This is a genomic window from Paenibacillus sp. RC73 (assembly GCF_044908085.1).
Taxonomy (GTDB): domain Bacteria; phylum Bacillota; class Bacilli; order Paenibacillales; family Paenibacillaceae; genus Paenibacillus; species Paenibacillus terrae_A.
Window position 1 is genome coordinate 57,672 of sequence record NZ_JBIYCV010000001.1, and the last position, 699,356, is coordinate 757,027.

General features: G+C 47.2%; 636 protein-coding genes, 4 tRNA genes, 1 other RNA gene, 10 pseudogenes, 3 CRISPR repeat arrays and 2 other annotated features (1 of these 656 only partly in view). Of the genes and pseudogenes, 137 read left to right on the plus strand and 514 right to left on the minus strand.

The features are described from left to right. Both ABH897_RS00295 and ABH897_RS00300 read right to left on the minus strand, forming a co-directional pair. Positions 1-3,193, minus strand: partial view of a tubulin-like doman-containing protein gene (locus tag ABH897_RS00295; protein WP_404590904.1) — the 5' portion only. Its footprint begins 197 nt before the window's first position; 3,193 of the gene's 3,390 nt are visible here — the first part of the coding sequence; its start codon is at positions 3,191-3,193; the stop codon falls past the left edge of the window. A gap of 24 nt (positions 3,194-3,217) precedes the next feature. Beyond that, a complete protein-coding gene (locus ABH897_RS00300; protein ID WP_283655793.1) occupies positions 3,218-5,023 on the minus strand; it encodes a vWA domain-containing protein in 1,806 nt (601 codons plus the stop codon). 445 nt (positions 5,024-5,468) lie between these two features. On the opposite strand from ABH897_RS00300, the gene ABH897_RS00305 reads away from it, so the two are divergent. Together ABH897_RS00305 and ABH897_RS00310 are read left to right on the plus strand one after the other, a co-directional pair. Then, positions 5,469-6,386, plus strand: coding sequence for a hypothetical protein (locus ABH897_RS00305; RefSeq protein ID WP_404519124.1), 918 nt, complete (start codon positions 5,469-5,471; stop codon positions 6,384-6,386). Between the two features lie 172 nt (positions 6,387-6,558). After that, complete coding sequence (locus ABH897_RS00310) at positions 6,559-6,720, plus strand: hypothetical protein (protein ID WP_283655791.1); 162 nt, start codon at positions 6,559-6,561, stop codon at positions 6,718-6,720. Between the two features lie 196 nt (positions 6,721-6,916). Here ABH897_RS00310 and ABH897_RS00315 read toward each other — a convergent pair whose 3' ends face one another. Next, positions 6,917-9,667, minus strand: coding sequence for a PHB depolymerase family esterase (locus ABH897_RS00315; RefSeq protein WP_404590906.1), 2,751 nt, complete (start codon positions 9,665-9,667; stop codon positions 6,917-6,919). Positions 9,668-9,964: 297 nt separating this feature from the next. Between ABH897_RS00315 and ABH897_RS00320 the strand changes: the two genes are divergently transcribed. Next, positions 9,965-10,177 (plus strand): hypothetical protein, encoded by a 213-nt coding sequence (locus tag ABH897_RS00320; protein ID WP_404519126.1) that lies wholly within the window; start codon positions 9,965-9,967, stop codon positions 10,175-10,177. A gap of 115 nt (positions 10,178-10,292) precedes the next feature. On the opposite strand, the gene ABH897_RS00325 is transcribed toward ABH897_RS00320, so the two are convergent. The 3 genes from ABH897_RS00325 to ABH897_RS00335 all read right to left on the minus strand — a co-directional run bounded on the left by ABH897_RS00325 (position 10,293) and on the right by ABH897_RS00335 (position 12,823). Further along, positions 10,293-10,631, minus strand: a complete 339-nt coding sequence (locus ABH897_RS00325; RefSeq protein ID WP_283655788.1) for a hypothetical protein — start codon at positions 10,629-10,631, stop codon at positions 10,293-10,295. 130 nt (positions 10,632-10,761) lie between these two features. Further along, positions 10,762-11,898 (minus strand): bifunctional cystathionine gamma-lyase/homocysteine desulfhydrase, encoded by a 1,137-nt coding sequence (locus tag ABH897_RS00330; RefSeq protein WP_283655787.1) that lies wholly within the window; start codon positions 11,896-11,898, stop codon positions 10,762-10,764. Between the two features lies 1 nt (position 11,899). Further along, on the minus strand, positions 11,900-12,823 hold the full coding sequence (locus tag ABH897_RS00335; RefSeq protein ID WP_283655786.1) for a PLP-dependent cysteine synthase family protein: 924 nt from the start codon (positions 12,821-12,823) through the stop codon (positions 11,900-11,902). Positions 12,824-13,075: 252 nt separating this feature from the next. On the opposite strand from ABH897_RS00335, the gene ABH897_RS00340 reads away from it, so the two are divergent. Then, the gene (locus ABH897_RS00340) at positions 13,076-13,438 is read left to right on the plus strand and encodes a hypothetical protein (RefSeq protein WP_283655785.1); all 363 of its coding nucleotides are present in this window, start codon (positions 13,076-13,078) and stop codon (positions 13,436-13,438) included. A 113-nt stretch (positions 13,439-13,551) separates the two neighbouring features. Here the strand turns inward: ABH897_RS00340 and ABH897_RS00345 are convergent, their stop codons facing one another. From ABH897_RS00345 to ABH897_RS00485, 29 genes and pseudogenes are all read right to left on the minus strand, one after another. Continuing rightward, positions 13,552-13,851, minus strand: coding sequence for a DUF6509 family protein (locus ABH897_RS00345; RefSeq protein ID WP_283655784.1), 300 nt, complete (start codon positions 13,849-13,851; stop codon positions 13,552-13,554). Beyond that, positions 13,845-15,812 carry an ATP-dependent DNA helicase gene (locus ABH897_RS00350; RefSeq protein ID WP_283655783.1) on the minus strand — a complete coding sequence of 656 codons (1,968 nt, stop codon included), beginning with the start codon at positions 15,810-15,812 and terminating at the stop codon, positions 13,845-13,847. Before ABH897_RS00350 ends, ABH897_RS00345 begins: the two co-directional genes overlap by 7 nt. A 405-nt stretch (positions 15,813-16,217) precedes the next feature. After that, positions 16,218-16,616: pseudogene (locus ABH897_RS00355) on the minus strand (RDD family protein); the annotation flags it as partial. A gap of 365 nt (positions 16,617-16,981) precedes the next feature. Continuing rightward, entirely contained in the window at positions 16,982-18,103 is a 1,122-nt protein-coding gene (locus ABH897_RS00360; RefSeq protein ID WP_404519132.1) for a glycosyl hydrolase, read from the minus strand. A gap of 55 nt (positions 18,104-18,158) precedes the next feature. Next, positions 18,159-20,081 (minus strand): glycosyl hydrolase, encoded by a 1,923-nt coding sequence (locus tag ABH897_RS00365; protein WP_404590909.1) that lies wholly within the window; start codon positions 20,079-20,081, stop codon positions 18,159-18,161. Between the two features lie 16 nt (positions 20,082-20,097). Continuing rightward, complete coding sequence (locus tag ABH897_RS00370) at positions 20,098-22,020, minus strand: heparinase II/III family protein (protein ID WP_404590911.1); 1,923 nt, start codon at positions 22,018-22,020, stop codon at positions 20,098-20,100. A gap of 207 nt (positions 22,021-22,227) precedes the next feature. Then, positions 22,228-23,220, minus strand: coding sequence for a cation diffusion facilitator family transporter (locus ABH897_RS00375; protein ID WP_283655780.1), 993 nt, complete (start codon positions 23,218-23,220; stop codon positions 22,228-22,230). A gap of 235 nt (positions 23,221-23,455) precedes the next feature. Continuing rightward, entirely contained in the window at positions 23,456-23,725 is a 270-nt protein-coding gene (gene rpsN, locus ABH897_RS00380) for a 30S ribosomal protein S14 (protein ID WP_404519138.1), read from the minus strand. Between the two features lie 262 nt (positions 23,726-23,987). Continuing rightward, a complete protein-coding gene (locus ABH897_RS00385) occupies positions 23,988-24,956 on the minus strand; it encodes an ABC transporter ATP-binding protein (protein ID WP_283655779.1) in 969 nt (322 codons plus the stop codon). Next, entirely contained in the window at positions 24,949-25,932 is a 984-nt protein-coding gene (locus ABH897_RS00390) for an ABC transporter ATP-binding protein (protein ID WP_283655778.1), read from the minus strand. Before ABH897_RS00390 ends, ABH897_RS00385 begins: the two co-directional genes overlap by 8 nt. A 13-nt stretch (positions 25,933-25,945) precedes the next feature. Next, positions 25,946-26,872 (minus strand): oligopeptide ABC transporter permease, encoded by a 927-nt coding sequence (gene opp4C / locus ABH897_RS00395; RefSeq protein ID WP_283657855.1) that lies wholly within the window; start codon positions 26,870-26,872, stop codon positions 25,946-25,948. Between the two features lie 15 nt (positions 26,873-26,887). Beyond that, complete coding sequence (locus ABH897_RS00400; RefSeq protein ID WP_044645538.1) at positions 26,888-27,841, minus strand: ABC transporter permease; 954 nt, start codon at positions 27,839-27,841, stop codon at positions 26,888-26,890. 84 nt (positions 27,842-27,925) lie between these two features. Beyond that, complete coding sequence (locus ABH897_RS00405; RefSeq protein WP_404519140.1) at positions 27,926-29,647, minus strand: ABC transporter substrate-binding protein; 1,722 nt, start codon at positions 29,645-29,647, stop codon at positions 27,926-27,928. A 223-nt stretch (positions 29,648-29,870) separates the two neighbouring features. Beyond that, positions 29,871-31,177: pseudogene (locus ABH897_RS00410) on the minus strand (aminotransferase class I/II-fold pyridoxal phosphate-dependent enzyme). 136 nt (positions 31,178-31,313) lie between these two features. After that, the gene (locus tag ABH897_RS00415; RefSeq protein ID WP_404590913.1) at positions 31,314-31,958 is read right to left on the minus strand and encodes a carbohydrate ABC transporter permease; all 645 of its coding nucleotides are present in this window, start codon (positions 31,956-31,958) and stop codon (positions 31,314-31,316) included. 140 nt (positions 31,959-32,098) lie between these two features. Further along, positions 32,099-33,034 carry a winged helix-turn-helix domain-containing protein gene (locus ABH897_RS00420; protein WP_283655775.1) on the minus strand — a complete coding sequence of 312 codons (936 nt, stop codon included), beginning with the start codon at positions 33,032-33,034 and terminating at the stop codon, positions 32,099-32,101. A 235-nt stretch (positions 33,035-33,269) separates the two neighbouring features. Next, entirely contained in the window at positions 33,270-34,679 is a 1,410-nt protein-coding gene (locus tag ABH897_RS00425; protein WP_404580049.1) for a discoidin domain-containing protein, read from the minus strand. A 34-nt stretch (positions 34,680-34,713) separates the two neighbouring features. After that, a complete protein-coding gene (locus tag ABH897_RS00430) occupies positions 34,714-36,120 on the minus strand; it encodes a discoidin domain-containing protein (protein WP_404590915.1) in 1,407 nt (468 codons plus the stop codon). A 372-nt stretch (positions 36,121-36,492) separates the two neighbouring features. After that, positions 36,493-37,428: a dockerin gene (locus ABH897_RS00435; protein ID WP_404519148.1), complete on the minus strand. Its 936-nt coding sequence runs from the start codon at positions 37,426-37,428 to the stop codon at positions 36,493-36,495. Between the two features lie 246 nt (positions 37,429-37,674). Next, a complete protein-coding gene (locus ABH897_RS00440) occupies positions 37,675-38,832 on the minus strand; it encodes an amidohydrolase (RefSeq protein WP_283655768.1) in 1,158 nt (385 codons plus the stop codon). 56 nt (positions 38,833-38,888) lie between these two features. Continuing rightward, on the minus strand, positions 38,889-39,905 hold the full coding sequence (locus ABH897_RS00445) for an LLM class flavin-dependent oxidoreductase (protein ID WP_283655767.1): 1,017 nt from the start codon (positions 39,903-39,905) through the stop codon (positions 38,889-38,891). Between the two features lie 15 nt (positions 39,906-39,920). Then, the gene (locus tag ABH897_RS00450) at positions 39,921-40,673 is read right to left on the minus strand and encodes an amino acid ABC transporter ATP-binding protein (protein ID WP_283655766.1); all 753 of its coding nucleotides are present in this window, start codon (positions 40,671-40,673) and stop codon (positions 39,921-39,923) included. Then, positions 40,670-41,380, minus strand: a complete 711-nt coding sequence (locus ABH897_RS00455) for an amino acid ABC transporter permease (protein ID WP_283655765.1) — start codon at positions 41,378-41,380, stop codon at positions 40,670-40,672. Before ABH897_RS00455 ends, ABH897_RS00450 begins: the two co-directional genes overlap by 4 nt. Then, on the minus strand, positions 41,377-42,153 hold the full coding sequence (locus ABH897_RS00460) for an amino acid ABC transporter permease (RefSeq protein WP_044645548.1): 777 nt from the start codon (positions 42,151-42,153) through the stop codon (positions 41,377-41,379). Before ABH897_RS00460 ends, ABH897_RS00455 begins: the two co-directional genes overlap by 4 nt. 76 nt (positions 42,154-42,229) lie before the next feature. After that, positions 42,230-43,090 (minus strand): transporter substrate-binding domain-containing protein, encoded by an 861-nt coding sequence (locus ABH897_RS00465; RefSeq protein WP_404590918.1) that lies wholly within the window; start codon positions 43,088-43,090, stop codon positions 42,230-42,232. A gap of 261 nt (positions 43,091-43,351) precedes the next feature. Then, positions 43,352-44,239 (minus strand): LysR family transcriptional regulator, encoded by an 888-nt coding sequence (locus ABH897_RS00470; protein ID WP_283655763.1) that lies wholly within the window; start codon positions 44,237-44,239, stop codon positions 43,352-43,354. A gap of 112 nt (positions 44,240-44,351) precedes the next feature. After that, positions 44,352-44,879, minus strand: a complete 528-nt coding sequence (gene ssuE, locus ABH897_RS00475; protein ID WP_283655762.1) for an NADPH-dependent FMN reductase — start codon at positions 44,877-44,879, stop codon at positions 44,352-44,354. A 17-nt stretch (positions 44,880-44,896) separates the two neighbouring features. Further along, positions 44,897-46,237 (minus strand): LLM class flavin-dependent oxidoreductase, encoded by a 1,341-nt coding sequence (locus tag ABH897_RS00480; protein WP_404519150.1) that lies wholly within the window; start codon positions 46,235-46,237, stop codon positions 44,897-44,899. A gap of 132 nt (positions 46,238-46,369) precedes the next feature. Beyond that, complete coding sequence (locus ABH897_RS00485) at positions 46,370-46,639, minus strand: glutaredoxin family protein (protein WP_044645553.1); 270 nt, start codon at positions 46,637-46,639, stop codon at positions 46,370-46,372. A gap of 417 nt (positions 46,640-47,056) precedes the next feature. Between ABH897_RS00485 and ABH897_RS00490 the strand changes: the two genes are divergently transcribed. After that, positions 47,057-47,926, plus strand: a complete 870-nt coding sequence (locus ABH897_RS00490) for a DUF421 domain-containing protein (RefSeq protein WP_283655760.1) — start codon at positions 47,057-47,059, stop codon at positions 47,924-47,926. A gap of 111 nt (positions 47,927-48,037) precedes the next feature. On the opposite strand, the gene ABH897_RS00495 is transcribed toward ABH897_RS00490, so the two are convergent. Continuing rightward, on the minus strand, positions 48,038-48,367 hold the full coding sequence (locus ABH897_RS00495; RefSeq protein ID WP_283655759.1) for an antibiotic biosynthesis monooxygenase family protein: 330 nt from the start codon (positions 48,365-48,367) through the stop codon (positions 48,038-48,040). 155 nt (positions 48,368-48,522) lie between these two features. Between ABH897_RS00495 and ABH897_RS00500 the strand changes: the two genes are divergently transcribed. Further along, the gene (locus tag ABH897_RS00500; protein WP_283655758.1) at positions 48,523-49,389 is read left to right on the plus strand and encodes a LysR family transcriptional regulator; all 867 of its coding nucleotides are present in this window, start codon (positions 48,523-48,525) and stop codon (positions 49,387-49,389) included. 50 nt (positions 49,390-49,439) lie between these two features. Here ABH897_RS00500 and ABH897_RS00505 read toward each other — a convergent pair whose 3' ends face one another. Then, positions 49,440-50,633, minus strand: a complete 1,194-nt coding sequence (locus ABH897_RS00505; RefSeq protein WP_404580263.1) for a GTP-binding protein — start codon at positions 50,631-50,633, stop codon at positions 49,440-49,442. 195 nt (positions 50,634-50,828) lie between these two features. Between ABH897_RS00505 and ABH897_RS00510 the strand changes: the two are divergent. Then, a pseudogene (locus tag ABH897_RS00510) lies at positions 50,829-51,332 on the plus strand (multidrug resistance efflux transporter family protein); the annotation flags it as partial. Positions 51,333-51,558: 226 nt separating this feature from the next. On the opposite strand, the gene ABH897_RS00515 reads toward ABH897_RS00510, so the two are convergent. The 6 genes from ABH897_RS00515 to ABH897_RS00540 all read right to left on the minus strand — a co-directional run bounded on the left by ABH897_RS00515 (position 51,559) and on the right by ABH897_RS00540 (position 61,321). Then, the gene (locus tag ABH897_RS00515; RefSeq protein ID WP_404590920.1) at positions 51,559-52,533 is read right to left on the minus strand and encodes an aldo/keto reductase; all 975 of its coding nucleotides are present in this window, start codon (positions 52,531-52,533) and stop codon (positions 51,559-51,561) included. 334 nt (positions 52,534-52,867) lie between these two features. Continuing rightward, positions 52,868-55,543, minus strand: a complete 2,676-nt coding sequence (locus tag ABH897_RS00520; protein WP_404590923.1) for a YhgE/Pip family protein — start codon at positions 55,541-55,543, stop codon at positions 52,868-52,870. A 262-nt stretch (positions 55,544-55,805) separates the two neighbouring features. Continuing rightward, the gene (locus ABH897_RS00525; RefSeq protein ID WP_404519156.1) at positions 55,806-56,414 is read right to left on the minus strand and encodes a DUF2062 domain-containing protein; all 609 of its coding nucleotides are present in this window, start codon (positions 56,412-56,414) and stop codon (positions 55,806-55,808) included. A 134-nt stretch (positions 56,415-56,548) separates the two neighbouring features. Beyond that, a complete protein-coding gene (locus tag ABH897_RS00530) occupies positions 56,549-59,002 on the minus strand; it encodes a glycogen/starch/alpha-glucan phosphorylase (RefSeq protein WP_404590925.1) in 2,454 nt (817 codons plus the stop codon). Positions 59,003-59,048: 46 nt separating this feature from the next. Next, on the minus strand, positions 59,049-60,152 hold the full coding sequence (gene glgD, locus ABH897_RS00535) for a glucose-1-phosphate adenylyltransferase subunit GlgD (RefSeq protein ID WP_404590927.1): 1,104 nt from the start codon (positions 60,150-60,152) through the stop codon (positions 59,049-59,051). 23 nt (positions 60,153-60,175) lie between these two features. Next, on the minus strand, positions 60,176-61,321 hold the full coding sequence (locus ABH897_RS00540) for a glucose-1-phosphate adenylyltransferase (RefSeq protein WP_283655752.1): 1,146 nt from the start codon (positions 61,319-61,321) through the stop codon (positions 60,176-60,178). A gap of 255 nt (positions 61,322-61,576) precedes the next feature. Here ABH897_RS00540 and ABH897_RS00545 point away from each other — a divergent pair, with 255 nt between their 5' ends. After that, positions 61,577-61,714: a hypothetical protein gene (locus tag ABH897_RS00545; RefSeq protein ID WP_404590929.1), complete on the plus strand. Its 138-nt coding sequence runs from the start codon at positions 61,577-61,579 to the stop codon at positions 61,712-61,714. 114 nt (positions 61,715-61,828) lie between these two features. On the opposite strand, the gene ABH897_RS00550 is transcribed toward ABH897_RS00545, so the two are convergent. Continuing rightward, positions 61,829-62,641, minus strand: coding sequence for a DUF3891 family protein (locus ABH897_RS00550; protein ID WP_404590931.1), 813 nt, complete (start codon positions 62,639-62,641; stop codon positions 61,829-61,831). 131 nt (positions 62,642-62,772) lie between these two features. Continuing rightward, the gene (locus tag ABH897_RS00555; RefSeq protein ID WP_404590933.1) at positions 62,773-62,976 is read right to left on the minus strand and encodes a helix-turn-helix domain-containing protein; all 204 of its coding nucleotides are present in this window, start codon (positions 62,974-62,976) and stop codon (positions 62,773-62,775) included. 156 nt (positions 62,977-63,132) lie between these two features. Here ABH897_RS00555 and ABH897_RS00560 point away from each other — a divergent pair, with 156 nt between their 5' ends. Continuing rightward, positions 63,133-64,023: a hypothetical protein gene (locus tag ABH897_RS00560; RefSeq protein ID WP_404590936.1), complete on the plus strand. Its 891-nt coding sequence runs from the start codon at positions 63,133-63,135 to the stop codon at positions 64,021-64,023. Between the two features lie 189 nt (positions 64,024-64,212). Here ABH897_RS00560 and ABH897_RS00565 read toward each other — a convergent pair whose 3' ends face one another. The 4 genes from ABH897_RS00565 to ABH897_RS00580 all read right to left on the minus strand — a co-directional run bounded on the left by ABH897_RS00565 (position 64,213) and on the right by ABH897_RS00580 (position 68,875). After that, entirely contained in the window at positions 64,213-65,070 is an 858-nt protein-coding gene (locus ABH897_RS00565) for a DNA-binding protein (RefSeq protein WP_283657840.1), read from the minus strand. Positions 65,071-65,286: 216 nt separating this feature from the next. Continuing rightward, complete coding sequence (locus tag ABH897_RS00570; RefSeq protein WP_404519164.1) at positions 65,287-65,733, minus strand: GNAT family N-acetyltransferase; 447 nt, start codon at positions 65,731-65,733, stop codon at positions 65,287-65,289. Positions 65,734-65,864: 131 nt separating this feature from the next. After that, complete coding sequence (locus tag ABH897_RS00575; protein WP_404590938.1) at positions 65,865-67,364, minus strand: UxaA family hydrolase; 1,500 nt, start codon at positions 67,362-67,364, stop codon at positions 65,865-65,867. Between the two features lie 17 nt (positions 67,365-67,381). After that, a complete protein-coding gene (locus tag ABH897_RS00580) occupies positions 67,382-68,875 on the minus strand; it encodes a tagaturonate reductase (RefSeq protein WP_404590940.1) in 1,494 nt (497 codons plus the stop codon). A gap of 273 nt (positions 68,876-69,148) precedes the next feature. Between ABH897_RS00580 and poxB the strand changes: the two genes are divergently transcribed. Further along, entirely contained in the window at positions 69,149-70,873 is a 1,725-nt protein-coding gene (poxB, locus tag ABH897_RS00585) for a ubiquinone-dependent pyruvate dehydrogenase (RefSeq protein WP_404590942.1), read from the plus strand. Positions 70,874-70,975: 102 nt separating this feature from the next. Here poxB and ABH897_RS00590 read toward each other — a convergent pair whose 3' ends face one another. From ABH897_RS00590 to uxaC, 3 genes are all read right to left on the minus strand, one after another. Beyond that, positions 70,976-71,980 carry a LacI family DNA-binding transcriptional regulator gene (locus ABH897_RS00590; RefSeq protein WP_283655744.1) on the minus strand — a complete coding sequence of 335 codons (1,005 nt, stop codon included), beginning with the start codon at positions 71,978-71,980 and terminating at the stop codon, positions 70,976-70,978. 86 nt (positions 71,981-72,066) lie between these two features. Beyond that, the gene (locus tag ABH897_RS00595; RefSeq protein WP_283655743.1) at positions 72,067-73,467 is read right to left on the minus strand and encodes an MFS transporter; all 1,401 of its coding nucleotides are present in this window, start codon (positions 73,465-73,467) and stop codon (positions 72,067-72,069) included. 150 nt (positions 73,468-73,617) lie between these two features. After that, on the minus strand, positions 73,618-75,042 hold the full coding sequence (uxaC, locus tag ABH897_RS00600) for a glucuronate isomerase (RefSeq protein WP_404590944.1): 1,425 nt from the start codon (positions 75,040-75,042) through the stop codon (positions 73,618-73,620). A 614-nt stretch (positions 75,043-75,656) separates the two neighbouring features. Between uxaC and alsS the strand changes: the two genes are divergently transcribed. Both alsS and budA read left to right on the plus strand, forming a co-directional pair. Further along, positions 75,657-77,354: an acetolactate synthase AlsS gene (gene alsS / locus ABH897_RS00605; RefSeq protein WP_283655741.1), complete on the plus strand. Its 1,698-nt coding sequence runs from the start codon at positions 75,657-75,659 to the stop codon at positions 77,352-77,354. Positions 77,355-77,515: 161 nt separating this feature from the next. After that, complete coding sequence (budA, locus tag ABH897_RS00610) at positions 77,516-78,262, plus strand: acetolactate decarboxylase (RefSeq protein ID WP_404580255.1); 747 nt, start codon at positions 77,516-77,518, stop codon at positions 78,260-78,262. Between the two features lie 363 nt (positions 78,263-78,625). On the opposite strand, the gene ABH897_RS00615 is transcribed toward budA, so the two are convergent. The 4 genes from ABH897_RS00615 to murI all read right to left on the minus strand — a co-directional run bounded on the left by ABH897_RS00615 (position 78,626) and on the right by murI (position 83,094). Continuing rightward, a complete protein-coding gene (locus tag ABH897_RS00615; protein ID WP_404590946.1) occupies positions 78,626-79,606 on the minus strand; it encodes a S8 family peptidase in 981 nt (326 codons plus the stop codon). Positions 79,607-79,852: 246 nt separating this feature from the next. Further along, on the minus strand, positions 79,853-81,253 hold the full coding sequence (locus ABH897_RS00620) for an MATE family efflux transporter (RefSeq protein WP_404590948.1): 1,401 nt from the start codon (positions 81,251-81,253) through the stop codon (positions 79,853-79,855). Between the two features lie 93 nt (positions 81,254-81,346). Next, positions 81,347-82,195 (minus strand): phosphotransferase, encoded by an 849-nt coding sequence (locus tag ABH897_RS00625; RefSeq protein ID WP_283655737.1) that lies wholly within the window; start codon positions 82,193-82,195, stop codon positions 81,347-81,349. Positions 82,196-82,290: 95 nt separating this feature from the next. Beyond that, positions 82,291-83,094 carry a glutamate racemase gene (gene murI / locus ABH897_RS00630; protein WP_404519172.1) on the minus strand — a complete coding sequence of 268 codons (804 nt, stop codon included), beginning with the start codon at positions 83,092-83,094 and terminating at the stop codon, positions 82,291-82,293. Between the two features lie 273 nt (positions 83,095-83,367). On the opposite strand from murI, the gene ABH897_RS00635 reads away from it, so the two are divergent. Beyond that, positions 83,368-83,994: an FMN-dependent NADH-azoreductase gene (locus ABH897_RS00635; protein WP_283656250.1), complete on the plus strand. Its 627-nt coding sequence runs from the start codon at positions 83,368-83,370 to the stop codon at positions 83,992-83,994. Between the two features lie 75 nt (positions 83,995-84,069). Here the strand turns inward: ABH897_RS00635 and ABH897_RS00640 are convergent, their stop codons facing one another. The 11 genes from ABH897_RS00640 to zwf all read right to left on the minus strand — a co-directional run bounded on the left by ABH897_RS00640 (position 84,070) and on the right by zwf (position 94,027). Continuing rightward, a complete protein-coding gene (locus ABH897_RS00640; RefSeq protein WP_283655735.1) occupies positions 84,070-85,044 on the minus strand; it encodes a quinone oxidoreductase family protein in 975 nt (324 codons plus the stop codon). 213 nt (positions 85,045-85,257) lie between these two features. Further along, positions 85,258-85,767 carry a hypothetical protein gene (locus ABH897_RS00645; RefSeq protein ID WP_283655734.1) on the minus strand — a complete coding sequence of 170 codons (510 nt, stop codon included), beginning with the start codon at positions 85,765-85,767 and terminating at the stop codon, positions 85,258-85,260. 174 nt (positions 85,768-85,941) lie between these two features. Further along, positions 85,942-86,097 (minus strand): hypothetical protein, encoded by a 156-nt coding sequence (locus tag ABH897_RS00650; RefSeq protein ID WP_283655733.1) that lies wholly within the window; start codon positions 86,095-86,097, stop codon positions 85,942-85,944. A gap of 531 nt (positions 86,098-86,628) precedes the next feature. Further along, a complete protein-coding gene (locus ABH897_RS00655; RefSeq protein ID WP_283655732.1) occupies positions 86,629-86,994 on the minus strand; it encodes a hypothetical protein in 366 nt (121 codons plus the stop codon). 472 nt (positions 86,995-87,466) lie between these two features. Further along, a complete protein-coding gene (locus tag ABH897_RS00660) occupies positions 87,467-88,552 on the minus strand; it encodes a lactonase family protein (protein ID WP_283655731.1) in 1,086 nt (361 codons plus the stop codon). A 67-nt stretch (positions 88,553-88,619) separates the two neighbouring features. Then, a complete protein-coding gene (locus ABH897_RS00665; protein WP_283655730.1) occupies positions 88,620-89,066 on the minus strand; it encodes an OsmC family protein in 447 nt (148 codons plus the stop codon). 55 nt (positions 89,067-89,121) lie between these two features. Beyond that, positions 89,122-90,330 carry an MFS transporter gene (locus ABH897_RS00670; RefSeq protein WP_404590950.1) on the minus strand — a complete coding sequence of 403 codons (1,209 nt, stop codon included), beginning with the start codon at positions 90,328-90,330 and terminating at the stop codon, positions 89,122-89,124. A 171-nt stretch (positions 90,331-90,501) separates the two neighbouring features. Beyond that, positions 90,502-90,771: a hypothetical protein gene (locus tag ABH897_RS00675; protein WP_137062855.1), complete on the minus strand. Its 270-nt coding sequence runs from the start codon at positions 90,769-90,771 to the stop codon at positions 90,502-90,504. Continuing rightward, entirely contained in the window at positions 90,750-91,424 is a 675-nt protein-coding gene (locus ABH897_RS00680; RefSeq protein WP_283655728.1) for an SOS response-associated peptidase, read from the minus strand. The genes ABH897_RS00675 and ABH897_RS00680 overlap by 22 nt, the downstream gene beginning before the upstream one ends. Before the next feature lie 149 nt (positions 91,425-91,573). After that, complete coding sequence (gene gnd / locus ABH897_RS00685; protein ID WP_192510466.1) at positions 91,574-92,467, minus strand: phosphogluconate dehydrogenase (NAD(+)-dependent, decarboxylating); 894 nt, start codon at positions 92,465-92,467, stop codon at positions 91,574-91,576. 57 nt (positions 92,468-92,524) lie between these two features. Continuing rightward, positions 92,525-94,027, minus strand: coding sequence for a glucose-6-phosphate dehydrogenase (gene zwf, locus ABH897_RS00690; RefSeq protein WP_283655727.1), 1,503 nt, complete (start codon positions 94,025-94,027; stop codon positions 92,525-92,527). 292 nt (positions 94,028-94,319) lie between these two features. Between zwf and ABH897_RS00695 the strand changes: the two genes are divergently transcribed. Beyond that, on the plus strand, positions 94,320-94,640 hold the full coding sequence (locus ABH897_RS00695) for a winged helix-turn-helix transcriptional regulator (RefSeq protein ID WP_044645595.1): 321 nt from the start codon (positions 94,320-94,322) through the stop codon (positions 94,638-94,640). Positions 94,641-94,782: 142 nt separating this feature from the next. Further along, positions 94,783-95,112, plus strand: coding sequence for a hypothetical protein (locus ABH897_RS00700; RefSeq protein ID WP_283655726.1), 330 nt, complete (start codon positions 94,783-94,785; stop codon positions 95,110-95,112). A gap of 10 nt (positions 95,113-95,122) precedes the next feature. On the opposite strand, the gene ABH897_RS00705 is transcribed toward ABH897_RS00700, so the two are convergent. From ABH897_RS00705 to ABH897_RS00790, 18 genes and pseudogenes are all read right to left on the minus strand, one after another. Beyond that, a complete protein-coding gene (locus tag ABH897_RS00705; protein ID WP_283655725.1) occupies positions 95,123-96,046 on the minus strand; it encodes an NAD(P)/FAD-dependent oxidoreductase in 924 nt (307 codons plus the stop codon). A 218-nt stretch (positions 96,047-96,264) separates the two neighbouring features. After that, positions 96,265-96,867, minus strand: coding sequence for a nitroreductase family protein (locus ABH897_RS00710; RefSeq protein WP_283655724.1), 603 nt, complete (start codon positions 96,865-96,867; stop codon positions 96,265-96,267). A 105-nt stretch (positions 96,868-96,972) separates the two neighbouring features. Further along, a pseudogene (locus ABH897_RS00715) lies at positions 96,973-97,157 on the minus strand (hypothetical protein); the annotation flags it as partial. Between the two features lie 132 nt (positions 97,158-97,289). Continuing rightward, positions 97,290-97,616: a (2Fe-2S) ferredoxin domain-containing protein gene (locus ABH897_RS00720; RefSeq protein ID WP_283655723.1), complete on the minus strand. Its 327-nt coding sequence runs from the start codon at positions 97,614-97,616 to the stop codon at positions 97,290-97,292. Between the two features lie 29 nt (positions 97,617-97,645). After that, positions 97,646-98,149 carry a metallophosphoesterase family protein gene (locus ABH897_RS00725; RefSeq protein WP_404590952.1) on the minus strand — a complete coding sequence of 168 codons (504 nt, stop codon included), beginning with the start codon at positions 98,147-98,149 and terminating at the stop codon, positions 97,646-97,648. A gap of 23 nt (positions 98,150-98,172) precedes the next feature. Beyond that, positions 98,173-98,607, minus strand: a complete 435-nt coding sequence (locus tag ABH897_RS00730) for an Rrf2 family transcriptional regulator (RefSeq protein WP_283655721.1) — start codon at positions 98,605-98,607, stop codon at positions 98,173-98,175. 100 nt (positions 98,608-98,707) lie between these two features. Further along, positions 98,708-99,085 carry a DivIVA domain-containing protein gene (locus ABH897_RS00735; RefSeq protein WP_044645601.1) on the minus strand — a complete coding sequence of 126 codons (378 nt, stop codon included), beginning with the start codon at positions 99,083-99,085 and terminating at the stop codon, positions 98,708-98,710. 467 nt (positions 99,086-99,552) lie between these two features. Continuing rightward, positions 99,553-100,761: a DNA glycosylase AlkZ-like family protein gene (locus ABH897_RS00740; protein ID WP_283657836.1), complete on the minus strand. Its 1,209-nt coding sequence runs from the start codon at positions 100,759-100,761 to the stop codon at positions 99,553-99,555. A 243-nt stretch (positions 100,762-101,004) separates the two neighbouring features. Further along, positions 101,005-102,009, minus strand: coding sequence for a Gfo/Idh/MocA family protein (locus ABH897_RS00745; RefSeq protein ID WP_404590954.1), 1,005 nt, complete (start codon positions 102,007-102,009; stop codon positions 101,005-101,007). Positions 102,010-102,028: 19 nt separating this feature from the next. Next, positions 102,029-102,391 (minus strand): replication termination protein, encoded by a 363-nt coding sequence (locus ABH897_RS00750; protein WP_014281229.1) that lies wholly within the window; start codon positions 102,389-102,391, stop codon positions 102,029-102,031. A 248-nt stretch (positions 102,392-102,639) separates the two neighbouring features. Then, positions 102,640-103,278: a CatB-related O-acetyltransferase gene (locus ABH897_RS00755; protein WP_404590956.1), complete on the minus strand. Its 639-nt coding sequence runs from the start codon at positions 103,276-103,278 to the stop codon at positions 102,640-102,642. 168 nt (positions 103,279-103,446) lie between these two features. Then, positions 103,447-104,619, minus strand: coding sequence for an acyltransferase (locus ABH897_RS00760; protein ID WP_404590959.1), 1,173 nt, complete (start codon positions 104,617-104,619; stop codon positions 103,447-103,449). A 189-nt stretch (positions 104,620-104,808) separates the two neighbouring features. Then, positions 104,809-105,405, minus strand: a complete 597-nt coding sequence (locus ABH897_RS00765; RefSeq protein ID WP_404590961.1) for a general stress protein — start codon at positions 105,403-105,405, stop codon at positions 104,809-104,811. 152 nt (positions 105,406-105,557) lie between these two features. Then, entirely contained in the window at positions 105,558-108,092 is a 2,535-nt protein-coding gene (gene hrpB / locus ABH897_RS00770) for an ATP-dependent helicase HrpB (protein ID WP_404580244.1), read from the minus strand. A 132-nt stretch (positions 108,093-108,224) separates the two neighbouring features. Next, the gene (locus tag ABH897_RS00775) at positions 108,225-108,599 is read right to left on the minus strand and encodes a DnaJ family domain-containing protein (RefSeq protein WP_404580243.1); all 375 of its coding nucleotides are present in this window, start codon (positions 108,597-108,599) and stop codon (positions 108,225-108,227) included. 131 nt (positions 108,600-108,730) lie between these two features. Continuing rightward, positions 108,731-108,925, minus strand: coding sequence for a hypothetical protein (locus ABH897_RS00780; protein ID WP_044649082.1), 195 nt, complete (start codon positions 108,923-108,925; stop codon positions 108,731-108,733). Between the two features lie 43 nt (positions 108,926-108,968). After that, on the minus strand, positions 108,969-109,130 hold the full coding sequence (locus ABH897_RS00785; RefSeq protein WP_200893535.1) for an aspartyl-phosphate phosphatase Spo0E family protein: 162 nt from the start codon (positions 109,128-109,130) through the stop codon (positions 108,969-108,971). A 297-nt stretch (positions 109,131-109,427) separates the two neighbouring features. Further along, a pseudogene (locus ABH897_RS00790) lies at positions 109,428-110,845 on the minus strand (helix-turn-helix domain-containing protein). Positions 110,846-111,117: 272 nt separating this feature from the next. Here ABH897_RS00790 and ABH897_RS00795 point away from each other — a divergent pair. Continuing rightward, positions 111,118-111,606: an ArpU family phage packaging/lysis transcriptional regulator gene (locus ABH897_RS00795; protein WP_283655713.1), complete on the plus strand. Its 489-nt coding sequence runs from the start codon at positions 111,118-111,120 to the stop codon at positions 111,604-111,606. Positions 111,607-111,681: 75 nt separating this feature from the next. On the opposite strand, the gene ABH897_RS00800 is transcribed toward ABH897_RS00795, so the two are convergent. Beyond that, positions 111,682-111,861 carry a hypothetical protein gene (locus tag ABH897_RS00800; protein ID WP_134912084.1) on the minus strand — a complete coding sequence of 60 codons (180 nt, stop codon included), beginning with the start codon at positions 111,859-111,861 and terminating at the stop codon, positions 111,682-111,684. A gap of 24 nt (positions 111,862-111,885) precedes the next feature. Beyond that, on the minus strand, positions 111,886-112,461 hold the full coding sequence (locus ABH897_RS00805; protein WP_283655712.1) for a hypothetical protein: 576 nt from the start codon (positions 112,459-112,461) through the stop codon (positions 111,886-111,888). A gap of 459 nt (positions 112,462-112,920) precedes the next feature. Here ABH897_RS00805 and ABH897_RS00810 point away from each other — a divergent pair, with 459 nt between their 5' ends. Then, on the plus strand, positions 112,921-113,043 hold the full coding sequence (locus tag ABH897_RS00810; protein ID WP_404590963.1) for a hypothetical protein: 123 nt from the start codon (positions 112,921-112,923) through the stop codon (positions 113,041-113,043). 104 nt (positions 113,044-113,147) lie between these two features. Then, positions 113,148-115,021: direct repeats of the CRISPR family, unit length 33 nt; unit sequence ATTTCAATCCACGCACTCCATACAGAGTGCGAC. Between the two features lie 508 nt (positions 115,022-115,529). On the opposite strand, the gene ABH897_RS00815 is transcribed toward ABH897_RS00810, so the two are convergent. From ABH897_RS00815 to ABH897_RS00930, 24 genes are all read right to left on the minus strand, one after another. After that, complete coding sequence (locus tag ABH897_RS00815; RefSeq protein ID WP_404590965.1) at positions 115,530-117,593, minus strand: TIGR03986 family type III CRISPR-associated RAMP protein; 2,064 nt, start codon at positions 117,591-117,593, stop codon at positions 115,530-115,532. A 15-nt stretch (positions 117,594-117,608) separates the two neighbouring features. Further along, positions 117,609-118,313, minus strand: coding sequence for a type III-D CRISPR-associated protein Csx19 (csx19, locus tag ABH897_RS00820; protein ID WP_283655709.1), 705 nt, complete (start codon positions 118,311-118,313; stop codon positions 117,609-117,611). Next, entirely contained in the window at positions 118,310-119,869 is a 1,560-nt protein-coding gene (locus ABH897_RS00825; protein WP_283655708.1) for an RAMP superfamily CRISPR-associated protein, read from the minus strand. Before ABH897_RS00825 ends, csx19 begins: the two co-directional genes overlap by 4 nt. After that, positions 119,862-122,090, minus strand: a complete 2,229-nt coding sequence (locus ABH897_RS00830) for an RAMP superfamily CRISPR-associated protein (RefSeq protein WP_404590967.1) — start codon at positions 122,088-122,090, stop codon at positions 119,862-119,864. Before ABH897_RS00830 ends, ABH897_RS00825 begins: the two co-directional genes overlap by 8 nt. Beyond that, complete coding sequence (locus tag ABH897_RS00835) at positions 122,087-123,808, minus strand: Cas10/Cmr2 second palm domain-containing protein (RefSeq protein ID WP_404590969.1); 1,722 nt, start codon at positions 123,806-123,808, stop codon at positions 122,087-122,089. Before ABH897_RS00835 ends, ABH897_RS00830 begins: the two co-directional genes overlap by 4 nt. Beyond that, positions 123,805-124,809, minus strand: coding sequence for a DUF6602 domain-containing protein (locus ABH897_RS00840; RefSeq protein WP_404580046.1), 1,005 nt, complete (start codon positions 124,807-124,809; stop codon positions 123,805-123,807). Before ABH897_RS00840 ends, ABH897_RS00835 begins: the two co-directional genes overlap by 4 nt. 17 nt (positions 124,810-124,826) lie before the next feature. After that, the gene (gene cas6 / locus ABH897_RS00845) at positions 124,827-125,729 is read right to left on the minus strand and encodes a CRISPR system precrRNA processing endoribonuclease RAMP protein Cas6 (RefSeq protein WP_283655705.1); all 903 of its coding nucleotides are present in this window, start codon (positions 125,727-125,729) and stop codon (positions 124,827-124,829) included. A gap of 578 nt (positions 125,730-126,307) precedes the next feature. Beyond that, positions 126,308-128,203: direct repeats of the CRISPR family, unit length 33 nt; unit sequence ATTTCAATCCACGCACTCCATACAGAGTGCGAC. A gap of 181 nt (positions 128,204-128,384) precedes the next feature. After that, positions 128,385-128,675 carry a CRISPR-associated endonuclease Cas2 gene (cas2, locus tag ABH897_RS00850; RefSeq protein WP_014281197.1) on the minus strand — a complete coding sequence of 97 codons (291 nt, stop codon included), beginning with the start codon at positions 128,673-128,675 and terminating at the stop codon, positions 128,385-128,387. Positions 128,676-128,683: 8 nt separating this feature from the next. Further along, entirely contained in the window at positions 128,684-129,715 is a 1,032-nt protein-coding gene (gene cas1c / locus ABH897_RS00855; RefSeq protein ID WP_404590971.1) for a type I-C CRISPR-associated endonuclease Cas1c, read from the minus strand. Then, complete coding sequence (gene cas4, locus ABH897_RS00860) at positions 129,712-130,371, minus strand: CRISPR-associated protein Cas4 (protein WP_404590973.1); 660 nt, start codon at positions 130,369-130,371, stop codon at positions 129,712-129,714. Before cas4 ends, cas1c begins: the two co-directional genes overlap by 4 nt. Beyond that, positions 130,358-131,233: a type I-C CRISPR-associated protein Cas7/Csd2 gene (gene cas7c / locus ABH897_RS00865; protein ID WP_283657827.1), complete on the minus strand. Its 876-nt coding sequence runs from the start codon at positions 131,231-131,233 to the stop codon at positions 130,358-130,360. Before cas7c ends, cas4 begins: the two co-directional genes overlap by 14 nt. Positions 131,234-131,297: 64 nt before the next feature. After that, on the minus strand, positions 131,298-133,250 hold the full coding sequence (gene cas8c, locus ABH897_RS00870) for a type I-C CRISPR-associated protein Cas8c/Csd1 (RefSeq protein WP_283655700.1): 1,953 nt from the start codon (positions 133,248-133,250) through the stop codon (positions 131,298-131,300). After that, a complete protein-coding gene (cas5c, locus tag ABH897_RS00875; protein ID WP_283655699.1) occupies positions 133,247-133,966 on the minus strand; it encodes a type I-C CRISPR-associated protein Cas5c in 720 nt (239 codons plus the stop codon). Before cas5c ends, cas8c begins: the two co-directional genes overlap by 4 nt. A 113-nt stretch (positions 133,967-134,079) precedes the next feature. Next, on the minus strand, positions 134,080-136,569 hold the full coding sequence (cas3, locus tag ABH897_RS00880; RefSeq protein WP_404590975.1) for a CRISPR-associated helicase Cas3': 2,490 nt from the start codon (positions 136,567-136,569) through the stop codon (positions 134,080-134,082). A 12-nt stretch (positions 136,570-136,581) separates the two neighbouring features. Next, positions 136,582-136,890, minus strand: a complete 309-nt coding sequence (locus ABH897_RS00885; RefSeq protein ID WP_404519210.1) for a hypothetical protein — start codon at positions 136,888-136,890, stop codon at positions 136,582-136,584. A gap of 591 nt (positions 136,891-137,481) precedes the next feature. Next, positions 137,482-139,209: direct repeats of the CRISPR family, unit length 32 nt; unit sequence ATTTCAATCCACGCACTCATATAGAGTGCGAC. A gap of 245 nt (positions 139,210-139,454) precedes the next feature. Next, the gene (locus ABH897_RS00890) at positions 139,455-140,264 is read right to left on the minus strand and encodes an SDR family oxidoreductase (protein WP_404590977.1); all 810 of its coding nucleotides are present in this window, start codon (positions 140,262-140,264) and stop codon (positions 139,455-139,457) included. A 247-nt stretch (positions 140,265-140,511) separates the two neighbouring features. Continuing rightward, entirely contained in the window at positions 140,512-141,348 is an 837-nt protein-coding gene (locus tag ABH897_RS00895; protein WP_404590979.1) for a hypothetical protein, read from the minus strand. 12 nt (positions 141,349-141,360) lie between these two features. After that, entirely contained in the window at positions 141,361-142,113 is a 753-nt protein-coding gene (locus ABH897_RS00900; RefSeq protein ID WP_025685035.1) for a vWA domain-containing protein, read from the minus strand. A 76-nt stretch (positions 142,114-142,189) separates the two neighbouring features. Next, a complete protein-coding gene (locus ABH897_RS00905) occupies positions 142,190-144,214 on the minus strand; it encodes a serine/threonine-protein kinase (protein WP_404590981.1) in 2,025 nt (674 codons plus the stop codon). A 207-nt stretch (positions 144,215-144,421) separates the two neighbouring features. Continuing rightward, complete coding sequence (locus ABH897_RS00910; protein WP_013309990.1) at positions 144,422-144,697, minus strand: WXG100 family type VII secretion target; 276 nt, start codon at positions 144,695-144,697, stop codon at positions 144,422-144,424. Between the two features lie 244 nt (positions 144,698-144,941). Beyond that, positions 144,942-145,478: a WXG100 family type VII secretion target gene (locus tag ABH897_RS00915; protein ID WP_404519212.1), complete on the minus strand. Its 537-nt coding sequence runs from the start codon at positions 145,476-145,478 to the stop codon at positions 144,942-144,944. Positions 145,479-145,483: 5 nt separating this feature from the next. Next, on the minus strand, positions 145,484-146,326 hold the full coding sequence (locus ABH897_RS00920) for a hypothetical protein (RefSeq protein WP_283655693.1): 843 nt from the start codon (positions 146,324-146,326) through the stop codon (positions 145,484-145,486). 16 nt (positions 146,327-146,342) lie between these two features. Continuing rightward, a complete protein-coding gene (gene essC, locus ABH897_RS00925) occupies positions 146,343-150,341 on the minus strand; it encodes a type VII secretion protein EssC (protein WP_404590983.1) in 3,999 nt (1,332 codons plus the stop codon). 67 nt (positions 150,342-150,408) lie between these two features. Beyond that, positions 150,409-150,729: a hypothetical protein gene (locus ABH897_RS00930; RefSeq protein ID WP_025685030.1), complete on the minus strand. Its 321-nt coding sequence runs from the start codon at positions 150,727-150,729 to the stop codon at positions 150,409-150,411. Between the two features lie 393 nt (positions 150,730-151,122). Here ABH897_RS00930 and ABH897_RS00935 point away from each other — a divergent pair, with 393 nt between their 5' ends. Next, positions 151,123-151,362, plus strand: coding sequence for a hypothetical protein (locus ABH897_RS00935; RefSeq protein WP_081473730.1), 240 nt, complete (start codon positions 151,123-151,125; stop codon positions 151,360-151,362). 126 nt (positions 151,363-151,488) lie between these two features. On the opposite strand, the gene ABH897_RS00940 is transcribed toward ABH897_RS00935, so the two are convergent. Further along, the gene (locus tag ABH897_RS00940; RefSeq protein ID WP_283655690.1) at positions 151,489-151,641 is read right to left on the minus strand and encodes a hypothetical protein; all 153 of its coding nucleotides are present in this window, start codon (positions 151,639-151,641) and stop codon (positions 151,489-151,491) included. 138 nt (positions 151,642-151,779) lie between these two features. Here ABH897_RS00940 and ABH897_RS00945 point away from each other — a divergent pair, with 138 nt between their 5' ends. Then, positions 151,780-152,751: a flagellar motor protein MotB gene (locus ABH897_RS00945; protein ID WP_404590985.1), complete on the plus strand. Its 972-nt coding sequence runs from the start codon at positions 151,780-151,782 to the stop codon at positions 152,749-152,751. Positions 152,752-152,794: 43 nt separating this feature from the next. Here the strand turns inward: ABH897_RS00945 and ABH897_RS00950 are convergent, their stop codons facing one another. From ABH897_RS00950 to ABH897_RS00960, 3 genes are all read right to left on the minus strand, one after another. Continuing rightward, positions 152,795-153,133 (minus strand): L,D-transpeptidase, encoded by a 339-nt coding sequence (locus ABH897_RS00950; RefSeq protein WP_044644795.1) that lies wholly within the window; start codon positions 153,131-153,133, stop codon positions 152,795-152,797. A gap of 76 nt (positions 153,134-153,209) precedes the next feature. Further along, positions 153,210-154,307, minus strand: a complete 1,098-nt coding sequence (gene rsgA / locus ABH897_RS00955) for a ribosome small subunit-dependent GTPase A (protein ID WP_283655688.1) — start codon at positions 154,305-154,307, stop codon at positions 153,210-153,212. Positions 154,308-154,755: 448 nt separating this feature from the next. Continuing rightward, entirely contained in the window at positions 154,756-155,352 is a 597-nt protein-coding gene (locus ABH897_RS00960; protein WP_014281176.1) for a DUF2087 domain-containing protein, read from the minus strand. 315 nt (positions 155,353-155,667) lie between these two features. Here ABH897_RS00960 and ABH897_RS00965 point away from each other — a divergent pair, with 315 nt between their 5' ends. The 3 genes from ABH897_RS00965 (at position 155,668) to ABH897_RS00975 (ending at position 157,821) form a co-directional block, all read left to right on the plus strand. Beyond that, entirely contained in the window at positions 155,668-156,639 is a 972-nt protein-coding gene (locus ABH897_RS00965) for a YpdA family putative bacillithiol disulfide reductase (RefSeq protein ID WP_283655687.1), read from the plus strand. 22 nt (positions 156,640-156,661) lie between these two features. Further along, entirely contained in the window at positions 156,662-157,105 is a 444-nt protein-coding gene (locus tag ABH897_RS00970) for a DUF441 domain-containing protein (RefSeq protein ID WP_134910013.1), read from the plus strand. A gap of 203 nt (positions 157,106-157,308) precedes the next feature. Then, positions 157,309-157,821: an ADP-heptose synthase gene (locus tag ABH897_RS00975; protein WP_283655686.1), complete on the plus strand. Its 513-nt coding sequence runs from the start codon at positions 157,309-157,311 to the stop codon at positions 157,819-157,821. Positions 157,822-157,956: 135 nt separating this feature from the next. On the opposite strand, the gene ABH897_RS00980 is transcribed toward ABH897_RS00975, so the two are convergent. Then, the gene (locus ABH897_RS00980; protein WP_014281172.1) at positions 157,957-158,259 is read right to left on the minus strand and encodes a HesB/YadR/YfhF family protein; all 303 of its coding nucleotides are present in this window, start codon (positions 158,257-158,259) and stop codon (positions 157,957-157,959) included. Between the two features lie 588 nt (positions 158,260-158,847). On the opposite strand from ABH897_RS00980, the gene ABH897_RS00985 reads away from it, so the two are divergent. After that, complete coding sequence (locus ABH897_RS00985) at positions 158,848-160,605, plus strand: ABC transporter ATP-binding protein (protein ID WP_404590988.1); 1,758 nt, start codon at positions 158,848-158,850, stop codon at positions 160,603-160,605. Then, positions 160,605-162,797, plus strand: a complete 2,193-nt coding sequence (locus ABH897_RS00990) for an ABC transporter ATP-binding protein (protein ID WP_404590990.1) — start codon at positions 160,605-160,607, stop codon at positions 162,795-162,797. The genes ABH897_RS00985 and ABH897_RS00990 overlap by 1 nt, the downstream gene beginning before the upstream one ends. A gap of 110 nt (positions 162,798-162,907) precedes the next feature. On the opposite strand, the gene ABH897_RS00995 is transcribed toward ABH897_RS00990, so the two are convergent. The 3 genes and pseudogenes from ABH897_RS00995 to ABH897_RS01005 form a co-directional block, all read right to left on the minus strand. Then, the gene (locus ABH897_RS00995) at positions 162,908-163,876 is read right to left on the minus strand and encodes an S-layer homology domain-containing protein (RefSeq protein ID WP_283655683.1); all 969 of its coding nucleotides are present in this window, start codon (positions 163,874-163,876) and stop codon (positions 162,908-162,910) included. A 205-nt stretch (positions 163,877-164,081) separates the two neighbouring features. Beyond that, positions 164,082-165,805, minus strand: a pseudogene (gene argS, locus ABH897_RS01000) (arginine--tRNA ligase). Between the two features lie 60 nt (positions 165,806-165,865). Next, positions 165,866-166,120: a binding site (T-box leader), on the minus strand. 78 nt (positions 166,121-166,198) lie between these two features. After that, entirely contained in the window at positions 166,199-166,528 is a 330-nt protein-coding gene (locus tag ABH897_RS01005) for a four-helix bundle copper-binding protein (protein ID WP_283655681.1), read from the minus strand. A gap of 261 nt (positions 166,529-166,789) precedes the next feature. On the opposite strand from ABH897_RS01005, the gene ABH897_RS01010 reads away from it, so the two are divergent. Further along, entirely contained in the window at positions 166,790-167,305 is a 516-nt protein-coding gene (locus tag ABH897_RS01010) for a MogA/MoaB family molybdenum cofactor biosynthesis protein (protein ID WP_404519220.1), read from the plus strand. 70 nt (positions 167,306-167,375) lie between these two features. Here the strand turns inward: ABH897_RS01010 and ABH897_RS01015 are convergent, their stop codons facing one another. The 103 genes from ABH897_RS01015 to ABH897_RS01525 form a co-directional block, all read right to left on the minus strand. Beyond that, positions 167,376-168,839: a nicotinate phosphoribosyltransferase gene (locus ABH897_RS01015; protein WP_044644931.1), complete on the minus strand. Its 1,464-nt coding sequence runs from the start codon at positions 168,837-168,839 to the stop codon at positions 167,376-167,378. Between the two features lie 119 nt (positions 168,840-168,958). Next, positions 168,959-169,525: a cysteine hydrolase family protein gene (locus ABH897_RS01020; RefSeq protein WP_283655679.1), complete on the minus strand. Its 567-nt coding sequence runs from the start codon at positions 169,523-169,525 to the stop codon at positions 168,959-168,961. Between the two features lie 67 nt (positions 169,526-169,592). Further along, positions 169,593-170,381 (minus strand): NUDIX domain-containing protein, encoded by a 789-nt coding sequence (locus ABH897_RS01025; RefSeq protein WP_134910030.1) that lies wholly within the window; start codon positions 170,379-170,381, stop codon positions 169,593-169,595. Between the two features lie 65 nt (positions 170,382-170,446). Then, positions 170,447-170,869, minus strand: a complete 423-nt coding sequence (locus tag ABH897_RS01030; RefSeq protein WP_283655678.1) for a PaaI family thioesterase — start codon at positions 170,867-170,869, stop codon at positions 170,447-170,449. Between the two features lie 121 nt (positions 170,870-170,990). Continuing rightward, entirely contained in the window at positions 170,991-171,443 is a 453-nt protein-coding gene (locus ABH897_RS01035; RefSeq protein ID WP_283655677.1) for a YlbF/YmcA family competence regulator, read from the minus strand. 84 nt (positions 171,444-171,527) lie between these two features. Continuing rightward, entirely contained in the window at positions 171,528-173,081 is a 1,554-nt protein-coding gene (gene miaB / locus ABH897_RS01040) for a tRNA (N6-isopentenyl adenosine(37)-C2)-methylthiotransferase MiaB (RefSeq protein WP_283655676.1), read from the minus strand. A 295-nt stretch (positions 173,082-173,376) separates the two neighbouring features. Beyond that, the gene (pduL, locus tag ABH897_RS01045) at positions 173,377-173,949 is read right to left on the minus strand and encodes a phosphate propanoyltransferase (RefSeq protein ID WP_013309962.1); all 573 of its coding nucleotides are present in this window, start codon (positions 173,947-173,949) and stop codon (positions 173,377-173,379) included. Positions 173,950-174,061: 112 nt separating this feature from the next. Beyond that, positions 174,062-175,165, minus strand: a complete 1,104-nt coding sequence (locus ABH897_RS01050) for a low temperature requirement protein A (protein ID WP_283655675.1) — start codon at positions 175,163-175,165, stop codon at positions 174,062-174,064. Between the two features lie 192 nt (positions 175,166-175,357). Continuing rightward, entirely contained in the window at positions 175,358-176,371 is a 1,014-nt protein-coding gene (locus tag ABH897_RS01055) for a dipeptidase (RefSeq protein ID WP_283655674.1), read from the minus strand. 126 nt (positions 176,372-176,497) lie between these two features. Next, a complete protein-coding gene (locus ABH897_RS01060) occupies positions 176,498-176,758 on the minus strand; it encodes a stage V sporulation protein S (RefSeq protein ID WP_007430104.1) in 261 nt (86 codons plus the stop codon). A gap of 129 nt (positions 176,759-176,887) precedes the next feature. Continuing rightward, positions 176,888-177,682, minus strand: a complete 795-nt coding sequence (locus ABH897_RS01065) for a TIGR00282 family metallophosphoesterase (RefSeq protein ID WP_283656248.1) — start codon at positions 177,680-177,682, stop codon at positions 176,888-176,890. Between the two features lie 75 nt (positions 177,683-177,757). Then, positions 177,758-179,302 (minus strand): ribonuclease Y, encoded by a 1,545-nt coding sequence (gene rny, locus ABH897_RS01070; RefSeq protein ID WP_014281153.1) that lies wholly within the window; start codon positions 179,300-179,302, stop codon positions 177,758-177,760. A 377-nt stretch (positions 179,303-179,679) separates the two neighbouring features. Next, positions 179,680-180,429, minus strand: coding sequence for a regulatory protein RecX (locus ABH897_RS01075; RefSeq protein ID WP_283655673.1), 750 nt, complete (start codon positions 180,427-180,429; stop codon positions 179,680-179,682). A gap of 195 nt (positions 180,430-180,624) precedes the next feature. After that, positions 180,625-181,686, minus strand: coding sequence for a recombinase RecA (gene recA / locus ABH897_RS01080; RefSeq protein ID WP_283655672.1), 1,062 nt, complete (start codon positions 181,684-181,686; stop codon positions 180,625-180,627). 247 nt (positions 181,687-181,933) lie between these two features. After that, entirely contained in the window at positions 181,934-183,202 is a 1,269-nt protein-coding gene (locus ABH897_RS01085; protein ID WP_283655671.1) for a competence/damage-inducible protein A, read from the minus strand. 95 nt (positions 183,203-183,297) lie between these two features. Beyond that, entirely contained in the window at positions 183,298-183,885 is a 588-nt protein-coding gene (gene pgsA, locus ABH897_RS01090; protein WP_283655670.1) for a CDP-diacylglycerol--glycerol-3-phosphate 3-phosphatidyltransferase, read from the minus strand. Between the two features lie 208 nt (positions 183,886-184,093). After that, on the minus strand, positions 184,094-184,585 hold the full coding sequence (locus tag ABH897_RS01095) for a YajQ family cyclic di-GMP-binding protein (RefSeq protein WP_025685003.1): 492 nt from the start codon (positions 184,583-184,585) through the stop codon (positions 184,094-184,096). A 143-nt stretch (positions 184,586-184,728) separates the two neighbouring features. Then, positions 184,729-184,893, minus strand: a complete 165-nt coding sequence (locus tag ABH897_RS01100) for a hypothetical protein (RefSeq protein WP_162833917.1) — start codon at positions 184,891-184,893, stop codon at positions 184,729-184,731. Between the two features lie 81 nt (positions 184,894-184,974). Beyond that, on the minus strand, positions 184,975-186,096 hold the full coding sequence (locus ABH897_RS01105; protein ID WP_283655669.1) for a helix-turn-helix domain-containing protein: 1,122 nt from the start codon (positions 186,094-186,096) through the stop codon (positions 184,975-184,977). A 30-nt stretch (positions 186,097-186,126) separates the two neighbouring features. Then, positions 186,127-186,900, minus strand: a complete 774-nt coding sequence (locus ABH897_RS01110; RefSeq protein WP_235332175.1) for a DUF3388 domain-containing protein — start codon at positions 186,898-186,900, stop codon at positions 186,127-186,129. A gap of 239 nt (positions 186,901-187,139) precedes the next feature. Beyond that, positions 187,140-187,394 carry a DUF3243 domain-containing protein gene (locus ABH897_RS01115; RefSeq protein ID WP_014281144.1) on the minus strand — a complete coding sequence of 85 codons (255 nt, stop codon included), beginning with the start codon at positions 187,392-187,394 and terminating at the stop codon, positions 187,140-187,142. Between the two features lie 105 nt (positions 187,395-187,499). Continuing rightward, the gene (gene ymfI, locus ABH897_RS01120) at positions 187,500-188,288 is read right to left on the minus strand and encodes an elongation factor P 5-aminopentanone reductase (RefSeq protein WP_283655668.1); all 789 of its coding nucleotides are present in this window, start codon (positions 188,286-188,288) and stop codon (positions 187,500-187,502) included. Further along, the gene (gene yfmH, locus ABH897_RS01125; RefSeq protein WP_404590993.1) at positions 188,288-189,568 is read right to left on the minus strand and encodes an EF-P 5-aminopentanol modification-associated protein YfmH; all 1,281 of its coding nucleotides are present in this window, start codon (positions 189,566-189,568) and stop codon (positions 188,288-188,290) included. The genes ymfI and yfmH overlap by 1 nt, the downstream gene beginning before the upstream one ends. 3 nt (positions 189,569-189,571) lie before the next feature. Further along, positions 189,572-190,852 (minus strand): EF-P 5-aminopentanol modification-associated protein YfmF, encoded by a 1,281-nt coding sequence (yfmF, locus tag ABH897_RS01130; RefSeq protein WP_283655666.1) that lies wholly within the window; start codon positions 190,850-190,852, stop codon positions 189,572-189,574. 157 nt (positions 190,853-191,009) lie between these two features. Beyond that, positions 191,010-191,855 (minus strand): spore cortex-lytic enzyme, encoded by an 846-nt coding sequence (sleB, locus tag ABH897_RS01135; protein WP_283655665.1) that lies wholly within the window; start codon positions 191,853-191,855, stop codon positions 191,010-191,012. 229 nt (positions 191,856-192,084) lie between these two features. Further along, positions 192,085-194,766: an FtsK/SpoIIIE family DNA translocase gene (locus ABH897_RS01140; RefSeq protein ID WP_283655664.1), complete on the minus strand. Its 2,682-nt coding sequence runs from the start codon at positions 194,764-194,766 to the stop codon at positions 192,085-192,087. Between the two features lie 103 nt (positions 194,767-194,869). Next, positions 194,870-195,082, minus strand: coding sequence for a YlzJ-like family protein (locus ABH897_RS01145; protein ID WP_014281138.1), 213 nt, complete (start codon positions 195,080-195,082; stop codon positions 194,870-194,872). Next, entirely contained in the window at positions 195,079-195,933 is an 855-nt protein-coding gene (locus ABH897_RS01150) for a ClpP family protease (protein ID WP_283655663.1), read from the minus strand. The genes ABH897_RS01145 and ABH897_RS01150 overlap by 4 nt, the downstream gene beginning before the upstream one ends. A 238-nt stretch (positions 195,934-196,171) precedes the next feature. Beyond that, positions 196,172-197,851 (minus strand): ribonuclease J, encoded by a 1,680-nt coding sequence (locus ABH897_RS01155; RefSeq protein ID WP_044644827.1) that lies wholly within the window; start codon positions 197,849-197,851, stop codon positions 196,172-196,174. A 353-nt stretch (positions 197,852-198,204) separates the two neighbouring features. Next, positions 198,205-199,086: a 4-hydroxy-tetrahydrodipicolinate synthase gene (gene dapA, locus ABH897_RS01160; protein WP_283656247.1), complete on the minus strand. Its 882-nt coding sequence runs from the start codon at positions 199,084-199,086 to the stop codon at positions 198,205-198,207. Between the two features lie 41 nt (positions 199,087-199,127). Next, positions 199,128-200,345: an aspartate kinase gene (gene dapG / locus ABH897_RS01165; protein WP_404590995.1), complete on the minus strand. Its 1,218-nt coding sequence runs from the start codon at positions 200,343-200,345 to the stop codon at positions 199,128-199,130. A gap of 36 nt (positions 200,346-200,381) precedes the next feature. Beyond that, the gene (locus ABH897_RS01170; RefSeq protein ID WP_283655661.1) at positions 200,382-201,419 is read right to left on the minus strand and encodes an aspartate-semialdehyde dehydrogenase; all 1,038 of its coding nucleotides are present in this window, start codon (positions 201,417-201,419) and stop codon (positions 200,382-200,384) included. Positions 201,420-201,554: 135 nt separating this feature from the next. Further along, a complete protein-coding gene (locus ABH897_RS01175) occupies positions 201,555-202,148 on the minus strand; it encodes a dipicolinate synthase subunit B (RefSeq protein WP_044644831.1) in 594 nt (197 codons plus the stop codon). Next, positions 202,148-203,044 carry a dipicolinate synthase subunit DpsA gene (gene dpsA / locus ABH897_RS01180; RefSeq protein ID WP_404519226.1) on the minus strand — a complete coding sequence of 299 codons (897 nt, stop codon included), beginning with the start codon at positions 203,042-203,044 and terminating at the stop codon, positions 202,148-202,150. Before dpsA ends, ABH897_RS01175 begins: the two co-directional genes overlap by 1 nt. A 221-nt stretch (positions 203,045-203,265) precedes the next feature. After that, positions 203,266-203,712 (minus strand): dUTP diphosphatase, encoded by a 447-nt coding sequence (dut, locus tag ABH897_RS01185; protein WP_014281130.1) that lies wholly within the window; start codon positions 203,710-203,712, stop codon positions 203,266-203,268. Further along, on the minus strand, positions 203,690-204,955 hold the full coding sequence (locus tag ABH897_RS01190; protein WP_404590997.1) for a M16 family metallopeptidase: 1,266 nt from the start codon (positions 204,953-204,955) through the stop codon (positions 203,690-203,692). The genes dut and ABH897_RS01190 overlap by 23 nt, the downstream gene beginning before the upstream one ends. A 66-nt stretch (positions 204,956-205,021) precedes the next feature. Continuing rightward, positions 205,022-206,026, minus strand: a complete 1,005-nt coding sequence (locus ABH897_RS01195; RefSeq protein ID WP_404590999.1) for a polysaccharide deacetylase family protein — start codon at positions 206,024-206,026, stop codon at positions 205,022-205,024. 232 nt (positions 206,027-206,258) lie between these two features. Then, the gene (gene pnp, locus ABH897_RS01200) at positions 206,259-208,361 is read right to left on the minus strand and encodes a polyribonucleotide nucleotidyltransferase (protein WP_404519229.1); all 2,103 of its coding nucleotides are present in this window, start codon (positions 208,359-208,361) and stop codon (positions 206,259-206,261) included. 245 nt (positions 208,362-208,606) lie between these two features. Then, positions 208,607-208,876, minus strand: coding sequence for a 30S ribosomal protein S15 (rpsO, locus tag ABH897_RS01205; RefSeq protein WP_014281126.1), 270 nt, complete (start codon positions 208,874-208,876; stop codon positions 208,607-208,609). 132 nt (positions 208,877-209,008) lie between these two features. Beyond that, complete coding sequence (locus ABH897_RS01210) at positions 209,009-209,947, minus strand: bifunctional riboflavin kinase/FAD synthetase (protein WP_283655656.1); 939 nt, start codon at positions 209,945-209,947, stop codon at positions 209,009-209,011. A 57-nt stretch (positions 209,948-210,004) separates the two neighbouring features. Further along, complete coding sequence (truB, locus tag ABH897_RS01215) at positions 210,005-210,940, minus strand: tRNA pseudouridine(55) synthase TruB (protein WP_283655655.1); 936 nt, start codon at positions 210,938-210,940, stop codon at positions 210,005-210,007. Continuing rightward, complete coding sequence (locus ABH897_RS01220; protein ID WP_283655654.1) at positions 210,937-211,914, minus strand: DHH family phosphoesterase; 978 nt, start codon at positions 211,912-211,914, stop codon at positions 210,937-210,939. The genes truB and ABH897_RS01220 overlap by 4 nt, the downstream gene beginning before the upstream one ends. Before the next feature lie 52 nt (positions 211,915-211,966). After that, a complete protein-coding gene (gene rbfA / locus ABH897_RS01225; RefSeq protein WP_014281122.1) occupies positions 211,967-212,317 on the minus strand; it encodes a 30S ribosome-binding factor RbfA in 351 nt (116 codons plus the stop codon). A gap of 20 nt (positions 212,318-212,337) precedes the next feature. After that, on the minus strand, positions 212,338-214,896 hold the full coding sequence (infB, locus tag ABH897_RS01230; RefSeq protein WP_404591001.1) for a translation initiation factor IF-2: 2,559 nt from the start codon (positions 214,894-214,896) through the stop codon (positions 212,338-212,340). Beyond that, positions 214,889-215,212 (minus strand): L7Ae/L30e/S12e/Gadd45 family ribosomal protein, encoded by a 324-nt coding sequence (locus ABH897_RS01235; protein WP_025720915.1) that lies wholly within the window; start codon positions 215,210-215,212, stop codon positions 214,889-214,891. Before ABH897_RS01235 ends, infB begins: the two co-directional genes overlap by 8 nt. Continuing rightward, complete coding sequence (rnpM, locus tag ABH897_RS01240) at positions 215,205-215,513, minus strand: RNase P modulator RnpM (protein ID WP_283655652.1); 309 nt, start codon at positions 215,511-215,513, stop codon at positions 215,205-215,207. The genes ABH897_RS01235 and rnpM overlap by 8 nt, the downstream gene beginning before the upstream one ends. 23 nt (positions 215,514-215,536) lie before the next feature. After that, positions 215,537-216,634 carry a transcription termination factor NusA gene (nusA, locus tag ABH897_RS01245; RefSeq protein WP_013309927.1) on the minus strand — a complete coding sequence of 366 codons (1,098 nt, stop codon included), beginning with the start codon at positions 216,632-216,634 and terminating at the stop codon, positions 215,537-215,539. A gap of 101 nt (positions 216,635-216,735) precedes the next feature. Further along, entirely contained in the window at positions 216,736-217,197 is a 462-nt protein-coding gene (rimP, locus tag ABH897_RS01250; protein ID WP_014281118.1) for a ribosome maturation factor RimP, read from the minus strand. A gap of 312 nt (positions 217,198-217,509) precedes the next feature. Continuing rightward, complete coding sequence (locus ABH897_RS01255; RefSeq protein WP_404519233.1) at positions 217,510-221,826, minus strand: PolC-type DNA polymerase III; 4,317 nt, start codon at positions 221,824-221,826, stop codon at positions 217,510-217,512. Positions 221,827-222,044: 218 nt separating this feature from the next. Then, a complete protein-coding gene (gene proS / locus ABH897_RS01260; RefSeq protein ID WP_404591003.1) occupies positions 222,045-223,493 on the minus strand; it encodes a proline--tRNA ligase in 1,449 nt (482 codons plus the stop codon). A 50-nt stretch (positions 223,494-223,543) separates the two neighbouring features. Further along, positions 223,544-224,815, minus strand: coding sequence for an RIP metalloprotease RseP (gene rseP, locus ABH897_RS01265; protein WP_404519234.1), 1,272 nt, complete (start codon positions 224,813-224,815; stop codon positions 223,544-223,546). Between the two features lie 108 nt (positions 224,816-224,923). After that, entirely contained in the window at positions 224,924-226,063 is a 1,140-nt protein-coding gene (locus ABH897_RS01270) for a 1-deoxy-D-xylulose-5-phosphate reductoisomerase (RefSeq protein WP_404519235.1), read from the minus strand. Positions 226,064-226,145: 82 nt separating this feature from the next. After that, entirely contained in the window at positions 226,146-226,937 is a 792-nt protein-coding gene (locus ABH897_RS01275; protein ID WP_283655648.1) for a phosphatidate cytidylyltransferase, read from the minus strand. 17 nt (positions 226,938-226,954) lie between these two features. After that, positions 226,955-227,722 carry an undecaprenyl pyrophosphate synthase gene (locus tag ABH897_RS01280; protein ID WP_404591005.1) on the minus strand — a complete coding sequence of 256 codons (768 nt, stop codon included), beginning with the start codon at positions 227,720-227,722 and terminating at the stop codon, positions 226,955-226,957. An 84-nt stretch (positions 227,723-227,806) separates the two neighbouring features. Then, entirely contained in the window at positions 227,807-228,361 is a 555-nt protein-coding gene (frr, locus tag ABH897_RS01285) for a ribosome recycling factor (RefSeq protein ID WP_283655646.1), read from the minus strand. Next, positions 228,361-229,089, minus strand: a complete 729-nt coding sequence (pyrH, locus tag ABH897_RS01290; protein ID WP_404591007.1) for a UMP kinase — start codon at positions 229,087-229,089, stop codon at positions 228,361-228,363. Before pyrH ends, frr begins: the two co-directional genes overlap by 1 nt. 122 nt (positions 229,090-229,211) lie before the next feature. Beyond that, positions 229,212-229,862, minus strand: coding sequence for a translation elongation factor Ts (tsf, locus tag ABH897_RS01295; RefSeq protein ID WP_013309917.1), 651 nt, complete (start codon positions 229,860-229,862; stop codon positions 229,212-229,214). Between the two features lie 132 nt (positions 229,863-229,994). Continuing rightward, entirely contained in the window at positions 229,995-230,693 is a 699-nt protein-coding gene (gene rpsB / locus ABH897_RS01300; protein WP_013309916.1) for a 30S ribosomal protein S2, read from the minus strand. A gap of 258 nt (positions 230,694-230,951) precedes the next feature. Further along, positions 230,952-231,599: a peptidase gene (locus tag ABH897_RS01305; RefSeq protein WP_283655644.1), complete on the minus strand. Its 648-nt coding sequence runs from the start codon at positions 231,597-231,599 to the stop codon at positions 230,952-230,954. After that, complete coding sequence (locus ABH897_RS01310) at positions 231,596-232,222, minus strand: DUF6115 domain-containing protein (protein ID WP_404591009.1); 627 nt, start codon at positions 232,220-232,222, stop codon at positions 231,596-231,598. Before ABH897_RS01310 ends, ABH897_RS01305 begins: the two co-directional genes overlap by 4 nt. Positions 232,223-232,263: 41 nt before the next feature. Continuing rightward, positions 232,264-232,584, minus strand: coding sequence for a hypothetical protein (locus tag ABH897_RS01315; protein WP_283655642.1), 321 nt, complete (start codon positions 232,582-232,584; stop codon positions 232,264-232,266). A gap of 76 nt (positions 232,585-232,660) precedes the next feature. Continuing rightward, positions 232,661-234,070 (minus strand): flagellar assembly protein A, encoded by a 1,410-nt coding sequence (locus ABH897_RS01320; protein WP_404591011.1) that lies wholly within the window; start codon positions 234,068-234,070, stop codon positions 232,661-232,663. A gap of 45 nt (positions 234,071-234,115) precedes the next feature. Further along, positions 234,116-234,904: a FliA/WhiG family RNA polymerase sigma factor gene (locus ABH897_RS01325; RefSeq protein WP_013309911.1), complete on the minus strand. Its 789-nt coding sequence runs from the start codon at positions 234,902-234,904 to the stop codon at positions 234,116-234,118. A gap of 5 nt (positions 234,905-234,909) precedes the next feature. Further along, positions 234,910-235,332, minus strand: coding sequence for a hypothetical protein (locus ABH897_RS01330; RefSeq protein ID WP_283655640.1), 423 nt, complete (start codon positions 235,330-235,332; stop codon positions 234,910-234,912). Positions 235,333-235,334: 2 nt separating this feature from the next. Next, a complete protein-coding gene (locus tag ABH897_RS01335) occupies positions 235,335-235,832 on the minus strand; it encodes a chemotaxis protein CheD (protein ID WP_025684946.1) in 498 nt (165 codons plus the stop codon). Then, positions 235,825-236,451, minus strand: a complete 627-nt coding sequence (locus tag ABH897_RS01340; protein ID WP_025684945.1) for a chemotaxis protein CheC — start codon at positions 236,449-236,451, stop codon at positions 235,825-235,827. The genes ABH897_RS01335 and ABH897_RS01340 overlap by 8 nt, the downstream gene beginning before the upstream one ends. A gap of 3 nt (positions 236,452-236,454) precedes the next feature. Then, the gene (locus ABH897_RS01345; RefSeq protein WP_014281101.1) at positions 236,455-236,916 is read right to left on the minus strand and encodes a chemotaxis protein CheW; all 462 of its coding nucleotides are present in this window, start codon (positions 236,914-236,916) and stop codon (positions 236,455-236,457) included. Between the two features lie 62 nt (positions 236,917-236,978). After that, positions 236,979-239,078 carry a chemotaxis protein CheW gene (locus ABH897_RS01350; protein ID WP_404591014.1) on the minus strand — a complete coding sequence of 700 codons (2,100 nt, stop codon included), beginning with the start codon at positions 239,076-239,078 and terminating at the stop codon, positions 236,979-236,981. A gap of 33 nt (positions 239,079-239,111) precedes the next feature. Beyond that, positions 239,112-240,653, minus strand: a complete 1,542-nt coding sequence (locus ABH897_RS01355; RefSeq protein WP_404591203.1) for a chemotaxis protein CheB — start codon at positions 240,651-240,653, stop codon at positions 239,112-239,114. 29 nt (positions 240,654-240,682) lie between these two features. Continuing rightward, positions 240,683-241,570, minus strand: a complete 888-nt coding sequence (locus ABH897_RS01360; protein ID WP_404591016.1) for a MinD/ParA family protein — start codon at positions 241,568-241,570, stop codon at positions 240,683-240,685. Then, positions 241,567-243,006: a flagellar biosynthesis GTPase FlhF gene (gene flhF, locus ABH897_RS01365; protein ID WP_404591018.1), complete on the minus strand. Its 1,440-nt coding sequence runs from the start codon at positions 243,004-243,006 to the stop codon at positions 241,567-241,569. Before flhF ends, ABH897_RS01360 begins: the two co-directional genes overlap by 4 nt. Beyond that, on the minus strand, positions 243,003-245,036 hold the full coding sequence (flhA, locus tag ABH897_RS01370; RefSeq protein WP_044644858.1) for a flagellar biosynthesis protein FlhA: 2,034 nt from the start codon (positions 245,034-245,036) through the stop codon (positions 243,003-243,005). Before flhA ends, flhF begins: the two co-directional genes overlap by 4 nt. Before the next feature lie 23 nt (positions 245,037-245,059). Next, positions 245,060-246,172: a flagellar biosynthesis protein FlhB gene (flhB, locus tag ABH897_RS01375; protein WP_283656245.1), complete on the minus strand. Its 1,113-nt coding sequence runs from the start codon at positions 246,170-246,172 to the stop codon at positions 245,060-245,062. Further along, positions 246,172-246,957 (minus strand): flagellar biosynthetic protein FliR, encoded by a 786-nt coding sequence (fliR, locus tag ABH897_RS01380; protein WP_283655636.1) that lies wholly within the window; start codon positions 246,955-246,957, stop codon positions 246,172-246,174. Before fliR ends, flhB begins: the two co-directional genes overlap by 1 nt. 9 nt (positions 246,958-246,966) lie before the next feature. Continuing rightward, positions 246,967-247,236 (minus strand): flagellar biosynthesis protein FliQ, encoded by a 270-nt coding sequence (fliQ, locus tag ABH897_RS01385; protein WP_014281093.1) that lies wholly within the window; start codon positions 247,234-247,236, stop codon positions 246,967-246,969. Positions 247,237-247,273: 37 nt separating this feature from the next. After that, positions 247,274-248,029, minus strand: coding sequence for a flagellar type III secretion system pore protein FliP (gene fliP, locus ABH897_RS01390; RefSeq protein ID WP_134910122.1), 756 nt, complete (start codon positions 248,027-248,029; stop codon positions 247,274-247,276). After that, positions 248,026-248,559: a flagellar biosynthetic protein FliO gene (locus ABH897_RS01395; protein ID WP_283655635.1), complete on the minus strand. Its 534-nt coding sequence runs from the start codon at positions 248,557-248,559 to the stop codon at positions 248,026-248,028. Before ABH897_RS01395 ends, fliP begins: the two co-directional genes overlap by 4 nt. A 12-nt stretch (positions 248,560-248,571) precedes the next feature. After that, entirely contained in the window at positions 248,572-248,937 is a 366-nt protein-coding gene (locus ABH897_RS01400) for a response regulator (RefSeq protein WP_014281090.1), read from the minus strand. A gap of 29 nt (positions 248,938-248,966) precedes the next feature. Next, positions 248,967-250,274: a flagellar motor switch phosphatase FliY gene (gene fliY, locus ABH897_RS01405; RefSeq protein WP_283655634.1), complete on the minus strand. Its 1,308-nt coding sequence runs from the start codon at positions 250,272-250,274 to the stop codon at positions 248,967-248,969. After that, a complete protein-coding gene (gene fliM, locus ABH897_RS01410; RefSeq protein WP_137062728.1) occupies positions 250,264-251,262 on the minus strand; it encodes a flagellar motor switch protein FliM in 999 nt (332 codons plus the stop codon). The genes fliY and fliM overlap by 11 nt, the downstream gene beginning before the upstream one ends. Before the next feature lie 42 nt (positions 251,263-251,304). Continuing rightward, positions 251,305-251,778 (minus strand): flagellar basal body-associated FliL family protein, encoded by a 474-nt coding sequence (locus ABH897_RS01415; protein WP_404591020.1) that lies wholly within the window; start codon positions 251,776-251,778, stop codon positions 251,305-251,307. Then, positions 251,775-251,999 (minus strand): flagellar FlbD family protein, encoded by a 225-nt coding sequence (locus ABH897_RS01420; protein ID WP_014281086.1) that lies wholly within the window; start codon positions 251,997-251,999, stop codon positions 251,775-251,777. The genes ABH897_RS01415 and ABH897_RS01420 overlap by 4 nt, the downstream gene beginning before the upstream one ends. Positions 252,000-252,059: 60 nt before the next feature. Beyond that, the gene (gene flgG / locus ABH897_RS01425) at positions 252,060-252,869 is read right to left on the minus strand and encodes a flagellar basal body rod protein FlgG (RefSeq protein ID WP_134910131.1); all 810 of its coding nucleotides are present in this window, start codon (positions 252,867-252,869) and stop codon (positions 252,060-252,062) included. Between the two features lie 105 nt (positions 252,870-252,974). Then, a complete protein-coding gene (locus ABH897_RS01430; RefSeq protein WP_283655633.1) occupies positions 252,975-253,355 on the minus strand; it encodes a TIGR02530 family flagellar biosynthesis protein in 381 nt (126 codons plus the stop codon). Continuing rightward, entirely contained in the window at positions 253,348-253,884 is a 537-nt protein-coding gene (locus tag ABH897_RS01435) for a flagellar hook capping FlgD N-terminal domain-containing protein (RefSeq protein ID WP_283655632.1), read from the minus strand. Before ABH897_RS01435 ends, ABH897_RS01430 begins: the two co-directional genes overlap by 8 nt. Positions 253,885-253,902: 18 nt before the next feature. Next, positions 253,903-255,369 (minus strand): flagellar hook-length control protein FliK, encoded by a 1,467-nt coding sequence (locus tag ABH897_RS01440; protein WP_283655631.1) that lies wholly within the window; start codon positions 255,367-255,369, stop codon positions 253,903-253,905. A gap of 27 nt (positions 255,370-255,396) precedes the next feature. Then, positions 255,397-256,386 carry a magnesium transporter MgtE N-terminal domain-containing protein gene (locus tag ABH897_RS01445; protein WP_404591023.1) on the minus strand — a complete coding sequence of 330 codons (990 nt, stop codon included), beginning with the start codon at positions 256,384-256,386 and terminating at the stop codon, positions 255,397-255,399. Positions 256,387-256,433: 47 nt separating this feature from the next. Beyond that, complete coding sequence (gene fliJ, locus ABH897_RS01450; RefSeq protein WP_283655629.1) at positions 256,434-256,877, minus strand: flagellar export protein FliJ; 444 nt, start codon at positions 256,875-256,877, stop codon at positions 256,434-256,436. 10 nt (positions 256,878-256,887) lie between these two features. Next, positions 256,888-258,207: a flagellar protein export ATPase FliI gene (gene fliI, locus ABH897_RS01455; protein ID WP_283655628.1), complete on the minus strand. Its 1,320-nt coding sequence runs from the start codon at positions 258,205-258,207 to the stop codon at positions 256,888-256,890. Next, the gene (locus ABH897_RS01460) at positions 258,194-259,030 is read right to left on the minus strand and encodes a FliH/SctL family protein (protein ID WP_404591025.1); all 837 of its coding nucleotides are present in this window, start codon (positions 259,028-259,030) and stop codon (positions 258,194-258,196) included. The genes fliI and ABH897_RS01460 overlap by 14 nt, the downstream gene beginning before the upstream one ends. Next, positions 259,023-260,039 (minus strand): flagellar motor switch protein FliG, encoded by a 1,017-nt coding sequence (gene fliG, locus ABH897_RS01465; RefSeq protein WP_283655626.1) that lies wholly within the window; start codon positions 260,037-260,039, stop codon positions 259,023-259,025. Before fliG ends, ABH897_RS01460 begins: the two co-directional genes overlap by 8 nt. Before the next feature lie 11 nt (positions 260,040-260,050). Beyond that, on the minus strand, positions 260,051-261,637 hold the full coding sequence (fliF, locus tag ABH897_RS01470) for a flagellar basal-body MS-ring/collar protein FliF (protein WP_283655625.1): 1,587 nt from the start codon (positions 261,635-261,637) through the stop codon (positions 260,051-260,053). 35 nt (positions 261,638-261,672) lie between these two features. Next, positions 261,673-261,987, minus strand: coding sequence for a flagellar hook-basal body complex protein FliE (gene fliE, locus ABH897_RS01475; protein ID WP_283655624.1), 315 nt, complete (start codon positions 261,985-261,987; stop codon positions 261,673-261,675). Positions 261,988-262,026: 39 nt separating this feature from the next. After that, a complete protein-coding gene (gene flgC / locus ABH897_RS01480; protein ID WP_014281074.1) occupies positions 262,027-262,479 on the minus strand; it encodes a flagellar basal body rod protein FlgC in 453 nt (150 codons plus the stop codon). Positions 262,480-262,485: 6 nt separating this feature from the next. Continuing rightward, on the minus strand, positions 262,486-262,893 hold the full coding sequence (gene flgB, locus ABH897_RS01485; RefSeq protein WP_044644874.1) for a flagellar basal body rod protein FlgB: 408 nt from the start codon (positions 262,891-262,893) through the stop codon (positions 262,486-262,488). A 407-nt stretch (positions 262,894-263,300) separates the two neighbouring features. Beyond that, positions 263,301-264,701: an ATP-dependent protease ATPase subunit HslU gene (gene hslU, locus ABH897_RS01490; RefSeq protein WP_283655623.1), complete on the minus strand. Its 1,401-nt coding sequence runs from the start codon at positions 264,699-264,701 to the stop codon at positions 263,301-263,303. A 36-nt stretch (positions 264,702-264,737) separates the two neighbouring features. Then, the gene (gene hslV, locus ABH897_RS01495; protein ID WP_283655622.1) at positions 264,738-265,280 is read right to left on the minus strand and encodes an ATP-dependent protease subunit HslV; all 543 of its coding nucleotides are present in this window, start codon (positions 265,278-265,280) and stop codon (positions 264,738-264,740) included. Positions 265,281-265,306: 26 nt separating this feature from the next. After that, positions 265,307-266,647: an FADH(2)-oxidizing methylenetetrahydrofolate--tRNA-(uracil(54)-C(5))-methyltransferase TrmFO gene (trmFO, locus tag ABH897_RS01500; RefSeq protein ID WP_283655621.1), complete on the minus strand. Its 1,341-nt coding sequence runs from the start codon at positions 266,645-266,647 to the stop codon at positions 265,307-265,309. Between the two features lie 27 nt (positions 266,648-266,674). Next, on the minus strand, positions 266,675-268,777 hold the full coding sequence (topA, locus tag ABH897_RS01505; RefSeq protein ID WP_283655620.1) for a type I DNA topoisomerase: 2,103 nt from the start codon (positions 268,775-268,777) through the stop codon (positions 266,675-266,677). 217 nt (positions 268,778-268,994) lie between these two features. Next, positions 268,995-270,113 carry a DNA-processing protein DprA gene (gene dprA, locus ABH897_RS01510; protein WP_283655619.1) on the minus strand — a complete coding sequence of 373 codons (1,119 nt, stop codon included), beginning with the start codon at positions 270,111-270,113 and terminating at the stop codon, positions 268,995-268,997. Between the two features lie 228 nt (positions 270,114-270,341). Beyond that, on the minus strand, positions 270,342-271,271 hold the full coding sequence (sucD, locus tag ABH897_RS01515) for a succinate--CoA ligase subunit alpha (RefSeq protein WP_283655618.1): 930 nt from the start codon (positions 271,269-271,271) through the stop codon (positions 270,342-270,344). Between the two features lie 49 nt (positions 271,272-271,320). Continuing rightward, positions 271,321-272,481, minus strand: coding sequence for an ADP-forming succinate--CoA ligase subunit beta (gene sucC / locus ABH897_RS01520; protein WP_137062710.1), 1,161 nt, complete (start codon positions 272,479-272,481; stop codon positions 271,321-271,323). Positions 272,482-272,806: 325 nt separating this feature from the next. Continuing rightward, positions 272,807-273,280 carry a MarR family winged helix-turn-helix transcriptional regulator gene (locus tag ABH897_RS01525; RefSeq protein ID WP_044644881.1) on the minus strand — a complete coding sequence of 158 codons (474 nt, stop codon included), beginning with the start codon at positions 273,278-273,280 and terminating at the stop codon, positions 272,807-272,809. A gap of 147 nt (positions 273,281-273,427) precedes the next feature. On the opposite strand from ABH897_RS01525, the gene ABH897_RS01530 reads away from it, so the two are divergent. Continuing rightward, a complete protein-coding gene (locus ABH897_RS01530) occupies positions 273,428-273,856 on the plus strand; it encodes an organic hydroperoxide resistance protein (RefSeq protein ID WP_283655617.1) in 429 nt (142 codons plus the stop codon). A gap of 289 nt (positions 273,857-274,145) precedes the next feature. Here the strand turns inward: ABH897_RS01530 and ABH897_RS01535 are convergent, their stop codons facing one another. From ABH897_RS01535 to ABH897_RS01670, 28 genes are all read right to left on the minus strand, one after another. Then, positions 274,146-275,909: a YifB family Mg chelatase-like AAA ATPase gene (locus ABH897_RS01535; protein WP_404580228.1), complete on the minus strand. Its 1,764-nt coding sequence runs from the start codon at positions 275,907-275,909 to the stop codon at positions 274,146-274,148. A 152-nt stretch (positions 275,910-276,061) separates the two neighbouring features. After that, positions 276,062-276,613 carry a nitroreductase family protein gene (locus ABH897_RS01540; protein ID WP_404580227.1) on the minus strand — a complete coding sequence of 184 codons (552 nt, stop codon included), beginning with the start codon at positions 276,611-276,613 and terminating at the stop codon, positions 276,062-276,064. A gap of 147 nt (positions 276,614-276,760) precedes the next feature. Further along, a complete protein-coding gene (locus ABH897_RS01545; protein WP_404580226.1) occupies positions 276,761-277,144 on the minus strand; it encodes a YraN family protein in 384 nt (127 codons plus the stop codon). Continuing rightward, positions 277,144-277,443, minus strand: coding sequence for an EscU/YscU/HrcU family type III secretion system export apparatus switch protein (locus ABH897_RS01550; RefSeq protein ID WP_044644886.1), 300 nt, complete (start codon positions 277,441-277,443; stop codon positions 277,144-277,146). Before ABH897_RS01550 ends, ABH897_RS01545 begins: the two co-directional genes overlap by 1 nt. Continuing rightward, the gene (locus ABH897_RS01555) at positions 277,440-279,572 is read right to left on the minus strand and encodes a DNA ligase (RefSeq protein ID WP_404591027.1); all 2,133 of its coding nucleotides are present in this window, start codon (positions 279,570-279,572) and stop codon (positions 277,440-277,442) included. The genes ABH897_RS01550 and ABH897_RS01555 overlap by 4 nt, the downstream gene beginning before the upstream one ends. 114 nt (positions 279,573-279,686) lie before the next feature. Continuing rightward, a complete protein-coding gene (locus ABH897_RS01560; protein WP_404591205.1) occupies positions 279,687-280,355 on the minus strand; it encodes a ribonuclease HII in 669 nt (222 codons plus the stop codon). 192 nt (positions 280,356-280,547) lie between these two features. Beyond that, entirely contained in the window at positions 280,548-281,408 is an 861-nt protein-coding gene (ylqF, locus tag ABH897_RS01565; RefSeq protein ID WP_134910182.1) for a ribosome biogenesis GTPase YlqF, read from the minus strand. Between the two features lie 87 nt (positions 281,409-281,495). Next, entirely contained in the window at positions 281,496-282,122 is a 627-nt protein-coding gene (gene lepB / locus ABH897_RS01570; RefSeq protein WP_283655613.1) for a signal peptidase I, read from the minus strand. A 101-nt stretch (positions 282,123-282,223) separates the two neighbouring features. After that, positions 282,224-282,568, minus strand: a complete 345-nt coding sequence (rplS, locus tag ABH897_RS01575; protein WP_010346403.1) for a 50S ribosomal protein L19 — start codon at positions 282,566-282,568, stop codon at positions 282,224-282,226. A 245-nt stretch (positions 282,569-282,813) separates the two neighbouring features. Then, positions 282,814-283,617, minus strand: coding sequence for a tRNA (guanosine(37)-N1)-methyltransferase TrmD (gene trmD, locus ABH897_RS01580; protein ID WP_404591028.1), 804 nt, complete (start codon positions 283,615-283,617; stop codon positions 282,814-282,816). Further along, the gene (rimM, locus tag ABH897_RS01585; protein WP_283655611.1) at positions 283,617-284,132 is read right to left on the minus strand and encodes a ribosome maturation factor RimM; all 516 of its coding nucleotides are present in this window, start codon (positions 284,130-284,132) and stop codon (positions 283,617-283,619) included. The genes trmD and rimM overlap by 1 nt, the downstream gene beginning before the upstream one ends. Positions 284,133-284,229: 97 nt before the next feature. Further along, positions 284,230-284,460 carry a KH domain-containing protein gene (locus ABH897_RS01590; RefSeq protein WP_013309863.1) on the minus strand — a complete coding sequence of 77 codons (231 nt, stop codon included), beginning with the start codon at positions 284,458-284,460 and terminating at the stop codon, positions 284,230-284,232. Between the two features lie 23 nt (positions 284,461-284,483). Next, complete coding sequence (gene rpsP / locus ABH897_RS01595; RefSeq protein ID WP_014281051.1) at positions 284,484-284,756, minus strand: 30S ribosomal protein S16; 273 nt, start codon at positions 284,754-284,756, stop codon at positions 284,484-284,486. A gap of 67 nt (positions 284,757-284,823) precedes the next feature. After that, complete coding sequence (ffh, locus tag ABH897_RS01600; protein ID WP_404519259.1) at positions 284,824-286,200, minus strand: signal recognition particle protein; 1,377 nt, start codon at positions 286,198-286,200, stop codon at positions 284,824-284,826. A gap of 52 nt (positions 286,201-286,252) precedes the next feature. Continuing rightward, positions 286,253-286,621 carry a putative DNA-binding protein gene (locus ABH897_RS01605; RefSeq protein WP_283655609.1) on the minus strand — a complete coding sequence of 123 codons (369 nt, stop codon included), beginning with the start codon at positions 286,619-286,621 and terminating at the stop codon, positions 286,253-286,255. Positions 286,622-286,787: 166 nt separating this feature from the next. Continuing rightward, positions 286,788-287,438, minus strand: coding sequence for a PAQR family membrane homeostasis protein TrhA (gene trhA / locus ABH897_RS01610; RefSeq protein ID WP_044644895.1), 651 nt, complete (start codon positions 287,436-287,438; stop codon positions 286,788-286,790). A 186-nt stretch (positions 287,439-287,624) separates the two neighbouring features. Beyond that, positions 287,625-288,641, minus strand: coding sequence for a signal recognition particle-docking protein FtsY (gene ftsY / locus ABH897_RS01615; RefSeq protein ID WP_283655608.1), 1,017 nt, complete (start codon positions 288,639-288,641; stop codon positions 287,625-287,627). Positions 288,642-288,679: 38 nt separating this feature from the next. Beyond that, positions 288,680-292,249 (minus strand): chromosome segregation protein SMC, encoded by a 3,570-nt coding sequence (gene smc / locus ABH897_RS01620; RefSeq protein ID WP_404591030.1) that lies wholly within the window; start codon positions 292,247-292,249, stop codon positions 288,680-288,682. Between the two features lie 257 nt (positions 292,250-292,506). Continuing rightward, positions 292,507-293,205, minus strand: coding sequence for a ribonuclease III (rnc, locus tag ABH897_RS01625; RefSeq protein ID WP_283655606.1), 699 nt, complete (start codon positions 293,203-293,205; stop codon positions 292,507-292,509). Between the two features lie 12 nt (positions 293,206-293,217). Further along, positions 293,218-294,456 (minus strand): beta-ketoacyl-ACP synthase II, encoded by a 1,239-nt coding sequence (gene fabF, locus ABH897_RS01630; protein ID WP_044644899.1) that lies wholly within the window; start codon positions 294,454-294,456, stop codon positions 293,218-293,220. Between the two features lie 225 nt (positions 294,457-294,681). Further along, positions 294,682-294,915, minus strand: a complete 234-nt coding sequence (locus ABH897_RS01635; RefSeq protein WP_007429985.1) for an acyl carrier protein — start codon at positions 294,913-294,915, stop codon at positions 294,682-294,684. 109 nt (positions 294,916-295,024) lie between these two features. Then, positions 295,025-295,774 carry a 3-oxoacyl-[acyl-carrier-protein] reductase gene (gene fabG / locus ABH897_RS01640; protein ID WP_283655605.1) on the minus strand — a complete coding sequence of 250 codons (750 nt, stop codon included), beginning with the start codon at positions 295,772-295,774 and terminating at the stop codon, positions 295,025-295,027. Positions 295,775-295,826: 52 nt separating this feature from the next. After that, a complete protein-coding gene (gene fabD / locus ABH897_RS01645) occupies positions 295,827-296,768 on the minus strand; it encodes an ACP S-malonyltransferase (RefSeq protein WP_283655604.1) in 942 nt (313 codons plus the stop codon). A gap of 81 nt (positions 296,769-296,849) precedes the next feature. Then, the gene (locus ABH897_RS01650; protein ID WP_044644902.1) at positions 296,850-297,839 is read right to left on the minus strand and encodes a beta-ketoacyl-ACP synthase III; all 990 of its coding nucleotides are present in this window, start codon (positions 297,837-297,839) and stop codon (positions 296,850-296,852) included. Between the two features lie 8 nt (positions 297,840-297,847). Further along, on the minus strand, positions 297,848-298,840 hold the full coding sequence (gene plsX, locus ABH897_RS01655) for a phosphate acyltransferase PlsX (RefSeq protein WP_283655603.1): 993 nt from the start codon (positions 298,838-298,840) through the stop codon (positions 297,848-297,850). Then, the gene (gene fapR / locus ABH897_RS01660; protein WP_044644904.1) at positions 298,824-299,420 is read right to left on the minus strand and encodes a transcription factor FapR; all 597 of its coding nucleotides are present in this window, start codon (positions 299,418-299,420) and stop codon (positions 298,824-298,826) included. The genes plsX and fapR overlap by 17 nt, the downstream gene beginning before the upstream one ends. 276 nt (positions 299,421-299,696) lie before the next feature. Then, the gene (gene rpmF, locus ABH897_RS01665; protein ID WP_007429979.1) at positions 299,697-299,870 is read right to left on the minus strand and encodes a 50S ribosomal protein L32; all 174 of its coding nucleotides are present in this window, start codon (positions 299,868-299,870) and stop codon (positions 299,697-299,699) included. Between the two features lie 182 nt (positions 299,871-300,052). Continuing rightward, on the minus strand, positions 300,053-300,571 hold the full coding sequence (locus ABH897_RS01670) for a YceD family protein (RefSeq protein ID WP_404519263.1): 519 nt from the start codon (positions 300,569-300,571) through the stop codon (positions 300,053-300,055). Positions 300,572-300,927: 356 nt separating this feature from the next. Here ABH897_RS01670 and ABH897_RS01675 point away from each other — a divergent pair, with 356 nt between their 5' ends. Beyond that, a complete protein-coding gene (locus ABH897_RS01675) occupies positions 300,928-302,163 on the plus strand; it encodes a nucleotidyltransferase (protein ID WP_283655601.1) in 1,236 nt (411 codons plus the stop codon). Here ABH897_RS01675 and ABH897_RS01680 read toward each other — a convergent pair. Next, entirely contained in the window at positions 302,153-303,184 is a 1,032-nt protein-coding gene (locus tag ABH897_RS01680) for a YlbL family protein (protein WP_283655600.1), read from the minus strand. The two genes, ABH897_RS01675 and ABH897_RS01680, sit on opposite strands and share 11 nt — an antisense overlap. A 204-nt stretch (positions 303,185-303,388) precedes the next feature. Between ABH897_RS01680 and ABH897_RS01685 the strand changes: the two genes are divergently transcribed. Beyond that, on the plus strand, positions 303,389-304,711 hold the full coding sequence (locus tag ABH897_RS01685; RefSeq protein WP_404529601.1) for a nucleoside recognition protein: 1,323 nt from the start codon (positions 303,389-303,391) through the stop codon (positions 304,709-304,711). Here ABH897_RS01685 and coaD read toward each other — a convergent pair. From coaD to ABH897_RS01725, 8 genes are all read right to left on the minus strand, one after another. After that, on the minus strand, positions 304,674-305,195 hold the full coding sequence (gene coaD, locus ABH897_RS01690) for a pantetheine-phosphate adenylyltransferase (protein WP_283655599.1): 522 nt from the start codon (positions 305,193-305,195) through the stop codon (positions 304,674-304,676). The two genes, ABH897_RS01685 and coaD, sit on opposite strands and share 38 nt — an antisense overlap. After that, positions 305,188-305,826 carry a 16S rRNA (guanine(966)-N(2))-methyltransferase RsmD gene (rsmD, locus tag ABH897_RS01695; protein WP_404519268.1) on the minus strand — a complete coding sequence of 213 codons (639 nt, stop codon included), beginning with the start codon at positions 305,824-305,826 and terminating at the stop codon, positions 305,188-305,190. Before rsmD ends, coaD begins: the two co-directional genes overlap by 8 nt. A 311-nt stretch (positions 305,827-306,137) precedes the next feature. Further along, the gene (locus tag ABH897_RS01700; RefSeq protein ID WP_014281032.1) at positions 306,138-306,260 is read right to left on the minus strand and encodes a cyclic lactone autoinducer peptide; all 123 of its coding nucleotides are present in this window, start codon (positions 306,258-306,260) and stop codon (positions 306,138-306,140) included. 5 nt (positions 306,261-306,265) lie between these two features. Continuing rightward, the gene (locus ABH897_RS01705) at positions 306,266-306,781 is read right to left on the minus strand and encodes an accessory gene regulator ArgB-like protein (RefSeq protein WP_404519269.1); all 516 of its coding nucleotides are present in this window, start codon (positions 306,779-306,781) and stop codon (positions 306,266-306,268) included. Further along, complete coding sequence (locus tag ABH897_RS01710) at positions 306,774-307,406, minus strand: hypothetical protein (protein ID WP_404591032.1); 633 nt, start codon at positions 307,404-307,406, stop codon at positions 306,774-306,776. Before ABH897_RS01710 ends, ABH897_RS01705 begins: the two co-directional genes overlap by 8 nt. A gap of 172 nt (positions 307,407-307,578) precedes the next feature. Continuing rightward, positions 307,579-308,697 (minus strand): acyltransferase family protein, encoded by a 1,119-nt coding sequence (locus tag ABH897_RS01715; protein WP_404591034.1) that lies wholly within the window; start codon positions 308,695-308,697, stop codon positions 307,579-307,581. A 188-nt stretch (positions 308,698-308,885) separates the two neighbouring features. Further along, positions 308,886-310,703 (minus strand): APC family permease, encoded by a 1,818-nt coding sequence (locus tag ABH897_RS01720; RefSeq protein ID WP_404519273.1) that lies wholly within the window; start codon positions 310,701-310,703, stop codon positions 308,886-308,888. Positions 310,704-310,895: 192 nt separating this feature from the next. Beyond that, complete coding sequence (locus ABH897_RS01725; protein ID WP_404580218.1) at positions 310,896-311,732, minus strand: AraC family transcriptional regulator; 837 nt, start codon at positions 311,730-311,732, stop codon at positions 310,896-310,898. Positions 311,733-311,871: 139 nt separating this feature from the next. Here ABH897_RS01725 and ABH897_RS01730 point away from each other — a divergent pair, with 139 nt between their 5' ends. The 3 genes from ABH897_RS01730 to ABH897_RS01740 all read left to right on the plus strand — a co-directional run bounded on the left by ABH897_RS01730 (position 311,872) and on the right by ABH897_RS01740 (position 316,385). Then, positions 311,872-313,899, plus strand: a complete 2,028-nt coding sequence (locus ABH897_RS01730) for a beta-galactosidase (protein ID WP_404591036.1) — start codon at positions 311,872-311,874, stop codon at positions 313,897-313,899. A 71-nt stretch (positions 313,900-313,970) separates the two neighbouring features. Further along, positions 313,971-315,194, plus strand: a complete 1,224-nt coding sequence (locus ABH897_RS01735; protein ID WP_404591038.1) for an MFS transporter — start codon at positions 313,971-313,973, stop codon at positions 315,192-315,194. A 393-nt stretch (positions 315,195-315,587) separates the two neighbouring features. Further along, a complete protein-coding gene (locus ABH897_RS01740) occupies positions 315,588-316,385 on the plus strand; it encodes a BclA C-terminal domain-containing protein (RefSeq protein ID WP_404519306.1) in 798 nt (265 codons plus the stop codon). Between the two features lie 143 nt (positions 316,386-316,528). Here the strand turns inward: ABH897_RS01740 and ABH897_RS01745 are convergent, their stop codons facing one another. The 3 genes from ABH897_RS01745 to ABH897_RS01755 form a co-directional block, all read right to left on the minus strand. Then, positions 316,529-316,756: a VOC family protein gene (locus tag ABH897_RS01745; RefSeq protein WP_283655593.1), complete on the minus strand. Its 228-nt coding sequence runs from the start codon at positions 316,754-316,756 to the stop codon at positions 316,529-316,531. A gap of 133 nt (positions 316,757-316,889) precedes the next feature. Beyond that, positions 316,890-317,720 carry a DegV family protein gene (locus ABH897_RS01750; RefSeq protein ID WP_283655592.1) on the minus strand — a complete coding sequence of 277 codons (831 nt, stop codon included), beginning with the start codon at positions 317,718-317,720 and terminating at the stop codon, positions 316,890-316,892. Between the two features lie 16 nt (positions 317,721-317,736). After that, entirely contained in the window at positions 317,737-318,183 is a 447-nt protein-coding gene (locus ABH897_RS01755) for a MarR family winged helix-turn-helix transcriptional regulator (protein ID WP_283655591.1), read from the minus strand. Between the two features lie 127 nt (positions 318,184-318,310). Between ABH897_RS01755 and ABH897_RS01760 the strand changes: the two genes are divergently transcribed. After that, a complete protein-coding gene (locus tag ABH897_RS01760) occupies positions 318,311-318,778 on the plus strand; it encodes a GNAT family N-acetyltransferase (protein WP_283655590.1) in 468 nt (155 codons plus the stop codon). Positions 318,779-318,948: 170 nt separating this feature from the next. Here ABH897_RS01760 and ABH897_RS01765 read toward each other — a convergent pair whose 3' ends face one another. From ABH897_RS01765 to ABH897_RS01775, 3 genes are all read right to left on the minus strand, one after another. Next, positions 318,949-319,530 (minus strand): NAD(P)H-dependent oxidoreductase, encoded by a 582-nt coding sequence (locus tag ABH897_RS01765; protein ID WP_283655589.1) that lies wholly within the window; start codon positions 319,528-319,530, stop codon positions 318,949-318,951. Positions 319,531-319,602: 72 nt separating this feature from the next. Next, entirely contained in the window at positions 319,603-320,025 is a 423-nt protein-coding gene (locus ABH897_RS01770; protein WP_283655588.1) for a MarR family winged helix-turn-helix transcriptional regulator, read from the minus strand. Between the two features lie 194 nt (positions 320,026-320,219). Then, positions 320,220-321,344, minus strand: a complete 1,125-nt coding sequence (locus ABH897_RS01775) for an NADH:flavin oxidoreductase (protein WP_404591041.1) — start codon at positions 321,342-321,344, stop codon at positions 320,220-320,222. Between the two features lie 247 nt (positions 321,345-321,591). Here ABH897_RS01775 and ABH897_RS01780 point away from each other — a divergent pair, with 247 nt between their 5' ends. Next, positions 321,592-322,188 (plus strand): TetR family transcriptional regulator, encoded by a 597-nt coding sequence (locus ABH897_RS01780; protein WP_404519283.1) that lies wholly within the window; start codon positions 321,592-321,594, stop codon positions 322,186-322,188. A 90-nt stretch (positions 322,189-322,278) separates the two neighbouring features. Here the strand turns inward: ABH897_RS01780 and ABH897_RS01785 are convergent, their stop codons facing one another. The 10 genes from ABH897_RS01785 to ABH897_RS01830 form a co-directional block, all read right to left on the minus strand. Continuing rightward, positions 322,279-323,430: an iron-containing alcohol dehydrogenase gene (locus tag ABH897_RS01785; RefSeq protein WP_283655585.1), complete on the minus strand. Its 1,152-nt coding sequence runs from the start codon at positions 323,428-323,430 to the stop codon at positions 322,279-322,281. 288 nt (positions 323,431-323,718) lie between these two features. Continuing rightward, positions 323,719-324,906, minus strand: a complete 1,188-nt coding sequence (locus tag ABH897_RS01790; RefSeq protein WP_283655584.1) for an anhydro-N-acetylmuramic acid kinase — start codon at positions 324,904-324,906, stop codon at positions 323,719-323,721. Next, on the minus strand, positions 324,903-326,573 hold the full coding sequence (gene nagZ, locus ABH897_RS01795) for a beta-N-acetylhexosaminidase (RefSeq protein ID WP_404519307.1): 1,671 nt from the start codon (positions 326,571-326,573) through the stop codon (positions 324,903-324,905). Before nagZ ends, ABH897_RS01790 begins: the two co-directional genes overlap by 4 nt. A gap of 187 nt (positions 326,574-326,760) precedes the next feature. Beyond that, complete coding sequence (locus ABH897_RS01800) at positions 326,761-327,849, minus strand: DUF1343 domain-containing protein (RefSeq protein WP_404591043.1); 1,089 nt, start codon at positions 327,847-327,849, stop codon at positions 326,761-326,763. An 80-nt stretch (positions 327,850-327,929) separates the two neighbouring features. Continuing rightward, positions 327,930-328,631: a hypothetical protein gene (locus tag ABH897_RS01805; protein WP_404519287.1), complete on the minus strand. Its 702-nt coding sequence runs from the start codon at positions 328,629-328,631 to the stop codon at positions 327,930-327,932. Positions 328,632-328,693: 62 nt separating this feature from the next. Then, positions 328,694-329,800 carry an ABC transporter ATP-binding protein gene (locus ABH897_RS01810; protein WP_283655581.1) on the minus strand — a complete coding sequence of 369 codons (1,107 nt, stop codon included), beginning with the start codon at positions 329,798-329,800 and terminating at the stop codon, positions 328,694-328,696. A 126-nt stretch (positions 329,801-329,926) separates the two neighbouring features. After that, positions 329,927-330,760: a carbohydrate ABC transporter permease gene (locus ABH897_RS01815; RefSeq protein ID WP_283655580.1), complete on the minus strand. Its 834-nt coding sequence runs from the start codon at positions 330,758-330,760 to the stop codon at positions 329,927-329,929. Positions 330,761-330,780: 20 nt separating this feature from the next. After that, the gene (locus ABH897_RS01820) at positions 330,781-331,692 is read right to left on the minus strand and encodes a carbohydrate ABC transporter permease (RefSeq protein WP_283655579.1); all 912 of its coding nucleotides are present in this window, start codon (positions 331,690-331,692) and stop codon (positions 330,781-330,783) included. 18 nt (positions 331,693-331,710) lie between these two features. Then, positions 331,711-333,063, minus strand: a complete 1,353-nt coding sequence (locus ABH897_RS01825) for an ABC transporter substrate-binding protein (protein ID WP_404591046.1) — start codon at positions 333,061-333,063, stop codon at positions 331,711-331,713. Between the two features lie 65 nt (positions 333,064-333,128). Continuing rightward, complete coding sequence (locus ABH897_RS01830) at positions 333,129-333,971, minus strand: MurR/RpiR family transcriptional regulator (RefSeq protein WP_283655577.1); 843 nt, start codon at positions 333,969-333,971, stop codon at positions 333,129-333,131. A gap of 240 nt (positions 333,972-334,211) precedes the next feature. On the opposite strand from ABH897_RS01830, the gene ABH897_RS01835 reads away from it, so the two are divergent. The 3 genes from ABH897_RS01835 (at position 334,212) to ABH897_RS01845 (ending at position 337,315) form a co-directional block, all read left to right on the plus strand. Beyond that, the gene (locus ABH897_RS01835) at positions 334,212-335,180 is read left to right on the plus strand and encodes an N-acetylglucosamine kinase (protein ID WP_404591048.1); all 969 of its coding nucleotides are present in this window, start codon (positions 334,212-334,214) and stop codon (positions 335,178-335,180) included. Positions 335,181-335,292: 112 nt separating this feature from the next. Next, positions 335,293-336,195, plus strand: coding sequence for an N-acetylmuramic acid 6-phosphate etherase (murQ, locus tag ABH897_RS01840; protein WP_404591050.1), 903 nt, complete (start codon positions 335,293-335,295; stop codon positions 336,193-336,195). Between the two features lie 85 nt (positions 336,196-336,280). Beyond that, entirely contained in the window at positions 336,281-337,315 is a 1,035-nt protein-coding gene (locus tag ABH897_RS01845) for a C40 family peptidase (RefSeq protein ID WP_404591052.1), read from the plus strand. 210 nt (positions 337,316-337,525) lie between these two features. Here the strand turns inward: ABH897_RS01845 and ABH897_RS01850 are convergent, their stop codons facing one another. Beyond that, a complete protein-coding gene (locus ABH897_RS01850) occupies positions 337,526-338,419 on the minus strand; it encodes an AraC family transcriptional regulator (protein ID WP_404591054.1) in 894 nt (297 codons plus the stop codon). Between the two features lie 146 nt (positions 338,420-338,565). Between ABH897_RS01850 and ABH897_RS01855 the strand changes: the two genes are divergently transcribed. Continuing rightward, on the plus strand, positions 338,566-339,468 hold the full coding sequence (locus tag ABH897_RS01855; protein WP_283655573.1) for a DMT family transporter: 903 nt from the start codon (positions 338,566-338,568) through the stop codon (positions 339,466-339,468). 57 nt (positions 339,469-339,525) lie between these two features. After that, positions 339,526-339,858: a chaperone CsaA gene (gene csaA / locus ABH897_RS01860; protein ID WP_404580040.1), complete on the plus strand. Its 333-nt coding sequence runs from the start codon at positions 339,526-339,528 to the stop codon at positions 339,856-339,858. A gap of 95 nt (positions 339,859-339,953) precedes the next feature. Here the strand turns inward: csaA and ABH897_RS01865 are convergent. From ABH897_RS01865 to ABH897_RS01875, 3 genes and pseudogenes are all read right to left on the minus strand, one after another. Further along, positions 339,954-340,031 (minus strand): annotated as a pseudogene (locus ABH897_RS01865) (YjcZ family sporulation protein); the annotation flags it as partial. Positions 340,032-340,515: 484 nt separating this feature from the next. Beyond that, positions 340,516-341,268, minus strand: coding sequence for a hypothetical protein (locus ABH897_RS01870; RefSeq protein ID WP_404580210.1), 753 nt, complete (start codon positions 341,266-341,268; stop codon positions 340,516-340,518). A 75-nt stretch (positions 341,269-341,343) separates the two neighbouring features. After that, positions 341,344-341,832: a helix-turn-helix domain-containing protein gene (locus tag ABH897_RS01875; RefSeq protein WP_283655571.1), complete on the minus strand. Its 489-nt coding sequence runs from the start codon at positions 341,830-341,832 to the stop codon at positions 341,344-341,346. Between the two features lie 280 nt (positions 341,833-342,112). On the opposite strand from ABH897_RS01875, the gene ABH897_RS01880 reads away from it, so the two are divergent. From ABH897_RS01880 to ABH897_RS01900, 5 genes are all read left to right on the plus strand, one after another. After that, entirely contained in the window at positions 342,113-342,322 is a 210-nt protein-coding gene (locus ABH897_RS01880) for an XRE family transcriptional regulator (protein ID WP_283655570.1), read from the plus strand. 359 nt (positions 342,323-342,681) lie between these two features. Further along, the gene (locus ABH897_RS01885; RefSeq protein ID WP_283655569.1) at positions 342,682-343,359 is read left to right on the plus strand and encodes a tetratricopeptide repeat protein; all 678 of its coding nucleotides are present in this window, start codon (positions 342,682-342,684) and stop codon (positions 343,357-343,359) included. Positions 343,360-343,580: 221 nt separating this feature from the next. After that, on the plus strand, positions 343,581-344,993 hold the full coding sequence (locus ABH897_RS01890) for an efflux RND transporter periplasmic adaptor subunit (RefSeq protein ID WP_404580039.1): 1,413 nt from the start codon (positions 343,581-343,583) through the stop codon (positions 344,991-344,993). Beyond that, positions 344,990-348,070 carry an efflux RND transporter permease subunit gene (locus ABH897_RS01895; protein ID WP_283655567.1) on the plus strand — a complete coding sequence of 1,027 codons (3,081 nt, stop codon included), beginning with the start codon at positions 344,990-344,992 and terminating at the stop codon, positions 348,068-348,070. The genes ABH897_RS01890 and ABH897_RS01895 overlap by 4 nt, the downstream gene beginning before the upstream one ends. Then, on the plus strand, positions 348,067-348,948 hold the full coding sequence (locus tag ABH897_RS01900; RefSeq protein WP_137062646.1) for a TetR/AcrR family transcriptional regulator: 882 nt from the start codon (positions 348,067-348,069) through the stop codon (positions 348,946-348,948). Before ABH897_RS01895 ends, ABH897_RS01900 begins: the two co-directional genes overlap by 4 nt. A gap of 93 nt (positions 348,949-349,041) precedes the next feature. Here the strand turns inward: ABH897_RS01900 and ABH897_RS01905 are convergent, their stop codons facing one another. The 10 genes from ABH897_RS01905 to ABH897_RS01950 form a co-directional block, all read right to left on the minus strand. Then, positions 349,042-349,680: a GDSL-type esterase/lipase family protein gene (locus ABH897_RS01905; RefSeq protein ID WP_283655565.1), complete on the minus strand. Its 639-nt coding sequence runs from the start codon at positions 349,678-349,680 to the stop codon at positions 349,042-349,044. A gap of 126 nt (positions 349,681-349,806) precedes the next feature. Next, the gene (locus ABH897_RS01910) at positions 349,807-350,229 is read right to left on the minus strand and encodes a GNAT family N-acetyltransferase (protein WP_283655564.1); all 423 of its coding nucleotides are present in this window, start codon (positions 350,227-350,229) and stop codon (positions 349,807-349,809) included. A gap of 42 nt (positions 350,230-350,271) precedes the next feature. After that, entirely contained in the window at positions 350,272-350,826 is a 555-nt protein-coding gene (locus tag ABH897_RS01915; protein ID WP_283655563.1) for a nucleotidyltransferase family protein, read from the minus strand. Positions 350,827-350,846: 20 nt separating this feature from the next. Then, the gene (locus ABH897_RS01920) at positions 350,847-352,100 is read right to left on the minus strand and encodes an MDR family MFS transporter (RefSeq protein ID WP_404520919.1); all 1,254 of its coding nucleotides are present in this window, start codon (positions 352,098-352,100) and stop codon (positions 350,847-350,849) included. 99 nt (positions 352,101-352,199) lie between these two features. Continuing rightward, entirely contained in the window at positions 352,200-353,912 is a 1,713-nt protein-coding gene (locus ABH897_RS01925; RefSeq protein ID WP_404520920.1) for an ATP-binding protein, read from the minus strand. 63 nt (positions 353,913-353,975) lie between these two features. Then, on the minus strand, positions 353,976-355,040 hold the full coding sequence (locus tag ABH897_RS01930; RefSeq protein WP_283655560.1) for a cobalamin-dependent protein: 1,065 nt from the start codon (positions 355,038-355,040) through the stop codon (positions 353,976-353,978). Positions 355,041-355,243: 203 nt separating this feature from the next. After that, positions 355,244-355,702, minus strand: a complete 459-nt coding sequence (locus ABH897_RS01935; RefSeq protein WP_044648507.1) for a MarR family winged helix-turn-helix transcriptional regulator — start codon at positions 355,700-355,702, stop codon at positions 355,244-355,246. Positions 355,703-355,883: 181 nt separating this feature from the next. Next, complete coding sequence (locus ABH897_RS01940) at positions 355,884-356,330, minus strand: VanZ family protein (RefSeq protein WP_283656239.1); 447 nt, start codon at positions 356,328-356,330, stop codon at positions 355,884-355,886. Next, positions 356,330-356,998, minus strand: coding sequence for a ribose-5-phosphate isomerase RpiA (gene rpiA, locus ABH897_RS01945; RefSeq protein WP_044648509.1), 669 nt, complete (start codon positions 356,996-356,998; stop codon positions 356,330-356,332). The genes ABH897_RS01940 and rpiA overlap by 1 nt, the downstream gene beginning before the upstream one ends. 60 nt (positions 356,999-357,058) lie before the next feature. Beyond that, positions 357,059-357,529, minus strand: a complete 471-nt coding sequence (locus ABH897_RS01950; RefSeq protein WP_404520922.1) for a GNAT family N-acetyltransferase — start codon at positions 357,527-357,529, stop codon at positions 357,059-357,061. Between the two features lie 472 nt (positions 357,530-358,001). Between ABH897_RS01950 and ABH897_RS01955 the strand changes: the two genes are divergently transcribed. The 3 genes from ABH897_RS01955 (at position 358,002) to ABH897_RS01965 (ending at position 364,702) form a co-directional block, all read left to right on the plus strand. Continuing rightward, entirely contained in the window at positions 358,002-359,771 is a 1,770-nt protein-coding gene (locus ABH897_RS01955; RefSeq protein ID WP_404591056.1) for a methyl-accepting chemotaxis protein, read from the plus strand. A gap of 119 nt (positions 359,772-359,890) precedes the next feature. Next, positions 359,891-363,586: a non-ribosomal peptide synthetase family protein gene (locus ABH897_RS01960; RefSeq protein WP_404591058.1), complete on the plus strand. Its 3,696-nt coding sequence runs from the start codon at positions 359,891-359,893 to the stop codon at positions 363,584-363,586. A 117-nt stretch (positions 363,587-363,703) separates the two neighbouring features. Beyond that, the gene (locus ABH897_RS01965) at positions 363,704-364,702 is read left to right on the plus strand and encodes a polysaccharide deacetylase family protein (RefSeq protein ID WP_404520924.1); all 999 of its coding nucleotides are present in this window, start codon (positions 363,704-363,706) and stop codon (positions 364,700-364,702) included. 87 nt (positions 364,703-364,789) lie between these two features. Here the strand turns inward: ABH897_RS01965 and ABH897_RS01970 are convergent, their stop codons facing one another. Together ABH897_RS01970 and ABH897_RS01975 are read right to left on the minus strand one after the other, a co-directional pair. Then, positions 364,790-365,410: a TraX family protein gene (locus ABH897_RS01970; RefSeq protein WP_283655554.1), complete on the minus strand. Its 621-nt coding sequence runs from the start codon at positions 365,408-365,410 to the stop codon at positions 364,790-364,792. 22 nt (positions 365,411-365,432) lie between these two features. After that, the gene (locus ABH897_RS01975) at positions 365,433-366,149 is read right to left on the minus strand and encodes a CBS domain-containing protein (RefSeq protein ID WP_349361932.1); all 717 of its coding nucleotides are present in this window, start codon (positions 366,147-366,149) and stop codon (positions 365,433-365,435) included. Positions 366,150-366,335: 186 nt separating this feature from the next. Here ABH897_RS01975 and fsa point away from each other — a divergent pair, with 186 nt between their 5' ends. Continuing rightward, a complete protein-coding gene (fsa, locus tag ABH897_RS01980; protein ID WP_044646942.1) occupies positions 366,336-366,983 on the plus strand; it encodes a fructose-6-phosphate aldolase in 648 nt (215 codons plus the stop codon). Between the two features lie 75 nt (positions 366,984-367,058). Here fsa and ABH897_RS01985 read toward each other — a convergent pair whose 3' ends face one another. Further along, positions 367,059-367,754, minus strand: a complete 696-nt coding sequence (locus ABH897_RS01985; protein ID WP_404591060.1) for a DUF7002 family protein — start codon at positions 367,752-367,754, stop codon at positions 367,059-367,061. Positions 367,755-367,892: 138 nt separating this feature from the next. Between ABH897_RS01985 and ABH897_RS01990 the strand changes: the two genes are divergently transcribed. Then, positions 367,893-368,348, plus strand: coding sequence for a MarR family winged helix-turn-helix transcriptional regulator (locus ABH897_RS01990; protein ID WP_404591062.1), 456 nt, complete (start codon positions 367,893-367,895; stop codon positions 368,346-368,348). A 1-nt stretch (position 368,349) separates the two neighbouring features. Next, a complete protein-coding gene (locus ABH897_RS01995; RefSeq protein WP_404591064.1) occupies positions 368,350-369,549 on the plus strand; it encodes an MFS transporter in 1,200 nt (399 codons plus the stop codon). A gap of 71 nt (positions 369,550-369,620) precedes the next feature. Here the strand turns inward: ABH897_RS01995 and ABH897_RS02000 are convergent, their stop codons facing one another. Both ABH897_RS02000 and ABH897_RS02005 read right to left on the minus strand, forming a co-directional pair. Next, entirely contained in the window at positions 369,621-370,931 is a 1,311-nt protein-coding gene (locus ABH897_RS02000) for an MFS transporter (RefSeq protein WP_404591066.1), read from the minus strand. A 90-nt stretch (positions 370,932-371,021) separates the two neighbouring features. Beyond that, positions 371,022-372,737, minus strand: a complete 1,716-nt coding sequence (locus tag ABH897_RS02005; protein ID WP_404580205.1) for a methyl-accepting chemotaxis protein — start codon at positions 372,735-372,737, stop codon at positions 371,022-371,024. Positions 372,738-373,016: 279 nt separating this feature from the next. Between ABH897_RS02005 and ABH897_RS02010 the strand changes: the two genes are divergently transcribed. Continuing rightward, positions 373,017-373,967, plus strand: coding sequence for a serine hydrolase domain-containing protein (locus ABH897_RS02010; protein ID WP_404591068.1), 951 nt, complete (start codon positions 373,017-373,019; stop codon positions 373,965-373,967). Between the two features lie 147 nt (positions 373,968-374,114). Here the strand turns inward: ABH897_RS02010 and yicI are convergent, their stop codons facing one another. Then, positions 374,115-376,439, minus strand: a complete 2,325-nt coding sequence (gene yicI / locus ABH897_RS02015) for an alpha-xylosidase (RefSeq protein ID WP_283655548.1) — start codon at positions 376,437-376,439, stop codon at positions 374,115-374,117. Between the two features lie 187 nt (positions 376,440-376,626). Here yicI and ABH897_RS02020 point away from each other — a divergent pair, with 187 nt between their 5' ends. After that, positions 376,627-377,556 (plus strand): helix-turn-helix transcriptional regulator, encoded by a 930-nt coding sequence (locus ABH897_RS02020; RefSeq protein WP_404591070.1) that lies wholly within the window; start codon positions 376,627-376,629, stop codon positions 377,554-377,556. A 73-nt stretch (positions 377,557-377,629) separates the two neighbouring features. Here the strand turns inward: ABH897_RS02020 and ABH897_RS02025 are convergent, their stop codons facing one another. From ABH897_RS02025 to ABH897_RS02040, 4 genes are all read right to left on the minus strand, one after another. Beyond that, positions 377,630-377,920: a Crp/Fnr family transcriptional regulator gene (locus ABH897_RS02025; RefSeq protein WP_404591072.1), complete on the minus strand. Its 291-nt coding sequence runs from the start codon at positions 377,918-377,920 to the stop codon at positions 377,630-377,632. 202 nt (positions 377,921-378,122) lie between these two features. After that, positions 378,123-379,964 carry an adenine deaminase gene (locus tag ABH897_RS02030; protein ID WP_404520929.1) on the minus strand — a complete coding sequence of 614 codons (1,842 nt, stop codon included), beginning with the start codon at positions 379,962-379,964 and terminating at the stop codon, positions 378,123-378,125. Positions 379,965-380,047: 83 nt separating this feature from the next. Next, the gene (gene helD, locus ABH897_RS02035) at positions 380,048-382,426 is read right to left on the minus strand and encodes an RNA polymerase recycling motor HelD (RefSeq protein WP_404520970.1); all 2,379 of its coding nucleotides are present in this window, start codon (positions 382,424-382,426) and stop codon (positions 380,048-380,050) included. Positions 382,427-382,734: 308 nt separating this feature from the next. Then, entirely contained in the window at positions 382,735-383,766 is a 1,032-nt protein-coding gene (locus ABH897_RS02040; protein WP_283655544.1) for an FUSC family protein, read from the minus strand. A 187-nt stretch (positions 383,767-383,953) separates the two neighbouring features. On the opposite strand from ABH897_RS02040, the gene ABH897_RS02045 reads away from it, so the two are divergent. Continuing rightward, entirely contained in the window at positions 383,954-385,276 is a 1,323-nt protein-coding gene (locus ABH897_RS02045; protein WP_404520930.1) for an MFS transporter, read from the plus strand. A gap of 93 nt (positions 385,277-385,369) precedes the next feature. After that, positions 385,370-386,539, plus strand: coding sequence for a glycosyltransferase family 4 protein (locus ABH897_RS02050; RefSeq protein ID WP_283655543.1), 1,170 nt, complete (start codon positions 385,370-385,372; stop codon positions 386,537-386,539). A 132-nt stretch (positions 386,540-386,671) separates the two neighbouring features. Here ABH897_RS02050 and ABH897_RS02055 read toward each other — a convergent pair whose 3' ends face one another. From ABH897_RS02055 to ABH897_RS02115, 13 genes are all read right to left on the minus strand, one after another. Further along, positions 386,672-387,304 carry a DUF2238 domain-containing protein gene (locus ABH897_RS02055; protein ID WP_404591074.1) on the minus strand — a complete coding sequence of 211 codons (633 nt, stop codon included), beginning with the start codon at positions 387,302-387,304 and terminating at the stop codon, positions 386,672-386,674. Between the two features lie 26 nt (positions 387,305-387,330). Continuing rightward, the gene (locus tag ABH897_RS02060) at positions 387,331-387,534 is read right to left on the minus strand and encodes a YwbE family protein (RefSeq protein WP_404591076.1); all 204 of its coding nucleotides are present in this window, start codon (positions 387,532-387,534) and stop codon (positions 387,331-387,333) included. Between the two features lie 66 nt (positions 387,535-387,600). Next, entirely contained in the window at positions 387,601-388,338 is a 738-nt protein-coding gene (locus ABH897_RS02065) for a DUF1361 domain-containing protein (protein ID WP_283655540.1), read from the minus strand. Between the two features lie 186 nt (positions 388,339-388,524). Next, entirely contained in the window at positions 388,525-390,276 is a 1,752-nt protein-coding gene (locus tag ABH897_RS02070) for a hypothetical protein (RefSeq protein WP_404591078.1), read from the minus strand. Between the two features lie 33 nt (positions 390,277-390,309). Beyond that, positions 390,310-391,272, minus strand: coding sequence for a sugar phosphate isomerase/epimerase family protein (locus ABH897_RS02075; RefSeq protein ID WP_283655538.1), 963 nt, complete (start codon positions 391,270-391,272; stop codon positions 390,310-390,312). Beyond that, entirely contained in the window at positions 391,269-392,141 is an 873-nt protein-coding gene (locus ABH897_RS02080) for a carbohydrate ABC transporter permease (RefSeq protein WP_283655537.1), read from the minus strand. The genes ABH897_RS02075 and ABH897_RS02080 overlap by 4 nt, the downstream gene beginning before the upstream one ends. A gap of 22 nt (positions 392,142-392,163) precedes the next feature. Further along, entirely contained in the window at positions 392,164-393,066 is a 903-nt protein-coding gene (locus ABH897_RS02085) for an ABC transporter permease (protein WP_283655536.1), read from the minus strand. 30 nt (positions 393,067-393,096) lie between these two features. Then, the gene (locus ABH897_RS02090; protein ID WP_404580202.1) at positions 393,097-394,707 is read right to left on the minus strand and encodes an extracellular solute-binding protein; all 1,611 of its coding nucleotides are present in this window, start codon (positions 394,705-394,707) and stop codon (positions 393,097-393,099) included. A 400-nt stretch (positions 394,708-395,107) separates the two neighbouring features. Beyond that, positions 395,108-396,313 (minus strand): MFS transporter, encoded by a 1,206-nt coding sequence (locus ABH897_RS02095; RefSeq protein ID WP_283657814.1) that lies wholly within the window; start codon positions 396,311-396,313, stop codon positions 395,108-395,110. A gap of 19 nt (positions 396,314-396,332) precedes the next feature. Beyond that, a complete protein-coding gene (locus ABH897_RS02100; RefSeq protein ID WP_404520932.1) occupies positions 396,333-397,379 on the minus strand; it encodes an ROK family protein in 1,047 nt (348 codons plus the stop codon). A 186-nt stretch (positions 397,380-397,565) separates the two neighbouring features. Further along, the gene (locus ABH897_RS02105) at positions 397,566-399,839 is read right to left on the minus strand and encodes a helix-turn-helix transcriptional regulator (RefSeq protein WP_404529694.1); all 2,274 of its coding nucleotides are present in this window, start codon (positions 399,837-399,839) and stop codon (positions 397,566-397,568) included. Between the two features lie 351 nt (positions 399,840-400,190). Then, positions 400,191-402,743 carry a beta-mannosidase gene (locus ABH897_RS02110; protein WP_404520933.1) on the minus strand — a complete coding sequence of 851 codons (2,553 nt, stop codon included), beginning with the start codon at positions 402,741-402,743 and terminating at the stop codon, positions 400,191-400,193. A gap of 212 nt (positions 402,744-402,955) precedes the next feature. Continuing rightward, complete coding sequence (locus ABH897_RS02115; protein WP_283655531.1) at positions 402,956-404,023, minus strand: LacI family DNA-binding transcriptional regulator; 1,068 nt, start codon at positions 404,021-404,023, stop codon at positions 402,956-402,958. A gap of 280 nt (positions 404,024-404,303) precedes the next feature. On the opposite strand from ABH897_RS02115, the gene ABH897_RS02120 reads away from it, so the two are divergent. Further along, positions 404,304-405,995: an ABC transporter substrate-binding protein gene (locus ABH897_RS02120; RefSeq protein WP_404520934.1), complete on the plus strand. Its 1,692-nt coding sequence runs from the start codon at positions 404,304-404,306 to the stop codon at positions 405,993-405,995. A gap of 207 nt (positions 405,996-406,202) precedes the next feature. Here ABH897_RS02120 and ABH897_RS02125 read toward each other — a convergent pair whose 3' ends face one another. After that, on the minus strand, positions 406,203-406,817 hold the full coding sequence (locus ABH897_RS02125) for a GNAT family N-acetyltransferase (protein ID WP_404520935.1): 615 nt from the start codon (positions 406,815-406,817) through the stop codon (positions 406,203-406,205). 487 nt (positions 406,818-407,304) lie between these two features. Here ABH897_RS02125 and nrdI point away from each other — a divergent pair, with 487 nt between their 5' ends. From nrdI to nrdF, 3 genes are all read left to right on the plus strand, one after another. Next, positions 407,305-407,664: a class Ib ribonucleoside-diphosphate reductase assembly flavoprotein NrdI gene (gene nrdI / locus ABH897_RS02130; RefSeq protein ID WP_044646968.1), complete on the plus strand. Its 360-nt coding sequence runs from the start codon at positions 407,305-407,307 to the stop codon at positions 407,662-407,664. Further along, a complete protein-coding gene (gene nrdE / locus ABH897_RS02135; RefSeq protein ID WP_283655528.1) occupies positions 407,651-409,735 on the plus strand; it encodes a class 1b ribonucleoside-diphosphate reductase subunit alpha in 2,085 nt (694 codons plus the stop codon). The genes nrdI and nrdE overlap by 14 nt, the downstream gene beginning before the upstream one ends. A gap of 206 nt (positions 409,736-409,941) precedes the next feature. After that, positions 409,942-410,907, plus strand: coding sequence for a class 1b ribonucleoside-diphosphate reductase subunit beta (gene nrdF, locus ABH897_RS02140; protein ID WP_044646970.1), 966 nt, complete (start codon positions 409,942-409,944; stop codon positions 410,905-410,907). A 197-nt stretch (positions 410,908-411,104) separates the two neighbouring features. Here the strand turns inward: nrdF and ABH897_RS02145 are convergent, their stop codons facing one another. Next, on the minus strand, positions 411,105-411,860 hold the full coding sequence (locus ABH897_RS02145; RefSeq protein WP_404520936.1) for a hypothetical protein: 756 nt from the start codon (positions 411,858-411,860) through the stop codon (positions 411,105-411,107). Between the two features lie 158 nt (positions 411,861-412,018). Here ABH897_RS02145 and ABH897_RS02150 point away from each other — a divergent pair, with 158 nt between their 5' ends. Beyond that, positions 412,019-412,540, plus strand: coding sequence for an ankyrin repeat domain-containing protein (locus ABH897_RS02150; protein WP_404520937.1), 522 nt, complete (start codon positions 412,019-412,021; stop codon positions 412,538-412,540). A 69-nt stretch (positions 412,541-412,609) separates the two neighbouring features. Here the strand turns inward: ABH897_RS02150 and ABH897_RS02155 are convergent, their stop codons facing one another. The 9 genes from ABH897_RS02155 to ABH897_RS02195 all read right to left on the minus strand — a co-directional run bounded on the left by ABH897_RS02155 (position 412,610) and on the right by ABH897_RS02195 (position 422,248). Beyond that, positions 412,610-413,035 (minus strand): VOC family protein, encoded by a 426-nt coding sequence (locus ABH897_RS02155; RefSeq protein WP_283655525.1) that lies wholly within the window; start codon positions 413,033-413,035, stop codon positions 412,610-412,612. 88 nt (positions 413,036-413,123) lie between these two features. Further along, positions 413,124-413,381 (minus strand): hypothetical protein, encoded by a 258-nt coding sequence (locus ABH897_RS02160; protein WP_283655524.1) that lies wholly within the window; start codon positions 413,379-413,381, stop codon positions 413,124-413,126. Further along, positions 413,359-413,691, minus strand: a complete 333-nt coding sequence (locus ABH897_RS02165; RefSeq protein WP_404520938.1) for a GrpB family protein — start codon at positions 413,689-413,691, stop codon at positions 413,359-413,361. Before ABH897_RS02165 ends, ABH897_RS02160 begins: the two co-directional genes overlap by 23 nt. Before the next feature lie 382 nt (positions 413,692-414,073). After that, positions 414,074-416,161 carry a class I SAM-dependent methyltransferase gene (locus ABH897_RS02170; protein WP_404520939.1) on the minus strand — a complete coding sequence of 696 codons (2,088 nt, stop codon included), beginning with the start codon at positions 416,159-416,161 and terminating at the stop codon, positions 414,074-414,076. A gap of 404 nt (positions 416,162-416,565) precedes the next feature. Beyond that, entirely contained in the window at positions 416,566-417,537 is a 972-nt protein-coding gene (locus ABH897_RS02175; protein ID WP_404580200.1) for a glycoside hydrolase family 43 protein, read from the minus strand. Positions 417,538-417,578: 41 nt separating this feature from the next. Next, positions 417,579-418,964 carry an arabinan endo-1,5-alpha-L-arabinosidase gene (locus ABH897_RS02180; protein WP_404580199.1) on the minus strand — a complete coding sequence of 462 codons (1,386 nt, stop codon included), beginning with the start codon at positions 418,962-418,964 and terminating at the stop codon, positions 417,579-417,581. 88 nt (positions 418,965-419,052) lie between these two features. After that, positions 419,053-419,895 (minus strand): carbohydrate ABC transporter permease, encoded by an 843-nt coding sequence (locus ABH897_RS02185; RefSeq protein ID WP_044646977.1) that lies wholly within the window; start codon positions 419,893-419,895, stop codon positions 419,053-419,055. Positions 419,896-419,922: 27 nt separating this feature from the next. Continuing rightward, positions 419,923-420,813: a carbohydrate ABC transporter permease gene (locus ABH897_RS02190; RefSeq protein WP_044646978.1), complete on the minus strand. Its 891-nt coding sequence runs from the start codon at positions 420,811-420,813 to the stop codon at positions 419,923-419,925. 91 nt (positions 420,814-420,904) lie between these two features. After that, a complete protein-coding gene (locus ABH897_RS02195; RefSeq protein WP_283655519.1) occupies positions 420,905-422,248 on the minus strand; it encodes an ABC transporter substrate-binding protein in 1,344 nt (447 codons plus the stop codon). Positions 422,249-422,758: 510 nt separating this feature from the next. Here ABH897_RS02195 and ABH897_RS02200 point away from each other — a divergent pair. Then, entirely contained in the window at positions 422,759-423,688 is a 930-nt protein-coding gene (locus tag ABH897_RS02200; protein ID WP_283655518.1) for an ArsR/SmtB family transcription factor, read from the plus strand. A gap of 57 nt (positions 423,689-423,745) precedes the next feature. Here the strand turns inward: ABH897_RS02200 and ABH897_RS02205 are convergent, their stop codons facing one another. Together ABH897_RS02205 and ABH897_RS02210 are read right to left on the minus strand one after the other, a co-directional pair. Beyond that, positions 423,746-424,456, minus strand: a complete 711-nt coding sequence (locus tag ABH897_RS02205; RefSeq protein ID WP_283655517.1) for a DUF1361 domain-containing protein — start codon at positions 424,454-424,456, stop codon at positions 423,746-423,748. A gap of 81 nt (positions 424,457-424,537) precedes the next feature. Further along, on the minus strand, positions 424,538-425,143 hold the full coding sequence (locus ABH897_RS02210) for a DUF1349 domain-containing protein (protein WP_283655516.1): 606 nt from the start codon (positions 425,141-425,143) through the stop codon (positions 424,538-424,540). Positions 425,144-425,335: 192 nt separating this feature from the next. Further along, positions 425,336-425,574, plus strand: a binding site (T-box leader). 43 nt (positions 425,575-425,617) lie between these two features. Here ABH897_RS02210 and ABH897_RS02215 point away from each other — a divergent pair. Next, positions 425,618-426,802, plus strand: a complete 1,185-nt coding sequence (locus ABH897_RS02215; protein WP_404580198.1) for an aminotransferase class I/II-fold pyridoxal phosphate-dependent enzyme — start codon at positions 425,618-425,620, stop codon at positions 426,800-426,802. A 32-nt stretch (positions 426,803-426,834) separates the two neighbouring features. Here the strand turns inward: ABH897_RS02215 and ABH897_RS02220 are convergent, their stop codons facing one another. Further along, positions 426,835-427,221: an NUDIX hydrolase gene (locus ABH897_RS02220; protein ID WP_404591081.1), complete on the minus strand. Its 387-nt coding sequence runs from the start codon at positions 427,219-427,221 to the stop codon at positions 426,835-426,837. Between the two features lie 73 nt (positions 427,222-427,294). Here ABH897_RS02220 and ABH897_RS02225 point away from each other — a divergent pair, with 73 nt between their 5' ends. After that, complete coding sequence (locus ABH897_RS02225; RefSeq protein ID WP_404591083.1) at positions 427,295-427,618, plus strand: iron-sulfur cluster biosynthesis family protein; 324 nt, start codon at positions 427,295-427,297, stop codon at positions 427,616-427,618. 3 nt (positions 427,619-427,621) lie between these two features. Here ABH897_RS02225 and ABH897_RS02230 read toward each other — a convergent pair whose 3' ends face one another. The 3 genes from ABH897_RS02230 to ABH897_RS02240 form a co-directional block, all read right to left on the minus strand. Then, on the minus strand, positions 427,622-428,176 hold the full coding sequence (locus tag ABH897_RS02230; RefSeq protein ID WP_404591085.1) for a GrpB family protein: 555 nt from the start codon (positions 428,174-428,176) through the stop codon (positions 427,622-427,624). Between the two features lie 339 nt (positions 428,177-428,515). Further along, positions 428,516-429,247 (minus strand): SDR family NAD(P)-dependent oxidoreductase, encoded by a 732-nt coding sequence (locus ABH897_RS02235; RefSeq protein WP_404591087.1) that lies wholly within the window; start codon positions 429,245-429,247, stop codon positions 428,516-428,518. A 77-nt stretch (positions 429,248-429,324) separates the two neighbouring features. After that, positions 429,325-429,906 (minus strand): TetR/AcrR family transcriptional regulator, encoded by a 582-nt coding sequence (locus ABH897_RS02240; protein ID WP_404591089.1) that lies wholly within the window; start codon positions 429,904-429,906, stop codon positions 429,325-429,327. Between the two features lie 194 nt (positions 429,907-430,100). Here ABH897_RS02240 and ABH897_RS02245 point away from each other — a divergent pair, with 194 nt between their 5' ends. Beyond that, the gene (locus ABH897_RS02245; protein WP_404591091.1) at positions 430,101-431,375 is read left to right on the plus strand and encodes an MFS transporter; all 1,275 of its coding nucleotides are present in this window, start codon (positions 430,101-430,103) and stop codon (positions 431,373-431,375) included. Between the two features lie 40 nt (positions 431,376-431,415). On the opposite strand, the gene ABH897_RS02250 is transcribed toward ABH897_RS02245, so the two are convergent. The 5 genes from ABH897_RS02250 to fabF (ABH897_RS02270) form a co-directional block, all read right to left on the minus strand. Continuing rightward, entirely contained in the window at positions 431,416-431,814 is a 399-nt protein-coding gene (locus tag ABH897_RS02250; RefSeq protein ID WP_404520943.1) for an ATP-binding protein, read from the minus strand. Continuing rightward, positions 431,808-432,761 (minus strand): lantibiotic dehydratase, encoded by a 954-nt coding sequence (locus ABH897_RS02255; RefSeq protein ID WP_404520944.1) that lies wholly within the window; start codon positions 432,759-432,761, stop codon positions 431,808-431,810. The genes ABH897_RS02250 and ABH897_RS02255 overlap by 7 nt, the downstream gene beginning before the upstream one ends. Before the next feature lie 145 nt (positions 432,762-432,906). Continuing rightward, positions 432,907-433,650, minus strand: coding sequence for a zinc ribbon domain-containing protein (locus tag ABH897_RS02260; RefSeq protein WP_404520945.1), 744 nt, complete (start codon positions 433,648-433,650; stop codon positions 432,907-432,909). Between the two features lie 81 nt (positions 433,651-433,731). After that, a complete protein-coding gene (locus ABH897_RS02265) occupies positions 433,732-434,706 on the minus strand; it encodes a helix-turn-helix transcriptional regulator (RefSeq protein WP_404591207.1) in 975 nt (324 codons plus the stop codon). Positions 434,707-435,096: 390 nt separating this feature from the next. Continuing rightward, positions 435,097-436,335, minus strand: a complete 1,239-nt coding sequence (gene fabF, locus ABH897_RS02270) for a beta-ketoacyl-ACP synthase II (protein WP_404591093.1) — start codon at positions 436,333-436,335, stop codon at positions 435,097-435,099. 161 nt (positions 436,336-436,496) lie between these two features. Here fabF (ABH897_RS02270) and ABH897_RS02275 point away from each other — a divergent pair, with 161 nt between their 5' ends. The 4 genes from ABH897_RS02275 (at position 436,497) to ABH897_RS02290 (ending at position 441,730) form a co-directional block, all read left to right on the plus strand. Continuing rightward, positions 436,497-437,336: a helix-turn-helix transcriptional regulator gene (locus tag ABH897_RS02275; RefSeq protein ID WP_283655505.1), complete on the plus strand. Its 840-nt coding sequence runs from the start codon at positions 436,497-436,499 to the stop codon at positions 437,334-437,336. 136 nt (positions 437,337-437,472) lie between these two features. Then, positions 437,473-439,362 (plus strand): DEAD/DEAH box helicase, encoded by a 1,890-nt coding sequence (locus tag ABH897_RS02280; RefSeq protein WP_404591095.1) that lies wholly within the window; start codon positions 437,473-437,475, stop codon positions 439,360-439,362. A 1-nt stretch (position 439,363) separates the two neighbouring features. After that, positions 439,364-440,371: a YqhG family protein gene (locus tag ABH897_RS02285; RefSeq protein WP_404520949.1), complete on the plus strand. Its 1,008-nt coding sequence runs from the start codon at positions 439,364-439,366 to the stop codon at positions 440,369-440,371. 252 nt (positions 440,372-440,623) lie between these two features. After that, entirely contained in the window at positions 440,624-441,730 is a 1,107-nt protein-coding gene (locus tag ABH897_RS02290; RefSeq protein ID WP_404591097.1) for a hypothetical protein, read from the plus strand. A gap of 2 nt (positions 441,731-441,732) precedes the next feature. Here the strand turns inward: ABH897_RS02290 and ABH897_RS02295 are convergent, their stop codons facing one another. Both ABH897_RS02295 and ABH897_RS02300 read right to left on the minus strand, forming a co-directional pair. Further along, positions 441,733-441,915 (minus strand): hypothetical protein, encoded by a 183-nt coding sequence (locus ABH897_RS02295; RefSeq protein ID WP_283655502.1) that lies wholly within the window; start codon positions 441,913-441,915, stop codon positions 441,733-441,735. Between the two features lie 32 nt (positions 441,916-441,947). After that, a complete protein-coding gene (locus ABH897_RS02300; protein WP_404591099.1) occupies positions 441,948-442,139 on the minus strand; it encodes a YqzE family protein in 192 nt (63 codons plus the stop codon). Positions 442,140-442,452: 313 nt separating this feature from the next. Here ABH897_RS02300 and ABH897_RS02305 point away from each other — a divergent pair, with 313 nt between their 5' ends. Beyond that, on the plus strand, positions 442,453-443,214 hold the full coding sequence (locus ABH897_RS02305) for an N-acetylmuramoyl-L-alanine amidase (RefSeq protein WP_283655501.1): 762 nt from the start codon (positions 442,453-442,455) through the stop codon (positions 443,212-443,214). Here ABH897_RS02305 and ABH897_RS02310 read toward each other — a convergent pair. From ABH897_RS02310 to ABH897_RS02320, 3 genes are all read right to left on the minus strand, one after another. Continuing rightward, positions 443,189-444,136: a divergent polysaccharide deacetylase family protein gene (locus ABH897_RS02310; RefSeq protein WP_404591101.1), complete on the minus strand. Its 948-nt coding sequence runs from the start codon at positions 444,134-444,136 to the stop codon at positions 443,189-443,191. The genes ABH897_RS02305 and ABH897_RS02310 overlap by 26 nt on opposite strands. A 121-nt stretch (positions 444,137-444,257) precedes the next feature. Further along, positions 444,258-444,770 (minus strand): peptide-methionine (S)-S-oxide reductase MsrA, encoded by a 513-nt coding sequence (gene msrA / locus ABH897_RS02315; RefSeq protein WP_283655499.1) that lies wholly within the window; start codon positions 444,768-444,770, stop codon positions 444,258-444,260. Positions 444,771-444,839: 69 nt separating this feature from the next. Next, positions 444,840-445,679 (minus strand): MerR family transcriptional regulator, encoded by an 840-nt coding sequence (locus ABH897_RS02320; protein WP_283655498.1) that lies wholly within the window; start codon positions 445,677-445,679, stop codon positions 444,840-444,842. Positions 445,680-445,813: 134 nt separating this feature from the next. On the opposite strand from ABH897_RS02320, the gene ABH897_RS02325 reads away from it, so the two are divergent. After that, positions 445,814-447,313, plus strand: a complete 1,500-nt coding sequence (locus ABH897_RS02325; protein ID WP_404520952.1) for an MFS transporter — start codon at positions 445,814-445,816, stop codon at positions 447,311-447,313. A 688-nt stretch (positions 447,314-448,001) separates the two neighbouring features. On the opposite strand, the gene shc is transcribed toward ABH897_RS02325, so the two are convergent. Together shc and ABH897_RS02335 are read right to left on the minus strand one after the other, a co-directional pair. Next, positions 448,002-449,891, minus strand: a complete 1,890-nt coding sequence (shc, locus tag ABH897_RS02330) for a squalene--hopene cyclase (RefSeq protein ID WP_404580195.1) — start codon at positions 449,889-449,891, stop codon at positions 448,002-448,004. 426 nt (positions 449,892-450,317) lie between these two features. Next, positions 450,318-450,401, minus strand: a tRNA-Leu gene (locus tag ABH897_RS02335). Between the two features lie 220 nt (positions 450,402-450,621). Between ABH897_RS02335 and ABH897_RS02340 the strand changes: the two genes are divergently transcribed. Beyond that, the gene (locus tag ABH897_RS02340; protein ID WP_404591103.1) at positions 450,622-451,161 is read left to right on the plus strand and encodes a YhjD family protein; all 540 of its coding nucleotides are present in this window, start codon (positions 450,622-450,624) and stop codon (positions 451,159-451,161) included. A gap of 140 nt (positions 451,162-451,301) precedes the next feature. Here ABH897_RS02340 and ABH897_RS02345 read toward each other — a convergent pair whose 3' ends face one another. From ABH897_RS02345 to ABH897_RS02365, 5 genes are all read right to left on the minus strand, one after another. Further along, complete coding sequence (locus tag ABH897_RS02345) at positions 451,302-451,631, minus strand: carboxymuconolactone decarboxylase family protein (protein WP_283655494.1); 330 nt, start codon at positions 451,629-451,631, stop codon at positions 451,302-451,304. A 139-nt stretch (positions 451,632-451,770) separates the two neighbouring features. Beyond that, on the minus strand, positions 451,771-451,992 hold the full coding sequence (locus tag ABH897_RS02350) for a hypothetical protein (RefSeq protein WP_283657806.1): 222 nt from the start codon (positions 451,990-451,992) through the stop codon (positions 451,771-451,773). A gap of 149 nt (positions 451,993-452,141) precedes the next feature. After that, a complete protein-coding gene (locus tag ABH897_RS02355; RefSeq protein WP_007429850.1) occupies positions 452,142-452,486 on the minus strand; it encodes a hypothetical protein in 345 nt (114 codons plus the stop codon). A 103-nt stretch (positions 452,487-452,589) separates the two neighbouring features. Continuing rightward, positions 452,590-453,162 carry a xanthine phosphoribosyltransferase gene (locus ABH897_RS02360; protein WP_137062572.1) on the minus strand — a complete coding sequence of 191 codons (573 nt, stop codon included), beginning with the start codon at positions 453,160-453,162 and terminating at the stop codon, positions 452,590-452,592. A gap of 86 nt (positions 453,163-453,248) precedes the next feature. Beyond that, positions 453,249-453,854 (minus strand): DedA family protein, encoded by a 606-nt coding sequence (locus tag ABH897_RS02365; RefSeq protein WP_283655493.1) that lies wholly within the window; start codon positions 453,852-453,854, stop codon positions 453,249-453,251. Between the two features lie 140 nt (positions 453,855-453,994). On the opposite strand from ABH897_RS02365, the gene ABH897_RS02370 reads away from it, so the two are divergent. After that, positions 453,995-455,101 (plus strand): YkvI family membrane protein, encoded by a 1,107-nt coding sequence (locus tag ABH897_RS02370; protein WP_283657805.1) that lies wholly within the window; start codon positions 453,995-453,997, stop codon positions 455,099-455,101. Here the strand turns inward: ABH897_RS02370 and ABH897_RS02375 are convergent. Further along, positions 455,098-456,222: a glycosyltransferase family 4 protein gene (locus tag ABH897_RS02375; RefSeq protein ID WP_283655492.1), complete on the minus strand. Its 1,125-nt coding sequence runs from the start codon at positions 456,220-456,222 to the stop codon at positions 455,098-455,100. The genes ABH897_RS02370 and ABH897_RS02375 overlap by 4 nt on opposite strands. Positions 456,223-456,416: 194 nt before the next feature. On the opposite strand from ABH897_RS02375, the gene ABH897_RS02380 reads away from it, so the two are divergent. Beyond that, the gene (locus ABH897_RS02380) at positions 456,417-457,610 is read left to right on the plus strand and encodes a GGDEF domain-containing protein (RefSeq protein WP_404520972.1); all 1,194 of its coding nucleotides are present in this window, start codon (positions 456,417-456,419) and stop codon (positions 457,608-457,610) included. A gap of 108 nt (positions 457,611-457,718) precedes the next feature. Here the strand turns inward: ABH897_RS02380 and ABH897_RS02385 are convergent, their stop codons facing one another. Both ABH897_RS02385 and ABH897_RS02390 read right to left on the minus strand, forming a co-directional pair. Further along, positions 457,719-458,501, minus strand: coding sequence for a pseudouridine synthase (locus ABH897_RS02385; RefSeq protein WP_283655490.1), 783 nt, complete (start codon positions 458,499-458,501; stop codon positions 457,719-457,721). Continuing rightward, a complete protein-coding gene (locus ABH897_RS02390) occupies positions 458,498-460,078 on the minus strand; it encodes an RsmB/NOP family class I SAM-dependent RNA methyltransferase (protein WP_283655489.1) in 1,581 nt (526 codons plus the stop codon). The genes ABH897_RS02385 and ABH897_RS02390 overlap by 4 nt, the downstream gene beginning before the upstream one ends. Positions 460,079-460,241: 163 nt before the next feature. On the opposite strand from ABH897_RS02390, the gene ABH897_RS02395 reads away from it, so the two are divergent. After that, complete coding sequence (locus ABH897_RS02395) at positions 460,242-460,769, plus strand: thioredoxin family protein (protein WP_044646358.1); 528 nt, start codon at positions 460,242-460,244, stop codon at positions 460,767-460,769. A gap of 104 nt (positions 460,770-460,873) precedes the next feature. On the opposite strand, the gene ABH897_RS02400 is transcribed toward ABH897_RS02395, so the two are convergent. From ABH897_RS02400 to ABH897_RS02410, 3 genes are read right to left on the minus strand one after another with little or no spacing between them, the layout of a single operon-like run. Further along, the gene (locus tag ABH897_RS02400; protein WP_283655488.1) at positions 460,874-461,443 is read right to left on the minus strand and encodes a DUF309 domain-containing protein; all 570 of its coding nucleotides are present in this window, start codon (positions 461,441-461,443) and stop codon (positions 460,874-460,876) included. Further along, a complete protein-coding gene (gene yjbM / locus ABH897_RS02405) occupies positions 461,444-462,256 on the minus strand; it encodes a GTP diphosphokinase (protein WP_283655487.1) in 813 nt (270 codons plus the stop codon). A gap of 34 nt (positions 462,257-462,290) precedes the next feature. Next, on the minus strand, positions 462,291-463,385 hold the full coding sequence (locus ABH897_RS02410; RefSeq protein WP_044646355.1) for a quinone-dependent dihydroorotate dehydrogenase: 1,095 nt from the start codon (positions 463,383-463,385) through the stop codon (positions 462,291-462,293). A gap of 219 nt (positions 463,386-463,604) precedes the next feature. On the opposite strand from ABH897_RS02410, the gene ABH897_RS02415 reads away from it, so the two are divergent. Further along, complete coding sequence (locus ABH897_RS02415; RefSeq protein ID WP_283655486.1) at positions 463,605-463,751, plus strand: hypothetical protein; 147 nt, start codon at positions 463,605-463,607, stop codon at positions 463,749-463,751. Positions 463,752-463,777: 26 nt separating this feature from the next. On the opposite strand, the gene ABH897_RS02420 is transcribed toward ABH897_RS02415, so the two are convergent. The 3 genes from ABH897_RS02420 to ABH897_RS02430 all read right to left on the minus strand — a co-directional run bounded on the left by ABH897_RS02420 (position 463,778) and on the right by ABH897_RS02430 (position 467,050). Beyond that, positions 463,778-465,208 (minus strand): L,D-transpeptidase, encoded by a 1,431-nt coding sequence (locus ABH897_RS02420; protein ID WP_404580192.1) that lies wholly within the window; start codon positions 465,206-465,208, stop codon positions 463,778-463,780. A gap of 156 nt (positions 465,209-465,364) precedes the next feature. After that, the gene (locus ABH897_RS02425) at positions 465,365-465,607 is read right to left on the minus strand and encodes a ferredoxin (protein WP_014280869.1); all 243 of its coding nucleotides are present in this window, start codon (positions 465,605-465,607) and stop codon (positions 465,365-465,367) included. Positions 465,608-465,769: 162 nt separating this feature from the next. Next, positions 465,770-467,050 carry a DNA polymerase IV gene (locus ABH897_RS02430; RefSeq protein WP_404591106.1) on the minus strand — a complete coding sequence of 427 codons (1,281 nt, stop codon included), beginning with the start codon at positions 467,048-467,050 and terminating at the stop codon, positions 465,770-465,772. A gap of 245 nt (positions 467,051-467,295) precedes the next feature. On the opposite strand from ABH897_RS02430, the gene cimA reads away from it, so the two are divergent. Next, positions 467,296-468,912 (plus strand): citramalate synthase, encoded by a 1,617-nt coding sequence (gene cimA, locus ABH897_RS02435; protein WP_283655484.1) that lies wholly within the window; start codon positions 467,296-467,298, stop codon positions 468,910-468,912. A gap of 41 nt (positions 468,913-468,953) precedes the next feature. On the opposite strand, the gene ABH897_RS02440 is transcribed toward cimA, so the two are convergent. The 4 genes from ABH897_RS02440 to ABH897_RS02455 all read right to left on the minus strand — a co-directional run bounded on the left by ABH897_RS02440 (position 468,954) and on the right by ABH897_RS02455 (position 473,031). After that, positions 468,954-469,610, minus strand: a complete 657-nt coding sequence (locus ABH897_RS02440; RefSeq protein WP_404520957.1) for a TlpA family protein disulfide reductase — start codon at positions 469,608-469,610, stop codon at positions 468,954-468,956. 146 nt (positions 469,611-469,756) lie between these two features. Further along, positions 469,757-470,500 carry an exonuclease domain-containing protein gene (locus tag ABH897_RS02445; protein ID WP_283655482.1) on the minus strand — a complete coding sequence of 248 codons (744 nt, stop codon included), beginning with the start codon at positions 470,498-470,500 and terminating at the stop codon, positions 469,757-469,759. Beyond that, a complete protein-coding gene (locus ABH897_RS02450) occupies positions 470,497-471,579 on the minus strand; it encodes a DUF294 nucleotidyltransferase-like domain-containing protein (RefSeq protein WP_283657799.1) in 1,083 nt (360 codons plus the stop codon). Before ABH897_RS02450 ends, ABH897_RS02445 begins: the two co-directional genes overlap by 4 nt. Before the next feature lie 48 nt (positions 471,580-471,627). Continuing rightward, positions 471,628-473,031, minus strand: coding sequence for an ammonium transporter (locus ABH897_RS02455; protein WP_283655481.1), 1,404 nt, complete (start codon positions 473,029-473,031; stop codon positions 471,628-471,630). A gap of 295 nt (positions 473,032-473,326) precedes the next feature. Between ABH897_RS02455 and ABH897_RS02460 the strand changes: the two genes are divergently transcribed. Together ABH897_RS02460 and ABH897_RS02465 are read left to right on the plus strand one after the other, a co-directional pair. Further along, a complete protein-coding gene (locus tag ABH897_RS02460; protein ID WP_044646349.1) occupies positions 473,327-473,758 on the plus strand; it encodes a MerR family transcriptional regulator in 432 nt (143 codons plus the stop codon). Between the two features lie 44 nt (positions 473,759-473,802). After that, positions 473,803-474,474: a zinc metallopeptidase gene (locus ABH897_RS02465; protein ID WP_283655480.1), complete on the plus strand. Its 672-nt coding sequence runs from the start codon at positions 473,803-473,805 to the stop codon at positions 474,472-474,474. A 97-nt stretch (positions 474,475-474,571) separates the two neighbouring features. Here the strand turns inward: ABH897_RS02465 and gltC are convergent, their stop codons facing one another. After that, positions 474,572-475,501, minus strand: a complete 930-nt coding sequence (gene gltC, locus ABH897_RS02470) for a glutamate biosynthesis transcriptional regulator GltC (RefSeq protein ID WP_014280860.1) — start codon at positions 475,499-475,501, stop codon at positions 474,572-474,574. Between the two features lie 98 nt (positions 475,502-475,599). Continuing rightward, the gene (locus tag ABH897_RS02475; protein ID WP_283655479.1) at positions 475,600-476,223 is read right to left on the minus strand and encodes a rhomboid family intramembrane serine protease; all 624 of its coding nucleotides are present in this window, start codon (positions 476,221-476,223) and stop codon (positions 475,600-475,602) included. 119 nt (positions 476,224-476,342) lie between these two features. Between ABH897_RS02475 and tpx the strand changes: the two genes are divergently transcribed. Further along, positions 476,343-476,861, plus strand: coding sequence for a thiol peroxidase (gene tpx / locus ABH897_RS02480; protein ID WP_014280858.1), 519 nt, complete (start codon positions 476,343-476,345; stop codon positions 476,859-476,861). Positions 476,862-476,969: 108 nt separating this feature from the next. On the opposite strand, the gene ABH897_RS02485 is transcribed toward tpx, so the two are convergent. From ABH897_RS02485 to cshA, 4 genes are all read right to left on the minus strand, one after another. Beyond that, positions 476,970-477,362, minus strand: a complete 393-nt coding sequence (locus tag ABH897_RS02485) for a DUF1499 domain-containing protein (protein WP_283655478.1) — start codon at positions 477,360-477,362, stop codon at positions 476,970-476,972. Between the two features lie 213 nt (positions 477,363-477,575). After that, positions 477,576-477,769, minus strand: a non-coding RNA gene (ssrS, locus tag ABH897_RS02490) — 6S RNA. 52 nt (positions 477,770-477,821) lie between these two features. Further along, on the minus strand, positions 477,822-478,589 hold the full coding sequence (locus ABH897_RS02495) for a YesL family protein (protein WP_283655477.1): 768 nt from the start codon (positions 478,587-478,589) through the stop codon (positions 477,822-477,824). A gap of 220 nt (positions 478,590-478,809) precedes the next feature. Next, positions 478,810-480,399, minus strand: a complete 1,590-nt coding sequence (cshA, locus tag ABH897_RS02500; protein ID WP_404520958.1) for a degradosome RNA helicase CshA — start codon at positions 480,397-480,399, stop codon at positions 478,810-478,812. Positions 480,400-480,724: 325 nt separating this feature from the next. Between cshA and ABH897_RS02505 the strand changes: the two genes are divergently transcribed. The 4 genes from ABH897_RS02505 (at position 480,725) to ABH897_RS02520 (ending at position 484,885) form a co-directional block, all read left to right on the plus strand. Continuing rightward, positions 480,725-481,546 (plus strand): YitT family protein, encoded by an 822-nt coding sequence (locus ABH897_RS02505; RefSeq protein ID WP_283655475.1) that lies wholly within the window; start codon positions 480,725-480,727, stop codon positions 481,544-481,546. A 172-nt stretch (positions 481,547-481,718) separates the two neighbouring features. Further along, entirely contained in the window at positions 481,719-481,907 is a 189-nt protein-coding gene (locus ABH897_RS02510; RefSeq protein ID WP_082067170.1) for a hypothetical protein, read from the plus strand. A gap of 231 nt (positions 481,908-482,138) precedes the next feature. Further along, the gene (locus ABH897_RS02515; protein ID WP_283655474.1) at positions 482,139-483,317 is read left to right on the plus strand and encodes a putative glycoside hydrolase; all 1,179 of its coding nucleotides are present in this window, start codon (positions 482,139-482,141) and stop codon (positions 483,315-483,317) included. 197 nt (positions 483,318-483,514) lie between these two features. Next, positions 483,515-484,885, plus strand: a complete 1,371-nt coding sequence (locus ABH897_RS02520; protein ID WP_404591109.1) for an MATE family efflux transporter — start codon at positions 483,515-483,517, stop codon at positions 484,883-484,885. 12 nt (positions 484,886-484,897) lie between these two features. Here ABH897_RS02520 and ABH897_RS02525 read toward each other — a convergent pair whose 3' ends face one another. The 5 genes from ABH897_RS02525 to ABH897_RS02545 all read right to left on the minus strand — a co-directional run bounded on the left by ABH897_RS02525 (position 484,898) and on the right by ABH897_RS02545 (position 489,413). Further along, positions 484,898-485,101 carry a DUF3906 family protein gene (locus ABH897_RS02525; protein ID WP_014280850.1) on the minus strand — a complete coding sequence of 68 codons (204 nt, stop codon included), beginning with the start codon at positions 485,099-485,101 and terminating at the stop codon, positions 484,898-484,900. Between the two features lie 191 nt (positions 485,102-485,292). Continuing rightward, positions 485,293-486,264 carry a 6-phosphofructokinase gene (pfkA, locus tag ABH897_RS02530; RefSeq protein ID WP_283655472.1) on the minus strand — a complete coding sequence of 324 codons (972 nt, stop codon included), beginning with the start codon at positions 486,262-486,264 and terminating at the stop codon, positions 485,293-485,295. A gap of 23 nt (positions 486,265-486,287) precedes the next feature. Further along, positions 486,288-487,367, minus strand: coding sequence for a tetraprenyl-beta-curcumene synthase family protein (locus tag ABH897_RS02535; protein ID WP_283655471.1), 1,080 nt, complete (start codon positions 487,365-487,367; stop codon positions 486,288-486,290). A gap of 225 nt (positions 487,368-487,592) precedes the next feature. After that, complete coding sequence (locus ABH897_RS02540) at positions 487,593-489,008, minus strand: MATE family efflux transporter (protein WP_404591111.1); 1,416 nt, start codon at positions 489,006-489,008, stop codon at positions 487,593-487,595. 207 nt (positions 489,009-489,215) lie between these two features. Further along, the gene (locus tag ABH897_RS02545; RefSeq protein ID WP_010348936.1) at positions 489,216-489,413 is read right to left on the minus strand and encodes a cold shock domain-containing protein; all 198 of its coding nucleotides are present in this window, start codon (positions 489,411-489,413) and stop codon (positions 489,216-489,218) included. Between the two features lie 173 nt (positions 489,414-489,586). Here ABH897_RS02545 and ABH897_RS02550 point away from each other — a divergent pair, with 173 nt between their 5' ends. The 6 genes from ABH897_RS02550 to ABH897_RS02575 all read left to right on the plus strand — a co-directional run bounded on the left by ABH897_RS02550 (position 489,587) and on the right by ABH897_RS02575 (position 494,515). Further along, positions 489,587-489,820: a hypothetical protein gene (locus ABH897_RS02550; RefSeq protein WP_044646374.1), complete on the plus strand. Its 234-nt coding sequence runs from the start codon at positions 489,587-489,589 to the stop codon at positions 489,818-489,820. 7 nt (positions 489,821-489,827) lie between these two features. Continuing rightward, complete coding sequence (locus ABH897_RS02555; RefSeq protein ID WP_025686450.1) at positions 489,828-490,016, plus strand: hypothetical protein; 189 nt, start codon at positions 489,828-489,830, stop codon at positions 490,014-490,016. 199 nt (positions 490,017-490,215) lie between these two features. Then, complete coding sequence (pepF, locus tag ABH897_RS02560) at positions 490,216-492,012, plus strand: oligoendopeptidase F (protein ID WP_404520973.1); 1,797 nt, start codon at positions 490,216-490,218, stop codon at positions 492,010-492,012. Positions 492,013-492,068: 56 nt separating this feature from the next. Beyond that, positions 492,069-492,491: a LapA family protein gene (locus ABH897_RS02565; RefSeq protein ID WP_283655468.1), complete on the plus strand. Its 423-nt coding sequence runs from the start codon at positions 492,069-492,071 to the stop codon at positions 492,489-492,491. Positions 492,492-492,505: 14 nt separating this feature from the next. Continuing rightward, positions 492,506-493,543, plus strand: a complete 1,038-nt coding sequence (locus ABH897_RS02570) for a M42 family metallopeptidase (protein ID WP_404591113.1) — start codon at positions 492,506-492,508, stop codon at positions 493,541-493,543. A gap of 72 nt (positions 493,544-493,615) precedes the next feature. Then, complete coding sequence (locus ABH897_RS02575; RefSeq protein ID WP_283655466.1) at positions 493,616-494,515, plus strand: LysR substrate-binding domain-containing protein; 900 nt, start codon at positions 493,616-493,618, stop codon at positions 494,513-494,515. A gap of 20 nt (positions 494,516-494,535) precedes the next feature. Here the strand turns inward: ABH897_RS02575 and ABH897_RS02580 are convergent, their stop codons facing one another. The 10 genes from ABH897_RS02580 to hemE all read right to left on the minus strand — a co-directional run bounded on the left by ABH897_RS02580 (position 494,536) and on the right by hemE (position 506,120). After that, positions 494,536-495,525 carry an aldo/keto reductase family protein gene (locus tag ABH897_RS02580; RefSeq protein WP_404591115.1) on the minus strand — a complete coding sequence of 330 codons (990 nt, stop codon included), beginning with the start codon at positions 495,523-495,525 and terminating at the stop codon, positions 494,536-494,538. 282 nt (positions 495,526-495,807) lie between these two features. Further along, positions 495,808-497,754 carry an ABC-F family ATP-binding cassette domain-containing protein gene (locus tag ABH897_RS02585; protein ID WP_404591117.1) on the minus strand — a complete coding sequence of 649 codons (1,947 nt, stop codon included), beginning with the start codon at positions 497,752-497,754 and terminating at the stop codon, positions 495,808-495,810. Between the two features lie 120 nt (positions 497,755-497,874). Next, positions 497,875-498,459, minus strand: coding sequence for a TetR/AcrR family transcriptional regulator (locus ABH897_RS02590; RefSeq protein WP_404591119.1), 585 nt, complete (start codon positions 498,457-498,459; stop codon positions 497,875-497,877). A gap of 17 nt (positions 498,460-498,476) precedes the next feature. Next, on the minus strand, positions 498,477-499,283 hold the full coding sequence (locus ABH897_RS02595; RefSeq protein ID WP_283655462.1) for a DUF92 domain-containing protein: 807 nt from the start codon (positions 499,281-499,283) through the stop codon (positions 498,477-498,479). A gap of 214 nt (positions 499,284-499,497) precedes the next feature. Beyond that, a complete protein-coding gene (locus ABH897_RS02600; protein WP_283655461.1) occupies positions 499,498-500,121 on the minus strand; it encodes a fumarylacetoacetate hydrolase family protein in 624 nt (207 codons plus the stop codon). A 34-nt stretch (positions 500,122-500,155) separates the two neighbouring features. Then, the gene (locus tag ABH897_RS02605; protein WP_404520963.1) at positions 500,156-500,929 is read right to left on the minus strand and encodes a glycerophosphodiester phosphodiesterase; all 774 of its coding nucleotides are present in this window, start codon (positions 500,927-500,929) and stop codon (positions 500,156-500,158) included. Between the two features lie 74 nt (positions 500,930-501,003). Then, the gene (locus tag ABH897_RS02610; RefSeq protein WP_404591121.1) at positions 501,004-502,491 is read right to left on the minus strand and encodes a CapA family protein; all 1,488 of its coding nucleotides are present in this window, start codon (positions 502,489-502,491) and stop codon (positions 501,004-501,006) included. A 156-nt stretch (positions 502,492-502,647) separates the two neighbouring features. Continuing rightward, a complete protein-coding gene (gene hemG / locus ABH897_RS02615) occupies positions 502,648-504,093 on the minus strand; it encodes a protoporphyrinogen oxidase (protein ID WP_404591123.1) in 1,446 nt (481 codons plus the stop codon). 7 nt (positions 504,094-504,100) lie between these two features. Beyond that, the gene (gene hemH, locus ABH897_RS02620) at positions 504,101-505,042 is read right to left on the minus strand and encodes a ferrochelatase (protein ID WP_404591125.1); all 942 of its coding nucleotides are present in this window, start codon (positions 505,040-505,042) and stop codon (positions 504,101-504,103) included. A gap of 31 nt (positions 505,043-505,073) precedes the next feature. After that, positions 505,074-506,120 (minus strand): uroporphyrinogen decarboxylase, encoded by a 1,047-nt coding sequence (gene hemE, locus ABH897_RS02625; protein WP_283655457.1) that lies wholly within the window; start codon positions 506,118-506,120, stop codon positions 505,074-505,076. Between the two features lie 230 nt (positions 506,121-506,350). Here hemE and ABH897_RS02630 point away from each other — a divergent pair, with 230 nt between their 5' ends. Beyond that, a complete protein-coding gene (locus ABH897_RS02630) occupies positions 506,351-507,571 on the plus strand; it encodes an MFS transporter (protein ID WP_044646322.1) in 1,221 nt (406 codons plus the stop codon). 124 nt (positions 507,572-507,695) lie between these two features. Here ABH897_RS02630 and ABH897_RS02635 read toward each other — a convergent pair whose 3' ends face one another. Next, the gene (locus ABH897_RS02635; protein ID WP_404520966.1) at positions 507,696-508,340 is read right to left on the minus strand and encodes an O-methyltransferase; all 645 of its coding nucleotides are present in this window, start codon (positions 508,338-508,340) and stop codon (positions 507,696-507,698) included. A 157-nt stretch (positions 508,341-508,497) separates the two neighbouring features. Between ABH897_RS02635 and ABH897_RS02640 the strand changes: the two genes are divergently transcribed. Both ABH897_RS02640 and ABH897_RS02645 read left to right on the plus strand, forming a co-directional pair. Further along, complete coding sequence (locus ABH897_RS02640) at positions 508,498-509,658, plus strand: THUMP domain-containing class I SAM-dependent RNA methyltransferase (RefSeq protein ID WP_404520967.1); 1,161 nt, start codon at positions 508,498-508,500, stop codon at positions 509,656-509,658. 239 nt (positions 509,659-509,897) lie between these two features. Then, positions 509,898-511,907: an LTA synthase family protein gene (locus tag ABH897_RS02645; protein ID WP_404520968.1), complete on the plus strand. Its 2,010-nt coding sequence runs from the start codon at positions 509,898-509,900 to the stop codon at positions 511,905-511,907. A gap of 152 nt (positions 511,908-512,059) precedes the next feature. Here the strand turns inward: ABH897_RS02645 and ABH897_RS02650 are convergent, their stop codons facing one another. The 21 genes and pseudogenes from ABH897_RS02650 to ABH897_RS02750 form a co-directional block, all read right to left on the minus strand. Next, complete coding sequence (locus ABH897_RS02650; protein WP_404520969.1) at positions 512,060-512,329, minus strand: hypothetical protein; 270 nt, start codon at positions 512,327-512,329, stop codon at positions 512,060-512,062. Positions 512,330-512,422: 93 nt separating this feature from the next. Next, a complete protein-coding gene (locus ABH897_RS02655) occupies positions 512,423-512,644 on the minus strand; it encodes a YuzB family protein (protein WP_014280826.1) in 222 nt (73 codons plus the stop codon). A gap of 23 nt (positions 512,645-512,667) precedes the next feature. Next, on the minus strand, positions 512,668-512,970 hold the full coding sequence (locus ABH897_RS02660) for a heme biosynthesis protein HemY (protein ID WP_014280825.1): 303 nt from the start codon (positions 512,968-512,970) through the stop codon (positions 512,668-512,670). 182 nt (positions 512,971-513,152) lie between these two features. Further along, positions 513,153-513,419: a hypothetical protein gene (locus tag ABH897_RS02665; protein WP_283655453.1), complete on the minus strand. Its 267-nt coding sequence runs from the start codon at positions 513,417-513,419 to the stop codon at positions 513,153-513,155. A gap of 135 nt (positions 513,420-513,554) precedes the next feature. Then, positions 513,555-514,808 carry a M14 family metallopeptidase gene (locus ABH897_RS02670; protein ID WP_404591128.1) on the minus strand — a complete coding sequence of 418 codons (1,254 nt, stop codon included), beginning with the start codon at positions 514,806-514,808 and terminating at the stop codon, positions 513,555-513,557. Between the two features lie 117 nt (positions 514,809-514,925). Beyond that, positions 514,926-515,735: a glutamate racemase gene (gene racE / locus ABH897_RS02675; RefSeq protein WP_044646372.1), complete on the minus strand. Its 810-nt coding sequence runs from the start codon at positions 515,733-515,735 to the stop codon at positions 514,926-514,928. A gap of 208 nt (positions 515,736-515,943) precedes the next feature. After that, positions 515,944-516,267: a YtxH domain-containing protein gene (locus ABH897_RS02680; protein ID WP_404580180.1), complete on the minus strand. Its 324-nt coding sequence runs from the start codon at positions 516,265-516,267 to the stop codon at positions 515,944-515,946. Positions 516,268-516,364: 97 nt separating this feature from the next. Then, on the minus strand, positions 516,365-517,012 hold the full coding sequence (locus ABH897_RS02685) for a helix-turn-helix transcriptional regulator (protein ID WP_044646315.1): 648 nt from the start codon (positions 517,010-517,012) through the stop codon (positions 516,365-516,367). Positions 517,013-517,020: 8 nt separating this feature from the next. After that, entirely contained in the window at positions 517,021-517,461 is a 441-nt protein-coding gene (locus ABH897_RS02690) for a DUF86 domain-containing protein (RefSeq protein ID WP_404591130.1), read from the minus strand. A 24-nt stretch (positions 517,462-517,485) separates the two neighbouring features. Beyond that, complete coding sequence (locus ABH897_RS02695) at positions 517,486-517,773, minus strand: Dabb family protein (RefSeq protein ID WP_250267997.1); 288 nt, start codon at positions 517,771-517,773, stop codon at positions 517,486-517,488. 82 nt (positions 517,774-517,855) lie between these two features. Beyond that, complete coding sequence (locus ABH897_RS02700; protein WP_014280817.1) at positions 517,856-518,281, minus strand: phage holin family protein; 426 nt, start codon at positions 518,279-518,281, stop codon at positions 517,856-517,858. Between the two features lie 230 nt (positions 518,282-518,511). Further along, on the minus strand, positions 518,512-519,648 hold the full coding sequence (locus ABH897_RS02705; protein WP_404591132.1) for a polysaccharide deacetylase family protein: 1,137 nt from the start codon (positions 519,646-519,648) through the stop codon (positions 518,512-518,514). Positions 519,649-520,409: 761 nt separating this feature from the next. Continuing rightward, entirely contained in the window at positions 520,410-521,060 is a 651-nt protein-coding gene (locus tag ABH897_RS02710) for a hypothetical protein (RefSeq protein ID WP_404591134.1), read from the minus strand. Positions 521,061-521,130: 70 nt separating this feature from the next. Further along, positions 521,131-521,781 (minus strand): hypothetical protein, encoded by a 651-nt coding sequence (locus ABH897_RS02715; RefSeq protein WP_283655447.1) that lies wholly within the window; start codon positions 521,779-521,781, stop codon positions 521,131-521,133. Between the two features lie 206 nt (positions 521,782-521,987). Continuing rightward, entirely contained in the window at positions 521,988-522,311 is a 324-nt protein-coding gene (locus ABH897_RS02720) for a hypothetical protein (protein WP_283657796.1), read from the minus strand. A 17-nt stretch (positions 522,312-522,328) separates the two neighbouring features. Then, positions 522,329-522,610, minus strand: coding sequence for a hypothetical protein (locus ABH897_RS02725; RefSeq protein ID WP_404580414.1), 282 nt, complete (start codon positions 522,608-522,610; stop codon positions 522,329-522,331). Positions 522,611-522,631: 21 nt separating this feature from the next. Continuing rightward, positions 522,632-522,993: pseudogene (locus ABH897_RS02730) on the minus strand (polymorphic toxin-type HINT domain-containing protein); the annotation flags it as partial. Positions 522,994-523,367: 374 nt separating this feature from the next. Continuing rightward, on the minus strand, positions 523,368-523,688 hold the full coding sequence (locus tag ABH897_RS02735) for a hypothetical protein (protein ID WP_283655445.1): 321 nt from the start codon (positions 523,686-523,688) through the stop codon (positions 523,368-523,370). 19 nt (positions 523,689-523,707) lie between these two features. Continuing rightward, positions 523,708-529,104 carry a polymorphic toxin-type HINT domain-containing protein gene (locus tag ABH897_RS02740; RefSeq protein ID WP_404591136.1) on the minus strand — a complete coding sequence of 1,799 codons (5,397 nt, stop codon included), beginning with the start codon at positions 529,102-529,104 and terminating at the stop codon, positions 523,708-523,710. Positions 529,105-529,118: 14 nt separating this feature from the next. Continuing rightward, the gene (locus ABH897_RS02745; protein ID WP_404591139.1) at positions 529,119-531,080 is read right to left on the minus strand and encodes a hypothetical protein; all 1,962 of its coding nucleotides are present in this window, start codon (positions 531,078-531,080) and stop codon (positions 529,119-529,121) included. Then, on the minus strand, positions 531,077-532,351 hold the full coding sequence (locus ABH897_RS02750; protein ID WP_404520659.1) for a hypothetical protein: 1,275 nt from the start codon (positions 532,349-532,351) through the stop codon (positions 531,077-531,079). Before ABH897_RS02750 ends, ABH897_RS02745 begins: the two co-directional genes overlap by 4 nt. Before the next feature lie 299 nt (positions 532,352-532,650). Between ABH897_RS02750 and ABH897_RS02755 the strand changes: the two genes are divergently transcribed. Further along, positions 532,651-533,235 carry a helix-turn-helix domain-containing protein gene (locus ABH897_RS02755; protein WP_014280814.1) on the plus strand — a complete coding sequence of 195 codons (585 nt, stop codon included), beginning with the start codon at positions 532,651-532,653 and terminating at the stop codon, positions 533,233-533,235. 175 nt (positions 533,236-533,410) lie between these two features. Here the strand turns inward: ABH897_RS02755 and ABH897_RS02760 are convergent, their stop codons facing one another. The 4 genes from ABH897_RS02760 to ABH897_RS02775 all read right to left on the minus strand — a co-directional run bounded on the left by ABH897_RS02760 (position 533,411) and on the right by ABH897_RS02775 (position 538,609). Continuing rightward, a complete protein-coding gene (locus tag ABH897_RS02760) occupies positions 533,411-535,108 on the minus strand; it encodes a ribulokinase (RefSeq protein WP_283655431.1) in 1,698 nt (565 codons plus the stop codon). After that, positions 535,105-535,815, minus strand: coding sequence for an L-ribulose-5-phosphate 4-epimerase (gene araD / locus ABH897_RS02765; protein ID WP_404591142.1), 711 nt, complete (start codon positions 535,813-535,815; stop codon positions 535,105-535,107). The genes ABH897_RS02760 and araD overlap by 4 nt, the downstream gene beginning before the upstream one ends. Positions 535,816-536,161: 346 nt before the next feature. Further along, complete coding sequence (locus ABH897_RS02770; protein ID WP_283655430.1) at positions 536,162-537,259, minus strand: GntR family transcriptional regulator; 1,098 nt, start codon at positions 537,257-537,259, stop codon at positions 536,162-536,164. 198 nt (positions 537,260-537,457) lie between these two features. Continuing rightward, complete coding sequence (locus ABH897_RS02775; RefSeq protein ID WP_283655429.1) at positions 537,458-538,609, minus strand: sn-glycerol-1-phosphate dehydrogenase; 1,152 nt, start codon at positions 538,607-538,609, stop codon at positions 537,458-537,460. Positions 538,610-538,777: 168 nt separating this feature from the next. Between ABH897_RS02775 and ABH897_RS02780 the strand changes: the two genes are divergently transcribed. Continuing rightward, complete coding sequence (locus ABH897_RS02780; protein WP_283655428.1) at positions 538,778-538,981, plus strand: hypothetical protein; 204 nt, start codon at positions 538,778-538,780, stop codon at positions 538,979-538,981. Between the two features lie 219 nt (positions 538,982-539,200). Here the strand turns inward: ABH897_RS02780 and fabV are convergent, their stop codons facing one another. Both fabV and ABH897_RS02790 read right to left on the minus strand, forming a co-directional pair. Further along, complete coding sequence (gene fabV / locus ABH897_RS02785; RefSeq protein ID WP_283655427.1) at positions 539,201-540,373, minus strand: enoyl-ACP reductase FabV; 1,173 nt, start codon at positions 540,371-540,373, stop codon at positions 539,201-539,203. Between the two features lie 29 nt (positions 540,374-540,402). Next, positions 540,403-541,365 carry an arginase family protein gene (locus tag ABH897_RS02790; protein ID WP_283657791.1) on the minus strand — a complete coding sequence of 321 codons (963 nt, stop codon included), beginning with the start codon at positions 541,363-541,365 and terminating at the stop codon, positions 540,403-540,405. Between the two features lie 115 nt (positions 541,366-541,480). On the opposite strand from ABH897_RS02790, the gene ABH897_RS02795 reads away from it, so the two are divergent. Further along, the gene (locus tag ABH897_RS02795) at positions 541,481-542,026 is read left to right on the plus strand and encodes a CGNR zinc finger domain-containing protein (protein WP_283655425.1); all 546 of its coding nucleotides are present in this window, start codon (positions 541,481-541,483) and stop codon (positions 542,024-542,026) included. Between the two features lie 128 nt (positions 542,027-542,154). Here ABH897_RS02795 and ABH897_RS02800 read toward each other — a convergent pair. Continuing rightward, positions 542,155-542,238: transfer RNA gene (locus tag ABH897_RS02800), tRNA-Leu, on the minus strand. Between the two features lie 417 nt (positions 542,239-542,655). Between ABH897_RS02800 and ABH897_RS02805 the strand changes: the two genes are divergently transcribed. Further along, a complete protein-coding gene (locus ABH897_RS02805) occupies positions 542,656-543,093 on the plus strand; it encodes an N-acetyltransferase (RefSeq protein ID WP_283655424.1) in 438 nt (145 codons plus the stop codon). Positions 543,094-543,196: 103 nt separating this feature from the next. Here ABH897_RS02805 and ABH897_RS02810 read toward each other — a convergent pair whose 3' ends face one another. Both ABH897_RS02810 and ABH897_RS02815 read right to left on the minus strand, forming a co-directional pair. Then, positions 543,197-543,703, minus strand: a complete 507-nt coding sequence (locus ABH897_RS02810; protein ID WP_283655423.1) for a GNAT family N-acetyltransferase — start codon at positions 543,701-543,703, stop codon at positions 543,197-543,199. 77 nt (positions 543,704-543,780) lie between these two features. Continuing rightward, positions 543,781-544,296 carry a hypothetical protein gene (locus tag ABH897_RS02815; protein ID WP_283655422.1) on the minus strand — a complete coding sequence of 172 codons (516 nt, stop codon included), beginning with the start codon at positions 544,294-544,296 and terminating at the stop codon, positions 543,781-543,783. A 382-nt stretch (positions 544,297-544,678) separates the two neighbouring features. Here ABH897_RS02815 and ABH897_RS02820 point away from each other — a divergent pair, with 382 nt between their 5' ends. Then, positions 544,679-545,167 (plus strand): hypothetical protein, encoded by a 489-nt coding sequence (locus ABH897_RS02820; protein ID WP_283655421.1) that lies wholly within the window; start codon positions 544,679-544,681, stop codon positions 545,165-545,167. 94 nt (positions 545,168-545,261) lie between these two features. Here the strand turns inward: ABH897_RS02820 and nspC are convergent, their stop codons facing one another. From nspC to ABH897_RS02840, 4 genes are all read right to left on the minus strand, one after another. Continuing rightward, the gene (nspC, locus tag ABH897_RS02825; protein ID WP_283655420.1) at positions 545,262-546,401 is read right to left on the minus strand and encodes a carboxynorspermidine decarboxylase; all 1,140 of its coding nucleotides are present in this window, start codon (positions 546,399-546,401) and stop codon (positions 545,262-545,264) included. 8 nt (positions 546,402-546,409) lie between these two features. After that, positions 546,410-547,609: a saccharopine dehydrogenase family protein gene (locus ABH897_RS02830; RefSeq protein WP_137062499.1), complete on the minus strand. Its 1,200-nt coding sequence runs from the start codon at positions 547,607-547,609 to the stop codon at positions 546,410-546,412. Positions 547,610-548,034: 425 nt separating this feature from the next. Beyond that, positions 548,035-549,915, minus strand: a complete 1,881-nt coding sequence (gene htpG, locus ABH897_RS02835; RefSeq protein WP_404591145.1) for a molecular chaperone HtpG — start codon at positions 549,913-549,915, stop codon at positions 548,035-548,037. A gap of 181 nt (positions 549,916-550,096) precedes the next feature. Continuing rightward, positions 550,097-550,720: an SMI1/KNR4 family protein gene (locus ABH897_RS02840; protein ID WP_283655418.1), complete on the minus strand. Its 624-nt coding sequence runs from the start codon at positions 550,718-550,720 to the stop codon at positions 550,097-550,099. 249 nt (positions 550,721-550,969) lie between these two features. On the opposite strand from ABH897_RS02840, the gene ABH897_RS02845 reads away from it, so the two are divergent. Continuing rightward, positions 550,970-552,100 carry a phosphodiester glycosidase family protein gene (locus tag ABH897_RS02845; protein ID WP_283655417.1) on the plus strand — a complete coding sequence of 377 codons (1,131 nt, stop codon included), beginning with the start codon at positions 550,970-550,972 and terminating at the stop codon, positions 552,098-552,100. Positions 552,101-552,288: 188 nt separating this feature from the next. Here ABH897_RS02845 and ABH897_RS02850 read toward each other — a convergent pair whose 3' ends face one another. The 3 genes from ABH897_RS02850 to ABH897_RS02860 form a co-directional block, all read right to left on the minus strand. Continuing rightward, positions 552,289-552,471 (minus strand): DUF6386 family protein, encoded by a 183-nt coding sequence (locus ABH897_RS02850; RefSeq protein ID WP_404591147.1) that lies wholly within the window; start codon positions 552,469-552,471, stop codon positions 552,289-552,291. Positions 552,472-552,702: 231 nt separating this feature from the next. Next, complete coding sequence (locus ABH897_RS02855) at positions 552,703-552,807, minus strand: hypothetical protein (protein WP_014280781.1); 105 nt, start codon at positions 552,805-552,807, stop codon at positions 552,703-552,705. 119 nt (positions 552,808-552,926) lie between these two features. Further along, positions 552,927-553,400 (minus strand): hypothetical protein, encoded by a 474-nt coding sequence (locus tag ABH897_RS02860; RefSeq protein ID WP_283655415.1) that lies wholly within the window; start codon positions 553,398-553,400, stop codon positions 552,927-552,929. A gap of 145 nt (positions 553,401-553,545) precedes the next feature. Here ABH897_RS02860 and ABH897_RS02865 point away from each other — a divergent pair, with 145 nt between their 5' ends. Beyond that, positions 553,546-553,890, plus strand: a complete 345-nt coding sequence (locus ABH897_RS02865; RefSeq protein ID WP_044647110.1) for a helix-turn-helix domain-containing protein — start codon at positions 553,546-553,548, stop codon at positions 553,888-553,890. A gap of 142 nt (positions 553,891-554,032) precedes the next feature. Here the strand turns inward: ABH897_RS02865 and tkt are convergent, their stop codons facing one another. The 10 genes and pseudogenes from tkt to ABH897_RS02915 all read right to left on the minus strand — a co-directional run. Beyond that, a complete protein-coding gene (gene tkt / locus ABH897_RS02870) occupies positions 554,033-556,045 on the minus strand; it encodes a transketolase (RefSeq protein WP_283655414.1) in 2,013 nt (670 codons plus the stop codon). 55 nt (positions 556,046-556,100) lie between these two features. Next, a complete protein-coding gene (locus tag ABH897_RS02875; protein ID WP_283655413.1) occupies positions 556,101-557,459 on the minus strand; it encodes a PTS ascorbate transporter subunit IIC in 1,359 nt (452 codons plus the stop codon). Between the two features lie 15 nt (positions 557,460-557,474). Beyond that, positions 557,475-557,756, minus strand: a complete 282-nt coding sequence (locus tag ABH897_RS02880; protein ID WP_044647107.1) for a PTS sugar transporter subunit IIB — start codon at positions 557,754-557,756, stop codon at positions 557,475-557,477. Then, positions 557,753-559,798, minus strand: a complete 2,046-nt coding sequence (locus tag ABH897_RS02885) for a BglG family transcription antiterminator (protein ID WP_283655412.1) — start codon at positions 559,796-559,798, stop codon at positions 557,753-557,755. Before ABH897_RS02885 ends, ABH897_RS02880 begins: the two co-directional genes overlap by 4 nt. Before the next feature lie 415 nt (positions 559,799-560,213). Then, entirely contained in the window at positions 560,214-561,353 is a 1,140-nt protein-coding gene (locus ABH897_RS02890) for a 5-methyltetrahydropteroyltriglutamate--homocysteine S-methyltransferase (RefSeq protein WP_283655411.1), read from the minus strand. A 123-nt stretch (positions 561,354-561,476) separates the two neighbouring features. Beyond that, positions 561,477-562,379, minus strand: a complete 903-nt coding sequence (locus ABH897_RS02895; protein ID WP_283655410.1) for a LysR family transcriptional regulator — start codon at positions 562,377-562,379, stop codon at positions 561,477-561,479. Between the two features lie 144 nt (positions 562,380-562,523). Then, positions 562,524-563,933, minus strand: a complete 1,410-nt coding sequence (locus tag ABH897_RS02900) for a glycoside hydrolase family 1 protein (RefSeq protein ID WP_283655409.1) — start codon at positions 563,931-563,933, stop codon at positions 562,524-562,526. 76 nt (positions 563,934-564,009) lie between these two features. Then, positions 564,010-565,869: a beta-glucoside-specific PTS transporter subunit IIABC gene (locus tag ABH897_RS02905; RefSeq protein ID WP_283655408.1), complete on the minus strand. Its 1,860-nt coding sequence runs from the start codon at positions 565,867-565,869 to the stop codon at positions 564,010-564,012. A 183-nt stretch (positions 565,870-566,052) separates the two neighbouring features. Next, positions 566,053-566,910, minus strand: coding sequence for a BglG family transcription antiterminator LicT (gene licT, locus ABH897_RS02910; RefSeq protein ID WP_283655407.1), 858 nt, complete (start codon positions 566,908-566,910; stop codon positions 566,053-566,055). A 224-nt stretch (positions 566,911-567,134) separates the two neighbouring features. Beyond that, a pseudogene (locus ABH897_RS02915) lies at positions 567,135-568,186 on the minus strand (GntT/GntP/DsdX family permease); the annotation flags it as partial. A 22-nt stretch (positions 568,187-568,208) separates the two neighbouring features. Between ABH897_RS02915 and ABH897_RS02920 the strand changes: the two are divergent. Further along, the gene (locus ABH897_RS02920) at positions 568,209-568,829 is read left to right on the plus strand and encodes a GntR family transcriptional regulator (RefSeq protein ID WP_283655406.1); all 621 of its coding nucleotides are present in this window, start codon (positions 568,209-568,211) and stop codon (positions 568,827-568,829) included. Positions 568,830-568,935: 106 nt separating this feature from the next. Here ABH897_RS02920 and ABH897_RS02925 read toward each other — a convergent pair whose 3' ends face one another. Both ABH897_RS02925 and ABH897_RS02930 read right to left on the minus strand, forming a co-directional pair. Continuing rightward, entirely contained in the window at positions 568,936-569,271 is a 336-nt protein-coding gene (locus ABH897_RS02925) for a carboxymuconolactone decarboxylase family protein (protein WP_283655405.1), read from the minus strand. A gap of 68 nt (positions 569,272-569,339) precedes the next feature. After that, positions 569,340-569,726 (minus strand): tautomerase family protein, encoded by a 387-nt coding sequence (locus ABH897_RS02930; protein ID WP_404580169.1) that lies wholly within the window; start codon positions 569,724-569,726, stop codon positions 569,340-569,342. Positions 569,727-569,837: 111 nt separating this feature from the next. Here ABH897_RS02930 and ABH897_RS02935 point away from each other — a divergent pair, with 111 nt between their 5' ends. Continuing rightward, positions 569,838-570,728, plus strand: coding sequence for a LysR family transcriptional regulator (locus tag ABH897_RS02935; RefSeq protein ID WP_283657786.1), 891 nt, complete (start codon positions 569,838-569,840; stop codon positions 570,726-570,728). Positions 570,729-570,907: 179 nt separating this feature from the next. On the opposite strand, the gene ABH897_RS02940 is transcribed toward ABH897_RS02935, so the two are convergent. From ABH897_RS02940 to ABH897_RS02955, 4 genes are all read right to left on the minus strand, one after another. Next, positions 570,908-572,836, minus strand: coding sequence for a PTS fructose transporter subunit IIABC (locus ABH897_RS02940; protein WP_283655403.1), 1,929 nt, complete (start codon positions 572,834-572,836; stop codon positions 570,908-570,910). 67 nt (positions 572,837-572,903) lie between these two features. Further along, on the minus strand, positions 572,904-573,815 hold the full coding sequence (gene pfkB, locus ABH897_RS02945) for a 1-phosphofructokinase (RefSeq protein WP_283655402.1): 912 nt from the start codon (positions 573,813-573,815) through the stop codon (positions 572,904-572,906). A 2-nt stretch (positions 573,816-573,817) separates the two neighbouring features. Further along, the gene (locus tag ABH897_RS02950; protein ID WP_283655401.1) at positions 573,818-574,564 is read right to left on the minus strand and encodes a DeoR/GlpR family DNA-binding transcription regulator; all 747 of its coding nucleotides are present in this window, start codon (positions 574,562-574,564) and stop codon (positions 573,818-573,820) included. A gap of 313 nt (positions 574,565-574,877) precedes the next feature. Next, positions 574,878-575,549, minus strand: coding sequence for an O-methyltransferase (locus ABH897_RS02955; protein WP_404591150.1), 672 nt, complete (start codon positions 575,547-575,549; stop codon positions 574,878-574,880). A 126-nt stretch (positions 575,550-575,675) separates the two neighbouring features. Here ABH897_RS02955 and ABH897_RS02960 point away from each other — a divergent pair, with 126 nt between their 5' ends. Beyond that, entirely contained in the window at positions 575,676-576,569 is an 894-nt protein-coding gene (locus ABH897_RS02960) for a LysR family transcriptional regulator (protein ID WP_404591152.1), read from the plus strand. Positions 576,570-576,669: 100 nt separating this feature from the next. On the opposite strand, the gene ABH897_RS02965 is transcribed toward ABH897_RS02960, so the two are convergent. Then, positions 576,670-577,752, minus strand: coding sequence for an ankyrin repeat domain-containing protein (locus ABH897_RS02965; RefSeq protein ID WP_283655398.1), 1,083 nt, complete (start codon positions 577,750-577,752; stop codon positions 576,670-576,672). A gap of 198 nt (positions 577,753-577,950) precedes the next feature. Here ABH897_RS02965 and ABH897_RS02970 point away from each other — a divergent pair, with 198 nt between their 5' ends. The 3 genes from ABH897_RS02970 to ABH897_RS02980 all read left to right on the plus strand — a co-directional run bounded on the left by ABH897_RS02970 (position 577,951) and on the right by ABH897_RS02980 (position 580,094). Beyond that, on the plus strand, positions 577,951-578,625 hold the full coding sequence (locus ABH897_RS02970) for a Crp/Fnr family transcriptional regulator (protein WP_283655397.1): 675 nt from the start codon (positions 577,951-577,953) through the stop codon (positions 578,623-578,625). A 158-nt stretch (positions 578,626-578,783) separates the two neighbouring features. Further along, a complete protein-coding gene (locus ABH897_RS02975) occupies positions 578,784-579,596 on the plus strand; it encodes a DNA alkylation repair protein (RefSeq protein ID WP_404591209.1) in 813 nt (270 codons plus the stop codon). A gap of 87 nt (positions 579,597-579,683) precedes the next feature. Next, entirely contained in the window at positions 579,684-580,094 is a 411-nt protein-coding gene (locus ABH897_RS02980) for a DUF4183 domain-containing protein (RefSeq protein WP_404591154.1), read from the plus strand. Positions 580,095-580,207: 113 nt separating this feature from the next. Here ABH897_RS02980 and ABH897_RS02985 read toward each other — a convergent pair whose 3' ends face one another. From ABH897_RS02985 to lpdA, 3 genes are all read right to left on the minus strand, one after another. Continuing rightward, positions 580,208-581,902, minus strand: coding sequence for a methyl-accepting chemotaxis protein (locus ABH897_RS02985; protein WP_404591156.1), 1,695 nt, complete (start codon positions 581,900-581,902; stop codon positions 580,208-580,210). A 473-nt stretch (positions 581,903-582,375) separates the two neighbouring features. Next, positions 582,376-584,406 (minus strand): AraC family transcriptional regulator, encoded by a 2,031-nt coding sequence (locus ABH897_RS02990; protein WP_404591158.1) that lies wholly within the window; start codon positions 584,404-584,406, stop codon positions 582,376-582,378. 72 nt (positions 584,407-584,478) lie between these two features. Further along, complete coding sequence (gene lpdA, locus ABH897_RS02995) at positions 584,479-585,864, minus strand: dihydrolipoyl dehydrogenase (RefSeq protein ID WP_404591159.1); 1,386 nt, start codon at positions 585,862-585,864, stop codon at positions 584,479-584,481. Positions 585,865-586,060: 196 nt separating this feature from the next. Between lpdA and ABH897_RS03000 the strand changes: the two genes are divergently transcribed. Next, positions 586,061-586,627, plus strand: coding sequence for a TetR/AcrR family transcriptional regulator (locus ABH897_RS03000; RefSeq protein WP_404580163.1), 567 nt, complete (start codon positions 586,061-586,063; stop codon positions 586,625-586,627). Positions 586,628-586,768: 141 nt separating this feature from the next. On the opposite strand, the gene ABH897_RS03005 is transcribed toward ABH897_RS03000, so the two are convergent. Then, positions 586,769-587,647, minus strand: coding sequence for a radical SAM/SPASM domain-containing protein (locus ABH897_RS03005; protein WP_404520677.1), 879 nt, complete (start codon positions 587,645-587,647; stop codon positions 586,769-586,771). A 201-nt stretch (positions 587,648-587,848) separates the two neighbouring features. Here ABH897_RS03005 and ABH897_RS03010 point away from each other — a divergent pair, with 201 nt between their 5' ends. The 3 genes from ABH897_RS03010 to ABH897_RS03020 are packed head-to-tail and all read left to right on the plus strand — an operon-like array spanning position 587,849 to position 590,283. After that, positions 587,849-588,604 carry a helix-turn-helix domain-containing protein gene (locus ABH897_RS03010; RefSeq protein ID WP_404591161.1) on the plus strand — a complete coding sequence of 252 codons (756 nt, stop codon included), beginning with the start codon at positions 587,849-587,851 and terminating at the stop codon, positions 588,602-588,604. 27 nt (positions 588,605-588,631) lie between these two features. Then, entirely contained in the window at positions 588,632-589,285 is a 654-nt protein-coding gene (locus ABH897_RS03015; protein ID WP_404580162.1) for a GNAT family N-acetyltransferase, read from the plus strand. Further along, positions 589,282-590,283, plus strand: a complete 1,002-nt coding sequence (locus ABH897_RS03020; protein ID WP_404591164.1) for an alpha/beta hydrolase family protein — start codon at positions 589,282-589,284, stop codon at positions 590,281-590,283. Before ABH897_RS03015 ends, ABH897_RS03020 begins: the two co-directional genes overlap by 4 nt. A gap of 196 nt (positions 590,284-590,479) precedes the next feature. Here ABH897_RS03020 and ABH897_RS03025 read toward each other — a convergent pair whose 3' ends face one another. From ABH897_RS03025 to ABH897_RS03045, 5 genes are all read right to left on the minus strand, one after another. Beyond that, a complete protein-coding gene (locus ABH897_RS03025) occupies positions 590,480-591,487 on the minus strand; it encodes a FecCD family ABC transporter permease (RefSeq protein WP_283655388.1) in 1,008 nt (335 codons plus the stop codon). Continuing rightward, entirely contained in the window at positions 591,484-592,491 is a 1,008-nt protein-coding gene (locus ABH897_RS03030; RefSeq protein WP_404580161.1) for a FecCD family ABC transporter permease, read from the minus strand. The genes ABH897_RS03025 and ABH897_RS03030 overlap by 4 nt, the downstream gene beginning before the upstream one ends. A 160-nt stretch (positions 592,492-592,651) precedes the next feature. Beyond that, on the minus strand, positions 592,652-593,602 hold the full coding sequence (locus ABH897_RS03035; RefSeq protein WP_404520681.1) for an iron-hydroxamate ABC transporter substrate-binding protein: 951 nt from the start codon (positions 593,600-593,602) through the stop codon (positions 592,652-592,654). Positions 593,603-593,783: 181 nt separating this feature from the next. Beyond that, positions 593,784-595,439 (minus strand): helix-turn-helix domain-containing protein, encoded by a 1,656-nt coding sequence (locus ABH897_RS03040; protein WP_283655385.1) that lies wholly within the window; start codon positions 595,437-595,439, stop codon positions 593,784-593,786. A 247-nt stretch (positions 595,440-595,686) separates the two neighbouring features. Further along, complete coding sequence (locus ABH897_RS03045) at positions 595,687-596,571, minus strand: SDR family NAD(P)-dependent oxidoreductase (protein ID WP_404591166.1); 885 nt, start codon at positions 596,569-596,571, stop codon at positions 595,687-595,689. Positions 596,572-596,774: 203 nt separating this feature from the next. Between ABH897_RS03045 and ABH897_RS03050 the strand changes: the two genes are divergently transcribed. Then, positions 596,775-597,236, plus strand: a complete 462-nt coding sequence (locus ABH897_RS03050) for a MarR family winged helix-turn-helix transcriptional regulator (RefSeq protein WP_283655383.1) — start codon at positions 596,775-596,777, stop codon at positions 597,234-597,236. Positions 597,237-597,436: 200 nt separating this feature from the next. Here the strand turns inward: ABH897_RS03050 and ABH897_RS03055 are convergent. The 3 genes from ABH897_RS03055 to nrdR all read right to left on the minus strand — a co-directional run bounded on the left by ABH897_RS03055 (position 597,437) and on the right by nrdR (position 598,190). Continuing rightward, positions 597,437-597,509 (minus strand) — tRNA-Lys (locus ABH897_RS03055). Positions 597,510-597,521: 12 nt separating this feature from the next. Further along, positions 597,522-597,597 (minus strand) — tRNA-Ala (locus tag ABH897_RS03060). Between the two features lie 125 nt (positions 597,598-597,722). Then, positions 597,723-598,190 (minus strand): transcriptional regulator NrdR, encoded by a 468-nt coding sequence (gene nrdR, locus ABH897_RS03065; RefSeq protein ID WP_013309614.1) that lies wholly within the window; start codon positions 598,188-598,190, stop codon positions 597,723-597,725. Between the two features lie 105 nt (positions 598,191-598,295). Here nrdR and ABH897_RS03070 point away from each other — a divergent pair, with 105 nt between their 5' ends. After that, a complete protein-coding gene (locus ABH897_RS03070) occupies positions 598,296-598,520 on the plus strand; it encodes an alpha/beta-type small acid-soluble spore protein (RefSeq protein ID WP_137062459.1) in 225 nt (74 codons plus the stop codon). Between the two features lie 136 nt (positions 598,521-598,656). Here the strand turns inward: ABH897_RS03070 and ABH897_RS03075 are convergent, their stop codons facing one another. The 15 genes from ABH897_RS03075 to citZ all read right to left on the minus strand — a co-directional run bounded on the left by ABH897_RS03075 (position 598,657) and on the right by citZ (position 615,516). Further along, positions 598,657-599,220 carry a lytic transglycosylase domain-containing protein gene (locus tag ABH897_RS03075; RefSeq protein WP_044647073.1) on the minus strand — a complete coding sequence of 188 codons (564 nt, stop codon included), beginning with the start codon at positions 599,218-599,220 and terminating at the stop codon, positions 598,657-598,659. Beyond that, positions 599,217-599,813 (minus strand): dephospho-CoA kinase, encoded by a 597-nt coding sequence (coaE, locus tag ABH897_RS03080; RefSeq protein WP_283655372.1) that lies wholly within the window; start codon positions 599,811-599,813, stop codon positions 599,217-599,219. Before coaE ends, ABH897_RS03075 begins: the two co-directional genes overlap by 4 nt. A gap of 11 nt (positions 599,814-599,824) precedes the next feature. After that, entirely contained in the window at positions 599,825-600,517 is a 693-nt protein-coding gene (gene ytaF, locus ABH897_RS03085) for a sporulation membrane protein YtaF (protein ID WP_283655371.1), read from the minus strand. Between the two features lie 112 nt (positions 600,518-600,629). Next, positions 600,630-601,460: a DNA-formamidopyrimidine glycosylase gene (mutM, locus tag ABH897_RS03090; protein ID WP_283655370.1), complete on the minus strand. Its 831-nt coding sequence runs from the start codon at positions 601,458-601,460 to the stop codon at positions 600,630-600,632. A gap of 71 nt (positions 601,461-601,531) precedes the next feature. After that, the gene (polA, locus tag ABH897_RS03095) at positions 601,532-604,186 is read right to left on the minus strand and encodes a DNA polymerase I (protein WP_283655369.1); all 2,655 of its coding nucleotides are present in this window, start codon (positions 604,184-604,186) and stop codon (positions 601,532-601,534) included. Positions 604,187-604,362: 176 nt separating this feature from the next. Further along, positions 604,363-605,022, minus strand: coding sequence for a phosphate signaling complex protein PhoU (gene phoU, locus ABH897_RS03100; RefSeq protein WP_283655368.1), 660 nt, complete (start codon positions 605,020-605,022; stop codon positions 604,363-604,365). Positions 605,023-605,061: 39 nt separating this feature from the next. After that, positions 605,062-605,820 carry a phosphate ABC transporter ATP-binding protein PstB gene (gene pstB / locus ABH897_RS03105; RefSeq protein WP_283655367.1) on the minus strand — a complete coding sequence of 253 codons (759 nt, stop codon included), beginning with the start codon at positions 605,818-605,820 and terminating at the stop codon, positions 605,062-605,064. Positions 605,821-605,947: 127 nt separating this feature from the next. Continuing rightward, a complete protein-coding gene (locus ABH897_RS03110) occupies positions 605,948-607,072 on the minus strand; it encodes a methyl-accepting chemotaxis protein (RefSeq protein ID WP_283655366.1) in 1,125 nt (374 codons plus the stop codon). A gap of 161 nt (positions 607,073-607,233) precedes the next feature. Further along, positions 607,234-607,965 carry a response regulator transcription factor gene (locus tag ABH897_RS03115; protein ID WP_010349065.1) on the minus strand — a complete coding sequence of 244 codons (732 nt, stop codon included), beginning with the start codon at positions 607,963-607,965 and terminating at the stop codon, positions 607,234-607,236. A gap of 128 nt (positions 607,966-608,093) precedes the next feature. Continuing rightward, positions 608,094-609,896 (minus strand): two-component system histidine kinase PnpS, encoded by a 1,803-nt coding sequence (pnpS, locus tag ABH897_RS03120; RefSeq protein ID WP_404581375.1) that lies wholly within the window; start codon positions 609,894-609,896, stop codon positions 608,094-608,096. A gap of 144 nt (positions 609,897-610,040) precedes the next feature. Next, positions 610,041-610,910 (minus strand): SDR family oxidoreductase, encoded by an 870-nt coding sequence (locus ABH897_RS03125; RefSeq protein WP_283655364.1) that lies wholly within the window; start codon positions 610,908-610,910, stop codon positions 610,041-610,043. A gap of 215 nt (positions 610,911-611,125) precedes the next feature. Then, positions 611,126-611,542, minus strand: a complete 417-nt coding sequence (locus ABH897_RS03130; protein ID WP_404520686.1) for a hypothetical protein — start codon at positions 611,540-611,542, stop codon at positions 611,126-611,128. A gap of 457 nt (positions 611,543-611,999) precedes the next feature. Continuing rightward, entirely contained in the window at positions 612,000-612,941 is a 942-nt protein-coding gene (gene mdh, locus ABH897_RS03135; RefSeq protein ID WP_044648769.1) for a malate dehydrogenase, read from the minus strand. A gap of 15 nt (positions 612,942-612,956) precedes the next feature. Further along, positions 612,957-614,252 carry an NADP-dependent isocitrate dehydrogenase gene (gene icd, locus ABH897_RS03140; RefSeq protein WP_404581373.1) on the minus strand — a complete coding sequence of 432 codons (1,296 nt, stop codon included), beginning with the start codon at positions 614,250-614,252 and terminating at the stop codon, positions 612,957-612,959. Between the two features lie 151 nt (positions 614,253-614,403). Then, positions 614,404-615,516 carry a citrate synthase gene (gene citZ / locus ABH897_RS03145; RefSeq protein WP_404581372.1) on the minus strand — a complete coding sequence of 371 codons (1,113 nt, stop codon included), beginning with the start codon at positions 615,514-615,516 and terminating at the stop codon, positions 614,404-614,406. A 345-nt stretch (positions 615,517-615,861) separates the two neighbouring features. Here citZ and ytvI point away from each other — a divergent pair, with 345 nt between their 5' ends. Beyond that, positions 615,862-616,980 (plus strand): sporulation integral membrane protein YtvI, encoded by a 1,119-nt coding sequence (gene ytvI, locus ABH897_RS03150; RefSeq protein ID WP_404581371.1) that lies wholly within the window; start codon positions 615,862-615,864, stop codon positions 616,978-616,980. Between the two features lie 32 nt (positions 616,981-617,012). Here the strand turns inward: ytvI and ABH897_RS03155 are convergent, their stop codons facing one another. The 7 genes from ABH897_RS03155 to ABH897_RS03185 all read right to left on the minus strand — a co-directional run bounded on the left by ABH897_RS03155 (position 617,013) and on the right by ABH897_RS03185 (position 623,188). Next, a complete protein-coding gene (locus ABH897_RS03155) occupies positions 617,013-617,411 on the minus strand; it encodes an FxsA family protein (protein WP_013309596.1) in 399 nt (132 codons plus the stop codon). Then, the gene (locus tag ABH897_RS03160) at positions 617,408-617,926 is read right to left on the minus strand and encodes an acyl-CoA thioesterase (RefSeq protein ID WP_283655359.1); all 519 of its coding nucleotides are present in this window, start codon (positions 617,924-617,926) and stop codon (positions 617,408-617,410) included. The genes ABH897_RS03155 and ABH897_RS03160 overlap by 4 nt, the downstream gene beginning before the upstream one ends. 138 nt (positions 617,927-618,064) lie before the next feature. Next, positions 618,065-619,273, minus strand: a complete 1,209-nt coding sequence (gene pelA, locus ABH897_RS03165; protein ID WP_404581370.1) for a pectate lyase — start codon at positions 619,271-619,273, stop codon at positions 618,065-618,067. A 205-nt stretch (positions 619,274-619,478) separates the two neighbouring features. Next, positions 619,479-620,312 (minus strand): phosphate ABC transporter ATP-binding protein PstB, encoded by an 834-nt coding sequence (gene pstB / locus ABH897_RS03170; RefSeq protein ID WP_283655357.1) that lies wholly within the window; start codon positions 620,310-620,312, stop codon positions 619,479-619,481. A 16-nt stretch (positions 620,313-620,328) separates the two neighbouring features. Further along, positions 620,329-621,225, minus strand: a complete 897-nt coding sequence (pstA, locus tag ABH897_RS03175) for a phosphate ABC transporter permease PstA (RefSeq protein ID WP_283656233.1) — start codon at positions 621,223-621,225, stop codon at positions 620,329-620,331. Beyond that, complete coding sequence (gene pstC, locus ABH897_RS03180; protein ID WP_404591169.1) at positions 621,225-622,157, minus strand: phosphate ABC transporter permease subunit PstC; 933 nt, start codon at positions 622,155-622,157, stop codon at positions 621,225-621,227. The genes pstA and pstC overlap by 1 nt, the downstream gene beginning before the upstream one ends. Positions 622,158-622,264: 107 nt before the next feature. Beyond that, complete coding sequence (locus ABH897_RS03185; protein ID WP_137062438.1) at positions 622,265-623,188, minus strand: phosphate ABC transporter substrate-binding protein; 924 nt, start codon at positions 623,186-623,188, stop codon at positions 622,265-622,267. Between the two features lie 207 nt (positions 623,189-623,395). Between ABH897_RS03185 and ABH897_RS03190 the strand changes: the two genes are divergently transcribed. Continuing rightward, positions 623,396-624,286, plus strand: a complete 891-nt coding sequence (locus ABH897_RS03190; RefSeq protein WP_283655356.1) for a LysR family transcriptional regulator — start codon at positions 623,396-623,398, stop codon at positions 624,284-624,286. Between the two features lie 111 nt (positions 624,287-624,397). Here the strand turns inward: ABH897_RS03190 and pyk are convergent, their stop codons facing one another. From pyk to ABH897_RS03220, 6 genes are all read right to left on the minus strand, one after another. Beyond that, positions 624,398-625,828, minus strand: a complete 1,431-nt coding sequence (gene pyk, locus ABH897_RS03195; protein ID WP_044648779.1) for a pyruvate kinase — start codon at positions 625,826-625,828, stop codon at positions 624,398-624,400. A gap of 123 nt (positions 625,829-625,951) precedes the next feature. Then, positions 625,952-626,935 carry an acetyl-CoA carboxylase carboxyltransferase subunit alpha gene (locus ABH897_RS03200; protein WP_404520694.1) on the minus strand — a complete coding sequence of 328 codons (984 nt, stop codon included), beginning with the start codon at positions 626,933-626,935 and terminating at the stop codon, positions 625,952-625,954. Beyond that, positions 626,936-627,829, minus strand: a complete 894-nt coding sequence (accD, locus tag ABH897_RS03205; protein WP_044648781.1) for an acetyl-CoA carboxylase, carboxyltransferase subunit beta — start codon at positions 627,827-627,829, stop codon at positions 626,936-626,938. Between the two features lie 181 nt (positions 627,830-628,010). Then, entirely contained in the window at positions 628,011-628,199 is a 189-nt protein-coding gene (locus tag ABH897_RS03210; RefSeq protein ID WP_013309585.1) for a hypothetical protein, read from the minus strand. Positions 628,200-628,352: 153 nt separating this feature from the next. Further along, positions 628,353-628,850 (minus strand): phosphatidylglycerophosphatase A family protein, encoded by a 498-nt coding sequence (locus ABH897_RS03215; RefSeq protein ID WP_044648782.1) that lies wholly within the window; start codon positions 628,848-628,850, stop codon positions 628,353-628,355. A gap of 128 nt (positions 628,851-628,978) precedes the next feature. Continuing rightward, entirely contained in the window at positions 628,979-632,677 is a 3,699-nt protein-coding gene (locus tag ABH897_RS03220; RefSeq protein ID WP_404591171.1) for a DNA polymerase III subunit alpha, read from the minus strand. A 139-nt stretch (positions 632,678-632,816) separates the two neighbouring features. On the opposite strand from ABH897_RS03220, the gene ABH897_RS03225 reads away from it, so the two are divergent. Together ABH897_RS03225 and ABH897_RS03230 are read left to right on the plus strand one after the other, a co-directional pair. Then, a complete protein-coding gene (locus ABH897_RS03225; RefSeq protein ID WP_013309582.1) occupies positions 632,817-633,146 on the plus strand; it encodes a YtrH family sporulation protein in 330 nt (109 codons plus the stop codon). 12 nt (positions 633,147-633,158) lie between these two features. Continuing rightward, positions 633,159-633,656 (plus strand): sporulation membrane protein YtrI, encoded by a 498-nt coding sequence (locus ABH897_RS03230; RefSeq protein WP_404591173.1) that lies wholly within the window; start codon positions 633,159-633,161, stop codon positions 633,654-633,656. A 41-nt stretch (positions 633,657-633,697) separates the two neighbouring features. Here the strand turns inward: ABH897_RS03230 and ABH897_RS03235 are convergent, their stop codons facing one another. From ABH897_RS03235 to ABH897_RS03245, 3 genes are all read right to left on the minus strand, one after another. Continuing rightward, complete coding sequence (locus tag ABH897_RS03235; RefSeq protein ID WP_283656232.1) at positions 633,698-635,032, minus strand: DRTGG domain-containing protein; 1,335 nt, start codon at positions 635,030-635,032, stop codon at positions 633,698-633,700. 202 nt (positions 635,033-635,234) lie between these two features. Continuing rightward, on the minus strand, positions 635,235-635,519 hold the full coding sequence (locus ABH897_RS03240; RefSeq protein WP_014280689.1) for a hypothetical protein: 285 nt from the start codon (positions 635,517-635,519) through the stop codon (positions 635,235-635,237). 71 nt (positions 635,520-635,590) lie between these two features. Beyond that, positions 635,591-635,935, minus strand: a complete 345-nt coding sequence (locus ABH897_RS03245; RefSeq protein WP_025685398.1) for a YlbF/YmcA family competence regulator — start codon at positions 635,933-635,935, stop codon at positions 635,591-635,593. Between the two features lie 163 nt (positions 635,936-636,098). Here ABH897_RS03245 and ABH897_RS03250 point away from each other — a divergent pair, with 163 nt between their 5' ends. Genes ABH897_RS03250 through ABH897_RS03275 form a run of 6 tightly spaced genes read left to right on the plus strand, consistent with a single transcriptional unit; the run spans position 636,099 to position 642,838 of the window. Next, positions 636,099-637,469, plus strand: coding sequence for a YheC/YheD family endospore coat-associated protein (locus tag ABH897_RS03250; RefSeq protein WP_283655352.1), 1,371 nt, complete (start codon positions 636,099-636,101; stop codon positions 637,467-637,469). A 44-nt stretch (positions 637,470-637,513) separates the two neighbouring features. Then, complete coding sequence (locus ABH897_RS03255) at positions 637,514-638,668, plus strand: YheC/YheD family endospore coat-associated protein (protein ID WP_404520697.1); 1,155 nt, start codon at positions 637,514-637,516, stop codon at positions 638,666-638,668. Between the two features lie 12 nt (positions 638,669-638,680). Further along, a complete protein-coding gene (locus ABH897_RS03260) occupies positions 638,681-640,051 on the plus strand; it encodes a YheC/YheD family endospore coat-associated protein (RefSeq protein ID WP_283655350.1) in 1,371 nt (456 codons plus the stop codon). Further along, positions 640,048-641,157, plus strand: a complete 1,110-nt coding sequence (locus ABH897_RS03265) for a YheC/YheD family endospore coat-associated protein (RefSeq protein ID WP_283655349.1) — start codon at positions 640,048-640,050, stop codon at positions 641,155-641,157. The genes ABH897_RS03260 and ABH897_RS03265 overlap by 4 nt, the downstream gene beginning before the upstream one ends. Further along, a complete protein-coding gene (locus ABH897_RS03270) occupies positions 641,154-641,690 on the plus strand; it encodes a GNAT family N-acetyltransferase (RefSeq protein WP_404591176.1) in 537 nt (178 codons plus the stop codon). The genes ABH897_RS03265 and ABH897_RS03270 overlap by 4 nt, the downstream gene beginning before the upstream one ends. Then, entirely contained in the window at positions 641,672-642,838 is a 1,167-nt protein-coding gene (locus ABH897_RS03275) for a YheC/YheD family endospore coat-associated protein (protein WP_283655347.1), read from the plus strand. The genes ABH897_RS03270 and ABH897_RS03275 overlap by 19 nt, the downstream gene beginning before the upstream one ends. 49 nt (positions 642,839-642,887) lie before the next feature. Here ABH897_RS03275 and ABH897_RS03280 read toward each other — a convergent pair whose 3' ends face one another. From ABH897_RS03280 to ABH897_RS03290, 3 genes are all read right to left on the minus strand, one after another. Then, on the minus strand, positions 642,888-643,589 hold the full coding sequence (locus ABH897_RS03280) for an HAD family hydrolase (RefSeq protein WP_283655346.1): 702 nt from the start codon (positions 643,587-643,589) through the stop codon (positions 642,888-642,890). Positions 643,590-643,673: 84 nt separating this feature from the next. Beyond that, complete coding sequence (locus ABH897_RS03285; RefSeq protein WP_283655345.1) at positions 643,674-644,336, minus strand: class I SAM-dependent methyltransferase; 663 nt, start codon at positions 644,334-644,336, stop codon at positions 643,674-643,676. A 69-nt stretch (positions 644,337-644,405) separates the two neighbouring features. Beyond that, positions 644,406-647,378 carry a methyltransferase domain-containing protein gene (locus ABH897_RS03290; protein WP_283655344.1) on the minus strand — a complete coding sequence of 991 codons (2,973 nt, stop codon included), beginning with the start codon at positions 647,376-647,378 and terminating at the stop codon, positions 644,406-644,408. Between the two features lie 101 nt (positions 647,379-647,479). On the opposite strand from ABH897_RS03290, the gene ABH897_RS03295 reads away from it, so the two are divergent. After that, complete coding sequence (locus ABH897_RS03295; protein ID WP_404591179.1) at positions 647,480-648,994, plus strand: alpha-helical endospore appendage domain-containing protein; 1,515 nt, start codon at positions 647,480-647,482, stop codon at positions 648,992-648,994. Between the two features lie 9 nt (positions 648,995-649,003). Here the strand turns inward: ABH897_RS03295 and ABH897_RS03300 are convergent, their stop codons facing one another. Next, entirely contained in the window at positions 649,004-650,080 is a 1,077-nt protein-coding gene (locus ABH897_RS03300; RefSeq protein ID WP_283655342.1) for a glycosyltransferase family 2 protein, read from the minus strand. A 169-nt stretch (positions 650,081-650,249) separates the two neighbouring features. On the opposite strand from ABH897_RS03300, the gene ABH897_RS03305 reads away from it, so the two are divergent. The 4 genes from ABH897_RS03305 to ABH897_RS03320 all read left to right on the plus strand — a co-directional run bounded on the left by ABH897_RS03305 (position 650,250) and on the right by ABH897_RS03320 (position 653,781). Next, the gene (locus tag ABH897_RS03305) at positions 650,250-651,323 is read left to right on the plus strand and encodes a glycosyltransferase family 2 protein (RefSeq protein WP_283655341.1); all 1,074 of its coding nucleotides are present in this window, start codon (positions 650,250-650,252) and stop codon (positions 651,321-651,323) included. An 88-nt stretch (positions 651,324-651,411) separates the two neighbouring features. Next, on the plus strand, positions 651,412-651,822 hold the full coding sequence (locus ABH897_RS03310; protein ID WP_483874952.1) for an alpha-helical endospore appendage domain-containing protein: 411 nt from the start codon (positions 651,412-651,414) through the stop codon (positions 651,820-651,822). Further along, positions 651,803-652,657, plus strand: coding sequence for a hypothetical protein (locus tag ABH897_RS03315; RefSeq protein WP_404591183.1), 855 nt, complete (start codon positions 651,803-651,805; stop codon positions 652,655-652,657). Before ABH897_RS03310 ends, ABH897_RS03315 begins: the two co-directional genes overlap by 20 nt. A gap of 47 nt (positions 652,658-652,704) precedes the next feature. Next, complete coding sequence (locus ABH897_RS03320; RefSeq protein ID WP_404520702.1) at positions 652,705-653,781, plus strand: BclA C-terminal domain-containing protein; 1,077 nt, start codon at positions 652,705-652,707, stop codon at positions 653,779-653,781. A 223-nt stretch (positions 653,782-654,004) separates the two neighbouring features. Here ABH897_RS03320 and ABH897_RS03325 read toward each other — a convergent pair whose 3' ends face one another. The 7 genes from ABH897_RS03325 to ABH897_RS03355 all read right to left on the minus strand — a co-directional run bounded on the left by ABH897_RS03325 (position 654,005) and on the right by ABH897_RS03355 (position 660,708). Next, positions 654,005-654,574 carry a manganese catalase family protein gene (locus ABH897_RS03325; RefSeq protein ID WP_283655338.1) on the minus strand — a complete coding sequence of 190 codons (570 nt, stop codon included), beginning with the start codon at positions 654,572-654,574 and terminating at the stop codon, positions 654,005-654,007. A 33-nt stretch (positions 654,575-654,607) separates the two neighbouring features. After that, on the minus strand, positions 654,608-655,042 hold the full coding sequence (locus tag ABH897_RS03330; protein WP_283655337.1) for a spore coat protein CotJB: 435 nt from the start codon (positions 655,040-655,042) through the stop codon (positions 654,608-654,610). Position 655,043: 1 nt separating this feature from the next. Further along, positions 655,044-655,268, minus strand: coding sequence for a spore coat associated protein CotJA (locus ABH897_RS03335; RefSeq protein WP_283655336.1), 225 nt, complete (start codon positions 655,266-655,268; stop codon positions 655,044-655,046). Positions 655,269-655,458: 190 nt separating this feature from the next. Next, complete coding sequence (locus tag ABH897_RS03340; RefSeq protein ID WP_283656231.1) at positions 655,459-656,814, minus strand: hemolysin family protein; 1,356 nt, start codon at positions 656,812-656,814, stop codon at positions 655,459-655,461. 98 nt (positions 656,815-656,912) lie between these two features. Then, positions 656,913-658,043 carry a radical SAM/CxCxxxxC motif protein YfkAB gene (gene yfkAB / locus ABH897_RS03345; protein WP_283655335.1) on the minus strand — a complete coding sequence of 377 codons (1,131 nt, stop codon included), beginning with the start codon at positions 658,041-658,043 and terminating at the stop codon, positions 656,913-656,915. 96 nt (positions 658,044-658,139) lie between these two features. After that, positions 658,140-659,300: an HD-GYP domain-containing protein gene (locus tag ABH897_RS03350; protein WP_283655334.1), complete on the minus strand. Its 1,161-nt coding sequence runs from the start codon at positions 659,298-659,300 to the stop codon at positions 658,140-658,142. Next, a complete protein-coding gene (locus tag ABH897_RS03355) occupies positions 659,254-660,708 on the minus strand; it encodes a bifunctional metallophosphatase/5'-nucleotidase (protein ID WP_404581364.1) in 1,455 nt (484 codons plus the stop codon). The genes ABH897_RS03350 and ABH897_RS03355 overlap by 47 nt, the downstream gene beginning before the upstream one ends. 317 nt (positions 660,709-661,025) lie before the next feature. Here ABH897_RS03355 and ABH897_RS03360 point away from each other — a divergent pair, with 317 nt between their 5' ends. Continuing rightward, entirely contained in the window at positions 661,026-662,090 is a 1,065-nt protein-coding gene (locus ABH897_RS03360; protein WP_283655332.1) for an HD-GYP domain-containing protein, read from the plus strand. 169 nt (positions 662,091-662,259) lie between these two features. Here the strand turns inward: ABH897_RS03360 and sufB are convergent, their stop codons facing one another. From sufB to ABH897_RS03390, 6 genes are all read right to left on the minus strand, one after another. Beyond that, positions 662,260-663,657 carry a Fe-S cluster assembly protein SufB gene (sufB, locus tag ABH897_RS03365; protein WP_283655331.1) on the minus strand — a complete coding sequence of 466 codons (1,398 nt, stop codon included), beginning with the start codon at positions 663,655-663,657 and terminating at the stop codon, positions 662,260-662,262. A 30-nt stretch (positions 663,658-663,687) separates the two neighbouring features. After that, the gene (gene sufU, locus ABH897_RS03370) at positions 663,688-664,110 is read right to left on the minus strand and encodes a Fe-S cluster assembly sulfur transfer protein SufU (RefSeq protein WP_283655330.1); all 423 of its coding nucleotides are present in this window, start codon (positions 664,108-664,110) and stop codon (positions 663,688-663,690) included. Continuing rightward, a complete protein-coding gene (locus tag ABH897_RS03375; protein WP_283655329.1) occupies positions 664,100-665,323 on the minus strand; it encodes a cysteine desulfurase in 1,224 nt (407 codons plus the stop codon). The genes sufU and ABH897_RS03375 overlap by 11 nt, the downstream gene beginning before the upstream one ends. Further along, positions 665,320-666,624, minus strand: coding sequence for a Fe-S cluster assembly protein SufD (gene sufD / locus ABH897_RS03380; RefSeq protein WP_283657774.1), 1,305 nt, complete (start codon positions 666,622-666,624; stop codon positions 665,320-665,322). Before sufD ends, ABH897_RS03375 begins: the two co-directional genes overlap by 4 nt. 23 nt (positions 666,625-666,647) lie before the next feature. Then, complete coding sequence (sufC, locus tag ABH897_RS03385) at positions 666,648-667,430, minus strand: Fe-S cluster assembly ATPase SufC (protein ID WP_025685365.1); 783 nt, start codon at positions 667,428-667,430, stop codon at positions 666,648-666,650. A gap of 577 nt (positions 667,431-668,007) precedes the next feature. Beyond that, positions 668,008-668,478, minus strand: coding sequence for a Dps family protein (locus ABH897_RS03390; protein ID WP_137062398.1), 471 nt, complete (start codon positions 668,476-668,478; stop codon positions 668,008-668,010). Positions 668,479-668,791: 313 nt separating this feature from the next. Here ABH897_RS03390 and mtnK point away from each other — a divergent pair, with 313 nt between their 5' ends. Both mtnK and mtnA read left to right on the plus strand, forming a co-directional pair. After that, the gene (gene mtnK, locus ABH897_RS03395; protein ID WP_404591187.1) at positions 668,792-670,015 is read left to right on the plus strand and encodes an S-methyl-5-thioribose kinase; all 1,224 of its coding nucleotides are present in this window, start codon (positions 668,792-668,794) and stop codon (positions 670,013-670,015) included. Positions 670,016-670,020: 5 nt separating this feature from the next. Further along, positions 670,021-671,130 carry an S-methyl-5-thioribose-1-phosphate isomerase gene (gene mtnA, locus ABH897_RS03400; protein WP_283655326.1) on the plus strand — a complete coding sequence of 370 codons (1,110 nt, stop codon included), beginning with the start codon at positions 670,021-670,023 and terminating at the stop codon, positions 671,128-671,130. Between the two features lie 140 nt (positions 671,131-671,270). On the opposite strand, the gene ABH897_RS03405 is transcribed toward mtnA, so the two are convergent. Further along, positions 671,271-671,573, minus strand: coding sequence for a YunC family protein (locus tag ABH897_RS03405; RefSeq protein ID WP_283656230.1), 303 nt, complete (start codon positions 671,571-671,573; stop codon positions 671,271-671,273). Positions 671,574-671,773: 200 nt separating this feature from the next. Here ABH897_RS03405 and ABH897_RS03410 point away from each other — a divergent pair, with 200 nt between their 5' ends. Further along, complete coding sequence (locus ABH897_RS03410) at positions 671,774-672,178, plus strand: Rrf2 family transcriptional regulator (protein WP_283655325.1); 405 nt, start codon at positions 671,774-671,776, stop codon at positions 672,176-672,178. Positions 672,179-672,259: 81 nt separating this feature from the next. On the opposite strand, the gene ABH897_RS03415 is transcribed toward ABH897_RS03410, so the two are convergent. The 7 genes from ABH897_RS03415 to ABH897_RS03445 form a co-directional block, all read right to left on the minus strand. Continuing rightward, a complete protein-coding gene (locus ABH897_RS03415) occupies positions 672,260-672,934 on the minus strand; it encodes a VOC family protein (protein ID WP_283655324.1) in 675 nt (224 codons plus the stop codon). Positions 672,935-672,971: 37 nt separating this feature from the next. Next, a complete protein-coding gene (locus ABH897_RS03420) occupies positions 672,972-674,078 on the minus strand; it encodes a TolB family protein (RefSeq protein WP_283655323.1) in 1,107 nt (368 codons plus the stop codon). Positions 674,079-674,277: 199 nt separating this feature from the next. Continuing rightward, positions 674,278-675,744 carry a sensor histidine kinase gene (locus tag ABH897_RS03425; RefSeq protein ID WP_283655322.1) on the minus strand — a complete coding sequence of 489 codons (1,467 nt, stop codon included), beginning with the start codon at positions 675,742-675,744 and terminating at the stop codon, positions 674,278-674,280. Positions 675,745-675,768: 24 nt separating this feature from the next. Next, entirely contained in the window at positions 675,769-676,293 is a 525-nt protein-coding gene (locus ABH897_RS03430; protein WP_283655321.1) for a hypothetical protein, read from the minus strand. Positions 676,294-676,354: 61 nt separating this feature from the next. Continuing rightward, positions 676,355-676,468 carry a putative holin-like toxin gene (locus ABH897_RS03435; protein ID WP_235332350.1) on the minus strand — a complete coding sequence of 38 codons (114 nt, stop codon included), beginning with the start codon at positions 676,466-676,468 and terminating at the stop codon, positions 676,355-676,357. 81 nt (positions 676,469-676,549) lie between these two features. Continuing rightward, the gene (locus ABH897_RS03440; protein WP_404520704.1) at positions 676,550-676,699 is read right to left on the minus strand and encodes a hypothetical protein; all 150 of its coding nucleotides are present in this window, start codon (positions 676,697-676,699) and stop codon (positions 676,550-676,552) included. Between the two features lie 27 nt (positions 676,700-676,726). Beyond that, complete coding sequence (locus ABH897_RS03445) at positions 676,727-677,317, minus strand: hypothetical protein (RefSeq protein ID WP_404591189.1); 591 nt, start codon at positions 677,315-677,317, stop codon at positions 676,727-676,729. An 80-nt stretch (positions 677,318-677,397) separates the two neighbouring features. Here ABH897_RS03445 and ABH897_RS03450 point away from each other — a divergent pair, with 80 nt between their 5' ends. After that, the gene (locus ABH897_RS03450) at positions 677,398-677,631 is read left to right on the plus strand and encodes a helix-turn-helix domain-containing protein (RefSeq protein ID WP_283655319.1); all 234 of its coding nucleotides are present in this window, start codon (positions 677,398-677,400) and stop codon (positions 677,629-677,631) included. A gap of 275 nt (positions 677,632-677,906) precedes the next feature. Here ABH897_RS03450 and ABH897_RS03455 read toward each other — a convergent pair. The 5 genes and pseudogenes from ABH897_RS03455 to ABH897_RS03475 form a co-directional block, all read right to left on the minus strand. After that, positions 677,907-678,888, minus strand: a pseudogene (locus ABH897_RS03455) (MFS transporter). Positions 678,889-679,156: 268 nt separating this feature from the next. Further along, on the minus strand, positions 679,157-679,687 hold the full coding sequence (locus ABH897_RS03460; protein WP_283655318.1) for an NAD(P)H-dependent oxidoreductase: 531 nt from the start codon (positions 679,685-679,687) through the stop codon (positions 679,157-679,159). Positions 679,688-680,071: 384 nt separating this feature from the next. After that, positions 680,072-680,383 carry an ArsR/SmtB family transcription factor gene (locus ABH897_RS03465; protein WP_283655317.1) on the minus strand — a complete coding sequence of 104 codons (312 nt, stop codon included), beginning with the start codon at positions 680,381-680,383 and terminating at the stop codon, positions 680,072-680,074. A gap of 153 nt (positions 680,384-680,536) precedes the next feature. Further along, positions 680,537-682,585, minus strand: coding sequence for an iron ABC transporter permease (locus ABH897_RS03470; RefSeq protein ID WP_404591191.1), 2,049 nt, complete (start codon positions 682,583-682,585; stop codon positions 680,537-680,539). After that, the gene (locus ABH897_RS03475) at positions 682,582-683,577 is read right to left on the minus strand and encodes an ABC transporter substrate-binding protein (RefSeq protein ID WP_404520705.1); all 996 of its coding nucleotides are present in this window, start codon (positions 683,575-683,577) and stop codon (positions 682,582-682,584) included. The genes ABH897_RS03470 and ABH897_RS03475 overlap by 4 nt, the downstream gene beginning before the upstream one ends. Positions 683,578-683,803: 226 nt before the next feature. Between ABH897_RS03475 and infC the strand changes: the two genes are divergently transcribed. From infC to ABH897_RS03495, 4 genes are all read left to right on the plus strand, one after another. Beyond that, entirely contained in the window at positions 683,804-684,319 is a 516-nt protein-coding gene (infC, locus tag ABH897_RS03480; protein WP_283655315.1) for a translation initiation factor IF-3, read from the plus strand. A 304-nt stretch (positions 684,320-684,623) separates the two neighbouring features. Continuing rightward, positions 684,624-685,808, plus strand: a complete 1,185-nt coding sequence (locus ABH897_RS03485; RefSeq protein WP_283655314.1) for a MerR family transcriptional regulator — start codon at positions 684,624-684,626, stop codon at positions 685,806-685,808. A 2-nt stretch (positions 685,809-685,810) separates the two neighbouring features. Continuing rightward, a complete protein-coding gene (gene nudK, locus ABH897_RS03490; RefSeq protein WP_283655313.1) occupies positions 685,811-686,782 on the plus strand; it encodes a GDP-mannose pyrophosphatase NudK in 972 nt (323 codons plus the stop codon). Between the two features lie 738 nt (positions 686,783-687,520). Further along, positions 687,521-688,072, plus strand: coding sequence for a hypothetical protein (locus tag ABH897_RS03495; protein ID WP_283655312.1), 552 nt, complete (start codon positions 687,521-687,523; stop codon positions 688,070-688,072). 109 nt (positions 688,073-688,181) lie between these two features. Here ABH897_RS03495 and ABH897_RS03500 read toward each other — a convergent pair whose 3' ends face one another. Next, entirely contained in the window at positions 688,182-688,565 is a 384-nt protein-coding gene (locus ABH897_RS03500) for a DUF423 domain-containing protein (protein WP_404591194.1), read from the minus strand. Between the two features lie 219 nt (positions 688,566-688,784). Here ABH897_RS03500 and ABH897_RS03505 point away from each other — a divergent pair, with 219 nt between their 5' ends. The 3 genes from ABH897_RS03505 to ABH897_RS03515 all read left to right on the plus strand — a co-directional run bounded on the left by ABH897_RS03505 (position 688,785) and on the right by ABH897_RS03515 (position 691,921). Next, positions 688,785-689,258, plus strand: a complete 474-nt coding sequence (locus ABH897_RS03505) for a hypothetical protein (RefSeq protein WP_404591196.1) — start codon at positions 688,785-688,787, stop codon at positions 689,256-689,258. 32 nt (positions 689,259-689,290) lie between these two features. Continuing rightward, on the plus strand, positions 689,291-690,142 hold the full coding sequence (locus ABH897_RS03510; RefSeq protein ID WP_404520708.1) for a DegV family protein: 852 nt from the start codon (positions 689,291-689,293) through the stop codon (positions 690,140-690,142). 156 nt (positions 690,143-690,298) lie between these two features. Next, positions 690,299-691,921: an S-layer homology domain-containing protein gene (locus ABH897_RS03515; RefSeq protein ID WP_404591198.1), complete on the plus strand. Its 1,623-nt coding sequence runs from the start codon at positions 690,299-690,301 to the stop codon at positions 691,919-691,921. A gap of 70 nt (positions 691,922-691,991) precedes the next feature. On the opposite strand, the gene ABH897_RS03520 is transcribed toward ABH897_RS03515, so the two are convergent. Continuing rightward, positions 691,992-693,581: an amidohydrolase gene (locus tag ABH897_RS03520; RefSeq protein ID WP_283655307.1), complete on the minus strand. Its 1,590-nt coding sequence runs from the start codon at positions 693,579-693,581 to the stop codon at positions 691,992-691,994. Between the two features lie 60 nt (positions 693,582-693,641). Then, the gene (locus ABH897_RS03525) at positions 693,642-694,340 is read right to left on the minus strand and encodes a 4'-phosphopantetheinyl transferase family protein (protein ID WP_283655306.1); all 699 of its coding nucleotides are present in this window, start codon (positions 694,338-694,340) and stop codon (positions 693,642-693,644) included. 264 nt (positions 694,341-694,604) lie between these two features. Between ABH897_RS03525 and ABH897_RS03530 the strand changes: the two genes are divergently transcribed. Next, positions 694,605-696,071 (plus strand): RICIN domain-containing protein, encoded by a 1,467-nt coding sequence (locus tag ABH897_RS03530; RefSeq protein ID WP_283655305.1) that lies wholly within the window; start codon positions 694,605-694,607, stop codon positions 696,069-696,071. A gap of 157 nt (positions 696,072-696,228) precedes the next feature. Here ABH897_RS03530 and ABH897_RS03535 read toward each other — a convergent pair whose 3' ends face one another. From ABH897_RS03535 to ABH897_RS03545, 3 genes are all read right to left on the minus strand, one after another. After that, a complete protein-coding gene (locus ABH897_RS03535; RefSeq protein ID WP_283655304.1) occupies positions 696,229-697,545 on the minus strand; it encodes an MFS transporter in 1,317 nt (438 codons plus the stop codon). A 125-nt stretch (positions 697,546-697,670) separates the two neighbouring features. Continuing rightward, entirely contained in the window at positions 697,671-698,186 is a 516-nt protein-coding gene (locus ABH897_RS03540) for an acyl-CoA thioesterase (protein WP_014280639.1), read from the minus strand. Between the two features lie 81 nt (positions 698,187-698,267). Beyond that, positions 698,268-698,816, minus strand: coding sequence for a helix-turn-helix domain-containing protein (locus tag ABH897_RS03545; protein WP_283655303.1), 549 nt, complete (start codon positions 698,814-698,816; stop codon positions 698,268-698,270). Positions 698,817-699,356: the final 540 nt, after the last annotated feature.

Genomic DNA, 699,356 nt, shown 5'->3' on the forward strand with positions numbered 1-699,356 from the left:
GATCCGCCTTACGCATCAGAGCTGCATATTTTTTCTCTTCCAGACCACGGAAATTCGTAAACACTTCAAACTCCACGTAATTACGACTCTTCATGACATTGGCAAATGGCTCCCAAGCCTCTTCCTCTTCGTCACGGTCATAGACGTATAAAGCGCCTTTCTTCGTAATCGTGTCGGTATAGAGTGCCTGAATGAACTGATCCAGCCATTTTTCCTCATCCTGATATTTGCCCAGCAAGGCTTCCAGCTCGGCGGCCTTCGCTTCAATTTGGGTATATTTCGCCAGTTCTTCACGAACCACCTGCGTTAACTCCGGTGAACGAATCAGGTTTTCCTTCGCCATCTCTTCATTGATGCTGCCAAAGATGTCCTTGCTTCCCGTCTGTTCCAGCCCTTCAGCCAGCAGGCGTTTCAGCTCAGACCACGCTCTCTTCACCTCACCCAGATTCGGCTTGGATTCTTGCAAACGCATATCGTAGCCTGCCAGCAGGCCATTCAGATCCAGCGCACGTGAACGCAGCACAGTAAAGCGGCTGCTCGTATTCTGGTCAACATCCTTCTCACGGATCACGCCAAGTGACTTGGCACGGTCGAAGTCGTTACGGATGCGGGCATTGTAAGCTTGTACACGCGAATTGACATACGTTTCTCCCCACGATTTTTCAGGAATCGGTGACGGCAAATTCGTCCAGTTATTCTGGCCTGTTTGCACCAGATGGCGGCCAATACCTTCCCGGTCGAGAATCGTTTTTTCATAGCTTTCTTCATACACCTTGAGCGGCGTATAAACAAACAACGGCACACCATTGCGCGTATTGAGCCAGAAAATCCGGTTACGGACTTCACTCTCTTTAATGGTAAAGTGTGATTTACCAATGGCATTATTTTGATAATTGCGAACGCCTTTCAGAATATTAGGCGACTGCACCGGAACTGAGACAAAACCCCATGACGGGAAATACAGGTTACCGGAGCTATTGCTCAGATGGAACACAGGCACAGCTTCTTCATCCAGCTTGCTTGCAATATAGCGCTCCACGAATTTTTCAATGGCCTCATCCTGCCCGTATTTCATCACGAGGAAATCCTCCATCGAACGGGTAATCAGATCACCGAACTTGTCGGTCAGGAAGTTGGAGATGGAACTAATGATGTCGATATCCTGATCCTTCACCCATTGATCCGAATTTTCCAGCAACTCTTGGGCAAAATCACGAATCAGATCATCACCATCACGCTTATCCAGCAGCTTGGTTACGACTTCGGAAATATCCGGCACGCTGACCAGATTCCAATAGTACGTTTTGTTGCCTCTGTGATCGGACTGTTCTTCGCCGTTGATCAGCAGATCGCCATTCTTCTCGAAAATCGCGCTCAGTGCATTCAAAATTTCAGTAAATACATTATAAATGCGGCTGTTTTCCTTATTCAGCAGATCATACAGGTCTTCATAAAATTCAATAAGCTGCTCTGTACGCTCCACATCGGCCCGAAGCCAGTATTCATTGATTTTCGCTTCAATGTACGCATTTTTCTTTTTATCCTTGGACACGAACGCGCTCTTGGCATCGCCCAGCTTTTCGCCCGCCTGCTCACGCGCCCATTCAATATCCGTAGGGATACGATGCAGTGATTCACGCAGCGTCTCAATGTACGAAAGCAGCATTTTCAGCAAGCTAAAGCCTTTTTCCGTATAAATCATACGGGATACATAAAACGGACCTTGCTCGGGATGCAGGAACATCCGACGGATTTGGTCGGTAAACTGCCCCGTAATTTCACCCGGAAGCTGCTTCTTCGCCTTGATATATTCCTCACGCGCACGTGTCAGGAAGGTCTGCTCCAGCTCGGTATCCATATTCACAACTTGCATTTTGACTACATTGTTGTAGCTTAATCGTTCACTGTTTTCAAAGCCCGGCAGCGGTTCAGGAACACGAGATTCGAAGTTTTTGATCATGCTGTCCAGATCGACGCCCAGCTTGCGGGCAAACTTCTCGACATCCTCTTGATTCGGTGATTGCTCGAACATTTTGGACATTTTGCCGAACATCCGGTAAGCCAGATATGTTGTCATTTCCTCCATTGGCAGTACCGCCGAGGAAGCCCCGATAATATTGTAATCGTAGTTGGCAGGATATGCCTTGTTCATTTGTGCAATATTGGTACGAATGTTGCTGATATAGTCATGAATGGCAAACTCTTCGCCTGACTGCTTTTCCTCGCTCGCCATAAAGTTGGTGATGTTCTCGGCGGTGACATTCATGCAGTAATCATAGGCATTTTCCAGCAGCTTGCCTTCTGTATTCGTCGCTGAAATGAGATGACACAGATTAAACGGCGGCAACGGTGAATTCACGGTCAAAATGTTGCCATACTGCTGTTTGAACCGTTCACTGCGGCTGTCCACATTCATCCAGTAGTCCAGCTCTTTCAGCGCAGCATAGCCGTTCTTTTTAATATATTCACGTGTATGCTCGCTCAGGCTTTTGTTCGCCAGATTAATGTCCGGCGTAAACAGATACCCCAATGTATTTACACGGTCTACACCTGCGGAGCCGTAATCGCGCTCAATAATCCCTCTGACGATATACGAGATATCGAGGAAGGTACCGCTCCCCGTACCGCCGGACAAACCGGACAGCAGGAACACCATCAGCTTCTTATTGGTGCCTTCAGACAGGGTTTTGATTTTCTTGTCAATGCTTTGCACGACTTGATTGATTTTGGTGAACAGCAGCAAACGTCCAGCCTGACGCACCCCTGCCGCCCCGTTCATGCCATCGGTAATGCTCAGCTCGGGTGACAGCCAATCCGTAATGTACGGCTCCAAAATGCTGCGGTTTTGCAGCAATCCGCCGATTTCCGCATTGGACAGCAGTACAAACTCGTTGATTGGGTCCAAGCCGATCCCTTTATATTTTTTGTTGCGATCCTGCTCATTCGTTTCAAAAGCGAGAAATTCCACGTTGTCCGGCTTCTCGCTCTTTTTCTTGGAAACCGGATCTGCTGGCAGCTTGAATCTGCGGTTAATTTGATATTTCAAGCGGAGGAGGGCATCAATACCCGTCCCTCCGAGTCCGATAATCAAAATGGGATTATCAATGGTATCAACCCTGATTTTATCGCTTACGATCCCTCCGCCGAGTGATACGTCTAATTGCTGGATATGCTCTCTAACTACTGGTTTCATAGATTTGACCTCCTAAGGGTTCGTTTAGCTGTTTACTGAAATGAATTCCAGCAAAATGGTTTTGTCCACGCTTGCCAGCGGAATCGTCAGGCGATCGCCGTTTTTCAGTTCAAGACCACTGCCTGTATCTACAGCGCGTCCGGATTTTTCAATCGCAATCTCCGGAGTGCTGCGCACCATGATACGGTCCTGATTGCCTGGCGTGAACACCACCTTATCGGTTTCGGCAAATTCCGGTGCCAGTTGCAGCAACTGGTGCAGATTGAATTTACCCCGGAAGGTGTTCAGCTTCTTGTATTGCGGATACGTTTTTTCACCGGTATTCTCGTCCCGAATCTCCAAAACGATTTGTCCGACAAAGCCGCGGTTGGCTTTTTTGACAGCCTTCCAGATAAAGTAGGCTGCAATCAGCAGAACGATCAGTCCCAGCCCCAACAGAATGAGGGGTAGCAGTTTGGACTTCTCGGCAGGTGCTGCCGGCGCCGTAGTAGTACCGTTATTCGTGCCACTGCCCGCCGCAGCCTTGGCACTGATGGTCACAGGCTGGGTTTCACGGTAGAAGCTCTTTTCCTCTGCTCTAACGGTCAGTTCATAGTCATGCTCATCCGGTATCGTGTAGGAGCCGGTAAAGGCGTCCCCCTCATTCTTCAATGGAACCTCATTCGTTGTACCGGAATCAAGGTCCTTGACCTTCAAAACTGCATTCATATTTGCATACAGTTCCTGATCCTGAAGCTGCTGGTTGTTACTCGTCAGGTAGGAACGAATTTGGACTGCGTCACCTTTTTTGTAAGCTTTGGCAGGCGGTGCGTCCAGTTTCAGTTCCAAATCATAGTTAAACACCAGATTAATATCAATCTGATCCTGCTGGACTCCCTTGACCTGGAGCTTCCAGTCGCCAGCCACAGGCTTGAGCAACTTAATCAGGGAGTAGCTTTTCGACTTGGACAGCAGTACATCACTTGAAGGAATCGGCTTGGTGTTGCCCGACGGGTCTATCAGTCTCGCATCCACCGGCTTGGAGGACATAATCGAAATGTTAGCCTCCAGCACGCTATCGTTCGGTACAGTTACCGTAACGTCCTGATAGTTGCCGTTAGCCGTAATGGACTGCAAGGGAACAACCTTCAGCTTCAAATTGCTGGCGAAAATTTCACTCAAGATGTTCGGCAGGTCATCCGCCGAGCTTGTAATAAAAGATTTACCGCCCGTTTGCTGCGCAATGTCTGCGAGCTTGTTTTTATTCAGTTTTCCATCTGCATTCAAACCGATGGTGTAGATGGGAACGCCACTATTTTTAGCTTCGGCCACAGCCTTCGCCATATCCTGATCGGATTGGCTTTCAGTTCTGCCCGTCGTTTTATTTAAATCGTTGTTACCATCGGCCAGCATGACGATCATAGGCGCGTGTCCCGCTGTCTTGCCATCCTGCAAAATGCGGATCGCTTCCTTGACACCTACGGAGGTGTCAGTATACGCCCCCCGGTTCAGCCCGTCAATGAACGACTTCAGTTCCTGCTTGTCCGCTTCGGACGTAATATTAAGCAAAGCCTTCTCGCGCTGTACGACATCCGTATACGCTACAATGCCGACCTTGTCATTTTGCGTCGACAGCATATCAATGAACATTTTCATGGCTTCATTGCCAATTTTGCCTGGATCACTGGTATTCATGGAATTACTCACATCGACAACCAGCACCGCATCCACCTTGGAGGCGGAGGTTGAAGCAGCATTCGCCGTCTGCGGCTGCCATGCCGAAATTGAGGTCATGATCATTGCACATATGATTCCGATGACTAAAAACCATTTTCTGTCTCTACTATACATCGCTTGTACCCCTTTGCCGGTTAGTTCTCATTCTAAATTACAGTTGTACTCCCCTACTATTAAATTATAATGAGTTTTACATGAGAGCCAGCTGAAAATGATGCCCGAATAGCCTGATTACAGCCAAGAAGCCTATTATACTGCGGGATTTTACCAATATCCTGCAGTAATGATATAATTATACCCCAACAAGGGCAATCGGGCACCAGCCTTCTCCTTTATACGACAAAAATGACAGAAGCGAAACCCGCTCTTGCAAATTATCGCTGTAAAAATCTGAGCAGAAAGAGGAAGTACACTATGATCTCATACGGATGTTTGGCGATTTTGTTTCTTTTTGTCGCCATCAAATTAATCACTTACTCTATACATAAAAAACGCGCTCCCTCGATTACGCAAATGAACACTGAGCTTCTAGCCCTGCTGAACCGGAGAAGTGATCGCAATGAGTAGTGCCAAACAGCCTGTACAATTTCGTCCGTTTATCCACACCGAGCATGCGTACCAAAAGCTGCGGATCTGCAAGCGTTGCGGACAGTTTACTGCCCTATGGGAAGATAAATGTACGTCTTGCGGTCGGGATGCACTGGTTCCTGTAGAGCAATATGCCCACCACAGAGCCAAGCTTTATTTTCGCAACGACCTAGCCTTCGGCATCGTGCTGCTGACCGCCGCCGTCTTTTTCGGCCATTCCACCCAGCAAATGCTCCTGTGTGGTATCGTTGGCGCACTTCTCCTGCTACCCTTGGTGCTTTTACAGCAGCGTATTCGTCCCTATGAGCAGCGCAGGCAGCTTATACGCCTGTTCAGAGGCCGCATTGAGCAGATTAAAGAGGGCCTGAACATCAATCATAAAAACGCGGTTGCACTGCGACAGCTCAGCGAGCGTGTCTCCTATGAAATGCTGCGTGAGATTGCCGTACTCATCCACAATGACCGGATAAGGCTCCAGCAGGTCGCCCTGCTGCAATCTTTTGTACTCCGCAAGGATATGGAGCTAACGCTCGACCCTCTCCTGATCAAAAGCTTTGAACCGCTTATGGTCAGATATATCGGAGAGATTGCCAGATTAAATCGCGAGCTAATTAAGGATCGGACGTTCCGTTACGTGACCTTTTATGAACGTCGCATTCTGGAAATGGCAGGAGGCGAGGATATTCTCGTCCGTGTTGCCAGTGCGGCTGTCCGTAAAAAGCGCTACGTGGTCACGCACTCCGGTTTTATTTCCAGATATGTGCGCAAACTGCCGAAGGAACGAGTTCAGCGTTTATATCATATCATTCAGGAGAATCCTTATGAACCCTTTGGCGATTTGGCCGATGAGGTCAAGATCGTATATCTGATAGAGCAGTATAAAAACTGATCTGTCCTAACGCCCTTCTATATATGACGTCATTACAATGACAAACCACTGCAATAAAGCAGCAAAAAACCGTCAGGATCGCCTGGTTGGTATCATCCCCTTCAAGTAGACACTCTTAAAAAACCTTGCGTGTTACCATGAGGGTATGAGTGAACCTGGAGGGGATTTTCGTATGGCTAACCAACTCAAAGTTTGGGTGAAGCAGGTTCGAAATGCTGAACCGCTCGATTGGCGCAAGGGTTCATCCAGCCCGATGAAGGGGCGTACACGTACCTCCTTTTCCAGTATCAAAGAAGAACGAGATTACTTGATAGCTCAGGGGTGGACTACTTAAAAAGCGATATTCAATTCTGGTAACGGAGCGAAGCTCAGCGGTTTCAGGATAAACTCAAAAAGCGCCCCGATCGAGTATCGGCACGCGCTTGCAGCTTAGCTTTTTTTCATTCGTCTACTTGACAGGGGTCAGTCCCCCTCCCCAACTCCGGACGTTTTTTTATTTTAGGATTATCGTGTCTAATTAGCTGTCTTCTTTATTGACCTTGCAGCTTGTGGAACGCATATTTATTAGAAGTAAAATTGAAAGCACGCACACCCTTGCTGTCATACACAATAACCTCTTTATTCAAATACGGATGCAGACCGTTAAAATAGCCGGGCATAATCAGCTTGCGCATAAACAGGTTTTTACCTAGCATCCGGGGAGAATTCGTCGCCACAACAAGCATTTGTTTGCGTGTGGACCACGGGGCAGGCTGGATATACGAAAGACAATACTCGCCTGCCGTGAAATCACCGCCCAGTACATACCCTTTTTCCGTACAGCTGATCTGTAAATGGGCTTGATGGCGCTGAAGCAGCTCATGTCTGGACAAGCCTGAGGTGATACAGATCACGTTACTGTCAGCCAGTTCTTCCTCGGAAATCTCATGAGAAGCCACAACAGGGTAATGAACACCGATATACGGATTCCAGGTCGCTGTGCGAGGGCTGGCCAAAGCCTTTGCCGTCCGTTTTACCGCCTGCTCTTCTTCGGGTGTAGCATAGCTGGATGGAAGGACAATATGCAGACGATCCATATAAACGTCCAGCACTCCCATACCATGGCCAGAAGGATTCCGACCTGCGCTTTTTAACCTGAACCTTGCTGTTTCGTCATCCGTTTCTTTTCCAGAAATTCCATCTGTTTCGCTCCACCGTTCAGCAATCAATCGATATTCAGGTGAGGGGCGTTTCCGCGACTCTATTTTAACAAAGCGAAAGCGGTTATATTCTAGTAAATCCAACACGAAAACCCGCGCTCCAATACGGACATGGACAAGCTCCAATGGTACGATCTCATGTGAGAGGTGAATAATAAATTCATCGACGTGGACGGCTCTAACATCCAGTTCACCCGTTTTGCTCATTTCACCGTACAGTTCGGAGTATTCCTCGGTTTCATCCACTTGCGTCAATTCCAGCCAATAAGCCCGGTTATGTCTCCCCCGCTCCGTTCGGTAGGCAATACGCTGAGGTACCATCACTCTCTTCCATTGCATAAGCCAACTCAGTACACCGTCCAAAAGCCTCAGTTCATGCGTGTCCCAATGGTTGGCACACCGTTCCACTACTCCTTTATAATGGTCGGATGAAAGGTCGGTTTCAGGAGCCGTATAAGCTTGCGCAAACAAGTAATCCTGATCTCCAACCACATTGAATATGGGCATATTCAGCAGGTTCATCAGATGCTTCGGATGCGGTGCGCCAGCAATGACGGCAATAGCCGCAAAACGCGAAGGATAAGCCTGTGCCATCGCCCAGGCAGCGTATGCGCCGTTAGAATAGCCCGTCAGATAGATTCGGTCTTCATCCACCCGGTACGCTTGCAGAATAGCATCCAGCGCCTCCAGAAAAGCGGCTTCACCAATGTAACTGCCCAGCGTAACTCCACGGCACGAAAAAGTGACGAATATCGCTTCCTCTTCCCAGCCCTGTCCAAAGCCCCGTTTCTGAAAATCCGGCAGACCCAGCTCATACCGTTTGCCCGGCATCAGGACAATGAGAGGATACTGCCGATCCGCCGAATAGTTTCGGGGAAGCTGTATCGTGTAGCGTTGCAGACTGTTGTCCAAACGGGAGACAAAAAAGCCTTCGCCAATCCCGTCAGGGCACAAAAGGATGTTATCTTCCCGAGATGGATGCTGAGGCCGTTCCGTGTACGCATGTGTGAAAATTCGTTTTAGTAGCTTGATATATTCCCGCACAATGCGATTATCCCAGATTTCAAAAGGATCTTCCGGCAAAGCCGTTAACCTTTTCAGCTCAGCCAGCAAGCCTTCTGCCTGTAATTTCCTCGCAGAGCCAAAAGCATCTGTAATATAAGCTTGATTATATTGGTCGTACTCTTCTTGCAAACCCTCCACAACCGCCGACAAAGGCCGCACAAGCATCGAGTACACAAAATAATGCTCTCTTGCCTCATGGTCCTGATATGTAACCGTAAAATGCAGCATTCCCGTATTCCCGGCAACTTCCTCATTCCAGGCATATTGCTGCTCCTGCTCCCAAACCGCCTGAAACCGGTCCAGCAATGTTCCCTCATCATTCGTTACCTCGACCCATAACGGCTGATCTACAGGAAGATCTATGCGATCCTTGCGCAGCAAATAAAACAAGACCGGACTGTCTTCTCCCTCCCTGCCAGCGGGTTTCTCCACCTCCAGCCATGCCATATGAAAACGTATATTGCGCTCTACGAATTCCTGATGCAGCTCCGCGACATCTGCGCTGTCACACGTCTGAGTTCCACTGATCCTAATAGAGCGAGCTTCATCGGGAATAAAGGCTGCAACGACCACCACCGTATGATTACCTTCGTCTAGATACAAGCGCAAAGGACCGGATTCCGCATATACCAATATGCCGTCCACCCAAATTTGTCCTGTTCCTTCAAACGGTCTGAAAATAACTTCCTGTGCTGCCGCGCAACGGAGATTCGAAACCAGCAAAAGCCTTTCTTGCTCAGTCAGGGGCGGAAAGACACCTAAATTCAATTCCGCGTTCCGGGGGTCCAGCTCAGTTAATAAGCGGCACGCTGCCTTTCCTCCAGCCGAAAGCTCCAGTCCTTCTTCATTACAGGCCCTTTCCAAATCCCATTCCTCAGGGGTAAAATGATCGGACCATGCCCTACCCACACCGCAATTTTCCGGCAGCTTGACCGGACCGACTGCATAAGCAGACGTCAGACGAACCGGATGATCCAACAGCACAGTTGTCGCTTTTTCCAGATGCGTGAACCTCATAACATTCCCCCTCCAGGTTTTTGTTTCCTCAGAGACGTCGCGATAATACTCCGTTAACATTCATTTTAACTATATAAAGCTATTCGTTATCGCCTTTGCGTACTCCTTTCTTCTTCCAAAAAAAAGAGGCTATTCTTAAAAAACAGAAAAACGAAGAAAGCAGAGTGCTTAACTTCGTTATTGAAAATTTCTATACATAAAAACCTATTCTTATCTGTCATGATTATTGCTATCCATACTTGGGTATAGTATGTTAAGGAAGAAGTTACTATTTTCAAAATAGGAGGAGGAAAAACAATGGAAAAGATGTGTATGGAAATGATGATGATGATGTGTATGGAAGACATGATGGCTAAAATGAAAAGCATGAATATGTGCATGGAAAAAATGTCGGATATGAATATGATGGACATGAACATGGATGTGATGATGACTAAAATGCAAGAATGCGACGAAATGATGACGATGATGATGAAAATGATGCGCGACATGAAACAAACTTCAAAATAATTTTTTTGTATTGAGCATTATTTTTTAACTGATTTTCGCGAATTCTTGGCATTGCAGTTGCAGCTGCATGCCTTTTTTTATCTAGTTTTGTTATATTTATTGGTATGCTGAACCCTCAATAATGTGAATAGCTCGCTTGAATTTGCTTTTCCAGTTTGATGCGTTCCAGTTTTAGTTCCCAAATCTGTTCGCTCCAAGAATTTCTCTCTACCGAATTATTGCTATTCCGTAGAAGATCAAACAACTCCAATAATCTATCATTGATCTGGTCAAAATGCCGCCATAACGCATTAATTTCAGAATCTTTAGTTTCTCTGCCATTCTCCAGCGATTGATGCTGTAAGGCTTCTTTAAGCTCTTGCTGCCACTCTATATCGTTCAGTTGTTTCGCATAATTAAGTAGATCCAAATAGTCATCCACTTGCAGGTAGCTATGTGTTTTTATCAGTTGCATATTGTCTCTCTCCTTATGATGCACCCTATTACCAAGTATTATACTCGGTTATTAAGGAAAAGCAATGCTTTGTTCCACATTTTCCGAAAAAAAAGAGGCGGCCTCAGCCACCCCCCTTTTCAAACGATTCTTAGCCTTGCAATGCAGACTCTAAGTCTTCGATTAAATCCTCCAGATCTTCAATCCCTACGGAGATCCGTACCAGTCCTTCGGTAATGCCCAATTCTGCGCGGCGTTCTACCGGAATGGAGGCATGTGTCATACGTGCCGGAACACTAATCAGACTTTCAACCGCTCCCAGGCTCTCAGCCAGCGTAAAATATTTCAGTTTTTTCAGTAGTGCGACCGCGTTGGCATCGCTACCTACATCAAAGGAAATTATGCCGCCAAAGCCATCGGCCTGAATTTTGGACAGCTCGTGCTGCGAATGGCTTTCCAGTCCAGGGTAATACACTTTGCTAACCTTCGGATGCTTCTCCAAATAGATCGCAATTTCCTTGGCATTTTGCTCAATGGCTTCCATACGCAGACCCAGTGTTTTGATCCCGCGGATCAGTAACCAGGAGTCCTGCGGGCCGAGAATAGCACCAATGGCATTTTGCAGAAAATGAAGCTGCTCACCCAACTCGTCGCTGTTCACAACAGCCAGACCGGCTACAACATCGCTGTGCCCGCCCAAATATTTGGTAGCCGAGTGAATAACGATATCTGCTCCAAGCGTAAGTGGTGTCTGCCAATATGGAGTGGCAAATGTATTGTCCACGATCAGCAATAGGTCATGCTTTTTCACCAGCTCCGAAACCGTACGGATATCCGTAACTTTCAGCAGCGGATTCGTAGGCGTTTCTACATACAGTGCCTTCGTATTGGGTCGGATCGCTTGGGAGATGGCCTCCAGGTCAGTCGTATCCACAAATGTAGCTTCAATGCCTATCCGATTAAGCACCTTGCTTACAATACGGTAGGTGCCCCCGTATACATCATCGGTCAACAAAATATGATCTCCAGCATTAAACAGTGAAAATACCGCATGGATCGCCGCCATCCCGGAGCCGAAAGCAAAACCGCGTTTTCCTTCCTCCAGCTCCTTGATCAGCTCCTCCAGTGCAAAGCGGGTCGGATTGCCTGTACGCGAATATTCGTAGCCTTTATGAACGCCGATTTCCTCTTGCTCATAAGTGCTTACCTGATAAATAGGAACGTTAACCGCACCCGTATGCGGATCGGTAGGGAGGCCGCCGTGAATCAGCTTTGTTTTACGTTTCATTTTATATCCCGCCTTCATATATTTTTTTGCTCAGATAGCGTTCGCTGCTATCCGGGAAAATGGTGACGATATGTGCGCCATCCGGTGCGTTCTCTGCTTCCAGTAAAGCGGCATGTAATGCCGACCCGGAAGAACTGCCGACAAGAAGTCCTTCACGCGCTGCAAGCTCTTTGACACGGTCGAACGCATCGACGTCGCTAATCGTATGAATGGCATTAAAATAACCTTTATCCACAAACTCAGGAATCAGTTCCATACCAATCCCTTCCGTTTTATGCGAACCCGATTCTCCGCCGTTCAAAATGGAACCTTCTGGCTCTACGATTACGGTTTTAATAGATGCATTTTGTTCCTTGAGGTAACGCGAGGTCCCCATAAAGGTTCCCCCCGAACCTGCTCCTGCTACAAATACATCTACTTTTCCGTCCAGATCGTTCCAAATTTCCGGTCCCATCGTCGTGTAATAAGCCTCTGGATTATCAGGATTGCTGAATTGACGCGGCAAATAGGCATCTTGAAATTCAGCAGCCAGCTCCTTCGTTTTCTCGATGGCTCCCTTCATCCCCTCACTTGTCGGGGTATGAACGATACGCGCTCCCAGCGCCTTCATTAAATCTTGCTTTTCTTGACTGAACTTTTCAGGCACAGCAAAAATAACCGAGATATTATAATGAAGCGCTGCCATAGCGAGACCGATACCTGCATTGCCTGCTGTGGCTTCAATTAAAGTTCCACCCGGCTTCAACTGACCTGTTTTTAAGGCTTTTTCAATCAGAGCCTTGCCCACCCGATCCTTCACGCTGCCGCCGGGGTTCATAAACTCCAGCTTGGCGAACAGACGAATTCCCCTCGGCAGAGAATAGCTGTTCAGTTCTACTAGCGGTGTACGCCCGATTAGTCCCAAAGTATTATGATATACATTCATGATTTCAAGCTCCTTTTAATGGCGAATCCTAATAAACCAATGGTCAAAAAATAGCGACCTATTGCCGGAGAAGCTCGCCGTCATCCCCCGAAAAAGCATAGTAATACGGTGTGTATTGGTGCAATAAGATTTTATGTTTATTTCAATCATTTGTCAAATGGCATCCTTCACAGCACCCACACCCCTAGCCTTCTTCCCCGATATGATAGATGGTGTGTTACACAATGCCTACAATTATAGGGAGGATTTCATATGGGAAAGCAATTCATTAAAATAGCTGCTGTGTATTTTGCTCTCGGTGCGCTGCTTAGTGTGATCATTGGCGTGTCGGGCGATTACAGCCTGTCCAGAATTCAGTCTTATATTCATTTGCTCGGTTGGACAGCTCTCGGAATGATAGGTTTGATCTATGTGGCCTTTCCTGCACTTTCGGTTACTGTGCTGGCACGCGTACATTTTTGGCTGCATAATATCGGCTTGCCGGTGCTGGTGTTAGCGATTGCAGGCAAAAAGTACGGGGTGCCTGATATTGGAGTTTTGATCATCATGGGGTGGGTACTACTGGCGGCCGGAGTTGTACTGTTTATGGTGAATGTGTGGGACAGACTGCGCTGAGACAGATGAATATTCCTTGAATGAGCATGAAAAAAAGGAGCCTGATCCATACATCAGAACTCCTTTACATACTTCGTTATAAGGTGGCTATCATAGCCAAGCGGTCTATTACGTTACTTTACGGCTCCGTCCTGCACATGCTCTTTACAGAAGCGCTCGACAGCCTGCAACTCATCCTCTTCCAGTTCAAGCTCAATGTAACGGTTCGTTACTTTTTCAATCAGCTCATACTTCAATATTCCTGTTTTCTCTTCGTCTACTAAATATAGTGTACGGATATACAGTCCGTTTTCAGTGTAGAGCTCGTCGTCCTCTTCAACCTCTACATCAATCATAAATTCATAACGCTGCCCACTCAAAATACCAAAAGCATCTTTAATCTGATCTACCGTGTACGATGTAAAATTTAACATGTCTTCATTCCCTCCGGATTTCCTTCGATTACAGTGCATTCTACACCCGCAGGCAGTAGTTGTAAAACCTGTGTACGTACTTCTTCGCGGTTCAGATCCTGGCCCATGATGGAGATCCAGCCCCGATCATTACGCGAGCGAATTAATCGCCCGATGCCTTGTCTGAGTCTGAGCGCCATGTGAGGCATATCTATCTCCATAAACGGATCTGTCGCATCCTTGCGCAGTGCCGTAAAAACCGGATCATTTGGAGGAAAAGGCAGCGACCAGATGATGACGTGCGACAGGGATGGGCCTGGAATATCCAGTCCTTCCCATAACGTTACAGCACACAAGACGCTTTCCTCATCATTCTGGAAAGATGAGATCAGATGGCTGATTTCAGCCGATCCTTCATATAGAAAACGAAAAGCAGACGCTTCATGGTAAGCTGCGAGACCCGTTCTGAATGCATCCAGTTCCTCCTGTGAAGGAAACAGGATAAGCGCTCTACCTTGCGATTTCTCCAGCAGGGCCAACGCTCTCTGGATTGGATCATGCCCCGCCTGCAACGGATATAATGCCGCTTGCATCTGATCGTTGTAATCATACGGTGAAGCAACGGAAAACGTGAGCGGATTTTCTATACCGAGGCTTTGCGCCATATAATCAAAGGAGCTCTCCACGGAAAGTGTAGCTGATGAGAATACAATCGGTATATGCTGTGCAAATACCCGTTCTTTGAGAATCTCTTTTACCATCTTGGGCATAACCACAAGCGTTAATCCATCCTGATCCTCCATTACCCACGAAATCAGGAGTTCCGGGCGCTTAAACAAGGCCAACGCCGTCTGAATCATTTCCAGATGCTCTTCCACGATTTTGACCTGGTACTCATCCAGAGAAAATAACCCGCTTTCAAATACAAGCTCTTCTTCAATCGTGCCGATCAGTTCGCCAAAGCGGTTTACCTCTCGAATCAGCGACTCATTCAAGATAAACTCCTTGCGATTAGAACCTTGTACAGGCTGACTGTTCTTATCGAGCGCAGCGAACAAGGCTTCACTTTGGGATATCGCATCTTCAATCGTCATTGCCAGCGATTCTCGCACTTCTCCCTCCAGCAGACGGGTAATAATGGCCTCAAATTGAGCGTGCTTAAGCTTATAAGTGAGTGCATTCTGCGCCGCTGTCTCCAGCAGATGCCCTTCGTCAAGGACGACAGAGCTGTGCTCCGGCAGTAATGGCAGCTGGCCCTCACGCTTTCTCGCTTCATAGGTCCATACATGCTCCATATAAAAGTCATGAGAGCAGATAACCAGATCTGCCGCTTTGCGATAATGATCGCGGGACAACGTCTGTCCACAACGATGCCGCTGATGGCAAACGAGACAATCTTGAAATACATCCCAGCCCAGTCTGCTCCACTGTCCGTCCGTTAGCTCGGGATACTCTTTGCGGTTCCCGTAAGGGGTAAAGGACTGTAGCGTATCCGGAAAATGGACAAAATCCGGCAGGTCCTGATAGATATCACGGAACACATCCGCGTCATCATCCAATCCGCTTCGTACATTATCCAGCTTATTCAGACAAATATACTGATCCGGCGACTTACCCAGTCGGGCATCAATCGTCAGGCTCAAATGCCGGGCCAGCTTGGCGATATCTCCCTCCGGCTTCACCAGTTGTTCAATCAGCGACTCGTCCGCACAGGCGATAATCGCGGGCTTTCTCATGTACCGGGCATATGCAATAGCGTACAGGAGGTACACCAGCGTTTTGCCTGTGCCCACACCTGCTTCCGCGAAAATCGTTTTCTTTTCCTTATAGGCACGCTCCAACTGGAATGCCATATAAATTTGTTCATCCCGAACCTCAAAGCCGACTTCAGGCAAAACTTCATAAAATACATCCGCAATCCAGTCGCTTGCCTGCTCAATAAACGGCTTGGACGGATCAAAGGCAAAAGGATAAGTAGTCAATCGGGCTGTGCCTCCAATTCGTTCATAATGTGCATCCTTTCATTATAACGCAAAACAACCTAAAAAGAACATGTAAACTGTACAAACAGCTCACATTTTTTTATTTCGACTGAAATTATATAAAAGAAAGGACGCAGGGGTTCGGGTGTGTGAGGGCGTTGCGCGTAGGATTTGATCTTACGATCGCTGCTGCCCTGGGATTCTTGGATTGTCTAAACCTTTTTAAGATTAGAATTTTGTGGAGAGATCTAATAAAGAGATAGGAACCAAGGGAAGTTTTTCTGGCAAAATGAAAAACAAAGAAACCGGCTAATGCTTCTCAGGCACTAGCTGGTCTCTTGTTAACATTTTGCTTCATTAAATCCGGAATTTGTCCCAGGAATCGTTTCCAAATTTCGCTGTTCATCAATTTATGATATTCGTAGATACCGGGGATAAAGACGGATGCTGTCCATGTCGTTGCAGCTCTTTTTTATTCACAACCAAGGTTTTGGCACAAAGATCGTGTAGTCCCTGTTTTTTTGCAGTAAAAGCAACAACGATGTAAATAATATGAACAAATACACCAGAAATAGCTTTAATCCAATAACGCCCGGAGGCGTGCATGAATCCAAGACGCCTTCCTTCCTCGTTCACGACAATTAGAGAAAACGCAAGCTTGCCCGGCGTTGCTTGTGCATTTGACGACTCCCAAAGCACACAATACAGCCACGGCACTATGAGCCAAAAGATCAGCGGCCACAACATATGTAATGCTTTAATGAAACCAACCTCCTCCATGTCCAGCGGGACTGGGATCATGAAAAATACTCCGCCTACTAAAAGAGCCGATGCCTACCCCATTTGTCAATTTACGAATACATTCTCATAAACAAGCAACAGGACCTATATCCATGCATTAAAATGAAAAATTTTATAAGAGCTAAGAGCTTATCTTCAATATTTTTCCTCAGATTTAGTATGAACTAAACAAAGCTATCCCCTCTCTCCTGCTAGAAGTAGTTCTTTAGCATCGAATTGCAATCAGCTATTTCGGTTATAAAAGAACAGCGTATATGTAAATGAAAATTACACACACGCTGCCTTCACCGGCCCTACAAGGCGCCTAGGCAAATAATAGTCCGGCCTGCCGTAGATTTTCCGCATCCCGATTCCCCGACTATCCCGAATTACACACTAAACAAGCCATCTTCTCCACGCAGTTTTGCCAGTGCCTCGACAAAGAAATAATCGCCGTAGATAATGGGAACGTTAATGTATTTTTGCTCGGGATAGTGTACAGTTCCATTCATGAGCAGTCCCTCATGATCCTGCTCCCATGCTGTACATGTCTCATGCAAGCCCTTAAGAATGGATTCTGCTGCCGTCGTAAAATGCTCCGCACGCGTCGAATATTTTGCCAGCTCCAGCAGGCCACTCGCTGCAATCGCCGCAGCAGACGAATCCCAAGCTTCACGGTGCCCCTCCTCCGCTCTAAAATCCCACACAGGCAGGCAAGCATCGCCCAGTTGGGACAGGAAAAAGTCTGCCGTGTTCTCGGCTACCTTCAAATAACGCGAATCGCGTGTGTACCCGTACGAAAGCGTAAAACCGTACAAAGCCCATGATGTGCCACGTGCCCAGGCAGAGCCGGGTGCAAATCCCTGTCCGCCGTGCTCTGCGCGTTTTTTTCCAATCTCCGGATCGAACTCGACCACATGCGCAATCGAACCGTCAGCACGGACAAACTCACGCGCTACGGTATCGGCATGCTGCACAGCCAGAGCGGCAAAACGCGGGTCCCCGCTTTCCTGCGAAGCCCAATAGAGTAAGGGCAGATTCATCATACTGTCTATAATCGCTACGCCCCGCGTATCCATGTCCTTGGCGTGGAAATTCCACGCGCGAATAAAACGGCCATTCACGTTAAAACGCGCAGCCAGCAGGTTAGCGGCTAACAGCCCACGTCTTCTGGATTCTGGATCTCCAGTCAACCGATGGGCTGCCACACCGCTGGGCAGCCAAATAAAGCCAAGATCATGGTCTACGGCTTCACTATTGTAGAGCACCTTTTCCAGACGTTCCTCGCACTGCTGTGCAACACTGGCAGCTCCGCTGTCAGGACGTGCCCGATTTACCAGCCACAGCAAACCTGGATAAAAGCCTGCCGTCCACCATTCTTCCTCACGATGATCATAACGTCCACCTTCTGCAACATGTGGAAAGGCGTTCCCCAGTCTTGCCGCCAAGGCAAGCGTTTTATCCAAAGCCAGCTCCCACGATTGTTCCAGCCATGCTTCTGTTTCAGTCATTGCTCTTCACTCTCCCTTTTCCACATGTTAAAAAATCGATTGTTCCGGCCCTTATTTATGCTGGCAAATGAATGATAAAAGAAATATGGCTACCCTCGCATTCCAGACGTGCTCCCTTGAGTAATCCATTCCGACAGGCCACAGAAGCCAGTTCTTCTGGCCACACGACATTCGTTCCTTTCGTTGCTGGAATAACTTCCAGACTCGCACCTGCATATTCCACCCGAATGCTTTCCTTTTCTTCACCTGCCGACATGACATGGTGAATGACACTGCGTTCCTGACCGTCATACGCCATTAAAGGAATAAGTGCCCCCACAGCCTGAATATTGCCTTGAAGCTCATATGTCACCTCAATTTTGCCGGGTACCTGCCGATATTGCGTTCGAATTTCCCACACGCCCGGAAACGGACCCTTCCACAACAACGTAAAATCAGTCTCTCTATCAGATGTGGTGCTTTGCTCCATCTGTACCGATCCCCCACCGTCCAACGGATCAATACCTCCATCTCGGTCGAACCCCAGCGTGCCGGGAATGCCTTCCGACAGGCTGTGCCATTTCCCATCCTCCGTTTGCCAGGCCGGGGTATAGCTGAGCGGGAAAATATCCCCTTCCGCAAAGCCTGTAAAGCCACGGTCTGCATGCCCTGCCGAGGACGGACCGATTAGTGGAGGCAGCGTGGAACGCTGAATACGCACGATGCCGGGAATATTGTACGGGTCATTGACCGATGTCTGCACAAGCATTTGCTGCCCATCTACGGTCGCAATGACCGTCTGGAACCAGCCGTCCGTTTCCAGCACTCTGCTGCCCATTTCCGCCGGAATTGAGCATGGTGAAATGCGCTCCAAATCCGCTCCATGCAGAAGTGTATAAGCCAGCGCAGCAGCCGTCCACAGACTGTAGCAGGTATGGTTCGAGTACACCTCGAAGCCATGCCGAGCCTCGGACGAATAATGGTTGCGGACGATATGCAGCTTGCCTTCGTCGGTCTGCCAGCGACCAATCGCCTGCCAGCACAGGTCCGCTGCCCGCCGGAATGCCCCTGCCAGCCCGTGCTCGCCCGCTGCAAAAGCCTGCTGCGCATGTGTCGTAAAGACGAAGGCCGCCGCAGCTTCGTTCCACTGATGCTGCGCGCTTCTTCCACGCGGTGGAATTTCCCCTTGCGGGGATAACGCTAGTAGCGAGCTGAGCGCCCCTCTGTGAAGATGGTCGCGCAGTTCAGGGGCACAGCCGCCATCATATCCCGCCTCCAGCATCACGCCCAGGTGAAAGCGTGTGACGATATCGTAGGCAAACGGGCTATTGGGCCGGTCCAGCGGACCATCCTGATACAATCCCAATCCGGTAAATCGAGGCAAATGATAACTACGGATATACGCCTCCATCCATTCCGAATCCGCGGCAATTCCTTCTGCCGCACGCATAAACTCACCGGAAATCATAATCGCGTTCCAGTTGATCATACGATTCGGATTTTTCATTTTGCTCATCGTAAAAATGTAGGTATCTTCCGGTTGAATCTGGCTCAACCGCTGCTTCCATGCTATGGCCTGCTCTGGCAGCAGGTTTTTGAGCAGTCGATATGCCCCCATCATCATGATTGGAAAAAAGTCCGGATGGTGATCCGGGGCCTTTTCCTCCACCACACACGCTATGCTGTGTGTTAAAGCCGCAGCAGCGGATTCGAGCAAGTCATGCCGACCTTCTTTGACCAGTACCGCCGCTGCCAAAGCATAGGATGGAGTTGAGTAGTACCGTTCACTATCAGAATGAGGGTCGATGATGGCCCCATTTTCATCCTGATGCGGGGTATAAGCACGAACCAGCTTTTCCAGCACAGCAAGCTTACGTTGGTGAGTCCAGCCGCCCTCCACTCGATTCAGCCCGATTTCCAACTGTTCATCCAACCGTTCTATAAAATCCTCCAGCTCCGTCTGCCAAGGATACACGCTGCCTGTGTGCAGTTTATTCATTCTGTCAGCCTCCCATTCAAAATGAAGAATGATTTATGGTAAAAAACAGCTCGCAATCGACGCTTGCAGCACCGCCACAGCGATCCGAGGCCAGCCCTAACGATGTTTTATAAAACACAAACGGTACCCCGTCATGATCCATATGCTGCACAGCCTCCACCTCCAGACGCAGCACGCTGGCATCATAATCCAGCCTGACCGCCGCACTCGCTCCCTTCCATTCCACAAAGCCTGTTCCCGTATAAGGCTGAATACGGCTGATCAAGTTCTCTTCCACATCCCAAGGCTGTATGCTCCCGTCAGACGTCTCAAACTCAAAATGATCTGTGACGGTAAGCTTCGCCCCCTCGTTCCTCTCCAACACATTCCATGCAAATGAGCGGGTGAACAGCGCCAATTCTTCTACGGGATACGCAGATGTCAGATCCAGCTTAAACCTTGTGTCCATCTGTGCGGCCCCTTGCTCTCCCAAGGCAATATCCAGCACAACTGCCTGTGCCTCCACGCCTGATTGCTGCATGATCCCGTTAATAACAGGCACAGAATGACCACCAGAGGAAATGTTGGTGATCGACTCTCGCCCCGGTGAGAAATAGGCTTTCGTATATAAGCCGGCTCCCAGATCACACAGCAGATTTTCACCACCGCCATGAAGGATAAAATGTCCCAGATCATTATGATTGTGCGGTTCGTCGTTATGCCCCCCCTTAGCTGAAAAGGCAAATATAGCGGCCTGTTCAACTGTTGGAGTTCCAGATATAGCGTGGTTGTGGTTGTGGTTGTGGCTGCGGCACATCAGCCACCCGAGCTGTGGCAAATAATCGACTACAGCCTCACTGTTCCCAAAGGCCAAAGGATTCGTCCAAACCAGATTGCGCAATACATGCGCCCAACGACGGCAAGGGTCCTCCAGTAGACCCGGTATGCGGAAAGGCAGTGTAGACGGTCGCCCCTGCAAAGCATTCAAACGAGAGATGAGTCCGGCTGGAAGACGTTCGGTTTCACTGCTGTCCGAATAATTGGCGAAAATGCCTTCCGACAGATGAACCCGCTCCGCAAAGGCCGCTATTTGCCTAACCTTTTCCGAGGTGAGGATATCCACAGCCCCCTTGGTAAACTCACGTAGCATATCGGCAAAATAGATAAAATAACCAAAGCCATACACCCAATAACCGACTCCTTCGGGACAACCACCGTCCTCCCTGTAGCCTGCCAGGAAGCAGTCCAGTGAACCGAGCATTTTCTCGATAGCCGCAGCTTTGCGTGGATCGTCTTCTGCCAGCAGCAACACGGCGATTCCGCAGCCGGAAGCGCATACAGCCGCCCAGTTGTGATCCGCTGTTTCCCACTGAAAATGACGCGGCTCCCAGAATACAGGTTCTAAAACACGTCGTTCTACCTCACCACGCACCTGAGCGACCACATGGCTATTCAGTTGCTCACCAAGCAGCAATATGATTTCAGCCAGCGTTTGCGCGGTTTCAGAAGCGAACAAATCCACCTGCTGCCGGGGCGGTGTCACCGTATCTTCTTCCCTGACATGTGCAGGAAGTGCCCATGTATACTCCCCGCAGATGTCCAAGAGACCTCTTTCCACCTCTTTGATCCGCCAAGACTCCGGCTCGGCAACGGCTGCCAGCACTAAGGCAACCAGACGTCCACGCCGTTCAAAATACACATCCTCATACGGCTTGCGCTCCCCAGTATTCGCAAACTGCCAGAACAGAGACAACGAAAGCGTCGGCCATGGCGTTTCCCGGTTATTCTCACAGACACGCTCAATATCCTTCCAAAGCCCGGCATATATCGGCTCAGAGACAGTTACCCGCAGCCTTTTCGTCCACTCACGCCTTAACTGTTGCCTTGCTACATCCTGCGAGTCGCCAGCCAGCACCGTGACGAGCCGCGAAGCAGGCCAAGCCTCCTTCAGAAGACTCATTTGTATTTCCTCCCCATGAGACACATTCGTTTTCGCCTTCTTTTTTTGTTAACGCTTTCATTGTATCTAACAATCCGCCTAAATTCAAAGGGGTAGAAAACAATATCGTCAAACGCAAAAGAACCTCCACACCACGTTGTTGTGGTCGCGAAAGTTCTTGTTACGCTATTGCCAAGTTCTGTCCAGATTCGCCTGGATTTATCGTTTCTAGGCTTTGGGCTTTTCTGGTTTCCAGTTTTTAATCCCGTCATCCTCCAGAATACCAAGTGCTGCATCTGAGATATTAGGATCACGTAACAAAGCATCCTCGACTCTGAATTTGATATCGTCCGCATCTGCCAGTGTCATTCCCGGTGTGAGCTCGATCAGCCCTTCTACGTGATAGTAGCGTCCCTCCTGCAAAATACGCATTTGGTAAATATCCGTCACATGCGTATCTGCAAGAATAATGGATGCCACGCGTTCTTCGATATCAGGGGGAGCAGATACTCCAATCAAGCCCACCATATTGTCGTAGCCAACCCGAAACGCAACGCCTACCATAAGACAACCGATGAGAATACTCGATATCCCGTCCAGCAGCTTAAAATCTGTCAACGAGGTAACCACAACCGCCAGCAAAGCAAGCACACCACCCGTTGTTGCTACCAAATCCTCATAAAACACCAGACGAGTTGGCGGCGCAGCACGTCCCACATGACGAAACGCAGAGGTAAAAATGCCAAAACCCTTCGCCTCCACTCTGGATTCATGCAGCACTTCCTTCATCGCTTTGCTCCATACAAACCCGTCAACCACCAGAGACAAAATCAGGACCACCACATTAATCCAAAATCCATGTGTGGATTCAGCCGGATGCTGCAACAAATGGATGCCTTCCAATGCGGTTTCATAGGCCATGATCGTCACGACAATAACCGCGACCATACAAAACAGGTTAATTACCCGTCCAAAGCCGGTAGGAAAGCGTTTTGTCGGCTTTTTCTCTGCCAGCACACTGCCCGCGAATACAAACACCTGGTTCACCGCATCTGCAATCGAATGCATCATGGTGGCAAACATGGAACCGCTGCCTGTCAAGGCAAAAGCAATCCCCTTAATTATCGCAATACCGGTATTACCCAGTGCCGCCGAGCCTGAGGACTTGTTCCCCTTTTTCACCAGACTCCAAAATGAATCTTTTTTCTGCTGCTCATCCATCCTGTAGCTTTCCTCCTGAGGTATACATAATCTGATATCGCCACATTATGTAATCTTTTGTTATGTATTATTTTTAGCCCGTCCATATTTTACCTAACCATTCGGGGAGAAGCAATACAAACAGCGATTTAAATGCCATAAAAAAAGAATGCTCCACGTCATCCTGTGACGCGAAGCATTCCCTGTTCACCCCTCTGTGATACATTGCATCAGGTTAAGAACACGGATAACCTGATTACCAGCTGGCTTTCGTAACGCCTGGGATTTGGCCTTTATGAGCCAGCTCGCGGAACGCGATACGGGACAGCTTGAATTTGCGCAGGTATCCTCTCGGTCTGCCTGTCAGCTCGCAACGACTTTTCAGGCGAGTCGGGGAAGAATCACGCGGAAGCTTTTGCAATGCTTCGTAGTCCCCTTTTGCTTTCAATTCACGTCTCAGATCTGCATATTTAACTACGATTTCCTGACGTTTCTTCTCTTTAACCACTTTCGACTTCTTAGCCATGTAAAGCTCCTCCTTGTTATATATGCCAATCATGAAGGCTCTCCACCCTTACCACTGGATGGACGAACACGGAAATGGACATGATTTTCATTTAAATAGTAATAATTACGATTAATATTTAATATAGCGCTATTTTAGATGGGTTGTCAACCCAAGCGGCTTGGATCACAACATTAAAAAGCCGCTGAAACAACAGAACCGATTCATTGTGATGTACGGTCTGCCGTTTCAACGGCTTCAAAATTTACTGGCTTAGTTCTGTTCATTCAGCCAAATGGCAAGCCACCCAGTGATCTGGACGAGCCTCACGATAGAGTGGAATTTCTTTGGAGCAGCGGTCAATAGCAAAGGGACAGCGAGTATGGAATTTGCAGCCGGAAGGTGGATTAACCGGGCTTGGAATATCCCCTTTGAGCAAAATCCGCTCTCTTTTCAGCTTCGGCACCGGGATCGGTACCGCCGACAGCAACGCCTTCGTATATGGATGAAGCGGATTCCCGAACAGCTCGTCACGCGAAGCGGTTTCGACCATGGAGCCTAAATACATCACTCCTATGCGGGAACACAGATGCTCCACCACGCTTAAATCATGCGAGATGAACAAATACGTCAGCCCCCGCTCGGCCTGCAATTTGGAGAACAGGTTAATAATCTGCGCCTGAATGGACACGTCCAGCGCCGACACCGGCTCATCTGCAATGATCAGATCCGGCTGGAGCGCCAGCGCCCGGGCAATGCCTATCCGTTGGCGCTGACCACCCGAAAATTCATGCGGAAAACGGTCGATATGATACTCCGACAATCCGCACAGCTTGAGCACGTCCAGTACAATCTGCCGGACCTGCTCTTTCGTCGCTATCCCGTGATCCAGCAGCGCCTCCCCAATGGCATCTCCGATGCGCACACGTGGGTTCAGTGAACTGTACGGGTCCTGAAAGATCAGCTGGATTTTAGGGCGGAGCTCCTGCATCCCTTTGGCGGACAGGCTGTGCAGGTCCACTCCTTTGTATTTAATGGTGCCGTCCGTCTTGTCCGTCAATCTGACAATCGTGCGGCCTACCGTGCTTTTGCCGCTTCCCGATTCGCCCACCAGACCGAAGGTTTCCCCCTGACGGATCGTAAAGCTGATATCGTCCACCGCCCGCACATACCCCGTTGTACGGTTCATAAACCCGGACTTGACCGGAAAATACGTTTTTAAGCGGTCGATTTCCAGCAATGGCTCAGCCATGAACAACCGCCTCCTCATATAACCAGCAGGATGCCTTTTGTTGTGCTGAAACTTCTTTTAATACAGGCTCCTTCACTTGGCAGATATCCATGCAATGCCCGCAGCGGTCATGAAAATAGCAGGATGTTGTCAGCTCCAGTGGATTAGGCACTTGTCCAGGGATGGAGTACAGTTCCTTTTGACGCTGATTTAGCACCGGCTTGGATTTTAGCAATCCTTGCGTGTAAGGATGCTTGGGATGATTAAATAGCTGTACCACTTCGCCTTCCTCGACAATCTTGCCTGCGTACATCACAATGACGTAATCTGCCATTTCCGCAACAACGCCCAGATCATGGGTGATCAGCATCAGCGACATATTGGATTGCGCCTTGAATTCACGCAGCATGTCGAGAATTTGCGCCTGTATCGTTACGTCCAGCGCCGTCGTCGGCTCATCAGCAATGAGTAGCTTGGGTCCGCAGGAAACGGCAATGGCAATCATGATGCGCTGTAGCATTCCACCGCTCAGCTCATGCGGATAGCTTTTCATAATCTGCTCAGGTCGGGAAATGCCTACCTGTGCGATTAGCTCCAGCGCCCGCTTGTGCGCTTCCTTGCGGCCCATTTTCAAATGCTCGACTAGCGGCTCGGATAACTGTTCCCCAATGGTCATGACCGGATTCAGCGATGACATCGGCTCCTGAAAAATCATAGATATCTCATGACCGCGAATCGTGCGCATCTCATTTCTGCTAAGCCCCAGCAGATCGGTATCCTCAAAACGGATGCTTCCGCCTGCCACTTTACCGCCGGGGCTCTGGATCAGGCCCATGATTGACATCGCAGTGATGCTTTTGCCACAGCCTGATTCGCCGACAATACATACCGTCTCCCCCAACTTCACACGGAAGCTGACATCATCCACCGCCTTGACCGTGCCTTCTTCTGTATAAAAATGAGTGCTTAAATGCTCAATCGAAAGTACATTGTTCATGGTGTATGATCACCTACCTCTTATGTTTCGGGTCAAGTACGTCCCGCAGTCCGTCACCAAAAATATTAATGGCGATGACCGTAGCAAAAATGGAAAGGCCAGGCGGTATCCACATCCACGGACGCTGCTGAAAATCCAGCACATTGTTGGCCGCATCAATCATGTTGCCCCAAGTCGGTGTTGTAGGTAGCACGCCAAGGCCGAAGAAACTAAGTACAGATTCACTCAGGATAGCTCCGCCAATGTTCAAAGTGGCGATAACAATCAGCAACGGCATAATATTAGGAAATAGATGCTTGAACAGCTTGCGTCGATTCGACAGTCCCAGCACTGTTGCAGCCTGCATAAATTCACGCTCCCGCAAACTAAGCATCTGACCTCTCACCATCCGCGCGATCCCTGGCCAATTGACCAGACTAAGCATCAGCATAACGATATACATACGTTGATCCGGGGGAACCTTCCAGTCGGACAGTAGCGCGCCCATAATGAACAGCAGCGGCAAACTCGGAACGGTCAGCAACAAATCAGCGATACGCATAATGATCTGATCCGCAATCCCGCGAAAATACGCCGATATAACGCCCAGCGTAGCTCCCAAAAAGACAGACAACACCATAGATGCCAATCCCACAGTGAGGGAAATTTGGCCTGCCTGCATCACACGGGTCAGCACATCCCGTCCCAGTTTGTCTGTTCCCAGCCAGTGATGGATGTTCGGTGCCTTGTTCATCATCAATATATTCGTTTTGTTATCAGCATAGGGAGAAAATAACGGACCAATAAAACAGATCAAAAACATAAATACAACGACGAGTAGCCCGGCCATAGCCAGCTTGTTTCTGAACAGCTGCCGCAGCGCCTGCCGCCACATTGAAGATTTTGCAGCTATTCGCAGCTTGCCGCTACTTTTGCTCAAATTGCTGCTAACGGATGACATTCCATAGCCCCCTCCTTATACCTTCACACGCGGGTCCGCGATACGATACAGAATATCGGACAGCAGCGTCCCAATGACGCTCAAGATGGCAATCAGCATCGTAAAGCCCATGAGCAGAGGGTAATCCCGAAGCGAAAAGGATAGCATGTACAGCTGACCAATTCCCGGCCAGTTGAAAATCTTTTCAATAATAAGCGATCCGCCAAACAATGCAGGCAATTCGAAGCCAATCAACGTAATTGCAGGCAGCAACGCATTTCTCAAAGCGTGCGTAAAGAGTACCTTTCTTTCCTTTAAGCCCTTCGCGCGGGCCGTACGGATATAGTCCTGCTGGATCACGTCGATCATATTGCTGCGGAAGTAACGGGTCAGTGAACCCAGTCCCAGCAGCGTCATGACGGTCACTGGCAGGATCATATGCTGAAGGACCTCCTTCACATACTCCATACCCGTAGCGTTACTGCCCGTATTGAGCATGCCGCCCGGTGGCAGCCATTTGAGATCGACTGCTGCAACTTTGATCAGATACAGCCCGATAAAAAAAGATGGAACAGACATCGCGGCAAAAATCACCACCATGACGAGGGTATCGAACCACGAATACTGCTTATAAGCAGCAACCACACCAATAATGACAGCAATCACCCACGTCAGGAAGGTCGATACAATCGCTAGTAAAAACGAGTTCCAGATATATTCATTAAACAAGGTCAGCACTGGCTTTTGCTGGGCAAGTGAATAACCAAAATTGCCATGCAGCGCATTCCACAGCCAGCTTCCGTAGCGTTCCAGAATGGGCTTGTTCAGTCCGTATATTTCCCTCAGCTCCGCCTTCCTCTCTGGCGACAGCTTGAGATCGCCGCTGATGAAATCCCCCGGTGTCATGGCGTACAGAAAAAAAATCATCATCGAAGCGGCCAATAAAATAATGATCATATACGTCAGTCTTTTCGTTAAAAACGAGCTCATGACAGACTCCTTTCATTTCACCCCATTTGGGAGGCCCCTTGATCGGAACTGACGATTCTTCACAAGGGGCCCGCAAGCATGGCTTTATTTAAGGGACCATTCAAACAGATTGCCGGACAAGCCAATGAACGGACTGACCTTTACATGTTCCATGCGGCCATTGTAGGCATATACTGTTTTCTTATAGTTCGTGAAAATGACGGGCAGCTCATCGTTAAGCAGTAAGTACAGTTCTTTATATATTTTTTTGCGTTCCTCAATATTCGTCGTGGATAAGCCTTTTTCATACAGCTCTTTTACCTTCGGATTGTTATACCCCTTGATTTCCCCATCGACGAATTGCTCGATTCCATCAGATGGGTCAGTCAGCATCGGAGTGGAGAAGGAAGCCATATCGTAATCCTTACCATCTACCTTGGCGACCATCGCATTAAAGTCTGCGAAAATTTCTGGTTGGAAATCAACGCCAATCTCCTTGTAATTTTCAGCCGCAAGCGCAATAAATGTGTCTGTTTCCGGGCGTTTGGAGGTCAGCATGTGAATGGTCAGCTTCTGACCATTTTTCTCACGGATACCGTCACTGCCTGCTACCCAGCCCGCCTCATCCAGCAGCTTTTTCGCTTTTTCCGGGTCATAATTGTACGGGTTTACCCCGTCTGTCGTATAGGACCAGAAAATTGGAGAAGACGGAATGTTAGCCACCGCTCCTGCTCCCTGCGCTGCATCTACATAAATGGTTTTGCGATCCAGACCATAAGTCAACGCCTGACGAACCTTCTTATCCTTAAGCTTTTCATTCTCCAGATTTAATTGAATATATCCGTAAGTGCTTGGGGTATAAGGCAAAATGTTTAAAAAGCCAAGCCCTTTCAGTTTATCAATGTTCTCCTGAGTCGCGGTGAATTGGGCAAAGTCGGTATCGCCTGTCTCAATAAACTGCCAAGCATCGCCTTCCGCGGTTTTGTAGATAAAATGCTGTGTTTTCGGTTTGCCTTTGAAGAAGTTATCATTGGCTTCCAGACGGACCTCTTGCCCCGGAATGAACTTTTCCAACTTGTAAGCGCCGTTACCCAAAGGACTACCATGCAGATTTTTAAAGTAATCCAGTTGTCCAAACTTATAATCCTTGCCGTAGTAGGCTTTGGACAAGACATCGGAGCCCAGAGTTGTCAACGCCAGCGCGTTTGGCTTCTCCAGCGTTACCGAGATCGTTTGCGGATCAATGACCTTGATCCCGTCAATTTGTTTCGATTTGCCCTCGGTATAGGCCTTGCCGCCTTTAATATTCAATTTGCGGATTGGACTATCTCCAGCATAGGCTTTGTCATAAATCAGCGTCCATGTAAAACCGACATCCTCTGCCGTCAGAGGGGAACCGTCGCTGAATTTCGTATCGGGAACCAAATGAAACGTGTACGTCAGATTATCCTTGGAGATATCCCAGCTCTTAGCAAGATTCGGCAGCGGAAGCCCCCTCTCATCTACCGTAACCAGTGGAGTCCACAACTGCGAAATCACGTTGCCATCATAGCCACTTTGGTTGAAATAGGGAGTGAACACCCCTGCCGGGTCGGTCAGACCGACAATTATCGTGTCGTTTCTCTTTTTGGACACATCCGGCAGCTTGGTCAAATCCGATGCTTCTACCAGACTTGTCAAAGGCTGCGCAGTAGCAGCCGTCTGTGCAGCATCATTACCCTGCGGAGTGGCGCTGTTAGCGCTGTCCGATCCACCGCTAGAGCAAGCCGCTAATAAGGTTGAACTTAATAGTAGTAAACTGCTTAGTAGAATGATTCCTTTTTTCAAAATAATCCCCCCGCGTTAATTAGTTAAATTCCGATCAAACAAGTTGTAATTAGTAAGATAAATCTCATTATAGGAATCTAATACGGTTCTGTAAAGGGAGAACTCGCTTTTTTTTGGTTTTAGACAAAAAAAAGCGTCGAATCGTTTTCATAAAGAAAATCGACCCGACGCAAACCTTAACTTTTACTTGACTAAAGAGATGTCAAAAGCCACCAAGTATGAATTATCGTGCATGTTGCTGCTGAAGCTCCTGAATACCTGAGTATATCATAGCGAGCAAGTCCTCCCATTGGTCGGCTTCTATACAGGGAATAGCTAATCTGAGATCCGTATCATTTAGCGCAATAGTCCCTACCCCGTAGGCATCTAGTAGGTGGACACGCAGCAATTCCGGATGTACGGTTTTGAGCTTGAGACATACAAAGTAACCTGAATTAAACGGGTATGGCTCCCAGGCATCATGATATTTCCCACTCTCCAGCACCGCCATAGCCTTATGCGCACGTTCTTTGATGATCTGAGTCTTTTCGCTTTTCTGCACCTCATAATCCGGGGATTGCAGCGCATGCAGAACAAAGCTCTGCGATGGATGCGGACTGCTCGAAATGGTAGAACGGATCATTCCCAGTGCCTTTTGCTCCAGTGCCTCCAGCACCTGTTCATTATCCGCACCAAAGGTCAGAAATCCGACGCGCAGACCCGTAACGTATTCTTCCTTAGTGGCTCCATCGATGCGAATGGGCAAAATACGGCTGTGGACACCAACCAGACGGGCAAATAACAATTCCCGCAGCGAGGACCCATAAAACAAGCCAAAATAAGCATCATCCACCAGAACTACGATATGGATTCCAGCCTCTGCCCCCTCAAGAAGAGCGCCGATAATCTGCTCCCCTTCCTCTATGCCGGAAGTGTAGCCTGTCGGATTGTTAGGGAAATTCAGCACAACAATGGCCTTCCCCGCATCCTTCTGTTGTAAAATGGCTTGACGCAGCCCTTCCACATTATATTGGTGCTGCTCATTGAAAGGGCATATTCCACCATGCGGCTTTCTCGTCTGACACCAAACGTAATCTCGTAGTTTTCCCAGATTTGATCTGGTACGATGACAGGATCATCCGTTCCGGCGAACAAATCTGCCACGATACTCAGACCGTGCGTCAACCCCGTTGTCACAATCGGTGTCCCGACCTTTTTGCCCCCCAGCGACGGGTTTTCACGAAACATTTTTTCCCGCCAAAGCCTGCGCAGCTCCGGTTTGCCCGCCGTAGGGGCATATTCATAAATATCCTTGGGCGCATAATGGCTGAGTGTATCCTGAATGACCTTGAGATGCATGGGCTGCCCATTTTCGACGGCTGTCCCTAATGTGGCGTTATATTTATGCGCTTTGGCTTTGGCTTCGCCGGACTGACTCAGAATCCCCTCCTTAACATAGTAAATCTGTCTTCCCAAACGGGACAACATATCATATACATGCTTGTTTTCAGCAAGCAGCACTTCATTTAGCTGTTGGGCGATTGTATTCATCGGGTTCATCCTCTCTCATTCATATTCAACTTCATTCCTTCAAGCCGCTGCCTGATATGCCGGATACAAAAAAGCGCTGCAACGGCAAAATGGCGATCACCGGAATGACAACAGCGATCATAGAAGCAGCGAACAGCTAATTCCAATATGTTCCAAACTCAGTTGTAAAATCACTCAAGGCGACCTGTATCACCTTGTACTGGTCTGAGCGCGTAGCAATCAGCGGCCACATAAAGGACTCCCACTGATGCACAAAAATGAGCAGCCCTGCACTGAGCGTGACAGGCTTGCAGAGCGGCATAATGATCTTCGTATAAATGCGGAACCAGGAGGCTCCATCCAGACGGGCCGCTTCCGTTAGTGAAGGAGACAGCTCCATAAAAAACTGCCTGTACAGAAAAATAACCAATCCGTTCTCAATCCCCGGTACGATGATGGCGGTATAGGAGTCCATCCAGCCCAGTTGATCCACCAGACTGTATAGGGGAATGGCAATCATTTCGAACGGAATCATAAACGTGATGAGCACCAGCACAAACATTGCATTTTCCCCTCTAAACTGGAAGAAAGCAAAGGCAAAGGCTGCCATCGAGCCTACTAGTAACCCGAATAGCATCTCGGCCATTGCGGTAAAGAAGCTGTTAAACAGCGTTCGCCCAAACCCTCTTTCGGTAAACAGGCTCACATAAGCTTCACCTGTAACATGAGTAGGAATAAACGTCCTCCAGGTAATTGGAGAGATGAACTTGAATATATCGTCCAGCGGCCGGAACGAGGACACGAATGCAAATGCAAGGGGCAGCAATACGAGCGTGGAGAATTTCGGATTGAATCAAAAAAACGCCGGATCATCTGGATTCCATCTCCAGGCGACCGGCGTCTATTCGTTTAAAGTATTAAAGTCCTGCCAGTTGGCGCAGCTTAATTACGCTCCATATAGCCAAGGATGCTGCTATGCATTTCATTCACAGCCGAAAGCCGTGCGCTGTAACCGAGCAATGTTTCGCCATCAAAATGAGCATGGATGAAACCAGAGGCACGAAGCTTGAAAATATGATCGTGCGTGATGCCCTTCGATAGCTGAAGGTGACGGACAATTTCAATAAAGGTGCGCGGTGTCTGGCTTTGGTACAAATATTTTAAAATCTTAAGCCTGCTTTTCTCCCCCAAGCTCCGGATCATCCGGTATTCCTGTGGGGATAAAAAGTCGTCTTCCTGAAAATAAATTCCCGCCGAATAATGACACAACAGAAGCGATCCAAACCGATAAATGATATTAAGCGGCTGAAAATGGTATTGCGGTACCAGCAGTACCCGCGTCAGCCCATCGGAAGGCTCAAACCGGAAGCCATTGGTTATACGATCCACCCATTCCATAGTGCTATAGGTACCCTTCTCCTTATTTCTCTGCTCGGCTTCCTGTCCCAGCCCAATCAGAATGTTAGCGTCCGCATAGCGAAAGTATTCCTCATACCAACCAGATAGCAACCGTAAAGCAAGACTGCGAAGCTTCTCCATATCGTCAAGCAACGGAATACCGTAGGCTAATGCCTGTTCATTTAGCTCCAGCGCTGTCCGGCTCTCCAGACGATCTACAACCTCGTCAATGCCCCCTTCATCGGAAAGCATACAGACGATCCCGTATATGACCTTCCAATCTGCATTGATTTCCATAGATCCCAGCAGCCCGGACAGATCTGGAGACAGCTTGTCACGCACCTGCTCGGCCCACGCGGATGACAAATCCGTCTTCTTGTATGCCTTGCGGCAAATAAAGGTATGCAAACTGCTCAGCAGTTCAAACACCGGTCCAAATCCCATATGTACATCGTAAGGGGCTTTCACGTCGTAGGTCATCGCTTTCCGTCCTCTTTTCATTCATGTCTGACGTTCATTATACATATTATTGTACATCCGTTCATTCCCAGTGATCCTTGCATACAAATATGAACGAAACAAGCGCCATAATCAAGATACAAAAAAAGCCTGATAGGATCAGACTCCAGTTGTTCCAGCTATGAATTATAAAAAGGCTGTCTCCCGCAATATCGCAAGAGACAACCTTATTTAGCATAAGCCGAACTTTATTGAGTTATTTATTGATAGCTGCTACTTTCCACTCCAGAATTCCGGTAGATGCGGAACCTTTGGATACCATTTCAATTCTTAATTTCGTTGTTTTTACAGGCGTAAAAGTGGTCGTATTATATTGATCTACCACAGTTCCCAATCCTTTGGCCTGCTTGATATTAGACCAGCCTTGACCGTTCCAATACTTAATCTTGTAAGACTTGGGAACATCAATGCCAGCGCCATCTTTGAACCAATAGACATCCGTTTGAGATACCGTATGTTCTTGATCAAAATCGTATTGAACCCATTGCGTTCCCGTTTCAGGCCAGTTGCCATACACGGCATGACTTCTATCGTTGGAATTGGCAGGTTCAAATCCATCATTTAGCGCGCTTATATTTTCCCAGGATGAAGTATAAGAGCTGCTAGCTGTTGCCGCAGGCGCAATGTTCACGATTTCATTAGGATCTGTTTCAATTGGACCCTCGTCGTCTTTAGTCGTGGTTGGGAAACGAGACGTATCCTTTTTGATTTGACTCCAGGTATAACGCAGCATCCAAACATCCCAGTCGGTGATATGATCGGAATTTCCAGCCCACATAATCGTGTTTGTTGGGAAGCCACCCGGTGGACGCTCGTGTTCTTCATAGAAATCGTTTAATCCAAAGCCATGTCCAATCTCATGTTCAGTAATCTCAATCTCATCAGCGTTCACCGTACTCAGAACGTATTCATCATTCATACGCTGTCCCCAGTCGCCGCCGGCTCCCCCACCGAAATTTTCTGTAGCCCAAAGATACATATCAAAGCGTTTATCCAATCCACCCGGATACGAATAGTTGGGGTCTGAAAAATGCTCAAATCTGGATATTTCATTAGGCGCAACGGGAAGTGCAGCAGGAATTCCTGGTTGTTCAGAAGCTAATCCATCTGCAATAGTATCCGTATAAACAACCTCATCAGGCTGCTTGTCCAGCAGCAGTGAAGGATTAGCAACAGCCCAGCCTACCACTTTAACTTTAATATCCTTATAGGGCCATCCATCATATCCCTGGAGATGCTCCGTCCAATGATTCATCTGACGATCTAGCATTCTAGCAATATCTTGACGCTGTTGAAGCGTAACTGGCTTAGAAGATTGCCAACGCACTACATAATTTAGAGTTCCTTTTCCCGCAAAAATTTGATCAAAAATCAAATTTTTGCGGTTAGTCGAGCCTTCAGTCAGCATTCTATTCTTCCAAACCCACTCCACCGATGATTTGAGATAAGCTGGCATGTCCGCCAATGTCGTATTACTTGTTGCCGCAACCACGGCACTCCCATTCATATGCGCATCCGCTGATACAAAACTAGCATTTCCCATCAGTAATGAACTAGCAATCACCACAGAAAAAGAAGCCGCCATCATTCCTTTTTTCTTCAACATTCGTTTCCCCTCCATAATTAATTCAAAATATTACTTATTGATTAGCTGCTACTTTCCACTCTAAAATTCCCGTGGATGCAGAACCTTTGGATACCATTTCAATTCTTAATTTCGTTGTTTTTACAGGCGTAAAAGTGGTGGTATTATATTGATCTGCCGCAGTACCCAATCCTTTGGCCTGCTTGACATTAGACCAGCCTTGACCGTTCCAATACTTAATCTTGTAAGACTTGGGAACATCGATGCCGGAGCCATCCTTGAACCAATATATATCCATTTGAGATACCGTATGTTCTTGATCAAAATCATATTGAACCCATTGTGTTCCCACCTCAGGCCAGTTTCCGTACACAGCATGACTTCGGTCATTGGAGCTGGTTGGATCAAAGCCGTCATTGAGTGCGCTCACATTTTCCCAAGGTGAAGTATAAGAAGTGCTGGCCGTTGCAGCAGGCCCAATGTTCACGATTTCATCGGGTGATGTTTCGATAGGACCCTCGTCACCTTTAGTCGTGTTTGGGAAACGAGACGTATCTTTTTTGAGCTGACTCCAGGTATACCGCAGCATCCAAATATCCCAGTCGGTGATATGATCGGAATCACCAGCCCACATAATGGTGTTCGTTGGGAAGCCGCCCGGTGGACGCTCGTGTTCTTCATAAAAATCAGTTAAGCCAAAACCATGTCCAATTTCATGTTCCGTGATTTCGATCTCGTCCAAATTCAATGTGCTAAAAAGGTAATCATCATTCACACGTTGACCCCAATCCTGACCGGTTCCTCCTACAAAATTTTCGGTAACCCACAAATACATATCAAAGTGTTTATCATATCCACCAGGATAAGAATAGCGTGGATCCCAATAATGCTCATATCTGGACAAAGCTTCAGGCGCAACCGGGAGTACAGCAGGAATTTCCGGTTTTTCGGAAGCTAACTCGTCTGTAGTCGTATCCGTATAAACGACCTCGTCAGGTTGCTTGTCCAGTAATAGTGAAGGATCAGCAACGGCCCAGCCTACTACTTTTACTTTAATATCCTGATAGGGCCAGCCATCATATCCTTTGAGGTGCTCCGTCCAATGATTCATCTGACGACCTAGCATTCTGGCAATATCTTGACGTTGTTGTAGCGTAACGGGTTTAGAAGATTGCCAGCGTACGACGTAATTCAATGTACCCTTTCCCGCATGGATTTGATCAAAAATCGTGTTGTTACGAGCCGTCGAGCCTTCGGTCAACATTCTATTCTTCCAAACCCATTCCACAGATGATTTGAGATAAGCAGGCATATCAGCCAATGTCGAATCACCCGTTGCTGCAACCGCTACACTCCCATTTTCTGAAGAAGCCGCAGACATGATCGTAGCATTTCCCATCAGCAATGAACTGGCGATCACCGCTGAAAAAGAAGCCATCATCATGCCTTTTCTATTCAACATACATATACCTCCATAACTCTTTAATATAATTACGGTAGTTCTCCTGAAACGATTAATTCAATCACCTCTTTTTCGTGTTTATGTATTGATCTATGAGATCAACGATAATCTATCAATCCTCCTTGTCGTTTTTTGTAAATAATCACAAATCATATTATCACTGGATTATTGCATCGTCAATATTTTCCTTAATGAATTAAATTAGGTATTTTGAGATCATATTGGAACGAATTCGCCCCTTCATGTGCAAAAAACTGGTATTTTGTGAAATGAAAAAACCGCTTCTCCACTAAAATCAATTCCATCACAGAATTTGATTTTGGAAGAAACGGTCCTATTCATCAGCTTTTTTTGCACTATTCTACGTATCTTTTATCGGGTAGGAAAACGAGAGGTATCCTTCTTGACCTGGCTCCAGGTATAACGCAACATCCAGGTATCCCACTCTGTTATCTTGGAAGAATTTCCGGCCCACATAATAGTTGGTGTAGGGAATCCACCAGGCGGACGATCATTTTCTTCATAGAAATCAGGCAAGCCGAATCCATGCCCCATCTCATGCTCCGTAATATGAACTTCATCAGAGTTCAGGGTGCTCAGGATATAATCATCGGGCATGCGTTGTCCCCAGTCACCACCGGCTCCACCTTGAAAATTGGCTGTCCCCCATAAATACATATCAAACCGCTTGTCCAACCCCCCCGGATAAGCATAGTTTGGATCTGTAAAATGCTCAAATCTGGAAAGCGCATCAGGAGCAACTGGAAGTTTAGCAGGGATATTCGGGTTCGTTTTGCTTAAATCATCTGTAATCGTGTCAGTGTAAACGATTTCACTTGATTGTTTGTTAAGAATCTGAGACGGATTTGCAACGGCCCAGCCTACTATTTTTACTGTAATATTGTCATAAGGCCAGCCATCATACCCTTTCAACTGCTTATTCCAATTATTGACTTGGCGGCTCAGCATGGAAGCCATATCCTTACGTTGCTGAAGCGTGAGATTTTTGGTAGATTGCCAGCGCACCACATAATTTAGCGTCCCTTTTCCTGCATATATTTGATCAAAAATCAAATTTTTACGGTTGGTCGAGCCTTCTTTGACGATTCTATTCTTCCAAACCCATTCTACGGATGGCTTAAATTTTGCAGGTATATCCGTAGCAGCCAAGCTAACACTCGTGGACTCTATTTCAGAAGTGCTTTCCAAATTAGAGGCTACTGCACCAACATTAGCCCCGCCAACCAGTAAAGAAGCAGCCACTACCAATGAAAAAGAAGCCATGATCATTCCTTTTTTCTTCGGCATTTCTTTAACCTCCATATCATTTTATTTGATTGTTGTATTCATAAAATAGCAATCGAAATCTCTTATCTCTCCCCCCTTTCTTTTGTTTTGAAAAAAATTACAATTTTATATTATCATTAGGATGATATACCGTCAATATTTTCCTTTATAATTTAGAAAAAGGTAATTCTTTTGATCGTTTGACAAATTAAAAACCCCTTCTCTACATAAGAAGGGGTCTAGCATTGAAAGAGTAGACTCACACCTCTACTCTATGGATACTAATGCCGATTCTGCCAGTGAAGCCAGCAGCTTCGCCGTTCCCGGCAACGCGCGTTCGTCCAGATCGAAGGCTGGATGATGCCATTCCTGACTCCCCGAAGTGCCGACAAAGACGAACACACCGGGGATGCTCTTCTGATAAAGCCCGAAATCCTCGCTCGCCGAGGAAGGCACGGGGCGAACGACCTCCAGACCGGCCGCTTGGGCCGCTTGCTCCGCGATGACGGCCAGCTTGCCGTCATTCAGTACAGGTGGCGGTCCTTCGATCCAGCGGATATTCGCTTTTGTGCCAAAAGCATCGGCCACGCCCTTTACGACCTGCTCGAAGCGTTCAGCCACCTGTGCGCGCACGTTCTCGTCGAACGTCCGGATCGTGCCGTCCAGATGGGCACGGTCCGGAATGATGTTCCAGGCGTTGCCGCTGTGCAGCTTCGTCACGCTAATCACCGCGCTGTCCAGCGGGTTGACGCTCCGGCTTACGATGGATTGCAGCGCCGTGATAATGTGCGACGACACGACGATCGGGTCAATCCCTGCTTGCGGCACCGCCGCATGCGTGCTCAGGCCCTCTACCTCGATGTAAAAGCCGTCTGCCGCCGCCATCAGCGGGCCTTCCTTAATGCCGACCGTCCCTACAGGCAGGTCCGGCTTGTTATGCAGGCCGAATATAGCTTGCACATCTGCCAGCACACCGCTGTCCAGCACTTGGGCTGCGCCCTTGGCCTTTTCCTCCGCTGGCTGAAACACAAGGCGAACCGTGCCTTTCAACTCCTGCTCCCGCTCTTTTAACAATACGGCAGCTCCGAAGAGGGATGCCGTATGAAAATCATGCCCACAGGCATGCATCTTGCCCGGATGCAGTGAAGCATAGGGCAAGCCTGTCTCCTCCTGAATCGGCAACGCATCAATGTCCGCGCGAAGTGCCACAATCGGCCCCTCCTGCTGCCCGCCGATTTCCGCCACCAGTCCGGTGCGCAGCGGCACATCAAGAATGGTTATGTTCTGTTCTTCCAACAGACGACGGATATAGGCGGTAGTTTCAACCTCCTCGTTAGACAGCTCGGGATTCTGGTGAAGATGGCGACGAATGTCTACCAGCTTCTGCTCCAAAACCTGCTCCTTCGTCCCGGTTGATCCACTCATCCCTATTCCTCCTTCGTAAATCCAAAATGGTTACAACTTTCTCAAGCCAACAACACCTAGGACTGTACAGGCAGACCAGCAAAAGCTTCATGCAGCAGCTCAAATGAGCGGACGCGCTTTCCGATATCCCGTATTCCTGTCGTTACGATCAGCTCATCAGCCTGATATTTAGCTTGAATTTCCGTCAAAGTAGCATAGATTTCCTCTTTATTTCCCTTGTTAATTTGCGCTTGTGTAACTTCAATCGTATATTCTTCACCCGATTGCTTACCGAACTCCTCTGCACTTTCCAGCGTGCCCACCGTAGCCGTTTTGCCACTGGCCAGATGAATTTTGTACAGCTTGTGCTCACCTGCCAACTCCGCAGCTTCCTCGGAAGTATCCGCTACGATGACCGCCAGCGCAAAAAGTGCCTTCGGCTCACGTCCATGACTATAGTCAAAGGACTCCCGATACGTGCGGAATGCATCCAGTGCAACCTGTTCGTTACTGTTGATAAATTGCGAGAAGACGTAGGGCAACCCGGAACGTGCAGCAATTCCAGCACTGTCTGTACTTGTACCCAAAACGTAAATATCCGCTGGTGTTTCCGGAATCGGATTAGCCTGTAGCCCTGCTAGCGGTCCCTCTTCGGACAGAATATTATGAATATAGCTGCTCACTTCATCAATCTTTTCTTCAAGAGAAGGCGCATCATGCACGTTGCGTTGTAACGCCTGTGTGGATTTCGGTAGACCGCCCGGCGCACGTCCAATGCCCAAATCTACGCGACCCGGTGCAAGAGACGCCAGTACATTGAAATTTTCGGCCACTTTATAAGAACTATAATGCTGAAGCATAACTCCGCCAGAACCGATTTTAATACGCTCGGTGCGTGCCAGCAGATGAGAAATGAGTACCTCCGGCGAAGAGCCTGCAACCTGCTCGGAATCATGATGCTCCGATACCCAAAAGCGTGAAAATCCCAGCTCATCTATACGCTGCGCCAGCTTAATCGTGTTTCGAAGCGCCTGTGCCGCCGTTTCCCCCTCGTGTATAGGGCTTTGATCCAATACTCCGATTTTAATACTCATGTCTCCCTCTCCCGTCTAAATTGAATAGTTATATTCCGGTGTAATCCGTTTCAGAAATTGCTTCGTGCGTTCCTCTTGGGGACGATTGAAAATGTCGTCCGGGCTGCCTTCTTCGATAATGTGGCCATCATCCATAAATACCACGTGATTGGAAACATCCCGCGCAAAGCCCATCTCATGCGTGACGACAATCATCGTAATGCCTTCCTTCGCGATCTTGCGAATAACTGACAGCACCTCTCCCACCAGTTCAGGATCTAGCGCCGAGGTCGGCTCATCGAACAAAATCACTTCCGGGTTCAGCGCCAATGCACGCGCAATACCGACACGCTGCTGCTGCCCGCCGGATAGCTGACTCGGATAATGATTCAGTTTTTCGCTCAGACCGACCTTTTCGAGCACTTCGATACTGATCTTCTTCGCTTCCTCCTGCTTCACCTTGCGGACGACGACAAGCCCTTCCATCACGTTTTCCAACGCCGTTTTATGCTTGAACAGATTGTATTGCTGGAAGACCATGGCCGTTTTTTGGCGTAGAGCCAAAACATCTTTCTTCGCAGGTCGCTTGCAGTTTACCGTAAAATCTCCAATGCTGACCTCCCCGTCATTCGGCTTTTCCAGATAATTGATGCAGCGCAGCAACGTCGTTTTCCCCGAGCCGCTCGGTCCGAGAATGACAACGACCTCTCCCTTATTCACAGTTAAATCAATGCCTTTGAGCACCTCGTGCTTGCCGAACGATTTCGTTATATTTTGCAGACGGATCATGATGCTCTACCCCCATTAAACACATTGATTTTTTTCTCCACCAAGCCGGAAATTCGTTCAATCAGCACCGTCAAACCCCAGAAAATCAGTGCTGCCGCGATATAAACCTCCAGGTACTTCCAGTTTGTAGATGCTAAAATTTCAGCCTGAGCCTGGATTTCCGTGACGGAAACTGTAAAGGCCAGCGTAGAGCCATGAAGCATCCCAATAACAGAATTCGTCAGGTTCGGCAGACTGACCACGAACGCCTGTGGAAACACGATACGCCGCAGCACCTGCCACGTCGTCATCCCGACTGCATAGGCTGCTTCGATTTGCCCCCGGTTTACGGATTGAATCCCGGAACGGACCACCTCGGACATATACGCGCCACTTGTAATCGAGAACGAAATGAGTGCAAATACCATATAGGGAACATCTTTAGAATGAAACGACCAGCCAAAATGCCTGGCTCCCGCATCAATGAACAAAGGTAAACTGAAATAAATAAGCAGCAAATGCATCAGCATCGGCGTACCACGGATAAAGGTAACGTAGCCATGGGAAATCTGGGACAACACAGGCACCTTATAAATTCGGGCCAGAGCCGTTATAATTCCGATGACCAGTCCCGCCAGTACGGAGACCACCGTAATGATTAACGTGTTGGGCAACGCCGAGAACAACCCCAGAAAGGCCGTATATATAAATCCAAAATCCAGACTCATATGCTCTTGCCTCCTTTACTAAGACGGGGGTTCAGATAACGCACCACAAAACTTTTTCGTTTCTTGGGCTCGCTTTGGACTGTGTCCCGATGCTCATGCTTGAGAAGCGTATTTTCCAGTACCTTGAACAGTTTTTGCAAAATCAGGCTGACCACCAGATAAATAAGAGACAACGCGATATAGGTTTCAACAAAATGCTGGGTAGCCGCACCCAGTGTCTGCGATTTCCCCGTCATCTCCATAGCTCCGATGGTAAACGCCAGCGAAGTATCCTTCAGATTGCCGATCACCAGATTGGAGAATACCGGAACCACAACTGCCAGCGCTTGCGGCAATATGATACGTGTAAAAGTCTGATAGCCTGACATGCCGACCGACTGTGCTGCCTCGATTTGTCCCCGATCTACCGCCTCTACACCCGATCGGATAATCTCGGAAATAAAGGCCCCGCTGTTTAGCGCATAGGTCGCTACGGCAAACCACAACACATCCCATCTGGAGGAATTGATATTCACCAGCTTCAGCAGCTCAGGCAAGCCGTAATACACCAGAAAGAGCTGGATCAGAATAGGTGTTCCACGAAAAAATGAAACATACACCTGAGAGACACGTTTGAGAAAAGGAATATTATACATACGAGGCAGCGCAACCAGCAGGCCGATGATTAGTCCTAACAAAAGCGAGCTAGCCACAATAAACAATGTGATGTGTAAATAAGACAGCATTTTCGGGATAAAGCTAAAAACATAATCGATATTAAACTCTCTGCTCATATGCCTGCCTCCTTTCCTATACATCAGCGGTCAGAATACACGGGGTACCCTGACCGCTGAAATATTCAAGCTTATCCTATTTCTTGCTGCTTGCGCCTTCTTTTTTCACATCATCCAGAGACTTCGTGAAATCTTCTCCAAGCCATTTGATGCTCAGCTTCGACAATGTACCGTCGTCCTTCACTTCCTGAATAGCTTTATCCAGATCATCTGCCAATCCTTGCTCATTTTTGTTCAGTACATACAATACATCCGATTGAGTCAAAGGATCACCGACGGTTTTCAGGGCTACTTCTCCTTTTTCATCGGTGTTAAAGCGGTTCGCAAAGTCTGTCGTAATGGTAGCATCTATACGGCCGCTCGTAATCTGTTGCACCGTATCATTGGCTGCACCGCTTGTATAAACAATGTTCAGGGCATCCCCGTGTGTTTTGTTGTATTCCTTCAATACATATGCCGCATTACTGGTCGGACTGGTAAGTATCTTTTTGCCTTTCAGATCATCAATCGATTGAATGGTATTGTTATCCTTCGCTACAGCGACTCTGTTCAGGAAAATACTGTACGGATTTTTGTTGAACAGATACTTCTCTTCACGCTCCGGGTTTTTTTCCATTTGATGCGATACCAGATCAATTTTACCGGCATCCAGACTCAGCAGCAGATTGCCGAAGTCCATCGTTTTGAATTCAAATTCGTATTGAGGCAGGCGCTTGTCCAGCTCCTTAATCAGCTCAACGTCAAAGCCTGTTAAATTTCCATTTTCGTCAATAAAGCATACATTTTTAAATTGAGTGCCTGTACCTACAATAATTTTTTTCACGTCTCCGTTCGAACCGGACGCGCCAGACGCGTTAGACGCATTATCAGAGGAGCCGCAGCCTGCCAACACCAGAATAATCGCCATAACGGATAACATTGCAAACCACTTTTTCATATGAATCCCCCTCGTCTCTTTGTATATCAGCAGTTTGCGACATACATGGCAGCTGCCACATTAATTAATTAATTAATTAATAATTCCTATGAGTTTAATCGGTTTTAGGATGTGACTAATTTAACACCTGCGCTCATTTACGTCAATCCACCAGGCAATAGAACATTTCTATAACACCATTGAAAAATCAAAAGCATATTTGAAAAGAACATTTCATACATTCTGGATTTTTGCAAGCTCCTCACATTTGCAAAAAACGGTTTACAAAACAGCCCCCCGAAAGCCTTCTGTCAATGCATCTGCAAAATCCGAGCTCACCGCACAGTCTTCTTTGGTCGCCACAATGCTAATCTGCATGGACACCCCGGCTACCTCTGGTACATGAATGCGGAACAGTTTTTTATCCTTCACCTCACGGTTCACACAAACGTCCGGCAAAAAGGCAATCCCCGCTTCTTCCAGCACCAGCTTCTTGGCTGTAACCACATTATCTACCTGAAAGGCAATATCCGGCGGTTGCTCCAGTGATTCAAAAGACCGATGAATCCTCATCCAGTCCAATGATCCGCATTCAAAAAACACCAGCGTTTCATGCTGAATATCCTGTATGCTGGCCTTTCCAGTCTTCATAAACGGATGACCGTCGTATACATACAGGGAAATGGGATCTTCATAAAAAGCAAGCGTACGAATGGCCGGATGCATCACTTTACGGACAAAACTAATGTCTACCTCACGGTTCAACAGCTTATGTACCAGTTGATCCGTCGTAGCCGTCACAATTTTGTAGTTAATCTCCGGATAACGAGCGCGGAGCTGCTTTAATATCTCAGGAATGATATAGTTCGACACCGATATCGTGCAGCCGATTCGAATTTGCTGAGGAGTTTTTTTGCGCTGTTGAAGCTTTTGCTTCCCTTTTTGCAGCACTTGAAGCATTTGCTCCGCATAAGGAAGAAACTTTCGTCCATCCTCCGTCAAAATGGTTTGCTTGCTTTGGCGGTCGAACAGCTTGCATTCCAGCTCGCGCTCCAGCGTCTGGATCCGGGCTGTGACAGAGGGCTGTGATAAGAACAACGCATCTGCCGCCTTGTTAAAACTGCCATAATGATTCACGTATACAAAGGCTTCCATATTCTCGATATTCATACACAAGTCCCCCAGTGAGTTTCAAATACATTTTATCCAATGCGCTAACTTGGTTTTTTTGTATCATAAAACTCACTGAACGCCCTGTCAATGTAAAAATTGAAAATATTTATTACTTTAATAGCTCCGTCAGCTCTTTTACAGAGCGATCCAGCCGTGAAACCAGTTCCTCCGACAGCCCGTATGCTCCATCTGGCAAGCGTTCAACCCACTGATCTACCGCATACACACCGCCGAGAATATGTCTTCCTCCCAACGCGTTAAGCACTGGCTTCAAAGCGTAATCAATGACCAGCAGGTGAGCCAGCGTGCCTCCGATAAATAAAGGAAGTACGGGCTTACCTCGCAGCCCCTCCTGCGGCACCAAATCCAAAAATATCTTCAACAAGCCGGAATAGGCGGCTTTGTACACGGGAGAAGCCACGATAATGGCGTCTGCTGCTGCAATCAACGCAAGAGCTGCTGTAATATCGGGACTGTTAAAGTTAGCCCTCACCAGATCCTCGGCTGGCAAGTCGACCACATTCAGCAATATGACCTCCGCTCCAGCCTGCTGCAATTGCTCGGTCGTATAGTTAATCAAGCCGTATAGACGGGATTGTGTAGACGGACTGCCTGACAGGATGACAACCTTAGACATGCTTTTCCCTCCTTCTGTTATGCGTCTATCTTCACTTTAGATTTAGCTGCTGTGTAGCGGTTCTCAGGAATCGGCACACCCAGGTTTTCACGCAATGTGCTAAATTCATAATCCTGACGGTAAATGCCGCGCTCCTGCAAGATAGGCACCACCAGATTTACGAAATCATGCAGACCCGACGGTACATCAGAACCGATAATGAATCCATCTGCTCCTTTTCTTTCAAACCACTCCTGCACCCGATCTGCCACCTGTTCAGCTGTACCGATAAACGCAGTTCTAGGTGTTGCCGAACGCAATGCCACCTCGCGCAGCGTCAGATTTTGCTCTTTGGCCGTCCGTTTGATTTTATCCGTGCCGCTGCGGAAGGAATTGCTGCCGATACCGTCAAGCTCTGGGAATGGCTCATCCAGCGGATATTGTGAGAAATCATGATGATCGAAGAAACGGCCCAAATATTTTAAAGCAGCCTCAATCGTCACCAAATTGGTAATCTCCTCATACTTACGCTCTGCTTCTTCCGTCGTGCTACCGATAATCGGTGAAATGCCCGGTAAGATGACAATATCCTCTTCGGATCTGCCATAGCGTACCGCCCGTTCCTTCACATCACGGTAAAACTGCTGCGCTTCCTCCAGCGAGTCATGTCCCGTAAATACAGCATCCGCTTCCTTGGCGGCCAGATTTTTGCCATCCTCCGAGGAACCTGCCTGGAAAATAACCGGCTGCCCCTGCTTGGATCGTCCAATGTTCAACGGACCCTGCACAGAGAAAAACTCGCCTTTATGGTTCAAGGTATGCAGCTTTTCAGGGTCAAAGAACACGCCGGATTCCTTATCACGAACGAACGCATCTTCTTCCCACGAATCCCACAGTCCTTTGGTTACCTGCAAATATTCCTCCGCAATTTTGTAGCGCTCTGGATGTGACGGATGTTCGCCTTTGTTAAAGTTAAGAGCGGAGCCTTCCAGCGGGGAAGTCACCACATTCCAGCCTGCACGCCCTCCACTGATATGGTCAATGGAAGAAAACTGACGTGCTACTGTAAACGGTTCGCTGTAGGAAGTCGATAGCGTGCCAACCAGCCCGATATGCTTCGTCACCCCGGCCAAAGCGGACAAAATCGTAATCGGCTCAAAACGGTTCAGAAAGTGAGGAATGGATTTCTCGTTAATGAACAAACCGTCTGCGATAAAAACAAGGTCAAACTTGCCTTCCTCTGCCTTTTGCGCCTGTGTTTTATAAAATTCAAAATTAACACTCGCGTCCGCAGGCACTTCAGGGTGACGCCAAGTTGTCATGCTACCTCCAACACCGTGAATAATGGCACCAAATTTGATTTGTCTGTCTTTAGCCATGAACTGTTCACACCTCTCTTGAAAATTATTGTTACCCAACGGCTAATCATTTGTTTCAAGGCAGCTATGCCTGCATTCTTTTATAAGTTATTTTTGTACAAAGCAGCGTAGCTACAGACCTTTTTTCGTTACTTATACCGCTTGACTGTAACTTTCCAGCACTTTCCCAAGCTCTTCCAGATCCGGGTTGAGCAGCGCCTCATATTTGTTATCCCCGCCTACCTCAACAACAGGGACAAAGCGAACACCATATTTAGTCTCCAGTACGTCACGCAGGGCATCATTTCCGTCCACCTGAATATTTTCATAAGGCTGATTTTGGGATTCCAGATACGATTTGATCTCTCCACAAAAATGACAGCCTGTTTTACTCCACAATACAACTTTAGGTTTGGATGACATATACATACCTCCGTGAACTTAATGTTTATAATCCCGATGAATTAAATGAGAATTATAGTTATAATGTATCCTGCCCACCCTTTTCCGTCAATCGCCTGTGTAATAGACATTGATAATGCAACGATAGAAAATTTTAATGCGGTAGTTTCTTTGTATACTGGCAAGTATTTCAGCATTTTGCATCATTCGATTCCCAACGCTCGAAAGTACAATAGATAGACGAACTAAACCGTTTCGATCTATATATTGCTGATTTGAAATCGCTCTTGGGATTGTTGCAAAATGCTTATTTAAATCGTTTAACGGCAGATGAGTTAATTAAAATAAGAGGGATTGGAGTTTAAACGGACCTTGGTGCGGACATGCTTGGAATATCAGCGCACTTGCGGCAGAATGAAATGAAATGAGGTTGAATATATGCAGGATTGGGCCGAGGTTTCTTTGCGCACATTAATGGCTATCGCTATATTATTTTTAATTACCAAAATTCTCGGAAAACGTCAGGTATCGCAGCTTTCCTTGTTTGAATATATAACGGGAATTACGATCGGTAACCTGGCTGCTTCTATTCCTTTGGAACGGGAGTCCTCCTGGTACTTGGGCACTATATCGTTAGCGGTATGGGTTCTGACGACACTGGGCATTGAATTTTTGCAAATTAAAAGCAAGAAGGCCAGAGATTTTGCCGATGGGAAAACCACAATCCTGATCAAGGACGGCAAAATTTTAGAAGACAATCTGAAAAAAGAACGGCTCACCCTGGATGAACTCATGGAGCAGCTGCGGAGCAAGAATGTATTCAAGGTATCTGACGTAGAATTTGCCCTTATGGAGACCAGCGGTGAAGTCAATGTGCTGTTAACCAAAGAAAAGCAGCCCTTAACGCCTAAGGATCTGAATATGCGGCAACTACCGGAGAAGGAACCAACAGCCATTATTATGGATGGACAACTCATGGAGCAGCAAATGGCATACATGGGAATTACTCAGCAATGGATGGATGCAAAGCTGAAAGAAAAGAGCCTGACGGTCAAAGACGTATTTTTCGCGCAGGTGGACCCGCAAGGGGAATTATACATTGACCAATACAGCGATAACGTACAGATGACCAAGGTACAGGACTCTAATCAAGCCGTGCTGACGCTGCTGGAACAATGCACGACTGAACTGCAAAAGCTGGCAACGGGCTCCAGTGAGCAGCAAAGCAAGCAGCTTTTTGAGCAATGCTCACAAAGCTTAAAGCAAGCGATTCAGGAAATGAAGCCGATAAATCCAACTGAACCCTGAGTATACAAGTCTATGACATATGCATACGAGCATGTTAACCCAAAGGGAGCGTCTTCAAGGCCATAAATGGCTGAAAAGGCGCTCCCTTTGGCTTTAATCATTTCATCTATTTTATATTGTAAAAAAATAATCTCGTTCTACCTTGCTCACTCTTAAACCAAACGTTTTATACCATTCAGCTTTCCCTTTCTCCTGTGCTACCTTGTGCAGCTCGTTCTGTTTCCAATTTTTTATAGCGTCTAAGGATTCCCAATAAGAAACCGTGATGCCTACTCCGTTTTGGTCACGAACACTTTCCATGCCCAGAAAACCAGGTTGTTCAGCAGCCAGTTCCTCCATTTTGTCTCCCATCTTTCCATATCCGCCATCTCCTTCAGTACGTTCAGAAGTAAAGATAGCAGCATAATAAGGGGGCTGTGGCGTTTTTGCAATTGAATTCATAGGTACCTCCCAGAAATGAAATGGTTATCAGCTTTTTTCTTAAGTCTGGATTTTGCAAAATCCTCAAGTTCGATTATAACCACAAAACTAAGATAAAAAAAATGAATATATATGATACTATGTATGAATATATTTCATTTAATGTAGGAGGACACATGAATTTGTTTAAATATAAGGTCTTTCTTAGCGTAGTAGAAACAAGAAGCTTCACCAAAGCAGGAGAACTTCTCAAGCTTACACAATCCGCCATTAGCCATGCTGTTTCCGGTTTGGAACATGAATTGGGCTTGACTCTTCTGATTAGAGGACGTTCAGGCATCAAATTGACCAGCAATGGAGAACGTCTGATGAAGCATTTCAGAGAGATCGTACAAATGAACGAAAGGCTTTATCAAGAGGTCGATCTAATCAAAGGACTGGAGACCGGAACCGTCAAAATAGGTACGTTCTCAAGTGTATCCATCCAGTGGTTGCCCGGTATTATCCAAAAGTTTAATGAGCATTTTCCACTTATTGAACTGAAACTGCTCGACGGTAACTACCATAACATTGAGAATTGGATAGCCAGCGGAGAAGCTGATTTTGGCTTCGTTAATCTGCCTGCTTTAGACGTACTGGAAGTACTGCCGCTAAAAAAAGAAAGAATGCTGTGCGTACTGCCATCTAATCACATGCTTCGGGAGCAAACAACCATACGTGTGGATCAACTCCTCGATGAGTCCTTCATTATGCCTGCTTCTGGCTGCGACACCGATGTACGGAGAATTTTTTCACAGCACAAGCTTGCTCCGAAAATCAAATATGAATTAGAAGATGATCATGCCATTATGGCTATGGTGCAAAACGGACTGGGCGTAAGTATTCTTCCGGAAATGATTTTAGTTCAAAATCCTTATGAACTTTGTATTCGACCTTTGGATGGGCCATATTCACGTTCCATTGGTATTGCTGCTGCTTCTTTGAAGAACATGGCTCCAGCCGCCAAAAAGTGTATGAACTTCATTGCTGAATGGATTCGCTAGTAATCAATACATTAATAGCTATACATCCTGTTTAATTCAAAGACAAATAATTATTGCCCGTCTGACCACGGCAAGGGATTTTCAAAGTCAGACCAATCCATGTTCATCTCCGTATCGTTCAGTAGACATTGATCCAGTTCTATTTCCAGGTCCGATTGCTTCATTCCGATACCAATCATGACAATTTCGTTCATGCGGTCACCCCATTGCTCGTCCCAATTGTCCAGAGCTTCAGGGTTGGCTGCGACGATCTCCTGCCGTTCTTCCTCGGACAACGCCGCAAGCCAGCTTCCTGCCGGTCCGAACTGAATAGAGGGCCCTGCCTGGCTGATACTGGCTGCCCAATCCTGTGGGGTCGCAATCCAGGCCAAACCTTTGGCGCGAACGACCTCCTCCGGCCAGTAGCTCATAAATTCAGCCAATCTGGCAGGATGGAACGGTCTTCTGCGTCGATATACAAAGGAATTGATTCCATATTCGTCCGTTTCCGGTGTATGGCTCTCTAGCTCCAGCTCACGAATCCATCCGGCGGATTGGCTGGCCTTGTCAAAGTTAAACAATCCCGTGTTCAAAATGTCCGAAGGAGCGACCTGTCCCTTGGAAGTACGAATGATTCTGGCTTCAGGCTGCAATCTGCGCAGCACGCCCTCAAGTTTGTCCAGCTCCGCGGGCTGAACCAAATCGCATTTATTCAGAATCAGTACATCACAGGTTTCAATCTGGTCAATCAGTAAGTCCGAAATATCACGCGTGTCGTCTTCTCCCGTAGCCTGCCTGCGATCCAGCAGCGTTTCTCCTGATTCAAAATCATGCCAGAAACGGTTCGCATCGACCACAGTCACCATACAATCGAGCTTTGCCAGGGAAGCCAAATCAATGCCTGTCCTTTCATCGGCGTACGTAAAGGTTTGAGCGATAGGCACAGGTTCGCTGATCCCTGTAGATTCGATTAAAATATAATCAAACTCGCCTTGTTCCGCCAGCTTCTTGACTTCCAGCAGCAGGTCTTCACGCAATGTGCAGCAAATACAGCCGTTGGACAGTTCAACCAGTTTCTCTTCTGTTCTGGACAAGCCACCTTCTTTTTTTACCAGTTCGGCGTCAATGTTTACTTCGCTCATGTCATTGACGATCACGGCCACTTTCATTCCATCCCGATTGTTTAACACATGATTCAAAATCGTTGTTTTCCCTGCCCCCAAATATCCACTCAGCACCGTTACCGGTATTACTTTCTTATTCATTGGTGGTACGCTCCCTTTAATATATGCTCATCTTCATCATACTTTTTTTAAATCGTAATAATTACTATTAATATAGGCATTCAGTAATATACATGATCTCTTTCGCCTTGTCAACTGCGAAGAAGCCCTTGAAATGAATCATAAAAAGTTATTAATATATGATAATAACGATACTTAAAGAATAAGGTGAATGTTTTGCGATCAATCTGGCTAGGTGTATTGGCTGCTTTCTTTTTTGCTTTTACTTTTGTTCTCAATCGGTCAATGGAGCTATCAGGGGGGAGCTGGATATGGAGTGCTTCTTTGCGATATCTGTTTATGCTCCCCATTTTATTCGTCATCGTTTTGACCCAACACAAGCTTAAACCTCTTTGGAACGTCATGAGAGAACAAGCGTGGACCTGGGTTCTATGGAGCTTCGTCGGGTTTGGATTGTTTTATGCTCCATTGTGCTTCGCATCAGCTTATTCACCAGGCTGGCTGATCGCTGGAACGTGGCAAATTACCATTATTTCCGGTTCTTTGCTTGTCCCGTTATTTTCTGAAATTGTGCAAACGGAGAACGGTCCTTTAAAAGTACGAGGGAAAATCCCCATTCAGGGACTTATGATGTCTTTGGTTATTTTACTCGGCATTATTCTCATGCAAATCGAACAATCGCAATCCATTTCTGCTCAAGATTTTTTATTCGGTATCATGCTCGACATGATTCTGCATAGTTATAGTACACATGATATAAAAATCCTCCCTCGGATGATGCCTAAAAAGACAGATCACGTTTAGCGCAGGGCTATTCTGATCATGATCGCTTATCGTTCAGGTTTTGACAGGGCATTTAGTAAAAAAAGCAGCAGATCCAGGATATATTCCTGATCTGCTGCTTCTTTGCGATTCACTTCTTGTCTTTGATAGGAAGGATGCTAAATTACCATGCGTAGGCTTCCGGCGCAGGTTTGCCGGGGCCAGGGAAAATCTCATTCAGCTTGCTAAGCACATCCTCGCTCAATTTGACCTCAGGCACACGCAGAGCATCCTCCAGCTGATCCAATGTCCGTGGGCCGATAATCGGAGCCGTTACGGCCGGATGAGACAATACCCAAGCCAGCGCAATCACGTCTTCCTTTTCGCCCAGCTCGCGGGACAACGCTGCAAATTGCTCCAGCTTCCCACGATTTTGTTCAATCTTTTCCTTGGAACGTGCGCTACGCGAGCCTGTACCTGCCAATGCATTACGTCCCAGCAATCCGCCAGCCAGCGGGCTCCATGGAATAACGCCGAGTCCCAGCTCCTGGGCCGCAGGTAATACCTCTAGCTCGGCGGAACGCTCATTCAGGTTATACAAATGCTGCTCGGATACAAGCCCCAAAAAACGGCGTGCCTTCGCTTCGGCCTGCGCCACAGCAATATGCCAGCCCGCAAAGTTACTGGAACCGATATAACCAACTTGTCCCCGATCCACAACCGACTCGAATACACCCCACAGCTCATCCCATGACACGTTTCGGTCAATATGATGCATCTGATACAGCTCGATATGATCGGTCTGCAAACGTTTCAGAGAAGCATCCAAATGACGGCGAATTTTGTAAGCTGACAAGCCTGATCCTGCGTTCGGCCCGTCGTTCTCATTTTTCATATCCCCGTATACCTTCGTCGCAAGCACGACCTTCTCGCGTCTTCCGCCACCCTGCTGAAACCAGCGTCCGATAATTTCCTCCGTCCACCCTTTGCGGTCATGACCATATACATTGGCTGTATCAAAGAAATTAATGCCCGCATCCAGCGCAGCATCCATAATTTTAAACGCTTCCTTTTCTTCGGTTTCCGGCCCAAAATTCATCGTGCCCAGACACAACCGACTAACCTTTAAGCCTGACTTTCCCAAGTATGAATACTCCATATTGCCTCCCGCCTTTGCCTAAGAATTTTAAATACCGTAAAAATCCCATGCCAAAAAAAACCATACTCATTTCATTAACCAGAAAACACCACTTTGAAACACCCCGAAATGGTAATATATTTTTTAGCGCATACAAAAAACCCCCACGCACTACCGAAGCAGCAAGCGCGAGGCCATCCCCCCTCATACTACCACCCACCGTTAAAGGGAAAGTGACTTTACAGTGGTAGCCCCAGCGAAGCGGAGGATTTGAATCTGTAGAAGCGCCAGCGATCGTAAGATCAAATCCTTCGCGGAGCCGCCCACACACCGTAACTCTCTCTCTTTTTAACAATCAAGGAATCAATTTAGTCTCTTTCGCTCGCTCAGCCATCTTTTTCGTATACTTGCTGAGCGGCTTCTTAAATACCAATCCAAACAGGAAGCAAACCCCGATAAATACAAACAGCATCACCACATCACGTGTCACCGTCGAAGGCAGCATCCCCCCTACCGTTTCTCGTAACAGACTAACCGCATAGGTGAAAGGAACGAACGGATTCAATGCTTGAAAAAACGGCGTGCTCGTCGCAATCGGGAATGTGCCCCCTGAGCTGGAGAACTGAAGCACCAGCAAGATAACCGCCAGCCCCTTACCGATATTGCCAAACACCGAAACCAGTGTATAGGTCATAGCTGTGAATACGAGACTGATCAGTATGGAGGAAAGTACAAATGAAACTTTGGCATCCACATATGCCCCGAGCAGGAACAAGTCACCGACCGACACGCTAAGCGCCTGAAATATACCGATAGTGGAGAACGTCATAAGCCGTCCGAAGTACACTTGGTAGCTTTTGTATTTACCTTCCGGGTCTTCCACATCTACCCTGAACATCGACACCAGCAGCATTGCACCTACCCAAATCGACAATGTGGTATAAAAAGGCGACATCGCAGAACCATAGTTCGGAATCGGATAAATACGCTCCTGTTTCAATGAAACCGGACTGCCGAGAAAATCGCTCTCCTTTTTCACATCCCCCTTGAGCAATGCAATGGCCCGTCCAAGGGCATTTTCGCCTTTGAGCTTGCGAATCGTGTCTGCGGCCTGACGTATGGAATCCTCAGCAGCAGGAAGATCCGTTCTCACAAAATTGGCGACCTGGTGCACCGCATGTTCTGCCTCAGGAAACTTGTTCTCAATCAGGTCAGCCATTTTGATAAACTGCTGCTCCGCCTTCGGCAAATCGTTGCGCACAAAATCCGCCGCCTGATGAATCTTACTTTTAACTGCTGGCAAATCGTTATTCACGAAGTCCGCTGCTTTGTTTACAGCATTCGTAAATTCGCCCATGCGTCCCTGAATCGTCGTAGCCGCTTCATGCAGCTTTTGCCGGTATTGCGGCAGATCCTGTTGGAGACGGGTCAGTTCTTCCTGACCGAATTGTGCGGCAGCCTGAGCGTCGTTTAATATTTTTTCAATATTCGGCAGCTGCTCTTGGGCCGTATTCAGCACATTCGCAGAATTACGGGCAACGGTCTTTATTTGATCCAACGCTTTTTGAATGGCTGGTGCGTATTCCGTATCATAGTTGCCCAAAATGCTGTCAATCCCCTTGCTGATTTCTCCAGCAAGGCGGTCAGCGTTATCCAGCAGATTTTGTGCAGGCTTCTCGCCGCGCTGAATGGCATCCCCGATGCTTGTAACCGTGCTATTCAAGCGACGGAAACGGTCTTCTACACCGCTCACACGGGAAATGAGCGAATCCAGCGGCTGACTCGGCAAATACCCGTTAACACGGGACAGCAACTGAGAAATACGATCCAGCACTCCCACGGCAGTGGTCAGTCTTCCGCTAACCCGATTCACTGCAGCCTGTGCTGCTTTAGGATCAAAATCAACACCGCGGATGATCCCTGTGATCTCCGAAACTTCATTTTCCATTTGCTGTACCAACTGTAAATCCTCTTTGACCACCGTTCCGATTGAATCAAGCGCACCATCATTTTTATCCAGAAAGTCAAGCAATCCGTTTGTAAAATCCTTGCCCGTATCCGCAATTTTTTGTACTTCCGGCAACGCTTTTTGTGCGGCATTAATGACCATGAGCGCTGTTTGCGTGTCCTCTAGGGCCGTAGCCAATGCGCTTTCTACCTTACCGAAATTTTGATCCAGCTCCACGATCCGATCTCCGGCCTTTTGAATATCCGGCAGCCTTTTTTGTATATCTAAAATAACTGCCGCCACCTTGTCCAGCTCGGGCAAGTTTTTTTCAATTTTCAGCACCAGATCGCCAGCGCGGTTAATTTCAGGAATTTTCTCCTTTAATGCAATGATCTTTTGTCCCTGTGCCTTAATTTTCGGCAAATTCTGTTCCAGTTCGATAGCCTGCTTTCCTAATCTGTCGATATCCGGCAATCGGTTGTTCAGCTCCAGCACCCGGTTCTCAATATTGCGTATGGTCGGCAATTCCTCCTCCAGCTTCACTCCGGCTTCCTTCAATTTGGTCAGCACAGCCTGACTGGCGGTTTCAATAAAGTTTTGACTAATCTGATTCGTCAGAGCGGTTGCTCCAGAAGAAGTAATTTTGGGAGCAACTGCATTGATTTTTTCATTGACGGCGTAATCAATCTCCGGCTTTTGCGGATTTTCCGTGAGCACGCTCGTAATTTTTTCGGAGAAATCCTTTGGGATGAGCAGGCTTGCATAATAATCTCCGTTCAGCACACCTTTTCGCGCTTCCGCTTCATTGACAAAGGTCCAGCCCAGTTTCTTGTTATTTTGAAGGTTATGCAAAACCTCGTCACCGATATTAATCTTCTTCCCGTTCACCTCAGCACCCTGATCCTGACTCGTTACTGCAATTTTAATACCAGATGTATTCGCATAAGGATCCCACATTGCTTTCAAATTTACCCATGCATAGACGGAAGGCAAAAGAATAATACCAATGACTAATAAAGTCCCGGTTGATACTTTAAATACATTTTTCCAGTCTGTTAAGTAGATTTGCCATATCTTCTGCAACTTCACCACTCCTTGTATGTACATTAACCTGTCGTCCAGTGTTGTATGCACACGTATTGTAAACGATTCGAGCGAATGAAGCCAATTATTGTATACAAACTCAACCGATCCAATAATTTTCAACAAAATAAGCCGATAACTTCAAAAAGCGCCTTGTTCTCCCTAAAGAGCAAGGCGCTTTTTGAGTTCCCCTCCCACGAAGAAACAACAAGAAGCCCCTCAGGCCTAGTTCATAGGCTTAAGGAGCTTCTTCCTCGCTACATTATCCGTTTTTCAACAGTCTGGCCGCTGAAAAGGCTGCGCCATGACGCAATTTCCGCTTTTCCAGCCGTTTGTGCAGCGAACGGTTATACAGAACTTGAATGACAAAATACGAGATAACCCCTAGCACCACACCGAAAATCGACATGCCAATCAGAATGTGCAGTCCTCCATGCAGCAAGTCTCTAAATACAGACCAATTGCCATGAAACAGCTCCATAAAGGAATGTTCATGGAGCCTGCCTCCCCGTACATGTACCGGGTAATGGGACGGATAAATCCAAGCTCCCAATTGCTTGGCGAACGGCATCAGCACAATCGGCAAAAAGGTCAGCTTACCTACAACGTTGCCTACAATTGCCGCAGGCAACGAGCCGCCAGACAGCCGGACAATCGGGTAAAACACGAGATATACCAGCGAAGCCGTGGAGATAACAATCATCTCCAAAGCGAAGCCAATGGCAAAGCCCAAAGAGATTTTCTTCACTCCACCCGGCGCACGCAGCAGCTTGATGAAATTCAGGCGAATCGCCCGCCATATATTTTGAAACACATTATATTTCTTCTTCGATTGTTTAGATTTGAGCCTGTTCGGATTGAGCTTTATCAATAGGAGGACTCCTTCAACAGTACAATTCAAGTTCAGGAATGAGGTTATACAGCTACCCATCCTTACTTATGTCTATACTGTCATTATAACCCTCAGCGTTCGAAAAGCAATGCCATTCCGCCTGTTTCGCCGTATTAGGACAAGATTCGCTTGTTGACATCGTTTTGGAGAGGTACAATGTTCCAAATATCGGCCGCGTACTGCTGAATTGTGCAATCACTGGAAAACTTGCCGGCATGTGCCATGTTTACAATAGCACGCCGCGTCCACTCAGACGGATTCCGGTACACCTGCTCGATATGCACCTGAGTATCTACATACGCCGCAAAATCCTTGAGCACAAAGTATTCGTCATTGTGATCAATCAAGGATTGATAAATAGCCTCAAATTCCCGTTCATGCCGCGTAAAAGGAGCATCATTCACCAGTTGATCCAGCACTTCACGCAGCCGTTCGTCGCTGTTGGCTGTTTTGCGCGCTGAATACTGCCCGTCCCGGTAATACGCCTCGATCTGATCCACCTTCATTCCGAAAATGAACATATTGGCATCGCCTACCATTTCATGCATTTCTACATTGGCTCCGTCCAGCGTACCCAGGGTGAGTGCACCATTCATCATAAATTTCATGTTTCCAGTGCCTGAAGCTTCCTTGCCTGCCGTGGAAATTTGCTCGCTGACATCAGCCGCAGGAATAATCAGCTCGGCCAGTGAAACCGAGTAATTTTCCAGAAAAACGACTTTCAGCTTGTCCCTGACATCCACATCCCGATTGATCGTGTCCGCTACGTTGTTAATGAGCTTAATCGTCTGCTTGGCAAGATAATAGCCGGGAGCAGCTTTAGCTCCAAAAATAAACGTACGCGGCACCACATCCAGGGAAGGATTATGTTTGAGCTGATTGTATACGTGCATCACATGCAAAATATTAAGCAGTTGCCGCTTATATCCATGCAGCCGTTTAACCTGTACATCAAAAATCGAGGACGTATCCAGTCGCACGCTCTGTTTAGCAAAAACCTGCTCGGCGAGCCTGACTTTATTATTTCGCTTAATCGCCTGTATCCGTTCCTTGAACGACTCGTCCCCGCTGTAACGAAGCAGGTCGATCAACTCGCGTGGACGAGTTCTCCAGCGTGTACCTATCGTTTCATCATACAAGCTTGCCAGCTCGGGATTCGCGTGCATGAGCCAGCGGCGATGGGCAATCCCATTCGTTTTATTGTTAAAACGGCCGGGGTACAGCTCGTGGAACGGCTTCATTTCCCGCTGCTTCAAAATTTGCGTGTGCAGCGCAGCCACCCCGTTGACGCTGTAGCTGCCGACAATCGCCAGATGGGCCATGCGAATTTGTTCACCATGAATAATTGCCATTTCGCCAATTTTAATGTCCTGACCCGGATAACGCTCCAGCAGCATGGCACAATAGCGCTTGTTAATTTCTTCAATGATCAAGGAAACACGTGGAAGCAGCTCCCGCACCATATTGACAGGCCATTGCTCCAGCGCCTCGCTCAATATCGTGTGATTCGTATATGAAACCGTCCGCGTTGTAATATCCCACGCTTCGTCCCAGCCCAAGCCCTTGACGTCCATCAAAATACGCATAAGCTCCGGTATTACGAGCGTCGGATGTGTATCATTAATATGCAGCGCTATTTTGTCAGGCAACTGGCTGTAGGGCAACCGAAGCTTCTCAAACGTCCGCAAAATACTTTGCAAGCCGGCCGAGCAGAGGAAATACTGCTGCTTCAAGCGAAGCAGCTTGCCCTCATAATTCGAATCGTCCGGGTACAGAAACGCCGAAATGGATTCTACCGAACGATTGTAGTCAAGAAAGCGGTAGTAACCGCCTTCGCCTCGAATCGGCCCTCGGACAGGATCAAGTGCCGATTCCGCACTCCAGATCCGCAGCGTATTCACCTGCGCATGTCCGTAGCCCACAAGCGGAATATCGTACGGAACTGCCCAGACCGTTTCGGCATCCTGCGTCTCGAATACAAGACGACCGTTCTCCTCCCGAGTTTCCACACGTCCCCAGAACTGAACCTCGACCTTCTTGTCGGGGCGGCGCTCCTCCCAGACGTTCCCTTTTTGCAGCCAGTAATCAGGCAGCTCCACCTGGTTTCCATCCACAATACGCTGCTCGAACAGGCCATACTTGTAACGGATGCCGCAGCCATGTCCTGCATAGCCAAGGGATGCCAGCGAATCCATGAAGCAAGCCGCCAGACGGCCGAGACCGCCATTGCCCAGCCCCGCGTCTGCCTCCTGTTCTTCAATCTTTTCCAGATCCCAGCCCAGCTCTCCCAGTGCCTGCCGGACCATATCCAGCACGCCCAAATTCAGCAAATTGCTGCCCAGCAGACGGCCTATCAAAAATTCCAGTGAAAAGTAATAGACCTGCTTCTCTTGTCCTTCTTTATAGGCTTGGTTCGTTTCCGCCCAATTTCTGCCGACTTGTTCGCGGATCATACCGCCCAAAACCTTGTATACGTCTTCTGCCTGAGCTTCCTGCATCGGCTTGCCCAGCCTTCCGACCAGTTGCTCTTGAAAAGCCTGCTTAAATGCTTCCTTATTGCTGAACAAAGGTGTGCCCTCCTGTTATTTCCGTTTTGAATGCTCAATTATATTTTTAAATCACGCTATTTTTGGCAATGACATAGGGTACTCTGGCGTTTCCAATCAGGGTACGATCCGGTGAAAGCTGCACATCCTTATCCAAAATCACATTCTCCACCACTGCGCCTTTACGGATCACACATTTCTGCATAATGATCGAGTTGCTTACCCGTGCGCCCTCCTCCACCCGTACCCCGCGAAAAAGGATGCTGTTCTCCACCTTGCCCCCAATCGTGCAGCCGTTGGCGATAAGCGAATGATCCACCTCGGCAGTGTCCGTATAACGTGTTGGAGCTTCATATTTGATTTTCGTATGCACCGGCTGATTCTGGAACAGCGCTTGATATTGCTGCTGATCCAGCAGCTTCATGCTGTTTTTATAGTAACTCTCAATGGAATTAATCACGGCATGATAGCCTTCATAGGGATATGCATAAATGCGCAGGCCACTAGGGTTTTTCTGAATGGCATCCCGGAAAAAATGGTTATCCTGATGAGCAATGCAATGCTTCACCTGATCAAGATACAGGCTTTTGTCCATGACAAAAATTTCCAAATAAATATTATGATGATCCTGCTCCTGATGAATGCCCGTCACCCGTCCGTCCTCATCAATCTCCAGTCGAACACAGGGAGCGTGCTCAGATTCGAGCTGATGTATTGCTTTGTACACAAGGGTGACGTCCGCGTTCTTCTCCCGATGGTAACGGTATACATCCTCAATATCAACCTTGTTGACATGCTGGGTTCCGGCGTGAACAATCGTCTGACCTGATGAGCGATGAAAAAAGTCCAGATTGTTGTGTACATGCTGCAAATCTCCAAGGGATGCATCCGTCGGATCATTCCAGTCTGGTGGCAAAATAAACAGTCCGCCCCGCCTGCGGTCCAAATCCCAAGGCCGACCTTCACCCAAATGATCCAGCAGCGATCGGTATTTGCGGCGGATGAACAGTGCAATATCATGCACCCCTGCATGCATCATATTAGATAAGGTAAAATCAATGAGCCGATATCGACTGGCAAAGGGTACTGCGGCCCCGCACCGGAAATAGGTCAATTCCTTCAACTGATCCAGTTCGTGATCCAGGTTGATGACTCCAATGAGTCGGCTCATAGCGGACACCGTCCTTATCCGGGTTATATTCGTGCATGAAGCTGGCTTTCCTGATCGAACAAAACAATTTCATTCGAGCTGCCCTCAGATCCGATGACCGCGTTGTCTTCAATAATGATGTTTTCGCTCACGATGGCCCGGTGAATGCGAACATTGCGACCAATTTTGACGTTTGGCATAATGACAGAATCGGTAATAACACTCCCTTCTCCTACCTCAACTCCGTAAAAAAGCACAGAATGCCTGACCTCTCCGTCCACCACGCAGCCTTCATTCACAATGCTGTTTTTCAGAATAGCCCGTTGGGTTATATACTGGGCCGGTTGATTAGGACTACGGGTATAGATGCGCCAGAAAGAGTCATTCAGATCCAGCGGCGGGTCCTGAGCCAACAGATCCATGTTGGACTCCCACAAGCTCTGAATGGTGCCTACATCCTTCCAGTACCCGGCAAACGGGTACGCATACAGCGACCGTCCATGCTGGAGCAGCAATGGAATGATATCCTTGCCAAAATCATGCGAGGATTCAGCATCGCTCGCGCTCTCCAGCAGATATCGGCGCAACACCTCCCATTTGAACAAATAAATGCCCATGGAGGCCAGCGTGCTTTTCGGCTGCTCCGGCTTCTCCTCAAAGTCGTATATTTTCAAATCATCATCGGCGTTCAGAATCCCGAATCTTTTGGCTTCCTGAATCGTGACGTCGATGACGGAAATAGTGCAGTCTGCTCCCTTTTCCTTGTGATAGTCGAGCATGCGACTGTAATCCATTTTATAAATGTGATCTCCTGACAGAATGAGTACATGCTCCGGGTCGTACTGATCCAAAAAATGCAAATTCCGATAAATGGCATCCGCCGTACCTCGATACCAATTGTTCCCATTCTCCTTTTCGTGGGGAGGTAACACGAAAACTCCTCCATCCAGGCGATCCAAATCCCAGTCACTGCCTACACCGATATAGGAATGAAGCACCAGCGGTTCATATTGGGTCAGCACGCCTACAGTATCAATACCGGAATGAGTGCAATTGCTGAGGGGAAAATCAATGATGCGGTAGGTTCCTCCAAAAAATACAGCCGGTTTGGCAAGTGTACGGGTCAGTCCTTTGAGTCTTTTGCCTTGTCCGCCAGCGAGCAGCATGGCAACTACTTCCTTCTTTCTCATAACAAAGACCTCCCTGTCATGTGCATCTGAAGCCATTGCGGCAGGATACTTGATAATATCCATTAAACGTGAATAGGCAGTCGTAATCGTTTCATGGACGAAGGACGGGTAAGATTTGATGGAAAGGGTAAAATCATAGTTATGCGGAACGGGCGCAATGAAGCACTAAATCGTGAAATCCCGTTCATCATTTCACATTTTGGATGATTTTAAATCGTTAGCGTATGACAACATGAGCATAAGGAGGCATGAATCATGAAGAATAAAAAATGGGTCATAGCGGCATTGGGAATGGGTGTTGCGTATCTGATGAAAAATAAAGGGGCGCGCAATAAGGTATTGAACAAGGCACAGACCTTGATCAACCGCGTGAGAACATCTACAAAATCGTAAAGCTTTAATCCAAGAAAAAAGAGAGCCTCTCTGAATAGTCATTCAGGGAGGCTCTGCTCTGACTTCCTCTGCATCCACGAACAAAATGCCCGCTCGAAGCAGTATTTGAAGAGGTCAGGCATTCTCCTGATGTTCTTCTACTTCCATTATATGTTCGACGGTAAAGGTTCGATGCGTCCATTCGGAGGATCGGTAGGCCTGTAAAAGTCCTGTTGTACGAATTTGCTCTTTATCTACCTTTTTGGAGGTATGGGTTATTCTCACCTTGCCAGTAAAAGGGAAATAGGAAAGGCCCACAGCCTGATCCGACAGCCACTCAGCCCGGACCCTCCCGCATTTATGGCAAACCGCCGGAAAGGTTAAGCCGTTAGCGAACCATTCATAATCTGCGGTAGGCGTACCCGGTTCCCTGCTGCACAGAAACAGACTCAATTCGTCGCAGAACAACATTCTGCGTACATCCGTCCGCACCTGATGGTCAAAGGTTACACCAAATGACATCTCCTGTTTGAGCCTGTGCCGACGCTGTTCCTCTGCCTCCAGATAGGCACGCGCCACTTGCTTGTCCTGAGCATCCTTATGCTCGGTCCGTCCGACGAGCTCCTTGTACATCAGGCTGCATAGCAGCGCGGCATAGGAATTCACTTGCTCGACTTCATCAATCCCCAGACGATAGAACACAAAGCGTGGAGTGAGTGGAAAATCAATAAATGTATAGGGTGCAGATACCTGATCATTCCAAAAAGGAGCGGCGTCCAACTCAATCCACCCCCGGTCATGCTCCCGAGCTGCATATACAAAATCCTGCTTGTGCCGTCGATTCTTAAAGGCACTTTCTTCCCACTGTGAAGCCAACTCACCCGAAATATGGGCATGGTCATGCTGCGTCGTCATCATATAAGCTTGGTCCGTTTCATAAATAACCACATGCTCTCCCCTTCCGTCCGGCGATTCATCTGATTCGTGTAAAAACCTCTGTTTGAAGGCCATGGTTATACTTATTTTCATTATATCAGGATAAGGGTAAAAAGGCAGTGAAGTTTTCCGCCTCCTTACTTCTAATTACCCATGTGCTTCCTCACTCGAAACTGCTGAGGCGTCATCCCTTCCAGCTCACGAAACACCTTGTTAAAATGCCTTGCATTATCAAAGCCAACAGTAGCCGCAATTTCATATATTTTACCACCTTGACGCTCCAACAGCTTTTTGGCTTCTCCAGCTTGAGCAGACTGATGCCCAGCGTATTTTTGATAACATACCAAAAGTTATACCGATTTTTTTGATTTTGGTGTCTAAAGTACAGGTGCAGCATTTTTTTACAATCTATTGATTTACGAAAAAGACTATCCAATGGTACGATAAGACCACATGTTATTCCAATCATTACCTATACATCTAGATCAGGAGGATTAAGAAAAATGGATGAATTAGTTCGTTCGATTCAAAAACAGACTCGCATTAAAAGAGTTGCCTGCTGGGCGGGGATCATCCTGTGCGGGCTGTGCGCCTTAATTGGCATAGCTGCTCAAGAGTGGCTCATGGCCCTCATTACAGTTGGAGCTACTATTTTATGTATCTATAGCTTAATGCTTATGCGCGGGATGACGAAATTTTCTGTGGAATATCAACCGGGAAAACGCTTCCGCTACTATCGTCGTACCGTTCAGCAAAAGTTGGGTTATATCACCTGGGTGCAATGCTTGCTAGGAGCTTTTATTGCCCTGAATTTCACCGTGCTTAGCGGCGGGATGGTTCTTTTTGTCGTAGCCATCTTTGGTATTCTGACCCTTCAGTTCAGTATCAAGAAACGGATTAAAAATCATCAGGAGCCTGATGCCGCCGACTTGGCTGAGTTTGTACGTTTGGGGATCATCTCTCCCCATGAGCAGACGATTGGCGTGTATAAAGATTTTGTGCATCTTACCCATACGTTTCGGGGGAACCAAATTATGATCGTGACGGATAAACGCCTGATTTCCGTGTTTATAGAGGAACAGGGTCGTGCGTTGAAAACAGAAATGCTGCTCTCAAGCATAAATAAAGTACGTGCAATCGAAACGGGTTTTCAGGGTAAGGGATTATTGCTCTCGGTGAGCAACCGCGATCATAATGAGCTTCACATTCATATGATCGGGCAAAGCATTTACTTTTCTCCAGAGCAGTTCGTCGGTTCTTTTCTACGGGCATTGGATGCGGCATTCAAAAGTGCTCCGTACCATTTGGAAGAAACATTCCCAGCCTACCAGCAGTTGAAAATTTCATTGCATCCATCAGAGCAGGGTGTTCTGCATAAGCCTACAACTGCTTAGTCTTCATATAACGACGCCAAATAGCAAGCAAGCCCGATTCCTAATGAGCTTACTTGCTATCTGGTATACTTTTACATCAAATATCTACTTGCTGGAGAACTTCTTTTCTGCTTACTTCTGTCCAATTAATGATTTGCTCCATGATAGAACACTGAAATGAGGTCATGACTTGTAACAAACACCAGCAAGCTAAACAGACTGAGCGACAGAGGCTGTGAAATCAATTTTTTCATCCTTTAACACTCCTTTTAAAATAGTTATATATTGGTCTTGCTGTGTTGCCGTAGCTTGGGATCTGAAAATCTCAAAAATGGCGGTACACTTCCTAAACTCATGCTCATGTTCCATACCCAGGGTATCTGACAGCATGAGGGATTGCAGAATATAGTCCAGCGCAACCGTGAACTGCTGCTGCTTGATGTAATAGAGAGACAGTTGATAGCAAAAGCGAAAATAATAAGACACATTCACAGGCTCTTCGAGATATTTGAAATCGTCAATTTGTTCAGCAAAGGGCTCAAGCACAACCTCTAAAGAATAGTCGTGCCTGGATGCCCCCTCCACGATGGAAAGAAGCCCCGGTAACAGTTCTTCCGGATTGTCCCGAAGGAATTGAACGTATTCTTGCAACACTTCGGAACAGCCTGACAAAATATCAAGGGCATACAGATTGGCTTTGGCAGCATGGCGATAATATTCGATTTCCGCTTCCCCTTGAGGATCAAGACCATTAAACCAGCCCAATTCCGCATACTTTTCGATGCAATCTCGGGCTTCATCATATTTGCCCTGTTTCTGGAAGGCCATTCCTTTCATCAGATGACTGTATCCATAGTAATATACTAGTGGACGTTTGGTATGTATGGGTTGTACGGGTTTCTTGTGCGCTTTGTAGAACTGTAACTCCTGATACTTCTGGCTGGCACGCTCGTACAGATGATCACATAATGCAATCATATTGGCTCCGTCGTTAAACGAAAATGACAGCTTAATCATATTAACAAGTACATCTAAATCTGTTATGTCGGAGTGAACAAGATCATCCACCCTCCCCACCTCCTTGTCCGACTTTTCATATTCACGAAATAGAAAGTTCGCCAAACCAAAGAATTTCTGAATAACGATTATTAAATAACTTAATTACGTAATTATAACTTAATTAAGTTATATCATAAAACCAACGATGCCGCAAGCTTTTTATGAGAAAAAATCCCATTTAAGCAGAGGTAAACGGGATTTACGGATTTGGTGAACTTCAATCGTTCAGTTGTTTTTCTCCAAATGAAGTAAAGGGAGTGCTCGCCCTGATCCGTCCAGTGCGGATCGACCTGTTTGTACAAAGCCATAATGTTTGTAAAAAGCGTGTGCATATTCGTTTTGCTCATTAACGTCCACTTTGAGGCATTTGCCTTTTATTTTTTCAGCGTGCTGGATTAAACGGCTGCCTGTGCCCTGTCCGTGCCGCTTAGGGTCAACGAATAACATCTCTATTTTAATCCCGTCCAGTCCGATAAATCCTATTGGATCTTGGGTTTCGTTCCATTCCATCCAAATCTCAACTTCTCTTAGTGCACCATTTCGCACGATATGATGGTAAAATTGAATGTCTTCTTCCGTCAAAAATGTGTGAGTCTGACGTACAGCCCGATGCCAAATATCTACGAGCTGATCATGATTTTCTTCCCGATAAGCAACAATTTCATTCTGCACTGCATATCCCCCCGTACTCGTAAAATTTCATTAAGTTAACTTTTCCAGTAAGTCTAGCATACTTATTAAGAGGCAAACAAACACCAAAAGGGAGACGGAATTCTTCCGCCTCCCCATTCGTTGTAATCCTTTTACAACGTAACACCGTTTTTAAAAATAGCCAGCTCTCTAAAATTGTTCTTCTCGTTGTTCACCCAGGTTCCGCTGGCTACATCGACAATGTAATCCACAAAGCTGCGAAGCGCATCCTCCATACTAACATCCTCCACCAGTGAACCGGCGTTATAGTCGATCCAATGGGGCTTGGCCTTATACAGCGGCGAGTTGGTCGAAACCTTCATCGTCGGAACGAAGGAACCGAAAGGCGTACCACGTCCAGTTGTGAAAATAACGAGCTGGCAGCCCGCTGCTGCAAGCGCCGAAGAAGCAACCAGATCGTTCCCCGGTGCGCTGAGCAGGTTGAGTCCCTTGGTTTTGAGACGCTCCCCGTACTGAATGACATCGGTGACCGTGGAAGAGCCGGACTTTTGCGTACAGCCCAACGATTTATCCTCCAGTGTCGTGATGCCCCCTGCTTTGTTACCCGGTGATGGATTTTCGTATACCGGCTGCTTGTAATCCAGAAAATATTGCTTGAAATCGTTAATCAGATGCACGATTTTGTCGAATACTTCCTCGTCTGCCGCACGTTCCATGAGAATCGTCTCCGCACCGAACATTTCCGGCACCTCAGTGAGTACCGTCGTACCACCCTGCGCAGCCATATAATCCGACAGCCGACCGAGCAGCGGATTGGCGGTAATACCGGACAGGCCGTCAGAGCCGCCGCATTTTAGCCCGATATTCAGCTCAGCTAAAGGTACAGGCTCTCGCCGATCTTCCTGCACAGCCGCATAAATTTCATGAAGCAGCCGTACCCCTTCCTCCACTTCATCCGATACTTCCTGGGAAAGCAAAAACTTTACCCGTTCCGGGTCATATTCCCCGATGGCATCCTTAAACTCCTTCATTTCATTGTTCTCGCAGCCTAAGCCAAGAACCAGCACGCCACCTGCATTGGAATGCTTAACCGCATCAATCAAAATCGTGCGCGTATATGCATGGTCGTCTCCCAACTGGGAACAACCATAGTTATGCTTGAGCACAAGTGCATTTTCAAAAGGCGAAATATCGCCCGCTTCCTGCTTGAAACGATTTAAAATAAGCTCGGCAATCCCGTTCACACAACCGACCGTTGGCACAATCCACAACTCATTGCGAATCCCCACGCGACCGTCCTTTCTTCGATAACCCTGAAATGTACGACTCTCCTGTTCATATAAATGAGGCGCTGGCTTAGGCTTGTAAGTGTACTCCTCCACGCCCGTCAGATTCGTCTTTGTATTATGCGTATGCACATGCTGCCCTGCCTGAATGGACTGAATGGCATGGCCGATCGGATATCCGTATTTCAGCACATTTCCACCTTCTGGAATGTCCTGCAATGCAATTTTATGCCCACGCGCCACATTCTCAGCCAGCACCACGCGCTGTTCTCCATGTGCTCCCCACGCCAACGTCTCACCCTGCTTGTAATCACGCAAAGCGACAGCCACGTTATCTTGATCATGAATTTGAATGAATTCCAGCATTCCAGTCTCCTCCTTGCTTATGCTCTGGGCACGCTGTTCCCCGTTAGAGAATCCAGCGTCTCCTTCATTCCCCTGCTTGTAATCTCATAGACATGCTGTGCCGTCTGTTCAGCCAATCCTGCAATCTGGTTCAGGTCTTGCCCCCACCAGGTCTGCTTGCCCAGTATCTGTGCCGTTAATTGCTTCGCTCCGGCAAGTGTTCCGTCATACCCGCTCCACAGCTCGCCAAACGCGGTCAACACTTCCGCTTCGTCTGCCAAAGCAATCGGTTCGCCGTCTCTCTTTCCCCGGTAAAATACGAATAAAGACGCCAGCGAAAATACCGTTTTGACAGGTAATGCCTTATGTTGCTCCACATATTGAAGCAGGGAAGGCAAATTACGTGTCTTGAACTTGGATATCGAATTCAGTGCAATGCTCATGACATAATGACTCACATACGGATTATGAAACCGTTCAATGACATCATCGGCGTATACATTCAATTCCACTGCTGGCGAATCCAGCGTTGGAATCACTTCTTCTCGAATGAGTGACTGGATAAAAGCACCCACGACATCATGCTCGACCGCCTGCCCTACCGTATCCAAGCCATATAAATAAGCGACAGGCGTAAGCGCCGTATGTGCCCCGTTCAAAATACGCACCTTGCGTGTACGGTATGGCGCCATATCGTCGACGATCAGTACGTTCAGCCCAGCCAGATGAGCAGGTAATTCTTCCTTGAGCCATTGTGGTCCTTCGATGACCCACAGGTGATACTGTTCACCGACAACGACCAGGCTGTCCCTATAACCCAACTCTGCTTGAATCTCTGTGATCCGGTCCTTGGGATAACCCGGCACAATCCGATCCACGAGGCTGTTGCAGAACGTATTCGCTTCCTCCAGCCAGGATGTAAACTCAGCCCCAAGCTTCCACTGATCTGCATATTTCAATACAATTTCCTTGAGCGCATCTCCATTGCGGTCGATCAGCTCGCATGGGATGATTACCAGGCCCTTGCCTGGATCTCCATTGAAAAATTGAAAGCGCTTATACAGCAAAGCAGCCAGCTTACCTGGAAAGCTCTTTTGCGGGCGATCTTCCAGCCGATCCTCCGGTCCGTAAGCAATTCCTGCCTCCGTCGTGTTCGATACGACAAAGCGCAGCTCCGGTTTTTGGGACAACGCCTCATATGCTGACCAGTCTGAGCTATACGGGTTAAGCCCGCGGGTGACGCACTCCACCAAGGTATGCTCCTTCACGGCCTGCCCGTCTTTCATCCCTTCGAGAATAACCGTATACAGGCCATCCTGCTCATTAAGCTTCTCTACGAGACCTCCTGCCTGCGGCTGTACAATGACAACACCCGTATTCCAATCGGCCAGCTTATTCATTTTGTCAAATTGCCAATCTACAAAAGCACGCAGGAAATTCCCTTCTCCAAATTGCAGCACCCTCTCAGGATGCGGCTCTGTCACGATAAAGTTTTTTCTGTTTAGTTGGTCTAGTTCATCTACTTGTTTCATCCGGAGTAACCTCCCATTATTACCTTAATGATTTCAACAACATTTTATCACAATGCACACGTTAACAAAATAGTTTTCTCAACATTTTTGGTTTTTTAAAATATTAATGACAATAATATGAACACGTTAACATATAAACTTATGCAACCATTCGCGGATCTATGACTATCTTCCTGTTGTTTCGCACCTGAACCAAGGCGGTTAAGGCTAATTAGAATAGATGCAAGATAGCACGGGCAGGATAACGTTACTTACTAGGCAGGAGGAACATCTATGAAGACAATTGCAGATACTATTGTAGAAGTTTTAGTCAATGCAGGGGTCAAGCGAATTTATGGTATCGTTGGAGATTCCTTAAATAATATGGTTGATTCCATTCGCAGCGACGGTCAAATTGAATGGATTCATGTGCGGCACGAAGAAGTGGCTGCCTTTGCAGCCGGGGCAGATGCTGATCTTAGCGGCAGCATTGCAGTGTGCGCTGGCAGCAGTGGTCCCGGAAATCTGCATCTTATTAACGGATTATATGATTGTCACCGCAATCGGGTACCTGTACTCGCTATTGCGGCCCACATTCCAAGCGACGAAATTGGAAGCGAATATTTCCAGGCTACGCATCCCGAGCATCTTTTCGGGGAATGCAGCCACTTCTGTGAGGTCATTACGACTCCACGACAAATTCCAAGAACCGTTACGATGGCTATACAACAGGCCGTTTCACGTTCAGGTGTCTCCGTCATTGTTCTTCCCGGGGATGTGGCAGCTTTAGCAGCTGAAAAGGCGCCTATTCCTGAACATGTCTACCATCCCACTGCACCTGTGGTACATCCGTCAGCTTCGGAAATTTCCCGGCTGGCCGAGTACCTGAATAAAGGCAAACGAATCACTTTGTTATGCGGCTCCGGCTGTGCGAAATCCCACGAATTGCTCATGCAACTGTGCGACAAGCTGAAATCCCCTATGGTTGCTGCCCTTCGGGGCAAGGAATATCTGGAGTATAACAATCCTTATTATGCAGGCTTAACGGGGCTGATCGGGTATTCTTCCGGATACCATGCGATGATGGATTGTGACGTCCTGCTTATGCTCGGAACAGACTTTCCTTACAGACAGTTTTATCCCGAAAATGCAGTTGTGCTGCAAGTGGATATTGAGCCTGCCCACCTCGGCAGACGCACCCCTTTAACATATGGGCTGTGCGGGGATGTAAAAGCAACGTTGGAAATGCTGCTTCCTCATTTAACGACAGAGCATGATTCCAAGCATTTGGAAAAAACCGTCTCCCACTATACCAAGGTGCGTCAGGAGTTGGATGAACTGGCGGTTGGTAAACCGGGCCATATACCGATTCATCCGCAATATCTCACCAAGGTCGTCAGTGACGCCGCGCATGAAAATGCCATTTTCACCTGTGATGTCGGTACTCCCACTGTATGGGCAGCACGTTATTTGCAAATGAACGGCCAACGCCGACTTATCGGCTCTTTCAATCATGGAACGATGGCAAGTGCATTGCCGCAAGCGATTGGGGCACAAACCACTGAGCCTGACCGACAGGTTATTGCCCTCTCTGGCGATGGTGGTCTGACGATGCTGATGGGCGATCTGCTTACCCTGAAACAGCATCAGTTACCTGTAAAAGTCATTGTTTTCAATAACGGCGCCCTCGGTTTTGTTGAGCTGGAAATGAAAGCAGCCGGTTTTCTGGAAAACGGCACCGCGCTGGTGAATCCTGATTTTGGAGCTGTGGCGGAAGCCATGGGTCTCAAGGGAATTCGAGTCGAAGATCCGGCAATGCTGGAGGACGCGATTCAACAGGCATTGGCTCACGATGGCCCTGTAGTAGTGGATGTAGTGGTCAATCGTCAGGAGCTATCCATGCCACCCAAGATTAATCTCAAACAGGCTGAAGGTTTTACGTTGTGGATGATGAAAGCTGTGCTGAACGGGCGCGGTGACGAAATTGTTGAACTGACGAAAACGAATCTTTTACGATAAAAGCCGCCACACTCGCACATATTTGAATAAAAAAGGGGCAGGAACAGCGCGTCATGCACTGAACCTGCCCTTTATGGTTTGCCCTTTTCCAACAAAAAAAGCTTAACGCTGTCTGTTTGCCGTTGATTTCCGCTTCATGAGCGCGGTTTCCATAAATATAATCTCGCCCTCGTTCGACGGTGACTGGATCCGTTCCAAAATACATGCGGCTCCACGCGCGCTAATCTGCTCAATCGGTCTTTTGACCGTCGTTAATGGCGGGGTCGTATACATCGAAAAGCCGATATCGTCAAATCCAATGACCGAGACATCGTCCGGCACTTTTAAGCCGTGCTCGAATACTGCGTTCATCGCCCCGATAGCCATATCATCGTTAGAGCAAAACACCGCCGTCGGTGGTTCCTCCAAGGAAAGCAACTGCTTCATCGCTTGGCTTCCACTTTCGGTGTCATAATGGCCATGCATAATATATTCGTGCCTAATCGGCTTGCCGCTGTCAATCAGCGCATTCATGAAGCCCTCGCGCCGTTGCTGGGTGGACTTAAAGCCTTCTACCCCTTCAATGATCGCGATGCGTTCATGACCGCTTTCAATGAGAAAAGAAACTGCCGCATAGGATCCTTCCTTATCGTTCGAAATGACATTCACAATGCCTGCCCCTGGCACCTGCCGATTCAGCACGACGAGCGGAATGCCCTGACCGAGCACATGATAAATAAACGGGTTGTCCGCCTCGCTCTGACTCATCAGGATGATGCCATCAAAACGTTTGCGGTGAATAGCCGAAAAATCGGCGTAATCGTCAATCCCTCCCACAAACAGATTGTAATCCACCCCAATGACATGATTAACTCCACGGATGGTGTCCGCAAAAAAGCTGGAGCTGGTGCCTTCTGAAATACTGGTGAAAAACAGGCCAATCGTATGCGAGCGCTGGAGGACAAGGCTTTTGGCGTTAAAATTCGGAATGTAATTGAGTTGCTCCGCCAGCTCCATAATTTTGCGTTTGGTATCTTCTTTGATCAATGGGCTGTTGTTGAGCGCCCGGGAGACGGTCGTATGGGAAACATTCGCCAATTTGGCAATGTCTTTAATGGTAGCTGCCATATACGTATCCTTTCTTTACTGAGGCTCTAAAAAATTATATACCCACCATACCACAAGAGCCGCCCGGAAAAGAAGACTTTCACAAATTATACGCGGTTATCAGCATGTCGACGCTGTAGCTCTTGAACCATTTCTGCATGTCTGCTGTCTGTCAGCTTGTACAGTTTACCGATTACCAGCATGGCAATGAGCAGGGCAACAGCAGGATAGAGACACAGCAGCGCTTTAATTCCGAGCAGCGTTCCAGAGGTTTGAACCACATTCGGGACATACCCGATAAGCGCCAGCCCGATACCGGAAAGAAAGCCGGATAAGGATTGAGCCAATTTGCGTGAAAAATTAAACAGCGAGTAGGTAATCCCTTCTTTCCGCTCCCCGGATGACCATTCACCGTAGTCAATGATATCGGAGACAAAGGCCCAGGTAACCCCGTTAGGAATACTAATACCAATGAACGAAATACTGGCCAGAATGGTGAAAATATATACATTCGATGGCATAAAGAAGTTCATAGAGTCGGCAATGACACTGACCAGCATCCCAAGCATGGCTGTTTTTCGTTTACCGAAGCGCCGCACCAGTTTGGGCAAGAACAACACACCCAGCAACGACGAACCGATAATAATAAAATTCATATAAGCCATTAATTCTACATGCCCCAAATTATATTCGGCAAAATAGATCAGCAGCGCGGACTTGATATTGTACGCGGATATGGTAAAAATCGTCATCAAAACGAGTACCAGCAGAGGCTTGTTCGTCGTAAAGGTATGCACGATCACGCCAAAAGAGAGTTTTTCCTTTGGACCCGACTGACTAACAATACGTTCCTTCGTTCCCCGATAGCATATCATAAAAGCGATCACACCAATGAATGACATGATTCCCATCACAACAGGATATCCCACATGATGGTTGGGAAACAGCAAAATAAGCGGCATAACGATGACACTGGTTACGAATAATGCTCCCAGTGAGCCTGCCTGACGGAAGGAAGATAATGAAGCACGTTGAATGGTATCCTGCGTAATAGCCGCCCCCAGTGAACCATACGGAATATTCACAATGGAATATCCAATCCCCCAGATCATATAGGACGCATAGGCATAAATAAGCTTGCCCGTTGGTGAGATGTTCGGCGAAATAAATGTAAGAACCGTAAGAATAGCAAGGAGAACGCTTCCAACGATAAGAAAGGGTCTGAATTTCCCGCGTGGACCAATATGCTTGCGATAGTCGACAAAGGACCCGACAATAGGATCGCAGATGGCAGCAAACAGCTTGCTGACCAGAAAAATACCTGCGGCTGCTCCTGCTGAAACGCCTGCTACATCCGTAAAGAATTTCAACAGGTACAACTGCCCCAAATCAAACATGAATCCGTTTCCAAAGTCACCCATACCGTAAGAAATCTTTTCTTTCAGGCTGATATGCTCACCTGTCTTGTTGTCAGTTTGGATGCTCTCCTGAACGATAGGCACTCCCATACCCTGCTCACTCCTCTATTTTTTTGTGATTATTTTCACATTATTAATGAATACGTATTCTGTTTTCAATCCCCCTTACCCGGAGCTTGAAAATACTCCAGGCAAGGGCATCTATTGAAATGTGAATTTACAAGTTCATCCTGTATATCATCACTTGCTGTGAACAACCGTCGGGAAATTAAAATATTGCTCGGCATTGTTGTAGCTAATATTTTGTACCATCTCTCCAAGCAGCTCCAGATCCTCAGGCGCCTTGCCTTCTTGTACCCATGTTCCGATCAGATCACAAAGTATCCGACGGAAATATTCGTGCCGTGTGTAGGACAGGAAGCTGCGGGAATCCGTCAGCATACCAATGAAGCGGGACAGCACACCGTAGTTTGCGAGCAGCTTCAATTGCTCCAGCATGCCTTCGATATGGTCGTTATACCACCATGCAGTGCCAAACTGGATTTTGCCTGCTGTTCCGCCGGACTGGAAGCAGCCTGCAAGACTTGCCAGCACCGGATAATCAACTGAGTTGAGCGAATATAAAATTGTTCGCGGCAGACCACCTGCCAGCTCCTGTGCGTCCAGCAATGCCGCCAGCGGACGAGCGATGGAGCCGTCATTAACCGCATCATAGCCTGTATCTGGTCCCAAGCGCCGGAACATGGCAGTGTTATTGTTACGCAGCGCGTGAATATGGTACTGCATAGCCCAGCCATGCTCTGCATACTGTTTTCCAAGGAATACCAGGACGTACGATTTGTATTTCGCCTCTTCTAATGGAGTTACATTGCCTTCCTCCAGCGCCTTGCTGTATATCGCTGCCGCTTCCTCACGTGTCGTTTCTTCATAAACGACTGTATCCAGCGCATGATCGGACACCCGTCCTCCGACAGCATGGAAGTGACGCACCCGGCTCGCCAGCGCGTTCAAAAATCCTTCCAGACCGGAAACATCCAGTCCGCTCACTTCACCCAATCGAGCTACCCAAGGCTGGAATGTCTCACGGTTAATCTCCAGCGCTTTGTCCGGGCGGAAGCTTGGCAGTACAACCACCGGAAAATCGGTCAGCTTGCTGATTTGCTTATGATATTCGAGATGGTCTGTCGGATCATCGGTAGTGCACACAACGGTTACCTTTGAATTCACAATCAGATCACGTGCCCCAAAGCCCTTTCCTTGCAGCTTTTGGTTCACCTTTTCCCAAATCACAGGCGCATTCTGTTCGTTCAGCAGCTCACGGACACCAAAAAAGCGCTGAAGCTCCAAATGCGTCCAATGATACAGCGGGTTGCCGATCAGTGTAGGCACGGTTTTGGCCCAAGCCAAAAATTTGTCATAGTCTTCCGCATCTCCGGTAATCAGGCGTTCCTCAACTCCATTGGCCCGCATGAGTCTCCACTTGTAATGATCCCCGTACAGCCATGCTTCCGTAATGTTTTTGAACGTTTTATTTTCGTAAATTTCCTGTGGACTTAAATGACAATGATAGTCGATAATCGGCAGATCCTTGGCATACTGATGATACAAAATTTCAGCGGTCGGATTGCTCAACAAAAAGTTGTCGTCTAAAAATGCTTTGGTCATGGCTCATTCGTCCCTTCTATAATCATGTTTCCGGATAATTGTTAACGTGAACAAAAATGAATTCGATACTTCTGCTATCCAGTAATAGCATTCAATAACGCATAGCAGGTTACCTGATTATATCAGATTATACCGCTATAATACGATACCTGTATGTCGAATCACCCTTGATTACTTCTCCTTAAATTTAATGTTTACGTTAACAACAATTACATTGTAACCGCTATCCTTTGCAGAGGAAAGTGATTTTTATCATGAGAAGGAACAAAAAAACAGACCTGGCCTCAACTTCGGCAGATCTGTTTCCTCCGTCCAACTTTATTTCAGACTATAGCCCGACTTGCACAGACTCGGTTCGCAACACTTGTTTTGTCACTCTGACATACGCCCCCTCACTTATTTTTGGGCATAGACATGGTTTGAAAATTCTTCATTTCCAAATCTATGCACTTTTTTATTTTTCCTCTTGAACCGCTCTTTGAAAACGTTTTTATGAATTTTCGCGCTTTTTCAGAAAATATTGCTCTTGAAAATACCAGTTTCTGTATTATAATTGTCATATACAACCAATGTTTTACATTGAAAGTAATTCATTATCATATTCCAAAGAAGAGGTGATCGCGTTGAGCACAAAAGTGCAAGCTATCCATACTAAAACCGGTACAAAAGGAGCTGACCTCGTTGTCGATTGCTTGATTAAACAAGGTGTAACACACATTTTTGGTATTCCAGGTGCCAAGATTGACTCGGTATTTGATGTCCTTCAAGAACGCGGCCCGGAGTTGATCGTATGCCGTCACGAGCAAAATGCCGCCTTTATGGCAGCTGCCGTCGGTCGCCTAACTGGTAAACCGGGCGTATGTCTCGTTACCTCCGGCCCTGGTGCGTCGAATTTGGCTACAGGACTTGTCACCGCAAATGCGGAAAGTGATCCCGTCGTGGCTCTCGCTGGTGCAGTTCCAAGATCCGAACGTTTGAAGCGCACCCACCAATCCATGGATAACGCCGGGTTATTCGAGCCTATCACCAAATACAGTGTGGAAGTGGAGCATCCCGATAGTGTGCCAGAAGCCATTACCAACGCATTTCGGATTGCGACCTCAGCACAGCCTGGAGCAACCTTTGTAAGTCTACCGCAGGACGTGTTGACTTCGTCATCCGAAGTAACCGCCATTGAGAAGCTTTCCCTTCCACAGCTTGGAACCGCACCAGCCGGACTTATCAAACAAGTAGCAGGCCAAATCAGCCATGCCAAGTTACCTGTTCTTTTACTCGGTATGAAAGCCAGCACTCCCGAAGCTACAGCAGCCATCCGCGCACTCATTCAGAACACAGATCTGCCTGTCGTTGAAACCTTCCAGGCTGCCGGAGCCATTTCCCGCGAACTGGAGGACCATTATTTTGGCCGAGTGGGCTTGTTCCACAATCAGCCGGGTGACATGCTCCTTGGAGCCGCTGATCTGGTGCTGACCATTGGCTATGACCCCATTGAATACGATCCGAAAAACTGGAACATTCCTGCAAACCGAACCCTCATTCATCTTGATGATCATCAGGCGGATATCGACCATGATTATCAACCGGATTACGAACTGATCGGTAATATAGCTCTGATCGTGCGCAGTCTCGCAGAAGAATTGCCTGCATTAAAGCTGTCTGAAACCTCATGCGCCCAACTGAACCGTCTCCGCCACGATCTAAACGAACAAGCTGCCGTCCCTGCCCGCAAGCACGACTATCTGATTCATCCATTACAATTCATTCGTACTCTGCGCAGCCTGATTGATGATAATGTTACGGTCACCTGCGATGTTGGTTCCCACTACATTTGGATGGCCCGGTATTTCCGATCCTATGAGCCGCGTCGCCTTCTGTTCAGTAACGGGATGCAGACGCTGGGTGTAGCTCTCCCCTGGGGCATTGCTGCCACTCTCGTTAATCCCGGTCAAAAAGTCGTTTCCATTTCCGGCGACGGGGGATTTCTTTTCTCATCCATGGAGCTTGAAACCGCGGTACGTCTCAACTCCCCACTTGTACACATCGTATGGAGAGACGGCACCTACGACATGGTCGCTTTTCAACAACAGATTAAATATGGCAGAACATCCGGCGTAGAATTCGGAGATGTGGATGTCGTGAAATATGCCGAAAGCTTCGGGGCAACCGGATTGCGTGTGCATTCCCCTGAAGAACTGGAAAGCGTATTGCAACAGGCACTACATACCGATGGCCCCGTGGTCGTCGATATTCCGATTGATTATCAGGATAATATCCAATTGGGACGTAAACTGCTGCCCAATCAGTTAAACTGACTTCACAGTTACCCAAACGTGACGAATTCGTGACATTGAATGGAGTTTAACGTTTTCTCATGAGTTTTTTGAGTTATTCATGTTAATTACTGAAAACATACGTTTATTATTGAAAAAGAAAGAAAATAAATGCATACAATCACAAAAGGAAGTGTATTTCCATGACCGTTGCAGAACTGGAAACAAAGCAAAAAACTGATCATGATATTTACCAAACGTCCACCATGCTCGCTTTATTGGATGGTCTTTATGACGGAGTCGTTGCCTTCAAGGAACTGCAAAAGCACGGGGATTTCGGGCTCGGTACCTTTGATCAACTGAATGGTGAGATGATTGCGTTTGATGGCGAATTTTATCACTTGCTTCCAGACGGTACGGCCCATCGTGTAAAACCGGAAGAGACAACTCCCTTTTCCACTGTCACCTTTTTTCGTGAAGATTTCACATATACTATTGACCATCCCATGCATCGTGAAGAGCTGGAAGCCCTGCTGCTAAAGCTGTTTCCAAGTCGTAATCTGTTTTACGCCTTCCGTATGGATGGCACTTTTCGTGAAGTGAAGACACGCACCGTGCCTCACCAAGTGAAGCCTTACAAACCTTTTATCGAAGCGACCAAATCACAGCCCACCTTCTCTTTTAACGACGCTTCCGGCGTGATTACCGGGTTTTGGACACCTGCATATGCTCAAGGAATTGGAGTGGCCGGGTTCCATTTGCACTTTATTAACGACGAACGTACCGGAGGCGGGCATGTCTTTGATTTTGTTGTCGACAAGTGCACAATCCGTGTTTGTCAAAAATCCAATCTGCACCTCGTCCTGCCCGATACACCGGATTATTTGACCGCCAATCTGTCCAGAGAAAATCTGGAGAAAGAAATCGCCATTACTGAAGGTGCGCAATAATCACAGGGCATGACTCAACAAGGTACAATGGAATTTGTTATAAATGAGATTCTACCTCATACAGAAACCAAAAGATCGCAGCCTGGAAGAGATGCTTGATGCTCTCCGGCTGCGATCTTTTATAATAGAGCATTTTGCATAAATCCCAAGAACGATTTCAAATCAGCAATATTTAGATCGAAACGGTTTAGTTCGTCTATATATTGTACTTTCGAGCATTGGGGATCGAATGATGAAAAATGCTGAATATGCAATTCTGAAAATGCGCGATAATGGTTACGCTGTAAATAAGGTTTATCAAATCCTGAAATACAAAAAAGCGGCTCTCTCTCATGAGAACCGCTATATAACCGTAGTTACGGCTTATTTAACATGTAATGATCCTGCACTCAATATCCCCGCTACACGCTGAGCGTCGAAAATACGGGAAAGCTCCTCGACTGCCGTCAAGTACAGCAGACCGTTGCCTTCCAGCTTTGCAGAATGGCCGAGTGGAATCGTGCGTTTGATCAGTTGGGCGTATAGCTCCGGCTCGGTGAGATTCCGTTCAAAGCTCGCGTTCGACAACTGCTTAATCAGCGCCAAAGCCCCAGCGACATGTGGGGTAGCCATTGAAGTACCGCTGAAGGTCGCGTATTTGCCTCCCGGAATGGTAGACAGAATATCTTCTCCCGGCGCAACCAAATCCACCTCATTGTTGGAGTTACTGAAATCTGAAGCATGTCTGCCAAAGTTTACAGCGCCTACGCTGATCACCTCATTATAGCAGCCAGGATAGCCCAGCTCGTCCGTTCTGTCGTCACCGTCTCCCTCATTACCTGCTGCGCAGACGACCAAAATTTGGCTCGCTACCGCCTTCTGCACCGCTTCATGCAGCTCAGCCACATCCTCGGGACCACCAAGCGACATTGAAATGATGTCTGCCTTTTGCTCAATCGCATAATGAATGCCCTGAATGATCCAGTCGTATTGACCGGAGCCTTGCTTGTTCAGTACCTTGATGATGAGCAAATCCGCCTCCGGGGCGACACCCACCACACCATCCTCATTTTCTGCTGCCGCGATTGTGCCTGCCACATGCGTACCGTGACCGTTGTAATCCGTGAAAATATTTGGATCACTGTCATCATCATCCGTGAAGTTCCGGCCACCAATAATGCGTTCCTTCAAATCAGGATGGTCCGCATCACAGCCCGTATCCAGTACTGCCACCTTCACTCCCTGGCCTCGGGTTCGGCTCCACACCGCAGGGGCCTGAATCAGCTCCACTCCTCGCGGTATTTCATTCACCTGTTGCTTTTGCTTGATCACTTGGTAAGGAATGATATGCACTTTACGTTCCATCCTATTCCCTCCTTCATGGATTCAATCGGAAACCATCCGTCTTTGAAACCTTCAAAAACCAAAACTTTCAAAACCGAAACTTTGAAAACCTCTACTGAAACTCTTGTTTGAGGTTACTATATTCTAGCAATTTTTGAAAAGTTTGAACATCCCCTTTTGCTTTTTTTTGTAAAAAAATAGACATCCCCCCATATCTATGGAGAATGCCTATGTATAGAGGTGCCTGAGCAACTACAGCTTCAAGTGTCAGCCTGACAATGAATCCGCTTGAAGTTCAGCCTTGGACAACAGCGACTTGTGCTGCCATTTCCGACCTTTCCAGCGCAGGTAGTGGAAAATACCTCGTACCCACTCATCGCAGGCATGTGCAATCCACACCCCAAGCACACCATATCCCAGATGAATGCCCAGCACATACGCCAACGGAATTTTGATCCCCCACATCGATATGATCGCCATTATCAGCGGAAACTGTACATCCCCCGCCGCCCGCAAGGAGTTAATGACGACATGATTGAACACACGGCCCGGCTCCAGCAATATACAGAACAGCAAAATCGCTGCTCCCAGTTGAATAATCGCCGGCTCATCCGTAAAGATCGCCATCACTTCATATCGGAAAAAGGATACCACCACGATCACCGCAATCGTAATGACCAGAGACCATTTTAAGCTGCGCAGCAGTTGGTGATACGCCTTCTCCTTATCTCCTGCACCTATCAGGCGAGCAACAATAATTTCCGTCCCCTCGCCCACCGCCATTCCGAACACCATAAAAAAATACACTATCGTATTCGTATAAAAATGAGTAGCAATCGCTGTTGTGCCCATGAAGCTGACAAACCGGGTCACCATCATTTGACTGAGTTGATAAGACAACCATTCCAGTCCCGCCGGGATGCCGATTTTCAGGATGGCCACCAGCTTGCTCCATTGAAGCTGTACATAATACTGGAGGCGAATCGGCGCACTTACACGTTTGTACAACAATATAAAAATCCAGACACAGGCTACAGCGCGGCTAATTACCGTTGAAATCGCTGCTCCGGCCACGCCCATTTGCGGCAGACCAAACCAGCCGTAAATCAGCAACGCATTCCCCACAATATGCAAAATGTTCATACCTATGCCCACGATCATCGTATCTTTCGTAAAACCGTGTGAACGAATCACCGGACCTGCGGTTAGCATAAGCGCTTCCAGAAACAACGAACCCCCTGCCAGCATCATATAGATCTCGGCATTTTCCTTAATCGTCGGGGTAATATGGTAAAAGGACAGCAGAAAATCCCGGCTTATAATAAACATCAAGCTCAGCGCCAAACCGAATACCAGATTGAAGGTCAGGGCCGAGGCCGTTACACGGCTCGCATCCACATGCTTTTGTGCACCCAATAGCTGAGCGATGATGACACCTACTCCAAGACCAAGCAGATTGAACAAAATAATCGTAAATTCAATCAGCTGTCTCGACACACCCACAGCCGACACAACCTCGTCCGACACATGACTCAGCATGAACGTATCCACGCTACCCATCAAAATATGAAACAGCATTTCTATAAAGATCGGCCAAGTGATTGCAAAAACTGTCATCGTTTTCACGACTTGTGCTTGCTTGGAGCCGCTTTCCTGCGAAAGTGACATACTTCTGTATTCCTCCCAGATGTGAACCCTGTATATGCTCAGACATTATTATTGATACCGCTTACTCAATCATAAAAAGTCATGTGCTTTTTCTCAACCCATCCTGCTCAACCAATACGCCCACGCCTCTACATACTTTTCAAGATCCCCCGGATGATGCCGAATGCAGGTAGCTATTCGAAAGTATAATCCCTGTAGCACTTCCCTGTTTAGCTCGTAACTCCCTGTCATTTCTGGCTCAAGCTTCTCTACCGCTGGCAAAATCGTATCGACAGTCAGTAGGTCCGGTGAAGAGCAAAAGGCGTATATCAGATCATATAACGGTTCTCCTACCACCGGATCAGGATCAATAATGCCCGTTAAAGTGTCATTTTCGGCAAACACGAAATTATGTACCCCACAGTCGCCATGGAGCAAGTATTTCAGATTCCGATGAGGTATTCCCGCCACAAGTGCATGAACAAACCGATGATCCTCTAGAGATAAAACGTCCTGTATGATCTTTCTGGATTCCTTTACCCTGTGCAGCAGAAAATCTCTCCATTCCACAAACGGATGGTCTGGATAACCATAATGGCGTTCCTCTCCCAGTGGCTTGTAGTGCGCGATCAGCTCCGTCGCCAGACTGAACAGAAGGTCGCTCTTGTTCCTTCCATGATAGCGGGTCAGCCCTGGCTTGAACATGTATACCAAATAACGATGCAGCGGATCAACATAAACCAGACGCGTTAATTTTTCAATCTGTGAATAGGTATGTAAAAATTCTGCTTCCGCTTCTACAATAACCGGATCATTCTGCTTGATCACATATCGAGGCCTGATTCCGTCCATGATGGCAATCACTTCGCTTGAGGTTCCTCCAGTCAGGGATTTGAGTTCTTGCATATGGCCTTCAAGTATACCTGCTTCCTGAAGCTCCTTTAGGATCAGTTGAACGTCCATCAAAAGCCTCCCCTCCATCTATGCCTCTGATTCACTACGCGACTGACGCTGGGATTCATCGCTATGATTCAATCCGTTCGCCAGTCGCACCTGCTTTAAAAAGAAATCTTTTCATGCTCCGCATAAATTTCAAGCGCACGCTCCATTTTGTGGACATAGTCCTCATCCTGGCTGGTACACAGGAACGTAATGTGTCCCTCCTGCGATTGACCCGCTTTTGCCGGAGATACCAGCAAATTGCGCTCAGATAACACCTGTTTTAACCGTCTGACCGTTCCCTGACTCCCGTCGATTAGCTGAATATGGGGAGGCAGTAGCCCCTTCAAGATCTCCTTATAAAAAGGATAGTGTGTGCACCCCAAAACGACCGTACCATATAAGTTCAGATCGAACGCAGACAGCTTACGGTTAAAATATTCGGCCATTACTGTCCGGTCAAAATTTAACTGCTCACAATAATGCACCAGCTCGGGCAAGGGCAACGAATCTACACTTCCATGATCGTCAACTCTGGACACCAGCGCTGCATAACCGGATTGTTTTAATGTCAACGGCGTGGCTAACACCAGCACTCTTTTACCATTCGCTCGATTCATCTCCACCGCAGGCTTCACGGCCGGCTCCATACCAATGATCGGGAGATGGTATTCGTTCCTCAGCTCCGCAACCGCGATACTCGTGGCTGTATTGCAGGCAATGACCAGCGCCTTAACGTCCTCTTTTAAAATAGTTTGTACCGAAGCCTTGACGTATCCGCACACCTCTTGCGGTGTTTTCGTCCCGTAAGGAACATGAAGCGTATCTGCCAAGTATACAAAATTTTCGTTTGGCAGCCGTCGTAAGGCCTCAGATAATACCGTAATTCCACCCAATCCTGAATCAAAAAAACCAATCTTCAAGCTACTCACCTTTTTTCGTTCATCTGTTGTACCTATCCTGTTGACCACATGGTAATTTCATTCTTCGCCTATGGACCATTCTTCTAATCGGCTCATACTTAAATTTTACCGCAAAACTGATATTTTGCAAAAGAAACACATAAATTTTACAGTGTAAAAAATAAAGTAGCTTGTTAAAATAAATTTAATATAAAAGTGTTGACAGATATTATCTTTATATTGTAATATTACGAGGTAAATGACTTACTTAACTTACCTAGGGGGAAATAAATGATGTCTAAAGTACTATTTGTCAAAGCTAACGATCGTACAGCCGAAGAATCCGCAACCGTTAAATTGTATAATGCCTTTTTGGAAAGCTACAAAGCTTCCCATCCATCCGATGAAATCACTGAACTGGACCTGTTCTCCGTCGAGCTTCCTTATTTGAACGCCAACATGATTAACGGTACGTTCAAATCCGCTAGAGGCTTGGAGCTGAACGCTGAAGAAGCTCGCCTGGCGGGCGTAGCTAACGGCTACCTTGATCAATTCCTAGCAGCAGATAAAGTCGTATTCGCTTTCCCGCTTTGGAACATGACGATTCCAGCAGTACTGCATACTTACATTGACTACCTGAACCAAGCTGGTAAAACGTTCAAATACACTGCTGAGGGTCCAGTTGGTCTCGTAACTGAAACTAAAGTAGCCCTGTTGAATGCAAGAGGCGGCGTATACTCTGAAGGTCCTGCTGCTGCTGCCGAAATGTCTTTGAACTTCATGAGCAACATCTTATCCTTCTTCGGTGTGAAAGACATCGTGAAGGTTGTACTGGAAGGACATAACCAAGCTCCAGATCAAGCACAAGCCATTGTTGAAGCTGCTGTACAAAGTGCAACAGAAGCTGCAAAATCCTTCTAAATCCATATATATGAAAAAAAGAGGATATCCGCCCCCTATTTGGGATGGATATCCTCTTTTTTTATGGATATCGTGTTACGTGTATAGCAGCACTTTCCCCGTACTTTTTCTGCTTTCAACCCACTGATGCGCCAACGCCGCCTCTTTTAACGGAAATCTTTCACTGATCTTGATGTCTAATTGCCCATTTTCCAATAGCTTGAATACTTGAACTGCAATTTCCCGTAACATTTCAGGCCGTTCTTTTCGGGTCGTGCTCAAACTAAATCCAAGAACAGAACGACAGCTTGCATGCAGATCGCTTGTTTGGAGCTGTGCGCTTCTTCCGCTGGAGTTACCAAACATCACCAAGCGTCCAAAATGAGCCAGACAGTTTAAACTTTTCTGCGTTATATCGCCTGCCACAGAATCTAAAATAATTTGAACGCCTTTGCCTGCGGTCAATTCATTGACTTTCTCCGCAAAGTCCTCTGTTTCGTAACAAATAACATGATCTGCACCTGCACTTAAGGCCACGGGAATCTTGTTTTCATTCCCCACCGTTCCTATGACCTTTCCTGCACCTAACAACTTGGCTATTTGTATCGCTGTTGTTCCTACGCCGCCAGCCGCCGAATGGATTAGTACAGCTTCCCCTCTGGTTAACCGGGCCACATCAGCAAGGAGCTTATAAGATAAGAAGGATACAATGCCGCTCGCTCCTGCTGTGTCCATATCCACACGATCAGGTAACACAAAAGTCAGATTTTCTTCTGCAACGATATACTCCGCGTACGAGCCATGATGTGGTAAGGCAATGACGCGTTGACCCACACGTATAGATTTCACATCAGCACCCACTTTTTCCACAATCCCTGATGCCTCCAGTCCAGGCAAAAAAGGTAGCTTGCCTTCCCCCTTCTTCCCGTATCTGGCTTTAATATCCGCATAATTAACACTGGTTGCGTGAACCCGGATTAACACTTGTGTGGATTGAAGGGATGGAATTTCAATATCTACATATTTCATGTATTCCGGCGATCCGAATTGTTCGACTATAATGGCCTTCATCTCTTCATTCCTTTCTCTCCAAAAAGTAATGTGATATCGTTACTACTTAAAAACGATGAGTTTGTTGCACGAACCTGTTTTCCACATATTCGACATGCGCTTTTTCATCTCCTTGCTATCCTGATGAACTCGTTCAAATTTTGCATAAAAAAAGTGCTCCCACTGATCTACGATCAAATGAAAGCACGTGTCTGCTATGCGATTACTTCTATTTTAAGGAATGAACTGCTGCACGATTTTAACGACCTTACCGTCACGCAACGTCACATGGTATGGAAATTGGCTGAGATCCAATACATCTTTTTTGGCAAAATCTTTTTCAAACTGTGCCAAAGGGATCGATTCATTCCATTTTACATCTGTATCTTCTATACGACCTGTATGATCATAAATTTGTACCTCTACCGAAGCATCTGGGGCAACCTGGTACACGTCATTTTGCACGGAATTATTCACGATGTAGTAACCGTCTGGTGCTCCGTCCAACCCTGTGTTTCCTTCATGCTCCAAGAACGCCTTGTCTGCTGCCTTACCTTCATACCATTCAATCGGATCTGCCGACAAATAGATTTGTCCGTTACGCATCTCCAATTGATTTATATATACGGTCTCCTGATTTTCAGCAGGTGTTACGGGCGTGTAGCCTTGTGCTGTTGCTCCCGCCGCCGTCATCAGCATCATCATTAAAGCCAATACTGTCCATTTCGAAGCTAGTCTCATCATGTCTGATCTCTCCTTACCGTCTGGGTATGTACACGGTGTCTGTAAGCTTCATTACCCTTATGCACTTACTATAAACGTTGTACGGTTAAAAAGTGTATCAGAACCATAAAAAAGAAGTTACGATTTTTTAAGACTTGGTCTTAAAACTTGCTTACATGTCTTATTTACAGCTTTTTATTTGATCAATCCGACCTGACGCGCCTGTTCTTCAGTGAGAATAAACTCTTCATTTTGCCACACCTCGTCCTCTTTGGTTACAGCGAACATACCCATGATCTCTGTCCAGATTCCTTTGTCGGCGGCTTCCTTTTGCGTAATGGTAATTTTCATATGATTTCCTCCTCCTTGTGTAAAATGTGTTTAATCGGCAGTTTTTGGTCTATGTGGCCCACTGCGCGAACAGATGGTTTCTCCGATCACTGTTGAAACCTGATTTTTTGAATTAGGTTCTTATGGTTAAAATCAAGTTCCAAAGGCGAACGCTATCACTTCTCCGAAATCCATCTGCCCGCTCCGTTACTCAGCTTATCTCTAGCACACCACGAACAAAACTACCGATATGAACAGCTCTCGTCTCTCCTAAAATGTATGCTTTTGATTAAGAAACTTCTAACACTTATGTTGATCTTACAATGCTCATCTTAAATTTACCCAAGGGATTCTTGTCCCACTTATAACATATGTACCCTTTTACTGCCGAGATTATTCGCTTCTTATTTGTAACCTTAAAATTTTATACATGTGATTTGTTATTTTTCATGGAGAATTCCTTTGCTTGCTCTATTCTTTAGTTAGAGTCTCCCCTAGTCTAATTAAAATAAGAAAATGACCCACATAAGTGAGTCCTAAACTATCAAGCTTCTATTTATCAATTAAGTTTACGTAATGATTAAGTATAGCAAAAGCAGGCATCCTAACAGCACTCCTTAACACTTGAGCAACCGCTTTCTTGCCCACTTCGTCATCATTTAAGCCTATAGATCCGATGACTTGACTAGAGAACTCCTGAAAGCTTAAAACAGTGGGATTCCCCCCCTCTTTTTGTTTTAAAAGAATCCTGGTGTTTTCTTTTAAAACAGAGTTTAAATTGTTGTACTGTTCACGGTTGAGCCCTTTAGAAATCACCCAATCCCATATTACATTTTCTTCGGGATTTACAGCAATCTGTCTCAACAAATCCACATACAGTTCAAGGCGATCGACCTTTTCCTGAAGGGTTTCACTCATGATATCGACCACCTTTTCTGTTTATTTTATAAGAATAAAAAAACCAGAATATTAGCCACTGATTTCCATGATGAATATACCAGCTTTTTCTGCGCTTTTCAACATAATTCAACAAATTATGTTTATATATTACAATATATCCATATTAAATATTGTTATATATCATATGAAATAGAAAATGACTTCTATAAAAATAGCCAGCTATAAAAAGAAAAACGGCCGCAGGTTTAACCTACAGACCGTAATTCTCAAGAATTTTCTATGAACAGTTACCCAGAAGCACAAAAGCAGCGGAGAGGACGGAATCGTTCTGAAGAAGCGTTAGCGTTCGCCTTTGTTCCCGGATTTCTACCCTTGAACATATAATCAAGAAATCCGGGGGCAACAGCGATCGGAAGAATGATCCGTCCTCGTAGCGGTCATTACCCGCATACCGTTTACCGTTACTCAGCCACCCAGCCTCTATCAAACTTTATACAGAAAAGTAAAAAGGTTGAACGCATACCGGCTTGGACACAGTTACTTGTTGTCCCGTGTAGGTCAGTCGTCCACTAGCCTTGTCCACTTTAAATGTAACGATGTTATTCGTATCGCGGTTTGCCACGAGCAGATGCTCGCCGTTTGGAGTCAAAGCAAAATGACGTGGATGCTCTCCTTCGGCAGAAACATGCTCTACCAGGCTCAGCTTGCCTGTTGCAGCGTCTACAGCGAACACTACGATGCTGTCATGCCCACGGTTGGAACCGTACACATAAGCACCATCCCCCGAAATAGCAATCTCAGCGGTTGTGTTTTCGCCCGTAAAATCAGACGGCAAAGTCGGTACGCTCTCAAGCTCGGTAAGCTTGCCTGCTTCTACGTCATACGCAAAAGAAGTAATGGAAGAATCCACCTCATTAATGACAAAAGCAAATTTACCGTTCGGGTGGAACGTCAAGTGACGTGGACCTGCACCTGCATGGGTTTTCGTTTCGCCATGAAGTACCAGTTGTCCTTTACTGTCATCAATGGTGTAGACACGGATCAGATCCAAACCGAGATCCTGTACGAAGAGGAAACGACCATCAGGGCTAAAGAAACTGGAGTGTGGATGCGGACGATCCTGACGCTCAGGATGCGCTCCCTTGCCCTCATGCTGTTTAACATCCAGCAACTCGCCGATACGGCCATCCTCGGTTAGAGACACCAGTCCCACCATTCCTCCGTGGTAGCTGACTACGATCAGGTAGCGATCGGATGGATCACGCTGAATGTGACAGGTTGTTGCGCCAACGTTTTCCGCCCGGTTAAGCAATGTAAATGTCCCTTTGACCGGATCAATTTCAAAAGCAGCAGCTTCGCCCACCTTCGCTCCAGTAGCAGAAGTCGTTTCTCCAATGGAATACAGCTTCCGGTTCTTCACGTCTACGTTCAGGAAGGTTGGATTTTTCAATCCGGAGAACTCATCCTGTAATGTAAGAACCCCTGTCTCTTCATTAAAAGTGTACGCATAAACTCCGCTGCCTTCCAATTCGGCGTAAGAGCCTGCGAAAACGAGCAATTTTTGTTGTGCTGTCATGGTTGTGTCCTCCTCAAATTAGAAAAATAATGGGCAATTGGAATGATTACTCCTGGTTCAAATAGCGCTAAGAGGCGCGTTCCACGACGGGCTCTGTAGATAAAGCTACATTTCCCGCTACGGCACGTGAGATCATGCAAGAGCTCTCTGCCTGCTCTGCCAGCCGCACTGCCTGTTCGATCTGCGATTCTGTCGCATCGGCGGCCAAATGAACTCGTGGACGATGGATAATTCGACGATATGTAAAAATATTGTTCGTTACATCGACAATCCCTTCGGATTCCAGCGCCAGTGAAGCCACCGTAAGACCAGCGCGCTCCATCATCGCCGCCAATGTAATCAAATAGCAGGTCGCGGCAGCGCCTAGCAGCATTTCATCCGGATTGGTACCCACACCGGGACCACCCATCTCTGCCGGGATCGAAATCGCTGTCCGCAGCTGTCCGGCCTCAATATACCCAGCGCTGTTGCGCCCCCCGTTCCAGTCTGCCTTGAGCAGAAAGGTATGCTCCATTTCAGGTCACTCCTCTCTCTTATATTATGAATCTTTATAGAGGTGAATGTAAAGGTTAGTCGATCTCCCGATTTTTCGTTTCGGTACCCAGCAACCATACCGCCGCCGCTCCAATCAGGATCGCTACGAAGAAAATGACAAAGATAGATTGTATCGCCATGCCCTGTCCAACCAGCATTCCGACCAGGAACGGTCCAATCACGCCACCGATACGACCAAACGCAGCCGCCATACCCACTCCGGTAGAACGGACAGCTGTTGGGTACAATTCCGGGGTATAGGCATACATGGCTCCCCACGCGCCGAGATTGAAAAAGGACAAGCAGATACCGGCAGCCAGCAGCATTCCTGCCGTTTCCGAGGTACCGAACCAAATAGCAGACACCGCCGTTAGCAGTAAATAGACGATCAGCACGAATTTGCGGCCCAGCTTTTCAATCAGATATGCCGCAGTAAAATATCCTGGCAATTGCGCCAGCGTCATGATCAGGACATACTCAAAGCTTTTAACCAGTTCAAAACCCTTCATAAACATAATGCTTGGCAGCCACAGAAACATTCCGTAATAGGAAAATACAACCGTAAACCATAAAATCCACAGCATGAGCGTGGACTTGCGGTTCGGCCCTGACCAAATGGAAGCCAGTCTTTCACGCAGTGGAAGCTTGACACTCTGCTGCTTGTATCGTGGTGAATCCTCTACCGCTTTGCGTAAATAAAGGGCGTACAGGGCTGGTACTGCGCCGAGAATAAAGGCCATCTGCCAGCCGTACTTTGGAATAACAAAATAGGCAATAAGCGCAGAAAGAATCCATCCCGCGGCCCAGAAGCTTTCCAACAAAACGACCGCTTTTCCCCGTTCCTGAACCGGCACCGATTCCGACACCAGCGTCGAAGCTACAGGCAATTCCCCTCCCAAGCCTACGCCTGCAATAAAGCGCAGCACCAACAGTACACCGAGCCCGGTCGCCAAAGCTGACAAGCCGCTTGCAATAGAAAAGATCAACAGCGTCCACACTAATATCGCACGCCTGCCGTAGCGATCAGCCAAAATCCCCGCTAAAGCGGCCCCAAACACCATCCCTATCGAATTCATCGCAGTCAACAGACCAATCTGCTCTGATCCCAAATGCCACTCCTTAGCCAGCGCTGCGGCTATGAACGAAAGCAGCCCAACGTCCATGGCATCAAACAGCCAACTGAGTCCTGCGCTAAACAGCAGCTTTCGCTTTTGGGATGGTGGTAATGAAGTCAATTCACTCATGATTCGCTCTCCCTTAAAAATGCATTATATATAGCCGTATATTCAGGTGTCTTGTCACCTGTAGCTTAGCATCTATTGTACCGCAAGCTCCCTCCATCTGCGAGCATTTTAAAGTAATAACATCTCTTGTTGCTGCTGTTGAAAGGAAAACGAAAAAAAGCGGAAGATTGCCTAGGGCAATTCTCCCGCCTTCTGGAACCTGCCACTTACCGGTTTTGGACCAGACCGATGATCGTCACCATGAGCACCAGCAGTTGGATGAGTGTATCGTTGCTCATTCCAATCGCCTCCATCCCATATGAGATACTCCTTCGGCCGTTTCCCCTCTCCCCGGATCATGACGCTTGTTCCCCAATACATACCTATGCAGGCGGCGGGAAGCTTATGATCTGTAGTGAATGAAAATTCTCCATATTCATTTAAGGCTTGATCCAGGACCATTGCAAATCCATTTCCTGAATGCATTCGCGGTTATCGTGTTCATCATTGGCGACCAGCGGGGTCACCGGATAGATGCTCATATCGCCCTGTTCATACGTGCACAGCAACGGTAGCAACTCATCTATGTTCTTAATGGACGGGTCCAGCCATGAATCCATATTCGAGGGTTCCAAAATGGCGGGCATACGTCCGTCAAATTCACGAATATCCGCATTGGCCTGCACCGTCATCATCGTACAGGTACGTAGCGGCTCCTTACGGCTATCCTGCCATACCTCATACAATCCCGCGACCGCAAACATTTTCTGTCCTGGCAACACCACCCGCACCGCACACATACGTTTACCAAGCTTTCGCCAATAATAAAAGCCGTTGCAAGGAATGACACAACGTCGGGTTTCGGCCATTTTGCGGTAACTCGGATTCACTCGTACCGTATTCAAATCGGCGTTGACACAATCCTTGCCCCAGTAGGGGATAAATCCCCAGCGAAATTCATCTAGCACCCGTTCCCCCTCCTGATGCAGCACGATGGGAACATGCTGGGTAGGGCTCATATTGTAACGTGTTTTATAATAATACATCACCCGTTGTATGCCAAAATGATCCCTTACCTCGTCCAAATCAGCCGATAACGAAAACCTTTTGCACATATGCTATTCATCCTTCCGCCTTCTTTTTCATCTATTGTGCGGTTATACAAGGAAAAATATGCATATAGCAAAAAAGCGCACGGCAAGAACATATAGTAATATCCCCGCAGTTTTGAAGCTACGGGGATCGATGCTAAGCTATATCGTTACTATTTCTTTTCTACTGCATGACCGCCAAATTCATTGCGCAGCGCGGCAACGACTTTCCCGTTGAACGTATCTGCATCCAGAGAACGGTAACGCATCAGCAGGGACAACGCAATAACCGGAGTAGCCGCCTGAATGTCCAATGCCTCCTCAACCGTCCATTTGCCTTCGCCGGAAGAGTGCATAACCCCGCGAATTTCATCCAGATTTGCATCCTTGGAAAATGCACGTTCGGTCAAGCCCATCAACCAGGAGCGAATAACGGAACCGTTGTTCCAAACGCGTGCCACTTGCTCATAATCGAAGTCAAAGCTGCTTTTCTCCAGCACTTCAAAGCCTTCACCAATGGAGGCCATCATACCATATTCCACACCGTTGTGAACCATTTTGAGAAAATGTCCGCTACCGGATTTACCTGCATACAGATAACCATTTTCAACTGCTGTATCGCGGAAAATAGGCTCAACAAACGCCCATGCTTCCGGGTCGCCGCCAATCATGTAACAAGCGCCACTACGTGCACCTTCCATACCACCGGAGGTTCCGGCATCCATGAAGCTGATACCGTATTCCTTCAGACGGGCATGACGAGCAATCGACTCTTTGTAATGAGAGTTACCGCCTTCAATAATAATGTCCCCTTTGGACAAAATCGGTTGAAGCTGATCCAGCACGGAATCAACAATTTGATGGGGAACCATAATCCACAGTACTCTTGGGGATTGGGTCGCCTGCACAAGCTCTTCCAGTGTGGAAGCACCTGTAGCACCGTAATCCTTCATTTCTTGAATCGCTGCTGCATTGACGTCGTAAGCGACAACTTCATGCTTGTGATCGATCAAGTTTTTTCCGAGATTCAAGCCCATTTTTCCCAAACCGATTAATCCAACTTGCATTGTAAAGGCCTCCTGCCGTAGCAAAAATATATTCTCAATGTAGTGATGTGTACATGCTTACGAACGAACAACCGCTTTTTCAGAACGTTCTGACTTTTGATCCAGCCACCATGTAAAGCCCTGTTCCTCCAACAATTGGTCAGAAGCCTCTGGACCGTAGGAGCCTGCCGCATACGTATGAAGCGGAACTTCGCCGCGAGCAAAAGCTTCCAGCACTGGCTGTACCCACATCCATGAAAGCTCAACTTCATTCCAGTGAGCGAAATAGGTGGAGTCGCCGCGCAGCGCATCAAAGATGAGGCGCTCATAAGCTTCCGGTACATCCTTGGCCTCTGATGTGTAATTCATCAGCACCGTCTCCAGTTGACCATTATTCAGTGGGTCCTTACTGTTCAGACGCAGTGTTACCTTTTCATCCGGATTCACATGAATCGTAAGCAAGTTCGGCTCGGAAGGCTGTCCTTGAGCCGCATACGGGTCTGTGCTATCCTTTTTAAATTCCACGACGATACGTGTAGATTTTTCCTTCATGCGTTTGCCTGTGCGAATATAGAACGGCACACCTGACCATTGCTCATTGTCAATCCACAGACGAGCTGAAATGAAAGTATCATTTTGTGAGTCCGGTCCAATGTCCGGCTCTTCTTTATAGGAAGGAACTGTTTTTCCGTTAATCTCACCGTTCGTGTATTGGCCTCTCACCACGCTGGAAGCAATATCGGAAGGATCGAGCGCACGCAACGCCTCCATAACCTTGCTTTTTTCGTCACGCACCTGATCTGCCGTTACATGTCCCGGCTTATTCATAGCCGCCATCATCAGCACTTGCAGCATGTGATTCTGCACCATGTCCCGAATAGCTCCGGAGTGATCATAATATCCTGCGCGTTCCTCGACGCCTACAGTTTCGGAAGCGGTAATTTGCACATTGGCAATGTATTGATTGTTCCACACACCCTGAAGCAAGGGATTAGCAAATTTCAAGGCTTCCAGGTTTTGCACCATCGGCTTACCGAGGTAATGGTCAATACGATAAATTTCATCCTCAGCAAACGTTCTGCTTAAGCGATCATTCAGCTCACGTGCAGATTCCAGATCATGTCCGAATGGTTTTTCGATAATAAGCCGTTTCCAGCCCTTCGTTTCAGCCAAACCGCTTTCCCGGATGTTGAGGGCAATCACATCAAAAAATTCCGGTGCCACCGATAAGTAAAACATGCGGTTCCCCGGAATTCCCAAGTCATTTTCACGTTGCTCAGCAAGCTGTAACAGCTTTTTATAATCTTCCGGGTGATTGACGTTCAATGCACTGTAGCGGAAAGCGCTCAGGAACTGATCCATCTGTGCACGGTCATTATTCACGTATCTGGAAAAATCCTTAATGGATTGTTCTACGTTACTTTGAAACTGTTCGTCAGCCACTTCACGACGCCCCATACCAATTACAGAAAAGGAAGCCGGAATTTTACCTTCTACAAACAAATTATACAAGGCAGGGTAGATTTTACGTTTAGCCAAATCCCCTGTCGCTCCAAATAAGACAAAAGTCATTGAATCCATAAATTATTCCTTCTTCCCATTATAAAAGATGAGGTTATTAAAAGTTACCTGAGGAATTAACGTAACCTATAATACACCCAAAATAAGGGGCAAGTCAATCAAATTTTAGCGAAATCGTGAACATTCGATATTTCCTGTAATGATAACGTTTTCTGTGGTATGATTGACGCAAGGAATGAGGAAAAACTGTTAAAAATGTCACAGTTGACACAAACCAAGATAGTTACTATTGGTATACAGAGTTACTTTTAGTATACTGTTTAAAACAACCAATGAAATTGAGGGGATTCAGATGAGCGACGACAGGCAGCCTAAGCTTTTGTGCGGCAAGGTGGAACAGTCCTTTCAGATCATCAGCAAAAAATGGACCGCTCTCATCATCCATACTTTGATGGAACATCCCAAACGATTCAGTGAGATTCATGTTTCCATACCTGATCTTAGCAAACGTATGCTGAATGAACGTATTAAGGAGTTGGAGCATAGCGGCCTGATCCTTCGCAATGTCATTACAGAGCGGCCCGTGCGTACCGAGTATTCGCTGACACGCAAGGGTAAGGAGCTCGGTGATGCATTGAATGGCGTAGAGAGCTGGGCCGAAAGATGGCTCTAACCGCTAACAGGAGATCGTCATACACGGTCTTCTGTTATTGTGTTACCCTTTAGGAATCGTAATACAGGCTATAATGTGAAAATAATGGTACGCCTACCCGGCAGCTCATGATTTCGGAGCGAACCAAGAAAGGATGAGACCGATGGCATTTGGCATTACCCGGCAGGAGCTTTCAGCTTGGAAAAGAGAGGTCAGTCGCGGTGAAATTGCTTTTCTGACGCATTACTGGCTGGATGACCGCTTTCCAGGTATTACAACCGTAACCAAGGTGGGGTGTTCCAATTTGGACAAGTTGCGTTTATGGTGCAGCAATAATGGATTGGATCCCCAATATATTCACCAGCGTCAGCCCTATCCCCATTTTGACCTGATCGGCAACAAACAAACGGAAATTTTGCGCAAGTATGGCATGAACGAGCAATTGGAGCGCTTCGGCCTTCATCTTCACACAGGTATATGTCCACCATTTTAAACCGCAGTTCCTAGAGCTGCGGTACTTTTGTTTTCATACCAGATAATACTTTGTGTATCCAGATCGCTGACATCGCTCCTTCTCCCATCGCGACAGTCGCTTGCTCGGCATGGGCCCCCAAATCTCCGGCTACCCATACATTCTCTACATTGGTCATTTTGCTGCGGGGGTGAGTCTCAATATGCTTGTTATCCAGCAAGTGCACGCCCAACTGCTCGGCCAGCTCTGAATGGACTTGGTTGCCTCCAAAGGCCAAAAAGCCCCGCTCCGCCCGAACAACCTCTCCATTAGCCAGCCGAACTCCTTCAAAATGTCCCGGTTCCCCGATCATGATCCTGGAAATGGCTTCCTCCTTGTATCCTATTCCTTTCTCGCGCAGCTTCATCATCAGCTCGTCCGGCACCTCTGAACGCTCATGGTTTACATAAACCAGGTGGTCGGTACGCGCCGATAAAATCAGAGCCATGGAAGCTCCGGCTTTTCCCGCCCCCATCACGACCGTACTGCGATCCTGAACCTCGTATCCGTCACAGTCCGGGCAGACATACACGCTATTGCCCAAGCAGGCCAGAAGCCCCTCCAGCTTTGGAAAGCGATCGGTCAGCCCCGTTGCCAGCAGCAGCGTCTTTGAGGAATACACCGTTCCCTCTTCCACTTGAATGGCAAAAAGCTCATCTCTCTTGGCAGCTTTCACCGCCTTACCTTCAACAAATTCAGTGCCTAGCTTCGTGGCCTTATTACGTCCAAGCCGTCGCAGCTCCTCACCTGAAATCCCATCAGGAAAGCCCAAAATATTATGATACTGATGGCACAACGTGGAACGACCATAGCCCGAATCTATCACCAGAACCCGATGGCTGCTATATCTTCCCAATTGAATGGCTGCTTGCAGCCCGGCAATCCCTCCGCCAACAATAATGCAATCGTATGGCATATATTTTTCCTCCCTCATCAATAACACCTATGTAACCCTCTCATACAAATTTAAACGTAGCATCACCCGCTTCCGCCTGAATTAACCCCTGAATCATCCCGTTCACAAAAAAGTACATATCCAGAAGCTCACTCCTTAAAAATGGAATGTCAAAAAGCACTGTGGGTATCCACAGTGCTTTGATCAGGCGAGCATGAATCGTCGTTGCATTGTCTGGCTTATTTAAACGTTTTTACGCGTTCTTCAACAGGTTGGAATTCTTTTTCACCTGGTTGGAATGTCGGTTTACCGAATGGCAATTCAGCAATCAGTTTCCAATGCTCAGGAATGTTCCATTCATTTTTCACTTTTTCGTCGATCAAAGGATTGTAATGCTGAAGGGATGCGCCCAGTCCTTCTTGCTCCAGAGCTGTCCATACCACCAATTGCAGCATACCGCTGGATTGGTTAGACCAGATTGGGAAGTTGTCCGCATAAGCTTCAAATTGTTGTTGCAAACCAGCCACTACATTGTTGTCTTCAAAGAACAATACAGTGCCATAGCCGCTACGGAAGCCGTTCATTTTCTCAGCAGTAGATTTAAATTGCTCTTCATTGCCTACAACTTCGCGCAAAATATTTTCTGTAATATTCCACAATTTGTCGTGATGCTCTCCGAGCAGTACAACTGCACGTGAAGTTTGGGAGTTGAAAGAGGTAGGTGTATATTTAACAGCTTCCTCTACAATCTCTTGAATCCGTTGGTCGGAAATTACTTGTTCTTTGCTAATACCGTAATAGGAGCGTCTTTCTTTCAGAGCTGCGAAGAAATCTTTAGCCATTTTTGTTACCTCCTGAGAAAAATTAATTACTTTTCGTAACTAAATATATATTGTATTTGTCTTAAAGTCAAGAGATTTCTTTTTAAATATTACCAGTTCCTTGATTCATGATGGGCCAGCATTGTATTTTTTCTCACTGGAAGAGGTATGCTTGGTGACATCCTTATCTTTTTCCTCCTGACGTTCCATCTTAAATCCTCTACGGGAATGGCCTCTACCGTCTGTTCACTTTCAAATCGGTCGAACAAGCTCTCCTGCTCCTTCGGATACTGCTCAGGGTGATCCCGATTTTCGCTTCCCTCCCTATCGGATTGGTGTCCACAGTATACTTTTACCTTTCAGGTCAGGGATTAAACGCAAAAAAAGAAAATCTCCGCAAAGATTTTCTCTACTCACGTTCTTGTTTATAGTTTATTGTTGAATTATTGTGAACTGGATTCCCCTGTACACTCATGAAAAAGATGTGGTTTCAGCTTCTCTCCTGCAACAAGCTTCTGCACCAGTTCTGTGCCCGCAGCAGGCGTCATCTGACCATACCAGTCCCCTTGAGGGTATACGATAACAACCGCAGCATCGTGACAACGGCCATTACAACGAGTTCTGGTCGTATGAATATAAGCTTCTGCGTTTTGTTCACGGATTTCATCCCGAATTGCTTGTGTAACTTCTTCACCTTCATGCCGCATACACGTGCCTCCATTACAGATCAACACATGATGCTTCATCGGTTCCAATTCAAAAATAGCCATAGCTTCCCCTTTAATCAACGGTTGTTGGTTTATTCATGCTTATCTGGATAAAGTACAAGCTGTGCTTCCATCTGCCCGGCTTCAATCGTCAGCACGATAAATGAATATTCGTCCTCGCCGCGCTTGTCTGTCGGAGATCCGGGATTGAGGACAAGCAGGCCGTCCAACTTTTTGACAACCGGAATATGCGAATGTCCGTAAATCAGGCAATCCAGTGTTTCTCCCTTAAACGTATTCAACGCGATATTCTCTGTCGAGCCGCGCCAGCCGTGACCGTGAACCATACCGATCCGTTTACCCTCGACTTCAACGATTCTTTGATAGCCCAGACGCTCTACGATGTCTACTCCATCATTGTTTCCGGCAATCCCTTGCACAGGTGCAAATTCGGACAGCCTTTCAAATACGAACCAGTCCGTCCAGTCTCCGGCATGGAGAATGAGGTCACTGTCTTTTAGCTCCTGTACAAGCCGACCAGGAAGCGCTTTGCCTCGGTGCGGCATATGAGTATCTGAAAGTACGATGATTTTCATTGCAATTCTCCTTACCGGCGTCTTTACACGGATGAACTCTGCTGCCCAACCCGCTGCTGAAGCGCCTGCTCCAGATCCCGCAGCGTTACTGTCTCGAAAAACGCTTGTATTTTCTGCTCTGCCAAGGTATATAATCCGTCCAGCAAAGCGTCGATGTTCTTGCCTACCTCGCAATTATGATTGCTGTCACCATGGATAGCGAACAGCGGGCCGTCGTCTTTGGTCGCTTCATATATCATTTTAAGATTAATATTGGAACTGGACATGCTCAGACGAAAGCCGCGTGCTCCTGGTGAGGAATCAACCAGACCGGCTTGCTTGAGTCGGCTCATGATTCTTCTCACAACCACCGGATTCGTATTGATACTGGAAGCGACAAGTGTCGAAGTCATCCGCTCCGGCGCTCCTTCAGCCAGAAGAAGCAGACAATGGATACTAACGGAAAAATGGGTACTCATGTTAACCACCTTTATATGTGTGCCTCATTAAATGTTTGTGTACACATGCATAGTCCCATCATACCACAATGAGAGGCACCGACACAGCGCTTACTGCGCCTTACTCCGGAAAATAGTCATTTTCAGGGCGTACTCGCACCTTTAGCTGGCGGACGCTATACTCCAGTTGCTTAACGATGTCCTCCAGTTGGCGTCGGTCAAGTGCGTTATAATCGGCGGCAGGCTTGGGTGCGTTTTTCAAATCACGTATGGTTGCCTGCTGCTCCTGCCACTTGTCCATCAGATCGGCTATGTTCGCATAGAAGCGTTCATAATCCTTTATCACTTCATCCAGAAAGGCGTCCACCTCATCAGGATCATAGCCACGCATTTTATTTTTAAACTGTTTTTCATGAATGGAGAGCGCGTCCAGCTGAATCCCCAGTTGCTTAAACAACTGCTTTTGCTTTTCCAGACGACGCTTCATATGTTCATCCATCGGTTATTCCCTCCTTAACACACTATTCTTTTTATATCACATTCTAGGCTGGGAATAAAAGTCTCTGCTGATTGCCCAGTCCTGTGAGCGGGTATAGAAAAGTATAAAGAAGCGATTAATGCGCCACTAAATCCAACCTTCAGCCTATACTTAGAACACCTCAAGTGAATTTGATATTATTCTTCCATTCTCAATTCACTGTGTCATTATCTAGTTTTTACAAAGTCCCTAGACCAAAACATGAGCGATGCAGAGTACTCGATAGAAGGTGGAATCAACTATAGAGCACTCCCTTTCAAGCATTTCCTCGAATAATGTCGCCCAACAGAAACGCCCGCACCCGCTCAGAGGGTACGGCAATGATAAGATTTTCTTAACATTACTCCAACGTGTCTCTAGTCCTGCACCAAAGAGAGCTTCAAGACATTGCTTTCTGTACGGAAGAACTGGTAGGGCATATAACCCAGTTATTGGATAATCTTGAGGCTGGAATCCTGGGATAACCCGTCCGCCTTTAAATAAGAACAGAACGCCTGCAAGGCTTCTCTTACCGATTCTACCACCGCGTCCGTTACCTCATACCCTTCCTCCCACCACCAATTCTTGATCCGCAGTGGCTCGGTCCCCCGATGCATATCCGGTTCAAATCGGGCGACAAGTTGATTTCCATAAAGAACAGGAAGAACATAGTACCCGTATTTTCGCATGGAGACTGGCCTGTATACTTCCCAGCTATATTCGAAATGAAAGAGATCTTTGATTAATTTCCGATCCCATAACAGATTGTCGAGCGGAGCAAGGAAATGGACCGTCTTGTTAAAATCCGATTTCATATGGTTGTAAAATGTAACATCCTCAGTTTTCATATAAAAAGTTTCCTTTATACCTGCCACCTTGACCTTGCTCAGTTCACCCTCTTCAAACAATTCGTGTAAAATTTTAGTTCTCAAAGGCTTATCCGAGACGAAATGGCCCAGCCAGCCTCCTCCGTTCCGATCCCAATAGGCTCCAATACCTCCAATCCTTCTCTTGAAATACCATTTATAAAAATCATGATCATTCTCGAACGGATCTATTTGGTCCAGAATTTCTTTGGGCAAAAGCTTCTCGGTTAAATCGTATATTTTCTGGGTGTTTTTTTTCTCTTTAACCGATAAAGTTCCTGCGTTCCACATGTAATCCATCGCTGCGCTGGACAGTTTGCCATGCCCCCATCGTCCATTCTTCGCATTTCCTAAATCCAACTTCAGAGGTGAGGCGGGACCGTGACTCTCTATAAACATTTTGACCTCGTCCACATATTGAATAGCTTCCAGCGACTGTCGATATGCCAATATTCCTTCCATCTCTCTCACCTTACTAGCCCTGAGTCTTTGGAAAAATGGCCAGTCTTCTACCGAATAGATCGACATCATTTTATCCCAGCCATCAATCAATTTTTGTTTGCCGTACAACAGATGTTCCAGTATCACAGGATCGTAATTGCTAAATCGGGATTGCAGCATAAGATCCGGATTACGGCCGACCATGTTAAGAGGATCATATTGGATACACCCTACTTTTTTGATAAAATCGACAATAACCACTTCGTCCGCTAGGGGCTTCAGTGACGTCAATCCTTGATAGGCGAGCAGATACGCTCGCATCTCTTCCTGGGATACTTGAATCTCCTCCATGACCTTTCCTTCCTTCTCTTCTTGTCTCTCATACTGATCGAGTCGCGACGGCGGTCCTAGAATACAGTACGTCCAATTAGCCTGCCACAGCCGCCAAATGTTATGTCAAAGATTACGTTGAACATATGTAATTTGTTGAATAATTTACACTTACCTGTAGCGTATGTATTCGTTCATCTAAAAAAGCAGCTTGTCCCTGTGACAGGCTGCTTTTTTACGCTTTCTGAGGACTGTTTATCCGGTTTATCCGATCTCTACCCGTTTCCGGCTGCGGGACGACTCGATACAAGCGTCGATCACCTTCATATTGCTTACAGCGTCTTCGGGTTCATACGGCAACGGAACACCGTCAAGCACCGCTTTGGCAAAAGCATCCGCTTGTAGCTCAAAGGAATTGTAACCTTTAAGTCTTTCCTCGCGTGTAACCGAACCGACATGGACGAAAATTTGCGGGACGACAGATGATCTTTCCCAGCCGAACATTTTAGGCATCGCAATCGTCCCTTTGCTACCCAGAACCTCCATATTGGAACGGTTTGCTGCCCACATGCCACAATCGAAGGTAAGGTTCACCCCGCCCGGAAATTCCAGCAGGCCGGATGCCATCATATCCACATTGTCATGCTCTGGTGAAAATAAAGCATGTACTGTCACCGCCTCCGGCTCCCGATCCAAATACATACGGGCCGCCGAAATCGGATATACGCCTGCATCGTACAACGATCCACCGCCCATGCTTTTATTGAAGCGTACATTATCTGCCTGATCGGCATTGTTAAACGTAAATGTGCAATGCATGCCGCGAATGTCACCAATTTCCCCGCTATTGATAATTTCCTTAATTCTTCGATGCTTCGGATGATAGCGATACATAAAAGCTTCTGCAAAAATGACTCCTGCACTTTTACAGGCTTCAATCATGCGGCTTGTCCCGGCTGAGCTAAGAGAGGATGGTTTTTCGCACAAAACGTGCTTCCCCGCTTCCGCGGCCCGGATCGTCCACTCTTCATGCAGATGGTTCGGCAACGGGATGTACACCGCCCCGATTTCAGGATCAACCAACAATTCCTCATAGCTTCCATAGCTTTTAGGAATATCGAACTCCTGGGCGGCCTCAGCGGCTTTATCCGCATTGCGACTAGCAATCCCAAGTACTTCTCCGCGTTCGGATTGCTGAATTGCCGGAATTACAGCAATTTTGGCAATCTCCGCAGTGCCTAAAATTCCCCATTTCAGCTTTCTACCCATCATTCTCATCCTTTCGTGGTCAGGAATAGTTGTCTTGTTCCGCTTTGTGCAGCATACCTAAGCAACGGTCCAAATCGGTTTTGACCTGCTTCTTGTACAGTCGCGCTTTCTCCTCCCCATCATCTGTAAAATGATAAAGTACAATTTCCTGAAAATCTACGCGGGGATCTGTTCCTTTTAACCGTTTGGTACGGTAAAAAACGCCCTCCTGCACCAGCTCGTGCAGCGCCCGATAGACCTCACTCTGAGGCGGAACATATCCAAAGCCACTAAACTCATCCTTCATCGATTCGAGCATCTGATATCCATAACCGCGATGCTTCTCCACCATTGTGATCAGATAAATTTTGATAAAAGCCCGCTGGGATATCATAAACGCCATTTCACGGCCTCCTCTTCACACCATTCTCTTATATCTTACCTTCCATTATAAACCACTCAGCGCCTATACACTAATGATAGGGGGATTTTCAAGCTCTTCCTTGTGACCTGTTTGAAGTTGGCGGGAGATATAAAATAAAGCGTTGTGAGATAGTCGGCGAAGTGGCGGTCTGTGATCTATCTTTTTCTATTATGAATTTTTCATATATTGAAATAATATAATTAAGACTAAAAAAATAGAGTTACAGATTACGATGACTTACTTAATTTCTTTAAGGCATCCGTATCGTTACTTGTCAAAACAGGAATACATTCTGTTATTTTTTGGATATCCCAGTTCCACCATTCTAGTGTATTGAGTAGTTCAATCGTTTCCTCGTCAAACCGATAACGAATTAATTTTGCCGGATTTCCACCTACAATAGAATAAGGCAAGACATCTTTAGTCACCACGGCATTGGATGCAATGATCGCTCCATTTCCTATATGGACTCCAGGCATAATGGTAGCATTGTAGCCTATCCAAACATCGTTCCCAACCACGGTATCCCCTTTGAAACCTCCACTTAAATTGGGTAAACCAACTTCCCACTCTCCACCAAACGCTCCAAAAGGAAAAGTGGTAAATGCATTTGTATTGTGATTTGCACCATTCATAATAAATTTGGCCCGGGTTGCAATTGAGCAAAACTTACCGATTTTTAATTTATCCCCTATAAAATCAAAATGGTAAAGGACGTTTTTTTCAAAATCCAGAGGATTATGTTGGTCGTCATAATAGGTATAATCCCCGATTTCGATATGTGGATTAACCACTACATTTTTCAAAAAACACAGACTTCTAATACTTTTCATCGGGAAAACGCTTCCTGGATCTGGACCACTCATTTAGCAACACCCCTATAATGTTATAGATTCACCTTAAATGAAAAGGCACGTCCAAGTCTAACAGTATGCATACCATTAAACAAATGGAGAAAATAAAAGATATCCCTTGGCCTAGTTACATGGGCTTCGGGATACTTTTTGAGAAAATATGTGATTGGGATTACCCAATCAGGCTTGCTTATGCAAGGCTGGCGGACCTCCGGCCGGGCGTGGACGAATCCGAAGCCCCACAATCCATTTTCCCAGAGGCAGACGTGCCAACAGCCACGTGCCCACAACGGAAAAGACCATACAAAGGACAAACGAAGCCAGTGTGCGAAGAATCAGGCTCCAGTCTGCAAACAACGCCTCGTCAAAAGAGTACGTGACACGCAGCATAAAGGCGTGCATCAGATACGCTCCATAGGACAACGTCCCGATGGCAGTCAGCAACCCCGCCACACGCCCGCCCTTATGAGCGATCCACGTCGCCACACGGTAAGCAACAAAAATAGACGTGACACAATATACAGCCATGACCGGACGCAGCAGAGACAAGTAGTTAAAGGAAAGAACCGTGCCTCTCGGCGTCTGAAACAGACCGATCATCTCATACAGCAAGTAGCCTGTAATTACAATAAACAACGGCCAGTATATGATTTGAGCCTTGGTTACCCAAGCATTCCAGCGCCGGACATTCATCCCGGCTGCCGCGCCTAGCACAAAATAAAAGAAAAAGTAAATCACATTACGGTCAGCATAGATGGTGAACCAGGAAGTAACCACCGAAAGCTGGAGCCCATCCATCAATCGGTACATCGGCCCCACTGCGAACATGAGCATGATGTACAGCACGCCGACTCCAGCCAATGCAGCGGGTCGCCATGCTGACGGCAATAACGCTGACAAACGGCGGACAGCATAACGAAACACTGGAAATAGCACATAACACTGGATAATCATCACGATATACCACAGATGATAGCTGCTTTTCCCATTCAAAAGCTTCTGGAAAAAATCTAGCGGGTGAAGATGCCCTCCGCTTTGAACAAGCTGATTTCCCAATTCGTATAAAAGAGACCATATGATATAAGGCACGATGATGTCCATGAACCTTTTACGTAAAAAAGTTCCGTACTTTAAAGCTCCATCATAATTGTAAAATAACACCATCCCGGTGATAAACACAAACACGGGAACCGCAAATTTGGAACACAGCAGTAAAAGTGTCATCAAAACTCCGTCCTGGATGCGCGCCCCCTGCGCAACCGCAAAATGTGCGACGGAATGCTGAAGAACAACGGCGGCAAACGCCAGCCCTCTTAGCAAAGCGACTTCGGAAATTCTCTCTTTTTGACTCATGTCACTCTCCTGTTACATCTAGCAATATATAAGTCTATTATAACGACAATTCTGTAAAAATACACAGAAGGATAAACGTGCCAATGCAAGCAAGCTTCATTTATCTCTGGTTTATCAACGAGCATACATATGGAAAAGCAGCAGCCTTCCCTTTCGGGGAGACTGCTGCTGTAAAAATAACCTATAAAGTTACAGGTTCCTTCTGGTATCTGTGTACGCATCTGTCCGGGTATCCGCTACCGTAGCATCATACGTTCTGTAACGATCCGCATTCAGAGAACGGTTGGTGCGGAAAATATCATACACATCCCTGCGATGATCAGCGGAGTCCACCAGCACTAAAATCTTGCCCTGATCGACGTAGGTCTCGTATTGACGCGCATCATCTTCAGGGATGCCCAGCCCGACCAGTCCACCGACCAAGCCACCTGCTCCCGCTCCGACAGCCGCTCCGGTAAGGGTAGCCGCGATAGGTCCAGCAGCGACAATAGGTCCGATGCCCGGAATAGCCAAGGCCCCGATGCCTGCCAGCAAGCCAGCGACCCCGCCTACAACACCGCCTGTAGCCGCGCCTGTCGCCGCGCCTGTCGCTACACCCTCCGGTGCTTTGGTGCCTGTCTCTTCACTAATCGTCCTCAGCTCGTCACGGTCACGTGTGATGACGGAAATTTCACTGCTTGAAATTCCTCTGCTCTGCAATTGTCCAATCGCACGAGATGCTTCCTGCTCTGTATCAAAAACGCCGACAATTTTCTTTTCGTTATAATTGTTTAAGTTATTAGCCATGGTAGTTACCTCCCAATATTTTGGTCTTGAGTGGTTCGTCTTTCATTACCCGGCTGTCCTGACGTTTAAACGATTTTACGAAAATTCAAAAAGCCGATGAACGAAAACAGAGCTTCATTTCAAACCAAAAATTCGCATAAAAAAGCTGCTGTTCAACGCTTGGGCTTCGTTCTGTTGGTCGCCACAGCTTCCAGTGGATCATCCGGCCAATAATGCTTGGGATATCTGCCCTTTAGATCCTTTTTGACTTCAAAATAAGCCTCGCTCCAGAAGCTGGACAAGTCGGAAGTTACCTGTACAGGTCGTTGCGCAGGTGACAGCAGATGCAGCACGATCGGCACGCGTCCGCGTCCAATACGCGGCGTATCTCGCATACCGAACAACTCTTGTAGCCGCACTGCCAGCGCGGGCGCCTCGGGATTCGAATAATCGACAGGAATACGGGAGCCGCTGGGCACACGGATATGCGTCGGCGCTTCCTGCTCAAGCTGCTGCCTTTGTTCCCAATCCAGTCTGCCCAACAGCAAGGCGACACCGTCCAGCCGTTGCAGATCGGATACATTTTTGGCTCCAAGGGCGAAGGGCAGCAGCCACGAGTCCAGTGAATCCAGTAACGCTGGTTCCGTGCTGTCTGGCCAATCCTCGGGCGATGAGAAATGCATAAAAATCAAACGCGCCTGCAACTGGAGGGTTTGCCGATTCCAGGACAGCAGCTTTAGACCCCGTTCACGCACACCCTGCATCAAGGCGGCAGCGATTTCCTCTGTCGGAGAACGCTCATAGGACGTTTCCTTTAAAACGAGTGCGCCGAGCTGTAATACCTTACGGGCTCTTACTGCTGACGCTGCACTGTCCCAGTATACGTTGGCTTTCTCCAGCAGCAATACGCTGCAATGCTCGATCAGCTCTTGCAGTTCAATCGGGGCCGCGAGCTGAATGGCACCGTCTGCCCCCTCGTCGTCCACTTCGGCGGCGACGAGATAGGACGAACGCGACATCCACTCCACTTGTCGGAGTCGCGCACCCCGGCCGCCGCTCAGCAAAAAGCGGCCATCCCCCCGGCCCTGCGCGATTCGGTCCGGATACGCAAAGGCCAGTAGCAGCCCGCAGGCCCCGGAGCCGTCAGGCTCGTCCTGCCCTGCGGCTGCTTTCGGCAGCGTGGCTAATAGCTGCCGACTCTCCTGCACGATACGGCGAATCACCGTATCGTCTGCCGCCCGCAGCAGGCTGTGCGTGCTGCGGGCGTGAGCCGCCTCGCGCAGTGCGTCCAGCCGCGGGCGCAAATCCGTTCCGCCATGGGTGCGGAACGGGTCCCGCTCTTGCAGCAGCGCAGCAAGGCGACTGGCGGTCGGCGCCAGGCCGAGGTTGGCCGCGCGCAGCAGCATGTGCCCGAGGCGCGGATGCGCGCCCAGGGCGGACACCTCGCGGCCGTGTGCGGTGATGCCGCCTGCCGTGCTATCGGCTGCGGCATCCAGGCAGCCGAGCTGGCGCAGCAGGCCCGTGGCCTGGCGGTACGCCGCCTCAGGCGGAGCATCCAGCCAGGCCAGCTCGGCGGGCTCGCGGACGCCCCAGGCGGCCAGCTCCAGCGCGAGCGGGGCCAGATCCGCCGCTGCGATTTCCGGTCGGCTGGCATCGGGGAGCGCGGCATGTTCCTGCGCGCTCCACAGCCGGTAGCACACGCCCGGCTGAAGGCGGCCCGCCCGGCCGCGCCGCTGATCGGCGGAGGCTTTGGACACCTTAACGGTGGTCAAACGGCTCATGCCGGTTCGCGCGGAGAAAACGGATTCCCGCGACAGCCCGCTGTCTATCACTACCGTAATTCCGGCTATCGTCAAGCTGGACTCGGCAATCGAGGTTGCCAATACGACTTTTCGGCTGCCCGAAGCCGACGGGCGTATCGCTTCATCCTGCTGCTCCAGCTTCATACTGCCGTACAGCGGAATCACCTTGACATGTACAGGAAGATTCCTTGAAGCCAGCTCACGTTCCGTTCTATGAATTTCTCTGGCCCCTGGGAGAAATACCAGCAGATCGCCTTCATGAGCATGAAGGGCCTTGTCTACCGTCTCTGCCGTAAAGGACTCTAATGGGTTCGATGAAGGCTTGGACAAATGAAACGTCTCTACCGGAAATACCATGCCGGGACATTCCAGCAATGGAGCGTCCCCCAATAGACGGCATACAGGCTCAGCCTCCAGTGTCGCGGACATGATCAATATTTTTAAATCAGGCCGCAACAATGCCTGACTTTGCAGCGCAAGCGCCAAGCCCAAATCTGCATGGAGGCTACGTTCATGAAACTCATCAAAAATGATCAGACCGATCCCCTCCAACGCCTGATCATTTTGCAGCATCCGGGTCAGCACGCCCTCCGTAACCACTTCAATCCGCGTATTCGGCCCTACTTTTGTATCCATGCGAACCCGGTAGCCCACCGTCTGCCCGGTTTGTTCTCCCAGCGCTTTCGCCATTTGCGCCGCTGCTGCACGTGCCGCCAAGCGCCTTGGCTCCAGCATCAATATTTTTTGCCCCGCCAGCCACGGCTCGTGCAGCAATTCAAGTGGCGTAACTGTCGTCTTGCCTGCGCCCGGCTGTGCAATCAATACCGCAGCCGAATGGGATTGCAGCGCATTTTTAAGCTCGGGTATAATTTGAATGATGGGCAGTTGTTTATCTGTATCTGTCAATGAAATCTCTCCAATGATACGCAGATGCGTAGAATCTAAGTGTTGTTTCTATATGAACAACGAATTTGCTTTTATTATTGTGAATTTTTCACTACCTGTAGTTATTATGGTTTGAATGACGAAGCTCCGCTTCTATCCCTCCAACCGCTTACGCACAGCCAGCTCATATTCATAAAATACAGACGAAGTATTCAGCCCTCTTTCCTCCAGCAGCATACGTAGACGAAGCGATTTTTCAGTCAGCTTGCGACGAATGCGCTGTTGCTCTCCCGACTCACGACAAGCGTGGAGCAAATCGCGTAGCTGGACGCACTCCTTTTGCAGTTGAAGCTCCTCTGGTAAAATGCCTGCATTTTTCAGCAGCTTGTACGACATACGCAGCTCCTCTGGCACATGTGATAAATCCTCAATAACCAGCGGCTTGCCCGCCCCTGACAGATTATCAAACTCGCCTTTTGCCATGGCTTCGGTAATTTTTTGCTCGGCCATTCTGGAGAACATTCCCATAGGTCAACTCAACTCCTGTATAAACATATGTACAACCATATTGGATCATAAAAATGGGGTCTTTCGTCACTGTAGCATAAATCTCCAGAAGATGTCCTGCATTCATGGGAAAAAGGGAAAGAGGGGAGGGATTACTCTTCTATTCCAAGCAATTGGGATACTTGTGTTCTATGTTTCTTGGCCCTACGTGTTCCGTGAATGAGATTGGACAATCGGCTAGGGGGGATATGATATGTCTCACAAAATGTTTTCTGGTCAATTTGTTTCTCAACCAGCTTTTGTTTGATTTTCCACCCAAAAGGGGTTACAGCATTGCGTTTATTCAACTTTATGACCTCCAGGTTAAGTTTTACTCTAATTATAAGTTCGTTAAGATTTTAATTTGCACGTTTGGTATTGATTCAAAAGATCATCCAGTTTCTTGGATTGTTCAATCACTTTGGGATGCGTTAAAAATCCGTATTTTTTCTGGACTTGGTACAGTCTTTTTCTGGCTCTCTCGACACGAAGTAAAGTCACACCTTGATTCATCATCAGCATGATTCCCCCTTCTGTGTCATATCCTAATGCAAAACGTCAACTTTTGGATTTTTTAATCATACGCTCAACAAAAAAAGTGCTTCTGGAACACTCCAGAGGCACTTTATGTGGATCTATGTTCATTTTGTAAAGGTTACGAAACTCCCTCAACAAACAAACCCGCCAGCCGTAAGGTTAGCGGGTGTTGTTTGTTATTTTTCCGTTTAATAACCTCCATGTTGGTCATTAGGCTGAATACTGAGGTAGTGGTTATGAGCTTGATCCGGCACAATCAGAATAAACAAAAAGCTAGTTATGACGATCAAAAGGAGCATTTTTTTCAACATTGTCTAACCACACCTTTTCAATAAAATTTAGGAATTGTGTCTTCCCTTCAGGAGCTAAGTTCATTCTGAAATGCAAGAACAGACCCATGCAGTTTATAATATAAGTCTCATTATTTAGTGTATGACACTTTAGAATGGAATACCACAAATGTTTAAGTCCATCATTATACATACCCCGATACAAAAAATAATAGGCCAACTCATAGCTCAAACGTGCGGACTGCTCTGGGATTACTTGTTGAGTATACATATCAGCAGATGACGGTTGCTGTGAAATAGAGTCAATCTCGATTTCGAAACGCTGGAGTATGTCATCCACATCGACCTGATATCGGTTAGCCACCATCATAATGTTCAGTAGTTGGGTAACCCTATCTTCAGCAGTTGTATTTGACGACGCACCCATATATTCAACATAATCATTTAATACATTGATATCTCCGGATAAAAGCTTATTCACTCTAGCATTGGCTTGTGACCAATGCTTGAACAAGTTAACCCAGTGTTGAGTACCCTCGTCCGTCTCTATGACCCAATCCAAATCTGCGTAGGCGTATGTAAATTGTAGAGCTTGTTGGTAATCGCCTTGAGCTTCACAGACACTGGCACACAATAAATCCGCATAAGCAATGTATCCGAATAGCGGGTTTCTTGCTTTCTTTTTAGACTCCTCACGTTTTGTTTCTTCTGCCGATGCTTCATCTTATATTGAATTTCCGCTTTATCTCTCATTTTTCGAGCTGTTGCATCCAGCCTGTCCCACTGACGCAAAGAACGATACACATTCGCCAAATCCTTCAATGCATCAAGCTGAACTATTTCATCCAACCGTTCAATAAAGGGTTCAAATAGCGTAGCTGCCTTGAGATTTCGGTTCTGATCGTCTCCAACCTGAATTGTGAATATACGATATTGACAGATTGCCAAGCGTTCAGAATGTTGATATTTTTCCACTTCTGCTACATTCTCATAGAGCAGCAACGCAGCAGCATGTCGTCCCTGTGCAAATAGCGCTTCCGCAATGTCATATAGTCTGGGCGAATACAACGGACTGTCCATAATATGTCCAACCATTCGACGGATCGCATCCAGCTTGTCCAGCTCTCCACAACGATATAATAGTGGCTCGATTCGCCGCCAATTCGGGGGAAGGTCGATGATGTAATTTTCTATGTATAGTTCGTAAAAATAGCCCTCCGGTAATCCCATAGCCAACGTGATTCGGTCAAGCTGTTGTACTGAAACAGGACGATGTTGAGTAATCCAATTACTAAGTGTTCTTTGATGAACACCTGAAAATTCCGCAAATTGAGCCAATGTCAAGTTGTTTTGTTTTAGATACTCTTCAAACTCCGCTAAAATCGTAGGTGTATGCTTCAAGTCATAACCACCCTTCACATAAAAATTCCATAATTTTAAAGATAAATTTCTATTTTTGTCCAAAAATTAACAACTGTCAACATTTTTTTTGCAACTCATATGAAAAAACTACTTTTGGCATAAGTTGTCCAAAAAGGACATGGTGACACGAACGAGAGGAGTGGAATTTAATAGACCATGGAAAAATTTCACACGGGTTTTGAATACTATACAAACAACCCCCGCATTCCTTGGCCAGGCTCGCGAGGGTCAATGGTGAGAGGAAAGCGATAATGGGGAAGAGAAGAAAAAACAACTTACAACTGACTTTTAACATTCTGCCGATTGATGAGAAAGCCACCCGCCTTGCGGTGGAGGAATATCTGGAGATAGTTCGGCAGTATCGACAGATTAATTTTGTGCGGCGCGAGGCGGCAATTACGCAAGCCTATTCATATAGAGAACATCAGTCTACCAATGCAATCAGTAAGCAGACGGAGGACATCGCCATTTACAACGTGGATAGAGATGCAAAGCTTCAGGCTAAAGATCGGCTGTTGGAGCTTGCAATGAGCAAATTGTCCAGTATACAAAGAGAGGTTATTCAGCGGAGCTATTTAGACAATGAGGCTGAATTTGATTATATAAGTTGCGGGGAGATGGGAATGAGCGAGAGTACGTTTAGGAGGATCAAGATCGAGGCATTAAGCATTTTAGCTGCTGCATTGAGACTGGAAGTGATTAAAGAACAAACAAACTATGGAAGTGAAGTTGTTTGTTAAGCCAGGTTACCATAACAAACAAGGGTGGAGTTGATAAAATATATCAACTCCACCCTTGTTCTATGTTTGATGATTTCAGTCTTTTTTCTTGGTACCGCTTTTTACTACAAAAAACAACAATGATAAGAAAAATAGAGCCTGTGAAGTTTTAACCATCAACCTGATTCCTTCACCTGAATCTTTTATATCGAACAGAATATCAGCAATGGATACCAAACCTGTAGTAATAAGTATAATCAATGCGAGTATGTACACGTTTAGTCCCCCTTTTGTTCGGTTTTACAGCAGGAAGAAGACAATTGCTCTCGATGCGGGTTCGGCCAACCATGCAGGCAATCCAACATATTTTAAGGCGTAAGCAAGACCATCCTCTGCTGTGCCTGTGAAATCTACCATGATATCCAAAGCTTGCATTATTACTTGATAGCCAAGATAATATTTCAAAGTTTCTTTTGCACCGTCGGTCAAAAGCGGTATCTTATCTACATAAATTTTTATCTGTTCATTCCAAGCACGTGATCCAATATTCTTTAGTTTAGAAATTAATTCTAACGCTACTTCTTTTGCGAACTTTGATCTCCAGCCTTGTGTACTTACTTCTCCAGATGGACGTTGAGTATCGACCAGTCCAAGATTAGTGCCTACAGTTTTGAAAAGGTCATCATAATCAACTTGTCTTAATTCTTGCTCTACTCTTTCATCAACAATTCCATTTTCCAAGTCAATCTTAGTCTCTGAAGTTATAGAAGATTCTACGTTGTTTGCAGCTTGAGCATTGGCGAAAGCAGGAAGTGTAAACGATGACAACATAAGAGCTGATAATGACGCGATACCCAATTGCTTAAACTTTTGCATAAAATCAATCCTCTCTTCATAAATTTGGTATATTCATCAATATATTAACATGAATTATATGTTTTTGTAAAATAGAGGGATATAGTAGATGATTTTTGTTGTAAGAATAGCTATTTATAGCATTTGAATAATAAATGGTTATTATAGTCTATGAAAAGTGACTGTTTATTGAATGACTTATGACCGAATGATGGCCGTTCGTTAGACTTTAGCTGTGGTAAATTTGTATCATGGAAAATCAAATAAGGAACACACCGCATCTTTCGAGCCTTGGTGATCAGGTCGGCCAATGTGCCGGCCTTTTTGATTTTTCGAAATACCATATTAGGAGGACATGAACCATGTCTACTACACTACCACCTTTCGCATTTTTGGATTCAGAAGGCATCCTGCATCTTCACGATGAGAAACATGCCAAGCAGCACTGGCAAACATGTACAAACTTCACTAACTGATGACATGAGCGGCTATCCAGTTGTTGAGGGTCAAGGCGTCGTTTACTATACCCGCGAGGTCAAGGCTTATGTTAAAGGCAACAGGTCGAAAGGCCCGCTCATCGCTACGCCCCCAGTGCTCAAGTAGCTCGCAGCAGCAGAGCTTCTGTAACCAAGCTTCACCAGAGTCATTCCACACTCTCATATAGAGTGCGACGATTCTGCTACTAATTTTTTATAACCCAATATGAAATTTCAATCCACGCACTCCATACAGAGTGCGACTTCACCTGAAAGGATGATGAATATGAATACTTAATTTCAATCCACGCACTCCATACAGAGTGCGACCGACACCAACAAGCCAGATATACTGGATGAGGTATTTCAATCCACGCACTCCATACAGAGTGCGACATGCTATTCTCCGATTTCTTGCCAATCAGCTAGAACATTTCAATCCACGCACTCCATACAGAGTGCGACTCCAGAAAAAAAGAACGTGAAAAGTACAACTCAATGATTTCAATCCACGCACTCCATACAGAGTGCGACTGGCGCCAACTAGCCGAGACTACTGCCACCTACCTATTTCAATCCACGCACTCCATACAGAGTGCGACTGTAATTGTAAAGAAAACACCATCGCCAATCCGATTTCAATCCACGCACTCCATACAGAGTGCGACAACTTTGACCATTACTGACATTCAAAACCCGGTTATTTCAATCCACGCACTCCATACAGAGTGCGACTATCTGAAATGACTCAGGACTACCCGGAGGGAGGTATTTCAATCCACGCACTCCATACAGAGTGCGACTTAAATGGGGATTTGAATCGGGGCCGTGGAACGTGATTTCAATCCACGCACTCCATACAGAGTGCGACAAGTGCAACTCATGACATTCTAGCCGCTGTTCAAGCTATTTCAATCCACGCACTCCATACAGAGTGCGACGTATAACAATTAGCATTACTGATCCAGTATCGCAATTTCAATCCACGCACTCCATACAGAGTGCGACATTTCGCGTCTTGCTTCAATCCGTTCATTAGGACATTTCAATCCACGCACTCCATACAGAGTGCGACCGCAAGCCTAAACATCAACCATCAACTATTACAACCATTTCAATCCACGCACTCCATACAGAGTGCGACAGGGGTACAGAGAAGTTGCTTTTGTGCCATTAGAAATTTCAATCCACGCACTCCATACAGAGTGCGACCTTTCTATCCCTTAATACAGGTGAGGATGATGATGGGATTTCAATCCACGCACTCCATACAGAGTGCGACGCTTGTCAGTAGCTTGCTCTTAACAAACTCGCGATATTTCAATCCACGCACTCCATACAGAGTGCGACTAAATACAAATTTCAATACATCAAATGTTACGGTTGTATTTCAATCCACGCACTCCATACAGAGTGCGACCGGTTGTCCATCACTATTATCGCTCCTACACGAGTCCCTATTTCAATCCACGCACTCCATACAGAGTGCGACGTTAAATTACTGCTGGATAAATATCATTTAGTTATTATTTCAATCCACGCACTCCATACAGAGTGCGACGCAACGCTCTACATGATATGGATATACCACAGCGATTTCAATCCACGCACTCCATACAGAGTGCGACGCAACGATTGAAGAAGTCCCTGAGACCATTTGGAAATTTCAATCCACGCACTCCATATAGAGTGCGACTTGGTATCCGTACTAAAGACGGTTCCAAAAGCTCACTAATTTCAATCCACGCACTCCATACAGAGTGCGACGATACGCAAATTATTGTAAAAAATATGTTTGATATTATTTCAATCCACGCACTCCATACAGAGTGCGACTTATATGTTCTTGTTGATTCGTTGCCAATTACAATGATTTCAATCCACGCACTCCATACAGAGTGCGACACGCCATCTTTATACAGCTTGTAATTGTCTGCATTTCAATCCACGCACTCCATACAGAGTGCGACGTAAATCCAACACCGCCGCGACGACCGCCAGCTATATTTCAATCCACGCACTCCATACAGAGTGCGACTCGACAAGAACCTCGACCCGCTCCCCCTTATAGGATTTCAATCCACGCACTCCATACAGAGTGCGACAGCGAAAATGCAGCAATTCATACCTTATTGATATCAATTTCACACATTTCCGCAAAAAACGATGTCAAAAAAGCTTGAATCCACCCTTGACTTTTACCGAATTGAACTGATTACATTTCTTTTCGACAAATTTCGAGGTGCGAAGGATCCGGGGTTTTTATGTGAGCTTCACATTCGCACCTTACAGAATCAGCAGGCTTTCCATATCGAAAGACTCTTTTTCCCTCACATACTCTACTTTCTTTTTTTTAGTTATCTCCTAAATTGCGGTATCGAAGGCTGACTTCTTTTGAATCGATCAACTCTTCTAATTTATACGTAATTAAAATTACAAGATCATGGTTCATATCGACCCTATTTAAGCATTATTTAGCGTACCTCAATCGACATGTTTTCGACAAATCTGGGGTACGAAGCTCGCAGGATTTTCATGTGAGCTTCACATTCTCACCTCGAAATATATTGACTATCTCCTAGTATTATAGTCGTTTTTACTACGTTTTGTCTTTTATTTTACCTTTATCTTTTTTAGCCAATTAGATGCTTCATTAGCCGACATTTCTTCTTGTATAGTGGGTAGAACTTTCTTATCACGCTTCGCGTTCTCAGTAAACCATCTATGTGAAGCCTCTTCATTTACATTGTTTTGCTGTTCTCTAGGCTCTGTCGTTCTCTCCAATCTTATTTGTGGATACGAAATTGTAGCCGTGGGTTTGCTCTCCCAACCTGTAATAAGCTTCAAATCTTTCATAGCATCACTTTCAGGCAACTCCTCACGACATGTATCAGGGAATTGTTTCATGAACCATTCTCCTGTTTGTAAATCAATAGTTCGTTGCATGACTTGTTCAATTTTTAACTGTATACTTCCAAAACCCAAGGGTTTACCTCGCCCAATCTTGTGTGAACAAGCCGAATCATTAAAATCAAGGCTCCACTTTAATTGATTCAATTCATCCCATGTCAGATGTTCATAGTACACCTTAAATTGAAAAGCTGGACACTTTTCATGATTAAGAGGGCGAACGCCGACAGTCATATTTGTATTTATATTTTCTTTCAGAAATTCAGTCGATATACCATGTAATTTGTCTTTGTACTGTTTCCAATTCTCACTATGCCAATAGAATTTCCGTCCGCGAATACCAAATGCTGAATCTTTTATTGGTGTCCTTGTTTTCCCTTCCTTCTTAACCCAATAATCATATGTCCAAAATAGCGCTCCCTCTTGATAATCCGACGGTTTTTTTGTATAAAACTCCACGGCCCCAGGTTTGGGTTCTCCCATCGCTGGCAAACGAATATCCCCGCGATAGTAATCTTTTCTTTCTTTCAACAGACTCGACTCCAATAGGGTTGCATCTGTAAATCTAACTCTTGAGCCTAGAGCCTGCCTAGCCGTACGGCTCCTTGTGTTCTGCTCATCTGGAGGGATCATACCGAACAGCGCACAAGCCGGACACACACAATGACGATCTTCACACGGTTCATAACCACCATTTTTAGTCAGCATTTCTTTGATTTTTGTATAATATACTTGTTGTGAGATCATAGAGGGTGATAGATATTGAGCTTGATTTCCATTTGCTGCTGAATAGAACACAAGGATATCTTCTTTATTCTTTATTTTGGATAACGTTTGCTTTTTATAGGCTGCATATCCGGTATGAGGTGAACCCTCTTTTTTTTCTTTATTATTTTCCTCATAAAGATTCAGGACAGCCAGAAAATTGTCTAATGTCTTCTCATCCACCGTCAGCCTCTTGCTAATATTCTTTGTTTCAAAATAAAACACGGACTCGTGATGCTTTTTCGTTCCAAAAGGTTCACCCTTGTGTAAATATCCCTCCTGCCATAAATTATCCATGTCCTGGGTGGGTTCCCCTACAAAAAAATCATCAACTACATAAGGCATATAATATTTATTGTCATACTCATTATCAGACTTTTTAAAATAAATTTTTTGACCTTCATCATAACCATTATATTCCTCATTGCTCATAAATTTGCCGTGTTTATGTTTATCTTTTTTGTCGAGTTTATCAAACCGCCTGTTCAACATGATTCGATCACACGAATAAACGAACCATTTTTCTTGATCTGTGTCATATCTTAATATACCAGGCTTTTTAACATCATTTGCCGCTGAACGCCGGTGCAGGACTCGCCCAGTATCTATGGTAGATAGACACCCATTAAACGCTGCCTCAAATACGCTTCTCACCACACCACGAATCTCTGAACCAGGAATGACAGGTACGCTATATACTTCCTTTCGATCTCCTGGCTTACAATGGCTTAAATCATCATAAGAAAAGAAATCATAGCTCTTTTCATATTTATCATCATTTTTGCTCTTCATATTACTTAAGACACATTCTCCTGAAGAATTTGGAATGAATATAGGCGTTTTCAGATGCATTGAGCAATCTATATAACCCGAGTAAAGTTCCTTTCCCTCTTTGTAGGCATTTATAGGTTGTCGCTCACATTGAGCTTCTAAAGGAACAAAATTATAGGGATTAATAAATCGCTCTTCTGGAGCTACTCCCTGATACTGATTTGACTTCATTTCACTTCTCTCCTCTCAATCACAATCAACGAAATCAACAAAACGTTCATCTACGAACCGATAAATTGGCGTATAGGCTCCAAGCTTATTAGCAACCGGATTAAAATCAATGTAATTCCGAATCTGAACTGCTTTTTGTGCACCTTGCTTAAGTTCTCCTGGAAAATACAGCCTGGTTCCCCGCGCGGCAACCAAAGGTGTCCATTTGTGTTCTTGTATGTCGTTGAGCTTTGATTTGGAAACATCCGCCGAACCCCAAAGTTTATGTTTTTCGTCGAGGCTACTCCAAATCCGTGGGCCTGACTGTTCAAAATCACCTGATAACTCGACCTGATCTGATAGATTTACTTGATCATCCTGATCGTCAGAAGCAGAAGCGTGACTATGATTGTCTTGTAGCAACCGCAAACGGAATTGTTGACCCACACGAAGGGCTCGAAGCTCCTGATCCACATTGAAAATTCTCAACTCACGTAATTGCTTCACATCTTCTATTGATTTTAACTCCTTAACGTCCCAAGACTGAGCATGACCCATCCATAGTTGCTGATTATAATACCGACCTATAGCTACCTGATCATTCATGACCCCATATACATAAGTTTCTGAGGTATCGCTTGGCATGACAAACCACTGCTTTAACAATTCAAGAAGATTACTTTCTTCTACTGTCTTGTAAGATACAAAGGTTCTTTGTTCCATGATGGTTAATGTACTCATGTATTCGCTCCTTGCTCTATATGTTCAGCTTGACACCACTTCAAGGCAGCAAGATAGTAAGGGCTATATGCTGATTCTAGTAAAGGCTGTCCGTCCAGGGTAATCGGTTTAGTGCTATCTTTTGAAAATAATCCACGTCCAATTGCTGTTTCCCCACCGACTGCAAGCAAGCCTTCTTCCAAGTCACGCACAATCCACAGTAGTAATCCACAAATAGCCGCATCTGAAATCAGGTAGCTTGCTCTTTCCCAACGTAGCACTAGCTCTGTAGCTCCACCCACCCAAGGTATAGACGTGAACAAAGCACCTTCAACCGTTCCTCCGGTGAATCGATCAATTTTGTTCCTCGTCATGGTCAGTGGGTGCCCACCCGCTACGACGGATTCCTCTACTCGAATGAGTGATGCGATAAGAGAGTTGGAATGGGTTCTACCATTGTCATTTCTTTCAGCACCGATACGAGTCCCAAATAATTTCTCCAGCTTCCCTCGTCTCATTTGCCCATCTGTCACACCCACTTCTTCGAGCAGAACATTAAGGCGTTCTCTGATGGCACCCATCCAACTGGTTCCGGGGATCACTGCTGGATTCTCCTGTCCGTTCCCTGCTTGGCTACTCTTACGAAGTTGCTCAAAAACTGGAACCCCATTTTCCTGAAAGCCTTTTGTCAAATAACTGCGAATCATAAGGGTATGACGAATTCGCAATGGCACCACCAGCTTGCAGTACCTTGAAATATCGTGATCTCCCACACGTACAAAACCTGGAAGCTTACTGCTACCTGCTTGCCACTGCTTGATTTCCGTTTGTTTGTCAAAAGCATCCTTATGTCGCCAATTCCATACAAGCCATTTCGTTGCTTGGCTTCGGTCGGTGTAATCAAATCGGCGCATATGTACCTGGTTAATCTGTAATTTACCAAACCCCCGGCGACCTTTGGCTCCAATTGTAAGATCACCGCTTACCAAACCATCTATTAATTTCATTAAAAGATTGGCCACTGATACAGCAATATCTACATGTCCGGACTGTTGTCCAAGATGAAGGCTGTCGGTATCTCGTCGCAGCCATTCCAATCGCAATATAAAGCCTGCGCCCGCTTCAACCATTTGTACTTCGTATTTCCCTTCATCTTCTGCTGACTTATAGGAATCAAGCTTAACTCCATCACGGATTCCTATCACTGCGCTCTCATCTTCCAAAGACATATCATAAATGATCAACCGGCTTTGTTGTCCAGCATCCGTAAGACCCGTTGGAGTGGATATTGCTGAAGATCCGCCGAATAGAAAATGAAGAACCTGCTGAACAACAGATTTGTTGTCTGCCCCTTGTACATTCTCTTGCAAAAAATGACGGAATGCGCCCGCTAATGCACTTCCAGGTACGAAAGGACGACCCGTATAATCGACAATGACGTCACTATCTGTATTCCGGTCATCACCCGAGCCTGCAAGTAAGGGGGACCCCAGACGACCTGTTAATTGGATGCAATATCGCTCGGTAATCTTACCCGTTAGTTTGAGATGCTCTGTAGGCTTTGATTGCTTATTCATTCTTTTCTCCCCTCACCTTCCATATCAGCGTTCTAAAGTACCCCTCTTTAAAGGCTTTGCTATTCAAATTCCCTTTTTGAAAAATTTCAACGACCCCCTTATACCGGGACTTCACTTCTTCAACAGTCATTTTTTGGAGTTCTTTCTCTAAGGTTTCTTTAGTGGTCAAGCTTTGGAATAAGTCCCGTAGCTGATGAAGCTTGGTCAATCCAAGCCCCTCGGTTTTCACTTTTCCAGCACATTCCCGTCCTTTTGCATAATCGCGATCATACGTGCTGATTCGCTTTTCCAGCTTTTCATACGCAGAATCTGATTGAAGCTCGTCTTGTATGGAAAGACCTTCACCTTGTTGATGATCATCAGCATAAATAGTAGTGACATTCCATGCTTCTGCTGCTGTTGGAGCAGCTATTACCTTAACTTGCCCACAGCCTTCCTCGGTCAACTCTCCCCAGCGTATTTGCTCAATTTGTTCAGGCCCTACCGTTAGTGTATCTTCCAGTGTGATCGTGAACACCGAACCGACGTCCAGCATTGGACGTTGCGGTTTGGGCATACGCCATTTCGAGTTGTAACCCGAGACTGTACCAAATTTCAGTTGGAGTTCTGTAGTCTTAATGTCAAGAGCAAGCCTTGTCTTCAATTCTTCCAGGAAGAAAGCAGGATTCGCCTCCACGCGCCCACTTGCATCAGCCAGAACTAGTGGTGTGAGCAGGCTAATTGTAAAACAATTCAAAGGATTCCGCTGCCCACCCACGGACATCAATAGATTAGGCTGTGAAGCTACAGAATCTGCCTTAAAAGTGACATTCCCATACTCTGCTGTACGAGAGCGCCCTAGCCGAAGCTGGTTACCGTTTTGCTTAATACATGATAATAGTTTATTTAAATCTGCTATATTTCCACGAAGCGTCCCTGAGAAGGATTGATCCTTTTTCAGTGCTACATACTGATAGAATTGCCCCATATTAGGGCCATGATCAGAACCCAGTGCATGTCCATATGACCGATCAAGTGGTCGTGCATGATGCATACGCACTTCTTTTTCCGGCTCGTATTTCAGTAGTTGTGTAGTTTCTGAACTTCCTTCTGTTGAAAGTTGATCCAGATAGACATAGGAGTTAATGCCTCTAAACTCCATATTATTCAAATTTTCATTACTAGAGTTCCAGTTCGCTATATTTGCCTTATCGTAAGCTGCTTCTTCGTTTTTAACACCTTGCCAGCTAACTGGACAAGGAATGAATACTCTGTCAGCTACGGTTGGAAAAGCATATCCGAACTGCACGCCTCCATTCAGAAAGATTCGAGCAAAATCTTCATTCGTATGGGCTTTTCCACCCAGCCCCTGCTGGTTTATATACATCCCTGCCAGTGCCCCCAACATAGCCGAGCCTGGAATGCAATTCGCACTACTGTAATATAGCCCGCCTTGACCAGGGATTAATACCGGCTGGTCCAGGTGCAATGTATACGGCAGTTCCGTGATTTTCTCTGGAGGACCGGAAAGAATGGGGGTTATTTGCTGTTCTTGTTGCATCTCATCCTCTGATTCATTGATCCAGATTAGCTGACAACTGACCTCACCTAGCCCTCTTGTATTCCCTAGCCCTATTCCACGTAAGCCATTGACACAATCTGTTAGTAATTTTACATAGTTTTTAGTTTTATTCGACCGATTTTTCTTGTCGCTCTCTTTACCGTTACCAAGACTTTCTTGAATGATAACTTGACTTCTGAGAACTATCCCCTTATGCAACACACGTATTGTACGTAATGAATGGGGTTGTGCGGTTCCGCTAATCGGGTCCATTGCAGTGCGAGTACGTAATTCCGTTAGTTCATTGAGAATATTCTGCTGTTCCTGTTGGGACCTACTTTGAGCCTGACTTAAAAATCGGTCATAATCTTCAATCCGGACGACGTTACCTCCTGAATCTTTGTCGGGGATTTCGTAGAGATGAGCGTCATGAACTTGTAGTAATCCACCATGCTGTTGCCCAATTGTTCCAAAAAGAGCGTTCATCTCAGAAGAACCAGCTATCCCCCAATCGAGCAAATTCTGCCCAACGGCGCGTAGACAGCCTTTAATTCGCTTGGATGGAATGATAGGCAATCCCGCTTCAGTCGCTATATCTGTATCCACCATCCCAGCGATACTATCACCTGTAGCCGCACATAATTCACTATGAAGTGTAATTTCTAACCATGCTTGTATCATTGAGTCTCCCCCGCTCCGTCCAAACTAAACACCGCTGACTTATACAAATCTATCAACTCAAGTGCATCAAAAATAGTCGCATGTGGGTGGTCAGACAGTTTCTCTTCAGCATAGTCCAATTGCCCAACATTATTTTGCTCCTTAGTTTGATAAAGCTGCTTAAGATGCAGGTTTCGAGAACGCAATTCGTCGATTAAAATATCCAGTTTCTCCCCATTAGCAAGATACTCACGATAGAGTCTGTTCAACCACGTACTCGGCCAAGTACTCTCCTGATCGCTATGCCCCTGAATATGTTCCAAGCATGTATGCAGCAAGTTAAATGAATCGGCTGCCATTGGATCTGTTGATAATTTTGGAGCCGACACGAGATACGGGCGACCGTACTGTTCATCTTTTTTAAAGGTGAGATTGTTACGAATGTCCTTCAACTGTTGTACATAGCTTCCCCGAACCAAATGAAAGTCCAAATAGCTATCACTTTCCCGGTGACAGTCCTTCTCTTTGTGTCTCTTCTTTTTTGCTTCTTTACAGCATTCTTCGGCAATATCATAGGCAATGCTGAACGGAAAGTGACTATGTACTATCGCAATTCCAGCACAGGCAGACAACGAAATGCGTTTATCTTGTTTATCCAACTTAAGCTTCGTTGATTCCAAATCCTGTAGAAACGCCGCCGCCATCGGAACCGCCAAATCAGCTCGGCAAATAAATGTTAAATCGTCACCATCCATAATCAAGGGTCGAATGGGTAACATATTTTCCTTTAAGATTGAATCAACACATGCAATATGTTTGATGACTCGGTAGAAATTCTCACGGTACCCCTCGGATATCTCCAACGAAAGTTTCCTCATTTCTACAACAGCTTGTGCATACGAAACATTATCATTTTGCAATACTTCCATCTTATTCTTAAGCTGCTGCCCCATCCCATTACCATCAATATGTACAACGGCTACATAACCATCCTCTCCAGTTGAGCGAACCATATCTTTCATTTCAAAACCCCACTTCAAACCCTTCAATTCTTTAGGCAAAGGGAATATTTCATTGAAGTGGCTGCTAGCTTCACCCACTTTTAGACGTTCATCATCCGCCGCCTGACGTTTTAGAGTCTGGACTGTCGAAATCCCTTCTCCGCTCTTCCTGTCATGAGAGGTGACCGGTAATCCGCCAAAGCTCTCTTGCTCGGATATGGGAAAAGCACCCGCCGGACGTTGACGCAGCATACCCGCTTTAACCCGCTCCAACTCCCCCTCCAGTCGCATTCGGTCAGTACCGAACTGATCAGATTTACCAAAGTTAGTCTCGATATGCGCCACTGCCATGGAAAGTGTGTATGTTGTCTCAATGATCCGCTTCGCAAACTCAATATTCACCTGTTGAAAGTAATTCCGATCTCTGTATGCAACAATGGCACTCCCCCCACCGATATATACAATTTCAGCCGCTAATATAGAATCCTTATGTGCAATATCAAAAGATTCCTCGGCTTCTCGTTTACTTTCTCCTACCCTCTGATACCATTCGAGTTTCACTTGGGCTTGGGTTTGGTCAGCAACAGCTTGCATGACTTCCGGCAAGTCATTTTTCAGGATTTCCCCTACAATACGAGATGCCCCAACATTCTCGCGCAGTCGATTGGAGGCAAAAATATATTCCTGAATACCACTGATGTCATAGATCGCAAGCAGTCCTTGTGTGGAGGCTGTCATCGTTTCGTTTCACCCTTTTCTTTATTTTTTTGTTCCTTCTTTTGTTCTTTTTCCTGTACTATTTTTTTGTACTTGGCATAGTTTTCGTTGAACATTGTCGCATAAGCTTGATGTGGAAACGGGATGGGATTGTTGATCAACATAAGTAGTTGGTTCAGCTGGAAGGTTAGAGACAGAAGAACGTTTTCTACTTTTTCATCAGTGTCACTCACTTTTAATGAGGATAATTTCTTGCCCATCGGCTTGATCGCGTTCTCATTCACAAGTTTTTTATATTTTTCCTCATCCACTTCCCCATAGCGATCAAGACCGTAATGATTCAAATCTTTATACCACTCGCTGTAGTCTTTATCTTCGTTTTTTATTGTTTTTTGTAGGGCATTCTTCTCACCCACATTTAACACGATGTCAAATTTCTCATAAGTAGCTTTAGTAATATTTGCACCTTCTACAGATGTACAGAGAATCAGGATTGGGCGTGTCGAGGTCTGCCCCTTAGGTGGTGTTGATTGCTCCAGTCCATTGTCACACAAGCCACCGATTATGCGATAGACAGAGTCAAGGGATGTTTTCAGTGGCTTTATCGTCCCTGCCCAGTCACTAGCATTGCTAGTAGATTTACTCTTACATTGAATTGCTACCGCAACTGCCTCAATGGGGATAAACTTTATATTTCCAAAACAAAAAATATACGGGGTGTACTGTTCATCAAAAATAGCTAAATCTACTTCCGCCGAAATGTTGCCAAATGAATCAATAATAAACACACCCTGGTCAATACAAAACTTTTTGGGGATCATAGATCTAAACAATTCGCCCCATACTAGTTCACGAGTAGTCCCAGTGGTTAGATTATGATTAGGGATTTTGAGCTTTAATTGTCTAACAATCGCTGCCTCCTGATCAGTATAATTTTCTGTAATAGCTTGAATTGTTTCTACAGGTGATACATGCGATTCAGTTGAATCTTTTTGATCTGTTGTTTGTGTTAGCTTACTCATTTTCAGCTTCCCTCTTCCTAATTATAATTCACCTGATAGTGCCCGAATCCAATCGTGGCGTTTTTCCCAATATGAAGTTGTTCGCCAGCTTTAAGAATTGGTGTAAAAGGTGTTAAATCCCCCTCGTACTGCGCCCAGCCTTTGATGGCTGGAAGAGGCAGTTTTCCCCCTCTGGTCATAGAATAACGTTCAAAATCCACCTGTTTCCAATCTGCTGCAACGGTTCTAATTTTGTTCGCTTCATTCAACATCGCCTGCTCATCCCATTGCAGGATGTGACCTGTATAGGCGTGCGAAAGCAACGCAATCCTCCGCGTAAGAGAATGAATCATCTCCGCAAAAGTTAATTGCCTGCGCAATTGCTTACTTACCAATATGCGAACCGGGCTATCAAAGCGGACGACGGCAGTATGAGCACGACGTTGCTCACAACTTAGTGGACGTGGTAGACAATTCCTCATCCATAATTTACTTGAACTCCAAATCAGAGCCTGACGTTCAGGGTCTATGATCTGCTGAAGTCGAAAGGGTAGTCTAGCCGATCCCCAACCTTTATTTTCCATTTCTAGTAGTGCATCAATAAAAAGACCTGCATGTTCCGTTGCATCACCAATTAGCGTGATATCGAATTGGCACTCATCCTGTGGTTCCCATCGTAGCTTGTCTCTGGTAAGTGAGTGAATCACATAAGGATTTACAGCACCTGCTTCATTTCCTGGTGAACAAAAGTTTTTAGCATAAGCACAGTCTGGCGACAGTTCACATTTATGACATTGTACATTAGGTCGCGTGCACACAAATTCCCGGATACAATGACCCATAATCCCACGTAACGTAGAACCCAGGTAGAGAGGTAATTCTCCTTTGCCCTCAGCGGTAAAAACCACTCGAAGTGTTAAAGTATTGATGTGTTCAAACATGTTGATCTCCCAACTGTATTTTTTTCAGAGAAATTCTTCGTACCCTTTTGATCCCTTGAAATGCCTCTGCATAAGCATAGTGAGAGAATAACATGGGATTATTAAGCAGCATTAGGAGCTGGCTCATAGACTTAGTAGATTTGTTCTCCTACCCTTGCTTCTTCAACAAATAATATCCCACTAAGAAATACGACTTCAAACCTAGTTCCATACAAATCCTATTAGATGAATATACAAGCCTAAAGTACCAGTAATATGAAATATTATACCTTCAAAAGACAATAATAGACATATTATTCTTCGTAATTCTACATTTTCATATTTACTAGATTTTCATCAATCATAAAAAGCCCATTCCAACCGTATTTTCGTACAGTCTCGAATGAGCTCTTCATATAATTCTTATAATTTCTCTACTAATGCTTGGACTTCATCGTGGCAAGATAAATCACTATGTTTATTATGAAAAAATTGGTTCCACAATCGACAGCCTGTGAAATAGCGTAAGGTACCACACGATATGTTCATGTCAATACTTGAGACACTACACTGATTATACCAATGCTGAACTGACAGTAATTTCAATCCACGCACTCCATACAGAGTGCGACATGCATGAAACTGGGAACGGCACATCTGCTGCCGTATTTCAATCCACGCACTCCATACAGAGTGCGACCCCTGCTGGATCGGCGTTTGCTCGGTCTATTGATTTATTTCAATCCACGCACTCCATACAGAGTGCGACTCATAATTGCTCTTATTTTATTTAAGTGAGGTGAGTCATTTCAATCCACGCACTCCATACAGAGTGCGACGAATTGGCCAACATTTTTCACCTGGGCCGTAAGCGTAATTTCAATCCACGCACTCCATACAGAGTGCGACGTTGACGAGGATATATGGGTGCGGAAGTGTTTAGCAATTTCAATCCACGCACTCCATACAGAGTGCGACCAAGCATAATTTGCTTGTCTACTGGATCAGGGAAGGATTTCAATCCACGCACTCCATACAGAGTGCGACATTAGCACCCCGGAAAACCAGTATTCGCGTATTTTTATTTCAATCCACGCACTCCATACAGAGTGCGACCCTCATTGCAAGCATTGGGTTGATCTGAGAATGAGAATTTCAATCCACGCACTCCATACAGAGTGCGACTTTCATTCGCCTGGTGGCCGATATAGCCCAATGGATTTCAATCCACGCACTCCATACAGAGTGCGACGATGCACGAACTTTATGATTATTACATAATTAAAATTTCAATCCACGCACTCCATACAGAGTGCGACATTTAAGACTGCAAGCACCATTGCCTACGCAAATCGTCATATTTCAATCCACGCACTCCATACAGAGTGCGACGATGATTTAAGTAAATACTTGAAGGATGCAATCATTTGATTTCAATCCACGCACTCCATACAGAGTGCGACTTTATCTGTCATTGTTGTTCCTCCTTACTTCTCCATATTTCAATCCACGCACTCCATACAGAGTGCGACCTAAGTAGTCACCTCCTGCATTATTGTCGTCACTGCGATTTCAATCCACGCACTCCATACAGAGTGCGACGATGGGTACAAAGATTCCGATGAGTTGATTAATATTTCAATCCACGCACTCCATACAGAGTGCGACTTGTTTTAAATCTTCAATACCTGGGGCAGCTAAAACAATTTCAATCCACGCACTCCATACAGAGTGCGACTTGGGATTGGCGGATACAACCTCATGGTTCTGAATATTTCAATCCACGCACTCCATACAGAGTGCGACCGAGCTGTCATAATGACCTCTTTTTTGCCTTGAAATTTCAATCCACGCACTCCATACAGAGTGCGACCATGCTGTGCGTTTGCCCTCCCGGTCTTCTGGATGATTTCAATCCACGCACTCCATACAGAGTGCGACGGGAGGGTGTTTATGAGATTGGATTTATTAAACATATTTCAATCCACGCACTCCATACAGAGTGCGACTTGAAGGCTGCCGACTTACATAAATACCTGTTGTTGTAATTTCAATCCACGCACTCCATACAGAGTGCGACCTCCATGCTCTGACTTTTTGGTCTTGTCCAGTTCATATTTCAATCCACGCACTCCATACAGAGTGCGACCCGATCAGTCCCAACGCGGTATTTATTTTGAGGACGATTTCAATCCACGCACTCCATACAGAGTGCGACGCACACATTACCACAGCTCGGGGAAATTCATAAATTTCAATCCACGCACTCCATACAGAGTGCGACTTAAACAACATAGTTAAGAACGGGGAATATGTAGGTGAATTTCAATCCACGCACTCCATACAGAGTGCGACGTTGCTCCCGTTCGGCTGATTGGGATGGCTGAACAGGATTTCAATCCACGCACTCCATACAGAGTGCGACGCATCAGGATGCTTTTGATGGACGTTCCTGATGGTCTATTTCAATCCACGCACTCCATACAGAGTGCGACAGCGAAAATACAGAAATTGATACCCTTATGATATCAATTCCATACATTTTCGCAAAAAACGATGCTAAAAAAGTTTGAATCCACCCTTGACTTCTATTATAGAAAGTGGATTCTAATCCTTTTCGACAAATTTCGAGGTGCGAAGGATCCGGGGTTTTTATGTGAGCTTCACATTCGCACCTTACAGAATCAGCGGGCTTTCCATATCGTAAGCTTCTTTTGCACCCATATGCTCTACCTTCTTTTTATAGTTATCTCCTAAATTGTAGAAACGCAGGCTGTCTTCTTTTTTGTCTATCAATTCTTCTAATTCATACTTCAAACGGCGAAACTGGGTCGAATCCAAAATGCACTCAAACACGGAATTTTGTACCCTTTGTCCGTGATCTACACACTTTTTTGCAACCTTGGCCAATCTTTTTCTGCCTTCCCTGTCTACTGTGCTTACATCATACGTAATTAGAATTAACAAGATCACACCTACTTCCACAAAAATGGAGGGTACTCGTCCAGATCTCCCCGAATATGTCTAGCCAAGAGCAAAGCCTGTGAATAGGGCACAAGCCCCCAAGACATTTTCTCATTCAAATAAGGATGAATAATCTTTTCCTGTTTGCGTTCCTGCCATGCCTTCAATACTATCTTTCTCGTGTCATCGTCCATAATCACAGCGCCATTTTCTTTCCTGTAAAATCCTTTGCCATGAATCAACTTTTTGTTAATCAATGTAAGGACAAAACGATCTGCATATACTCCACGAAGCTCTTCCATAACATCCAGTGCCAATGAAGCTCGCCCCGGACGATCTCTATGCAGAAAACCTACATAAGCATCCAAACCGACAGCTTCCAGTGCAGATTTCATATCGTTGGACAGAAGTGTGTAGGCAAAAGATAATAAAGCATTGACATTATCCAACGGCGGGCGTTTATTGCGTCCATGGAAGTAAAAATCCTTCTTTTGCTGCAAAATCAGTTCATCAAAAACCGAATTGTACTGTACAGCCGCCGCACCCTCCAAACCACGCAAAATGTCCAGATCCTCCACTTCACGGACTTGCTGCATGGCCCCTGCTAAAGAAGCAGTCACCTTTTTCATTCGATCAGCGTCAATACGTAGGGGATAGTCCCTTGTCGCTCGCTCCAAAATCCATTTATTATTATATATCTTGCCTATAATCATATTTCTGGCTACAAGAGCACTTCTTTTGTCATCATCGGAAATCCGATACTGTTCTTTTCGGAGTACCACATTTCCACGACTCTCTCCGATCACACGTGCCAGGAAACGTCCAGTTCGCGTCATAAAGGTTAAATCTATATTGCGTGATGCACAAGCACCCATCAGACCCGGACTTATCCCTGCATAGCCAAAAGTACATACAGCTTCCAGGTTATGCAAAGGGTAGCGTGCAAGAATGGCCTCTTCTTGTTTGATAACGATATTTTCCCCATCCAGTGACAAGTACGTATCCGGCAAGGTAACAAACAACGTATTTAGTAATTTTTTCATTCAGCTATCCTGCTTTCAATGAAACTGGAAACAGACCTTTTATTCAAAATTTCCGGCACACATATGTGCTGAAGCGAGCAGCTTTGGCAATGTGGCCCTGCTTTGGCTTTAGGTGTATGGTTTCGCTCAAAATAATGCCGCATTTCCTGCAAGCTTGTTCGCACACGTTCACGGTCAGCAGCAGTGATCATAACCTCTACTCGATGCTTGATCTCATCGTAATAAAAGTAACCTTTTGCAATATCACACACGAGCATTTCTTCAAGACACATCACTTGCGCGACTAGCTGAGAATGATCTGAATCATTGCGTTTGGGTTTGCCGCGCTTGTACTCAACAGGAAAAGGAAGGTATGTACCTTCCTCCCCTGCCAGCGGAACCCCATGAGGATCGCGTATAAACTCTACCACGTCACAGATTCCAGTAATACCAAGCTCTCTGGAGTGTATAGGTAGCGCCCGTACGACGAGCTTATCCCCTCTTTTTTCACGAATCATGGGCTGATCGGCTTTTCGGTGTAAATGATCCCCCTCAATCGTCCGCACGTTTTCTTCCCATTGCTGCTCAATGTGAATAAGCGCCCACTGTCTTCTACAAAAATTAAAATGCTGTATACCGGATAATAGCAAATAATCTTCTTCGTTATAACCCTGCATACTCTTGGACCTCTAAGCCTTCGAGCGGTGTTACTATACATTCATAATGGGTGTCAAAAGATTTGTCGATTGCACTTACATCTTCTTTCGGTTTCACTTCCAAAGAACGATGTACTTTAGCAGATGAGTATTTTCCAAGCTTGGAAGGATGCTCCCACCAATAGACCTTATGAACCTCCATACTGCCGTCAGGACGGGCCGATGATACGTCATTTTCAAACAAGCTAATCAGCGCTTCCCTGATCTTCGCCGCGTCTTCGTGTGTAAATCCTGTTTTTTCAGCTAGCTGTGTATTGATGCTTCCCTTAAAAACGTACACACCAAAATCCACCCGATGCTTCATCCCCATCGTATCGGAGCCTCTTTCTTTGCCGGGTTCGGAGTTTACACTTTTGGTAATTTGCATACTTGTAATATCAATAGGATCTATACTGGTTGCTGTATGTATAGATACAGGCCCTCTTACCCCAACAGACACTCCTGCTCCCTTACTTGCCGCCTTGAACGCAAACACTTGACCGAAGCTACGAACATCTATCCATTCCTGACAAGCAATTCTAGCAAATTCATCACTTGAGCTTTCCTTGCCCTTAAAGAATTTTTCCAATTCAGGGTTGGCATCTGCACGTTCTCTTAAACTATGAAAAGCATCTGACTTCCGATCATTCGATTGAACAAAAATAGACTCGCCCATATCTTGCAGACGATTTCTTATTTTCCGTTTCAGAGCCACATCTGAAATTTCGCCATAACCATCGTAATTTTGCCGTGGGCGATTGCCATTCAACGGATCGCCATTGGGATTGGCTTTTGTGACAGACATTACAACCGCAAAATCAATTTTATGATCCAAAATAGACATGTTAGGATTCTCCTTTTAATGTTGCTCTGTATTTATAACGATTGCTATGATTACTGCTATTCATTCACATACCTGAGCTACTGTCTTCCTTATGGTCTTCATCTCCTGCATGATTACCCTCATCCTGCTTTTTCTCCGTCTTCTGATAGAGCTTGTAGCGCTGGCTGTAGAATCCAAGCAAATATTTCCCGGTCAGCGGCTCGTTATTAAATTCATCAAACGGGATTTGTGAAGCAACCTCATCAATCATACTGGAATAATAGTTTAGTTGTTTGCCGAATTTGGCTTGATACGGCTGCAAAGCATTCTGAATGGTTCTCCAGGTTCTTTCCGGATGCTGTGAAAATACACTCATATATCGAATTGCATTCGTAGATCGCTTCTCATCCTTGTCTAATGCGTTTCGTTCCATCACATCAGCTATCGCCAACAATCTGCCAAATAAATAACTGCGATCCGTATTTTCTTTATCTAATGCCACATCGTATCCCTCCCGTTCGTTAATCAATGCACATGTTATACTCAGTGTCTTTTCCCATTCCCATTTATCCATAGCTACCGGATTAGAGGCACGGTGAGTAGCACTCCTTACAATATCCTGCGGAATTCTTCGACCATCTACAATACAGGGAAGCATTCGTTCCATCAGCCCTTTAACAAGCTTGTCATTCGCCTTCGAACCGTAGGCCGCAAAAGCAATGTCCTTCGTCGCCGGCGCTCCCCAAAATTGTAGCAGATCACCTTGCCCGTCCTTTTGATAACGGTGCAGCCAGGCACATTTAGAATGCCAGTCTATTAGCTTGTCAAAATACAATTTTTTATCCAAGTTTCGATAATACAGAACCGCCATGCGTCCCGTTGTCGCTGAGTCAAGCACAAGAATATTGACGTTTGCTTTGGACGCCGATTTGATAGCCAATTTATTACGATAACCCGATAGCGCTTTGGCCAGATCAAAAGCAAACTCTTGGTTAGTATGGGCTTTGAGGGTTATCGGCCGCGATGATTCAGAACCAAATTCCATTGCAAAGATGTTGTCATTGTCCGTAAGGCATGGCACTTCCGGGGAATCATTCCCCCAGACGAGAAAGACACGATTTTCCATGATTTTTCCTTGACGTTGAATCAGCCACTTTAAGGCATTATGAGCTTTTTGAGATACCTCGTAGCTGATGGTTGCTGCTTCATGACTGTGAGTAAACCTTCCCCTGAACGTGAAGCCGCTCGTATCATTGGCGGAAATCAGCTTGGCTTTATCTCCGGAATTTCTGATTTTATTCGCGTGTTTATCTGTACCGGGAAGCTTCTCCCCGGTTACATAACATATGTCTTCCTCGCCCAATAGCTGGCTGTAGTAACCAATAAATGAATCATATAGTTCTGTATCCTTCCAGACTTTAGTTAACGCTTTATCTGGTGAATACACGTTAAAACGAATAAATACGCTATCCACTTCACCGGGAACTGCCGTAAATATACGTGGTTTTTCTCCATGTAAAGGTTCGTACTTCTTGTCCCATGTAGTTATTAATTTCTGATCCGCATCCAGATATAAAACAGGCTCTCCAACTACCAAGTCTTGAATCAGTCGGCGCTTGCTCAAGTAACGATAGATGCTTTTCAGCTTGGGCGTAGCAAACTCCGAATTAGCCCAACCCTCTAACTGTTGGATATAAGCCGCAAAAGGCTCTTCTTTTTTGATCTTTCCACCATAAGCGACAAAATCTCCGGCTACATAACTTAATTTATCATGCAGTGGATAAGGTGCTACGACAGAGCCAGCCCGGCTGGCCGACTTTTCTGTACAAGGAATTAATGTACTAAACTCGGTTTTGTCCAACACTCTGGCTGAATGAAAATCACCTTGTTCGGTAATTTCCACTTCAATTTGTGCATTTTGGGTTGTATGAGCGATGGGTAGGAGCGTGTATTCGCGATCATTATACTTTTTTTCAATCACGCCGACACATTTGTCGTTGGAATTATATGTTTCATATAGATTTAACAGCCAGCTCATTTCATGCCCCACCCCTCCCACTCTGCAAGCAGCTCATCAGCGGCCTGAACGTTATTTTCATCAAACCGTTTGGGCTGCATCTCTGCTATGACGCGAACCTTGGTGCATTCCTCTGGTTTAATAAATTCTATGACTCCATCCTTCATCACAGGCTCCCACAAGCGTACCTCCAACTGATTCCTGCCTGTCTCATCCGGGTAGTTAATCCCATGTACCATGTTTCCCAAATGAATGTCGCCATAGTTATCATAGAACCCGGGTGCCTCACCAAAAACACATGGCTCTATATAAGCCTGACATTCACGTGTACCCAGAAAAATATCTCGGCGTCCACCCGCAAGCAGCGAGCGTTTAAGAATGTTATGATGTTTATTCTCATTACGATCATATTCCATCTCGGGACGATGCGGATTAAAAATAAAATGAGCCTGAACCTCATAGCAAGGGTCTTTGAGATAGGTATAATTAGCAAGCGTATTACCGCCGCTATATTCAATGGGCCGAATCCCCTTCGATTCCATTCGTATAGCATTTAGGACACGAACCTTGTCTATTACCATCGTAATGGTAGGCTTCCAATAAATACTTTCTACGATCCCTTTTAATGCCTGATAGGTGGGGACACTGTAGGTTAGTTTCTCACCACCCAGCTTGGTTAGCGGGTCAGTGAACAGTGCATAATCTCCATACACTCTAAATTCGATTGCGTTTCTCAACTGGAATCTTCCTCCTTTCTAGGTCTTTTTATCTAAACATAGTACCAGAATATTACTTTTGGCATGGTCAGTCAATGCAAAATATAGGCTCTTTATCTCCCATAAAGGCATTCTTAGAGAATAAAACCATCATGCAAACTATCATTGTGAAGATTCAGCCCAAATAAATCATCATAGGCCCCCTCAGTCAAAGCCCATATCTTTCCATCCAAATAAGGAATCAGCGCCTTATTGTGATCCAGTTCTTCTTTCTCATGGTGCAATATATTAATGGTGAATTGCTGTGCTTTGCGCAGCAGACTACTGAGATCCTCTATGCTTTGCTGTCCGTTGAGATCAGCAATAATCTCTTTTCCTTCCTTCTCTCCATCTCCATATGGAACGATAACTGCTGTTGTATGATCTTTAATGACCTGAAAGTATTCTGCTGCGGTCTTATAGCTATTCGCTAAAAATAAAGGAAGAATCGTACCCTTTTCATCGTAATAAGAGCGATAGTACGTATTTTCACTGCGACTAACAGTTAACAGCTCAGTCATGTTTTTTCTTAGCTTAGGTATAAAATAGTTCAAGTCGGTTGCCAGCTCGGTATAATATTTTTGGAAATATATTTCCATAGCCTGTGCGGATAATACGTTACCACCGTAGCAGGTTTTGTCACGTTTTAAGTCAATGAGCATTTTTCTGGTAATTTCTTTGCCGATTTTAATTTCTTTGAGCCGCTTGAGATTCTCTTCTTCATGATCAATGACATACACCTGCTTTGTTTCATCTCTTCCGTGGCGATTACATCGGCCTGCCGCTTGTGCAATCGAATCCAGACCAGCCAAGGATCGAATGACACAGGTAAAGCTAATATCCACTCCTGCCTCGATGAGTTGTGTGCTGATACAAACGACAGGTTCCTTATCATTTAAATGTTGTTTTACTTTCTCCAATATGCGATTGCGATGAGCCGGACACATGGAAGTACTTAGGTGGTAAACCGGGATTGCACTGTTTCCTTCTGTTAGTCGAAGATATAAATTTTTGACCACCGCTTTTGTATTGAGAATAACGAGTACGCTTGGCTCATCAGCGAGCTTTTGCTCAACAAAATCGGCAAGCTTTTCCGTATTTACAGTGCCGTTCGTCGCCTTGTCAACAATTTCAACCCGCTTAAACTTCTCTATGACATGATCGAGATCATGCACTATTTCCGCATCCGGCTCGATGTCCAGCTTGTTATGTACAAAATCCAATTCCGGTTGGGTAGCAGTGCAAAGAACAATACTTGAACTGGCATACGTTTTCAAAAAATTCAGCGCTTGATTAAACAATGAAATGCAGTGAGTAGGGACTTTTTGGACCTCATCAAAAATGATGACAGACTCACTCAAATTGTGAAGTCTGCGGACATTTCTGCTGCCATCTGCGTAAAGTACATTTAAAAATTGCACCATGGTCGTGAAAATGATGGGCGAATCCCAATTATCCTTAGCCAGCTTTAATTTTTGATGTGTATTCACAACAACATCTTCAAGCTCATGCTCCTGCCGATCTATATCTTCTACCTCGTTCATGACCACATTCGAGTGATGCTCCAGAATGTTGGCGTCATCCCGTATAATTTTGCGAACCTCCTGAGCGTTTTGTTCAATAATCGTCGTGAATGGAACGACGTAGATGATATGCTTTTTTTCAAATGTAACTGCATGTTTTAGGGCATAACGCAAACTTGCCAGCGTTTTTCCACCCCCAGTGGGTATGGAGAGTGTATGTATCCCGGAAGGCTTGTCTGCAAATTGCTCACATTGCTCGGACATTTGTTTTCTAAGCAGATTAATGGTTGTCTCGGCGTTCTCTCCTGATTGCAGAGCGCTAATACGCTCCATTAATCTTTCGTAATACGTTTGAAATAGCTGTTGGCGATTCATCGGTTCATTGTCATTCTTTTCGCCTTTAATATTAATTTCTTCAAAACAACGGGTATTCGTGCGATCCGCATCAATCAAAGCGCTAAAAACAAACTTGGATAAGAACATCATTTTGAGTTCAACGTCTGGATTATGATCCCGTTTCATATAATGAGCCAACTCGGCCCCTGCTAGATTCACATAATGGTAAAATGTAGATTTCTCCATCACCTGCTCATAAAAAAGACCGACTGCATGATCAAATCCTTCCAGCTCTCGATCACGCACCCGATCCAAAAATTTTGATTCCAGGTCGGGGTCTAAAAAATCCTGCAGATATGCATGGTGTGAAATAATCGCATTCCCTACAACTTCGGATAATAAAGCTTTGTTCATGAAATCCTGCTTATCAAATGTCCCTTGAGGTTGAATGTGAAAAAGATTGTACAATAACTTTCCACCAGCGGTAGAATGATCTACGCTTCCTCGTTTCGGTGGATTGTCAGGATTTTGCACCGCCAAACGTATGTAATCTTGAAAATTTTCTGTGTATTTGCCCAAATCATGCAGCATACCAGCGAGTCCAGTAATATGTCGGATACCTATTTTGTCTCCATAAGATTCTGCTAGCTGTTGAGTTTCCAACAGGTGGTCTGCTACCGTCTGAATCTCTTGGTCACTTTCCCGTATGTGGGCAATATATTGCATGTTTTCACTCCTTTAATTTTTCTTCGAGAATAACCTTTTCCAAGTAATCACTAGCCACATCGGAAGCCAAAAAAGAATAAATAAGATGTATATGATAGCGATAACTCCTTTTTGACCTATTACCAGATAAAGATTATGTAGGGATTGATAAAGATCCTCTCTAGCTGTTGACAGTTCCTCATCTTTTTCCGCTGGGTCCTGTTCCTGCATTTCCTGCTGTACACGCTCTGTTAATTCCTTTGATATAAACCAATATCCTACTATAAGGCCTATAACTAGATAGACATAAAAATACAGACCAGGAATATATAATAAATTCATTCGTTTTCCTCTCCTAACAACCAGATGCTGTTACTGAATAAATGGAAATATATTGAATCCTTCTTCTCCATCAATTCTTGTTCTCCGTGTCCTCCAATATGGTAAGCTTAGCAACCAAATATCGCTCGTTGTTTATGGTGACTTCAACAGCAGACTTCCATTCCTCTTATCTTTCAACTGGGGCTACACATATAAAATAAACCCTGTTCCTCTGCCTTCATTTATTATTGGTGTAAATGAGCTTATAAGGTCTGGTTCTGAATATATATCGGCGTCAATTCACATTTTTCAAGCATCCGATAATCGATATTCCAAGATTGGCAGTGAATAGAGATGATGATTCCGAAAAGACGAATGGCTTTATTAATTATGGTAAAACTCTTCTTACTATGTAAACATCTATATTATTTATCGTCATTTGATAATTGATTTTTCAGATTGAACTGATCTAACAGAAATAAAATTTTCTTTTACATCAGTGTACAAGATAAATATTCACCGAATAAATAAAATCTCATAATCCGCTTGTGTATTTTAGTGAAGTGTAGGGTGCAGTTGGGGAAGTTTACACGAGGATAGGACGCTGTAGATGTTTCAATCCACGCACTCATATAGAGTGCGACGTTTGATCCTCGTACATTACACCGTCACCTCCATCGATTTCAATCCACGCACTCATATAGAGTGCGACCACACATTAGGCCCCACAGCGTTCCTCCGTGCGAATTTCAATCCACGCACTCATATAGAGTGCGACTTGATGTATAAAGGCGTCAGTCTAAATAGAAAAGTATTTCAATCCACGCACTCATATAGAGTGCGACTATCAGATAGGTATAGTGATGTTAAAGTCGCTCAAGATTTCAATCCACGCACTCATATAGAGTGCGACTTCCTCACAATAATCTCGGAGGTGTTTCGTTAAATATTTCAATCCACGCACTCATATAGAGTGCGACTTGGGATGCGGATAAACACGCGGCAGTCATCGAATTTCAATCCACGCACTCATATAGAGTGCGACTCAACGGCATGGAGGCGGTTGTTTCAACTGGTGGATTTCAATCCACGCACTCATATAGAGTGCGACTGCATCATACCCCGTGATCATCGACGATCCTCAATTTCAATCCACGCACTCATATAGAGTGCGACCGCGTGGCTTGAATGGTTTGGCTGTATCTCCAATGCTATTTCAATCCACGCACTCATATAGAGTGCGACTTGGGATACTACAATACCTTGACTGGAAAGGGTAAGTATTTCAATCCACGCACTCATATAGAGTGCGACCCAAGCACTCCCCATTCACCAAGCGCATACACCTGATAATTTCAATCCACGCACTCATATAGAGTGCGACCATTAGACATGTTAAACCGAGCTTTATACATCGGCTATATTTCAATCCACGCACTCATATAGAGTGCGACCCTATGTTGTACCACCAGTCTTCCTCTGCTCTTTCTATTTCAATCCACGCACTCATATAGAGTGCGACTTATGATGTATCTGTCTATATGCTTTATCAATTTTGATTTCAATCCACGCACTCATATAGAGTGCGACTTTTCGCTTTATGATGGAGGGAGAGGTATATAAAAATTTCAATCCACGCACTCATATAGAGTGCGACCTCACCAAATCTGGAACATTGTGGGGGTGGGGGAGATTTCAATCCACGCACTCATATAGAGTGCGACCTAAGCCAGTTCAAGTTTTAAATTTGAATAATGTGAATTTCAATCCACGCACTCATATAGAGTGCGACCACCAAGCGGTTTAATCATTTCTTCTTTCTTCTTAATTTCAATCCACGCACTCATATAGAGTGCGACTAAGGCTTCTACCAATTCGGGATATTCTTTCTTGTAAATTTCAATCCACGCACTCATATAGAGTGCGACTTTTAGAGGTTCAAGCAATCCTGCTTCCTCTAAAACGATTTCAATCCACGCACTCATATAGAGTGCGACGTCTTGACCGATGAGCATTTGGATTACTTAGCTCAGATTTCAATCCACGCACTCATATAGAGTGCGACCGAAACATCGACAACATCACCCACACGAACAAGAATATTTCAATCCACGCACTCATATAGAGTGCGACTCAACTAGCCAGTTACACAAAGACCATTTACCCGATGATTTCAATCCACGCACTCATATAGAGTGCGACTATCCCGGATCAACTCAGCGCATTACAGGCCGAGATCCATTTCAATCCACGCACTCATATAGAGTGCGACGTGGACGTCACGGGGGAAATGAGAGCAAGCGCCATCATTTCAATCCACGCACTCATATAGAGTGCGACAGCGAAAATACAGCAATTGATACTCTAATGATATCAATTCCATACATTTTCGCAAAAAACGATGCTAAAAAAGCTTGAATCCACCCTTGACTTTTATTATAGAAAGTGTATTCTAATCCTTTTCGACAAATTTCGAGGTGCGAAGGATCCGGGGTTTTTATGTGAGCTTCACATTCGCACCTTAACCAAGACGTTACACTCAGGATACCACAAAATATTTTTCCCTCACAGAGAATTCTTTAGCACTAAAACAACAAGGACTCTGCCCCGTCAATCACAATTTGCGCACCAGTAATATGACGCGAATGATCGGAGGCCAGGAACGTTACCAAATCAGCTACCTGCTCGGGTTGACCAGGCCCATCAGCCAACGGCTGCCCTCCTTCGGGAAACTGGACAGGGATAGTAATCTGCTTTAACCTTTCGGACTTCTCCGTTGTTTCATCAATATTCGTCGAAATCGCTCCGGGATAGATGACATTGACACGAATACGAAACTTGGCTAGCTCCAGCGCAGCCATTTTAGCAAAACCGGTTTGACCTGCCTTGGACGTACTGTAGGCTGACATTCCAAAGCTGGTAAAGCGTTGATTTCCATTAATAGAGCTGGTAATGATAATGCTGCCGCCACCGTTTTTTTTCAAATGCGGTACAGTATACTTCACCGTCAGGAAAGTACCATCCAGATTCGTAGACAGTGTCTGCCGCCAATCCTCAATGCTCAAATCTTCAATCGGTCCGACCACTCCATTAATCCCGGCATTGGCAAAAATGATATGCAGTCCGCCAAACAGTTCAACTGCTTCCAAAACTGCTTTTTCCACACGCACCGGATCGGCAATATCCACGTCAAAAGCCCGAGCGGCACCTTCACGTATAGCATTAATCTCTCTCTCCGTCTCTACAATCCGTTCATTACTGACATCAAAAAGAGCAACATTTGCTCCCTCTCTGGCCATTTGAATAGCTGTTGCCTTGCCAATACCAGAACCAGCCCCCGTGATCAGAGCCGTTTTGCCATCAAAGCGTGCGCCTCCTGCCAGTGTATAGCTCATATGTATCGCTCCCTTTCAGTATCCTGTATAATCACAAGATTACCCAAAAAGGTATACTTTATAATCACCATTTTTGCGCATTTTTTGTTATTCCTTTGCGATATTCGAGAAAAGGACTAATCATACATCAATTATCGCAGCATTTCTTCTGCTTTCTTGTTGACCGTTAGTTTCTTTCTATCTATTCATCAAAAAAGGACGTTATGCAGCCATCAGTATGGATGCATACGTCCTTTTCTTATTCCATTTACCACTGCAATTCAATAAATGCAGCATCATCATCAAGCCCTCCGGTATGGGAGGCGTCCAGCAAAACCTGTATCTGCTCATCAGGGACAGGCTCACGAATAGGGTCCAAATCGGATAATCCGTCACTATATACCTGTAATCTCATCGGCATATCTGCGGGTATGCTTCTTTCGTACCAATGAGGCTTACCTCCAATCGGCCCACGGCTTGTGGACCAGCGTTCCGCTGTAGAGAAGGTATGATCAAATAATTGGCTGATCTCCTCCGAACCGTTCCATAGCCGCAATCGTGAATCTCCTTGCCAGGCAAGTCTGAGACGCCCGCGAGTACCGCGCTTCGGTAGCTCGATTTTACCGCAAATATACATCGACTGGCTTCCCTGACGACGTTTATCCTCTAGCACCGAACGCATCAACCCCGATTCATGATGCAGAGGCTGCCGATCCAGTTCCTCCGCAGCCGTGCCTGCCAAACGTTCGAGGTACAGCCCCAGCTTATCGGCAGACAGATCCTGCCCCTGTTCCATCCAATCCAGCAAAGAGGAACCCAAATAGCGGGCTGCAAAATCTCCCTGGTAACTAAGCCCGACACCATCACACAGAACAAAACAACAGACGGATTTATGAATACGCACTGCGGCGAAATCCTGTCCGCTTTCACCCATACTGGCAGATTCAGCAGATCTTCCGTAACCATAACGGCACATAAATCGGCTATGATGCGTCGATAGTGGCTGATCGCCCGTCTGAGAGCTTGTGTAGGCAAAATGCTGCCCCAGCCGTGCATTCATTCCCTTCCTTTTGCTCGTAGGGAGCAGAGACAGCAGTGGATTCATGCGTTTACCTCCTTACCGTACAGGCGTTGCGGCCGACATTTGAAAACCGATGGACACCAGTTCCGGACAGGTTCCGGGCAGCATCATAACTGCTCCCTCACCTAGCTGATAATCTGCCTCAAACAGCATTTCCCGATAGCTTTCAGGAAGTACAGAAGACATATTACGCAATTTCACAGCATGTTCATCCTGTAACGGCGTATTATGCGTAAGACCTTTCCAGCGGCGGGGGTCCTGAATAGGCGTTTCCAGTAATCTGTCCGATAAAAATATGTTTTCCACCAGTACATTGCCGTCCGGTACGCTCATGCTCATAATACGCTTCGCAATCGGTTCCGGATCATCACCTGTGGAAACACCATCTGTCATATGACAAACCAAAGGCGCAGGGCAATCCTGCATCCCCGGCAGCTCCGCCTGTAAAATACGTTCGGCTTGCAAGAAAGCCTTTGCCGAATCTGAAAACCGTTTGGGCGTCAAATCGGGCAACGAGCCAATCGCTGCGATTTCATCAATCCCCTTCACACCGTTGAGCAGATCATATACGTCGTCACTATAAGCCAAGATCGCAATCCGGTAGCGTGCAGTCAGCCGATTCCCTTTCGTAGAACGGAAAACCATCTGCCGGATCGCTAGTGATATAGCTTCATATACGACATCAATTCGCCGCCGCCCCTCCATGAGCATGTTCATTGACGCGCTAATGTCAATCAGGTAAATGATCAAGGCGGGGGTACGTTGTGAGGCCTGTATCGTATAATTCATCGTTTGCACACGCTCCCCTCAGTTACCTTTTATCATCTTGTGGCACTTCATCCAAGATATGAAAATATGAAAAAAATTAAATTTTAGGCAGTCTAAAATTCGTATCGCTTAAAAAGTTATAGATAGAGGAAGCCCGGTACCCGACTTCACCTACCGAACGATAATAGGAAGAATTACTTTCGTACAACGCTCTAAAACGATTGGCAAAACCCTTCGCCTTCGCCGTGCTTCCGCCCTCCTGAGAAGCATAAGCCTTGTTATACAGGGAAATAAGCTGGAGAACATTTTGTTTGTTACTTGCATGAATTGATGCTTTTTGCTTTTGCTTCGCCTCTGCCGCCGCCTTACGTGCTGCCTCTTCCTGCGCTGCGCGGGCAGCCTCGTTCTTTTTCCAGGCTAAATATTTTTCGTATTTCGCCTGCTGATCATACGCTTTCTGCTTTGCCAGCTTGGCGGCCGCCTGCTTGTTTTGTTCCTTTTGAGCAAGGTAGGCTTCATATTTAACTTGCTGAGCTACAAGGGCCTGTTGTTTTTTCTGCTCTTCCTGCTGCTTTTGGGCAGCAAGAGCCTGTTGTTTGGCCTGCTGCTCAGCTTCCTGCCGCTGCTTCTCCGTCAGTGCCTTTTGAGAGGCCTCCTGCTCGGCAGCCAGCTTCGCTTTCGCCGCCTTTGCGGCTTCTTCCTGCTTGGTTGCCTCGATTTGCCGCTGATTGGACTGATCAGCCAGAATATTCACGGCTGGAATGCCAACAGCCAGCAGAACGACAGCCGCCGCCGTTGTCACAATGAACGTTTTGGAGCGGTACCAGGCTGCTGATTTTTCAGGCTGCTCAGGCGGCTTGGGGTTCAACTGCTCCTCCAGCCCCATAATGGCAGCCGATACCTCCACATGCAGAGGGCTGCCGTCTTCTACAAAATGATACAACGACCGATATACCTCTAGGGCCGCAGCAGGCTTGTTTTGCTTCTCCAGTTCACGCGCCTGTCGGAACAGCTTGTCCGTCACCCCACGCTCCCCTTGCTCCTCAATCGCCTGGTTCAGTATCGCAGCTTGTTCCGCTTGGAGCGGTGCAACCAAGGAGGATGCAGCTTCCCCGGACTCGCCAGTAGCTAATGCTGCTGCCTCTGTCGCCTCGGTTTCCACCGTCTCTACTTCAACAGGAATCTCTTGCTCAGTAAGTGCATTGAGAACAACCAGCCATTCACCAAAGGTAGGGCAACTGCTCAGATCCTGGCTGTCCCAGGCACGGCTAAACAGCTCCACCACTTTGCTTCCCCAACGGGCTTCCAGCGACTTGCGTAAAATATAATAACGTTCGCAAGGCGTCTGCATTTCATGCTGGTCAAAATAACTTTCGCCCCACGCTTTATCGACCACCACACGGTCTGACCATCCCAGCATTTCGCCGATAATAACGGCCCCTGCAAAACGATCCGCATACGCGCTCCATAATCCGCTGTGAACGGTACGGTGCGCAGCATACCCCGGCGAACCCGCTAATAGAGCATCCGGACGATCCATTTTGGTACTGTACATTTGTTCCACATCGACCAATTCTACAGCTGATGTGCCTTCAGGCAGTTCCACTTCAGAAAAAAACGGAAGCATGACATTCGGCGCAGATAAATCACAGTGTGCCAGTCCTTTTTGCTCCATAGCTGAGCCGATCCCTGCCAGCGCTCTGGCCAAAGCCAGACTATCGGAAGCCTCAAGCTGCTGCTGAGCTGTGAGGCAATCGAACCATGTTGTCCCATGAATCCATGGCATCAGCACTGCATATAGCAAATCAGGCTGCTCGGCAATCAGACTTCCGTTTCTTTCTGGAGTGAGCACATCACGCTTGCATACCTGCAACCCGGGGATATCCCCGTACGCTTCCATATGCTCTGATTGATAAACCATAGCCGGGATACGGAACTTTGGAAAAAACACTTTAAGGGCTTTAGCCTCATGCGGCGCTCCGCTTTTGGCATTCAGCTGGTATACGATCCCCTGCCGCCCTGCTTGAGCATAAGCCAAACCGGGTGCAGCAGGATGTCGCCCAACCACATAGGCTGTGCCGTTTATGATCAATTCGTCTCCCGGATTCGGTTGAAAAGACATGGAACATCCCTCTCCTTACATCGTTCAGTATGCTAGTTTCCACACCCTATTATATACAATCTGTGGATGGCAAGAAAACCGGGTGTCCGAAGATCGCCCGGTTTCTCCTGATAACCACTATACCAAATGTACAAACCACAAGAAATGGTTCATATATATTGCTTCCTCATAGAGTGGTATATTATAAGGTGATGCCTATCTCGCATCTTACTTCGTTTGGTCAACAGTACGGAATTTATTAGCGATAGCCGTCAGTTCCTGGCTGATGCTGTTCAAAGTCGTTACGAAAGCTTGCATTTGTTTGCTGGCTTCCTGAAACTCTTGAAAGAAACGTTGTTTGGTCATACCTTCCCATTGACCTTCCATGCCTGAGATGGATTGTGTCAAGCTGGAAACGATCTGCTGGCTTTGTTCACCGCTTTGTTTAAATTGGTTGGCTACCTGATCGACCTGTTCCGGGGTAATTAAAATACGTCCTGCCATATTATGAGTCCTCCTTGATGATATTAAATGTTTTGTTTAACTGGTTCAAATTGTACTATGTTTATTTAATTTCCTACAAAAGGCGAAGGTCCTAATTGTAATAACCCCACTTTTTGACTATAAAACAGCATCTAACAATATAATATCAATAGAATTAGTACCTAATAAGTCCCAAAAAATCAGGATTCCATGAACTGAATTTATATGGCCTCATGTGACCAGGCAGGAGAGTCCCGAGAATCTACTAAGCGACAGGCTGATCCCTAACTATAGCCGGGTCAACAAAATACCATTCCTGCGGATTGCTGGAGGACGCCTGCTTCAAAATATCCTGATTCAGCGTACCTGCATCCGACGACTGTACACCAGCAATAGCATTCACGACAGACTGCGGGTCCGAAATCGGACCGCTTCCTTCTGAAGGTTGCCCGGGCAAAATAGACGATGACTGCTGATTCGACCAATCCAGCATTGTAACTGGTCGTCCTAATGGTTGGCTGGCAGATGACAGAATCGTATGATAGTTGTGGTCAACAGACTGGAACTGTTCTGCCTTTTGATTCAATTGTGCACCTGATGTATGGAGGTAAGCATGAATTTGCTCCGACATTCGCTTGGCCTGCATCCAATGATTCAAGACAGTCTCACGTGTAGATACATCCCAATCCATCGATTGTAACGCCTGCTCCAACCCTGCTGTTAACTGTTGAATTTGCTCCGCCGCATGCTGTAGCTGCCCGCTAAGCCCCCGAAGCACATCCGGTTCAACTCGAATGCGCATATCCATCACCCTTCTTCTGTCGCTTCTTCAGTTTCTGCCGACTGTCGCAGCCAATTTAATAATAAATCCACAAACTGATCTCTTGATGCCATGGCTGCAATAAGCCAATCTCCGTTGCCATTAGAGCTCATACGAAATATCCAGTTCATCGTTGGACACAGGACAAACGCAACCCGCTGTGATTCCCACTCCCTGCCGTTCCAGACCAGCAATTGCAGTTCTCCTTCAGCTATACGGGAACTCAATGACCGGGCAAGTCTCGCAGACCCCTCTGCATCTCCGCTAGCCTCGGTCAGTTTACTGCTGATTAGAGACACACTCTCTCCTGCTGATTGCTCGTAAATTTTATTAAATGCCTGCTTGGAGAACATGAGCGCAGGAGATTCAGGCACAAGCCGATCTACCCAGCCCATTTTATCAATCAATGTCTCGCAAGCCTTCTCCACATTACCCAGATCATACAGACGGTACTCATCGGGTTCATCAACGGATTTTACTAGCTCCACGACACGCTCGTTCGTGCAATGGAGGTAACCTTCGAACTGCTTACCGCCCCGCGAATAGCGTATGCGGCAAGCCCGGCTAGATAATCCCGCGATAGCAACCCTCGAAAAAACGGTAGGGGGCATTGCCAACTCAGTACCCTCATCTACCCGCTTTAAATACCCCTTTTCCAGAAGAGAGGCTTTTACCTGCTCCCACTCTTCCGCCAACTCTTCTGCCAGATAGCCCTTAAACGGATCTTCCACCCCAAGCAGTCTGTCAGAACCCAGAACGCCTGCCAGGAAAAACAATTCCTTCGACTTGAGGGTTATTAACTTCTGCTTGGAAGCTTGAAACGTTAACATTATGAGCCACCTCCCTTCAAACTACAACATGCCATCGGTCACGAATTTCCGTTATCCAATCCTCACAGCTCACTTGCTCTGAGAAGGGAATTGCCGCTTTTATCCTGGTAAATTTGCGTCGTACGTAGTATCCCTGCCCAGGGGGCAGGACTTTTAGGCCACCAGCGGCGGCATTCGCTTCTGAATAGGGGATACGAAAGAACGATAAATCATTCGAATCCAGTGTTCCGAAAAGCATACCGCTTTGACTCGCCTTAACATCATTAAACCAGTCTACGCCAAAGGTTGGGAAATCAGATGGCACGCCCGACAGCACGACATGCACATTGCGATCACGCCCCAACCGTACAATGGCGGAGAGCTGATCCTTTATCGTAAAATCGTTCAATTGCTTGCTTAGCATATCCGCATCATCAATGACCAGCAGCAATTCGGGATCATTCCCCTCCTTGTTCCGCTGTTGAACGATATCATACATTTGCTGTACCAATGGACCAAGCTCTTCCTCGCTTTCAGCAGCAGCCTTGACATGAGGAAGATGCCGCAATCGTGATAGTCCCCCGCCTCCATAGCGGGTATCGACCGTATAGACTTCCAATTGACTCGGCGATGTGTAATAAGCCAGCGATATGATCCAGCTCATCAGGAAAGAGGTTTTTCCTCCCTCCATAGGACTACCAACGATAAAATTAGGACCTTCCTTGAGGTTCAGTAAGAAAGGCTCCAGATCGTCACTCTGTAGCCCTACAGGCACCTCATAAGGAAGCGCGCTCGAAGGCCTGCTCGTCCGGTCCCATTGCTGAAGCAGTTCCGCCAACGGGATTCGCTCGGGTAACGGAAGAATAGCTGGGGCGTTTTTGCCCTTCCATTCCTGTACGATACCAGCTATGTTGCGGCGCAACCGTGCTGAACGCTCCGTTTCATCTTCTCCGGGTGAAGGCAACGCCGTCTGGAACTCCAGCGGCGGGATATGCCCTTTGACCAAAGCCCGACCCGGAATTAAAGGCCCCGGTGTTTTGGCTGGTCGTCCTACCGCATAATAATAATCACTCGGGTCAGACATTTCAAAAGAAACAGCGTTCGCAATATTACTGCGGAACTTCTCAAACACATCGGTAATCCGATTCGCTGTAATGATAAATGTAATACCGAGACTGCCACCTTCACGCAAAAGAGATTCCAGCAGCTCATTTTCATCTGGATAAGCATTACGGAAATTAAGGTAGCCATCAATGACTACGATTATTTGTGGCACATCCTCAACAGCAGAACGTCGATAAGAGCTTATCGTTTTGACACCAGCTTCGGAAATCATTTCCTTACGTACAGCCACCTGCTTGAACAGATAACGGAACAACCGCTTGATCCGGTCGTCCTCCTCTACCATCATAACAGCACCGATCTGGGGAAGTTCCCCAAAGTCGCGCATCGTTCGACCCATATCAATGATGTAACCGTTCCAACGGTTCGCATGAAAGCGCTGAGCCACCGACATTAGCATTGTTTGCAAAAAGGTCGTTTTACCCATGCCCGGCATACCGTACACTGCCCAATGACCATGATCCAGTGATGCATAAATCGGCTCCTGTCGCTGGTTCGGCAAATCATCAACCAGACCCATGACCGCCTTCAGCTCTTGAGGAGATGCTGGACTGCCCGTTTCGGCGCATGGAGGCAGCAAGTCAGTTAAATCCAGCAAGTCAGGCAGCGGCGGAAGCCACGGTCCCTGAAGCCGTTCGATCCCTGCCTTGGCAGCTTCTTCTGCAATATAATCAATGAATATCTGAAGCTGTTTGGGAGCTTCTTCCCCTTTTAAGCCTGAGTTTGCCCGTTCGCCGCCAGTCAGCAGCGCTTCACGCTTGCCGTTCAGTCTCACCTCATGAACAGGCAGTGCGGAAGAAATATCTCTGTTGCCTACATACGGGGCACCGCTCCAGGCAAACTGCATTTCTTCAAACACCTCATCACTGCCGACCTGAAAATACCCTCGTCCCGGCTTCGTGATCCACGCAGCATTCGGTATTTTCAACATATCACGGCTGTCGCCTTCGCTCTGCACCCGTAAGCAGATACGGAACCGGGAGTTACTCCAGATTTTATCGTCCACAACGCCAGCAGGCTTTTGGGTCGCCAAAATCAGATGGACACCCAATGTCCGTCCAATGGCGGCAATACTGATTAGCTCATCCATGAACTCGGGTTGATCCCGTTTTAATTGTGCAAATTCATCAATAATAATAACCAGATGAGGCAGCGGTTGTGCGTGCCGCTGCCGGAGCAATCTGTAATATTCATCAATATGCTGCAAATTGCCCGCATCGTTTAATATTTTTTGTCGGCGGACCAGTTCTGCTTTTAGTGATATTTTGGCGCGTTCGATCAGGTTATTGTCCAAATTCGTAATCGTGCCCACCACATGCGGCAAATTGACGAACGTATTGGACATGCCGCCACCCTTGTAGTCAATCAGCATAAACGCAAGATCATGCGGGTGAAACTCAGCAGCAAGGGAAGCTACGATGGACTGAATAACCTCACTCTTCCCTGAACCTGTCGTACCGGCGATCAAACCGTGGGGGCCGTGTCCCTGGCGCTCGATTTTATCATGCAGATTAATCATGATCTTCTTGCCACCTGCCCGGACACCCATAGGTACAGGTAATGTATCAGGATAGCGGTTGCGCCGCCACCGTTCTGACACGTCCAGTTCTTCCACACCCGCTACACTCATCATATCGAACAGTGGCAGCACAGAGGGAATATCCGAAGCCGAGGAACGCTTCAAGCGAATAGGAGCCATATACCGCGCCAATGCATCTGCTTCCTCTCTCGACAGACGATCCGGTTTAAAACTTTGCTGTTCAACCTCCGATGACTCCGATTTGCGGGCATATACGCCCTGCTCCTTGGAAGCCTCCACGATAAGCTGACATTGCATCGGCAAAGCTTCCTTTCGGGAAGCCAGAACGATGGTACACGCATCAATTGCCCGTCCGTCCTCCAACAGCAACGGAAGCAGCGGTTCTTCCTCAATTAGCTGGCTATCTGATAAAACAACCACATAACACGGGACCTCCATCCCTTTTCCATGACGTTCGTTACGGTTGTTTTTACGGCGGTTCAATCTGGCAAACAGAAAGTCGGCCAATTGATGGGCGCTACTGCTGCGGTCTGACATCATCCGCCCAGTTCTGTCATCGTCCCACACATGCGGAAGCCAACGCATCCAATTCCATTCACTTTCCTCACGCTCATCATAAAAGGAAGCGATTTTCACTTCATCCGGCGAGTGACGGACAGTCACCTGTGCCAGAATCACTCTTAATGCTGCAAGAGTATGCTCTCGCTCTCCAACCAGTCCAACCACCTTGGATTGAAACAGCGGCAAGGCAATGGAAGCAGCATCCACCAGACGAAACTCTTCCCCCAATTCATCCGCAGCTCCCAGCAACGGGTCTCGGTCATAGCCGTCCGGGCGTGGGATTTGCAGCTTGATATGAAACGGAACTTGTCCGGTTCCAATACGCACTTGCAAAAAATCCTCATCCTCTGGCGAACGCTCCCAGAGAGAGCTGTTACGGTTTTTGACGATTTGAGCGCAGATTTGCGGGTCACCGTGAATTTCATATAGCGTGCGAATTTGCTCTTCGCGTTTCAATTCAAGCTCTTCCCGATGCTTCTGGAGCTGTTCCCGATACATCCGGTCACGTTCCTCCAGCTTGCGCTTGTAGTCCTTCTTATTGTTCAAATACACGAAAAAAGGAATGGTATAGGATGTAAGCATCATGACCACAGTAACCATCTGGAACATCAGGTAGTTACTGTTGCCCATCTTGCCTGTTTTGCTCATATATACGTAAAAACCAATAGTTACCAACGTCATCATTAACGGAATAAGTATAGATATAATGGAAAAAGACGGCTTGCTCGGCTCAGCCGGAGGCCGTAAAATCTCCAGCTTCTCCTCTCGGAGCGCCGGTCTTAATCTCGGGGAGCGCTGGTATAATACATTCAAGACAAAAGTCCCCCTTTTTGCTTACTATTTCATTTTACCAAGGTTTCATATAATTTCATGTGTGTATTTACCCATTTTTTTCACTTTGAAACAGCGAACGCCGTCCATATACAGGAGCTTCGTCCCGGGTTGTCGAAAAAGCACGCTGAATACGCACCGTACAGCCTTCCCGCAGACCCGCTCCTATCAGCAGTTGGTCGTCATCCACTCTGAACCAAAGCCCCTCCGGGAATTTTGCTTCCATAATATATTGCATTCCTTCCGCCGGAGGCTCACCAAAAATACGCACACCCAACATCAGCTTCAAATGATCTACCGAGTATTCATCAGCCACCTCGATGTCAAACCACTCTGTTTCCTGTCGTCCCGAAAGCACGGTCAGGATCATCTGTCATCCCTCCCGATCCTTAATATATACAGTAAAACTCACACAAAGAGCCTATTTTCTATGAAAATATGGCTATCGTAACTGTAGCATCCGCCTATTAGACTGTCAATTTGTTACAAACTACCCACTCGCACTATAAAATCATGACTTTAGTTGTATTTTTATATCTTAAAAGAGTCATATGAATCAATAAACTATATTTTCAAAGTTTTGTAGAATTCGCATATACGTCATTTTGTCGATGGGTTAAACTAAATTTGATTGTTTACCAGAGTATTGTGAACACTTTGTAAATTTTTCAGACCTTTATGTTTTTATAAGGTGTTTTTAAGGTAATTTTAAGAAACGGGCTCTACAATAAAGTCATGAAATAACTCAAGCGAGGTGATTTTTGTGAGAACATTAATTACATTTCAAAACAAACGTATTCCCGTATACTTCAACCAAGAAAACAAACAACCTGTACAAAAAACATTAAAACTTCTAAGCAACACTTTGGAGAACAAAATCTCCAGAGGCAAGCGTGCCCTTCAAAAATGTCTTAACTCTTTGATCAGTATAGAAATTGTCGGTTGTGAAGCCATCCTGCATAGCGTTAGTGAAAATGATTCATTGGCACTGTCCCTCTACTAAGAGGGACTTTTTTTTGTTCCGAAATCATAGCAAAAAAGAGAGAGTGACTATGCACCCTCTCCGTATCAGCGGCCTTGAAACATGATACATGTAACTAGCCGAACCTATCATTTTATAGCAAACTGCTTATAGTATTCTTTTGCGATAACCTTTTTTTCCGCCTCGTTCCAACTTCTGCGCCTTCTCAATTCGTATTCTAAACAGCTCCACTAAATTAGCGCGTGTATGCTCTTCCCGGCAGTTGTCCAGCTTTTTCAGGATAAAACGGTCAATGGACATATGGCTCAGGCTCCTTTACAACATGCTGCCCCTGCATTCCAAGGGGATGACCAGACTATCCATTTTTAACCATTCCGCTTGTGGTTTAAACATGTAAGCAACCTGTTGGATAAAGTAGGCTGGATATTTTTATACACTTTGTTGTTACTGACAATTCTGTCTGCATGCAGCAGGGAAAAAGCCTCTACCCGCAGTATGGCCCAACATGAGGCTGAGGCCCGCGCCTACACCGTTACCGGCAACCCGAATCAGAATACGTCCTCCCTGGATGAACGAGCTGCCAATCGCACCCCTGTACATCAACAAGGCAGCAGTTATGTCGAAATATCAGGCAATGTAAATATAGACAGAAAAACCGTAAAGGTCACAGGGCGCTCCAACCTCCCCGCCGGAGCGCGGATTAAGGGTAATCTCGCGGTCAAAAACTCCCTGCTCACCGGGTACACGGACGAAGCAACTGTTCAAAAGGACGGAAGCTTTGTACTTCGTGTGCAACGGCCAGGCATACAGGGCAGCATGGATCTGACGGTTTTGTTCCGTCCGGCTGACCAAGACGACCCGATACGCAATCTTTACAGCAGCGGTGGTGAGAAATTGGAAGGGCCCTATGTATATCAATACGAAGAAAAGGAGCAGCTTCGGCAAGAAGTCCGAATTGGCGCCGAGTTTGATCCTGAGCAGGAACAAAGCACCCCGCTGGTTAAGCCTGTCTGGAACAAACCAAAGGATTACGGTAGCCCCAAAGTGTGGATCAAGCCGGATGTGAAGCAGGAAGGCAACTATTATCATGTGTATGCGCGCAGTAATTTACTGGAAGGATCAGATGTCAAGCTTACCATTGATTTCCCGGGACGCTGGCAGTTTGGCTATGACGATCAAACCAAAGTCATGCCTGACGGCTCTATCAGTATGAGGGTCAAAAAACCGAGCCTGGCTAATCGTTACACCATGGTTATAAGCTTCGAACCTAACGAAGACATATGGGCGAATGCGAAACGAGTGTATGGAGCAGGCGGAGAGCATCTTTCCGGCACACTAGTTAAATCCGCGGACGACAAAGAGGGCTCCAAACGGGTTGAAGCCCGTATCCCTATTCAACCCAAATCATAATTGGACAGCACATGGCTTGCAGGGTATTGTAACTTGTCGGTCACTAAGGCTGTATGGTGACCGGCGTGCCAATGCTCACCTTTTCCTGAAGCTCCAGCACATCCTTGTTCTGCATACGTATGCAACCATGCGACACCAGCTTGCCAATGGACCAAGGCGCATTGGTGCCGTGGATGCCATAATGCGGCTTGGACAGCCCCATCCAGAACGCTCCGAAGGGGCCGCCGGGATTGGGCTGTTTGTTGATGATGGTAAATTGTCCGTACGGCGTCTGTGTAGCAATTTTACCAATACCGACCGGATAACTAAGTACAGTCTGATCTCCATCTTTTAAATACAGACGACGATCCGACAAACTCACCACAATACTATAATTCGGCATATACTCACCCCTCTACAGGATATGCCGACCACACCGCAGATTCTCTTGTGATTTTTACAAATAACCTTTCTTCATCTCACCACTCCACATCACGTCTCCAGCCCCTTCGATTACCGACTCGGCCCTGATTTGTGCTTGAACGTTGATCCTTTTTCCGCCGATCTGCTTCTTTACGTGCCTGATACTCCAGCTCCCGCTGCATTTTGCGATAGTTGTTCACTCTGGATTCAGATAGCTCACCACGCTGCACAGCTTCCTCTACCGCACATCCCGCTTCTCCCTGATGCTTGCAGTCTGCAAAACGGCAATTTTGTGCCATTTCCGTAATATCCGCGAAGGTATTGGCGACCCCAGTGGAATCATCCCACAGATTCAGTTCACGCATTCCCGGCGTATCCAGCAGAACGGCTTGCCTCAATATGGGGAACAACTGTCGGTGAGTTGTCGTATGGCGACCCCGGCTGTCCTCTTCCCTCACATCCTGTGTAAGCTGAACTTCGGCCCCGGACAGCCAGTTCACAATTGTTGATTTGCCGCTGCCGGAGGAGCCTGTCAAGGCAACTGTGCGTCCGGGTTGAAGAAACGCCTCCAACTGCTCTCTCCCTTCATTCTGCAAAGCGGAAATAACGATGACAGGCACACCGGGGGCAACCCCCTCCGCTTCTGCCACCCGCTCTTCCACATCGAAACAAAGATCGCTTTTGCTCAACACAACGACCGGATCGACCCCACTGTTCCACGCCATAATTAGATACCGTTCCAGCCTGCGCACATTAAAATCGTGATTCAGTGCATTGACGAGAAAGAGCGTATCTACATTTGTCGCAATCAGCTGCTCCTTCGTCTCAAAGCCGGCAGCCTGCCGGGATATCCGACTTTTACGTGGCAGCACGGCATGAATGACTGCATCCGAGGTTCCATCTGGCACGGTGACAGCCACCCAATCCCCCACAGCCGGCATTTCTGCCGGATCGACAATAGCATGTCTCAGCTTGCCGGAAGCAGCTCCCCAGCGTTCTCCATCCATAGTCATAAGCTTTACTTTTTGACCATAATCGGCAATCAGACGGGCAGGGCGTACCTGTGTATTTTCTGCTCGTTCTTCAAAGCTTTGTTTCCATTGATCCCAAAAGCCGTTCCAGTAATCAGACCAGCCGTATTCATGTATACTCATTGTTTTCCTCCTGTGAATCATCGTTTATTGCTGATGTTTAAAGTTGATGTTTTTTTATTTCCGTGTTACTCGGTGCTTGTAAATGTTCTCTCCCGCGAGCAAAAAACGCAAAAAATCCGCAGGGAAAACCCCTGCGGAGGGTGTATGATTCAGGCCGAGGCTATCCCAAGACCCTAATCATAAAAAAATCCGCAGGGAATCACTCCCTGCGGATTTCATCGGTTCTACTGCTCAACCGAATGCCATGTAAAAACTATACTTATTTCATATAGTCTTCAACTATGCATCATCCGTGCGGGAGACAACGTCATACTGCTGCTGAACCAATCCATTCATGTTCGTACGCATATAACATCGCCTCCTCCTAAAATTTCCTTAATCATACAAGTCCTGAAATCGTCTGTCAAGTCTGCTGCAAACCTTTTTTTAAATCTTTTTCAAGTTGCTTTTAGCGCACTTGATCCCAGCGTGTCCACATCTCACGTGGATTCAATTCATACATTTCACGTTCCCTGTACATAAACTGATGCATAATCAGCTCACGCCGAATCGTCGCAAAGTCCTCATGGTACTGCTTAATCCACTCGTTTAGCTCACGTTCAGGATACACGCGACCCGGCTCCAGCTTTTCTGCCAGCAATTGAAGCACGATCAGCTTCTTCTTGTATTGCGAGGGAATTTGACGCAACTTGCCGTCCTTGGAAAAAAAATTACGCAAGACTGTCGCTTCCAGCGTTTCATTAACCTCTGACATTTCTTCCTCCCCCTCTCCTTTTTCAAAAATAAACCGCACTGTCGCCTCGGCATGCTGCCGGATCAGTTCAGGATTCAGTGTGAAATATACCGTATTCTTATCACGTCGCTCCTTGATTAACCCCGCCTCACGAAGCTTGGAAGCATGATGCGTGACAGTCGGTTGGGATAAATTCAGTTTTTCTGCCAAAGCCTGACCATGCATCTCTCCACGTGACAAGAGCAGCAATATACGCATACGCGTTGGATCAGCAAGCGCTTTATGATAATTGACCATTTTATCCAGTTGCATCGTTAACCCCTCTTTTCATCACTACATACTTTCCGTATATTTACCGTAAAAAATAAACACATCATAATAGATACACATCTAATTATATGTACGTTAAAAATGTATGTCAATCGTATCATTCTTTTACTTCTTTCTGAAAACGGCTGGATATTGTGTACGCATTGCGGTAGGATGATATTACTTGACTTTTGTGCAGAGATTGCATATATTCAATTGTTTCGCCTTTTCAATTTTTTGTGAATTAGCGCATTGAAACTTCTTACATACTACTGCAAAACTGGCGCAACAGACCAATACAACGGGAGGTTCATCGAGATGCACGACGTAGTCATTATCGGAGGCGGGCCTTGCGGGCTGTCCGCTGCAATCGAATGCAGTCGCAGAGGCTTGCAAACCGTCATTATCGAAAAAAGTAACATTGTTCACTCCATTTTTCTGTACCCGACAAACATGCAGTTTTTCAGCACGGCTGAACTGCTGGAAATTGGCGATGTTCCGTTCAGTACGCCTAATGACAAACCTTACCGTCATGAAGCACTGGCGTATTACCGCAAGGTAGCGACACATTATAACCTGAACGTCCGTCATTACGAGGAAGCAAAAACAATCACACGACAGGATGACGCTACATTTACTGTACATACAGTGAGCAAGCAGGGAATAGCCAAAACGTATTCGTCACGCTATGTCGTCGTGGCTACAGGATATTTTGATCATCCGAACTATTTGGGCATTCCCGGGGAACAATTAGATAAAGTTACTCATTATTTCAGTGAAGCCCATCCCTATACCGGTACGCGGGTCGCAATCATCGGCGGCAGCAACTCTGCGGTGGATGCAGCGATGGAACTCGTACGTGTCGGAGCTACAATTGACATGGTGTATCGCAGAACCGAACTGTCTGAATACATTAAGCCGTGGGTTCGTCCACTGTTCGACAGTATGGTGCAAAAAGGGAAAATCACGCTCCATCTGGGCGCCCGCATCACTGAGATTCATCCGGATTATGTAGTGGTCACCCCGTTGGAGACAGCAGCTTTCCGACTCGAAAATGATTTTGTACTGGCACTCACCGGGTTTCACCCGGAACGGAAGCTGCTGGAGTCTGTGGGTGTCCACATGGCCGAGGATCTGGACAAACCGGAATATGATCCTTCCACGATGGAGACCAATATACCGGGTATATATGTGGCGGGTGTCATCGCTTCAGGCAGCAACGCCAATGAGGTGTTCATTGAAACAGGCCGCTGGCACGGTCGCCAAATCGCTGAGCATATTCAAAGCTAAATGAACTAAGGAGAACGCATATATGGATTACAGTTCACTCATACTGCTGGTACTGGCTGGTCTTGGAATTGTCAGCGGCAATTCCACCGTCACCATTGCCATGGTAGTACTACTGCTACTTCGGGTAACCCATTTTCATACTGCTTTCCCCTGGCTTGAAAAGTATGGATTGACGATCGGGATCATCATTCTAACCATTGGTGTGATGACCCCACTGGCCAGCGGTAAAATCAGCATTAGCCAGGTGATGGAGTCCTTCCTTCACTGGAAGTCGCTGCTCGCTATTGCCATTGGCATCCTGGTAGCCTACCTTGGCGGCCGCGGAGTAACCCTGATGTCCGGGCAGCCCATCATTGTGACGGGTTTGCTTATCGGAACTGTAATTGGTGTCGCCTTCTTCAAAGGCGTTCCTGTAGGACCGCTCATCGCCGCTGGGCTGCTGTCGCTGTTAATTGGACGCACTTAGGCTTTCCCACGTATCCTTTGTCTGGCCGCTGGCAGATGCTATCTATAAAAAAACGTATTTGACCAGCGGCAGACATAAGATTGAAAAAGGCAGTCAACGTAAAAAACGAATGAACCGGAGCAATCTGCATGAAGGGCTGAATTCAGTCCCGCTTTGTGTTATACTCTTATCGCATAATTTGGTAAATGCAGGAGGCTTGACCGATGTCCCGACAATTTGTAACGGAAGCTGTAATGGTTGCCATATATGGCCAACTGCTTACAACTCCCGCCCCTGTGGAATATATAGTGCCTTACACATCGTTGCTGGAGCTATACGAATTTCAGGATAGCACGGAACCGCTCATGGAAAATGCTGTTGACGATCAGCATGTGAAGCGAAAGGTAAGCGAACTGATCAGCTATTTTGAGGAGCCTTTGAATCAGAAAAAAATTCGGCGCGCGCTTCAGATGCCTTGGGCCAAAAGCTTGCCCATCCTGTTCGACGCCAACACCTCGCTGATCGTCATTAATGCCGTCGATACTGCGCATTACGGAGAATATTTTGATCCAATCGAGACTGAATTGGTACTAACAGCCCAGCGTGAAGAATTACCCATTTTGACTGATCAACTGGACTGGATTCACCGCATTATTGAAGCTTCCGTTCCTGTACATGTGTACGACATAGATGATTTTGATTTTGCAGTGGATGGTCCGATGCCTAACAACCCTTAACATGCAGCACGCGCGCCCCAAGGACAACAAAACGGCGGAGTATCACATACAGGTTAATCCCCTGTAATGCGATACTCCGCCGCTTTTTCATGTCCCTAAACGGTTAACCTGCACGCTATTTCTAACGTTAGAGCTTTAAGACTGCTCTTCCTCGGCATACGTGTAAATAATGTCGTCATGTTCCTCCAGATACTTCACTTCCAGATGATGACCCTTCAAATACCAGTAATCCTGATCCTCCATATAAAACGTAATGCCAGCCGCTTCATGTTGTAATACGGGGTGCTGCGGAGGCTCTACGGCAATTCCCAGAGAAAAGCCCGGATGTAACCCACCGCCGGAACTATAGCGGGCAAAAAAACGGATCGTATCTCCACGGTTCAGACCAAGCTCCTTGATGTACCACTGTGCCGCTGGTTCAGTTACCTGTATGCTCATGCGTTAGCTCATCTCCTTGTACAATTACATCCTGTTAACTATATCATAGCATGATTTAGAATGACCACCAACCGCCCCTTACTCAAGTGAAAATCTCCAGCGAGCGATATACATTTTTTTGAAAAAGGTTTGACAATTCGCAAAAGACGGTGTTAAGATTCAACCATACGAGATCCATTTTGAAATTAATTACCAAATTGAACGATTACTCATGTTCAGAATGAATCCAATTCGAAGAAGAAAGGAGTGTTACCGGTGCTAAACATTCATCTCGCCTTTTACCCAACTTTACAAACACAACAACTTCATACCGGAGCATCTCCCCTGACGCATCCTTCAGAATTGGGCCATTCACGTTGTATGGTTTAATACGAGTGGCTGCCTGCGTTTGAGCAGTTTTTCAGTGGTGAGTGTGCTGAAAACATCTGCGCGCCATATGATATTGAGATTTAAGGCATATCGTCTGCGGACGGTATGCCTTTTTTGCGCCTGTTACCGGATTGAAGCTAGTGGTAGCAAGCCTTATTGTTTATTCAAAATGGCACAACAACTCTCGCATGAGCTTTTCATGAAAGGATGGGATTCCTCTTGTTTTCGGTACTCAAAAATTTAAGCTGGTTTTTTAAAAGAGAACGAAGCCGGTACTCGATTGGGCTGTTTTTGCTGATCGCCGTTGGCGTGCTGGAGCTTGCTCCGCCTCGGCTGCTAGGTAGCGCTATTGATGAGATCGTACGCGGTTCAATTTCATGGTCCTCGCTCTGGCATTATATTTTTTATATTTTAGGCATTCTTGCCGTCATCTACTACATTACGTACATATGGATGCACAAGCTGTTTGGGGGTGCCAATCTGGTGGAGCGCCTGTTGCGCACACGCTTTATGAACCATCTGCTGCGGATGACACCTCCATTTTTTGAACGCAATCGTACTGGTGACCTGATGGCTCGTGCTACGAACGACCTTCGCTCTGTCGCTAGTACTGCGGGCTTTGGCATGCTGACGCTAACTGACTCTACAGTTTACCTGAGCGTCGTGCTGGTCGCCATGGGTACCCTGATTAGCTGGAAGCTGACACTGGCGGCGGTCCTGCCGCTGCCATTCATCGCACTGGCAATGAGCATTTATGGCAAAGCCGTTCACGAGCGCTACACGCTGGCACAGGATGCATTTGGCGATATGAACGACCAGGTGCTGGAATCCGTGGCAGGTATCCGGGTTATTCGCGCCTATGTACAGGAAAGGATGGATGAAAAACGGTTCGCCGATATTACCGATGACGTATTTCGCAAAAATCTGGCGGTCGCCCGGATGGACGCTCTCTTCGAACCGACGATTCGCTTATGCGTAGGACTTAGCTATGTTATCGGGCTCGGATATGGTATTTATCTGGTATTTCATAACGATATCACACTGGGCGAGCTGGTATCCTTTAACATGTATCTGGGGATGATGATTTGGCCGATGTTTGCCATTGGCGAACTGATCAACATTATGCAGCGCGGTAGCGCTTCCCTCGATCGGGTAAACGAAACTCTCCATGTGGAGCCGGACGTACAAGATGCAGCTCAGCCTGTAACGGTTAACCACCCCGAGTCCATTACGATGAAAGATGTTACCTTCCGTTATCCAACCTCATCTGTTGACAATCTGTTACATGTGAATTTGGAGCTGAAACGTGGAGAAACGCTAGGTGTCGTCGGCCGAACAGGCAGCGGGAAATCCACCCTGCTCAAACAGCTACTGCATGAATACCCGACGGGTAGCGGTGACATTTTAATCTCTGGCACTCGGCTGGAGGACATTGCTGTTGAACAACTGCACAGCTGGATCGGCTACGTGCCACAGGAGCAAATTCTGTTCTCCAAATCAGTGCGTGAGAACATTCAGTTCGGTAAACCGCGTGCAGATGATGACGATATCATGGAAGCGATCCGTACCGCAGCTTTCGATCAGGATTTAGGCACCCTGTCCGATGGACTGGACACACTCGTCGGAGAAAAAGGCATAGCCCTGTCCGGCGGGCAGAAGCAACGTGTTTCGCTGGCACGCGCCTTTATCGGCGATCCGGATATTCTGGTGCTAGACGATGCACTGTCCGCGGTTGATGCTCGAACAGAAGCACGTATTATTGATAATATCCGGCGTAAACGCTCGGGTAAAACAACTCTGATCTCCACTCACCGTCTCTCGGCTGTAGAACATGCAGACCGGATCGTCGTGCTGGAGCAAGGACGCATTATTGAGGAAGGAACCCACAACGAGCTGCTTCAGGCGGATGGATGGTACCGTCAACAATATGAACGGCAGCAAGTGGAATCTGTTCTGACCTCAGGGGAGGTTTCCTAATGAAATCCAACATCGGCAAAAGGCTATTCCAGTATGCCCTGACGAGCAAAGCTGGCTTTATCGCGGCACTCATCGCATTGACTATCGGGGTAGCCGCCGAGCTGGCCGGACCCTTCATCGCCAAAACGATGATCGACGACCATATGCTCGCTATTGAAAAACCATTTTACGAGACAACTAGCGTGGACAGCACCGTAAGCTATGCCGGAACCCATTTCAAGCGTAAAGACCGCTTTGAGGCCGGGGAGGCCAAAGGGCGTGAAGCGAGGATTTTACAAGTCGGCAAATCCTTCGTATTTATTGATGGTACGGTGCGGGTGGCTGACGGTAACCGCTCCTTTGCGAACGGCACGCTGACGGTGACACGCGGCTCCGACACCTTTCGCTATGATGCCAAGGCTTTGACAGCCGATGAGCTGTATAGCTTTTACAAACCGGAAATGCCCGGTATCTTTCAACTGATTGGCTGGTATTGCTTCTTTCTGGTCATTTCGATCTTTGCCGAATTTGGCAAAACGTACTGGCTGCAATCCTCGGCCAACAAGGTCATTCAAAAGCTTCGGCTTGACCTCTACGCACACATTCAACGATTGCCAGTTTACTTTTTTGACAATCTGCCCGCAGGTAAGGTCGTATCCCGTGTTACGAATGACACAGAAGCGGTAAAAGATTTATTCGTGGCCGTACTGTCGAACTTCACTTCAGGTATTGTGACGATGGCCGGTGTATATGTCGCACTCTTTTTGCTGGACTTCAGACTGGGTCTGATCTCTCTGTTCATTGTACCGCTGCTGATCTTGTGGATTGTGCTGTACCGCAAGGTCGCCACCCGCTTTAATACGATCATTCGGTCCCGGCTCAGTGAGATTAATGCGATTATCAATGAATCTATTCAAGGGATGTCCATTATTCGTGTGTTCCGGCACCAGAAACAAACGCAACATGAGTTTGAAGAACTGAACGATGATTATATGAAGCATCAGAATAAAATGCTGAATTTGAACGCCTTCACTTCACACAATCTGGTCAATGTGCTGAGAAATCTTGCCTTTGCCGTCGTGTTGTGGTATTTCGGAGCAGAGGCGCTTGGCACGACAGGCAGTGCTGTATCACTAGGCGTACTATACGCCTTCGTCGATGTACTGGGACGACTGTTCCAACCGATGACTGGTATGGTCAACCAGCTTGCGGTGCTGGATACATCAATCGTATCCTCTGGACGGGTATTTGAACTGATGGATGAAACCGGAGAACAGGTAACAGACGGCACGATGCCGCGTTACAAAGGTCTGGTGAAGTTCGACGACGTAACCTTTGCCTACAAAAAGGATGCTGTCCTTAAGCATATTTCCTTTACTGCACATCCCGGCCAAACGGTTGCACTCGTCGGACATACCGGATCCGGAAAAAGCTCAATTATTAACCTGCTGTTCCGGTTTTATGATCCGCAAAAAGGAACGATCACCATTGACGGAACCTCTGTCAAGGACATTCCAAAGCAGTGGCTACGCCATCATATGGGTATCGTTCTTCAAGATCCATATTTGTTTACAGGTACAGTAGCCTCCAATGTCAGTCTGGGAGACAGCCGGATTACCAGAGAACAGGTGAACAAAGCACTGTGTGATGTCGGGGCTGACAAACTGCTGGCCCATTTGCCGCAAGGCTTTGACGAGCCAGTGATCGAAAAAGGAAGTACTTTATCAGCCGGGCAGCGTCAGCTCATTTCCTTCGCCCGTGCGTTGGCCTTTGATCCGGCGATTCTGATTCTCGATGAAGCTACCGCCAATATTGATACCGAAACCGAGGCGCTTATCCAATCTGCGCTGGAGGTGCTCAAGAAAGGGCGTACTACCTTCATCATTGCTCACCGTTTGTCGACCATCCGCAGTGCGGACCAAATTCTGGTGCTGCATCGGGGCGAGATTGTCGAACGCGGTAACCATGACGAACTCATGGCTCAGGGCGGTCGTTACTTCCAGATGTATCAGCTCCAGTCAGGAACGGCGGGAACAGATACAAATCCATCCTCTAGTGCATCGTCGGAACAAGAAACTTTACTTGCAGAGAAAACTGCTGTAGCAGCAGGAGCTGCCACTTCTGGAAAAGCCGATACCCGAGCAGGTACCAGCTCCTTGCAGAAACCGGGCACAGGTCAAAACGGACCCGGCTTGGCTGGAGGAAGCGCATAAAGTAAGCACACAAAGCATGCATAAAAAAACAGCAAGTCTCCGGATAAATACAATGGAGACTTGCTGTTTTTCTTTTTCTAAATATATGTTTCGTGTGTACGCTACAAGTATTATTGGGCTACCGAGGTGCCTGATCCTGTAGGAGGAAAAACAGTTCCCTCTACCGCCTTAATCGTAACTTTATACTTGCTGTCCACCAGTGTACTTGTGTGGGTATCCGTAATGACCTGGATATTCATTTCCCCCGGCTTTGGACTTGTCAACTTGTAGTAAATCACTGCAGTGGCGTCATCTACGTAGTCGATATGATCCACTTCAATGCCGTAACCGGGATTGGGTGCCTGCAAACGGGTTAATGTTACCTTGTTCTGCTGGTCATTCACCTTCTCTACACTCATACTAATACCATTTTGCTGGCCCGGATCTGAAGGCTCAGCCGGATTTTCTGGAGTGGATTCAATCGGTTTATGATTTTGCACAAATTCGGATGCATTATAGACCATCTCTGCTGCCTCCATTCGGGTTACTTTACGTTCCGGATTAAAGTTGCTCTTTTCATCTAATTTAGCAATTTTGGTCAACAACAGGAACTGAACCCCTTCGCTTGAATCTTGGTCCAGCTTCTTGCCATCCGCAACATTAATGTACATGCGGACTGTTGGATATTCTCCGGTTGCACTAACCGCTTTGTACAGTATATTCGCGAATTGTTCTCTTGTCATCTGAGTACTTGGATCAATATCCGGTGACAAAGGAATTTGGTGTTGAGCCGCAATCCGGTAAGACTTGGCATACCATGCCGAAGACGGAATATTGGCGAATGAACCCGTCGTGAAATCCGGCATAACTTGAAGATCCATCGCATTAACGACCATATGCACCCCTTGTGCATACGTAAGTGATTGATCAGGCGCAAACTTATCCTTCGTGATGCCCTGAATAATACCTTTGTTCTGAAGCGAACTTACAATCTTCTCCTGCTCTGTTCCTTTTATATCACGAAATGCCGAAGCTGACGTAGCCACTGCCAACGAACAGATCACCAGCAAAGCTGCTGTCACACTTTTGTTTTTTTTCATGAGATGCACCTCCATATTTACTATGTTTCTTCTATACTTATCGACGCAATACTATCAACAAATGTTTCAGATACTCAAAAATTGATTGTAAAAAAAGCCTACGATACTTACAGTTAGTGTAACCCGTTTAACTCTTTTCTGCTCACGTCCTAGGCTATATTCTAAGGATACTCACTTTGCGGGCACTCTTCCTCAGGCCATTTGGCTACATCCGATAGGGTGCTTTCAGGCCAAGAAGATGCAGCGTATGTGCCAAAATATCAGCAGTTTGTCCAGCCAACTGAATGCGCCACGGCCCACCATCGACAATCCGCTCCTTGGCGTAAAAGCGGTTGAACGCCTGCGCCGTATCCAGCGCAAACCTCGCGATAACCGAAGGTTCCAGTTGCCGAGCCGCACGTTCCAGTTGTCCCTGATAACGAACCAGTTGCTTAAGCAGTGCCCAGCCTGCATCCCCCAGCATTTCATCCGATGCATCGGTGAAATCAGATACTGGATGTTCCCTCATAGGAACGTCGATACCAGAACCATCCACCGTACCGGCGCCAGCATAAGCTTTTTCCAAAAGACTGCGTATACGTGCATGTGTGTATTGTACATAAGGACCTGTCTCACCTTCAAAGGTTAACGCGTCTTCCAGTGAGAAATCCACTTCGTTCAGGCGGTTATTTTTTAAGTCGCCAAAAATGATCGCCCCGATGCCGACGTCCTCGGCTATTTCCTGTTGATCCTGTAAATTGGGATTCTTCTGGGTGATGATAGTTAGAGCGCGGGCCACCGCTTCATCCAGCCCTCCTCCAGCTTCACGACCTTGCCGCGTCTTGTGGACATTTTTTTACCTGCAAAACGCATCAGACCAAACGGCACGTGCTCACACTGCTCCGCCCACGTCTCCCCTGCACGCTTTAGCACCTCAAACACCTGCCGGAAATGCAACTGCTGCTCTCCACCTACCACGTACAGCAACCGATCAGCTTTCATCACCTCATGACGGTAGAACGCCGTAGCCAAATCACGGGTCGGATAGATGGTAGTCCCATCCTTTTTCAAAATCAGACAAGGCGGCAGCCCTTCATCCTCCAGACGCACCACAAGCGCACCGTCACTTTCTTCCAGCAAACCTTTCGTCCTTAATCGGGCAACAACCGCCTGCATTTTATTATTGTAAAAGCTCTCTCCCAGTACATGATCAAATGTAAGGTTCAGACGCTGGTACATGCGATCAAATTCACGCAGGCTGACTTCAACAAAAAACTCCCATAGCTGCTGAGCCTCGGTATCTCCATGCTCCAGACGGCGGAACCATTCTCGACCTTCGTCCTCCAAAGATGGGTCATGCTCGGCTTCCTCATGAAAACGCACGTACAGCTTAAGTGACTCTCCAATCGGATCTTGCTGTAGCTGCTCTTCATTTCCCCATCTTTTATAAGCCGCAATTTGCTTACCAAACTGTGTTCCCCAATCCCCCAAATGATTCACACTAACCGGAACATACCCCGTTTCCCCGAGAATGCGGTACAGTGCAGCACCGATGACAGTAGAACGAAGATGGCCGATACCAAACGGTTTGGCAATATTGGGCGAAGACATATCAATCACTACCCGCTGTCCGTGTCCGAGATCTGGCTTGAAAAATTCGGGTTTGCTCAATTCAGCCAGCATCAGTGGAATATGAATGGAACGCCCCAGTGTTATATTGACATAGGCTCCTGATGCCGAAGCAGTCAGTCCTTCCTTACGGGTTATGGCCTCCGCCAGTTCCAACGCAATTTGCTGCGGAGCCTTCCTAAACTTTTTAGCCAGCAAAAAACAGGGAAACGCTACATCCCCCCATTCCGGTTGTGGCGGTACCTCCAATAAAGAGGAAATCTCCTTTTCCTCCAAGCCCGTATGGGCAGAAATAGCCTGAGTAGCGATCGATAACAGCATGGCTTTCTCTCCTTTTTTTCATTAGAATCTAACAAAAAAAGCTCCCGCCTCTTGAATTATTCAAGAGACGAGAACTTCAATATCCCCGCGGTACCACTCTTCGTAAATCGGATTGTGCAATGAACTATGCATAATCGCCGATTTCACTCCAATGACAAATAACGGTGTCTGCCGGGCTGAACTACTAACGGAACTCCGTGTTGGAACAACCGTCTCCCGGGTGCGCTTCACGTTGGGCCTCATACCGGCTTCCACCTTTTCCGGCTCGCTGTAATGATATGGCTCCCCTGCTACTCTCCCGTTCCAAGACGTTAATTCCCATCATTATACAAACCTATCCTGTAGAAAGCAATGTTTTATTTTCTGTTCAGGCGCTGGCTCGATTATATGTAATTACACAGCCACCATTTGGCGGCATGCCTGAACACAACGGCGGCAGGCTGCTGCACATTGCTTGCAATGCTCATGAGCGTGCTTACCGCATTCAGCAGCACATACTTCACAAGCTTTGGCACACAGCTCACAAATTTGCTCGGCAAATTCCGTTCCGCGTTCCAACATTTGAGCAGCAAACCCGCATATTTCTGCACATTCCCGGCTCACTCGAATACACTCGCGCAGCATAGCCAAATCATATTCCTTCAAGCTCGCCACGTAACAGACGTTGCAAGCGTTCATACATTCCAGGCAAGCATCCACGCATTGTTGGTATGAATGTTTCATAATACATTACCTCCCTGTTGTTGACCCTGCTGTATTATTACCCGTCGACAATTGAGATTAATCAACCGTTGTTCACGCTTTCAACTTGACCAAACAAAAAATCCCGGCTTATGTAAGGAAGTGTACTATATTCCATCCCATCCGTGCAAGGGGATAAATCACACAACTCCCTAATGCCTGCTCCTGACTTGCACACCGACAATCATTCCTCTATTGTAAAAAGAGTATGTCTAACCATAGATCGAGGAGTGAGCATTGCAAATGAATATATCTTCTGTAGAGGAGCATCGACGGGAGGCCCCACAGCAGGTTAGCTGCATGGTTGTAACCGTCTCCGACACCCGCACCGTGGAAACAGATACCGGAGGACGTCTACTGGTGGATCTGTTGGAAACGAACGGCTATCAGGTGGCCCGATATGTTATCGTCAAAGACGACTATGATGGCATCCGGCAACTGGTATCCGAAGCCGCGGAACGCGATGACATTGAGGCTGTTCTTCTGACAGGCGGCACCGGTATTTCCCCGCGTGATACAACGTATGAAGCCGTATCCTCTCTGCTGGATAAGGAACTGCCCGGATTCGGGGAAATCTTCCGTTATTTAAGCTTTGCCGAGGATATTGGTTCTGCAGCGATATTGAGTCGTGCTGTAGCTGGCACTGTCGACCGGACAGCCGTATTTTCTATGCCAGGCTCACGTGGAGCCGTCCGTTTGGCGGTGGAGCGCATTATTATACCTGAGCTGCGGCATGTCATGAGGGAAATTTACAAATAACACACAGATTTTCCTCTTATGCTCTGAAACACAAAGAGGCACCCCATTATTTGCAGGGTGCCTCTTAAAACTATTCCTTTTCTTCCACTTCTGGCTGCATATAGCTGTCGATCAGCTTTTGTTTCAGCCCCCATACCTTTTCACTGAGATTTACACGGTAAATTTCCGGGTTCATTTTCCGCAAATATTCCGGCCAGAACAGTTGCAGCTGGGAAGTATGGTATGCGCGAATTTCATCCAGCCCGGGAAGTTCATACACTTTCTGCCCATTTACGAAAATAGGCTCCAGCATCGGAACTGCCTCGTAATTTTCCACATACTTCTTCATGTACGGATGCAACGGGTTAAAGAGTTTCAGCCGCTTTCCATTGCGCGGACGGTCTTCGTCCGGAAAAGAAATATAATCGGCGACAGCTCTCCCTTTCTTCTTATCTATAATACGATATACATCCTTCTTACCCGGTGTGGATACCTTTTCCGGGTTGCCCGAAATTTTAATCGTCGGCAGCATTTCTCCTTCTACTTCCCGTTCGACTAGCTTGTAAACCCCGCCCAATGAAGGTTGATCCGAAGCTGTAATGAGCTGTGTCCCCACACCCCATACATCGATACGCGCGCCTTGGGCCTTTAAGTTAAAAATTGTATTTTCATCCAAATCATTAGAGGCTACAATTTGTACGTAATCCAGCCCTTCGGCATCTAGCATTTCCCGAGCCTGAATGGATAAATAAGCCAAGTCACCACTATCCAGCCGGATCGAATTCATCCGTTTACCCTGACTCTCCAGCATCTTCGCTGTCCGAATCGCATGGGGAACGCCGCTCTCCAGCGTATCAAAGGTATCTACCAGCAGTGTGACCTGATCCGGTAAAACCTTCGCATACACGTCAAAAGCCTCCTGCTCGCTCATAAAGGTCTGCACCCATGAATGAGCATGTGTTCCCTTCGTCGGAATACCAAAATGCTCACCTGCCAGCATATTAGATGTCGCGTCAAAGCCCGCTACATAAGCAGCCCGTGCTCCCCAAATCGCCGCATCTGCTTCCTGCGCCCGTCGTGTGCCAAATTCCAGCAGCGTATCGCCGCTTGCCACCTGCTTGATGCGAGACGCCTTTGTCGCAATCAGTGTCTGGTAGTTCATAAAATTCAGCAATGCTGTCTCGACCAGCTGTGTTTCCATAATCGTTCCTTCGACACGTACCAGAGGCTCATTCGGGAAAACAAGTGCCCCTTCTTTCATTGAATGAACGGTTCCACCAAACCTAAACTGGCGCAATGCCTCCAGAAACATAGGATCATACTTCTCCTCTTGCTCTGAAAGGTAACGGATATCCTCTTCTGTAAAGCGCAGATTTGCAATGTAATTCACAATGCGTTCCAGACCTGCAAACACCGCATATCCGTTGCCAAAGGGCAACTTGCGAAAATATGCCTCAAACACAGCTTTTCGCTGGTGACTTCCGTTCACCCAATGGGCATACATCATATTAATCTGATATTTATCTGTATGTAATGCGAGGCTCGTTGACTGCATCATAATCATCCTCTCTGACTGTCCCCGGTTTTGCAGCGACGTACCGCCTCATCCATCTGGATTCAGCAATATCCGACTCCATTCTGTTATCGGATATGGGTGCACAATCGTTAAGTTATTTACTTCTTCTGGCGTAAAATCGTATCCTCAGCCGACCATACGGCGGCTCCAAGACTGCCCTGAAAATGACCCAAAGCCCAATCATGTCCGGCCTGATTAAAGCTGGCCACAGCGTCCTTGTATACCGTAATCGCAAATCCTTTGTTATAAGCGTCTACAGCCGTATGCAGTACACAAATATCCGTGCATACACCGATCAAATGAACTTCTGTAATACTACGTTCGCGCAGCCTGAGTTCCAGGTCCGTGCCAGCGAAGGCGCTGTATCGTGTTTTATCCATCCAATAGATGGAATCACTCTGATTGGCATAGAGGTTATGGAGCTTGCCATACAAATCTCGTCCCCCGGTTCCACGAATATTATGCGGAGGAAACAGTTTGCTTTCCGGGTGATAAAGATCATTTTCCTCATGCCGATCCACTGCCATTACGACAAAGTCCCCTTGATCCACATACGCCTGCGTAATGGCTGCCATCCGTTCATCCAGCTCTATTGCCGGTGGTCCAACAGGCAGATTGCCGTCCACAAAATCATTCGTGTAATCAATAACAATCAATGCCTCCATCGTTCAGTCAGCTCCTTCATCCTCAAGTTGGGGAGTGTGCGTTCTTTACGTGACCTACTACAATACATTAGGTGTAGATAGACAACCGCGGCACCCTGTCACTAAAGCGATAAAGCTGTGCCGGTCTCTGTGAATACTGGTTGGAGCTGAGCGGTTTGCCATTCTCGTCCCGTACCTCTTCCAATATTCCCTGTCTGCTGCGAGTCGACGTTATTTTGCGAATAAAGTTCGGCTCTTCGAAATCCGGTACGACACTTTGAATGACCTGATACAGCTCGCCCAATGTAAAATGCAGAGGTAAAAACTGCTTGGCTATCGTCGTCTGGAGCATTTGCAACTGAATCTTCCGGTAGGCATCCACAATAATGTCCCGATGGTCAAACGCCAGCTCCAATTCCTCCAGCGCTTCACGGATCGTGAACAGCCCAACCTCGGAAGCATCATCCGCCGCTTGCCGCTGCTCCAGCATCCATTCCTCTACCAGTGCAAAAAACGCATGCGATATAATCCACCCGCGCGGATCACGCCCAGGTCCACTATACACACCTAGGTACTCCAGATGACCGCCGTCCACGCCGGTTTCCTCTAACAGCTCGCGCTTGGCAGCTCCGTAAATGGATTCATCTTCCTGACAAAAGCCCCCCGGCAACGCCCAACGTCCGGCAAACGGCCAACTACGACGCTTGATAAGCATTACCTTCAGCTCACGGATCGGCAACGTCTTTGTCACCGTCTTGCGCTCCCGCTTGGTTAAGGTGAACATGACGATATCTGCCGGAGCACCATCCGGGGTGCGATATTTCTTAATGTTATACGACGCCTTCTGCGTCTCTTCGTTTATACGTTCGTTATCCATTGGCATCACCACATTATATCGTTTTGATAAATTCATTATGACATAATAAAAAGTTTTGTCAAGCGTCAGGCCTTATCCAAATGATCTGGTTGTTTACGCAATACCCGGAATGTCGCTGTAGCCATGCAGCCGAGTATCCCTTCACTATCCTTTACTTCCGCCTCAGTCGTTATGGTACGCCCCCCTTGATGGAGAATTCGTGCCTTAACCTCCAATCGCCCTTGTTTCATCGCTGACAGAAAATGAACGTTCAGATTCGTCGTCACACATAATTCCATATTGCGTGAAACCATACTAACCATCCCCATCGCCTGATCCATCAATGTTGTGAGCACGCCCCCATGAACAATTCCCACCACATTGGTATGCTGCGGTCCAGCCTGTAAAGCGATATGTACCTCATTTGCATCAGCTTCGATTAATTCACATCCTAAATACTCCCAAAATGTGTTTACTTCACCCTCTACCAAACTACGCAAGATATCCATTCCTTGTTTTCATCCTTTCTATGATGCCCCATTTCCTCTTGAGGTCTGATACAGTACATATGATTACAAGTTGCTCCTGAAAAAAAGGCGTGGAGGCTGAGCCTCCACACCATACATCATTCTAGTCACTGCAATTGGAGGAAGAAGTACTTTTTCCCTCTTCTACATTCACCTTTTCGGCAACTGTATCACGAATTGCCATGATAACCATTTGCAGCAGCTCATTAATTTCTACCTGGCTTTGCTGAAACTCCGTTACAATCGGAATACCGTCAAGCTCTTCCTGAAGCTCCTGCAGCTCTGCCTCTATTTTGGAAATCATCGTCTGATTCTTCAAGGATTCGAAAGCCACAATTTCCTTTTGCTTTTTCTTCATTGCTGCAATCAGAAGCTGGATGCGCTCATGATCGCGGATTTTATCTTCTGCTTTCCGAAATACCTGCACTTCTTCACTGTTGCCCAAAATACCCGCCAACTCTTGGGCTTTCGCCAATATCATATCGCGATTGACCAAATGATCATGCTGGCGCGCCGCCGGTTGAAGCTCTGACTGTTGCAACCGCTCCTCTGTCACTGTCCATCGCTCCTTTGCTCACTTAATAAGGTCGTACATACAGTTCATATTTGATCCACATGCAAACCTTGCTATGATATTTTGTTAACCGTTAACCGCCACAGCGGTTTGAACCAAATCGCCCTTGATGTAAAAGGTCATAGGCTCCGTAATTTTCACCTGCACAAAGGTCCCGATCAGATCCTTGGAGCCTTCAAAATGCACCAGCTTATTGGAACGGGTCCGGCCGGCAAGCACCTCACTGTTATTTTTGCTCTCGCCTTCTACCAGCACTTCAACCACCTCGCCACGCAGTCTACCGTTAAAACGAAGGCTGTTTTGGTTCACCACATTGTTCAGACGCTGTAGACGCTCTTTTTTGACTGACATAGGCACATTATCTTCCATAGACGCGGCTGGCGTACCTTCACGTGGTGAATAAATAAAGGTGTAGGCAAAGTCATAACCGACCTCGCGCACGAGAGAAATGGTATCTTCAAACTGTTCGTCCGTTTCGCCCGGGAAACCTACGATAATATCCGTTGTGAGCGAAGCATGCGGAACAGCCGCTTTGATCTTCGCCGCCAGTTCCAGAACGCGCTCACGTGTATATTTTCGGTTCATTTTCTTCAATATATCCGTATTGCCGGATTGAACAGGCAGATGGATATGCTCCACCAAATTGCCGCCCTTACCAAGCACTTCAACCAAGTGGTCATCAAAATCACGCGGATGTGATGTTGTAAAACGTATACGCGGGATATCTATCTTACGCATATCGTCCATCAGATCCCCGAATCTATAATTCATATCCTTCAAATCCTTGCCATAGGCATTGACATTCTGACCGAGCAAGGTAATTTCCTTAAAGCCCTGACGTGCCAAATCCCGTACCTCAGCAATAACATCCTCGGGACGACGGCTTCTTTCCTTACCGCGTGTGAAGGGAACAATGCAATAGGTGCAAAATTTATCGCAGCCGTACATAATGTTCACCCAAGCCCGCATACCCTCGCGCTTCTTCGGCAGGTTCTCGATAATGTCGCCTTCCTTGGACCACACCTCGACCACCATTTCTTTGCTGAAGAGTGCTTCCTTGACAAGCTGCGGCAGGCGGTGGATATTATGGGTACCAAAAATCATGTCGACAAAACCGTGCTTTTGCAAAATCCGGTTGACGACACTCTCTTCCTGCGACATGCAACCACATACGCCAAGTAGCATGCCCGGCTTCTCTGTCTTGAGATGCTTGAGGTGACCCAGCTCACCAAATACTTTGTCCTCCGCATTTTCACGGATCGCACATGTATTCAGCAAGATAATGTCCGCTTCCTTACGATCCTCTGTCGCCTGATAACCCATTTGCTCCAGCAATCCTTTAATCGTTTCGGAATCATGCTCGTTCATCTGGCAACCGAATGTGTACACGATGTAATACTTTCCCTCGCCGATATGCTTCAGCTCATCCGGAACTGCATTATCGTACAATACCTGTACGTCTTCTTTACCGCGTTGCTTTTCTTTTCTATGATTCGGCTCCGCCATAATATTGATTTCACGTCCGCGAATGCGGATCTTCTTGCTATGCTCATCCTGAGAAATGATCTTTGCATCCGAGAAATCAAAATATTTGGAGTAATCTTTCGTTTCCTTGGCCATTCCTTTGGTCACTCCTTACACCATCTATTTCACGCCAATTACGCTTTTACTATATCTTTGCATATGGGTACATCTCTTTTTAGCCCGTAAAAACTCCTTTGAAAAAGGCATTACACTAAATTATAGCATGATTTATAAGCCATCGCCATATATCCCCGTGAACGCAAAAGGGGTACACTGAGAATCTAATGTCCATATTTTTATAGATGACCATTTTGAGAATCCTTAGTATGTAAAAAAGCCCGACTCTTTAGCAAGAATCGGACCCTTTGCCTTTCGGCATTATATACGTATATTAGTCAACGATTTCAGCGTTGTCACCGTTTTTCACGCCGGCTCCGTTCGCTTCATCTGTATCAATGTGCATATCCAAAGCAAAAGAATCGGACACACGCGCAAGAACATTTTCAAATACAAGACCACGTTCGCCGCCGACACGTACTTTCAGCAACTGCTTGTCCTTAATGTCCCATTTCGCTGCATCAGACGTATGGAAATGAATATGACGGGCAGCTACGATTACACCCTCTTGCAGTTCCACTTCTCCAGCTGGTCCTTTTACTGTGATTCCTGGTGTTCCGTCAATGCTGCCAGATTCGCGTACAGGCGCTTTTACACCGATGGCAAAGGAATCTGTGCGAGAGATTTCAAGCTGGGAAGCTGGACGAGCTGGTCCCAAAATACGAACCTTATCAAATTGGCCCTTAGAACCAATTACAGCTACCGTTTCATTTGCGGCGAATTGTCCTGGTTGGGACAATGGTTTAAATTCAGTCAGTTGATATCCTGCTCCAAACAAAATTTCAATATGCTCTTGAGTCAGGTGAATATGGCGTGCGGAAACGCCGACAGGTACGATTTTACTCATCGTATGGTCACTCCTTTTTCTCTATACAATACTTTACACATCTATACTATTATACTCCTACTTTGCCAAGAAAGAAAAGGAAAGCGGGACAAAGTTCCGTTTTTCGCCCTATTCAGCCTTTAATATCGTGAACTGTCATTTTAGCGAACAGGATAAAGAACAGCATGATTTCAGCTACGATAAGATGAGAGGGAACAACAATAAATATGTTAAGGATAAACAAGACACAGAGGACTCCAGTTAAGAAAAAAATGACTCTAAGGCTTGGTTTAAGATGACTTAATCTGTAGCGATGGAATACCAGCAAAACCGACAAAAAGTAAATAAGTACAGAAGCAAAGGTAAAGCAAAGAACAAAGATATAGGCTACTTGTCCCAAAAACAAGAGCTGTATCGAAGCTGCTAGCATGCTAAGTGAAAGATAAATAAACAAATGACCATAAATAATAGTCTGTCCTGCTGTTTGTTTTGATTTATCTACGTGCTTCTCCATATTCTCAAAGTATTGCCACCAGATTGCGATGACTAATACAAAAGCCAAGGCAGCAAATACAACGGAAGAGACCGTAAAATGATCAGATTGTAAAACAGAAAGCATACTTATCACCGATTCGCCAAGCAGGATTAAGGTGAACTGTGCAAAGCGCTCTAATAAATGCTCCGTATGGATAGGTGTGATCACCAATTTTTTACGACCCATCAAAGGAACGAGGATATCAACAGCAATGCCGACATATAAAATCAAATATCGAACCCAGGACTCAAAAAAGAGGGAGAAACTGGAGATGACTATTCCGATCCAAAAATAGGTACCGAAAAAACGAGCTGTTTCCTGTTTATGACCCGCTTCTTTGGGTGCCGAAAGTAAATATTGAACGGCAGTCAAGCCTCTTAAACCAATATAGCCAGCAAAAAAGGATACATAATACGCGTCAAAATCTATATTCAGGCTGGCGGTCATAATTAACACGAAAAACAATTGCAGGATCATAAAGATTCGATGCGTCATACTGTCTTGACCAAAACGGTTGTTGTAGACAGTTTGTCCCACCCAAGCCCACCATATCGGAATAAAAATCAAAATAAACTTTTCCAGATTCTCCAAAGAAATACTATCATGTTCAACATGTAGTAAAACATGAGTGGCCTTGGAGACAGCGGCTACGAACAATAAGTCATAAAAGAGTTCAAGCCAGGTAACCTTTTTTATCAACATTATGTAATGGAGCTCCCCTCTGATATGGCGGTACAGCATGGTAACTCGTCAAGCTCGCTCCAAATGTCTGTCATATTTCAGCAAGCGTTATTTTAGCACCATACCATTCTAGGATGCTCCAATTATTTCGTAATATATCTCGCATTGTCAAGGGTATTAAGTAACCAAAAATAACTGCTATTAAATAGCTATTTAAGAAGACATTTTGGAAGGCAGATTCGTTTGCAGATATTCCAGCGCATGTCCTCCCAGCCACCCCTTGACCAGTTCCTCAGGATAATGCTTCATCAGCAGTTCCGCAAAACGTGGATATTTCCCTGAATGCTCCAGCCCCTGCACATGATGCTCAATACCGTCAAAATCAGATCCGAACATCAAATGACGTTCGCCACCTAGTGAACAAATATGTTCAATGTGTGGCAACAAATCCTCAGCGGTCACCGTACCCTGCTCTTTGAGAAACATCGTGACGAAAGTCAAACCAATCCGTCCGTTACGCGCGATCAACGCACGAATCTGTTCATCCCGAAGATTACGTGGGTGAGGACATACCGCGAAGGCGTTGGAGTGCGAAGCAATCGGCGGTTGAGCTGCCTCCTCCAGCACCTCCCAGAAGCCTTGTTCAGACAAATGCGATACATCTAGTAGCAAACCTAATTCATTACAGCGCTTGACCAACTCATGCCCCTTGCGAGTCAGCCCGCCACCCCTCTGCTCCATAATGCCGTCAGCCGCCCAATTTGCATAATTCCACGTCAGCCCGATCAATCGGATTCCCAAGGCATAGCACAGTTCAGCATAAAACGGATTTCCTTCCAGCGCTTCCACTCCCTCCAGCGATAGCAGAGCCCACGGTGATCCTTGATGTTGTTTTATTTCATTCCCTTCCAGATGTCCCACTGATGTATCCTTACGTTCTTCCAAGTCTTCTCTCCACAATAGCGACTTCAACCCGACAGATGGGGATATCATATGCTGTCTGAAGAGTTCAACCTGACGAATTACATGCTCAAATCTTGGCGTACCCAGCACCTGGGAAATATATATTGCGAATGTCTGCAAGTTCACATGGCCTTCTAACAAACGCTCTCTTGTAACATCAAGCGAGGGATGACTGAAATCCACCTGCGGGTTAAGCTGCATCTTACACAACACATCACAATGCAAATCGGCAACCGACCATTTCATGTGTGGTTTACTGTTCATGCATCTTACCTCCATTCATAGATTACAGCGTGATGAAGTTATCTTACAATCTATGTAATAAAGGGCGACTTCCATGCAAAAAAGCCCGTTTACACCATCGTAAACAGGCTCAACAACTAACATTTATTATCTTGGCTCTACAATCAACTTGATTGCAGTCCGATCTTCTCCGTCAATAACAATATCCGTAAAAGCAGGAATACAAATCAAATCCACTCCGCTTGGTGCGACAAATCCCCGGGCAATGGCTACAGCTTTAATGGCTTGGTTCAGTGCACCCGCTCCAATCGCCTGCAATTCGGCATTTCCGCGTTCACGCAGTACTCCTGCGAGTGCGCCTGCAACTGAATTAGGATTGGATTTTGCTGATACTTTTAATACATCCATAGTAAGTACCTCCCCTGGGAATGATGATGGTTTGATTCCACTATTAGATGTTATTCGAGGGTCAGCAAAAAATTCCTGCTTTTTGGTGACAGTTTTCCTTATTCTTTCCTTAAGCAGTTTCCAAAAAGGTTAATCCATCCGCCATTCATCTTCTTTGAGTCTAATTTTCTGAATTTTACGTGCCATACCGTCGTTGTCATTCAACTCTACGCTAACTGCGTGAAAATGCCATTTTCCGTTGTCCGGTTGAAAACGTACCGGAAGCTGAGTCTGAAATTTCTGCAACACGGCTTCTCTCTGCATGCCAAGTACTCCTTCATAGGGACCTACCATGCCCACATCTGTCTGATACGCAGTTCCTTGCGGTAAAATCGTATCATCGTTGCTCTGCACGTGGGTGTGTGTACCAACAACAATTGAAGCACGGCCATCTAGATGCCAACCCATAGCGATTTTTTCCGATGTCGCTTCGGCATGAAAATCAACCAGAATGTGCTTATGCTTCTTGCGCAATTCATCTACGATCTCATCTGCTGCGCGGAACGGGCAATCGATGGGTGGCAGAAAGGTTCTGCCCTGCAAGTTAACGATCGCCAGCTCCTTGCCTCCACCTTTCACCACGGTATAGCCTCGCCCCGGCGTTCCTGGCGGGAAGTTTGCCGGACGTATGATACGCGGCTCATCATCTATAAAATCAAATATATCCTTATTGTCCCAAGTATGATTACCCATTGTAATACCATGTACGCCCCAATCAAAAAATTCTCTGGCGATGGCTGGAGTAATGCCTCTTCCTGAAGCTGAATTTTCCCCGTTCACGATAATGATATGCGGGTTGTATTTTGATTTTAGCGAAGGGAGATTTTCCCTTAATGCCTTTCTGCCTACACTACCGAAAATATCTCCAATAAATAGTACGTTGATAGAAAACCCTCCCTGGTATGCCTTACATAATGAAAAGTGGCCCTACAAACAGCGGCCACTTTTCGTTAAATTACTTTATTTTGCGTATTCTACCGCGCGGGTCTCACGAATGACGGTAACCTTGATATGTCCCGGATAATCCAGTTCATTCTCAATCGTTTTCGTTATATCACGAGCCAGTCGGAATGCTTCCGCATCATCAATTTTCTCTGGCTGCACCATGACGCGGACTTCGCGTCCAGCTTGAATAGCGTACGATTTTTCCACGCCTTCAAAAGACTCGGAAATGCGTTCCAGCTTCTCAAGACGACGGATGTACGTCTCCAGTGTTTCACGCCGCGCTCCTGGTCTTGCTGCCGACAGGGCGTCTGCCGCCCCAACCAGCATAGCAATCACTGAAGTCGCTTCGCAGTCGCCGTGATGTGAAGCAATACTGTTGATGACGACCGGGTGTTCCTTGTACTTCTTCGCCAGTTCCACGCCAATTTCAACGTGTGATCCTTCCACTTCGTGATCCAGCGCCTTCCCGATGTCATGCAGCAACCCTGCCCGTCTTGCCAGTGTAACGTCCTCGCCCAGTTCTCCGGCCATCAGACCTGTCAAGTATGCAACTTCCATCGAGTGCTTCAATACGTTCTGTCCGTAGCTTGTACGGAACTTGAGACGTCCCAGGATCTTGATTAAATCCGGATGCAGGCTATGCACGCCCACCTCGAAGGTGGCTTGTTCGCCATACTCGCGGATTCGTTCATCCACTTCTTTACGGGATTTTTCCACCATTTCTTCAATACGAGCCGGATGTATCCGTCCGTCCGCTACGAGCTTCTCAAGCGCAGTACGCGCTATCTCTCTGCGAATCGGATCAAATCCGGACAAAATAACCGCTTCCGGCGTATCATCAATAATGAGGTCAATTCCCGTAAGGGTTTCAAGCGCACGGATATTACGGCCTTCACGTCCGATAATCCGGCCTTTCATTTCTTCGTTCGGCAACGTGACAACGGAAACCGTCGTTTCCGCCACATGGTCCGCCGCACAGCGTTGGATGGCCAGTGTGATAATTTCACGAGACTTTTTGTCCGCTTCCTCTTTGGCCTGTTGCTCAATTTCCTTAATCATCTGAGCGGTTTCATGACGAACTTCCTGCTCTACGTTGGACAGAATAATACTTCTGGCATCTTCCGTCGTCAGATTGGAAATACGCTCCAGCTCAGTTACCTGACTCTTGTAAATCAAATCAATCTGCTGCTGGGTTTCATCGATTCGTTTCTCTTTGTTGGCCACTTGTTCTTCTTTACGTTCCAGCGATTCCAATTTTTTATCCAGCGATTCTTCTTTTTGCAGCAATCTTCGTTCCTGTCGTTGAATTTCATTCCGACGCTCACGAGTTTCTTTTTCAGCTTCGGCACGGATGCGGTGAATTTCATCTTTCGCTTCCAATACCGTTTCCTTCTTCAGCGCTTCTGCCTCTTTTTTCGCGTTCTCCACGATTTGCGCGGCAGCTTCTTCCGCACTGGAGATTTTAGCTTCTGCAATAGATTTGCGAATAAAATAACCAATCCCGAACCCAAAGAATAACGCGGCTACAGCAACGAGAACGAACCAGATCGCAGTCATCATCATACTGTTCACCTCCCCGTTGGTTCCTCCAAGGCATTCCTTGGGACTTTTTGCAATTGTCACATTAGCTTTGATCGTCAAACTAAGATAACGGCACGCGGCCGTTTCATTTCATATGCACATGCTTTCACATGTACAATTCCGCCTGGCATAGCGGCATCACTTGTTATTTGGCGATGAGAACGTACCCATGGACTCCACTTTTTTGGAAGGAAAAAGGGTGTTCCACAAGCATCGTTTCATATATATTTTATTATTTGACAAATGGCATTGTCAAGGGAATGCAAACTTTAGTAGATTACCATGTGGCTTTCCATGTGATAACCAGCTCATCCTGTTCGCTTATGCCAGCTAATGGATGCCCGGCTGTTTAACAGCTATTCATCCCACAGCGATAATTCCTCGTCATCGGAAGCCCCGTCTTGCTCGGCCATCGTGAGATGATTGACTACGCGGCGTGTCATATCCCCCGAATATCCGCGTCTCATGAGAAAGGGGTACGTTTTCCGTTTCTTCTCCATTATATCTCCACGCACCTGATTCCATTTCCTGCGTCCGACTATCAAAGCGCTCTCCCATTCCTCCTGATCGCTGACCTCACCTAAAGCTTCCCCGATAGAGGCTTTAGAGATGCCCTTTTGACGCAGTTCCTGCCTTACCCACATCTTCCCCTTCCGCTGGCTCGTTATGCGCTGCCTTGCCCACTGACGGGCGTATAGATCGTCATCCACAAGTTGCTCCCGCTCCAGACGGTTCAACACTTCATCAATAACAGCTTGACCCATTTCCTTTTGCGTCAAACGCTGCTCAATCTCCTGACGTGTACGTGGCTTTAGTCCCAAATAACGAAGCGCGTGCACGTATGCCTGTTGCTTTTCGTCCGCCAGAACGATTTCTTCCAGTTCCCTTTTGACGAAAGTCGTTCCTTTGAACATATTGTACTTGATCATTACATCTTCCAGTACGGACAATGAATACAGGCCAAAATGAATCGTGTATCTTCCGCGTTGCCTACCCTGCCCCTGTTCCACCCTCGTAACCATCAATTCCTCATGATCAGGAAAAAGGGAAATTCCTTGCTGCTCATTTTCCTTCGAAGTGTGTTCACCTTCATCTTCCAATTGCAATGTGCTTCCCTCACTTTGATATTCACGAAAGCAAGCTGAAAACGCCCGCCACGCAAAAGTAAAATGTAGCCGACACGCAGGCCACATTCGATGCAAAAATACCCTGCACAACTGTGCAGGGCATCAGAATCATGCTATTCAAACGGCTGTGCCATAACCCCTGGCTCCAGTTCACGAACCAGGATTCACCAAGCTTTATTCAAGCTCCAGCAATTCCTGTTCTTCCTTGGCTTGCTGTGCCAACTCTTCTTCTGTCGGCGGAGCTACCGTCGTAATCAAATTGCTGGCCACCCGAATTTTTTGTTCGATCGTACTAGCAATGTTCGGATTTTCCTTCAAAAATTGCTTCGCATTTTCACGTCCCTGACCTAGTCGTTCACCTTCATAGGAATACCAGGCTCCGCTCTTATCGACAATGTCATACTCCGTACCAATGTCGATCAAACTGCCTTCCTTGGAGATGCCTTCGCCGTACATAATGTCCACTTCCGCCTGACGGAAAGGAGGTGCGACTTTGTTCTTCACCACTTTAATACGTGTGCGGTTACCTACAACGTCATTACCGCTTTTCAAGCTTTCAATGCGGCGGACATCCAAACGAACTGTAGAATAAAATTTCAGAGCACGTCCACCTGGTGTAGTTTCAGGGTTACCGAACATAACACCTATTTTTTCACGTAATTGGTTAATAAAGATAGCAATGGTATTCGACTTGTTAATAGCACCGGACAGCTTACGCAATGCCTGCGACATTAAACGGGCTTGAAGACCAACATGGGAATCCCCCATTTCACCTTCAATCTCCGCTTTTGGCACAAGTGCCGCTACAGAGTCAACAACAACAATGTCTACCGCTCCACTACGTACAAGCGCTTCGGCAATCTCAAGTGCTTGCTCTCCTGTATCTGGCTGCGATAGCAACAACTCATCAATATTGACACCCAGCTTGCTGGCATACGATGGATCAAGCGCATGCTCGGCGTCGATAAAAGCGGCTTGTCCGCCTGTTTTTTGTACCTCTGCTATAGCGTGAAGAGCTACTGTTGTTTTACCAGATGATTCTGGTCCATATACTTCAATAATTCGGCCTCTCGGGAAGCCGCCCGTTCCTAACGCAATATCCAAAGCAATCGAACCACTGGGAATCGTTTCCACTTGCATGTGGGTGGACTCACCCAACTTCATAATGGAACCTTTACCGAATTGCTTTTCTATTTGACGGAGCGCCATATCCAGCGCAGCACGACGATCTGACAATAAACTCACATCCTTCGTTGTTTGTACTTTAATAATACCTTGTTTTGACACGCTTGCCAAGCATTTTTTCGAACATACATTCGTTTTTTTTGTTTAGACAGTTCTCTTCTATACTTCCATCTGTCTCTTAAATCAAAAAAGAACCGCAGGCAAAAAGGCTTTTGCAACGGTTCTTCCGATAGTATGATTATATCATTAATCGTTTACCTAAAACAACTCTATGAAAACTCGCGTCGGATACAGATCATTAAGAGAGCTTCTCATTTTCCACCAGTCTGCGCCATAATCTGTACAGGATTGCTTTAACAGACCGCAGACGAATCGCTTCACGATTCCCGCTCAGCTTCAGCTCGTATACCTCAGTCTCCTTATCACGCTCAGCAATACCGATATAAACCAGACCAACCGGCTTCCGCTCAGAATATCCGGGTCCAGCTACACCTGTAACCGAGAGTCCGAAATCACTGTCCGTGACCATTCTCGCCTGCTCTGCAAGCACAAGGGCTACTTCCTCGCTTACTGCGCCGGGCGCATTGTCCCCCTCCAAATAATCATGAGGCACGTTGAGCAGCTTCTTCTTCATTTCATTGGAATAACACACGATACCGCCCTGAAACATAACTGAGCTGCCCGGAACGGAAGTGATGTGCTCCATCAGCATTCCACCTGTGCAGCTTTCTGCCGCGCTAACAGTCAGTCCGCGATTGGACATCAAATCCACAATAACCTTCTCCAGCGTGACGTCCTCGCTCGCATACATGTATTCCGAAAGACGCTGCTGAATTTCTGCTTCCGTAGCCCCCAGCTTGACCAGTGCCTCGCTCTCGCTGGCCGCCTTGGTGGATATACGGATTGTGACCTCTCCCTCCTTGGCATAAGGAGCAATGGTCGGGTCTGTCTGTGATTTTATCAGATCCAATAAGCGGGTTTCGAGAGCTGACTCGCCGATTCCTGCAAACTTTAGCATTTTCGAATAAATCGGCAGTTCCTCACCACTCAGTGCTTGCTGGAGCAACCAAGGTTTCGCCTGATTCTCAAACATCGGTTTGAGTTCCTTCGGCGGTCCAGGCAAAACTACATAATATTTACCATCCTGTGCAATCGCATCGCCCACAGCCAGACCTGTCTCATTTTCAAGAGGAGTAGCCCCTTCAATGGAAAGCGCCTGACGCCGATTATTTTCGGTCATTTCCACCCCGCGATTATGGAAAAACTGTTCCAGCTTATCCATAGCGAGACGGTCTATATGTAATTTACGCCCCAGCACAGCGGCGATTGCATCTTTCGTCAAATCATCCTGAGTCGGTCCCAGACCACCGGAGAACAAAATAATATCCGCACGCTTCTGAGCCAGACGTACCGCTTCCTGAAGTCGATCCATGTTATCGCCAACAACCGTCTGAAAATATACATCAATCCCAACCGTAGCCAACTCTTGTGACAAATATTGGGCATTTGTATTCACAATTTGTCCGAGCAATAATTCAGTTCCTACTGCGATGATTTCAGCTTTCATCGTTTCTGCCTCCTGTAGAGCGAATGTTGTGGGAATTATGCAAAGAAACAGCAATAAGCAAACTCCCTATCGCTGTTCCCATGAAACTTATCCTGTTAAACCTTGGAGGAGCGAAGTAAATGGCTGTTCTTTACAAAATAGTCAATTCCCGAGTAAATAGTAATAAACGCAGCCGCCCATATCGTTATTAAATCAAACGGAATACCCAGAAAGACAAACGGAAAATTATTAATGAGCAACGCTACAATGGCAACGATCTGGATGATGGTCTTTAATTTGCCCCAGTTGCTTGCAGCGACCACAGAGCCATCCAATAAAGCAATCTGACGCAGACCAGTAACCGCAAACTCACGGCTAACAATGACAACAACAATCCACGAATCAATCTTGCCCATTTCCACCAAAGAAACCAAAATAGCAGTTACCAGAAGCTTATCCGCAAGAGGGTCCAGTAATTTCCCCAAGTTGGTGACCATGTTATTTTTACGGGCCAAGTATCCGTCAAGACCATCCGTGCTGGCGGCTATGAGGAAAATGATAGCCGCCATCAACTGATTATACGGCAGCTCGAAAGCTCCAATCTCAATCGGCGGCGGATAGAAATCAAAATCCACCAGCAAGGCCAGCATCATCACCGGGATGAGGCAAATCCGCGTTATTGTAATTCTGTTGGGTAAATTCACAACACACTCTCCCCTGATTATCGTACTTGATTAAAAATGGCAGTTTTCGGATTGAATTCAATCCTATGTAAATCGTTTTGACTACCGCTATACACCTGATCATCTGCATTTTCGTTACAAGTATAATATGGTGCAAAACGCATGTCAAAATAACCTGCCGCGCATCAAGCATCATTTTTTCTTACAATCTGCATGAGGGAAAACGGCTTTATTTCATATTCGTAAATTGAAGTTCCAATGGTAGATCAGCTTTGCGCAATAACTGAATGACTGCTTGTAAATCATCCCTGTTTTTTCCGGTCACGCGGATCTGATCACCTTGAATCTGACTTTTAACTTTCAGCTTGGAGTCCCGGATAAGAATGTTAATTTTTTTGGCATTATCCTGATCAATTCCCTGCTTGAGAGCAAGACGCTGGCGTACTGAACCCAAAGACGCTGGCTCCAGCTTCCCGTATTCTACGTTTTTAAGGGATAAACCACGCTTGGCCATTTTAGATTGCAAAATATCAATTACCGCGTTGAGCTTGTATTCGTCCTCCGATGCAATTGTAAGAGCTTCCTTTTCAAGCTTAAGGCTGCTTTTGCTCCCCTTAAAATCAAACCGTGTTTCAATTTCACGCTCCGTCTGATGAACCGCATTGGTCAATTCCTGCATATCCATTTTGGAGACGATATCAAATGAATTTTCTGAAGCCATCGTTTCACTTTCCTTTCCACAACAAAGTTCAATAACTAATTATAGGCTAGTCATTTACAAAAATCCAATAATCCGATCACTAAAAAGGCGCTCTTGCCAGTTAATGACAAAAACGCCTTTATTTCATTCCACGGTCAACATATCTAACTGTGGCTGCGGGTCGGATTCCGGAACATATCCAGAAGTCCCAGCACAATGTGAGCAAGACCAAAGCCCAGTATGCCATAGCCCCATGCACTTGGGGTCAGATAATAGCCAAGCAGGCTGACAATTATACCAAGCCCTGTCACAATCCAGCTGACAGTCATAATGTATACACCTCACTTTGCGGAAAATGAAATGGGCTTCCCATGAATTACAGTCATTAGTATTTCCGCGCAATAGAGGGTTTATTCACCGCCAGTAGTTGAAGAATCTGTACCGCTCTGTGTTGAATCCGTACTGCCAGTAGTCGAATCCGTAGTAGTACCACTCACCCCGGCACTCGTTCCGGTCGAGGAAGCTTCTCCTTGCTGTATCAAAACACGAGTCGTCGATTTATTATCAGTTATCGGTTGACCTGCTACGGAAATATCCGTGGCAGAAGAACGTCCTGATTTGATATACAAGCCTTCCGGACCGATGTCAAAGGACACGGAATCTCCACTTTTGGTCATGCCATAACTCAGCTTTTCACCACGTGAGTTTTGCCCCTTGTACACCTCAAGCCAGCTTTCCCCCGTTGCCTTAATATCCACCTTGACTGTAGCTCCGGTTGCACTGGAAACTTTGAAAATCGTCGTTTTGCCTTGCTTGCCATCCTGAGCCACGGTTACACCTTGTTGCGGCGTAGTGGTACTCGGCTGCTGGCTACTGTCAGGAGTGGTCATATCCGTTCCTGTACCTGTTCCTTCCGGTGGTTGGGTTTGCCCCGTTTGCCCAGCATCAGGAGTGGTTTGTCCGCCGCCACCATTTGGAGCTGCCGTCTGACCGTTATTCGGCGTTGTTGTCTGAGCGCTTTCCTGAGGAGGGGTTGTCGTCGTATTTTGCGGTGGTGTCGTAGTTCCCTCCTTGGTGCTGTTAGGAATGGACGTACTCGGTGTCGTAATCGGCGTTGTATTCTCGGCTGTTTTTGGAGCTGTATGATTGTTACTCACCCAATATGCATAAATAACCCCAACAATGAGAACCAGAAAAAGCCACATTAAAGCTGTCGGCAACCATTTGAGATTCCCAATCGTAGCCGGACGGCTGGAGCGTTTCTGTGTCACAGGCTCCATGACAGCTTCCGGCTCTGGTTCAGGTACATTGCTTTTATGTCCTTCCAGAATCTCGTCGGGGTTTAAACCGACCGTTTCAGCGTAAGTTTTAATAAAAGCTCTGACATAAAAGCTTCCCGGCAGCACTTTGTAATCGCCCGTCTCAATGGCTTCCAGATAACGTTTGCGTATCTTCGTCATTTCCTGAACATCGTCAAGGCTCAATCCTTTTTGCAGCCGGGCCTCCTTTAATTGCTGACCCAGTTCTGACATGTCATCATCTCCTTGTATAATTACGCTTATTTAAAGATCTTCTGTATAACTGGCTGTAAAGGTATCATAAATAATTTCCTCAGCCGGATTATTGCGAAGTTCAATAATGAAATTGAAATCGTCGAAGCTGTATCCCGATTCACGTACAAAAACGTCAGGATGCTCAATAACCTTCGTACTCGGCATGCTCATTATTTCCTGAAGCAGGTGATAATGTCTTTCATTTGACCGAATTGTACTCACAATGCCGTCAATAATAAATACATTGTTAGGGTTCATTTCCTCTTCGGAGAGCTGACTGCGCACCGTCTGCCGTAATAACGTTGAAGACACAAAAGTCCAGCGCTTCATGGCGCATACGCTGCTGGCAATGATGGATTCGGTTTTTCCCACACGAGGCATTCCGCGAAGTCCAATCACCTGATTTCCATCCCTCTTTAATACTTCACCCAAAAAATCGACCAGTAACCCAAGCTCGTCGCGTGTAAAGCGGAATGTTTTGCGGTCATCCGAATCCCGATCAATGTAACGTCCGTGCCTTACTGCCAATATATCGACCAGCCTTGGAGCGCGTAAGGCGGTAACTGTAATATTGCTGGCCTTTTTTAAAGTATCTCCGAGAATGCGTATCTTCTCGTCATCGTCCGTTTCCAGCAACATCCCCCGTCTTTCGCCTTCAACACCGTTGATCGTCAGTATATTAACCCCCAGAATACCAAGCATGGAAGCAATGTCTCCCAGCAATCCGGGACGATTTTTATGTATCTTGTACTCCATGTACCACTGTTTCAATTCTTCCGTCACATTAGCACCTCATTCACATTCAAAACCGTCAACATTTCCAAATCAAAGCCTTATTGTATCATAAAATAACACCAATCGACAAAATCAATTATTGAGACCACAAAGGCTTCTTGTATTCAACACAATTGCATAAGCCTCGATCACGTTTATGATATATAAATTACAAAGGAATTACAAGAACAGCTCTGTAACCATTACAGAAAAGCCCCCAAAAGGGAGCTTTTCATGTTGGTTCCTGCTTATGCGTTGCTTTTGGCTAATTTGACCATCAGCCGGGCGATAGTGTGACGCTCGTCCTCATCGGCAACTCCCCACAGTTCTTTCAGTGCGCGGTTGGAGTGGTTGGCCGGATCGACCTTCTCATCCAGAAAATCACCGATTTCATAAGCAAGCTCTGAAATGGTATCCTGGCTGATTCCAAGCTTCTCCGCCTGTTCCACACGCTGACCAAGGAACTTCTTCCAGGTATCGAAATTCTGAACAACTGTTGACATACTTAAATCCTCCTTAGATGATTCAGATTTAAAATCAACAGTTATAATATGTTCTTCTCAGGTGCTCTCTATACTGGTGGTTTCCTCCAAACGCTGTACTTCTCGTCAAGTCACCCATCCTCCGTTAGGACTAATGACCTGCCCGTTAATATAACCGGATTCAGGAAGCGCCAGAAAATAAACCAGTGATGAAATTTCATCAGGCCGAGCCAATCGACCGGCAGGAATTTCTTCTTCGAGACTGGAAATTTCCCCTTCGTCCAGATGATCCAGCATAGACGTACCCACTGCACCCGGAGCTACCGCATTTACCGTTACTCCAGAAGGTGCAACTTCTTGAGCCAGTGCTTTAGTGAATGCGTTGATCCCGCCTTTGGTGGTGGAATACAGCACCTCGCACGAAGCGCCGCATATTCCCCATACAGAAGACACATTCACGATACGGCCATAGCGTTGGGAAATCATATGCGGCATAAAAACCTGCGTACACAGAAAGGTTCCCTTCACATTGACGGCCATCACATCATCCCATTCCTCTTCCGACACATCCGTCAGCAATCCGTAATGAGATAATCCAGCGTTATTCACAAGAATATCTGGCTTCATTCCGTGATTCTCCAGCTTCTCACGCATGCGTTCAATCTGCTCCTTGCTCCGCAGGTCCGCTGAGACGGTCATCACCTTGCCTGAATAAGCCATACAACGGCGGGCAACTTCATTCGCTTTTTCATGGGACTTCATGTAGTGAATGACCACATTCATCCCAACAGCCGCAAAACGCTCCGCAATAGCCGCTCCAATCCCGCCGCTTGCTCCTGTGATCAGCACAGTCGTATCGCCAATGGCTTTTAATTCCCCATCCTTGGTGGTTATCGTTTCCCTCTCCCTGGACATTACGGACTCACCACCAGCGATATGCCCATCTGATCCCACTGAATATGATCCTTCAGACGACGGTTAACATCCTCAAGTGTAATACTTTCATAGACCGGAAGCAATTGGAAAAAATCGCCGTCCCGGAAGCGATGTCTCGTAAACTCATGCGCTATATTTTCGGGCGAATTGAGCATACGCAGGTAACCGCCGATTTTCTTTTTACGTGCCCGTTCAAAATGTTCTGCCTTGAAGCCCTGTTTTTGAATGGACCCCACCTCTTCACGTATCCGCGCCAACAGCCCATCCGGGTCCTTTGTATCTCCACCGATAGCAGAGAACGCATACTGCGGTGTACTGTTGTACTCATGGCCGAAGCTATCTGAAATGAGGTCCTCATCGTAGAGCTTTTGATACAGCTGCGTACTGGAGCCAAACAAAAGATCAAGCATCAACTTGGTTTCCAGATCATGACGAAGCAGTTTCTCACCCGTGAGACCTACCTTGGCTTCCTTGAATCCGAACAACAGCTTAGGGAGAGAAACCGCCAGCTTTACCTCACGACGCTTCTCTGCCACAGTAGTAGGCTCTTCGTCAAAAATACGCTCAATCTCCCCTTGAGGCTTGTAATCCTTTTTCGCCTGATTGTTACGCACCAGTTCTATTACTTCCGCGGGGTCCACCCCGCCTACCACAAAAAGAATCATATTGCTCGGGTGGTAAAAAGCCTCATAACAGCTATACAGCGTTTCTTTCGTAATCGTGCTGATGGATTGAACGGTACCCGCAATATCAATATGCACCGGATGGACCTTGTATAGCGCTTCGATCAGGCCAAAGTAACTCCGCCAGTCCGGATTATCCTCATACATATTGATTTCCTGACCGATAATGCCTTTTTCCTTCTCCACATTTTCATCTGTAAAGTAAGGGTGCTGTACAAAATTGACCAATGTGGTCAAATTCTCCTGAATATGCTCGGTTGCGGAAAATAAATATACCGTTTGATCAAAGCTCGTAAATGCATTGGCCGATGCCCCATTGGAGGAAAAAGTAGCGAAAATATCACCTTGAGGCTCTTCAAACATTTTATGCTCCAAAAAATGGGCGATGCCATCCGGAACCTTAACCGGCTGCTGACCTTCCACACGAAAATGATTATCGACCGAGCCGTATTTGGTCGAAAATGTAGCGTATGTCTTCTGAAAGCCCGGTTTGGGCAACACATAAACGTGTAATCCGTTATCCATCACTTCATAGTACAGCGTTTCCTGCAAATGCTCATAAGGTATGTGCTCCACCCGCTATTCCCCCTTCTGGTCTCTCAAGAAATAAATGGTGTCCAGTCGGAACGTCCGGGCGGCATCCTGAACATCCTTCACCTTGACAGCCTCCACCTGGCTCAGCAGCTCATCTACCGTACGCTCTTTGCCGGAAAGCTGTCTGTTAAAATCGTAAGCGATCATTTCAAAAGCGGAATCCTGCATTTCCTTCAATAAATTGCGGATCATCGCCTGTGTCTGGGTCATTTCCAGCTCGGTAATCGCCCCATTTTGCGTATCTTCTAGTTGCTTGCGGATAATGGTAACCGCTTTTTCATAATTGGGTATTTCAATACCGGATTGAATCGTCCCTATGCCCTTGTGCCCGTCATACCGTGATGAGGCGTAATACGCCAAGCTTTCCTTCTCCCGCACGTTGACGAACAGCTTGGAGTGAGGATAACCGCCTAAAATCCCGTTGTACATCAGGGCGGAGGCATATCGATCGTCACCATACGTAATTGGAGTGCGCAATCCCATGTTCAGCTTCCCCTGATTTACATCAAGACGCTCCACCACCGTTTGTACATCACGCTCCACCGCTTTTGGTTGTTCAGGAGCATATCCCTTTTCTTCCGAACGGTTCAGTTGGAAATAGCGGTCTACGAACTTCTCCACTTCCTCCAGCGTCGTATCTCCAACCACATACAAATCCATGCTGGCGTTATCCAGCCATTCTCCATAAGCCTGATACAGGCCTTGCGCATCTATACTATCCAGATCAGACCGCTGACCGAGGGGATGCAGACGATAAGGCTCATTTTTGCACATTTCCTCCATGCAGCGCTCTCCAGCATAACGAATTTTATCATTGACTATAGATTCCAGCTTCTTGCGTACGTTTTCCCGTTCCTGCTGGACGTATCCGGTCTGAAATGCTCCATTCTCCAATGCAGGCTTCGTCAACACCTCTCCGAGAAAAGCAAATGAACGATCCAGCAAGCTGTCCGAGCTGTTTACAAAGCTGTCATTAATCGTATCCATTCGAAATTGCACGATTTGATAATCTCCGCGTTTATATACATCAAATCCAAAGCCCGCGCCATACAATTGCTCTAATTGTTCTCTGAATTGTGTAGTCTGCGGATATGATTCTGTACCCCGTCGTAGTACGAATGGTGTCAGTCCCACTCGGGTTACCGTTTCCTCTCGTAGTGGAGTACCTACATACAATGATATGGCAAACGTCTTGAAGCGTTTGGTTGGCAGTACATGAATCCTTAATTGTCTGCGCGTCCCACGCTCGAAACCTGTTTTGTTCAAGTCCAAAACTCCTTTGTGACGTCAATTTCGTCTAGCCTTTTTAGCATGAGCCGCTGTGAATCATTATCCTGTAAAGAGGTAAAGTGTGCCAATCTTTATTCTAACGATGCAAAAGCCAAGAAGCAACCGGAGACAAGCTCCCGGCTGCTTCGGCGGTTTACATGCAGAAAATATGCTGACCAATCGTCTTCACCTGCGGGCGGCTCCAAATCCATTTGGAGGTGGCTGTTTTTGGATTAAAATAATAGAGGCAGCCTCCGCTTGGGTCCCAGCCGTTCAGTGCCTGGCGAACTGCCTTTGTTGCAGTTTCATTTGGCGTGAGCCAGATTTGACCATCAGCTACAGCTGTAAAGGCCCCCGGCTGAAAAATCACTCCAGACGGTGTGTTTGGAAAGCTGGGGGATTTGACCCGGTTCAAAATAACTGCCGCCACGGCTACCTGTCCTTCAAACGGCTCGCCACGGGATTCACCGTAGACTGCGTTAGCCATAATTTTGAGATCGTTGTCAGACAGTCCCATCGCGTTAGCTGATCCCATTGTTTCATCTTTTTGATCTGTTTTATTATTATCCGCTGTCTTCCCCTGAGCAGAAGCCTCATTTTTACGATGTAAAGGCGTTTCCGTCGGTTTCCAATTAGGGGTTGCATTCACCAGCTTTAGCTTTGTTTTTGCTCCAACCACTCCGTCAGGGGTGATGCCAAACTCTTTTTGAAAGCCCTTAACAGCCTTCAATGTACTACTGCCAAAATGACTGTCCACTTCTGCACCGAAAAAGCCCAACAGCTTCAAACGGGATTGCAGTTCATATACATCCTGACCGTAGGAGCCGTAATTAACCGCCTCTGTGCTAAATGTTGCTTGGGAAGGCTGTGTTGCTTGTACTTCCTGCTGCGTGCTCAGCGGCTCTGCATGCTGCGCAGAGACGTTCGCAATAAGTCCTGTGTACGTGATAGCCGAGGCTGCGAGAATACCCGTGCAAATCCAGACCATTGTCTTTTTCATATGCTGCGCTCTACCTTTCTTTTGTGGGATTAACAGGATGGCTACGTTTATTATGACAAGCTCTGCTTAAAGCTATTCACCCTTTTAATCTTCTTTCATTCGGCTACTCCTCTATTCCTGAAAAAAAGCAAAAAAAAATCGCTGTCTGTACGCATAGTGTTGTCGAATTTAAACAAACACCACACTTACAAACAGCGATTTTGGATGCGATTTCCGGTAAAGCCTATGGTCAGGAACTGACTTTGTTTTGCTGATATTGCTCCATTGAAATAAGCACCTCACGGGGCTTGCTTCCCTCGTAAGGGCCGATGACGCCACGAGCCTCCATAGAGTCAATCAACCGGGCCGCACGTGTATAGCCGATCCTCATTCGGCGCTGAAGCAGAGATACAGATGCTTGCTTGGCCTCTAAAATGATGTTGACAGCCTGATCGTACAGCTCATCCAGCATTTCATCGGCATCAGCAGATACTTCCTCTACCTCCGGTACAAGCGTTTCATCATATTGTGCTTCACCCTGCTCACGCACATAGTTAACGATGTTCTCCACTTCCTGATCGCTCATGAACGCTCCCTGAACGCGAACCGGCTTGGAAGCGCCCATCGGCATGAACAGCATATCCCCGCGTCCAAGCAGCTTCTCGGCTCCGCCCATATCCAGTATTGTACGGGAATCCACCTGCGAGGACACACCAAAGGCAATACGCGAAGGAATATTGGCTTTGATAACCCCGGTAATTACGTCAACCGACGGTCTCTGCGTTGCAATGATAAGATGAATCCCTGCGGCACGCGCCATTTGGGCCAATCGTGCAATCGCATCCTCCACATCCCCCGCAGCTACCATCATCAGATCCGCCAACTCGTCCACAATAACGACGATATAAGGCAGGAACGCAGCAGGATTGTCTTTCATCAAATTATTATAGCCTTCTATGTTACGGGTTCCTGATTTGGAAAATAATTCGTAACGCTTTTCCATTTCTACTACAATTTTTTTCAAAGCGAGTGAAGCGCGCTTCGGATCGGTAACGACCGGTGCCAACAAATGCGGAATACCGTTGTACACGTTTAACTCCACCATTTTGGGATCGACCATGAGAAATTTAACCTCATCTGGCTTCGCCTTGTACAAAATACTCGTAATAATACCGTTAATACACACCGATTTACCTGAACCGGTTGCTCCGGCTACAAGCAAGTGGGGCATTTTGGCCAAATTACCAACAATCGTCTGGCCTGCAATATCACGTCCGAACGCAATGGACAAATTGGATACAGACTCCTGGAAAATGGTCGTCTCCATAACCTCACGCATCGTTACAATAGAAACCTCGTTGTTCGGAACCTCAATACCGATAGCCGATTTGCCTGGAATTGGAGCCTCCATACGAATATCCTTCGCAGCGAGCGCAAGCGCAATGTCATCCGTCAGGCTTACAATACGGCTGACCTTCACACCAATGTCCGGCTGAATTTCATAACGCGTCACCGCAGGTCCACGGACAACCTCCAGTACCTTTGCCCGTACGCCAAAGCTTTCCAATGTGGCCTCCAGCTTGCGTGCCGTTTGCATGTAATCCTTTTGCCCAAGGCCTTTGCCCACGTTTTGTGGCTTGGCAAGCAAACGGAACGACGGGAGCTTGTAAGGCTTGGGTGGCGGTGGAGCAGGAATGGCCGCAGTTGTGCCTGCAGTCTCTTCGCCTGACGTCCCCGTTGCATTCGCTTGGGCCTGTCCATCTGCACTGTCCGGTGTATTATGAACTGTTGTTGCCATACCGTCCGTATCTGTGTTTACAGCGGCATCCATAAAGTTGTCATCCAGCGACTCATCATAAGCTGAATCCGTCTGCTCTGACCCGGCCAAGGATGCCTCTGATTCATCCTCAGGTCTTCTTTCCTCATGCTTCACCTGCTCGAAGAAATCCCGAATGATCGGTGACCTTTTTACCGAAACAGAAGCTTCCTCCTCTATGTGTTCAGCAGTATCGGACAATTCTTCTGCTTGCTTGGCGTTTCTCCACAAGGGCTGTCCTTCCTCAGCTTCATAAGCATGCTCTTGATCATCCTCATCAGCATGAACAGAACGATCATCCTTGTCCTCTCCAGCCGATTTTTTCAGGCCAAACAGCTGAAAGAAAATCGGCTGCTTACGCGCCGGAGGCTGCATTTCATCGAAATCATCATCCATATCTTCCTCATAAGCAGGAATCGACTCGGACTTGATTTTTTTATTCCCGGTACCTCTGCCAGATGCCGAAAGTGGAGTGGCTTTACCAATCCATTTTTTCCGAACGCTACCCCCTGCTGCCAGCATCTTCGTCCGAACAATTCGCACCAGATCCACATAAGACAGCTGGGTCAGCAGCATAAAACAAATCACAAACATTACAATCATAATCAGCTTGGCACCCGTAAGACCAAACAGCCACAACAGCACAGTAAGCTGCAATGCGCCGATGTATCCCCCGCTAATATCCTTGTTCAGCATTGAGATATGGCCTTCCTTGTCAGGCGATAGCAACTGCTCACGCATATCTATATGTATCTGGCTCATCACCCCGCCTGGTTGAAGTGCATTAATCGGCCCCAAACGCTGCTCCATAGATGAAATAGAGCTCATAAGCGTAAAGGCAAATACCAGCAGCAACAGCCCTGTTTTACGTGAGTTCCACTGGTTTGGCCATTTGCGGTGAATCATCACCATCAGACCATAATAAATGCCGATCAGGGGTATGACAAAATAAAATTTCCCCAGTACCAGCCCAAACATCTTGGATAGCGACCGACCGACTGCCGCTTCACCCGACAGCGCAATGACCGCCAAAGTTATCAGCACAATGCCGTAAATTTCGAATTTTAGAACTCCGCCAAACGCGGCTTTCTTTTTCCTTTTCCTTCTTCTGGACATTCAAGGTCACCCCCCAGAAGAATATTATACCACGTCACCCGGTATCCGCACATATGTTCTTTTTCAACATCAAACGACCTATTTTCATCCTATTCGACACCTTCTACGACCATTCGATGACTTGTCCTGGTGCATAACGCGGATTCAGGTAAGTTTCCAGCGGACAATCTAGCAATCGCACGATAATCCCCCTGCGACTTTCGAGCGGCTGCACCTGCATAAGTAAACCGTCAACCCGAATCTCCGCAAACGTCTCCGCCTCCTTCCACATGCCCTCCCACACCATTTCCATTGGCATTACGGTATATAAGGTCATTGAGGCAACTCCCCACTATGCTCATTAGGAAGCGTTCCAGTCGAGGTATCTGTAGCATTTGGGGAAAAAGATACGAACGGAGCCTGCTGCTGAGTCCCTGTAATCCCGTTTTGCTGACGTCGAGATTCAATGATGGTGTTCAGTTGTTTCAATGCTTCTCCGATGCCACCAACCGCGTCCATCAAGCCGTATTTCACTGCATCGGCTCCCCCAACGGCAGTACCAATATCCCGATTCAGTTCACCGGTTTTAAACATAAGCTCCTTGAACCGCTCCTCGGTAATACGCGAATGGGAAACCACAAAACGTACAACACGCTCCTGCATTTTTTCCATATATTCAAACGTTTGTGGAACTCCGATAACCAAGCCATTCATACGAATCGGGTGAATGGTCATCGTCGCGCTCTCAGCAATATAAGAATAGGTGGACGAAACCGCGATAGGTACACCGATACTATGCCCGCCTCCAATGACAATGGTCACCGTCGGTTTACTCATTGAAGCGATCATTTCAGCAATAGCCAGCCCTGCCTCGACATCCCCACCTACTGTATTCAGCAGAATCATTAAGCCTTCAATACGGGGATTTTGCTCCGCTGCTACCAGTTGGGGAATAATGTGCTCGTATTTGGTCGTTTTGTTTTGCGGTGGCAGAATCAGATGCCCTTCAATCTGACCAATTATTGTCATGCAAAAAATATTGGATTCGCTTCCGGGCATGGAGGTTTGTCCCAGTTGCTGCAAGGCCTCCATAGCGGGGGAAATGGGTCTTTGCCCAACTTCAGGCATAGGTTGATCCGGTGCTTCCGTTTCTTGTCTGCCGGATGATAGGTTGCTGTATTGTTCCATGTGGGCGATCTTCCTTTCGCTTTACGCGTCTTTGTGACCCGTATTCACCCTATAGTATGGGATGGAAATGGAATATTTTATACCCGCCCCCCATGTTTTTCCTTCTTTCCTCACCCGAAAAAGCCAAAAAAGCCTCCCCTCCCGCGGAAACCGTCCAATATTTCCTGCGGGAAGAGAGGCGACTGTGTGCCTGTGACTTAAGTTTTTAATTCAGGTTTTTGAGCAAATTTCAATTGACTCACACTTCCATAATGATTGGCAAAATCATCGGTCTGCGACGAGTTTGCTCATACAAGAAGCGACCCAGCGCATCCTTGACATTTGTTTTAAGGGAAGCCCATTCATTTACATTCTCGCTCATGAGCTTATGCAGTGTGCTTGAGACAATACGATTCGCTTCATCCAGCAAACCTTCCGATTCGCGGACATATACGAAACCACGGGAAATGATATCCGGTCCAGACTTGATCGTGCCGTCCTGCTTGCTCAGGGTGACAACAACAACCAAAATACCGTCCTGTGACAGCAATTTGCGGTCGCGTAATACGATATTCCCTACATCTCCTACACCCAGTCCGTCGATTAACACGTTGCCCGCTGTAACCTTACCAGCTCTGCGTGCTCCGCCGTTCTGAATTTCAATAACTTCACCGATATCTGTGATGAAAATGTTGTCCGGCTCTACACCCACCGATTCGGCAAGGAGGGCATGACGACGTTGCATTCTGAACTCACCATGAATTGGCAAGAAGAATTTAGGTTTCATCAGATTCAGCATCAGTTTGAGTTCTTCTTGGCTTCCGTGTCCGGAAACGTGAATTCCCGGATTAGCTGCGCTGTAATAAACATTGGCACCTAAACGGAACAGTTCATCAATCGTGCGACCGACATATTTTTCATTACCCGGTACCGGTGTAGCTGCGATGATAACCGAATCTCCCGGAAGAATATCCACCTTACGATGTGTGGAACGCGCCATTCTTGTTAGAGCAGACATAGGCTCGCCTTGGCTACCTGTGCAGAGAATAACTACGCGATCCGCTGACATTTTGCCAACTTCCTCAGGCTCGATCAGCATTCCATCCGGAATTTCCAAATAGCCTAAATCGGAAGCAATCCCTACGACATTAACCATACTGCGACCGATAACCGTCACTTTGCGTCCTGTCGATTCAGCAGCATTAATAACCTGCTGAATACGGTGTACGTTGGAAGCAAAAGTAGCTACAACTACACGTTGTTTCGACTTACGGAAAATGTCTTCCAGCACGATGCCGACGCTTTTTTCCGATGGAGTAAAGCCTGGTTTTTCCGCATTGGTACTGTCTGACAAAAGAGCCAGTACGCCACGTGTGCCGATTTCAGCCATACGCTGCAAATCTGCATATTGTCCGTTTACCGGAGTATGATCAAACTTGAAGTCACCTGTATGAACAACAGCACCTTCAGGAGTATCAATGCATACACCTACAGAATCCGGAATACTGTGGTTTGTTCTGAAGAATGTTGCTTTCAGTGTGGAACCCAGCTTGATTTCGGAATCAGCATTGATCAAAATACGTTTGGTTTCGCCAAGCAGATTCGCTTCCTTCAGCTTGTTTTCCACCAGCCCCAACGTCAATTTGGTACCGTATACCGGTACATTCAAATGTTTCAGCACGTAAGGCAAACCGCCGATATGGTCCTCATGACCATGAGTCAGCACAATGCCTCTTACCTTGTCGCGGTTCTCCGTAAGGTAGGAAATATCAGGAATAACGATATCAATGCCAAGCATGTCCTCTTCCGGGAATTTCAGACCCGAATCCACCACGACAATGTCATTGCCGTATTGAACGACATACATATTTTTCCCGATTTCACCGACGCCGCCCAAAGCGAAAATCATCAATTTATCGTTGTTTGTTTTTTTAGACAAATGAATCTAAACCTCCTATGGTAGTTGGACGTCGTACCTTGATTTATTTATTTAATTTTCAAAAGAATACCGCACCCAGTCACTTGACCTCATTATACATGATTAAAATAAGAAAAAACAAGTCATCCTGTTCGTTGCGCATAGGTTTCCCACTGCCGTCTAAAACCATTACTCCCTGTTCAATTATCTTGATACATGGTTAAAAGGCACAGCAAAAAGGGCGCCCTATAAGAACGCCCTCATGCCGGAGTACCTTTTCAAGGCTATAAAATCCTCCGGCTTCTTTACTCCCGGCTGCCTTTAACAAGCGTACTCCCCGTATTCATTTAACATTTAAAATTCATTCTTCCCGATTAGCGGGCAAATAACTTCTTAATAAATTCCGCTTCCTCTTCGGTCGGAGGAATAAGCGGCAACCTAACAGAACCTACCGAAACATTCCGTAACTCCAATGCATATTTTACAGCCACCGGATTAGGCAGCGGATGAGGACAGCCGAACAAACCCTTGAAAACCGGAAACAACTGCTGATGCAATTTTGCTGCCTGCTGTGCGTGTCCCCCTACAAGTGCATCAATCATCTGCTTCATTTCTGCGCCTACTACATGACTCGCCACGCTGATAATACCATAAGCCCCTACAGCCATAGCAGGCAACCCGGAAGCGTCATCCCCCGAATAAATGAAGAATCCCTCCGGAGCTGCGGCTGCAATCTGTGTGACCTGCGCCAGCGACGCGCATTCTTTGGTTCCTACAATGTTAGAGATTTGCGCAAGACGCAGCGTCGTTTCCACGGTCAAGCTGGCTGCGGTACGGCTTGGTACATTATACAGTATGACTGGAAGGGATGTGGAATTTGCAATACTTTCAAAATGCTGATACATCCCTTCCTGATTCGGTTTATTGTAATAAGGCACTACCAGCAAAATACCGTCTACCCCCGCCTGCTCCGCAGCACGGGTCAGATGAATGGAGTGACGTGTATTGTTGCTACCGGTACCGGCAATGATTTTACATCGTCCGGCTGCTTTTTCTACAGTAAATGCAAACAACTTGATTTTTTCATCATCGCTCAGGGTAGGAGACTCGCCCGTCGTTCCTGATACGACAAGAGACTCCGAATGTTGTTCTTCTATTAAATAATCAATCAACGAGGACAATGCAGTCCAGTTAATCTCTCCTTGCTGATCAAAAGGTGTCACCATTGCGGTAATCAGTCTGCCGAAGTTCACCATGCTGCCTCCTTTTTTTGCAAGTCCGAGCACGGACATTGCGCCTATTGATGGAGTTCAAATTTATTATGCAATGCGCGTACAGCCTGCACCATATCTTCTTTTTTAACGAGTACCCAAATCGTCGTGTTGGAATCTGCCGATTGAAGAATCTGTACGTCTGATTCTGCCAATGCCTCTACAATCGTCGCCATAATGCCAGGTACCCCATTGATACCGCCGCCTATGACGGATACTTTAGCGCACCCTGCCAAAATTTTAGGCTCCAAGCCCAGACCGTTCAGTACTTCAACCGCTTTGCTTCCATCAGCATCGAACACGGTATAAACCGCTCCGGATGGAGTTACATTAATAAAATCGACGCTGATTCCATGCTCAGCCATGGATTTGAATACTTGTAATTGCAAATGCTCCGAGCCTGGCTTTAATTCTACGGTAATTTGTGTGACGTTGCCGACATACGCAATACCGGTCACGAAACGGTCAACGATGTCTGCCTGTACGTCCTTAAAGCCCTCCGGATGGGTGACCAGCGTTCCTTCCCCTTCGGAAAAGGTAGAGCGAACCCGAACCGGAATATTCGCCTGCATGGCAATTTCAACAGCACGGGGATGGATAACCTTTGCCCCCTGATGAGCCATATTACAAATCTCCGTATAGCTGACATGGGCAAGCGGTTTTGCATTTTCCACGATGCGCGGATCGGCGGTCAAGATGCCGTTCACATCCGTATAAATGTCTACCATGTCCGCTTGTAGAGCGGCACCCAGAGCGGTAGCGGAAGTATCGCTGCCACCACGACCCAAGGTAGTCATATCACCGCTTACAGTCTGACCCTGGAAGCCTGTCACAATGACGACACGGCCCTGGTTCAGCTCTTCCACGATACGGTCTGGCTTTATATCCAAAATACGAGCATTGCCGTATTGATCATCCGTAATAAAGCCCGCCTGTGCCCCAGTCAGCACCGTAGCAGGAATACCTTCATTTTCCATCAGGCTGCATAATGTAGCGGCAGAAATGATTTCACCACAGCACAGCAGTAAATCCCGTTCGCGCTTAGGAAGACTGTCGCCGTTAGACGCCGCCCAATCGAGCAGCGTGTCCGTAGCATAAGGCTCTCCTTTCCGCCCCATGGCCGACACAACGACAACCAGTTGAAAATGTTGTTCCAGCTCTCGCTTCACATGTCCTAGCACCAGTTGACGCGCTTCGGGTGTGGACAGCGAGGTTCCCCCAAATTTCTGTACTAAAATACTCATCGCTTTTCCCCCATCTTACTCCCTGCTTCAGGAACGTTATTCCGCATTTGCAGCAATAATCTCCGCGATTTGCACCGCGTTCCATGCTGCTCCCTTGAGCAGGTTGTCGGATACGACCCACAGATTCAATCCACGGCTGTTGCCCAAATCACGACGTACACGTCCAACGAATACGTCAGGTTTCCCTGCGGCTTCGGATGCCAGCGGATAGAGCTGCGCAGCAGGATTGTCTACCAGGGTTACTCCCGGTGCCGAAGCAAGCAGATTGCGGATTTCTTCCAAATCATAATCTTTTTTAAGCTCTACATAGACGGATTCCGAGTGTCCGTATACGACAGGAATACGTACACACGTTGCTGTTACGTCCACGGATTCATCATCCAATATTTTTTTCGTTTCAAGTACCATTTTCATTTCTTCCAGTGTATAGCCGTTGTCCTGGAATTTGTCGATTTGCGGGATAGCATTGAAAGCAATTTGATGCTTCACCGGCAATGAACCGACTGGCAGCAGATCAGGCTGAACTTCTTCACCGTTAAGGATCGCTGCACTTTGACGATTCAGTTCATCAATGGCACGGCTTCCAGCCCCGGACACCGCTTGATATGTGGATACGATGATACGGGAAATGCCATACTGATCATATAATGGTTTCAAAGCAGCTACCATCTGGATGGTGGAGCAGTTCGGGTTGGCAATGATCCCTTGATGCTTGGCAATTTTGTCGCTGTTCACCTCAGGAACGACAAGAGGAGCTGTAGGATCCATCCGGAAGGCGTTTGTGTTGTCAATGCATACTGCGCCATGACGAACAGCATGTGGTGCCAGTTCCTTACTTACGTCTCCGCCTGCGCTGAACAAGGCAATGTCGATTCCTTCAAAGCTGTCGGGGGTTGCAATCTCTACTGGAATTTGCTGACCTTTAAAGCTAATTAAAGTGCCGGCAGAACGAGGCGAAGAAAGAAATTTAATTTTATCCACAGGAAAATCCCGTTTTTCCAGCAGATTTACGATTTGTTCTCCTACGGCGCCTGTCGCTCCAACGACAGCTACATTAAACTTTCTATTGCTCATCTGGTGTATCTCCCCTTCTCGACTAAAAAACCATTTTTTTATTCTGAAAGCATCCACCGCCAACAAGAAATTAGACCCGATGCATCATCGAATCATCTTCTAGGCGAGGGATGCTCAGCAGTTAACTATAGTACTTCATGGAGTCTTGCGTTCCACAATCATCGGTTGAAGCTGTTTGCCCTGCATAGCAGCGTAAGCGGCTTCTGGAATCAGCTCCATGTCAGCCACAAGTGAATTGGGCTTTTTAACTGGATTGTCCTGTCCGAACGGCACAAAAAATATATTTTTGGCTACCAGTAACTTGGCGATATTCGCAGCATTCAAACCAAGCCCATCATTGGTTGATATGGCCAAAAGAAGTGGACGACCGTTGCGCAATTGGGCCTTGGCGGCCATCAGAACCGGACTGTCTGTCATGGCATTCGCCAGCTTACTCATCGAATTCCCCGTCAAGGGTGCAATCACCAGTACATCGAGTATTTGGGAGGGACCCAGTGGCTCAGCCTCCACAATTGTAGAAATGATATCATTCCCTGTTATATCTTTCAACTGTTTTTGCCAACTTTGCGAAGTACCGAAGCGGGTATCCGTTGTTAATACCGTATTGGATATAATGGGAACAACCTTCGCGCCCTCGTCAACAAAACGCTGTATAACAGGCATAACCTCTTCAAATGTGCAGTGTGAACCTGTAATTGCATAACCTACCGTTTTCCCTTGCCAACTCATTACGCATCACCCCGATCAGGATTATCTTCCATTAACAACTGCACCAGCGTATTCGCTATAATGGCACCAGCAGTTTTGGGAGCGACAATACCGGGAAGACCGGGGGCGAGCATGGCCGTAATTCCACGCTTTTCCGCAAAACGAAAATCACACCCGCCCGGGGCGGAAGCAAGGTCAATAATCACGGTAGCCTGTGGCAATTTAGACAGGATTTGCGCTGTGATAATCATAGAGGGTATCGTATTAAAAATCAAGTCAACTCCCTGAGTCTCATCCGCCAAATCCCTTGTCATAAAAGGCTTCCAGCCCATTTCTACCGCTCTCGCCGCATCTTCTGCCCTACGTACCCCGACCTTCACTCTGGCTCCCAATCCTTGTAGCGCCCTGGCCATGGTAAATCCAGTCCGTCCCATGCCCAGAACCATACAATTTGCACCATGAATCGTAAAATCCGTATGCTGAATCGCCATCATCAGTGCGCCTTCCGCCGTAGGTATCGAGTTATATATGGCCACATCGTCTCTTTCCAGCAACTCCACCAGCTTTAAATCATGTCTGGAACAAATTTCTTTTAAGTACGTCCGCGCCATCCCCGTATATACGACGCAGTGGGGCGGAAGAGCAGCGGCGTGCTCATTCAGAAACTGCAGCTTTTGCGATCCAAAAAGTGCGTTCACATTGCCTCCCTCATCACACCCCACAACTGGCAGCACAAGCGCATCTGCCGATTCAAGCAGCTTGACAGACAACGACTCCCGCGATGCTCCTCTGAGCGGCTCTTCAAGCTGGTCAAAGCCGACCACGCTGACGGTAGCATCCATGTCTACACATTTTCGGATTACCTCAAGCTGCCTCGCATCGCCACCCAATACAACGATGCGTATTCCTGTTAGCATCCGGATCACTCCTTTCCGAGACACGATATGTTTTTAGTCTATGCAGCCACCCATAGATAGGTGAAGAAACACAAAAAAACCGCCCCTTTTCGGGACGGCTTTTTATGTGTATCCATATTCATATGCTATTCATGCTCTAGCTTAAAATCGACAATTCAGTTACATTCTCCAAAATGCCGATTAAAGCCGTGACATTCAGTCGTTTGAAGGAAACTGTGGACTCAGCGTCCTGTATGACCGAAGCCTCCAGCACCACGCACAGTTTCAGACAAACGGTCTACCTGCTTCAACTCTACCTCAGGCACAGTCTGAAATACCATTTGTGCAATTCGCTCATTACGTGTAATGGTGAATGGTTCCTCGCCCAAATTGATAAGCAATACCTTAATCTCCCCACGATAATCCGCATCAATTGTGCCCGGTGTGTTGAGACAGGTAATACCATGCTTGAGAGCCAGTCCGCTGCGCGGACGGATTTGTGCCTCCAGCCCTGCCGGCATCGCTATAGCCAATCCGGTTGGAACAAGACAACGCTTGCCGGGTTCCAAAACTAAGTCTTCCTGTACCGCAGCATACAGGTCAAACCCGGATGCAAGCTCTGACATTTTACGGGGCAGCTCAATATCCTCATTGCCCCCAAGTCTGTTAATTTCCACGTAAGTTAACAAAATAGTCCCTCCTCATATCCTTAACCGCTGAATCGCTCGCTCCGACCATCGACAGGGCAAACGGCTCCGAGAACATCCGGTCCAGTACCTTGTTCACATCATCAGCTGTCACTTGCTCAATGTGCTCAATCATTTGATCCAGCGTGTAATGCTGACCTAGCATCAACTCATTTTTTCCAAGACGATTCATCCGACTTCCTGTGCCCTCAAGGCTTAATATCAAGCTTCCTTTTAACTGCTCCTTGCCTTTACGAAGCTCGTTATCATCCAGTCCCTTAACAGCCACATCCTGCAACAGTTCAAGCGCCAGATTCAGCACATCCTTCGTCTGCTTGGGAGCCGTACCGGCATAAATGGTGAACATACCACTGTCCGCATGGGAGCTATGGTAGGAATAGACCGAATAAGCCAGCCCACGCTTCTCCCGAATTTCCTGAAACAGACGTGAGCTCATACCGCCGCCGATCGCGTTGTTCAGCAATACCATAGCATACTGGAGATCGTCACCCGTTGCAAATCCAGGCAGAGACAAGCAAATATGATTCTGTTCCGTTGCCTTTTCATGATACAACAGCTCACCGTTAAACGCAGGAACCGTCAGGGGCGAAGCAGTTCCATGGTTATCAAAGTGCCCAAAGTGACGCTCCAGTAGCTCTACCAGACTATCATCAATATTACCAGCCACACTGATGACCGTATTGTCGATTGTATAGTGTTCTTTCATATAATTGCTGAGATGGGAGCTGTCCATAGCTAATAAATGCTTTTCGGTACCGAGAATAGGATAAGCCAGCGGATGGTCGCCATAAGCGGCCCGAGATAAGAGATCATGTACCATATCGTCTGGTGTGTCCTCGTACATGGAGATTTCCTCCAGAATCACGTTCTTCTCTTTTGCCAGCTCTTCATGATCTAATTTAGAATTAAAAAACATATCGGACAGTACATCAACCGCAATCGGCAGATGCTCATCCAGCACTTTTGCATAATAGCACGTGTATTCCTTCGAAGTGAATGCATTAACATTCCCTCCGATGGCGTCAAATTGCTCGGCAATTTCCTTCGCGTCGAAGCGCTCTGTTCCTTTGAAAAGCATGTGTTCAATAAAATGAGAAATACCGCTATTGTCCGGGGTTTCATTTCGGGAGCCGGTTTTAACCCAGATGCCGAAAGAAACGGAACGCACGGTTGGAATTTTTTCAATGACCACTCTTAGGCCGTTTTTGAGTTGAATTCTTTCCACGATTGGCCCTCCTAAACTGAATTGCAAACTTTGCCATAATGTTCAATCCTAACAGAAAAAAGACGTTCACTCAACCGGAGCAGGTAGCTGCCGATCAGGGGAAAGCGTCTGACTGACGGTTCCGGGCACCAGTCCCTTGCTGCGAATGGCATGAATCATGCCTTTGAGAGCCGCCGATGAAGAATCTGTCGGATGCATCAAAATCAGTGATCCCGATTCGACCTTGCTACTGATTTTAGCAATTACCGATTCCGGCGAAGGATGTCTCCAGTCCACTGTATCCAGTGTCCACAGCACTGTTTTAAGCCCAAGACCTGCTGCTAAATCAACTGTTTCCTGATTAAAATCGCCCGATGGTGGGGCAAACCAGCCGTTTTTCACACCTAAAATGTCCTGAAGAAGCACTTGTGTCTTCTCTATTTCCTGTGTAGCTCTTTCCCTGCTCAGACGGCTCATATTCGGATGGGAGTAAGCATGGTTCGAAAGCTCATGTCCTCTTTTTTGAATCTCTTTGGCGAGTTCAGGATTTTTTTTCAGCCAGCTACCATCGAAAAAAAACGTAGCCTTGACCTTTTCCTGATCCAGCGTATCCAGTATAGGCACGATATACTCGTTTCCCCAAGCTACATTGATCATGAAAGAAACCATCGGCTTTTCGGGATTTCCCCGGTAAATCGGGACATTGCCGAGCTGGTTCAAATGTATCTTGGGCGCAAGCTGTCGATACACATATTGTATGGGTTGGTCCGGAGCCGCAATTGCCTTACGATAAGTCGCGTCTAGGTCAACCTCCAAGCCGTTATAGCCGGGAATAGCCTTCCATACCCGGTCGATCTTGGCATCAACCGGCTCTCGTCTTTGTCGGGCAGCCTCTGATCGCAGTCGCTGCATGAGTGCATTATCTGGTAAAGCGGCTATCGCCATCGTTGTTGCAGCCTCGGGCTCACTCGTTTCCGTGCTGTGTCCGGCGCGTAGTTGACTCACATACTCTCGCACCCCACTAAACTGCCCAATCACCAGCGTAATGACCAGACTGGCTACAACCCACGCTGCTCTCTTTGCCTTTCTCATGATCCCTTCATCCTCCCGCCCGTTTGTCCACATTGTATGCGGGGAGGACAAGAACTATGACGCAGCAAGCCTCTGGAAGCCCACTTCGACACAGCTTGTGCATATGTATGAAAAAAGAGCCAGAAACGTAGCTCTGCCTCTTTCCAAAAGCTTAAAAGATGCTATTCCAATCCCGAGTCTTCTGTAAAAAACGAACAGCACTCCTTTTATAGTGATCCGCTGTACGCAGGTACTAGGACTTTGCAGGAGCTTCAGCCGTCAGAACAGCTTTGCGGGATAAATTGACACGACCTTGTTGATCAATTTCGGTAACTTTCACCGTAATCGTATCTCCAATAGCAACTACATCCTCAACTTTGGCTACACGTTCAGTAGACAGTTGGGAAATATGAACCAGACCGTCCTTGCCCGGTAAAATTTCGACGAATGCACCGAATTTTTCAATCCGCTTCACTGTGCCGATGTAAATCTCTCCAATCACGACTTCTTTCACGATACCTTCAATAATGGAACGCGCCTTTTCATTCATCTCTTGGTTTGTGGAAGCGATGAATACACGACCATCTTGTTCGATATCAATTTTTACGCCGGTTTCTTCGATGATTTTGTTAATGATTTTACCACCCGCACCAATAACATCACGGATTTTATCCGGGTTAATGTGCATCGTCATAATTTTCGGCGCATACGGAGACAATTGCTCACGCGGCGTCTGGATGGCTTCCATCATTTTGCTAAGAATGAACAAGCGTCCTTCTCTGGCTTGTTTGAGCGCATCCTGCAAAATGTTACGATCGATACCGTTAATCTTGATATCCATTTGAATAGCAGTTACGCCTTCTGCTGTACCAGCCACTTTAAAGTCCATGTCGCCCAAGTGATCTTCCATGCCCTGGATATCGGTCAACACGGAAACATGCTCCCCGTCCTTGATCAATCCCATCGCTACACCTGCAACCGGAGCCTTGATCGGTACACCCGCATCCATCATAGCCAGTGTGCTTGCGCAGATACTAGCCTGGGAAGTCGAGCCATTCGATTCCAGCACCTCGGAAACGAGACGAATCGTATATGGAAATTCAGTTTCAGAAGGAATGACTTTGGAAAGCGCACGCTCACCAAGAGCACCATGTCCAATTTCACGACGACCCGGTGCACGCAAAGGACGAGCCTCGCCTACACTGAATGGAGGGAAATTGTAATGATGCATGAAACGCTTCGTTTCTTCCAGATCAATGCCGTCCAAAATTTGCACATCACCCAATGCGCCAAGTGTACAAACGCTAAGCGCTTGCGTTTGACCGCGTGTGAACAAGCCCGAGCCATGCGTACGCGGCAAAATGCTCGTATCGCTTTCGATCGGACGAATCTCGTCAAGCTTACGACCGTCAGGACGCACTTTATCATGCGTAATCAGACGACGGACTTCTTCTTTAACGATATCATAGAGAACTTCGCTCACGTCTTTCAAAAGCTCAGGCGTCTCTATGTACTGTGCTTCAAAATGTGCAACCGTCTCTTCGTTGACTGCATCAATCGCCTCTTGACGGGCATGTTTTTCTATAATTTTGACGGCTTCCACCAAACGTTCAGCCGCATATGCACGAACTTCGCTGTTCACTTTTTCATCGACAGCATGCAGTTTAACCTGCATTTTCTCTTTACCTGCCACTTGAACCAGTTGCTCAATGACTGCCACAATGTTCTTGATCTCGTCATGGCCAAACATGATTGCTTCCAGCATGACTTCTTCCGGAATTTCGTTGCCTTCCGCTTCTACCATCATGATGGCATCTTTCGTCCCGGCTACAACCAGATACAAATCGCTTGCATTCTGTTGCGCAATGTCCGGGTTAATCACGAATTGTCCGTCCACACGGCCTACAGCAACTCCGCCAATCGGTCCGTTAAAAGGTACGTCCGAAATGCTAAGCGCTGCCGAGGTTCCGATCATCGCTGCAATTTCCGGCTCACAATCCTGATCGACACTCATCACCAGGTTTAATACCTGTACATCATTCCGGAAGCCTTCCGGGAACAATGGGCGAATCGGACGATCTGTCAGACGGCTGGACAAAATCGCTTTTTGACTTGGGCGTCCTTCCCGTTTAATAAATCCGCCTGGGATTTTCCCCACAGCATACAATCTTTCTTCATAGTTCACCGTCAGCGGAAAAAAGTCCAAATCTTTCGGCGCATTGGAAGCGGTCACGGTACAGAGAACAACCGTTTCGCCATAGCTTACTTTAACTGCGGCATTGGCCTGTTTCGCAAGACGTCCTGTTTCCAGCACCAGCTTTCTTCCGCCGAGCTGCATTTCCACACGTTGCTCCATGGTATCCCTCCATTTCATTCCATTGTAAAAGTTCTATACATATCCAGTATTTCCTAGACGGGCCTGATTCATAAGAAGCCCTATGCACAATAAGCACCAGAACCTTACTAGACTCGCACTTCTAAAGGATCTGTACGTCAAAAAAATTCCTTACTTCAAAAAAGAACCCGGCTGCTGTCCGCCGTCGCCTTAGCAGGGACAAGCGGTGAACAACCAGGCTTCTTTTCTCATTACATGTCTGAAAATTAACGACGCAGTCCGAGACGCTCGATCAACGCACTGTAACGTCTAACATCAGTCTTCTTCAGGTAAGCCAAAAGTTTACGACGCTGACCGACCATTTTCAACAACCCGCGGCGGGAGTGATGGTCTTTCTTATGCGAACGAAAGTGGCTTTGCAAGTTAACGATGTTTTCAGTAAGGATAGCGATTTGTACCTCTGCAGATCCTGTATCGGATTCATGAGTTTTGTACTCCTCGATCAATTGCTGTTTACGCTCTTGAGTCAATGCCATCCTGTTCACCTCCTTCATTATAATCGCCATTAGCCTCGTAGCCGCTGGTGAAAGCGGACAACCAAGCCAAGGTTCATCGTTGTTTACACAACATAAGTCAGTATAACACAGCGCCTGTCTTATGTAAATAAATTAGCCTAACAGCTTTTTAGCCGTTTGTGCGTCGTTGCCAATCTGGGTAATCAGCTCGTCCACCGAAGAGAATTTGCGTTCAGGACGGATGTAATGATGAAGCTCAACCAGCACAGGCTCACCATAAATCTGCTGATCAAAATCAAACAGATGAACCTCAAACGACGGATTCAGCACACCTTCATGAAAAGTAGGCTTAACCCCTACATTCATTACCCCGCTTTTCCAACGCTCACCCACCAGTGCCCGTACGGCATATACGCCCTTGACTGGAATTACGTAAGTATCATCCAGCTTGAGATTGGCTGTTGGGAAGCCGATGGTGCGTCCACGCTTCTCTCCATCCATTACGGTGCCCCGAATGTGGTAAGAGCGCCCCAGCCAGCGAGAGGCATGCGTTAAATCCCCTGTCTGCAAGGCACGGCGGATGCTGGAGCTGCTCACTTTTTCCCCATCCAGCTCGAATGGCGATACGGTGTGGACGGACATACGTTCTCCTCCCAGTTCCCGAAGTGTATGCTCATGTCCGGCTCCCCGGTAGCCAAACCGGAAATCAAAGCCCACTACTGCCGTTTGAATCTGCAATGGAAGCAAGATGTCCGTGATGAACGCCTCAGGGCTGACTTTGGAAAAGTCCTCGTCAAATCTCAAAATATAAAGCACGTCCACACCCATATCGGCCAAAATATCCTGCTTGTCCACAAGCGGGGTCAAATAGCCTTCATAGTCGCCTTTTTTCATGACTTCCTTCGGGTGAGGATGAAATGTCATAACAGATACCGGCACTTTCTGTTCCCGAGCCAGCTCGACAGCCTTGCGTATGACACTTGTGTGTCCGAGATGAAGACCGTCGAACTGACCGATCGCCGTGACCTGTGAACGTCCCCATTGGTGCAAAAGCTCATCGCTCAATGGATAAGATAACGATACGGTAATCATATTATTTCACCTGCATTTCACATCATTTGACTAACTTCGTCAAAATTATAGCACAATTCAAGGTAAAAAAACTTTAATTGGCGCGATAGCCCCTGATTCATCACGTCCATATACGCCCAAAAACGTTCGGTCCTCTTTATACAACCGGAAGGGCTGGCTGTCCGTCACAGGCGGAGAAATCATGCTCAGCGACAAGCGCTGACCTTGAAGAGCGGCAGCGGCCTTCACTTCGGCCACCGTATGATCAGGCATATAGTCAATGGCCTCATCAGTGGCAATAAGCCGCTCACCCAGGCTGCCATCCGCTACGTAGCGTTCAATTTCTTCGAATGTTAAACAACGATTCGCAGAAATCCCCGCAGACATGGTTCGTTCCAGCTTGACCATCGTCGAAGGATATCCCAATTCGCGGCCGATATCGACGCAGAGCGTACGGATATAAGTTCCTTTGGAGCATAATGCACGAAAAGAAATATCCACATATGATCCCGACTCCGCGAATCCCGTCATTTCCAGCTCGTAAATAGTCACTTCACGGCTTTTACGCTCCACGGTCTTGCCTTCTCGGGCCAGCTCGTATAGGCGTTTGCCATCCACTTTGAGGGCCGAGTACATTGGTGGCACTTGGGAAATCGTACCGACAAAACGCTCCAGAACCGCTTTGGCTTCCTCTTCCGTCACCTCTACTGGATGGTCACACTTCTCGGTAATCGTACCCGTAAGGTCCTCTGTATCAGTGGCAAGTCCCAAGCGTAATGTTGCATGGTATTCCTTAGGTAACTCCTGCATGTATTCAACTACCCGGGTAGCACGTCCCAGACACAACGGCAGCACGCCTGTCACCTGAGGATCAAGTGTTCCGGTATGTCCGATTCGCTTCATTCCCAGCAAACGGCGAGTCTTGGCCACCACATCATGAGAGGTGAATCCAGCGGGTTTGTAGACGGGTAGTACGCCTTCCCAAGTTGCTTGTTCCTGCTTCATCGGTTTCATAGCTCGGCCTTCACCCGCCCTACAACGACCTCAATAATGTCCTCCAGCTTACCCTCCAGACGACAACCTGCAGCACGTACGTGTCCCCCGCCCCCAAACGATTGGGCAAGCGCAGCTACGTTAACGTTACCTGCCGATCTCAGACTGGCTTTGACCGCTTGATCACTAATCACTTTAAAGAAAATGCCTACTTCAACGCCACGAATATTCCTCGGATAATTGACGATGCCTTCCAAATCCTCATTAACAGCTCCGCATTCCTTCATATCGTCAGGGGTTACAACCACCCAGGCGATTTTACCATCCTCCGAAATCTCGAGCGTTTGCAATGCTTTGGTCAGGACCTTCATTTGCGGGAATGTCATTTCTTCCAGCAGGCTCTCGGATAGATAGGGACCGTCTACACCATAGGCAAGCAGCTGTGACACTGTAGACATGACTTTAGGCGAAGTGTTCGAATACCTGAAGCCTCCTGTGTCCGTCAGCAGTCCGGTATATACAGCCGTCGCCACTTCAACGTCCCAGTTGATCGCAAACTTTTCCAGTAGATCAAAAAGAATTTCTGCCGTTGCCGCAGCATCCGACTTAATCACATTAACTGTTCCATACGCATCATTCGTCGGATGATGATCAATATTCAAAATGATGGCATCTTCCGCAAAAAACTGCTCTGTTAGACCAACACGACGAAAATCTGCACAATCTACACAAATAATCCGGTTGTATTTCCGTTCCGGCGGTTGCTGGCTCATATCCATAATCTCATCAGCATGCCATAAAAAATCCATGCGCTTGGGGATAGCCCCCTCATTCAGCATGGTAAATTTCTTCCCCAGACATGAGAGAAGCCAGCCCACCGTTACGGTGGAGCTGACTGCGTCTCCGTCCGGCTGTACATGCGATACGATCAGGTAATCATCATGCTCCAGAATAAATTCCTTCGCTTGTTGAAGCGCCTGTTCATAGGTATGCATTGCCGTCTCCTTTACATTCAGTTCATGGTTCCTTCGGATAAACTAGCTCTTGCTATTTCTCATCCTTGTCGATATCACTTAGCAGCTTTTCAATCCGGCTGCCATAAGCGATAGATTCGTCAATTTTGAAAATCAGCTCGGGAATATGGCGAAGCCGTATCCGTTTGCCAAGTTCAGAACGAAGATAACCGTTCGCTTTGTCCAATGCTTTCAGGGAAGAAGTTTTTTGCTCTTCATCCCCAAGCACGCTCAAGTATATTTTCGCTTGGGACAAATCGTTTGTCAGATCAACACCCGTTACCGTAATAAAACCGATACGGGGATCTTTTAATTCGGTCTGTATGAGTTGGCTTAGCTCTTTCTTAATCTGCTCGCCAACCCGACCTGTACGTATTTTAGCCATGGATGCTCACCTCTCTGCCGTTAGCGCTCCACTGTTTCCATGACGAACGCTTCAATAATGTCGAGTTCCTTAACATCATTATAGCCATCAAGGGTAATACCGCATTCGTAACCTTGGGCAACTTCTTTTGCGTCGTCCTTAAAGCGTTTCAGTGAGTCGATTTTACCTTCAAAAATAACAATGCCATCACGTATCAGGCGCGCTTCTGCTGAACGGGCAATTTTACCGGACGTCACCATACAACCGGCAATCGTACCGACCTTAGTGACCTTAAACACGTTACGAACTTCAGCATGCCCAATCACATTTTCTTTATATTCAGGATCCAGCATGCCTTTCATGGCTTGCTCGATTTCTTCAATGACATTGTAAATGACGCGGTGCAGACGAATGTCCACTTTTTCAGCTTCAGCTGTAGATTTCGCCTGATTATCAGGACGAACGTTAAAACCAATCACAATGGCATTGGAAGCCGCAGCCAAAATAATATCGGATTCGGTAATTGCACCTGCACCGCTGTGAAGAATTTTAACGCGTACACCTTCAACTTCAATCTTGTTCAAGGAACCTTTCAGCGCTTCGACGGAACCTTGCACATCACCCTTGATAATGACGTTCAGATCTTTCATCTCGCCATCCTTGATGTGCTGGAACAGGTCATCCAGCGTTACGCGGGTGTTGCTGCCCAGATCGGACTGACGTTGCGTAATCGAACGTCTGTCAGCGATAGCACGAGCTTTGCGCTCATCCTCGAACACCATGAACGGATCGCCAGCAAGTGGCACTTCTGTCAAACCAGTGATTTCAACTGGTGTGGAAGGACCAGCTTCCTTCAGACGGCGGCCTTTGTCATTGACCATGGCACGTACACGTCCGAAACAGTTACCTGCTACGAAAGCATCGCCAACTTTCAGTGTACCATTCTGAACGAGGATACGGGCTACGGAACCGCGGCCTTTGTCCAGCTCAGCTTCGATGATCGTACCACGTGCCCGTTTGTCCGGGTTCGCTTTGTACTCATTTACTTCAGCTACGAGCAGAATCATTTCGAGCAGATCTTCAAGACCCATTCTCTGTTTCGCGGAAACGTTGACAAAGATCGTATCGCCGCCCCACTCTTCAGGAACCAATTCATACTCAGTCAATTCTTGCTTTACTTTATCCGGATTCGCATCCGGCTTGTCGATCTTATTCACAGCCACGATGATCGGCAGACCAGCTGCCTTCGCATGGTTGATGGCTTCAACTGTCTGTGGCATAACACCGTCATCAGCTGCAACAACAATGATCGTCATATCCGTAACTTGAGCACCACGAGCACGCATTGCCGTAAACGCTTCGTGACCCGGTGTATCCAGGAAAGTTATTTTTTTGCTGTTGATTTCAACTTGATACGCACCGATATGCTGTGTAATACCACCAGCTTCGCCACCCGTTACATTAGTGGAGCGAATAGCATCCAGCAAAGTTGTTTTACCATGATCGACGTGACCCATAATCGTAACAACGGGAGGACGTGCTTTCAGAAGCTCTGGATCATCGTTTTCTTCCACTGTTTCAAAGCGATCCTCTTCGACCGGAATTTTCACTTCTACTTCTACACCGAAATCTCCGGCAAGCAGAAGGATAGTATCCATATCCAGTTCCTGGTTAATGGTCGCCATCGTTCCGAGCGTGATCAGCTTTTTGATAACTTCCGATGCATCCTTGTGGAGAAGCTTCGCTGTTTCGCCTACTGTCATCTCACCACGCACAATGATTTTCTTAGGCGTGTTGTCGATTTTCTCGCGGCGCTCCTGTTGTTGACCTCTGCCACGACTGTTGAATTTTCCACCACGATTGTTACCACCGCGGCTATTACCACCACGACCACCGTTACCACCGCGTCCTCCGCCTTGACGGTTATCGTCGAAACGGCCTTGACCGGAACGATTACCGCCGTTATTGGAGTTGCTGCCTGTACGGTTGCCACCACCGCTACGGTTCGCATTGCTACTTCCCGTGGACGATGCCGTTCTTACTGCCGTACTACCTTGACTGCTCCCTTGTGGACGTGAGTTGGTGCTTTGGCTACCTTGAGGACGTGAACCCGTGTTAGTGCTCGGGCGCTGTTGTCCTCCCTGTTGCTGGCCGCCACTACGGTTCTGGCTGCCTTGCTGTCCACTTGGTCTGCTTGTACTCTGTTGACTGCGGTTTTGACCGCCCTGCTGACTGCCTTGCGCTTTTGGAGCGCTGCTTCGGTTACTGTTTTGGTTGTTGTTTGTCCTATTCATACTTACCTGCTTTTCCTGTTGATTTTTGGTTTGCTCAGTTGAATGATTACTATTCTGGCTTGAACCGGCCTGGTTCGAGCTTACTTGCGCCGTGCCTGCTCCGCCTTGCTTGGCCGCAGCATTGGATTTAATATCCTTAAAAAAATTTTCCACTTTACCCACGGCATCGTGTTCCATGACGCTCATATGGTTGTTCACGGGAATATCCAGCCGTTTAAGAATGGTGATAATTTCTTTGCTGCTCATGTTCAACGATTTGGCGTATTCGTATACCCGCACTTTGTCTTTGCTTTCTTGTTTACTCAATATACTCCACCTCCGACATTATCCCCGCATGTTTCTTGATCAATTTCGCGAATCCTTGATCCGTCACAGCCAGCACAACCCGTTCAGGCTTGCCGATGCTGCTTCCCAAGCTTTCCCGGTCAAATCCTATCAATAAGGGGATTTTGTACGTCCCGCATTTGTCGCGGAATTTCTTTTGAGTATTCATTGAAGCATCTTTCGCAAGAATGACCAGCTTGGCTTCTGAAGACCTGATCGCTTTAAAAACGATCTCATCACCTGTTAGCAGCTTGCCAGCTCTCATGGCAAGGCCCAATCCAGACAGCGCCTTATTCATCATGCACGCTGCCTTGTGCCGCCAGGAATTCTTCCTCGACGGCAGCAAAATCACGACTTAGCTGCTCATAAATATCAGGATGAACCGAGTGCTTCAATGCCCGATCCAGTGCCTTGCTTTTTTGAGCAAGCTTGAAGCAGGCGGCTTTGCCGCACAAGTAAGCGCCGCGTCCCGACTTTTTGCCTGTCAAGTCAATCAGCACTTCGTCTTCAGGGGTTTTGACGACACGGATCAACTGCTTCTTAGGCATCATTTCATGACAGGCCACACACTTGCGCAAAGGTACCTTTCTCTGTTTCATGCATTAACCCCCCTACACTCCGTTTAATCTACAGAAACGGAATCCTGATGCATTTCATCGGTGGATGTTCTCGGTCTGCCGAGTTCTTCCTCCGCCTGCGTTTCGCTCTTGATATCAATTTTCCAGCCAGTGAGCTTGGCAGCAAGGCGGGCATTTTGCCCTTTGATACCAATGGCCAGAGAAAGCTGGTAATCCGGCACGATGACACGCGCCATTTTTTCTTCTTCAAACACCTGCACCTCAAGCACCTTGGACGGGCTCAGCGCATTAGCCACATATTCGTCAACATTATCGGAATAACGCACAATGTCGATTTTTTCACCACGCAACTCATTCACAATCGTCTGCACCCGCGTTCCTCTCGGTCCTACACAAGAACCGACCGGATCTACCTCGGCATTGCGGGAATGAACTGCGATTTTAGAACGGAAGCCTGCTTCACGCGCTACAGAACGAATCTCAACGACACCGTCAAAAATTTCCGGCACCTCGAGTTCGAACAAACGCTTAAGCAGACCTGGATGTGAGCGGGACAACATGATTTGAGGCCCTTTGGTCGTATTCTCTACCTTGGTAATATAAGCCTTAATCCGGTCCAGATGACTGAATTTCTCATTAGGCATCAACTCGCCCAACGGGAGAACCGCCTCCACCTTACCCAGGTCAATATAAATATTACGCGGGTCCTGACGTTGTACGGTCCCTGTTACAATATCCTCTTCCTTGTCCACAAACTTGTTGTAGATCAATCCCCGCTCCGCTTCACGGATACGTTGGGTTACGACCTGCTTCGCTGTTTGTGCGGCAATCCGTCCAAAATCACGAGGAGTAACTTCAATCTCAGCAATATCCTCCAGCTGAAAATGCGGGTTAATCTCACGGGCTGCTGGCAACGAAATCTCGGTGCGAGGATCCAATACCTCCTCAACGATCAGCTTGCGGGCATATACCTTAATGACACCCGAGTTGCGGTTCATATCGACACGCACGTTTTGTGCGGTGTTGAAATTCCGTTTGTAGCTGGAAATCAAGGCTGCTTCAATGGCCTCAAACAGCACATCCTTGCTGATCCCCTTTTCCCGTTCCAACTCGTTCATTGCTTCAATAAAATCCATACTCATGGATTACTGCTCCCCCTTTCAAATGATGCACCTGCGTCCTGGTCGGCACACGAGGCAAAAAAACATGAAGTACATGTCAAACAGCAACGGTCAAATCCGAATTAAAATATGATCGCGAGCCTAGCTCCAGCCACCTTGTCATAAGGTATGGCATGCTTCTTTTGTCCGCTCTGAACAGTAAGTTCCCCATCTTCAAAAGAAAGCAAACGACCTTCAAATTCCTTCAGGCCGTTGATCGGCTCGTATGTAGTAACGAATACATTTTTGCCTACCGCTTTGGTTACGTCTTCCGCTTTTTTCAGCGGTCTTTCAGCGCCTGGTGAAGACACTTCCAGAAAATACGCTGTAGAAACAGGGTCATTTTCGTCCAGCTTTTGACCCAGGTATTCACTGATCATACTACAGTCGTCCAGATCAATTCCCCCGTCTTTGTCTACAAAAACGCGAAGAAACCAATTGCTGCCCTCTTTGACATACTCGACATCGACCAGTTCAAAACCATGCTCATCGAGGTAAGGTTGGGCCATTTCTTCTACTACTGACTTGATCTTTGGTGTGCTCAAAGATTATAACCTCCAAAAGTAAACTTTCCTGTGGTGAAAAAGAGACGCCCCATTGCCATGGACAATGCTTCTCCATCACCGGCATTTTCCATTTTCATTTGATGTAATGTTCATTTTGGGCTCACTGCAAATAAACCGGCGTACCGGTTCCTGCCCAAAAATCGTCTTTTCACGTTGTAACTGTATATCAAACAGTAAAGAGTGGGTTTCCCCACTCTTTAAGCAACGGTTTTATCTCCATGATTACCAAAAAAATTATAACATAACCGTAGTTATGTGACAAGTGCCAGAGCTTGACTACTGGGATTCCAATTAAAACAGAGACAGCTGATTACTCTCCGGCAGTCCACGGAAACAGCCCATCTGGGACAGCATTTCGACAATCGTTTTACTAGCCTTCGATTTTTGCTGAAAATCCTCGACAGACAAAAATTCACCCTGTTCACGGGAGGCTGCGATGTTACGTGCCGCGTTTTCCCCAATCCCCTGAAGCGCTCCGAACGGCGGAATGAGTGAATCTCCGTCTACCTTGAAGCGAGTGCCCTCGGAACGGTACAAATCAATCGTCTTGAAACTGAAGCCGCGAGCCGTCATTTCCAGCGCCATTTCCAGGATCGGAAGCATTCCTTTTTCCTTTGGTGGAGCCTGAAAACCGAGCTGCTCGATTTCGACAATTTTTCGCGCGATGGCATCATACCCCTGACAACACAGTTCAATATCAAAATCGGCTGCGCGTACCGAGAAATAGGTCGCATAATATTCAATCGGATGATACAGCTTGAAATAGGCGGTCCGCACTGCTGAAATAACATAGGCTGCGGCATGGGCCTTTGGAAACATGTACTGGATCTTGAGGCAGGAATCAATGTACCATTGTGGCACCTTGCATTTTTTCATTTCCTCGATCCATTCCGCACTAAGCCCCTTACCTTTACGCACGCTCTCCGTAATTTTAAAGGCCAGACCTGCATCCATCCCCGCCTTATAAATCAGGAATAGCATGATATCATCCCGGCAACCGATTACGGTCTTGATGTTGCAGGTATTGTTTTTGATCAAATCCTGCGCGTTCCCCAACCATACGCCCGTACCATGGGACAGACCCGATATTTGTAGCAAATCGGCAAAAGAACTCGGCTGTGATTCCACTAGCATCTGACGTACAAACTTGGTTCCCATCTCGGGTACACCGTAGGTTGCGACAGGAGTACGGATCTGCTGCGGCGATACGCCAAGCGCCTCCGTGGAATTGAACATACTCATAACCTTCGGATCATTCATCGGAATCGTCGTTGGGTCGACTCCAGTCAAATCCTGAAGCATTCTCATCATGGTCGGATCATCATGGCCCAGAATATCGAGCTTGAGTAAGTTCGCATCAAAAGCATGATAATCAAAATGCGTCGTTTTCCATTCCGAGCTTGTATCATCAGCCGGGAATTGTACCGGCGTAATGTCCTCGACCTCAATATAATCCGGAACGACGACGATCCCGCCCGGATGCTGTCCGGTGCTGCGTTTAACGCCCGTACAGCCGGAAGCCAGCCTGTTTAATTCGGCCCCACGCCATTTTTTATGATGCGCCTCTTCATATTTCTTCGCAAAGCCGAAGGCCGTTTTTTCTGCAACCGTACCGATGGTTCCAGCACGGAATACGCTTTTCTCACCAAACAGTACTTTCGTATAGTTATGTGCGACTGGCTGATATTCCCCTGAGAAGTTCAAGTCAATATCGGGAACTTTATCTCCCTTAAACCCCAGGAACGTTTCAAACGGAATATCCTGTCCCTCACCCTTCAGCTTGCCACCGCATTTCGGACAGTTTTTGTCAGGCAAGTCAAATCCGCTCGGCACACTGCCATCCAAAATCCATTCGCTATGTCTACATTCAGGATTACCACAAATATAATGTGCAGGTAGTGGATTAACCTCGGAAATACCAAGGAAGGTAGCGACCACAGAAGATCCAACAGAACCCCGCGAACCTACCAGGTATCCATCCTGATTGGACTTTTTAACCAGTCGCTCGGAAATGAGATAGTTGGCAGAGAAACCGTATTTAATAATCGGCTCCAGTTCTTTTTCAAGACGGGCTACGACCACCTCGGGTAATTCCTCACCATAAATGGATTTAGCCGTTTCGTAGCAAGTATTGCGGATTTCCTCGTCTGCCCCATCCAGCAAAGGCGTGAACAGCTTGTCAGGGAACAGCTCCAGTTCCTCAAACCGCTCCGCCAACTCGCTGGTATTCCTCACAACGACTTCATAGGCTTTCTCCTCGCCCAAAAACTCGAATTCTGCCACCATTTCGTCTGTCGTGCGCAAATGCGCATCCGGCTTTCGGATATCCTTTAACGGGCTAAAGCCAGTAATTCCATGTATCGTGATATCACGGTACAGCTTATCACGTGTTTCCAAATAGTGAACATTGCCTGTAGCAATAACGGGCTTATCGAGCCGCCGCCCAATTTCGCATACTTTACGAACTGCCGTTTTCAGAGCATCAGGGCCACTTACCAGTTGTTTTTCCACCAGATGCATGTACATGGTTAAAGGTTGGATCTCCAGCACATCATAAAACTGTGCAATTTCCTCTGCTTCCTCCTCCGACTTGTTCAGCACTGCCTCGAAAAACTCACCCTTTTCACAACCTGAAATAATAAGCAGCCCTTCTCTCATCTCGGACAATTTCGATTTAGGAATACAAGGGACACGCTTAAAATACTCGGTATGTGACATTGAAACCAGCTTGTACAGATTTTTTTTGCCAATCGGATTCAGCGCATAAATACAGCAATGGAAAGGACGAACGGTCGATAAATCCTTACCAACATAGTCATTCAAGCGGTCGAGCACTTTCATACCTTTAATTTGTTCCGCATCATTCAAAAGTCCATTCAACACTTCTGTTAGCGCAACTGTATCATCAATGGCCCGGTGATGGCTTTCGAGCGCAACCTTGTATTTGGTAGTCAATGTGTTCAGACGATGATTTTTCATCGTAGGAAACAGCAAGCGGGCCAATTCCAGTGTATCCAGTACCGGGTTCGTCATCTCAGGCAATCCCATATTCCTAAGCGTAGCCTGGATAAAACCGACATCAAATCGCGCATTATGGGCAACCAGTACAGCATCGCCAGCAAAAGCCACAAACTCCTTCATAACGGGCTCCACATCCGGTGCATCCTTGACCATTTCATCGTTAATGTTGGTCAGTTGCTGGATATTGTATGGTATACGCTCATGCGGATTTACAAAGGTAGCATAACGGTCTACCTCTTTACCCTCATGCATTTTGACAGCAGCAATCTCAATAATTCTGTTTTGTGTGACTGACAGACCAGTGGTTTCAATATCAAAAACGACATAAGTCGCTGTTTTCAAATTAAGTGGCTGTGCCTGCATCACAACCTCAACCGCATCGTTGACCACATTGGCCTCGATACCATAAATCATTTTAATTCCGTTTTTCTTGGCGGCCTTAGCGGCATCGGGATAACATTGCACTCCACCATGATCAGTGACCGCAATCGCCTTGTGCCCCCACTTGGCGGCTGTTTTAACATACTGGTCAATAGAGCTAACAGCATCCATCGCGCTCATCTTTGTGTGAAGGTGAAACTCAACCCGTTTTTCCTCTGCATTATCTTTACGGGAAGGAGGAGCCTGCACCTCTACCAGATCAGAAGGAATCATAACCAGCTCAGGAATTTGCATAAACCGATCATATTCGACGCGGCCACGGACCTTAACCCATTTTCCGTTAGCCAGCAAGCTGAGAATTTTTAGATCTTCTTTTGTTTTGGCAAACATTTTCATTTGCAGCGAATCACTAAAATCGGTCAAATAATAGGTGAACAATGTACTTCCATTGCGCAGCTCTTTACTATCGAGACCGAAAATCGTTCCCTGCAACGTGACTTTCTTCTCTTCATCCTGAATTTCTTGCATCGGAACAGGCGGCTCCTTGATGTCATAGCCAAATTGAAGTCGTACATCTCCTTCCTCTTCATCCAGAGGCGGCATTTCTGATTCCATGCTTTCCATCATCTGCTGAATAACTTCACGTTCTTCCTGCATCTTTTTCTCTTGGAACTGCTGCAAAGCCTCTTGGTTACTTTCTCCCACCTGGATTTTAATGCGCATCGAGAGACCAAAATATTTATCGTAGAATTTGATGATTGCTTGGTCAATCTGCTTTTTGCGTGCCAGCTCCAGTGACATGCTATCGCTCATCGTCAGCAATAACAGGCCGTCTTCCCACTCATGTACAGCCCGGTTCATCCAGCCGTTCACGGATGGGATTTCACGGTGCACCCATTCCAGAAAAAGCTTCCAGTATTCACTGATGATATCCGCAGACTGAACCTGCTCACTATACCGAAACCGAAAGGTAATTTTAGCGATGTGGTTCATTTTCTCCTGCACCTGAATACAGAAGGCCCGATATACCTGAGCGGGAACCAGTGTTTCCTTGGCGATGATAATATTCCAATCCTTATTGGTACGGCTTATTTCCACCTGCTCAATCCAACCGTCCAAGAAATAAGGTTCCACCACTCCCGCCGGCATCACTACCTGCTTCATCAGCAGTTCCAGCCGTTTTCTCTTTTCTTCAGCTCCGCCCATGGCTCTCCCCCCGTTTTCCATTGACTTAACTACTCTAATCGTACCCCGGATTCCAAATCTACAATTCTGAAAACATGAAAAGCTTCTGCGTCTAAAACATCTCCGACCGCAAAAGCTTTTCGTAGCCCCCCTCAATCCTCCACCATAGCAACCTCTTACAATTATGCTCGTTAGCGGAGAGAATGAAGTGAGTATAGTGGTATAGCTTTACTTCTTTATTAGTACGCCCGTGCGAACACTACAGTATGCTTGGCTGGTTTGCCGCAGCACAGACATGTGGTCTTTTGCTCGGTAGTTTTGAAAGGTATATTACGGCTTGTAGCGCCTGTCTCTTCTTTGACTTTGTCTTCACATTCTACAGATCCGCACCAGCCTGCCAAAGTAAAGCCACGTTTTTCTTCCATGAGCGCCTTCATTTCATCCAGCGTATCTACGGAATAGAAGTTTTCATCCATAAAGCTCTTGGCACGATCAAACATTTCCTGCTGTACCTGTGCCAGCATCGCATGGACTTCCTCAACAAGGTTATCCTGCTGTACAATCTTTTTCTCGCCACTGATACGGGATACGAGCACGCAAACACCGTTTTCCATATCACGAGGTCCGATTTCAAGACGCACCGGTACACCACGCATTTCGTATTCATTAAACTTCCAACCTGGACTCACATCGCTGCGGTCGTCCATTTTCACACGTACACCCGCTTGTTTCAGTGCAGCGAACAGTTCATCTGCACGGGCAATAACTGCGTCACGCTTCTTAGGCGGCCCGATAGGCACCATAATGACCTGCGTAGGTGCAACTTTAGGAGGCAAGGCCAAACCCCGGTCATCCCCATGGACCATAATCAGTGCACCAATCAGACGCGTACTTGTTCCCCATGAAGTGGTATGAGCGTATTCCAGGTTATTGTCTCGGCTCAAGTATTTAATATCAAAAGCAACGGCAAAATTGGTTCCCATATAGTGAGAAGTCCCCGCTTGCACCGCACGTCCATCCTTCATCATCGCTTCCAGTGAGAATGTATCCTTCGCACCTGCAAATTTTTCAGAAGGCGTTTTTTGTCCGGTAATAACTGGGATAGCCAGTACTTCCTCGATAACCTCGCGGTATACTTCCAGCATTTTCATCGTTTCTTCGCGTGCTTCTTCCTCATTTTCATGAGCAGTATGACCTTCCTGCCACAAAAACTCACTTGTACGCAAGAACGGTAGCGTGCGTTTTTCCCAACGAACCACGTTGGCCCATTGGTTGATAAGCACTGGCAGATCACGATAGGATTGAATCCATTTGGAGTACATATGACCGATCATTGTCTCTGAAGTAGGACGGATCGCAAGGCGCTCCTCCAGCTTTTCCCCGCCAGCCTCGGTTACCCAAGGAAGCTCAGGGTTAAACCCTTCGACATGCTCTTTTTCCTTTTGGAAAAAGCTCTCGGGAATGAACATCGGAAAATAGGCATTGCGATGACCTGTTTCTTTGAAACGCACATCCATGGCTTCCTTGATATGCTCCCAAATTTCAAAACCGTCGGGACGGAACACAATACACCCGCGAACCGGGGAGTAATCCATCAGCTCTGCCTTTTTAATAACATCAATGTACCATCGGGAAAAATCTTCGCTCTGTGGCGTAATTTCCTCGACAAACTGTTTATCGTTCGACATAGAAACGCATGTCCTCCCATACAGACCCTTTTATATAAGTCCGTCTCTAATTAACCGTTAATTAATCGTAAAATATCATTGTACGTGACCGCAATCATGAGCAGGAATAACATAGCAAAACCAACGAAATGGACCATACCTTCCCTGCTCGGATCAACCGGACGTCCTCTTACCGCCTCTACGCCGAGGAAAACAAGTCTGCTTCCATCCAGCGCCGGAATTGGCAATAGATTAAATATCCCCAAATAAAGACTCATTATAGCAGTCCAATACGTAAGCTGCTCAATGCCCTGTTTGGCAATTTGTCCTGTCACTTCAAAGGTACGTACCGGACCTCCCAGATCATTAATGGAGAAGCGTTGGATAAGCTGACTAAACCCCTGGAAAATAATATCGGTCGTTCGTACCATGGATTGTCCAGCAAATTTAAATGTTTCCCCGACTCCGGCTGGCCGTGTCGGAAGTTCAGGCACGATGCCCACTTTACCACCCTTTTGTCCTTCCATTGCACGAGGTGTAATCGTCAGATCAAAAGTTTTGTTATCACGACGAACAACCCATTTCATCGGCTTGTCTTGGGAATCGGCAATCAGTTTGATCATATTTTCAACGTTCGCACCAATCGCAACCCCGTTCACGGATTCAATGATATCGCCCTTATGCAAATCAGCTTCAGCAGCTGGCATACCCGCTGTAATGTCATTAATCTGAACATAAGTCGGGTTGTCCACTTGTACGCCGACCATCTGGATATGCAGACCAAACAGAACAAAGGCAAGGATAAAATTCATCAGCGGTCCAGCAAAAATAGCCATCGCACGCTGTCCTACTGTTTTGCTGCCATACTGTCGATCCTTAGGCGCAATCTGGATGGATTGCCCTTTGGTTACCATCATCGCTTGCGGGTGTACAGTATATTGCTGATCCTCGCCATCCACATCCAATTTTACAGTTAGTGCCTGCTCCAGATCAATGTGCTGCACTTCGCCGCGCACCACATTTTTGCGGTTATCCAATTGGTCCAAATAAATGGTTTTGACGATACCGTCCGTTACACGTACAGCAATTGTTTGTCCGGCTTCAATTTCATTGATTTCCGGATCTTCTCCTGCCATGCGGGCAAAACCACCGAACGGCAGCAAACGTAGTGTAAATCGCGTCTCGTTTCTTTTATAAGAAAACAGTTTCGGACCGAAACCGATCGCAAACTCCCGTACCAGAATCCCGGCGCGTTTGGCAAAATAATAATGCCCCCATTCATGCACCGTCACTATGACGAAAAACATGAGCACCGTCATCAAAACTATTCGAATCGTTTCCAATCGTTTCCGTTCCCCTTTCAATGAGATCGAGTTTGTCTTCCTAGATTATCATTATTCTCCGATCCCACACAAGAGAATCACAATTCGCTTCTCGAACCCAAATTCAGCTTATATCCTGGCAGCTACGCTGCGAACCTCACGGTCACAGGCTTCAATCGCAGCCAGATCAGGGTTAGTGACATTGACATGCCGTTCCAGTACTCGCTCAATAACGGCTTCGATATGCAGAAAAGGAATTTCTCCACGCAGAAAACGGGCAACAGCAATCTCATTAGCCGCATTAAATGCAGTTGGTGCTGTACCACCCATTTTACCACATTCAAAGGCAAGCCTTAAACAAGGAAAACGATTAAAGTCCATTTTCTTAAAATGGAGCTTACCCACCTCAGCCAGTGACAGCGGCTTGGCCGGAGACTTCATCCGTTTAGGATAGGTTAAAGCGTATTGAATAGGCACTCTCATATCAGGGTTGCCCAGTTGGGCGACAATACTGGTATCCACAAATTCTACATAGGAATGAATGATGCTTTCAGGATGCAATAGTACGTGAATCTGCTCATAATCAAGTCCGAACAACCAGTGCGCCTCAATGACCTCTAGCCCTTTGTTTACCATCGTTGCCGAATCAATCGTAATTTTGGCACCCATCGACCAATTGGGGTGCTTCAATGCATCTTCTACCGTAACCTCCAGAAGCTGTTCCCTTGTCAAATCACGAAAAGAACCACCCGATGCCGTGAGAGTAATATGTGCCACATCTTTCATACCCTCACCATTCAAGCATTGGAAAATAGCCGAATGCTCACTGTCAATCGGCAGCAACGGCACTCCTTTCGCCCGTGCCCGTTCTGTGACCAGATGACCGGCGGTAACCAGTGTTTCCTTATTGGCCAAACCGATCTGTTTTCCAGCCTCAATCGCGGCCAGCGTGGAGTGCAATCCGACACTGCCCATTACAGCTGTCACAACCATATCTGCATCTGTATTCGCAGCCAGCTCGACGAGTCCTTCATCCCCCCAATGCAGTTCCATTCCGGAAGGCAACAAAGGACGGATTTCCTCCGCCAGTTGCTTGGTGCCGACGGATACCTTCTTGGGTTGGTATAGATGCGCCTGCTCGGCAAGCAACTTTATATTTGAGCCACCTGCTAAAGCCTCTACGGCAAACTGATCCGGGTGCATAGATACGACATCCAGCGTCTGTGTTCCAATAGACCCGGTTGAACCGAGTACCGTAATTCTTTTCATGAAGCACCTTCCTATCTTGAAAATAACCGTTACTCTGCGGCTAACTTTGACCTGAGCATAAACTGTAAGCACCAGGTAAGGGTCATGGAAGCAGCAGCATCATATGTACAATTGGAAAAACGACAATCCAGCTGTCGCAGCGGTCTAATATACCACCGTGCCCTGGCAGCAGATTACCGGAATCTTTAATGTCGTACACCCGCTTGTACGCAGATTGCACTAAATCGCCGAGTTGACCCACAACTGCACAAGATAAACCGATAGCGAAAGCTTTATCCCACGGCAGCAGCCCTTCTGACAATCCGGCAAACACCAGTGCTGTAGCTAACGCTAAAACAATCCCGCCAATAGACCCTTCGACTGTTTTGTTTGGACTGATCGCAGGCCATAGCTTTCTCTTCCCCGCCATTTTGCCTACAAAATAAGCCCCTGCATCACTTGCCCAAATGCAAGCCAGCAACAAAAAGGTCCATAAAAGCCCATGTTCCATATGGCGTGATTCCGCCATATAGGAAAATCCAAAGCCTATATAAACGGTACCGAGAAATAGTATGGACACCGTTTGAATTGTGATTTTATTTTTCGTTCCCACCGTAATGATCATAAAAATAATCATCAGCAGCCAAAGCAGACTTATAGACGGTAATGGTGAGTGCAGACCCAAGGGCTGATAAGGAAATACAAAAGCTAATATTCCTGCATAGCCAACTAACGCTGTACCGCCGAAAGGAGATACCCTGGTCATTCGCGCGAATTCATAGAATCCAATTAAGGCCATAGCCAAAATGAGCAAATGGTAGGCTAAGCCGCCCCACAGGACCATCGCCAAAAAAAATACGCCTGCTACAATACCGGTAATCAATCTCTGTCTCAACGGCTTTCATCCTCCATTTACTTCAGTCCGCCGTACCGCCGTGATCTTCGCTGATATTCGACTACTGCTTCGTATAAATGCTCTTTCTTAAACTCAGGCCAATAAATATCAGTAAACCATAGCTCACTGTAAGCAAGTTGCCATAGCATAAAATTGCTGATTCTTAGCTCACCACTTGTTCGAATCAGCAGGTCAGGGTCCGGCATACCACTTGAGAGCAAAGAATTCTCAATCAGTTCAGGCGTAATATCTCCGGATTTAAGCTTTCCATCCTCAATTTCACGACCCAACGCTTGCATACATTCAGTGATTTCCAGCCGGCTTCCATAATTTAATGCAAAATTAAGAACAAGTCCGGTATTATTTTCGGTTCGCCGAGTCGCTTCAGTCAACGCATCAACGGTATGAGATGGCAAATGCTCCTTATTTCCCATCATACGCACTTGTACATTTTTTTCAATCAGCTCATCAAGCTCAATAGCCAGAAACTCTTGCGGCAGCCGCATCAAAAAATCGACTTCATCCTTGGGACGCGACCAATTTTCAGTTGAAAAAGCAAATAAGGTCAAATATTTAATGCCTAGTTCATCCGCAGCAATCGCTGTGCGCTTCACTGCCTTCATTCCATTTTGATGCCCTACAATACGCGGCATTCCAATCCGTTTGGCCCATCTGCCGTTCCCATCCATAATAACAGCAACATGCTGCGGAATATTGTCTTTTGAAATGGCCGGTGTTTGCTGTTTTTGTTCCCCGTTCCACCAAGACCGAACCCGTTTGATCATTCCAGTTCCTCCAGCATTCTCTGAAAATGTGCCTCTGGCTTGAAAAGAGACAAACCCCACCGTAAGGGAGGGGCTACCAGTCTCTTATACTTCCATAATTTCTTTTTCTTTTGCAGCCAAAACTCTATCCACTTCGGCGATAAATTTATCTGTCGTTTTCTGGATTTCTTCCTGATATTTACGGGATTCATCCTCGGATATATCAGTTTTCTCCATTTTTTTAATATCATCGTTCGCATCGCGACGAATGTTACGAATGGCGACCTTCGCTTCTTCGCCGTTCTTTTTCGTCAGCTTCACTAGATCCGTTCTGCGTTCTTCTGTCAATGCAGGAATACTCAGGCGAATGGTGTTTCCGTCATTGGAAGGGGTCAAACCCAGATCGGATTTTTGGATAGCACGCTCAATGTCGGCCAGGGAGGATTTATCCCAAGGCTGAATCATTAGAGTCCGGCTGTCCGGTGTATTTACATTAGCCAACTGATTGACTGGAGTCATTGCACCGTAATACTCAACCTGAACGCGATCCAGTAGAGCTGGTGTCGCTCGACCAGCGCGCAAAGATGCAAGGTCACGTTGCAACGACTGAATTGCTTTATGCATGCGCTCTTCAGCGCTCTTTTTCACAGATTGTGGCATTATTTTACACTCCCTTTGACGATCGTGCCAATTTTCTCACCCAACACGACACGTTTAATGTTACCTTGCTCTGTAATAGCAAAGACAATCAACGGAATATTGTTATCCATGCACAGCGAGGAAGCTGTGGAGTCCATGACACCGAGATTTTTGTTGAGCACATCCAAATACGTAAGTTGCTCATACTTCTCGGCTGTGCTGTCTTTAAATGGATCAGCTGAATACACGCCGTCCACTTTATTTTTAGCCATCAGAATCACTTCAGCCTCAATTTCGGCAGCACGCAGGGCAGCCGTAGTATCGGTCGAGAAGAACGGATTCCCTGTACCTGCTGCAAAAATAACAACCCGGCCTTTTTCCAGATGGCGGATAGCTCTACGACGAATGTAAGGCTCAGCAATTTGCTGCATTGCGATAGATGTCTGTACACGCGTAGGAACTTCAATTTGTTCCAAAGCATCCTGCAGTGCCAGTGAGTTCATCACCGTTGCCAGCATACCCATGTAATCGGCTGTTGCCCGGTCAATTCCGTTGGCGCTTCCGGCAATACCCCGCCAAATGTTGCCGCCTCCGCACACGATAGCAACTTCTACTCCCAGTTCGACAACGTCCTTGACCTGCTCAGCGATCGACGCAATTGTATCCGCATCAATACCGTAACCGTTCGGGCCTGACAGCGACTCTCCGCTGACTTTCAGAACAACACGCTTAAACACAGGTTTTTCCAAATGATCACCCTCCAATATCGACTATATATTATGTACAGGATAGATGTCCTGTTGCAAGAAAAGGAACACTGATGTGTTCCAATTCTTTGCTCTTTCCGTATGCAATTACCGTTCGTTGGTAATTATTGTTTCACTTGAGACATAACTTCTTCGTAGAAGTTATCTTCTTTTTTCTCCAAACCTTCGCCCAGTTCAAAGCGAACAAAACGACGCAGGGAAATGTTCTCACCAATGGTACTGATTTTCTCGTTGATGAGTGTAGAGATTGTTTTGTCCGGATCTTTAATGAAAGATTGCTCCAACAGGCAGAACTCTTCATAGAATTTACCGATGCGGCCTTCAACCATTTTCTCAACGATTTTTTCTGGTTTGCCTTCGTTCAAAGCTTGTGCTTTCAGGATTTCTTTTTCTTTTTCGATCTCTTCCTGTGGCACTTCTTCGCGACGAACATAACGAGGGTTCGATGCAGCGATATGCATAGCGATGTCACGCACAAAATCTCTGAACTGGTCTGTTTTAGCTACGAAGTCTGTTTCGCAGTTTACTTCTACCAGTACGCCGATACGGCCGCCAGCATGGATGTAGGATTCAACAACGCCTTCAGTAGCGATACGGCCTGCTTTGTTCGCTGCAGCTGCAAGTCCTTTTTCACGCAGCACTTCAACTGCTTTTGTCAAATCACCGTTTGCTTCTTCAAGCGCTTTTTTACAATCCAGCATTCCTGCGCCTGTTTTTTCACGAAGCTCTTTTACCGCGCTAGCATTAACTGCCATATTATTTCCCTCCAAATTTGATTTTCAGTGGTGTACACAAGCTTTATTCCTTAAAAAAAGGGTAGTGAGAGGTTATACACCTGCCAACCACCCTTTTCATTTAATTCTTATAGGTATTTCCGTAAGGAAATATTATGCTGTAGTTTCTTCGCCTTGGTTTGCTTCCATAACTGCATCAGCCATTTTACCTGTCAGCAATTTAACAGCGCGGATCGCGTCGTCATTACCTGGGATAACATAGTCAATTTCGTCTGGATCGCAGTTTGTATCAACGATACCCACGATTGGGATACCCAATTTGCGAGCTTCAGCAACCGCGATGCGTTCTTTGCGTGGATCAATGATGAACAGAGCGCTTGGAAGGCCCTTCATGTTTTTGATACCGCCCAAGAATTTTTCAAGACGATCTTTCTCTTTACGGAGAATGATAACTTCTTTTTTAGGAAGTACAGCGAATGTACCGTCTTCTTCCCAAGCTTCCAGTTGTTTCAAACGATCAATACGTTTTTGAATGGTTTGGAAGTTAGTCAGCGTACCGCCCAACCAACGTTGGTTGATATAGAATTGACCAGCGCGTGCTGCTTCTTCTTTAACGGAATCTTGTGCTTGTTTCTTCGTGCCTACGAACAGAATTGTACCATTCTCAGCTGCAATGCTTTTTACGAAGTTGTAAGCTTCCTCAACCTTTTTCACTGTCTTTTGCAAGTCAATGATGTAAATACCGTTTCTTTCAGTGAAGATATAACGATCCATTTTCGGGTTCCAGCGACGTGTTTGGTGACCAAAGTGAACCCCAGCTTCCAAAAGCTGTTTCATGGAGATTACTGCCATCTTCACACACCTCCTAAGTTTGGTTTTTTGTGTGTCCTCCGCCGACATCATTTCTCGCAAAGACTTTCCATTTGGAAAGCACCCTTTACAAAATTAATCGACGTGCGTTTTTAACACCGTCAATTAATATACCATAACACCCGCAGCGTTGCAACCAACTTTTCGACAATAGCAGGATAAGCGCGAAATGTGACTGATTATTCCCGCCTATAGAGCTTTCTAGCGAAAAATAAAAGCCGCCCACTCTCCCGATCACGGTCAGTTGGACGGCTTCTTTGTAATTTTAGTAATGATAGAACCAAAATCCTCACCCTTGGCAAACTCATAGGTACCGGTACGGATTTTGGTATTGATTTTTTGAGCCTTAGCCTCAGCCTCAAACGCACTGGCATCCGATACGATGCCTGCCTTCTGCAAACCAGATGCCACACTCCTCAGATTGCTTCCCGATGCAATGCTATATTGCACTTGCGGAGTGGCCGGCTGTTTAGGGGTATCTGGAGTAGTCGTAACACTCGAACCTTTAGTTTGCGGCTTATCCGGACTTTGGAGTGCAGACATGCTTGCTGAAGGCTTAGCAGTAGCCGAAGGCGTTCTGCTGGCAGGTGTCTTTGGTGTCGACGGAATTTGCGCCGCTTCTGCCTTTTTGGGGGCAACCGGTGTTTTATTGCCTTCCTTGATCACCTTGTTCCGCCATTCCTCTTCTGTCATCTTCGGATCAGAACTCTCACTGATTTGAAGATTCAGTCTGGCTGCCGCCTCCTCCAATTGCTCACGAGTCATGTTTTTCGGGTCCGCTGAAGACGGCTGCGATTGACCCTGACCGATCATCGCCAATTGCAGCAGTAGTGCGCCTGTAACAAGCCCGGTGCCCATGCCCAGCATGAATGAACGATTTTTGATCACGTCAGGTCCTCCCTTTCCGCCAATTGTAATATGAGCTGTACCTCGCCCCGTTGGATGCCTGATTGCTTAGCAATGTAATCCACCGATTTGCCCTGCTCATACAGCTCGAACAGTTCCTGATAACGCTCACGGATAGATTCCTGATGAGCTTCAGGCTCAGCCTCTTGCAACAGGGTCTGGTCTTCCACAGCTACAATAGAGGCGTCAGACTGCTCTGCCTGTATGGGAATAACAGTCTGCGTATTGCGGAACTGAGCATAAGCTGCCACCGCCTGATGCGGGGTACCTGTATGTAGCAGTACCTCAGATCCAGGCACTGTCTGTGTAGAAACTGAAGCAATCGCAGCCTGGCGTTCAAGCTCTACAATCCGGTTCCGAAGCTCAGCCACTTGCTCCTGCAATGAGGCCTGTTTAACCGCATGTTCCTGCTTTATGCCGGATACGAGCTCAATCAGCTCATCATTGCCGTTTTCAATATCGGCCATATATTGCTCCAAGGTGGCCTCGACCTTTTGGACGACGGCCTCTTCTGTTCCCCGGCCTGCCTGCCGCTTCGGCAGCAGCCAGGCGTAGACAACAGCTGCGGCGCCCAGCAGAACAATATATATCCATGGTTGATCCACTGCCCATCGTCTCCTTTTATAACGCTTCTCCACCTGTCGGATCAGAGCGAAAAATCTATATGATGTCCCTTGTATGGATGCTCTGCAGGATGCTCCTTTGGCAGTATATTCTCACCGGACCGAGATCGGCTCTGGCCGGAAGTATCACTGCCTTGCCCTCCATTTTCCCTCTCACTGACGAATGTTTCCGCAGATTCATCCACCGCACTGCTTCGCTGGCGAATCTTTTCCGTCTCCTGCTCGGTCTTTTGCCCTAACAGCGCTTGCTCATTCATCGGACGTTGCTGGTATTCGCTTTGATACTTACCCGCTTCACTGGTACGAGGTACGGCGATTTGTAATTCAACAGCTTTCAGGCTCATTGGACCACACCCTTTCCGATTGGGCATCCGTATCTGTTTTCCGAGGAATAAGGAAACTCGTTATCCCTGTGCCAGATTACACGGAGGAGGACATACTGATATCACCCTCATGATAATAAAACGCCATTCTTTCCACCGAATCTTTAATAAATTTTGTATATCTGCCGATAACTATTTTAGAGCCGCCGTAAATAACGTTTTTGACTTCTACCCGTGCGCGGCTAGTATCTTCCAAGGTTCGTTCGATCTCAAGCATTCTTGATTTGGTTTCCAGAAGCTCGTTGTCATTTGATTTTTTGGTAGATGTCAACTTGATTCGCATCGCCATTCTATCAGAGGCAAGCTGTCCGGCAGCAGCAAGCTGGTCCAATATGGTGAGGGCCTTATTGGTCTTATCCTGGCTGTCTGTCTGTTGCTTCAAACGTGCCCGGAGTTCAGTCAACTCATCGCGCAGCTCTGGCAGTACACCTACTTCGATTATAGTGGCTGTGGACATCGTATTACCGATTGTACGTGCCACTACCTTTTCACCAGCTTGTACACTACCACCTACGATGAGTCCTTTAGCCCCTCCGCAAAGTACATTCTTACTGGCTTTGATCTGGGAATGCATGATGCTTTGGGATACAAGTATATCGCCCCCCGCAATCACGTTACCATCCTGTATAAAAGAGCATTTCACATTTTGTGCAGCTTTCACATACCCCTTATGGTATCCGATAATACCACCACTGATGTCAACTGAGCCTTCCGCATCCAATTCAGCACCTTCCACACCGCCGATGACACGAATGTCGCCAGCCGCCCGAATACGAAAACCTGTCAGGACATTACCACGAATGACGACGGTTCCAACAAAATCAATGTTGCCGACGCTATAATCCACATCCCCGTTCACTTCATATACGGGAAACACATTGAGCTTACCCTTTTCAGTCGTAGTCACCAGTCCATCGATAGCTGCGTACATTGCAACGCCTTCTGGATGAACAACTACGTTTTTCCCTACTTTAAAACGTGCCTCTTTGCCTGGAAGATAAGGAATTTCCTCTCCCGTGACGGCAATACCAGGTACACCCGGCAACGGATCAATCCGCTCGGCAATCAGTTGTCCACGCTTTACATTTTTTAAACGGGTTAATTCTTTATAGTCCACTCGTCCGTCCAAGGTTTCGAGCGGCTTACGTGCATCTTCACCAGTCACAACTTCAGCCAAATTAATTTTTCCGTCCGTACCATGAATCGGCGGTGTTCCCTTAGCAATCAGCAATTTGGTGAAGAAATAATCTTCCGATCTTGCCACAAACGTATAAATCTCATCAGTAATCAAACCATGGCTTATTTTTTGGTTACTCAGGAAACGCTCCAATTCTTCCACAGAACAGGAAAAGCCTTCTTCACGTTTGGCAAACTCCAAATAAGCGCTAAGTTTATCGGGTGAGACGACCACTTTTAAATACTGGTCCAAAGCATATTGCTTCTCCACAGGGGTGCTCCTTCCGTCTAACTGTTACTGTAACCTCCCGTACGTTTAATCTTTACGCATTAGCAGATCCCGCTGTTTGTCCAGTGTCGCCCTCAGCCGCAATATGGCTTTGGAATGTAGTTGTGAAATACGCGAAGGGGAAAGCGACATGACCTCAGCAATTTCACTGAGAGACAAATCCTCGTAATACAATAAAGAAACAACGATACGTTCTTTTTCAGTCAATTTGTCAATGCCTTGTGCAAGGGCATCACGAAGTGTAAATTCATTGACTTTGTGATCCGGATTTTTCGCCTTTTCATCCACTAAAAGGGAAAGTCGTGTCTCCGATTCTTCTTCGCGGATCGGGTCCTCCAGTGAAACGATCGACATAACAGCGACCTCCTGGATCATATTTTGAAACTCTTTTTCGGAGACGTCCAAATAATGGCTCATCTCTTCGTCACTTACCGTGCGTAAGTATCTCTGCTCCAGATGCTGGTAGGCATCCTCAATTTTTTTCGCTTTTTCCCTGACCGAACGTGGAACCCAATCTCCTTGGCGAAGACCATCCAAAATCGCTCCTCGAACGCGCCAGGAAGCATAAGTCTCAAACTGCAAACCACGTTCATAGTCAAACTTTTCAAGAGCATCAATCAAGCCCATGACACCGTTGCTGGCCAGGTCATCCTTAGATACATTTTTAGGCAAACCTACTGCAAGGCGTCCCGACACATATTCCACAATATGGAGGTACTTTTCAATTAGCTGCTTTTTTGCTTCCTTGTCACCGTGTTCTTTCCATTGCTCCCACAGTTCGGAATGGTTTAAATGAGCGGCTTTTCGCTCGTTCATCGGCTTCACCCTCCTTGTTTGTCTGTCAGGTGACGAACGGCCTTGGCCAATTCTTCAGGGTCCTTGTTTGAAACCAGCTTAGGCGGGTTTAAAGGCGCAAAACCGGTGTTTTTCCCGTCCGTCTGCTCTGGTTTCGGCTTCAACAATTCATTCAGGTTTTCATCTTCGTCTGGTGTCGTCAGGTCCAGATTCCCCCCTACGCCATCCACCTGAGAGCTTGCCCGGCTTTGGGCATTACCCAGATCTGGCCGCGCTACGACACCCAGTGTCCAGCGCAGCACAAATGCAAGCAGGAACCAAAAAACGAAAGCGACCAAGCCACGAATTAAGCTCGTGGTCAGCAGATTGCTGCCAGTGGACAACACAAAAGTCAGAATAAATCCGACTACTCCAGACCAAAGATTAATGCGTAAGCTGCCAAATAACATGATTATAATTCCTTTACACCTTTTTGTACGCTTCGAATATTCAAAACGCCAGTTTCACAGTCCAGCTCAATCGTTCGGCCATAACTACCACCTGTATCCTCCGCAAGCAAAGGAATACCGAGATCTACGAGCATTTCCTTGCATGACTCCACATTGCGCGGACCAATTCGCATGGTGTCCCCGCTGCCGGCAAAGGCGAACATTTGCGCTCCCCCTGCCATTTTGGCGACCAGTCTGCGGCGTTCGGCTCCCAATTTCAGCATCCGCTCAAATAGCTCCGGCAACGCGGTATCGGCATATTTTGCGATGTTAAGCTGCCCTTCACGCGCAATGTCTGAGGATGGTAGCATTACATGTGCCATACCAGCCAGTTTTAAATGAGGATCGTAGAGGGTCAATCCGACGCAGGAACCAAGTCCTGTCGTGCGAATCGAGTTTGGATTGCTGGTTACGTTCAAGTCTGCCATGCCCACTTTGATGATGCTTTTATCCTCAATCATCGTTCATCGGGACTCCTAACGACCTGAATATTTTACCAAACGATTCCGGATCCGGAATCAGGAAAAATTGACCCTCAATCTGATTCTGCCCCTCCAGAAACGATGTGTCAATCAACAGGGCTGCATCCCCCATCTGCCCAAACTGCAACAATCCGTAGCTGAGAATGGCCCCAGCCATATCCAAAGCTAGTGCGGGAACAGTCGGATACATGGACAACCGGGTGAAATCGGCCAACGAGGACAAGTATGAACCCGCTAAAATATTTCCGATTTCAGACAGAGCCGAATGCTCCATTTCGTTAAAGCTGTCCTCATCATCCGAGGGAATATTCGCAAGCCGGGAAAGCAGACTTTTTGCCGCATGGGGTTGCAATATGAAAAAGAGATTACCTGGAGCTTCGCCCTCGACTCTGAAAAAGATAGCAACGACAAGTTGCTCATTCCCACCGACCTTTTCGGCAATTTCCTCAAAAGGCAGCATCTGTACTTTAGGTACGCCCATATCAACTGGTTTATTCAGAAGTCGGGAGAGCGCTGTAGCAGCGTTCCCCGAACCAATGTTACCGACTTCCTTCAAAACATCCAACTTGAAATCTTCGAGATTTTCAAGATTTTCCATAAATTAATCCTCTAAGCCTTCCAGTTGGTTCATTTCACTCCGATTCAGCACCTCAGACAAATTCAGCATGATGAGCAAGCGCTCTTCACCGATTTTAGCGACTCCACGCAAATATTTAGCCTTGACTCCGCCAACGACTTCTGGTGGTGTCTCAATGTTGTCGGTATTCAGGTCGATTACGTCGTTCGCCGAATCAACGATAAAGCCTACTTGCATCTCACCCACTGCAACGATGATAATTCGGGTTTGATCGGTATACTCCGCCTCAGACAATCCAAAACGACCACGCAGATCAATAACGGGAATGACCACGCCTCTCATATTGAATACGCCTTTGACAAAATCGTATGTTCTTGGAACACGTGTAATCGGCACCATGCGCTCAATGGATTGGACTTTTTCTACTTCTACACCGTATTCCTCTTCACCAAGTTTAAATACGATAACTTTAATTTCTTCTCCCATGTCTAAAAACCCTCCTTATGGATGTCAGCAATTTCACATTTCTTTCATTTTTAATGAAGACATTATTTAATGAAGACATTAGGGTCAATGATCAAAGCAACCTGACCGTCACCCAGAATCGTGGCGCCTGAAATTCCTTGGATGTTAGGAAGGTATTTGCCCAGGTTTTTAAGGACAATTTCACTTTGTCCCAAAAAGTCCTGAACAGAAAGAGCTGCCAGACGGTCACCCTTGCGGATAACAACAACCTCTGTCTCTTCTTCTTCATCCTCATTGAAGTCTGGTACTTCAAACAGCTGACTCAAGGAGATAAGCGGAATATGGGATTCGCGGAAAGCGATCATTTTGTTGCCGTGAACAGAACGAATTTGTGTCCGTTTGACGATTGCAGTCTCCACAATAGAAGACAACGGAATGGCATATTTTTCGGAACCGATCTGTATCATCATGGCCGCAATAATGGATAGTGTCAGTGGCAACTGCACAGAAAAATTGGTACCTTTGCCCAGAACGGAATGAATCGTAACGTTACCACCAAGGGAAGTGATTTTAGATTTAACTACATCGAGTCCAACGCCGCGTCCTGAAACGTCCGAAATGACCTCAGCTGTACTGAATCCGGGAGCGAAAAGTACCTGATGGGCCTCTTCATCGCTCATTGCAGCTGCTTGTTCCTCAGTCATAATCCCTTTGGAAATGGCACTTTTCAGTACCTTCTCACGATTAATGCCGCTTCCATCGTCTTCAATCTCAATGAACACGTTGTTGCCACTGTGGAAAGCACGTAAATGAACTGTTCCTGTCTCCGGTTTGCCTGCCGCAATACGGGTCGCTACTGGCTCAATGCCGTGATCCACAGAGTTGCGCAGTAAATGCACTAGCGGATCGCCGATTTCGTCGATAACGGTACGGTCCATTTCAGTGTCCGCGCCAGTAATGACCAAATCCAGCTTTTTATCCAGCGATTTGGCTAGATCACGCACCATACGCGGGAAACGATTGAAAACCGTGTCCACGGGTACCATCCGCAATTTAAGCACAACATTTTGCAGGTCACTGCTTACGCGGCTCATATGTTCTACCGTTTCAGTCAGCGCCGGATTAGAAGCCTCACTCGCCAGCTGCTCCAACCGTACACGGTCAATAAGCAATTCACTGAACAAGTTCATCAATACGTCCAGGCGTTCAATGTCTACACGAATCGTACGGTTGTGCGTAGGTGCTGCAGGCTTGGCTACTTGAGCTTTACCATCAGCTGGCTTCGCACCGGGGGCCGCAGTTGGAGACTGCGGCTGGGATGCAGCGGACTGTTGTTGTACAGCTACCAGGGCTTCCTGCACCGCAGCAGTCTCTGCCAGCCCAGCCTTGACTTCGCTCATTTGCTTAAGCGATTCCTGATCCAGCTGTACAACGGAGACGGATTCGATTTCGGAAATACCAGCGATTTCCTTCTCCAGCTCTCCTACCTCTTTCTGCGTTATGTAATATAACGAGAAATTTTGTTCGAATTTCTCCTGCTCAATATCCTGTACAGACGGATAAGCTTTTACGATTTCACCGGAGTTCTCCAGCGTATTAAATACCATAAAGGCACGTGCAGCTTTCAACTGGCTTTCTGAGCTAATCGTTACCTGTATATAGTGAACCCGATGCCCTTCAGAAATAGATTGCTCCAGTACAGAATACTGGAATTGATCCAGCACAAGACCCGCGCTTTCGCTATCCGCCGCTTTTTTCGGCGTAACCGCCTCAGTAACAGCATCTGTGCCAGATTTTTGGAAATCGCCACGCACGATGGATTGCAGTGAAGCTACAATAGAGGATACATCCGCTTTTCCATCGCCACCCTCTGTAATGTTCTGTACCATGGACTCCAACGCATCCAACCCTTTAAAAAAGGTATCGAATATAAATTCCTGCATCGCAAGCTTGTTGTTACGTACCAGATCAAGAACGTTTTCCATTTGGTGAGTGAGCGATGCCAGGTCTTCAAAACCCATTGTAGCAGCCATTCCTTTGAGGGTATGGGCAGACCGGAAAATCACCTGAACGATGCCCAGATCGGTAGGACTACTTTCCAGTTGAAGCATTTTTTCGTTAAGAGATTGCAGATGATCATTCGACTCATCAATAAACATGTTTAAATATTGGTTCATGTCCATTGTGAGACACCTCCTCCATGAGTTACACTCCGATTATTTCACAACTTGTACAAGCTTGGGGGCGATCTCCTGCATCGGCAGAAGGTGGCGCACACATTTTAACTCTACAGCCGAGCGGGGCATTCCGTACACTACGCAAGTTTCCTCATTTTCAGCAAATGTGGATTGTACCCCTGCATCATAAAGCTTTTTCATCATCTTAGCCCCGTCGCTTCCCATGCCAGTCAGCAACACCAGATGCCGTTCCAGAGAGCTTAACGGGAGTAACGATTCGAACATCGTGTCAACAGAAGGACGGTGACCGTTACGAGCTTCTTCCGTCTTCAGTGATACGGTGTATTTACCACTGGCTCCCGGCACAATTCTCAATTGATATCCTCCCGGAGCAATATAAGCTGTTCCGGTCTCCAACGTCATCCCCTGCTCAGCTTCAACCACCCGGAGCGGACTCAACGTATTCAGACGCTGTGCCAGCGAACGGGTAAAGTTTGGCGGCATATGCTGCACGATGACAATCGGAGCGGGAAAATCCCCGGGAATGTGTTCCAGCAACATCTTGAGCGCACGCGGCCCCCCCGTAGAACATCCGACCGCCACCAGCTTGCGAAAGTTGGGCGAATATACTCCGCCTTTTTTAAGAGAGAACCCCTTAGGCGCTGCTGGAACTATTGGTGCCGTCACTGGGGGCGTAGCAGCCATAGAAGCAACTGGAGCCGAAGGAACCGGCGTAGACACCGTTTTTCGAGGCTCCGGCTTGATTAGCCCTCCCTTATCCGTGGCGTGCAGCGATTTGGCTGCAGCCGTATCGGAAATATTCAGTTGCCCTGGCGTACGTTCAGCTGCCTTAGGTGGCTCCTCCTTCTTCTGCGTAGCAGGTGCTTGCGCCGTCTTCCGTGGCTGGGCGACCGGCTTACTTAAACGGCTGTCAGGCACAGAGCTGCCCGTCTGCGGCCGTTTCTGTTCCGGCTTGGCTGCCGGAGCAGACTTGCCAGTATCCCGCTTCGGCGGAACCGGTGCAGCAGTTGCAGAAGCAATCGGTGCAATAAGAGCCTTACCTTCCGCTCCCTTGTCAGCCACAGCTTGTCCTTCTGGAGTCTGCTCTAGCGGCGTTTTTTTCGCTTGTTCCAGCGCCGCTTTTCGTTCGTTAGCTTCCTTGCGCTCCAATCGGCTGCGGACTGCTTGCATAGCAGTGTGCATCTGCTCCAATAGCGCCTTGCCCACCTGCTGGATATCCTGAGCATGGGAGACGGAGGGCTTCCGTATAAAATCGAAAGCTCCTGCTTCCAGAGCCATAATGGTCTCCTTCATACCTTGTTCATTAATACCAGAGAGCATAATGACCGGAAGCGGATGGGCCGCCATAATCAGAGGGAGCGCTTCAAGACCATTCATTTCAGGCATCTCGACATCCATTGTGACCAGGTCAGGCTGTAGCTCCTTCACTTTCTCTACAGCCTCTTTGCCGTTGGCGGCTGTACCTGCGATGTCAAACGAATCATCCCTTACAATTAAATCTGAAACAATTTTGCGCATAAAGGCCGAATCATCCACAACCAGCACCCGGTAAGCACACATGTTAAACACCTCTGTTTCCTTCATCAAAATCATTGCGCCGAACGCCGCAACCATTTTTGCATAAACCCTTTGATTCCGCTTAAAGCACCTGAATGTGGAGCCTGTGGCATCGCTGCAAAACGGTGCGCCAGATTCAACACATCTCTGGATGCCGTACATCCCGGATAAGCAATTGAAAAAGGCACCTGCCTTTTGACTGCCTGCATGACATGAGTGTCATCACTGATATGTCCCAGCAACGGAATGTCGATCTCCAAAAAGCGTCGCGCAACCAGCGCTATCTTATCGGCAACTTGACGGGCCTCATTATCGTTATCGGCACGATTGACTATAATTTTGAATACTGTATCCTTTTGCAATCCACTGACGACTTTGATCAGCGCATAAGCATCCGTTAAAGACGTAGGCTCTGGCGTAGTTACGACCATACATTCGTCAGCGGATGTGATAAATTTAAGGTTTTCTTTAGATAACCCCGCACCGGTGTCAAACAAAACATAATCCATATCTGCGGCAATTTTCTCCACCTCATCGGCAAAATAGTTCAAATCGTCATCGGATAACGTAAACAGCTCGCTCAAGCCAGATCCTCCAGCAATATAAGGCAAGCCTCCTACGCCCGTTTGAACAATTTCGGCCATTGATTTTTCACGTTTTAACAGGTGAAGAAGATTGTATCTTGAAGTGGCACCCATCAACACATCAATATTGGCCATACCGATATCTGCATCAAATACGAGTACCTTTCGGCCAAGCGATTGCAAGGCCAAAGCAAAATTAAGGGTGAAATTAGATTTGCCCACACCACCCTTACCACTGGTGACTGTCACTATTTTCGCATGACGATTACGTGCAGGCAGTCGATACTTATCTAGGGCTGAAGCCATTTGCCTAAGAGATTGGGCTTGGTCACTCATACAGAATCCTCAGTATCTCCTGACGATTCTGTGGTTCCGAACAGCAGGTTTGTCACCATTTCTGTATCTGGATGCAGTAGATCGTCAGGTACATTTTGACCGTTCGTAATATAGGCCAGTTGCATAGGAAACTGGTGCAACAGATTAAACATACCACCACAACTACCTGTCTCATCCATTTTGGTAAATACAACCTTACCAAGTCCAAACTTACTGAAATGTCCGGTTATGTTGAGCATATCCTTGCTTTTGGACGTTAGGCTAAGCACCAGATACGTCTCACTTTCCTTAATAGGTGAAAGCAGACTTTGCAATTCCGAAACGAGCAGCTCATTACGGTAATTTCGTCCTGCAGTATCCATCAGGATCAAGTCACAATGCTCCAGACGTTGAATAGCTCTGTGAACATCTCCGGGAGATTGCACGACTTCAAGCGGCACATTCAAAATCGTAGCGTATGTACGCAGCTGTTCGACAGCCGAGATACGGTACGTGTCAGAGGTAATAAATCCGACTTTGCGGTGATGCTTAAACAGCTGTTCTGCTGCTAGCTTGGCAATGGTCGTCGTTTTTCCCACTCCGGTTGGACCTGCCACATACACAATTTTGGTATCTTTCGAGATGCCCTTGTCCAGCCTTTCCCGAATAAATCCGGCCACTTCTGCACGAAGAGCATGTTCCCAATCAAAAGATTCAGGATCAGACGGATGCTCACTTCGGCGCTCATATACCCGTTCAAGCCAATGCTCCAGCAAATCGCGTTCCACTTCCTGCTCCAGCATACGCTCACAAATCTTTTGTAACGGTTCCGGCCAAGTATTTTCCATCACAGAATTGCGGGAAAATCGAGTCATCATAGCTTTCATTTCCCGTAATTCATTAAGCAGGGCTTGATTTTCCTCTGCCCCTATCTTGTCTGGAACGCTTGCCTCCGAAGGTAGCTTAAACAATTCGTCGGATGTTTCCTTTTTCGGAACCGCTGCTTTGTTGTTCAAAGCTTCATTTTCTGTTTCCACACTATAACCAGCCCCGTATGAAGAACGCTCCATGCTTGAGGCAGCTTGTTCGGAGCCAGCCAGCAAATCAGCCAATCCCTCTTTGGAACCGTTTGTCATCTGCGTTACCCGTCGATAGGCTTCAGGAGCGGCTTGTCTGGGAACCACTGGTGACGATGGTACTTCCTGCTGCTCAGGAGCACTCATGGATGGAAAAGCCTCAACTGACTGCTGCTGTGACGGTTGAACCCGTCGTGGTTTTTGAAGCTGCTGCTCCTCTACCGCAGCGACGACTTCGATTTTCTTTTTTCCGAACATACCCATGAATCCGCCGATCTTCATTTCCTTGGTGCTCAAAATGACGGCATCCGTTCCGAAGTCACCTCTGATTTGCATCATGGCCTCCGGCATTGTATCCACTACATATCGTTTCACTCTCATAAGTTCACCACCCCGACACTTTGAATTTCAACGTTCGGCTCCAGCTCACTATACGACAGTACCGGGACATCCTGCATCGTCCGTTCCATCACTTGCCGCAAATACATACGAATCGTCGGTGATGTTAATACGATAGGCTGCTGCCCGGATTGAATGAGACGATTGATTTGCTCCATCATCCTTTGATACACCGTCTGCGTTGATACCGGATCAAGTGCCAGATAGCTGCCCTGCTCCGACTGTTGCACGCTTTCGGCAATTTTCTTCTCCAGCCCTGGTCCCACGGTAATGACACGTAGCGTCTCTCCCTGCTGGGCGAACTGTTGTGTAATCTGGCGAGATAACGCCTGGCGAACATATTCAGTCAGCACGTCCGGATCTTTTGTATAAGTGCCGTAATCAGCCAGCGTTTCGAAAATGGTCACCATATCGCGGATGGAGATTTTTTCTTTTAACAACTTGGCCAGCACTTTTTGTACATCTCCAATCGCCAACACGGAAGGAATAAGATCGTCCACAAGCACCGGATAATTTTCCTTGAGATTGTCGACCAGCGACCGCGTTTCCTGTCTACCAAGCAACTCGTGGGCATGTTTCTTGATCGTTTCCGTCAAATGAGTAGCTACAACCGAAGGAGGGTCCACAACCGTATAACCGGACAGCTCCGCAACATCCTTGGTATTCTCATCAATCCAGAGCGCAGGCAATCCGAAGGCTGGTTCTGTCGTTTCGATGCCTGTAATGGAATCGTCGTCGTATCCCGGGCTCATTGCCAGATAATGGTTTAACAGCAATTCCCCGCCGCCTACCGTATTGCCTTTAATCTTGATTACATACTCGTTCGGCTTGAGCTGGATATTGTCCCGTATACGAATGACCGGCACAACCAAGCCCAGTTCCAGCGCACATTGACGGCGGATCATAATAATCCGGTCTAGCAAATCCCCGCCCTGCTGCGTATCAGCCAGCGGAATCAGCCCGTATCCAAACTCGAATTCGATCGGATCGACCTGAAGCAAATTAATGACACTTTCCGGACTGCGCACCTCTTCAATCTGCTGCTCTTCTTCCATCTGTTCATCAGCAATCTGCTTACGTTCCATATTGCCCTGCATTCTTCGGGCCGCAAAAAACAGCAGAACCGCCAGTGGAAGGGTCGTAATGATATGAATAGGAGTAAACAAGCCCAACAAAGCAATCGTGGCAGCCACGATGTAAATCAGTTTTGGATATGAAAAGAGCTGCTCCGTCAAATCATCCGCCAAGTTTCCATCAGATGTAGCTCGTGTAACGATCAGACCTGACGCTGTGGATATGAGCAACGCGGGGATCTGGCTAACCAGTCCATCACCAATGGTCAGAACGGAGTAAGTCGACAGCGCCTCCTGAAACCCTTTACCCTGAACAGCCATACCGATAATAAAACCGCCGACCAGGTTGATAATCAAAATGATAATACTGGCAATGGCGTCACCTTTAACAAATTTGCTGGCACCATCCATTGCTCCGTAAAAATCCGCTTCTCGTTCGATTTTACTGCGCCGTTCACGGGCTTGCTGTTCGTTGATCAGACCTGCATTCAGGTCGGCATCAATACTCATTTGTTTACCCGGCATCGCGTCCAGTGTAAACCGTGCGCCTACCTCAGCAACTCGCTCGGAGCCCTTGGTGATCACGATAAACTGCACAACCACGAGAATTAGGAAGACAACAAAACCGACCGCAATTTGTCCACCTGCAATCCAACTACCAAACGTAGCCACTACTTCCCCGGCATGTCCCTCACCTAAAATGAGCTTGGTCGTAGAAATATTAAGCGCCAGACGAAATAACGTTGTGATGAGCAGTAATGAAGGAAAAATAGAGAACTGTAAAGCTTCCTTTGTGTTCATGGACACAAGTAGAATCATCAAAGCAATCGATATGTTGATCACGAGCAAAATGTCGAGCAACCATGAAGGGATCGGTAGAATCATCATAAGGACGATGCCGATGACGCCTGCAAGGACGGTTATTTCTTTTATTTTCACGGGTCTCTTGGCCTCCGATCCCTTTATTTCACTTTACCTTTTAATTTATATACATACGCCAGCACTTCGGCAACAGCCTGGAACAGATCAGCTGGAATGGCATCCCCGATTTCGGCTCTTTGAAACAGCGCCCGTGCCAGCGGCTTGTTTTCCATCGTTATAACGCCGTTTTGCTTGGCAATTTCCTTAATTCGGAGCGCTACGTAATCTTGCCCTTTCGCAATAATCTGCGGCGCATCCATCTCCGAACCGTCATATTTCAAAGCCACAGCAAAGTGCGTAGGGTTGGTAATGATGACATCTGCATTGGGAACTTCCTGCATCATGCGCTGCATAGCCATTCGGCGCTGTCGTTCACGAATTTTCCCTTTGATCAGCGGGTCACCCTCCATTTTCTTATATTCATCCTTGATGTCCTGTTTGGACATTTTCAGATTTTTCTCATGCTCATAGCGTTGATACATATAATCCAATATTGCTAAAACGAACAGCACCACACCAATTTTGAGTCCCAGCTCCATGGTTAATGATGCCGTAAAGCTCAACATCTGGTCACCGGACATTTCGGCCAGCTTGGGTAAGTCTGCTTTTGTTTTCCAGAGCACGCCGTACACCAGATAGCCGATCACGGACATTTTTAAAACAGATTTGAGGAATTCGACCAGTGACCGCATGGAAAAAATATTTTTAAATCCTTTAATCGGGTCAATCTTGCTAAACTTGGGCGTAATCCCCTCTCCAGTTAACAAGAAACCGATCTGCATGTAATTTGCCACGATCCCGATGACAATGGCCCCAACAAAAATAGGAGCCAGCATAATCATGATTTGCACGCCATACTCACCCATCATCAGCATTGTAGTGTTCGGCGTTACTTCCATCGTTAACCGATTTACAAAAATATCCCGAAACAAGCGAACCGCATGATCCTTGAAATACCCGCCGAAAATCATAAGGCAGAAAAACGTTACCAGCAGGACGCCCGCCCCGGGCAACTCCATACTTTTGGCAACCTGCCCCTTTTGCCTAGCATCCTGTTTCTTTTTGGGTGTGGCTTTTTCCGTTTTTTCCCCTGAGAACAACTGCAGGTTCATAGCATATTTAAATGACAAACTACGTTCCTCCAAACCAGATATTAAGGACGGTTGCCCATAATATCCAACAAGTTGCGCATGGATTCGAACATCACAGTAAACAATTTTTCGAAGATAAAAGCAAAACTCGGCATCAGAAGCAGTAACATGAACAGCCCGACAATAATTTTGAGCGGCACGCCAATAACAAAAATGTTAAACTGCGGAGCCGTTTTAGCCAAAAATCCGAGTCCCACATCCGTTAAAAAAGTAGCTACTACTATAGGAGCCGCAATTTGAAAAGCCAGCAAAAAGGATTCAGCAAAGGAACGTACCAGAAACTCTGTAACACTACCTCCATACAGCTTTACAAAAAAATCATTTGTCAGCGGCACCCAATCATAACTGTATAAAATAGCGGTTATCAGGTGGTGATGCCCATTTAAACTTAAAAAGAGCAACACGGCTATGGCAAACTTGAAATTCCCCGTTAGAGGCGACGAAGCTCCTGTCATCGGGTCGAACACACTTGCCATCCCGAAACCCACCTGAAGATCAATAAAGGAACCTGCGGTTTGGATCGCTGTCATGAATAAATAAGCGGTGAAACCCAGCAACAATCCAATCAGCACCTCGCGACCTACCAACAGCACATACGCTGCATCCGTCGGTACTTGCTGATGCGTACCATAAGTGAGATACACAATCAATGCGAGAAATCCGGAAATCCCGACCTTAAAGGTACTAGGTACTCCTCGGGTTGAAAATATAGGCGCTACTACAAAAAACGAGGTAATCCGACAAAAAATCAGCAAAAAAACAGGAAAACTCTGTAACAACATGTCCATAACTTCAGCCTAACCTATATATTTGTACAGATTGTCCAGAATGTTAAACGTAAAATCCACTAATGTCGTCAATATCCAAGGTCCGAACAAGAGCAATGCCAGTAATACGGCGACAATCTTCGGAACAAATGCCAAAGTCTGCTCCTGAATTTGGGTTGTCGCCTGAAAAATACTGATAATCAAACCGACGACCAGTCCCAAAATCAGCATCGGAGCGCTAACTTTAAGCACTGTGTACACCGCTTGTCCGGCAAGGGAAATAATAAACTCCGAAGTCATTGCCGTCCTCCTTGATTGCTGTCCCTGCGGGAAAAATTCATGTGTTAAAGCTCAGAAGCAATGATTTGACGACCAGATACCAACCATCTACGAGCACAAACAGCAGTATTTTAAAAGGAAGCGAAATCATCACCGGCGGCAGCATCATCATCCCCATAGCCATGAGCGTACTCGCCACCACAATGTCAATAACCAAAAATGGTATAAAGATCATGAAGCCCATCTGAAATGCTGTCTTTAACTCACTAATGGCATAAGCCGGAACCATCACCGTTAATGGAATATCCTGGTAGTTTTTCGGTTTTTCCATCTTGGTGTATTTCATAAAGAGCAGTAGATCCTTCTCCCGTGTATGAGAGAACATAAAGGTCTTGATGGGTACCGCAGCCTTGTCCAGCGCCTGAGACTGTGTCAAATCCCCCTTGAGATACGGCTGGAGGGCAGTTTCGTTCATAGCTGAGAACGTCGGTGCCATAATGAATAAGGTAAGAAACAGAGCCAGCCCGACAAGCACCTGGTTAGGCGGCATCTGCTGAGTCCCCAGCGAGGTGCGAACAAAGCCCAGCACGATCACAATTCGCGTAAAGCTCGTCATAAGCACAAGCAACGCGGGCGCTACACTGATGACAGTAATAAGTAAAATAATAGACAGCGAGGTGGCACCGGGCTGTCCTTTATCCGAGTTGCCGACTTGAATATCAATGTTCGGAATCGGTTCCGCAGAGGCCGCCGTCACCGAAATGAAGCTGAACAAGACAAGCAGCAAACATGCAAGTATAATCTTTTTTCTCATGAATCTCCCGACCGATCTGTAGTATTCTCCTCATTGCGCAGCTTTTCGAGTTTATCCTTACGATTCGGCATCTGCCGAAGCTTGGATTCGAACATCTCGTGAAAAGACGTTTCCTCTTCAGACTGCTGCTGTGCCGCGGTGTTCCGGCGAAGCTTATCCGCAATTTTAGCGAATAGCGGGGCAATCGGGCCGCGCTGCAGAGAAGCTTCCTGCTCCAGTGCGGCCAAAATTTGCTCCACTTCTTCAGGATCGGATACTTTGTCAACAAGCCGGATATCTTCTCCCACACCAATGAGGTACACACTGCTGCCAACTTCAACAAGCTGAAGGGATTTGTTAGGGCCCAGCCCCACGCCTCCCAGTATGCGAACGGAGCGGTTGCTGAACCAGCTCTGATTTCTTTTACTCAAAAACCGTATCAAGTACACGATCAGTACGATGATAAAGATCAGCACGAAAAGGACCCAGGCAATGTTGCCTATATTGCTAGATGTACTCAATGCGTCAGAGGCACCCTGTTGTGTATCCATACCGGATGCGCCTTACACACCCAGTGTTTTGTTGATGGCTTCGATAACCCGATCCGATTGGAAAGGCTTAACAATAAAATCTTTTGCGCCTGCTTGGATAGCATCAATAACCATCGCTTGCTGACCCATCGCGGAACACATAATGACCTTTGCGTTCGCGTCAATTTTTTTGATTTCCTTCAGAGCGGCAATGCCGTCCATTTCGGGCATCGTAATATCCATCGTAATCAGGTCCGGACGAAGTTCCTTGAATTTTTCAATAGCCTGTGATCCATCCTGGGCCTCTCCTACTACTTCATATCCATTTTTGGACAGGATGTCCCGAATCATCATTCTCATAAATGCAGCATCGTCCACGATCAAAATACGGTTTGCCATCTGAAATAAATCCTCCCTAAATTATGCTATTATTGTAATTTTTGAATACGGTCCCATTGGCTTACAATATCCGTCACACGCACGCCGAAGTTCTCATCGATTACGACAACCTCGCCTTTGGCAATCAGTTTGTTGTTAACCAGAATGTCTACTGGCTCCCCAGCAAGCTTGTCCAGTTCAATAATTGAACCTTGTGAGAGCTCTAGAATATCTTTAATTTGCTTTTGGGTCCTTCCTAATTCTACGGTGACTCTAAGGGGAATGTCCATCAATAAATTTAAATTGTTTTCATCCACTTGCGCAAATGCACCGGACTGCAAGTTTGAAAATTGTACAGGCTGCACATTTACATTTCGTCCCGGTATCGAACCATAATGATGAGGCGCTCCATAAGGGGCCTGCGGTGGGACACCTCCAGGCATTCCATAACCTGGCGCTCCCTGCTGACCGTATCCAGGGTCTTGAGGGTACATAGGCGGTTGCTGTCCATAACCTGCATCTTGCGGCGTCTGGACAGGCACCTGTGCGGCTACAGGCGGCTGTTGATACGTTGGTGCGGGTTGCTGTTGCGGAATCTCGGTTTGTTGCGGCACTTCTGGAGCAGTCGTTGCAGCTACTTGCTGTGCCGACGCTTGCGGTTGCTCATCTTCCTCTCCGCCATTCATCAGAATGCTCACCATCTTTTTAGCGAAATGCACAGGCAACAGTTGCATCAATGTAGAGTCAATCAGGTCACCGATCAACAAACGGAAGGATACTGTAATCAACGTCTGTTCGTCTGGCAGGCTGGATACTCCATCACCATGCATGGGATCCAAAATATCAATTCCAGGTGGAGAAATATTAACAAATCGGTTAAACATAGTAGACATTGAGGTTGCCGACGAACCCATCATCTGGTTCATCGCTTCCTGCACAGCGCTGATGTGAATTTCATTCAATTCTTCATCTACCGGATTTCCTTCACCGCCAAGCATCAAATCCGCTATGACCTGCGCATCACGCTTTTTGATCACGAGCGAGTTAATACCCTCAAATCCATCTACATAATTCACATGTACCGCTACGTGCGGCTTAGGAAAAGTTGTTTCGAATTCAGAGCGGGTAATAATTGAAACTTTAGGGGTTGTAATATCAACCTTTTGACCAAGCAGTGTGGAAAGAGCTGTCGCTGCGCTGCCGAACGTAATATTACCGATCTCCCCGAGAGCATCCTGCTCCAGAGGAGTCAGAAAATCGTCAACGGTCTTGTTGGCGGGAGTAGAATCCGTGCCCGCTTCAGACTGTTTCAGCAGGGCATCAATTTCCTCCTGGGACAAATAGTCTTTACTCGTCAATTTCTTCAACTCCTTCGCTGACAATTTCATCAATCTGTACGGCAACACGATCTTTTACCATGCCGGGACTTCCCAAGAATTTCAGTTTTTCGCCCACCCGGATGGAGAGCCCTTCCTTGACGGGTTTGTTCAATGAAATGACATCCCCCACCGAAAGGCCCAAAAACTCGGCCACATTTATTCGGGATTCACCTAGCTCGGCAATAATGGGAAGTTGCGCTTTCGTGACCCGTAATCTCAAGGCGTCAATCTCTTCAGGCGCCCTTGATTTCTTTTCGGATGTAAACCACTGGTGCGTGGACAGTCTAGCCATAATCGGCTCCAATACCACGTGCGGGATACAAAGGTTAATCATCCCTGTGGTATCACCAATTTTGGTACTAAGTGAGATTAAGGCAATCGTTTCATTTGGTGAAACAATCTGCATAAACTGCGGATTGGTTTCCATTGCCTCCAAACGCGGTTCAATATCCAATACCGTTTTCCAAGCCTCTTGCAGGCTGTCAAAGGTACGACTAAAAATCCGCTCCATGATTGTCGTCTCAATTTCTGTCAACGCGTTAACCTTGGACGGCGCTGATCCGGTTCCTCCGAGAAGCCTGTCCAGCATTGCAAAAGCTACGTTCGGGTGAACCTCAAGCACCATGCGTCCTTCCAGCGGCTCGGCTTCAAAAATGTTCAAAATGGTCATTTTTGGAATGGAGCGAATGAATTCATCATAAGGAAGCTGCTCCACCTGAACGACATTAATTTGGACAAACGTCCGGAGCTGTGCTGAAAAATAAGTGGTCAGATACCGCGCAAAATTTTCGTGTATCCGCGTCAAACTCCGAATATGATCCTTGGAAAACCGAAGCGCTCTTTTGAAGTCATAAGCGCGAACTTTCTTTTGGGTATCTTCCTTTTTAAGTTCTTCCGCATCCATTTCACCGGACGATAGAGCTGCTAAAAGGGCATCAATTTCCCCTTGCGACATTACATCCACCAATGTTATTCACCCCCTTACATGTTCTGACAAGTTCACCTGGAATCAAATGGCTGCCAGCAAAAAGTCTGTAATTTTGGCGTTCCCCAGGTGACCTTCAGGGAGCGACTTGTTGATGAGATCCGTCAGCTTGTCACTGAATTGGTCCCGGCCTTTAGCTGTTCTGAGCTCATCAGGCTTGGTGTCTGCAAGTAATTGAATAACGATTGGCTTGATACTGATGTCCTTGATTTTTTCAAAAGATTCCTTTGCTTTAGCATCGTTTAATTGAAAGGAAAGGTTCATTTGGACAATATAATCAGCGTCTGCCAAATTTGTTTTGATACCAGTAATTTCAGAACTCACTTCCACTAATTCATCTGCTGACAGTCGGGGAAGCTGTTCTGCTTGAGCGGCTTGCGCATTTAGAGTGGCTTCCGACTTCTTCCCACTAAGCGCTGGTATAAGTACAAAGGCCGCACCTGCAATCAAAGTAATCGCGAGTAAAATTGTAATGAGCCATGGCAGCATCTTTTTCATTCGTCTTCCTCCATTTGTTGCACTTTTATCGTGGCGGCATGTATGCCGATTTCACGGCTGTAACCCTTGATCAAGGAGACGACATCTGCCGCTTTTTCCAATACAATCAACCGTTTCCCCGTCACTAAAGTGACGTATGTATCCGGCGTTTCCTCCACAGTCTCAATGAGCAGAGCATTAAGCCACATAGGCGAGCCGTTCAGCCGCGTTAACGGGATCATCGTTACACCAACCTCCTGATAGGAGCGGGGAAGCCCATACTTCCCCGCGTTTAGATGCGATTATCGTTTCAAGTTTACAACTTCCTGAAGCACTTCATCCGAGGTCGTAATGATACGCGAGTTCGCCTGGAAGCCGCGCTGCGCCACGATCATTTCGGTAAATTCACCTGTCAAATCGACGTTGGACATTTCCAGCTGGCCCGCAATGATAGCGCCCCGGCCCTCCGAATTAGCTACTCCAGGCTCAAGTGCATCAATGTTGGAGTTAACAGTGGTACGGTACAAGCTACCTCCGATTTTCTCCAAGCCTTCGGGGTTTGTCACTCTGGCTATACCAATTTGCGTGCCATTGTCCACGGTGCCATCATCCAATTGTTGTACAATCGTACCGTCCTGCGAGATAGAGAACGATGTAACATTGTCAGCAAGTGTGATCGGATCCCCACCCGCGTCTCCTACGAAAAAGCCATCTGAGGTAACCAAATTTCGGTTCGCATCCACGTGAAAATCACCCGCGCGAGTCAGATAAGGAACTTCCTGTGCATCATTCATTTTGACCAGGAAAAATCCGTCACCATTAATCCGCAAATCTGTCGGATTGTTCGTAGTCATAGCACTACCTGGAAGATGAAGTGTATCAATCGAACTGACCGATACCCCTAAACCGACCTGCTTGGCATTTTGTCCCGCAGTAGTCGTTCCGTCCGGCGCACTTGCACCCGAACTTGTTTGGCTCAAAATATCCTTGAACATGACACGGCTGGACTTGAAGCCTGTTGTATTTACGTTTGCAATGTTGTTACCGATAACGTCCAGCTTTGTTTGAAAGCCCTTCATACCCGATACACCCGAATACATTGATCTCAACATTGAGTATAAATCCTCCTCTGAATGCTTGCTCGATTAACCGCATCAGTCGATCCGCGGCTTCTTCATGGCTTTCCTGCTCGGGCCAGCCACTTCTTGCTAAATTTTCTATGAAATAATAACGGCACTATCAATTTGCGTAAATACGTTATCCTGCATGGATTGCTTATCCATCGCGGTAACTACTGTCCGGTTGGGCACACTTACAATCAACGCCATATCCTGCATTAAAATCAATGATTCTTTGGCGCCTTTGGCAGCTGCTTTATCCACAGCGGAGTTAATCTTCGCCATCTGGTCACTTCTCAGCTCTATCCCCCGCTGCTCCAAACGCTTTGCTGCATGGTTGCTCAGCTTGAGTACTTGATCCTGCAACACCTGTCCGAATGGTCTACCATCCTTAGGTACCGTATTTACCCGGTTCTGCGAGATTGCTGCCGGAGGGACATTGGCGGGAAAAAGACATCCGACCGTTATTCGGTCATTCACGTGTCTCACCACTTCCAGTAGAGGAAGAAGTTGTAGTATCCGTTGTCCCTGCCGAGGAAGCCGTTGTTTGAGCCTGGCTTACCGATGTCACATCTTTCAGGGCTACCTCTGACTTTCCGATTTTGGCATACTGTACACCGTCACGAATAACGATGGAATCCACGATTCCACTTTTCACCGCACCTGCACCCGTTTCACCCGTAAGCGAATCCTTTTTACCAGCCTCAATCCAACTGACTTCTTTTCCAATCAAACCGGAGGATATTCCTAAAGACTGTCCCAACGTATTCAACTGGGTAGAAATGTTCATCAACTGCTCCACGGAAGAAAATTGCGCCATTTGCGCGATAAATTCCTTATCTTCCAGAGGCTGCATTGGGTCCTGGTTTTGGAGCTGGGTAATCAAAATTTTCAAAAATTGATCCTTACCCATCGTTTTGGTATCCTTGGCGCTTGCCGTTTTGACGTTATTCACGTTGTAGTTTGGCCAGACGTTACTGGTGGATACATTATTGTCCGCAGTCGTCATTGTGTTCTCACCTCCATGCTACGCTTGTGCTGTAAAGGAGCCTGTCCGATTTACATCATCTGTGCGTTGTTCTGCTGTCCAATTGCGGAGTTCCTCCGCCATTTCAGCTACCTTTAGAGCATCCTCGGCTTCTTCTCTACTCCGCGACTTGGAACGTTGCTCGGATTGTTGCTGCTGATTTGCACCTGATCCACGGCCATCCTGATACATGTGGGAAGAGAGTGATTCATTTTGCGTCACTTCCACTTTATCTACCTGAATACCCTGGCTTTGAAGACTTGCACGCAGCTGTGACATTTGCTGTTCAAGCAAATCCTTAGCTCCACTGTGCTCAGTCATGAACTGGGCGACCAAGTGCCCATTCTGCATCGTCAGTTTAACTTCCAGCTGTCCCAAATGATCTGGGCGAAGCATGATAGTCGCTTCCGTTAACCCAGAATGTTTCACGATATCAAGCTTTTGCACTACAAATTCCGTCATTTCCTTAGCAAATTGTCGTACATGTACAACAGGCTGCGCCGGAGCGGAAGGAGTTGTGCCTTGCGTCTGCACCGAAAGCTGGCCTGCGGTCGTAATCACAGAAGTTTGACTGTCGGTCGCTGCCGGATCAGACTGCTCGGTTACGTCTACTACTGCACCAGTTTCATCCGTTGGAGTGGCTTTAACAGCGGCTTGAACATGAATATTAGCTGATGAACGTTGTCCTTCTGTACCTTGCTGGCTTGTCCCACCTTGACTCGTCTGCTGCTCAGTAGCAACAACCTGTTTGTCTGTAGAAACAGCCGTTAATGTCTGAGTGCCATTCGCCCGATTCGCGGAAGGCTGAACTGCTTGTGAATCTGCGCCATCAGCAAGCTCCACAGCTTTTAGTACGCCGGTCCACTGCTCATCGGAAATAGCTCCCGTACCAGCCGTCGTATTTTGAAGCGATTGTAACAGCTGTGTAATCTGGGACTTTTGGTCTCCCGTAGCCTGATTCGCTACATTTGCAAGCTGTGACAAAGCATCCTGTAATGCAAACCGAATGGTAGCCGGATGAGCTGCCAAAGCCGTTAAGCCTGTCGCCTCATTCGTTCCTGCCCCGTCTGTTTGCTGCTCCGCTCCACCGCCTAAAAGCTGCTGTACTTGCTGAACCCACGACTGGAGAGCTGCAAACAAGGCTGGATCAGCTGTTACCTGATCATCCAGCTTTTCAAGATTTTGCAGTAATGGAGCCAATGTCTCAACAAGCGGTTCTGCTGAAGCTTCTGTCGATTCTCCGGCAGCAATCAACGGCAGCACCATAACTAATGGAGATTTCCCAGCATCTGTGCTTGTAGAACCCGTTTGCCCGCCAGTCATCATTTGCGTAAGCGTCTGATTAAAAGCACCGCCTGTGGCTCCTGCTGCTGCCGTCCCTGCTGTTGAAGTTGTCGCTGTACTAGCTGTGCTACCAGCCGTCTGACTGGAACTGCTGAGAGATACACTTTGAGAAATAAGTGTCATTTATTTTTTCACCTCCCTTCATTCAAATCACTTGCTGCCCATCAGCTTGTTCAAAATTTTCGCCGTCTGTGCAGCATCCTTCGCAGACATATTTTGCAGTAAAGAGGCACGTGTCGAATCATCTACTGTATTTAATATGTTCAATGCCTTGTCCGGACTGATTTTGTAAGTTTGTAAAATAAGCTCGGCACCACTTTTCTTGTCCATGGAAGCGAATGTACTGCTAATTTGAGTGTTTTGCAGGCTTTTACTCGTTGTTCCCGCTGCCGTGCTTTGGTCCTTTTTCAAGCGGGACTGCAACGCAGCCAACGACAAATCAGTAGATGGCGTTACGTTTTTCAGAGCCATCGTGATATCGGCTGCTTTTTTAGCATCCATCTTTTGTAAAATCTTCGCACTGTTCGCAGGGTCCATGTAGCTTAGCAGTTGTACCGTTTCTTCGGTGGTCAAGTTTTCCATAATCGGTGCTGCCTTACTTGCCGTCATTCCTTCATACATGGAAGCAAGGTCTCTGGCCTGTTTTACATATGGGTCTTCATTCGCTGTTCCGTCTACCGCTTGCGTACCTGTCTGTGTCTGTCCCTGCTGACTGGACTGCGGCTGTTGTTCCTGTTGCGTTTGCAACGTACTAACCTGATTTTGCAGTTCTGTAACCTTTTTATCCTGAGTCGTTTTGGCATCACTAGCCTTTTTAAGTTCTTCTGTCTGCTTGGCCAAATCTGCCTTAAGCTGCTGGATAGTGGCTTCGGAGCTTTGGGACTGGGCTTTCTGATCAGCCTCTTTGCTCTTGGCAACCTTGTCTTTCGGTTCAGGAATCCAATTCTTCACAATCGGAATCTTGTTTCCCAATGAAATCATTTCACTTCTGAAATCCATGTTGAACAGCGTAAGCAGGACCCCGACCAGAACGATTGTAAAAACAATCGGAATCAGGAAAAACATAAACCGTTCAAATCCCCCGCCTGACTCTTTTTCCAAATCCATATCCAGTTCATTTTCTGCTAAATTCCGTGCCATCGTCTTCCTCCTCAGGCAGCTGATATGCGTATCCTGTGACTTTCCGCTTACCGGGCTTTCATGGCAAATCTCACGGAAGCCATTTCATCCAGCTCGTTCTGCTCGCGCAGGAGCATTTCCTGTTGGAATTTCACGTTGGCCTTCTCTCTCGCTTTCAGCCAAACTTGTTCATCCAGCATTTTATCGGTCAAAACGGTTTGTTTGCTTTGCACATTTTGCTGCGCATATTGAACGTCCCTATGCTTGCGTGTGATACATTGATCCAGATGATTGACGTAAGTCTGTAATTCCTGAATGGTAGAGAGCGGCGCGCAATCCTCGGCAGCCTTTTGAATGGCTGATATGACCCGATTCCTTTCGCCTAATAGCTGTATCAATGTCTGCTCCTCAGCCTGCAATTGTCCGACAGCACTGGAAAGCAACCATTCGGCCTGTGACTTTTCGTTGGTTTTCAAGTCTACAACTTTCTGAAAGGAATACTGAAATCTCATCGTTCAACCTTCATCTCCTCGTAAATTCAGAAATCAAACGCTCACGAACCTCGTCCAGCTCAACCTTTTCATCCGTTCTTTGCCTTGTAAAATCCCATATATCCCGTATGCGATCCATGGATTCGTCAATTTCTGCATTCGAACCCTGCTGATAAGCCCCAATGTTAATCAGGTCCTCTGAATCTTTATAAACCGCCATCAGGCGCTTAATATTCTCGGCAGCGTCAATCTGGTCACGTGGTGCAATATCCTTCATGACCCGGCTAATGCTGGCTAACACATCAATTGCAGGAAAATGTCCTTTATTCGCTATCCCCCGGTTGAGCACAATATGCCCATCCAAGATCCCGCGCACCGCATCCGCGATGGGTTCATTCATGTCGTCACCATCGACCAGCACCGTATAAAAAGCGGTTATGGAACCTGTAGGCCCGGTTCCCGCACGCTCCAGCAACTTGGGCAAACTGGCGAATACAGAAGGGGTATAACCCCTCATCGCCGGTGGCTCACCGACTGCCAATCCTACTTCACGTTGCGCCATCGCATACCGGGTTACCGAGTCCATCATCAGCATGACGTTCAATCCGCGATCACGAAAGTATTCAGCGATCGTCGTTGCAATGAGCGCACCCTTAATACGGATCAACGCGGGTTGGTCGGAAGTTGCCACGATGACTACTGAACGTTCAAGCCCTTCCGGACCCAAATCCCGTTCAATAAAGTCCAGCACTTCGCGTCCACGTTCCCCGATCAGAGCAATTACGTTCACATCTGCTTCCGTATTACGGGCAATCATTCCCATTAGGGTACTCTTACCTACACCGGAGCCTGCGAAAATACCGACCCGCTGTCCTTTACCGATGGTAAGCAATCCGTCAATGGCTCGTACACCGATACTGATCGGCTCCTGCACACGCGGGCGACTCAGCGGATTCGATGGAATGTTGAAGGTCGAGTATCTCGCCATCCGTGAGGGAATCAACGAACCGTCCAAAGGTTGGCCCAAACCGTCCAGCACTTTGCCTAACAGCTCCGATCCCACCTGCACGTTCAATGGCTTTCCTGTTCCTACGACATCACAGCCGGGACCAATGGATTGCAGTTCTCCGAGCGGCATCAAAAGTACCTTGTTGTCTCTAAAGCCTACAACTTCCGCTTGCAGTGGCTTAGCCGTTTTACCCGGATAAATGTAACAAACATCCCCAATACTGGCGTCCGGACCTTCCGATTCCACCATCAAACCGATAACCTGTGTCACTTTGCCGTTTACCCGAACCGGGTCTAATTGTCGCAAATGATCCATGTAGCGCTGCGCATTAAGCCCCTTCATCTCTTCGCTCCTCGTTCTCATGTGCCAGACGCAGCAGTTCCTTTTTGATCTCAGCCAGTTGTGTATCTATCCGTGCATCCACACTTCCAAAGGAAGAACGAATAACACAGCCGCGATCCTTCACAGTTCCATCAGGAATAATTTGCAGTTCTGCCTGCGAATCGACAGTTAATGACAATTCTTCGCGTGCACCTTGCACAAATGCGAAATGCTGAGGCGACACACACAGTGTAATTGTTCCTTTTTCCCGCTTACGAGCCAAGTTTTTACGAATGAGCTCAATGGTATATTCAGGCTCAATACTAAGCTGTTTTTCAATAACTTTCTCAGCAATAGAACTACTCAGCTCGACCAGAAAAGGCTCAGCCTCCTGAATCAATTGCTCCTTGGTCTCATAGGCCTGACGCAAAATATCCTGCGCTTCTGCCATCATCTGTTCCGATTTCACCTGAAGCTCGGCCTCAGCCAACTTTTGGCCTTCCTCATAGCCTTGCTGAAACCCGTCAGCCTTTAAGGACTCTGTTAACTGCTCGTCCTGCTCACGGCGTTCCTGCCACCAGGTTTCAATCTGCTGCTGCGCCTCCTGAAGCATCCGTTCCGCTTCTTCAGCCGCCTCACGAACCTGCCGTTCGGCAAAATCCTTGGCATCATTCAGCATTTCATCCCGGAGCCGTTCAGTCTCGTAATCTCTCTGTGGTTCCGGCTCCATATGTTCAGTTGTGACTTCCTCGTCCGACGTTTCTGGCGCATACGTATGTGCCACATCAATGGTTTTCAAAGCTTCAACAGGCACATATTGGAAAGATTTGATCAAGTTAGACAATGATGTCATCTCCTCCGCCGCGTGCGATTATAATCTCACCGGCCTCTTCCAATCTGCGGATCGTCGATACGATGCGAGTCTGCGCTTCTTCCACATCACGCAGCCGTACCGGTCCCATATATTCCATTTCCTCTTTGAAGGTTTCTGCCATCCGTTTCGACATATTTCGGAAAATCACATCGCGTACTTCTTCGCTGGACACTTTAAGCGCCAACTGCAAATCGGCATTGTCGATATCGCGGATAATACGTTGAATGGAACGGTTGTCCACATTGACGATATCCTCGAATACGAACATTCTTTTCTTGATTTCCTCGGCCAGTTCAGGGTCCTGAATTTCAAGCGAGTCGAGGATCGTGCGTTCGGTCCCTCGGTCTACCCCATTCAAAATCTGAACAATGGACTCGATACCACCTGCATTCGTGTAATCCTGCGTCGCGGTTGCTGACAGCTTTTGCTCCAGCACACGTTCCACTTGTGAAATGACTTCCGGCGAAGTGCTGTCCATTACAGCGACACGCCGAGCCACCTCAGCCTGCTTTTCCTGTGGCAGGGACGACAGAATCGCCGCCGCCTGCTCAAATTGCAAGTACGAGAGCACGAGAGCAATCGTCTGTGGATTTTCGTTCTGTATAAAGTTCAAAATCTGGTTTGGATCAGCCTTGCGGGCAAAATCGAACGGTCTCACCTGCAACGTCGCCGTCAGACGGTTAATGACCTCAACTGCTTTTTGCGACCCGAGTGCCTTTTCCAATATCTCTTTGGCATAATTGATGCCGCCTTGGGAAATGTACTCCTGAGCCAAACAAATTTGATGAAACTCAGCCATAATCGAATCTTTTTCCGTTGCATCGACCTTCCGCACATTGGCGATTTCCAATGTAAGTTGCTCAATCTCTTCGTCACGCAAATGCTTGAATATTTGAGCAGATACTTCCGGCCCCATCGTGATTAGCAGAATTGCCGCTTTTTGTCTTCCCGTTAAACCTTGACTGCTTGCTTTTGCCAATGAACTCACCTCTATTCGTCAGCCAGCCATGTACGAAGCAGATTGACGAATTCGTCGGGTTTCTTTTTCGCCAGACTCTCAAGCTGTTTACGCACTTGACTTTCATTTGTCACACTTTCCATGGTAATGGACGGGAACTCCGTCGGTGTTGGCATAAGTTGCAGATCTTCATCTAATTCTTCTTCCTGCTGCTTACGACGACCGCGTACAATCAGGAAGATTACGCCTGCCAACAGTGCCAGTACAGCAGCCCCGATGCCCCATACCCAAGGGTTGGAAGCTGAGAAAAACGTGTTGGTGTTCGCTGGCGCCGGTACGGTTTGAGAGAACACTGAAACTTTTTTGGCTAAATCAGCGTCTGTAATAGTAATACCGGAATTCGCTAATGAAGCTCTTACGATATTAACCAAAATATTTTGGATTGCGGCCTGAGTTGCTGCATCCAAAGTTTGCTGCCCCGTTGGTGGTTCAACTGCTACATTAATGGTTAAATCTTTTACAGTGTACGGACTTTGGATAATATCCTTCGCAATTCGGTTAACTTCGTAGTTAATTGTGCTTGAGCTCTTATCTGAGCTTGTGTTGCCCGAATTGCTTCCTCCAGGGTAACCAGGTACATCCTGCGTTCCTGTTCCTGCGACTCCTCCGGTTTGTCCACTACTGCCAGTGTAGCTTTCCTGAATTTGCTGGGCGCTGATTTCAATGCCCTTCATTTTCGTTTGATCAACTGGTGTGACCATCTGCTCTTTCGACGTTACTTTGTCGAAATTTAGCTGTGACATAACCAGCACATTCACTTTGTCTTCGCCAACAATTTTCGACAAAAATTGTTGGACATTATTCCTTACATCGCTCTCAAACTTCTTCTGCAGAGCCATGTTTTCCTCAACACCACTGGAGAGACCTCCTTGACCGCCCTTGGCCGTTGGAATCAGTTCATACTCCTTATTGGTGATCGTAATGTTTTCTACAGGCAAATTCGGCACAGCCGTCTTTACCAGATTAAAGTATCCGTCGATGGCTTGCTGATTTGGCGTAAAGCCAGGTTCGAATTCCATTTGAACCGAAGCAGAAGCTTTGTCTTTTTCTTCAAGCCCAGCAAAAATGTTTTCCTTCGGCATATTTATGACAGCTTTGGAGCTTTGGACACCATCCATCCGTTCCAACAATTGCTGCACTTCGCCGTTCAAGGCGTTATTGTATTTCACATTGAACTCGTTCTCCGTCATACCAATTGCCGAGGAGGACTGGTCAAAGGCACTCATGCCGATTGAACCCTTTTGAATTAGGCCCTGAGACCCAACATCTACCTTTGCCTTATCCGCGTTTGCGGTTGGAACTGCGATTTGCGTCCCGCCAGCATTGAGCTGATACGGAATACCCGCAGAATCGAGATATTTAATGACCCCGGCAGCATCGTTTGCGTTTAAATCCCGGAAAGCCACTTCATACTCGGTTTTGGTAAACTGCATCGTTAGCACTACAATCGCAATGATGATGAATGCCAATGTCGAAACAAGTAATATCTTCTGTTTTTTGCTGAAATTATTCCAATACCCGGAAATCTTATCCCGATATTGGGCGATTCTCTCGTTCACTCCGTCACCCCATCCGAAACTTTGCTAGATCCTCTTTACATCTGTGTACGCATGATCTCCTGATAGGCTTCAATCGCTTTGTTTCGGACTTGAGTAGTAAGCTGCAGAGAAAGCAGCGCTTGTTGGGAAGTGATCAAGACCTGATCAACATCAACTTTTCCTGCCATGAACTGGTCGGACATCGTGTGTGTAGCGGCTTCCTGCTGCCCCACTTCATTGAGCGCATCCTTTAGGAACGAACCAAAATCCTTCAAGGATTCGGAAGGCGTCGCTTTCGTCAACTCATTGTTAGGCGATTGAATTTGCTGTATTGCCGGTGTCTGTACATTAAACATGGCGTTCTGGATCATGTTTTACTCTCCCTATTCTGTAGTTAGTAGTCCTGGAACTTAGCGACCGATTTCAAGTGCCTTGGAAACCATTGCCTTGGATGCATTCAGAGCTGTTACATTGGCTTCGTAAGAGCGTGTTGCGGAAATCATGTCTACCATTTCTTTCATAATGTCTACATTAGGCATATATACATAGCCATCTTTATCAGCATCCGGGTGACCCGGATTGTACACAGGCTTCAAAGGTGACTGATCTTCCTGTATTTGCGAAACCTTGACGCCAGCGGCGCCTGTTCCATTTCCTTCCATTTGAGCCTGCAAAACATCGGCAAACCGAGATTGGTTAGGCTCCAAAACAACCGTTTTTCTCCGATATGGAACCGCTTGTCCATTCTCCACTTTTGCCCGGGTTGTCTCTGCATTGGCAATGTTGCTTGATATGACATCCATCCGCAACCTTTGGGCCGTAAGAGCAGAGGCACTGATATCAAAGCCGTTGTTAATCTTCACCTGGTCCTATCTCCCTTCTACCGCTGTTCTCATCATTTTGATGCGTTCACTAATTTCTTGGATGTAGGTATTATATCTCAGTTGATTCTCAGCCATAAGGCTCATTTCTCTGTCGATATCCACGTTATTCATATTGTTGTTCATGACAGAATACCCATCTTTGGTGACCACAGCATCTGGAATGGAGTTCGCAGGTCCTATCTGAAAATGTTTCGCATTGGTTACTTTTCCACGTAATGGTGTCACGTCGCCACCCATTTGCTGCTGAAGCAATTCTTCAAATGAAACCTCTGAACGCTTAAAATACGGGGTATCCTCATTGGAAATGTTGTTGGCTATCACACGTTGTCTCGTATTTGCCGCCTGAACACCTGCCTGAAGTTTTTGAAAGCTCATATCACCCAGCAGATTCATTTAGCTCCTCCTTCCAGCGTCTACTCCAAAGTAAGATTCAATAAAACAAGATTTTTCACTTTTTTTCGACAATAAAATTTCATAATTATACATTTCTCTTAGGTCTTAAGTAGAAAATAATTGCTTTGTGTCATATATTCTAAGTTTCGTAGAGTTGGGACCTAATTACAATAAGAAAAAAGCCCTATCTTTTTTAAAAAAGAGGGCTTTCGATGCATAAAATGTTAAATTTTTCAGGTTTTTTTCAATGAAATGAATGTTTTCTTAGCACTTTGCACCTGTAAAAGATTATACGTCCTACTTTTGGAATAGACAGAAAAATCATCTAAGGGACACTCATCTAGGTCTATGTGACGGTGCAAGATAGTGTTATTCTAGACAACGCATCCTATTTTAAAAGCTCCCGCTCATAAAATATACTGACTAAGGTCCCTGTTTTGGGCAATATCACCCAGCTTCTCCCGAACATATTCCGGGGTAATGATCATGCGGTCCAAAGTAAGCTCCGGAGCCTCGAAGGACAAATCCTCCAACAACTTCTCCAAAATCGTATGCAATCGGCGCGCACCGATGTTTTCCGTGTTCCGGTTTACAGACTCGGCAATGCTGGCAATTTCACGGATGGCTTCCGCCGAAAATTCTACTTCAATCTCTTCGGTACGAAGCAAATCCGTGTATTGCTTGGTCAACGCATTTTTAGGCTCTGTCAGTATGGACACAAATTCATCCAATGTGAGACTGCTCAGTTCAACACGGATTGGAAAACGTCCCTGCAGCTCAGGGATCAGATCAGAAGGCTTAGCAACATGAAAAGCTCCAGCGGCGATAAAAAGAATATAATCTGTCCTTACCGGGCCGTATTTAGTCATAATGGTAGAACCCTCGACAATAGGCAAAATATCGCGCTGGACACCTTCTCTAGATACATCAGGACCACTGCCCTTGCCCTGGCTGGCAATTTTGTCGATTTCATCAATAAAAATGATACCGGATTGTTCAGCACGTTTCACGGACTCCTGAATGACATCATCCATGTCGATCAGCTTGGCAGCCTCATCCTGAATTAGCACCTTGCGGGCTTCCTTCACCGGCAACTTGCGCTTTTTGGTCCGCTTTGGCAGAAAGCTTCCGAACATTTCCTGCATGTTCATGCCCATTTGCTCATTTCCCTGCCCAGCAAACATATCCAGCATATTTGGTGCGGTATCCTCCACATCAATCTCAATAACTTCATCCTCAAGCTTGCCGGACAACAGATCGAATTTAGCCTTACGCCGTTTCTCTGCCAAGGATGCGTCCTGTTGTGGGGGTTCTTCCTCTACCGAATTCCCAGTGTTATTGCCAAACAGCATTTCAAAAGGGTTACGTTGGGATTTATTCGATTTCTCCGCAGGTACAAGAATGCTGACAATCCGTTCATTCGCCATGTCCTCGGCTTTGTCCTTCACATTCTCCGTCCGCTCCGCTTTAACGATGCGAATCGAGGTTTCCATCAAGTCACGCACCATGGATTCCACATCCCGGCCGACATAACCCACTTCTGTGAATTTAGTCGCCTCTACCTTAACAAAAGGAGCTCCCACGAGCCGGGCCAGTCTGCGTGCAATTTCGGTTTTACCCACGCCCGTCGGACCGATCATCAAAATATTTTTGGGCACAATTTCATCCCGGATATCGTCCGGCAGCTTGCTGCGCCGATAACGGTTGCGCAAGGCAACGGCAACGGATTTTTTAGCCTGCTTTTGTCCGACAATATATTTATCCAGCTCGGATACAACTTGTCTGGGCGTCAACGATTGATTATTCATTTTGCACTCCTCCACCCTTGAATACTCAGAGCCGATTTACAGTTCTTCCACGATAATCTGATTGTTCGTATACACGCATATCTCCGAGGCAACCTCCAGCGCTTCCCGGGCCATATCCTTTGCCTCCATACCGGAGCCATGACGCTTGAATGCGCGCGCCGCCGCCAATGCAAAATTACCGCCTGAGCCGATCGCAAGCACATCATCGTCCGGCTCAATAATTTCACCGCCCCCGGAAATGAGTAGCATTCCGGATTGATCCATAACAATCATCAAAGCCTCCAGCTTACGCAGGATACGGTCCTGCCGCCAGTCCTTAGCCAGCTCCACCGCAGCCCGCTGAAGGTTGCCGTGATGTTCCTCCAGCTTGTTTTCAAACTTTTCAAACAATGTGATGGCATCCGCCACTGAGCCGGCAAAACCTGCAACCACCTGACCACGGTATAATCTGCGTACTTTTTTTGCCGTCTGCTTCATGACGACACTGTTACCAAACGTTACCTGACCATCACCGGCAATAGCTCCCTTGCCATTGTGGCGTACAGCACAGATGGTGGTAGCATGAAAGGATATATCCATAACGCGCTCCTCCTTTTCCTTCATCCTTATGCCTGTACTTCGGCTGACATAACTTCCGCTTCGTTGATGTAACCACGCAAGCTTTCCAGCGCACGGTTAGCAAGCGCTTCGTTCTTTTCCTTCTTGTTGCGAATACGCGTTTCCAGCTTTGGCAGCAGACCGAAGTTCGCATTCATCGGCTGAAAATGTTTGAAATCAGCGGTTGTGATGTAACGAGCCATACTGCCGAGTGTCGTTTCCGCAGGGAACACAAACATTTCTTGTCCACGCGCCGCACGCGCTGCATTCATTCCCGCCAGCAATCCTGAGGCCGCGGATTCCACGTACCCTTCTACTCCAGTCATTTGTCCGGCAAAGAACAGATTACTTCTGCCTTTGAACTGATAGGTCGGATGAAGCTGCTGTGGAGAATTAATAAAGGTGTTGCGATGCATTACACCATAACGTACAAACTCTGCATTCTCCAGGCCCGGTATCATGGAAAATACGCGCTTTTGCTCTCCCCATTTCAGATGAGTCTGGAAGCCAACCAGGTTGTACAGTGTACCCGCCGCATTATCCTGACGAAGCTGCACAACGGCATATGGCAACTCTCCTGTATGTGGGTTCACGAGACCGACTGGTTTCATCGGCCCAAACAATGCCGTCTGCTTACCGCGCTGCATCATCACTTCAATGGGCATACAGCCTTCGAAATAAATTTCTTTTTCGAATTCCTTAACTTGTGCCACCTCAGCCGTAATCAGCGCCTCATAAAAAGCGTCAAATTCCGCTTCATTCATCGGACAGTTCAAGTAGGCTGCTTCTCCCTTATCATAACGGGAAGCCAGATAAACCTTACTCATGTCGATAGAGTCCTTCTCCACAATCGGGGCCGCCGCATCGTAAAAGTAAAAATACTCTTCTCCCATCAGCGATTTAATCTGTTCCGACAAAGCCGGAGAAGTTAAAGGCCCGGTAGCAATGACCACGATCCCATCCTGTGGAATTTCCTGAAGTTCCTCATTGACAACCTCAATAAGCGGATGTTGATGAAGGGTATCTGTAATATGGCCGGAAAATCCATCTCGATCCACCGCCAGCGCACCACCAGCCGGAACAGCATGACGATCTGCGGCATTCAAAATCAAGGAGTTCAATATTCTCATTTCTTCCTTCAGCACACCTACCGCGTTAGTCAAGCCGTTAGCCCGTAAAGAATTGCTGCACACCAGCTCGGCAAATTTATCTGTATGATGTGCCGGTGTTTTAACAACCGGTCTCATTTCATATAACTTCACAGGCACACCACGGCTTGCAATCTGCCAGGCAGCTTCGCTGCCCGCCAAACCTGCTCCGATGACCGTTACCTTTAGTGGTTCACTCACGTTTAAATCCCCCTGCTATTGTTGTTCTTATGAAGTCTCTACGCCCTCGTCGCTATCTTCCAGCATTTCACTGTGATCACAGACGGTACAGTTGAGCTTCGTTCCCTGTTTTGTACGTTTTTCAACCATTAGGCCATCACAGCTTGGACAAGGCTTAATGGATGGTTTATCCCAGGATACAAAATCGCATTCCGGATAACGGTCACACCCATAAAAGATACGTCCTTTTTTACTCCGCCGTTCCACAACATGGCCCTCACCACATGTAGGACAATTGATCCCGATATCCTTGACAATCGGCTTCGTATTGCGACAATCTGGGAACGCAGAGCAGGCTAGAAATTTACCAAAGCGGCCGAGCTTATACACCATCGGGCTGCCACATTTGTCACAAATGACATCGGATTCTTCATCCTTTATCTCAATTTCCTTCATTTCTTCCTCTGCCACTTCCAGACGTTTCTCAAACGACTCATAAAAGTCACTCAAGACCTTGACCCAGTCTCCTTCGCCTTCTTCTACGTGATCAAGGTCACCTTCCATATTGGCCGTGAATTCCACGTTCAGAATTTCAGGAAAGAATTCCTCCATCTGCTCGATGACCAGTTCTCCCAGCTCTGTAGGGAAGAACTTCTTCTCTTCAATGGCGACATAGCCACGCTTCTGAATAGTTTCCAGTGTCGGTGCATACGTACTCGGACGTCCGATACCCAGTTCTTCCAACGTTTTCACCAGCCGTGCTTCTGTATAACGAGGAGGCGGTTGCGTGAAATGCTGCTTCGGCTCAACCGATTCCTTTTTCAGCTTGTCGCCCGGTTTAAGCGGCGGCAGCAGCTTATCTTCTTCGGTTTTGCCGTCGTCATTCCCCTCCACATACACTTTCATGAAGCCTGAAAAACGAACCTTCGAGCCAGCTGCACGGAATATGGTCTCACCCGCTTCAATATCAACGGACAAGGTATCCATAATAGCTGAAGCCATCTGACTGGCCATAAAACGCTCCCATACCAGTTTGTACAAACGGAACTGGTCCCGACTCATAAACGGCTTAACCGTTTCCGGATCACGCAGCGCAGAGGTTGGACGAATCGCTTCATGTGCATCCTGGGCGTTGGCCGCTTTTTTGGAATATTGACGAGGACTTTCAGGTACAAAAGCTTCACCATATTTCTGAATAATGAATTCCTTCGCTTCCTCTTGGGCCGAGACGGCGATTCGTGTGGAATCCGTACGCATATACGTAATCAGACCCACGGTTCCTTCCTTGCCCAAGTCCACACCCTCATACAGCTGCTGGGCCACGGACATTGTTTTGGATGCACGGAAGTTGAGTTTCCGAGCCGCCTCTTGCTGCAAGGAGCTAGTCGTGAATGGTGGAGAAGGATTGCGCAAACGCTCTTTCTCTTTCACATCACGGACCTTGTAAGACGACTTGCCGATAGCCTCCAGCACTTCTTGTACATCCGCTTCGCTGGAGAGCTCTTTCTTTTCGCCACGAAGCTGATGGAATTTCGCTTCAAAGGTACTGTCCTTAATCGCTAGTTTAGCTGTGATCGTCCAATACTCTTCAGGCACAAACTCATTAATCTCGTTTTCCCGGTCTAGGATAATTTTCACGGCAACCGACTGCACGCGCCCTGCAGACAAGCCCTTCTTTACCTTTTTCCAAAGCAATGGACTGATTTTGTAGCCGACAAGCCGATCAAGAATCCGCCGTGCTTGTTGGGCATTGACCAAATCCATATTGATTTTGCGTGGTGTTTTAAAAGCATCCTTGACGGCCTGCTTTGTGATCTCATTAAATACAACGCGGCAGTCTGCTGTATCGTCCAAATCCAGCGCATGCGCCAAATGCCAAGCAATAGCTTCGCCTTCGCGATCCGGGTCAGCCGCCAGATATACTTTTTTCACTTTTTTTCTGGCATCCTTTAATTCTTTCAAAATCGAGCCTTTACCTCGAATGGTAATGTATTTGGGATTAAAATCATTTTCGACCTCTACGCCGATCTGACTCTTTGGCAAATCCCTGATATGACCCATGGAAGCCTTGACGATATATTTGCTGCCCAAGTATTTGCCGATCGTCTTCGCCTTGGAAGGCGATTCCACGATGACGAGTGAATCCGCCATAGGCTCTTCCTCCTCTCAATTACGTACAATTAGGATAGACTTCCTGAAATGTGGTGAGTTATAGCGCGGAGGCGCTCCGAGCTATAAAGTCAACACATTTCAGGAAGTGGGGAGGGAGCAGGAATCCGCTGTGCGGATAAATATCTAAACTCCCATCCCTGGATGTTTAATACTGAATTTATACAATTACTACATTAAGGATTTGCAAAATCAACTATTAAATAAGTTTGTATTTTGTACCCGCAAGCTGGGTGATCCTTTTTTTTATGATTAACGATAACAGAACTGAGTGTAAAAGTCCAAAATCCCATGCAGTCGCTTCAAGCAGTTCATCCAGTGTAAGTGTTCCCTGCTCCAGTAACAGCACGACATGTTTTTCCTCGGCAGTCTCACTCACTGGTACTTTGGAGACACCATTCACATCCAGACTCTGCTCTCTATTGTATGAAGAAACATCCCTTGTACGCAAATTAGCTACGTACTCCTCTACAATATCCGAAGCTTCGGTGACCGTTTTAGCCCCTTGCTTAATCAAACTTAACGTACCTCTGCTCTTCGGTGATGTAATCGGTCCGGGAACGGCGAACACATCTCGATCCGCCTCCAACGCAGCATCAGCTGTAATTAGGGAACCGCTTCTTACATCTGCTTCCACCACAACGGTTCCCTGTGTCAGACCAGCAATGATCCGGTTACGCTGCGGAAACATTCCCGGATGCGATCTGGTGCCAGGTGGATATTCCGATACAATCAAGCCTTTGCTCGCCATCTCTGCAAATAAAGATGCATTTTGGGGCGGGTAAATTTGATCAATCGCCGTTCCAAGAACCCCTATCGTATTGCCTCCCCGGCGCAGGGCAGCTTCGTGGCAAATACTGTCGATCCCTCTCGCCAATCCACTGACTACTGTAATGCCCGCATCACACAATCCCTCTGTCAGCATTTCGGCCGCTCTGCGTCCATAAGCCGTAGGAATGCGAGTCCCCACCATAGCTATAGAGCATGTATGCAAAAGTGAAATGTCCCCTTTCGTATACAATACCCAAGGCGCGTCAACCGTTTCTTTCATTAATAGGGGATAATCCTCATCCACATAAGTAATCACTCCGATATCGCCGGATCGAACCCGCTCATATCTTTCATGTACCCAATCTTCATCGTAACACTGCGCCGCTATACGGGCCTGAGTGGGATTTAATCCTACCTCAAGCCATTTCTGCTCGCTAAAATGCAGCAGTTCATGCAGTCGGTAGTCACTCGACCAAATACGCTGAATTGTTTTTCTACCGATACCCTCTAATTCATGCAAACCCAGCAAAAGCCATCTTTCTTCCAAACTGCGGTTCCCCCATTCTCGGGGAGAGTGAACCCTCCCTTATTTTGTGGCACAACGTATCATTTTGCAAGCGTTTCCCTGATAAGCCTGTCCTAACGCAAAAAAAGCAACCTTTTCATCCCCTGTTTAAGAAGACAAAAAGGTTGCTTACCTTTCTTTCATTATACACTAGCAAGCGGCAAATTTCGATGCCATTTTACAGCTTGTATATTAATGAAGAAACACGATTTAATGTGTTGTACATAAATTCAAAATACCACGCGCTTCCAGCACACTGACCAGCGTCGAGCCCATCTCCGAAGGAGTCGGTGCCACCTTGATACCACAGGCTTCAAGCGTAGCGATTTTTTCCTTGGCTGTTCCTTTTCCGCCGGAAATGATGGCGCCTGCATGCCCCATCCGTTTGCCCGGAGGCGCAGTCACACCGCCGATAAAACCGACCACCGGTTTCGTCATATTGTCCCGAATCCACTCTGCTGCTTCCTCCTCGGCTGTACCGCCGATTTCTCCGATCAGAATGACAGCATGCGTGTTAGAATCTTCATTGAAGCGATGCAAAATATCAATAAATTCCGAACCTTTAACTGGGTCCCCTCCGATACCAACCGCGGAAGATTGTCCGATGCCCCGGGTAGTCAGCTGATGTACCGCTTCATAGGTTAGCGTGCCGCTACGCGACACAACGCCTACATGGCCCGGCAGATGAATGTAACCTGGCATGATGCCAATTTTGCACTCTCCCGGTGTAATTACGCCTGGACAGTTAGGACCGATCAGAACGGTCTTTTTACCTTCCATAAAACGCTTTACCCTGATCATATCAAGCACCGGAATGCCCTCGGTTATACAAATCACGAGGTCTAACTCTGCATCCACAGCCTCCAAAATGGAATCCGCAGCAAAAGCAGGCGGCACATAAATAACACTCGCTGTCGCGCCTGTAGCAGTCTTCGCTTCGCTGACTGTATTAAACACGGGCAACTTGACCTGCTGTCCGTTCTCCAGCGTAATTTCCACCTCGGTGCCGCCCTTGCCTGGAGAGGTGCCTCCTACCATCTGTGTGCCATAATCAAGCGCACCCTTGGCGTGGAATAACGCCGTTTTTCCCGTAATCCCCTGTGTAATCACCTTTGTATGCTTATCGACCAAAATACTCACGATCTTCACATCCCCTATCGTTTATTCGGCATATCGGAATGCAAACAGGCTATTGAACAAGTTCGACGATTTTCTGGGCACCATCCGCCATGGAATCAGCCGCCACGATGTTCAAACCGGATTCCGCCAAAATCTGTTTACCCAACTCGACATTCGTACCTTCGAGACGGACAACAAGCGGACGTGTCAGCCCCAATTGCTTGGCAGCCTCCACCACACCGTTCGCAATGATGTCACACTGCATAATTCCGCCGAAAATGTTCACAAAAATGCCCTTTACCTTCGGATCGGACAAAATGATTTTGAACGCTTCGGTTACCTTTTCTGTCGTCGCACCGCCCCCTACGTCCAGGAAGTTGGCCGGATCGCCACCGTAATATTTGATAATGTCCATCGTCGCCATTGCAAGACCTGCGCCGTTGACCATACACCCAATATTTCCGTCCAATGCAATGTAGCTCAGATCGTATTTGGAAGCTTCGATTTCTTTCTCGTCCTCTTCGTCCAAATCACGCAGCTCCAAAATATCCTTGTGGCGGAACAACGCATTAGAGTCAAAATTCAGTTTGGCATCCAACGCCAGCACATTCCCGTCACCTGTGACGACCAACGGATTGATCTCTGCAATCGAACAATCCTTGTCCACAAAAGCTTCATAGAGCGCCTGCATGAACTTAACCGCCTTGTTTACCAGCTCATTCGGGATGTTAATGTCATACGCCAGTTTGCGCGCCTGATATACCTGAAGCCCAATCGCCGGATCAACAACCGCTTTAAAAATTTTCTCCGGAGTAGCCGCAGCTACCTCTTCGATTTCCGTACCGCCTTCTTCCGAGGCCATGATCACGACACGTCCGGTCGCACGATCCACGACAACACCGACGTAATACTCTTTACGAATATCGCAGCCTTCCTCTACCAAAAGGCGTTTAACCTCTTTGCCTTCAGGCCCGGTCTGATGTGTCACCAGCACCTTACCCAAAATTTCAGAAGCATAGGTACGCACTTCATCCAAGCTTTTGGCCACCTTCACACCGCCCGCTTTACCACGTCCACCGGCATGAATTTGCGCCTTGACCACCGTAACAGCGCTTCCAAGCGATTCTGCTGCAGCAACGGCTTCCTCCACCGTATAGGCAACCTTACCGTTCGGTACAGCCACTCCGTACTGCTTCAATACTTCTTTACCCTGATATTCATGGATATTCATTCTGGAATCCTCCTATCAACATGACTGCAACAAGGGCGGTTCACAAGGAAATCTATACTAAACCTACATCATTGTAACATGTTTTTAAAACGCTTTCCTTATAATTTAACCTTATGAATTACAGTATTTTGATATCATTATCATTCCCAAAATCGAATGCTTGGATATTAATGGATATTCATTTTAATAGAATACAAAAAAAAGCACCTCTTCAAGTTCGGGATTTATTAAATCCGTATGAGAGGTACTTTACATTGGGGCATTCCTTCATCCAGCTACGGGCGGCTACATAACAAGAGATTCGTAATGTAGCCGGAAATACCGATTATGATTTTTCAACCTGCACATTCGCTTCATGAACTCGATCCAGCAGATCGTTGAACTGAAACAGGAGCGAGCCGAATTGATCGTGGGTCATGCTTGTTTTTTCCTGAATACATCCCGGTACAGATTGCGCTTTTTCCCGCAATGCACTTCCTTCAGGAGTCAAAGAAATCAGCACCTTACGTTCATCCTGAGTCGAACGCTTCCGGTCAATGAGTCCGGCATTCTGCAATCTTTTCAATAACGGGGTCAGTGTGCCTGAGTCCAGATACAACGCCTCGCCTAATTCCTTCACTGTACATTCCTCGCGCTCCCACAACACAATGAGTACCAAATACTGTGAGTATGTCACACCAAGCTTTTCCAGATAAGGCTGGTATAGCTTCGTAATCTCTCTGGAGCACGCATATATGGCAAAGCATAACTGATTATCAAGTTTTAATGCTGTACCTTCATTATGTTTGTTGTTGTCCATGCTGTCAGATCACCTACTTTCGTCATTATTTTATCACATTATATAACAAAAAGCATGCTAATTGCACAAAATACTTTACAAATAATAATTATTTTGATAAATTAAATTGTGTAAAATACAAATTGAACGAGAGGCAGTGATTGAATTATGATGACCATTCAACAAAAAATGTATGAAACAACAGTGAAAGCAGTTGGAGGACGTAATGGTTATGTCGAGTCTTCTTCCCCTGAACTTCGTTTAAATATTGATACACCCAAAGAAATGGGAGGTGCAGGTGGCGCGGGTACGAATCCGGAGCAATTGTTCGCAGCAGGCTATTCAGCGTGTTTTGACAGTGCTTTGAATATGGTTGCCCGCATGCAACGTATTAAACATGAAGGTACCGAAGTAACAGCAACGGTCAATTTCGGTAAAGTTGAAGACGGCGGCTTTGGAATCGGAGTAAACCTCGATGTAGTGGTGAAAGGCGTTGACCATGAAACAGCGGTAAAACTGGTAGAAGGCGCACATGAACAGTGTCCTTACTCCCGCGCTACCCGCGGCAACATTGAAGTCAAGTTGAACGTGCTCTAATCCGAATTTTACAATAAAGCCTCCGAGCTGTTTCTGGTTCGGAGGCTTTGTATACTTTCAGCTACACCTTCTCAACAAAGGATTGATAGATGGTTTTTCTTCCATCAAGTAACATGGGAGATGATGCATAATCGTATATACGAAATTGATATACTTATTGTATAATAACGTTGTCATAATCTTTTTTCTTCTCCAGAACTTAAGCGTCTGGAGCTTTTTTTGTCTTACATGAGGATTTTGCAAAATCCTGACATAAAAAATATGGACATGGAGTTACTTCTATGCCGCTTTATTCTTCTGAAATATTGGCATGTGCCCTGTCCATATTCCGATATTGAATGGCTTCAGCTACATGCGACACGGTGATCTTCTCTGATTGACTCAAGTCTGCAATGGTGCGTGACAGCTTGAGAATTCGATCATACGCACGCATGCTTAAACCGAGCGCATCCATCGTCTGATCAAGCAGTTCTGCCGCATTGAGTTCTAGTACCGCATATTTCCGGAGCATTTGACCGGATAGTTCGCTATTCCATGAAAAAAGAAGCTTGCTGTACCTATCGATTTGTATCGCTTGAGCAGCTAGTACCTGTCTTCGCATTTCAGCGGACGACAGTGACTCCTTTTCCTCACGCCAGTCCTTCGGTTGCGATACCTCAAGCTGAAGATCGATCCGGTCCAGTAATGGACCAGAAATACGCGAACGATAGCGAGCTACCGCAGCAGGTGAACAGGTACAGCGCTGATGTTGCGTATCACTTCCGAAAAAGCCGCAGTGACACGGGTTCATAGAAGCTGCGAGTAAAAAGTGTGCCGGGTACTTAAAAACTGCACGTGAACGGCTAATTGTTACATTGCGATCTTCCAACGGCTGCCTCAGCACCTCTAGCACATGACGACTAAACTCAGGCAACTCATCCAGAAATAAAATCCCCCGATGGGCAAGGCTAATTTCTCCCGGCTTGGGAATGCCGCCGCCGCCCACCAATCCAGCAGCGGAAATCGTATGATGAGGTGAACGGAAGGGGCGAATGTTCATCAAATGAGGCGACGACTCCTTCCACTTCCCGGCGGCGCTGTAAATTTTGGTAACCTCCAGTGCCTCTTTTTCGGTCAAGGGCGGCAGAATGGATGGCAGCCTGCGGATAAGCATCGTTTTTCCGGCACCTGGCGGCCCGATAAGGATGATATTGTGCATTCCGGCAGCAGCGATAACCAGCGCTCGTTTGGCGTGTAGCTGGCCCAATACATCGCTGTAATCCTCCATAACGTCAATCATCTCTTTGACCTCACACATGGGTATCTGATCTGCCGAAAGCAAATGCTCATAAGAATGGATAATGACCTGCTGTCTAGCAGTAATACGCATACCATGGTCATGATTTTCGACTTGATTCGAGACGGGGTTAGGATCTGGATCAATAGCTTGCTTAATATCTTGATTAATTATTTGATTACCTGTTTGATTAGTTCCTTCACCATCCGTTGGATCAGGTAAGTAGTTAGAATTTCGATCTTTTGATTGTCCTTCAATAATGTATTGTGCGTGATCTTTTGCTGGAATGAGATCCATCAGATGGCGAACAGCGTAAATACGTATACCCGTGATCAGGCGTGCTTCCCCTGCATTTTCCTCAGGAAGCAGCACCGAATGAAATCCTTCTCGCTTGGCCAAATCAACCATAGACAATACCCCGTTCACGGGCCGAATACTGCCGTCCAACGCTAGTTCACCGATGAATAACGTCCGTTTCCCCGCAGGTAAAACGACTTGTCCGCTGGTTGTCAGCAGTCCCAAAGCGATTGCAAAGTCAAAGGATGAGCCTTCCTTACGTAAATCAGCAGGAGCCAAATTTATGGTTACACGCTGGGACGGATATTTGAAACCGCAGTTTTTGATCGCTGCTCTTACGCGCTCTACGGCTTCTCGAATTGCTGAATCCGGCAATCCGATGATCGCAGTTTGAGGTAACCCATTAGACAAATCAGTTTCCACTTCAATCAGAACACCGTCTATTCCATAAAGACAAGCTCCATGTAGTTTTCCATACATAACAAAAAAACACCTCTCCTCATATTGAAATGTCTCCTCTCGGGGAGCATTGCATATATGAAAAAAGGTGCTTCCAAATTTTCATCCGCTGCAAATATCATGTTACATTTTTAATTCATAAAGCTGTCTAATCAAGGTTATTCGACAAAAGATTATTTGTCAAACAGGGTTAGCTTATCCGTTGCTGGAATACGTGGTCTTGGTTCTGGAATGACTTCAGGATAACCCGCATACACCATGCCGATGATCTTCTCACCAGGCTGAATTCCCAAATACTTGCGGAATTTCGGTGAATAAAGAAAAGGCTTTGTGACCCAAAACGTTCCGATTCCTTTACTCCATGCGGCAAGCATAAAGTTTTGTACAAGGGCACTAACCGCTGCAAAGTCCTCATCCCAAACTGCCTGACGCGGATCTTCCTCCAAAACAACTAAAAGCTGAATCGGATTGTGCAAAATGCCGCTTTCGAACTTGTTATCCTTGCCAATATCGGCTTCAATAGCTTCAGCGAGCTTTCTCCGCCCGTCACCAGCAAACAAGAGAAAACGCCATGGCTCGCGCATTTTATGATTAGGAGCCCATACAGCAACGTCCAGCAGTTCTTTAATGGTATCTACCGAAATGGGGTCGGATTTGAAGCGTTTAATGGTCCGTCGTTCCTGAATTACATCTATGACATGTTCACTAAAGGTATGCTCTGTCACGTATATCCTCCTTCACAGGTATAGCTCGTGGATATCACTATAACTATATATTCAAAATGATAACCATTCTCAATAAAATATACCTTTAGCGTTCCTTCCTGTCAACCTATACATATGAAATTCAATCCAGTGTACTTTACTGCTCTTTTAAAATGCCTCAATTATATGCTCCGTGACGACTGCGGTTTCGTCAATCAATCGTACAGAAATCATATCAAAACGGATTGGAACATCTCCAATCCCGTTCATATGCAAATAAACAGCAGCTGTCTGGCGAACCTGGGTTATTTTACGTGCAGTGATTGATTCTGCGGGCGTTCCATAATTGGAGCTACTTCGGCTGCGTACTTCAATAAACACGAGAATATCCTCCCGGGAGGCAATCAGATCCATTTCACCACTACGACATCGCCAGTTACGCTCTATGATACGATACCCCAGATTTTCCAAAAACGAAGCCGCCGCCTGTTCACCCAAAGCTCCTTTGGCTTTTCGTTGATCCTTGCTTCCGGTCCTCACATCGTTCCTCATCAGCTATCATCCCTTGGAGCAAGCTTATCCATCTGATATATATAGGTGAGCACCTCTGCCACTAACTGATATAGCTCAGCAGGAATTTGCTCATCCAAATCAAGCTTGGACAACACCTCAACCAGTGCGGCATCCTCTTGAACGGGAACGCCGTGCTCTTTGGCTTTTTCCAAAATGCTATCCGCAATACGACCGCTTCCTTTGGCAACGACGATTGGGGCTTCGCTCTCACCGGGCGTATATTTAAGGGCGACAGCCTTCTTCCTGGAAGGAGAAGGAGCCTCCAACGGCTCTTTCATATTTTAAGATCGACTCCTTTATACGGCTGAGGCACATAGCTTTGTACCTCCGAAGAGACCAGACCTTTGCTCTCCTGTCCAGTCCTTATCGGCATCGGTTCGGTGCGCAGGGATAAAAGCTGATACCCTAGCGATTCCAGCGCCGTATGAATGGATTCACGCCCGCTGGTCAACAGCGAAGCAGCCCAATCCTGATCGTTATGGAGCTTAAGGCTCACTATCCGGTCCACGACTTGCACATCCACCAATGTTGGCCCTAGCGCCTTCATGTCCAAATCAAACCAAAGCCGGCAGTTGGATGCATCCAGTTCCCCGCGTTTACCGCGTCGAGACTGAATCTGGATCGTAGCTGTTTCACGACCATCCGGTCCGACAAACGGAATAAACATGTGTACCTGTGCAAAAGGGGCCGTACGGTCCGTATTCAGCAGCAACTGCTGACCCGTCAGGTGCTGCACGACCTGCTGCGCCGCCTCTTTCAGGGCAGGCGGCAGGTCATCGCTGCCCATCAACTGGAGCAGCGCCCCCTTTACGGTGTCGGCATCCGCTGACACCGTACCGCCCGCCGCAGCCGCTAATCCCGGCAGCGGCTGCGTTCCTTCCGGCGGCTCCATACGGGCCGCCGCCGTTCCCTGCGCGGTCTGTGCAGCCGCGCGGTGTACCTGCTGCTCGTGCTCTGCACCGAGCAGCTTCAGCACGCGGCCCACCCACGGGTCCTCCGTGGGGGTGAGCTGCGTGCTGGACGCCGCTGGCTGCGCAGCAGCTGCGTCCGTAGCCCGCAGAGCGCCAGCCGCAGGCTGCGGCGCTTCTGTTGCGGGCTGCTCCGGCGCAGCCGTGCCCAGCGCGGGCGGCACCGCCGCGCGCAGCTCTTGCAGCAGCGTACGCAGCCGCTGAAGAGGCGCCTCCGGCGTGGCCGCGTTGCCCGCAGCGGCCTGCGGCGCAGAGCCGCCAGCCAGCTGCGCGGCGGCACGGTCGGCCATAGCGGCGTTTGCAGCGGGCTTCGCCCCGGCAGGCTCTGCCATTGCCGCCGCTGGAGCGCCGTCGGCGCCCTTAGGCTGCTGTGTACCCGCTGTGGCTGCTTGCGGCTTCTCCGCTCCGGCACGTGAAGCCCTTAGTGCATCAGCGCCCGATTCAGGTGCATTTACACCAGAGTCCGCCACCACGTCCGTGGCTATGGCTCCACGCCCATTAGCTAGTGCTGGTTCCCCGGAGGCAGCACCTTTAGCTACAGATGCAGCAGTACCAGTCGGAGCATCCGTGTCTGTCGCCGAAGCGCCCGCTTCACCCACCATAGCAGCAAGATTTGCCGCCTGAGTCCCTTTCAGCGTCTCCTTGCCTCCTGCTGCCAGTGCCGCTTCTGCCTGCTTTGTAGTAACAGCAGCGGCATCTTTGGACAATACAGGAACTTGGCCTTCTGGTGCATCTGCAATCACAGCTGAAGAAGCGCCTGATGGAGCAGGGGACATTCGGTCAGCCCCCTTTACCGCTGTTGCTTCTCCCGCCATACGGTCACCAGATGCTCCTTGACCTTGCTGCTTGAATACTGCTTCAAGCTCCTGCTCCAGCGAAGACAAAAGATCATTTAAAGGAGGCCCAAACATCGCCTGTCGCAGGCCGTTTATACTTTCCGCCGTCAACGGCAATCCACGTTGAAAGGCAACCGCTGCTGCCTGCACAAACGTCTCTATTTGTACTTTTCCCGGCTGCTTCGCCAAAGCGTCTCGTAAAGAAGCCGCATTTTCCGATGTCAACGGTACGCCATTCTTTTGCATCGCCTGTATTAGCTCCCTGTTCTGCGCTGTATCCGGTAGTCCCACCGAATCCAGTACATCTGCCAGTGCTACAGTCTGCTGCCCTGTGTTGGCTGCATCGTTCAAAGGCTTAAGTACAGTCATTCCGCTGGGCGAAGCTGGCTGGACCTGGAGTAATGTGGACTGTCCAGGTTGAAGAGGGGTTTCCAGCTTGGCTCTGACCTGGGAACCCTGAATTTGCAACACAGCCTCACCGCCGTCCTCAGACACCTTTAATACGACGCCTCGCACGACCTGACCTGGCTGCATATCGAGCTTTTTAACCTCTCCCGCCTTCACATCACCGAGTAATCCTCGAAATACAGATCCGATATTCATAGGGTCCCTCCTCTCCTCATGCCCCATATTCAAGGGGCCTATTTTATTAGGTCAGGATTTGCAAAATCCTTAGGTATACATTATATCGGCACAGTCCCGACTCATAATAAGTATTTACAGGTCAAACAACGTCGGTTGCTCGATCAACAAATTACCAAGAAAGCTGCGTCTATGCATTGCTGTAGGTCCCAGCGTCAAAATTTGTTCCCTATGCAGCTTCGTAGCGTAACCTTTATGTATACCAATCCCATATTCCGGGTACTTTGCATCCCATTCACCTTTGCACAGTCGATCACGGGTTACCTTGGCGATAATAGAAGCCGCAGCAATAGACTGGCTGTTCGCATCCCCTTTAATAATAGAAAGCTGGGAAATAGGCAAATCCACCTTTTCTGCATCTACAAGTAAATAATCAGGAGATATATGCAGAGCCTCAACAGCCTGCTTCATAGCCAAACGAGCTGCCTGTTTAATATTGATGGCATCAATCGTTCGTGCGTCCACATATCCGACTCCTACGGCAATGGCCTTCTCCATAATCAGCTCATAGTAGGTTTCCCTCTTCTTGTCCGTCAGCTTTTTGGAATCATCCACGCCCTCCAGCAGCTCACCATTCGGCAAAATGACTGCCGCTGCCACAACATCCCCGAACAAACACCCTCGGCCTACCTCATCAATACCAGCGATGCGCTCATAGGATTGCTCCCAGCACTCTTTTTCATAGCGCAGCATGTCCGTTACCGCTACCACTTTTTCTTCCATACTCCATACCCGCCTATCTATATGTAGTTTGGCGCTTAATTCACGCCATAGTTCTGTACAATTTTATTCAGCTTAACACAGACCTGTCCACCCCAAAACCCTTTTCGTTAACCTGCCTTCACATACCAAAAAACCTTCCTCTCTCCGGAGAGATGGGGAAGGTTCTTCCTTGCCACACTATGCTATGTTGTGTATCCGGTACATCTGGCAGAATCAGTAAGGAGCTTCCAAACTGAAACGTCCCAGCTTACCTGCACGCAGCTCACGTAAAATGATTTTTGACGACTTTTCGAGATCTACACGTCCACCGCTGACAATACAGCCGCGTTTACGTCCAATCGCTTCCATGACACTGACAATTTCATCGGCATTTTCCGTATCCTCGGGACGTTCAGTCAGCTCAAAGCGCGCTGCCAGCTCATCCCAGTAATATTGAACCAAATATTTTGTCGCGAAAAAAGCGATATCCTCAACATTCAAAATCTCTTCCTTGATCGCGCCTGTAACCGCCAGACGATAACCAACATTCTGATCCTCAAATTTGGGCCACAAAATACCCGGTGTATCCAGCAGCTCAATTTCACCAATCTTGATCCATTGCTGTGCCTTCGTCACCCCAGGACGATCGCCCGTAGCTGCAATGCTACGTCCTGCCATACGGTTGATCAGGGTCGATTTACCGACATTCGGTATACCAACAATCAAAGCACGCATAGGACGAGGATTCATACCTTTAGAAATCTGCCGATCTATCTTTTCCTTAAGCAGCAACTTGGCCTGAACCGGAATTTCTTTCATCCCTGTGCCTGTTGTAGCATCCACCTGAAAAGCGATATGCCCTTGCTCCTTAAAGTAGGCAATCCACTGCTGTGATACTACCGGGTCCGCCAAATCTGCCTTATTTAAAATAATCATTCGCGGCTTGCCCTGCAAAATATCATCAATCATTGGATTTCGGCTGGAAAGCGGCAATCGAGCATCAATCAACTCAATTACCAAATCAATCAGCTTTAATTTTGCTTCAATTTGGCGGCGCGCTTTGGTCATATGACCAGGAAACCATTGTATCGTCACCGTCATCACCTCATTGATCGTAACTCCTAACGTTTCCCATAGGGTTATGCGTCAGGATTACGGCAGCTATGCTGCATATTAGTTGTTCTAGTGGTTAATCCACTTCATATCCTTCACCGGCCAGAAAATAACATCAGCACGGCCGACGACTTCTTTCAAATCAATATATCCAATCATCCGACTGTCTGTACTGTTGGAACGGTTATCCCCCATAACAAAAATATGTCCTGCGGGAACTTTACCATCCTTAAAATTTTCATTCGGGAAATTTGTAAACTTGTTGTAAAGCTCACCATTTTGATGCGCTTCCTCCAACGGAGTTTTCAAGTAAGGCTCCTGAATAGGTTTACCATTCACCGTAATCGTGTCACCTTCTACCTTAACCGTATCGCCCTCAACGGCAATGACGCGCTTAATGAAGTCTCTTCCTTCATCCGGCACATGAAAAACGATTACCTCTCCCGGTTTTGGGGAACGGAAATCATACAAAATTTCATTTACAATGACACGTTCTCCGGTATGAAAGTTAGGCTGCATCGACGGGCCATCCACAATAAACGGCTTAAAAAGAAACCAACGGATTAAAAAGACCAACACTAACGCGATAACGATGGCCTTGACCCACTCAAAAATCTCATTTTTCGGTTTACGCTTGGGCGTACCATCCTGATCGGTCGGCTGCTGTATAGCTCCTTGTCCTACTTCTTGCTCCATAGCTCACTGTCCTCTCTTTACGGTCAATAATCCACAGTTCCCTATGTACGTAGAAAAAACGAAAGGAGCTTGTAATCAAGCCCCTTTCGTTATTCGTTGTATTAACGACGAATTTCTTTAATTCTCGCTGCTTTACCGCGCAGTTCACGAAGATAATAAAGCTTCGCACGACGCACTTTACCACGGCGAGCCACGTCGATTTTATCGATTTTCGGGGAATGAAGCGGGAAAGTTCTTTCCACACCTACACCGTAAGAAATTTTACGAACTGTAAAAGTCTCACTGATTCCGCCACCACGGCGTTTAATTACAACACCTTCAAACAACTGGATACGCTCACGAGTTCCCTCAATAACTTTCACGTGCACTTTCAAAGTGTCACCGGGACGAAAGTTAGGCAAATCTTTACGCAGTTGTTCTTCAGTGATCGCTTGGACGATATTCATCTATGACTCCCTCCTTCCGTACAGGTGTTCATGCATCTTCTGGAAACACATCCGTTTCCTTCATCATCCACAGAGGACCACCGTATTACACACAACAGATGTATTGTATCATGGAGGATACCGCATTGCAACAAGAAAAAGGGATTTGACCAAACATTATATTTAATTAATTACATTATAAAACAGGTTAGCACCTGCTTTCAAATCCCCTCATTGCTCAGCACTTTAATACACTCTTCCCATGATCAATCCATCTTGCGCTGTTCCTCTATCCATACCCGTTCCTTGCTTGTCAATTCAGCCTGCTCCAGCAGATCCGGTCGACGTTCCATCGTACGACGCAGTGCCTCATGCCGTCTCCATACATCAATATTAACGTGATGTCCTGACAACAGCACCTCTGGTACCTTCCAGCCCCGAAACTCAGCAGGCCTGGTATAATGCGGGTACTCCAGCAGCCCCGTACTGAAAGAGTCCGTTACTGCACTCGTTTCATTGCCCAGCACTCCAGGCAGCAACCGTGCCACACTATCTATAGCGACCATGGCGGGCAGTTCCCCACCAGTCAACACATAATCTCCGATAGAAAGCTCATCCGTCACCAAATATTCGCGAATACGCTCATCATAGCCCTCATAATGCCCGCATATAAAAATAAGATGGTCCTCTTTAGCAAGCTCCTCCGCTTTCTTTTGCGTAAAAGTCTCACCTTGCGGACACATCAAAATAATACGCGGAGCTTTCAAACCTGCACTCGACCCAGCCTCATCACCTTGAACAACTTCGTCTGTGTTCCCTAATATGGTTGGACACTCTGCCTCATCCAGTAGCGCCTCCACCGCAGTGAAAATCGGGTCAGGCTTCAATACCATCCCGCCCCCGCCGCCATAGGGTGTATCATCCACTTGACCGTGCTTGTTCCCGGCATATTGGCGAAAATTAACCGCTTGCAGTGATATGATTCCCTTATCCCTTGCTTTTCCCAGAATGCTTGCATTAAATACACCGTCAAACATTTCGGGAAACAGGGTCAGCACATCCACCCGCATTACAGTAGTCCTTCCATCAACCGTACCGTAACCCGTTTTTCAGGCACGTTTACATCCAAAATGACATCTTCTATATACGGCAACAGCAGTTCCTTGCCATCAGGCATTGTGACTACCCATACATCGTTAGCTCCTGGTGTCAAAATCTCTTTCACCACACCGAGCTTTTCTCCACCTTCTGTCACTACTTCCAGGCCAACAACTTCATGAAAATAGAACTCATTTTCCTCTAGTTCGCCTAGCCGTTCAGCGGATACCTTCAATAAGCTGCCTTTATACTTTTCAACATCATTGATGTTATGATATTCCTTGAATTTGGCTACAACCATATTTTTTTGAAAACGTGCTGTTTCAATAGTTACAGGGATCGGCGCTTTACCATCCGCAGGAATGATCAACAGCTCACTGCCTTTAGCAAAACGATCCTCCGGGAAATCGGTCGTCGTTAATATTTTAAGCTCGCCGCGGATTCCGTGTGTATTCACAATTTTCCCGACATTAAACAATTGCTGCATCGTGTTCCTCCTGCATATAATCGGTCCCGCTCCATATCATCTTCATCATGTACGAAAAAGGGTTAGGACATACATCCTAACCCACTTTCGTATATCTTTAAGATATGATGTCTACGGTAACCCGTTTATCCATCTTAACGGCTGCTGATGCAACCACAGTGCGAAGCGCCTTGGCGATACGACCCTGCTTGCCAATGATTTTGCCTACATCCTCAGGATGCACGCTAAGCTCATATACGACAAGCCGATCCTTCTCCAAGGTCTTCACGGTTACATCTTCCGGATGATCGACTAAAGCCTTAGCAATGATTATCACTAATTCTTCCATGGTTGACCCTCCGCATCAGCACCTTATTTCTGTTGTTTAAGCTCATGAAACTTTTTCATTACGCCCGCTTTGCTAAGCAAGTTGCGGACTGTATCGGATGCTTGTGCACCATCTTGCAACCATTTCAACGCTTTATCTTCATCAATTTTTACAACTGCTGGTACTGTAATAGGGTTGTAATAACCGATTTCTTCGATAAAACGACCGTCACGCGGGGAACGGGAATCCGATACCACGACGCGATAGAAAGGAGCTTTATGTGCACCCATACGTTTCAGACGAATACGAACTGCCACGAAAATTCACCTCCTTCAAAAAGTAGACTGTATATTGTTATCCTATAATTCCAACGGCCTATTGGCCTTAACGGAAAGGAAACTTCATACCTTTACCCATACCCTTCAACTGCTTCAGGGCTTTGTTTTTGCCACCCTTGGGTCCCATCATGTCTGAGAACTGCTTCATCATGCGCCGCATTTCATCAAATTGCTTGATCAGGCGGTTTACCTCAGCCAGTGATGTTCCACTGCCTACAGCAATCCGTTTGCGACGGCTATGATTAATCATGTCCGGGTTTTGCTTTTCTTGTGTGGTCATGGAATGAACGATAGCCTCAATCCGGCCCATCTGCTTGTCATCCACTTTGACATCTTTCATTTGCTTCATATTGCCCATGCCGGGAATCATATCGAGAATCTGGTCGATTGGGCCAAGCTTTTTAACTTGATCCATCTGCTCCAGAAAATCTTCGAAGGTAAATTCAGCATTGCGCATTTTCCGTTCCATTTCCTTCGCCTTATCGGCGTCGATATTGGATTGCGCTTTTTCAATCAGGGACAACATGTCGCCCATACCCAAAATCCGTGAAGCCATCCGTTCCGGATGAAACGGCTCCATCGCATCCAGCTTTTCACCCAATGTAGCAAACTTGATCGGGCATCCGGTCACAGCCTTAACCGACAAGGCCGCACCACCGCGGGTATCACCGTCCAGCTTCGTTAGTACAACCCCTGTTAACTCCAAGCTAGTGTTAAAGTGCTCCGCGACGTTTACCGCATCCTGACCTGTCATGCTGTCAACAACCAGCAGAACTTCGTCCGGCTTGACGTTCGCATGAATCTGACGCAACTCTTCCATAAGCTCTTCATCCACATGAAGACGACCGGCAGTATCTATAATAACGTAGTCATTACCATTATCCTTGGCATGCTGTAAGCCCTGTTTTGCAATCTCCACCGGGCTTGTCTGATCACCAAGCGTAAATACAGGAGCATTAATCTGCTCACCAAGTACCTGTAGTTGCTTGATTGCAGCCGGTCTATATATATCACCAGCTACAAGCAATGGGCGATGATTTTGCTTTTGCAGCAACTTCGCCAGCTTGCCGGATGTCGTCGTCTTACCTGCGCCCTGGAGACCCACCATCATAATGACCGTAGGCGGTTTGTTTGCCTTGGCAAGCTTGGCTTGACTGCCACCCATCAACTCGGTCAGTTCCTTGTTCACGATGTCGATGATTACCATACCTGGTGTAAAGCTGTCCATCACTTCCTTGCCAACGGATTTCTCCTTCACCTTGGCAATAAAGTCCTTTACAACCTTGAAGTTAACGTCCGCCTCCAGCAAAGCTAATCGTACTTCGCGCATCGCCTGAGCTACATCATCCTCAGACACTTTTCCTTTGCCGCGCAGTTTACTGAATACATTTTGCAAGCGGGTCGACAATCCTTCAAATGCCATATTTCCGCACCTCCTTGTCTACCAGGGTTGTTTGTTTACTAATCTATATGACCTACAATTCCTGCAGGCGATTTACAATTTGATTAACATGTTGCAGAGTGCCTTCATCGGGTTTACCGATTTTACCGAACGCCTCATACAACGCTGTATTCAATTCTTCCAGATCTCGGCTTCTGCGCTCATGTTTACTGAGCAACCCGAGCTTTTCCTCATACATTTCCAGTACCTGCTCGGCACGTTTGATATGCTCATACACGGCCTGACGGCTAATTTGAAACTCCGAAGCAATCTCTCCCAGAGAAAAATCATCATGGAAGTAATATTTCAAAAACATCTGTTGCTTCTCCGTAAGCAGAGGTTCATAGAAGTCAAACAGTCGGTTAATCCGGTTTGTCTTTTCCAGCCGATTCTCCTGACTCATCGCGTATACCTCCATCGTCAAGGAAAAACACTTTACAGTTCTTTTCAACGATCCTTATCATACATAAAAGAAAAGAAGATGTCAAGCGTTATCCCTTGTCAACCAAAAAAAAGCCGATTCACTGCCCTTAAACGGAAGTACGAATCGGCTTTTTGCCTACTAGGGTTTAAACTCTTACCGGGGTAAGATACAGCAGAACAGCCAGAAAATGAAGTATGCTGCCTGCCAGAACAAACAGATGCCAGATCGCGTGATGATACGGAAACGCCCGCCACACATAGAAGATTGTGCCCAGCGTATACATTAGACCGCCTAGGAACAATAGCGTCATGCCTCCGGCGGGAACAGCCGCCACCAGCGGGTTCCAGGCAATCGTGATGAGCCAGCCCATCACGATGTAGAACACGGTAGACATGAACAGGAAGCGCTTGGTGAAGAATGCCTTGAATAGCACACCAAACAGGGCGATTCCCCAAATAACGCCAAACAGCGTCCAACCTAATGTCCCGCGCAGTGCAACGAGCATAAACGGGGTGTAGCTCCCTGCAATGAACAGGTAAATGCAAGAATGATCGAATATCTCGAACAAATCCTTCAATTTTCCTTCGCGCAGACTATGAAGCAACGTGGAATTGGTGTACAACAGCAGCATCGTAATTCCGTAAATCGTGAAACTGACGACATGCCAAGTGGTCCCTTTCAAGCTTGCAAAAACAATGAGCAGCACAAGTGCCGCGACACTTAAAACGGCTCCAATTCCGTGTGTGATCGCATTGGCTATTTCTTCCCGGCGGGAATAAGTATAGGTATTCGCCATTGGTTCTTCACCCGGCTTCCTGTGAAATATTTTTTTACATCCAAAAAATTCATATCCGGCGCCGACAGACCCTTTTCTTTCATTATACATCCCTGTGATCTCACGCAGCAACCGGACCCTACTTAGCCCCAGACCTGGCAGGTCTTAAGATCAAAAAAGCCTCGTCCAACCTTGCAACAAACCTGATTAAGCCTGTTCTTCCTCACCCAGAGCGGTTTCATCTACGCCTTCTTCCTGAATCAACCCAGCGAACAACGCATGAACGAATTGCTCGGAATCAAATGGCTGGAGATCATTCACCTTTTCACCCAAGCCTACCAGCTTCACCGGCAAATTCAGCTCTTGGCGGATCGCCACGACAATACCACCCTTCGCTGTACCATCCAGCTTCGTCAGCACCAGCCCGGTTACGCCACTTTTCTCGCCAAACATTTTGGCTTGATTGAGCGCGTTTTGTCCAGTCGTCGCATCGAGTACCAGCAGTACTTCATGGGGAGCATCGGGAATTTCACGCTGGATTACGCGGAAAATTTTGTTCAGTTCCTCCATCAAATTGCTTTTATTCTGGAGACGTCCTGCGGTATCACACAGTAACACATCCACCTGACGCTGCTTGGCAGCCTGTACCGCATCAAACATAACCGCGGCTGGATCAGAACCAGATTGCTGTTTAATGACCTCTACACCAGCCCTTTCGCCCCATACCTCCAGCTGTTCAATCGCGCCAGCACGGAACGTATCCCCGGCGGCCAGCAACACTTTTTTACCCTCTTGTTTAAAACGGTGCGCCAGCTTGCCAATTGTTGTTGTTTTACCGACACCATTGACACCGACGAACAGAATGACCGTAATCCCGTCAGGGCTCATTTGAAGCTGACTGTTGTCATTGCCCCGCAGCAACTCAGACAGCTTTTCCGATAATACAGGCTGTAGCTCGGATGCGTCCTCGATTTTGCGTTTTTTCACTTCTCCTCGCAGGTCTTCAATGAGGTTCATAACGGTGTTGACGCCAACATCGGCACCGATCAGAATTTCTTCCAGCTCCTCATAGAACTCCTCATCAATCTTCTTGCGGCGAATCATCAGATCCGATACTTTTTCAACAAATCCTTTGCGTGTTTTTTCTAAACCGTCCTTGAACTGTTTGGTGACGGATTCGGTTTTGCTTGCAATGCTTTCCTTTAATTTCCTAAAGAAACTCATAGGTTCCCTCCGTTGATCTGAAAGTATGTTATTTTATGTCAGGCAATCTCAGCTTCATCATTGTCCAGCTTGACGGATACGAGCTTGGAAACCCCGCCTTCTTCCATCGTAACCCCATACAACACATCGGCTTCTTCCATCGTTCCCTTGCGATGTGTAACTACAATGAATTGTGTCTGCTCGGAGAATTCCCGCAAATATTGGGCAAAACGTACCACATTAGCTTCGTCCAATGCGGCCTCCACTTCATCCAGCACACAGAATGGGACAGGCTTGACATGTAAAATGGCAAACAATAGCGCCATCGCCGTTAACGCCCGCTCGCCTCCTGACAGTAGCTGCAAGTTTTGCAGTTTTTTTCCTGGCGGCTGGGCTACGATGTCAATTCCCGTCTCTAACATGCGTTCCGGGTCAATTAGCACCAGATCAGCACGTCCGCCTCCGAACAACTTGGAGAACACCGTACCAAATTCGCGCCGGATGGCATCGAAAGTGGCTTTGAAGCGTTTGGACATTTCATCATCCATTTCTCGAATAACCTGATAGAGCGTTGTCTTGGCCTCGACCAGATCAGACTTCTGCTCATCGAGAAACGTATAACGCTCATGCACACGCTGGTATTCCTCAATGGCACCCAGGTTTACTTCGCCCAATGCGGAAATACCGCGTTTGAGCCTTTGCACCTCGGCCTGCGTACCTTCTATATCTTCTGGTATCGGATAACGCTGCTTGGCCAGCTCATAGCTGAGTTCATAGTCATCACTCAATTTTTTCAGGACGTTCTCCAGCTCTACATCAAGCCGATTCACTCCAATTTCTGTCTGGCGAAGCTGTTCTTCGACAGACTTGAGCTGAACGCGTTGCTCTTTCGTCTCGTTTTCGGCCACTTCCAGCTTTTTGGACAAGCTACTGCGTGCAGCACGCTTAAATTCCAATTGCTGCGAAGCCTCTTCCTTTTTAAGCCGATACTGATTGAGATTTTCAATCTGCTTCACGCTTTCCTGCTCATTGGTCAGCAGATCAGCTTCGATGGAAGCAAGCAAGGTCTTGTTCTGTCTCGAATCCTTGCCAAGGGTATCATAATCTCCCCGTAATCTACGCAGCTGTTCTTCCAGTGAAAAACGCTCCTGATCCAGCTTTCCTTCTCTTACCTTGAGATTCGTAAGTTCTCCCTGTAACTGTTCTTTCGCAGATTCGTTGGCCTTACGGGCAAATTCAGCGGCATGGATAGCCTGGTGGGTTTTCTTCTCTTCATCCTCCAGCGCAGCTAATTTCAGCAACGCCTCTTCACGGGAAGCTTCCAGTTCCTTGATCTCCTGATCAAAACCCTTCTTCTCCTGACCAGATGCAGCCACCTGCTCCAGAACATGACGAAGCTCATGCTCCAGTTGCTTGAGTTCCATTGCTGCCTGCTGCTCTTCGCCGCGCTTCACATCGCCGCCCTGACGCAGCTCGTCCAAACGGGTCTGTGTCTCTTCCAACTGACGTTTTGCATCTACCGCGCTCTGACGCAGCCTTGCAATTTGTTGCTCCGTATCGATAATATCCTGATCAAGCTGATCCAGCTGACGTTTACGTCCAAGCAAATTGGCATTTTTCTTGAATTGGCTACCACCTGTCATGGAACCACCTGCATTGACGACATCGCCTTCCAGCGTCACGATGCGATATCTATATTGGCAACGAGCCGCAATACGGTTCGCATCTTCCAGCGTACGGGCAATAACCACATTTCCCAGAAGGCTGCCTACAATGCCAGCATACCGTTCATCATACTGAACAAGATCCGCACCAATTCCGACAAAACCCTCGGCGCCTTCCACGATTTGGCGTTCACCCGCCCCAATTTGACGCGGACGGATAACATCCATAGGCAAAAACGTCGCTCTGCCCAGCTGACGCTGCTTCAAAAAGCTGATCGCCTGTCTGGACACCGATTCATTTTCCATCACGATATGCTGCATCGAAGCGCCCAAAGCCGTTTCCATCGCCTGCTCCAAATGCTCAGGTACCCGGATCAGCTCTGCTACAGCTCCATGCACGCCATGCAGGGTTTCTTTGCGTGCCGCCTTCAGCACTTCTTTAACGCCCAGCATAAAGCCGTCGAAGTCATCCTGCATTTCCTTCATCGTATCTCGGCGTGAAATTTGGGCCTCACGTTTTTGTTCCCATTTGCGGACAGTACCCTGGCTTTCTTCCAGCAGCTTTTGCAGCGCCTGGTATTTTTCGCTTCCCTGAATATATCCGCTGCGCAGACTGCTGATTTCCTGACCAAGCTTCTGAACAGCCGTTTCCAAACCCTTTTTACGCTGTTCCAGTTCAGCTTTCTGGGCTTCCCATTTGCCGGATTCGTCACTTACGCGAGTCACCCGCCGTTCCAACGCTTCCTTCTGCTGGTCGGTATAACGGATTTCGTTACGGGCCTGTGCCATCTGATTCATCAGCTCCAGCAGTCCGCCCTTCAGGCTTTCCTCCTGCTCCTGGCTGATTCCACCTGTGACACCAATCAGCTTCGCCTCTTCGTCGGATAGCCGTTCACGCAGCTCGTCAAGCTCAACAGTCAATGCAGACAGTTTTTCGTTCAGTAGATCCAGCTCACTTTTGCGCTCGGAATGACGTGATTCGCTTGTGCTGAGCGATAAAATGAGCTGCTCCCGGTTTGCCTCCAGATTGCGTGTGCGCTCTTTTAACAGTTCGCCGTAGCCTTCGCTCTTTTCCGTAGCTTCACTGTATTGCAACAGATCCCTTTGCAGCCGTTCCACTTGCTCCTCCAGCTGACGCAGCTCGTTACGATCGCTCTCCAGCATCGCATCATGACGTGACACCACCGTAGACAGCTGTAGCTGCTCCTGCTGCAACAAAGCCAGCTTGGAAGTCGCATCGCTCCACGAGGTATGAATCTGTTCAATCTGATGGACATACATCGAAATTTCCTTCGATTTCAGTTCACCCCGCAGCTCCTTAAAGTGGATTGCCTTTTCCGACTGCTCCTTGAGCGGTCCGATCTGATCCTCCAGCTCACTGACCAAATCATGAATCCGAAGCAAATTTTGCTCCGTGTCATCCAACTTGCGAACCGCATCTTTTTTACGTGATTTATATTTCACGATACCGGACGCTTCCTCAAAAATCCCCCGGCGGTCCTCGGAACGGGTACTCAAAATCTCTTCAATGCGCCCCTGTCCGATAATGGAATAAGCTTCTTTACCAATACCTGTATCCATAAACAGCTCGGTAATATCACGGAGTCTGCATGATTGTCGGTTAATAAAATATTCACTATCTCCACTGCGATGCACACGCCGCGTGACCGTGACTTCTCCAAAATCAAGAGGCAACGCCTGATCCTCATTATCCAGCGTAAGCGACACTTCGCCGTAATTAACAGCCTTACGTGCATCACTACCCGCAAAAATAATGTCCTCCATTTTACCGCCGCGCAGTGATTTGGCGCTCTGTTCACCCAGCACCCAGCGAATACCGTCGGATATATTACTCTTTCCGCTTCCATTGGGTCCGACGACCGCTGTAATGCCGCGGACAAATTCCATCTCCGTTTTATCTGCAAACGATTTGAAGCCCGCCAGCTCAATGCGCTTTAAAAACATACTCAATCTCACCTCTAACATTTAAATATGCTTGTACAACACCGTTTACCTGGTTAACAAGAATTATCCCTATTGTAGCACAAGACTACCGCGGATAAAGCGCGGCAAAGACATACAAAGCTACAGTAGCAAAGCCACGAAAAAAGAGCAAAACGCAGTCCATTCGCCATTGCGGGCCGGGACTCCCCGCGGACTGCCCTTTGCTCTTACTTTGTGTCCCCTGCTCGTGTAACCCGTCCGGGCCGCTCAGGTACCGATTACGATTCTGCCAGTTTCAAACGGTTTAAGGCTACTGCCGCCGCCTGCTGCTCAGCTTCTTTTTTGGAGCGTCCTGTACCTGTACCCAGCCGTTCGCTGCCCATATATACCTCAGCTACAAACTCGCGCTCATGGGCAGGTCCGCGCTCCTCCACAATCTTGTATTCAAGCATCCCCATGTTATGATGCTGCGTCAGTTCCTGAAGCTCTGTTTTGAAATCACTCATCTGAAGCTTACCGTTTAACACAATTTGAGGAAAAATATAACGTTCCAGAAACGACCGGACGGCATCCAGACCCTGATCCAAATAAAGCGCGCCTACGAACGCTTCGAATACATCGGCCAACAGAGCCGGACGAGTACGTCCGCCTGTCAGCTCTTCACCTTTGCCAAGCAGTACATATTGCCCGAACTCAAGTCCGACAGCAAATTTCACCAGAGAAGGCTCACAGACAATGGCTGCACGCAGCTTGGTCAGCTCGCCTTCCGGCCGGTTAGGGTACTGATTGTACAATTGCTCGGATACGGTCAGCTCCAGAACTGCGTCGCCTAAAAATTCAAGCCGCTCATTGTCTGCATGCTGACTGAACCGATGTTCGTTTACGTAGGAAGCGTGCGTAAAGGCCTGCTTCAGAAGCTGCCGGTTGTTGAATTGAATATGAAGTTTCTGCTGTAATTGCTTCAAGTCTCCACTCAACGAACTGACCCCTTACGCTTCATATTTTTTTAGAATAACCGTAGCATTGTGACCACCAAAACCGAAGGAATTGGACATCACTACATTCAGTTTCGCTTTTCTCGGCTCGTTAGGTACATAATCAAGATCGCAAGCCGGGTCCTGATTATCCAGATTAATCGTCGGCGGAATGGTCTGATGCTGGAGAGCCAATCCGCAAATCACGGCTTCAACACCGCCAGCTGCACCCAACAAATGCCCCGTCATTGACTTGGTTGAGCTAATCGCCACTTTATAGGCGTGGTCTCCAAGCGTTTTCTTAACCGCTTCTGTTTCCGATTTGTCACCGACTGGCGTGGATGTACCATGCGCATTGATATAATCAATATCTTCAGGATTCAACCCTGCGTCGCGGATCGCCATTTTAATACAGCGTGCTGCACCATCCGGATCTGGCTCTGTCATATGATGTGCATCGCCGGACAGACCGTAGCCGATCACTTCGCCGTAAATACGTGCGCCGCGCTTCAATGCGTGCTCCAACGATTCCAGAATCAGAACACCGGAGCCTTCGCCCATAACAAATCCGTCTCTGTCTGTATCAAAAGGACGGCTTGCCTTCTCAGGCTCATCATTACGAGTGGACATCGCCCGCATCGAACAAAAGCCAGCCATTCCAATAGGACGAATAGTTGCCTCAGCTCCGCCGCAAATCATAGCGTCAGCATCACCACGCTGAATCATGCGGAACGAATCGCCGATCGCATGACTACCCGTTGCACAAGCCGTAACCGGTGATGTATTAGGTCCTTTAGCGCCGAGTGAAATCGACACTTGACCGGAACCCATATTAGCAATCATCATCGGGATAAAGAAAGGGCTTACGCGTTTAGGTCCTTTTTCAATCAGCGCATTGTGCTGATCCTCCCAGGTACCCAATCCGCCAATACCGGAGCCAACGGATACACCAACACGCTCGGCATCGGCGTTCTCTCCGATTACGAGTCCGCTATCCTTGAGTGCCAATTTACTGGCGGCAACAGCAAATTGTACAAAACGATCCATTTTTCGGGCATCCTTGCGCTCTATATAATCCTCAGGATTAAAATCCTTAATAGAAGCCGCAATTTTCGTTGTATATTCACTGGTATCGAAAGCTTCGATTTCACTGACGCCAGATTTTCCAGCCATCAGATTATCCCACAGTGTGTTCAAATCCTGTCCCAGCGAAGTGATTACACCCATTCCTGTTATGACAACACGTTGTTTCAAAGATAATCACCTCTATGTCTACTGCATATTGTATTTCAAGGCCGTACGCTCTTGTGTGCAAAAATAATATAGAATCAACTAAAGTTAGTAATGCCGCTTACTCCCACCCTTGACTAAGTCATGCCGAGCCAAGCTCAAGAACACGCGGCAATTCCGTCTTTAGTTCAATCTGTATGATTAGGAGAAAGTCCCGCCTGTAACAGAACGGGACTTTGTTGACTTGAATTAGGTATGAGATTGTATGTACTTTACAACTTCACCTACGGTTGTAATTTTCTCTGCATCTTCATCAGAGATTTCCATATCAAACTCATCTTCCAATTCCATAACCAATTCAACTACATCGAGAGAATCAGCACCTAAATCATCTTTGAAAGATGCTTCAAGTGTAACTTCGGCTTCGTCGGCTCCCAAACGGTCAACGACAATGCGCTTTACGCGCTCCAATACGTCGGACATCCGGCTCACCTCCTCCTTAGGTATTATACGAAAATTACAATTAAAATGCCATAGAAGAGAGTTTTCAATCACTACTCTTCTTCGGGGCATGCGGATTAGCTACATGTAGCTACATGTACATGCCGCCATCCACATGCAAAGTCTGGCCCGTCATGTATGAGGAAGCATCAGAGGCCAAAAATAGCACCACATCCGCAATTTCCTCAGGCCGTCCGAGACGGGCCAGCGGAATACCGCTGAGCATATTGTCACGCAAATCATCAGCAAGCACCTGTGTCATTTCGGTATCAATGAATCCTGGGGCTACGCAGTTGACTGTAATACCTCTCGAAGCAAGCTCCCTCGCGGACGATTTGGTAAGACCGATCACCCCTGCTTTGGCAGCCACATAGTTGGCTTGTCCTGCATTGCCGAGTACGCCGACAACGGAAGAAATATTGATGATCCGACCGGAACGCTGCTTTATCATCGGACGAGTCGCTGCCTTGAGGCAATTAAACACACCTTTCAGATTCGTTTCGATCACCTGATCGAACTCCTCTTCCTTCATACGCATGATTAAATTATCTCTTGTTATTCCGGCATTATTCACCAGAATATCGATCTTGCCCCAAGCGCCGATCACATCCTTGATTAACCGATCTGCCTCGTCGGCGCGACCGACATTAGCCTGAACCGTAATAGCTTCCACGCCTTTGGCACGAATTTGCTCCGCAACCTCTGCCGCAGCCGCTTCACTACCAGCGTAGTTTACCGCTACATTAGCGCCTGCTTCAGCCAACGCCAATGCGATACTGCGGCCGATCCCCCGTGACGCCCCTGTAACGAGCGCCGTTTTTCCACTTAATGGCTTAGACATCATCCAGCCTCCCCTTGCAAGTATATAACCGTTAAGGCGATAATTGCTACTTTTAACGGGCCTCCAAGGCTTCCGTTACCGAAACAAGCGATTCCAGGCTGCTTATATTATACAGCTTAACCGTTTTGTCGATCTTTTTAACCAGTCCGGTCAAAACACTGCCCGGTCCGAACTCGACAAAAGTGTCAACTCCCTGCTCCAGCAGCCATGCTACACTGTCTTCCCACAATACCGGGGAATAGACCTGCTCGACCAGTAGCTGGCGAATTTCGCCACCCTCACGCACAGGTTTCGCTGTGACATTGGCTACAACCGGAACCTGAGCTTTGGAGAAAGCTACGTCTTCCAGCTTGCCGGACAACTTAATCGCTGCTTCCTTCATCAACGAAGAATGAAAAGGACCACTGACCTCCAAAGTAATAGCACGTTTGCCACCCGCTTCCTTCACGCGTTCAGCGACAGCGGCTACGCCCTCCTTCGCACCGGATACGACAATCTGCCCCGGGCAGTTGATGTTCGCCAATTCGACCAGTTGACCAGATTCCGTAATATCACGGCATAGTGTCGACAGCGCTTCACGGTCGGCTCCCAGTACAGCAGCCATCCCGCCTTGTCCGTCAGGAATGGCTTGCTCCATGAACTCCCCACGAGTACGAACGATCTCAACTGCATCTTCAAATGCAAGTACGCCAGAAGCAACGAGCGCGCTGTATTCTCCAAGACTGTGTCCAGCCACGTAATCAGGGCGAATGCCCTTTTCCTTGAACGCTTCATACAACGCAATGCTCGCCGTCAACAGCGCAGGTTGCGTATTGGATGTTTGCTTCAAGGCTGTATCTGGACCTTCAAAAATCAGTGAGCTTAGCGCAAAACCCAACCGTTCGTCCGCTTGGCGGAACACTTCTCTTGCTGCAGGAACCGCTTCATAAACATCTTTAGCCATACCTACAGCTTGTGAACCCTGACCGGGAAATATAAATGCCGTTTTGCCCATCGTGTATGCACCTCTCTGTATCCAATGCTTGTCCTGTAAAGTACCAGACAAATTCAATATTGTATCAAACCCGCCGCTTTCTTACCAGACAAGAACCGACGCGCCCCAAGTCAAACCACCGCCGAAGCCCACCATTAATACCCGGTCGCCTTCCTTCATGCGACCTTCCTCGGCTGCTTCTACAAGCGCAAGAGGAATTGATGCAGCTGATGTATTCGCATATTTATGAACATTAATGATAACCTTTTCTTCCGGTAGATCCAAACGCTGCATCGCCGATTGAATAATGCGAATATTGGCTTGATGCGGAACGAACAAATCAATATCATCTTTGGAAAGCCCCGCTTTTTCAAGCACATCGACAGTTGCCGTTCCCATAACACGTACCGCGAACTTGAATACTTCGCGTCCGTTCATATAAATATAGTGTTGCTTGTTTTCCACAGTATCCGCACTCGCAGGCAAACGTGAACCGCCAGCTTCCAGCTTAAGCAATCCGCCTCCTGCTCCTTCGGCACCGAGATCAAAGGATTGGAATCCTCTACCCTCAGGTACTTCACCAATTACTACAGCTCCTGCACCGTCTCCGAAAAGAACACAAGTATTGCGGTCTGTATAATCCGTGATTCGGGAAAGACAGTCTGCCCCAATGATTAACGCATTATTATAAATGCCCGTCTTAATAAAGCTCGTCGCAGTTGCCAGCCCATATACAAACCCTGAGCATGCCGCAGACAAATCAAAAGCCGCTGCGCCTTTGGCTCCAAGCTTGTCCTGAAGAATGCAGGCAGTCGAAGGAAACGCCATGTCCGGCGTAACCGTAGCCACAATGATCAGATCCAAATCCTGTGCGGTCATACCTGCGGATGCCAATGCCTTAATCGCTGCTTCATAAGCCAGATCGGATGTGGCCTGCTCTGGAGCCGCAATGTGGCGCTCCTGAATTCCTGTACGACTGACAATCCATTCGTCACTTGTTTCCACAATTGCTTCCAAATCTTTGTTCGTCAATATTTTTTCAGGCACGTATTTCCCTGTTCCGATAACACCAACCGATCGCAAATTATTCATATCGTCACTCACTTCCTGCTGATTTCCTTGGATATACTTTCCACCAACTGGTTTTGCAAGGCCGTACGGGCCTGTCTTACCGCGTTTTTGACGGCAATGCCGTCAGATGAACCGTGACCCTTCAAGACGAGCCCGCTCAGCCCCAGCAATGGAGCGCCACCATGCTCTTTGTAGTCCAGCTTATCTTTCAAACCGCGAAGCTCACGCATAATCAGGGCCGCTGCTAGCTTGGTCTTTAAAGATTTACTAAACTGCTCCTTTAAGAGAGAAAATATCGTACCCGCCGTACCCTCCAGCGATTTCAGCATGATGTTTCCGGCGAATCCGTCACACACCAGCACATCGCAATTCCCGGTCAGAACGTCTCTGGACTCTACATTACCTACAAAATTAACAGGCAACTGCTCAATCAGAGGGAAAGCCAGTTTCGTCAGTTCATTGCCCTTCCCGGCTTCCGTCCCAACATTCAGTAAACCCACTCTGGGGGAAGCCACACCATGAACCTTTTGGCGGTACAAGCTACCCATCAGCGCATATTGGGCAAGATGTTCGGGCTTCGCGTCCATATTAGCTCCCAAGTCCAGCGCCAGCACACCCTGATCGTCAATCGTCGGAATCATCGGTGCGAGAGCAGGGCGCTCAATGCCTTCCATTCTCCCGACCACCAGCAGCCCTGTCGTCATCAGCGCACCCGTATTACCTGCCGATATCATGGCATCCGCTTCGCCTTCTTTGACCATTCGGCCAGCTACGACCATCGAGGCATCCTTTTTACGTCGTACTGCCTTCACAGGCTCGTCCTGCGCATCTATCGTTTCAGATGTATGGCGAATGCTGAGATTCGCAGGCAACACTCTGCCGTTCAGCACCGATTCGATTCGTTCCCGGTCACCAACCAGCGTAATGTCTGTATCCTTCCATTCCGCCGCCGCAGATAACGCGCCCTCTACTGTCGCCTCGGGAGCATTGTCTCCCCCCATGGCATCAATGGCGATCCGCATGCTGACTTCCTCCTTCGCTATACTCTTCCTCTGTGGAGCGGTAAATGATAAAGTTCCCCTGGAACACCATTTCTTCTCCCACGTAAGCAAACACTTCCACTTTGGCTTTTCCCTTTTGCTCGGGATTTGAACGCACATATGCTTTGGCAATGCACTTTTCTCCCAAATGAACGGGGCGGACAAAGCGAATATCTGCTGAAGCGGTCAACGCTATCTCATCATTAATCACGGCAACAGCCAATGAATTGGCCTGGGCAAACACATAATGCCCCCGCGCAATGCCGGTACGTGAAAAGATATGCTCTTCTTTAATTTCAAAAATGGAAATACCGCTTCTGTCCAACTGGAGATCAACGATATCCCCGATCACTTCATGTAAAGGCAGGGAGCGAACCTGATCGTAAGAACGCTCAGCCATCAGCTTCAGTCGCTCCCGCAGCTCCGGGATACCCAATTCCATCCGATCCAGCCGAATCGTCTGAATGCTCACCTTAAGCTGTCTCGTCAGTTCCTGATCCGTTACGAACGGATTCTCATCAATTAATTGAGTCAGCCGTTGCTGTCTCTGTCTCTTTGGCAAACGTTCGATATCTGTGGCGCCTCCTTTCCCTGCAATAAACTACCGTTCAGCCGACAGTTCGGGTTACTTCACGTGCTAGCGGCGAATGCTTCATGCCGATTTGTCATCTTGTATGTATAAAGAACCCCTTCGGCCCTTCTTTCTTAGAACCTGGTACTAAAACAGTATATAGCATGCCGCCGCAAAAAGAAAGTACGAAGACAAAAAAAGTAGCGCCTCACTAGAGTGAAGCGCTACTTTTCCTGCGAAGATTCCAAAGAATCCGCTTATCGGACATTATTGAGAGATAATCTCTCTAGCTTTGTACGTTCCGCAAACTTTGCACACATGGTGAGCAAGTTTCAATTCGCCGCATTCGGAGCATTTCACCATACCTGGTACTGCCAGTTTAAAGTGAGTACGACGTTTGTCGCGACGAGTTTTGGATGTTCTCCGTTGAGGTACTGCCATTATTCCCACCTCCTTAACCAGATCAACCCGTATAACGGGTGTGACTTCTTATCTCATTCAAGACTGAAGGAAACTGCCGGAAGCAGCTAACTCACAGCCGGTGAATCAAGCCTGCAACATCCATGCGTCGATTAACTCCTCCGCACAAGTGGATGATGATTTGTCAGAATTGAACTCAATTCTCATTTAAAAAAATCCTTAAGCCCTGCCAGACGCGGATCAATCTTTTGCGTATCATCATCGGTACTGTCATCGGAGCCAACGCTCCAGTTTTGTCCGGCCGCAGGAGCGATCCCCTGACAATCCTCACTGCACACAGGCGCAAATGGCACGTGCAGTACAAACAGCTCTTCACAATACGGTGCAATATCGAAGGAATCCCCCGTCACTGCGATAAATTCGCCATCTTCATCCTCCTCTTCGCCAACCGAAGAGGTTTGCTTGAACCGTTCACGGAATTCAATCTTCAAATCCTCGTGCATCGGACTCAAACAGCGTGAGCACAGCATGTCCAGACCTGCGGTCAACGTGCCTTCCACGCTCATCAAGCCTTGACCCAGACTAACGGCGACCAAATCGGTCTCCAGCGGGGAAACGGCCGTAACATCAGGACGATCATCCACCAATTCACTCACATTAAGAGCTTCACGGATCGGAAAAGGACCATCACTTGTTGCTACTTTGCGAAAAAATAGTTGCATCACTATCACTCCAAACAAACAAAAATTATTATACCGACTGATCGAGTCGTTTGTCAACACCTTTCACTTTACACCTCTCACAAATCTCATCGGTTTTCCAATGGTTTCGCAAGTTTTATGCGAAAGCGAAAATACGTTGCGGATCATGTACCTGTGAGTATTCGTACCCCCGCCACTCTTCGTGTACAATAATGCGAGTATAAAGCTTTTTTCTCCAGGTCTCAATGGCCTTGTTCATTTCCGATCACGAAAAAGCAGCATCGCTGCCCCTAAGAACAATCATTAGCTGATGGATAACCATCATTTCTAGGATAGTCACCAGACTAGCAACAAAAGAAAGGAGCCGACGTACAGCCTTGAAAACCCTCGGTATTATTGTAGAATACAACCCGCTGCATAACGGTCACACTCATCACTGGAAGGAGTCTCTTCGCATCACTGGCGCACAGCGCACGGTGGCTGTGATGAGCGGTCCCTTCCTCCAGCGGGGGGAACCCGCGATTGTGGACAAATGGTCCCGCACCGAAATGGCACTTGCCATGGGTGTGGACCTGGTTTTGGAGCTGCCTGTGGCCTATGCCGTCCAGCCCGCAGAATGGTTCGCCCACGGGGCGGTCGCCCTGCTCCGCGCCACTGGCGTCGTCGACGCGCTCTGCTTCGGCAGCGAGAGCGGCGACATCGCCCCGCTGCGAGCGCTGGCCCGCGTGCTGGCGGCGGAGCCTGCCGAGCTCAAGGCCGGCATCGCGCAGCGCCTGAGCAGCGGCGCAAGCTATCCCGCCGCTTACGCGGGGGCCGCAGCCGCGCTCGCGGCTGAAGGGACGGACGGCGCTGCGCTAGCCGCCCTCATGCAGCAGCCCAACAATACGTTGGGGCTGCATTACTTGATTGCGCTGGAACGGCTGGACAGCGCAATCAAGCCCTTCACCGTAGCCCGCACGGGATCGGGCTACCACGAAGCCGTGGCCCCCGCGGACGGAGTCATCGCCAGCGCCACGGCCATCCGCCGTCTGCTGCTGGACGGCGGGCCGGAGGCCGCGTCGCCGTACATGCCTGCGGCGACGCTGGAGATTTTACGGCGCGAATGGCAAGCCGGACGCGCGCCGCTGCAATGGGAAGCGTTCAGCCAGCCGTTGCTGAACGCTCTCATCACGCGCAGCCCTCAGCAGCTGGCGGAGCTGCACGAAGTTACCGAAGGGCTGGAGCATCGCCTGCGGCAATCGCTGTACACGCTGCCCCAGCCCTCCGTAGAGGCATTACTAGCCGCCGTCAAGACAAAGCGCTACACGCGTACGAAGCTTCAACGTATGTTCACACATATTTTACTGAATCATGCCAAGGCGGATATGGCTCCCTCCGAGTTGGCGAAAGCCCCCGGCTATATCCGCGTGCTCGGCTTTAACGGTGCCGGACGCGAGCTGCTGGCCCGGATGAAGCAGACAGCCACCCTTCCGGTATGGGTCAAGCTGTCAGCCGGATCGCATCCCCATCTGGACTGGGATACAGCCGCAGCCGCCATACACGCGGCCGGAATGCCACGTCCCGCCATCCGTGACATGTATGCCGATTACTTGCGGCCGCCCGTCATGGTTTGATCGGGAGCTTTTCCATATAAGTTAACGCATCGTCAAGCTTGCGAACCGGAACGAGCTTCATCTTGGTTCCGATTTGCTCGGCTTTGGCCTTGGCTTCCTTATAATTGTCCGCCGGGACGAAAAACAATTCAGCACCCTGACGGTCAGCGGCGACAATTTTATACTTTGCACCGCCGATCGCTCCAACTTTACCGCTCTTATCAATCGTACCCGTACCGGCAACACGATATCCCTTGCTCAGATCACCCGGTGTCAGTTGGTTATAGATCTCCATCGTAAACATCAAACCAGCCGAGGGTCCGCCTACATCTGTTGACGTAAAATGAATCGTTTTACGTTCATCCTTCGGCTCTACTTTCTGAACCGTGGCAATGCTGACTCCAAAACCGGGTCGTTGCTTGCCCGTCTCGCTGTCTGTGATGGTCATTAATGGAGCTTGCACCGTCAGCAGCTTGCCATCACGTTTTAGCTTCACTTTGGCCATGGTTCCTGCCTTTTCATCCTCCAAGGCGTTTCGGATGGAACGATTATCCGCCACCTTCACCCCGTTCAGCTCCAGAATTTCATCTCCGGGATGAAACATACTATTTGAGCCGGGCACCTTAAATACATACACATAATCCGGCACAATGCGATAAGGAATATCGGCCCGGGCATAAGCAGCCTCCATCGCAGAAGACTGGGAATCTCCCATATACCACACCTGCTCTGCTGCATATTCGTCTTCGCTCCTGCCGTGCAGTCGATCCTCCTTGCGCTGAATCTCCGAATTGGCATCCAGCTTCGATATACCCAGCATAATGACATTAGCGTAACGCGCAGATACCGTCGTCATCATAAAGGTCCCCCGTTCGCTTCGGTCGCCTTCCTGAATGGTTACCATCGGCTTGATTTCATTTGCCCCACCGGGTCCATAGATCAGATATGGGGTTGGCATATATACCAGCACATAGACCATAGCGGCCAGGATCAGAACATATCCGGTTGTAAAAAAAGCTCTATTCTGGTTTATTCGCTTCATCGGTTCTCCCCCCTCACAGCCTTAACTTCTCCTATCTCATCGAAACCAACTCTGCGCCGCCTGTTCTCAATTCTTACAAAAAAGCATATTGTTTACCGACAGCGTGTACGAGCACCCTGCGGCGATTACAAACGCGAACAAGCGCTAGAAACAACATACGATGCACTCTAATATATTTATGCACGATGAGATTCGTTTTTTAAAATGTTAAATCATATCACTTCCAGAGAGGTGAAACCTTTGCTACAAAAGGAAGCACATTCCGCTCCCTATTGGACAACCCTGTTGCTTGGCCTTGGGGCCATTCTGCTTGTGCTGGCTGTTGTCGCCTCACCGGAAGAGGTGTTCCAAGCCTCTGCCCAAGGGCTTAAGCTATGGTGGAGCATTATTTTTCCGGCCATGCTCCCTTTTTTGATGCTGTCCGAAATGCTTGTAGCCTTCGGTCTGGTGCATGGGCTTGGCGTCATTCTGGAGCCGTTCATGCGCTCCTGGTTCCGTCTTCCGGGGCGAAGCGGCTGGGTGCTGGCCCTAGGCCTGACCGCCGGATTTCCGGCTACTGCGGAAGCTGTGCGCCAATGGGCACAGCAGGAGGATATGACCAAGCGCCAGCTTAGACGACTGACCGCTATCGCTCATTTCTGCAATCCGATTACCATCCTGCTCGTTATCGGAACAGGATTGTTGCATAATGCTGCTGTAGGCGTCATGCTGCTTGCCGTTCACTGGATCTCCGGCCTATTGGCGGGATGGATTACAGTCAGACTGACTGCATCCTCAAAAGAATCGCAAAAACGGGAAACGCCAGTCGCCCTCCGGCGAACCTCTGTTTCCCGTACTTCTACCACTCTCATCCGGTCCGCATGGGACGCCACACGTTCTGCCAGAGAACGGGACGGCCGCAGCTTCGGAAAGCTGCTGGGCGAAACCGTATCCCATGCTGTACAGACGCTTATGGTGACAGGTGGATTCATTATTTTCTTTTCCGTGCTGATTCGGTTGCTATCCATGTACTCAGGCCAAGGAATATTTTCTTTCATATGGCCCGCCTGGATGGAACTTCATCTCGGTTCCTATGAAATCAGCCGCCTGCCGTATGATCTCCGCACACAAGCGGCTCTGATCAGCGCCGTACTAGGTTGGGGAGGGCTATGCGGCTGGCTCCAAATCACAGCTGTCACCAAACCATCGGACAAAGGCATCACGTTCACCATATCCAGGGTGCTTCATAGCATCATCGCCTTTGTGCTTACACTCGTCGCATGGACGCCTCTTAGCCGTATGACAAGCAATACACTTCCCGCTTATGTTAGCCGTAGCTCTGTTTCTTCCTTCGCGGAAGGCGGTTATGATCCCGCCGCGCATTCCGTCATGGCGGAGAGCAGCAACCTGTGGACACAGTTGGAAAGTCCGTCGCTGTATCCCTGGCAACTAACCGTGTTGTCTATTGCGCTTCTGGGCGCGATTATACTTACACTGCTTGTCATTTCCTTTATTGCTTCATGGTGGAGCCGCCGCGCTTGGCGTTGACCTTGGCACGCAGCGCATCCTCGACCTCAGGAGCCACCAGATCTACGACCTTGCCGTCAAAATGGGCGATTTCCTTCACCATACTGGAACTCAGATATGAATAAGTCGGGTTCGTCATCATAAAGATCGTTTCTGCATCCGGGTTCAGCTTATGGTTTGTGGAAGCCAATTGCAGCTCGTATTCAAAATCTGTCACTGACCGGATTCCTCTGACGATAACCTGAGCCCCTTTTTCACGTACATAATTGGCTGTCAGGTCACGGAAGCTGTCCACCTCAATGTTCGGAATATCGCGGGTTACCGTCCGCAGCAGCTCCATTCGCTCCTCCAGAGAAAACAGTGGATTTTTACTAATATTGTTAAGTACCGCGACAATCAGCAGATCAAACTGCCTCGCCGCTCTTTGAATAATATCCTGATGCCCCATCGTCACGGGATCAAAGGTCCCCGGATATACGGCAATACGTGGTTTGTGCTCAGTCATGATGGTCCTCCCCGCCTGATTCGGTTATGCCGGATTTTTCCATTCCGGCCTCAGTATGTTCTGTATCGTCCTGTTGCTTTGCTGCAAAGCGGTAGATAGATAACGTTGTTTCGCCATAGACCGCTTTTCTGACCTGTTCGAACGGCCCAAAGCTTTCCGGGTACTCATGTCCCGATTCATACTCCAGCACAATGACTGCCTCAGAACGAAGCAAGTCCAGTTCAGCCATACGGCTCATCAATTCATCACCATGCTTGAGACGATAGGGCGGGTCCAGAAAAACAGCATCAAAAAGAGCTCCACGTTTTGCCAGCGCTTTGAGCGCTCGTCCGGCATCATTGCGGAACACTTCAGCCTGTCCTTCCAATCCGGTTTTTCGCAAATTTTCTTTAATGACATCAATACTTTTCGATTCCATATCAATAAAGACTGCCTTGTCCATTCCTCGGCTAAGCGCCTCTATACCCAGGCCGCCGCTGCCTGCAAACAGATCAAGCGCGACTCCCCCCTCAAAATAAGGACCTATCATGCTAAATAGCGCTTCCTTGACCTTATCCGTGGTCGGCCGCGTCCCTGTGCCGGGAACTGCCTTTAACGGCCTTCCTTTGGCACTACCCGATACCACTCTCACGCTGAAACTCACCTATTTTCTATATGTGTTCATAACCATATAAAGATTATGACGTTATCGTACCACATGGATCGCCGTTTGAAAAACGCAGGATTTGAGGAGGTATAAAAAACCATATCGTGGGCATCCTTAGGATATCGGCATTCAACCAATGTCGTAGACAACCGCGGAGAAGACTTACGTTTCCCCATAAGCTCTTCGTCCGGTTTCTCCTCTCCCATTCGGGCGCTCTTATTGGAGCGCCTGATTTTTTTTGCAAAAAAAAGAAGCTGCTCACTGGCAGCCTATGTATATAAGGGAATGAAGTTATACTATTTAAGCAGCTCCTCGGGCGTATCTCCCTGATAGACATACACATAACTCGCTACCGATACAGCAAATGCAGCAAACATAGACAACGAGGTCGCCAGACCATATACGATTTTTTTCACCATTTTCCTCACCTCCTTTTCCGAATCAACGTCAGGCTCTGGACTAGAAAAGCAACAGCCACTACAGAGGAACCGATTACAAAATTAGTACATACAAGCAGGGAAGATAACAGTCGCAGGAGGGGATAAAACCGGGATGGAATGCGAGACTGCTTTTCAATTCTGGACGGGGCAAACCATAGGACAAGAAGCAGGGATAATCCGGTGAAGAGGTTTGTCCACCAATCATGTAAAGAGATACAGGATATGGCTGTAAAAGCTACAGAGGTCGCCACAACACATGCCATCCCTGTTTTTAGATGGATCCCTCCTGATATTTGGCGCAACAAGGCAAAAACCACCAGAATCATCACAGCTTCTGCCGTCCGCCCGGTAACGAACGAGGCAACTAAGGTCAGCACAATAATCATGGAAGCATTAATAATGAGAGCTAGCGCATATTTAAGCACCGGGATGGAGGCCGGATGATCCGGCACAGTCCGTTTGATCTGGTTAGCAAGCTTGAAAGCCATGGTTTCAATCATCCCGATACTCCTTTCCAATCGCATAATAGATGAAGAATCCCGATACCAGTGCAAAAAACATCATATTTAACCATACCTCGTTGTAGTACAGCACGATAGAGGTGGATATGAGAGATAAAATAATGAGCGTAATCACAATGCCGTATTCAGCTTTAAATTTAAGCTTTTTGAAATTAGCGGCAAACCCGATGCCTTTTCGATACAAAATAAATGTAATGAGCAGTCCTGCCACCGCACTTATCGTTTGCAGCAGATAGCCCTTCAAGGAACCGCCCTGTAGCTCAGAGACTGGCAGGCTCCCGAACATCACTTTTAAAAGCACCGACTGAATAACCGCATAAGCAAAATAACCGGTAACCGTCATAATGCCTGACCACACAATCGGAATTTTCACCACCGTAGCGAGCAAAAAAATAAAAAGCAGCATGTTAATGACAGGCACCAGATAAGCGAGGGAAAATTCCTCTCTCAGCAAATAACTTTGCAGGTTCATAAACAGGTTCAAAAAAATCGCTTGCCATACATAAGGGGTCATTTTAACTTTAAAAATACTAAGAATGAGCGTAAACACCGCCACTCCTTCAAGCGTGGAAAAAAGCAAAAAGCCGACAGGCTTCTCAAGCATACGTGCATCTCCTTTTCAATTCCAACAAATCTCATCGGTGTATTCAAAAAACTTGGATGTACATCGAATATAAAGGGCTGTGACCTACTTTTCAAGAGGTCTTTTCAATGATTTGATAGATTTCTTTAAGCACTTCAACGAAATGTTATCGGATGCAGAAGGAAGTTACAGCTCAAGCAACACTTTCCTTGACCGAATCTTCCTGTGAGCGCACAGACTTCATACGTGATATGATCTTTTTTCCCCAACGGATGCCGGGTTGCTCGATCCATGAATAGGTGAGCCAGGACAAACCTGTGGTCAACAGCAGTGTCATAACAAACATAAGGGTCAAATTAACAACGGGGGAAAATGGTAGCTCAATCTGGCTTACAATCTCCAAAGCAAGCATATGCGTCAAATACATACTGTAGCTAAGGCAGCCGATCCATGACCATCCCCGGTTTAACAGCCAAAATGGCTGCCAGTGATACAAAGCATAGGCTCCCAGCAGCAACAGGACACCGATGAGATAATCCGTCATACCTGTACAAAGAGCAAACAGTATGGAGCCAAGCAGCAATTCGCCGCTGAACCGGTCCACACTTTTCCAATGCCGCTCGTCTTTCCATATCAGGAACAACAATATACCCAGTCCGAAGACAGGCAGTTGGTTCGGAAACCATAAATACAGATAATGCCCCCACAACGGGTGATCACTGATCCATGGAGCATTCGCAAACACCGTGTTCAGCCCAAAACTCAGTAGGAGCGTGCCCATCACAAACCAGGCAGCATGCCGGATCGATCGGATCAGTTTAAATAATAACGGCACGCACAGATAAAACATACATTCCACCGCAATGGACCATTCCACACCGATGATGCTGTTGATCCAGTACGGATTCAGGCCATTCAGAAACAAGATATGAGCTGCGATATTCGCGACAGTGACTCCTTCCTGATCCCCAAGCCAGAAACGGGGCCCTGTCCCGTTCACAACCAAATAGATGATTAACATAACGTAATACAAGGGAGCAATTCGAAAAAAACGACGCACCAGATACGCCGAGATACGTTCTTTTCTGTCACCCGAACGTCTGCTCAAAGACAGAAAGAGTGTAAAAGCACTGGCCAGATAAAATAAAGCGACCCCTTTCGCTCCCAAGCTCAAACCCTTTTGCAACCATCCGTTTAATCCATCCACGTGCTGGCTGACATGTACAAGCAACACGCCCATAATTGCCAGCGCTCTCAGCGTATCTACAAATTGCAGCTTGTTATGTTCCGTTTCACCCTTGGTTCCTGGCATCGTAACCCTCCATATCCATTCTCTCAGGATACATTTTGTATCTATAATACACAAAACGTATCGTTAAAGTAAATATGTCGGTATGAAAAAAAAACACCCTCCAGCCGCAATGACATGCGGCCAGAAGATGTTCATTTTTCATGCTATAAACGCCTGTTTCCTTCCCTTGCAAGGACTATTATAACGATTTATTTGTTTAAATGAAATGGCACAGTCGTTACGATGACGTCTTTATAATTGATCAGATAAGCTCTCATCAGCAAGCTGGTCTGGTTGTGCAAAATATTTTCCCACCAGTGCTTCGTGATGAATTGCGGAATAAGGACGGTAATATGATCTTCGTCCGCTTTTTTCCACTCCACCGTATCAATGAACTTGCGAAGCGGATTGATAATGCTCCGATAACGGGATTTCAGCACCACCAATCGGATACCTACATCCCACTCTTCCCATTTTTGCTCCATCTTGCGGATCGCTTCATCATCAACACCTACATATACTGCAACCACATTATCCGACAAGGTCTTGGCATAGCTGATGGTATTCATCACGACCCGTGTAATACCAGCTACCGGAATAATGATTGTATTGCCTTTGACCATAGGTTTATCCTTCGTAATATCTATCCGCAATTGCTCGGCTGTATTTTTATAATGTCCATTGATCTTCATAAAGAAATACAGTACCAGAGGCAGGAAGATAAACACCATCCACACCTGACTAAACTTGGTGAAAATAAAGATAAGCGTAATGGACAGCGTGGTCAGCATTCCAATGGTATTAATAGCAAGCTTGACGACCCAGCCTGACGGCTTGAGACGAATCCAGCGAATCATCATTCCCAACTGGGAAAGCGTAAACGGGATAAATACCCCTACTGCATACAGCGGGATCAGATTTCCTGTATTGCCGCCAAATACGATGACCAGCAAGGCTGAGAAAATACTCAGAAACAGGATCCCGTTCGAGTAACCGAGCCGATCTCCGCGAACCATGAACATATGCGGCATGTATTTGTCTTTAGCCAGCATAAATGCGAGCAACGGAAAAGCCGAATAGGCTGTATTCGCCGCCAAAAACAGGATCAGCGCCGTCACGCCCTGAATGATGTAATACATCACACCACGCCCGAAAGTGGCGTTCGCAATTTGCGAAATGACCGTTTCATGCGGATTTGGACGAACACCATACCAATAAGCCAGCAGGCTGATTCCGATGAACATACACCCGAGAATCAAGCCCATCATCATCAGCGTAGTTGCCGCATTTTTGGCAGCAGGCTTGCGGAAGTTCGGAATGGCATTCGAGACAGCCTCTACCCCGGTTAGCGCCGAGCAACCTGAGCTGAACGCCTTCAGCAGCAGAAACAGACTGACGTTGGATACCGTAGCTCCAAATTGCGGTGCCGCAGCATGGGCTCCTCCTGCCACGTAATGGATGATACCGCTAATAATCAGGACAAAGATCGAAACCACAAACAAATAAATCGGTGCAGCCAGCACCGAGGCCGATTCCGTTACCCCGCGCAAGTTCATAATAGTCAAAAAGATGATCATGATCAGTGCAATCGCAATCCGATGATCATGCAATGATGGAAACGCCGATGTAATGGCATCTGTACCCGCCGACGAGCTAACTGCAACCGTTAGAATATAATCGACCAGCAAAGATCCGCCTGCAATCAGACTCGGTGCCCTGCCCAAATTGTCCTGAGCGACGATATAGGCACCACCACCACCGGGATAGGAAAAAATAGTCTGTCTGTAGGACAGGATCAGAATAACCAGCAATCCCAATACCGCAATGGATATAGGAATGGAATACCATAGGGCAGCGAAGCCCGCTGTAATCAAAACAAGCAGAATTTGCTCCGTTCCGTAAGCTACAGAGGACAACGCATCCGAGGACAGGATGGCCAGAGCCTTAAGCTTGTTTAGTTTCTCATCTTCAAGAGCCGTCGATTTTCGTGGACGACCGATTAGTAATCTTTTGACTTTACTCAGCATTTCGTTAACTCCTTCTTTGGATGAGGGTTTTGCAGAAGAACTTTGGATCATATGTTATTATGTCACCTGAACCTCAGATTGATGAAACAAATGAACTATTATTTTATACTCCCTCATCCGAAAAAAAACAATAAGGAATGCTCCCTAAAAAGAGCATTCCCGCGTAAGAAAGAGTATTTCGATTAAATACCCTTATAAATACAATAATTTGAACCTTTCAGGGGTAATTCCTTCGGCCTTGCGGAAAGTCGCCACAAAATGACTGACATCACGGAACCCTACGCGCTCGGCGACCTCTTTGACCGTTAAGTGCGGGAAATCAGTCATCATTTCCTTAGCCTTGCGCAGACGTATGACGATCAGATAAGCGTAAGAGGTCACACCGAATGCCTGCTTGAATAATGTATTCAAATGACGGGCGCTGACATTCATCATCACCGCCATATCGGACAGGCCGATATCCGGGCTGGCATAATTTTCTTCCATAAAAGCCAGCACAGGCCCCAAACGTTCTACATTATGAGACAAGGAAGGCATAGAGCTGTATTGACCATGTTTGCGCAGCAAAGTTAGAAAGCGGTACATATTGGCCGAAGCGTCCAGCCCTGATAAATCCCGTTCACTCACCATAGAATGAAGCATACTTTCTCCAAAGCTGTGCAGTTCACTATGGGCGTCCCAATGATACCCGCGTGTATGCTTCAACCCTAGCTCAGTCAGTACAGCAGTGGCTATCGGTCCGTCAAACGTAATGTACAGCGTTCGCCATACTTTCGTCGCCCGGCTGTAAGCGTGGGACTCGCCCGGCAGCAGCAGAACTCCAGCATGTTCTCCCAAACGGAAAGAGCCCCCCTTGAAAGTGAATACCCCCTCCCCGGACACGGTCTGTATCCAGTGAAAGCAGGGATAGCCCTCCGGCCGGGATACATCCTCCTGCCTGCTGTTAAATCCGATACTTTCGATAAAAAGCGGTAAAGAATGCTCACGCGTAGTTAGAAAAAATCGCAAATGATGGGGAGTTAAAATCATACAAGGCACCTCCGGCGCACGCGGTTATGTATTCCTTAATGCAGATCCATATTGTTATATCCATGTTCATTTTATTATATTTAAAAGCGTTTACTTGTATTATAAGATAGAATTATTCTTATATATAGAGGTGATTGGCATGATAAGCGGTAAACTGCCTAAAGTATTTTACGGCGGAGATTACAATCCTGAGCAGTGGGATGACACCATACATCAGGAGGACTTACAGATGTTCCAGCTGGCAGGAATTGATATCGCCACAGTCAACGTATTTTCCTGGGCTAAAATTCAGTCGGATGAAATCACATATCATTTTGAATGGCTGGATCAATTCATCGATAGTTTACATGAAAGCGGTGTCTTTGTGTGTCTTGCCACCAGCACTGCGGCTCACCCTGCCTGGATGGCGACCCGATATCCGGATATTCTCAGGGTCGATGCCGACGGGCGCAAACGAAAATTCGGCGGACGCCACAATTCCTGTCCGAACAGTCCCACCTACCGCAAATATGCGGAGAGCATGGCTGACCGACTAGCAGAACGCTACAAAAATCATCCTGCGATCCTCGTGTGGCACGTGTCCAATGAGTACGGCGGGGATTGCTATTGCGATAACTGTGCTGCTGCATTCCGGGTGTGGCTCAAACAAAAATATGGAACACTGGAAAAAGTGAACAGGGTATGGAATACTTCGTTCTGGGGACACACCTTCTATGATTGGAATGAAATTGTACCTCCAAATAATCTGAGCGAGCATTGGGGCGAGAATCACTCCACCTTTCAGGGCATTTCCCTTGATTACGCACGCTTTAATTCAGACAGTATGCTGGAATGCTATTTGCTGGAGTATAACGCGATCAAAAAGCATATCCCCGAAGCTGTCATAACGACTAATCTGATGGGCTTTTTCAAGCAACTGGACTATTTCAAATGGGCAAAGCACATGGATATTGTATCTTGGGACAGCTATCCGCGGGCTAATACCCCACCGAGCTATACCGCGATGACCCACGATCTGATGCGCGGTCTTAAGGATGGGCAGCCGTTTATGCTGATGGAGCAAACACCGAGTCAGCAAAACTGGCAAGCGTACAATTCACTCAAGCGGCCTGGCGTCATGCGGTTATGGAGTTATCAGGCGGTAGCACATGGCGCAGACACGGTCATGTTCTTCCAGCTTCGCCGTTCCATCGGAGCCTGTGAGAAATTCCATGGGGCCGTGATTGAGCATGTCGGTCATGAGAATACACGCGTATTCCGGGAGGTGGCACAGCTCGGCAGCGAGCTTGGCACATTAGGTAATACACTGCTGGATGCAACCGTAAACGCAAAAGTAGCCATTTTGTTCGATTGGGATAATTGGTGGGCACTGGAGAAATCAAGCGGTCCTTCTGTAGCGCTGAATTACGTCGATCAGGTGCATAAATATTATGCCGCCCTCTTCCGCCGTAACGTCCAGGTAGACTTGATTTCCGTGGAATCAGATTTCCAGAAATATGATCTCATTATCGCGCCTGTACTCTACATGGTCAAGCCGGGTACAGCGGAAAAACTGGAACAATTTACTGAACATGGCGGCACCTTTGTCACCACCTTTTTCAGCGGAATTGTAAATGAAAACGATCTGGTCACAACCGGAGGATATCCGGGTAAGCTGCGTAAGCTTCTTGGAGTTTGGGTAGAAGAAATTGACGCGCTTTTGCCGGAGTCACGCAATCGGATCGTATTGAAGGAACAGGTAGGAGCATTACAAGGGGAATATGAATGCGGCTTGCTCTGCGACCTGCTGCATAGCGAAGGTGCCGAGGTGCTGGCGGAGTATGGCGATGACTTTTATCAGGGAATGCCCGTACTGACACGCAATCGTTTTGGTCAAGGCGAAGCATGGTATGTTGCTTCAGACCCTGAAGAAGCTTTCCTGGACGGCCTGCTGGGCTATATTTGTGAGGAAAAAGGGATTCCGTCCTTGCTGCGTGCTCCTGCGGGTGTGGAGGCCAGCGTGCGCTCCAAGGATGGAAAATCGTATTTGTTCATCCTGAACCATAACGCCCAGAAACAGAATTATCATCTGGATGAACAAAAAGGACATGAGCTGCTCAGCGGCGAATTCCTGGAAGGAGATGTTACCATCGAAGGCTATGGCTTTCATGTGCTGGAATTATCATAAATATTTAATACCTCACCATTATCGTTCACTTTACGGTATAAGTGCAATTTCAGGTATCAAAGGAGTTCATCATGAAACGACTGCTATGGATTGGCAGCTTGTCTTATTTTTTAATTGGCCTGGCGCACGTGGTTGTAGGGTCTCTGCTGCCCGTGCTGCTGGACCACTATGACCGGAATTATACGGAGGGCGGAAGTCTGATCTTCGCCCAATTTTCCGGTTTTCTGGCTGGCGTCCTGCTGTCGCCATGGCTTGCAAGGCAATTCGGCAAACGCCGGACGCTGGTATTCGCCTTGCTACTGCTGTGTGCAGCAGAAGGGCTCTACTCACTGCTGCCCCCATGGGGTTGGCTATATGCCGTCGGAGCGGCAGCCGGCTTTGGCTTCGGCATGGTGGAAGCGGTCATCGGCACCATCGTGATTAGCGGTATTACCGAAGGAACGGGCGCAGCTATGAGCCGTCTGGAAGTCTTCTTCGGGATCGGCGCGTTAGCAATGCCCGCGGTTGCCAGCCAGTTGATCGCCCTTGGCTGGTGGCGGCTGGCCTTTCCTGTTATCTCCGTCTGTGGAGCGGTGGCAGTCGTAGCCTGGCTACGGGGATCCTTCGGCAAACTGGATGCCGTATTGGACGAATATGAGCGTCGTGGGGAAAAGCATATGCATTCCGGCTCGGCCCCACATTCTCCATCCACGGGAGCTTCTAAAGGGGGCCCTGCGGGAAATTGGCTGCTGCTGGCACTGTTTATCATCTTTTTCTTTATCTATGTAGGGACAGAAATGAGCTTGGCCAATTTCCTGCCTTCTATGTTCATTGAACGGCTGGGCCTTACACAAGCTGAGGCGGCACTCAGTGTTACCTGCTTCTGGCTGGCAATGGCGGCCGGGCGGCTGTTCGCAGGCAACATTGCCGATCGTTACGGCTATGGTGTCTTTGTCGCCCTAAGCTCACTGGCGGCGACCGTGCTGCTGTGCGTGTTCCCGCTGATCAAGGGCACTGCTGTTACCTTTGTCCTTATTGCGCTCCTGGGGCTGGGCATGTCCGGCATATTTTCCATCGCACTCGTTTTTGCCAGCAAAATGATGCCAGGCACAGAAGAATCCACCACCAGCCTGCTGATTGGTGCAGGTGGAGTCGGGGGTGCTCTGCTGCCCTTATGGCTCGGAAACAGCATGGATCGTGGCGGAGCAGTCGCTTCAGCCTGGTTGCTGGCAGGCTTCGCTTGTATCTTGTGTCTGCTTGGCGGCATTCTGTACGCTATATACATGCGCAAAAAACGGCTTCAAACTGCTTCATAATTACGGCACGCTTCTTCTGGCGCCTTCGGCTGTTCCTTGGTGTGAACCAAGGTAACGGCCGGGGGCGCTATTTTTATATAACTAGATGAATGTACCTGTACAAAGACCCATTTTTATCCAAAAATAGATCATTGCCTATCAACCACAGGACAGATGTCCATGCCTGCCTTGGATGAATGGAGTAGTATACAACAAATCGATATGGAGGTGTTTGTATTGGGTCGTCCCGAATTGAAACGAAAGAAAGGCCGTAAAAAAGACGTTTTTATCCGCTCTTGGTTTGGTAAAAAACGTCCGAAGAGAAAATGCCATTCGAAACGAAAGTGCTTTTGCAAGGAAATCGTCGTCAGAAAGCAAATCGTCCGTGTAAATATACCTCAAAATGTTTTAGGTATAACAGGCGCAACTGGAGCTATAGGTGTAGCAGGTAACGTAGGTGCAGCGGGCACTGTGGGTGCTGCTGGAGCCGTCGGAACTGCGGGAAATGTCGGGGCTGCCGGAAATGTGGGTACTGCGGGCACCGTTGGGACTGCCGGAAATGTAGGCGCAGCGGGGGCTGTGGGCACTGCGGGCGCTGTTGGAGCTGCGGGTGCGGTAGGACCAGTAGGTCCCGTAGGTCCTGCGGGCATTCCAGGGGCAGTCGGTCCAGCAGGTCCTGCGGGCGTTGCAGGGGCGGTCGGTCCTGTAGGTCCTGCGGGTGCGGTAGGTGCCACTGGGGCTACGGGTACCGCAGGAGCGACGGGGTCCACCGGGGCTACGGGAGCTACAGGAACCGCAGGTGGAATAGCTCAGTTTGGTTATATCTACAACTTAGGATCCCGAGTCGTTCCAATAGAAGCGGATGTCATTTTCGATACGAACGGTATACTTACACCTGGAATTACCCACGCTCCCGGCACTACGCAGATTGCAGTTACCGATGCGGGGAACTATGAAGTTAACTTTTCAGTATCGGGTGTAGAGCCAGGCCAATTTGCCATATTTATCAATGGCACTCTGGCAGCAGGAACCATATACGGCTCAGGAGCTGGTACGCAGCAAAACACAGGGCAGGCCATCCTCGCTCTAGCATCCGGTGATGTTCTTACCCTGCGAAATCATAGCTCTGCCGCTGCGGTTACCCTGCAAACCTTGGCTGGAGGTACCCAAGCCAACGTAAACGCTTCTGTCGTTATCAAAAAATTAAGTTAGACATGGATACATCCGGTTTAACGTATGGCTGACCTGCCTGCTCATCTGCTAATATCAAACACCAGCTTGTTTCCGCTTGGGTCATGGCAGAAAATCCATTCTCTTCTCCATGGGTTGCATGGCCGTCAAGCTCTATGTGTTTTTTAGCTTCCACAAAGATCCATCGTCAGGAAGCAGCAGTATAATTTCCTTAACCCCTGTCGCATGAGCGGGAGGATGGGGGTTACCTTCTCCATTCCAACATTGCCGCCAATATGGTGATAATACCCGCCTGCGGACACAAATAACCGGGTATCAAACTTTCCTTGTACTTCAAACCCCATGGTATTCACATAAAAACGTAACGAATCTTCGATATTCGTATGAGTCATATTTTTTCCCCTGCTCCATATTTTTCATAGTATTTCAATGTGTTTATCAGCATATCAAAAAGGCTTACCCCAACTCAGGCTCGAATTGGCATAAACCTTGATTTAATAAGTGAGTATCATTCACTCCAATAGCTTAAAACGCCATAATAATTCCTTTGTCATTGGCATACATCGAACTGATTCCTCTGGTGGACACAATCAGAATATCCTTAAATTGATAGCGGTTCTTCAACGCATTCATTAGCTTCTCCGCAAGCCCGGGATTATTACAATGGGTAATTACAATGCTTTCCCCCTCCGTAGCCCGACCACTTCTTTCAATTGTATCTGCCAGCTTTTCAATGATTTGATTTTGACCACGCGCTTGGGTAAACAATGCGATATTTCCGTCACCGTCTGAACCCAAAATGGGTCTGATATGCAGGAATGAAAGTATCTTTCCCGTAATTTTATTCATTCGTCCGTTCTTCACCAGATTGTCCAGGTTCTCTAGCACAAAATAGGTTTTCATCTTCGTGATAAAGCTTTCCAGTGAAGAAATAATCTCTCCTTTATGATACCCCTCGTCGATCAGCTTGCGTAATTTTAGAGCTAACAATATTTGTCCAGCCGATGCGCTTTTCGAATCGAATACATGAACATCAGCCCCTTCTTCCTCCGCCATATCCTTACCAACCAATGCACTTGAATACGAACTGGACAGATTGCTGGATATTGTAATGGCAAAAGAAGTATGCTCACCTTGAAATGCTTCCTTATACAGCATAGGTGACGGTGAAGCCGATCCGATCTTGGTTGTACAGGCTTTCATTTCTTCCATAAACTGAGGTAAATCTAGCGTTTCATCATCTATAAAGCATTTTTCTCCCAAAGTCATGTTTAACGGGATCGTCGTGATTTTCATTTCTTCTCTAAGCTCTGGCGTTAAGTCACAGCAGCTATCTGCTACTATTTTATACCTCATCCTGTACACCCTCACATTATGTTATTTTTCCAGTAGAAGAATCCGCATTCATGATACTTATGGAAAGCTCGATCAATCGTATAAATTCCTTGACATCGTCCTCACCCAAACCCTCTACCAGTGCTTCAAAATAGCCTTCAATTCTCTCTTGTTTTTGTTTAATCAGGGATGCACCTTCTGATGTGAGCCTTACACACATTCGTCGTCTGTCATGCTCAGACATTTCCATGGTCACATAGCCTTTTTTTCTTAAGGCCGTAAGCGCTGCCGTAATTCTTGATCTGGATACATGCAGGTGGTCACTGAGTAAGGATGGATTAATTTCATCATCTTGATGCTGAACTAAATATTGAAGCACATGGTTTTCCCCTTGGATAAGCTCCGTCAGGCTGCTGAATAATTCCATGTCATAAATCCGGTTAACGGATTCTCTCAAATCATCCCTTAATTCATAATCTTTCATAGTGAACCTCCGTAAAACGCATAATACATATAGTTAACTATTAATACTATGTACTATAATGAATTACTGACGATAATAGCAATGAATTATTTGTGAATTTTAACACATAGAGGAGTTGTTACATTAGATGAAACCATTTACTCTTCGCCAATCCCAAAATTCCGATGTTGAAACCATTGCTAATTTACGGGCCATTGTACTGCGTAACGATTTAACCAGGTTAGGAAGATTTGATGAAGAAAAAGTTCGTCAACGCTTCCGTGATGCATTCGACTCTGTACATACCTGGATCATCGAAGTAGATTCTTCTTTTGTTGGTTGCATAGCTTTTAAACCGACGTTAGACGGTTATTTATTGGAGCATTTTTATATTCATCCCAATTACCAAGGTAAAGGAGTCGGCAATCAAGTATTAAGAAATCTACTTGAACAAAATGATGTAAAAGGAAACCGCGTAACCTTAAATGTCCTGCAAGGAAGCTCTGCCAGACGTCTTTATGAACGGTTTGGTTTTAAAGTTGAAAGTGAGGATCCTATTGACGTTTACATGTCCTTAATCGTAGAGGGAAATTCCAAAACCGTCGAAGGATATTAGCATCTATATAAACTGAACTTAAAGGTTTCATGTATTGCCACTGCGCATTCGGAGTCAGCTTATATAGAAGAAAAGGCCAACCAGTAAATGCTGGTTGACCTCATCATTTGAAGACTGCCGTACATTTCTTAACGGTAAGAACAGCCTTTTAAGGTGATAATATAGTTTCGTTATAACACCGATTTGACGGTGTCTTGGACTTGCTTCAACAGTCCTTTATAGCCATCTTCATCAAGGTAGCCGATACTTCCAAGCAGTAAATGACCAACGGATTCAATTCCAACGAAATCAAAAATACCCGTATCTGAAGTGATCTTCAATCCTGCGCTCATTCCGATTTCATCGTAGATCGCGTTGGGGGTACCGTGTGTATTCACAATAAAACCTTTTTTACCTGTAAGGAGCTTATTAATCCCTTCCGGACCAGCCGTATATGCAAAGCCGTAGGCAAATACACGATCAACGTAACCTTTCAGGATTGCAGGAAGACCTGTCCACCAAATGGGAGAAATAAAGGTGATCGTATCGGACTGCGAGATAAATTCCTGCTCTACTTTGATATCAGCCGGAGTTTGCCCAGCTCTCATAGCGGCAGTATCCTCAGGTTTTAATACAGGTTGAAAATCAAGGGCATATAGATCGCGTACAACGACTTCATCGCCTTTTTCTTTCAAGGTATTTACAACGGTTTCCAGTATCGCATGATTGAAACTTTCAGCGTTTGAATGAGCATAGATGATAAGATGTTTCATTTCAATAACCTCCAGATGTTTTATTGTTATTTTGGTATTCATATAGATATCTATACATTTACACAAAAAAATTTATAATCTGTTTTTTACATGTTCCAGCAGATATTCCAGTTGTTCTTTTTCTTCGTCTTTGAGACCACCATAAATGGTTTCTTTTAATCTATTGGAGATCGCCTCAAATACAGGCTCCAGCTCTTTCCCCTTATCGGTCAGATAAATCAGGGTAACTCTGCTATCCTCCCTTTCTTTTTTTCTTTCGACATACCCCAACTTCACTAGCTTGTCGATCAAAACAGTGACTGTGGGCTGCTGACGAGAAATTTTCTGCGTCAATTCCTTAATGGAAAGCCCGTCCTTTTGATAGAGGAACATTAATATTCCACCATGGGTAGGAACAATCCCTTCAACTCCATTTGATTCAAGCTCAGACACGATCAATTTATTGATCGAGTCTCTAATGGTTCCTATCAGTGCAGCTGCATTATTTTTTAACATACAAGCATTATTACATAGACATCTATATATATCAAGTATTTTTTGTCAGTCTTATCTGGTTCTAATGTATGAATGCTCTCATCTCACAGACGCATTAAAAAGCCAAAATACCCGAAGTTCCTTACATGACTTTGAGTATTTTGGCTTACATTGTTTATTTTATGAAATGAAGAGGGTCCGAAGCGTGAGATATTTTAGTTGAGCATTTTAAGTGCCTCAGGTGTGAAGGCTTGAAGATCATGAATTCGACCTTCACGTATTTTCGTAGCCCATGCAGGATCGCCCAGAAGCGCACGCCCAACAGCTACCAAATCAAATTCATTGTTGTCCAGCCGTTCCAGAAGTTCATTAATATCTTGGTGTCCTGCCTCTTTCCCTTCCGTATAGAGACTTACAAAATCCTCATCCAGGCCTACAGAGCCAACCGTAATCGTGGTTTTTCCAGTCAGCTTCTTCACCCATCCGGCAAAACTCAGATCGGAGCCTTCAAATTCAGGTACCCAAAAGCGACGTGTCGAGCAATGGAAGATGTCCACGCCCGCTTGTACTAATACATTCAGGAATTGCTCCAGTTTATCCGGTGTATCGAACGGCTTTGCGTTGTAATCATTCATTTTCCATTGGGATAGGCGCATGACAATAGGGTAGTCAGGGCCAACCTCAGCACGAATAGCTTCCACAAGCTCAATGGCGAATTGAGCACGCTTTATGATATCGCCACCATAGCGATCCGTACGTTGGTTCGTTCTCTCCCAAAAGAATTGATCAACCAGATAGCCGTGCGCTCCATGAATTTCAACGCCGTCAAAGCCCAGTCGTTTTGCATTCGCAGCTGCATCGGCATAGGCCCCAATGACCTTGATGATTTCTTCTTCTGTCATCGGCTCGGTCACTTTATTTCCTTCCAAGTCCAGCCCCGATGGACCAATCGACAGCGCTTCCGGGTTCGGCTGAGATCCCAACGGACGAGCCATCCCCATATGCCAAATTTGTGGAAAAATTTTGCTACCGGCTTCATGAACCTGTCTGACCACTTCAGCCCAACCGTTTAAAGCCGCTTCCCCATAAAAATTTGGCACCCTCGGCTCACTTGTTCCAGCCGGATGGTCAATCACTGCACCTTCAGTAATAATAAGACCTACACCATTCTCTGCGCGACGGCGATAATAAGCGGCTACATCCGGTCCTGGTACACCATTTGGCGAAAAGGCGCGGCCCATGGCGGGCATTACAATACGAGTCTGTAAGGTCAGATTATGAATGGTATAAGGTTGAAATAAAGCTTCTGTTGAATGGACATTTTGCTGTTGATTACTCATGAATAGTATCTCCTCCATTTTCTTTTATCGTGTTTAGCATTTATATAAAAATTTGGTACACCATCAAGCGGTGTGCAATTGAAATGTTAGCAATGTTTAATTTATCATTCAACCAACAAAATGTTCATTCTGTTGCTTAACCAAAAGGGTTATGAAATTGTTGTATAACTAAATTCACTTGTTGACAAAACAACACATGTTTATAATGGGGGAATCATTCGATTTACCTGAAAGGAGTGTCTTGAGGATGCCTGGTGTAACTTCACCCAACCCAAACGATCCGCGCGTCATTCGAACACGTAGATTAATTCTCGACGCATTCGTTGACCAATTAAATAAGAAAGACTTCTACACTATTACGATCAATGACATTACCCAAAAAGCCACCATTAACCGTGCTACGTTCTATGCACATTTTCAAGATAAATATGCACTGCTTGAAACCCTTTTGTCAGATGGATTTTCGAAGTATGTAATCAATAGAATTGATGCTGAGGCACATTTGACCGAGGAGACCATTCAGAAGCTTATTCTTTCATTATGTGACTATCATGACACAAGTAACCAATGCGTCCATAAATATAATTCAGTGGCGCCGATCCTGGAAGAACATATCAAGAATCAATTAGAGCAATTCATACTTCAGATCATAACAAGAGAAACAAACAATACAGATCAAAGAACGTTAGAACTTGCTGTAACTATTTTAAGCTGGTCCATTTATGGTGTAACCTTTCGCTGGAATGTGGAGGGAAAAAAAGAATCCCCTGCGGCCTTAGCCGAGAGAGTCGTGCCATTAATATTTAATGGGGTTGTCTTATCTCTAGTCTCACAAATCTCTTAGCAGAAAATGCGAAAGGGCCGTTCCCAGTGTTCATCGATGATTTCCTGGGACAGCCCTTATAGTATATAACAAAATAATATCAGCTTTTATTTAAAGAATTTTCTTAAACATCTTGATGACTTGTTCTTTGGTAGGTATGAACGGATTGCCCGGAGCGCAAGCATCCTTCATGGAGTTTTCGGCAAGCAGATCCAAATCCACTTCATTTACACCCAGTTCAGAAAGTTTGGAGGGAATCCCTACTTCCTTCGACAGGTCTTTAATTCTTTGGATGACATAATCTGCGCATTCCTTATCTGTTTTCCCCTTGTCTTCAAAACCGATAACCTTAGCGATGGCACGAAACTTCTCTGGTACATGCTTCGCGTTCTCCTCCTCCACAATCGGCAGTAGCATGGCATTGCAAACACCATGAGGCAAATCGTATACGCCGCCAAGCTGATGCGCCATGGCATGAACGTAACCCAATCCAGCATTATTAAACGCAAGTCCTCCCAAGAAGATGGCGAAAACCATTTGCTCACGAGCTTCTATATCATGGCCGTTTCTCACCGTACGGGCCAAATGATTAAAAATAATCTCTACTGCTGCCAAAGCGGTCGCATCCGTAACAGGATAGGAACCTGGAGTAACCAAAGCTTCAATGGCATGGGTCAAAGCATCTAATCCTGTAGCTGCCGTTAACGCGGCGGGTTTGTCAACCATCAGTTCAGGGTCGTTGACCGAAATAGTAGCTACACTATTCTTGTCAACCATAACCATTTTGACCTTGCGCTCTTCGTCCGTAATGACATAATTGATCGTGATTTCAGCCGATGTTCCTGCCGTGGTATTAATAGCGACAATAGGCAGCGATTTATGCTTGGCTTTATGAACGCCCTCATACTCGGTTATATGTCCCCCATTGGTAGCAATAATGCCGATTCCCTTAGCCGTATCCTGTGGAGATCCTCCACCAATGGAAATTAAAAAGTCACATCCGTTTTCTTGCAGAAATTGAACGCCATCATGTACATTTTTACAGGTCGGATTGGGTTTGACCTCATCATATACCATATAGTCCAAGCCAATCTCATCCAACACGGATGTGACCTTGCCTGCAATACCGCTTTTCATCAAAAACTTATCCGTCACAACAAGTGCTTTGTTTAAATTCAGTTCTTTTATATAGGGTCCAACTTCATGCAAACAGCCTTTTCCCATTAGATTGATAGACGGTACAAAAAATACATGTGCGCTCATAAACATCGGCCTCCTAAAGGATTCACTTCTTGATGCCTCGCTAAATACGGAACCATTCTTTAAAGTGAAATATTTCACATATGTAATTTTATCTTTATTTTGTTTTGATGTCAACAATTAAACACAGATTTTATTTTGTTTTATTTTTGTTTACTTTGGTTTCACAAAAAAGGATAGGCTTACCCGGGCGATTCGGTAACCTTTATTCTTTTTGACGAGTATCCTGCGGATATTGAGCTCGCAAAATAAACAGACGCCACCCTGACAGGACGACGTTGTTATGTTCCATTAGGGGAAGGCCAGCTTCCCCATTACGGTAGGGCGTTCCGCTCCGGTGGCGGAAGGCAGATTATTGCAGAGACCATGCATAAAATCGTTGCCAAGCAGCGCAAAAATAACGGCTTCTTTGGCATCGTCGCTCACTCCGAGCGCTCCTGAAGTCAGCACCTTCAGCTCCGGCAGCAGACGTTCCAGCATTGCCAGCAGCGTGCGGTTATGCGCGCCTCCGCCGCTGACGATCACTTCATCCATCCGGCACACCGGAAACACATGGCGGCGGTAGCCGTCGGCGATCGTCCGGGCGGTAAAGGCGGTGGCTGTTGCCACCATATCCGCACCGTCAAGCCCGCGCTGCCGGGCCGAAGCTACGAACTGCCGGGCATAGTCTTTGCCGAATATTTCCCGGCCGGTCGACTTCGGCGGCTTCCGGGCGAAATAGGGATGCTCCAGCATTTCTGATACCAGCGTCCCGTCGGACTGGCCCTGCGATGCCCAGGCTCCGTCCTCGTCGTAGGACAAGCGGCCATCCGTCAGCAGGTGCACCACCTGATCAATAACCATGTTGCCTGGACCAGTATCGAACGCGAAGACCTGTTGAGGAGTGCACGAAGGCGGCAATATGGTGCAGTTGCCGATACCACCGATATTCTGGAGCAACCGTCCTTTTTCAGGATGCCGGAAGAGGATCAGGTCGCCGTACGGAACCAGCGGCGCTCCCTGACCGCCGACGGCCATGTCAGCCGGGCGGAAGTCCCCGACAACGTAACGGCCCGTTCGTTTGGCCAGCACGGACAAATCTCCAAGCTGCAAGGTGGAACGGAGCAGATGGGGATCATGGCTGGCTTTTTCCGGGATATGCCAGACGGTCTGTCCATGGGAGCTGATCAAGTCGATCTCTTCCATCTCCATTCCGGCGCCGCGCACCGCCTCAACTGCCGCCTCGGCAAACCGTTCGGCCAAATAGACATTCATGCCGCATACCAGTTCTACCGATGAATGCTCCACGGTGCACAGCGACTTGAGCCGCTCGCGGAGCGCAGCTTCATAAGGCACGCTGTAATAATGCAGCAGCTTCACCCGCGCATCCATTCCGCAGCCTTCAATAGACACCACTGCGGCATCAATGCCGTCCAGCGAGGTACCGGACATCAGGCCGACTACAGTGGCGTTAGTTTTGTTCCAGAGTGTGCCGATCATAGGCTCATTCCCCACCCCGCCGGATAGGCGGAGCCCAGTGAGACTGGTAGCCGCCCGCGGAAAGGAATTTCCCCGAGTAGCGCTTTGGCCGCACTCTCCAGCGCGAGCGGACGACTCTCGTAAACGGCGGCATAGACCTGCACGCCCGGCATGACGAGCAGGTCATACGGATTGCGCAGCGCGACGACGGCCATTGGCTTGCCAAGCGTCTGCAATGCTTCGGCCAGCTTGGCCTGCGCGGGATTAAACCTGGCGTTGTAGGTGCCAAGCACAATCTGACCGATTTCCTCCGCAGCGGCTACCGCCAGCAGCTCTGCGCTGTACTGTGCGAATTGATCGGACGGAATGACGCGGTCTTCGCATTCCAGGCCATGCTTGCTCAGCGCCGTACCAAGGCCAGGAGCAGGCGCGAAGGATTCATCGACCTGCGTGGCGACCATCGGAGCAGCCGTAATCACCAACGTGCGCAACCGCCGCAGTGGCAGCACCGGCGTATCGTTGCGAACCAGCGTCACGCTGGCTTCGCTGATCCGCCTCGCCACCTCCAGGTGTGCTGCGGTTCCGCAGCGTGCCAGGCCGGATAACGCCTGGCCTACTGCACCGCCGCCCCCAAGCAGACCGCGCTTCGCCTTCAGGGCCAGCAGTCGGCGCACTGACACATCGAGGCGCGCCTCGCTCAGCCGTCCCTCCGCTACCGCCCGGCCGATCGCCGCAATGGCGGCAAGCTGGCGGTCGGCGCGGTGGCTGATCAGGATCATGTCCGCGCCTGCTTCAATCGCCATTACGGATGCTTCCACTGTTCCGTAATGTTCAGCGATCGCATTCATTTCCATGCAATCGGTCATAATGATGCCTTCAAAACCAAGCTCCTCGCGCAGCAGTCCGGTCAATACCGTCTTCGACAGGGTAACGGGCAGCTTCTCCGGTTCCAGCGCCGGAAAATAAATATGCGCCGACATCATGGCATCCACCCCTTCAGCAATTGCCCGTCTGAACGGCACCAATTCCACCTGCTCCATCCGAGTCCGATCATGCGGCACCGTCGGCAGATCCAGATGGGAATCGACGGCGGTATCGCCATGGCCGGGAAAATGCTTCGCCGTAGCGGCAACACCGGCATCCTGGAACCCGCGCAACGTTGCCACTCCGAAATCGGCCACGCGCTGCGGCAACTCCCCGAAGGAGCGGACTCCGATTACCGGATTGTCCGCATTATTGTTGACATCCATCACCGGAGCATAGTTCAGATTGATGCCCATTGCCGCCAGCTCGTTCCCGCTGACAAAAGCCGCCTCATAAGCATCGGCTTCCGACCCCGCCGCGGCAATTGCCATTCCGCCAGGCATTAGAGCAACACCCTCGGTAACCCGCGCCACCATGCCGCCTTCCTGGTCAATGGATATAAAAAGCGGTGGCGTCCCGCCCTCCAGAGCCGCACGCTGCAACGACGCCGTCAGCCGTGCCACCTGCTCCGGCGACTCCACATTGCGGGCGAAATAGATAATTCCCCCGATTTTGCCGGTTGCGACAAGCTCCCGAACTTTATCCGTCAGGACAGTTCCTTCAAAGCCACACATTAACATTTGGCCGATTTTGTCCGCAAGGCTCATGCCAGCGAGGATCGCATCGGGATCATCCCCCGGCCCCCCAGTGTTGCGCAAATCCATATTCACAGCCGCTCCTCCCTTCGCTTCAATAATATCGTCCAGCCTAGCGTCTTAATATCGTTCAGTTTTTCGCCCCAATATCGTCGGTCGTCGCGCCCATCCGGCTCTGTATCTTCCCGATGTGCTTCAATGTATGTTTCCCCGCGTTACCACGCCTGCCGCTTCAGCCGCCGTATTCGCCATTCGCTCAGGTATAGAGCAGATACGGGCGAGCCAGCTCCTTCCAAGCTGCGCTGTCCTGCCGCCAGGATGCTTGAATATCGCGCAGACCCGCTGCCGACGCGATGGAGCGGCGCACCTCTTCACCTCCAGTAAGCAGGTCGATGAAATATCTGGAGCCTTCCTGCGGCGGGGCCAGCCAGCGGAATGCCTGCGGGTACAGGGCGTTGACCTCATGCAGCAGCAACAGCCCTGTATTTACGGATTCGTAACGCTGCGGATCGGTAATGAACAACCGCACGCCGCCGCACAATTCCCCCTGATACTTGGAAAAGGCCGGGGTAGCGTATACAGGGTGCACATGCACCCCCGGCAGTCGGTGCTTATTCATGGATTCGGACAGACGAGCGCCATCCAGCCAAGGCGCGCCGATCCACTCGAAAGGGCGGGTGGTGCCACGTCCCTCGGATAGATTGGTCCCTTCAAAAAAACAGGTTCCCCCATAAGCTCTGACTGTCTCAAGGGTCGGCATATTCGGCGAGGGCAGCATCCAGGGCAACCCCGTGTCCGTATATTGCATGCTGCGGCTCCAGCCCTCAAGTGGAATCACGTCGAGATCGCAGCCCAGCCCTTTCAAATCGTTGACCATTCGCGCCAGTTCTCCAAGAGTCCTTCCGGTGCGGATCGGCATTGACCATGCGCCAACCATGGATTCATAACCTTCCTGCAGCAGTCCGCCTTCGCAGACGGTCCCGCCCAGCGGATTGGGACGGTCAAGGATAAGCAGACTTTTGCCATTCTCGGCGCAGGCTTCCATTATATACAGCATGGTGGAAACATACGTATAGAAGCGCATCCCGAGGTCCTGCATATCAAAAACCAGCGTATCCAGGTCGACCAGCATGTCGGGGGTAGGCTTTTTATGTCTGCCATACAGGCTGTATACCGGAAGCCCCAGTACAGCATCCCGTTCATCTTCGAACTTCACGCCTGCCTGATACTGCCCGTGTATGCCATGCTCGCAGGCAAAAAGAGCCATCAGCCGGGACGATGCCAGTCTGCGGCAGACCTCGGCGGTGGAACGGAAATCCGCCGTAATCCCAGTCGGATTGGTCACCAGCCCGATCCGCCGCCCCTCCAGCAGCGGGTGTGACAGCCCCGCGGCCAGTCGGTCCACCCCACTGCACACGCGGGCACTCATCGCAGGCTCCCGCCCGCCATTCCAGCGCCAGTCTCCGCCGCTTCCCCGGCTTCGTTGTCCTCATCCGGGTGCAGCACATTATAAGCCGCTTTATGGAGGTAAACGGCAAGAACGCCGTTGTACAAAGCGGCAAAACCTACAACCGTGACGGCCAGCATCACGCCGACGCACAGTGCTTGAAAAAAAGCACCTATCGTATAGGCCGGATGGCGAAGGAACAGCTTTACGCTCTCTCCCATCGCCTTGAAAATGCCCAGCTTCTGCTGAATGACAAGCTGGAGCGTATAGAACTGAGAGACCAATACCATAGCGACAAAATACGTCTGGATGATCGCGAGCATCCGACTCAGTATCCCTTCGCGTCCCCCGTAATACCACCAGGTGGACCACAGAATGAGCACCAGCAGCGAACAGAGCAGCCCGAAAACCGCCGCAGGTGCAAAGCCGCGCCACGCCCCCCGGAACATCTCCCGCATTGCGAACTTGTTCCCCTCCGTTCTCCGGTGATAGGCATAAAACGCGCCGAACACCAAAGGCATATAAATGAGCGGAATCAGGATAAACGCAAAGGCAAGCGGCGCGAACAGGACGACTGGCACCAGCACGGCCGAGCCAGCGAGGCTGAGCAGTGTAATCGGTATAATCTCCCTGAACGCCTCTGATCCTGTGCGAACCAAAACGTCATTCAGCTTGCGCATGATTGTCTCCCCCTTTTATCATAGCAGTCCAGCTTGCTTTTAACGGCTGCCGAGTTGTCCGACTACCAGAGGATTCTGTCCTCCGTCACCGGATCGAAGTAACGCGCTTTGGCCAGGTCGAGAATAAACGGCTTATCCAGCCCGTTGTACGCCTTGGTCTCCGGATGCACCTTGGCTGTAACCAATCTCTCACCTACGTGAAAATAGACCAGGTTCTCGGAGCCAAGATGCTCCACAACCTTGATATGTGCATTCAGCCGATGCTCAGCGGAAACGCCCGGCGCAAAGTCCTCGCCGTAAATATGCTCCGGGCGGATGCCGAGAATGACCTCGCCACTTTCATATCCTTGAAGTCCCGTGGCGGCATCCTGCGGCAGCTCGAATTCTCCGCCGGATATGAGCAAGCGGCCCCGCTCCACGCGGGCATTGATGAAGTTCATCGCCGGGGAGCCGATAAAACCGGCCACGAACATATTTTTCGGGTTGGCATACAGCTCTGTCGGTGAGGCAATCTGCTGAATGACGCCTTTGTTCATGACGACGATCCGCTCGCCCAGGGTCATTGCCTCCACCTGATCATGGGTGACATAAACGATGGTTGCGCCAAGCCGCTTATGAAGCTCGCCCAGCTCGACCCGCATCTGAATACGCAGCTTGGCATCCAGGTTGGAGAGAGGTTCATCGAACAGGAACACCTGCGGATCGCGCACAATCGCACGGCCTACGGCGACCCGCTGACGCTGCCCGCCGGACAGCTCGCGCGGTTTGCGCTCCAGCATATCCTCCAACCCAAGGATCGTTGCCGCTTCCCGGACCTTTTGCTCGATATAATCCTTCGGTTTCTTCAGATTACGCAGGCCAAAGGACAGGTTCTCGCGGATCGTCATGTGCGGGTACAGCGCATAATCCTGGAACACCATGGCAATGTCGCGGTCCTTGGGGTGGAGATTGTTGACGATGCGGTCACCGATGATGATATCACCGCTCGTCTGCTGCTCAAGGCCCGCTATCATCCGCAACGAGGTCGTTTTGCCGCAGCCCGACGGACCAACAAACACAACAAATTCTTTATCTTGAATAACAAAATCGGAGCCCGCCACCGCTGTAAAAGCCTGCTTGTTCTGATCGTTAAATTGTTTGCGCACATTGCGAAATTCAACACGTGCCATAGCCTTTCCCCCTTTAAGTTCCCCCACAAAAACTTACACATGGACATTGTCAAAATCCCGGGAGCGGCATCCATGCCGTTTTATCACTATGCCGTTCTCCCATACAAGCAAAGCCTGACCGCCGCTTCAGCCTTTGACCGCTCCGATGGTAATTCCCTGCAGGAAATACCGCTGCAGCGAGAAAAACAAGATAAGCATCGGCAGCGCGCCAACCGTCGCCCCGGCCATAATCGCTCCAAAGTCTGTCGATTCGGCAAAAACGAAGGAAGCCAGACCCACCTGGATCGTCCGCATCTCCGTCGAATTCGTTATCAGGAACGGCCAGAAAAACTCGTTCCAGGAGGCCACAAAGGTGAAGATCGCCAGCACGGCCAGCCCCGGCTTGGCCATGGGCAGAATCACCTTCCAGAAGATGCCGAACTCGCTACAGGCGTCAATCCGGGCCGCATGAATCAGCGAGGTCGGAAGCGAAGACATGTATTGCTTCATCAGAAAAATATTACCGACCGTTACTGCGGTAGGCAGAATAATCGCGGTGTAGCTGTCGCCAAGATTAAACACATTGACGATCAAGATATATAGCGGGATCAGCGTCACCTGCGCCGGAATCATCATCGTGCTAAGCAGCACCCAGAATATCGCATTGCTGCCAGGGAACTTCAACTTGGAGAAGGTATACCCGGCCAGCGAAGCGAAAAACACGTTGGTTACGGTCAACACGGTAGAAATCAGCAGGGAGTTGAACAGCCAGCGCCAGGCCGCCGTTTTGGCAAAAAAACGGTCATACGGCGCAAACGACAGCGCCTCGGGAATCATCCGGGGCCGGAAGCTGGCCGTCGCCATCGAGTCCTGCACGGAGCCGATCAGCATCCAGTACAGCGGAATGATCGTTACGATCGCCCACACCACAAGGATGAGGGTCGCCACGGCCAGAAAAACGGTTTTTGATCTGGTTTTCATGTAATGCTCACCCCTTCGCCCTAATACTCGACATCGCTCGAGAAGTATTTAAACTGGATGACAGAGACCAGGATAATCAGGAATGCCAGTACGAACGATTGGGCCGAAGCCAGGCCGAATTCATAAAATTCGAACGCCGTCTGGTAGATTAAATAGGCAATTGTCGTGGTCGCAAAGTTGGGGCCGCCCTGGGTCATCATATACACCGAAATAAATACCTGGAAGGAAGTAATTACTCCCGTAACGAGCAAATACAGCGTCGTCGGCTTCAGCAGAGGCCAGGTAATGCGTGTGAACTTGGTCCAGCCGCTGGCATGGTCAATGTCGGCAGCCTCATACAGCGATTTGGGCACCCCGCCCATAGAGGCCAGATACAGGATGATTCCTGCGCCGTGCGAGCCCAGCCAGTTCATCAGAATCAGGGAGAACAGCGCGGTTTTGGACTGGCCCAGCCAAATGACAGGATCGAAGCCGAACCAGCCGAGGAACCGGTTGAGCAGACCCACATCGGTCGGGTCAAAAATGGCCAGCCAAACGATGGAGATCGTCACACCGGAAGCTACCGCAGGCAGATACAGCGTTGCTTTGAAAAAAGTCTGCCATTTTGTCCTCATCTGGTAGATCAGATATGCAAGCACAAAGGTGATGATAATGTTCATCGGCACCGTGCACACCGTAAAGATGACCGTATTGCGCATTGATTTCCAGAAGGTCGCATCCTGCACGAGCCGCTCGTAATTGTCCAGTCCGACCCAAGTCGAATCCATAATGTTGTACTGTTGAAAGCTCATGATCAGGGCGGAGACGACCGGATACAGTGTAAACACGAGAAACAGCAGGACGGGCGCCAAAATGAACAAGTAGGCCCATCCGTATTCACGCCATAACCGCCCGGCGGAACTGCGCACCCGCTTTGGCGCGATTGTCGTCATCTCTTCCTCTCCTCCTGTCTATTTGCCGAGCATTTGCGTTCCTTTGCTCTTGAACTCCTCGGCGATTGCCTCCGGCGTTTTCTCTGCGGAATAGAGCGCCTGAAGGTTTGGTGTCACCACCTGCTCCTTGAACTGCTTCATTTTGGCGGCCGTCGCCGTATCGAGCTTCAACGTGACCGGATTTACGATATATTTGGCCATGGCCGCCGATGCCTTGATCGTCTCTTCCGAGCCAAGCGCCTTGCCGGCGAACAGGTCCGCCTGGGATTTGCGCACAAATGGCAGCACCAGCTCATTAGAGGAATTTCCAGCTTTTGCATTGCTCAAGTATTCAAGCACTTGGAATGTATTTTTGGCATGCTGCTCGCCTTTGTCGTTTTTCTGTTTGAAGGCGATGTAGCCTTCCGCCCCCATCGTTGTCTTGGCCGGAGCATTGTCGTTATGCGGAACCGGCAGCAGCACAAAATCGATTTTTTCACCTTTTACCTTGCCGGAATCAATGTCCTTGTTGCGGTTCTGGATCATGACGTCATAATACGGAATTGCTTTGGAAATAATCGCAGCCTGTCCGGCATAGAACATATCGGATCGTTTGGCCGGGGCAATCGCCGCAGTTTCCTTAGGCATATATCCTTTATCCAACAGCCCTTTGATGAAATTCAGCGTCTCGACGATTCGCTCGTCACCCCATTGGAACGCCCCGGACTCATCCAGAACATCAGGCATATTGTTGTTGCGGGAGAGCACTTCGATAAAATCAAGCGAGGTACCGTCCGTAACCAGCGGATATTGCTTTGAGCCGTCGCTCAAGGTTTTGGTCAGCTTGGCCGCCGCCTCGTTGAACTGTGACCAGGTCCAGCCTTCTTGCTGGATTTTGGCCCAATCAATACCCGCTTCCTCCAGAATGCGCTTGTTGCCTCCCCAAGCCCACTGGAACTGGTACAGCGGAAGCCCGTACTGTTTGCCGCCAATCTGTGCAAGCTCCAGCGTTCCAGGCAGGTAATCAGTTTTGATGTCGTCGGTCATGTAGGGATCAAGATTAAGGGCAAGACCGGTATTAACATACGTGCCGTCCACGCTGTGAAAATACAGGTCCGGCGGGCTGCCGGCGTTCAGGGCAACGTCAAATTTCTTCGGCCCCTCGGCCCAGGACAGCACTTCCGTCTTCACTGTAATGTTGGGATGCTCTTTTTGAAAATTGGCCACCATTTCTTTCAGATCATCTTCATATGTGCCGTGTACCGGATAGGTCCAGACTACAACGGTATCCTTGTCATCCGGGCTTGCGGCTTCCTTGTTTCCGCCCGATTTGCCGCAGGCGCTCATCAGCATCAGCACAACAACCATACAGAGCAACAGACTTTTTTTCATCGTTTCCTCTCCCTTTTGCATATGTTCTTGTTATTTGGCGGCAATGCTGCACCCTGCCCAAGGCGCTACAGCCGTTTGATTTGCTGCCTGCTTCTCTCCAGATAAGTGACGGACTGCTCGTAATTCCGGCTGGCTACGGCGAGATACAGAATGTCAATCAGATTGAGCTGGGTAATTCTTGACGCCATCGCTCCGCTGCGGATTTCATTTTCGGTGGCGGAGGTACACAGCGATATGTCTGCGTTCCGGCTTAATGTGGAATTGCCGTATTTGGCGATGCTGATCACGGTGCCGCCGTTCTCTTTGACGATGGACGCGGCGCGAATTACTTCTTTCGTCTCGCCGGAATACGAAATGCACACAGCCGTATCTTCGGCGGTTGCCGTTATGGCACTGGTCAGCTGCACATGCGGGTCGGCGAACGAAAAGCTCGTTTTGTTGATCCGCAAAAACTTCTGCTGGGCATCCATCGCAATGAGGTTTGAAGCCCCCACTCCAAAAAAGTAAATCCGCTTCGCCCGGTCAATCGCCTCCACTGCCCGCTCCACCATCTCTTCATCCAGAATTTTCAGCGTATCGCGGATCGATTGGATGTTATTGTTCGATACATTCTGCATAATCGCGGCAATGGTATCGTTCGGACGAATTTCCTGATAGCCAACGATTCCTGGATCTCTTCCCTGTAAATCGCCAGCAACTTTGATTTTAAGCTCCTGATACCCCTTGAATCCGATCGTCTTGCACAGTCGGACAATGGCTGCCTGGCTTGAGCCGCTTTTTGCAGCCAGCTCGGCAATGGACAGATGGATCATCTCATCCGGATTCTGCAAAATATACGCGGCAATCTTGTGCTCAGATGGACTGAGCGATTCATGCAATTCCCGCAGACGAATTAAGCCGCCATTCATTGAAAGCAAGCACCTCCCTGATAAAGTGGTATTTTGCAAATGATGCTCGAAAAATACCTCCAAACTTAAATGTTAGATTAGATAACACGAACGGTTTGTTATCCTTCCAAAACATTGGATTGAATTCATTATATGAGTAGTGAAATAAAATTTCAACTCATATTTCTCATGTGAAATTTTATTTTACTTTAAACGAGGTTTCCCATATAATTAGAAAAAAATCAAAGTGGTGATTGATCGATGAAAGTGTATGTAGGCCTTGATGGAGGCGGCACAAAGACCGATGCAGCCGCTTTGGACGAACAGGGAGTCATGCTGACCCGCTGTACCGGAGGGCCTTCGAATCCGCATAGCGTCGGATTCGAGGTAGCGCTTACAGAAGTCATGTCAGTTATTAACGTAGTATTGGAACAATTACAGACGAAAATTGAAGATTGCGCTTCCATCTGTCTTGGTATGTCAGGTTTTTATACCAAGAAAGAATGTGATCTGCTTAAAAGCTCTGTTCAGCAGCATCTGTCAGAACGTGGGCTTGTCCTTCCAGTGTTTGTGCGCTCCGAAGGAGAGATTGCCCTGATGGCCGCGCTCAGCAGCCGTTCCGGAGTGCTCATCATTTCAGGCACAGGCTCCATATGCTACGGTTATCTCCCGGACGGTTCCCGCCTGCGCACCGGCGGCTGGGGACATTATCTGGGCGATGAAGGCAGCGGTTACCAGGTCGGCCTGCGCACGCTGAAAGCGGTCATGCGCAGCTTCGACGCCGTTCATCCCCCGACCATAATGACCGATATGATTATGCAGGAGTATGGATTTCAGCGGATTACCGACTTGAAGGGTTACATCTATAACCCGGCCTACAGCAAAGCGCAGATCGCCGCATTCGCCAAAATCTGCATTCAGGCCGCAGCGCAAGGAGATGTTGCCGCCACTGGCATTCTTGCAAGCGAAGCCGAAGCGCTCGCGGATACGGCGGCAGCGCTGCTGCGCAGATCGCCCGTACTCCGGCAGGGGCAGGCCGTGCTCAGCGGCTCAATGTTCAGATACGCGCCGCTCTTCCGCGAAATACTGTGCGACAGGCTACAGGAGTCATTCGGTGGACTGGTTTTTGTTGATGGGAGCCGGGGAGCGCCGCCTTCGGTTGGAGCAGCGCGGCTGGCCCGCGAACTGGCGAACGGGCGGCAGGATGAACCCCCATCCACCTTGTTGTAGCTTCAATACAGAGAAACAGGATTTTGCATATTCGATTGAAATACCGCTGAAATATTGCTTAGGAAATTATGCAAAATACTCAGTATACTAGACTGGTAGGAGGAAAAACCTCATGAACCATATTTTAGGTAGTTTAGTCACAGAGCAGCCCAATGACAAAACAAATGCAATCGACCATCTCGATTCCGCCGGTATTATGCATCTAATTAACAATGAAGACCGCCAGGTCGCCGAGGTAATCCACGGTCTGATTCCGCAGATTGCCGAAGTAGCCGACTTTATCGTGGAGGCGTTCCGCAATGGCGGCAGGCTGTTCTACATTGGTGCCGGAACGAGCGGGAGAATCGGCATTCTTGACGCCTCGGAGTGTCCGCCGACCTACGGGACCAACCCCGAGATGGTGCAGGGCTTAATCGCCGGCGGCTTCCGGGCCGTCAAGGACCCGGTCGAAGGCGCAGAAGACAGCGAGGAGTTGGGCGCCTCCGATATCGACGATGCCGGAATCAGCGTGAGCGATGTCGTGATCGGCATTGCCGCCAGCGGACGCACGCCTTATGTGCTGGGCGCGATGAAACGCGCCGGAGAACGGGGAGCGGTGGTTATCGGCCTCTGCAACAACTACGGAACGCCGATGACCAGGCTCGGCAAGCTGACGATTGAAGCCGTCGTCGGCCCCGAGGTTGTCATGGGCTCAACGCGGATGAAATCGGGAACGGCGCAAAAAATGATCCTGAACATGCTGACCACAACAGCAATGATCCGTATCGGCAAAGTGTACCGTAATCTGATGGTCGATTTGAACCCCTCTAACGAGAAGCTGGTCTACAGGGCCAAGCGCATTATCGAACTGGCTACAGATGCTTCCGGGGAGCAAATTGAACAAGCCTTCCATGAATCGGAAGGCCACGTGAAGACGGCGATTGTTATGCTGCTGGCCGGAGTTGACGCCGCTGAAGCACGTCGCCGGTTGACAGCGGCTTATGGATTCGTGCACGGCGCCTTGAAGGAAAGCTAGAATCGCTCCAATATTTGGTACACAACTAATCAAGGGCAGCCTCGTACAACTTAGATGAACATATCAACAACGAGGTGATGACAGCATGACAATCAAAAAGGGAGTATTGCTGGCTCTACTGGCGGTATTGCAGTTCCAAGCGAACCCGTCTTATGCGAAGTCGGTGCCGCTGACTCCAGTGACGACCGTCTATCTGGATGACCGCCCGCTCCAGCTTGCCGCCCAGCCGCTGCTGCTAGACGGGACAACGCTCGTCCCCATGCGCCAGTTGTTTGAGGCGCAAGGAGCTAGGCTCTCCTGGAACGGATCCAGCAAAACCGTAACGGCAACCAAAGACGACACGGTGCTGACCTACCGTATCGGGGAACTCACCTCCACCCTAAACGGCAATGAGCTGTCCCTGAATGTTCCCGGACAGATTGTTCAGGGTAATACGATGATTCCGCTGCGTTTTGTAAGCGAAGCGCTTGGGAGCACAGTGAAGTGGGATGCACTGACTCGGACGATCCGGATTGTTTCCAGAAACGATTTTTTCACAACGGTTCTTTCCGGGGTCAACCTGCGCAGCGAGCCAGATTCATCGGGTGCTTCCCCTTCCCTGAGGCTTATTTCAGGCGGCGAAAAGGTTCATGTCATCCGCGAGGTCAATGCCCTCTGGCTGGAAGTGCGCACCAAAGACAATCTGACTGGATACATATCGGCAAAACCAAAATACAGCGATTATACCAGCCCATCCCTGGCGGAACGGCAAGGGGATGAACTGATCGCCTACGGGGAGAAATTCCTCGGTACCCCTTATGAATTCGGCGCAGCAACCAGCCAGAGATCGACCTTTGATTGTTCTTCTTTTGTAGCGGAAGTGTTCCGGCATACGCTCTCCATCGAGCTCCCCCGTGTCTCTTACGATCAAGCTAAAGAAGGCCGGAAGGTCGGGCTAAACGAGCTACGCAAAGGCGACCTGCTGTTCTTCAGCGCACGCGGGCTGGAGATCGGCCATGTGGCTATCTATGCGGGAAACAACAAATTGCTGCATACGTTCTCCAAAGAACGCGGCGTTCATTTTGACACGCTTGACGATAAATGGCAGCAACGTTTCGTAACAGCCCGCAGGCTGTTTTAGAATGAAGCGGCCCTATTTTATATTGTCGAAGGCTATTATGGTTGAGGTATTATACTTCAATGGATACTATGACATGGACACAAAATTGGTTTGCTCAACATTGTAATGGAGTCTGGGAACATGCAGAAGCCTTCATCTTCTCCACCCCGTCCTTTTGAAAATTTTCGTACTCTTAAATATGCATATAGCATGGATCGGCTACTTCACTTCTTAATCAATGGCTTCATTTCTAAATTTCCGGAATTCTTTAGGTGTTTTTTTATAATGTTTTTTAAAAGACTGAATGAAGTGATTTGCATTATTGAAGCCCACTCTGTGGGCTATTTCAGTTATTGTATAATGTGTTGAGATTAATAATTCACTGCTTTTCTTGATGCGGTATTTAATCAAGTAATCGTAAGGTGTCATATGAATGGTTCTCTTAAAACTACGATTGCACTCTGAAACACTTAAATGTGCTACATCAGCAATTTCTTGCAATGTTATATTGTTTGAGTAGTTTTGATGGATAAAGCTAAGCAGCAATTGAAGTCTTTCCTGTTGCAGTTTCATGTATTTAGGTGCTTCCTCGGCAGAAATCGAAATATTAGATATTAAAATTAACCATAATTGAACAGTTTTGATGGAAACCTCATATTCCCACCCCCAGTTTTTTTTCATATCAAATTTCTTTTGCATATCCCAAAGCATTTCTAGTACTTGACTTTGCCATTCAACTTCTCCCTTTATTGCTAATGACACTAAGGAAGAGTTTGTATAAGGTAGTACATAATTTTTTTCCATGGCACTATCTGCATAAAAGGCAAGCAGCTTTTCAGGGAAATTAAAACTGACATATTGACCGTTATGTGTCAGGTGCGTAGTAACATGAAGGGCGCCCTTATTAATTAAAATGGCCTGACCGGTTTCTAATTCATGATTAATCCCATTAACTTGTATAACTAGTTTTCCTTTAGTAACCAAAGTGATTTGTAGTTCTTCGTGCCAATGTAAATCATTAAATCCTCTACCTTCAGGGATACTTCTATGAATAGTATGGGTGTACATGATGTATGGAAATGAAACATCGGGATATAAAATGGTCTCGTGCAATTGTTTTTCCATTTTTGCGAGGTCCTTTCTGATGACGATATTTCTATATAAATTAAAGATATTATTACACAAATTAAATAATAGTGGTGATATTATTATATACAGCTTCGCTTTATCATTACAATTCTGTGCACAGAAAACATCTTGGAGGCGTCATTATGAAAATAAATAAACCGTTTCTGCTGTTTCGTCCGTATGTTTTGCTTTTCATCAGCATATTGTCTGTTTCTATCTCTTCCATCATGATAAAATCCTCAGACACTCCAACCTCTGTCGCTGGGATGTACAGACTGTATATATCAGTTATAATAATGCTTCCTTTTGTACCTTGGAAAATGACCCGATCCTTAGAGATGAACAAAAAAGATTGGAGTACCGTTTTCTTAGCTGGTCTTTTTCTCGGGTTACATTTCTTATTCTGGATGGAATCTTTAGTATATACCTCAGTTGCGAGCTCGATGGTCATCTTATCATTACAGCCTTTATTTGTAATGATGGGTTCATACTTTATCTTCAGAGAACGAGCAAACATAATAACAATACTTTGTTTGATCGCTGCTCTTTTCGGTTCAATCATTATAGCTTGGGGAGACATTGGGATTTCGAAAGGGGCATTAATCGGAGATGGATTATCTTTATTAGGTACAATCTTGGTTTCAGCATATATGTTGGCAGGACAGAAAGTAAGTCACAAAATAGATGCAAATTTATATAGTGTTATTGTTTTTTTTCTGGGTGGCAGCGTCATGCTAGTCTACAATTTGTTGAATAATTATTCCTTGATCGAATATGACTCGTCGGATTGGATGTATTTCTTTTTACTTGCAGTAATTCCAACTATTTTCGGACAATATATTTTTAATCTTTTATTGAAATCAATGGGTGCAACTACTGTTTCTGTAGGTATTATTGGAGAACCTGTTCTCGCCATAATTCTCGCCTACTTTTTCTTGGGAGAAACAATCTCTGTATCTCAATTCATAGGTGGAATGATGACTTTATTCGGTATGGGGGTGTATTTTTGGGCAAAATCCTTAAACTATACAGTTGCTAAATATTAAAATTGTAATTAATTAGTGTGTAATTCAAAAATAACAGTAGATGAGGAGAATGTTTAAATGACAACGATTGACGATTTTTTGAAACTGGATATTCGTGTTGGAACAATTATTAAAGCTGAGTTTTTCGCAGAAGCAAAAATACCTGCTATTAAACTTGAGATTGATTTTGGACAAGATATTGGAATAAAAACATCTAGTGCACAAATTACAAAAAGATATGTCGCTGAAGATATTATAGGGGGACAAATAATAGGTGTAGTCAACTTTCCTCCCCGACGGATAGCAGGCTTTAATTCAGAGGTATTAGTCCTTGGAGGAATACCCGAAAAGGGGGATGTGGTTCTATTGAAACCAGATATTAAACTACCTGATGGAACACCTATTGGGTGACAGGTAAACATTACAAAGGCTCTACCGGTTACATACCGATAGAGCCTTTTATACCGAAACAATGATTGGGCATTACCGTGACATTGCTTTAAAAATTAAACCCAACAGGCTTTAGTGATGATAACCAACAGAATAAAGAGCACCAAAATTGCTGCTGGCGATGTGAAAGCACCAAAACAGTTTTCCCTACGCTCTTCCCTACGCTCTTCCCTACGCTCAGCTCCTCCAACACATCCACTCACATGAACTCCTCCTTTTTTTAAGATACTGTATACCGTATGTGTCATTCAATAAATTTGACAAGGCTAAACGGAAATTACTTCAATTAAAAAATTCTGTTAACCTCAGGTATCTGTAACAGTTTGTCAGGTGGAACTAATACTCGCTCCATAAGTCCACGCTTACTATAAAGTAGGATGTACACCATGTTATCAGAAGGTTGAAATGACGTATATCCATATTTTATCCTGATATCTCTTTTATATCGCTCAATGTGATTGCTTGAATAAACCTTTTTCCCCTTGTCGAAAGCACCAGTTTGTATCATTTAACAGAAAATCACTGAATGAACAATGTTGCTACGATTAAATAATACGAAAGCAGAAAGCCCCTGCCGCAAGTGGCAAGGTTCAGATGTAATTATGTAGTTTATGTGAGTTATACTCTATATGATCTCCGAAAAGTGTGATTTTGTTTTATCAAGTCCAAGCAACAATCGTTTCGTTGGAAATCACCAACTTGATCTTTACAAGATTCGAAAAGAGAGATTCCCTGAATAAACAGACTGCTATTGTTAAGCAGGACGGATGTTTCCAACATTTTCAAAATATTAACTGCTACATCTTCAATCCGTCCTTTGCGTAACAGATAAATAGCAAGTTGATAGTGAAAATTCAAGCGCCAGTGATTATAGATATTCTCGTCTCGTTGTTCTAGTTTTACCATTTTGTTAGATAATTTAGTAAGTGTATCTTCAATCGCAAATCCATACTTATTAGCGGCTTCTGTAATGACTGCCAAACCAGTTAGAATTTCTTCTGGATGGTCGAATAGATACTGTGTATATTCCTCTAACATGTCTGCATGTCCCATAAGCATATCAAGAGTGTAGGAGTTAGCGACAGCAAACATTTTGAAATTCTCTACATCATTCTTTCCTTCTTCATACAAACCTTGCTTCTCACAAGCAGTTGCCTTCATCAGATAACCTTGGCCATAATAAACAACTAGATTTCGTTCTGTTTTTAAAAGGGGCTTTTTACCTCTACCTGTTTTTCTTTGTTGCTGTTCTTGATAAGCAACCTTAGCTAATATGATTAGATTATCTGCGCTTTCTCCCAATCGCATCCAGTCATGCAATGTAAAATATGCATTGCCCAATTGTATTAGTCCATCCAACTGATAATTCACAGGTAAACGATTACGAAAAGGTGAAAATCGGGTTACCGCATCTCTGTTCTTTGCCAAATCCTTTCCCAATGGTGCTCAAAACAGCCGATATTGGCTGATTGCCAAACGCTCGGAGTGCTGATATCTCTCATGTTCTGCTACACATTCAAAAAACACAAGCGACTTATGAATGTTTCCTTTGGTGTGCAATTCCTCTGCAACTTCAAACACCAAAGAAATATAATTTAAATCCTCCATCATACGAGATAATACTTGCTCAATACAATTCTTTTTGTCCAACTCCGCGCAACGTAACAAAAAAGGCTTCACACGACTACGATGTGGTTTTCCTGACAAAAAACATTCATCTACATACAACTCATAAAAACAACCTTCCGGATTATTTAGAGTAAAGTTAATTCGATCCAGTTGATGAACCGATAATGGTCGACTAGGTCTTTCACTAAGCAACGAACTGAGATGACTGGATGTAATAGTTGATGCTTTCGCAAAATTTGATAAGTTATATCCCTTCTTTTGCATACACTTCCGTATCTCTGTACGGATTTCAACTGCATATTCCATAAACCTTCCTCCAATCATCAGAACTTGTCATACTGCTACTCACCCTCATATACTAGATCACTACTTTTTTCATATAATATCCTGATTATACAACTGCTTCAGAATGGATATAAATAATATACAAATCAAATTGCTTTTTACATTTTTAGTGTGAAGAAGAAATTATGGTATTTTATTGTACGCTTAAAATGTAAATAAATTAGTAAATTCAACATCATAGCAGATAGCTCATTTTATACACTTACTAATTTTTCAATCCTTAATATAGAGAAGGTGAATCATGTTGGACAATAATAAAAAACACCCTGTAACGCCCTTCGGATGGACGATCAAGCAGAAGCTTGTGGAAAGGCAACTGGATCAGAAAACGTTTTGTGAGACGTACCAAATTCCGCCTTCTCGTCTGTCGAATCTCATTCACGGTACAAGAAAAGCCAAACGACACAGGAAAATAGTATCCCAATTACTTGGCATTCAGGACGAGTCATAGAAACCTATCGTACATATGAGGGGAGACTTTGAACATGCGACATTTTTACAAGCATAAGCCTGAACGTTGTGTACTCTGCCATTCGACAGAATCTATCATTATGTCCAAAGGTGCATTCATTTGTGCCCACTGTTATCTCAAAAGCACGTACAAGTACCCTACCAAGTTAGAGAGCTACCACCGTTCCAAAGTTGCCTTTCTGGTAAGAATGTACATCGAACATCATAAATGAACACACTACTTCACACTGCCTGTTTTACACTCCTTCACAACCTCGCCATGCTAATGACCCTTGAGATAACCATATGCTATAATGTGGAAAGTATGGATAGTTACATGTACAGGAGGATGGGAGCAGAATGATCGGGAAATTTTTAATTTTCTCTCTATTATGGAGCTTGCTCGGCAACCCGTTTCTGGCGTTGCTCGTACTGCTGATTGTGATCTATATATTGGATCGCAGCTTTGTCGGTGTATTGCCCAGCATCAGCAAGCCATGGAAAAGAAGGCGCAATGCTGCCCGGCTGCGTCAACAGATCGCTTTAAATGCCAACGATGTGGCTGCCAAGTTCGATTTGGCTCGTATTTGGATCGAGAGCAAGAAATACCATCAGGCTTTGGAACTGCTGCTGGACATCCAGTCCCGCTATGAGGATTCCGCAGATTATTGGAACGCACGGGGAACGGCTGAGGTACATACGGGGCACATCGAAGATGGAGAACCGCATTTGCTGAAAGCACTGGACATTAACCCGCGGGTACAATACGGCGAACCCTATTTGCATTTAGCCGCAGCTTTCAAGGAACGTGATGTAAATAAGTCGCTTCACTATCTTCAGCAATTTCAGGAAATTCAGTCCTCTTCCAGCGAAGGCTATTATCTGACAGGCTTGATGTACCGGATGCTGGAACGCAAGGATGAGGCCACGGCAGCCTTTAACCAGTCGATTGCCGTCTATCGTTCTCTGCCCAAATACCGCAAACGAAGTGAGCGCAAGTGGGCTGTACGCAGCTTATTCCGTAAATTAATCGGCTGACGAGCTTATATTTTTTTCTTAACGACCTTTCTCATCCTTTGAGAAAGGTCGTTTTTATGCTTGTCCACCCTGCACCTCCACTCGCCTGAATCGGCTTTTTTTGATACCTGAATTTGGAATGTTTTTTCATAACAGTTATTGACATGCCACAGATCAGACCCTATAATCCGTTTATGAACTAATGAGTTTAAATATAAACCATAAAGTCCAAATCAGGAAGGATGATCATCTTGTTGAAACACAGTCTCTACATATCTGCTATATTCATTCTTCTGTTCACCTCAGCTTGCTCATCTACAGGATCGAGTGATCATGAAGCAGCAGAACAACAAAACCAAAAGGTGGAAGCGATAGTTGTTAAAAAAGAGCCGCTGTCTGCTTCTTTTGACCTTTCAGGCACACTACAGCCCTATGAGGATACCTCTGTATCTTTTGAGTTATCCGGACTGATACGCGACACAGTTGTCAATGTGGGAGACTCCGTATCCCAAGGGCAGATATTAACGAAGCTTGATCCATCCAGCTATCAGCTACAACTGGAGCAAGCGAATGCGACTATTTTTGAAGCACAAGCAGGTATCAAAAATGCTACAGCCGCCATTTCAAGCGCAGATGCCTCCATTCAATCCGCCGACGCGAAAAAGATGGCCGCTCAGGCCGGAGTGAATAAAGTGAACAAGGGCGCCCGTGAACAAGAAAAAGCGCAGGTGCGCACCAAAGTGCAAAGAGCACAGTCCGCTTTGACTAAAGCACAGGCTACCGCTGAACGCACCAAGCTCTTATATGACCAGGGAGCTGCAACCAAAAACGATTATGAAAATGCGCAGCTCGCTTTGACCAATGCCACCAAGGACCTGGAGGATGCACAAGAAGCCCTCTCCTTAATACAGGAGGGAGCGACATTAGAAGATCGGCAATCGGCAGCATCCAGTTTACAGCAAGCCCAAGCCGGGAAAGAATCTGCCATCGCCGCGAAGGAACAGGCCGTAGCCTCCAAAGATAACTCTGCTGCGGCATACCAGCAAGCGGTCATTGCCAAAAAGCAGGCCGAGCTTGCCCTCTCCAAGACAGCTTTAAAAGCACCGATTTCCGGCGTTATTCTGGAGAAAAAAGCAACCGTCGGACAATTGGCGAGCGCTGGACAGCCGGTATATCGTATCGGACAAATCGACAGGCTCAAGGTGTTGCTCCCTGTTCCCGATCATGAAATCACGAACTGGAAGCAAGGTCAGATAGTCCAGCTTCAACTGTACGATGAGAACAGAGAAGGAACGGTCAGCAAAATTTATCCGGCCACCAACACCAATACGGGCAGTATCAACGTGGAAGTGATGGTTCCCAACATCCAGCATGATTGGGCCCCCGGACAAGTCGTAAAGGCAGGCCGCCAATTGACCCAAAGTGAGCAAATTTTGCTCCCGGCCAAGGCTGTCATTAATAACGGTACAGATACCTTTGTTTATAAAGTGGTGAACAACAGGGCGGTCAAGACGGTCGTGAATGTCGGTCAAATGTCCAACAACAAGCTCGAAATTACCAAGGGGCTGAATGTCGGGGATCGTGTGGTTACGACCGGAGTAAACCTGATCTATAATGGACTTCCTCTTCAGGTCACGGAGGGAACCAGCAAATGATTGCATATTTTATCCGAAAGAAAAAACTGACCCTCTTTATTTTTATCATGGTGATTGTTGCCGGGCTGTATAGTGTCTCTCAACTTCCCCGGCAGGAAACGCCGGATATTATCAAGAAAACCGCTGTGGTCACGACCCTCTACCCTGGAGCTACACCCCAAAAGGTAGAACAAACGGTCACGAAGCCTTTGGAACAAAAAATGAAAGAAATCAATCATATTAAAAAGATTTCTTCTACATCTGAAAATGGACTTTCGACGATTATCATTGAGACCAAAGGCAATGCCAATGCTAAGGAAGCCTGGGATACATTACGCAAAAAAATAAACGATGCCCAGTCTTCTCTGCCCACAGATGCTCAAAAGCCTGTCGTTAACGATGATTTGAATAAGGTATTTATCCATTCCTACGCCATCACGGGGGACTCTATAGAGCAATTGTATCAACTAAATGATATGGTGAAATCGTGGAAGGATCAATTAAAAACCATTCCCGGTGTATCGGAAGTAACAATTAAGGGATTACCCGATCAAGAGGTTCAAATTCAGATTGATGCTCAAAAGCTACAGCAGTACCATATCAGTTGGGAACAGCTCATGAGTGCAGTGCAGAAGGAAAATGAGCAATATCCGATAGGCAATCTGGATTACAATGAACGTACGTACCGAATGAATGTAACGCAGTCCAAGAATGCTCAGGATTTGAGTAAAGTCATTATTTCCAGAACGGACAGCGGCGCTCCTGTGTATCTCAGTGATGTGGGCACCATATTGCTTACACATAACACCAGCAGCTATATGGCCTTTTTTAACGGTAAACCAGCTATTACACTGACGATTAACGGTAATACCGGCTCTGACGTAGACACGATTTATAGCAAAGTAAATAAAGAGATGCAGTTGTTAAAACCAGATCTGCCTAATACGTTTCAACTGAATACGTTATTTTCACAGACCGAGCGGATTGATCATATTTTTCATGGCTTGACCCGTGAATTGCTGTTTGCCATTGCGGCGGTTGTGATCGTATGTACATTGGGCTTGAATCTGATTACATCCTCTTTTGTGGCACTGGCTATTCCTATTTCAATCGCCATAGGTCTCATTATTCTCCCTATGCTCGGAATAACATTGAATCAGGTTACGGTCATTGGCTTAATTATTGTAATGGGGATTCTAGTCGATGATGCTGTGGTGGTTAATGATAATATTGAGCGCAGGATGATGACCTTGGGTGAGAGTCCCAAGATAGCTGCATTAAATGGAACAAAAGAAGTTTCCATTTCCATTTTGACCGCAACTCTGGCAACTGTAGCCTCCTTTGCCCCGCTGTTCTTTTTATCAGGCGATGCAGGCTCCCTTATAAAACCATTACCGTTTGCTGTTATCTTTACGTTATTGGCTTCCATGCTCATGTCCTTTACCGTCATCCCAATCTTTAGAGAATGGTATGGACAACGAAGTCAAAAAACGCCCAACTCCACCATGAAGCCGCCGGGACTGCTGGGCAAACAAATTGATGCTCTTCGTAACGTATATGTCAGTGAGCTGATTCCCAAAGTCATCAATCGACCTGCATTGTATGCTTCATTAGGATTATTGATTAGTACCACGCTGTACGGTGTACTTGCTCTGATTCCGATCGACCTGTTCCCCAGAACCAACGATCCGGAATTAAGCATTAATGTGCGTATGCCTATAGGTACTTCTATAGAAGAAACCAAGCGGGTCACCGAGGATATTGCCAAATGGGTGAAGCAGCAGCCTCATGTGGAAACGATCAGTTATGCGGCTGGCGGCGACGCCCCCCCGTTGTTTCAAGATATGACCGCTGACGCCAAAACAGGCACAACCGTGGGGCAGATTGCTATTGTTGGGGAAGAAGGTGCATTTGATCCCGATGAAATGGCAGACAAATGGCCCTCCATCTTAAAGGATCGTTATCCGGGTCAATCCATTTCCTTGAAAATAGCCAAAGTGGGGGTGCCTCTCGGTAAGCCGATCTCCATTCGGATTTTAGGCAATGATGTAGATCAGTTGCGTTCGTTGTCACAGCAGTTAAAAGAAGGCATTATGGCTACCAGAGGAACACAGGACATACAAGACAATATGGAAAATGAAGGCTATACGCTGGATTTCCAAATCAATAAACAAGCGATGGATCAATATCAGATTAGCAATAATGATCTGACACGTACACTCTTGTTAATGGGTAATGGCGTGAGCTTTAGCCGATTTGATACGGGGAAAGATTTGATAAATATTAAGCTGAAGCTAAGCCAAACCGATCAAAATCCTGAAATTTTGTTTCAGCAATTGAATGTGACCAATGCCAATGGTGTTCAAATCCCTTTATCTCAATTGGCTGAGTTGAAGCCATCCTTTGCAACACAAAAAATTAACCATTATAATTTAAAGCGTTCGATTACTGTTGAAGCTGAAGTTCACGGGCGTACAGCTTCCGAAGTCATGAAGGATGTCAAGCTTAAATTGCAGGACATTAAATTTCCTCCAGGCTACACTTGGGAAATTGGCGGCGAGATTTCAGGACAAGATGACATTTTATCAGAAATAGGATGGTTATATGTTGTCGTCATACTATTAATCTTCATGCTGATCTTTTTGCAATTTTATTCGTTCTCAACCCCACTTATCATCTTGACTACCGTGTATATGGCGGCTGCGGGTGGATTCCTCGGCTTGTTCATTCTGAACACACCGGTCACTTTTATGGGGGTGCTCGGATTGATGACCTTGGCTGGTATTGTCGTACGGAACGGTATTGTGCTGATCGAGTTTATAGAGGATGCAAGACGCGAAGGGATGGAACTGAAAGAGGCGGTTATTGCAGCGACCAAAGCGCGCTTCCGCCCCATACTGCTTACTTCGCTGACAGCCATTGTCGGTCTGATTCCGATTGCTCTTATTGGGGAACTTATGTTTAGACCTCTGGCGTATACCATTATGTTTGGATTGATGTACTCGACCATTCTTACAATGTTTGTGGTTCCGTCCCTGTATATGGTTATTGCCCGCTGGAAATTAAAAAGACAGAGCAAAAAATTGGGGGTACAATGAAAAAAATAACGAGCGATGATATTATATATGCCGCCCTTTCCCTGTTTTCAGAAAAGGGCTACGATGCCACCTCGGTCGATGAGATTGCCCGCGAAAGCGGGATGGTGAAGGCTTCCTTTTATAAATACTTTCAAAGTAAAGAAGAGTTGCTGCTGGGGACAATCGTCCTGATTGAAAAACTTCTTGATGCAGATATTAAAGAACTTTATTTGAAGCACCAGCTACCTTCCCGTGAAAAGTTGAGACAACTGAATTTGATTGCGCTGGGCCGGATTTATAAGAATAAAGTTCATTTGCTGGTATACTCCGTCCCTTTAATCGGTTCCAAGGAAGAAAAAATCGCACAAGCTATTGACCGTGTTGAACATCATTTATCTAACGTGATGGTTGATTTCTTAATTGATGCTTATGGAGAGTCCATAAATGACTATGCGTACGATATTGGGTTTGTCGTCAAAAGCATTATTATCAATTCCTTCCGAATGAGCGATTCAGAGCTGTCCTGGACGGAACATCAAACACTGGCTGAATTTATCGTCAGCATTACGGATATGCTGGCACAAAGTATGCTGAGCCCTGATGTTCAACATCAAATCATGTGGGGCCGCGATTCCGGATTCCATGAAGATTCTGATCAAATCTGGACCAAAGGAAGACAAATCGCCCATGTGCTTCAACACATGGACGCAGTCTTGAAACAAATCGAATTAGATGAAGCAATCCAGAATGAACATATGCAAATACTAAGCAGGCTACAGGGGGAGCTTTCGGAACAAAACGTGGAAACTGCCCACGTTAAAGCACTCCTCCTTTTTTTGGAGCAGCTACCCGAGTTACAGGAAGACTGTACCAAGCTGAAAGCTATTTTGGAAGTTTAAAAGGTTCAATTTAGCTAAAGATAAAGAGGTCCACTATGGTCAGATACACAGCCATGATGGACCTCTTTCTTCTGTCGCAAATTCCTTCTACGCTCACCGTAATGGCGAATATCCAAGCCGATTCAGCTCCTCCGCAATGACGCGATAGCCGCGACTGTTCGGATGCACCCGATCCAGCGAGAGCAGTTCCCTTTCGTTGCCCTCAAACGCAGGGTAAATGTTCGCCACCCGGTAATTCGGACCGCCCAGCGTAGCGAGAAATGAGTTATATTGGCGCACATATATCCCCGCCTCCCGCACGCCCGGCAAAGGATTATACAACCCCACCATTCGAATGATAAATGGCTCACGCTGGCCGGACTTTATCTGATACAGGGCATGTACGATTTGGCGTACATGTTCTTTCGTGCGGCTCACCGCTTGCGGAATGGACGATGCAGACGAACCGGAGCCTCCAGCAAGGGCGCTGACGTATGGGCGCAGATCATTCCCGCCAATCGTCACCGTTATGAGTTCAGCCGCGCTCAACGCCGACCGAAAGAGCGGATTGTTGCGGATCAAAGACAGCAGTTCCTGCGATGTCAGTCCGTTGATTCCCAAATTCTCGTAACTGACTGGAGTACGAAGACGTGCTTCCGCCATTCGTCGATAGATAGGCACAAATCCGCCAGTCAGCAGCGTCCCGGCACCTGTCGTTAATGAATCTCCTATAGCCGTGTAGTGGTAACCCATTGGAACCCAACTCCCCCGCTAATGCCTTTGCAACCAAAGGCACATCAACTTTTACATGAGAATGACGTCAATTCCCGACATATCATATCTTATGTAAAAAAAGAGACGCAGGACCCGGAGATTCGCTTATTCTTCGTCCATTTCATACACACAATGAAATTGCCCATCCTCGGACAAGTCCTCCGATCCGTATACAGCAAAGCCCACGTTGCGAAAAAAATCTGCCCCTTCCGCATCGGTGTCCACAGTAAGCCGTTTCGGATTACGCTCCTGTATGAGCGTAAGCAGCATACCTCTGGCATATCCTCTATGACGGTTTTCAGGCAACACGGCCAGATGCCGGATTACGATGGTTTCATCCTCCTGCTCCTCAAATCCGACAATACCTACAACAAGTCCTTCATCTTCTACACCGAACAGCTTCCAGTCATCCGAGGTTTGATAGGTACGTAAAGCTGCTTCTCCGCGTTCAGGGTGATCCAGCACGGCGTAGGTTAGCAGCTCCAGCACCTCCTCACGATCTGAATCTGTTTTTATATTTTTAAACATCGTTCGTCGTCTCTCCTTATATCCTGAAATGGGGATTACGCTCTAGTTCTCCAAAATAAGCAACGGCCAGTTATCCAGCCACTGCTTCTCAAATACACGCTGACGAAAGGCCGTGGTGTGGCGGAACAATGGACTTTGGCGTACCCGCATATCCAGCAGATCATTTAATCCATGCGGACAAACGACCTCCATTTGATCCTCGTCATTCAATCTAATCGCTACTGCCGTAGCCGTCTCCGGCCAGCGGCTCATCGCATCCTCTACCGAAGCATAAGGAGCTGTCCCGTTGCGAAGATGCATCCGCGCCTGATTTTTGACAGACCAGTTGCGTCCCGCCTGCTTGCGGTTCAAGGACAGCTCAAGGTGCTCGTCCCGTTCCTCCAGCGTATTTTTCGGATCAAAATAAATAACATCTATATCATTCAAAGGCGTAGGAGTTGTATAACCATGCAGCTTGTCCCACACCCGATTACGTACATAGCCTGCGGCAATACAGCCCTGCGGCAGCCTCAGCTCTCGCACATAGCGCAAGTCTTCCAGTACCTGTGGATCATTCATATATTGTATGATTCGTAGCACATCTTCTTCCGACTTCATCCTGCACTCAGCTCCCTTTTTTATGATGACAGTTGCTGCACGGACTCTCCTCCTTGAGCTGCGATCCGGGCTGTACGCTGCGCCAGACGGCGGCGTGCGACCAGCAGGAATGGAATGCCAATCACGACCGACAGCGCAACCGGAACAAAAATGGCAAGCGGCGCTGTTTGACCATAGGTATCCAGCAGCCAGCCACCAAACAAAGGAGCAAGCACGCTACCCAGATTATTAAAGCCAATCGTACCGAAATAGGTCCCTTTATATTGAGCATCTGCAATTTGGTCAATCAATACGTCCAGCATCGTGAACAACAGCACTTCGCCCACTGTAAACAGCACCATATCCAGTATAAACAACCAGCCCGAATTTAACATACCGCACAGTAACAGGCTGACTGCAATACATATATTTCCTGCAATCAAGGAATTCACCGGGGAAAAACGGCTTGCCAGCCGTACAAGCGGATATTGAAAAGCCAATACACACACCGCGTTGACTGTAAGCATATATGTAAACCACCGGGTTCCTTCCTCGAAGGATAAGGACAAGAATTGAGGCATCGTAGAATTGGAATGAGCATAACCCATGACGCAAAATACCGTCCCCAGCAAAATCGGCATAAACACCGGATCACGGCTGGCTGTACGGAACGCCTCACCCATCCGTAGTGGAGCCTCTCCCGCCGTTGTCCCTGTACTCAGATCCGATGCATACCGAGCAAATTGGATCAACAGCAACACCCCGTACAGCGCATACACACCAGCCGCCACCATAAACGGTGTACCCGAGGATGCCGATCCTAACATCAAACCAAGCAACGGCCCTGCCACTACACCTACATTAATCGCCGCATATCTCATATTGTAGATGAGCAGTCTTTTTTCCTTGGGGGTTACATCTGATAACAGCGCCCGCGAGGTTGGCTCGAACAAGGATCTGCACAGACCATTCAGAGCATTGATGACAAAAAAGGCCCAAGCCGCTTCAGCCAGCGCAAAAGCCACGAATACAAGCGCCCAACTGGCGATGGACACCAGCATCACTTTACGCCGTCCGATCCGATCGGAAATATAGCCGCCATAAAAGCTGGCAAAAATGCCAACTAATGAACTGACTGATACGATCATCCCTGTATGGAAAGGGGATACCCCCAACCGGGTGGTCAAATAAATGGACAAAAACGGGATACTCATGGATGTCGCCATCCGACCAAATATAGTACCCGCAATAATCGTCCAGGCCAGTGGGTGAATCGAACGCAACTGTTCTTTCATATCTGTTATCTATGTCTCCTTCTCTGCCCTGTCTCCAGAAAAAAACTTGCACACAGCTCTTCCATCTGTGTGCAAGTCTAACAGGGATAATTCCAACGATTACTGACGGATATACCGTTCCAATTCCCTACACGTTGCCTGATAAGCAGACTGAAGTGCAGCCAGCATCTCTTGCGCAGCTTCAAGTCGGTTCTCCCGTGCAAGCTGCTCAATATCGGAAAATAACGTGGACAAACGCCCAATTCCCAGACTCACGCTACCTGATTTCAGCTCGTGAGCAACCTCCACTACTTTTGCTGGCTCGTTCGCGGCAGCCAGTTCAATTAATGTGCTTATTTTTGCAGGTGTATCACTGGTGTACATCTCTACGAGTGAAGCCAGCAGCCCCATGCTGCCATCCTCGTCCAGCATCATAATTTCATGAATAACTTCTTCATCAAGGATAGGCTCGGCATCGGCCTTGGGAAGCCATTGGATAAGCTTTTCAGACAGCCGTTCGATCATAACCGGCTTCGATAGATAATCGTTCACTCCTACCTCCAGGCCCTTCACTCTGTCTTCCTCTGACACATTTCCTGTCAAAGAAATGATCGGTACTGGTGGCAACTTGTCCACCGCTTCACGCTGGCGAATAGCCCTCGTAGCATCAATACCATTCATGACAGGCATATGATGATCCATCAAAATACAAGCATAAGATCGTTGGAAAGTCGCTCTTACGGCCGCTTCTCCATCTTCCGCAAAATCAATATGCTGGAATCCCAAATGACGAAGCTGTAACTCTACCACCTGACGATTGACCCGATTATCCTCAGCTACCAGAATAGCGTGGGAATGACTATGTTCACGCAGACACTCACCAAGCTCTGTCTGCTCGACAGTTTCACGCTCCTTTACTTCGTCTACCTGCTCCGTCCCCTTGACGAGAGGAATCTCAAACCAAAACGAGGAGCCTTGACCTTCCTCACTGACGACTCCAATTTGTCCCTTCATCAGTTCAACGAATGAACTGCATATCCATAGTCCCAGTCCGGTTCCTCCATATTGTGAGGCACTGCCTTCCCCTGCCTGCACATAGGGCTGAAATAACTTGACCTGATCCTCCGGTGAAATTCCGATGCCCGAATCCTGCACCTCAAACCGAACACGCTGGGAACCCTCTGTTTCTTCTACCAACATCGTCCGAACAACTAGCAATCCGTCACTCGTAAATTTATTGGCATTGTTCAGCAGATTGAGCAGAATCTGCATGATCCGTGCCGAATCTCCTTCCAAATGATCTGCTACCCCGGAATCGGTCTCTATACTCAGACGGTTCCCCTTCTGATAGATTTGTGGCTCCAATAACTGGGCAACATGGCTCATAATCGCCTGGACCCTGACGTTTCCGATCTCCAGCTCCATCTGCCCCGCCTCCACCTTGGATATATCCAGCAGGTTATTAATCATGTTCAGCAGCAGAGAGGCCGATTCACGTATGACACTGATCGCCTGCCGTTGATCCGGGGAGAGTTTGGATGAACCCAGCATTTCGATCATCCCGAGTATTCCGTTCATCGGAGTCCTGAATTCATGACTGACCACAGCGAGAAAGGTGCTTTTCAAGTCATTCGCCCGTACCGCTTCTTCCTTTGTCCGCTTTAAAGCCGCATTGCTTTTGGCAAGCTGACGCTGCAAATTGACAAGCTCATTATTCATCGCCGAAAATTCATTCAGCATGTTTTCTTCTTCAGCCTTGCTTTTCACAATCTCATCTGTTAATTGTTCGATCGTTTTCCGCAGGACAGCCATTTCTGCTGCCGGTTCCTTCATATAAAAGGCCCCCCTTTACCGAATGACTCCTGGTTTCGATACAACATCTTATTTAATACAGCTTCACACCCTGGACGACAGCAGGTGTTCTGCAACCTCCAGCGCTTCCTCTGCACCAGGCGCACAACCGTCCGCCCCTACTTCCTGCCACAAGCGTGGATCAAGATTAAAGGGCAAACCACCGACCATAATTCTCACATGGCTTGTAGCGCTATTTTGACGTATTAAAGTAATCAGATCCTTTACCAAATGGACATGGTAAGCCATGGTAGCCGAGATAGCCACCACGTCCGCCTTGTAATTCACAATTTCCTGAAGCAAGCTCCGGTTAGGCACATTAGCTCCCAAATAGTACGTATCCCAACCCTCCATCTCGAATAAATCAGCCAGCATACGCAAGCCAATTTCATGCTGCTCGCTACCCACACAAGCCGCCACGAGACTGCGTCCCGGATGTCCGCTTACGAGCCATCTGGGATACAAAGTAGAGATAATAAATTGAGTAGCCGCTGTGCAGAAATGCTCTTGCCCTATCGTGATTTTACCTTCATGCCACAGACGTCCTATTTCATATTGTGAAATTTGAAATATATATTTATAAATATGCCGAATGGACGTGCCTTCATCCATCAAACGGACGATACAGTCCATAGCCTGTCTGCGGCTGCCTGCGAGCAAGTACTCTAAATATTGACCCACATCAGCCGCTAAAGGATTATCATTCGTAATAAAAGATGTATATTCCTCTCTCTTCCCAATTTGCTGTATCCCTAAATCCAGATTCTCCAGCACCATGCTTTTATCCGGGTGATGAAAATGCTCTTTCAACGTCTCCTGTATCAATCTGAAATTGGTTGTCAAATCCTCTTGTGTTATACCAAAACCTTGCAGGAGCTTTTGTAACCAGGAAACATATTGAGTAAATAGAATAGGGCTATTCACAATTACGCTTTCTGCTAAATAGTTCAAACTATATATTGAATCTTGCTTTGTTTTTTCTTTACCGTTATCCCCAAAACGCTGCAAAAGATCCGGCTGTAATTCGTATTGCTTATTTGTGACTAATTCCGCCAAATTCCCTGCTTGCAGCAATAGCGATTCACCTGCGGTATATTGCTGTATACTCATATACAGCTCCTTCCCCGACAAAGCCGTATTTATATCCATAGACGGTAACGGGGGGAATGCATCCGAACGTGACTATTCGTCAATTATACCTGATTTCCGCTTCTACATTAACCCCGTTGCCCAAAATTGCGACAAAAAAAATAAAATACCGGGAAACCGGTATTTTATCTAAAAGCATATTTAGCGCGGATATTCGCAGCTTATTAGTCGTTACTTTTCTGTCCCTCAGCCGTTAGCCCCAGCTTTTTTAGCAGATGAATGACCTGTTCTTTCTCTTCCACAGATAATCCGTCCACTGTCTCCATAATGACACGATGATGCTGTGGAAATATTTGCTCAAAGAAATGACGTCCCTCGTCAGTCAGTTCAGCATAAATCACACGCCGATCATCCTGTGATGCACGCCGGGTAAGCAGCTTTTTTTTCTGAAGTTTATCTACGACGTACGTAATATTTCCGCTGGAGATCAGCACCTTTTCACCAATTTTCTGCAAGGGCTGCGGGCCGCGATAATACAACAGATCGAGCACACCAAATTCCGTCGTGTTCAATCCGTGACTATGAATATCCCGATTCGTGCGGGATGTGACCGAATTATAGGCTCGAGCCAGCACAACAAACAAGTTAAGCGCCAAGTCCTGATCATCTGGTTTTACAGACATATTAACAGCCTCCGTTACTCATATCTTTATTCAAAGATATCTTAATTGCAAACTTTTGTCAAGCTCAACCGTTTTATTCCTTTGTTAATAAGGCCTATTATGAGAAAATTACAGTCTATTATGTACAAAAGCCCGTCTCCAATCGGTACCAGAAGCACCGTTCGTGAGAGCAGGGCTTTCATCATTCAATCCCTAACCTCTTTCGTAGAAGCTCGTAAACAACTCGACCGATAAGCATGCCCAGTACATTCAGGATCACATCATCCACGTCCATCGTGCCTGCGCCGAGCAGCATTTGGGACACTTCAAGAATGACCAGCGCGACCACCACTGTCAGCAGCAAGCTACCTAATCTGCGTAAGGATACCCAAATGATAGGCAGAAGGATGCCAAACGGGACGAATATACCAATATTACCGAGCAAATTGACACCCCACACCCGGAAAGGAAGCGACTGCGCCGCCCTCAGATATCGCCCGATCGTATCCAACGGAACTATATTATACGAATATGGAGGACCGGGTCGTAGTGTACGTCCAAAACCAAGAAACATCCAGTATAATAACAGTCCCGTATATAAAATGAATGCCACGAAGGCTACAGTACGAAGCAGACGGACGCTAGGCATCACTTGTTTCGAACATCAATCTGTCCATTGGCCCGTGCGATGATAACCTGGTCCGCCATATTAATGAACAGTCCGTTATCAACCACACCCGGAATTTGATTCAATCGGATTTCCAGCTCTTGCGGGTTTTCAATGGTTCCGTAATGACAATCGACAATATAATTGCCGTTATCCGTAAGGAAGCGCTCACCGTCCTTCATGCGCCATTCAGCCTGGCAGCCTGTCTGCTGTATTGCCTCCAACGTCCATACACTGGCAAAAGGTACGACTTCGACCGGTAATGGAAATGCACCCAGCACCTTCACATCCTTGGACTCGTCCACAATGATGATTAGCCGGTTGCTGTTGCTTTCCACGATTTTCTCTCTCAGTAAAGCTCCGCCTCCGCCCTTCACCAGAACAAGCTGCTCATTCACCTCGTCCGCTCCGTCAATGGTTACGTCGAGTCGTCCAATCTGATCAAATGGAACGATGGGAATTCCTAGTTCTCTGGCCTGATCCTCCGAGGCTTGGGAAGTAGCTACAGCCTGTATATGTAAGCCTTGCGCCACACGCTCACCTATTTTTTGAATGGCCCAATAAGCTGTCGAGCCTGTGCCGAGTCCTACTTTCATGCCGTCCTGAATGGCTTCAACTGCTTTTTCAGCTGCTTTTTGCTTCAAATTCATTGTCATCTCTCCCGCTATATAGGCTAGTATGGATCATCATTTATTTTATATGAAAACGTTTTATAAAGACACTGTCAGCTTCTTACCGTAACAAAGACTATTTTCATCCTCTTCATATTCACCAAATCGTTCAATAGGCTCATATCCCTGCTTCGTATAAAGCGCAATGGCTTCAGGTTGAGCAGCCCCTGTCTCCAGCTTGATTCTTACAGTGCCTCGTTTCCGGGCCTCACCTTCCAGGAAAGCTAACAGACTGACGGCAATACCTTGCCTGCGATAAGAAGAATCGACATAAAATCGTTTAAGCTCCATCTCTTCCGCATCTATAGGCCTAAGCCCACCGCAAGCGACCGGTTTTTCATCCAAATACACAACAGCGAAAATCATCTCTTTAACTTTTGGATTGGAAAAATCAACCAAGTAAATTTCATCAGCAGGATACCTTTCCAGCAAATCCTCATCCAGCCTTTGAATCAATTCATGCAGAACTGCATGATCGCTTTTAACCTTTACAATTGTAAGCTTGGACATTCTCTTCATCCCTCTCCCTATGTCGTGTTTGCTATATTGGCTCATTTTGCAAGGAATACGCAAAAACCGCGGCAAATCAAGCATCTGTAACGCCAAATATGAAAAATGTCCCAAATTGACAAGTGCATTTGACTCTATTATAAAGTATGATGGTTTCTATTGGATACCTACTTGAAGCCTGAAATGAATTCCAATTTCAAGTTGAAGTATAAAATGGAATATACTGAAATATACACAGGAATTACCCGGTAAAAATTAAATTTTTATTGGGCAAGGTATTCATTTCAAGGGCTTATCGTACGACATATATATAGGGATACATACTTATCTAAAAAAAGGACTAAAGACCTACTAACAAAAATTCAAGGGGTCTATTTCCTTAATTACTATGTTTGTAAGGGGGACTAAATTATCTCATTCGATAAGCGGTTCAACACCATATACAAAAATTACAACCAGGGAGTGGAACATTTTGAAAAAGTGGAGTAGCTTATCTTTCTTCACCAAGAACTTATTATTATCCTTCTTCAACATCGTATTGATCGGGCTAGTCCTCATTGTGTCCAGCTATTTGATCCAGCGTACAATTTTGATAGACCAATTGCATGGGCAAGTGGAAAAAATCACATTAAAGTGGGCTGAGGGAATTAATGTAAATGAAGTAACCCAAGCTGTTCAGGAAAAAAGTTATGATGGTCCCGTTCAGGCAAAACTCCGCGCTTATCTGGATAACATCACAGCGACGAATCCGAATATCTCTCAAGCTTATATCTTCGGAACCGAGCTGGAAGACGGTGACAAAACATCTGTTGTAGCGATGCCTACCACTCTGAGAGAAGCATTCGAAAAAGATAAACTGGGTGTCGGCGGTATGTACAAACAACCCTCTGTAGTCACAGAAGGTGTAAGCCATATGCTGGATACCGGAAAACCGACGTTTACCAGTTTCTATGATGACAGCTTCGGTACGTGGACAACCTTGACGTATCCGCTTAAAGATTCAAGTGGCAAAATCTTTGCATATTTTGCTGTCGATGCAGATGCAGGCGCTGTACCTGCCGGGTTGACCAAGCTGCTGATCAGCGGTGCTACCATTCTGGCTATCTTCCTGCTCATCTGCTTGGCGCTCCAATATTGGGTCGTGAAGCGCACGTTGTCCCCTATTAAACAACTGATGTTCGGTATCAGTGAAGTAAGCCGTGGAAATCTGGACGTTCAGATTCAAGCAGGGCAAGACGATCTGGGCGTTGTGAATAGAAACTTCAACGATATGGTAAGCCATATTAACAGCATTATGACCAAAGTGAAGCTGACAACTGATGAAGTGAATGAATCGGCGAAGGAATTACTCGCAATCTGCGAACAAAACGGAATCAATTCGAACATCATCAATCAGAACATCAATGAAATTACGGGAAATATCCGTTCACAGGAAAAGGCAACGGGCGATAGCGCACGTGCCATGGCTGAAATGGCCTCGGTTATCCAAAATATTGCCGCCAGTTCCGCCACCGTTGCAGAGGAAGCCAATTCGGTAGAGAAGCGTTCTAATGAAGGCAACGAAATCATGGGCAAAGTTTCTTCACAAATGCATTTGATTACCGATACAGTTACGAATACATCCCGTATTATCAAGTTACTGAACGACCGTTCACAGGAAATTGGTAATATCATCGGTACGATTTCAGGCATTTCCAGCCAAACGAACCTGCTTGCCCTGAATGCTTCTATTGAAGCAGCGCGTGTCGGTGAGGAAGGCAAAGGCTTTGCCGTGGTTGCCAGCGAAGTACGCAAGCTGGCAGAACAAACAGCGGATGCAACGAAACAAATCACGCCGCTGATTGAAGAGATTCAAAGTGAAATCGGTCAAGCTGTGAAGTCGATGGAACAAGGTAACGTTGAGGCACAGAGCGGAATCGTCGTAGCCAGACAAGCAGGCGAGCTGTTCAATAACATTCTTCAAGCAACCAAAACGGTGGCATGGCAAATTCAAGAAGTATCCAGCGCTACCGAGGAAATATCCGCCGGTACGCAGGAAATGACGGCGACAGCGGATGAACTTTCTTCCACCGTAAGCAAAACAGCCAACAACAGTGTTCACATTGTGCAAACGGTTGAGGAACAAAAAGCTTCTCTGGATTCCATCATTGAATCGTCCCATAAGCTGTCTTCCATGTCGGAAGAGCTTCAGGAGATTACTTCTTACTTCAAAATTGCAGACCCTAACCGCACCAAATCATAATTTTCATAAGTAAGTCGTTCGGTAGTGCCTCCCTCCTATTCATGCATTTGAAGGGATCGGAGGCATTTACTGACTTTAGCATTCATATTACGACATCATACGTTCAGGAGGTTAGCGTAATGACTTCATTGTTACAAAACAGTACACAAACAGCGCCATCCCCATTCCTGGTTCCTTTGAATTTTGCACGTCTGCAACGCAAGTATACATACTCTGCTTATCAGGTAGAGTTAGAACCATTCATTTCGAAGCTGTTGCATCAGCAAACGTCGGCGGAAGAACAACATGCTTTGCTTCTGTCTGTATATGCAGCATGGCTGTATCGTCTGTCCGCAGAAGAAGAAGTCTCCTTCTCTACTTTGGTGCCTCAATCTGGTGTACTTACGGCTTCGCTGACGATGGTAAAGAATACTACTTTCCATGAGCTGGCAGGCTTGTTTCAGGACATGCTCCATAAACCACATGCTTATCTGGCAGACCCGCAGGCTGATACCTCGTTCTCGGCAAATCTGCTGGCAGATGAAGGCACAGAGCCTCGTATCATGGATTGGGCTGTCATCGAGAGCAACGGCACTTACCAAATCCAGATTCGGTATGATGATTCTCTTCTTCTGGAAACAACGGTTGTCCGGTATGCAGAATACTTCGAATTACTACTGCGTGGCGCACTCATCAACAGCCATGCCCTTGTCAATTCGATTGACATCTTATCCGAAGCAGATCGGGCAGCTCATGAAGCCTTAAATAATACAGTTGTGAAGTATCCTGAGCATCAGACCATTCATGGAATGTTCGAGGAAGCCGCTTCGCAGTATCCTGATCGTCCGGCCATCGCTTCCCACGCCGGGGAATATACGTACCGTGAGCTTAATGAACGTGCCAATCAAGTCGCACGTGTGCTGTTGTCCAAAGGTCTTGCCAAGGGCGAATTCGTGACCATCTTCATGGAACGAAGCCTGGAAACCGTCATTTCCCTGCTTGGTATTCTGAAAGCCGGGGGCGTATATGTACCTGTCGATCCAGCCCATCCAGCCGATCGGAGTAGCTACATCGTCGAGGACACGCGTTCTCCCTTCGTCCTTACCACTTCCGCGCTCGCCGGGCAAGCCGCTGAACTATGCGGATCCATTGAGACGGTAAAAGAAATTTTGGCCATTAACGGGCCTCTGGCAGGCTATGCTGCAAGCAATCCAAACGTTAACGTAGGACCAGATGATCTCGCTTATGTGATCTATACGTCCGGCTCGACAGGCAAGCCGAAAGGGGCCCTGATTGCTCACCGTGGCGTCGTTAACCTGGGGGCTGTCGTACAGCGCGATTGCGACATTACACCTCAGGATGTATTGACTCAATTCGCCACCTATAGCTTTGATGCATCCGTTTGGGATACGATTGGAGCCTTGTTCTACGGTGCCAAGCTGTATCTGCTGTCCTCCGAAGAACGCGTGTCTGTTGAAGAATTCGCAGAAGCCATCGCACGCACAGGCACGACGATCATTACCATCTTGCCAACCGTATTCTTTAATCAGCTGTCCACGTATTTGTCGGACGAGGGTTACCGCAAATTGGCTAAGGTACGAATTGTCACCGTGGCAGGCGAGGCGCTGTACGGCTCACAAGTTCGGGCGTTCCAAAGCAAATTCGGTACAGATACAGACATCGTTAACGTGTATGGACCGACCGAGTGCACCGTAGCGACCACGACCCACCGGGTTCGTGGTGCTGTGCCTGAGCACGTCGTCAACATCCCGATCGGTAAGCCGATCTACAACTACAAAGTCTATATCGTCAACGATGATAACAAGCTATGCCCGATTAACATTCCGGGAGAAGTATGTATTGCTACGCCAGCACTGGCTCATGGCTACCTCCATCAGCCGGAACGGACAGCACAATCGTTTGTGGACAACCCATTTGTTCCGGGTGAAAAAATGTACCGCTCAGGCGATATCGCCAAGCTGCTGCCAGACGGTACGATTGAATACGTAAGCCGGAAGGATTCACAGCTCAAAATCCGGGGCAACCGAATCGAAATCGGAGAGATTGAAGATCATTTTTCCAAGCATCCAGGCGTTCAGGACGTGTCTGTCGTAGCCGTCAAGGATCACACGGATCAAAATATGCTGGTCGGCTATTACACCACTTCGGATGGACAGTCTATTCCGCAAGACGTGATTCAGTCTTATATTGCGGGCAAGCTGCCTTCCTATTTTGTACCGAGCCATGTCGTTCATCTGGAAGCTATGCCAATTTCACCGACTGGCAAGATTGACCGCAAGAAGCTGGCCCTGCTTCCGCTTCCCGAGGTGTCCGACAGCGCCTACGGCGGGGAACCTCTTCGTAAAGGAACAGAAACGCTCATTGCTGAAGCATGGACACAGGTACTTGGCAAAACCAACATCGGCGCAACGGATGACTTCTTCCTGATCGGTGGTGACTCCCTTCGTGTCATTCATGTGCTAGCTATTTTAAAACCGCGTTATGGCGCGTTACGCATTGGAGACTTTTTCCGTTACAAAACCGTTCGCGAGCTTGCTGAATACGTGGAGCAACTGGGTACGGAACAAACGCCGCAACGCAAAGCACTAGCGGTTTCACAAGAAAAAACTGACCTGAATGAACATCCTATCGAGCTGTCGGGCACTGCGAGTGTAGCCGAATTACGCGACATGAATGTTGTTTTATTGACCGGGGCTACGGGTTATCTCGGTTCGCACATTCTGTATGACCTGCTTCAACGGACAGAAGTCAAAGTGTACGCGATGGTACGCCCATCACAGGACGGGCCATCCGGCATCGAGCGTATTGAGGCCGTACTGACAGGATATTTTGGACAAGATGTCTCCGCCTTGATCGAAGGACGGGTCAAAGCCGTGTACGGTGATCTGGAGCAGGCAGACCTTGGCCTCTCTACCGTTGACCGCCATATGCTGGAGCATCAAATTGACGGCATTATTCACAGCGCCGCTGACGTTCGCCATTTTGGTGATTCGGCTGCCTTTGACCGTACGAATGTAACCGGAACACTGGAACTGCTGAATATTGCTCAGGCCAAGCCAGGTGTATCCTTCCATCATGTCTCAACTATGGGCATACCGGAGGATCTGGCGAATGAAGGACAATGGGAATCCGTATTGGAACTGTCCTCCTTCCCGGACGAGCTACAGGTGGACAACCTGTACACGAACAGTAAGCTCGCAGCGGAAAAGCTGTTGTTCCAAGCGGCTCAGTCAGGCACGCCTGTCTCTATCTACCGTGCAGGTAATTTGACGGCCCACTCGGCTAACGGACGCTTCCAGCGCAATATCGACAGCAACGCTTACTATCGGATGATGAAGGCCATGCTGTTGCTGGGCAAAGCGCCACAGGCTGATTGGCATACGGACTTTACGCCGATTGACTATGCGAGCCGCGCCATTGTAGAGCTGTCTGTGCATCAAAAAAGCGCGAACCGCATTTTCCATATCTGCAATCCGAATCCGCTGCCATATGATGAGCTGATCGCTATGGTCAACCAGCTCGGATATGCAGTAGACACGATGCCTTTTGACGATTATAGCGCTTGGCTGCTGAACCCCTCTTCCGGTATTCAGGAGGACGCGCTGCACCTTGCTATGGGGCAGTTGGAAGGTGATGGAGCCAAGGATTCCGCTTACCGATATGGCTGCCCTGTGACCGCCGCGCTACTGGATCAGGCTGGCGTTAAGTGCCCGACAACCGATCTGGAGTTTATTCGAAATATGATCCAGCATGCGGTAGAGATCGGTTATTTCCCTATCGCGTCATCGGTATCCACAAAAGCAACACAGAGGTAACAAAGTTGTGATATTTTCCCCGCGTGTATTAGGTATGATAGACTAGATTTTGCTAGTTGATATCGGGTTTACATATCCATACTTTTAGAATTTCTGCATGCGGGGGATGTCATTCATATGAAACACGTCATATTCAAAAGAACAATGCTTATTATGAGCATGTTAGCTATTTTAGGGATTTTGGTGTACGAAGCACGCACCATCTACCATCCCCCCCTTGTTAAAGGGACTCACCGTACACGCACAGCAAATGCAGATCGACTGGTACGACACTTATTCTCTCTGACACCAACGCCGGATAAAGTATATTACCAGAACAAAGTTATTGTCCTGATGTATCATGAAGTAACCAAAACTCCACCGGATCCCGGCGCTCTCAAGCTCAGCAATTTTACGAAGCAGCTGGATGAAATGAAAGCCAACGGCTTCCACTGGATTACGATGAAAGAATATACGGACTTTATTCTACATAAAGCCAAGGTGCCCGATAATGCTGTACTTATGACCTTCGACGACGGCTATGAATCTTTTTATACAGACACCTTTCCCGTGTTGAAAAAGTACCGTGTACCTGCAACCAATTTTCTCATCACATCCACGATCAGTAATCCCAAGCACATCGGTATTAAGAAGCTGACGTGGGAGCAAATCCAGCACATGCATGCCGAAGGTGTTGATTTCTACAATCACACCAATGATCAGCACGCGTATGGATACACAAATGTAGCACGCTCCAAGGAAAAACCGCTTCTCATGGACCCGGTATATTCGAAAAAGCTGGGGCGTATGGAAACCGAGGACGAATTCAAGCAACGGGTTTACAACGATTTGGACACCGCCGACAAGAAGCTGTTCAAGTATCTTCACAATGATCGCAACGTCCTTGCCTTTCCGTATGGAGGATATACCAAGGAAACGCTGGAAATTTGCCGCGCCTTGGGCATTGACGTTACCTTCACGGTGAAGCGTGGCATTAACTCACCTGGACAAACGAATGGCTATCGCGTTAATGCAGGTGGGATACACAATATTCCGGAAGTATTGGTGCAATACATGAAGGAAGGCGCTCCGGAACGACCGTTGCCGTTTGCCCAAGGTCCTAACAAAGCGTCCTAAACTTTGGAATAAGTAAGAACCTTCAAAACCATCTATAGCGTGGTTTTGAAGGTTCTTTTGCTGATTTTGAAGATGATGAGCTTATGATTAGAGCCAGAGACGAATGGCCGCAATAGCAGCCAGATGCACCGGATAAAAGCTGCGCCACAACCAGCGCGGTACCCGGCTATAAAATCTGCTCTCCCCGGATGCAAAGCATGCGATAAGAATGGTGGACAGCAGGCTAAAATGCTGGAGATTCGCGTGATGCACCATATCATATAAGACGTTCAGCGCAAAATGCGCCGCAACCATCATATAGGAGCGGGTATAGCGGTAAATGAGGACGAGCAGCAGTCCATAGGCTCCGTAATCCATCAGGCTAAGCTCCATGACCAGAGCTGTGAGCACATATAATCCTGTTATAGCCACCCAATTCTTCAATCGCGACGCAGCAGCCAGCGCCAGCAACGAGATCAACAGCGTCCAGACCACGTTTGGTCTATACACATCAAACGCCAGCATATAGGGCACCTGAGAAATCAGGGCGATTCCGAGCAAGCGGAGCATATAACCTCGCATATTACGAGTGCGGGCATACCCCATATACAGCGCATATGCATAGATTGGAAAAGCAAGCCTGCCGGCAATTCTCCAGGCCGGATCAGTCGGAAAAAATACAAGTCCAACATGATCAATCAGCATGGTCAGCATGGCCAACCAGTACATATAAGGCCCCCTTTTTCTTCTTTTACGTCTTCTCTTCCGTCAAGCTCAAAATAGCGTTCATGATATCCGTTTTGGTAACCCGGCCCACCAATCCATTGGTTTGAATGAAGGAGGTCTCCATACACTGCTCATCCATGACCGGAAGGCAATTGACCTGATGACGAACGAGCCTGGATATCGCCTCCAGCAGAGAATCGCCCGGAGTGAGTGTCGTCATTTGGGCGCGTCGCGTCATTGCCATCGTTACCGGAACAGCGTGAAGATCGGTATGCCCCAGCGTCACCTTCAGCAGATCCTTGCGAGTAACAATTCCGATCAGCTCCTGATCCTCTCCTGTGACCATCAGCGTACCGGTATTTTGCTGAAATAACATCAGTACCGCATCGTAAGCCGTAGCGTCACCAGAAATTAAAATCGGATCACTGAGCACATCAGCCACAGTCAGCTTTTTGAGCATGGTGCCAACATGACTGTCGTATTTAGGGTAACGGCCTGGCAGATATCCTACCTTCGGCTTGGCGTCTATCAGACCGAGCATGACGAGCAGCGCAAGATCGGAACGGAGGGTCGGTCGCGTCAACCCCAACTCCTCAGCAATTTTATCCCCCGTAACAGGCGCCAGGCGCTGGACAATATCAACAATTTCCCGCTGTCTTTCAGACAGTTGAATAATGATTACCTCCTTATAGAATGGGGTAGTATACATTATAGATGAGCATAGATCGGTAAATTTCCGCATTTTCCGACAATTCATCAAATTTTAATCAAAGACAGCTTGTTTTCAATTTTAAAATGTGTCACAATTGAGTATGTAATACATACTAATTATAAGTTTAACGTGTGCAATATGCTATCTTTTATTTGGCTGATGTACATGGTGTGTGATATGTATTATGAATTTTAAAAAACCTGAGGAGGAAATCAAATGAAATTTTTCTTGGATACTGGTAACATTGAAGAAATCAAACGTATTGAACGTTTGGGTCTGGTTGATGGTGTAACAACGAACCCTTCGCTGATCGCTAAGGAAGGTCGGGTGTTCAAGGAAGTCATTCAGGAGATTTGCGGTATCGTGGAAGGTCCCGTGAGTGCTGAGGTCATTGGCTTGAAAGCCGAGGATATGCTCAAGGAAGCTTATGAGATTGCCAAATGGGCACCGAACGTTGTTATTAAGCTGCCTATGACTGAAGACGGTTTGTATGCTTGTAACGAACTGACCAAAAACGGGATTAAAACGAATGTAACGCTGATTTTCTCCGCGGCTCAAGGTTTGATGGCTGCCAAAGCTGGCGCTACTTTTATCAGCCCGTTCGTAGGACGTCTGGATGATATCGCTGTTGACGGTATGAAGCTGATTCGTGAACTGAGACAGATTTTGGACATTCATGGTCTGAAAGCCGAAATCATTGCAGCCTCCATCCGTAACATCAAGCATGTGGAAGATGCTGCTCTGTCTGGTGCGCATATTGCCACCATTCCTGGCTCCCTGCTCCCTTCCCTGTGGAAACACCCGCTGACTGACAGCGGTATTGAACGCTTCCTGAAGGACTGGGAAACTGTACCTAAAGCCTAATTCGCCCGAAACGGCAAAACTATATTGCTTTAAACCCGAACAGCCCGCATATTGCGGGCTGTTTTTTCGTCCGTATTATTTTCTCTCCATATCTCGCAAGTCTACCAAAGGCCGCGTCAAGTTTCTCCAGCGTTCAGGCACATCCTCACCATGATCTACGTAAACCGATTTCAGATAGCTAGACATATGGTTAACCCGATCCTCTACCAAGACCTCTCGTATGTCGGATGGCTTGACAGGCACGAAATTATTCCGTACCACCTGGAAGCGGTCTAGAGGTAAAAACATGTCCAGACTTTTCTTGTAGGAACAATGGGCCGGAAAACGTGGCGAGCTTCCTGAATCATATTTGGTGAGCTTCACTGCGGAAGCATGCCCGGATATCAAGGAATACGCGTCCAATTCCAGAACGGCAAACCTTTCCTCCGGTTCTCTTCGTGAATAGGTATTCATCATTTTCTGACAATCCTTTAACGTGGGCCAAAAAAATACATGCCGATCCAGCGCCTCCCTAAATTGCTCCTGAGTGATTGCAGCATCTATCATTTGGTCAGGAATCCGCAGATGGGCATTTATAGTGATATCATACCCCTCATAATCTACTTGTACCGCCTTTACGCGGCGTTCCCCTGCAATGTGGTGATTGATTTGGTAGCTGGACAATATAGCGTCGAAATAAGCAATCACCGATACATTACATACTCGTGTAAAATGAAATAAAGAGTTCCTGTTTTTGGCTTTGGTGATGGCAGTTACAATCGCATTATCCATGAGTTCTCTCCCCTCTCCAATGAAATCCAGTTCAAAGTAAACGGTGAATAAAGTACAACTTTTTTTGACAAAACAACTTGTTTTACATATAATTGTTTTAACAATTAATTTATGTACGGAAAACAGAAAGGAGTACTCATGAATAACTTGCCCCCGGATTGCTCCATCGGCATGCTGCTCGGCATTACCCATCGCAAGATGAGCCAGCAGCTTATGCATCGCCTTAAACCTTATGATATTTCCCCTGAGCAATGGTCGGTTCTGTATCAAATCTACCAGGCAGAAGGTCTGAATCAGAAGGAAATTGCATCTAAGGCGGTTAAGGACCAGCCAACTACGACTCGAATTATTGATTTGTTGGACAAAAAGGGTTGGGTGCAGCGTGTGAATAGCCCACAGGACCGTCGAGCCTATTTGCTTCATTTGACTGAAGCCGGTCGACTGCTCGTGGAGGAAACTCTTCCGGTCGAGCGCGGCGCCAACCACGATTTTGTGAATGGAATTTCCCCTGCTGATCTGGAGCAGTTCCGTCAAACTCTTTTACAAGTCCACGCTAACCTGACTCAATCGGAAAAACAAGGAGAGAACGACTAACATGCAACAAGGCAAGCAGCCTCTTTGGACCAAGGAATTTATCGTTTTAACGGTATCTAATCTTTTTTTATTTCTGGAATTACAGATGATCGTATCTTCCATTCCTGCGTATGTTAAAAATACATTCCACGCCAGCTCCGTTCAGGTCAGCCTCGTCACTACGCTGTTCGCATTGAGCGCGATTGTGGCAAGGCTTTTTTCAGCCCGCATGCTGGAAAAAGGGCATCGCAATACCCTGATTTTCATTGGTCTGCTGTTGGGATTAGCGGGTACGCTCGGATACAGCGTTTCACCGACGATTACAGTGCTGCTTCTCATGCGTATGCTGTTTGGCATCGGCTTCGGTTTGAGCAGTACCGCCTTTCCGACCATGGCCTCAGATGTCATTCCTGCCAAGCGTCTTGGTGAAGGAATGGGGTATTTCAGCTTGTCCACCAGCCTGGCGATGTCGATTGGACCGACCATCGGTATTTCGATGCTGCAATATGGCAGTTTTAATCTGCTGGTATATACGACCTCAGCTGTCATTATCGTTATTTTCCCACTGGCCTACTGGCTGATTCGTACCCTGCCGAAAGGACATGTTGAGCCGCCGATGGTTCCTTTGGAGGAAGGACGAAAACCGGCATTTAACCGCAAGCTCTGGATTCCCGCCTTGCTGAACATGCTCATGTCTATTACGTACGGCGGATTGCTCGGCTTTATGACGCTTTACGGGGATGAAGCGAATTTGTCGCACCCGGCCTATTTTTTCCTGTTTAATGCGTTGTCCGTCCTGATCGTACGTCCCTTCTCAGGCCGTATCTATGATAAAAAAGGAGCAAAAGCGCTGCTCATCCCCGGTTCTCTGTTCCTGATCGGCGGTCTTATCCTGCTTTCCTACGCGCACAATGATGCCTTCATGTATCTGTCCGCCCTTTGCTATGGCATCGGTTTTGGCGTAATGCAGCCGACTTTGCAAACGTGGATGATTCAGGTCGTGTCGCCCAAGCAGCGTGGCATGGCAAATGGTATGTTTCTAAACTCCCTTGATTTCGGAGTCGCTGCCGGAGCGCTTATTCTTGGTATTATCGCCAAAGCCAGCGATTATGCGTGGATGTATCGCCTTTCCTCGCTGTTTATCGTATTGTTCCTGCTCATCTATATCATTCAGCTTGCTGTAGGTCGCAAGCCCAAAACGCGTGTCCCTGTCGAGGGGTAAAGCATATTTCAAAGAGAGCACCCAACACCATGGCTTCATGGAATCGGGTGCTCTTTGGTTTTAGATCGCTCTTATTTGGCCGGGGTTTTGCGTCTCAGCTTGGAAGAAAGCGGCTTTTCCCGGGATACGTCTGTCAGCCTCCCAGTGGCGTTCATATGTTCACCGGATTTTTCGTCTAAGGGTTCATCTTGCTTCGGTTTGACCGCAAACAGCATGAGTAGAGCCGCAATTCCGCCCACTCCGGCCATCACGCCAAAAAGCAAACCATGTCCACTGCTTCCGATCAGCAAGGATACAATCGGAGGACCTAGTGACACCCCGACAAAGCGCATACTGCTGTACAAGCTGGTAATCGTTCCGCGCTCCTCTTTTTCAATCCCTTTCGTAATCAGGGCATCCAAACAAGGCAGTGCCAGTCCAATTCCGGCTCCCCCCAATGTAAACAGTCCGATCACCGCATAAATATGTTGAAAAAATCCGAGAATGCCAAAGCTGATCGTCAACACTGCCAAACCGGAAAAACCGATCCATTTCATCCGTTTTTTGTGCTTGCCGATGATTTTTCCTCCGATATAAGAGCACAGACAGAGAGAAACCAACGGAATCGCCAGTACGAACCCTTTCCAGACCCCACGAAGGTTGTAACGACTTTCCAGTATGTCGGATAAGTAGAACAGGACGCCAAAAATGACAAACATACAAATGCCGCCCACGGCGAAAATTGCATATAGCCAGCGTCCTTTTTCTTCAAGCACCTGCTTCACATTTCCCAGAAACTCCCGAAACATTATCGGTTGTTTCTTACGCTTGGGCGCATGAATCAGCCAAAGAACCAAAATGAGCGAAATCAGACAGAGACCCGGAATCACTGCCAATGGCAAAAACCAAAGGACTGCGCCGAATGCCGCACCCAGAATTGGGCTTAGCACTTTACCGAATGTATTATAGGTCTCGACTACACCCAGGTTTTTGCTGGCTTCTTCCTCGTTCTCATACAAATCCCCCACGAGCGGAATGACAATGGGAAAAGCTCCCGCCGCTCCGACCCCCTGAAGCAACCGCCCCCCAATAATGGTCCAGTACGCTACCTGATCATGAAGCAGCCATGCCCCCACCGCAGAAATTCCCCCGCCAATCACCGTCAGGATCAAGCAGGGCACAATCACCGCCTTGCGACCAAATCGGTCAGAGAGATATCCCGCGATTGGAATCAGCAAAATGGCAACTACCGCATATACCGTAATTAACATGCTAATGCGAAAGGAGCTGACATGTAGCTTACGTCCGATTTCCGGCAAAACAGGAATCAGCATGGAATTGCCCAGCGTCATCATCAGCGGGATGGAACCTAATGCAAGCAGATTCCCTTTATTTTGTTGCATCCCGTTACCACCTTTGCAAAAGTAATAACACAGCTGTCCAAAATGGTTCAACAAGTGTTATTGTGTTTACATTAGTGTGGATTTATACAGCTACACCTTAAATCCTCCAACCCTTGCATTCAGCAATTTCGACATTTCTGCCAGCGTATGAATGGATGACGCGATATCCTCCATGGAAGCCAGCTGCTCCTCAGCCGCTGCGCTAATGCTCTGGGTTCCGCCTGCGGACTGTTCCGCTACTTCGCGGATACGCTCCACGGCTCCCACCATTTGCCCCGATCCGGTGGACATCTGTTCCACAGACCGATTCACACTGTGAATCTGTTCGCTGACCTGCTGAATGGAGCTGCCAATCTGGCGAAATGCCGTTTCGGCCGATTCCATGATCTTCACACCTGACTGCACTTCAACTGTTCCGGCTTGCATGGTTGATGCGACATTACCCACATGGTCCTGAATATGATGCACAAATTGTGTAATTTCCGCTGCTGAAACGGATACCTGATCAGACAGTCTTCTTACCTCAGATGCTACGACAGCAAATCCTTTGCCCTGTTCTCCTGCTCTGGCGGCTTCAATCGACGCGTTAAGCGCCAGCATCCCTGTCTGCTTGGCAATGCCGGTAATGACAGAACCGATCATTCCGATCTGTTCAGCCTGTTCACTAAGCAGACGTACAGCACGAGCAGAGCTATCTACACTTTCGCTTACTTTTTCCATCTGCCTCATTGCCTGACCGATGGATTGCTCTCCTGCTTCTGCGTCCTTGGCAGCCGTATCCGACAGCTTGTACACCTGCTGGCTCGTCACCGCAATATGCTCCAGTCCATGAGCAAGCTCTTTTACTGCATCTGTGGTCTGTGTGATGTCATCGACCTGATGCTCCATGCCAGTCGCTAGCTCTTCCATCACACCGGAAGTATGACGATTGGCCTGATTCATTTCTTCAGTGCTCAGGCTTACCCGCTCGGCGGTCACAGATAACGTACGGGCTGTATCCTGAGCATCCACAATAATATTGCGAAAGCCCGCGATCAGCTTGTTGTACGAGCTGGCAATCATGCCAATCTCGTCCTTGGTCGTAATATCGAGTTGACTACGCAAATCTCCGCCGCCCGCTGACATCTCCAGCAACTGTTCATTCATATGGTACAACGGCCGGATGGAACGAATCAAAATGATCGATTGTGCAATACTGTAAATGATAATAAGACAGCCCAGAATGCTCGTAATCCAGATCGTGTTGGTCATGGTTTGGTGGGCTTCTTGTACTTTCGCCGCTACCATGTCCTCCTGAGATTTAACGAACGCCATCATTTTCACATCAAGCTGTTTCCGTAAAACCCGTTCATTTTCATATATATCGAGTAAATCCGAAAACGGGGGAAACGTATCGATCGTACTCCGGTAACCCGCTGTATTCAATAATCCATGGACGTAGTTGAAATAGGAATTTATTCCCATTTTCAAATCATCCATCGTTTTCTTCGTATCTCCTGCATTCAGATCGAGCAAAGCTTCCGTTTGCTGAAGCAGCTTCACAATTTCGCTCTGCTTGCTTTCAATCCCTTTTCCATATTGTTCATCCCGAGTTAGCAAGTATCCTCGCTCGTCATTAGATATCCCGTTTAACAAAAACTGAAGAGACTTTGAATTATATACAATGGTCTCTTCACGATTCACAATATCCTTGTATTTATTCTCATTTTGTACGCTCAGAATGTAGTTTGTCAGCAGCATAGCTGCAATTACACCCGGAATAAGCAGCGCACTAAGAATCATTTTAGCCTTAATCGTTAAATTCATGAATCGGTCCCCCAGTTATGTCTGAATATAATGTCAACTTACTATATATCGTTTAATTCGCTGAAGTTGTTGAACGAAACAAGAAAAGTGTATAGTTTTTTCAATGTAATTGTGACAATATGGTGAATTAATATGTTCTTTTCTGAAATAAAAACAAAAAAAGTAACGCCATCCTTATATTCATCTCTTATTAGATGATCATGAGATTTATCGGATTTGTGATCTTTAAAAATGATATACTATTTATTTATGTACTATAAATGTCAAGGAGGGACTTACTTGAGTAGTCTGGAACTTACACCGCTTGTTTGCGAACTAACCGAGCTGGAAATCCGTAGCTGCCTGATCTTCCAGCATGGGAGCATGGCGCTGGAATACTACCGTGAACCTCAATTTGCGAATGAACTCTATAAAATAAATTCCTGCACCAAAAGCGTGCTTGCCGCATTAGTCAGCATCGCCATGGATCAGCAAATCGTACCACAGCCGGGTACACCTATCCTCGAATTTTTTCCCCAGATTGCCGAGGACAGCGATACGCGAAAGCGTGATATTACGATTGAACATCTGTTAACGATGTCCGCGGGCTTTAACTGGACTGAATTTGGCGGGCAAAATTCATTTCCGACGATGAGCAAAACATCAGACTGGGTGCAATTTGTGCTATCACAGCCGCTCGCTGATGTACCAGGTACGCGAATGGAGTACAACTCCGGCTGTTCTCAGCTTTTGGCTACCATTCTGCGTCATGCTTCTGGACAAGCGGTAGCTGAATTTGCCGAGCAGCAGTTATTCCAACCGCTGGGTATCGAAAACTACCATTGGGAAACCGATCCGCAAGGCACTCATACAGGAGGCTTTGGACTGCGTCTCAAACCCATGGATATGCTTCAATTTGGACTGCTCTACCTGAACGAAGGAAGCTGTGAAGGCCATCAGCTCATACAAGCTGAGGCCGTCCGGCACTCCACCCGTGCGCTCCTTCCGACGGCCAAACCCCAAAAAGCCTTTTACGGCTGGCACTGGTGGGCTTCTTCCTTTTCAGACGAAACGGAGAAAAGCGCTGAAACGGATTATTATTACGCGCTCGGCTTTGGCGGTCAATACATTGTTGTCGTCCCGTCTTATGACATGGTGGTTGTTGTTACTGCTGACAAGTTCAAAAAGAAGCGGACTCCTGTGGATATATTCAGGCAGTACATCGTACCGATGCTTGTTCAGCAAGGGTAAATAAAAATCGAAACCTAAGTTGAAAATTGCCATTACGACTCCAAAGCAAAAAAGGGTCTGCCCGGTTGATCAGGCAAGCCCCTTTTTGCAATACATTGCTACACTATAGAATGGCGAATTTTACTTGTGAGCGAAAGTGTACATGACCTATCCCAAGTGAATGGTAAGCTCCTGCTGTCCGCTTGAGGCTGGTGTAATGATCACACCCTGCTCTCCCGCTTGACTGCTGCCACCCTCGACCTGAATAGCTTCGTGAATGCACCGCAGTACCAGTGACCATGGTTTAACCGTACCCTCAGCTTTCACCGTAATCACAGCATCCTTGCGACTGGCAGTGACGGTCAGCTCTTCTTCACCAGAAGTGTTCACGATAACCGTCCGAGCCTGCTGCCCTTCACCCAGCTCGAACAAGTGGAAAGACACTTGTTCTGCATAATCATAATCCGGACGGCTGTCCTCATGACCGATCGCCAGCAGCGTGTTCGGCTTCACCAGCACGGGCAGGGTTGTAAAATCGTGATGCTCGTTAACCCAGCGACCACCCGACACGGTTTCATTCGTCAACAGATTCGTCCACTGGCCCTCCGGAACGTAATACTGTACGTTGCCTTCCTTATTAAAGATCGGGGCCACCAAAATGGAATCGCCCAGCATGTATTGCAGATCCAGCGTTGCACAGCTCGGGTCCAGCGGGAATTCCAGCACCATTGCCCGCATCATCGGCAGACCCTTCACCGAGGATTCCACAGCGGACGGATACAGATACGGCATTAATGAACATTTGAGCTTCGTAAAGCTGCGAACCACATCCACCGATTCTTCATCGAACAGCCAAGGCACGCGGTACGATTCATTTCCGTGCAGACGACTGTGGGAAGACAAAAGCCCAAATTGTACCCACCGTTTATACACGTCCGGCGCAGCCGTTAATTCAAAGCCGCTAATATCATGGCTCCAGAAGCCAAAGCCGCTCAAACCAAGCGATAAGCCGCCCCGCAGCGATTCCGCCATCGACTCATATGTCGACGAGCAGTCACCGCCCCAGTGAACCGGGAACTGCTGTCCCCCGGCCGTAGCGGAACGTGCGAACAACGCCGCTTCATTTTTACCCAGCTTTTCCTCCAGCACGTCAAATACAGCCTTGTTGTACAAATGCGTGTAATAATTGTGCATTTTCACCGGATCAGAGCCGTCATGATACACCACATTCGTAGGAATCCGCTCGCCAAAATCAGTTTTAAAGCAATCCACACCCTGATCCACCAGCACCTTCAGCTTATCCTGATACCAAGCCACCGCAGCCGGATTCGTAAAGTCAACCAGCCCCATACCCGCCTGCCACATGTCCCATTGCCATACGCCGCCATCGGCGGTTTTGACCAGATACCCGTTCTCCATGCCTTCATCGAATAAAATGGATTTTTCCGCAATATACGGGTTAATCCAAGCACAAATTTTGAGTCCCTTCGCTTTCAAACGCTGTAGCATACCTTCCGGGTCCGGGAACATATCTTGATCCCATTGGAAATCGCACCATTGGTATTCCTTCATCCAGAAGCAGTCAAAATGGAATACCGAGAGCGGCAAATCACGCTCAGCCATCCCGTCCACAAAATGATTCACCGTCGCTTCATCATAATCGGTCGTGAACGAGGTGGTCAGCCACAAACCAAAGGTCCAGGCAGGTGGTAACGCGGGCTTGCCCGTCAACTTGGTGTAATTGTCCAGCACCTCTTTAGGGTTGGCTCCGCCAATAATAAAATACTCTAACGATTCGCCAGAGACGCTAAACTGCACCTTCGAGACATTTTCCGATGCAATTTCATACGATACCTTTTCCGGATGATTGACAAACACACCATACCCTTTATTAGACAGGTAAAATGGAATGTTTTTGTACGCCTGCTCACTGCTCGTGCCGCCGTCCTCATTCCAGATATCGACCACCTGCCCATTTTTCACAAATGGAGTGAAGCGTTCCCCGAGGCCGTATACGTACTCCCCGATTCCCAACTCCAGCTGCTCCCGGAAAAAAGGCTGATCCTGTGGGTCTGTAATGTATCCAGGCCCACGATGTCCGCTACCCGTGATTTTACGATCCTCTACATAAAAACCTACGTCCCAGCTCTTTCCACGACCGACACGCACACTCAGATTACCGCTTTTCAGCACCGCTGCGTCCTCACCTGCCGTAATCTCCACCTCTGTTGGCAAGGTATGAATTTCAAAATCCGGTCCATGATGCACCCGCCCCTTGTGGTGGTTAAAGCGTACCCGAATGACATTCGGCATCGGCGAGCTATAGGTCGCTTTCAGCAACGCCCCGTTCAGGGTGTCTCCTTTATGCTCGATCCGGTGGGTCGACGCGTATACCGTCATGGAAACATCGTCCGTCACAATATCACGGATTTCCGCAGGATTTTGGATCTCATAGCCTTTGCGGACCATCCAATAGCCATCTGTAAATTTCATTTGTTTATTTCCTCCGTTTCGATCTATATATTGTTGAACCCAAATAAAATCGCTTGTTGGATTTTTTCGAAATCCTTACTATAATAATATTGATTTATGTAAGGGTTTACTTCTTTTATTTTGACATATTGTATCAATATTTTGATATTTTCTATACAAAACAAAAATCAGGAAGGGAGTGGGTGAAATGAATCGGGAAATGTTGCGGGAAAACCGTATTCATGGTAATCCCATGTATCCGGTCAGCGTGTATCCGAGCGTAGAGCAGTTGAACGGAAACAGCGTGCTGGAGTCTCATTGGCATGAGGAAATGGAGTTTATCGTCGTGGAGCAGGGTAGCGCCGTCTTTCAGACGGATATGGAATACACCGAGGTCAGCGAAGGTGAGGCTCTTTTTGTCAACAGCGGAGAGCTACACGCCGGATATTTAAAAAAAGCGCCAAGCTGCGTATTCTCTGCGGTGGTATTTCATCCCGATCTGCTGCACAGCCGGACACAGGATACGGTGCAGGAGCAGTTTATCGACCCTTTTATCAGCAAAAAGCTCGTCGTTCCCCCTCACATTCGCGGGGTCCTGCCTTGGGAACAGGAGGTACTGACCGCGCTGCGCCGCATCATCACCAGCCATGAGCAGAATGCGCCTGCCCGTGAGCTGGCGACCAAGGCACAGCTCTATGGCATCATCGCCAACATGTATCCTCATATGACCCCGGCTAACGGAGAAGACGTGATTATGGCAGGTCAGCGCAGCAAAGTCGAACGAATCAAAAAAGCGCTGGCGTACATCAACAGTCATGCTCATGAGCCCATTCGTTTGCGGGATATCGCGGATGAGATTCGTATGAGCGAGGGACACTTTTGCCGTTTCTTCAAGCAGATGGTGCAAAAAAGCCCGGTCGAATACATCAATTACCACCGGGTTCAGAAGGCTTGCAGACTGCTGGAGCAAAGTGACCGCAAGGTGGTCGATATTGCGCTGGAGGTTGGCTTTGATAATCTGAGCTATTTTATCGCAACCTTTAAAAAATGGAACGGCATGCCTCCTTCACAATATCGCAAACAGCACGAAGCCGAGCAGATGGTTGGAGCAACGCCCTTTGTCACAGATATAAGTTGAAGAATGGCAAAAAGTAAAAGGCGAACTCCAAGCTGAATATGAACAGCTCAAGAATTCGCCTTATAAGACATCTTTAATCTTCATTTACCTCTTGGTATATGGCTCCGAGTCGCGAATTTCTTCCCACATATGGCTTGTATCCATAAGCTCCTTCGTAATCATCTGCTGGCGAAAAGCCAACATTATACTCCCTGCCATCTGCTAAAGTGTAGAATAAACGGAATAATCCCTCTGAGCAAAAATAGGCATGATTCACGGGTTCACCCGTTTCGATCAGATACGTTCCCTGCTGTACATGTTTTACACGGGTTCGTTCTACAAATCTGTTCCAATCCTGCTCTACAATCGAGGCCTGATAAACCATCTGCTCTCATCTGCTCTAATGAAAGATAATACTGAGACATATGCTCATTGCTCCCCGGAATTCTTAAATAGAAGGAAACCTTTTTGATTTTTAAATACAGAAAACAGGAGCTATCCCTCCAGTCTTTACAGACCTTATGGGACAACCCCCTTTCAAAAAAGCGCACATATCATAAATACACGCGTATGGGCAAAGTAGCCTGTCAGGCTTCCGCAATATCCTCTTCGACGAAGATCGAAACCTTGCGGATACCGTCTGCTCCGATCACAACAAGCCCCTGATCCGACAGGCGGATTTCGGGGATGACGACCAGCGCCAGCAGCGACAGTGTCATCAGTGCGTTGTTCAGCACACAGCCGGATTGCTGAAGTGCCCGGCTGATGCTCTCGGACTGCGCAGCCACCTCTGCAAACGGCGCAGGAGACATCAGCCCGGCGATAGGCAGCGGGAAGCGCGTTTCGCCCGAGGCGGACACGACCACTACACCGCCGCGCATAGCCACGGCCTGCTTCGCCGCCTGGGTCATCAACTCGTCATCGTTGCCAATGACGAGCAGGTTGTGGCTGTCATGCGCCACAGTCATGGCAATGGCAGCAGGCTCGGTGAAACCGACGCCCGTCACGAGTGCCACCGCATGGCTGCCACTGGCATGATGCCGCTCGAAGACGGCTATTTTGCACAGATCCTGCGCGGGATCTGCCGTGACCTCACCATTGCGGACCGGAACGGTCATCCGCACTTCCTTCGTGTCCACGTGATTTTCCGTGACACGAATGACTCGTACAGGTACGTTCCCCTCCTGTACTGGAGCCGCAATGCGGAAATCCGCAGCGCTCAGGTCGCGTCCCAGACGGACCGTGTCCATCACTTCCGCAGGATAAACGAAGCCCTCCCAATCGGCGACCATTTGGCCGTGCTCGGCCACCAGTTGACCCGCCGCAATCGTAGCGGTCACGTTCACTTCGGCCAGACGGCCATCGAGCAAAATAATATCGGCAATCGCCCCCGGAATAATCGAGCCGATATCCCGTGCTACGCCGAAGCGCTCTGCCGTATTCAGCGTAGCCATCTGAAACGCGGTCACGGGCTTGACGCCCTGCGCAATGGCATGACGCACGACGAAGTCCATCTGACCCTCATGGAGCAAGGATTCCGCGCTGCGGTCATCCGTCACCAGCATCATGCGACGGGTGTCGAGGCCCATTTCCGTGCTGGCGCGGATGGTCTCGGCCACATCATGCCATGCGGAGCCCTGCCGCATTTTGGCATACATGCCGAGCCGGATACGCTCGGCTACATCCTCGGGCGTGACACATTCGTGGTCGCCTGTAATCCCTGCGGCTGCATATACTGGCAGCCGCCAATCGTCGGAAGCCCATGTAAAATGGCCGTCCGCCACCTTGCCCGCGCGCAGCGTGGCCTGAATTTCCCCGATCATCACATCGTCTCCATAGACAACGCCCGGGAAATTCATAACTTCGCCCAGCCCGATCATATCCGGGCCCCAGCTTAAGGCTTCCTCGACTTCCGCCGGGCCGAAGGAGGCCCCTGTCGTTTCCAGTTCCGGCCCTGTGGACGGAACACAAGAAGCCACCTGCATGTAAGCAGCCAGCGGTGTCGTACGTGCTTCATCAAGCATCAGGCGAAGCCCTTTCAGACCGAGAACATTGGAAATTTCATGCGGGTCAAAAAATCCACCCGTCACGCCCAGCGGCAGCACCGCTTTTGCAAACTCGGTTACCGTAAGCTGCGTGCTTTCGATGTGACAATGTCCATCCAGTAATCCCGGTGCCATATAGCGGCCTTCCGCTTCAATGATCACAGTGTCTTCTCCGATGGTATGACTAACGTCCCGACCGACGTATGCAATACGGGAGCCCTGTACAGCAATAGACATTCCCGGTAATAATTCGCCCGATACCACATTGACCAGCGTTCCTCCGCGGATAACCAGCGATGCCTTGCGCTCCCCTCTGGCTGTAGCTACCAGCTCGGGTACACAGTCCGCCAGCGGCGCGCGTTGAAATACACTCTTCATGTCCATTACGTTTTGTAACCTCCGTTTATGCTTCTTACCTGTTTTTCTTATTTGCTTATGTTACTGGAATACGTACAATTATGCCAGTCTTACAGAACAGGATCACTTTCTTCCACTTTACGGGTATACGTATCCGATACCTGCGAACTCACGAACGGTGTAATTTCGCCTATCGTATAGATGTGTAGCAAATGCATAGCCCGTGTACAGGCAGTGTAGAACAGCTTGCGCTCACTTTCACGCTGATATTGCTCCGCTGAACCGTCATAGATCAGGACCGCATCAAATTCCACGCCTTTTGCCAGGTAAGCCGGAATGATATGGACTCCCTTTTCAAAAGCCGGGGTTGTCTTCTTGATCAGCCTTGGCTTCACGGGCAACTCTCCTTCGAATGCTTCATAAGCTGTCGCACTTTCTCCGGCATTTTTGCAGATCACTGCCACGGATTCATAACCCTCTGCCAGCAATTCCGTGATGTTCCCGACGATCAGACGATGCAGCGTTTCACGCGAACGTACCTCCGTAACACGAGGCTTCTCACCCTTGCGGTTAAACGGTACAATATGCTCGCCTCCAGCCACCATTCCCCGGGTAAACTCCACAATTTCCTGTGTCGAGCGGTAGCTGCGTGTCAGGGAAATCATCTCGGTTTGTTCCGCTCCATACAGCTCATAGAGAGGCTCCGCATCCTGAAGGACAGAAGCATGCGCATAGATCGCCTGATTAAAATCGCCCAGCGCGGTCATTTTAGCCTGTGGAAACAAGCGTTTGAAAAAAGCCAATTGGAAGGGTGAATAGTCCTGTGCTTCATCAATAAACACATGACGGATATGGCTATTGGAACGGAAGCCCAACATCAGCTCACGCAGATATAAAAATGGTGTCACGTCCTCATATGCCAGTTCCCCGGCCTGCATCCGATCCAGCGTTTGACGGCTGATTTCACTCCAGCTATCGGGCAGCTCGGCGTGATTGGCCAGCTGGCTCAGTAGCGTCTCATTCAGGAACAACTCGCCATATAAGCGGGTCGTGTCCACAAAGCGAAGTGCTTTGATCCATTTACGCAAAGGCTTCAAGCGGTCACTGACCACCATTCGCGCCAATATTTCCCGTTCACGTGTAAAATCGTCAAAGGTATGGCCTTTATTCTTGGATTTACGCCGCATGCGATTATAAGCACGCTGGTAATCCTCAGGTTCCATCAAGTCCATCTGCTGATCAACCCATGGAGCGGAGCATTCCTCTTTACCGAAACGGGCCAGCTCCTTGAGCATCCAATCCCGAAGCAGCTCCAGCCGATTCGCCAGCCGAACCGAAGCATCAAACCCATAAAACTTATGCACCATTTCCTCCAATGGAACCACCTCGCGCCCTTGAAACCGGATCGGTTTAAAACGCATACCCTCCTGCTCCAAATACGCCTTGTATCCGGTAATGGCTTGCAAAAACGTCTTGGACGACTTAAAGCGGATGCCTTCCATTCTGGCCTCATACCCCGGCTGTGAAGATGCCGACAATACATATTCCAGCTGCTCAAAAGGGTCTTCCAATTGAAACTCCCGGCCCAGCCGACGCTCCAAATACTCCTGAAGCGTCGCCTGGAGCATGTTTTCCTCACCCAATTCAGGTAATACCGTCGAAACATAGCTGTTAAACATCGGATTGGGCGAAAATAGCACTACCTGATCCGCGCGCAAGCGGTCACGGTACTTATACAGCAAATAGGCTACTCTCTGGAGCGCAGCAGATGTTTTGCCGCTTCCTGCCGCCCCCTGTACGATAAGCATCCGGCTTCGATCATCACGAATGATGCGATTCTGCTCCTTTTGAATGGTTGCCACGATACTTTTCATCTGAGCATCCGAGCTGCGACTCAGCACCGCCTGTAGCAGCTCGTCTCCAATCGTTACCCCTGTATCGAACATAAAACGAATCTGTCCATCTCGGATCGAGAATTGGCGCTTGAGCGTCAGTTCTCCTTCCATTTCCCCTGCTGGAGTCTTATAGGAAGCGGGACCCGGCATATTATCGTAATAGAGATTGGAAATCGGCGCACGCCAGTCGTAGACCAGAAATTCCTCATCCTGATTATCCAGCAGGGAAGCAATCCCCAGATAAACACGCTCTGCGGGCTGCCCTTCCTCAGCAAAATCAATACGTGCAAAATACGGTGATTCCAGCAGCTTTTTCAAACGACCTAGCGCCTCTGTAGAATGCTTGTGCCTGCGCTCCCGTTCCGACAGAATTTCAGATTGCTGACGTAAACTGGTGGATGTCTCTCCCACATCATCCGCCTCACTAAAGTTGATCGTTACCTCATCCCAAAAGTCTTTACGCATATCTACGACATCTCCGCGTACAGAGCCAACCTCCGTCTCCAGCTTCCGAATTCGCCCGCTAATGACAGCAGTCACGTCCTCTACTCTCCGTTGTTCCTCGTTCCATTGCTGCTCAGTAGCCACTGGCATCACTCCTGTTCCGTTTCCTCCTGCTCCACCGCAGGGCTAAACTATGCTCTATTATGGACCTGGGTATACCCCTGGCATCCCTCTGATCCGGGAAAATTGACTTACACTTTGAAACATGCTATAATATAAAAAGAAGTGTGATTAACGACTTTAAACTTATGGTTTTATCATAAACATAGCATCCTCTATTGTAGCAAGTTTAACCCCTGTTCGCAACCAGCGGGCTTTTTTTATGCCTTTATGTACGTAAAAAGCGGTCGTCCATCTATAAGATGAATACGGCCGCTTTTTACTTTTTCATACATTCGCTACTTGCTCTCTTCCACAGGATGAATATGTTCCGCCAGTCTGCTCAACCGCTCCAGTTGATGACCATAGTCATACATCGCAGCAGCCACAATCGAGAGTCTCAGCATCCCCTCCTGACAGTGGTCAAAACGGGTAATCGCATGCTTCATAAACTCACCGTTCGCCTGCTGGAACATTTCGCTTTCGTCCTCGTTCGGTTTCAGCTTATCTTCAAACTTCAGCAGCGCATGTTCATGGAACCGAATTAGCAGTTCCAGATGACCATCAAAAAACGCATCCGTTCCCTTCGGTCGCACAGACTGGAAGTAGTGCCTTTCCACCGCGTCCAGTACCTCATACCCTTTGTGCAAACTTCCGAGCATTTGCTTGTATACCACCATCTGTCTCGTCTGACTGAACCGGGAGCGCTTGAGCTTCTTCTGCTCTTCCTCGAACAAATGATATTTATCCGATAGCGATTTTATGGCTCCCTCCAGATTGCCTTTTTCCTCTTTAAAGACAGACTCCTTAATCTCATCGGAAATGGCGGTGCGCAGCAGCAAGGACATAGTGTTAAATACACTTTGAATCTGATTGATAAACTGTCTTTTCGGTTTCGGAGGAAACACCGTAATATTAATAACAAAAGCAGAAACAATCCCGATTAAAGTAAGCACAAAACGGGTCACCGCAAATTTCCAGTCATCCGAGGCTTCCATGACAGAAACAACGGTTACCAGTGTTAGTCCTACCGTATCAGCCATATTTAATTTCAGACATATCATAAGTACCAGCACACATACCAAACCAACCGCAATAGGCTCATTCGAAAATACCATTCCGCCCAGCAAAGCCATGATTGCACCTAGTGTGCTTGTTTGGAGTTGATCCAGAAAATAACGCCACGACCTGTATATTGACGGTTGCATGGCAAAAATAGCGGCTATCGCTGCCCCCACAGGCGAATGGGTGTTCAAAAGCATGCTCAGAAAAAGGGCGAGCGTCACTGCGATTCCCGTTTTTAACACCCGTGCTCCAAAAGCCAAAGCCATCCCTCCTGCTTACCCTTCAAATTTATTCATACCGAATTACTATAATGAAATTTCAATGTAAAGTCCATGCTTTATTATTACCCAAAACAATCGGAGACAAGGAATATTTATGAAATGCACAGATCCTGCTAGAATACATATCAATACAATCTACTGATCTGTATCAACGTCACAGGAGGACCGCATCGTGCCATGGATTAGCAAAATGTTAGACGAGCCTCGAAAGTGGCCGCGTAATATCCGATTGTTTTTTATCGCCAATCTGCTGTATCAGATGGGTACGGGAATGTTTTCCGTTCTGTATAACCTTTATATCCAGGAGCTTGGCTTTGGGGATGACATGAATGGCCGAGTGGTGAGCATGCAAGCACTGGCTACAGCCTTGCTATTTATTCCGGTCGGTTTTTTGGGGGATCGGAGGAGCCGCAAACACATGCTGGTCATCGGCGCGTTATTCAGCGGTGTTGCCTTTCTCATCCGTACCTTTACGGATACCAGTGGCAGTATGCTGGTTTTCGCCGTCGTTTCGGGTGTATTCGCCGCCTTTATTCAGGTGCTGGCTGTACCCTTTTTAGCGGAAAGCATCAGCAAAGCCCAACGCTTGAAAATATTCAGCTATTACTCTGCTCTTGTACTCGCAGCACAGGTCATGGGGAGCTTTGGCGGTGGTGTGCTTGCGGATGGGCTGCAAACGTGGGGGATCACACAGCTCTCCAGTCTGCGGGTTGCCCTGTTCCTCGGAGGAACGGCAACATTAACCGCTTTTATACCATTATTGTTCATGACAAAAGCAACTCATGTTGAGGAAGAAGCAGCCCTTGCGAAATCGACACCTGAACCGGTATCAGCGAATACGGCGGAATCCACGTCCGCTTTACCAGTACCACCTGCTCCTGCTGCTTCTTCGGATACCAGAGTCATCGGACAATTTGTCCTTGCCCAGTTTTTTCTCGGGTTGGGCTCAGGTCTGGTCATCCCTTATCTCAATTTGTATTTTACGAACCGCTTTTCCGTATCGCTCAGTGCGATGAGTTTGCTGATTGCTCTCGGTCAGCTGATGACGATCCTCTCTATGCTGATCGGGCCTACGCTTGGCAGCCGAATCGGACTGGTCAAGGCTGTCGTTGGCTTCCAATTGCTCTCGCTCCCGTTTCTCCTGATTACCGGCTTCACAAATGTCCTCTGGATTGCTTCCATCAGCTTTCTGTTCAGGCAAGCGTTGATGAATGCCGCCAATCCGCTGCAAACCGCCATTCTGGTGGAACGTGTATCGGATAAGAACCGGGGGATTGCCAACTCGGTTCTCCAGACGACCTGGATGCTAGGAACCGCAGGCATGGGACCTGTACAAGCCTATCTGGTTACGACCTACGGCAATTACTGGGGCTATGCCATCACGTTCAGTATGACAGGTGTATTTTATATTTTGTCCTCCCTCGTCTACTATTGGATGTTCCGAGAAAACCGCCCGTCCGCGGGTCAGCTTTTACAAAACCCGGCAAGCCCGTAAACAAAATCATGGCACAATAAAAGCTGGAGCCTCCAAGCGGACTCCCCTGGATCGTCATAGGATAAATGAGAATGGCGGAGGAGGAATGAAGGCATGCTTCGAGTCGCTTTATTTACGGACACGTATGCGCCTGACGTAAATGGCGCTGCCCTGACACTGGAACGATGGATTGGCTATCTGGAGAAACATGGGGTATCTACGCTCGTCTTCGCACCGGAGGCAGACCACCGTCTGCCCTCCGGACCGGGTGTAGAACGGCTTCGGAGCATTCCTTTTTTGTTGTACCGGGAATGCAGGCTTGCGATCCCCAACGCCAAACAGATCAACGACCGTTTGTCCGCCTTTTCCCCGCACCTGATTCATGTCGCTACCCCATTTAACCTTGGCCTGTACGGAACAAGCTACGCAGCCAAACACCATGTTCCGCTCGTCGCCTCATATCATACCCACTTTGATAAATACCTCGAATATTACAAGCTTCGCTGGCTTGAACCTGCCTTGTGGAAATACATGCTCTGGTTTCACAGACATTGTGAAAGGGTGTATGTACCCTCTGGGTCAACCATGGAGTTATTGCACAATAAAGGAATGAGTCAACTCGAAATCTGGGGCAGGGGCATTGATACCCATCGCTTCCAACCTAAAGTGGATCGTCACGCAGTATGGAGAAAATGGGGCGTTCGTGCAGACGCATTCGTTATTTTATATGTCGGCAGACTTGCACCAGAAAAGGGAATAGACACCTTACTGGATGCTTACCTCCAGTTGCCGGACGATGTCCGGGCAGAATCTGTGCTGGTCATTGCAGGAGACGGTCCACTGTACAAGGTCAAAACAGCGGCAGACATGGGGGTGCCAGAGCATGCAGTCCATTGGCTTGGCTTTGTGAAAGGGCAGGAATTAGCGGGGCTATACGCCGCAGCGGATGTATTCCTGTTCCCCTCCACTACGGAAACATTCGGCAACGTCGTGCTGGAAGCCATGGCGAGCGGAACACCCGTGGTCGGTGCTGATGAAGGCGGGGTAAAGGATAATCTCATTCATGGGAAAACGGGCTTGTTGTGTCCTGCCGGAGATGCCGCTTCCTTTGCCGAAGCTGTGCACCTGTTGTACAAAGACAGACCACTTCGTGATTCTATGTCCGTGGCGGGTAGAGCCTACAGCGTGGAACAGACATGGGACCGCATTTTCGAACGACTGCTGGACAGCTACATGGGTGCCGCAACCCTGCATCTCGACAGCCGCCCTATGACGCATATGTAGCCCTGGAAACTGCCGATCTCAGGATACATCAAAGGGTGGTTAAAAATGCTTTAGCATGCATTCTATAACCACCCTCCACTATCATTATAACTTTATACCGTCCAGCTATGTTCTCCTAAAGAAAGGAACACATTAATATCTTAGCTGTTTCAGCAGCTTGTTATGTACTCCGCTCAATAGAATCACGGCTGTCAGAGCGCCGATCAAAGCGAGAAGCATATCCCATTGGGTATCCCATATATCCCCTTGGGTTCCCAAAAAGGCTTCTGCGGCCGTTCCAGTCGCCTTGGCTACGGCAAACTCAATCAGCTCATACGCAGCACTAATCGCAAGGCACACACTAACCGTGAGAAAGGTCAGCCAGCCTCCGCTTCCCAAGGTCGTTTTACGCAGCAGCACTTCTCTGACAATAAGCACAGGCACAAAGCCTTGCGCAAAGTGCCCAAGTCGGTCGTAATAATTACGCTCCAGCCCGAATGTATCCCGTATCCAGTTAAACAGGGGCACTTCCGCATAGGTATAATGCCCGCCGACAATCAAAATCAGCGCATGCAGCCATATCAGAGTATACACCAGATTCGTGAACCGGAATTGGCGGTAAACAGCCACCAGCAGTCCAGCTCCCAAAATCGCCGGAAGAACTTCCAGTACCCAAGTAAAATGATCCGCCGGATGGATAAAGGACCAGATGAGAGCAAGCACCAGTAATACAAGCAAAACAAGCGGGTAGCGATCATGTTTCGACCTTGCCGTTGCCTGTTTCATGCGTCATTCCTCCTCAGCCCGCAGCTCTATCCTTCATTCGTTACGATATGCTTGACACGCCCAACCTGTCCGTCTGCCAAACGCACTTTGATTCCATGCGGATGACGCGAAGAATTGGTCAAAATATCCTTCACCGTTCCTCGTGTCAGCTTTCCGGTAGGCTGATTTTTTTTAAGCACAATATCTACCTGAAGCCCTGCGCGAATATCTGATCGGTTCTGTCCGTTCATGGTTTCTATTCCTCCTCTCTATTCAAGCTTATGAAGCTACTCAGCCACTCAGTCGCATCTAAATCATTAGTTACGCCATTCATCCCGACGGCTGTATCCGATCCAAACCACGCACATCGTGGATACATAGCTAATGAACAAAATAGCAAATACCATCCCGCTAAACTCCACAAAATGAGTACGCTGTAGGGTATCTGCCCATATGGAGGACACCTGCACATACAGCTGGGAAGGCGCAGAAATAATATCCCACGTATTTCCCCGAAAGAAACGGCCAATATAAATGCCCAAGCTGCTGAGCAGCAATACCGCCAGCACAAACAGCCAGCTTACAAACCCGCCACGTGCACGTCGTACCAGCTGTCGTACAGATTCTAGAGATATAAATCCCATCGTAAGTCCAAGGACAGCGACCAACAGCATGCCCAGTACATGATTCCAGAAATAAGGCTCTCCCCAGAAGCGTTGCTCCCCCAGAAATGGATATCGGGCGAATACATGCAGCAAATCTGTGATTAAATACGGTGTGTTGGGATAAAAAAAGAGCCATACCGCTCCCGTTATCCAGAGCAAAAATGTTCTCGTTCCCCGCCGCCAGGAACTATAAATCACATCAAGCAGCAGCGTTAAAAGCATCGGGATCCAGGCCAGCATCATATTCCACCAAATAAAAAGATAAGGGCGGCCTCCCGAGGGCAGCCGCACGTTAATGATCCACAAGGTGCTGATCACTGAGCATACAGCTAATACGATAAAAACATACCCTTTTATAGGATAATTTAACGATCTTAAACGGGCATACATGTGTGTCTTTTCCTCCTTTGCAGCCGTCCAGCCTTTTGACGTTCCAATTTACACCTGTTCTGGACAGTGTACACCACAATCGCTTCAAGCTCAATGGAAGCGCTCCATTCAGCATGCTTCAAGACGCGAAAAAGCACCTGTTTTACGAGACTGATCTCATCCTCGGAAACAGGTGCTCATCGTACCTCAAACTTCACTCACAGACAAAGGCGACATGCGGATCGTGATCGTCTGATCAAACGGAGCCATCCAATTGACCAGCAATGTGTGACAATCCACTGGGTATGCAGCCCCACGAACCGAGTTAGCCGTATGCTCCATCGCTGTTCCTGTCAGCTCAAACCACGCATTTCCTGATTCATAGCGCGCCATACCGCCAGTCCAGCATTGCACCGCTTCATTAACCAGCCTATATTCCCCGCAAGTGAATTTCCCTTCACGCCCAAAAACAAATAAAATCTGTGTCATGCAGTCCACCGGACCTTCTGAACGAAAACGAAGCGTCCACACATCCTCCTGACGATCCACATCCACCCGGATTTCATGCTTTTGTTCATGGGTTAGTGGACGTTTGTGATGCGGGAGCAAATACCACGGACTAATTTCCTCCTGCGAGGTAGGCGGCAGATCGGCGGCAGCAACAGGCCCGTAATAGCCTTTGGCCTGCTGACCCGATAGCGTCCAGCCGGTTTCATGGGCAGTCAACTCCTGCATAGGCACGAAGCCCGGCAAGAAATAGGAAGCTGCCTGAACCGCCAGCAGACGCGCATCTCCATGACGCAACGACAGGAACGATGAAGCCTCGGTCATAAGCGTCGCGCTGGTATCCTTCTGCCGATATCGAGCAACCAGAGCGCCAAAATCCGTATGCAGCCTGCTGTGATAAATGTGCTGATGATGCCCTGCCTCGTCCATCCGGCTCAGATAGTCAGTTCTCGGAAAGTCTCCGTTCAGCAGCTTGTTATAGGTGACAGGTAATGCAGCAGGCGATATTTTGCGGGTTTGCAAACGTGGCTCCAGCAAGAAGCACACAGCCGCATTAATCGGAGCACCGCCCGGATGATCCGTTACCTGAACAGCGGCGACAGCCATCGCTTCGAATATAGCATCCTCATCCTCGGTAGCCAGCATGGCATACGGGAGAAGATAGGAGGATAAATTCATCATCACGCCGAAGTCCTGTCTTCCCGAATACTCTGTGACCACTTCCCCATCCGGATGGACAAGATACACCATCATGTGCAAATTGCGCCGTACCGGCTCAAGCAGCTCCGGCAGCTTCAATAAACGGGCGGCATGAATCAGCATAATATCGCTGACAGCATTATAAATTCCATTGCTGCGTTCCGTCCATTCGCCATCCGGCGTCCCGTCCAGTCCTTCTGCCAGCCACATGCTGGCCTGGGCGAGCGCTTCGGGCAGATCAAACAGCTCGTGCAGGAAGCCCAGAGCAGCGCACAGTACCCAACGGTGATTCGGCGTATGGCAGCCTCCGGTCAGCATGACCGGAATCGTCCGCTCCAGAAACAGGCGGATCGCGTCAGTCACCCGGCGCAGCTCCAGCCAGTCGTCACCGATCAGCAACTGGTAGACCTGAGCGTAGCCCACTACCACGAACGCCGTATCCGGCGGCGAGTGAAAATTGGTCCAGCCCGGCGAAATAGAGCCGTCCTCATGCTGTACGCGCAGCATGTACTGCGCCGCCAGCTCCAGTCGGATCAGCACACCCTCATTCCGGTAATAAGCGGAATCCGGATTGACGAGCGCGGCCGCCCAGACCGCCATTGCCGCAGGAGTGCCAACCGAATGATTAGGCCAGGCAATCCCGTTCTCATCATCGGTCACCCCACCATAATAACGGTTGTCGACTCCCAGCACCTGATGGTCCATGCCCGGTTTCACCCAGGCATCATTGACCGCTACAATTTTACTATACATTCCCTCAGCCCCTGTGATATGCATAATCGTTGATCATCCTTGCGTCTGAAGTTTCGCTATCTTGCTTGTCAGCAACTCATGGCTCCGTTCAATATCCTCCGGCTGACAAGCTGCTTTCAGCTCATAGACCTTAATTGGGGCTTGCCGGATAATATTCACAAAACGATCAAAGAACTCCAGATCACCACTATGAATATAAGGGCACCAGTGATCGGATAACCCTATCGTTTCATGAATGTGGACACCGAGAATATAGTCGATCATTTCATTGGCTTCCTTGGCATTATCGTACAGCCCCATTCGGTCCATAATTATGCCGTGTCCAATGTCATACCACAGATATACAGGGGCGCCCTTCAAATCGTCTATGATCGTCTTGGCCTCCTGTAAGGTAGGCATCTGATAACAGCGTGAACGCGTTTCGATACCAATTGCTACATCATAGCCCTTGGAGGCGATACGGTCACACACCTCTTCCAGACTGTCGCGGATACGCTGTACATAATGCCCGCTCAGCGCATTCCGCCGCTCCAGCATTTGTGCCCACAGCGCCTGATAAGCAGCCGAATCCCTGCCCTGCTCACGGTAAATCACTTCCAGCTCACCGCTGATATCGTAAGGAAACGGAACCTCTCCGGGATGTACAACCACCGCCTTTGCACCATAACGATGCGCATATTCCGCAGATTGTACCAGCAGCTCTATTGCGCGTTTTCGCTTCGTCTCATCATCAAATCCGAGCAGAACGGAATCCGTACCGTAATCCGGGTCAGGCGTATATGGAAACGTATTATGCACACTAGATATTCCGATTTCTCCCCGCTCAATCATAGGCTCAATCGTCGTCAGCATTTCCCGGGTAATGTTATAATTCAGCTCCACCCTGCCAAAGCCCAGCTCGCGGATTTCCTCCACAAGCTCCTGGCCGACAGTATGCCTTTTTAAATTCCAACAGGTGGAAAAGGAGTATTCCCCCTTCGCCTTCATCGTCATCATCCTTTCACCGCTCCAAGCATCACGCCGCTGACAAAATATCTTTGCAGCCATGGATAAACAAGCAGGATCGGAACCGTTGCGAAAATGACACTCGCCGCCTTCAGCCCTTCAGGTGTAATTCTCGCGCCGCTCGCTCCTTCCAGCCTCGACAGCTCGGACACCATGTTATTTTGAATCATTTGATACAGCTTGAGCTGCAACGGGAACAAATCCGGGTTTTGAATATACATCAGCGTATCTTGAAACCCATTCCAGCGCCCCACACCATAAAACAGACTTAATGTCGCCAGGACGGGCAGGGACAGCGGAAGCACAATCCGAATCAAAGTGCCGAATTGGCTGCTGCCGTCAATCTCTGCCGCTTCTCCCAAGCTCTCTGGAATCCCGTTAAAGAATGAAATCAGAATAATCAGATAAAACGGACTGATCAGACCTGGTAAAATAAGGGACCCTATATTATTCAGCAAATGCAGATCGCGCACCAGAATGTATTCTGGAATGATACCGCCACTGAAAAACATCGTGACTACAATCATGAACATGATCGTTTTGCGGCCCTTTAAATTTTTCTTCGTTAATGGGTATGCAGCTATCACCGTCATCAGCATACTCAGCACCGTCGTGATCACGGTCAGCATGACCGTAAACCCGAGCGAACGAATCATGCTCATGTCGGAGAAAACTTTTCCATACGCCTTCAAATTGAACTCAACCGGAAACAGGGTAACCTCCCCGGACGTAATAGCCCGGTTTGAGCTGAAGGAAATAGATAAAATATGAATAAACGGGGCCAAACACAGCAGTACAGCCACAGCCACCAATAGGGTGGTTACAATATCAAAGGTGCGGTTCGCAGTACGTTCACTCATCAGATGTCAGCTCCTTTACCACTTACATAATACTTTCATCCGTCAGCTTCTTGGAAGCATAGTTCGCACCCAGTACGAAGATCAGGCCCACCACGGCTTGGAACAAACCAACCACCGTTGCCAGTGTGTATTGCCCGGACTCCATCCCGATGCGGTATACAAACGTACTTAGCACATCGGAATAATCCCGAACCGCCACGTTGCCAATCACATAAGGACGATCAAAGCCAATGGTGATCATATTGCCCAGATTAATGATGAGCAGCGTAGCAATCGTCGTTTTCATACCCGGGATGGTAATATGCCAAATTCGTTTCATACGCCCTGCGCCATCTACCTCAGCGGCCTCGAACAACTCCCGGTTAATTCCAGTCAAGGCAGCCAGGTACAAAATCGTTCCCCAGCCTGCACTTTGCCACACACCTGTAAGCAGATACGTGATCACCCAGTCATTTTTATCCGTCAAAAATGGAATCGCCTGAAACCCGAGCGAGGTCAGCACATTGTTAATCATGCCGGACTGCGTACCAAATACTTGGTACACAATCCCGCCGATAATTACCCAAGAGATAAAATGGGGAATATACAAAATCGTTTGCGAAAGCTTTTTAAACCAAACTACTTTCATTTCATAGAGTAAAATCGCCAGGACCAAGGGTGCCGGAAAAGATACCAGCAGATCAAGCAAATTCAGCACGATGGTATTGCGCAGTGTTCTATAGAAATCGTCCATGCGGAACACTTCCCGAAACGCGTCGAATCCGATCCATTCACTTCCCGTAATTCCCTGGAAAAAGTTGAAATCCTTAAATGCAATCTGCACGCCCCACATCGGGCCATATTTGAACACAATGAAGTAGGCCAAAGGCAGCACAAGCAACGCGTATAATTGCCAATATCTGCGGAAGTAAACGTTCCCTTTCATGCGCTGTCTCCTCCTTTACGTTCCGCCTTCTTACTTGCCTGTCATGGCCTTGTAAGCCTCGGTGCGCTCATCCAGTATCGCCTGACCGCCGCTTGCCATATAATCCTTCAACGCAGCTTCAAAGGTTGCATCAAATTGTGCGGACGGCGCCATCACCGATTTGACGACCATTTCATCAAACTTGTCCAGCAGCGAGTTGCTGTATTTGGACTCGGATTTAATCGGATGGTCAAATTTCAGCGGAGGAATGGTATCCGTGTTGGAAATATCCATTGCTTTGCGAACTTCCCCCTGGAACTGGGACGGCATACCCAAAATAAAGGCTTCCTTGTTCTTCTCATCATCGCCTGCAATCTTGCCGTTCGCTACGATAACTACATCGCCCTGATTATAGATACGGTCTTGTGCTTCTTGTGTCGGGTTTTCCTTGGCGACTGGAATTCCGTCTTTCAAGGTATAATTTTCGCCTTCCACACCATTTTGCATATCGAGCAGCACCTTTTCGGAAGACATCCAGTCGAGGTACTTGATCGCCTCAATCGCATGCTCACTGGATTTAGGCACCATAATGTAGAGTCCATTGGATGCAAATTCCGGCTTAGCATGCTTACCCTCACTGTTCGTGTACGGGTCCATTGGCGTCAGCTTGGCTTTCGGCTGGTTGGCCAACAGATTTGGATAAGCCGAGTCATTGTAAAAAATGTTGTCGTAATCCTCGCTGAAAAAGCCGGTATTGCCGCTTTGAATGTCCTGAGTCAGCTGTTTTTTATCCTTATCCAAACCAAAATCCTTGCTGATCAGATCTTCATTGTAAAGCTTGTTCATAAACTGAACTCCATCCTTGAATCCAGGCAGCAGGATCGGATAGTCACGGGAACCCAGCTTTTGAGTCAGCGTATATTTCTGCTCATCCGTCACTGGCTTGATAAAAGACCACAGCAGCGAATCATATTGTCCAGGCTCCATCGTCATCCCCATTGGAATCACCTTGCCGCCGGTCTTGCCGGGGTCTTTTTCCTTGAACGCTTTGAGCGTGTTATATAGTTCGTCTGTCGTTTTAGGGACAGGCATTTTCAGTGTGTCCAGCCAATCCTGGCGTATAAAGGAAGAATATTTCCCTAAAATAGTGCGCTTGCCCGGAATGGCGAACTGCTTGCCTTCCACCTGACCGTAGCTCAGCGTATCTTCACCGAGGAATTTTTTGAGATTCGAGCCATACTCATTCAGTAGCGGAGTCAAATCTGTCAGCCCACCTTGCTCTGCGTACCGCTCAAAAGTGCCGGAATCGTAAGTGAATACGATATCAGGTACATCGCCGCCACTCGCCATCAGGACATTCAGCTTGGTAACCTCTTCCGAGCGCTGAACAGGCACATACGATAGATCAATATTGTTGGGTTTGCCAAAGTTCTCTTTTGCATAACGGGTTAAATAGCTGTCAGTAATGGTGTAGCCTTGAGGTGTGTTGCCTCTGTCAAAAATTTCAACCTTCAATGAACCACCCTTGTCTCCGGTAGCAGCAGTCGAACTTTTGTCCGCCTCACCTGACGAGCATCCGCTCAATACAATCGACAGTGCAACCGTAGCTGCAAGCAGCAGACGCAGCTTCTTCAATGTTCCTTTGGCCTTATTTCCTCTCATTCCTGAACACCCCTTTGTCTGCTTTTTCCCGTTCGTCCCCTCTTCTTTAATGAGGAGGTTATGGCATATCATGCATCGGCATGTGTCTGTTCCTCCGGGTCCGGGATGTGCCTTAGTATGACATGAGCGTAGGAAAACTGACAATAAACTAGTTTCCCGATCATAAACAGTTTAGATGAAAGCGATTACTTAATACGATAAAACGCTTACTTTTATAAAAGATCACTATTTTCCTGCGGATAAACTATTTTCTCCGTTCGAATCGCGTTAGGTATGTTGCCATATCAAGTGACTTAAAAGTTGCTTTTACGCAAAAAAAGCATCCTCCCTCTCATCAGGGTTGGGATGCTCTCTGTGTTTTGTTAAGTTTTAACGATGTAGTAGCTTCACTATACTACTCCTACGGCGAAGTCTCTGATGGAAGACTCATGGATAGCTTGCGCACCTTCTCTGTCTTTCCATCTTTACGGCTGCGTGATACATAAACCATCATTAACGCACCTAAGGTCGCGCTGATCAGACAAGCGAGATTCATTAACTGTGGCCCCCCGGCATGAAGGAGGTATCCATTCAACAGATTACCTACAATGCCCGCCAGTCCGGCGAATACCATATTGAACACACTTTGTCCGGTGGCCTGCATATCCTTTTCCGTCACATGCGATACATATTCAACAGCCGCAATGTAGAAAAATCCAAACGACAACCCATGCAACACCTGCACAGCGATCATAACCGCAGGATCAGGAAATGCCAGTTGAACTCCCCAGCGCAGCATATAGGCTACAGCCCCTAGCAAAAGGGTTCTCTCCAGCCCAATCCTGCGAATCACCCTGGAAGCCAGCAGCATAGAGGGCACATTCGTAATGGAAGCAACCAGCAGAGCAACCCCGACCAACTCTGTAGGTCCTCCCGACATTTTAAAGGCCAGTACAAAATAGGTATTAAATGCGGTCAACGTCTGATTTACCAAAAAGCTGCCACCCAAAAATATTAAAAACGTCCTGTTACGGATTAATTGACCGATACCGTCAGAAAACGATTTGCGCAACGCCAGATCTTCCTCCGTATTTTTCGGAAGCGCCAGGGCCGTCAGGGCCGCAAGACCGTTCAGTACCAAAAAAGGCACCCAAATCATGGACACCGATAGAAGCGACACAAACAGCCCTCCGGCATAACCGCCCACCGCATTACCTATACTCGCCATAAATCGTATGCTGCCGTAGGTCGCTCCTGCCTTTTTCGCTGTCACGATCGCATAGGAATCAGCGATCGGCGCCTGTGTTGCCGTGAATATAGCCATGATCGAATAAACAAGCGCCATCAGCACAAATTGCTCCGACTGATAACATACCGCCATTACACCCGGGACAGCCACACTCAAAATAAGCACCAGCCGCATTTGACGGTATTGATCCACAATAATTCCCCATACTGGCTGAACCAGAATGGATACCAGCGTACCGATCGCCATCAGCGCACCAACACTGGTACTCGTCAAACCGTTCTGAACCAGCAATAAGGTCAAATACGGGTTAAACATCCCCCCGGCCAAACCAATAAACAAATAAAAGCCTCGCAGCTTCAGCATTTGTGAGCCAACCATCTGGAATCCTCCCTGTTGTTTAGCGTACCTTGCTGCCCAGAATCGTCGCCAGCGCTCCGATGGCCCCGGCTTCATTACCCAGCCCAGCAGGTACAATGGTACAAGGAATGTCCGTCCATAAGGCTACTCTTTGCCGAATTTCATCCAAATAATACGCGCTCCCTTCAGCCACACCGCCGCCTACAACGATCATTTCCGGGTTCAGCAAGCTGATGACATTCGTCAAAGCCATCGCCATATGAGCCAGCGCAGGCTCCAGAATCGTCTGTGCTTCCACATCTCCTTCGGCTGCTGCTTGCAGAACATGTCGCGCCCCAACATGTTCCCGTTGTCCATCCGCCAGCCGTACCATGTGCGTACCTGGTATGCCGGATGCGAGGGCCGATTTTACACTGTGTGTTATTGCCGTACCCGACGTTAAAGATTCGAACACACCGAACTCGTCCGTCCCTTTCCGTTTTGCCGCTTGCCGCGCCTGTTCCTCGCCTGCAATCCAGTAGGCCATCTCACCAGCTCCGTTGGCCGCTCCCTTGTACAGCTCCCCGTTCAAAATAAGACCGCTTCCGATGCCTGTTCCCACCGTTACCATCATCACATGACGTAATCCCCGGGCCGCCCCTAGCCATTGCTCTCCCAACGCAGCCATATTCACATCGTTATCCAGCACCAAGCGTCCGCCATAGCGCTGTCCAATGACAGATCGTATACCGCCATGCGCACCACTGTCACGTGTGCTGTCGTGCATATTCCATTGGAGCGCCGGAGCATGAGTGATCATGCCGCTATCATTATCTACCACACCGGGAAAGCCGATTCCGATTCCTTTTAATTGCTCCAGCGTCAAGCCTTCCTGCTCCAGACAGCTTTCCAGTTCCTCGAACAGACACTTAAAGAAAAAGGCTGCATCCTTCGTATGAACCGTCGGAATTTTATGCCTCACTACCACTTGCCGTTCCGCTGTACCGATACAGATCAGTGTCTTCGTCCCGCCGACATCAATGCCTGCTGCCCAGCCGGAAGCCTTCGGCTCATCCCCATATTGCTTTTGTACATCTATGTCCGCCATAGCCATCCTCCGTCATTCCGGTTCGCCCTCATGCCTGCCAATACATCGGCCGTTGACGCCCTGTAGGTTCAAGATATGGACATAAGTATCGCATTTGTCCCCCTGTGCCGCAATAAACTAAATTCCGCCCCATAAACCGACACCGTCTGCCCGCCTTTTTAACGAAAAAGCAAAAAAGGCGAGCGCCTAAAGCGCTCCCCCTGTTAACGATGAATCTTCCGGCTTCATTCTCAGCTTGCGATAATCTCCCGGCGTTACACCAACCACACGCTTGAACACCCGTCCAAAGGTAATCGAATTGGCATAACCGACCTGGGTGGCAATATGCTGAACCGTCTCTGTAGTGTTGCACAGCATTTGCTGGGCATGGTTCATGCGCAACCGGGTCAAAAAATCCACGAATTTCATATCAAACTCAGTTTTAAACAGATGACTGGCATATTTAGGCGATACATCAAAACGTTCGCTCAAATGATTCAAAGATAAATCCGGGTTCGTATAATGCTCTTCAATATACTGCTTCATCTCACTGACCATAGCCCGATAGCTCTTGGTTTCACTGGCTGCAACATAAGTCCGGTACACGGTGGTCATGTGTTCCAGCATCAGGGTGTGCATCAGGGCCAGCGAAGGAGCAGACTCCACCTCAAATCTCCACCTCTCCATCTCCGAACCGTTAAAATAACGATCCAATGCGCCCGACACGTCCTTCATCTCGCGCATTTCCCTTTCCAGCAGCTCCTGTAACCACTGAATCACGGTTAAAATATCCCCATCCTTCAACTTGTCCGTTTCCATCGTTGCGAATATACCTTCCAACTGTCCACGCCAATCATGGCTGGCCAGCCGAAAAGAACGGATCGTCTCTGAAATCAACGGCAGATACGTATATAACGGAATTTCATTGTCCTGCGGAACCTGGTCACTGGTCACAATATCGCGTACCCCGAGCGTTAGCCGATACCGAAGGGCAGAAACAGACGCCCGATAGGAATCCTTAATATACTCCAGCTCTTGAGTTTGACCACCAATTCCGATGGTGAGCTGTACACCCAGATGACCCTGTAGCCACTCGCAGCCCGTTTGCGCCATCTCTTGCAGCTTCACAGCCAGCAACCCTTCCCCATCACCATCCTCTTTCCGCAGCAAAATGGCAATTCTTTCGCGGCTCATCCATTCTGCCCAGCCCTGCCAACCATAAGTGGCTGCAAGCTCCTGCATCACACCAAGCAACGACAGGCTTAGGCGTTGATCTTCACTTCCATGCTCATTCGAACTTCTACTACCCGCTTGTGGTCCTTCTGTTGTGTACGGCTGCTCCAGTTCCAGATCATGCAGCTCTACCACCATGACGGCGTAGACACGGATAGCCTCTCTCTGGGTATCGTCCACAAAAGGAGACAGATTATCCAAACGCACCGCGGCCGTTTCCATGGTTGTACCTTCCATCAGGTCAAGGAACAGCTGTCGTCGCCGAATAAGTACATTCGCCTGCTCTTGCTGTTCATAATCGACCGTTTGCCGAATCAGACTTTGCAGCGCGTGATCAATCATCCACAGCTCATCTTTGTTGTTTTCCTCACCGGGGCGGCCCGGCAATTGTTGAATGCGCTGCATCATCAGTTGAATCGGCCTGTAATTTCTGCGTGTTACATAAATAATGTAGATCACTGCCAATACGACAACAGCCAGCCCGAGCACAATCCAAACATAAGAAATCACAGACACCCACTCGAACAGTTGCCCGGCACGAATGCCACTTTCGAAGCTCCACCCTAGCCGGGCCGACGGCAGATGAGTCAATTGCTGTCCGTCTTCCTCTTTTACAGCTCCCCCTGCGCCGGATGCAACCGGATAGATCGTATGCCCATTGCCATCCTTAATCACCAGATAAGAAACCGCCGGATTCGTCATTTGACCGATCATTTGCTCTAACGGATACACACCGATATTGACCACCAGCAACCCTTGTCCCCCGAACGGCAACGGAAGACGCTTATGCATCGAAATCACACGATCTGACGTATGTTTGCCCGGCTCCTTCCATTCCCGCACTGGTGACCACTGCCGATCCTCAGACCGCAGCGCCTGCTCGATATACGGATAATCGCCAAATGTCTTGGCATCCTGAAGTCCGCTCCTGGTAAGTACCTTTTGATCTTTCATCCTGTAAATATAAATAGAATGTACCAATTCATGATTATCCTTGAGCGCACGCAAGCTTCCTGCCAGTCCATACAACATCGTACTGCCGCTCTGCGCCTGTCCATTCAGAAAGTAGCTGTAGCTCTTATTGGTTTCCGCCTCGCTTAATACGTCCATTTCTACCTTCGTCAGCGACTTTTCCACACTGTCCATCACAAATCCGGTCGTGATCCGATTCGCCTTCCCGGTTTCATTACGCGATATCTCATTCACGATCAGGAAGGATAAAAAAATGAGAATAGACACGGTCAACATAAAAATCGGGAAATAGGAAAAAAACAATCTCCTGTACCAGCTCTTTCGCATCATATACCCCCTGCCGCCTAATGCTTTCATGACCCTTTTTATAGACCTTCGTCCAACACTAAGCATACTCGTGATGTCAGCTTTAATGCGATCTTGATTATACTTTGAACCTATTCTACCAAAATTAGAGGCTAAATAGATAGATTTCTCACAAATATCCATTAACATTAAATTTAAAAACTTATTTTTGTTAAATATACTAACACAACGAAAGCGCTGTACATATCATCACAAAATCATGTTTACAACAAAAAAAGGCTTATCCGCCTAAATGAAGTACGGATAAACCTGATCTGTTCTCTAATCTTGTATCCAATCTAGCAACGAGCGTACCGTCAGTTTGCCTGGAGAAGCTGCCTCAAAAGCCGAGCTCCCTCTGCCCAGAGCCAAAAATCCCACCGTTTTAGGAATACCGGGAGCCAAATCCAGATGATTGTCGCTGAAAATGCCTTCCTGGTCCGCCGACAGCCATACATGCCTCGCCAATACATCCGAGCGAAGGTTAAAGCTGCTTCCTCCGCTTCCCTGCACCTCTGTTACTTCAATATTCGGCTGCGGCAAATCCATCTCTTTTGTGTCAGCAAAATAAACTTCACAGGAATCCACCGGTTCACCGTTTTGTATCAAACGTGCGACCAGCATATGCTCAGCAGGGTTCAGGCCCTTCAGCCATTTGTCGGCAGGCAGTATATGTACCGACCCCGCTGCATTAGCTTGCTGCTCTACCTGAATGTCCTCTTCACGGATGGCCTTACTACCCCGGATATGCAAAAGCGTCAGCCGCAGCGTGCCTTGAACAGGTTTTAGCGTATCGTTGACAATATGCAGCTCCTTATTACCCTGCTCCGTATCCGCCACGCTCAGCAACACGTCTACAAAGCTGCGCTTAGCCGTATATTGCAGCGCCTTCCAGCGACCAAAATAGTCCATACTCGACCAGGAGGCAACGGGCCAGCAATCATTCATTTGCCAATACAATGTGCCCATGCAGTAAGGTTTGCGACGCCGATGCGCCTCGATGGCCATTTTCATCGCTTCCGCCTGTAAAATCTGACTCATGGGAAGAAAAGCTTTAAAATCCTTCGGCTCCCGCATGTACCGTTCCATATATTCTTTAATCAGGCGATTGCCCGCCCCGTTCTTTTGATGCGCCAGCATTACCGCAGATTCCAGCTCCAGATCGTTCTCTTCCGCATAAGCGCGCACGGACCTGTATTCGGGAAAGGACTGAAAGCCATATTCACTCATAAAACGCCCCACATGCACATGGTAATTCTCAAAAGGCTCAGATGCGTGCCACACGCCCCAGTAATGAACATCCCCAGCCGTCGAGGACGGATGAGCATGCTGATTTCGGTCTTCAGACAGGCCGATCAGTGGAGACGAGGGCCAATATGCCGTCTGCGGGGACCAGCTGTGTACCACTTCCGGTAAAATCCGGTGAAAGAGCGTCTCATAATCAAACCACAAGCGCTCTCGTTGCGCTGGCGTATAATTCTTTTTCCAGCCCCAGCCTCCCTTCTCCTCATAATGCGCCCAAGCCGAATCAATCTCATTATTGCCGCACCATAACGCGATACATGGATGATTGCGCAGACGCTTGATGTTGTCCTCCGCTTCCTTAGCCACATTGTCCAAAAAAGCTTGATCGCCCGGGTACATACTGCACGCGAACATAAAATCCTGCCATATCAATAAACCGTATTCATCGCAAAGCTCATAAAATACGTCTTCCTCATAAATACCGCCGCCCCAGACCCGCAACATGTTCATATGAGAGGCGGCAGCACTGGCAATCTCGTGCCGATACCTTTCCCGTGTCACTTCAGGGGCAAAGCTGTCATTCGGAATATGGTTGGCTCCCTTCGCAAACACTGGAACCCCGTTCAGTTCAAAATAAAAACTCTCTCCCGCCACATCCTGTTCACGCACAAGACGAATCGAACGCAAGCCCGTCTTCACCGTTTTTTCCGCGATTACAGCTCCTTCATCCCGCTCCACAAGCTCAGCTGCAAACGTATATAGATGCGGCTCTCCAAGTCCCCGGCACCACCACAGCTTTGGCTGCTCCATATACAATTCCAGATCCACCGTTTGCCTTCCCTTCAACAAACGAACAGGCTTCGACCACTCCCTGCCGTCAGCGGAAATACGCAGATCGGCTTCTCTGATCTCACCCGCATTCTCAATCTCTGCCACAGCCGTGAGTCTGGCTCCCTCTGCACTTATTTCATCCTGCCGGATAAACAAGTCCCTTACGATAAGGCCGGACCATGCCTCCACGCGCACCTCTCTCCAAATGCCACTCGTCACCAGCCTCGGTCCCCAATCCCAACCGTAATGGTAAGGAGCCTTGCGCGCGAAAACGCTTACCTTTTTGTCCGCCAAACCACCTGCTTCGGACTGATCATTCGGCGCAGGAAGAGCGTAACCTAGTTGTTCCAGCTTGGGCACATCCTCAGCTATTGGAGAACGGAACGCGATTTCCAGCCGATTCTCTCCCTGTTGAACCCATGCCTTCACATCCCGTCTCCACATCCGAAACATATTGTTGGCCGTCAAAACGGGGTGTCCATTCACTTTTACCTCCGCATACGTGTCCAAGCCCTCCAGCACCAATTCTACACACGGGCACTGAAGCTGTTCCACACTCATTTCAAAATGGGCTTCGTATATCCAGTCCTGTTTGTCAATCCATTGTACCTTCTCCTCGTTCGTTCCGATAAAAGGATCAGGAATTTTACCATGTCGTAAAAGGTCCGTATGCACACATCCCGGTACCTTCGCGCTAAGCCACTCATCACCTTGCGCTTCCCTAAACCTCCAGTTATCCAACCCTGTCACATTGAACATCGTCGCAAGCCTCCCTGTAAGGATGATTGGGAACATCTTGACTCCTCTATAAACATAACAAAAATAACATTAAGCTAACAAATTAGTCAAATCGTTTTTTGTAAAAAAACAAATTGAAAAACAACAAAGAAAAGTCGCTCTCGCCCAAAAAAGGCTAAAAGCGACTTTTTTATCTTCCCCATGTACGGAGCTCAATCATCTACATCTGGACATCAACTATATTTGATTGTACTAATCGGGTGTTCATGATCATCATTTCCCTGACTGAGCCGCGGCGCATACCCCTCCCGTATGACTAGCTCCGCGTGCAGCAGCTTTTTCTCGACGGGCGAATCCGGGTTGGTTATACGCCATAGCAATTGATCCACCGCACGCATTCCCAGCAGCTCCTTATCCACTCTCACCGTAGCATAAATCGGCATCTGCTCGCTCGTATCGTCAAAACCAGTCACTCCACAGCGCCTTGGGACGTCAATTCCCTTTCGTTTGAGCACATCCACCACGTGCCCGGCAGTCACATCATTCACACATACAAAGATCTCCGGCAATTCATCCTCGGTCAGCTTGTCCAATTCCTCGGCGAGCTTCTGCGCTCCCATGTGGAGCAAAGCTCCGTTTTGCTTTAAGTCTATTCCTCCAAGCTCCAGTGTGGAGCGAAAAGCTTCCCAACGTTCATAGAAACTGTGAGCATCGTCGATATTTCCGACAAATTGAAAACGGGTATAGCCCCTGCACAGCACATTTCTCATGAGTTCAGACATACATGTGCGGTTATCTGTAAACACCGTATCGCTTAAAAACGCAGCATCCCAATGGTCCACCATGACGACCGGAATGCTCATCCGATAAATATTCAGCAATATAGAAGTAGAAATCGACCCCACTGTGATAATGCCCCTGATCGCTTCTGGATTCAGCAAAGAAAACATATCCTCTGTTGAAGGCTCCGTTAACGTCAGCATGTTCATTCCCTTTCCATTCAGGCGCTCAGAAATGCCTTCAAACACAGGACCCCAATACCTGGATTCTCTGTTCTGGTGCCGTATATTCGGAAATAACACCAGCACAGTTCCCGACCATTCCCCGGCATCCGTGTCCCGAGGTTCCACCCCCGTTGTCTTTGGATGATTGCGAAAATAGCCCATCTGGGCAGCCAGCTTGACCAACACTGCCCTCGTCTCCTCACTTACTCCGGGCTTGCCGGACAATGCACGCGAAACAGCGAACTTTGAAACACCGGCCGCATCCGCAATTTCCTGCAACGTTATTTTTCCACGCATCTTCTCACCCAACCCTATTCGGAATCTTTTTTTGCCTCTGCCTTTCCAATACATGGGTGTACCCATAAACTGGTATCATCGTAGCACACTTTGTTTTATATCATCAAACGATAGATTTACACAAATCCACACCATCCACCAAAATATGTTTGCATAATAAAAAAACAAACACATAACAAATCAACATAAATGACTTGACGTAGGGTTCGGTATTTCCTACAATTTACTATTGAAAGCACTTACATTATGTAAATCATACTTATAAAGGGGGATTTTGCAGATGTTCAAGATCAGGTCGGTACGACAAGGCTCCATCCTGCTCCTGGCTTTGTTGCTACTCGTCACGACGGGCTGCGCAAACGGAACAGGCGGTACGGCAGAAAAGGAAAATCCCGATGATACCAGTCCTGTTACACTTACTTTTTTTGGTGGTGACGCCAGCTCGAACTGGAATAACATGAAAGATGCAATTGGACAGGAAATTATCAAAAAAACGGGCGTGACACTGAACGGAGAACATGCCGTCAATGGCCGGAGTGAGGAAAAGTTTGCTTTGATGGCTGCCAGCGGAGAGTATCCTGACCTGGTCTATCCCAAAAGCGATGTCGGTAAGCTGGTCGATGCCGGGGCACTCATTGACTTAACCGACCTGATTGATAAATACGGCCCCAATATCAAGAAAGTGTACGGAGACTATTTTAACCGTATTAAATATAGCAATGACGACCCTGCCATCTATACCATTCCGACAAATTTGGGCGTAGATCACATCGCATTTGACGCACAAGCCGGGTTCGAAATCCAGCATCAGGCACTCGAGAAGCTCGGCTATCCGAAAATTCGCACGGTTCAGGATTTTGAAAAAGCACTCAAGGACTATGTAGCCCTATATCCCACCACTAACGGTCAGCCTACCATCCCCCTCTCCCTTGATGCCGAAGATTGGAAAATTCAAATTACCGTGACAAATCCGGCAGTTACCGCTACAGGCGGACCGGACGATGGAGAGTATTATATCGATCCCAAGACGCGTAAAGCCATTCTCCACTACAAACGCCCGGAGGAACGGGAATATTTTCGCTGGCTGAATCATATGTACAACGAAGGACTGCTGGATAAGGATACTTTTGTGCAAAAAAGCGATCAATACAAGTCCAAAATCGCCGCAGGTCGTGTGATTGGACTCATCGATCAGGAGTGGAATTATCAGGATGCCGAAAACGCGCTCAAAGCGGCGGGCAAGGATGAATTTACCTACGCGCATTTCCCGGTTACGTTAAGCGAGAAATACGAGGATCATTCCCTCCAGCCGCTTGGCTTTGATGCTGCATACGGGATCGGAATTACGACCTCGTGCAAAAATCCCGTGCGTGCCATCAAATTTCTGGATTTTCTGGCCTCCGACGAAGGACAAATTTTGCGCAACTGGGGAATCGAAGGCCAGCATTACAAAGTAGAGAATGGCAAACGGGTTATTCCGCCCGATGTGCAGCAACGTAAAAACACCGATAATTCCGCTTTTACGAGAGAGTCGGGCATCGGTTTGTACTGGATATGGGGACCGCATTACGGTGACGGCATCAAGGACCCTTCCGGCAACTACTATACGACGAACTATCCCGAGATGATTACCGAAAATTACAGCCGGGCCGAAAAAAAATCCCTGCAAGCCTACAATGCTCGAACGTGGAAGGACCTGTTCCCGAACGAAAAGGATTTTCCAGTGAAAGAATGGGGCGCCGCCTACAACATGCCCGTTCCGACCAATACGAACTACAATGTCATTTATCAGAAGTCGCAGGACATTGTGCGCAAACGGATTCCCGAAGCTGTACTCGCCAAGCCCGATCAATTTGATGCTGTCTATGACCGCATGCTCCAGGAGCTGGATCAGGCAGGTGTGCCGAAGGCTGAAGAAACCTACACCGGACTGATCCAAAATCGGCTTAAGCTGTGGAACGCAGAAAAATAACGATCAAATAAGCTGAACTTAAAAGTTACTTACTGTGCCACTACGCAGTCGGATGGTGCTTCGCTTGTACAGCACCATTCCGCCTACTCCGTTTTGATGCTTATTTTTTCAAGTCAGCTTATAGTTCGAGTTTGGCTTATATGAATGAAAGCTTACAGGGGCTGACAGCCTGATGCTGTTCAGCCCTTTTACCTTGAACGTTCTGTTTCATTCCATATATACATGACACGATGATGACTGTCTGTTTCCCTGCACGTTCTGCGAAGATTCCGTCGTTTGCTCCGCAGCCTCATACTCACTTCGCAAAATGCCCATTTGAATGATGTCATAGTATTGGCCTTCTCTGAACAGCTTTTGCCGCAGCCGACCTTCCTCCTTGAAGCCGCAGGCCAGATAGCAGCGATATGCACGTTCATTATATGAATAGACCTCCAGCTCCAGCCGATTCAGATTCAGCGTATGAAATACAAATTTCTGTAATAGCCGGATCGCTTCATGTCCGTAGCCTTTGCCCAGGTTATCATCGCGCCCAATCACAATGCCGAGCGTGGCATGCCGATTCATCCAGTTGATTTTAAATAAATCCAGTTGTCCAATATAGTCCAGTGTGTCTTTATGCGCAATAACAAAGCCCTTGATCTCGGAGTTACCGTCGATCATCATCTGTACATAGGCTTCGCTATTCGTCTGAGAATGAGGATAAGTAAAAACATCGCTCAAACCGCGTGTAATATCCGGGTCATTGACCCATTTTCGTATTTCCGGTATATCCTCCTGACGATACTCCCTCAATACGATGCGTTCCCCAATCATATGCGGCATAGTACATCTTCCCTTCGGTTATGTAATGGTATCTTAATATAGCATCAAACGACCCTGAATCCATAAATCCATTTCCCATCATACGTATCCCCCCTACAGTAAAAGGTAGATTTACCACAGTATCTCCTATTGACAAATCGTACATCTTCATCCCTCAAAACTCCAGTACATTTGTAAAATTCGCACGAAAAAAAAAGTTATTCTGCTTATCCCGCCCCCCGCTTGGACTTGCCCCCAATCCTTGTGCCCAACCTTTTAAAAGTGATTGACCTCACCTATATATAGATATAAAATAGAAATCGTACTCTAAATATAGTGTGCAACGCGTATTTTACACATATATCTTTAAAATACAGATATGGAAGTACCGATATAAATAGGCGTTAAAATTTTGGCGAAGCACAGCCAGCAAGGGGTTGCGAATCTTTACAGGATTTCGAGCCTTGGACAGATGCTGTTTTGCCAAATGTCAAGGAGGATGAATACAATGCTGATTGCCTATGATTCCAAGACCGGCAATGTAAAAAGATTTATCGGGAAGCTCAAGCTTCCGGCGGTCCAAATCCAGGAGCAAATGACTATAGAGGAACCATACGTACTCATTACATATACAACGGGGTTTGGACAGATACCTGAGAGGGTATCTTCCTTTTTGCAAAAAAATGCTCAAAACCTCGTGGGTGTGGCTGCCAGCGGCAACCGTAACTGGGGCGAGAGCTTTGCCAAAAGCGCGGATTTGATCTCCGACCATTATAACGTGCCTGTCATCAGTAAATTTGAATTATCCGGAACGTTCGGCGATGTAGAGCGTTTCAAACAGGAGGTGAGCCGAGTTGCGGCATATTGAACTGAACAACATGTTGATGAAACGCGATACAGATGGCTTTTTCCAATTGGAAAAGGACCAAGAGGCTGTAGACGAATTTATGAAGGAAGTCGAAGAACGGAGCTTGAAGTTTGCGGATACAGCGGCTCAAGTGCTCTACATGATTGAGAATGATTATTACGAAAATTTCTATAGTAGCTATACAGCTGACGAAATTAAGGATATTTTCCATATCACTCATAGTTATAATTTTAAATTTCCTTCCTATATGGCAGCATCCAAGTTTTATACGGATTATGCAGTGAAGAGTAATGACCGTAAGGTTTATCTGGAGCACTATCCTGACCGGGTGGCGGTCGTCGCCCTGCATTTGGGACGCGGTAACGCCGATACGGCGCGCCTGTTGTCCCGCTCGATGATGGAGCAGCGTCTCCAGCCGGCTACGCCAACCTTCCTAAATGCAGGCAAAAGCCGTCGTGGAGAACTGGTGTCCTGCTTCCTGCTCGAAATGGACGACTCCCTCAACTCGATCAACTACGTGCTAAACACTTGCATGCAGTTGTCCAAAATCGGCGGCGGTGTCGCGGTCAACCTGTCGAAACTGCGGTCACGTGGCGAAGCGATTAAAGGTGTAGAAGGCGCGGCTAAAGGAATTATGCCTGTGCTGAAACTGATGGAGGACGGCTTCTCCTACGCGGATCAGATGGGTCAACGTAAAGGCTCCGGCGCTGCATACTACAACATTTTCGGTTGGGATGTACTGGAGTTCCTGGATAGTAAAAAAATCAATGCCGACGAAAGAGTACGCCTCAAGACACTCTCCATCGGACTGATTGTTCCGAACCGCTTTTATAAGCTGGCTCAGGATAATGAGCCGCTGCATGTATTCGCTCCTTACAGTGTGTACAAGGCCTACGGTACGCATCTGGACGATATGGATCTGGATGAAATGTACGATACACTGCTTGCTGACGACCGGGTGAAGAAAAAGGTTGCGATGAGCGCGCGTGACATGTTGACCAAAATTGCCATGATCCAGCTGGAATCCGGCTATCCATACATGATGAACAAAAGTAACGCTAATCAGGCACATGCTCTTAAAAACGTGGGTCAAGTTAAAATGTCAAACCTGTGCACAGAAATTTTCCAATTACAGGAAACCTCTGAAATTGCAGATTACGGTCAACAGGATACAATTCGTCGGGATATCAGCTGTAATCTGGCTTCTCTCAACATTGTAAATGTGATGGAGCATGGGAAAATCCGCGAATCCGTTCACGAGGGGATGATTGCCCTGACCTCGGTCAGCGATATGACCCAAGTCGCGAACGCGCCGGGTGTTGCCAAGGCAAACCGTGAGATGCATTCTGTCGGTCTGGGTGTCATGAACTTGCATGGCTACCTTGCCAAGAACAAAATTGCTTATGAAAGCAACGAAGCGAAGGATTTTGTCCGTACCTTCTTTATGACGATGAACTATCACTCGCTGGAGAAAAGCATGGAGATCGCGCAAGCGGCCGGACAAAGCTTTTATGGCTTTGAGGAATCGGATTATGCGACTGGGGTGTATTTTGACCGTTATCTGAATACCGATTACCGTCCGACAACGGCACGTGTACAAGAGCTGTTCAACGGCATCTATATTCCTTCTCCAGAGGATTGGGACAAGCTGAAGGCAGACGTGCAGAAGAACGGCTTGTATCACGCGTACCGTATGGCGATTGCGCCGACGGCCAGCATTTCATATATTCAAAATGCGACGTCCAGCGTAATGCCAATCGTGGAACAAATTGAAACACGTACCTATGCGAACTCGACGACCTATTATCCAATGCCTTACTTGCAAAGAGATAATGTGTTCTTTTATAAATCCGCTTATCAAATGGATCAGTTCAAAGTGCTTGACCTGATTGCCGAAATCCAGCCTCACGTGGATCAAGGAATTTCGACAGTGCTTCATGTGAACAGTGACGTGACTACACGCCAATTGGCGCGTTGCTATCTCTATGCTGCTCACAAAGGACTCAAATCGTTGTACTACACACGTACCAAAAAGCTGTCTGTGGAAGAGTGCCTCACCTGCTCGATCTAAGACCGTATGGATAGCTTATAATTAGAAGTCCTCATATGTATGGATGCTTTTCATTAGAAGCTGTATCCAGCGTGATGTTCACCCTTTATGGGTTGGGACACGGCCTCGCGGATGCAGCTTCCGTATGTCAAGCATACGGTGATTCGCCTATGTCATTTCATTATGACTCTAGGAAATCTCGGAAGCTGAAGGGAGAATGCTAAACAATGACAGGTATACAAGCTGTAAACTGGAATCGCTCGGACGATGATTTCACACTGATGTTCTGGAATCAGAACATTATGCAATTTTGGACGGATGATGAAATTCCGCTGTCCGACGATAAAATGAGCTGGGTAACCCTCAGTGATATTGAAAAAGAAGCCTACATGAAAGTATTAGGCGGCTTGACGTTGCTTGACACGATTCAAGGCGGCGTGGGTATGCCGCAAATTATGGAGCATGTGGATGGGCTGCAACGCAAAGCTGTACTGAGCTTTATGGCGATGATGGAGCAAATTCATGCGAAGTCGTACAGCAGTATTTTTACAACCCTGGCTTCTACGGAAGAGATTGATAATATATTCCGTTGGGTAGAGGAAAATCCGCATCTCCAGACCAAGGCGGAAACCATTCGTCAGTATTATATGAATATTCATACGCCAAAAGACTTGTATCTCGCTATGGCAGCGTCAGTGCTGTTAGAAAGCTATTTATTTTATAGCGGCTTCTTCTATCCTCTCTATCTGGCGGGTCAAGGCAAGATGACATGCAGCGGAGAAATTATCGACCTTATTTTGCGGGACGAAAGTATTCACGGTGTTTATGTAGGTGTGCTGGCACAGGAGATTTATGCAGAGCTGGACGAGGAAGAGCAACGCGATCTGTACCAGACGCTGGTAGGGTTGCTGCGCTACTTGCACAATAACGAGGAACAATACACCGAGCAAATTTATGCTCCTATCGGGCTTGTGGACGATGTCAAAGTCTTCTTGCGCTACAACGCCAATAAGGCCATGATGAACCTGGGCTTTGATCCGTTGTTTGAAGAAGAAGAAGTCAATCCAATTGTATTCAACGGCATCAGCACCCACACCAAGCAGCATGATTTCTTTTCTAAAAAAGGAAACGGCTACGTGCGTGCAATGAATGTGGAGCCGCTGACTGATGATGATTTTAATTTTGGAGTGTAGGTAATAGGTATATGTGAAAATAGTTTGTTTAGGCGATGCTGAGGAAGACCACTCCGCAAGTGGATAGTTCTTCCGATCGCTGTTGTCAGGGGATTCTTTTGGATTAGAATTTAAGGTTAGAGTCCCCCGGCAAAGGCGAACGCTTCCCTTCTCCAGAATCCATCCACTCGCTGTTATAGTCATCTCTGCATACTGAGTCACATATCTTTGTATATTTGTAATACTTCCAAAAGAAAATCCTCATTATACCCTGTTTTTTGATGGAGTCGATCACACCATGCTTTAATATCCTTTATCTCAGGTTCATTTATAATTCCAGCCGTCGTACTCAGAAAACTCGACCAGTTATAAAACTCCCAATGTGCAATTTCGGATAAATACGGAACTCTACATTCTAGCAAAGGCGACTTTTTTATCGTGTTCTGAGAAATTTCCGCCGCCTTCCAAAATGTCGAGAATTCCAATGGTGCAAGATCGAACTTCTGACGACTCATTTTACCATTAGGTCTGTGATATAAGATTGTAACGGCATCCTGATGCGGTTGAACCTCAATTTCTGCTGCTGGAAAAAATCCTGTTAATCTCTCTGATGTAAAGCTTGGATGATCTGCATCTACTAATACTGGAATCAACCATTGGTCTCCCAAATCGCATAAATAACGTCTGCCATCTTCATTTTTAGCTATTACAGCGACGTGTGCCTCTGTTGTCCCCAAATCATGGCCGATAGGATAAGCTTCAATTCCTTCTTTTTCAAACTCGTGCAGCAGCCATATCGCTAAGTCAAAACAATTACCTGTAATCCCATACCGCTCATGGTGCTCCTTCATTAAAGACACATCTCTCTGTTTCTTTCCGTCCGTTTTCCTATAAAACCAAGCCTTCGTTAACGTCTCCATCGGAAAGGTATTAAACTTTTCCCATATAGACAAAATCTCGTTAGGGACTAACATCGTCAACCTCCTCAGGTCTCTCCATTTTGATCATCAAAGATCAGTTACACACATATTACCCTGTGCTTGTAAAAACTGATAAGGCCACCCATACTATAAGTGCATATTTGATTTTCAAATAAAAGCATAGTGCTATGATTGATAAGGAGGCCCAATGAATGGAACTTATTCACGTCATTAATGAGGCATTTCAGGCGGCACAATCAGGGGATGCTCTACGGTTAAAGGAGTTGCTGGAATCCTACCCAAGCCTGACCGACACTGAAAATAGCGATGGACTTACACTATTGGGATTTGCAGCACATTACGGTCATGCTGATGCCGTGCAGGTCCTTCTGGATCATGGAGCGGGCATTAATGCAATCTCTCACTCCAAAGTTTCTTTCATCCTTTCCAACACCGCCCTTCATGCTGCAATTGTCGGAGAGAGAAATACGGATGTAATCCGTCTCCTTTTGTCCCACCAAGCCCGGACCTACATCCAGGATAGCGATGGTCATACTTGCCTGCATACCGCTGCATATCATGATAATCAACCGGAAATCATTCGTCTGTTAATGGAGCACGGCGCTGATGTAAATGCCAATGGAACCGATGGAGAAACCGCACTGTCTCTTGCTGTTCAGCAAGGCCACCAGAACGTTGCAGAATACCTTCGCCAGCATGGAGCAACCTCTTGAACGAGGATTCATGCATAAAACAAAACGGCCAGATCACCAAGGTAGCGAAATCGGGCCGTTTTCCATTGTTTAAGACCGAGCCTCCGTGAAAATTTGAAAGGTGATACCAAACTTGTCCGTTACATTCCCATAAGCAGGACTAAAATGGGTTTCTTGCAAGGCCATCCCCACCTGTCCTCCTTGCTGTAGAGCGTCAAACATTTTTTGGGATTGCTCCACACTGTCGGTTGTAATACAGATGCTCACCTGATTCCCGCTGCTGAACGGCGAGCCAGGAAAGGTGTCGGAAAACATAAGCTCTGTCTCACCAACTTTGAGGGTGGCATGTCCCACACGTTCCTTGACCTCTGCGGGAATGGGAAAATCAGGGTTTTCAGGCATTTCACCGAAGGTTTGGATAAAAAGCAGTTGGGCATCCAATGCCTTTTCATAAAATTCGATTGCTTCTTTTGCATTTCCATCCATCGTGATGTAAGGAATCAAACGTTTTGACATTTTCAACACAACTCCTTCATTTTTAAAGCTATCCTGTCATTTCTCCTGTATTATATGCAAAAAGTGTTAAGATAAACAGAGTTGTTTGTTATCTTTCTTCTACCGATATGCCAAGCTGCTCCAGTTCTTTCATCGCTTCCGTCAGGTCGCGCTGAGGATGCAGCGTAGAGATCATCTGTGCATGAATCGGAACACCATTGAAAATCCGGCTTACAATCTCCAGAGAAATCGGCAGGTCATAGTAACTTTCAGCCCATTTCTGATATTCCTCCGGTGTATCTATAATTTTCCCCAGCAAAAAGGATGAGCCATCATCATACGCCTCAGGAATGTTCACGTTGCCCATACGCCATGCCGTATCTCCAGCTTCCCTCCATATACAAAAGGTAACGTCCTCCTTTTCCAGCGCCGATAACAGCATCATTCGTTCTTTTAAACCATCCGGCGTTACTTGTGTATCCAGCATCATATTTTTCATCCTTCCTAAGCTTCGCCTGCTGAATCACCTGCCGAATGAAGGACCCTTTGGCCTCGGTATACGCTAGACGATCATATTTGAACTGCTGCGCCAAATCTTCTACCCCAGCCATAATATCAATAATCGTCTTGGCTCCAAGGCCAGAAACGGATGTGCTCCCAATATGCTCTATACCCATACTTATATCTCCGAGAGTCTCTGCGATTTTTGTCCGCTCACACGCACTCTTTTACCCACTGCGGGTCATATTGCGATATCTCCACATGCGAGGACATCACGAACACGCCTCCCTTCATTGGTAGCAAAAAAAGGTATACCGAATATTCATAGAATGTTCCCTCTTAGTATATCATTTTCAAAATCACTTTTTTCCATAATTATGGTACATTAAATCGGAAGTAACTTGTGAACGAGCAGACAGAATGTCTGTTTCTTTTACAAATGAATCAATTGTCTACTAAAGTGTAAAAAAGCCTTCTGACCGCGTTAGACGCAAATCAGAAGGCTTTCTTACATTTTATCAGTCTCACTCGATAACAAAACAAAGCATACTAACCACTCTATTGCGGCTTCTCAATCACAATCAGACAGGTGCTATCCGGCAGGGGAACAGGCTGACCCTGCTCATCGGTAAATTCAATACGCCCAGCAAGCGCTTCCGCATATCCCTCCTGCAAATAGTGACGGCTCTCCCGGATTATAGCCTGCGATCCAAGCGTGCGACGAATACACTCTTCATACTGTGAAGGAGTTAAATACCCAAACTGCTCCTGCACTTCATGCACATAAGCTTCTGTTCCCCACGTGTAGGTGTATAGAAATTCCATCGCATCGTTCACAGGCAAAATAGCCTCATGCTCACTCACACGCTCCACTTCAATGTCGCGACCCGCAAAATCTTTGGCATATCGCAACAGCCATTCCATTCCGTCCGGCTCCAGGAACCGGATTCGTCTACGCTGTTCTGCCGGTTCAGTCATAATGCCGTCACGGAGAATGATCCGTCCGCCCGGTGCCAGCACACGATAGGCGCTTTGCAAAGCAGCCTCCACCGTATGCAGATTGAATCGGGCTCCATCCCGTTCAATGTAAGAATACAGCTCATGGAGAATGGAAGAAAAAATGACCGTGTCCATGCTCCCAGGCTCTATAAATTCCTCCAGTTGGAGGGCATCTCCTTTAATAACATCCCAACGGTGGCCCTCCAATTGCTTTTTACGTTTGAGCGCCTCAATAACGTTCACAGAAATATCAAGTCCCAACGGCTTCGCGTCCGGTATCTCCTGTTCAATCAGGTCCAGCAGCACACCCCCGCCCGGTCCGATATCTAGTACACGAGTTCCCGTCACGTAATCTAGAATGACCTTTTTGTAATCTACGGTTTGGTTCATATCCGTAAGGTATGTTTCCTCATTATGAAAACGATCATAAGCATCACGGCGCAAACCGAACAGATCAAACAGTAGTAATATAGCTTTGTCATACAAAGGCGTTTTTTCCGCCTCGATGCAAAAGTCGATCAGCTTCTCAGCCGCAGATGAAAAATGAAAATTGAAAAATACGGTACTCGGCAGTTCCTCTTTATGCTCCACAATCACATTCAAATGAGGATTATGCTTCCGTTTTCCTTTCAAGATATCCTGCCAGGATAGCGCGTGTAAATATTTTTCAATCATCCGTTTTTTATAAACGTTAATTTTCTTGATGCCGCGATAGTCATAATGCATGGTGTTCATGAGCGATTCAAAGCTGATATGACGCACCGTTGCAGGCAATTCCTGTCCCGTACCATCCCGTAACGTGAGCAAAAACACCTTCACCAGCTCCTGAAGCGAAAAATCCTGTAAAGCCGACTCCACATACCAAAGCGTCCGATTCTCCAACGGAGCCAGCGCCTTATCTACATTCAACTCGCGCTCCAGCTCGGCGTAGGCCTGCTCGAAGGGCTCCCCTTCATGAATAGAAACCGACCGTAATCTCTCCAGTCGTTCCTTTACACTCCAGGCCACAGGCGCGTTATCCCATGCGATCCAGCCAATCAGTTGCTCCACTTCACTCCGTACCTGCTCCCATAATGCAGGGTCTACCCCGGCGATAATGCACTCGTTCAGCGCCCGCAAGGCAAGCTCCAGTTCCTCGTGGCTTAACCAGCCCTTACGGGTCATTTCCAGCAGCGCCCGATTTTCCGCAAAAGGAATTTCACCCCGTATATACTGTCCGATTAATCCATGCGTCTCAATCAGAATCCGAGTCATAGTATTGCGGGGAAACACCGGTTTCTCCGCTTGAGCCTGTCTGACGTACAGTTGGGCGGAACCGATATTATGCACAAATAAATTGATGCCCTCCTGCTGCCAGCGCAGCCGTTCGCGAACTGTGCCTCCTTTGGCCGTCTCAGACCAAACCAGCACGTCTTCTAGCAGCTCCTTAATCCAGAAAGACAGCGGAAGCCCGTCCAAAATATGCAACGTATGCTCCACATAATCCAGTACGGGATTAGCATCCTTTAACTCCCCTATGGAGTGGATGCGTTCCAGATTCACAATACGCTCCTCAGCCGAAACGAGTAGTTTCAGCCAAGTCGGCGTATCCCAGGCCAGATCATTTTCTTTCCGATAATTAGCAATGGCTTTTAATGATTGCAGCATTTTTCTCACCTCGTGTGATTCGGATTCGGTATGCACATGAGACTTTGGAAAAAAACTTTAGGATAAAAAATTCTTGTATAAACTACACTTTACCATACATTTGCAGCTTCCATCCCGTGGAAAATATTAAACATTTTTATCAAATCAGATGCTTGGCATACCTTTCTCCTACAAAACAAATGGCCGTAACTCCAACATAAGGAATTACGGCCAGCCTGCTTACTTCCATATACAGTTTAAAAAAATCACCCTTGCTTTCCCGAAATAAAAAAATATCCCCCGGCCTAAAGCTCAGGGGATATCTTATTCCTCTTGTTATGCGTAGTAAATTATAATTCCTACTCTATTTAGAAAGCTACAGTATTGCTGTGCAACACATGAACCATCTACAACATTCGTATCGCTTATTTACCAGCAGGAACTCCATCCGGTACAGGAATGCCAAAATCAGGCGTCCCGTCCTCATGCCAGTTCAACGGCTGAACACGTGTATGGCGATTCGGGTCATACAACGGGTCACCCGTAATCTCCTTGTAATTCCGTGCATGATACACGATGACGTCATTACCGTCAGCCCCAACCGTAAAGCTGTTATGACCGGGTCCAAATTGGCCCGTTTCCTCATTCGTGCAGAATACCGGCTCAGGCGATTTCGTCCATGATTTCGGGTCGAGCAAGTCTGCATTCTCGTCCGCTGTCAGCAGCCCCATGCAATAATTATAGTCTGTGGCGCTGGCTGAATAGCTGATAAAGATTCGTCCGTTTCGTTTCAGAACTGCCGCTCCTTCATTCACCTTAAAACCGATGACTTCCCAATCATATTCAGGGGTAGTGATCATCACCTGCTCACCGCGTAGCGTCCACGGATTGCTCATTTCAGAAATGTACAGATTGGAATTACCGACGATGTCCGGGTCCTTCTGGGCCCACACATAATACAGAACTCCATGATGCTGGAAGGTTGTGGCATCCAGCGCGAACGTTTCCCAACGGGTTTTAATCTGCCCCTTTTCCACCCATTCTCCTTCCAGCGGGTTGGCCGAAGCATTTTCCAGCACGAACATCCGGTGGTCGAACAAACCTTCCTTCGTTTCTGTGGTGCGAGCTGCTGCAAAATAAATGTACCATTTGCCATCAATAAAATGAATTTCCGGTGCCCAAATGTTGGCGCTTAATGGGCCTGTTTCATATTTGTGCCACACGGCAACAGGCTCTGCTGTATTTAAGCCCTGAATGGTATGTGCCCGCCGAACCTCAATGCGGTCATACTCCGGTACAGATCCGGTAAAGTAATAGTAACCGTCACTATGCTTGTAAATCCAAGGGTCTGCCCGTTGCTCAATGACCGGATTAATGAAAGGTACATTTTGATTCATGGTTCTTCTCTCCTCTATGTGTAGTATGTAAGTTCATACAATTAATCGCCGATACGCTTACCCCAAATGGAAACTCCCTTGTCGTCCATACCCGTAAAAATTAAAGTTTGGCGACCCAGCTCCCAATCCCATGAAGGAAGCAATACTAGTTGTTCCTTGGTCCTTTCGGATGTATCGCTCCAATCCAGTGTTAAAGTACGCTTGCCGTCAAAGCTCCACTGGCCTTCAAGCGTTCCGCTGATTGCCCGACCTCCATCTTCCAGCCGAAGCGGTTCAGCTTCCACTTGACCGTCCACTTCCTGCTTCATCACGATGCGTTCCCAACTGCCGGGTAATAATCTTTTAGGTATATCCTGCTCCTGCTCGCCCGCATACCGTTCCGGCGATACGACAGGCCAGCCCTCAACGGTCCATAATATTTTGCGTACATGCAGATACGGCCAGCTCTTATCCGTTTCTCCCCGTGCATGATGCACGATATAATAATCCTCTCCGTCCTTCAGAACGGAATTGTGACCTGGCGCAACCCAGCCTTCTCCTTCGCTGAACCGATAACCACCCAATACCTTGTTCCCGATCTCATATTGGGGCAAGTAGCTGGTATCTGCCATATCATGTCCATTGATATCCACATACGGCCCTGTGATCGAATCCGAGCGGGCAACGCGTACATTGTAGTCCTCGAACAAAGAATCATATGAGACAAACAAGTAATATTTGCGGAATGCGGGATTGTACACAATGTACGGCCCTTCCACAGCACCGTCCTCTGTTGCCCGATCTCTGGCGGCAATATTTTTGCCGTAGCCGGACTCCTTCAGCTTTCCAGTCTGGGGATCAAGTGGCGTAATATAAATGCCTCCAAAAAACGAGCCGTACACCATCCACGGATTCCCCTCCGCATCCAGCACCGGATTGGCATCAATCGCATTCAGCTTATCATGCTCCTTCGTTTTAACGACCAGCCCTTCATCCTTCCACGGGCCTTCCGGCGAGCTGGATGTCTGCAATCCGATTGCTGACCGTGTGCTACCGAAGGTGGAGGCTGAATAATACATCCGATAGGCATCACCCATTTTAATAACGTCCGGTGCCCACAGATTGGTTGCTGATGACCATGCCCCCGCTTCCTTTGGAATGCCGGGCAGTGCATACTGCACCCAGTTCCAGTGAATCAGGTCGGTCGATTTACGTACCATGACCCCCGGTCTCAGCTCTCCACCTGCCTTTACATCCGTGGAATATACATAATAGCCCTGATCTGTTTTGATAATCGCAGGATCATGCGCATTATTAATCGTCCAGCGCTGCTCATCATTTATCGTACTTTGATCATACAAATGATCGGGAGGCGGAGCCTGCGGATACACAGGGTCCGGGGTATTATCCCCACAGCCGGATAGGCCCAGCATAAGCAGCATCACCATAACTGTTGTTCTCCTCCTTCCTTTACCATTTACCATTACATATTGTGATTGCCTTGCATCATTCATCCGTGCCCTCCAGTGGCTACACTTAACCTTTGACACCGGAAATAGCAACCGACTCAATAATCTGTTTCTGGAAGATCAGGAATATAATCAGCACAGGTAACAAAGCGACTATGGAAGCTGCCATAATGAGCGGATAATCCGTCTGAATGGCATAGGTCGCATTAAAGTTCGCTATGACCAACTGCAACGTCTGCGTTTCCGGTGAATTCAAGTAAATAATCGGTGCCAAATAATCGTTCCAAATTCCCATGAACCATAAAATAAGCTGTGCCGCTACTGCTGGCTTAATAAGCGGGAATGTAATGGACGAATACAGTCGGAAATAAGAGCTTCCGTCAATTTTAGCTGCTTCGATAATGGCATCCGGTACACTGAGCAAATACTGCCGCAGGAAAAAGATCATAACCACATTCCCGAACAAACCTGGAACGATCAGAGGCAAGAGTGTATCTACCCAACCGAGCTTGGAAAACATCATAAACTGTGGAATCATAACCGTTGGGTATGGAATCATCATCGATGCGATGAGTAAAAGAAACAGTTTATTTTTATGAGGGAATCTCAGCTTTGCAAATGCAAAAGCAGCCACACTGGATGTAAAGGTACCCACAACGGTAACACTTACAGCCACAATCACGCTGTTCTTGATCCCGCTTAACAAAGGTCCCGCTTCCCAGATTTCCTTGTACTTGCTAAACTGGAACACCTCTGGTATCCATACCGGTGGAAGAGCAAAGACATCCTGCTTTTCTTTCACCGAAGTGGACAGCATCCACAGCAGCGGCGCGATCATCGCAATCGCTCCAATCGCCAGTGCAATAAAAATAATGATATTGGTAACTTTCGTTCTTTGACTATGGGACATAATCAGACTCACTCCTTTCCGCGAAAATCAATCCCCATCAAAGGACGATTTTTCATTCATTTTGAATTGAATCAAAGTTACGATAAAAATGAAGATGCCAAGAATCATAGCCATCGCGGAGGCATATCCCATTTGCAGGTTTTTAAATGCCTTATCCCAAATATAGAAGACGATTGAGGCGGATGAGTATTCCGGTCCCCCTGTAGGAGTCATAATGTTCATTTCAGTAAAGATTTGTGAACCGCCAATGATATTGGTTACGACCAGGAAAAAGGTCACTGGTTTCACCATTGGCCATGTAATGTTGCGGAACATTTGGAATCCGCTAGCTCCATCCAGCTCTGCTGCTTCATAGTAAGAGCGAGATACACTTTGCAGGGCTGCCAAATACAGTAACATCGTGTAGCCAAGACCCTTCCAGACCGTCATAAGGATCAAGGCAGGCTTAACCGTATCCTTATCCATCAGCCAATTGGGACCTTTAATACCGAACAATTCGAGGAATTGGTTCACCAGACCGTAGTCTCCGTTGTATGCCCAGTTCCACATAATAGAAACAGCAGCCAAAGAAGAAATAACCGGAATATAGTAGATCACACGAAACGTTGTCGTGCCCGGAATCTTGCGATTCAACCCCAGTGCCAGCAGCAAAGCTAACAAAAGACCGATTGGAATACCCAGCATTAAGAAAAGAGTATTGTACATCGATTTGTAAAAGAGTTCATCGGTAAATAAATCTTTAAAATTATCGAGACCAATAAAGTTCATTTGTCCCAATCCGTCCCAGTCTGTAAAAGAGCCGTATAACGAATAGACAAACGGGAACAACGTAAAGATTAGCAAACCGAGAATAGGAGGAAGGATAAATAAATATCCATATATTTTCTCTTTGCGATAGAGATTAGATTTGGTTATCACAGGGCTCACCTCTGTTTCTAATTTGGAATGAAGATGATGCCAGCAGCATGATATCAGCCACTAACATCATCCTCTATCCGCTATTTACGTACTATTTCTGTGATTTTTTCTCTTGCTCCACCGCTTTATCCAGCAGTTTCTGCATCTTCGGTTGCTCCTGCTTCACATAATCCGCTGCCGTAATTTTTCCGTCCAGCACAGGCTGAATATCGGTGAAGAAAATATCGTACCATTCTGCGTTATACGTATAGTTGCCTGGTAATGAGCGTCCATAGTCATTCACAATATCAATGAATTCCTGTTTATTGTTAGGCTTGGTTTTCGTATCTTTGGACCACTCATCTGCCATATCTAACAGATTCGGAATTTGTACCTTGGCATCTACAAGCTGCTTCATTCCTTCTTTGGAAGTCGTCAGATAGTTGACCAGTTCTACAGCTTCATCCGGGTACTTTGTTTTAGAGGAAACACCAATACCCAGAGAACCAATCCATGTTGCCGATTTGCCAGTCGATCCTGCCGGGAATGGCAACAGATCATATTCAAATGGCAGTTTTTCAAATGTACTCATATCCCAAGGACCTACCGGGAAGAATGCCATTTCGCCCTTCATCCAGCGTTGATAGGTGTCCAGTGTTTGTGACTGTTCAATACCAGGCGTAATCTTATATTTGTTTTGCATATCAGCAAAGTATTGAAGCGCTTCCGCAAATTTAGGATCATCAATCGTTACTTTCGTTTTGCTCTCATCCAACCAATCCGCACCATTGCTCCATACGAAGGCTTGCAATGCCCACTGAACGTTAAAACCTGTACCATACTGATCCGGTTTGCCATCACCATTCGTATCTTTTGTCAGCTCTTGGCTGACCTTGATAAACTCATCCCATGTATACGGTTTGTCTTTATCAGGTAACGGAACGCCTGCTTTTTCAAACATGGTTTTGTTATAACCCAAGGCGAATGGACCCAAGTCCTTTGGCATACCGTAAATATTTCCTTGGCCAGCCATTTTACCGTCATATCGATACAAATCCACACCGTATTTCCAAATGTTATCCAGCTTTATATCCTTGTTCTTCTCAATGTAAGGTGTAAGATCCTTCAGCACCCCACTATTTACATAAGCTTTCAAATCTCCAGGGGCAAAATAAAAGATATCTGGAAGATTATTTCCTGTAATCGCAGCTCTAAGCTTTGTAGCATATTGATCTGCTGCCGTCACGACCATTTTAACCTTCACGCCAGGATGTTCCTCTTCAAATTTCTTGATAACTTCCTTATAAGCCTTCTGCTCATCCGTACCACCACGGAACATGAACGTCAGCTCCTTGCTTCCATCACTACTGGAGCTTCCTCCACTACAGCCAGCCAGTGCAGCAACCATCAACAACAGCACAACCATTGTCATTGCAAAACCTTTTTTCTTTATCAACGCGACCCCTCCTAGAATTGAAATGAAACCGCATACATATAGTGTTGAAATAAACTTATACCACTTGGCCTATATTCATCTGTACGGTACATCATCTGCTGTTCACTCCAGCCTGTGATCATCATCCCTCTCATGTGCCATATAATTAACATTTTACTTTATCAATAATGAATTCGTTTACAAACAAAATATAGCACGGCATTCTACAGTTCGTCAATGCATTTATAAATCTTTTTAAATAAATATAAAGTATAGAATTAAATAGCATGAAAAACGAAATAAAATCGTATTTAAGTTATTTTATTGAAGAATTTAGAGTAAATAAACTTAAATGCGATTTTATTTAGGTGAAAAATCAATTCTGAGTTTCGTTTCACTCCCCTTTTTATTTTTGTAAAAATAATTTACAGCAAAGCGGTTTACTTCTTTCTGATTTTATTTTAACATAAATCAAAACAAATATATAAGCGCTTACATTACATTTTTTATAGATAAGGAAGGTCTATAGCTATGATTTATATTAAGGACTTAATGTCAGGGCTAGACATTTTCAAAGCGCTCGGCTCGGAAATACGCATTCAAATTTTGGAATTGCTCGCCGCCCATCAAGGACAAAGTATGAATGACATCGCTAACAGGCTTGATCTGAGCAACGGTACGATTACGATGCATATTCGTAAGCTGGAGGAATGTGGCCTTGTCGAGATCAATACAGTAAGCGGCAAGCATGGTACCCGAAAAATGTGCTATCTGAACAAGGAAAAACTGATGGTGGACTTGCGTAGCAGAGAGCAGAAAAATGTGTACGAGGTTGAAATTCGCATCGGTCATTATAGTAATTACCAGGCAGTACCTACCTGTGGCTTGGTGACCAGAGACAGCATTATTGGTGATTTTGATGATCCCCGCTATTTTGCAGATCCCGGGCGGCTGGACTCGGAAATGATCTGGATGGCAGATGGTTTTCTGGAATATCGGATTCCCAACTATCTGAAAGAGAATCAATCCTTTACCGAAATTCAATTTTCCGCAGAGCTGGGCTCAGAAGCACCGGGTTATTGTGAGGTATATCCTTCCGACATTTGTTTTCATGTCAACGGCATCCCGATTGGTCACTGGACTAGCGCCGGAGATTTTGGAGAAGTACCGGGGGTTCTGAATCCCGATTGGTGGCCACCGCATTTGAATCAATATGGCATGCTCAAATTAATTCGCATCAATCAACATGGAAGCTTCATTGACGGGTGCCGTATATCAGAAGTCACAATAGACGATATTGGGCTTAACTATAAAAGCGATATTACACTACGCTTATCCGTATCCGATCAGTCGGAGAACAAAGGGGGTCTCACCATTTTCGGCAAAAGATTCGGCAATTTCAGTCAGGATCTGCTGGTGCGTGTGCTTTATGAAGAACACGGGGAGGCCAACTATAGCTGATGGCTTCCCATATGTAAAAAGGCCGAAGCCCGTATTCATGGAATACGTATCCTCGGCCTAAGCGTGCTTCTCCTCACTTAAAGAGATATAGATCAACAGATAAAAAATGACCGCGATTCCAAACACCAGCCAGCTAAAAGACAACAAATGAAGCCTTGCTCCGGCATGTACCACCCATTTCCAAACATTCATCACGATCACCATGGGTTGCAACGCCACATCCCAGCTATTCCAGCGAGCAAATCTGCCGATATAGACACCTACACTGGACAGCCACAGGAACATAAAAACGATAGCCCACGCAAGCCAGCTGGAACAAACCTCTTGCAGCATACGGTGGATCGTAAATATACAAATGGAAGTAAGAAAAAGACCAATCCCTGCTGCCGAAAAAGACGTAAATAAGATCAACCAAAATTGAGTATTCAGCCAAAAACGCGAGTCAGGATTCACATCATAAAAACGGAATGCATGAAGTAATTCAGTCAGCAAATACAGCGCATTCGGCAGAAAAAACAGCCATACGACTCCGGCAATTAATAAAAAAAGCCTTCTCACTTTTATGTTTCCCAGCCTGGATAAGGCGAGCATTCCCAGAGAAATCAAGACTGGAATCCATGCCAGAAATATATCCCAGTACAAAAATTGATACATTTTCGTCCCACTTGTGGACTGCACATACATAATAAGCCCATAACATCCCAACGTAGCTACAAGCAGTACACCCAATAAGCCGGGCAGCTTATATCTCTTTCCTTTAAACAACAAACCCTTGTCCAGCCCCCTGCCTGAATATACGTATATACGTCAGGCTGGCATACTTGTTTATAGAAATGCTCACTCCGTTTATTACACAGTTCGTATGTCCCCGGTTACGTGATTCTCCACAGTCAAGGCATCAAAAGTAACATCACAACCTTCTCCGACCGGAGATTGTGCAACGACCCCAACCTTTAGCTCGTTTGGAACATCCATGCCAAAATATCTCGCCAACTTCCATTGCTGCCCGTCTGATGAATAATGAAAGGCAAAGCAATTTCCGGCTTTTGCCACTCGCAAATACGGATTGGAAACGTCCATCGTCCCAGATATACAATCATCGGATGTATCCCGTGTGACCACACTAAGAATAGAGGGAGTGCTTTCAAAATATTCAAAGCATAGCTTGGCCCAATGGGTATCATCCGCCATAATCATCAAGCATCCTGAATCATAAGGCTGCTTCATATCGACACGAACCCTCGTCCATATTGTAAAATCACCTTGAAGCGTTGTATGCAAAAAGGGTGCAGACGATTTTATCGCTGCGCCGGACGGATCTCTAAAGAAATCCGCCTGTGAAGGTGCAGATACCTGTAAATTCTTGGATTCATCGAATCTCCATACAGTCGGTTCGTTGATCCAGCCCCATCCCGTAGGCAAAACCTTGCCGTTAAAGCGTTCAAATACGTTCATATGGACACCATCCCTCTCTAGCCAATATAGTGCAAATAGCACAGTGAAATTTGGGGGACAATCCCCCTTGATACCACTATATACGTTATCTTCCAGTCGTCAATGATGAAGCTCCTGTCTTTAAAATTTATAAAAAAAGACTTGCCATCCTGAAATGTTGTGCTTATAATTACACCTAACTTGATACGGCAACAAATTTCAATGACGAGAACGAGTAAGCTATACAGCGGATTTGCAGAGAGTTGGGGCAGGTGAAAGCCAACATTCCGAGGGTAGCTGAACGCCATCTCCGAGAAGCAGGCTGAACCTGAAGTAAGCTCTGCCGCCTTTCCAGCGTTAACCGGAACACGTATTGATGGATACGTGAACAGAGTGTCATTTCTTATGGAATGAAACTAGGGTGGTAACACGGGTGTAAACTCGTCCCTTTACAGGGGCGGGTTTTTTTTGTTTTTCAAAAAGGAGGAAATCAATATGACGAACGTATCGACCACAGTATCTATAAGCGATTTTTTGATTCCAGCTGTACGGGAAATGCCGCCTTCAGGCATCCGTAAGTTTTTTGAATATAGTACGGGCAGAAAAGATATCGTTTCGCTTGGTGTTGGCGAACCGGACTTTGTGACCCCTCAACATGTCAGAAAGGCTTGTATCACAGCACTGGAAAATGGCAAGACCTCGTACACACCGAATGCTGGCCTTCCCGAGCTGCGTGAGGAGATTGCCGGGTATCTGGAGAGCAACTTTAACACGTCCTACAATCCGGCAAATGAAATCATGGTAACAATCGGTAGCAGTGAAGCGCTGGATTTGGCGCTCCGCGCCCTGATTACGGAGCACGATGAAATTCTCATTCCGGCTCCCTGCTATATTTCGTATTCACCGATCACGTTCCTGAATGGAGGGCATACGGTAACGGTTGAAACCTCTGCTGATCAGCAGTTCAAGCTGACGGCTGAAGCGCTCAAAGCCAAGCTGACTCCACGATCCAAAGTGCTTATTCTCTGTTATCCGAACAATCCGACAGGTGGAGTAATGACTTATGAGGACTGGCTACCGATTGCCCGCTTGGTGGAGGAGCATAATCTAGTCGTGATCTCCGATGAAATTTATGGTGAGCTGACCTATGGACAGAAGCATGTAAGCTTCGCCGCTTTGCCGGGCATGAAAGAACGAACCCTGCTCATCAGCGGCTTTTCCAAAGCCTTTGCGATGACGGGTTGGAGAGTCGGCTATGTATGCGGCCCGCAGGAGCTGATTTCAGCCATGCTGAAAATCCATCAATATACCGTTATGTGCGCTCCTATTATCGGGCAAATTGCCGCTATTGAGTCCCTGCGCCATGGGCTGGAGGAAAAAGACCGCATGATGGAATCGTACAATCTGCGCAGAAAATGGTTTGTTGAAAGCTTGCGTCAGACAGGACTGCCGTGCCATGAACCGAACGGTGCCTTCTACGCTTTTCCATCCATTACACACACGGGCTTAAGCTCAGAGCAGTTTGCCAAGCGGTTACTGGAAGAAGAGGGTGTCATTACCGTACCCGGCTCCGCATTCGGACCGGGCGGCGAAGGCTTTATTCGCTGCTCGTACGCATCGTCACAGGAACAACTGGAAATCGCCTTGGAGCGCATCAGTGTATTCTTGAAACGTCTGTAATCAGCCCTTCATATATGAACACTGGATAAAAACTACTTCAGCAGCTCCTGAATAAGCTTTTTCTGGTGTGCTGGCAAACCTTCCGGCCATTCCCCTACACCGCAATAACAAATGTCGGAGATTTCGGAGCTTGGTCGGAAAGTACCGGGAATAACGCGGCCTGTAAAAATAAGATCCACGCGGTTCGGCGTCTGGCCAAATCTGGCTCGCGCCAGTGAGGTGATCTCTACCTCCAGCCCGGTTTCTTCCTTGACTTCACGCTGCAGTGCGGCTTCCGGCTGCTTCAGGTATACGTGCTTTAATAGTAGCACTTCCCCGGCATCATTCGTAAAAATGCCCAACACAGCAATCAGAAATTTGTGTTGCGCCCGATACACCAATGCATTTTTCAATCGGGTGAACGGCGTATGCTTATACATGAATACAAGCCAATCCCTCGGGATTTTATTTATCAGTAATGACCTATTCGACATAAAGGAGCGGAATGACACCATGAACATTCAAATCAGCCCACTGGCTGAGCAGCGGCTTACACAAATTCTCGGCGATCAACCGGGCTATATCAAGCTTTTTTACGACACAGAGGGCTGCGGCTGTGATGGTATTACGGTGCTCAAGATCGTCAGCGCACCGGACAACGGCGATATAGAAGTACAGGCGGGCAACTTGCCTTTTCTCGTTAGCGGTCAGCAGGCGATTTATTTTGAGGAATCCATGCGCCTTGATGCAGACGAGAAGTTCCCTTCCTATAAACTATCCAGCGAGTCTACCTTCTATAGTAACAATGTGAAAACCCGGGATGTCCGGCTGTCCTAATCTTTAGGATGTTCCGGCATCCAGAACGTTTTGCACAAAATCGGTCTTGGCCTCCGTGTACGCTTCACGATCATGCTGATTTTCCATCGCCAGCTTCCTTTTTAATGCATCATATTGCTGAACCAGTTCAGACCGTTCACGAAGACGGTTCCGAAACAACAGTTGTTGATCCCAATGCTCCTCATGTTCCAGCATCAGATGCAGATGTCCCTTTCTTTGATCCTGTTCCACTTTAACCAAAAATCTTCTCCATTCCCGACCGTCCAGCTCAGGCGGAACATAGCTCCAGCCTGCTGGTTGCAAAGCAGATACAATCTGTTCCAGCCTATCCCAGGATTCCAATTTTGCCATAATGTCTATGATGGGCTTGGCGGAAAGATTAGGAATTGCCGTGCTTCCTATGTGCTCCATTTCCGTCACCTTAAACGGCAGTAGCAGCTCCCGCAACTCGTGAATAACCTGCAAGCCCTGCTCTGACCAGTCAGGATCAGGATTCACTATTTTCACAGGCTCCGTAGCCCACACCGGCCAATGTTCCTGATTTTGCTCCTCATGCATTCACTTATCCCCCTTATACCCACTCGTGCGTGCATTCTCTCATTCAACCGTATCTTTTTTAATATCCTTTACTTCATCTTGAAGCTTGCGGCTGTATAACTGAGCATTATCCGCATCAAAACAAACAAAAATAATTTCATCCAAAGTAGTATGCTACTGTACAAAACGTCATAATATCGGCCTTACAACGGGTGATGTCTCCTTGCACCACGCGTAATAATACATTTAACAGTTGGATTTGCGTGTTCATCATCCTCGTCCTCCCGTATTCATTGACTACATCAAGCTACAGATTCATCTTATAGTCTACACAAGCGATTTCCAGTATATCGTCTAAAATTATCTTAAATAACACCCATTATTAATATCAAAGGTCGCTCCCGTATAATGCCTGGATCTTTCCGATAGCAGAAAAAGGACAGTATAAGCAACATCTTCTGCATTTAAAGGCTCTGGAATTAGCTGATGACTTGTATATTCTTCCTTTCTCCATTCAGGAATATGATCCATCATTGGAGTACTTACCATCGTTGGTGCCACAGCATTAACCCTTACATAAGGTGAAAAATTCATGGCACAGCTTTTAGTAAAGCCCAAGATTGCAGCTTTTGATAATCCATAGATCGCATCCGAGCTTCCTTCCATTCCAGAAACAGAAGACATATTTACGATAATCCCCTGATGCTTCTTCTCAATCATGAACTTTCCAAAAAATTGCGAAAAATACACACATCCCTTAATATTGATGTCCAGCACCTTCTCTATTTCTTCCATACGGTAGTCAAGTATATTCTTTCCTCTATAAACTCCCGCATTGTTGACTAAAGCCGTTATATCCGTATGTTCTTGCTCAATATATGTAAAAAAGCGGGCTACTTCTGAATAGTTACTTATATCTATTGGATAAGTGTACAAATGGGTTGAAGCCAGTTCAACCTCAAGTTCATTGAGAGTATGCTTATTGATATCACAGGCAATAACACTTGCTCCTTCTTTTAAACATTGTTGAGTAATTTCTTTTCCAATGCCGGAAGCTGCGCCTGTTACAATTACTTTCATTCTATTGAACATTAAGAAATCCCCCTCACATTCGATATATAATTTTGTTCTTATTCCAATCCGTAAACGTTATCATCTCTATGAAAATGTTACCCCATCAATGTAAGTGTAACCGCAACCGCATGCTCCACAAAAGATCGCTCCGGGCGTGACTTCATCATTACCGTAATTCCGATCAACAACGACACCAGGGTCTGGGCCAAAGCTTTGGCATCGGTCTCAGCCTCAAGCTCTCCTGATCGTATACCACGCTCAATGTTTTCTTGAAATACAGCAGAAAGATACATCTGATGTTCTCTGGTCAAAATTTCAAATTTCTCATCATGAGGGGCCAATTCTACCATGGTATTGATACAAAAGCATCCCCGGTTAGGACCTTCCTCATATTCTTCTGCCACGACTCCTTCAAAAAAATTGCAAAATGCTTCTTTGGCAGAAGAATTGCTTTGCAGACTAGCCCGTACATAAGCAGCGTGAGATTTCGTATATTTGCGCAGCGCGGCTTCGAATAATTGCTTTTTATCCCCAAAGGCAGCATATATACTGGGACGTTGAATTTCCATTTTGGAGGTTAAATCGCTTAAAGACGTAGCCTCGAACCCTTTTTCCCAAAAAAGTTGCATTGCTGCATCCAATGCCTTTTCCTCATCAAATTCCCGTGGACGAACCATAAATAACCCCTTCTTTTCGTATCGTTCAGTATATTAAGATTGTATGATCGTCAGAAGCGGCTGTCAAATATGTACATGATACACGCTTGACATCTCATATGTAGGCGAGTTATATTGACCTAAAATCATTACATACCAATCGGTATGTTATACTTGTCGGTATGTAATTACAGAAAGCGACGTGGTATGTGAAAATGAAGACGTCAGAAGAAAAAGCGGTACTCCTATCGCATCAAACCGTAACTAACGCTGCGAAAATCGTCCCCGTTCGTACCATATCCCGGTCTGTAGCGCTCTTATTTGCCATAGCTTGTGGATTGGCTGTCGCCAACATTTATTATGCGCAACCATTGCTGGACGCACTGGCGGACGAGTTTGGCATCACACATTCATCAGTTGGCATCATCATTACAGTGACACAGATTTGTTATGCATTGGGACTGCTGCTGCTAGTCCCGCTTGGCGATCTTTTGAATCGACGACGGCTGATTACTGGACAAATGCTGTTATCCGTGCTGGCGTTAATCGCGGTTACTTTGGCCCCCACGCGTACAATCCTGCTCATGGGCATGGCAGCGGTTGGACTGCTGGCTGTCGTCACACAGACTCTTGTCGCGTTCGCCTCAACCTTGGCCGCCCCGGCTGAACGCGGACGTATCGTAGGTCTGGTGACCAGCGGAGTCGTTATCGGTATTCTGCTGGCACGAACCGTGGCTGGTGTATTGACGGATCTCGCGGGTTGGCGTTCGGTGTACCTTGTTTCTGCCGCATTGACGCTATTCATGGCTGTAGCGCTGTTTCGGGTGCTGCCACGGAATGAACCCAAAGGAGCAACGCTATCCTATCCGCAGCTACTTCGCTCGGTTCTCACCCTGTTCGTGCAAGAACGGATTCTGCGTGTCCGAGCCGTGCTGGCTTTGCTCATTTTTACTGCGTTCAGTATATTGTGGACTTCGCTGGTACTGCCTCTCAGTGCCCCGCCGCTATCTCTTTCACATACTGCCATCGGGGCCTTTGGTCTGGCCGGAGTCGCGGGAGCATTAGCGGCTGCGCGGGCAGGACGTCTTGCCGATCAAGGCTCAGGACAGCGAACGACGGGTATTGCGCTGGCTCTGCTGCTGCTATCCTGGTTGCCTATCGGCTATACCGAGCACTCGCTGTTCGCTTTGGTCCTTGGCGTTATCCTTCTGGATCTGGCGGTACAGGCTGTGCATGTGACGAATCAGAGCATGATTTTCACTGTACGTCCTGAGGCACGCAGCCGACTGACCGCAGGCTACATGATATTTTATTCCATCGGCAGCGCCACCGGGGCCATCGCTTCGACTCATATGTACACATATGCAGGCTGGAACGGGGTATGTCTATTAGGTGCTGGCGTCAGCACTTTGGCACTTATTTTTTGGGCCGTAACCCGTAACACATCTATAGATCAGCTGTCACACACTAAAACCAAAACAGCTCCATGATAAAAAATGTCCGCTTTATAGCGGACTACATTTCCATTTTTCAAGCCATGTTCATTTTTACGGGTATTATGATACGTACTACCCCACCACCATAAGGAGCTGCCTCGTTGTGATTTTCTAACATCATTGTACCCTGATGGTGGTTGATCACTTTAGCTGCAAACGTTAGCCCTATTCCATAATGCCCTTGCGAACTTCTGCTTTTATCTGCCATGTAAAAAAGCTGTGTAGCTCTCTTCAAGCCTTCTGGAGAGAATCCCTTGCCGCTATCTCTAATTGAAAACTCAATTGAGTTTCCTAAATAACTTACCTCCCATACTACAGTTCCCCCGGCAGGTGTATGATCCACAGCGTTGCAAAGTACATTCATTAATGCTCGTTGTAATAAATCCTGATACATATATACCTTGATGTCCAGCAGCTTATTATCCTTCAGCATGAACTGAACAGTTTTTTCTCCGCAATAGGCAATCGTAAGCCTGAATCAAGCTGTAACGGTGATGATGATTTTTCCAATTGATTCATCTTTTCGAACAAAGCTATGTATTCGTGTTCCCCTTGTCCCAAAGGCAATTGACTGTAATGCTCCATTTGTACTGCAATCGCCTGGAGGTCTGCCAATCTATCTTCAGCAACGCATGCCCTCCCCGCCTGTTCAATAAAGTATTGATACTGATCCAACACCGTAAGGGGCGGCCTTAGATGGGATAGAAGAAACTCCTTATCTATTAATTCCATGACATAATCCTTGATTCTTCCTCCTTCCGTATGAGGATACTTCTGACTTAGCCTTCGTGTGATATCCTGAAAGGATACAAATTCTCCGCAACTCTCATATACAATCTTAAATACAGGGGTAGCCCCAATACTGATTTCATCTGCTTTTCCATCTGTGCTGTATAATAAAAAAGCACGATCTCCCTTGACGTAACATGCATCATTCATCCTGAATTCAAGCCGATCCGCAGATTCTTTTTCCAGCTTTTTAATCATGTTAAAGAGCCATTCCAGATCCACTCTGGCTTTTTTGTAAAATTGATACTGATCAAATTCAAACTGATCTCCTGATGCAAACTGACCTGCTCCGACAGATGTAAAAAGTCCAAAAAGTGTCGTTCTTGTTGCCTTTCGTATCGCATATTTAATCATGGATTCAACAAAGTTTCTCTTCTTCTTACCTGTCAGTTTCTCTGGTTTATTTAAGAAATATTTCATTGTTCCATACAATGTTTTGCTGGACACTAATACTTGTTCTCTAAAAGCAGGATCTTCACACAGCTGTTTCAAAAGCCTGTCTTGATCTTCGTTATTCAAAAAGGCCAAACTATTATTTTGTAACGGTAAACGAACCATAAACTGATCCGTTTGGTCATACAACGCTTTCATAACTATTCACCTACTTATTTTGAATTGTGACATTTTATACTATAAAACAGAAATATCAAGAAATTCTCAAGATGGAGTACCAAAAAACCTCTATATGCCGAACAGCACACAGAGGTTTCTTCTTTTCTCGTATGAAAGCAGATCATCACTTGATCGCAATGTAAATTAGTACAGGCTCATCAGGATTGCCATACACTTCAAAATCACCTGTGTACGACCGCTCTGCTTGTCCCGAGGCGGCCCAGCTCCAAATCGCTTGCCATACCCGGAAGACCGAGGAAGGTTCGGGTGTAGCTTGAAAGACAGCGTAACGCGCAGCAGGAATAACGAGTTGTTCAAGACCGTCAGGAGCTTCACCATCCGCAGCCGCTTCTTTTCCGATAAAAAAGGTATAGTCGCCAAAAACCCCATTTTCATAATTGGTATAGCAACCATAGACAGAACGGTGTTCTTCATGCCCGCTTATTCGTCCAGGCACATCTTCACTCCAGAAGCGTTCCCACATGCCTGGAATGATTGCCTGGGATGTTTGCTCATTCCGGTTGCTTGTACGTGCTGCCAGTCCGATCAGGCGAATCTCCCCCCGACTTTCCTCCCGGATCGGTTTAAAATCTTCTTCACGTTCCGTACTCTCCTGTGAACGCCAGCGTTTTAAATTCGGCAGATAACTACGCATCATCGCGACAGCCTCTTCCTTCTGCATCCCTTGCTCTGCGAGAATAGGCGCGCACTGCTGAATCATCTCCTCCATCGTCAGCTCAGGCTGCACAAACGCACCTTCCTTATAACAATACTTACAATATTCATCAGTTTTGGCCTGTTGTGCGTCCGTTCCGTATTGTTCCTCATGCTCCAGCGGCATCCCGCAACTTTGACAAGCTTTATCCATTTTCATAAATCCCCTTTCGTGATTGATATGACATCAGTATAACGAAACAAACCTGACAACTATCCGTCAGGTTTGTTTCTTTTATATGCTATGTTTTTCGAGATTCTCTATAGGAGGCTCTCCATAATTGGATGCAATACGTAACGCCATATCCCGAATCTTCTCCCGTAAATGGGTGGGTTCCTTGACGATCACATCCGGCCCCAGACTTAAAATAAATCCGTACATCCACGCATCCTCGGGAAAAGGAACCGAAACTGTATACATCCCTTCTTCCTGCTCAGTCAATGCTTCCACGCCAAACCAGTCTTCCGCCAGATGCCGGGATTTGTGGTTAAATTGCAGCGTAAAAGGCTGTACCGCCCTGACCGCCGCCAGCCGTTCCTCATTCCATGGCAGCACTTCATAGGAAAGGTCCCGGCGAGTGAAAGCCGTCTCCGTCACGACAGGATCACTCATGCGGGATAGTTTGAACAAACGAAATTGCTCCCTGTCGAGACAATATGCGTATACAAACCATTGCTGTCCTTTCAGAACGAGCGTATGCGGCTCGACATTCCGTGCAGTCACGGCTCCCTGCGCATTCCGATAAGTAAAAGCAATCGTACGCGCTTGACTCAGCGCCTCCTTCACCTTTACCAGCTTAGCCTCCTGCGCAGACTGATTTCCCCAACCCGAATGATCGACGATAAACTGTGTGGTATTGACACTGAATTTCGCTTTTCCCGAATCCGGTATAATGCTTTCAAATTTATCGAGCAGCCGGGTTACATTCGGTCCACCTAACGACGAGGACAAGCTATGCAAGCCCATCACAATGTCCTTCACATCGCCATCCGTCAGCACACTGCGATCCAGGCGGTAGCCATCCATCAGGCCGATTCCCCCATTTGCCCCCTGATAAGTTACCACCGGAATACCAGCCAGGCTAATCGCTTCGATATCTCTGTAGATCGTCCGTATCGAAACTTCATATAAATCTGCCAGTTCCTTCGCCTGAATTCTATTTTTTTTCAACAACAAAATGACGATGGAAAGCAACCGATCAATTTTCATTTCTCCAAAACCTTTCATTAAATAGATCACGCTTTTTGTGCTCTGAGTAAGCAACTGCATCTATGTCCGCTACGTGACCGGATTATTCTTGAACGCTTACGCTTCTCCAAAACGACTCCGCTCTCTTCGCTGCTTTTCTGCTCAAATATTTTCGATCTTCTTTTCGAATCTAAATCTACGCCTAATGAAATTCCTTGAAATATTGTTCTTTACAATCTTTTATTATGTCTAAAACTTCGGTGAATTTCTCTATTGCGAATTGATTAAGTAATTATAATCTCCATCTTACTCTATCTCTTATCGAAAATGAATCTGTTATTTCTAGAATAAAAAACCTCAGGCATTCCATCCCGTTGGATAGAACTCCTGAGGTTAAATCATTTATTTCACTTATGACTCATAACGCTTCATCACAATCACCGCATTGTGGCCGCCAAAGCCGAAGGAGTTGGATAGCCCGATATTTAATGAGGCCTTGCGTGCCTCGTGAGGCACATAATCCAGGTCACAGGCCGGGTCCGGATTGTCCAAATGAACCGTTGGCGGAATGATGCCTTCTCTTAGACTCTGTACGAGTGCAATGGCTTCGACACCGCCTGCGGCTCCCAGCATATGACCGAGCATAGATTTATTCGCGGTAACCGGAATTTGATAGGCATGCTCACCGAACAGTTTGTGTATCGCGAGAGTCTCAGCCAGATCGCCAACGGACGTACTTGTTGCATGCGCACTGATCACATCCACCTCTTCAGGCGTGATATGGGCGGATTGAAGGGCTGCTTTCATCGCCAGATAAGCTCCGGTCCCTTCCGGGTGCGGTGCAACCATATGGTAGGCATCCGAGCTTGCGCCATAGCCAATGACCTCCCCAACTATTTCTGCGCCACGCTGAACAGCATGCTCCAGCGACTCCAGTACCAGAATGCCCGCCCCTTCGCTCATAACAAAACCGTCGCGGTCCTTATCAAACGGTCGGCTCGCAATCGAAGGCTCCTCGTTACGAGTCGACAAGGCCGTTGCATTGGAGAAGCTCGCAAGCGCCAGTCTGGTCACCGCTGCCTCCGCTCCGCCTGCAAAAATCACATCCGCATCTCCTGTGCGAATCGTACGAAACGCTTCTCCAATCGCCGTATTTCCAATGGAACAGGCCGTAACCGGCGAAAGCGTGGGACCCATCGCTCCGAACGCAATACTGATTTGCGCTGCAGCCATATTTGAAATCATCATAGGCACCAGGGTCGGACTGACTCTGCCCGGCCCACGATTCTCCAATACATTCACATTGTCCACCAACGTATCCAGACCGCCGACCCCTGATCCTACATAGACACCGACACGCTCCAGATTCGTGTTATCCAGCTCCAGACCGGAATCCTTCAGCGCTTGCTCTGCCGCAAACAACGCAAACTGCGTGAAGCGATCCATTCGTCTGGCGTCTTTACGTCCCCATTGCTTTTCTGCATCAAAATCCTGTACCAGCCCGGCGATCTGTGCTTTCAAATCAGACACATCGAACGTGTCTATTTTTCGTATACCTGAACGACCCTCCAGCAGATTCTTCCACAGCGTGTCCACGTCATTGCCCAGTGGTGAAACCACACCCATACCTGTAATTACAACTCTTTGCATACGCTCTTCATTCCTCCTGCTCGTTTGCTTACTTATAAATCTCATTTTAACCTTAGCTTATCCTATTACAAGTGTTTGTTTATCCTGGTATAATGAACACTACTATAGTTAGAGCCTTAACTGCTCATTACTTATCCACCATCGAATGGAGAGAACTCGCTATGAAACCGGAAGCACGTCTGGAAGCACTATCTGTTTTTCTCAAAACCAAAAGAGCCCGTTTACACCCGCATATGGTCGGTCTGCCGAACGGACCACGCCGCAGAACACCCGGCTTGCGCAGAGAAGAAGTGGCTCAATTAGCAGGTGTCAGCACGACATGGTACACCTGGCTGGAGCAGGGACGCGATATCAAGGTGTCCGCCTCTGTACTGGATGCCATTGCCGCCGCCTTGCAGCTAAACACGGATGAACGAAAGTATTTGTATGATTTAGCGCTTGAAACCGGATTTCAGACACCTCCTGCTCTTGCAGAGCAGACGGTTATTTCTCCATCCCTGCAAAAAATAGTACAGGAGCTGCGCTATTGCCCTGCTATTATTTCAGATCGGCGCTGCCATATTGTCGGCTGGAATGCAGCCGCGGCTCATGTGTTTATGGATTTTGCCGAGCTGCCCCATGAACAACGCAACATGATTGAACTGCTGTTTACCAAAAAAGAGTTTAAAAGTCTCGCTGTAAACTGGGAGCATTTCGTCAAAGGATTCCTTGCTATTTTCCGCGCTTATTACGGACAATATGTGACGGACCCTTGGTATGCACAGTTCATACAGAACATGAGCCGGGCTTATCCGGAGTTTAATGAACTTTGGAATCAGAGTGAGGTCAGCTCTGCGCCGGAGGTGCTGATTGAATTTCGTCATGCCAAGGCAGGCAAAATGTTGTTTGACCTGACCTCCCTTCAGGTGCAGGGCAGCGTCGATCTGCGTTGCAGCATCTACACCCCGAACGCACAAACCTCTACAGAAAGCAAACTCCAAAAGCTAATGGAAGGCAGCTAAAGGATTTCACCCCTCCTGTTATGAAGATATCTTTTTCCGTCCATACTACATCTACGATCTGTGCAACATAGATGTCAACAATGTGACAGAACCAAGAGCTTCATCTGCGCCATTACTAGGAGGGAGGGAATCCATCATGAAAGCTAAATCGACAAGTTCCCCAACATCACAAAATCAGGCAACACTGCCTGTTCCGGTGCAATTTGACCGTAGCTGGCAGGATGAGCTGGACCAACGCCTTCGCAAAGGAGGACCTTGGGGAGATTGGGGTCTATATCAGTTGGCGATTGAGGCAGAAAAGGCCAAGCTGGTCCCCAGCTTTGATGAGCTTCAATGTCTGAAGCATTTGCAAGACCTCACTCCGCTGCCCCATCAGCTGGATACGGCCCGTAAGGTATTGTTTGAAATGTCTGGTCGCGCCATCCTCGCTGATGAAGTCGGCTTGGGTAAGACGATCGAAGCTGGAATGATTCTAAAAGAATATCTGGTTCGCGGGCTTGCCGCCAAAGTGCTTATTCTTGTCCCCGCTTCTCTGGTGCTTCAATGGGTTCGTGAGCTGAACAGCAAATTTGGCATTCCGGCTGTCGCTCAGAAAAAAGCATATTCCTGGTCGTCCGAGGTCGTCGTGGCCTCTATGGATACAGCCAAGCGGGAGCCACACAGCAACATCCTGCTGGACACTGATTATGATCTGCTCATTATCGACGAAGCCCACAAGCTGAAAAATAAAAAAACATCCAACTACCAGTTCATTATGAAGCTGCGTAAAAAATATTGTTTGCTCCTGACCGCTACCCCTGTCCAAAATGATCTGTCCGAGCTCTTCAATCTCATTACATTGCTCAAGCCCGGTCAGTTAGGACGACACGGGGATTTTTCAGCTAACTTCGTTGTGGATAAACGTCTACCTAAAAATGAGGATCAGCTCAAGGATGAGCTGTCCAAAGTCATGATCCGCAACCGTCGCGGCGAAGGGCCGATCCAGTTCACCAAACGAAATGTTTCCAACATTCACTTGGAACTTTCGCCGGAAGAACAAGCGCTATACGATGGAGTCACTTCCTTTGTCAAGGATCAATATCAGGCGAATGGCGGAAATTTGAGCAGCATGCTGTCTCTCGTTACCCTTCAGCGTGAAGTGTGCAGCAGCCGTGATGCGGTATTCGTAACGCTTGTCAATTTATCTAAAAAGATGGCGCCCGACTCTCCCTTGCGTGATCGCGTCTGGGAATTGGTCGCGCACATCAAAGCGATTAAAGCCAATTCAAAGGCGGAAAAGGCGCTTGAACTCATTCGTCAAATGAACGAAAAAGTGATAATTTTTACCGAATACCGGGCTACACAGGAGTATTTGCTGAACTATTTTCGTGATCGTGGATTATCCGCTGTTCCTTATCGGGGAGGCATGAACCGGGGACGCAAGGACTGGATGATGGATCTGTTCCGCGGACGCATTCAGGTGATGATTGCCACGGAGGCGGGCGGCGAGGGCATTAACCTGCAATTTTGCCACCATATGATTAACTTTGACCTGCCGTGGAACCCCATGCGTGTGGAGCAACGGATTGGACGTGTGCATCGACTGGGACAGACGCATGATGTAAATATTTTCAACCTGTCCACCACCGGAACGATTGAAGAGCATATCCTCCACCTGCTGCATGAAAAAATCAATATGTTCGAAATGGTTATAGGCGGGCTGGACGTCATTCTGGAACGGTTTGAAAAGAAGGAATCCATTGAAAAGAGCCTATATAGAATCATGCTTGAATCCAGCAGTGATGATGAAATACGCCGAAAAATGCAAAAACTCGGTCATTCGCTGGATTCGATCAAACAGGAAATGAAACAGATTCGCACAGAAAGTCCATCTACTTCGGATACGGCAACCGATATGTCCTCCGAAGCCAATCAGATCAACGGGCGTTTGACGGGAACAAGCCAAAGCACCGCTGCTTTGCTAGGCTTGTCAGGCAGCGCTGTCCCTCCAGCCAAAGCCCGACGCGGCGCGAAAGGAGGCCGCTGATATGACCATGAATTCACAGCAGGTACAGCGCTTTGTCCTCACGTATCTGGAAGCGACCGGATGCAACGTGATCGAGAGGTCGCCCAACCATGTGACCGTCAAGCTTTCTCCCGAAGCGGATAAAGCTCTAACGAACCGCCCCTACTATTGGGGCTATGTAGAGCGTACCGGTGTTCCGGCGCAAACGATGTCGTTCACCTTTATTTTCGATGGGGAAGCCTACCGGACGGCACAGGAGAGTTCGATAGACAATACGTCGCCCACAAAGAATACGTCTCTCACCCCGTCACAAGCACAACCGGGGCAAGGATCACAACAGGCTCCAGCGTCCGGCAGTCCGGCACAGGATCAGGTCATGGGCCGTTACTTCGGCCATGTTCCAGCGTTACCGCAGTTGGGACCCGGACGTATTTTGCAGGAAGAACTTCACTATGGGAGTCGTCGGCTGCATCAAATTTTTGAAGCTGCACGAGATGGAGGAAAATATGTCAATTTGTTCGAGCAACCTAATGCTCGTCAATTATACGCCCGTTCTCCCGCAGTATATGAAGCTTGGTTAGGCGTCTGCTACAAGATCGAATTTGCCTGTGATTTGAAGCGGGAAGAACTCCACTGGCTTGGGATTTCACTCAAAAGCGGCACCATCGTACCCAACTTTGGTAGCATGCTTGAATCCCGGCAGCTCAGCCCGCTACTGGCAGGCAATATGCATGTGCAGCCTGCAAAATTATCTGTTCAGGAGGCCTCCATCTCGCTGGAAAACTACCTCAATGCTCAGCTGAGCCAGCAGGATTACAAGTGGGCTGTGCAGGCCAGAGAACGGTTGCGCGAGGAATTGGAGGTGATTGATCACTATTACGATGATTTGGTTAAGGAGCAAAAAGAAGAAGAGGAAAAAAAAGAAGCCGTACAAGAGCAGCATCAAGCCCGTCGCAAAGAAATGGTATGGCAATATGAACCCAAGGTGCTTGTATCCGCCATTAACTGCGGGATATTTCATCTGCGGTAACCAATATCTCACGCTCCTTCGCAGGCTGGTTGCAGAAGTATCGTCAGCTTTTAACATCGTACTTCAGACTATATCGGGTTTATTGCTGTACCGACAAGCTTTGCCAGGCCTGCCGCTACTTATCGACAGCAAAAAACGAACCCGGTCAGGACAGATGTGCCGACAAGGTGTAGCAGTCTTTTTATCGGACAAGCTTTATGCTGGATAAAAAAGCCTCCATCGGTGCATTAGCCGTCAGAAAGGTGGATTCCATTGAAAAAAAATTCCGGACACTATAGCGTTGGTATGATTGCGGCTGTTCTGATCGGCCTGTCCGCAGTCTGTCCGTTTGCTTCCATTCAAGCGGCCTCCTCAGCAACCCAAGACCACAACGCAAACCCGTCACCCTATTACGAAGCAACTTCATTGGTTTCCTCATCGGAACCCACGAACAAGAACCAAGATGGGAAGCAGGGGCAAATCGAGGCAACTACTGTAAGCCCTTCCCTTTCCCCGGGTAACTCTTCTGCAAGTCCTCCTGCTCAGGAACAAGGGGTTCCAACGGACGTAAAGCGGGTTTCCACCGATACGGTGCAGTCGCTATCCACACAGCCGTCTTTTGCCCAGTGGAAAGATGCCGAGCTTAACTACCACCCGCTCGGTCCCGGAACACATAGCTGGCTCGTGCAGGTGAATCGTGCAGGAGAATACATTGGCTACCTGATTATCGGGGCAGATCATAACGGCGCTTATCAGCTTAATGAATACGGAAACGGGCCAGGCGGGCCGTACAGTATGAATTTACTCCGCCAATCCCTTAAATCCCTCCCAGAAACCAAACTTTCCTCCATTGACAAGCTGCAAATTACCCCCATGTATGAGGAACCGCTATTAGCCTACTGGCTGGTGCGTTCCTCCACTGGCATCGAAGTGTGCATCGACGCTTTTACGGGGGATCCATTGCCTGCGGAGGTAGCTGATGGGAGTTGGAAAAACAAGCTCCACAGCAGTACAATTCCTTCATCTGCTCTCTCTCTGAAAGCAGATGCACAGGCGATTACCCTTTCGGCTGAGCCTTTTGATCCCTATGACGATCTTAGTTGGCTTCTACCCAAACAAAAGCTTTCCATCCATAACGTACAGCAGTTTACTAACACACTGAGTGAATCATCACGTATCGTATTTTCTGCTACAGACATAAATTTCGCTTTTGGCGGCCCCTTAGCTATTAACGGATATCAGTCCTGGAACCCTTCGCATGGTCTCTCTCATCCTATTATGTATGCGGTAACCTGCCGCACCGGGCTTTCCCGCTTTGTCCCGCTGGATCAGCTGTTATCTGGCGGTGGATTTTATCGTATGCACTCCTATATAAACTGAACTTAAAAGTTTCTATCGTGCCACTGTGCAGCCGGATGGTGCTTCCCATCGCGACCGCTTCGCTTGTACAGCACCATTACGCCTACTCCGTTTTTATGTTCATTTTTCGAGTTCGTTTTATAGCCATTAATTAATGCAATCACCTTGATCATTTCTATAACACAAAAAGAGACCTCAAACGGCATTCCGTATGCCTCTTGTGGTCTCTTTGGCGATTTTAATGTCGTTCCTTTCGCCCTTTGCGTGCGGATTTAATCCACATATTCAGAGCGAGCGGCAGCATTCCGAACCATTTGTATACCCATGGCTCTCTTGATTGTTTACGGCTACGGCGTACATCGCGTGGCGTTTCCATATACCGAACAAATCGTTGCGTAATGTATGTCACCAGCTCGTCACTCTTGGCCATCCTCCGCGACCTCCTTTAATCTGCATCCCTGACATTATGTTCGCATTGCAGGAAAACATTAAATTCACGCGTTGGATGCAGATAAGTTTAGCTTGCTCATTTTCCAAAAAGTCTAACCCTGCGGGAATAACTATGCATGGTTTCCCTTAAATGGTACATACTATCTTAAACAAAATCGTTACCCGAAGGCTAATAATTTTGTTTAAGGCAGCTATGCTGCTTGGTTATAGTTGTTTATGTCTTTGTTAGCTTGTTTATGTCTTGCAGTACCTGAATATCAAATTAATCAATCCGTCTATTGGAGGAATAGAACGTGCGAAAAGAAAAGCTAAACATCATATGGCTAATAGGAATGGGATTGAGTTTAAGTATCCTTTGCAGTGCTGTATTTGCCTCCTTTGCCTATGCAAGCGCCCAGCCCGGCGAAAAAAGCACCAATCCGAACAAGGACACAGAAAGTCAATCCAACGTACATTCGTCCTATCACGCTTTTGCCAAACCCGTTGTAATCATAGACGTTGGTCATGGAGGCGTGGATGGTGGAACGAGCCATAAGGGTCTTTTGGAAAAAGATATTAATCTCGCAATTGGTCAAAAGCTATATCTGATTTTACGCTCTCAGGGCTATCCTGCGGTCTTAAACAGGGACAAGGATTATGCTCTAAGCGACGATAACCGTTGGCTGCAATCCAAATCCCGACATCTGAAAGACCTGGCCCAGCGTAAGAGCCTGACAGAACAGCTGCCCACCGCTTTAGTCGTCAGTCTGCATGTGAATTGGACCAAACGTGCCGAAAAACGGGGGCCGATTGTTTTGTACCAGGACGAAGGCAGCAGCTATCTGTTGGCAGAACGGATTCAACATTCATTGAACCGCTTATTCTGCATGAACAGAGAAACGGTTTACGGAAAACCCTTCTATCTTCTGAACAAAATCCAGCATCCCTCTGTAATCGTGGAAACCGGATTCATCAGCAATGAACAGGACAGGGCCATTCTTTCGGGGGACCGCGGTCAAAAAAACGTCGCAGAAGCGATAGCCGAAGGCATTATTGCTCATTTGACGGTATGGTAGTGTGGGTGGCAGGAGCTCCCTTCCATCCCCATACGGAACGTACCAAATCACTAATGCCCACAAACTTGGCGTGATCTTTTAGCGTGGGAACCGATGAATGGAGTGCCGCGGACGTGTACATGCCGGATACACCAACATGACCAATCGTTACACAGGTATCGTGCTCGTCCACCCATTCTCCCACCTTGGTCAGTTGCCGATTCACATGGGCGAGTGTATGGGTATCATCCAGAAAAATGTCATTGCGCACCGGTGGCATTCCCTTTTCTACGGCCAGCTCAGGCACTACTGACCAATAGTTCGTACGGCTGTCGACAAAAAATAGTCCGTGCTCCTTGCAAACATCCAGAACAATGGACATAATGCGTTTGTCTGAGGTGACCTTGGAGCCCATGTGATTATTCATACCTATCGCAAAAGGGACTTCCTTAATGGCTGCTGTCACCTTGGCGCGTACTTCTTCATCCGACATATTCGCCTTAATCGCTCCAGGTCCAAGCCATTCGGGTTTTCCCTGCTTTGGCTCCATTGGAAGATGCACAATGACGTCATGACCACGCTTGTGAGCTTCCATGGCATCCTGCTTGGTGGAAGGCAGAAACGGCATCACCGCAACCGTAATTTTAACCGGCAAATTTAAAATTTGCTCTGTCCCTTTCATGTTGTTGCCCATGTCGTCGATAATGACGGCCACCATCTTTTGGTGCTGATCCTGCTTACCCGTAGCGCTCGCTACATCCATGCTCCAGACATTACCGCATACCGTAAACACAAGACCCACCACAATACAGGCAGTTAAGTTTTTTTTCATTCTTAGATTTTGGAAAACCACCTGTGCACAGCTTGGCTCTTTACGGCTGCGAGTAGCCTGTATAGCCTTCTTTATGACGTTTCTCAGGTTCTGCTTCGTTCGTTTACTCATTCAGGTCAGCCTCCTTCTCTGTCCCTTCATTGTGTGAGTAACGAGGCCTAAATATGTATGGGCAGACCCAAGGGGGTATCCCTGATCTGCCTTACGTACGCAAAATGTATGCTAAACCTGCTTACCAGTTCTGATGTATAAACTCATCACGACCCGATTGGGCGCGGTCTTCCTTGTAATGCTTCACATTCTTTTTGTGATAATCCTGATGGTAATCCTCTGCCGGATAAAATATGGAGGCCTGAAGAATTTCCGTCACGATGGGCTTGTCAAAGCGTCCGCATTGTGCCAATTGTTCCTTGGATTGCAGTGCGAGTTCCCGTTGCTGCTCCGTGTGGTAAAAAATAGCGGGTTTGTACTGTGTACCCCGATCCTGAAATTGACCTTCCCCGTCTGTGGGGTCCGTTTGGGGCCAATACAATTCGAGCAGCTTTTCATAAGGAAACAACTCAGGCTCAAAAGTAATCTGTACCACCTCGTAGTGACCTGTACTTCCTGTTTTAACCTGTTCGTAGGTCGGATCGGGAATCGTCCCTCCAGTATAGCCTGAGACAATGCCATGAATGCCCGGCTGCTCCTCGAACGGAGTCACCATACACCAGAAGCATCCTCCTGCAAAAGTTGCTTTCTCCATCTCTCAACCAACCTTTCAATAGCTTCATCATAAAGTGCGTTATTTTCTATCATATCTTAAAGGGGAACCTTATAAAAGAAATTTTCTCCCTTTACAAACCTCAACCGATATCCGTATTACATAGTCGTCCGGATTTTTTTCTGCGAAATAGCTGAGCAACTCCACCGCGTACGCATTTCCGCATACAGCCTTCCCATTACTCTCTATATATTTTCTTATAATGGAATACGTTTCTGACATTGTTTCATATGATCCTCTGTGATTCATGACTGCATAGAGCCCTTGGGGTTTGGTGATCATTCTCTCCCCCAAAATCGGAGCCTTGAGTTTATTGGCAATATAGTCCGTATAATAATCGCCTGACTCAAAACGATCCTTGCATAAAATCGTCCAGATCGGAAACTCGTAATCAATAAAGTGATTTTCGCAATAATCTCGATGTTCGCTTAATTTGTGAGCAAACTCCTTATCACCATCTCCCTGTTCCAATGGTGTGGCAATGAAATATTCCTCTTCACATTCCTCAATCGACGGCCCATCGTGTAACTCTCCGTTAGCTTGCTCCGTCATTTCAATGGCGCCTTTCAAAAGGCCTTGCAACCGTTTTATTCTAATCCGTTCTACTTCCAGGTCATGCAGTTTCTGTTTGAACAGTTCTATGAGTAGAGGCGTGTTCTGATTCTGAATAAATCCCTTGATTTCCTGTAGTGAACTCCCCGCCTTCTTCAGCACATTAATAATATCAAGCGTGTAACATTGCTGAATGGAGTAATAACGATAGCCTTTTTCGTTTGTGAATTCTGGTTTTAAGAGTCCAATCTCATCATAATGGAACAGGGTATGTTTGGTAACTCCGCAAGTTTTGGCAAGCTCACTGGTAGTAAAGTATTGGCTGTGACTTTTTGACATAACTCTTCCTCCGTTATGATTTTAGAAACCTAATAATTTTAGTATACCCCATGAATTTTCACTTGAGTATACGGTAACCCTATAGTTTAAAGTTTTAAATGCAATACCTTAAATTTGTATTAACGGAGGAAAACATGTCTAAATTCAAACGTTGGATGATTCTGGCTATCGTATCAAGCGCACTTTTACTTATTGTAATGGATATGACCATCCTTTACACGGCATTGCCAAGCCTAACCCATGACCTCGGTGCTTCCGCGTCAGAAAAATTATGGATTCTGAATGGGTATTCGCTCGTTATGGCGGGTCTGCTGCCAGCAATGGGAACGCTTGGGGACCGATTGGGTTATAAAAAAATCTTTACCCTCGGTTTGCTTGTATTTGCTGCTGCTTCGCTTACTGCCGCCTTTTCTCCCGTGCCCTTTGTATTAGTGGCATCTCGGGTTCTTCTTGCAGTCGGAGCGTCAATGATGATGCCCGCTACCTTGTCAATCATTAGGATTACATTTACTGATGAACGCGAGCGTGGATTAGCGATCGGAATTTGGGGCTCCGTTTCCGCAGGAGGTGCAGGACTAGGTCCTATCGTCGGCGGGCTTCTTTTAGAGCATTTTTGGTGGGGTTCTGTATTTTTGATTAACTTGCCAATTGCGATCATTGCTTTTGCATTAACTCTGATTTATGTTCCAAAACATGCGGGCAATAAAGAGAAAAAATGGGATCTTACCGGTTCCATCCAAATCATGATCGCCATGGTGGGACTCATCTATTCTATCAAAGAGTTTGCCCGTCGTGACGGGTCTCCAATATTGGCCGTAATAGGTGCGGTTATCGGCGTCTTGGCACTTATCATCTTTATCCGTCGTCAAAATAAAAGCGCCAGCCCTCTTATTGATCTTACTTTATTCAAAATTACAAGGTTCAGCACCGGATTTATAACTGCCTTGGTGGGTGCATTTGCACAGATGGGGATTCAATATATTGTAACCCAGCGTCTTCAACTGGTGGAAGGTCTGTCGCCTCTCCAAGCAGGACTGTACACGATAAGCATACCGATTGCATCTCTCATTGCCGGCCCGTTAACCGGGTCCATATTGCATCGCTATGACGTTATCCGTATTAAGAGCTTCTCTCTTCTGATTGCGGGTCTGGGTATGGGCATCTATGTTATGCAATTTAATTCAGGCATTGCCGGGCAGATCCTTGGATTGGCCCTGCTTGGTGCAGGCTTGGGAGCAGGTATGACAGCGGCATCTCATTCCATTATGAACTATGCCCCCCCTCAGAAAGCAGGTATGGCTGCATCCATTGAGGAAGTTGCCTATGAAATGGGGGGAGCATCGGGGATAGCTATCATCGGAAGCATGTCAACCCTTGTGTATACACTGGCTATGAAAGTCCCCTCGGGACTCCATGTTCCTGCGAATGTGAAAGACAGCCTGGATGAAGCACTCCTGGTTGCAGAGGGTTTGCCTGCACAGGCTGCAGAGGCATTGAAAGCTGCAGGCCGTTCTGCTTTTGATCAATCCTTTTTTGTTATCATTGTGGGTGTAACAGCATTTTTGGTTGTAGCTTCGCTAGTAGTCCGTTTGGTAGGGGCGCGCTCAAAGAAAAAAGGAGATGCTGAGTCCTGATACAGTTAATTTCATACAGTTAATACTAAACAACTGCCGCTATATCTTACGAGCGGCAGTTGTTTTATTCGTTATTGTCTAAACAGCAGCATTTGCTGATCAAGGTGAGTGATTTGAGTCCACAATGGCCAAAAGTTATGAACACCTGAATTATAGCTTAAAGATTTCTTCGACACAGGTCTTGAGCAACAGCTTAATCTCTTAAGCATATAAAAAGGTCCGTAAGCTGCTACAAAAGCAATTCACGAACCTGTATATTATAAGATGATGCGGTCGAGAGGACTCGAACCTCCACGGGGGTTAGCCCATACGGACCTGAACCACGTATGCGATTGGGATCCTAGCGGAATATAAGTCAATGGAACGGAATTAAAAAACCGTCAAAACCCTTGTAAAATCAAGGTTTCTGACGGTTTTTTCGTCTAATTCAAGCGCCCGGCAGGTCGGCAAAATGTGGTCGATTTTGGACGTTTGAGAGAACTCGGAGAGAACGACAACCGAACCAGCCCACTCTCTGCCATTGACAAATTAACGAAGCGACAGCTTCGGGGAGGCCTTTCTCCTCCCCTGACCAATACCTTCATTCTATGGGGAATATTGACCTCATTCCGAGCAATAAAGTCATCCTGTACGAGCTAAGCCCTCACACCATATAACCATTCCTGCCACATAGATGCAGTATGGCTCCTTATTCCCCGTATTTCTTCTTATAATGGCTTAGGGTCAGAAGCGGCCAGATGTAACGATAGCTATGATAATGAGAATAGAAGTTACCCGGGAGCCCGGCGCCCGTGGGATATGCGGTCGGCCAATCGTCGTTTTGCAGCAATTCCATCAACTTATATATTCCTCTATTTACGGCAGCAGACGGCTGCGGCTGAACCGCGATGAGTGCATCGAGTGCCCACGCAGTTTGGGATGGCGTGCTTTCCCCTAAGGGCATGTATTTCATCACCCGGTCGCTGGTGCAGGATTCACCCCAGCCCCCATCCGAATTCTGAATCTGCAAGAGCCATTCCGCTCCTTTTTGAACCGAAGTATGGTCCGCCGGGAGCCCGGCAGCCTCTAAACCAGTCAGTGCCGCCCAAGTGCCGTAAATGTAACAAATCCCCCATCTTCCAAACCATGATCCGTCTTTCTCCTGATGGGAGATCAGCCAGTTGACCCCCCGTTTGATGAAATCGTGCCTCGTGTCGAATCCGCAACAATTTCCGAGGTATTCCAATGTGCGTCCAGTAAGGTCGGCTCCCGAAGGGTCGATAGCGGCGGACTTGGCACCATCTATGGCCAGCCATGTGAGCATTTTCTTATTGGTGTTTTTTTCGAACGCAGGCCAACCGCCGTCTTTATTTTGCATAGACATAACCCAGTTTAGTCCCCGAGTGGATGAGTCACGATATTTAGGATCCGAACGGGACAGGCAGTGAATCGCTCTTAAAGCGGCTGTTGTGTCGTCTACATCGGGATTTAAGGTATTGGTCTCGGAGAATCCCCAGCCGCCAGGAACCGTATCCGGATTATGAACACTCCAATCCGCCGCTTTGTCCTGTTGTCTGGATAAGAGATAGGCTGCCGACCGCTGCACGGCCTCATGATCCCCGGCGACGCCGGACTCCTGCAGCGCATAGGAGATCAAGGCCGTATCCCAGATCGTTGAGGGCGAATTCTGAATGGTAGCTTTACCGTCAAAGCGGTACTGCATCTCTGTCAACCCTTGAACGGCCTTTAAAATAAGCGGATGCCGTTTATCATAGCCCAGTGCAAGCAGGGCAAAAACCATGAGAATGGTGCTGCTCGCATAACTGTATAGGGTGCCATCCGATTCGATTCGATTCAGCATGAACTGCTCCGCCTTGTTTAGAGCTGCTTCATGGATATAACGGGGAGTTCCGAGAAGTCTGCTGAGACCGATACGTATGCTTTCCGCGATCTCCCGGTGCTCCTGAGGTTGCGGCTCATCGTCATCATAGCGTGAATCGAACAGATCGGATACAATGGGAGCCTTATTCGTTGATATAGAGAAATTCCGGTCCGCCATGATCAGCATAGGGATCAGATGGATGCGGGAATAACCTGAGAATTCATACAGATTAATTGGCATATAGGCAGGAAAAAGGATGATCTCCAGCGGTATGAACGAGATCGATGCTGGCCATTTGCGCTGCCCCGTTGCAGCGAGAATCGCCTTTGTCAGAATGCTGGTCGATTTCCCCGGTCCACCTTGCGATTGGATGTAACGCCTGGCCCGCTCCATCGACTCGTCCGTCGGTTCACTGTACCCGGAATAGAGCAGGGCATAATAGGCATCAATTGAAACGGATAAATTACCTTCTTGCTCGTCCCGGTACCAACGCCAACAGCCTTCCGGCTGCTGCTCCACAAGGATGCGATCATGCAGACGCCGGATCAGCTCTTCATTCTGTATATCCAATATCCGAAAGAGGATCATGACATAAGCATCCATCGTCACCCCGTTCTCAAAGCAAAAATGCCATGATCCGTCTTGATGCTGCTGGCGCATAAAAAAGTTCTTCAGCTTCCTTGTCCCCTCATCGACCGTGCTCCGTGCATCGCCCATTCTCTTGTACCTCCATATAACGTCATGATGTACATTATATGAACGCCGGTACGAGGAAATGATGTGCCGCTTGCTGTCGTCTGACGGTTAAGCATTAAACACCAAAAAGGCCCCATACCATTTCAGGACTACAGACTCTTTTGTTGGTGCGATATAAAGTTGGCTTTTTCAGAAACAGTCATGATACTCCTTGCTATTATAGAATGTCCAGCCAGATTTTGAAATCCGTCGCCAGAAACAAATCAAAAGCAAGACCGCATTTACAGTCATTCTCGTACTTGGCGATTTAGACGCTTACACCAATGCAGCAAACATTCATGAGGGGTTACATCTGGGTGTCATGAGTACCACTTTACATATCCCGAATATGCAAAAAGCTCCTGAATCTCCACAGGGGAAATTCAAGAGCGTTCATTGTTAAGATGATGCGGTCGAGAGGACTCGAACCTCCACGGGGGTTAGCCCACACGGACCTGAACCGTGCGCGTCTGCCAATTCCGCCACGACCGCATATATGTTGTCGTTTGTCCTCGAAAGACCAATTTTTCTTAGCGACAAGATAGATCATACCATGCTCATAAGAAGAAGTCAAACACTTTATATTTCCATTCCCTCTTGATAAATTAGAAATAATACACTAAAATAAGAACATCAGTTCTTAAGAACACTAGTTCTTTTCGTTCAGTCAGATATGGAATATCATCACATTTTCCTAAGGCGGTGAATGGTTATGATCTCTTCAGTTACTACTCAGAATGAATTGTCTCTTGTGAAAAATTATCTGCTCCTTACCTTTATTCAAAAGGTATTTGAGTGGGACAGTCTTATTCTTGAAGAAAGCGGTATGCTGAAAACGCCTGATCTTTATGTCGAAATGGTTAACGCAGGAGTAGATCGTACCGGAATCTTACTATCTGAAATAAAACATGAATTTAATAAATGTCATATTCGTGTTTTGGACATACAACAAAACCACTCAGGCGTTCACGCCACCTATATAAGTAAAGGAAATAAAGAGCAGTTCAGTATGGCTATGCCTGTATTCCGCAAAGAAATGTATGAACGAATGCGCGCTTATCTGGGGCTCTCAACCTCTATGCCTCATACAGCTGCCTCCCCTTTACCCGAAAAACTTCGCCCCGAGTTTCCAGACAGCCGCTCAGCTTCCAAGCCCCTACGGTTTGTTGAACGAAGTCTGGTTACATCCTCCTCGGCCTATAAGCGTAAATCGCTTCGCCCTGCTGCTTCTGCCGCAAGCGGAAGTGCATAATCCCCGCACAGTCCGCAAACAAAAGAAGCTTCCGCAGACACCAACCGTGCTCGGAAGCTTCTTTACATAAACATCAGCTATCGTTATCCATTCCTACCCGCTATGAACGGTGTATGAAGAATTCCCATAAATCATTCGCTTTATTGCAGCGCCTTCTGCACACGAGTAACCCCTTGGCTAAGAGCATGTCCTCCGCCTACCGCTGCGGCTACAGCAATGGTCTCCATAATCTCCTGATCACTAGCTCCTTTGGACCGAGCCTCGTCCACGTGATAAAACGTGCATACCTCATTATTGGCACACAAACCAATACCTAGCGCGATCAGTTGCTTGGTCTTTTCATCCAGACTCCCGGCTTGAAAACACTCCCCGGTGAAACGGTGATATGCATGAACTACCTCCGGCAGCTTATCTTCCAAATGACTGATTTGATCCTTATACGCATGTATTTTCTCATTCATAACCGTCAAGACACAGCACACCCTCTCATATGGAGTATATTCTTATGTACTGTGTCCGGTTTACAGGCTGCATATGCCATCAACACGTACACCTATTTTATCCAGTCACTTCAAACCCTTTTATCCAGCCAGCCCGAGACCCATTCGTCTAATCCAGTTCTATCGGATTGTGTCGGGGTTCGCTGAACGACTGATATGTATAGCTGCGATCCAGCTTGACCACACGCCGATTCTGGCGGCGGATAAGCACCTGTTCCTCGTCCCACGCCAGCACTATGCCTACCACATCGTTGGACTCCAGCCCATCCCGCACGACGCGCACCTTCTCACCGGAGAGCCGATAGGCGTCTAATTCTTCATCATTAATCATCCCTGTCCCCCCTTATACAATCGTTTCAATCGTTTCTAACACGGCAGCTATCATTTATGCACATTAAAAAGTTTAAAAAGAGACCTAAACGAAATCATTTAGGTCTCTTCCCGCTTACTACTTATATGGATTGCCAACAGAGCGACAAATTATCCCGACTGATTTACACTGTGATCATGTTCTTTTGTATCGTTCTTCTCATACCAGAAGTCCAGCACTTGTGCAGACAGCACTCTCTGATCTACGTATTCCACTTGGTGGGCAGTAAATTCTTCTTTCCAAGAGAAGGACAATTCTTCGCATAAGTTAACCAACGTCAACAACTCAGACCAGGCCACATAGCGTTTGTACCAAAAAAACTGAGGATGTTCAATCATATAGGGGTATAAATCGTCAAATTCCGTATGCTTACAATCCAAGGCACGTTCAAAATGTACTTTAGCCGCTGCCAGTTTTTCCAGAAAAAACTGTTCGGTCAATTGCTCTTTCCCCATGTTGCTGCCTCCTCTCCCAAAACCTTAACTATATTATAAGCGAAATCGAAGTTCATGCAAAGGTTATTATTAGAAATAAGGATCAGCAGCTTTTGAATTGTTACTATTCGGCAAACTCAATCTTGCCGTCAGTTAACGATGAAATTCTAACAAGCGACTCTACCCGTATACCCTGCTCACGTATCGTTCTCGCCCCGGCTTGGAAGCATTTTTCCACGGCCACGCCGAATCCGACCAGCTCCGCACCGGAGCGCTGAATGATTTTGACCATACCTCTTGCGGCATCACCATTGGCGATAATATCATCAATGAACAGAACACGGTCATGCTCATGAATAAATTGACGGGACAGCATAATGTCCGTGACAATGCCTTTCGTAAAGGAAGGCACACGTTCGCATAATGCGTCCGGGTCGGCCAATAAAGTCTTTTTGCGGCGGGCAAACACCAGCGGTACACCCAACTCCAATGCTGTTGCGAAACCTATGGCAATACCCGAGGATTCCACGGTTACCACTCTCGTAATATTCTCTTCCCGGAAACGGACTGCGAACTCTCGTCCCATTTCCATCGTCAACTCCGGATCCACCTGGTGATTAAGTAAACCATCCAGCTTCAACACCTGATCCGACGCAACGACGCCTTCTTTTAAAATCCGTTCCTTTAATACTTCCATTCCATGACCTCCCACGGCATTCCTATGCGGTAAAAGTACCATACATCACCTGACGCTTTCAAGCCATAGCTTGCTTTCCCATACGGTCATGTGACATTTTTTTTGCGCTTATTCCAAAACCACGCGACTATTCCTCCCAAAATAATCAGAAGAATAACCGCCAGCCCTACCCGATGCGTCACCTTTTCCATCAGCCTTGCAACCTGTTCCCAGCGCATACCCACCGCATGTCCAATCCCCAGAAAAGTACCGCACCACAGCAGTGCTCCTGCTGATGCATAAATGATATAGCGAAAAACACCTAGACGGGTTGTACCTGCCAGATATGAGGACACATGTCTCAAGCCGGGAACAAAATAACCGAACAGAATCCCCCAGGTGCCATAGCGCCCGAACCAATTTTCGGAAGAGGCAATTCTTGAGGGTGTAAGCCTCACCCATTTACCGTATCGGTACAACAGCGGCTTACCCAGCAGACGACCTAGCGTGTAGCTGACCATCATGCCCGTCATACTTCCAAAAAATGTAACCGCCAGCGCAGCAATAAAGTTGTAGTGTCCTTGTGACACGAGCCCACCGAAGGCGATCATCAGCACTTCGTCGGGGATCGGCATACCAGCTACTCCAAGGGCAAGCAAGCCGAACATTGCCAAATATCCGTATTCCAGTATCCATGCAAGGATTTGACCCATAAATTACGCTCCCGTCAAGCTATTCATTGAATGCACTATAATTATTTCAGTCTCATACAGTCATGTCCCATTTCAGTTGAACATAGTTTGTATTATATGCTCGCTACAGCGTTATTCAAGCAGGCAAGGAGGGACTGGGGATGAAACGTAATATTCATGTTTTGCAGATTGCTTTTACATACATCGGAACAGTCGTCGGTGCCGGATTTGCAACCGGACAAGAAATATTGCAGTTTTTTACACAGTACGGACGTTGGGCTACACTCACCATCATGCTGTCCACACTCATATTTGTATGGCTGGGTACGAAAATGATGCTGATCGCTCATGATATTTCGGCCCGGTCCTATGAGGATCTGAACAGACACCTTTTTGGCACCAAAGTCGGAAAATGGATCAGCTGGTTCACGCTCATTATATTGGTCTGCGTCAACAGCGTCATGCTAGCAGGCGCCGGCTCCGTTTTCGTGGAACGCCTTCACCTGCATTACCAGACCGGACTGCTCATTACACTCATTGGAACGTATCTGCTCCTGAGTAAAGGCATCAAGGCTATCCTGCATATGAACACCATTGTTGTCCCTATGATGATGATCATGTCTATCCTGCTTGTTCACAGCACACTCTCTATGCCAAATCCCCAGAGCTTTATTACAAATACGTCCGATTATAGCATGCTGCGAGCTTGGCTTTCTCCGCTGCTGTATACTTCCTTCAATCTGGCAATGGCCCAAGCAGTGCTTGTACCACTCGGCAGCCAAACCTTCTCCCGCAAAACGATCCGCTGGGGTGGGATTTTGGGCGGGATCGGCGTCGGGTTTATGCTGATGTCTGCTCACTTTGCCATGTCGGCACATATGCCGGGAATTCGGCAATTTGAGATCCCGATGGGAAGCATTGCTTACCGTCTGGGGGCCTTGGTCGAAATCATTTACATTTTACTCATTTTCATGGAAATTTTCAGCACCTTCGTGGCCGACATTTACGGTGTCAGTCTGCAAATCCGCCAGCATATCCAAATTTCACCTAAGCTCATCACACTATTCATTATGCTCACATGTTTTCTAATCAGTCAGTTTGGTTTCAGCTCACTGCTGTCTGTTCTATATCCGATTTTCGGGATACTTAGCCTGATGTGGGTGGGCAAGCTGATCATGGCAGGACGGGGGGGACACTTCCGTTCCTCGCGTCCTCGCTCCAGCTTCCGGCATTCTGATTCAAAAACAGGTGATACACGCCATGGTTAGTGCTGGAATTTCAAATACATTTTCTTTAGCTCATTAACAGCCCTGCTCAGGGAATAGCTCGATTTAGCCTTGTCGCAAGCAGATCGCGCCAGCTCATAACGATAGGCAGGGTCTGCGATGACCTTTTCCAATGCGTCTGCCAGTGCCCTCGGGCTGTCGGGTGGCACAAGCAGACCATTTACCCCATCCTCAATTTGCTCCGGTATTCCTCCCACCTCTGTACCTACCAAAGCCAAACAGCTCAAAGCTGCCTCCGCAAACACGGAACCAAAGGCTTCCGCTCGTGAAGGCAAAACAAACACATCAAAGAAAGGCATAAACTCTTCCGGATGAAGCGTGTATCCATAAAAGATCGTTTCATGGTAAATATCTAACTGCCGCGCCAGCTCTTCCAGCTCGGGTCGAATGGGACCATCTCCGATAATATGCAGCACATAATTCTGATTTCTCTTTTTCAGCTCGGCACAGGCCTGTAACAAAGTATCCAGCCCTTTGGCAGGGACAAGGCGACAGACAGTTATAAGCTGTGTCACTTCATTTTCATGTGGTATGGGCTTGAAGCGCTTCTCATCATATCCATTCGGAATGACCACAATATCTTGCGGATTTTGTACATACGGCATCAAGTAATGCTGGAAAGAGCGGGATACTGAAATCAGGCGATCCGCCTTATGCTCCAACTCCCGATACAAGGACACCAGAAATTGATGCTCAGGCCCGTTCTCCTCTATTTTACCGTTTAGAATTAACTCCTTCTCATAAGAAGAGTGAATCGTCTGCACGAGCGGGATGTCGGGAAAAACAGTTTTCATAGCAATCCCGGCAATCGGGTGATGAGCATGAATGAGATCAAAGGGCTTCTGAATGCGAAGCCGGGTCCACCACAAATAGTCACGGTACGTCTGTATATATTTTTGGACAATCGAATATTGTTCATATTGCGTCCAGTCAAAGGTATCAAATATTACTTCTTCCCTGCCCTTGTTGCGAATTCGTTTAGGGATTGAAAATAGCTCCATTTCCCAACGCGGGGACATAAATCGCTCTTGCAGATATGGAATCATAGATGAAACGCCGCCCGGTTGCTCGGGTGGGAAAAAGAGAGCCTGTAGCAATTTCATGACGTGCTTCCCCTTTCAAGCGTTGTACTGCCCGGAACAAAGGTTGTATGTATAGGTTTCCGGATTTTCTGAAAAATGATATATTGAGAATAATTGCTAAGTACAAAAGAAAATTATAACATTTTAAATGGAATAAATCCTGTCTATTGTATCGGAACCATATTGCCCGTTCAATAGACTCACTATCTATACAGATGGAGTCGGTGACGTTGACGTTGTTGTCCTTATCGGGAACCTTCGGTTTCCCATCTCTGGCCGGGGCTGTAAGTGCCGCCTGCGGTTTGTATATTATACTCATGATGGCGCTGATGTGCGTGATCATATATAGCAGACAGCGAAAAAAAGCCTATATCCTTTTTTCGGTTGCCGCTATTTTTATTATGACATATGAAGCCATGAATCTCTATTCGGCAGGTGGCGGCAAAATGCCGCTACAAGGAATCGTGTGGCAAAATACGCTGGAGGCTGCTGCCTTTGTGCTTACCAATGCCGCCGTATTTCAGCTCTACCGGAAGCTAAAACGTGCGGGAGCATGGTCTTTGCTGTTGCTGGGAGCGCTACTGATATTGCCGGTTGGCGCATGGGCTGCGGGAATACTACCCAGTTGGATCAGCGCAGCAAATCTCGTCGGGTTCACCCTGCTTTATCGACTCATTGTGCTTACTTTGAGCCTTGTGTTCATCATCCCACGAATCGGTCAGCCCAAAAAGTTTGCGCTGGGCTTACTGTTCTATTTACTTTGGCTTGGATGTCTGTGGTTGCGAGGTGACATTCCGGCAGAAAAAGGTGCAACAAGCACAGTTCTATGGATGTCATTTTTGCCATTGCTGTATTACACTACGTTGTTTCTAATCCTGTTCGAACGGATTGTGGAGCTGCTTCAACGGATTTACCGTTCCTCCATCACTGATGGTTTGACTGGTCTGTATAACCGTAAATACTTTTCGGGGCGATTGCGGCGATATATGGAGCAGGGAATCCGCGTGTCGGTCATTTTTTGCGATATTGATAATTTCAAAAAGCTGAATGATACACAGGGCCATGCCCGCGCGGATGATGTGCTTAAACAGGTTGCGCAGATTATGGAAGAAGAACTGGATGAAATCGGACTGACCGGAAGATACGGCGGCGAGGAACTGGTCGCGATGGTCGTTGATCGGCGGGCCAAGGTTGGACAGGTCGCGGAAAGAATCCGTGAACGGGTCGCAGATGAAAGCATTGTGACCATCAGCGTCGGGCACAGCACGTTAAAGAAGGAAATGAACCCGGATGAACTGGTTAAACAGGCTGATCAGGCTATGTACATATCCAAAACAACAGGTAAAAACAAGGTCACGGCTTATACGGCAGCAGAAGTGAAAAAAAGCCGTGCAGCACGCGCACAATAAACATGCAGTCTGCCATATGTTAGCTGTAAATCATAGTCTGTACAGTAAAATGACGCACAGGGAACTCCCATAAGAGCCTGTGCGTCATTGTTGCTTCCCCTACTCCCATCAAGCCTCTGACGTTGCAGATGCCAAATCCCGGCCGATCCATGCCAGCTCCTCGTTTGTCAGCTCACGATAGCTGCCCAAGGATAGCTGATCATCCAGCGTTAACGGACCCATCGCCGTTCTTTTCAAATACGTAACCTTTTTGCCAACCGCCTCAAACATGCGCTTCACCTGATGAAACTTTCCTTCATGGATCACAAGTGAAATGTATGAAATGACTTCTTCATCTGTCTCTTGTGCTTTTTCATGACGAAGAATGGTCAATTGGGCCGGAAGGGTGACATAGCCGTCATCCAGCTCTACCCCTGCTGCAAATTGACGTACATCCTCTTCCGTGACATGTCCCGACACCGTAGCCTCATACGTTTTGGGAACATGTCGCCGTGGAGACAAGAGTTCATGCGCCAGCTTACCATCGTTCGTTAACAATAGCAGTCCTTCCGTATCTTTATCGAGCCGTCCTACCGGGAAAGGCTCAAAATGCCGTTCCTCCGCACTCAGCAAATCCAGCACTGTCTGCTCTCTTGTATCCTCTGTTGCGGATATAACGCCCGGCGGCTTATGCAACATGATATAAATGTATTCCCGAAAAACAACCCGTTCCCCGTTCACTTCAATCTGATCGTTGTAAGGGTGAACCTGCCAGCCGCTATCCTTGGTGGTTCGACCGTTCACGGTAATCATCCCTTGCTTTACCTGTCTCTTGATATCACTGCGCGAACCATAACCCATATGGGTTAGAACCTTGTCCAAACGCTGCGTCTGTCTTCCCTTCCCACTCATACTGATGTCCACCTCCAGCCTGTAGGGTATTCATTTTTGAGCATACCGTCCTGCCATTTTCCCCATCCGACAGAATATCCGTCAATGCATACGAGAGTGTAACCTTTGGGCTGTGCTTCGTTCTGCAGCGTCATTCGCTGAGCCGGGATGGATAGCGTTTCACCTTTCAAATAACGGATGGCATCCGTGTCTGAACTGGAGAGGTTTATACTCCTGACCGCCTCAGAAGGGCGCAAAGCCACCGCCAGCGGATGCGAAGGGACAAACCGACCATTCTTGTCTGTTCCCATAAACCAGCCCGGACGGACCACCTTAAGCCCGTCCAGACGATAGGATTCCAGCGGCGATTGATAAATCCGATCTCCGTAGACTACCGTATGGCCTGTAAATGACGCCTCAAGCTGCTCCTGTAAAAAATAGCGATAGGACTCCAGTACATCATGTTGTCCGCGTCCATCCCATTTTGCCGCATCTTTACCAGAACGAGACTTGTTGTTCCCGAAACCGCGTGCATTCGTTCCTTTACCCGATTTCCCGTCCATCCCTTTTCCATTCCGTTTGTAAACACCAGTTGCAGATCTGCCCTTTCCGTTTGCCATTGGCGCTTCCTTGATGGACAGCCGCTGATTATCCGCTTTAGCTGTACGACTGCCTTGATGCTGCAACACAGCGATAAAATGACCCTCACCCTCTATAAGATGGGGCCAAAGGCGTGCCGTTCCACACAGTTCCGGATGGGCTGCCGCGACCGCTTCACTCACCCATTCCGGGTGACCTGAAGCAAAGCCCGTTCCTGAAGAAGCAGGAACAACGTCAAAATCAGGATGTGCCTCCAGAAACTCTGCGATCATCCCTTCATTTTCTTCCGGTGCAAAGGTACAGGTCGAATAAACAATTCTTCCCCCGTCACTTAACATAGATGCTGCCACTCGCAAAATATCCCGCTGCATAACTACACATTTGTCCACCGAATGGTTTTCCCATTGCTTCGCCATATCCTCATCCTTGCGAAACATCCCTTCTCCCGAGCAAGGAGCGTCAATTAATATTTTATCAAAAAAATGCGGGAAGGCATTTGCGATTCGATCCGGGCTTTCATTCAGCACTACGGCATTTCGCACACCATATAATTCCACATTTTTGGCCAATGCCTTGGTTCGATCTGCGCTAATATCATTCGTTACGAGCAGACCGCTTCCTTGCAGCTTGGCCGCAATTTGGGTCGATTTCCCGCCCGGTGCAGCGCACAAGTCCAATACAGCCTCACCCTGAGCAACATTTAGCAATTCTACCGGAGACATTGCACTTGGTTCCTGCACATAATACAGTCCCGCATGATAATAAGGATGTAACCCCGGCTTTGTGCCGTACGGAACATAAAAACCTGTATCACACCACGGAATTGGCCGCAGTTCAAACGGCGAAATCGCCTTAAACGCCTCCACCGAAATTTTTAACGTATTGACGCGTATCCCGGCATGAGGCGTATGGTCATAAGCAGCCATAAAAGCCTCAAACTCGTCGCCGAGCAGTTGCTCCATGCGCTTCACAAATGCTGTAGGGAGCTGTACACCCATAATTGTAATCATCCTGTCCTGTTAAAATAAAATTTATTGTACCATAACCAACCTGTTAAGCTGCAATATCCGTGTGATTTACAAACTTTCACTACAAGCTGTAATGTTGTATAATAATGAGATTCATAGCTACATATTTTGTATTTTGATGGGAGAGATTGCATTGAACACCCAAAAATCCAACAAAAAAAAGCTTATACCTGTCATTGGCTTTTTTGTTGTGCTCGTCATTTTGCTTGGGGTGCTGCTCGCTTTGAATTCAGGCACCAAAAACAAGCTGTATGGCGTTTCCACAGCCTCGTTAAAGCCTGCCACCCAAGAGCTGCTGAATGATCCAAACTATCAGCAGATTATTAAACCGGAGGATCTGCAAAGCAAAATTGACAAAAAAGAAAACTTTTTCGTCTATCATTTTGCATCCGACTGTGTACATTGCCGCGCCACCACTCCCAAGCTAATGCCTTTGAGCAAGCAGGAGAACATTACCATGCACGAATTTAACCTGCGTGAGTATGAGGACGGCTGGGACAAATACAAAATTGAGTACACCCCTACACTCATCTATTATGAAAAAGGCGTGGAAAAAGAGCGTATGGTAGGTGGTTTGAAGGAAAGCCCTTCCGACAACGGCTATACACTCGACGATTTCAAAGCCTTTTTTGAAAAATATAAAAAGAATGTAACTTCCTAAACAACCTCCTAAATGACGTTCACACGGCTAAGGCTACTGAACGATAAAGCAGCCCGATCCCCTGAAACGGATCGGGCTGCTTGCTTTCATAGACACGCCTCAGATTACGTCGTGCCCTTCGTACCAGGCGAGGCAGAGCAGGAGCTGCGGCCCGCCTGTCTGCGCCTCACAGAAGCCTCAAGCGCCTGCTGACGCTGCTCATGCTTTTCCCCACGCCGCGGGCCTCTCTGCTGCGGGATATTGGCTGGTATGGACGACGATGCGTCCTCCACGGCCTGACGCAGCCCGGGATTGACGATTTCAATCGTCAAATCCCGATAAACTGGCGGCTGGCGCTGGAGATCTGCCGAGCCACCTACAACAGCCGCGGCAAGCTGGCTGGCGCAAGCGCGCGCCTCGTCCACCAGCTTCACCATGTTAATGCCCAGCGCCTGCGGAGACGCATGCTCCAGCTTGTGTACCGCGCTGTCCAGCATCATATGTCCGCCTCGGAAATTTCCGTTGCGAAAATGATACAGCCCTACAGCAATTTGCAGCAAACCTTTATATACAGGGTCACGGTCCAGCTTTAGCCACAGCTCTTCCAGTACCTCGTGACATTCAAAATAATCCCGATCCCGATTGAAATATACCAAATAAGCCACGTATAACGGTTCATAGGAAACGTTCACCATTTAATACTCATCCCTGTCGTCTTCCTTGGTAGAAGCTACCAGCAAATCCCTGACTTCATCATGGAGCAGCTTGATCCCTTCCATGTCGTGCCGTTCCCACAGCTCATTGAACCTGCGCTGCGCATCAATCGTTTCACTGATCTTATGGTAGAAATACAGACGGTGCATACCCGTCAGCACCTTGGATACGATATTCGCTTCATCCTCGAACTTCTTCTGCGCTTCTAATATTTCAAGACGCATCGAAGACATTTCATTATCCAGTACAAAGGCCGCCTCAGCTGCCTTTTTCAACCGTGTCCGCATATTATCCGGTAAGCTTTCACGATACTTATAACTGAGGGAATGTTCGATGGTTGCCCAAAAATTCATGGCTAAGGTACGGATCTGAATTTCTGCCAGCACAATTTTTAATCCAAGCGCTGTCTGCACTGGATATTCCACAATCATATGAAAGCTGCGATATCCGCTATCTTTATAATTGGTGATATAGTCCTTTTCATACAGTACAGTCAAATCCTTGCGTCTTCGAATATACTCGGCTACCCGCCGGATATCCTCAACAAATTGGCACATGATGCGGATTCCTGCAATATCCTCGATTCCCGTCTCCAGCTGATCAGAAGGAACCTGTAATCTCTTCGCTTTATCGAGGATGCTTGATATTTTTTTCACCCGTCCGGTTACGAATTCGATAGGAGCGTATTCCTCGCGCTTTTTCAGCTCCGCACGCATTGTTTTGAACTTGACCTTAAGCTCCTCCACCGCCTGATCATATGGCAGCAAAAATGTTCCCCAGTCTCTTCCGTCCATCCCCGTACCTCCTGTCTCTTCCGACAACACTTTTTTATCTGTGATCTGCACCAACAGCCTCGGTAATGTGTCTAAAGCCGTCCTTTCGCAGCAGCTCACGCAGACCGGCATGTAATGTCCGGTTCACTTCCGGTCCCTCATAGATCAATGCTGTATAAATTTCAATCAGGCTTGCGCCTGCTTTAATTTTGTCGTAAGCATCACGACTGCTGAAAATGCCGCCCGATCCGATAATCGGCAGCTTGCCATCTGTTTGGCGATACACTCGTCCGATGACCTCTGTAGAACGGTCACGCAGCGGCTTACCGCTCAGCCCTCCCGTCTCACTCGCATTCCGGTGCGTCAGGCCAGCCCTCGAAATTGTCGTATTCGTCGCGATGATACCGTCTACTCCACTGGCCGCAATCGCATCTGTCATATATTCCAGTTCCTCATCTGATACGTCCGGCGCAATTTTGACCAGTACAGACTTGGCTCCGCCATACTTCGTCGCCTGTACTCCCATCTCTGCTCGAACAGCTTCCAGCAGCGATTTCAGCTCACTGCCATGCTGGAGCTTTCGTAAATCCGGCGTATTCGGTGAACTAATATTCACTACAAAAAAGTCCGCATACGGATACAGCGCGGAAATGCACTTCTCATAATCCTTATGGGCATCCTCATTAGGCGTGTTTTTGTTTTTACCAATATTAACAGCGACCGGAACAGGCCGATGTTTTAGCGCAGCCAGACGTTTAGCCATGCTTTCCGCACCCAGATTGTTAAAACCCATCCGATTCACTAACGCCTCATCGGGAGGCAACCGGAACAAACGAGGGCGGTCATTGCCGGGCTGTCCCACAGGTGTCACCGTGCCCACTTCCATAAAACCAAACCCGATCGAGGAAAAGCCGGCAACTGCCTCCGCATTTTTATCCAATCCCGCAGCAAGTCCAATCGGGTTGGGAAAATGAAGGCCGAACAGATCAACCGCAAGATCCTCCGTTTCCTTGACTCCGTACATTCCCCGCAGCGTTGCTGTTCCACCGGGAAGCGCCCCCGCATACTTCAAGCCATCAATGACGACATGATGGGCCGTCTCTGGACTCATTTTGAAAAAAACAGGTTTCACAATCCTTCGATACAACACGATTCATCCACTCCGTTCTATGCCCTTGCGCAATCCTAAAAAAACATCTCTACAAAATAGTTTAGCTTTTTCCATACCAAAAAGAAAGTAATTTGCGACGTGCAGTATCAGGAACAATTCGTTTGTCATGGAGATGTCATTGAAAATGTATAATCAAACCATTTACAATGGACATAGTAAGACAGGGCTATAGCCCGTCAGAAAAGAGGGATTGCTGATATGAAGACCAAGCGCAAGCCGCCAAGTCTGCAAAAGAAAAAGGACGAGGTGAACAAGAAAGCGATTGTATGGACCGCCGTCAGTTTTGTTCTCCTCATCATTGTGATTGTTCTGGTCGTTATTTTGGCACAAGCAGGAAATCGTTAAACTTCATGTAGCAATAGCATCTAAAGCTAATTTAGCCAGTGATAGGTTTTTCGGGGATTCGTCTGGTCGTGCTGCGGCTCAGTTGTAAATCGGGAGCCAGGCACAAGCACTTGATCAGGCAGTCCCCCGTTACCAATGACCACCTCTGTACCTGAAGGTACGAGAGCAAATAACTCCTCCACATCCTCTTTGCCCATGCGAACGCAGCCTAGCGACTCATTTTTGCCAATGCTGTCCGACTCGTTGGTGCCATGGATGGCATAATTCGTTGCAGACAGCTGCATACCTCGGCTGCCAAACTCACCGTTGGACTTACCGTTCGGATTTACGACTTTATCCGTAATCACAAACTTCCCTTCCGGAGTTCGATCTCCACCCAATCCGATAGGATAATTGCGGATCAGCACATTACCACTCACCAATCCGAGCCTGTGCTTCGACTTGTCTACCACAATCCGCAACGGCTGCCCCAGAAAAGGCCGTCCATACAGCGACGACGTCAGCAAAGGACTGCTTTCAGCCGACGAGCCAGCTTGTTGGCTTGCTGCTCCTTTAGCCCTCTGTCCCTGTGAAGCAAGTAAATTACGCATAGGTGTAAAAGCCTTCTTCATTCCGTCTGTCGTACCGTACATCATATTATCTGGAAAGCTTCCGGTCAGCTCATCGAGACTTTGAGGAAGACGTTGATGCTGCGTACGAAAAGCACGCATGGAGCTATTCAGCACAGCCAGTTCTTCCTGTCCCACAGCCCATTGCAGACCTGTTTTTCGAAGCTTTTCACTGTCCGACGGCTTACAAGCACACGCTGCTGCGTCGTAAGACTGGACAGCCAAGCCTCCATTTCCTTTGTTTTGCAAACTAAGCAGCGGCTGCATACGATCTCTCCAGAGCATCCAAGAACCGCTTTGCTCCATGCCCAGCACTGTGGTCTCGGCTGGTAGACGACTAACCTTTGCCAACATATCTGCAAGTGCCGTTCCTGCTGAACTGCCTGTGCGCGCTTGGGCGGTAAACACGCCACCAGCACCAGGCCCACCGATCTGAGCCACTTCATTCGGGTCAGAAGTCTGTACTCCTGCCACTTGGACATTGTCGGCTGCCACAGGCTCTCTTCCTGACGGAACGGATGCACTTTCCCTCGAATGGCCCGGCGAATTGGCTGAAGGCACCCATATCAGAAGAAGTACCATCAACGTAGTTAACAAATAACGCGTTCGAGCCGTTCTCCGCGCCTTCTCCTTAGACATCTGAACCAGTTTATCCTGATACTCCATCCATACGTCTGCCGGAATCTGTTTATGCTCGAAGGCTTCGAACACTTCCCCCGCGCGATTGAAGCAATAATTTGCTTTGCCCTCCTGACCGCTGCTCTCATACTCTTTTCCGAGCAAATACCAAGCCATTTTATTATCAGGGTGCATTTTTACATACGATTTAAGATGAGGCGAATGATTCATCGGATCCTCCTGATCGTGTAGTCTTGCCCTATTATTTACTATGTATATCGGCCAAAATAGATCATATGGATAGCACATAAAAAAACAGCACCGACAGCACCTTTTCACCGTTGTACGGCAAAGAGTGCTGTCGGTGCTGTGCCTATCCAAGTAGACTTAACCTTCTTTATTGAACGGCTCGTCTGCAACTTTAATAGAATCAGTAGGGCAACCGTCGCAAGCATCCTGCATATCATCAAACAGGTCGTCTGAAATTGCCTTGATCCCTTGGTTTCCATCTCCATCAAAGATCACTTCAGCCAAGCCCTCATCGTCATAATCATAAATGTCCGGTGCTGTAGCACCACAGGCTCCGCACGCAATGCATGTATCTTTTTCTACCCAAGTGTATTTAGCCATAACTCTCCTCTGCCTCCTATACAATCAAACAAACCAGCTTTTGCATTCTATTCACATATTAATACAAACAATAAATTATTACAAATTATTTTCATTGATCCTTTATGCAAAAAATACTTATAGCGTACGCCTCCGCTGCTTCGTATAAACTCACCAAAAAGTTTACTCAGGCGTCTGGAGATTGTCTTTTTGCAGCGAAGTTCCGCGCAGCTTGGAGTTACGAAGAAGTACCGAAGGGTCATCTCCCAGCATCCCGGCGGTCAGAACTGCATTTTCGCCAAACTTGTCTCGTAGCGCATCCATCGTCTTCAGCAGGCTTTCCTTTTTGGGCTGGTCCTTATATTCAAAAAGATCCATTTGAACGGCAGCTTCTTCCTTCGGGACTAACTGCTGAAGCGTAATTCCCAGCAAGCGCACAGGTTTGTCCTCTCCCCAATGCCGCCGATACAACGCACAAGCTTCCTTATATATATCCTCTGTACTTTCCGTAGGAATACTCCTTACCTGAGAACGCGTAAAGGTTTTCATCTCTGGCGTCCGAATTGTCAGTTGAATACCTCCTGCCAGCATGCCATGCCGTCGAAGCCGGCGTGCTACCTGATCGCTGATATTGAGAAGCACCCGTTGGGCTTCCTCCAGCTTCACCACATCCATGGGCAAGGTGGTGGTGTGTCCGATGGACTTGTTCGGCTCCCGCTCGGTATTGACCGGAGAATGATTAATCCCGTTAGCAGCCAGCTTTAACCACGAGCCAGTCACGCCAAATACGCCGATCAGCATATGCTCGTCCGCCTTGGCCAATTGGCCAATGGTGCGAATGTTCATTTGCCGAAGCTTGTCGGCTGTTTTTCGTCCCACACCAAACAATTGACCACAGGGAAGATTCCACAAAATATTTGGTACATCGCGCAAGCGCAACACAGATATCCCGCGTGGCTTTTTCAGGTCAGAGGCCATTTTGGCCAGCAGCTTGTTGGGTGCCACTCCGATGGAGCAGGGCAGTCCCAGTTCGTCCGCTACCCTGCGCTGAATTTCCTCCGCGATCTCCATAGGCGTTCCAAACTGCCTGGAACCTGTAATGTCCAGATAACATTCATCAATTGAAGTTGCCTCCAACATAGGCGTATACGAATAAGCAATGCTCATAAAAGCTTTGGAATAACGACGGTACAGGTGAAAATCAGGCTGAATCACGATAAGCTGCGGACAAATCCGCCGGGCTTGCTGGACGACCATCCCTGTTGAGATGCCCAATCGCCGGGCTTCATAGGAGCAGGTTACGATTACACCTCTGCGCAGCTCACTGCTACCCGCGACGGCGGTAGGTAAACCCTTGTATTTCTCCGGTTCCTCCGCTGCATGAACAGAACAATAAAATGCGTTCATATCGACATGCAGAATAACCCGCCCACCAACCGGATAATAAGCACTGACATCTCTCACGCTCAACCCTTCTTTTAACTATAAATTATAAAATGATTCTATGCCCTATTTTACATGAAATTAAAGGTTTTGCGGTCAAAAATGATATTTATATATTACATTTGAAGTCATAAGTTGATATAATCAAAAATCATACGAAACAAGGCAAGTTGACACCTTTGTATTTTCACGCGTTAAATGATTAAATAATCTGCTTAAAAAGCAAAGCACTACCAATCTGTGCAATCCGCGAAGGAGGAGTCCTCATGTCCACCGCTATTTCTATCTTCGATACAACACTACGCGACGGAACTCAAGGAGAAGGAATTAGCTTGTCTGCTGACGACAAATTGAAAATCGCAAAAAAACTCGATGATCTCGGTGTTCATTATATTGAAGGCGGGATTCCCGGGAGCAACAGCAAGGATATCGAATTTTTTAAACGAGTGCAAGAGCTGGGACTTCAGGCAAAGATTGTCGCCTTCGGCAGCACGCGCCGTAAAGATAGCATAGCGGCACAGGATGCCAATTTGCAACGGATTCTGGAATCCGGCGCCCAAGCTGCTACTCTCGTCGGCAAATCATGGGATTTTCATGTACACACTGCCCTACAGACGACGCTAGCAGAAAATCTGTCCATGATTTACGACTCCATCGCCTTTTTAAAGCAAGGGGGCATGGAGGTTATTTTTGATGCCGAGCATTTTTTTGACGGATATAAAAATAATCCAGAATACGCACTCGCCGTCATGAAAAAAGCAGAAGAAGCAGGCGCAGATTGGCTCGTCATGTGCGATACTAACGGTGGTACCATGCCGCATGAAATACAGGAAATTGTCAACATACTGCAAAGCCAGCTGACAAGGTCACGGTTGGGCATTCACACACACAATGACTGCGAATTGGCTGTTGCCAATACACTGAGTGCAGTACAAGCAGGCGCGAGACAAATTCAAGGTACGATTAACGGATACGGCGAGCGTTGTGGTAACGCTAATTTATGCTCCGTCATTCCAAATTTGCAGCTCAAGCTCGGCTACGATTGTTTGGACTCCGACAAACTAAAGCAGCTTCACAACACGGCCCGCTTTGTCAGCGAAGTCGCCAACGTGAATTTGCCTGTGAACCAGCCTTATGTCGGTAATGCTGCCTTTGCTCACAAGGGCGGTATCCACGTGTCAGCTATTCTGCGCGACTCGCGAACCTATGAGCACATCGCCCCTGAACTGGTGGGCAACAAGCAACGGGTGCTGGTCTCTGAACTAGCCGGACAAAGCAATGTTGTGTCCAAAGCGCAGGAGCTGGGTATTACCCTTGATCCGTCCAGCAATGAGGCACGTGGCGTCATCAGCCGCATTAAGGAGCTGGAGCATCAGGGCTACCAGTTTGAAGGAGCCGATGCTTCACTGGAGCTGCTCATTCGTGAAGCGGGCGGTGAAGTGAAGGAAATGTTCTCATTTGAGTCCTTCAAGGTGCTTGTGGAGAAAACAGCGGGTCGTCCAGTTGTATCCGAAGCGTTCTTGAAGCTGAATGTTGCAGGCACAAGCGTTTATACTGCCGCCGAAGGCAACGGTCCGGTCAACGCACTCGATAATGCACTGCGTAAAGCTCTTTCTCAATATTTTCCGGCACTACGGGATATGCATCTGGCTGACTACAAAGTACGTGTACTTGACGAAAAAGATGCCACCGCTGCCAAGGTACGTGTGCTCATTGAATCCAAAAATTACGAGGACGTCTGGAGTAACGTGGGCGTATCCGAAAATGTAATTGAAGCCAGCTGGGAAGCACTGGTGGACAGTTTCCGTTATGCGTTGCTGGAAGCACCGTCTCCGAAAAATCAGCAGACCGACCTATCGCCCCAAGGACTGGTAAATCACTGATTTGATAAGTGCTTATATTGTTAAGCGGTGTCTTTAGCGGTCTATTCGGACCTCAAAGGCACCGTCTTTTTTTGCAGAAACTCTATTTTTCGTTCCAGATCCCCTTCGCTGAGCATGCCGGTTATGATTTCACGTACCTGTCCATGACGGTCAACCATGACATGAGTTGGAAAAGCCGCCCCCCCAAACCGTTCAAACAGCGCCCCTTGCTCATCAAGCAAAACCGGAAATTGGAGCTTTAGGGAGCGGGAAAACTTTTGCACATCCTCCAACCGATCATAGCGTGTTACATTAATACCATATACGTCCACATCGTGCTTGTACTTGCTATATAGCTCATTCAGTACAGGTGCCTCCAAACGGCACGGATCGCACCATGAGGCCCAGAAGCTAATTACCAGCGCTTTGTCGCGCTTGACTCCCATATTGTAGGATTTGCCATCCAAATCTTTTAAAATCATGGAAGGAAGCGGTTGACCAGGCTGTATCTTTTGCATCACTTCTATAGTATCTAACTCTGTATCTACCCCTTTGCCAGCTTCAAGTCTTTCTCCGTCCTCATTTTCCTCCTGAGTTTGCACATTTTTAGCCGGTACGCTTGCCGCATAAGTATAAGTCATGTTTGTTTCTACTCCCCATGAAGCTACTCCTACCACCAGCATAACCATCAGGAATTTAATAAAAACAACTTTTTTCACAGTCCAATCACCCGGCCTTTCATCTGGATTACTCTCACCTTCTCCATATGGTGCCCCTTCTGCTCCCACCTCTAACCCTTCCAATCTATACAGATGCAAAAAAACAGCAAACCCACGAATGATCGCAGACTTGCTGTAATGTTGTTCTATATTGAAGCTTGGCTTAAATGAGCATACACATCTGCCAAATTGGTCACATTACGCTTCAGCATTTCCTGAACATAAGCCACCCACAGCTTTGCCGTCATTTTCGCGTCCTCTAACGCATGATGCCGTCCCTGAATCGGTATGCCCTGATAGGTCAGCAATTCATCCAAACTATACGTTTGGCGCTGCTGCGGCTCCAGCCATTTGGCGAGCATCATCGTATCCAGAACACGATGGGTCAGCTGCACTTTAGATGTTTTCCATAGCGCAGCATTCAAAAAAGCCTTGTCGTGAGCGCTGGCATGCGCTACAAGCACCCGTCCCCCTACAAAGGACATAAAGTCATGCAGCCCATCCATAAGCGGCAGAGCCTCATCTGTCATTTCCCGGGTAATCCCGGTAAGCTCCGTAATGTGCTCAGGAATTGCTGTACGTGGATTGACAAGCGTGTAAAACTGCTCTTTTTCCATAATCGTATCCCCGACCACCCGAATCGCACCGAACGATAAAATCTCATCTCCGTGCTGCGCTGAAAATCCCGTGGTTTCCAAATCAAAAACAACCGTCTCCAAACGCTCCAACGGGGTCCGCAATACTTCAGAGCGCCGTTGCTCCCGGGTCAAGGAACGGATAAAGGCCATCTGCTGAGCCGTAGGAGCTCCCATTACAGAAGCGATGGCTGATGGCACTCCTCCTCTGCGAAGAGCGCTCCAAAAGCCGCCTCCCTGCGTTGGCTCCTTCATGACCTTCTCCCTTCCGTAAACCGCAACTGTCTTTGCAGCGCACGATGCAGCCGCCGCACCGTTGAGAGCGCCTCGCGCAGTTCATGCCAGCCCTTACCTTGCTTCAACGGTTTGACAGCAAGGTAACCCTTGCTAACCAAGAGTCCGTTCTTCTCCTGCACCGGAGTAGCCATCCGAAGCTGAAGCGCGATCCGAAAGGCCCGCTCGCAAGCATCCAGCAAAGGAGACGGTGCTGCTTCCAGCAGCGCGAGCCGCCTGAGCCTTTTCAACGTAGAGGTCTCCTCCACCCCGTGCTGCAAAGCCCAAAAACGTACTGCATTTACCAACGGGATGTATAAACCGTATTTCACATCAAAATCGCCCGCGTGCTCCCCGAAGCGCTCGGTAACGATCTGACCCAAAATATTAAGTGTTGCTTTATGCCTTACCGTGTTCCTAAGTACCGCGGACGGCAAATCGGGACGCTTGCGCAGCAACGCATAAAAGCTTCGTTTCCATTCTGCTGACAATCGCTCATCTCCAGCGATATGCTTCATATCAGACGAGATAATCAGATAACGAATCGGCTCCCAGGCAAAATCATCCGACCATTTTGCCAGCTGCTCCTGCCATTCAGACAATGTTTGTCGCCATAGCGGCTCTGAACACATCACTTTCCCTTCACATTTCGGATATCCCAAATATTCCAGCATTGCAGACACCCTCCGGCCGAACTCCATAAAATATGTCTCTTTCCCGGCAGATGCAGCGTCACTGATAATCATACCGTTATCCTGGTCACTCCACAGCGTCGACTCCGAGCGTCCCATGCTGCCGAAGGCTATAAATGCGTAAGGGACGGGAGGAGGGCCGAAGCCATCCTCAACCATCCCTTTTTCGCACATTTGCACAGCTCTGGCCGCAATGCGGTCATGCATATCATTCGCCGTTTGTAACCAGTCTGATAACGGAGCGGAGGCTTGGGAAGCCAGCAGCCATTTTTGAGAATCGACCCTGGCCTGCCTTAGCGATTCAGGCGTATCTGCATGATCAATCGCTTCGGCTGAACTCACCCAAGGTGCCGTATTTTGCAGTTCCATACTTCCATCTCCTCCGCTCATCCTTACTGGCTCTTTATATTTTACATATTAGCTTACAGTCCCAGAACGCTTTTCAGCCTCGGCAACCAGTTTCATTTGCTCAGGATAGCCGTACGTACCATGCTCGCTTATATCCAGCCCCATCGTTTCTTCTTCTTCCGTAACACGAATTCCCATAATGGCTTTCATCGCACCCAGAATAATAAAGGAAATAACGAATACGAAAGCAAATGTCCCTACCAGTCCAAGCAACTGTACTCCCAATTGCGTAAATCCGCCACCATAGAATAACCCGGCTTGACCAACCCCTGTTATTTTCACCAGCTCAGGAGTAGCGAACAATCCTGTGGATATCGCCCCCCACATCCCTGCAATACCATGAACGGAAAATGCATATACCGGATCATCTACTCTTGCACGCTCAAACCATTGTGCTGTGAAGAAGGTAATAATCCCTGCTACCGCACCGATGACCAGAGCCGCCCAAGGAGCTACAAATGCGCACGCCCCTGTTATTGCGACCAAAGCCGCCAGTACACCGTTCAGCATGGACGGAATATCCGCTTTTCCATAGACCATCCAGGATACCAGCAGGGCAAATACTCCACCTGCCGCCGCAGCAAGATTCGTGGTTACCGCCACATACCCGAAGAAACCGTCATTCATGGCCGATACAGCACTACCCGGATTAAATCCAAACCAGCCAAACCAGAGAATAATAACACCCAGTATGGAATACACCTGATTATGTCCAGGAATAATATTCGGCTTGCCGTCTTTATTGAACTTGCCCAAACGCGGTTTCAGCAGCAGTGTAGCGACAAGTGCCGCCGTAGCGCCTGTCAGATGGACTACCGTCGAACCGGCATAATCCTGCATGCCCAGCTTGCCAAGCCAGCCGCCGCCCCATACCCAGTGAGCTACAACCGGATAGATTATGATGGAGAACAAGATACCGAAAATGATGTATACACTTAATTTTGCACGCTCTGCCATTCCCCCACATGCGATAGAAAGAGACACAGCAGCAAAAGCAAAGTGGAACAAAAACATGATTGTAATCGGAACATCCAGACCTGAAAGGGAGTCAAACGATACAGCAGCATCCGTGCCGCTCATGAAGAAACCCGTCAACCCCATAAATCCGTTGCCGCCATCGTTACCGAAGCCTAGCCCGAACCCGAGAGCCCAGAATGACAATGCAGCAACGCCCGTGGTGAGTATCGTTTTACCAGCGACATGCCCCGCATTCTTCATTCGTGTGGAGCCAGCCTCCAGCAATGCAAATCCCGCCTGCATGAAAAACACAAGAATAAATGCCAAGAAGGTAAACGCCGTGTTTAATCCAGCTTGAAGCTGAATATTTGTCGGACCATCAGCAGCGAATGCCCCCACTGGAAAAGCCAGTACCGTCAGCATGGCCAGTAATGCAACAAACCACTTTTTTCTCATGAAGCCCACTCCCTCGAATGTTAAGTTTCTTTACACTTCGTGAAATTCTTATTGTCATTATAATCAGAATACATGAAACTTGACAAGATTTTTTTTATTAACTGAAAAAAATTAGATATATAACTTCCAATGTCATGTTTACTAACTATTAAAGTAGCTTGTATCATACCCTAAAAAAGCATGACGTTTGACTGTACGGTTGGGAATCATGTAAAATATTTTTATAAGCACTCTGTTTGCAGATGCGTAATATGGAAGGCTGAATGAAGAGCGCGAGGTGAGGACAGATGGGGATATGAAGCTATTTCGAATTGGCGAGCTAGCCAAGACGGCTGGTGTCAGCGAACGGACCATTGATTATTATACGAAGCTTGGTTTGATCACACCTGAAGAACGATCTTTGAAAAATTATCGGCTATACAATGATGAAACTTTAAAAAGGCTTGAACGTATTAACCAAATGAAACAAGAGAAGTATAGCCTCGAGGAAATCAAACAGACATTAATGAAGTGGAATTCGGTTTCAGGCGAAGAGCACGTCACCGACAAGCTGACAAGTCTGGAGATGCACATGCAGCGCCTGGAGCGCGAAGTCAATGAGCTACAACCTCTTTTGGGGCAGCTCAAGCCCGTTCAAGCGCGTAAGCTGCTTACTGGTCTACTACCGCAAAGCGCCGCTTGTATCGAAGCTCTGAAGTATTTGCTGGAGCATAGCTCTATGATGTAAATTTCCAGGCTATACTGATGAAATAATATTGGAGGGTTGCTTTTATGATGGGGATGTATCTATTGATTATTCTTGCGTTCGGCTTATCCTTATGGGCGCAATTTCGTGTTAAAGGTACCTTTAATAAATGGTCTGATGTTCCTAACGAAAACGGCATGACAGGCTACGATGCCGCCCGGCACATGCTGGATCGCAACGGTTTGCATGATGTGCCCATTGAACCTGTGCCCGGTGCGTTATCTGACCACTATGATCCGATGCAACGAGTAGTACGCTTGTCCGAGCCTGTATATTATGAAAAATCTATTTCCGCAGTTGCAGTGGCTTGTCACGAGGTCGGTCATGCGATTCAGCATAAAGAGCATTATCCTATGCTGGCGCTGCGTCACCGGATTTTCCCGATTGTCAACTTCGCATCCGGTCTTGCACCGTTTCTGCTGATTGCCGGGTTCTTGTTCAGCTACACTAACCTGATTGGCTTAGGCATTATCTTTTTCTCGGCTACTGTCGCTTTTCAATTAATTACATTGCCAGTCGAATTTAATGCTTCCAACCGAGCCCGTGAAATTATGGTGTCCGAAGGATTTATCCGCAGTGATGAAGAACGAGGTGTAGCTAAAGTATTGAATGCCGCTGCATTAACATATGTGGCCGCCGCTCTCGTTTCCTTGCTGGAGCTGATTCGCTTGATCGGTATCTTCAACAGCCGTGACTAATCGCTTTTGTAGCAAAAAAAAGGTTGTTCCTCCGCCATGATGATGGTAGGGGAACAACCTTTTTATATTTTATCCAATTCCTTTACTCGCCTGTCCGTTAGTCCGCTTTAGCACTTCCATCCGTCACAGTGCCACTACCTTGAAGACCAAAATATTGCAACAAAAAAGTACGGAACGATTTGGCAACCAACGGAAGCTTGTCATCTCTACGGTGAATTAAGCCAATGGTTCGCGTCACTTCAGGATCAACAATCGACACTCTCGCAGGTTGGAGCGGATTGGTTTGGAACAACGCCATCTCCGGCAAAAGGCTGACCCCCATGCCTGCGGCAACTAATCCGCGGATCGTATCCGTCTCCTCGCCTTCAAAAGCGATGTCCGGCGTAAATCCAGCCTCCAGACAAGCCTGCCAGACAATCGGACGCAAAGAGTAACCATCTCTGAACAGAATGAACTTTTCTCCTTTAAGCTGATCCAGCGTGATGTGCCCGGCTGAAGCCAAAGGATGGTTAGGGGGCAGGACCGCAAACAGTTCCTCAGTCAACACCACATCGCCCTCGACATGATCATGACGATCCGGAAAAGGGGATACAAAAGCCAAATCCACCTCACCCGCTAACACATCACGGATCAAACTTGGGTACATCCCCTGTTTAAATCTAAATTTAACATTCGGATACCGTTTACGAAATTCAGCTACAACCGTAGGAATAAGATGAATGCCCAAACTGTGCGGGAAGCCTATACGAATTTCTCCACCCTCCGGGTCTAAAAACTCATGAACCTCCAGAACAGCCCGCTCCAAATCCTTTATAATCGTTTCAACCCGCTTGCAAAATAACTGCCCCACCGGTGTAAGCTGCAAGTTGCGGCCCTTTTGCATAAAAAGGTTCACACCCAGCTCCTCTTCAAGCTGATGAATTTGCCGACTGACCGCAGATTGCGCCACATGCAGCTCCTCGGCCGCCTGAGTGACATGTTCCTTTTGCGCTACCTTCATAAAGTATTGCAACTGTCGTAGTTCCACTCCGTTATTCGCTCCAATCTGTTTTTCAACATCAGGAAGAAGAGGTTAGGTGAACCTCTCCCTCTTCCTTGCTCTGCTGACTTACGGTAAAGCTGTCTTTAGTGACGTTTACGTTGGCCAGTCAATCTGATCATCAATCCATACAGGAAAAACCCGCTGAGCAGTCCTCCAAAATGGGCGGTCCAGTTAATGTTCGCCACAGCAAACGAAAACAGGATACCAAAGCCGAGCAGCGTGTACAGTGTTTTGCGCGAAGCCTCATCCATAAGCGTCCGCTGGAACAGGGCAACGTACAGAAATGCACCGTAGATGCCATATATCGCTCCTGAGGCCCCTACAGAGACCGTAGTTTCCGCTACCATGTTGTAATGCGCAATGGACATTACGTTTCCTACAATGCCTGTAGCAAGGTACAACAGCGCGTATCGAAAGGACCCTAGCAGACGTTCCAGCGGTGGAGCAAATACGAGAATCGCAAAGGAATTAAAGAAAAGATGATCAAACCCCGCGTGTAAAAACATAGCTGACACATACCGCCATAACTGGTTGGTAAAGGGATCCTCATTGATCAAGGCTCCATACCGAATCAGTGTTAAACTATTTTCCGATCCACCATGAACAGTCAGCACAATAAACATCACGATATTGATAAGCAGAATCAAACAGGTTACCGGGTAAAAACGTAAATAACTTTTCCAGTTCTCATAACGTAAAAAAATCAAGGCAATCCTTCCTTCATGGGTGTCTCCACCTTATTCAAATTGGACAATGTCTTTTATAAAAGATTATAATAGATTTCGGCACCGATAACCAATGCTAAAAACCAAGGAGGCTATTACATATGGCACAAGAACGTAAAGAAGTTGCTACTTTTAAAGGCAATCCTTTGACTCTCGTGGGTCCTGAACTGAAAGTTGGAGATCAGGCACCTGATTTTAAATTGCAAAAAAATCTGCTGGAAGCTGCTACGCTTCAAGACTTTGCAGGTAAAGTCAAGCTAATCAGCGTTGTTCCTTCTCTTGATACAGGCGTGTGTGACGCACAAACCCGTCGTTTTAATCAAGAAGCGGATTCTCTTGGGGACCAAGTCGTGATACTGACTGTCAGCGTCGATCTGCCGTTCGCCCAAGCTCGTTGGTGTGGTGCTGCGGGCATTGACCGTGTATTGACACTATCCGATTACAAGGACCATTCCTTTGGAGAGGCCTATGGCGTGTTCATTAAGGAATTCCACCTGGATCATCGCGCTATTTTCGTTATTGATCAAAACGATAAAATCGCTTATGTAGAATACTTGAGCGAAATGTCTGAGCATCCTGACTATGAGCAAGCGATTGCAGCGGTGAAGAAGCTCGTTTAATTCATGTCACTTACGTTGTGTGATTCGAATATTAAAAAAGCGAGTGAAGGACTGCCTTCCTCGCTTTTTTTACGTTTATCTGTCACTTTGCTGCCCACATGTCTGCAATCACTGTACAACCTTATAAGCGGACAGTTTCTTGTCAATCACAGCGAACAACTGCAAAATAATGCGATAATTTGCACCCATGTCCCCCAGCGATCCGCGCGAAGCGGAATAAATATCCACAGCGCTCCGAACTGGCGAGACGGACAATATAGAAACGGTAATGTCCACAGTTCTGCCGAATGCTGTTCGCTTCTCAAGCGTAATCTCACCTACGGAGGGCACTTCATGCAGCACCTTGTAGCCAGGAATCTTTTTTAAAACGGACGATACCTCTTCCCAGGCCTTGTCCCTCGATAAGTTATAATAGCGCGTCTTCATTTGGGGGTCTTTGACCCGGTCGCTTGTACCTTCTTGGCTGCGCACAATCCCTACCAGAGTCCTCTTCAACGACAAGACATTTCCTCCTTCATGATAATCGTTGCTGAATACAGCACATCGATTTCCCTTTGCTGCAAGCGCTTTTATAAAAAAGTTAAAACAACAAAGTAAACCCGATCATACCTGCGGTATGCGATTGAGTACCTTATTTCTTATTTTAGCATTGTTACATACAAAAAACACCCTGTTTCTGCACGGAGCAGTATCAGGGTGTGTTGATTACGTTATAGAGTACCCGCCGATGCCGTCCGACCATAGCGTCTTCTGAACCTGCTTAAGCAGGTGGGTGACCGCAGGACAAACTTTTGAAGTCCCCTTGTCAGAATTGACAGGGCTTTTCAGCTGTCCACCCGTATTGATCTCCCTAGACATTGTCATTGGTTCAAAACAACAAATGACCGTAACGTGCATCGCAGGATGTGACCTTATTATAGCGCTTCTCACTTGGAAAGTAAATGCTAGGAGAAATCTGTTTTATTTTTGGAGGTTATCACTTTTCTTGTCTTCCGTGCTTGCTGCTTCTTCGTCTTTCTGTTTCATTTTTTCCATCTGATCCTGCATTTTGAGGAACGTTCCATAAAAATTAAAGAAAGCAAACCAGGCTACCACACTACCAATGAAGAACAAGAACAGCACAGGGTATTTGACCCCGATAAAGATAACAACCGCGCTGCCGAGCAAGGTAGAAAATACACGGAACGGTCGAATGAGCGTCAGCAAGACCGCATTTTTGATCAGTTGTCCGATGGACATATGATAATGAGCAACCATCGAGAAAAAGTTAAACATGGATACGAGCAAAATAATCATGAGAATAAGCATGATAATGCCTACAATTTGCAAATTGTTGAGCTGCGTCATATACACGGTATAATCCACATACATAATGACAAACAGCAGCGTGTAAAAGATGCCTCCGATCAGGCTCTGCTTGTAGTTTTCCTTGTATCCTTTAAAAAAGGTACGAAACACACCTGCATCCGTATCGCCCATTACCCATTTGCGAACGACGCTAAACATGGCCGATGTAGCCGGGAATAAAGTAAGCGGTGCCAAAACAGCCATCGCCCAGTTCATTTGTAAAGATTCATTAGCCAAGTTCTGATTCATCACAAGTAGTTTGAGTATGAGACAGAACATAAAAGGCGACGAGCATAACACCCATAACAAATTGGTAGCCGCCAGTCGGGTAATCCATTCAGTCAGGCGATAAATACCACCCATAGCTCCTTTAAACTCCAACGTTAGTCTCTCCCTCCGCAAGCCCTGGCAGTTCCACGGCTCATGTTGCTGCGCCTGTAAATTCCGGCTGTTGACTATATCATACCGTATTTCATCCCCAATGCGCCAGTGAAATCAATACTTCAGCCGTCGAAGCAGGTTGCTAAGAATTTTATACTTTTTGATCTATAACAAAAAACCGAAGCGAGAATTCACTTCGGCTTTCCTGTTATTTCAATTCTTATTCAGAAGAGGAATCTTCGCGTCTTGCAGGACGACGAGTTTCTCCGCTACTGCTTGGACGTGGTCTGCGATCTCCGCTATTGCGGCTCGCGGAATCACGGTTGTAGCTACCGCCTTCTTTGCTGCCACGGTTGTAGCCACCATATCCGCCTTTGCTGCCACTACCACTGCCGCCAGTACGGTTGGAGTTATAACCACCGTTACTGCGTCCGCTGTAGTTAGACGGCTTGCGTCCGCCAGAACGAACATCCGGTTTACGACGTTTTGCACGAATTGGATCTTCCGGAGTCAGCTCAATAGACGCTTCTCTTTTCTCGCCAGTCATCAGCTTCAGAGCTGCGGAGAGAAGTTGTACGGAGTCATACTGCTCCAGCATTTGAATAGCCAAACCTTTGTATTCGTTCAGCTCACCGCTTTCTACAGCCTCCAGGAGACGTTCTGCGATGATGCGTTGTTTGCCTTCCAAAGCTTCAGCCAAGGTTGGAAGCGGCTTACGCGCAATTCGGTGACGAGTTACACGCTCAATGAAATGCAGATGATCAATTTCACGAGGCGTTACGAAAGACCATGCTTCCCCTTCTTTACCTGCACGTCCAGTACGTCCAATACGGTGAACATAGCTTTCTGGATCTTGTGGAAGGTCAAAGTTCACAACGTGAGATACACCGGAAACGTCCAAACCACGGGCAGCTACATCAGTTGCTACGAGCACGTCAATGCTTCCGTCGCGGAATTTGCGCATTACAGCATCACGTTGGTTCTGAGACAAGTCACCATGCAAACCGTCTGCGGAATATCCACGTTTTTGCAGAGCTTCAGCAAGCTCGTCTACCCGACGCTTGGTGCGACCAAATACGATAGCGAGTTCTGGAGATTCCATGTCGATCAAACGGCTCAAAGCTTCGAATTTTTGACGTTCAGGAACTTCAATGTAGGCCTGATCAATCAGTGGAGCACTAACTTGTTTAGGGATAACTGAAACATGCTCAGGGTTTTTAAGGAATTGTTCAGCCAGTCTTTTGATATTAGGAGGCATCGTAGCCGAGAAAAGCATCGTTTGACGCTCGTCCGGAACCTGCTTCAGAATGGATTGGATATCTTCCATAAAGCCCATATCCAACATTTCATCCGCTTCATCCAAAACGACGGTGTTTACGTCTTCCAGCTTGATGGTTTTGCGGTTAATATGGTCGAGCAAGCGACCTGGTGTACCAATGATAATTTGAGGTTTCTTTTTCAAAGCGCGAATCTGGCGCACGATATCTTGACCGCCATAGATCGGCAGGGTGCGAAGGCCTTTGAAGCGGGACAGCTTTTCGATTTCTTCAGCAACCTGAATGGCAAGCTCACGTGTAGGAGCCATAATCAGTGCTCTGATTTTGTCGTCGTTTTTAGAGATTTTGCTGATCAACGGAATACCAAAAGCTGCGGTTTTACCTGTACCTGTTTGGGCTTGGCCAATCATGTCTCTTCCTTGCAACGCAAGAGGAATGGATTGGGATTGAATCGGCGTCGCTTCTTCAAAACCTAGCTCTGTAATCGCCTCAAGTACTTTCGGTTCAAGATTAAATTCTGCAAATGTCGTCAAATTTATTCAAACTCCTTCATAATGGTGGATGTGGTGGACAATCCACAATGTTGTCTGTATTCTTAAGTAGCGATATTATTGTATAGGTTTTCCCAATACAGTAACAGTTTATTTAGGCCTATAACTGCATCTTTCTGTATAAACTCGGGTAACCTTATCCGATACATCTTAAACGAATTTATCCTTTTTAAAACAGTTTAAATTTTAAGTGTTTCTCTGGACAGAAGGTCCCTACTCAAGAATATCCACATCGCATTATAGCACAAAACAATTCATGAATACCAGCAAGTTGCTTTCCGTATATTTTAAATGAGGTGAAAAAACGTTGTTAAAAATAGTGTTAAACTGTTTTGTTGTCATTTTGGGAGCCGCTGCTATAGCAAGCGGTTTTAATCTGTTTCTCGTGCCCCACCACCTGTTGAGCGGCGGAGTAGCAGGGCTTTCCATGTTAATCGGCTACTTTACAAAATTCGATATCAGCGTGATGTATTTTGTCCTGAACATCCCGATGCTTATTGCTGGCTGGTTTATTTTGGGCAAACGATTTATTAGTATGAGCATTTTGTCTGTTGTCGCCACAACATGGATTTTGGCCTGTATTCCGGTGCAACCTCTCGTTAAAGATCCGCTGCTTGCCTCCGTTTTTGGTGGAGTACTGATTGGCGTTGGAGCAGGGATCTCCTTTCGGGTGGGGGGGTCTACTGGCGGTTTTGACATTATCGGCTCCATTGTCACCCGTTACCGCGATTTCCCTGTCGGAACTGTGCTCGTCGGTTTGAATGGACTGGTTATTCTGGCAGCGGGATATCTGAATAAAGACTGGAACATTGCCCTTGCATCCATGTTATCCATTTTCGTGACCGGCAAAGTGTTGGATCAGATTTATGTGAGCCACACCAAAATAACCGTTTACATCATCACTGAGCATACCGAGAAGCTGCTCAGCCGAATGCTGACAACGCCGCGTGGAGTAAGTAAAATTAAAATTGAAGGTGCATTTTCTCATACCGAAAAGGATATGCTGATGACAGTTACAACACGCTACGAGCTGGCAGAACTGAAACGCATTATTAAGAAAGTGGATCCTTCTGCTTTCGTTAATATCGTAGAAACGGTAGGGGTTATGGGCTCTTTCCGCCGAAGATAAGCACGAACCCAAGTGTCAAAATGCAGTTTCTGTGGTACACTATACGTGCGCTGTTCCCATATTATATAAAGACCAGCTTTACCTGCTATTTCACAGGCACTTTGCTTTTCCGATTCGTACCGAATGATTCTTATGGAATGATTCCGAGCAGGAAAGGGTGATTTTTGTGGAAATGGAAACGGTAAAACTGTCCGACATTGTCTTGAGATGGTATCCAGAAATGCTCCCGTTTCTCAAAAAGAATGAGCTGAACTCGATGATTGTACTTCGGGACGGGATGGCCATTCTCAAGCCCACGGATGCGCTCGAAATTATTCAGTACAGTATTTGTGAGCATCAGGACAATACGTATCTTCAGTAAACATCTTCATTAAATCTCTCCACCAAGTGCCGCTTCTTCCGGTCGCAATTGCGCAGCCGCGAAGAAAGCGGCATTATTTATGCCATTTTACGGATTCAATGAACAAGGGTTGGGTTAATCATGTAAGACTGTGCCTGATGATTCCAGTATTGGTTACAACCGTGTTGTTTTTCGATACATAACTTTACGTATAATCAGGTAAGCGACTTACATAAGGGAGAGAGTTAGGAAATGAATATGATTTGGGCAATTATGCTATTGGCAATGGGAATAGGCGGAAACGGGGATCATTCAGCCAACGCCCCAAATGTAAAAGATACGGTGGCAACGACAATCAGCAGCGCGATGATTCAGGCTCAGCACAGTAATATGAAGGTGGATGCCTCCAATCCTCCGGTTAAAATTGACCCACAGCCGACGACTCCTGCTATCAAGGGCATCTATGTTACGGCTTATAGTGCAGGCGGTTCGCGTATGACCCAGCTGCTTGAACTGCTCGACAAAACAGAGCTCAATTCCATGATTATTGATATTAAGGATGATGCAGGTTACATCACTTATCCAACGACCAATCCCGAGCTGCTGAAATTGGGCAAGCCGCAAAAATTCATTCGGGATATTTCCGGTTTGATGGACCGATTGAAAAAGCACAACGTGTACCCGATTGCCCGTATTGTAGTATTTAAAGATACGGTATTAGCCAACAAAAATCCCGAAATGTCCTTCCGCAATCCTGACGGCTCTGTCTGGAAAAACGGCAAGGGAGATGGGTTCGTCAATCCCTATAATAAAGAGGTTTGGGATTATAATATTGCTATCGCCAAGGAGGCGGCAAAGCTGGGCTTCAAGGAAATTCAGTTTGATTATGTACGTTTCCCTGAAGGCTTTGAAAAAAGAGCGGACAAGCTGAAATATACCAAATCCGATCAATCACGTGTGGATGCGGTCGCTGAGTTCGTGCAATATGCCCGTAAAGAGCTTGCTCCACTGGGTGTGCGGGTATCGGTAGATATTTTCGGGTATGCCGCATCCGTTCCTGCTGCGGAAGGAATCGGACAGGATTTCGCCAAAATTTCAGAAAACGTGGATGTCATTTCTCCTATGGTTTATCCAAGCCACTATACAACAGGCTGGTTCGGTGTAAAAGACCCTGACAAAAATCCGTACCAGACCATTAAAGGCTCGATGGCAGATACGCACAAAAAGCTTGACCCGACAGGCAAGCTGAAACCAATCATTCGTCCATGGATTCAGGATTTTACCGCAAGCTGGCTGGGAAGCGGTCATTATGCCAAGTATGGTAAAACCCAGGTCGAGGATCAAATTCGAGCGCTCAAGGATATGAAGGTTGACGAATATTTACTCTGGAATGCTACAAACCGCTATACTAGCGGAGTAACGTACAAATAATCCATGTATCCCGGTTTTATCATTATTTCTACACAATACACCAAATCATTTAAAGGTTTCCAAGGCTGCCCCATTCGTTTGATCATGGGTGCAGTCTTTTTTGTTGCTGTTCAAATACTGCTACATCCCTTACAATAAATACTTGACACGTTATGATATATACGATTGATAACTTCCAAGTAAGTGAGGACATAAACATGCATTTGACGCTAACTAACAGCCAAAAATGGAAGCAGCTTTTTAACATTTTGCTTCCTATTCTGGTAACACAGCTTGCACTATCCGCGATGACTTTTTTTGATACTAATATGTCGGGACACTTTTCTTCTGCCGATTTGGCTGGTGTAGCTATCGGAGTGAGTCTGTGGGTCCCTGTACAAACAGGCCTCAACGGAATACTTATGGCCATCACCCCTATTGTATCCCAATTGGTTGGAGCACAGCGCAAGGACAAGGTTTCTTACTATGTCATTCAGGCGCTGTGGCTCTCACTCACTCTATCCATGATTGTTCTGATTGCAGGTATTTTTCTCGTTAAGCCCATTCTTCACGGAATGAATCTGGAGTTGAGGGTTCATAATGTGGCCTTGTACTACCTTTGTGCGATGGCCTTCGGCATTGCCCCGCTCTTTGCCTATACGGTCCTTCGGAGCTTTATGGATGCGCTGGGACAAACTCGGTTTACAATGACCATCACGCTGATGTCGTTGCCTATCAATGTCTTGTTGAATTACTTACTTATTTATGGAAACTGGGGTTTTCCCCGTCTGGGGGGTGTGGGCTCCGGAGTAGCAACTGCCGCCACGTACTGGATTGTTATGCTTGTCGCTGGCATGACCACACATCGGGGAAAGATATTTGCCGAATACGGGGTTTTCAGCAAGATATACGGCATCGCTGCTAGCGCTTGGAAAGAGCTTATCAAAATCGGCGTACCCATCGGCTTTGCGATTTTTTTCGAGACCGCTGTCTTCGCAGCTGTTACCCTCTTCATGAGCAGTTATAATACTGCAACAATTGCGGCTCATCAGGCCGCTATGAACTTTGCGACCACGCTGTATATGATTCCACTCAGTATTTGTATGGCGCTCACAATTCTGGTTGGGTATGAGGCAGGGGCAGGACGATCGCGGGATGCAAAAATATACAGCGTAATGGGGATCAGCAGTGCGATTGGTCTGTCATTGATCACGGCTGTTGTGCTTGTGATCTGGGGCGAACAGGTCGCAAGGCTGTACTCCACCGATCCACAGGTTATTCTGTTAGCGCAACATTTCCTGCTCTATGCGATTTTCTTTCAAATATCCGACGCTATCGCTACACCTACTCAAGGAGCACTGCGTGGATATAAGGATGTAAATTCGGCCTTTCTGATTACGTTCCTGGCCTATTGGGTTATCGGACTTCCTGTAGGATATATGATCGCACGTTGGACATCATTTGGTCCCTACGGCTACTGGATTGGCTTGATTACAGGTTTGGCTGCGGGAGCAGTGGCACTTCTCTTCCGCCTGCTGGTTGTACAACGACGTTTTACCGAAAAAAAACGACACGCAGAGGCTGTTTAGCCTTTGCGTGTATCAGCGTGTTTCCATGACATAGGCAGTACCCGAAGTTATTCTTTTTTTCTCCACAATAGCTACTTCGTTCAGTTTCGGAGGATACAGAAAATGTCTCTCCACATGCTGATCCACAGCCTGAAATGCCTGCTCCTCATTTTCCGCAACGAGAATAACAGTTAAGGCTCCTTCCGAGCTGTCCACTTCGATTTTGAACAAATACATGGTTTATTTCCTCCAGATCTGCTTTAAATGTCAGGATTTTGAAAAATTTGATTCCAGCGCTCCAATTACAGGTCGCTTCTTGGATTTTTGCAAAATCCTCATGTTAAAAAATAAGCGGATGACTGGGGTCATCCGCATGAGTTTAAGAATTCCTAGATGTGAATCAATTTGTTACATAAAACGGCTATTCATTACTGGGACAAGCGCAAAGCCAGCTCGTAAAGCTCCATGTTGAATTCTTTTTTCGTATTTACGACCTTGTCAATATCAGTGGCTACCAGCTTGCCATCAATCGTTCCGCAAGCCTTGTCCGATATACCCTCAATCAATTGACGAACAGCAAAGTCACCCAAACGGCTTGCCAGATTACGGTCAAATGCGGTTGGTGTGCCTCCACGTTGAATGTGTCCAAGCACCGTTACACGCGGCTCATAATCCGGACAGTTTTCCTGGATTACCTGTGCTACGGTTTCACCTTTGCCTGCGCCTTCAGCAACGATAATGATACTGTGGCGTTTGCCGTGCTTAAAGTTTTGCTTCATCCGATCAGATACTTCATTCAGATCAAACTCTACTTCGGGCACCAAAATCGTTTCTGCGCCGGATGCCAGACCTGCATGCAAAGCAATATCGCCGCAATGACGTCCCATAACTTCTACGATAGAAGAACGTTCGTGGGATGACATCGTATCACGCAGTTTGTTGATGGCGTCCACTACGATACTAACCGCCGTATCAAAACCAATCGTATAGTCGGTGAAGGAAATGTCATTGTCAATCGTACCCGGAAGACACATGGTTTTAATTCCTTGCTTGGTCAGTTTGTTAGCCCCTTGATAGGAACCGTCGCCACCGATCACGACTACGCCATCAATTCCGCGGTTACGCAAAATTTGTGCGCCTTTTTTCTGCCCTTCTTCAGTCGTAAATTCCTTGCATCTTGCAGATTGAAGTACTGTACCCCCACGTTGGATAATATCTCCGACACTTCTCAAATCCATCGGGAAAATATCATCATTCAGCAGGCCCTGATATCCGCGCTGAACCCCGAATACTTCAAGTCCAAAATACAAGCCGCTGCGCACAACGGCGCGAACTGCGGCGTTCATCCCCTGTGAATCTCCACCACTCGTTAATACTGCGATTTTCTTAACTGCTGTCATGATTTATGACCTCCTCAAAATGTTCATAAAAGCCTTCTTATCCATCGACTGTTTAATAAGAAAAACAAACGCATGAGCGGACTGTTTTTCATTAAACGTTTCGAAACCGCGCGCACTTCCTGCTGCTCGCTAACTTTGGGGTCGGATAAATATAACGCCAGCAATCCCTCGATAATCATCCGGTGAAAGGAGCTGGCAGGGACATCTGCAATATCAACCCGCGCCCGATTCACAACGTAGGCGATCCGGTCCAGCATCATGTCGGCATCTTCATAGTAATTGCAGAAGTTAAGATCTCCGCCCTTCCGGTCTTCGTCTTGATCGATTAGATAATCCAGCAAAATATGAAGACTGCACACATGTGGAAAATACGATGCATGTATTGAGGCAGCCCCCGCATCCGTGAGATGCCGGTCGCTGGCAGCAAGAAACAGCATAAAGACCCCCAGGGTTGAACCGGTAGCCGCCGCAAATTCGTTCCAGCGCAGCTCCGGTGTACGGCCCTTATGAACCGACCACCAATCCAATAGCGCTTGTTCGCGCAATTCGGGTTTAATGTGCTTGTAAACTTGCAAATCCGTGTATAATCCCGCCAGATCCTGAACGTAAGGCATTGCCGCCTCATAGCCCGGAAGCCTGCTTACACAAGACTGACAGGTTGTCACCAGCCCGGTCAAATAACCGCCATCCTCCTGCTCACGACGCAAAGCGTAATAATTCACTGGCTTGGCTGCCGGGTTGACCGCATCCAGCATAGACTGATGCAACAGCCTGAAATCATCCGGGTCCATGGACGTGCTGCGATCACACAGGTTGTCCAGATAATCGCTAATCGTCTGGTACGCCACAATAAGCGGAATTAACGTCTGCCGGGCAGACATATTCCCTGCGGCATAAACCGCCCCGCCTACACAGTGAAACGTCTTTTCTGCTATGCTTGCAAGTGCCTGACTTCTCAGCTCGGGATCCGGAATCTGTTTAGCCTTGTGTTTCCAATTTCCCAATTCCTGCTTCGTTTCAGGGAGAATGTGCTTGTACATTCGGCTCATTAGACCTATGGGGCCTCTCGGAACTTGATAACGTCCTTGCTCAACATAACTCAAATGACGGTGCCTCCACATTGTTGTCTACGTAATTATACCTATCCAAACCATACTCATTATAATATGATCGTCCTTTTAGCACAAATGAACAACCTCACTTTTTCTTTAATATTTAAGAAAAATGAGCCATTTTCAAAAAAAATCTTTATACCTGTCATGATCAAATGCACAAAAATTGAAATTAAACAAAATTTACCCTGATTCAAAATAGGTTAAAAGCCCTGCCTATCCCTCATCCTCTACGGGCTTCAAGCCTTGAAAGGCATCCCCCATGCTGGCCTGCTTCCATTTTCCAAAAGCATAATAGAAAATGACCGCCACTGCTGAGATGGCAAAACCGACAGGAAAGCTCCACCATACAGCATCCAGACCATATTCATCGACGAACGCATAGGCCAGAGGAATACGAATGCCCCATAATGAAATGATGGTAATTAAAAGTGGCACGACTACGGAACCCGTAGATCGCACAACCCCTGTAATGACATTTGTAATACCGAATATGACAAAAGACCACAACGTAATCAGATTAATCCGCATCCCCAGTTCCAAAACGCCGCCGCTAGAAGGAAGGAACATCAGCAAGGCCTCCCGGTTGAAGATGTAAATCAATACTACTAATCCACCAGTCAGTACAAAATTGTACACAATTCCAATCCATGTGATCTTGCGCACTCGATCCCAACGCCCAGCCCCGATATTTTGTGCCGCAAAGGAAGACACAGCAGCACCCAGCGCCATGGCTGGCATCTGCACATAGCTGGACAAGTTATTTGCTGCAGTATAAGCCGCAGCCGCCACTGTCCCGTATCCGTTAATCAAGTTCATCAACGCAATTGCACTGGAGGAGACAGCAATCATTTGCAGACCCATAGGCACTCCCTTACGGATTAAGGTCCCAATAATTTCCCAATCGAATCTCAGCAAATGAAGCTCTGAAGATGTAATACGCAAAAAGCATTTTACACGGTAAAGATAAATGAGAATCAGCACAAAGCTGACCCCTTGAGCGATCAGTGTAGCCGCTGCGGAACCCCCGATGCCCATCGCGGGTATAGGTCCCCATCCAAATATTAACAGCGGGTTGAGCAGCACATCCAGTACGACAGAAACGAGTAGAAAGTAAAATGGTGTTTTGGAATCCCCCGCCCCTCTCATCATGGTCATAATATAGTTATAACCGTACAAAAAAGGCATGCCCGCAAAAATAATACGCGTATATGTGATTGCCATATCCACAGATTCAGCAGGTGTGTTCAGCACACGAAGAATCCAGGGAGATCCAAAAAATCCAATAATGCCCACAGCCAGAGCAAGTACAAGAAAAAAGACTGCACTTGTGCCTACTATACGCTTGGTTTCAGCGACATCTCCCGCACCAATCTTCTGTCCGATCATGATAGTGGCAGCCATGGTGACACCAAAGATGGCGCTGATGAGAAAAAACATAATAATGTTTCCGTTGGAAGCGGCGGTCAATGCAGCCTCGCCCAGAAACTTGCCGACCCAGATCGAATTGATCGTTCCATTCAGCGACTGTATCACGTTTCCGAACAGCATCGGCAAGGAGAATAAAAACAGTGTTTTGGCAATTGGACCTTCGGTCAAAGAAGGTTTACGACTCGCCTCTGCTGCGCTCATCTTATCAACTCCTTCAATAATAACGAATGTTTTGTTTCCATTACGGTATAATACCCTATTCCAGTTCAGCTTTCTCATATCATAAACTTTTTTACGCAAAAAAGCGCAGTCCCTTAAATTTTAAGGAACTGCGCTCTCAATTCATCGTTTAACCGTAATATATAAGACATCCGCATAAACGGAACATTTCTTACAATTCAGTTACACTTACAGTTTATTTACGTTAGCTGCTTGGGGTCCACGGTTACCTTCAGTGATTTCGAATTCAACCGCTTGACCTTCTTCCAAAGTCTTAAAGCCGTCGCCTTGGATTGCGGAGAAATGTACGAATACGTCCTCGCCACCATCCACTTGGATGAAGCCATAACCTTTTTCTGCGTTAAACCATTTTACTGTACCTTTCAAGTGAACAACCTCCTAAAAATACCGCCATCTATGGCGAATATCCATATTATACTTCATGCTTTTTCACAATGCAATTGATGTTTTGAGGGCTTTTGCAGGCTGGAATGATTTGCTTTTGCGGCGGAAACTGCGGTATCATGAACCAAAACATCTTTAAAATCGGAGACATGCATATGATGAAAAAACACGAAATATACAAAAAAGACAATTGGAACATGATGACTGTCGAGGTGCAGGGCCGTTACATCGTTCTACGGGAAATATCCGATGACTGGGGCGAAGAAGCCCACACGTTTTTGAGCCGTCCGGCGCTGATGCATTGGGCTCAAAATCGGTTTCCCAAGCAGTCCTTTCAAGATAACGAGGAAGAGTGGCAGCAGATCATGAACGCTTTCAAACAGGTATAGCGCATTCATGGTATCCAATAGCTTTCTCATCTTCATTATTCTGGCCTTTACGCTGGGCGGAGTGCTGATCATGAAACGTGATACGTTACCGGCTCCTCTCAAAAAGTGGATGGCCCTCACTGCCGTAATCATGGTTTGCTTTGCCTTTTATCTTATTGTATACAGCTTATTAAATATAGGTTCCGACCCAAGGTAAAGAAAATTATACTTTTGGGCGCAGGAGGTCATACTATGGCATAACAAGCCATGGTATAAGGAGGATATGCCGTTACATGCATGCCACAAAACCTCTTGCTCTGCTGCTCACGGTCAGCGTGGCGGTTTCTTCGTTTTGGCAGCCGCCCCGTACCGCCGCAGCCCCACCCCACATTTCGTTCGATCAGAGGAGGCTCTCCATGAGTGAAATCGTAAAACGCGCAGATGCGCCTGCGGAAAATACCTGGAAGCTAGAAGATCTGTTTCCAGACCGCAAAGCATGGGATCAAGAGTACGAAGAAGTTAAACAACTAGCCAAAAAGGCTGCACAATTCCAGGGCAAGCTGAATTCAGCCGAAGTGATTGTCAATTGCTTTAAGCTGGAAGATGAACTATCGCTCAAAACCGAGCGCGTATACGTGTACGCCCATCTACATCATGACGAGGATACCGCTGAACCTACATATCAGGGCCTTTCGCAAAAAGCCAAAAAATTAGGCGTTGAGGTCAGTGAAGCCCTGTCTTTCGTGACACCTGAAATTTTGGCGCTGCCCGACAATCAGCTCGATGCCTTGATTGAAGATCCGAAGCTGGCAGATTATCGCTTTACGCTCCAGGAAATGAAACGGGAGAAAGCGCATATTTTGGGTAAGTCGGAAGAAGCCCTGCTCGCACAGGTCGGTAACCTGGCTCAAGCACCGCAAACCATTTTCGGTATGCTGAACAATGCCGATATGAAATTCCCTAAAATCAAGGATGAAAACGGCAAAGAGGTTGAGCTAACACATGGCAGCTATATTCAATTTCTCGAAAGTCCGCACCGGGAAGTTCGTGAGCGTGCTTTTAAAGCGGTCTATGATACGTATGCCAAAAATAAAAATACGATTGCTTCCACACTGAGTGCCAATGTGAACAAAAATGTTTTTTATTCTAATATTCGCAAATACCCTTCTGTACTGGAAATGTCGTTATACGGTGACAATATCCCAAAAGAAGTGTATACCAATCTGATTGACACCATTCACGAAAGCTTGCCTTTGCTGCACCGTTATATCAAGCTGCGTAAAAAGCTGCTGGGTGTGGATGAGCTTCATATGTATGACCTGTTCGCTCCGCTTGTGGACGAATACAAGCTCGACATTTCGTTTGAAGATGCTAAAAAGCAAACGAAGGAAGGTCTAAAGCCGCTGGGCAAGGACTACCTGGCTTCGTTGCAAAAAGGCTACGATGATCGCTGGATTGATGTGTACGAAAATGAAAATAAACGTACAGGTGCATATAGCTGGGGTGCTTACGGCACTCACCCTTATGTGCTGCTGAACCATAAAGATAACCTGAACAGCATGTTTACACTCGCTCATGAGATGGGACACGCGCTGCATTCGTATTACTCGGATAATGCGTTGAAGTATCGGGATGCCCAGTACACCATTTTCCTGGCTGAAGTAGCATCGACAACGAATGAAGCGTTGCTGATGGACTACTTGCTGAAAAAGTCCACCGATCCAAAAGAGAAAATGTACCTCCTTACCTACTATGCAGACCAATTCCGCACGACGGTATTCCGTCAAACGATGTTTGCGGAGTTTGAGAAAATCGTACATGAGCGGGCAGAACAGGGAGAGTCCCTTACACCGCAGCTTCTATCAGAGATTTATTATGATCTGAATGTGAAATATCACGGCTCTGGCATGAAAGTAGACAAAGACATTGAAATGGAATGGGCGCGTATCCCCCATTTTTATAACAGCTTTTATGTCTACAAATATGCTACCGGCTTCTCTGCGGCAACCAGCTTCTCGAAACAGATTCTGGAAGAAGGCCAGCCAGCCGTTGACCGTTATTTAGGATTCCTGAAGAGCGGCGGTAGCGATTATTCGATTAATATTTTGAAGAAGGCCGGCGTGGATATGTCCTCTCCGCAACCGATTCGCGAAGCAATGAGCGTATTCGAGGAAGTTATTACGGAAATGGAAAAGCTGACCGCCGGAAAGTAAAACCATACACGATTAGAATCTGGCATTGAAACGATGCTCGGATAAATCCCTTGTCCATGACGGGCAAGGGATTTTATAATGTAGCGGAAGGAGGTGGCATTTTGAAAACACAATGGTCTTTGATTGCAGCTCTTGTTATTGCTTTGTTAACGGCTGTATTCGCTGTCATTAACGTGAAATCGGTCCAAGTAAATCTACTATTTCGTACGGTCAACGTTCCTTTGATTTTACTTATTCTCGGCTGCACTCTTCTTGGAGGGCTTATCGTCGGTTCCTTCGGTATTTTCCGTCAATATAAGCTTCAGAGAGAAATCAAACGTCTGACCACCCAGCTTCATACACTGCAAGAAGAGCACACACCCGTTGTGGAAGCATATGCGGATACGGCCTATGGCACGACGGGTTCGTCCAGCGCGGTGTCTACATCCGACAAGGTTACAGAGCAAACGTTCTCTGACCCTGACCGGTTGTCCAAATGAGGAGGAGCAACAACATGATGATTCACCTGAATGAGAATTATATAATGACCTTTCTGAATCAACTATTGAACACCCCCAGTCCCAGCGGTTACACACATCATGTGATGGAACTGATCCGTAAGGAAGCCGCAAGCCTTGGGATGCCCATAGAATGGAACGCCAAAGGCGGTGCCATCTTGACCCTGGAGGGCCATGAAAAAGACCGTACAGTTGCGCTGAGCGCGCATGTGGATACATTAGGCGCAATGATACGCTCGATTACCAGTCACGGCACCTTGCGGCTGACATCTGTCGGCGGTTTCATGATGAACAGCATCGAGAACGAATACTGCCTTATTCATACCAGAAGCAGACAAACGTATACAGGCACGATTTTGTCGAGCCATCCGTCTGTGCATGTCTATGATGATGCACGCAGCTTTGAACGCAAGGAAAGCCATATGGAGGTGCGGATCGACGAGCTTGTCGAGTCCAAAGAAGATGTGCTCCAGCTCGGCATTGCGGTAGGCGATTTTATTTCGTTTGACGCCCGTCCGGTCGTGACACCCAGCGGCTTTATCAAGTCGCGGCATCTGGATGATAAAGCTAGCGTAGCTGCGCTGTTTGGTTTATTGGAATCCGCTGTACGCGAAAACTGGAAGCCCCGTCATACTGTTAAGCTGCTCATCTCCAACTATGAGGAAGTCGGTCACGGAGCTGCTTACATCCCTGAAGGGGTCAGCGAGATGATTGCCGTCGATATGGGTTGCATAGGCGAGGATCTGAGCTGCAAGGAGACGGATGTATCCATTTGTGCCAAGGATTCTTCCGGACCTTATGATTATGACATGACGACTCGTCTGATTGAGCTGGCCAAGGAGCTGAATATCCCGTATGAGGTTGATATTTATCCGCACTATGGTTCTGACGCTTCGGCTGCGCTGAAAGCAGGTAACAATATCCGTGCTGCGCTGATCGGCCCTGGCGTACACGCCTCCCATGCGATGGAGCGTACGCACAAGCAGGCTGTGGTGAACACTGCTCGTCTGCTTGCCGCTTATGTGACGGTTTAATCCGAACAATGACGACCGACCTGTTCCACTGAGAATAGGTCGGCGAAGGCTTGGCGAAAGGAAATCACAACTATGGATCTGAAGAAACTACGTTACTTTATCGCAGTCGCAGAAGAACTACATTTTAATCGTGCTGCAAAAAAACTGAATATCACCCAGCCCCCCTTGAGCCAACAAATCCAAAGCCTTGAGGAAGAGCTTGGCGTGAAACTTTTGGAACGAACCAAAAGGCAAGTTCGACTTACGTCCGCAGGAGCCATCTTTTTAGAAGAATCCAGAAACATGGTTTCTCAATTGGAAAAATCCATTAAAATGACACAGCTTGCAAGTCAGGGAAAATTCGGACATTTATCCATCGCTTTTGTTGATTCGGCATCTGGCAGTCTGATGGTTAACGCCTTAAAGAAATTCCGGGAGCGTTTTCCAGACGTGAAGCTTACGTTGTTTGAAATGACATCTGCCCAACAACTGAAAGCCATACACGACGGCAAAGTTCATGTGGGCTTCCTGCGCTGGGCAGATCCATCTATACATATCACCTCTCAACTCTACACCAACGAATCACTCATCGCCGTACTTCCCGCAACACACCCGCTAGCCCACCACTTAACCTTGTCTTTACGTTCTTTAGCGGAAGAATCTTTTATCTTGTCTCCACCTCATATGGGAGCGTCTTTTCATGACCTCATATTAGACTTTTGCAGACAACACGGCTTCCAGCCCCAAATCGTACAGGAAGCCGTTCAAATGTATACAATCGTTAACTTGGTAGCTGCTGGTATAGGCATATCCATTGTTCCCTCTTCCGTTTCTGTTTTCCAACGCAGTGATGTCGTATTTCGTTCTTTTCGCGAAGATTCTCCGTCCGTCCCACTTTACGCTGCATGGAAAACAGATGCGAATGACGCTGTTCTGACTCGTTTTCTGGAGGTGGTTGAAGAAACAGCTTGTAGTGAGCAATTAGGCATGTAAACTACCATCAGCGCCTAATCTTAACCCGTTTTACTCGGATCAAGTTCAACAACGCCGTTTAAAATACTGTCAATTTGTCTCATAATCTCCCCTTCGAGACGGACACCCGCAGCTTTTACATTCTCCTTTACCTGCTCTGGCTTGGAAGCACCGATAATAGCTGAGGACACTTGCGGGTTTTGTAAAACCCATGCTACTGCAAGCTGTGGTAGCGTCAAACCATTTTCCTGTGCAATCGGCCGGATCAGCTCCACTGCCTGAAGGACCTCTTTACGTAACCATTGCCCGGCCAAGCGTTCGAAAAATGGTGAACCTGCTGTCGTAGAAGCACGTGAACCCTCGGGAAGCGGCTTGTCTACTGCATATTTCCCAGAAAGAATACCCTGTGCCAGAGGTGACCAAACGACCTGTCCAATTCCTTCCTGCTCACAAGCGGGAATCACTTCAGCTTCAATAATACGCCAGAGCATGGAATATTGGGGTTGACTTGCCACGAAGGGGACCTTTAGTTCTCTCGCTAAATCCGCTCCTTGCTTTATCTGGTCTGCTGTCCACTCGCTCACCCCTACATACAAAACCTTCCCCTGACGAACCAAATCGGATAATGCCAAAAATGTCTCTTCTAGTGATACGGTTGGATCAAAACGATGTGCATAATAAACATCAATATAATCCGTCTGCAAGCGTCGAAGAGAAGCATGGCAGGCCTCCATAATGTGCTTGCGGGATAGCCCTTTATCATTCTGTCCGGTACCTGTTGGATGAAAAACCTTTGTGCATAGTTCAATACTTTCACGTCGTATTCCCTTTAAAGAATGACCTAAAACCGTTTCCGCCATCGTTTCTGAATAAACATCAGCGGTATCAAACGTTGTGATTCCTGAATCTAATGCAGCATGGACACATGCTTTCGCCGTGGTGTCATCCACTTGTGCACCGTGGGTTATCCAGTTCCCCAATGCTATCTCGCTTACCCTCAAGCCGCTTTTTCCAAGTTTACGATATTCCATTTTGAATGCCTCCCTTCCATATAAATTTGATTATAGCAAGCAAATTTTAATATTAGAAATATATAATAAACTGATTATTAATACGAAAAACATATTAATTAATTCATTCAATACATTTGCATAATGATAGGTAGCTTCGAGTTTCCAAGTCAGGACATGAGTTGTTTCCACGACCGATGTACTGGAATAAATACGAAAAAGCAAGCCTCCAGTGCTTAACGGAGACTTGCTTGTTTAAGTAACGACGGAAAAACGATTCACGCAATATACTTGTTTCGTATTTTAAGATTTGCTTTGTTCAATTTGCTCGGCCAGCTCGTTCAGATAGGTCCAGCGCTCCATTTGATGCTCCAAATGCTGTTCGGCCTTTGTTTGCTCAGCCATAAGCTCTTGTAGTCGTGCGGAATCATTGAAAGACTCTTCCATCTGTCGCTGGATGCTAGCCAACTTCTCCTCAGCCTGTTCGATCAATTCGTCAATTTGCTCATATTCCCGCTGTTCCTTAAAGGTGAATTTAAGCCTGGTTTTGCTAGTCTCCTTAACTGAATCCGAAGCATCCGCAGACTTAGACGTGGAAGACTGAGCAAAAGAAGTACCCGCGGGGACAGGCGGATTCGAAGCGGATTGAGCATTTTTACTGATCCATTCTGCATACTCGCTGTAATCGCCCACATGCACACGTACCTGTCCTTCTCCTTCGAATGCCAGTACCTTGTCTACTGTCCGGTCCAGGAAATACCGGTCATGGGAAACGATAAAAACAACACCCGGAAATTCATCCAGATAGTCTTCCAGCACGGATAGAGTCTGAATATCCAGATCATTCGTTGGTTCATCCAGTAACAGTACATTCGGTGCGGACATCAGCACACGAAGCAGGTACAAGCGCCGTTTCTCGCCCCCTGATAACCGGGAAATGACCGTCCATTGCGAGCTTGGCGCAAACAGAAAACGCTCCAGCATTTGCGCGGCTGTAATAGCCGAACCATCTGCTGTCCGGATCACTTCGGCTTCTTCCTTAATGTATTCGATGACACGCAGCGATTCGTTCATTTCCTGATGCTCCTGGGTAAAATAACCGAGCTTCACGGTCGGTCCCACAATCACACTGCCTGAATCCGGTTCTACGCGCTGTGCAATCATTTGGAGCAGAGTCGATTTTCCGCTACCATTGGGACCCACAATCCCGACCCGGTCACCGGGCACAGCGATATAGCTCAAATCCTGAATCAGCTTACGGGAACCTACCGATTTGGACAGGTGATCCAGCTCCAGTATTTTTTTACCGAGACGCGTCGAGGCTACCGACATGTCTACAGACCCGGAACGGGCTTCCGGCTGCTGATCCTTAAGCTGTTCAAATCGTTCAATACGCGCTTTCTGCTTGGTCGAACGGGCTTTTGCCCCCCGGCGAATCCAGGCTAGCTCATTGCGCAACAGGTTTTGCCGTTTTTGCTCCGAAGATGCTTCCCGTTCCTCGCGTTCCGCCTTTAGCTCCAGAAAATGGGTATAGTTGGCCTCATAGCGGAAAAGTCGACCATGATCCAGCTCCAGCATGACAGTTGCCACTCTATCCAGAAAATAGCGATCATGCGTAATCATCAGCAACGCGCCGCGTCTTTTCTGCAAATACTGCTCCAACCATTCAACCGACTCATTATCAATATGGTTGGTAGGCTCATCCAGAATGAGTAGCTCACAGGGCTGGATCAAAGCTGCTGCCAAAGCAACACGTTTACGCTGTCCACCAGAGAGCACTCCCATACGTGCCTCAAACTGCGTAATACCCAGCCGGGTCAGTATGTTTTTGGCCTCACTCTCCAACTGCCATGCCTGGAGCGTATCCATTTGCTGGCTTGCCCGCAACAGGCGGTTTTGAAGCTCCTCGCTGCCCGGATTCAGCTCCAGCATCTCCATCGTTTCCGTATATTCGCGCACCGCCTTCATTTCCGGCTGGTTGCCGTGGAAAATATGTTGGAGTACCTTCACCTCGGGGTCAAACTCCGGATTTTGCGCCAAATATTGAATGCGTACACCGTTGTTGACCGCAATATTGCCATCATCCGGTGGCTCCAAGCCGGAAATCACGCGTAAAAACGTCGATTTCCCAGTGCCGTTCACACCGACCACTCCTATTTTGTCACGCTCATCCATGCCAAAGGAAGCATCCTCAAACAGCATTTTTTCGCCATAGCTTTTCGTTATATGTTCAACGGTCATAATATTCATACGGATTCCCTACTCTTCCCCTATTTTGTGATGCATCTTGTTTATTTTAACACAGTCACACCAAATGATTAAAAAAACCGTGATCTGAACGAAGTCAGTACGGTTTCTAGCTTTACAATATCACGATCTGTGTATCCCGCTGCCGGCTTCACAGCCGTACATAAACAAGTTAGTCGCAAATTCAGCCGTCTGATCCACATCGCATTCACAGAAATCTTTATCCAGTAAAATGTCCATTTTGAGGCGCTCCATCATGCCAATGAAAGCCTTCGCATGAAGCTCAGGCTGCTGCACACCCTCCAAAGCCAGTTTGTTTTTGACCATATCGGTATAATCCTGAATAAATCCGCGCATAAACTCCATTAAATCAGGGTCATTGTTCGGGGTCATAAAAAACAACTTGGTATGCTGCTTGCGCTTGTAGTAGTAATGTAAGTGCAGATTTGCCATTCGCAGCAGTCCCTCCTCCAAAGCGCGGTTAGCCAATGCGCCCTGCATTTCAGCCAGGTATTGCTCGCAATCTCTGCGCGTGACCGCTGTAAACAGCTGTTCTTTGCTTTTGAAGTACAAATATACCGTGCCTTTGGCGACACCCGCCTGTTCTGCAATCTCGGAAATCTTGCTTTCATAAAAGCCTTTGGTGCCGAAGACTGTGTAAGCGGCGTCCAAAATGGCCTCATATTTATCTCCATGTATACCGCCCATCTTCGCACCTCCCTGTACTAGAGTATAAACAGAATGCCTGCCAGAGCGACCAGCCCCCCGAAAATCGAACTGATGCTATTCACTCTATCATTGCTCATCCAACGCCAGCCCCGCACATAGACCGTCGGTTGTCCACAGTGCGAGTCTACCTCTACTTCCCGGCCGCAAACCGTGCAGGAACGCATCATTTGCACCGTAGCACCGAGATAGGAATCGGCGAAGGCCCCCGCACTACCAGATATTCCCCCGATCAGTGCCCACAGCCATAGCGGCAAGCCTGGCATTCCTATGGCGTGTCCAAAGACCCATGCGCCTATTCCAATCAGAACTCCCCCAGCCAAGGCCGCAGCTGTCCCCAGAACAGATACACCTCCCGAGGTTCCGGGTGCCAGCACCTTGCCATTCAGTATCGAGCGAGGCGGCTTGCGGCTCAGGCTGCCAAATTCCGTTGCCCACGTATCCGACGTGACTGTAGCCATGACGCCAACAAAAGCCAACTGCCAGGCAACATGAGGCCAGATCGCATAGCACAAGCATAACAGCATACCTAATCCCCCGTTGGCCCATACCTGACCAGCATCCCGATTTCCGGTTTTGGCATACGATTTTTCAAGCTCTGCCTTGCGCTCCTTTTTGAACCTCGACAGCAAGGTCGATGTAATGAAGAACAGGAGCAAGGTCCCGAACCAAAACAGGTTACCTGCACCATAATACACGGTTCCCATCAGCACAGCCGCCGCAAAGCCCGATAAGGTTAAGGATTTTTTATAAAAAGCAGCTCCCGCCACTACTGCAGCGCCAAGCAATCCGATGATCCAATCCATGATATACCCCCACTTTGAAATGAATCTCTCGTTTTTCATTTTTCAGTTCGTAATTTATTGTACAACGCTCTACACTTATATAAAAACCGTGTCCCATGCTATGGCACAGGACACGGCCCTTACATTCTTGCCTGCGGAAATCCCCCCATACTGCCCAACTACCAAGAGAACTCCCTTTTTAACCAACTTAATTGATGCAATCACACGAATTAACTTAACCAATTGTGCAGCTTCCTTGATGGTCAGTTCCCCAAAATAGCTCGAAGCGATCTCCACTCGTTGCAGGCCCTACACCTGCCGGAGTGCCTGTAAAAATAATATCGCCTTCACCCAGTCCATAATGGGTCGCTATGTAATCAATGATATGCTCGATGGAAAAAATCATATCCTTGATATGGCCACGCTGTACTTCCTGCCCATTTTTGAGCAATGAAAAATCCTGCTGCTCCAGCGTGTCCAGTTTCTCTAAAGGCAAGAACGGTGTAACGGGAGCAGAAAATTTGAAACCTTTAGCCGCCGTCCATGGGTGACCCTTTTTCTTGAGAACGCTTTGTACATCACGCAGGGTAAAATCAATACCAAAGGCAAATGCACTCAGAATCGTTTCCGCAGACATACCCGGTTCGTAATTACGGCCTACCGCCACGACCAGCTCTGTCTCATAATGAATGTCTCCTTGATCTTTAGGAAGCTCCAGTGTTGCACCATCCAGCGGTACTACCGCATGGGAAGGCTTTAAAAAAATCATCGGTTCTGTAGGAACCTCATTTCCCAGTTCCTCGGCATGCAGCTTATAATTGCGCCCGACACAGTAGACATTACGAATTTCTACGTTCATTACGACCGTCACCCTTCCCGCGTATATAGTCCAATTATTTAATAAATAGATTACGTATATAGTGCCACATCCGGTGCTTGGAATGCAAAAAAACCTGCTCCCAGCGATCCGGCCAATTGGTACAAATCATCAATTCAGGATGTAATGAGGCCAATCTTCGCATAATGCTACGGTCATCCACTGTCCACGCCATGACAGTGATACCGCGTCCGGTCAAGTCTTTCATCAGCTTTCGGTCCAAACGCGGGTAGCCCATGGATAGAAAAGAGCATTGCAGCCCTTCCAACTGCTTTGCCAGATCATCCGGACGAGCATCAATAATCAGCCCGGTACGGATACCTGGAGCCAGCTCTTTGGCCCGACGTAAAGCGGAACGCTCAAAAGAGGTCAATACCACTTCATTCTCCATATCCCGCGCCACAATTTCACGGAGTACCGCCTTCTCCAGCCCCGGATACATATCCCCTGCGGTTTTTAGCTCAATATTGAGCGATACGCGGCCACGACACAGATCCAGCACTTGTGCGAGAGTAGGAATCCTTTCTCCTTGATATTCCGCGCTTTTCCAGCCACCAGCATCCAGACGTTTCAGCTCTTTCCAGTCCGTATCCTTCACTCGACCTGTGCCGTTAGTCGTGCGCTCCAACGTGAAATCATGGATGACCACCGGAACGCCGTCCTTCGACAGTTGTACATCCAGCTCAATCCAGCGCACAAACAGCTGATCGATCGCAAGCTTAAAGGCCGCCAACGTGTTCTCGGGAGCAATTCCCGAAAAACCACGGTGAGCCACGCACAAATGATCCATTCCGGTTATGACCTCCATCCACAAGTGGTAGCCTCAATACAGACCAGCCTCGTGTAAAAGATTTCCTTCGACAACTATCGGGCGGTTACTGAACCGTCTGCGCCTACAGAAACATTAGCCGGTGACATCGCCGCTACTCCTTGCAAAATTTTGCCGGCCTCCGCATCCTTCATTGGAACTGGTTGCCCCAGCTCCGCCCGGTAAGGAGTCAGCTTCATCCTGCAAGCCCCAGCCCGGGTACAGGTTGCCTGAAATATCGCTGTATCCCAGGTGGCTGGTACTGTAGATTTAGAAAAAATAAAATTGCCTGTGCTGTAAGCAATCCATTTGCCTTTATACTGCTCCATCCCCTGTAGCACGTGCGGGTGACCTCCAATTACAAGATCTGCCCCTGCATCAATAAAAGCATGCGATAGCTCGGTTTGATGAGGCTCCAATACAGTTACGCGCTCCTTGCCCCAATGGGCAATGATAATAACCAAATCAGCCTGCTTGCTCGCCTCACGAATCGACTTCACGATCGCGGTCGAATCGTAGGCTCCTGCAACACCGGGCTGTTTGGCGCCTGCATTCCAGTTGGCCTCGGGCATAACCCGTGTAGCTCCCAACAACGCAATTTTAATACCTTTACGTTCAAAATAGTGCGGAGCATACGCTTCTTTTGTATCACGCCCGGCTCCGGTATACGCTATATCATTTTCTTTCAAATATTTCAGCGTATCCAGTAATCCGTCTGTGCCCTGATCCAAAATATGATTGTTGGCCAAATTTACAGCGTCTATTCCTGCCGCAGCCAACGCAGTCAACGCCTTGGGAGAAGACTTATACACATACGTTTTATTCAGCGCACCCACGCCCCCGGTTGTAACCGGCGTTTCCAGATTGGCTATCGTCAGATCGTCCTTGCGAAACAGATTTCCAAGATATTGATATGGGAAATCAAATCCGTTCTTTTCCAACCGCTGCTCAACCTTACCGGAAAACTGCACATCCCCTACAAAATGGAGCGTGACTGTCGGTGAAGCTGTTCCATCCGATGCCATGTTCTTTCCCTGCTCCGATTCGTTGGGGTCAGTAGAATTTCCGCTGTCCGATGCATCCTTATTTGAAGAGCTGTTCGGTGATTGCCCTGCGTTCTCTGAAGATACTCCTGATTCTGACGAGTTGCCTTCGGGAACATTTGTGTCAGACGTTGTCACGGGGCGGCTGTCTGTATCTGTAGCAGTATCAGAAGAATGCTCCGTTTTATCGTCATCAGCTTGCTCGCCTCCATTGGAGCTATCGTCCATTTGTTCATTTGAAACGGCTGTAACGTTCTCTCTTATCGGGCTAGAAGACTGTCCTCCACCCGCAGAATCCGTTTTGGCCTTGTTCTCCTGTTGCAATAGTCCGGCGTTTTCCGCAAGAGAGCTACTCTCCCTGTGTTCAAATATGTAATAATATCCAAAAAGACCTACGATCATAAGCAGCAGGACAAGATTCGTAATGATCCAGGCCTTGCCTATTTTTCGCTTCCTTGCTTTCTTTCGACCTTCATTTTTCTGTGATCTGGGAGGGTACATTCTTCACTCCTTCTATGCTGTTGCATATGCATTACTTTCCTAAAATGATCCGGCGCTTTTGACACCTTCTCCATTATATATCAAATTTCGGTATAAATAGAACCCCTCGCTTGGGATTGCGAAGGGTTCGTTATTCAAGTTGCTCCATTCATTTAATTATACCTGTACCTCGACCGCTTCCCGTTCCGCAGCTTGGACGGCGACAGAGGCCCATTCCTTGGCCTGACGGATACAATCCGGCAAGCCGATAGCATCATAGCCGGCACCCAGAACATACACTCCCGGCATCGTTGTACGCAGTTCTTCCCGCAGATCGGTGATAGCCTGCGGGTGTCCTACCGGATATTGCGGCATGGAGTGGCGAAGACGGGTAATTTCCGTAAATAGTGGAGTCGCCGTAACGCCCATCATGTCCTGCAAATCCTTACGTACCAGCGCAGTCAGTTCATCATCGGGTAGCTCCACCGTTTCTTCGGCTCCGGCACGCCCTACATAACAGCGCAGCAGTACCTTATCATCTGGACTGGTATGCAGCCACTTGGCGGACGTCCACGTACAGGCCGTCACACTGCGTCCCTCTTTACGAGGAACCAGAAAACCGGAGCCATCAAAGACATTCTCGATGTCTTTTTTATTAAAAGCCATGACCACATTTGCCACGGACACGTAATTAACGGCTTCCAGTGCCGCCACCTTTACATGTCCCCGCAACAACGGCGCAGCGGCAAAATTCGGAGTCGTGATAAATAGATCGTCCGCCTCCAACGTCTTCCCATTATCCAGTACAACATGGTAGATGCTTCCTTCACCGTCTGCTGTCTTTGTGAACTCTGTAACAGCAACGCCTATACGCAAATCACAGTCATGCAAGTCATTCAGTAACGCATGTACCAAACTTTGCAGTCCTTGTCGGAAGGTCAGGAAAGCACTTTTTTTCGTGCCTGTATGCGTCTCGGCTGGCTTTCTTCCGGTCATCATCCCGTGAATGAGGCTTCCATATTGCTGCTCTACTTCAGCAAATTGCGGGAAGGTCGCCTGCAAGCTCAGCGTCTTCATATTGGCAGCATATATGCCAGCCAGCAGCGGCTCGGTTACATTTTCCAGCACTTCTTTGCCCAGTCGGCGTTCGATAAAATCACCCAAGGCTTCATCACCGGGTATGCGCCGAGGCGGAATAACAAAGTCCATCATGGCCCGCAGCTTGCCGCCCAAAGAGATGAGCCCGCTTCGCAGAAATGGTTGCAGCTCCGTCGGAATTCCCAGTACCAGACCGGGGGGCATCGGATGAAGCTGACCTTCATGCAAAATGTATGTTTTTTTCGCCTCAGGATTCGTGCTTACCAACTCATGATCCAGCTCCAGCTCTTTCGCCAGGTCGATCATAGCCGTTTTACGGGCCAGAAAGGAGTCCGGCCCTTTTTCAATCACAAACCCGTCTTTATGCAACGTTTCGATTTTCCCGCCCAGCACCGGGGCCTTCTCCACCAGCGTAATCCGTGGTGTGTAGCCTGCTTCTTTGTACATTTTACGTGTATAAAAAGCTGCGCTCAGTCCGGTCAATCCTCCGCCTACAATCACAATGTTGCGTAATTTTTGCTCCATTATGTCCTCATCCCTTTTTCCATTGGTCTATGATGACATCGCTAAGCGTCTCCATGTACAATGGATCACTGTTAAGTGAATCAATCCGCTGGAAACGCATATCCAGTTCCTTCGCTAAAGCCTGCGCCTCAATATCCAGATCGTACAGTACCTCTAGATGATCGGAAACGAAGCCGACTGGCGCAGTCAGCACATATTCAACCTGCTCTTCCTTGAGACTATGCATGGTATCCAAGATGTCAGGACCGAGCCAAGGCTCTGCTGTGCGACCTGCACTCTGCCACGTAAACTGCCAGTTGGTGATTCCTGCCTTATCCGCAATTGCTTGCGAAGTAGCCATCAATTGCTCTACATAAGGGTCACCCATCGCCAAAATCCGCTCAGGCAAGCTGTGCGCACTGAACAATACACGTACCTCGTCCCGATTCGCCCCTGCCTCTTCGAAAAGCGCCAGCTTTGCATTCACACGTTCGGTCAACGTCTTGATCAGCTTTGGATGAAGATGATAGCTTTCCACAAACGATATAGCCAGCTCCAGTTCCTGTGCCTTGGCCTGTGCTCGCTTGATATAAGTGCCTACACTCATTACGGAATAATGCGGAGCCAGCACGGCACCTACCGCTGTACGGATACCATCTTGCACCATAGCCTCCACACCATCCTCGATGAACGGCTTGGCATGTTTGAGTCCCTGATAGCAGACAAATTCAATATCCGGGTTACGATTTTCCCGATTTAAGGTTTCTTGCAGATTGTGAACCTGACGATCCGTATTTTGACGTAGCGGAAATACACCGCCCACAATGGCTTCATAACGGTCCTTTAATTCTTTCAATTGCTCCGGGGAAGGAGCGTTACCACGACGAATATGCGTATAATAGGCTTCCACCTGATCCAAACTTTCCGGTGTCCCGTAGGACATAACCAGTACACCCACTTTGGTTTTCATCAGCACATCACCTCTTAACATTTTGGATTGATTACTTCTTTGTCAAAACGGAACGGGAATACTCGTGCACATACTCTGTAAGCTCTCTCAGCTTATCTAACGAAGCTTCTGGAAATAAACCGTGACCCAGATTAAAAATATATCCTGGCTCCAAAATTCCTTCATCCACAATCGTTTTCGCGTACTGTTTAATTACATGTATCGGCGCTGTGAGCACGTAAGGATCCAGATTTCCCTGCACACCAAAAGCATTACCCAAACGACGGCGTCCTTCAGGTATACTCACCCGCCAGTCCAGTCCGATCACATCGGCTTTTACCCCGCCCAGCAGCGGAAGCAACTCACCGGAGCTTACACCTGGAAAATAAATTTTCGGTACGTCCAGATCGGACAGCTCATGGAAAATACGTGTAATCGTCGGCAGCACAAACGTTTGGAAATCATGAGGCGAAAGCGCCCCTACCCAGCTGTCAAACAGTTGAAATGCCTTGCCGCCGTTAGCGATATGGGCACGCACGTATGTAATAACCATGTCTCCAAGCTTGTCCATCAGCCGACGCCATAATTCAGGCTCTCCGTACATCATGGCCTTAGTGCGGATATATCCCTTGGACGGTCTGCCTTCTATTAAATAACTAGCAATTGTAAAAGGAGCTCCGGCGAACGTAATCAGCGGTACCTCCAGCTCACGGTCCAAAATACGGATCGTTTCCAAAATATGACCCAGATCTCGTTCTACATCAATCGGGCGCAGCTTGTCCACATCCGCCGCAGTACGAATCGGATTATCAATAACCGGACCAATATTTTTGACAATATCAAAATCAACCCCCAGCGAGGCCACCGGATTCATAATATCAGAATATAAAATAGCAGCGTCCACCCCGAGCTTGCGCACGGGCATTAAGGTCACTTCTGCGGCCAGCTCGGGCTGACGACAAATTTCAAGCAACGTGTATTTCTCTTTAATTTTGCGATATTCAGGATCATACCTTCCGGCCTGCCGCATGTACCATACGGGAATATGATCCACAGCCTGCTTGCGGCAAGCGCGGATAAAGGTATCGTTGTAGGTCATGACTTCAGCCTCCAGTTCGAATCGTAACTACTGTGTTTTATTATGCCCTTTTTCAAGAGTCGTAACAACCGCCACTGGCAGACAATTCATGACAAACCCATGACATTTGGATAAAGTTTCAATGAAGTGTGCTATACTAGAGAAATGGCTTTTTTAAAGCTCCGGGAAGTTCTACTTAGGATAAGTAGTTTTGCATCAGCAAGAAATGACAGAAAGGAAGTGAAAGCACATTGAAAACGTGGGAGACGTGGAAAGTCAATCTCATTGTGCTTTGGTTCGGTCAGTTTCTGGTCAATGCGGGTATTACGATGATTACTCCATTCCTCGCCCTCTATCTGGCTCAAGACCTTCATGTGAAGGGAGAACATGATATCGGGCTGTGGGCCGGAGTTATTTTTGCCGCAAACTTTTTGACTTCATTTATGTTCCAGCCTCTATGGGGCAAGCTGGCTGACCGATATGGACGCAAAGCAATGCTACTCCGCTCGGGTTTCGGTATGGCTCTGGTGATCGGCTGCATGGGTTTGGTCACCCATCCGTGGCAACTGTTGGCGCTTCGTCTGCTGAACGGTACGATTTCGGGTTTCAATCCGGCTTCGATTTCTCTGGTGTCGGGTACCACACCCAAAGAACGGACCGGTTTCGCTATGGGGATTATGCAATCCGGTCAGATGGCGGGTACGATTCTCGGCCCTCTGATGGGCGGTTTTTTGGCTGACTGGGTTGGATTCAGACCGATCTTTTACATTACAGGCGCTCTTATTCTTGTAGCCTCTCTCATCGCAATGTTTCTGGTTAAGGAAGATTTCAGCAAAGCCGAAGCTGCACGAATACCGCAAATTTCGGTTCTTGCCGGATTAAAGGAGCTAAGCCATACGCCCCAGCTTCCGGCTCTGTTTACCGTAACGTTCCTGCTCCAGTTTGCCATGATCAGTACGGTATCTTTGTTGCCGTTATATGTGCAAAAGCTGTATGGGTCGGCAGAAGGAATTGCGCTCATTGCTGGCTTTGTTACAGCCATTACCGGCGTATCCAATATGGTCGCTGCGCCGCTGCTTGGAAGATTGAGTGACAAGATCGGGGCACACCGCATTTTGACCCTCGCTCTGCTCGGAACAGCACTTATGCTCATTCCACAGGCTTTTGTCAATCAGGTGTGGCAGCTCGTCACGATTCGTTTTTTCATGGGTATATTTATGGGCGGTCTGCTGCCGAGCGTAAACGCGCTGATTCGCACGTATACACCGGAAGGCATGGAAAGCCGTTCGTTCGGCTTCAATACCAGCTCGCTGTCGCTTGGTAATATGCTGGGCGCTGTCATTGGCGGGGTGCTGTCCGGATTTATCGGCATCGAAGGACTATTCATCATGTCAGGTGTCCTGCTGATCGTCAACATATTCTGGGTACGTATGAAGCTCTACGATCGTAAGCCAGCACCTGATTTCAGGTAAAATAGCCCTCTCGTAAGGGCAACCTTCCAGAACAGACAAGAACCTCCGATCCACAATTTTGTGGACAAGGAGGTTCTTTTTTGTATAGCTACTTTTTGTATAGCTATATAAGTAGTATTACAACCTATTTTACTCGTGCCAATGCCAATCCGTCATAGGCTGGCAAAAGCGTACTAACCAGCCGTGGGTCCGTAGCTATCGTTTCGTTAAAGCGTCTCACAGCCTGTACGGCAGGGCCGTTCTTGTCGGTATTAAGCGTCCGTCCGCGAAGGAAACAGTTATCTCCCGCAATAATGGCTCCTGGATTCGCCAGAGCAATCGCATATTCCAGATACACCGGGTAATTTTCCTTATCGGCATCGATGAAGAAAAAATCGAAGGTCCTCCCCTCTTCCTGAAGCTCCTTCAGGCTGTCCGCTGCAGGTCCGAGACGATATTCGACACGGTCACCGTAGCCGTTTTCCTCCATATGTCTATGTGCCAGTGCCGCATACGCTTCTTTCAGCTCCAATGACACAATGCGTCCCTTTTCTCCCAGCCCACGGGCCAGACATAATCCGCTGTATCCGCCTAATGCGCCAATCTCCAGTACCTGCTGCGCGCCGGATACCTCAATCAGAAAGGTAAGCAGCTTCCCGTAAGGATGAGCCACCGATACCTCAGGCATTCCCTCTCCAACAATGGCCTCCCTGATGCCGCGGAGCGCTTCATCCTCCTGTACCAGTTGGTCTACATATTGTTCAGGCGTCATATTGGGTGTAATTTCCACGTTTCATCTCTCCTTCTCGCTTTATCATAACGCAGGTTGAAAGCGATGTCCTTCGTAAATTATTTGCCTTAATTATTTGTCTCTTCGTGTACAATGACCTATACTATAGGGATTGAAACAAGCTTATATGATTATGGGGACGGAGTGAATACGTTTAATGACTCAACTGCAACTAATTGCAACTGCGCCGATGGGACTTGAAGCCGTCGTGGCTCGGGAGCTCAGAGAACTCGGATATGAGGACCTGACCGTCGAGAATGGCCGCGTCGTTTTTTCCGGTGATTATATGGATATATGCCGGTGTAACCTGTGGCTGCGCACATCAGACCGCGTTCTTATTAAAATGGGTGAATTTGCCGCAACCACCTTCGATGAGCTGTTTGAGGGCACCAAAGCTTTGCCATGGCAGGATTGGATTCCTTTGGATGGTGAATTTCCTGTAGAGGGACGTTCGCACAAATCACAGCTTAGTAGCGTACCAGCCAGTCAGGGAATCGTCAAGAAGGCGATTGTGGAAAAGCTCAAGGAAACCTATCACACGGATTGGTTTGAGGAGAACGGCCCTCGTTATGTTATAGAGGTCATTCTCTTAAATGACCGTGCATTGCTAACGCTCGATACGACGGGTCCGGGGCTGCACAAGCGCGGCTACCGCAAGCTCGTAACGGAGGCACCGCTCAAAGAGACTATGGCTTCGGCTCTTATTCAGCTTAGCCGCTGGACCCCGGATCGACCATTCTATGACCCGTGCTGCGGTTCCGGTACTCTGCTGGTAGAAGCAGCAATGCAGGCATGGAATATTGCCCCGGGATTGAGACGTACCTTTAACTCGGAGGACTGGCCTGTCATTGGTCGCGAGCTTTGGGATCAAGCTCGTGACGAAGCGATGGATTTGACCCGCGATGACATTCCTTTCGAGATTGCAGGCAGCGATATTGACCCGGGTGCCATCGAAGTCGCAGAGGCAGCTGTAAAGGCGGCAGGCTTCGCTAAAGATATCTCCCTAAAGGTAATGCCTGTAACGAAAGTCAGACTTGAAGGCCAATATGGTGTGATGATTACCAATCCACCCTATGGTGAGAGATTGAGCGAGCAATCCGAGGTGGAAAAGCTGATCCGTTCACTCGCACGCACGGCAGCGGAAATGAAGACATGGTCCTTCTTTGCTATCAGCTCCACCAAGCAATTCGAGCACTATTGGGGACGCAAAGCCGATAAGAGACGCAAGCTGTTTAATGGCCGGATCGAATGCCAATACTATCAGTATCTGGGCCCTCTACCGCCGCGCCGCAAAGATACTCCGCCGTTGCAGTCTTAAATAGATGATGCCCAGGCCAGGAAGCGAACCATCCGTTCGCCTCCTGGCCTGATTTGTGCTGTTCATAGGATAAAAATGTGGCTTTCCCCTGCTGTACTGGAAGGAAAATGCTGTATTTTCTTTACTTAATCATTGAAATGCGCGGGATGAGCGCTATAATAATTAAAGGCGATTTCGGTTTTAACATTACGTTAATATGTAGTTTATACTAGCCGAACATTTATGCCGAAGGGGGTAAAGTGTTGGTTATTCGCACGGCCGGTGCAAATCGCACTGGAAACATGTTCAGCAGAATGCTGCTGTCCCGATATTTTGGGTTTGGTCTGTTTTTTGTACTTATGATTGGCAAGCTCGTTCTGATCCACCATAACCTGCATGCCCAAAATATTGACATGAATCCGCTGGATTATGTCATCGCTATCGGTTCGCTCCTGCTTGTGAGTTTTTGGACCCTATGGCTGTCAAGGCGCGGACGTTTGGTCGCTCTTGTAGTGCTCGATATTTTGCTTACCGCTCTCATTTATTCTGACATGGTTTATTATCGGTATTTTCAGGATTTCATTACGATCCCCGTCTTGCTTCAAGCTGGACAAGTTGATTCCTTGGGTGGAAGTATCGCATCTCTGATGTACTGGTGGGATCTTTTCTTTTTTGCAGACTGGATACTGTTCATTCCGTATGTGATGTTCATGGCTTCCTTACGGCGTCGGTATGTAACAAGTGATCCTTACTTCAAAACGTCCCGCCGCTCATTCACCAAAAGCTTTCTGCTTCGCTTCTCCAAAGGAGCGCTGGCCTTCCTGATCGGCTACATTTTTACCTTTGGACCGATTAAATATTATACGTCCACGTGGGCAACCGGCATATTCGTCGGTAACTGGTGGTCGATGGCCCTGTACAATGTAACCGGGCTGATCGGATTTCACGGGTACGACATTTACCGCTATAGTCAGGATCATCTGGGATCCCAGCCTACGCTGGCTCAGGCGGAGTCCGATAAGGATAAGGAATGGTTTAATCAGCATCAAAAGCTGCTCCAAGTGAAAAATGACCTATCCGGCAAGTATAAAGGCAAAAATGTGATGGTCATTCAAGCTGAAGCGTATATGAACTTTTTCATCGGCAAAAAAATCAACGGTCAGGCCATTACGCCTAACTTTGACAAGCTGACGAAGGAAAGCATGTATTTTAACAATTATTATCACCAGACTGCGCAGGGCCGTACTTCGGACGCGGATTTCTCTACACATGCTTCTCTGCATCCGCTCCCTACAGGCTCGGTATTCATCCGTTATGCGGACCATAAATTCGATACGTTGCCTTCTATTCTAAAAGATACTGGCTACAGCCCTAATGCATTTCACGTATACGACAGCAGCTTCTGGAATCGCTATACAATGTATAAGGCAATGAACTATGACAAGTTCTACAGTAAAAAGGATTTTGAGATAGATGAGCCACTCGGCTGGTCACTGGGAGACAAATCCTTCTTCCGTCAAACGCTCAATGATCTCACCACTGAAGTAAAACAGCCGTTCTACGCCTATATGGTCGGAATTTCGAGCCACCACCCGTACAATCTGCCACCAGACGCCGTGGATCTGGACGTTGGTGAGTTTGAAGGGACCATGTTCGGAGACTATCTGAAATCCGTCCATTATGTGGACGAAGCACTAGGCGAGCTGGTCGATCAGATGAAGAAAGACGGATTGTGGGATAATACGATCCTCATGTTCTACGGGGATCACGACAATTCTATTAAAGATAAGGCACTGTATGAGAAATTTCTGGGTAAACCACTCACAGATCTCGACATGCAAAAAATCATGAACCAGGTGCCACTGCTAGTACATCTTCCCGATGGAAGCCGCGCGGGAACTTACACTGAACCGGCAGGACAGCTTGATCTGACACCTTCGGTGATGCATCTGCTTGGCATTTCAACGAAACCGTATTACTTTATGGGTAATGATCTGTTCAGCGAAAAGCCTCGTATGGTCGTGCTGCGCAGTGGCGCTTTCACTGATGGTCGTGTGTACTACATTCCATCTGAGGATGGCACGTTCTCCAAAGGAACTTGTTACAACCTCACCACAGGCCAGCCTACGGATGTGAACGCCTGCGGACCGGGGTATACTGAAGCACTCAATCGGTTGAACATTTCCGATCAGGTGATCACATATGATCTCATTCGCCAATGGGAACCGGAAATCAAAGAAGTCACTGCGACTCCTTCGACATCCAATTAAATTTTCTGAGGAAGGTTGCTTACACAGCACTCTTCCCAGATTCCCGGAAAGATAATACCAACAAGAAAAGCCCGATCAAGCAGCATATGCTGATGATCGGGCTTTTTGTATTCTTGAGCTAGTAAACCGCGCTCATTTACATTTACGAATGCTTATGGGCGCAATGCTTTTTTGGCTTGCTCCAGCCGTTGTGCTTCTTCACCAAGCATTTCCTCAGCAACCTCTACCGCATCGTCGCCAAGGCTGTCCTTCGCCTGCTCTAAAGCATGCTCCGCATGAGTACGGGACTGCTCCGCCTGCTCAATCAGTTGCTCAGCCGGATGTGACAGTGCCTGAGAAACGGCATGGTGAAGCTTGTCTACCGAGTTTTGCGTTTGGGCCTCGACACTGTGATTGTCGAGATTGGAATCATATTGGGCCATGAGTCACTCCTCCTTCTGGGCAGTGGTCTGCATCCATTAGCATGGATCAGAAGAAGGGGAACTATACAAAGCTGTGAATGCTGCGTACTGGAATTATTTTATAAAACGCGCAGCCTTCTCCAATACTTCATCCTCTGTAGCTGCACTTATATAACGTCCGTTCACATATACAAACGCCCGCTTTCCACAAGGACCGCAATACGATTTGCAACCGATTTTGATCTCCGCATCCGGTGCCATCTTTTGCAGCTTGGGCAGGATCGTTTTCAAGCGAATATGATTGCATTCATCACATACGCGAATATCATTGGCCATCTGTCATCCCTCCGTGCTCCGGCTTAGTGGTCGCCGTGATTACCTTGGGAAGGGTTAGTAATGACAAATCCTTCTTCGGGGAAGTATAAGTAATCAATTTTTACACCATCCAGCAGCGGCTGGCCGTTTTCCAAAATAACATCAATGCCTTTATCTGTAGATACGACGGTATCTGTTTCTTTAGGCGTGTCCAAATCCAGCCCGTAATGAGCATGGTCTCCATGGGAATGAGTAATGACAACGCGCAGGCTCTTCCCTTGGTTTTCTTCTTTATCCAATTCAAGCTTCAATACTTTAGCTGCGTTGCGAGTAATTTTGCAATTCATCAACTTCATCTCCTTCATATTAATCAAATGAAGTGTGGTCCATCGGAGTATGAATATCCGTGCCACACAATTTAACAGGTAAATTCAACAACTACAAATAGCCTCTATACTAGAAAGGCAATATTCCTATTGTAAAGAAAATGGCGAAAAATCGCAATCACGAAATTCATAAGCTTTTATTCCTACTGGACACGTACGTGCTGCTTCTCAAGCACATCGGGATATTTACGTTCAGCGCGGGTCACAAACCAGTTCATCAGCAGCAGCGTCACCCCAATGTCGTCAATGGGCATAAATGGCATGACATCTGGCAACACCCAATAGAGCAATACAGGGACGGCAAACAGCAATTTTTCACCCAATGGAATCTTCGACGAAGTAATAAACCGGGGCATGCGACGAAACACATGTGACCATTGACGGAGAGACAGTAATCTTTTCCACTTCATAGGTTGTTCACTCCATTTCCAATGCTCCTAAGTATATATACCCCATTGAAGGGACATGTAAGAGGAACACTTGTAAAACACGTGCTCCTCCTAATACGTGCTGATAAACCATGGAGTTTCAGGCTAACCCTTTTACTATGAAAGCACCGTTGCCATTAACATGCCCACCTCTGCCGCAATATCGTCATAATCACGCATAGGCAGCGGATTTACACCCAGCCCGACTTCAACGGTAAAACCCGGTTTTCCAAACCGCTGTATAAACCAATCCTTATATCCCGCATCGCTGCCCCCCAGCTTTACCGCCCGGTATCCTGTTGCAGCCGCCAGCCGTGATGCCCAATCCCGACTCTCCTTTGGCTCCAAATCCCGGTAATTCCAATAGATTTCCTGTCCCTGACTGTGTATGGACAACACCATATCAAACTGTTCCCGCTCCGTCAGATCGACAAGCGCTTTAGCCTCCGGCTCAGACAAAGGCGCAGGGCCCGCATAATCCCTTCTGGACGGGCTTGTTTTACCGCGTCTGCGTACCTCTTCCTCCCAATACGCCGGAAACTGATCGTTAAGGTCCACACCGCGAATGTTAGCCTTCCATCCACGATAATCAGCACGGCCTTCATTCCACTTTCTTAAGTCATGGTACAGGGGATGAGACGGAAGGACACCTTGTTGAACCAGTTCCACCCCATCTGGATTGACCATGGGCACTACCCATAAAGAAGTGCGGTATAGCCAGGTTTGTGGAGAAACTCCATATATCCATAGAGGAGCCTCGCCTTGATCCTCACGCTCATCATGATGCTCCCCACCTTTATTTCCATTCGTACTGTCGACTCCTTGCGCATATCGCTCTACAAAACGCAGCAAACATGGTGTCGTCAGCCATTCATTGGCATGTACAGAGGCGTTGGCGTGAATTTTCAGCGGGCCCCGTCCAATGCGTACATAGGGGATATCCTTCCCCATGACACTGGTGCCGATGCTGCCCACTTCAATAAACGGATACCTTTGAGCCAGGGCCGCAAGATCTTCTCTCAAGTCCTCGTATCCATACTCTCCACGCAAACTTACAATCTGATTCTGATGGTTTTCAGGTATAATAATGGTTTTTCCTTCCACAAAATCATGCTCCGCAAGTTCGGGATTGGCCTGCCGCAGCTCATCAAGCTCCATACCAAACTGCTTGGCAATCTGTCTGGCATGCTCAGCGGCCTGAATAACGTATTTACGATCCATTGACGGACGAATGTACAGCACTTGACCACAAATCAGATAGGGTTGCGCGGCAGTCCACGGATTGTCTGCCATCAATGTATCTGCCGATAATTTAAAAGCCGAGGCGACCCGGTGCAAAGTATCTCCTTTTTGTACGATATATTCCCTCATCTTCTACGCCCCTTCCATCTGTCTTACTGCATGTTATGCAGACGCGGCGTGTCTTGATGTAACGAATACCAAAACAGCCGATTCTTTTGTCCAATGACAAAAAAATCGGCTGCCTCATCAATCCAGATTGGTAACCTGCCAAACAACAGGCGTTTGACGAATTTGCTCCCCAAGCCACTGTGCGGCAATGCTCTGGAACATTTCCGGATCACCGGAACAAAAAAGCTGATGCACAGGGGTTTCATCCCCAGCCTCTAACTTGCCCTTGTTATACAAAATCGTACTCGTCTCACGAGCCGTTTCGTCTGCTGAACTAATCAGCTTCACGTTAGGGCCCATCACTTCCTGAATCGTTTCCTTCAAAAAAGGATAATGCGTACAACCGAGAATCAAACAATCAATCGGGTACGCTTGAATCGGCTTCAACGACTCCTCTACGACCTCTGATGTTGTGTCTGAGCGGAACAGTCCCTGTTCCACCAAAGGAACGAGAGCAGGGCAGGCATGACTCAACACGTCTACATAGGGGGATAGTTGCTTCAGCGCAGCCGTATAGGCTCCGCTTCGAATCGTACCGACAGTCCCAATCACCCCGACATGCCCGGTGGCTGTTGCGCTGATTGCAGCACGTGCCCCAGGGTGGATGACTCCGATCACCGGAATGGATACCTTTTGGCTAATATAATCCAATGCCGCGGCTGTTGCCGTGTTGCAGGCAATAATAATGACTTTCGGATCAAATTGAATCAGAAAATCAACCATTTGCTCTGTAAATTTCTTAACCTCTTCCGATGGCCGGGGTCCATACGGGGTGCGCGCAGTGTCTCCAAAATAAATGATTTTTTCCCGTGGAAGCTGACGCATGACTTCTTTAACTACCGTCAAACCTCCTACACCGGAATCCAATATTGCAATCGCTTGCTGCACGTACACACCGCTTCCTTTTTTGTTCAAGTATGAGTCGTTCCCTCTCGGGAAGCTATCCGTTGCTACATACCTTATGTTGTATTCGAGTAAAAGGTACCCCCAAATATTACTCGAAAAAGGGAAAGCCATCAACAAAGAGGCTTCATCCCAACAGGAGAAGCCTCAAAGCGATTCCATATTCAGTTATATTATATACATTTAGAGCTACTTACAGAGAATCCTTTTTCGTATCTTCTTGAACAGGAGCAGATGAAATGCTGACTTCGGGAAGAACTTCACTTTTTTTACGAAATTGTCCGATTTCATGAATGACCGCTGAGGCCGTATCCTTAATTTTATCGGTATACTCAATAGAGGCGTCTGTAATTTTCCCCGCCAGTTCCTGCCCTCTATCACTGACAAGACGGGCCTGATCCTTTATGTCCTGACGCAGATCACGACCTGACTTGGGGGCAAACAGCAGCGCAGCGAGCGAACCGGCAATGCTACCTGCTACCGCACCACGGATAAAGCTTTTGTAGTATTCTTTCATCATCATCTCTCCCTTATGCCCGGGCGAATGCCCATCTGTTAATGCATTATAAGCGCGGAGAGCTTGTCATGACACAGCGAACAAGCCATGAAAGTACCTACATTTTTCGGGACCGGATACGATACAGGCAGCAACGTCCTCCATCCGCCAAGCAATCCTCACGAACAACCTCGGCATCAAGCAGCTCCTCGAACATTTGCTGCTCACATTCACAAGCCTTGCGGTAACGGCCTGCGATTTGAGAAATCGGACAATTGTATTCCACAATAGAGTAGCTCCCGTCCTCTTCTTCCCGCCACTCCGCCATATAACCGGAGGCGTTCTGAATACCGGAAAGCTTTTCCACACGTGAAGCCAGCGTGGTCTCGCGCTCTATCTGAGGGGCGTAACGCTTCATCATTTTGCGTTTTCTGCCGTCAAACAGAGAGTAAACAGCTTCCATTCCCCGCTCTTCATCCAGTTCCTCCAGCAGCTCCAGCAACAAATGATCATAATTTCGGGGGAACTGCTCACTTCCCTGCTCACTTAGACTGTACAAAAACGTCGGACGTCCCATCGCCTGCCGCACTACTGTAGCGACGATGAGACCATCCTGCTCCATCAATTTGAGATGCCTGCGCACCCCCATTTCAGTAATGCCCAATTGAGCTGCCAAGCTTCCGACGCCCACAGGTCCCTGGGTTTTCAATAGTGTCATAATCATGCGCCTGGTGGGCATTTCGGGTACGATATGCTTATCCGTCACTTTAGCCTTTACACTCCCTCGGGCTGCTGACCCAATTCCTTATTTAAGTAGTCATGCACACTGGATGCAAAACGCTCCAATAGCTCGGGCAGCTCAGGTGTAAGCGGATGAAGGCTCGTCCGGTCCCAATGGAAATACTCCTGCACCAAGGGTTTCCGCAAAGCTACCAGCTCCATCAGAGGATTAAACACGGTATCCTCCAGTACGCCCTCTTCATGAATGATACCAATAATATCCTCATAGCTGCTGGCATCGCGCATAATAAATCCGTCAATGATATAGCTTCCTACGTCCGTCACCGTTTCAATCGCCAGATGAAGGCAGCGCTCCTGCACCAGCCCCTGCAACAAATCTCCGTTCCAAGCGTCCGATATGCGGCGGAGTCCTGCAACAATGTCGGTAACGGCCCCTAGCCGAAGCTCAATTTGCTCCCGGTTGACATAATACAAGATCCTGCACCTCCCGTAACCGCTTCAAATTTCATAATCAACTGCGATCGATACATCCTTCACTTCATTCATGTGTACAATGATCTCCTGATGCACAGGGTGTACCTGATACGTTTGCAAGTCCTCCAATGTTTCGACTACAGCCGTAAGGGAAATATCATAAGATCGTTCCGAACGAATCACATCCGTACCTATTTCGAGTGACAGAAGTTCTTTGATTTTACCGTTCATGCTGCGCAAAATGGATGCCGTATGCTCAATGCTTTCAGGGGAGCGGTCTTTCAATTTGAACAAAACAATATGTTTAATCATACGTATAGGCTCCTTATCTTTTAAAATGTTCTCTTCAAAATTTTATCATAACGCCCCACATACGGAAAGAAGCTTTATAATTCTAGCGATCTTTTCCACCATCTTTCCCACCAGACTCCTTGTCCTTCAGCAGAGCAAAAAAATTCTTGAGCTTTGGTGGAAGTGGCAAGCCCATGCGTGAGCAGTTTTCTGTAATCGAGATTAATTCGTTGGATAAATAAAAATACGTCGCCGCCCCTTTCATGATTTCGGTGCCCATCAGGAGATCCATATGATGTGCCAAAGAAATCACCATCAGCATCAAAGCCTTTCTCGTCAATCCCCAAAAACCGGCTTTGCTGCTCAAGCCTTGTCCAGTCTTAATCGCTGCGGCAACTCCTGTCACATAATCAACAGCCATCGCAACTGTGAACAGCACCATCAACTGATTCCAGCCGCCAAATGCAAATGTTATAATGGCACCTGTGGTAGCACAAAACATACTAAACATAGCCGGGTTAATATTCATACCTGTTCCTCCTCTCGGGGCGGTTACTGCAATATATGCAGCGACGTGGCAACCCGTAAAGTCATATGACCTGAACAGGGATATGTAATTCATAGATTCATATAAAATTTATGGGCAACGTAATACTTGTTTATCCAACACGCCTGATTTCTGCTTACCGCTTATAAAAAAACAGACCCCCTCTTCAAAAAAATAAAGTAGGGTAGCCTGTTTTTCTGACAGCTATTCAATTAACGATGATCATTCCAAAAATTAAGTGGAGTCAAATTGCCATTTAACGGCTCGAACGAATAGCCTTCTTTCTGCAAAGCTGCCATGATCTGTGGAAGCACCTTGATCGTAGATGGCTTATCATGCATAAGAACGACAGGTGTTCTGCCTTGTTTCTTCAATCTTTTAATATCACGCAGAACGCTCTGTTCAAAATGCTCTGGATTTTTGGTATAACGCCAATCGTTGGAATCTACATTCCAATCCCAAATATGATAGCCTGCACCCGTCAGTTGATCACGGAATGCTTTATTCAAATAAGGTTTGCTGCCATAAGGCGTACGAATTAAAGAAGTGCGTTGCCCTGTTGCCTGGAATAAAATCTCATTATCCTGATTCATTTCTGCAAGCGCCGCTGCCGGAGAAGCATAGATTTTCTTCACCTGGTGCGTTATCCCGTGCAAGCCCAAACCATGACCCGCCTCTACCATTCTCTTCATAACTGCACTATGTTGACGAATTTCCGGTCCCAACATGAAGAAAGTCGCCTTGGCATTATATTTATCCAAGATATCCAACAGCTGTGAAGTATGGGCTGTAGGACCGTCATCGAAGCTCAAATAAATCGTACGGCTTGATGGGGAAGCGTTCCCCTTAGTTCCTGTATTGCCAGATTTTCCTGGCTTCACAGCAACATACTGTTTAATTTCTGCGGCAAATTTGTTCAAAAATTGTGCATCAGACAAGCTTGCATTCGCATTCTGAATCCGGTATACATTGCTTGAAGGTATCGTGATGGTAAAACCGAAGGCATCCGCCAATGTGCGAATCGGCACCATCGTACGTCCTCCGCGCTCAAAAACATCACCCTTGGTCACATCCAGCGTAAAGCTGCGATTATGTCCCGTCAACTGCAATGTACGTCCGCTGACCGAAGTCGAAATCCCCATCTTTTGACCTAATGTAACGATAGGTACATACAACTTGTCATTTTCCATCACCGGCTGAATCGTATTAGAATCCAGTAATACATCATTGACTCCCAGCAAAGGAGTCTTCGCTTGCGCACTTGCCGTATTCGTATGTATGCCCAACAGACCCAAACAACAGATTGCCATCAAACATACAGCCATCCATTTTACATTCAAAAACTTCATTACTTACACCATCCTGTGCTGTATTTTATATGTGCGGGAGCTATCTCTAGCTTGTCTATGAAGTTATACAGACATGACGGTATAGACATGGCAATATAGACATTCACTAAACATATAGAACATAAACGTATCTCAACTTTTTGAATCGGAACGCCTTTCCGTTCCCCCCCCTATATATATTAATAGATTACCAGAGTATAGTATGTAAATATAGTGAAACAATTCGACAACAATCTCGCAATCTCCCCGACCATCGAGATTACAAAGTTGTGAATAAATTAGCTGAGTTAAAATGCAAGCGATTAATAAATTCTTTTAGTAGAACTAGAGCTTATAAAACAAGCCTTTCATGAATTTTGTACTCAGTATTAAGTGGCTATAACAGACCACTCCCCTTTACAGTCATACAATAATTATTGAAACTTCATTAAGACATTCTTCTGAAAATAAGATAACTTCTTTTTTTCCGAACCTGCTCTTATTTTCATAAAAAAAGAAATCCCCTAGTCTTAATTCTCCTTATTGCTTCCAAGTTGTAGAGAACTCCTTCACCATCAATTGCATTATACTCTGCAATTAAACGTGACTCTACGGCAATAGTTTTAAATATATTTAATTCAGCTTTATGGCTGTACCCATTGTACTCTTATACTTCCCTATTATGAAATTCCCATATTCAATTCATCTGCATAAAATAACCCAATGAGTCCAATGCAAATGAAAAACCTTGAAGGAATTTATCCCTCAAGGCGAATTTGGCTTTACTCTGAACCAAAAATCTCTACTCTTTCACAATGTATAATGTTCTTCTGGTTAGTATAAAATATTCCGCCTTTAGTCGTAGGCATAAATTCTTGCCCGCTCGGGTCAACATACCCCAACGGATTATTCGCAACGCATGCATACCAGTTTAAGCTTTGCGGATCTCTTATCTCACCTTGACACGTATCCTCGCCATTTTGCGTACGTCCGATGATGTTTTTATTCCCATCCCGCTCATAACCAAATTGGTGCAGCGCTGTACTGTCTTGCTCCACCGTAACCCCAGACAAGTCCAGTCCGTTATAGCTGAATCGCGTACTCAGTCCTCTGCTTGAAGACTGACCTTTCAGCAGCCCGTTAGGGGCATAATCAAACGTCATGCTATCCAGTGATCCGCCCGCAGCAGCACTCGCCCCTGCCAAACTCTGCTTGTTGTACTCGTAGGTTATTTTCGTGCCGTCCGGGTATTTCAGTCCGGTCAACGACCCATTTGCTGGATCATAGGCATACGAGGTCGTTCCCTGCCCATCTGTCATGCTGGTTCTGCGTCCTGCACGGTCATAGGTATAATTGGTTTTAAAATCCGGTCCCGCTGCTTCGGTAACCAGCCCACCATAATATTTATTTACAATAGCATGAAGTAAGCGCAATTAAGGACTGATAATTAAAAAAGACCACAACACGAAACTATATCGCATTGTGGTAAAATATTCAAAAATCCTATTTCAATATTTGCGCAGTCCCCGCCTCTACATCAATTAGAAAAACTCTGGGATCCATACCATACCTCCCATTATTATGTTCGTCCAGTGTAGACAACTCGTATTGATTCGGTACATATGTCGGTTTTAAAATACCCCAAGCCCAGTCCTCGCTACCTCCACCTGAATAGCCCTCATTTTCCTTTCTAATTGAAATAGGAATATTTTTTTCTTCTCCTGTTGAAATATTTTTTAAGTGTAATTGCTCCCTACAATTCCTCTGGAAAGGATTAATTAAATCAATACGATATTCATATTTTTGATCTGAAGTTAAGCGTACTGGATCACTATCAACATTATCATATAGCCATCCTCGAGTGGGAGTTCCATCTACTAAATAATAAGAAAAAAACAGTAAAGATGCCATCAATATTGCTGACACCACATATTTTATTCCACTAAATGGGGCCCATCCCTGCCAAATATACGTTAACGATATTAATACAATTATAATTGACGGAACTCCAAATAAAACCATTGTAGCGGTTCCCAAGATATCATGTCCATGTTGAAAGCCCCCCGTTGAGCCTAAAATAAACCATATGAAAGCCGCTATATTTATAAGAATAGGTATCATCCATATTATTTTGAACCAGATAGGCATTTTCATTTCCTTCCCTCCAGTCATTAAATTCTCACTAAAATGATTCCTCACATTGTAAAATAACTGATACTGATACTTGAATACCTCAAATACTTACCTTATTTAACAATAAATAAAAACTAGTATTTTTTAATATCAATATTTTCCTTCGTTAGTTGTAATCTTGACAAAGCAAAGAAAAAGGTGGCAACTTTCTGCTGCCACCCTCCAACTTAATATAAAGTTAACAAGAAGTCATAAACCTCTCCATCCAAAGTAAGGAGTAGCCTATATTCACCTACCACCTTCCCTTTATATTCAATTAGTAAATAAGAAATGACATGAACATAATCAAGCACCGGAAAATTATCCAACATTAAAGCAATTTTTTTTAGATATACATCCAAATATTTATCATCATAATCTCCAAAAAACATGTGAAACTCTTCTGCTTGTTCTTTCATATAATTATCGAAGTTTAGAAAGAAATTTTCTAGAGTTCTTTTTTCAACCTGATGATTAACTATCCATTCCTTCAGTTTCCCAACTTCCATCAAACACAAACCTTCCCTAATTAATGTGATTTAACAAATTTGGTAAATATAATATGGCCCGATTTTTGGTCAAGATTACCGTATACTCTTGCATTTCCATATTTACCAACTACTTTAATTTCATATTTATAATATGTGCTGCCTATTTTTTCTCCACTACCAGATAGTGCCTTTATACCATTATCACTCTTAGCACTATTTACAAATCCTTTTTTCATAGCATTTGAGAATTTATTAGCGGCTTCTTTTCCGAATGCATCCTGAATATCAGTATAGGTATCCCTTTTTATCCAAGCTTGCACACAGTTAGTGTTATGAACCCAGATATTAAGATCACTAACAAAATACGTATGGAACTCATCGACTGTCATATTGTAAACTGTGACGTGCTTCTGTTCCAGTTCAATGCTGTCTACCTTGAGTGTATTCCCGTCACTCTGAACAAGCAAGTCACCGGGTTTGAGGTCTTTGACGAACGTCCACCCTTTACCTTCAACATAAAACGGATGATTGAAGGTTGATTCATGACTTGGTAGCCCACATGGATGTTATAAATCTCATCCGTCTTATGGTTAAACGTTGCCGTAACCTCTTTGTAAGCTACGTCGCCAGTCGCTTCACCCTTGGAAAGAAGCTTATCACCGACTTCAATGTCTTCGATATTCTTCTCCCCTTTGTTAGTTATAAACTTGGTTCAGGGAAGAAAGAAGGTAGCAACTATTTCAGCTACTGCGATTGTATCATTAGCTTGCCGCCGTTCAGGTATAGCGATAAGACGGTATTCGGTTTTGTTCTTCAACATGCTGTAAAGGATGTTGACTAGCTATCGCATAATGCAGATGATTGCCTGTTTCTTTTTTTATCTGATGATTTTACGTTATAACGGGGGTGGAACATTAAAATAAAAGGGTATACTATTCAAGACTATACACGTGCCTACAGCTATATTAGAGAAATATTATACGAGGGTAATGAATGTTAAGTTCGATTCTAGGCTCATTCGATAATAGGTGCAGGTGAAAGGAAGACCTTGAGGATAATTCCTCAAGGTCAGAAAAATCAATCCAGTGAAAAATAATCATCATATACTACACCATCAAGAGAGAAAAACAATCTGAACAGCCCAATCGTTCTGGAATTATAAATAATTGGGATGTACGTTACAACATGAATTGATTCATATTCTGGATAATCACTAATCATCAGTGCTACTTGTTGTACTTTAATATCCAAAAACTGTTCACTAAAAGAATTAAAATAGATTTTAAACTCATCTGGAGATTCTTCCATATAATTATTAAACGCAATCCAGAATCCCTCTATTGAACGATGTTCGATATTGTTATTAATAATCCATTCTCTTAATTCCCCGACATTCATAATTATCAACACACCTTTTCTAATGCTTTCCTTTGTCAAATTTGTTAAATATAATTCGATTTAATTTCGCGTCATAGTTACCATAAACCCTCCAATCTCCATACTTACCTTTTATTTTAATTTCATATTTAAAGAAAGAACCTCCTACCTTAACCCCATCTCCTGAAAGGAGTTTGATTCCATTTGCCCCTTGTCCACTAACTAACCCCTTATTCATAGCATCAGTAAACTTGTCTACTGCATCTTTACCAAACTTATTACGAATTTCATTGTACGTGTCATGTTTTATCCATCCAGTACCACAACTGTTATGCGTCCAAATTCCAAGATTCGATACAAAGTACGTATGGAAGTCCTTTACCATAAAATTGTATACAGTAGCATGTTCCTTCTTAACCTCAATTTTCTCAATGTCTAATTCCTTGCCAGCCGAGGTTGTAAGAATATCGCCCACCAATAGGTCTTTGGATTTGACCCAACCTTTGCCGACAATCCAAAACGGATGCTCGTCAGTAGTCGTTATGATTTCGCCGCCGACAGTAATATTATATGTTTCCTTAACATCACGTTGAAAGAGCCATTCAACTTCCTTGTAAGCCATTTCTCCTGTCTCATCGTCTTTGGCTAGGACTCTATCACCTACCTCAATGTCCTCAATCGGTTTCTCCCCTTCATCTGTTTGAACCTCCGTACCCGCTGTAAAGCAATTACATTTACTTATTATATCTTTTGCTGTTTTGCCCGCACCGGCACCTTTACTTTTAGTCACTTTAGCTATGGCAGGTCCTTCTACAAGGGAACCACTTACAAAACTTGCACACTGTACATCATAGTAACAACCCATAACAGCATCAGATATACCTGATTTATCCCATGTAATCCGAGTCGCGCCTTTAGGATACCATGTCCCTTGTTTTACTCCTGCAGCGTAGATAGACCGACCAAAATTAATGGAAATGGAATCTGAAATATAGTCTGCATTTTTACCTGAGCCACTGCAATATCCAGGGTGAGAATAATATTTCCCCCTAACCGTCGCTGTACACCAATTCCCAGTTGGATCACTGTTAGTCAACGGATTATTATGCACATACGTATATCCATTCAAACTTAACGGCTCGTTTATTTCTCCCTGATACGTATCCTCGCCCATAAAACGCGCTGTGCCCGGATCATACCAGCGGGCTCGCAAATACTGGAGTCCAGTCGTGTCGTCCCAATACTCACCAGCATAGCGCAACACGTTCGGAACAGTCTCTTTCACCGTCTTCGGGCCGCCCCAAATGTCGTAGCTGTAGCTGTTCAGCTCCTTGCCCGCACTATCACTCAGGCCCACCACATCCCCGTGGCCGTTCAGTTGGTAATATTGCAGCTGTCCGCTGGCCTTGTCCTGTCTCGCCCACAGTTGACCGGACAAGTCATACACATAAGCATACGTGATCTTCGCCGCTCCACCTTCGACCTCAGCTTCCGCCATCAGCTTCGCTTCTTCATCATAGTAATACCGGGTCGTTTTGCCACCCTCCGTACGCTCGTACAGCAGCCCGTCTCCGTTATAGCTGTATCCGACCTCTTTGCCTTCACCGCTCACATGGGTCAGACGACTGACGGAATCATAGCCATAACTGGCGTTTTCCATGCCGAACACTTTGCCGCTGCCTTCGGCGCTTCGGTTTCCATTCGGATCATAGCCGTAGGTCTTGTTCTTCTCACCTGCGGCTTCGCTGGCCATTCGGTTGGACGGGTCATATCCAAATTGATCCGTGGTTCCGTTTTGTGTACGTCCGATGATGTTTTTATTCCCATCCCGCTCATACCCAAATTGGTGCAATGCCGCACCGCCTTGCTCCACCGTAACTCCGGACAAATCCAGTCCGTTATAGCTGAATCGCGTACTTAGCCCTCGGCTTGAAGCCTGACTTTTCAGCAACCCATTCGGTGCATACTCAAATGTCATACGATCCAGTGAACCACCCGTAGCAGCACTCGCTCCTGCCAGACTCTGTACGCCCGCTGTCCCGGCTCCACTGCTAACGTCCATTTGAGTCACTTGGCCCAAACTATCCAGCTTGGATTGAACGTGCATAGACGTACCAGCACCATCGGTCAGCACATAGCCTGTGCGAGACTGCTTGTTGTACTCGTAGGTTATTTGCGTGCCGTCCGGGTATTTCAGTCCAGTCAACGCCCCATTTGCTGGATCATAGGCATAGGAGGTCATTCCCTGCCCATCTGTCATGCTGGTTCGGCGTCCCGCAAGGTCATAGGTATAATTTGTTTTAAAATCTGGTCCCGCCGCTTCCGTAACCAGCCCGTTCGTATTATATTCAAAAGTGATCGCTTGCGATTTCCCTGTCAGCATACGGGTGATATTGCCATCCGTATCGTAAATATTTAGCGTCGTTCCTCCACTGGATTTCTCCAGCAGCATGCGTCTGCCCAGCTCATCATACGAGTACAGATTCTTTTGCCCGTCAGGATACTGAACGGTCTTCAAATTTCCGGCCAGATCATATATATAGCTAACCTGCTGTCCGGATGGATCTGTGACGGAGGTCATTTGTCCCAGTGCATCGTAATCATAGGTCATACGTTGGCCGTTACCGTCCGTCCGGCTAGTGACCCTACCCGCATGATTGTAAGCGAACGACTCCAGCGGCTGAAAGGAGCCATTGTTAGCTTCTTGAGTGGAAGTCACACGGCCTAAAGCATCCGATACCTCACGCACACGATAACCAGCTGCATCCGTATAAGTGACCGTTCGATTCACCGCATGATACGCCACGGTATCTGCTGTTCCATCCGCATAGGTCGCCTTCACAGGCCGTCCAAAAGCATCGTAGGCGTAGCGAGTGGTGGCTTGTTCGGCATCCGTGCTTTCGACCATATCTCCATGATCATCATAACCATATCCGTAGATCGCATCGTCCACCTGTTGCTGGAGCAGCTGTCCGAATGGGTTATACAGTCTTTCAGCACTCACGCCATCCGGTCCGGTGACGGTGACATCGTTCGTATCATCCTTGTATACCACAACCGTTTGAGTGCCATTCGGATAAGTAACCTTCGTTACACGCCCCAACGCGTCATACACATAGGACTCCGTTTTGCGCTTGGCATCGGTTTGGGACTTGATTTCTCCGGTCGGATAGTAGTCATACGTATACTCAACACCTTTAGGCAAAAGCTGCCTTGTCGGGAGCTGAGAACCATAGGAAGATTTATAATCTATAGAAACATCCGTATAGTTTCTGTCGTCAATGAGAACCTTCTGACTGCTTACATTCCCTTTTGCATTGTAAAAAGTATAGCTGTGTGATAAAAGCTTCCCCTGCGCTGTGCCTTCATAGTTTTTTAGTTCATTCAATGTGCCCTCTGCTTTATAGGTTCGAACTGTCGTTCCGGTTTTTCCTTCACTGATTTGGCTAACCGTCTGAACGGGTTGTACCCAGAAAAAAGGCTCACTAGAGGTTTTATACGTATGAACCGTCTCCGACCCCGTACTTTGGGATATTTTCAAAGGGAGACCATATTCATTGTACTCATAAGAGGTCGTGACAGGCTCGGATGAAGAACCCCCCTCCGTATAGGACTCTCGCATTTGCGCAGGCAAATTCCAGTCCATGGCGTCCTTATACGTGTAGTCTACATGATACCCGGTGGAATCTCCCTCTTGATCATAGCGGTTAAGAACCGATTTGTCGGGCGCATGCTCTCCTCTAAAGGTTTTAGCGAAATGGAAGGTTTCTGTTGTACGTGTTCCTGTAGCAACCACCGTCCATTCAGCGTTTTTGCCATAGCTGGCTAGATCTTCTCCCGAATAGGTGAGATCGGTTTGATTTAAAAAACGGTTACCTGCCGTTGTACTGTACACATCTGCGCGTGAAATCACTTTAAACACGCCTTGTGTACCGTATACGCCTATGCGCTTGTTGTAGGCTTCATAACGAATGTCAGTCATGGACGAAGTAGGTCGTACAATTCGTGTCAGCAGCGCGGTTGCATTGGGCTGTAAGGCTCCCGTTTTCCCTTCACGATCTGCTACCAAATTAAACGGAGCATCCATGAAGGTATACGTATAGCTGGTGCTTCGTGACAGGGAATCCAGCACTTCCGTTAGCACCTTGCTGCTTCCCTCGCCATTTTGACGATAGGTGTACTGATGGTCCGTTCCCTGCTCCTTGACTACAAGCTGTCCGGCATTGTAAGTGAAGCCAAGCTCTCTGCCATCATTATTTCGAATCGAACGAATGAGCTTAGCTCCACCAGAGCTTGTATAATCCAATTCTACCCGATTCTTATACGCATCCTGAATTAAAATCAAATAACCGTCCTGATCGAGATAATAGTCATTTCCATTCAGCTCAGATATTTTGTATTCACTTCGTATTCCCTGCACGCTTGCGCTTTGATCTGTACTGATCTTCAGATCTTTGTATGCATATCCTTCAAGCTTCAAATCATTTTTCAGTTCATAGGAGCCTGTTCCAGGCATGTACAAATACCGTTTACCGTCCTGTTTCTGCATATGTGGAAGATCCCATTTCCAGCCTCGTCCCAGACTTGAAGTTGCTTCCTCCTCGCGGATGGCACTTGTGTTTGTATATGCCCCCTCATTTTGCTGCACACCAATCTGGTTATTGGCCAATGAACTGTTGTACACACGAGTCAGTGCAAAGGGCAATGACCCTGGCAGCACGAGGTCCGTATTTTGAACAACAAGCTGTCCAGAAGCGGTGGATACACTGTTGTCACCGTAATCCAGCCCATAACGCGAAGTATCATCACTTAACCTGCTTTGTGCAAGCGCTGCCTGATCCAAAGGAGCATACACATCTGTTGCAGCAGATACCTGTAGCAAGCTTTGTTTAAGTAAAGCCTGCCCGATCAGGCCGTTTTCTTCTGGAATCGGTGCATACACGGAATCATGTACGCTGGGTAAGGATGGTATACCTGCCTCAGTCGTCTCAGGGACCAGCGATGGTTCCTCACCCTTATCCAGCGGTTTGGGATTCACCACTTCATCCTGAACGGGCTTTTCACCTGCCTTTAGTTCAGCCGGCTCCTTGGACGGTTCCATCTTCGCTTTTGTGCTCAATTCAAGCCCATTTTGCTGTACCCACAAGGCAGGACTTTGTTCCGGTAATGAGTTTTCCCCACCATCTTTTTGCCATGCTTTATAAATATCATATAAAGTATAGCCCTTGGATAACTGTGTATTGATCCAAGCCTGATCCTTACCCGTTTGCTGTGCAAGCCATGCTCTGGTAATAATCTGTGGAGTGGAAGACGAAGAAGCCTGAGAAGCCGCTGCCTCTCCTTTCCCTTCCTCTCCATATGCCCATGTACTCCATGTACTCCATGGACCCAGCAACATTGCCACACATAATAGACTACAAATATAACGTTTAAACACATGCTCACCCCTATTTAATTTGTAAAAGGAAATACCTTTTTCAGCCGCATACTGACGTTTCCGTTTAAATCATAATGCAGCTCGATTTGATCTCCGGTGGAAAAAATAACTTTATTCAGTCGGTTCCCTTTGCCGTATTCATATGAAGTATCCTTGCCAAGCGACATATGTGCTGCCTTAATTACGGTTTGTAATGCGCCACTGTTGGCTTCTGTCAGCTTTACATAAACGGTTTGTCCTGTCTTCATCTCATACTCTAAAACAGTGAAATTCAAACCATATATTTGCTCTTGCTCTGTTGAGGAGACAAGCTGATTAGAAAAATCTGGGTCCGTAAACAAGGTTACAATAGGCTGCTGCACAGCATAGTTGGATTTTTCCATCACCGCAAAACGGTACATTCCGTCTTCTTTGGGTGTAAAACGATATTTCCCTTGCTGACCTACTGTAAAGTCAGCTTCCTTTTCTATGAGCTCAATGAGCTCGTCCAGCTTGCTGTCATCTTTATTTTTCATAGCAAACACACGATAAGGCGCTCCAAAGTTAACAGCAGGAGTAGCTGCCGCTACGGCAAGATGAATGTTTGCTTTACCTGGCACTTGCTGTAGATTATCTGTCGCCTCTTTATGTTCACGAATCACTTTTCCAGCCTGATCCGTAACGGTATACTGATACGTTCCACCAGCCGTCTCTGCATTCGTCAAGACAGGGGCTGCCTCGCTTCCGCGATTGATCCATACTTCCTGCTTTCCGCCGGACAAAGACGTTTTTAATAACGCTGGTTCTGGGCTTGGCTCCGCTTTAATGTCATTGTTGAAATAAAAGGTCACAGCTTGCGGTGAAGTGACGGTCACAACGAGCGTACCTCCAGCTCCAAGTGAGATTTTGGGTAAAGAAGCATCCATTCCTGCTCCATCCACCTTGGAATTCACACCGCTACCTGCTCCATATACGAGATAGTCATAAAGGCGACTTTCGTTTGAAGCATCTGTGGTCAACGAGGAAGCCTGTGAGCCAGTATTATTGAATACATAGCTTTCTCCCTGCTTGACGGTAATCTGATTGCCTGTCGGTACCTCGGCAGCCTCAACATCGAATATCCCCCATACGGCTCCAAAAGTCACAGGTATTTCCGATACCGTCGTAACGATGGCATAGCCGCCAGCCTGAACTAGTGGCAACTGAGTCGTATCAATCGCTTGACTGTATATCGTCCCATCTTCCAGATAGTTAGTGTAACTCCATTTCATCCCGGTGGAAGAAAGTACGTCCAAAGCCTTGGCATTCGGACTTCTGTTGATAAATTTCCGGCTTTCTCCCTGCTTTAACGTAATCCGATAAAATGCCATTTGCGCGCTGAGTAAAGCCTTTACCTTAGTGCTATGGCTAAAGGTGATAGGCCGATCCGAAACATTCGTTACAATACCAACACCATTCTCGATAATTTCCGGGTCAGCCAAGGTATTAAAATGATCGGCTGCGAGTAGCCTAAGTCCCTTGTAGCTGGCAAAATCAAATCTAGAGCTTCCACTGCTTTTGTTACGACGCAGCGTTTGCGATGTATTGTCATGATTCTCAAAAATATAGGAATCCCACGGCTGCAAAGTCGTTTCCTGAAGTGGGTCACCATCATCTCCTTGACCATGGAAGCTCCGATAAATACCGCCGAATGTAATCGGCGTATCACCTGTTACCGTAAGAAGAGCTGTCTTTCCAGCACCAACCTGAGGGGCTGTACTTGTATCACTGCGCCTGGATTGCTCTGTACCATCCACTTTATACAGAACCGCTTCAAATTTACCTTTAACGGTTTTGGCGGTGCTGTGCAGATTCCTTAAACGATTACTGATATTGGTATACGCATAGCTTTCACCTTTCGACAGTGTTACGCGTAAAAAGGCAGGATCACTGCTCGTTTCCCAGGAAAAATCGTCCGTATAGTCAAAGATAATGGGACTCGGGCCAATCACAGTCACAATGGCATATCCCGAATAGGACCTGCCTGACTGTTAAAACCGTAAGTGTATACCGTTCCATCTGACTTATAGATAACATAATCGAACAAATTTCCAGTCTTTCTGGAGTTATTGTAGATCGGATTCATCAGCGTGCCGTTATTATGGAAAATGTAACTCTTGCCTGCCTCAAACTCGACGCGGCTGATCGCATATCCGCCCACAGGACGGGCAATAAAGTTACGATAAGGAGCGCCGTATGTAACCGGATTGGCAGTGACCTGAGTAATTACCGCGTATCTGTCCACACCAATCTGCGGCTTCCCCGAAGTGCCACTACCGCGTGAAGACTCCGTTCCATTTGCCAGGTAAACAACGTAGTCAAGCTTATCCTTGGTTGTCCCATCGCTCTCAATCGTGTCCAATCTGGTTCCCACATTGATAAACTGGTAGCTTTCTCCTTGATTTAAGGTAACCCGTGCATAAGCCGGCTCTCCGGTGTTTTCTATACTGTATTTGCCATACGGAAATCCGAAGCTAACCACGTTTGCAGTGGAGCCTGTAATAATCAGCTCTTCGTCATCCGCAAAAGTAGGGTGAGCAATACTATTAAGACCCGATGCGACTAAAGTTCCATCCTCTTTATATTTTGCATAGTCAAAACGGCGATTGTCCGCGCTCGAAGCATTATGCAAAATGGTACGGCTGCCCGCCCCCTCATTTACAATGCGATAACTCTCGTCCTTAAAGACAGTAATGCGCTCCAGTGCCGGATTCTCGGAGGTGCTGTAGGTAAATTGAGGCTTAACCGATACGACCAGAGGCCCTGCTCCTGTAGCCGTTATAAAAGAAGAACCTCCTCCCGGAACCACAGTTGAAGTGGAAGTGTGATCCAGATAGGCTACATTTATAGACCCATCTGCTTTATAAGTGACCAGGTCATAAGTAACATCATTTTTTGTTGATGCATTACTGGTTATTGATCTACCAGCAGTATCTATATTCTCAAATTCATAGGTCTCTCCGGGATGAATGACGAGCGTCGTGTTATCCACCGCTGCCAAGCTCATCATCAGTGCGTTATAGACGCTGTTTGTCGCAGAAGTGGACGGGGTGAAAGAAACGGTTCCATCAGAAACCTCAAATTCCTCCTGTACCGTATCCACTTGATCCAGTTGCATTCCGTCCCTTAAATCTTGTTCCTCCGCTCCTGCCACACCAGGCAAGCACAACAAAGTGTTTGCTGCCAAAAGTGCCGTCAGAAACCATACCATTATCTTTTTACAAACCATCTGACTGGATAACCTCCTCTTGTCATTCAGGAAATAGTTGGGTACACTTGGAGTCCCCTATCCATTTCTCTCTCTTATAAGCCTTACAATCATAAAAAAAGAACATCTTTCCTTCATTTCCATAATAAATACGACAATTTAATATATCGGCCCCTTAAACGCCCCTTTTCATAGGTCAAATGGACCTTATTTTCCATAAACCGGTTAAGCCCATGGGATTAAAAGAAAATCAGGAGGGGAGTCACTTGCAAAGCCCCCTTCGGGTATAGTAGTATGTGGTTAAAAAAATCGGAGGATATATGCCTAAACAACAAGATAAACATTCCATTCAGGCGTGGTCTCTGATCAATCGCAAATATTTGGGAAAAGGTGTGCGCGTCAAACGTTTTCGCAAGCCGACACGCTGTCAAGTGCGCAATCGTGTTCTGCTAGCCGTTTTGATGGCTAATGACATTAAACTGTCTCAGCTTGCCGAGGAGCTTTCCATTTCCTCCCGTAGCGTCAGCGCGTGGGTATATGAAGGTCGTATTCCCGGCAACACTAATCTGGAAAAAGCTTGTAATACACTTGGTTATCCGCACCATATTCTGTTTAATGAAGAGGTTGTCCGGCGTTCACCGCTCATCTGTCAGCCATCACCGTCCCGTTTTATGAAACGGACTGTGACTCGTTCCCCGGTCAAAAACCGGATTTTGGCGGGTCTATGTATGGTCCATGATATTTCGGTGACCGATGTCAGTCATTGGATTGGCGTTCATCCCGGCACATTTCGAAAATGGTTGCACCAGGGTACCGTTCCTTCTCAAACCTTCCAGGATCAGGCGGAACAGTTTTTCCGCATTCCAAAATCCATTTTGTTTGCTGATGCCATGCTGAAAAAGTGAGAATGCCCGTTAAACCTAAACGATTGTACTTTACCTGAAAGTCTATGAAAGGAACGCATTACCATCTTTCATTTCATAAGACTTTCGCCTGTTGCAAATCATGGAATATAAGAACAAAGAAAGCACAGTCTGCCATTTTCCCGGCGTACTGTGCTTTTTTAGATACCTTATCTTTTTAAGAATGAGTGCTTGCCGCTTGTGTAGAACGTCCGGCTTCTTCCTTAATCGCCTTCAGCTTCTTCATCACCGGATTGCCTCCACGTCCAAAGTAGTCGTGAAGACGGCTGTATTCCTCGTACAGCTTATCATAGACGGCCGCGTTCTCCGGGATCGGTTTGAAGCTCTCGTCCCGTACACGAGCCATATGGCGCGCTGCTTCGACGATATCGTCATACCCTCCGGCCTCTGCTCCCGCAGCCACTGCCGCGAACATCGCTGCGCCCAGGGCAGGGGTTTGAGTAGAAGCCGCCACTTTGATCTCCCGTCCGGTTACATCGGCATAAATTTGCATCAAGAGACGGTTTTTCTGCGGCAATCCACCGCATGCATACAATACATCTACCGGCACGCCGTTGTGATGGAACGCATCGACGATTTTACGTGTACCGAACGCTGTGGCTTCCAGCAATGTACGATACACTTCCTCCGGCTTCGTCAGCAGCGTATAGCCGACAATAAGACCCGTCAGGTTCGTATCCACCAGCACAGAACGGTTGCCGTTCCACCAATCCAGCGCAAGCAATCCGGTTTCGCCCGGTTTGTACGCTGCCGCTTTGCGCTCCAGCCACACATGGACGTTCACGCCTTCTGCCGCAGCCTGCTCCTTCACCTCACCGGGAACAGCATGCTCAACGAACCATGCGAAAATATCTCCTACCGCCGACTGACCAGCCTCATAGCCGTAATAGCCCGGGATAATTCCGTTTTCTACAACACCGCACATGCCTTCGACTTCTTTTTCTTCCTCACCGAGCAGCATATGACAAATAGAAGTTCCCATAGACATGACCAGCTTGCCTGGTGTAACGACACCTACCGCCGGAACAGCCGCATGTGCATCCACGTTACCTACTGCTACTGCAGTTCCCGGATTCAGCCCGAGCTTTGCAGCCATGTCCTCTGTTAATCCACCTGCACGGCTACCCAAGTCATAAACTTCACCACGCAGCTTCGTATCTGTCAAATTTTCCAGACGAGGATCGAGCGCTTTGAAAAACTCACGGTCCGGATAACCGTCACGATGATGGTAAATGGACTTGTAACCCGCTGTACATTGATTACGTTTCAGTTCTCCACTAAGCTGGGAAATAACCCAGTCGGTCGCTTCTACAAAGCGATCTGTCTGATCATAAATATCCGGCGCCTCGTTCAGAATTTGCCAAATTTTTGCGATCATCCATTCGGATGAAATTTTACCACCATAACGGGGCTGAAATGCCTCTCCGCGTTGTGTGGCAATTTCATTCAGACGATCCGCTTCATCCTGCGCTGCATGGTGCTTCCACAGTTTTACCCAGCTATGCGGGTTATCCTTCAGGTTCTCGTCAAAACACAATGGTTGTCCCTGCGCATCGATTGGCAGCATCGTACATGCTGTAAAATCAATCCCGATCCCGATGATGTCGTCAGGAGAAATCCCCGTCTCCTTCATGACAGCAGGTACAGAAGTCGTCAGCACTTCAATATAGTCAGCCGGATGCTCCAGCGCCCAGTCCATTTCCAGCTTGCGTCCGCTGCCAGGCAGCACTTCATCAATAACCCCATGGCGATATGGTGTTACGTGTGTAGCAATTTCAGCTCCGTTAGAGAGGTCAACAATGACCGCGCGCCCGGACTCTGTTCCATAATCGACACCAATGGTATACTTGCTCATTTGTGTGTCTCCTCCTTTTTCGTTTGACCATAGTAGGCGTTCGCTCCATGCTTGCGCAGAAAATGCTTATCCAGCAGCGCCTGATCCATAGAGGTTAATTCCGGGTTCAGCGCGAAGGAACGGTACGCCATCTTGGCTACTTCCTCCAGCACCACCGCATTATGAACGGCATCATCGGCATTTTTCCCCCAAGCGAACGGTGCATGCTGATTAACGAGTACACCTGGAATATCCGCTGGACTAATATCCTGAAACGTCTCAATAATCACATGTCCCGTCTCCAGCTCATACTCTCCGGCAATTTCCTCTGAAGTCATCGCGCGAGTACACGGAATCGTTCCATAAAAATAATCACCCTGTGTTGTCCCTAATGCAGGAATCGCGCGTCCTGCCTGTGCCCAGCTTGTGGCCCAAGAGGAATGCGTGTGTACAATACCACCGATTTGTGGAAACGCACGGTACAGTGCCAGATGTGTAGGTGTATCTGATGAAGGACGAAGGTCCCCTTCAACAATATCGCCTTGCAAATTGAGTAAAACCAATTGCTCTGCTTTCAGCTCCTCATAGGCCACACCACTTGGCTTGATTACAACCAGTCCCTGCTCACGGTCGATACCGCTTACATTTCCCCACGTAAAAGTAACCAGACCATGCTTGGGAAGAGCCAGATTGGCCTCCCATACTTCCTGTTTTAATTGTTCTAACATGTATAAGACACTCCTTTTACTATCATTTCTGAAATGGAAGTGCTAAACCCAGCTTCAAATGGAAAACCACAAGAGGATCATAATGTCCCTTATCCTTGGTTCCGCTTTCATTATACACTTGTACGTACAACTTAGCCAGTGTTTTTTTATACGTTTTTTCACTGCGTAACTGTTTATGTTTTCAGAAAAAACATAGCAAAAACAGCCTATTTTCTGCAATCCAGAAAACAGGCTGTACGATAAGGCGAGTAGGCAGGCCGATACGCTGTGAGGTGTCAGAACTACATTTCTTCCAACTTGTCCTTACATGTATCCAAATAAAAACTCGCCCATATTTATTAGGTTCTTATACGTCACTGGCAACAGGACCCGTAGATTCACGGATAATCAGCTCAGGTGGAATAATCCACTGGCGATCCTCTTCGCGGAAGCCCTTTTCTTCGATCATCGACAGTATCGTATCAGCGGCGCGAAGTCCCAGCTCTTCTTTGGGATGGCGGATTGTAGTTAGCTTGATTTCCGTTGCCGTTGCCAAAAAAGAGTCATCAAACCCCACCAGCGACAAATCGCCCGGAATGCTCAGACCCGCCGAACGCACAATGTCCAACAAACGCACAGCCAGCTCGTCATTATAGGTTACCCATCCGGTAGGGCGCTCTTCCGGCTCCATACTCAACAGTGCAGACGCACGCTGTAACGGAACTTCATTTTTTTCTTCTGTCCGGTAGGTGGTCACTGCATTCGGATGCAGCGTAACCCCATATTTACGGTGGGCGGCCACAAATCCCTTCATACGAAGAATTCCCTGCATATCATCTGTCTTGAAAAACCCGGCTAACCGCCGATGTCCCAACTTAATTAGATGCTCAGCCGCTAAAAATCCGCCCTTCTCATCATCCACACGCAGACATGGCGCATCCATTTCCTCATACCGGGCATTAATCATTAAATAAGGAATTTGGCGGTTTTCCACGGTCAGGTAATAATTGAGATTGGGGTTGCGCTCCCCACTTTTGGTCGGCTCAATAATAATCCCGCTCAATGGCTGACTAAGCAGCATTTCCAAACACTGCCGTTCCTGCTCAGGGTCATTGCCTGTGCTTGACAGCAGTAGCTTATAGCCCTGACGACTTAATTTGGATTCAATTCCCTGCACAATCGACGGAAAAATATAATCCGATATATAGGTCGTAACGACCCCGATCGTCCGTGGGTCCTCGGGCTGCTTGCTATCCCGTGTGGCGACAAAGGTCCCCTTGCCCTGCATGCGAAACAGCCAACCTTCCTGCACCAGCTCACCTAACGCCTGACGCACGGTTTGCCGACTAACCGCAAATTGCTCAGACATTTCATGCTCAGATGGAAGCTGGCTTTGAGGCTCCAGCCTGGATGAATGAATCCATGACAAAATTTCCTGTTTAACTTGTATATATTTGGGCGCCATAATTTCCTCCGTCACTTGCAATATCGTGTACCCTTTTGTATTTCACGATTATAGCATATCGTTCATTTGTACATACAAATGTTACAGGAGCAGGATATCGTTGTATAGCTGCCGGAGGCGTAAACCCATTCGCTAATCCCTTCCATGTTACAAGTGCTTGGTTATCCTGTCTAAATACCGCTTCTGTAAATGTGCATTTTATGAGCGAAGCAATTGATGATCGTTCATATACTTGAGCCCTGTATAGCGATTACGCAGGGTATGAGCCGTGCGAAGTGCGCGCGCAAGCTGCTCCTCGGTTACGCCCAGCTCGGCAATCGTAGACGGACCACCGACCTGAGCCAGCCATGCACGCATCTGCTCCGACGTGGGCAAGGTTCGATATACCTCAAAAGCATCCACAGCTTGGCTGGCAACCAGGTCCCTGTACAAGTCCGCCAGTAAAGCAGAAGCTACGCCCACTTTGGCACCATGCAAAACTTGCTTGCGTCCCTCCGCAATAAAATCCATTTCAATTCGGTGAGAAATGTGGTGCTCTCCCCCCGATGCTGGACGGGAATGATCAATCATCAGCATGGAAATGCCGGATGCGATCAGCGCGTTCATCAGCACTTCGACACCTGCCTGGCTACCCGCCGCAATCTCATCAACATGCTCTACACAGGCCCGCAGCGCCTCCTCCGTAATTCGATTAGCCAAAAGCGAATACGGTTCGCCCCCCAAATCCCTGGACACATGCCAATCGGCTAATGAGGTGAATTTGCCGAGCATATCGCCAAAGCCTGCAGCAGTCATCGCTTGTGGCGCATTCGCCAGTACGGATAGATCAGCAAAGATCGCTTCCGGTGGAACAGCCTGGAATGTCTGCTTGCTGCCGCCCACAATCAACGGCGCGCCTGCCGATGTGAATCCATCCACAGAAGCGGCCGTCGGCACCGACAGGAACGGACGATTCATTTTATAGCATGCGAAGCGAACCAGATCATGAATAGTGCCGGAGCCTACGGCCAGTACAGCCTGACTCTCATCTGCCACGCCCAACAACACCTTTACGATATAGCCCTCATCTGCAATCACATCCCCCACAGCATTGGGAGGCAGCCGAACCACATCGACCACCAAACCTGCGTCACGTATCCGTTGTGTCAACTTTTCCCCTGCCGCCGCAGAAGTATGTTCATCCTCTACCAGCGTCATATGACGGTAATTTTGTTGCTTCAGATAAGGGACGACGGCTTCAAGCGCTCCATCACGCACCTCAATAAACAATTCGACCTTTCGGTAAGGGTGATCGGTGTAGTTTGCCTGTGCTTCTTCGTTCCACTGCTTGATCTGCTCATTCATATTCATTTGATCTACCTCCTGAAAAGGAATAATTTGCACAAGAATGATCCATACTATTAAAAAGATTCTCTTTGAAAACGATTTCTATTTAATTGTACGCACAAGTTCCTGTCCAAGTCCAGATGAAAAGTACAAGTTGCTTTTCAAATCCTGATTCCGAAAGGAAAAAAGCTTATGAAATTCAGAACAGACATCGCTTGCGCACTCGGTTTACTGGCAGGCACAACCTTTGGCAGTGGTATCGCTTTTTTATTCGGCTGGCAAGCCTACCAGGCTTTGACCTCCGTATCTGTATTTGGCGTTGCCGGGATCATGATTACCATCGCTGTTTTTCGTCTGCTTCATCACAAATCGGTTTCTACGTCAGATCCCCGATAGTTTCAGCTACTGAAACAAGAACACTTTGCTTGTACAGCACCATTCCGCCTGCTCCGTTTGCATGTACCTTTTTTTAGTTCAGCTTATATACATTTGCCTAACATATGAGGATTTTGCATAAATCCTGATATAAAAAAACGGGCCTCACAAGCGATTTATTTCGCTTGTAAGTGCCCGCTTTTATTATGTGTGTAGTACAATTCGAGATCAGCCATGATTCTACTGAATATCTGGATTTACATCCAAATCATAATCAATTTCATCAAACCCGAATCCAAACAACTGAAGGAAATCGAGACGATATTGTTCAAGGTCGCCCCGTTCAGACACATTTTCTGTAGTAATCCCGGACCAAGCCTCTTGGACAGCCTGCTGGACATCCGCTCTCATTTCCCAGTTGTCCAGACGAATGCGCCCTTCCTCATCGGTTTCCACTGTCGATCCACTATATAGCTTTCCGAACAGACGCTGCGCTTGCTCGATACAGCCCTCATGCAAGCCCTTTTCCTTCATAACCTTAAACAGTAAGGAAATATACAGAGGTACAACTGGAATAGCCGAGCTGGATTGTGTAACCAAAGCTTTATTTACAGAAACGTAGGCTTTTCCATCATAATGCTCCAGTTGCTTCGTTAAGCTGTGCGCTGTGGCCTCCAAGTCATTTTTGGCTTGGCCAATGGTTCCTTTACGGTAAATGGCCTCCGTGATCTCTGGACCAATATACGAGTAAGCCAGTGTGGTTACCCCTTCAGCCAGCAGATCAGCTTCTTCCAGCGCTTTTAGCCATAAGGACCAATCTTCGCCCCCCATTACCGTTATCGTATTTTCAATTTCCTCCTCTGTAGCCGGTTCCAGCGTAATCTCCGATACGACACCTGTATTGGTATTCACCGTTTTATCAGAAAAGGGCTGCCCGATGGGCTTGAGAACGGAGTTGAAGGTTTCACCCGTATCGGGATGCGTCCGTCGTGGTGAAGCGACACTATACACAATCAGATCTACCTTGCCCAGCTTCTCCTTAACCAGTTTCAACGTTTCCTGCTTGATTTCATGGGAAAAAGCGTCTCCATTAATGCTTTCTGCTATGTAGCCAGCCGCTCTAGCCGATTCCTCAAAGGCTACAGTGTTGTACCATCCAGCTGAAGCTGTGCGTCCTTCTGAAGCAGGGCGTTCATAGGATACACCTATGGTATCAGCTCCCATACCAAAGCTGGCAGCAATGCGGGAAGCCAGTCCATAGCCGGTGGAAGCTCCGATCACAAGCACCTTTTTGGCTCCTTGTATTGAAGGACTTTCTTTGATGTAGTCGATTTGACGATTGACATGAGCCGCACATCCTCCTGGATGCGCAGTAGTACAGATAAAGCCACGGACTTTCGGTTTAATAATCATTGCAAGGGCCCCCTACTTTGGCATTCATTTTATATAGATGGAATGGTTGTCCAGTCATAACTATATAGCAAATCAGCTTGAGGCTCAACCTTTTGCGGGCGTAATACAGCAGTCAACATCTCTTTAAAGTTTGCTGCTACCTTCAAGCCGGGATCTAAATCGGGGTCTAGTATAGCCACACTCATGCCTACTATTTGAGGTGATTTCAGTAAGACTCTAAGAACATCTGTGAGTTCCTTCCACTGCAAGCCATGAGATTCCGGGCAATCCACACAGGGCATGAGCGTTTTGTCAAGCACATCTGCATCCAGGTGAAGCCAAAAACCGTCAACCTCTCGCTGATGAATGAAATCATTCAAAAAATCCTCAGTCCTGGCACCCCCTTCCCGAAGAGAGCGTTCCGCACTGAAGCAGGTAATGCCCTCCGTCTTTGCCTCTTCTATAATGCTCTGCTCCGGATCTGATTCGCGATAGCCGAAGGTCAGGACATTGGAACTCTGAATATAAGGTTTTCGGTTTTCCAGATTGGTTAAAATATCTGTTCCTTTACCCGTAACAATAGCAAGGTCCATACCAGCCACAACGGCTTTATCACTATTTCCTTTATGGTAATAATCTGGATGTGCGTCTATATGAACTAGTCCGTAATTCCCCTTTCGCGCCAGCGCCAAGGCGCTTCCCAGCAGCACACTGCAATCGCCGCCCAGAACAAGAGAAAACGCAGAGGTGCTCAGTACCTCCTCCACCGTATCTGCCAATTCAATGGAAAAAGCGGCCACCTGAGCCCCAAATAAGGCGCCGTCGTTGTATGTATACTTCTTCGGATATGCAGGCTGAGACAGCCTTGTCGCGACTTGTGCTCCGATCGCTGTGTGAAGACCCAACTCCTCAAGAACAGCGGGAAGCTTCCAGCAGCCTCTTTCTCTACCGTCCGGATGCCTGCTAAGGCCAAGATTGGTGGGGGCATGAATAATGCAGATTTCTTTTTCCATCGACAACCAACTCCTTTACCTTCGATTATGAGGCATAGCTATTTGCTAAAATGTAATACATAAAATATACTTTAAGCATTACTATATCCCTCAACGTGTAAGGAGTCAAACTGAATTGGAATATTACAACGAACTCTGGTTTTCTTTCACCTTCGATCTATTAAATAGTTATGATCCCTACTATGAAGAACCGGAACGGCTTGACAGTCCGGAACAATTAAATGATTTGCTACAAAAGTATGGAGTGTTATGCGATGAAACGGTAGCTCTGAAGGAGCTAACAGCCGTGCGTGCTTACCGCGACAGACTGCGCGATTTGATTATGAGTGGAAGTGATGAGCAACTGGGAGAATTTCTGACGGAGAGTGAATTGCGTTCCCCCCTGCGCCCACGATTAAATGCACAGGGAGACGGCAGCTTTCGTTATGTTTACAGTCCACCTGATAAAAACACAGGCAGCTTGGCCGACCGTATTCTGGCGGTCTGTTCGCGTACGCTCGGAAGAGAACTGACCCTGTACGGAAGACCAAGACTCAAAGTCTGCGTCTCAGATCCTTGCCGTGAAATATTTTCCGATCATTCTAAAAACAGACTACAGCGGTTCTGTAGCAAACGTTGCTCTACCCGTTATCATGTCAAGAAACACCGGGAATCACAATGAAATACACGCCCGGGTAAATGGCTAATGCTACGCTCATCCCTTTGATATTACTATCAGCGCTATAGATAACATAAAAAAGGTTCATCATTGCTACAATGAGCAATGATGAACCTTTTTTATGTTAATGATGCGGTCGAGAGGACTCGAACCTCCACGGGGGTTAGCCCACACGGACCTGAACCGTGCGCGTCTGCCAATTCCGCCACGACCGCATAGTATGTAATCATGCCGATGTTTATCTATGTAACAGGGCCATAAATAATGCCCAGTACATATAATCACCGTAATTAAGATTATATCGCTCATAGAGAATAAAAGCAAGCCATTCTTATATTATATTTTCTATATATAATTCCAGAAAACATGTGAAAACAACTGGATTTCTCATACCATATATGGTAATATGGACGCATCAGGAAAGGAGGTGCGTCAACATTAGTAATCAGATGTTGAACGTGTCCCTTACCCGGTCCGCCATTCTCTAATTCTCAGAGATGACGGAGGCGCGGGATACGGATCAAAGCTTTAAATAAGCGCCACGGGTAGAAAGACCGTCTACGGACGGTCTTTTTTATGTTAAACATCATACTATTGTAATCACATTACATACCGGGAAAAGGAGTCATTCTATGTCTATTCAACCAGGAAAAGTGGAAGAGTTTAAAGATTTAGCAGCTATATGGCTGGAAGCTTCCATAGAGGCCCATCATTTTATTGATCCACAATATTGGACATCACAGGTTGGCGAAATGGAAGACAAATACCTTCCTCTAGCTCAAAACTACGTTATTATACAGGACGATCACACTATTGGTGGCTTCGTTTCCATGATAGATGGATATTTGGCGGCCTTATTTATACGAGTAGGTTCCCAACGAAAAGGCTATGGCAAGTTACTACTAGATTGGGTTAAGAAGCAATATGAGCAGATCCAATTGAAAGTATACCAGTCCAACACGAAGGCATTTAACTTTTATACCAGAAATGGATTTATCATTCAAGAGGAATCCATTGATCCAGAAACCCGTGAAAAGGAATTTGTAATGGTTTGGACAAAGCACAAGTAACATTAAGTTACATTATCTCAATGAAGTCAAAGGCTCTGCTCCCGTATAAATACGGTAAAAGCAGAGCCTTATATATTTTACCTACACTAATATATATGTTCTCTCATTTCAGCCCGTAAACCTCGGTATATAAAATTTGTCTAAACGGCGCAAAATCCTGCTCTGTCAGCGCATACGGATAGCTCATAATTTGAAGCCTCAGATCGGCCTGTCTTTCCCTCAAAGGAGGCTGTACATACTCAAAATCGTTGAGATGGAATCCCAAGCGTTCATAAAAACCAATTCTTCTCCGAGTCCATTCATCCTCAGGTGGCTCAACCTCCAGAACTACTGGTTTATCGGACTGTGAAATAAATCTGCTCATGAGCTTTTTACCTAACCCGCCACCACGTATAGCCTGATCTACCGCAATATGCTCTACAAACCGAAAATGTGTAAATTCCCAGCCTGCCAGAAAAGCGATCGTATGCCCTTGCTCATCCTTTTCAGTGATTAAGCGATAACAAGGATGAGTAAGCAGTGCCTTTTGCGACGCAAAGATTCTACATTCTGTTTCAGGAAAAGAGGCTTCCATAATCGCATACACTTGTGAGAATTCAAGTTCATTCATTTTATATTCCCTGCTCCTTTAATTCTAACTTCCCTTTCCAGTTCAATTCAATCTGACCAAATCGTTGAAATCAATTTTCATACCTTGTGTAATTCCGTAAGCGTCAGCAAAATATGCTCCAATAGCTCCGGGATATCCTCCATCTGATCTTCATTAATTTGTCTGGAAAATTGAAGCTCAATCTTGTTTTGGTATGTAGTTGCCTCCTCCCCGTAAACAAAGCTGAGCGTTTGGAGCGGCCTAAGATCCGGCTTCCAAATTTGCGTCAATAAATCTTCAATCTGGCTGCACTGTGTTTCAATCTCACGAATCTCCATATAGAAGCTGAGCAGCAGCACACATCCGGGGATTTGATCTTCGATCTCCAAAATTTCCGCAGCCAAGTTATTTAAATCTGCATTTAAGCGAATTTCTGCCGTCACACCGGGTCGTTCCGTCAGCCTGAATTGTATAGCGAATTCACGCGACATTACGGACATTTCCAATCGGTCGATCCGTTGCGTGATTTCAATACGTGAATCCAGACTATCCAGATCGTATACTGCATTTTCCATACCTACTTTTAAATTATCAAAAACCGTCGGGTCAAACATGTTCATTTCACCTCTGCCTATCATTCCATATGTTTCATACATTTAACATTCAAATAGGTTTCCAATCCAATGAGTATATCATAAATGTTTGCAGCCAAGAAATTTACCGATTTTCCAGCAAAAAAAGCTCTGATCATGTATTCCATTTTGAGCTGTTAGTAGATACTTCATTTCCTTTTCTACAGAACTTCCTTGGATTTTACTTCTGAGGGATGAAAAAATACACCTTTGTAACAAAATGTTCTATTATATTTATTTTATTGATAAATATTCCTTTTTATTATTCCAATTTACTGGTAAATCACATACAATTAATCTGAGTTCTATTACTAATATATTCATATAAATGAATATAAATCCCAAAAAGAGAGGTAGTTTATTCATGAAAAAAACGTTGTTAGCTTCATTAGGTCTGACACTTATGTTAAGTACTTCTGCCGGTGCCGCCTTTGCTCAAGAAGACATTGCTTCACCCACTAAGGAATCGATTAAACTCTATGATAACGGGACCGACAGAGAGCCTAATAATAGCTTTGAAGAAGCAAGCGAAGTTTGGTTGGGTGATGATATATATGGAACCATTGGAAAACTTACTCAAGGGAATTGGGATTCATACGATGTTTTTAAGTTCAAGGCTTTTCAGACCAAACGGGTTAATTTTAAAATTGAAGGGGATAAGTATCCTAATGCATGGTTAAAATTGGTTCTATCCGATAGCAATGGTCATGAGATTAGAGCAGCGGAAAATCGTCAGAACACTTTAGGCAAAGAACTTGAAGCTGGCAAATGGTATTATATAGCAGTTGAGGTTCCAGGCTACGAAATTGGTCAACAGTTCGATTATAGGCTTACAGCTACGATTGAACAATAAATATTAAAAATTCTAACCTTATAAATCAAAAGCCGCGTCCCTATCTCAAGGGACGTGGCTTTTTGTAGTTCAGTCATTTCACACTATCCATATCTTACGACAGACGTGAGCTAAAATCCTCATAGGAGAACTGGCGGATCACCTTAATGCCTTCTTCGTCATTGTAGCTGGCGATGGCTGGCAGGTTGACTCCGTTAAACATGTGGTTTTTGACCATCGTATAATGGGCCATGTCGCAGAATACAAGCTTGTCTCCCGGCTTCAATGGCTCTTTAAAGGAATAGTCGCCAATCACATCTCCGGCCAGGCAAGTAAGTCCACCGAGTCTGTAGGTGTGTGCATACTCACCAGGTTGGCCTGCATCAATGATATTCGGGCGATACGGCATAGCCAGTACATCAGGCATATGACATTCAGCCGAAGTATCCAGAATGGCAAGGTCCATTCCGTTTTTCATCGTATCCAGAACTGTAGCAACCAGATAACCGGTATTCAAGGCGATAGCTTCGCCCGGCTCCAGGTAAACCTGTACACCATACTTATCCTGAAAATATTGGATGCAGCGTACCAGCGTGTCCAGATCATAGTCTTCTCTGGTGATATGATGACCGCCGCCAAAATTAAGCCATTTCATTTGCTTAATGTATGGCCCGAACTTCTCATCCACGACTTTAATGGTGCGCTCCAGCGTGTCCGAATTCTGTTCACACATCGTATGAAAATGAATACCGTCTACGCCATCCAGATCCTCAGGTCTGAAGTTAGCCAAGGTCACACCCATTCTGGAGTTGTTGTAGCAAGGATCGTACAACGGAGTTTCGATTTCCGAATATTCCGGATTGACCCGAATTCCAATTTCTATCTTTTTGGAAGTCACGCCTTGCACCTTACTTTTGAACCGTTTCAATTGATCGAAGGAGTTGAAAACGACGTGGTCAACATACTCCAGTAGCTCGTCAAATTCACTGTCAACATAAGCTGGTGCGTATACGTGAACCTCCTTGTCCATTTTTTCGCGACCCAGTCTCGCCTCGAACAACGAACTGGAAGTTACGCCTTTTAAATATTTACCAACCAGAGGAAATGTCGAAAACATCGAAAATCCCTTAAGAGCAAGCAAAATATTGCAGCCTGTTCGCTCTTGAACAGAATTTAAAACCTCAAGGTTTTTCACAAGAAGTCTTTCGTCAACAAGGTAACAAGGTGATGGAAGTCCGCTAATATCAATATTCATCACAGGCCTCAATCAAGCAACGTTGGCGTAAAGCTCTCTTGCCATGGCAATCCGTGTTTATTCAGTGCTTCCATGAATGGATCTGGATCAAATTCCTCAACGTTGTATACGCCTGGTTTTTTCCAGATGCCTTTAATGATAAGCATTGCGCCGATCATGGCAGGAACACCTGTCGTGTAGGAAATGGCTTGGGAGCCAACCTCTGCATAACATTCCTCATGATCACACACATTGTATACATAATACGTTTTCGGTTTTCCGTCTTTAACGCCTTGGATGATACATCCAATGTTCGTTTTACCCTTGGTTCTAGGTCCGAGGGAAGCCGGGTCTGGCAAAATGGCTTTCAGGAATTGCAATGGAATGATTTGCTGTCCTTCGTAATCAATAGGCTCAATGGAAGTCATGCCTACGTTTTGAAGCACGTTCAAATGATTCAGGTAGTTGTCCGAGAAAGTCATCCAGAAACGGATTTTTTTCACGCCTTTAATGTTTACTGCAAGAGATTCCAGTTCTTCATGGTACAAAAGATATATGTTTTTCGGTCCGATTTCAGGAAGGTCGTATACCTTTTTCTCGGAAAGCGGCTCAGTTTCAATCCACTCTCCATTTTCAAAGTAACGGCCCTTCGCCGTAATTTCCCGAATATTAATTTCCGGATTAAAGTTAGTGGCAAAAGGATATCCGTGGTCCCCTGCATTCGCATCTACAATATCAATCGTATGAATTTCATCAAAATAATGCTTTTGAGCATAAGCCGTAAATACTCCAGTCACGCCTGGATCAAAACCGCTGCCCAGCAGAGCTGTAATGCCCGCTTTTTCGAATCTTTCTTTGTAGGCCCATTGCCAGCTGTATTCAAACTTCGGCGTATCCGGCGGTTCATAATTCGCCGTATCAACGTAATGAACGCCTGTCTCAAGGCAAGCATCCATAATCGTCAAATCCTGATAAGGGAGAGCCACATTGATAACTACATCCGGTTGAAAGCTTCGAATCAGGTCAATGACCATGTCGGTGTTGTCAGCATCCAGCTGAGCCGTTTGTATCTTCGTACGGCCTCCACCCAGCTTTTCTTTAAGCGCATCGCATTTCTCAACAGTTCTGCTCGCGATACAAATTTCTTCAAATACATCTGGGTTTTGGCAACATTTATGCACCACAACGCTGGCCACGCCACCGGCGCCAATAATCAATGCTTTTCCCAAAATAAATAACCTCCTTATTCCATACGCTAATCGCTAATCATTCTTGCAAACAAAATGATTATAAAGACATCCCATCAAATAATCAAGAAAAACGATAATTTGCAGTGTAAAAATTCACACCACTATGTCACAAAAATTTTACAAATCCCAAATTCAGGCATGAAATCACCATAAAATAAAGAGCACAAAGCCCCTCCCAAGGCGTTCCAAGGAAGTCAGTGCACGTTTACCGGAAGTTTTTTTGCACTCCAAGTAAACAGCCTTAAAGAGTTAATATTATCTTATTTCTAGTAAAAAGGCCACCCGCCATTTCCTTTGAAGAAGATTCAGAGGGGGGGAAAATGATTGGCTGGTACTGTAGGATTGTTTATCATGAATAAAGCCGCCCCCGATGCGGGAACGGCTCTGTACAGCATTAAAGCTTGTTAAACCATAATTTTGCAAATATCATTGGTGAATTCAACCGGGTCTTGCAGTGGCAAACCTTCGATCAACAGAGCTTGATTATACAGCAATGCCGTATAGAGATTGACCTTCTCCTTGTCCTCAGCAAAAGCCTCTTTCAAAGAGTTGAACACCGCATGGTTGATGTTAATCTCCAGTACTTTATTCGCTTTTACATCGGCGTTGTTCGGCATGGCGTTCAAGATTTTCTCCATTTCAATCGTCACTTCACCGTCTGCGGACAGACACACCGGATGTGTCTTCAAGCGCTTGGAGGCTTTAACACTGGATACCTTGCCTTCCAGCAAGCCCTTCATGTACTCGAACAGCTCTTTGTTGTCGTTTTGTTCCGCTTCTGTTTCCTTCTCGTTCTCGTCAGCCTCAATGCCCAGATCGCCACTGGATACGGATTTGAATTCTTTCTCCTTGTAGCTCATGAGCATTTTAATAGCGAACTCATCAATATCATCGGTGAAGTACAGAATTTCGTAGCCCTTGTCGGCCACCATTTCGGTCTGCGGCAGCTTCTCAATACGTTCGTTGGACTCTCCGGAAGCATAATAAATATACTTCTGATCCTCAGGCATACGCGATATATATTCGTCCAGTGTAACCTGCTTTTTCTCTGTAGAAGAGTAGAACATGAGGAGATCCTGAAGCGTCTCCTTATGAGTTCCATAATCGTTGTAGACGCCAAATTTCAATTGTCTTCCAAATGATTTGTAGAATTGATCATACTTTTCCCGGTCATTTTTGAGCAGAGTCAGCAGCTGGCCTTTGATTTTGCTTTCGATATTTTTGGCAATCAGCTTCAACTGGCGGTCATGCTGCAACATCTCTCTGGAAATGTTCAACGACAAGCTTTCGGAGTCCACCATACCTTTGACAAAGCTGAAATAATCCGGCAGCAGGTCAGGCGATTTTTCCATAATCAGCACGCCGTTGGCGTACAGTTCCAGCCCTTTTTCATACTCCTTGGAATAGAAATCAAACGGGATATTTTCTGGAATGAATAAAATAGCCTGGTACACCACCGCGCCGTCCGCGCTGACGTGGATATGCTGGAGTGGCTTGTCATAGCCATAGCGTTTTTCCACATAAAAATTGTGATAATCCTCGTCGGTCAGCTCGCTTTTGTTCTTTCTCCAGATTGGAACCATGCTGTTAATAAGCTGTTCTTCTTCGTAATCCTCGAACTCGTTGTCACTGCCCTCTTTCAGACGTTTGCCTGTAACATCCATCTTGATCGGATAACGGATAAAGTCGGAGTATTTCTTGATCAGTGCTTTTAAACGATACTCGTCCAAATATTCGTCGTAGGATTCATCCTCGGTGTTTGCTTTGATTTTCAAAACAATCACAGAACCGACTTCATCCTTCTCGGCCGGCTCAATGGTATACCCGTCTGCACCTGTGGATTCCCACTTATAAGCGGTATCGCTGCCCAGTGCCTTTGTAGTCACTGTAACGACATCCGCCACCATGAACGCCGAATAGAAGCCTACCCCGAACTGCCCAATGATGTCATGACCATCCTTGGATTCATTCTCATTTTTGAACGCCAGTGAGCCACTTTTAGCAATGACACCCAAGTTGTTTTCCAGTTCTTCCTTCGTCATACCAATCCCGGTATCGCGAAGAGTGAGCGTTCTGTTCTCCTTGTCGGCTGTTACTTTGATATAGTAATTTTCTTTGTCAAAGACCAGTTGATCATCCGTCAGCGCTTTGTAATAAATTTTGTCAATCGCATCACTTGCGTTGGAGATCAGCTCTCTTAGAAAAATTTCCTTTTGCGTGTAAATCGAGTTAATCATCATTTCGAGCAGACGCTTGGACTCAGCCTGAAACTGTTTTTTCTCCATTCTGATATCTCCTTTCGAATATGAACCTTATGTAAGGTAAGGCTGCACATGGGGAACCGTCCAAACTCGAAAGTCTGTTAGCACTCCCCTCATTCGAGTGCCAGCCTACCTTTTTTTATAACATTCCTCATTTTTTATGTCAATACGATAGATGCATAATATAGTCCCAATTCCGAAATTGTTAGTGCCTGATCTGCTTAAACATCACGTTAAACATCTCGACAGAAGATGGGAACAGTCCTTGTACATGGGGAATCAGATTTTCCCTGATGCGTAAATCGTCCTCGTCCAGATGTTTCAAATCCTGGTGATAGAACCATACAATCGGATAGTCACCATCTTTTTGTCTACTTCCTGCATTCAAACAGACAGGACCTTCGTTTTCCTCAGCAATTGCAAATGGAATATAACCTGCCGATAGCAAGGGCGACCATTCGCGGAGCAAATCATGAAATCCCTTCAAGCCTTGGCCCACAGGCAGTCGTGGAAACTCAATAAAGGTACAATCGCTCCAGTAGACTCCAGGAATGAATTCGTTATCGAATTGCAAAGACACATAATGATAGGACATGATGAAACTTCTCAGCAAGGGAGGAAGCTCGAAATGGTAGGTTTCCTCAAGATCCCGAACCTCCTGCTCTGTGATCTGCGAAGGAAGAGGCTTCCACTTGATCCAGCCTTCCTCATCGGCATTGCCGTCACGCATCTCGAAGGGTACATTTTCTACCAAATCCATAAAAAAAGCTTCATCCATATGTGCAAATAACTCCTTCATGGATGTGCGAATATCCGCCTTCTTGTCCATGTCCCCGCACCTCTTTCCTTTCTATATCAGAACTGCATCATATGCCATTACACATTCTTCCAAGCTCAGCTTAACAGATTTTGCTTTTATCATCATTTTCAAAATATTCGTATTACCAGCGCAGTGGCTCATGGTTACGCCAGATGATCCAGCGCCCTGTCTCGCACATACATTTACAACTTATAAAATCCGATATAAGTACAAGCACCTCGTAAAGTGTCAAGACTACATAAGGAGATTGATCTATTCATGAAAAGAATCACCGTACTTGTTATCCTGTCCCTGCTAATCCTTGTAACCCCGATCTACGCTGCTGCACCAGCGCCCATGCTGGTCTATGTGGATCAGAATAACCACTCCTTCATCCCGCTTCGCCTCCTGAACAGCTATGAAGGGATCACCATCAACATGACGGCAACGGACAAAAAAATTGAAATTGCCCAAGGCGATACCCGGCTCACCTTATTTGCAGGACAGTCTACGGCTAAAGTTAATGATCAAACAATCCGTATGCAAAAGGCTCCTTTTACCGATAATGGTTCCACCTACGTTCCCTTGCAGTTCATCAGCCAGCACCTAAACCTGCAAGTCTCATGGCAAAAGGAAACCTCATCGGTACATATCAAGCAGGGCACAACGTCTGTCAGGCTTCCGGTATTCACGGGCAAGCTACCTAGCAGCACCACACCGATCCAGACGGCTCACAAAAGCTTCAAGGTCGGATCACGCACCTACTCCGCTAAGGTGGTCACCATCTCCATGCTTCATCCCAAGGTGAATCTGGATGTGGCGCTGGCAGGCAATACCATCGGCAAAGTGGAGAACTTAAGCGGTCTCGCCAAACGCAATCAAGCGGTTGTAGCCATCAACGGCACCTACTTTGACGCCTATACCAAAAGCTCATACAAAACGCCTTACGGCTATCTGGTCAGCCACGGGAATTTGTTGAAAAAAAGCTCTGGCGACCAACGAACCGTCTTTACCTACGATGCTAACCATCTGGCCGAACTGGTTTCGGGTCCTGCCTTTGAACAGCGGTTAAGCGAAGGCAACGTCGAAGGCGCCCTACAAGCCGGACCTCGTCTGGTGACGAACGGAAAGGTTTCCCTGAATGTCAAAGCTGAAGGCTTCAAGGACCCTAAAATATTAACAGGCGGCGGGGCCCGCAGTGCACTCGGGATTACACGGGATCATAAGCTAATCCTCCTGACCACAGGCGGAGCCACTATTCCACAGCTTGCTCAAATCATGAAGCAGGCAGGCGCTTATCAGGCCATGAATTTGGATGGCGGTGCTTCCAGTGGGCTGTATTACAACGGTTCCTATCTCACCACACCCGGCCGCCAAATCAGCAATGCGATTATTATAAAATATCAATAGACGGGTTAAGGGCTGTCTTCACGGATGTGTAAGCCGTGGGGATGGCCTTTTCCATTTTCATAAGCTCAGGTTTCCACCTGTTCAGGGTTTCCGCATATTCAAGCGGCTTGTCAGGGTCGTTACAGGGTTCATCCTGTATTTACAATCGGATCAGACTTGTAAGCTATTGCTGCCTTCGCTGCACTGTATTAAAGAAAGGTAAATAGATTAAATAAAGCCACATTCCCCTGGTTCAACTCGCCCAGTTCGTCCTCTTCGATGGACCACCAATCCGGCTCATCGTCCAAACGATACTTAAGTGCTTCTGTATCAAATACGCAAAGGGTCGCCGTATCTGTCGTGAATTGAAATGGACTGCTTGCTACGTTCATTGTGTAGTCCTCCTGATTTTGGTCAACGAATCTCCATTTTTTTCGCGTATTCTGCGTATCCATGTATGTCACATTTCTAAGGTAAATTTTCCCTGTATATAAAGTATAGCAATGCTTGCAGGGACAGACAACATGCTTAGGTTAGCATCCGTTCTACACACAAAAAAAGCCTTCCCTCACTATATAGTGAAAGAAGGCTGCTTTGTGAATTTAAGCGATGCTAACCTGCTGTTAGATCAGAAAAGATTTAGTGATAATCACCAGCAAAATAAACAATACCAGAATTGCGCCTGTGGATGTCCATGCTCCACCGCCACCGTAACCAACTTCACCCATGTCTGAATCCCTCCTTGCTTTAAAGCATACTCTTATCGTATGAAGAAAAACGGTTTACGACAGGGCGCATTGGCAACGTTTATTTGGCAAGCGAGTTTATTTTGACAGGATAGGACTTCTTAGAAAATGGACTGATACGTTTCGGATGGATCGGTAATCACACGGGGGGACAACTGGCACAGAATGTCGTCGGTTCTGCGCAGCAGTCTGCCCACATCCTTGTTCTTCATCTTTCGAAGGAGCGGGGTTTCTAACTGGGATGACAGAAATTGAGTGGTGCCGTTAAAAACAACAACATCCAATCCCGGGTTGGTGTCGGTATGTAATAAGTGCAGCAGGTCAGTCATGCTCAGGAAATCTGGAGGGCAAAGGGTATTGTTTTCCTTCATATATAGGGCTTTCAGCATGGAAGTCAAAGCCCAGTCGCACAGGATAATGCAGCATTGGAGCTGGTTGTGCTTTTGCAGGATTTTGGCTAGTTTCATGTGGTATTGGGCTAGGGTGTAAAAATCGGTTATTGAATGATGTAAGTGTTGTGCGCGTCTGGATGGCTGGGTATGACTTCGGTTAAGGGTAGAAGGATCTTTTTTCATATCTATTCCTCCAGAGAATTTCAATATTAGTCTTATTATATCCTGAAATAATACTTATAGATATCATTAATATTTATTGTATTCATCATTCAATGTTTTCCTTTAGATATCTTGTCTACACTTTTAGAATAGTGAGGTGTAGACGATGGAAGATAAAGAAGTTCTCAAATTAGTGGGTGCCAGAATACGTGCTTTGCGAAAAGAAAAGGGCTTGTCTCAGGAATCGCTTGGAGAAAAAGGCGGATTTCATTTTTCATACATAGGGCAGATTGAACGTGGGGAAAAGAACGTATCCTTATTAAATATAGCTAAAATTGCAAATGCACTGGATGTTAATTTGATTCAGCTTTTTGCTTATGTAAATGAGGAAATTAAGGTTACAAAGCATGAAGCCGAACTAAATGAAATACTAACATTGCTTAGAAAGTCAAACCCTCAAAAAATTAAGCTAGCGAAAAATATTGTTAAAGAGATTTTAAACAATGAATAATGACACGCACACATATGTGGTTCAGTTACATCGTGTAGAAACATATCAAAAAAGCCGCTCATCAGATTGATCTAATGAACGACTTTTTTTGCGTAACTGCTTAGTAGCGTGTTTGCGCCTTTTCAGTGTTTCTAATTTCTTATCATTTCCTTAATTCAGCAAGTACCTCTTTCGCTAAAGCAACGATATTGGCTGCGTTAAAGCCAAAGGCTTCTACAACTTCGGTTCCTTTACCGGATGCGCCAAAACGATCAATGGCTAACATCTTTCCGTCCAGTCCGATATAGCGTTCCCAGCCAAAGCTTGCCCCCATTTCAATGCCGACGCGGGCACGTATTGCTTTGGGCAAGACTCTTTCTTTGTAAGCTTCGTTCTGCTGATCAAAAGCAGATGTGTTCGGCAAGCTTACGACAGATGCTGAAATGCCTTCGTTTTCCAAGATACTCTGTGCTTCGACAGCCAGCTTCACCTCTGAACCACTTGCGATTAACAGCAAATCTGGTACTTCTTTGGAAGCAGGCGCTAAAACATATCCGCCTTTTTTCACACCTTCCAACGCCTTTTCAGAGCTGCCTGCAAGGATCGGCAGAGCCTGACGTGTAAGGACAAGTGCTGTCGGTGTTGAAACTGATGAGATCGCCATATGCCAGGCAGCGATCACTTCATTGCCGTCTGCGGGACGGATTACATTTAAATTCGGCATCGCACGCAATCCTGCCAGTTGCTCGATCGGCTCATGGGTAGGTCCGTCTTCTCCTACGATAATGGAGTCATGGGTTAGTACGTAAATCACCGGAAGTTGCTGAATGGCCGCCAAGCGTATAGCTGCTTTTAAATAATCGGAAAATACAAAGAAAGTTCCTCCATAAATCTTTAACCCACCGTGCAGTGCTATGCCATTCATTTCAGCTGCCATCGCAAATTCACGTACACCAAACCAAATGTTACGTGCTGCTGGGGCTGATTTAGAAAAACGTTCATCTCCTGCAATTAATGTCTTATTGGAGCTCGCTAAGTCAGCTGAACCTCCAAAGAAATAAGGGACCTGCTGTGCAATCAAGTTCAAGATGTCGCTGCCGGTATCTCGTCCTGCTTTACTTGAGCTTGCTTCGTAATCAGCCAATGGTTTTTCCCAATCTACGGGCAGTATATTGGTAAAGCTGTCATGAAACTGTTTAGCCAGTTCTGGATAACTTTCCGTATAATTCACCATTAGAGCCTGCCATTCAGCCTCGGCTTTGGCACCACGAACTGCTACTTTTTCACGAAAAAGGGTATATACTTCCTCTGATACGGTAAAAGCCGGTAGTTCCCATTGATAGCTCAATTTTGCCGCAGCCGTTCCTGCTTCTCCCAGAGGTGAACCATGAACTTTATGCGTACCGGCATGCGGTGAGCCATACCCGATCACAGTCTTCACTTCAATAATTGTAGGTTGTGTATGATTTTCTCGTGCCAAGTCAATCGCTGCAGTAATCTCGGTAAGATCATTACCCTCTGTAACCAGGATATGTTGCCACCCACTGGACTCAAACCGCTGTTTTATATTTTCTGAGAAAGAGTGACTCAGTTCTCCATCCAGCGATATGTCATTGGAATCGTATAGCATGATTAATTTATCCAATTGCTCATGGCCGGCATGAGAGATCGCTTCATTAGCCACGCCCTCCATTAAATCACCATCTCCGCACAGACAATACGTGTAGTGATCCACAATCGGAAAGGACTCCTTATTATATAAACCTGCTAAATGCCGTTCTGCCAATGCCATGCCAACAGCCATCGCCACCCCTTGTCCCAAGGGTCCCGTCGTCGCTTCCACACCGTCGGTGTGTCCGACTTCTGGATGCCCGGGCGTTCGGGAACCTAGCTGCCGGAATTTCTTCAAATCGTCAATCATCACATCAAAACCGGATAAGTGAAGCAGACTGTAAAGGAGCATGGATCCATGGCCAGCAGACAGAACGAACCGATCCCGATTTTCCCATCGCGAATTTTTGGGATTTACAAGTAATGCCTGTGACCAAAGAGCATAAGCCATAGGTGCTGCACCTAAAGGTAATCCGGGATGCCCGGAGTTTGCTTCATCAATCGCGTCTAAAGATAATGCTCGGATGGCCATAACGGCTTGAAGGTCTTGCTGGTTAAATCTCATAAAGTTTGTCCTCTCTTCCTGATCCTCGTTTTTTTATAGTGTTCATTTGTATTGTTTATTGCGCACTGCTTTTCGGCTTTTTCAGGCTTACCAAAATCATAATGAGCAGCACCAAACCGATCCCGATCATCGTTATCGTTTTTCCACCCATCTGGTTTAGCCCGCTCAAGAACACCCCCACTACACCGAAGTCGGAATCGGAGAAGGTTGCGTTGGCTAACCCGAGATCCCCTAATACAGGTATTAATAGAATTGGCATGAAACTGATGAGCACTCCGTTCACAAATGCGCCTAAAATGGCGCCACGCACACCGCCCATGGTATTTCCAAACACTCCTGCTGCTGCTCCTGTGAAGAAGTGCGGGACAACCCCAGGTAAAATAACAATCCCGCCGGATAAAACCAGAATGAGCATGCTGACAATCCCCCCCACAAAACTGGAGAAAAAGCCTATCAGTACCGCGTTCGGAGCATAGGTATAAACAATAGGGACATCCAGCGCCGGTTTGGAATTCGGTACAATTTTCGAGGAAATCCCTTTAAATGCCGGTACAATTTCAGCCAAGACCAGACGTACACCCGACAAGATGATAAATACGCCTGCAGAAAACAACCCTGCCTGAAGTAGCGCAAATAAAATATAGTTTTTCCCGTTACTCAAGTGACTTTCGACATAAGCCGGACCTGCAAAAAGGGCTACAATGATGTAGAAGACCGCCATCGTTAACGCAATACTGACCGTACTGTCCCGCAGAAAGCCGAGTCCTTTAGGGAAATTGATTTGTTCAGTGGATACAATGTCTTTCTTGCCTTTCACTGCCATACCTACCAGCCCGCCAATAGCAAAGCCGACCGCGCCAGAATGCCCCAAAGCCACATTGTCATTGCCCGTTAATTTACGGACAAATGGCTGCACAACGGCCGGAGAAAGCGACATGAAAATACCTACAGTCAGCGCTCCAAAAAGGATAAGGGAGACGGATGTGAAACCACTCACTGATAAAATGATAGCAATCATACATGACATATATAGCGTAATATGACCTGTTAAAAAAATGTACTTAAATCGTGTAAAACGAGCAATCAGCAGGTTCACAATCATACCGAAAAACATAATCAGTGCGGTGGAGGAACCATACTTACTCACGGCAAGAGCCACAATAGCTTCATTATTTGGAACGATACCGCTTACATGAAACGCTGCTTTAAACATATCGCCAAAAGGTGCAAGAGCTTGCTGCAAAACACCTGCGCCTGCGCTGATGACAAGAAATCCTACAAACGTTTTGGTCGTTCCCTTCAGGATATCCGAGAGATTTTTCCGCTGAGCCAGCAACCCTACCAAAGCAATCAACGCAACTAGCACAGACGGCTCACTCAAAACGTTAATCAGTATATTCAAAGCTTTATTCATATGGGCCAATTCTCCTTACAATAGATTTTTATCTTGTAAGACTGCTGTTAGTTTTGTGCGTAATTCCTCGAGATCGATAATGTTTTCCAGAACGACCACATCACCCAGGCTCGCTCCGCCTTCAGCAATGTCTCTGGCAAGAAAAAACACATCTGCGCTCCCAGGCGTAGCGGAACCCAGATCGGAATGATCTACTTCCACACCCTCTACGCCCATCTCATTCAATAGCTGCTTAATATTCATTTCCACCATAAAGCTTGTTCCCAAACCAGAACCACAAACTGTTAAAATTTTCATTTTTTATCGTCTCCTTTTTTTTGCATCATGGCTATAATTTCGTCCGCTGTTGTAGCTTCTTTCAAACGGTTTAACGAATCGTCGTTGACCAGAAACGAAGTCAATTCCGTCAGCGCCTTTAAGTGCAACTTATTGTCAATCGCCGCTAGGCAAATAAACATATCAATCGCATGCTCCGGCTGATCAAGCAACAACACCGGTTTTTTCACTCGCAACAGCGACATTCCCAATTTCTGCACACCTTGTTCCGGCCTTGCATGTGGGATAGCAATTCCTTTGCCGACATGAATAAAAGCACCGATTTCCAAAACTCTGTTAATCATTGCCTGTGTGTAGTCAGGTGTAATATAGTTCTGTTCCTCTAATGGTTTGGCTGCTAGTTGAATCGCTTCCTTCCAATCCAGGGGAGCATCCGTGAATCGAATTTTATCTACAGTTAAAAGCTCGGACAACATAGGGGAATGACTCCTTTCAATTGAACGCATCTGTCGTAAATGATTTGTTAAATCTGTATAAAGTGCTTTTTCGCTTTTAATCGTGGCATGTTTCCGTATGGTAGCCATTAATTCATCTATGGGCACCGCAGAAGGTACGGGCAGATCAAAATCAGCAGCAACAGCTTGTTGCAAATAATCTTCTTCTAATACGGTTAATAATGGGCGAGTCAAGTAAACAGGTTTGGATGATTCCAAATAAATAGTAGAAAAAATCATGTCATAGCTATCCGGAGATATCTGTTTTAATTCCGCAACCGAATGTGATTCCGTAAAATGCACGCCCGGAAATAGCTGACACAATTGCGTCCGTAACATCATGGAGGAACTGATCCCGTTTGGACATACAATTGTAGCACGGTATACTTTAGGTTCAGGTTCTAATCTGCGGACATGCCCCCCGAACAAAATGGTAAAGTATCCAACCTCTTCATCCGAGATCCACTCCCCTGTAAAATCAGACAATGGCTTCAACGCTTGCTTGACCAGTTTGAACAGGGCATCATGTTCTGCTTTGATAGTGTCAATTAAAGGATTAGATAAAGGCACTTCACACATAATCCTAAAGTAAGCCGGTACCAAATGCTTGTACAAGATCGATTGCAAAATAGGTTTTTCTTTAAAGGGTACTAGGGTCAGGCGTTCTACTTCCCTGATAATTTCGTCAGATACATAACTCAGCTCTTCACTGGGATAAATATGGGGCACGCCCTGCGTAGCTGACAATAATTGAATCGTTAGATATACGATCTCCATCTCATGCACTTCATTAAACAAATAAGCGGATAATTTCTTGCCCATCAGAAAGAGTGGTTGTTGTTGTATTAACTCTGTTTGCTTAACGGGCAAAAACAGTGCATTACGCCCATAGCGGAATTGCAGAAACAACAGCTCATAAATAAGTTGATCCAGCCTGTTGCCCACAAAGACGACCTGATACTCATGAGCCATATCGGTTAATTGCTGCTTGATCGTTGTACTTGCATCTTCATATTTCCAACTATCCATCACCTGCTTGATACCCGGGCGTCCCATCGGCAGCTGTGATAGTGTCCCAATACATACCGATGCAAATCGCCGCTTGTGACGCTCTTCTCCCTCCAATTTAAAACCGTCCGTTCGGTTATAATCTAATTTGACACCTTCTCCCTGACAAAGCGCACGTAGCTTTTTGACATCTGCCAAGGCCGTATTCCTGCTTACCTGGAGCAAAGACTGATAATGAACGATCGAAATCGGCTCCCGCCGGATATACGTGTATAAATAAATCAAATACAGTCGTTCATTCTCTTGAAAAACCAGTTGCTTGCGACCAAGTGATAATTCCTCATTTTTCCAGTGTTTCTTAACTCTTTCGTCAATCTTAAACCCCATTTCAATTACTTCAATCTTCGGTAAATCCAACTCAATTAGTCCGTCATTTAATTTATTCAGCGTATATTCAAACTGTCGAGGCGATAAATTCAATTGAAGTCTCAACTCCGGAATTGACAACTTCGGATAGTTAACCATCTGAGTTAGCAATTGCAATGACTTGTGGTCAAACATCTTATGAGCCTCCTTGTGCTTATTATAAATGAAAATTATGAGCCATATCATAGCTGTTGAATCCAATCTTTGTTGTGATGTTGGCAGGTGTATTGGACTGAAATGTCATCCTTTACTTACATGCGAAAGGCAAGAGGCTCCTGTAAAATCAATAGTGTGACTTGTAGAGGGGAAGACAATAATTCTACAAAACAGGTATGCCCTCTACAGGGTGCGCTCAAACGCAAGAAATAAATGGGGATAAAGATTATACACCAAGTCATGTGCTATCTGAGCGGAATAAAACTATGGGAATATTAATTAAGAAATGAAGCTAAGTCACACGCCAAAATAAAAAACACGCCCCATGTGGCGTGTTTTTTATGATAACGGAGCTTTAGTTTAAAGAACCTACCCAATCAATTCCTCTAACCCCTTACTTCCAAATCTCGTCCGCAATCTCTTTAATAAAGGCAAGCTTCTTCCACTGCTGCTCTTCCGTCAGGATATTGCCCTCTTCTGTAGAAGCAAAGCCGCATTGTGGGCTGAGGCAGATGTGGTTGATGTCGACGAATTGAGTTGCTTCTTTAATACGGTTAATGACCGTCTGCTTGTCTTCCAGCTCACCTGTTTTCGAGGAAACGAGGCCCAGGACGATCTGCTGCTGGCCTTTCAGATGCTTCAGCGGTGTGAAATCACCTGCACGGTCGGTATCGAATTCGAGGTAGTAACCGTCGATGTTGTCGATGCCGAACAGGGTTTCGGCAACAGGCTCGTAGCCGCCGGAGGATGCCCAGGTGGAATGGTAGTTACCACGGCATACGTGGGTTGTAACGATCAAATCGGCTGGAAGATCATTTACGGTTTCCTGATTCACGCGGGCGAACAGCTTTTTGGTATCTTCCACATTCTCACCCGCATGCTGTCTGGCTTCCCAATAGTTTTTATCGCAGAGCATGCCCCATGTGCAATCATCCAATTGCAAGCTGCGGCAGCCCTCATTGTACAACGCTTGAATCACGGATTTGTAAGCTTTGGCGATATCCGTCACCAGCTCGTCCAGATTGCTGTAATAGGTATCGGTTGTTTCTTTATTCTCTCCACGCAGCAGCTCGGCCAGGAACTGTGCTGGTGCCGGAATGGTTTGACGTGCAATCGCATCCTCACCTGCTACTTGCTTCAAGAATTTGAAGTCTTCAATGAAAGGGTGAAGGGAGTGACCGATTTTACCAGTCAAGCGTGCGGTTTCCGCTCTTGTTTCCACGCCTTGGAATTGGTAACCGTTCGAAAGCTCTACCTTTTCCACGCCATCCAGACCCCACATAAAATCAAGATGCCACCAAGAGCGTCTGAATTCACCATCTGTCACAGCTTTAAGTCCTACGGATTTTTGCTTTTCCACCAGCTTGATAATTTCGTTGTCTTCAATCTTTCTCAGTTCGTCCGCAGAAATTTCGTTATTTTGAAATTGAATTCTGGCATCTTTAATCGCTTGCGGACGCAGAAAGCTGCCGACCATATCATGTCTGAAAGGGGTCACTTTTCGTTGGGATGCATTGTCAAGGATGCTGCTCATTAGGGTTATCTCCTTTTTCGCTTCTGTAGTGAAGTTCTTGTAAGAAAGATAACACACATTTTCAGTTATAATGTAACTCCAATAAACTATAGCTAGTTATAGCCTAAAGCTATACCAAACCTTTTACTCGCCTATCGCCTCATGCAGCGCTTCTACATAGACGGAGGCTAGCTTGGAGAGCGAAGCATTTTTATGACAAATCCAGCCCACATTAATAGACTCCTCACATTCCAAAGGTACGGAAATAATCTCGTTACCGTTCAAATCCGCACTGATCACCCCGGTAGAAATGGTATACCCGTTCAGGCCAATCAGCAGATTGAAAAGGGTCGCCCGGTCATTGACACGAATGCTTTTGGGATGCGACAACGTGCTAAGAATTTCCTCGGAGAAGTGAAAGGAATTGTACTCCCCTTGTTCAAAGGACAGATACGGATAAGGATGAAGCTGATCAATGGTCACAATGGACTGTCGGGATAACGGATTATTGGTGCTGATAAAAATATGCGGCTTGGCGATAAACAGGCTGTTAAATTGCAGGTTCGCATCTTTTAGCAGCTTGTTAATGACCTTGGCGTTAAATTCGTTCAGATATAAAATTCCGATTTCGCTGCGCAAGCTTTTGACATCCTGTATGATTTCATGGGTTTTCGTCTCCCGCAAAGCCAGCTCATACTCATCCTGTCCATATTGATTCACCAGATTCACAAATGCATTTACGGCAAAAGCATAATGCTGCGTGGATACGGAAAAATGCTGCGGTGAAGGCTTGGCATCCAGATAGCGACTTTCCAGCAGCTCCGCCTGTTCGACGACCTGACGCGCATAACCGAGAAACTCCACACCCTCCTTGGACAAAGAAATACCTTTATTGGTACGATCAAAAATCGTGATATGAATCTCTTCCTCCAGATCCCGAATGGCGTTCGACAGACTGGGCTGGGAAATAAACAACCGCTTTGCCGCCTCATTCATGGAGCCGCGATTGGCAACCTCGATGACATATTTTAATTGTTGTAAGGTCAATGCATGATGTCCTTTCCGTTTGTGTTTCTTCTATTATATAACACATGATAACACTGCTGTTTAAGAAACCCCTAAACCCAAAATAGCACCTCCTCAAAATGGTAACATCCATTTCAGGGAGGTGCTCTTGCACTGTTGCTTTAATTAACGGACTTCACCATTGGTAGCGATCAGTTTTTGGTACCAATAGAAGCTTTGTTTACGAATACGGCGCAAATCTTTGAGATCAAACTCTTCACGATCAACATAGATAAACCCGTAACGCTTACTGGAGCCCTGATGGGTACTAACAAGATCAATCGCAGACCATGGACAGAAGCCGAATACTTCTACGCCATCTGTAATTGCCAGTTGAATCTGATCAATATGTTTTTTGAAAAAGTCAATCCGATAAGGATCATTCACTACATCGCCTTCTTCAAGCTTGTCAAAAGCGCCCAAACCATTCTCCGTCACGATGAGAGGCAAATGGTAGCGGGAATAAATTTGACGCAGCGTGGATCTAAAACCGACCGGGTCAATCTCCCAGCCAAACTCCGTCGTTTGCAGATTAGGATTCACCGAGCCTCTGTATGCTCCTGGCTCACCCACAATCTCATGCTGATCTCCTGTATGTGAAAAATCATTTCCGTCATCCAAGCTTTCTCCTACGGTTTGAGAGGTGTAATAATTAAAGGCGATAAAGTCTGGATTTCCCTTCGCTAATATGTCCATATCGCCCTCTTCAATGACAGGCTCATATCCTTTTTCGACCAAATAGCTCCAGGCAATGTGATTGTATCGACCAAATACCGCCATATCCAGATAGAGCCAGTTGCGGATGGCTGCATAGTTGTCAGCCGCCAGCGTATCTTCCGGCTTGGAACTCGCTGGATAAATGACCCCAATATTCGGCGCTGGTCCGATTTTCGCGTCAGGCAGCATCTCATGGCACAACACCATCGCTTTCGCCTGCGCTACTAACATATGATGATTTTGTTGGTAAAGTACCTTTTGCGGATTTTCCAGGCTTGTATCTAAAGTTCCGATGGAGCCGGGATGGAGAATCAGCATATTTTGCTCATTGATGGTTAACCAATATTTCACCCTGTCTCCAAAGTTCTCATACAATGTTTTGGCATACTGCTCGAAAGCGTCAATCGTCTCCCTCTTCGACCATCCGCCTTGTTTTTCAAGAGCATAAGGCAGATCAAAATGATACATAGTAACAATCGGTTCAATACCATATTTAATGAGTTCGTCAATTAATGAGCTGTAAAACGCGATTCCCTTCTGATTAACTTCACCTACGCCCTGTGGATAAATACGTGTCCAGGCAATAGAGAAACGATACGCTTTAAAGCCCATTTCAGCCATCAAAGCTACGTCTTCTTTGAACATATGGTAATGATCACTGGTTACCTTAAAATCAGTGACCCCTTCGACGTGATTAGCCATGTCAATGACAGAGGGTCCTTTTCCATCTTCGTCCCATGCACCCTCTACTTGATAAGCGGAAGTTGAACCTCCCCAGAAAAAATCTTCGGGAAATGCCTTCAATTGGTCATGTTTCATGATATAGTCCCTCCAGTTATAGTTATATCCTTCTGATGTTCGCAATCCATGTATGTGATGATGACGCTTTCCTGTATCACACAACCAAAGTTAACAATACTTCGTTTTTCTGAACCTGCTCCTGATTTGTCTCGAATACGTCCACTTTATTTTTAGTAAGTGTAACGATGACAGGGGTCACAATATCGTATCCTGCTTCTATAATCTGTTCCCTGTCAAATTGGATTAACAAATCGCCCTGTTTCACACTGTCCCCCTCTTTAACCACTGGATTAAAATGCTTCCCTTTCAGAGCAACTGTGTTAATTCCGATATGAATCAATATCTCTGTACCCGCATTTGAAGTCAAGCCTATCGCGTGTCCTGTGGGGAACAGCGAGGTTACAACTCCATCTATCGGCGCTACGACCTCACCGACAGACGGTTCAATGGCTAACCCTTTTCCCATGGCCTCTGTAGAAAATGCAGAATCATTCACTTGGCTCAGTGGTATAGTCTTGCCTGTGATCGGGCTGTATATCGTTTCTTTCTTGATGTCGACGGCCACGGGTTCTTCTGTTTTCACGGATTCATCCATTTCCGGGGCCTCCCCCTTAACCTTGCTTTCATACCCAAAAATAAGAACCATTAGCGTTGCAGCTATAAATGAACATGCAATGGCGATAATGTAGATTAAGGTTGGCGTATATACTGGAATAGCAAAAATATTATGAAAAACATAAGCTGTCATTTTCACCCCAAAATGTCCATTGATGGCTCCGCCTATAGCCCCAGCGATAATGACAATGGGAATGACACGTTTAAAACGAAGCACCAGACCATACACAATCGGCTCTGTCACACCAGCCAGCAATCCTGTAATACTCGTGGAACCCGCAAGAGTTCTAAGTGTTTTATCTTTTTTCGCCTTCAGGAAAATACCAAATGCGACACCAATTTGAGCAAATACTGCTGCTGCAGCCATCGCCTCAATCGGATCACCACCAACACCGATATTTTGAATCGTGATGGGTGTAAACCCCCAGTGAAGTCCGAAGACGACCATAAAGGTCATAAAACCGCCAAGAACAATCCCTGACAAAATGCCACTTACACCGATTAACCATGTCACACCTGAAGAAATCCAATCTCCTACCCCTGTACCGAAAGGTCCGAATGCGATCGCAGATAGCGGAACCATAATCATTAAAGCCAGCATCGGAACTAAAAAAAGCTGTAGATCCTTAAGAATGATCTTCTTCAAAAACTTGTCCACCAACGCATATATGCTGATGGATATGAAAACCGGGAAAACACTGGCCGAGTAGTTCATCATGACCACCGGTATTCCCAAAAACGATACATCAGAGCCTTTGTCCATCAGCCCCGTAAAGTTGGGTTCCATGAGGGCCGCACCGATGACACCTGCTACATAAGGATTCGCCTTCAGCTTTATACCAAGCGTGATCCCAAGCAAAATCGGTAAGAAGTAAAACACAGCATTCCCCGCAGCGGACAGGATCATATAGGTATCACTTGTTGCAGACATCCACCCCAGCAAGGTCAAAACCGTCAGGAGTGCTTTTATCATCCCCGAGCCCGCCATCGCCGGAATCAGCGGGGAGAAACTGCCGGAAATGACTTCAAAGATTGTAGATATGATCGATGTCTTCTTTCCGCTTGATTCACCAGCCGCAGGAGAGTCCGATCCAAAATCCCTATTTTTCATGATCTCCGTATATACATAGGCAACGTGGCTCCCGATAACCACTTGAAACTGCCCTCCGCTTTCGACAACAGTAATGATGCCCTCATGCTTCTCTAGCGATTCTCTTTCGGCTTTTCTTGAATCTTTCAGGTCAAATCTGAGACGTGTAGCACAATGGACAAGCCCGTTAATATTTTCTTCTCCTCCAACGAGGCGTACGATGTCATCGCCCATTTTCTTATGGTCCATGTTCATTCTCCTTCTGGGCAGATTGTCTGAAAACAAAAAAATACCTAAACGAAAGGCCTGTGTAATCAAAGAAAATGATCACTGCCATTCATTTAGGTATCGCCTGCTTAACCAGTAACAATCCTTATATTTAAGTTGTGAGCCTACTATAAATCACTCAGAAATCGTTTGCAAGCTTTTTTTCTAGGAACCAGCAATATCGTTTCTGGAAGTCACACGCTGTATATGAATCGTCAAGTATACCTTTTCATCAATCGACATAGCGCTTTCATGCTTGCTTTCCAGGTATTGATTAATCAAATGGGTACATTGAAAAGCCTTAGTGTATTTATCTTTGACCTGCTCATACAAGAAGTTGTCGCCTGAAGCTCGTTGCTCTTGTTCGTTACTCAGCATTCTTTGAGCAAAGTATTGTAAATGGGTAATAAACCGGGAATAGTTGAATGAAGTTTCATCCAATGCCAGCTGATAGTAATCGGTTACAATGTTGAAAATGTCATCAATGACCTCCGTAATCTCAACCGTTTGCTTCATTCCCTGACCGTCTTGCCTTGCATTGACAAAATGCATGGCAATAAAGCTTGCTTCATGCTCGTCCATGTGAATACCAAATTGAGCGTGGATCATATCCAGCGCATTCATACCAATCATAAATTCTTTTTTGTAAAATTTTTTAATTTGCCACAAAAGTGAATTTTTTAGTCCCACGGATTTCCTGTACCGAGAGATAGCAAATTGAATATGATCAATCAAAGAGATATAAATGTTATCACTAAAAATATCTCCCATTTCCTTTTTTGCGTTCCCTACAATTTCATCCGCTACCTTTAAATATTCCACAGATGTTTCTCCAATGAGATCAATTAATTTTTGCGGAATTTTATCGGACTTTAATACAAAAGTTTTTTCTATTTTTTCCTCATCGACCCTCTGACCATTTTTCTTTTTAAAGCCCAGACCATTCCCTATGACAACAAATTCATGACCAACCTGATTTTCGGCCCGAATAACATTGTTGTTAAATATTTGCCGGATGATCATATATCTACTCACCTCATTGATGTAATGACAAAGTTTGTAATAACAAAAAAAACCAAATAACGACTAAATAATTAGTCATTATTTGGGTATCGCCTGCTAACCAGTAACAATCCCGAAGGTTACTTGCCCCTTCATTCAATTACTTTTACTATAACGCTTTCAAACCAGAATAACAATACAATCATGATTAAAAGTCGTTTGGTAAATATAGATTATGATATAAGTCAGATAAAGATACTGAGCAGCATTACGATGGCAAAAGCACTAAATCCGAGAATGGTTTCCATGACCGTCCACGTTTTCAGGGTTTGCGGTACGGACAGGTTCATGTATTCTTTGACAATCCAGAAGCCGGAGTCATAGACATGGGACAAAATGATCGAGCCTGCTCCGGTAGCCAGTACCAGCAGTTCCGGGCTTACCCCCGGCATGGTGACCGCGATTGGAGCGACAATACCAGCCGCAGTCATCATGGCTACCGTAGCCGAACCGACGGCTGCACGGATCAGACCCGCAATGACAAAGGCAAGCACAAGCGGTGATAAATGTGCATGCTGGGCAAAACCTGCAATCGCATCACCCACACCACTGGCGGTCAAAATCTTGTTGAAACCGCCGCCACCACCGATCAGCAGGATGATAGAAGCGACCGGGCCGAGACAATCGTTCGTAAATTTCAATAGCTGCTTGCTGTCGAAATTGCGTGCATAACCAAAAGAGTAGAGCGAGAACAACAAGGCAAGCAGCAACGCAATGATCGGACTGCCGATAAAATCAAGACCTGTCTAAAGCCGTTGGCTTCTGGCAAAATCAGATCAACAATCGTCGCCATGAGCATCAGAATAACAGGCAGCATAATGGTGAAAAGTGTAATACCGAAGCCTGGCAGCTCTCTTTCTCTCGTTTCCGTAAATTGCTCCATCAACTCACTAGAGGTCTCCACTTTGATACGCTTGGCGATCCAGCTTCCGTAGATCGGACCCGCAATGGCTGCGGATGGCAACGCTACGATGAGCGCAAGGAAGATCGTTTTACCAATATTGGCGTTAAAAATACCTACAGCCAGCATCGCCGCCGGATGTGGTGGAATCAGACTGTGCACGACTGCCAATCCAGCTACAAGGGAAATCCCGATTTTGATCAGTGAGGTTCCCGTATGCTTGGCAATCACGAATACGAGCGGGAACAACAGCACGATACCCACCTGTATGAACACAGGGATGCCGCAGATAACAGCGACAACCATCATAGGTTTAACCTCCGTCTTTTCGCTAAAGTAGACGTAGAGGTGAATGACCATGCAGTACAGCAGCAATAACTCCCGAACGGCGCACCAGCAATCCTATGAAACGCTACGTGATATGATCCTGAACGGAACGATTCCTCAGGGAACCAAGCTGGTCGAGGAAAAGCTTGCTACGCAGCTCGGTGTGAGCCGGACACCTATCCGTGAATCCATCCGCAAACTGGAGCAGGAGGGGCTTATCGTCAATAAGCGTGTAGTCAAGCTCTCTGAAACCGACCTGCGTAATACCTTTGAGCTGCGTATGCTGCTTGAAGGACATGCTGCGCGAAGTGCAGCAGCCTATCTGTCCGAGACAGAGCTGCTGGCTTTGGAGCAATGTGTGGAAATTGGGCGCTCCGGCTCGCTGGATGAGGTGATGCAAGCGAATAAAGAGTTTCACGAAATCATTATGAGCGCCAGCAATAATTCGATGATGATTGGTTTATTTGACCGGATGCAATCCGTCATTTATTTATTCCGTCATACGGTCGTTTACTATCATCGCCCCTTTCTGATTGACGAGCATCAGCACATTTGCGAAGCGATTCGGGCGCATGATGGTGACACGGCAGAACGGCTGATGAAGAAGCATCTCCAGGCCGATCTGGATTTTTGTCTGCATCTGATCAGATAGGCTTTTCTATTCTCCATTTCAATGCCATGCCTAAAAGACCGCTAAACACTTGAGTCCTTGTGCTTAGCGGTCTTTTAGGGTATAAAATTCGTGGATGATCGAACGCCTAACCCTCTTTTCCTCCCCGAAATACGTCTTTGGCGATTTGAATCGCTGAGGCTGCTCGGGGCCATCCTACATAAAAGGCAAGCTGAGTGATGACCTCGACCAGTTCTTCTTCCGATAATCCGTTATCCTTGGCCAAATTCAGATGATAGGGAAGCTGCCCCCCATGCTCACCCGCTACCAATGCGGAAACGGTTATGAGACTCCGTTCTCTGAGAGATAGCTCACTTCTTCTCCATACATCCCCAAAAAGAACATTTTCCGTATAGTTCACAAAAGCGGGCGCAAAATCCCCAACCTTTTCCCGTACACTCGATGTGATTAATTTATGCTTCATTTATTCAACACTTCCCTTCGTTCCTGATGTGCAGTTATGCAGATCGTATGCAGATGTGCAGTTTCCAGCTATAAAATCATCTGGGCAAGTCCGTTGCCAAAGGACCAATCCTCTAATTCCGTTTCCACCAGTGTTACAAATACATCCTCCGGCCTGATCTTGCATTCGGTGGATAAGAGTTCGGCTACCCTTTGGTAGAAGCTCTTTTTTTGTTCCGTACTTCTGCCTGATCCGAGCGTAATTTGGATATAGAGCAGCTTGTCTGTTCTCGGTACCTGTAAATAATCCGGACTGTAATAAAACTCGCTCTGCTTATGAGCATGAAAAACCTGAAAATAATCCTTTGCCGGCACCTGAAAATGTTCGATCAAAGCGTTCATGATACTGCGGCTAATCCCAGGCAGCTCCTTCTCTGTGTATTGATCCTCCATGTATCCTACTCGTACAAATGGCATGTTTATCTCTCCTGTCCGTTGGGATAAATTAATTGTACTCTATCTATTTTTATCTATATAATTGAAAATAATCATAAATATATTCATTTTTACCGATGGAGATGAGTGTTCATGGATCTGAAAGAGCTAACCACGTTTCGTACCATTATCGAAGAAGGAACCTTCTCAAAGGCTGCCGCCAAATTAAACTACGCACAGTCTACAGTAACCAGCCAAGTTCAGAGACTGGAGAAGGAGCTGGGATTTCAGCTTTTTAAAAGAGGATGGGATGCGGAATTAACCGCTGCGGGCAATTATTATGCGGAAGAGGTAGATGGACTTATTCAGCATTGGAATTATGTATTGGATCAGGCCAAGTCTCTGAAAAAGGAGGAAATAGGCACCCTCCACATTGGTGTGATCGAAACCGTGGCGGCTACCGTGCTGCCTGAGGTTCTGCGTCAGTTTCGGGAGCATAAGCCGAATATGACGTGCCATTTTACAGTAGGAAACACAGATGCACTCTCGAATGCTCTGATGGAGAACACACTTGATTTTGCAATTTGCGGGGAACCATACTCGATTCCTTCCCTGCACTTTGAACCTGTGTATCACGAACAGATTGCTTTTATCGTATCCCGTGATCATCCCTTTGCAGCCAAAAGCGAGCTTCATCTAGAAGACCTGTATGAATACCCGCTGATCGTTGGAGGGAAGAACTGCCTGTACCATATCCGGCTGGAAAAAGAGCTTTCCCGCTTTCCGCCGATGCCGTTTTTTTATACCGTAAGCCAAATTTCGTCTATACCCTCATTTGTAAAAACGATCTCTTCGGTGGGGGTGGTTCTATCGTCATTACCTTTGCCAGATGAACTCATCACGATTCCTCTACAGTTGGCAGATCCGTCTATTCCCGTCGGACTATTACACAGCAGCCAGCACCAGCAATACATGCCTTCGGCGCAAAAACTGCTTATGCAACTGGTTAAGGAACAACTGTCTGCGCAAAGCCCCCTGACCTGAATACATGGAAAAGGACTAGCCCAGGTAACAGGCTAATTGCAGCTGAAGCAGCTCCTCCTGTATAGATGATCTATAAAGATATGTTCCTCATATCAAAAAAGCCGCTAAACACACTGAATCTGTGTTTAACGGCTTTGCTTTATAAAAATTGGAGCGAACTTCCACTCATTTATAATACGTTATTTCGCTTCGAGCGGTTTTTTCCACAGTCCCAGAATGAGCGCGGAAATCACGGAGCCAATCGCCACTGCAAGCAAGAACAGCAAAGCATGATTGGCAAGAGCTGCTACAAAAATTCCGCCATGAGGAGCTGGAAGATTGATTTTCCAAAACTGCGTCAGACCACCAGCAATCGCTGAACCTACAATACAAGAGGTTAAGACGCGCAGAGGGTCAGCAGCTGCGAATGGGATTGCTCCTTCCGTAATAAAGGACAAACCGAGTACATAATTTGTCAAACCAGACTTGCGCTCTTGCTCAGTAAATTTATTTTTGAAGAACGTCGAAGCCAATGCGATCGCCAGCGGAGGTACCATACCACCCGCCATAACAGCAGCCATCATAGCCCCGTTCGTGTTACCACTGGAAGTAAAGACACCGATTGAAAATGCATAAGCCGCTTTGTTGAAAGGTCCACCCATGTCAATCGACATCATACCACCCAGAATCAGTCCCAGAATCACTGCATTACCTGTACCCAAATTGTTCAGAACATTGACAAGCCACGTATTAATACCACCGAAAATCGGATCGAACAGGTAGAACATAATCGCGCCTGTAATTAGGAGTCCAAATACCGGGTATAACAGGATTGGTTTTAAACCATCCAGTGCTTTCGGCAGACCTGCAAAAGCTTTACGCAGGAAGATAACCACATAACCAGCCAGGAAACCTGCTGCCAGACCGCCAAGGAAACCGGCATTGGAGTTTACAGCCATCAGACCACCAACCATACCTGGCATCAGTGCCGGACGGTCTCCGATACTCATCGCGATGAATCCGGCAAGAACAGGAATCAGGAAGTGAAACGCACCCGTTCCACCGCCAATCGTTTGTAGCAGCTTGAAGATCGGATTATCTGCTCCCGCTACCTGCTCGAACAGGAAGGAAATCGCCAGCAAAATCCCGCCGCCTACAACGAATGGCAGCATATGAGAGATACCGTTCATTAAATCCTTGTATATTTTACTGCCGACGCTGGCTTTTTCTGCTCTCGTCTCCTCCGCGTTCCCCCTACCTTCGCTTCGGTAAATTGGAGCATCGCCGTTCAGCGCTTTGCGGATCAGTTCTTCGGATTTACGGATACCGTCACTTACCGGTCTTTGCAATACAGGCTTGCCGTCAAAGCGGGCCATTTCGACCTTCTTGTCGGCTGCGACGATTACACCTTTGGCACGACGAATTTCATCCGGGGTTAGTACGTTTTGCGCACCTTCCGAGCCGTTCGTTTCTACCCGGATATTTACACCCATCTCTTTCGCTTTCTTAATGAGAGCGTCTTCAGCCATAAACGTGTGTGCGATACCCGTAGGGCAAGCTGTAACCGCAACCACAAACTCGTCAGAATCCGGGTTGCCAACGATAACGTCTGGCGTTTGCTGTGCCTTGGCAGCTTCTTTCTTCGCCTCTTTTGCTTGCTTGGCTGTTTCTACTTCGGCCTGCTTGGTATCAAACAGCTCGGATACTTCATCTGGTGTTTGCGTATTCATAAGTTTACCGATGAAATCAGTATCAATTAATAACCGGGAAAGTGCCGCCAGTGTGCGAAGATGCGTATTCGCTGCTCCTTCTGGAGCTGCAATCATGAAAAATACGTTCGCTGGCTCCCCATCCAACGATTCGAAATCTACGCCTTTACTGCTTTTCGCGAAAACGACAGTCGCTTCATTCACAGCCTTGGTTTTGGCATGCGGCATTGCAATGCCGCCGCCGATTCCGGTGCTGGATTCTGCTTCGCGTTTGTAAATCATTTCTTTGAACAATGCCCGGTCATTAATGCGTCCGCTGGCTTCGAGACTGGCGATAAGTTCCTCAATCGCCCCGTCTTTTGTCGTTGCCTGCAAGTCCATGATCATCGTTTCTTTAATCATCAGGTCTGTTATTCTCATTTTTCACACTCTCCTAAGTTCGATCAGCGTGTCGACACACGCCTAATAAGCTCATGATGTAGCGGGACTACCAATTCGAAATCGTGACTTGCGGCCGTAATTGTTCAATTTTCTCTCTTGTAGCCAGATCATCGGAGAACGCAGTTGCGCTTCCGGATGCCACACCCGCACGGAATGCTTCGATCGGGTCGCCATGAAGGGCCAGCGTACCCACAAATCCAGCAATCATGGAATCACCTGCGCCTACAGAATTTTTGACCGTTCCTGCCGGTACATTAGCGTGGTACACTTCATTTGCCGTAATGAGCAAAGCGCCTTCTCCTGCCATGGAAATCAGTACATTCTTAGCACCTGCCTCCAGTAGCTTACGGCCGTAAGTGACAATCCCCTCCTTGGAGTTGATAGTAACGCCAAACAACTCAGCCAACTCATGGTGATTCGGCTTGACGAGCAGCGGCTTATGAACCAGTGCCTTCATCAGCGCTTCACCTGTGGTGTCGATGACGAATTCAGCCCCGGTCTGCTGGCATACGCTAATCAACCGATCATAGAAGTCTCCCCCTAGTGACGGCGGGATGCTTCCAGACAAGACGACAATGTCATTTTTCTGGAGACTCGACAGCTTTTGCACCAGCGCATCTGCCTCTTGCTCATGTATAGCAGGTCCCAAGCCGTTGATTTCCGTCTCATCGCCATGCTTGAGCTTAATGTTGATCCGTGTATCATCCTCGATGATTACAAAATTAGTTTTAATGGATTCTTCCCGCAATGTATCGTTGATAAACCTGCCTGTGAATCCTCCGAGAAAACCAATCGCCGTGCTGTCTGCTCCCAACTGATTTAACACGCGCGATACATTAATCCCCTTGCCGCCCGGTAGTTTCAAATCACGTTTCATCCGGTTCAAATCACCTAACTTCAAGTCGTCAACTTCCACGATATAATCAATGGAAGGGTTCAGCGTTACTGTATATATCATCGTTATCCCTCAATTATCTTAGTTTTCTGAGCAATGGATCGGCGTGAGCGTTCAGGCACCGATTCTGTAATAAGGATAGCTTCCTTCAGTTCGAACAGCTTGGCAAAGGTAACTTCACCAATCTTGCTGGAATCGGCCAACACATACGTTTTGCCTGATAGCTGATGGGCACGCCGTTTAATCAGCGCCTCTTCGGGATCAGGAGTTGTATACCCCATTTCCACATCTACCCCGTTCGTTCCTAAAAAGCACTTGTCGAACCGAAAATTGTCCATATTCTGCAGGGCAATACTCCCGATTACGGCCTTGGTATGAATTTTCATCATCCCTCCCAGTAGATAGCTTCTGATTCGTTTGCTTACCAGTGCTTCTACGTGGGATAGGCCATTGGTCACGACCGTCACGTCTTTAGCTTCAATGTAAGGAATCATCGCCATCGTTGTTGTTCCCGCATCCAGATAAATACATTCGCCATCCAAAATTTCTTTGGCGGCCATACGGGCGACTGCGTTTTTCTGTTGAACGTTTTTGAATGCTTTTTCTTCCATGCCAGGTTCCTGACTTTTCTGATTCAGCAAGGAAGCCCCACCATGAATCCGCTTTAGCAACTGACGGGCTTCAAGATCGATTAAATCACGCCGAATCGTTGATTCAGAAGCGCCCAACAGATCGACCAATTCCTGCAACTTTACAACACCACGCTCTTGTAAGCGCTGTATTATTAACGTGTATCTTTCTTCCGTCAGCATCTTCATTCCCCCAACTGTTCATATCGTACCATAAACCTCACAAAAAACAATCATTTTTCTTCAAAAAAATTCAAAAGGCTTCATCTTAACTTCACTTTTTTACAAAATGGTGAATTCCCAGCCCCATCTCCATGGTTGCGTTTACATTGAAAGGAAATGCCATCCATTTTTATGTAAATTCATTCTTCTTACATAGGAATTCAGCAGTAAACGTTCAAAAACGTTCTGACGTTCCAATCAGTATTATTTTACCACAGCAAAAAAAGCTAAACACTCGGTTTGGTCCCCTCTGTGCTTAGCAGATTTCGGCCATTTAACCATTTACGATTCCGATGACGAAACCATCATAACCTTTGCTCCCTACCGTCTGAATGGCTGTAGCTGTAATCCTCGATTCTTCACTCAGCAAATCATAGAATTTTCTTACCCCCTGTATACGAGGGTCTGTGCTGAAGGCTTGAATGACTTCTCCTTCACGAATGACGTTATCGCCAATAATCACCGTGCCAGGATGCGAAAAACGGAGTGCCCAAGCTAGATACAATGGATTATTCGGTTTATCTGCATCAATAAAGATTAGATCAAAGGGGGCTACGCGTTCTTTCTCCATCTGTGCTAATTGCTTCAAAGCCTCTCCCTCTCGAAGTTCAACCATCCCATCCAACTGGGCCAACGCTATATTGGACCGGGCTGTTTCAGCATGAAGCGGATTTGCTTCCAGCGTAACTATTTTTCCATCCGTCGGCAATGCCCTTCCCAGCCAGATTGTACTGTATCCCCCCAAAGTACCAATCTCCAGCACACGTCGTGCGCCTTGCATTTGAGCAAAGATATTTAACAGTTTGCCCTGATTGGGTGTTACATCATGCGGAGGTAATCCTGCTTTTTGGTTCGTTGCCAATACTTTTTCCAAGACAGCATCATGCTGAATAAGACGCTCTGAAATATACTGATCAACTTGATCCCACGTGTTCGCTTGATTCATTTGCTCCACTCTCCTTTGGATTAACTTACATTTTGATTGTAAATGAATTATTATTATAAAAATAATATATGTTTTTGCGCTATTTATAATCTAAATGTATGAATGGTCGAAAAGGAGAGTTCTGCAATGAACCTGCATGCGTTACGTTTATTCCATGTGGTCGCCTCCACCGGGAGTGTGACACGAGCCTCTGAACTGTTAAATATCAGCCAACCCGCTATTACGGCTCAAATCAAAAAATTTGAAAAAGAAATATCCCTCACACTGTTCATGCCGCTGGGAAGAGGAATTGCCTTGACCGATGCCGGTGAAAAGCTTGCTTTACTCGCCAAACGGCTCTTTGCCGTTGAACAGCAAATCGAACAATTTTCACAAGATTATCGTGATGGAACCCACGGGCATATCCGGCTGGCTGCTACATATTTACCGGCTCATTTTCTAATTCCAACCTGGATTGCGAAGTTCAAGCAACAATATGAGCAAGTCGAAATGACGATTAACACAACCAATTCTAATGATGCATTAAAGCAGCTATTAAATATAGAAGTGGATTTTGCCGTCTATGGGGGACTGCCGGAGCAACACCCGGATACGATTCAGACAGAAGAATTATTTCGTGATGAGCTATGGTTTGTCGTCGCACCGGACCACCGCTATGCTAATCAGCAGGTCACTTTATTGGAGATGATGCATGAGCCCTTTGTCATGCGTGAAAAGGGAAGCTCGACACGGGAGCGATTATTTTCCTTATGTCGAACCTACAATGCTCCAGCTCCCCGAATCACCCTGAACTTCACGGGGTTGCATGAAGCGATTACCGCAGTCATTGCCGGATACGGTGCGAACTTTGTGTCTTCATTGGTCGTGCGCGAATATGTAGAACGCGGCGAGCTATGTCGGGTATACGTAGAAGACATCCAGCTCCAAAATTCAATCGCCATCTGTATCCGCAAAAACGAACCTCTATCTGTGGCCAGCATGAATCTTATTCAGCTCATCCGCAACCATTCTTATTCATAAATCGGTTTATGCATCTGTAAAAAGCCCTTATCGTGCTGAACACAGCAAAGAGCCATAAGTACGGTGGTACCCGCAGCTATGGCTCTTTTGCTTTTTTCGCCTAATCTAAAAGCTCTCCTTCGAGAATCTTCTCCAGAAAGATTGCGGGCTGTGCCAAAAATTCGGCAAAGCTGCACACATCCGCATATTCCTGATGCTCCTCGTCGTAATAACCTAGACACTTTTGCTTCGGATTCCACACCAACAGAATATCCGAGTAGTTGTCTACTTTTAAAGAAACACGCAGCAGCTTTTGTCGCCCCACCTTCATCTCAACGGTATCTACCAATGAGAAAAATTCAACAAATCCAATAGCATAATCATTTTCAGGTATATCCACACGAAGCTGGTCACTCGTTAGGAAGGTCACAAGGTCCTTAGGGAGCTTGTAGCTTTTTAAGGCATGTCGTTTATTTTCCAGGTTATGAAACTCTGGAGGCTCCACAGACTTTAAATACTCTGCCATCTCCGTGTTTTTATTAGATATGGCAATTGTATACGCCCGTTCTCCATCTTTTTCTGCCAACGTCACATCAGCGCCTTGCTCGATCAGATACTTCACCATCGCAAAATTATTATCTCTGGTCGCTACGGTTAAAGGCGTGGCTTGATAAGGATATACCATATTAGGGGCATTGAAATTAATATCTACACCATGCTCCAAAAGGAAAGCTACCGTTTTTAAGTCATGCTTACTAACCGCGTTGCGCAGCGTTGCTCCACCATGTTGCTTTATATCCAGCCCAAGCTCATGAATAAGCGGGATATTCTTTTTATTACCGTAGTAGGCTTGTTCATAGGCCCCGGATTTTACTTGATTCTTCCCGTCCAGCTTGGCACCATGGGCAACTACATAGCGGACGATCTCATCTCTACCATAGCGAACAGCCGTCAGGAATGCAGGATTGTCTTTCACATTGAGTTGAACTCCCTGCTCCACCAGCAGCTTCAACACATCCAACTGCCCGTAAATGAGCGTAATGTCCAAGGGACTTAATGTTGTATATTTGCTGAGTACGATGCCTTGTTCAATATCCCAGTCTTCGGTTAGCGCTTGGCGTAAAGCAGGTATATTCCCTTCAACGATATGCATTGCGATCTCAGGAAGAATGTCAAAGTTACCGATATCTTTTAATTTGATCATAGTCATTCCCTTTCCTATGTATCTCGTATTTATATCTCTATTTTATACCATCCCCTCTTTAACATAAAACCGCCTGATTCCCAAGCGCTCATTACCTTCTCCTTTATAAAAAAGTGAGCAATAGGAGACCAAAGTTCCTTAGAGAAGCTATAATTGTATTATGATTCTGTACGTCACAAGCAACCATAAGGAGAACACATGAATAGTATTCAATACCTATCCCAATTTAATCTGCTTGATAGTCTCTCATTAGAAGATTTAGTTGAAATGGATCAAATGACTTCCATTACGACCCTACCGAAAAATACATTTATTCAAACCCCGGATACCTTTTCCGAGGGACTTTATTTTGTGAAAAAGGGAAAGGTCCGTCTGTACAAGCTGAATGCGGACGGTAAGCAATTTACTTTGGATATCCTCAGCGAAGGAAATGTATTTGGCGAAATGGATATGATTTCACTAGGGACACGGGATATGTACATAGAAACCATCGAAGAATGCGATATCTGCCGGATGGACAAAGACCGTTTTGAGCATTTTTTAATCCAACATCCCCGATTCATGATGAACATGATCAAAGTGTTAAGCGATCGAATCTCGGGCATGAGCCGGTTGGCCCAATATCTGGCTTTAGGGAATTTACAGGATAAAATTTTGTATGTTCTTATAAAACTGTCCGATCAGTTCGCCCTCCAAACTCAAGATGAGTATTATAAAATCAATTTCCCGCTATCCCATCAAGAAATCGCTCATTTAGTCGGAGCAACCCGAGAAGCTGTAACTGCTGCTTTACAGGAACTTGTAAAAGAAAAGGTCATTAAAACCGGCTTTAAGACGATTTATATCCATCGCGAAAAGCTGCTGGAGTTGTAAGCTACATTACATCTATAGTCCAGAGAAAAGAAGTATCGTATACCTACCAGAAAATATACGATATGGAGCGAATGAAATGGCCAATCAAAATTTAACTCTATTTGCACTGATGGGGGCAATATATGAATCCTAAAAAACAATTCCTAATTCCAGATTCGATATTACAACGAAAAGGGGCTCGCAAGGGAACAGACATTCCTGATGATGTGCTTCACCTGCTACAGCAAGGACAGCTTCAGACGGTGAATCTTACCGAATGGCTAGCTGTCGACCATGCTTTACTGCTACAAAATGCACTTGATGAGTTTGGATTGCAGCGATCATCCGATAGCTTCCTGTCCGAATTGGATCATCTGAAGGAAAATAAGATCATGAAAATAATCCCTGCGATTGCCCAAGCATGGCTGAACTTGTTCGAGCAACAAACACATCAAGAACGTACTCGATTCTTTAATGTCATGGCCTCCCATCCTTCAGACAGCATTCGCTGTTGGGCTGCCTATATCGTCGGGATTGACCCCCGTTTAAGTATTGAGCAACAATTGGCAGGCATTCGCCCCTTTGCAGCGGACCCCCATTTCGGAGTGCGTGAAATTGCCTGGATGGCTGTAAGAGGGCCCGTAGCCATGCAACTGCTGGAATCGCTCGTGCTTTTAAACGATTGGGTACGGAATCAGGATGCTAATATACGTCGTTTTGCCATCGAATTGACCCGGCCACAAGGTGTCTGGGCCAAGCACATTCCTGAACTGAAAGAACACCCAGAGCTGGCACTTCCACTTTTGGAAGCTGTTAAATCCGACTCGATCAAATATGTTCAGGACTCGGTAGGCAATTGGCTGAATGATGCCAGTAAAACCAAGCCGGAATGGGTGCTTCAAGTTTGTGATGGGTGGCTGAAGACTTCGGATACACAAGAAACGAAGCGAATAGTCACACGAGCCACAAGAAGCTTGATAAAAAAGCAGTAATTAGAGACTCTTCCCCATCCAATCCATATCCAGATGATACACATAAACTATGAGATATATCTGGAATATTAGGAATGGAGAAATTCTATGTCTATTATCCGAATCTATCTGAAAGCAGACAGCATCGTTTCTGGAAGCATAGCTGTCACAACGAATATTAATATCACTCCAATCGTCAATCGTTACACAGCTACTGTGGTGCTTGGAAACATTTTAGGAGGAGTGACCACCATACCGGCACAAAGTTTTACAAATGATAGTGGTACTTCAGTCGCGGCAAACGGACTTATCGTTCCCACCAGTAGCGGATACTATAATGTATTTATAAATGGGACGTTGCAGCGAGGCGGGTTAACAACGCTTTCCACTGCTAATCTAATCATAAATACAGGCTTGATTGTTGGCGTAACGGTAGTCATTAAGGTGATCAATTTCAACACTAGAGCCTCCTCAACCTCTGTCAACAACGTCACAGTGACGACTATCATAAGTGACTGAGCTGACTCATCATAAAAAAACCGCCAAATACAGGGTTTCCCCTCGTATTTAGCGGTTTATTTCTCTATGAACCAAATAATTTATCGGAAATGTATACACGTTCTGCACGAAACCTAAATCTTGAAGTTCTCCACCAAAACCTGCAGCTTCTCGGCCAGTGAGGAGAGGAGCGCTGCGGAGGATTCCACTTCTTGCATGGCGGCAAGCTGTTGCTCCGAAGAGGCGGACAGGGACTCCGCTCCTTCAGCTGTATGATTAGAGACCGTAACGATATTCTGAATGGCTTCAACGAGCCCTTCGCAGATCAGCACCAGCTCCCGGACTGTGGCTGATATTTGCTCGCTTTGGGCAGACATATCGGATACGGAAACTTCGATCTCAGAGAAGGAGCGTCCGGCCGATATGATCAGCTCCTTGCCCTGCAGCATTTCGTCCGTGGAACGCTTCATAGTTTCTCCCGCCTTATCGATTTGGGGGATAATCAGACTGACCAGCTCGCTGATTTGTCTGGCGGATATGGCCGAACGTTCGGCCAGCTTGCGGACGGCGCCAGCGACAACGGCAAAACCCCGACCATCTTCTCCGGCGCGCGCAGCTTCTATCGCCGCATTCAGCGACAGCAAGTTGGTCTCCTCGGCGATACTGGCGATGGTGCCGACGATGTTCTCAATCTCCTTGGAATGACTGCTAAGCGTATCAATAATGCTTGAGAGATCGCCGATGCTTTCGCTCACAACTCCCATTTGGGAGGTGGTGGAATGCATCGATTCCCGGCCAAGACGCGCTTTCTGAACATTATCGGCGGCTTTGTTCATCGCGATGACCGCATTGCCGGCAATATCGCTGATGAAGCGTGACATATCCTGAACGGCTTTATAGCTTCCTTCCAGGTTTTGCAGTTGGGTATGCGCCCCATCGGCCAGCTCAATCGTAACATTCACACCGTGCTCTCCGGCACGGTTCGTTGCCTGGGCGCTGGCAGACAGCTCCTGGGAGGAAGAAGCGACCAGCATGGAGGTGTCATTGACCTGAGTAATCAGGTTGCGCAGGTTCATTGTCATATCGTTGAAGTCGCGGGCCAGATTCCCGATTTCATCCTTGCTTTTGAAGAGAAGCGGTTCATGGGTAAGGTCGCCCTTTGTAATAGTGTTCACAGAGGTTGACAGCTTGGTAAGCGGACTTACCATACGGCGAATCAACAGGTAAGCGACAAGGATAGCCACGATGAAGATGGAGCCGCCAATAATGAAGGGCTGAACAATAATATCCAACGTCCGTTCCTGAATTAATGAGCCGTCAAAATTGATAGCCATCAGTGCAACAATGGGCTTGGTGGGATCATGGTCCTGATAAATGGGGCCATATCCGGTTTTGAGCGAGGTTCCTTCATATGTATAAACCTTGGAGTATGCGGAATGCTTCATAGTAGTTATCATTTCCTTGTCTTCGTCCGTGAAGTAGAAGGAATCGCCAGCTTGATAGCCTCTTTGCTTGAAGTTGGCATCGGCGGCGAGAATTTTTCCATCCAGAGAGAGAATGAAAGCCTCTTTAAAAATAGGCTTATGTGCCACGATCCAGCCTATCCGGTCTTCAACGGCAGCAAGTTTGCTATTATCTCCACTGACCAGAGCTGATATATCCTTAGGATCTATAAGGCCAGTCGTAATATTGGCGCAGCCCACCAGCTCGATCCCTGCAGCTTCATCCACTTGATGGTAAGCGGTACGATATCCGAAGTATCCAATGGAGGATCCTACGAGAAAAAACATGACGAGCATCATCCAAGTTAATTTTGTTGCCAGCTTCATTATTTGAACCACCGATCCTGACTCTAATAAATTTTAGTGACAATCTGTTGTCACTGCTACGATTATAGCCTATCAACACTTGCTAGAATATGGCATTCCGGTGTCGGAATATGTCGTTTTATGTGAGGAAACTCACTATTTTTTATTGCTTCATCCATACAACAATCCCAAAAGCATTGAATTGTGGTGAATCATAAATACTAGCTTGATTGTCGGCACAACGGTAGTCATTGAGGTGATCAAATTCAACTCTAGCGCCTCCTCAACCGCTGTCAACAACGTTATAGTGACAACTACTATATGCGACTGAGCTGACTTATCATAAAATAACCATAAAAAAACCGCCAAGCACAGGGTTTCCCCTCATATTTAGCGGTTTATTTCTCTATGAACCAAATGATTTATCGGAAATGTATGTTACACGTTCTGCACGAATCAGGCCAAGGGACGATTTTTTAAAGTTATATAAAACTTTATTTTTTGTGGGCTAATAGGATATTCACGATAGTGTCGAGTTGAAGCTCCAGCGAATAAGGATCTTCCATGACAAACTCATCGCCCTTTTCGCTGAATGAGCCATACATATAAACCTGTCCTTTTTTTACAGCCGGAAGGCCTTTCCACAGCTCACTATTTAGAACTTGACTGGCCCCTTCATCTTCAGAACCATATACAAAGATATGATCCCCTGTATACTCAGGCAAAACCTCAAGCGAAATACTTTCGAATCCTTCTTTCATGTTTAAAGCTTTCTTCGTAGGTGGCAGCTTTAGCATCTGATAAATGGTTGGACTTCCGTAGTTGCCGCCTTTCGCCGCTAAAACATATACTGATTTATTCGCGACTTGCACGATGGAAACCGTCTCACCATCTTTAACGATACCGTCAATTTTCTTTCTGGCCTCTGCGACTTTCTTCTCATATTCAGTGATCCACTGCTCCGCTTCTTTCTGCTTGCCAAAGATTTCACTGATTCTGCGGAATTTATCCAGCGGCCCCGCTGTAGATTCGCCCTCCCAATATGGCAGGAACACGGTTGTTCCAACCTTTTGGTAGCTGTCGATATTTTTTTCTATCGAACCTATAATTAAATCCGGTTGCAGAACCGTCAGCTTCTCCAAATTCATAGGGAATTCGCCAAGATCCTTAATTCCGGCCAACTTCTCTTTTGGATATCCCGATTTATCAATCCAAGCCTCATTCAGCATAAAGCTTCTGACTCCTATCGGAATAATCCCCAGTTTCAAAAGATGACCCATATACTGATCAGATGCAACTCGTTTCGGGTTTGCAGGTACTTCTACATCCCCTTTTAGTGTCGATACTATTCTTGTTTTTGCTTGTACCGTTGCTTGTCCATCCTCATTGGATGATGTCGTTGTAGGATTAGCCTCTATTTGCGAGCTTCCATTTGTATTTGTAGGAGCGGAACAAGCTCCCAGCATCAATGATAAACACAGCATAATCATCATAGCCGTTATTTTGACTCTTCCGTGCATAAATAAATCTCCCTCCGCGTTATACCGATATTGATAATCAATATCAGTATAACGTGTGAAAGGTGTCTGCTGAAGGGCATATTTTAGCATCGTTTGGTGCATATCCTGATCTTGCTTCCCGAAATGATGCTGCCGCTCTTTTTTGAATCGTACGGGAGATAATCCCTTATATTTCTTGAAGCTGCGGCTTAATGAATGAGCATCCGAATACCCCACACTCTCCGCAATTTCCTGTAAAGTGGCATCCGTCTGCATTAAAAGCTGAACTGCTCGATCTGTCCGTACCTGACCCAAGTAATGAATCGGACTGGTGTGCATTTTATTCTTGAACAGCCTCGATAGATGCCCAGCGCTGCACTCCAGTTCCTCTGCAATGGACTCAAGTGTCAAAGATCGGCTAGAATGCTCACGAATATAAGCTACAGCCTGCGCTACCAGGTCGGGCTTAAGGGGTTCAATGCCTTGTCGATACAACTGCTGCAACAGCTCATATACAAATTGATGAAATAAAGCTTTGACATGCAGTTTACCAAGTTCGGAAGCCTCGCGCCATTCTTGCTCCAACAGCTTCACTTTATCATACAAAGGCAGCGGATAATGAGGTGCGAAAGCATACTGATTCTGAAAAGGATTCTCCTTTTCCAACAATTGTGCAATCTCCTTGCGACCGGGCAGGGCCAACGTTGCCTTGTACAGAATGATGTAATATTCAAGCACATCTTCCGTAATGATACTTAGGCACATCCCTTTTCCCCCATGCAGCACATGGAAACGCCCCACCCTATGAATGCTGTCGTCCAGCCGCACTCGCGCACTTCCGCGCAGAGTATACAAGAACGCACTGGCCGGAAGTCTATAGGTTCGCAACTCCTCCCCTTTACCCATTTTCTTATGACGAACATCCATCACTTGTATAAAAACATGATTCCAGAGCAAGATGTGATCATTTAATTGCATTGCTTTTGTCCAGCCCCCGATCCAAACCATCCACGTACCTGATCGCATTCAGATTCAAACTATAACCCATTATAGTTGATAATCATTCTCACAGGCAATGAAGTGATTCTTACGGAGCCTTTACTTTGTACTATCCATTTTTCTGACCGCGTTCTCCGCAGCCTCCATAATTACTTCTCCCAGTGTGGGATGGGGATGAATGGTTAGAGCCAAGTCTTCTACGGTTGCGCCCATTTCGATGGCTAGAGCAAGCTCCGAAATGAGTGTTGACGCTTCGACACCCACAATTTGCGCCCCCAGTAGGATTCCCGAGTCCTGCTTTGCTACGATTTTGATATACCCCTCTGCTGCCCTTAGTGCCAATGCTCTGCCGTTAATCGAAAAAGAAGCTCTGCCAATGATAATCGGTAAGGCTTTTTCCTTGGCTTCTGTTTCACTTAGGCCAACACTAGCCAACTCCGGTTCAGAAAAGACAACCAGCGGTATGGCTTTATAATCCACTTTGGCAGCTTGACCTGCTATCGCTTCTGCCGCAATCTTCGCTTCATAGGAAGCTTTATGGGCAAGCGCTGGACCCTCCGTAATATCTCCAATGGCAAAAATATGCGGAATAGCTGTTCTACACTGCTCGTCTGTCTCGATCAGCCCCCTGCTCGTCACTGGCAAGCCAATGTGCTCCAGTCCTAACCTGCCATCTGTATTGGGTTTTCTGCCTACAGTAACTAATACAAACTCTGCGGTAACATGATGCTGCTCCTGATCTTTTGAATAATGCAGCGTAATGGTATTCGCATTCTGCACGACGTTTTCGGCTGTCGCCCTAGTTACGATGTTTACACCATCTGTTTTCAACTGCTTGACAACAGGGGCCACAAGATCCGCCTCAAACCCCGGCAATATCCGTTCTCCTCCCTCCAGAATCGTTACCTTTGTTCCAAATTTGGCATACATCTGTCCAAGCTCGACGCCAATATATCCACCGCCTATCACGACCAGACTGGTCGGAGCCTCTGGAAGCGAAAGCGCCTCTGTAGAGGACAAAATACGTCCGCCGAACGGAAATGCTTTCAGCTCGATTGGGCGGGAACCGGTTGCCAATATGGCATGCTTAAAGGATATCGTTTGTTCCGCTCCATTTTGCTTGATGATGGCTGTATGCTCGTCAACCAAGCTTGCCTCCCCTTCCAGAATACTCACACCTGCCGTTTTCATTAAATAGCCGACTCCGCCTGCCTGCTTATTTACAACCGCCTGCTTTAAGGCCTGAGCATTCACGAATGACGCTGCTGTATCGGCCTGATTTAACTGCCTGAGTACCTCATAGCGATGTGCTTCGGCAATCAAAGCTTTGGATGGAATGCAGCCTACATGCGTGCAGACTCCACCTAGCTGACTGCGTTCGACAATCGCTGTCTTCATTCCAAGCTGAGAAGAACGCTCTGCCGCCACATAGCCTCCCGGACCTGATCCAATGACCAGGGTATCTACAGATTCAAGCTTGCTCATAACCTGATGCCTCCCTTTAAAATTGCCTGATTTAAATATGATGATTATAATATATTATAGTCATCATATTTTGTATACGTCAATAGTCGTGATCAGCCATGCTGAGGTAGTCGTTGCAAGAAGAACAATTGACACGTTTAATTATGATGATTATAATATTTTGAAGTTAGCATTATGAAGCCTTGGAGTGATTACAATGCCTTATCCAAAAGGCCATAAGATGAAAGTGCGGAGTAAGATCGTTGAAAGTGCTGCCCAGGCTTTTCGCGCCAACGGTATCCACGATGTAAGTGTGCCCTTTATTATGAAAGGGGCCGGATTAACTCACGGCGGGTTCTATTCACACTTTGACAACAAAGAAGAGCTAGTCGCCGAAGCCTGTCGCTATGCTGTCAGTGATACCCTCGCACTTCTTCAGAAGGCTGTTGACCAAGAAGAGCAAGATCCCAAAATTAATGTTATCATCGACTACTATTTAAGCATCCATCACCGTGATCAAACAGAAATGGGCTGTATTATTCCTGCTCTTTCCGTAGACATAGCCCGTTCTTCCGAAGAAATCCGGCAGATATTCACGCAGGAGCTGACACGAATGATTACGTTTATCTCCCGTTTGGCAGGAATGGATCTGTCCAAAGGTAGCGCGTTGTTCAGCAGCATGGTCGGTTCTCTTGTGCTTGCACGTTCAGTTAATGATCCTGAACTGAGCGACAGCCTTCTCTCGGCAGGCAAACAGCACGCCAAAGCACTGGTTAACAGTTGAATGTAAACATGTTTTACGTACGTAAAAAAGCCGCTAAACACCAATCAATCCTTGGTATTTAGAGGCTTTTCCTATGGGCCAAGCTCAAAACGGGGATAGCGATTTGTCAGAGATTCGAAATCTGCACTCGCCAAATGTCTATTATGTTCCAAATCGTTTACGGTACCCGCATTTGCGGCACAGCTCTTCCACCGCTTCTCTCTTGGAGAACCCGAAGTACAAGCGATTTGCACGCTCCCCTTCAACAATGTCGGAAAAAGATTGCTCATGCACGTTACCTAAATTAATAACGCCTTCCCCATCCAGACAGCAAGGGACAACTGTTCCGTCCACCAATACCGCCGCCTGGCTGCGAAGCGCATGGCAAAAGCCTTTGCCATCATCCTCCGGGGCACTCAGGCTAGGCCATTCAAATTCGTGATCCTGATTCAAATAAACGTTGGGGGCAATTTTAATCCCACTCCCAGGTATAACCTTTTCCTCAATCCGGTAGTCCAGCCCAAACTCCTGCTCCAGTCGCTCAAGTGTCTCACGGTTGCGCTGACGCTGCACATTAGTCAAATTATCTTGAGTCAGGTTCCAGAGACGGAACGAGATAATGACATTATGCTTCACAGCTTCCCTTACAAACGTAAAAATATTGCCCAAATACCCTTCCCGATCTACCGAGCCTTCATGCCCGTCAAAGCTGTGAAGCGAAAAATTCATCTGCCGTAGCGCAGATTGACCCAACAGCTTATGTCCGGTTTTGGGCAGCAAAGTGCCGTTGGTGGTAATATTCACTTTCAATCCTTTTTCATGAGCGCTCTCCAGCAAAAGATCAATCTTCGGATGGAGCAACGGCTCTCCTTTTACATGCAAATAAATGAAATCCGTATGCGGCTTGACCTGGTCAAGAACGTCGCGAAAAATTTCCGGATCAATAAATTTTTTAACACGCTGCGTCTGAGGGCAAAAGCTGCAAGCGAGATTACAGATACTTGTAATTTCAATATATACCTTTTTGAAAGTCTTCAACATGATTTCCCCATTCTAACCTTCATCCTAAGCATCTTGTTTATGCTCACTAATCTTATGATTATAACGGGTTATCACTGACAGGTAAATCATTTATGTTCGTTCATTTGCTCTTCCTTTGCTGTCCTCAATTTGCTATTGACCTTAGGTCTGACCTAAGGTTTATAGTGAAGTTATTCAACTACACCATAAGGAGTCTTGTCATTGAAAGAACACATTACGATCAGCCAGCTTTCACAGCTTATGAATGTATCTGTACATCAACTGCGATATTTTGAAGAAAAGGGGATCCTGTATCCGTCATACACAGAAAAAAATCAATATCGAATGTACGGGCTTCATGAAATTTATCAGCTTTCCCATATTTTATTGCTACGTAAATTAAATGTCTCTGTGGGTCAGATTGAAAAATGCATGACTTCCTACGCTGCCGATGATTACAACCAGCTTTTAGAGGATTCGCTGCAGAGGGTACAGGATGAAATAGCTAATTTGAAGTTGCTCGAACAGTTTATCCACAAAGTGCTAAAAGAACATCATAGCCTCACTCATCAGGACAATGAGTATCAGATTAGGCTAATAGGTCCCCGACATTTAAAGCTGTGGTTTGCATTTGAGAGAGATCAAGAGCTCACTGCCAGGGATTTATTCGAACAACGACCCGTTCCACCTCAGTTATTTGAAAATGATCTGCATTATCTATCTGGCTCTGGACAAGTGAAGCTATGCTATGAAACGACAGATACAGCTGACTATATTCTGGAAGAAGGCAGCTATCTTTATAAGAATTTTTCCGTCACTGAAGACGACGAGATTGAGTATGAAATCCAACAATTGGAGCGCTATGTCACTCAGCACCAATATAAGTGCCAAAGCAAGATTATTCTAGTAGAAAAATCCTACCTATCCATGTTCGACAACAACAAGCTGCAATATGAGATTCAAGTAAAAGTAAAATAAACTTCTTAGAGTGCGGGAGGCAGTTACATGAGTCCAGAATCAATTGACATTGTTGCTTATCAAAAGCAAGATTATGAAGCTGTATGTAAGCTCTTAGTGGAATCATTTAAAACTAAATTTCAAGCTCTTGTTACACTGGAAGATCAGGATATACAGCAGCTACTCATGAAGGTCTGGGTTCAAGACCCTAATCCTTCAACTATGAAGCAATTTGTAGTTAAAGAGAACCAAGAAGTTGTCGGTGTTCTCTCCCTCAAATGGAAAGCACCTTCCTCTTCGCTCCCTAAAACAAAACCCATTTCTTGGGCTCCGCTCATAAAACAGTTTGGCTGCTTCAATGTATTTAAATTTTTGACAGGTATGCATGCGCTGGAATATAAGCCTGCCTCAGATGAGTGCTATATTGATCATTTGGCGATTCGCTCAAGTCATCGTAATCAGGGAATAGGACGACGTTTTCTAGCTTTCGCACAGCAATTTACGGTTGAATCCGGTTTTCATGTGTTGACGCTTCATGTAGAGCATAAGAACCAGGGGGCCATCCGTTTGTATCAGAAACTAGCGTTTGAAGTAGAACAATCCAAATGCAATGGATTGCGACATTTTTGGTTCAAGGAGCCTGTATGGCATCTGATGACTTGGAAAGAAACTAAACTGCATTCGAGGAGAGAACACCTTTGAAAAGAACATCCAAGCTTATCCTTGGTATTGCGTCAGGTCTAGCTGTTGCCTTAATATTGATTATTCTATATCAAGATTCCTACAAGATGACGGAAGAAAAAATACAAATTACGACTCCTAAAGGGGTATTAACGGGTACATTAGCTTTGCCTAAGGACTACTCGGGAAAGGTTGGACTGGTTGTTTTTGTCCATGGGGATGGTCCTATCAATGACACATATGATGATGGATACAAACCACTGTGGGAAAGGTTCGCTTCCAAGGGTTACGCCTCCTTATCCTTAAATAAGCCCGGTATTAATGGCGCTCCTGGAAATTGGCTGGATCAAAGCATGGAGGACCGGGCACAGGAGATCCGATATGCAATAGACTGGGCGAGTACCTTACCGATGATCGATAAGCAGAAAATCGGCCTATGGGGAGCCAGTCAAGCAGGATGGGTCATTCCTAAGATCGTTAAAAAGGAGCACAATATTGCTTTCAGCATCCTTGTATCGCCGGCCGTGAACTGGATTACACAAGGGCAATTTAACACCAGAAAAGAGATGGAACAGGAAGGGGCTACTCCGCAAAAAATTACAAAGAGATTGGACTACAATCAACAGATTTTGCAATTACTAAAAAAACAAGCTTCTTATGAAGAATACCTGAAAATAGCCAACCCAGACAATTTGATTTCCAAAGAAAGATGGAGCTTTATAGGCAAAAATTTCCGGTCTGATTCCACCGAAGAATTAGGCTACTTTAATTCTCCTGTACTCTTGGTTCTGGCTGGAAAAGATATTAACGTTGATGTAAAAGATACTGAACGAGTATATCGACAGAAGGTGCCTTCAGAGCTGCTGTCCGTCATCCATCTACCTGAAGCCGACCATTCCATGATGAATGAAAAAGTCGCACATTCAAAATCTCTAACTTTTTTAACAGCCGTATTTGCCCCCAGAAAATTGGTGAATGATGAGTACTTGAAAATCCTCGCCGATTATTTAATTTACTGAATACAAGATACTGCAATCTCCTCATAGATACAACGTATCCTATCTTGGAAATCGCAGTCATGGTAGTACTTCGAAATCAGAACTTATAAACTAATAAAAAACGACATCTCTGCCGTTTTTTAAGGATTGATAATGCGGGACTCTAGCTCTCTAACTCTGGACTACCTGAATTAACCTACCCGACTACGCGTCGGAGCTACTTCCTGAGCAGTAAATAAGCAAAATAAGGCACACCGATTAACGACACCATGATGCCTGCGGGAATACCGTCGGGATCTGTGAGATTGCGACCGATCGTGTCCGCGGTTAACAGCAGCCAGCCGCCAAGCAGAACAGCGACGGGAATGAACAACTGATTGCGTGGCCCGACCAGTGCCTTGGCCATGTGCGGGGCCATCAACCCAATAAACGCGATACCGCCCGTGACAGATACCGCAGATGCAGCCGCGGCGACCGCCGTCAGAATAAGAACGAGGCGTTCTCGTTCAAGCTTCAGACCGACGCCAATCGCCGATGGTTCGCTCAAAGCAAGAAGATTGAGCCGCTGAGACTTGTACAAGGTAAACGGTATAAGCAGGATCAGCCAAGGAAGCAGTGCCCAAATGAACGGCCAGTCCGTGCCCCATATATTGCCCGCAATCCATTTCGCGATAAAATCGACCTTCGATCGTTCAGCCGAGGAGATGATTACAATCATGATCCCCGACAGCGCAAGGGAGAAACCAACCCCCACCAGTACAAGCCGGATGGGATCAAGTCCGCTCGTTCGGCTATACGAGAAAACATAGATCAAAGCTGCTGTTACCAATGCGCCAATAAAAGCGACAAGTGGCAAAACATAAATGAACGATCCGACATCGATCGGGAAGTACAGAAAGAAGCACGCAATGGCTACGCCCGCGCCAGAATTAATGCCGATGATGCCTGGGTCGGCCAAGTCGTTGCGGGTGATACTTTGCAGAATGGAGCCTGACAACGCAAGCGCCATGCCCGATAGCAATGTAATAAAAATCCGTGGCAGTCGGACGGAAAACAGAACAAACTCTTCTTTGAAGGTGCCTTGGCCGAACAAAACAGGGATCAGCCTGTCAAACGACAAAGACGAGTATCCCCAGGCCATGCTGGCTATAGCGGTTAGAACAATTAGCCCTAAACTGACGAGCAGGATCAGGCGTTGTTTTCGAACAAGAGCGGACAGAATCATAAGAAAGCTTTACCTCCTCTACGCACAACGAGCAGAAAGAAGGGCAAGCCCAGCATCGCTACGATCGCTGCCACCGGCGTCTCGTAAGGTGCATTAATCGTGCGGCCCAGCGTATCTGCAAGCAGCATGAACGTAGCTCCTACAAAAGTCGAGAAAGGCAGGATATGCCGATAATCGGTGCCAACCATTTTACGGACGATATGAGGAATCATCAGCCCCACGAATGCCATGTTTCCAACAAGCGCGACCGATGCACCCGTAATCACAATCACAAGGACGAACAGGATGGATTTAATCCACATCAGATTTTGCCCCAATCCAGCCGCCACCTCGTCGCTCAAGCTGAGAATACTCAGTTGGTTGGAAAACATCAAAGCTACCATAATTCCGAGAAGGATCACCGGCGCAATGGCCTGAAGTTGTCCCCACGTCGTTCCGATCAGGCCGCCAGCGGTCCACATGGATACGTCCTTTGAAATCTTGAAAGCGATACTGACGCCATCCGAAATGGCATACAGAAACGCAGAAACTGCCGCTCCGGCCAGCACGGTTCGGATCGGGGACAGGTTGCCTCGGCGCATTGAGCTAAGGACGATGACCAAAACTGCTCCCAGAGCGGCCCCGAGAAAGCAGGCCACCATGATGCCGAAGTAGTTTATGCCCGGTATGAATACGAAAGCCAACGCGAGCGCCATGTTGGCGCCGGAAGTCAGGCCCAGCAAGCCCGGATCGGCCAGCGGATTGCGGGTAACTCCCTGCATAATAGCACCGGACACGGCAAAAGCGGCGCCGACCAGCATAGCCGCCAGCTCGCGGGGTAGCCGAATCTCACGCAGGATGAGAAACTTGTCTTCCTTGGTACCCGAGGTGAGAGCAAGCCACAGGTCGTGGAGCGTCGTTTCCGCTGCACCGAATATCATTGAAATGATGAAACAAAAAATGAGCGCCAGCACGCTGCCAAAGAGCTTATACGCAAAAGGAAAGGCATGTTGTTTAATCTTCATCGGACTCTCATCTCTTCTTTAATGAAATATGCGAAGAAACTGTTAAATAACCAGTTCCTTCGCATCGAATAAAAATGATTCACAACGAAAGACAAATCGTTGCCATGCTTTGAATCGTAGACGCCCCTAAGCGATGCATTCCCGAAATAGGGATCAACGTTTACTGGTCGAGAAAATGCTGAATGAAAAATTTCAATTGGTATTCCATGCTCAGTGGATCGTTAAAGTAGAACGCCTTCGCGTTAGCCTCGAAGACATGTTGATTCTTGACCGCGGGAATATTCTTGTACGTTTCGGTATTCTGGAACGAATTGTCCTCATCCGCGTTTTTACTGAAAATGACATAGTCACCCAAGTAATCTTTCATAACCTCAGACGATAAGGCAAAATAACCTTCTTTCTGGGTCGCCTCCTTGACTTTCTTCGGCATGGTGAGTCCGAACTCCTGATAGAGAATTTCTGTTCCACGGCCAAAGTTATCGCCATAGACATAGAGCTGCTTATTGAATGTCTCGATGACCGAAACCGTCGCGTTGGCACCGATCTTCGCCTTGATTTCTTTTCCGGCTTTTTGGGCACGGACTGTAAAATCATCGATCCAGGCTTGTGCTTCTTTTTCTTTATTCAACAATTTTCCGATTTCACGTTGCTGGGTTAAGAAATCCACCTTGCCATATGTATAAGTGACAGTAGGAGCGATTTGCTTAAATTTATCGACGTTCTTAATATCTGAAAGCCCGATAATAAGATCCGGATTCAACTCGATGATCTTCTCCAGACTTTCGTCCGTAACCGCCTCTGCGCCTTTCAGCTTCTCTTCAAAATTCGGGTTGGTCTTGGACATTTCGTCCACGCCGACCAGAGGCACACCGAGCGCCATCACGTTACCCGTCAAGAACCTGGTAAGCACAACGACGCGTTGCGGATGGGTCGGAACCTCCACGGGTCCATTCTCGGATTGATAGACGAATGTGGTAGATTTCGATTTCGAGTCCGAAGAAGGCACAGAGGACGAACTTTTACCATTCTCGGCATGGTTCGCTTGATTTCCGCCACAAGCACTCAATACAACCACAAGTAAAAGTACCAGCGGAATAAAAAGCTTTTTCATAAAATAACTCTCTCCCTTTCAAAACGCTATGTTCAATGAGTCTTCATATCGTGCATGAGATGCTAATCTTAAACTTAGTACCCCTTTCATTGATTATGAAATTCATTCTCATTTGTATGAACTAATTATATGGAACCGCTATGCGCCGAGCCATGCCTTTTTGTTTGGAAAATGACTTGGACTATTGGTTACTTGTAAATAAAGCTACCGCGCGTTGAAGCTGCAAACGAATAGAAACCGGATTGTAGGGCAACCATTCATCCAGGTCAAGCAGATGTACATTATTCCGCTGTACAGCGGGAAGGCTGTTCCAATAGGAGGACTTGAATATCATTTCACTATGTGCGGTGGAGCCCTTCTCATCCGGAAACATAGCAACCAATAATTGCGACCCGGCATAAGCTGCGAGTTCGGATATCTCAATGGGAATAGAATGAAATTGGTCCCCACGCTTCTTCATCTCCTGCCCAATCAATTCAGGAGGCCGCAGTCCAAGCGATTGATAGATAATATATCCGACATTTCTCGCTCCGTAAACGAGCAGCTTATCCGGCTTAATCACCAGAATCGTTATAATTTCATGAGCGACTGCGCATTGCTGTACCAGTGAACGGGCTGCCTGTTCTTCCTTTTCAAAAGCAGCCAACCACTGCTCTGCCCGATCGCTCCTCTGAACAGCATGTGCGATACGACGCAGATGCTCTTTCCATCCCATTTCCATCCATGAAATTTCCACGATAGGCGCTACAACTCGCAAATGCTCAGGATTCAGCCCATATTGGTGCAAATGCTGTTTGGCTGCAATGATCAACTCAATGTTGGTATCGAGCAATACCGAGTTCACCTGTTCAGCAGAGCAGTTCGTGCTTATAAACTTCATCGTTTGCGGCGGCTCCAGACCATTCGTCTTCACATATTCGCTGCTTTCCGAAATGGTGACAGCAGGTTCCAACCCAAGCAGCAACAGATGGCTGGCGTAAGGTATGAGCAATACAGCCACACGCTGGGATGATCCGCGGTTGTAGCTTGAAGGTGATGCTCCTGTATGCTGCTTAAAACGACGGCTTAGATAAAATTCATCCTTGTAACCTACCTTCATTGCAATTTCCCGGAGCGTGCCTGATCCGCTAATTAACAGTTCTTTGGCTCGGTGAACGCGCAGCCGCGACAAGTATTCGTTCGGGGAAAAACCGGTAAGCTGCTTAAACTGGATAGAATAATGTGATCGGCTTACGCCTGCAATCGCGGCCAACTGCTCACGCATTATTTTCTCGCTATAGTGATTTTCCAAATAAGTAATGCTGTGTTCCATCGACGGCTGCTCACTGGCAGCATACTTGGCCTCCTGCTGTTTCAACAGTTGAAGAATGATTTGGTGAAAGATAATTTGATTTTGCACATGACGGGCTTCACTAGCAGGTAAACGATGAATATACAGATCCTCCACATGGGCCACAATCGCAGGTTCGTAAGGGAAAAACTGAATATTGGCATTGGAGGCCACCTCGCTTTTCCGCATCATTACACCTGTGGGCAGAGAATTTGCCTGCTCTCGCGTACGGATTAAAAGCTTATAAGCATGAAGTGGTTGCTGGAGATTCGTAATTAAAGCGGCATGGCTATGGGCTGGGAGAAGGATGACACTCCCTTCCATGAGTTCGTACATTTGATCATTAATCCTGAGAATGCCTTTGCCGCTGGCAATTGCAATCAGCACGGTTACACTCTCATGAATCTTATACATCGGAAAATTCGAGGTGCTGTACAGCGAATGGATACTGTCAGCAGTATATAAAGGAAAATGGGACTCTGCCCATTCCGAGACAACGTTATCCACAAGCAAAGCCTCCATTACAAAATATTGAGGAACGTTTTTCAGTCCTCTGCATCGTATTAAGCAAAAAAGTCCAATTATATAGCATAAAAACGATATCTATACTATAAATGATCAAACCTTTTCCATGATACGGCTATTCTCCTAATTTTCAGGCCCCTCGTTAGTTAGTTTTACGGATTCAATTGACGTGAACCCCACCTTAGATTTTTACAAAACAGTCCTCAGTTTACCGCGGTAATCCATAAAATCAGGTCATATTGTTAAGAAGCCCTCTTTGTTGTAGTAATTCTTTCGTACAATTCCACAGTTTATTTTGCATAGCAATATCTCCACTGGGGTCTACAGGTACAATTGAATGTCCGGTTCCTACATTAAAATACCCTCCTGTAACTGCCTGGTACTGCGGATCCACAATTAAACGAGTCATAATATCAGCTCCTCTGCGTGGATCACCAATATGAAAAAAATTCAAAAAACGCTCAAGCATTGATGCAAACCATAGCTCACGTCCAAGACCTGTAACATTAAACCCTGGATTCAGAGCATTAACACTGATCCCCGTTCCAGTCCATTGACGTGCCAGTTCACCAGTAAACATAATGTTATACAGCTTGGTTTTCCCATATATTGCAGACGAGCCTCTGGGAGTAAAAGGAGCTATATTGGTCAAATCCTCAGGGAGCTTAAGCTCACCATGATTGCGTGAAGCCTCAGAGGCAACATTTACAATTCTGGCGCTTCCTGCATTTTTCAAGGAATACTGTAAGGCGTGCGTCAATAACCACGGTGCTAAATAGTTCACAGCTATCATTTCTGCAAATCCCTCGGAGGTTACCCTTTGTTCGAATGCATGCAGTCCTGCATTATTCAAAAGCACATCTATTTTGGGGTATGCAGTTGAAATCTCGTTCCCCATACGTCTGACATCTTTCATTAAGGATAGGTCCCCGAAAAAAAAGTCTACTTTTGTTGAGGGCATCATATCTTTTATAATTTTTTTAGTAGCTTCAGCGCGATCCTTGCTCCTGGCTGTCATGACAAGATGAGTACCACGTTTAGCCAATTCAATCGCAACGAGTTGCCCCAGACCACTCGTTCCGCCAGTTATTACAACAATCGGATTAGCCATCATGGTAATTCTCCTTTGTGCTGAATAGTCATTGTCAATGTAATTGGGCCGTTCATTGCTTTACTCCGTTAGACCCGTCTCAAGTTTTGACATACAGCTGACGCAGCCATATACTTGATATAAATCAACTATATTATTTTGATTGATATATGTCAATTAATTAACTTGAATGATTTACTTTATCAATTAAGGTTAGGTGAAATAGGATGAATAATGATCGACACAAAAATACGCCGAGAGGCCAATTGGAACTGGGGCTCGGCGAGCAAATCAATGCCCTCATAAGCGCCTCACATGCGCTAAATGTCAAAACTGCAGCACGTTTCGATCCTTCAATACAACCTGCGGGTTTCCATATTATCCGTTGGCTTTACTCGTACGGCCCAACAAGCGCCACTATGCTGGCGGAATCAACAGCTATGGATCGCAGTTCGGTTAGCCGTCTCGTCAAACAACTTGAGCTTTTGGGTTATGTGAAAAGGGAAGCCTCCCCTGATGATCGTCGAGGAATACTTCTATCCCTCACTGAGCTTGGACAACAAAAGACGATTGATGCTCTAAAAGAGAAAGAATTTGTATTTTACGAACACATTTCAAGATGGGACGATGAACAACTTGAAAATTTTATCGGAATGCTCAGGGACTTTAACGGATTTGATCACAAGTAACAAGTTCATAGGTTGAATGACTGCCTTTCTTAAAAGCATGGAGTAAAACTAAAATAAACGTCGTGTCCTCATTAAAGAGAACATGGCGTTTATTGTTCATCAAGAAAGTAGGGCCTTCTGTGACCAAACGTGTGACCACGAAGGAAAACAAAGCTAAATTCAAAACAAAAAAACGGCATTTCTGCCGTTTTTCTAAAGGATGGACTCTCAGGGACTCGAACCCTGGACCAATTGATTAAGAGTCAACTGCTCTACCAACTGAGCTAAGAGTCCATAATATAAAATTGGTGGAGCCTAGGGGGATCGAACCCCTGACCTCATCGCTGCCAGCGATGCGCTCTCCCAGCTGAGCTAAGGCCCCATTATATGTAATTAAAAACGTTTCAAGCGACTCCTATATCATATAAAATTTTCATCCCTGTGTCAATACTTTAATAAAAAAATTATAATTACCCTTCCACCATCAACCAAGATACAGTCAGCGATCTAGTCGCTGGCTGTATCTTTGGATAAAAGTGTTTTCAGTTCCTTCATAAACATGTTGATGTCTTTGAACTGCCGATATACGGACGCAAAGCGCACGTAGGCAACCTCATCAACAGGATAGAGCTGTTCCATGACCAGTTCGCCGATCTGCTGGCTGTCCACCTCAGTAGCGGCTGTGTTGCGGATAGCGTTTTCCACCTGGGATACGATCATATCCAGTTGCTCGACAGATACAGGACGCTTCTCGCAGGCCCGAATGAGACCGCGCAGCATTTTATCACGGCTGAATTCTTCACGGCTGCCATCCTTTTTAATGACCATCAGTGGAGTCTCCTCCACCATTTCAAAGGTGGTAAAACGCCTGGCACATTGCTCGCATTCGCGGCGGCGGCGGATGGACTTGTTGTCATTCGCAGGCCGAGAGTCCAGTACCTTTGTTCCATTGTAGGCACAGTAAGGACATTTCATAAATTCACCACTTCCTTTTTCCAATAAATTCCCTATACTTTTTCGTAATAATTTTGTCAAAACGGTTCATAATATGTTTACCACGTCGCGAGGAGGTGAACAACAATGGCACAAGGAAACAATGGCAACTCCAACAACCTGGTAGTCAGCAAAGCCTCCGGCGCTCTGGAGCAAATGAAATATGAAATCGCTCAAGAGCTGGGTATCAGCATTCCTCAAGATGGATACCAAGGTAACATGACTTCCTATGAGAACGGTTCGATCGGGGGCTACATCACAAAACGCCTCGTAACGATCGCCGAACAACAATTGGCAGGTCAATACCAATAATCGCGGTAATAACGCAGAAGAAACAAGAAAAAGTGTATGGACGGGCTGCTAAAAACAGCCTGTCCTGCGCTTTTTTCATTTTAATGCCACCAGGCTCATTCTGTCATGACATATTTACACGCAGCCTCGTCATCCGTTAAAACTGATTATAAATTTTTGTGTATTGCCTGTAGTAGTAAATAACCCGCTGTACATAATGTCGTGTCTCGCCAAAAGGGATTTGCTTGATGGATTGTTCTTTCCCATCCCATACGCCCTTATCCAGCCACTCCTGCACTTTACCGGGGCCTGCGTTGTAAGCCGCAACGATAGCTACCGGATTATCCTTAAATTTCACCGACAGGTTATGCACATACCAGGTTCCCAGCTCAATGTTGGTGCCTGGCTCGTGCTTGACGCTATCCAGCGGAACCTTTTGGATCTGAGCGCTGTCCATAATCCAATTCGCCGTATCGGGCATGATCTGCATGAGTCCCAGTGCACCCTTGTGTGACTGCTTGCTGGTCTTAAAGTTCGTCTCAACACGGATAATGGACGCCACCAAAAACGGGTCCACTTCATACGTCTGCGAGTATTGCCGGATCTCATCCTTATATTGAATCGGATAGAACCACGACATCCAGTTTGAATTAAAAAACAGAATCAAGACAAACCCAACAAACAAAGTCAGCAGGACTCTTTTTTTGCGCAAAATATTCATGCCAGTCCCTTTCGCTGCCAGAATTGATCAATTTGCTGTTTTGTTTCAGCCTGTGTTCCACTATTATCGATGACGATATCGGCCAGGCTTCTTTTTTGTTCAATATCCATTTGCGCGGATAACCGAAGTCCGGCTTGTTCCTCGGTCAATCCATCTCTGAGCATCAAACGCCGGAGCTGCACATCGCGTGGTACGTATACCACCATAATTTCATCGTACAAGCTCTCCAGCCCGGACTCATACAGTAACGGGATATCCGCTAAAACAAGCTTGTTCGGATGTTCCTGCTCGTAAGATTCCATACGCATACGCATTTCCTCACGAATCGCAGGATGTGTAATATCGTTAAGCGCCTGCCTCTGGACAGGGTCTCCAAATACAATCTCGCTCAGCTTTTTGCGGTGCAGAGTCCCATCACTGTTCATCACAGCTTGTCCAAAATGCTGTATGACCGCCGTCAGCACCGGGTGCCCCGGAAGCATCACTTCCCGGGCAATAGCATCTGCGTCGATCAGCAACGCACCCTTGACGACCAATAGAGCCGACACGGTGCTTTTACCGGTAGCAATACCTCCGGTTAATCCGATATTCATGCTCTTTCACCTCATAACAGCTTCAATATGCCCATCATAATCAATAATAATGCCGGTAACACACCCAGCGCCTTCATAAATCGGAATGCCGACAGACAGAAACCTGCTTTCATACCTGCAATCAAAAATGTCCCGCTGAATAATGCAATAGCCAGCGCGGTAGCGAGTGGCTGGAAGCCCAGCATAGCTGCTCCCAATCCTGCACCGAACGCATCTACCGATAAGGCGATACCTAACCAAATCGCCTCCGTAGCGGATATACTGCCTGAACGGTCCATATCTGCAGCAGACGGACTTCGGAGAATCCGAATAACGAGACCCCATTTGCGGAATTCCAAAGAAAATAAGGTCCGTTCCTCTTGTACTTCTAAAGATTTCTCACCCTCCAGAACATTTCTGCTCACAGGATCAGGATCATCAATCAGATCTTCCTTGCGATGCAGGGACTGATACAAAGAGTGGCAGCCAATCCCGATCAGAATAACAGCGCCAAAAACCGTCGTATATACAGGAGACAGAACCTGGGACAATAATGCGCCTAGTTGCATGGATATGCCAATGACCAAACCTGAGCATACTGAAATGATGACAATGGACAGCAGTGGAATTTTCATTTTGCGTAGCCCATATGTAACACCGACTCCGAAACTGTCAAGACTTAGCGCAAATGCCAGCAGCAGCAGGGCTCCCCAATGATTAGCCACTCCAATTCCCTCCCATTGCGAAGGAAGGGCCCTACAGCAGCCGGAACCCTTCGCAGTATTGGTACTTGGAATCAATATATGAGAGGAATGGGCTTTGGGTGACTGTACCTGTTTAACGAAGAGGTTGGCAAACCGGGCAATGATGGGTACCACGTCCGGCTACGACGGATTTTTCGATCAATGTACCACAGTTAACACAAGGCTTAACGCTACGTCCATAGATTTGCAATTGATGCTGGAAGTCGCCCGATTGGCCTTGTCCGTTGACGAATGATTTGATGGACGAGCCTCCGACCAAAATCGACGCGCTCAATGTGGAGATAATAGCTTCATGCAGCACACGAAATTGGTTGCCATCCAAGCTTTTGGCTGGCTGTGCCGGATGTATCCCCGCCTTAAACAATGATTCATCCACATAAATATTCCCGATGCCCACGACATATGACTGGTTTAACAGCGCAGCCTTGATCGAAGTCGAACGGGTCCCCACAGCGGCACGAAGTGCCTCCGGTGTAAAGGACTCGTCCATCGGCTCCAAACCGAGCTTGTTCAGCGGCTTTTCCAGCAAATCCTGTCCTTCCGCAAATAAATGCATCGTGCCGAATTGGCGAACATCCTGATAACGTAATTCCGTACCATCCGTAAAATGAAAGATAACGTGAGTATGCTTTTCCACAGGATCATTTTGCGAATAGAGGCCATACCGTCCTTCCATTCTGAGATGGGAAACGAGCACCAGCCCGTCCAGCAGAATCCGCAAAAACTTCCCGCGTCTCTCCACTCCTGTAATGCGATGATCAGCCAATTCCATAGCAAAAGCGTGTATATCATCAGGTCGCTGAATAATGCGCGGCAGATTCACGGTCACATGATCTATATGTTTATCGACGATAAGCTCGTTTAACGTTCGTTTAATCGTTTCTACTTCCGGTAATTCCGGCATGATGTCTTCACCTCACCCTATATTATAACGGAAGCAGCGTTAAATTGGGACTATCTACTCGTTGAAATAACTTATTTCGCTTCGTACCAATTACTTCCATAGCTAACTTCCGCTTTGAGCGGTACAGACAGCTTCAGCGCCGCTTCCATCGTAGCCGGGACAAGCTCTTTCATCGTTTCCAATTCCTCCGGCGGAACTTCGAAAACAAGCTCATCATGTACTTGAAGCAGCATACGGCTGCGAAGATTACGGTCGCGAAGAGCCGCGTCCACCTGTACCATCGCCAGCTTGATAATATCGGCTGCGGTACCCTGGATCGGCGTGTTCATGGCGGTACGCTCCGCGAATGAGCGCAGGTTGAAGTTGCTGGCGTTAATCTCCGGCAAATAACGTCTGCGTTCCAGCAGCGTTTTTACGTATCCGTCCCGCTTTGCATCCTTCACAATATCATCCATGTAACGACGAACGCCCTGGAACACGTCAAAATATTGGTCAATAAAGCGAGCCGCTTCCTTGCGTGTAATATTCAGGTTTTGCGACAAACCGTAATCACTGATCCCGTAGACAATCCCGAAGTTAACCGCCTTGGCAGAACGCCGCATGTTAGAATCTACGTCTTCCGCAGGGATGCCGAACACATCAGACGCCGTCTTTGTATGGATATCCATGTCGTGGACAAAGGCTTCTTTCAATCGCTCATCATCCGAAATGTCAGCCAGCACCCTTAGCTCGATCTGTGAATAGTCCGCTGCGAGAATAGACCAACCCGGCTCGGACGGCACAAATACCTTACGGATTTTACGTCCCTCTTCCAGACGAATAGGGATATTTTGCAAATTCGGGAATTGACTGCTCAATCGTCCGGTTGCTGCAACCGTCTGCCGGAAATACGTATGCAGCTTGCCCGTTTTATCCGAAATTTCCTTAAGTAATCCTTCCACATACGTGGATTGGAGTTTCGCAATGGTACGGTACTGCAAAATGTTTTGCACAATATCATGATATGGGGCGAGCTTTTCCAGTACCTCGGCATCGGTGGAATACCCGGTTTTCGTCTTTTTAATAACAGGAAGGCCCAGCTTATCGAACAAAATTTCACCTAGCTGCTTGGGCGAATTCAGATTGAACTCCACACCGGCAATGCTGTAAATCTCGCGTACCAGCGTTTCAATCTGGGCTTCAAATTCTTTACCCAAAGCGCGCAGTTCTTCCACATTCACCAAAATGCCCTGCTTCTCCATATCCGCCAAAATGCGGGACAACGGCATCTCCAGCTCATGGAAGAGCTTGTGCATTTCCGTTTTTTCCAGCTCGGCCTGCTGTACAGGCACCAGCGCTTCAATCACCGCCGCCTTGCGCGCCACATGATCGGACAGCACATCCACATCAGGCACTTTATATTTAGCGCCTTTGCCGAATACTTCATCGTCCGGACGAATCGAAGACAAGCCATATTTGGCTGCCAATCCGCTTAGTGACTGGTTCGCATCCGTTGGGTCCAGCAAATATCCGACCAACTGCACATCGAACTCTGCCCCGGCAAATTCGATCCCGTGCCAATGCAGAGCTAAATCTGTACGGTGCAGATCATACCCCCGTTTTTTGCACCCAGCATCGGCGAGCCATTCGCGGACAGGCTTGGCTGCATCAGTTTGCAGTACATCCAAGGTCATAAAAAACTGTCGTCCCGCTACGCCAAATACCAGCCCCACAATTTCAGCATGATGCGGATTATCGCCATGGGTCTCCACATGCAGCAGATCCACAGTATCCAGTACATTTACCAGCTCGCTAATCCGCTGTTCGTCCAGTACGGTCACGTCAGCAGAGGCTTCCTCTACGCCCATTCCTGCACTGCCAACCTCGCCCGAAAAGGATAACCGCTCCAGCAAGGACTTGAACTCCAGCTTCGCCAGAGCAGGTCCCGCCGTTTCTGCTTGCAGCCCGTCGAATACAACATCTTCCAGCTGCTTGTCCAGCGTTACATCCCGATAGATGGTCGCCAAATCCTTGCTCATCCGTGCATCATTTGCATGCGTTTCGACGCGCTCTTTCATTTTTCCTTTCAGCTCATCCGTATGTGCCAGCACCTCTTCGACCGATCCATACTGATGCAGCAGCTTGAGCGCTGTCTTTTCCCCCACACCCGGAATCCCGGGAATGTTGTCCGACGTATCGCCCATCAGACCTTTGAGATCGATGATTTGCAACGGCTTCAAGCCATAACGCTCCTGAATCTGCTCAGGTCCGTACGTCTCCACCTCGGTAACCCCTTTGCGGGTTAAGCCGACAGTGACGTTGTCCGAAGCCAACTGAAGCATATCCTTATCTCCGGTAACCACCAGCACGTTAAAACCAGCTTCGTCCGCGGTTTTAGACAGGGTTCCAATGATATCGTCCGCCTCATAGCCATCCAGCTCAAACTGGGCAATGCCGAAGGCAGTCAACAGCTCTTTCAGCAGCGGGAATTGTTGGGACAGCTCAGGCGGCGTTTTCTCGCGTCCACCCTTGTAATCCTCGTATCCTTTATGGCGGAACGTTATTTTTCCGGCATCAAAGGCAACCAGTATATGTGTCGGCTTGTGCTCCTCCAAAAGCCGCAGCAACATCGTTGTAAATCCGTACACCGCGTTCGTCTGCTGTCCGCTCGAATTTGTTAACGGAGGCATAGCGAAAAACGCCCGGTAAATGATACTGTTGCCATCTATAAGCATGAGTTTATCCATTTAGCACCTCGCAAGTTCATCAATGCATCGAAAGGTTCTTTCGCTTTACGCATTCCTTTTCCTATCTTAACATAAAGGCTCCTTTTTCAGAAAAAAACGGCTGCTTCCTAGCCAGATTCGCCTTTTGCACAAAGACAAGTCTGGGTCAGAAACAACCGCTATATACCTAAAAAGCCCTACTGGTTCAAATCTGGTCGCTCCCCTGTCACGAGATATACAGTGCTTTCACCGATATTCGTCGCATGGTCACCAATCCGTTCAATATATCGTCCGACGAGCAGTTGCAGCATGCCTTGTGGAGCTTCCTCAGGCTTTTCTACCATAAACACATACAGATTGCTGATCATATGGCTATACATGGAATCTACACGATCATCCTCTTTGGCCATTTTATAAGCCAAATCTGTATTTTCATCCAGATAGGATGTAATTGCGTCGTCAATCATTTCTTTGACGATCGCAGCCATCTGCGGAATATCCACCAGCGGCTTGATGACCTGCTGCCCTTCCAGACGCAGCGTGACCTTGGCAATATCGAGTGCCAAATCCCCCATCCTTTCCAGATCACTGGAAATTTTAAAAGCAACAATGATCCGGCGTAAATCCTTGGCTACCGGCTGCTGGGTAATAATGAGCTTGGAGCCCATATCGAGAATGTTCTCTTCCAGTGCATTGAGAGATGCATCATTTTTGACCACCTGCTGGGCCAATTCTGTATTTTTGGTCTGCAAACATTCAATGGCCTGATCGAGTGCCTTCGATACATGTGCACCCATTTCGCGCAGTACGGCTCTCAGCTCATCTAATCCTTCATCAAAACCTTTTCTGCGTATCATTTCGAAGTCACCCCTCCTGGCATTACTATCTGGTTGGCTTTAGCCGAATCGGCCGGAAATATAATCTTCCGTACGGGAATCCTGCGGCGTAGAAAACATCGTCTCTGTATCCGCCGCCTCTACCACGACACCGTTCAAGAAAAACGCAGTACGGCCAGACACACGAGCCGCCTGATGCATGTTATGCGTCACCATGACGATCGTATATCTGTCACGCAGTTCTTGAACCAGTTCTTCAATCTTCATCGTGGAGATCGGGTCCAGCGCTGACGTTGCCTCATCCATAAGCAAAATATCTGGCTGCACAGCAAGCGCCCTAGCAATACACAGCCGCTGCTGCTGTCCGCCGGACAAGCTCAGGGCTGAACGCTTGAGAAAGTCCTTAACCTCTTCCCAGAGTGCCGCCTGCCGCAAGCTTTGCTCAACAAGTTCGTCCAGCTTGTCCTTTTGCCGGATTCCATGCAGACGCGGACCGTATGCCACGTTATCATAAATAGATTTAGGAAACGGATTAGGCTGTTGAAAAACCATCCCCACCTGCTTGCGCAGAGCTTCTACTTCCATCGTATCGCCATATATATCCTGACCTGCGATACTCACCGTACCTTCAATACGCGTTCCCGGTATCATATCATTCATCCGATTCAGCGTACGCAGCAAAGTAGATTTACCGCAGCCGGACGGTCCGATGAAGGCTGTTACCGTTTTTTCAGGAATATCCAGGTTTATATGTTTCAGCGCGTGAAAATTCTCATAATACAAGTTCAGCTTATCAATCCGAATAACGGAATCATTCATTGATTTATGATCTCCTTCGTGTTGCAGTTATGGTCCTCAAGCATTGCACCTGATTTGCACAATATGAAGATTATATAAGCTGTGTGTAAATTCAGTGTGGTGTATTTGTTAACGGTATGTAAAATGATCAGGGATTCAGCATAAGCTCCAGCTCCTGTGCAATCCCGGCTGCATTCAAAGCCGCTTCCTCTGCGGAACGAGACACATCGTTGTTTTTGGTCTCAATTTCAGCAACGGCCTGCAACAGTTGGGTAAACGTTTGGGTTCCAGCGGATATATACCGTGAGCCGGTATTAATCTGCTGCATGCTCGTATCCGTCAGATCGGCAGTATCACGCAGCATTTGTTCAATATCCGTAAGCAAGCTTGTAATCTGTGCGGAAAAGGCTTTCGTTTGGAGTGACATATTCCGCACCTCCTGAGATACGATCTGGAAGCCACGCCCATGTTCTCCAGCATGTGCTGCTTCTATCGATGCGTTGATCGCCAGCAGTCCACTTTGATCCGCGAGTCCGCGGATGGAGGAAGCCATGCCTGCAATGTCATTCAGCAATTGAGTTAGCGCTGTAATCTGCTCATGCTGACGCTTCATTTGCTCTGTGACTGCCCGATAGGAGAGCAGAACATCTTCCAGTTCCATTTTGCCACGGCGGGATAATTCACTCATCGAACGAGTTAGACGCACACTGTCACCAGCCTCTTTAGCGGCATCCAGCACAGTTGTCTGAATCCGATGGACACCATCATAGCTATGCCGAACCACGTTACCCCGATGCTCGTCCGCCTCTCTCTGCATTCGCTGAACGACGGACAAAATATCACGAATGGTCAGTACGCCAAGCAACCGCGTACCTTCCTTAATCAGCAGGCAATCGTAAAATCGTTGATCTTCGCGCAGCATCGCCTGCTCTACAATGTCCGATGCCAGGCTTTCCAGATCCACAATTAATGTATCGGGGTCGGCAAATATGGCCGCAGGCTTGTCATAAAACAGAGCCGCAGCAAACCTGCCCGTAAAATGGCGGTTATACGCATCTCTCATAATAATGCCCAACGGAAGGCCATTTTTATCAATGACAATGACGCAAGGAATGTCTTCCTGCGTTTTCATAAGTGCTAATAGCTCTTTACAAGACATATCCGTACCAATGATCGGAACCTCCCGGCAAGGCACGTAGGTAGTAATTGGCTTGTTAGATTCACGTTCAATCACGGCAGTGGAACTCGGCTGGGTCTTTGGTTCCGTTATCATCGTTCTGAAGTCCCCTTTTTTTGACTACTTGAAGTGACGGGAACATCATATCGGTCATTTGTTGATTGTAACGTTTGTTTATGTTAACGAAATGTAAAATCACGAAATGGACACAAAAATCGTCGCATACAAAATCGAACATAAAGAAAAACGCTCCTCATTTATAGCAAATGAGAAGCGCTTCTTTTTTTATTAACAACCAGTTTGTATCCGACTCCGCGAATCGAATCAATATGAACCGAATCGGGATCCAGCTCCAGCTTCTTGCGCAATGAGCTAACATGCACATCCACCGTCCGTTGACCGCCAATGTAGTCGAAGCCCCAAACCGCGTTCATCAGATCGTCGCGAGTCAATACCACGCCCGGCTTACGGGACAAGTAGAGGAGCACCTCAAATTCCTTGGGCCTTAAGCTGATGGATTGTCCTCCGAGAATCACTTCATATTTTTCAGGATAAATCTCCAGCTCGCCTAATTGAATTTTGGAGCCGTCTTTCTGATCGGACAGCACGCCTTCATCCCCCCCGGAAGTACGACGCAGTACCGCCGTTACGCGGGCCAGCAGCTCGGAAACACCGAAAGGCTTCGTAATATAATCATCTGCTCCTGATTTCAATCCTTGGACAACCTCGGCTTCGCCGTTTTTGGCCGTTAAAATAATGATGGGTGTTGTCAGTCCCTGATGGCGTAGTCTGCTCAAAATATCCAGTCCGTTCATACCGGGCAGCATCAAATCCAGCAGGATCAAATCGTAGGACTCTCTGGAGGCTTTTTCAAACCCTGCACTGCCGTGATCCTCCGTATCTACTTCAAAACCCTCTTGTATCAAATTGTAGGATAGCAATCTGGCAAGCGTTGGTTCATCCTCAATAACCAGCAAGCGTTGTCCCATAAATAAATTCATCTCCTGTTTACCTTTTAAAGGCGCATTGGTCAAAATTCCAAAATCTTTTCCATACTCATGCGACACCCGTATATTTTATCACGGCATTGTTAACAGAATGTAAAAACCGATCTAGTTCATTCTTCCTGTTGCAACAACGGCAATTCGATTGTAAATGTGGTGCCCAAACCAAGCTCACTTTCTACGGAAAGCACCCCATGATGCAGGTCCACCAAATGCTTGACGATGGACAATCCCAGGCCTGTTCCACCCGAGTTGCGCGAACGACCTTTGTCTACCCGGTAAAAGCGCTCAAAGATGCGCGGCAGGTCCTTCTTTGGAATCCCGATGCCCGTATCGCTAACCGTAAATACGACCTTCTCCGTATCATTCTCCCGCTGTACAGTTACAACCTTGATTTTCACCTTGCCACCGTCGAGTGTGTAGTTAATGCCATTAGACAGAAGGTTTACAAAAATCTGCTGGAGCTTATCTTCATCCGCCTCCATAAACAGTTCATCCGGGACGTCCATATGCAGTGTAATTCTTTTTTTCGCAGCTACATTATTCAATTTTTCCAGCAATGATTCTATAAACGAGGATACATGAACCGGAGAGCAATCCAGCGGAGAACGCTTGGATTCAATTTTGGACAGCTCCAGAATGTCGCCGATCAGCCGATTTAGCCGTTCGCTTTCATCATAAATAATTTGCAAAAAGGAACGGGATGTTTCCTCATCCTTAACTCCGCCGCCGAGCAACGTTTCAGCAAAGCCCTTGACTGCGGCAATCGGCGTTTTTAGCTCATGGGAAACATTCGCCACAAATTCACTCCGCATATTTTCCAGCCGCCGAATAGCTGTAATATCCTGCAAAAGGAACAGCATGCCGCGATATCTGCCTTCATCCTCATACATCGGCACACCATCGAGCAAAATCAGCCGTTCCTCGGGATTATACAGATGAACCTCACCGTGCAGTCTTTCGCGGCTTTGTATACTACCCTCAATCAGCTTCGTCAGCTCGTAGTGCTTTTTCAGCTCATGATACGGCTTGTCCGTCACCCGTTTGCTAGTGACACCGAGCATCCGCTCAGACTCACGGTTCACAAGCGCAATCCGCTCCCCGGCATCAATCATGAGAATCCCTCCGGTCATATTGCTCATGACGCTCTGAAGCAAATCCTCATTATCACGTATCGTCTTCATTTGGTTTTGCAGGCTGTCCGCCATACGGTTAATGGCTTCCCCCAACTGCCCTACCTCATCCCGGCGCTGTATGCCAACTCTTGCGTCATAATCCAGCCCGGAAATACGATTGGCTACGCTTGTAATATGCTCAATAGGCGAGGTTAGGCCACGCGCGATACGGTAACTGACCAATCCAGCGGCAAGGAACAACAAGACCAGACCAATGCCAATTGCCGTCCAGCCGCGCTGCACACCTTCCTCTACTGCTTTCAGATTCATGGACAAACGGATATATCCGTCGAACCCCTTGTCGGATACGACAGGCTCTGCCACGTACAGCATATTTCGCTGCAAAGTTTCACTGTAGCGTATCGTTCGTCCGATTCCTTCGGACGCGGCTTCTTGGATTTCTTCACGTGATGCATGGTTCTCCATCTTGCGCGGATCACTTAGTGAATCACCAACCACCGTTCCATCCTTGCGAATGAAGGTCACCCGTGAGTCCGTCAGACGTGCAATTTCCTTTGCCTTTTCCGAATAGTAAGAGACGTAATCGGTACTGGAAAGAGCATCTGCGTTGACAAAAGGAAATGTAGCCCGAAGCAGGTCGATCTCACGCCCCATATTTTCCTCAAGCACCTTCATGTTCGAGTTTTTAAAAATTTGTCCCATGGTGATTCCGGCAGCCAGGACAGATACGCCGATCAGAATCAGCATAATCAAGGTAAGCCTGAAACGAAACGACTTCATAAATATGCCCATCCTTTAGTTGAGTAGAAATTTTTATGATCATAACAGCTTTGTAAGTTAAGTCCCATTCTACAGGCTACCTGCTTTTTGTTCCACTGTTAAACAGGAAAAAAGGTCAGGGCACACGCTGCCCCAACCTCTCTCTTATCCGTTGACGACTTCGCCGCCGTTGATATGGATGACCTGTCCGCTGACATAAGATGAATCATCCGAGGCAAGGTACACATAGGCTGGTGCCAATTCCTCCGGCTGACCGGGACGCTTCATCGGCTGCGCGCCTCCGAACTCACTGACGGTCTTGGCATCAAAGGTCGAAGGGATTAGCGGTGTCCAGACCGGCCCCGGCGCGACAGCGTTTACCCGAATGCCTTGATCGACCAAATTGAGCGAAAGAGAACGGGTGAATGAAGTAATCGCCCCTTTGGTGGATGAATAATCAATGAGTGTCTTGTTCCCGGCATAGGCCGTAATCGACGTGGTGTTAACAATTGCGCTGCCTTTCTTCAAATGCGGCAATGCCGCTTGCGTCAGGAAGAACATGCCGAAAATGTTCGTGCGGAATGTACGCTCCAGCTGCTCTTTCGTGATATCCTCCAGCTTTTGCTGTGGATGCTGCTCTGCGGCATTGTTCACGACAATGTCCAGCTTGCCCAGCTCGTTAACCGTCTGCTGAACCGCTTTTTTGGCAAATTGGTCATCTCCGATATCGCCGGGGATCAGCACGCATTTGCGGTCCTCCTGCTCTACCTGACGCTTCGTCTCTTCTGCATCCTTATGCTCGTTCAGATAGACGATAGCTACGTCAGCACCTTCCTTGGCGTACGTAACAGCTACAGCGCGTCCAATTCCACTATCTCCACCGCTAATGAGTGCGACTTTGCCTGTTAGCTTGCCAGCCGCCTTATAGGTTGACTTCTCAAACTGAGGTGCAGGCGACATTTTGGACTCGATCCCCGGTTGCTGTTCTTGGTGCTGCGGGGGCAAGGTTTGTTGGGTCTGATTGCTTTTGGCCATCGTGCATTCTCCTTTCAAGATTAGATATCTTATAGGATGCAACATTTGTATCCACTCTACTCCTGATTTACCACACGAGCTTGTACGTTAAACGAAAAAGGAGTATGAAGTTCGTTGGACGCACAAAAAAACGGCTTGTGCTTATTCAGCACAAACCGCTTTTTTCAATTTAGCATTTGACATCATTCGATTACAGCCACTCGCAAAATACTTAATTAAATAATATGGCTGTATACCATTAAAAACGTGATGAGAATCAGAAATACCGCAAGCAATGTACTGAACATGCGCATTTTTCCAGCGTATTGCGTAATGGGCTGTTGGTTACGAATCGCTTCCAGCGATAAACGTAACGGCTTGCCCATAGCACCTGCGATGCCGGAGATACCCAGAAACAGCAGCAAAACGACGACGATCCATGCGACGGAATATGGACCCCAAGCAAAAATCATATAGATGCCGCTAACGAGCAAAATGATCATTGCAAATTGAGCCAAACGGTTCAATAGCTGAACAGCCGATATCGTCCCTTCCTGCACGGCGGGGGCCAGCTTGTCGATTTTGCCAACTACAAAGGGGAGCAATATATAAAAACCCAGCGCCAGCGATCCGATCATGTGAATAAAAAACATAGTTTACAACCTCCATTTCTTTGTTTACCTGACTGTCATCATTTCAGTGTTTTGGGACATGCTTTTCTATGTACACTATCAATGCATACGAAATCTATTATACCGGGGAAGCAGGACAAAGCAAAGGAGGACGGTGAGAAAAGTTTCAGCTTGAGTGGGTGCTGGAGAGGCTCCGCGAACGGAACGTTGCTACCATCACTGTTGTCTCCGGATTTTATTGAATATATTTGATATGGTATAAATCCGGAGACAAAGGCGAGCGCTTACGCTTGTCCGCAATCGTTCCGTCCGCTCCGCCAGTGCCAGCAAATCCAAGCTGAAATTTTCAACATTAAAGGAAAAGGAAGAAAACAAATAGATTACTTATATTCTATTTAAAGAGGTGTCCGTCGGCCATGACTATGGCTTTGGGACACCTCTTCAAATAAAAGTATACCGTTTTAGTAGAAAATCGAACCTATACGGTCACTATTTTAATTACATTACGAACCGATTCGGCGGATTGATCAAGCGCTACTTTTTCCTCGTCGGTCAATTCCAGCTCGAACACCTTTTCGATACCATTACCACCAAGAAGTGTCGGTACGCCGAGGAACAAGTCCTGATAGCCGTACTCTCCCTCCAGATAGGCAATGACCGGGATAATACGTTTTTTGTCTTTTACAATCGCTTCTGTCATCTGCGTAAGCGAGGCTGCCGGGGCATAGTATGCGCTACCGTTGCCCAGCAGGTTAACTATCTCCCCGCCACCGACACGCGTCCGCTGTACGATCGCTTCGATACGTTCCTTCGAAATCAGGGTTTCGATAGGGATACCACCAACGCTGGAATAGCGTACCAGCGGCACCATATCATCACCGTGACCACCCAATACGAAGCCACGCACGTCTTCGACGGATACGTTCAGTTCCTGTGCAATAAAGGTACAATACCGAGCTGTATCCAGCACACCAGATTGGCCGATGACCCGATTTTTCGGGAAACCAAGCGTCTGGTATGCGGTATAGGTCATGGCATCGACCGGATTACTCAGAATAATGACGATAGAATCTGGCGCGTACTTCTTCACGTTTTCACATACGGATTTTACAATCCCTGCGTTCGTATTTACCAAATCGTCACGGCTCATGCCTGGTTTTCGCGCAATCCCCGCTGTAATAATGACGATATCCGAGTTGGCTGCATCCTCATAATTGGAAGTGCCTGTGACCTGGCTGTCAAATCCCTGGACCGGACTGGCCTCTAAAATATCAAGCGCTTTGCCTTTGGTCGGATTCTCAAGTTGCGGAATATCGATCAGAACGATATCACCCAGCTCTTTTTGGGCCAGCAGCAATGCGGTAGTGGCACCGGTAAAACCGGCGCCAACAATGGATATTTTTTTGCGTTGAATGGTCACGTGGCATTCCCCTCTCTACAGGTTACTAATAATGGTATCTGCGAACTCGGAGCATTTCACTTGTGTAGCGCCTTCCATCAGACGGGCAAAGTCATAAGTTACGATTTTCTTATTAATGGACGTTTCCAGTCCTTTGTAAATCAGGTTTGCCGCTTCGTGCCAGCCCAAATGCTCAAGCAGCATCACGCCGGACAAAATAACGGAACCAGGGTTTACGACATCTTTATCAGCATATTTTGGCGCTGTGCCGTGTGTAGCTTCAAAGATAGCATGCCCAGTTACATAGTTAATGTTCGCACCTGGTGCGATACCAATTCCACCGACTTGAGCAGCCAGCGCATCGGACAGATAGTCTCCGTTCAGGTTCAGTGTAGCAATAACATCAAATTCGGAAGGACGAGTCAGCACTTGTTGCAGTGCAATGTCAGCGATCGCATCCTTGATGATAATTTTTCCTGCATCTTCAGCTGCTTTTTGAGCTGCATTTGCCGCATCTTCACCATCTTTTTCCTTGATAGCATCATATTGAGCCCAAGTGAATACTTTATCTGCAAATTCTTCCTCAGCCACTTCATAACCCCAGTTTTTGAAGGCACCTTCGGTAAATTTCATAATGTTGCCTTTGTGTACGAGCGTTACGCTCTTGCGTCCGTGGTCAACAGCATACTGAATGGCTGCACGTACCAGACGTTTTGAACCATCGGAGGAAACCGGCTTGATCCCGATACCTGACGTTTCTGGGAAACGAATTTTGTTCACACCCAGCTCTTGTTGGAGGAACTGAATGACTTTTTTCACGTCCTCGGAGCCTTCGGCATACTCAATACCAGCATAAATATCCTCGGTATTCTCACGGAAAATAACCATGTCTACCAATTCAGGACGCTTCACCGGAGACGGAACACCGTTAAAGTAACGAACAGGACGCAGACATACGTACAGATCCAGCTCTTGACGCAATGCCACGTTCAAAGAGCGAATGCCGCCGCCAATCGGTGTCGTAAGCGGCCCTTTGATGGCTACAATATACTCACGGATGGCTTCCAAAGTATCGTTAGGCAACCACTCGCCGTATGTATTGAAAGCTTTCTCACCAGCGAATACTTCATACCAGGCAATCTTTTTGGAACCGTTATATGCTTTATCTACAGCTGCGTCCAGTACGCGCTTGGATGCTTTCCAGATGTCGCGGCCTGTGCCGTCGCCTTCGATAAACGGAATAACCGGATGATTCGGAACCTGTAGTTGACCGTTCTCAATCGTAATTTTTTCGCCTTCAGTTGGGAGCTCAAACTTTTCAAATTTCGCCATAAGTTCCTTTTCCTCCTCAGATATGAATGGGTACAGGGCGAAAGACGTGATCTTCATCATAGACAAAAACACGCATCTCTCGCCGTCCCTTCTATTGTACCTTATTTTTTTAATTCAGGGTATACAGCCTCAATATTCGTACAACAAGTGATTAGCGTAATTCCGGAGACACATACTTTTGGTCAATCGGACCTGTGTATTCAGCGCGCGGACGGATCAGACGATTATTTTCGTACTGCTCCAAAATGTGCGCAGTCCACCCGGATACACGACTCACGGCAAAGATCGGTGTGAACAGGTCTCTTTTGATACCCAGTTGGGTATAAACAGAGGCAGAGTAAAAATCAACATTCGGCTTCAAGCCCTTTTGTCCTGTCACAATTTCCTCGATTCGAACCGAAATATCAAACAACGTCGTATCGCCGTTCATTTCGCCCAGTTCGCGGGACATTTTGTGCAAATGCTTGGCACGCGGATCACCGTTTTTATAGACACGATGTCCAAAGCCCATAATTTTTTCGCGGTTATCCAGTTTGGTCTGAATATACAAATCCACCTGATCCAAACCGCCGATTTCCTCCAGGGTTTTGGCAACAGCTTCGTTGGCTCCGCCATGCAGTGGTCCCTTCAAAGCTCCGATTGCCGACGTAATGCCGGAATAAATATCGGATAATGTTGCTACCGTCACGCGTGCAGCAAAGGTCGATGCATTCAATTCGTGATCGGCATGCAGCACAAGAGCCTGATTGAACGCTTTGATAGCCGTCTCTTCCGGGTCTTTGCCAGTAAGCTGATACAGAAAGTTTTCGGCGATAGAAACACCTTTCTTGGGCGCAATCGGCTCCAGCCCTTCGCGCACACGCGCTATGGCCGCCACAATTGTGGGCAATTGCGCCTGAAGCTTGACGGTTTTGATCACATTGGCCTCTCTCGACATATCATCCGCCTGTGGGTCATACAAGGCAAGAGACGATACGGCTGATCTCAGGGCAGCCATCGTGCTCAAATCTTTCGGGTACAGCTTTAATTGAGTAATAATTTCATCCGGAATGGCAGCATATTCGCTTAGTTGGTCGCGAAGCTCCTGCAATTGGGCTTGATCAGGCAATTTTCCGAACCACAACAAATAAGCTACCTCTTCAAAAGCGGCGTTAACAGCCAAATCATCAATGTTATAACCCCGGTACGTGAGAACGCCATCTACGATAGAGCTTATGGAGGAAGTGGTCGCTACGATCCCTTCCAGACCTTTAGTCGCTGTCATCGTTACATCTCTCCTTTGTAAAAACATTGTGAACGGACTTGCAATGTAAACATTTTCAAAAGTAAGTTTTGCCTTTTAAATAAATAAGTAATGTTAACGCCATATGTCAATATTTAAACCTTCTTTCACTATACTGGATTTTGTCGTTTATGTGAACATTCAGGGCTATTCCGACACATTCAAATGTTTTATCGGTTCTATAAAGAAATTTTTGAAACCCCTTACATAATTTTTTAATTCATTTGCACTTTTTTACACAGGTCTTGTCTCACCTCCTTCTCGCATATGTATAGTAAAGCACTTATTTCATGGAATACAACTGTAAAAGAAAGGAGCCGTGAGAGCTTGAGCCGGTTGATCCTGAATCGCATATTTCGCGCTCTGTGGGTTGTAGTCGTAATTATAGCTCTATTGCTGGGCATATACGTGCTGTTCCCTCTCGTCTATCCCTTTCTGTTCGCCTGGCTTGTGGCCTATGCCATGAATCCGCTCGTTCACTTTCTGCGCAGCCAGGCCCGCTTGCCACGTTGGATGGCTGTCACGGTCTCGTTATTTGTATATTTAGGCGGAATCGCCGTTGTACTCTCTGCGGCCATAACGCGGATGGTTCGAGAGATCATCAGGCTCACCATGACCTTTGACGGACATATTGAACATTTTAAAAGCCTGTTTATCGACTGGACTCAGAGCGATCTGATCCAAAATGTAATTAATGAAATTAACCAATTTATCCGCAATAACCCCGATTACTACCATACAATTAACAGCAATATTGATAAAACGACCCAGACGGTCAGCTCGGCTGTCACCACACTGGTTGCCCAATTTTTTAATGGTATTCTGAATTTGCTGACCTCTCTGCCTAACATGGGCGCGGTGCTGATGGTTATTGTATTAGCGGCATTTTTTATCAGTAAGGACTGGGACCAACATAGCCAAATGCTCTCGAATACGGTTCCTGATACGATTCGCAAGCCTATGTCGGGGATATGGCACGATCTGCGCAAGGCGTTGTTTGGTTATTTGCGCGCACAGTTTATTATAATCTCCATTACCGCGGTGACCGTCATTATTGGACTGTTCATTTTGCGTGTAGAATCCGCCTTCACCATCGGTTTGATGATCGGGCTGGTTGATTTGCTTCCTTATTTAGGGGTTGGCATTGTGATGATTCCGTGGATTTTATATGCATATATGTCGGGTAATTTGGCATTAGGGGTAGGATTGTCGATCCTCTATATCATCCTGTTGGTTGGACGGCAAATTGTAGAACCTAAGGTGCTGGCCAGCAGCGTGGGTCTGAACCCGCTTCCCACCCTCATTGGGATGTTCATCGGGCTCAAGCTGTTTGGTGTGTTGGGACTGATTATCGGACCTGTGTCCCTCATTGTAGTGGACGCGCTCAATCGCGCCAATGTCATTCAGGACTTGCGCAACTATATTCTTGCCGGAAGAGTCCGTTGAGATCATGTGAGTAGGAAAAACGGCAGCTTACGTCAAAACCGCCGAAACGTAATGCTGCCATTTTTCATTTTTTTCTCGAGCCATTTCAATAAAAAGCGTCGGTACAACGCACGGGTCAAAGGAAAAACCAGCGTAAAACCGATAATATCCGTTAAAAATCCAGGGATAAGCAGCAAGCTCCCGCCGAAAAAGACACATAATCCATCCAGCATTTTGCGGCCGGGCATTTGTCCCCGATTCATTTCATTTTTCGCATCGGCAATGACCTTGCGGCCTTCAAATTGCATCATAGCGGCTCCAATCAGGGTCGTCAGAATGATAAGCAGAATGGTTTTACCCGCTCCAATCCAGTGACTTACCCATATAAACCCGTACAGCTCTGCCAGAGGAATAAGCAGCAACAACAGCCACAGACGTTTGCGCATCATCATGCTTTCTCTCCCTCCCCGCCTGTCATAGCAGACCGTAGCGCGGTGTACAGATCAGGTAGCACCTGATCCAGCCGGACGGGCTTCCATTCGGTACTCACCCATACGTGGCGTGTCACCCCGGTTACGAGCAGCTCTCCAGGCAGTGGGTCTGCCTGTGTCCATACCTTTCCAATCTGGCTTTTATGGTCCTCAGCCGTTACACGCCGGACCTCATAAGTGTAATTCAGACGCAGTCTGGAGAAGTCCGTGATCGCGGTATAGATGGTAATCAAATCATCATATCGGGCAGGACTCACATATTTCGCATTGATTTCGATAACGGGCAACAGAACACCTCGTTCCTCCATGCTCCGATAGTTAAAGCCTGCCTGCCGGATCATTTCCGTACGCCCGATCTCAAACCAGTTCAGATAATTGGCATGATATACGACCCCCATTTGGTCGCTTTCCTGATAACGGACACGCAGCGGTGCTCCATACCAGTGTAATTCCGTTTGTTTCTCCTCTTGTGTCATACAAGCTCTCCTATCTGTGTGCATCTTTATCTCTATATTTGCCCTCTCTCCATTAAACCATATTTACCGCCCCGGAACAAAAAGAGGGCCGAACCGTGATGGTTCCGCCCTCCCAAGCATTTTATAATGATGGCTTTATCATTTTGGCAACGGCTTGGACAATTTGTAATATCCGCTTTCCGAGGCCGCATTCAACAGACTTTTCGCTTGACTTCCTGCCCAAGCATAACCGAGTCGTCTCTCCTCACTGATTTTCATGATGTCAGTATACTTTTTGCCATCCCGGTCTGAAAAGAAGTACTTATTGTCTTCCACATTGTAGAAACGATACCACATTACGCTCGATGCGTCCTTTTGGAAAAACTCCGGACCTTGACGATTGTATTTGATACCGTCGATCCGATTAGTGTCAAACCATTTCAAGGCGCTCTGAGCAGTTTTTTTCACCTCAGCCGTTTGCGGTTGGGACATCAAGAAAGCCGTGATGCCTACCGATTCCGTAGTTGTTTTGGAAGCAAGCTCAAATGCCCGGGCTTCAACAGATGCATAAGTAACCGGATCATGCTGTGCACCCCAGATCGTAGGTGTACCATTATTTACAATTTGAGACTTAATTGTGTACTGGATTCCTTTGTTTAGCGCTTGCTGAAGTCTGGAGCGATATGTATTGTCCAGAATATCGCTATCAAACGGCTGCTTCTTGTTCGCAATATCATCCGCCAACACCATAACTCTAACCATTGCATCATCGTTGTAAGTTACGGCATCAGAATAATTACCACGTTTAGGGTATACTTGCGGCCAGCCACCGGAGGAATATTGAGAGGTTAGAACGAAGTCAACTGCTTTTTGTACACTGTCCTTAATGTCTTTATTTTTTGTTTTTTTGTATACATCCGCCAAAAAGCGAATTTCAGTTGTCGTAGCCTCATTATCAAATGTTCCCAGCTCTACGCCATCCTTGCTCTTCCAGGTGGAGCGTGCAGCTTTACCGTCCCACTTGGATTTATAATTCTTTTCCATAGCTTTGAAGAATCCGCCATGCGGCAATTGCCACGATACGATATTCAAGGCCAGTTTGGTATCCTTAGATACATCGCCAGTAGAAAATTTACTAAAATCACGGTACTTATCCAGCAAACTGTCCGCACTCACGCTAGCCAATGGAACAACAGCATTTTTGTAAATGGCCGTATCACCATACACTGCTTGGGTAACATTCACCTCCGCATCAGCTGAATCCTGCTCCGCTGCCGCCCACGAAGGGTTAATAAGCCCAGTTGTTACTGTAATCGCCATTCCTGAAAGGGCGATCCACTTGACAGAATCTTTAACATTAAACCTCATTCCAAACCTCTCCTTTAATATGATTATGGGTACCTCAAAACTATTAAACACATGTATTATATGAAAATATACCCAAATAATCAATATATTTTATTATATACAAATGAAAGAGTTTACTAAACTAATAAAAAACCCTCTTACTAATACTGGATTAGTAAGAGGGTTTATCCTATCTCATATATAGTAAGTCGACAAACAGCGTCGCTTACCCAAACCGGCCCATAATGTACTCCTGGGTCAGCTCATTTTCAGGATTAGTGAAAATATCATTCGTTTTGCCATGTTCAACCAGACTCCCGATATAAAAATAAGCAGTGTAATCGGAAATCCGTGCGGCCTGCTGCATATTGTGCGTTACGATGACGATTCGCAGATCTTTTTTCAACTCGGTAATCAGCTCTTCGACCTTACCTGTAGAAACAGGGTCCAGCGCAGAAGCCGGCTCGTCAAGCAACAAAATTTTCGGTTGAACGGATAGTGCACGCGCAATACAAAGACGCTGCTGCTGTCCACCAGACAATGCCAGGGCGGAATCATGAAGGCGGTCCTTGACCTCATCCCATAACGCCGCTTTACGCAGACTGCTTTCGACGATTTCATCAAGCTGTTTCTTTTTACGAACACCCCGGTATTTGGGACCGAAGGCGATGTTATTGTAAATGGATTTGTAAAACGGATTAGGCCGCTGCCACACCATTCCAATCTGCTGACGCAGCTTGATCACGTCTGTGCCCGGCGCGGTCAAATCCTGCCCATCCATCCAGATGTGCCCTGTCGTAGAAGAAGACGCAATCTCGTCATTCATCCGGTTGAGGGAGCGCAAAAAGGTCGATTTACCACAGCCGGAAGGCCCGATCAGGGCGGTCACTGTCTGCTCGGGAAAGGCCAGATTTACTTTTTTTACAGCCTCAAAGCTGCCGTAATAGATGCTTAAATCCTCGGTACTGAATGGTTGTGGAGCTTGCCCCGCAAGTTGTTCCGAGCGCGTAGATTGTATGGGTGTTGCAGGTGTTGCCGTTCGCGTAATGACTTGTTCCATGTTTCCCATCCCCTTTCTAATCCATCCGTTTGGCAGCTGTCAGGCGGCGGTAGACGACTCTTCCGAACCATCTTGCGATCAGGTTGAAGGCAAGTACGAGCAGCACCAATACCGCGGAAGCACCTGCGGCAATATCCCTGGAATCAGGAGCGATGCCTTCACTGTTAACCTTCCAGATATGCACAGCCAGTGTCTCGGCAGGACGCATCGGATTAATGGGCGATCTGGCATGCAATGGATTCCAATCAGTGAAATCAAGCGGCGGCGTACTCATCCCGGCTGTAAACAGCAACGCTGCTGCTTCCCCGAAAATGCGGCCTGCGGCCAAAATCGTCCCCGTAATCAAGCTTGGCAGCGCAGCTGGCAGCAAAATGGAGGTAATGATTTTCCACTTGGACAACCCGAGCGCAAGCCCGGCTTCCTTTTGCTCCTTGGGCACAGCCCGGAAAGCCTGTTCTGTCGTCCGAACCATCAGCGGCAGGTTGAATACTGCCAAGGCCAGGGCTCCTGATAACAGGGAAAAACCAAAATTAAATGTATTTACGATAAGTAAAAGTCCGAACAAACCGATGACGATGGACGGAAACGAAGACAATACTTCGACGACAAGTCGTATGAAGTCCGTAATTTTCCCCGGCTTCGCATATTGCGCCATGTATATACCCGCACCCCAACCAATCGGAATGGTGATAATCAAGGTTAAAATAAGTAAAAATACAGAGTTGAACAATTGCGGGCCGATGCCTCCACCTGCGCGTAACGTCTGAGGAGCACTGGTCAAAAAGTCAAAGGAAATGTGACTGACTCCGCGTGCCAAAATGAATCCCAGCAGTCCCACCAGAAGTGCGACAATGAACAATGCGAAGAAACAGATTACAAATGTAGCGATTTTGTCGGTCGTTTTAGCTTTCATCAAATCCGGTTTCTCCTTTCAAGCAGCCTTACCAGCAACACGAAGATGAATGTCATGAGCAGGAGAACAAGCGCCATGCTCCAGAGAGCATTGTTATGAACCGAGCCCATAGCTGTATTGCCCATGCTAAGTGTAATAACACTGGTCAAGGTCGAAGCGGATTCCAGCAAGGATTTCGGTATATGCGGAGCATTCCCGATAACCATCTGTACAGCCAGCGCTTCCCCGAAGGCACGAGCCATACCAAGAATAATTCCTGTTAACAGAGCAGGCAGCAGTGTCGGAATAATAACACGTGCAATTGTCTGCCAGCGGGTAGCGCCCAGGGCGTAAGAGGACTCGCGCAGGCCACCTGGCAAGGATGACAATGCATCCGCCATAATACTCGTAATCGTCGGCAAAATCATCACTGACAACACGAGACAGCCTGCGAGAATCCCGATGCCTTGTCCCCCGAACACGTCCCGCAGCAACGGAACAATTACGGTCAAGCCGACAAAGCCGTATACTACGGACGGAATACCAGATAACAATTCAATCGCAGGTTGAAGGATACGTTTACCGGATTTCGGTACGATTTCGGTCATAAATAAAGCAGCACACAAGCTGAGCGGGCTGGCGATCAAGGCCGCCAGAACGGTTACAGCAAAAGAGCCTGTAATAAACGGAAGTGCGCCGAAGGACTTGGGCTCACCATCCGGGCTCCATTTGGTTCCGAAGAAAAACTCTTGCAGACTGACTCCATTCACCACAAATGTAGCTACACCTTTGGAGGCGACAAAATATACAATGGAGACAATGACTGCAACCAAAAAAACGACACAAACCGACGTATAAATGCGGCCGGTCCATTCTTCCCAGTAATGCCTTTCTTTCATACCTCGGGATCGTTTATTCTGTTCCATGTATGCCTTCCCTTCAATTGGTTCCATACTGTGACTCCTTTAACCGAAGAATAGAGGCTGGACGCTAGTCCGCCTCTTCTCCGTGAATATACTCGCGTTAGCTGCGTTTGCCCGAACAGGAGGTGTAGCTCTCCTTATTTCGTAATATTACCGTCAGCATCGCGTTTAACTTGCATGCCTGATACCGGGATGTATCCCAGGTCTACGACATCGGATTTTTGGATTTCATCAGACAGAATGTAATCCAAGAATGCTTTTACATGCTCTTTTGGCTCACCTTTGGTGTACATATGCTCGTAAGCCCATACCGGATATTTACCTTGCTCTACATTTTCCACGTTAGCTTCAACACCATCGTATTTCAATGCTGTTACTGTGTTGTCGATGTAGGACAGGGCTAGGTAACCAATAGCACCCGGTGTTTCAGCAATCAGCTTTTTCACAGTACCGGAGGAATCTTCCTGAATGGAGCCTGGCAGATCTTCCGTTTTTTGTCCCAAAGCGTATTTTTCAAATGTTGCACGAGTACCGGAGCTGCTTGGACGGTTTACGATAACGATTTTTTGATCTGCGCCACCAACTTGTTTCCAGTTGGTAATTTTACCTGTGAAAATTTGTACCAATTGATCTTTCTTCAAATCTGCTACGCCTACTTTAGGATTCGCTACTGCTGACATAGCTACAACAGCTACTTGGTGATCGACCAGTTCATCTGCGCCGCTCTCCAATTTTTCTTTTGCAAACACATCGGAGTTACCGATATCCGCTTGTCCGCCGGAAACTTGAGTCAAGCCAGTACCGCTACCGCCACCCTGCACTTGAACCGCAATTCCTTTATATTTATCTACAGCCATAAATTTTTGTCCCGCTTGCTCTACCAATGGTTGAAGTGCAGTGGAGCCAACAGCCAGAATGTTACCTGTCAGTTCAGTAGCTGCTTTATTGTCTGTTCCTGTAGCAGCGTCTCCTTGTGGTGCAGCATTGTTAGCTGATCCACAAGCTGCAAGTGCAAATACCATGGTAAGAGTCATCAGAATGAACGGCCATTTTTTCAACATTTTTTATTGTCCTCCCCTTATTTAAGTGACGGTTTTTTATTTATGACCATCAACACTTTTACATTGTAGGCTTGGAATGTTAGACGAACGACTTGGTTTTGTAAAAGAAATATAAAATATTGATAGATAAAATGTTTTTCAGTATATAATTAATCTATAGTCTATTTTTTATACATGAATGCCATGTAAGGAGAGCTGTTCAAGTCCATGAATATTTTAAAATTGCGTATTTTAATGATGATCGACAAATTCCACAAGGCGACGGATGTGGCCGAGGCATTGCAAATTAAACAGCCTACCGTCAGCTTTCATATGAAAAGTCTGGAAAAGGAACTGGGAGTCTCCCTGTTCATCTCCCAACAAGGAAGGATTATGCTGACCGAAGCTGGCAAAAAACTGCTGCCTTACGCAAAGCAGATGGTTGCTCTGGAGCAAGAAGCAAGACAAACAGTGAATGAACTGGCAGAGCAGTCGCAGGGACAATTACTTCTCGGCGCCGAGTCCATCTCGGGCACGTATGTACTCCCCTCTATGATTGCTACATTTGCTCAACAATATCCCGAATGCCAAATTCAGCTAGACATTCAATCCCCGGATAAAATCAGACAGCTGCTAAAACAGGGAGAGATTGATTTTGCTTTTCTGGATGACAGAGGACATCCTCCCGAGCTTACGGTGGTAGAGCCTGTCGCTTCGGATCGGATTGGAGTTATCAGGTCTGTGTCTGTGCAGCATTCTTCCAAGCCAACGGACATTTTGGGGACTGAAATGCTGGACAAGCACACATGGGTGAGATATAGCGGGACATCTGTTGTAGATCCGTATTCCTCGCTGATCAAGCCCCATCTGGAAATGAACTCATGGGAAGCGGTAAAGCAAGTGGTAAGCGTCGGGGAAGCACTTGCCTTCTTCCCTGCCTGTGGTGTTCTTCGCAACGATGGTAATGACGTTCCGTTGGTAGAGTGGCTTCCTTGGTCCGATGCCGAGGAGAAGAATGAGCGTTATCACATAAATATACTGTATCAACGCGATACTAATCTCAGCATGATCCAGCAGGCATTTCTGGATTTTACACGGAAAGAAGGTTTGGAGGGCTAGAAACTGGAGAGCATAAAAAAGAGCATCCAAGTCATAAATGACTTGAATGCTCTCCCTGCCATACCTAAAAGATACAGCCTGTCTGTTATTCCGCATAAGCTAAAGTTAAAGTTACGCTTGTGCAGGAACACAGCTAATTTTAATCAGGTTCGTAGAACCAGAAGCACCGAGCGGTATACCTGCGGTAATAACAACCAAATCGCCCTCTTTAACGAGACCGGATTTGCGACCGCCTTCCAGTGCGTTTTCGATCAGTTTGTCCGTCGTGTCCACGACAGGTTTGCCTTGTACCGCATGTACTCCCCAGATCAGAGCCAGGCGGCGAACTGTTCTTTCCTGCGTTGTCACAGCAATAATTGGAGCTTGTGGACGATATTTGGAAATCATACGCGCCGTTGTTCCGCTTTGTGTGGACGTCAGGATGGCTTTGGCATGCAGGTCAAGCGCAGAAATAGAAACGGATTGGCTGATCGCTTCCGTAATACTAACTTCCTGAGCCGTTCTTTGTTTTTTGAACAAATCACGGTAGTTCAGAGCGGATTCTGCTTTCTCTGCAATACGGGACATCGTCAATACAGATTCTACCGGATATTTACCCGCAGCTGTTTCGCCGGACAGCATAATGGCATCTGTTCCGTCAAAAATGGCATTCGCTACGTCACTCGCTTCCGCACGAGTCGGACGCGGGTTACGTTGCATGGAATCCAGCATTTGTGTTGCGGTAATAACAGGCTTACCCGCTACATTACACTTGGTAATCATCAATTTTTGCGCCAATGGCACTTCTTCAGCAGGAATTTCAACACCGAGGTCACCACGGGCAACCATCAGGCCATCCGAAGCTTCCAAAATTTCGTCCAAATTGTCGACGCCTTGCTGATTTTCGATTTTGGAAATAATTTGAATGTGACTTGCATTATGCTTCGCCAGCAATTCACGAATTTCCAGTACATCACTCGCTTTACGAACAAAAGAAGCTGCGATGAAATCAACGTCCTGCTCAATACCGAAAGTGATGTCGTTAGCATCCTTTTCTGTAATACCTGGCAAGGAAATGTTCACGCCGGGAACATTGACGCCTTTCTTGCTCTTGATCGTTCCGCCATTGACAATGCGGCATTTGATTTCACTGCCTGATACTTCAATAACGGTGAGTCCGATCAGACCATCGTCGATCAGAATGGTGGAGCCGGGCTCCACGTCCGAGGGAAGATCCTGGTACGTAACGGAAATACGATCTTTCGTACCGAGAATTTCTTCCGTTGTCAGCGTAATATACTCGTCCTGAACAAGCTCAATAGGTTCAACTTCGAGCTTTCCTGTCCGGATTTCCGGCCCCTTCGTATCGAGCAAAATAGCAACGTTTTTGTTAAGCTCCTTACAAGCTTGGCGGATATTTTTGATCCGGTTGCCATGCTCCTCGAAATCACCGTGAGAGAAATTCAGGCGGGCTACGTTCATACCAGCCAAAATCAGTTTCTTCACATTTTCCAATGACTCACTGGAAGGACCGATGGTACATACAATCTTAGTTTTGCGCATTTGGGTTTTTCCTCCGTTTTCAAAGGTGCTACTTTATATCTTTTTCCAACAATTAAATCTACTACACTTTTTCCTATTTGTATAGGAAGTTCGTCATATTTATTGTTACCCGTTTCCAGCGTATTACAACATAGGACCTGGTTCCGAAGTTTTTAAAAAGGTATATTGGCCTATTTTTCGGAACTTTTGATACCGATCTTCCCTCAATTCGTCGCAGTTCATATTCAAAAGGTCGGCCAAATGGCGTTCCAGCGACTCCTTGATAGCGGCAGCGGTTACTTCATAGTTACGATGCGCGCCCCCCTTCGGCTCCAGCACGATATCCTCGATGACCTCCATGCGCAGGAGGTCATTCGCCGTAATCTTCATAGCCTCAGCAGCCTGATCCGCCTTGGAAGCATCCTTCCACAGAATCGAGGCCGCTCCGTTAGGAGAAATGGCCGAGTAAATGGCATGCTCCAGCATCAGCACACGGTTGCCGACGGCAAACGCAAGCGCGCCGCCGCTTCCACCCTCGCCGATGACCACACAAATAACAGGCACCGAAAGCTTTGCCATCTCCCGCAAATTGCGGGCAATCGCTTCCGATTGACCTCTCTCCTCTGCTGTATTACCCGGATAAGCGCCCTTCGTATCAATAAATGTAATGATTGGGCGTTTGAATTTGTCAGCCTGCTGCATAAGACGCAAGCCTTTACGGAATCCCTCCGGGTGCGCGCTCCCGAAAAACCGTGCAATGTTATCCTTCGTATCCTTGCCACGTTGCTGCCCAATAACGGTTACCGGAATACCATTCAGCTTGGCAATTCCACCCACGACCGCCAGATCGTCGCCATACAGGCGGTCGCCGTGCAGTTCAATGAAATCCGTAAACACCTGCCCGATCAAATCAAGCGATGTCGGTCGCTGATGATGACGAGCCACGTGCATTTTTTGCGGTGCTGTAATGTTCGTATATATTTCTTCCTCCATCTGGAGATAACGTTCCTCCAGACGGTTAATTTCATCGGTAAAATCAATTTGCTTATCCTGCCCGAATTGCTTGAGTTCTTCGATCTTCTGTCGCATCTCGACCAGGGGCTTTTCATAAGGCAATTCGCCAGCCATCTATTCCACCTCTTTCGCGCTGTGCAAATCGAGCAGTTGGCCAAGTGTATCGCGCAGTTCCTTGCGATGTACAACCATATCCAATTGTCCGTGCTGCAAATTAAATTCGGAGGTTTGAAAATCGTCCGGTAGCTTCTGTCTGATCGTCTGTTCGATCACGATACGTCCGGCAAAACCGAATACTGCCCCCGGCTCCGCGATGTTAATATCTCCAAGCGTTGCAAAGCTGGCGGATACTCCACCTGTAGTCGGATCGGTGATAACGGAAATATAGAGCAATCCCTGCTCGTCCATACGAGCGAGAGCCGCACTTGTTTTGGCCATCTGCATCAGGCTCAAAATACTTTCCTGCATACGCGCCCCACCAGATGTGGAGAAAATAATAAGCGGAAGACGCTTGTCTATCGCCTGCTCAATGGCACGAGTAATTTTCTCCCCGACGACCGATCCCATGCTGCCAGTGAAAAAGTCAAAACTCATCACTGCAACAACAGCCGGAAGCCCATGAATGAGCCCATCGCCCGTAATGACAGCCTCTCGCAAACCGGATTTCAGCGTCTGCTGTTCCAGCTTGCTTGCATAACCTGGAAAACCCAGCGGATCAACCGAAATCATATCGGCATCATATTCTGTAAATGTATTTTCATCGAGCACCATGCGAATACGATCCATAGCATTAAGACGCATATGGTACCCGCACACCGGGCACACTTTCAGATTTTTTTCTAACTCTTTACTGTATTGAATGCTTCCGCATTTGCCACATTTGGTCATAAGACCTTCGGGGATTTCCCGTTTGGGACGATCCGGCATGTCCGCTTGATCGCCGCTCAGCGCCCGTTCCGAAGGGATGGTCGCGTATTTACGCTTCTTTTGGAATAAATCTTTAAACACAACTACACCTCTCCAGCCGTTTATTTGTCAGCCGTAACCGATACAAGGTCCTCTGCCGTCTATGCGGCATCTCTTAGCATTATGTTTATACACACGTCAACGCCTGTTTTGCAAAACATTACCGCCGATCGTGCATCCTTCGTTCCATTCATGCTGCTGTATCACTTCCGCCGTTCCGGACTCAAGGGCGCAAAATCGAATTAAGCACTTCCTGTATTTCTTCGACTTCACCCGAAGGCACAAGTATCTCAAACTGCTGCTTGGATGCGCTGATGGCCCGGGCCTGCACCATAAAACCTTCTTCCGACAGTTTGAGCTTAATCATGTCAGCCAGTCTGGCCGTCGGTGCAATATAGATCACCGTCCACATGCCTTGTTTCTACCCCCTAAGCCTCAAGTTTTGAGCCCATATAATAGACTCATGATAACATACCTTACTTTTTTCCCGCAACAAAAGCCCTCCTGCTCGGTTAAGATCGGTCAGAGGGCCCAGAAAATCATTGACTCTGTTCGTGCAGGTGAATCAAGTGTCCAATGACACGGGGTATTGCTTGGCATGGGGGCTGCGATGAGCAATGCGCGAAGAAGCGGCAGCTGCCAGTCCGGCGACCAGATCGTCCAGAAATACATGAATACCGCTGCCTTTACGGTTTAGCTGTTCAATGATTCCCGTCTTTTCTTTATCCAGATAACCAAAACTGGTCAAGCCAATCATACCATACACGCTCGTAATCCCGAGGGCCAGTGTCTCGTCCACTCCGTACAGGGGTTCATCTGCCTCCATAATGGCTTGCAGCGGCTGGGGAAGAAGTTTTTTTTCGGCCAGCTCATCAAGCGCAATACCCGTGAACAGCGTATACTGCACTTCCCGCTTCTGCAAAACTGCCTTTACGCTGTCCACACATTCTTCAATGGTCAAATGAGGGTAATATTTTAGCTGAAGCTGAAAAACAATGTCCGCTATGGACTCGATACTAATCCCTCTGCGAATTAACAGGGTTTCTGCGTATTCATAGGACATGATTTCCCTCCCGCCTCCACCATACAGTTCTGTCTTCCAGCTTGCGGAACCTTATGATGTTGGATAAGTGCTGATGTTCCTGTTCCGCCAGTGTTCCAAGTGTATGCGGGAGGGGAGGAAAATGTTCATTATTTAACTTTCACCGTGCCCGCACCCAGCATTGACTCCATCCGGTCGAAAAGCTGAGGCGATGGCTTGATGCTGTAAGCATCACTCAGCGCCAGCAAACGCTGGCTGCTCTCATAAAAGAGTACGGTAGGCAACGCACCGGGATGCTCCTGTAGCAGCGCCTTGAGGCTGACCAGCAAGCTGGCGTCCTCCTCGGCCTGGCGAGTGATTTTGACAAACACCCGCTGACGGGCTGTCGGCTCCGAACCACGCGGAGCCGGGGCTTGTTCGCCGGGAGCCGCTTCCGTGACGTGCGGCGAAGTGTCTGTGGCCGGGCGGGCCGCCGAAACGGGCGGGACCGCTGGCGCCGTAGTCGTCTGCGCAGACGACTCGGCTGCCGACGGCCTCGACGGCACGCGTGGCGCTCCCCCACCGGGGCCACCAGCGGCAGAGCCAGCCGCTGACGTGGGCTTTCCGGCCGCGGCGGACGAACGCGCTCCAGCACGTCGGCGCTGGAGAAGCCGCGCCAGTGAATCCTCCGCCAGCGGGACGGCCTCGTCCGCAAGGAGCTTGAAATGCTCATCCTGGTGCTGCATTTTGGCACGGAACGCAAGCAGCGCTCCCTTTTCAATCCACTGGTGGCTTCGCTTCCACACTTCGGGAAACAACACGACCTCGCAGCGCTCAATCTGATCCTCCAGCTCAATAAAGGCCATTGCCTTCCCCTGTTTGGTCGTAATCGTCTTGAGCGACACAACCATACCTGCGGTCACGACAACCGCTTCATCCGCCACATCGCCCAATTCCATCAGACGCTCTGCATCGCTGCTTTCCAGCAACGGCTCAAAATCATCCAGCGGATGCCCGGACAGATACAGTCCCAACAGCTCACGTTCCAGCTCTAGCTGCTGACCCGCACTGAATTTCGGTACATCGGGATATTCGATATCCCAATTGGGCATCTCCACAAAACCGAACATATCTATTTGCAAATCGTCACGTTCCTTGCGCCATTTGACCGCCGCATCCACCGTTTCATCCAGCATGGCAATCAACTGCGCACGATGACCTGGCAACGAGTCAAACGCCCCTGCCTGGATGAGCGATTCAATCACCCGCTTATTGCACACACGCAAATCCACGCGACGACAAAAATCGAGCAGGCTGTCAAAAGGACGCTCCTTGCGAACGGCGAGAATACTTTCCATCGCCTGCGTGCCGACATTTTTAATCGCGGCCAGTCCGAAGCGGATATTCCCCTGCTGCAACGGGGTAAACAGCACCCCGCTTTCATTTACATCGGGTGGCAGAACCGCCATATCCATACGACGGCATTCGACGACATATTCCGCCACTTTCCGGTGGCTACCCATCACCGCTGTCAGCATAGAGGCCATAAACTGCACCGGATAATGGGCTTTAAGATACGCCGTCTGGAACGCCAGCACACCATAGGCAGCCGCATGTGCACGCGGAAATCCATAGTCCGCAAAACGGACAATCATATCGTAGACACTACCGGCTTCCTCTTCCGTGTAACCCTGCTTGACACTGCCCTCCACAAAATGGCCACGCTCAAGGTCCAGCACTTCGCGTTTTTTCTTGGATACGGCGCGACGCAGCAGATCGGCTTCTCCCAGGGAAAAGCCAGCCATGCGCGAAGCAATCTGCATGATTTGTTCCTGATATACGATAATGCCATACGTATCCTTCAGGATGGGCTCCAGATCAGGATGCGGATAATTTACCTCAATCTCCCCGTGCTTGGCCTGAATAAAGTTAGGAATGAAGCCCATTGGACCCGGACGATACAAGGCCAATACAGAAATAATATCCTCGAACACACTTGGCTTTAGATCCTTGAGCACCCGGCGTACCCCCGCCGACTCCAGCTGGAACACACCGCCTGTGTCGCCTTTACCCAGCATGTCATAGGTATGTGGGTCATTGTCAGGAATGCGGCTAAAATCAGGCGTTTCTCCATGTTCTTCGGTAATCCAACGCATGCAGCGTTCAATAATAGAAAGGGTGCGCAGCCCAAGAAAATCCATTTTCAGCAAACCGATCCGCTCCAGATTTTCCATCGAGTATTGCGTCAGGGGAACCCCTTCACTCCCCTCTTGAAGCGGAACTGCATCAGTCAGCGGAGTCCGCGAAATGACGACACCCGCCGCATGGGTCGAAGCATGACGTGGCATGCCCTCTACTTTAATCGCCATATCCAGCAGCTCACGCGTCTTGGGCTTGGTTTCATACAGTGTCTTCAGCTCAGGGGTGATCTCAAGCGCATGACGGATATTAATCCCGAGCTGCGCCGGAATCAGCTTGGCCGCCTTGTCCACTTCGCCATACGGTACATTCAACGCACGCCCAACGTCACGCACTGCGGCTCTTGCCGCCAGCGTTCCGAAGGTAATAATTTGCGCTACATGCTCGTTACCGTACTTCTGCACCACATAGTCGATAACCTCATCCCGTCGTTCATCGCTGAAATCAATATCTATATCCGGCATGCTAATCCGTTCAGGATTCAGAAACCGTTCAAACAGCAGGTTATATTTCATGGGATCCAGATTCGTGATATTAAGTACATAAGCGACCAGACTGCCTGCCGAGGAACCCCGTCCAGGGCCGGTAGCAATATTATGCTTATGAGCAAAAGCGATAAAATCCCACACGATCAGAAAATAATCGCTGAATCCCATGCTGTCAATCGTGTTCAGCTCATAACTGAGCCGCTGCTCCAGCCTTTCCCGTTGCTCCGGTTGTTCCCACGCCAGATCACTCCCATAACGACGCTCCAGCCCTTGCACACACAAACTGCGCAGATAGGACGAAGGAGTCATGCCTTCCGGCAGCGGACGATATTCTGGCAAAATAGATTGCCCAAATTCCAGCTCCAGTTCACACTTTTCAGCAATACGTACCGTATTATCGATCGCTTCCGCCACATGCGGGAACAAGCGAGCCATGTCCTCCTGGCTTTTCAGGTACAACTGACGTGTCGGTATGCGCAAGCGTTCCTCGTCGTCGACCGTCTTGCCTGTTCCAATGCAGATCAGAACGTCTTGTACATCTGCATCCGGCTCGGTCAGATAATGCACGTCATTCGTAGCTACCAGCGGAATATCCAGCTCCTTCGCCAACGCGATCAGAAGAGGATTTACGCGCTTTTGCTCTGACAGACCGTGATCCTGAAGCTCCAGATAAAAATCATCGCCAAAAATGTTGCGGTAGCGTTCCGCTGCCCGTCGTGCTTCGGCTTCCCGGCCATGCAGCAAATGCTGCGGCACTTCACCGCCCAAACATGCGCTTAAGCATATGATGCCTTCATGGTGGGCAGCCAGCGCTTCCATGTCGATACGTGGCTTGTAGTGAAAGCCCTCCAAATGGCCGATAGAGCACAGCTTCATCAGATTTTGATAGCCTGTTTTATTTTTGGCGAGCAAAATTAAATGATATATGGGCTGATCCTTCCGGCTGCCACGCTCCTTGCGCGAGCCAGCCGTCATATAGGCCTCACACCCGATAATCGGCTTAATGCCGTTCTCTACACACGCTCTGTAAAAGGGAATGGCACCATACATCACCCCGTGATCCGTAAGGGCCAGTGCCTTCATTCCGTAAGCTGATGCCTGTTTGACCAACTCCGCGGTACGAGCCGCGCCGTCCAGCAGGCTGTACTCGCTGTGAACATGCAAATGCACAAATGAACTCATGCGCTTCTCTTCCTTTCACCGCTTGTTTTTCTTCAAACTATTTTATCATATCCGCGTTGGTAGCGCCCATACAATAAAAGTACAGACCCGGGCGGACAAGCGCGGTCCTGATTCGTATACCTTATAGGAGGAAAAGAGCATGAGCACTTTTATATCCAAAGCGATTCTCGACTTCTTCATTGCCTTCGGCATCGTGCTCGGGGGAGCCATGCTCGGAGGAATGGGAGCTGTGGTATCGCTTCAGCCGCCTACCCAGACGATGCTGGAGGTTGCCGGAAGAATTAAAATATGGGCGCTTGCCGCTGCTGTGGGGGGAACAATGGACCCGATCCGCGTCATTGAGAGCAATATGCTGGATGGTAATTTGTCGCCTGCCATTAAGCAGATATTGTATTTGATTTTCGCCTTTTTAGGCGCTCATATGGGGGCAGAGCTGGTCAAGTGGGTGTGCGGCAACGGACGGCCGTGAGGTGAAACGACTATGAGAGTGCCTCCCTTTGAGCGCCTGCGCCCGTTTATGCATTTATCCTCCGTCTTCGTGCTGGGCATGATTACCGGAGCAATAGTCTACAATGCCATCTGGCACGCCAGCTTCAATGAGCTGTGGACGAACAATCAAGACCTCCAATTCCAGCTCCAGCAAGCGCAGGAGGACAATAGAACCCTGCGGAAATACAGCAAGCGTCAGACTGTTGTCAAGGAAATCAAATTGATTGCTGAAGAAACTTCTGCCGAAAAGATTGGCTCTATTAATCTAAAGGAGCTTCTTCGCCGCGTCAGCCGGGATTTGGAGGTACTGCGTGGCCGGGACATGTTCGAGATTGATTCCGACAGCAAGCTGGTACGCATGTTGCTTCACCAAAAAAAATACACCGTTCGTGACAAGGAGTATACGATCCAGGTCAAAACGATGCTTGTAATGGAAGGTGTGCTGCAAATTTGGCTGGAGGCAAAAGAAAGACTTCCGGAAAGCCATTGAACTGCTCTACTCCGACTCCACTTACTACACACGAATGGACACTAACCGTGTTCAATGGAGTGGAGCGTCATCACCGCTTTGCATACCAATTGATTTTCCCGTGAAATTGCAATTTCCAGCTTGCAGGTGCGGCGGCTCGTTTCCAGCAACAACGGACGAAGAACTATGGCATCCTCAATCTGTACGGGTCTGATAAAATAGGTCGTTAAATTGTCCAGCACATAATCCTTCCCGCTCATATCTCTGGCAACCCGGTAGCCCGCTTGTGTCATCACATTGACCAGCACGCCTTCCGAGATGGTACCCAGATTGGTCGCCATCTGAGGAATGACGAAGCCCCGAAAAAATAATAATCCGTCCTCGTCACGCTCCTCTGCAAATCCGTTCCAAATGAGCTGGTCGAACGTCTCGCCAAGCTGTGGCTGCTTTTGGGCGTTGCGCAAGGCATCCAGTACCTCCCGCCGTGTGACGGACCCCAGCAGCTTGCGGTTGCGGTCCACGACCGGTAAATAATCCACACCTTCCCACGCCATCATCTGCGCAGCCGAAGCGAGCGAGGTCTGGTAGGTCACTGTTACCGGATTGCGGATCAGGCATTTGTCCATCGTATGCTCGGGTTGCAGTCCCTCCACATCCTTGCGGCTGACGATACCGATCAGGCGGTTCCATTCATCCACCACCGCAAAATGGTGATTTCCAGTCGTCACCGAAAGCTCTTCAAATTCGGTAAGGGTACTGTTGATTTTCAAGGTCTGCGTCTTCGGTTTACCTGCCGCGATGTCTTCAATCAGCATAATCTTCTTTTTGATCAGGCGGTCGAAAATCGCTCTATTAATCATAGAGGCCACTGTAAAGGTATCGTGACGCGAAGAAATGATCGGCAAACTGATCTGGTCCGCCAGTTGCTTAACCTCCCGGCTCGTACCAAAGCCGCCTGTAATCAGTACGCCTGCTCCCTGCTCTAGCGCAAGGGAATGTGCATCCTCGCGGTTACCGACGATCAGCAAGCTGCCTGCATCAATATATCGGGCCATAGCCTCTTCGCGCATCGCTCCAATGACATACTTGTGCAAGGGCTTTTCCAACCCCTCGCTTCCCCCCAGCACATGTCCCTCCACGATATTCACGACATCGGCAAAGGTCAGTTGCTCGGACAACCCGCGTGGGCGCTTTTCCACCCGCACCGTCCCGATGCGTTCCTTGGTAATGACAATTCCCAGGTTCTCCGCTTCCTTCACGGCCCGATAGGCCGTTCCTTCGCTGACGCTCATTTCTTTAGCCAACCTGCGCACAGAAATTTTGGAGCCTATTTTCAACTGCTCGATATGACGCAATAGCTGCTCATGCTTCGTAACTGCTTCATCTAGCCCGTCCAACTCTGTTACACCCCCAACGTTCAATCTGTATCATTCTGTATCTATTATAGCACAAAATCCCGTCTTTTTAGACCCTCGTTAATCACGACATATCAGAGCCGGAAATAGCAAAAAGCGATCTCCTTTTTACAGGGACCGCTTTTTTAACTATCACGGATCGGCAGCATCAGAGCATGCTCATGACAAGCCGGGAGGAAACTTTTTATAGCGTGCTGCCTTTATCAGCTTCTTTATCCCATTTCATCTGCCACTGCTTCATTTTGGCCCGCCGCACACGCTCCAGCGTTTTCCGTTTTTCCTCATCCACGCCAAGCAAAAAGTGCAGATTCGCTCCGATGACAAGCAACGCAAACAATACCCATACGATACCGAAGCCGTTGACCCAGTTCAATCCGCCCGTAAGCGAGATGCGCGGCAGCGCGGTAAGCACCATAGCCAGCGCAATCAGTGTGTACAAGCCGTGTTTCCATTTTTTAAAAGTACCCAAGTTATCCCTTCCTCTCCCTGTGACTCTATGTATCTAGTCTATGAGAGGGCAGGAAGGAATATGAGACAAACTTACAGAGACGAACCGTACAAATGCTGAAGGCTGTCTGCGATAATTTTGTTGACATCCTCAATGATCACACTCAGGCGGCGTTCGGCATCGAACAGACGGCGGATATTCAGGTTCAGGCTAAGCACCTCGAACAGCTTTTCCATTTTTTCCATCTCTTCCTGTGCCGGCATATCACCGCTCATCATCCGCTGTTGTACTTCCATTTGGCGCTCACGGAAATCGTCGAGCATTTTCTTGGCTTCCGGGTCGGTTTCAATCAGCTTCATCGCTGACGTAATTTCCTCCACCTCTTTGCTTTCCTTCAACGCTTTTGCCAAATCATGGGCTTTGTCATAGATATTCATATTCGTTATTTCCTCCAATTCAAATAATCGTGCAAACATTTCACATTGTCCGTCAATCACCAAGGGATATATGTCCTCATATGATGAATCAGTGCTATTACAGCCCCTTCACGTTTCCCGTTACTTTTAAGACATCAAGTTGCTGCCCGGAAGGAGATCCACGATGTCCATCAAAAAAACAAGGATTCAAATCATCGGATCGGGCATCTTGCAGGATGACGTACTCATGGTCGGCGAGTCCTTGCTTCGCAAATGGAAAATATCCGCAGGCCACCCCGTACAGCTCGCCTTCGGTTCGTTCCGCCAGCAGGTTACCGTCATTTCGGTACCCCGTTACAGCGGCCTACGTGTGGGAAGCGTGCTGGCCCGAAAAATGGGACTTCATGCCAATTGTGAGCTGCGAGTAACCTACAGCCGAGGACGCCGGACACTTCGAGTGGGCCCACTTATTAGCGTGCTGGTCAGTCGGGACTATCCCGAACAGCCCGACAAGCCTTTCGGGTCGATCACCCTGTTCTGCCGTGAACTGATCGGGGAATGCCGCAGACAAGGAGCATATGTGTATTTTTTCACCCCGGAGCATATCGGAAGTCAGCCCGGACGCGTTCAGGGATGGGTCTATGACGGAGGCTGGAAAAAGACGGTCATGCCCGCCGGGGATGTCGTCAATAACCGGCTTACCTCTCGTAAACTCGAGAACAGAACTAGCGTACAGCATTTTATGAAAGAAGTAAAATCGCAGTACGGCACGGCCATTTTCAATGAAAAGTTTCTGGATAAAAATGAAGTGTTCGATGCGCTTAAATCCAATTCATCCCTGCGCAAGTATTTACCCGAGTCCCATTTGCTGCAAACCTTTGCGGTCTTCAAAAAAATGTGCAACCAGTACCCCACTGTTTTTCTCAAGCCTGTGCGAGGAAGTCTGGGCAAAGGTATTATGCGCATTACGAAGCAAGCCGATGGCACCTTTTCCGTGCTGTCCACTACCGCCGGCGCACCACGAAAGCAAACGTATGCCACGATCGAGAAGCTGTACAAAGGTATGGCAGGAAAAATGAAAACGACGCGCTTCCAGCTCCAGCAGGGTCTTACCCTGATTGATCACGGCAAGCGTCCGGTTGACTTTCGTGCGCTTGTGCAGAAAAACGCCTCTGGCGCATGGACCGTGACCTCCATCGTCGCCCGGATTGCCGGGGGCAGCCATTTTGTGTCCAATCTGGCGCGAGGTGGCACGCTGAGCACAGTCAAGGAGGCCTTGGCCAAAACCACGCTGCCTGCCTTAACCAAGTCGAACGGCCAGACCCATCTTAAGACAGCCGCGCTCGAAATTGCAAACGGAGTTGAGAAAGCGATCCCTGCCCATTTTGCGGAATTTGGCATTGATCTGGCGATTGACAGCACGGGGCATATTTGGCTGCTGGAGGTCAACTCCAAGCCGTCGAAAAATGACAATACGCCGTTAAATGATCAGAAAACTCGACCGTCCGTGAAAAAAATGATTGAATATTGCTGTTTTTCAGCCGGATTCAAATGAATCCGTCTCTTACGGAATTCGGCTGCCAAAGGAGGCTGTTATCGGTGTCTCTTGTCGTACCAGACACACTGGGTGTGCTCGTCAGCCGGAATCAGGCGGCGATTCCCCCGATTACCGAAGCGGAGTTTTGCCGCAGGCTAAGTCTGTTGGGCAGGCGCTCCGGCCTTAACGTAATGGCGTTTACCGCGGAAGGAATTTCGCCCGAAGATCACTCCATACGAGGTTATGCCTATCGCGACGGAGTATGGACATCCAGCCGCTTTCCCCTGCCGGATATTGTGTATAACCGCTGTTTCCATGCCCACGGGAGCCGGAACGCCGGGCACGCGCTGCAGCACATGGCAGAGCAGGGATCACGCAAGCTCATCTACTGGTCGCGTAACTTGCCCGGCAAATGGCAAGTGTACCGTGCGCTGCACACGATAGATGAAGTGCGTCCCTTTGTGCCGCCTACAGCGCCTTACCGGGACACGGCTCAGCTTGTGGAATGGCTGCACCGCCATTCGGCGCTATTTATGAAGCCCCAGGCCGGAACGCACGGCAAGGGCACGCTGTATCTCCGGCTATCGGATGGAGACGCCGGACTGCTCGTGCAGGGCAGAGACTCCCGAAACCGTCTGTTCCGGCGCTTGTTTTCCGAGTTGGATGCCGGATTGTCATGGGTCAACGGGATTGCAGGCAGACGCTCCTATATCGTGCAGCCTTATTTGAAATTAACGAGCCAAAGCGGTCATCCCTTTGATGTCCGCGCGCTCATGCAAAAGGATGGAAAGGGCTGCTGGCGTCTGACGGGCTTTGCCGTGAGAGAAGGCAGGAAAGGAACCCTGACTTCCAATCTGCACGGAGGGGGCGCAGCCCATCCGGCAGAACCTTACCTTCGTGAACAATATGGCACGGACAGCACGCGTCTCATCATTGGGCAGATGATGGCGCTGTCCCTGACCATTACCAGGGCGCTGGAGGAACGATATGGCCGCCTTGGCGAGCTGGGGATTGATTATGGTATTGACCGGAGTGGGAACATCTGGCTATTGGAGGTTAATTCCCGGCCGGGTCGGGCCTCCTTTTTCCAGACCCGTCAGCCAAAGTGCGCTTTCCGGTCAGTCAACCGCCCACTCGAATATGCTCGATATTTAATGACCCATTCCAAAGTGACAGGGTCAAAGGGCGCAGACACCTCCCTTGAACATATGGTATAGGAGGATAAACAGATGAGTTTAACGCATTGCAATGTGCATTTCTCACAGCAGCCCGACAAGGTGGCGTATATATCCACTGCCTTGTTGAAAAGCCTTAAATTATCCGGAACCAAGTCCATTCGTCTGCGGCTCGGTAAGGATCAGATTCCCACCACGATAAAACCGATTCAGAAGGCGGGACGCCATCTGTACCTGACCTCAGGCTTGCGTAATGCCATCCGTGTTCCTAAAAGCGGGTCCATCTATTTGCGGAATCTGGACGGAGATATACAGCTCGGACCGTTAATTGGCGTGCTGTCTGACGGTACCGCCTCTGCCACCCGCCCTTTTGGCTCACGCACGGGCTTTATTAAGCAACTGCTGAAGGAAGGCAGCAAGAATTCTTATATTTTTGCCTTCACTCCTCGGGATATCAACTGGCAAAACGATACGATTAACGGCTATTTTCTGTCATCAAGCGGGGTATTTTCACGCAAAATCGTACCTTTACCGGACGTGATTTACAATCGGCTGCCGAGCCGCCGCTCTGATTTTTCCCCGGCGATCAATCAGCTGCGCGAACGCTTTTCCCGCAAACGGATTCCCTTTTTCAACTGGAGCTTCTTCAACAAATCGGATATCTATCATCTGCTGGAAGATAATTCTGAGGTTAACCGCTATGTCCCCGAATCGTATATGAATCCCAGCTCTGAACGTATCCGAGGCATGCTGGAGCGTCATCAATTTGCTTATTACAAACCAAGCGGAGGTAGTCTCGGTAAAGGAATTTACCGTCTCTCCCATGTTCCCAAGCAAGGTTATTATGTAAGGTACCGCAAGAAAAACAGCAATGTATTGCTGCGCTTCAACTCTTTTAACTCTATGCTACGTATGCTCCACTCCAATCAGGGCCAGACGTTAAAGGGCTACGTCATTCAGCAGGGTATCCAGCTAATTGAGATTGACAATTGCCCGATTGATTTCCGATTTCATATGCACAAGAACGGCAACAACCAGTGGGTCGTCGTCGGAATTGGAGCCAAAAAAGCCGGACGCGGCAGTGTCACGACCCATATTAAAAACGGCGGCTCCCTCATGACACCCGAGCAGGCGCTGAACCGGGTATTCGGAGACCGGGCGGGCGAGGTGCTTCAGCGTGCCAAGAACGTAGCGGTTACACTCGCAGAAGCCATCGAGTACCATCACCAGCATCTGCTGGGTGAAATCGGCTTCGATCTGGGCATTGACCAACAGGAAAAGGTATGGATGTTCGAAGCCAATTCCAAGCCCGGGCGATCCATTTTTCAGCATCCATCGTTGCGTGCGGAGGGTAAAGCATCCGTGGAGCATATTTTGGACCACTGTCTTTACCTCAGTAAATTCCGCAGAAAAGAGGAACTATGAATACCCGGGCGGAGTACAAACCAGTCGTTGCCGTATTGACCGTGCACGACGAAGAACAATTTTTCAAGGGAAATCGGCGCAATTTCAGGGATATTCTTGAAATGGGGACGCGGATGGGCTATCAGGTGTACATTGTTACCGTCAGGGACCTGAAGCTGACATCGGAGACAGTCAGGGGCTATATTTTCAACAAAACCTCACAGACGTGGGAGGAACAAAATTTTCCACTACCGCAAATCATTTATAATCGCATCCCGAACCGCAACTATGAGCTTAAAACTTCTGTTCGCACAAAGCTGAATGAAATTTCTCATGCCTCTGGCATTGAACTGTACAATCCGGGCTTTTTCAACAAATGGGAGCTGTTCAAATGGCTCCGTGCTTCGGAATCCACTCGTCAGTTCGTACCAGCGACCAAACGCTTAAGCAACCTGTCTTCCTTGGGCAAAATGCTGTCAGTGTATCCATACCTGTATCTCAAGCCAGAGAACGGCAAGGCCGGAAAAGGGATTATGATTCTCAAATACCGACCGGACCATCTCATGGCTTACAGGCTGACGATTCAGCATGACAAAAAAAGCGTAACCTACCGATCTGTATCGCTGTCCCGACTGTGGGGGCGTATTCGCCGGGAAGCTGGCGCTTCGCCTTATATCATTCAGCAGGGCATCGAGCTGGCAACCTATCAGAAAAAGCCCTTCGACCTGCGTATCCTGGTGCAAAAAAACACCCACGGCTCTTGGAGCACCACGGGAGTCGGTGCCAGACTGGCGGGTAAGGGGAGCATTACAACGCATGTTCCGCGCGGCGGAAGTGTGGAAGACCCGTTCAAACTGCTATCTGCGCTGTTTGGACCTGAGAACAGTAAGGATATGTTGAACAAGATTAAAAGTACCGCCATACAGATTGCACGCCAAATTGAACGAGGCTCCGGTCTTTCCCACGGCGAAATGTCCATGGATTTGGGCGTAGATACGTTCGGAATCCTCTGGTTTTTTGAAGCCAACTCCAAACCGATGAAATTTGACGAGCCAGAAATTCGTCAAAAATCGCTGAGACGCATATTCCAGTACAGCTCCTATTTGGCCGGACGAATGAAATTATGAGTCAAGGAAGTGGAATCATGCCGCAAATTAGCGATGTTCAACATTTGCCTGCCCGGAGCTGGCTGCTGAGACGACGGCAGCTGCTATTTCTGGCCCGTAGCTCGGGCGGCATGCGCATTACCCGCAATGCCTTGCGGCAGCTGGCCGTTTTAACGCCGGAGCAATTAAAATCACCCGGCTCCTCCCTCCTGTGCGCTTATCTGCGCACGGAGCAAGGGCTGCGGATTGCGGGATTTTGCCTCGCTCTGAATTACGGTGAGGATGCGTGCATCGTGATCGTTCGTCCGCTTTACCGGGGCCGCAGACTGGGCGCTAGACTGCTGTCCGCCCAGCTCAAACAGCTGCGCCGCCTGACGTGCAGCGTGGCCGCCGACAATATGGCCAGTCTCAAAACCTGCTTTCGCGCTGGACTTGTTGCGCATGACATGACGACTGGACCGACCGGAAAGCCCACGCTAATATTTCGCGGGGAGTTATCCGAAGATGAGCAGACGGCAGAGGAAGGTGGAATGCTGTGCCAAAACCTGTCCTAGGCATCATGACCTTGTATTTGAACAACAAGAAGCAATTGGAGGAGCGCGACATATATGAGCGCATGATTGCAGAAGGGAACAGACTGGGACTGGATATGTATGTATTCACTCCTGCAGATGTCCATAAGGATCGCAGGCTGCTTCTTGCCCAAATCTATGATCCACAAAGCGGAAAATGGACCCTGAAATGGCGGAAATTCCCGGATATGATTTTCGACCGTTGCCGGGTACAGCGCAGTGAGCGGTATCAGCAGTTAAAGCAATTTCGGGTGCAATATACGGATCTCGTATATTTAAACCGACCGCTGAGTAACAAATGGGCCATTCATCAGCAGCTTGCGAGAAGGGCCGCCTTTCGACCGCATCTGCCCGATACGGAGCCGTTCGTAGGATTTCATAGTGTAAAGCGGATGCTCAAAAAGAATTCACTGGTCTACCTAAAGCCGATTAACGGTACGGGGGGGCGTGGAATTCTGCGCATTGAGCCTGTTAACAAGCAAGGGGGCCTGTATCTGGTCGAGGGCCGCAATCGCAAACGTCATATTATTCCTCAGCAGCGGGTGCGTCTGGACCGTCTGGAGCCGCGTCTGAGCAGTTGGAACATGGACAATTACATTGTTCAGGAAGGTATTCCTGTGCAACTGCCGAATGGCAGGGTTCATGATTATCGCATGCTGGTGCAAAAAAATGGCCAGGGGACATGGGAGTTAACTGGATGTGCAGGACGGATCGGGGCACATCGCAGCGTTACTTCCAACCTGCATGGCGGAGGCAAGGCAGTACCGATGAATCAACTGCTGACACAATGGATTCGTAATGAAGATCAGAGAGAGAAGATCACCAAGCAAGGGGAAAAGCTCGGGCTGGATATCGCAGCTTATCTGGAGGAAAGCTACGGGGCATTATGCGAGCTTGCGCTCGATTTGGCGATCAACAAGGACGGTCACATTTACGTACTGGAGGTCAATCCGAAGCCAGCACGCGAGGTATTTGCACGTATTGGTGAAAAAGAAACCTACCGCCGCTCTATCGCCAAGCCCATGGAATATGCCTTATGGGTCTATCACACACAAATTAATCCAAAACCTCTGACGGATCACAACACAGAGAGCAAAACAGAGAATAAGACAAAAGAAGGCTCCGCGTAAAAGCGGCAGCCTTCCTTTGTTTTGTGATATGTCTGATATACCTTAATGGTTACTTTGCGTTTTTATACAATGTGAGCAGCTGCGTGAAGTCCGTAATAATCGCATCGGAACCCTTCAACTCGTCGTTTGCGCCAAATCCAGCATAGGCGCAGCCGATGACCGTTTGTCCATTCTTTTTGCCTGCCTCCACATCGGAAGATCGGTCACCTACCATCCATACGTTGGAAATTCCGTGCTTACTCAACAAAATCTCCAACAAATTCACTTTGGATAGTGTGCTGTATTCACCAGCGCTAAACAGTCCTTCAAAAATCGGGACCATTTCATATGCAGCCGCTATCCCTTTCACATAATCCTCCAGCCCATTACTAGCTACGAACAATCTTACACCCTGTTCATGGAGGGTTTGGAGCGTTTCTTTTACATGCGGATACAGGGCATGACTTCCGTTCTTCAATCCCTCCAGCTCCAACTGGAGCAGCAGCTCGTCCGCTCTTCTGTGGGCCGCTTCGCTGGCTTCCGGCATCACTCTTCTCCAGATTTCGTCCAGCAGCATACCCAAACTATTCAAAATAAGCTCCTCTGGAGGCGTCTCTCCTTCAAAAAGACCTTCGGCGCGCAGCGTGTCAAACAGCTTGTGATACGCAGGAAGCAGCAGCGTCTCCGTCTGAAAAAGTGTACCATCCATATCAAATACCATAGCCTCAGGTTTCTTCAACACAGGTGCATTGTTCATGTAGTTGTCAGTCATTCCTTTCCTATGTAGGTTTACAGTTCCGACCCCTCTCATGATAAGCAATAAGAGAGGTCCGTGTAAACCTCATTGCGCATACCGTTAGCTCTTGTATTTTTTCAAAACAGCCCTGAAACAATGCAAACCGCCCCACAAATCTGTGCGCAAGGCATCCGGCGGAAGGTTAAGATCAACCTCGCTCCAGTACGAAAACCCCGCCTGACCTATCCATTGCTCCATCGCAGACAGATTAACCGTAGGGTAATCAAACGTCAGCAGAAGCATTCCGTCATCTCGTAAAGTCCGGTGAAATTCACGCAGGGTAGCTAACGAGTCATCAGGGGTTAGATGCTCCAGCACTGATATACATACAATTTTGTCAAAGCTGACCGTCTCATAAGGCAAGGCGGTTAGATTAGCATGCGCGGAGTGAAGACGAACCGGTAAAATTTCCTGGACACGCTCGGCAGCCTCCTCTCCAATATCCCGGCGCACCTCGGCCAATATGGCATCCACGGAAACGATCCTCATATCCAGATCACAGGCATAGGCCTGAGCGCAGCGGCGGGCCAGCTCAAACTTGAACGGATGCGGGATACCACATGCCGCGTCAAGCACCGTATCCTGCCCGGACATAAAGTGCAGACACCACTCATACTCATAGGGACGGCTCCACCAGCTTTGGGGCAGCCTGTAGATCAGGCTGGAGGTATTGGGATCGGAATGTACGAAAAAGCGGGAGAGGTACGGATCAGCGGTATTCATGGGATATAGCCTCCTTTTGAATGAAAGGTGAAACGGTATGGATTCAGAGCGTATATTCCCCCAGCCAGCTCAGATCGCCCTTGCCACGCAGCATAGCTCATGACCACGTTTCTCGCCTTGAAGTTTGGCCAACAGCCCCATACGCTCCGTGAAAGTAAGCTCGCCATACAAAGGATGCGCCTCTATCAAGGCGTCCAGACCGGAAGGGAGCTGGCGGGTGAACAGGGCCACCGGGTGCAGACCGGACTCCGCCAGCAAACGTGTCAGCGTGTGCTCTGAATAATGATACAAATGATCTTCCTCGGTAAATAAAGGCGAGTGAACACCATAAGCCTCATTTGTAAACGAGTTTTTGTTGGGTACTGTAATGTATAAAGTTCCATCCGGTTGAAGCTGCTCGCGTAAATCTGTTAAAAATGCCACCGGGTCTGCAATATGCTCCAGCACATGCCAGCATGCAACGGCCTCATATTCATGATCCAGTGATAAGGCAGTATCTCCCTCTGTTTCTGGCGCTTCATTCGCCGCTTCTTCTGTTTCTGTCTCTGTATCGCCATTCCAGTAGCCCGGTAGCAGATCCACGTCATATTTGTATTTGGCATATGCGCGCGAGTCTATGGAAGGCTCAATGCCCACAGCATTCCATCCACTCTGAAGTGCAGCATGAATAAATTCTCCGGTACCTGATCCAATTTCCAGTAATTTTCCTTTACCGGGACTGAACATATCCAGCAGCATGAGTCCGAAAAGAGCATGATCCCCGTAGGTTGAGGCGGCTGCACTATCGCGCATGGCGACCCATTTGACGTTATAGATATCTGCGATCATATTCTCAGGCTGTATCCGATCGATATCATTGCGGAAAATAAGCCCACATGAACCACATCCTATCAATGTAAAATGTTCATACCGATGGAACACCGCCGTATTGGACGAGCCGCACAGTTTGCAAGCCATGCCCTGTGCTTCCCCCTCTCCTTTTCCATAAAGCGCGTCCTCTATTTCGCCTTTGGTAAGAGCATGGGAGCCAATAATAGCATGAACACCAGCAATCTTAGCGACAGCATTCTTGTTGACAGGATTCGCAGGGTTAGCCGCTTCATGAACAGGAGCAGGTTCAACGAAATGGACACCGTTCGCCACTTGAACAGCTTCAGCGGTATGAATTGCTTCAATTCTATTCTCGGCTCTAGCAGGATAGGTATCCTCGGCAATCACATCTTGGATATTCTTGCCCGTATTCACATCGGAATTAATACCGCTAGTGTCTTCAGATTCAGACTCATGTTGATTTTTTACACCCTCTCGGTCTGGGTCTATCCAGAGACTGAGCCGGGGAGTCGGATCAAATATGGACTCATATTGCTCCTTCCAGCCATAACGGGCATCCGGGTCCAACTGTTGATAACGCTCATATTTGGCGGTGCGAATAGCTGGTGTGTACCAGCCCCAGTGCTGGATACGATAGTCGCTAATCTCACTCGGAAGCTCAAGCACATTATCGGGAAATCTCCCGCAGTGCAAATATTGCTCCTTCCATTTATAAGGGAAGCTATCCCGGTATCGAGTCAAAAATGGGCGGTAGTAACGATGAGCCTGCCAGTAATCATCATCGCGATAATGCGTGGGAGACCACATATCAAACAGCCTGAAACAAATGGTATCGGCTTTCGTTCCAGCTAATAGAGCATGCACACCTTGGGCAAATCGGGATTCGAACATTTCGTCAGCATCCATGTTTAAAATCCATTCCGGGGAAGATGCCAGCGTCTCTCTCCACTGCTGCTTCCGCAGCTCCACTTCATTCGTAAAGGAGGCCCTTTCATTACGGATCAAACGCAGTGGAATCCCCTTTAGCAGGTCTCGGCACAATTCACCACTATCATCACGGCTGCCATCATCAATAATGACCGCTTCATCAATATATTCCCGATGACTTCGGAGCACTTCTGCGAGCTTGCGATCTGCCTCATTGCATACCGTCATGCTCAGCGTCAGTTTGGGCCTGGAGACAGGCGGAGCATGAAGCTCACTATGTCGTGGACCAGAGAAAGCTGGTGGCACGACAAAAGAATCCGTAGCATGCTTTGCGAAGACGGCAGACTCGCGGAGATCCCGTGGAATGGTAATTTCAGGCGACGTAGAGGAAGTGCTGGATGGATAATTTTCTGAAATATCTGAAGTTTTGGAAGTGTTTGAAGCTTCTTGGTCGTCCCTATTAACAGCGCCCTGCGTAATTTTATTCAGGGTCAGTAGCAATTGTTCTGCCTTGATGCGGTCCGCTTCCCGGTACAAATGCATGGCAGGATAGTGCGTATCTACAAAAAGCGGAAACCCGTACGCCGCCGCCCGGATGCAAAAGTGTCGATCCTCTCCCCAAAAAGAAACGTTAGGGATTTTACCAAAATGAATTCCGACTTCCAGTGCCCTTCTGCGGATTAAGGTACAAGCACCCAGACCGCCTACCTCATACAAACCGGGAACATGCAACTGATGTATAAATTGCAGCTCGCGATGTGCCCGCTCTTCTGCCGATAGCACTTCACCTTCTTCACGATGGAACAGATTGTATTCATCACTGACCCACACTTGAGGCAATAACGTCCCATCGGGCTGCCAGCGTGTCCAGAAAATCTCGGATACGATATCCTTCTCCGTCTCGACCAGTCTGCATAAGGTGCGGGAATGGAGGATCAGGTCTGAATCGACCAAAAATAGTGCGTCATAATGATGCTGAAGCGCGTAGTCAATGAGACGATTTTTGAACCCGGCCACTTTCCAAACGAGGGAAGGCGGCCAATAATGGGTATGCTCATCACTTCGGTTCTCATATTGCTGCAAGCCTGACAGCGGGGGCAAAACACGCCCCGGGAGCCGGTCCGCAAAATCGGCCAGCCATTGGCTTGAAGCCGGATTGTCATTATCATCGACGAACAAATAATCCGGCAGCACATCGGGTGCTTCCAGCCGCTCCAAAGCTTGAAGAAATAAAGCTAATATTTCGGGCTTCTGATGCACTGGGCTGCCGATTAATATACGCATGATTCGACGCCTCCCATCAGGCGGAAGCCTCATAACCGTTCCTCCTGCTTGCTCTGACGCATACGATAATTGCGATGAAGCGATAAGGGAGTGAGCGTGATATGAATGGACTTACACCTGGAAATATCGATGAAAACAACATCAATGCACTGCTTGCCTGCATCGCCTTTCAAGAGCTGTCATTAAGTCACCTGATTAATGCTGAAGGTGAGAAAATACAATATGCCGTCGGGACCCTTCCCGGCCTTACACCACCCGCAGGGAGCATTGCCGAGCTTCTGGAAGTAAATAACAGCGTACAATCGGTTTTGAATTGTACGTTTTTAAACGAGCTTGCCCTTCTGGCTCAGCTCCAGTGCCTGCTCAATCCGTCAGGCATTACCGGGGCAACCTGTTGTTTTCCGTTTGGAAGCACTGGAGCTACTGGAGCTACGGGTGACACCGGAGCCACGGGAGCGACAGGCGACCCAGGCGCCACGGGCACTACGGGCGCTACCGGGCCTACTGGAGTTACCGGGGACACGGGCGATATTGGTGCGACTGGCGCTACGGGGGCCAACGGGCCCACCGGGGCCTCGGGCACCGCGGGCGCTACCGGACCTACCGGAGCTACGGGCACCGCGGGCGCTACAGGGCCCACCGGAGCCACGGGCATCGCGGGCGCTACAGGGCCTACCGGAGCCACAGGTACCGCGGGCGCTACTGGGCCCACCGGAGCCACGGGCATCGCGGGGGCTACCGGGCCTACCGGAGCCTCGGGTACCGCGGGCGCTACTGGGCCCACCGGAGCTACGGGCACCGCGGGCGCTACCGGGCCCACCGGAGCTACGGGCATCGCGGGGGCCAACGGGCCTACCGGGGCCACTGGCATCGCGGGCGCTACCGGACCTACCGGGCCCACCGGAGCCTCGGGTACCGCAGGGGCGACCGGGCCTACCGGAGCCTCGGGTACCGCGGGCGCTACTGGGCCCACCGGAGCTACGGGCATCGCGGGGGCTACCGGGCCCACCGGGGCCACTGGCATCGCGGGCGCTACCGGACCTACCGGGCCCACCGGAGCTACGGGCACCGCGGGGGCTACCGGGCCCACCGGAGACACGGGTACCGCAGGGGCTACCGGGCCTACCGGAGCCACAGGTGCCGCGGGCGCTACCGGGCCCACCGGAGCTACGGGCACCGCGGGCGCTACTGGACCCACCGGGGCCTCTGGGGGTTTAGCCAGCGCACTAAGCCGTACCAATACGGGACCTAATACCATCCTGCTGGGAGGCGCTATCACCTTTGCTACAGCGGGTGCTTCTACGGGAACGTTTATCACCGTCGTCAACAACACTACTTTTGGCCTGACCCAGGCAGGTCTTTACAAAGTAAGTCTGGTGCTCAGCACAGCGACCCTGACCCTGCTGTCTACCATCACTCCCTCATTCACCGGAACAGCTACTCCCAACCCGGGAAGCTACTCTTTCCCAGCGGTTCTAGCAGGTGGCGAAATCGCCGCATCTCTGTTGTTTCGGGTGACGGTACCCGGAAATTTACAATTTCTCGTATCCGGGTTGACCTTATCACTGGCAGGAGGGACCAGCTCAATGATCGTCATCGAATACATTTCCGCCTAGCTCTCTTTTTCAAGCCTGGGTGGTCAACACCTGATCCGATAACGAACGACGTATTCCCGCAGCCTCCAAGGTGGCCTGTGCTTCTACAGGCCGCCCCATTTTTGCCAAACAGATGGACATGTAGTACAATGCATAGCTGCTGCCGACTCCTCGCAAAGTCACATATTTCCATGAATTATCACCCATGCGAGTACATTTTTCGAACTCATAATAAGCCTCCAGCAATAACCCCTGATCCAACAGATACAACGCTTTATAAAAATACAAATCTACATAATCCGGGTACAATTGCAGTACCTTGTCAATTCCCGGCCATATCCCCTTCAGGCTGCCATGACGAATTAAGGTATCGTATTTTAGCTTGTAAACAAGCGCTGGTGGCAGCTTTCCCTGTTCCAGAAAACCGGTAATCGCCAAATTATTCAGTTCAAAAGCCCTCTCCCATTGCTGCAAACGACTATATTCACTTGCCAAATGGTAATCACACCACGGGTCATATTCAGCCTGTGCCTTCTCCCGCTCCAGCAGCCGAATATTCCGCTTTGACTTTTCCTTCACCTCTACGACCTTCTCTGCATATCCATAATGGTGTACCGTCACGGGCAGCAGTGGAGCTTCTGGGGTGTCCTGTTTTCCCGCCGGAGGTTGCAGCCTTTCATGAATATCACGCACAAACTGATACCCGATGTCATTTCGGAACAAACGAATTTGCGGACAACTGTATACAAAACCATCCATTTCGTTGAGTACCTTCAAAGCAGCAGTATCTGCATGAATCGCCTTTACAAACTCATGCAACTGTCCACTCTCATCGTGATCCAGTTCTTCATCCGCATCTAGCCATAAAATCCATTCTCCTGTCGCGCGGGCTATTCCCGCATTGCGTGCATTTGCAAAGCTGTCATCCCATTCGTACGAATCAACGGAACACCCCATGGAACGACAAATGTCTATCGTCCCATCCGTGGACCCCGTATCCGTTACAATAATCTCATCCACAACATTCTTGGCACTTTGCAAGCAAGCTTCCATCCGTTCCGCCTCATTTTTGACAATCATGCACAGTGAAATGAACGGCCGGCTCATGCCTTCCCCCCCTTGCATCAGACTTTGATTTTCTAATCTATTAGAGCGCTGCTCAATTTATGATCATCACGCATACCCTCATACTCGTTCAACCGAAATTCCCACATAATGAGCAAGCCATCCTAATAAAATGGAGATTATACCAAGTTTTTTGGGAGGGACAAAGAGCATGGTAACCGTCAGCTTATGCATGATTGTCAAAAATGAAGAAGAAGCACTTCACACCTGCCTCAAATCAGTCCATGATCTGGTGGATGAAATCATTATCGTCGATACCGGCTCTACCGACCGCACCCAAGAGGTAGCCGCATCGTTCAATGCCCGGATATACGATTTTGAATGGTGCGATGATTTTTCCGCAGCCCGTAACTATGCATTTGATCAGGCAACACAGGACTATCAATTTTGGCTGGACGCCGACGACATCCTGGAAGAGCAAGACCGACTCGCATTTCTCGACTGGAAAAAGCAAGCCACCCTTTCATATGACAGCATTACAATGGATTATGTGCTATCCGTGGATGAACAGGGACAGCCGCTGCATAAGCTCAAAAGAAACCGAATTGTCCGCCGGGACCGTAATTATAGATGGATCGGTTTTGTACACGAATTCCTGAATGTGATAGGAAGCACCTTTCACAGCAATATGGCGGTGACCCATAAAAAAACACGTGCTTACACTGACCGAAATTTGCACATATACCTCAAGCACCGGGAGCAGGGCACCGTATTTTCTGAACGAGATCACTACTATTTTGGCAATGAACTGTATGACAACGGACGAACGGTAGATGCCATACAGCAGTACGAACACTATTTAAGTCTGAATCAGGGATGGATGGAGGACCGGATTGCTGCTTGCTTTAAGCTTGCGGATTGTTACGGCCGCCAAGGTCAAAAACAGGAGCAACGTATGGCTCTGCTTCGCACGCTTAATCTCGACATACCACGCGCCCAGTTCTGCTGTGCCTTTGGCAATATGTTGATTGAAGCGGAACAGTATGCTCAAGCCATTTACTGGTTTCGTCAGGCTACACTGATCGAACCACCACAAGATGCGATGGCCTTAACCAATTCGTCCTATTACACCTGGCTTCCGCACTTGCAATTATGTCTGTGTTATGACCGGATTGGTGACATTGATAAAGCAAAATTGCATCACCGTATGTCCCAGCTGCACCATCCTACTCATCCCAGCGTTTTATATAATGAACAGTATTTCTCACAGCTACAACAGGGATGAGGAAGAGACGGGACCGGGTATGGCATTCCATGCAGCTGACCATAGCCATGATGCAAATTCGGAGTGAAGGGAGAGATTGAACTTGTCTATGCCCGGTATTCCCGACATCAATCCCCTCATCTCTCTAACGAGAAAAGAAGTTATTCATATGATACTCGCATCTATTGCTATGGAGGAAATGGGCCTGTCCAGCATACTTCATGCAGAAGGTGAAAAAATACAACGGTTCGTAAACGACGAGGACGTTTGCCTGAAAGATATCCTGCAGTTGAATCGAAGTGTAGAACGAGTATTGCGAGGGGTGGTGAATAACCAGATTTTGCTCCAGCACAAACTGGAGGACGTATTACTACTCGATGGAGAAAGCAGGTCTAACTGTTACCCTGATCCTGATCACAGCGGTCGGTCTTGCCCGAAAAAGGGTGGTGATCACAATCCATGCCGCAAAAAAGACGATTGGGAATGCTGCGGAGACCCTGATGAATGCGATGAAGAATAAAGGGTTTAGCAGCCATCCGCCAGATGAACCTTACGTCCTCCAGCTTTTCCGAGCCGCAGCCCATCTCAACACAGGTTTAGCCACATTAGCCAAATCTCAAAGCCGAATGGTCTCCTTTTTGTCGGACAAAACAAACGAAAACATCTCCTCTCCCTTGTGGCTGCAATTGAATCATTCTACCCTCCAGCAATTGGAGATATCGCTCCTGATCCAAATGGAAGTCGGAAATCATTGGAACACACTTATATCCACTTTGCATGATGACATCCGACTCCGGCGGGAATACAGAAGTGTCCTGTCTGAAATTTCTATTTCCATAGATGCCCTGGAGACGGCTGCATCCCTCTTATTCGAACAAATCATCCGCTTGCAATTTCTCCTGTCCGTCGACCCTTCCACCCGCCTGTACAAAGATGAACATCAGGAGGCCCTGAGACTGTACCATCAGATTGAACGCTCCCTTCACCTTTTGGAGCATGGGCAGCACCTGATGCATTGGCTCAAAAAGCAGATCAACTCCTCCCCTTCTTCGGAAAGCTCACAGTTTCCTTCGGAGGTTCAACAAGCAAGGAGAGCCAGCAGTCTGGGCTGGCTGCAATTATTAAAGTTCCAGTGGGATTCAGGCCATGCGGCCTCCACGTTACCACCGGGTCAAATGAATCATTTACCCCAAGCAATCGAGCAATTGCAATCCGTTTACAAAATGTATTCAGGCGATCCCGGTGGCTTCGACGCCTATGTACAGCAACAAAAGCCTGTCACTCCAAAAAGACAGCCTACCTTCGGAAAAGTATGGCTGTCCCCCCTGCTTCCATATTCTAAACATTTCCGATAGCCACAACGTATGAAACACATCAGATTTATGTCATAAGGAGGTTTCACATGTCCTTCCCTAATATTCCCAATGTAACACCCACGATTAACCTAACACGGGATGACGCGATTAACCTGTTGCTATCATCCATTGCCTTTGAGGAATTGGGACTTAGTCACATCATCAATGCCGAGGGTGAAAAAATTCAATATGTGCTCGGCACGATACCTGGGCTGACGGGAGGAACGGCTACCATTGCTGACGTTCTTGCCGTGGACCAAAGTGTCAAAAGCGTGCTGGACACCACCGTGAAGAAAGAGCTGCTGCTGCAAGCAAAGCTTGAAAGTGTGCTGGCCGCCCCCACACTGGCCGGTCCCACAGGATCGACTGGACCGACAGGTCCTGCGGGCGGTCCGGTCGGCCCGACAGGGGGGACGGGTGCGACAGGAGCCGCAGGTGCCACTGGGGCTACAGGTGCTGCAGGAACTGCGGGTGCAGCTGGAGCAGTTGGAGCTACAGGGGCTACCGGAGTTGCTGGCTTAGCCGGAGCCACCGGAGCCACAGGTCTGGTCGGGGCCACAGGCCCTGCGGGTGCGGCGGGGGCAGTAGGACCGGTAGGACCGGCCGGAGGCACTGGATCTATAGGAGTGACGGGAGCCACCGGTACAGGGGTGACGGGAGCTACTGGTGTTGCTGGAGCCACAGGTGTAACCGGAGCCACAGGTATCAATATCACCGCTACGAATGCTTTTGTGGCGAATACAACTGGTGGCCTAATAACCGTATTGCTTGGTGGAACGAACGTGACCTTCCCCGGTCCGCCTCAGACGCTGAGCGGAGGCGTTACCATCAACGGTACTAATGATGTATTGACTCTGGCGAACGCCGGAACCTACTACATCGCTTATGAGTTGAACACAACAGTTGGTCTTCTTCTGAGCAGCCGTTTGCTCATTAACGGCGTGCAGGCTCCAGGGTCCGTCCTGTCTCCCGTGATCTCGCTGTCCTCTTATAACAATACTGTTATCGTGAACGTAGCAGCCGCAACAACCATCAGCGTGCAATTTTTCGGGGCCGTAGGTGCTGCCACATTGGTCGGAGGCGGCGCGACAGGCGCATCATTGACCATCATTCGACTTAATTAAGATGCGCCATCATCTGCTGCCAGTACATCATCTCTCGAATGAGTTACCTATAACCATGCTTGCTCATCTGTATAGACGCTGCGAAAGGCGCTTCCAACTGGAGCGCCTTTCATTTTACAATAAGCTTATCCTCATCCCCTTCCATACATTGGATTACAGTGATACACACGCCGTGAAACTGTTCTAACGGAAAATGTACTTAGGATATCCATTTCCCATTCCCTCAAAATATTTTCTTCCGGTCTCGTTCCCCCTTCAAAATTTCCACAGACTCGTGGAAACGGAGCGAGTGGATTATTTCGCGTTCACGCAGAAACTTCAGACTATCCTGCAAATCCACATCATCTGTCAAATCAATCAGCCACTGATATGTAGCTCTCGCCTTTTCCTCTGCCGCAATATCCTCATACAAATCCGCGATTGGATCACCCTTGGCTTGAAAATAGGTCGCTGTAAAAGGAACGCCGCCTGCGCTCTGGTAATACAGCGCATGATCATGCGCCGCATAATATTCCCCCAGCCCGGCTGCCTTCATTTGCTCTACACTCGCATCCTTGGTCAGCTTGTAAATCATAGTCGCAATCATTTCGAGATGAGCAAATTCTTCCGTACCTATATCATTAAGTACGCCGATAACCTTATCCGGAATCGTATACCGCTGATTCAGATACCGCAAAGCCGCCGCCAGCTCGCCATCCGCTCCGCCATACTGCTCCATGAGCAACTTGGCCATGTGAGGATCACATTTGCTGACACGTACGGGATATTGCAGCTTTTTTTCATATACCCACATTTATGTTCCTCCTTTATAAAAGGTTGTACCTGCCTATACCTGCCACGGCCAAGGGGATTGGCTCCATTCCCAAGGGTACTTGGAATAGGCACGGCCAAAATTTTGCAGAGGTCCGTACAGGATCTGGTACTCATTGGCAATCCCGGTCCTTTCCTGTGTCAGCTTATTGAACTGTTCGATAGCCTGTAAATCATCCGGGTGCGTATTGAGATACAAATTCAGTTCCACCAATACAAAATCCACCGTCTGCAGCTTCTCCAGCAGCGCATAAAACTGTGCATCACCCGGCTTGGTCTGGGGCGCATAGCCTTGGTATGGGTTTCTGTCGTTCTGATTGTAGCCCTCAGTATGGTCTTGCTGTTGATACGGGTTTGCATAGGGGCTTTGATACGGGTTCTGCTGTTGGTTCTCAACCTGATTTCGATTCTGAGGCTGGTTTTGGGCCTGACCCTGATTTGGATAATCCATTTTACTCGCCTCCCCCCTGGTTTCTACAAGACTCATAAGGGCTGTAAAACAAAGGCCATAGCGTTCCCTTCCTCAGCGCCTCCTCCGGACTGAATTGAGGCAGACCTGGGGGCTGAAATTGTACAAACAGGTTCGGTGGAAGCACATAGGTTTTGCATAAAACGGGCGGGCACGGATCGAACGGACCGACAAACGGGGCAAACTCACCTTGCTGTGGAAATTTCACGGGCCGGGACCTCCTTTGATTGATCCATCTGCTTTACTATTCAACATATGCGGCATCGCCCAAGTCTCGAACAAAAAATTACAGATAAAAAAAGAACCTTCAAAACCACGATAACGTGGATCTAAAGGCTCTTGCTTTTACACTCTATAATAGCTTTCATACCGGAACCGACCCTAACCATATCTATGGATCAGGACTCATCGGCGGAAAGTTCATCTTCGATCACAGGGTCGAGCTTGCGGTGAATCCTCACTCTCATAATACGAAGCCTTGTCGCTTCCTCCACCTCAAAGGTCAGGTTATAAAACTCAATCTTTTTCCCCTTCACTGGGCTGCCTTCCAGTTCTTTAAACAGCCAGCCCCCGATGGAATCCACTTCGTCGTCTTCAATGTTCACCCCGGTCAGATCATTGACATCCTCAATGAGCATACGGCCGTCCACCGAAATGAGATTATCCTTAATCTCCACGCTCGGACGTTCATCCTCAAATTCATCGTATAGATCCCCGACAATTTCCTCCAATATTTCCTCCGCTGTCAGCAGCCCGGCCGTTCCGCCGTACTCATCGACCACGAGAGTCATCTGAGAATGCTTTTTCTGCATAAGGCGCAGCACGTGACTCACTTCCATGGATTCTGGCACATTCAAAATAGGACGCACTACCGAGGCCAGATCCAATTGCTCGCCCTGCTCAGCCAATAGAAGATCGGTAATATGAACAAAGCCGATAATCTGGTCCTTATCCTCAACCGCTACCGGGTAGCGAGAATGCTTGGTATCACTGATGATTTTCAGATTTTCCTTAAACGATAAATTCGTATACAAGCAGTCCATATCCGTACGAGGAAGCATAATTTCACGGGCCAGCAAATCGGAAAAATCAAAAATATTGTCCATCAGCTTGATTTCGTCCTTATCAATAACACCGCTTTTGGCACTCTGATTCATCAAGATACGGATCTCTTCCTCCGAATGCGCCGCTTCTGCTTCACTCGCAGGCTGGATGCCGAACGCCCGTAATAACAAATTCGCCGCGGCATTCAACACCCAGATGACGGGCAGAAATATCTTGTAAAAAAGGAGCAAAGGAGCGGATAAAAACAATGCCACACCTTCGGTTTTCTGGATCGCCAAAGACTTTGGAGCCAACTCACCCAATACAATATGCAAAAAGGTAATCACGCAAAATCCGACGACAACGGATACCGTTGTAATCAGTGTACCGTCAGTTACACCGAGTTTGTGCATGAGTGGCTCGATCAGGTAGCCGGATATTGCTGGTTCACCAATCCAGCCCAAGCCCAATGAAGCCAGCGTAATGCCTAATTGGGTAGCGGACAGGTAAGCATCCAGCTTCTGGTTCACCTTTAGCGCATAGCCTGCCATGCGATGCCCCTCACTTTGGAGCTGCGTCAATCGGGATTGGCGCATTTTGACCAGCGAAAATTCCGCCGCCACAAATACACCGTTCAGAAAGACGAGCAGCAGTACCAAAAGAAGATTCACCGTTAGCAATCCCCAATGAAACTCGGTATGACCTTCCAATACGAACTCCCCATTTCTATAATTAGCATTTTGCATCATTTGACTTGCAACGCTCCATGGTATGATTGAAAGTCGCTAATTGGATTTATGCAAAATGCTCATAGTTGTAATGCTTTTCTGGATTTAAAATCGACTCCCTTGTAATACATATCCGCTACGAGCAGATTCGGTCCGCAACAGGCAGCGGCATCACAATGACAGTTCACGGTCTGATTCAACGGATGCTCATTCAGCCATTCACCGAAAATATCGTCCAGACCGCGCTCCTGAATATTTCCGAAAGCCGGAATGTCTGCGAAATCCGTCACATATACGCTGCCCGTGAACATATTCACATTTACGCGGTTTCTTCCGTCCGGATCATTACGCACCGTAATATTCGGTTCCTGACGCAGTCGGCGAAGCAGCTTGCGGTCTTCTTCCCGGTCTGAGCAGGCAAAGAACGGCAGCGTGCCAAACAGCATCCACATATCCTGATTGCGCACATCCAGCAGCTTATGAATGGAGTTGCGCATATCGTCGAGAGAAAGGACAGGCAAGGTAGAGGCAAAATTCGATGCGTACATCGGATGAACCTCATGCCGTCGACAGCCCATTTCATTAATCAACTGATGAATACCATCCAGCTTCGTGTGAGTACGGTAATTAATCATGGATTCGGCAGAAATAAACATACCCATTTCGCTCAACCTGCGGGCATTTTCCACCATTTTCTCATAAAGACGAACAGCCCCCGCGCGTGGAGTCGGACGTCCGGTATTTGCAAAACCCACTTCATAAAAATCGTCGGCATTCAAATAATTAAACGATATATGCATGACATCCAGATAAGGGAGCATCTTCTCATATCTGCGAATATCCAATGTCAGGTTGGAGTTGATTTGCGAGCGAATACCACGCTCTTTGGCATATTTCAGCAGCGGAACGATCACTTCGTCCACCGTTTTATCGAGCAAAGCGGGTTCTCCGCCTGTCATACTGATCGTCTCCAGATGCTCGACTTCATCCAGTCGTTTCAGCATCAGATCTAACGGAAGGAAGGGAGCCTCCTTCATAACAAGCATGTCGCCCACAGCGCAGTGCTCACAGCGCATATTGCACAGATGCGTCACGGTCATTTCCACACTTGTCAGCAAATGACGGCCATGTGTGCGCAGCGAGACAATCGGGTCCCACGGATCATATGCTGGTGATATTTGTGAAAGTGTGTTGTTTTGTAGAACTGTCATTATTTTTCACCTTATTTCTGTTATTAACCTCAAAAGACGTATGAATATCATATCATGATGTGTAAAGTAGCTGCATATTTTCTGCCACTTCATTTGCTAATCCACGTGCATTGCTCCAAAAGGGGAAGCTGTAGCACCCAGTGTGTTGGTAATCATCACCGAAAGAGATACGGACAGATCCACGTCGTAAGGCGCTTTCAGTTCCTGTCCGTCCCGATCCCTCACAATGCGAATAACGGGCCTTTGTGGGATTTTGGAGTGTATGCGCACCACAACCCCTTCTTCCCCCGTATTGAGCATCACGGAGAGCCCCAGCGGGTATATAGCTACACAATCGCGGAATGCCTCCAGCATCCGTTGCTCATACAACGTGCCCGCACCGGCATACAGCACCTCCATTGCTTCATAGGGCAACAATGGCTGCTTGTATATTCGACTTGCTGTCATCGCATCGTATGAGTCTGCCAGGCCGATCCATTTGGCGTATTCGTGGATTTGGTCCTTCTTCCAGCCGTTCGGATATCCGCTGCCGTCGATACGTTCATGATGCTGTAATGCACAGTGAGCCGACAGCAGGGGAATTCCCGGTTCGTCTTTAAGTAGCTTATAGCCGATCACCGTGTGCGTTTTCATGTGCTCGTATTCCTCGTCCGTCAATTTGCCCGGCTTATAGAGCACTTGAGGTGAAATTTTCATTTTACCAATATCGTGCAATAGTGAACCTATGCCCAGCTCCATGAGCTGGTTGTTATTGTATCCGTTGGATATTCCTAGTACAAGTGAATACAGACATACATTCAATGAATGATGATACAGATCCTGATCTGCCGCCCCGATATCCATCAGCATAATGACGGCATCCTGACGGCCTCCGATATCGTCCAGAATGGACTCCATCACCTTATAAAATGACTTGCCAAAGTATTGGTGCTTATGATCTACGGAGTAGGATGTCTGACCCTGAAACTGCTTCTTGATCTCCTGTAGCGCCATCTTCCTCGTCTGTTCATGGATCATTTCGGGAATTACGATATCTTCTGTCACCGCATCCTCAATGTATACATATCCAATTCCGACTTGGCCTAGACGTTCAATCAATCGCGAAGTAAGCTCAACACCCTCCGAGAGCAGCACCATTCCATTTTCATTGTATATTTTTTTGCCCAGCTTCATGCCGGCTCTTAATAATGTAACAGGTACCAGTCGCAACTTAATCCTCTCCCGATTGTTGTGATACCTGAAGCCACCTAGCTGCAAAACACTCTTCCATCGCGCCCGGACGCTTCAACTCCATTTCAATCAAATCCCGCAAAAATTCTGGAAGCATAAATCGGAGTTCCGTTCCGTTCGCAAGCACTTCATAACCTGCTCTGAAAGTGAACATATCCAACGTGCCTACCGTATATTGCTCATCTTCTTCCAATGAACGACCCACTACACGTATATCCGTCACTTTATCATAAGGAGCGCGAGTCGTGTCATATTGAATCTCCAGACCTTCCACACACATCGTACCAAGCACTTTACCTCTAAAGCCAAATCCCGTTATTTTCTTGTCCGCAAATTCCGGTAGCAAGGACTGCTCCAGCGCCAGCCGGATGTCTCTTCCCCACAGCTTCATGACACAGGCATTAATTGGCGAAGGGCATAAGGAATGCAGCATTCCTTTGCTGATATCACCTTGAGGTAAAGGGCCAAGCAGTTGGCCCGCATTCACAAGAGAAATAGCGGTTCCCGTAAAATGTGACACCGATTGTGCCAGCAAATTTCCGAAAGGAGACTCCCGATCATATGCAATCTCCAGCTTCCGATCCGTCACCGCCACTGTACTCTCCATGGCACGCTCTGCCTGTCTCCGATGCAGTACAATGGCAGATGCCACCTTTTCGTCCAGCAGTGTGTGGTCTACAGGAGCTACGCCGCCTGACGTAACCCGAAACGGTTCATGACTACTGTTGCGGCTTAGTGCCACTTCACCCAGCAGCGTTCCATACTTGCCAGCCCCACATAGAGCTGTGCTCCCGATCCACAGCGGTTCCTCCAGCACATGATGGGTATGGCCTCCAAGAATCACATCAATCTCCGAAAACCGCGATGCCAGTTTCTTATCCGAAGGTAAACCCAAATGCGACATCACAACCAGAACATCGACCTGCTTTCTCAGGGACGGAATTTGCTCGCCCAATACCTCAAACGGATCGAGTGCATCCCATCCCAGCAATTGATAGAACTCGCCGAAAGGAGCCGTCACTGCGAGCAAGCCTATCTTAAACCCCACCTTGTCCAAAATGAGTGAATCCGTCATCCACAAGGGCTTCATCCCTGTGGCACTCTCCCTAATGTTGCCGCATACAACCGGGCAGTGAATTCCCGCATAGGCCTGTGCAAGAATATCCGGGGTAAAAGTCAGACCCTCGTTGTTACCAATCGTAATCGCATCGTACCCCGTCAAATTGATCACATCCACATTCGCCCCACCCAGCGTTCCTTCCGTTTCGGGGGCCATCCGGTCCATGTGGTCTCCCATATCCAGCACAAGCAGCGCATCTCCTAATGCGGCTCTTCGTTCATTAATCATCGCGGCTATCGAAGGCATACTGCCAAAATGACTATGTATATCATTGGTATGCAAAATGGTTAACGTTTGCTGGGTCGTCATCTCCATAACCGCCCTCCTCTATAGTTTATATATCGACTCTGTTGCTTCTAATGTTTAAGCATACCATGTTATTTCCCATTATGGTACATGTCGGTGGGGGCGCTACAACTGACAATTTAGCTACTGTGTTGTCTCAAGAAACAGTCACGGGGAGAAGCAAAGTCACAATGCCCTCGTATACCTCTGAGAAGAGACGGGTTCCTGGGACCTATTTTACAGCTAGGAATAATAGTGAATTAGTCGTTGTCATCCCATATTATTCTTGATATATTAGGTTTGCTTCGTATTTTCGACAAATTTACGACAATAAGGAGGTTAAGCGCATGAGAGTTCACGTTACCGATGCCAAGCCAGGAGATCTTCTCAGATCCGATACATACAATGAACACGGTGTACCCGTCATGATTCGGGGTACCCAGCTTCAGCACGACGATATCTCCAAGCTCATCATGCATGGTGTCGATTATATCGACATTGATGCCGGTTCAGCGAGCATTCCGGTTGACTTTGCCCCCGATGTTCCCGCTTCTCCCGAATCCCTTAAACGTGCCGTTCCCCTCATGGAGCAGACTATTCATGGCTTTGAAAGCATGTTTCTCAAAGCTGCCTCAACCGGCAAATTTGATGAATCTCGAGTCGATGAGCTGCTCAGCCCCCTCGTTTCAGAGCTGACTCATCAAAAAGATGTCGTATCTCTGCTGCTGCTCATGGAACGGGGAGATCACTATACGTACAATCATTCTCTCCAAGTGGGTGTACTGTCATATTACATTGCCACATGGCTTGGATATACAGAAGAAGAAGCCTATACCGCTGGTAAAGCCGGATATTTACACGATATAGGCAAGTCCATGATACCGGATGAGATTTTGAATAAACCTGGTAAGCTGACGCCTGAAGAATTTAAGGAAATGAAAAAACATTCCCTCTACGGCTATGATATCATTCGCAACTCAACAAGTGATGAGATTTCGGCAATCGTCGCCCTGCAGCATCACGAAAGAGAAGATGGAAGCGGATACCCGAACGGACTGTTCAAGAAGGATATTCATCCTTTCGCCAGTATTACGGCAATTGCAGACGTATATAGCGCTATGATCTCCAACCGTGTGTACCAGACGAAGCAGGAGCTGCTCACCGTACTGCGCGAGCTGCACAGCATGAGCTTCGGACATCTGAACCCGGAAGCCACCCAAGTCTTCATCCGGCATATGCTTCCGAACTTTATTAACAAGCAGGTCCTTCTGACTTCGGGTCAGACGGGAACGATTATTTTGAACAATCCTGCCGATTATTTCAGACCTTTAGTGAAAATTAATGAAAATGAGTATATAGATTTGTCCAGAGAGCGACATGTATCCATTGATGAAATTTATCTGGAATCCTGATCTGCGAACTCGTTCTGCTCATACACAGACTACGCGAATAAAAAGAGACTGTCCTTGATCCGCAGGTTCTTCCCTACGAAGGACAGTCTCTTTTTATGTTACGGACACACGCCTGATAGACATCATCGCATCATGGCTCAGCCCCAACATAACCCTCGTAAAGCGAGAATTATCCTATGGAACCTTCCATTTCGAACTTGATCAAACGGTTCATCTCGACCGCGTACTCCATCGGCAGTTCTTTGGTGAACGGCTCGATAAAGCCCATAACGATCATTTGTGTCGCCTCTGCTTCGGTCAAACCACGGCTCATCAGATAGAACAACTGATCCTCCGATACCTTGGAAACCGTTGCTTCGTGCTCCAGCGTAATGTCGTCGTTCATGATTTCATTATAAGGAATCGTATCCGAGGTCGACTGATTATCCAAAATCAACGTATCACACTTGATATTCGATTTTGCCCCTTGAGCCTGACGACCGAATGAAGCCAGTCCGCGATACGTTACTTTACCGCCATGCTTACTGATCGACTTGGATACAATCGTCGATGTCGTATCTGGTGCCAAGTGGATCATTTTCGCCCCTGCATCCTGATGCTGGCCTTTGCCTGCAACTGCAATGGACAAAACCATACCTTTAGCTCCACGGCCTTTCAGCACAACTGCCGGGTATTTCATCGTCAGCTTGGAACCGATGTTACCATCGACCCATTCCATCGTTGCATTTTCTTCTGCAACCGCACGTTTGGTCACCAGGTTAAAGATGTTTGGTGCCCAGTTTTGGATCGTTGTGTAACGAACGCGTGCATTTTTCTTACAAATGATTTCCACCACTGCGCTATGCAGCGAGTTCGTGCTGTAAATCGGAGCCGTACAGCCTTCTACATAATGAACGAAGCTGTCCTCGTCGGCAATAATGAGTGTACGCTCGAATTGTCCCATGTTTTCCGAGTTAATACGGAAGTAAGCCTGCAATGGAACTTCACATTTTACACCCTTCGGTACATAGATAAAGCTTCCGCCTGACCATACCGCACTGTTCAGTGCTGCAAACTTGTTGTCCGCAGGAGGTACAACTGTCGCAAAATACTCTTTCAGAATTTCAGGATGCTCACGCAGCGCCGTATCGGTGTCCATGAAAATAACGCCCTGATCTTCGAGTTCCTTTTGCATGCTATGGTAAACAACCTCGGATTCATACTGTGCGGATACACCAGCCAGAAACTTTTGCTCCGCCTCAGGAATCCCCAGTTTATCAAAGGTTTCCTTAATTTCCGTAGGAACTTCTTCCCACGTTTTTCCTTGCCTCTCGGAGGGTCTTACATAGTACTGGATATCGTCGAAATCCAGATCATTCATATCTCCGCCCCAGTTTGGCATAGGCATTTTTTCAAACTGCTTCAGTGCTTTCAGACGGAATTCCAGCATCCATTCTGGCTCATCCTTAATTTTGGAGATTTCCTTTACGATTTCCGGAGTGAGACCCTTACCTGTTTGGAAAATGGATTTGTGCTCGTCACGAAAGCCATATTTATACTCTTCCATTTCCGGTGCTTTCTTGGCCATGTTTCTCAAACCTCCTCTATTCTAGTTAAATTATTGTTTTTCATCAATTCCTTTGCGCAGCGCATTCCAGGCCAAAGTCGCACATTTGATACGGGCCGGGAACTTATTGACACCTGACAAAGCTTCCAGCTCTTCATAATCGTCGAATTCGGCGGCTTCACCCTTCATCAGAGAAGAGAAGCGATTCGCCATATCCAGTGCCTGATCAATCGTTTTTCCCTTAACCGCCTCTGTCATCATTGAAGCGGAGGACATACTGATTGAACAGCCTTCTCCTGTAAAACGGGCATCCTCGACAACGCCGTCCTTCGTCTTGAGCTGAAGAGAAATCCGGTCACCACACGTAGGATTGTTCAAATCGACCGTGACCACGTCATCCTCAAAACGTCCGCGATTCCGCGGATTTTTATAATGATCCATAATTACACGTCGGTACAAGTCATCAAGTTGCATCGCCAAAATACTCCTTCGTTTGGATTAGGGCGCTGATCAAAACGTCGACTTCCTCTTCCGTGTTATAGAGGTAAAAGCTGGCTCGCGCCGTTGCACTGGCTTTCAACCAGCGCATCAATGGCTGGCAACAGTGATGGCCTGCACGTACAGCCACCCCTTTACTATCCAGCACGGTCGCTACATCATGCGGATGTACATCATCCAGATTGAATGTTACGAGTCCTACATGACGTTCAGCAGGACCGTAAATCGTCAAGCCATCCACTTCACGGAGACGTTTGAGAGCATAGTTGGCCAGACGGCTTTCATGCTGTGCAATCGCGTCCAGCCCGATGCTTTCCAGAAAATCAATGGCAGCTCCCAAGCCGACAGCTCCGGCAATGATCGGGGTTCCGCCTTCGAATTTCCAAGGCAGCTCCTTCCATGTGGATTCATACAATCCCACATCGTCGATCATTTCCCCGCCGAACTCAATCGGCTCCATGTTTTCCAGCAGCGCCTTCTTGCCGTACAGTGCCCCGATCCCTGTAGGACCACACATTTTGTGACCAGAAAAAGCATAAAAGTCAGCATCAATGTCTTGCACGTCTACTTTCATATGTGGCGTGCTTTGTGCACCGTCTACAACGATGACTGCGCCTTTGCGATGCGCAATAGCTGCAATCTCTTTGACCGGGTTCACAACGCCAAGCACATTGGAGACATGCGCAATGGCTACAATTTTTGTGTTTTCAGTGATGGTATTCTCCACGTCAGCAAGATCAACGCTACCGTCCTCTTGAAGCGGGATATATTTTAAAGTTGCGCCTGTGGCTTTGGCTACCTGTTGCCACGGAATCAGATTGCTGTGATGCTCCATCGGTGTGATGACAATCTCATCACCTTCCTGACAGTTGGCTCTGCCATAGGAAGAAGCAACCAGATTCAGCGCCGTTGTCGTTCCTCTTGTGAAAATAATTTCCTGACTGCGCTTTGCATTCAGAAAGCGGGCTACCTTCTCCCGCGCACCTTCATAAGCATCCGTAGCACGGCTGCCCAAGGTATGCACTCCACGATGAACGTTCGAATTATCATATTCGTAGTAGTGCTTGATCGCCTCAATGACCGCCAGCGGTTTTTGCGAAGTGGCCGCATTATCCAAATAAACCAGCGGATGACCGTTAATCTCCTGATGTAAAATCGGGAACTGTTCACGGATCAATGCAGTATTCATTGGCCTAACTTCCTTTCAACAAGGCTTTGCAGCTGCTGTTGAAGTCCTTCGAGCGGAATTTCAGAAACGACAGGTGCCAGGAAGCCATAAATAATCAAGCGTTCAGCTTCTGCACGGCTAATCCCGCGGGACATCAAGTAATACACTTGTTCACGATTCACCTGACCGACCGAAGCTGCGTGACCTGCGGTCACATCATCCTCATCAATCAGAAGGATCGGGTTAGCGTCACCACGCGCTTTCGGGCTAAGCATGAGAACACGTTCTGTTTGCTGGCCGTCTGCTTTGGTAGCACCTTTTTCAATTTTCGTAATACCGTTAATAATGGAAGATGCATTTTCACGCATAACTGCGCGTGTAATCATCTGGCTGGCTGAACTTTTGCCAAAATGCTGTGCTTGTGTCGTATAGTTCAGCTTTTGCGAGCCGGAGCCTACAGCAATAATCTTGGCATCCGAGTTGGAGCCGTTGCCTTTCAGCACGGACATCGTGTTGCTCGCTGTATTGCCATAGTTCATTTCTCCGACAATCCATTCGATAGCTGCGTCATTACCCAACGTAGCACGGCGGATGGAAATATCCGTTACTTGCTCTCCAAGCTGATGCACCGTTGCATAGCGCACCTTGGCTCCTGCATTCGCTACCACTTCTACTGCGCCATTATGAATGACAGGTGTTGCCAAATCCGCAGATACATAGTTGTCTACGTACGTTACGGAGCTATGGCTTTCAGCAATGAGCAGTACGTGAGGTGCAAACGTCGCCGTCGCATCATCTGTCAGGAAAACAGCCTGAAGCGGAACACTTAACTCCACATTCTTCGGCACATAAGCGAATACTCCACCGTTCCAGATCGCTGCGTGCAGCGCGGACAATGAATTTTCATCCGTCTTAATGACCGTATTCAGATGAGCTTTAACTAAATCACCATGCTCCTTAACCGCCGTTTGCAGATCCGTGAAAATAACGCCTTGCGCTGCCAATTCCTCGCTCAGCTTCACATATACCGCGCCGGAGTTGCGCTGGATAATCAGACCGCCCTCCTGCTGATCTTTTACCAGATCGGCAATCGCTGCGGGAACCTGCCCCACCGATGCAATCGCCTCGCTGTTTTTATGTTGACCGTAATCGTTGAGATTCCAACGTTCGATTTTAGTTTTTTCAAATACCGGAAGCTCCAGTTTGCCTGCAAGCTCAAGTGCTTTTTGTCTGTCTGCGGTCAGCCATGACGGCTCGCCGTTACGTTCGGACAGAACACGCAGTTGCTCGGAATCTACCGGAAGGATTGTTTGTGTACTCATTAGTTTTCCTCCTCGCTTCCGGCTTACGCCTCTTGTCCTACAGTTTCATCAACGATACCCAGTTCTTCCTTGATCCAGTCGTAACCGTCCGCTTCCAGACGCTCAGCCAGCTCAGGTCCACCGGATTTAACGATGCGTCCTTGCATCATGACATGTACGAAATCAGGCTTAACGTAATTCAACAGACGCTGGTAGTGAGTAATGATGAGGAAACCGCGCTCTTCGGAACGCATAGCATTGACACCGCTAGCCACGATTCTCAAAGCGTCAATATCCAGACCGGAGTCGATTTCGTCAAGAATGACGATTTTCGGATCGATCATCATCATTTGCAAAATTTCATTCCGTTTTTTCTCACCACCGGAGAAACCTTCATTCAGGTAACGGTGAGCAAACTCAGGATTCATTTCAAGTTCCTTCATTTTGCTTTCCATTTGGCGGATAAATTTAATCAGGGAAATTTCCTGTCCTTCTTCACGGCGTGCGTTAATTGCACTACGCAAAAAGTCGGAGTTGGTTACCCCTGCAATTTCACTCGGATACTGCATAGCCAGGAACAATCCCGCACGTGCGCGCTCGTCCACTTCCATGTCCAGAACGTCTTCTCCGTCCAAAGTTACTTTGCCATCTGTGACTTCATATTTGGGATGCCCCATCAAAGCAGAAGCCAATGTACTTTTCCCCGTTCCGTTAGGACCCATGATGGCATGGATTTCTCCGCCCTTCATTTCGAGGTTGATGCCTTTCAGAATTTCCTTGCCTTCAATGGTCGCTTTGAGACCTTCAATCTTAAAGTTTGTAGCCATATTCGGAATACCCTCCAAAATTTGTAGTGTGGTGTCGAAATCAGAAAGTATATTTAAACAGGGGAGCCCCCTGATTTCAAGCAAGCGAAATATTTAAAAATTTATTTATAATCATTCTAAACTGATTCTCAATGATTCTCAAGTTATTTTATAATAAATATCTTTAAGGGTGCAACCAACAGACACACGTTAAGCGACTTTCTTCATAAAATATTCATACTAACTCAGCTCACAAATGGCAAAATAACATACGAACCCATCTAAATACGAAGTGTGTTTAAAAGCCAATATGCTGAACAATGAAGAAGAAAGGTGCATTTTACCGTGATTTTCTGCTTCCTATTTTATATTATAGCGTAATTATTCATCATTACCGCATATCCCATCATAATCGTACCCCATCTATGAAAAAACATTAAAATGCTGTAAATTGTCTTTTTCAGCCATAAAAACGCTACCGACAACATGATGTCAGTAGCGTTTTTACATGTGTAGCGCTTATTTCAGAACACGGTCCCACTTCTATCGGGATAAGAATTTAACTGTCAGAATCAAGCTTTCAGCATCATTGTTATGGTTAGCCCAGATAAGAGCGAAGCATCCACATATGTTTTTCCAGATCCGCCTTATAACCAATCAGCAAATCTGCGGTTGGCTGATCAGAAGTACTTTCTGCCAATTCAATCCCTTCCTGAAATTCCTCACAGACGGTGGCAAAGTCCTCAATCAGCGTTTGTACCATTTTCGGCGCATCCTCATTACCACTTGCCTCGTGAATCGAGGACAACTCCAAATATTCTTTTAACGTTGCGGAAGGAGAACCTTTCAGCGCCAGCAGGCGTTCAGCGATCTCGTCCATTTTTAGCGTAATTTCATTATATAGCTCTTCAAATTTGACATGGAGTGTAAAAAAATTGGAGCCTTTCACATACCAGTGATAGTTATGAATCTTCACATATAGCACATTCAGATTAGCCACCTGACGGTTTAACAGTTCTTCCACCGATTTCGTTTGCGTATTTTTCGAGTTGCTTGTTGTTTTAGCCATAATAAATCCCTTCCTTTTTCATCAAATTGATCATTCAGGAACGTTTACACATTCATCCACCGTCATTCTGACGGGAAGACGCCAGCGGGCACGGTATTTCGCCTGCCGGACGTCTGTTTATTATTTACCCTTCCAGTATAGAGACGAAACAAAATAACAGAGTTCCTGAGTGCTCTTCCGGCGTTTCGTAAAAAAAATGTACAAAATTCAAGCGTTTTTCGTTATACTTGGCTCTATCCAAGCAAAATGGTTGGTTTAATCTTTTAGTATTTTTGGAAAATCGACTTAAGCACATTTTATGGAGGTGACTTCGTTGTCCCAATATCATCCTTTAACAACAGAAGAAGCAATTGAATTCGTGAAGGGCATCCCCGGATTTTTTAGTCAGGATGCTCGTCTGGAATGCCGCGAAATCGGTGATGGCAACCTGAATCTGGTTTTTCATATTACGGATTCTGAATCTGACAAGAGTATCATTGCCAAACAGGCGCTTCCCTATGTGAAAATCGTAGGTGAATCCTGGCCGCTGTCACTGGATCGTGCCCGTATTGAACGCGAGGCGCTTCAGAAGGAGCACCACATTTGCCCTGAGCTCGTTCCTGCGGTGCTCGGCTATGACGATGAACTCGCCTTGACTGTGATGGAGGATCTAAGCTCGTACACAATCATGCGCAAAGGATTAATCGAAGGAAACACATATCCGCATTTTGCTGACCATATTGGAGAGTTTCTGGCGCGTACGCTCTTTTTTACCTCGGATCTGGGCATGAATCAGCAGGACAAAAAAGAGCTGGTCAAGCGCTTTATCAACCCGGATCTTTGTAAAATCACCGAGGATCTTATTTTGGACGAGCCTTATCGGTTTTCAGACAATAACAACTACGGTTCCTATATCGAAGACGAGGCAGAGGCGCTTCGTACAGATCAGGCCATTCATCTGGAAGTAGCTTTGCTGCGAGAGAAGTTTCTGACACGGACAGAAGCGCTTCTGCACGGCGATCTTCATACAGGCAGTATTTTTGTAACAGCGGAGTCCACTAAAGTCATTGATCCCGAGTTTGCCTACTACGGACCGATGGGCTTTGATATCGGAGCGGTGATTGCCAATCTGCTGTTGAACTATGCAGCACAACCTGGATGGACTTCTGGCGAGACAGCTGTACAGGAACGCCGTGACTGGCTTTTAGAGACTGCCATTCAGGTATGGGAGCAGTTTGAGTGCGGGTTCCGCAAACTGTGGGACCAGCATGTTACTGACCACATGGCCCGCACGCCGGGATATCAGGACTTGTACCTCCAGAAAGTGCTGCAAGATACGATTGGCTTTGCAGGCTGCAAGGTCATCCGCCGGATCATCAGCTTGTCGCATGTGGCCGATATAGACACGATTGCCGATCCTGCGATCAAGGAAGCAGCGGAAAGACTGGCGTTATCTATAGGAAAAGCCTTGGTTCTCCGCAATCGCGAGGTGCATTCGATCCGTGAATTGGGAGACATTATTCAGACAGCAACGGCTACCCCAACTAAAGGAGCTTAATGGATATGAGTGAAAATAAAGAATCTACGACTAAAGCTTTCAATGAAGCAATCGCGCCTGGTCAGGCTCTCTCGTCGCTGGTGTGGAAAGGTGACCACTTGTCCATGCTGGACCAGCGCCTGCTGCCCGAATCCATCGTGATGCTGGATTTGTTCACAGCCGAGGAAGTGTGGGATGGCATCCATGCCATGAAGGTACGCGGTGCGCCAGCCATCGGAATGGCTGCGGCCTACGGCGTCGTGCTGGGTGCTTCCGCTTACGGCGGAACCGATGCTGCTGGATGGCTGGAGCATGTACACAGCGTTTGCGGGCATTTAGCTACATCACGACCGACCGCAGTGAACCTGTTCTGGGCGCTGGACCGCATGAAGAAGCGGGCCAAAGAACTAACCGCCGAAGCGACCGAAGGACGGGTCGAGGATTGGAATGCCGGATTGGAGCGTGAAGCTATATCCATTCAGGCAGAGGATGAGGAAGTATGCCGCCTGATCGGCGTCCATGCTTTACCTCTATTCGAAGACGGTATGGGCGTGCTCACTCACTGCAATGCAGGCGGACTGGCGACAGCGAAATACGGGACGGCACTCGCGCCCATGTACCTTGCACATGAAAACGGCATACACCTGAAAGTGTTTGCCGACGAAACACGTCCCGTGCTCCAAGGGGCGCGTCTGACCGCGTTTGAGCTCCAGCAGGCTGGCATTGATGTAACCCTGCTGTGTGACAACATGGCAGGTATGGTCATGGCCAAAGGATGGGTCCAGGCCGTCATCGTTGGCACGGACAGAGTGGCGGCTAATGGCGATGTCGCCAACAAAATCGGCACTTACAGCTTAGCTGTGCTGGCCAAGGCACATGGCATCCCTTTTTATGTAGCTTCACCGCTATCTACGATTGATTTGCATACTGCTACAGGCGCAGACATTCCCATCGAGGAGCGTCCTGCGGAGGAAGTCACCGAAAGCTTCGGCAAAAGGACAGCCCCACAGGGCATCAAGGTCTATAACCCGGCTTTCGACATTACGCCTCATGAATACATTACCGCCATCATTACCGAAAAAGGGATCGTCCAAGCTCCCTTTAGCGACAGCCTGCCCGCTTTATTTGCGGATTAATTCGTTTGCCAGGCCATGCAGCTCGTATGAAAGCGAAATCGTTTTACTCGATAAAATGTAACTTTTCTATTTGAAAAAACCGGAGCGAAGCAGCCCCGGTTTTTTCGCGTTTTTCTACCTTTGTGCAGCAAAAGCTCCACTTAGACCAGCTTCAAAAGTGCCTCATACCCCGGCATACCCGGCTTAATTCCAAGCTGCTCCGCTTCCGTCGTCACCGACTCCATGGGCGCTTCCAACAATTCGCGCAGCGTTTTTACACCCACAGCTCGTGCGGCAAGAATTTTCCGATCTCCCAGCCGTTCATTCAGCAATCCGACATCCAGTGCGCCGCACATGATGTAACCATGGGAGTTGGAGATAGTCAACAGCGTTGTTTTAGGCAGTTTGACCTCAACTCCGATAAATGTATGCTTACCCACTTGTATGGGTTCCATGTGTATCATTGTTTTCACTGCACCTCCTCTTTGTTCATCCGGGATATTTTATGCAGTATTTGGGGGTGAGTGTGGACACCCGTGGATACATATTGAATATTAGGGCGCTAATTTTTGTGCACCCTGTCGGAGCATTCAAAATTTGACGATGCCGCATCATAAAGGATATTATATATAGATTAAATCCTGAATTGAGGTGATCACCGAGCATGAAGTATTCTAAAGCGACGAACTATGCCCTTCACACCATGCTTTTTCTGGTAGTATCACCCCCTAATAATAAGCCTGTTGGTGTACAACAGTTGGCGGATCGACAAGGGGTTTCGCCTACTTACTTGTCCAAAATACTGACCAAGCTGGTCAAGGCGGGAATGATTGAATCTACTTCGGGTGCCAATGGCGGTTATAGATTGAAGCGGAACTGGGAGGATATTTCGTTCCTGGATGTTATTCATGCAATTGAAGGCGCAACTTCTTTGTTCGACTGTTGTATGAACCATGAAGCAGAATGCTTAATTCAAAAAGTAATGGTTTCAGCGGAGACCAAAATGGATGAGCATCTTAGAAATCAAAAGTTATCCGAACTTGCCAAAGAAATAAAAATGGTTCTCTGAGCCATATTTATTTTGAGATAAGGGCCACTCTTTTTTGTTTCAAAAAGTATGCCTTTTTGCTAATCCCCTTTATCTAATTAATCAGGTTGATCTCAATTCGTACAAGCCATTTTGAAGCGAAAGACTGGCAGAACCTGCACCTTTAATCACGATCTTGGTGTTGAACCCACACGGCATCCTATCGTCCGGGAACCAAGGCCGCTGCTTGTCTATTACAATTAATAATCCTTCCGCGTCCCCTAGAGGAGTGAATTGCTTCCCGGCCTCACCCCATGAATCAATTTGGAACATTGCTGTGATAGTTTTGCAACATTCCGGAACATTATCGACTGGAAGGCCAATCTCACTTATACGAAGTAAATGCTTTGGCCCGAAAGCTTCATCTACTGCGTTGTCGAGCGAATGGTGAGCAATGAACTCGATGAGGTTATGATCAGGATCATAGAAGTAAAGTGCTGTTGCATTCCAGCTTTCGAAAAGAAACTCATCCTCTCTGGTTCTTGAAATCAATGAGATGCCCCGGTCGATTACCCATTGTTTTGCCTCTATGAACTTATTGGTTGGAATCGCAAACGCAACGTGATAAAACTCATTCTCCATGAGGGAATTTTCCTGAAGAGCAAGAACCGATTCGCCAGCTCCAAATGATAACCGTGAAGCGGTTTCCTCCAGAACCTCCAGGCCCAAGAGAGAGCCGTAAAAAGCTTTCATGGCTTCAAATCTGTGTGTATTTAAGAGCACTTCTGTTATTTTCATCGCGTTCGTCATCCCCCTTAAAATAAATGATTTTTGCTCAAGATAACTTGATTACATAAGCCGTAGATTGATATCCAGTGTCCTTCATGACCCCTGTTGGAATCAGCAGCTTTTTACCGGAAGGGCTCCAGCGTAGCTGGTCACTTATGCTATTATCGCCCAAGACCGGAGTTTGCTCCCCTGTTTCTGCTTCTGTAATGAAAAAACGGTATTTATCTCCATCCTCAGAAACCGCATAGGCCAGCTTGCTGCCATCCGGCGACCAGCTTGTACCGAACAGTTGCATACCCGTAGCCAATGTGAACAGCTCTTTCCCTTTGGTATCGCAGAGAACCAATGCGTTTTCCCCGGGTTTGGTGTGTTTAACAACCGCCAGCGTGCCGCCATCCGGGGAAGGAAGGACCGCCCAGATGTCTTTTTTCAGGACTTCGGATTGCTTGGTTTCGATATCATAGGCGATCCATTTCCCCATAGCGACATAGTAGATCGTATTTCCCGACGGAGCTACGCTAGAAACACTTCTCTGTCCAGTCTTGACCGCGACTTCACTCTTTCCATTCACATCAGCCCTGATAATGTCCCCTTCCATATTGGGAAAAATAACGTGACCTGTATCCTCCCATACGCCTTCCCCGGCCATAAACTCTGCATCGTACATCTTCACGGAAACGCCGGTTTCAAGATTCATGATGTAGCCTATTCCTGTGGATTCATACAATTGCTGATAAAGCATATGCTTCCTGTCAGGGGACAGCTTTGCAAATCCGTAGCTTTTCTCCCCCTCCAGCAGCGGCGTCTCCCCACTGGAAGCAAGATCATATTGATAGAGGTTATGTGGATAACGTTTTTCTCCCTCAATCATCACGGGGGGCAGCTTCCTGTTCTCTTTATCAACCGCAAGCGTGCCTTCACTCACCCAATCCATCCCGCGAACACCCTCAATCTTAGCAATGCCCTCCAGCTTCAACTTGGTGTATACGGATTCAGTGGTGTTATCCATCACGGTAATCTTTTTGCCGGACTTCTCTACAACCTGCCGCGCCTCCGTGTTCCCCGTAGTACAAGCGGTCAGGGACATAAGAGTCGCCGTGGCGAGCAGTATGAGTCCTGTCTTGCCCAGCTTGCTGTGGATATTTGCGTTCATTGCATGATTCCCCCTAAAGATTTGTACAGCATGGACATGATTGAATTCGATTCGTACAAAACTCGCTGTGGAAGCCTAATCTTGAGTCCTGTGTAGCCTTAGCCTGCTCTAAGCATACCGGAGGAGTATTTCCAAACCACGGCTGCTTGTTTCCAAGTTGTAAACTTTTTGAGTAGCTTTGATGCAGAGTACAGACCTATTAAGTGGCTGGAAAAGACAGCTCGAAGACCGAACCTTCACCTTCCGTCTCCAGTAGCGTAATGCTTCCATTCTGCTTCTCAACCAGATTGCGAACCAGTGACAGTCCCAGTCCCGTGCCGCCCGATTGCCTGGATCGATCGCGGTTGACCGTGTAGAAAGGCTCGAAAATCCTCTCTCTGGCTTCCTCAGGAATGCCTATGCCGGAATCACGGATCGTGATCCTTACCCGGTTGTCCCTAAGCTCGCTGTGAACATGAATAGTTCCTTGAGGAACATTGTATTTGATCGCATTATCCAGCAAATTAATAAAAATATGCATAAAGCTCTCTTTATCAATCCAGATGTGGGCTGGCTCCGCATCGCAGGAAATAGTGATTCCGAAGCGCTCTGCCTTGCCACTCATACGTGCACAAACATCCCGCAGCCCCTCTGCAACCTCCAACAGCTCGGCCTGTGACTCAAAATCATATTTTTCCAGCGCCGACACCTGTAGCACCTTCTCCACCATTTCATATAGCCGCTGAGTTTCCTTGGCGATGCTGGCCTTGGCTTCCAACAGCAGCTTGGGATCATCGTCGTACATATTCAGCAGATCCACGTAAGCTTTAATGGAGGTCAACGGTGTCTTGAATTCATGGCTAATGTTGCCGATATATTGCTTCTGCTGCTGCTCCAGCGCTTGGAGCTTGTGGATAGCCAGTTGCAGCTTCCGTTGCTCTTCATCTTTGGCAGCAATACTCTGCTCAATCTCCTTGCTCATAAAGTAGATGCCCTCGGCCAACTCGCCCAGCTCATCCTTTCGCCTAACCGGAGGAGCCTGGATATATTCGGCGCGGCGGATATCCTCTGCCGCCTTTTTCAACCGTCCAATAGCTGCGGCTGCCCGGTTAAAATACAAATATCCGATGATGAAGCTTAGTAAAAGTACCGCGATCCCTGTAGTCAGGAACAAATTCTGGAGGGTTCGCAGAAAACTCTGCGAGCTTTTGAGTGAATATTGCAACTGAACTACCCCCATTTGTTCCTCCGGCCCTTGGAGCGGCGCCAGATACAGGAGTGTGTCCCCCACAACCTCATATGCTATTTTATTGTGCAACGCATAGGCCAGGGCAGCATTCACTTCACTTTGCTGGTCTACCACTGGAGGGTCTTGAATAGAGGTGCCTACCTGGAGCCCCTGCGCATCATAAAGCGTGACTCCCAGTCCGGTAAATCCGGCCAGCTCCGTAGCCAGTCCCCGGCCCCGCTGCCTCATAAATATCTGCGGCTCCATCCGCGTTCCTGTATAATAAGTCTGCTTCACCCGCAGATTAACCGTTTTGACGTGCTGGGCCAGATAAACCTCGGTTTGAGTCAGCTGGTTCTTTTCCACCCCTTGAAGAACAAAATAGCTTAGCACACCTAGAGCAAGAATAAGCAGTACAGCCAGAAACAAGCTGAATTTCAACTTGATGCTAATTCTCATGGATAATCACCGCTCATCTTTTCTTTATTTGTCTCCTTTTATCTCACTCAAAATCCTGTAATTTACATTAAACCCTGAAAATTGAAATAGTACTTCCTTTTCATCCAAAGCCTTACTTTTTGCTATTTTCAAATAGAGCTTGGGCTGGTCTCGAAATGCTCTCGCACTTCCAATAGAGTACGCCTTCTTGAGATAATCATGCGCCTCTAACGTTTTGCCTTGAAGAAGGAGCGTTTCAGCCATCAGGATATAAGGGTTGGCATCCACAATGCGATATCCAGTGATCTCCATATCAACAATCTCTTCATTTAAAAGCTCTGCGGAACGCTGAGTTTGACCGTTATAATTGAGAATTTGAACGTATTGATGCAAGGTTAAGCTTGTAATTCCCCATTTATGCTTAGGTTCAGGTATCAGGTCCCAAGCCTTTTGTGCTTTTTCCTCAGCCATTTTGCTGTCTAATGGGAGTATACCAGCGGCTTCCTCTCCAAGCTCCCAAATAGCCTCCTCCAACTGCAAATCGAAGTCATGATACATCCGAATATTCATCGGTTTACCTCCAATAGATCATTTCATTCTCAACATAAATCAATACCCCATCCGTTTTCATCTACTTCTTTTGGTTATGGTTCAATGCAACGACAATTGTGATGACTAATCCGATCAGCGTCACCAGCAATGTACCAAACATTATCATTAATGTCAGCGCCTCTTTAACCTCCACAGGCGTCACCTCCTTTGCAGGAGACGAACCGACCGCCCATCTAAGCCAATAGAATGGTTAAAAACATGATAGCACACGATATTAGTAGCCTGAAACCAAGTCTCTGGCTTCAGCTTCTGCCTTTTCAATAGCTTCGGCTAAAGTCATTTCAGGTTTCACTTGTTTGTACTGAATGGCTTTGCTATATGTATCCCCTGCCTCGCTCCACTCCCAATATGTATAAACATCCACAGACTCCAGAAAGTAGACCGATAACGCCTATACAGGGTTTACAGCATATAAATCCATGAACTTCTGGTTTGAAAGCTGATCGCGCTTAAGAAATTCATTTCTCATACTGTATAATAGATTCAATACATCTTCGTCATTCACATTCACGATGCGATTCACAAATGCATTGCGTCTTTCCACGTTATTCAATATGATTTGGATAGCGTTGCGTATACGCCAAGCCTCTGGGCCAATATTGAGCATATGAATTAAATCGTTCGTAGTCAGGTCAGGGTAAAATGGGACTGGTTGAATTATTCGTGTCCACACTCCATCGTTCCCATGCTCAAACACTTGAATCGCATCAGTAACATTCACCCCAATGGTCTGCCATTGGTGGTTGAGGGCATCTGTAATGTGATAGTAGTGCAGCCCGGCTTCTTCGTTTTCTTCTGTTTGCTCCCAAACCTGTTCCATACGAACAATGGTTTTGATGGCTTGTTTGTTGGCTTTAGTATTTGGCATCATGGTATCATCCCCCAATTCTATTTTTGGAAAAATGGCAATAGCAAAGCTAAGGGTATGTTGTACATCCCTTTGATAAAATGATAATATGTTACGAACTAATTGCACTTTCACGGTGCAACTTTACATAAACACAATATATCATATGCACTTTCATAGTGCAATATTTTATTCTAAGTCATCTGGAGGCTCCTATGGATCAACAAGGTTACATTTTACATTGCAAGTTGGATGAGATTTTAAAACAGCACGATAACATGTCTGTTCTGAAATTATCCGAGGAAATTGGACATCGCAGAACTACAATTATGGAGCTGGTGCACAATAGCAATATGGAAAAAAAGAAAATATCAGCTACCTTAATCACTAAATTGTGTGTCTATTTCGATATCACTCCTAATGATTTATTTGAAATTCGTAAGCTCTAAATAAAACGGGGACCCGTAAAATATAGACTCTGAAAAGAGTTATTTTTACGGGTCCCACGTTTACGTAAACAGTAAATAATTATCATTGAAAAGCTCATTCCGATCTCCGAAGACGCTTTACAAAGGAAACTACTCCCCAGACGAACAACGCCAAAATGCCACCAACGATTAGGAGGGTAATTAAAATATTACTCCATACGAAATGCAATCAACATCACTCCATGCATTATTTTATGGTCATCATGTAGGGTACTCTTCTAATGTCTATCCATATTTTAACTCACGTTTACTTCCTCTGCATTCGATTTGAACATTTTTACTTCAGCATTTTGCATAATTCGATTCCCAAGTGTGAGATAAACCAACCGCCAATTGAAGCCCCCGCAGTAATGCCAAGATTAGAAAATGAAACAAACAAGCTGTTTCCAAATTCGGGAGCTTCTTTCGTCTCTGTCGTTAGCCATGCTTGGCTAATAATAAGCCCTCCGGAATGCACTGCCCCCCAAATAAAAAATCCCCAAAAATCATGATGATTCCAAAGACCATTAACATGATACTAATCCATGACCCATTCATATGGGTGACCTGACCAAGATATTCGGCAAAGTAGCTGTACACAGAGAACATAGCTGCAAAGATAAAAATAACGGTCACGATATTGAACCATAATTGAGGTTTGCGTAGTATACCGAGCTTTTTTCCATAAGGCATTTTCTCTTTTACCGGCATAGAAGGAAGCCAAATGAGGATTCCCACAAAGGCAATCATGCTTACAACAGCCCCAAACAAGAAAGCGGCTTCTAACGATATTTTCTCTGCGAGATAAGAAGTTAAAGGCACGCCAAAAGCAAATCCGACCGTTATTCCGGCGAAAACCTTGGTGACTGCTTTACTGCTTTTTTCCGGCGGGACAAGTTTGGCTGCGGTCACTAAGGCAACCGAAAAAAAGACAGGATGAAAAATAGCAGGGAGAATGCCGAAAATGAGCATCATATTGAATTCGGTTGTAAAAGCATAAACCATATTTGAAATCACAAAACTGAGCACAGCGGTTAAGAGAATGACTTTGCGATTTATACCGGAAACGAGTAAGGTCAGGAATGGACCTGAAATGGCAACGACTAAAGAAAATACACTTACAAGCCAGCCTGCCTGTGAAGTCGATATATTAAAATTTTGAGTGACCTGGGGTAAAAAACCTATAATCCCCATTTCCGTTGTAATAATGCCGAATACGCCTAAACGTTCGGTGAAAATATAGTATTAGACTGGGACCATTGATTTAATGCGGTTTTTGATTTGAAGAATCGTCAGTATATGAAAAATAAGTTTTAGACTGATCCATTAAAGGAAGCAGCGGCAGACCAAGACTTGATAAATAAAGTCTTAGACTGCCGCTGTTGTCATTCAACTAACGTCCCCCGATAGCTTAACATCGGTATCAGTCGTGGTGAGTTCACAAACTAATTCTTCAAATGAATCAATTTTTTTGATGGGTAACTTGCAAACGAAATATAGATGCATATTATAGGTTGTCAACAAAATTCAAATAATTTTCAGTGCTTTTTTCCACAGTTTCTTCAGATCGATCATATTCCTCACCATAAAATGCAAAGAACGAACGATAATCTGCATCGCAATATAGGAATGTCATTTTAAATGGAACCAGTATTTGTTCAAGCGTATATTGATATCTTCCGTTTTCGTGATAATCTAGCTTTTCGATTCCTGCAGATACACCTAAAGCAACTTTACGATTCTTGAATTTATCTCCTCCATTTGAACCAAAAGCCCATCCATAAGTTAAAACATCGTCAAACCATTTTTTTAGGAGAGGCGGACAATTAAACCAATATATAGGGAACTGCAAAACAAGATTACCATGAGATTCAACCAATTTTTGTTCCTTTTCCACGTCGATGTTTCCATCAGGGTAAACTTTAGACAACTCGTGAACAGTATACTTTTCTGGATATTTTTTCAGTTCTTCTACCCACCGCTTATTAATGACGGATGTTTCCATGCTGGGATGCGCTACAATAACAAGAGTTTTCAAAGATTTGTCCTCCTTAAGTATTATTTATATCTTGATAATAAAATGAACGCTAGAAATATGAAAGTATGCACTTTTAGTACAGATACTTACATAAAGGTAAGTGTTTTTTTACTGGTTCCACGCTTTTTATCACCAGAGAATTAACATAGAGGATTCCGCCACGCTATCCTGCTCGTTAGCTTAACGCAGTACCGGCAGTCTAACACTTTATTTTCTCAGTCTACATCTTTATTTTCCGAGTCTAATACTTAATTTACTTTGAACACTAAAGCCAAAATAATAATAAGCAAAGAGTTATCCTGTTTCATAATTAAAAGTAAGCCTCCATCATATTTATATATACAGATTCATAGATATATTTTACGAAAAAAACCTCCTTTCTGTCTATAGTTCCTTTTGAATGTACTCGGCAAATTCCTGTATTGTCTTTTCGTTCCGACGATAGTACGTCCACTTCCCAATTCGCTCAGACTCTAACAAACCAGCTTTTTGCATCGTTAATAAATAACTTGAGATAACAGACTGTGCAAGTTCTGCTTTAGCCTGAATATCCCCCACACATACACCAATTCGAAGATTAAGCCCTTGCTTTAAATAAGCCTGTTCATCAAAAAATTCCTCTGGATTTTTTAACCACAGCATAATTAGACGGCGTGTCTCATTAGACAAAGCTTTATAAATCAATGACGGTTCCATACAGTACATTATATCTACTTTATTAGATTTGTAAATATAAAATCCAGATAGCTTTGCAGAAGAATGAATAAAACTGCAACTGTCTATATAAAAAGAGGCTGTTTCCCCCACGGAAAATCCGCCCGGAAACAGCCTTTTTGCGTGCCACTTCAACTACACTGACTTACTACGATTGGAGCGATACATCAAGTACAGGAAATACGGCGCGCCGATCAGGGCGATCAGCAGACCGGAAGGAATTTCCGTCGGTGCAAGAATCGTCCGTCCAATCGTATCTGCCAACACCAGCATCACCGCTCCCAAGATGCTCGACAAGACAATCGAACGGCGAACATGGTGCCCGATCAATGTGCGCACGATATGCGGAGCAATCAGCCCGATGAAGCCAATCGTACCGACGCAGGCTACTGCTCCTCCCGCCAGCAGCACACCCACTGCCATCGCCAGCAGCCGGGTGCGACGCACCGGAAGCCCCAGTCCCATGGCGCTGCTATCGTCAAATACCAAAAGATCGAAGCGGCGAGCTAGCCACCAGGCTACTGGCAACAACACGAGCAGAAAGGCCAGAATCGTCGTCACCTGCGCCCAGCTTCGCGCATAGGTACTACCCGTCAGCCAAATATAACCGGTGCTGCCCCACAGCGAGCCTTGGATAATTAGCACCTGAATTCCAGCTGCTCCAATCGCTGATACAGCGATGCCGAGTAATATGACAACAGACGGATTCAGATGTTTGTTCCAGGATAGAAAGAAGATCACTGCCGCTGAAACTGCCGCTCCGGCGATCGCCGCGACTGGCAGCACATAAACAGGCAGTCCGGGCCAGACAATGATTACTGCAAGCGCGCCGAATCCCGCTCCAGAAGAAACCCCGATGATCGAGGCATCCGCCAAGGGATTGCGAACGGCTAGTTGGATCAAGACACCGCTGACCGCAAGCGCGATACCAGCCCCGGCCGCCACCAGCGTGCGTGGAATTCTAAACTGCAGCAAAGCCGAATTCGCGCTCTCACCGCCGAACAGGCCAGACAGCAGATCGCCCACCGGAATGCGCATTCCTCCAAACATCAGGCTGAATACGGTTAGCAGCACGGCCCCACACGCGAGCAATGTGACCAGCCTGCCATACGGTAATTTCCGAGAGCGAACACCTATGTTCATTGAAGACTGTCCACCGATGCCGGAAGGCAGTTTCATCCTCCACAGGATCAGCCAAATTAACCAAGGGGCCCCGATCAATGCCATTACCGCTCCGGTCGGCAGATCCATGCTTGATTGGTGGACCATTTTCGCCAGCACGTCAGCGCCCGTCAATAACAGTGCCCCCCACAGGAAGGAACCAGGCAGCACCCAGCGGTGCATTTTCAGGCCACTTAAGCGCACCAAATGCGGAGCCACTAAACCTACAAACCCGATGGGTCCAATGACACTGACTGTAATGGTCGCCAGCATAACCGCCAATACAATACCCACCGCCCGGGTCAAGCCCACCTTTTGCCCGAGGGATGTAGATGTAGACTCATCCAGATCCAGCACATCGAATTGCCTCGACAGCAAAACCGCGATAACCGAGAGCCCTACAACCCAGGGCCAAGCATAAGTAGTACCACTCCAATCGTTTTGCACAAGCGAACCGGAACCCCATAGAAACAATCCCTGCGTTTCGAAGGAGTAAAAGATATGTAATGCTCCGGTAAACGAACCGAGCACCATAGACACAATGAGGCCAGCAAGCGCCAGCCGGATCGGACTTCCAACTCGTCCCCCGCCCATAAAGTAAGCAAGCACCGCCGCCAGCAGGCCGCCGATGGCGGCAAACAGAAATGGAGCCTGATGCAGCAATCCGGGGAACATCACCGCGCCAAGCACGACCACAAAATAGGCACCCGCGTTGATTCCGAGCGTATCAGAAGCCGCCAACGGATTTTTGGTGATGGCCTGCAACAATGCACCGGCGATCGCAAGCGCACCGCCAGCCAAGATTCCAATGACCGTACGTGGCATCCGCAGATCCCAAACCATATTGTGCTCAAGCGTATTCTGACGCTGGGTCAACGCCTCGATTACCGTATGCAGCGGAATCGGCGCCTCTCCGTAGCACAAGCTTACAAAAAAAAGCGCAATAAGGACGGCCAAGCCGCCCCCAAAAATGCTTCCTACACGCCAAGCCTTCGACAAATTCGTTCTGTCTGCTCGGGTCATTTCGTCAGGACTCCAACCACCTGATCAACCAACACTTTGGATGAGATTGGGCCCCCGAACGTCCACGTTGTTCCGTCCAGTGGATAGGTCCGTTTTTCTTTGACAAAATCCAGTTCTTTCCAGACTGAATTGTTCTTCATCGCGGCTCCAAATACATCGTCCGTCTTCTGCGTAATGTAGATAAAATGGCTGTCCTGTACCGCCGGAAGAGCTTCGATGCCAACAGTGCTGAATCCATATTTCTCGGTTTTGTCCGACTTCCAGTCGTTTACCATACCGAGTTTCGCAAGCGTCCCAACTACAAGCGAGTTATCCTTAAACATCCGTAGGCTGGCAGCATTTTGAGCTGTGAAAGCCTGAGTCAGCGCGTAGTGGAAATTCGCTTTTCCCGCTTTTTCCAATGTAGACTTTGCCTCATTATAATGTTGGTCAAGTTCGCTTAGGACTTTATCCGCCTGCTCCGTTTTTCCAGTAGCCATAGCGATCTGCTTAAAGATCTCGACCATGCGGTCGTAATCATAACCGTTTCCTTTGTAAGGATCATATTCTATCGTTGGTGCGATTCCCTTAAGCTGTGCGTAAATCGCTGCATTATTGTCTGCGTTAGAGATAATAAGGTCCGGCTTGAGCGCCGCGATCGCTTCCAAATTCGGTTCGCCCCGTGTACCGATATCAGTGACCGAATCAGCCAGTTTCGCCTCCGGCGTTACCCACAGCTTATAGTCTTCGTTGTCCGCATTACCAACAGGCTGCACACCCAGCGCGATCAGATCTTCGGTAAACGTCCATTCCAGGACAACGACACGTTCCGCTGGCTTGTCCAGCTTGACTTCCCCGTGATCGTCTTTAACCGTAACCGGCCCAGCCGCTTTGCTGGTCTGCTCAGACCCGGAAGTGGCTCCTGGCTTCGAGCTATCTCCTACTGATCCGCAACCCGCCAATACAATAGCAAAAACCGTAAACAATAATAGGCCATTCAACATCTTTTTCATTCTCTCATTCACCCCTGCATATATATGTCTCATTAGAAAATGATAATCATTATCAGTAAAAGAGTATAGGGGTTGATGGTTTTTGTCAACAAAGATTGTACTAAAGAAAAGTACTATGTCGCATTGGAAAGCTCCATCTGCCCGCTACCCGGAATTCCAAATTGAATCGCAAACGGGTTCCGTATATGATAGCTTTATCATTGTTTTTAAGGGAGGCTTCATTTACGTGGCAGTATTAATCAACGAGCAAATAAAAGCTTCCGAGGTCATGCTCACTGGACTCAACGGTGAGAAGATCGGTATCGTCTCGAGAGAGGAAGCCTTGGCTATGGCCCGATCCAAAGGAATGGATCTGGTCTGTACATCACTGATGAGCAGTCCTCCGCCATGTAGCCTAGTAGCTAAGGGCAAGGGAAAAGCGCTCGCGCAGAAGGAAACCGGAACACGCAAGGTGAGCGGTGGCAACATGCCTGGAAAGAGCAGTAAGGAAAAGGTCAAGGAGCTTCGCTTCACTGCTCATATCGAGGAACATGATTACGATACAAAGCTGCGCCAAGCAGACAAACATCTGCGCTCCGGCAAGCCGGTGCAGTTGGTCGTGAAATCGTCCGGCGCGAAGGAAGCGGCTGCCGCCAAAGCGGTGTTAGAGCGACTATTGGTCGATCTGAAAGAAGCCGGAATGAAGGAAACCGGAATCCAGACAGGCGGCAAGGGCTCACAGGTGAAATTAAATCCGCGTTGAGTAAATCAGTATCGTTTCTTTATTCGGCGAACCCCATCTCAAAGCAAAAACAGGCTGTTTACACAGAATGAAGAGGGGGGCCGTTTCGGCCCCCTTCTTTCTATTGATAACCGTTTATCTATACCTTCAATAACCCCTTCCACCTTCCTCATCAAAATCATAGTGATAACCATACAGCAGGGTCCCTGTTTTCCACACACTCAATTATCGAAAAATTTAACTTGCTGGTGACGTTACGTCACCAAGTATACTAACCTAGTTGGTTATACTGGAAAATCAATGCATGGGAAGGAGGGAGAACCTGTTGAGCAAAGGAGATTATTTATCGACTGGGCAGCTTGCCAAAAGTACAGGTATGACACTCCGAACTTTGCGATATTACGATCAGATTGGACTATTGACCCCGGAAGACCATCATTCTGGCTCTGCTCGCAAGTATACGGTGAAGGAACTGAAACGACTGCAGCGGATTCAGACGTTGAAGTATGTCGGGCTATCTCTTCAAGAAATTAAAGACATCTTAAACGCAGAGTTGATATCCGATGGGGACATCAGACTTTCGTTGGAAGCACAGCTCGATATTCTCCAGAAGAAGATCGCTCATACGGAACATATCGTCCATGCTATTCGAAAAGCTTTGGAAAAGTTGGCCGATGGAGCCGATTTGGATCGCTTCGCGGAGCTTATACAAGCCGTACAGAAGGAAGAGAATTGGGGGGATCAATATCGGACGGCCACCCGTTTGCAAGCACGGATCAATCTTTACGACAAGTTCAGTACGAATCCTCAAGGCTGGCATCGTTGGGTTTTTGATCAGCTGGAGGTGACACCGGAAGCCCATATTCTCGAGTTGGGTTGCGGTGACGGGACCTTTTGGTTAAGAAATGCCGAACGAATTCCCAATAGCTGGCGCATTACGCTTACCGATATCTCCAGCGGAATGGTGGAGGAAGCACGTTGCCGCTTAGGAAGCAGCAATGCAATGTTTAAATTTTTGTCGGCTGACGCCCAGCAGCTCCCTTTTCACGATGAGCAATTCGATGTAGTGCTTGCTAACAATATGCTTTATCACGTCTCGGACATCCCCAGAGCGATCGAGGAAATGCACCGTGTTCTAAAGCCAGGCGGACTAGTTTGCACGTCGACGATGAGTACGCAACACCTTCAGGAGCTTGAGGACTTGGCGGCTTCCTTCGACCCCGATCTTCGCGTATTAGACCAAGCGATTCATCGGTTCCACCTAGGTAACGGAATGGACTTGCTGTCTTCATGCTTTTCTAATCTTCTGTTGCTCCATTACGACGACCGCCTGATGGTAGACGAAGCGGAACCCCTGATCGATTATATGATTTCGACTCCGATGAATGCAAGGGAACGACTTGTAGGAAAGGCCATCGATATGTTTCGTATCCATGTCAACCAAAACCTGAAGCAGACTGGTGTCCTTCAACTGACGAAAGAAAATGGAATATTTCTAGGGAGGAAATGAACATGAAAGCAACGGGGCAACAACCAAGAATACGGATCGTCAAAGAGGAGCTTTTATCGGATAACTGGTACATCTTAAAGAAAGTCACGTTCGAGTATGAAAAAAACAGTGGTCAATGGGAGACACAATCCCGTGAAGTGTACGACCGCGGCAACGGAGCAACAATCCTTCTCTATAATCGAAAAAAACAAACCGTAGTATTGACCAGACAGTTCCGAATGCCAACCTACCAGAACGGTAATGAGACGGGAATGCTTATCGAAACCTGTGCAGGTCTGCTCGATAAAGAGACACCGGAGGAAAGTATCCTGCGGGAAACGGAGGAAGAGACAGGGTACCGTGTGGACTGTGTACAAAAGGTTGGTGAGGCCTACATGTCGCCCGGATCGGTTACCGAAATCCTGTACTTTTTTGTAGCAGAGTATAACGAAGATATGGCAACAGGACTGGGTGGTGGACTCGAGGATGATCAAGAAAACATTGAAGTGGTAGAGCTTCCTTTTATTCAGGCGCTCAATTTGGTCAAAAGCGGAGAAATTCGTGATGCCAAGACGATTTTGCTGCTCCAATACGCTCAAATCCATGGTCTTTTAAAGGAAAAAACAAATTCGTTGCATATTCTTATAGCGGGACCTTATCGTTCCGGAACGTCAGATGATCCCGTGCTGATCGAGAAAAATGTTCAGTTCATGAATGAAATTGCTCTTCAAGTTTATGAAACTGGGCATTTACCGGTTCTAGGGGAGTGGTATGCATTGCCCCTAATCGCCACAGCTGGTTCCACTTCTTTGGGAGATGAGGTTTTCAACCGCATTTTCCATCCGTCCTCCATTCGCCTGCTAGATCACTGCGATGCAGTGCTTCGAATTGGAGGGCCCTCGCAGGGTGCTGATGAAATGGTAAAGGTCGCAAGAGAGAAGCAACTGCTTATTTTCGAACATCTTGAGGATCTCCCACCAGTAACCCAGCCCTAGACTTAGTCCATCTATTGCTAAACCTAAATCACTCTGAACACTTTACATGCTCCAACACTTACCATTCAAATGAGCTTGCCGTTATTTATGCTAGGGTTCCACCGAGCTATCTATAACGGCAAGTGAAAAAGAGCATCCCGACAGAATGCCCCTTCCCTGAAATCACTCATCAGCGCAGATGAAGCCGCTAACGGAGTCTTATGTTATCCACTTTTCTCCACTTTCCATACATATTACCATTAAGTTCCTTTAGAACATGTTTTCTGAATGTAAAGAGACGGTATAGATTTTGAAATGTATTTACAAATAACTACATTAATTCCTTACTATTTTGTTGTCTTCGCTTAAACCGAAAAAATCAAAAGGAAATATTTAAAATTCAAACTGCTTGATTTCGCTCTCACTCTCGTTTATTCTCTGTATATGTATAGTACAAGTTGGTATTTTCATCAATTGGTGATCACTTGCAGGACTTCACAAAACTTTATCCGACGGGGTCCTTGTGTATCTTCGTTCAACCATGCACCTCCTCATTTTTCGTCTGGGATATTGTATACAGTATTTTCGCGTTTGTGTAGGTGAATAAATGTGAACACACCATTGATATACAGTTTATACAGGACCTATTTTTGTTAATCTCCATAACAGAGCCTAAGGTACTATGACAGATTACGTTTTAATGATATATTGATAGGTACTATAAAAGACTAATTACCCAGGGCTTGGGCTGGAGGATGTATGAAAAAAGAATCAAATCAAGATGAAACCAGTTATTTATTTAATGTAGATGTATTAGTTAAAGGTCGTTCCAATGTAGAGGCCCTTCATTTCCTGCTTAACCTCTTGACTCAACATGAACAAATTGCAGATAGTCGGGTTCAGTCCGGTATTGAGCTTGGTAATTTGATTGAGGCTGCATTACACTTAAAAAAACAATCAGCCGCTAACGGCTCGTCTGATGCTGCTACTGCGCTAGCAGAGAAGTTTTCCAAAAAGAAATCTAATGTCGCTCCTACGAACAAGCCACCTGTCGCTCAAGAGATCAAACAATCCCACATACAGCCGAAGCCTGCACCACAACAAGAACTTAGCACCTATGATTGGATCAAACGCTATATACATGATAATACGCTTGTACGGCTAATCGTAAATCGCTATGGCGGACAACGAAGCATCCCATGTCGCATCCTTAATTTGGATCATGAGAATAACTTACTGAGTGTGTACCATGTAGATGAGAAGCAAGTATACTCCTTTAAAATGAATGAAATCGATGAAATCACATCGTAAATGTAAAGCCCTTACAACATGAAATAAACACGCAAAAAGAGAACCGCCGGAAAAACGTTATGTCTTTCCAAGCGATTCTCTTTTTTGTGATATGACCTGGAAAGTTAAATTAATCCTCTTTCTTCAAACTCCAGGCAGCTAATGCCAGCAAAAGCCAACCTGCGATAAAACACACGCCCCCCAGCGGGGTAATAGCACCTAGCACACGAATCCCGGTCAAGCTCAGCACATACAAGCTGCCGGAAAACAAAATGATTCCCGTAAACAGCAGTCGCGCTGCCCATTTTAAACGAGTCGACGCTCCCCACTGTCCCGCAGCCAATGCAATGATCAGCAAACCGACAGCGTGAATCATATGATATTTCACACCAGTTTCATACACGGCCAAAGTGTCTGCGTCGATCCGTGTTTTCACAATATGAGCCCCAAACGCTCCAATAGCTACCGCCAGCAGCATCATTATAGATCCTACAATTATCCATCTGCGTTGCATGTTTGTGTACCCCTTTTCATCTCATCCTCTAATCCAAGCTATCTCCTTATTTTATCGAATCCATATGAAGTTTGCCAGCCACTCCATTTAAATTTAAACCCTACAGAATTCCATGATTAAACCCTGTCTTTTGGAGGGTAATGTGTAAGGTCCCTTGCTTTTTTGTTCATTTTGTGGAAAATTAGTACCTGTTCGGATAATGTTCAAGGAGTTGAAAAGATGAGTAACCAAGATCCTAATCTGCAAAAGCCTGTTGCGTCTGAGGAGCATCCTGTTTTTTCAGAAGCTCCCGTCTTCCAGCCTCCAGTCAAGCTCAAGCATTCCGGTCCCGGTATTGCTTCTTTTATTATGTCGCTCGTCAGCCTGATCGGGTATATCATTCTGGCTGTTATGGTCATTAATCTGTTGGCTCATTTCAGCCAATACCAAACCCTGGACCCGGAAGTTGTTCTGCAACAAACCGGAACCGTCCTGCTTCCTTTTATATTTTTAGGCAGTCTGTTATTGAATTGCGCCGGGCTTGTGGTCGGCATTATTGGAATTGCGTTGAAGAACCGTAAGAAAGGATTTGCCATTGCAGGGTTAATCATTAATGCGTTCATTATTTTGGGCTTCATTGCACTTCTGGCCATGGGTCTTGCCGTTCCGAGTAACACAGCGGATATCTATCCTTCCTCTGTGCAATCCTTATAATTTCTCCGCATCACACAGAGAGGATTCAATGTATGAACAAAATCAAAATTTTTGCGGACAGTACCAGTGATATTCCAGTCCAATGGCGCGAACAGTACGAGATTGGCATTGTACCATTGTATACGGTGTTTGGGGATGAATCATTAAGGGATGGTGTGGATATCCAGCCAGAACAGTTATTTCAGCGCGTAAGTCGTGAGGGACATTTGCCACGAACCGCCGCACCTTCTCCATCGGACTTTATTCAAGCCTTTGCTCCCTACATAGAACAAGGGGACGACATTTTATATATCAGTCTGTCTTCCGAGCTGTCCTCAACCTATCAAAATGCGCTGCTCGCTGCTTCCGAGTTCCCGAAAGGCCGTGTTACCGTCTTTGATTCCCTGAATCTGTCGTGCGGCTTTGGCATGCTCGTGATGAAGGCCGCACGCGCCGCAGCCAACAACAGTACAATGGAACAGATTGTGGACATGTTGACGAGAACCCGCCCCCTGATAGACACGGAATTCGTGATTGATACGCTCGAGTATCTGTACAAGGGCGGAAGATGCTCAGGGATGCAAAATCTGATCGGTAGTCTGCTCAAAATTCGTCCGGTGATCAAAGTAATAGACGGAAAAATGACACCTGCGTACAAAGTCCGCGGCAAACGTGAAAAGGCGCTGGATCAGATGCTGCAAAATGCCCTGAACCAGCGGGGACATATGGATAACGATATCATTATTGTCGTACATGCTTTGGCTGAGGAAGATGCGCTGATGCTGCAAGCCCGTTTACAGGAAGAGACGGGAGCGCAAGAGGTGCTGCTGGCAACAGCCGGATGTGTCATTTCCAGTCATTGTGGTCCACAGACGATTGGTATAATGTATGCCAAAAAAGAATAGTTTCGATTGTGAAGCTCCTTGCCTCTACAGGTAAGGGCTTTTTTGTGTTTTCCAACAATTTAGCAATGAATAACTTTACTATTTTTGATAGTATTAATCGTCATGTGACGAACGATTCGTCTGACAATCTATCATAAAAAAAGAAGGTTATAGTGAATGAGCCCCATACGATCACGCTTGCTAACCAAACTTACTCTGTTGGCGACTGCCGTCATGACGATAATAACTACATCCGCTTCATGTTTAACCGTTCCCGCAGCCGCAGTCGGTGTGGCGTTTCAGGATATATCAGACAGCTATGCTTATCAATCGATCACCTCACTGCACGCCAAAGGAATTTTGGCAGGTACACGACCTGGCTACTTTTCTCCCAAAAAGGCGGTTACGAGAGCCGAATGGGTTACCGCGCTGGATCGCACACTCGGTCTGGAACCTGTACAAGCATCGGTCTCCTCCTATCGGGATGTATCCAAACAAGCCTGGTATTACGGATGGATTGAAGCAGCCTCCCAGCTTGACGTGGTGCAGGGAGGGACATCCGCCACGTTTCAACCCAACAGCCCTGTAACCCGGCAAGAAGCAGCCTTGATGATCGCACGCCTCATACGCTCGACGGGATCAGGAGAAGCGGTTTCCACTTTTACAGACGCCAACAAGATTGCAGATTGGGCTGTTGAAGCTGTAACCACCGTGAACCGTTATGGCTTTATGAACGGGGAAGACAACCAATTTCGCCCCACGTCTTCCCTGACCCGCGAAGAAACAGTAGCACTTCTGGAACGGCTACTGACGTATTCAACACAGCATGCCTCCAAAACAGCGTCCACGGCATCTTCCATCCGACTAGGCTGGCAATATGATCAGAGCGTTCAACAGTTTGAAAGCTCCGTGCTTCAATCTAACATCAACACCCTATCACCACGCTGGTTTTTTCTAAACGAAACGGGTAATATTAGTGATCTTACAAACACCTCGCTCCTCACCTGGTCCAAACAGCATCAAAAAAAAGTCTGGGCGATGGTAGGCAACCGTTCGAATCTAACGATGACGCACCAAATCCTGTCCAGTGAAGTTTTACGGAACAAAACCATAACTCAGCTTGCGAATGCCGTATCTACACATCATCTGGATGGGCTTGTGATTGATTTTGAAAATGTAGATGGTCAGGATCGTACCCAGCTCACGCTGTTCATCCAACAATTAAAAGCCAAGTTAAAAAGCCTGAATGCTGTGCTGGCGATCTGTGTATCTCCTGATTACGGTACAGACTGGACAGCCGCCTTTGATTATAAGCAACTTGGCGCTGCGGCAGACTATTTGATTCTGATGGGATATGACGAACATTGGGGAGGCAGCTCGACCCCCGGCTCCGTATCCTCATTACCTTGGCTTCGTGAAAGCGTACGGCGCTTTCTACTAACCACCGACCCGGATAAAGCGATATTGGCATTGCCTTTATTCACACGGAACTGGACTCTCAATGCCAGTGGTCAATCGGTCGCTTCGTCTGATATTTCACTGATTGAGCAAAATCAGCTTGTATCCCGTTCCACCTCCAAACCGATCTGGCATGATGATATTCAGCAGTATACGGTTTCCTACAGGGATACTCAGCTTCATAAGCTATGGTTGGAGGAAGGGCGATCCTTCATCCGTAAATACCGTTTGGGACAGGACAAAGGGGTTGCAGGCTTCGCCTACTGGTATGCAGGCGGGGCAAGCTCTGATCTATGGTCCAGTGTGAAAAATGCAGACCGTTTCGCACAGCGTGGTTTGTAAAAACAAAAAAACCTTCAACTCCACTATTAGCGTGAGGTTGGAGGTTTTTTGCATACATATTATCGTCCACCTATGCCTGATATGCAACGATTCCGTTCACAACCGTCATACGTGCTTTAACGTCAAGCAAAGCCTGAGGGCGCTCCGATAAATCCCGGTCAATAACCGTAAAATCAGCGGCTTTCCCTACAGCCATCGAACCCCGTTCATCCGCTTCTCCCGCAGCAACTGCACTTCCGAAGGTAAACAGATGAATAGCTTCGTGAATGTCCAGCTTTTCATCTGGAAGATAACCCTCATGCGTCTCTTCCGGCTTGGTGCGGGTCACAGCGGCATGCATACCGAGAAAAGGGTCCAACGGCTCAATAGGCGCGTCACTGCCGCCAGCACATGGAATACCTGCGTCCAGCAGCTTCTTCCAGGCATACAAATATTCGGTACGTCCCTCGCCAACCCGATCCAGCACCCACGGGAAATCACTTGCTACAAAACGCGGCTGGATGTCCGCAATCAGCGGCAGCTTCGCCATTCTCTTGACCAAATCGGCAGTCAGCACCTGTCCATGGATCAGACGATCCGGCAAGCCACTTTCCTCCGTTAGCGCATGGGCTTCCATCGCTGTCAAAATCATATGCGCCGCCCCATCCCCTATCGCATGTACAGCGACCGGAAAACCTGCGGCTCTGACAGCCGCCACCATCTGGTTCAGCTCTGGCTGCGGTTGAATCGCCATGCCACTGGTATGTGGAGCATCGCTATAGGGCGCAGACAATAGCGCAGTTCTTCCACCAATCGCACCATCGGCAAACATTTTTACCGCACCGATTTTAAACCACTCATTTCCGTTACCAGCACGCAGCCCTTTCGCTTTCACTTCCTCCATGAACGGATGATAGATGAGCTGATGCGTGCGAAAAGCAATGCCTTCCTCCCTCAGCTCCCTGTAAATCCGCTGCATGGTGTCCACGCTGCCCAGAAAACGCAAATCCTCCGTGTGTGCAGCCGTCAGGCCGAGTCGTAGTGCATCCAGACAAGCTCGGCGGATTGCATCTTTTTTAACCGAATAATCCGGCTCTGGCTGAACACTTGTAAAGGCAGTGGACGCTTCCTCATAAATCAATCCGTTCAACTGTCCATCCGCATTTCTTCCGTAGGCTCCCGAAGCGGGATCAGGAGTGTTCTCGCCAATACCTGCACGCCGATACGCTTCTGAATTCGCCAGAAACGTATGAAAGCATGTACGAGTCAAATATACCGGGTGCTGATCCGTAATGGCATCCAGCTCTGAGATGGTCGGAATCTCAACAGGAATAAACGCATTTTCGTTCCAGTTCAGCCCTAAAATCCATTCTCCCGGCGGTGTGAGCGCAACCCGTTTGCGCAGCATATCAAGCATCTCATCCTTCGAGGTAGCCGACGTAAAATCCAGCATCGCCAGCTTCATGCCATGCATGGACAAATGCATATGTGAATCGGCCAAGCCCGGCAACACATAAGCGTCCTCCCAATCCACCGTGTCATATTCCTTACCCGACAATTGCAATTCAAGCTCCCGCGCTTGTCCAATGGCCTGTATGATGCCATTTTGTACAATGATTGAATTTCCCTTGGCAGCCCATTCCCCATACAGCTTGCCATGCTTGAACAATGTTAGCGTCAACGCAGCTCATCTCCCTTTTTTCAACTAGACTACTTGTTCCGCCATTTTTTTAGCTTCATATCACGCCTGTGCTGCCGATTCCAGGCATAGTGTATGTATATCTAGCTGCTGCACCAGATGCGCAAAGCGGTCATGCATTGCACAGACAGCCATTTTATAGTGTTCATCGATCTCATACTGTTTAAAATGACAATACTCGGTGGTAAAGCCTTCCGTCGTAAAACCGATCAACGGACGCTCACTTAAATCGAATGAAAATGACTTTAGCGGCAGCGTTAATCCCTGCCCTTCGGCCTTCACAAAGCTTTCCTTGAGCGTCCACAGATCGTAAAAATAGGATAAGCGGCTCTCCGCCTCCTGACGCATCAACGTATCATACTCCGTGTCTGAAAAGCACACCCTTCCCACCTCAAAATCAATAGGACGAAGCTGTTCAATGTCGATTCCGAGCGAATGATCATCCACGGCGCATACCACCCATTTTCCCGAGTGAGAAACATTAAAATGGAATGCGGGTGCATTCAACAAGGAAGGCTTGCCGAAAGCATTATATGTAAATTGAAGACTGGAGTTGGAAACCTTCAATTGCCGACAGGCCAACCACCTTAACAACACATCGGCGTATAAGCCCCTTAAAGCATCTTCCCGATGTAAAAAACGATCCAGCTTCTGTCGCTTTTCAGTCGAAACCCGGTTTAGCAGTGACTCGTAATGACCGACTGCCTCCGGCTTGCTCATGTCAATCGCGTATATTTCCATGGTTGGCCCCCTATGACGTAATAAATATCAGCCCATTCATAACTTCACCGCTCTATTGGAAATTCATTGAAAGTTTATCGTCTGCGGTGTACATGGTCAATATACTACTCTAGCACTTTCAATTCAATATGGATACAATTGGGATAGAACCCTCTTGTTGCTCACATCGCATCATCAGACAGGTGATAGGCATTAGCATAGATAGCTATTCAGTACAAATCATTTTTGTAAGCGCTTTAAAAACATACAGAGGAGGACGAAACAATGAAATATGATTTTGCCGTCTTACTGTGTATTATGCTCGCTGTTTTGCTGTCGTTGAGCATTTTCCAGATGTTTTCACCGAAGATTGCTTCAGCGGCCCCAGCGAATGTTGTGAATGGCATTCAGTTTAAAGATACAGCTGGAAACGTGGTTCATGCTCATGGGGGCGGTATGATTAAGGTAGACGGTTACTACTACTGGTTTGGTGAAAATCGCAACCCCAACGGCACGTTCAAGGCTGTATCCGCCTACCGTTCCTCTGATTTAAAAAACTGGGAGTTCCGCAAAAACGTGCTAACTAGCAGTTCCGCAGTAGAGCTGAATGTTTCGAATATTGAACGTCCAAAAGTCATTTACAATGAGAAAACACGCAAATACGTATTGTGGATGCACAAGGAAAATGGAGTTAATTACAACGAAGCCCAGGTGGCAGTTGCCTCTTCCGATACTGTGGACGGCGATTACACCTATCAGGGCAGCTTCCGTCCTCTGGATTACGATTCACGGGATATGACTGTGTACAACGACAATGGTACGGCTTACCTGGTTTCTGCTACCCGTGTGAATGCCGATTTGAACATTTATCGTCTGACACCGGATTTCCTGCAAGTAGAATCGCTGGTGACCACGCTCTGGCCGGGACAATATCGTGAAGCTCCGGCGATGTTCAAAAAAGGAGACGTCTACTTCCTGATCACATCCGGGGCAACAGGCTGGAACCCCAACCAGGCCAAATATGCTACGGCATCCAGCATTGAGGGAACGTGGAGCAACACGATTAACTTTGGAGACAGTACGACCTACGGTTCACAATCGGCCTACGTCATTCCGGTAGAAGGTACCCAAACGACCTCGTACCTGTATTTGGGGGACCGCTGGGCGGGAGCATGGAGCGGGCCTGTGCAGGATTCACAATATGTATGGCTACCGCTGCGTTTTCCAACCGGGACTTCCCTGGCTATGGACTGGTTCGACAGTATGAACATCGACACCGCCAGCGGTGTGGTTCAAGGTGTAACCACGCCAATCGTCATTGACCCGGACGGATACTATCAGTTGGTAAGCCGCAAGAGCAACAAGCCGCTGAATGTAATTGACGGTGCAACAACAGACGGCGCGGATCTGGAGCAGCGTGCAAATTCAGGAGCACCCAGCCAGCAATGGCAGCTCAAGGATGCGGGCGGCGGATATTACAAAATCGTCAACCGCAACAGTGGCAAGCTGATCGGCGTTGAAAACGGAGCGACGACGGACGGTGCGGTCATCGAGCAATGGAGCGACGGAGGCTGGTCTAGCCAGCAATGGCAACTGGTTTCTGTAACCGGAGGTTATTACAAACTGAAAAACCGGGCAACGGGCAAACTGATCGACATTTCCGAAGGCACTACCGCCGATGGTGCCAAAGCGATTCAATGGGGGGATAACGGCGGAACGAATCAGCATTTTCGTGTAGTGAAAGTAGATTAGTTCGTTCAACGTCGAACGTACATCATCATCGTCATTGAAGCAGTAGCTTCCTTCAAGTGATTCAGTTATTTCCAAAAAGCCGTCTTCCCAGCAGATCACTGCTAACGGAAGAACGGCTTCTTTTTGCGGGAAAATGATAGTTGAACCTGTATCTGGGCTATCCCTTGTCCAGATCGGCTTGAAGCACGTCTGCCTTCCCCTTCGCGATATCCACAGTCCACAGCATCAGTATACCGATAGCGAAAAAGGCAAACAGCGATAAAATACCCCAGCGCGAGGAACCGGTTAGCTGACCGACCAAGCCAAAGATAAACGGGCCGAAAATGGATGAAAACTTGCCCGTAATGTTCACGAAACCAAAAAATTCACCCGTCCGGCTGGCTGGCATCAGATCGCTGAATAAAGACCGGGAAATGGACTGACTGCTCCCCTGTACCAGACCGACCATAGCCGCCAGCACATAAAAATGTAGCGCCTGAGTCATGAAAAATCCAAGAATGACGATCAGCATGTAAATCCCGAGCGAGAACATGAGCATCCGGCGCGATCCCCAGCGTTCGGCCCATTTGCCAAGCAGCAGCGTACAGGGAAAGCCAATAAATTGGGTTATCAACAGCGCCGCAATCAGATCCGTCGTGCCAATCCCAATCCCCGTTCCGTAAATAGCAGCCATTAATATAATCGTATTAATCCCGTCATTGAAAAACCAAAAAGATAGCAGCAATTTAAGCAATTGTGGAAAACGCCGAATTTGGCGCATCGTGCCCTGAATCCGCCGAAATCCGGCCTTCCAGTAAGCAGTTTGGAATAAAAGGCTGCCTGTTTGCCTTTCTTGGTCTTGTCTTTCCCCTTCACCGCTCCAGTGCCGCTGGCGACCTTGAAGCAATAAAGGCAAAGAAAACACCAACCACCATACCGCTACCGAAACAAACGCAAGACGTGTTCCCTCCAGTGTGTTTCCTAATCCGAACCATTGAGGCTTTTGGATCATCAGCATGTTGACCGCCAACAAGATCCCTCCACCAATGTAGCCATAAGCGTAGCCTTTGGCCGATACAGTTTCCCGCTTACCGGAAGGCACCAGATCGGGGAGCATCGCATCATAAAAGGTATTGCCGCCCGCAAATCCGATGGTCGACAAGACCAGCAGCGCGGAAGCCAGCAGCCAGTCTCCTTCTCCTACCAGGCTAAAGCCCAATGTGGCGACGATGCCAGTCCCCGTAAAAATTCGCAGGAAAGACAGCTTGCTGCCTGTCAGATCGGCAACTGCCCCGAGCACAGGGGACAATAACGCTACACATAACATACCGATTGCATGTGTGTACCCCAGATAGGAGGATGCGGTTGTCGCATCCAGCGTCGAAGCTGCAACAGAGCTGTAGAAAATAGGCAGCACTGCTGCCAGTATCGTCGTTGCATAGCCTGAATTGGCCCAATCGTAAGTAATCCACGCACGCACTGCTTTTCGATTCACATCGCTCCCGCCCTTTACATTGAACTCATCTCAGGACCATTGTCATTTATTGTATCAGTAATCCATGACACAAGGTCGCGATGTTTGTAAACCTGCGGTGCTCTGGCAACCCACATGACAGGACGTTACAGTTCCCACGGATAATCTGTCGTCAGGAAGCTCGCCAGTTGCTTGCTTTCCTCCCTGCGCTGACGTCGTATCGCTGCACGTGACGGCGCGGTCTGGTGCAGTTGTAATTCCTCTTCTGTCTCTGGAATGACCTGCGGCACGATCACTTTACGGTTGTTCTCGTCCAGCGCCACAAAGGTCAGGAAGGCGGTGGCTGCGATTTTCCGGTCGCCAGTCATCAGTCCTTCGCGGATGACCTTCACGAAGACCTCCATAGAGCTACGGCCTGTCCAGGTTACAAACGCCTCCAGCGTAACGGAATCGCTCGGATGGATGGGCAGCAAAAAATCCACCGAATCCGTAGATGCCGTGACCGTATTCGTGCGGCATAGCTTGGAGGCTGCGATAGACGCAATATCGTCGATATACGACATCAATCGGCCTCCGAAGAGCGTGTTATGATTGTTGATATCGTTGGGAAATACACGGGACGTCTTGAAGCAGTAGGTTTCTCGGATGTACTTGCTTTCCATGGGTTCTCTTCCTCTCTTTTCCTCGTAGCTATCTTTTTATATAGTGGTGGAAGCCTGTTTTAGACTGTGCTAATCATCCCACTAATCCGCATAATAAATCAATACATAAAAATCCGCATCCTCATCCGACTCATTACGGTACGTATGAAGGTCAGTTACTTGAAATTGCACAGCATCCCCTGCGCTCAGTTTAAGCTGTTGTCCCTGCATTTCAAAGTACATTTCCCCACGGATCATGAGTATCGATTCTTCTCCCAGATGCTTCTCTGCCTGATGTGTAAAGCCCGGCTTCAGACTTACCGTGAACACCTCAAACTTCTTTTCCGAATGATACGGGAAGATAGGGTAAACAAAATAGTTGCCGTTCTCATCAATCACCGGATACAGGTCTTCCCTGCTGATTTTAGTGATTTGCGGGGAGTCCTCTTTGAGGAATGTGGAAAAGGACACATGCAAACCGTCGGCAATTTTCCAAAGTGTGGTAACCGTAGGATTGGATTTTCCCTTCTCAATCTGGGCCAGCATTCCTTTGCTGACCCCTGTCAGTTCAGCCACTTTATCCAGACTAAGTCCTCTAGTCTTCCTGATTTGAGCCAAATTTGAGCCGATAATATACTGCATTGAATCCACAGACCCTGCCTCCTCGTATCCAAAAAGTCTATACAAGAAGAATACACAAAAGTGTCGGCTGTAATTAGTTTTGTCATTAATACAGCCTATAAACGCCACTTTCTGTACTATGAAAATGACACTTTCTGTATTATCATTTGTCACTTCTTATATAGACTGTATTGTAAAATGTCATTTGTTAATTTTGCGACTTAACGGAAACTTACGTGTCTAAAATTGAGGTCAAATCCTTAATTGGCAACCACCTACACTAAAAAATAAAAAAATTCACTCGGGAGAGATCCATTCGAAAATAATCTACACATAAGTCTTAACAGACCTTTTGCTATCTGCACAAACTCATTATCTTATCCAATATAAAAAAGTGTCAAATTGAAAAATCAATTTGACACTTTTTCTACACGTCGTGAATTACCAGAGTAATCCCTGTGGTTAATTAAACTATATTTATCATTTGAAGGTTCGTGCCTTGCCTTTTGTAAAGTTGTATTTTTTACACTGATTAAACAAGAACGATGTATCACCCAATAGGTGTTCCAT

Coding starts and splice junctions, on each gene's coding strand:
- ABH897_RS03430 (WP_283655321.1), bottom strand. CDS start 676,293: ATGAATATTCGGATGTATCATGACTTCGATTTGCAGTTGGAGGAGGCT.
- ABH897_RS02805 (WP_283655424.1), top strand. CDS start 542,656: ATGTCTATTCAACCAGGAAAAGTGGAAGAGTTTAAAGATTTAGCAGCT.
- ABH897_RS00655 (WP_283655732.1), bottom strand. CDS start 86,994: ATGAGTGAAACCCTTCAGGAAAAGGTCGATCGCCTTGAACTGTATGTG.
- ABH897_RS03505 (WP_404591196.1), top strand. CDS start 688,785: ATGAGTAACCAAGATCCTAATCTGCAAAAGCCTGTTGCGTCTGAGGAG.
- ABH897_RS00815 (WP_404590965.1), bottom strand. CDS start 117,593: ATGAAGTCAAATCAGTATCAGGGAGTAGCTCCAGAAGAGCGATTTATT.
- ABH897_RS02230 (WP_404591085.1), bottom strand. CDS start 428,176: ATGCATGAGGAGCAAAATCAGGAACATTGGCCGGTGTGGGCTACGGAG.
- ABH897_RS01210 (WP_283655656.1), bottom strand. CDS start 209,947: ATGATTACCGTATCGTTATCTTATCCATTGAGCGATGAGCTTTTGCAC.
- hemG (WP_404591123.1), bottom strand. CDS start 504,093: ATGGAGCAAAAATTACGCAACATTGTGATTGTAGGCGGAGGATTGACC.
- ABH897_RS00390 (WP_283655778.1), bottom strand. CDS start 25,932: ATGAACAATGTACTTTCGATTGAGCATTTAAGCACTCATTTTTATACA.
- ABH897_RS02185 (WP_044646977.1), bottom strand. CDS start 419,895: ATGTCCCATAGTCAAAGAACGAAAGTTACCAATATCATTATTTTTATT.
- ABH897_RS01770 (WP_283655588.1), bottom strand. CDS start 320,025: ATGTTAAAAAATAATGCAGCTGCACTGATAGGAACCATTAGAGACTCG.
- ABH897_RS00560 (WP_404590936.1), top strand. CDS start 63,133: ATGGATGAATTAGTTCGTTCGATTCAAAAACAGACTCGCATTAAAAGA.
- ABH897_RS03375 (WP_283655329.1), bottom strand. CDS start 665,323: ATGAATACTGCATTGATCCGTGAACAGTTCCCGATTTTACATCAGGAG.
- ABH897_RS03530 (WP_283655305.1), top strand. CDS start 694,605: ATGAAATATGATTTTGCCGTCTTACTGTGTATTATGCTCGCTGTTTTG.
- ABH897_RS03245 (WP_025685398.1), bottom strand. CDS start 635,935: ATGAATATCTATGACAAAGCCCATGATTTGGCAAAAGCGTTGAAGGAA.
- ABH897_RS02520 (WP_404591109.1), top strand. CDS start 483,515: ATGCATTTGACGCTAACTAACAGCCAAAAATGGAAGCAGCTTTTTAAC.
- ABH897_RS01025 (WP_134910030.1), bottom strand. CDS start 170,381: ATGGATAACGAACGTATAAACGAAGAGACGCAGAAGGCGTCGTATAAC.
- ABH897_RS02850 (WP_404591147.1), bottom strand. CDS start 552,471: ATGAACGTAGCAAGCAGTCCATTTCAATTCACGACAGATACGGCGACC.
- hemH (WP_404591125.1), bottom strand. CDS start 505,042: ATGAAAACCAAAGTGGGTGTACTGGTTATGTCCTACGGGACACCGGAA.
- hslV (WP_283655622.1), bottom strand. CDS start 265,280: ATGGATATATCCTTTCATGCTACCACCATCTGTGCTGTACGCCACAAT.
- ABH897_RS01315 (WP_283655642.1), bottom strand. CDS start 232,584: ATGAGCCTGAAAGCTGTTGAATTACAAATCGCCGTACCTCGTACCAGT.
- ABH897_RS01680 (WP_283655600.1), bottom strand. CDS start 303,184: ATGAAGCGAATAAACCAGAATAGAGCTTTTTTTACAACCGGATATGTT.
- ABH897_RS00920 (WP_283655693.1), bottom strand. CDS start 146,326: ATGTTAACGTTTCAAGCTTCCAAGCAGAAGTTAATAACCCTCAAGTCG.
- ABH897_RS00675 (WP_137062855.1), bottom strand. CDS start 90,771: ATGGTCCTGGATCAAGCCTTAAATGAATATGGAGAATTTTCATTCACT.
- ABH897_RS00910 (WP_013309990.1), bottom strand. CDS start 144,697: ATGGCAGGACGTATTTTAATTACCCCGGAACAGGTCGATCAGGTAGCC.
- ABH897_RS02445 (WP_283655482.1), bottom strand. CDS start 470,500: ATGAAGGAGCCAACGCAGGGAGGCGGCTTTTGGAGCGCTCTTCGCAGA.
- tpx (WP_014280858.1), top strand. CDS start 476,343: ATGGCACAAGAACGTAAAGAAGTTGCTACTTTTAAAGGCAATCCTTTG.
- ABH897_RS03510 (WP_404520708.1), top strand. CDS start 689,291: ATGAACAAAATCAAAATTTTTGCGGACAGTACCAGTGATATTCCAGTC.
- ABH897_RS02840 (WP_283655418.1), bottom strand. CDS start 550,720: ATGGACAAGAAGGCGGATATTCGCACATCCATGAAGGAGTTATTTGCA.
- ABH897_RS03450 (WP_283655319.1), top strand. CDS start 677,398: ATGGATCAACAAGGTTACATTTTACATTGCAAGTTGGATGAGATTTTA.
- ABH897_RS02360 (WP_137062572.1), bottom strand. CDS start 453,162: ATGGAAGTATTAAAGGAACGGATTTTAAAAGAAGGCGTCGTTGCGTCG.
- ABH897_RS02275 (WP_283655505.1), top strand. CDS start 436,497: ATGAAACCGGAAGCACGTCTGGAAGCACTATCTGTTTTTCTCAAAACC.
- ffh (WP_404519259.1), bottom strand. CDS start 286,200: ATGGCATTTGAAGGATTGTCGACCCGCTTGCAAAATGTATTCAGTAAA.
- ABH897_RS01730 (WP_404591036.1), top strand. CDS start 311,872: ATGATAAGCGGTAAACTGCCTAAAGTATTTTACGGCGGAGATTACAAT.
- ABH897_RS02320 (WP_283655498.1), bottom strand. CDS start 445,679: ATGTCAAAAAGTCACAGCCAATACTTTACTACCAGTGAGCTTGCCAAA.
- ABH897_RS00420 (WP_283655775.1), bottom strand. CDS start 33,034: ATGACCTACGACGTGAAAGCCCCTTACGATGTACATATGGGATTTGGA.
- pfkA (WP_283655472.1), bottom strand. CDS start 486,264: ATGACAGCAGTTAAGAAAATCGCAGTATTAACGAGTGGTGGAGATTCA.
- rpsO (WP_014281126.1), bottom strand. CDS start 208,876: ATGGCATTGACTCAAGAGCGTAAACAGCAATTGATCGAGGAGTACAAA.
- ABH897_RS02780 (WP_283655428.1), top strand. CDS start 538,778: ATGAAATTCAGAACAGACATCGCTTGCGCACTCGGTTTACTGGCAGGC.
- ABH897_RS03495 (WP_283655312.1), top strand. CDS start 687,521: ATGAAAAAAGAATCAAATCAAGATGAAACCAGTTATTTATTTAATGTA.
- ABH897_RS03265 (WP_283655349.1), top strand. CDS start 640,048: ATGAATACCCGGGCGGAGTACAAACCAGTCGTTGCCGTATTGACCGTG.
- ABH897_RS00735 (WP_044645601.1), bottom strand. CDS start 99,085: ATGGATGAACATATGAAGCGTCGTCTGGAAAAGCAAAAGCAGTTGTTT.
- ABH897_RS01255 (WP_404519233.1), bottom strand. CDS start 221,826: ATGGGCGGAGCTGAAGAAAAGAGAAAACGGCTGGAACTGCTGATGAAG.
- ABH897_RS03185 (WP_137062438.1), bottom strand. CDS start 623,188: ATGTTGAAAAAATGGCCGTTCATTCTGATGACTCTTACCATGGTATTT.
- ABH897_RS02210 (WP_283655516.1), bottom strand. CDS start 425,143: ATGAACGTATTTGAACGCTTTAACGGCAAGGTTTTGCCTACGGGATGG.
- ABH897_RS02070 (WP_404591078.1), bottom strand. CDS start 390,276: ATGTATAGTAAAATTGTAGCGGTCAATGATGCCTGGGTGAAACCGGGC.
- mtnA (WP_283655326.1), top strand. CDS start 670,021: ATGAGTGAAAATAAAGAATCTACGACTAAAGCTTTCAATGAAGCAATC.
- ABH897_RS01020 (WP_283655679.1), bottom strand. CDS start 169,525: ATGGAGGCATTGATTGTTATTGATTACACGAATGATTTTGTGGACGGC.
- ABH897_RS01845 (WP_404591052.1), top strand. CDS start 336,281: ATGACAATCAAAAAGGGAGTATTGCTGGCTCTACTGGCGGTATTGCAG.
- ABH897_RS02365 (WP_283655493.1), bottom strand. CDS start 453,854: ATGGGTCAAATCCTTGCATGGATACTGGAATACGGATATTTGGCAATG.
- ABH897_RS02655 (WP_014280826.1), bottom strand. CDS start 512,644: ATGGCCAATGATATTCGCGTATGTGATGAATGCAATCATATTCGCTTG.
- pnpS (WP_404581375.1), bottom strand. CDS start 609,896: ATGAAGTCGTTTCGTTTCAGGCTTACCTTGATTATGCTGATTCTGATC.
- ABH897_RS02145 (WP_404520936.1), bottom strand. CDS start 411,860: ATGTTAGTCCCTAACGAGATTTTGTCTATATGGGAAAAGTTTAATACC.
- ABH897_RS00445 (WP_283655767.1), bottom strand. CDS start 39,905: ATGAGTATTAAAATCGGAGTATTGGATCAAAGCCCTATACACGAGGGG.
- ABH897_RS01785 (WP_283655585.1), bottom strand. CDS start 323,430: ATGAGCGCACATGTATTTTTTGTACCGTCTATCAATCTAATGGGAAAA.
- ABH897_RS01340 (WP_025684945.1), bottom strand. CDS start 236,451: ATGGAAAATCTTGAAAATCTCGAAGATTTCAAGTTGGATGTTTTGAAG.
- ABH897_RS00970 (WP_134910013.1), top strand. CDS start 156,662: ATGGATTACAGTTCACTCATACTGCTGGTACTGGCTGGTCTTGGAATT.
- nusA (WP_013309927.1), bottom strand. CDS start 216,634: ATGAGTATGGATTTTATTGAAGCAATGAACGAGTTGGAACGGGAAAAG.
- ABH897_RS01095 (WP_025685003.1), bottom strand. CDS start 184,585: ATGGCTTCAGAAAATTCATTTGATATCGTCTCCAAAATGGATATGCAG.
- ABH897_RS00725 (WP_404590952.1), bottom strand. CDS start 98,149: ATGAAAATCATCGTACTTTCAGATACTCATATGCCGCACCGAGGCAAA.
- fliR (WP_283655636.1), bottom strand. CDS start 246,957: ATGGACATGTTGTTACAGAGTTTTCCTGTTTTTTTGCTGATTTTTTGT.
- glgD (WP_404590927.1), bottom strand. CDS start 60,152: ATGAGCCGACTCATTGGAGTCATCAACCTGGATCACGAACTGGATCAG.
- ABH897_RS00915 (WP_404519212.1), bottom strand. CDS start 145,478: ATGCGCATTCGAGTTGAACCGGATGTGCTTCGGGGGCTTAGCGGGCAG.
- ABH897_RS00365 (WP_404590909.1), bottom strand. CDS start 20,081: ATGAATAAACTGCACACAGGCAGCGTGTATCCTTGGCAGACGGAGCTG.
- dapA (WP_283656247.1), bottom strand. CDS start 199,086: ATGGTGAACTTCGGCAGACTGATTACCGCAATGGTGACACCTTTTGAT.
- ABH897_RS03465 (WP_283655317.1), bottom strand. CDS start 680,383: ATGGAACCGTCATTGATTTATAAAGCTTTGTCTAATGAGACACGCCGT.
- ABH897_RS00310 (WP_283655791.1), top strand. CDS start 6,559: ATGGCTAACCAACTCAAAGTTTGGGTGAAGCAGGTTCGAAATGCTGAA.
- ABH897_RS02255 (WP_404520944.1), bottom strand. CDS start 432,761: ATGAAAGCGTTGTATGACCAAACGGATCAGTTTATGGTTCGTTTACCG.
- ABH897_RS03220 (WP_404591171.1), bottom strand. CDS start 632,677: ATGAGTTCATTTGTGCATTTGCATGTTCACAGCGAGTACAGCCTGCTG.
- fliP (WP_134910122.1), bottom strand. CDS start 248,029: ATGAGAAAAAAGATTATACTTGCATGTTTGCTGCTTGTCTTGTTCAGC.
- ABH897_RS00545 (WP_404590929.1), top strand. CDS start 61,577: ATGAAGAATAAAAAATGGGTCATAGCGGCATTGGGAATGGGTGTTGCG.
- ABH897_RS00680 (WP_283655728.1), bottom strand. CDS start 91,424: ATGTGCAAAAGGTTTTCGTTATCGGCTGATTTGGACGAGGTAAGGGAT.
- ABH897_RS02865 (WP_044647110.1), top strand. CDS start 553,546: ATGGAAGATAAAGAAGTTCTCAAATTAGTGGGTGCCAGAATACGTGCT.
- ABH897_RS03425 (WP_283655322.1), bottom strand. CDS start 675,744: ATGAGAATTAGCATCAAGTTGAAATTCAGCTTGTTTCTGGCTGTACTG.
- sucC (WP_137062710.1), bottom strand. CDS start 272,481: ATGAATATCCATGAATATCAGGGTAAAGAAGTATTGAAGCAGTACGGA.
- nrdF (WP_044646970.1), top strand. CDS start 409,942: ATGACAGGTATACAAGCTGTAAACTGGAATCGCTCGGACGATGATTTC.
- ABH897_RS01525 (WP_044644881.1), bottom strand. CDS start 273,280: ATGGACAACAACAAACATAATGAAGGTACAGCATTAAAACTTGATAAT.
- ABH897_RS03470 (WP_404591191.1), bottom strand. CDS start 682,585: ATGACCCGAGCAGACAGAACGAATTTGTCGAAGGCTTGGCGTGTAGGA.
- ABH897_RS01700 (WP_014281032.1), bottom strand. CDS start 306,260: ATGGTGAAAAAAATCGTATATGGTCTGGCGACCTCGTTGTCTATGTTT.
- ABH897_RS01055 (WP_283655674.1), bottom strand. CDS start 176,371: ATGAACAGTAAACCACACATGAAATGGTCGGTTGCCGATTTGCATTGT.
- ABH897_RS00795 (WP_283655713.1), top strand. CDS start 111,118: ATGGGGAAGAGAAGAAAAAACAACTTACAACTGACTTTTAACATTCTG.
- ABH897_RS02935 (WP_283657786.1), top strand. CDS start 569,838: ATGGATCTGAAAGAGCTAACCACGTTTCGTACCATTATCGAAGAAGGA.
- ABH897_RS02845 (WP_283655417.1), top strand. CDS start 550,970: ATGAAAAGAATCACCGTACTTGTTATCCTGTCCCTGCTAATCCTTGTA.
- nrdI (WP_044646968.1), top strand. CDS start 407,305: ATGCTGATTGCCTATGATTCCAAGACCGGCAATGTAAAAAGATTTATC.
- ABH897_RS00485 (WP_044645553.1), bottom strand. CDS start 46,639: ATGTCATCCAAACCTAAAGTTGTATTGTGGAGTAAAACAGGCTGTCAT.
- ABH897_RS03230 (WP_404591173.1), top strand. CDS start 633,159: ATGAGAGTGCCTCCCTTTGAGCGCCTGCGCCCGTTTATGCATTTATCC.
- fliE (WP_283655624.1), bottom strand. CDS start 261,987: ATGATCCAGAACGCCATGTTTAATGTACAGACACCGGCAATACAGCAA.
- ABH897_RS02550 (WP_044646374.1), top strand. CDS start 489,587: ATGATGAAAAAACACGAAATATACAAAAAAGACAATTGGAACATGATG.
- ABH897_RS02750 (WP_404520659.1), bottom strand. CDS start 532,351: ATGGTTTGTAAAAAGATAATGGTATGGTTTCTGACGGCACTTTTGGCA.
- ABH897_RS02705 (WP_404591132.1), bottom strand. CDS start 519,648: ATGAAGTTTTTGAATGTAAAATGGATGGCTGTATGTTTGATGGCAATC.
- ABH897_RS01395 (WP_283655635.1), bottom strand. CDS start 248,559: ATGGATACACAACAGGGTGCCTCTGACGCATTGAGTACATCTAGCAAT.
- ABH897_RS02770 (WP_283655430.1), bottom strand. CDS start 537,259: ATGGCGCCCAAATATATACAAGTTAAACAGGAAATTTTGTCATGGATT.
- ABH897_RS02930 (WP_404580169.1), bottom strand. CDS start 569,726: ATGCCATTTGTACGAGTAGGATACATGGAGGATCAATACACAGAGAAG.
- ABH897_RS01145 (WP_014281138.1), bottom strand. CDS start 195,082: ATGACCTTATATACCGTAATGCCAATGGAAATGGTGTGGGAGGGCATG.
- pstB (WP_283655357.1), bottom strand. CDS start 620,312: ATGGAACAAGTCATTACGCGAACGGCAACACCTGCAACACCCATACAA.
- yicI (WP_283655548.1), bottom strand. CDS start 376,439: ATGAAATTTACAGATGGCTATTGGATGGTCCGCAAAGGCTATGAGATC.
- ABH897_RS01960 (WP_404591058.1), top strand. CDS start 359,891: ATGACTTCATTGTTACAAAACAGTACACAAACAGCGCCATCCCCATTC.
- ABH897_RS00975 (WP_283655686.1), top strand. CDS start 157,309: ATGTCCCGACAATTTGTAACGGAAGCTGTAATGGTTGCCATATATGGC.
- ABH897_RS00305 (WP_404519124.1), top strand. CDS start 5,469: ATGAGTAGTGCCAAACAGCCTGTACAATTTCGTCCGTTTATCCACACC.
- ABH897_RS00695 (WP_044645595.1), top strand. CDS start 94,320: ATGAGCGACGACAGGCAGCCTAAGCTTTTGTGCGGCAAGGTGGAACAG.
- ABH897_RS03000 (WP_404580163.1), top strand. CDS start 586,061: ATGCCTTATCCAAAAGGCCATAAGATGAAAGTGCGGAGTAAGATCGTT.
- ABH897_RS00990 (WP_404590990.1), top strand. CDS start 160,605: ATGAAATCCAACATCGGCAAAAGGCTATTCCAGTATGCCCTGACGAGC.
- ABH897_RS02200 (WP_283655518.1), top strand. CDS start 422,759: ATGATTTATATTAAGGACTTAATGTCAGGGCTAGACATTTTCAAAGCG.
- ABH897_RS02220 (WP_404591081.1), bottom strand. CDS start 427,221: ATGTATAAGCATACGCCGTTCACCCGATTGAAAAATGCATTGGTGTAT.
- flgG (WP_134910131.1), bottom strand. CDS start 252,869: ATGTTGAGATCAATGTATTCGGGTGTATCGGGTATGAAGGGCTTTCAA.
- ABH897_RS02240 (WP_404591089.1), bottom strand. CDS start 429,906: ATGGTTCGTCCACGGGAATTTGATGAGGAAAAGGCATTGGATGCAGCA.
- ABH897_RS02170 (WP_404520939.1), bottom strand. CDS start 416,161: ATGCTGCAATCATTAAAAGCCATTGCTAATTATCGGAAAGAAAATGAT.
- ABH897_RS01685 (WP_404529601.1), top strand. CDS start 303,389: ATGTTAAATCATATCACTTCCAGAGAGGTGAAACCTTTGCTACAAAAG.
- ABH897_RS03050 (WP_283655383.1), top strand. CDS start 596,775: ATGAATAATGATCGACACAAAAATACGCCGAGAGGCCAATTGGAACTG.
- sufC (WP_025685365.1), bottom strand. CDS start 667,430: ATGGCTACAAACTTTAAGATTGAAGGTCTCAAAGCGACCATTGAAGGC.
- ABH897_RS02880 (WP_044647107.1), bottom strand. CDS start 557,756: ATGAAAATTTTAACAGTTTGTGGTTCTGGTTTGGGAACAAGCTTTATG.
- ABH897_RS03155 (WP_013309596.1), bottom strand. CDS start 617,411: ATGATGATGCGCAAACGTCTGTGGCTGTTGTTGCTGCTTATTCCTCTG.
- trmD (WP_404591028.1), bottom strand. CDS start 283,617: ATGCGGGTGGATGTGCTGACCCTGTTTCCCGAAATGTTTGACGGTGTA.
- ABH897_RS00885 (WP_404519210.1), bottom strand. CDS start 136,890: ATGAATTTATTATATATTCCTGGTCTGTATTTTTATGTCTATCTAGTT.
- ABH897_RS01400 (WP_014281090.1), bottom strand. CDS start 248,937: ATGGCAAACCGTATTTTGATCGTGGACGATGCTGCATTTATGAGAATG.
- ABH897_RS02540 (WP_404591111.1), bottom strand. CDS start 489,008: ATGAGCGCAGCAGAGGCGAGTCGTAAACCTTCTTTGACCGAAGGTCCA.
- ABH897_RS03045 (WP_404591166.1), bottom strand. CDS start 596,571: ATGATGGCTAATCCGATTGTTGTAATAACTGGCGGAACGAGTGGTCTG.
- ABH897_RS02245 (WP_404591091.1), top strand. CDS start 430,101: ATGAAGACGTCAGAAGAAAAAGCGGTACTCCTATCGCATCAAACCGTA.
- ABH897_RS01735 (WP_404591038.1), top strand. CDS start 313,971: ATGAAACGACTGCTATGGATTGGCAGCTTGTCTTATTTTTTAATTGGC.
- ABH897_RS02075 (WP_283655538.1), bottom strand. CDS start 391,272: ATGATGACGATGAAGGCGAAGGGGGAATACTCCTTTTCCACCTGTTGG.
- ABH897_RS00810 (WP_404590963.1), top strand. CDS start 112,921: ATGAGCGGCTATCCAGTTGTTGAGGGTCAAGGCGTCGTTTACTATACC.
- yjbM (WP_283655487.1), bottom strand. CDS start 462,256: ATGGACGGAAGAGACTGGGGAACATTTTTGCTGCCATATGATCAGGCG.
- ABH897_RS01825 (WP_404591046.1), bottom strand. CDS start 333,063: ATGAAAAAAAGTCTGTTGCTCTGTATGGTTGTTGTGCTGATGCTGATG.
- ABH897_RS02175 (WP_404580200.1), bottom strand. CDS start 417,537: ATGAATCAAAATGTACCTTTCATTAATCCGGTCATTGAGCAACGGGCA.
- ABH897_RS01555 (WP_404591027.1), bottom strand. CDS start 279,572: ATGAATATCGGATCTGTATTTCGAGGATTACTCGGTGATGTGAAGGCG.
- ABH897_RS03355 (WP_404581364.1), bottom strand. CDS start 660,708: ATGGAGATGACGACCCAGCAAACGTTAACCATTTTGCATACCAATGAT.
- ABH897_RS01915 (WP_283655563.1), bottom strand. CDS start 350,826: ATGAAGTCGGAAGAAGATGTGCTACGAATCATACAATATATGAATGAT.
- ABH897_RS00840 (WP_404580046.1), bottom strand. CDS start 124,809: ATGAGTAAGCTAACACAAACAACAGATCAAAAAGATTCAACTGAATCG.
- ABH897_RS01710 (WP_404591032.1), bottom strand. CDS start 307,406: ATGCTTGAGAAGCCTGTCGGCTTTTTGCTTTTTTCCACGCTTGAAGGA.
- cimA (WP_283655484.1), top strand. CDS start 467,296: ATGTCCACCGCTATTTCTATCTTCGATACAACACTACGCGACGGAACT.
- poxB (WP_404590942.1), top strand. CDS start 69,149: ATGAAGACAATTGCAGATACTATTGTAGAAGTTTTAGTCAATGCAGGG.
- fabG (WP_283655605.1), bottom strand. CDS start 295,774: ATGTCTAAGCCATTAAGTGGAAAAACGGCGCTCGTTACAGGGGCGTCA.
- ABH897_RS03110 (WP_283655366.1), bottom strand. CDS start 607,072: ATGATAACGGAACCAAAGACCCAGCCGAGTTCCACTGCCGTGATTGAA.
- ABH897_RS02575 (WP_283655466.1), top strand. CDS start 493,616: ATGGATCTGAAGAAACTACGTTACTTTATCGCAGTCGCAGAAGAACTA.
- ABH897_RS00385 (WP_283655779.1), bottom strand. CDS start 24,956: ATGGCTGAGCCATTGCTGGAAATCGACCGCTTAAAAACGTATTTTCCG.
- ABH897_RS02350 (WP_283657806.1), bottom strand. CDS start 451,992: ATGATTAATGATGAAGAATTAGACGCCTATCGGCTCTCCGGTGAGAAG.
- ABH897_RS02295 (WP_283655502.1), bottom strand. CDS start 441,915: ATGCCGTTTGAGGTCTCTTTTTGTGTTATAGAAATGATCAAGGTGATT.
- ABH897_RS01765 (WP_283655589.1), bottom strand. CDS start 319,530: ATGAAACATCTTATCATCTATGCTCATTCAAACGCTGAAAGTTTCAAT.
- ABH897_RS02285 (WP_404520949.1), top strand. CDS start 439,364: ATGACCATGAATTCACAGCAGGTACAGCGCTTTGTCCTCACGTATCTG.
- ABH897_RS00890 (WP_404590977.1), bottom strand. CDS start 140,264: ATGAGCTATACACTGGCAGGAGGCGCACGCTTTGATGGCAAAACGGCT.
- ABH897_RS02670 (WP_404591128.1), bottom strand. CDS start 514,808: ATGAGGGAATATATCGTACAAAAAGGAGATACTTTGCACCGGGTCGCC.
- ABH897_RS02715 (WP_283655447.1), bottom strand. CDS start 521,781: ATGAAAATGCCTATCTGGTTCAAAATAATATGGATGATACCTATTCTT.
- ABH897_RS03515 (WP_404591198.1), top strand. CDS start 690,299: ATGAGCCCCATACGATCACGCTTGCTAACCAAACTTACTCTGTTGGCG.
- fabV (WP_283655427.1), bottom strand. CDS start 540,373: ATGATTATTAAACCGAAAGTCCGTGGCTTTATCTGTACTACTGCGCAT.
- ABH897_RS01720 (WP_404519273.1), bottom strand. CDS start 310,703: ATGCTGAGTAAAGTCAAAAGATTACTAATCGGTCGTCCACGAAAATCG.
- ABH897_RS01815 (WP_283655580.1), bottom strand. CDS start 330,760: ATGAAAACCAGATCAAAAACCGTTTTTCTGGCCGTGGCGACCCTCATC.
- ABH897_RS02325 (WP_404520952.1), top strand. CDS start 445,814: ATGTCTAAATTCAAACGTTGGATGATTCTGGCTATCGTATCAAGCGCA.
- ABH897_RS03310 (WP_483874952.1), top strand. CDS start 651,412: ATGCCCGGTATTCCCGACATCAATCCCCTCATCTCTCTAACGAGAAAA.
- ABH897_RS00460 (WP_044645548.1), bottom strand. CDS start 42,153: ATGAGCAGAGAGTTTAATATCGATTATGTTTTTAGCTTTATCCCGAAA.
- ABH897_RS03225 (WP_013309582.1), top strand. CDS start 632,817: ATGAGCACTTTTATATCCAAAGCGATTCTCGACTTCTTCATTGCCTTC.
- ABH897_RS01445 (WP_404591023.1), bottom strand. CDS start 256,386: ATGGCACGGAATTTAGCAGAAAATGAACTGGATATGGATTTGGAAAAA.
- ABH897_RS03500 (WP_404591194.1), bottom strand. CDS start 688,565: ATGCAACGCAGATGGATAATTGTAGGATCTATAATGATGCTGCTGGCG.
- ABH897_RS03030 (WP_404580161.1), bottom strand. CDS start 592,491: ATGAAGATTAAACAACATGCCTTTCCTTTTGCGTATAAGCTCTTTGGC.
- csx19 (WP_283655709.1), bottom strand. CDS start 118,313: ATGAGTACATTAACCATCATGGAACAAAGAACCTTTGTATCTTACAAG.
- rnpM (WP_283655652.1), bottom strand. CDS start 215,513: ATGAAACAGAGAAAGGTACCTTTGCGCAAGTGTGTGGCCTGTCATGAA.
- ABH897_RS00730 (WP_283655721.1), bottom strand. CDS start 98,607: ATGAGTACCCATTTTTCCGTTAGTATCCATTGTCTGCTTCTTCTGGCT.
- cas6 (WP_283655705.1), bottom strand. CDS start 125,729: ATGTTTGAACACATCAATACTTTAACACTTCGAGTGGTTTTTACCGCT.
- ABH897_RS02605 (WP_404520963.1), bottom strand. CDS start 500,929: ATGGATCATTTGTGCGTGGCTCACCGTGGTTTTTCGGGAATTGCTCCC.
- rpsB (WP_013309916.1), bottom strand. CDS start 230,693: ATGGCAGTAATCTCCATGAAACAGCTTTTGGAAGCTGGGGTTCACTTT.
- mutM (WP_283655370.1), bottom strand. CDS start 601,460: ATGCCGGAATTACCGGAAGTAGAAACGATTAAACGAACGTTAAACGAG.
- ABH897_RS03190 (WP_283655356.1), top strand. CDS start 623,396: ATGAATATTTTAAAATTGCGTATTTTAATGATGATCGACAAATTCCAC.
- ABH897_RS02040 (WP_283655544.1), bottom strand. CDS start 383,766: ATGGCTTTGGCTTTTGGAGCACGGGTGTTAAAAACGGGAATCGCAGTG.
- ABH897_RS03305 (WP_283655341.1), top strand. CDS start 650,250: ATGGTAACCGTCAGCTTATGCATGATTGTCAAAAATGAAGAAGAAGCA.
- ABH897_RS02160 (WP_283655524.1), bottom strand. CDS start 413,381: ATGGGCAACGTGAACATTCCTGAGGCGTATGATGATGGCTCATCCTTT.
- ABH897_RS01715 (WP_404591034.1), bottom strand. CDS start 308,697: ATGCCAGGAACCAAGGGTGAAACGGAACATAACAAGCTGCAATTTGTA.
- ABH897_RS02390 (WP_283655489.1), bottom strand. CDS start 460,078: ATGGGTGTACAGCTCCCTACAGCATTTGTGAAGCGCATGGAGCAACTG.
- lepB (WP_283655613.1), bottom strand. CDS start 282,122: ATGGAGCAAGAAGTAGGACAAGGAGCTATACAGCAGCCGACCGATCAG.
- ABH897_RS03125 (WP_283655364.1), bottom strand. CDS start 610,910: ATGGCCAAAAGCAATCAGACCCAACAAACCTTGCCCCCGCAGCACCAA.
- ABH897_RS01705 (WP_404519269.1), bottom strand. CDS start 306,781: ATGATTGAAACCATGGCTTTCAAGCTTGCTAACCAGATCAAACGGACT.
- ABH897_RS02890 (WP_283655411.1), bottom strand. CDS start 561,353: ATGAGCAGCATCCTTGACAATGCATCCCAACGAAAAGTGACCCCTTTC.
- ABH897_RS01650 (WP_044644902.1), bottom strand. CDS start 297,839: ATGAATAATTTGCGATCGGTTGGTGTTATCGGAACAGGGAAATACGTG.
- ABH897_RS02960 (WP_404591152.1), top strand. CDS start 575,676: ATGAACCTGCATGCGTTACGTTTATTCCATGTGGTCGCCTCCACCGGG.
- ABH897_RS01820 (WP_283655579.1), bottom strand. CDS start 331,692: ATGACGACAATCGCGCCAAAGCGGGTGCGCAGTTCCGCCGGGCGGTTA.
- opp4C (WP_283657855.1), bottom strand. CDS start 26,872: ATGTCATCCGTTAGCAGCAATTTGAGCAAAAGTAGCGGCAAGCTGCGA.
- flhF (WP_404591018.1), bottom strand. CDS start 243,006: ATGAGAGTGAAACGATATGTAGTGGATACAATGCCGGAGGCCATGATG.
- ABH897_RS03075 (WP_044647073.1), bottom strand. CDS start 599,220: ATGAATATTTTGCGCAAAAAAAGAGTCCTGCTGACTTTGTTTGTTGGG.
- ABH897_RS00490 (WP_283655760.1), top strand. CDS start 47,057: ATGCAGGATTGGGCCGAGGTTTCTTTGCGCACATTAATGGCTATCGCT.
- ABH897_RS03315 (WP_404591183.1), top strand. CDS start 651,803: ATGAATGCGATGAAGAATAAAGGGTTTAGCAGCCATCCGCCAGATGAA.
- ABH897_RS01360 (WP_404591016.1), bottom strand. CDS start 241,570: ATGAGTGACCAAGCCCAATCTCTTAGGCAAATGGCTTCAGCCCTAGAT.
- sufD (WP_283657774.1), bottom strand. CDS start 666,624: ATGAGTACACAAACAATCCTTCCGGTAGATTCCGAGCAACTGCGTGTT.
- ABH897_RS03360 (WP_283655332.1), top strand. CDS start 661,026: ATGAGAGTTCACGTTACCGATGCCAAGCCAGGAGATCTTCTCAGATCC.
- ABH897_RS02855 (WP_014280781.1), bottom strand. CDS start 552,807: ATGGGTGAAGTTGGTTACGGTGGCGGTGGAGCATGGACATCCACAGGC.
- ABH897_RS03320 (WP_404520702.1), top strand. CDS start 652,705: ATGTCCTTCCCTAATATTCCCAATGTAACACCCACGATTAACCTAACA.
- ABH897_RS00650 (WP_283655733.1), bottom strand. CDS start 86,097: ATGAAAATTACCATTACGCAAAAGGAAGCCGCCGACAAAGGAATCTGG.
- ABH897_RS03285 (WP_283655345.1), bottom strand. CDS start 644,336: ATGAATACCGCTGATCCGTACCTCTCCCGCTTTTTCGTACATTCCGAT.
- ABH897_RS02340 (WP_404591103.1), top strand. CDS start 450,622: ATGATCTCTTCAGTTACTACTCAGAATGAATTGTCTCTTGTGAAAAAT.
- ABH897_RS00660 (WP_283655731.1), bottom strand. CDS start 88,552: ATGACAGCACAACAAAAATTGCTCGTTTTCGCAGGCTCTTACGCCGAA.
- ABH897_RS03390 (WP_137062398.1), bottom strand. CDS start 668,478: ATGGCTAAAACAACAAGCAACTCGAAAAATACGCAAACGAAATCGGTG.
- ABH897_RS02115 (WP_283655531.1), bottom strand. CDS start 404,023: ATGCGTGGAAAAATAACGTTGCAGGAAATTGCGGATGCGGCCGGTGTT.
- ABH897_RS02965 (WP_283655398.1), bottom strand. CDS start 577,752: ATGATCAAATTAAAAGATATCGGTAACTTTGACATTCTTCCTGAGATC.
- hemE (WP_283655457.1), bottom strand. CDS start 506,120: ATGACCTACAACGATACCTTTATCCGCGCTTGCCGCAAGCAGGCTGTG.
- ABH897_RS01985 (WP_404591060.1), bottom strand. CDS start 367,754: ATGGATAATGCGATTGTAACTGCCATCACCAAAGCCAAAAACAGGAAC.
- ABH897_RS01890 (WP_404580039.1), top strand. CDS start 343,581: ATGATCATCTTGTTGAAACACAGTCTCTACATATCTGCTATATTCATT.
- ABH897_RS01235 (WP_025720915.1), bottom strand. CDS start 215,212: ATGAATAAGGCGCTGTCTGGATTGGGCCTTGCCATGAGAGCTGGCAAG.
- ABH897_RS00705 (WP_283655725.1), bottom strand. CDS start 96,046: ATGCCATACGATTGCATTATTGTTGGCGGAGGGATTGCCGGGCTGCAA.
- ABH897_RS02955 (WP_404591150.1), bottom strand. CDS start 575,549: ATGAATCAAGCGAACACGTGGGATCAAGTTGATCAGTATATTTCAGAG.
- ABH897_RS00835 (WP_404590969.1), bottom strand. CDS start 123,808: ATGACAGCCTCCACACAAGGACTGCTTGCGATCTATGACATCAGTGGT.
- ABH897_RS02370 (WP_283657805.1), top strand. CDS start 453,995: ATGAAACGTAATATTCATGTTTTGCAGATTGCTTTTACATACATCGGA.
- ABH897_RS02150 (WP_404520937.1), top strand. CDS start 412,019: ATGGAACTTATTCACGTCATTAATGAGGCATTTCAGGCGGCACAATCA.
- ABH897_RS03070 (WP_137062459.1), top strand. CDS start 598,296: ATGGCACAAGGAAACAATGGCAACTCCAACAACCTGGTAGTCAGCAAA.
- fliI (WP_283655628.1), bottom strand. CDS start 258,207: ATGAAGGGGCTTAATGCGCAGCGCTACATGGATCATTTGCGACAATTA.
- hslU (WP_283655623.1), bottom strand. CDS start 264,701: ATGAATAATCAATCGTTGACGCCCAGACAAGTTGTATCCGAGCTGGAT.
- ABH897_RS00425 (WP_404580049.1), bottom strand. CDS start 34,679: ATGTTGAAGAAAAAAGGAATGATGGCGGCTTCTTTTTCTGTGGTGATT.
- ABH897_RS01355 (WP_404591203.1), bottom strand. CDS start 240,653: ATGTGTGCTTACCGGGTGCTGGTTGTGGATGATTCGGCCTTTATGCGC.
- ABH897_RS01895 (WP_283655567.1), top strand. CDS start 344,990: ATGATTGCATATTTTATCCGAAAGAAAAAACTGACCCTCTTTATTTTT.
- ABH897_RS02775 (WP_283655429.1), bottom strand. CDS start 538,609: ATGAATATGAATGAGCAGATCAAGCAGTGGAACGAAGAAGCACAGGCA.
- uxaC (WP_404590944.1), bottom strand. CDS start 75,042: ATGACCAAAGCATTTTTAGACGACAACTTTTTGTTGAGCAATCCGACC.
- ABH897_RS00905 (WP_404590981.1), bottom strand. CDS start 144,214: ATGTCTTTTCAACCGAATCCGGGAGACGAATTGATCATAAACGGCACA.
- ABH897_RS00720 (WP_283655723.1), bottom strand. CDS start 97,616: ATGGCTATTTTTGAATTGGAACCGATGAAGCATCATGTGTTGATCTGT.
- ABH897_RS02950 (WP_283655401.1), bottom strand. CDS start 574,564: ATGCTGACGGAAGAAAGATACACGTTAATAATACAGCGCTTACAAGAG.
- ABH897_RS02940 (WP_283655403.1), bottom strand. CDS start 572,836: ATGAGAATAACAGACCTGATGATTAAAGAAACGATGATCATGGACTTG.
- ABH897_RS02120 (WP_404520934.1), top strand. CDS start 404,304: ATGTTCAAGATCAGGTCGGTACGACAAGGCTCCATCCTGCTCCTGGCT.
- ABH897_RS00500 (WP_283655758.1), top strand. CDS start 48,523: ATGAATTTGTTTAAATATAAGGTCTTTCTTAGCGTAGTAGAAACAAGA.
- ABH897_RS00670 (WP_404590950.1), bottom strand. CDS start 90,330: ATGAGTGAATTGACTTCATTACCACCATCCCAAAAGCGAAAGCTGCTG.
- ABH897_RS02420 (WP_404580192.1), bottom strand. CDS start 465,208: ATGAATCATTCGCCTCATCTTAAATCGTATGTAAAAATGCACCCTGAT.
- pstA (WP_283656233.1), bottom strand. CDS start 621,225: ATGAAAGCTAAAACGACCGACAAAATCGCTACATTTGTAATCTGTTTC.
- ABH897_RS00785 (WP_200893535.1), bottom strand. CDS start 109,130: ATGAATCAAGGTGTGACTTTACTTCGTGTCGAGAGAGCCAGAAAAAGA.
- pstC (WP_404591169.1), bottom strand. CDS start 622,157: ATGGAACCAATTGAAGGGAAGGCATACATGGAACAGAATAAACGATCC.
- ABH897_RS03215 (WP_044648782.1), bottom strand. CDS start 628,850: ATGTCCTATGAATACGCAGAAACCCTGTTAATTCGCAGAGGGATTAGT.
- ABH897_RS01790 (WP_283655584.1), bottom strand. CDS start 324,906: ATGATCGGCACACTCTGGAACAAAACTAACGCCACTGTAGTCGGCCTG.
- ABH897_RS02680 (WP_404580180.1), bottom strand. CDS start 516,267: ATGAAAGAATACTACAAAAGCTTTATCCGTGGTGCGGTAGCAGGTAGC.
- ABH897_RS02250 (WP_404520943.1), bottom strand. CDS start 431,814: ATGCTGAAGGATAATAAGCTGCTGGACATCAAGGTATATATGTATCAG.
- ABH897_RS02735 (WP_283655445.1), bottom strand. CDS start 523,688: ATGAATGTCGGGGAATTAAGAGAATGGATTATTAATAACAATATCGAA.
- ABH897_RS01440 (WP_283655631.1), bottom strand. CDS start 255,369: ATGACACTTATTTCTCAAAGTGTATCTCTCAGCAGTTCCAGTCAGACG.
- ABH897_RS02030 (WP_404520929.1), bottom strand. CDS start 379,964: ATGGACATGAAGAGTGTATTTCAACGCGCGCCGCTGGCGGACTGTGTA.
- ABH897_RS02525 (WP_014280850.1), bottom strand. CDS start 485,101: ATGTATTTGTTCAAAATCGAAGTGGACAGCTCGGAAGGAGCCTTAACT.
- ABH897_RS02235 (WP_404591087.1), bottom strand. CDS start 429,247: ATGTTCAATAGAATGAAAGTAATTGTAACAGGCGCAGCTTCCGGCATT.
- ABH897_RS02025 (WP_404591072.1), bottom strand. CDS start 377,920: ATGGTTTATCAGGCCTCGATTGTAGAGCAGGATTGGAACAGATTTGTA.
- ABH897_RS00950 (WP_044644795.1), bottom strand. CDS start 153,133: ATGCCGAATTATAGTATTGTGGTGAGTTTGTCGGATCGTCGTCTGTAT.
- sufU (WP_283655330.1), bottom strand. CDS start 664,110: ATGCAACTTGATGACTTGTACCGACGTGTAATTATGGATCATTATAAA.
- ABH897_RS02970 (WP_283655397.1), top strand. CDS start 577,951: ATGAATAGTATTCAATACCTATCCCAATTTAATCTGCTTGATAGTCTC.
- ABH897_RS02610 (WP_404591121.1), bottom strand. CDS start 502,491: ATGTACCCTCCCAGATCACAGAAAAATGAAGGTCGAAAGAAAGCAAGG.
- ABH897_RS02455 (WP_283655481.1), bottom strand. CDS start 473,031: ATGAGAAAAAAGTGGTTTGTTGCATTACTGGCCATGCTGACGGTACTG.
- ABH897_RS02050 (WP_283655543.1), top strand. CDS start 385,370: ATGCTTCGAGTCGCTTTATTTACGGACACGTATGCGCCTGACGTAAAT.
- ABH897_RS02005 (WP_404580205.1), bottom strand. CDS start 372,737: ATGAATTTAACGATTAAGGCTAAAATGATTCTTAGTGCGCTGCTTATT.
- ABH897_RS00645 (WP_283655734.1), bottom strand. CDS start 85,767: ATGATGAGACTAGCTTCGAAATGGACAGTATTGGCTTTAATGATGATG.
- ABH897_RS02310 (WP_404591101.1), bottom strand. CDS start 444,136: ATGAGTAAACGAACGAAGCAGAACCTGAGAAACGTCATAAAGAAGGCT.
- ABH897_RS01050 (WP_283655675.1), bottom strand. CDS start 175,165: ATGTTGATAAAAAAGGTTACCTGGCTTGAACTCTTTTATGACTTATTG.
- gnd (WP_192510466.1), bottom strand. CDS start 92,467: ATGCAAGTTGGATTAATCGGTTTGGGAAAAATGGGCTTGAATCTCGGA.
- ABH897_RS03330 (WP_283655337.1), bottom strand. CDS start 655,042: ATGGATTATCCAAATCAGGGTCAGGCCCAAAACCAGCCTCAGAATCGA.
- ABH897_RS01880 (WP_283655570.1), top strand. CDS start 342,113: ATGTTGGACAATAATAAAAAACACCCTGTAACGCCCTTCGGATGGACG.
- ABH897_RS01855 (WP_283655573.1), top strand. CDS start 338,566: ATGAAAATAAATAAACCGTTTCTGCTGTTTCGTCCGTATGTTTTGCTT.
- citZ (WP_404581372.1), bottom strand. CDS start 615,516: ATGACAGCGACTAAAGGTCTGGAAGGGATCGTAGCGACCACTTCCTCC.
- ABH897_RS00965 (WP_283655687.1), top strand. CDS start 155,668: ATGCACGACGTAGTCATTATCGGAGGCGGGCCTTGCGGGCTGTCCGCT.
- ABH897_RS02920 (WP_283655406.1), top strand. CDS start 568,209: ATGCAGTACAGCAGCAATAACTCCCGAACGGCGCACCAGCAATCCTAT.
- ftsY (WP_283655608.1), bottom strand. CDS start 288,641: ATGAGTTTCTTTAGGAAATTAAAGGAAAGCATTGCAAGCAAAACCGAA.
- ABH897_RS02555 (WP_025686450.1), top strand. CDS start 489,828: ATGGTATCCAATAGCTTTCTCATCTTCATTATTCTGGCCTTTACGCTG.
- ABH897_RS01220 (WP_283655654.1), bottom strand. CDS start 211,914: ATGCATACCTATGAACAGGCGCTTCAACAAGCGAAGGAATTTATTCTG.
- pduL (WP_013309962.1), bottom strand. CDS start 173,949: ATGAGTAAAATCGTACCTGTCGGCGTTTCCGCACGCCATATTCACCTG.
- ABH897_RS02665 (WP_283655453.1), bottom strand. CDS start 513,419: ATGAAGTGGAAAAGATTACTGTCTCTCCGTCAATGGTCACATGTGTTT.
- ABH897_RS00895 (WP_404590979.1), bottom strand. CDS start 141,348: ATGAATCCACTGCTGTCTCTGCTCCCTACGAGCAAAAGGAAGGGAATG.
- ABH897_RS02000 (WP_404591066.1), bottom strand. CDS start 370,931: ATGCAACAAAATAAAGGGAATCTGCTTGCATTAGGTTCCATCCCGCTG.
- ymfI (WP_283655668.1), bottom strand. CDS start 188,288: ATGTCCAGGGAGAGGGAAACGATAACCACCAAGGATGGGGAATTAAAA.
- pstB (WP_283655367.1), bottom strand. CDS start 605,820: ATGAATGATTCCGTTATTCGGATTGATAAGCTGAACTTGTATTATGAG.
- ABH897_RS02380 (WP_404520972.1), top strand. CDS start 456,417: ATGGAGTCGGTGACGTTGACGTTGTTGTCCTTATCGGGAACCTTCGGT.
- csaA (WP_404580040.1), top strand. CDS start 339,526: ATGACAACGATTGACGATTTTTTGAAACTGGATATTCGTGTTGGAACA.
- ABH897_RS00900 (WP_025685035.1), bottom strand. CDS start 142,113: ATGAATTATACGATACAGGCCTCACAACGTACCCCCGCCTTGATCATT.
- polA (WP_283655369.1), bottom strand. CDS start 604,186: ATGGATAAACTCATGCTTATAGATGGCAACAGTATCATTTACCGGGCG.
- ABH897_RS01910 (WP_283655564.1), bottom strand. CDS start 350,229: ATGTTTAAAAATATAAAAACAGATTCAGATCGTGAGGAGGTGCTGGAG.
- ABH897_RS03300 (WP_283655342.1), bottom strand. CDS start 650,080: ATGAGCCGGCCGTTCATTTCACTGTGCATGATTGTCAAAAATGAGGCG.
- ABH897_RS02020 (WP_404591070.1), top strand. CDS start 376,627: ATGAATCGGGAAATGTTGCGGGAAAACCGTATTCATGGTAATCCCATG.
- ABH897_RS00930 (WP_025685030.1), bottom strand. CDS start 150,729: ATGATCCTGACCGTGCTTTCGGGACGACAGGAAACAGAGTGGTTTGAC.
- ABH897_RS01925 (WP_404520920.1), bottom strand. CDS start 353,912: ATGAAGGAACCGGCAGCAGAAATGGCTGTCCTGCGGAAAACGATCGAA.
- ABH897_RS01535 (WP_404580228.1), bottom strand. CDS start 275,909: ATGTATGGAAAACTACATGGAGCTTGTCTTTATGGAATAGACGGTGTT.
- ABH897_RS01140 (WP_283655664.1), bottom strand. CDS start 194,766: ATGTCCAGAAGAAGGAAAAGGAAAAAGAAAGCCGCGTTTGGCGGAGTT.
- fabF (WP_404591093.1), bottom strand. CDS start 436,335: ATGCAAAGAGTTGTAATTACAGGTATGGGTGTGGTTTCACCACTGGGC.
- licT (WP_283655407.1), bottom strand. CDS start 566,910: ATGATCATCCGGCAAATATTTAACAACAATGTTATTCGGGCCGAAAAT.
- sleB (WP_283655665.1), bottom strand. CDS start 191,855: ATGAAAAAGACAATGGTCTGGATTTGCACGGGTATTCTCGCAGCCTCG.
- ABH897_RS02155 (WP_283655525.1), bottom strand. CDS start 413,035: ATGTCAAAACGTTTGATTCCTTACATCACGATGGATGGAAATGCAAAA.
- ABH897_RS00590 (WP_283655744.1), bottom strand. CDS start 71,980: ATGGCAGCTACCATTAAAGACATTGCCAAATTGGCGAATGTTTCCCAT.
- ABH897_RS02060 (WP_404591076.1), bottom strand. CDS start 387,534: ATGAACGGACAGAACCGATCAGATATTCGCGCAGGGCTTCAGGTAGAT.
- ABH897_RS03260 (WP_283655350.1), top strand. CDS start 638,681: ATGAGTTTAACGCATTGCAATGTGCATTTCTCACAGCAGCCCGACAAG.
- ABH897_RS03405 (WP_283656230.1), bottom strand. CDS start 671,573: ATGATACACATGGAACCCATACAAGTGGGTAAGCATACATTTATCGGA.
- ABH897_RS02990 (WP_404591158.1), bottom strand. CDS start 584,406: ATGCGATCAGGTACGTGGATGGTTTGGATCGGGGGCTGGACAAAAGCA.
- nspC (WP_283655420.1), bottom strand. CDS start 546,401: ATGAATATTGATATTAGCGGACTTCCATCACCTTGTTACCTTGTTGAC.
- ABH897_RS00750 (WP_014281229.1), bottom strand. CDS start 102,391: ATGGCGTTTATGATATCCCAGCGGGCTTTTATCAAAATTTATCTGATC.
- ABH897_RS01330 (WP_283655640.1), bottom strand. CDS start 235,332: ATGTTATTTGGCAGCTTACGCATTAATCTTTGGTCTGGAGTAGTCGGA.
- ABH897_RS01750 (WP_283655592.1), bottom strand. CDS start 317,720: ATGAGGTATAAAATAGTAGCAGATAGCTGCTGTGACTTAACGCCAGAG.
- ABH897_RS01195 (WP_404590999.1), bottom strand. CDS start 206,026: ATGAGAAAGGCAAAGAGAGCAGCGTGGGTTGTAGCCAGTCTGGTCATT.
- ABH897_RS03115 (WP_010349065.1), bottom strand. CDS start 607,965: ATGGGACAACGCTTGCTGGTTATTGAGGATGAACCAACGCTTGCCAGA.
- ABH897_RS02080 (WP_283655537.1), bottom strand. CDS start 392,141: ATGAGTGAACGTACTGCGAACCGCACCTTTGATATTGTAACCACCCTA.
- ABH897_RS02985 (WP_404591156.1), bottom strand. CDS start 581,902: ATGAAGCTGGCAACAAAATTAACTTGGATGATGCTCGTCATGTTTTTT.
- ABH897_RS03200 (WP_404520694.1), bottom strand. CDS start 626,935: ATGGCTGGCGAATTGCCTTATGAAAAGCCCCTGGTCGAGATGCGACAG.
- ABH897_RS03475 (WP_404520705.1), bottom strand. CDS start 683,577: ATGAAAAAGATGTTGAATGGCCTATTATTGTTTACGGTTTTTGCTATT.
- ABH897_RS00515 (WP_404590920.1), bottom strand. CDS start 52,533: ATGGAGTATTCATACTTGGGAAAGTCAGGCTTAAAGGTTAGTCGGTTG.
- ABH897_RS00620 (WP_404590948.1), bottom strand. CDS start 81,253: ATGTCACTTTCGCAGGAAAGCGGCTCCAAGCAAGCACAAGTCGTGAAA.
- ABH897_RS01530 (WP_283655617.1), top strand. CDS start 273,428: ATGATGACCATTCAACAAAAAATGTATGAAACAACAGTGAAAGCAGTT.
- ABH897_RS00455 (WP_283655765.1), bottom strand. CDS start 41,380: ATGAGTCTGGATTTTGGATTTATATATACGGCCTTTCTGGGGTTGTTC.
- nrdR (WP_013309614.1), bottom strand. CDS start 598,190: ATGAAATGTCCTTACTGTGCCTACAATGGAACAAAGGTACTGGACTCT.
- ABH897_RS00665 (WP_283655730.1), bottom strand. CDS start 89,066: ATGGAGCATACCTTTCTGCTCAAGGCAGACTGGAACGGGGGGCGCAAC.
- ABH897_RS01270 (WP_404519235.1), bottom strand. CDS start 226,063: ATGAAAAGAATTACGGTACTCGGTTCAACCGGGTCTATTGGAACACAG.
- ABH897_RS00980 (WP_014281172.1), bottom strand. CDS start 158,259: ATGAGCATACAGGTAACTGAACCAGCGGCACAGTGGTACATCAAGGAG.
- ABH897_RS01670 (WP_404519263.1), bottom strand. CDS start 300,571: ATGCAACTATTTTTTCGCAAAGTAGCAACAAGTGATGGTCCTTTTCCG.
- ABH897_RS01875 (WP_283655571.1), bottom strand. CDS start 341,832: ATGGAATATGCAGTTGAAATCCGTACAGAGATACGGAAGTGTATGCAA.
- ABH897_RS01965 (WP_404520924.1), top strand. CDS start 363,704: ATGAAACACGTCATATTCAAAAGAACAATGCTTATTATGAGCATGTTA.
- ABH897_RS01990 (WP_404591062.1), top strand. CDS start 367,893: ATGAATAACTTGCCCCCGGATTGCTCCATCGGCATGCTGCTCGGCATT.
- ABH897_RS00640 (WP_283655735.1), bottom strand. CDS start 85,044: ATGAAGGCCATTATAGTCGAACAATTCGGATCGCCGGAATACATGAAA.
- ABH897_RS01280 (WP_404591005.1), bottom strand. CDS start 227,722: ATGATCAAACGGGTTCGGTCTTGGTGGAACGGGGAACAAAAACAGCAA.
- ABH897_RS02300 (WP_404591099.1), bottom strand. CDS start 442,139: ATGGCCAAGAGTGACGAGCTGGTGACATACATTACGCAACGATTTGTT.
- ABH897_RS03325 (WP_283655338.1), bottom strand. CDS start 654,574: ATGTGGGTATATGAAAAAAAGCTGCAATATCCCGTACGTGTCAGCAAA.
- smc (WP_404591030.1), bottom strand. CDS start 292,249: ATGTTTTTAAAGCGCATTGAGCTGGCGGGCTTCAAATCGTTTGCAGAT.
- ABH897_RS01745 (WP_283655593.1), bottom strand. CDS start 316,756: ATGACTCATACGAATATCGAAGATTCGTTACGTTTTTATGTGAATACC.
- ABH897_RS03025 (WP_283655388.1), bottom strand. CDS start 591,487: ATGATTCTGTCCGCTCTTGTTCGAAAACAACGCCTGATCCTGCTCGTC.
- rimM (WP_283655611.1), bottom strand. CDS start 284,132: ATGCAGCAATTGTTTAATGTCGGGAAAATTGTGAATACACACGGAATC.
- ABH897_RS02105 (WP_404529694.1), bottom strand. CDS start 399,839: ATGTTGACCGTGTCTATTCTCATTTTTTTATCCTTCCTGATCGTGAAT.
- ABH897_RS00755 (WP_404590956.1), bottom strand. CDS start 103,278: ATGAGTGGTCCAGATCCAGGAAGCGTTTTCCCGATGAAAAGTATTAGA.
- ABH897_RS02515 (WP_283655474.1), top strand. CDS start 482,139: ATGAATATGATTTGGGCAATTATGCTATTGGCAATGGGAATAGGCGGA.
- ABH897_RS00345 (WP_283655784.1), bottom strand. CDS start 13,851: ATGTTAAATTTTACATCGTACACGGTAGATCAGATTAAAGATGCTTTT.
- ABH897_RS02570 (WP_404591113.1), top strand. CDS start 492,506: ATGATGATTCACCTGAATGAGAATTATATAATGACCTTTCTGAATCAA.
- pyk (WP_044648779.1), bottom strand. CDS start 625,828: ATGCGCAAAACTAAGATTGTATGTACCATCGGTCCTTCCAGTGAGTCA.
- ABH897_RS02425 (WP_014280869.1), bottom strand. CDS start 465,607: ATGGCTAAATACACTTGGGTAGAAAAAGATACATGCATTGCGTGCGGA.
- helD (WP_404520970.1), bottom strand. CDS start 382,426: ATGCCAGTGGCTACTGAGCAGCAATGGAACGAGGAACAACGGAGAGTA.
- ABH897_RS02465 (WP_283655480.1), top strand. CDS start 473,803: ATGATGGGGATGTATCTATTGATTATTCTTGCGTTCGGCTTATCCTTA.
- fliQ (WP_014281093.1), bottom strand. CDS start 247,236: ATGACTTCGGAGTTTATTATTTCCCTTGCCGGACAAGCGGTGTACACA.
- ABH897_RS00805 (WP_283655712.1), bottom strand. CDS start 112,461: ATGCAAAAGTTTAAGCAATTGGGTATCGCGTCATTATCAGCTCTTATG.
- ABH897_RS01435 (WP_283655632.1), bottom strand. CDS start 253,884: ATGACGACTGCGGACAATAATGTATCCACCAGTAACGTCTGGCCAAAC.
- tsf (WP_013309917.1), bottom strand. CDS start 229,862: ATGGCAGTTAATGCTAGCGCGGTAAAAGAGCTTCGTGAAAAAACAGGC.
- ABH897_RS03250 (WP_283655352.1), top strand. CDS start 636,099: ATGTCCATCAAAAAAACAAGGATTCAAATCATCGGATCGGGCATCTTG.
- cas4 (WP_404590973.1), bottom strand. CDS start 130,371: ATGCAGGGTTATAACGAAGAAGATTATTTGCTATTATCCGGTATACAG.
- flgB (WP_044644874.1), bottom strand. CDS start 262,893: ATGAATCTGCTGGGTGATATGAGCTTTCAAAAACTTCAGGCAGGTGTT.
- ABH897_RS01940 (WP_283656239.1), bottom strand. CDS start 356,330: ATGCCTAGCGTCCGTCTGCTTCGTACTGTAGCCTTCGTGGCATTCATT.
- ABH897_RS00615 (WP_404590946.1), bottom strand. CDS start 79,606: ATGGAACGTAAAGTGCATATCATTCCTTACCAAGTGATCAAGCAAAAG.
- ABH897_RS01420 (WP_014281086.1), bottom strand. CDS start 251,999: ATGATCCCGTTAACGCGGCTGAACGGCTCGCCTATGTGGCTTAATGCT.
- ABH897_RS03015 (WP_404580162.1), top strand. CDS start 588,632: ATGAGTCCAGAATCAATTGACATTGTTGCTTATCAAAAGCAAGATTAT.
- cas3 (WP_404590975.1), bottom strand. CDS start 136,569: ATGCAATATATTGCCCACATACGGGAAAGTGACCAAGAGATTCAGACG.
- truB (WP_283655655.1), bottom strand. CDS start 210,940: ATGAAACCGATGAAGCAGGAACAAGCAACTTGGGAAGGCGTACTACCC.
- rpsN (WP_404519138.1), bottom strand. CDS start 23,725: ATGGCTAAGAAGTCGAAAGTGGTTAAAGAGAAGAAACGTCAGGAAATC.
- ABH897_RS00430 (WP_404590915.1), bottom strand. CDS start 36,120: ATGTTGAATAGAAAAGGCATGATGATGGCTTCTTTTTCAGCGGTGATC.
- ABH897_RS02415 (WP_283655486.1), top strand. CDS start 463,605: ATGAAGACCAAGCGCAAGCCGCCAAGTCTGCAAAAGAAAAAGGACGAG.
- ABH897_RS02580 (WP_404591115.1), bottom strand. CDS start 495,525: ATGGAATATCGTAAACTTGGAAAAAGCGGCTTGAGGGTAAGCGAGATA.
- ABH897_RS01345 (WP_014281101.1), bottom strand. CDS start 236,916: ATGGGAGAAGAAATTAAAGTTATCGTATTTAAACTTGGTGAAGAGGAA.
- ABH897_RS01850 (WP_404591054.1), bottom strand. CDS start 338,419: ATGGAAAAACAATTGCACGAGACCATTTTATATCCCGATGTTTCATTT.
- ABH897_RS02885 (WP_283655412.1), bottom strand. CDS start 559,798: ATGTTTGACCACAAGTCATTGCAATTGCTAACTCAGATGGTTAACTAT.
- ABH897_RS01920 (WP_404520919.1), bottom strand. CDS start 352,100: ATGAAAGAACAGTTGCGTTCGATTCACCCACTGGCCTGGACGATTATT.
- ABH897_RS02110 (WP_404520933.1), bottom strand. CDS start 402,743: ATGTTCAATGTGACAGGGTTGGATAACTGGAGGTTTAGGGAAGCGCAA.
- pnp (WP_404519229.1), bottom strand. CDS start 208,361: ATGGAGCAACGTGTGGAAATGCAGCTCGGCGGAAGAAAGCTGGTGCTG.
- ABH897_RS00765 (WP_404590961.1), bottom strand. CDS start 105,405: ATGGCTAATAACTTAAACAATTATAACGAAAAGAAAATTGTCGGCGTT.
- ABH897_RS00995 (WP_283655683.1), bottom strand. CDS start 163,876: ATGAAAAAAAACAAAAGTGTGACAGCAGCTTTGCTGGTGATCTGTTCG.
- coaE (WP_283655372.1), bottom strand. CDS start 599,813: ATGAATATCGGATTAACCGGAGGTATTGCTACCGGTAAAAGCACCGTG.
- icd (WP_404581373.1), bottom strand. CDS start 614,252: ATGGCGAAATTTGAAAAGTTTGAGCTCCCAACTGAAGGCGAAAAAATT.
- fliJ (WP_283655629.1), bottom strand. CDS start 256,877: ATGAGATTTCAGTATTCCTTTCAGAAAGTTGTAGACTTGAAAACCAAC.
- ABH897_RS00625 (WP_283655737.1), bottom strand. CDS start 82,195: ATGGACGTTCAACTGATCCTAAAGGAGCTTCAGGAAGCAGGTATACTT.
- ABH897_RS03290 (WP_283655344.1), bottom strand. CDS start 647,378: ATGCGTATATTAATCGGCAGCCCAGTGCATCAGAAGCCCGAAATATTA.
- ABH897_RS00760 (WP_404590959.1), bottom strand. CDS start 104,619: ATGAGTCAAAAAGAGAGAATTTCCGAAGTCGCTTTGCTAAGAGGGCTG.
- ABH897_RS00960 (WP_014281176.1), bottom strand. CDS start 155,352: ATGCAACTGGATAAAATGGTCAATTATCATAAAGCGCTTGCTGATCCA.
- ABH897_RS01755 (WP_283655591.1), bottom strand. CDS start 318,183: ATGAAAGATTATGAATTAAGGGATGATTTGAGAGAATCCGTTAACCGG.
- ABH897_RS03415 (WP_283655324.1), bottom strand. CDS start 672,934: ATGAAAATAACAGAAGTGCTCTTAAATACACACAGATTTGAAGCCATG.
- ABH897_RS01995 (WP_404591064.1), top strand. CDS start 368,350: ATGCAACAAGGCAAGCAGCCTCTTTGGACCAAGGAATTTATCGTTTTA.
- ABH897_RS01150 (WP_283655663.1), bottom strand. CDS start 195,933: ATGGAACAATACAGCAACCTATCATCCGGCAGACAAGAAACGGAAGCA.
- ABH897_RS00325 (WP_283655788.1), bottom strand. CDS start 10,631: ATGCAACTGATAAAAACACATAGCTACCTGCAAGTGGATGACTATTTG.
- ABH897_RS01950 (WP_404520922.1), bottom strand. CDS start 357,529: ATGTCCAAGCTTACAATTGTAAAGGTTAAAAGCGATCATGCAGTTCTG.
- ABH897_RS00580 (WP_404590940.1), bottom strand. CDS start 68,875: ATGAAACAAGTAGATGAACTAGACCAACTAAACAGAAAAAACTTTATC.
- cas8c (WP_283655700.1), bottom strand. CDS start 133,250: ATGAGCTGGCTGTTAAATCTATATGAAACATATAATTCCAACGACAAA.
- ABH897_RS00375 (WP_283655780.1), bottom strand. CDS start 23,220: ATGGATGAGCAGCAGAAAAAAGATTCATTTTGGAGTCTGGTGAAAAAG.
- ABH897_RS02755 (WP_014280814.1), top strand. CDS start 532,651: ATGCCTAAACAACAAGATAAACATTCCATTCAGGCGTGGTCTCTGATC.
- ABH897_RS02640 (WP_404520967.1), top strand. CDS start 508,498: ATGACTCAACTGCAACTAATTGCAACTGCGCCGATGGGACTTGAAGCC.
- ABH897_RS02095 (WP_283657814.1), bottom strand. CDS start 396,313: ATGGTTGGCTCACAAATGCTGAAGCTGCGAGGCTTTTATTTGTTTATT.
- ABH897_RS00825 (WP_283655708.1), bottom strand. CDS start 119,869: ATGAATAAGCAATCAAAGCCTACAGAGCATCTCAAACTAACGGGTAAG.
- ABH897_RS00320 (WP_404519126.1), top strand. CDS start 9,965: ATGGAAAAGATGTGTATGGAAATGATGATGATGATGTGTATGGAAGAC.
- rpmF (WP_007429979.1), bottom strand. CDS start 299,870: ATGGCAGTACCTCAACGGAGAACATCCAAAACTCGTCGCGACAAACGT.
- ABH897_RS03160 (WP_283655359.1), bottom strand. CDS start 617,926: ATGACACAAGAGGAGAAACAAACGGAATTACACTGGTATGGAGCACCG.
- ABH897_RS02860 (WP_283655415.1), bottom strand. CDS start 553,400: ATGAAAAAAGATCCTTCTACCCTTAACCGAAGTCATACCCAGCCATCC.
- rpiA (WP_044648509.1), bottom strand. CDS start 356,998: ATGAATTTGAAGCAAAAAGCAGCTGAAAAAGCAGTTGAAGCCATTCAG.
- ABH897_RS01060 (WP_007430104.1), bottom strand. CDS start 176,758: ATGGATGTATTAAAAGTATCAGCAAAATCCAATCCTAATTCAGTTGCA.
- ABH897_RS00470 (WP_283655763.1), bottom strand. CDS start 44,239: ATGAATATCGAGAATATGGAAGCCTTTGTATACGTGAATCATTATGGC.
- ABH897_RS01175 (WP_044644831.1), bottom strand. CDS start 202,148: ATGAGTTGGCAAGGGAAAACGGTAGGTTATGCAATTACAGGTTCACAC.
- ABH897_RS02820 (WP_283655421.1), top strand. CDS start 544,679: ATGAAAAAAACGTTGTTAGCTTCATTAGGTCTGACACTTATGTTAAGT.
- ABH897_RS01085 (WP_283655671.1), bottom strand. CDS start 183,202: ATGAAAGCTGAAATCATCGCAGTAGGAACTGAATTATTGCTCGGACAA.
- ABH897_RS01605 (WP_283655609.1), bottom strand. CDS start 286,621: ATGAGTCAGGAGAATCGGCTGGAAAAGACAAACCGGATTAACCGACTG.
- ABH897_RS02925 (WP_283655405.1), bottom strand. CDS start 569,271: ATGAAGCATAAATTAATCACATCGAGTGTACGGGAAAAGGTTGGGGAT.
- cas7c (WP_283657827.1), bottom strand. CDS start 131,233: ATGTCTATTTTGGATCATAAAATTGATTTTGCGGTTGTAATGTCTGTC.
- msrA (WP_283655499.1), bottom strand. CDS start 444,770: ATGGAGAAAGCAACTTTTGCAGGAGGATGCTTCTGGTGTATGGTGACT.
- ABH897_RS01350 (WP_404591014.1), bottom strand. CDS start 239,078: ATGGACATGAACCAATATTTAAACATGTTTATTGATGAGTCGAATGAT.
- ABH897_RS00775 (WP_404580243.1), bottom strand. CDS start 108,599: ATGGGAATGTTCTCCAGAATGGCCGAGCAAAAAATTACCGAAGCCATG.
- ABH897_RS03270 (WP_404591176.1), top strand. CDS start 641,154: ATGAGTCAAGGAAGTGGAATCATGCCGCAAATTAGCGATGTTCAACAT.
- ABH897_RS02815 (WP_283655422.1), bottom strand. CDS start 544,296: ATGTTTGACCCGACGGTTTTTGATAATTTAAAAGTAGGTATGGAAAAT.
- topA (WP_283655620.1), bottom strand. CDS start 268,777: ATGGCGGATTCACTCGTCATCGTGGAATCGCCTTCCAAGGCGAAGACG.
- htpG (WP_404591145.1), bottom strand. CDS start 549,915: ATGGAGAAAAAACAGTTTCAGGCTGAGTCCAAGCGTCTGCTCGAAATG.
- ABH897_RS00400 (WP_044645538.1), bottom strand. CDS start 27,841: ATGAGCTCGTTTTTAACGAAAAGACTGACGTATATGATCATTATTTTA.
- ABH897_RS01015 (WP_044644931.1), bottom strand. CDS start 168,839: ATGCAGTCAACGAGCCTCGCATTACATACAGATAAATATCAGATTAAT.
- pfkB (WP_283655402.1), bottom strand. CDS start 573,815: ATGATATATACAGTAACGCTGAACCCTTCCATTGATTATATCGTGGAA.
- ABH897_RS02225 (WP_404591083.1), top strand. CDS start 427,295: ATGAACATTCAAATCAGCCCACTGGCTGAGCAGCGGCTTACACAAATT.
- ABH897_RS00340 (WP_283655785.1), top strand. CDS start 13,076: ATGGGAAAGCAATTCATTAAAATAGCTGCTGTGTATTTTGCTCTCGGT.
- cas1c (WP_404590971.1), bottom strand. CDS start 129,715: ATGAAAAAATTACTAAATACGTTGTTTGTTACCTTGCCGGATACGTAC.
- ABH897_RS01415 (WP_404591020.1), bottom strand. CDS start 251,778: ATGAAAAAGATGCTGCCATGGCTCATTACAATTTTACTCGCGATTACT.
- lpdA (WP_404591159.1), bottom strand. CDS start 585,864: ATGAGCAAGCTTGAATCTGTAGATACCCTGGTCATTGGATCAGGTCCG.
- ABH897_RS03295 (WP_404591179.1), top strand. CDS start 647,480: ATGAATGGACTTACACCTGGAAATATCGATGAAAACAACATCAATGCA.
- ABH897_RS02585 (WP_404591117.1), bottom strand. CDS start 497,754: ATGAATATTATGACCGTTGAACATATAACGAAAAGCTATGGCGAAAAA.
- ABH897_RS01550 (WP_044644886.1), bottom strand. CDS start 277,443: ATGAAAGAGCCGTTGGAGGCTCCTTCTCCTTCCAGGAAGAAGGCTGTC.
- ABH897_RS03540 (WP_014280639.1), bottom strand. CDS start 698,186: ATGGAAAGCAAGTACATCCGAGAAACCTACTGCTTCAAGACGTCCCGT.
- ABH897_RS02055 (WP_404591074.1), bottom strand. CDS start 387,304: ATGAAACAGGCAACGGCAAGGTCGAAACATGATCGCTACCCGCTTGTT.
- ABH897_RS00495 (WP_283655759.1), bottom strand. CDS start 48,367: ATGAATTCAATTGCAAAAACGCCACAGCCCCCTTATTATGCTGCTATC.
- ABH897_RS03420 (WP_283655323.1), bottom strand. CDS start 674,078: ATGAACGCAAATATCCACAGCAAGCTGGGCAAGACAGGACTCATACTG.
- ABH897_RS00635 (WP_283656250.1), top strand. CDS start 83,368: ATGTCTAAAGTACTATTTGTCAAAGCTAACGATCGTACAGCCGAAGAA.
- ABH897_RS02600 (WP_283655461.1), bottom strand. CDS start 500,121: ATGAACGTAGAAATTCGTAATGTCTACTGTGTCGGGCGCAATTATAAG.
- miaB (WP_283655676.1), bottom strand. CDS start 173,081: ATGGCCAAGGAAACGAAAGATTACTCCAAATATTTTGATTTCTCGGAT.
- ABH897_RS01105 (WP_283655669.1), bottom strand. CDS start 186,096: ATGTCAGAACTGGGTCAGCAATTAAAGGAGGCCCGGCTGCAAAAAGGA.
- ABH897_RS00595 (WP_283655743.1), bottom strand. CDS start 73,467: ATGGGAGTGCCTATCGTTCAGGAGAGCATCCAAACTGACAACAAGACA.
- ABH897_RS00575 (WP_404590938.1), bottom strand. CDS start 67,364: ATGCTGGAATTCATTCAAATTCATGATCAAGATAACGTGGCTGTCGCT.
- ABH897_RS02375 (WP_283655492.1), bottom strand. CDS start 456,222: ATGAAATTGCTACAGGCTCTCTTTTTCCCACCCGAGCAACCGGGCGGC.
- ABH897_RS01545 (WP_404580226.1), bottom strand. CDS start 277,144: ATGAGGAACGATGTGAGGACCGGAAGCAAGGATCAACGAAAAGCCAAA.
- ABH897_RS01935 (WP_044648507.1), bottom strand. CDS start 355,702: ATGTCTGTAAAACCAGATGATCAGGACTTGGCGCTTAACTTGTTTGTT.
- ABH897_RS02700 (WP_014280817.1), bottom strand. CDS start 518,281: ATGAATATTAACCCGGCTATGTTTAGTATGTTTTGTGCTACCACAGGT.
- ABH897_RS02660 (WP_014280825.1), bottom strand. CDS start 512,970: ATGAATTGCAAAATTACTCGCAACGCAGCTAAAGTATTGAAGCTTGAA.
- rsgA (WP_283655688.1), bottom strand. CDS start 154,307: ATGAGTATACATGAATACGGCTGGTCTGATTACTGGAACGGCTTTTGG.
- ABH897_RS02875 (WP_283655413.1), bottom strand. CDS start 557,459: ATGAATAAAGCTTTGAATATACTGATTAACGTTTTGAGTGAGCCGTCT.
- ABH897_RS03410 (WP_283655325.1), top strand. CDS start 671,774: ATGAAGTATTCTAAAGCGACGAACTATGCCCTTCACACCATGCTTTTT.
- ssuE (WP_283655762.1), bottom strand. CDS start 44,879: ATGTCTAAGGTTGTCATCCTGTCAGGCAGTCCGTCTACACAATCCCGT.
- pelA (WP_404581370.1), bottom strand. CDS start 619,273: ATGAGGTTTAATGTTAAAGATTCTGTCAAGTGGATCGCCCTTTCAGGA.
- ABH897_RS01325 (WP_013309911.1), bottom strand. CDS start 234,904: ATGAACGAGCGAAAAGCCGCTCATTTAAACCATTCCGAACTGTGGGAG.
- ABH897_RS00740 (WP_283657836.1), bottom strand. CDS start 100,761: ATGGAGGAGATTCAAGTATCCCAGGAAGAGATGCGAGCGTATCTGCTC.
- ABH897_RS02810 (WP_283655423.1), bottom strand. CDS start 543,703: ATGAATGAACTTGAATTCTCACAAGTGTATGCGATTATGGAAGCCTCT.
- ABH897_RS01010 (WP_404519220.1), top strand. CDS start 166,790: ATGAATATATCTTCTGTAGAGGAGCATCGACGGGAGGCCCCACAGCAG.
- ABH897_RS01030 (WP_283655678.1), bottom strand. CDS start 170,869: ATGGATATCTTGCGTAGTTTGGTAGAGGGTGAAGTAAACACATTTTGG.
- ABH897_RS02065 (WP_283655540.1), bottom strand. CDS start 388,338: ATGTATGCCCGTTTAAGATCGTTAAATTATCCTATAAAAGGGTATGTT.
- budA (WP_404580255.1), top strand. CDS start 77,516: ATGACCGTTGCAGAACTGGAAACAAAGCAAAAAACTGATCATGATATT.
- ABH897_RS01775 (WP_404591041.1), bottom strand. CDS start 321,344: ATGAGTAATCAACAGCAAAATGTCCATTCAACAGAAGCTTTATTTCAA.
- ABH897_RS03130 (WP_404520686.1), bottom strand. CDS start 611,542: ATGTTTTTTATTCACATGATCGGATCGCTGGCGCTGGGTTTTTATATA.
- rny (WP_014281153.1), bottom strand. CDS start 179,302: ATGATGACTGCGATCTGGTTCGTTCTCGTTGCTGTAGCCGCGTTATTC.
- ABH897_RS00335 (WP_283655786.1), bottom strand. CDS start 12,823: ATGAATGTATATCATAATACTTTGGGACTAATCGGGCGTACACCGCTA.
- ABH897_RS00710 (WP_283655724.1), bottom strand. CDS start 96,867: ATGGCTAAAGATTTCTTCGCAGCTCTGAAAGAAAGACGCTCCTATTAC.
- ABH897_RS02165 (WP_404520938.1), bottom strand. CDS start 413,691: ATGGGTATAGAGCATATTGGGAGCACATCCGTTTCTGGCCTTGGAGCC.
- fsa (WP_044646942.1), top strand. CDS start 366,336: ATGAAATTTTTCTTGGATACTGGTAACATTGAAGAAATCAAACGTATT.
- ABH897_RS00300 (WP_283655793.1), bottom strand. CDS start 5,023: ATGTATAGTAGAGACAGAAAATGGTTTTTAGTCATCGGAATCATATGT.
- ABH897_RS00450 (WP_283655766.1), bottom strand. CDS start 40,673: ATGATCCGTCTGCAAAATATAACGAAATCGTTCGGCAAGCACGAGGTG.
- ABH897_RS00465 (WP_404590918.1), bottom strand. CDS start 43,090: ATGAAAAAGTGGTTTGCAATGTTATCCGTTATGGCGATTATTCTGGTG.
- ABH897_RS00435 (WP_404519148.1), bottom strand. CDS start 37,428: ATGCCGAAGAAAAAAGGAATGATCATGGCTTCTTTTTCATTGGTAGTG.
- coaD (WP_283655599.1), bottom strand. CDS start 305,195: ATGACTGAGCACAAACCACGTATTGCCGTATATCCGGGGACCTTTGAT.
- ABH897_RS03035 (WP_404520681.1), bottom strand. CDS start 593,602: ATGAAAAAGCTTTTTATTCCGCTGGTACTTTTACTTGTGGTTGTATTG.
- ABH897_RS02215 (WP_404580198.1), top strand. CDS start 425,618: ATGACGAACGTATCGACCACAGTATCTATAAGCGATTTTTTGATTCCA.
- ABH897_RS02565 (WP_283655468.1), top strand. CDS start 492,069: ATGACGGGCAAGGGATTTTATAATGTAGCGGAAGGAGGTGGCATTTTG.
- dpsA (WP_404519226.1), bottom strand. CDS start 203,044: ATGCTAACAGGAATACGCATCGTTGTATTGGGTGGCGATGCGAGGCAG.
- ABH897_RS02595 (WP_283655462.1), bottom strand. CDS start 499,283: ATGGATTGGATCATCGGATTGCTTGGCGCTGCAGTAGTGGCGGGAGCT.
- ABH897_RS02450 (WP_283657799.1), bottom strand. CDS start 471,579: ATGGAACTGCAAAATACGGCACCTTGGGTGAGTTCAGCCGAAGCGATT.
- ABH897_RS02905 (WP_283655408.1), bottom strand. CDS start 565,869: ATGGACCATAAGAAAATGGGCGATGACATCGTACGCCTCGTTGGAGGA.
- ABH897_RS01885 (WP_283655569.1), top strand. CDS start 342,682: ATGATCGGGAAATTTTTAATTTTCTCTCTATTATGGAGCTTGCTCGGC.
- ABH897_RS00940 (WP_283655690.1), bottom strand. CDS start 151,641: ATGTCCATTGACCGTTTTATCCTGAAAAAGCTGGACAACTGCCGGGAA.
- ABH897_RS02265 (WP_404591207.1), bottom strand. CDS start 434,706: ATGAAAATTGATCGGTTGCTTTCCATCGTCATTTTGTTGTTGAAAAAA.
- ABH897_RS02650 (WP_404520969.1), bottom strand. CDS start 512,329: ATGGCCCAATATGATTCCAATCTCGACAATCACAGTGTCGAGGCCCAA.
- rbfA (WP_014281122.1), bottom strand. CDS start 212,317: ATGGCTAAAATACGTACAGGTCGGGTTGGCGAGCAGATTAAGAAAGAG.
- ABH897_RS01975 (WP_349361932.1), bottom strand. CDS start 366,149: ATGCGGAAATTTACCGATCTATGCTCATCTATAATGTATACTACCCCA.
- ABH897_RS03005 (WP_404520677.1), bottom strand. CDS start 587,647: ATGTTGAAGACTTTCAAAAAGGTATATATTGAAATTACAAGTATCTGT.
- ABH897_RS01970 (WP_283655554.1), bottom strand. CDS start 365,410: ATGTACTGGTTGGCCATGCTGACCATGCTGATTGATCATGTTGGACTT.
- ABH897_RS02400 (WP_283655488.1), bottom strand. CDS start 461,443: ATGGTGAACGTTTCCTATGAACCGTTATACGTGGCTTATTTGGTATAT.
- ABH897_RS01635 (WP_007429985.1), bottom strand. CDS start 294,915: ATGTCCGACGTATTGGAGCGCGTAAAGCGCATTGTCGTTGACCGTTTG.
- ABH897_RS02695 (WP_250267997.1), bottom strand. CDS start 517,773: ATGATTAAACATATTGTTTTGTTCAAATTGAAAGACCGCTCCCCTGAA.
- pepF (WP_404520973.1), top strand. CDS start 490,216: ATGAGTGAAATCGTAAAACGCGCAGATGCGCCTGCGGAAAATACCTGG.
- ABH897_RS02900 (WP_283655409.1), bottom strand. CDS start 563,933: ATGAAACATGACCAATTGAAGGCATTTCCCGAAGATTTTTTCTGGGGA.
- ABH897_RS01835 (WP_404591048.1), top strand. CDS start 334,212: ATGAAAGTGTATGTAGGCCTTGATGGAGGCGGCACAAAGACCGATGCA.
- ABH897_RS02760 (WP_283655431.1), bottom strand. CDS start 535,108: ATGAGCAAGTATACCATTGGTGTCGATTATGGAACAGAGTCCGGGCGC.
- murQ (WP_404591050.1), top strand. CDS start 335,293: ATGAACCATATTTTAGGTAGTTTAGTCACAGAGCAGCCCAATGACAAA.
- ABH897_RS01170 (WP_283655661.1), bottom strand. CDS start 201,419: ATGAGCAATAGAAAGTTTAATGTAGCTGTCGTTGGAGCGACAGGCGCC.
- ABH897_RS02180 (WP_404580199.1), bottom strand. CDS start 418,964: ATGGTGATGCTGCTTATGCTGGGCCTATCCGGCTGTGGGGATAATACC.
- tkt (WP_283655414.1), bottom strand. CDS start 556,045: ATGAGATTTAACCAGCAAGACCTTCAAGCCGTTATGGCCATCCGAGCA.
- sufB (WP_283655331.1), bottom strand. CDS start 663,657: ATGGCCAAGAAAGCACCGGAAATGGAAGAGTATAAATATGGCTTTCGT.
- frr (WP_283655646.1), bottom strand. CDS start 228,361: ATGCCACAATCTGTGAAAAAGAGCGCTGAAGAGCGCATGCATAAAGCA.
- ABH897_RS00540 (WP_283655752.1), bottom strand. CDS start 61,321: ATGAGAAAGAAGGAAGTAGTTGCCATGCTGCTCGCTGGCGGACAAGGC.
- trhA (WP_044644895.1), bottom strand. CDS start 287,438: ATGGCGAATACCTATACTTATTCCCGCCGGGAAGAAATAGCCAATGCG.
- ABH897_RS01725 (WP_404580218.1), bottom strand. CDS start 311,732: ATGATTTTAACTCCCCATCATTTGCGATTTTTTCTAACTACGCGTGAG.
- ABH897_RS00440 (WP_283655768.1), bottom strand. CDS start 38,832: ATGAGTGGATCAACCGGGACGAAGGAGCAGGTTTTGGAGCAGAAGCTG.
- ABH897_RS02790 (WP_283657791.1), bottom strand. CDS start 541,365: ATGGAAAAAGAAATCTGCATTATTCATGCCCCCACCAATCTTGGCCTT.
- araD (WP_404591142.1), bottom strand. CDS start 535,815: ATGTTAGAACAATTAAAACAGGAAGTATGGGAGGCCAATCTGGCTCTT.
- dapG (WP_404590995.1), bottom strand. CDS start 200,345: ATGAGTATTTTAGTACAGAAATTTGGGGGAACCTCGCTGTCCACACCC.
- ABH897_RS02590 (WP_404591119.1), bottom strand. CDS start 498,459: ATGGGCGGTATACATGGAGATAAATATGAGGCCATTTTGGACGCCGCT.
- ABH897_RS00360 (WP_404519132.1), bottom strand. CDS start 18,103: ATGACTGAAACAGAAGCATGGCTGGAACAATCGTGGGAGCTGGCTTTG.
- ABH897_RS01760 (WP_283655590.1), top strand. CDS start 318,311: ATGAAACCATTTACTCTTCGCCAATCCCAAAATTCCGATGTTGAAACC.
- ABH897_RS00505 (WP_404580263.1), bottom strand. CDS start 50,633: ATGAATAAGAAAGTAATACCGGTAACGGTGCTGAGTGGATATTTGGGG.
- ABH897_RS01905 (WP_283655565.1), bottom strand. CDS start 349,680: ATGGGTTACCACTACACGGCTATAGGAGATTCATTAACGACAGGTGCC.
- ABH897_RS02385 (WP_283655490.1), bottom strand. CDS start 458,501: ATGAGTGGGAAGGGAAGACAGACGCAGCGTTTGGACAAGGTTCTAACC.
- fabD (WP_283655604.1), bottom strand. CDS start 296,768: ATGGGCAAAACGGCATTTATATTTCCCGGTCAGGGTTCACAAGCTGTA.
- nudK (WP_283655313.1), top strand. CDS start 685,811: ATGAAAGCAACGGGGCAACAACCAAGAATACGGATCGTCAAAGAGGAG.
- ABH897_RS01335 (WP_025684946.1), bottom strand. CDS start 235,832: ATGATTGAGGATAAAAGCATCATCAAAGTGGGCATGGCAGACTTGAAC.
- ABH897_RS00830 (WP_404590967.1), bottom strand. CDS start 122,090: ATGATACAAGCATGGTTAGAAATTACACTTCATAGTGAATTATGTGCG.
- proS (WP_404591003.1), bottom strand. CDS start 223,493: ATGTCGAACGATAAACAGTTTGTCGAGGAAATTACGCCACAGAGCGAA.
- ABH897_RS02260 (WP_404520945.1), bottom strand. CDS start 433,650: ATGGATAAAGCTTGTCAAAGTTGCGGGATGCCGCTGGAGCATGAGGAA.
- shc (WP_404580195.1), bottom strand. CDS start 449,891: ATGGGCGATGCACGGAGCACGGTCGATGAGGGGACAAGGAAGCTGAAG.
- ABH897_RS02100 (WP_404520932.1), bottom strand. CDS start 397,379: ATGGCGGACATAGATGTACAAAAGCAATATGGGGATGAGCCGAAGGCT.
- ABH897_RS02460 (WP_044646349.1), top strand. CDS start 473,327: ATGAAGCTATTTCGAATTGGCGAGCTAGCCAAGACGGCTGGTGTCAGC.
- ABH897_RS03525 (WP_283655306.1), bottom strand. CDS start 694,340: ATGGAAATATACGCGATTGACATGAGCAAGCCGGAGGCAGTCGGTCAT.
- zwf (WP_283655727.1), bottom strand. CDS start 94,027: ATGGATTCAATGACTTTTGTCTTATTTGGAGCGACAGGGGATTTGGCT.
- ABH897_RS02090 (WP_404580202.1), bottom strand. CDS start 394,707: ATGAGAGGAAATAAGGCCAAAGGAACATTGAAGAAGCTGCGTCTGCTG.
- ABH897_RS02980 (WP_404591154.1), top strand. CDS start 579,684: ATGTCTATTATCCGAATCTATCTGAAAGCAGACAGCATCGTTTCTGGA.
- ABH897_RS02085 (WP_283655536.1), bottom strand. CDS start 393,066: ATGAAAGGGAACGTTTACTTCCGCAGATATTGGCAATTATACGCGTTG.
- ABH897_RS03210 (WP_013309585.1), bottom strand. CDS start 628,199: ATGTGGACGGTGATCTATATTGCACCGACGGCCAGACTGGCTGACATG.
- plsX (WP_283655603.1), bottom strand. CDS start 298,840: ATGCGGATCGCCATTGATGCCATGGGGGGAGACAATGCTCCCGAGGCG.
- ABH897_RS02280 (WP_404591095.1), top strand. CDS start 437,473: ATGAAAGCTAAATCGACAAGTTCCCCAACATCACAAAATCAGGCAACA.
- ABH897_RS02125 (WP_404520935.1), bottom strand. CDS start 406,817: ATGCCGCATATGATTGGGGAACGCATCGTATTGAGGGAGTATCGTCAG.
- ABH897_RS01805 (WP_404519287.1), bottom strand. CDS start 328,631: ATGCGCAAGCTGAATGACGTTTTGGTTCGCACAGGATCAGAGGCGTTC.
- phoU (WP_283655368.1), bottom strand. CDS start 605,022: ATGATACGCAGAAAAGGTTTTGATGAAGGATTAGATGAGCTGAGAGCC.
- ABH897_RS01590 (WP_013309863.1), bottom strand. CDS start 284,460: ATGGAAGAATTAGTGATAATCATTGCTAAGGCTTTAGTCGATCATCCG.
- ABH897_RS00315 (WP_404590906.1), bottom strand. CDS start 9,667: ATGAGGTTCACGCATCTGGAAAAAGCGACAACTGTGCTGTTGGATCAT.
- ABH897_RS00745 (WP_404590954.1), bottom strand. CDS start 102,009: ATGGGTAGAAAGCTGAAATGGGGAATTTTAGGCACTGCGGAGATTGCC.
- ABH897_RS03280 (WP_283655346.1), bottom strand. CDS start 643,589: ATGACTGACAACTACATGAACAATGCACCTGTGTTGAAGAAACCTGAG.
- ABH897_RS01115 (WP_014281144.1), bottom strand. CDS start 187,394: ATGTCAACAGTTGTTCAGAATTTCGATACCTGGAAGAAGTTCCTTGGT.
- ABH897_RS01100 (WP_162833917.1), bottom strand. CDS start 184,893: ATGACTGTCAGCTGGATTGTGACAGGGCTTGGTATAATTGTCAGCCTG.
- ABH897_RS00480 (WP_404519150.1), bottom strand. CDS start 46,237: ATGGCTAAAGACAGACAAATCAAATTTGGTGCCATTATTCACGGTGTT.
- ABH897_RS01830 (WP_283655577.1), bottom strand. CDS start 333,971: ATGAATGGCGGCTTAATTCGTCTGCGGGAATTGCATGAATCGCTCAGT.
- ABH897_RS01005 (WP_283655681.1), bottom strand. CDS start 166,528: ATGAAACATTCATACCAACAATGCGTGGATGCTTGCCTGGAATGTATG.
- ABH897_RS01900 (WP_137062646.1), top strand. CDS start 348,067: ATGAAAAAAATAACGAGCGATGATATTATATATGCCGCCCTTTCCCTG.
- rplS (WP_010346403.1), bottom strand. CDS start 282,568: ATGAATATCGTCCAAGCGATCACTGAAGAACAACTGCGTAAAGATTTG.
- yfkAB (WP_283655335.1), bottom strand. CDS start 658,043: ATGACAGTTCTACAAAACAACACACTTTCACAAATATCACCAGCATAT.
- ABH897_RS00370 (WP_404590911.1), bottom strand. CDS start 22,020: ATGAGTCTTCTGAAGGAGGCTTGGCCTGCTTCGCGGCTCGTCACGGTG.
- ABH897_RS00700 (WP_283655726.1), top strand. CDS start 94,783: ATGGCATTTGGCATTACCCGGCAGGAGCTTTCAGCTTGGAAAAGAGAG.
- ABH897_RS01930 (WP_283655560.1), bottom strand. CDS start 355,040: ATGAGTATACAGCAATATACCGCAGGTGAATCGCTATTGCTGCAAGCA.
- nagZ (WP_404519307.1), bottom strand. CDS start 326,573: ATGGATTTGCGCAACACTGGGGGGCCGGGGGATGATCCCGATGCGATC.
- ABH897_RS02510 (WP_082067170.1), top strand. CDS start 481,719: ATGGAAACGGTAAAACTGTCCGACATTGTCTTGAGATGGTATCCAGAA.
- ABH897_RS02355 (WP_007429850.1), bottom strand. CDS start 452,486: ATGGGGAAAGAGCAATTGACCGAACAGTTTTTTCTGGAAAAACTGGCA.
- ABH897_RS00330 (WP_283655787.1), bottom strand. CDS start 11,898: ATGAAACGTAAAACAAAGCTGATTCACGGCGGCCTCCCTACCGATCCG.
- ABH897_RS01780 (WP_404519283.1), top strand. CDS start 321,592: ATGCCTGGTGTAACTTCACCCAACCCAAACGATCCGCGCGTCATTCGA.
- ABH897_RS01810 (WP_283655581.1), bottom strand. CDS start 329,800: ATGGCACGTGTTGAATTTCGCAATGTGCGCAAACAATTTAACGATCAG.